The sequence below is a fragment of the Acinetobacter sp. V115_6 genome, from assembly GCF_031799025.1.
Lineage (GTDB): Bacteria > Pseudomonadota > Gammaproteobacteria > Pseudomonadales > Moraxellaceae > Acinetobacter > Acinetobacter pittii.
Window position 1 is genome coordinate 1,614,802 of sequence record NZ_JAVQNO010000021.1, and the last position, 659,214, is coordinate 2,274,015.

Genomic DNA, 659,214 nt, shown 5'->3' on the forward strand with positions numbered 1-659,214 from the left:
ATTAAAAAATAAGTCCTGAACACGTATATGGGTTCCCTTTTGCGCTGCAACAGCTTGTACTTCTTGATGATCAAATGCTGTACCGTTTACTTCAACTTGATGACCAATACCACTTTCATCTTGGCTACTGGTCAAAGTCAATCTTGAAACCGCAGCAATCGAAGCTAAGGCTTCCCCACGGAACCCCAAACTCACAATTGCATGTAAATCTTCAGCAGTTTTAATCTTACTTGTGGCATGACGCATGACAGCAAGTGCCAAATCATCCGGATGAATACCATGCCCATTATCAATGATTTCGATTAAAGTCGAACCACCTTGAGCAATCCGTACAATCAGCTCAGTTGCACCTGCATCAATTGAGTTTTCTAATAATTCTTTGACCACAGAAGAAGGTCGCTCAATCACCTCACCTGCTGCAATCTGGTTCGCTAACGCTGCGTCTAATGTATGAATACGACGTTGTGTTAGCTTTTCATCAGTCATGAAGCTGTTCCTGCAAAGTCTGGTACAAATTTTCTGTTGGTAAAGTTAACGTTACTAAACGAGTCAACTCATCATCTGACTTTTGAATGTCAATGATGATATCCGCTTGTGGAATTTCATCTCCACCTTTAGAAGGCCATTCAAATAGAAATAACGCATCTGTGATATCTAAATAATCACGGATTCCCATTAATTCAAGTTCGTAGGGGTCATTCAAACGATATAAATCAAAATGAAAAATTTCTTTATCATTAATTTTATACGGCTCAACAAGCGTATAAGTTGGACTTTTAACAGAACCTTTATGACCCAAAGCCTGTAAGAAATAGCGCGTAAGTGTGGTTTTACCCGCACCTAGATCTCCAATTAAATAAATTACACCCGACTGAACATGCTGCGCCAAAGCTTGAGCTAAACGCTCAGTATCTTCTTCATGATTTAAGACCAATTTCAATGAATACGACATAGCACACATAACATGATTCGAAATAATCGTTATGATAACATTGCCCTGCCTTAAAAGCCTACTTAAGCCCTAGAAGTTGGCTTTTTTTATATCAATTTTCTTACATATTTACACTTTTTTATGTCTAGTCCGAACGATTTTTTGCCACCTATGATTAATGGTGTAAGCGCAAGCCAAGTTTATCTTCCTCAACAAAAAGACACTCAAACGATTTATGAGTATCTATGTGGTCACTTTGCACATATTAGAACAGATGAGTGGAAACAAAGATTTGAAGACGGGCTTATTTATGGGGCAAATGGACAAAAACTAACATTAGATAGTCCATACCAAAGTAATACGCATATTTTTTATTATCGATTTCTTGCTTATGAAGTCCACGTTCCATTTGAACATCGGATTTTATTTGAGAATGATGATTTATTAGTGGTCGATAAACCACATTTTTTAACAATTAGCCCGACAGGACAATATGTTCAAGAAACTCTTTTAGTGCGGCTAAAAAAACAAACTGGCAATGAATTTTTAACCCCTATTCATCGCTTAGACCGCGAAACCGCGGGTGTTGTTCTATTTTGCAAGCGGGTTGAGTCGCGTGGTATTTATCAACAATTATTTGCCGAGCGCCAAGTCAATAAAATTTATTACGCTATTGCACCTTATAAAAAAGATTTAAATTTTCCTCAGACATTACATTTGCATTTAGATAAAGGTCATCCTTTTTATACGATGCAGGTTATAGAAAATACGAAAGCCAATACCCAGACTTATATTGAGCTTATAGAGCACAACCAGATTTGGGCAAAATATCGTTTAACTCCTACAACGGGGAAACAGCATCAACTTCGCGTGCATCTTAATTATTTAGAAATTCCGATTAAAAATGATCCATTTTATCCCGTAGTTCAGCACAAAGCTGAAGATGATTTTTCAGAACCATTACAGCTTCTGGCTAAGCATATTTCATTTACAGATCCCCTCACAAAAGAGGGAATGTCTTTCAATTCTGAATTTGAATTGACATTGTAATGTAACCGTAATGACAAAAAGATTATTTTTTATGCCAAAAAACATTGAAATTACATTGCGATGGTTTAAAATGAATTCCTAAAAATTAAAAATCATTTGGTTTTGTTATTCATGCGAAAAACAGAAGTTTATCAGGTTCGACTTGACTCCCAAGAGAAAAAACAAGCTTTTGCTGTTTTTAAGCAATTGGGAATTACCCCTGCCCAAGCGGTACGACTTTTTTTTAAACAGGTCGTATTAACTAAATCTATTCCATTTGCTATCGAAAATCAGAATATTAATATGGAGCAATTATTAAAACTGAGAAAAGCAAAAGCATCTTCATTAAACCAAAATTCATCAACTTTAGCTGAAGATGATGACCATGAAGATTTATTTGAAGAATTGAATGCACTTCTTGGTGAAAGCGACAAAACTTAACACTGTTGCATTTATAAACAAGTTTTAACGTCAAAAAGTTCTTTTTTTCGTTATGCTCTCTTTGTAAAAACATAATGATAAGTTACAAGGAGTGCCAAATGATCGTTAGACGAGCGACTTTTGAAGACTTAGAGCAACTCGCCGTTTTATTTGATGAATATCGCCAATTTTATGGGGCCTCTTCTAATTTTAATGAATCCCTTCACTTCCTAAAACAACGTTTTGAGAATAGAGAAAGTGTGTTCTTCATTCATATTAAAGACGATAAAATTACGGGTTTTATTTTACTCTATTTAGGTTTTTCTTCAGTTGCTTGTTCAACTTACTATATCTTAGATGATGTCTATGTTACCCCCGTTTTCCGTCGTCAAGGTTCAGCTAAACAGCTCATCGATACAGCAATCTTATTTGCAAAACAAGAGAATGCTTTGCGGATTAGTTTAGAAACTCAAAGTAACAACCATGAATCTCATCGTTTATATGAACAAATGGGATTCATTCGAGATAGCGAGTTCCAAACTTTTCATTGTTTTCTCAAATAATATTTTGAGCAAGCTGTTTTTGTTGTTCAGATAAATACACCCATTCTCCATCTTCAAGTTCAGGTAAAACCAATTGTCCTACTTGATGGCGATGCAATGCTTCTACCTTATTTCCTACAGCTGCAATCATTCTTTTTACTTGATGATAAACACCTTGATGAATCGTCATGGTTAATTGATGAGTTTCTAATAGCGCTACATCCGTTGCAGCAAACACACCTTTTTCTTGATGTAGGCTCACACCTTGGCTCAGCATTTCAATTTGCTCAGGTGTAACTGGATCTATAGTCGTAACATGATAAACCTTTGGAACATGCTTACGGGGATGAGTTAAAGCTTGAAGATATTTACCGTCATCAGTAAGTAAAAGTAAGCCTGTTGTATCTTGATCTAGACGGCCAATGGCTTGCACACCACGTTGAATCATGATTTCCGGTAAAAGGCTAAATACGCTTTGATGATGGTGAGGTTGGTGTGAACATTCAAAACCTTTCGGTTTTTTTAGCGCAACATAAACTTTTTCTCGATATTGATAAGTTTCCCCGAAAAGAGAAAATTCTAAATTTTCTGGAGAGAATTGCTTTTTAAGGTCACTTACAACCTCTCCATCAATACTTACAGATCCGTTTTTTATTAACTGCTGACAATATTTACGTGAACCAAACCCTTGTGATTGTAAAATTTTTTCCAGCAGCATGAAGTTTTCTCATTAGAACTAAGCTGTTATTTTAACGTAGTTTCCACTTTTTACTAAACCCTACCAGCAGCTCTTTACATTTACTTCATGCAACTTGCACTCTATTCTTCGACTACTCGATAAATATTTTCGTTCTGTTCGCTTTCAAATAATAATTCGGTAGTAGGCAAAATAATTTCATTATCAACAATAATATGCTCAATACGTTGGCTTAGCTTTAAAGATTCATTTTCATGTTCCACTAAATTTTTCTTTAGTTGTGCTTTTGCATCATGAATCTTATCAAACTGATCTTTGATCTTGATATCTATAATGTCCATAAAAATATCCCGTACTCATGAGTAATGATTATTTTTATATCATAATTTTTAAACACTATAATTTTTAACTTGTTAATTTATATAACATTGTGTCCAAGCGTAACCAAAAAATTAAAACTCCTTATCATTGAGAGATATACACTCAATTTTTAATTAAGAAGAGCTGAAATCAGCTGTATCTTTTAAAGCTTTCACATTCCAACTCTTAAATATTATACAATTCCATTTATTTATAATGCCCTCCGCTCGCCATGCTTGCCCAATTTGATGTTAATTTAGTTGTTCTACTCGTTCTGCTTGTCTGCGGCTTATTAAGTCAAAATGCAGCTGTAACTATTGCAGCAGGTGTGTTGATTGTCGTTAAAATCACACCATTAAATGAGTTTCTCCCTTATATTCAAGCTCATGGTCTTAATTTAGGAATTCTTATTTTAACCATTGGCGTACTCACTCCAATTGCCAGTGGGAAACTCAGTGGAGAGAGTATTTTAAAATCCTTTATTAGTGTTAAGTCTATTATGGCTATCGCAATTGGTCTGTTAGTCGCCTGGCTAGGTGGTCGCGGAGTAAAACTAATGTCGAGCCAACCTGACGTAGTTGCAGGTTTACTGATTGGTACAGTTGCTGGTGTCGCTTTACTCCGTGGTGTACCAGTCGGTCCTCTAATTGCGGCAGGATTACTCTCTTTATTCATTGGCAAATAAAAATCAACATGAAAAAGGTGCAATAAAGCACCTTTTTAACACTTAGGCTAAATGATTTTTTAGCCAGAATAATAAGCGTTTCGCTTTAAAGAGAACTTTTCTAACTGCTTTAAAAAGCCTTCAAAATAACTTTTCTCTTTTTCTTCAGTTCGATAGCCCGCATATAAAGTTCGTCTTAAACCTGTAGGAGAAACACAATCTAAACGACGACTAGTAACCCATCCCTTTTGTTCATACTCATTCACTACCCAATCAGGTAAAGCAGCAATACCTCGTCCACTTGCAACGAGTTGAATAAGCATTTGGGTTAAATCAGTTGTCCGTATTAGTTTAGGCTGAATATTCGCGGGGATGAAAAGTTTAGACATAATATCTAAACGATGCTTATCAACTGGATAAGTAATTAAAACTTCTTCGGCCAACTCTTGAACTGTAATATTTTCAGCCCGCACCAAAGGATGAGTATTTGATAAGACTAACCGTGACTCATATTCAAAAATCGGAAAATACTCAATTCCTTTTAACGCGATTGGGTCAGCTGTAATCAATAAATCAAATTCCGCATTTTGTAAGAGTTCATGTGGATTAGCTTCAAACCCCGAAGCAAAGTCTAAATCGACGTCAGGATATTGCTGGCGATACTGATTTAATAAAGGCATTAACCAGTCAAAACAACTATGACATTCCGATGAAAAAATAATTCTACCTGTCTGCCCATGCACAATACGTGTGATATCACTATGTGTAATCTGGATTTGTGGCAAAACATCATCAGCCAATTTTAATAAGCGCTGTCCGACATTAGAAAAACTAACAGGTCTACTTCGACGATTAACAACTTCTACCCCATACCAATGATCTAATTCTTTTAATTGATGGGAAATAGCAGATGGCGTTAAACAAAGGTCATTAGCTGCTGAAACTAATGAACCATGCTCGCGTAAAGCAACTAGAGTTTTAAGGTGGCGTATTTCTAACATGGGCCCAAGCCTAAAAAACAGATTTATCTATAAATGGATAAAGCTCATCTTTGCTTTTCCATAAAACTTTCGACAAATCTTTATTAATGAATTTTATTCAGTTTAACATAAAATTAATTAGTTTGTCTCAACATGAATTTTATTTCATTATCTTTTACTTGCAATGAATTTTTGTTTCCTCTGAAACTAAAGTGAAATTAAACGTTTTAATGAAGTTTTTTTAATGAGTAAGAATATGAAAACTAAAAATAGGCCTAATAAAGACCTATTTTTTAAAACCCTAAAAACTATTGCGCTAAAACATTTAAGCTAATAATCGTATAGCTCTGATCTTTAGGTTTTAATTTCAAATTTAGAGGAGCTGTTACTTCTACTAGGTACTCTCCAACTTTTGGAAACGTAAGTTCGACTTGACCGTTGCCTCCCGCCTTAAACTGCTGCACTTGCTTGTCAGTTGCACCCTTTTCTCTTAAATTCACTTCAGCATAAGCTAAAGGCTGTCCTTTTTCAGTTATGGTTAATTTAACAGGTTGAGCAGCTTTAATCTGGTTAGGATGTACAGAGAAACTAACTTTAATCGGTGTATTCGGAAGCTGAATATCTGAAACTTTTCCTTTAGAAAGATAACTCTGCAATATCCACTCACGTGTTACTTGTTCTGTTTTAATTGTTTTTGTTTTAAGGTCAGTCGGAATCAAATATTCACGTTCTGCTTTCGGTGGAGCTTTATCAGCTGGCATATCAAAAAATAAATGCCATGCTTTTTGGTCGTATACATATTTCAAAGGATAACTTGCCTGAGTTTGAACAATGTATGTGCCTTCTTCAGGTAAATCTACATCAAAAACAGTAGCAGACTTATGCAGGGCTTCTGAATTGACGGTTTTAAGCTCATTTTTAGGTGTAATTACAGTAAGCTTAGCATCCTTTAAAGCATATTCACTATTTAATGCTTCTTCCGCATAACCAGCAATTACGGGTACTTGAGTCTGTTCAGTTTTATAAGCTACAGGAGCTACATAAGGTTCATGAGCAAAGCCTGTTGTACATATCAATGCAAGTGACGTCATTAGAAATCTATTCATTATTACAAAATCCTGTTATACGCAAAGTTAAAAATTTCAGACAAAATATAAGCGGATACAGTATACACAAATAAAAATAATTCTTATTATCATTAATAAATTTAATTTTACATAAAAAAAGACCCAAAGGCCTTTTCTTATTTCATTTAAGTTGATTTTACTGATGCTTCATCTTTGGAAATGTTTGCTCGAAATCAATTAACTTATAGCTTTTTACTAAATCATCTGGTCCGTAAGATACTTCGTATGAGGTTTCTTTACCATTAAAATATGCTTCTGTCGGAGTCCCAAATACCTCCCAAAGGCCGATTGAAGCCACATCTGCTATACCATGACCAAAAGCTCTGCCGACTTTTACCCACTTTGAATAACCTTGCTGAAAAGTATAGATCTCGACACGTGTTCCATCACGGTATTCTGAAAGTACAGGTGCACCAAACTCGGCAATCACATAATTACGAGAACTGCCTGGATTTAGAACATTTAAATTTTTTTTACTTGGTTGATTACCCGCCATAAATACTGCGCAACCAGACATAGATAACATAGCCATACCCATAAGGCAGGTAATAAATAATTTTCTCACGTTTTAGCATCTCTATTTTTAGATATTTATACAACTTGTTGTAATACTTAAAGTATTACGCGGTAATCATATATAATTTTTAAAAGTTTTTCGATGAATTAATCTATATAAAATTTAAATTTACTTCATTTGAATATGTAATCATTCCCTCAATATTTTAGTTTTTTATTATTCTGTTCTCTTTTCCCTTATAATTCTCTTTTTGAGTCTTCCTTCAACTTATTATGGCGTCCCCGCAATCTCCTCTTTCCACACATCAACATTACTCTCTCTTTTTAGCAATTTTCTCACTAGCTGTAGGTGGTTTTTGTATTGGAACCACTGAATTCGTGGCAATGGGACTGATTCAAGAAATTGCAAATAATTTAAATATTACAGTACCTGAAGCTGGTCACTTTATTAGTGCTTATGCATTGGGTGTAGTTATTGGTGCTCCTATCATCGCTATTCTTGGAGCTAAAGTACCTAGGAAAACTTTATTGCTTGGCTTAATGCTGTTTTATGGTGTTGCAAATGCCTGTACTGCTTTAGCTCATACACCTGAAACTGTTTTAGTCTCACGTTTCATTGCAGGTTTACCACACGGAGCATATTTTGGTGTGGGTGCCTTAGTTGCAGCTGAACTAGCGGGTCCATCAAAAAGAGCTTCTGCGGTTGCCCAAATGATGATGGGTCTTACAGTGGCAACTGTCATTGGCGTTCCTTTAGCAACGTCGTTAGGCCAAAACTTTGGTTGGAGAGCAGGTTTTGAGTTTTCAGCAACTATTGCTTTCATCACTTTAATTGCTGTTGGCTTCTTTGTACCCAATATTCCAGTTCAGGCTACCGCCAGTATCAAAACTGAATTAGCTGGCCTTAAAAATATCAACATGTGGTTAACACTAGCAGTAGGTGCAATCGGTTTTGGAGGCATGTTTTCAGTTTATAGCTATGTTTCACCAATTTTGACTGAATACACACAAGTTAATATCCAAATCGTCCCTATCGCTTTAGCTATCTGGGGTATAGGTATGGTTATTGGTGGTTTAGCAGCAGGATGGCTTGCAGATAAGAACCTCAACAAAACTATAGTGGGTGTATTAATTAGCTCAGCTATCGCATTTGTTGTCGCTAGTTTTTTAATGAGTAATATTTATACTGCCATCGCATCTTTATTTTTAATTGGTCTCACGGTAATGGGGTTAGGCGGAGCATTACAAACTCGTCTAATGGATGTTGCAGGTGATGCCCAAACTTTAGCTGCCTCACTCAACCACTCTGCATTTAATATGGCCAATGCATTAGGTGCATTTTTAGGGGGCTGGGTACTCAGTCACCAAATGGGTTGGATCGCTCCAATCTGGGTAGGTTTTGTTTTAAGCCTTGGCGGTCTAATCATTTTACTTATCGCATTTGCAGTAGAAAAAGCCAGCAAAAAAGCTTAATGAAAGAAAAGGCTAACTTATTACTTCTAATCAGTTAGCTTTCCACCACAATGTGGGCAATAACATTTTTTCTCTCGGACCGACTCTTCTTCTTCTAATACTTTTTCACGCATAATTTGAATAATCAGGTTATGCGCTTGCTCTTTTGGCAATCCTACTTTTTGACGGACCCTCTCTATTTCAATTTCATCATGTAAAATATCAATACCTCGTGCTTGAAGTAACTCACGAAATTCTTGCTCTAGTCTCTGATTCCGTTGATTAAGCTCATTTGCAAGTCCAGACGCCAAAATACCAGCTGGTAATGCTGCAATACCTACACCCAAAATAGTAATAAGCGCCCCTAATAACTTCCCTAGGCTAGTTACAGGAGTGACATCGCCATACCCCACTGTAGTTAAGGTAACCACTGCCCACCACATAGATTTAGGTATTGAACTAAAAGCTTCTGGCTGAGCTTTGTTTTCAACCACATAAATTCCAGAAGCAGTCATAATAATCATGATAATTAAAATAAAGATAACTGCTTGAAAAGATCCCTTCTCGCGTTTAATCACACATAACAATATCTGTAGCGAGATAAAATAACGTGTTAATTTTAATAAACGAAGTAAACGTAAAATCCGAAGCATACGAAGATCGATTCGTACAAAGAAATTCAGGTAAGCTGGCAAAATTGCCATCAAATCAATAATTGCTTCCCCACTTTTCATCCAATTCAAGCGGGTTTTCCATACGGATTGTGTCGTATCTCGATCTGCAACACTCCACAACCTTAATAAATACTCAATACTAAAAATTGCGATTGAAATATTCTCAAAGTAGTCAAACCAAATACGATAATTTGAGTACAAATCATTTACTGTTTCCAATAAAACAGCAGCAACGTTACCAATAATTAAAATAACTAAAAAATAGTTAATGCATTTACTTACCGTCGTTTCATAGTCATGGTTGTGAAGATTATTATAAAAAAACTTACGTAATCTCTTCCAAACTGAATTAGGCATATTGATCTGACCACTTAATATTGTAGATATAGTAAGCTCATCGCCTCTATTCACCAATATCGTCTCTAACAATTTTTGTTTTACTTACCCCAAGATTTAAGCCTTAATTTTTTCATCAATTCGTGGCTACACATCGAAATTCATTCTCTTCCCACCACATCACATCATAGATGCCTGGATGTGATTTTAAGATAATATTTATATAATTTTGCAACACCATAATATGATGAGTAATATCAATTTTTCTAAATAGGAATTTTCTTAAAATCGGAGTATTTGGAGAAATAAAAATTGCGAATCCATTACTATATTCTTCATAAACACTAATTCCGAGATACATTGTTATTTCAGCTAAGGGAATCTCAATTTCCCACCCCCAGCTTTCACTATATAACTCTACATTTAAATGATATCTATTCTTTAATATACTAAAAATATATTGTGCAATATCTTCAGTTTTTTGAACTAAAATACCACCTTCATCAGCATAAGTTTTTTGGTCATATAATTGATAATCATCAAATTTAAATTCAACAATTGTCTTTAGCATTCTTAAGTTCCCTATATAAAATACTCATATTTTTTTTAATTATTTTCAAGTTCGTTCAAATATTTTAAAACAAAAATCAATTTAATATCTAGAGTAATATTTATTTTTACATTTTCATTAAATAAAATTTGATCTATTTATTATTTTCTAAGTCTAATAATGTACAAAGTCTCATTTAAAATAAAAAGGAGCTGAATAATCAGCTCCTTTTTTGTACTAAATCGACGTATTAAGTCAATTGAGCAGCTTGGATTTTCTTAGTATCAACTTGATCAGCTTCTTTAGTATATTCGCTCATCTTGTCGAAGTTTAAGTATTTGTAGATGTCAGCAGAAGCGCTGTCGATTTGCGACGCGTACTGTTGATATTCTTCTGGGCTTGGTAATTTACCAAGAACCGCAGCTACTGATGCAAGCTCAGCAGACGCTAAGTAAACGTTTGCGCCTTGACCTAAACGGTTCGGGAAGTTACGAGTAGAAGTCGATACACAAGTTGTGTTCGGCGCTACACGTGCTTGGTTACCCATACATAATGAACAGCCCGGCATCTCTGTACGTGCACCAGCACGGCCATAAATGTTATACAAGCCTTCTTCCATTAATTGGTGCTCGTCCATACGAGTTGGTGGAGCCAACCATAAACGAGTAGACAATGAACCACCAGGTACTTTGTCAAGTAACTGACCAGCTGCACGGAAGTGACCGATGTTAGTCATACAAGAACCAATGAATACTTCATCAATCTTGTCGCCTTGTACGTCAGAAAGAAGTTTCGCGTCATCTGGATCGTTCGGGCAGCAAAGAATTGGTTCTTTGATGTCAGCTAGATCGATTTCGTAAACTTTTAAGTATTCAGCATCAGCATCAGCTTTTAACAAGCTTGGGTTATCTAACCACTTCTGCATGTTTTCAGCACGACGCGCAAGTGTACGTGCATCGCCATAACCTTCTGCGATCATCCACTTCAACATCGTGATGTTAGAACGTAGGTATTCAGCAACTTTCTCTTCAGAAAGTGTGATTGAACAGCCAGCAGCAGAACGTTCAGCTGACGCATCAGAAAGTTCGAATGCTTGCTCAACAGTCAAGTCATTTTCCATTTCTGATAAATCGATCTCAAGGATACGACCAGAGAAGATATTTTTCTTACCTTTCTTCTCTACAGTTAAATCACCCGCTTGAATTGCGTAGTAAGGAATTGCATGTACAAGGTCACGTAAAGTGATACCAGGTTGCATTTTACCTTTGAACTTAACAAGTACAGACTCAGGCATGTCAAGTGGCATAACACCAGTTGCTGCTGCGAACGCAACAAGACCAGAACCCGCTGGGAATGAAATACCGATTGGGAAACGAGTATGTGAGTCACCACCAGTACCTACTGTATCTGGAAGTAACATACGGTTTAACCAAGAGTGGATAATACCGTCACCTGGACGTAAAGATACACCACCACGGTTCATGATGAAGTCAGGTAATGTATGGTGAGTTGTTACGTCAACTGGTTTTGGATACGCAGCAGTGTGACAGAAAGACTGCATTACCAAGTCAGATGAGAAGCCCAAGCATGCTAAGTCTTTTAACTCGTCACGAGTCATTGGACCTGTTGTATCTTGAGAACCAACTGTAGTCATTTTAGGTTCACAGTAAGTTCCTGGACGGATACCTTGACCTTCTGGTAAACCACATGCGCGGCCAACCATTTTTTGAGCTTGTGTGAAGCCTTTGCCAGTGTCAGCAGGTTGTACTGGAGTACGGAACAATGTAGAAGGTGCAAGACCTAGTTCTTCACGTGCTTTAGCAGTTAAACCACGACCAATGATCAAGTTAATACGACCACCCGCACGTACTTCGTCTAAAAGTACTGGAGTTTTAAGATCTGCTTCAGAGATTTGTACGCCATCTTTAAAGGCAGTTACTTTTGCAGCAGCATGGTCAATTTTCAATACTACTTCGTCGCCCATATTCATGTTAGCAACGTCGATTTCTACAGGTAATGCACCTGCATCTTCCATAGTATTGAAGAAAATTGGAGCGATCTTAGAACCTAAGCACACACCACCGTCTTTTTTATTTGGAATGTGTGGAAGTTCATCACCGAAGAACCAAAGAACAGAGTTAGTTGCAGACTTACGGCTTGAACCCGTACCAACAACGTCACCAACGTAAGCAACTTGATTGCCTTTCGCGATAAGTTCTTTAATTTGGCTTAATGGACCAACTTCACCTGGTTTTTCAGGGTTGATACCATCACGCTCGTTTTTCAACATTGCATTTGCGTGTAATGGAATGTCTGGACGGCTCCAAGCATCTTGAGCTGGAGACAAGTCATCAGTGTTTGTTTCACCAGTTACTTTGAACACAGTAATTTTGATTTCTTCTGGAACGTCAGGACGGCTAGTGAACCATTCTGCTTCAGCCCAAGATTGTAAAACAGCTTTAGCGGCTTCATTACCAGCTTTTGCTTTATCTGCTACGTCATGGAATGCATCAAATACAAGAAGAGTTTTCTTTAATGCTTCAGCAGCTAAACCTGCAAGTTGGGCATTATCAAGAAGTTCAACAAGTGGTGCTACGTTATAACCACCTAGCATAGTACCAAGTAAGTAAACTGCACGTTCTTTAGAAACGAGTGGTGAAGTTGCTTCGCCTTTTGCAATCGCTGCCAAGAATGCTGCCTTTACGTAAGCTGCTTGGTCAACACCTGCAGGAACACGGTTTTCAAGCAAATCTACCAAGAACGCTTCTTCGCCTGCTGGTGGATTTTTTAATAGTTCAACAAGCTGAGCTGTTTGAGCGTCATCAAGTGGCTTCGGTGGGACTCCGAGTGCGGCACGTTCTTCAACGTGTTGGCGGTAAGCTTCTAGCACGGTGTTCATTCCTCTTTTTTTGAAAAATTACTTGCAAATTCCAGCTTTCTTAAAAGCTTCACAAGTAATATGGACTACAAAAGTTTACTAGAGTTCAAGGTAAAAGTTAATGAGCGCGGGGTGTTTCTCCGTGATGCCCATTATTTTGTATCTAAATACCAGTGTGTAAATAATGAGCAAATTGGGCTAAATTGAGCTATTTTTAAGCAAAAAGAGCTTCAGCCAGATGAAAATTCAATAACCTCATCCACAATTAGAATGATTTATATTTTGGCATTTTGTCATGAGGGGTTACCAAACATTCATCCATCATTTGCTTTCTAACTTTTTCTTGGATTGCTTGAGGATCTTTTGTCAGTTCTTCTTTTGGAATTGCATAAACTTTTTCAATAACATTAAGAATGAATTTTTTAGTTATCTCATCTTCAATCTTATTTGCATGCTCAACTGCCTGAGTTTTTTCAATTGCTTGCTGACGATCAAAAACAATACTTCTTGCAGCATTTCCTACGCTAGTACAAAAGCCATGCCACTGCTCTTCTGGTGTTAATGGTTTCTTTTCCGAACAACCAACAAAGAGCAAACTCATTGCAATCAATAAAATCTTTTTCATCATTTCACTACACTAATTATTGCTGCCCATATCATACGGAAAATCATCGTTTTTGCCAAAACTGCTATAAAAAACCGAGATAACAAAATCTCGGTCTTTTGTATTAAGTACTAGAAAGGTCAGTTTCATGTTTTGGATTAATTAAAGAATTTAATATCCGTAGGTGTTGATATTTTTGCTGCATCGCCAGCTGGTTTTAAGGTGCCATTTTTTGCATCAAAACGGAATAAACTAATATTGTTACTATAAACATTTGTTACATATAGATACTTACCAGATGCATCAAATGAGAAAGCACGTGGTTCAATACCATTCGCTTTATAAACAACTGGCTTAGCTAGCAATCCATTCTGTTGGATTTTAAATACTAAAAGTTTGTTATCTGCACCTCGATTGGCAGCAATCACATATTTACCATTTGGGCTAAGAATAATTCCACTCGCACTCTTAAATTCAGGTGTTTTGTCCTCGTGAATTAGTTTTAGCTCAGCAACTTTTTTCAAATGACCATCTTGCACGTTAAATGTCACAATTTCACTTCGCATTTCTGCGGTAACATACGCATGTTTGCCATTTGGTGAAAAGACCATATGACGCGGGCCAGAACCATGTGTAAAAGTTACATCGCGGTTGGTATCCGCTTCAAGTGGCTGAGCCTTGTTCGGGTTATAACGAAATGCATAGACTTTGTCATTTCCAAGATCGCTAGCATATAAATACTTACCATCCGGACTAAAAGTTGTGGAATGAGCATGTCCACTTTCTTGGCGGCCTTTGACGTGGCCAGAACCTTCCTCAAAAACAATATTTTGTACTTTTTCGCCCAAATGGCCATTTGGTAAAATTGGCAAAACAGCCACACCACCACGACCTTTATCAAATGCCGAATAGTTCGATACAAACAGGAACTTACCATCTAAACTGATTGTTGCATGTGTTGGATGTCCACCATGACTATCCACTGTGTTCAACACTTCCACCTTTCCGTTTTGAATAGATAATGCGGTCACCGCACCTTCGTTTTCTTCATTAGTGGTATATGCAAAACGGCCATCTTTCGATTTCACAATCCAAGAAGGACTTTTCATTTTCAACACCTTAACGGGAGTTAAAGTTCCATCGCTATTCACGTGAAGCTGGTATAAGCCTTCACTGGCTTGTTTTGGTTTTTGCGCAAGCGGTGCATTAGGAATTGATGTCCATGTTCCTACTAAAGCAATTTGTTGTTGTGCAGCATTTACGGTGGAGCACCATCCAAATGACAAGAGCGTCAATGACAATGTTGCTGTTAATTTTTGAATTAGGCCACGATATTTAACGTTGATATCGTTTTCCTTGCCATTTTTAATTTCAACATAAGTATCTATATTCACTACTATATCCTTGAAAAAACCCACCTTATTTGCATTTATCAACAAGGTATATCAATCTAATTTCATTTAATGTTTCTGAAAACTAATTTATAAAACAGCAATTTTCAAGTGAATTTTCTTTAATCAATACCTATCCAAGGTTTCTTTACTCTTAAGAGAAGCGATACTTTAAATCATAAATACTCAACTTTTTTAAATGTTATGAAGGCGTTATTAAATTAAAAGCCCACAATAGTGAGCTTTTAATTTATTCATTATTGGTTTCAACTAACTAAAAGCGCCAGTTGTAGAAAAGATCGATTGCTCTTTCTAAAGATTGACTTGCTTCTAAGTATAAACGTCGATTCATTTGATAACGTAATGTGAGTTTATTTACAGGAGTAAACACCCCAACACCATAACGAATAAACAGATCCGGTGTGATATAACCCGTTAAACTCACTTGTGTATCATCACCTGTACCTTGTGCATCTAAAGCTAAACCGCTCAAACCAAACGTACGTCCAATCTGGTTAGTTAAAGCACGTGTACCACCCAAGCCCATACTAATACCCGCAGCTGCAATGGTGTTGTTTACATCAGATTTAAAACCTTCTGCATTACTTAAGCCACTCGAACCTTCATTAATACGACCAGTCACAAGCGCATTCAATGCTTCTTGCTCAGATAAACCTGCATCGTTATAGACCTGAATGTTTGGCGATGTTGCAGTACCTGTAACACGTACCCCAACCATACTACCCTGAACATTTTTGTTCGCATCGATATCTAAAGTCGGGTTAGCCAATGGTCCATTAAAACGGGCAATTGCTCGGTTTAAGTCTAGACTTTGTCCATAAGCTTCAATTTTCACTTTTTGGCTAACACCAATCGCTCCGTTAGCTCTCATTGCAGTCTCATAGCCACGTTGGCTTAAGTTTAGACGACCAACTAACGGAATATTACTGTTAAAGCCTTGGAAGATCACTTGTTTTCCAATATTAACAGAAATGTCAGCTCGAATATCCCAAGGTTTAGCGGCCCGTAAAATTGCAAGTGGGTCTTGACCTTGGCGCACGATGCGAACATCTGATGAGGTATTAATAATTGGAGCAGTTGTTTCTGGCATTGAAATACGTGCACGAGGAACATCTACAGATCCTTTTAAACTTAACCGCTTATCAAAAGGATACATATCAAGTGTCAGATTCGGGTTGGCAATTGCGGTAATTAATGGCGCTTGACGTACCAGTAAATTATCACCTTTCAGATTTAATTGAAGGCGTGGCGCATCTTTCCACTCAAAACTACCTTTAAGCAAGCCTACACCTTGCCCACTATTAAATGCTCCATCAATTGTTGCCATATCCTGACGAATTGATGAATATACCTGCACATTGGTTAGATTTACTGGCAAAGAAATCATGCTAATCGCACCATTTTTCAGACGCATTTCACCAGTAAACTGAGGTTGAGTTAATGTACCGTTGACTTTACCAGCCAAGGCTAACGTTCCACTCATTGAGCGAACATCTTGAATAAATGGTTTCAAGACTTTTAATTGAACATCATTAAAGGCCACTTCACCATGCATTGGCATTGAAGACTGGAATGGGTTGATAATAACGTTCGCGTAGCCCGTACCAATATCTGGTGTTTTCACATCAACACGGAATAACAGACCCTCTGATACACTTTTTGCAATTACCCCTAACTCATCATAAGCCAAAGTCGTTGCAGGATCTTGTGGATCTTCAGCAGCTAAACCGATTTCACCTTTACGCGTAATTAAACGCGCATCAAGTTTTGGATTACCGCCATTTACCCACGATGCCTTAGCGTAACCATTTAATTGTCCAGTCATCGCTAAGCCTTCTGGCATAAATGCCGCGAAGTCGCTTAAATCCATGTTCTGAGTTACAAAAGAAATATTACCTCGTGCTTTACTCACTCGGACAGGCTGATCAAAACAGAGCTGACTATTGGTACTTTGCCAGCAATGTTGGCCCACATATAGCTCAGATTTCGCCGAAGAAAAAATTACTGGAGCATTTTGATTTTGTGCCAGACGAATTCGTCGTGAATCAAAACTTCCTTTCTGGATTTGACCTAACCAATCATTCTTTTGATTAAATCCACCTGCCAACTGAACATAGAACTTGGAAACACTATTATTGCCAAGTACTTTCAATAAATGTGCTTTTCTTGTTCCTGTCAAATTCACTTCAGCAGACTGGATTTCTCTATTTCCGCTACGTAGATTATTTAATTTTGCGGTTAATTGAGTCGGTGTTGTTTCCGATGTTGGAAGCTCACCCTGAATACTCAATCTCTTCACACTTACAAGTGTATTAAAAGCAAAATTATCTACGGCAATATTCGCTGTTGCTTTTAAACGTGGTTGTGATTGAACATTCAAATCACCATAAGCTCGACCGCGCAGTCCCGGATATAACTCGTAGAGTGCTGGCGCATTCAGCTTAATTTTTAGATTTTGTGCATTGCCAGTAGCTTGTAGCTGGTTCTGTCCATACACTAAAAATAAGTTATTCGCTTCAAATTGCTGAGGTAAAAAGCCATTTTGATTAGAATCCATCAATAGAGATAGATTACCCTTACCCCGAACAGGTTTATTATTTAAAAAGCCTGCAAGATTCAATTGTTGAATATTAATTCGCTTCAAGTGATCAGACCAAACCCCTTGAGTTTTCAGATTTCCTGAAATTTCACCTTTAACAGTTGAGGCAAAATATTGAGGTTTAAAGCGTACTAATGAACTATTAATATCCCATGCAATGCGGTCTTTTAAATTGACAGAACCAGTAGCATAGATTTTTCCAGCCACACCATCGTGTTGTAATTGGCTAATTCGAATAAAATCTGGCGTGCCCGCTATAGAAAACTTCAACAAACCATTTGCCTGTTTTAAGGCTTTTAAAGACCCGTCATAATTAACCGCAAAGCCTTTAAAACCGCCCCCAGCTTTAACATCATGAAATAATAATGCTGCTGTACTTTTTCCACCTAAACTTACAGTTTCTTGACCTGCTTGAGCCAATCGACCAGTTAAATCAATTTTCTCAAACTGAATAATTTGCTGGTTTGGTTTAGCGAAACCATTTGCCTTAATCGAACCGTTTAATAGATTGACCGGCGCTGCTGCATGAATACTTTGCGGATTAAAATCTTTTGCATTTAATAAAGCATTCCAAGCCAGCTGTCGTTTTTCAGTAGGTAATAAAACTTTAGCCTGACCTGTTAAGCTACCTTTTTCAGCAGCAAAACTAAAATTAGGAACATTTAAGATATTATCTTTAACATTCAGGTTGGCTAGATATTGTCCTGCTGGCAATAAAGTTTTTTCATGCTGATATACTTTTGTAGCAACCTTAATATCTTGTTGACCGTCACGTAATGTTAAATCGACTTGACCATTATCACTACTTAACCATCCAATATAAGGCATTGCACGGTCTATATTCGCCCACGCCACATTCATGAGCATTGGTTGAGGTTTATTATTTTTTTCAGGCGCCTGATTAAGCTTGAGTTTCCAAGACTCATAACGGTCAAAATCAACGTTAGCAAATACTTCTGTGCCTTTTTCCAAAGAACCAGTTGAAGCAATAGCAGCATCTAAACTTGGCGGTAAAAAGTCTTGAACCACCTGAGGAATCGCTTTGTCTTTAGGATTAATGCGATCTAAACGACCTTTGATGTCCCAAGTCACATGATCTTTCCAATTCACCAGACCTTTAAGATTAACGGCACCTTTCATAACTTGGCCGTTGAAATCGGTAATATTAAGCTGATGAACTAAATCAGTATTCATTAAAGCGTTGTACTGGCCTTCAGGTAAATTCTCACCCTTTAAATCTGTATCAAGTGCCAAATTAAGCTGTTTAATATCACCTTGAAACTTGATCACGCCATTTTTTGCAAAGAGTTTTTGTTCTTGAAGCAAAGGTAAATGATAGTTTTTTAATAATAGTTCACCTTGCATTGGAACTTCATCGCGAACAGGATGCAATATTACCCAACCTGTTAATAGATCGGGAGTGGTTGTTGCAACCCCAGCTTTTATAGTATCTAAACTTCCCCGAGCAGCCACTTTAATATTTTGAATATTTAGACTTTTTAAAGATGGGATTCTTAAATCTGCTGTGGCATCTAATGGATATTTACCACTGAAATCCATTTTACCTGTTGCGTTATGGACTGAAAGATAGCCCATATCCATACTAGATTTTTCAAATTCCAGTTTGGTCTCTGACCAAAGTGCATCCTGCAAATGGACATCATGAAAACTTACATCTGAGGTTGCTAACTTAATTTCTAAATGATCAACATCACCTTCATCTATACGTAAAACGAATGGCAATTTGATTGGTTTAAATTCAAACGGTTTACCAGAGGGCGGAGTTTTATTAATAATACGTAAGTTGCGTACATCTGCATGGCTTAAATGCACTTCTTTTTCTAATAATAAAGAGCGCCACCCTAAGCCTACATCAGCTCGATCTAATGAAACATCAACGTCTTTTAATTGCACCAACACATTTTTGAGAATAATGCCTCGCAATAAGTTCCCGCCTTCGTATTCATATTTAATTATTTTCTGAGCTTCTAAAACCCGATCTAATAAAAAACGGCTTCCGCGATCCGTTGACATCATGATGACTAACGAAGAAGCCAATAATAACAATATGATCAATATCGTCAGCAAGAAGCTACGCAAAATGCGACGCTTCTTCTTAGGAGAGCTTGGTGCCGAAGTGGGCTGCTGTTCTACTTCCGCCATAAAATAAACCTAATAAAATTTTATTTTTAAAGTTGTGGGCCTATAAAGAAATGTAAACGAATCGGATGGTTCTCATCTGAAATACCCGAAGCGACATCTAAACGGATTGGCCCAATTGGAGACTTCCAGCGAATTCCGACCCCAACACTATAAGCTGCTGGATTACTGAAATCTTTATCGTAAGCATTACCAAAGTCAGAGAAAACAGCTGCTCGCCATCCATCTTTGAACTGATAGTTATATTCTAAAGAACCTACAGCTAAAGCTTGGCCCCCGATTTTATATCCATCTACTTCTGGAGAAAGACTTTTATAGTCAAATCCACGAATCGTTTGGTCACCACCCGTAAAGAATCTAAGATTGTATGGAACTTTGTCAAAGTCATCTGTAAAAATATAACTAAGGTCAGATCTTCCAACAAATTGGTGATCATCATTTTTACCTAGAGAATAAATAAATCTCCAGCCTGCACTCGCAATTGCCATATTGGCATCAGACAGTAAACTCTCGCTGCCTAATTCTAATTTATAAGTTTGTTTAAAAGCTTTTGTTGGGTTTAAACGTGTATTACTTGAAGTTTTAGATGTTTCATAACTAAACAATAATGCTTCTTGCTCAGATGCAGCTGTTTTAAAAGCATCTGGTAATTCAGAAATATCAACATTACCTTTTTGGGTCAAACGATCTAAACGATAACGAACACCAATAGTATGCTGCCAATTTCCTAATGGACGTTTGATTACGCGCTCCCCGCCCACAACAGCAGATTCGGTTAAGAGGCTTACATCCGGACCAATATCATCCCGTGTTTCACGCTCATAACCGCCAACGATATTAAAATAGTCATTTAACGGATGTTTATAAGGAATACTATATCGACCATCAATCGATTGACGAATTTCAGAAACTTCTAAGTTGGCATCAAAAGAATGGCCATATTTATTTACGATAGAACGGCGATATTGACTACGTAAACGCGCCCCCGTATCGGTTCCATAACCAATACCAGTTTCCAAACTATTTAGCTTGTCAGCATTTAAAGTCACAATAACTGGAATTCTTTTTGTTTCACGTGCTTGAGCTTGTAAACGATCCTGTTCAGTTTCCTGTTCATCATGCTGAGCTGCGGCACTTTGCAACATCGCAGTTTGAGGCTCTGCCTGTTTTGCATTTTGTGTTCCGGCAAACTGTTTTTCATCGACTACGTTTTGCGTAACTTCTTTATTGGATGTCGCTAATTGACGTGCTTTCGCAAGTTGTCGTTGTTCTGGTGAAAGTAAATTAGACTCATCAACATCAATATTTTGCTCATCCACCAAAGCTTGTAAATCTGGTGGTAGCTCAAGTGGCTTTTCAATTGGATCTGGTTTAATGCTATCAACCAATGTGTAATTAAAATAACGCGAGTTGGTTAAGTTATTCGCGAGCACGTTTACACGCCAGAAAGCATAGTCATCACCTTCTTTCCAAGGCGCCATACTTTCTAAGATATTTTGATTTAATGGCAAAGGTTTCGAAGGATCGCTCATACGAAACTCGACCTTATCTAATTTATAACGCTCACCTGTCTCGTAGCGTAAATTAATATCGGCCTTATTTTCTGGCTGACTTACTTTTACATCATGCAATCGCCAATAAGCATCAAAATAACCGTTATCAGATGCTGCATCGACAATACGGGTTTTAGTGGTTTCATATAAACCGTGATTAAAGATATCACCAACATCTTGATCAGGAACTAAGCGAATAACCTGAAATTGTGGCTGCTTTTCGCCTGGACCTGTAAACTCAATATTTTGCTCATTAATTCGTACTGGTTCATTTGGTGTCACTCTGACACGAACACGACTCGGACTTAATTTTTCAAATCGGAACTCAGCATTATAGTAACCCACAGCTTGAGCAGCCTGATTACTTAATGTTCTAAGCTGAGGTAAAGCAGCATTAAAGTCTTCAAAAGATTCTTGAGTAAATGTTGAAAGCTTACCTTTAATATTTTTAGCTAACACATCTGAAGCGCCTTCTACCTCTGCGCTAATACGCGGTACTTGTTCCATCGGAATTGCACGCGGCGGACGTACTTTATTTAAAATACGCTTAAAGAAACCAGCTTGCTCAGGTGGTTCTTCGGCCTCTGGTGTCAATTCAGGCAGTGTTTTCCCAGTCTCATTGGCTTCAACTACAATTTTACTGTCAGACTTAATTTCTTGCATAAGCTGATCAATATTTACAGGTGCCTGATTAATTTGATTTAATTCAGATTGAGTTGCATCGCTTACAGTAACTTCGGGGAGTTTCTGAGTCCCATTTTGAAAGTTCTGTGCTTCATTCTTTGCTTCTTCCGCTACCCTATAAATTTCATTTGCCATATTTTGATCAACAGGCATATCGGGTAAATCTTCAAGATTATCAAGAGTAATTGGCTTAAATTCATCAATTTGATTTGGAAATTGTTCTTGTTGTTGCAATATAGCCAAGCTATCTTGTTGCTGCTGAGCTTGGGTTACAAGTGTAGCGATATCTGTAACTGGAGCAGTATATTGCTCGTTAACCTGAGCTGACTGTTCAGTTGACTCCTCAGATACTGTCTGGTTTAAAGTTGTTGATGAACTATTCTCAACAGAAGTTTGAGCAAAACTTGGCGTTACGCAAACGCTTAACAACAAGCTGCTACAAATAAGTTTAGGAATGCCCTGCATTTTTAAAATTAAATGCATAGAATGAGAGAGAGTTGACTGTTTAAACTTAATTTTAGAAGGCATAGAAAACTCTAGACTTATTTTTTAATAAAACGCACCAAGGTAAGTGTAAAACTCACTCAAAACCATTGATTTTTCATTTAATCAAGCGTTAAAAATATCATACATGGTTTTCGATGCAAATTAACACTCGGTCACATTTTTTTATAAAACACAATGAAGTTTGCACATGATGAAACAAGATGAGCACCTGATGACCTCACGTCGGTTTGTACCGATGTTTTTTACCCAGTTTTTTGGCGCATTAAATGATAACGTTTTTAAGCAAGCTTTATTATTGGTGATTACTTATGGATGGATTCAGCAACAATCTGCTCCCGTAAGTACTCTTAATAATTTGGCAGCCCTCTTGTTTATTCTGCCATATTTCTTTTTTTCAGCCACAGCTGGACAAATTGCCGACAAATACGAACGATCTCAACTCGTCCGTGGTATTAAAATTTTAGAAATCATCATTATGCTCATCGGTACTGCAGGTTTCCTGTTAGGAAACTTATGGCTACTTCTTTTTGCTTTATTTTTGATGGGTACACATTCGACGTTCTTCGGTCCGATTAAATACGCAATTTTGCCTGAAATCTTAAAACCGAGCGAGTTAATGTCCGGTAATGCGCTATTTCAATCTGGCACATCCATGGCGATCTTGTTCGGGATGATCTTAGGTGGTGCCGTAATTGCCTCATCAGATGGTAATTTATTGTGGATTAGTATCACCGTAGTGGCTATTGCTTGCATAGGCTATTTATTTAGCCGCTTCATTTTGCCGCAAAAAGTTGCTGCACCTGACTTAAAGATTGACTGGAATTTTATCCGTACAAGCTTTCAAACCATTAAATATGCCAAAAGCTTACCGCTAGTATTCACAATTTTGCTAGGCAACTCATGGTACTGGTTTTATGGCGCGACTTATTTAACTCAAATTCCGCAGCTTACCCAGCAAAACCTTCATGCATCAGAAAATGTCGTTAGCCTGTTACTGACTTTCTTTTCAGTTGGTATTGGTGTGGGTTCTCTTCTTTGCCGTAAAATTGGTGGTTCAGAAATTAATATTAAAATGGTGCCGATTGGTGCAATTGGCCTTACTGTTTTTGCGCTCTACCTTGCTGCCAGTTTAGCTTTTGTACCCGAAAGAACTGGGGCATTACTTACCTTAAAAGACGTTTTTACCCAAGGCTGGGTTTACTACCATGTCATGATTGCTGTGACTTTATTGGGTATTAGTGGTGGTTTTTATATTGTTCCCCTATATGCCATGATGCAGGCTTATTCACCACGTTCACATCGTGCACGTGTTGTTGCAGCGAACAATATCTTAAATGCCGTTTTTATGGTTTCTTCTGCAATTTTTTCAATCTTAATCTTAAGTGTTTTAAAAATTGATATTAAAATACTATTTATTATTACAGCTGTACTTAGTGCAATCTTTAGTATCTGGCTTCTCGCTAGACTAAAACCAATGCTTGCCACAGCCCACCTTTCTTTAGAGGACTAATTTATGCGCCACTATACTGGAATTGATCAACTTATTAACTCATTTGATCAGGCATTGCGTAGTCTTGTTCCGGGTGCAACAGCAGCACAGCGTCAAAATCCAGCTGAAACAGTAGAAACAAAACTTGGTGTAGAAGATGCTCGCCATGTCGCAGGTTTAATGCGTGTTAACCACAGTGGTGAAGTATGTGCTCAAGCACTTTACCATGGGCAAGCATTAACGGCGAAATTGCCAAATGTCCGCCAAGAAATGCAACAAGCAGCGATTGAAGAACAAGATCATTTAGCTTGGTGTGAAGATCGTTTAAAAGAATTAAACAGTCATACAAGTTTGTTAAATCCAATCTGGTACGGATTGTCATATGGCATGGGTGCCCTTGCCGGTATTGCTGGTGACAAATATAGCTTAGGTTTTGTTGCTGAAACTGAACGTCAGGTTAGTCTGCATTTACAAGATCACTTAAACCAGTTACCTGCTCAAGATGAACGCTCTCGTAAAATTTTAGAGCAAATGAATGAAGATGAATTGCATCACCGTCATACTGCACTTGAAGCAGGCGGTGTTGAATTACCATATGCAGTAAAAATTACGATGACTGCTATTTCAAAGTTAATGACAAAAACCAGTTATTATCTTTAAAAAACAAAGGATTGATCTCATTCAGATCAATCCTTTTTTAAAATATTATTTTAATCCATGATCATATTTGAAACGTTCGATATCTCGAATTGAGTTCCAATAGTTTCTGTTAATACGGTCACGATCAATTTGTAATTCTCTTAAAAGTTTACGATAGCGTTCGCGCTCTTCTGGCTTTAATTTTTCGTTGTAAGCATTATCAGAATATTGCTTAAACTTCTCGTCATAACGATCATATTCAGCTTTTGCATTGTAGTAATCGGAAGCTGCTCGATAATAAGGTCTTAAACGATTACGCTGCTCGATTGGGCATACATTAATATTGCCGTTACCCTCTAAAGCATTATAAAAAATATTTGATGGCTGGCAATAATACCCTAAGCCCTCTTTATACCCACGTTCATATGACTTTTGATCTGGAACAATATTGGCTTTTCCACACGCTTTATAATATTGATCTAAACGTGGCGAAGACCCCTTTGAACCATCTTTCTCACCCACTAATGACCAATTCGCAGTCTTACATTCTTCTACGCTCATTGCAGCACAACCTGAAAGGCTGATTGCTAAAATGGCTAAACCGATATTTTTCATATTAAGAAAACTCAAAAATAAAATTAAAAAACGCAAAAAATAAAATTCCAGTACATGTGCTATATAAGCCTTGCTCAATTCAAGATTTATAAATAAATGTTTAACTGGATAAGCATTTAAGTTTAAAGCAGTTTGACCATCTCACCAAATGAGAAGCTTAAATTTTTAGCTTTGTTTAATTTTAAAAAGAGAAATCAGTAGAATTTTATAATGCGCTGACTGCTCTTATACGCTAATTTTACTTTAAAAATTGATTATAAAAATTAGGCTCAAGACATTGATTATTAATAAATAAAAACAATAAACCCCATAAAAAAACCTTTCATCATTTTACTCTTTTTTTACGAGATTAACTTCAAAGGTTACGTTAGGATTTTAGCTAAATAACCACCAAGGTTTTTTATAATGAGTACACTTATTTACCCAAATTTAAACTTAAAAGATCCTCAATTTAAGGCATTTAAAATATCAGATAATTTTATTCCTCCGACACAATCTGGTACTTTCCAATCAGATCTTTTTTTAAAAGAAGTTGATGAATATTTAAGTTTATATCCACACACTCAGCACATTGATATTTGTCTACACGACTTAAACGGGCATATTCGTGGTAAACGAATTGACGTTAAAAGCCTCAAAAATCTCTCTCATGGATGTTATTTTCCACTTTCTGTTTATGCCATGAGTCTGGATGGAAAAGTGATTGAAGAAACAGGCCTGGGAAAATATATTGGTGAACCAGATAGACTTTGCCTGCCCATTTTAGGCAGCTTGCAACCAAGTGCCTTATCCCCAGAATTAAATGCTCAGCTTTACCTATCAATGCAAGAAGAAGATAGTTCAGACTGTCGCTATGAACCACGTAATATATTAAAAAAATTATTAAATCAGTTACATGCTAATAATTATTTTCCTGTCATGGCTGCCGAGCTAGAGTTTTACCTTTTCTCACCTCAGCATCAGTCTGAAACCTGCATAGAAAACCAATGTTTTGATATAGATGCGCCAAATAACTACCAACAAGTCCTAGATGAAGTTGAAAAAGCAGCCTTACTACAATCAATTGAAATTACCGCTATTGTTGCGGAATCATCCCCTGGACAATACGAATTAAATCTTCAACACAGCCATGACATCTTGAAGCTTTGTGATCAAATTAATGCCTTAAAAAGAATTGTAAAACAAGTTGCAAGAAAGCATGACCTAACTGCCTGTTTCATGGCGAAACCGAACTTATCAAAGGCTGGTAGTGGTATGCATTTTCATATGAGCATGCTTAATCAATACCATGAAAATATATTTAGTTCAAAAGTAGAAAAAGATGAGCTTTCAGTCAAATTATTGAGCGCGATTAGTGGCCTAATTGAGTTAATGCCTGCATCTATGGCGATTTTAGCGCCTAATATTAATTCTTATAGACGTTTTAAAATTGGTCATCACGTGCCATTAGAAGCCAATTGGGATACTAACAACCGAAATGTTGCAATCCGAATTCCATGCTCAGATGTACAAAATCAACGCTTAGAATATCGTGTTGCTGGAGCTGACTGTAATCCCTATCTGGTTACAGCGACTATTTTAGCGGGCGTATCTTATGGCTTATCTCATAAATTACCGCTGCCAAAACCTGCACATCTTTTAAAGTTTCCAGACGAGCACATTTTATTAGCCAACAATCAGCCGGAAGCCTTAAAAATATTTAAAGGAAGTCTTATTTTAAAAGGGTATTTAGGGGCAGACTTTGTAGAACATTGGTACACGGTTAAACAGGCTGAATATCAAAATATTTACAGTCAAATGACTGAAGCAGAACAACATTGGGATATATAAATAAAAAGAGCAAAAAAACTATAAACCACTTTGCAAACCCTTAGGGAGAAATACCCTAAGGTTTTTTTATATCTAATTAATGATTTTTCTGTTTAGCTAAAAAACGTAACCCAACACCTGGTTCAGTAGCAATATAACGTGGCTGAATCGCGTTATCCCCCAGTTTACTGCGTAACTTGCCCACTAAAATACGTAAATAGTGCGTATCTTCCTGATGGGTGGGTCCCCATAGCTCTTTTAAGAGCTGAGGCTGTGTTAAAAGCTGCCCTTGATAGCGCATTAATAACGTCAAAAGCTGAAACTCTTTTCGAGTTAAAGTAATTGATTGTTGCTCGATCCAAACTAAACGTTGCATGACATCAACCTTGAGATAGCCATCGTCATACACATGAGCTTCTTGTTGAATCGGTTGATTTCTTAAAATGACACGTATGCGCGCCAAAAGCTCTTGCACACTAAAAGGCTTGGTCATGTAGTCATTTGCCCCTGCGTCTAGCAAGGCAACTTTTTCATATTCATCAGCACGTACAGATAACACAATAACGGGAACGTTCGACCAGCTACGTAATTCTTGAAGCACTTCTTTTCCATCTAAATCGGGTAAGCCTAAGTCTAGAATCACCAAATCAGCCCCTTGGGTTGCCAAAGCCTCTAGGCCTTTGTACCCCGTTTCGCAGAGCGTGGTTTTATATTTTTGAGTTCTTAAAGCAATGTCTAGAAATTTACGAATTTGAGGCTCATCATCAATAATCACAATACGTGTTTCTACAGGTAAGGTTTCGGAACTTATCATGAATTTACAACTTATTCTTTTACTGGGTGAATGGGTAATCTGATTTGAATTAAAGTACCTTTATTTTGGCGCCCTGAAAATGCTTCTATTGTACCCATATGAGCACCAATAATCGCTTTTACGATTGTAAGCCCTAAACCAGTACCAAACTTTCCACGGTCTCCTCGTTCCATCGTGTAAAACATATCGAAAATACGATGTCTTTCGTCTTCAGGAATTCCCGCTCCTCTATCTTCAATTTCAATTTTTACTTCATCTTCTGACACAAGATGAGCACGAATCATGACTGGTTCATCTGGAGGTGAAAAGTTTGCGGCATTTTCTAAAACATTAAAAATAGCTTGCTCTACCAGTGCAGGGTGAACATACAAACTAATCGGTTGCTCAGGTAACTGAACGACCACTTGTGTATCTGGTTTATAGCGCTTTAAACGGCGAGTTGCCGAACCAATTAATTCATCTACTCCAATCCAGTCTCTTTTTAAAGTTAGACCTTCATGTCCCAAACGAGTCATATCAAGCAAGTTTTGAATATAACGGTCTAAGCGTTCACCTTCTAAATGAATTGTTTCAAGCAGATCTTGTTGGTCTTGTTCTGACATTTCAGCTTTAAAATTGGCAAGCGTGTCTGCTGCCCCAATAATAGAAGCAAGTGGCGAGCGTAAATCATGCGATACCGAAGATAATAAAGCAGAACGTAAGCGCTCTGTTTCACTGGTGACTTTTGCTTGTTCAAGCTCATTCACCAATTGGGTTCGAAGTACTGCCTGTGCAATGTACTCAATTACACTTTCAGTCAATTTTTTTTGCTCAAAATTTAAGGAAACCACTTCATCCTTAAAGTAAATTCCCACAATACCTAGGCTATTTTTTTGTTCTAAAAGAGGTAAAAACCACCAGTTTGACTGACTCAGAGTATCGGTAAAACGCCCACACGGCTGCTTGTGTTTCAAACACCATTCTGCGGCTACTTTTTCTTTATCATTTAGCTCAATATCAGATGAAATTACCTTATCTCGAATAGAAATCCACACTTTAGTTTGAAGTTGTGTTTCTAAAGTCATACGTCCTGTTTGCATGACTTCTTCAAGGTTTACTGCACTAGAAAGTTTACGTGCTAAGTCTTGCATTACCATAGTGTAAGCATTCGCAGCTTTTAAAGATAAAACTTGCTGGCGTAACTGAGAAGCTAAACGGCCAGCAATTAAAGCTGCTGCAAAAAAAGCAACAACGGTGACTACCCCTTGGTGTGCTGAAATCTGAAAGGTATAACGCGGGGCAATAAAGAAAAAATTATAGGCCAAGAAACATATTAAGGCTGCCACTACAGCAGCTAACATTCGGGTCTTAGTTGCAACAATTAAAACAGAAATAATAAAAATGACAGAGAAGTCTTCAATACCAAATAGAACTTCGGTAAAGTGAGCTAGAAAAATGCTACCGCACGTCACAGCTAAAACAAAAATGCTTTCTTTTAATGATAAAAATGAAGGCTTTTTGAGCTGATTAATCTTTTTAGTGCCCTGTTCTGGGTGCAAAATGGTTAAAGCAATCGAGTTTTCTTGATTTAATAATTGCTGAGCTAAATTTTTCTTAAATAACTTTAACCACCACGGTGAAATACTTTTACCAATGACAAGATTGGAAATACCTCGATCAACAGCGGCATCCATTAACACTGACGCAACTCGATGGCCATATAAAACTTCAGTTCGACCACCGAGTTGTCGAGCCAACTCAAACGCACGGTCAATTTCGATGTATTCTTTTTTATAAGAGCTCACTGAACTCAGCCCAAAGTCCAAACTTCTAGCAACATTCACTACAGTCCATGTAGCACCATTACGTTCTGCTAAGCGGCAGCCTGCTCGCACTAAATATTCAGAAGAGCCTTGCCCATCTATCGCAATCATCAATTCATTTTGCAACGATATAGATTTCAAGCCCTTCGAGGCATAACTCTCTTTTAAGTCTGAATCGACATGCTCAGCAACGCATTGCATTGCGAGTTCACGTAATGCTGTTAAATTTGAAATGCTAAAAAAGCCTTGTAATGCCAGATTTGCTTGCTCTGGCACATAGACTTTTCCTTGATGGAGCCTTTCAATAAGCTCACTGACGGGTAAATCAATTAAGCGGATGTCTCGAATACGATCAAATACCCGATCTGGTACTGTTTCATTTACTCGAATGCCTGTAATTTGATAGACCACATCATTTAAACTTTCTAAATGTTGAATATTTATAGTGGTAAATACATCAATACCAGCGTCTAGCAACTCATTAACATCTTGCCACCGTCGTTCATGACGACTATTTGGGACGTTGCGATGAGCCAATTCATCAACCAAAACGATTTGCGGATGCCTAAGTAAAATAGCATCCAAGTCCATTTCTTCTAAAATATGCCCCTGATATTGCATTTCTTTTCTAGCAATCTGAGGCAACCCTTCCAAAATTTTTAGAGTTTCGATTCTTCCATGGGTTTCAACAATACCAACAACAACATCTGTGCCCTGTTGAAATAATTCTTTGGCGCGGGCAAGCATGGCATAGGTTTTTCCAACACCCGGTGCCGCACCAAGAAAGACCGTTAGTCGACCGGCTTGATATCTGTTGACATGATTTAATAAGGCCTCAGCCTGATTTTCGCGATTGCTTTGCACTTGATATCATCCGGTAAACTAACAACTTTATTTTTAAGTTAATGTGTAGATTGTAATTGATCTAAAGCAATATTGAGCTGTAATACATTAACACGAGCTTGCCCCAATACACCAAACTGCTTCGGTTCAACATACTTTTGCAAAAGCTCTTCCACAACCTTAGGATCTAAATGACGAGCTTGAGCCACTCGAGCAACCTGTAACTGAGCAGATTCAGGACTAATATGCGGATCGATACCACTCCCCGATTTAGTCACCAAATCACTTGGAATAGGTGTATTGCCCGTGTGGTCTTGTTTTTTCACAGCAAGAATCTGAGCATCAATTTGTTGCTGTAGTTCAGGATTAGTACGCGCTAAGTTTGTACCTGCCATCGCCATCGGGTCATAAGCAATTGCTGAAGGACGCGGATGAAAATAAGCCTCTCCAACAAATGGCTGAGCAACTAATTTTGACCCTAAAACTCTATGATCTATTTCAATCAAACTACCATTCGCTTGATTGTTAAATAACACCTGTCCCGCACCTGTAGCAATTGCACTATAAGCAGCGCCACAGCCAACTAAGGTAAAAATTAATAATCCCAAAGATGCTCTTAAGGTCTGACCCAAATTTGCTTCTGAATTTTGTACATAAGTTTTCATTTCAAACTCCAGATTACAAACCAAATAATTGAACAATCACTACATCAATCGCTTTAATGGCAAGGAATGGCAGAACCACACCGCCCACACCATAAATCAACATATTCCGACGTAATAACTGAGTTGCCGTTGAAGGTTTAAATTTCACGCCTCGGAGTGCGATTGGAATTAATAGCGGGATAATAATCGCGTTAAAAATTAATGCAGATAAAATCGCACTGCTTGGACTTGCTAAGTGCATTACATTCAATACTTGCATTTGTGGAATCGCAGCAGCGAACAATGCAGGCAAGATGGCAAAGTATTTAGAGACGTCGTTTGCTAACGAAAATGTTGTTAAAGCACCACGGGTAATCAGCTGCTGTTTCCCAATCTCAACCACAGCAAGTAGTTTGGTCGGGTCAGAGTCTAAATCAACCATGTTGCCGGCTTCTTTTGCAGCTTGTGTACCCGAGTTCATGGCTAAACCAATATCAGCTTGCGCTAATGCTGGCGCATCGTTTGTTCCATCACCGACCATCGCAACTAAACGACCTTGTTGTTGTTCAGTACGAATACAAGCCAATTTGTCTTCTGGTTTTGCTTCGGCAATATAATCATCTACACCAGCTTCAGCAGCAATCGCGGCCGCAGTTAATGGGTTATCACCTGTAACCATAACGGTTTTAATGCCCATTTCTCTTAAACGAGCAAAACGTTCTTTAATGCCGTGTTTAATTACATCTGAGAGTTCAATTACGCCCAATACATGGTGTTGATTTGCGACAACCAATGGTGTTGCCCCTTTTTTGGCAACTTGTTCAACACGCGCTTTTAATTCCAAATCTTGAGAATAATCTTCATCTACAAACTTCAAGATCGCATCTAAAGCACCTTTACGAATTTGATCACCATTCGGTAAATTCACACCAGAAATTCGAGTCGAAGCACTAAAAGAGATAAATTCGGCTTGTTCAGGTTCTTGCTGTTTTAAACCTTGCTCTTTTGCTAACTTAACAATCGACTTCCCTTCTGGTGTTGGGTCAGCAAGTGAACTTACCCAAGCAGCAGCTCTCAACTCAGACTCGGTTACCGAAGTTAAAGGATAAAAAGAAGTCGCTTGACGGTCACCATAAGTAATGGTTCCTGTTTTATCGAGTAAAAGCACATCAATGTCACCCGCAACTTCTACCGCTTTACCTGATTTTGCCAAAACATTGGCTTTGAGCGCACGGTTCATACCCGCAATACCAATCGCAGGTAACAAACCACCAATGGTTGTAGGAATCAAGCAGACCAATAACGCCACGAGCACAACTGGATCAAGTTCAATATGCAAATACTTGGCAATAAATGGCAGGCTAATCACGACAATTAAAAACGTGATTGTCATCACCATTAACAAGAAGCCAAGTGCAATCTCATTCGGAGTTTTCTGGCGATTTGAGCCTTCAACCAAAGCAATCATACGGTCTAAGAAACTTTGACCAGATTCAGCAGTCACTTGCACAACAATACGATCTGTCAGAACTTTGGTTCCACCAATAACACCTGAACGGTCTGTTCCAGCTTCACGTAACACAGGTGCTGACTCACCTGTAACAGCCGATTCATTAATAGTGGCAAAGCCTTCTACAATCTCACCGTCGGCTGGAACAAGCTCACCTGCATGTACTTCAATAAAATCATTTAAATGAAGTTCAGTAGCTGCAACTTGAGTGGTTTGACGGTCTGTCAAAGAGTTGAGTCTTCGAGCCGTTAAATTTTCTCTTGCTGCACGTAATGAAGATGCCTGTCCACGACCTCTGGCCTCTGCAACCGCTTCAGCATAATTAGCAAATAAAATGGTAATAAACAGAATTGCTGTAACCGTGAAACCAAATAACAGCGTGGTGTAACCCAAGACTGTACTAAATGCTGTAACCACTGTTCCAAGCCATACAATTGCCATCACAGGGTTTTTAATTGCATGCTGCGGTAGCAGTTTCACAAATGCATTTTTCCAAACTTCAAAATTTGGCACTGCCATGGTTTGTTTATGGCTATTTACATGAGTTTGTGTATTCATTTTCACTCGCCTCCTTAGCCTTTAACCAACAAAAGTTGATCGGCAATAGGCCCAAGGACAAGAACTGGCATAAATTGTAATAAGGTAAGCAACACAACAATCGTAATCAGCGTTAAAGCAAAGGTTGGAGTTTCAACCTGAAGACTACCTGCTGTTTCGGGTGCTTTTCTTTTTGCTGCTAAACGTGTCGCAATCATTAATGGCAAAATTAAGGTCGGAAAACGTCCTAACAGTAGAGCGATACTACAAGTGACATTCCACCATACAGTGTTGTCTCCAAGACCTTCAAAACCTGAACCATTGTTGGCAAATGCAGAAACATATTCGTAGAACACTTGGCTAATACCATGTGGTCCCGGATTACTAATTCCAGATATGCCTGGAACGCTGAGGCTTAATGCGGTAAATGCAAGAATGACTAAAGGTTGAATCAAGATAATAATCGCGAGCAATTTAATTTCTGCTGCTTCAATCTTACGTCCAAACAATTCAGGGGTACGGCCTGTCATTAAACCTGCAATAAATACGGCAAGTAACAGATAAATCATAAACTGTTGCAGACCACAGCCCACACCACCCCAAATCGCGTTAATCAACATATTGATGAGTTCGACTAAACTAGTAAGCGGCGCAGAAGAATCATGCATCATATTGACCGAGCCGTTATTTACCTGTGTAGTAAGCGCTGCCCAAACTGCTGATGCTGCTGGTCCAAATCGTTGTTCTTTACCTTCCATTACGGCAAATTGAGATGCTGTCGATGACATACTCTCAGACCAGACAGCCGCTGCACCTGAAATAATTGACATGAAAAACATGCTGCCAAAGACAAAGTAAGCAAACTTTTTACGCTGAGTAAAATGCCCGACCATAAAAATGACTGTGATTGGAATAAGTAAGATCGCAATCATTTCTAGTAAATTAGAAAATGGTGTTGGATTTTCTAAAGGCACAGAACTATTTGGACCGTACCAACCACCACCATTACTACCTAATTGCTTAATCGCCACCATTGGCGCAACTGGTCCTAAAGGAATTTTTTGAGTTTCAACGCTATTAGCTTTATCAATAAGCTGTACTTCTGGCCCGCCTTGGAAAGTTGCTGGCACGCCTTGGCTGTTAAGCAACAATGACCAGACAAAACAGAGAGGAAGCAAGAATCGGACTGTAGGGCGAATTACATCTGCCCAATAGTTACCAATTAAAATTTGGTCTGGCTGCTCGGCAACATCGGCTGCAATATGGCTTGGGCGCTGATAAAAGAAAGCTCTTAAGGTCGCGACCACCAAAGCCAGCCCCATCATTGGAGTAATGACTTGCAAACCTACAATACCTGTCATTTGCGACAAATAAGATAATTGAGCTTGACCAGAATAATGTTGTTGGTTCGTATTTGTTAAAAATGAAATAACCGTGTGTAACGCTAAATCCCAACTCATATTTGGTGCATGGTTAGGGTTTAATGGTAGCCATGCTTGCGTCATAAAAATAGCAAGAATAGCCACTGCAAGAAAAATACAGCTTACAACAAATGCTAGAGAATATTGTTTCCAGTTCATTTGTTGTTGTGGAGATACACCTAATAAGCGGTATACAGGATTTTCAATCCAACGAAATAATCCATCACCCCACATCGGCTGATTTGCCATCACTTTGGATAGATATTTACTGAGGCACCATGCTAGAAAAATAGCAATAAATAAAACAAGTATAAGTTCTAACATGGCTATTCTCCTCTATATCCCTTGGCTTGATTTGCCAAACTGGAAATAAGGAGAGATGGAGAAATATCATTTGTTTTAAGTCCGCATAAGACAATGCCAGACTGATGCAAGATGCGCATTTGAGAATTTATAAGCATCTTTATTGTCCTGAAATAACACTAATTTAGTGAATTCCAGTATCGATAAAATGCCCGTAAATTCTCTATTGAGGAAACCAAAGCCCGCGTAAAATTTGCATAAAATTTAGTTTGAAGGGTATTAAACTTTAAAATTAACGACTGGATAAATCATGTTATCAGCCTTTAAGGTTTCACAATGCCAAAGTTCATATAAGGGAATTTTTACATCGAGTGCCAAAGGTAGCTTTTTAGAATTAAATTGCATATGGTCCAGATCACTTCCCCATGCAATCAAATCTACATCTAAAGAAATATGATGCGACGGACGAACACGACCCGAATCTGACTCAAGTTTCTTTAGAAAAGATTCAATTTGGTCACACGATAAAGTGCTTCTCAATAGACATGCCGAATTCCAATAATCATCTCCAATACCATCTCGGCATGGAATTTGATAAACAGATGAAAACTGCACTTTCCCCAATGTTGCCAATTGCGTATAAGCAAAAGTAAAGTGCTGATCTGCGTCTAAATTACTCGCTAGGGCGAGCGCAAAAATTGTTTCTGGTGCGTTCAAGACGAATTCCTACAGCATTTGCTTCTGCAATGATGGCTGGCTTACGGATGGTTATGGTAATTTTTTCAATTGATGGAAAGGTTTCAAACAAACATTGTAAAACCAGATGTGCTGCATGCTCGATTAATTCAGGTTTAGCTTGTTGAATGGTTTGAGCCGATAACTCACAAATCTGCGCATAGTTGAGAGTGTCCTCAAGCTTGTCAGACTCTGCTGCTCGGCTCAAATCATTATGAATGGTTAAATCCAACATTAAAGGTTGAATGATTTGTCTTTCCCAGTTGAAACAGCCAATCACTGTCTCAACTTTCAAGCCTTCAATAATAATGGCATCCATAAATTTAAACTGACCTTAGTGCTTTAACAACGAAGCAGGTTCCATATTTTGAACCATTTTCAAACGCTGGTCTGCATAAATATCAGTATATGGTGCGAGTACGCGCATAAAACGATCGAAATAAAGCATTTGCTTAAATAATAAAGCAAAATCACGTGGGAATTTAATCCCGTGGCGCTCACCTACACCTACCATATCCATCATGATGTCATTTAAATCGGCTGGATTTGAAGACAAGATCTGTTGCGGATCGGCCATTAATACGCCATTAAACAAACGCTCTAGATCTTGAGCCAACACCTGAACGTCAATTTTGTTATGGGTCATACCCATTTTCAGCATATTTTCAGCCATTGCCTGATAATCAGTCTTTTGTAAGGCATCCATAAATGCAATACATGCAGTCCAAACTTCAGGTTTTAACTGACCCACGATACCAAAATCGATAAAACCAATACGCCCATCTTCAAGCAACATTAAGTTCCCAGCATGTAAGTCAGCATGGAAACTCTTACATAGCATGAGACTACCAAACCATGTATTCATAGCAGTAATCAGTACTTGCGATGGATCTTTAGCATATTGTTTTACGACACTAAAGTCAGTCAAAGACACACCGTATAGACGTTGCATGGTCAAAACACGGCGGGTAGAAAACTGATGATAAACTTTAGGTGCCGTCGCTGCTTTATTTTGTGAAATATTAAGATATTCCACAAAATCATCTAGGTTTTGTGCTTCTTCAATGAAATCGACTTCACGAACCATACGGCTTTTAATTTCATCTACAATTTCTGAAAGAGCTGCGAATTTGATCTTTGGTACTGCGCGTTCAAGCAGCTTGGCAGCCCAATGCACCACACTTAAGTCCGTATATAAAATGGTTTCAACGCCAGGCTTTTGTACTTTAATAACAACATCTTCACCTGTAGTCAGCTTAGCTGCATGAACCTGAGCAATTGACGCAGAAGCTAATGGCTTTTCATCGATGTAGCTAAAAATCTGGCTTAAATCACGTCCTTCAAACTCAGATGCAAGCACACCTTGAATATAACTAAATGGTAGTGTTGGTGTCTGGTCTAAACAACCTTGAAATTCTTCTACATATTCACGTGGGAAAAGCGATGGCGTACTCGCAATAAACTGACCAAGCTTAATATAAGTTGAACCAAGGGACTCAAAAGTCTCTCGCATGAGTTTGGCATTACTTGGTTTTTCAGTTGCGTATTTAATTCCAGCTTTGGCGGCAACCACTGCTGTTTCACCAATGCGGGCGACTGAACGTAGCCCATCAAACAAAATATTTTTTTTCATATTTCTTCAAAACCAAATCATTCAGGTTGAGTGTAGCAAATTTTGTTTAATTTACTGATTAGCTTGCCTGACAAAGTGGGCAATTTACATCTTTATCAAAACTAACAATACGTTGTGTCATATTTAAACCATCCCACAATAATAGTTTCTGCTTTAAAGGTACACGATTTAAACCTAAATACAGCAAAGTGTGATGTGATTGTAATGACGCTATCATTACAGGGGTGGTTGCAAGTACCCCTGACTCTGCACAGCGCAGCCCTTCATTGCTATGTTGTTCTTTCGGAAAAAGGCATTCATAACAAGCTGAATCTCCTTCAACCATAAACATTTGCGCCTGAAATCCAATTGCTGAAGCGCTAATTAATGCGACCTGATGTTTCTTACAAGCTGCATTTACCAGATAACGGGTTGTAAAATTATCGCAGCCATCTAAAACCACATCTTGGTGTTCAATAAGTCTATCAATGTTATGTTCGTCTAAACGTTCGTTGTAGTATTCAACACAGATATAAGGGTTAATTTTCTGTAACCGTTTAGCCAAAATCTCTGCCTTGTAGCGACCAATATCTTCATGACCAAATGCGATTTGTCGTTGTAAATTACTTATCTCGATCGTATCTGCATCAATCAATGTAATTTTCCCAACTCCTGCTCGCGCTAGTAATTCCGCACTGGTACAGCCTATTCCACCGGCACCGACAATCAGTGCATTAGCAAGTTTGAGTTTTTCCTGAGCTTCAATATCCCATCCATCAAGTAAAATCTGACGGCTATAGAGATGCATTTCTTCATCACTTAACTCTACAAAATCGATATCTTGAAGCTCGGTCACGCGTTAATCCTTTCACTTAGAAGCGAAATGATTTTATGACTAAGTTCGTTATTATGAAAGCTATAAAATGGAAACAACTTTTTTATTCGGTTAATACCCTATCACATTACTTCTCTCACACTTTCTGCAACAATAACACTATCTATTTTCTGTATTACTTAGGCTAAATATGTCCCAATCATATATTGCACCTGTAGAGTTAGAAAAAGCCTATCGTTTGTTAAATCATGGTCCAACTGTCCTTGTTTCCGCACAACATGGTGACGACAGTAATGTAATGGCTGCCGCATGGGCATGTGCCTTAGAATTCAAACCAGCCAAAGTGTCCGTTGTTCTCGACAAAAGCACTAAAACACGACAGCTCGTTGAGCAAAGTGGCTATTTCACACTACAAGTTCCTTGTTATGCACAGCTCGATCTGACTCATCAACTTGGCACCATTAGTAAGTTAGATGATCCAGAAAAACTTGAGCATTGCGGTGTTGAGCTATTCTATCAAGAAGAACTTCCTAGCCCACTTGTATCAGGTTGCGTCGCATGGCTTGTATGTAAACTTATTTCTGAACCGCATAATCAGTCAGCTCATGATTTATTTATTGGTTCTGTTATAGGTGCATGGGCAGATAGCCGTGTCTTTAAAGATGGGCACTGGCATTTTCAAGATGCGCCGAAAGAACTTCGTAGCCTGCACTATATTGCAGGTGGAACTTTTTATTTGATTGGTGAAGAAGTCAAAGCTCAAATTTAATCATTAAAAAGTGAGTTTCATTTAATTGCAAAAAACCGCATAACAATTGCGGTTTTTTGCAGTCAACGACATTTTTTAAAAATCTAATACTTAAACTTGAGCCACTTCACGAGCAATCACCAAGCGTTGAATATCAGAAGCACCTTCATAAATCTGACTTACACGAACATCGCGATAAATTCTCTCTACAGGGAAATCACTCACGTAGCCATAACCACCATGAATCTGGATTGCATCCGAACACACTCGCTCAGCCATAGTAGATGCAAATAGCTTTGCCATTGAGGCTTCTTTTAAACAAGGCAGCCCAGCATCTTTTAAAGTTGCAGCATGCAAAACCAACTGATGCGCAGCTTCAATCTGGGTCGCCATATCAGCTAAACGGAAACCAACCGCCTGATGCTGAACTAATTCGACTCCAAAAGCTTTACGCTCATTTGCGTATTGGACAGCAGCATCAAAAGCAGCTCTTGCCATTCCAACCGATTGAGCTGCAATACCAATACGTCCAGCCGCTAGATTAGATAATGCAATTTTATAACCTTCACCCTCTTGTCCCACCAAATTTTCTAAAGGAATTCGGCAGTCCTCAAAAGTAATAGTAGCTGTATCTGAAGCATGTTGGCCCATTTTGTCTTCAATACGAGTGACCAAGTAACCTTGTATATTGGTCGGTACAAGAAAACATGAGATTCCTTTTTTGCCCGCTTGTTTATCGGTGACCGCAAACACCAAAGCCACTTGGGCATTTTTACCACTGGTGATAAATTGTTTTACGCCATTGAGCACCCAATGGTCGCCATCGCGCTCAGCTTTACATAAAATCGCGCTTGCATCTGAACCGACATGTGGCTCAGTTAAACAAAAGCATCCTAGCCATTCGCCAGAGGCAAATTTTGGCAAATAGGTTTGTTTTTGCTGCTCTGAACCGTATGCCAGTGTAATACCGCAAATCAAAGAGTTTTGTACGCTTACAATTGTCGAAATAGCACCATCTCCTGCGGCAATTTCCTCAATTGCAAGTACTAAAGATACATAGTCCATTCCGGCACCACCCCATTCATCGGGCACGGTCATCCCCATAGCACCTAGTGCACCTAAATCTTTTAATTCCTGAGCAGGAAATTCATGGGTTTTATCGCGATGTGCAGCTGTTGGTTTTAACTGATTTTGCGCATAGTTACGCATCATCTCCTGAACCATACTTTGTTCAGCATTTAAGATCATTTCAGCATCCTTATTTTTATTATTTTGCTGCCATACGAATTGCACCATCTAGACGGATGACTTCACCATTTAAGTAAGAGTTTTCAGCAATATGTGCCACCAAACGGGCAAACTCTTCTGGTTTTCCTAAACGAGATGGATATGGCACCATTTGTCCCAAAGCATCCTGTACATTCTGTGGCATCCCCTTAAGCATTGGGGTTTCCATAATTCCCGGTGCAATGGTCATAATACGAATGGCATGTCGCGCAAGCTCACGAGCGATTGGCAATGTCATCGCCACAATAGCGCCTTTAGAAGCTGAATAAGCTGCCTGACCAATTTGACCATCAAATGCCGCCACAGACGCAGTGTTTACAATCACACCACGGTCTTCTTCACCTTCTTCAACCGTGTTTTTGCTCATTGCATCTGCTGAAAAACGCAGCATGTTAAACGTACCTGTAACATTAATTTGCAGCGTTTTTGAAAATAATGCCAAATCATGTACGCCTTCACGACCAACCACTTTTGCAGAAGGGCCAATACCCGCACAGTTAACCAAACCATGCAAATGACCATGTTTGACCAACACATCTTTAAAGAACTGTTCAGCAGCAGCTTCATCGGTTACATCAAGTCTTACAAAGTCAGCTTTTGGCCCCAACTGTTTCGCTTGTTGCTCGCCTGCTTCTATATTCATGTCTACCAAGGTAACCGAAGCACCTTGCTTTATCAAATACTCAGCTGTTGCAGCACCCAAACCTGAGCCACCACCTGTAATGACGAAATGTTTCCCTTGAATTTTCATTATGTAATGTCCTATAGAAATGTTCTTTAAACTTAGTAGTGAGAGTAAAAGTTGTTGTTTTCCGATACAATTTCAAAAAGCCTCAAAATGTTTGCAGCTTTTGATCAATCCAAATTTTAAATATGTAGTATTTCACTTGAAATATATGAAGAAAATATGAGTCTTTGACATGGTTGTCCAATCTTCTTTAAGTAAAGGCACAATTTCGATTGCACTAGTACATGAAGCACTGAGTGCGGCTTATGCCAAAGGTTTAAATACACAAATAATTCTCAATAAAGCAGGCATCCCCGCTGAATTACTGATGTCTCCAAAGGCACGTGTGCTTGTTACAACCTATGCCCAATTGTGGATAGAGCTTGCTAATGCCATGAACGATGAGTTTTTTGGGATGGATAGCCACCCTATGCGTCGTGGAAGCTATAAATTACTGACTAAACTCGTCAGTACGGCTGAAACTTTAGAAAAAGCACTCTACGATATTTTGAAGTTTTTTAACTTTGTTTTAGATGATATGCACGGAGAACTCATTCGAGAACAAGAAAAAGCTTATTTAGTGATTCATGATCATGAACAACCTAAACGTATGTTTACCTACGCAACCTTTTTAATATTAGTACACGGACTTATGTGCTGGTTGGTAGACCAGCGAATTGGTTTAAATACTATTATGGTACGTTGTCCTAAACCGAACGATATTCAGGACTATTTAGTACGTTTTGGTGAAGATATTCAATTTAATGCTGAGATAAATCGAGTTGAGTTCGATGCCCACTATTTAGATATTAAAATTAAAAAAGATAAAAAAGCGCTTTATGATTTTTTAGAGCAAACTCCGCAAAATCTTTTAGTTCGTTTTAAAAATGAAAATGCCTTAAGTGTACTTATTCGTCGCCATTTATTGAAACTCCACCCTGCACAATGGCCCGAACTCAAAGATGTAGCTCACCAACTCAATATTTCAGAAGCCACCGTTCAACGTCGACTGAAACATGAAGGTGTAAGCTATCAACAAATTAAAAATGAAATCCGCTGTGATATTGCTGTTCAACGCTTAAGCAAAACGAATGACTCAATTCAAGATATTAGTGAAGATTTAAGCTTCCATGACCCAAGTGCATTTCACCGTGCTTTTAAAAAATGGACAGGTGTCAGCCCAGGTGCATATCGAGATAATTTAACTGGACACAAGCAATAACATATACATCGAATGAAGCGTGAGGTATTAGAGTTTAAGCTTATGATATTTATGTCTTTTAAATTCAATATTTCAGATAAACGCATTATTTAAAATTTAATAATAGTCATAAAAACAGTGATTTATAATTCTATTCAAACTTTTATCTTTCAAACTGATTTATAAATCAAAATAACTAAGTTTATAAGCCTCTAAACACGTGAAAGGATGATCTCCTATTTCATTTCGGTTTTATTTTTATCATGTCTTTAAAATCAAAATTTTCTCTACCAAAGACTTTGTTGGCATCAACATTGGGGTTTGTATTTACTTCATCTGCTTTTGCAGCAATTCCGACTACGCTTAAACTTGATTATGCTTACTATGCACCAACCAGTTTAGTCGTTAAAGATCAAAAACTTCTCGAAAAAGCACTGCCAAATACCCAAATTAAATGGGTTTTTAGTCAAGGTAGTAACCGCTCATTAGAATATCTCAACAGTAACAGCATCGATTTTGCTTCTACCGCTGGATTAGCTGCTGTATTAAGTCGAGCGAATGGTAGTCCAATTAAAACGATTTATGTACAAAGCCAACCGGAATGGACCGCGCTTGTTGTCGCAAAAAATTCACCAATTAAAAGCCTAAAAGATTTAAAAGGTAAAAAAATTGCAGCTACCAAAGGAACCGATCCTTTCTTATTTACACTACAAGCACTAGATACAGTCGGTTTGAGTAAACGTGATGTACAACTGGTTCATCTACAACACCCAGATGGCAAAACTGCATTAGAGCGTGGCCAAGTAGATGCTTGGGCTGGACTTGATCCATTAATGGCTTCTGCTCAAATTCAATCAGGTGCCAAATTGCTTTATCGTAATGTTGGATTTAATAGCTATAGCGTACTGAGCGTTAAAGAAGATTTTGCAAAGCAAAGCCCTGAAGCGGTAGAGGCCGTTATTAAAGCCTACGAACAAGCCCGAAAATGGGCAAAAGCCAATCCAGATAAAGTGGCAGCACTTTTAGCTCAAGAATCAAAACTTCCTCTACCTGTGGCTAAACTACAACTGAGCCGAACCAACTTCGATCAAAGCATTCCATCAGCAACTCAAGCACAAGCGCTAAAACGTTCTGGGAAAATTTTGACAGAAGAAGACTTGGTTAGAAAAGGTACCAACGTCAATCAAGTGGTTGATCAGTTGCTAGACCCACGTTTTGCTCAAAAAGTCGTGAAATAGTATATGAGTGATTCACTTAACAAAGCTGAGCTAAATCACTTCTTAGCTCAGCAGGCTTCAAAATCTCAGAAAAAGCATTTAAACCATAAATTTACACGGTGGTTTAAAGCGCTACTCATTCCACTTATCTTTTTAACGGCTTGTGAGTTTTTAGTCAGAAATGGCTATATCGATGCTTATCTACTCCCTGCACCGTCTAGTTTATGGCAATCTTTTTTAGATTTAGCTCATAGCGATCTATTTGCCCATATTTATATTAGTACATGGCGTGTTCTGTTGGGCTTTATTATAGGAAGCGGTTTAGGTTTAATTTTTGCAATTTGGGTTGGATTAAGTAAAGAAGCAGAAGCATATTTAGAACCAACTTTTTCAGCAATTAAATCAATTCCAAGTCTTGCGTGGATCCCTTTATTATTACTTTGGTTAGGAATTGACGAAGGTTCTAAAATTACATTGATTGCAATCGGAGCATTCTTTCCAACCTATACCAATACAGTTGCAGCAATTCATAATGTAGATAGAAAGCTCATTGAAGTTGGAAAAGTTTATCGGCTTAATGCTTTTCAGCGGATTATATCTATTATTTTACCAGCAGCATCTCCAGGCATTTTAACTGGCTTACGAAACAGCTTAAGTTTGTCTTGGATGTTTATGATTGCAGCTGAACTGATTGCGGCCACTCAAGGGATTGGCTATTTACTCAGTGATGGCCGAGAGACGTCTCGACCAGATATTGTTATCATTGCAATTATTTTATTGGCGCTATTGGGTAAAGTAACCGATACCTTAATGAAACTTATCGAAAACTGGTTATTACGTTGGCGAGATACACTACAAAATTAATTTTAAATCCAGCATGCCAAAGTGACCCGATCATTTTGGCCATAGTCTTGAATAGTTTTAATTTCACTAAAACCATGCTCAGCAAATATTTTTCGAACAGCTTGCCCCTGATCATAGCCATGCTCTAGCGCAATCCAGCCTTGTGGTTTTAACCAGTTTTTCCCTTGAGCAATAATAATTTCAATATCAGCTAGTCCCTGATGATCTGCAACCAATGCACGGCGCGGTTCTGTTGCCAAAGCTTGCATGTGCTCATCTTCAGGGTCGATATACGGCGGATTAGAAACAATTAAATCAAACTTTTGTGGTTCGAGTGCTTCAAACCAAGCGCCGCAGGCAAATTTCACACATTGCAAATTATGAACTTGTGCATTTTCTTTTGCGACTTCTAAAGTAGGCGCATAAATATCAGTTGCAGTGACTTGCCAATCTGGACGTTCACTTGCTAATGCAAGCGCAATTGCACCTGTTCCCGTTCCTAAATCAACAATATTTGCAGTATTTGGCAAATTTAGATTTAAAACGGTTTCAACTAGAATTTCAGTATCAGGTCGTGGCACTAAAGTATCAGACGTTACTTTTAAATCGAGTGTCCAAAATGGCTGTGAACCCGTCACATAAGCTAAAGGCTCACCATTTTGGATACGTTCTAGACCAGTCAAGTAATCTTGCTCTTGTTGGGCAGTTAACTCTTGCTCAAGTCTAAACTTTAATTCAAGCGAATTGATTTTTAGAAAATGCTCAAGTAACCAAGCATTTTCTTGCCGTTCATAACTGTCAGGCTCACCACGAGTTGCAAGCGCTTGAGCAATATTCATTAGCCGCCATTTTCCTGTGCAAGCATCGCAAGCTGATCTGCCTGATATTCACGATGTAAGCTATCGAGCAATTCAGTCAAATCACCTTCCATAATGGCATCTAACTTATATAAAGTTAGGTTAATACGATGGTCAGTCATACGCCCTTGTGGGTAGTTATAAGTACGGATACGTTCAGAACGGTCACCAGAACCAACCAAATCACGGCGCATTTCAGAAGTTGCTGCATCTGCTGCTGCACGTTTTGCATTTTCTAAACGCGATACTAACAATGCCATCGCTTTAGCTTTGTTTTTATGCTGTGAACGTTCTTCTTGGCACTCAACCACTGTGCCGGTTGGAATGTGAGTAATACGCACCGCTGAATCGGTTTTGTTAATGTGCTGACCACCTGCACCAGATGCACGGTAAGTATCAATACGTAAATCTGCCGGATTAATTTCAACGTTGGTATCAACATCAATTTCAGGCAAGATCGCAACTGTACAAGCTGATGTATGCACACGACCTTGTGATTCAGTTGCTGGCACACGTTGTACACGGTGAGCACCACTTTCAAACTTTAAGCGACCATAAACGCCATCACCATCTACACGACAAATAACTTCTTTAAAGCCACCATGCTCGCCTTCATTTTCAGAAAGGACTTCGATACGCCAGCCTTGTGTCTCGGCATATTTGCTGTACATACGGAACAAATCACCAGAGAAAATCGCAGCTTCATCACCACCTGTTCCAGCACGGATTTCTAAATAAGCCGCATTAGAGTCATTTGGATCTTTTGGAATCATCAAAATATTGAGCTGGCTTTCTAATTCTTCAAGCAATGTTTTATTGGCTTGAATTTCTTCTTCTGCCATATCTTTAAAGTCTGGATCCGACTTCATCATTTCAGCAGTTTCAATGTCTTCTTCTGCTTGACGGTATTTGCCCCAAACTTCGGTAATTTCAGATAAATCACTATGTTCACGAGACAATTTACGGAAACGTTTGTTATCGGAGATCACTTCAGCATCTGCAAGCAATGCAGTAAGTTCTTCATGTCGATCACAGAGTTGATCAAGTCGTAAACGGAGTGACGCTTTCATAAGAGGAAATATCTCAAAAGTCCAAAAAGCTTATCGAAGGCTATGTAAGTATAGAAGATAAGCAAAATCGTAAAAATAGCGCATAGTTTACAGATTATGCTGCTTAAATGACATATATAATCAGCCAATTCATCAACTTTCCCAATAAGTAGAAGCGTATAAATATAATGATTTCGAATAAGATTTATTATTTGCCTATAATTTGGCTGTTCTGTAGAAAATAATAAGTTATATTTTCCCTCTATATGACAATAGAGGCTTTGTTTAAAAAACCTCTTTGCCAGCCTACTTATTTTAATTTTTCTAATAAGGTTTTGCCCACCAAAACAGCCGACGCTGGATTTTGTCCTGTAATAAGTTCACGGTCCACTACTACGTTTGGGGTCCATGCAGTGGTATTACTTTGATACTTAGCGCCAAGTGACTGTAAAGCCGTTTGTGGATAAAACTTCATTTCTCCACCTTTTAATAAAGCTTTAGCCTGCTCTTCTTCCTGATTACTAATCACCGTCATTCGATAATTTTTATAAATCCATTCGCCAGTTTTTACTGGCTTGCCTTGTTCGAGTTGACCAACTACTTCCGAGGCATTAGGTAAAGTAGACATCAATGCAATAGGACCATGACAGACCAACGCAGTAGGTTTACCAGCTTTATGGAAAGCTGTAAGTACTTTTCCAAGTTGTTTATCTTTTAATAGATCTTGCATAGGTGCATGCCCACCTGGAATATAAATAGCATCAAACTGACCCACACCAATTTGTTCAATACGAGATAGGCTCACAACTGGAGAATCTTGAGCAGATGTTAATTTTAGATCATGCAATAAATCTGCATATTGCTTTAATGCTTTTTCATCTTGGTTAAAATACATTGCACTATTTGATGATTCATCTAAGGTTGGAGCTTTCCCTTTTGGTGTAGCGAAAGTTACTGTATGACCTGCATCTAAAAGCATTTTTGTAGGTTGCATCAACTCATTTAAGTAAAAGCCTGTTTTAAAAATATGACCTTTTTTTTAGCTCTAAATGCGCCTCATCAGACAATACAACCAACACATGAGCAGCATTTGCACTGAATGCTGCTGAAACGGCAACTACTGCAAGCATTATTTTATTTAGAGATTTCATCATTCGACCTTCATTCCAACCATTTACTGGATTTATATTTTGGATGGATATATTCTATTTTTGCCAATCAGGTAGATAAACAACCACCTTTGCAAATCTTTTTTGCGTTTGAGGACTAAATGTCACGTCAATTTGACCATCTTGCCGATATTGAAGTGTTTTTAATTGTCGCTGAGAAGCTTTCTATTAGTGCAGCTGCAATTTATTTAGCAACAACTCCTTCAGTCATTAGTAGAACAATTACGCGGCTAGAGAAAAAACTTGGTATTCAGTTTTTTAGAAGAACAACTCGTCATTTGAGCCTGACTGAAGCTGGTCAACTTTATTATGAAAAGATGCAACATGCATTTCAGTTAATTGACCATGCAGAGCGTGCTATTCAAGGTAAGCAACTGCAAATTTGCGGCAAAATTAAATTAAGTGTACCCACCACCTACGGACACTATCGCCTTCCAGAATTACTACAAAAATTTCTTTTGCAATATCCAGATATTCAAATAGAAGTCAGTATTTCTAATCGAAATGTCGATTTAATTGCAGAAGGATTTGATTTAGCTATTCGTCAAGGTCAGCTTCCTAGTACCACTCTCATTGCCAGACCTTTGGAGCTTGCCCCTCTTCAACTTGTTGCTTCACCCGATTATTTAAAACGTATGGGTGTTCCTCAAACCTTGGAAGACTTAAACCATCACCAATGTATTGCCTTTGAATTACCGAGCACGGGTAAGGTTACTCCATGGTTTTTTAAAAATTTTGATAATGAAATTCAATGGATACCATCAAATCGGATTTTAGTAAAAGAAGATATTTTGGGAGTAGTTTCTCTTGCTGAAAATGGGCTAGGGATATGTCAGAGTTACGACTTTATCGTTAATGAAAAAATTCAACAAGGAAAGCTACAGCCTTTACTTGAGCCATATGCAGGTCATACACGCCCTTTCTCTTTACTATATGCACAACATAAGCATATGTCTTCTGCCACACGAGCTTTCATTGATTTCTTGTGTTCAACTGACCGTAAATAAACTTAAGAATGTTAAATGAGAATTACTTTTTTCTATATGGGTATTAAATATTCTATTTTAATAGAAAACATACAAACCAGACACTAAACTGCAATAATCAAAAGATGGTTCTCCATATTTGGGGAGAAGTGTTTTGTTACATTTGCCGTAACAAAAGATATAGGGTCCTGCAACTAGGGACACGGAGTCAAAAATGAAATTAAATGCTTGGTTATGTAGCGCTGTTCTCGCAACTTCAATGGTTACTGTGGCACATGCTGACAATACAACACATGTAGCAGCCGCTTCTGCTTTAGGTAGCGTAGCAGGTACTGCAATTGGTAAAAGCATGGGCGGTACATCAGGCGCAACAATTGGTGCTGCTTTAGGCGGTGCTGGTGGTGCAGCTGTTGCAAGTGACCGTCGTCACCGTACTGAATCTGCGATTGGCGGTGCTTTAGGTGGTGGTGCTGGTTATACCGTTGGTAAAAGCATGGGTGGTACAAACGGTGGTTATGTCGGCGCTGCTTTAGGTGCTGCGGGTGGTTCTGCTTTAGGTAATAAAATCTCTAAAGACCGTTATACAGAAAAATCTTCTAAACACTGGAAGAAAAAACACCGTCGTCATCACTAATCAAATTTGACGAACAGATATTTAAGCACCTTCGGGTGCTTTTTTATTATGAGTGATTAAAAGCTAATTTGTCGTATGCTCATGGTTTATCCACAAATTAATACAAACACTACAAACAGACACAAAACACTTGTATCACCCTTGGGGTTCTCCATAATTATCACGAAATTTTTTATTACATTTACCCCAAGATAAAGATAACTGTCCTTCCAGTAAAAAGGACATGGAGTTCTACGATGAAAATGAATATTTGGTTGGCTAGTGCATTAATTGCAACATCTTCTATGGTAACAGTTGCACATGCTGACAATGGTACACGTGTTGCTGCAACCTCTGCTTTAGGTAGTGTAGTGGGTACTGCAATTGGTAAAAGTATTGGTGGTACCTCAGGTGCAACAATCGGTGCTGCTTTAGGTGGTGCTGGTGGTGCAGCGGCAGCAAGTGATCGTCGTAATCGTACAGAAGCTGCAATTGGTGGTGCTTTAGGTGGTGGTGCTGGTTATACAGTCGGCAAAAATATGGGCGGCACCAACGGTGGATACATCGGTGCAGCAGTAGGTGCAGCTGGTGGTTCTGCATTAGGTCGTAAAGTTGCTGAAGATCGTAATTACGATGACCGTTATGACCGTGATCGTTACGATCGTGATGACCGCAGATATTACGATGGTGACCGTCGTTATTATAAAGGTGGTAGCCGTCGCCATGACAATGGCTTACACCGTGGTTGGTATAAAAACCGCTAATTCACAGATGAATCAAAAGAGCACCTTCGGGTGCTTTTTTATTTATAGCTAAAAATTAATATCGAAAAAAAACGATATACATCACACCCCATATATCGTATTATTTCGATATATCCTTATTCGAGAATATCGCATGCGATCACTTCAAGATACCAAGTTCTCCATTTTGGAACTTGCTCCTATTCGTAATGATAAAACCATCGAATTCTCATTACGTCACGCATTAGAATTGGCACAACATGCAGAAAAACTAGGTTATGAACGTTTCTGGCTTGCTGAACATCACAACATGGATGGAATCGCAAGTTCAGCTACCGCTGTCTTACTCGGTTTTATTGCAGCACATACACAGCATATTCGCTTAGGTTCAGGGGGAATTATGCTTCCTAACCATGCCCCTTTAGTTGTCGCAGAACAGTTCGGGACGCTTGCTACTTTATATCCAAATCGTATTGAACTTGGTTTAGGCCGTGCTCCCGGTACAGACCAACTCACCATGCGAGCTTTACGTCGTGGCTATCAAGAAACAGAAGATCAGTTTCCTCGAGATGTTGTCGAAATCTTAAGATATTTCGATGTACCTCAAGCAGGACAAAAAATTATTGCAACACCAGGGCAAAGCACCCATGTTCCTGTTTGGTTACTTGGATCTAGCCTATTTAGTGCACAACTCGCGGCAAAACTTGGACTTCCTTACTCATTTGCATCACATTTTGCACCACGTATGTTAGGTCAAGCGATTCAACTTTATCGGGAGAACTTTGAACCTTCTGAGTACCTAGATAAGCCGTATGTTTCAATGGGTGTGCCTGTTGTTGTTGCAGATACAGATGAAGAAGCACAATTTTTAGCAACTAGTGCTTACCAACGCGTATTAGGTTTAATCCGTGGTGAAAGCTTGAAGCTGAAACCACCAGTTGAATCAATGCAGGGATTATGGAATACAGCAGAACAACTTTCTGTCGAAAACTTCTATGCAATGGCGCAAATTGGTTCTGTAGATACGGTTCGCTCTGGCTTACAAAATTTATTAGCGACATACGATGTTGATGAATTTATTTTTACATGCGATGTATACGATACAGCTAAACGTTTAGAAAGCTTTACACAACTCATGAATGTAAAAACAGAACATTAAACTCTACTTTAAGCTCCCATACTTGAATTGATTTTGAGTATGGGATGACCATCTATCTGAAAAGACTTTACCCCAACTGCCTGCTTGGTTATTTATATTAAAACGATAAAAACATCATGATTTAAAAAACCAAAAGGACTTTTGGAAAATGACTATTAATATTAAAAATAACACTTCAAAATCAGTAATTTTTCAGAATATCTCTCAAGATTTCGAAGATTTTACTGGTCAAGTGATTTCATCAACATCAATTAAAGAGTTTGACTTTTCACATTCATCTGTCGCGATTATTGGTACAAATCAAGATAGCGTGACTCATCTTGAAAAAATCTGCCAGCAAGCAAAATTTGTGACAGTCTTCCAAATCACCCCTCATTTTATTTTGCCCCATAGTCAAATGGGTACACATAAGTTAATTACTCACCCACTTATTATTAAAAACCGCAGGTTATTTAACAATCGTGTTAAAAGCATTCTGGCATTACGTTTTCTAGAAACTCAAGTAAACGAACCATGGCTTAAGCGTCTTTTGACTCCCAATACTGCAACCACCAAAAAAGTATTTTTTAAATCCGACAGTTATTATGCGGCACTTCAGAAACCCAACTGTAAATTGCAAACATGGCCAATTGTTAAAATTACCAATAGATCTATTCACAGCATGGATGGTATAGAACAACCCGTTGATATTATTATCAGAGCAATACCATAAAAGTAAAAAAAGCATGGTTTTAGGCCATGCTTTTTTATTTACTCATATTTTTGCAAATTACCATGATCATCGTAATGCAAAATGATGCGCTGTTTTTCTTGCAAATCATTTAGCATGTCGGAAGTAACTGAAAATTGGGTCGCTAATAATTCTACAGAACTATTAGGTGCCTTAGCACGTCGGTCCTCACCACTAAACCTAATCCAGTTATAACTTGCCCATAAAATTAAAATAAGCGCGCTAATTCCGATCAGTAGGGCTAAATGAAGTAAGGTCTTAACTTCTGATAAGTGGTCTATCCAGACGTAATCATAAATTAAGTGACCTTCAAAAACCCATAAAAACAGTGAAACCAATGGGAAAAGCAGCCACATTAAACAAATCCAGCCAATGGTTTGTAATGTATAGTTTGCTGTTTTATTTTTGACATATTCCGGCTGATCAATATATTCAGGGATATCTAAAGTCTCTATATCCTTATTTTCCTCAAGTTTCATGGGTTATCTCCACGGAAGCCTCGATCGGGACTTACCCAACGGGCACGTTTTTTTGTGTTAAATAAAGTTTTTGGTACCGCGACAACACTTGTAAACAAAGTCAGTAACCAGAAAAACAACGGGTACCAAATGACCCAAAAGTAATTTCTAAAAAAACGCCCTCGGTCATAACGATGATCAATCCACAAACTCACTAAAAACTGGATCAAACATGTTCCGCCTAGTATTACACCGTACCACTGTGGCATAAGCGTTTTGATCTGCCATTGCTGAGGCAGCTCAATAAACAATCCCACAAAAAATAACATGAAGATCATGATCATCACATAAGACCAGATAATGCTGACTAGCGCCTCAATCATGACCGGCCACATTCTGCGAACACGCAGTTTGAACATTTGTGGAATATATTCTATAAGAACCTCTACCCCACCTTGCGCCCAGCGAAGACGCTGTTTCCATAGACCTTTAAATGTCTCAGGCATATAGATATAACAAAGCGCTTGTGGAATATACTGAATATCCCAATGGTCGAGCTGTAACTTCCATGAAATATCAATATCTTCGGTAATTTTATCGTCTGACCAAAACCCGACTCGAGCGAGTGCAGTTTTACGAAATGCTGCAATCACACCAGATACGGTAAAAATACGACCATATGTACGTTGTGCACGTTTAATCAAACCAATAATCGAAGAAAACTCACCAACTTGTAATTTTCCTAAAATACTAGATCGGTTTAAAATTCGTGGATTACCAGTTACAGCACCAATTCGCGGGAAGTTAATAAATGGTTGCATTAACCAAAGTACCGCATGCGGATGCAACAACGCATCTCCATCGATACAAACAAGATATTCGTATTTACTAACCAGTACTCCCGATCTTAAAGCTACAGCCTTACCCTGATTTTCTGCTAAGTGTACAACCCGAAGACGTGAATCTTGCGTTGACAATTCATCTAGAATTTCGGCGGTCCTATCACTACTTCCGTCATTAACAGCAATGACTTCAAAATTAGGATATTTGGTTTGTAGCGCATAACGAATTGTTTGACGAACCTGAGCTTCTTCGTTAAAACACGGAATGATGATACTGCACCCTTCATTTGTGGGTTCAGGAAGTGCTTGTTCATGGTATTCTCTTTTAAAGAAAAACCAAAGTCCACCTACCATCCATGTCCATGCCATCAGTAAGGGATATAAAAAGGCAAAAGCAAACAGAATATCGAGTAATACTCTCATTACTTTTTCCCCTCTACCAATCCTGCAAAAGGCTGATACATCACAGGGCTAGCATTCAGACTAAGCGGATTATATAAATATTGATGAACATCTTTTGATTTTTCAAAATTATAGCCATCAATACCGAATTTCTGGATTCCTACTCGCTGAATAGAAAAGAGTCCTTGCTGAACCTCTTCCCAAGCATTTTTTTGCGAGTTTTCTGGTAATTCTAAAGTCAGCATTATTCGTTGCTTATCATTATCATCAAGTGTATTTAAAAGTATTAACAACTGATTAAATTGTTTTTTCTTACCAATCACATCAAACTTCAAATTGACTAAATCATGTTGCATTAAAAGTGTTTTTATAAGCTCAGGTAGATTTTCGATATGTTCTAAATCAGGTGTAAGCAATAAACTAAACTGCGCCTGATTACTCATATTTAAATAAGGTTTGACCGCTTTTTTAGTCAGTTGACTCAGTTGTTCGAGCTGTTTTGATTGTTCAATGCAACTGCTTTCTTGCACGGTTATTTTTTGCATTGCGCAATTTAAAGATGATCCTGCATTAAGCTGAACACCGCTTAAATTACTATTGAAACGTGCAATATCTTTAGCCAAATCTACAGCTAAAAATGGTTTATCTTTTTGCGGATAAGCAGGCAACTCTAATATTACAGATTGACCAGCACGAGTTTGAGCCTGCCATAAACTACGATTTAGAATATCTTGTTGAACAGATATTTTATTTGTAGGGAAATAAGCGACATCATATTGCCCATCTCCATCTTTGTCTTCTAAAGGCTTTAAGATTAAAGCGTTGTTTTTTAAGCTATACAGTTTTGATAATAACTGCCCAAGTTTTTCATCAGTTTGGGTATTGTGGTGCGCTGCCAAATGCTTTAAATCCATACTCACAAAATGACGCGATTGCTTAAATAAATCTGACTCTTCGAAATTCAGAATATTTAACATGCCTTCTGTCAGTTGTTCGGCTGTAGGGTTATCAATGACTAAACTACGCTTAAAAGTTGAGTCACTCACGCGATTCATACCATCACGTCCCAAACTGAATGAAAACTGGAAACCTGCCTGTTGTGCTAGCTTCTCTAACTGTTCATTCACGGCGCCATAAGGCCAAATAATTGCTTTAGGGTTAACCCCTACTTCTTTTTTCAAAACTGCATAAGATTTTTTTAAATCCTGCAAAATACGTTGTTGATATTCCGCATCGGTTTCATAACGTGATTGCGATTTTAAATAGGCATAAGAAGTTGCAGCAGGTTGCTCATTACCTTGAGGATTGGCTAATACCCCATGATGTAAATCATCGCTATGGCTTGCAAACTCGGCTAACCCAGATGCTTGCATTTCACGAACTTGAGCCCAGTTCACCAAATTACCTTGACCATAGGCTTCATAACCCGCTTTTGTATTACCATTTAACCAACTGGTTGGAAGTGCAAAAACTGCTGGAATCTGATATTGCTTCAGCAAAGGAAATACTCGGCTATAACTACTTAAAGCACCATCATCAAAGGTGAGTAGAATAGAGTTATGAGGTAATTCCTTACCTTGCTTACGCGCCTCTTCAATATCTTTTAGACGAATCGGTTTCCAGTCCGACTGACTAAGCCAATCGAGAAACTGCGCCAGATTATTGGTCTGAATCGCATAAATATCACGATCACCTTCCTTGAGTACGTCATCTCGTACATCATGAAAAGTTAAAGAAACCGTATGATTTTTTGGTAATTCAGTCTCAATGCGGGCATAGGCAAATTGTACGGGTAATAATGTTAAGGCAAACACACAGCTCAACATTTTTGACATCATATTATTCATTAAAAACGCCCTTCAAATCCGAAAATACCGTAGGTATGTTGTTCATCATGACCATCATATGGATGGTATTGCCAACCAATTCCATAATTAAGTTGCCAAGTCCGTGAGAGCTGCCATTGATGTTGATATTGCAAAGAATATGTTGGTCGAGCGGAGTAACCTGCTTGTTTATAAAGCCCTACTCCAGCTTCAAAATGTTGTTTAAATGAGCGTTCGTACTCTCGCCAAGTGACCCAGTCATGGCTTAAATTCAACTCAGCACTGTAATGATTGCTTGGGCTAAAGTAAGCAGTCTGATCTTGGCTATTGCTGCCATAAAATCCACGAACGGTTCCGTAAGTAATATGGTGAGGCGCATCAAATAATCGCTCACGCCAAAAAGTAGAAAATTCTTGTTGTTTATTACCGTCACTTATATCGGTTAAGCCATAACTCGCCCCAATTTGGCGTGACTCATCTTTTTGCCATGTCAAAGCAGCACGGTAAGCTTGTCCATCCTCACCAGCATCAATTGCTTGTAATGGAATATTAGCCTGACTGTCATATTGCAATTGATATTGCCAGTGGTCGTTTAACCATTGCGACCAATCCAGACGAATACCTGCTTGGCCACCATCTGTACTTTGCGACAAAATTGCCGACAATGCCTTACGATTTGCTTGCCACTCAGCACCAACACCATAACGTTGGTCATGCACATCACCAAAACGGTATTCACCGTAACGATCTTGATGCCAAGCAAATAGACGATAATTATCTTTAATCCAAGGGCTATTAACACGAGTTTCCATTTCTCGATCTTTTAAGCCATTTTGCCCACTCACAGAATCGCTATTTTCTGCTTTACTCTGGCCCCAAGTTGTAGAATGCGAGATGGTTGCTCTATCACGATCATCCAACTCTTTTCGACTTTTAACTACGCCACTATCTTCAGGATAATATTGCAAAAGACTTTCTGTGCTTTTGCGCCACTCAGGAATATTCCCTAAAGCCTGAGCATTTTGCATTTGGTTAATACGCGTATCTTTAGCAACTGGCGTTAAACCATTTAAACGAGCAATTGTTTGCTTTGCCTGTAAAGGTTTATCTCTCCAGCGCTCAACACGAGCAAGGTTGTTAATTAAACCTTCATTAGCAGGTGCAAGATCTACTTGTTTTTGAAAATGCTTTTCTGATTGATCCAAATGATTGGCGTAAGCTAAATGCATGCCTTGTAAAGCGATATAATCATCACGATCAGGATGGCTTGATTTATCCACCCCTTTGGCTTGACTATATTTATATGTAGGAATCAATCGATCAACTTCATTCAAAAGTTGTTCAGCTTGTTTATATTTTTCTTGTTCAATATAAGAATAATAAAGCCCCGTATATACCGTCATATCTGAGTAGTTTTTTTCGGTAAGTAAGGTTTTAAAAGCGAGTTCAGCCTGCTTGGGTTGTCTTTCAGCTAAATAACTATCAGCAATCGCATGACGAACATAAGCCGGTAGCTTTTCTAACGGTACATTTAATTTAGTAAATTCATCTAATACCGTACGGCTATGCCCACGAAAGTCCAACGCATATAAATAGTCATAATGAAATCTTAAATAATTAGGGTCTGACGGTTGAATCAAAGGCTGTATTTGCTCACCTTGTTTCAACACGGCATCAAGCTCAGCAAAACCTTCACTGTCCGACATGCCTTCCCGATTCAAATATTTATAGCGAGTAATTGCATTATTTACACGTTGAGAAAACTCGCTGACTTTTAACCAGTGTTGTAACGATTCTGTTTGCGCATTTTTATCGCTGGCAAGCAGCAACTGCTGAGCTTTTTTATAAGCGCCTATAGCCGCCAAGTCATAACTATATTCTTGCAAAACCGCAAAAGATTTTGGTTGTTGTTGATAAGCTTGCTCGATTGCAGATAAAGCATCTACAGGTGAATTAATAAGTCGATATGCATAAGCAATTTGAACAAATTGATCAGCTGTAAGATTTTTACTCTTAATACCTGATAAATGCACCTTAGCATTTACAGGGTCTTTAGCCTCAGCATATAGAACCGCTAATAAAATCTGCCCATCAGATGTCTTTTGAATATTAAATTTATTCGACCACTCAATTGCATCTTTAAAGTGTTTAAAATCACGAAAATTACGTATTAATGGTAGTTGCCCATATTCTGGAAAAGTCACATAATTAACATTTGCTAAATACTGAGAAGAAAAGGTTAATAAATCTCTTTTTTCACTTGACATGACAACTAAATAATCAGCTAGTAATTTTTGGTCATGCGGGTATTTATTTAGCAATTGATCTAGTTGCAATATTGCTTGTTGAGTTTGTCCAGCTTTATAAGTGTGAATAGCTTGCTCTCGCAATTTATCTACTTGAGCAGCATATAAATTAAGAGGCAAGATATATACCAATGAAAAAACACATTTTTTTAGCATTTTGATAATCGGATAGTCCCATATCGAGGTGGGAAATTATAATTAAAATCAAAAACCAATCACACAATACCAAAAAAGTGTGATCCATTTAACATTTTATAAATTGTGGATTTTTCATGAATGCTTTTAAAAAATATTTATAAAAAATAAAGAATTACTATTTTTCAGCACAATAAAAAACATACACTTCTTTTCAATAGTGTTATTTAAATTTACAAATGAGTTTCAAAATAACTACGGGCTTATAACCAATAAAAACTATTTAATAATATTTAGTTTTATATATAAAACTTTAATTTTTGTCTGTGATATATATTAAAAAAACCATTCAACTTATCTATAAATTAATATACAAAAATTGAATGGTTAAAATAAACAATTGATTAAATTAACCAATACGACGTTTTAATCCTGTCATTTGTAAAATACGAGTTGAAATCTCTTCAATCGACATTTCGGTCACGTTTAAATATTTAATGCCTTCTGAAATATAAATCCCTTCAATTGCTCTTAGCTCCATTTGGCATTGGCTAAAACTTGCATAACGGCTATTCGCTTTACGTTCACTACGAATTGCGACCAAACGCTCAGCATCAATCATCAAACCAAATAACTTGCTACGATGAGCTCTTAATACTGCTGGTAAACGGTTATCATCTAAATCTTCTTCAGTTAATGGATAGTTTGCAACGCGAATACCGAATTGAAGAGATAAGTAAATAGAAGTCGGTGTTTTACCCGAACGGGAAACTCCAATTAAGATTAAATCCGCTTTATCGTAATGACGAGTACGTGCCCCATCATCATTATCAAGCGCAAAATGAACCGCATCGATACGGGCTTTATAATATTCAGAATCGGTTACCGCATGAGTCTGCCCGACCAATGTTGTTGGTGGTGTTCCAAGTTCTTGTTCAAGTTTACTAATTAAACCTTCAAACACATCCAGATTAACCGCTTTAGCCGTGTTAATAATCTCTCGCACATGCGGATCGACTAAAGTATCAAATACTAAAGGTAGGCAACCGTCTTTGGTTTGGCATCGATTAATCTCAACCACCACATCCATTGCCGCCTCTTCAGTTGTAATATACGGCATGATGTGAATATCAAAATCTACATTGGGAAATTGTGCTAATAACGAATGTCCAAGAGTCTCGGCAGTAATTGCAGTTCCATCAGAAATAAAAAAAACACTCCGCTTAAATTGTTTACTTTCTGACATTAAAATTCTCCTTAAACATTTGTCTTAGTGCTATATAATCTTTATAGTAAACTGATCTTACATGACTGTCGCTTAGTATAATTCTCAACTAAGCACTTTATTTTTATAATTTCATGCCAAGATAGACATTAATACTGCAAAAGTGGAGTGAAAACTTTGGAAGCGCGCGTAATCGGTCTAGAAAAATTAGGGAAACACGATGTCGAACTCGTAGGTGGGAAAAACTCATCTTTGGGTGAAATGATCAGCCATTTATCAAATGCTGGTGTATCGGTACCTGGTGGCTTTGCAACTACTGCTGCTGCCTATCGTGAGTTCTTAGACCAAAGTGGTCTTAACGCTCGAATTCAAGCAGAACTTGCTCAACTCAACGTCGATGACGTAAATGCTCTTGCAGAAACAGGCGCTAAAATTCGTCAATGGATTGTAGAGACTCCACTCACTGCAACCTTAGAACAAGAAATTCGCGCCGCTTTTACAGCACTTTCTAACGGCAACCCTGATATCGCGGTTGCCGTTCGTTCATCTGCAACTGCTGAAGATTTACCAGATGCTTCTTTCGCGGGTCAACAAGAAACTTTCTTGAATATTCGCGGTATTGATAACGTACTTATTGCGATTAAAGAAGTATTTGCTTCTTTATATAATGACCGTGCAATTTCTTACCGTGTGCATCAAGGTTTTGATCATGACATCGTTGCACTTTCAGCGGGTGTTCAGCGTATGGTTCGTTCTGAAACCGGCGCTGCGGGTGTAATGTTTACACTTGATACAGAATCTGGTTTCCGTGATGTTGTATTTATCACTGCCTCTTACGGTTTAGGTGAAATGGTTGTACAAGGTGCCGTTAACCCAGATGAGTTTTACTTATCTAAACCATTATTAAATGCAGGAAGACATTCTGTTTTACGTCGTAACCTTGGCTCTAAACACCAAAAAATGATTTATGGTGAAGAAGGTTCTGCGGGTAAATCTGTTGTTGTTGTTGATGTTGAAAAACAAGATCGTCAACAATTCGCTTTAAATGACCATGAGTTACAAGAGTTAGCTAAACAAGCGCTTATCATTGAGCAGCATTACGGTGCTCCAATGGATATCGAATGGGCAAAAGACGGTGATGACGGTCAAATTTATATTGTTCAAGCCCGTCCTGAAACTGTAAAAAGCCGCCAAAATGTAGGCACTATGGAACGCTATCTTCTCAAACAAAGAGGTACTGTTCTTTGTGAAGGTCGTTCAATTGGTCAACGTATTGGTTCTGGTAAAGTCCGTATTGTTAACTCAATAAAAGAAATGGACAAAGTTCAAGAAGGCGACGTTCTTGTATCAGATATGACCGATCCTGACTGGGAACCGGTAATGAAACGTGCTGCTGCAATTATCACTAATCGTGGTGGTCGTACATGTCACGCAGCAATTATTGCACGTGAACTTGGTGTACCAGCGATTGTAGGTTGTGGTAACGCAACAGAAGTATTAACTGATGGTCAAGAAGTAACTGTTTCTTGTGCTGAAGGTGATACAGGTTTCATTTACGAAGGTGCTTTAGATTTCGAAGTTCAACGCAACTCAATCGAATCTATGCCTAAGCTTTCGTTTAAAATTATGATGAACGTAGGTAACCCTGACCGTGCATTTGACTTTGCTCAAATTCCAAACGAAGGTATTGGCCTTGCTCGTCTTGAGTTCATCATTAACCGTATGATCGGTGTGCACCCTAAAGCCCTACTCAATATTGATAGCCTCCCTCGTGAAACTCGTGCTGCGGTTTTAACTCGTACAGCGGGTTATGCTTCACCTGTAGATTTCTATGTTGAAAAATTGGTTGAAGGTATTGCGACTCTTGCTGCTGCATTTGGTGACAAGCCAGTTATCGTTCGTATGTCTGACTTCAAGTCAAACGAATACGCAAACTTAATTGGTGGTAAGTTATACGAGCCTGAAGAAGAAAACCCGATGCTGGGTTTCCGTGGTGCAAGCCGTTATGTATCTGATAACTTCCGTGATTGTTTCGAATTAGAATGTCGCGCACTTAAGAAAGTTCGTGATGAAATGGGTCTCACCAATATTCAAATCATGATTCCTTTTGTACGCACAGTATCTGAAGCGAAACGTGTTATTGAATTACTTGCACAAAATGGCTTAAAACGTGGTGAGAACGGATTAAAAGTAATCATGATGTGCGAATTACCAACTAACGCTCTGTTAGCTGAACAATTCTTAGAGCACTTCGATGGTTTCTCTATTGGTTCTAATGACTTAACTCAGTTAACGTTAGGCCTTGACCGTGACTCAGGTATTGTTTCACACTTATTTGATGAACGTGATGCAGCTGTTAAAGCTCTTCTTTCAATGGCAATCCATGCCTGCCGTAAAGCAGGTAAATATGTAGGTATCTGTGGTCAGGGGCCTTCAGACCATCCAGATCTTGCAAAATGGTTAATGGAACAAGGTATTGAATCTGTCTCTCTTAACCCAGACTCAGTTTTAGATACATGGTTCTTCCTTGCTGAAGAAAAAATCAAGCAAATCTAATATGTTATAAAAAAAGGCCCATCCGTGGGTCTTTTTTCATCTTTAGAATAGAGAATTTTTATTTATGCAAATTTACTTGGCACGTAATAATCAACAAGCTGGGCCTTATACTTTAGAACAAGTAAATCAAATGTTGGCTAGCCAACAAATTTTGTTAACTGATTTAGCTTGGCATGAAGGCATGACAGAATGGAAAGCTTTAGGAGAATTAACCCAAGGTAAACTTGTATATCAACCTATCGGTTATTCTGTACCTACAATAAACACGAATACATCAACTAATGAAACTATTCGTCAAATTCGTGTAGAACCTAAAGTTCATGAACTTGCGTCTATTCCGGCTCGGGCTTTAGCAAAAATTATTGATTTATTGCTTTGGTTACCAATCGCTGCAATTCCTTCTTTTTTCTTTAATGAAGCTCAATATAAGCAATTATTCGAGCTGCAAAAACAGATGCAATCTGCCGAAGTCGCATCGACTAAAGCTGCAGAATTGCAACAACAACTTTTTACTTTAATTCCAATAGAAGCTTGGCATTCAATGCTTCTTTACGTCGTAATTATGCTTGCAATTCAAGCCGTTCTTTTAACAAAGTTTGGTCAGAGTATAGGTAAGAAAATCGTTGGAATTAAAATTGTAGATGCTGAGGACAATAGCAAGGTTAATTTAACTCGCATCTTCTTATTAAGAAGTATTGTTTTTATCATATTAAACTTACTGTTTATGCCGATCAGTACAATTATTGACTATGCTTTTGCATTAGGACAAAAGCGACAAGCTTTACATGACAAAATTGCAAGAACAAAAGTGATCAAATGATAGTGAATGACTCATTCATTTAATGTCTAAAAAAAGAGGAGGCACCCTGCCTCCTTTTTTCTATAGTGAGTTGATATTTAAATAAAAGCTCTATTGAAATTAGATACCCTACAAAAAAAATCGGGTTTTAAAACAATTATTTCAGCCTACTTTATGTATAGCTTAGTTTGTCGATATGAGGCATAATGCCCTACAACGTAGCGGTGTCATATAATTGAGAAGTCTAAATTTAAGGATTAGCGTTCTCAATCATGCGACACTTTAATCGCTATCCCATATTTAATTAGGGAATGGGACTCTTCACCGAGGTTGTAAAATGAGACAAACGATTTTAGCTGTATTGTCTTTATCAACGCTTGCTGCACTTTTGACTGGGTGTGGTGGTGATATGGTACTTCTAAACTCTAAAGGTCCAGTTGGTCAAGGTCAAAGTGACCTTATGATGACTGCGATCTATTTAATGTTACTTGTGGTGATTCCTTCAATCATCATGGCATTATGGTTTGGTTGGAAATATCGCGCGTCAAATAAAGATGCAGACTATAAACCTACATGGGCACACTCAACTGCAATTGAAGTTGTAGTATGGGGTATCCCTGTCATTATTATTGGTATTTTAGCTTGGTTAACTTGGTGGGGTTCCCACAAGTATGACCCATACCGTCCTTTAGAATCAGATAAAGCACCTTTAACTATTCAAGTTATTGCTGAACAGTTTAAGTGGATCTTTATTTATCCTGAACAAAACATTGCAACAGTTAACGAAGTACGTTTCCCTGAAAAAACTCCGTTAAGCTTTAAAATCACTTCTAACTTTACAATGAACTCATTCTTCATTCCACAGTTAGGCGGCCAGATTTATGCAATGGCAGGTATGCAAACTCACCTTCATTTGTTAGCAAATGAAACTGGTGTATATCGTGGTTTCTCTTCTAACTACTCAGGTTACGGTTTCTCTCAAATGCGTTTCAAGGCGCATAGTGTTACAGAGCAACAATTCAACGAATGGGTAGCAGCGGTTAAAGCAGGTAATGGTTCAACCATTAACCCAGAAGCAGTTCAAAAAACTACGCTTGACCAAGCTGAATTGGCAACCTTACGTGATGGTAACCGTTCTAAGCATCAGATCGAGCATTTAGTAAATCGTGCTAAAGCTGCTGGTGATGAAAAAGCAGTTGCTGAAGCTGAAGCTATGAAACCGTTCCCGACTAAGCCACACCCTGTGACTTATTACTCTACTGTTGAGCCTAAATTGTTTGAAACAATTATCAACCACTATATGAGTAACTATCATGGTGTTGACCACTCTGCTGAACACGCAACAGCTGACACTCATGCTGCAGCTGAACACGCTGCTCAAGGGGAATAAGACATGGATATGATTTTTGGTAAACTGGGTTGGGACTCTATCCCGACAGAGCCAATCGTACTTGTCACCATGGTCCTTATGGCAATTGGTGCAATTGCAGTGCTTGGCGGTATCACCTATTTCAAAAAATGGGGATATTTGTGGAATGAGTGGTTTATTACGGTAGACCATAAAAAGATTGGTATCATGTATATCATCGTATCTGTTGTCATGCTTCTGCGTGGTTTCGCCGATGCGATCATGATGCGTTTACAACTTTTCCTCGCTAAAGGCGGCGGCGAAGGTTATCTACATCCTGACCACTATGACCAGATCTTCACCGCACACGGTGTAATCATGATCTTCTTCGTAGCAATGGGTCTCGTTGTAGGTATGATGAACATCTCTGTACCTTTACAGATTGGTGCTCGCGACGTTGCTTTCCCATTATTGAACTCTTTAAGCTTCTGGTTATTCGCTGGTGCTGCTGGTTTGATGATGCTTTCACTTGTGCTAGGTGAATTTGCTGCGACTGGTTGGATGGCTTACCCTCCTCTATCTGGCATTCAATATTCTCCTGGTGTAGGTGTTGACTACTATATCTGGGCACTTCAGGTTTCTGGTCTAGGTACGCTTTTATCTGGTGTTAACTTCTTCGTTACCATCATCAAAATGCGTGCACCGGGCATGAAATTAATGGACATGCCTATTTTCACGTGGACTTCACTTTGTACGGCTGTATTAATCATTGCATCATTCCCTGTATTAACAGGTACTCTTGCAATGCTTACTCTTGACCGTTACTTCGGCTTCCATTTCTTCACAAATGAGCTTGGCGGTAGCCCAATGCTTTATGTGAACTTGATCTGGACATGGGGTCACCCTGAAGTATATATCTTGGTATTACCAGCATTTGGTCTATACTCAGAAATCGTTGCAACCTTCTCTCGTAAAGCGTTGTTCGGTTACAAGTCTATGGTGTATGCAACTATCGCGATTACTGTTCTTGCGTTTGTTGTATGGCTTCACCACTTCTTCACCATGGGTGCTGGTGCGAACGTTAACGCGTTCTTCGGTATCATGACCATGGTTATTGCGATTCCTACTGGTGTGAAAATCTTCTCTTGGTTATTCACCATGTATAAAGGTCGCATCACCTTTACTACTCCAATGTTATGGACGCTTGGCTTCCTTGTAACATTCGGTATCGGTGGTTTAACTGGTGTACTTATGGCTGTTCCACCTGCGGACTTCTTGGTACACAACTCATTATTCTTGATCGCTCACTTCCATAACGTAATTATTGGTGGTGTGGTGTTTGGTATGTTTGCCGGCATCATTTACTACTGGCCAAAAATGTTTGGTTGGAAGCTCAACGAAGCATGGGGTAAAGCTGCGTTCTGGTTCTGGTTCTTCGGTTTCTATTTTGCATTCATGCCACTTTATATCCTTGGTTTCATGGGTATGACTCGTCGTTTGAATACATATGACAACCCTGAATGGGATCCGTACCTTGCGATTGCATTATTTGGTGCTGTTCTTGTTGCGATTGGTATTGCATGTTTCTTAATGCAAATCATCGTTGGTTTCTTACAACGTAAAGACAACATGGACCTTACTGGCGATCCATGGGATGCTCGTACGCTCGAATGGGCGACCTCTTCCCCTGCTCCGTTCTATAACTTTGCGCATGAACCAGATGCAAGCGGTATCGACCGTTTCTGGACTGACAAAGAAAATGGTGTAGCATACGCACGTAACACTAAATATGAAGACATCCACATGCCGACTGATCGTGCTGCTGGTTTTGTCATTGCAATGTTCATTACTCTTCTTGGCTTTGCACTCATCTGGCATATTTGGTGGCTCGTTGTTGTTTCATTCGTTGCAGCTGTTGTTAGCTTGATCGTAAGCTCATTCACTAAGAATGTTGACTACTACGTTCCTGCTGCTGAAGTTGAGCGTATTGAAAACGAACGCTATGCTTTACTTGAAAAACACTTGAAGAAGGACTAAGGAAATGGCTGAAGTACTTCATCACGACAACCACGGCCATGACGGTCATCATGAACATGATGATACCGACTTAACGGTTTTTGGTTTCTGGACATACTTGATGAGTGACTTGATTCTTTTCGGATCACTCTTCATTGCGTTCGCTGTATTAAGCAGTCATGTTCCAGCAGGCACTCCAAGCGCATATGACCTATTCCATGACTCATTAGGCTTCGTGTTAACTGAAACATTTGCCTTATTGATTTCATCGGTAACCTTTGGTTTTGCTGTACTTGCATCTTATAAAAAGAATGTAAATCAAGTTATCACTTGGTTATTTATTACATTCCTTTTTGGTGCATCGTTCATTGGAATGGAAGTCTATGAATTCCATCACCTTGTACATGAAGGCCACGGTCCAACTCACAGTGCATTCTTATCATCGTTCTTTACTTTGGTTGGTACACACGGTATCCACGTAACTTCTGGTTTAGTGTGGATGCTTGTATTAATGTATCAAATCAAAACTAAAGGTTTGACTTTACCGAATACACGTCGTCTTGCTTGCTTAAGCTTGTTCTGGCACTTCCTTGACATCGTTTGGATCTGTGTATTCAGCGTCGTTTACTTACTGGGAGTCCTCTAATGAGTAGTCATGAGCATAATGCTGCTGGTGCGTCACACGGTAACTTTAAGCAATACACTGTTGGATTTATCCTTTCTGTTATCCTCACTATCATCCCTTTCGGGATGGTGATGGCGGGTGGTTTCAGTCGTGGTCTTTTAGTTACAGTGATTGCAATCACTGCGGTTGCTCAGGTTCTTGTACAACTTGTGTACTTCTTACACATGAATACATCATCTGAACAACGTTGGAATATGATTGCATTCATCTACACAATCCTATGTATCGCCGTACTTTTAATCGGTTCTGTGTGGATTATGAATTACCTTCACTACAATATGATGATCTAAACTGATTGTCATGTTGAGAAAATATTTATTCCTGACTAAACCAGGAATTCTCTTCGGTAATTTCATTACCACCTTGGGCGGCTTTTTCTTAGCCGCCCAAGGCTCTATAGACATCTTATTATTACTCCTCACCCTACTTGGAACAACTTTAGTTGTGGCTTCTGGTTGTGTGGTTAATAATGTTATAGATCAAGATATTGATACAAAGATGCAGCGCACTCAAAATCGTGCTCTTGTTAAAAAAACAATCTCTCCTACTGTTGCGCTGATATATGCATTAGTGCTTGGAGTAATTGGTTTTAGCATTTTATGGTTTGGTGTAAATGGTTATGCATTTTTGTTTGCAATGATTGGTTTTATTGTCTATGTCGGTTTTTATAGCTTGTGGACCAAACGCACCTCAATCCATCAAACCGTCATTGGTAGCATCTCCGGAGCGAGCCCTCCTGTTATTGGTTATGCAGCAGTAACTCATCAATTTGATGTGGCAGCCCTGCTTTTGTTTTTAGCATACGCTTTATGGCAAATGCCTCACTCTTGGGCAATTGCAATTTATCGTTTTGATGATTACAAAAATGCGGGAATTCCAATTTTACCTGTAGCACGTTCTATTTATCGTACGAAAATTGAATGTGTAATCTATATCCTATTATTTGCAGCTATTTTGAATGGGTTATATTGTTTTGGCTATACCAATGTATTTTTTTTAATTACTTTTAATGCTTTGACTGCATATTGGTTATATTTATCAGTTATTGGATTTAAAGCCGAAAATGATCAATTGTGGGCTAAACGTTTTTTCCTGTACTCGGTCATATTAATTACCCTGTTAAGTTTGAGCTTTAGCTTTACCTATCAATCCCCTGCTCCAAATCTTCCTCTCTTTTAAACAAGAGAGGATTTCCTCTTTATAGTAAAGAAGTTTTACTTTTCTGATCAAAAGATTTGTTTTTAGTCGAACTTTTACCTATAATTCAGCCTTCGCAAATTTTGCGACATAACTTATTAAGTTATGACTCCTTGCTTCTAATTTTTTTATTAGGGGCTGTTTAAACCGTAAGGAGCTGACAATGCGTCATTACGAAATCGTACTTTTGGTACACCCAGACCAAAGCGATCAAGTTGTAGGTATGGTTGAACGCTATATCTCTCAGATCAAAGAAGCTGAAGGTCAAATTCACCGTTTAGAAGATTGGGGCCGTCGTCAATTGGCTTACCCAATTAACAAAATTCACAAAGCGCACTACATTCTTATGAATGTTGAATGTGGTCAAACTACGCTTGATGAGTTAGAAGAATTATTCCGTTATAACGACGCGATCATTCGTAACCTTATCATCCGTCGTGAACACGCAATCACTGAAGAGTCATTGCTTGCTAAGAGTGCTGAAGAAAAGCGTGCGCGTAAAGCTCAACGCGAAGAAGCACAGCAAGTTGCTCAAGAAGCTGAATAAGGAGAACATCAATGGCACGTTTTTACCGTCGTCGCAAGTTCTGCCGCTTTACAGCTGAGAATGTTGCGTACATCGACTACAAAGATATCGACACTTTAAAACAGTACATCACTGAAAACGGCAAGATTGTTCCTAGCCGTATCACTGGTACTAAAGCTCGTTATCAACGTCAATTAGCACTTGCTATCAAACAAGCTCGCTATTTGTCTTTGATTCCGTACACTGACAACCATAAGTGAGGTGATCTGTGGACGTTATCTTATTACAACGCATTAAGAACCTTGGTAAATTAGGCGATAAAGTATCAGTTAAAGCTGGTTACGGCCGTAACTTCCTTATCCCTCAAGGTAAAGCAGTTGCAGCTACTGAAGCTAACACTGCTGCTTTTGAAGCTCGTCGTGCTGAACTTGAGAAGCAAGAAGCTGAAGTTTTAGCTGCTGCTCAAGCACGTGCTGAACAATTGAATGAAGTTAACATCGTTATCACTGCTAAAGCTGGTGACGAAGGTAAACTCTTCGGTTCTATTGGTACTCGTGACATCGCTGACGCATTAACGAATGCTGGTCTTACAGTTGACCGTGCAGAAGTTCGTTTACCAAATGGCGCGCTTCGTCACACTGGTGAATTCAACATCGCAATCCAATTGCACCATGATGTTGTTGCAGAAGTTCTCGTTACTATCGTATCTGAGTAATTTCTCATCAAAAAAAGAGCATGCTTTTGCATGCTCTTTTTTTATGTTTCAAATTTTAAAATAAGATATATTAATTCCTGATCAGTTCTTCAGTTTAATTGGTTTTTTAATTAGGTAGTTTATTTAATTTTGTTTTAAGATAGTTCTCGGCTTTACAGCCTCTTTGTGTACACCTTTCTTTATCATCAGGTCTAATTATGTCTCAGGCGAATGCCACTTCTTTAGCGCTTTCATCTCCAACAGAAAATAAAACGAGTGAATCAGGCCAACTTAAAGAGTTTCGCACTCCCCCACACAATTTAGCTATTGAACAAGCTGTTTTAGCTGCCCTGATGACAGTTGCCGAATCTTTCGAACAAGTTAACGATGTACTCAAAGAAAATGATTTTTACGCGACTCGCCATAAATATATTTTTCGTGCAATCGAGAAATTAGCACAAGAAAACTCACCTTATGATGCTGTCTTAGTAAGTGACTGGCTCTTAAAACAAAATTTACTAGACGCTATTGGTGGCGAAGAATACTTAATGCAGCTTATGGCTGACTCACCTTCAAGTTTCTATAACTTAGAAACTTATGCCACTAAAATTAAAGAGTTTTCTACGCTTCGTAGCATGATTAAAGTTAGTACTGAAATTTTACAAAATGCTTATGACACGAAAGGCCGCGGTGTTAGTGAAATTTTAGACTTGGCTGAAACAAGTATTTTCTCTTTAGCTGAACAGCACAATAACAATAAAAAAGATGCAGGTCCTAAATCTATTAGTTCTGTTACCGCAGACGTAATTAGTAAGCTTGATGAGCTTTCAAAATTAGATGGAAATATTACAGGTTTAACGACTGGCTTCTTAGAACTTGATAATAAAACATCTGGTATGCAACCTGGTGACTTAATTATTGTTGCTGCACGTCCATCGATGGGTAAAACTACTTTTGCTATGAATTTGGTTGAGAGTGTTTTGCAATATAACAAGTTACCTGCTCTTGTCTTTTCAATGGAGATGCCAGCGGACTCGATTGCGATGCGTCTTATTTCCGCAATGGGTAAAGTCCATCAAGGTCATTTACGCTCTGGTAACCTCGATGCAGATGAATGGACCAAGGTGACTGGCACAATTTTGCAGCTTCAACAAATGCATTTGTATATTGATGACTCATCTGCTCTACCTCCAACTGAACTTCGTGCCCGTGCTCGTCGTGTTGCCAAAATGCATGATGGTAAAATCGGTTGTATCATGGTCGATTACTTGCAGCTCATGAAAGTCCCGGGCATGGGTGATAACCGTGTAGGCGAGATCTCGGAAATTTCTCGTAGCTTAAAAGCATTAGCAAAAGAGATGCAATGCCCTGTTATCGCACTTTCCCAGCTTAACCGAAGTCTGGAAAACCGTCCAAATAAACGCCCTGTAATGTCCGACTTACGTGAATCTGGAGCGATCGAGCAGGATGCCGACTTAATTATGTTTATTTACCGTGATGAGGTTTATAACAAAGAGTCAAAAGAAGCCGGCACTGCAGAAATTATTATTGGTAAGCAGCGTAACGGTCCAATTGGTTCAGTTCGTCTTGCTTTTGAAGGTCAATATACTCGATTTAGTAATCTCTCTCCTGAGTATTACAGCCAATATGATGATGAAGAATAAGCTCTATCTCTAGCCCAAAGGAGTAAATGAGGGTGCGCCAAGCAACAGTTTATATTGACCGCAATGCACTTCAATATAACTTAAACCGTGTCAAACAACTCGCAACAAATTCAAAAATTGTAAGTATGGTAAAAGCCAATGCTTATGGACATGGAATCAAAGACTGTTTAGCAGCCTTAAATGCATCAGATGCCTTTGGTGTCGCCTGCCTACAAGAAGGTTTAGAAATTCGTGAATTAGGATTTCAGCAGCCTGTTACTTTAATTGAAGGGGTATTTTGTGAAGATGAAATGCCAATTGCAATTAAACAAAAATTTGAATGTGTCATTCACCATCAACAACAGTTTGAATGGTTGATTAAACACAAACAAGCGTACATCAATCAAGGTTTAAAAGTCTGGGTTAAACTTAATAGTGGGATGAACCGGTTAGGTTTTAAAAATCCAGAAATTATTGAAGTTATTAAGACTTTAAAATCTGAAGGATTTACTTGTGTACTTGCGATGCATTTCGCAAATGCAGATGTAGACCATCCACTTAACGAGCAACAAAAACAACAATTTCTACAAGTTAAACAAGCTTGTGATCCAGTGTTAGCTTCTTGCTGTAACTCTGCTGCTATTTATAAATGGCCAGAGTTACATTTTGATTATGTTCGTCCGGGTATCATGCTTTACGGCGCCTCGCCTTTTGCAGATCAAACAGTTCATGATCTTGACTTAAAACCAGTAATGACTTTTTCAGCAGAAGTGATTGCACTCAACCATATTCAAACTAATGAACATGTCGGTTATGGTTCTACTTTCTGTGCAAAGCAAGCAATGGATATCGCGATTGTTTCTATAGGTTACGGTGATGGTTATCCACGAGCTTATATTAAACAAAACTATGTCGCTATTGATAAACAACCCTGTGCGGTTGTAGGGCGAGTGAGTATGGATATGATTGCAATCGACGTGACAGGCATGAAAGTAAAATTAGGCACTCCAGTTGAACTCTGGGGTCCACATCGCTTAGTTGATGATGTTGCGGATGCAAACGGAACGATAGGATATGAATTACTCTGTCGCTTAAGTAATCGCCCCACTCGTAAAAGCACTTAAATAATAAAATATAAAAAAAAATCCAAGCATGCTTGGATTTTTTTTATTTAAACATTCAAAATTTATCGCCAGTAATCATCTGTAGGCTTTGGCATTTCCTGTAAACCCCGACGAAGAGTATCTGACCATTGTTTACTAATCTGTGAGAAATAAGGATCATCTTCGGTTATTCGTTTTCCCATGGGGATAACAAAGCTATCTTTAATGTAAACCAATGCATCAAGTGGTAAGCCAACAGAAACATTTGAACGCAAAGTCGAATCAAAAGAAATCAGGCTACAACGTAATGCATCGTCTAGTGGCATTGCATAATATAAAGCTCGATCCAGAATAGGCTTTCCATATTTACTTTCACCTATTTGGAAATAAGGTGTATCTGTAGTTGCGCAAATGAAATTGCCTTGTGGATAGACATTATAAAGTTGCATGTCACCACCCTTAATCTGTCCACCCACCAAAATACTACAGGCATAATTCATTTGTTCTTGGGTGTCCGAACTAATATCCTCTAAAACAGTTTTTAAGGTTTTGCCAATTAGTTCAGCCGCCTCAAACATCGTATTAACACTATATAGATTAGGCTCTTGCTGCAAAGTCAGGGCATTTTGTAAATGACCAATAACAGCTTGCGTTGTTGCTAAGTTACCTGCAGTTTGCAAGGCAATAAAACGTTCTCCGGTAACGCCGAAAGTATGCAGTTTTCGGAACACAGAAATATGGTCAACTCCTGCATTGGTTCTTGTGTCACTAATAAACACCAAACCTTGTTCCAATCTTAACGCACAACAATAGGTCATTTCATTCCTTTACATTCAACATGCCAACACTTGAACCACAGACATCATGTTCTCAACTCCACCTTGCTCTCTTACGCCACGAATAGGTGCCACATCGAGATAGTCACGTCCTACTGCAAGGTAGATGTGATGTTTGGGTGTAAACAACTGATTGCTTACATCAAAACAATACCACTGATTTTCTAAAAATACCTCCGCCCAAGCGTGACTGGCAAGGTGCGGATAGTTTTGATCAAATAGATAACCAGAGACATAACGTGCAGGTAATTGTAGCGCACGACACATCGCAATTAAAATGTGAGCATGATCTTGGCATACACCTTGACCAGCATGAAATGCTTCGATCGCAGTTGTCTGAACCGAAGTACTTTCAGGCTGATAAAGTATTTTTTGCAAGATATATTCGCTTAATAACGCAATATGCTGTCGATCCTTAACCACTACAATATGTTTGGCAAAGTCCAACATTTCCGAATCACATCGAGTTGCACCTGTCATCTGCAAAAACAAATTTGTAGGTGTAGAGAGATCTACACAACCTAGTTCTACATTTCGAAGCTCAACAATTCCTTGGGCCATAAATGTAAGATGTTGATATGGATAACGCTGACTAGCCGTCATCCATACATTGTTAAATATATCTCTCTTTATTGTTTTATCACCCGGCACGCTAATTGCCCAATTCATAACATGTTGGTGAGGCGATGTTTGAGGCATCATTTTAATATACTGAATGCTGTTCCGAGCAGTTTCAGTATAGCTATAATGCGTTTGATGATTAACCATCAATTTCATAATCAGCCCTCAAACATATTTTCCAACTGCTGTGTAAAATTATAGTAAGCGTCCCACGTAAGTTGCTGTTTTAGTGCTTGCCAATTTTCATCTATATTTTCCCAATTCAAATTAGCAAGCTGTTGCACCACCAAATCTAGTTCTAATACAAGAACAGATAAATCTTCTCCAAAACGCAGCTCTATATCAAATTGCTCTATTTTTTGGCCTAAATGCAAAAATAAACGTACATCCTCATGTTCTGCTTCTAGTATTTGTGTGCATTGTTCGACAGCTTTACTTAATGCATCAGGTTGAGGTTGAAGTGTATTAATAACATTATTTAATTCTGCATAAGCATGTGATGACAAAATACCTCTTAGTTCCTGAATATTATCTTTAGCAATAATGAGCTGGTTCAGTAATGAAAATGTTTGCTTCTTGTCTAACATATAGTGATTTAGTAATTCAGCATTTTCTATGACCAAACCAAATGCTGCTGCAAATCTTGTTGCTTTCTCATCTTCTGTAAAGGGTAAATGAGAGGCTGCAAATTTAACTCGCATCAAATATCGACCCAACCAATATATTTGATGCGCACTCGAATTGAGTAAAACCATAAAGTTCCTCTTTAACCCACAATCAGGAATGTAATGTTTCAACAACCCATGTATCTTTTATACCGCCACCTTGAGATGAATTTACGACCAAAGAGCCAGCTTGCATAGCTACGCGTGTTAAACCACCAGGTACAATCTCTGTACGATAAGGTGAGCTCAACACAAATGGACGCAAATCAATATGACGTTCCGCTACTCCGCCTGTTGTTAAAGTTGGAGCGACAGATAAAGCTAAGGTAGGCTGCGCAATATACATATGAGGCATCGCAATCAATTTTTTTCTAAAGTCATCAATTTCGCATGAGCTTGCTTTAGGTCCAATCAACATGCCATATCCGCCCGAACCTTGTGCTTCCTTAACGACTAATTGATCAAGATTAGAGAGTACATAGTCTAAGTGTTCTTCTTTACGGCACTGATAAGTGGGTACATTTTTTAGAATTGGTGTTTCATCTAAATAATATTGAATCATTTGATCTACATAAGGATAGATAGATTTATCATCAGCCACACCCGTTCCAGGTGCATTTGCAATCACGACATTTTTTTGTAAATAAGCAGACATAAGACCTGCTACACCTAAAGCACTGTCTGGTCGAAATGCTAAAGGATCTAGAAAGTCATCATCTAAACGGCGGTAAATTACGTCTACTTTTTGACGCCCACGAATAGTTTTGACAAATACTTGATCATTTTCTACAAATAAATCCCGATTTGTGACCAATGGCACATCCATTTCACGCGCTAGAAAAGCGTGTTCATAATAAGCACTGTTAAAACGCCCTGGTGTTAGCACCACAATAAAAGGTTGATCTGCAGAAGAATTTTCTTGCAATATTTCTTTTAAAAGTTTTGGATAATGCTCAATCCCCTGTAAATTATTGGCTGTACATAGCTCAGGCATTAATTTCTGGCTAATATTTCGGCTCTCAATCATATAAGACACCCCAGACGGTGTTCTCAAATTATCTTCTAATACAAAAAACTCCCCTTCACCATCACGGATAATATCGATCCCACTAATTTGTGAATAAATTTTTCCTTTTAAAGAATGTTTAAGCATATGGGGCTGGAAAGCGTCATTTCCCATAATTTGTTCTTCGGGAATGATTTGTTCTTTTAAAATATGCTGTCCATGATAAATATCATCTAGGAAATAATTTAATGCTTTAACACGCTGTGCACAGCCTGAGGCAATTTTTTCCCATTGTTTTTTCTCGATTACTCTTGGGATTAAATCAAAAGGAATAGTGCGCTCCGTTCCTTCTTTATCGCCATAAACATTAAAAGTAATCCCATGATAAAGAAAATGCTGTTTTGCTTGGGTATTTAACTCCTTTAACTCATCTAAAGTACGGATGCATAACCATTGTTCAATTTTTTTAGAAGCTGCACCATTTGATGTTACATCATCAAGCATCTCATTAAAGAACTGTGATTTAAGTTGCTCAAAGAGATTGGTTTGCACAGAAATATGTTCTAAAAAAGAGGTTGGGTTAATGAGTGCTGTTGTTGTCTGCTCTTGTATAAAAAAATCATTATCTAGATGTAATTCATGCTCTTGTTCTGACATAACCACCTCGTCTTATCATTTATCTATATTTCATTTTTAAATAAGCAATTTCAGTGCCACTTATATATCTGTAATACTTGTACGGCATCATTGTTATAACTTTCTTCTAAATCTTATCATCGTTTGCCCAATGGGCTATAAACTGAATCTGACAAACTTGCTAAATCTGTAAAGATTTTTTATTGTGTTGACACCAAAGCAATTGGATATAGATGTATTACGCTTATGTCTGTAATAGAAAAAGAAACTTCGAATAGTTTATATCGCCAATGGCAGATCTTGTCTCGCCTACCGACCGGCAAATGGATCGGGACTCGAGAATTGCAAGAAATGCTTGAGCGTGAAGGTATTGATATTAGTTTAAGGACTATTCAGCGTGACTTAAATCAAATTGCTCAGCGTTTTCCGATAGAGAGCAATAAAGCCGTACCTCAAGGCTGGCGGTGGCAATCAGATGCGCCTATTCAAAGCTTACCTCACATGACAAGTTCTCAAGCGGTAACCTTTATGATGGTTGAGGAGCATCTTAAGCACCTCCTTCCTCCGAGCCTGCTTGATGAGATGGGACCATGGTTCGATTTGGCCAAACGTAGTCTCTCTACACAAAATAATGTGAGACAGTGGATTAACCGTGTACGTATTGTTCCGGCAAGCCAACCGTTAATTCCACCTGTAGTTGACCGAAATGCTCAACAAGCAATTTATGAAGGTTTGCTCCAAGACAAGCAAATAGAATGTGTTTATCGGGCACGGGTCAATCAGGGTGAAGACAGAACTTATATTTTAAATCCTTTGGCTTTGGTACAAAAAGGTGCAGTCATTTATTTAATTTGCACACGACATGACAAAACTGAAGTGCAAACATTTGCTCTGCACCGTTTTAAATCAGCAAAAGTATTAGACAGCCGAGCACTACATCCAGTTAATTTTGATATTGATCATTATATTGACTCGGGGGCTTTAGGCTTTAGAGTGGACTATAACCAACCAACTGAATCAATTCAGCTCACCTTAACCATGACAGAGCAAACTGCGAAAACCTTTTATGAAAGTCAGTTAAGTAAAGACCAAACCATTACTCCACTTGAAGAAAATATTGTAGAAGTTTCAGCGACTGTACCTTTTACATCTCAACTAGTATGGTGGCTACGTAGTTTTGGTAAGAAATTACTGCATATTGAGCCAGTACAAGTACACAATGCTGTGCGAGAAATTGAAGCTGAGAATAAATAGATATAAAAAAGAGAACCATAAGGTTCTCTTTAGATTTTGAATTATAATTTTCTTAATTTTATATTGTTCTTATATTTTACTTGTTTTCAGATCAATGTGTTCTCCCCCACCAAAACTGATCTGCTCTTTCTTTTGCGCTATTTTGAACATGAGCATTGGCATGCCATTTCATATCCATTGTAGCGAATTGATTTCATTGTCATCATTAAAGCCCTCTTGTTTGAACGTGAATTCAATATAACTGGCGACTTAAAATATGTGAAATAAGAAAAAAAGGAAGCGAAATCTCTTTTCTTCCTTAGGAAGTTTCCATATATTTTTTGAATAGAAAATAAAAAAGCCCAGTCTCAACTGGGCTAGAAAATCAAACTAAAAGATCAAACATTAATAAAGCCAATATGATCACTCTTGAAAACTGATTCACTAGCTTTAAATGAATAGGATAATAACTTAATAACCAAAGAATTAATAAAGCAGCAAAGCTCAGTGTGCCGATCCAATAACATATACCGATAGACTTTCCCCACTGATAAATTGAAAGAGCCAATGCAATTACTAAAATGCTATAACCAGTGATCAAATACCAAATATTGTATTTTTCTTGCAAAACTTTTTGAAACACTTGTTGTTGATGACGAGACATAGAAAAACAAATGTGTAAAAAACCAAGCAGACACAAAAAATAAATAAGGAAAAAATCAATCATTGGCCTTCTCCTCGCATAGCAGCACTTTCAAGGTTTATATTTTTTTTTGTTTTGTGAATACCAGCTACTTTGTGATTTTTTACTTTATAAAATATAAATAACAAAATCATTCCAAGAGCCAAACTCATCAAATCAAAAGTTGCTACTACCCATTGAGCCTCTGCAATACTGCTCCAGATTACTCGTCCACCTGTTAAAGCATTTAATAGAGGAATAACACAAAATAAAATAGCACCGAACAAAAGTTGCTCTAACCAAGCATTTCGATGTGGGCGTAAAGCTGCATGTAGCAGAGTTAACAGCCATACGATAAAGAAAATTTTAATTTCTAAAAAACTACGATTTTCAGTGGTAACTGGAATTAAACGGTTTGCATAAAAATAACCAGCTGTCGCAATTAATAAACCAGAAATTGATGCAATATTTAAAACCTCAACCAAACGATAGCCAAAATTTTTATAGCCCTGCTTTTGTTGCTGAGGTGCACGTTTGACACACCAGAGAATTAATCCTGATGCAACCATTACTGTTCCTAAAATACCTGAAAAGAATAATAACCAACGTAGTCCTAAATCAACGCCGCGGGCTTCATGTAGTACAGTAACGGTATTATAAATACCGATCGGAACACTAATTTTGAGCTGTTGAGGCTGAGAGATTAACTCACCTGTAACACCATTAAAAATTAGTGTTGGAACAATCGCTCGATTTAAAATACTTTCTGAATATGTAGCACGGATTTCTATCTCACTATTTTGACGGTTTGGTGAAATGATATTGAAGGATGCAACTGGGTTATCACCCCATAATTTTTGTGCTTGAGCTAACATTGCTGTTAAATCAGCAAGAGGTACATTTTTAACCTCCAAACGACTTCTTTCTTTATTTAATCGACCCTTTTCCCCTTCACCATGTCCATTGCGTTTACTGCTATCAAGTTTTTGTGAACTAGAAGCGAATTCAGCAGGTTGGATAGTTTCTCCATTCAGCTGCGCGCGTTGTGCTTGTAAAAAATGCAACCGTCCTTCTGGAAATAAAGCAGAAACGCCGTAAGGCATTAGTGAATACATCAATAACATTAAGCCACTAAATGTAATCATAATATGAAATGGCAAAGCTAGTACTGCTGTTGCATTATGGCCATCCAACCAAGAACGCTGCCCTTTGCCTGAACGAAATGTAAAAAAATCCTTAAAAATTTTTTTATGTGTAATCACACCACTGATAATCGCGACAAACATAAGTACTGTCGCGATACCTACAATCCAACGTGCCCAGCTACGAGGCAGGCCATAAAGCTCAAAATGAAAACGGTAAAGAAAACTACCTCCACGAGTTTCACGTGGCTGAAGTTTTTCACCAGTGACTGAATCCAATATGACACGCTCACCACCTCGACGTGCTCTTGGATCTTCGTTTTCACCACGAATCGTAATATCAGTCGTGGTACTCCGTGCATTTGGCAAATTGATATTCCATGCAGAAGCATTTGGAGCATTTTGCTGTAAATAAACGATAGCTAATTGTAATTGCTGAGACTGATCTTTACGATTTATGGACTGATGTAGTTCAGGCTTCATCCAAATGGAAATTTCATTTTGAAAAAAGCTTAATGTTCCCGTTACAAAAATTGCATATAGCAACCAACCTAGAATTAGACTCGCCCAAGTATGTAACCATGACATTGACTGACGTGGGCTTTCTGTATTTCCATCAATACGCATTATATTATTCCTTTCAATCCCCAATAAAATATAAATAAGAGTACTGATGGAATCACAACTCCCCATGTTGCTCTTTGCGTACTATGATTTATAAAAACCCATATAAATACAGAAACATAAATAATGAAGGCTAACATTGTTGCAGATAAAACAGCATCTACAGGATGAGCTTTGAATAAATAACTCAATACAACACAGGCTAAAGCCGAAAGAATATATCCACCGATACCAGCTAAGATAAATCGATAAAAAATCATCCATCTATATTTTGCAGGAACTACTTTATGTTTTACTTTTCTTTTAATCGAACTTTCTTCTGCAATTAAATTGCATGGTTCAGTCGTTAACATATGAGACACCGAGATAACTTTAATTTAAAACTATTGCTTATATAAAGTCAGTTCTAGACCTATAATATCCGGAGGTAAATCTTCAAGTATTTTTTCAAGTTTCTTATTAATATTTTCATCATGAAATAAAACAGATAAGCCTGTTTTTGAATCAAAAATATTAATACCTACTCGTTGATCTGCAGATTTATAAATACTTTTGTTTTTACCGTAGAATATTCGCTTGATTAAGCCATGATTTTCTAGATCGACTAAAATACGATAAATAGAACCTATACTGATCTTTTCTTTTCCAGCAAGCAGCACATACATATCTTCTGCAGTTAAACCTTGCGGATTTTCTATAAGCAAATGGAAAAGTACAACACGTGAACGTGTAGCAGTTAATCCATTTGATCTTAGTTTAGAGGCAATATTCATTTTGCAATTTGATATGAAAAAGCTAGCTAGAACATATAGCTAGCTTTTATAAGTTTAGAATGAATACTTCAAGGATGCATAATAAGCACGCCCTGGTTCATTATAAGTTTGATTTATAGACGTATCGCGCAACTTCTGCTCATCAAACAAGTTGCTAATACCAAGACGACCGCTTAGATTTTGATTAAATTTATAACCAAAATTAATACCAGCAATACTGTAACTTTTAATTGTCTCCCGATTCAGCGAAGCATTACGAGTTTCTTCATATTGCATTGGCTTTTGACGACCATATTGGGTATATACGAAATTGACATCCAAAGCATCGGTAATGTCATAGTTAAGAATAGAATTAATAGTGTAGCTCGGTACAATCGATAATGGATTCCCAGTTTCTTTATTAATTGAGTCTTTCATCCAAGTAAAGTTGTTTGTCCAACGAATATTCCCCCAATCTAGACCAATACTTCCTTCAAGACCTTGTACCAATGCTTTAGGAATATTTGTCCATTGTAGAAGTCGATATGTTGACCCCCCAACTTCAACAGAATCTAATACGGATGTACCTGAGGTAATCTTATCTTTATAGTCGTTACGGAACCATGCCAAGCTAGCATTGACAATATCTTTCTCAAACTGGATTCCCAACTCTTTATTAATAGATGTTTCAGGTTTTAGATCAGGGTTACCTAATAAATAGCAACTGCCGCTATCTACAGATATAGGGCAACCATTTCCTCGGGTAAATAATAAATATCCTTCAGCTGTTTGATATAAGTTTGGAGTTTTGTATGCCTTTGCAATACCACCTTTTAAAGTGAAATATTCACCAAGCTTTTGAGTAAGGTTTAAGCTAGGGCTCCAGTTACTGCCAGATTTACTATGATCATCAAAACGTACCGCCAATACCGCATTGGTACTATCAGTCAGCTGTACATTGTCTTCAACATATGCCGAAGCAATCCGCGAATTCATCTTTGTGCGGTCTGCTGGTAAATTAATAATACCTGATGCATCGGTTTGTGTAGTATTAGCCGAATCGGTAAAATCGTCTTCAACCCACTCAGCACCAACAGTTAGATTTTGTGGGCGCCAAACTTCAAAAGGAATATTTGCCTCAGCATTAAAACGTAATGTTTCCAGAAGTGAAGTTGAACGATCAGTACTGTTAATACGCCCTTCTGGTCCACCCGCAAGCCCCTCTGTCAAACGCTTGTTTTTCGTTTGATCATACGAAGCTACAAATTTACTTTTACCCCAAGTCCAATCCCCTTCATGCGTTAATGCATAACTATCACGGTACATCGTGTTGGTTTCGGTACCTAATAGTGAATTTAATAAAGCATTCGCTTCAGGATCTGTTGCATCAACATTACTATTTTGAGTATCACCTGTATATTCATTACCTTGGCGACTTGATGCGACATCTAATAAAACGGTTTGCTGATCTGTCATCTGCCACGCTAAACGTGCATTAATATCTTTGTTTTCTACTCCTTCACGCGCCCCTGCTCGAGTACCGCTTTCAGTTACAGGATTAATATCGGGATCATCCGAATCAGTTTTGTTGAAATTTCCATATACGCGATAGGACAAAACATCTTTAATGATTGGGCCACTAAGTGTTGCACTCACGCGGCTACTGCTACCTTCTTTGCTGTCTTCTGGTTGATTGGTATATACCTCGACTGAGCCATGTGTTTCATTGGTGACTTTTTTGGTAATAATGTTAACCACACCGCCCATTGCGCCATTTCCATAACGAGCAGCAGCAGGGCCACGTAAAACTTCTATCGATTCAATCGCATCGGCAGGTACCCAATTAGAATCACCACGAGTATCACGCTCTCCACGCCAACCGTAACGTACTGAATTACGTGAAGTCGCGGGTTTACCATCAATTAAAATGAGTGTGTTTTCTGGCCCCATTCCACGAATATCAATTTGACGATTGTTTCCACGTTGGCCTGTAGAACTGTTTCCAGTGAGATTAACACCTGGCATGCGACGTAAAATCTCAGATATATCATTTACAACAGGTGTTTTTTCTAAATCTTCAGAGGTGACTACTGACACACCTAAAGATTGCTTCACCTGTTCTTCAGCAGTTACGACAATGGTATTCAACTTGACAGTTTCCGTTTCTACTTCCTTGTCCGTTGCCTCTGCCGACTCAGCCATGGAGCACATACTAAATAAAATTGAAGCAGCTAAAACAGAACGTGGAATATTGAATGCGGACATACTATGCCTCCCCTCAGAGATTAATGATGAGTTGCAACTGCAAATAATGAGTTAACGCATAGTAACAAATAAAAAAATAAATACAAATAAAATCGATAATCGTTCTCATTTATTTTATTTAATTATTAAAATTCAATAGCTTAAGATATAAAAAATTATATTTTTAAAATCGAAACAAAAATAGCAAGCTTAATGATTTATGAGCCCGCTTCTTTTATCAATATTCCTGTTCTTAAATAAGAAAAAGAAAATCAGATATATTATTTAGGATTGTTGTTAATAACAGTTTCAGTAATATTAGACTTCACACTAATAGCACGTTTAACATATGCTTATTTTACTGTGTAAGTTTAATAATGCTTACTGATATGTTGATCACAATACTCGCACTGTTGATTACCCCTTCCACATATGTTGAAAGCTCAAACCGCAACCGCACCTTTGCCACTCTTCATAGGTGATTCATTCTTGATCATTCCAAATGTCTATCGATTTTGTCGCATACATTTTACTCATCCATAAGCATGGAAAAATGGATAAAAAATGAAGAAAATAATAATCATTACCAAATAAATAAAAATAATATTAATTTTCAAATATTTAATAATAAAATTTTTTTAACATTAATTATAAAAACTTAAAAATTTCACTTTAAATTATAATTTCGTCTTAATAATTCACATACTTTTACAATACAAATCACTGATTTTTACAAATTTTGACTCACAAAAAAGCCCAGTCTTAACTGGGCTTTTTGTACATTTAAATGATTAAGCTGTTTTCTTAATCATATTATTCTTACGAATTGTGATCATTACGAGTTGAACTGCAGCTGGTGTAACACCAGGAATACGACTTGCTTGAGCTAAAGTTTCTGGAAGAACAGTTTTTAACTTCTGTGTAATTTCACGTGATAAGCCTGACACTGCATCATAGTCAAAATCGGTAGGAATTTTAGTTTCTTCAAGACGCTTCAATTGAGCAACATCTTCATGCTGACGGTTAATGTAACCTTCATATTTCACAGCAATTTCAATTTGCTCACCCACTTGTTCTGAAACTTCAGAACCAGTAAGTTCAGCAATTTGACCAAAGGTAATATTAGGGCGCTTAAGCAAATCAATCGCGCTACATTCCTTACTCAAATCAGCACCCGTCATTTCAACGAATTTTTTACCCATAGGGTTATTTGGTGCTGCCCATAAATGTTGTAAACGAGAGGTTTCACGCTCAACCGCTTCCATTTTTTCGCAATAAGCAGCCCAACGAACATCATCAACCAAACCAAGTTCACGACCAATAGAAGTCAAGCGCTGATCCGCATTATCTTCACGCAACATCAAACGATATTCAGCGCGTGAGGTAAACATACGGTACGGTTCTTTAGTACCTAACGTGATGAGGTCATCAACTAGCACACCCATGTAAGCTTGGTCACGTTTAGGCGTCCATTCTTCTTGCTCCCACGCACGACGCGCAGCATTTAAACCTGCAAGTAAACCTTGGGCACCAGCTTCTTCGTAACCTGTTGTACCATTAATTTGACCAGCAAAGTACAAGCCATTAATCGCTTTAGTTTCAAGTGTAAATTTCAAAGCTTGCGGGTTGAAATAGTCATATTCAATTGCATAGCCTGGACGTAAGATATAGGCATTTTCCATACCACGGATTGAACGTACAAGCTCGAACTGAACATCAAACGGTAAAGAAGTTGAAATACCGTTTGGATAAAGCTCGTGTGTATCTAGACCTTCTGGCTCTAAGAATACTTGATGTGAGTCTTTATCAGCGAAACGATGAATTTTATCTTCGATTGATGGACAGTAACGCGGACCTACACCTTCAATAACACCAGTGTACATTGGTGAGCGATCTAAACCACCACGAATGATATCGTGGGTTTTTTCATTTGTATGAGTGATATAACAGTTTACTTGCTCAGGGTGCATAGAAGCATCACCCATGAATGACATCACTGGAGATGGGAAATCACCCGGTTGCGGAATCATGACTGAAAAATCAACTGAACGTGCATCAATACGTGGCGGAGTACCAGTTTTTAAACGTCCTACTGGTAATTTTAATTCACGTAAACGCTGAGCAAGTGCAATAGAAGGAGGATCTCCCGCACGGCCACCGCTTGATTTTTCTAAACCAACGTGGATTACACCACCCAAGAATGTACCTGTAGTCAATACAACAGTTTTAGCATCAAAGCGAATACCCATTTGGGTAACAACACCTTTAACGGTATCGCCTTCAACAATCAGGTCATCAGCTGCTTGCTGGAAAATGTCAAGATTTGCTTGATTTTCCAAAGTATCACGGATAGCAGCTTTATAACGCACGCGGTCAGCTTGAGCACGTGTTGCACGCACAGCTGCACCTTTACGCGAATTTAAAATGCGGAACTGAATACCACCTTTATCAGCAGCCAGAGCCATTGCACCGCCAAGTGCATCAATTTCACGGACTAGGTGAGACTTACCAATACCACCAATTGCTGGGTTACAACTCATTTGGCCCAAAGTCTCAATGTTATGGGTCAAAAGCAAAGTCTGTCGTCCCATACGCGCAGCAGCAAGGGCCGCTTCCGTACCTGCGTGACCGCCACCGATAACGATAACATCATAAACTTTAGGATAGTGCATGAGTACAAAAACACCAGAAAAAAAAGACGGAACATTATAGCAAAATTATCTGCTTATTGATGTACATAATTACAAAATTGTCTTCACATAATTTACGCTATGCCACATGATTTGACATTTTGTTTCATGAATTCAATACAAAGTGAATGTTTTTAAAATTAATTCATCTTAGAATAAAAAATGTACAGCACTTCTATGACTTTAAAATTAACGCAAAGAGAAGGAATACAAAATGAAAACGACCATGTTAAAAATCTTAACTGCATCTCTAATTTGTTTTTCAGGCGTAACTTTTACCCATGCTGCTGACACGAGCAAAGCCGAAACGCAAAAACAAATTCGAGTCTGTGCAAAAAAACAGCAAGGTGAATGGGTTTCTTACAATCACAACGGTGTAATTTTTAACGGTACTTGCCAACCAAACGAAAATGGCAAGTTACAATTTAAGGCCCCTGCTCCTTAATCTGTTTTAACATAGGTATAGAAGAAGTCATTTATTTTCCGCTATATCTCATCAGTATTTTCAAAGACGGTCCATTAAAGATGGGCCGCTTTCTTTTTTAAAATGGTCTAGTCCGCTACAATACGCCTTTAAATAAAATTTTTAGGTCCTTTTCGTGAAGTGGTTACAAATACACATTACCGTTGATCAAGAACAAGTTGAGTTCACAGAAACACTTTTAATGTCTCTAGGTGCGGTAAGCGTAACGCTGGATGATGCTGAAGATCAGGCTTTACTTGAACCATTACCGGGTGAAACACCTTTATGGAACAAAGTTATTGTGACAGGCATCTATCAACAAGACGAACAAGACCCAATTGATGTCGACACTTTAGAAGCTTTCTTAAAAGCTCAACTTCCAGATGTTCCTATGCGTCATGAAGAACTTGAAGATCAAGTGTGGGAACGCGCGTGGATGGATTACTATGAGCCAATTCAGATTGGGGAAAAGTTCTGGATCGTGCCAGAATGGCTAGAGCCTCCAGAAGCGGACGCAACTAACATTAAGTTAGATCCAGGTCTCGCATTTGGTACAGGTAACCACGCAAGTACTTTCCTATGCTTACAATGGCTGGGTAAAACTGACGTTAAAGATAAAATCGTGATTGATTATGGCTGTGGTTCAGGCATTTTAGGCGTAGCAGCTTTATTATTAGGCGCTAAAAAAGTATACGCTACCGATATTGATCCTCAGGCTGTTTTAGCAACGAAACAAAATGCAGAGCTTAATGGTGTATTAGATCGACTATATGTAGGTCTTCCTGAAGAGTTTGATCAAGAATTCAAACCTAAACAAGCCGATGTTTTAGTTGCAAACATTTTAGCAGGCCCTTTAATGATGCTTGCGCCTGAATTTGCAAATTTAATTAAATCTGAGGGCGAGTTCGCACTTGCTGGTGTGATTGAAGAGCAAGTTGCTGATGTTTCACGTGTTTATTCTGAATTTTTTGATATATTAGATGTCGAAAAGCGCGAAGAAAACTGGTGTCGCATTTCAGGAAAACGTAAAACAATAAATTGAGATTTGTAACTCATGAATGAAAAACAAACCCGCTGCCCTAAGTGTTTAACAGTTTATAAAGTATCTCTTACTCAATTGACTGTCGCTCAGGGTATGGTTTGTTGCCCTAAATGTAATTCAAGCTTTAATGCCTTAACCCATCTAATCAATATTGAACAGCCAGTTATGGTCAACTCAACGACGTTAGCCAACGGTTCAATGCAGACAAGATATATGACGCATTCTCACGTATTAGATATCTTTGATCAAAAAGTAGAAAACTCTAATATTGATCTTTTAACTTACCTCAACAACTTAAATTACTTTCACAATGAACCTATTAATGCTCTACCAAACCTTAATTTAGCTGAGCAGGCATCCCCACAAGAACAAGACAACAATAAAAAGCATAGTTGGTTGTACTATACGCTCTGGAGCTCTGCCAACCTTATTTTAATTTTAGTCTTTACTTTTCAAATCCTCTGGTTTAACCCTAAGCTCATGCATGCAAGCCCAACCGTTAGCCATGCATTTAATTACGTTTGCCAAATACTACACTGCAACAAATCAGCAGAACTTTATCAACTTATCTATATAGAAAAGTTAAAAGTCCGCAAGATTGATGCAAACCATACCCAGTTCTCAGGCATATTGCTCAACCAGAATGATAAAAGTATTGAGCTTCCTAATCTAAAGTTGATTTTTACAACAGAGCCAGACAAAACAGAGGAAATCATATTAACTCCTCAACAATATCTAGTTGAAAACTTACGGGGTATTCAACGCATTCCATCAAATACCCCTTTCCGATTCGAATTTGAGCTAAACAAAAGCAAAAAAAGGCTAGTAAATTATCGATTAGAAATTGTCCACCCCTAAAATGTAAAAAAAGTGAAAAAAAAATAAAAAAAAATGCAGTTAATTTGCTCACTTTTTCCTAGACAATGGTATGATACGCGCCACGAAAGCTTTGACTCATATACTCCTCGCTCTCAATCCAAAAAAAATACTGTTAAGCATGTGTGCTTTTCTACTTTAAGCGCATAGCCTAACTTTTTTTGTTTTTGAGGGGGCTGTAACAAATATTTAATTATTGTTACGCTTATTTTTTATTCAATACGAAGAAATATGGCAAGCTAATTGTTCTTATGTTTTAGAGTCACTGTTTTAGGATCTAAAACAGGACTCCGTATTTTTAGACCACATTTATATACTACTTTACCCAAGCTAGTATTTGATTTTCGGATTAACTCGCATGAATAGCAAATCTCCTATTTTTACTGCACAATCTGATGTTGCTCTTCGCATCCACGTGGATCGCGCAGTTCGCCATTATTTTGCACAATTGCAAGGTGAGCAACCATCTCAGGTATATGACATGGTGCTAGCAGAAATGGAGAAACCTCTTTTATCTGTAGTTCTTGAATATACACGTGGTAATCAAACGCGTGCTGCAGAAATTCTTGGACTCAACCGTGGCACTTTACGTAAAAAGTTAAAAGCTCACGGTTTAATGAGTGAATAAATGATAAAATGCTCACGACGTCGTGGGCATTTTTTTATGCTTATTGGTTTTAATCCGTAGACTTGAAATTGTTGAATTAAACATCATGACTATTAAACGTGCTTTGATTTCTGTATCTGATAAGACAGGAATTGTCGAATTTGCTCAAAACCTTGCAGCTCTAGGGGTAGAACTATTATCTACAGGCGGCACATATAAGTTGCTTAAAGATAATAATATCGCGGTTGTAGAAGTATCTGAACATACCGGCTTCCCTGAAATGATGGATGGTCGTGTTAAGACATTACATCCAAAAATTCATGGCGGTATTCTTGCTCGTCGCGGTTTAGACGAAGCAGTTATGGAAGAACACAACATCGATCCGATTGATCTTGTTGTTGTAAACCTTTATCCATTTGCTGCAACTGTTGCAAAACCTGACTGTACTCTTCCTGATGCAATCGAAAATATCGACATCGGTGGTCCTACAATGGTTCGTGCAGCTGCTAAAAACCATGCTTCAGTAGGTATTGTAGTTAATGCTTCTGATTACGACACTGTAATTAATGAATTAAAAACTGCTGGTTCACTTTCTTATGAAACACGTTTTGATTTAGCAGTTAAAGCATTTGAACATACAGCTCAATACGATGGCATGATCGCTTCTTACTTAGGCGCTCGCGTTGGTAAGACCGAAGGTGAAGCTGACTTATTCCCTCGTACATTCAATACTCAATTGAACAAAGCACAAGATTTACGTTACGGTGAAAACCCACATCAATCGGCTGCTTTCTATGTCGAAGCTAATGCAAAAGAAGCATCAGTTTCTACTGCAAAACAGTTACAAGGCAAAGAATTGTCTTATAACAACATTGCAGATACAGATGCTGCACTTGAATGTGTTAAATCATTCGCAAAACCTGCTTGTGTCATCGTGAAACATGCTAATCCTTGTGGTGTTGCGGTTTCTTTAGACGGCATTAAAGCTGCTTATGATTTAGCTTATGCAACTGATCCAGAATCTGCTTTTGGCGGTATTATTGCATTCAACCGTGAATTAGACGTTGCAACTGCTCAAGCAATTGTAGAGCGTCAATTCGTTGAAGTAATTATTGCTCCAAGTATTGCTGATGGCGTACTTGAAGTAACTGGCGCTAAGAAAAATGTACGTGTTTTAGTATGTGGCGAGTTACCTGCTATTGATGCACGTGCACCGCAACTTGACTATAAACGCGTAAATGGTGGCTTACTTGTTCAAGATCAAGACTTGGGCATGATCACTAAAGGTGATCTTAAAGTAGTTACTAAGCGTGCGCCAACTGAACAAGAAATTGATGACCTCATCTTTGCTTGGAAAGTTGCGAAATATGTAAAATCAAACGCAATTGTTTATGCTAAAAACCGCCAAACTATTGGTGTAGGTGCAGGTCAAATGAGTCGCGTTAACTCGGCTCGTATTGCTGCCATTAAAGCTGAACATGCTGGTTTGGTTGTTGAAGGTGCTGTAATGGCTTCTGATGCATTCTTCCCGTTCCGTGACGGTATTGATAATGCTGCTAAAGCTGGCATTAAATGCATCATTCAACCAGGTGGTTCTATGCGTGATGAAGAAGTAATCGCTGCAGCAGACGAAGCTGGTATTGCAATGGTGTTCACTGGTATGCGCCATTTCCGCCACTAATTTAAATTTAGTCCTCCCTAACCCTCCTTTCATTCAGGAGGGTTTTCCACAATAATGGAGCTAAACTCCACCTTGAGGAATAGAGGGGGATGAAAAGGATTAAAGTTAAGGAACAAATTAAAAATGAATATTTTAGTTTTAGGTAGTGGTGGTCGTGAACATGCTTTGGCATGGAAAATCGCGCAAGATACCAAAGTTACTCAAGTTTTCGTTGCACCGGGAAATGCGGGAACTGCAACTGAAGACAAATGCGTTAATGTTCAGCTTGATATTTTAGACAATCCTGCAATTATCGCTTTTGCTAAAGAAAATAATGTTGAACTTATTATTGTTGGTCCAGAAGCACCTTTAGTGAATGGTGTGGTAGATGCTGCTCGCGAAGCAGGTCTAAAAATTTGGGGACCAACTCAATATGCTGCGCAGCTTGAAGGCTCAAAGGCATTTGCTAAACATTTTTTAAAGCGTCATAACATTCCAACTGCTTTTTACGAAGTATTTACGGAAGTTGATGCAGCTAAAGCTTATGTTGAAAAAAATGGTGCACCAATTGTAATTAAGGCAGACGGTCTTGCTGCTGGTAAAGGTGTAATCGTTGCAATGACCAACGAAGAAGCTTTTGCAGCAATTGATGACATGCTTGCAGGCAACAAATTCGGTGATGCTGGTTCACGTGTTGTAATTGAACAGTTCCTTGCAGGTGAAGAAGCTTCTTTCATTTGTATGATTGATGGTAAAAACATTTTACCAATGGCAACTTCACAAGATCACAAGCGTATTTTTGAAGGTGACCAAGGTCCTAATACTGGCGGTATGGGTGCTTACTCTCCTGCTCCGGTGGTAACTTCTGACATTTTCGAACGTGTTATGACTGAAATCATGCGTCCGACTGTTGAAGGTATGGCTGCTGACGGACATGTCTACACTGGTTTCTTATATGCTGGCTTAATGATTGATGAACAAGGTCAACCGCGTGTGATCGAGTTCAACTGTCGTTTCGGTGATCCTGAAACTCAGCCAATCATGATGCGCTTAAAGTCATCTCTTGTTGAATTGGTAGAAGCTGGTATTGCTGGCAATTTGCCAAAAGAAGCTGAATGGGATGAGCGTAAGTCAATCGGTATCGTACTTGCAGCCGAAGGCTATCCTGATAGCGTACGCAAAGGTGATGTAATTTCAGGTATTGGACAATCACCTGAAGATACTAAAATTTTCCACGCAGGCACTGCAACTCGTGAAGATGGTCACATCGTGACTTCTGGTGGTCGAGTTCTTTGTGTAACTGCGCTAGGCGACAGCGTGCTTGAAGCACAAATTAATGCACTTGAAGTATGCGGACAAGTAACCTTTACAGGTATGCAATATCGTAGTGACATTGGCTATCGCGCAATTGCACGAGAAAAAGCTGAGTAAAAAACTCTCAACTGATAAAAAGCCCTCTATTAAAGAGGGCTTTTTATATTTCATTCTTATTTATCAGAAAATTTTATATAAATCCCAGTTTTTATTCACTTCCAAACAATAAGATCGAAACATGTCCACTATATTGAATATGTTTTTATTGATATGATTAGATAAAGCGTTGGAACTTTCCACAAAGTTATTGTGCCTTTAAATATTGAGGCTCATCATCTAATTCTGTTAGGGATAATAGTTATTTTTAACATTGAATACTTTTAGAAATCGCTTAAAGACTGTCAACTCATGATAGAACTGTTGTGAAAATAGTTTTATTTAGTACAGATCAAAAACGGTAAAACAAGTATCTGAGGAATTAGAAAAGAGCTAAAAGCTATAACTTTTAGCATTCAAAACTTTGTGACGTGACAACAAAACTCATTTTCTTTTCTAGAGAGCCAGCTAAATAGTTGATATCTCTCTTAATCAGGACTTTTTTTACATGAAAAAGCTGATCAGTCTTTTTTTAAGCGTGTCTGTGCTATTACTTGCAGCTTGCGGGAAACAACAAAGTGAACCACAAGCTGGAAAGAGTGGTGATTCATCACAACTTCAAACTGTGGTTATTGCCTCAACTGGTTCTGACGCTGATATCTGGCGTTATATTTCGACTTTACCAGAAACTAAAGCTGCTGGTGTTAAGCTTGAGGTGAAAAATTTCACTGATTATGTTGCAATGAATACAGCTGTAGCAAATAAAGAAGTTGACTTAAATGCATTCCAATCTTATGCATATTTGGTGGCTTTCAATGCATCAAATAAAGATAAAATTGCTCCAGTTGCTACAACTTATCTTGAGCCAATGGGAATCTACTCAAGTAAACATAAAAAAGTAGAAGAATTCCAACAAGGTGCAAGCATTGCAATTCCTAATGATGCAGCGAATGAAGCTCGTGCATTATTGTTATTACAAAGTGCCGGCTTAATTAAACTTAAAGCTGACTTCGACCCTGCTAAAGGCACACCAAGCGATATTATCGATAACAGTAAAAAAATTGATATCAAACCAATCCAAATGGCGACAGCTGTACGCGTAAAAGATGAAGTTGATGCAATTGTTTTAGGTAATACATTAGCTTTAGAAGGTGGTTTAAACGTACTTAAAGATTCTATCTACTATGAACCTGTTGACCAAAGCACTAAACTGAATGTAAACATCCTTGCAACAGCTGAATCTCGCAAAGATGACCCAATTCTTCAGAAAGTTGGTCAGCTATACCACACTGAAGCTGTTAAAAAATACGTTGAACAACACTTTGGTGGTACAAAAGTTGACGTGAATCAGCCAATCAGCTACCTCACGGAAGCTAAATAGTAATATAATAGCTGCAACGCGAAACAGGCAAAGACTCTTTGCCTGTTTTTTCTTTTTAGCATAGTTTTTGACGACATGATTCAATTTAAAAACATTTCAAAGCACTATCAGCTTAAAGGCCAAACCATACGAGCTCTGGACCAAATTAATTTGGAAATTCCTGAAGGGAGTATTTTTGGTATTATTGGCTATAGTGGTGCAGGTAAAAGTACTTTAATCCGCCTGATTAACTTACTTGAACGACCAAATGAAGGTCAGGTTATCATTAATCAAAAGGACTTCACTGCTTTGGATGCGCGTTCATTACGTCAGGAACGTGCAAATATTGGTATGATTTTTCAGCACTTCAATTTGCTACAAACCAAAACGGTTGCTGAAAATATCGAAATGCCAATGCGTCTGCTGAATTACAATAAAGCAGAACGTGAAAAGCGCTTAAATGAGTTATTGGAGTTCATTGATCTTAAGCACAAAAAAGATGCTTATCCTGATGAACTTTCTGGCGGCCAAAAGCAACGTGTCGGTATTGCTCGTGCTTTGGCAAATCATCCAAAAATTCTTTTGTGTGATGAAGCAACCTCTGCCCTAGACCCGCAAACAACCAAGTCTGTTTTAGAGTTACTCAAGAAAATCAATCAAGAGCAAAAAATCACAATCGTTATGGTGACCCATGAAATGGATGTCATTGAAACTGTTTGTGATCATGTAGCTGTGATGGAAGCTGGTAAAGTCATTGAACAAGGTTCAACGATTGATATCTTTAGTAATCCTCAACATCCGACGACTAAAAACTTTATTCAAACTGTGTTACATCAACAGTTGCCTGTGAATATTTTAAATCAACTCGAAAATCAGCATCACCATAGCATCTACTGTTTACAGTTTTTGGGCCGTTCTGCTCAAGAACCTGTAATTCAGTCACTGATTAAACAATTTGATATTAGTTTAAATATCTTATTCGCTAACATGACTGAAATTAACGGTACTGTCATTGGTCAAATGTTTGTACAGCTTCTAGGTGAGCCACAGTTGATTAAACAGGCTATCGAGTTTTTAGAGAAAAATGAAGTAAGTGTAGTTCAATCAGGAGATCAAGTATGAGAGATTTAATCGTACAGTGGTTAACTGAACTTACTCAACCTTTCTGGCACAGTTCTCTTTCAATTGACCAGTTTGTAACAGCTCTACAAGAAACATTTCACATGGTGTTTTTTGCGCTTTTATTTGGTGGTATTTGGGGTTTCATTCAAGGGGTTATCTTGCTTGTAACTCGACCAGAAGGTATTTTGCCAAATAGATTCGTCTATCATTTACTCAACCCAATTGTAAATGCGTTACGCTCTCTCCCATTTATTATTTTACTTATTGCAGTGATTCCTCTTACCAAGTTATTGGTAGGCACTTCAATTGGTACATGGGCTGCGATTGTCCCTTTAACAATTTACGTTGGTCCATATATGGGACGTCTGATTGAAACTTCCCTACTCGAAGTAAATGAAGGAATTATTGAATCTGCTCAGGCGATGGGTGCTACACCTTGGCAAATTATTTACCGCTTTATTTTGCCAGAAGCACGCAGTTCACTCATTCTAAACCTCACAACAGCCACAATCAGTTTGATTGGTGCAACAGCAATGGCTGGTGCAGTGGGCGCAGGTGGTATTGGTGACTTAGCAATCTCTTATGGTTACCAACGTTTTGATACAAGCGTTGTAATTTTAACAGTAATTGTTCTATTGCTCTTAGTACAGGTTGTACAGACGCTAGGTAACTGGCTCTCTAAGATCCGTTAAATTACTCATATAAAAAGCTCCCTAAATGGGGGCTTTTTTGTTTTATATACATCATTTTCATAAAAAGGTTGAGTGAGTGGCTTACTACCATTTTCTGTTATTATCAAAAACAGTGATTACTTACTCTTTGGATTTGGTTTTAGGATAAAACAATGCGTTATAGAATTCATTTTATTGATGTACAGAATGCCCTCCAAAACTATATCTGGATTTTAGAAGATACTGAAACCCAAGAGGCTATTGCAGTTGACCCAACAGAAGCTGAACTTGTTACTCAATTTTGTCAAAATCATCAGCTCACTTTAAAACAAATCTGGCTCACTCATTGGCATAAAGATCATATCGGTGGTGTAGCGGATTTAACAGCTGCCCAAAATATTACTGTCTATGGTCCACGTGATGAGCTCACAAAGATTCCAGGAATTACTCATCCCTTACAACATGACGACCATCTAAAATTTAATGATTTAAAAGTAGAGATTATCGCGACTCCAGGTCACACCTTAGGACACATTGTGTATTTTATTGAGGAATTAGAAGCCGTATTCTGCGGTGACACTTTGTTTGCAATGGGATGTGGTCGATTATTTGAAGGTACGGCTGAACAAATGTATCACTCACTGAGCCGTTTAGCAGCCCTACCAACTCAAACTAAAGTTTATTGTACGCATGAATATACACTTTCAAATGCCGAATTTGCCTTAACGGTAGAGCCGCATAACCACGCCTTATCTGAACGAGCTGAAGAAGTTCGTGAGCTACGTAAACAAGGATCAATCACTCTTCCGAGTACGATTGAACTTGAATTAGCAACCAATCCTTTTCTTCGCGCAGAAAGTGCTGAAGACTTTGCTCATTTACGTACACTTAAAGATAATTTTTAAAGTTAAAGCTTCTCCTTTTAAGAGATACAGTTTCATTTTAAGAACTGTATCTTTTTGCATAGCGCACGTTGATCGTAATTATTTTTTACATTTACTTTCTTCATATTTATTCATCTTTTTAAAAATTCCCTCAAATTTATATTTTCTTAAAAACACATCAACAAACAATTCATTAAATAAAAAGTTTTTATTTTTTAGTTACATAACACCACCATATTTTTATAAAAATGAAAACTGTTCTTTCTCTATCTTACTTTTTTTACAAGTTGCAAAATAAAACAAAGATTTCCCCCTTTAAAAAATCTAATTAAAACCCTATTAATAAATAAGATGTAATGCCACGGATAGAAGGAGTTCTCACGTGAAAAAGGTTGTTAAAGCTAAAAATTTGATTGCGTTTCGTATTTGGTTAGAAAAGTTAGGGTATTCAGTTAAAAATCTTGCTGATGGAAAAGGTTTTACTTTTAGTTTTAAAAAAGAATATGGTTTAGTGACCTGTGATTTAGCAGGTAATTCATTAGCGATGCAATTAGGTGAAGAGTTTGAGGATCACTTAAAAGCATAATTTTTTACGACTCGATTTACAGTATTGTCTTTTTGAAAGATAAGTAATATTGCAGAACTTTAGAATGGTTTAATTAAAATATATTGTTAGACATTAAACGAAAAATCTGTAGTGGGGCTACTCTCACAAATTGCCCTCAGCTACAGATTTTTTATAAGATTATTCTGCTTTAGGATTCTTTAAAGCTTTATCTAAAAGATCTTTATCTAAAGCTTTATCCCATCGTGCTACAACAATTGTTGCGCAAGCATTACCAACTAAATTTGTTAATGCACGGCACTCTGACATAAAACGGTCAATACCAAGAATTAAAGCCATACCTGCTACAGGAACCGCCGGTACAACCGATAGAGTTGCAGCCAGAGTAATAAAGCCTGCACCAGTCACCCCTGCTGCACCTTTAGAACTTACCATTGCCACAAGAAGCAATGCAATTTGTTCACTAATTGATAAGTCAACATTACACGCTTGTGCGATGAATAGAGCCGCCATAGTCATGTAGATATTTGTACCATCGAGGTTAAATGAATAACCTGTCGGAATCACCAAACCTACCACCGATTTTTCACAACCTGCTTTTTGCATTTTATCCATTAAAGATGGTAAAGCTGCTTCAGAAGAACTTGTTCCTAAAACTAACCAAAGTTCATCTTTGATATAACGGATTAAATGAATAATTGAGAAGCCATTGTAACGGGCTACGGCTCCTAAAATCACTATGACAAACAATACCGCTGTAATATAGAACGTCATAATTAATAGTAATAAATTACCAATTGACTCGATTCCATACGCACCGATGGTAAAAGCCATTGCACCAAAAGCACCGATTGGAGCAAGCTTCATTAACATACCAACAAGGTAAAAAACTGGAGCTGTTAAGTTATTTAAGAAGTCGGTAATTGGACGTGCACGGTCACCCAATGCAGCCAAAGAAATACCAAATAACACCGCTACAAATAACACCTGTAAAATCTCGCCACCAGCCAGAGGACTGACCAATGTTTGCGGGATAATATTCATGAAGAAGTCGGTAATATTTGTTGCATGCGCCTTTTCAACATAAGTATTTACTTTGTCGTTGACTAAGGTAGCTGGATCAATGTTAAGGCCTTTACCCGGTTGGATAATATTTGCCACAATCATACCAACCACAAGTGCCAAGCTTGAGAAGGTAAGGAAATAAAGCATAGCTTTACCAGTTACACGGCCGACTCGGCTCATGTTTGTCATACTGGCAATGCCTGTAACAACAGTTAAAAAGATGACGGGAGCGATAATCATTTTAACGATCTTGATGAATGCATCACCAAGTGGTTTTAAACTTTCGCCAAGTTCTGGGTAAAAATGACCAATTAAAATGCCCAAAATAATTGCAAAAATGACCTGTACATACAAAATTTGGTGAAATTTCTGTTTTTTCTGTACTGCTTCTTGGTCAAGGGTATTGAAATCCATTATCTAAATACCTTTTCGATGGGGATAAAAAAATAAAATATAAAGCAAGCACCACAAGCTGCTTTAACAAGGAAAAGCCATTGTAAAGAATAAAAAACACCCTGTGTCATAAATTTAAAAAATGTTAAATTCAAAAATCATGCGTTAAATTGTATAGAATACTTTTTATTTTTAAGCTTTAAATATCTTAAAAATAGTTAATTTTTTAAGTAAGTTATTATTTATATTAAAATTTTACACCATAAATAGTAATAAAACCCACCATGCATACTCTTTTATCCACCTCAAGCCAACCATTTATTAAATAAATGATTTTATATAAAACATATAAATTATGAATTATGAAAATTTATTTTAAAAATAATAAGAAAAACTGATATATAATTTCTTAATGAGAAAACGCGTCTATTTCTTGTTAAATATTTAAACTAATAGGCCGCTATAAATTAATTAAAATTGGAATGAGTCTTAAATAACCGCTCTAATAAAATATGGACATAGTCTAAGCATAAGGTGCGGTCAGTGAATAAGATTCTAAACAACATTGGAGCAATGACTGCTTCGATAATTTCTTGATTCGATATGGTTGGTTCATGACGTAGTCTTGCTCGAGCTTGAATAATATCGAGTTGCTGAATAATTAAGGTTTCGCATTGTCGGGCATTTGAAGATTCTGCTGCATATAACACATCACGTAGTAAGACCTGTCCCACTTCAGAAGAATACTCTTCAAAATACTGTTCGACCCATGCGGTAACATCAAGTTGAAATGAACCTAAATCTTTTGGCTCCATTTCGGGTTTGAGTTCATTTAGAGCAACATCTGAAAATAACTGATTAATGTCTCCCCAACGGCGATAAATTGTTGAAGGCGTTACTCCTGCCTCATGAGCGATCATAGGTATGGTGATTTGGCTTTGCTCCAATGTTTTTTGAAGCTCTTTGACTGCTTGATGTACCGCAGTTTGGATTCTTTCACTACGGCCGCCCGGTCGTAACCCAGTAACAACTTTTGCCATTAATCAGCTCTACTTCAATAAAAAACAATTAAAATATTATTTGTATATACAAAATACACTAAAGCTAAGGATTTGCTTTAGTGTAAAAATAATGTATAAAAGCTAAATATTCGCTTTTATGTTATTCATCTTATATGAACAATTCAAGTTCGAAACGGTCTAGATCTGTTTTTCAGTTAGATTCAAGAGTTGCGTTGACCTTAAACACGATCACGCTCATGACATTTATGGCCGCGTCCAGCTCACCGACTCCTCTATATCGCTTGTATCAGCAAGCATGGCAATTTTCGCCTGTTACATTAACCTTAATTTTTGCGACCTACGCGTTTACCTTACTTGCCTCTTTACTCATTATTGGCTCCTTATCTGATTATATTGGACGTCGACCTGTCATTCTTTCAGCGATTTTTCTGCAAATTGTTTCAATGAGCTTTTTCCTTTTTGCCTCAGATGTTTCTATGCTATTTATTGCTCGTGGGCTGCAAGGCATCGCGACTGGACTTGCTGTTTCTGCCATAGGAGCCGCAATTTTAGATTTCAGCAAACATCAGGGCTCCTTGATTAATAGTATTGCTCCAATGGTCGGTATGGCAGCTGGCATCTTTATTACATGTACTATTTTGCAATTTTCATCACAACCTTTGCAGCTCGTTTTTGAGCTTTTATGTGTTCTCTTTGCATTTCAACTCATTTTAAGTTTCTTTAATCCTGAAACTGCACAAAAAAGATCGGGTGCACTTGCTTCTTTAAAACCCAACATGGCTATTCCTCCTCAAGCGAGAAGTGCTTTATTAAGCATTAGCCCTATTAACATTGCACTTTGGATGGTCAGTGGTTTTTTCTTATCACTTATGCCCTCTTTACTCGCAAAGATTTTTCAAACCTCTTCTGCATGGTTAAACGGGATTATGTTTATGTCGCTTGCACTTTCAGGTGCAGCAGGTATTTTAACGCTAAGAAAATCTACAAATTTTCGTATTTTGCTCACGGGTACCTTATCCATCATTATTGGAGCAACCGTTTTATTTTTAGCGATTAATTTTACAAGTGCAGTGATTTTATTTTTAGGCTCTATTATTACTGGAGTGGGTTTTGGTACCGCTTTTATGGGAGCAATTCGCACAGTCATGCCGCTTGCGTTACCAGAAGAACGTGCAGGTCTTATGGCCGCATTCTTTGTTGAAAGCTATTTGGCTTTTAGTATTCCGGCAATTCTTGCAGGTTATTTTGTGGGTAAAATTGGACTTATGAACAGTGCTAATATTTATATGAGTTTAATTATTGGCCTTGCTCTGATTGCCCTTGTAATGATTTTTAAAAATATTAAAAGCAAATAATGAGTTGTTAAAAAGTCAGCCTCAAATGAAGCTGACTTAAACAATTAAAAACAAATAATACTTAAATAAATAATTTAGCTTCTGATTGCTACATTTATATCTATTCAACTTCGTTAGACTATTTTTAATATCAAGATTCACTCGCAAGATAAATTTAGCTGAAAAATAAGTAAAAGGCTCAAAAGTACGTTTGAGTTATCATTATAAAATATAAGGAAATTTATTATGAATAATTTCATTTTGACAACTTTTGATTGGGTTCCAGAATTACCACGAGGTTTTGTAAGAGATATAAGGATAAGATGGGCATTAGAAGAGGCAAAAATGCCCTATAAAATAAATAGCGTATCTTTTTATGAGCGAGGAGCTGATCATTTTGCTCACCAACCTTTTGGGCAAGTTCCTTGGTTAACAGATGGTGATATTTCAATTTTTGAAAGTGGCGCTATCTTATTTTATTTGGGTGAACGTAGTCGTGTACTTTTACCTACAGATCCGAAACAGCGTAATGAAGTTATAGAGTGGTTATTTGCAGCACTTAATTCAGTAGAAATGGCGAGTCTTCCTTGGGCTTTATTAAGATTTTCTAATGCTCAGAGAGATACTCCCGCACACAAACAATTTGATGCCTTTCTTCAGTCTCGCCTTCAACATATGGAGTCATTTCTTGCAGAACGCGAATGGCTAGCTCAGTCATTTTCTATTGCCGATATTGTTATGGCTGACGTATTACGTTTGGTGAATAAATTTGATGGGTTGACAGAATTTCCCCATTGTCTCGCATATGTTCAGAGAGCGACTATACGTCCTTCTTTTCAAAAAGCATATGCTGACCAAATGGCTCATTTTGCAGCGGCAGATGCCAAGAAGAATGCTTAAACATGTCATTTAAGCATTCTACATTTATTAAGCTAAAACTTAAGGTTTACTGATTACGCCAAGGTTTTAAAAACCGCTTTACATACTTTTTAAAAGGCCAAGTAAACTGTTTTACAAAACTATTTGGGATTTTATAGCCAACCGTTCCATATACACTTGCTAAGTGGCTTGGCATATAGACCGTTTTAAAAATAACATCATAGAGTGGGATAAAAGCAGCATAATTTTTATCAATCGCTGGTTTTTCTGAAGAATGATGCCAATGGTGGAATTCTGGTGTTGCAATAATCCAGCGTAAATATGGAAAGCGAAAACGTACATTGGAATGAATAAAAATAGCGTGAAACGAAATAAAAACTAAATAAGCAAAAACAGCTGAAGTATGAAAACCCAACAGGAAAATCGGTAAAGTCGCAATAAAGCGAGTCATTAATACTTCAATTACATGTAAACGAGAAGATGCTAACCAATCCATATATTCAGTCGAATGATGAATCGCATGAAAGCGCCATAAGAAATTAACTTCATGCATAGCACGGTGCAACCAATACACCGTAAAATCCACCACAATCAGTAGCTCAATAAATTGCAGCCAAATTGGTTGAGCTTGTACATAAGGCACAATCGGGTTATCAGGCAGGTGCGTAATCCAATATTGAATTGGCATAACCGTTAAAAAGCTGAATAGTTGAATCCCAACATGGCTGACCATGAAATACTTCATATCGGTCACCCAACCGACTCTTAATATTTTTTGTTCAGGATTTTTAGCAAAAAAACCTTCAAGCGGAATAAAAACAAACGCTAAAATGAACAAGGTCAGTACAAAATAATCGATACCTGCATAAAACGGTACACTTGGTAAAACAGGTGCTTCAATTACGCCGCAACCCAAAACTGCTGCCACAAGTGAAAAACATAGCCCGTAGAACCCATATCGGTTTTGACGAACAATCGCGCTAAATGCACCAAAGCCTGCACTAATCACAATGCCAGTGATCAGGCCATAATAGAAAAGATTATAGTGCTTTGCGTAAAGAGGACGAAGTTCTGGGGTGGTTAATACACTGGGAAATAAAAAACATAAAGCACCAAATAAGCAAAGCAAGCTGAGTGACATCGAAATAAAGGCGCTGATTTTCCCTAAACCTGCGTTAAGTTCTAAATTTTCAAATTTTGCTCTTAATTGATCGGTCATAATTCGTATCAACAGTTATTATTGTGTATGCCGCGAATGCTATCAAAATTTAATAATAAATTGGAAAGAACTTTAACTTCTCAGATCAGATCAGATCAGATCAGATCCATTAACCTAAAAATTGAATTTTAAATATAACTTTCAACACAGATATTAATGGTTTTATAAAACTTCAAATATTTGACCGACAGATTGAATCAGCCATTTTCTGGCAATAATATCATCACTACGATTAAACCAGTTCAAGCTCACTTTAAATGAGTCCATCGAGAAAGGTAATTCAAACATTTGGACATTACCATGAGCGAGATAATGTCGAGCTGCTCGTGACGGTAATGTCACCAACATATCTGAACTCTGCAAAACGCCTTGTAAAACACTAAAATGAGGAACTTCTAAACGGATGCGTCGCTTCAAATCCATTGTTTTTAAATATTGCTCAACTTGGATATGCCCTGTCGATGATTTAATGGCAACATGATCTTCTTGCAAATACTGTTCTAAAGTCAGTTGCTGTTGTAGCCTTGGATGGTCTGCTCTGGCAATACATACATATCTTTCTTCAAATAGAGTACGGGTTTCTATTTTCGGCATTATTGTCTGCGTACTATTAAAGACAGCCAGATCTAAAAAACCATCAATGAGCCACTGCTCAACCTTATCTGATCGAATCTCTTCAATTTCAATTTGAATATGTGGGGCTGCTTTTTGTAAAAAAGCCATAAGGCTAGGCAAAAGACAAATTTCCCCTACATCAGACAGTCCAATTCTGAACGTTTTATTCGAGTTTTCAGGATGAAATTCCTGTGCTTGAGCAATCGCCGATTCAATATTAAAAATCGCTTGATGAAAAATCGGATAAAGTTCATGTGCAACTTTTGTTGGTTCCACTCCTCCTCGACTTCGGGTAAATAACTCATCATTTAACTGACGGCGTAATCGGTTCAAATTATAAGTCACCGAAGGCTGGCTTAAATTTAATTTATCGGCAGCTTTACTAATATGACGAGACTCATAAATACAGACAAAAACTTTAATCAAACCTAAATCCATGGTTCTGATCCTTTAAATACTCTAAACAAAGACTTTAGCTTCTTTGTTTAGAGTTTAGTTTGTTTTATCGGGATAAAAATGCTTAACACTTATGGGGATATGCTTGAATTCAGCATGACCCGTTTGGTTCGACTGCAAATACTTATGGCAATAACACTTAAGGTTGCCAGCACGCAAGGAATGGCTAGAGCAATAAAATTATATTCAATTGGTAAATGCAAACTTAAAAGCCAGCCGCATAAAATCGGCCCCAGAATAGCGCCAATACGCCCCACACCTAAAGCCATACCAATGCCGGTACTTCGAATTGGGGAAGGATAAAACTGCGCCATATAAGCCAGTAATAAAATTTGCCCTCCAATAGAAGCCGCACCTGCAACAGCAATGCAGAGATATAAAATCACCATAGGTAACGCATAGCTTAATAAGTAAAGTGAAATTGCACCTGCTAAGAACAGTGAACAAATGACCTTGCCGAGATGAAAACGATCAGCAAAGAAACCACCTCCAATCGCACCAAGCATTCCACCTAAATTTAATGCCAGTAAAAACACCAAACTGGTTGATAGATCGTAGCCTGCTTCTACCATTAACTTTGGTATCCAATTACCTAGGGCATACACCATAAGTAAAGCCATAAAGACACTGAGCCAAAAAAAGATGGTGACTAGGGCACGATTTTCAGTAAACAAGGCAACCAAAGGACGAGCAGCAGCTTGTTGGTTTTCCTGATGTAAAACAATATTGGTCTGGACACTTATATTTTGTTCAGGAGCCAATTGTTGAAGTAAATGTCGTACCTCATCCCACTTCTTCTGACGAATTAGATAATCAATCGATTCGGGTAAATATTTCCAAATAATCGGTAATAGAACCAACGGAATACCTGCCAAAATAAACATAATTTGCCAACCAAAATTAGGCACCAACCACATGCCTAAAAGTGCCGAGCCCATACCCCCAATGGCGTAGCCACTAAACATCAGTGAAACTAAGGTAGATCTTAACTTTTTTGGGGCATATTCTGTCATTAGGGCAATAACGTTGGGCATTACACCGCCTAAACCTAAACCCGCAATGAAACGGTAAATTGCAAACGCTTTTGGACTATCGGCAAGACCGCATAACACAGTAAAACCACTGAAAATCATGATGCATAACATAATAAGGCGTTTACGACTAAAGCCATAAGATTCTAATTTGTCCGCTAAACTTCCAAACAGCATTGCACCAAACATCATGCCAAATAGTGCAACACTACCTAAAAGCCCAGCAGTCATACTATCTAACTGCCAGTGCTGCATGAGCTTAGGTAATGCAACACCGTAAATGACGAGATCATATCCATCAAAAATAATAATGAGTGCACTCAGCAAAATCACTCGCCAATGCAATGGCGTTAATCTTGCTTCATCAATGAGTTGATTTGCATTTAGTTTTTCCATAATTGCTTTCCTTAGCAAATTGTTTATAAAGCATCACATGATTTAAATAGTCGCCATTCCTAGCTGATGTAATTGTTGCTGTGCCTCTGTAACATCTTGCTCTAAATCGTGTTGCCACAACCAGTCAAAACGATGTTCAAGGTGCTCGCCAATTTCTGAAAAAGATGAGTACTGGATTGAATAACACTCATAAATTTCGCCAGACTCACGAGAGGTTTGTTGAACACGGCAAGCTCGTTTTAAACGGAGCTTTTCATAAATTGAAGACACATCGGTTAGCTGGTGGTCTACTTGTAAATTTTTTGTCGCCAGTAAGGCAGCAAGAACTACCGCATCTTCGAGACCTTGGCCTGCTCCGGCACCTTGATGAGGTAACATGGCATGTGCGGCATCACCCATAAGAATCACGTGACCCGAGGCACTTTGATAAGTCGATAGTTCTTCAATTTCATGTAAAGCCCAAATGGTGGGTTGCTCAATTAAACCCAGTAACTTTTGACAGCTCTCACTCCAGTCTGAAAAATCAGAAAGCATTTGAGCTTTATCGACAGGGCGTGTCCATGGTGTATCGGCTGGTAATACCGTATCTTCACGGTTTGAGCAAAAGGCAACAATATTGATTTGCTCACCCTTACGAATTGGGAACGTCAAAATATGCTTATCTTTACCCAATAACATTTGTGGAATATCAGCTAGGTCTGTATCACCTTGCATTTGCTGCAAGGCTTCTTTAAATGAAGCATGTGAAATGATGCCACGATATGCCCAAGTTCCTGAAAAGCGTGGATGAACAGGTGGTAAATGATGAGTAGCTAAAACATATTGGCGAGCAACAGAGCGAATACCATCAGCCCCAATCAAATAATCACATTCGTGCCGACTGCCATCATTGAAATGTAAAATGACTTGATCTTCTTGTTCTTCAATAGACTCAAGTCGTTTAGAAAAGTGGACATTTTGCGTAGGCATGTGAGGAATAATCGCATCTAGAAAGTCTGCACGATGAACAGAAGACTGCCCTACACCTGTCGCTACCGATGCAGATAAATATTCATCGGTATAACCATTACGCCATTGAAACCAAACATCTTGAAATGGTGCAGATACCTTATCTGCAATTGCGTGATATTCGTTGGCTAAACCTAATAATTCAATCGCTTTGACTGCATTTGCTCCAAAAGAAATCCCTGCCCCAATTTCAGAAAACTGAGGTGCAGATTCAAACATTTGGACATCTAAATGAGCATGTTTACTTAAATTACTTGCCAATGCCAGACCAGCAATACCGCCACCAACCACGGCAATTCGAATATGTGTATTCATGTGTTTTATCCTTAAACATCATTGTTGTTTTCACATATTCATTCTTGAGAAGTTGGCTTATAAAGTCCAATTAGTATTTTTTTCGTTCAATTATTTAAAAATTAAATAATAGCCAGTTGGACGAGCCTCTATAAAGCTTAAAGGCCGCCCATGCGAATAAATGATCGTTAATATACTTTATGGTGTGCCTGGCGGGGTTCCAATAGCATATTTCATTGGAGCATCATAATTCGTCTCTGCAACTGGCGAAACGCGCCAAATCGTATTGCCCACATCATCTGCAACTAACACGGCACCTGAGAAATCAATTGCTACACCTACAGGGCGTCCATACGCTTTACCTTTATCACTGAGGAATCCAGTCAAAATATCTTGCGGTGGACCTGAGGGTTGGCCACTTCTAAATGGTACAAAAATGACTTTATAACCACTGTGAGGTTTACGGTTCCAAGAACCATGCTGACCGATCAATGCCCCTCCTCTAAATTGTGGCATGAGTTCGGCTGCATAAAATGCAAGGCCTAAAGAAGCCGTATGGTTACCTAGCGCATAGTCGGGTTTAATTGCACGAGCAACCATTTCAGGATTTTGCGGTTTTACTCGCACATCTACATGTTGACCATAGTAGCTATAAGGCCAGCCATAAAAAGCTCCATCTTGAACTGACGTCATATAGTCGGGTACTAGGTCACTCCCAATTTCATCGCGCTCATTAACCACCGTCCAGAGTTTTCCACTTTGAGGTTGCCAAGCCATACCATTTGGATTACGCAGGCCGGTTGCAAATGGGCGTGACTGACCACTTGCAATATCAAACTCTGTAATTTGTGCTCGGCCTTTTTCTTGATCTAAACCATTTTCAGCAACGTTACTGTTAGAACCAACGGTAATGTACAACTTGGTACCAGCTGGGTTAGCAATCACATTTTTGGTCCAATGGTGATTTAAAGGGCCACCGGGTAAGTCCAACACTTTGGTTCCACTGGCCGTAATTTGAGTTTCACCTTCTTGATAAGGAAAACGCAACAGTGCATCTGTATTGGCGATATATAAGTTATTACCGACCAATGCCATACCAAATGGAGAATTTAAGTTTTGAAGAAATACTGTTTTCTGATCGGCAACTCCGTCTCCATTAGTGTCACGAAGTAAACTAATACGGTTTGCACTTGGATGAGATGATCCTGCACGTCTCATCACAAAAGACATAATTTTGCCTTTAATCCCTTTGCTGTCTTCTGGTTTAGGCGGGGCATCCGTTTCAGCAACCAATACATCACCATTTGGTAATACATAAAGCCAACGTGGGTGTTCAAGTCCTTTGGCAAATGCTTTGACCTTTAAACCTTCTGCTGGTTTTGGCATTACCCCACTCGGCCAGCCTTCTGCTGGAGCTATATTAACAGTTGGTAATAGGCTTGATTTAGGTTCAGGAAGTTTTGGGTCTGGCCCATAACTATCAGTAATTGGATATTGAGAGGATGAAGCACATCCTGCAACAAGAACTACAACTGTAGTGCCTAAAATTGGCATTAAAAAACGTGTAAGCATCTTTTATCTCCATTTCTTATTTTTTCGCAATAAGCACAGATTAATGCTTTAGAAGAGAGACTTATAGTTTATTTATTTAACCAAACTAAGGATTACCGTCTATATTTTCAAAATTTTAATACATAACTAGTGTTTTCTAGATATTTAAAAGACTCTATTTATCAACTACACATTAATACTTGGCGTTAGGATTATTGCGTAAAATATTTAAGAAACCCTCTTTATCTTTTGGCGAGATCATTACTGTAGCCACTCTGCCATCTTTCATATAATAAATTTTAAGCCGATCTAGCGATAATGCTGGAGAAGAAAGTGGATTATGGGTAGGTTCTATGCGAGTAATATCATTAATATTAATTTTCCATCGAAACACTAAACTCCTAATAATTAAGGTGTTGTTTTCTACTAGATAATAGGTATTAAAGATGGGAAGCCAAATAACCAAAATGACTAAACTGTAAATGACGAGGTGCGGAAAATTTGAAGCTAAAGAATAATGATAATTTGCTTCATAAATTTTCATAACGATATTGGCAGTGACAACAATAAATATGAGTAAAAGCCACCAATCAATTTTTGATCTAAATTTCAAAAGTTATCCTCCACGTCTAAATCTCTTTTATAACGATTATTTCTATATATTTTTTATAAAATAATTGAACTAAAAATTAGCTTTAAATGTTAATGATACAAAATCTCGATCATCTATCGTGCTAAATTCATTAGAACCAAAAAAGTTATTATAGGCAATTTCTGTTGTATATTTTTGCTGATAAGTCATAGATAAAGCCGCAGTTACACTCATTTGCCCTTCTTGAAAGTTTTGGCTATATCCATAAACATCATGTCTAAAACTAAGACTTGGCGTAATCACGGTAGAGGGTAAAATATCTTGGTAATTTAATGCGCCACGTAATCGGTAACCAAATGACCATTCATTAAAAAAACCGTTTTTATTACAAAAGTGTTCATTTAAATTGTCTATTTCTGCATTGGTAAGATGAGCTGTACCATACGGCGTACATTTAAACTCACCTGTTTCAGGATTATAAGCCCCTGTTGAAAGCTCACTACGACCAAATGCGCCTGTCCGGCCAATCCGATTATTACCAATATCTGCAATATGGTTTAAGGCAAACTCTGTAGACCATGTCAGCGAATTTGCACCCAAAATATTGAATATGCTGTCAGTTGCTCCAACCGAAAATTGTGTTACTGGTAAGCGTACATATCCTTGGATATATTGACCCAATCCAACAGTTTTTCCCGGCGGCGCAAATGGTGTTCCTTCCGAAAGCACTTGAGCATAGACAATGTCTGTGCCGTTTAGCTGCAAAGGTTGATTAGGTTTGTGGGTTAATTCACTAAAAATGGCTGTTGTTCCAACTTTCCCAGTCAGACTTAATCCAAACATTTTGATATTTTCAGGATAGATAGAAAAATAACTTGCGCTATTAAAATGTTCGGGTCCTGCTGCTGTTACAGCCGTTCCATCAAAGTTTGCATTACGGCTATGGTAGTTTGCATAGTAAATACCTAACTCAGCATTATTTAAACTGGCTAATGTCTGTTTTAAAGCAATACCATATTGGCCATTATCCTTTGCTTTTCTACTTTCTGCACGTGGAATATAGGTACGTAAACGAATTGCGGTATCTGATAATTTATCTCCACCTCCAGCAATCAGAACTGGACCTGCGTTTTCGGGGACAAAGTCTGAAATCTCAAAAAAAGTTCCGTTACCATCAACAACTGAAGGTCTAAATTTAAATTGATAGAACCCTTCTATTTTCAAATTTTTATTAATGCTTGTGTCGAATGAAAACATTTCGGTTGGAATAATTCTTTCTTTTGCATCACCACCCGGTCGATTGATTGCAGCAAAATCAAAGGCACTCACCGAATTTAAACCGTTTTGAAAAAACTGAGATTTCCCCCAATTTAAAGTCTGTTTGCCTAATTTTAAATTGATGCTTTTTCCATCGTCTAATTCAAAATCTTTCCATATATAGGCATTCCATAAATCGATACCTTTGAACTTTGCGAGCCTTGGCCACGCTGAATCATTAAAGGGTTTAAAATCTCCGAGCCCTGTCTCATAAGCATGGTCATACCAGTATTTCGTGCTAATGACCGCACCCTGCTGTTTTCCATTTAGCTTAACTTCGGTTAAGCCTCTAATAATCTGTGAAATGGCATCATATTTACTAAAATTCATACGCCCATCATCACCATTCACATCAATGCTAGCGCCTTGTTTGCCTATTTTGTTTGCGTCAGGCCGATAAAGTAATGAAACGGATGGATCTTGCGTACTCCAACTGGCTCCTAAGCTTAATGTCGTTTTTGTATCGACCTTCCAGTCTTTATCAATATCAAAACTGGCTGCATTTGCTTTAGACATGAATAAAATTAGGCTTAATGAGACACCTATTTTTTGAATATATAAAACGTGATTATTTCTTTGATTTAAATAGACGTAATGACCCATCATATTATCTCCTTATAAATATGATTTTTCTTATTTATTGCTTATTACTCAAAGCCATCCATTGGCTGTAAATGGTTTACATAAGCAGATCTTTTTTCTTACTAGGCAGGTTGTTCGACCTGATCTAACTGTTGAATAAATTGTTCAGCTAAAGGCCAATAGCCAAAGCCAGATGCAGGGTTTAAATGTCCCACTTCCCCTAAATTTACGAGTTGACTACCCCACTTTTCTGCCATTTCACTTACAGCTTCATAACGAGCTAAATGGTCATTGGTGCTTGCAACCAAAATGCTGGGAAAAGGTAGTTCTTGATCAGGTAAAGGACTCCATCCTTCTTGATGAAGTACGGTTGGGCTTGGATAATTTTCTGGCCAGCTTTCGTTTAAGTCAGGTGGAGCTACAAGTAAAGCACCCTGAATTGGTCTTTGATATTTTGCAGCCCAGTGTATTGTCATCAGCACGCCTGCGCTGTGTGCAATCAAAATGACAGGCCCTTGTATTTGTTCGAGTTGTGCCTGAATAGCAGCAACTCTATTTTCACAATTGAGTTTATTTATTTGCACAGGTGGTACAGAGCGAACCTTGGCTAGCTTTGTTTCTAAGATTGTTTGCCAATGCTCGGGAACATGATCGCGTAACCCCGGAATAATTAAAATTGTTGCTTTGGTTTGTATTTTTTCCATTTCAACGCCTGTGAATTTTGCCATCTAGAATGCATAAGAATTTTTATAAAACTCCACTCACAATAAAGGCTCATTTCAGTTAATGGTGTACATAAGACGTCACGGACTTTTCATTTGACGACACATCTTTTTAAAATTTCGTAAATTAATTTTTGTAATTACAAATGAATTAAAAGAATAGATTTTAAAATTGATTCGACATCACGATTAGGCTTTTAAATAAAAGCTTTTGTAATGTAGATATTTTAGTTATAACTAGATATGAGCTGTAAGGAATATGGCTGATTAAGAACAGGAGATAATAAAATGGTGCCTCTTGCGCATACCGCCTCTTTAAAAAATTATTTGGCAGTTGCTCAGCAATTAGATCTAAATCCCTACCATTTATTATCACGTGTTGGGCTTAGCCAAACTCAATTGAATGATCTTAAACAACGTATTCCTGTAGATAAAGCCATTACCTTGCTTGAAAACTCAGCTCAGATGAGTAATTGTGATGTTTTCGGTTTACATATGGCAGAGCAACGCGAAATCGCGGATTTTGGTGAACTGAGCTTATTATTAAGTTACCAATATACTTTGAGAGAAGCACTACAAACAATTGTTCGTTATAGGAATTTACTCAATAACTCACTTGAAATATATATAGAAGAAATTGACGATACAGTAGTTATTCGAGAGGAAGTTGTGACAACTACTTGCGGGTATAGCCGCCAAGCGACGGAACTTGCTTTAGGAATCACCCATCGTTTTTGTGCAGCACTCATGATGCAAAAATGGCGGCCGTTAAGTGTACACTTCACTCATAACCCGCCCAGTGATTTAACTTTGCATCGGCGAATTTTTGGCTGTGCGCTCGAGTTTGGTAGTGACTTTAATGGTATTGTTTGTACGGCGGCCGAACTTGATACAACAAACCCTCAAGCAAATCTGGCAATGGCCAACCATGCGCAGCGTTATTTAGATATTTTGCAAAATAGCAATGAATCGACCATGATTTTTGATATTCGTAAAAGTATTTATCTTCTTTTGCCAATGGGCCGCGCTACTATTGATCAAGTCGCTCAAACACATGGTATTCATGTACGAACTTTACAACGTCGATTAGAAGAAGCTCAGACGAGTTTTAGTGATTTAATGAATGAAGTACGCAAAGATCTCGTATTTCGTTATTTAAAAAATCTAAATTATTCACTTGCTCAAGTGTCTGATATTTTAGGTTACTCAATGCCGAGTTCTTTTACCCGTTGGTTCATTAGCCAATTTGGTATGTCACCGAATATGTGGCGTAGTCACAATAAAGCCCTGCTCAATTAATTTCTCTTTATGTGAAGCCAAATGAAGTCATTTAAAATATAAGGAAGCTGGAGAACCACTCCACAGCTTCCTTAAAAATCTAATTTTTAAAATTAAAACCACAAGCGCATAAGCCCAAGAACCAATATCACTAAAAAGATGCTTTCACCAATCATTAAAAGAATCGGTTTAATGCCGACCGATGCTAATTCTTTTAACTGAGTTTTCATTCCTAAAGCACTAATTGCAATGACTAAAAACCAGCGTGATAAATCATTGATCCCATTTTGAACCATTGCTGGTATCCATCCTGTACTGTTAATACAAGCGAGTAGTAGAAAGCCAACGGCAAACCAAGGCAGCAATGGTGGCCGCTCTCCTGTTGAATCTGCTCCTTGCATACGGGTAATCATGGCTGCACAAACGATTACTGGAAGCAGCATTGCCACACGCATGAGCTTAACTACAGTCGCCGTATCGCCTGTTTGAGTAGACATGCTATAACCAGCGCCGACCACTTGCGCCACATCGTGAATCGTAGCACCAAGAAACACACCAGCCGCTTGTGGCGATAACTCTAGCCACTTCGCAATCATCGGGTAGACAATCATTGCAAATGTTGAAAGTGCCGACACGCCAATCACGGTAAACAAAGTCGCTTTTTCTTTTTGCGGATGATTTGGAAAAGCAGCGGATAGTGCCAGTGCGGCTGAGGCACCGCAGATTGCCGTTGATCCACCAGTCAACATGCCAAATAGTTTTTGGAAACCTAAAATCTTAGCAGCAATGACAGAAACGGCGATTGTGACAATAACCAGAGTAACGACTAACGCAACAGGCTGCCAACCTAGTGCAGTAATTTGCCCCAAAGTTATACGCATTCCGAGTAAGGCAATACCCATCCGAAGCACACTACGTGCGGTAAACTCGATACCTACCTTGCATTTACTTTCAGCTGCTAAAAAATTCACGCTCATGCCGAGCAGTAGTGCAAATAGCATGACTGGCGCACCATAGTGCTCTGATAAAAAACAGGCAGCCGCAGCAACGACCGAACTGACCACAAAGCCTGGTGCTAATTCTCTTGTACGCTGGGAAAAATTTTTCAAAACTAAACTACTCATGATTTTCCCCACAACCCATCACAATAAATACCTTGTCCTCGGCCACTTCTACGGGATAAGTTGCAACTTTAAGATGAGCAGAATTAACCAAACAGCCATTTGTTAAATCAAAGCGTAGACCATGCGCACAGCACTGAATCACTCGTCCTTCTAGACGTCCACTAAACAGTGATGCCCCCTGATGAGGACAGCTGTCATCGATTGCATAAAATTGAGTCGCAACGTTAAATAGTGCGAGAGTTTTATCTCCAACTTTTAAAAAAGCCCGCTCACCTGAATTCGGTATTTTCTCAAAAGGCACTTCAAATCGGTTGGTCATATCAACTCTCCTTGCCCCAAAAGTGCTTCATGCATCGCTTGATAAAGTGCATCTGCTGACTGTGCGCCCACCAAGGCTGAAGCCCGATCAAAAATAAAGTAAGGCACACCATTACCTCCTGTACTTGCAGAGATAAAATCTTGATGATCTTGAATAAGTAAATCTTTGATAAGCTCCGGTGAGAAGCCACAACGTTTCGCGATTTTGTATAAAGTAGTGGTATTTCCGATGTCTAACCCATCATAAAAATATGCAGCAAAGAGTTGTTCTAACAACGCATTGCACTGCTCAGTAGTACCTATCTTTAAAGCTTTATCAAATAAGCGATGAGCTTTGGCCGTATTTGGCATCCGTTTAATTTGTTCAAAATCGATCTTGAGCCCAACTTTATTTGCAGCGTTATTGACCTGCTCTTGTCTCATACGAACTGCTGTCAAGCTACCTAACCGTTTCAAATAAAACGTTTGAAAAGGTACCCCTTCAATTGCCAAGTCGGGTATGAGCTGAACACCTCGCCAGTGCACAACAACTTTGACTTCGGGGTGAAGCTGATAAAATCTATTTATAGCGATCAGTAGCTGACGTTTTCCGATCAAACACCAAGGACAAATAAAGTCAAAAAATACATCAATATGTAATTGCCGAATCATCATTTGTTATTCATCCCGCATTTTTGTATTTGATTACCTGAATGATTTTTAAGCTCAGTTATTCCTTGCTGCTCAAAGCGTGCGATATCTTTGTGATAATGGCGTTTGGCATAAAAAAATACGGCTGCTGCTGCAATACTGACCAATGGCATGAGTTGAAATGCACTATGTAAACCAATCACATCAGATACTTTGCCAACGACTAAAGGACCAAGTGCTAAACCAAGAAAATTGTTAGCTAAGGTGAGTGTTGCAAATGCAGAGCCATGAACTGAGTTATGTGTGAGATTGGCCACCATGGCACTAGATGGCCCATTGGTTCCTAGGGCAATAAACATTCCTAGGCAGATGAGAAGTAACTGGTTACGTCCCGCAGGTACAGCAAAAGCAATTAATAAAAGAACACAACCGAGCAAGCAGTATGTAATCGCTAAACTGACCTTACGATCTGGACAATTACGGCCCAAATAATCACACAACATGCCGCATAGAATTGTGCCTACTGCACTACATAGCAAAATGACCGCTGCTATCACACCTGCCTTGTCTGTACTCATGCCGTAATAGCGATTGAGATAACTCGGCATCCAGACAATTACTGTGCCACCAACGAATAATTGCAGACCACTACCAATGTAAGTGGCAATGACTGAACGACTTGAATATAAAGTTTTTAAAGGGCTTTTAATGTGCTGAGTTTTACTACGAATTTTATTTTGAGGTGCTGCGTTTATTCTGTTTTCTTTCACTAAAATTGGATATAGAAAAGCCAAAATAAGACCAAATAAAGCAATACCACCAAAAGCCCAACGCCAACCGAAATGCTGTGCGAGTACACCACCTAAAGCCACACCCAAAAATGAGCCAAATACGCCACCCGCCATAAAAGCACTGGCGAGTGTTGCACGCATTTCTCGTGGAAAAACAGCCACAACCACTGCGATTCCAACGCTGCCATAAGCAGCTTCACCCACACCAACCATAAAACGAGCAATAAACATTTGCTCATAATTTTCAGCCAGTGCACATCCTAAAGTCGCCAAACTCCATAAAGCCGCCATAATGGCCAAGCTTTTAACTCTTCCAAAACGGTCTGCCATTAGAGACAACGGCAGAGTCAATAAACCCACCATTAAAGCGACAATGCCACTGAGCAAACCTAACTGACTGTCACTGAGCAACCACTCATTTTTAAGCAAAGGAAAGACTGCGTTTAAGACTTGTCGAGACATGTAATCTGAAATGAGCAAACCAAATGTCAAAGCAAAAACAAGCCATGCATAACGACGAGGTATACTGATTGACGTATCAACATCGCTCATCTGATCTGAATACTGATGTGCATTCATACGACCTCCTTGTATTTTTTATAATTTCTATTTAGCTAGTGCAGCAGCGCACTTTTAAAAACAAGGCGAATAAGCTGCACTACATTTGAGGTCTAAATTCCGTTAGACCCTGTCACATTAGTTACGCTGCGGCACGCCCTTTTGCCCTGCTTTACGATTGGGTGCCATACCATTTGCGATTAGGGTTTCTTCAATACTGTTGTATTGCACCCCAATACGATAAATTTCACGGGCTTCTTTTCCTGAGGCAATTTCACGGCCTAGTTCATGGGCAATCCGAACGGTTTGCTTAATTTGCTCTACAGATGAAAAACGGCGTCCGTGATGATCAATGATCGTGTCTTCATTACCCACACGGGCATGTAAACCCATTGCCATCGACATCGTATTAAAAGGCAATACATTTTTGAGCAAAGATTCCGATGTCAAAGTACATCCATCAGGTACGCGATGAATAAAATTAAAGAAATTAAATGGGTTTGGACCATCAAAACCACCGCCAATTCCAATCCAAGTTAAGTTTAACGGCCCCATGTACAACCCTTTACGCACCATACGTTCTAGCGTCTCAAGCCCATGCATACCTGTTAACTGAAAGTGCGGTTGAATATTGTTTTTACATAAGCGCTTAATATGTTCGGTAACCCATGCAGGCCCTGCAGGCACAGTCATCTCTGCATATGCTGCCTGAGTCGCTGGATGTGCCAATGAAGTCCCTTCTAAATATTCAGGATAGAGCAATTCCATAATATTCATTTGTGTGGTGTTAATTGCCACCGTGACCTGATCGGGCTTTGGAGTGAGTTCTGCCAACATATGTCGGGTATCATCACTTAACCATAGGGCTGCCTCACCTTCACTTTCTGGTGCAAATGAAATCGAACCACCCACCTGAATAATCATGTCAGGCACAGCTTCACGAACCCCTGCAATGAGCTCATTAAATTTTGACAAGCGTTTAGAGCCTTTGCCATCAAGCTCACGGACATGTAAATGCAGCACTGTCGCGCCCGCTTCATAGCACTCAACCGCTTTTTGAATTTGCTCATCCATGGTCACTGGAATATCTTCGGGAAAGTCTTCTGGCATCCATTCGGGTCCATACGGCGCAACCGTGATCACCACTTTTTCCATATTTTCCGGGTGCAATGAGTCGTCAAAGAATTGCATGTGCATCTCCTCATATATTTTTTAGAATTTTCAATTAGATAAAATTATTAACCTATAGATTTAATAGGTTGCGTCACCAATAATGCCGGCCCGCTCCATTTTTCGGTGGCAAGGTGGGTAATCCATGACTGCATAATGTTGTGTGCTGCGGTTATCCCAGATGGCAATGCTGTTAGGCTTCCAACGCCAACGCACTTGAAACTCAGGAATATAGGCTTGAGAAATTAAGTAACGCAGTAGTTCAGCTGCGCCCGGATTGGCATCTTGTCCAAATCTGACTCGGTCTTTGGTGTGATAGTTACTGAAGTGAGTTGTGAACGCGTTGACGTATAAAATTTTCTCTCCCGTTTCAGGATGAGTACGTACCACAGGATGCTCAGCATCGGGGAACTTTGCTTTTAAGTCCAAGCGTTTTTCAAGTGGCATAGCAGCACCAAAACTCGCTTCTATGCTGTGGTAGGCACGTAAGTCAGCAATCTTATCCTTAATATCATTGGGTAATGACTCATAGGCCATCACCATATTGGTCCACATGGTGTCACCACCTACAGGTGGGCATTCAACACAATGCAACACACATCCCATCGGTGGAACCTTGCGCCAGCTTGCATCACTGTGCCAAGCATTTTCATAACGATCGACGGGACTTTCCGGATGTTTATAAATCTGCACCAAACCCGGATGATCAGGATGGCTTCCTACCGCAGGATGATCTTCTAACTGTCCAAATTTTTCTGCAAATGCAACATGATCCTGACGGGTTAAGTGCTGATCTCGTAAAAACAACACGCGATGTTTAAGTAGTTGGGTGCGAATTTCAGCAAATAATCCATCATCATAAATCGCATCAGCGAGTTTGACGTCACTGAGCTCTGCACCAATATTGCAAGTTAACTGTTCAATTTGCATAAGAAATCCCTTCAAATTACAAAGATTGATGAACCTATTGTTTTACGTGCTTCCAAATCACGATGAGCTTGTACGGCATCCTTTAGCTCATAACGCTGATTAATTTCAATTTTGATTCGTCCATGTCGAACATGATCAAATAATTCATTTGCCAGTTCTTTCTTCTCGGCAGGATCTGCAATGTAATCTGCCAAAGCTGGACGTGTGACAAACAATGATCCTTTCACGGCGAGTAATACCGGATCAAAAGCAGGAATTGGACCAGACGCTGTTCCTACGCAAACTAACAAACCACGGCGTTTGAGCGAGTCTAATGAACTCATAAAAGTGGCTTGGCCGACACTATCGAAAACGACATTTACACCCACGCCACCTGTTAACTCACGTACACGCTCAGCAACATTTTCATGGCTGTAGTTAATGACATGATCACAACCATGAGCTCGCGCTACGGCAGCTTTTTCTTCTGAAGATGTGGTACCAATAACAGTCAAGCCAAGTAATTTAGCCCATTGAGAAACGATCAGCCCAACACCACCTGCGGCTGCATGTAATAAAATTGAATCGCCCGCTTTAAAGTCATAAATACGGCGCATTAAATAAGCAGCGGTCAACCCTCGCATGGTCATGGCTGCCGCTGTTTCACAAGAAATTTCTTCGGGTAATTTAATTAAAGCATTTGCTGGAATTAGACGGTGGGTACTATATGCACCTAAGGTATTTAAAAAACCTGTATAAGTAACTCGATCACCTACTTTAAGCTGAGTCACTCCTTCGCCTAAAGCTTCAACGACACCTGAAGCTTCGACGCCCATGCCATTAGGCATTGGAATTTGATAGGTTCCATTACGAAAATATGTATCGGCATAATTTAAACCGACTGCCACATGACGTAGGCGTACTTCCCCTGCTTTTGGATCTCCTACTTCTACATCTTCATAGCGCAATACTTCTGGCGTTCCTGTTCCATAGAAACGTATAGCTTTCGTCAACGTCATGTCCTATTCCATATTTTGGTTTTTTATTGAGTGCCTATAAAAGCAATAACCAAAATTACAACAGTTAGGATATGGGCCACTTTACATTTGACGACACAAGCTTAACGTTTAATGACAAAGGATATTCCAAATATTGCTAAAGAATACTCCCAATAGTTACAGCAGATATATTTAAATTGGTGCTATGAGAATTCTTATTTTCATTCAAGCTAAAACTCACTGCTTCTTTTGCATGAATGGCTGTAGTATCAAATAAAGGAACCGAAAATTTAAGCTCACCAATTAACATACAAATTTCGGTACAACCTAAGATAATTCCTTGGGCACCTTCAGCAATAAGCCTCTCTACAATAGCAATATACTTTTGCTGAGAATCTGGGTTGATCACACCTAAACAAAGTTCTTCATAAATAATGCGATGAACTGTCTTTCGGTCGGCTTCATTTGGAATAACAACATCAATTCCATAATCCCACAATCGGGATTTATAGAAATCTTGCTCCATTGTAAAAGCTGTTCCTAACAGTGCAACTTTACCAATGTTTTGACTCAAAATTTCTTTTGCCGTTGCATCAGCAATGTGTAAGAAAGGAACGGTAATTGAATCTTCAATCTGTGCAGCAACTTTATGCATGGTGTTAGTGCACACCAAAATACAATTTGCCCCTGCTTTTTCTAAATTTTGTGCTTGCTCAGCTAAATATGTGCCAGCCTCTTGCCATAAACCTTTCGCTTGCAAGGCTGCTATTTCTTCAAAATCAACACTATTAATAATGACCTTAGCTGAGTGCAATTTTCCTAATTTACGATGAACCATTTTATTGATTTGTTGATAATAAAGCGCTGTAGATTCCCAACTCATTCCGCCTAATAAGCCGATTGTTTTCATTATTGAATCCTTCTATTTATGCAAAACTTATCTATATCTCTTATGGGTAAAGCGCAGCTAGAATAAAATTGCTTTCTTAAATTTTTTCTTGCTTATCTTATTTATTAATCTTAAACGCTGTGAAGTCGATAGAAATTTTTAAGTTGATTAGACCTAGTTTATTAAATTTCCAAAACAGAAAACGCTCTCCATTAAACCCAAATCATAAAACATAAGAATTCACGCAAAATTCACGACCAGCTCTTTAATTTGATCTTATAAAGTTGGCTTGGATATCGACATGAAAATTATAACTACAGCCCTAGGGCTGATTACTTTGGTAGGTTTAACGGCGTGTAAAAGTGTGCCTAGTTACTCAGGTGACTATGGCAAAGCTGAACAAAAAATTACTGGTATAGAATTAGATGATCAACAGGCGCTAGATATCGGCAATCGTTTTGTCGCTGCATTTAATACGCTCGGCACCCCTTCTTTTGTAAATAATGCCAGCAATCTTTACGCTGATCAGCTCTATATCAACGATACACTCTCACAGTTCTCTCAAAAGAAAGATCTCATTAAGCATTTTGAAGGCATGAATGCCCGAGTGAGTAATGTCACTGTAAAACTCATTAGTGCAACTCATCACCAAGATACAGCCTATATCCATTGGTACATGTCCTATGACTTTAAAATGCTAGGTCGTTCAAAAACCATGGCTTCTTATGGAATTAGTCAGATTAAGATTAATGAACAACAAAAAATTATTTTCCAGCAAGATTATTGGGATCCAGCGAATGGCCTCTACCGTTCTTTACCAATATTTGGAGGAGTATATAAATGGATATTGCCGTTCAAAAAAGTCGAATCTTGATATTTCTAGGAATCTTAATCGTATCTCAGGCGAATGCGGCTGAACTAAAAAAATGCAGTTCAGCGCCTTTAATGGTGACGAGCAAGAAGGTTGGAAATGTCAGTTATTTTGCTGAAGATTGCCAAAAAAATTGGCAAAGCCAAAGCATCAAAATGGACTTTAGCTATAACCGCGATATTCCCGAGTGGGCATTTAAACGCGCAGCAACCCACTTTTTGAAGAAAAATGTTAGCGGCTTTGATGCAAAATCTCAGCTTAATCATATTAATGAACTATATAGACCAATTAAGAGTGGAGATCTTTATAGTCTCTACTATCAACATGAAAATCAAAAACTAGAACTGAAATTAAACCAGAAGCTACTCGGCTCTTTGAACAATCCGAATGCAAATCAATATTTTAAAATCTGGTTTGGTAGTGAACCGTTTAATGCTAAATTAAAACAACAATTATTAAATTAATGGCTTAATAAAATCTCATGGGTAATCACTTTATCCTCATGGTTGAGGACCATTTTGAACTTGCAGCAACGGTCTGCGAATTTCTTGAAGTGCATGGTTATGTTGTCGATCATGCACGTAATTTAGATGCTGCACGGACTTTTCTCAAATCTCAGCATTATCATCTTTTGTTGCTAGATATAAATTTGCCCGATGGCTCGGGTTATGACCTATGCAACTGGCTACGCACTGAACAAGGCGTTGATATTCCTGTTCTTATGCTCACAGCAAGAGATACTTTAGATGACAAACTTAAAGGTTTTACTGCTGGCACAGATGATTATTTGGTAAAACCTTTTGATTTTAATGAACTAGTGATGCGGATTCGTGCATTAATAAAAAGAGCAGCTGGCGAAGTCACTCACCATAAAATTCAAATTCACGACTTAATTCTTGATAGCGCAACTCAAACCGTGGTTCGTGCTGGAAATAATATCGAGTTACCCCCTATTCAATTCAAACTATTAAAAATTTTGATGCGCCATTCTCCAAAAGTGGTGACCAAGCAAGAACTGATGATGGAATTATGGGGTGATGAAGAGCCTGAAAGTGATGCGTTACGCAGTCACATTTATAACTTAAGAAAAATGGTTGATAAACCTTTTGACCCAAAGCTATTACATACAGTGGCAGGTGTCGGTTTAAAAATTGCTTTGGAAGATTCCGCGACTTAACTTAAATAGACCACAACAATTAAGCCTGTGGTTGGCTCCAAATCGAGTTCAGGATGAGTGGTTAAATAATATTGTCGATCAAACAGCTCCACTCTCCATCCTAATTGCTTGCAAAGCTTTTGTACCAATTGCAAACCAATGCCATGACCTTTAGCCTTTAAGGAAAGTTGTGAATCGCTGAGCTCTTGCACTTTCACATCGTTGGGTAAAGAAATTCCAATTCCATTATCAGCAATAATCAGGCTGTTTTTTTGTTGAATGATATCGATTTGTGAGCCTTGAGAATAGTTCAGCGCATTACGTAAAATATTACCTAAAACCATTTGAGTCATCGAAGGATATAACCAACGTGGCTGCTCAGAAACGTCAGGTTGAATATTAATCTGTATCCCTTTAGCTACACTCACCGCTTCTAAACTTTCAACAAGATCTTTTACCGTTTTGGATAATAAATTTTTCTCAGACGGCAAGCTTTTTACCGTATTCCGGGCAATCGCCAGTAAGGTATCGACGAGCAACTGCATATCTTCAATTGTGTTATGAAGACGAACTAAAGATTTATCGTCTCCGTATTTCGCCTGACACAGTTGTACATTACCTTTCAAAATGGTGAGTGGAGTGCGTAACTCATGGCTCACATCTCCAGTAAATTCTCTTTCACGTCGAATAAAATCACTTAAAACTTGATGATATTTTTCTAAAGCTTGTTTGAGATATTCGGCTTCCATGTTGCCATTGGTATTAATATCTCTAAAAGGAGATGCCTGAGTATCTTGATGTGCCCAATCAATATTTTCTAAAGCGTTCGCTAAGCGCGTAATTGGGGAAAAATAGCGTCGTGCTCTTCGGTTTGACCACCATAAAAAGCTATATAAAACAGATAAGCTGAACATGAGGGGAGCAAGACCAAATAACCAGATCAGCTTATTAACATTGCTTTCGCCAAATACCAACAGAACATGCTGACCATTACGCTCACCATAGACGGTCATTCGTTCTTTACCATCAACGAATACTCGGTGCACGCCACTCTCTAAATGCATGCCCCGAAAAGGTTGAGGCGCGACTTGTGTATTCCACCGATATCCATATAAATTTTTAGTATCTGGTAAATCAGCATTTGGATTACGTTCTATGCGTAACCAGTAATGCTCCATTTCCTGTTCTAAAGCGGTTTTAAGTAAAGAGCCCTTAATCACCCAAGCACTACAAGCCAACCCGACCACGATCGATAATGCAATCAGACCAATCTGCAACCAGTAATATCGATTGAACATTTGGGCTAATGGATGACTCGCTTTGCCATCATGTCGATTTTTTATCATATCTTTATCGCCGGGATAGGCTATAGAAATTACTATGATCGCTTTTTAAATAAAAAGTGACCAATGACCCATTCTTGACCTTGTTCAAAACCAAATAACTCAGCACAAGCCATGAAGAAAATACGCCAGCGTTGCCACCAAATATTGGCATCTTTTCCATAGATTTTTTTAAACAGTGGCTTTAGTTCGACTTCTTGATTATCCATGTTATCAAGCCAAGCATTTGCCGTTCTCATATAATGCTCACCCGACCACTGCCACTGTTGAGCCAACTCTAAATGCTCTTGAAAATGCAAAAAAGTCGAAGTCGAAGGCATTAAACCGCCAGTAAAGAAATACTTGGACATCCAATCATAATCTGATTTCACTTCAAAAGGATAATGTAAAAAGCGATGGCAAAAAATATGACACCAAAGTAAGCCATCTGCCTTTAACCAGCCCTGAATTTTTTCAAAAAGACGTTGGTAATTACGTACGTGTTCAAACATTTCAACCGATACGACACGATCAAACTTGTCTTGGTCTAATTCAAGTACATTCACATCACAGGTGAGCACTTCAACATTAGTTAGGCCCCTCAACTCTGCTTGCCGAAGAATATGCTTTTTCTGAGTTGCAGAATTTGAAACAGCCATAATCTGTGAGCGTGGATAGTTTTCTGCCATCCACAAAGTTAAAGAACCCCAGCCACAGCCTAACTCTAAAATCTGTTGACCGTTTTTAAGTTGTGCTCTTTCACAATAAAGCTGAAGAGCTAACTCTTCTGCCTGATCTAAAGTTGTCGTTTTAGTTGGGAAATAGCACGCACTATATTTGAGTCTTTTTCCAAGCACCGCCTCAAAAAACTCAGTCGGCAATTCATAGTGCTGCTCGTTTGCCTTATCCGTTTCAACCGCGATTTCGCTCTTCTTCAGCATATTAAGCACATCCATGTAGCGCTGTGCTCCTTGTTCAGGGTCATAACGGCCTTCTTGGATTAAGCGCTTTTTACTTAAAGCACGAATTGCAGCTCGAATTGCATGATCTGGAATCACACCACTTTCAACAATTTTCAAAGACTGATGAACAATAAAATCCATATGCGCACCTATTTTTTGGGTTTTCGCGGAATAAACATTGACGTTTTTTGTTGATAATCAAGATAATTTTGACCGCGACTTTTAATTGCTTGTTTTTCACTAAATGGAATACCCGTGACGTAATATAAAAATAGCCATATCAGTAACGGATAAATCCACAATACGTATTGGCCTGCCGCTAAACCAATAATTGGATAGGCAAACCAGTGTAACCATTCAAAAAAATAATTGGGGTGACGTGAATAACGCCATAAACCCTGATCCATCGTTTTGCCATGATGATCTGGATTTAATTTAAATCGGTATAACTGCTGATCAGCGAGCTGCTCTCCAATGAAAGCAATTGCCATGATGACAGCAGCAATTACTAAAGCGACTTTATATCCACTACTCCATTCAGTTGCCTCTACATTGAGGAGCATCCACATCGGCAAAAAGAACAAAAGCACTAAAAGTGTTTGAAAGATAAAAAAGAATAAAAAGCCAATATGCTGAAACTTACCCATCGCTTTACGCATGCTCGCGTAACGTCCATCTTCTTTTTGTTCAGTTTGATAACGTCTTAACAGGTGCCAAAATAATCTTAAAAACCATAAGCCACTAAAAATACCGATAAAAAGACGCACTTCAACTGGGGCAACTGAAATGAGTAAAGAAGACACGATAATGTTTACTGCCAGACAGAAACTCCATGCAGCATCTACAATTCCAGCTCTGCCATTTAGAGTGGCAAGTAGCCAGCTCAGCAACATGATCATTAAATCTAGAATCAGTAAATTCCAAAACATGAGCAGTCTCCTTACTTGAGCTGTTTGAGCTAGTAACTGGTACTTTCAAACAACAAGTGAACATTGCTTATCACGCCTTCTTTAAAACCACCTTCGCAATAACATAAATAAAAATCCCACATGCGAATGAAGTTTTCATCAAAACCTAGAGCCAATACTTGTTCCCGCGCTGCTAAAAACCGCGCTCGCCAGTGATGAAGTGTGTGCGCATAACTTAAACCAATATCATTTAAATACTTTAACCTTAAACCACTCTCAGAGGCGGTTTGAGTCAGTACACTTATGCTAGGAATAAAGCTACCTGGGAAAATATAGCGCTTAATATAATCAACTGTATTTAATGCTTTTTTATATCGGAAATCTTCAATGGTAATGGCTTGAATAAATGCCAAACCTTTCGGTTTTAAGAGTGCTTTACATTGATCAAAGTATGTCGATAAATATTGCGCACCAACCGCCTCAACCATCTCAATTGAAACCAGCTTATCGAACTTACCTTCGAGCAAACGGTAGTCTTTAAGTTGCACATCAATTCGATGTGCCAAGCCAGCTTCATTTACACGAGTAACGGCTTCATCATATTGAGCTTGTGAAATGGTAATGGTGGTTACTCTACAGCCATAATGTTGAGCTGCATAAATGGCAAAACCACCCCACCCACTTCCAATTTCAACCAAATGATCTAGCGGTTTTAAATCCAACTTTTTACAAATGATCTCCTTTTTTAAATCAGATGCTTCTTCGAGGGTCATGCTTTCATTTTCAAAAACTGCGCTCGAATACATTAAAGACGGATCTAAAAATAATTTAAAAAAGTCGTTGCTTAAATCGTAGTGCTCGGCAATATTTTTACGGCTACCACTTATAGAGTTCTTTCGATTTTGATACCACGCTTTAAGAAAAAACTGGCTCGCTTGAGCAATAACATTCTGGTTGATTTGGTCCAATACAGCTCGATTACGTGCCAAGATCTGAATCAACTCGACAAGGTGCTCACTGCTCCAGTCACCACGGATGTAGCCTTCTGCTGCTCCCAAAACACCATTTTTTAAAATGAGATCCATCAATAAAGGATTGTGAACTTCAATCACAGCATGTAAGTCTGAAACTTCACCGACCGTCCCATTCCACGCGCCCTGAAAAGTGATCTGTCCATGACGTAGTTTGAGAAGACTCTTGAGCAGTAACGGTAGTGAGTCATCTTCACCATAAAGAAATGTTTTTATCATGTCTTATCTACCTTGATCTTTTTAGGATGACGATAAAATGGAACTTTTTTTCGCCATAACTTAAATGCCTCTAAATATATTGAAAACAACATTTTAAAAGGTGCTAGGCTGTTTATAAGAGCATATCGATATTGCTGTGAAGGAAATGTGATGGGCACAAGCTCAAAACGCATAGTGGCATCAAAGACTTGTTTTTGCTCTTCAAAAAGCTGCATGTGAATGACATTCTGCTGATCTGAAAAACTAAATCGCCAACGGTAAGTCAACTGCATGGGCATGAACGGCGAAACATGAAATGATTTTTCAAAGTTAAAATCGAAACTTTGATAGTCACCTACCTGACCTTGTTGTTTTATACAGTCGTGTGTATAGACTTTTCGTTCATTCCACGGAGTATTGGTGATTTCACTAAGAATAAAGAGCGGTTTTCCGACTTTATTTAAAACAAAATAAAATACGACCGAATTAAACCGAAAACCTAAACAACGAGGCAAAGCCAAGACTCGAATTTGCCAGTCTGGCCGAAGATGTAAGTGATTATTTTGCAGTATCGCTTTCTCTACTCTGTCTCTTATAGAACCGTGATACATGTTTAAAAAATCATTTTTAGATAGCTTTAATACATTCCAATGATCCGTCGACCAAAGTGAACAATCTTTTGTGATATCAACTAATTGATCTGGATCGAACCATAAATAATTTAAAGTCGATGTAAACTCATGCGGTTTTGGGCTATAACGCCGATGACGAATAAGCGCAGGAGCGATAGCAAGTTTATTTAATAACATTTGAAAGCTCCTTATTTATTCTTATAACGCTAAGAGTTGCTCAACAACTCGTGCTGCACTGCGAGCACCGTCTTCATGAAAGCCCCAGCCCCAATATGCTCCACAAAATGAAGTACGATTTTGCCCATTAATTTCGTGCCAACGAGATTGAGCTTGAATCGCTTTTGCATCAAATACAGGATGCCGGTATTGCCGCTCAAGCAAGATGTCTTCGGCTTTGATTTTCATATTCGGATTTAAAGTAGAAAAAATTTGTGTAGTGCAGGATAAATTCTGCAAATTGTTCATCCAGTAGGTAAAACCATAATGTATATCGGACTCATCGTTTTGAACTTGAGAAGTTGGTGTTACATGTACATGCCAGCTTGCCCACTGCAAACGACTTTTAGGCATAATTGAAAGATCACGATGGACGACCATTCGATTATCTTGATAACCAAATTGACTTAATATTTCTTGTTCAAGCTCTGACGCATCTTTAATTAAACTTAGGCTATCGTCAGCGTGGCTCGCAAAAATCACCCAGTCATATTGCGATTGCCCTTCAACGGTTTCAATCAACACAGTTTCTGGTGAACGACTCACAGCTTTTACTTCTGCAAATTTCCACTCAATAGATCGGCATTTCTTTTGAATAGCACGAATATAGCTTGCCGAACCGTGTTTAACTGTTTGCCATTGTGGGCGGTCTTTTAACTGCAACATGCGGTGATGTTGAAAGAAGCTCACCACAAATCGATATGGAATTTGGCCTACCTGCTCAACGGGTGCCGACCATAAGGCACCGCACATCGGGTAAAGATGTTCACAACGGAACTCATGACTATATTTGTGAAGGTCCAAATACTCTTCAATCGATAAATTAGGATCGATATCCACCACATCTATATCTTTATTGTCATCATAAAAACGCAGCAAATCTGAGAGCATTTGCAGAAATTTTCGGTTTAAAAAGTTCTGCGGACGGGCAAAGAGCGACCATTTTTTTGAAGGGTTATATTGAAGTCCACTGACCAGATTATTCACCGAAAAACTCATATCGCTGCTTTGAGTTTCTACGCCTAATTTTTTAAGCATGTCAGTAAATAACGGATAGTTATAGTCGTTAAACACAATAAAACCACTATCTACCGCGACCTTAGTGCCTTCTATCTCTAGCTCGTGAGTGTCAGTATGACCGCCAAAATAGTTATTTTTTTCATACACAGTGACTTGGTGTTGTTCCGACAATCTCCAAGCTGCGTAAAGTCCAGATATACCCGAACCAATAATGGCAATTTTCATAACACTTCACCGTTTTCAATTTTTTCTATCGATAAATTTTTAATCTTTTTGTATTGATAAACCTTGTCTGGTACTGGCTTTAGCCCCCACACCAAACCAAATAAAGACATCAGTTTGAGCACATAAAAAGTGATATCAATCTGCCACCAATAAAAACCTTGTCGCACACTGCCTGCGTAAAAGTGATGGTTGTTGTGCCATCCTTCACCCAAGGTAATTAAAGAAAGTAGGAAGTTATTACGGCTATCATCTGGGGTGTTAAACTCACGTGAGCCATAACGATGAGCGAGTGAATTAATACACAAGGTGGCATGTGTTAATAGAACAGTGGAAATCACAAATCCCCACACTAAAAGCTGTAAACCATTCGTGCCCAACTCAGGGAAATGTTGTGCAAGCCACGAACCTAAACCATAAATTGCTAAGGCCGTCAAAATCACAATAGGCAAACTAAATCGATCTAGCCAAATTAGCTCTGGATATTTCAACCAGTCTTTAATGACTTTTTTTCGAGTAGCAAAATTTTGCTCATTTAAAAACCAGCCTACATGCGAATACCAAAAGCCTGCTTTCGCTGAATGCGGGTCCTGATCGGTGTCGGTAAAGTGATGGTGATAACGGTGATGTGCTGCCCACCATAACGGCCCGCGCTGCGCACTCATGGTTCCGATCAGTATAAAAATGAATTGAACAATACGTGAGGTTTGAAAAGTTTTATGCGAAAGATAGCGGTGAAAAAAAGCGGTAATTGCAAACATGCGAAGAAAATAAAACCCCAGCATGAAGAACACAGCGAACCAAGATATGCCCACCCAAAACGCTGCTAAACAAGCGATATGTAATAAAATAAAAGGAATAATTCTTAACCATTGAATTTTCTTTTCAATGACATATTCGCTAGAAGCACCCACTTGCGCATTTTCTGAATCTGACCAGCTATCGATCCAGCGCAGAAAAAATTTAGACATTGATTCTTCCTGATCTAAAGCATTTCTTTTGGTTCTAATTTAGAAAATGCGCAATGAATTTTATGTGAAGTTCACTCGGTTACGAGATCAATATAAGCATCTACGCAACCAGCATTTCACTATTTAGACTGTGTTGTTTTAACGAGTTTAGAAACGTCGTAGCCATAGCTTTTTGCAGTTTGCAGATAAGATTGATATGTCGCCTCATCAAGTTGAGGGCTACGAGAAAGAATCCATAAATATTTATGGCTTGGGCCACCCACTAAAGCGACCTGATAATTTGGGTCAACTCTTAAAACCCAGTAATCGCCTTTTGTAAAAGGAATCCATCTAAGACCAGAAGGTAAAAAGCTCACCTTCAATTTACTGTTACCTTCATTTTGCGGATAGGCAACTCCTTCAGATGAGATCATTTCACCTTTTTTAGTCGTACAGCTATTTAAAACACCAACGGTTTTGTCCGCGTTAATAGAATAGTTTGCAGTTGTATTGGCTACACAATTACGCTGAAAAAACATCGGTAAATGCGCAATTTCATACCACTTACCTGCGTATTTATTAATATCGATAGAATCAACAGCGACAGGTTTAGTATTGGTGTCTGCAAAGGTGCTCAAAGGAAGCATTAAACTGACCGCTGCAAGGCTACTGCTGATGACCAGTGATTTAAATAATAGTTTCATGATTGCCCTCTTCTGTTTATTTCATACGTTTAAACATACGTCAGAGGGCTGTGAACAAAGTGTGAATTTTAAAAATTAAGCAACATTAATAAGGATTTAGTTGTATTTCTTTAGAGCATCTGCAACTGGAAAATCAAGCTCAAAGCACACCCCCTCGACGGTGTTATAAACTCGATAGCGGCCATGATGTAGATCCATAATTGAAGCAACAATCGACAAACCTAATCCACCTGTTTGATTCTCATCACTTCGACTTGAGTGGCATTGGTAAAATCTTTCAAAAAGATGCTCAAGTTGATGATCTGCAATTGAAACACCTCCCGTTACGACAGTCAGACTCACCCATTGCTTATGCTCAATCATCTTATGTTTTGTTGCGATATAAATAGTTCGCTTGTCGCTACCGTGAACCAACGCATTTAAAATCAGGTTATAAACAGCTCTTTGAAAAAGCTCAGGATCTGCAAATAACGTTTGAGCTTCTAAGTTAAAACTAAAATGACAGTCTTGTTCCTCGGCCTGATATTCAAAAATCTGGCATAGCCTATCCATAACATCTTGGAGGTTTATTTCTTGTTTATTTACAAGCACCATTTTCTGATCGGCTCTTGCCAAGAAAAGCATGCTATCAATCATGCGTTTTAATCTGTGGTAATCGTCTAAATGAGAAACCAGTAAATCTTCATATTGTTCAACCGAACGTTCGCCAGTTAAGGCAATCTCGGTTTGCCCAATCAGATTATTTAAAGGTGTGCGGAACTCATGTGCGATATCTTCAGAAAAACGGTTGAGCTGCGTATAGCCCTTTTCAATACGCTCAAGCATGTGGTTTATATCTTTTGAAAGCAGATCAACTTCTAAAGGTGAATTTGGGAGGTTTAACCGTTTCTGTAGCTGATTTACGTTAATAGAATGAGTTTGCTTGCGAAGCTGTTGTAGCGACTTTAAACCTAAATGACACACTAAAATGCAAAGCACAAAGATCGCAAACACGCCCCCGACCACATACATCAAGAGACTTTCTTGAAAAGGTAAAAGAATATTAATGCGTTCCGACCATTGTTTACCTGCAATGAGCAGATAAGGTTCGTTATTAATTTTTATGGATTTCCAAGCAATGCGCGTTGGATAGGGGTTGTTAGATAAATCTTGAAATTGAAGACTGTCGCGCTGTGCAAGTTCAGGTAGTTGAATGTGAAGCGGATTGATATTAATTAAAGTTTTGTCTTTATGAATAAGCAGAAATAAGTTGTCTTGATTGCCAAGCATGTTTTGATACAGCTTAGGCCGCGCAATAATTTGCTCTACATTTTCGCTATCTTGTAGCAAAATTTCCAAACGGTTAATTCTGTCTGCTAAAGCTTTATCTTGTTGCTTTAATAAAATCTGGTTAATACCCAAATAGGTCATAAAGCCGACTGAACATAAAATTAAGGCAGAACAGAGCGTGACCAGTAATGTAATACGGACTTCAAGAGAACGCACAAATTTAAAGTTCATAAGCTAACCGAAATTTTATAGCCCAAGCCACGTATGGTATGAATAAGTTTTAATTCATATCCCTCATCAATTTTGCTTCGTAAACGGCGTACAGCGACATCAATAAAGTTTGTATCAGTGTCAAAGTTAATATTCCAAACTTCGGAACCAATTTGTCTGCGCGTCACAATTTGCTCTTTGTTGAGCAACAAATAACGCAACAAATTAAATTCGGTTTTACTCAGCTCAATTAAGTTGCCACTACGCCATACTTTATGACCAACCATATCCATTTTTAGATCACTAATAGACAACTCATTTTCTTGCAGATATTGCTGTCGTCTTAACAGACTTTTAATGCGTGCCAATAGTTCAATATAGGAAAAAGGTTTAGCCAAGTAATCATCTGCACCCAACTCTAACCCTTTCACTCTATCCATCACCTGATCTTTTGCCGTTAAAAAAATCACCGGAATTTTTGAAAACTGACGTAGGACCTGTAATACGCCCCAGCCGTCTATGTCCGGCAACATGACATCAAGAATAAGCAAGTCATATTGATCTCTCTTTAGCATTTCCAAACCTTGCAGCCCTAAGTGAACACATTCCGCTTGATATGCAGACTCTTTTAATCCTTTGACCAAATAAGTGGCGATCTTGATCTCGTCTTCAATAATAAGGATACGCATTTTGTAGAGACTCATTTGAAAGATGACAACTTTGTAATGTGATTGTCATGCTTGAAATTAAGCAATTTGTTTAAGATTTTCAAAGCGACATAGAGGCAATCATCATGAAAAAATTGAACTGGCTGATGTTAGCAGCCGTGCTATTCGGTAATAGTACTTTTGCACAGCCCCCTGCTTTGAATCAAGTTTATTCGTTAGATCTTCAAACTGCCCACCTGCTAGCCGACAGTGCAAAAGAGGCATGCAAAAAATTAAATCAAAATATTGCGGTTGTTGTTGTAGATCGCGGTGGTAATCCATTAACTGCCGAACGGCATGAGTTGGTGGGCCCGCATAACTTAATGGCTGCCGAGAAAAAAGCCTATACCGCGTTATCGACCAAAACATCGACCTTAGTTTTAAGCCAAAACAGTAACCAAAACCCCGATGCAAAAAATTTAACCACGGTAGCAAATTTACTTTTGTTAGGCGGTGGCGTACCTATTCGTTTTGAGAACCAAGTGATCGGAGCCATTGGGGTTGCAGGTGCTGGCGGCGCACAAAATGACAATCAATGCGCAAGCAAAGCCATTGAAACCGTTTTTCGTTCATAAGGAGTTCATCATGACTAAATCATTTATTGCTTTATCTTCATTATTTATAGCTTCAGCTACATTTGCACAAACTAATCCACTAAGTGTGCATGTGTTAAACCTAGAGACGGGTTTGCCCTCTTCTCAGGTTGAAGTGGTTTTAGAAAAAAATACCAATAACCAGTGGGTTAAACTCAATCAGCAAGTGACCGATTCAAATGGTCGTATTACTGCGCTCTATCCAGAAAATAAAAAACTAGAGCAAGGTATTTATAAAGTTACTTTTAAAACAGAAGACTGGTTTAAAAAGAACAAACAACAAACTTTTTTTGCCGAAGTTCCTGTAATTTTTAAAGTCGATGGAAGCGTAAATCACTACCATATTCCGTTACTACTTAGCCCTTACGGTTATTCAACCTATAGAGGCAACTAAAATAAAAAACCCCTTTATCTGTTGTGCACAAGTAAAGGGGTTGATTAAAAACGATGCGTTTTACGAACAAACACCATTGCTAATAACCGATTTTTTGTTTGAATCTAGCGCCACAATTGAAGAAGAAACCGTATTAATAATTTGAGTCATTGCCTCACTTGAAGCATTCACAATCGCATCCATCTTTTTAGTTTTTTGATCAATCGGCTGCTTGAAAGCAATTCGACAATTGAGCTGAGATCCTGCATTCGTGATGACTTTTGCATTATTTGATTCTAATTGACTAGGCGGTATTTGACGCTTCACCACCCAAGACACTGCAATATTAATATAGCTTTTATCTACAATATCAAAATGAGAAAAGTCTGTAGAAACTCGATATAAAGGCTGATTATTTCCAGCAAGCCCACTGCTATAACTGTCAATTGCCCCTAATTTTTGCTGTAAACCCGCCGACAAGGTATCGCGTAATTGCGTACCCATGGTCGATGTCCAGCGTTCATTGTTTAACACCGTAGACTTACCACTACTGTCTTGGAGTACCAAAGGTGCACGGTCCAATCGGTCTGGAATCCCGACGGGTAATACCTCAATCACCTGCACAGTTGATTTTGTAGCCGCAGTAATTTTAGGGGACATCGTATAATAATTTGGCGTTGGCGAACTCGAACATGCCGTCATGGCAACAGCCGTTAAAAACAGGCCGCTCCCAAGCAGCCATTTGGCTGCTTTAGGATGTTGAAAAGATAGAATGTTTTTATTTTTCATCATCGGTCTCTGGTGTTTTACCACGAATAATTGATTCAGGATGTTGTTCAATATAGTCTGCCATTAACTGTAATGAAGCTGCTGCACGTGTCATTTGCTGTAATGCTTTACGTACGTCTTGTTGTAACGGCGCATCACTCGACAAAATAGACTCTGACGATCTTACAGTTTTACGAACATCGTCTAAGGTTGCTTGTAAACCAGGTGCAACTTTTCCATCTAACTGTTTAACCAGTTTGTCGGTAGACTCAATGGCTGTGTTCATATTGTTGAGCGTTTTACGTACATCTTGCCCAATCTCAACTAACGGGAATTTGGTTAACTTGTCAGCAATCTGAGAAACTTGTGCTTGTAAGCCACTCAGTTCGGTTGGTGTAGTTGGAACCACCACACGGTCATCACTCAAAATTTGTAATGTGGCTGGCTTAGCTTTAGGGAACTTATCTAGGGCAATATAGTTTTGGCCCGTGAGAAGGTTGCCTGTTCTCATTTGAGCACGCCATCCATGTTCAACAAAATCTTTGAAAATATTGCTGTTTGGATTGAGTGCCTGTCCATTCTCAACGCGTGACGGATAGATGACCGCCTCAACACGCATACGAATCTGCTTATAGTTGTTATAAAACTCTGCATTAATCGATTTAACATTACCAATTTCAATGCCCATGAAATCAATTGGTGCGCCAACAGACAGTCCACGTAATGAATGATCAAAGTACATGATCACACCACGAGGTTGCCCATCCGGTTCTTTTAATGCCTCAGTTTTCGAATCCCACAGATTAAAGCGACTATGATTTGCCGCTGTGGTAGCACGCGAACTTTCAGGGATTCCAAAAGCAATACCGCCCGCGACAATACTTGCCAGCGACTGAGTATCTAAACTAAATCCTGAAGCATTCAGGCTCACATCAATACCACTCGCCTGCCAAAAACGTGCATCGGTGGTGACAAACTTGTCATACGGTGCACGGATAAAAGTTTGCAGCTCTACAGTTTTACCATCATCAGATAACTTATAGGCTGTAATTTGCCCCACATTAATTCGACGATAATAAATTGGGGAACCGACATCTAAAGACCCCAAATCATCTGCATTTAAGAAAAATTCTTTGCCCGGCACATCGGAAGTAATCACTGGCGGTATTTCTAAGCCAGTAAATTCAAGCTTTTTCTCTTCCGACTTGCCACCATCCACTTCAATATATGAACCTGACAATAATGTATCTATTCCTGAAACCCCACTCGTCCCAATCCGTGGTCGCACAACCCAAAACCGTGAATCTTTTGCGGCAAAGTTACTGGCATCTTTACGCAAATCGATTCTGGCAATCACATGTGAACGGTCCTCTGAAAGATCAATCTGGCGTACTACGCCAATATCCACCTGTTTATAACGGACCGTTGTTTTACCTGCGACCAATCCCTCAGCCGTCCTAAAAGATACGTCAATGGTCGGGCCGTGAGACAAGAGCGCTTTTATCGCTAATGAAAGCGCAATTAAAAGAGCAATCAATGGAATGAGCCAAATTAAAAGAGGCTTCCACCGACTTTTCTTTTCTTGGGGTTCTGGCAAATCATTCATGCTATCCAGTTCAACATCCGGATCACGACGATCTGAGTTACCAGGGGTTATTTCATTTTCAGACATACTCATTGTTCTTTTATTGACTGGGATTAATGGAATCATTATTCAACGGCGGGTGTTCTGCCTGAATAATCTTGTTTTTGTTTGAGGCAAAAGAAGAAGGCTTATTTGTATTTTGAGATGCGTAGAAGTTATCCCAAATAAGTCGTGGGTCAAAACTTAACGATGCAAACATGGTTAACACCACAACCGCACCAAAAGCGATCGAACCCGGCCCTGCTAAAATGGTAGCAAGCGATTGGATCTGAATGAGTGCTGTTAAGAGTGCCACCACAAATACGTCAATCATTGACCAACGTCCAATAAACTCGACAACTCGATATAATTTAACGCATTGCTCAGGTAAAAACTTCCAAGCTGACGATTGTTGAAGATATACCGCCACCAATAAAAAATACAAAATTAGTAGCTTCAACATGGGAATAAAAATACTGGCCATGAAAATGACCACTGAAACCAGATAGTCTCCACTTTGCCAAAAGTAAATGACCCCACTCATGATGGTATCTTGCTGGCTACCCAACAGTGAGTCAGTCACCGTCATTGGAAGCACATTGGCTGGAATATAGAGAATAGTCGCAGCCACCACTAAAGCAAAAGTTCGATTCAAACTCGCTGGTTTACGTGAATGCAGCACGCTATTACAACGAATACAACGTAAAACTTGATAGCTTTTATCTCGTCGTTTTTTTCCATTTTGAGCAGAATTTACGACGCCACAGCAATGACACACAATTAATGAGAGATCTTTGGCTCTTGGGTATTGCTTAAGCATTGATCCTTGCTGCAAGCTTTGTGTTTGGGTCACATTTTTTATCGTTTTCATGGCAGTGACCTATCAATTTCGTTCCATATATCACTCACCTTTATGGAAGTAATATAGACCAACAATACACTCAAGATCGCAAATGCCCATAACGCAATTTCGGGAATCACCAACACCATTCCTATTAACTTCACAAGCGTGACCAAGATTCCGATTAAGAAGACCTCAACCATTCCCCACACTCTCATAAAATAAAGTGTACGTAAGGCAAATACTAAAAATGTGGGTCTTTTCTTCAATACGCTTACTGTGCCCAACACATAGGAGAGTAATAACAGATAGGAAAGTGGCACAATAAAAGTGGTGATTAAAATAAGAATGCCAACAAAAGCCCGATCATAATGAAACATTACCCAGACCGCACCCAGTAAGGTAGTTTCAGAGATGTTGCCCTGCAATTCAATTTTTACAATAGGAAAGCTATTGGCAATAATAAATACAATTAATGCCGTTAAGATTAAAGCCAACAGTGTCGAAAAAGGTTTGGTGTGCCGATAGAGTTCAGCACCGCAGCATAAGCAATAAGCTCTTTTTCCATAAGCAAGTGGGGTTCTACGATAGACAGTATCGCATTCCTCACAACCTGCTAATTCTTTAAGCTTCATAGTTATACTCTGAGATTTATATTTTTAACTGTGTCACACAAAACTCTTTTTATTACTAAGGTAAATTAAAATATAAATCAATCGAAAAACTATCCAAGTCATCATAAATTTTGAGATGAAAATTACCGTGTACTGTTCAATATATTATTGAAACTGCTGAATAATCTGTACAAATTATGTGGTCAAATTAAAATAGAACCTAAAAGTCAAAGGCTTAAGCTGAGATAACACAGTTTTATGACCAAAATATCTTAGATCGGCATGCGACAGCACGAAACCATCAAAAATTTAGCATTTCTGAACAGTACGGCATGTGAGTGATTGGAAAAACAGTACAAAAGAATAGCGTGTTGGTTATAGAGGCGGGCAGAGATTTACTTAAAAATATGAGCACTCATAGAGTACTCTCAAGTTTCTAAATCTTTAACCCTCTCTTTTTAATATGATAATTTTAATTAGAATATAAAACCAAAACATTAATCACTTTTATATTCAAATATACATTCTATTCAAGAACGGCAATTTCAAATCTTATATTTTTCTTTAAAATAAATGTAATTATGAAGATTAATTTAAATATATTAAAAATTAATTTATGCGACACAATTATCAAAAAACTAATTTTAAGCAGATTGTTTTTTAATTTATATAAAAATTAAGACCAGCCTAACAATTAAAAATTAATCACTTAAATATCAATAAACTAAAAATTTGTTTTCAAAATTAGATATAAGCAATACGCTTTAATTTCATAAAATATTCTTTATATTATTGTAAATAAATTTTATCTCTGATTAAAAAATTAATAGTTGATTTAAACACTCAGAATTACCACCAGACCTTAGTTCACACGTATTTTAAGCACATTATTTTTTATAATTAAACTTAAGAAAACCACTAAACCTGAAGGTTTGCTTAAGTAATTTTCATACTGTATTTTAAAAATGAAAAATAAATAAATTTATATATTAAAGATAGAGCTAATAATAAAAGTGAGATCAAAATGATTGAATGGTTACAAGGTGTTTTAAAGCACAGCCCCGAAATATTATTGTTCTTATCACTCGCAATCGGCTTCTGGATTGGACAATTCCAATTTGGAAAATTTCAATTTGGTGGAGTCGCAGGCTCCTTACTCGTCGCAGTTGTTTTAAGCCTTATTGGCGTACCTGTCGATAACGGCGTTAAAGCAATTTTATTTGCTCTCTTCATTTACGCAGTAGGCTTTGAAAGTGGCCCTCAGTTTTTTAAATCACTGGGTCCACAGTCCATAAAAGAAATTCTTTTAGCAGTATTCATGGCAGTGTGTGGTTTAGTCACTGTTTTAGTGATGGCTAAAATTTTTCATCTCGATAAAGGTTTGGCTGCGGGTCTCGCTGCGGGCGGCATGACTCAATCAGCGATTATTGGGACTGCGGGAGATGCAATTTCTAGACTCGATCTCCCACTCGCAGAAATTCAAAGACTTCAAGCAAATGTCGCGATTGGCTATGCGGTCACTTATATTTTCGGTTCCTTGGGAGCAATTATTGTCTGTGTGAATATCTTGCCTAAATTTATGGGTAAAGAAATTCACGACGATGCTTTAAAAGCTCAAAGTGAACGACTGAAAGGTGCTTTTGAATTAGCCCCAGGCCAAGAACTGGCAATGCCCGAAATTGTTGGCCGTATTTATAAAGTTAAACAAGCCAATGGGCAAACTATTGCGGAAATTGAAGCAAAAGAGCCGAGTATTACGATTGAACGGTTAAAACGTAAAGATCAGTTTATTGATGTCGCTCCCGAGCTAACTTTACAAACAGACGATGTCATTTTACTGGTTGGTCGCCGTGCGAATGTAGTTTCAGTTGCCGAGCAAATCGGTAGCGAATTACAGTCATCGCAAGGTATGGAAATGATTATGGATACCAGCGATGTCATCCTAAGAAATTCCAAATATCTCAACCGCACCTTAGGAGACATTAAGGCCAATACGCCTGCGTATTTAAAGCACGGTATTTATGTACTTGCAATTAAGCGTAACGATGAGACACAACCTTTAAGTGACGATACTGTTTTACGACAAGGTGATGTAGTCACAGTATACGGAACAAAAAGCGACCTCGAGCGCTTGGTGAAAGAAGCAGGTAAAGCCCTACCTGAAAGTTTAAAAACGGACTGGATTTTCCATGGTGCAGGCCTTGTGGTTGGCTTAGTGATTGGTCTTTTTGTGATTCGTTTAGGTGATGTGCCATTAACTCTTGGTGCCGGTGGCGGTGCTTTACTATCAGGTCTTCTGTTTGGTTGGATTCGAAGCAGAAATCAAGTGCATGGCAATATGCCTTTAGCAGCTTCACAGCTTCTTAAAGATTTGGGTCTTGCAGGCTTCGTTGCTGCCGTCGGCTTACAATCAGGTTTACAAGCTATTCAAACCATTAAAGAAAGTGGTCTTTCACTCTTTATGATTGGAGTTGTGGTAACACTGGTTCCTCTCCTACTTTCCATGCTCTTTGCTCGTTATGTTCTGCGTTATGACAACGTTGCAGTAATGGCAGGTGCACTATCTGGTTCACGCAGTGCAAACCCTGCATTTGGTGCAATTTTAGACAAAGCAGGAAACTCGATTCCGACCGTTCCATTTGCAATTACCTATGCCCTAGCAAATGTGTTCTTAACCTTGCTCGGACCACTGATTGTAGGCTTGGCCTGATTTTATACATTGAATTAGAAATTTTATTCATCTCACTATAATTAAGGAGACGTCCCATGGGGAAAGTCGATTATTCTAAATACGCAAAACTTAGCCCATTTGAACTTAAAGATAATTTAATAGAATTAGCTCAAAGCAGAACTGACCGAATGATGTTAAATGCTGGGCGTGGTAATCCGAACTTTCTTGCGACTATCCCACGTAGAGCATTCTTTCAACTGGGTTTGTTTTCTGCGACCGAATCCGAATTTTCATTTTCCTATATGCCAGAAGGTTTAGGCGGCTTCCCGCGCCCCGTTGGACTCCAGTCACGTTTTGATAATTTCATTTTGGAAAACCGTGACAAACCCGGTGTGGTCTTTTTAGGTAAAGCCGTGTCTTATGTACGTGACCAGTTAGGCTTAGATCCAGATCTTTTTTTACTTGAAATGGTTGAAGGGATTTTAGGGTGTAACTATCCAGTTCCAGACCGAATGCTCCGAGTGAGTGAAACCATTATTAAAGAGTACGTCTTACGAGAAATGGGCGTACAAGGCATGCAAAAAAGAGACTTAGATTTGTTTGCCGTTGAAGGCGGAACAGCCGCAATGGCCTATATTTTTAACTCTTTAAAAGAAAATAAAATTATAAAAAATGGTGACCGTATTGCCATTGGTAGCCCTATTTTCACGCCATATCTTGAGATTCCAAAACTCAATGACTACCAACTTGAAGAAGTATTAATTGCGGCAGACCCTAAACTCGATTGGCAATATCCAGAATCGGAGCTTAGAAAGTTAGAAGATCCGTCTATTAAAGCATTCTTTTTAGTCAACCCAAGTAACCCGCCATCGGTAAAAATGAGCGATGAAGGACTTGCAATTTTGGCTGATATCGTCAAAAAACGCCCTGATCTGATCATTTTGACCGATGACGTTTACGGTACGTTTGCCGATAACTTCAAATCACTTTTTGCGATCTGTCCTGACAATACGATTCTGGTTTATTCGTTCTCTAAATACTTTGGTGCGACAGGCTGGCGACTTGGTGTCATTGCACTTTCAAATAACAACGTGCTTGATAAACAAATTGCGAACTTATCGAAAAAAGAGAAGAAAGAGCTTGAAGAGCGCTATTCATCTTTAACTACCGACCCAGCAAGCATTAAATTTATTGACCGCTTAGTTGCCGATAGCCGAAATGTTGCTTTGAACCATACCGCTGGTCTGTCTACCCCGCAGCAAGTTCAAATGGTTTTATTTGCCTTGTTTAATATGATGGACTCACGCCAGAGCTATAAAAAAGCAGTTAAATCTGTTGTTCGTGAACGCGACGCAGCACTTTATAGACAGCTTGGTGTCGAGGTTCCAACAGATCCAAATGCTGTGGACTACTACACCCTAGTCAACCTTGAAAATACATCACGTACTCTCTATGGAGATGAGTTTGCCGATTGGGTCATGAAAAATAAAAATCCGACCGAGCTATTGTTTAGAGTTGCCGATGAAACAGGTGTAGTTTTATTACCGGGTTCTGGCTTCGGTGTGCAGCACCCTTCTGCCCGTGCATCTTTAGCTAACCTGAATGAATATCAATATGCTGCAATTGGTGACTCTTTAAGACGCTTTGCAGATGAAGCTTATGCAGAGTATTTAAAAACTAAAAAAGGCAAATAAGCACCTATATAAAGTGAGGCTCTAGCAGCCTCACTTTTTCCTTTCTGTTCTTTAATTTACTATTTCAATTTTTGAATGTAAAAGGTTCAATTTAAGCATTTACCTTTAAAAAGTAATCTAGCAACTGATCAAGTTCTTCATTTTGGCTTGAACCGAAAAGTCCAAAAATTGCACCATCAATCATAAATACAAAAATATCAGACTCTTCATATGTGGCTCTTTTTTTAGATTCTCGCAGAACCCAGAAAATTTCATTTTTAAGCCATCGCCTATAGCGAATCGCGGTTTGATATGCATTTGGATAAAGCTGTTTAATTTCAAAAAGCGCTTTAAACAGCAGGTAATACGCCCCCTTTAAGTCAGCATGTAAAAGGTAAATTTGTCTAAGCTTAAGAGCCAAATCTGGATATTGACGAGACTCACTCACCGCTCTCACTTTTTCTTTTAAGTGTTCTTTTTGAACCAACAAACACATTTCAATTAATCTTTCTTTTGAGTGAAAGTAGTTGTAAAAAGTGGCTTTAGAAATTTTAGTTTCACTAACAATTCGGTCCACCCCGACCTTGTTGAAGCCGTATTGTTTAAATAAGTCTGCTGCTGTGTTAAGCGCTCGCGTCGCTCTAAATGAAACTTCTAAATTTTTCATGTTTACTGCTTAAAATAATTTTTTGTTGTATATAAAAGAGATAGAAATGCCGTCACTCTTAAAATGAGTGTTAAATACAGGCATGCGAAAGCTGCACAATAATGGTGTGCTAACCTATCTCTGGTTTATTGTTGCTATGTTTTAGTCGTAACGATTCTTAAGGTGTAGAAACCTAAAGTCGGTTAAATCGTTTTAAAGACTGTTTAAGCGGTATGAGTCGAGAGAATTTGGCAAAGGCCAATAAAGAAAAAGAATTAGTACGCATAGCGGACTCCTTTTGATTTAGAAGAGTCTTACCAATTACTGCTAAATAATGGTGGCAAGACTAGAAGGGTTAGCAGACTGGTACAAAAGGAAACCAGCACACCCGAAGGTGTCCCTCCTAGCCTCACCATAAAGGCGTGACTTAAGAGAACGCACAAAAACCAAAACAGCATTGTTGTGCGCCTTTTGTAGACGGTCTGCTAAAACCGACTGGCAATGTAGGCCAGCAGGCAAAGGATAATCGGCAAGGTTTAGAGTGTCAATGTAAGGTTGAATAGAAAATAGTTAAATAATTATTGTTTTTCATTCAATTAGATATTGAATCTTAATAATAACCAAGTTCAACTTTAAAGAAGCTAAACATTTAAACTAAAACCATATTTACAAACAAAAAAGCCAACTCTTTCGAATTAGCCCTAATTACCTCACGACCACGTCTGTGAAAATTGCTTTTGATTTTATTGTTCGCAACAATCTTCATCATTTTTGTTATGAGTCTAAATTAGCCTTTCTTTATGACAATCCGATTAAAAAAACACCGCAATCTGGCTTAAAACATACTTGATACATAAAAGATAATTTTTAGAGAACTGCATCACAATTTAAAGAGGTATGTATTATAAACACATACACAGCGCAAGGTTTAAATCTATTATGCTTGAGTTATCTAATTGTTAAGTATGTATGATGGAACAGCAAACTTTATTACAAGAACTGAACTCACTCATTGAATACTACTCAAAAAGAACCGATTGCCCGCCTACTCGTATACGCATCGGCTACAGGGCTTATGCAAAATTGATGCAGTGCCCGCCTTTTGCAGATGAAGTGATGAACTCAGCCCTAGATCCCAATAAGCGAAAATATAAAAAGTTAAAAATTAAAATTACAAAAGATGATAATCAGTTGGAACTGGAATAAGTTTTATAAAATTTGAAAATCTAATAATTTATTCAAAGATAAAAGCCCATGAACTGAGCCTTTATCTTTTATAAAAAGCAAATAGTCTTTAAAACTCGACTTGTACCGTGACCGTGTCTTGGTAAGTTCCCGCTGGTACTGTATCTGCGTTTTCATCAACAATTTTTGTGGTAAACACATAATTCTGCTGAGTTACTCCATTATGTACGCCTGGGTTAATCGTTGCATTTAAACTCGACCAACGCTCGTTACCGCTTCCCCATCGATCATTCGATGAGTTCTTGAAAATATCGTATTTTAAATACGTATTTCCCGTTTGCGACTTCATAGCTCGTTGGTCGCCATTTTGCGGGGAAAGTCCATTGTTTAAACTGACATAATACGGCGTATTCACAGAACATCGTATTCCCATAGATGACTGAACAGGTTCAAGCTTGGACGCAAACGCTGCTGTACCAAAGTTTACGTCTTGAGCTAAAATTCGACAGTCCGGAAGTACAGTAATTGACAGTGAACCAAGCGAGTCTGTTCCAGTTCCCCAGTTAAAACCGATACCCAATACCCCGCGTTTAAATCCTGGGCTTTCAAAGAATATACCGATTCCGGCAATAGCAACCCCTGGTACCGAATAGAACCATTTTACTTTTAACGGTGAATCAGCCTGATAAACACCAGGTGATACGCTTTGCCCAGCCGGAAGGCGTATATAAAAAGGCAAATTACCATCTGGCCCGCTAAAAAGATTGACCAGTGTAAAGCTACTCATGTCTTTTTCTTGGCCTAAGCTAATGATTTCATTGTTACTATCTAAAATAACAGCATTGAGCTTTTCTCCGGTTTGAGCGTTGGTAAACGAATTCGACATTTGTTCAACTCGATATTTTAGATATGTCATGTTTGCTAAAGCCAGACTAAAACCCGTACATGACAAACCAGAATTAAACTGTGAAGAATTCTCACCGTTTTCCATTAGGTAAATAGACGGAACCGAAATAGTAGATGAACCGGAAGCACTCACACTACATGCAGCATGAGCCAAATTTCCAGCCAACATCAGTCCAGAAAACATACATAAATGGCTGAGTAATTTTTTTGTTTTTATTTTCATGGTAAAGATACCTCATGACACGTAACAGGCTTAACCACCACAATTTGTTGCTTGGCTTGTTCTACATCTACAGAAAAATCTGCCTTACATACGCTCTGATCTGAACGTTGAACAGTTACGGTATTGTTGGGTTTCAAGTTTTCTAAATAGACAATGCCATCCATTCCCACATAAGACGACTCTTGGTCAGCTCTATGCACGACTGAACCAACAGGTATCGGTTTGCCGTCTGCTTGAGTTAAATAAACGTTAGCAGAAATAGACTGATGAACTGGGAACTTAATCACAACACCCGAGCCGCGTTTAGCAGCAATACGTTGTTCAACTTGCGTGATTGTAAAGTTTGAAGGTAAATCGATTGGGTCGACGCTGTATTTACCCGAATAATAAGGCGTCACCGATGGCACAAAAATATGGCCTTTTTTATTACTACGACCAATTAAACTGTTTTCGTATCTAACCAAAACATCTGGTACTTGGTTGGTATCGACCAATGCAAAAGAATCGCCTAAACGGTTTGAAGCAAATATCTCACCCCCCATATAAATAAGTGAACCAGATAGACCAAACCAATAGTTATAGTCATGGTTTCCAGACATACCAAAGTCGGTATTGATATAACCATTGCGGTAATTGACACGTGCCTGATTTAAATCTTCACTATTTTCATTAAAGCGTCGGGTCAAGTCGACACCCACACCGCCCTCAGACGGCACAGAACGGTTGAAATTAACATAACCCGTATCGCCCTCTTTATTAAATGCATAACCCGAGTTCACAGTCGCGTTTCGTTGGAACAGTGGTATCGAAAGCTGAAATGCAGCACTCCACTCTTTTTCGATAAAGTCACGGTTGGCACTTAAGGAAACGGTCACACCATTCATATAAGTCGGTAAAACAGGTGCCCATGACAAGTTTAAGAAGCGGTTTTTAAAGTCATTCGCCTTAGTATTAATATAACCGACGCCAAATGTGCCTGAGTTTTTGGTCGCAAAGTAAGTATTGGCCGTTAAGCTTTTATTGCTATTGACCGAAATTAAATTGCTATATTGCAGCCGTGAAAGATCGGTATATTCATCATCGCGCTGGTTATGGTTAATACTAAAACCAAACCGATTACGGTTATAGCTGTACCCGACCGTATATTGATTACCCTCTAAATCTTTAGCTCGATCTTCAGACATAGACTTATCGGCCTTACTTTGGCTAAAAGAAGCACTCAGCACACCTAAGTTTGCAAGCTTGAGTACAGACCCTGCACCCAATAACTGTAAGTCTGAAGAAAGTTCTGTACGACCTTCTACGGTAAACCAGTCATTGACCCCATAACGGGCATCGGCTGCACTTGCAAATTTTCCATAAGAAAAGTTCTTAAGTCCGTAGTCTTCACGAATTTTCCCTAAAGACAATGAGTAATCAAATAAGCCGGGCTTGAGCAAAGTATTAGAAATATAAAATGGGACCGCTGTTGTAACCTGACGCCCGACTGCATCGGTCGTGACCACAACAGCTTCCCCTTTACCATTAATAAAAGGAACATTGTTTAAAATAAACGGCCCAGACTGTACCTCTGTTGAACTGGTCTTTTGACCATTAATAATTAAATCGACTGTACTTGGCAACGCGGCTTGCCCAATAAACTGTGGCAATGGATAGGTAATTAAATCGGGTCGAGTTGAATAATTTCTCTGTACCTGAAAACCACCTAGACGGACAGAGCTTCCCCAAGTCGTTTTACTACCGGTAATAATGTCACCTAGTACAAAAGATGTAGCGTTATTTTGGTTATCAAATTGCCAAGATGTGTCATAACGACGATAGCCATCATTGTCTAAAGACTCGGCGTTACCTTCATTTTTATATTGATTTTTGACATAGACACCAGAGTTTTTAATAACCCCTAACGGAGAGAAAAAACGCTGCTCAGTAAATAAACTACTGGTTGAACCACCTTGATAGGGTCTATAAGTATAAAAATCATAGTTATTGAGCAGCCCTATACCAGATTGAGCAACGACAGGCTTATACCATGAGTCTTTACCTAAAACTTGAGTCGGCATCCAAGCAGGTGGAAAGTTAAGCTTAAAATATTGGTTTGATGATTGATATTCATAGCTTACATCTTTCAACTTATCTAAAGATATCCAGTCACTTGCATCACCACTAAACCCCAAAGTTAAGATATCTTGATTGGTTAAAGCGGTCTCGTTGTTTGTCAGTAGCTCCTGAGGAATGTGAATTTCTAACTCATCGATCAGCTTGTTTTTTTGTATGAAGTACTCATCATTTTTAACAATGACAGGCACAACCTGCTGAACTGAATATTGGTTTACAACCAAGTCTAGATATAGCTTAAACAATTGATTAATTTCGTTAATATCTTTTGGTGGTGGAGGCAAATCGCCAGCAACAGCAACATTTGGAATATTTGAGCATCCACCCGACAACAAAATTAGCAAAATACTTTTGCATAAATTATTATGCCGAAGGATCATGTTGGATCCTCCATTTTTGTGATTTCGATCAACTCTTGTTTTATGCCAGAGCTATCAACACCATAAATTTTAGAAGTTTTTAACAATTCATTTGCAGTCGTCTTATCAATAGCAAACTTCACGGTACTATTCGATAACACATAGCCAAAAGCAGCTTTCCCTAAAGAAATATCATTGCCAGTTTTTGAAGTTTTAAGTGCCGAAAGACGAGCAAACTTCTGTCCATTATTTTTTAAATATAGCTCAGACTGGCCTTTGTCATTGTTGCGGACGGACCACTGTAAAACGGGTTTGGCTAAAGGATTTTTTGCATTCGCTTTTTGGCTCTCTTCAGTTAAACCACTACCAATACCTTTTCCATAGGCAAATAACGGAATTGAGTAACGCATTTGGAAACTCACTTTAGAAGCGTCTTGCTCGTTTCCATCGGAAAGGCGAATCGGTAACTCATCTACAATCAACCGATATGACTGTTCTTTGCCATCTGGCAAATTGGCGCTTTTGGTTAAACGAAGCATATGCTTCTCACCTGCTTTAATTTTAGCTACAGGCGGGCTTGGTATAATTTCGGATTGCTCATTATAGTTATCTTTTAAGCCATCTTGATTCCATTTAAACACCCGAATTTGCACCATCGCATCGGTCTTGCCGGTATTTTGAAGCCAAACCGCTGTTGCTTTTTCATTGGCTTCAATTTTTGGATAAATAGGCCAAATTAAAAAAGTTGCTTGCGCCATCACAGGTGTAACAAGTGATAATGTACTTGCAAATAAAAAAGATTTTAAAATGCCATTTTTAATAAATGCAGAATTGTTCATACAAATCACCATGTAATCATTATTGAAACAGTATCTTTATAAATTCCAGCAGTATGTGGTTCATTATTATTTTCTAAATCAACGACACCATATATTTCAAAACTTGCCAGACGGTTTGTAGGCGTTGTCGCAGGTAATAAATATTTATTACCGACAATATATTCAGTAGACAAACTGCTAGAGTTATATAACTTATAAGGCAAATAATTCGAAGATGAACCATTTTTCATACGTCTTATATTATTCTGTAGATTTTCACCACCATCTATAGAAATACTAACAGGCAAGCTTTCAGTACAACGAATATTCCAAGATTCTTTGCTATTTATAATATTAGAAACGACTTTATCTCTTGATAAAGCTGAATATTGACCAAAATCCATTTTCTGTTCGATATTATCTATTGAGCATCCATTTTCAATTTTAGCCTGAACTTTAAAACTAGAATTTAATTGAGGATCTACCGCATATACAAATGGACTTACAGATAGCAATAATATTGCTTTAAAATAAAAATATTTCATTTTCTTAAAACTCAATTGTAATTGGCACTATATCTTTATACTCACCCTTAGATATACGACCACCATCGTGTATGGCTTGACCAAAAATATCGATATTCTTTTTAGTATTCATATCATTAAGAATAAAAGCATCATTCGCTCTAATCACTTGTTTATCTAAACCATAGAGCAAGTTATAAGCAACAAAATCTCTACCATTACTTAATGCATGATAATAATTTTGTGAAAAAGAAACAGGAACTTTACTATCATTATTTCCAGAACCAAATATTATTTTTACAGAATAAATACCAGCACACTGTATCTGTAAACCAGAGTTTCCATTATTTATCAAACTTGCGTCAATTACCCCATTAAAACCAGTTGAGGTTTCACCAAAATCAACAGTTCCGAAATTTAAATTTGTCGCATTATTTTCAACAACTTTATTATTAATAGAACAAGAAGGTAATAATTCAATTTGATTTGTTAACTTAGCTCCAATTTCACCAGCATTTAATGAAGAAATTAAAAAATAAGAAATTATAAATATAGAACCGCGATTAAATATCATCTCCCCTCCATTTAAAACAGGTTCACTCGCTTTTAAGTAAACCTGCCACTCAATTAATTATTTCTTTTTATATTTAGAAATTTACAGTAACTAATAGAGTATCTTTATAATCACCTTGAGCTTTTGCTGTGCCAGTGTTTGGAGCAATTGCACCGAAAATTGGTACCGCTGTAGCTTGGCCACTCACTGTAGTGAACTGTTGTGGCTGGTTTACAACATAAAGGTTTGTACGAGCAGCATCGCGGTAAACGTTATATGCAACTACATCAGCAGAAGCAGTATTTTTTAAAGTACGGTCTGTACGTTCACCACCATCAATTGCAACTGTAAAATCAACAGGATCCGTGCCGTCACAAGTCACAGAAATATTACCGCCTGTTGCTGCTGAAGCGACTTCAGCTGTTAATACGTTGTTCCAAGTACCAGAAGTTTTACCAAAATCTAAAGTACCAAACTTGTTCATATTCCCTTCAGTTTGACTACCACCTACAGTACAGCCTGTTGAGATATTTAATTTAACGTCAACCTGTCCAGTAACAGCCGCTTGAGTATTTACCGCATAACCAGCAACTATTAATGCTGCAAGAAGTGATTTCTGAATGTTTTTCATATTCATAACCTACATATATAATGATTAGTTTTGTAGAACAAAATGAATCAAACTCAATAAATAAAATATGTCCAATTTGTTTTATATATAAAACAAACTACCTTTTACTATTGTGTGATTCTTTTCACAATTTAATAACAATTATTTAACTTGTATACACACATTACAAAAAGACTATGTTTACTTATTTAAAATTCTTTTTTTAACAGTTAAAAAAACACCTAACTAAATACCCACCCCTACTTTAAAAAAAAGTCTAAAAAATAGAGAAAATAAATATCATCTATCAAATAAAAACTAGTCAATATTTATTCAAATACAATAATTTATAGATTTAATAAAATCATAAGAAACTCATTATTATTTAAATAGGTCACACGACCTATTTTAACTATTACTTAAGAGACAAGAATAAGTCATTCGACCTATTTTTTAATTTTAGATTAGGTCATATGACCGATATTAAAAAATTATAGGTCACACGACCTATAATTAGTTTAATAGAATTTAAATATTTTATTTATATTTTTCTAATTTCATGGTTTAGAATGCCTTTTTTTAAATAGTACTTACAGGCTGGATAATGATCAAAATTGATACCTTTGATACTATGCAAATAAAGAAGTCCTTTACCACACTAAAAGGACAAGAAAGAGTAAAGCAAATCTTAAAAAATGCTGAGATAGTTTTTCTTACCAAAGGTTATTCTGGTTTTAGTATGCGAGGAGTTGCAGCTCAATCGAATATTAGTTTAAGTACCTTACAGCATTATTTCCAAAATAAAGATAATTTATTAAAAGCTTTAATCGATAAATTAATTTTCGACTACATACAGCGTATAGAAATTTTAATCAACTTAAATGCAAATGAGCCACCCTTGCATCGGTTTATGAATATTATCACCAATATAATATATGAAATAGAACAACCGGTCATTACGCATACATTTAAAGAGGTATTTTCTATTTCAGACCACTTACCCTATGTATATGATTCTTTATCAATGATACAAAAGTATAATTTTGAACTTATATATAAAATTATGCTCCCTATTCATAATAAAATCTCATCAGAAGAATACAAAGAAAGAGCCATAATTATAATTACACAGCTAAACGGTTATTTAGTTCAACATTCAAACAAAAATACAGATGAATGCTATAAACAATTTCTAAGAAATATACTTTTAAAAAATATATCAAGATTAGTTAGTGAACCATAAAATTAAAAACATAGGAGTATTTCTCCTATGTTTTAATATAAAATTTTCCTATCATATCCCTACATTAATGTTAAAAAACAATCATAAGAAATGATAAAAAACAAGCTAATCTTATTAGCTATTGAAGAATAAATTAAATCAAAACATAATAGTCGCAATGATCAAAATTGAAATTTCAATCTTTTAGAGAATCTTAATGGATAATGCTAAAGCATTAAATTTATAAGCTTTATGCTCGCTTTCTTGTGGTTTTATCAAGGACTGGTTCCTAAACTAATCTTTATTAACTCTGATGAAATATTTGTATGGCAAACCATCGGACTTTCTTTTGAGCATGCAAAAATTGCAGGGCGCGCGAGCGGTATAGCTGAAATTATTTTTGGTTTATTGTTTCTTTTTTCTACTCATAAGTATATTCACTATTTAAGTATTTTAGGTTTATTCGGTTTACTATTCTTAATTGGTTTTTTAAAACCTTCTACACTTATCTCGCCTTATAACCCTATCGTAATGAATATTTCGATGATAAGTTTATCAATTATCTATTTGCTTTTATTAAAAGAGCAAACAACTCATTTTCATAAAGCTGCTCAATAGCGTTAATTTAAAAAAATTTAGAGATTTCAATGAGATTATCTAGTCGTAAAGTTGGCTGCGTAGTCATCACTGGAAGCACAAAAGGTATAGGTTTAGCACTCGCCCACGCTTTTTTAGATCTGGGATGTTCAGTTGTCATCGCTGGACGAAACGCGGAGCATCTTAAGCATGCTCTCACTCACCTAGAAAATCATTTTAGTAAAGAAAAATTTATTGGTTCATGCTGTGATGTGACACAAATTGCAGATTTACAAGCCTTATGGGAGGGATCAATTCAGCATTTTGGACAAGTAAATGTGTGGATTAATAACGCAGGCAGCTGCCACCCAACGAAAGAGTTTATTGACCTTCAGCCAGATGAATTAAATGCAGCCGTTTCAACTAATATTTTGGGCACTTAGGTACTTCCACCAATAAAAATGCTCAGTAAAAGCTTTTCTAAAAAACTCTTACTGAGCTTTATGACTAATCCACACCCTCATTCTCTGAAGTATCTTCTTTATTTAAAATCCGCCCTTCTTGTTTTGGTCGAATCAACGGTGCTGTTGGTCTTGGATGATGAGTATGTGTATATTGCATACCTACTCCCGCATTGACGTCATCTGCAGCGATTTCAGTTTCAAAACGCTCATTATCTAAATCTCGAATTTCCTCTGTAATTCTTTCTACCTCATCTTCATCCACACCAAGTTCTTGCAAAATCACGCCGCCAAACTTAATTGCTGATTCAAACGTTTCACGAATCATAAAATCTACTTTTTGTTTAACTAAATGCAGTGAATGCTCGCGGTCATATGAACGTACTAATAATTTCGCTAAAGGAAATTCATGGGTCACGAGTTCTACAATTCTATTGGTCGTTTCCTTGCTATCGACACACACCACAATTGCTTGTGCTGTTGCAGCGCCAGACGCATGCAGTATATCTAGACGGCAACCATCGCCATAATAAATTTTAAAACCAAATTTTTCGGCGTTTCGAATCATGTCGGTATTATTATCAATAATGGTGACATCGACACCTCTTGCTAATAATAATTGACTGGTGACCTGTCCAAAGCGCCCAAAACCGATCATTAAAACGCTACCACTTAGCCCGTCGGCAATATTGATATTTTCTAATGAAACCTTCGTTTTTGCTTGAGTAAAACGTTTGAAAATAATACCGACAATTGGAGTCAACACCATTGAAAGCACAACAATGGCAGTTAAGTTAGATTTAACAGTACTATCAATAACTTGTGCACTTAACGCAGCCGAGAAAAGTACAAAGGCAAACTCTCCACCCTGAGCCATGAGTAAAGCGCGATCCAATGCTTCAGTATGAGAGCTTTTCGTTACTCGGGCGACCATATAAATCATGAGCGCTTTGGCAAACATTAGGGCAATTACACCACTCACAATCAGTTGCCAGTTTTGAGCAACTACCGATAAGTCCAATGACATACCGACCCCAAGGAAAAAGAGGCCCAGTAATATTCCCCGGAATGGTTCAATATCCGCTTCAATTTGATGTCTAAAGGTCGATTCAGATAAAAGCACACCCGCCAAGAAAGCGCCCATTGCCATAGTCAAACCGCTGACTTGCATCAGTAACGCCGAACCCAACACCACCAATAATGCGGCGGCGGTCATGACTTCTCGCGCTTTAGCAGCAGCCAACAGTCTAAATAATGGATTAAGTAACCAATACCCTGCCGCAATAAGCCCTGCAATTGCGAGTAAACCAATTCCTATATTTTCCAAACGTACCGATGTGCTTTCGACCACATGATTCGGTGCCATAAAAGCAACAATAGCCAGCAAAGGTACAATCAATAAATCTTCAAAAAGTAAGATGGCTACAATTTTTTGTCCTCGGGGTTGAGTCAAATCACCCCGATCACCCAAGAGCTGCATCACAATCGCAGTCGAGGTTAAGACAAACCCTGCGGCACCAATAAAAGCAACTTGCCATGTAAAGCCAAATAACAGCCCAACGCCAGTCAAAGCCAGCGCGCAAATAATAATCTGCAATGTACCAAGGCCAAAAATTTCGCGTCTAAGACTCCACAAATGTGAGGGTTGCATTTCCAAACCAATCACAAAGAGGTACATCACAATTCCTAACTCGGCAATATGCAAAATTGCGGCAGAATCTTGAAAAAAAGCAAAACCGAATGGGCCAATAATTAGACCCGCAATTAAATAACCAAGTACTGAACCTAAACCAATACGTTTAAAAATAGGAACTGCAATGACAGCAGCCGCCAATAAAACCACAGGGGCAACCAAGCTAATTGAATGTGCTTCTGAGCTCATACATTTCTCATTTTATTTATCTGCAATTTATTCTATGTGAAACTAGGTTTAAGGGCGATTATTAGTTTTGAGAAAAAGCATCCTAAAAATAAAATGACTTAAATCGTCCGTAAATGAAAATTGAGCCTATAAATAAGAATCAAATATTCATGGACAAACACCCATAAAAAAAGCCCTAACGGGCTTTTTTTATATTAGGCAATAAATTTCAACATGAGCTGAATGACAGTCGCATTAATTAAGTCAACAAAGAATGCACCACAAAGCGGAACAATCAAGAAAGCCTTATGCGATGGACCATACATATTGGTAATCGCCTGCATATTTGCCACAGCTGTTGGTGTTGCACCCATACCGAAACCACAATGGCCTGCTGCCAATACTGCCGCATCGTAATTTTTACCCATGACGCGGAAAGTCACAAATGCTGCATATAGAGCCATAGTGAGTGTTTGAGCACCTAAAATCACCACAAGCGGGCCTGCTAGGTCGGCAAGCTGCCAAAGCTTTAATGAAAGCAATGCCATTGCTAAATAAAGCGACAAAGACGCGTTACCAAATACATCAATCGCACGGTCGAAAATATCAATTTTCAATACGCTTTCTAAAATGTTTCTTAAGATTACACCGCCACCGAGTGCCCAAACGAAAGTTGGTAACTCAAACCACGTTCCCTTACTAAAGCCAGTCATAAATTCAGCAAACGCTAAACATGCTGCAAACATACCTAGTGTAGTAATTGCATTATCGGCAGTAATTAAACGGACTTGATGCGGGTTTTCAAACGGAGCAAGGTCATCTGAATTTTGTTCAAGATGTGTGTCGCGATTTTGGATTTCAGCATTGGTTTTTGGTTGAGCAAGACTGTAACGATTAATAAGTAGTTTCGCTAACGGCCCACCAATCACACCACCAATAATCAAGCCAAAGGTCGCACTCGCCATACCTAATGCTAAAGCACCCTGAATCCCATGCTGGGTTTCTAAAATTTCACCCCATGCGCCAGCTGTACCATGACCACCTGTTAAAGTAATTGAACCAGCAATCAAACCAATAAGTGGGTCAAGGCCCAATAAAGTCGCAAGGCTCATACCAACAGCATTTTGCACAACAATAAATGAGGCTACACAAATTAAGAAGATAATTAAAGCAGTGCCACCTTCTTTAAGCTTCATAAAATTAGCACTTAAACCAATTGAAGCAAAGAACACGAGCATAAAGCTGGTTTGTAATTCACTACTAAAAACAATGCTATACCCCCACAATGTGTGGACAAGTAAAGAAACTACAGCAGCAACCAAACCACCCGCTACAGGTTCAGGGATATTATAACGTTTTAAAAAATCAATACGATTAACAAGAAAGCGGCCCAACAATAAGACGATAACCGCCGAAATTAGTGTATAAAAACCATTAAAAACAAATTCCATATATACTACTTTCTGATTACATTCCTAATGGATTGTAAAATAATTATATTTTATTTTTTATTATTTAAAAAAAACACAAACAAACTTTACAAAAACCATCTTTATTTAATAATACCAATATAAATCAATGTATTATTTTGAGTATTTAGTAAAAAATCATGATGTATCCTCTCTTAAATTTCTATATTGCTTTGATAATTAATTTTTTAAACATTTAAATGCTCAAGCGATGAAATCAAGACATCTGGTTGCCTCAATCTTATTACCGATTTTTTAAGTAAGAGTATGTTGGGCTAAGCTAAGCTCTACTTGATACATTTAAAGAAAAATCCTGTCTTTTGGGTCACTGAACTTCTCCATCATTCACTTTAATATCCTTCAAAGACCAGCTCTTTACTGTTCTGGGCAACATCTTTATAGGTTTTATATTCAATGAGTTTATTGCTTAAAGTTCGTCAGAACGTTCCACAGCTACAATCTATTAAAAAATCTCTTCAGACACGTGCTGGTCAAAAAATACCTCACATGCTGATCAATGCATCAGATCTCTTTTTCAGAGGCCCTCAAATAGCTTTGTCAGGAAAAACACCTTTTGATGTGATTCATAAGCATGAAATCATTACCTTACGCCATTATAAAAATGAGACTGATACCACTACTCCTAAACACCGCGTACCTTTAGTTATTGTTCCACCACTAGCAGTGAACATGCTCATTTACGATTTGTTCCCTACTCGTAGCTTTGTACGTTTCTTTTTAGCCCAAGGGTTTGATGTTTACTTAATTGACTGGGGCGTACCAACCCGACACCAAGCAAAATACAACTTCGGTACTTATATTAAAGTTTTCATGCCAGAGATGTTAAAGCAAGTTCGCCTACACAGTGGTCAGCAACAGCTTTCTTTGCATGGTTGGAGTTTAGGCGGCGCACTTTCACTCTGCTATACCGCATTGTTTAAAGATAAAGATATTAAAAATCTAATTATTCTCGCGTCCCCTATCGACACACATAAAGCAGGTTATATGGGGAAACTATACGGTAGTCTTACCAAACCTGCCGAATGGGTTCGCAAACATACGCCGTTTCGTATTCGCCATCATGTACCAAGTGAAGCATTTCATATTCATGGCTGGCAAAACACGCTTGGCTTTAAATTAACGGATCCGATTGGAAATTTGAAAACATATTGGGAACTTTTTAAAAATCTAGATAACCGAGAGTTTATTGTCGATCATGCAACCTCAAGTTCATTTATCGATAATATGCTGGCCTATCCGGGCGGTGTCATGCGTGACATTATTCTCCGTTTCTGGATTGATAATGAATTATCTAAAGGTGTAGTTAAATTTGGTGAACTTACCGCCTATCTAAAAGACATTAAATGCTCTGTGTTAGCTGTTGGTGGCAACACAGATATTATTGTCACAGCTGATGCTGTTAAACCACTCATGGATTTAATTAGTAGCCAAGACAAAACATTTAAGGTGGTACCCGGTGGTCATATGGGCGTAGTTTCTGGTAGTCAAGCACCCACTACGGTCTGGCCCGAAGTGAGTACTTGGTTAGCTACTCGTTCAGAATAATTAATTCAAAAGCAGTAAAGCCAGTGTAGTCAGTTCTATGCTGGCCATAATTCAAATTTTATAAGTCTGATATTCTAGTTTCATTTATATTACAGTAGTTTTTTCTCATAATTCAAAAGCAGCTCATTACTAGATAACTCAAAAATATAAATATAATTTCCTCACTATTAATCACATTAAAATCCTTCAACACATAAATTTTATTTATTAGAAATACAACTTAATAAAACAATATTTTATCAAATGTTAAAATTTTTTAAATAGATCAATTTTTTCTTATTAATATTTATAAATTTTAAGAAAAGTACCTCTTAAAGTTGATGTTACTTTTTGTTATTTATGTAAAGCTCATCTAAACAATATATTTACTTAAGTTACTGTTAAACAATTATTTTTATAAATTTAATTTTGTAAAATTTGATCATTATTTATACAAATGTAGGCAATCTCTCACAATTATGTAAGCCAAAGCTTACAACTCAACTGATTGTTTTTCTTATAATTAATTTCAGTACATATAAGCACTCTTTACTATCAAATAGAAAGCTGAATATTAATAAAGAGATCTGGAGAAAATGATAAAGTCATCTTTATTAATATAAAAACTCTTAATAATAGAAAAAGAATCTCAAAAATTAATATGTACTATCTTTCCTCTGGAAACAGAGGAAAGATACTTTTTTAATCATCAGATAGGGTATAGAAAATGTTTATTGCAAAAAATATATTTGTATATTTACTATCAATGTTAGCTTTATGCTTACTGATTATTTTCTTTAATTACATAGGAATAAACGAGACGATTAATCTTCTTCTCTCTTCTGCACTGTTTGGAATATTTATTACTTGGTATTTTAAAGGTAGTGGACTCTGTCTCGCCCTATTTAGCTTTTTTTATTGGGCTATGTTTGTCATTAGTCAAAGCTTAGAAGTGATATGGATGCTCGCAAGTTCAGTTATTGTATATTTAGTCATGACTAAAATATTACCTAAACTCAAGACCATCCATATTGGCGTGATAGCCAAATAGCTAAAACGGTTTCACCCCACGATTCACCATACCCACTTTCTTAACTGTGTTAATTTTAGTTTGTTCGGCAATGACTAATTCATTGATGAAAGCTTTTAAATTTTGCTCATCAAGACGAATAGGATTAAAAGTACTTTCTCCCATTTTTAGAAAGAAAGATTCGATATTTGTATTACGTTGTACATATTTCATTGACCATCGTTGAAACGAGTTTTGTTCAATGGAATATGTACACAACCATTTAACATTGTGGTGTCTTTCATCATTTGTAATTTTTTCAAATAATCGTTCAACCACCTCTCGTTCACCTTCCAAGCATTGAAAGAAAGCATTATCGGCATAATAGAGCACCCCACAGATCTGATTCAAATCATTGAAATCTCGTGCTTCTGTCAAAATATCACGTAAATCTTGCAACAAGTCTTCATTTTTTTCGTTCCGTTGACTGGCATAACACAGGCGAACGTTCATTAGCAATTCCGTGAAATATAAAATTTCTTTATTTAAAGATTTTTTAATCTACCATATCCCTATTACTAATAATTTATATTTCACACATATTCTAAAGTTTATTTTAAAAATACGTTCGATTATTAACTATAAGAGCTTAATAACTAATGATTTATATTCACAAGAAAATAAAAAGCCCTCCTATTGAGGGCTTTAATACTCTAAAAGAACAATAAATTTCTTTAAAAGCTAAAATAAAAAAAAGCACTAAAAAGTGCTTTTTTTACTTGCTGTTATATTATTGTGGAATAATATTTACAGCATTTGGGCCTTTTTGCCCTTGAGTAACGGTAAATGTTACGCGTTGACCTTCATGCAAAGTTTTGAAACCAGAACCTGTGATTTCTTTGAAGTGAGCAAACACATCTGGACCGTTGTCTTGTTGAATGAAACCGAAACCTTTAGTTTCGTTAAACCACTTTACTGTACCACTTACTGTATTAGACATGATATATCCTACTGATTTCTAATATTTTAGAATCATTAAATAATGACCCTATCATAACTTTGAAAAAAGAATAACAAATTGAGCTTAATATCTTAAAAAACGAAGGATTATGACTAAAACTACGATACTTAAAAGAAGATTTACTAACAAGTCTTTTTTCTAGTTAACAGCATCATACATGAAATAAAATTGTATTCAAGGCTTTTATATAAATAATTTCCAAAACTTAAGTTAAATAAATATAAAACAATAGCTTAAAAAAAGATTAAGAAATTCAGCACATTGCTTAATTAAAAAACAATCTATGATGTGATAAAAGCATTGGAAAGCAACAGATATAAAAATGTCTATTTAGAAAATTGCTTGAGCACGAATGAAAAGTTATTTTTAAAAATATAGATAATAAAAAAACTCCTGAATAGGAGCCTTATTTTATTTGATGGCAGAGGATCAAGGACTCGAACCTTGACGAACGGTTTTGGAGACCGTCATGCTACCATTACACCAATCCTCTATATTCATGATTAAACACTCACGATTTAATCATAAAAAAAGCAAGATCATCGTCTTGCTTTTTTCAATGGTGGGGGCGAAGAGACTCGAACTCTTACACCTTGCGGCGCTGGAACCTAAATCCAGTGCGTCTACCAATTTCGCCACGCCCCCATCTGGGACATTTATTTAAAATAAATGTGGCAGAGGATCAAGGACTCGAACCTTGACGAACGGTTTTGGAGACCGTCATGCTACCATTACACCAATCCTCTTCCAAGATCTAGATGACTTAACATCTACATCAAACTTTAAGTTATTAACTTAAAGTGGTGGGGGCGAAGAGACTCGAACTCTTACACCTTGCGGCGCTGGAACCTAAATCCAGTGCGTCTACCAATTTCGCCACGCCCCCGATGGCTGTGTATATTAGCGATAAGATCTGACAGTGACAAGTGTTTTTTTTCTAAAAAAAACTAACCGTGTAAATTGTATACAGATACTAGATCAATGATTTTTATCAATTTGAATCTGTTTTAAGCAATTTATTGCTTCATCAGCATTTGAAAACCGATTTTGCTGTTGTTTTTGTAATAAACCTGCAAGTAAGGGATAAAAAATCAAAAACTGCGTGGGTAATTGAATGTTTAATTTTTGACAGTGCAAGACTGCCCAATCACGATAACTGCCCGCTTTTAAGCGAGTTTGTGTTAACCATTCATATATAACGATTCCAAATGCATATAAATCGCTTTGTATTCCCTTACGCCCTCCTTGAAATAACTCAGGAGCCATATAACGAGGTGTTGCATCCATGACTGTATCGCAACTTAAGATGCGTCTCGTTTTCTCAAAATCAATTAAATAAGGCTTTTGCTGAAACTTTCTAAAATGTTCTGCCTTAACGTCACCATGAATCCAGCCAAGTTCGTGAAGCTCTGCAAGCTTATTTATCGCCAACAAAATCTTAAGATATACATTAGTTAAATCACTTTCATGAGTGAATAAACCAAACCACAGGTCAGTATCAGGTAAAATTAAAACCTTACCCAAAGAATGGTCTAGCTGAGGAATTAAACTGGCCTCAATGAATTTGTAGGATAAAAGCCATGCAGGTTTTTTAAAGTGAATTTCTTCGTAAAATAATTGCTCATGCATGAAATCTTGCTCACTTTGAGCATGGGTTTCAGGCAAGTGATATTTTAACCAGTAATTCTTGGCATCTATGGTACATGTCCATAAACACCGCCCTAACGCTGCACTTGTTGGCTTTGTTACACATGTTAAATTTTCTATATGCGAAGCAAAATCATGCTTCAGCATAATAAGACTCAGGCTGTTGTTTCTTTTCTTCAAAACGCAAAACTTCTAAACAATGCTGAATCGTCTTACCAATACGAGCATGGGTCTCAATTGAAGAAATCTTTGGCCAAGTTGCACGTTCCCCTTCTCTTTGCAGACGCTTAAACAGATGCGGACGCGGGTTTTGCAAAGTATAGGTATAGTGACTTAGGCTATATTTAGCAATGATATTCACATCACCATAATAACGCTGTCCCATTACGCCATAGCCATGATCTAACAATCTTCTAACTGGAGATATAGAACCAAGTCGTTGACGCGTAAAGTCCATAATGCCCATTGAAAGCACTTTACCTTGGCGTCTTAAAATTCTTTCAGGCCAACTTAAAACGTCTTTACGGAAGCGATCCGCATCATTTTGCATAAATGGAACAATATGTGGGTTAACCTGACTCGCAATCGTATAGTTTAAATTATAAAGCCGCGCCATTCTTTCTTGCGGAAAATCGCTTCGTACACTTCCATCCACCCACTTTGTATTTGCCATATAAGGTGTATGTTCACCGTCATAACGTTTACTGGTTAAACGTACCGGCGGGAATAAAATTGGCACGGCACATGAAGCCAATACAGCACTCCAAACCAAAACATTCGGTGTCATAATGGCATTCATAATTCTTGGATTTTCTGTTGCATCATACGGCGCTACTGCCACATTAATGTTTAAACCAGATTTTTTGAAAGCCTCTTCAAAAGTAAGATCACCTAAGTTCTCAATGAGGAATTTTTTCAAATACTGAACATCGGCAATTCCACCATTGCCTTTAATGAGTTCACGGAATTTCCTAAAATGAAAAGCATCACTAAAAAATTGCTCACCATTTAATAAGTTTTGGATATCTTCACTGGCAGAGGTTCCAAGCATACCTGTCATAATTGCCCCTGCACTTGAGCCAGAGAGCACTTTAGGCATTAAGTCTTGTTCAATTAAAGCCTTACATACTCCCGTATGAAAAAGTCCTAAAGTCGCCCCGCCCGAAAACATAAGTGCAGGTTGTCCATACGCCTTTTCACAGTTTTCAAAAAACTCTATTTTTTCTTTTCTTTGAAACGTAATGCATTCACTTGAAGCAATGTAAGCCAAGCTTTGGCTAACTTCTTCAATATAGTCTTCAATTAACTTTTTTGTACCGACATGTGTTGCGGCAAAAAGCATTGGATGACCAATATTTGCAATATCGTAGGTTAGACCTTCTTTAAGTAAATAAATGAGGTCTAATGTCCGATGTTGCTGACGATATCTTTTGAGCAAAGTGTATCGATAGGAAATGAGCTCGGCATCGAAGTAAGGTGAACTATTATCAAATTTCCACTCTTGCACACCTGTTTCTTCATCTAGTTTTAATGCAAAAGACTTCCATTCTTCATAAGATTCAGCCATGTCTAATTGACGTTGTAATTTTTTGATACGGTAAGCCTGATGTGGATTCATATCACTTCGTATTTTTTCAAACATATTTCGTCCTCATCTTCACAGATGATTTTACTGAATAGACATCACAACACTATGCTCGGTCTGAACATTTCAATCAATTGCAAAACCGATAAAGTGTATAGGCAATAAGTTTTTGTCAGCCTGTTAATTTCGGTGTTAGTATCCTATCAAACACTGTTTAACATGATTGACTTACCATGGCTACCATTGATTTACCGGACAATTTAGTTCAAACATTATCACTTGTATTAAATCAGTTACAGCAAGTCTTGCCTGAGCCTCGACAAGAAACAGATTTTACTGCACCTGCTTTTAGATGGGAAAATCAGCAACTTAATGCCATCTATAAGCCAAAAAATATTTATCTTGATGACTTAAAAGGCATTGAGCGTCAAAAAGAAAAAATTATTCAAAATACTTTGCAATTTTTAAATGGCCTACCAGCGAATGATGTGCTGTTAACAGGCTCACGTGGTACAGGAAAATCATCTATTGTTCGTGCTTTACTCACTGAGTATGCCCCTCAGGGATTGCGTTTAATTGAAATTGAACGTGATGATTTATCAGACTTACCCAAAATTCAAAAACTCATTCAAAATCGCCCTGAAAAATATATCGTCTATTGTGATGACTTGGCTTTTAACGCGGAAGATGAAAATTACCGTAGTCTAAAAAGTGTATTAGATGGTTCATTACAGTCAGGTTCAAGTAATTTTATTATTTATGCAACCAGTAACCGTCGCCACCTGTTACCAGAATTCATGCATGAAAATACACCTGTAACTAAGGTCGATGTTCCCCAATATACTGAACTACATCCACAAGAAGCGATTGAGGAAAAGATCTCTTTGTCGGATCGGTTTGGTCTATGGCTATCTTTTTATCCAATGGATCAAAACCTATATTTAGAAATCGTTGAGCATTATCTTGATAAAGCAAACATGCCTTTCAATGATGAAGTTCGTGCAGAAAGTCTACGTTGGTGTCAGATGCGGGGTCAGCGCTCTGGTCGAGCGGCTTATCAGTTTTCTAAGCATTGGATTGGTTTAAACGCATTAAAAGATTTGTCTAACAATTAAATAAAATGTCCCGCAAAGCCTTAGCTTTGGCCTATAAACCGCTTAGCTTTGGCAGTTGTTTTTCATAACCTAAAACAAAGATAGCCCTTCTTTAGGTTTATATATGAAAAAACAATTGCCAAAAATTTCTACAGCCAGTAAAGCGCTTGGTAAAAGTTTATTACTTGCACAAGGCGTTTTAGACCAAGCAAAAAAATATTCAACTCTTCCTTTTACTCAAGCTCATATCATCCGTCCACGAGTTGACGAAAAATATTATAGCTGGACACATTACGGTATTTTTTTCCCGCTTTTACCAGAGCCGCATCGTTACTTAAATATTATGATTTTAATCGGTACGCCCGGTGCACTTGCTTTTGACCATGATGATATCATCACTGGAAATCCTAGAAAAACAGCTACTTTCTTTTCAAGCACAGCTGCTCTGGAACAAGCTTTACTGAGGGCCTATGTCATTCCCGAAGATACAAAAATTAATAAAGATGGGAGCTTAATAGAACTAGGTCAAGAAATTTCAATTCAAGGTAAATTCCCTCAAATTCACATTAATGGTCATTATGATGGATTTGATTTCGACTTTGATATCGATATTACTTCACATGTTTCATGGTTTATAAAAACACCAATCTATGATCATTTTAGCTTATTGGCAAAGTTTAAAGGTTTTCTAAGCTATCAAGCAGAACGCATTGAAAGCCAAGGACTCTGCACTTACGAATATGCTCGAGCAGTTGGTCCTCACTCCATCACAAACAAACTTATTCCTGATGTATATAAACTGCCACTTGATTTTTTCACTTATCAAATCATCAATTTAAATGAAACCACTCAACTTCTTCTTACCAAAGCCGATATTGCAGGACAAACAGCTGCATATACCCTGCATATTCGACATCTGGACCAGCCAGCTGAAATTTATACAGATGTAAGCTTTGATATTATTTCGCATCAAGTTGATGACTTTGTTTCACCTACTGGGCATAAAATGCGACTTCCAAAATATTTTTCTTGGATCGCTAGAAATGAGGCAAAGCAAATTATCTTAAACATTCAGGCAGAAATTGACTGCCCATTCCGCTATGGTCATGGGCGAGGTTATGCGAGTAGCTATATATTTACAGGTCATTATTTTGGTAATGAAGTTCAAGGCCGTGGTTACATCGAATATATTGATATCGAAAACCAACATGCTTTTGAAGATGAATAATTTTACTCAGGAATAGTGAGTTCAGTCATCGGCCAGCGCGGCGTGGTCGTTACCGCTAAACCATCATGCTGACCTGCTTTTAAACGTTGATAGCCAGCAAAAGCAATCATTGCCCCATTATCAGTACATAAAGCAGGCTCTGCATAATAAACTTGCGCTTTAATTTTCGCCAAAGAGGTTTCTAATTGCTCGCGTAGTCTTAAATTTGCGCTAACTCCACCTGCAATCACTAAACGTTTAAGTCCAGTTTGCTTTAAAGCTTTTACTGATTTTTTTACCAAGGTATCTACAATTGCTTCTTGGAATGAAGCAGCAATATCAGCGTCACGATTTTCGCCATTCAATTTTTTCAATTGAACAGAAACAGCTGTTTTTAAGCCACTAAAAGAAAAATCCAAGCCTTGATGAAGCATAGGTCTTGGAAACTCAAAAGCTAATGGATCACCAGATAATGCAAGTTTTGCGATATTTGGCCCACCTGGATATGGCAAGCTCATCATTTTTGCAACTTTATCAAAAGCTTCGCCCGCAGCGTCATCAATAGACTCACCCAATAGTTCATATTGACCAATAGCGTGGGCTGCCATCAATTGTGTATGTCCACCTGAAACTAACAATGCTACAAACGGAAATTCAGGTGGTTGACTTGAAAGTAATGGGGCCAACATATGACCTTCCATATGGTGAACACCAATTGCAGGCTTGTTTAAAGAAAAAGCTAAAGTTCTGCCAAACAGTGCACCTGTCATTAATGCTCCCATTAAGCCAGGACCACGCGTATAAGCAACCGCATCAATCTCTTGTTTTGTTACACCACTTTGTTCAAGCAATTGATTCATTAAAGGAATTAATTTACGAACATGGTCTCGAGAAGCAAGTTCAGGTACTACGCCACCATATTCAGCATGAAGTTTAATCTGGCTATAAAGAACCTGTCCCCGTAAGCCGAGTTCGCTATCATAAAGTGCCAACCCTGTTTCATCACAAGAAGTTTCCAAGCCTAAAACAATCATCAAAACTGCCTTTTATATGAGTCAAAATATTGCAATCGCTATTATAGACTTGTGATATGAGTTGTAAATGAGTAAAATACTGACCTTCACTTGTGATCCGGCGCAATGGTGTGCCTGATCTTATCCATAATCTAGAGGATTTTACATGCCACAAGTTAAGTTGAAAGAAGGCGAACCAGTTGACGTAGCTATCCGTCGTTTCAAACGTTCATGCGAAAAAGCTGGTGTTTTAGCTGACGTTCGTAAACGCGAATTCTACGAAAAACCAACTCAAGAACGTAAGCGCAAAAAAGCTGCAGCAGTTAAACGCTACCAAAAGAAATTGGCTCGCGAATCTGTACGTACTACTCGCCTTTACTAATTAATTTGTGATTGACTGCTGAATTATGACTACTTTAAAAAACCAAATTACTGATGCATTAAAAACTTCTATGCGTGCCAAAGATATGGCAACAGTGACGGTTTTGCGTAGTCTACAAGCGGCAATTAAGCAAATCGAAGTCGATGAGCGCAAAGAGCTTGACGACGCTCAGGTTCTTGCGGTCATTGAAAAGCAAATTAAACAACGTAAAGAATCGATCAAAGCCTTTGAAGGTGCTGGTCGTAATGATTTAGCTAGTAAAGAACAAGCCGAAGCTGAGATTATCTCTCAGTTTCTACCAGAAGCTATGACTGAGGAAGAGCTTGATTCTATCATTGAGCAAACGATTGCTGCTCAAGAAGCAACTAGCATGAAAGATATGGGTAAGGTGATGAATTCTCTACGTCCGATCATAGCCGGGCGTGCCGATCCTGCTCAAGTTTCAGCAAAAATTAAAGCTAAATTAGCTTAATTCCTCTTTTTTAAATTTATATTTCTTCCAATCAAGCTTCTTTAGTTTGTATATATTTGCACATCTGCAAATTAAGTAAGATATAACTCTTAAATCTTCATTCTTCGCTCATCTTGCATTTGTTTCAAACGACTGTCTATTCTTGCCGACATTGCTTGATTATCTTTTGCCAATCGCTGAGCATGCAACATTGATTTAATTGCATTTTCCTCACTACCTGACCAATATTCTGCTTCAGCCCGATAGCGTAAAACATTGACTGCTCTCAACGGTCCTGTCTTGTCCAAATTAGCAGCCTGCTGCAGAAATTGCCAACCTTGGATATCTCTTGGGTTTTTATTGATAAATCGTTGAACAAGAGTTTGAACCTGTGAAAATTTTCCTTGGCGCAGCAACACTTCAGCCAACTTATAACTAAAAGCTTTATTTTCAGGCATCGTCATTTGTGTAGAAGCAATTGTTGTATAAGCTTGATCTAGCTTGTTTTGGCCAAGATAAATATCTGTCTGCAATAATGTGACAAGAGGCTTCCCACTAGATTTCGCTTGATCTAAAGTAGACTGCGCTTGCACATAATCACCTTGTCTTGTGTAAAATGCTGCTAAAGCAATCAGACCAGCAATATTTTTTTGGGACGCCAAACTTTGTAGTTGGTTTTCAGTTGCCTGATTGGCAATCACCATGGTGTACCATTTTAAAATCTCAAAATCTGCATCATATATACGGTTTTTAACTCGAGGCATCTGGTTTGCACGCAGCCGCGCTTCACTCATACGCTCAGTCGTCAATGGATGAGTCAACCAGAAATCCGGTAAAAAACTTACTCGACTTGTAGCTCTATGCATTGTTTCAAAGTAATCAGCCATACTTTGAGGGTTATAACCCGCCGCATACATATATTGCATACCAATACGGTCTGCTTCACGCTCTTGATTTCGACTATATGTTAATTGCTTATCCATGAGTGCAGCTTGGGTTCCAAGCATCACTGCTGCACCCGCATCGCCACCACCCTGCGCAGCTATAGCCACCCCCGCTAAAAGTCCTGCTAGACTTAGCAATGTTTGACCTTTAAAAGCTTCTTCAGAGCGACTAAAATGTCTTTGCGATACATGCGCAATTTCGTGAGCCATCACCCCAGCAATTTCATCAATATTTCGTGCTGAGGCAATAAGCCCTGTATTGAGCGCAAATAAGCCACCTGGAACAGCAAAAGCATTAATTTGTGGATCTTTAATCACGACTAGACCAATCGGCTGCCCAAGCTGAGTTTCACTTAAAATACTCGAAAATACCTGAAAAAATTGATCTTCTAGCCAGACGTCTTGAATAACGGGCATTTGTTTGTGAACTTCACGAAAAACTTTTTCGCCAATAAATTTTTCTTTTTGTTGATCAAGTAAACCAATCCCACTTCCAATATTTGGAATTTCTACTTGATTTGCAGAAGGCTGAGGGTCGAAAGGCTGCGCGTACGAAGCATTTGTTATAAAAGCCGTACTTAAAATAATTGGCAAAAATCTCAAATGTTTTTCTCTAGTAAAATTAAACCATCAAAAAAAGTCTACTGATATAAAACATAAAAAATTATGTTCAATCAATAGACTTTTAATATATCACTCGAGATCGCTTAGTTTTGCAATGAAGTGTTATTAATCATTTATGCAAAGTTTGGGTTTACCAAATATCTAGGAGTTTTATCCTCTAAAGCTTCAACCAGATTTTTATAAGCAAGATTTGCCATTTTTTTACGGGTCTCTGCAGTCGCAGATCCTACATGAGGCAAAGTAACAACATTTGGCAGTTTAAAAAGCTCTGAATCTTGTAATGGTTCTTTTTCGTATACATCTAAACCAGCTCCAAAGATTTCTCCGCTTTGTAAGGCTTCAATCAAAGCTTGCTCATCAACTACTGAACCACGCGCAATATTTATAAAAATAGCGTGCTTTTGCATAAGCTCAAATTGAGCTTTCCCCATCAAAGCTTTCGATTCATTATTTAAATCAACTGCGGTTACTACAAAATCAGACTGTTGCAATAACTCATCTAAACCAAGATATTGTGCTTTTAAAGGCTCTGCCAATTCAGGCTTTTCACGGCGGTTATGGTAAACAATATTCATGTTAAATCCATAAAAACCACGTCGTGCAATTGCAGCACCAATATTACCAAGTCCAATAATTCCTAGCGTCTTTCCAAAAACATCTAAACCAAACTGCTGAAGCCCAACAGTTCTTTTCCATTCACCTTGTTTCGTCCAATGATCAAGAAAAGGAACTTTTCTAGCAGCGCTTAGTAATAATGTAAAAGCAAGATCAGCCGTTGTTTCAGTTAAAACATGAGGTGTATTTGATAACCAGATTTTTCTTTGGTTTAGATAAGCCACATCATAATTATCATAACCAACTGTTACAGATGAAATAATTTTGAGTTTTTGAGCAGGCGCAAGATTACTTTCATTAAGAAGTCGACCAGCACCAATCATTCCATCAGCATCTACAACTTGTTGGCGTATTTGCTCATTAATATCACCCAGTTTTGGATTAAGAACTACAACATGATAATCCTGTTGTAATCGAGACAAAATTTCTTCATCAATTTGGCTAAAAACTACAACTTTTTTCATGTAAATCCCTACTACTCGTTGTTATCTTGCATTAATTGCCATAACCTTTTTTTAAGGAGTGGTTTCTCCAACATTTCTTTTAAACTCGCCAAATGAATAATATTGGCATGTTGAATATAAGAACATTCCCCAAGACACAAGATTTTCTTGTCTGCTGCGACAGCATCTAAAAAGCCTTGAATATATGAACCTGCGCCACGTTGGTCTTGATAGTTAGCTAAAGGGAACGGCCATTTTAGTTCAGCATATTGCCCTATTTTTGCTTTTTGAATGTTATTCCAAAGCTGCTTTTCTTCTTCACTTAAATTGGTAACATCTAAAAAAATAACGCATTTTTCAAGTGCAAAAGCCTGCAACTCAAATGAAGCAATCGTAACCACTGGAGCTTGTACTTCAGTACGAGGCGACACAACAGGCGGAACTGCTACTGGAAGTGGTACCGCAATTTCAGATTCAACTTTTGGAACTTCATTAACTTGCGGTTTTGTCGGCTGCTCAAGAACTGGATTGTTCTTAGAAGGTAATATAATTGGCTCACCTTCTGGAGCAGCTTGATCTCGCCAGAGACTTTGAGCATTATTTTTTTGGCACACCTGTTTCTTAGGAATCCATACATCAATTCCTAAAGTTGCCAATATATTTCTTTGCTGCCCAATCATCTGTAAATCAATACCTCTACTCTATCTACATTCTAACGGGCTTGAGTTTTTTTTTCAGTGTTTTATTTCATTCAGATGTTTTTATAATCGTAGATGTCTTTTAAATAATCATCACACTATTTCTCTTTTGCATTTGATCCACAATTTCTTCTGTCTCAAAGCCAAAACGCCAATAAAGCAATTCAAGCACATCCAGTTCATCTTGCGTGATAATACGGTCGCTCCACAAACACATCTCTGCAATAGCTAGAATACTTAGACGGTCACGTAATAATAAACCAGCAATATCATTTAAAATTTCAGCCAGATCTAATGGTTCATCTGAAATTTCATCATAGATATACATTTCATCGGAATTGAGCAGCGAACGTAAAATGCGCTCACGTACTTCTAATTGATTTGGGCTATTAATTTGCTGAACATGAAGCAAAGCATCAATCAAACGAACAATTTGAGGTTTCACTTCTTCAAATGCAGTCGGCAAATGTAATGGCATCAAGTTCAACTCATGTTTAACCCGCTCCAATAAAAGTGCGTCTAACAACCCAATCTCACCATCTTCTTGGATAATAAGTGCTAGCTTAGTAAGAAATTGCCGCGCAATACTTGCAGGTATATGCCCAATATTTTTACAAGCATCATGAAATATTTGAATATGAATACGCCCATCCAAATTCAATAATGCATCGATAATGGCATGACTCACAGGTGCATCTTTTGGAATAAACTCGCGATATTGGCGAATCATCAAAATAGCAACCATAACTTCACGTGAACCAGTCGCAGTTTGTAGTGCTCGCTGAATTAATTCAGGACGCTTCTTATTTCGACGTACATCACTACTCAGGGGTTTAATGGCATCATTTAATGCAAAACTAATTGGCGACAGCCTTAGCAAAGGTAGAGGCTGTGGAGATGACCACGGAATATAAATTTCTTTCTCAGATTCTTCCAAGAAATGAAATAAGCTAAAAAACGGACGGTTGCGAAGCTTCTTTAAATTTTCTAATTGTAAATCTTGTAGCAAAGTGGGATTTAACTCATAAATACGTTCACGAATACTGGGGTGAATATTCATCCAGCTTTGTGGGCTCAGTGAGTTAGCAAAACACATATGCGCGATTGACTCAGAATAAGCACTATGAATTTGCGAACCAGAATGGTGAACATAAATACGCAACAAGGTTTGGGTATTCGCATTATTTTTTAATAGTCGCACTGTTTTTTGGTCATTACGAAAGGTACGCCCACTCAAAGTCAAATATTTGATAAAACGAGTAATCAGTACACCGAGGCTTCCAGCCAACCAAATGACTCCACCTACCGCAACAAAAACTGTTTCAAATTTATGTTTATAGCCCGGGCTATAGCGCTTAAAACCTTGCTTAGCTAATTTACTGCCCCACTGACTAAAAGTTGTTAAACCACTATATAAAATCTTTAATTTAGTATTCTCAACAGCCTCACCAGATAAAATCTGATTAAACTCATGGCCCAATAAACCATATAACTCAAGCTTATCCAGATTCTGTAAAGCACCCCATGTGAGAATAATAACGATATCTTTAGGATGAAAACCTGCCGTAAGTGCATTTACACCAACTTCATCAGGTAATACATATACAGTTGGAACTTTAAGTGAAAAATTTTGAGCTAAGTGTTCTGTAATTTTTAATGCCGCGAGTTCTTCGGGAGTGCTCTCCTCTTTCACTAAACGACGTGCTTTAAGTTGTTTTGCTAAAGAGTGCCCGCCTTTACGCAGGATATAAAGTTCGGTAACTACCGACCAAACCATAATAAAAAGTAATAGTGCAACGAAGTAAGGACTTAAGGTATGCCACCAAATTGGCTGGCTATAATCAAAAAAATGAACGAGTAAACCTAAAATTAAATTTAAGATAAAAATAGTAAGCAGCACAGCAACCAAACACATAGTGATGGACCATGCCATATTTTTATTTTCGATGAGATAGTGGCTTACTTCTTTCAATGTAAATATTCCCAATTACATTGTTAGGTTTCATCATAAAAGAAAAAAGCGGGAAATACCCGCTTTTTTCGGCTATTTCTATTCTTCTTTGATGCCTGTTAAATCTACAGAAGCAGCATCGACATTAACGTCAATATAACCATCTTTTTTCTTCTTAGCAGAGTCATTACGCTTCTGCTCCAAATTATTTAGATAGTTACCATCAATATCACCTGTTACGTAGATTCCATCAAATACTGAGCAATCGAACTCAGTTAAGTCAGGCACTTTGCTGGTACGTACAGCATTTTTCAAGTCTTCCAATTCTTGGAAAATCAAACGATCAGCACCAATAATTTCTTGGATCTCTTCCACGCTACGTTCTGAAGCAATAAGCTCAGCTTTAGCAGGCATATCAATACCGTAAACGTTTGGATACATTACTTTCGGTGCTGCTGACGCAAAGTATACTTTTTTTGCACCAGAATCACGTGCCATCTGAATAATCTCATTACACGTTGTACCACGTACAATAGAGTCATCCACCAATAGAACGTTCTTACCTTTGAATTCTAACTCAACAGGGTTTAATTTCTGACGTACAGATTTTTTACGTTGCTGTTGACCCGGCATAATAAAGGTACGGCCGATATAACGGTTTTTCATAAAACCTTCACGGAACTTCACACCTAGAATATTTGCAAGTTCTAAAGCTGAAGTACGGCTCGTATCTGGAATTGGAATCACCACATCAATATCATGGTCTTCGCCCCAGTCACGTAAAATTTTATGAGCAAGCTTTTCACCCATTTTTAAACGTGCTTTATAAACCGAGATTCCATCAATAATCGCATCAGGACGAGCAAAATAAACGTATTCAAAAATACATGGGCGGTATTTCGGATTAGCAGCACATTGTTTAGAGAACAACTCACCATTTGCATTGATGAAAATTGCTTCACCTGGTTCAATATCACGCTCAATTTTAAAACCAAGAGCAGTAATAGCAACCGATTCAGAAGCAATGATGTATTCCATCTCACCTTGTTCAGTTACACGCGAACCGTAAATAAGTGGGCGAATACCATTTGGATCACGGAAGCCAACCAAACCATGACCAGTAATCATTGCTACTACCCCATACGCACCTTGGCAACGCTCATGCACACGAGAAACCGTGTGAAAAATATCGTCAGGGGTAGGATTTAAAGTGCCTTTCTTCTGTAATTCATGCGCGAACACGTTTAAAAGAACTTCTGAGTCAGAATCAGTATTCATATGACGTAAATCTGTTTTAAACAGGTCATCATGAATTTCTTCTGCATTGGTCAAGTTACCATTATGTGCAAGCGTAATACCGTAAGGTGAGTTTACATAAAATGGTTGTGCTTCAGCACTGCTCGCAGAACCAGCAGTTGGGTAACGTACATGGCCAATACCATAATTACCAAGTAATGCTCTCATATGACGAGTATGAAAGACATCACGCACCATACCGTTATCCTTACGAAGGAAAAGACGGCCTTCATGGCAGGTTACTATTCCAGCTGCATCTTGCCCACGATGTTGCAACATCGTTAAAGCATCAAACAACATTTGGTTCACTGGCGATTTACCGGCTATACCAACAACTCCACACATAGCAACCTCGCAGACAAGCTAGGAATTAATAAAAAGGATTCTTTGTCGAATGGTCGGATCGGTTTTCTAAATCTTCCGATTCGTCCATTGGTTTTGAAGGAGTGCCTGATGCACTACCTCCAGATGTTATTTGGTGAAATGCCTCACTTGCAGCATCTTTAGACAACTCGGTAGCTAAAGGCGCATAAGGCAATAAAAACTGTATAAATTTGGACTGTTTCCAGTGCGGTGAACTTTCAACCCAAGGTCCTACACCCTGCATTGTAATTAGTACAACCAACAAGCCCTTTAAAGAACCAAAAGCACCACCTGCTAAACGATTTAATGGCCCCAATTTCAGACTTTTCAAGAGGCCATTTAAAAATGCAGAGACGATCCATGTTAAAACAATGATCAAAAGCGCTATAAATGCAAAAGCTGCAATTTTTTGAACAACTGGATCATGACTTAAACCCGACATAGACGGAGCAAGAAGGACAGCATATTTTGCACCCATAATTAATGCAATGACCCATCCTACCAAGTTCGCAAAGGCTTTAATAAATCCTTGTCGCAAACCGTTTAGCCCCCCAATGAGCAAAAGTATCAGAATAATGATATCAATTGTGTTCATATTCACTTAAGACATAGCTGCAACACATTGTTTCACTAAAATAGGACCTGTATAAATTAGCCCACTATAGATCTGTACTAATGTTGCTCCAGCTTGCTGTTTGACTGCTGCCTGTTCACCCGACAAAATTCCACCCACGCCAATTAACGGGATTTGTCCTTTTAATGTTTGGGCAAACAAACGTAAGCATTCGGTACTTTTTTCAAAAACAGGTGCGCCTGATAAACCGCCCGACTCATTACCATAAGGAAGATTTTCTACACCTTCTCTTGATAAGGTCGTATTAGTAACGATCAAGCCATCAATTTTAAACTGCACTAACTGCGCTGCAATAAATTCAACATCTTCCGCTGTTAAATCAGGTGCAACTTTCAGAACCAAAGGAACATAGTGATTATTTTGTTCAGCTAGCTCAAGTTGTCTTTCTTTTAAGGTTTGCAATAGTTCAGTTAATGCATCGCCACTTTGTAAACTTCTTAAGTTCTTAGTATTTGGAGATGAAATATTAACGGTAATATAAGAAGCGTAGTTATACACTTTCTCAAGGCAAATCAGGTAGTCATCAACAGCTTTTTCTACAGGAGTATCAGCATTCTTACCAATATTAATGCCTAAAATTCCTTTAAACTTTGAAGCTTTGACATTTTCAATCAGCTTATCAACACCATCATTATTGAACCCCATACGGTTAATAATGGCTTGAGCTTCTGGAATACGGAATAAGCGCGGCTGCGGATTACCCGATTGAGGACGAGGTGTAATGGTTCCAATTTCAATAAAACCGAACCCTAACCCAGCTAAAGCATCAATGTGTGCACCATTTTTATCAAGACCGGCTGCCAAACCTACTGGATTTGGAAATTCAATTCCCATACAAGTCGTCGGTTTCGCTTCTACGCTCTGACGGAGTAAGCCGAACTTATGTGCTTTATCAAGCATAGATAATGTTAATTCATGGGCACGCTCTGGTGCTAAACTAAACAACATCGGGCGAGCAAGTGAATATAACATACCAATCACAATCTACTGATTTTAGGTAGGCATATTATAGGCACAGGGAGCACAAAACACCATGCTTAAGACCAGCATATTTTAATATGTTATTGAACCGTCGCTGTTAATTTAATCTGACCTTCACTTGAAACCATTTCCATTTTTTCAATGCTTAAGCCCATTTGTGCCAGCTGGGTTAAAAAGTTAGCTAAAATTGCGTAATTCTGATGAGTAACAATAATTTGTAACTGCTCGCCATTTTGCTGAGAAGTAACTGTTAAACCTTGCTGTTGAGCTACACGTTGTATTTTTTCTGCTTGCCCTAACTCAAGCTCACTCGCAGGTTTCATAGTGACTGCATTACTTTGCATCCACACCATCAAATCTTTTAAATCATTTAAGCGCTGTTGCTGCTGTTCTGCTAAGGAATGCATTTTCCAAAGTGAAGCCCCAATAATAGCCACTACAACAAAAATTGTAGTAAAGACCACCATAATACGTTCACGGACAGTCAAACGGTCTAAATATTGATTAACTTGTTCGATCCACTGATCAAAGCGGTTTTGCAATTGAGCTAACATTTTCATTATTGTATTTTCACCACCCCAATTGCCCCACCACCATCGGCTTGAACATTACCTAACTCCGCCTTAAATCCTTGCTGATTAAGCTGCTGTGTTAAAGCTTGCAAATCATCTCCCGATTTTGCTTTCAAGGCCATGGTTAGTGTAGAAGCATCATAATTTAATTGCTGAGCTAAAATTTGTCTTTGCATCAAAATAGGTCCAACACGACTCAATAAAGAAAGTGCTTGTGTATCGCCTTGTTTACTCATTCTTAAATGACTTTCAAATTGGCTTTTTATATTTTGTTCAGTTACACGACTAGAAGGACCAAACCAATATTTATATTGTTCAATCGTCTGCTCAGCTGTTTGATTCGCTACATTTCTTAATTTTACCCAACGCAAAAAATCATAGCTAAACTGAACCACTATAAGTGCTAACAGAATAACAGCACATGCTTTCCAGTAACCTGAGACAGTTTGCTCTTGTCCTTTGGCTTTTGGTAAAACATTAAAAGGATGCTGTTTAGGTTTATCTAAGCCTTGAAACTGATAAAAAAACTCTGAACGTTGCTCAACACTAGAAGCTGCTTCTAGGCTTTCTAATTGTTCTACCGTTAACCCACTATATTGATAGTTTGTTTCAACTGGCTGGAATTCCAAAAACAATCCCAAATCATCTAGTGAATTACCCACCCATTTACTTTCGCGCGCCAGTAATTTTTGGTCAATATTACACAGGATAACTTGCTGCTCTTGCGGTTCCGGCAAAATCAAAAAGTCTGGCAACAAAGCAACCAGCTTGATTGGCAACAAATTCATCGCATGTTGCCATGTTTCCACAGTAGTTTTTGCAACGCCCAATATTGTTAATTGATCAGCATGAAAATGATGAACTACTTTCATGTGATCAATAGGCAAAGTTACAAACTCTTCAAGCAAATATTTAACACCATCTGCTCCGAGTTGCTTGTAATGAGACTTTGCTATTTGTTGCTGGAATACCTGAGCATGACGACTAGGAAAAAAGACAACAGCCTCTTTTCCTTGGTGCAATTGTAGGTCTTGTATTAATTGATCGAGACTTTCAGCCTGCAACCAGTTTTCTCCGTTAGACCAATGCCATATTCCATTGGTTTCAGGCATCCATAAATACAGCATAATGGGCTAAATAACCTTTTTAATTATATTGTGGGTATAAAACTATTTTTTTGTGTTGATAAACCAGTTGCAATCACAGCCTGATCATAAATTCGAGCTTCAGCCAGTGCAAATGGATTAAAGTTTTCATGGGTCAGGAGTTCAGCAATATGCCCTACTACATTCATATGACACACGACCACAATTGACTCATAAGGAATCTGAGACAACCACTCGACTGCCTCTTTGGCGTTATCATCCGGTTTAATTTTATCGCATAACAACACAGGCACATCTTTAAAGTACGCTTGAATATGTGCCAATGTCTCTTGAGCACGTAACAAAGGACTAACTACAAAAATATCAGGCTTAACAATATCTTTTAAAAATGTTGCTGTCTGTTCTGCTTGAGCATGTCCACGAGCAGTAAGAGGGCGTTTAGTGTCGTTACCATTTACAGGTGGAGCGGCTTCCCCATGGCGAACCAATGTCAGTTGCATAAATTTTCCTTGTTAATAATTCCTGCATTATAACCACAATTTATGACATTTCTTCTTCAGACTTCGTGATGAGGTAAAACAAATTCAACATCACTACGGTGTCCGTTTTTCATAAGAGATAATGCAATATTTAAAGGAGGCGCCCCTTCAAAAATAACTTCATATAAAGCATTAGTAATAGGCATATAAACATCTAATTCTTCTGCTTTACCACGCACCTGAACAATTGTATTGATGCCTTCCGCTGTCTGCCCCAACTCTTTACTCGCCTGATCCAGCGTTTTACCCGAACCTAAAGCATAACCAATCTGATAATTACGGCTTAAAGGGCTATTACAAGTCGCGAATAAATCACCAACACCTGACAATCCCAAGAATGTAAGCGGATTTGCACCTTGTTTTACTGCAAAACGGCTCATCTCAGCCAAAGCACGCGTTAAAATCATACTCTTGGTGTTTTCACCAATTTTGTAAGCGGCACCAATTCCCATTGCAACCGCATAAATATTTTTAAGCGCACCACCTAACTCCACTCCGTGTACATCATCACTACCAAAAACACGGAATAAAGCACTATGCAGAGCATGTTGCACAGCATAACGAACCAGCTCAGAATCACTGGCAATAACAGTACCAGATGGCATACCTGCCATAATTTCTTTTGCAAGGTTTGGACCTGATAGCACACCATAGGGAACTTCAGGTAATTCTTCACGAATAATATCGCTCATGAAGCTGAAAGTTTTAGCTTCAACGCCTTTGGTTAAAGACACAACCGCTTGTGCAGTAATATAAGGAGCGATTTGTTTTAAAACATCACGGAATGAGTGACTTGGAATAGCGACTAAAATAATATCTCGGTCACATACAGCTTGTTCAAGATCAGACACAGCGCGTAATGATGACTCTAAAATAAAATCTGGCAAATAACGTTTATTAATGTGTGTTTTATTAATTTCCTCAGCTGTTTCGGCGTCACGAATCCAGATCATGGTATCGCAACCATTACGTGCAGCTAAATTTGCCATAGCCGTTCCAAAGCTTCCTCCCCCTAGAACGGTAATACGTAAAGCGGTTTTTTTATCAACCGCAACAGGTTCCACCAAATCTGTAAACTTAAATTCAGCCATCTTTTATTATCCTATTTCTTACTTCTACAGACGCTTAAGCCTGCCAAACTTTTACGAATTCTTTACTTTCAATATCTGCACGCGGTGCAATTACTTTAGCTGCTGTGCCGACGTAAATAATACCTGAAATTAAATCACGAGGTTGCAGACCTAAATGCTGTTTTAACCAATTTGATTCGACAACTGCACCACTACGCCACATGGTCGAAAAACCTTGGGCTTGCAGAGATAATAAAAGATTTTGTACTGCAGCACCCGTACTTAAGATTTGTTCGAAATGCGGTACTTTCGGATGATCTTGTAGTTGTGTAAGCGCTAAAATGAGTAATGGTGCGCGAAAAGGATGTTGTTTAACACGTTCGAGTTGAGCGGGATCAGTTTCACCTAAATCTGCTAGAGCCTTTGCTAAAACTTCACCAAAAGCACCACGTTGTTCGCCTGAAATAACCACAAAACGCGTTGGCTTAAGTCTATGATGATCTGGAGCAGTCAAAGCTGCTTGGAAAGCTAACTCTAATTGCTCTGTACTTGGAGCTGGCTCAACTAATTGGCCAATAGACTGACGCTGATGAATATTTTGGTGAATTATTTGTATTGCTGATTCCGTCATTAATATTGATCTAACTCAAAAATTCAAAATAGATTAGCATAATCTACCGTTAATCCACCATTGAATCTAGCTTATAAAATTAGCGAACTCTCACTTTGACATTTTTTAATACAAAACATCAAAACTCATACAACGTCTTCAAAATCAACTAGAAAACTTATGTTCAAATAGCTATGTCTTTTAGCGATTAACTTTAGGTGCATTATGAAAAAAATAATTTTAGCGAGCGCAATGAGCGGTGTTGTTTTATTACTTGGTGCTTGCGCAACTACTCCTAAAAATACTTTAGCAGTTCAAAAAGAAAATAATCAGTTTGAAGTTACAGGTATTGGCAAAACCAATTTAATTGCAAAAAATAATGCGATTACTGCAGCTCAAAAAACTTGCTCAAAAAGCACTACACCAGTCGTTGTAGATGAAAAAACAACATATAACGGTGTATTAAAAGATGTTGTAAGTGAAAAAACCGGTCAAATGGTTGAAGCAGCAGCAGGTGTTATTGGTACATTAACTGGTAAAAATGCATCTTTAGCAAAAGATGATGACTACCAAACAACGCTTACTTTCTATTGTAAAATTAATTAATCAAAAAAAAATCCCAATCAAATGATTGGGATTTTTTTATTAGCAATAACCATCTAATCTGGTCAGTGGTAATTTTTTACCAATTGCTTTTTCAATTTCGGGTAAATAAAAGGCATCATCTTCAGATAAGAAACTAATACTTACCCCTTGTGAGCCAGCACGACCTGTACGACCAATACGGTGTACATAATCATCAGATTGTTCAGGCAATGTAAAGTTGATGACATGCGACACGCCATCCACATGAATACCACGACCAGCAACATCTGTCGCAATCATAATATTATGTTTACCTTGCTTAAATTGCTCTAACATTTTTAAACGTTTATCTTGAGCAATCTCACCAGAAAGCATACCAACTCTATATCCATCTTTCTTTAAATGATCATAAAGACGGCGGACTTGGTCACGTCGATTAGCAAAAATCATGACCTTATCGATTGGCTCTTCACGCAAGATATCTTGCAGTAAACGATATTTATCTTGTTTAGCTACAACATAAACACGTTGCTCTACATCGTTATTCGTTTTTTGCTCAGGCTCAATTTCAACAGTGATTGGTTCAAACAACCATTGTCTTGCCAAATTAAGAACATCATAACTAAATGTCGCTGAGAACATGAGCGTTTGACGCTGTTCCTTACGAGGAGAATAACGGACAATACGTTTTACCGAAGGAATAAATCCCATGTCCAATAAACGGTCGGCTTCATCAATAACTAAAAATTCAATTTGATCTAGCCAAACTTCTTTCTGTTCTACAAAATCAATTAGACGCCCAGGTGTAGCCACCATGATATCGACAAAATTAGCATCTAGCTGTTTCTTTTGCTTATCAAAATCCACACCCCCTAATAATGTTACAAGGTGCAAATCTGAAAATTTTGTGAGTAGCTTTGCATCACTTTCAATCTGCAATGCCAATTCACGAGTAGGGGCCAAAATTAAGGCACGTGGCTCACCACGGAAACGCTGCTCTTGAACCGGATTATTGAGTAAATCATTAATTACACTAATCAGAAAGGCTGCTGTCTTACCAGTTCCTGTCTGTGCTCGCCCAATTGCATCATGCCCGGCTAATGTATATTTTAAAACCTTTTGCTGAATTGGGGTCATTTGAGTAAACCCTAAAGCATCAATCGCCTTTTTAAGTTGCGGATGTAAATTCAAGGTTTCAAAACCAGATGTCATAAATACGTGCTCTAACAAACAATCTCTCGAATGAGAAGATCATTATAAACAAAAACGCCCCAATTCAAAAATTGGAGCGTCCATGATTCATCAAAAGATGAATTAGTCTTAGTCTAAAGGCTGAACGTTTTCAGCTTGAAAACCTTTTTGACCTTGTACAACGCTAAATTCTACGCGTTGACCATCACGTAGAGAACGATGACCGTCACCTACGATTGCACGGAAATGAACGAATACGTCGTCACCGCCGTTGCGTTGAATAAAACCAAAGCCTTTAGTGTCATTAAACCACTTTACTACGCCTTGTTCACGAGCTGTCATAAGTCAATCCTCAGATGTTGAAAAAAGGACCTTCCGGTGTTGCAAACAGCAGAGCAAACAAGGTTTTAAAATATTTATAATCTTAAAGCTTGTAATCATTCTGTAAAACTATCAACAATTTCCGGTTACATCCATTTGTTATAGGGTTATTAAATCAATTTGATTGTGTGGTAAATCCTAAAACGGTTCGAGCTTAACATGGGTTTATGACAATTAATAGAATTTTTTTCAATTATTTCCCCTATTTTTAGTTCTTTTTTTAAACAGCTTATTACAATATTTTTTATAGAAATTAGCCAGATCTTCTTCCATAAAATATGCTGCATTTACTAAAAATTTGTTAGAATATTTTTTTTAGTTGTTTTGATGATGAATGAGCAATACTTCCTCTAATACAGCACCCATTGAAATTAATGCCCTTGGACAACCCTGCCCAATGCCATTGTTAATGCTAAAACGTGAACTTAAAAAAGCGTCGGGCAAACAACAATTTTTATTAAAATCGTCAGATCCTCATAGTGAAATTGATGTAACTCGTTACTGTGGTTTACATCATTTTACGTGTCAAACTACACACATATCAGAAAGAGAATTTCACTATTTAATTGAAACTCAATAATTCTTTGCTAAACTAAAAGATTAGAAATTGCATAAAATTTTACATTTCTCTACCCAATTTTCCTTAATTATGAAGCTGATTCAAATTAAGATGAATTTATTGGTTATCCCATTCGATCCTATAAGGAGAACTCATGAGTGACAGCAGCAATCAATTGATGCCCCTGTCATTGTCTGCGCCCGGTGTAAACCTTGGTGCATATATCAGTACTGTCAATCAGATTCCTATTTTAACGGCCGAGCAAGAAAAAGAACTTGCTGAACGTTATTATTATGACCAAGATCTTGATGCCGCAAAAATGCTGGTAATGTCGCATTTACGTTTTGTCGTTCATATTGCGCGCAGCTATGCAGGTTATGGCCTACCACAAGGCGACCTTATTCAAGAAGGTAATTTAGGCTTAATGAAAGCCGTGAAACGTTTCGACCCAAATATGGGCGTGCGTCTAGTATCTTTTGCCGTCCACTGGATTAAGGCAGAAATTCATGAATATGTTATTCGCAACTGGCGTATCGTCAAAATTGCAACGACAAAAGCTCAGCGTAAATTATTTTTCAATTTACGTAGTTTAAAGAAATCGAGTAAAAAGTTAACGCTCGAAGAAGCTCAATCAATTGCGAATGACTTAAATGTAACTCCAGAACAAGTTCTGGAAATGGAAGGTCGTTTAACTGCTTATGATGCTGCTTTTGAAGCACAAGGCGATGACGACGACGATACTCCACACACAGCGCCTGCGTTGTATCTTGAAGATAACCGCTACGACCCTGCCCGTTTAGTCGAGAACGAAGACTGGGAAGAGCAAAGCACTTCAGCCTTGCATGATGCAATGGATCAGTTAGATGACCGTTCGCGTAATATTTTACAACGCCGCTGGTTAGATGATGATAAATCTACTCTTCACGAGTTAGCAGCTGAATATAATGTTTCAGCAGAGCGTATTCGCCAGCTTGAAAAGAATGCGATGGAAAAGATTAAAACTGCCATGTCAGCAAGCTAAAATAAATTTAAAAATAAAAGGGCGATTCGCCCTTTTGTTTTATCTGGCTATGTTTAGCCAACCCAATCTATGTTAACGTTGCCTTTCATTATTCAGTTGCGTTTTTTGTTATGTGGATCGCCATTTCAGCCCTTAATCTTGCTTTTGCAGTCATGTTGGGTGCTTTTGGAGCACATGGTCTTAAGGCTCACGCGGGTCCTGAGCAACTTGCTTGGTGGCAGACTGCAACCGACTACTTTTTTTATCATGCGCTTGGCCTACTAGCCCTTGGTATTTTAAGTAAGGTTCTTCCTCATTTCCCAATCAAGTTATCTTTCTTGCTTATCCAAATTGGTATTCTATTCTTTTGTGGTTCGCTTTATATCATGGCGCTGGGTTTACCACGAATATTAGGTGCAATTACGCCAATCGGTGGAGCCTTAATGATTGCGGGGTGGCTAGTCTTGGCTTGGAATGCTTTCAAATACGCAAAATAATCGGAATGTGATCATGCAAATTTATTTAAATGGCGAATTAACGGACACGCCTAGCCAAAACCTGTTGCAACTCATTCAGGAGTTGACACTTGAAGGAAAACGTTTTGCTGTTGAGCACAATCAGCAAATCGTTTCTAAAAGCAAATTAGAGCAAATTTCTATTGCTCAACATGACCGTATCGAAATTATTCACGCTGTTGGCGGCGGCTAAGTCGGAGTTATCCATGCAAGACACCCCTCTCATTATTGGTTCACGTTCTTTTCAATCTCGTTTATTGGTCGGAACTGGCAAATATAAAGACTTAAATGAAACGGATTTAGCTATTCAAGCCAGTGGTGCAGAAATCGTAACTGTCGCAATCCGCCGTGTGAATATTGGACAAAATCCAGATCAACCGAATTTACTTTCGGTCATTCCGCCAGAGAAATATACAATTTTGCCAAATACTGCAGGTTGTTTTGATGCTGACAGCGCAGTACGCACGTGTATGCTAGCGCGCGAGCTACTGGATGGTCATAACCTAGTAAAACTTGAAGTTCTAGGCGACGAAAAAACCTTATATCCAAATGTAACCGAGACTTTAAAAGCAGCTCGAACTTTGATTGATGACGGTTTTGAGATTATGGTCTATACCTCTGATGACCCGATCATTGCGCAAGAACTTGAAAGTATGGGATGTGTTGCGATTATGCCTTTAGGTAGTTTGATTGGTTCAGGTTTAGGTATTTTAAACCCGCACACTATTTCAATTATTAAAGAAAATGCGAAAGTACCAGTTTTAGTCGATGCAGGCGTCGGCACAGCAAGTGATGCTGCTATTGCGATGGAACTCGGTTGTGATGGCGTGTTGATGAATACAGCAATTGCAGCTGCGCAAAATCCTATTCTGATGGCTTCTGCAATGAAAAAAGCGGTTGAAGCTGGTCGTGAAGCATTTTTAGCAGGTCGTATGCCACGTAAACGTATGGCAAATGCAAGCTCGCCAGAAACAGGTTATTTCTTTAAGTAATCATTAATTTTGCCTAAATTTTAAAGCACCTAGAGCTATCGTGCCAAGTGGCATGGATGCCACTGTTGAACAGGGGCCACATGGATGTGCCCTCTGTTCAACAAAGGTTTTTGTTACTTTTGACCTTTCAAAAGTAAGGCATAACCCATATAGAATTTAATAAATTAAATATGAGGCCAAAGGCCGCATGGCATGTGAAATTATTAATTTAATTAAGCCACTTGCTCATCGCGCTTAAACACCAATTCTTTTGCCGATGAGTTATCAGCATCAAAGTAGTATCCATCGGTGTTGAACGCTTTAATATCCTCAGCTTTATTTAATTGGTTTTCAATCATAAAACGAGCCATTAAACCGCGTGCTTTTTTCGCATAGAAACTAATGACTTTATATTTGCCATTTTTCTGGTCAAGAAAAACTGGCTTCACAATTTCAGCCTTAATTTTCTTCTCATTAACAGACTTGTAATACTCATCCGAAGCTAAGTTTACAAGTAATTCAGAATTTATTGCTGCCAAATCTTCATTAATCTGGTTTGTGATAATTTCACCCCAGAATTCATACAAATTATGACCGCGTGTATTTTTTAATTTAGTGCCCATCTCAAGACGATAAGGCATCATTAAATCTAAAGGACGTAATAAACCATATAGACCAGAGAGCATACGTAAATGCTGCTGTGCAAAATCAATATCTTTATCTTTTAAATGGTATGCATCTAAACCCGTATAGACGTCACCTTTAAATGCATAAATTGCCTGACGAGCATTTGAAAAATCAAATTCGGGCTTCCAATCTCTAAATCGGTCTGCATTCAATGTGGCAATTTTTTCACTAACACTCATTAAACTCGCAATTTCCGAAGCAGAAAGTTTACGGCTAACATCAATTAATTGTGCTGAATATTCTAACAAGCGAGGCTGAGTAAACTCATCTGTAGGTAACGCTGTTTCATAATCTAAAGTTTTTGCAGGAGAAATTAAAGCAAGCATACATAACCTGAAAAAATTATTCTTAATACCAACTATAACAGTAGATATTTTTTAATGCTAACTCGTGTTTTCAATGACGACTATCGGTAAAATAGCATCACGTATTGTTATTTAGCGGTTCTTATATGTCTGAGCAAACTTTCATCCAGGGTCCAGTAGGTAAAATTGAACTTTTCGTTGACCGCCCTGAAGGTGAAATCAAAGGCTTTGCGGTTGTTTGTCATCCGCACCCATTGCAAGGTGGAACCCCTCAACATAAAGTCCCTGCCCTTTTAACCCAAATTTTTAATGAATATGGTTGTATTGTTTACCGTCCTAGTTTCCGTGGTTTAGGCGGCAGTGAAGGCGTTCATGATGAAGGCCATGGTGAAACTGAAGATATCTTAGCTGTAATTGAGCACGTTCGTAAGCTTCATGAAGGCCTACCATTTTATGCAGGCGGTTTTAGCTTTGGCTCACATGTTTTAGCAAAATGCTTTGCACAGCTTGCACCTGAATTACGACCTGTACAGTTAATTTTATGTGGTTTACCAACAGCTACTGTAGTAGGTTTACGTCACTATAAAACTCCTGAAATTCAAGGTGATATTCTACTCATTCATGGTGAGCAAGATGATATTACTTTACTTTCAGATGCAATTGCATGGGCAAAACCACAGAAGCATCCAATTACGATTTTACCGGGTGCTAACCACTTCTTTACAGGCTATTTAAAGCAACTTCGCCAAATCATTACACGTTTTATTATCATGAAATAAACGGTAATTTGATGGGCATAACTTGAGAGTATGCCCATCATTTTATAAGCCGTGTCATTATTGAAAATAATTCCAACTTAACCCAAATCAGGCTAAATATTTTTTCACTCGGTCGCTATTATTCGTTCACCATAATTTCTATAAAATTTTATAAATGTCTATAATCTCTCTAAACATTTGACTAAAAATTCCAAGAATATGCTTCATTTTACCTTTTTAGGCACATCATCAGGTGTACCCACACTTTCACGCAATGTTTCAGGATTAGCCGTTCGTAACAGTAAAAATAAGAACTGGATTTTAGTTGATGCTGGTGAAGGCACGCAGCACCGCATTCAGCAAGCCAAACTTTCTCTACAAAACCTAGTTGCCATTTGTATTACACACGTTCACGGTGATCATTGTTATGGCCTAGTTGGTTTACTGGCAAGTGCAGGCATGAATGCCCGTACAAAACCATTAATCGTGATTGCACCCAAAGAAATTCAACAATGGTTTAAAATCACTGCTCAACTTACAGACTTACATTTGCCTTATTCAATAAAATTTATTGATGTTAATGAAGCAACTCGGCCACAGCAGCTCACCGATGAGCTCTTTATTCAAGCACATCCACTAAGTCATCGTGTTCCGAGTTTTGCATTTAGTATTTATATAAAATCCACCCAGAAGAAGATAGATATTCAAGCTTTAACTCAGCTTGGCGTACCTAAAGGCGATATTTGGGGGCATTTAAAACGAGGCTACGATGTTGAGTTTGAGGGGCGAATTTTAAAATCTCAAGACTTTATCAAAATTCAAAATCAGCAGATTCATGCAATTATAGGTGGTGATAATGATCGGCCAGAATTATTAGCCGATGCTTGTAAGAATGCTCAATTACTTATTCATGAAGCAACTTATTTGCAAACAGTCTTAGATAAAGTAGGAAAAGGTCCAATGCACAGCTCAGCAAAAATGGTAGCTGAATTTGCAGAGCAGCAATCTCTAGATAATTTAATTCTGACACACTTTAGCCCTAGACATCAGGATAAAACTGGGCAGCAAGCTATTGCCGAAGAAGTTCGCCAATTTTATAAAGGTCATTTTTATTTAGCGAATGATTTTGACGAATTTACTTTAAGTGAAACAGGACAACTTTTAAAAATCGACTAAAAATTATATTTGTTGTGAAATCGAATTCACCGAATTGAGTCCAGATCATTTTCATGTAAAGGTGAAAGTTTAAGAAGCTCATAACTGAGCTTCTTATTTCTTAAAAAAATTACTCTACAGATGCCAAAGCAGTTACTAGTAACTTCCAGCATTTATCTACAGTATCAACTTTTACTCGTTCACCCGGTGCATGCGCACCTTGAATATCTGGTCCAAATGAAACCATCTGCAAATGTGGGTAATGTTCAGCAATAATCCCACACTCTAAACCCGCATGGATTACTTTAAGATTTGGTTCAATATCAAAAGCATTTTGATAGGCTTGTTGTAAGCACTTTAGAGCCGCCGAGTCAGGGTTTGGTGTCCAACCTGACACTAACGGTGTGAGTGCTGAAGCTATATTAAATTGACTAAAATGTGCCTGAATTTTTTCTGCAAAGTCTTGAGCTTCTTGGTTCACCATTGAACGAACCATTAAGACAGCTTTTCCGACCTCTCGATTTAATTTTACAACCCCGATATTGTTTGAGGTTTCAACCACATCTGGTAGAACTTGACTCATACTTGCAACGCCATAAGGACTTGTTGCCAAAGCTTGCAACCATTCATTTTGCTGTTGTTGAGCAATCACTTCTGTTACTTCAGCACTATTCGGTTGGATAGTTAATTGCAGATTATCATCAATACCCTGTAGCTGTTTTTTCCATACTGTTTGATATTCAGCAAGTAATTTTTCTAATTCGGATAATCGGTTAGACGAAATTGCAATGGTTGCCACTGCTTCTCGAGGTAAAGCATTACGAGCTGTACCACCGGTAAACTCCACAAGTCGTCCATCAAGCTTTGCTAAATACTCATTTAAAAAGCGGGCTAAAATAACGTTAGCATTGCCACGTCCTAAATGAATATCTACGCCAGAATGACCTCCTTTAAGACCCGCAACCTGAATATTCACAATGTTCAGATTTTCAGGGATTGGTTCATAAGTAAGTGGTTGTTCTACTTCAACATCAATACTTCCAGCACAGCCAAGATATAACTGCCCCCACTCTTCTGTATCAATATTAAATAACCATTTCCCTTTTAGGATCCCAGACTCTAAAAGCCGTGCACCACTCATCCCTGCTTCTTCATCAACGGTTAGAAGAACTTCAATTGGCCCATGAGCAATATCATTTGAATCTAATACAGCTAAAGCTAGGGCTACCCCAATGCCATTATCTGCACCTAAAGTAGTGTCTTTAGCAATCAACCAACCATCCTCAAGAACTGGGCGAATTGGGTCTTTAAAGAAGTCGTGTACTGTGCCAGTGTTGGCTTGTGTGACCATATCTAAATGGCCTTGCAGAATGACTCCAGATACATGTTCTTTACCCGCAGTCGCATTCTTACGGATAATCAAATTCCCCACTTCATCTACGTATGTTTCTAAATTCCGACTTTCAGCCCAGTTTTTTAAAAACTCACGAAGCTGCTGTTCATGCTTTGAGGGACGAGGAATAGTGCAAAGTGTTTGAAAATGCTGCCAAACCACTTGAGGAGATAATGCTGCAATATTAACTTGTGTCATGAAAACCACACTCTAATTATGTAAATATCGTAATAATTTCAATATACACAACGCATTAAAGATAGGTAGAGATTTGAGTAAAGATTTTGTATTTTTATATTTAATTTAAACAGAAAGTACGACTTTTCTAAAAGCCGTACTTCATGAATAACTCTTAACAGCCGTGCGCTTAGTTTTTCCATTCAAATGCTGAAAAGCTATGATCAGCTTTCAAACTATTTTCAACAGCCTGTGCAAGCTGGCGAATAATACTTTGTGTTTCAATTTTCTCAAACCAATCTTGTTCTTCATCTGGATTGGCAGAGATTTCACACATCAAATGCCCTTCATGGTCTGTTTTCTGACAAGTAATAGACAATGGTAAAAGATGATTATCTATACTGACTTCCACCTTTTCATGTTCATGCACAATATGCTGTGCATCAAAACCATAATGCCCCAATTGTTTAAACAGTAAAGCCGCTACATATTCTTGAGTGATATGGCATTCATTTGGTGGATGATCAAGCACCCCATGTTGTGGGCAACTGGCAATAAATTGTAATTTTTTCATCCTTTATCCTAACACTTTTATCATTATCTGCACTTAGCATAAGCAATAAACAAACAGCAGCCAAGCCTTTAGCCCGCTGCTGCCGTTGCTATTGTGTTAGCAATTATAAAATGTGTTAGGTCAAAAGTTATTGGCTAACTTCGATTGTTAAACCTGCACGATTCGCCAACTCAGTGAAAGTTGGGAAGCTTGTCGCCACAGTTTCAGTACCATGAATTGTAATCGGACCAGAATTACGAAGACCTGCCATGCTAAAACTCATCGCAATACGGTGGTCATGGTGTGATTCAATTTCACCGCCAGCAAAGATTGGTGACCAATCGCCAGATTTGCCTTTACCTTCGATAATAATGCCATCATCAGTTGGTGTGCAGTCAATGCCCATGATTTTTAAACCATCTGCCATGACCTGAATACGGTCAGACTCTTTCACACGAAGTTCCGCCGCACCAGTTAATACTGTTTGCCCTTCGGCACACGCTGCTGCAATAAACAAAGCTGGGAATTCATCAATTGCTAAAGGTACTTGGTCTTCAGGCATATGGATGCCTTTAAGCGTGCGTGAACCTTTAATATGAATATCAGCAATAGGTTCGCCACCGGCAATACGTTCATTTTCAACGGTCAGGTCAGCACCCATCTGTTTTAAAATTTCAATTACGCCTGTACGTGTTGGATTAATACCTACAGCTTCAAGAACAACATCGGAACCTTCTGTAATTGCAGCACCCACCATAAAGAAAGCAGCAGATGAAATATCAGATGGAACTTGAATATTAGTACCTACTAATTTTCCGCCACCAACAAGAGAAATCTTGTTGCCTTCAGTTTTAACATCATAACCAAAAGCACGCAGCATGCGCTCCGTGTGGTCACGAGTTGGTTCTGGTTCAGTGACTGAAGTTTCACCTTCAGCCCATAGGCCCGCAAGTAAAATACCCGACTTCACCTGAGCAGATGCCATTGGCAAGTCGTATTGAATACCTTTTAATTGCTGACCACCCGTAATGCTTACAGGTGGTGTACCTTTCTCACCTGTTGTCTGGATTTGTGCGCCCATTAAACGCAATGGCTTAGCAATACGCTCCATTGGACGTTTAGAAAGTGATGCATCACCTGTCATTACTGAATCAAATTTTTGTGCAGATAACATACCTGAAAGCAAACGCATGCTGGTTCCAGAGTTACCCATATACAAGGCACTCGCTGGTGCTTTTAAACCATGCATGCCCACGCCATGAATGGTCACTTCACCATTCTTAGGGCCTTCAATGCTTACACCCATATCACGGAAAGCTTGCAAAGTTGCCAAAGCATCTTCACCTTCAAGGAAGCCAGTGACATGAGTCGTGCCTTCGGCAATAGCACCAAACATAATGGAGCGATGTGACACAGATTTGTCACCCGGTACGGTAAATTTACCTTTAAATGCCTTATTTCCCGGTAAGATACTGAATTGCTGTGTCACCTTATTTTTCTCCATTAAAGGTTTTTTGGCTAACATATGATTGAAATGCTGACGTGCTGCCTGAGCATGGCCGAGTAAACCCATTAATGCATGAGAGTCTTCGTTTTCAATCAATTTTCTAAGTACGGTAAGTTGCTTTTCGAAGCCATCTACAGCATTTAATATGGCTGTTTTATTGGCAAAGAAAATGTCATGCCACATTTGTGGATCACTAGCTGCAATCCTTGAAAAGTCGCGAAAGCCACCTGCTGCATAGCGGAAAATATCAAGATTATCTTCACGATTCGCAAGTTGCTCAACCAAATTAAATGCCATCAAGTGCGGTAAATGACTTGTATGTGCTAAAACTTCATCATGCTTGGCAACGTCCATACAAATGACTTCAGCTTTAGCAGCAGACCAAAGTTGAATCAGTTTATCAACAGCCCATTCTGCACTTGTTGGCAATGGCGTTAAAATCACTTTATGATTTGCAAATAGATCAACCTTACCTGCATGAACACCTGTGTGCTCACTACCAGCAATAGGATGTCCCGGCACAAAACCTGTAGGTAAGTCTTCACCAAATACAGCTTTTGCTGCATCTACGACATTACCTTTTGTACTACCCACGTCAGTTACAATCGTGGTTTCTGATAAATAAGGTTTAATTTGCTCAAGCACTTTTTGTGTAGCACGCACTGGCAAGGCTAAAACAACTAAATCGGCCCCTTTCACAGCTTCTACAGGATCGGAAAATCCTTCTTGTATTAAGCCAAGTGATTTTGCATCTTCTAAAGTTTTCTGTGAGCGTGTAGATGCAACAACTATTGTCGCCAATTTTTCTGCAAAAATAACACGCGCCAAACTCGACCCGATGAGTCCTAAACCAATAAATGCAACTTTTTTAAATAGGGGTTGTGACATAACTTCAACTTTGCTTTTGCTCAAAGTGATTTAAACCTTTGAGCAATTTGTTTTTAAGCATAATGACATGACCATCTTGATGCATGTCATCATTCCAACATGAGTAATTAGAGAACGGCAGCAGGATAAGAACCTAAAATACGAAGCTCTTTTACCATTGGACGAATATCATTAATTGCTGCTGCAACATTTTCTTGATCGATATGTCCTTCTAAATCGATAAAGAATACATATGCCCATTTTTCAGGTAATGCTGGACGAGTCTCAATACTTGTTAAGCTAATATTGTGTTTTGCAAACGGCGCTAAAATTTCTAATAAAGCACCTGCACGATCATGTGCTGAGATCAATAACGATGTTTTATCATTGCCGCTTTGTGGAATTTTTTCACGACCAATCACTAAGAAACGAGTGGTATTTTCCGGATTATCTTCAATATTGCTATGTAAAATTTCAAGGTTATACATACCTGCTGCAATATCTGATGCGATCGCTGCTGAATGCCATTCGTTGCGAATACGGCGTGCAGCTTCTGCATTTGAGTTTAAAGCAACACGTTCAACACCCGGATAATGTGCGTCTAACCACTGACGACATTGAGCCAAAGTCTGCTGGTGGGCATAAATCTGTTTAATACTGTCTTTACGTGTATTTTCAGAGACAAGGAATTGATGATGAATACGTAATTCAACTTCACCAATCACATTTAAATTCGATGTTTTAAAACAATCTAAAGTATGGTTCACAATACCTTCAGATGAGTTTTCAACTGGCACTACGCCGTAATGTGCACTACCTGCTTCTACTTCACGGAACACTTCATCAATTGTTGGTAATGGACGAACAACTGCATCTTTACCAAAGTGTTTAAGCACGGCAGATTGAGTAAAAGTCCCTTCCGGTCCTAAAAATGCAATACTTTGCGGAGCTTCTAAAGCAAGGCAAGCAGACATAATTTCACGGAACAAACGCGCCATGGTGACATCAGACAAAGGACCTTGGTTGCGCTCCATGACTTTGCGTAAAACTTGTGCTTCACGTTCAGGACGATAAAACAAAGGATTCTCTTCAGAAGCAAATTTAGCTTTAGCAACAGCTTCAGCAAGGCTTGCGCGGCGATTTAATAATTCTTGAATCTGTTGATCTACACTATCAATATCTTCACGAATTTGTTCTAAACTAAGAGAAGTCGTTTTGTTTTGATCATCGTTGATCATTAGAATGCAGCCTCAGTAAAATCATCTTTTAAACGAGAGTATAACAATAGTCTGCTTTGATTTGTTAGGCAATATAGCTGTAAGAGCTTTTTTCATTAACCTTTTTGCTTCCATTTCTTGATTACTTTATTTGATAATGATTTTCATTTATCATTTGTATAATAAATTTTATTATCGCCCATTATGCAAAGATCATTTTTCCTTTTATCTACTAGTTTTTTATTGAGTACTTTAATAAGCTGTTCTACCTTCGCCCAAACGCCTATACAAAATCAACCAAAAATCGTTTTTCAAAATAATCAGGCTCAATTTCAAATTAAATCTAAAAATACAGGCCATGATTATCTTATTCAAATTTATAAACCGCCTGTCACCCCGCCCCAACATGGATATCCAGTACTTTATATATTAGATGGAAATGCTACATTTCCAAGTGCTGCCAATATTGCTCAGTCGATTGGCGCTGGTTCTACCAAATTAGGACTAGATCCACTCATGATAGTAGCGGTTGGTTACCCTCAGCAAAAAACCTTTGATGTGCAAAAGCGTGCTTATGATTACACTCCAAAACCTTCTGCTGAATTTCAAGCACAAGGTAAATATAAATATGGGGGTGCTGATCAGTTTATTACTTTTTTAAATAGCGAACTCAAGCCTACAATTGCAAAACAATTTCCGATTAATAGCCAACAACAAAGTCTTTATGGACATTCTTTTGGAGGTTTATTTGTGCTTTATCATTTTTTTCAAAAGCCAGATGCATTTCAGCGTTACTTTGCTGCAAGCCCTTCCCTCTGGTTTGACCAAGGCATGTTATTTCAGCAGTTAAATCATTGGCAAAGTCAGAAACCAAATCATTCCCCTTTACTCATGACCACAGTCGGTACACATGAGCAAGGTGGTCCTCGCACTCAACTTAACAATAAATTTAATGAAACAGATTTCTTTAAAGCCTTAGAAAATAAACGTTCAAACCAATTTAGTTATTGGCATTTTTATAATCCAGCTGAACAACACATTACAAATTTGTATGCGAGCTTGCCTAAAGCGCTTATGTTTGCTTCGTGCAAAGACATAGAAAGCTGTAAATCTTTATTTGATGGGCCATTGCAGCAGCCAGCCAAGTAAAAACATAATTACATTTAAAGATGATTATTTTGTTGTTCTTAAAGATAGTCCTCTTAATATATAGATTGGTTATACTGACTCAATATGTCATAACAACAGTAAAATAGAATGAATAAAATTATTGTTTTAAGCCTATTGGGTTTTGCAACTTTTAGTTTAACAGCTTGTGGCGGTTGTCCAATAATTGCAGGTTGCAATGGTACTGATAATTCTCCCTACTATATGACGACTGTCGGTAATCAAGTTCGTGGCATTCCAATCCCACCTCAAACCAAGCTGACATATCAGTCACAACATTTTAGGCAGAAATATGAGCAAACACATGCTTTAAAAGAGAAAAATTTATCAGGCATCTATTTACCACCAGATATAGCAATCATTTGGGGCGGTATGCCAGTAGATATGTTTATACAGTTTTCTAATCCCGAAATGAAAGGCTTCTCGGTCTATCCAGCACGAGGATTTAAAGCAGAATTATCAAATGAGTTTTTACGTTTATGGAAAAGCTGTGAAAGTGATTTAAACATTAACTTAAAGAATCCAAATGATTGGTCATTTAATCCTGAAAATATGAAAATAACGGGTTGTGGTGTCGTCTTTCAAGAACGTAGTAAATACACCGAAGATTCATTCCATCAAGATGAAGCTGATGAGTTTTTAAGAAAGATGAATCATGCATTACAGCAATTACCGAAACAACAAGACTATCCTGTCATTCAACAGAAGACCAAATAGTTAAAAACAAAACAGCCCATTCTAGGACAGGCTGTTTTTCTCTGCTCAATTAAGCTTTGCCAATTAATCCACGCGCTACGATTTCTTTCATAATTTCATTTGTACCACCGTAAATACGTTGAATACGTGCATCTACAAAGAAACGTGAAACTGGATATTCAGTCATATAACCATAACCGCCAAAGAGTTGCAGCAAGTTATCTGCGACTTTCATTTGCATGTCAGTGCTGAAGCTTTTAAGCGCTGCCGCAGTTTCCACATCTAGCTTGCCTTCTTGATATAGAGCAACATTTCTCTCATAGAAAGCAGCTGTAGCAAGCTCATCAATTTTTGCTTGTGCTAAAACAAAACGCGTATTTTGGAACTGTGAAATGGGTTGACCAAATGCATGACGCTCTTTTACATAAGCAGTTGCCAAATCAATTGCACCACGAATAGCGCCAATTGCGGTAGATGCAATAGCTGTACGTTCTCGCGGTAACTCTTGCATTAAATAAGCAAAGCCTTGTCCAGCTTGACCGAGTAACTGGTTTTTAGGAACTTTAACATTGTCAAAAAATAGCTCAGATGTGTCTTGAGAATGCAGACCGATTTTGTCTAAATTTGTGCCTTTTTTAAAGCCTTCTAGATGCGTATCTGCCAATAATAATGACACGCCTTTTGCACGCGCTTGAGGATCAGTTTTTACTGCAAGCACCACAAGATCAGCATGTTGTCCATTTGAAATAAAGGTTTTTGAGCCATTTAATAAATAATGGTCATCTTGCAAAATGGCGCTAGTACGCATTGATTGTAAATCCGAACCCGCTCCAGGTTCAGTCATACCAATTGCACCAACCACTTCACCTGTTACCATTTTCGGCAACCAATATTGTTTTTGCTCTTCTGTCCCGATGTGTAAAATATATGGTGCAGCAATTTCAGAGTGGCAAGAAATCGCTGTTGATAATGCACAAAAACCAGCACGTGCCGATTCTTCAACCAACATTAATGAATAATAGGTTGGTACGCCGTAACCACCGTATTCTTCTGGAACATCCACACACAAAAAGCCATTTTCGCCCAGTTGATTCCAGACAGAGCGAGGCATAATTCCTTCGCGTTCCCATTGGTCGTATTGCGGTGCAATATGCTCATTCATAAAACGTTTAAAATTATCACGGAATAATTCTAAATCTGCATCGTATGCCAACATAATATTTTCCTTCGGCTTTATTGTTTTATCTAATCTGATTGCTCTGCATGCTAATCATTTTTTAAGCTACTGTCATGACATAGCTGCTCATTAAAACTGTACTTTTCAGTCAGCCAATAAAAAAGGAAGCCAAAGCTTCCTTTTTTATATAGGTTTATTTGAATTAATCTAAACCTTCAGCGACTTGAGGAGTTTTTTGCTCCATCATTTTTCTGTCGACTTCATCTGGATTGTTTAAAGCATCATTTAGCTTATCTTTATCTAAAGCACCGACCCATTTTGCAACAACAATCGTTGCTAATGAGTTACCAACAAGGTTAGTTAATGCACGGGCTTCTGACATGAAACGGTCAATACCTAAAATCAATGCCAGACCTGCTACTGGAATATGTCCTACAGCAGATAAAGTTGCAGCCATAACAATAAAGCCAGAGCCTGTTACACCCGCAGCACCCTTAGATGAAATTAAAAGTACTAACAACAAAGTAATCTGATGTTGAATATCAAGCTGTGTATTTGTTGCCTGAGCAATAAAGATTGCAGCCATAGTCAAATAAATTGACGTACCATCTAGGTTAAATGAATAACCTGTTGGGATAACTAAACCAACTACAGATTTTTCACAACCTGCAATCTCAAGTTTACGTAACATACGAGGCAAAACAGATTCAGAAGAAGATGTACCAAGTACAATTAATAACTCTTCACGAATCAGGCGAATCATCTTAAGGATACTGAATCCGCTAATACGGCTGATCGTACCCAAAATTAAGAAGATAAAGAGTAAGCACGTAATATAGAAGCAGATAATGAGCTGCCCTAATTGTACGAGTGAACCAACGCCATATTTACCGATAGTGAATGCCATCGCACCGAATGCACCAATCGGAGCCAATTTCATGACCATATTCACAATGTTAAAGAACACATGTGCAACTTGATCAATAAATTTTAAAACTGGACGTCCCGCATCACCTAACTTATGTAAAGCAAAACCAAAGAGAATTGCAAAAAGAAGGACTTGTAAGATTTCACCATTTGCAAATGCACCAACCACCGTATCAGGGATGATGTGCATTAAGAAATCAATGGTAGATTGTGACTCACCAGAACTGACGTATTTTTGAATGCCCGAAGTATCGAGAGTGGTAGGGTCAACATTCATCCCTACACCCGGTTTAGCAATGTTAATTACAACAAGGCCAATTAGAAGTGCAATTGTCGAAACGATTTCAAAGTATAACAACGCAACGCCGCCAGTTTTTCCGACTGACTTCATGCTTTCCATGCCAGCAATACCGCTTACCACGGTACAGAAAATAACTGGAGCAATGATCATCTTGATCAAACGAATAAAGGCATCACCTAATGGCTTGAGTTTTTCACCTAACCCCGGAATATGCTGTTCGACACCATTGACAATTTGCGTTGAGCTTGGAGAAAAATGCCCTACCAAGATACCCGCAATAATCGCAATAATCACCTGAAAATAAAGTGATTTATAAATCGGTTTTTTAGCCATAACTTTACTTCAATCTATATTTCCAAGTCCGTTGGAAATACCAAAATGAAACGTCTATTCTTTACGAATACACAGCCCTAACCTTTCACATTAACACCGCAAAAGGGAAATGGTTTTTTGTGAACAAAAAACCTTCCTACTACCTCAATGAAAACAAAATAACTGTTTTCTAAAACAGGAGAATACCTGAAGTTTCTAACCACTTTGAGTAGCTAGAAATAACCTCTTACTTTTTCAATAAAAAGCTGAAGATATAGGAGAATCACATAAAATTATGATATGAGTGCTCAAAAAAGCACGAGAAAGTGTACTCGAATTAAATAACGATTCGGTTAAATTTTTAGCTGATACGCATAAAAAACACTCAGGCAGCCCTAAGACTTTAGTATAAGAAACACTTTTGATATTTTTTCAGCAGTTTTTTATGTCATATTGATTAAATACTTGTGGACATTTCATTTTGAGCTGCCTACATCCCATCATTTTTATTGTTTTGAACTATGATGAATACTAAACGTAATATATATAAAGATGCTGAACATCCCTTTGCTCAATATGTCCGTATTTTAGGTAAGGGGAAAACCGGATCTCGCTCTTTAAGCTATGAAGAAGCTTATCAAGCATTTACCATGATTTTAAAAGGTGAAGTGTTAGATGTGCAGCTAGGTGCATTTTTAATGCTGCTTCGGGTTAAAGAAGAATCGATTGATGAACTCGCAGGTTTCGTTCAAGCGACTAAAGACCAGCTTCATTTTGAGCCTTTAGCTGTTGATTTAGATTGGTCATCTTATGCAGGTAAGCGAAAACACTATCCATGGTTTTTATTAGCCGCTCTTACGCTTGCCCAGCATGGCCATAAAATTGTTATGCATGGTGCATCAGGTCACACGCTTAACCGTGTTTATACTGAGCAAGTCTTAGAATATCTTGGTTATCAAATTTGCCATTCTGAACAAGAAGTTCGTAAACAATTAGCAGAGCAAAATTTTGCTTACTTACCACTAGACGTGATTTCACCAGTTTTAAGCGAATTGATATCTCTAAGAAATGTCATGGGATTGCGTTCACCTATTCATACTTTGGCCCGTTTAATTAATCCTTTTAACGCTAAGGCTACCTTACAAGCAATATTCCACCCTGCTTACAGAACTTCTCACCAACATAGCGCATTACGCTTAGGCTATCAAAATAGTGCCGTTATTAAAGGCGAAGGTGGTGAATTTGAACGAAACCCAGATGCTAAAACACTCATTTGCGGTATTAAAAATGGTGAGCTCTATGAACATGAGTTGCCAAAGCTCACACCTGAACGAAGCCCAATTGAAGAAGAATTAGATTTAGCAACGTTTAAAGCAGTATGGCTTGGTCAACAGCACCATGAATATGGAGAAATGGCCGTAACAGAAACCATTGGAATCGCGCTATATACCATGGGCGTTGTTGCTAATTTTGAAGAAGCGATGCAAAAAGCAAAAGTGTTATGGGATACACGAAATTTAAGCAATCTTAATTCGTAGTTAACAAATGCTATCGTGAAGGTCGACATGGATGTCGACCGTATCACTGCGATACAGGAAGTATCGTCAGTGATACAGAGGATTTTTGGTTACTTTTGATCCTTCAAAAGTAATAAATGCCTATATGCTATAACTTATGAAAAACATGCTATATAAGGCTCTATGGAATAACCAAAAATAATTTTTCTGTCTTATTAAGTTTTAAACAAAACGAATCGGTTTAAACTCTGGTTCATGCTTGTGATGATCATCATCACACTCTTCACCTTCTTCTTTTGTACCACGGTCAATATAACCGCTACGCTGATCTTCTGGTAAGTTCTTCAACTCCCAAGCAATTACAGCTTGCATACAAGTTTCACGCTGCTCTTTCGTTAAAACAACGCCATTTGGCCATTTACCAATTTCTACTGCTGTTTTTAAACGCTCTACAATTTCAGGGTTTAAAACAGATAGCATTTGTTCAATATTCATGATTCATCTCTTTGAAAAGATTCAAAATCTTGGTTCCAACCAAGTTTGGTACGGCAGGCCATATAGAAATCATAACCTGGTGGATGCAATAAACTTAGTTTAAATGGGTGTTTACGGATGTGTAAACTGTCTCCAACATTGAGCGAGACACTATGTTGTCCATCTGCACTCACCATTGGTAACACCCGATTTTCGCGAATAACGATTTTAATTTCGCTTTGACCACCGACTACGATGGGACGTGATGACAATGTATGGGGATGCATTGGAACTAATGCAATAGCATCCATACTTGGATGTAAAATTGGACCACCACCTGACAATGCATAAGCCGTTGATCCAGTTGGCGTCGAAACAATTAAACCATCACTATGTTGGCGGTAAACATATTGACCATCAATATTAAGTTCGAAGTCAATCATGTGTACTGATTTACCCGAGTGCAAAACCACATCATTTAAGGCAATGGCGTCATAAATGACTTCACCATTTGTTCGTACTTCCATTTCAAGCAAGAAACGACGGTCAAGCTGGAAATGCCCTTGAAGTACTTGGTCAAGTTTGAAAATGGCTTCTGAAGGTTTGATATCAGTTAAAAAACCTAACCGCCCGCGGTTAATACCAATAACAGGCGTATTGTAGCGAACTAAAGCTCTAGCAGCGTGGAGTAAAGAACCGTCGCCTCCAACAACTATGACTAAATCAGCAACTTCACCCAATAAATGACGACTTACAATTTGTGCATGATCATAAGGCACTAATTCAGCAGTTTCCTGATCAAAAATGGGGTTTAAGCCTAGGTTCAACAAATGATCATGAATTAAACATAGTGTTTCTACTACTGATGATTTATCTGGTCGACCGATTAACCCGACGTTTCTGAAGGACTTATGTGAAATTTGCACGAATGAGTAAGCTCCGCTGCGATACTTGGCTATAATAACATTAACCTGATTAATTTAAAAAAACATAACAACAAGATGCTGTAAAATTCAATCTAAGTTTTCCAATTATTCACAGTTTTATCATTGCAAATTGATGACAAGCTATCGCATCATTACAGGCATTGTTAGGGTTTTATCTCATTTTTATGAAGTTTGAACGTGGTATCGGTTTCTTTGCACTAATCTTTTCCATTTTGGTCATTGGTGCTTTTATTGCTCTTAGTATCTATCTGATTCGTTTAGATAATATTATCCGTGAAAAATTTGAAGGACAACGGTGGGATATTCCCGCCAAAGTGTTTGCACGTCCTTTGGAAATTTATAATAACGCACCTATTACCCAAGCAAATTTCACTCAAGAATTAAAACTCTTGGGTTACAAAACTTCAAGTAATTATGACAAGTCTGGAACCTATGTTGCTCAGGGTAGCAATATGTATATCCACACACGTGGTTTTGATTACGGCGACAGTGTTGAACCCGAACAAGTACTAGAGTTAAGTTTTGCAAATGACCAAGTTGCTGAAGTTAGAAGTACAAAACCTTCTTCAACGGGTGTTGCACGACTAGAGCCACTTCTGATTGGAGGGATCTACCCTCAACATAATGAAGACCGTGTTCTCATTAAACTGAATAATGTCCCTAAACCACTTATTGAAGCTTTAATTTCAACAGAAGACCGTAATTTCTATCATCATCACGGTATTTCAATTCGTGGTACTGCTCGTGCATTAGTGAGCAATATCACAGGCGGTAAACGTCAAGGTGGTTCAACCCTGACTCAACAATTAGTTAAAAACTTCTACCTCACACCTGAACGCACACTCAAACGTAAAGTTAATGAAGCATTAATGGCTTTACTCATTGAGCTGCATTACAGCAAAGATGAAATTTTAGAAGCCTACTTAAATGAAGTGAATCTAGGCCAAAATGGTAGCTACTCAATTAATGGCTATGGTTTGGCTTCACAATTTTATTTTGGTTTACCATTACGTGAACTCAATGTTTCACAACAAGCTTATTTAGTCGGTTTGGTGCAAGGCCCTTCTTTATATAATCCTTGGAAAAACCCTGAAGGTGCGAAAAAACGCCGCGATACCGTGTTAAATAACATGCGTGTAATGGGTTATTTAACTCAATCAGAATATGAAGATGAAATTGCACGTCCTTTAAATGTGCTAAGTAAACCAAGTTTAGGTCCTGCAAAATTCCCAGACTTTTTAGATATTGTGCGTCGTCAATTACGTACAGAATATCAAGAAAGTGATTTAACTAATCAGGGTTTACGTATTTTTACGACTTTAGACCCAATTACTCAAACGCAAGTTCAAAATGCTTTTAAAGCTTCTGTAGATCGCTTGGCAAATAGTAATCCATCACGTTTAAAGAATTTACAAGGTGCTGTACTGATTGCGCATCCTGAAAATGGCGAACTGGTTGCAGCAGTTGGCTCTACACAAGACTTTACTGGTTTCAACCGTGCGTTAGATGCAAAGCGTCAAGTCGGTTCTTTATTAAAACCTGTAATTTATTTAAGTGCTATTGAATCTGGGCGTTACAACTGGGCAACCCAAATTGAAGATGCACCGATTAGTGTCCCTGTAGATGGTGGCAAAAGTTGGACACCTAAAAACTACAGTGGTGGCGGACATGGTGTAGTCAGCTTGAGCGAAGCTTTAGCAAATTCATATAACCTTTCTGCTGTGCGCTTGGGTCAAGAGTTTGGTTTATCAACATTTACAAACAACTTAAGAAAGTTTGGTGTTGAATCGACCATTCCTGCCTACCCTTCTATTTTCCTTGGTGCAGTCAATATGTCACCAATGGAGGTTCTGGGAATTTATGAGAACTTTGCTACAGGTGGCTTTAAATATCCAACTCGTGCCATTCGATCTGTCGTAGATGCAAATGGTCGCCTGCTTGACCGTTATGGCCTGAATGTTCAACAAACCATTGATCCATCTGTTGGTTATATCATGAACTATGGTTTACAACAGGTTATGTCTTCGGGTACTGGTCGCGCAGCTTATAATAGCTTGTCTCCTGCTTTAAAATTGGCAGGTAAATCAGGTACGACTAACGATACACGTGACTCATGGTTTGCGGGCTACTCAGGCAACCACGTTGCTGTAGTTTGGTTAGGTTTAGATGACAACAAAGTGACTGGCTTAACGGGTTCATCTGGTGCATTGCCAGTATGGATTAATGTGATGAAACAATTACGTCAAACGCCTGTAAATCTACGTCAACCAGACACTGTACAGTGGCAGTGGATTGACCGTGCAACGGGTGATTTATCTGCTCAGGCATGTGATGGTGCTATGTATATTCCGATGCTAACGCATACGGTTCCGCACCGTGCTACGCCATGTGGAGCACCTTATTATCAAGTTGATCCAACATATACGCCACAAAGTGATAACACAATTCCTGAATCTCAGGATGATAATACCGACAGTTATATTCGTGAAAGTGAAAACCAGATGGAACAAGATCTGTCAAACAACTCACGAGTAATTTCAAGTGGTAGTTATAACAACTAAGCGTTAACAGGAAATTAGGATATGTTGAAGAAAGGTGTTTTTTATATTGGTGCTGTTCTTATGGTCGGCTGTACAACTTTGCCCGATCATTCTGACTCCAAAGAGAAAACACCTACTCCTCCAGTCAAAAAGACTGAAACTCCTTCAGGTGTAAAAATTACGCCTTATGATCACCCAGAAATTCAACGTAAAAATTTACAGGTGATTGTTCCTCAACAGAAAAAGCCTCAACATTTTAGTGATGATGGCAGCCAGCTACCAGCATTTAAAGTTTTAATGCAAAAAACACAGCAGGCTTATAAAAAGCAGCAATGGTCAGAGGCAGAGCGCTATGCACTTCAAGCACAGCGTTTAGCACCACAGGCCGCTGAGACTTATTTATTTCTTGCACTTACGGCAAATCATAAACAGCAATATTCTAATGCTGAGTCTTTAGCAAGACGTGGTTTGAGTTTTGCCCAAAGTCAGCCAATGAAAAAGCAGCTTTGGTTGGTTATCTTAAAAGCTGGGCAACAACGCAATAATCAAAAGACTGTTCAAGAAGCACAGCAAGCATTAAAAGCCCTTTAGCTTTTAATGCTTTTTTATTTTCTCATTAGAAATTACGAATACCTCCTAAGCCATATGCACCATGCTGCTGTGCAGTGGCTAAATCATCCGGATGCACTCCTCCTAATGCAAAAACTGGAATCTGGCTATTTTGAGCGAGATCACTAAAACGTTCCCAACCTAATACAACAGCATCTGGATGAGTCGTTGTTGGTTTTACAGGACTAATAAAAACAGCATCACAACCAATCTGCTGAGCTTGTTTTAAAGAAACGGCATCATGACAAGCAGCAATATAACGTACGCCCACTGTTAAATCGCCTTTATGCAAATTCATGAGTTGAGATTGCTTTAAATGAACTGTCTTTATTTGTTTTTGTAATTCAGGACTTAATTGATGCCAGATATCTACATTTATAATTAAACTTGATCGTTGCCCTTCATCTAAAGCAGTTAATTGCTCTATATACTGCGGCTCAAATTCTTCGATACGCCAGTACAATAAAGCATCACTACTTTCTACCGTTGAAAGCGTATTGCTAATTTTGATGAGATGAGGCCAATAGAGTCGTTTTATGATGTTTTTATTGGCTTTTGGAAAGTTTAGGTGAAGTAGCTGATCACGTGTGTACCATGCCCATGGCTGGTGAATAAGATTTAATAACTCATCAGGTACATAACTATGGAACAAATGAAGGTTGACGATAATGTCATCATATTCATGGTGAATATAATCAAACTGATGCCAATCTTTTAAACCAATACCCACCTCTTCATAAATCTCACGGCGGCAGGCTTCTTCTGGTGTTTCACCTTGTTCAACCTTTCCACCAGGGAACTCATGCTTTCCACCTTGATGTTGCTGCTCTTCGCGCCATCCAACTAATATTTTTCCACGATGGATCAAGATTGCTATAGCGACATCGACTATTGGTTTGGGCATCTTTTTACTCTCTAAAACTTTTCTCAAGTGTAAGCAAATTTTATCATTTTATAAAATCTTAAAAATCTCATTGACAGATCTATTCGATAATGATTATCATTTAAATCGTTCAAGAACATACCACGGAGCACAACAAATGAACGCACCTTTTAGCTTATTTACCCGTAACAATGACACAGCTCATGCCTTACCAATGTTACATTCTAATAACCTCTTTGCATTAGGCCGTGAAATTCGCATTATGCATGCTGGCGAGGAATATCGTTTACGCCTCACTCGCAACAATCGCCTAATTTTAACTAAATAAAAAACATACTCGCGTTTCAATAATATTCGTGGGAAAACAAAAAATGGATAGCATGGGTAACCATGCTATTTTTTTATGAAGGAAGAATAATCTCTGCCCTCAGACCACCTTGTTCAGCATGCATAAAACGTAACTTGCCATTATGCAATTCAATAATTTTTCGAGTAATTGAAATTCCTAAGCCAGAACCTTGCTGCTGAGTACCAAGCACCCGAAAAAAACGCTGCCCTAATCGTAATAGCACTTCATCATCTACCCCATTTCCCGTGTCTTCAATAGACACCTTAATTTGCTGTTCATACTGACTAATCTCAACATGAATAGAGCCTAAATTCGGGCTATAACGAATGGCGTTATCAAATAAATTTCTAAAAGCAATAAACAGCAATTCTTCATTCGCATATGTTTTAGTTTCTGTCGATAAAGTATTTGTCTCTATCAACATCTGTTTAGCTTTCGCATCTAAATCTACAGTTTCAATCACTCTTGCCAACAAATAATTTAAATCGATAACTGTCTTAGGCAGTTCGGGCTGCTCAGCTTCATTAGGTTCCAAACGAGCAAGAAGTAACAAATTTTCAAGTATTTTTGTACTTCTAGAAACGTCTTCTTGTATGCGTTCAAAATCTTGATGAAGTTCTGGAAGATGTTGGTATTTACGCTGCAAAACCTGAAGGCGCATTTGTATGGCAGATAACGGAGAACGTAGCTCATGCGAAGCATCCGCAGTAAAACGCTGTTCAGCAACGAGAGCTCTTTGCAGTCTTGCAAGCAATTGATTTAAAGCATCTATAACAGGTTGAATTTCTGTAATGACATCTGGCTCTTGAATCGGTTCTAAATTTGATGCAGTTTTTTGAGCAATTCGTCTAGAAAGTAAATTGAGTGCAGCCAATTGATGCTCGGTACGCCAACTTACAATGACCCATTGCAGTAACCAAAACAACACCATAAGTCCGCTATATCCAGCAAGTGCTTTAAGTACCTCTTCAACACGTGTACTCATTGGTTGAAAAACTTCAACTTGTAGCTGAGAGTCTTCTTGTTGTGCAGCCAGACTACGCCATAATTGGCCATCAAACCAAAAATACGAAAAACCTTCTGATAAGTTACCTTGTTCAAAAAGTTCATACTGATAGGTATGAGAATGGGTAAGTACTTGGCCTGTGTTTAATAACTCATACTGAATATCAAATTCATCACTCAGCTCATCAAACTGTTTCATGGAGTGTTCAGAAAGATCGGAAACCAGCAAAGTATCTGAAATTTCATCCATGATTTCATCTTGCACTGACATGTTGTGATAGATAGAAAATATGGTGAGTAAGCTTAAAGCCAGTAATCCCACCACGATACTACTCCACATCGTAGTTTTAACCAGTTGAGACTGCAAAGATGAGCGATTCGATTTCATTTTACATCTCCCATACGGTAGCCTAGCCCCCGTATGGTTTTAATACTGCTGCTTCCGATTTTTTTTCGAAGTTGATAAATAAATACTTCGATTGCGTTACTTTCAATTTCCTCGCCCCATGCATACAGTGCTTCTTCTAATTGATCACGGGTAATAATATGCTCGGGATGCACCATAAGCTTACGCAATATTTGGAATTCTTTTGCCGTTAAATCGATAGACTTGCCAGCGCTTAATACGACTTTCGCTTGTGTATCAAGTTGTAGGTCACCCCATGTTAAAACCGATTGCTGACTCAAAGTTTGTTTGCGTAATTGAGCGCGGATGCGAGCCGATAATTCTTCTAAACTAAAAGGCTTAACCAAATAATCATTTGCACCTAAATCTAGCCCCTCTACCCGATCATGAATGCTGTCACGTGCAGTAATAAAAATAACAGGAACATTTTTTTGTTTATGGCGGATCGTTGTTAAAACCTTTTCACCAGCCAGTTGAGGTAGTCCCCGATCAAGCAAAATACAGTCATAATCATGCTGTTCGATTGCCGTAAGTGCATAATCACCTCTTTCGACCCAATCTACCTGATAACCGTCTAACTCTAACCATGATTGAATGCTTTCAGCTTGAGAGCGATCATCTTCTGCAAGCAAAATTCTCATCTATTTTTCCTGTTATATCCTGATTTGATCTTGCCAAGCCTTTATAAAAAAAGCAAAGCCGCATGATTTAAATGCGGCTAAAAGTAGTAGATCTACAGACCTTATTCATTAGAACTGAACTTGATCCACATCAATTTCTACGCGTTTTAAAGGTTTATAGTCAATATCTACTTCACCAATTAAAGTCACATTTGTATTGGCTGAAATAGGGCGACCTTGCCAAAGTTCATCATCTACATCAATTGTAATGCTACCTGTCTTATCACGGAATTGATATTTTTCATCACCTAAAGACTTTACAACCTGACCATGTAATTTGATCGGTGTATTATCTTTTGAGGTTAATGCCTGTTTTACTGTGGTGACAGTTGCCGGAGCAATTGCAGCTTGATTCACTGGTGTATTCGCGACAACTACGCCAGCAGCAGTCATACCAGCAGTCATCAACATTACTTTAAGCATATTCATATTATTACCCTCTGTTTATGGTTCCCTCTTGGGATAAAGCAATTAAATCAACCATAAATGAGGTGAATCTTAAGAAAAACTTAATTTAATGGCACAACCCTCAAGACCTCTTCTAATGTCGTAAGTCCTTCAATCACTTTACGGGCTCCTGCAATTCTTAAAGGTTCTATACCTTCTTTTTTAGTTTGAGTTCTTAAATCATTTAATGTCACATGACTACTAATAAGGTGTTTAAGCTCAAGACTGACTGGCATAAATTCGTAAATACCGACTCGCCCTTTATAGCCTGTATGACGACATTCTTCACAGCCTACCGCTTGATAAACCGTTTCAGGCATTTCCATAATGTAGTCAAAGGTTAAGTGTTCCCACTCATCCTCATTAATATGAGTTTTTTGCTTACAGTGTGGGCAAAGCTGGCGGACTAAGCGCTGCGCGAGAACACCCAAAATTGTTGCAGCTGTCAGAAATGGCTGTACACCCAAATCATGCAACCGAGTCAAACTAGACGGTGCATCATTGGTATGTAAAGTTGATAAAACCAAATGACCTGTTAATGCTGCCTGAATGGCCATATTCGCTGTATCTTGATCACGAATTTCCCCAATCATAATAATGTCAGGGTCTTGACGCATCAGTGCACGTACACCGTCTGCAAAGCCTAATTCAATTGCATTATTGACCTGCATTTGGTTAAAACTAGGCTCTAGCATTTCAATCGGATCTTCAATGGTACAGACATTGACCTGCTCGGTTGCAAGCTGCTTTAAAGATGAATATAGCGTAGTTGTTTTACCGGACCCTGTAGGACCCGTGACTAAAATAATACCGTGGCTATTTTTTGTTAATTGTTGCCACTGTTGTAATAAACGCTCCTCAAAACCCAATTGCTGAAAAGAACGCACCAACACATCAGGATCGAAAATACGCATAACCAGTTTTTCACCAAATGCGGTTGGTAAGGTTGATAAACGTAATTCGGTTTCTTGCCCTTTAGGTGTACGTGTTTTTAACCGGCCATCTTGTGGTTTACGTTTTTCCGCTACATTCAAACGTCCTAAAATTTTAATCCGAGAAATCACGGCGGTCAGTGTATTTGAAGGCATGTTATAAATAGTGTGTAAAACGCCATCAATCCTAAACCTGACTTTACCATTATCTTTACGCGGTTCCATGTGAATGTCACTGGCACTCTGCTCAAATGCAAACTGTAAAATCCAGTCGACTAATTTCACAATATGCTGATCATTAGCATCTGGGTTTTGACTATCGCCAAGCTGCAAAAGTGCTTCAACATTTTTACTGTCACGGTCATGAGCTGCATCTTTTTGAGCAGAGTTTACCGCGCGACTCACCTGATAATATTCGCGCAAATAGCGTTGTAACTGTTCGGGATTAAGCAGTACCCGTTCAATTTTTTTAGGCGCTAGACTTCGTTCAAGGTTATTAAGCCAATCTGTTTGAAATGGTTGATCTGTTCCAATCACGATTCGGTCAGCACGAATTTCAACAGCTAAAATATGGTTGCGAATCGCAAACTCTTGTGACATGACCTGCGTTAAAGCGCTGACATCTGCCTTTAAAGGATCGATCACAAATAGAGGTAGCTGAACCCGATCTGCAAACCATAAACATAAGCGGTTTAAACTCAAATGGGCATGCGTGTGTTGCTGATCTTTTAAATTAAAATGTGCTATCCACTGTAATGGATGCCACTTTAACTGGTCTTTTTGGCGGTGACTTGTCTGTACCAGTAATTTATCTCGTTCTGTTATACGGCCTTCTTGTAATAGTTGTTCTAGACACCAATACGTATCTATTTCTACATGTGCATTCATGCGTTATCCCCAATATATTTTTATAATATAGCAGAGATTTTTCACATTTAAATATCCTTTAACATCAGTTAATTAAACCAATTCTCATCTTAATATTTTTTTGTGTCACAGGTCATATTTATAGAAATATTTTCTACCTAGTTTTGTCTAAAAAAGACACTATGCTCACTATAATAAAAAGCATAAACTAAACATGAATACATGATTTTAAAATGATTCAAATCTACATATAACAATAAGCAAAGAGGAAGTAACATGGAACTTCCAATGACAATGTCATTACAAACAGCATCATTTGAAGAATTCATTACAGTCATTGCTGCGGCGCTTGGTTGTGGCTTATTAATTGGTTTAGAACGAGAACGAAGTAAGCTTAAACATGAATATAAAACCTTTGCGGGATTTCGATCTTTTGCCATTAGTGCATTATTAGGAGCGGTCTGTTTTTTATTTGGCATTGAAATTGGAATTGTGGGTGCCTTACTCATTGGTGCTATTAGTATTGTTTCGCTCAAAAATCAACCCAATGACCCGGGCGTGACCACCGAACTCGCCTTTATTATGACTTACTTCATCGGGGCACTTTGCATTTGGAATATTTCGCTCGCTGCCGGCCTAGCTGTGATCATGACAACTATCTTAATAGCTAAGCAGTCTATGCATGGCATTGCCAGTCAATGGATTACTGAATCAGAATTACGTGATGGTATTTTTCTACTTGCCTTACTGTTAATTGCTTTGCCTTTAGTTCCAAATAAACCTTTTTGGGGTCCAGTTTTAAATCCACATGTGATTTTAAAATTACTGACTTTAATCTTATTTGTTCAAGCCCTTGCCCATATAGCAAAGCGACTTTTGTCATCTAAAAATGCTTTATTGCTTTCTTCTTTAGCTTCTGGATTTGTTTCTAGTACAGCAACTATTGCCAGTTTAGGTTTAGAAGTACGCTCTGGCAAAGCCAACGCAACAACAAATGCAGGTGCTGCATTGATGTCTTGCGTTTCAACACTGATTCAAACCTTAATTATTGTGATCGGTATTAGCTTTGCTTGGTTCAAGCTGATTATATTTCCTACACTTATTGCATTAGTAGTTTTAGCAGTATGGGCCTTTATTTTATTACGTAAAGCCGAGCCTAGTACAGCTTCACCCGAGCTGGACTCAAGAATGTTCAGCTTAAAAGAAGCCATTATTATTGCGGGTACACTTACCCTTATTCAGGCAGGTGTTTATGGTTTAAGTCTATCTTTAGGCGATGCGGGATTAATCGCGGGGACCTTACTTGCTTCTTTATTTGAAATACATGCAGCTATAGCGGCGGTCATTGTGCAAGGTGAACCTGATAGCGCACATATGACACCTTTATTAATTGCCTTTTTAGGAGGTTTTGCAGTTCACGCTCTTGCTAAAAGTGTGAACTCTGCAATTTCGGGCGGACTACGCTATGCCCTTGCTTTCGTTCCCGCCCAGCTCATTCATATGGCTATTTTTATTACTTTACTTTGGCTCAACATCCATTGGTTTTAAAATATCTATTATGTAAGCGAAGAAGTCTTCACCACATCGATGACGGTAATTACAACTTGATTGACCTTAAAATGAATATCAAAGTCTGAAAATTTCATTTTATAGATTCTTTCAGCATCTTCTTGATAGGCAGGCCGAGGATCTAAAGCTAATACTTGCTCAAGCTCATCAATGTATTGCGAATCTATTTCTTTATTTTGCAGAAAATATTTTTGCGCTGTTAATGCAGCTTCAGTCCACATGACTGCCTTTCGTTCTGGTTCTGCATGCGCATAACCACTTTGAGCCTCCTCAATTGCATCAGAATATTGAATATAGGGTTTGATATCTAAAATTGGGGTGCCATTTAATAAATCACTTCCAGTGACATAGACACGCACAGACTTGCCCACCTTTTCCACTTTATTAAGTTTTACGACTGAAAGCCCGATTGGAGAAGGTCTATACATACTTCGTGTAGCAAATACTCCAATTTTTTCATTACCACCTAAACGTGGCGGACGAACCTGTGGACGGAACTTATCTGCACTGCCTTGATTTTTATTGTCATGAAACTGCCAAACTAACCAGAGATGACTAAATTGCTCAATTCCCTCAAATGCTAACAAGTCGTTATATGGTTCTACCATGTCAATATAAGACTCGATATTGACCAAATTAGGCTGGCGTGGAATACCGAATTTTTCACGATAGGGAGAGCACATGTGGCCAATGATAGGGAAGGTGACAGAATTGATCATCACTTTTTCTTATAAACACAATTAAATATATTCAGTTTATCGGGAATGAAATTAGATTAGAATAGCAATCTGTTTTCTTTTAATCGTGATCGAGACCTTTAATGGCTGCTTTTAACGTTGAACGCATTACTCATGTTCACCACTGGAATGACACTCTTTTCAGTTTTAAAACTACACGCGATACCAGCTTACGTTTTAAAAATGGTCAGTTCGTAATGATCGGACTTGAAGTGAATGGCAAACCGTTAATGCGTGCGTATTCGATTGCAAGTGCAAACTACGAAGAAGAGTTAGAATTCTTCTCAATTAAAGTACAAGACGGTCCTTTAACTTCGATTTTGCAAAAAGTACAAGTTGGTGATGAAATCTTAGTTTCTAAAAAACCAACAGGTACTTTGGTTCATGATGACCTTTTACCAGGTAAAAACTTATACCTTTTATCTTCTGGTACTGGCCTTGCTCCATTCTTATCAATTATTCGTGATCCAGAAACTTACGAACGCTTTGAAAAAGTTATCGTTGTTCATGGTACACGCTATATTTCTGAATTAGCTTATCAAGACCTTATCTTGAACGAATTACCAAACCACGAATTCTTTGAAGAGTTAGGTATTAAAGACAAGCTTGTTTACTACCCAACTGTTACTCGTGAACCTTTCCACACTCAAGGCCGTGTAACAACTGCAATTGAAACTGGCGCTTTATTTGAAAAAATCGGTTTACCACGCTTCAACCGAGAAACTGACCGTGCAATGCTTTGCGGTAGCCCTGCATTCTTAAAAGATGTGGCTGCATTACTTGACCAACACGGTTTAGTTGAATCACCTCGTATGGGTGAAATGGGCGACTACGTAATTGAACGTGCGTTCGTAGAAAAATAATTTTTCTAGACATAAAAAAACCGAGGCAAAGTCCTCGGTTTTTTATGTCTGTTTTCACAACTTAATTGTGCCATCGATACAGGTGACAGCGGTTCCACCCACCAAAATTTTATCTTGATACAATTCAAGTTGAAGCTGTCCGTCTCGACCTACCGCCCCACCTTGTGAAGAAAGTACGACATCATTTTGAGCAGGAAGGATCCCATAATAACGAATAAATGAAGCTACGCTACCATTACCACTACCACAAACAGGATCTTCATTTATTCCACATGAAGGGGCAAATGAACGAACTTCTATGTGTTTTTGTTCATCATTATTTTCATGAAAACCAAAAACTGTCGCACCCGTAACTTTCATTTCTAAATCATGTTCTTTTAAAGCGGCAAAGTCTGGTTGGCTATCTAGAACAGCCTCAGCATTAACAGCTTGTAATACAATCCAACGTGCGCCTACATCAACCAATGTGGCATTCCATTGAGTATTAATTTTACATTTTAAAATTTCTGCTAATTTCTCAGTGTGCATTGCATCTAATGGTGTAATTTTAGGCTTAGGTAGTTCAAATGAAATATGCCCTGAGTCACTTACGGTAAGCGTTACCAAACCAGCACCGCACTGCTGTACCAGCTTACCTTCTTTCGCTTTAATTAGACCCGCCTCAAGCAAAGCATAGGCAGTACCAATTGTAGGATGGCCTGCAAATGGCAATTCATTTTGCGGAGTAAAGATTCGAACCTGATAGTCAGCTTGTGAATCGGTCGCAGGGATTACAAATGTGGTTTCAGAAAGATTGGTCCAGTTCGCAATGGCTTGCATCTGCTCAGACGTTAAGGTGCTGGCGTCCATAATGACCGCAACAGGATTTCCTTTAAATGCTTGTGAAGTAAAAACATCAACTTGTTTAAATGCAACAACAGACATAGACCTCTCCTACTAATTTTAATATTAAAAATATGGCTTTAAATCCTCACCATTTATTGATCTTACTGATTTATTTTTAATGGTCACAGTATCAGTTAATATGAAAAATAATAGACACAGTTATTAAAACTATATCCCTATTAAATGGATTAATCTAAATGCATAACAATATTTGAGATAAATCAGAGATCGCTATAAAGTGTATCCATTGCTTTGGCTTTTTAATGAATTGACATGTACAAATATAAAAAAGTGAGTGATGACCTCACCCTGCAAATTCAAAATGGCAGGCAGCCTATTGGTTCTCGGTTGCCATCAATTCGAGATTGTGCCCAGCATTATCAGGTCAGTATTAATACCGCAAAAGAAGCTTATCGCCAGCTTGAAGATCAAGGTTTAATTTCAGTTCGCCCACAGTCTGGCTACTATGTTTGTCATGCGCCTTCAAACTTATTAGAACTCGAAGAGCGTTATGTCAGTGAAGAAAAAGTATCTCTTTCAGGAATTAGCTGTTTTCTAGCACAAATTGTTAAAAAGCAGATGGACCCTGACTATGTCAATTTGGCCCTAGCTTGCCCTTCTGGGGAAAATTTCTATCCAATTGAACGCTTAAAACGCTTAACTGCTCAGGTGTTGCGCTCTCAATCAGATATTTTTAAAAGCTATACCTTGCCGCCCGGTTCTATACGTTTACGTACTCAAATTGCTAGGCGAAGCTTACAGCTAGGTATGTTTCTTTCAGCAGATGATATTGTGCTCACTCATGGCACGATGGAGGCTTTAAGTCTCGCGATTATGGCAACAACTCAAGCGGGCGACAGTGTAGCGCTTGAGATTCCTACATTCCACAACCTGTACCCACTCCTTCATAATTTAGGTCGAAAAATTGTGGAAGTACCGACCTCGCCACATACAGGTATGTGCCTTGATGCACTTGAAGAACTCTTAAAATCTCAAAGTGTACAAGCCATTTTAACCATTCCGACAGGACACAATCCTCTCGGTTTTAGCATGCCTAAGAGCAGCCGCCGTCGCTTGGCAGAGTTAGCTAATCAGTTTCAGGTTCCTGTTATTGAAGATGCGATGTATGCCGAATTGCAACTCACCGAGCCCCTCTTGCCCAACATTAAAGCGTTTGACCAAAACGGATGGGTTTTGGTATGTGGTAGCTATACTAAAACTGTAGCACCTGATTATCGGATTGGTTGGCTAGAAGCTGGGCGCTTTCGTAATATTGTGCAGCAGCTTAAATTTACAACCACTGTTGCCGAGCCAGCTTTACTCACAGAAACGTTAGGCCTTTTCTTAGAAAATGGCGGATATGATCTACATTTACGTCAACTCAAAAAACGCTATCAACAACAAATTGACACCATCAAATCTTATATTTGCCGTTATTTTCCAGTCGGTACTCGAGTCAGTCGTCCACAAGCGGGATTTATTTTATGGTTAGAGCTACCCGAATCAATTGATACTCTAGAACTGTTTCATCAGGCCATGGATGAAAAAATCTTATGTATGCCGGGAATTTTGTGCTCGGCTGATAAACGTTTTAGTCATTGTTTACGTATTGCAGCTTGTTTTGAGTTAAATCCCAAAATGTTAAATGCTTTGATGCGCTTAGGAGAGCTAGCAAAAAAGATGCTGTCCGTACAAAAGGATAATGATCAAATCCCTACTGATTCAGTAGGTTGAATCCCAAATCCGGAGTTAATAAAATAAAACCATATATTTTTTATGCCTTTTATTTTATGAAAACTGAGCTTCTCTCTCCCGCAGGTTCACTTAAAAACATGCGCTATGCTTTTGCCTATGGTGCAGATGCCGTATATGCAGGCCAACCACGTTACAGTTTACGTGTGCGTAATAATGCTTTTGATCATGACAACCTAAAAATCGGAATTGATGAAGCCCACGCTTTGGGCAAAAAGTTTTATGTTGTGGTGAACATTCAACCGCATAACAGCAAATTAAAAAACTTTATTCGTGATCTTGAACCAATTGTAGCGATGCAACCAGATGCACTCATTATGTCTGATCCGGGCTTAATCATGATGGTGCGTGAGCATTTTCCAGAAATGCAAATTCATCTATCGGTTCAAGCCAACGCTATTAATTGGGCCACTGTTAAGTTTTGGAAAGACTACGGTCTAAGCCGTGTGATTTTATCGCGTGAGTTATCTTTAGAAGAAATAGAAGAAATCCAGCAACACGTACCCGATATTGAACTTGAAGTTTTTGTACATGGTGCTCTATGCATGGCCTACTCAGGCCGCTGCTTACTTTCTGGATATATGAATAAACGTGATGCCAACCAAGGTGCTTGTACCAATGCTTGCCGTTGGGACTATAAGTTGCATGAAACCCAAGAAGATGCAAACGGTGATGTGATTCCAGTTACTCAGCTCAATGAGTCAGAAAAGTCTTGCTGCTCATCAGCACAATCAGAAACAACCTCGGCTCAAACGCTGTTGGTACAACGCAATGATGAAGAAATGTTTGCGGCTGAAGAAGATGAACACGGCACCTATTTTATGAACTCTAAAGATTTACGTGCGGTACAACATGTAGATCGTTTAACCAAAATGGGGATTGCCTCACTGAAAATTGAAGGCCGTACTAAATCCTATTTTTACTGTGCCCGTACCGCCCAAATTTATCGAAAAGCTATTGATGATGCATTAGCAGGTAAACCATTTGACTCAAGCTTAATGACCCAACTTGAAGGATTGGCAAACCGTGGTTACACCGAAGGTTTTTTAAGACGGCATGTGCATAGTGAATATCAAAACTATGCTGATGGTTCATCACATTTTGACTACCAACAATTTTGCGGCGAAGTATTAGAACGTCACGGTGATTATATTCGCATTGAGGTGAAAAACCGTTTTATGGTTGGCGACTCACTTGAACTCATGACGCCTCAAGGCAATATCACCTTTACCTTAGCCGAAATGCGTGATTTAAAAGGTAACCCAATTACAGATGCTAAGGGCTCGGGGTATTTTGTTGAAATTCCACTCTCACAAAATGTTGATATCAGTTATGCCCTACTCGTACGCAATTTGCCTCATGCCAAGGAAAACATTACTGCCTCTACGTTAGCTTATTCAGCGAGTTAAATATGGCGCTTTTGATTACAAGTGACTGCATCAATTGTGATATGTGCTTACCGGAATGCCCCAATACAGCTATTTTTGAAGGCAACAAAGTTTATGAAATTGATCCACTTCGTTGTACAGAATGTGTAGGCTTTTATGATGCCCCCACATGTAAGGCGGTTTGTCCAATCGATTGCATAAAACCAGACCCTGCACATATTGAAAATAAAGAGCAACTGCTAGAGAAATTTAAGGATTTAAATATACTCGGCGAATCTATTTCTTAAAAAGACTATCGAGGATCAGGCTAAAGTTGCTGATCCTCTTTTTATGACTATGCAGCTCAATGATTAAATAAATGAATAAATAGCTTAAGCCACTTTGCTAATGATAAAATCAAATGATCAGTTCAGTTTGTTTTACTGGTATTTTTGTACCCAAAAAATTGCACAATCGTTAAAACTGGTCTAACCATTTCAACATTTCATATAGATTGATTAAAACTCTTTCTGGCGTAGCTCCCCATGTCTTATCTTTATTTAGCAATTGCGATTGCTTGTGAAGTCGTTGCAACTTCAGCCTTAAAAGCATCTCAAGGTTTTACTGTTCCCATTCCGTCCATCGTTACTGTTGTGGGCTATGCAATTGCTTTTTATTTATTATCCCTGACGCTAAAAACAATTCCGATCGGGATTGCATATGCCATTTGGTCGGGTGCGGGTATTATTTTAATTTCTGCAATTGGCTGGATATTTTACAAACAGCATTTAGACTTGGCGGCCTGTATTGGTCTTACTTTAATGATTGCAGGTATTATCATTATTAATGTGTTTTCTAAAAATACCCATTTATAAAAATATAATTAAAAAGCAACCGAGTAAGATGCAAATCCTTGTTTAAAAAATTTCACCTTACTCGGTATGAATAGCTTATTTCAAACTGCCCGTCAAAAATTGCTTTAAACGCTCACTTTTCGGGTTATTGAGTACTTCATTAGGATGGCCCTGCTCCTCAATTTTTCCTTGATGCAAAAAAATCACTTGATTAGATACATGACGCGCGAAGCCCATTTCATGTGTCACCACAATCATAGTACGTCCTTCTTCAGCCAAGCCCTGCATTACTTTTAGTACTTCACCCACCAGCTCTGGATCAAGCGCGCTGGTGGGTTCGTCAAACAACATAACTTCTGGTTCCATAGCCAAAGCACGAGCAATCGCTACACGTTGCTGCTGACCACCAGATAAAAATGCCGGATATTTACTTTCAACACTTTCAGGTAATCCAACTTTGCGTAGATATTTCCGTGCGCGCTCTTCTGCTTCAGCACGTTTTACCCCAAGTACGTGAATCGGCCCTTCAATGACATTTTCTAGCACTGTCATGTGTGACCACAAATTAAAATGCTGAAATACCATCATGAGCTGCGTACGCATTTTTTGTAGTTGCTTTGGTTCAACTACTTTTAAATTGCCTTTCTTATCAAAGACTGTGCGTAGTTTTTCACCATTAAGCTTAATCGTGCCATTGCTCGGTTGTTCTAAAAAGTTAATGCAACGCAGTAAGGTACTTTTACCTGAACCAGATGAACCAATGATACTAATTACATCACCGGCATTTGCATCAAGTGATATCCCTTTAAGCACTTCATGATCGCCGAATTTCTTATGTAAATCGCGAATCACTAGTTTTGCAACTTGTTCCATTTATGTCTCCTAATGATTCGATGGCTTTAAAAATGCCAACCAACGTTTTTCCAACTTACGAAATATCCCAATCAAAATAAATGCCAGCATTGCATACAACACCGCGGCAATTCCAAAAGCATTGAAAGTGTCATAGGTTGCCGCATTCACATCACGCGCAATTTTTAAAATGTCAGGAACTGTTGCTGTAAATGCAATGGTTGTCGCGTGCAACATTAAAATGACTTCATTGCCGTAAAACGGTAAAGCACGGCGTAACATCGATGGAATGATAATGCGAGTGTACAGTTTCCATTTTGACATACCGAAAGCTTGTGCAGCTTCAATCTCGCCATGGGGAATAGAACGAATCGCCCCAGCGAAGATTTCAGTTGTATATGCACCAGTATTGAGCGCGAATGCCAAAATGGTGCAATTTATGCCCTCTCGAAAAAAAGCATCAAGAGTCTGGTGTTCATGGATATAATCAAAGCTGTAAATACCTGAGTAAATAATCAGCAATTGAATGTAAAGTGGAGTGCCACGAAAAACATAGGTATATAACCAAACTGGGCCACGCAACCAAAGATTTTCTGATACTCGTGCAAGTGATAAAGGCACAGCAAGCACAAATCCAATACCAATAGAAAGCACCAATAACCAAGCAGTCATCGCGACACCGGTCATTTGCAAACCATCGGTCCAAAGGTATGCCTGCCAATATTGTTGAAGGATTTCAATCATAATTGTCCCTTCCTTACACCAGCAGAATAACGACGTTCAAGCCACATTAAAATCAGATTCGACACGGTGGTAATTGCTAAATAAATGGCAGCAGCTACGATGCTGAAAAAGAACAGTTGCATGGTACTTCTACCCGCATCTTGCGTAATTTTTACAATGTCAGTCAGGCCAATAATAGAAACTAGTGCTGTCGCCTTAATTAAAACTTGCCAGTTATTACCAATACCAGGCAGCGCAAAACGCATCATTTGAGGGAATAACACTCGGTGAAAAACCTGCCAAGGCGACATACCATAGGCCATTGCTGCTTCAATTTGGCCTTTTGGAACCGATTGAAATGCACCACGAAAGGTCTCGGTAAAATATGCACCATAAATGAACGCTAAAGTAATCACACCCGCCACAAATGGGTTGATATCAATTTGGTCCATTTGCAGTGCTTCAGTAATTTGGTTAAGCCCCAACTGCAAGCTATAAAATAACAGCAGCATAATGACCAAATCAGGCACACTTCGAATGAGCGTAGTGTAAGCTGTTGCTATATAACGTAAAATTTTAATACTTGAGAGTTTTGAGCTCGCACCAATTAAGCCAATAATCACAGAAAGTAAAAGTGACAACAACGCAAGCTGTATGGTCATCCATGTCCCGCTGAGCAGGAGTGGCCCAAAGCCAGAAAAAAACATGACTCATCTTCTCCTTAAAAACAATATCTAATATTGATGAGATGAGAATAGATTTAAAAATGTCGGCACTAAGCCGACATTTTTCACATCATTAGTAAATGCTAAAGGAGAAATATTTTTTCTCGAGTTTTTTGTATGTACCATCTGCAATGATTTCAGCGAGTGCTTTATTAATATTGGCTTTTAAATCCGCATCTTCTTTGCGTAAACCAATAGCTGCACCTACACCTAGTGTTTTTGCATCAACCACATTGCCACCAGCAAAACTGAAGTTTTTGCCTTTTGCTTGTTTTAAGAAAGCACCGTCAACCATAATTGCATCTTGTAAAGTCGCATCCAGACGACCTGACATCATGTCTTGATAAATCAAATCTTGGACTGGATAAGGTACAACCGTTACACCTTTTGGCGCCCAATAGGTTTTAGCATAAGTTTCTTGAATTGTGCCCTGTTGTACACCGACACGTTTACCTTTCAAAGAGGCAGCGGTAGGCAATAAAGGTGAGCCTTTTTTTGCAACCATACGGGTTGGTGTATTGTAGATTTTGCTACTAAATGCAATTTGTTTTGCACGCTCATCAGTAACGGTCATTGATGAAAGAATGCCATCAAATTTTTTCGCTTTAAGTGCTGGAATCATCCCATCAAAAGAGTTTTCAACCCAAACACATTTGGCTTTGAGCTTTGCACAAATTGCATTACCTAAATCCACATCAAAACCAGTTAACTTGCCATCTGGTGTTTTATATTCAAACGGCGCATAAGACGACTCAGTACCAAAACGAATCACCTTCCAATCCTTTGCTTGAACATTCGTTGCAACAGCAGCCAAAACTAAGGTTGTTGAAACGAACATTTTTTTCATAAAGCTTGCCATCTTGAAGCTTCTCCTTAAAATCCTAATAAGGTGATAAAAACTTGAGCAATTTCTAAATTACTCTTCTGCCGAAATAATTGCAATTTCTATACCAGTAAATTAAGGATTTATGAAGATGTCTAAACAATGGACTCTATTAACTGTTTAAATGTTGAAAAATCACTCAAATTTTAAGCTAGTTTTTGAGTGTATAAGCTTCCGCCATATTTTCATTTTCGACCAATGTCCGAATGGTGTATTCATGATTATGTTCTTTAGCACTGGCAAATTCACATTTTTGATCCAATGACATTGAACAACCACTCAACAATGGACAACCTGCAAATAATTCAGCGACCCAATCCACGAAGACTCGAACTTTAGGCGATAAATGACGATTTTGTAGATAAACGACTGATATTGGCATAGGTGCAGGTAACCATTCAGTCAATACTTCCCTAAGTGCACCAGATTCCAAATGTTTTGCTACCATGTAATATGGACATTGAATTAAGCCAAAACCTTGCACTGCCAAATCAATATATGAATCACCATCGTTGACAGAAACACGCCCTTTCACACCAACGCTATGAATCTCACCGTTCACCATGAAATCCCAGTCGATATTGCGTCCTGTACGGCTGTTAAAGTAATGCACGACCTGATGTTTTTGTAGATCCTCAATGGTTTTGGGCTCGCCATGTTCTATCAAATAACGTGGTGCAGCAACCGTCACACACTGAATTGTTCCGATACGACGCGCAACTAAACTTGAATCTTTCAGTTGACCAATACGAATGACACAGTCCACCGCATCTTGAACTAAATCGACCGGGCGATCACTCATTCCAATCACCAAATCAATATCAGGATACTTGGAATGAAAATCACAAAGCATCGGAATTAGAATCAGCCGCCCGATTGAAGCTTTAACATCAATACGCAGTCGTCCTCGTGGTCCGCGCTCCGAATCATGAAAAGTTGATTCTACGTCTTCGACATCAGCTAAAATTCGCGAAGTACGCTCATAATAAACCGCACCATCCGGTGTCAAACTAAGTTTGCGGGTTGTTCGATTAAGCAATCGAACCTGTAAATGTTTCTCTAAAGCCTGAATGGTTGTAGTCACTGAAGCACGCGGTAGGCCTAAACTGTCAGCCGCTAAACTGAAACTATTTGTTTCGACAACTTTGTTAAATACTTTCATGGCATGAAATAGATCCACACGCACACTCCTATCAATCAATGCATTTTTTAATCAAATGCACCAATTGTTATAAAAATACGAATAGTGTTATCGAATTTAATATATTTATTCGTGATTGACAAACTTTTATGCTCCGTCCATCCCATAAACCCTGTTTCTCCCATACGGACCAAAACTAAAAGTCTGAAAACAGGTATCCAAATAACTAGGAGCACCTCATGTCATTTTCCCGCAAACAGTTCGCACTGTCTGCCATCTTTGTTGCCCTCTTAGCAACAGGAGGCAGTTTTATGTTTTTACATGAAAATGCCGATGCAAAAGCTGCACCGACCTCTGCCCAACAAGCTGCAACTGTTGATATTTCTAATGTCATCAGCAAAATCATTACAGACTGGCAAGAATATTCCGGTCGCTTAGAAGCAATTGATCAAGTCGATATTCGCCCCCAAGTTTCCGGCAAACTTATTGCCGTTCACTTCAAAGATGGCAGTCTCGTAAAAAAAGGCGATTTACTTTTTACAATTGATCCACGGCCTTTCGAGGCAGAACTGAATCGTGCCCAAGCTCAACTCGCTTCAGCTGAAGCACAGGTCACTTATACGGCTTCTAATCTTTCTCGTATTCAACGTTTAATTCAAAGTAATGCTGTCTCACGTCAAGAACTGGATTTAGCTCAAAATGATGCACGTTCAGCCAGTGCCAACCTACAAGCCGCTAGAGCAGCCGTTCAATCTGCCCGTTTAAATCTTGAGTACACCCGTATTACAGCACCAGTTAGTGGTCGAATTTCCCGTGCCGAAGTAACAGTCGGCAATGTAGTCTCAGCAGGTAACGGTGCACAAGTCTTAACAAGTTTAGTATCTGTCTCTCGCCTCTATGCATCTTTCGATGTTGATGAACAAACTTATCTGAAATATATCAGTAATCAGCGCAACTCAGCACAAGTTCCTGTTTATATGGGACTTGCCAATGAAACTGGTTTCTCTCGCGAAGGGACCATCAACTCAATTGACAATAACCTAGATGCAACCTCGGGTACGATTCGGGTTCGCGCGACTTTTGACAACCCAAACGGTGTTTTATTACCGGGCTTATATGCACGAATCCGTTTAGGCGGTGGTCAACCTCGTTCAGCAATTCTGATTAGCCCAACCGCAGTTGGGGTCGATCAAGATAAACGCTTTGTCGTAGTAGTTGATGCTAAAAATCAGACAGCTTACCGTGAAGTAAAACTCGGTGCACAACAAGATGGCTTGCAAATCGTGAATAGCGGATTACAAGCGGGTGATCGTATTGTGGTGAACGGTTTACAGCGAATTCGTCCGGGTGACCCTGTTACGCCACACCTCGTTCCGATGCCAAATGCGCAAATCACTGCTAGCAGTACTACTCCTCAACCTCAGCCAACAGATAAAACATCAACTCCGGCAAAAGGTTAATCACATATGAATATTTCTAAATTTTTTATTGATCGGCCGATCTTTGCTGGTGTTTTATCAGTACTGATTTTACTCGCCGGTCTGCTTTCGGTATTCCAATTACCGATTTCTGAATATCCTGAAGTTGTTCCGCCATCTGTGGTGGTACGTGCTCAATATCCGGGTGCAAACCCTAAAGTGATTGCTGAAACCGTTGCCTCTCCGCTTGAAGAATCAATCAACGGCGTCGAAGACATGCTGTATATGCAATCTCAAGCAAACAGCGACGGTAACTTAACCATTACGGTGAACTTTAAGCTCGGTATCGACCCAGACAAAGCGCAACAACTGGTTCAAAACCGTGTGTCTCAGGCTATGCCTCGTTTACCGGAAGACGTACAGCGTTTAGGTGTCACTACTTTAAAAAGCTCACCAACTTTAACCATGGTAGTGCATCTGACCTCACCAGATAGTCGCTATGACATGACCTACTTACGTAACTATGCGGTACTCAACGTGAAAGACCGTTTAGCGCGTTTACAAGGAGTTGGTGAAGTCGGATTATTTGGTTCTGGTGACTACGCGATGCGCGTATGGCTCGACCCGCAAAAAGTAGCACAGCGTAACCTCACCGCGACTGAAATTGTGAATGCAATCCGTGAACAAAATATTCAGGTTGCAGCGGGTACAATCGGTGCATCACCAAGTAATTCACCTTTACAGCTTTCAGTCAATGCTCAAGGCCGTTTAACGACTGAGCAAGAATTCGCAGATATCATTTTAAAAACTGCACCAGATGGCGCGGTTACCCGATTGGGTGATGTTGCACGTGTTGAACTTGCAGCTTCACAATATGGCTTGCGTTCATTACTCGATAATAAACAAGCAGTCGCAATTCCAATTTTCCAAGCACCGGGTGCGAATGCTTTGCAAGTTTCTGATCAAGTGCGTAGCACGATGAAGGAGCTTTCAAAAGATTTTCCATCTTCAATTAAATACGACATCGTTTACGATCCAACCCAGTTCGTACGTGCCAGTATTAAAGCGGTTGTTCATACCTTGCTTGAAGCGATTGCATTGGTTGTTGTGGTTGTTATTTTATTCTTACAAACATGGCGTGCCTCAATCATTCCATTGCTTGCTGTACCAGTTTCAATTATTGGTACATTCTCGCTCATGCTTGCTTTTGGTTACTCGATCAATGCGCTTTCACTGTTCGGGATGGTACTTGCCATCGGCATTGTGGTCGATGACGCGATTGTCGTCGTCGAAAACGTCGAGAGGAATATTGAAGCAGGCTTAAGCCCAAGAGATGCAACTTATCGCGCGATGCGAGAAGTGAGTGGACCGATTATTGCCATTGCTTTAACGCTGGTTGCCGTGTTCGTTCCCCTTGCCTTTATGACAGGCTTAACAGGGCAATTTTATAAACAATTTGCCATGACCATTGCCATTTCAACGGTTATTTCAGCATTTAACTCTCTTACCCTATCTCCTGCTTTGGCAGCCATGTTACTGAAAGGACATGATGCTAAACCTGATGCCTTAACACGCATTATGAACCGTGTATTTGGACGTTTCTTTGCATTATTTAACCGCGTATTTACACGTGCGTCAGACAACTATGGTAAAGGCGTAAGTCGTGTTATCTCTCATAAAGCATCGGCAATGGGTGTCTATGCAGCACTGTTAGGCTTAACCGTTGGGATTTCTTATATTGTTCCGGGTGGCTTCGTTCCTGCTCAAGACAAACAATATTTGATTAGCTTTGCTCAATTACCAAACGGTGCGTCTTTAGATCGTACCGAAGCAGTCATCCGTAAAATGAGTGACACCGCACTTAAACAGCCTGGTGTAGAAAGTGCTGTTGCCTTCCCTGGCCTCTCAATTAACGGTTTTACCAACAGTTCGAGTGCTGGTATTGTCTTTGTGACCTTAAAGCCATTCGATGAACGTAAGGCTAAAGACTTATCTGCAAATGCAATTGCTGGTGCTCTCAACCAGAAATATTCAGCTATTCAAGATGCCTATATTGCGGTTTTCCCACCACCACCCGTGATGGGCTTAGGCACCATGGGCGGCTTTAAACTCCAACTTGAAGACCGAGGTGCCTTAGGCTATTCAGCCTTGAATGATGCTGCACAAAACTTTATGAAAGCAGCACAATCAGCCCCTGAACTTGGTCCAATGTTCTCAAGTTATCAAATTAACGTACCTCAACTCAATGTAGATCTGGATCGTGTGAAAGCCAAGCAACAAGGTGTTGCCGTGACAGATGTTTTCAACACCATGCAAATTTATTTAGGTTCTCAGTACGTTAACGACTTTAACCGCTTTGGACGTGTTTATCAGGTTCGTGCACAAGCCGATGCGCCTTTCCGTGCTAACCCTGAAGATATTTTGCAGCTTAAAACCCGAAACAGTGCGGGACAAATGGTGCCGTTATCTTCATTGGTAAATGTAACTCAAACCTATGGTCCTGAAATGGTCGTTCGTTATAACGGCTATACCTCAGCAGATATTAACGGTGGACCTGCACCGGGTTATTCATCTAGCCAAGCAGAAGCTGCGGTTGAACGTATTGCTGCACAAACTCTACCTCGTGGTATCAAGTTTGAATGGACAGATTTAACTTACCAAAAAATCTTGGCTGGTAATGCAGGACTTTGGGTATTCCCAATTAGCGTATTACTCGTGTTCTTGGTTTTAGCTGCTCAATATGAAAGTCTGACTTTGCCTTTAGCAGTCATTTTAATTGTACCGATGGGAATCTTGGCGGCTCTGACAGGTGTTTGGCTGACAGGTGGAGATAACAACATCTTTACCCAAATTGGTCTGATGGTACTGGTCGGGCTGGCCTGTAAAAATGCCATCTTAATTGTTGAGTTTGCACGAGAACTTGAAATGCAAGGTGCAACTGCCTTTAAAGCAGCTGTTGAAGCAAGTCGTCTACGTTTACGCCCAATTTTAATGACTTCTATTGCATTCATTATGGGTGTCGTACCACTGGTTACCTCAACAGGTGCAGGCTCTGAAATGCGTCATGCGATGGGTATTGCAGTGTTCTTCGGCATGATCGGTGTAACACTGTTTGGTTTGTTCCTGACCCCTGCCTTTTATGTCCTGATTCGCACATTGAACAGCAAACATAAATTGCATTCGGCAGCAGTTCATGAAGCACCTTTATCTACCCCACATGATCATTAAGGAGGACATTTAATGGCTACAGCAAAACAAAGCTTATTATTGTCCTCACTCATGGGAAGCCTGCTGCTTGCAGGCTGCTCTTTGGCACCGGAATATCAACCTGCAAAGGTCATAGTTCCCGTCAAATTTAAAGAGTCTGACCCTAAACTTGAAGACAATAACTGGAAAATTGCCCAACCTGCCGATCAGCAGGTTCGAGGTGAATGGTGGCGTGTTTTTAATGATGCTCAATTGAATGAGCTCGAACAACAAGCTATTTCTGGAAACCAGAGCCTTAAAGCGGCAGCGGCTAATATTCAGGCTTCACGTGCGTTACGTTCCGCAGCACAAGCTGAACGCTTGCCAAGTATTGGTGCTGGCTTTGGCCCAACTCGTCAAAAACCCTCTCCGGCTTCATTGGGTTTAGATGACAACGCTCATACATCTGCACAAACCTTATGGCGTGCTCAAGCTAATGTTTCATATGAACTCGATTTATTTGGGCGTATCGCCAGTAGTGTCAATGCAGCAACAGCTGATGTACAGCAACAAGAAGCCTTATATCAGTCGGCGCTTTTAGCCTTACAAGCTGATGTTGCCCAAGGCTACTTTCTCATTCGTCAGCTTGATGCTGAACAAGCAATTTATAATCGCACTATTAAACTGCTTGGCGAGACACGCGACTTAGCTCAAACACGTTTTAGAAATGGTTTAGTCAGTGAATTAGATGTTTCTCGCGCACAGACCGAACTTGCTACAGCACAAACCAATGCATTAAATATTGCTCGTAACAGAGCCAATGCAGAGCATGCTCTTGCAGTATTATTAGGCAAAACACCTGCTGAGTTTAGCTTGGCAGTTCAACCTTTAACTGCAAACAGCATTCGTCTGCCAGCAGGTTTACCTTCGGCTTTACTTGAAAGACGACCTGACATTGCGGCTGCCGAGCGTGCTATGGCAGCAGATAATGCGCGTATTGGAATTGCACGTGCTGCTTTCTTCCCAAAACTGGACCTAACAGGTGCACTCGGTTATGAATCATCAAGTTTAGGTGAGTTGGGTAAATGGTCGAGCCGTACATTCTTACTTGGTCCAGTGGCAGGTACTATTTTATCTTTGCCATTATTTGACGGTGGACAACGTAAGGCTGGAGTTGCTCAAGCACGAGCTGCCTATGAAGAAAGCGTGGCAAACTATCGCCAAACTGTGTTGAATGCATTTCGCGAAGTTGAAAATGGTTTATCAGATCAAAGAATACTTGATCAGCAAATTCAAGCTCAAAATCAAGCACTCTCCTCTTCTCGTCATGCAAATCAACTGTCTCATTTACGTTATCGAGAAGGTGCTATCAGTTATCTTGATGTGATTGACTCAGATCGGACTACTTTGCAACAAGAACAACTTTCTGCACAGCTTAACGGCACTAGAATGATGGCTAGTGTAAATTTAATCCGTGCATTAGGTGGTGGCTGGCATAATGCCGAGTCATCGGTAAAATCTAAAAGTTAATTCTTATCTAATTAACTTGATATAAAAAAAGCGCCGTATGGCGCTTTTTTTATATTTACAACTTATTGTGCGTATACAGGGAATTTTGCACAAACAGTTTCAACTTTCGCTTTTACGTCAGCAATAACTTTTTCGTCACCTTTGCTGTCAATCACGTCAGCGATCCAACCAGCAAGTTCACGAACTTCAGCTTCACCGAAACCACGAGTTGTTACCGCTGGAGTACCGATACGGATACCAGAAGTCACAAATGGAGAACGTGGGTCATTTGGAACTGAGTTTTTGTTCACAGTAATGTGAGCAGCACCTAACCAAGCATCTGCATCTTTACCAGTTACATCTTGCTTGATTAAAGATAACAAGAACAAGTGGTTGTCTGTACCGCCAGAAACAACATCATAACCACGAGCGATGAATACTTCAGCCATAGCTTGAGCATTTTTCACAACTTGTTGTTGGTAAGCTTTGAAGTCATCAGACATAGCTTCTTTGAAGCAGATTGCTTTAGCAGCAATCGCATGCATTAATGGACCACCTTGGTTACCAGGGAATACAGCTGATTGAAGCTTTTTCTCGATTTCTTCATTCGCTTTCGCAAGGATTAAACCAGAACGTGGACCACGAAGTGTTTTGTGAGTCGTCGTCGTTGTTACGTCAGCAATTTGAACTGGGTTTGGATATACACCAGCAGCAACAAGACCTGCAACGTGAGCCATATCAACAAAAAGGTAAGCGCCAACTTTGTCCGCGATGTCGCGGAAACGTTGCCAATCTACAACACGGCTATAAGCAGAGAAACCAGCAACGATCATACGTGGCTTGTGCTCTAACGCTAAACGTTCAACTTCTTCGTAATCGATCTCGCCAGTTTCAGCGTTTAGACCGTATTGAACTGCATTATAAGTTTTACCAGAGAAGCTTACTTTTGCACCGTGAGTCAAGTGACCACCGTGAGCCAAGCTCATACCTAAAACAGTATCACCTGGGTTAAGAAGCGCTAAATAAACAGCAGAGTTAGCTTGTGAACCAGCGTGTGGTTGAACGTTTGCGTAATCTGCACCAAAAAGTTCTTTAGCACGATCAATCGCCATTTGCTCGATGATATCCACATACTCGCAACCGCCATAATAGCGTTTGCCTGGATAACCTTCTGCATATTTGTTCGTAAGTTTTGATCCTTGCGCTTCCATCACAGCAGGAGAGCAATAGTTTTCAGATGCAATTAACTCGATATGTGCTTCTTGACGCTCACCTTCAGAAGCAATTGCTTGAGCTAATTCTGGATCAAATTCAGAAATGGAAATATTGGCAAACATTAGCGGGGGTCCTATAAATTAGGGCTTTTAAGCCGTGCTAAGATTGCGGCATATTGTAGCATGAACTTTATAATTAAACAGAATGAAGTTAGCTCAGTTTTAAATAAAAATGGCTCAAGTTTTATAAAAAATGAGCCATTGTTTATAAATCAAATAAAAAGCACGTTTAAAGCTTATATTTTAAATTTTTGTATCGTTCATTTTAGCTTAGAAAAACATTAAAAATCCTTTAAATATCAACAACTCTATTGAGATGACAGTAAAGTTTGTACATTTCCAACAATATTATCTACGTTACTGCTCATCACCGTGCCATGGTCCCAGTTACCCGTCACATAACTATTAATTTTAGTGCCTACGACAGTGGCATTAGATATCAAAATATCGGTAGCTACTTTCGGAACAGTTGTATCAGCTACCCCCTGATAAATAATAATCGGTGTAGTGACTTTTGCCTGTAGAGGTTGAGAATCTTTATCTAAGAATGTTTTTACCAATGGCACAGCCATAAAGTTAGGTTGTGTACGTGTATACCCATCCAGTGTTCCATTATGATCTGTAGCATACTTAGTCATACTTGCCCCAAAGGCTTCGCCCAATGGTCCAGAACAAATAGTTTCTGCTTGTGCTGCAATACTTGAGACTTGCGAAGTAAAGACTTGTGAATAATTAAAGGCAGGTTGTGTGTTACGAATCCCCGCAGTAACTAAAGCCGTATACGTATCAAGTTGAGCATACATTGATATCTTTTTATCTAGAGTAGCATTAGCAACAGATTGCTCTCCCGCCACTAGAATAAAGCCTAAATTAGAAGCCGGTGCTACCGCTACTGTACCTTTATAGTCTAGTTGTGCACGACTCGCATATTGTGCAGCACCTAATGCAGCATGCCCACCCTGAGAATGTCCTACTGTTAACCATTTTTTTGAGGTTAATAAATTACGTTGTGATAAATAGTTACGTGTTGCAACCACGGCATCTGTAATTGAAAAGGCCTCACTTTTAACATTTAAAAATGGATGTATGCTTGGAGTACCTAAACCCTCATAGTCAGGTGCGACCACAACATAACCTGCGGCTAGTAATTTACTAATTAAATCTTTTGTACTATCTGCTAAAGCTGCTTTACTTGGTGCGCAAGTATCTGCCACACCCGTAGTGCCATGTGCCCAAACCACAATTGGCCACCCCCCTATTGGTGGTGGAGTATTTGGTGTAAATACCAAACTTGTTGCCTGCACTTCCTGGCCACTTTGACCCAACATTTTATAAGTCAAAATACTACTTTCTGCGGCAACTGATCCTAAGTTGGTGCTTGTATAAGCCTCAACTTTAACAACTGGATTTTGAATATTATTGATTGGTGTCCCAGATGGATTAGTAGGAGCTGAGCCATCGTCACTACTCCCCCCTCCACAAGCGACTAAAAATAAACTCGTGCTAAGAACGCTCGTCATTAATAGTTTCATTTTCATTAGTATATTTTCCCTTAAATTCCATTTTTGTTTTGCTTTAGTTTTTAATCAACATTTCCTAATGTCTTAAAAATATTTACGCCTAATCTTTATTTTCCGCAAGTTCTATTGGATGAAATTAATCTCTGAAAACTTTATTTTTAATATAAATTAACGTTCTCGCTACTCTTAGGCCTCACTTCATGTTTTAAAGTGGGTAGCCAACTGTTAACATTCTTGATTACTCGTGATTGTTTAAAGGGCCAGTTATGCAAACCATTATTTTAGATACAGAAACACATACGCTAAATGGTTTGCCTATTGAAATTGCGTATGCCCCAATTGAAATTAACGAGGGTAAGCTGACTTTAGATAAGAGCAAATTGTTTGATCAACTTTATCAGGTTGGTGCACCTATCTCTTTCGCGGCTATGGCAGTACACCATATATTAGAATCAGATTTAGAAAACCAACCCCACTATAGAAACTTTAAATTGCCAGAAACTACAACTTATATTATTGGTCACAATATTGATTACGATATTGCTGCGATTGCTCGTTGTGGTGTAGATGTTTCTCATATCAAACCGATTTGTACACTAGCTTTAGCACGCAAAACTTGGCCTGAAGCAGAAGCACATAATATTTCAGCACTCATCTATATGATTTCTCAAGGCAGCAGTAAAGCTCGAGAATTGCTCAAAGGCGCGCACCGAGCCGATGCGGATATTATTTTGACCGCTAATATTTTGATGCATATTGTCTATCATTTAAATATTCAGGACATTGAAGAGCTTTACCGAGTTTCTGAAGAAGCACGCATCCCTACGACTATTAATTTTGGTAAGCATAAAGGCACAGCAATTGCTGAACTTCCTAAAGACTATATTCAATGGTTATTACGCCAAGATGAACTGGATGTGTATTTACGTAAAGCATTAGAAGGCGCATTTTAAAGTCTTAAATAGATGATATTCATCAATTCTTCATCATATTGTCATTTTTGAGTTTTATGGTTAACCCCATTTATATTTTATTAAAAACAGTACTGTTCAACTGAGAAAATTGAACAGTCTGATTTTTTTATTTGGGGAAAAATGATGGCTGGTTTTTATCGAACCAATTTGGGAAGAGTCGCGCTTCAACAACGTAACATTAGTTTAAATGCAAAACAAAGACGTTTACTACTATTAATAGATCACGAAGATTTTCAAAATTTAAATAGTGAATTTAAAAAACGTATTGCATCTCCAGAGCTTATCCAACAGCTCATCGACTTAAAACTTATTGCTTCTTCTAGCGAAAATTCTTCAGAATTAAATGAACAAATATCTTTCCCACAATCACCTGTAACTACAATAGAAGCTCATCAAAAAAGCACTATAGATGATAATAAAAGTGATGATACAGTTAGTGAAATTCAGGTTACTCAATCATCATCTTTTCAACTTTCACATACTGAAATTACCCAGCCACCAGTTCCAGTTCAAACACTCTCTTTTGAAGAAATACAACATTTGATGAAGCAAAGCTTGAGTCAATATTGTGGGCTTATGGCAAAACCGCTTATTCAAAAAATAGAACAAATAAAAACGCTTCAAGAGCTTAAAATGTGCCAAATGCAATGGATTACCAGCTTACAGGAGTCGCGTATTCCGCCTCATGAACTAGCATATACGCTTCATTCTATTAATTATTCAATTCAACTTATTCAACAACGCATCTAAAAAAAGCAACAAGCTGCTGTTTAATTAAGCATTAAACTCACTTGTTACCTATTTCGTGCTTTACCTATTGGTGTTTTTTTCCTATGATGTGGCCCACACATGTGCGCTCGTAGCTCAGTTGGATAGAGTACAGGTTTCCGAAGCCTGGGGTCGTGGGTTCGATCCCCGCCGGGCGCACCAGTTTATATATAATAACTTCATAAACTTATCTCAATTTTATAAAATTCCGACTATTTTACTTGGTTTATTAATCATTATCGCTCAAAATATACCCCTCTTTCATAATGTGAGAATTTCATGACTGATGCTTTGGTTTTAAGAGATTTGTCCAAAACATATCGTAATGGTTTTCAGGCGTTAAAAGGTATTAACCTCACTGTGCCTGAAGGTGAATTTTATGCGTTGTTAGGCCCAAATGGTGCCGGCAAATCGACAACCATTGGTATTATCAGTTCCCTCACGAAAAAAACCGAAGGAACAGTTGAGATTTTTGGACATAATCTCGACACTCATCCATCCTTGGCAAAACAACAACTTGGTGTCGTCCCTCAAGAATTTAACTTTGGACAGTTTGAAAAAGCATTCGATATTTTAGTCACCCAAGCTGGCTATTACGGCATACATAAAAAGATTGCAGAAAAACGCGCTGAACATTATTTAGAAAAACTAGGCCTATGGGAAAAGCGTAATATACAAGCACGCATGTTATCTGGTGGTATGAAACGCCGCCTCATGATTGCACGTGCCATGATGCATGAGCCTAAACTTCTTATTTTAGATGAGCCTACCGCAGGTGTAGATATTGAGTTACGCCGTTCTATGTGGGATTTTCTGACCGAAATGAACGAAAGCGGTACTTCTATTATTTTGACTACACATTATCTCGAAGAAGCAGAAATGTTATGTCGTCAAATTGCCATCATTGACCGCGGTGTCATTAAAGAAGATACCAGCATGAAAAGTTTCTTAAACCAGTTGAGTGAAGAATCTTTTATTTTCGATTTGGCAGAACCAATTGCCCCACTCCAGTTAAATATTATTGGTGTGAAGTTCAACTTAATTGATAGCAGCACTTTAGAAGTGACAATGGATAAGGCACATACATTAAATGACTTATTCCAACTTTTAGAGTCACAAGGCATTCGTGTTCGTAGTATGCGTAACAAATCGAACCGTCTAGAAGAGCTATTCGTCAAAATGGTCGAGAAAAATCTTGAAGGAGAGGCAAAATGAATTTTAACCAACTGCAAATTGCCCTCTGGACTCTAGTTCGTAAAGAAGTACGCCGTTTTCTACGTATTTGGCCACAAACCCTATTACCACCTGCGATTACGATGAGTTTATACTTTGTCATTTTCGGTAATTTGGTGGGATCTCGCATTGGACAAATGGGTGGCGTGAGCTATATGCAGTTTATTGTGCCCGGCCTCATCATGATGGCTGTTATTACCAACAGCTATGCTAACGTATCTTCAAGTTTCTTTAGTGTAAAATTCCAAAAAAGCATTGAAGAACTGATTATGAGTCCCGTACCACTCCATATTATTTTGTGGGGCTATGTCATTGGTGGTATTTGCCGTGGTGTATTGGTCGGAGCAATTGTGACGACAATGAGTATGTTCTTTACAGACCTTTTTATACATAACTGGTTTGTGACTATATATACAGTCTTAATTACCTCGGTTCTTTTCTCATTAGGTGGTTTTATTAATGCAGTTTATGCAAAATCATTTGATGATATTTCTATTATTCCAACCTTTGTCCTTACACCTTTAACCTATTTAGGTGGTGTGTTCTATGCCATTAGTGCACTTGGCCCTTTTTGGCAAAAACTTTCTTTAATTAATCCTATTGTGTATATGGTTAACGCTTTCCGTTTCGGCATTTTAGGTCATAGTGACGTGAACGTTACGTTCTCTTTAATCATTGTGACATTATGCTGTGCTGTACTTTACGGAATTGCTTACTATTTACTTGCTCGTGGTTCAGGAATGCGTGAATGAGTGTCGAACAATCTTTATTGGGTAAAGAAACTCAATATCCAACTAACTATCAACCTGATGTTTTATTTCCAATTGCTCGTGCTCAGTCTCGTGAGGCTTATTCGCATATTGAAGGTATTACACAAGGTAAAGATTGGTGGCATGTTTTTGAAATTTCATGGTTAAACGCTCATGCCATCCCGCAAGTTGCTATTGGCAGAATTACACTGCCCGCCTCTTCACCAAATTTGATTGAATCAAAGTCTTTAAAACTTTACTTCAATAGTCTTAACTTCACTCAGTTTGATTCTAAACAGACGTTTATTGAAACGGTTGAAAAAGACCTATCTGCTGCGGCAGGTGCAAAAGTTGAGTTAACGTTATTTCAAGTAGATGATTTAGAGATTTCTAAGCCTCAAGGCATTTGTATTGATGACCTAGATCCAGAGCGTTTAGAGCAACATCCAGATGCGACTCTTTTGAAACGAGATGCGTCTGACGAAGAAGTCGAAATTGAACTGTATTCTCATCTTTTAAGAAGTAACTGCCCAGTCACAGGACAACCGGATTGGGGTACAGTTTTTATCCGTTTTAAGGGCAAAAAACCTTGTTATCGTAGTATTTTAGCTTATATTATCTCGTACCGTCAGCATAACGGCTTTCACGAACAGTGTGTCGAGCAGATTTTTGCTGATATTTGGCAAAATTTGCAGCCTGAAAAGCTGATGGTTTATGCAACTTATACTCGTCGCGGCGGACTTGATATTAACCCTTGCCGAGTATCGGATCTTTCATGGATGCCAAAACCGATTCGATTGGCACGACAATAAAACGAATAATTTGAGGATATACCATGCCGTTTTTTGGTTTTACCCCTTCTGAAGGCTTATTGAATGATATACAAACTGGAATTGCGAATAAAAATTCTAGTGAACCTTTATATCCACTTCGCGATAAGATTGCTTTACAACTTAATGAAGAGATTATTGATAATGTCTTAATTCAATTAGTTCAGCACTTCCCAGCAAGTGAAAAGCGCGATACTGCCGAAAAACTTGCAGGCTATGTCAAATCAACAGTTGCTGTTCTTTTAAAACAATTGTTAAGCAAAGCACCGAACGATGTTGTTAAACAGTCAGTAGAGTTCTCTGAAAAAAGCTTATTTAAAGATCCACAAGGTCAATATAAAGTAGGCGTAACTTTAGATGCTGGCCTAGTGACCAACCTTAAGCATAATTTTGCAGAACTTCAGGCAGGCAATGATATTAATAAAGCAGCGTTAGCTGAACTATATAAACAGTTTGGCGATGCTATGGTTAGACACTTTATGTCTGATTTTAACAAGACATTAGATCTTGGCATGATCAAGCGTAAAGCAGCTGATATTGGTGCAGCAGCTGTAACAAAAGCAGTTCATATTGCGATCGATAAATTAATTCCTAGCTTAAATCGCACTGAGCTAAAAGCGATGGCTGAATATCATGACAGTCTATTCTTTAACTAATAAAAAATAGCCTATCGGAAACCTAGCGAGAGCTAGGTTTTTTTATTGCAAAATATTGATATACATTGCCATTAATCAGGTTTATGTTAGCATGCGCCAAGCACTGATTGACCTAGTTAACACCGCATGTCTCCTAGCCCACAATATAAGTTTTTACGCCAAGCTCCTCGAGATGGTCTTAGCACCGCTATGCAACCATCTAAGTGGCAACAACTCCACATTGACCCTTGGTTATGTCTATTTTTGCTGTTAAATGCGCTCTTAGGTTTAACTGTACTATATAGTGCTTCGGCGCAAGATGTAGGATTAGTCAGTAAACAAGCCATGAGTTTTGGTATTGGCTTTTTAGTGATGTTTGGTCTAGCCCAAATTCCGCCTAAGGTCTATCAAGCATTTTCTCCCTACTTTTATTTGTTTGGTCTATTTTCGCTTGTGGCAGTTATGATATTCGGTGAAGTCCGAATGGGTGCTCAGCGCTGGATTGATATTCCCGGTTTCGGAAGTGTCCAACCCAGTGAGTTCATGAAAATCGGCATGCCAATGATGATTGCATGGTTTTTAGCACGAAAACCTCTTCCCCCTAGTTTTTCACAAGTTGTTTTATCATTAATGCTAATTGGCATTCCTTTTTTACTGATTGCAGAACAACCTGATTTAGGGACATCACTTTTAGTCTTGGCAAGCGGTATATTTGTCTTATTTTTAAGTGGACTATCATGGCGAATGATTGGAGCTGCAGTGGCATGTGCAGCGATAATAATTCCGATTGCGTGGGAATTTCTTTTACACGACTATCAACGTCAAAGGGTTTTAACTTTACTTGACCCCGAGGCAGATGCACTCGGTACGGGTTGGAATATTATTCAATCTAAAACTGCAATTGGTTCTGGTGGTTTTTCAGGTAAAGGTTTCCTCGAAGGTACACAATCTCACTTACACTTTTTACCCGAAGGACATACTGACTTTATTATTGCTGCGTATTCCGAAGAATTTGGGCTTATTGGTGTACTAATTTTAGTAATTCTTTATTTTGCCATTATTTTTAGAACATTCCAGATCGGTTTACAAAGCTTCCATAACTATGGACGTTTAGTTGCTGGCGCCTTTGGTTTGTCTTTTTTTGTTTATGTATTTGTAAATGCGGGAATGGTCAGTGGTATTTTACCTGTAGTAGGTGTTCCTTTACCTTTTATGAGTTATGGTGGAACAGCTATTATTACTTTAATGGCCACTTTTGGTTTAGTCATGTCCATTCATACACATCGATAATCTGGAATTTTAAAACGATATGTTGTCTCAACACTTAAATAAAACTTTAAAAATGCTCGCTTTGTGTACTGGTCTAATCAGTACAAGTCATTTCGCTCAGGCCAACGATTTTGCCACACATCCTGATTATTTGAATTTTAAACAAAAGACCATGAGCGCTTATGGTTTAAGTAGCGCCCAAGTCGATGCAGCCATGAGTGGTGCAAAAAATTTACCAAACATTCTAAATATTATGACTCGCCCAGGTGAAAGTAAGCCTTGGTATGACTATCGTTCTATGTTTTTGGTTGAAGGAACAATTCAACGCGGTGTCCGTTTTAAAAATCAATATGCAGATGCTTTAAATCGTGCAGAGCAACAATATGGCGTACCTCAATCTGTCATTTTAGGTATTTTGGGTGTTGAGACAGGTTATGGCGCAAATAAAGGTTCTTTTATTACACGTGATGCCTTGGCCACACTTGCTTTTGGCTACCCTCGCCGTGCTGAATATTTTGGTGATGAGCTAGCTGCTCTTATTGCATGGACTTATAAAGAAGGCTACCCAACAAATAGTATTGTAGGTTCCTATGCTGGGGCGATTGGCTATCCACAATTTATGCCAAGCAATATTAGTAAATATGGGGTGGATTATGACGGTAATGGACATATCGACTTAAGAAATTCAGCAGAAGATGCAATCGGATCAATTGCAAACTATTTAGCAAAACAAGGTTGGCAACGAGATCAACCGATTGGGTTTATGGCACGTTACACTGGGTCAAATCCGGAAAGCATTATTGCCAAAGATTTAACTCAACCTTTCCCATATGGTGCATTAAAGACACTCGGTATTTCTCCATTGAATCCTTTAGTTAAAATTGATGATCTCGATATGGTGAATGTTATTCAATTACAAGACTATAACGGTCCAATTTACTATTTAACTTACCCGAATTTTCAAGTGATTACGACTTATAACAAGAGCCGCATGTACGCTACTGCTGTATGGTTATTAGGCACCGAAGTAGCTAGCCGATAGGCTAGCTTTTTTGCACTTTATGTAAAAGTCAATAAATATTTTTGTTAAATAGATCACAATACATACATTTTTAATAACTTGTTACATTATTGATTATTTTTTAACCTAAAACTGTAAGTTTTTACCCTTTTTGTAAAGATTTCTCGTTAAAGACTAGACACTCTCCGTAAGCGATGAATATTATCCACCCCAATATAGCAATTGCAAAAGTGAATAATAAGGCATGTTCACTTTAAATTTCAGTCAATGGCTGAAAGAAAAAAGTACATGTTCTCAGGAGTTTATACAAATGCAGTTATCGCTGAAATACGTTCTTGCACTGACGGCTAGTTTAAGTATGGCCCCACTGCACGCTGAAATGGTGCAGTCATCATCATTAAACAGTGATGTAGATGGTCCTAATCTAGCAGCACGTGTATTGAGTAAAGATACTCAAAACTTTAATTCTCGTTTTTCTAACATTAACAGTCTTTCAATCACTGAACGTTCTGGCGATCAAATCCGTCGTCAAGCTATCGCAGCAAAAATTGAAATCCCTGAAGATGAGCCTTCAGTGATTGAAAAACTTAACACAGTAGCTTCAAACACTGTTCGTAAGTTTAGCCAAACTGGTATGGCATCTTGGTATGGCCGCCAATTCCATGGTCGTAAAACTGCAAGTGGTGAAACATTCGACATGAATGCTTTAACTGCTGCTCACCGTAGCCTACCGTTGAACTGTTACATTCGAGTAACGAATAAAGACAATGGTAAAAGTGTGGTTGTAAAAGTAAATGACCGTGGTCCTTTCCATGGCAACCGTGTACTTGACCTATCATACGGAGCAGCTAAACGTCTTGGTATTACCAATGCTGGAACAGCTAAAGTAAATATTGAGCGTGTTGATGGCCCAACTTCATAAGTTATAGCCTCTCGAGTTCATGTAAAAAGCCGCAATTTTTTTGCGGCTTTTTTTATATTTTAAGTTATTAAAATGATGCCTAACTTAAAGTTAAAAAATCCTCTTTTTTTAACCCTTATCCAGCTCCGAATTTGAATATTTTTTAAACAAAAAACTATGCTTATTTAGTATAAGTGAATTTTACGTCTAATTTGCGCTTAGAGCGACTTTATTAAATTTGCGCTACCCTAGTACCATTTTTCAAAAATAAAGGCTATTTATGGCGTTTTTAGAGTAGATGAGTAGAGCTTTTTCATACAATTTTCCCATCAATCTCAAAATCACCCTTTTTTAGATGATTTCATCATTGAGCAACACAGAAAAAATATTATGAAAAATTACATCATTCTTGAGGTCGAATTGACTACTTTTTCAATTACAGTCACATTATTTTTTCGTTTGCCGTTTCCTAGTTTTTTTTAACGCAATGTTCCCTATAGTTGAATAGTGTTAGTTTCTTGTCGAGATCCTCAAGAACAGGCTAAAATATACTCACAAAAATAAATCGAAGTTAAAACAAGGAGTGTGCTACCAATGAAATCCATTACTGAATGGTTTGATGAATATAGCGAAAGTCATCAAAATCCAACCAATAAACAAATTCACTGGCTTTGCGTTCCCGCCATTTTATTTTCTCTTATTGGAATCATTGCGCATTTCAGCACATTGCTTACTGCTTTATTACTTGTGTTGACCTTAGTATTTTATGCACGTTTAGATCTTGTACTTGCTGTTGCAATGGCTGCCTTACTTGTTGTTATGGCATGGCTCATTTACACCCTACCTGTAGGAGTCGGATTTTATATCGCTATTTTTGTGATTGCTTGGGTTGGACAATTTTACGGACATAAAGTCGAAGGCAAAAAACCGTCTTTCTTTAAAGATTTACAATTCCTATTGATTGGACCAGTTTGGTGTATGGATGCTTATCTCTCAAAAATCTTACCTAAATGGAAAAGCAGACAAAAACAAGCTCTTGCTTAAAGATGAATTTAAAGCTGAATCCTTTCGATTCAGCTTTTGCATGTTAATAATTTATTAGAAAATTTATAAAATAAAAAAATCCTAAACTTGCTATCACACTTAAAAGAACTTTTTTTAGGTAAATAGCGATTACAATACAAAATATTGCTGCATAAATATAAGGATTATTTATCACGCCTCTTAAATGATCACCATCGAAAAAAATAACTGGAATACAGATTGCAGTTAACAAACAAGGTGCAGAATAGTTAAGCATCTTATTCAGAATAAGCGGCAGTTTAATTTTTACTTGAGGTTCTAAAAAATAATAGCGATTAAAAAAGACGATTGCTGCCAAGCCTAAAATCATAAACCAAGACATATTATTGCTCCTTACCTATTTTTTCAGTTAAAACAGCAATTAACATTCCCATTAATCCTGAAAGTAAAATCGCCCCCTCAATTTGATAAAATTTAAATAAAAACCCACTTAAACAAGTTGTTAGCACACCAGCTATGACCGGAAATCCTTTACATAACGGCACAATCATGGCAATAAAAATAGCAACGATCGAAAAATCCAAATGGTAATTTAAAAGATCAGGTATCACTGTCGCCAGCAGTATTCCCACCAAGCTAAAAGCAACCCAAAATAAATAAAAACACAGTCCAGCTCCGAGCAGATATTCCGAACTTCTTTTTTCAAATGGAGCACTCACCGCAAACAATTCATCTGTTAATAAAAAGCCTAAACTCAATCGTTTAGGTAGGGACAAAATAGAAATGTCATTTCTTAAAGTTAATGCATAAATAAAATGCTGAGCCGTTAAAAAGAAAATAGTCAAATAAATTGTAAAAACAGATGCTCCTTCCATAGCCATGCTTAAGCTAACCAACTGAGCAGCTCCAGCAAAGACGAGTCCAGACATTGCTAGTGCTTTATAGAAAGATAATCCTGCATGAATTGCCATAGATCCCGCTAAGATTGCCCACGGAATAACAGAAATTGACAAGGGCAAAATATCCATTGCACCACGTAAAAATAAATAGGATGGCTTATTTTTTGAAAACCCAACTGGCTGATTAAGCTGAATATTCATATATAAAATCCAATATAAGTAACATCTCTATACCATGCTTGATGAGTGCCGACTTATATTGGATAAAATTGCTTTAAAACTAATTTATTTATATGTTCAAACTTGCTACATATTGAGTGGGTGTGACGCCCATTGCTTTTTTAAAGTGACGGTTAAAATGGCTTTGGTCAGAAAAACCACATTGTTGTGCCACCATGGCAATTTGGTCCCCCTGTTTTAATAACTGTCTTGCTTTTTGTAAACGTGCTTGTACAAGCCAAGCATGGGGTGGCAAGCCCACATATTTTTTAAATTGCCTTAAGAAATGCCAAGCGCTCAGGCCGACCATGTCAGCCAAGTCTTGTAAAGAAAAGTTGGTTTCAGGCATTTCTACGAGCAATTCTTTAATTCTTAATATTTTTGAATATGCCTCTGGTAACTCACAAAAAGTATGATTTGATTTACTATGTCTCTTCATCAGACAAGCTAATGTCGTTAAATACATCGTTTCTTTGAGTAGAAAATTATCTTTTTGTTCTAATAAATCAAAAAGTAAGCAAAGCTGTTGAGCCAAACCCAGATCGCGAATCACAGCTTGAGGAAACCATGGTGCGCCATGTGGATTTTCAAAAAAATCTTGGCTAACTTCTGCTAACATTTCAGGTGTTGGATAGATCGCTCGATAACGCCACCCTGATTCAACAGCCGATGAGCCAGTATGAATCTCGTCAGCATTGACTAAAATAATATCGCCTTTAGGAGCTACATGTAGCTGTCCCGTCCTAAAAAAAGACTGTGCTCCCTCTTCAATCACACCAATACAGTACCCTTCATGAGTATGCTTTGAAAATTGTGTTTGGTGATAATGTGCTTTTAATAACTCTAAACCGCCCAACTCTCGCACATGCAGATAATCGGCTTGCTCCCGCTGCATAAATACGTCTCATCTATTTAATAAAAAAACCATAGCATGTTTTAATAAACTGAATAGAACAAAATTGCTCTATGAAAATAATCTGATTAAACGTTCACTTGAGCTTTATTGATAAATCTGTCCGTCATGTTTAAGCCATCCACTTTCATGACGACCTTGTGGATCGTGATGAGTCCAATGTAGTACACCACCTTTTGGGTTGTATTCATATTCGCCATAAAACTCAACGACATCACCTTTATTTAGATTAGAAATTTTAGGAGCCAAATCGATATTATGTGCAACCAAAATTGAAAGGCCATTTTTTAATACAAGAATAAATTTCTGGTGTCTCGATCCATCATTATCATCTCTTAAAATTGCTTTGACACGACCACTTCCTTGCACTTGAACATTACTTTGTCTCTGTTCGTAAGCAGCTTTTACAGTGTCAACCCCATTATTTGAAAATTTAGTTTCATTACGCTGAGCTGCGGGTATAGTTGATGAGGGTGATTGACTTTGCTTATGCCCAGATAAATCTAGGCCAAAATACGCAGCAATCAATAAAATAATCACACCACCAATACTGAGATTTTTTTTATTTGTCATTGTATACCCTTATTTTAACTGAGATAAAAAAAGCCCCAATGGGGCTTTTTTTATTGTGATACGAATTACTTCGCAGCAGCTTGAGCAGCAGCAACTTCTTCAGCAAAGCTAAGTTCTGCTTTCTTCTCAATACCTTCACCAACTTCGAAACGTACGAATTCAGCAACAGTAGTACCAGTTGCTTTTAATACATCCGCAACTTTCTTGTCGTTGTCGATTACATACATTTGACGATCAAGAGCAACTTCGTTCAAGTATTTATCAACTGAACCAGTTACCATTTTCTCAACGATGTTAGCTGGTTTACCAGATTCTAACGCTTTCGCTTCAGCAATTTCTTTTTCTTTAGCGATAAGGTCAGCAGGAACAGCTTCAGCATTTACAGCTACTGGGTTGAATGCAGCAACGTGCATTGCAATACCTTTACCAGTATCAGCATCACCAGTATAAGAAACTACAACACCGATTTTTAAACCGTGTTTGTAGATAGCCAAGTTTTCGCCTTCAACGATTTTCGCGCGACGAACTTGGATGTTTTCACCGATTTTTTGAACAAGTGCAATACGAGCTTCTTCAACTGATTGACCGTCTGCTAATTTTAATTCAGCGATTTTAGCAGCATCAGTTTCACCAGCAGCTAAAGCAGCAGTAGCAACAGCTTTAGAGAAGTTAGAGAAGTTTTCGTCTTTAGCAACGAAGTCAGTTTGACAGTTAACTTCAACTAAAATTGCTTTGTTGCCTTCTTGAACGATTGTGATTGCACCGTCAGCAGCAATGTTACCAGCTTTTTTAGCAGCTTTAGCTTGACCAGATTTACGAAGGTTATCAATAGCAAGCTCGATGTCACCGTTCGCTTCTGTTAATGCTTTTTTGCATTCCATCATTGCAAGACCAGTACGGTCACGTAATTCTTTTACCATGCTTGCAGTAATTGCAGTCATGTTGATCTCCTAAAATCGGTAGAAAATAAATCTTTTCAACAAAAACGGCCCAAAGAAACTCTGGGCCGTTTGCACTCTCGACGCTTAATTTGCCACCATTACATGTCGCAAAAATGACAAGCCTGCGTCAAAACGCATTAAGCCTCAGAAGCGTCTTTCGCAGCGTCATCGCCTTTTGCTTGAGCGTTCGCTTGAGATTGAGCGTATTCTTTACCAGCAAGAATTGCGTCAGCCATAGCTGAAGCATATAAAGTTACTGCACGGATCGCATCATCGTTACCAGGAATAACGTAATCAACGTTGTCTGGGTTAGAGTTTGTATCAACGATACCGATAACAGGAATACCTAAGTTCTTAGCTTCTTTGATTGCAATCGCTTCGTGATCAACGTCGATTACAAATAATGCGTCAGGTAAACCACCCATGTTTTTAACGCCGCCTAAAGAGCGCTCAAGTTTTTCCATCTCACGAGCACGTTCTAAAGCTTCACGTTTAGTAAGCTTAGCAAAAGTACCATCTTGAGATTGAGTTTGAAGATCTTTTAAACGGTTGATAGATTGGCGAAGTGTTTTCCAGTTCGTCAACATACCACCTAACCAACGGTGATCTACATATGGTTGACCAGCGCGTTGAGCTTGTTCACGGATGATGTTAGAAGCAGCACGTTTTGTACCAACGAACAAAACTTTGTTCTTTTTGCTTGCTAATTGGTTAGCGAAGTTCAAAGCATCATTTAACGCAGGAACAGTGTGCTCAAGGTTGATGATGTGAATTTTGTTGCGCGCGCCAAAAATGTATTGACGCATTTTTGGGTTCCAGAAACGAGTTTGGTGACCAAAGTGCGCACCTGCTTGAAGAAGGTCGCGCATGCTTACGTTGTAATCTGCCATTTTCTTTACCTTAAAAGTTGGGTTAGGCCTCCATATATCCGCATTCTCCACCTTTTTACGGGCACCCAGAGTAATGTGACGATATATGTGCGGATTTTTTACTCCATCTATCAAAATTGTTCGTAAAAGATATTCACGAAAAGCATTTGATAAAATGGGCGGCTATTTATACCATAGACGCTTGTAAATTACCAAAAGTTTTTAGAGATCATGAACAGTACTTATACAGCTCCACGTCGATTAATCAAAACTCCAGATGAAATTGAAAAAATGCGCATTGCAGGACGACTGGCGGCTGAAGTTCTAGAGATGATCAAGCCCCATATTAAGGCAGGTGTAAGTACACTTGAACTTGATACCATTTGTCGTAATTACATTGAAAATGTGCAGCATGCTATTCCTGCATGTGTAGGCTATGGTGGAGCTCCTGGGCGCCCTGCTTTTCAACACTCTATTTGTACTTCGGTTAACCATGTTGTCTGTCATGGTATTCCCTCTGAAAATAAAATTTTAAAAAATGGTGACATCCTTAATATTGACGTTACTGTCATTAAAGATGGTTATCACGGCGACACCAACATGATGTATATCGTGGGTGGTGAAACTTCTATTTTAGCAAACCGTCTATGTAAAGTTGCTCAAGAAGCGATGTATCGCGGGATGGCAACCGTTAGAGATGGTTCATATTTAGGCGATATCGGCCACGCAATCCAGAAGTATGTCGAATCAGAACGTTTTAGCGTAGTACGAGAATATTGTGGTCACGGTATTGGAACCGTTTTCCATGATGAACCTCAAGTATTACACTATGGTCAAGCTGGTACAGGTATGCGTCTGGAAGCAGGTATGACTTTTACAATTGAACCTATGGTAAATGCTGGTGTATGGCAAACTAAATTGTTAGGTGACAAATGGACTGTCGTAACGAAAGACCATAAACTTTCAGCTCAATATGAACATACTATTTTAGTTACTCAAACGGGCATTGAAGTCTTAACTGCTCGTCCTGAAGAAGACTTATCTCGCTTCAACTAATAGTTTAACAAACTTAAATAAAAGGCTACTTTATGTAGTCTTTTATTATTTATTATGTATTTTTTATTAATAAATCTTTCTAAATATAAACAAATATTTCAAAAAAATTACAATTATTAATTTTTAATACACAATCATTTTAATAAAACACGCTATGGTGGGCTCAATAAAAATCAGTAAACAAATGCCGGACATGGAGTCCTTTTATGATGAAAAAGTCATTATTTTGTATGACAGCAGCCTTTTTTGCTCTGCCAACATTCACTTATGCCGCTTCACCATATTTTAGTTTTAAAGATGGCGATGGCTTCAAACGTTTTTCTGTCTCTGCTGGTTGGCTCCATGCCATGCCTCAAGGCTCAGGAAACCCTGTTAATATCAATACTAGCGTTGCAGAAGGTACAACATCTAAAGTTGGAGATGTATCTACAAAAGCCGTTTTAGATGCAATCGACCAAAGTAAAACTTCAGGAAAATTCTGGTATAGCACTATTAGCCTTCTTGATAAGTTTACAGACACGCTTCCCTCATCACTTGCAGGTACAGCAGAAGTTAATGGTCTTTCTCAATGGCAACAACAAGGTTCTGGCTTAGAAGCTGCTGATGTTGATACTGTTGGTCTTATGTTTAATTACAACTTTACGGACAATTTATCTTTAGAAATTAAAGGTGGTATTCCTCCTAAAGTAGATATTAATGGAAAAGGTAATATTTATGCTCCCCTTTCTGGAAAAGCGACTCCTCTAAAAGACGGATCTTTAATAGGAGGAATCATAGGAGATGGAATTTCCGAGGCGGGTGGAGATATTCCTTTAAAACAAGACCTGCATATTACTGATCTTTCTCAGGGGGGTAAGGCTGCGACTGCTCGTGCATGGTTACCAGCCGTTGAACTACATTATCAATTTGGTAAATCAGGGGTAAATAAGTTCCGTCCTTATATCGGAGCTGGCGTGATGTATGCATACTTTAATGATTTAAAAATGAATCCCGGTATTGAGGCAGATTTAATTCAAGCGGGTCACATGATCCAGAATATCCATGATGGTAAAGCTGGTGCAGCATTAGATCGCAAAACATCATCAGCAAATCCTATCGTTAAACTAGAAGCGACCGATACTTTTGCCCCTATTGTAACTTTAGGTGCATCTTATGACTTCAATCCAAACTGGTTTGCTGTTGGCTCAGTTTCATATTCCAAAATGAATAGTGAAGCAAAAATCTATGTGACTGATCAAAATACAGGTAAAGAGCTAATTAAAGCGAACACCAAAATTGATATTGACCCACTCATTACATATGTTGGTGTCGGTTACCGCTTCTAACTTTTGTGTCACAGAAAGCTATAAAAACTTATGCACGTTTTTATAGCTTTCTTTTTTGTAGATTTTGCTTCTTTTTAAATCAAAACGCTAAAAAAATGAGCACTTTTATGAAGCCAATAGAAAAAATTTACTACTCTCCTCTCTTATGAGTATTTACTGATTTATTTCTATTTTTAATTAATTTTATTTTTAATAAACTAACTCAATAGAATTAGAAAGTAATTTTTCCTTTTTAGTAAAATTAATTTTTTGGCACAAGCTTTGCTTTATTCATAGCAAGATGAGTCAACGATGATTCAATGAATAAACCAAGACGGCCAACGATGTCCGCTCTGATCGGTTTGCAGATAGGCAATAAATCGCCTTGCAAATTAAAATTTCGTTCAGTTCAGAGGGACGCCGTATGTCTTCAAATGTCAATCGAGATGCAAAAAAAGCAACTGAAATAAAATTATTTAGCTTTTCTACTCCTGCAATGCGTGCTTTCCACATGACATGGCTCGCATTCTTTGTGTGCTTCTTCGCATGGTTTGCCTGTGCTCCACTTATGCCAGTGATTAAAGGTGAATTTGGCTTAACCAAAGACCAGATTGCCAATATTAATATTGCCGCCGTTGCAATTACGATTTTAGTACGACTTGTCGTAGGTCCGCTTTGTGATAAATATGGACCGAGGATTACCTATACAGCCCTTCTCTTGCTTGGCAGTATTCCTGTATTTGGTGTTGCTGCTGCCAACAGTTATGAATCCTTTTTATTTTTCCGCTTACTAATTGGTGCAATTGGCGCAAGCTTTGTTATTACGCAATACCATACAAGTGTTATGTTTGCGCCTAATGTTGTAGGCACGGCAAATGCAGCTGCTGCTGGTTGGGGTAATGCTGGTGGCGGTGCAACTCAAGCCTTAATGCCTTTGTTACTTGGCGCAATTGTCATGTTTGGTGTTGAGCAAACTATGGGTTGGCGTGTTGCATTAATCGTACCAGGCCTGATGATGGTCATTGTCGGCATTCTTTACTGGAAATTAACCCAAGACTGCCCTCAAGGAAACTTTAAAGAAGTCCGTACACAAGGTATTGAAGTTGGCAGTGGTAAAAAAGGTGGTATGGCTATTTTAATGCAAGCTGCTCGCAACTACCGTGTCTGGATTTTATTTGTGGCTTACGGTGCATGTTTCGGTATTGAAATTTTTATCCATAACGTCGCAGCAATGTACTATGTTGATCAGTTCAAGATGGATTTAAAAACTGCTGGTTTAACCGCGGGGATATTTGGCCTTCTTGCACTCTTTGCTCGTGCACTTGGTGGTATTATTTCCGATAAAGTCGCACTCAAAAAAGGTTTAGATGGTCGCACGAAAGTACTGGTACTGATGATTTTGGGCGAAGGTTTATTCTTAATCCTCTTTTCTCAAATGAATGTCGTTGCACTTGCAATCATCTCTATGACAATTTTTGCACTGTTTACGCATATGGCTTGTGGCGCGACATATGCTCTCGTACCATTTATTGATCGTAATGCATTAGGTGGTGTCGCAGGAATTATTGGTGCAGGCGGAAATGTGGGTGCTGTCGCAGCTGGTTTCTTGCTTAAAGGTTTACTTGATATTCAAACTTGCCTATTTATTTTAGGCGGTCTGGTTATAGTTGCAGGCTGTAGTGTAATTTTGATTCGCTTTACAACAGAACATAAAGCAAAAGAACAAATTCTTTTTGAACAAGCATTACTGGAACGTAACTCTGCTGCTTAATTTTTACAAGAAGCAGAGATCAAAATGGTGTCTGCTTCTTTAATTTCCTTCTCATAAAATACGATCCTTAAGAACTTTTTAATTCTTCTTAAATATTCCCTCTAACTATATCGATATTTTTCGATATATCTTCTACAATAAATCATCATTATTATAATTTTCCATTAATCATGACTAAAACTGGCAACCAATTTTCTCAGTCCCTCATCTATATGCTGATTGGCAGTGCAATTATTTTGGCCCTTTCATTAGGTGTCCGTCATGGTTTCGGTCTCTACCTTGTACCCATGAGCCATGAATTTGGCTGGGGACAGCATGTTTTTAGTCTTGCGATAGCCATGCAGAACCTGATCTGGGGAGCTGTTCAGCCTTTTACCGGTGCAATTGCAGATAAATATGGCAGTAAAGTTGTAGTTGCTGTTGGTGGCTTACTTTATACCCTAGGCCTACTTTTAATGGCTTTTAGTTCAAGTGTACTCATTTTGAATTTAAGCTTAGGTCTTATTATTGGTTTAGCTTTATCAGCAACCTCTTTTACGGTTTTACTGAGTGCAGTAGGCCGAGCTGCCCCTCCAGAAAAAAGAAGTATGGCAATGGGTATTGCCAGTGCAGCAGGCTCTTTTGGTCAGTTTATTATGCTACCTTCCACCCTTCTCTTGCTTAAAACGGTAGGATGGTCGTCAGCTTTAATGGTGAGTGCGCTGTTAATTGCGTTTATCATTCCCCTAGCATGGATGCTAAAAGGACCAAGCAATCAAACGCCAAAAGCAATTGTTCAACCTCAACTCACATTTAAACAAGTACTGAATATTGCTAGAAAACATAAGCCGTTCTGGTGGTTAGCTTTAGGCTTTTTAGTGTGTGGATTTCAGGTGGTCTTTTTAGGTGTTCATCTGCCGGGCTATTTAATCGATCACGGCTTTGATGCAGCTACAGGCACTGTGTTTCTGGCACTAGTTGGACTATTTAATATTGTGGGGACTTATGGTGCTGGTTGGTTAGGAGATCGTTTCTCAAAACCTAAATTATTGATGGCACTTTACGGTAGCCGTGGCATCGCAATCATCGCCTTTTTATTATTACCTCTAAGCACTTATACGGTATATGCTTTTGGCGTCATTATGGGACTTTTATGGCTCTCTACAGTTCCACTTACCAACGGCATTGTAGCGAATATGTTCGGTGTTAAATACCTTTCAATGTTAAGTGGTATTGTGTTTTTCACCCATCAAGTCGGTTCTTTCTTTGGCGGTTGGCTTGGCGGTGTTAACCATGACTTAACAGGTAATTACAATGCGATTTGGCTATGTTCAATAGCTTTGAGTATATTAGGGGTAATCGTACATTTCTTTGTAAATGAGGAGGCTGTTATTCATGACGCATAATGCCTTACTTTTGAAAACAATTATGACTTTGCTCGTGATTACTCTGCTGGCATGTTCAATCATTTTATGGAAACAAACTCCTGATTTATTTGTATATTTCAATCAAGCATTTTGTGCCCACTAGAGATATAGACAGCCAGACGCATACTGCAAATTGTCATAAAAATATAAAAAACCTATGGTCTAATGAAAATAAAAAAGCCCGCAAGTTTGCGGGCTTTTTTATGGAAAACTTATTTAAAATCAAAACAAACGATTCATACCATTAAGCGCAGCTACACGATATGCTTCTGCCATTGTTGGATAGTTAAACGTTGTTTCAACAAAATATTTCAGAGTATTGTTTGGGCTGTGCATAACTGCTTGCCCAATGTGGATAATTTCGGCAGCGTTATTACCAAAACAATGAATACCTAAAATTTCCATAGTGTCGCGGTGGAAAAGAATTTTTAACTCACCCACTGTATCACCAGTAATTTGCGCACGAGCCAAATGACGGAAAGAAGCTTGACCTACTTCATACGGAATTTTCTCTTCCGTTAGTTCCTGTTCATTTTTACCAATTGATGAGATTTCTGGAATGGTATAGATACCTGTTGGGATATCACGTACTGGCTTCGCATCTTCACCACTCATGTTTGCGCCAGCACAGCGCCCTTGGTCATAAGCAGCAGAAGCAAGTGATGGCCAACCAATCACGTCACCAGCAGCATAAATATTTTCAACTTCAGTTTGGTATTGATCATTTACTGAAAGTTGACCACGGTTATTTGGTACTAACCCAACATTCTCAAGACCTAAGCCTTCTGTGTTACCTGAACGGCCGTTACACCAAAGAATCGCATCGGCTTTAATCTTTTTACCACTTTGTAAATGCAGTACAACATGGTCATCAAACGTTTCAAGATGATCCATTTGCTCATTGTGACGAATCAATACACCTTGTTCACGTAAGTGATAAGACAAAGCATCAGCAATTTCATCATCTAGATAACTTAATAATTTTTGCTGAGTATTAATCAAGTCAACTTTATGATCTAGACCAATAAAGATTGAGGCATATTCACAGCCAATAACACCTGCGCCGTAAATAATGATTTTTTGAATTGAATAATCAAGATCAAGGATTTTGTCCGAATCGAATACGCGAGGATGATCAAAGTCTAAACCTTGCGGATGATAAGGACGACTACCTGTAGCAATCACAATTTGCTTACAGATAATTGTTTCTTTAATGCCTTCATGGCTAAAAACTAAAACTGTATTTTTATCTTGAATATATGCACGGCCGTGGAATACACCGATTTTATTGCGATCGTAAAAACGTGTATGCGTATCAACCTGTTGTTGAATTACTTTGTGTGCATTACGCAAAACCTGTTTCATGGTGAACTGTTTCCATTCACCTACTTTTTGAAACATTGGATCGCGCTGATAGCGGATAATACTAGAAACTGTTTGACGTAATGCTTTACTTGGAATGGTACCAACGTGTGCACAGTTACCACCCAGTTGATCACGCACATCTACAATTGCAACACGCTTACCCGCTTTTGCAAGCTTCATTGCCGCGCCTTCACCTGCAGGTCCAGAACCGAGAACTACCGCATCGTATTTAACGAAATTCCCACTAACGACCTCTTTTTTACGTGGCATTGAAAGCTCCTTCCTCACTTGAATGACCATATTTTATAATAAATTATGGCTAATATGCGGTGAATTTATGTATTTCTCAACCCTATATTTCTGAATAACCACATTTATTATATGAATAGTTATTTTCCGCTATTAACTGCAGAAGTTCGCTATAATACAATGTCAATGTCTCTATAAACGAGTGGAAAAGTTAAATATGTCAGAACACCGTAAACCTGAACAGGGTGTAAAACTTCGTGGCGCAGAAAAAGTCGCAAGAATTCCTGTAAAAGTTGTACCTACGGTTGAAGTGCCGCGTAAACCTGACTGGATTCGTGTCAAGATGACGGCACCAGAAGAAGTTCAGCGTATTAAAACCACTTTACGTGCTCAAAAACTCCATACCGTTTGTGAAGAAGCTGCTTGTCCAAACCTTCCAGAATGCTTTGGCGGTGGTACAGCAACATTCATGATCATGGGTGATATTTGTACACGTCGTTGCCCTTTCTGTGATGTAGCACATGGCCGTCCAAATGCACTCGATGCAGATGAACCTCGTCACATGGCAGAGACAATTGCTAATCTTAAGCTCAAATATGCGGTAATTACTTCGGTTGACCGTGATGACTTACTTGACGGTGGTGCACAACACTTTGTGGACTGTATCAAAGAAGCTCGTGCACTAAGCCCAAATACATTGCTTGAGATTTTAGTACCAGATTTCCGCGGACGTATGGATATTGCTTTACGCATTATGACTGAATGTCCACCAGACGTATTTAACCACAACATCGAGACTGTGCCACGTCTATATAAAGCGATGCGCCCAGGTTCAGACTATCAACATTCTTTGAACTTATTAAAAATGTTTAAAGAATATTGCCCTGATATCCCAACAAAATGTGGTTTGATGGTGGGTATCGGTGAAACTGAAGAAGAAGTTATTGCATTGCTTGATGACTTGCGTGCTCACGATGTTGACTATGTGACTATTGGTCAATACTTACAACCTTCTAAACAACACGCGCCAATTGACCGCTTTGTAACGCCAGAAGAGTTCGAACGTTATGCAGAGCATGGCCGTAAACTTGGCTTTAGAAATATTTGGTCTGCACCAATGGTTCGTTCAAGTTACTTTGCTGATCGTCAATACCACGGTGAACCCGTACCAGAAGTTCGTCGCAAAGTAGATCCAGCTAAAAAAATCGCTGTTCAAGTTGTCGAAGCTTAAAAATTAATATCTATAAAAGCCCTCTACTTCAGAGGGCTTTTTATTTGTATAAGAAAATCAATAACATTTCTTGACAAATCGATAAAACAACCCATTACACTTTCACTTAAAAATATCTTATACCTAAAAGTACGATATATCCCTGCTCTAGCATATACATCAATTGCGACATAAAAAATTAAATTTAAACAGCATTAAAATTAGCTAGTTAAGCCTTAAATCTCTCCTCGCTTTTTGTAACTTCTAACTTGAGGGCTTATCTAGCAAGGAGCAAGTATGGTTTTCCTACTCTTTGTTTTAAGCATTGTCATTCAGCTTTTTACAATATGGGCAATTTTCTTTTTTAACCTAAATCGCGTCATTGGCAGTGTTATTACGATTGTGGTAGCTATATTTACTGCACTCATATTAACGCCATGGGCTCTCATTTTAGGTATTCCCCTTATTGCCCTTAGTATCATTATTTTATTTGCACCATTACGCTTTAATCTCATTACTCAACCTGCATATAAAACTTTAGCAAACTCAATGCCGAGCATCAGTACGACTGAACAAGAGGCTTTAGAGGCAGGTACCAGTTGGTGGGAAAAAGAGTTGTTTATGGGGGCACCTGATTGGTCTCAGTTTGAAAAGTACCCCTACCCAACCTTGTCAGCAGAAGAACAAAGTTTTATCGACAATGAAGTTGAGCTCCTTTGTAGCATGCTAGATGAATGGGAAATTCATCATCACTTAAAAGATCTTCCACCTGAAGTTTGGCAATTTATTAAAGATAAAGGTTTTTTAGGCCTCATTATTCCAAAGTCCTTTGGTGGCAAAGAATTTAGCTCATTTGCCCAAAGCCGTATTATGAGCAAAATTGCTTCACGCTCACTCACCACAGCTGTGAGTTGTATGGTTCCAAACTCGTTAGGACCAGGTGAGCTACTCATGCACTACGGTACAGATGCACAAAAGCAGCAATATTTACCGGGCCTTGCTAAAGGTGAGGAAATTCCATGTTTTGGTTTAACTAGCCCAGAAGCAGGTTCAGATGCAGGCGCCATTCCAGATTCGGGTGTTGTTTGCTACGGCGAATATGAAGGTGCTCAAGTCCTTGGACTTCGCATGAATTTCTCTAAACGCTGGATTACGCTTGCACCAATTGCAACTGTTGTTGGTCTAGCATTTAAACTTTATGACCCTGAAGGTCTACTCGGCGATAAAAATAAAACCGAATACGGTATTACCTGTGCACTCATCCCTGCAAGCCATGCGGGTGTAAAAATAGGAGCACGTCATTATCCCGGCTCTCCATTTATGAATGGAACAGTAGAAGGAAAAGATGTTTTTATTCCTATTGACTGGATTATTGGTGGTCAAGAAAATGCCGGAAAAGGCTGGCGTATGCTCATGGAATGTTTAGGCGTTGGTCGTGGTATTTCCCTTCCAGCATTAGCCACAGCCGCAGGTGAAATGAGCTATTTAACCGTTGGTGCTTTTGCGAAAATTCGCCAGCAATTTAATATTTCTGTCGGTAAATTTGAAGGCGTACAAGAAGCGACAAGTGAAATTGCCAGCGATGCCTATATGCTTGAAGCATTCCGTTATTTAGTGACATGTGGCCTAAACCATGGTGGAACACCTGCCGTGATGACTGCCATGGCAAAATATTATGCAACTGAAACAATGCGTAAAGTTGTCAATCATGGGATGGATATTGCTGGAGGACGTGCAATTCAACTTGGGCCACGTAATTTCCTTGCCCTTACATATCAAGCAATTCCAATTGCTATTACGGTAGAAGGCGCAAATATTTTGACCCGTTCATTGATGATTTTTGGTCAAGGTTCAATGCGTTGTCACCCTTATCTATTTGAAGAGTTACAACTCCTTCAATCTGAAGATAAAAATAACTCGGTCAAAAAATTTGATGATTTGTTATTTAAACATTTAGCCTATACCTTTAACCGCGGTGCTAGATCATTTGCCTACGGTTGGACAGGTGGCTCAAGCGATGCGCCTCAGTCAGCAGATCAATTCACTGCAAGTTACTATAAAACGATTAACCGTTTTAGTGCCAATTTCGCACTTGTTTCAGATATGTCTCTTGGCTTACTTGCAGGCGACTTAAAACGCAAAGAAATGTTATCTGGACGCTTGGCAGATATTCACGCGCACCTGTTTATTTCTACTGCGATTTTAAAATTTTATGAAGCTGGACAAAAAACTGAAGCCGAACAACTTCACGCTAAATTAGCGCTACAAAAAGCTTTCTTGAATATTCAGGAAGCATTTTGGGGATTATTTGAAAACTTCCCAGCTAAACTTCCGGCAGCATTTGTAAAATGGATCTGTTTCCCTTTTGGTCGTGTCATTTCAAAACCAGATGATGAGTTAAAACAACAAGTCGCTGAACTTATGATGCAAGAGCACCCTTTCAGAGAACAGCTTAAACATCACGTCTTCTATTCAACCAAAGCCGATGATGTAACTGGACGTTTAGAACATACCTTCCAAATTCTACGAACACTTGAACCGCTTTGGGATAAGTTTAAAAAGGCTGAATCTAAAGGTAAATTTACAGGTCTTACTTTTGAAGAGAATATTACACAAGCGATAAAAGAAGGCTTTATTTCTGAAAGCGAAGCTCAACAACTATTGCAATACAACGCAATTCGATTCGACAGCATGCTTACAGATGTATTTGATGAAGATTTAAATAAAGATCTTCCTTTGTCGAACCCTCATCAAATTTAATGACTGATGCCTCCACTAATTCACTATTGCAATCACACTTGATTCGCATTAATTAATAAACAGCCATAAAAGCGTCAATCGACGCTTTTATTTTTAGGAGAAATTAATGTCTAAGCAAGATTACGAAAATGGATTAAAAGTTCGCACAGAAGTGATGGGAGAAGCTTTTGTAAAACGTGCCCAAGAAAATACCGTACCCTTTACCCAGCCTTTACAAGACTGGATTAATGAACATGCATGGGGATCGACTTGGCAGCGTGAAGGTGTGCTACCTCGTAAATATCGTTCATTAATTACTTTAGCAATGCTCACGGCACTTAAATCACCAACCGAACTCAAAGGCCATGTTCGTGGTGCACTTAACAATGGTTGTACTGTTGAAGAGATTCAAGAAACTTTATTGCACAGCCTACCATATTGCGGCGCCCCTGCTACTCAAGAAGCTTTTCGTGCTGCTTTAGAAGTAATTCAAGAATATCAACAAAAATAACTTCAATATGAGCCAGCACTCTACTGGCTCTTCTTATCTAATTCAATTTGGATGAATGCATCTGAAAATTACGATCATCAATCACAATAGCCTGACGACAGATTCCTTCTGCTTTACGCTGATTCTCAAAAACTGCCGCTGACATTGGTTCGAAACTATCAAAAAAGCAGATTTCATTTTGATCTATAGAATAAATGAGCGACTGATTACCAACGCCATCCAAAGTATCGTAGTACACAATCACCATTTTTCCGTTTTGAATTGCAGCTTGAATATCTTGATAGCTCAGCGCTGGTCCAGTTGGAATTTTTAATACCTTTGCTTCTTTATAACTCATACGTTCGCTTTGGCTAATGCTAGGATCCTCATCTGAATGAAATGACACTTCAAATCCTAGTTTCTTTAAAGCAACAGCTAAGGCAATAGTATAGGTGCCTCCTTCATCGTGTCGGCAAACATTAATCAGCTCAACCACATCAATTTGTACTCCATGATGCTGAAGCAACATCCAAACTGCAAAAACGCCACAGTTTGACTCTAAGCTTGCCAACGACTCGGGAATATTTAATGCCATAATTAGAATCTAAAGTGATAATTACGCAGATAATAAACAAAACTGGATTGGCACTAAAAGCTTTTCCAAGTACAATGTTTCGCTAGTCGAGGGATGCTGCGACAATTGATCGGCACTAAAGATCAATTTGCCAGGCTCGACGATCGGTTAAACACTCGTTTTAACCAACAACGGCATCCGCGAACAGAATGATCAATACTATTTTTTCCTAGGAGATCCTGATGAACGCGGTTAATGCTTCATTTACAGATTACAAAGTTGCTGACATCTCTCTTGCTGACTACGGCCGTAAAGAAATCAAACTTGCTGAAGCAGAAATGCCAGCTTTGATCGGCTTACGTAAACGCTATGCAGCTTCTAAACCACTTGCTGGTGCAAAAATTCTTGGTTGTATTCACATGACCATTCAAACAGCTGTTCTTATTGAAACACTTGTTGAATTAGGTGCTGAAGTACGCTGGACATCTTGTAACATTTTCTCTACTCAAGACCACGCTGCTGCTGCAATTGCTGCTCGCGGTATTCCAGTTTTTGCTTGGAAAGGTGAAACTGAAGAAGAATATGTATGGTGCCTTGAACAACAGATCAATGTAAATGGTCAACCTTGGGATGCCAACATGATTTTGGACGATGGCGGTGATTTAACTGCTCTTGTTCATGAAAAATACCCTGCTCTTTTAGAACGTATTCACGGTATTACTGAAGAAACTACAACAGGTGTTCAACGTCTTATCGAAATGTGGAAAGACGGTTCTTTGAAAGTTCCTGCAATTAACGTAAATGACTCAGTTACTAAATCTAAAAACGACAACAAATACGGTTGCCGTCACTCATTAAATGACGCAATCAAACGTGCAACTGACATGCTTTTGTCTGGTCGCCGTGCACTTGTAGTTGGTTATGGTGACGTAGGTAAAGGTTCTGCTCAATCTTTACGTCAAGAAGGCATGATCGTTCGTGTAACTGAAGTTGACCCAATTTGTGCAATGCAAGCATGTATGGACGGCTATGAAGTTGTATCTCCATACAAAAACGGCGTACAAACAGGCAAAAAAGAAGATATTAACCACGACTTACTTGGCAACACTGATCTTGTTGTAACCACTACTGGTAACTACCACGTGTGTGATGCAGCAATGCTAGACAGCTTAAAAGCTGGTGCAGTTGTATGTAACATCGGTCACTTTGATACAGAAATCGACACGGCTTATTTACGTGGTTACAAGTGGGTTGAAGTTAAGCCACAAGTTCACCAAGTTTATCGTTCAGAAGATGAAAATAACTACCTCATTCTTCTTTCTGAAGGCCGCCTTGTAAACCTTGGTAATGCAACTGGTCATCCATCACGTGTGATGGATGGTTCTTTTGCTAACCAAGTTTTAGGTCAAATTCACTTATTCCAAGAGAAATTTGCTGACCTTCCTGCAAATGAGAAAGCTGCAAAAATTCGTGTAGAAGTTCTTCCTAAGAAACTTGACGAAGAAGTTGCTGCTGCAATGGTTGCAGGTTTCGGTGGTGTACTTACTCAGTTAACTCAAGAGCAAGCCGATTATTTAGGTGTTGCTGTTGAGGGACCATTCAAGTCTGACGCTTACAAATACTAAGAACTTAAGGGCAGACGGTGAACCGACTGCCCTTTTTTCTAAAATGTTTCGCTGTTTACAAGGATTTGACATGACTAAACGTACACCTATTTCTTTTGAGTTTTTCCCGCCAAAAACTGATGCTGGTGCTGAAAAACTTCGTATTGTTCACCAAGAATTACAACTTCTGAATCCTGAGTTTTTCTCAATTACTTACGGGGCTGGTGGTTCTACTCGCGAACGCACGCTTGCTGCCATTGATGATTTTAATGGTAAAGGTACACCAGTTGCGCCTCATCTTTCTTGTATTGGTGATGATAAAGCTCGTATTGCTGAGTTACTGGATTTATATAAAGCTCAAGGCATTGACCGTATTGTTGCTTTACGTGGTGACTTACCATCTGGTCAGGTTGGGCTTGGTGAGCTTCCTTATGCTCAAGATTTAGTACGTTTTATTCGTGAGCACTCAGGTGATCATTTTCATATCGAAGTTGCAGCTTATCCAGAAATGCATCCTCAAGCTGAAAGCCTTGATACAGATATCCAACGTTTTATTGAAAAGGTACAAGCTGGTGCCAATGCGGGAATTACTCAATTCTTCTTTAATCCAGACTCATACTTTTATTTTATAGAGCGTTTGGAAAAAGCTGGAATTAACATTCCGGTGGCTCCAGGAATCATGCCAATTACCAACGCAAGCAACCTAATTCGCTTTGCAGACGGTACGGGTGCTGAAATTCCTCGCTGGATCCGTAAGCAATTACAAGCCTATGGTGATGACAGTGAAAGTATCAAAGCTTTCGGTCATGAAGTTGTTGTTAAGCTATGCGAACGCCTGATTGCAGGTGGTGCACCAAGCTTACACTTCTATTCAATGAATCAAGTCGAACCAACTCGTCAACTTGTTGTTGATCTTGGTTTAAATTAATTTTGTAAGGCGTACCCAATGAACCGTTTTTTTATCGAAACTGAACTTACAGTTGGCTCAACAATTCAACTGACAGAATCAGTATTCCATCATTGGGTGCGTGTTTTACGTGCACAACTACAAGAACAAGCGACTCTATTTAATGGACAAGGTGGAGAATATCTCGCAACATTGACCGAAATTAATAAGAAAAATGCGTTTGTCACAATTGAGAATTTTAACCCTGCAAACCGTGCTGCCCCTTTTAAAGCTGTTTTAGGTCAAGTCATGAGTAAAGGCGATCGAATGGATTATGCCATTCAGAAAGCCACTGAATTGGGTGTAAGTCAGATTCAATTGCTAACAAGTGAGCGTTGTGAAATGCGCTTAAAATATGATCGAGATCAAAAAAAATTAGATCACTGGCAAGCTGTAGCAATTGCAGCATGTGAACAATGTGGCCTGAACTTAGTTCCCGAAGTATTAGCACCAATTTCTCTTCATGAATGGTTAAGTTCTTCTGAGCTTCCTCAATCTAAATTTGTTTTAGCACCAGAAAAAGAACAAAAAGATGTATTGGCAGGAATACAACCTGATCTTGCCTTATTGATTGGACCAGAAGGTGGGCTAAGTGAAAATGAAATTACCCAAGCCAATCAAGCTGGTTTTATGAACTGGTGCATTGGTGACCGTGTTTTACGTACAGAAACCGCACCTGTTGTTGCCTTGTCTATTTTAAATTATCGATTTTTATCCACCTGAGTTCAGTGAACATTGATTAAATCGTTATTTAAAGTTAACTTACTTTTATTGTATGAATAAAATTTCAAATTCTTTTTCACTGATAAATCAGATTCTTTCTGTATATATGTAAAAAAATAGGATAGAAAAATCTTATGTCTGGGCTTCAGGAAGAATATCTACAGCATCAAACAAAAATTGAACAGCTGAAACTTTCAACTCAATATATACGCTGGTATTTGATTAGCTTAATACTGCTATGTCTCATTTCATATGGTATTTTTTCTTATTATTTTTCATCTGTAATAACAATTTTTAGCTGGTCTATTGGCCTCACTGTAGCATCTCTTATCGGCTTATTATTTATTCCAAATATTTTAACTCACTACCGTGCAATTGATTTTACAAAAAAAGCTAATCACATTTTACAAAGTATTTGTTTGATCTCAGGCATCTTAATTGGAATAAACGTCACAATTATTCATTTTTATCTTCCCCCTGAATTAGTCGCTCTACCAGATGCTCATATTTTAATTGCTTTATTTATTACTTCGGCTCATATCATTGGCCTTACTTTTTTAACACAGCAACCACGATATTTTTATCTCTTATTTATTCCAAGTACCTTGCCCTTATTACTAGCTCAATTCACACATAACCCAATTACTCAGCTACCTTTTTACTTTGCCTATAATCTTACCTTTGTGGCCACTGTACTTTGTGCATATGCTACGCAACGTAATTATCAAAAGATTTCTCAATTATTATTAAAAAACAAACAGCTTGTTCAAATTTCCGATCAACATACGCAATGGGCTGAAGAATTATGCATACAGCTCCAACAAGAAGTAAATAAATCTAAAGATATCGAAGCCCAGCTTCAATTTAATAATCATCTGCTTGAGCAAAAAGTACGTGAACGCACTTACGATCTCACAAAAATGAACGAACAACTCGAAAGCCATCACTACAATTTAGCTTTTGCGCATGAAACTGCAGGTATTCGACCTTGGGATTGGGATATTGAAAGTCAAAAATTAGAAATTACATTTTTCGATCAACAAAAACAAACTCAGACTGCCGTTATTCATCTCAATACGATATTAGATCGTATACATCCAAGTGATAAAAAACTTTTTAACGAACGTTTAAAACAACATTTGGAAGGCATTACAGATCATTTTAATATCACCTTTCGAATTTTACGTAGAGATGGTTCTTGGCGATGGATTCATGACGTAGGTCGTGTCATCACTAGAGATCCTAAAACACAAAAAGCGCTTCGTATGGTTGGAATGACTCGCGATATACATCAAGAGAAGAAAGATCAAGAACATCTAAGACTATCCGCAATTGTACTTGAGCAAGCTGCGGAAGGAATATTTATTTTAGATGAGCGCCTAAACTATATTGATGTAAATCCCTACTATGAAAAATTAACAGGATTTTCTAAATCAGAACTTGTTAATAAAGAATTATTTAGCATAACAATCAATCAAAAAGAATTACAACAGCAGTTTCATACCTCAATAACACAGCAACTCCTAGAGACAGGAGAATATATGGGTCAGTTTGACGAAAAATTTAGTTCTGGTAAAAGCGTATATTTATGGTTGCATATCAATGTAGTCAAAGATGAGTTCAATCAAATTACCAATTATATCGGGTTTGCACGCGACCTGACTGAGCAAAAACGTCAAGAACAACATCTATCTTATTTAAAAAATTACGACAGCCTCACCCACCTGCCTAATCGTCTTTACTACTATAATCAATTACATCAATATCTTGTAAACCCTTCATATAACATTAAAAATTTAGCATTAATACGGGTAAATATTGACCGCTTCCGAGCTTTCAATGAATTTTTAAATAATGATAGTGGTGATGAATTACTTAAACAGTTCGCTCAAAGATTGCGCTTAATCAATATCAATGCAATTTTAGTTGCCTATTTAAATAGTGATGATTTCGCAATTATTTATGAAATTTCCCCAATTCATCCAAATATTGAGCAATATTGCCAAAATATTTTACAAGCGCTCAATGCACCTTTTTATATTGATAATCACGAATATTTTATTACTGCATCTATTGGTGTCGCATGTTTTCCTGAGCATGGTAGACAAATTGATCACCTCAACCACCATGCGGAACAAGCATTGTCCGAAGCAAAACGCTTAGGTGGTAATACAATTTGCTATTATTGCAATAAAACAAATAACTCATATAAAACTGCCGATTTAGAGCAAGAGTTACGTAAAGCCATACAAAATGATGAATTTGTCATTTATTACCAACCCAAAATTAATCTACATGATCAATCTATTATCGGTTTTGAAGCATTAATTCGTTGGCAACATCCTGAAAAAGGATTAGTCATGCCAAATATGTTTATACCTTTTGCTGAGCGTAGTAGCCTGATTTCAGATATTGGTAAAGTTGTTTTGGATAAAGTTGGAAAGCAACTACAAGAATGGAAAGATGCGGGTTATCTCAATATTCAAGTCTCTGTAAATATTGTCGCTCAACAGATACATCGAGGCTTATTACTCAATGATCTAGATGAAGTTTTGCAAAAATATAATATACAAGGTTCAGACCTAGAACTTGAAATTACAGAGTCAGCCCTTTTAGACAATACTGCCAATGTAAAAACGCTATTACATGCGATAAAACAACGAGATATCTCAATTGCCTTAGATGACTTTGGTACGGGTTATTCTTCTTTGGCCTATCTAACAGAATACCCAATTGACGTGTTAAAAATTGATCGTGCTTTTATTTCTAAAATTGGTGACCATAAACAAGAAGCAATTGTAAATGCAATGATCGCGATGGGTAAAAGTATGGGGCTTAAACTGGTTGCCGAAGGTGTAGAAACAGAAGAACAAGTCACCTATCTACAAAAACAGCAATGTGATTTTTTACAAGGTTATTTCTTTAGTCGCCCGATCCCTGCTGAGCAAATTATTCCTTATCTGCAAACAAAACCACATATTTCTTAATTGTTCTAATCATCTATTTTACCTATGCTGCTTTTTCCAAAAATGAGCGTTTTTGACTGTGAGAAATAAAGAAGTAGTGTTATATTCTTTAGCATTTAGCTCACCACGGGGCTATTGGCAATTCGTCTACTATTCTCTTAATTGATAAAAATTAAAGCATAGTAAAAAATTGAATTGCCTCTCCCTAAATGAGCAATTTGACTAGTTTGCTTTTTTGTATCAAATAGAGACTCAGATGGACGATCAATCTTTAAAACAGGCCGCTTTAAATTACCATGAATATCCAAACCCAGGGAAAATCAGCGTCACCCCAAGTAAGCAACTTGTCAACCAACGAGATTTGGCTTTAGCCTACTCACCAGGAGTTGCTGCGCCATGTTTAGAGATTGAACGTGATCCATCTGCTGCTGCAAAATATACAGCTCGCGGAAACTTGGTTGCCGTAGTTAGTAACGGTACAGCTGTTCTTGGTTTAGGTAATATTGGCCCATTAGCGTCTAAACCTGTAATGGAAGGTAAAGGCGTTCTCTTCAAAAAGTTTGCTGGTGTTGACGTATTTGACATCGAAATTGCAGAAAACGATCCAGATAAAATTGTAGATATTGTTGCCTCTCTTGAGCCAACTTTCGGTGGTATCAACCTCGAAGATATTAAAGCGCCAGAATGTTTCTATATCGAAAAGAAACTTCGCGAACGCATGAAAATTCCTGTATTCCATGACGATCAACACGGTACAAGTATCATTGTAGGATCAGCTTTGCTCAATGCATTGCAACTTGTAAATAAGAAAATTGATCAAATCAAAATTGTAGCTTCAGGCGCAGGTGCTGCTGCCCTTTCTTGTTTAGATTTACTTTGTGCTTTAGGCGTAAATAAAGAAAATATCATTGTTGCCGATTCTCGCGGTCTACTCACTACTTCACGTGAAGGCTTGGATGAATCAAAAAAACGTTATGTTCAAGACATCAAAGCAACTCAGTTACATGAAGTAATGGCTGGTGCTGATATGTTCTTGGGTCTTTCTGCTGCTGGTATTCTCACCAAAGAAATGGTGAAACAGATGGCTGAAAACCCTATTATTTTTGCTTTGGCAAACCCAGATCCAGAAATTTTACCTGAACATGCACATGAAGTACGTCCTGATGTAATCATGGCAACTGGTCGTTCTGACTATCCAAACCAAGTAAACAACGCATTATGTTTCCCTTACATTTTCCGTGGTGCACTTGACGTTGGTGCAACAACGATTAATGAAGACATGAAAATTGCATGTGTACATGCAATTGCACGTATGGCACACGTAGAAGCTGATGCAGCAACTTATGGTGAAAAATCTGCTTCATTTGGCCGTGACTATTTAATTCCACGTCCACTTGATCAACGTTTAATTTTAGAAATTGCCCCTGCTGTTGCTAAAGCTGCAATGGATTCAGGTGTTGCAACTCGTCCGATCGAAGATTTCTCTGCATACCGTCAAAAATTATCTGAGTTTGTTTATAACTCTGCATTCTTGATGAAACCGATTTTTGCTCAAGCAAAAACTGATCCTAAACGCATCGCATATGCTGAAGGTGAAGATGAGCGCGTATTACGTGCAGTGCAAATCGCAGTTGATGAAGATTTAGCTAAACCAATTTTAGTAGGTCGTACTGCTGTTATTGAAGCTAATATCAAAAAATTAGGCTTGCGTTTACAACATGGCGTAAACATTGAGATTGTAGATCAAGAACAAAACCCGATGTATGAAGAGTTTTGGAAAGACTACTATCAAACAATGCAACGCAAAGGCATTACTGTTGAATATGCTCAACGTGAAGCTCGTCGCCGTTCAACTTTAATTGCATCTTTACTGGTTAAATTCGGTAAAGCAGACGGTATGTTATGTGGTACTTACAGTAGCTATAACATTCACCTTGACTTTGTACGCAATGTCATCGGTCTAAAAGAAGGTATGAATAACTTCTTCACCTTAAATGCATTAATGCTTGAAGATCGTAACTTGTTTATTGCTGATACATACGTAAATACAAACCCGACTGCTGAACAACTTGCTGAAATGACTATTTTAGCGGCTGAAGAAGTACGTCGTTTTGGTATTACTCCACGTGTAGCCCTACTTTCTCATTCAAGTTTTGGTAGTGACCAGACTGACTCAAGTGCTCAAAAAATGCGTGAAGTTTATCGTATTTTATCTGAGCAAGCTCCTGAGCTTGAAGTTGAAGGTGAAATGCACGGTGATGCAGCATTAGACGAAAACATTCGTCAATTTGCATTCCCTGGCTCACGTTTCAAAGGTTCTGCAAACTTGCTCATTATGCCAAACCTAGATGCAGCAAACATTTCATTTAACTTATTGAAAGCGACTTCTGGTAACAACGTTACTATTGGCCCAATTTTACTTGGTGCAGCAAAACCTGTTCATATTTTGACACCTACAGCAACGACTCGTCGTCTTATCAATATGACTGCTTTAACTGTTGCTGAAATCCAACAACAAGAAAAGTAATTTAGAAACTGCTTTTTACGAAAAGCATCTCTAATGACTTGAGAAAACCTCTATTCTGTAGCATGATTGCTTGAAGAATAGAGGTTTTTTCATGCAAGTGTATTTAGTAGGCGGTGCCGTCCGTGATTTTTTACTTGGGCATCCCTATCAAGAAAAAGATTATGTTGTTGTCGGTGCAACGCCGGAACACATGCTCGCCCAAGGTTTTCAACCTGTAGGCAAGGATTTTCCTGTGTTTCTTCATCCCGAAACGAAAGAAGAATATGCACTTGCACGTACTGAAAGAAAATCTGGTAAAGGCTACCACGGCTTTCAATTTTTTACCGATACCACAGTAAGTTTAGAAGAAGATTTAATCCGCCGTGATTTAACCATCAATGCCATAGCAATGGATCAAGATGGCAAACTATATGACCCATATGGCGGTCAAACAGATTTAGAAAATAAAACTTTGCGTCATGTTTCAGAAGCTTTTGCTGAAGATCCTTTACGTGTTTTACGTGTTGCACGCTTTGCGGCTCGCTATTCTTCATATGGTTTTCAGATTGCGCCAGAGACCATGCAGCTTATGCAAACCATGGCTGAGTCAGGTGAGCTTGATGCCTTAACACCAGAACGTGTATGGAAAGAGACTTCTCGCGCACTTTTAGAAGATCATGCGGATGTTTATTTTCAGACATTGCGTGACTGTGGGGCGTTGAAACATCTTTTCCCTGAAATTGACGCATTATTTGGTGTACCACAGCGCCCTGAATATCACCCTGAAGTGGACTGCGGCATACATACCTTAATGTCGTTACAGCAAGCTTGTAAATCAAACTATTCACTTGATGTTCGATTTGCTGTTTTAGTACATGATTTGGGTAAAGCATTGACTCCAGCTAACGAACTTCCTCGCCACATCATGCATGAAGAACGTGGAGTAAAACCTGTTACCGAGTTATGTGAACGTTTAAAAGTTCCAACTCAAACTCGACAGTTGGCATTATCAGTGTGTAAAGAACATCTAAAATGCCATCAGATTATGTCGTTAAAACCAGGAACTGTATGGCGTCTATTACAGCGTCTAGATGTATTACGTCGTCCTGAGAGAGTGGAAGCATTTGTACAAGCATGTGAATGTGATGCTAAAGGAAGACTAGGTTTAGAAGACCGTCCGTATCCTCAAGCTCAGTACATGTTAGATGCGATGCAAATCGTTCGCTCTATTAAAGTTCAGGATTTACCTGAAAACATTAAAGGTGCTGAGATTGGTGAAATGCTCATTCAGTACCGTATTGATGCTTTAACTGAGTTCAAACATCAACATCAAGCACTATCTCATACTTAATTGACACCAAGAAAAAAGCCTCATTACAAGGCTTTTTTTATCTTTACTGTTTAGGCAGCGGTATAAATTGTGATTGAGTATTTTGGTTTTTTCTTTCCCCTACTGTCACCACAAAGTTTTGTTGCTTCCCATCTCGCTCAACAATTACATTAATTTCGCTATTAGGTGCTTGTAATGCAACATAATTAATCAAATGAGACGCTGAAGTGATTTGCTCATTATTCACCTGAATAATTTTATCACCAATCTTAATACCTGCTGATGCAGCTGGCCCATTTTTCAAGACATCTGCGACCACAACACCAATTTGCTGTTTAGGTGCTAATACATCTGCTTGTGTAGGCGGTACCAAACTAATCCCTAACCATCCACGGACGACACGGCCATCTTTTAAAATTGAGTTTAAAACTTGTTGGCAAACTTTAGCAGGAATAGCAAAACCAATGCCTAAAGAACCACCTGACTGAGAGAAAATAGCCGTATTTACACCAATTAAATTCCCAGCAACATCAATTAATGCTCCACCAGAGTTTCCTGGGTTAATTGCAGCATCTGTTTGAATAAAGTCTTCATAGGTATTGATACCTAAATCAGAACGTTCAGTCGCCGAAATAATACCCTGAGTTACCGTTTGTCCAACGCCAAATGGGTTACCGATTGCTAAGACGACATCACCTACTTCATTACCACTTAGCTTAAATGGCAATACAGGTAATTTATCTAGATCGATTTTAATTACAGCTAAATCAGTATCAGGGTCTGTTCCCACAATCGTTGCTTCTGCACGACGTCCATCATGTAAGGCCACTACAATTTGATCAGCTTGAGCAATCACATGATTATTCGTAAGAATATAACCGTCAGCTCGTACAATAACCCCAGAGCCTAAGCTATTTTCATTTTGCTGTTGTTGTTCAGGAACCTGATTTCCAAAAAATTCGCGGAAGACAGGATCACTTAATAATGGATGATTTTGTTTAACTTTCTGGGTCGTAAAAATATTAACAACGGCTGGCGCTGCAACTTTTACCGCAGCGCTATAAGATACCACCCCGCCCGTTCGTGAAGTATCAACGAGTGGTTCAACTTTCTCAGCAGGCATTTGCACCCCATCAACTGCAACAGTTGGTTTCGGCTGATGGTATTTTTGCCATGCAATAAAACTGGCAATTACAATAATAAGTAACACCCAAGGTAACCATGTAAAGGTGCGGCGCACGTTCATATCCTCTACGCAAAGAAGTTTTTAATTAAATTAATATATTGAACAAAAAGAGTTTTCAGTTAAGCATTTTAAATTAAATATGTCGATATACATAAAAAAGTCAAAAAAGATTTGTCTAGCTTTAGTTACACAACAAAATATGTTTCTATAGCTTTAGCAATTATTTACTACTCAATTCAGGAAATATCATGGCGAATTTGCATGAAATTATTCAGTGGTGCGACCAAACCTTAAAAGCGGCAGAATTTAAAGATTACGCACCAAATGGCCTGCAAATTGAAGGTTCAACTGAAGTAAGACGTATCGTTTGTGCGGTTACTGCTTCCGAAGATGCGATTGATGCAGCAATTGCTCAAAATGCAGATTTATTACTCGTACATCATGGTTATTTTTGGAAAGGCGAACCGTATCCAATTACGGGAATGCGAGGCAATCGCATTAAAAAACTCATTCAAAATAATATTTCATTACTCGCTTACCACCTACCTTTAGATGCCCACCCAACTTTGGGTAACAATGTAGCCATTGCAGAAAAACTAAACTTGCAGAATTTAGAACCACTCGATTTAACAGAGAAACATCCAATTGGTAATATTGGTTATTTAGAGCAAGCAGTTTCTGTGGATGAATTTAAAACAAAACTACAAAACAGTTTTGATTTTAAGGTAATTCATTTGCCCGCAGAAAAACAAAGTATTCAAAAAGTAGGCTTCTGTACAGGTGGAGCTCAAGATTTTATTGCTAAAGCTGCTTTGCAAAATTGTGATGCTTACATTTCAGGTGAAGTCAGTGAACGAACTTTTTATGAAGCAAAAGAATTAGGAGTTCACTATTTCGCCTGTGGTCACCATGCTACTGAGCGTTATGGAGTTCAGCGTTTGGCACAAGCGATCTCAAAACAGTTTTCAATTGAAGCTGAATATTTTGAATTGAATAATCCGATTTAATTAAGTCTTTTTTTCAATCTGTGTTATGCGTATTAATTAGATCTTTATTGTGTATAGTTCTTTAAAACGATGCCCTATTGTGACCAGAATCATTTACAATAGAGCCACTTAATTGTATAACCCAGCAAATGCAAGGAATAGGAACATGACAACCATTACTTTACCTGCACTTCCATATGGCTATGATGATTTAGCGCCACATATTAGTAAAGAAACTTTAGAATACCATCACGATAAACACCACAATACCTATGTTGTTAACTTAAACAACTTAATCAAAGGGACTGACCTTGAAGGTAAAACTTTAGAAGAAATCATTAAAGCAACTGCTGGTGATGCATCTAAAGCTGGTATTTTCAACAATGCTGCTCAAGTTTGGAACCACACTTTCTACTGGAACAGCATGAAGCCAAATGGTGGTGGTAAGCCTACTGGCGCAATCGCTGCTAAAATTGACGAAGCTTTTGGTAGCTACGAAAAGTTTGCAGAAGAATTTACTGCTGCTGCAACAACTCAATTCGGTTCAGGTTGGGCTTGGTTAGTTGCTGATGAAGTAAATGGTAAATTATCTATTACTAAAACTTCTAATGCAGACACTCCACTTGCACATGGTCAAATTGCTGTATTAACAATTGACGTATGGGAACATGCTTATTACATCGATTTCCGTAACTTACGTCCTAAATACATCGCAACTTTCTTAGAAAGCCTTGTGAACTGGGACTATGCAAATGCAAAACTTGCAGGTCAACCAGCAGGTGTAGAGAAATAATTTTATTTCTTTATGAAAAACCACCCTGTTTTGGGTGGTTTTTTTTATTTTTAATACAATAAAAGCATATTAATCAAGCAAACGATTCATTTTCTTTAATATTCTTATTGACGGTTTTAGATTTCATCCATAAAATGCGCATCAGATTCTCCAATAGCTCAGTCGGTAGAGCGACGGACTGTTAATCCGCAGGTCCCTGGTTCGAGCCCAGGTTGGAGAGCCATCTACTAATCTCCCATAGCTCAGTCGGTAGAGCGACGGACTGTTAATCCGCAGGTCCCTGGTTCGAGCCCAGGTGGGAGAGCCAAGATTCTAAAAGCCCGCATTTATTGCGGGCTTTTTCTTTTCTGATTTTTTAATACTTTTTATTATTCTTAATAAAATCAACGTTTCGAGTATTTTTAAACCAATCGGTTAGATATTCTCTTTAATTCTGCTATTAAGGCTTGACCCAGACCCCTTTCCTGCCTAAAATCCTTTTCCAGATTCTCCCATAGCTCAGTCGGTAGAGCGACGGACTGTTAATCCGCAGGTCCCTGGTTCGAGCCCAGGTGGGAGAGCCAAGATTCTTAAAAACCCACTCATCATGAGTGGGTTTTTATTTGTATGATGCTTTAACATGTTCGAATCGAGTCATTTATTTTTTATTGTTTTGGGTTGCATAAGCACCTGTATTTTTCTTGTTGTCTGTTTACGTCCATATTTATTTCCAAGACAAAAATTCTTTGCTCGTCCTGTCATTACAAATTTTGAAACTCAAATGTTTATACGTTTAAAACAAAGTTTTCCAAATTATCATGTGTTAGCACAAGTGGCTTTTAGTGCATTAATTACCAGTAATGACTATAAAATTCGTAGTCAGTTTAACCGTAAAGTCACTGACTTTGTTGTACTAAATGATAATATGGAAGTCATGGCCATTATTGAGCTAGATGACCCTACCCATCTTGAAAAAGTAGAAGATGACCGTATTCGTGATCAAATGCTCACTGAAGCAGGTTACCTTGTAAAGCGTTACACAAATATTCCTACCGTACGCCAATTACAAAAGGATATTCATTAACAAGCTAATTGGTTTCAGAATTTGCAGCTTCTTTCTCAGCTATTCTTTTTGCCATCTCTAAACGCTGCTGTTCATATTGTTTTTTATTCTTAGCATCACTTTTTGCAGCCAAGAAAAGTATTCCAATAATTAGTAAAGGAATAAGTAAACCTAACCCCATTAATAACCAAGGAACAGATTTTTTTTCAACAGGTTGCTGGCTCATAAGTTCTTCAAACTCAAATAGTATCGATTTCAGAATGCGTAACAATATAACAAAAAGAGCCACTATAAAGTGGCTCTTTTTTAAGCTAATTTCTAATTAAACAAATAAATCTTAGAATTTACCTGTGCAGTGTGGACTTTGGCTGGCATCTTTCTGTGCATCAGTCAGCACAATACCCGTACCCGCTGACATATTAGCTTGAATGAAATCTACAGCATTGGCATTTTGACATACGATTGCTTGTGTATGAGTTGCATTCGGTACAATTGTTAAGTTATAGCCCTTATCGTAAGCTGCTTGTGGGAAAAACTTCAAAGCATTCGCTTTCATATTCGTGAATAAGCTTTGCGTTACCACAGGCAACACCGCTTGATCTTTTTCGCCTTGAATAATAAATACCGGTGTTTTAATAACTTTCTCGGCTGTAGCATTTGTCGCAGGCTGGGTCGCTGTCAAAAAGTTTTGAACAACTTGGTCTGCTTTGAATTTATTCAGATCAATACCATACTGTGCAATTTGATGCGTAGGGTCTGCCAAGTAAGCTAAAATACCCGCCTTAAACTTCGCTTGTAAACCATTTGCACTATCAGGTGTAGGGTAACTTAAACAAGCACCATCATCCCCTGTACGACCATAAGCCAATTCCGCAATGTCAGCTGCTCCCGATGTAAAAATTGCCTTCAAATCATAGTTTGGTTGTTGTGCTTTAATGCCCGCACTTGCTAAGGCTGCATATGCTAACAATTCAGCATAACCATCAGCAATTTGGTCAATCATCGCCTGACCTTCAGCTTCTGTAATCAATTTATTAGCTAGTGCATAACGAACTTGTAATAAGTTCTCATCCAATTTATTTACTTGCTTAGGTTTTCCAGTTGCATCAAGATTAAATTGTGGGTCAATATAAATTTGAATGATTGTTCCCAAACTTGATGCAGGTGCTCCGGCTACAGCACCTTTATAACTTACATCCGTATTAGCAAACTCAGCGGTACCCAATGATGCATGGCCACCTTGAGACTGACCAATCGACATCCAATCACCTTTTAACTGAGCACCGTAATGCTCTTTTACTGCTTTAACTGCAGCTAATGCTGATTTTGCTTCGCTAGATAAGTTTAAGTACGGATGTACCCCTGGTGTGCCTAAACCCTCATAATCTGGTGCCACAATCACATAACCCGCCGCTAATAAAGACTCAGCAAGGATTTTAAACCGCGGATTAATAGTATTTTTGCTTGGTGCACAACCATCACCCACCCCAACAGTTCCATGTTCCCATACCACTACACGATAACCATCTTTCGGTTGTGTTGCTTTTGGAAACAGTACCATTGCTGTAGCAGTTGCTGTTTTTCCTTGAACATTTGCCATGTTATAAGTCATTACTTTGATCGTTGAAGCATTATCAACTTTATCAATTGCGTAATTACTTTCTGAGACATAAGCTTTATTTGTATCTATCCCTGTATAGTCATCATCATCGTCATTACACGCTGTAAGAAATAATGCTGAAATTGATAATGTTATAGCTAAAGCAATTTTTGACCGTTTCATAGAATATCCTTTTTATGTGTTATTTATTCCGCATATTTTTATGCACAAATATTAAGACATAAAAAAAGTGCTCTGCATAGAACACTTTTCAACCTCACGGTCATTTTTACTATATGAAATTTAAAAATATTCCTAGAAAAATGATTAATCCAACCCAGCGATTGTGACGAAATGCCCAAAAACATACTTGAGGGTTGCGGTCTTTGGTTTTAATTGTTTGATATACAAAATCAAAGGTCACTACAACTAAAGCAATAATTGCCCATGGGAATAAGATATTTTCTAAATATAATGCAGTACCAATCAAAACAAGACTAGTTGCTTGTAAAAGAGCAATAATCTGGATGTCATATCGACCAAAAAGAATAGCGGTAGATTTCACACCAATTTTTAAATCATATTCACGGTCCGTAATTGCATATTGAGTGTCAAAAGCCACTGTCCAAGCCAGATTACCAAAATAAATTAGCCAACACGTTATATCTAAAGGCTTACCCATTGCAGTAAATGACATTGGAATACCCCAAGAAAATGCCATACCTAACACGACTTGCGGTAAATGGGTATAACGTTTCATAAAAGGATATATAAATGCTAACGCCAAGCCCCCTAATGCACAGTAGAACGTCGCGATAGGTAAAAAGAACAGCGTACAAGCACTGGCAAATACTAATGCTAAAAACACATACACCGCTTCTCTTGGACTAATTACTCCTGTTGCCAAAGGACGTGTCTTCGTACGCTCAACATGTCCATCCACTTTTCGATCAGCAAAGTCATTAATTGCACAGCCAGCGGCACGCATAAAAATTGTACCTAATACCATCGCCAAAAGAATATGTAGAGGTGGCATTCCCTCTGCTGCAATCCAAAGTGCCCACATGGTTGGCCAAAACACCAGTTCTGTTCCAACGGGCTTATCAAATCGACATAGATAATAATAAGCCTCTAAACGCTGACGCCATGTTGTACCTGTTGCAGTCGTCATAGTAATTCCTTGTCGTGCTGCTGATTTAAAAAAGCTTCAAAAGCCGGTAAGAATGTCTCTTGAACAATAAATTTACACCCATGCCAAGTATAGCAACTTTGTCGTGTCCAGCCCTCAGGCAAACGAATGACACGACGGTCACAAAGTGGTGTTGTTCTCTGAAATAGAAAAAAGCCAATTGGCTTAGACCCAATGTGCTGAAATATACGCGCTTTTTTTTGTAAACTTTGAATTGGAAAAATACTTTTTGCTTTCACCCACGGCTCTGCTTCACAACCATATAAATAGGTTTCCCTTACCCATGAAGTATGAGCATGAGGCATGTTCATCCATTGACTATCTGCCAAAGTTAAACGCTGAAAGTGTTCTTTAAAAGGCTTCACGCTGAACTGGCCACCACCAAGCTCAGTTAATTGTTGAGTCAGAGAACCAGACGCATACAACCATATTTTCAACTCAGGATTTAAAGCCTTTTCCTGTTTAAGTACTGGTTGTCGTTTACGCATAATCTGCTCACATGAAAACTCGCACTTAGTTTACTCCAATTTTTTGATAAAAAACGTAGAGAATTCAATCAACATTCCAAGCAATAAAAAAGCCTGCATATGCAGGCTTTTTTACGAAATACGTATTACAAGCTGTAGTACATATCGAATTCAACTGGGTGAGTAGTCGTGTTAAGACGACGTACATCTTCAGTTTTAAGTTCGATGTATGCATCAAGCATTTCTTTAGTGAACACGCCGCCTTTTAACAAGAATTCGTGATCTGCTTGAAGTGCTTCAAGAGCCATATCTAAGCTATGAGCAACTGTTGGGATTTTTGCTTCTTCTTCTGGAGGAAGATCATACAAGTTCTTATCAGCAGCTTCGCCCGGATGGATCTTGTTTTGAATACCGTCAATACCAGCCATTAACAATGCAGCGAAACCTAAGTACGGGTTCATCATTGGGTCTGGGAAACGAGCTTCGATACGCTTACCTTTAGGGCTAGAAACGTATGGAATACGGATAGAAGCAGAACGGTTACGTGCTGAGTAAGCAAGCATAATTGGTGCTTCGAAGTGAGGAACCAAACGCTTGTATGAGTTTGTAGATGGGTTTGTGATTGCATTCAATGCACGAGCGTGCTTGATGATACCACCGATGAAATACAATGCCATTTCTGAAAGGCCTGCATATTCATCACCAGCAAACAAGTTCTTGCCATCTTTAGAGATAGACATATGAACGTGCATACCAGAACCGTTATCACCTACCATTGGTTTAGGCATAAAGGTTGCAGTTTTTGCATATTGATGTGCAACGTTCCAAACAGCATATTTGAACTGTTGAACTTCGTCAGCTTTACGTACAAGTGTATTGAAGCTCACACCAATTTCTAACTGGCAAGAAGCAACTTCGTGGTGATGTACTTCTACACGACCTGGGCCCATAATGTCTTCGATTTTTGCACACATTTCTGCACGCATATCTTGTGAAGAATCAACTGGAGGAACTGGGAAGTAACCGCCTTTAACACGTGGACGGTGACCAGAGTTACCAGACTCGTAGTCTTTACCAGTAGACCAAGCAGCTTCTTCAGCGATTAATGTATGACGAGCGCCAGACATATCGATGTCCCATTTCACTTCGTCAAATACAAAGAATTCTGGTTCTGGACCAAAGAATGCAGTATCACCGATACCTGTAGATTTTAAGTATTCTTCTGCACGGCGAGCAATCGAACGTGGGTCACGCTCATAACCTTGACCAGTTGAAGGTTCAATAACGTCACAAGTCACAACTACAGTTGGTTCAGCAAAGAACGGGTCGATAAAACCAGTTTCCGCATCTGGACGTAAAATCATGTCAGATGCTTCAATGCCTTTCCAACCAGCGATTGAAGAACCATCAAACATTTTACCGTCTTCAAAAGTATCTTCATCAATAGAATCAGCTGGGTAAGTTACGTGCTGTTCTTTACCCTTAGTATCAGTAAAGCGAAAATCGACCCATTTTGCGCCACTTTCTTGTATGAGTTGAAGGACCTTGTTCGCCATGCTCATTTTGCTCCAATGAAATTTTGTTGCACTTGTTAAGTGCGTGTTAGTTGCTGGTATTTATATAGCAATTCTCATACCAACTTTATAAGACTTACCTAAAACATTGAATTGCTTATAACTATCCATGATTTAGGCCCCTTGTCTTGAACCCATTATACTGTTTGCATAGTTAAATGCACCATATTCAGACATTTTCAAATTATGGCATACAAGAATAGCTCGCAATCGCCCTAATTTAGTGCAAAATTGTTGCGCTAATATGAATCACCGCATCAATATCTAACAGTAATTTGTGATCATAATACTTTCTTATATAGAAATCTGACTTTCTTACTGTAATGCTTAAAAATAATAATCTATTCCCGATGGAACTGTTAATTTCTAAATTAGACGATGGTATCTACAATATGCCCTTGCCAAAAAAGTTTGAACATAAATACGATTTCTAAGTAACTCTACACAATTTTTTTAAATAACATCAATTACCACTCTTCACTGTCCATCCATAGAAAGGTTGAGGTTTTAAAGTGTTAATTTAATTTTTCTTATCGTAGTTTTACGCTAGGGCTGGTCTGGTCAGCTTTGGTGCATCAAGAGGAATCTTTTCGACTGATAATTTCAATTTTCTAATTTTTTACCATTTGTTATATACCTTTTTTATACATGACCAACTTGCTTTTTCATTTTAAAAAATCTAAAAAATAAAAACATAAATTTTGGTTATAAATAAACAAACTAAAAGTTATGTTTATAAAAAACATAAAATCATTCAAGGATTTGAATAATGAAACATGAACTTGAACAATCTGATAAAGCATTTTTCGGTCATCCAAAACCACTAAAAACTTTATTTTTTACAGAACTTTGGGAAAGATTTTCTTATTATGGAATTCGGCCTTTACTCGTTCTTTATATGGTTGCTATGGTGAATGACGGTGGGCTAGCACTTGACCGTCCAACCGCTGCAGCAATTGTTGGGTTATTTGCAGGCTCTATGTATTTAATGACTGTTTTTGGTGGTTGGATTGCCGACAACTGGTTAGGTCAGGCACGATCGGTCTGGTATGGTTCCATTATTATTGCACTAGGTCATTTATCAATTGCCCTCACTACCATTTTTGATCAATTCTTTTTTTATTTCGGTTTAGTCCTTATTGTTATTGGCTCAGGATTATTTAAAACCTGTATTTCCGTAATTGTGGGAACATTATACAAAGCTCAGGATAGTAGGCGCGATGCTGGTTTTTCCATTTTTTATATGGGAATTAATTTAGGTTCTTTTATTGCTCCTCTTCTTACAGGCTTATTAGCACGTGATCATAACTGGCACTTAGGTTTTGGAATCGGTGGCCTTGGGATGTTAGTTGCATTACTTATTTTTCGTGTATTGGCTGTTCCTCAGTTACAAACTTTTAATGAGTTACGTCAAGAAAATGACAATTGGAATAAACCTGTCGTGCAAAACAAAAATGCACCAAAAATTGCTTTCTCCTTTTTACTATCTGTTGCAGTCGTTATTGCTCTTACCTTATTTGGTGTCATTCATATCAATCCGGTCGAGGTAGCAACTTATTTAACAGTTGGGATTGGCATCGGCATTATTGCTTATTTTGCATATTTACTTCTTTTCCTGAATTTAGAGCAGCATGACAAATTTAAAATTATTATTTGTTTTGTTTTATTAGCAGCCTCTGCCCTATTCTGGTCAGCTTTCGAACAAAAGCCCACAACTTTTACTTTATTTGCACAAGACTATACAAATCGTATGTTTTTTGGATTTGAGATTCCAACTGTATGGTTTGAATCAATTAATGCCCTATTTATTATTATTTTTGCCCCAGTTGCAGCATGGCTTTGGGCAAGACTGGGTAAATCAAATAAAGACCCAAGCTATATCAGCAAATTTATTATTGCATTGTTATTCGCTGCAGGTGGCTTTCTTGTTATGTCTTTTGCTAGTCGTTTCGCAATTGCTGGCGGGCTAGTTTCACCATTTTGGTTAGTAGGAACTTTATTTTTACTTACCATAGGAGAACTGTGTTTAAGCCCAATTGGGCTATCAACCATGACTAAACTTGCACCTGATGTCATACGCGGTCAAATTATGGGGCTATGGTTTACTGGCACAGCTTTAGGTAATCTCATCGCTGGTCTTATTGGCGGGCATGTATCAGCAGATAATATTGATCATTTACCGAATCTCTTTATGCGATGCGTTTTGGCATTAGTCGTTGGTGCAATCGTGTTATTTTTATTAAAGAAACCTATTAATAGATTAATGAACAAAAGTACCAGTAAAGTTCAACCTGAGTTGGAAACTATATGAGCGTTTTAACTGTTCCAGAAAAACTTGAGAAACTTCGTCAACTCATGCGCAATCAGCATATTGATGCTTTGATTGTGATGAGTGCCGATCCCCATATGTCAGAATATTTACCAGACTACTGGAAAGCAAGGCAGTGGTTAAGCGGTTTTAGTGGTTCTGTTGGTACGCTTGTTGTGACCCAAAAGTTTGCAGGTCTATGGGCGGATGGTCGCTATTGGGTACAAGCAGAACAACAACTCGCTGGAACTGGCTTTCAATTACAAAAACTGACCAGTGATGAAACTTCTACACATCTCGCGTGGATTGAGAAAAATCTACCAACTGGTTCGGTCATTTCAGTAAATGGCCAAACATTATCCATTCAACAATTTAAGGCGCTCGAACATACTGCACGAGTTAAGAATTATAAACTTGAAACCCAGCAAGATTTAGTCGGAGAGTTTTGGTTAGACCGTCCTGAACTTCCATCAGAAAAAATCCATTTAATGCCTGAAGGGTTAAATGCCCTCTCACGTAAAGAAAAAATTCAGGCAATTCGCGAAAGCTTAGCTAACAAGAATATTGCGGGTCATTTTATTTCATCTTTAGATGATATTGCATGGGTCCTAAATGCACGTGGGCAAGATGTAGAATATAACCCTGTTTTTCTTTCTCATTTTTATATTAATGCAGAGCAAGCTATTCTTTTTATTGATGCTGAAAAAGTTGATGTAAGCATTCAACAAGCTTTAGCAGCCGATGGTATTGAAATTCGTAACTACGAAGATACCGCTAAGTTTTTATCGAATATCTCTGATACCTCTGTACTTTTAGATCCAGCCAAAGTCTCGATTTTTCATGAACAAGCCATCGCAAAAGATATTCAGGTTGTTTACGACATCAACCCAAGTACACTTTTTAAATCGTGTAAACATGAAAGCGAAATTGCTCATATCCGTCACGCAATGGTTAAAGATGGAGTCGCTCTTTGCCACTTTTTCCACTGGTTAGAAAAAGCACGTCATCATGGTGAAAGCATTTCAGAACTCACTATTGATGAGAAAATTACGGCTTTCCGTGCTCAGCAAGATGGATTTATAGGACCGAGTTTTTCAACGATTGCTGGCTTTAATGCTAATGGTGCTCTACCCCACTACCGTGCAACTGAAGAGCACTATTCATTTATCGAAGGTGATGGTCTATTACTCATTGACTCTGGCGGCCAGTATGTTGATGGAACAACGGATATTACTCGTGTTGTTCCTGTAGGCACGCCAACAGGGCAACAAAAACGTGACTATACTCTGGTTTTAAAATGTCATATTGCTTTAGCAAAAACGATTTATCCAGAAGGTTTAGCTGCACCACTACTTGATTCAATTTGTCGTAATACTTTATGGCAACATGGTCTAGATTATCGACATGGAACAGGCCACGGCGTGGGCTTTGCACTTAACGTTCATGAAGGCCCGCAAGTTCTTTCTTATTACGCGCCTATCCATGCCTACAGCAAATTGCGTGAAGGAATGATTATTTCTAACGAGCCAGGCTTATACCATGAGGGACAATATGGTATTCGTATTGAGAATCTGGTTGCAAACAGACTTCACTCAGGGTTTGAGAAAACCTACGGCGATTTCTTAGAGTTTGAAACGCTGACCCTTTTCCCGATTCATTTAGATTGTATTGTGGTCGATATGCTTAATGATGAAGAGAAAGACTGGTTAAATGGTTACCACCAAACTGTTCAAGAAAGACTAGCTGAACACTTGTCGGGCGATGTTTTAGATTGGCTGATTTATAACACACGTAAAATTTAATCTTCTTTTTAATTAAGTAAGGCAGAATAGTTTTTTATTTACAATAGAAGGTTATTCTGCCTGCGTTGTACTTATATATCATTTCAAAAAGGCTCACTTCTTAAAGCCTTTTTTCTGCAAATTTCTAACGAATGAAATAGTTAAACTGGTTACTTCTTTTTTTGCTATATTAGCCCATTAGAAAGCGGCTTCTTATTTTAAAACCTAAAAAGCCTTTTCTGAAAACGGGTATCAATATGGGTAACTATTTTAGTCACTTATTAAATATATTTTAATTATCATGAGGTTAAGTTCATCATGCTTCTAATGATCGAAAAGAAGTATTAAACAAATCTAAGAAAATCTAGCAAAATTTATAAATCTGCAAATTATTGAAAATTATCAAAAAGACAAATCTAAGCAAATCTAGACAAACTATGCAAAATCACTAATCTTGAGTATCATTTTGAGTATGACCTTAAAAACCGAAAACGGATACTCAAGATTTCATGTTAAGCGACTCAAAAATCAGAAGTGCAAAACCAAAAGAAAAGCTTTATAGAATTGGTGATTCAGACGGGTTGTGTATTGAAATTAAACCTAATGGAAAGAAGTATTGGCGCTATCGTTTCCAGTGGCTTAAGAAAACTCAAATGATGAGTTTAGGTGAGTACCCTATTATTGGCTTAGCCGAAGCACGTACAAAACGAGATGAGGCTAAATCATTAGTAGCAAGTGGTATAAATCCAATCGAAGAAAAAGAAAACCAAAAAAAGGCTAAATCTGATGAGTATGAAAATAGAGTTCTCTTTAAACATGTTGCTGCAGAATATAAAGCTGAAAAATTAAATAATCGTTCAGAGAGATACCAGGAAGCTTTTCAACGCGCCCTAGATAAAGATATTTTAAAAGTTATTGGCGATAAAGATATTAAAGAAGTCACCTCAGCAGACGTTTTGACAATTATGAAAAAGACGATTGCACGAGTTAAGCGTCAAAAAAACCATGGTACCGGAGAAGTATCAGCAATCCAAAATCGTACTTTTATTGGTGGCGTTATGCGTTATGCGATCGCCACACTTAGAGCTGAGTATGATCCAACATACGCAGTCAAAAACGTTGTTGAACGGCCTGACATAGAACATGCAAGACCAATGGAAAAGCATGAGGCTGCACAACTTAGAAATAAATTAAGTAATTATGGCGGTTCTACTACAGTTCGAAATGCTGGACTTGTAATGCTCTACTCAATGCTTAGGACTATCGAGATTCGACGTATGAAATGGGATTATGTTGATTTCGAAGCTAGAACTATCACATTCCCCAAAGAGATGATGAAAAAGAAGCGCATACATATCGTCCCTATGTCTGATCAGGTCTTCAACATTCTTCAAGAGCAACGTAGTCTAGTTGGTAATCGTGAATATGTATTCCCTGCCATTTATCAAGATGGAATGCTTTCAGCTACCACAATGAATAAAATGCTTGATTATATTGGCTTATCTGATGTAACGGCACATGATTTTCGTGCTACAGCTTCCACGCTTTTAAATGAAAAAGACTACGATGATAAGTGGATTGAAAAACAATTAGCACATGCGGATGGTAACAAAACTCGTGCTACTTATAACCATGCAAAGTATTTAGAAAGCAGACGCAAAATGTTGCAAGACTGGGCAGATATTGTTGATAGTTGGGCCAGTTAAGAAGCCCTTAAATGTAAAATCACTTACTAAATAATTGAGAATTAGCAAATGAAAGATTGGGTTTACTTTTATATCGAACACACAATTAAGTATGGGGAACCATTCTATAAAGAAATCGGTTGGTCATTGGGTTTGAGAAATAATTATATTATTGTAAGTATGTCTCGAAGTTAATCGATTTATGATGATGCTATCATGGACTGATCGTGTAGATAAAACGATACATTAAGATTTTTAATTAAGAATGCTTTAGAATTATTAACTTTTGGGGTTAAACTTTATGTCCGATGAACTATTTATATTCAGCTATGATGATGATGAAGATGCATTAAATACGCTCGCGAGATATTACCAAACAACTAAGGAACATATTCGTTCTAAATGGAGAAAATTAAAAATAGTTTATAGAGAATATCAGGAAAGTCATCATCAAACTTATTTTTTAATGGGAATTATTGGGTTTTTGGGATCGGACCCATTAGATATTTCAAATCCTGTTTTTAAGATATTTTTTTATCATCGAACTGGTTCTGATGGTACTAAAGAATGGTTTTCAAAAGGACTTTTAAATTCTAAGGATGGTATTGTTAATTTTGTTGCTAATATACATTCACAGTATCCTGATTTAGGTATTTCAGATTATGAAAGCCAGATGTTAGCAAAAGATTCACAGAAACATGGCCCTCTATATTATAGCACCGGTACTACCTCTTTGGGTCCATTTGGTTTTTATCGTAAAGAAGATGCATGCGCACTTACAGAACAAAGATCATTTTTAAATCTTTCAGAAATTTTTTACGATGTCGCCCATAATTCACCAATTTATAGTGATTTAATCGAAAAATTACATCCAACTGTTGTTAAATTCTGGGTAGAAAAACCTACGAAGTATATTGATAATTATTTGCTTACTTATTGGATGTGTTTATTAGATAAAAGTATAGAACCTGGTGATGATGTAGGACGGGGTCAGAATATCCCATTTGAAAATATTGAGGAAGTAATTAAATTACCAAAATATATCGATACTGATAGTTTAGTGCACGAAATCTAGAATCAAATAATTTACTTTATGGAGATTTATGTTTAGTTTAGAACCCCAAAAAAAGAAACCATTTTGGAAGGAGATGGATTTCTATAAAGAACATTGGAGTATTATAGTTTTTATACCTGCCTTACTAGGTGGTATATTTCAAATTTTTAAACTTTATTCAATTGACCCATCTTTTGTACGTTTTTTTGCAGTTGAGCAAGTTATTCCTGATGGATTATTTATTTCTTTTATAATTTCATTTAGTTTCTTATGTTATTTAGTTATTTACAAATACTATAATTTTGATATGAAAATTAAATACGGATGGAGTTTTAAAAACATTATATATAATATAAGAAATAGATTTGTAGTTTTACTTATTCTTGGAGTTTGCATTATTTACATTTATTTAATAGAACCTATATTTAAAGAAACCACACCATTTTTATTCACTATAATACAATTTGTAGCTGAACTCTTCTCTCTATATTACTTTTACGAAATATTATCAATTATCACAATATTATATATATTAAGAAACTTTAGCGACAATAACAAACCAACAAAGACTGAACGGCAAATTGCGATAGATAATTATTTTAATAATTTAAATTTTAATTTTTTTGTTTTATTGATTCTTAGTCTATTAACAATTTTAGTTATATTTTTTATATTATTTAAGATATTTATTATTTACTCCAAAATAAACACTCTCCCACAAACAAAAAATGAAGAAATTTTTTTAAACAAAATACAATCAACATTCCAGATATCTCATGATCTGAAAATTGAGTATTACAATGGTAAATATATTTTTATTAAAATTACTGAAAAAAACCACAAAGAAGATTTCCTAATTTTGAAAGGTGAAAGCTTTGTAAATCTAATAGACAAAGATGAGAAATAAACTTATATATTGATTTAAAGAACTAATAATTTTTTATTTTAAGATTTTATCGAGGTTCCTTATGTGCTCAAACTATGAACCAATTGCTAAAGATAGAATTCATTTATTGGATCTGTTTGAGCCAACATTTGAATATAAATCTCACATATACCCTAACTATGAAGCTCCCCTTCTATTCTCTAAAAAAGAACAAATGGAATGGCGATTGGCTAGGTTTGGTTTAGTCGCTCCATGGGTTAAGGAACTTAAAAAGGTACACAACACTTACAACGCAAGAACTGAGACAGTTCATGAAAAGCCTAGCTTCCGAAATGCATGGAAGAAAAACCAATTCTGTTTAATCCCTGCAGATGTGATTTTTGAACCAAAGTACATTAACAATAAGCCAGATTGGTGGGGGATTTATAGGAAAGATGATATGCCTTTTACAATTGCCGGCATTTATGAATATACGGTAATCAACGGCGAAGAAATCAGATCTATGAGCATGCTCACAATTAATTCTGATCACCACCCTTTCATGAAGCAATTCCATGCCCCTACTGATGAAAAGCGCTCTATTATTGTTATTCCACCAGAACTAAGAGATGACTGGCTGCACTGTAAACATGAAGAAGCTAAGGATTTTTTCTTAGATATGCCTGCTGATGAGTTCGTAGCACAACCAAGATCAGAATTGAAGAAATTCCGACCAAATGCACAATAATGTGCGACAAGTAATGACTAGTCATTATTTATCCACAACTTTTTAAATTTGAAATTCAACTGTGCTCTAGCATATCATCTTGAATATGTTACAAATTCAAGTTAGGGGATATTCTATGAGCGAAATTGCACCATCCATTATCCAGATAAAACCGTACCTCACACAAGGTATTGTTTTATCTGAAGCCTTATCTATCAAGCAAGTTGTTCCAACAACACACATACTTGTGCCTTATGCTTTAGAGAAGATCAACGCTGGCTTCCCCTCTCCGGCGCAAGATTACATAGACAAAGCTCTCGATATGAATGAACACTTAATAAAAAATGAAACTGCAACTTTCATTGTTAAAGTAGCTTCCCTTTCAATGCTGAATGCAGGTATTGATATTGATGACGAACTAATTGTCGATCGCAGTCTCGATGCAAAACACGGCGATATTGTCGTGGCACTAATCGATAATGATTTTACAGTTAAGCGTCTAATGATCGATGAAAAAGGCCAATGGCTAAAAGCGGAAAATCCAGATTACAAAGATATTCATTTATTGGATGGCCAAGAATTAATAATTTGGGGCGTTGTCACCTGCATCATTAAAATGATTAGAAACTCATGAAACATGAGAACAAAGTCTTTTTCTTAATTGACGTCAATAACATGTACGTCTCTTGTGAGAGAGTCTTTGACCCAAGTTTAAACAACAAACCTGTGATTGTTCTTAGCAATAATGATGGATGTGCAGTTGCTCGCAGCAATGAATCAAAAGCGCTAGGCATTAAAATGGGCGTTCCCCTATTCCAGATCAAAGATATTGTTCAGCAACATAACGTAATCGTACTTTCAAGCAACTATGCAATGTATGCAGAAATGTCGAGACGTTTTCATAAAATTCTGAGCTCGTATGTAACCGCAGAGGAAGTTGAACCTTATTCGATTGATGAATGCTTTGTTGATTTCTCAGCTTATGAGAAGAACTTTGATTTAGAGAAGGTTGGCCAACAAATGCGGCAGCAAATATGGAAATGGCTCGGTTTACCAGTATGTGTTGGAATCGGCAGAAGTAAAACAGAATCTAAGATTGCTAATCATATTGCTAAAAAGAATCCCGGTTTTAACAGTGTATGCGATCTGGTGTCCATGGATCCATGCAATAAAGAATACTATTTTTCATTGATTGATGTTTCAGAGGTTTGGGGTGTTGGTCGTAAGCATTCAAAAAAACTACATGGAATGGGAATCAATACAGTCCTTGATCTAGCTTGTGCTGAGCCGCGCGAAATGCAGAAAAAATTTTCGATTGTTATGGCCCGCACGATTTACGAGCTACAAGGTATCTCATGCATTGAGATCGAACACACTCCCCCATCAAAAAAGCAAATTGTCGCTTCAAGGTCTTTCGGTGGTCGTGTAACTGAACTAACGGATCTAAAAGAAGCTATCTCTATGTATGCTCAAGATGCATGTAAACGCTTACGTGATGAAGGGCTTTTATGCGGGTGTATGATTGCTTTTGTACAGTCAAACCCATTTGATCCAAATGTGCCGTTCTATAACAAATCAATCACAGGCTCTTTTTCAGAACCGACTGATTGCGCTGTAGATTTTGTCAAAGCAGCGACAAGGATGTTGAACGAAATCTATAAAGAAGGGATTAAATATAAGAAGTGCGGTGTTGTGCTGACAGGACTTGAGCCCAAAACTGGCCATATCTATGACCTCTTAACCGACTTTGAGCACATAGAGAAAAAGGAATGTTTGATGAAAGCTATGGATGGTATCCATAGTAAGTTTGGAAAGAAAAAAATTAGTGTTGGACCATGTTTTATTCCTGGTCGAAACTGGTCGATGTCGCGGGATAAATTGAGTAGAAATCCCTTTAGATGGGATGAATTACTTACAATAGTAAAATAAGAATGACTATTCCTAATTAATATCAATTATCTATATTGAAAAAAATTCAAATATATTTAATATTTTCAAATTATTTTTTTAAAAACTATAGGAAAATAATGGCTATTGAATCTTATGACATTTCCGTTCATTCAATTTAGTCATAGCATCTGCTAAAAATACCCATATCACTATAATCGTGTCTGGATAACAAAGCCCCTCATGTAAAACAGGGGGCTGCTCGATAACTAAAGCTTTAGATTAAAATTTATAGACACACCAAAATCTAAATAGATCATATAATCTAATTATTTAAGTTTACTATTACTTTTACTACAAACTGCTTGAACGAGTTGCCATCCAACACTACCACCAGGAGGAGACAAAATATCAGTTTCATTAATAAAAGAATTAATTAGCTTTCCATCCTTGTACATGTAAATATCAGCACTATTAATCGTTTCATTTTTGCAATCTACATAATTGTTTATTTTAGTATTCATTTTCAGATTTTTGTCGGTTAAGTTGGTCCAAACATTAAATACATTTGGTTTAACCTCTTTTAAAGAATCAAGGTCTAACGCTGATACCTGATTACCCTCACCTGAAGTGGCATATGTTTTCCATTGAGCTCCAAAACTTAAACTTGGAACCAGTAATGCAACAATTAAAAATATTTTTTTCATAGAGTAGGAATATCTAATAAATTCATTTTTGAAAATATATTATATATCAACTTGGTAACCATTTTAATAAATTTAAGCATTGGTAATCTTTAATCGATGTAAAGAGATAAATTGAGTTAAAATCTCTTCCGTTGGGATGGTTTATTAGTTATAAATCAATAAATTTTCCAGATAGATACGGTTATGCGCTTAAATAAAGATAATGTGATCAATGCGTTCTGTATATTTTCTCTAGTCATAATTATGTGTGTAATTATAATTCTAGTTTTAAAATTATTTTTTGGTCAAAAAATAGATATTGGGTTCATCAAGGATATCTTCTCTATCGGTTCGACTCTGGCTGCTGCATTAATTGCAATAGCACTTTTTAGCGATTGGAAAGAACTACATAATAAACAGGTCCAAAACGATTTTGCTCTAAAGACTTATAATCAATTTAAAAAATTTGAGTTATCGTTATTTAAAGCTAATGATACGTTTTCAGGCTTATCAAATATCATCGATTGGCATAGTGATATGGAGCTACAACTTGATGCCCCCGAGGTTAAAGAAAAAAGAAATGACATGAATCTAATGTTTTCGCAAATACATGAAGCTGAATATGAATTTAAGAACTTCATGAGTCAATTGGTTGACTATTGCGTAGTTACTAACCAAGGAGATGATTTTTTAATAATTCAAAAAGACTTATATAGACAATTTTTTAAATATTATAACAATGAAGAAGAACTTTCATACTCTTCATATAATCAATTCTGGCAAAATTATAATTACTTATTTGAAGAGTACTTATTATTAAGAACAAATACATATGAAAAGGTTATAAAGGATATTTTGTATAAATTGCAAGAGCACTTAAATTAATGTTGCCATCTTTAAACATTTTAAAAATGTGAATAATTTTGCTCAAAACCAATTGATTTTATTAAAAATGAGCAAATATTTTCTCAATTAAAGCCCTCCGTAGAGGGCTTTTACATAAATGCAAGTATTAACAGAAACTCTTATTCAAGAGCCTTCACAATCGCAATATGTCTTGTTTTACAGTCATTATATTTTGCAACTGTATCAACTGACCAGATCATTAAATCTTTGCCAGTTGTACCCTTAATTTCATTTAAATTAGGGCATGGCTGGATTAGGTTAGCTGGTATTACCGGCTTTGATAAGATCGTTGACTTGGTACACCCCGTCAGCATCAATACAGCTAGACTTATAAACAGGACGTTCAATGATCTTTTGCACTTCACGTGTAATTGTTTCGACTTTAGTGCTTTGCTCTGCTTTGATTCGCTCATAGTCTGCGCTCACTTTATTGATCTGATTCTGCTTTTCTGCAATGGCTTCTAAGTTTTTCTTTTCAATTTTCTGGATCTGTGACAAGCACTTTTGATCAGCTTCTTTTAGCTGACCAGTCCTGTGATTAAGCATGGCCAAACAGATGACCAATAAAAAAGCGAGAAAACCAATAATGATTTCTCGCCAAAATTTAGCAGCAAATACAATCCACATTACTGCGCTCCTATACATTTCGCATGTCTTTCTACTTGTCTGGTCCAAACTCCATAGCAGCCATTTTTACGAATAGAGCAGTCACGCTTTGCAACGTACTTATATTTAAGTAATGAGTCGCAAGCAGCTTTATATTGACCAACCTTCAAATGCTTAAGTATTGAAGATTTTGCGAATGTTGGCACACCGTACTGATATGAAAAATCAAGGTAAAGGTCATACTCGGTCTGTGATAATTTCACCACCTTTAATGAATCTTTAAATGCAACTTCACGTTTAGACACATCATTACGTAACCATTTATCTGCGGTCGCACGTGTAATTGGTGGATCCGTCATTTTTACTGGTGAGCCATCTGGCTTAAATGTCGAACCATGGCCCTGAGTTGGGCGATCCCCCTTAACCGGAATTACCGGCTTTGATGTATACCCCTCATCAACTTTTACGCCCATAAAAAAAGCAGCCGAAGCTGCTAGTAAACCCACCGCATATTTAGTCTTGTTTGACATTACAGTCACCTTTTAACTTTTCGATCCGAAGTTCATATTCAGCCTTTCTTAATTTGTGTTCGACTCTCTCACGGCGATTACGTGCAATAGCAAAATAGATTTGAATAACCAAACCAAGTGCCGCAATAAATAAACCACCCCACGCAATAACATCAATTTTTGCTATAAATCCAATAAACGACCCCACACCAGTAGTTGCTGTTACTTTTTGCGTTATTGTTGCTGCACCAACCCCGAATGCAGACTGGGTTTCAGACATTTTATTTCTCCAGAAATAGGCAATAAAAAAGCACCCGTTTGGGTGCTGTTATTTCTTCATTTCAATTACACTTAATGTTCTTGAAGTAATCATGAAAGTATTGTTAGAACTGATATTCAATGGAATATTAACACCCTCCTGTCGAGCAAAACCCGCTTTAAGTTCATATGTAATATTGCCAACCGTACTATTATCATCAATAGCAGAAACGATAACCGCAGTCCCGTTGAAATTGACATTAATAGTACCAGTTTCAAGATTTGCCCCTAATGAACCCCGTCCAATTAAATTTCCATTCCGATATATAGAAATATAAAAAGAAGCCATGGCCCTGTCATTTGCTGCAATTGGATTACCTCGTCCGTCACTTACACTAAAAGCGCCAAAAGTAGGTGTGCAAATATTTACTGAAGCATCAATTCTAACTTTTCCACCACTTCTATTTAGCGTTACTTGTAAAAGTGTACCTATATGATTTTCCCACGCTGATAGGTGGTTGTTAAAATCATTATTAGGCAACCCACCAGTTGATCCCCCTGAAAAACTATTGATAGTTTTGATATCAATTGCTTTAACTCCTATCGGTACAGTTACAGCCTCATCCTTGATCTTTAGAGTATCAATTGCGCCATCTTCAATATTCGCAGTTTTGACTTTAATTGTCCCCAAGTCTGCACTAATAGTACTTAAGTTTTCAGCCCAGATTCGATTCGCATTGATATACCCAAAACTAGCATTATCGACATACAAACCACGAGGAATGACAGTACCGTTAGGCAAAGTCACAGGCGTATTTTGCAATGTCATTAAGGGTTTTGGCTCAATACCATCTATACCCACTGGAGTACCAAATTGAATGCAGTCATAGTTAAAAATGAAAGTTGAAGTAGTTCCATCATTCATTGATCCATGGCCTGAAACATGACCATTTACATCGAACTTGGTAAACTGCTGAGCATAGATACCATCCACACTTTCAGTGACATTTTGAATAGAAGCACTATTCTCACCGACTTTAGTTTGCAACGTTTCCGTTACTTTTATCGCTGAAGAAATAGCACTAGCATTCGCATTGATTTTTTGCTGAAACAAAGCATTGCTGTCATTCAATTGTGCAGATACTTGATCTGTGCGTTTGGATTGTGCCAAATCACCTTCGATACGAGCAGATTGCTCTGACCATACCCCTGCATAACCACCGTCATTACCAATTAAGTCAGATTCAGATCCAATTAAAGGTGGATTTAACTGTGCATAAACACCGTCAATTCTCGTTGTCTGAGCAATGATCATGTTATCAACATCTTTAATGTCTGACTTAACCTGCTCAAGTGCACCAGTCGAAGCTTTATCGTCAAGCTCAAGATTAATTAAATCAATTGCCTCAGCATTTGCCGATGACTGCTCAACTGCTACCTGTGCCGACTGGCGTACAGTTGCAAGAGCACTATCATTGCTTGCGATATAGTTATCTATTTTTTGAACAGTTACCCTATCACCCTCAATTCGAGCTTGAACCTCTTGTTGAGCGTATGCACGTAAATCATTAACCTCGACAACTGTAGTATCTATACGTTTGCTTAGTGCAATATCTCCTTCGATCATTGCCGATTGAACTGACCAAGTTCCTGCGAAGCCCTGATCATTACCAATCAAATCTGACTGAGAGCCGATCAATGGTGGATTTAACTGTGCATACACGCCATCGGTCTTTTCAGCAACAAGTGAGAGATCATTTGCAACAACCCGAATACTTTCTTGAGCCGCTGCAATTCCCTCGTCACTTGACTGTTTAACAGTATTTACGACTTCAAGAACACCTTCATCACCTGCAATAATTTGCTGTGTTAAACCATCTTTCGCTTGTTGAATAGCGTTTTGACGATCAATGACTTCTTGTGCAATTCGATCTTTCGTATTCTGAATGTCTAGCTTAATTGGACCTATTTCCGCATCAATAGTCTCAATATGATCAATCTTGGTTTTAAGATCCTGATTGAGCTGAGATTCACTGATTTGATCATTCAAGAGCTCAAGAACGTCTGTAGCATCGGCAGAAGTTGTCGCATGAGTCCAGTCCGACCATGGCCCAATATTTCCAATCCTGTCGATCAACCGCCCCCGATAAAATTGAGTCAGATTTGGCTGTAAACCTTGCAGAGTATGAGTCGTCGTTGGATACGCAAATAAGCCTAATTGGGCAATATTGCTGGTACCATCCGGTGAAACTTGAATTTCAGTATAAGCTGTATCAAGCGCACCGGTTGCAGGAAAGCCCCAATCAAGTTTTATACCAAATAAGATTCCTGTCGCTTGGATAAATGCCAATTTTGGCGGTAAACCTTGCTTTCCAGAAAGTTCAGTCAAAGTTGAATAAACTGGTAAAGAAGCAATCTCAAATGCTGAAATTGCCGTTACACGTGCTTGATACTGCCCCGCATAAATACCAGGAACTTCGACTGAATTATTGCCGGTTACTGGAAGCTTAATCCAGCTGCCGTCATCTTTACGCCACTCAACTTGATATTTAACCGCGCCCTTAGCCTGCGCCCAAGATACTATCATTATCGCCACGTTGATGCCCTGATCAACTCGGCTTTCACTAGTAACAACGACATCAGTTACAGGATCCTGAATTGTTGGGTTCACAATCGAAATCGGGACCTCATCAAAATAAGCGCCCTTATCAATGGCATCAAATTTGGCTGGGTTATATTGAAGTGCAGTCACTGAAAATTGATGATGCTCATCTTGGGTAATAGAAATCACTCGAAACTTCATTGTTGCCAAGTCTTGAGCATCTATAACCCATACATTTTGATTGGCAATAGCATCAAATTCATGAGTAACAGTAACAACACGGCCTGAGATTGATTGAACAATTCGTGTTTGAGCTTTGCCATCCTCGCCATTAATAATAAGTCGATCACCAGCAACTGCCACAACATCATCACGATCTAGCGTAATGCTTTTACGATCAGCTGAGATTTTAGAAACACGACCACCATTAGCTCGTCCTGCAAATAGAGGATCCGCAATATCAATAACTCTTCCCGGCTGCGGAATATGGCCATCCAGACCAACTTTGAAACTGACGGTTCGAGTTTCTAACTGCTCAGACTTTAATGCCCACCAGCCTGCTCGCTGCGCTTGCCCACGCGAAGTACATCCCCAAGCATCAATTTCCGAAATACGAACTTGGCCAGCTTCTGAAATCGCTTTTTCATCCCGAACAAATTCATATTCTGTTTTGTAATGATTAGCTGGGTTATCCCAAGCCACTTTTACAACATTGTGCCGATCCCGTGCACGGGTACCTGAGTACTCAAAATTGCCACCAATGACATTGGCACGCGTATAAGTGAAATATGTATCTTGGGGAATATCCGCATCGCAAATAATGCTATTGCCATCCCAAAATGTTATCGCACGGAATACACCAGCTAACTTAGTTAAAATTTCAAAGGCACCTTCCGCACTTTGAAGATAAACATTACAAGTGAAACGTGGTTCTTGACCGCCTAATCCGTCCGGTACTAACTCATCACAATATTGAGCTAAACGATATAAAGACCACTTATCAACCATTAGCGGAGTTAAGCGGTCACCCAAAGCATAACGGTCTACTGTGCATATATCATAATAGATCCATGCCGGGTTATTGGAATATGCCTCTTTGAAAGTACCGTCCCATATCCCAACATATTGTCGTGTTGCGGGATTGTAGTTAGTAGGAACCTTTAGAATTCTTCCCTTTGTATCTGCTGCTACTTTAGCAACGTTTCCAAAAGTCTCTGCATCATATTGAAGGCCCAATAATGCTGTATTTGGGTAACGTAATTTCGCATCAATGACTTCAGTCACTGCTTCAATATACATCTTGTCACTGACATACTCTGACGTTGAGTTCGGTGTAAGTCTGCGAACACGTATGAGCCAACCTGAGTCAGCTCGAGGCAAATCAATACGATGAGCTCGTTCATAATTAGCAGAAGTTTTATCTGAAATCTTTGTTTTTAAAACTTCAGTCCAGATACCACCATCAGTCTGCAAATCAATTGCGTATTCGATTGTAATGCCCGACACATCACCATTTGTGGCGTTTTGACTGCGCAAAGGTCCCCATTTTAAGCGTAAACGAACTGCATCGAGATCTAGATTGCTAAAAGCACGGACCCATGGTGTTTCCGACTTTAATTCCACATCGATGGCAGTTTCACTTTCTACTGAAGGGAAGCCTTCAATGTACTCTTGATCATTAGTGCCATTTCGAAAATCAACTTTTACATTTTCAAAGTTGAAACCACCATTTGAATTTTGAAGTGGTGTTTCTTCTAAATAAATCGATTGAAGCCCATTTGCTAAACCTTCAATTTCACCTTCTGCTAACCCATATAAAACCTTGATATATGTTTTTGATTGAGCTGAATCTGGTGAAATGACAGGCTGCCGTTGTTTATCACTGCCTTTCTTTGCGCCTAGTACTGCATTCATAAGAAATCTCACGCAATAAAAAAGGCGCTAGCAAGCGCCTGTTAAATAATTAAAATTTACATCTGATCTTCAGAATATTGGCCTGCACTCACAATGAAACCACCGATTTCACGTTGTCCATATAAAATTGGTACTGGGTTGCCCTGAGCAACTGTTGTGACCGCACCGCCAAAGCCTTTATTGGCACGGTTGCCATCTTGGTTCTGGTCTTGAGTATTATCAATTTTTGGCATGAGCATCATTGCGACACCACCGACCATCATACCGATACCTGCACCTATCACAGAAGGAGCGTAAGCTGCTGCTGGCGTATACATCATAATTACACCAACCACTACCATCACAGCACCAAGAATAGTTTGCAATGTGCCATTCCCACCAGCCCCAACAACTCGTGGAACAATATGAATAACATCAGCTTCTGTAGACATATCGAGCTGCTCTTCACCAATGTTATCGCCGGTAATGAGCCGCTTAGTTTCATGGTCATAAATTGCTGGGCGTTTCTTGCCTCGCTTATTACTTGAGTTCTTACCCTTTAAAAACACGGCAAAGCGTAGGCCATGCTCATGTGCATGCAACATAAAGTGTTCAAAGCCAGAAATTTGAACAGATAATGCCCGCATTGCTTCGCGAGTATTTGCGACATCGAGCTTAAATTCACGACCAAACTTTTGCCCCAAGATGCCGTACAACTTAATTGTTTTTAACATCTCTATGCCTCAAGATTTTTACCGTTCTGGTTGACCATTGCGGTCCATAGATTTCACGTATAGATTTACGGCCGTGAAGCTGATGCAAAATTAATGTATTGCCAATACAAGGTTCAGTATCTTCGGACTTGAGCATTGCATTATCACCAAGCCAAATGATGCAATGATTTGGGTGTTCTGTTCGTGGTACTCGACAAATCAACATATCTCCATATTGCGGAGTGTCCACTTCATAGAAACCAGCTTTCGGAAAGTTATCAATCAAAATTGACGGATGATCTTTGTCTTCCCACCACCCATCTTTTCGTTCAAAGTCTGGCAATTTAATACCAAATTCGAGGCCATAAAAGTCACGAACCAATGCATAACAATCCTGATAATGGTGAATATAGTTTCTTCCAACCAATGGAGCGCGATAGCCACAAGGCTCGTAAACTTGCAAGTCAAGATCCGGATATGAACAAATTACCCATGGCTTTTTATGGAGTTCAATTTGGATACGATCTAAATCAGTAGCTCGGGTCGTGCCATCTGGATGCGAATGAACATAAGCTTGAATTTCACCCTGATTTTCTGCAGACACGAGATCTTCAGGGTCGATTTCAAAATTAGTTGTTTTATCCTGTTTAATGATGCCATTTTGATCATAAATTGTTGGGGCAATATTAGTGCATGGTAAATATTTACCACCGACAATTAACCCACAACATTCTTCCGGATAACATTTTTCAGCATGGGCCATGATCGCTTTTTTAATTTTTGCTGTCAGTTTCATAAGACCTCACAATAAGCTTGAAGCAGGGAACCCGCCGAAAGGCAATGGTTTATTTTCACCAAATCGCAAGCGGCAAGAACGCAAACGTCCACCACAACGATCAAGTGCCGGATTATCTGTTGGCTCATCTTTATCGGTGAACATTGCAATACCTGTGTAACCACATTCCTCACCGCGATACTTGCCAACCATGCACCAATGACAAAGTGAAGTAATTTGTCGAACTGGGATTTTCAAACCTTCAAAATCGATTGGATTAGAGAGCTCAAAAGTTACCTGTTGGGCGTTTTCAGATGTCTTTTGCTCGATGTACCAAATTTGCTCTTTTGATTCATTCGATGCCGTTGGGTTACCTGAAGTGAAGTTTTCAGCATCAATGTATTTAGCAAGTGTGGTAATGACTTTAAGTTTTGCGCCAGCAAAGTCTTTAAACTGCAAACAGTAAGCAGATACTGCATTCTGGATGCCGTTAATATTGTTCGCCATGTTCAAAGTTGGTGCTGAGGCTTTACCATCTGATCGCATTTCAAGCCCCGAAACCTCCAAAGCCATTGGCTCAAAAACTTGACCCTGCCAGACAATATTTCGGTTCCATACTTTTTGATCACCAGTATCGAATATCTTTCCAATGCTGCCTGTGTCGGCACCAATCAAGCCATCAGATCCTATTGAAGAGTAGATCTTCTCCCAGTCTTGAAAAGCTATATGCCCGTGGAAACGTAAAATGCCAGCTCCAAGTGAGCTGGCATCTAGTTCATACAAATGGATTAATCCATCAACATATAGCTTCTGAAAATCACTATTCAGACTCATGTGTTACCTCGTCATAAATCTGATTTCCGTCTTTATCAAGAACCAGCACATCGTCAAATACGGGTTTGCCTTCACCGTCAACAGCTTGAACCCACTCAAAAACTGGTTCACCATTTTCATTAATGATCGGTTGCTTTGTTAGTGTTGCCATTCCAGCAGAATCAGTAACAAGATAAGTTTCTTTTTTCTGGAATGGTTTTCCGTCCACCATTACAACTCTACCTTCATCATCAATGAGTTCAGTTAAACGGGTCATGAAAGTTGGTTGCATTGAATACTTGATTTGCTGGACCATACGTGGTTGTTTTTCTGTTCTCGGAACTTTTCTTACAATTGTCTTCTTAATGCTGTTTAAACGAATATCGATCCAACGCGGCTCGCCATTCGCATTTTTTGGTATCTCAATTTGTGCATCAAGATTTGCAACAATATCGCCTTCATCATTCATTCTTTTCTTGAATGTTTTAATTTCAAGATCACCGTTTTCTAAGGTTTTATATTCAACCGCACAAATCTTATTACCATGGGTGTCAGTTGGAATTTCAATCCACCATCCATCTTTAGCAAAACCGGATGATCCTTTAACAAGGTAATGGCCAATGCCTAATTTCTCAAAAGAGAGGGGTTGTTCAGCAGCTTCATCGTTAGGTTCAATTTTATCTGCAAAAAGCTTAATTACTGGAGACGCTGCTTTAATAAACCCATTGCCATCGATCGTTGCATTCTTATTTAAAACGACAAAGGCCCCATGAGTAGACCATGGATCGCCATTGATAGATGAAGAGATATGAGGGACCGCATTCCCAAGCGCTGGAAAGAAAAGTCTGTGAACCCACCCGGTTTGATTTAAGACAAGCATTTCACCGTAACCATACGGAAAACCGTCTAAAGCATTTGCACCATAAAATCCATTATTTAATGTCTTCTGGCTCTCAATGGCGGGTGTACCAGCTTGATTTACACCCAGCCCACAGAACCCTACCTCCATTAAATTACCAGCATTACCACCAACGTAACGACTCGCTGCATGGGACGGGTTGGTAAAGTTTTCATTCATTTTTGCGCCAGTTGAGCGGAATGTATCACCGCCAGCGCCTGTTGGTGCTGTGCCAAGATTTACAGTTTGATATGTCATTTTCTTACTCACAAAAAAAGCCCCTAAAAAGGGGCTTCAAAGAGGTTTAAATTAAGGGTAAAAAACTTGGGTAAACGTTGTGGAAATTTGCCAAGTGTCACCGCCAATTTGGCGCGGTTGGTATTCAGGACTAGTTTTTACACGGACTTCACCATCTAACGGCGAATCCCACAGAAATGAGTCCGCGCCTTTGTGTTGATCAAAGAAAGCTTTAATCTGCATAATTTCAGCTTTATAAGCCGTTCTTTGATATGTCCATTCACCAGATCGGTTATTAATACCAATTGAAGTATTCTGCTCATAACCGTCACCAAACTTAGAAGACAAAGTATTAAAGCGCTGAGTATTACTATTACCATCTAAGTCACAGTCAAAGTTGAATTTAAGGTCGCTCATAAATTGAATCCATAAAAAACCGACCTTGTTTTGGGTCGGTTTTAAGCTTTAATTGCAGCAATGATTTCAGGTAATTTCCATAATAGAATTGGTATAGAAAACAATATTAAAAAGGCAAGAATTGTCTGCCATAAACCATACTTTTCAATAGACACTTTCAGAAGCTCCACTATTGGTTTAAAATGTTCCATATAGATTCATCTCTTTTCATACTTTCGCAAGTGATGGAAAACAAAAAACCCTCGACTGCAATCGAGGGTTTTTTGTACGTAAAAATATAAAAGGTGCTAAAAAAGCCCCTATTATATTGTTCTGTTTTTCTCGCTCTTAAAAATCTCCCTTGGATATCCTGGGTGAATCGGCTAAAACACAAAATGAAAAAACCACTCATTCGAGTGGGTTCAAATTAATTTATGATGGTAGCAATGTGATTTCCTCACCACCCCTGTCGTTTAGACATCATGAATCGTTTTTCAATCTTCGAATCCACCATTGCTTCATTTTGCTTTTGATACTCTTTTAGAATAACTGTTAACTCCTTGCCATCCCATTCAGATGTAGCATCCACTTTCTCTGAAGTCTGATTGATAATGGTCACAGTGGGTTGAGACTTCTCGACTCTTCCAGAATTAATCGCATCAAACTGTAGTGCCTCCCGTCGGGTTGCTATAACATCAGTATTGTTGTTAGAAACATACCCTCCGTTTGCATAACCACTAGGTTTGCTTTGACGCATGCTTTCAACAACGCTCACCCCTCCCCATCTTTTAATGTCATCTTGCGACCATACAACTTCGCCCTTATGCACAATCCCTGCTGGAGTGTGTTTAAGGCCGTTTCCTGTATAACCACCATCAGAGAATCCAGCGATAGTCTGTGCTGCAATTAAGCCTACAGAGGCATAGCCCAAACCACGCACAACGGCGGCAGCTGGAATACCTAGAACTGGACCTAGTTCTAAAGCTTTGGCTGCTGCCAATTCAGTACTAATAATGCCTTGGGCTATTGCAATACCTTGCTGAACCAAGAACATTGCTTTATAAGCTCCACTTTGCTCTCCAGCTGACTCTCTGACCATTGCGGTCATATTTCCCCAAACCGTAGAAGTTTGAGACATCAATTGCCCGTAACCTTCGATTTCTCTCTCTCTTGCAGATTTCTGTAAGTCTTGTTCCATAAGCGTATATTTTTCATTAATTGCATATTTTTGCTGGCGAAATATTTCTTCAGCATCTAGCAAAGCTTGAAAACGCTTTTCTTCATCAACAATAGTTTTATCTTCAGAGATTGATTTTGCAGTAGAAGAATAAGATTCATTAGCCTTCTGCATATCATCACTATATTGATTCTGTAAGTTCCACGAATCAAGCTGGTCGGGTGTGAGGGTCCTCTTAGCTTTTAGGTTTAAAGCCTCGGCTTGAGCGATAGACGCCTGCTCATACATCGCTTTTTGATATTCTTCGAGCTTTTGCTTTTGAAGTTTGCGATATTCAGCAATTTCATAATCAAACATGGCTGTTACAGCCTTGCTACGAATTTCTTTTTCAGTATCAGAATATTCTTTTGATGCCTTAATTTGCAGCAGTTTAGTTTGCTTTTGCATCTCAAGTTTTTGAACTTCATTCAACTTATATTCATTAAGTTCATATTCTAGCTGCTGAGTGTTGAGTTGTTTCTGGGCATTAAAACGATCAACTTCTTTTGCAGTTAAACTTTTTAATTCTTCACCCTTAAAATGCAGTTTTAAGTCACTAAGAGTTTTTAAGTACCCTTTTTCAGCAAGTGTATCTTTATCAAGGTACTGATTTCTTAAGTTCTCAGCTTCTTCTTGACTCTTCAAGAACTGATTGAGATATGAATCAAAATCTTTCTCAGATACACCAGCCATGTCGAAACCATTATTGCCAGCAACATATCCTTTAACGTTTTTGACATATTGACGATTTACTGGACCAATATTAGTACCTTTTTCTACATTCCCTTCCCCAGCGTGATAAGCAGAAATTGCCTTATCCCAATTGCCAAATTTTTTGAAGAGGAAATTTAAATATTTGGCAGCTGCTTCCGCCGCTTTGCCAGTATCAAAAACCTCTTTGCCAACTAGACCCCAGCGCTTAGCTGTATCGTCCAGCATTTGAAATCCGCCCTTAGCTGTTCCATATTTAGTTTGCGGGCCAATTGCACTTGCCTTCCCCTTACTTTCTTGCATATTAATTGCAGAAAGTAGACCTGGTAAAAGTTCATATTTGGCTTCAAGATTTGAAAAATTATATTTAGAGGCATTTGCTTTAACCTGTGCATTTACGGCTAAAACTTTTTGCTGATTTTTTAACTCCTTATTTTGTTCACGAATTGACTCTGTTCTTGCATCCGTTTGCGCTTTAATGGATTCCTCAGATTTCCAAATTGCTTTTTGCAGATTAATAGTCTCTAAATCAGCTCCTTTTAAACCTTTGGCAATCGAATCTTTATAAACTTTCAGAAGATCGTTGGCTTGGGCTTCAGTAAATCCTCGCTTCATCACCTTTTCAACAAATTGCGTATCAAATAACTTATCTTCATACATCTTCTTTAGTGACTTTTGGGCATCATCTGCTGCTTGCTTGGTATTTTTAATTGCATCAGCATGTTTTTGTTGTTCTATAGCTGCGTTTTGAGCCTTGTTACCCGTCAATTCAACCTCTTTACCGAAAAGCTTAATGGCCGTTTTTGTTTTATCGGCTTTATCATATGCTTCCTTGTATTTTTCAATTTGCTCCTCGAGCGCCTTTCTAAGTGTCGGAGGTAACTTTTCTTTCGCCAGTTGTTGCAGGGCCTCTTTATAGCTAATGGTTCCTAAACGAGCCTCATTTGAAATGCGTGTAACTTCGACATTGCCTTGCGCATAGTTTTGGATATCAATTAGGGCTGAGCCTACACCGTATTCCATTTTTTTAAGCTCATCATTCTGAGCTTTAAAAGCTGTAGTTAAATCATCAATCGCTTTCGTTCTGGCCTGACCCTGTAAATTTTTTAATTCTGTTGCAGATCTATTGGCAACGTCCGCTTGCTCCTCGAGCTTCTTATTAGCCTCTTCTGCTTTGTCCTTAAAATAAACATAGGTAGCGGATAATGCAGTTACACCCAATGCAAGTGCACCGATTGGTCCACCTACTAATCCCAATGCTCCTGAACCTAATTTTCCTAAAGTTGATAGTGCTGTAACCTTCGTGGCATTGGCTTTTGTTTGTGCTGCAGCAAGTGCCGTTTCAGCTGCAGCTAATTCACGTGTAACTTGGGCTTCAACTTTCTTCAATTCAGCCATTCGTGTAATTGATTGAGTACGGCCAACGGCATTCATTTGTGCTTTGAGTCTTTCTACTTCTAATGCTTTTTCAGCTGCTAAAACTTGTAATGTTGCTTGAGAGCTTGCAACTTGTGTTTGTGCAGTTTTAACTGCCGCTGAAGCCTCTAAAGCATCGGCTACAGCCTTATCTCTACTAGCCTTAACATTTGCAGTAGTAGCGGCTACATCAGCATAAACAGCAACACTCTTCGTAGCTATTGCTTTAGTTACATATCCAATCCCTAAAACCATTGCACCATTTGAAATTAATTCTAAATTAGAGGCTAAGAGTTGTACTGAGTCAGCTAATACTTGAGCTGCTCCACTTCCTTTACCTGATTCCCCTACAAACTTTGTAATTTCATTATTTAAAAGGGTGAGAGATTGGCCAATAGTAATATCCGTTTTTGCAAATAGAGCATCAACATCATCTTGAACATTTTTAAGTGCTTTAACAATTTCCTTAGAAGTAATTTTTCCTTCAGCAGCTACTGATCGTAACTCTCCTACAGTAATGCCCATACCCTGAGCAATTGCTTTAGCTAAAGCAGGTGTTTGTTCCATTACAGAGTTAAGTTCTTCACCGCGAAGAGTTCCGCTTGCCAAGGCTTGTCCAAATTGAACAAGAGCAGCATCTGCAGCTGCTGCACTTGCTCCACTAATAGCCACCGCTTTTGATACGGTTTCAGTTAAGCGAGCAGTTTCATCCATATTTAAATTAAGTGTTTTGGCATTGTCGCTAAAGCGTTGGTACACCTGCAAAACCGAATCCCAAGCAGAATAAGTTTTTTGCGCAATTCTAAAGGTGTCTTCAGTTGCTTTATTAAGCTCTATTTGATTGCTGGTAACTAATTTAAGTCGGTTCTGTAATCCTGTGTATTCATCCATTTTAGAGATAGCAGCACCGATAGTTACAAGCCCTGCCATGTGTCCAGCCAGTGCTCTTGTAGCAACAGATAAACCATCCATTGACTTTGATGCGAAATCACCTTTCTTTTCTATGCTGTCTAGTTCATTGCCTAGATTTCTTGCGTTTCGTTCCGCATTTCTTGAATCAATAATAACTACTAAACGTGATTCTTGAGTCATCTTTAACTTTCCTCTAGGCAATAAAAAACCCGCTTTCGCGGGTTTAATGTTTAATTCAAATTAGTTTCGGAGGGCTTTCTCACAGTATGGTGAGGCATTTTGTAGGTTTGGATCTGGACTATATTGGTAACTACCTCCAGCATAGTAGTTAGCTTTTAATTCAAGCTTTGAATCAGTTTTACTTTTAATTGTTTGTTTTAGACCTGATTGAACGATGATTTCATTTCCACTTACTTTTAACTTTTCTATTAAATCTTTACCGTTCCAGCTAGAACACATAAGACCTGTACCGTCTTTTTTGAAGGAATAAGTCACAGCATATGGACCATTATTGCCCGTCCAGTATCCATTTAAATCCGTTTCGGTCGGAATAACAGACATGTATTGATTGTTCATCATATCATTTGTAGCTGCGCAGCCACCAAGGCCAAAAACCAAACCCAATAAAACAATCTTTTTCATGAAATACCCCTATGTTTATGGGTAATTTAACAAGTGGTTAATAATGGTGCAATAAGAATGCCCACAATGCGAGGTTAGTTGCCTTAAATCTTTTAAACGTTAAATGAATCGAGGCACCCCTTTAAAGCCTCGTCAGCAAATTCCTTTGCTACCTTTTTCTTTTCTTCTTCATTTTTAAAAACAGGGCGTATGTAAGCTTCCTTTATAAGTGCAATATAGTACCAAGTAAATGATTGATCTTTTGAGTCCTTTGTAACAGTTAAAAATAAATCTTTAGCTTGAGTACCGTGTTGTCTTTTATACATAATATTGTTTGCATATTCTGAAACAGGCTCACAATATTTAAGCTGTTCAGAACTATTATCAGCTATGGCTATTGTTGAAAAACTTATCAATAAACAAAAAAGTATTTTTTTCATGAAATTACCCATTTTTATAAATGGGTAAAATTTAACAGTTCAGAGTTTTAAAAACCACCCATCAATCTTCTTGATTTTTTAAATTATTAAATACATTTAATAAACCAAGCTTGTTTATAAAATTTAATCACGGCCTCAAAATCTCTTAATAAAATTTCCTCCGTATATTGATCTGGAGAAAGTTTGATTAGAGCTGGCATATAGTAGTTTTTGTAGACTTCAGGATATGTCTTACACAATATCTCTCGCTTCTCAACAATTGGTACATCTCGATTATTTAATGCATCAAGCATCTCCCCTATCTCTTGATTTGAAGTTAGATATTGCTCTTCAACTGAAGGAGGAAGCGGTTTGTTTTTAACTTCTTTGGAACATCCAATTAAAGCCAAAGATATAAATAAACAAGATGAGAAAATTGAATTTCTCATCTTCCGTATTTTCTCTTTTCTAATCGCTCATGAAGTTCAAGTACATCAAAAAAAGCGTGAAAGGCAATAACTAATGGTAATACAATGACTCCCCAACGAAGTGTGTCAAAGTTTCTTAATATAAGTTCATATAAAGGATAAGTATTCAGAATTTGAAGGTTCGCAAGCCACTTTAAACACGGAAAGAAAAGAAAGACCACTGCAACCATCAATACTAGATAAACCATCATTAAACAAAATACTTTGGGATATTCTTCAAAGACATCATTTATCTCCCACAACTTATCTATAAGCTTTTCAAACATACTATCCCCATCAAAATATAAAGTTATTAAAATTAATTATTTATAAGTCATATCTTACACATAAAAACAAATTACGAAAAGATAGATATTAAAAAACCACCCGAAGGTGGTTTATATCATTCAATATCAGGCAAATCCATTGGATTGTGCTTACTAATTGATAAAACAAAGATTTCAGTTTTACTAGTTCTTTGAAAATGTAAAACCTGATCAGATGTAGAATAATTTGCACCCTTTCTGGTTTGCCAAGATGGTAAACCAATATGAGCATGCCAAAGATCCATCTCCTGAGCATATTTAGCTCTTTCTTTATGATCTTGGTAACACTCAGGAACTTTCCAAGAAGGTGAAATTTTACCCTTCCAACCTGTTAAGCCATTCTGTTCATAATGTTCTAAAAAATCATCAATCAAGTCTAATTTTTCATCAGTGAAAACATTATCGTAATAATACAAAAACTCATCACTAAGTATTGCAGTGTAAAAAGGCTTTATTGAGTCAGTGTTAGAAGTGGATTTTTCTAATCCGTCGTTTGTTGAACTTTCTTCGCCCATGCTCTTCTTTCTTCACGAGTTAATCCTGAAGGCATTTTATACGATTTTTGCTTAGTTAGGGCAATAAGATGCTGAATATCAACACCTAAATGATGATTTTTGTCCGCATGGATTGTTGCGGGATGAACCACAGCGCAATCGATCATGAAAATCTCCAAATACGGATTAGATAAATAATTCTAAAATAAAAGTAATATCATTATTAGCAGTACTTTCAATTCAAACTATGGCTAATAACATTTACTATTGAAAATATAATATTTCTTAATGACATCTATGTCAATTAGAAATTACATTCTTAAACCCTTAACCTTAAAGTTTAATTTATTATAATTCAACAACTTAAAAAAGATAACTTTTTAGAATTTTAGAAAAACTATGCTAAAAGTGCGGTATATTGTGCATTCCTTAAAATACCCCGCACTCGATTTTGTTTTAAGAAATAAAACCTTAAACGTTTTATTTTTTCGCCTTAAACTTCATTTGCGACTCGTCTAAAAACAAGTTATCGATAGCAAAAATACAATCATTAAAGATGTCTCTGTCTACTGGTAATTCATAGTGCTCACAGTATGCGGAGATAGCCGAAATATCCAAAGACAGCGGAATCCCTTGCTCATATCGCCTAGACCGTGAAATAACGTTATAAGCAGAAAGAATCGCATTTGATGTATAAGAATACTCGGGTTTCTCAATGACCTTGGCAGCTTGAAGATTTAAGGCTTTTGCGATCGCTGCTTGCTTCGCGTTGTAGTCGCTCGCTTCTTCTTCTGAGTTGAACTTGCACCAGTTGTAGAGTTGGAGGACTTTCCCACGACTTCATCCTTATATGAATCAGCTTCTTTCTGGATATCTTCAGCTTCTTGCTTTAGGTATAGCCAAATTGAAATGCCAATATCACCCATATTGAGTAGCTTCGTCGCATTTTCATGAGAATACTCTGGTTCAGTTTCAACCAATTCACCGCCGTCTATCTTTTCTCCAAAAACTACGCCTTTCCAGTCTTCTATTAGATGACATGCAGCAGCTTCGAGAAGTAATTCGTGGTAAAGCTTGTCATCTTTACCAGCCTTACTGACATCAAAACCTTTTGAGGTGATCTGATTATTCGCACGCTCTAATGCCACTTGGTACGGCTTATATCCAGATCCACGAATTTTAAACTCAGCCAGTACATTCCCTTCCGTGTCCGTATATTCTCGCCATTTACTGACTGTTTTGCTTGTTTGAATAGTTACTTTTAAAGCCATATTGAACTCCAAAAAAAGCAGCCTTAAAGGCTGCTATCAGTCAAATTAAATTAAGGATTAGGTGTCGGTGCTGGAATACGGGTAATTGTCGGAGCTTCTTCAACAACTTTATATTCAAATGAAGCGTTTAAAATATCGCTGTTCCCACCGCTTGGTAATGGCGCAGTAATTTCTGCTTTAGGAATAAAAATTTCGTAAGAATTACCCAGTGTGTCTGTAATTGGGACTCTTAAAGAAATGGTTGCATTGGTGAATTGCTTTTCATACATGTCTGAAGTATTGCGTGACCATGCAGCAGTAAATGAACCTGTACCAGCAGCAAGTGTTTCTAAAATAGCTCGGGCATTGATTCCTTCACCCAAACATTTCTGCAACTTCATTGTGTTATCCCATTTGAATGAAAATGCAGTCAAGCAAGAGATACCAGCTTGAGATGCACCATCAATCAAAATTTCACCGACAGATACATTAGATAACTTAGGGCTGTTATCTGCTGGAGTTACTGCTCCAGCTGGAGGCGCTGAAAAGTTTGTTCTGCCCAAGGCCATAAGACCAAACGCCATCGAAATTAAACCAGCTTCTGGAATTTCGATACTGAAGGTATTTACATGACAACCTCGGAATACGTGGTAATCATTAACGTCTTCAAAGCCGCGAAGAAGTGAGAAGGTTTGGCGTAGCGCCCCACCAAAAGTAAGGACATTTGATGACCAGCTATTAAAAGCCGCTGCTGCCATTAAATCTTGCACAAGCTGGCTGTATTTAGCCTCGCACTTTAATTCACCGGCATATTCTGCACCTGTAATCATTGATGCGCGAGCAATGCGCCCACTAGTGATTGATTTTGAATCTTCTTTAGAAACAGTGGCGTCTAAGCCATTATCTGTAAATTCAAATGTAGTCCGAGCAAACGGTGTCGGTGTTACACCCACCGTGGTTTCTCTTGCAATTTGTGTTAGTTGACGTGCACCACTCGACATGGCTTTTACTCCTTAGAGTTATGTTAAGCCTGAATGGAGAATACAAATAAAACACTCAGGCATAAAAAAACCTGCCGCTAAGGACAGGTTCGTTTAAAAGTAGTTCAGGTTTATTGGGTAAATTCAGGCAATTAAACCTTTTGTTTTGTTCAAATTATTCACTAAATGAACCACTAAACTTATCATTATTTTTGTTTTGGCTCATTTTTAGCTTCCAAACATTCATCCTCCACTTGGCGTGGAAAATTCACCATAGCAAGCATGCTATTTTCATCTTTTTCGGTTACTTCTGGAAAATCATAGACCTTATCTACCACGTCACTCACATCATCTTTATAATCGTCACCTAAAAAACTTGTAAATACTAATTTTATTGCATCCTTACTAACATTAGCCCACATGGCATTAAAAGTAGAAAAAGCAACTTTACCAATGTTCTCACAATATATGCCATTAGATATTTCGGTAGGCGTAGGTGCAGTTTCTGGGATAGCAAACGCATTGCTCGATAAACATAATAATAGTGCAATAAATAGGCTTTTACTTTTCATGATTTTTAATTAACTCTAAATTGTACTGATACATTGTACTGCACAAAGTCAGCATCTTTACCCGTATAAACTGATTGTCCTTGCAAACATTCTAAATGTTCGACTGAGAAATATTCAAAATGAGCAAGCAACGCATCACTTAAAACTGTTATTTCCATATCACCTGTATTAGGCCGTGCAAAACACTGAATTAAGATATTACCAGTACGGCGTGTACAAGGCTTATCCCCTAGTCCAGCTATAAAACTTGGTCCTCCCGTAATGGTTAAACGACACCACACACCTTTTGTTGGTACCGTAAAACCTGGCGCATTTGGATACTGGATTCTATCTTGAGAAATCCCTGTAAAACTCATCATTCGGTCCACTATAGCTTGTCTAGCTTGCTCTAAAGTCATTGTCATTTTAGCCACCGTACTTTTGAGAAATATAAGTAAACGTGGTCTTGTAAATACCTTGCGGTGCTTGATCAGACCAACCATTTTCTAATCGTTCAGCATATGGTTGGTTATTCTGTATGTAGACCAAATTACCCAGCTTAAACATAACGGCTTGAATAGCTGCATCTTGCACAGCATTTGTAGAAGGCTCTCGCACCCCATAATCACCAGATCCAATAGAAACAATGTGAGAAGCACGATAAGCGCCAGTATCAACGGGACTTGAAACGACCAAAGACTGAACAGCATCCATGACAATATGCTTCACATGGTCTTCTGCTGCTTTAGATACCTCTAAACTAAAACTAGTTGGCTTCTTCCCCTTCCATCCCATGACTTTTTACCTCGCTTTCTTCATACATTTCGAAAAGGTCTTGAGCGATCGCTTGAATTGAATAAGCTTCAAATTCTGAACTAGGCTCTTTTTCTCCCATAAGCTTCTTAACCTTCTGCCAAACATGAACAGCTTCATGTAAAAGCAAGCCATAGATCTCTATCAATTTTCTTTCTGAAGTATCACCCAACTGAACAACTGCATAAGCACCGTCAGAGTAAAAATCAACTTGTGCCGCTGCGCCTTCTATGGAAAGGAACTCGTCCACATGATTCATGTTTTCAAATAACAGATCCATGTGAATTTGATTTCGAGCTAATGTGTATTGAACATGTTGGAATGGAGAAATATGCCATAAAGGAACGTAATCTGTGCTAACCATGGTCCACCCTATTAACTTAGCAAAGGCGTTTCAGTTGCCTCTCTGCCATCAAATGCTTTATGAACAAAAATGCCACCTTCAAATCGAGGGTGGCATTCGCAGTGAAAAAATGAATGAGGTTTTAAATCATCATCAGGTACAACCTGAAAGCTGTCATAGACCTCATGTGCAGTCCAAGTCATAATTACTCCAATAAAAAACCCACCGAAGTGGGCTATGAACTATTCAAAAAGTGGTATTTCGCCTCTAAATTGTGGAAACTCAAACAAAGCTATTTCTCTAATTTCCTCTGCCAGAATTGAATCACCATCACTATGTTTTCCGATATTAAGATAATAATTTTTTTGATTGTGAATATGATAAATAATCCATTCACCTGTTAGCTTTCCGCTTTCAATACGATCTAAATATTGCTTAGTAGAGCTTAAGTAAGCCAACTCTGAAGATTTTTCATTTAAAGTTAAATTTGGATCATTATAAATATTTATAAAATCCTTAAAAAAATTAGGATTTGAATTGATCTGACTTTTGATATTTAAAGACATTGAGCTTAATCCAATTTGCTCAAAGTGTTTGTGCCACAAACCCATCAATGGCATATATTTAAACAGAGTAGGTGGTTTCATTCTTTTGTAATTTATGTCTGGATTTTCTAAGCTCCTGATTTCACTTAAGATCATATCTATATTAGCGCCCCTAAAGAATGCATAGAACATTTTAATTAGGAAAACTGAAGTAAATCTTGATTCGGTAATTTCTTCGAAATCACTATCCATAACTAAATGGAAAAATAAATGAACTTCATCCTGAAGATGCTCATTATTGGCTTTTATATTTTCATATATTTTTTCGACTCTACTCATAATATCCCCCTGCTCAGAGGGATATTAGATCAAGTATTTAAACCTTCCTCAACTGACATTTCCAAATAGTTGCAGCGGGATCCTGTTGAATGTGTTTGACACGAAAAGTACCTAAGGGTGTTACCCACTCATCTTCCATTATGGGCACCATTGTCACTTCATTTTGAAGCACGATCGCTTTCTTATCTGTGGCCAGTACTCCAAGGGTTTGAATTTCATATTGTTTGTAAGAGCCAAAAAGAACACCACGACCAGTATAGTTTTCTTTAACCTCAACATAAGTTTCTGTCTTAGGATCCCAATTCGTTTTAGAGATCCGCTCACAAGTAAATGAATGAACGGCGTCAGCTAAATCATCATTAAATGCTTCGGCAATTTCAGTTTGTAATTCTTCGCGTAGGCCCATTAGATTTTCCTGACAAAAAATACAGATTTTCTTTTGCTATACGGCTTGATCAAATCAAGAATGAATTGCTCAGTTGCATTAAGCTTAACTGACCCTTCCTGATATTCCTTTTCAGTCTCAACCGTATCAGCCTTTACTTTCTTACGCTTTAATGCCTGTTCCTGTCCTTGATATAGATCACCTTTAATAATGCCCTTGATGATTTGATATGAGGCTGTTTTCAGGGGCTCAGGAACAAGAGTGGCATCTTCATAAGGTTTAATATTACGTGCTAATAGATAAGCTTCTGACATCTGAAGGTATTGAGCCTTATCACTGGCAGATAAAGCATCAAAGCCTTCAACATGTTCTATCGCTTCTTGTTCAGTGATAAAGCTCATGGATTATTCCTTAGGAAGTAGCGCTAATAACTCGTCTTTTTTAGCACCTGGTTCAAATGCAATAGCCTTTTCAGTTAATAGAGCTCGAAGCTCATCAACTTTTAGTCCTGCATAGTTAATTGGTTGAAGCTGGTCATCACCAGTTTTTTGATCACCTTCAGGTTTTTGGTTGTCTTGATTATGCTGATTACTACCATCTGGTGTTTGTTTCCCTTCACCCAATTCAAGCTCAGCAATACGCGCTTTCATCGCCTCTGGATCATTTTTAAAAGCAATAAACTCACCTTTCAGTGTTGCTAGTTGTTCTTCTAGCTCAGCTATTTTTGTTTCGATCATTTGCTGTCTTTCCCGTGCACGGTTAAAAGATGAAAGTCCCATTTGAGGATCTCCAAAAAATAAGGCGAGATAGCCCGCCTATTAGTTATTTGATCTTGTGCTTGAATGCCACAATACGGATCTGTTTTGGATCGTAAACACGTTCCCAGTTTGCAGCTGTAGCAAGTCCTGCGTTATTAGGTGCAATACCAGTCACACCTGCCCATTTAATCCCACGAGGGTGCAATACAAAGTGACGGCGGTTAATAAGAATGTCAGTACCCGCTAAACTATCGCGATCAGTCTCTACACCAACTGGTGCACCAATATCTTGGAAGCCAACAGCACCTTGACCAAATAGGAAGGAAGTAAATACATCACCATCAACAGGCATGCCATCATCAACAATCACACGGCGATCCATAAAGGTTTTGTAGAGCAAAACCCCATCAGCATCACGCACGGTTTCAATCAACCCCTGCTTAGATAAAGCTGACATCGTGAATGAATGCATTGAAATCGCCGTTAATTTATCGACTGCATCGCCAAGCTTATATGACGCATCAACAAAAGAGTGACCATCAATAACCGCTGCGGCCCCTACGCCAGCTGAAATATCATGTACGTTACTTGCCATGCTTGCAGCACCAAAAACACCCTTGAGGGTATTCACGGTAAACCCTTGAAACTCACGTGCCCAGTAATCTGCTACTAGATCACCAACTGCACCAAGGGGATCGTCGCCAGATAATGCTTTCGCGAGATCATTGGCACCCCATGCCTTACCACGAGCATGAAGAATTGCAATATCTTGACCTGATGTGATGTTATTTACAGATAAAGGGGTTTGATCTGAGAGAACTTCAGATTCACCACTTAAATCGTTCCAAAAAGGAATATTTACAGTAGTACCGCCCTTAGTTCCGAAAGCGACTTCTTCATCAAGATCCCCAACAATGCCAGACTGCCATAAGGCAGATTTCTCAGCGGTTTTGTTTAAAACATACGGAGTGAATAACTCAGGTACGATTACATCAGCAATTTTGGTATCACCCATTAGGCTTTACTCCTTAAAGTTTAATATTGTGTTTTGCAGCTAGTTCTTTAGCTAACTGCGGATTTTCATTTCGTAATTGCGCCAATTTGGTTAAATTCACTGAACCATCCGGTTTAAGAATGTCGACCTGACCTTTTGAATTGTTACTACCTGGTGCGCCCATACCATTTGGTTTAGGCCAGTAGTAAGGCTTTTGCTCACGTAGAGATTCAACCCACTCTTTTGGCGATAATGCTGTCTGGCCATCTTTGCCAATAATCACTTCGCCGTTTTCATCAACAGCAACAGCTTTGCCGTTTTCATCTAATGCAAACTTTGATTTAGCTAAAAACGCAATATCACCTGTTGCTTCAGGTAATGCTTCAAGCTCTACAGCTGCTTGAACGATTTGCCCTTGAATTACTGATTCCTTAAACTTATTTGCATAAGCCTCGGCTTTGTCAGCACGGTCTTTTTCGGCTTTAAGCACCTTTTCATGTTCTTCACGCATCTTCTCGGTACGTTTCTGAATCACTTCGGTAATCTTGCCTTCAGCGATTAATTTAGCTTCTTCATCTTGATCGATCTGAGAAAAGACCTTTTTAACAATTTCAGGATCAATACCTTCAAATTGCTTTTGAAGTTTCTGCAGTTCTTGTTTTGCAGTCTTAGCAGCATCACGCTCGCTTTGAAGTGCAGATTTGAGCCCTTTTGGATCTTCGTAACCGTCTAAGTCAAGGCGAAACTTCCCGTTTTCCTCAACATATAAAGCGCGGTGCTCTTCTTTAATGGCATCAAGTGAATCAACAATAAATGGCAATGACATGTTCAAACCTCTCGTTTGATTGGGATAAAGCCTTATCTCAAGGCATTAAAAAAGCGCCCATTAGGACGCTGTATTTCGAATAATAAAGTTATGCGATGTTAAAACCTTCAACACCACGTTTCTGACGATTCCGAGTACGTTGCTCTAGCCACATTTGACCTTGCTCAATATTAGTAATAGCTAGTGAATTTTCGCGGCAAGGAAACTTTTCATTCAGAACACGTAAACGATGTAAAACAATCGCAAGTAACGCTTCATTCGTGATGCCATTAACTCCAACTTCCTTAACTGGACCAAGTTGGAATTGAATTGGAGTAAGTAAATCTCCAGCTACGACATCATAGAAATGTCCTGGTTCAAGAGACTGCTCACCGTCTCGGGTTTTAATAGTTTCATTATGGAAAACCGTTACTTCGTTATCATCTTTATGGATTTCACGGCCCATTACACAATTTTGAATACCATCTGGTTGATATGAATGTTCAAAAACATCCTTTGGTGACCAAGAGATATAACCTTCATGATCTGGATGATTAGCTTTGCCACCATCTTTGTATTCAATTAAATAACCTAGATCACTTGGATTTTCATTTTCAGGAATTTTCCACCCTTGGTATTCATTGTATTCACCACGTGACATAGGCACTGCTAATACTGATTTAGTGCCGATATACGCAACCATTGATAATGCTAATAACTTCTTAGACATTTTTTATACTCACAAAAAAAGCACCCGAAGGTGCTATGGTTTAATTAATTTGGTCGGTTTGTTAATTCTTCTAAGCCATCGGCGCAATCTGAATTTACTACGAGTTGAAAGTTTTGAAAGCTGTAATGAACCTTCGCCTTTTAAATCAACTATCATATTCCCAACTCCTTAAACGTTTGTTCATCCAACTTTCGTAGTTGGTCCAATGTATAAAGTCGTCCTTCAGGGTCAAAGAACTTATCAAAATCAAACTTCCCCTCTTTGAAAAGTTTGTAACGCTTTGGCCCTAACCATTCTTTCTGGAAAAAGTCATCAGTCTTGCTAAAAAACTCTTTGAAAGACGTGTTTGCATCCAGTTGGCCGATGAGTTGGCTTCGCTCGTCCTTTGGAATGTCCTTAACTCTTCGCTCATCCATTACAAACGGACGCTCGCCTGTTAGTTTTCCGCCTTTTTCCACTGGTACCAGAATACTTCGGCAATTTGGATGCAACGGCGGCACTCTTTTGGCTGGGTCATCAATTTTCCAAACGGCACCATCCAGTGAGGCGCAAAGTTTTGAGGTTCTACCATCCAACGTTGCTACCAGCTTTACGTACTCAAAGCCGATCTGGTTAAAGCTATCGAGGTAAGCTTGATTAGCAACATGACTTCTAACCGTTCTTACCGTCCGATCAATTTCAGACTTGCTGCTGGTTAAAATGCCATCTTCATAATTGAGGCGTTTAGTCCCACCAATGCGCTGAACAATTTGCTGATTCGTTTTACCTGAACTAATCCCATCCCGAATCGCGTATTCAACCTTTTGACGGGCACTTTCAGCCAACTTTGTTAAAAGGTCATCGACCAAGGCCCCGCCTACTAAAGGAACTTTTTGAGCTACCTTATAAAGCTTGTCACCATTGGGCTGTTTAATCTTTCCGCCGTATAGTTTCGCCGTGTAGTTAGCCTCATATACCGCCAATGCTGTAGCAGAAACCGCGAATGCTTCAGGTAATGAAGTATTTATTGCCGTAAACCACTGAGAAATTAGGTCCCGAATCTCTTTGAGGTTTGTAGTTGTATATTGGCCACTAGCAAGAGCTGCCTTTTCAAAATCATTCAACTCTTCTAACAAATCTCTAAGCTTTGCCAGCATCAATGCCGACTCATCATTAAAGATTTTTAATAATTCATTAACGGATTGAGAAGAAGCTCGATATAAATACGCCTGGTGTTGAGTTAGTACCTCGAGCAATGATTTATCTTCTTTTGAGGCCATTTTTTACTCCTAAAGCGGCATACTATCCCGCTCACCTTCAACACGCTTCACCTCTTCCTGATAATCATGAGCAGGCAATTTACCGGTCATCATGTATTCCCAATACGTACGGAAAGAGTTTTTCCCTGAAATGGCACCTTCATAGAGTTGCTTAGCAAGATTTATATCTGTGACCTGCACAATAAACTCAGGCTCAACCGTAAATGCATATTTTGTTGAATCCAGCTTTAGCCACTGCGCCGCATACTTAATAGCTTGTTCTATTGCTGCAGCTGCACACATCACGATACTGTGAAGGCTTGCTTGCTGGTCATCCTGACGTGCACGGCGCGCTTCACCTGACTCCTGTGTATTGGTATCGACTACCTTGGCACCAGCTTCAAGAGCAGCATTTTTTTGTGCATCCATTTCCTTTTTAGTGAGTTCAATCCCACTGCCGGATATTTCCAGATACCCGCATTGAGAATCACCCGGAAGACTCCAGACAGCCATCACACCAGTGACACTAATATCCTCATCACCTTCAAGACCATTAATCCATGGTTGAGGATGTGCTGTATGGTGAAGTGACTGGTAATAATCTGCACTGAGCTGGTAATATTTAAGTGCTGCTTTTGCCATAGTGAGCAATGGTACCGTACCAACATCAGGGGAATTATCAACTGTGCCGCAAAACACAAACGGCGTGAAAGATAGCTGGTTACCACCTAAATCAGGCGTTTTGTCTTCTTCAGTAGATCCATCAAATAAACGAACTGTTAAAGCACCTTCCTTCATAGCTAAAACACGATGAACAGTCTTTGTATCGTGTCCAAACTCATCTTCACTATTATCAAATTGCTCCTCGAGCACTAATAGTTTTAGATCCTTACGGCCACCAATACTGTTTTCTTTCCAATTGATAATAGATAAAGCATCATATAGAGCGAAATATGGCACTCCGTTAGCATCTACATCGACAAGCAACCCACAGCGACCAAACTCCAATAACTCTGAACAAATACGAATAAAGAGCTGTTTAAGCCCAAATCCGTCATTTGTGGCGTTCTCTATTAATCCCTTTAACAGAGAACTTTCAATTACGATGTTAGGTTCAAGCTTTGAAACTAGCCCAATCATTGTTCGTAATGCATCTTGAACCCATAGAGGATATTGAGCACGGCTTAGATACGCTTTGTAAATCGCTCCAGCTGTATCTCCCTGCTTTTCAGCCTCAATCATGCCAGCCGATTTAGCTAAGTACTTTGTTTGTGCCTGTTTAATTTGCTCTTCACCAGCAACGGCGTCGCGCATAATCAACCAGCTTTTTTGTGCAGCAATATACTGCGGATGTTTATCAGTAACTGCCATAAAAACACCAATAAAAAAGCACCGATAAAGGTGCGTTGTTTAAGACATCCCACGAATCCTACGAACTCCAACAGATTTCTTGTCGATCGGAAATAAGTAAGCGATTGGATATGTACCAGCATCATTCATATGGTCAAAACCGGCACTCTTATCCGGCTGTCCATAATCATCATAGATTTGTCGTTCTAAGCATTTTGCAAAGTGAGGACATTTATCTACATTTACAAATAATCTGCGCTCAGACAAAGTATTGCAGAGCATACCGTTCATTGAGTTAATACGATCTTTAACTGCTGGGTTTCTACTGTTCACATGTACTTTAAAACCAGCCTTTCTTAGTAAAGCCAGATCCGTTTCACTAGCATTACTCGACTTCCGGTTCTCACCCGAGGCATCGGGGTAAACTGCAACCTCATGATCTGGATAACGCTCTTGGATAGCCTCAATCATTGCTGGAGTATCGAACAGATTAACGAACTCATCGACCGCATGCATATGTTCACCACGGCGAACATATACAACAGCAGCCATTTTGGTTACGTTGAAGTCCATTCCCACATGAAGAACATCATTAGCTTTAACTGTTTCACTTGATGCACTTAGCAACCGGTTAAAACAATAGTAGATAACGCCTTGATAGCTCTCAAAGCTTGCTTCATATTCCTGACTAAAAGTCTTAGGATCCATTTTTCGCTTAGCGACAATGATTTCCGACTCAGGAATATTTCCACCCTGAAGGGATGTATATGAAAAGCTTTTACAATCTGGCTCGTGCCCTGGCTGACCGTCCATGAACGTGTCATAACAGTGGTTGAAGCCTTTAGGTGTTCCAATCCTTAAAACATGGCCACCTACCCTTTGTTCGCCGTTAACAACATATTTACAAGTTGAAAGCATCGGGCGAAGCACTTCTTCCCATGCAGCCCATTTACAATCGGCCCATTCATCAATAATTAAGAAAAATAAGCCAGATCCTCGAAGGTCATCATAGTTATCTAGACCGACAACACGGATAATATGGCCACTTCTTAAAGTAATTGAGCATTCAGTTTCATTTGGCTTACCAGCTCGCCATGATGCAGGAATTGCCTGCTTTAATCGCTTCCAGAAAACCCGTTTAGCTTGCTTAAAAGTAGGTGCTGCATACCAGATTTCATCCTCAACAGAAACATTCCATTTAGCCGCTAGTCTTGCAGCTCTTCGCATTTCCGCTTTGGCCAAGAAAGTCTTACCAAAACGTCGGCCACAAACAGCATCACGGAAACGGGCTTCTTTTTGCCATCCCCATAAGTAGATGTTTGCTTGTTTTGGCGTTAATTGAACTGAACCTTCAGGGGGATTAAAGAATTGGCTCATTTGGTATCTCCTCATCAGGATTCAAAACAAGTTTGTAATCCTCTTCAGGTGGGCGATACTCTGGTGGATTCACTTCACGCTGTAACTTCTGAAGTTCAAGCTTTTTAATCTCGAGCTCTACTTCAGCTTTTGTTTGACTTGCTTCAGAATTACCACCTTTATTAGCCTGCTCCCCCTTCTTGTCATAAAAACCTTTCATGATCTTTTGTAATTGATCCACGATTTTAATTGTCATGGTCACATTATTTTTTTTAGCCCAAAGTAGATCACTTAAAATTTTCAACTGGACAATATCATTAGCTCCACTAATTTTATTTAGTGGCTGACTCAAATACTCTTCTCTAGTTTTTTCGAAATAGTCTTTGAGTTCTTTACTTAAGTCTCTACCAGCAAACTTTGTCGGGTCATAAGACTCCACCTGCTGCCTTGAAACATCAATATTAAATTCTTCCTTGACGAGACTTGCTGTTTCTTGGGGGGTATTAAATACAGCAAGTGCTTGCACAATAAAGAGTTTATGCTTTTTACTTAATGTCGCCATTTCTCTCTATCCGTCAAGGTACGTCAAGGAAACATGGCAAAAAAAATGAGCCATTTGGCTCAACTGATTAGACAAGTTCCACAGCACTTTGAAATATTCACATCTGATACAAACGGCGCTTGTTTCGCCACTTCAATAAGTCGCTTCACGTTCTCGTCTGCTCCCCATCGTTTAACTACACCCACAAACTCTTCAACGTCATGGCCAGCCAAATAGTGTTTTGGTAAACCAGTCATATCACTATAAAGAGGTTCACCGTCCTCATCACGCTCAACACCAATATGATAAAGCTCATGTTCGATTAAAGCGCAAAAGTCTCGGTCCGTAGCCTGATCACAATAACTAGCATCAATTGTGATGAGGTACACAGGCACATAGCCAAACCAATCACGCATTTGCTGTTCTTGTCGAGCTTTCTTCCACCCCCCTTGATTGAACATCACCTTTTCACATTGACCTAGAACCATGCGCTTTTTAGCCATACATGCAGATGAAGCCCATGCACACGCTAGGAACTCTTCATTGTCATGAAGTAGCTCAGCAATATGATCATGATCCGGGTTATGCAGAGGTCCACCAATAGTTAAAAAGTTTGTGATCACCCAATTCATCAGGTCTGGTGCTGGAGCTAATCTAATTGCTTCATCCTCTTCAGCTTTATCAATCAAGTCCTGTGGAGGAAATGGTCTGATCTGATCCATCTTCAATTCTCGCTAATTCGCTTTTTATCCAGTTGATTGCATAACCTGATTCAATTTGGTGAGGTTCAAGACGCTCAAATTCATAACCTCGATCTAGAGCTAGATCATACTTACTAAATGAATTTGCTATCTTTGTGCCACCGCGACCAACAGCCCAAGGACTGCCAGCAATTTCTATAAGAAGATTCAACTTCACAATATAAAAATCGAACCGCCAATTTTTAGTTGATTCAAATTGAAATCTACGCCTATAACCAATTCGATGTTCTTCTAATTCTTGAAATAACGATTCTTCAGCTTCGAGATATTTTTCTTTAGCCTTAGGCAATGGTCTAGATTTGGGTTTGGTTTTAGGTTCTTTTTTTCGTGTAAGCCAATAATACTCTTTATCATCCATACCTATAGCTGCTTATAAGAAGCCCTCAAGCTTATTGTTGAGCCGTGCAATTAATTTGTTTTGCTTTGCTATGGCCAAAAAAAATCGCTTATCTAGGTGAGCGATCTGTTCTGTACTTAATCCTTTCGTTGTACAGCTTCCCAAATGATTTAGATCTACTTGAAGCTGTCTAATCTCATACGTGATTTTTTGAAATTCAGTCATACTTACTCCAAAAAGAAAAACCCTACCATAAGGTAGGGTTATTAATACTGTAGATTTTAAATCTGCTGAACTCTAATCTCTCTATGTCCAAACATATTTACACCATCCTTAACAGATTTAACTAAATATTCTCGATTTGAACCATTTTGTAATTTCTTGATTAATCGATCTCCAATACTTACGCCATCTGTAGAGTCACTTGTGAAGATTGTTTCTTCATTATCAATTCTACAAGACTTCAAAGCGCTTCGAGTACCATCATTGGAAATCACAACAAGCTCTTCTGAACCATTAAACAACATATGCTTCACCTCTCAATAAATGATTCAATGAGTAAAGCATAAATTTTAATCAAAGTAAAGTGTAAGTATTTGATTCTCAATAGTAAATTATTCACTATCGAGAACTAAATTATCTAGTTAATAAAATAAAAAGCCCCGCCAATAATCGATATTTAGCGGGGCCATTTGCGCCGTAATCCGTCCGGCAAGTAAACTCGCAAAGCGTCCTAAGCGAGTGGGGTTTTAAAATCAAAAAACCCGCTTCTAAAAAAGAAACGGGTCACAAAAACAAAAACTTTCAGCGCAGTATTTGATTTTGATAATACAAATTAAAATATGTATTTACAATATATTTTTAAGAAAATAATTGTTTGAACAAGATATTAGTCAACCAGCCATTAAACGCTTGCTTAGCTGTAAAAGATGGAGCCTGAAATAGATCAATATCTACATTTAAATCATGATGCCCTGAAATTTTATATCGACCACCGCCTAAAGTAATGATGTTCGTATAGGGATATTTCAATGTTGTTAATGCACGGCCTAAAAATCTAGCTTGCTTTTCTTTATCGTTCTGACACGTCTTAAATTCCTGTGAATTTACAAAGAGATCATATTCTCGATCTATTGTTACCTTAATTTGCGTAAGTTCCACTTCGATCTCCTTATTATGGGAAATCTTTTTATAACACATAAAAACTCACTATTAGTGAGCTCTTAAGTTAAAAATTGATATCGATGTTATCAAAAACAGATGATGCAAAATCAACTATATCTTTCCCGATTTCTACAACTAAGTCCGTTACTTCAACTGGATCAGGATTCACAGAATTAAGCACCGAGTTTTCTTGCTTTTGCTCATCCTCGACTTCTAATTGCTCTATATTATTAATTGTATCATTTTGACTTTTCATTAAATTAATCCAATAAAATTCAATTAAGATTAAAACTAGTTTTTAGATGCTCTAAGGATAGTTAGTACTTTTTCTGACATGTCATGCAAGTCCGATCCAACAGGCAACCAGAATTGAAAATTGATGTTGTCTCGGTTAAAAATCTGTTTGTAGTACTCAGTAGTGAAGGTTGGGTCGATATCAGAAGCTTTTAGTAATCTGCCTTCTGTTTCGATCACTTGCCCATCAAGTTCACCGCCAATACAAATATACATTGAGCTAATCCATAAAATTATGAATGGCAGCTTAACACATAAAGTAAAAAGCCCCGCCAATAATCGATATTTAGCGGGGCCCTTTTGTGCCGTAATATGCTCGGCAAATTAAAAATTTAAATCTGAAGAGAAATTTATGCTTCTTATTAAATGGATAAATTGATTGTATTCATCCTCACTATCGAACTTAAATTCAACTTCTGATCCATCTGAGAAATTAACCTGAACTGAACTGAGGTCAATACTTGATTCTATTTTGACAATTTGATCAAGATTATAATGACTTGTCCCAACTTGATAGAATTTAGGCACGCTACCCATTTCTTATTCCTATTTAATTTTATCTAGGAAATTATAGTGCGTAATCTTCAAGTTTCATAATCCATTAGAAACAAAAAGCCCACCTTATGGCGAGCTTTTAAAATTTTCTCTGGTATGCAATAGATACACTTTACCAGTATGGGAAAAATGTACCCTAAATTTGCACCCGAAGCAAGCTCAAAGGTCGTACTCTTCTACTTCATATGAAAAATATTTTCTTAAATGCATATCTAACTCCATATACCAATCCATAAGTATACGGGTTGCATCAACTTCTAAAGGTAAATAAGAACGTAAATAAACCTGACGTGCTACCTCTAATTTGGATAATTTATGCTTTTCAGTTTGCGAATAACCTTCTAAACCAAACCGACAAACTGAACAGGGCTTATATACATCCCCAGCTTTTTCTAATCTTAACCCTTTGCATTTTGGACAAGTACGACGTTTAAATAAAAATTGTGTAATTGCAGATCGACATACACCTTTGGCAACATCTTTAGGCTTAGTTTTTGTGAATTTAATATTTTTCTTTTGAATAACTAAACGGACCTCACTCACCAGGAAGTTTTGTAATAAGGCAAAATGCCGGTCTCCTATTTCAGTACTTCTTACTAAAGCCCACATTAAAGCGGTAATGTGTGAAGGCAATCCTTGCATCATCATCGCTGCTGGATTGTTACCACCTTTTTTGATGCCAGTCCCTACAACATCCTCTTTAAAGCCATCCATTGTTTTTTGTGCTAAATCGAGAAGTGAAAAACCACCGTGCTTTACTTCAATATTAATATTCATTGGTTTTAAACCTCTCTTACATCAATGTTGTGAACTGTTTTCATCAAATGCTTTTTGTTTCGGTAACTCGGCAATTTACGTGTTGCAACGGACTTAACATCCTCAACAATGTATTCACCATTGATGAGGTAGTAAGTGAAATCCGCAAAATATCTAAGTGCAGGCTTTGTTCGTTTCTCCCCCTCGATCTTTGTTCTAGGTGCCAATTCAAATTTTGTATGGTGTTCTAACCCAAAGATTTCCCCTCGTTGCTGCAATGCTTTAAGTTCGATGTAACGCCTGTATTCTTTGCTACTGTCGAAAGTCATCCCATCCAAGGTAACTTTTGAAGCATTAAATTTGTTGCGGCCCTTTTTAGCTTTATGGCCATTTGGAAACTTTGAGTGGTAGTCAGCTAAACTCATGGATGTCATTTCATCTGCCACCCTGTTATAAAATTGCTTCACAAGATTCAGAACATGAACCTGATTCATAACGTTTACTACTTCTAAGAGCGTTGAAGAGTTCATCTCTGTCATGATCTTTAAATGCTTCAATAACATCGCTCATATGTAAACGCGTACGATACATTCGATGATGATTGTATTTTCTTCCTTCAGATCTGACGTCTGGGCCTTCAGTTGCTTCAATCCATTTCACCGCTTGCTCGGGTTCATCTTTAGCGGCCAGTGCAACTTTGTTTAAATGCTTTTTAATACAAAAAACGCAATTACCTAGATGCTCTGTAATAGCTAAATCAAAAGGTTGTTGCTCCCACCAATCCAGCACATCGTCTTTAGTGAAATCACTAATTTCAGCTAAATATCTAAATCCGGCTTTCTGATTTTTTGCATCTTTGTGAATTGGTAAACCTAGTTTTTCTAAAACCTCAATTGGTAACCGTTTTGGTTCATCGGATCTGATTCCAATCCAGCGCTCAAAGTTATTTTTCCCAAATACGTCATTGCAATATTTTTCAAAAGGTTCTGTTTTCATTCGAGCTGTACAGAACGGCGTATCGTAATAAGGACTTCCATACTTTTTGAGCATTTCTTTCCATGGTTTTAAATCCTGTTTTAGTTCATCAAGCGGAATAATTTTGTAGCTAACGCCCTTATTCATTTGTGGATTTACTACCACACGCAGGCATACGAGATTTATTTTCCAATGCTTTACAATATCTTTAATAAATTGATATGTAGCTGGATGCTCTGCGCCAGTATCCATATAAACAAAATGTGCTTCTGGATCATCTTTAAAAATATTGACTGTATAACCAGAAGTACGGCCACCACTGAAGCTGACAACTTTCTTGATTGGCTTATCCATTCTTCACCTCATATGATTCAAAAAAGAATGTCACTGGCTTATGAATGAACTTAACAAGACCAAATCGCATTAAGTGGCGGATTTGAGAGCAGTCGCGAGGTATTTGAATATCTCGATAATGAGCTAAGAGATCTCGCCACGCCTCTAAAGACAATGAACGCTTATTGTGATTACAGGCAGTACATGCTGGCATTAAGTTCTCGTATGTATCGTTTTCAGGTTTTTCAGGCTTACCTGTAGTTAAATCACGAACTACTGCTACCAAATGATCTGCATGCCATTTATCCCCAAGCACTTCCCCGCAGTACGCACAATGGCCGCCAAACTTCTGCTTGAGCTCAATACGTTGTTGTTTATTTAATTTCATGATTTGCTCCCTGTGTACGATAAATACGTTCACCGTCAATCGTTCCAAAACCACAGATCAAGCACGCCACATCAAATCCATGAATACATTTAGGTTGATAGATTGATTCGTAATCACGGATTGCTCGATTTAATCTCTTGCAATCAACATTTGCTTGATCTAACCATTTTGAGCACCAATCATGAAACGGCTTATCTTTCTCAACGCTTTTCCCTATTTCCTTAAGTGAGTTAATTAAATCAACCGACTTCACCACGCGTTTAAGATCTTTAATTGCAACGCGAAGTCTTTGAGGGCATGTGTAATAATCCCCCTGAACAACATGGTAGTAGTGGTAACACCGTGGACAGCCTGCTATAACTTCTCTCGCCTTTTTTAAAGAGTATTTTTTAACAAATTCGATTGCTTTCATTGAGCATCCCCCTTTAAAACTTTCTCCAGGTCTGATAATGGCGTCATGATTCCATCAGGCCATTTAAAACAAGTGATCCAACTACCTCTATCCCATTTTGCACAAACGCCGTATTTGCTTACTCGGTAATACACTCCAGCTTGCCAATGTGTTGCACCTTCTGGACGGTGTTTTAATATTTCTTCAGGATTTGTTTGCTCAATAGTCTTCTCTAATCGAAGTAATTCGTTGTAATCAGTGTTGGATAGCCCACTGCGGTTGTATTTGCCTCGCAATTTTTTACTATGCGCAATCGCTTTTTCTAAATCGAAATCTTCACGAATTGCGTTCATTGGCCAGCTCCCGAGGTTACTTCTATAATTTCTTTCGAAATAGCGCCGTAAATTGAAGCTATTTCATTCTGATCAATGTGCATAAGCTCACTTTGCTGGCAACTATACTTTGAGGCCAACTGAGACAATCTTTCCTGTATTTCCTCAATACGTGCTTGTTGATAAGCCCAAACTCTAAATTCAGCCTCACGCTCTGTTTCATTGTCTTCTGTTGAATAAATTGCGGCATATATGGTTTGATTAGTTTCATTATCAAAACCACTTGTTTTGCAAAACTCTGAAAAGTGCCAGGCATCAAATTCTTCTCTACATTTGAGTTCATTCATTGACCACACCCCTTAACTACTGCACATCCCAATAACAAACAAAGAAAGAAAAAAGTCTTATTGAATGCCTTTGATTCATCATGGCCAACACTTTTTTGTGAGGTTTTGCTTTGCGGATCTTCAGCCTCTTGGATCTCAATATCAGAGACTAAACAGCAAAATGGTCGCCCATCATCTAAACGGCCATACACCCGGCTATCCTCAAAAAGATCGACGGTACCATTACCCGTAAAGCGAATACTGTCCTGCCCTTTGTCTGGTACATGAGTGAAATCCACCTTCACACGGCTGCCCTTTTTTAATTCAAAGGCTTTAACCGCGATACGCATTTGCTCAATGTCTTCTTCGCTTTTAACCAAGGAGTAATGCTTATCAAAAAAAATGTCGCGTTCGATATACATACAAGAATCATATTCCTGAAGAATCTCTTTAAGTTTTTGAATGCCAGTTGTTGTATTCAAGATAATCATACAGCCGTCTCCTTAGTTGGGCTTTTAAAACCCATCTCGAGCAGATATGGAATGAACGGTTTTTGTTTCTCAGGATCCGCAAGTAAATTTGCAATACGCTTGCCCACGTCCTGCCAAGATTCGCCTGGCTGCGTGTATTTTTCTGGCAAATTCGGATGCAAAGCTAAACGGCGAGCAAATGCAAAAAGTTGTTTGTCTGAAGCAAAAGTTATTACCTCAGGCAATGTGTTTTCAGAATTGGATTGTTGGCCACTGGAGTTTTTATTTTCAAAAGAACGCTGTGCCGGTGTTTTCATCTTTGCGTATTTAGCGCGAGCTTTAAGCATCCACTCAGCAAAGAATCTAGCCATGCCAAAATCTGAATGATTACGCCCCTCATTAAAACCTTCAAATGCTTTTAGCTCTCTCTCAAACCAGGGAGCTTTAAGAATCTCGTTAATATCAATTGATGGATTGATAGAACAAATTTCAAACTTCAAATTTTCCAAAATAAACCACGTATTTTTTTTATTTTGATAAGTTGGTTTTGATAGTGTGTTTTGTGTGTTAAAAATTTTAACTAGTAGGGGTAAAAAATTTTTACTAGCAGTGGTTAAATTTTTTAACTGGCTAGGGTTTTCAAGGTGGTTAAAATTTTTAACTAGCAAGCGTGATTTTTGAGGGAAATTTAAACAGAGATTTTTACTCTTTTTACCCTTAGTTGATTTTTTAAGAGCTGGTTTTTGGTAGTTAAAATTTTTAACTAGCTGACCATTAAATAAACTAAAAGATTGAACAAGAACTGAGCTTTTATTTGGGAAATTAATGTACTCACCAACAAAATAATTATCTATTAATGAGTAAACATTCCCGTATACAGATTGTGCATGCTTTTTTACCAGGCCAACTTTGACAAGTTCTTTTGTACACCTAACAACGGTAGGATGACTTTTCCCAGACAACTCCTCTAATTGTGTAATTGAAAGCGCATCACACTCTTTTGCCCAGCCACGTGTTTTACGGTTAATAATTAAATAGATCTTAACTGAGGCATCTGAGATTTTACTCATTGCCTCGTCAACGAATGCGTTTGCCACCTGAAAAGAATTGGGGACATACTTACTCATTATCACCGCCCTGGATAACATTAAACTCAACAACCCATACCCATGGGTTTAATTCCCATGAGCTGGATCCGTAAATGCTTTCCCATAACCACTTAAATACTTCGCAAGGATTATTGCTTGCAGCTCCGAAATATTGATCACCCTGGTTTACAACATACCGACCTGAAGCTGGTAATTTTAGAAGCCCCTCTTGCACCGCATCCTGGCTAGATATTTGATTTAGTCTTTCGATACGAATTTTGGTTATTTCAAGCAAAATTCTTGATGCTGATCTAGGCATGTGAATGGAAGGCTTCCATAACACGTCATCAATTGAGATGTTGTCTCTTAAGCAATACTCTTTATAAATTGGATATTGCTTAGGATCCCCATCTTGATGAACGGATAGAGGCTTTGGAGAGCCTTGATAGTTGTCTTCTTCTTCAATCGTACCAATACAAAAAGTTTCTCGAACCCACAGACGATCGCCTTTTTTGCCAAAAGGATTTACCTCATCAATGAAACCTTTGTAGTATTCACTTGGATTCTGAAGCTCTTCCTCAACTCGAACCATTGACTGCACATGGGTGCAGCGCCACCAATGTCCACCAGCCTCGCCCTTAAAAAACTTTGGTTGGGGCTTAACTAGACGACGGGTTTGAGTCTTCCGACCTTCAAGAATGGCTTTCACCATTGGAGTGTTAAAAATAATAGGCCGCTCTTTCATTCAGATTCCCCTTTATCCATGATTTGAATAAAAGTGCTTCCTAAATATCGGATCCGCTTAGCTCTGTATAAACTAGAAATAATTACGCTCGCGTGGTAAAGATTAATGCCATGCACACTATGCTCATCCACTAAGCCTTGCATTAACTCATCACGAGTAACCGCTGCTTGATTTTCATCATGGTTACGTTTCTTTAAGTTTTCTTTTCGTTCTTTCAACAAATCGGCAAGAGTTTTTAAAGCTAGTTCATGCCAAGATTGATAGCTTTGCTGTCTCTTCTGCTCTAATAATTTGTTTTTAGCCGATTGATTTGGTAAATTAGACATGTGATTTAATCTCCTTGGTTAATGAACACTAAAAGCTCGATCTCGCACATCGGGCTTTTTACTTATTTGGAATAAAGAAAAAATACTCTTAAAAAAATTCGTGTATTCATTTGAATTCATTGTATTCTTTGATTTTTTAAGCTCTTCAATTGAAGATTGACCCAAGTCAACCTCGAGCTTTAATTCAATGGCTTCTCTTATCCACTTTGCTCTAGCGCCATCTGCCAACTCGTCAACAAGTTCTTGTACTTCTATAGGCACTCTAGTCGACATTGGAGCTAATAGTTTTTTGCTAATTTGCATACCTTCTAAATTTATGTTTTGCATGATTTCACCTTGTTCTATTGACGCTCTGCTCAAGCGTGTAGCTCTTAAGCGATTAATGTTCCTAAATTCTTACCCACATATATTTGTGGTCTCAGTTCTATCCAGATTTCTTGATAACTATCTGGGAAAATTTCTTTTCTTGTGGCTAAACCACAATCTTCTGCAATTACTGCAAGTCGGATTTTTTTATCTAGCGGAATGGCCTTCCACCCACTTACAGATGGAGGTGTAATGCCAAGAAGTTTCGCAACAGCAGTTACGCCGCCTAAAACCTTTATAAGTTGTTCGTCAGTCATAACGGGCTCCTAATTTCAATCAAATTATTAGGCATTCCTTACATTAAATCAATAGGAATACCTAATTTTATTTATGTTAGGATTTCCTAACATTGTAAGGATGGTTATATGAATACTCTTGCTGAACGCCTTAGACACGCTATGGAAGTCTTGCCGCCTAAGAAAATAAAGGGTGTTGAATTAGCTCGCGCTGTTGGTGTTAAGCCACCTTCAGTAAGTGACTGGCTATCTGGAAAATCAAAAACAATGGAAGGCGAAAACCTGGTGAGGGCTGCAAAGTTCCTGAAAGTAAACCCTACATGGTTGGCCTCTGGTACTGGTGAAATCCAACCAGACACTACAGCTAAATTTAATCAACTTGACATAGAAGCATTTAAGAAGAAATACAATATTAGCGATTGTGATGAGGCAGTTTTATTTTCGAATCTTGTCGAAAAACCGTTTACACCGTCTTCTAAACGATGGGTTCCTGTAAAAGCCTATTCAAAGATGGGCATGGATGGCTACTACGTTGATATGGGCTTTGAAGGAAATGGAGGTGATGGATACATACCAACTCATACAGCAGGTTCAAAAGCTTATGCCGTTAAAGGCACAGGTGACTCAATGTTCCCTGCTATTCGTAATGGCTGGTATGTAGTATGTGATCCCGATGCCGAACCAGTACCTATGGAATTTGTGCAAGTTTGCTTAAAGGATGGTCGATGTACAATCAAAGAATTTATTGGTATTCAAAATGATGTCTTAAGCCTCATCGCAGTAAATGGCGGAGAACGTTTAACATTTAATATGGATGAAGTAGAAAGCATTACAGCAATTACAGACATTGTTCCACCAAGTCAACACAGACAAGAACATCCTAAAGCAAACTAAATCCCATCTCATCTCTTATTTAGAGACCGAAACAGCCCACCTCAAAGGTGGGTTTTATTTTGCATATCAAAACTAAAAATTAGGTTTATCTAATATTATTAGGAATACCTATTGACTTAATAATTAGGTTTACCTAATATTTACCTCACAGACAGCAAAAAGCCCCGAGATCTTGGCGGATGGACGGGGCTTCTTACTTAACAATGAGGTTCATTATGGAACAAAATGTCTTAAATCACAATCGCGGCTTTACTTTTGGCAAGTCAATGCTTGTTAGTTGCGTATTTTCTGTTGCCACTCTCGCTTTTTTAGCTGGTGCTTATGATCTTGTAACTAAGCCACCCGCTACAGCACCTGCTCTGACTTCAGCTAAAACGAAAAGCGTATATGGTTTACTCGCTGTAAAAATCACTTCTGAAAATACTGGTGAAGCTGTCATAAATCTAGATGGTTTTCGGGTATACACCAGCTTTGATTTCGATAAATTCGTTGATTCAAATGGTGCACAGGGTGGTGAATTCACAGGAATTGAAATCACAAATTTAGCTGTTGACCAGGTATTCGATGCTAACGGTAACAACTATAACGACTTCACAAATTCAGATGATATTCGAAACATCATTTCTGTAATCAAGGCTCATGTTCAACAAAACAAAATGGTTGGAGCGTGAACATGAATAAAAAACGCTATACAACCCCTTTCCGCGAATTTATTACTCGCGATGAACAAGGTCGTTATCACGTACGTTTAGGTCCGCAGATTTTCTCAACAAATTTAAAGCTTACCGATATTCGTATCGAGAGTGAAAACGGCAGCAACCCTGTTAGCGAAGCCCTTCTTAAAATCAGACCATGGATCATTCGCAACCTCGAACAGGAAGTTAAAGAACAGCGTAAAAAAGAGCGTGAAGCCTTGTTTTCCAAAGACTGCTTTAAACGCACACCATATAGCGCAAATCAAAAAATTGCATATAAAAATGCCCGCAATAACGGATAAGTGAGGTACTCAAGATGAATGCTGCAATTAATTCCGATGTACTAGCTAATGCTATACCTGAAAATATTCTCGATCTTCCTGGTCTTGAACGTGTGTATCACCACCTTACTTTCTTGAAAGTAATTAACGAACTAGAAGCGCCAAAAGGACACCATAGTGAATATGGTAATTATAAATATCGTTCTGCTGAAGATATTCAAGCAGCATTAAAGCCGTTGCTTCTAAAATATAAATGCACGGTTTTCACTCGTGAATTTGAAATACAAGATGGTTTCAAAGTTTATGCATACATCGTTTTTAAAGATCAAACTTATATGCGTTGTGACTTACCTGGTGTAGCAACTTTTGACTTTGTTAAAGATTTGGCTAGCAATAAGAAAATTTCAAAAACACAGCAGTTCGCTGCTTATCAAAGCTATGCAAAGAAATATGCTCTTTCTAATTTACTTTTGATTGATGATTCACAGAATGATCTTGATGCCCTTACTAATCAGAACATTCAAAATGAACAACAGTCAAAAAATAATAAGAACTACCACAACCAGCGGAACAATTGTGTTCCAACACAAGCCGACTGCGACAAAGCTCTTAAACAAATTAATGAGTTACCGCTGAGCACGCCTTTAACTCAAGCAGAGTACTTCTTTGATGGTATTCGCAATCAACTTCCTGAATTTGATGAAGTGCTTTTTGCTGCATGCGATAAAAAGTACGGCGAAATAATGCAGTACTTGCAAAGTCTTAGTCAGCAACAACAATCTGGCCAGCAGTCTAGCAATACAACGCAGCAACAAAAACAACAGGCTCAACAGCAACGTGGCAACACTGCCCAGGTTCAAAACTCACCAAACACACCTAAACCAGGCTGTATCTCCATCAAGCAACGCGATGAGCTGCAAGCGTTCATCAATGAGCGAGGTCTAGATACTAAATATGTCTGTGAATTTCTAGGTATTGATACCTTGGCAGAAATTCAAGCCGAAAAAATAGAACTGGTCAAAGTAGAAATTGACAAACTGGCGAAACAGGAAATTAAAGCATGAAAGCAATTATTTTAGATACTGAAACCCATGATCTAGATGGGTTTCCAATTGAGATTGCTCATGTACCCGTTAGCTTTCTCGAAAATGGTGAATTGGTTGTAGATAAAGAAGCATGCTTTGATGAATACTTCTCATGTCCCGAACCTATTAATTATGGTGCTATGGCCGTGCACCACATACTCGAGTCAGATATTGCTGATAAACCAAGTTATGAAACCTTTCGCTTACCTGCAGGTATTCAATACATCATTGGTCACAATATCGATTACGACATTCGAGCAATCAAGCTTGCTGATAAATCAGTAAATGTTAAATCGATTTGTACTTTAGCTTTGTCTCGCATGGTTTGGCCAGATACAGCACATAATCTTTCGGCTCTTATTTACATGCTGTCAAAGGGTTCATTGAAAGCACGTGAATCAATTCGAAATGCACATAACGCCAAACAAGACATTTTGCTTACAGCTGCCCTGCTTAAACAGATCTGTAAAGCCCTCGGCGTTAAAGATATGCAATCTCTTTACCTATTTTCTGAACAAGCACGCATTCCAACCAAAATAACTTTTGGCAAATATAAAGGTACTGACCTTAAAGACTTGCCTGCCGATTACGTCGTCTGGTTATTAAAACAAGATGACTTAGACCCTTACCTTCGCAAAGCATTATCAAAAGGATAAAACGATGAATATTTTAAATAATCAAGAAGCTTTTGCAGCTTTGCAAAAGGGCAAAAATTTATTATGCCGTTACATGGATGGTGAATTTTTAGAGCTAGATCAGTTCCCTGCAACCGTGTTTGGAAAACCTGAATATCAATTTTGCATTGATATTGAAAAGATCGAACTTGCTGGATTCACATTCACAAAACCATGCACATTAGATGAATTAATTGATGATCAAGAAATTTATGCAATCGACTTTTCTTGTTCAAATATTTATAAAAGTTCATTCAAATCTAATAATGACTATGTTTGCAAACTTGTTGCAAACGGAGTCGTTCAGCGAGATTTAAATAATGCCTCTGACCAACTTAGAGCCTTTCAAAAAGTTCTAGGCGTAGAAATGGGGATTATTATTAAGACTGTAGATTTTATCGAAACTGGTATCGATGAGAAAAAGTCCGAAGTTAAACAAAATAAAAAGCGTACAAGCAAAAAAGATACCCCGGAAGATCCGCAACTAGTAGAAGCCGAAAAAGATATTGTGCTTGATGGTATCAGCCGTAGTAAAACCGAACCTGAAATTAATTCGCTTTGCTATGACCTAGAGAAACACAGCTTCACACCAGAACAATTAAAAGCTATAGAGAATGCTAAAGATGCAAAATTAGCAGAGCTTGCATTAATTAGAGCTGAAGCTGAAAGTGAAAAACATGAATTATTCGACTCAGCTGAAGATCAAGCTCAAGCCCCTGAATTATCAGTTTTATGTGAAGCCTTTATTGATGAGATTTCTAATTCTAAGAGTAAAGAAGACTTAGATTTTATTCGTACTCGTATTAACTCTAACGGCGGATTAACTGAAGTTGAAAATGCTGAGCTATGTACGCGTTTAAATATTAAAGCAAAAACTTTTGAGAGCGCTGAACCCTCTATTGTTGTGGATGCACCTAATGAAGAAACAAATAATGATAAAAAACCTATCGAAGAGGAAGAAGGTAAATATCAAAAAAAACTTGTTGAGCTAAAAAAACGTGTAGATGAATCAAAGACAGTTACAGAAGTGAACGCTGTCACCAAGTACACAACTCAATGGTCAGCAGAACAACGTGCTCCTTTATTACAGCATATTCATAGACGCCTCGAGGAGCTTAAAAAAGATAAGCAAGCAAATGAACCTTCATTGCTTATAAAAATCCAAAATGCTTCAGACTTAGCCACTTTAGATGCATACGAAATTGACATTCATAGTCTAGATCCACTTGCACAACCAAAAATGATGCAAGCCATAACAACTCGAAAGAAAGAACTTGATCAAGCTAAAAACGAATATTTGATCGATGAGGATCTGCCATGAAATTTAGATATTCATCATCAAAAAGAACATTAATTGTTATTGGCGATTTCATGAACCACCACTTTGACAATGTGAACGCTTCAGAAATTGAGCAATGTCTTTATGACGCAAAGCTAAAGGAAGGCAGCTGGAGGAGGTAATGCGAACGGTCGTTAAACGCAAAAACCTCCTTGCATTCAAAATTTGGTTAGCCCTCTTGGGCTACCAGGTCAAAGATATGCAAGACGGTCGCGGCTTTAATTTTAGATCTAAAAAGCAGTACGGAATGGTTACTCGTGAATTAACAGGTAATGAGTTGGCTAATTCACTTGGTAAAGAATTTGAAGAACACCTGAAGGCTTAACTCGGTGTTTCTTCCTGGAGAGAACAAATGTCAAATTTATCAGAATTAAATAAACACCTTTTTGCTCAATTGGATCGTTTAAGTAATAACGAACTTAAAGGTGATGCTCTTAAAGAAGAAGTTTCTCGTGCCGGTGCTGTAAACGAAATATGTAAGTCAGTTATTGAGAACGCTAATTTACAACTTCAGGCTACTAAGCTCGTTGCTGAGTATCGAGGCATGAAAGAAGGTGCTGAAAATCTTCCTGAAGCTTTCCAAGCAACTCAACGGACAATTAGCCATGGCTAAAGGACATGCTATTAAATACACGCCTGAGCAGTTGGACTTTGTAAAGTCTAACTGCACCCTTGAGCGTAAAGAATTAACCGAGCTTTTCAATGAAAAGTTTAATACGCAACTGTCAGTTCAATGCATTAGTAGTTTATGTAAACGCAACAAATGGAGAACCGGTCGCACTGGTTGTTTTGAAAAAGGAAGTGTTCCCCCTAACAAGGGTACGAAAGGTTTAACTGGTGCAAATCGAACAAGTTTCAAGAAGGTTCAAGACGTTTGGAATAGAAAGCCTATTGGGTACGAACGAATTGACAAAAAGGATGGCTATGTTCATATCAAAATTGCAGAACCTAATGTTTTTGTCCTAAAACACAGACATGTATGGGAAAAACATAATGGCCCTGTTCCTGATAAACATGTGATTGCATTTAAGAATCAGGATAAAACTGATTGTCGAATTGAAAATCTAATCTTAATGAGCAAAGCAGAAATGGTTCGATATTCACAAAGCTTTCATAAGTTGGCTAATCCTATAACGAATGAAACTTGTTTGATTATGGCCAAGGTTAAAACCAAAGCATGTCAGTTAAAAAAAGAGGATGTACAAAATGGTTAATGAAAAAGTTGAAAGAGAATTATTTGTTGCCTTCCTCAAAACCAAGGGCATCATGAAAATAGATTGGAATTGCATGGGCGTTATTACAAATATGGTTCGAGAAGCTGGCTGTGCTCTTGGTTATAACGACGTTGAATTAATGCAAGAAACCTGGATGGCTAAAGCAAAATTAACCACATGGCAACCTATCGAAACGGCACCTAAAGATAGAAATATCTTACTTCAGAATTCTGAAGGGGTTTTTCAAGGTGAATGGGATCCGAAGGATAAAAATTTTAATCCACTCATTTTGGAATATCACGGCTGCGGCTGTTGTGGTGGAGATGACCCACAACCTGATCGGTGGATGGAATTACCACTAGTTGTTGAATCTGGAGCTGAGCTATGAAGAAACTATTACTTATAACTTTATTGTTAAGTGGTTGCTCTTCTTCTAATGATGCAATCAAAGCCCTAAAAGCAAATGGATTTACAGATATCCAAACACATGGCCACGCCTTCTTTAATTGTAGTAAAGATGACACCTTTGCCACAAAGTTTACGGCCAAAAACAAAGATGGCCAGAAAATTAGCGGTGCTGTTTGTAGCGGCTGGTTGAAAGGTTCAACCATTAGATTTGATTAAGGTGATCTAATGAACATTATTTTAACTGAAGCTGATTTAGACGTAGCGCTAGAAAATGGTGATTCGTATACAGACATCCTTAACCATGTCGCATTCTTACTTATTGAAAAGGTATTGGTCAAGACCAGAGGTAATAAAACCAAAGCAGCACAAATTCTTGGTATGACTCGAGAGACTCTAAATAAAGTAATAAAGCGCGTAAATGCTAAGCGGGAGGAAAAACAGAATGCGGCAAGCAATTAAAATAGAACCAGGTTTAATGGAAAAGCTTGTGGCTGTAGTTGAACGATTGGCTCAATCTAAAGAAGAGAGACGTGTTGGTCGTGAAGAATTTGCACACATGCTCAATATCGAACCTGAAACTTTAGACGCACGGATTCGTGAAGGCAGATACCATAAGCCATACAAGGATGGGCGAAAAAGTTTTTGGTTATTGTCATACGTGCAATCTGTCGTTACAGACACAAAAGAATCTGGTAAAGTAGCCACCTATTGAGGTGGCTTTATTTTGTACAAAGACTTAGGTACTTTTTCAATCTTGAGTACCAAATTGAGTATCAAAACCACATCAAAAATAAATCCTTTTATAAATCAGTGAGTTGAATCTAAAATGCTTCTAATGATCGATTAGAAGAAGTGAAATTCGCCTACATTCGTCCTCATTCGCAATCTAAACTCCCTCTTAATTTTTATCTAGTTCATGCATTCGTTTTAATTCGCCCGCATTCGATGACATCCGCTATTTTTGTGAGTAACATTGTGAGTAATCATATTTTTCACCTGCGTTACTCACTCAAATGCTCAATGACACTAAAATTAAGCAATTAAAACCACAAGATAAAACTTATCGTGTTGCTGATCAAGCTGGCCTTTGTCTTGAAGTTCGTACTAATGGTTCAAAGTTTTGGCGCTTCCGTTATCGGTTTCTTGGAACTGCCAAGATGATAAGTCTTGGTGAGTATCCAATTGTGACCTTGGCACAAGCGAGAAAACTAGCCCAAGAGCAAAAAACACTACTTAGCCAAAATTTAGATCCTTCTCAGCAAAGACAGGAAGAAAAAGCTCAGGCTCTATTAACTGAAATATGTCTCTTTAAAAATATTGCCAAAGAATGGTACGAAGGCAGAAAAGATAAACGTTCAGTTAGTTATCGACGGGCTGTCGAAACTGCATTTGAGAAAGATCTTTTCCCCAATCTTGGCAATAAAGATATTAAAAATATTACAGCATTTGATGTTTTGCAAATGCAAAAAAAGACTGTAGCTAGAATACGAAAACAATCTAACTTTGGTACTGGAGAAGCAACCGCAATCCTAAACAGACAAATTACTAGTCAAATACTTGATTATGCTATTGCCACATCTCGATGTAAGCAAAACCCTATCTCAGCACTTAAAAATACAATTGAGCGGCCTGCTAAAGAAGGTGCGCGCCCTATGTCTGACGAAGAAAAGAGTGTTTTCTGGAATAGGTTCACTAACTATAAAGGTGCTGCAACTACCAAAAATAGTATTTTAATTCTGATTTATTCAATGCTCAGATCTGTTGAAGTTACTCGACTTCAATGGGAGTGGATTAACTTTGAAGATGATTTAATTAGAATCCCACCAGCCACAAAGGAGCAGTTAAATTCAGGTCAACGTAATATCAAAATGAATAGGGAACATATCATCCCTATGTCAAAACAAGTGAAGGCTATTTTAATTGATCAACTATCACAGACTGGATCTGGAAAGTATGTTTTCTCTAGTGTGTTTAATCTAAATAAACTAATGAATAAATCCTCAATTAATAGTGCCCTTGCTTCAATGGGTTTTGATGATCTGACTGCACATGATTTTCGTGCTACCGCTTCAACCATTTTGCACGACCTTGGCTATCCTTCAGATCATATTGAACTACAGTTAGCACATGTAGATAAAAACAAAATTAGAGATACCTATAACCATGCTCTATATTTAGATGAACGTAGAAAAATGATGCAAGATTGGGCTGATATTGTAGATAGATGGGCTAGTTAAGAACCCTTAAATGTAAAATCACTTACTAAATAATTGAGAATTAGCAAATGAAAGATTGGGTCTACTTTTATATTGAGTACACAATAAAATATGGTGAGCCATTTTATAAAGAGATAGGATGGTCATTAGGTTTAAGGAATAATTTTATGGTAGTAAGTTTTATACATAGCTGACACCGGATTGATTATATAACTTTAGAGGGATCTATATATGTGCGCCAATTACGAACCTATCAGTAAAGATCGCGTCCACCTTTTAGATCTCTTCGAACCAACTTTCGACTATAAGGCGGATGTTTATCCCGGTTATGACTGCCCTCTTATTTTTTCCAAAGATGGGAATATTGAATGGCGTCAAGTTAAGTTCGGCATGATTCCTCCATGGAACCATGATTTGAAATTCTCTAAATACACTTATAACGCCAGAACTGAGACGGTAGATAAAAAACCTAGCTTTAGACACGCATGGGCTAAGAGTCAGTTTGCTTTAATACCAGTCGAAAAGATTTATGAACCGCGTTATGTAAATGGGAAAGCAGAACGCTGGGGGATTTTTAGAGAAGATGGTTTGCCTTTCACTGTAGCAGCTATTTACGACTCAACCGTTATTGATGGCCAACAAGTTAGATCTATGTCGATGCTGACTATTAATGCAGATAATCACCCTTTCATGAGCCAATTCCATAAACCAGAAGATGAAAAGAGATCGATTATCGTCATTCCAGAAGAGTATCGAGAAGATTGGTTGAACTGCAAGAAAGAAGATGCTGATCAATTTTTCTTTGAAATGCCCTTAGGTGAATTTACTGCTGACTATTTCCCAAAACAAAGAAAAACAGCAAATTAGTACCGTTTACTTTCCGACCAAATGCACTAATCACTGCGACAAGTTACGACTAGTGCTTATTTATCCACAACTTTTTAAATTTGAATTTATTCAGGCTCAGCTCTACCATTTATTTTGAATTTGTAACGTTTTCAAGATAACCATGAGAGAGCGAATCTTTGCACTTGTAGATGTGAATAACTGCTATGTCAGTTGTGAAAGAGTTTTTCAGCCTGAACTGAATAACCGCCCCGTTATTGTCCTCAGCAATAATGATGGCTGTGCAGTGGCTAGATCACAAGAAGCTAAAGAGCTTGGAATCAAGATGGGAGTTCCCCTCTTTCAAATCAGAGACATTGTAGAAAGACATAATGTTGTGGTGCTTTCAAGTAACTATAGTGTCTATGCTGAAATGAGCAAGCGGTTCATGGCAATCTTGCGCACGTACGTTACTGAGAGCGAGCAAGAGGTTTATTCAATCGATGAGTGCTTTTTAGATCTTACAGCTTATTTAAATAATTATGACCTAACTACCTATTGCCAAGGCATGAAAGAAAGGATATGGAAATGGATTGGCCTCCCTGTTTGTATTGGGATTGGGAGATCTAAAACTGAGGCAAAGATTGCAAACCACATAGCAAAGAAGAATAAAGCATTTGATGGTGTGTGTAATTTAGTTGCCATGGATCCATGCAATAAGGAATCGTATCTAACTTCAATTGATGTATCAGAAGTTTGGGGAGTTGGAAGGAAGCATTCTAAGAAGTTAGCAACCATGGGCATTAATACTGTTCTAGATTTAGCTATGGCCTGCCCTGAGTATATTCAGCAGCAGTTTTCAGTAGTCATGAAAAGAACTGTTTACGAGTTACAAGGCATATCCTGCATTGAGATTGAACATTCACCGCCAAGCAAAAAGCAGATCATTTCATCCAAGTCATTCGGACAGAAGGTTACAGAATTAATAGACCTACAAGAAGCCGTTTCACTCTACATGCAAAATGCTGTGGTCCGGTTAAGAAAAGATAGATTGCTTTGTGGCTGTATTATTGTTTTTGCTCAATCAAACCCATTTGATAAACACAGACCTTTCTTTAATAGGTCGCTTTCATTGCCTATGAGTGTTCCAACTGACAATGTAATGAGACTGGTCCAAGTAGCAACATTCTTAATAAGACATTTATATGCGCGGGGAATTGAATATAAAAAATGCGGGGTTATTTTGACAGGCTTGGAGCCTAAAGATACCTTTAACTACGATCTTTTAACTGATTGGGATAAGGTCAAAAAGGATGAGAATTTAATGACTACCATCGAACAAGTAGTCGAGAAGTTTGGAAAGCATAAAATTGCTGTGGGTAGTTGTAGATTGCCCAATAGAGGCTGGTCTATGACTCGGGACAAACTGACTCAGAACTATTTTAGTTGGGAAGGCTTACCCAAGATTAATAAGTAAGCCTAAAGGACTTTTACACAAATACCAACATTAACTGAGGTATTAATAGTGTGAGCTGTGCAACCTGAGAAGAGTAGGCACAGCATTGTGATGATTGATGCAACTTTAGTACGCTTACACATATAAGTTACTTCTTTAAAAAGAGTGCTCTTTCTGCTTCTCGGCGACGAACTAGACCTTTCATAACTTTACCACCTGCCTTTTTCCATGCAAGGAACTGATCTGCAGCACCTTGATAGTCACCTTTATTGAGCAACTTAAGCAATGTTGAACCCTTAAAAGCACCTGAGCCAATGTTGTAAGTCAATGATACCAAAGCATCAAACTGATTTTGATTTATGGGCACAGTTACAGATTCATTAACTGTCTTTTCAAATTTCGCTAAGTCATGCTTAAAGTAAGTCTTAGCTTGCTCAGGTGTGCAAATGTCACCTTGCTTAACCTTCACACCATTTGGATAAACTGTGGTGCCAGTGCCAATGGTCCAGACTCCAACACCATCGTCATAAGCTTTGAATCTTGTTCCCTCAAAACTTGTGATTAAATCTATACCATCATCACTTGTAGTTTTTCCACCTGGTGCAAGTTTTTCGACCACTTTATTTAGATCATCTACTTGTGCTTGCGTTAGTTTGCCACCTGCAATGACACGGGCAGCGTCGAAGAATGGTTTAGTTGTCATTGGATTCACCTTTCTTTTTCTCTAATTCAGAGCTACCAAAATAAAAGCCACATGCTGTTGTCATGGCGCCTGCAATAAAACCCAAAGCTGTATTAATTAGATTGCTATTTTCACGTGGCATATCCACAAAAAATAAAGCAATCACTAAAACAAACATCAGTCCCACTAATGCGAAAGCTAGATAAGCGCGAGTATTTTCACTATTCATTGCCCACCTCGGAATGCAAGTTTTGATTCAATGACAGCGACCTTCTGATTAATGTCCGATATACGCTGCTGTGTTACTTGGTTTGCTGAGACAATCCATGTACAAAAGGTGATAAGTGAAGCTACAGCTACCCCACTGACAATCTTAAGCAAATTGATCGCCCCTTTAGCTTGTTGAATTTCACCTTCCATTCTTTCGATTTTCTTGGCATTTTCATCACTAAGTGACTTATGTTGTTCATTGATAACTGTTAGTCGAAGCACAGTTTCCGAGAGCATCTTTACCTCTTGTTGAACAGAATCAAGCTTTCTCTCAATTCGTGTTCCATATGTTTCTGCTTCAGTCATGCCTTCCCCCTAATTTCGGCAATAAAAAAGCACTCTTTCGAGTGCCTTAAATGGTGATACCTTTTAGATTCATTCGAGTTTTCGCTTCATTGTAATAGCTTGTTAAGTCGCTATATCTATTTAGATTATCTGCAACAAAGTCGTAGCAATTGTATTTACCATCACCGATTTGTGCTTGCATTGTATTGCCAATAGTTACTGGCAATCCTGAGTCTACATATGTTGTGACGGTGCGTTGACCTGTGAAAGTTTGATCTTCTGCAACAACCATATAATCCATACGCTTATTATAGGTATCAATAAATGCAGACACGTAAATAGGTTTATTTAAAGTGGCCAAAGAAACAACACCAATTTGTGAACCATTAAATAAGACAGTTAAATTTTTATTGCCGGGACCATTTACATAGAACGTGAATCCCTGCATTGCACCAGACGGGTTATTAAATGTTCCTAATAACATTCCCAAAGCAGTAGGAAACTCAGTTACTGTAAAGACACCTGATACAAAAAAGCGTGTATCTACTGCAGGCACAAAAGATGTTGCTAAACCATTGCCAGCTGCCGAATTTTCGAAATGTAGATAATTCGGCGCAATGCTATAAACGGAATTAGACTTTGGAACCAACTGATCTGATAAATCATTTGAATAAATATTACCTTTCAGGGGCCAATAGCGATATTCATAATCTTTTGCTGTATATAACTTTGCAATATCTGCTGGATTTACTCTTACGCGAGCATTGTTTGAAACAACTGGAAGTTTAATAACAACGTTACTCATTAGATATTCTCGCTTATTGCTGTTAAAGAAAAATGTGGACAGATGTAGAACATTGGTTTTGTTTCACCTTCTACTTGGCAAGTATCTGTACATGAATCACGTAAATTACCGCTGGCACCTTTAAACAGTTGTAAGGATGAAGCTAGATAATCAATCGCATAATTCACAGTAACTGTTCCAGTCGGAGTAGTTGCAAGCTCAAGGACTACTTCATCACCGTTCTGAACATACCAATCAGTGAGCATGATTTCATTAGAGCCATCGAAAACTGCAAAGCCGCCCTGTCTTGTTGAAGCTAAATTAATGGTGTCAAAAACAAGAGGCTTATGAGGAACATTAAGTTTCACAGTAATTGTGTTCCCACTTATTGTTGCGCCCTTTGGCATAATTGCCCGCGGTTTAATCTTGTCATGTATTGCTTGTTTATACGCGCGACCATAGTATGCACCCAGCCACTTATATCCGACTTCAGATAAATGAATATTGTCAACGGCAGGTGGAAATGCATAAGTCGGGGCAATAAAATAAAACTTTTCTGAGGTTTGACACGCTTGTAATAAAGCCAAAGCAACCGCAGGCTTTTTATAAATAAATGTGCTGTGCTGATATGTAAACATTAAAACTGGGCTTGTTTGACCAGTAATTGCCTTAATGTCAGCTTCAGCATCAGCTTGAAATTGAATTAGAGCCGCATAATGAACTGGTTGTGTGCTATCTACACTTGCTTCGCCCTGCGCCCAATTTATTACATGAAGGGCCAAATCTGGGTTTAGATTTTTAGCCCCTGTGACATGGTTAATGAATTGCGTGTTATACCACTCAGAACCTTTCGAAAGTTGCTGGATCGTATAGTTACCGTGCCCTGCTGTACTTGCGAAAATCACATGATCTTGCGGTTTAATCCCATTTTCTTTGTATGCAGATAGAGAAGCATAGTTAGCTGCTCCTGAACAGATTGTCTCCCCTGAGCGAATTTCACCGTCTGGTGTGGGCTTGGCAGTATCTTCAACGAGTGGTTTTAAACCCGAGAAGTCGCCACCATTCCCACGAACACCACTCGCAAAGGTCGTATTAAAGAAGGGCTGTGATGTAGAAACCGCTACGTTTTGACCCACACCAGTTGATAAAGATTGTCCATACGCAAGAATATAGTTGACAGCTTTCACACTCATCGTAAAAGGCAAAGGTACATCTGGTTGACTTGAACTGCCTGAAGTACTTCCTGGAAACACTCCGAAAAGCTGATCTAGAATTGCGTCGTATCCTAGGATCGTATTTCCAACACTATCTATAACAAGTGGATATTTACCTACCCCTGTGAATACATGCATTGAGCTGAGGCGCTTATTATCAATTAAGCCATTCCCATAAAGCTCATCTGTGACAGTGTTTAATCCGAACAGGACATTGAAATTACTGTCCATATACAATGGGATTGTTACTGCGCCACTATAAAAATTGAAATCTCGGAACTGGAAGCGAGAGTCAATAGAATTAGCTTTAACAGTAAAATCTTTCGCTTGGTCTAGCTGGCTTAAGCCTTCATTTATCCAGTTTGTTCCATTCCATAGGTACATTTTCTTTGTATCAAATGCATATCCTACCGATGGATTGACCGTAGGAACTGTTGCAAGTAACGCTGCTTCTGTTGCATAAGCCTTCCATCCTCCAGTTTCCATCAAAATGCGAATCAGTTTTGCAAGTGTTGGATACTGCATGCCGAGCCGTGTTAATACGTCTTCAATTTCAGTGCCGCTAATAAATTTTTCTAAGCTTCGAGCATCTGCTTTCGCATCCTCAAGCTCTTGCCGAGTAATGATTTCACTAGTCATTACTTTTCTCCAAGCATAAAAAAAGCCCCAGTTAAGGGGCTTGGATTTCTGTTAATTAATTAAATAAAGTCATGGTCACGCTCATAGAATCGGGCATCGTAGTTAGATGCTTTCAGCGTGTTAGTCATTTGAGTTTGAGGAGTAAGTTCTTCAAGCATGAATGCCTGTGCTTCTGATTGATCAGCGCGAACTAGTGTGTAGAGTGTTTTAACATATCGATCGTCGCTCACGACAAGTGGTTGTACTGGTGGTCGGCTAAGCACTACATGATATTTATCAATACCTGCTGTACAGGGCACTACATCAACCATGGCATTTGATATTTGTAAGTGAATGAAGTAATCACTACCAACATCAAATGTGCATGGCTGAGAGGTTTGGATAATCAGGCCATCTACGCCTTCAACCTCACCATCTTGTGTATCAACAACTGTATTATCTGCCATCAAAATACGATCATTTCGAATCAGCAATTCAGACTCGTCTAGAACCTCAACTTCACAAGACATGTATTTGAATCGGAGCTTGTTCCACTCCCTCCATGCTCTTGTTTTGGCCTGAGCTTCATTGCGAATACCTGTTGTCGTAATCTTCAAAGGATTCTTAGGCGTGATGTCTTCAGGAATAATGTACTTAACTCGCGCATCATCCTCATCGGATGTATATTCAAGCTCTACCCCGTCATAATCTTTCTGTACACCGAATGTATAAGACCTTTTCTCAGTTAAAGGAACTTTGTTCCGGTGATTAAAAAGTAACACTGCATTTTCTTGAGGTTGTTCAAACTTGAGACGGGTTAGACTCCCGAACCGGTACGGCTCACAGAATGCAGAACTAGCGACCATCCCTGCAATTTCTTCAAAGCTTAGATTGTCATCATCGATCGTGTAATTAAACTCAGACATAAGGTCTGAACCAAAATAAGCATTAACTTTGGTAATCTCAGCATTAATTTGTGCAATGTCTACCTCAGCACTGGTTCGGCGTCCAATGTGCTCATCTAAAGCCAGATTAATAAGTGCTTGCCCTGCTGATCGCGTGACCTGTAAAGGCCCTGTTCCATCAAGTGGAAGCTTGCGATTCACTAAACAGTTCAGCTTACGTTCTTTAATGCTAAGTGCACCATCTGTGGCCACTGTGCGAGAACGCAATACAGTCACATTGCCATAATCGCTAATCGTTGAATCAGCCATGCCATACACAGACTTAATCTTGCAAGTATCTTGTGTTTTACCTGCTTGAGTTGCTGTTGTGCGGCTTAACCGGAAACGGAACGAGCCAGCCGTAGGCAAATCAATGTAAATCGTTTTACCAAACTGTGACTTGTTATTAGCTCGAATCTCTTGGTTAATGGTTGTGATAGATCCGACTGGATCACCGTTACTATCAATCGCCTGCAACTCAATAATTACTGTGATTTTTTCTTCCCATACACCACCTTTACTGTCTTGATAAAATAGACCATTAGGAAAGAAGAAGTTAAATACAGCTTGGGTAGCTTCTGGCATGTCAAAGTTAAACCACCCAACATACTTAGAACTTACCGCATCAAAACGGACTAGAACCTCTTGTCCTTGAGTGTTTTGGTTTGGAAGTGTCAGCAACTTATCCCAATCGCTGTTAATGGCTGATGGATTTACTAAAGCAATCGTATCGGCTGTAACGCTATTGATGGTGTAAGTGTCGTCAAGGGTTATTGAGTTTGAGTTTCTATTTAAAACAGCGCCAGCTGTAATAGTGTAGCTCTTATTAACATACTGCCAGTTAGCATTGATCTTTTCAGGATTTGATAAGGTAATCTCATAATGAAAACCACCTGTAATCACTGTCTTTGTTACACCAGAAACAATATATTGCCCAGATAAGTCGCGCGTATTAGTTTCAGTTACTTCATCGGGCGGAGTTCCTGTCACAGTCACAATATCAACTAACGCACCAGTCAACTGCAAACCTTTAAACAAGTTCGGATTATCAATATTAGTGGATGACTCGATGATAACCATCTTGTCTTCATTAACCATAATTGAGCCTGAAAGGTTCACATCCTGCACACCATACACAGCACCACTTAATGCAGCACGGTCATTTGCGGCAAAGTATTGTGTAAAGTCTAAACCTGCACCTTTAATAAGGTTTGGGCTTTGGAACCACACATTACTCGACTCGAGCACTGCACTATTAGGTAATTCGATAGTCTGACCATTGATAGACGCTGAGTTGCGTACGAACTTTGGAAGCTCCGTAAATGCCTCGCCTACTTGATAAATTGGAGTTCCAATAATTGAAGTAAACGGGTCATAAACTGATACTGATGTGCCAGATATGTTGGCTACATCTGTGTCACCGTCTCGCATATCCAAAATTTGGAAATACCCTCGGCCAATACACATCAAACATTCTTCAATTTCGATGCCATCTTTATAAATTGTGTAGGTTTGAGCGATTAGATCTGGATAAGAACGAATTCTTCCGAATGGGTCTGGAATGCGTGCATTAAGCCTTGCTTGGTTAGTACGCTGTGCCAATTCATTATTTGCTGAGCCTGCCTGTTGTGCTTGAGGCTTTGGCATCGTTAAAACGGTATAAAGGCTATAAACCGCAGTCGCTGCAACAATTGCATAGTATAGATATGGCAACCACCAAACCACTGCACCCTTAATTACTACATAGAACGTTCCATCAAGTGACTGCAAATGCTTAATCTGAGCATCAATGATTCTTGGATTGCATGGTGTTACATCACAAGAATCTGCAATGTGATTATGATAAATCCTTGCATCTTCAGGCCATACTGAAAACTGCTGATAGATATAAGCTAAAACATCCTCAACATATTCTTCAGAGCGGCCTTCTTCACTGTACGGATCAGGAACGATGATGACTTTTTTCAAACTCATTTATAAAACCTCGTTTCCCGAAAGTTCATGGAAATAATTTCAAGTGGAACGTACTGCACTCCACGGCCTGTTAAATGCAAAACCTTGTCGCAATAAAAAAGCCCGACATGTGCCGAGCTTCTTTTGCCATTCGTAAAAAAAACAATACAGGGGGAAATAGGCTCCTTTAGTTTCTTGAAGCTACCCTTCCCATTTAAAAATCGCTCTAGGCGTTTTTTAAGTTCTTGCCCTGTAACTTCCTTCCATGCTTCACATAGAAATTCATTGCAGGTGTAGTCTTTCGTCCAGACTCGATTATGGAGATGATCTAGGTTCATATCATGCCCCGCAACAAAGGGAATCTTTCTAGAGAATAGATTTCACCAGTCTTCACGCTGTTAAGTTCTGGTGCCTGAGCATCGAAGGTACAGTTGCCTGAATTGTCCTTTGATAAAGTGGCAATCTCTAAAGTCTGCAATGAAACCATTGGAGCCGTTAAATCATCGTCACGATAAAGTCGCCATCTAACAGAAGGTCGAAATTTCCAGTTGGTGCCTAAACGTGCTGAAACAACAGACTTAATTAGTTCATCATCTACATCAGCAATTGTTAGACTTAACTTCTGATCAAGGTCATTCGTGACTGTAGATCTTTGAATAGCCATCGGCTGATATTCATAAGCAACGTCTGGCCCTGCTGACTCATGCTTTACAGTCACACCTTCAGTATCGTTTTTTACGAACCTGAAAGGCGCTGTAAAGTCTGGATGTGAAATCTCTATACACTCTAGCGGCACTACGCCACTGCTGGAGTTTAGAAAGAACGAGGTATAGTCAGGCATCTAAAGTCCCTCCATTGCCGCAGGCAAGTCTTCATTTACCAATTCTTCCAATGGATTTACCAATGAAGCCAAATCTTGCCCACCATTTCCCGTCTCGACAATGATCTTATTAAGTTCAGAGTCTACAATTGGTTTAACTCGCAACTGAGCTGTAATTGTATAAACTGGGCCTTGCATGCTTGTGAGTTGGAAGCTATCTGGAACAAACAAACATTCGTAAGGCTTAAACTCTGGACCATTCACCCGAAGTGAGGCATTAAATCTTTGACCAGGAGTCTCAGACCACACGTTATAGAACGCATGCAGATATTGAAATCCAACATCAAAGACTTTCCATTGAACGCTAACAGTGTGGAAGCTATTTTTACTTAGCCTTCTGTTCCGCGGTGCTCCACCGTCTAGCTCTTGAGAGCCTACCCCACTTCGAAATGCAACCGAATAGCCTTCTTGTGTTGAGCAATACATTAATGTGTTCATATAGGCCTCATAAAAAAACCGACCTCATTTAGGGTCGGTTTTATGTTTGATTATTCATTACTTTCTCTAACTGTTGAGTCGCCAAATCAAAACAGCAATTGAACCAATTAATGATGCTGCGCTAGCTGTCACAAGGGATATGGCTTTACCCCACGCCATAATGATGGCTACTTTTCCTGCGTCTTTCGTGCTCATTTTCCCCTCTATACTAATATTGGGTTTGGTGTTAATATTCTCGTTAGATTGATTCATTAATAGTTAATTCTCCTTGACTGTTAATTAAAACCTCAGTGCGTCAACACTGGGGTTTTTGCTTTTTCAGGATTTTAAATCCTTCCATTTTTTAGTTCATCCGTCGGTTTTTCCGAGTTCAGAAATAGAAAAAGCCGCCCTCAGGCAGCTCTTTGTTTGTTCTCTCTTATACGTGATACTTCTAACGGTTTTACTTACATTCCGTTTACAGTTCTTCTCTTATGTGTGTACTTCTAATTAGGTACTTTACTCATCAACAGGCTTACCCTGACCAAATTCAACAAGGCTTAAAGTTGAGATATCAGACACACGGATCTGAATACTTAATGGTCTGCCCGCAGCAGGGAACAATTTTGAGTTTTGAATATATTTTGCATCTTTAAGATACAAAAAATGTTCTTTAAGTGAGTCTGGAAATTTAATTTCCTCACCATCATCTAACTTTTTAATTATTTCTTCTCTTGGCTCTTTGATATGGGAATAAAAGAATTCCTTCCAAAGTGAATTTTCTTCGAGTTCGAAAAATTCTTCTTCACTGATTGCAGTGCCAGTAATTACGCTGCCACCAACCCCGACTGTCACATAGAAATCTGGATAATCATCTTCTCTATGTGCATTTTCAGAAATTGCTTTTATCAATAAATTAGTATCATTTCTACTCATTCTTCTTTTCCATAAAGTTTAATTAAGAAGATTAGAATCTATCAAAGAATAAATTTAATAGCCACCGAAGTGGCTACTAATTATTGCCGTCTAGGTGTTGCATTGTAGTTTTGCTTGAATGCCTTGCTGATTCTACTATTAGGGTTTTGAATTCCCTGTAAGAAAACCTGTTCTGCAACTTCTCCAGCAATCTGTCTAATGCGAACATCTAAAGAACCATCGTCATTTCTAGTCACATCAGCCGTTTGACCTTCCATGACATAGACATTCACAATTGGTTCAAGGACTGTGGCACTACCATTAGTAGGATTGGAGTTAATGGCGTTGTACTGGTTCATTTCGCGTTGGGAATCTAGATAAGTTGTGAGGTCTTGGTTTTGTCTTCTCGACAGAACTCGCTCTCCTTTATCTAAAATATAAGATGCCTCTGCTGGAACATTTGTTTGTCCTCCATGGAAAATCCCTGACACTGATTGGATATTACCGACAATACTTGCAGTACTTGCTGCAACACTCGCCATAGCTGCTAAGTTATATGGGAATGGATTTGCTGCTGCTTCAGCAATACCTGTCTGAATCGCCATAATCGAACGAGCAATAGCAAATGCCTTTTCTGCTGCAAACATGATTTTATAGGCTTTAGATTGCTCACCCCCTATAGTTTTGAACATATCCGCAACTGAACCAGTAATTTGCTGACCATAAGACATTTGAAGATCAAGTTTGGCTCTTTGATATCTCTCTTCAATATCTAGCAGCTTTTTCTTACCTTCTTCCTCTGTAATGAGATTGTTTTTCATAGCCTCTTCAACAACACTAGATCGAGATTCTTTGCTCTTATCAAGTTGAAGGAAGTCATTAGTCTCACTTAGCTCGCCATTTAACCCTCTAAAGTTATCCCAGGCATTACGTCTCTTCCCCTGAACCTCGAAATCTTCTGATCTAAAAGATGCGTTAAGGAGTTGATTTCGAAGCAGTGGGTCACTTGTGGTCTTAATTATTTCTTCTCTTTCAAGTCTATATCTCTCCTGCATGTAGTCTATTTCATGCATGTAGGATTGTTTAGCTTGCAATACACGCTGTTCTCTAGCCAATTGTAGGATGCCAATTTCTTGATCGTACTCTTGCTTAAGCGCATCAAGACGAATTTGCTTTAAATCATCCGTTAACTCAGTTCCTTCCTTGATTTGCATCTGCTTAGTTTCATATGAGTATTTAAGCTTCTGCTCTTCACTCCAATGAAATTGATTGATTTCATATGTTAATTCACGCAAATACAATTCTTTATTCAATTCGGCCCGAGCAGTTGCCTTTGCAATATAGTCTTTCTCTTCATTTCCAAAGTTTGCCTTTCGGATTTCAGTCAATTCACGCTGTAAATCATTTTCAATTTGAGTCAATTTAGGAGCGTAACTATCTGCAAATTGATCACGTAATCTAGCTTGTTCTTCAAACAATCTTTTAGCTTCATTCGCCTCTTTTGTGGCCTCTCGATTTGCTTTGCTTGACTCCGAATTAGACTTACGTGCAGCTGCTGCACTATTGCGTCTAGCTTGGGCAACCGCCTCCTCACTTGCTTGTAGTTTTCGGTTGGCGGCAAGATTCTGATCAATAATTTTTGCATCTTGCGCAGATATCTTATTGCCATTCTGAACATATGCCTCAGCAAAGGCTTTTGCTCTTTCAGGATCAAAACCATAATTTCCAATAAGTTTGTTTGTAAGCTCTGTCTTAAAAGTACTTTGCTGTAATTTCTTTAGATAGTCACTTAGTGCATTAGTTGCATTATTTGCAGCACCTGCAACACCATCAAAACTGTTCGCATGGATATTATTCTGATTAGCTGCGTTTTGTGCTGCATTACCTTGAAGCTTCGCTTCTATACCTACAGCTTTTAAGCCATCTACTAACTTTACGCCTGCAAAATATGCCTGATCATACCCTTCAACTTGTTTTTTAAGTGCGTTATAGAGGTCTGGCGGAATACTCATGCCATTGAGTCTTCTCAGTGCTTCTGTGTAGCTAATTGTTCCTAGGCGAGCTTCATTGGATATTTTTGTTACCTCTACATTTCCTTGTGCAAAGTTTTGAATATCAATTAAAGCCGCACCTGCTGCTAATTCTGCATCGCGTAAAGCCTTGTTCTGGGCTTCTAACGCAGCTGTCATATCATTTATAGCTGACTGTTTTTCCACACCATGAAGTTTACGTAACTCTTCTGCTGCTTGATTTGCCACCTCTGCTTGCTCTTTAAGTTTTTGGTTAGCCTTTTCTGTTCGATCTTGCATATACATGTAGCCAGCAGCTAATGCTGTAACACCGATAGTTAGAACGCCTGCCCAACCACCGACCAGACCGAATATTTTAGAACCTACGCTTGTTGTTGTGTTTAACGCATTTTGTGCCGCAGTTTGGGCTATTACCGCTTGAGTTACTGCATCTGAAGCAATTTTGTATCGTGCGTTTGCAGCAGTTGCACCAAATTTGGCTTGCGTCTCAGCATTAGTTGCCTGAACATTTGCAAGGTGCGCTTTAGCTTCATTTACTTTTAAAGTAGTGAGGATGAGTGCATCTTGTTTTTGTGCTTGATCAGCAACCTTTTGAGCAGCAGAAGCAACAAGATCCGATTGAACCGCAACTGTTTTCGAGATTATCGCTTTGGTGATTGCTCCAATTCCTAATACAACTGCACCATCTGCCAATAATTCAAAGTTGTTAGCAAGACCTTCTATTGAGCCTGAAAGTACTTGCGCAGCACCTGAGCTTCGACCAGCCTCTCCAATGAACTGAGTTAAACTATTGCTTAATAAGCCCAATGATTGACCAATTGTTGAATCAGTTTTGCCAAATTGTTTGTCAGCTTCATCTGACATTTTTAATAATGCTTTGGTGACCTTCTCAGAGGTTAATTCTCCATTTTCTGCCATAGATTTAAGTTGACCAATAGGAACATTCATCCCTTTTGCTATCAACTGCATTAATCCATAGCCATTTTCCATTACTGAGTTGAATTCATCCCCTCGCAATGCACCACTACCAAGAGCTTGACCTAATTGCATAATGGCAGCATCAGCTTGGGTTGCTGTTGCTCCTGATAGTGCAATACCTTTAGAGATAGTTTCTGTTAATCGACCAATATCCTCTTGGGCTAGCCCAACATCTTTGGCATTCATTGCTAGTTTTTGATAGACAGTAGCAGTCGATTCCCATGATGAACGCGAACGTTGTGCAATCTCAAAGGTATTATCCATTGCTGTGTTTAGTTGGTTTTGTCCATCTGTCACAAGCTTCAGTTGGTTCTGGATGCCAGTGTAAGTATCCATCTTTGAAACTGCTGCCCCGACTGTAACCAAACCAGCCATGTACCCTGCTAGCTGCCGAGTAGCTACTGATAATCCATCCATTGATTTGGTGGCAAAGTCACCTTTACGCTCAATGCTATCTAATTCATTGCCTAGATTACGCGCGTTACGCTCTGCATTTTTAGCATCAATTACAATGACGAGACGTGATTCTTGTGCCATCTTACTTTCCTCTAGGCAATAAAAAACCCCGCAAGTGCGGGGCTTTTCTTCTGGTTAGATATTTAAAGGTTAGAAGTATCTTGTTCTATCTTAGTGTTTGGGACATACCTAATAGATGTTCTAACAATAGAATTTGGAATATATGTATGTGAAAGCTCAATTGTAGTTTCTTTAGTTTTCCAAGTTATCTTATTCAGTGATTTGAAAACCGGCTCACCATATTTTTGTGTTAACAGTCTATGTAACTCATTAAATTGTGATGCAGCAATTGCTCTATTATTCTGTTCATTACTAACCACATTCGTCTGAATTAGACGATCATTTTCATCAAATAAGAAATTTGCTGTATAAGTTCCTGATGCAATAATTAAGTCATTAATCCTGACTTTTCCAAAAGATTTAAAATATTGCTCTGGCTTAATCTCTACCGCTTTACCTTTCTCAGCCTCAAGCACTTGTGCTGGAGTCATCTCCCAATCAGTATTGCCATATGCAGTCCCTTTAGCAAAACTTACTATAGGGAAGATAATCATTGTTATCAGTAAAATAATCTTTTTCATAAAAATACCCTCATATTTGAGGGTAATTTAACAAACTGTACAAAATATGTCACATAAATAAGAAACTTGCATAAGCCAAGTTTTATTTTAAATTTAAATCTTATTTTTTTTCAAAACTTCTTCAACTATTGATTTAAGCTTATTTTCAACAATTTCACCCATTACCTCTTCAAGGGTACTTTCTAAAATCTTTTTTAATTCATTTTTGAATAATATATTTTCACTAGTTAATCTTTCATTTTTATTTAAGAGATCAGTGTACATTTGATGAAGTTGATCGATCTCTAATGTATTAACATTATCAATGAAAAAGCTTTTATCGAGTCTAGCAACGATATCAGCATTCATTGAGCGGTTATGCTTTTTAGCTGATTCAACAATCTTGTCTTTAAGATCTTGCGTCATACGCATCTTATATTCAACATCTGCCAGATTACGCCCCATAACTATCACTCTAATATAATTTCAGTCATTAAATTAATAATAATATCCCTAGTAGGGATTGACAATAAATTTTTATAAGAATAAATTAAAAACATCCCTAGTAGGGATATAAAAACGCCCCGATGATCTTGGCGGATGACGGGGCGAGTTATCAACCACTTTGAGGTAATTGATATGTCTAGTTTATCACTAAGCTTTAATGATGTGAACTTTTCGCCTGTTCAGCACAACAACCAAATTTGGTTAACTGCAAGTGAACTTGCAAAGGCTCTTGGTTACGCCAAATCTGATGCAGTGACTCAAATCTATGAACGTAATAAAGATGAGTTCAATAGCGATATGACCTTGACCCTCAAATTGAGTGTCAAGGGATTTGGTAATGGAAACTCACTTAAAGAAACTCGTATCTTTAATCCGCGGGGGTGCCATTTAATTACCTTCTTTGCACGTACTTCTGTTGCAAAGCAGTTTCGCAAATGGGTGCTTGATGTTCTTGATAAAGAAATTGGCGTACCAGTTGCCAAAACCCACAAATCAGAACGTGAACCTCTAACCAATGCTGTAAATCTTCTTGTAGCTAAAACTAAGCATTTGAATTACAGCGATGCTTATAAATTAGTTCATCAGCGTTTCAATGTTCAGCATATTGATGAAATTCCATACGATGTAATACCTGTGGCTGTGGAGTATGTTCACCACTTAATTGCTATGTACAGCAAGGCAGAGAAATACAAGGATACTGAACCTCATATTCACACAGTATTGCGCGATAAGAATGTTCAGTTCTTGATGTGGTACGTTCCAATACTTGCTAAGTTCATCAAAAATGAGATTTCCCCTGCATTAATAGCTATCCAAAGTAGTTATGCGGGACGCTTATATTCCTTAGCCCAAGAAACAGTTTGTCATGTGAACGTTTTAAATCGTAAAGCTCTTGGATATGGTATTAATCGTTTAGAGCATGTCGATTATCAGCCTGTTCATACAATCGAATGGTATCTTTCTTAATAATTGAGTGTTAGAGGCATTGTGATTTTAACAATGCCTCTATTTAACAATTGGTTATTTGAGAAGCAATAAAAACCGCCCTGAGGCGGTCACTTAATATCATCTGTTTTTAATGGATTGGCTTTCCATCTGGCAGATAATAATTCTAAATCCATAAACAAGGTATCTTTTTTTGCTACTTGTCTAATTTGATTCACAGTTGGATATAGCTTGTCCCATAACTTTACAATGTTGGCACAATGAACCCTTTTAAAAAGCCCCTCATCCAGCAATCCGGTGTTAAGAGCACTTGCATAGAACTCATTTCTGTTCAGAACCAACATGAGATTCTTTTTTAATCTTTTATCCCCAGCCTGTAAGTCGGAATCATGGGACCTACATATTTCAGCTAATGCATCCTTAGATACATCTTTATTTCTCGACTTATACTCGACAGTATTATCAATGAAATCGTATATATCTGTTTTGGCTTCAAATAAATTCGTGTCTCGATAGTCGTCAATAATAATATCTAAAGTTGCTCTTTCCTTGGCTGTCTTTTTGGAAGCATTAATTGTCATGAAAGCAATTACAGCAGAAATCGCAATAACTATTGTTTGAATAAACACAAAGACATCTGATCTTTGCCAACCATTGAAATTTGCAAAATCAATGAAAATAGGAACTTTCGGAATTAGAATTATAAAAAAAGCAGAGACTGCAATTAAAACAGCAACTCTGCTTTCGGTTAATTTAAACATTACTACAAATCCCAGCCCTCAGATAAAACCATAGCTGAGAATTTTTCAACAGAGTGGTTTAATCTTTTCATAACTTTTCCTATTTACTTATGTGACAAATAAAGCGACATCCTTAGAAGCCGCTTTCGATAGTCAGTCTGTTACGGTCCGTTATAGTCCGTGATAGTCTGTTATGGTCATCATATTTACTAATGACAAAAGTGTCAATACAGAATCATCTAGTCAATGTCAACCACTTGACCGTATTATGTTACATCGATCGCGCTATATCACGTCGCAAAGTCTAAGTTATGCACCGAAAGTCAGCATTTAAGTCTTCGTCGCTCGTTGCGTCGCCTTCTTATGAGCTTTATCCAAGAACATATCGTCAAGTGTAAATATACAGTCATTAAAGATGTATCGCTCAACTGGTAAGTCGTATTGCTCTACATAAGCATTAATTGCCGATATATCTAACGCCAGTGGAACACCTTGTTCATAGCGTCTAGATCTTGCAATTGTGTTGTATGCGGACAAGACGGCATTTGCTACATACGAATAGTCAGGCTTAGTTAAAACCTTAGTGTTGTTGAGATTTAAAGCTTTTGCGACTGCGCTTTGCTTTTTGCTGTAGTCGTTCGCTTCTTCTTCTGAGCCGAACTTTGCCCACTCGTAGAGGCTGACGACTTTCCCACAACATCATCTCGATATTGATTAGCTTCTGATTGGATCTTTTCAGATTCAGTACGGATAAATGACCAGATAGAAACACCTAAATCGCCCATGTTTAGTAACTTAAATGCATTCTCACCATTGAATGTAGGTTCAGTTTTTACCAGTTCACCTTCAGGACCTTCTTCAACAAAAACCACACCTTTCCAGTCTTCAATTAGATGTGAAGCTACCGCTTCCAACACCAATTCATGAAAGAGCTTATCTTCTGCTGTAGCCTTTGCGACATCAAAACCTTTAGCAGAAATTTGATTGTTTGCTCGTTCGAGTGCTACTTGGTAAGGCTTATATCCAATGCCTCGGATCTTGAACTCAGCAAGCACATTACCTTCTTTATCTTTATATTCGCGCCACAAACTGACGTCTTTATTTCTTTGAATATTGACTTCAAGAGCCATGTTATATCTCCAAAAAAGAAGGCAGCAATTAAGCTGCCAAATCAGTATTAAGGCGTTGCTGGTGTACGGGTAATTGTTGGTGCTTCATCAACTACAGTGTAGTCAAAAGAAGTATTTAAGATGTCGCCTGTACCACCTGTAGGTAATCCTGCGGTAATTTCTACTTTAGGAATGAATAACTCATATTCATTGCCTTCACTGTCAGTAATTGGCACACGTAGAGAAATATTGGCATTTGTGAATTGTTTAGCGTACATCTCGGAAGTGTTTTGAGACCAAGCTGCTGTAAATGAGCCTGTTCCTGCTGCAATCATTTCAAGAATCTTTTTAGGATCAATGCCACTACCTAAACAGCGTTGAACCTGCATTGAGTTATCCCAATTGAAAGTGAATGCTGTAATACATGAGATGCCAGCTTGAGAGACACCATCAATCAAAATGTCCCCGACTGAAATGTTAGACATTTTAGGATTGTCATCAGCTGGCGTTACTGTTCCCAATGGAGGAGTAGTTGCACCTAAACGACCTAGAGCCATTAACCCGAAGGTCATGGTAATTAAGCCTTGCTCTGGAATATCAATTCCAAAGGTGTTTACATGTGCGCCTTTAAAAATATGGTAGTCATTCACATCAGTGAAGCCGCGAAGCACACTGAATGTTTGACGCACATTTCCACCAAAAGTTAATACATCAGTAGCCCAGTTATTGAAAGCAGCTGCGGCCATTAAGTCTTGAATCAATGGGCTGTATTTGGCTTCACACGTTAAATCACCAGCATATTCAGCACCAGTAATCATTGATGATCGAGCAATGCGGGAATCTGCAATTGAATTAGACGATTCTTTAGTAACCGTGGCATCTAGTGCATTTTCGGTGAATTCAAATGTTTGACGGTCAAATGGGCTTGGCGTAACCCCAATTGTTGTTTCTTTAGCTATTTGTGTTAGCTGACGAGCGCCTGAACTCATAATAAGCTCCTAATTTTTTGGCAATAAAAAACCGCCCTAAAGGCGGCTGTTAATGAGTGCTTGTTTAAACAATTAACTGGTTTTGCTCAAGAGCTGAGAAAGACTTCAAGAGCTCTAATATCTTTCGAGGAACTTCTGAAAAGCATTCTCCATCACCTTTGAAAGGTATTAAAGGATGGTACTTAAAGTTTTTCAGAAGGCCGTGTATCTGTTTTTCCATGTCATAAATTAGCCCTGTATCGCCATCAACCAATTGAATAACCTCATAACCATAAGGTAACTTATGTGAATCGAATCTTATCTCTAGGCTATTAAGAGTTATTCCAACTTTATAAAAGCTTTCATCTTCAGAATTACATTTAATTAGATAAAGCTTTGCTCTTTTGTTCTTTTCTTGAGACAACTTTATATAACTTTCACGCTTAAAAGTGTTGTATTCAAAATGACATTTTACACACCCCCTACCTAACTTATGTTTTGCTGGGGTTTGCATGAAATCCCCATGCTTACGGCAAGTTATAATTACTGGCACATCAATATTTACATACTCAACTTTTGAATAGTCATATTTATCTTTATGAATTTCCTTAAATTGATTAATTATGCTTTCTGTTGAAAATCTTAATCGCTCTTTATTTATAACTGTTGAACATTTAGCACAACCCTTTCCTGCGTAATGGTTAGATGGAGCTATAAAGAAAGAGCCATGTTCACTACAAATAACTTCTAATTTTTTGTGATTACCTATGTATTCTGCTTTTGAATAATCATACTTCAGGCCATGTTTTTCTATAGCTTTTTTGATAAATTCGTCAGTTGTTAGTTTTCTCATAATGTTCCACAAACAACATTCAACACCAAGATATTATAGCATTTTTTAGTTGACCCTAAAACCAAATGTCACGTTGTACTGCACAAAGTTGCCATCATCACCAAGGTTCTGAACATCACCTTGTTTAATCTCCAATTGACCTTGTGTGTAGTATTCAAAATGAGCCAACCAAGCATCTGCAAGTTTTGTAATTGCTACTTCGTGAGTATTTAAACGAGCCATGCAGTTGATTGAGATAATCCCAGTTCGCCTTGTACAAGGTGTATCACCAATCGCAGCAATGATTGAACCACCCCAAAGCACGTTAATATCGCACCAAAGGCCATCAACCGGCACTGTAAAATCTTTATTAGGATATTTAATTCGGGTTTGCTCTATTCCAGTAAATGCCATTGCTCTAGTGATAATGGCTTGTCGTGCTTGATCTAAAGTCATTGCCATTTTTAACCACCGTATTTCTGAGCAATATAGTTAAAGGTAAGGCCATAGACGCCTTGAGGCGCTTGTCTTGAGTATCCACCTGTTGTCTTTGGTGTTTCTGGCTTATCAGTAAAGTCGCCATACTCGATTTTGGTTGCATAAGGCGCATTTGTTTGAATGTATACAACTGAATACGGAACTAGACGAGATAAAGCGCTTGTGCCTTTGCTTATGGTTGAGCCACCACCCTTGTCTTTCTCAGCTTTATTAAATGATTGGTCAGTTTGATTAATGCTGACTCTGTGTGATGCTCTAAAAGCACCTGTATCAACCGGACTTTGAAGAACTACACCCTGCAAGGCATCAATGACAATATCTTTCTGTTTTTTGGTAAGGTCGGCTTCAATTGTTTTTGTGAAGGCACTCGGTTTGCTGCTCCATACCATTATCGACCTCACTTTCTTGGTACATAAAGAATAAATCTTGGGCAATACGTTGAATTGAATATGCTTCAAATTCCCCGCTAGGCTCCTTCTCACCCATTAGTAGCTTTGTCCGCTGCCAAATATGCACAGCTTCATGTAGCAACAGCCCATAAATAACAATAAGTTCTTTACCCTGTGTATCGCCAAGTTGAACAATACACTGCCTTCCGTCTTCGTAGTAATCCACTTGAGCGGAGCAACCAAGCGAGAGAAATTTATCTGTATCGTTGATATTGTCGTACATCAGATCAAATTGGTCTTGATTGCGAACTAAAGTGTACTGAGAATGATCGAAAGGCGTGACATACCATTCAGGAACGTAGTTGTTATTAATCATCAAACCTTCCTTAGTTGGGCAATCCATGATGCGCCCGCTGGATCATGACCACAACTCATAACTCGATAATTACCACCTTCAATCACCCAAATGTCATTAACATCTGGCTCTATGAATGTGCCTGCAGCATCTTTCACTTCATTTTGCAGTAGAACGGCTTTAGCGTCTGTTGCTCGGTAATCTATAGGCTTCACCAAGTCTTTTAAATATGAGCCAAATAGGACGCCTCTACCGCTATATACATATTCGGTGTAAGTATCTTTACCTGTAGCGGGATTAGATCCAGTTATTATCTTTCGAGTACAGGTAAATGAATCTACAGCATCAGCAAGCTCATCTTCAGCATCAAAGGCAGCACCAAGTTCTTGTTGAATCTCATCACGCATTCCCATGGCTTACTCCGTAATGACAAACGTATTGATGTGGTACTTCTCACTAAAGAATGGTTCTAGAAGGTCAAGAATGAATTGCATATCACCACTTACTGACTCTTCTTTTCCTGCAACATAGGTTTTGCTTACTGATGTACCTGATTGTGCAGATACTGTTTTGGAAGCAACTACGCCTTCTTTTGTTGTATATAGCTGACCTGCTGCTGCAAGTTTTGCGAGATAAGCTCCAGCAGTAAGAATTGCATCTGGCACTTCACCTTCTGGATACTCTGGTAAATTTCTAGCATTAAGCCACGCATTAGCCTGCATTACAGCAATAACTGGGTCGCCACTTCCCCACCAGTTAGGCCCTAGCTTTTGAGTCACACTTTCGACTGTTACATAGTTCATAGCTTAATCCTAAAAATCTAATTAAGAAGGACGGCCCGAAAGCCGCCCCGCTTCACTTAACCGCCATTAGCTGGAGCTTCTGGCACAGGAACCGCTACTTCAGGGTCCTTAATGCCATAGTCGCCTGCTGTTTTGGCAGGGTCAAACATGGTGCCTGCTGCTAATGTGTCTGTCGCATCATCAGCATATCGGCGGTCTGTAGGGTATTGGTATTTGTAGTCTGGTTGCTTCTCAGCCATGACTGCTCTCCTTAAAGGTTAGTAATTAGGAAGCGGATTGAATTGTCTTCTGGTGAACCAACAAGCTCCCAGTTGGCTGCTTTCTGCAAGTCTTCCCATGAAGCGCTTAATGACTCACGATCAGTACCACCAGTTAAGGTGTTAGCTGGCGCAATGAAGCTAAACCCTTGCGGATGAATCAGCATATTGCGACGAGTCCACAGGATCTCATGACCAGCACCATTACCAGTTGCTTGAGTTTCTTCAACTGCCAGATCTTTACGGCCTGCTACAGAGTCATATGAGAAAGCACGAGGGCCTGCAAGAATCGTGATGAATTTTGCATTAGCACCTGTACCAATTTGCGTATTGAAATCTGTCTCAACTACAGCACGGCCGTTGTAGACAGTGATTGGCGGAAGGTTAGCACTTGTAGTCACCTGTTCAAGTAACTGTTGCTTACGCATTTTCGCTGCAATACGTGGATGAACGAACATCACACCACGGCCACGTAATTCGCGCTTCATTGTGCTTTCTGCATCAATATATGCGTCAACACTAAAGCCAGTAGCTTCAGTTGCTGTTGAAGCCGAGATGTCAGTTGTTAAGCGTTTTCCATTCGCATGGTCATAGTTACGCAAACCGATGACTGTTGCGCGTGCACGGTTTTCTGCTGCATCTAACCAGTACTTATTCAGTAAGCCACCGATCAGCTCAAGCGAGTTCACTTGTGATAGATATTGACCTAAAACTGACTCAACAAAGCCTTCGTTAAGGTAAGCAACACGACCTTGCATTGCACCTGCTTCAATTGTGCGAGGCATTGCAATATCAGTCAGAATGGTGTTGCCATAGTTTTGCTCAACATTTCCATCAATACCATTTACATACGGCACAGTGAAAGTAGACGAACCACTTGTTAGCAGTGCACGTAAACGGTCATCAGAAACGAAAGCACCAGATTGAACTAATGGTGATACAGCTATTGGATTTGGACGTAGATACGATAAAACTACGTTACGGTTAAATACTTCTACTAAAGAAGGCATGGAGTTACTCCCAATAATTAATTAATAAATTCGCCATTTGAAAGCGCTGTTGCGAATCCTTGAGGGTCATTCTTTTCAAAATCCGCACGCTCCTGGGCGTTCATTTCACTTGGTTTCTTGGCAGCTCCACCACCTGAACCACCGCCAGAAGCCCCACTTCCTGACGCATTTGAAGCAACAATTAATGGCTTGAATGCCACATTGCCGCGAAACTCTTTTTTGAGATCATCAATACTTAAGGCACTAGGTTTGCCCTGCGAATCTAGTACACGTACTTTGACCTCGCCATTTTCATCAGTTTCAACTTGAAGACGATTTGTAATGTGTGGAAGCAATACTGCCTCCGAGCCTTTGATAGAAAGCTCACTTGCTAATGTTTGTGCTGTTTGCCCGACAGTTAATTTGTAGACTTGGTCTTGCAATGCTTTGGTAGCTTCTGCGTGTTTTGCTTCTGCTTGTTCAAGTTTGGCTTTCCAAGATGCTTCAATTGCAGCAACGTCACCTTTTTTACGAGCTGCTTCTTCAGCTTCTTTTTGGGCCTTCTCTTCAGCTTCTTGGCGTTTTTCTTGCTCTTTTTTCTTTTCTCCAAGGAGTTGTTCCACCTTGTTTTTAAGACCTTCAAGCTCACCATTGTTTTGCTGCGGCAGACCTTCAACTTTTAAATAAAATGCACCGTCTTTTTCTTCATAAAGTGCCTTTATTTCATCAGATAAGCCCTCTAGGCTATCGAGTTTGTATTTCATGTTTTGCTCCCTGAGCGGTTTTGCAGTCACAAACTGCGGGCAATAAAAAAGCACCCCGATTGGAGCGCTATTGGTATTAATTTGATTACTTAGTCCATGCTTTTAGGATTAAGTCATAAATGATTTGTTGTTCTGGCGTGTTCACAACAACCGCCCTTAAATCCACCATCTTTACACTTCTTAAAGTCGCCACCATAAATACGATGCGTTTTGCAGTCATAACACTGACAACTAAAAACATTCACATAGACTTGCCATAAAAGCCACATAAACCCAAGCAAGCCAAAAATTGCAGGCAAGATAATGAAATACAAAACATATGCTTGACCAATCATAATCCCAACCTCTTAAACATTTCATCATCAAGCTTTTTTAGTTCAGCAAGTGTGAATGGCTGACCAGTTAAAGGATCTACAAACTTATCTAGAGAGTATTTACCCTCTTTGAATAGCTTGTATCTTGTAGGCCCAAGCCAAGACTTTTGAAAACCTGCATCTTGTTTATCAAACCAACCTTTGAAAGTTGTATTTGAATCCACTACACCGATTTCACCTTCACCATTCACTTTATTGTTGAATGGACGCATGCCTATTGTCTTTCCTGAGTCATCAGAAACGGGGATCAGAATCGATCTACAGTTTGGGTGAAGTGGTGGCACAGGATGGGGTTCATCTTTCTTATAAACCTTGTCAGAGTAAGCCATACAAATTTTAGAAGTACGGCTATCCAGTGTTGCAATGAACTTTACATACTCAACACCAATAGTCTGATACGTTTCATTCAAGGCAATATTTGATACATGACTTCGAGCAGTACGGACCATGGTAGAAATCTGGCTTCTACTCTGTTCAAGCAAGCCATCTTGGTAATTAAGAGCTTTCTTTCCCTTGATCCGCTGAACGATTTGTTGATTAGTTTGACCTTGAGATAAGCCATCCCGAATAGTTTGCTCTACTCTTACGCGAACATCATCAGCAATCCTCGCAAAGATAGAATCAAGTAAGACACCACCACTTAAAGGCGTTTTCTTTGCCTTAATTAATAGCGTCTTGCCATTCGACTCTAATTTGCGATTAGCGAGTGTTTTAGCTTGATATGTAGCTTCGTATACCGCTAGGGCTGTTGCGCTTACTGTGAAGCTCTCAAGCAATCCTGACGCTACACTTGCCTGCCAAGTCTGAACCAATGTCCTGACTTCTTTTAAAGCTGGCGTCGTGTATTGCCCTGCCATCAATGCAGTCTTCTCAGCATCACTCAAATCGTCTAATAAATCTCTTAACTTTGAAAGCATCTCGTTAGAGAGCGAATCAAATTGTGTTAGGAGATTATTAGTTTCAGTTGAAGACAATCGGTAGAGATAAGCCTGATGTGATACCAGAGCATCAAGTAAAGCTTGTTGTGACAACTGGACGATCATTTGTCACTCCTTAGATTTAAACCACCATAGGTCGATTGACTGACTCGCTTTCGATACGTGTTTGCTCATCTTCAAAGCTAATTTCTGGCACTTTTCCAGTTGTAAGCAGCTCATGGAATGTTTCCATGCTCATACGATTAGCAAGCACCATTTCCCAATAGAATTTAAGCGTATCAAGGTCAATCTTGCCTTTTGCAAAATCTTGCTTAATTGTGAGTTTCGCTTTAGATCCACTTCCGTAATATGCAGCACACCAGTTAAGCGCATATTCCATCGCCTCATTGGTATTAGCAACACACAAAGAAAGAACGCTGTACTGAGCTAGTTTTTCATTATTTGATTGGGTAGCAGTCTTATTGACCTGTTCAGTCTCAAGAATTTTGGCACCCATGGCCTGCATGTACTTTTCTTTAGCATCCATAGCCTGCTTTGCTAAGGTACTTTCAGTTACTTGTTTGTAGTCAAATGATGAGCCTTTCGGAAGCATTAGAGGGTTTTTAGAACCTAAGCGAACTCCATTTTTCTGCAACCAGTCGCGCCAACCTTCATCAAGTTCATTGATAACTGGCTGGGCTTGACCACAAATAAAAACCATCTCTTCATAGCTTGCGCTGTTCTGATAATGGGCCAAGTTCATCGTGACAATCGGTTCTAATGGGATTGGATCAATATTCCAGTCATTAGCCAAAGCCCCCAAAGGAATAAAGGGAATTTCATTCCATCTTTGGCCTAATGAATTCGTTGGGTAGAAAATATCTCCACCCTTTAATTCACCTGATTGATCAGTATAAATCTGTACGTAGTATTCATTCTTTTCATCAAGGCGAAGTACACGGTAAATATTTATTTCTTTCTTAGAGAATTCGTCTTCTGGATCATTTTCCGTAGTCTCCTCATGCAAGACAATGAGTTCAGGCTTATAGACCGAACCAACTCGCTTTAGGCTCCAGTTGATAATACTCAAAGATTCATAAAATACGATCGTTGGGCGAATACCCAAGCTCTCAGCTTGTTGCAAAGAAACATTGCCGTCGGTAGTCGGATAATCTACAAACAAACCACCACGTGCATGCTTAAGCAGACCTTGAACTGAAGACTGAGCAACTTGGTAAATTGACTTACCTGTACCATCAGCATCGTATTTAAGAAAATCCATTCCATCCGGCTCGAATGTTGGATCCTCAGCAAATACAACGCCGACCATCTTGTTTAATGTGTCTTTAGCAATCTCGTATAACACAGCACGGGTTAAGTAAGCCAAATAATATTGATCATTCTGCATTATGTCAGACGATACATTGGGTTTTGGTAAATAAAGTTCCCCACGTTCTTTAACTTTGGTGGAACCATCACAGACATCGTCGATAGTTTTCCAACGCTTTTTCATGTCTGCATAAGCTTGATGTTCAGTATTAACTGGCATTAGTAAACCATTCCTATATCTAGTGTTTTTGCAACAACCTTTTTACCCATAGCCACAGCAAACATACGGAAGCCGTCAGCACCGTGTGAGTGAATGTCATGAAGCGGGTTGTCTTTCCAACACCCAAGCTTGTCATTCCACTCTTTTCGGTAGTTCTCAAGATGGGTGATACCTTCTGCACATTTGTATTCATCAAATTCACATAAAGGCAGAATCTCACGGACCTGTTCAATACCATCCATTACGGTGATACTTGGCACTACTTCGAAGTTGACTGAATACTTCTCACCGTCATCAAGCACATAGCCTTCTTTGGCAATGTCTAAGCGAGACTTACCATCATTCATAAGAGAACGGTTTTTGATGTCGTGTGGGGCGTAATGCTTGCTGTACTTATAACCTTTGTCTTTAAGCACTTTGAAATAGTGCCGCATACCTTCGCCTGAGTTTTCGTAGTAATCAATTACCTGATAGCAAGTGTCTGATAGCTTCCTAATAAACCAGATCACCATAGAGTCTGAGACCCCCAAGTCCCAAAAGGTCATGACAGGTAAATGATCATTTGAAGGCAATGAACCAATTCGCTTATTGGCATACAAGAATTTAAATTGGTTCTTGTAGTAAGCGCCTTCAACAGATTGGGCAAAAGCTTCACTAGGAATACTTGGATATTCCCGCTTCATATCCTCGCCAAGAGTTTTCTCTTTTGAGTGATACCAAGATCTTTGTTTTGGCGTTGTTTTAATGTTGTGCTTTGCTTCCAGTTCTTCAAAGTATTGAACTAGACGTTGTGGGATTTCTTCAGTAGGTTCAATTTCATAATCGGCATTCTTCCACCAGGAGAAGAAAAAGAACTTCCAATCAAGAGGACTTAATTTTTTGCTAAGTAATAATAACTTTTCTGCTAATTGGCAGAATTCGTAGAAGTAACCGCTTTTACCCTCTGCTGTGCTTTCAAGAGTAATACGTCCTTTAAGGCTGACTGCTTCAAATGCACCAGTAACAATCTCACGAGCTTTATCTGGGAACTTCGCACAGATCTTACCGAACTCAGACACATGTAGTCGGTCTAATGTTCCACCACGGAATGAGGTTGATACTGTGATTGAACCACCTTTAACAAATACAAGCTCATCCTTAGTTTGAATCTCTAAGGGATTGGCTGCTTTGATTAAATGCGGAAGTCGGTCATAAGCGTACTTAACCTTTTCACGGAAAAGACGCTTAGCATCATGTAGCGTATGGGCAATCAATGCACACTTATCAGACATGAACAATGCAGCATCTAACTGAATCATGCACATTTCAGTAGTAAAACCTAACTGACGTGCCTTTAAGATGATGTTACGTGTCCATTCGTTTTCGAAGTATTCAAGTTGTTCAAGTGTCATCTTGAACTTAACTTGCTTACCCTCTTTATTCGTAATGTAGTAAAGATTATTTAAGCGCCAAAGTTGGTCTTTAAGTTTCGCTTTATGCTCAGGATTCAGCATGGCTACTCCTTATAGTTACGCATCCTTCCCTATTTCATCCATCAACTCGGATAATGACTGAACTTCAAGTGTCAGTTTATTCTCTTGTTTGTCAGCTAAGCCAAGCTCACGCGCAACAATCGAAGCATTAAGCAATCCAGCACTTGCACCTTCAAATTTTTGAGTGAAGATAACCCTTTTGATATCGCTACAGATTCCAATAAAACCTTCTTTAGAGCAGTAAGTTGCCCAAGTTTCGTCAGAAATGTCCAAAAAGAAGCACAAACCTTGAATGGTCATTGCGCGCATCTTCGGCAAATCTTCAACAGTTACAACGCCCTCATATGCAAATGCCTTCGCCTCTTCTAGTGGGTTATCTGTAACCCATTCAAAGTATTCACAGGCAGCTTCCCATAGTTGTTCTGGATCTTCAAAGATCGGTTTACGACCGTGAGAGCTGCGCTGCTCCCAGAATCTATTACCGATTGGAGCTGCCATATATTTACCTCATTAAAAAACCCTCCGAAGAGGGCTTATTTTATGCATTTAGTTTCTTAATAATTTCCGCGGCTTCTAAATCAATATCATTAGACGTCAAAGGAATTGAAATGGCTTCTTGATCTAGCATTTGAATTTTTAACTCAGGGATTTGTCAATTGCTTGTGCAATTTTCCTTTGTCTTAAACATTGATTTGTAGAATATTATTTGTGTTTACATAAATATCATTCGTTAGCTTAATTAGCATTTTCATACTCTTAAAATTATTGTAGAGAACGAAAGTTAATCTAAAATTCTAACTAATTCAATTTCTGACTTACCTACTTTAGTCAAATATTTTCTTAACTTTGACAGTGCCTGCTTTTCTGTTTTAGCAAACACATTGTAAAGTGGCTTCGTCATACCCAACTCAACCCAATGGTATTGATTCATCGCTACTCCAACACATACTTAAGATCATCAGGCGTTTCCAAATAACACCCGTTTTTATTACAGAATGCATGAATGTCGTTTAGGTATTCAGTCATTTGTTTTGTAGAAGCATCTCGTGTGCTAGTAAGCATTGTCACGCTATCACGCACTTGTTCGTACAATGGGTGCCTCTCAACTTTCAAAGCTTTTACAGTGTCAAATGTCTTACGATAATCACCAACACCATCACGATAGAAAATCACTGACAGCAATGTGTATTTAAAGAATAAGTGCTCATAATCTTTCGTAGTGCCTTGATGCTTTGCCCATTCAGTGAGCCAGTCCCAATACAGCCTGTTTTGCGCTTTTGATCTATTGCGATCATCAGGCTTAATAGTGACGACCAGAGGCTTCCCTTCAATCGCAGCTTCAGCATGGTTCTTATTTAGATAATTTGTCACATAGTTGATGTCAGAATGGTTTTTGATGACGAATCTAGGTTCCATTTTGACCTCATCTAATGCGATAGCTGCTACCAATCCACATCAAGCGAATGTTGCATAAATCTCGTGATAAACCTGTTTTGAATATTCGGCGATATTTGTAGCCGATTGGCATGTAATTATCTAAAGGAAGCTGGTGATTTCTCAAAGTTGCACACTCTACCCAAAATCTGCCATTAATTAGACATTGGGCATATTCGCCTCTACCAATTCTTAAGAACTCGCCTGTCTCGTTGTTATAGTGAGTTGCAGTAAAAGGAACTGTTTTTCCATTAATTTCCATACCCACCTCAATAAAAAACCACCCGAGGGTGGCTTAAACTTTATCAAACTTAAAATCACTTCTAGATGTGTAGATCTTTGCTATATGCCTTAAAGCTTCTTCTTCAGTATCAAACATCATTGAGAAAGTTTTAAATTGAATCTTCTTGCCATTTGAAAGGACTTGATACTTGTATTCATACTCTGAAAAATTACGTCCTGAATACTCTCTAAAGTCCATTAAAAAGTGGCTTAATTGCTCACCAACCCACCAAATTTGATTCTCTGGAATGAAGCGTAGTCGATCACGAATTAACTCACGACAAAAGGGGTGTCGAACATGCTGATGGTTAGAGTTAATAATCCATTCAATTTCATCGAGCCGTTGCAGGTATTCAATTAAACGGCCAATTTCTTTAACTTCTTGTATGTCACTAAATTCACCAACTGGCGTTCTGTATAGTGTTGGAGTATCAATCCAATCAAACTCTGGCACATCAATTTCTAGGCTAATTTTCATTAGAATTTACCATTGATTTATAGAGTTAAATTATACCATAACCACATGATTTAATTAAAAAACACTGTCTGAATTTGTATCTATTTTTAACATCAATTCGGTCTTTTCTAACCACTGATTGAACAAAGCTTCTGATTCTTTTTTTGTGCCTAATTGATAGGTGTCGAACTTATGATGGCATTTGTAGCAGAGAGGCACTGTAAACTTGTCAGAGGCTTTTATTCCTTTACCCTTGCCGTGCTTGCCAGAATTAGAATGAGCCGCCTGTGAGTGAGGATAGCCGCATCTAACACATGGCAATTTTCTTATTGCAGCAAGTCGCTTTGCATCACGCATGAAGGTTACTTCTAATATTCTTTACTTGGTCTTTGTGTCGCTTAATCTTCGCGTCAATATCAAGCATCTCTTTCGCAGTCATCAAACCACGTGAAAGGTTTTGAAGCTTTTCTATTTCATTGCACAAAGCATTTAAATTCTTCTTCGCTTCGATTGTGTCCATGTTCACCCCAATGCTTCTTGCAATTCGGCTAACTTGTAATGAGTGTGTGGATTGTTTATTCCTACAATGCATTTATCAGCACAATAGCCATGTACTTTAAAGTGATCATTCCATTCGTCTACGTAATACACTGCATCAGGATGGGCTTCTTTCAGGATGCCTGAAATCTTATCTTTGCCCAGCTTTTCAATTAATTTCTGCGCTTTCATAAACACCCCAAAAAAGAAAACCCCGTCAAACGACAGGGCTACAAACACTTAATCTTTCCACACTTTCTGCATTCTTTCTGGTTAAACATGTCGGATTCATACTCCCAAACATGAAAACAGAATACTTGCCTGATGATTCGGAGCATGTGAACCTCCAAAAAGCAAAGGAAACGTAGCGAAAGCTTTAGAATTGTTTATCCAATTCAGCTTGGTAAAGTTTCTCTTTCAATAAATAGCCTTCAAGTTGCCAAATTTTTTCACGAGCATTTTTGTAGGCAATTTCACGTCCTATCTTCTCGTCAAAGTTTTCTGGACTCGCGCAAGCTGATTCGCCAGTGACTGTAAATCCGTTTTCTAAAGACAGAATACAAATAGTTAAGCAACTTGCACCACAATTATCTTTATAATCATCTGCATAATAATCTGGCACTACTCCGCCATTAATGAAGCGGACCGCTTTAATCTTTGAATCAATATAATCTGGTGTGATGCGGGGAGCATTTAAGCCTTTTGTTTGGATCTCTTGCTCAATCTGTTGTTCACTTGACATTCTTCTTCTCACTTTTCGATAGGCAATAAAAAAGCCCACGATTAAGTGAGCTTTTGAAATAACGCTAGTGAACCTGACTACTCAAGCGCACTATACCAGATATCCTATACCGCGCGTTTAAACGAGTCAACACCAAATGCATCAAAAATATTAAATTTCTGCCTAATTAGGTCAATATTGCTGAAACACTCAGTGCGGCCACAAAAATGCTTCTTGGGTGTATATCTGTATTTTTGCAAAAGTCTTAATAGTAAAGTCTCAAACCTATAGAGCTTCTTTCTATCTCCATTCTGTAGACTCAAAACATCAAACTTATATGGAAGCCTACTGTTATCAGGGAATCTCGACTCTAGAGATTTTGTAGTAATTCCAATTTTATAAAACTCCTCTTGTTCATCATAACAACGAATTAGGTAAATCATTGCACCCTGATCCATTAAGCTTTCTTCATTACAGGCTACACATCCTCTGCCTGCTAGTAGCTTTTTAGCTCTGGTCCTTATCCAACCGTGTTTAGGGCATTTGATCTCAACAGTAGAGTCAACATCCTTATCAAATACAACCCTTGAGAAATCATAATCGAAGTCCTCATAGGTTAATTCTAGGAGTTTCATAAAATTTTGGTGACGACGTTGCATAGCTGTGGCTACGCAAGTAATATTGCGCACAGTCATTTTGGAGCCTCAATTTCAATTTGATTAGAGCCATATAGGTGTTGGTAGCACCTGTATGGCTTGCTTAATTATTATACCATAATTTCATTTAAGATCATGATATTCTTAATCTTTTGTCATGTGCATGTAGAAAGAATCTTGCACATCCAACCATGATATTTACTTGTGCCTTAGATTGATTTGTGATGATGCCCACAGCACTTAATGATCTGTTTTCTACCTTATGTCGAACCAAGCACATCACTGCAAATTTAGCTTGATAATCCACTTTTTCTGATCTTAGGACACTTCGCAATAATGCCTGCACTTGATCTGCCTCAAAATCATTAATCTCACAACGAATGTAGGCTTTCCCTCTTGGTAATTCCTTTCCTGCTTCACGCATCAACCAATAGATCTGATTGATATGCAATCCATCTGGCAAATCACCTCCTTTCATGCGCACAGTCTCACACCAAGCGCCGAACTGCTCTAGCCATCCATCAATTGTGTATTTTTTCCAATCCATTACTGGTGTTACTACCGCCGCATTCATACCGTCACCCTTAATTCATTTCTAATTTTTTAATCCAGTCGATTGGCTCGTAATCTAATGGCATAGCGCCAAGATCAGCCAATTCTTTAACCGTTAATTTTGTACTTTGCCAAAACCCTAAATCTCTCTCGGTCCAGTAAAGGACTAATTTAAGAATGCCTTCGACTCTGTAGTAGAGAGTCCTGTTAGTTGTCAGTGGACATCTAAAATGAGTTGCGCCGATTGGCGCTGCCGCTCTGATCTTTGCTATTTCCATCATGCCACCTCCACCCGTTTCATTGCTTCTTCAATCCAATTGAGCACTAATCCGCTTTGAACTTGCTTTGTAGTGCCACGAATTACAGTCCATCCGTGAATAGCTGCAACTGAGTATTTCTCGCAATCTGCTGTGTAGCCTTTGCCTCTAGTGTGGCGTCCGTTGCTGAATGCACCACCTTCGACTTCGACTAAGATCATGTACCCTTCGATTCGAAAGTCAGCCTTCCATCTACGCTCAGGATGAAATCTAAACTCCTGTTCATAAGCGATCTTCATCATGTCTAGCTGACGGCAAAGCATTGCCTCGCCTTTGCTAACACCTTGTCTATGCTTCAATGGCACACTAGAACGCGCCACTGGTTTTGATCTAATGCGTTGAGCCTCTTTGAATGTGGTCATTGGTCACGCTCCCAAAACTTAGGTTGCCCAAGTCTTTTCCATTCTTCATAGTGAGCTGGACAGACATGTACATCATCAATAAAACTGCCATCCTCATCTTTCATTGGCACTTGCTCTGCTAGCTTGTATGCATGTACATTGCAAAGCACGCCATCACAAGTCTTTCCATTAACTGGATAATCGCAAAGCCAACTGCCTTCCTTCAGGATTGTCTCTGAGCAAACATTGCAACAATAAGGAGCAATCCACTTTGGAGACAAGGTAGTCCAAACATAGTGATTTCTTTGATCAAGGTAAGTTATTGGCATCCTTCCCCCTTGAGCGCTTGCTCAACTCGCATTGCTAAACATGCACTGAGTGCACCACCTTTCTTGCAAAGCTCTAATGCCATATCCACGCGCTTTTGCAGCTCGTCACGTTCGTGAGTAAGAATTAATGTTTTCTCGAATAGTTTGATTTCTCTTTTGTGGATTTCAGTAGCATGGTTTTGCAGCTCCTCCACTTTCGCTTGCTGTACCTTCCATCCATCTTGAAATGCATCGTATCGTGCATCGATAAAATCATTATTGAATGTGTCAAATGCTTCTTCATATCGTTCTGCAATCGGCTTACCACCAAAGTTTGAATATTCACGCATGAACCAATCTATGAAGGCTTGTAGTAGTTCTTTATTTGGCTTTTCCATCACACATCCTCCACTTTGCAATTAGGCGAAATGTGGTTTTCTGGTTTGTCTAGGGTTTCGCAATCAATGCGATGGCCTGCTGCTATTTCTTCTGGTGTGGCTTTACTTAGCCATTCTTTAGGTGAAATACAATCTCGCTCAATTACATCTCCATTACTTCGCACAGCATCCACTGTATAAACACCACGCCAAATCATGCTGCACTGTTTGCGATAAACAACCTTATCCCCGACTTTAAACTCACTCATGGCTGGCTCCTTTTATTCCCTTAACTTCATTCAGGTATTGCTTACTACGAACCACTTGTCGTTCAGCATTTTCAACGAACCATTCAGCACGCATGACTTCTAATGTTTTGTAGTCAAAGTCGATTAGTTCACCTTCCTCATCTGGATATGACATTAGGAGCGAGCCACTATTAATCACTCTGCAAATCAGCATTTGGAATGAGTTAATTCCACTTACAAAAACTGCGGCAGGCTCTTGATTTTCATTACCCTTACGGATGCAGATTTGACCGATATATTTTCTATTCATACCCGCCTCCGTATATTGATTCGTGGTCTTTGATTGCCCTTTCTAAACGTGGTCTAGTACACATCCAGTTATCAATCCAACGATGCTCAAATTCATCCCAATCGAGTTTTATTAATTCAGCCAAGGTTCCTTTTGCCGCATCGATTCCATCTAGGTCGCTTAAAATGTCCAAAGACTCTACTAGACACTTGAGGTCTGCATAATCAACAGTCTGGGTGGCTTTGCCATATTGCTTAAATACATAATCTTTATGGTTGCTTTGTGTTTGGATCACTGCTCTCGCCTTCTTTTCTCCAAACTCACGAATAAACTGTTCTGGTTTCATTGTTGTTCTCCGTCACGTTTAGTAATGGCTTCTAATCTCTTGATCTCATCATTGATATACCAAACAGCCTTTTGTAAATCTTGGATTTGGCTATCTGAATCTTTTAAACCATTGCGCCATAAATACTTGATTGCATTACCAATATTGAAGTTGCGGTGTCTTGTGATCTGAATACACTCAATGCCACTTGGTTCACTGGTGTAATGCTTTGGGTAATTAACATTGTCAGTCATACCACTAACTCCTTAATCACCATGATCTCTTTCCCTTTCATGAGGCGCTTATATAGGCTCAATGTGCATTTGCGAGTGTTTCTTGCAAGAGAGATAAGCGAAGGAGATACATTTGCTACTTTGGCTAATTGCTGCTGTCTTCCATGTACCTTTGAAATCCAATCAACCAAACCGTCTAGGCAATCTTTATTAACGAACGTATGCTTAAGTGATGGATCAACTTCCAATTCAAACAACTCATCGTTAAGCAGTTCCATTTCCATTTCTGTTTTAAGCGCACGAATGATTTCTGTTTTAAGTTGGTGTTCTGCGCCACTCTCAAAAGCATCACGCACAGCCTTAACAACACACATTTCGTAAGGTGGGCGATTCTTTAACATTGCTATCTTGTTCAAGTTGTTTCTTACTTCAGTTAGAGTCATATCGCCACCCAAAATAGTTGTTTAGCTTTGTCAGTTGGTTTGAGCCCCATTGGTCGAGCATTATCAGATTGCAAGTAACCGGCTTCTCTTAATTGATGAGCGAAGCGTTTTGATTTTGAATAGTTACAGCCGATCCATTCTTGAATATCCGCGATTGAAGTCTTGCCGCGTTTTTCAATTGAGTTCTTTAAAACCAAAGCCATTTTTTCGAATTGTTCTACTGTGGTGTCTTGTTTCATGCCATGCTCTCCATCTCTTGCAAGCTAGCTAGATATGCAGGATCAAGATCTGCAAATGTCGCTCTTGCTAAATCAGTGCCTAGATGTACAGTTCCCACCTCGCCATCACGGCATTTGCCAATGATGATTTCTGCGGTTCCTGCATCTTTTGATTTCTTGTCATAGACTTCATCCCGATAGATGAAGAGAATCACGTCAGCATCCTGCTCTAATTGCCCTGATTCACGCAGATCGGCATTTACTGGGCGTTTGTTAGGTCTGTTCTCTAAGTTCCGGCTAAGCTGAGATAAAGCGAAAACAACGCAATCAAATTCCTTGGCTATTGCTTTCAAACCCTTCGAGATTTCACCAATTGCTTTAACCTGATTGTCAGTAACAACTGGGCTTTTCATGATTTGAAGGTAATCAACGAAGATGGCATCAACTCGGCCATACTTAGCTTTCAGCAACCGCGCTTTACGACGAACATCTGTTAGTGATGCATTTGCGGTGTCATCAATTGCAAACTTAGAATGCTCAAGCATCTTGTTTGCCTGTACTAAGCGACCCCAATCATCATCTTCAAGACATTTACCCTTGATGTTTCTAAGTTTGATTTGACCAACACCTGAAACAATACGATCTCTGATTTCATCCTCAGTCATTTCACATGAATGGAATAGGACAACCATGTCTTGATTGATCGTCATATCACTCATGATGTTTTGCGCGAAGGTTGTCTTACCCATGCTTGGGCGAGCACCAATCAGAACTAAGTTGCCACGACGTAGAGAACCAATTTTGTTGTCCAGTGCAATAAAGCCTGTCTTGATACCCATATCGACATATGTGCCGTTCTTACGAGCTATATTGGCTTCTTCAAGTTCAACGTAGAGACGAGCAACAAACTCATTCACATATGCCAATTCTTTTGACTGCTTGTTGTCTCCAATTTCCGCAATCATGGATTGAGTTTTGTTAATCATCTCATCAACGTTTGTTGTGAAATCCTTAGCCATCCCTTGCATTAAATTAGAGATACTTAAGAACTTACGACGCATCATCAAACGATCAAGTTTTTCAATGTGCTGCTCGAGTGTCGAAATTAATGTAGGAGCTTCAGCATTAAGCTTGAGCATGTATGGCTCATCGATGTAATTCAGGTTTAACGGGTTCTTGTTGATTTCATCCCAAACTAAAATAAAATCAATCTGTTCACCACGGTTATGTATCGCCTGAATTGCATCAAAGATTATTTGATGTTTGCCAGAGAAGTGATCTCGCGTTAGACGCTCAACAAACTGATCTACTCCGTCTGTCAGTGAGAGCAAAGAAACCAATACGCCTTGTTCTGTAGGAACTGAATGCAAGTAATCCATTATTTAGCCCCCTTGTATTCTTTACGAAGTAACACAGGGGTATTTGTTTGAATCTGCTCTTGCTGCTCAACAACTGGATTCTCTAACTGCTCAAGCTCAGTGTTCGTTTCTTGCCAGTTCCAAGCCGCTTTGAAAGATTCCCAACCACGTACAACGATGATTTGGAATACACGCTCATTGCTAAGCTTTGCTTCCTGAGCTTGTTTGAAAATAAGTTGTAATGCACGTTGAGTGATTGGTTTTTTCTTCTTGTTGCGAAGTTCGATGTATTCAGAAGCTGTTTGTTCAGATACACCGTTTTTCACTAAGAAATCTTTTGCTTTGAACTTTTGGTTTTTCGGTGCTGAATCAGCACAAATAATATCTGTAGTATTCTCTGTGTATTCTCTGTATGTATTCTCTGTATTAGATGGGCGGATTTGTGCATTCAGTGTGGCGCTTTCGTGCATACAGTCTGGCGCATTTGTGCATTCAGTATGGATGTTCTGTGCATTCAGTATGGCGGAATTGTGCATGCTATTAATATCAATGCTTTCAGAGTATTCAATCAAAGCTTGATACAGGTTTTCACGCTCTACACGAAAGTAAACACGACGAGGCACACCCATTTTCTTTTCAGAGATAAATTGAAGTGATTTTAGTGTTGCTCTAGCCGTATCTTGCTCACGACGAGTAAGACCAGTTTCTTGAGTCCACTCATGATGTGTTTTAAAGATCCAACCTTCACTGTCTTTAGTGCGAGAAGTCCAGTAGACCAATTGAGACAACATCAAAGCGCCATTGATCCCACAACCTAAAAATACATAGTGCTTGTTGAATGCTATTGGCTGTTCGTTCATAGCTTCAATCAACTTAATAATTGGAATTAATGCACCCATCAAACACCCCACAATGCAAAGTTACCGAGGTCAGCTTTGGTTTTAGCCACAGCAGCCGCAGTGATGAGTGAAGGATGAAGTGCATAAGCCTCAACCGCTTGTTGAAACAAACTTATCTTCCGATTCAGTTCTGTTTCTGCTAATATTAGATAGTTCATTTGGTTCTCTCCGATTGAACATTGAGCCTGATCCACGAAATCAGGCTTTTTTATTTGTCTAAAATCCCGTTAGTACCTTCCAATCCCTCACCAAAAATTACTTCAGTAGAAAGATCCCGCATCAAAGCTCCTAATCCCAAGCGCTCAAATGATTTTGCTTGTAAATTAAGTACATGCCACTCACCTGCTATTTCTTTCTCAAGTAGGTAAGCAAGGTATTGAGCAAGGTCTTTACCTTTAATTTCAGCAAGGACTTTTGCGCGTTCATGGTTTTCGGGAGATAAACGCACATGCGTAGATTTTTTTTCAAGGCTCATAAAATTGTCCTTAAGCAGCAACTGCATTTGAACGATATTTCTTTTTTAGAAATATCTCTGGATGTAAAAGTTTTTCTTTTGGCGGGATGCCTCGAACTGTCCAGTTTTGAACACGTTGAGTTTGATATTTAAGTTTTCGCGCCAATGCTGAAGCTCCGCCATTTGCTTCAATCAGGGCGCGATCTGCATCGATTGAATCCATAAGTAAATCCGCATAAAACAATTTGTTTTATAAATATAAAACGTTTTGTTTGATCGGTCAATCATTTTGTTTGACACAGATTGTGTTTTTTTTGAGAAAATTTAATTAATTGTTTTAGGTTGTTTTATTATGAGTGATAAAGAGCTACACCCAACAATGCAGCGCATTTATGATGAGACAGGATTGAATGCCAACTCGTTAGCTTCTTTACTGGATGTTGATTCCCAACTTGTGTACAACTGGGATAAACGAGGTATATCTAAAAAAGGCGGGCTGCAAGTTTCGCAAAAGCTGGGATTAGACTATGGTTGGATTCTTTCTGGTACTGGAAGCCCTAAGATAGAAAAAGTTTTTAATGAAAATAAAGTTTCCCTCTCAGGAAGAGTGGGTGGATGGGTGCCAGTGAAGTCTTATAGCAAGATGGGGTACGATGGGTACTATACGGAAATGGGTTATGGGGGAAATGGTGGAGATGGTTACGTACCTTCACTTACAGCGGGTGTTAATGCCTATGCAGTAAGAGGCTCAGGTGATTCAATGTACCCAGCTATCCGCAATGGCTGGTACATAGTATGTGATCCAGATGCAGATCCAACACCTACTGAATTTGTAGAGGTACAGCTCAAAGATGGGCGACGCACAGTAAAGGAGTTTATAGGCATTGTTAATGAAGTTCTTCATCTGTTAGCTGTTAATGGCGAGAAAAGAACCACATTTGATATGGATGATGTGGAGGCTATTGTTGCTGTGACTGATATTGTCCCACCTAGTCGCCATGTGAATGACTACCCTACTTTACCAATGCAAGATATTCATTACGACTAATTAACTAGAACAATTCACCGCCTTCGGGCGGTTTTTTTGTGCCCAATAAAAATAACACATTTTGTTTTATATTTCTCTTGACCTCATAAAACATAATGTTTTATATTGTGATAACACAGTTTGTTTTATCCAATAAAAAATCCCCAACACTTGCAGGCGACGGGGATTACTCAATGAGTGAGATAAGTATGAATCAAAGAATCAGAAAGTACAAGTTTATCCAAGCTACGGTTGATAGCTTATCCGGCTACTTAATCGGATCAGCACTATCAGTAATTCTTGGATTATTGATTGTAGTCCCTTTCCTTCGTTCATGTGCCGACGAGCAACACGTCAACGAACTCAAAGCAAAAGAAAACCTTTATGTCCGCGTTCAGGTTGAGGGGGTGAAGTGATGGATTCTTTAAAACTAACGATCAAACCACCTGTAACTGAATGGTGTAGAACATGTGACTACACAGCTAGTAGATCATTTTATTCACATTTAGCCAAATGCCCGAATTGCGGATCTAGTCAAATGACATCAATGACTAAGCTTGAAAAGGTTTTTTCGGTTTCAGTTTCAAAAGGCGCTTTTGCAATCACATTTGGCGGCCAATTATGTGAAGAGCAGTATCAATACACTTTTTACAACTCTCCACTTGGAAAAAATGTTCGCGTTATAGCTGATGAAGATTATGAGCGAGATTGTCCTTTTGAAACTCTAGAAGATCTTTATTCAGCAAGGGATGTTCGATACAGCGATCTTGCGATTTTAAACGAGCTTTATACATCGGTTTATTCAGATGATGAATGGAGACCTGAGCAAGAAAAGGCTATTGCCAACAATCGTCGTATAGAACTTGAAAAAGAACTGTATCGCTTGAATCAAGAGTTCAGTTTTTACAAGGAGCCCTCTCATGGATAACTACAAAACACTTGAATATCTTGAGCCTCAAGCGGATGGAACATTTAAATTTATTGAAAGTGGCAATCCTACTAATGGAAATCAGCTAATTGAGATTCCAGAAGGTGCTCAAATAGCTTACTACTTTGGTGCTGAATACAACCATATTTCTTTTTATAAAAAGGTTGGAAAAACAGTATTTGTTATTAACCCTAATTACAAAGATTGGAAAGAGACAAGTTACAAGAGTATTGATGAAGTCCCATACCAATATGTAGAGGGGTTTGTAGTTTGGCAACGACCTACCCAAGACCAAGGCTTGATTAGCGGGGCTGAGGCAATGATTGCCGCGCTTGACGACAAAGAAGTTGAATACCGATGGGTTGATGGTAGTTGCAATTGGCGTCCTTTTAATGATGAGGATTGGTCAGTAGAAGACTTAAAGTCTGGCACATATAGCTTCCGCCTCAAACCGCAAACCATCAAGCTTGAGTTGGAAATACCTGCTCCTTACAAAGCAAAGATTGGCGGACGAGATGACACTTCATTCGTTCTTAATGTGGGTAGACATCAATATCTTTATCAGAATGAAGATGACTACACCAAAGCTAGAAATGCTTTAGAGGCAGCATTTGACGCAGCTTTAGGAGGTAACAACTCATGAATATGTTCGTTACCAAACCTGAGCTGTTATGCCCCAGATCAAAGCTTTTGCAAGACCTGAGCAAACACCCTGAATTGTTAGCTGGTGCTGTTGAGTATGCATTTCAAAGTGGTGATATCAATTCAAAAGAATATCGACACTGGAAAAACAAGATTGCAGAAAATGAGCGTAAGCACACCGCAGCCCTACTAGCGACCATTAAAGCGTGAGGTGTGTATGGGATTTCTATTCAATGCAACCTTTCTAGAACAGTTTGGCTATAGCGCAGGCGAAGAAGATGAAGCAACCCACTACAGCACATTTGGTGGCAGTGATTGGAAATTGAAAGCCAATAAAGACCAGATGTTTTATTGGGATGCCAATGCTAAGTCTTGGAGACGTTGGCACTTAAGCCTTGAACACTGCACGCCAATTGGTGAGAAAGAACCAAATTACAAATGCGGACCAGTTAATCAAGTCGTTAGTAAGAGAGATGACTCGATTCGTGAATTGTCTCCGATTTACTCAAATTCGAAATATAAAGGTGATTAAAGATGAACATGCAAAGTAAAGAACAGTTCTCTTTCACAAAAGCAGAACGTAAAAAAGCAAAGCTTAAGTTAAATCTAAATGGTGCAAGCGGCTCGGGTAAAACCTACTCTGCCCTTGTGCTGGCTTCAAGTCTTGGCAAAAAGATTGCTGTTATTGATACAGAAAATGAGTCTGCATCTCTTTATGCAAATGAATTTACCTTTGACACATTGCCGCTAAAACCACCTTACAGCCCTGAGCGTTTTGCTGGTGCAATTCAAGCTGCATACAACATGGGTTATGAAGTTTTGGTCATTGATAGTGCTAGCCATGAATGGATTGGTACGGGTGGTTGTTTAGAGATTAACGATCAGACAGCAGCTAATAAATTCCGAGGTAACACATGGTCAGCCTGGTCTGAAACTACACCTCGTCACCGTAAGTTTATTGATGCAATTCTTCAAACAGATATGCACATCATCTCAACCACTCGCGCAAAAACCGAGACTGTTCAAGGTGAGAACAAGAAAATCATGAAGCTCGGTATGAAGGCTGAGCAGCGTGATGGTTATGAATATGAATTAACTGTGGCCTTGGATGTTGTGCATGAAAGCCATGTTGTTTTACCAACTAAAGACCGTACCAAATTATTTAATCCAGCCGGCGAAGTAATCACGAAGGAAACTGGAGAAAAGCTTATAGCTTGGCTTAATGATGGTCGCAGTCAAGAAGAAGCATTACAGGCTTCATTTGATGAAGCTATTAAACGCATTAATTCAACTAATGATGTGGCAGAGCTTGGAATTATCTATTCACAGTTCAAAGGCACTGATTGTGAAGCAGAGATTGTTAGCGCTTGTAGTAGTCGTAAGCAATCTTTAATTGGCACACAAGGCAATGCATAAGGGAGCAGCAGCATGACATTGAATGAAAGAGAGGCTTTCTGGTTAGAACAGTTGCCTATTTTTAAAGAAAACTACATCTGTTTGGCGCAACTCGATGCTGTTGAGTTTAATAACGAGACAGGAAACTTTGATGCACTAACAGCAGATGCAATTGGCTTTGATTTAGACGATATTCTTGAAGCCTACCATTCTGTAAACACAGGTTGGGCAATGTGGTTAAGAGCTAAGAGTTTAGAAAAAGCCAAAGCTCAGGCGGTGCCAGAGTGGATCAGCGTCGAAGATGAAGAGCCTCCCCTAGATGAAATGGTTTTAATCTGCTGGTCTGATTCACCAGATGTTCAACCAGAAATGGATTATATGGCTTGCGATGAGGACTTAAATCACATCTGGGTGAACTTTGAAAGTGATCCACCTACACACTGGATGCTTTTCCATAAAGTTCCTAGCAATAAGGAGAGCCAGAAATGATTGACTTGAGCAAAGAACGTGAAGCATTTGAAGCTAAGTTTCCTAAATCTCATTGGGTTGAGTGGGATGACAAACAAGGTAGATATATATGTGCTTATGTTGCTGATGCAGAAGCAAACACATACACCAAAATGTTTAAAGCTTGGATTGCAAGAGCTGAAAAAGCATTACAAGTAATGCCAACTCAAAGAATGTTAGATGCTGCTAGAGATTGGTCTTATAAAAAATATGGTAAGGCAATTGGTAATGATGCCGCTATGGGATGTTGGAAGGCAATGGTTGAAGCAAGCGAATCGGGAGCTGAGGGATGAAAGAACTTAAAATTACTTGGTTAGATTATTGCCCTAAATGTGGATTTGACGAGTATGCCGATGTCTCCACAGAAAAGGGTGATGAAACTTATTTATATGTAGGCGACTTAGTTAAATGCCCTAAATGCAACCATCAGGGGTCTATCGAAACTGATTGGGGTGATGCTTATGTAGAGTGGGAAGAAGTTAAATCGGAAAGTAAGGAGGGGTGAAATGGGAATGGCTACAGATCACGAATTACTCCATAAGATTTTGGAGGAAATGCAGAGCTTAAAAAAACAACTGGCCGCAGACAATGAAAGACGTGTAAGTGTGAAGGAATTTCAAGAACGTCTCGGCTGGAAAAATACAAAGTTCTATGAACGCATAAAGATGGGTGAAATTGCTCCACCCCTTAAAGATGGAACTTATAGTTATTATTTAAACTCATATGTGAATGAGGTTGTCACAAGACGATCAAATTCTGCTACATTAGCCGCTTAGAAAAGCGGCTTTTTATTTGATTCAAATAAGGCACTTTTTGAAAAGTGAGTAACATTGTGAGTAACTTTACATAGCTTGCAAAAATATCAATTATATTTCAGAAGGTTAAGTTCATCATGCTTCTAATGATCGACAATTACGACTCTTTTACCTACAACATCGTCCAGTATTTTGGCGAGTTGAATCAGGAAGTAAAAGTAGTTCGCAATGATCAAGTCACATTAGAGGATATTGAACGATGGCAACCTAAATATCTTGTGATTGGTCCTGGCCCTTGCTCTCCAAGTGAAGCAGGTATTTCAATTCCTGCAATTAATCACTTTGCTGGAAAAATTCCTTTGCTTGGCGTGTGTTTAGGGCATCAAAGTATTGGGCAAGCTTTTGGCGGAAAAATTGTAAGAGCCAAAACGGTGATGCATGGACGTTTATCTGATATGTACCATAGCAATAAAGGTATTTTCAGTAATCTTCCTAGCCCTTTCTCAGCAACTCGTTATCATTCATTGGTGATTGATCAGCAAACCCTGCCTGATTGCCTTGAAGTAACGTGTTGGACCAATGAAACAGATGGCTCCATGGAAGAAATCATGGGTGTTAAACATAAGACATTGCCTGTTGAAGGCGTGCAGTTCCATCCTGAATCTATCTTGAGTCAACATGGCCATCAAATCTTTAAAAACTTTTTAGATATTTATGCATAAGTGATCCCTATGAATATTCAACAAGCACTTAACCATATAACAAAAAATATTCACCTGACTCAGCCGCAAATGGAAGACATTATGCGTAGCATCATGCAAGGTGAGGCAACCGAAGCACAAATTGGTGCTTTGATGATGGGCCTTCGCATGAAAGGTGAAAGTATTGACGAAATTACTGCTGCTGCACGTGTCATGCGTGAATTTGCGATCAAGATCGATGTTAGCGATATCAAATATTTAGTTGATATTGTCGGCACAGGTGGCGATGGGCAAAATTTATTTAACGTCTCTACAGCTTCAAGCTTTGTCATTGCAGCAGCAGGCGCAACTATTGCAAAGCATGGTAACCGAGGCGTTTCAAGTAAATCAGGTTCATCTGACCTACTTGAACAAGCAGGTATTAACCTTGATTTAGATATGCAACAAACTGAGCGCTGCATTCGTGAGATGGGTGTAGGCTTTTTATTCGCTCCAAACCACCACAAAGCAATGAAATATGCTGTCGGCCCACGTCGTGAGCTTGGTGTTCGTAGCATTTTCAATTTACTCGGCCCGCTTACGAATCCGGCCGGCGTAAAACGCTTTGTGATTGGTGTATTTTCAGATGAACTTTGCCGTCCAATTGCCGAGGTTATGAAGCAGCTTGGTGCTGAACATGTCATGGTGGTTCATTCAAGAGATGGACTTGATGAAATTAGCCTTGCTGCTCCTACCGCTATTGCTGAACTCAAAGATGGTGAAATTACCGAATGGACGCTTAATCCAGAAGATGTCGGGATTGAATCACAAACTTTAAATGGTTTAGTGGTAGCAGATGCTGCAGCAAGCTTAAAGCTGATCAAAGATGCATTGGGTAAAAATAAATCTGACATTGGTGAAAAAGCAGCAAATATGATTGCGCTTAATGCGGGGGCAGGTATTTATGTCTCAGGCATTACTCAAACCTATGCTCAAGCTGTTACATTCGCCCAAGATATTATCTATGGCGGACAAGCTCTAGAAAAAATGAGTGTTTTGGCTGAATTTACCAAAACATTAAAGCAATCTCAGGCAGATTAAGGATTTCTCATGATTAATATTCAAAATACCATTTTAGGTAAAATTGTTGACCGTAAACATGAGGAACTTGCTGCGCGTTTAAAACAACGTAATTTACAAGATGTTGAAGAATTAGCAAAAGCTGCGACTCCAGTGCGTGGCTTTGCCAACGCTTTAAAACATAAGCGCCCTGGTGTGATTGCTGAAATAAAAAAAGCCTCTCCATCAAAAGGAATCATTCGCGCAGACTTTAATCCTGCCGAAATTGCCCAGCAATATGAACAAGCTGGAGCAGCATGTCTATCGGTACTGACCGATGTTGATTTCTTTCAGGGTGCAGATGAAAATATTGCGATTGCTCGTAATCATTGTGCCCTACCTGCTTTACGTAAAGACTTTCTGATCGATCCATATAATGTAGTTGAAGCACGTGCTTTGCATGCGGACTGTATTTTATTAATTGTTGCTTGTTTGTCTGACCAGCAACTCGAAGAAATGTCAAAAACTGCGTTTGAACATCAACTTGATGTATTGGTTGAAGTTCATGATGAAGAAGAAATGGAACGAGCGTTAAAGCTTTCTGAGCAATGTTTATTAGGCGTGAATAACCGTAATTTAAAAACGTTTGATGTAGATTTAAATACATCCATTCGATTGAAAAAATTACTTCCGACCTCACGTTTATTAATCACTGAAAGCGGTATTGCGACACCAGATGATGTGCGTATGATGCAAGAGCATGATATTCACAGTTTCTTGGTGGGCGAAAGTTTTATGAAACAACCACGTCCAGATCAAGCTTTTACTGCACTTTTTGGACAACCTCAAACGGTTTAATGAAGATATATGAGTAATAAAGATTCATCGCTTTCTAAAGAGCAACAAAAGTTATTGAAGCAATTTAAAAAGCAAATCTCCAATCCTCATTCAAGCAAAATCGAAAATCAGCCTGAGTCTAAAAAAGCTCAGGCTGAGTCTGAAGAATTGGAAGATACACATCTATTTCAACAGGCTGTTGCTGGTGTTAAACGCATCAACAATAGTAATGTTGCCGATGTAAAAACACCTCGTGCCAGAAAAGTCGACGCACAAACTCTAGCGAAGCGTGCAGCCGCAGAAGGTGGCCGTGATACCGAACACGCCGAGTTATCAGATACTCAAGCTGCTTTAAATCCGGTCGCAAGCCAAGCAACGTTAAGCTATCGCATTGCGACTCTGCAACATAAAGTTTTTGAAGACTTAAAAGCAGGCAAGATGCGTTGGTTTGAAGCTGTAGATTTACACGGCTGTACCATTGAGCAAGCACGTGACGCAGTTTTACAGATTATCCAGATGGCAAAAGATGAAAATCAAAATGTTATCAAAATTGTGCATGGCAAAGGCCCAGAGGCGGTCTTAAAAACCTATGTCAACGGATGGTTACGTCAACACCGCGATGTTTTGGCTTTTGTAAGTGCTCCAGAAAATCAAGGCGGCACAGGTGCTGTTCTCGTACTGCTTAAACGAGCAGAAAAAAATCCGAAGTTCGAACAAAAAAAATGATCCTTTGGGATCATTTTTTTACATCAAACACCTGCAATAATTGAGCAACTACTGCAATGGCAATCGTTGCAGGTTGTTTCGATGAAATCCCTTCTATACCAATAGGGCAAACTAAGCGTTGTAATGTTTCTGGAGTATAACCGCGTACTTGCATACGTTTCTCAAAAATAGCCCTTTTACTTTTTGAGCCAATCATCCCAACATAAGCAAATGGTTTTGTCGTAGGTTTCAAGGCTGCAAAACACAGTTGCAAATCTAATTGATGATCGTGAGTTAATACTAAAATTGCACCTGAACGGTCAAAATGCTCGATCTCGGCTTCAAGCGTATCAGTCGTTAAGCATTGCACCTGTTGCAGTAAGTCTGATGGGAAAATATCATCACGTGGATCAATCCATTTCACCCGAACACCAATAGGCAATAAACAACGGACAATTGCTTCACCCACATGCCCTGCTCCACAAATCAGCACGTGCATGGTATTTGGTTGAATCTGCTGGCCAAATTGCCATTGCTCACTGTTGGCAGAATGAAACTCGAAACTTGGTTGTTGTTGCATGTCCATAATCTGCCAAGTGGACGCATATTGATGTGAGACGGTACGCCATATATGCCTTCCAGCTCGCCATGCTTGCAAACTCATGGATAAATCTGACGGGGTTACAGCGGGTGATATTTTTTCAAACAATAACCACATCACCCCACCACAACATTGCCCCAACCGAGCACTGAGGTTAAAGCGTTCAATACGCCTCACAGAAATTCCCGTTTCTTTTAACATTGCTTTAGCAATATCAATAGCCTGAAATTCTAAATGCCCGCCACCGATCGTATCGGATTGCTGCCATTGCTGTTGCAAATTAAACCGCAATAACATGGTTGCACCAACTTCTCGTGGTGTTGAACCATCAGCGCGGACCACTGTGACCAATACCATAGGTAGAGCATCGACTTGCCACGCTACAAAATCAGTCCACCATTGTAAATGTTGCATAATCTTCTACATTTTAGCTTGTGGACGTTTAGCCAAAGCTTGTCCCCGCCCAATCGCAATTGCACGTAAAATTTCTTCGGCAGTTGCCGGAGCATTGAGTACGAGCGGTGCATTTTCTGGAATAGCCGCCTGTACAGCCTGACGAATTGCAGAGAAAACAGATAATGCCAACATAAATGGGGGTTCACCTACCGCTTTGGAGCGATAGATGGTATCTGCCTGATTTTGGTTATCAAACAGTTTGACATTAAAAATATGCGGAATATCAAAACTGGTCGGAATTTTGTACGTTGAAGGCGCATGGGTAAATAAGCGTCCTGCGTGCGGTCCTTGAGGCTGCCAATACAACTCTTCTGTCGTGAGCCACCCCATCCCTTGGACAAAACCACCTTCAATTTGTCCAATATCAATTGCAGGGTTAATTGACCGTCCAACATCATGCAAAATGTCAGCACGTAACACTTTCATTTCGCCAGTTAGCGTATCTATTGCGACCTCGCTGACCGCTGCGCCATAAGCATAATAGAAAAATGGACGCCCTAAATGGTTGACCTGATCATAGTGAATTTCTGGCGTTTTATAAAAACCACTGTCCCATAGTTGCACACGTGCCATATATGCCCGTTGAACCAAGTCAGGAAATGTCCATGAATGACCATTCGCTGTTGAAACCATACTATCTTCAAACTGGACTTGTTCAGCTTCACTTTGACTTATTTCGGCTGCAAGTTTAGCCAGACGCTCACGAATTTTAATACAGGCATTTTGAACAGCTTTACCGTTTAGATCTGCGCCACTTGATGCTGCAGTTGCCGAAGTATTTGGTACACGAGAAGTATCGGTTGCAATTAAACGAACGCTATCGATTGGTAAACCCAACTCATGTGCAGCGACCTGCCGTACTTTGGTATATAGCCCTTGTCCCATTTCTGTACCACCGTGCGTAATCGCGACAGTGCCATCCATGTAGACATAGACCAGTGCACCTGCCTGATTGTAATGCACGGCGTTAAACGAAATACCAAACATTAATGGGGTTAACGCAATACCACGTTTAATGATGTCATTGTTCTGATTAAAGGCCTGAATAGCTTGTTTGCGTTTCGCATAATCGCTAGTCTGCAATAATTCAGCTACCAATTTTGGCGCAACATTATCACGGACTTCGGCCCCATAGTGCATACGGTCACGTCCAGCACCGGGCTGTTCGGCAAAGAAATTACGTTGACGAATTTCAACCGGATCACAACCTAAATAACGAGCAATGTCATCAATAATATTTTCAATCACAAACATGCCTTGCGGTCCACCAAAACCACGATAAGCCGTATTGGACACCGTGTTGGTTTTACAACGTAAGTTACGTAGCTCAACTGCATTTAGATAATAGGCATTGCCAATATGGCAAATCGCACGTTCATTCACTGGCCCAGAAAGATCAGCCGAAAAACCGCAGTTTGAAGCCAGTTGTACCTTTAAGCTTTGCAGAACACCACTGTCATCAAAAGCTACAGACCACTCATAAGCAAAACCGTGACGTTTGCCTGTAGCACTCATGTCATCATCACGATCCAAGCGTAATTTACACGGACGGCCTGTTTTTTTCGCTGCCAAAGATGCAATGCATGCCCACTGCGCCGACTGTGACTCTTTACCACCAAAACCGCCACCCATACGGCGACTTTCCACACTGACCTGATGCATATTCATGCCTAATGCATGACAAATCAGTAACTGCATTTCGGTTGGATGTTGTGTCGAGCAATAGACTTTTAAACTCTGATTTTCTTGTGGAATCGCATAAGAAATCTGTCCTTCAAGATAAAAATGCTCTTGCCCACCCAGCTCAATGGTTCCAGAAAGTTGATGGGCTGCGTTTTGAAATGCCTGCTCAACTTCACCATGGCTAAATTCAACAGGCGGTAACACCCACGATTCTTTTTCAATTGCATCTTGAATCGTTAAAATTGGGGTTTCGGGCTCATACTCAATTTTTGCCAAGCGAACTGCCTGACGGGCTTGTTGATAACTCTCGGCAACAACCACAAACAAGGCTTGTCCATAAAACTCAACCTGCTCTTCGGCAAAAATTGGGTCATCTTTAACAATCGGCCCCCAATTATTTTCAACCTCAATATCCTTTGCCGAAAAAACTGCATAAACACCTTCAGCCTGACGTACGGCATCCAAATCAAACTTACTGATTTTACCTTTGGCACAACTTGAAAATCCGACCGCCAAATGCATGGTATTTTCAAGCTCGGGTAAATCATCAATATAAGTTGCCTGCCCCGTTACGTGTAAATGCGCGCTCTCATGTGGAATCGAGTCGCCTGCTTTAGCTGATTTTTTAGAAATATTTAAGTCAATGGTTTGATTCATATTAGATCTCCACCATAGCAATCAGGTCATTCACACGAGTGAGTGTTTGAGACAGAATTTTTTCTACATAAAAGCGCTGTAAACAGTTTTTCGCGACGTGTAAACGATATGCCGAGCTAGCACGTCCATCATCTAAGGGTTGATAGTCTTGCGACAAGGCCTCTTGTGCCAGAACGATCAATTCTGTTGTAAGTTGTTGACCTTCCAATATGGCTTCTGCATATTTTGCACGTTTGGGAATAGCAGCCATACCACCAAAAGCAATTCTTACATTGTGAGCGACATCATCATTATCTAAATCGCATGAAATGGCTGCACATACCGCAGAAATATCTTGCTCAAAACGTTTGGCAATTTTATAGCTGGCAAATTTAAAACGTGTCTGCCCTTCGCGAAGCGGAATAACAATCGCCTCAACAAACTCACCAAGTTGTAATGCTGTTTTTTGATAGTCTAAATAAAAGTCTTCCAAAGCAATTTCACGGGTCTGCTCACCTACACGCAAAATCAATCGTGTACCTAGTGTAATTAATGCTGGCATTGAATCGCCAATCGGCGAACCATTGGCAATATTTCCACCTAAAGTTCCTGCATTTTTAATCGGCATGGAAGCAAAACGGCGCTGCAATTCTTGAAAGTCGGAATAAAAATCTGAAATTTTAATGAGTGCATCGCTCAAACTTACATTTGCTCCAATCGTTAAAGCATGGTCTGTGACTACAATCTTTTTCAGCTCTTCAACTTGACCGATATAAAGCATATCGCCCAAATCACGGCCCTGCTTTGTGACCCACAAACCTACATCTGTGCTACCTGCAACAATACGTGCTTGCGGCAACTGTAAACGTAAAGTAGCAAAATCCTGCAAAGTCTTAGGTGCAAAAAATTGCTGCTTTTGATCATTCAAATGCAATGCAGGTAATGTTCTGATCTCTTTTAATACATCAATTACTTTTTGACGTTCTAATACAACACGTGGATAGTCATAAGCTTTTTGTGCTGCATCTAAAATAGGGCGATAGCCTGTACAGCGACATAAGTTTCCAGAAAGATAATCACTGATTTTATCTTTGCTTGGAGAATGTTGTTCATTTTCGTACATTGACCATAACGACATGATAAAACCGGGTGTACAAAAACCGCATTGTGAACCATGCATATCAACCATCGCCTGTTGTACCGGATGAAGTGTCCCATCTTGTACAGGCAATAAGCTATGAAGGTCTTCTACTGTAAATAAGGCTTTACCATCTAAAGTCGCTAAAAACTGAATACACGCATTCACACTGCGTAATTGCAGGTTGTCATTGACCAACTCACCAATCACTACTGTACATGCACCACAATCGCCCTCAGCACATCCCTCTTTTGTACCAGTCTGCCTAGTCTTACCAGTTTGGGTATATTCTCGTAGAAATTGTAAAACCGTCATTGTAGGTACTACATTTTCTACTTGCTGCTGACCACCACGGAAAAAGAAGGTGATTGGACGTTCTAACATGTTTTATCCTTATGCTTTATAATAATGCTTCTGTGCAAATATGATGCCATTACGCGATCATTTAGAACTTACCAATATTAAGCGCACATTTCATGTCCAAACACTTGACTATTAACGATAAAAAACATGAAATTTATTCATCTTTTATTAAGCTTGCGCAAAACCAAAATAAATATAGTGCGAGGATTTATGAACATCAGGTCATGTTTCTGATACAATGCCGAGCTTGTCTAATAGAGTAAATTTATACGTCTTATGTCAATGCAGCAATCGTACGCAAATATCCTGACTGCCGTCGGTGAAGATCTTGATCGTCCCGGCCTTAAAGATACGCCTGTGCGTGCGGCTAAAGCTTTTTCATATTTAACTTCTGGCTATAGTAAAACTTTAGAAGAAGTCACCAATAATGCTGTTTTCCCATCAGATAACCATGAAATGGTATTGGTGAAGAATATTGAATTCTATTCGCTTTGCGAACATCATCTCCTCCCATTCTACGGTCGTGTTCATGTTGCCTATTTACCGGAAGGCAAAGTTCTCGGTCTATCTAAATTTGCACGAATTACCGAGATGTTTGCTCGCCGTTTGCAAATTCAGGAAAATCTGACTCAACAAATCGCAGAAGCTGTCGCAGAAGTCACTGGTGCTCGCGGTGTTGCTGTAGTCATCGATTCAGCACATATGTGTATGATGATGCGTGGTGTAGGTAAACAAGAGTCTACAACCCGTACAGTTTCATTTGTCGGAGATTTTAAAACCGACAAAGAAGCACGTCGTGAATTCTTAAGTGCAGTACCGGAAAGCTACTAATATAGTTTTTACCGTCTAAATAAGAGCCCGACAATGTTGGGCTTTTTTTTATAGCTGAACGCGATAAACTTCGATCCAATTCTATAAAACATAACAATTAAATTATGTGATTTTTGTTATAAAAGTAGGCATCTTTCTTTTTAAATAATTTATGAGCTAATCATGCGATTTAAAAAAATTTCTTGCTTACTTTTATCCCCTCTTTTTATTATTAGTACCTCAATTTATGCGGGCAATACACCAAAAGAACAAGAAATTAAAAAACTGGTAGATCAAAACTTTAAACCTTTATTAGATAAATATAATGTACCGGGTATGGCCGTGGGCGTTATTCAGAATAATAAAAAATATGAAACGTATTATGGTCTTCAATCTGTTCAAGATAAAAAAGCCGTAAATAGCAGTACCATTTTTGAGCTAGGTTCTGTCAGTAAATTATTTACCGCTACAGCAGGTGGATATGCCAAAACAAAAGGGACAATCTCTTTTAAAGACACACCTGGAAAATATTGGAAAGAGCTAAAAAATACACCGATTGATCAGGTTAACTTACTTCAACTTGCTACCTATACAAGTGGTAACCTTGCCTTGCAGTTCCCAGATGAAGTACAAACAGACCAACAAGTTTTAACTTTTTTCAAAGACTGGAAACCTAAAAACTCAATCGGTGAATATAGACAATATTCAAATCCAAGCATTGGTTTATTTGGAAAAGTTGTGGCATTGTCTATGAATAAACCTTTCGACCAAGTCTTAGAAAAAACAATTTTTCCAGATCTTGGCTTAAAACATAGCTATGTAAATGTACCTAAGACCCAGATGCAAAACTATGCTTTTGGCTATAATCAAGAAAATCAGCCAATTCGTGTTAACCCTGGTCCGCTAGATGCTCCAGCATACGGCGTCAAATCGACACTACCCGACATGCTTAAGTTTATTAATGCCAACCTAAATCCACAAAAATATCCAGCAGATATTCAACGTGCAATTAATGAAACACATAAAGGTTTCTATCAAGTCGGCACCATGTATCAAGCATTAGGTTGGGAAGAATTTTCTTATCCAGCGCCTTTACAAACTTTATTAGACAGTAATTCAGAACAAACTGTGATGAAGCCTAATAAAGTGACTGCTATTTCAAAAGAACCTTCAGTTAAGATGTTCCACAAAACTGGCTCAACCAATGGTTTCGGAACATATGTCGTGTTCATTCCTAAAGAAAATATTGGTTTAGTCATGTTAACCAATAAACGTATTCCAAATGAAGAACGCATTAAAGCAGCGTATGCAGTATTAAATGCAATAAAGAAATAATCGCCTTAGCTAAACACAAAAAAGAGAAATGAATAATTTCATTTCTCTTTTTTTAAGGGCGTATTCTTTAAAAGAACCAGACATATCCTAGACTTGATTTCATCCAGTCTTGATGGTTTTGTTGTTCATAATCCCAATTTAATCGAACGGCATTATTGCGATTAATCACATATTGCCACTGAGTATTTACTCTCAAATTCCATTGGTTTTGATCTTCCCAATAGGGCAACTCAATTTGCACCACAGAGTTGAAGCGCTCAAACCATTGGTTCATACATCCTAAAGTTGGGCCCATCCCTACACGCCACCCTTTATCGAGATTTGAACCCGTTTGTACATAAGTTTGTACTTGTCCATAGCAAATATGCTTTCGCTCATAGTCTGCAAGACTGTAACCGACCTGAGCATTAAAGCTTGCTACACCGTGTTGTTTGTCTTCGCTAAAGCGTCCATCATGAATGGCTTCCTGACGCCAACCTAAATTAAATCCCCAACTCAGTGGTGTTTTAAATGGTTGAATCGGGTTATAAGAGTTCACTTCTAACAGATCAAGACGTTCTAGTTTTAAATGGTCATTTCGCCACTGCGCGTTACCATTTAAAAAGAGTAATTGAGTACCTGCACGATATCCGCCTTGAGGGTCTATTAAGTCATGGTAGGCTTGCCGATGACCAAGTTCAATAAACTTATCATCTTGCACCTCACCAGCTTTCACGGAAAAGTTACGCGCGTTATGGCCTTGGGTTGGTTCCTTTTCTGGTCTTTTTGGTTCTTGACGCTGCTTATCTAAATCAATCTGACTTCTGAGTGCTAAAAGCTGACGTAACTGCGGCTGAGCAATGCTTTCTTCTATTTTTCGGCTAATAAATTGGAGGTATAAATCATCGTAAGCCATCTCTAAAATCTTAGCCTGATCCTGCTCAGTAAATGATTTTAAAATCTGAGAAGATTGCTGTGTCGGCATCATCGTAATTTGATGAGCCACCTTCGCCAATGAGGCACCATGCTGATGAGCTTGTGCCAATAATTGAGTTTCTAATGCAGGTCGATATATAGGAGCTTTGGTAAGTCCCTCCTGCTGCATCGATTTAATGGTTTCCATTGGAATGGAGGCATAAGTAAATTTTTCTTGTAAGTTAGATTCAGGTTTTACTAAATCCACTAACCCCAACAATCTATAGGCACAGTTATCACTCACAAAGTAATATGGGAAACTCACGTGTTGCATTTCCCAAATGTGAGACACCAAGAAACGTGTTTCCTCGGGAGTTAAATTTAGCTCATATTCCCATAAATCACGGCTTTCAAAATCGCCATATTCTTTTACTTTACGGTAATAAGGCATTAGTGAATATTCACCCGGATACTGCCCTGTTAAACCTTTCCATGCATATGACCAGTTGTCGTTGCCTGCCACAGTTGCTGCGTAGTTTACGGCGTAAGAAACTAAATTTAATTGTTGCTGATCTTTGGGGTCTAAACGCAATAACGTATGGCCAAACATGGAGCTCGGATTGCCCATAAAATCGGTCGCATAAATTAATGTCGCTTTGTAGGGCTTAATTTGCTCAATCCAGTTTTCAAATTCAGTACACTTTACTTGAGGCAATTCATTTTCTTGAATGCCGACTTTTTGCATGAGCCATTGGCTACGCGCAGGGAACTTACAACGAACCGACTGATTATCTTGAGCAGGTATAAATAATGCCGAGATATCCGCTTTCAGTTCTTCTTTTAAGTTATTTTTTCCATTGTCTGATAAGAAATAGCCAGAATAAGTGACCTCACTTTTCTGGTTTTTATTGGCATACATGAGCCTTTGCCATGTAATATCTTGGTCAAGATTTTGTTGTTCTGCGATTGACCAATATTTTTGAATAGATGGATTTATATCTGCTGAATACGCAATATTCACTGCCAAAGAGGCAAAAACTAAAACAACTGACTTCATTAAGCTCATCAATTTTTATCATTAAATATAAGAAAAACCCTGCCATACGACAGGGTTTTCAGTTTCAAACTTATACGTAAGCTTTTAAAACGTCGTCTTTAGCCATTACAGTTTGTAATGACGCTAAAACTTGAAGCGTATTTTGGTTATTTGCAGAATAGATTTCACCAAAGTTTGCTTTTGAAACTTTAAAGAAACGGTCTTTGTCTTGAGGTTTAATTTGCATTAACTCAGCAAGTACGTTCAGGCTTTCACCTTGGCCTACTGCCATATCACGTGCTAAAGCTTCAGCATTTTCATTTGTGAATGTAACCACTTGAGCAGTTACTGTTCCGCCTTGACGGCAGCCTAAAGTACCGAAAGTGATCCCTAATAATTGGTTAGTAAAAATACCGTTTGTTGTTGCAGCAAGAATTTTAGGCGCTACTCCTTTTTTGCCAGCCCATACTTGTGTACCCACACCACAACCTACGTCGTTGTCAGCCATTGCAACACTTGAACCAGCTGCTAATAACGCAGCTAAAGCTAATTTTTTTAACATAGATGTAAATCTCCAAAATCATTATTGATTGTTTCTTATGTGTTGTATTGTTATGTGTAATTTTTATTACACGCTATTAAAGATAGCGAGATGGTTGTGAATTAGCAATTAAAAAATAAACAATATGATAAAAAGTGCAAAAGAAAAATTTATCTTAAATTCCAGTTACCTTGATTATCTCGATGACCCAATATTTTAAGTACCAGTACTAAACTTAAGAGTAATAATAAATACCATGACCCCAGTTTACCCCAACCCACCATATGCCAAGCATCTACCTGACTTGGATAGAGCCAGATTTTATAAAAAGTACTAATATTTTCAGCAATCCAGATGAGAAAAGCGAGGGTAAATAATACAGGTAACATCGGAATTTTAAATTTATATTCATTTAACTGAAAATAAAGTTTGGTATTCCAAAAAATAAAAATACTGATCGCAAATAAAATATATCGGATATCAGGTACAAAAAATTTACTCATAAAGTTTATATATGAGAAAAATGCGAGTAAAAGCATCGTTCCAAAACTTGGGAGTTTTTCAAAAGAAACTTGAAACAGTCGAATTGACCGTGCAAAAAAACTACCTACAGCCGAATACATAAAGCCTGCAAATAAAGGCACAGTTAAAATTTTAAATACCGCAGGCTGAGGATATTGCCATGATGCAATCGCAGGGTGTGTTAAGAATATTTCCATGACCATCGCCATGACGTGAAATAAAGCAATAACTTTGGCTTCTGCCCACGATTCAAGTTTTAAATATAAAAGACAGATCTGTATCAGCACTGCATAGATCAGTAAATAATCATAGCGATAAAAACCCATATATTCATGGCTTCCCATCGGTGCTGTGAAAGCAAAAGCAATTAAAAGCAGAATACCAAACAAGGCTGCCGAAACAGCCTTGCCGATAAAATGAATTGGTAAAGTAAGATGGCGCACAAAAACTATCCTAGATATTTAGCACTATACTCATGCACTGTATCTACAAAGATTTTTGGTTGCGCAGGGTCTACCCACTGAGTAATACCGTGGCCTAAGTTCGCAACGTAACCTGTTTTTTCGCCGTTTGCATAGGCATCGTCTAACATTGCTTTTACTGCTTTTTCAATTGAAGCAGCCGAGCCATATAAAACAGCAGGATCAAGATTGCCTTGTAACGCTACACGCCCAGACACAACATTTCGAGCTGTATTAAGCGGAGTAGTCCAGTCCAGTCCTAATGCATCTGCACCAGTGGTAATCATTGGCTCTAACCATTGACCGCCACCTTTCGTGAACACAATAACAGGAATACGGCGGCCATCTTTCTCACGCTGCAAACCAGCAATGATTTTATTCATGTAGTTTAAAGAGAATTCGACGTATTCGCGGTGTGCTAATGCCCCGCCCCAGCTATCAAAAATCTGGATCGCCTGAGCACCTGCATCAATTTGAGCATTTAAATAGTCAATGACTGAATCTGCTAAATGATCAAGTAAGGCATGCAAAACTTCTGGTTGTGCATACATCATCTGCTTGGTAAAACGGAACTCTTTACTTGAACCCCCTTCAACCATATAAGTTGCAAGCGTCCAAGGACTACCAGAGAAACCAATCAGTGGAACCTGACCACCTAAGGCAGAGCGAATTGTACTTACCGCATTCATCACATAATCAAGGTCTGATTTTGCATTTAACTTGGGTAAATTCGCGACATCTTGTTCAGTGCGAACCGTCTTTTGAAACTTAGGGCCTTCACCCGTTTCAAAATAAAGCCCTAAACCTAATGCATCAGGAATTGTTAAAATATCTGAAAATAAAATCGCTGCGTCTAAGTCGTAACGGCGTAAAGGCTGCAAAGTTACTTCACAAGCAAATTCTGTATTTTTACATAGAGATAGAAAGTCGCCTGCTTTTGAACGTGTTTCACGATATTCAGGCAAATAACGTCCCGCTTGACGCATCATCCATACCGGTGTGGTATCTACAGGTTCGCGTAACAAAGCTCGTAGGAAACGATCATTTTTCAAAGTCGTCATTACCAATCTCTATATTCTTTATGTGGCAGCATCATATCAAAAACATAAAGATTTTTATAATTTCAATTTCACACAAAAAACTCGTCAATCTACTAAAAAATGCATATTTACACAAAAGTCTACTGCAAGCTGCGGGGTTTTCTGCAATACTTGCAACATGTTACATCGGGTCTATTGATATTCTTTTAACCACTAAATTGCCAATCTTGAACTCATAGAGATGAGTTATTGGTAGTTTTATGCACTTTTAGATTAGATCAAGCCCCTATTGCTTATATGAAAATTCTTAAGGTTGAATTACATGTTTGTTCGCTCATTACTCGCTATGAGTTTAAGTTGTATTATTGCTAATGTTGCTTTTGCTGCTTCAACAACTGAGCAACCCCTGAACCCTAAAAAGGTATCAGCTCCTGTAGAAGATCCGATTGATCCTTTAGCAGTAGATGCAGCTTCAACTGTAAAAGCTCAAGCTTCGACACAAATTACCGCTCAAGAACAAAGTGACTTAAATCGAGCGTCAACAACATTACAAAATTTGCAAAAAACTGAAGACCAAAATGCTGATTCAGGTATTGCCGCTTCAGCACCGGTAGCCGTAGCTAAAACGACCACAACAACTGCAAAGACTTCAGCTCCAGCAGTTTCTTGGACATTAGATAGCTTAAATTCGGCTGAATGGTATGAAAATATTGGTAAAGGCCAGTTTCCAGTTTACGCTCGTGCTCACGTCATGCTAAATAATGCACATGCATCACCAGGTGCAATTGACGGTATGAGTGGCAAAAACACTTTAAAAGCAATCTCTTCATTCCAGCAAATGAATGGTTTATCACCTACTGGTGAACTGACTAAAGAAACTTGGGATGCATTAGTTGCTAAGCAAACAAAACCTTCATTTATTGAATACACCATTACTGATGCTGATTTAAAAGGCCCATATGCACAATCAATTCCTTCTGATTATGCTTTACAGGCTAAAATGAAAGGTTTGTATTACACTCGTGTTAGCGAAATGTTGGGCGAAAAGTTTCATATCGATGAAGCTTTCTTAAAAACAATCAATCCAACAGCAACATTCAAAAAAGCGGGTGAAAAAATCATTGTTCCAAACGTACGCAATGATTTACCAGAAGACATTCATTTGATTATTGCGCATAAAGGTGCAAAACAACTGTACCTATTTAACAGCCGTAACCAAATGATTGCGTCATTTCCTGCAACAATTGGCAGTACTGATACGCCTTCTCCGACCGGTACTTACAAGGTAGTTGGTGTAGCTCGTAACCCATGGTATAGCTACTCACCTTCTAATTTCGTACAAGGTAAAAACTTAAAACCGCTTTCTTTACCACCTGGCCCAAATGCTCCTGTAGGTAATATCTGGATCGGTTTAAGTAAAAAATCTTTTGGTATTCACGGTACACCAAACCCGTCTTTAATTTCTAAAACTGCATCACATGGTTGTATCCGTTTAACTAACTGGGATGCTAACGATTTAGGTAATAAAGTACGTTCAGGCGTAACTGTTAAATTCTTAGAATAATCCTCTTAAATAAAAGAGCCTGCTTTATGCAGGCTTTTTTTATTAAATTTTTAATATATCTCAGTGGAATATTTAGTTATTGTTTTGACTATAAATATAAAACCAGCCTAGGTTTAATAATTACACAGCAATTTTTGTATTTAGAATATTTAGCATGGTTTGCATTTTAGCTTCTGTTTCTAGCCATTCAGCTTCAGCATCTGACCCTTCAACAATTCCCGCACCCGCATATAAGCGCATTTTATTTTCACTGAGTAGACCACATCGAATCGTCACTACCCATTCTCCATTACCCTCGGCATCCATCCAGCCTACTAACCCCGTGTAATAATGTCGGTCATAACCTTCATGATCTAAAATAAACTGCTTAGCAACATGAGTTGGTGAGCCACAAACCGCTGGTGTTGGATGTAATTCTAATGCAAGGTTTAATGCATTCGGTGCCTGTTGTTTGAGCACACCTTGGAACTCTGATGATAAATGCAACATTGTTGATGTTTCTAAAATATCTGGAAATTCAGAAACCTTAAGCTCTACACAATGAGTGGCTAAATTTCTAATAATATTTTCAACCACAATTCGATGTTCATGCTGGTCTTTCTCAGAATGATTTAATTCTTGTTGGCTGACGAAATTTTTTTCAGAAATTTGAGATTTGGGTCTAGAACCGGCCAAAGGATTACTGGTTACAATACGACCTTGTTTTGATAAAAGCAGTTCTGGGCTTGCGCCTAGAATATAATTATTATGTTCTACTGGAATCACAAAATTATAAGCATTTGGATTTTGTTTTAATAAAGCAGCCAATAAGTTTTCTGGCTCTTGATGACGGTTAAACTCATATTCAACAGCCTGAGAAAGAACAACTTTTTCTACCTTCTTTTTCTCAAAAGCATCTAATGCTAACTGTACTGTACCTTCAAATTTTTGGCGTTGAATGAGTAATGATTTATTAATTATCTCAATGTTATTACGATTTTTTAATGAGTTAATCGTAGAAGATGCTTGTGTTATTTTTTTATGATCAGCATAAAAATTTAAGCTACTTTTCTTTGTAATATCAAAAGGTATAGCACCAATTAAAACTGGATTTTGATGGCCTTGCTTTTTAATTTCTTCAAAACATTTTGCAATCTCATCATTAAATTGTGCGGTATTTGCTGCAGGTGTATTTAGCGTTTTAACGAATTCGTTCACTTCGAGATAATAATTTTTCGTAGAGAAACATGAAAATTTCTTTTGACCGATATGATCTAAATTTTGCTCTACTGATATTTGAGTCTGCATCATCTGTATATCACCTCTCACATTGATTTTTTTCAAGCAAATTCTGTAGTACTTCTTTTTAAATATAGGAGTATAAAAATACTGAAACACACATTAATGCAAATGATTATTATTATCAATAATAAAATTAGTTTTCAATGCAAGAAATTGTAATTATCTCGTTATTTGTATAAAAAAATTGAACTTTAATCTCTAGATTTATCTCGATTGAACTTTCTTGAATAAGGTAAAAATAAAGAAACTCACCATCTAGTTGTTTAAAACTTATATTTTTAAAATCAATAATTTGCTTATATTTTAAATAAATTGCTTTAATGATACTTTCTTTAGCAGAGAATATTACCAAATATAAATATGCTTGTTTTTTTTGCAGCTTTTCAATTTCTGCTTGTTCGTTTTTATTTAGAAAAACATCATAAAATTCATCTTTCTTTTTAAAAAAAATATAATGTTTTTGAGACTCTATATCGATCCCAAATATTTTTTCTTGAACCATGTTATTTCTAGCATATGCGATGGCATGACATGATTTTTTTGATCCAACATGGCTAATCCCACCCAGCACTCCTTCGGGCCATAGGGGTTCCCCATGTCTACCTTGATAGACAATAGAATCTTGTAAATTAAGGTTTTGTAATGCATATTTTGCTGCTAAGCGTCCCGTCAAGAACTCTAATTGACGAATGAAGCGTGAGCTTTTTATCTTCGGTGGAAGAAATATATTCAGCTCCTGATAGATATGATCAAGTTTAGATATTACTTTGATTTGGCTGAGCTGAACTTTATGTATATCTAGCCCAAAAGCTGTTAGCTTTTCATATTGAATATTTATTTCATCCAGACATGAGTTAGCCCTTCTACTTAACGGCTTCTCCCTATTCATAGCCTGCACTTTATTCAATATTCACGGTCAATGTTTCAACGATGGCAGCAATGTTTTCAAGCATCTTTATTCGGGTCTCGGGATTGAGAAAGTAGAAATGGTCCCCTTCAAACTCAATACTTCCTAACCAATTTTCTGTGTGTTGTTGCCATGCATCCATCATTCTTTTGTTAGGAATATCAGGGTCCTGTTTGCCATAAAATGCAACGATCGGAACCTCAGTCTTGTGTATGTTCTCGCTAAGCAATTGATCACTAAGATAGAAGTCATTACGAATGATTTTGAGAAAGAATGTGAGTGCATCCTGATTATTTAAAATTTCGTCAGGAAAATTATTGTATCGTTTTAATTCATCAATAATTTTTTCATCAGTTAGCTCATGCTTGTACCGCATATGTTGAATATAGTGATGCTCAGGTCGGCTACTTATAACGATTAATCTCAACTGATCAATCATGGTTTTTCCATTCAAATAATTGAGTACTTTCCAAATCAAGCCACCTCCCACACTATGTCCAAATAAAATGCACGGTGTGTCTGAGTAAGCTTGTATTTCATTGGCAATTTGCATAGCCAATAAATTAGGGTCATCAATCAATGGTTCATTTATTTTTATACCATGCCCCGAATATTCAATAGGAATAATACGAATATTGTCAGAGATCTGCTTTTTCCATGGATGATAAATACTCGCGCTACTCCCCGCAGGCGGTAAACAGAACATATTATATTGAGGTTTATTCATTTAAGAATTCTCCAAATATTAAGCATTTTTCTTTTATAAAAAATGCTTAAATCAGGTTTCTGCGCTTTTTTTTAAACAGAGGTTGAAGCTAAATTTATAGTTTGAGTCGGTTGCCAAATAGCTGAGTCACGATGTGTCACAAAAATAAGCGTCGAAGAAAGAGCACGTATCGTTGCAACGATTTCTTGCTCAGTCTCTTCATCCAAGGCAGAAGTGGCTTCATCAAGTATTAAAATCGGCGCATTTTTGAGTAATGCTCGCGCAATTGCGACTCGCTGACGTTCACCACCGGACAATGCGGTGCCTTGTTTACCAACCGATTGATTAATTCCTTCTGAACTACGGTCAATCATTGCCCCTAATGCGGCATCTCTTGCAGCCTTTTCTATTTCATCATCAGTTGCATCAGGTTTACCTAAACGGATATTTTCAGCCAGTGTTCCTGTGAACAAAATAGGTTCTTGTGTGACATAAGCAATATTCGAGACCAAATCTTCATATTTCATTTGATCAAGAGTTATGCCACCTAGGGTAATTTTTCCTCTTTGTGGATCATCAAACCGTGTAAGCAATTCAAGTAAAGTACTCTTACCACTACCGCTTGGTCCCGTAACCCATACTCTGCTCCCCAATGCGATGTCGAGAGATATATTTTCAAGTGCTGGCGCATAGCTAACGTCTTGTACCGAAATATGATGGCCAGTAGGAATTTGAGGATGTAATGGCTCAGGCAACTCAGGTGGATGTGTGATCTGATTAAAGTTGCGCAGTGCAGCAAACAAATCATTGATATGCAACCCTGCGGTAGCAAGTTCACCTAACGGCGCTGCTGCACGTCCAATTAAAACGAGTAATGCCAATACCAAAGCAGCATGATTGACACCAGCGATCACCAGATATGTTGCCATCCCTGCAATGGGTAAAACACTTGCCAAGGTTGCAATAAAACTTGCAAATGCAGCAGCACGATTAATCCGTACTAATGTCTCTTCTTGCTCTTCCCAACGATGTTCTAGCCTTTGGACCGCACGTTCAGGACCGGCTGCTGTGCGTAATAACTCAACATGATCAACCAATTCCAGCGTTGCTTGTGAAGCTGCTAATTCGGCAGTATTACGTTTTTTATCAATATGCATAAGTGCACGTTGTGCTAGGAATTGGGTAAATAAAGAGAGTAAAAGTAAGCCTAAAGCGACAAATGCTACGCCTGCTCCGGCAAGCATGCCTATTCCTATTGTTAGAAACAAAGGCATAAAAGGCGCATGTAAAAAGGTTTGCAATTGATGAGCAGGAATACTCATAAACCCAGGAATTCCCTGTCCAGCAATTGTCTTAATCTGAGCACGCTGTTCATTGGTAAACCAAGAGAGCTTGGCACGAGCTAAAGATTTGCCTAACTCAGCAAATAGGTCGCCTGCTAAACGCACACCCGTGAGGAAGCCAGCACGAGTGACTATAACTGTCACTAATATTGCTGCAATTGCACTGATGAGAACCCAACTTGGAGACCATTGATTGACAATTGCAAATGCCAAGACGATATATGCGATTGCTTCAATTGCGGCAACAATGATCCATCCGATACCAACAATAATTAATTTTTGCTTGGCTGCACGAGGAAGCATCGAAAAAATCTGATCTTTATTTAATTTAGCAGCATTATTCATAAAGATTTCCCTGAGTCAGTTGGGCCTTTAAGCACTAACCTGTTGTCGGCATGAGCAGCTAAGGCAAGATCATGAGTGACCATGACGATGGTTTTATTCTGGTTTTTAGCTAAGTGGCTTAATTCCAATATTATTTTTGTCGCATTGGTCTGGTCGAGTGCGCTCGTTGGCTCGTCTAATAAAATAATAGGAGCTGAAGATAAAAACGCACGCGCTATACCTATGCGCTGTTTTTCACCGCCTGAAAGTAAAGTTGCATCTGCATTTAAATCTACTTTTAATTGGGCCTTGAGTAATGCCTGCTCAAGTTGTTCATCATTTGCATTAATGGCAGATAAGGACAAGTTTTCTCTTACTGTGGCCGGTAATACATCTCCACCTTGTGGAATAAACAAAACCTTTTCATGTCTGAGTTTTTCATGTAATTGCAAAATATCTGTTTTTGCTAATTGAACGACACCTTCTTGCAATACGGCTAATCCAGCAAGTGCTCGCAGTAAGGTTGTTTTTCCAACTCCACTCGGTCCTGTAATTGCAGTAATTGAATTTTTTGGAAATGAATAACTTAATCGATCTAATACTTTTTGATTTTCAATTGTAAAGCTCGCATTAACTATTTCGAGTGTTACATCTTGCTCAATCTGTTGTAAATTGCCCGATGAAAGTACTGGCTCTTTTAAGAATGCAGATAAACGACTAGCTGCAGCCCGCCCAGCAGCGACATAATCAAGACCATGCCCTAAACGTAGCGAAGGTGTCACGATGGCCAAACTAAAGAAAAGTGTTGCAGCCAAGGTCATGCTGTCGTATTGATAAGCTACAAAATAGGCTATGGCAAAGGTTGCAACAGCTTGTAGTAATGCAGTGGCAACAGCAGCGAGTGTTGCGACTTTACTCACCCAAGACACCATATTTTGAGTGAAATTTTGTGCTGATTGAGTATAGGCTGTTAAAGCACCTGATTGTTGCCCATATATTCGATTATCACGAATGCCGCGCGCATAATCATCAGCAGAACCAATAATATCTAACATGACCTGCATACGTGCAGCGCCATCTCGTTTTGATACATGGGGAACAATAATTAAATAATAGAGTGAAGCAATTGCCCCAGGTAATAATACCCAAAGGGCCATCGGGCCAACCAAAGCAATTAATAAAACAATAGAAACTAAAGGGATTACAGCAAAAATCGCAATTTCCGACGGTAAATGTGCCACCATATGATGTAAAGTTGCGATATCGTCTGAAACCAGTCGTTTTAAGCTTTGGTCACCCTGTTTTGATAGGGTTGTGGTCGGTAACCGAATTAAATGATGAGCAATTTGACGACGTAATCGTGCCGAAAATCCAGCTTCTGCATCATGCACTAACCATGAAGCCAGTGCTGCCAACATTGCCCCAACTATCCAAAAAACCGCTGAAAAGATCACCCAATAAGAAGATAAATAACCAATCAACTGAATCATGCCCCACAGGGCAGTTAAAATGGCTAAACCAGAAAATACGGCAGCAAGCGTTCCTGCAAATAATTTAGGAAATGCTGGCTTGAGTGCAGGTGCCAAGGAAGAGTCTGTCATCAGATGAGATAACTTTAAATCAGACATGCTTATCTCTCTTTAAATTCATAAAAAAAGCGGTACTTAAAATGAAATCTCGCTTCAATTGACCAGCAAGAATTGCCTTTTTCGGCTTTAAAAAAGCATGAATAAGGAAATCATATAAAAAGTATTTTTTTAAAAACTTTAATTGCATCAAAAACTTCCTAACCACCCTATCAAAATATTTTTAGATCATTTTCTAGACTGTAAAAATTAATATGGATTTGTCTAAATCATTCTGGTTGATATGACTAAAAACCAACTGTACGTTTAGAGGCACCTTGTAAATCAAAAATAACGTCGTCAATTAAGCTATCAATCTGACGTGTATCTCGGTGATGTGCCGTAGTAATTAAATGAGCCATATTTCCAGAGGTTGCCAGATAATGCTTTTTCCAGATGTGCTCTGAAGGACACGGAAATACCACAGTGATTGAATTCGGATTCCGCCAAGCAGGAATGCCCACTGCTTGAAAGCGATCAACCGCGTACTGGGCCATTTTTAGACAATGTTGAATTCTCTGTTGTCTTTGTAAATTGGTTTGGCTACGTATTGCTGCCCACATCAGCAAGACGGTATGACCATTACGAGAACCGCTAATGGTTTGATCCCGTGTAGAGATATAGTCCACATCTACCGATATACGTTCTACATTTTGTCGCTTGGCCACAACAATGCCACACGGAATCGGTGAACCAATCATTTTATGACCAGACACACAGATCGAGTCGATGCCATGAGCAAAGGAAAACGCTTGAGGATGATCAACAAAAGGTAAAATCATGCCACTTAAGGCAGCGTCGGCATGAATATAATAATCTCGGCGCATGATTCCGATTTGCGCTAAGCGCTCTTGAATCATTTCAATATCATCAATTGCGCCAGTCATGGTCGTACCAATATTTGCAAAAATAATGGGGTGACTTTCTTTATTGGTTTTTATTTTATGGATTAAATCATCATAGTCGATTTCACCATTATCCAATGATTCGATCACACAAGATTTCATCTGCAATAATTTGGCGATTTTTCCCACCGAATAATGCGTATCTTTTGAGTAATATAATGTGGAATCTAGAAATAGCTCACGCGCCAGATAGCAGCCAAACATATTACCTTCTGTGCCACCATTGGTTACGTATCCCCAGCTTTCTTCAAAGGGAATTTGAAAAATTTCAGCAAAATACGCCATCACATCTTTTTCAAAATCAAAAGAATTCAATGCGTAATTACTATAGTCTTTCCAATCACCACAATTATTAATAGAGAATTTGAAAAAACGAAATAAAGCGGAATAATCAAAATCTGCAGATTCAGGATACCCAATATTGAAGTATTGATGTTTTAAACAGTAATTCCAGAATGTCTCTATTTTCTCTTGATCAGCAGGCGATAAAATCATTTTTTGCTCCGTTAATATGACGATTACAAGTCGTCTAAGGAGTCGCTATCAAAGATATAAATTTTATGTATAAATTTAGCGACCAGGATTTGTCGTATGCCCTATGATGGCAACCCTCTACCCTGCAATCCTTTGCCGTGCATCAACCAATGACCACCAATTTGATAAAGTGGGTGTGCGTCCTAATTCTTCAAAACTAATATTGATTCCTTGTGCTTTGAGTTCCGAAGAAAACTGCATAATTCGTAATGAGTCCAATCCATAAAGAATCAGATTTTCTTCAGGATCTAATTCATCTTCTTCAATCAGTTGCTGGACCTTTTGCTCTAGCCAAGGTCGTGTAATGCCTATTGCCACCTGCCCCACTACAGATTCGGTATCAGTGACTTGACCACAACGTGAAGATACATATTTCAAAGCTAAGCGGTGTTCTTCTTCTGAAAAATCGGCAACTGCATCGCCAACCAAAAAGGGTTGTATGTCACTCATAAAGGCTTCAATTGCCGTAACCATACAACCGATATGGGCATAGACACCGCCAATAATGAGCTGATCACGATTCCAGTTTTGCATTCTTTCAAGCAAATCCGAACGTTTAAACGCGCTATAACGCCATTTCGTTAAGACAATGTCATGTTCAGCAGGAGAAAGTTGATCAATAATTTTTTGCTGATCGATTGTTGAGGCTGGCAAACCCGGTCCCCACATGGCATTCAGTAATGCACGATCTGCCGCTGGCTGTTCATAAGGCTGTGCTGTATAGACAACAGGAACATTGTTCTGATGTGCCCAAGTTCTTAGTTGAACTAAATGATTAACAACCGTCTTAATTAATTCACTTTCAGCATCGTAAAAATTTAAAAAGTAACGCTGCATATCATGAATTAATAAAACTGCTCGAGAAGGATCTAATTGCCATTCTGTTTTATTATTTGGATAACTCTCTCGTTTGGGCATGAGATAAGTAGAAATTTTTGCAATAGCCATATGCTGCTCAATATTTATTAAGATGTTGTAGATATATTTAAAATGCTGCGAAGTTGCTTTTTGTCCACCTTACCGACTGCGGTTAGTGGCAAACTTTCGATTAATTTGATCTGGTCTGGAAGTTTGTATTGTGCAATACCCAACTCCATGAGATGGCGTCTGAGCACAACAGCTTTAAGTTCAGGATTCCGAGAAACAATAAAGGCACAACTTTTTTCACCGAATTGTTCATCAACAATTGCGACCAAAGCTGCGTGCATAACTTCTGGATGCAAAAGAATAAGTTTTTCTATTTCTTCCGAAGCAATCTTTTCACCACCACGGTTAATCTGGTCTTTAATTCTTCCTACTACACGTAAATTACCATCCGAAGTACGCTGCACGAGATCGCCCGAATAGTAATAGTTGTCCTCATCAAAGACCTGTGAATTATGTTCAGGGCTTTGGTAATAACCACAGAAGGTATAAGGCCCCCGAGTCGCAAGCATTCCTATTTCACCTTCCGGGACTTCCCTATACTGCTCATCTACAATTTTGATTTCATCATCAGAACTGATAGGACGCCCTTGGGTCGTAAAGATTTGCTCATCGGAGTCATCTAGTCTGGTGTAATTGACCAAGCCTTCGGCCATTCCAAATACTTGTTGTAATTTACAATTGAGGACTTCAGGAACTTGACGGGCTAAAGATTCAGGAAAACTTGCTCCTCCCACTTGAAGCAACTTTAAAGATTGAATTTGATCTTTATATTGCGCGGCTTTTTCTAGCCACATAATGACAGCACTCGGCACTAAAGAGGCCATATTGACTTGATGTCTTTGAATAATAGAAAAACAATTGAGCGGTTCAGGATTTGGTGCCATCACAACACATCCACCTGCATGTAGAACACCTAATGCACCGGGTGAACTCAACATAAAATTATGCGGAGCTGGCAGAGCACACAATAACCGGGTATTTGAGTTTAAACCGCAAATCTCGGCACTGGCCCGCACACTATAGTCGTAGTCATTATGCGTTCGTGGAATAAGTTTTGGTGTTCCCGTACTTCCACCTGACAACTGAAAGAAAGCAACTTCATCAGCAGGTGTAGATGAAAAATCGACAAAGGTCTCTGCTGGTGTTTCAATCCAGTCTAATAATCCGAAATCAGTAGCTTGATGATTGAGCATCAAAATAATTTCAGGACTTAAATTTACTTCATGAAGTGAGTCAATAAATTGATTATTGTTAAAGACTTCATGCTGACGCGAACCAATTAAAAGCTTAGGTTGAATCTGTTTAATAAAGGCATTTAGTTCATATTGACGATGACTATATAGCGCATTGAGCACAACCACGCCTGCCTTAAGCAAGGCAAAAAAGACAATATAAAACTCTGCAACATTGGGAAGCTGTACTAAAGCTGTATCACCCTTGCCCAAGCCTTTTTCAGCTAGTCGAGAAGCTAAATTTGTTGATAGCTGGTCCAGCTCGATATAACTCAACTGACGTTCACCACAAATAATTGCCGGCGAATGCGGATGCGATTGAACCCCTACCGTTAAAATGCGCGTCAAAGGTTGGTCAATCCAATAACCTTTATTTCGATAGTGTTGCGCTCTCTCTGGAGACCAGCGAACAAACTCAATCAACTGTTTTTTCATGACATTCTAAATATTCAATTTAATTTAATGGTTATCAAGCTATTGATTCTTTGTAAATTTTCTTACATATCGGCATAAATATTTAATTTGAATACCGACAAAAGAAAATTCTTAAGACGGACAAGCTATATATTCGCAGCAAATTGGAAATGATTAACAAATGCAACTGGTAATCATTTTCATTTGTTTGTATGATGCTGAAACAAGATTAATTTGTCAACCGAGTTATCGTTCAATGTGTGAATTAACTTCGATGCAAGCGGCCTGCTGGTTTGGTCGCTCTGGCAACGCAACTTTAGGTGGGGTTGCTGCCCACCTCTATGCAGAATTTGACGGTCAATTTATTGATCTACAAAAATTACATTTAGCACTTCAACGACTTTATAAAGAACACCCTATTTTGAGGTTAAGTTTGAGCGCCGATGGCATCGCAAACATCATGGCTGAGAAGACTCAACAGATATTAGAAGTCGATGATTTTTCAAAGCTTAGTGATCATCAAATTGAGCAAATGCTCATGCAAAAACGCGAGCAATGGACCCATCAAAAACTTGATTTAAGTCAGGGCCAGACTGCAAGATTTTCTGTAAGTGTTCTTAAAAATAATATTTTTCGTTTTCATGTAGATACGGACATGATTGCTATAGATCCGTCCAGTTTTTTGAACTTGATGGAAGATCTTTCTTTGTTTTATGAAGACCCAGAAATATCATTCTCCCGTCCGCCTAATTTTTTTGACTGGTATCAAAAAATACGGACAGCCCCTGACCTAAAAAAATTAAACCAACGAGACCGCTTATGGTGGAAACAACGTCTGCCTTATATTAGCCCTGTTCCTTCTCTACCTTTCATTCATCAAGAGTTCAAAACAGCAAAAAGTGATCGTTTAAGTACTTGGTTATCGCCAAAAGAACGAAAAGCATTACAACAACTTGCTAGAGAACAACAGATTACTGTGACTAACCTGATATTAGGTTTATTTGCATATACGCTTGGTCATGCAACCAAAGATCACAGCTTCCGATTGAATATTCCTACTTTTTGGCGTGAGCCGGTTTTAAAAAATGTCGAAGGCTCTATTGGTGATTTTGCTAATTTCGTCATCCTTGATGTCGATATGAATGAGACGACTACCTTAGCCGCATTCTGCAAAAAAATAGCAAATCAAATGCTTGAGTTATTAGAGCATTCACATTATTCGGGTGTTAACGTTCTACGTGATCTGTCTCGTTATCATGGTAGTGCACAGATTGCTCCCGTGGTATTTACAGCAGCACTCGACTTAGAAAATGATAATTTACTTTCCGAACGTGTCCGCCGTGTTTTTGGCTCAATGAATTGGGTCATTTCACAAGGGCCACAAGTTGCACTTGATGCACAAGTTGCTCATGTAGATGACGGTATTTTAGTTAATTGGGACATCCGTTTAGATGCCCTACCCAAAGAATGGATCACGAATTTATTTGAATCTTTCATTCATTTACTTAAAAATCTTGCAGCACACTCTGAGCAACTTAATACACAAATTATAAACTCAGCAAAAAATACTCCATCAGATCGTACGTCTCAAAAACCATTAAATGCATTACAACAAGCCTACCTATTAGGCCGAACTCAAGCCCTTCCTTTAGGTGGTGTTGCCATGCAAGAGTTTAGGCAGTATCAGGGAAAAATGGATATTGTTTTATTAAAACAACGATTGACAGAAATGGTACGGCGGCATGACAGCTTACGAACTTATATTGATAAAAATAGGTTAGCACAATATGTAAGCGATCAAGTGAGGGTCAATTTAAAAGAAATAGACCTAACTACATGGGAACCTGAACGTGCTTCTCACTACATCGAGTCCTATAAAAATAGTTATACGCATGAGCTATTTGATTTAAATCAGTCGCCTTGGAATATCACCGTATTTTTATTAAAAAATAATCTACTAACGATTTTTGTCCGCTTTGATGCATTGATTTTAGATGGCCGATCTATAGCTTCACTTATGTTAGAGCTATTCGATGGACAACAACATGATATCCAAACGCAAATAGAAGAAAATGAAGCTGAAAATAGCTTGTCTGTTCATCAGACAGATATGGCTTACTGGGAAAGAAAATTTTCTAAATTATCTAACATTCCAGCGCTTCCGTGGAAAACACCCTTACAGAATTTACCAACTTCACGTTACCAACGTAACAGTCTAATTATAGAAAAAGATCGATTTAAACAGTTGTCTAAAATTGGTGCAAAACATTCATTGTTTAAAAACTCAGTCATCATGGCGATTATTTTGGAAGTGCTATCTCATTGGAACACGGACAAATCTCTATGCGTTGCTGTTCCTACACTTCCCCTCTATGCCGGACCATTTTCCAATAGCTCTACGTTTATTGTTGTTGAGTGGAAAACTGCAGATCAATTTGCTGAACAAGCAAACCGTTTGCAAACTGAAGTTTTAGAGGGTTTACAGCATCTTTCCTTTTCAGGCGTTGATCTCGCTCGACTATTATTTGAAAAAGTTGGCACTGCTCCTGTATTACCGATTGTAATTACAAATGGTTTGTCATGGCCTGTACTATCTGAATCTCATTCTATTCAGCAACTAGATGGCCTTACTCAGACGCCTCAAGTTGCAATTGATATTCGCTTTAGCACAAGAAATGACGGCGCTTTGATTTTCGATATTGATTATGCCCAAGAAGCATTTCCATCCCACATAATTGACGATTTCTTGGATGCGCTACAACTGGCAATCAAGCAAATTATTGGTTCAGAAATATTCAGTTTTGATCTCAGTAATTTTTTCAGTGAGCTTCAAAATAAACGACTATATTTTAAGAATAATGAGTCTGACCACTCATCTATACCACTTGAAAATAATGCTAAACAGCAAAATCAACTACTCGATATTTATTTAGAAGTGATAGGCCACACACCAAATAAGCAAGTGGACAGCTCAACTCATTTTACTCATCTCGGGCTGCGTCCACATCATTTAAAGGTCGTTTCAAAACGTATTAATGAAACATACGCGATTCAGCTCTCACCTGTTCAACTTATTCAATGTCGCAATATTGCTGATGTAGAGAAACTACTAACACCACATTAATTCGTATTTTTAACTTTCATCATTTTGGAAACAGATAAAGTATAAACATGAAAAAAATAGATATTACCGGAATTGGTATTGGGCCATTCAACTTAGGTTTAGCTGCTCTTTTGTCTCATCATCCCGAAATCAAAAGCGTATTTTTAGAACGTAAACCAGAATTTCGATGGCATGAAGGGTTGCTATTGCAAGGCACGACATTACAAGTTCCTTTCTTTGCCGACTTGGTTACTATGGCTAATCCTTGCCATCCCTTAGGCTATATTAATTATTTACATCAACATGATCGCTTACATCAGTTTTATTATTACGACAGTTTTTTAATTCCACGCCGTGAATACGACCATTATTGCCGTTGGGCTTCAAAACAATTACCAGATTGTCGATTTGGAGAAAACGTAAGTCATGTGGAATATGATGCCAAGCTCGATAAATTTATTATAGAAAGTGAATCAGCCTCAGGCGAAAAACAAAAATATATAAGCCAAAATCTGGCGATTGGCATTGGAACAAAACCTCGAATTCCTACCTGGCTTGAAACATGCAAACACCCTTTAGTAAAACATTCTGCGGAGTTTGCAAAAATTCAGGAACAACTCAAGCAATGTAAACAAGTCACGGTTATTGGCTCAGGCCAGAGTGCAGCAGAATGTGTGCTTGCTTTATTTAATTCACTTACACCAGAACAAGTAAAAGCAGGCGCATCTATTCGTTGGATCACACGTTCTGCCGGCTTTCACCCAATGGAATATTCTAAACTTGGGCAAGAATGTTTTACCCCTGCATATATGCAATATTTCCAAAGCCTGCCTAGAGATAAACGTCGTGACATTGCTGCTAGTCAGGGCCTGATCTATAAAGGAATTAGCTTCTCAACCATTGGCGATATATATGATGTGCTTTATGAGCGTTCAGTGGCTGGTGAGAAATCTGGTTTAAGTCTATACACAAGCTGTGAAGTTGAATCGGTTGAGCAACTTGAATCGGGTTCTCTGCGTTTAACCTGTTTGCACACCCAACTCGATCAACGTTGCGAATTAGAAACTGATGCCCTTGTCGCAGCTACAGGCTATGTTCATGATTGGCCTGAATGGTTCCAAAATATGAAAGGTTCTATTTTAGCGGTTGATGATAAAAATGATTGTATTGTTCAAGAAGACTTTACCGCTTTACGTTGTGATCAGGGACAAGGTCGAATTTTCATTCAAAATGCCGAGATTTTTCAGCAAGGTGTAGGTTCTCCAGACTTAGGGATCGGGGCAACCCGAAACTCAGTGATTATTAATCAATTACTGGGGCGTAATGCTTATCGAATTCCTAAACAGTCTTCTTTCCAGCACTATGGTTTGCCAAAATAAAATATGAATATTATAAAAAAACCCGCGATTGCGGGTTTTTTTATTCGGTTGAAGATTACAACAAATTAAAAGTCATATGATACAGATAGCATATACGTTCTTGGTGCACCTAAAGCCAAATTCGTCAATTGTGGCTGTGCCCAATATGCTTTGTTGGTTAAGTTATAGATATTGGCACGGAAAGTAACTGGGTGGTTCTCGACTTTCGTGCTATAGCGTGCGCCAACATCTAAGAGCGTACGCCCAGGTACGGACAAGGTATTTTCTGCATTAATATATTGCTTGGAAACTGCATTGATATTTCCTGATAAGGTTAAAGTCCCTTGTGCTACTTGTGTATCCCACTCTGCTCCAAACTTAGCCTGATTTTTTGGCACAGCAACTGCTGTATGACCATCGTTTCCTCCACCGTTAGTCTTAGTAAGTTCAGGATCAAGATAGGTAAAGCCACCCATTAAACGCACATGTTCAATCGGTGAACCAAAGAATGACCATTCAATACCACGATTTCGTTGTTCTCCATCCGAAACAAAGGTAGGTAAGTTATCCACAAGCTGTGAAGCATCTAAATAACTACTTGGTTTGGTAATTTCAAATGCACTCAATGTATGCGCAAATGTCCCCAAATCAACCTTCAAACCAAGTTCCTGTTGTTTAGTTTTTTGAGGAGGAAATATTGTCCCCGCATTTGATGCAGTTGCAGGCGCCTGATCACCCTTTGTCAAACCTTCAATATAGTTTGCATAAACAGAAATTTTATCATTCGCTTTAATCAGTAAGGCGACACCAGGCGTGGTTGCTGATTTAGCATTTTCAGGTAATGTATTAACAGAACTTGTTGCTTTTACATTCTGATGACGAAGTCCTAAAGTCAACTGTACTTTATCTTGAGCAAACGACAATGTATCGGCTAAACCAAAGCTAGAGGTAGAGAGTGTCGAATGAAATAGAAACGGCGGTGTAAACTCCGGTTTAGGCCCCCAATTTGGATTTGGATCATAAATATTCGTAATAACAGGCTTACTAAAACCTGGGATAATTCTATAACCATAATCATCTTGTGCATGATTATAGTAGGTTGCATTGGCGACCCATTGATGTTTCACAGGCCCCGTCTCAAACTTGCCTTTAAAACCTACATCTGCTGATTTTTTATCGACCTCAAAAGCAAGTTGACCAAGTGTTGAGCTCAGTGTTCCAGTGCTACTTGTAATCGTCCCTGCACTTGCCCCATTGTATTTATATTCAGTTGTACTTTGTCCATAAGCCGCATATGCCATCAACTGATCAGAAAAATCATATTCGCCACGAATCATGGCACCTTTATCTTTGGTTTCAACAGAGCCCCAATCCGGACTAAGTAAGGTATCCGCTTTTGGCGGTTTCGGAATTCCAACTGCTGTAGAGACGTTAACACCACGTGTCACACCATCAACATGATCTAAGGCATCGTAAGCATCAACAAAAACACGTGCTCTTTCACCTTGCCAATCTAAACCAAGCGAAAATAAACGACTTTCTTTCGATTGATCATTAACTGCTGCATCACCATCTCGATACATCCCATTGATACGAACGCCGAATTCTTTATTTTCACCAAATCTTCTTCCAACATCGACATGTCCACCAAACTGAGCATCCGACATATAAGTTGTGGTCAATCGTGCAAACGGTTCATCAGCCGCATATTTGGTCACTAGATTTACCGTTCCACCCACCGATCCTGCTGGCGGCATCCCATTTAACAAAGCGGAAGGACCTTTCAACACCTCAACGCGGCTAAACATTTCCGGAGAAGTTCGATAAAACGGTGTGATACCGAAAAGTCCGTTCATTGACATATCATTCATGCTCGAAGCATATCCACGAATATAATAGTTTTCACTCCAACCACCACTTGCACCGTTGGTATATATCGATGGATCAGTTGCTGCAATCACTTCTGTAATATCTTTTGCCTGTTTATCTTCGATATATTTATCGGTATAACTAATCGTATTAAATGGCGTATCTAGAAATTTTTTACTACCGAGAAATCCAACATTGCTCGATGTTGCAACTTGTCCACCTGCATAAGTATCGTCTTGTTCAGCTTTTACGGTAATTGCTGGTAAAGCTGCTACATTTGTTTGAGCAGTTTGTTGTTGTTCTAAAGTTTTTGTTGAATTATCAATAACAGCAGCATAGGTATTTGATGCACCTAGTAAAAATACAGTACCTAATGCATAGCCTAATCGAAGGGCCATTTGAGCAGATGCTACACCATTTAATACAAAAGAACGGTGATTAATTCTTTGATCATTCCCACTTTTAAAATTACGGTTATCGCTAACGTTGTTCATTGAAAGACCTTTAATGTTGTGATTCATTTTTTATTAACTATCTGCTTAAAATTCATAGCAAAATAGTGAAAATTTATACTGTAAAACTTGACTAAGTGATGTGCCCAAAAATTTATTGATAGCCTTTTTTCACATCTTCCATCACTATTTTGAGTGAGGTTGGGCTTGCAGCCGTGGTGTACCACGCATCGGCATCGACAAAAATGACACGACCGTTTTTCCACGCTTTGGTTTGACGTAATAATGGATTTTCAACACTGGCGGCATTAATTTTTGAGCGATGTTCCATCACAGCAGTTCGGTCCACGATATAGAGAATATCTGGGTCCGCTTTTTTGATGAATTCACTCGAAATTGGTTGTCCATGTAGACTTGTATCCATCACACCACTTGCAGGCTTTACTCCAAAAGCATTAAAAATAAAGCCATAGCGTGACTGAATACCAAAATTACTAAATGCCCCATTGTTATGAAGAACGACTAACGCTCTTTCTGGGCGATTGGCCGTTACGGCTTGTACTTGCTTCACCTGTTCATCAAGTTCAGAAACTTTCTGGCGGGCTAAATCTTCTTTATTAAATATTTTTCCTAAGGTCATCATATGGTCTTTAACCAGACCAATATGATTACTCTCGCTATTGTTGAAGTTGATATCGTAGTGAATGGTCGGAGCAATTTTTGACAGTTCCTGATACTGATTAACGTGTAATGGCGTCATCAAAATCAAGTCTGGTTTTAATGCATATATCCGTTCCATATTGGGTTGTACAATTGCACCCAAATCCTGAATTTGTGTATCTTTTTTATATTTTTCCAAAAAGTGTGGAACATAATCTTTTGGCATTCCCATAATCGGGACATTGAGTTGATCTAAAAAGTCAGCTTCATTCATATCAAGTACGGCAACGCGTTGCGGTAGATGATCTATCACCGTAGTTCCAAGCGCATGTTTTACCGTAATCGGTTCTGCTAGCTTCTGAGAAGCTTGAGTGGTATCTGCAACTTTTTGATCACATGCTTGTAGAGTGACAGCTGCCGCTATGATGAGGGCTACTCCCCCATACTTTTTCTTCCAGTTCATATGTATTCAAGCTCCAGATGAGTTGAAGTAATTACACATACAGCCACGCTCACTGTATGTAATTTCAAAATCAAGCTCGTACAGATCATTTAATTGCGTCTCTGTAATCACTTGTTCGGTTAACCCACTGAAATGAAGCTTGCCGTTCTTCAGCGCGACAATATGGTCCGAATAATTCGTGGCAAAATTGATGTCATGAATGACTAAAATCACAGTGCGCCCTTGTTCATCACATAAGCGCCTGAGTGCGCGCATAATTTGAACGGCATGTTTCATATCAAGGTTATTTAAGGGTTCATCTAATAAAAGTACGTCTGTTTGCTGTGCGATCGTCATCGCCAAAAAGGCCATTTGCCTTTGACCACCACTAATTTCATCTATGTAAGATTTGCGCAGGGGTTCTAAAGAAAGAAACTCAATCGCCTCATCAACCACCTGACGATCTTGCTCGGTTAAAACACCACGGCTATAGGGAAAGCGTCCAAATGAAACCAGCTCTTCTACGGTTAAACGCAAATTAAAGCCGGGTGCTTGACGTAAAGTCGCGACATGCTTGGCGTAAACAGCGGTTTTAATATCCGCAATATTTTGATGATTAAGAAAAATCTCGCCTTTATCCGGCTCAATTAAACGTGCCATCATCATGAGTAAAGTCGATTTTCCGGCTCCATTTGGACCAATGAGTGACGTCACCTGACCTGTAGGAAATTCAACATTTACGTCAGTCAGTATTGGCTTATTTCCATATGACTTATTGATATTCTTGACATGAATCATGCAACACCTCGGGTACGAACCGTCAGCGCAAGGAAATAAATGCCACATACGAGATTGACCAAAATGCTGACGGTCGTTTTGTAATTAAAAACGTGCTCAACTAAAATTTGAGCAGCAATAAATATGGCAATCGTGATGGCACAGCCCATGGGCAGCGTTAATTTATGCTTATAACTTCTTGCTAGTGCATAAGTAATGTTGGCAATGAATACGCCCATAAATACTGTCGGGCCAATCAGGCTGGTAGATACCGCAACCAAAATAGCGATCAGGGCTAAATAGAAACTGACATAACGGTGATGATGAATGCCTAATGAAATGGCTTGCTCACGTCCTAAAACCAGAACATCCAAAACAGGGAGTGCTTTTCTACCAAGGAATAGAACAATGACTACAGCTAAGCTGGCATAAAATAAAGTTTCTGGTTGAGAACGATTAAACGAAGCATAGCTAAGGCCTTGGAAAACAGAAAATTCACCAGGATTAATTTTGAGTTGAATAAATTGAGTAACCGTCCCGACGACCATCGTAAGGACTAGCCCTAAAAGCAACAGGAGAAACACATCATTTCTGCCATATGGCAATAACCACTTATGGATTACCCACGAATAAAGCAGCATTAAAACGATAGAGATAAAGAAATTGCCGTTTACCCCTAACTGGCTTAATCCATGTGTTCCCCAAAAAAACAACAACAAAACTTGCCATAAGAGATAAATCGCTTCATAGCCCATAATGGAAGGGGTCAAAATACGATTACCGACCAGTGTCTGAAAAACAATCGAGGAAAAAGCAACGCAAATACCGGCTATCACAATCGTGGCCAGACGCAGAAGTCGGTTAGGAATGACGTAATCAAAATCTAGTCCTGAGTTTAAAAATAAAAAACTTATTGCTAGGCAGATGACAATCAGATAAATCATCCATAGCTTTGAAATACGCATTATCTGAACTCCCTCAAAATGAGGATGAGGAAAATAATTCCCCCCACACCACCTGCGGTAAGTCCAATTGGCACTTCAAATGGATAAATAATCGAGCGACCAAGAATGTCGCAAATCAGTAATAGAGACGCCCCACCTAAAGCCACAATGGGCAAGGTTTTAGCTAAGTTTTCTCCGTATTTCAGTGCGACCAAATTGGGAACTACGAGCCCGACAAAAGGAATAGCACCAACTGTAATTACTGTGGTTGAAACTGTAATGGCAACCAGTATTAAACCAATCGCGGCTATAGCTGCATAACTAAGTCCCAAGCTAGAAGCCATCTCTTCACCCATACCAATCACGGTAAAGCGATGTGCGAAAAGATAAGTCAGGACAACAATCGGAAAAATAATGTAAATAACTTCATAGTGACCTTGGACAATTTTTGAAAAATCTCCTAAAAGCCACCCTTGCATACTTTGTAAAATATTAAAGCGATATGCATAAAACTCAGCTAAGGCACTCAGTACACTGCCGTACATCAAGCCAATAACCGGTACTAAAACCGTATTTCTAAAACGGATCCGACGGATAATTGCGATATAAATTAAGCTGGCAATAAAGCAAAAAATGATCGCAAATATCATTTTACTCAGCGTACTGGTTACCGGAACTAAAGTTAACGACACTAAAATTCCTAGTTTGGCAGCATCTAAACCGCCCGACGTTTCCGGTTCAACAAACTTGTTACGCACAATATGCTGCAAGATGACACCACATACCGCCAACCCGATACCGGTGAGCACAATGGTAATTAAACGAGGGATACGGCTGGCTGTAAGAGTGAGCCAACTCTCATGAGAAAAAGAAAATAAGTTAGACCACTGTATTGGCTCAGCCCCGAGCAATAACGAGCAAATACATAAAAGGATAAAAATAAAAAATAAGCCGAATCGCATCAGTGGCGTGCCCCACTTGAGCGTAATAAAGCCAATGCAAATTGCAAATTTAGTCCCATCAAACCAAAGCAAGGGAAAATTTGTTCAACATTTGATGGGCTTATTAACCTTTCATGATTGAATATTCTCATGAAAATTCCTCAATTTTATCGAGACAACAGAATCAGTTCCTTTTGAATAGGCAAAATTACAGTCCTATTCTGAGGATCGTTTTTTCATCTTTAAATTATTTTTGCCGAACCAATTTCGAATTAAATAAATATTAATCAATCACTTATTATTTATTTTCTATTTTAAAAATTCGTCATTCTCAATTGGCATCATCTTCTTGCAAATAATAATCTTGATGTAAATGAGAATCAATTATAGTATGTTTAAAGGTAAAATGTAACCCTACTGTTACATCAGTACAGTTCACGTGGACATCAACTCATTAGAAAAAGGTCAATTTTTGCAAACAAGCAAATCTATAACATTATGAATTATATGAAATTTAATCTAATGTAAAAAATTTGCGAAATAAAAATTGATGAAAATAGCCATTTGATAAACCAGGATTCATTTATGTTGGAACAATTTTCCAAATCGCCCTCTCTCCTTTCGGTTACTGATTACGAAGAACATATCTGGATGTTGCAATTACAGCAGCCTGAACAAGTTAATCGACGTTTTCATCTGTGGAAAGTTAATCAAGGTTTAGACATTCAACTGCTGATTAAAGCAATTCAAGACATTATTAAAACTACGCCTGACTTAAATGTCCGCTATACATTTAGTGACGAAGGCGATTTATACAAATATCCATTTGATGATCATTCAGCTTGCCTAGAATTAAAAAAGAGCAATACAGAACAAGTATTTGAGCAGGTAGCTACCTTAAAAGCGCAATCATGGAATGCAGAATTTCATCCCCCTTTTTTTACAAGTCTCGTAGAAACTGAACAAGACTATTTTCTTATTTTAGCGCTCCACCCGATTCTTGATGAAAGCTATCAAAAGTCAGATTTCATTCAGGCTATACAAAATCGATATCAACAATATTCACCCAATAATATGCCATTGGTACTGAATGAAATTGATATCTCACATCATCTAGATACAAGTTTCGCAAAAGCGCCACAACAACCTAACCAAACCTATGTTTCAGAAATTATTTTAGAAGAGTTCCGAAATACGCTCGCTGAACCAGAAATGAGCCAACATGATGACTTTTTTGATTTTGGCGGCCATTCACTCTTAGCAACACGAATTATTGGAAACCTACTCAATAAACATGGAATTGAGATTCAATTTAATGATTTCTTTAAATCCCCATCTGCTGCTGATTTAGCCCAATATGCTTTCGTTAAATCTGCAAAAAACGAAAAATCCACCTTACAAAGTGTCGATAAAGCCCCACTAACTTTAGCTCAAGATTTCCTGTGGCAAGCTTATTCTGCGTTCGATTTTAGCCCAATTTATAACTTGCCATTTGCCGTAGAATTCCTTGAAGAAATTAATGAAGATATTTTCTTGCAAGCCTTTACAGATATTGTTGAGCGCCATGCAGGTTTACGCACAATTTTTAATAGCGCCAATGGTCAAACCTATCAGCAGGTTGTTCCTACATCTGAACTTAAACACTTCAAATGGTTTTGGAACAGTGCCGAAAGTAAAGATGCAACGCTTGCCAGTGAAGCTTCATATAAATTTGATTTAACCCGTGAACTTCCCTTAAGAATTCGTTTAATTCGAAATGCTAAAGGCCGCCAAACTCTATCGTTCTTAGTTCACCACATGGTGATTGATGAATGGTCTTTAAATACCATTATGGCTGACCTTGCGCATGCTTATCTTGCTCGTTCAAATGCTCAAGCACCAAACTGGAAGGCACCTGCCCAATCTATTCTTGATTTTTCTTTACTCCAGCAAAAGCAAGGTATCAATCAAGACCATCTAAATTATTGGACTAACCTGCTAACAGGAGCAACTAAAGGTCTAAGCCTCCCTGTTTCGGAACATGAATTAAATGCTGAAAAGGAAAAACCTCCAGTCCAATGGCTCGAACTTAAATTTGCACCGGAAATGCATGACAAGCTCCTCGCATTTTCGAGACAACACGGCTCTTCTATTTTTGCGGTTCTCTATACTGCAATCGCCAATGCATTACAGCAACAAGGTAATTTAAAAGATATTGTGATTGGTACTTCTGCTTCTGGACGAACTGATCCTGAATTTTTTGATACGGTGGGTTACTTTACGACCATGGTTGCACATCGCACACAATTTAGCCTTGCAGATTCATTCCAATCATTGCTCCACAATATCAGCACAATGATTAATACCTCGATGGCCTATGCAGATATTCCAATCAACCATATTCAAAATGCATTAGGAATGAGCGCCGATGAAGGACTGTTATTTGATGTGTTTATTCATATCCATTCAAATAACGCTTTAAACGGCGCGCTCAAAACACCTCAGGGACAAGATCTTCCTTATCGTCAGATCTTGCCAGAACGTGATGAATCGATGTTCGGATTACATTTTGAAATTATGGAAAATGTGATTGATGGACAACATCAGTTAAGCATGATCATTACGTATCAAGCCCACCGCTTCCCGACAGCAACAGTGCAAAGTATCTGTGAAAAAATTAAGGCAACCTTAGCTCAAATCTAGTTGCCCTAAAACCCGCCATGTGCTTAAAAGCAAACATCTCGACTCTGCTTTTAAGCACATTTCAATTTTTCTATTTTATTTGCTGCTCTACTTTATTCACCACATCCTGAATTGTTTTGCAGCTAATGAGTGTATAAAAATCAATTTCTGTATTAAGCTTCTGAGAGAGTTTATGAGCAATACTCATAAGTTGTTTCGGACGAATTCCTATCGCTAATATTTCACTTCTATAAAAAATATCCATTCTTTCAGCTTGGCTGTGAGCTATGCATTCGCGGAAAACCGATAAAACCGAATCCCCCACCTCAGCGACTGATGACTGTGTTTTAGAGGAGTTTGAAGACAACGTAGAAGATACATAAATTTTCCCCTGAGCGATTTCTTGCACAGCTTTACGATCAATTTTTCCATTTCGGGTCAAAGGTATGGTTTCGACGGCCAAATATTTCGAAGGAATATGAGAACTTGGCAAATGCACTTTTAAAAAGTTCTTTAATTCAGGGCTATTTAAGCGAGTAGTTTTGTATTTATTTTCTAGAGTATAAACGGCGACTAGCTCTTGAGTTTCAGTCGTTGGATGTACACAACTTACCACCACACAATTATGAATATACGGGTTCTTCGTTAAAGCATTTTCAACCTCGGCCGCAGAGATTCTCACGCCTTTTATCTTTAAATAACCTTCCTCACGTCCAGCAAAAATAATATTTCCATCTTCCCTAAAATATCCTTGATCACTCATGCGAAAAGCAGTTTGAGTTTCATTTCCGCTCACTTGAATATCCACGAAATCTTTATAATAAATTTCCCCATCAAGTAAATAACCATTAGATAAATTCAGGCCCGACATATACATCGTACCGACCTCGCCCATTTGGCAAGGCTTCAGATTTTCATCCAAAATATAATAACGGTTATTTTCTAAAGCTTTTCCATACGGAATAATTTCCTGATCTTGCTCATTTATTTCATGCCATATACTCCAAATTGTGGTTTCGGTAGGTCCACCTAATGAAAATAAACGAGTGTTAGGCAATTGTTCTCTTAACTTCGAGATGAGTGAAGGTTTAATATAGTCGCCGCCTTGGGCAATTAAACGCAAAGACTGTAGTTGTTCTTTTTGAGCTACACTGAACAGCATATCGACAATGGCAGGCACACTGCTCCAAAGCGTAACCTTGTAGCGATCTACTAAATTGGCCCAGACAACAGCATTTTTACTTTGCTCAAAAGATGGCACCACCAAAGTTGCGCCCACTGCCATTGCAGCAAATACATCAAATACCGACATATCATGATGAAACGGTGTTACCGCCATAATTACATCGTCAGCAGTAATTCGCCATTCCGAGATCGTCTGTTGTAGCGTGTTTTCTGTGGCTTGATTATTTAAGACCACACATTTCGGAGTTCCTGTACTTCCCGAAGTATATAAATAATATGCCGGAAGTCGGTTAATTTCGGCATTAAAGCTCGGTTTGTACTCAGTTGTAGCCGATAAAATTTCATTAATATTTAGTGTTTGCACACCTGCAATGGATGAGTCACTCACCACAACATCTGCCCGACTATTCGTCAATAAATAGTTCAGTCTCGACGGCGGTGAATCCATATCTACAGGTAGCCAAATGATGCCAGTAAGCGCACATGCCAAAGCGGTATAAATATGCTCAGGACTTTTTCTAAGGCAAATTGCAACAACGGACCCTGTCGCCAAGTTTTGCTTTTTTAGCACATACATGACTTTGGCGACCTGAGTCCCTACCTCAGCATAACTAATGCTACGGTCTTCAAAAATGAGTGCTGTTCGATTGGAATTTTGATCAAAAATATTTTCATAAATTCGCTTTAAGAAATTTTCTACGTTGTTATTTTTATCATTCATTTGCCCTAAATTTTGACTCAAATCTTTTAGCATTTATCTTGGTCCTCACCCTATTCTTTATGCAATACCACCCAACCTAATATTCAAAACAAAGTTATAAAAATGTCGTCTTTATCGCTGTTTGTTCGAATAATAGATATCCCAGCACAATAATACAAATGATAATCATTTACAATTAATATTGTGAGGAATATCAATTTTCCCCCTTTAAAAGCCATTTATGAAAAATGATAAATATCAAAACAATAAGATAATTTTTAACCTTAGGTCTAATCGTTTAGAGGTCTATATTTAGATCTAAAAACCACAATTAATAATGATTATTATTTACATCTAGAGCCAACTTGGTTATCGTAATGAATAGAGAGACTACATCTATATCAATTATTACGCTCTATAGTAATCATGAAGCTTGGGTTATATGTATGACAAAAATTGCAGAAAAATCGAAACAAGAATATGGCGACTTACTAAAAGAAAAAGACCATTTACAAGATATGGAACAGCTTGAGATGACTATCGTCTCGATCCATACGCCGTATCCGTCCATTGTAAGAATTCAAGGAAAAATCAACACATTACAGCCAGAGCTTTGGCAAGCTCCTAATTTGGCAATTCGGTTAATTGTGAGCAATCCGCCAGAGGGACAACCCATCTCACGCGTCTATACGGTCCGTTCGTTCAATCCTGTAAACGCTCAAATCGAAATTGATTTTGTTAAACATGAAGATTTAAGCCCAGCAATGGAATGGCTTAATTCGGCTCAAGTGGGTACAAAAATCGGGCTTATTGGCCCCCGCCCTCATTTCATTCCCAATTTCATACATAAAAAACATGTGGTCATGTTTGCCGACGATACAGCTGTACCCGCGTTATATTCGATACTGAATGAATGGGAAAATGGCGTAAGTGCGGATATTTTTATTGAAAGTTTTGAAAAAGATATTGCTAGCCAATTACCCCATCATGACCATGTCAAAATTCATTCGTTCTATAAAGAACATCACACGCCACAAAAAGGTCTTCTTTTAAAAGCAGCATTTGCACTAAAAACTTATGACAATATTACAATTTGGGCAGCTTGCGAACGCAAAGAAGCCAGAGCTTTACGCCAGTTTTTTCTAGAAGACAAACAGTTTAATAAAAATGACGTGCGTATTGCTGGATATTGGAGAGATGGCGTATCAAGTTCAGAACTAGACATACTCCGTGCTCAACATTATCAAAAACATATTCAGCAAGGTAAGACGTTGAACGAATATGATGACCTTGATTTAGCGAACTAAGATCAGTAATCATTTGAATAAAGCCTGCCTTGTGCAGGTTTTTTTATAAGTCAACATATATCTATAAATATAAAACTATACGACCATATCAATTATGCAACGACATGTTGCAGTTAACCTATTTTTTAGCCCCACATAGAACATTACTATATTTCTCAAGAGATAAATAAAAATTTGGGAGATTAGATCATGAATGCTTATCTACATCGTAGTGAAGACCGAGGTCATGTAAAAGCAGGCTGGTTAGAGTCTTATCATAGCTTTTCATTTGGTAGTTGGTACGACCCTAAATATATGGGTGTAAGCGCTCTACGTGTAATTAATGACGACCAGATTGATGCACATAATGGTTTTGGTACTCACTCCCATGACAACATGGAAATCTTAACTTGTGTGCTAGATGGTGCAATTTCACATCGCGACACGATGGGAAATGAAGGCCAGATTAAAGCGGGTGAATGGCAACTCATGAGTGCTGGCACAGGTGTGGCCCATAGTGAAATCAACAACACTGATACGCCTGTACATTTACTACAAATCTGGATTATTCCTGATGAAAGAGATGCAGAGCCAAATTACCAGCAAATTAATCTTGACCCGCGTAAAGATCCAAACAAATGGCATTTAATTGCAGGCCCTGATGCAAATGCACCAATGCATATTCGCCAAAATGCAGAAGTAAAATCTGCCGTATTGGAAAAAGGACATGAGTTAACGGTTGATACGGTTAAAAAAGTGAACTATGTGCACGTAATTTCAGGTGTAGTTCGCATTGGCGATCAAGAAGTTAAAGCAGGTGATGCTTTAGTTTTTGAAGATAAAGCGACAATTCACGCAATTGAAGACAGTCAATTTATCTGGTTCGATTTACCTTAAATCATAAAAAAAAGCCCTTTGCATAAAAGGGCTTTTTTTAATCTCCCCCGCCACCGCCGCCATCACATCCGCCTGAATCTGAAGATGATGAACAGTCATTTGAGTAACTAGAGCTATGATGATGACTCGGACTATTATCGTGAAAATGATGTGTTGAAGCAGATGAATGATCATGCTCACCAGATGGTGAATAATTTTTTAAATTTCTGAGTAGCGCGATTAAACAAATGAGTCCAATACTAGAAAAAATTACTATGAATATAATAATAAATAACTTCAAATAACGACCTCCTAGATCAAGCTATAGAGATGCTTGTTGTGTTCCCATTTATTATATGAGTCATGTTTAATAAACAAGTTGTTTTTTAATGAATAAGATAAAACTTTTAAGTTTCCTTTACATACAAATAGGCACTTGCTCTGGATATACCTAAATGTTGTGCAACCGTCTCCACAGCCTTTTTAATGTCTAATAAGCCATTATTCTTTAACTCATGGATTAATTGTTTTCGCTCCTTGAGTTTTAACATGCGTGGTGTAGTGGCATGTTTTGATGCAAATTGATCGATATATCTTCGAATTGCTTCTGTACCATTCGGTTCCAAATTTTCAATAATATTATTAGTTTCAATTTTAGTAAACTGATCTAAAGCGCTTTGCATTCCTCTAAATAGAGTTAAATCAATATTCATACATAAAGCGGCCACATACTCGCCTTCTTCATCTTTAATACCAATAGAAGTACTTTTTGCAGGGCGACCATCAGCAAACTGGTTTGCATAGTTTGAAATAAGATTAGGAAATTCTGGAGACATAATTCTAGCCAGTCCTAATTCCGTCGCTGGATCTCCAATTTTTCGGCCTGATAAATTATTGTGTATAGAGAGTATGGCATGCTCAGGATTTGTTAAGTCATGGACAACAACTTCACAAAAAGGAAATAGTGTTTCACTTAGCCCCTTCGCGATGGTATCTAGTTGAGTGAGTAAATGTTTATCACGATTGCCCAATGTATTTCCTCCTAATGACTTAATTACTATTTCAAACCTAGAGTAAAGGATGTAAACAGCAATTTAGACTTTTTATCTAATTTTAAACTTAATGTAAATCAAAATCTTATATCTCCTTGTTATCAAATTAGAAAATAATATTAGACATTTTATCTAAAAATATATATTTTATCTAAACAAGGTCAATATACTGAGTGTTCCTTGCGCAATAGGAAATCTTGCATCTAAAAACATTGAATAGAATTAGGTTTAATTATGAAAAATTTAACCCTTCCCACTTATGAAGATGTAGCGGCCGCTGCTGAACGTATAAAAGGTTTTGTAAATAAGACTCCTGTTTTAACTTCACGTACTGTTAACAATGAGTTTGAAGCAGAAGTATTTTTTAAATGTGAGAATTTTCAGCGTGTTGGCGCTTTCAAATTTCGTGGCGCAATGAATGCACTTTTGCAATTTAATGACACTCAAAAAAAAGCTGGTGTGGTTGCTTTCTCTTCGGGAAATCATGCACAAGCAATTGCACTGTCAGCAAAAACTCTTGGTATTCCAGCCATAATCGTTATGCCTCAAGATGCTCCTGCTGCGAAGATGGCAGCAACGCGAGAGTACGGCGCCGATATTGTTGAATTTGACCGCTATAGAGAAGATCGGGAAAAAATTGGAAAAGAAATCGCTGAAAAAAATGGCCTGACACTCATTCCATCTTATGACCATCCGCATGTAATTGCGGGTCAAGGAACAGCAGCAAAAGAGTTATTTGAAGAAGTTGGTGAATTAGATTACTTGTTTGTATGTTTAGGTGGCGGTGGTTTATTAGCAGGTTCAGCCCTTTCTGCTCGCCATCTCTCTCCTAACTGTAAAATATATGGTGTTGAACCTACTCTAGGAAATGATGGACAAATGTCTTTTAGAAAAGGAGAAATTGTTCATATTGATACGCCACAAACCATTGCCGATGGTGCTCAAACGCAATATTTAGGCAAATTAACATTCCCTATTATTCAAAAGAATGTAGATGACATTTTGACAGTAGAAGATGAAGACCTCATTAGTTGTATGAAGTTCTTTGCTGAAAGAATGAAGATGGTAGTTGAACCAACAGGCTGTCTCGGATTTGCTGCTGCACGCAATTTAAAGCATGAGTTAAAAGGCAAACGTATAGGCATCATCATTAGTGGCGGGAATGTCGATATTTCTAAATATGTAGAGTTTTTATCTGCTTAATAAAAGTCGATGTCTATCTATGATTTCAGTTAAAGCGTCATAGATAGGCATTACATGCTACTCGTCGCTCGACTTGCTCGTGTCTTAATTTAAATAAATTTTTGGAGATGGTGATGAGATTTATTTCTGAGTCTGAATCTTCTGCTCTCATCAATCACGAACTGGCTTATGACGCCATTTACCAAGCTTTAATTGCTGCAACCCAACCTGACAGTAAAAGTTTTTCTGTAGTGCATGGTCAAGCTTCCGATAGCAAAAATACATTTAGTGTTAAGTCATCGGCGACTCAGCATTTAGCTGGTCTTAAAGTCGGTTCTTTTTGGGAAGATAACCCTAAAAACGGTTTGCCTCGCCATAACGCGCTCATTTTATTATTTAATCAGGCCAATGGAAAAATGGCAGCAGCCATTGAAGCAGGTAAAGTGAATGCATTTCGTACCGCAGCTTCTAACGCAATTGCAACCCATGTACTTGCAAGAAATGATTCAAAAGTATTGGCTATATTTGGTACAGGAAATCAGGCCAAATATGAATGCGAGGCTTTAGCGAGAATTAGAAATTTCGAACAAATTTTGATAGTTGGACGAGACTCAAGTAAAGCTAAAAAAATGGCAAAAGACCTCAATCACTTAGGGATTAAAACTGGGGTTTCAGAAGCAAAAGAAGCCTGTGAACAAGCCGATATTATTGTGACCGCGACTTCCTCACACGCTCCTCTTTTTAAAGCAGAATGGGTCAAAGCTGGCACACACATTTCATCTATGGGGTCTGATAAACAAGGTAAACAAGAGCTTCCACCACAGCTATTTCTGCATAGTGGTTTATTTTGTGATCTTAATACTCAGTCCAAAGTCATTGGTGAATTTCAACATACGCCTGAGTCTGCAACTTTAACAAATATAGGTGATGTACTTTTAGCAAAGGCTCAAGGAAGGCGGTCTCAGGAACAAATCACAATTTATGATAGTTCAGGGTTATCTATACAAGATTTATATATCGCTCAGAAAATTTTAGAAATTTCTTAATCTTTACATTTAACTGCATCGTTTAGGCTGATGCAGTTAAATTAAAAGCATATTCATTTTTTACAGTGCTTTACCAGATTCTCTTTTTAAAATCAGAATGAATCTTGAGTAAAAATTTTAGAAAAAGACTTTATATATTGCTCGGCCTTCTCATCATAATTTTGAAAACCAGCATCAAAAACCCATCTTTCAATTTCAGATTTTTTGACTAAATTTTGCAAATGAAGCTGATGATGTCGGTCTAATTCCTCTTTGAGAGCTTGCAGCATCACTTCATTTAAACCAGAGGGAGGATTCAGACCTGTATCTAAAATACTAGGGGCAAATGCCACACTTTTGAGTTCCAGTTGATGCGCTGTCTTTACAACAGTTTTTATCGCGGTCTCGACTCTCTCTAACGTAAACTCTTCTGGAGTGCCCATTCCTATCAGTAAAACTTTAGAGGCTTGTATGGTCGATGGCGTTTGATTTATTAAAAGAGCATCGTTCAATTTCGCACTGAACCAATTATTTTTCCGTATTTCATTTAGCCTTCCATTTAGTGCTTCATCTAAATGTGCTAAACCGCCCGAAAAAGAACGGTTATTCATTTCATGTTCAAAAATACAAGCACAGGAAAGTTCAACCTCAGCCGAGGTGCAGTCCCAAGTCACCAGTTCAATAGTTAGATTTTGATAATAGCCAATTTTTGTTTGCTTTATATCTGTACTCATATTTTTTCTCTTCTCGATTTACCATGCATATTTAAGCTCAAGGCCTAAATAGTTTGCGTCTTTACCACCTGCTTTCTTAATGGTATCTCCCACCTCAAAATGCACTCCTTCGGCAGCAACAGACAGATTAGAATTTATTTTTTGATCTGCTCTTAGTTGAATATATGCTCCCGTCCAGCTTGAACCTTGTCCTGCTGTGTTCGCCATGCTGTTATTGCCTTGGAAATAAACTGCATCATTGGTGGTTTCACGCCATTGAAAACCTAATGCGGTTAATAGGGTGAGTTTATCGGAAGGCTTAAGTGTCAGAGATGGTTTGATGTGAATAATATTGCTGTAGCCACTATAACCTGCCAAAGTAAAATATGAACCATTTGCAAAGAGTTGGTTAAAGGTATTGAGCTCATTATCATTAGCGCTTTTATCACCTGTGGCTATATCAAACTGGATGCCTAAACGTGGTGACCAAGCTTGCTCAGCAAACGTATATCCCGTAATGCTACTGAGTCCCCATGCCTGAATAGTTTGTCCACCAATCTTTCCACGCTGAAGCATGCCTTCAACATCCCAATCAATATTATTCTTTTTACCCATATGACGAGCATCATATAAGTCTCGAATCTCATTTCCCTTAACACTTGTAAAAGATGCGTTATCGCGTTCATAACGTGAGTAATAACCAGATAACTCACCTCCCCATACATTTTGTTTATCTACACGAAAGCCGCTAAAACTTAAATCGCTTTTCGAGTGGTCATTAAAAGTTGAATCTTTTTCAATCTGAACAGGTCTAGTGAGATAACCTAAAACTCTCCAATCGCCATATTCATAACCAGACCAAATGCCATCAAAAGCTTGTCTAACGTTTGGCCCTTCGCGATTCGAAATAAAGCGCTGCAAGTCAAAAGCCATCTCTTGACGGCCCACTCTAAACTTAAAAGTTCCATTATTTAAAGGACTCACCCACGCAATAAAGGCTTGTTCTACATCAAGTCTATTTTGATCGGTACTGCTAATATTCTTTTTATCAAACGCTCGCGCATCACTGAGCTGAGTAAATAATTGTAAATGATCACCTATATGTGCATCGGCATGAACTTGTAATCTTTGAATTAAATAGCGATCGGCTTGATTATTTCCGCTACCAAATCTCGCATTATTATTGACTTCAAAACGCTCGCGAATATTTGCCCCTAGTGATAAATAATTATTATCGCCAAAAGGTATATATTTGAAGTCGTCTCCTATTTTCTTTGGCACACACGGATTTTTTAAAACATCCCAATTTTCTTGCCAACGATTCGTTGAGATTTTTGGACGAGTTGGACATGCATTTGTATTTGAAACTTCATTTTCTGCATAAGCAGATTCGTAGAAAAATAAACTGCTGGTTAATAACAGACTCATTTTTATTATTTTCAGGTAAGTCTCTGAGTGCTTAGTTCGATATGTTCTAACTTTAAAAACATGCGAGGCCATCAAGTGTTATCCATAGTAATAAATAGGTCATTGCAGAGACTTAGTCGTTTACACCCACATTGCCCTTAAGCAATATGAGTGTTGTTTTATCAATCATTAAGGCAATAAATTACTTTGTAGCGGCATGAATTTCAGCAATATAACCGCCCGGGAACTGTACCATCGCGGCCTCGCGACCATCTGATTTATATGCATTCACCAAGACTATAGCACCAGATTTTGTCGCTTTATCTAAAGTCTCAGATAAGTTTTTGACTTCATAACCCGTCATATCATGCCCATATGGGTAAGGAAGATGACCATCGGTAACCAACACTGTCATTTTGCCGAAATCAGATTCCACGCGAATACGTCTATAGGTTTCATTTGGACGTCCAATTTCTACACCAGCCGCTTTAGGGTTGTCTGAAACCACTTTACCGTGTGAGAAATTGACGAATTTTTTAACAAAAGAATCCGCACTTTGTTTTGAAATATAAATACGATTTTCTGGCACAGTTTCTAGTTTGTTATAGCTCGGTTTAGTGGTGTGCCAATAAAGTTGCATATTCACGCCACCCGGCCATTGAATGACTGCATCACGCCCGATCGGATCTGGAAATGTCTCAACAATGACATCGGCGCCATTCGCTTTAGCAGACTGCACTGCCGCATCCATATCTTTGACTAAATAGCCTGTTCTTTCCAAGCCAAAAGGATGTGGGACTGGAGTTTTAAAACCGAATACAGACAATGTTCCTACTGGGGTCAATACAAGTTGGGAAATGGTCTGGCTTGGTGTTGGAGTGACCTGAAAAATGCCTTGTTTAGATTTAGTTCCCCCAAATGTTGCCACTAAGCTATCGGTAAATTTATCGAAGTCTTCGGGGTTAACATACACATGTGTTGTATCGTATTGAGGAGCTACGCCGGGTGCTTCACTTTTTACACTCGTTGTTGTCTTGGCTAAAACCTGAGGAACAATGGCAACATTGGTGCCCACTAGCATTGTGCTTAAAAGCAAAGCTGATAATGATTTACGCATAAAAGACTCCTATTAGAATTAGATGCTGTAGCTTATTGTTTGTTTGGTTGTTGATTAGAAAGAATAGTGACCATCACCAGAGCAGCGATAAGACCGAGGTGTTCGAAAAAACTATTAAACATACTAAAAAATACAGGACCTGTATGATTCCAAAAGTCGTTGGCAACTAGCATCGCAATTGCGGTTAGACAGCCTAAAGCCCCTGCTCCTAACCAGACAAAACGATTAAAAATAACCAAGAGCGAACCCACAATTTCAATCACAATCGCTGTGGCTGCCCAGAGCCAAGCCGGTTGCAAACCAAAACTTGCTTGCTCCTCAATAGCCGCCTGAAAACCGATGAACTTATTAATTCCACCAACCAAATAGGCTGAAACTAATGCAACTCGAAGAAGTGGAAGCAATCCATGAATTGATAAAATCTTTTTAACCCATAATGGATTATTATTAATCAAGCCATTCATTTCTTTACCTCATTGATATTCTTTATTTCTAATCATTTATAAACACCCAACCCAGTATTAATAAAACCATGTATTTAATATAAAACCAGTCTCTTAAAAATAATTTTTTAAAGCCAGATAAAATTTTTTAATTTTAAAAATACCACCTATATATTTTTATAAACCACCAAGTAAATCCAAATAAAAGACAATATATATAAAATCAAAAATAAACGTAAACTACTAGATACCTATTTAAATACAAACTGTATCCTCAAAAGATACAATGATTGATAAGTAAAAGATCATAATATAGTTTAGCGACACGCCAAGTTAGCCTTTCAAAATTTAATGGATAAACTAGACTGTATTTATACTTTCATTAGTGTCGTAGAGAATGGAAATTTTAGTAATGCCTCTAGAAATTTAGGTATTACTCGAGATCAAGTCTCTAAAAGAATTTTTTATCTAGAAAGTTTATTCAGTACATCATTGTTTATGCGTAACACCCGAAAGATGGACCTCACCCGCTCAGGAGAGAAGTTTTATCAGCGTTGTAAAGTTATTGTTAAAGAGTTAGATTTGGCTGCCAATGACTTCATCTATGACCAAAAGTACCCAGAGGGTATATTAAAAGTTAGTGCTCCACATGCTTTTATTCAAACTTGCTTTTCAGATATTATTTCTAATTTCTTAATTCAATATCCTAATATCGAGATTGATTTATTATTTTCTGAAAAAACATCGGAAATAAATGAACATAAATTCGACATTATTTTAAAAATTGAAGAAGAAGTCAGAGAAGAAAATATTTTTATTCTAAATAGCTATAAAAGAAACTTTTATGCAACAGCTGCCTTTTTAAACAAATATGGAAAACCTAAAAGCATAGAAGAATTAAGAAAACACAACATATTTTTATATTCAAGAGCAGATTTAGAAAATAAAACCATTAATTCGACACCTCAATTAATCTGCAACAATATAGAAATACTTTTAGATCTATGTAAGAAAAACAAGGGGATTTTATATATTCCGGATTTTTTGGCTAAAAAATATGAAGATGAGGGAGTGATTATTAATTGCTCTCAAGACATTTTTTCTACAAAACTTCATTTTTATGCAACCACGCCCTATGGATCAAAAATTCCCAAAAAGGTTCAGCTTTTTTTAAATACGTTAAAACAACATTTTCAATCTATTACTGAAGCTTTATAGCTTAGGACTTTTCGATCTCATAGAGCTATAGTTTTTCATTTGTCCTAAACAAATCCCGCCAAAAAACAATCCAACACCTTTTCCCTCTCAATTGCCGCATCCGAGCTTAAAAGTTGAATGATTGCGCCTTCAATCATATATAAAAATAATTTGGCATCCTGAAAAGTCGCATCATTTTTAAGTGTTCTAAGCTGGCTATAAATTTCATTGATGAGCCACGTTCTATATCTCACTGCGGTGATATAGGCTTTTGGATAGGTGAGTTTGGTTTCAAAAATTGCTTTAAATAATAAATAGTACGGCCCTTCTACATCGCTATGTAAGAAATAAAGTTTCTTAAGTTTATCCTTCACGTTTGTACTTTGATCGTACTCAACAATTGAGACTACTTTTTCTTTTAAGCGTTCTTTTTGCACGATCAAACAGATTTCAATAAATCGCTCTTTAGAATGAAAGTAGTTATAAAAAGTTGCTTTTGGAGTGTGAGACTCTTTCACGATTCGATCGATGCCCACTGTGTGAAATCCGTGATGGTGAAACAAATGAATTGATGTATTAATGATTTGGATCGCACGTGTTGAGAGAACTAAATTTGGCATATTTTTACCGTTATAAATTCTTGTTGTTTCTAAACGAGATACTTTTTTGGGAGAAAAAAGGCATAGCAAAGCCGTAAGACTGTGCTTGGCACATCTCAAGTTTTATAGTTAATGCAAGTTTTTTGAGCCGTAATGACTTAAAGCCTGAAAACCCTAAAGGTCATCAAGCTGCTTTAAATTTTTAAGTTGTGTCGTTATAGCTTTTGGCAGTCGCTGCCAAGAAATTAAGAATGTGCAAAGCCAACTCCTTTTTATTGGGAGTTCTGCCAGACATTTATAGAATTATGGTGGCAGAACGGAAGAAGGTTGACAGACTAGTATTATCTCAAACTAGCACACCCGAAGGTGTCCCTCTCCCGTCCTACCGCTACGGGAAAGGGACGAGTAGCTACCACACAAGACTATTCCTCAGAAGAAATAACTCTGATGCGGGAGATAATATTCAGCCTGTCAAAGCCGGCTGGCAATGTGGCCAGCAGGCAAAGGATAGTGCTCTGCCCTATTGCAGTCAAGCACACAAAATGACATTTGCTTTAAATTAGATCATTAAAAAGTAAGGATAAATAATGAATAAGTGATTGTTAAATGAGGGTTTATAAAGGGGGGTTGGGTATGTGGTTTTTGTGAAGTAGGAATACGCTATTGTAGCTTTCACCACCTGCACTTTATTATTAAACTAAAGCTATGAGATGGCTATATGAGCTTATATAAGTTAATACTTTCTTTATTATCTGAACCGAATGCAGATTTTACAAGATAGATTTAAACTTATTTTTTGTTTTATGTACTTACTACTGTTAATTAAGTCAATATAAAATTTATTTTATTTAAATTAAATAATAGTACTTTAACCTTAAATTAAACTTATTAATCAAAATTAATTATTTATATTAAAAATTCCAAGAATTTTTTATAAATACATTAAAACTAAATAAGAAATAAAAAATATCTTAATTAAAAATTTGTATTTTTTAATATAGACAAACTTTGCTCACACAACCCTTTTAATATTTCTTCTGCTGATAAACCTTGTTCCAAATAAGTATTAACTGTCAAAGAAACATGATCCCCAATTGCATCATAACCTACAATTTTTTTATCAAACCTAACCAAATTACAACATTTATATGTAAACTTTCCTTTTTCTGAATTTTCTTTAATTTTGAATAAATTTGAACCTTCCAATACTAAAACCTCAATATGATCTTCATAAATATCAAAATGAGGATGGATAATTCGATAATCTTCACTATTAATAGAATAATCATCTATAGTAATCTTAATTAAATCATTTTTATATTTTTCTTTTGCGATATTACATTCTTTGCAACTAAGCACTAAGTTTAATGGTTCGAATAGAAACTTAGGATAAATTGCCTTAGGAAGTATATGTTCACAGTCCCAAACACCTCCATGATCTTGTAAGTTTTGCTGTCTACAATAGCAACATTTATAATTTTGCTCTACCCTATAATGATCACGTATTTCTTTGCGAATCTTCACCATTATACCTTGAGTAGTATTCCATATTTTATAATTCAAACCGTCATAACTATTAATATAACTTTGACATATTTCTGAAAATATTACTTTATTCATTATTTACAAGCACAGATATTTGTTGAATTAAATGTTTTACAGGATCATTATCTTTCAACTTAGGTAAAAAACCTATAAGTTCTTCGATATTTTTAAACTCATCCTTATTTAGAGGCTGATTTTCGCTAAGTTTAGTTAATATAACCATAATAATTCTAATTAAATATTCATTTCTATCACCTGGGAAATCAAAGATTTTTGCCAACTGAAAATCTACAGATTTAAAATTAAATAAATTTGATTTAATACATTCAGATACATTATCATTTTTTATTGTAACAACATAAGCATTATCGTTTGGTAAATTTGATACTATATGCGGTGAATGAGTTGCTAAAATAAAGTGACATCTTTTAAATACAGAGAATTTTTCTTGTAATAATTCAATATACTTGGATGCCCATGAAGGATGTAAGCTAATTTCTGGCTCATCAATAAAAACTAAAGTTCCATTTTTAATATGAGCAGCTATTGAAGAAAAACTACTTATAATACATAATTGCCCAGAGCTCATATCTTTTATTGGCATTTCATAAATACTATTATTATTTCTATAAAAATAAATATTACTAACATTAATCAAATCGTACTCAATAAGATGATATAATTTCATTATTTCATCAGAATTAACTTTTAGATCTAAAATAAATTCTTTATCCTCATTAATATCATTATTAAATATATCACTCCTTTCATTACGCTCCAAACCTGAATACCAATTAATAGCATTATAAAAAACATCCATATTATATTCTTTATTTATACCAACACTATTAAATCTAGCATTTTTAAGTCTATCTAGTTTGCTATTTAAATCAGTATCCGCATTAACTTCAATTTTAATTTTATATTCAAATTTTAATAGATCAAAGATAGATTTTAAATTAATTTTATTGACTCTTAGACTTGAAAGAAATATTGATAATAGTATAGATTTCTCTCTTTCATTTACATTCCTACTACTTGAAGATGTTTTTAAATAATTAAAATCTGCATCTTTTAAATGTCCAGGGTAATAATAACTTAGAATTTTATCATCTTGAGCAACAGGAAATTTAATATGAACACTTTCTGAGATAGAAATAATATTTATTGCCTTTACTGTATCTATAAAAATCATTCCATTTGTATTAAGCTTTGTTTTATATCTAAATTGTCCATCAGAAATCTCTACTTCTTCTCCTTTAAAATTTTTAATTTTTCTTTTACCATTTGTTTTTTCATAGTTAATACAAAAATCACTCCCTTCATAAACAGATAAAGTTAAAGTTGAATTAATTGATCTTTCTGTTAGATTTGTTTTATACTCATTTGATAAGTAACTATCCAAACAATCTCTGTAAGCAAATTTGCCATCATCGATATCTTCTGTGTTTAAATTTAATATTTTTATTCTCAATAAGTTATTTATCATTTGTCGAAGTAGTTCACTCTTCCCTGTACCATTTTCACCTAATATAATTGTATATTTATTATTATCATCAATTAAATCTTTATCCTCTAAAAATTTAAATTTTTTATCATACAAACTAGCATTAACGATTCTCATTTTAAATTCCAAACATAGTTTTTGAGTTACTAGAAGTATTTCTAGACATCTTACTATTTCCGAAATTTAGTACACTATAATCACCATAAATATTGAGTCCTAATGGTCTTAAATCCAATTGAAAAACTTCAATACTATTTTCAGATCCATCCCCTGCCTCACAAATAATTTTATTATCTAAAGTAATACAAAAACCATATTTAGAGACTTGTATATTTACTCTTGTAGGTTCAAAAACTATAGAATTTTTCTTTATAATTTCTATATATTTATCATCTTCTGGCAGTTTTGCACTCAACCATACAAGAGGCTCATTTTTTCTTGATTTCCTAATTACTAAAGGTGCCCAGCCCTCTTGAGATTGAAAAATATAATCTGTATTGAGTAGACGATTACTACAAATAAAAACCTCCTTATATTTAAGGAAATCTTTATAACTAATATCCAACTCCTCTAATTTTTTTTCTGGATACACAATTAAACTCCTTTAATAATATGAATACACATTTTCTATATGAATTATATTATAAAACGTACATCAGTTAAAATAATTTGTAAAATAATAAGATACAATAAAAAAATATAATTTATGAATTAAAAATCTTTTGCATATATAGCTAAGAAATCTCTTTTTCTTAGCTATATAAATTATTTAAAATTTATTTATTTCATTAACACGCCATAGCATCATTCCTATCATATCTTCAAAATGTAGTTCTTTTTTATACAGTCCCCCCATTCCTTATTTTTTATTACTAAGCTTGAACGTTAAATTGAGGACTTGCAATGTGCATATAATTATAAGGTTTTTTATATCTCAATCGATTTTATAAATTTATACAAAGCAATAAAAAAGCCCTAAACCATTACAGTTTAGGGCTTTTCCAGTCATGTAAACCTATTCGAGTTTATATGACTTTAAATCTTGGTAGGTATATCCAGACTCGAACTGGAGACCTCTACGATGTCAACGTAGCGCTCTAACCAACTGAGCTATACACCTAGAATGGAAAGCATAATATTCATTTTTCAAAAGCAAAACAAGTGATTTGCCATCGAAAAAAATACAAATGAGCAGACTTTAAGCAAACTCTTTTTCGTTTTCCAAAAAAGAAAAACGGTACATGGTTTAACCACATACCGTTTCTTTAGCTGACTATTAATCTCAACTTAACAAGGACATTTCTTTAAATTACCACCTGCCGATGGATATCTCGAATCAACACAATGACGATAGAAAGTCGTCGCATCCATTGGAGTTAAATCAGGATGATGCGCTTTCATGTGCTCCAGATAAGTTTGATAGTCTGGAACCCCAACCATGAGTCGGAAGCTTTGCTGCAAACGCTGCCACAAGGTTGCAATGCGCGACCAGTTCTTTGGAGAAAGTAATAGCTCTTTTTGCGAGAGCACTGTCATTTTGATGATTTTCGCAATAATGACAGTTCCATTTTTTGCAAATTTAAAATTCATCATTACTCTCCTCGTGGGGTGACCACTTTCGGTTCAGCATATACAGCTGGTGCTTCATGAGCAGTTGGTGTCGGGCTTGCTAACGCACGGCGCACAATACCAATTGCAGCAATCACCATTACAATCGCAACGATCATGAAGAAGCCACAAAGTGCAGCGTTGATTTGATTTGACATCACAATCGTCTGCATTTCTTCAAGTGTTTTTGCTGGTTTAAGAATTTCACCACGCGCAATCGCATCTGAAAATCTATTCGCTTGTGCTAAGAAACCAATCTTTGGATTTTCGTGGAAAATCTTTTGCCAGCCCGCAGTCATACAGGTAATGAACAAGAAAATTGTTGGGAAAATTGTTACCCATACATATTTTTCTTTTTTCATTTTAAACAGAATAACTGTACCCAAAATGAGTGCCATTGAAGCCAACATCTGGTTACCCACACCAAATAAAGGCCATAAAGAGTTAACACCACCGAGTGGATCAATCACACCTTGATAGACGAAGAAGCCCCATCCACCTACCGCAACAGCAGTACCTAGCAAATTACCAAAGAATGAGCTTGAAGATTTAACCGCAGGAATAACAATACCCACAGTGTCTTGCACCATGAAACGACAAGCACGAGTACCCGCATCTACAGCAGTTAAAATGAATAATGCTTCGAATAAAATCGCAAAGTGGTACCAGAACGCCATCATTGAACGGCTGTTAAAAATTTCCGAAATGATATGTGCCATACCAATCGCAAAGGTAGGCGCACCACCTGTACGTGAAAGAATTGAGCTTTCACCCACTTCCTGAGCCAATACAGTTAGCATTTCAGGCGTAACAACAAAGCCTAAATTACGCACGGCTTCTGCCGCAGATTCTACAGTTGTACCGAGTACAGCAGCAGGCGCATTAATTGCAAAGTACACACCCGGGTCTAAGACAGTTGCACAGATCATCGCCATAATACCGACGAAAGACTCCATGAGCATGCCGCCATAACCAATCACACGAATGTCAGCTTCGTTATCAACGAGTTTTGGTGTTGTACCACTTGATACAAGCGCATGGAAACCAGAAATGGCACCACAGGCAATAGTAATAAATAGGAATGGAAATAAACTACCTGAGAATACAGGACCAGTACCGTCAATAAAATGAGTCACTGCCGGCATTTTCAATTCAGGTAATGCAATCACAATACCAACGGCCAAGCCAAGAATGACACCAATTTTAAGAAATGTTGATAGATAATCACGTGGTGCTAACAATAACCAGACTGGTAAAACTGATGCGATAAATCCATAAATGATTAAGCACCATGTGAGCTGTGTTCCTGTTAAAGTGAAAAATTCACCCCAGTATGGATCTGCTGCAACCTGTCCACCATAAACGATGGCAAGCATCATTAAAACGAAGCCGATAATAGAAACTTCGGCAATACGTCCCGGGCGAATAAAACGCATGTAAACGCCCATAAATAATGCAATTGGAATGGTTGCTGCAATACTGAAAACACCCCATGGACTATGGGCAAGTGCTTTCACCACAACTAATGCCAGTACCGCAAGGATAATAATCATTACCCCAAGCGCACCAAGCATGACCACAATACCGGCAAAAGAACCGAGTTCTTGTTTTGCCATTTCACCAAGTGAGCGACCGTCTCGACGTGTTGAAATAAATAAAACTAAAAAGTCTTGTACCGCACCTGCCAAAACCACACCGACCAATAACCAGATCGTTCCTGGTAAAAAGCCCATTTGTGCAGCCAAAATTGGTCCGACTAATGGCCCCGCTCCTGCAATTGCAGCAAAGTGGTGACCGAAAAGCACATATTTATTGGTGGGAACATAATCCAGACCATCGGCTAAACGATGTGCTGGGGTTAAACGTCTTGGGTTTAATTCAAATACTTTAGTTGCAATAAATAGACTATAAAATCGATATGCGATGCTATATACACATGCTGCAGCAAGTACAAGCCAAACCGCATTGACATGTTCACCACGACTGAGTGCCAGCATCCCAAAAGAAATTGCACCTATTATTGCCACTAGGCTCCAGACCAGCTTGGAGGGAAGCGTAGATTTCGCTTGCATTGTGTCCATTCTTAACCTCTCAATAAATAACTACAGCATTTTTATATTGTTATGTACTGTTTCTCTTAATCCCTGTGACTCTACTCCTCCTTTTTCTTTTTTCCTCTTATACTTTCGCATAAAAAAAGGGATGATTTACATCATCCCTTCGATAATAGTGTATTTTTTAACTATTATGCACGCTCTAAATAATCGCCAGTACGAGTATCTACACGAACGCTTTCTTCTTGCTGAACAAATAACGGAACACGAACAACCGCACCTGTTTCAAGCTTAGCTGGTTTACCGCCGCCGCCAGATGTATCACCACGTACGCCCGGATCAGTTTCAACAATTTTCAATACAACGAAGTTCGGTGGGCTTACTGTTAAAGGTACGCCGTTGAACAACATAATTGTACATTTTTCATTTGAATCGTCTTTTAACCATTTAGCAGCATCGCCCATAGCAATTTTGTCTGCCGCGATTTGCTCAAAAGATACAGGATCCATGAAGTTCCACATTTCACCATCGTTGTATAGGTATTCCATTTCAACTTCAACGATGTCAGCTGCTTCTAAAGAGTCACCTGATTTGAAAGTTTTTTCTAATACTTTACCGGTTTTAAGGTTACGTAATTTTACACGGTTGAACGCTTGACCTTTACCTGGTTTTACATATTCGTTTTCCATGATTGAACATGGGTTACCATCAAGCATAACCTTAAGGCCTGCTTTGAAATCATTTGTAGAATAATAGGCCATGAAAGGCACACTCCAAACTTAACAAGTCAACTATGCGATATAATGCGTTGTTGCATTATCTTAATCGTGTCAAATGATAAACTATTTATACCAAGAGCAAAACTGGCAATCTCAACTGAGTGACCTTATTACTGATCCTTCGGAATTGCTAAGCCTACTCGAGTTATCCTCAGAACAGCTATTATCGGGTGCGATTCTGGCTTCTGAAAAGTTTAAATTGCGTGTTCCTCGTGCGTTCGTCGGAAAAATGAACGCTAAAAACCCGCTTGACCCGCTTTTGCTACAAGTATTACCCCATCATCTAGAACTCGAAGAACATCCTGAGTTTGTGACTGACCCATTAGGCGAAGAAGCAGCAAATCAATTACCGGGTGTATTACATAAATATAAGTCACGTTTTTTATTAACCTTGACTGGTGCTTGCGCCGTACATTGTCGTTATTGCTTCCGTCGTCATTTCCCCTATCAAGAAAATTTGCCAAAAAATGAAGATTGGCTAAATATTAAAAACTATATTGAAGCAAACCCGAACATTAACGAGATCATTTTAAGTGGTGGCGATCCACTTACGCTTTCTAACCGTAAATTAGCACTTTGGTTAGAACGCCTATCATCTCTCAAACAAATCCAGATTCTGAGAATTCACTCACGAGTCCCAATTGTTATTCCTAACCGGATCGACGAACAGCTGATTTCTTTATTAAAAAACAGTAGGCTGCGTATAGTTCTGGTGGTACACTCAAACCATGCTTCTGAACTCGATGACTTTACTTGTTCAAAATTGTTGCAGTTATCCGACCATCACATTACTGTACTAAATCAGGCAGTATTGCTGAAAGGTGTCAATGACTCTGCACAGACGTTAATTGATTTAAGTTATCGTTTATTTGAAGCTCGCGTTATGCCTTATTACTTACATGTTTTAGATAAAGTAAAAGGTGCACAACATTTTGATTTAGAATCATCCAAGATAGATGATATCTATCGTGACGTGTTAGCGAACCTACCGGGGTATTTGGTTCCTAAACTCGTCAGGGAAATTGCGGGCGAAAAGAATAAAACACCGCTTTTTGGGGCTACAACTTTTTGAGTTATATAATAAGTGATGATGAATAATGCGCTGTCGGACATTTTTCACAATCAAACCGAACTCACTCGTGAACGGTTAAGCTTTTGTGAAGCCAATATTAAAGATCTTAATGAATGGGTCACTACCCTTTCTATTATGCAACTCGGTGATACGTCAAAAGCATTATTCACAGCTATTTTAGAGCTCAATGAATTAAAATGTAGTGAAACCTTACGATTCGACCTCATACAAACGCTTCATCCGACCATTAACAATGTACTCGCCAGCCTAGAGAAAAACTTCTTTAACCAAGGCGTGATTAGTACAGATCGTAATGAGCACATTATTGAATTAGCGATGTTGCTCCGCTGCTATTTCGCCAGTATTTATTTAAATATTGCGCAAAATAGTCATGAGCAACTACAGCATCAAAAGTTTTCACTCTTTGCCTATAAGCAAAAAAAGAATTTGCAAACGGCACGGATCTTATCGACGTTTCATGCCCTGCAACAATTAACCAATCTCCTCTATCAGCAGCATATGCTTTATAGCGAGCCTCTTAAAGGTCAATGGTTAATAGCGCATCAGCTGTATGAAACCGCAGTTCAATACAAATACCATCTCATCAATATCAATCATATTCAGGGCATATACCACCCTTTAGCGAATATTACACAAGCTTATGCTCAGTTGATTTTGCTCGATATTTTAAATACGAACCAGATTCGTCAGTCAGAAATTCAGGCATTATTTCAATGTAGTTTTGACTGGGCAAGAATGATTCATATTTTGCCGAAAGATACCGCTTTAACGAAATATGTGGTCGATCCAAATAAAGATCATCCACCTGTTTATAATACAAAGCGTAGCTCTAACTTTAACCCTAGCATCTTCATCGGTACGCAAGCTTTACTTGAGCATGTCACTGCAACCATGCATAAAAATGCTCAATATATTTCTAAGAATGAAAAGTTTTATTTAAGCCCTGCTTTAAAGTTTCATGTTCAAACGATTTTAGGAACCACGGCTCAACGTCGCCATGAACGTTATGAATACAATGCAGAGCTTCAAATTTGTTTTGGTTTAAGCACTGCCCATTTCTATCTATCAAAAGCGAAAAACTTTGAAGAAACGCTACAGCTTAACCATAACTATAACTTACAAAGCGAAGCTAAAGTTTTATCCAACTTAGAGAAAAAAGAACAACAAACAAGCTCTTATCAACGCTTGAGTCGTGAAAGTAAAACCATTTATCAAACCACTGTTCTTGATATTAGTGTCAACGGATACCGTATTAAATGGTCTGGCGAAGCACCGAAAAACTTAAGAACCGGCGAATACATTTTAGTTAAAGAAACTTTGCATGGACAATGGCGTGGCGGTGTAATTCGCTGGATTAAACAATCGACCGAAAAATCCCTAGAGTTAGGTTTAGAGATTTTGTCACAAGCCATGTTCCCTTGTTCAGTGCATATTCAAGCTGAGCGTCATACTCGCAATTATCATCCCGCACTACTACTACAAACACAAAATCTAGAAGAAATACAAAATACGCTTATTTTACCGGGCTCTCAAATTTTTAGAGAGCAACAAACAATTCATTTACGATTGGGGACAGAAGAAATCAAAGTGTATCTACTCAAAGCACAACTCATTACGCAAAGTTTTATTCAATTTCATTTCGAACTTTTAAATGAGCAGCAACAAGGTCTGCTTGATCAGTTCATGATGAAAAAGGGTAATAACTCTAGCACTCAAGATTTATGGGAAGCACTAAAGTGAGAAACTCTTTATTATCTAAAAAGTTAAAACGTACTGAAACACGTTTACTCATTATTGATGACAACCAGCTACGTTATAACCAGATTTTAAATTTATTATTGGGGAATGATTATCAAGTTCAGGCATTATTACTTGATGATTTAAAAAGTTTTGAAAAACAGTTAAATACGCCGTGGGATGCTATTATTTTTGGTCGTGCTTATGACCTAAAAATTGAACAAACTCTCTCCCTCATTCAAGCATCTGAGCAGCCAAATTTACCTGTTTTATTATTACAGCCCGACGATTATCAGCCTCAGCAATATCAGGCTTATATTCAAAAAGGTATCTATGATGTAGTTCCATTAGAACCATTAGATTATTTTTATATCACCCTTATTCGGACCTTGTCGTATAGCCACTTATTGCAGACTGAACAACGCCTGACAAATGAGTTAGAAACAATTCACTCCCATACACAAACATTGGTCAACAATAGCCATAAAGCAGTTGCCCTTTTTCAAGAAGGCATGCATGTTAAGGCAAATACAGAATACCTCAATCTTTTTGGATTTAAGCAAGAAGACGAGATTATTGGCCTGCCAATCTTAGATGTTTTACAACCTAATGATTTAAATGTTTTTAAACAAAGATTTAAGAAAATTTCATTAGGCCAATTTGATCAGGCACGTTTTGAAATTCAGAGTCAACATGCAGCAATCGCAGGTAACAATGCTCTAAAACTAGAGTTTATTCCTAGTCAGGAAGAAGATGCCGTACAGTTAACCATTGACTACCAACTGGATTTAAGAACACCTGCAAATACACTTTTTTCCGAAAAAAGTTATGGTGTAAATACACCGTGGCAACAGATTAATCGACAACTATCGACCTACCCTGCTCAAGCCAACGCATTAATTTTATTTAAATTAAATCAATGCCCAGAGCGAGTATTTCAACAAGATTGGCAAACTCCTGCACAATATTTCAATCAGCTGCACAGTTTCTTAAAAGAACACGCGCAAATGCCGATTTTTAATATCGAACTTGGTGCATATGTTGGCGTTTTACAAGCTGAAAACAGCACAGTCCTTAACTCCCAACTGACTAGTCTGCAAAGTTTGCAAAAAGAGCATTTATTAAAGATTAATGAGCTTAATTACTCGATCCAATTTAAGCTGAGCTATGCCCCAATTACTGAACCTTTAAATGAAGATAGCTTTACAAGCTTACTTGCTCAAACAAGTCAGCAAGAGTTACCTAAGGCGCAGGCAGAAATTGAGTTGGCACCAACCATCGATATTATCGCTCCTGAGCCTGTCAAATCTTCTATATCGCTTGATCTAAGCCTTGAGCAAGTCGATGCTCCTTTGCAATCTTCGTTATTGCAGCAATTAAAGCAGCGGCTAGCTCGAAGTGAAATTCATTTAAAATATCAGCAAATCTACGATAAACACGATCAAGAAACCCATAACTATGAGGTGACTAGCGGTTTTATTAGCGATGAACAATGGTATGATATAAATGACTTGGCTGAATTAAGAGAAGACAGTGAACTTTCTATTCAATTAGATCGCTGGATTTTGGTTGAGGCATGTAAGCAACTACATAACTTTATTACTCAGTACCCGAAAGCTAAACTGATTATTAACCTGAATATTGATATCTTGCTCAAAGATAAATCTTTCCCTGAACTCATTTCGAAATTACTCACTATTATTGGTAGTAAGCTTGAAAGCCCACTGGTTTTACAATTTTCAGAACAAGCAATTCAGCCTCATCTTGCAATTGCTCAGCAACACATAGCTCGCCTGCGTCAACACGGCGCAGAAATTTCGATTCGGGATTTCAGCTCTTCTATGTATAGCGAATCAATATTGCAACAACTAGACGTTCAATATTTAAAACTGCAATCGAAGAAAACTGAGCTATTAAACTCAGATGATGGTCTAACACGCTTACAAGAAAAGGTTTTGAACTATTTGACTGTAAAACCTGTAGGGATTTTACTGAGTGATCTAGATGATATGAACTTATTTGCAAACGCTTGGAATGTGGAAACGCGTTTCTTACAAGGTCGCTATTTCCAGAAAAAACTTGATCGATTAACAGACGTACAAGACCAATAATGGTCTTGTACTGAAAAACAAAAAACGGGCATAAAGCCCGTTTTTTGTTTCGTGTTGCAGTATTAACGCTTGATAGAGCGAGACATACCAGCAAAACGTTGTTTGAATTTGTCGATACGACCACCAGTGTCTACATTCTTTTGCTTACCAGTGTAGAATGGGTGGCAAGCTGAACATACGTCAAGGTAGATAGTTTCTTTACCTAAAGCAGAACGAGTTTCGATTACGTTACCGCAAGAACAAGTTGCAACTAATTTTTCATATTTTGGGTGAATATCGGCGCGCATCGTCGATTACTCCTAATTGGAAGAAAGGCTTAAGCTGTCATCGCAATTGATCACTCTCAACTTAAGTTGAGGACAGGCTCAAAATGAGCAGATCAACACCACAACAGACCATTCTTTTGGCCCACCGAAACCTCTAGGGTTAGAGCTAAGCACAACAAGTGGGCAACATTATACGTCAAATAATTTTCTTTTGCGAATTAATCTTGGGATTTAGCCAAGTAATTTGCGATCACCCCACACACCATTAACTGGATTTGGTGAAAAATCATAATAGGTAACACGATCATGCCTAATGGTTGGCCAATAAATAAGATTTGCGCCATCGGAACACCACTCGCCAAGGTCTTTTTGGAGCCACAAAAGAAAACTGTAATTTGATCTGCTCGGTTAAAACCTAAAGCACGCGGTAGGTAAAGTGCTAATAGCATAATAATTGTTAAAAGTACTGAACACGCAATTGTTAGAATGAGTAAAGTTTTCCAACTTACTTGATGCCAAAGCCCTGCAACTACTGCTCCACTAAATGCGCCATACACCACCATCAAAATCGAGCCTTGATCGAATGCTTTAACAATACTCGGAACTTTTGCCATATAAGGGAAAATATAAGGACGTAATAATTGACCTAAAATAAATGGCACTAACAGTAATAATGTAATTTGTATAATTGAAGTCGTCGGGTCAAATCCATGTTGGCTTTGGCCTAAAATAAAAAAGCTCACCAAGACTGGTGTAATAAACATACCAATCAAGTTTGAAAAAGATGCACTGCACACCGCTCCCGCCACGTTCCCTTTTGCCACTGATGTAAATGCAATAGAAGATTGAACTGTAGAGGGTAAAAAGCACATAAATAAAAAACCCCAGTACAGCTGTTGACCTAACAGAGGTAATAAAATTGGCTTAGCCAACAGACCAATCACAGGGAAAATAAAGAAAGTAAATGCGAAGACCAATAAATGCATTTTCCAATGCAAAATACCTTCAATCACAGCCTCACGTGATAGTTTCGCACCATGTAAAAAGAATAAAATTGCAATTGCGACTGTGGTCAGTGTATTGAAATATTGAGCTGCTTGACCACTGACTGGAAAAAATGTTGCTAGTAGTACCATTCCAACTAACAAAACTGTAAATCGATCAAGAGCCAATAACTTCAGCATAGCCATATCCTATGATTATTCTAGATAAATAAAAAACCCAGTTGATAAATTGACCATTTGGTCAAGCGTTCATCATACTGGGCTAAAAAAATAAAGCTAGGCTTTTAAGAACTAATTTTTAAAGCATCATAGTCAATTTTTAGTTATTTTTCGCATTAGCATCTTGTTGAATCAATTCGACTTTATAGCCGTCTGGATCTTCAACAAATGCGATAACGGTAACACCACCTTTCATTGGACCCGCTTCGCGAACAACTTTGCCACCACGTGCTTTAATTTCTTCACACGCTTTGTAGGCATCGTCAACACCAATGGCAATGTGACCATAGGCATTGCCTAAATCATAACTTGATGTATCCCAGTTATGGGTAAGCTCAAGCACGGTATTGGTTTCTTCATCACCATAACCAACAAATGCTAGTGTAAAGCGCCCTTCTTCATAATCACGCTTACGAAGTAACTTCATCCCTAATACTTCGGTATAGAACTTTAAAGATTGTTCTAAATTGCCTACTCGCAACATTGTATGAAGCATTCGCATATATTTATCTCCTAGGAAACTTTCATTTTGATGATTGATTAGCCAACAACTTACCCACCCAAATCACGAGTAATAAAATTGGTAATCCCATCAAAAATGTAGCCGTAAAAAAGCCTGAATAACCGATATGATTCACTATTGTACCTGAGTAACCACCAATCGTTTTTGGTAACAACAGCATTAGCGAGCTAAAAATAGCATATTGCATGGCAGTAAATGACACACTAGTTAAACTAGAAAGAAATGCAATAAAAACTGCCCCAGCTAATCCGGAGGCTAAGTTATCAAATATGATGCCCATTACTAACCAAACTTTGCTATAAGGAACAACTACTTTTCCTTTCAATTCGATATCCATATTTTTATCAATCGGAATCGCTGGAATATCGGATAAATTCATACGATAACGAGGTTGATTCTCTTCTAGCTGCTTTTGATAAGAATGGTTTAAAGTTAAAGTATGTATTTGCTTATTGGCTTCATAATTTGCTTCTACTTGTATTGAATTAAGTTTAGCAAGATCATTTCCAGGAATAATAACATTCCAATCACTACCTTTAATCTTACCTTCTATTTTGTTTTGTGAATTCAATAAAATGCTAACTGATTTTAGCTCACCATTTTTAGGTAGATTCAATAAACTACCATGAAGAATTACATCTTTTTTCAGCTCATCTTTATATAAAAGATTATCTCCACCAATTGCTTGAACATAAATATCTGGTTGGGATTCTGAGTTAAATAATTTTAATGGAAGTTTTATCTTTAAAGGTTCAGCATATCCTACAGGCTGAGAATTAATTGAGACTTCATTCTGAGCTGACGTCAATGTATTACTCGGGAATTTTAGTGACCAATTTCCCACTTCATCAGGGCTTGTAGTATAAGTTTGATCCCCTATATGAACTTGAACATTTTGCATAGTAGCGCCAGATTTAACTAATCCAACAAAAATCAAGTTGGTAGTGCTGGCTAAAATTGCTCCTAACAACATCATTTTCATTACATTATAGCGTTGCGCTAACATTCCTCCGAGAAAACCACCCAATATGACAAAGAAGATTGCAAAAAACTTATTAAACCAAGCAATTTCCTCTTTATCAAAATTCAAGTCTAAATAGAATAAATTAGCCATTACACCAGCAACGACATCTGAAATACGATAAAAACCTATCAGCAATAAAATTGCTAAAGCAACTTTTAATCCATATCGCTTAAAAAAATCTAGTAAAGGTGATAACCATGTTTCTACAACAATTTTCTTATTAATTAGACCAAACTTAATTAACCCAAAAATTACAATAACCGCAATTGATATACTAATTAAAAATTTAATGACTAAAAGTAGAAAGTTTAAAAAAGCATCTTCGATAGAAAACGAATCAAAAATTAAACCAATTTGGTAAAAGCTAATCCCAAAAACGATGGTTGAAATAACAAAAACCGAGAATAACTGAAAATAGTCTTTAGCTTGATAGTGATGTTGAATACGTTTAACTTCAGGTTCATGAATAAATAATGTTGTAATTATTCCTATACCCATGAGGCCTGCCATTAATAAATATGTTGTTCGCCAAGCTTCATATATATAATTACCAACAGCTGTACCCAGTGAAGCTGCAAATAATAACGCACCTAATTGTGTAATGATTGTAGCAGTACGATATCCAGCATTATACGTTGAAGCTAAAACAGTTTGCACATTAGGATCTTCAGTTAATTCAATACGATAAGCATCAACAATAATATCTTGAGTAGCTGAAGAGAAGCCAAGGAAAATAGCAGCTGCTGCCATAATGGTCAGATTTGAAAATGAGCCAAAATCAGAAGTATTCGGTAAGGGATTTGTAAATGCCATTAAACAAATTGCACAGATAACCAAAATTTGTGCAACTAATAGCCAACTACGTCTTAACCCCATTTTTCTTGTTAAATAAGGAAGTGGTAATTTATCTATCAAAGGTGCCCAAATAAACTTGAACGAATAAGCCAAAGCTGCCCAAGAGAACATGGTGATAGTACTTCTGTTAATTCCAGCTTCAGTCAACCAAAATGATAAAGTTGAAAAAATTAGAAATATGGGAATTCCTGATGAAAAGCCTAAAAACAACATAATAATTGCTCGGCGATCCAAGAAGGCCATAAAAGAACTTTTCCACCCTTTTGATTCAGCACTCATTCGTTTTTTATTTTCCATAAATTATAAATGTGCCTATTCAAACCCTTCTTACAATTCCTTTCAAGATTCTTTATGCAATCAATTTTGTTTTGGCGATAAAAACGGCAAGTTTGCTTGATATTTTATGCTAAACCTGTATACCTTTAAGCTTCAACCTTCGTTTTCTTTTGCTGGATATCAACAGTGACACAAAAACTTGATCAAGTGACCATCTCAACTTTATCACTCGCTAAAACAAACACCACAAACGTCACAATAAATGCATTTCCTTCAGCTTTTGAGCAACCTGATATAAAAATGACTTTGGATAAAACAGCCTTAAAACCCGAACAATTAACACATATTCCAGATTTTGAAAAAATTCCAGCTTCTACAAAACGTATAAAACCGCTTAATAACTTTTTAGGACAAGACCGTGCCAAAGCATCGGTAGAAGCAGGTATTTCTTTACCCTACTCTGGCTATAACATTTTTGCAGTAGGAACAGCAGGCTTGGGTAAACGCACCATGATTAAGCGTTTACTCCAACAACATGCGAAAACAATGCCTACCCCAGATGACTGGGTATATGTCTATAATTTTAAGCAAGCACGCCAACCACTTGCTTTACGCTTCCCTGCTGGACAAGGAACCAAGTTTCAACATGCCCTTCATCAAACTTGGCAAATTATTTTAAAACAGCTTGAACGCCGTTTTAGTGCGGAGACCTATCATAACCGTATTGAGCGTATCCGTGAGGAAACTGGAGATGAACAGCAACAAGCGCTCGTCGAGTTAACCAAAGAAGGTGAAGAGCTCGACTTAAAACTCATCTCCCGCAATGAAAAGCATGGCTTTGTACCTGTACAAGTAAAAGATGATCAGGTGCAAGAACTCACCCAAACAGAAATTGATGCTTTAAATACTAAGCAACGTGCTGAAATTGCAGCGAATGTTCGCTACATGGATAAAAAGCTCGAGCGTCTTGGTTTGCATTTAGGTGATTTAGAAGATGACGCACGTGACAAAGTCTCTGTGTTGAATCGAGACATCGCGACTCAAGTGGTTAAGCCACGCATGGATTTGATTTTAAATAAATATGGTCAAGTCAAAGGCCTTGAAGATTATTTAAAACAATATGCTCAAGATGTAATTGATAATGTTGAACTCATTTTAGAGCAAGAAGAAGATGACTTTGCTCCGGCAATGTTCAATCGTGTGCCTGCACGTTATCAGGCCAATGTAATTGTCTCAAACAAACCAAACAGTGGTGCACCGGTTATTTTTGAAGATTTCCCAACCCACTACAACTTGCTTGGTCATGTTGAACAACTTACTCACAACGGCACAATTACCACAGATTTCACTCTCATTCGTCCAGGTGCTCTACATCAAGCCAATGGTGGCTTTTTAATGCTTGAGGCTGAGCAATTACTCGAACAGCCTTATGCATGGCAAGGTTTAAAGCGCGCCTTGAAATCAGGTCAGCTCAAGCTTTCTTCTCTTGAACATATGCTGACGTTAACAGGCTCTATCTCGATTGAACCTGCTGCTGTTCCGCTTGATATTAAAGTGGTTCTTATGGCAGAGCCTGAGATTTATTATGAAATTTTAGAAGTAGAACCAGAGCTTGGTAGTGTCTTTAAAATTCGTGCAGATTTTACCGATACTCTGCAACGTAATGACGAAAATGAACAAGCCTACATGCAGCTAATTGCTGATTATGTACAAGCGGATAAATTACTTCCGTTTGACCGCAGTGCTTTAGCAGCTTTACTTACCGATTCAAGTCGTCAGGCAGAAGACCAAAGCTCACTGTCGTTACATGCTTCAACTTTGGGCGACCTGATTCGGGAAGCACATCACCATGCATTTAAAGCCAATGAAAAGCTTGTAACTGACCAGCACATTAACTTGGCACTACAACACAGACAGTATCGCTTAGGCTATTTAAGAGAGCTTTACTGGCAAGATCTGTCACGTGGAACTCAGTTAATCGAGACTTCTGGTCATCGTTTAGGTCAAATCAATGCCCTCTCTGTTATTCACTATGCAGATGTTGAGTTTGGTTTACCTTCACGTTTGACTGCATCAGTCTATCAAGGTGGCGGCGATATTCTTGATATTGAACGTAGTGTAGAACTTGGTGGTTCACTGCATGCCAAAGGCGTGTTGCTCATGTCTAGCTTCTTGAAAGCTCACTTTGGTCGTGAACAGATTTTACATTTCTCTGCTGCTCTAGCCTTTGAACAAAGTTATGGACAAGTAGACGGCGACAGTGCAACAGTTGCCGAGCTTTCTGCATTAATTTCAGCAATTAGCCAAATACCAATTGATCAATCTTGGGCAATTACGGGTTCTATGAACCAGTTAGGCCAAGTTCAACCAATTGGTGGTGTAAATGCAAAAATTGAAGGCTTCTATGATGCATGTAAATTACAAGGTTTAACTGGCAAACAAGGTGTCATTATTCCACGTCAAAACATGCAGCATTTGATGTTACGCCAAGATGTAATTGATGCGGTACAAAGTGGTCAATTCCATATTCATGCGATTGATACAATTGATCAAGCGCTTGAGATTTTAATGGCCCGCCCTGTCGGTACACTCGACAAAAAAGGTAAGTACAGTAAACACTCTATTTATGCTGCTGTAATGGAGCAACTCGAATATTGGCAAGCCATTGAAGATGGCGCAGAAATTGAAGAGGAGCCAAAGAAGAAAAAGAAAAATAAGAAAAAAATTAAGAAGCATGAAGAACTTACTGCGGAAGATCTGCCGCAAGAAAGTGTAGAAGAAGTTGCAACCTTAAAACAGAAATAATAAAAAAGGGCCTGTCAGATACAGGCCCTTTTTACTTTTAGAGTGGCAAAATTAGCGAACGATTTGGATCGCTCGTCCTCCTGCTAATTGACTAAAATATTGTTTAAGTGCTTCAACACAGCGCTGAATTTTCATTGGTTGTTGATCATGTTTGGCAACTTCTGCATACAAAGTAAATGTTGGTAATTTCCAATCTGGCATGAGTTCAATCAAAGAACCATTTTTTAACTCTTTTTGAGCATCTAAATATAGAATTCGTGCAATACCATGCCCTTGCTGACATAACGCCTTTGCGACTTGTAAATTATTGCTCTGCAAACGGCTCTGCATTTCAACATTAAGTGTTTCACCTGTTTTTACATGGTGAAAATGGAAAAGATGTGCGTCATTCATGACATTGATCGACAATAACTCATGATCTCTTAAATCATTAGGATGCACAATTGGACTAGACTGATTTAGATAACTTGGAGAAGCTACTAAAATTTGATCTACAAAAGCCATTGGAATGACAGAGCTACTCTCTTCTACTGGAGTAGAGCTCATACGTACTGCAATATCTATTCGCTCTTCAATCAAATCGATATAACGATGTCCAACCTCAAAATGCACAGATAAACCGCGATGAGCTGACATCCAGTGAGATAATGCAGGAATAATGTGCTGAACTGCTAAATCAGGAGTTGTTGCTATACGCAAATCCCCAATTAAGTCATCCCTCAACTCATTAATTCTGATTTTCCCCCTTTCAGCAGCCGCCAACATTTCTTGACAGCTTGAAAAAAAAGCCTGTCCGGCTTCTGTCAAACTGAGTTTACGCGTGGAGCGATGTAATAGAATTACATCCATTTCATGCTCAAGGGATCGAATCTGCTGGCTCACCGCACTTGTTGTAATTCCTAATTCACGTGCCGCACCACTAAATGAACTTTTTTCAACCACACAAGCAAAAACACCCATCGCACGAAGCTGATCTAACATAGGTTTCCTCAAATCTAATTCTAAATTTATAAAAAAATGCTTATTGTTGTAATGAAAGCAACCAATTATATTATACGAGGAAACCTAAGTTTTATGCATTAGCTATTTTGGTAAAAGATTTACAGGATTAATTGGTTTGCCATCCAAACGGATCTGGAACTCAAGCATAACCTGAGATGCTCCTGTAGAGCCCATTTCGGCAATTTTTTGTCCAGCAGTTACATTGTCACCGCTTTTCACCAACATCTTGCTATTGTGGGCATAGGCACTGATATAACCGTCAATATGCTTAATTAAAACCAAATTGCCGTATTCTTTTAAGCCATCTGCCGCGTAAACAACTTGACCATCTGCTGCAGCATAAATAGGGTCACCCTGATTTCCACCATAACGGATTCCTTTGACATTATTTGCCAAATTAAACCCTTGAATCACTGGCCCATTGTTCGGTTTTATCCAACGTAGGCTAGAATTCGGTGCAACTGAAGTCACTGTCGTATTCGTTGACGGTGCGGTCGTTGTAGGCTGAGTTACTGGGGTAACAGGTTGTGTGGTTGGTAGAGCAATGGTTTGACGTTTGATTTGCTCAGGTTGAGTCATGACTTGCGTAGATACAGTTCTTGGTGAAGAACCTTTCTTCAAACGCAAAGACTGATTAACATAAATACGATATGGCGGAGCAATATCATTCATTTCGGCAATACTAATATAGTCGAGGCCATAACGCATTGCGATACCACTTAAAGTATCACCTGAACGAACTGTGTAATAGTTAGGAGCCATTGCATAGCGAGAACTATTATTAATTTGTGGTTTAGAAGCACACCCTGCCATAGCAACGGTAAAACCTACAGCCACAGACAACAACATAATTTTCATTATTTTGTCTTTTTGGATATGCACTCTGCTTTGTTGCCCAATTAAATGCATTGATCTCCCTCACTAAATGCTACAAATCATTTCGGCTAAGAGTACCAAAAAAGTAAGAGGAAACACGTTCCTCTTTTTCTTTATTCACAAAGTTATAACATTCGAGGCAAATTATTGACTCAAACTGAGCTGCAAATCTTCTAAAACAGCATAATTTGTTGCATCCATTTGAATAGGTGTAACACTTACATAACCGTTTGCAACGGCAAAGAAATCAGATTGAATCTGGCTAGAAACACGTTGCGGATCTGTAACCGCCTCACCGGCTAAGCCAATCCAATAAACTTGACGACCTCGAGGATCGACATGACTAGTAATAGGCTTAGATTGAGCACGGCGACCTTGATATGTAATCTGTGCTCCTTTTAACTGCGGCACATCAGGAATATTGATATTAAAGATATGTCGTGGAGGCAAAGATGGTAATCCGCTTGCAATAAAATCATGTACCCACTGAGCAGCCTGAGCATAATCTTCTTTATTGTTATAAGCGCGCACATCAGGGCCAGCTAAAGATACGGCAATTGCAGGCTGTTTCATTAAGCGGCCTTCAAAAGCGGCCCCTACCGTTCCCGAATATAAAACGTCATCTCCCAAGTTTGCACCACTATTGATTCCACTCACGACCAAGTCAAACTCAAAATCAAACAAACCGTTCATGGATAAATAAACACAATCTGCTGGTGTACCATTCACCGCCCAGACATCTTCGGCAATTTGAATGGGGCGTAATGGTCGATCCAATGTTAATGCACTTGAAAAACCACTTCTTTCACTTTCTGGTGCAACCACAACCACACGTCCAAGTGGTCTTAATGCTTCAGCTAAAGCTTGTATACCTGGCGCAAAAACACCGTCATCATTCGCTATCAAAATATTCACTAAAATCTTTCTCTACAAATAAACCTAATGGTTTTCACAATTGAATTATTTGTTGAATTATATATATTTATGCCTCCATAGCATTATAAAATTGTGAAAAAATGAAAACTTTCGCTCCTTTTTTTCAGGTATTGGGGATCAGTATCACATTGTGTACGCAAGCGGTTTTTGCAGATGAGGACATCTCAACACAAGAGGCTGATAGCTTAATTAAAGATGACATTGCCGCAACACAAGTTTTGCAGGAAATCTGCCCAGCTTTTGTCGGAACAAATAAAAAACTTGAGTCAAACGCTCAAAAAATTATTGCGGTGTATTTAAGTGGTTATTCAAATAAATCAATGACCTTAGCGACGCTACAAAACGATGCTGAATTTAAAACTTTATTAAATGAAGCACGTCTTGCGGCAAAACAAATGGATCATCATGAGCAACATGAGCTCTGTGAAGAGATCGTTAATTATAAAGAATAGATCTTACTCTTTTGTGATATAGAGACTTATTCATTTGGGGTTTTCTGTTTGCCATTAAGCAGAAAACCAACATAACAATACATTTTTTCCATTTTTTTAAAATCTAAATTGGTTAAGCTAACGCTATATTTAAAAATTTTATTTTGAGTTATCGATGTTTATGAAGAAAAGCTTAGTTCAATCGCTCTCTTTGGTTTTACTTATGAGCATGGCAACAGTTGGTTTCGCTGCTGATAAGAAGAAAACGACTGAAAAGAAAACCGAAAATGAAAACGTTGTTGAAGTCACTCCGCAACAAGGCACGACTCCTGAAGAATTAGCTGCAATTCAAGTGCTTTCTGAAATTTGTCCAAGTTTGATTGGTAAAAAAGACGCTGATTTTGCTCAAGGCTATGAACGCTTAGTGAAAGACTACCTACCAAATGAAACCGATGCTGTTTCTGCATTAGAAAAACGTAGTAAAGATAAAGCTTTCAAGAAATACTTAAAAGAAGCACGTAGCGATGCGAAAGCTGCCGGTGATGAACAAAACACATTAGTTTGCCAAGACGTGAAAGCATATCAATCGCAAAACTAAATTAGTAAAAAACTCTTGAGTTACAATACTGTTTGAAAAAGCCGACTTCTCCCGTAGAAGTCGGCTTTGCTTTATCCTAAAATGCTAGGCTCTTCTGCTTCATACAAGATATTGGAATTACCTAGAATGACTCGAAAAAGCGCTATTGCTGCACTACTCCTCTTACCAAGTTTTTCTTATGCAGCAACTGTCTTATCAGCTCCGCCAGAATTAAATAATAAGTCTTATGTATTAATGGATTATGAGACAGGACAGATTCTCGCTTCTAAAAATGAAAACGAAAAGCTTGCACCTGCGTCTATGACAAAAATGATGACCAGTTACATCATTGAACAAAAATTATTAAAAGGTGAACTGACTGAAAATGAGCAGGTTCGTATGAACGAGTCTGCATGGTGTAAAGGAAGTAGCTCTGAATCATGTATGTATGTTCCTTTAAACGGTACAGCGACAGTTCTAGAAATGCTCCGCGGTATTATTATCCAGTCAGGTAATGATGCATCAAAAGCGATGGCTGAACATATTGCCGGAAATGAAGGCACGTTTGCTCATATGATGAATCAGGAAGCAAAACGTATCGGCATGGTAAACACCCAGTTTATTAACTCGACTGGTATGCCAGCTGAAGGCCACTATTCAACTGCAAAAGATATGGCTGTGTTAGCACAACATATTATTAAAGACAGCTCAAAATACTACCCAATTTACTCTGAAAAAGAGTTTACTTTTAATGGTATTAAACAAGGTAACCGTAATGCCTTGCTTTACACCGACCCAAGTGTAGATGGTTTAAAAACAGGTCATACAGATGAAGCTGGTTACTGCTTAACTACTTCAAGTAAACGCGGTCCAATGCGTTTAATTTCAGTGATTTTTGGTACTCCAAGCATGTCTGAACGTGCAGACCAAACGCGTACATTACTGGCTTGGGGCTTTGCAAACTTTGAAACTGCAAATGTTCAACCAGCCAATCAGGTTCTTGCAAAAGCAAAAGTTTGGTTTGGTAAAGAAGATGAAGTTCAAGTTGGTTTAGCTGAAAACTTTAGTGTGACTATGCCTAAAGGTAAAGCTGATGGCATTAAAACTCAGTTAGTGGTTCAACCTAACTTAAATGCACCACTTCAAAAAGGTCAAGTTGTCGGTAAGCTTGTTGCTAGCCTAGATGGCAAAGTAATTGCTGAAAAGCCGTTAGTTGCATTAAAGCCAGTTGAAGAAGCAGGTTTCTTTGCTCGTTTAATCGATCATATCAAACAATTCTTCAGCAACTTATTCTAATTTTTGAATAGTTGAATTAAGCACTCATGCTATTTAGCCTGAGTGCTTTTTTATTTTATAATTCGACTAAATTTTATTTTGATACTTCTTATGGCAAAGAACATTCGTCCTTATCTTGAACACCACCCTCAAGTAGATACAACCTGTTATATCGATGAAATGGCTGTTGTGGTTGGTGACGTTAGCTTAGCTGAAAATGTTTCTGTCTGGCCTTTTGCAGTCATCCGTGGTGACGTAAATAGTATTCAAATTGGCAAAAACAGTAACGTACAAGACCATTGTATGTTGCATGTAAGCCATAAAAATGATGCCAAACCGAATGGCTCACCTCTGATTATTGGTGAAGATGTAACGGTTGGACACCATGTGACTTTGCATGGCTGTACCATTGGCAACCGTGTTTTAGTCGGAATCAACACCGTTATTCTAGATGACGTAATTATTGAAGATGATGTGATGATTGGTGCAGGAAGTTTAGTTCCACCTCGCAAAGTCTTAAAAAGCGGTTATCTCTATGTAGGAAGCCCTGTACAACAAGTGCGACCACTCACTGAAAAAGAACTGGCGTTCCTTCCTTATTCAGCAAGACATTATGTAAAAGTGCAAAATAATCATAAAGCTGCACAAGCAAATCAGGATTAATTATCTATCTTGATTATGAGTAATAAAAATTCTGCTTTTTAAACGATATGGTTTTGTCGTATTGCTCATATCGTTTAGCAGATCACCGTAGCCAAAAACCCCTAAATTTCGTATTATACGTCTTTTAAATCATGGTGCTTTTTTATGGCCGCGTGGACTCCTCATGTCACTGTTGCTACAGTCGTAGAAAAAGACGGACGCTATCTGTTTGTAGAAGAACATAGCGAAGGTTTTGTACACACAGTATTTAACCAACCTGCTGGTCATGTGGAATGTGGTGAGTCATTAACAGAAGCTGCCATTCGAGAAACACTTGAAGAAACAGGCCATCATGTTGAAATTGATGCCTTGCTTGGTATTTATACTTATACCCCACCAATGTTTCCCGATCGCACCTATTACCGTTTCTGTTTTCTAGCGCATGTAACTCAGGTTGAAAGTGATCCTCAACTCGACACAGGTATTATCGCTGCTGTGTGGATGACACCTGATGAACTCAAAGAATCTGCCCGTGCTCGCAGTCCTCTTGTGCTAAAAGCAGTTGAAGATGCTATGAAAGGCCACCATTATCCTTTATCGCTTATTTATGAGCACCCCTTCTCTCCCTCATTAACTTCTCATTTGGATGCCTAGTCCTATGCAACAACGTGTCATCGTCGGTATGTCTGGTGGTGTAGACTCTTCTGTTTCTGCAGCACTTTTACTTCAACAGGGTTATCAAGTTGAAGGTCTTTTCATGAAGAACTGGGAGGAAGACGACGGCACGGAATACTGTACGGCAATGGAAGACTTAGCTGATGCCCAAGCAGTAGCTGATAAAATCGGTATTAAGCTGCATACAGCAAACTTTGCTATGGAATATTGGGATCGAGTGTTTGAACTTTTCCTAGCTGAATATGCTGCTGGTCGTACGCCAAATCCAGATATTTTATGTAATAAAGAAATTAAATTCCGCGCATTTTTAGATCATGCAATGACTTTAGGTGCAGACTTTATTGCGACTGGTCATTATGCACGCCGTGGTGAAACCGCATATAACTCTAAAGGCGAAGCATACGCACCATTATTACGTGGTGTAGATAACAATAAAGACCAAACCTATTTCTTACATGCCGTTCATGGTAGAGAAATTAATAAAACCTTATTCCCAGTAGGTGAAATCGAAAAACCTGAAGTTCGCAGAATTGCTGAAGAACTTGATCTTGCTACAGCCAAGAAAAAGGACTCAACAGGAATCTGTTTTATTGGGGAACGTCGTTTTAATGACTTCCTTAAACAATATTTACCCGCTCAGCCTGGGAAAATTGTACTTGATACAGGTAAAGAAGTTGGTGAACATCACGGTCTGATGTACTATACGCTCGGTCAACGTGGCGGAATTGGTCTAGGTGGTTTGAAAGGTGCAGCTGAAGGTGCATGGTTCGTACTACATAAAGATCTGGCCAATAATCGCCTCGTTGTTGGTCAGGGACATGAACACCCACTCATGCAAAGTACTCAACTGTGGAGTGAGTCAATTGACTGGGTAGCTGGTGAACAGAATATTCCAGTTGAAGGATTACGCTGTACAGCTAAAACGCGTTATCGCCAACCTGATCAGCCATGTACAATTTTTATTGATGAAAACACTGAACACGGTGTTCGCGTTGAGTTCGATGAACCTCAGCGTGCTGTTACACCGGGTCAAAGCGTTGTATTTTATTCAGATGAAGTTTGCTTAGGCGGGGGTGTCATTCACCATACAAATGCCCCTACACCAAATTTTATTTAAGGGAATGAATGGCATGGTGGAGTTACCATTTCAACAATCACAAGCCTTGAATGTTCGCCAAAACCGTGCCCTTGCCTTGGCTGGGGTATTTCAGGCCACTCAGCTCACCCATATGACAGCCATGACGGGTCAGCAAAGTATTGGTGAAAGTGGTAACTTCTATTTTGAACTATTAATCAAAGCAAGTTTAAATATACGCCCTACAGCCAACAATGGTGTTCAAACCTTAGATTTTTTTAATCAGTTGGCAGATATTTCTTTAGGGCTTAAAACACTCGAAAATTGTATTACTCAACCTTTTTCAAACATGCCTAAGTCTCGCCTTCCAAAAATGGGCACGGCCAAATTGCCAATGTCCTATGCGATGTCGCTCTTACAGCTAGAAAAAAAGGTTTATAGCAATCCTGAATATGTCGCAATCATTGAAAAAGCTCAGCAGAAAATTTTAAAACAGCTGTCTTTTTTTGATAATAACTACTTACACCCAAGCATTTTAGCCAATTTGGCGCAAACTTATGTTGATACGGCTGGCCAGATTAACCCACGCATTTTAGTTCGTGGTAATGCAGAAGCATTTAAAGATACCAATCATACTAACCGCATCCGTGCTTGTCTGTTTACTGGCTTGCAAATGGCCCATTTATGGCGACAACTCGGCGGTAGTTCGTGGAACATGATTTTTAGCAAACGTAAATTGCTACAGGATATTCAAGCACTTGCTCGTTTACAGTACCAAGTCGTTTAAGACTATAAACGAGATTTTTTTAGTTTTATGTTTATTCCAACATTAAGGAATCGTTATGAACGCTTTAACCGCACTATCACCATTAGATGGACGTTATGCCAGCAAATGTGATGCGCTACGCCCTTTTCTTTCTGAGTTTGGTTTAATCCATGCTCGTGTCACTGTAGAAGTGCGTTGGTTACAAGCACTTTCTAACCGTCCGGAAATTGTTGAAGTTGCACCTTTTTCAAACGAAACAAATGCAGCTTTAGATGCAATTGTTAGCAACTTCTCTGAAGAAGATGCAAATCGCATTAAAGAGATTGAACGTACGACTAACCATGACGTTAAAGCAGTTGAGTATTTCTTAAAAGAGAAAATTGCTGGTATCACTGAATTACAAAATGCGGGTGAATTCATTCACTTTGCATGTACTTCTGAAGACATCAACAACTTGTCTCATGCGCTTATGCTTAAAAACGGTCGTGAAGTTTTAGTATCAAGCATGAAGCAAATCCTTAATGCGATCTCTGCTTTGGCAACGACTCACGCTGAACAACCTATGTTGTCTCGTACACACGGTCAAACTGCCAGCCCAACAACTTTGGGTAAAGAAATGGCGAATGTGGCATACCGTTTAGCTCGTCAAATCAAACAATTTGAAAATGTTGAATTGCTGGGCAAAATCAATGGTGCTGTAGGTAACTACAATGCTCACCTTTCTGCTTATCCAGATGTGAATTGGGCTGCTCACGCACAAGCTTTTGTTGAATCTTTAGGTTTAACATTCAACCCTTATACAACTCAAATCGAACCACATGACTACATGGCAGAGTTGTTTGATGCGTTACGTCGTTTTAATACGATTTTAATCGACTTTAACCGTGACGTATGGGGTTACATCTCTCTAGGTTACTTCAAACAAAAATTGAAAGAAGGCGAAGTTGGTTCATCAACTATGCCACACAAAGTTAACCCAATTGACTTTGAAAACTCTGAAGGTAACTTAGGTATTGCAAATGCAGTATTGGCTCACTTAGGTGAAAAATTACCAATTTCACGCTGGCAGCGCGACTTAACTGACTCAACTGTATTACGTAATATGGGTGTTGGTTTTGCACAAAGCTTAATTGCTTTCGATGCGTGCTTAAAAGGTGTTGGTAAACTTGAGTTAAATGCAAACCGTTTAAATGAAGATTTAGACCAAGCTCAAGAAGTTTTAGCTGAACCAATTCAAACTGTAATGCGTCGCTACAACATTGAAAAGCCATACGAAAAGTTAAAAGCATTAACTCGTGGTCAGGCAATGACTCGTGACATGATGGTTAATTTCGTAAATGGTGATGAACTCGCTCAAGTACCAAGCGAAGAACGTGCGCGTTTAGCTGAACTTACGCCTGCAACTTACACAGGTAATGCAGCCGAACAAGCGAAACAAATTAACGATTTAATTAGCAAAATCTAATTAAAAAGTTTACAAAAAGCGGAGCTTAGGCTTCGCTTTTTTATTACACTGATATAAATCACAATAAAGTCTTTATAAAATGATCGAAAAACAATTCAAACTTAAACACTATATTGCTCTTGGCTTGCTTTTGATTGCGATTGTCATTTCAGCTATTCACCCTCTTGAATTTGAAGCCTATTTACTTCATCAAGTGGGCACAGTGTTTATGTTGATTTTGCTCTTTGTTATTTTTAAGAAGATTGGACTCGATTTTTTAAGTTTTATTTTCTATTTACTGTTTTTGCTCATCCATATTGTTGGTGCGCATTATCTGTATTCATATGTTCCATACAATGATTGGATACAACAAGCATTCAATTTTAATTTAGATCAATACATGGGTTGGTCCCGTAATATGTATGATCGTTTGGTTCATCTTGCCTATGGTATTTTTTTCTACCCTCTTACTTATCGCGTGTTTCAGGTGTGGTTACCATCAGTAAAGCCATTCAGTCTATTTTTACTAGTGGTTCAATTTGTAATGGCTTCAAGTGTTTTATATGAACTTATTGAATGGGCAATTGCTATTGGATTATCTCCGGAAGAAGCCGAAAATTATAATGGGCAACAAGGCGATATGTGGGATGCCCATAAAGATATGCTGTTAGCGACCATTGGTGCCATTTTCTATGGACTTCTTGCACTGATGCTTCCCTCCAAAACAAATAACTCATAAACAAAAAAGCGCTCAATGAGCGCTTTTTTTAAGATCACTTTAGACAACAGGATAGGTTTGTTCTAAAAGGCTTTGTAAAACCGAAGAAGTCGTATCAGGTAAAACATGCTCAAGATTGGGAGTAATATTACTAGCGTTCGTAGTTATATCACTCTGATCATTTACCTGAGTAGGCTTTAATGCCGCTGAAGACAAAAGAGTTTCAATTGGGTCTGGTTCACTAGACGTAGAGCTTTTTAACAAATCATCTAATGGCACAGATTTCTGCTCTTGGCTATCCGTTTCATTTATTGTGCTTTGTACTAACTTTAATGTATTTAACCCAACACTATCAGCAACAGATACAGTTTCTGCATGAGCAGTATCAACAGCTACCTCACTTAAACTGGCAGCCTTTGGAGCGACTACATCAAACGTAAAAGGTAAACTCACTTCACTGGTAAACCCTGCCGCATCGGTTTGCATTAAGGTAATAGTATGTTTACCAATTGCTAAGTCTTTATCGAGCGTAAAGCTCCATGATCGACTACTACTTACATTTACAATCCCAATAGCAACACCATTATCATAAATGGTTAAAGTTGCATTTGCCTCACCTGAGCCTGTGAGCTTTGGTCTTGCATCGTCAGTTTCTGAACCAGCAGTAATCGCACCTTTTAGAGCACCAACATCATCATCCACACTGTTTAAAACAGGTTTTGCAGGTGGGGTTGTGTCCTTAGTACCAATAATATCAAGAACCTCAGATTTATTGCCTGCACTATCAATCGCCGAAACTGAAGCATGTTTGTTATCAGTTAAAGCAGGCGAAATCGTAATTGTAAATTTTCCATTTGCATCTGCCGTTCCCGTACCAATGACCTTACCTGTCGTATCTTTGATTTCAACTTTTGCATTTGCTTCGGTTGTACCTGTTACGGTTGTGCCATCAGCATTAATCTGAGCAACAGGCTTCTCAGGTGCAATGGAGTCATAACTTGGAGAAACTTCTAAAGGTTTAGAGGTATTACCTGCTGCATCTTCAACAATAACTGTTGCCTTTTGGGACTCTTTTAAAGCAGGCGAAAGCGTGATTTGAAACTCACCTTGTGCGTTTGCGGTACCAGTTCCAATCACTTTACCATCAGCATCTTTTATCTGAACTTTTGCATTAGGCTCAGTTTGTCCTTCAACCGTGGTGCCTTCTTTATTGACTTCAACTAAAGGAACATCCGGAGCGAAAGTATCCTTTCCTGCAATAATTTTAGTCGGTTCAGATTTATTACCACCAGCATCTTCAGCTATAACTTTTCCTCCGGCGTCACTCGTCAATGGAGGAGTAAGCTTTAAAGAAAAAATACCATCCTTATTCGCAGTTACAGTGCCTAATACGTTACCACCAGCATCATAAACAGTAATTTTTGCATTTGCTTCAGTTTTACCAGTTACCAATGAACCATCATCACTCAGCTGAGTTTGGGGAGCATCTGGAGCAATTGTGTCTTTACTACCAGTCACAACACCAGCTTTAGACATATTGCCAGCAGCGTCCTCAGCAAAAACATTTAATTTATTTCCATTTGCTAAAGGCTTATCGAGTTTAATTGTAAAATTACCACTCGCATCTGCCACACCCGTTGCGACTGTATTTCCAGCAGCATCTTTAAGATAAATTTTTGCATTTGCTTCTGCTTTACCATTAACTGTAACAGTATCATCAGCAACAGTAGCAGTCGGTGCAGCAGGAGCTAAGATATCTACTGGTCCTGAAGAGTCATCTTTGTCATCGTTATCAAAAGCCCAAAGATATAAACCTTCAGCAGCTAAAACCGCCAAACCAGCTTTTAGCACGTTACCCATCGAAAAAGTTGGGGAATCATCAACCGCCATTGTCGAAGCTGGTTGGCTCGTACTAGTATAGGCTAAATCTGTGACATGGTTTAAACCTGTATAGTCGATCACCTTACCTTGAGCATCAAATTGTGCCTCAACAAATTTTCCATGCTCAGTCGGAAGAACAAGTGAATGTTCTGTTGTATTCGTTACTTCATTAAAGAAATTTTCTAAGACAATGGTCTCTCCATTTTTTAAATGGACGACTAGACTTCCACCTTGTTTTTCCACCGATGCTATATCTTTTTGACTTACGCCAATTTGAATAATAGAAGGTTTACTTAACACGACCTTATTGAGCTGACCATCTTGCAGAACGTCCAAACCCTCTTTGGATGCTACAATTATTCTTGTCATTATTTCCTGTCCTAAATTTCAGTTATATTTTTAAATGTCTAACTTTTTAAATGGTTCATCTAAAAGCTATTTTATTGCTGTTTAAAATATCAAAACCATGTGTTTATCACAATTCAAAAAGCATATTTATCAATAATTATTTTTTACTTTCTATTAAAAATCTAAGCGTATTTAATAAGACAACTTTGAATATTATCTTTATAAAAAAACCAGCATTTAAGCTGGTCCTTTATAACATTTGAATTAGATAAACTTATAGTTTTGGATCACGTACCTGCACAAGCGTCGTGTTCGCTTTTGCTAGGCTTTCCATTACCTTGTTCATGACAGTAGGGATCAAACTATCTGCCATTTGCGCTGCCTGTAAACCCAGCTTTTCACCTAAGGTCGCTTTCTTACGTGTATTAATGACATACACATCATGTTGTGGCAATAAAGCTAATAAATACTCATCAGATGTTTGCAGTTTATCAACAAGGTTAAGATCTAGAGCATCTTCACCATACCAGTGTTCACCTGTAGCCACTTTATCAACATTAAGCTGTGGGCGGTACTTTTCTACAAAGTGCTTAAATAAAACATGAGTTTGTTGGAGTTCTTCTTCAAACTTCGCTTTACCTTCAGGCGTATTTTCACCAAACATAGTTACAGTACGCTTATACTGCCCTGCTGTGTAAAGCTCAAAATCCACATTGTGTTCTTTTAAAAGACGATTAAAGTTTGGAACTTGAGCAACCACACCAATTGAACCCACAATAGCAAACGGCGCTGCAATAATTTCATTTGCAATACATGCCATCATATAGCCACCACTTGCAGCGACTTTATCCACACAAATCGTTAAATGAAAACCTGCATCGCGTAAACGCACCAACTGAGCTGCTGCTAGACCATAACCATGGACCATACCACCTGGGCTTTCCAGACGAACTACAATACGATCACGTCCTGCTTTAGCAGTTGCTAAAATCAGGGTAATTTCTTCACGCAAGTTTTCAACTGCCGAAGCTTGAATATCACCTTTGAAATCTAAAACAAAAATCTTCTGATTATTTTTACGGCGAATTTTAGCTTCTTTAGCAAGTTGTTGAGCTAATTGTAAAAGTTCTAAACGGCTTGCCGTAGTTTGCGCAATTTTTTTTCTCTGTTCATTGACACGTGCATTTAAATGGCTGACACGTATTTCCGCAGGGAGTTTAGGCAAATGGAATAACATAAAATTCTAAGCTCATAAGTTTATCTTTATAGCCTTAAGATGTGGTCCTTTTGATTAAAATTCAATAGCGATTTTGCAAAATAGAGTCATTTTCATTTATAAAATAAAAAAAAGAGCACGTGGCTCTTTTTCTTTTATTGTTTACTAATCAACCGAAGCGACCAGTAATATACGCTTCCGTTAACTGATGGTCAGGTTGAGTAAAGACTTTTTCAGTTGAGTTGACTTCAATTAAATCACCTAAATGGAAATAAGCAGTACGATCAGAAACACGTGCCGCTTGTTGCATTGAGTGAGTCACAATCACAATTGTGTATTGATTTGACAATTCAGAAATGAGTTCTTCTACTTTTGCTGTTGCAATTGGATCGAGTGCAGAACACGGCTCATCCATTAAAATCACTTCAGGACTAACAGCAATGGTACGTGCAATACATAAACGTTGTTGTTGACCACCTGATAAGCCTGTACCAGGCTGGTTCAAACGGTCCTTAACCTCGTCCCACAAACCAGCTTTACGTAAGCTGTTTTCAACAATTTCCTCTAGATCGTACTTATCACGTGCTAAACCATGAAGTTTTGGGCCATAAGCCACGTTGTCAAAAATAGATTTAGGGAATGGGTTTGGCTTTTGGAACACCATACCAACCTGAGCACGCAACAATACAACGTCTAGATTTGGGTCATAAATATTGTGATTATCGAGTGTAATTTTACCTGTTACACGGCAACCATCAATGGTGTCATTCATACGGTTTAAAGTACGAAGAAAGGTCGATTTACCACAACCTGATGGGCCAATAAACGCGATCACTTCGTTTTGGTAAATATCTAGATCAATACCTTTAATGGCTTCAAAATCACCATAATAAACATGGGCATCTTGTGCACTAATCTTGATTTCAGTTGAGTTCTGCTTTTTTGAAGTGTGTGGTTCAAAATGCGAAACATACGAAGTGCCATGATTCAGCGGTTTATCTGTAAATTGCGATTGTTCAGTATTCACTAACTTATCCTTTTCTAAGGAATTCGTAATATCAATAGTATTCATGATTTATCCTCTATTACCAACGCACTTCGAACTTTTTACGTAACCAAATTGCAAGACTGTTTAAACCAATCATTAATGCAAGTAGTACGATAATCGCAGCGGCAGTACGGCCTTCGAAGAAGTTACGCAACTCATTACCTTGCCATAAGTAAACTTGGACAGGTAAAGCAGTGGCTTGATCAAATGGTGTTGTTGGAATACTTGCAACGAATGCACTCATCCCGATTAAAAGTAAAGGTGCGGTTTCACCAAGTGCATGGGCAACACCAATAATTGCACCTGTCATAATGCCCGGTAATGCCAACGGTAAAACATGGTGGAAAATCGTTTGGAACTTAGAAGCTCCCAAACCAAGTGCAGCTTGTCGAATAGAAGGCGGCACAGCTTTTAATGAAGCACGCGTGGTAATGATGACTGTTGGTAGTGTCATTAAGCTTAAAACCAATCCACCCACTAGCGGAGCTGATAAAGGTAAATGCATCCAACCAATGAAAATTGCTGCACCGAGTAAACCAAATACGATAGAAGGAACAGCAGCAAGGTTATTGATGTTAACTTCAATAATGTCTGTAAGAACATTTTTTGGAGCAAACTCTTCGAGATAGATTGCGCTGGCAACACCAATTGGGATCGCAATGATGATCACGATGAGCATCATGAACAATGAACCCATGAATGCACCTGCAAGACCACTAATTGCCGGAGAACTGCGAGAGTCAGGATTCTTGAATAAGTTCATGTTAAATGTACTTTCAAGAACGCCTTTTGCTTTTAACTCGTCGGCAAGCTTACGCACTTCTGGATCAAGTTGTTGCTGATCATCTGGTAATGAACGATCAATATTACCTTTTAACCAAACATCGACATTCGCATCACCTAAGAAGGTAATATTTTCTTTTTTACCGATTAATGATGGATCTGCAAAGACCATATCACGCAGGCGATAAGCTTCCGAGCTTGCATATAAGCTGCTCAGGTAGTCACGTTGTGATGCAAGTGCAGGATCTTTAGCAATCATTCCATTTACAATGATGCCATCCCAATCCACCATACCCATTTTTGTTTGCCAATCAACATAACGTTCTTGGTAATGCGCAGGTGTTTCACCTTGAGTACGTACAGGCACTGGACCTGCATCAATTACTTTAGGGTCAAAGTAAATTGGAACATTCATACTGGTTTGCCAAAAAGCAGGTAAACCTTTTGCCAAAATACTACCGAACAAGAGAGCAACGAATGCAAGACCAATAATGACTGCCGAGAAACCCGCAAAACGGAAAGCTTTTTCTTTACGATGGCGTTTAGCCAAAGATTTTTCAATAACCTGTTTACGTCGTTCACGTGTTTCAGCAGCAGCTTTCGGATCAAATACGTTCTGATCCATAGGAGATGATGTATTTGATGTACTCATTCGTATTGCTCACGGTATTTACGCACAATGTACAGTGCTACAATATTTAATCCCAAGGTAATAACAAATAGTGTTAAACCTAGTGCGAATGCAACCAATGCTTGCGGACTTGAGAAGTCGGTATCTCCAGTCAACTGTTTTACAATAGTGACTGTCACTGTCGAAACAGCTTCAAATGGATTTGCGTGTAAAAGTGGACTGTTCCCTGCTGCTAAAACCACAATCATGGTTTCCCCAACCGCACGAGAGACTGCCAATAAGAAAGCACCTGTAATACCCGGTAAAGCTGCTGGCAATACGACTTGACGAATTGTTTCAGACTTAGTCGCACCCAGTCCTAAAGAACCATCACGTAGTGCACGTGGGACTTGAGTGATAATGTCATCAGATAAAGATGAAACAAATGGAATAATCATAATTCCCATTACAAAGCCAGCAGTTAAAGCACTTGTCGCGTTAATTTCTAAGCCAATATACGCACCCGCAGCTTTAAAGAATGGTCCAATAATCATCATGGCAAATACACCATAAACAATTGTTGGAATACCAGCTAAGACTTCAATTGTTGGTTTTGCCCATGAGCGGAACCATGGTGAAGCATATTCAGCTAAATAAATTGCAATCATTAATCCAACTGGTACAGCAACGAGTAGAGCGATACCACTGACCATGAGCGTGCCCCATAGCAATGGTAATAAACCATAACTACCTTCAGCATTGCCAGAAGTGCTAAAACCCGGGTTCCATTCTGTACCAAAGAAAAAGTCCATTGGGCTGACAAAACGGAAGAAGTGCATTGCTTCGCCAAACATCGACATTACGATACCGATGGTTGTTAAAATCGCAACACCAGAACATAAAATCAAAGCAACGTTAATGGCACGTTCAACTTGGTTACGAGCACGATATTGTTGGCTGATTTTTTTCTTTGCCCAAACCAAACCTAATAAAGCAGCACAAATTACAACAGCAAATTTGGCAAAAGAGCCAATCGTTTGAAATTTGGAAAACTGTTGAGCAGCTGCTAATTCGTAAGCTGCTGGTTTATCACTCACCCCAAAGCCTGAAGCAATTGATTGAACACGATCAACTAATACGCTTCTACCTGCTTCATCCAGAGAAGCACTTACAGACGCCGGAATATTATTAAAAATAATATGATTTAAAATACTTGGTTCAACCAAGTTCCAAATGATCAAAATTAAAAAAGCAGGGATACCGCACCAAAGACCAACCAGTGCGCCATAATAACCAGGACGAGAATGTAACGTCGCCGAGTTGCTTCCCTTACCTGCTATGTTACGGCTCTTTCTCAGCCCAAGTTGATATGCAATTGCCACGAGGGCTAACAACACACCGATAAGTAGCAGATTCATGTACTCTCCACTGTTTTCTCAATTGTCATAATTTGGAAAAACAAGTTAGACAAAAAGGCTGATGAACCCTTAAGATCACCAGCCTTCATTCAAACTAACTTATTTAACAGTTTTACCTGCTTTAAAGTCAGCCAAAACTTTTGCACGTTCAGCATCAGACATCGCGATTAAACCATCACGCTCAGCTTTAGAACCTTTACCAGTTGCTTTCTTGCTTACGAAATATTCTACATATTGCGGTAAGCCTTTAACTGATTTTAAGTGTTCACCTTTCACGTAGAAGTACAATGGACGAGATACAGGGTATGTACCATTCAATACTGTCTTCTCAGATGGAACAACGTTGTTTACTGTTGCTACACGTAACTTGTCACGGTTCATGTCATAGAAACTTAAACCAAACACGCCTACTGCACTTGGAGAAGTTTTTAAGCGCGCCAATGTTTCTGTATAGTCGCCAGCGATTTCAATTACACGACCATCTTTACGGAAAGTAGAACATGCTTTCTTCTGAGCATCTTTATCCAAGCTCTTGAAGTATTCATATGCTTCACAACCAGCTTCAACCATTTTCTCTTGGAAAACTTCACGAGTACCATGGTTAGATGCAGGAATTACAAGAGTAATCGGTTCATTTGGAAGTGTTTTATCGATTTGATTCCAGTTTGTATATGGGTTTGGAACCAATTTACCTTTTGAAGGTAACTGTGCAGCTAAAGCAGCAAACACGTGGTAAGGTTTTAATTTATAAGCCGCTTTGTTTGAGTTAGACGCGAATACAATACCATCGTAACCAATTTTGATTTCTTGAATTTGTTTTACACCAGCTTTGTTACAAGCTTCAATCTCAGTGCTTTTAATTTTACGAGAAGAGTTTGCAACGTCGATTGTGTTATCGCCAACACCTTGACAGAATTGTTTCAAACCAGCAGAAGAACCGCCAGAGCCCACTACAGGAGTTTTAAATTGAGGGAAAGTATTACCAAACTCTTCAGCTACAACGCTGGCAAACGGTAATACAGTTGAAGAACCAGCAATTTGAATCGTATCACGAGCTGCATTTGCAGTCGTTGTTACAGCTGCCCCAGTTACTGCTAACGCAATTGCGATTTGACGTGGATTTAAGCGCATTCTGTTCTCTCTCATTAATGCAATAGGTTGTACGTCACTTTTTGTTGAGTGCTTGTACGCTCTTCGATAGCTGCATTGTGAATAGAAAATATGACAATTAAGTTACAGTATGATGACGCTTTAATGATTTCAATATTGTTAATTGTCACATTATTATTTTTTGACTACTATCAACTATTTAATTCAATCGTAGTAGGTATTTTACCGTGTATATTAGTCTGTATTATTACACTCATTAAAAATATAAGTTTTTTGTATTTATAAAATATAAAAAATAAAGATGTTATAAATGTATTAAAAAACGATAATTTAGTTATTTTTAGTTTGATGATTAAAATAATTTTTGTTTAAGGAAATGGTTATTAAAATATTTCTAAAAATAATAATTTCTTTGTAACATGAAAATAATATGACAAAAGATAAAGGGTTACCTGCCTTATGTCAGGTAACCGCAATATGATTGTCAATTTAAGCGATCAACTCGATTGTACTTCTGGCATCGCAACCATTTTTTTACGATATTTTAATAAATACGTAAGCGCTAAAACAGCCAGCCAAATTGGACCTAAAATCACGGCAAGTCTCATATCTGGCGTCATTGCCATAATAATAAGAATAAAACATACAAAGCTAATGGTTAAATAGTTACTCCATGGGCTAAGGATGCTTTGAAATTTGGTTTGACGCTTTTGCAATTTCATTGCTTTAGTAAATTTCAAATGAGTCACTGAAATCATGAGCCAATTAATAACAAGTGCAGCCACCACAAGCATCATAAAGAGCTGAAAAGCTTGACCAGGAATCAGATAGTTCACAACTACACATATTGCAGTGATAGATGCAGAGACAACTGCTGCTGGAACCGGAATACCGCGACTGTTTACTTTTTTCAAAATTGCAGGAGCATTACCCTGCTCTGCCAAACCATGCAACATACGACTATTACAATAGATACAGCTGTTATAAACTGAAATAGCAGCAATCAAGACCACAAAGTTTAAGACGTTCGCAACACCGTTACTATTGAGTGACTGGAAGATCATGACAAATGGACTGCCGCCTTCTGCCACCATATTCCATGGATAAAGACATAAAAGAATACCGATTGCACCGATATAAAAAATCAGAATACGGTACACAATCTGATTTACTGCTTTAGGAATAGTCGTTTCAGGTTTCTTCGTTTCAGCCGCAGCAATACCAATTAATTCCAATCCGCCAAATGCAAACATAATGACAGCTAAAGCCATGACAAAACCGTGAATCCCATGTGGGAAGAAACCACCGTGTTGCCATAAATTTGCAATACCTGCTTGCGGACCTGCTGAGCCTGAAAGTAAAAGATAAGCACCGAAACCAATCATGCTTAAAATGGCAACAATTTTAATGCAGGAAAATAAAAACTCGGATTCCCCAAAAAAGCGGACATTTACCAAGTTAATGCCGTTAATTAAAATAAAGAAAAATAAAGCAGTCAGCCATGTCGGAATTTCAGGCCACCAAAACTGTATAAATGTCCCAATTGCACTCAATTCAGCCATACTGACGAGTACATATAATACCCAATAGTTCCAGCCAGACATAAAACCCGCCATTTTGCCCCAATATTTGTTCGCAAAATAACTAAAAGAACCACTGACCGGCTCTTCAACAACCATTTCACCTAAATGGCGCATAATTAAAAAGGCAATAATTCCAGCAATTGCATATCCTAATAAAATTGAAGGACCAGCCAGTTTAATCGTTTGGGAAAGACCTAAGAATAACCCTGTACCAATCGCCCCTCCGAGTGCGATGAGTTGAATATGCCGATTGGATAAGCCTTGTTTTAACTCGTGCTTATTGTTTGCATCCATAACATTATCTCCAATGTTGGTGTCACTTCCTGTACACCTTTATTCAGCACCACATCCGAAGATCAGGAACCGATCTTCGGACATAAATTTACTGTAATGTGAGTCCATTTAATTTTTGGGAAGACTTGTCCTGTCTTCTATTTAAAAAGAGATTGCATCCTTACATTTAACTGGTTGGGAACGCTCCTTTAAAATTTCGTAACCGCGATCACCGTAGTCAAAACGAGCAATCACAGAAGCAAATTTTTTCAAACTTACCGGCGCATCCATTGCTGGTAGTTTTAATTCAATAAAGGTTAATTGATCATTTTGCTGAACGTTGTCTAAAACGCTCTTCAGCTGTCCAGCAGTCTCAACCACATAAGTTGTATGGCCTTTTTTACCGTTAAATACCGCTGGAATTTCAGTGTATTTCCAGTTTTGCACGTCGTTATAAGCAGCGTTTTCACCCATAATTAAACGTTCAATGGTGTAGCCGCCATTGTTCAGCAAGAAAATGATTGGTTTTAAACCGTGACGGATAATTGTAGAAAGCTCTTGTACCGTAAGCTGGAATGAACCATCACCAATAAACAGAATTTGACGACGCTCAGGAGCAGCCAACAAACTACCAAGCAAAGCCGGTAAGGTGTAACCAATAGAACCCCAAAGCGGCTGTGCAATATATTTGGCTGTGGCAGGAAGTTTGATACCTGACAATGCAGAGTTTGATGTTCCTACCTCACCAATAATCACATCATCTTCTTTTAAGAACCCTGAAATGTAATTCCAAAGCACATCTTGACTTAGCTTTTGCTGAGCTGGAGCTTCAATTACTTTCTGTGGTTGTTTTTCAAGAAGAGGTATTGTCGATTTACGTGGCGCAACTTTTTTATTTAGCTCGACAAGTAATTGTCCTATTTCAATACCCGGAAAATCCTGACCAAAAATATTTAAGCCATAAGATTTAATTTCAATGTAGTTCTTAGTCTCAATTTGATGAGTAAATACAGCTGAGCCTACATCGGTAAAGCGTGCACCAACACCAATTAAACAATCAGATTGTTCAATGATATTTTTTACATGCGGTTGGCTTGCCCCGCCCACATAAGTTCCAATGTAACGAGGTGAGCCTTCGTCCATAATATTTTTTGCAGTATTCATGCCTGCAAATGGAATTGAGCATTTTTGAGACAAATCATTTAAAAGTGAAGTTACACCAAAAACTGAAGCTTCATTATCAATAAGAAGTGCAGGACTTTGAGCATTCTCAATAATGTCACAAAGTTTGCTTACCACACTCTGCAATAATTCAGGTTCAACAGCTGGGTAGCTTAAGTCGAGCGGACGCTCAGATACTTCAATTTTAACGTGAGTAATATCACCTGGTAGTTGAATGTGCACAGGACGGCGTTCAAGGAAACACTGACGTAATACACGGTCAATTTCAAAGGCTGCATTTGCTGGAGTTAAACGTGTTTGGGCAACTGTGAACTCTTTCATACAGTTCATAATATTGTCGTAGTTACCATCGACAAGCGTGTGATGTATTAGTGTGCCCTTTTGAACTGCATGTAAAGGCGGAATACCTGAGATATGAATAAGAGGTACATTTTCTGCATAGGCACCTGCAATACCATTAATCGCACTTAAGTCACCTACACCATAAGTGGTTGCCAAGGCAGAAAAACCGTTAATTCGTGCATAACCGTCTGCTGCATAGGCAGCATTTAATTCATTACAATTTCCAATAAATTCGAGTTGTGGGTCTGCTTCAACTTGTTCTAGATATGAGAGGTTAAAATCACCAGGTACACCAAAAAGATGTTGGATACCCATTTGTTTTAAACGAAGATTTAAAAAGTCACCGATTTCTATGAACATTGCTCTATATCCTTTGAGACCAATTTTTATTCCATAGAAAAATAATATTTCATCTATCTTTTAGATTTCGTGCATAATGAAAACGCATTTTAATAAAAATACATGATTTGTGTATCATAAAAGGATTTTATGCAATGGATAAGTTCGACTGGCAAATCATTCAGGCACTACAAAAGAATGGACGGCTCACCAATCAGGAAATAGGAGATTTAATTGGTTTATCTGCTTCACAATGTTCAAGAAGAAGGCAGCTACTCGAGCAAAAAGGGATAATTCTAGGCTACACTGCGCGCATCCAGCAGCAGGCGCTAGGACTCGAAGTTACAGCGATGATACATATTAATCTAAGAACACACGAGGCAAAATCACAGCAGGCTTTTCAAGAGCTCATTGAAGCTGAAGACAACATCCAGGATGCATTTTCAATTAGTGGTGATGCAGATTTTATTTTAAAAGTCGTTGCAGAAAACTTAGAACAGCTTTCTCAATTTGTGACTGAAAGATTGCTTTCTTATAATTTTATAGGTCACATAAAGTCTTACATTGTTCTTAAAAAAATTAAAGAACAGAATCATTTTTTAATCAAACCTAAAAGCATGAGCTATCATCACTCCCAATAAGTAAACTAAGCATTTCACTCTTAAAAGTGAAAATAAAAAGGCGGATACTAGATCCGCCTTAAAATTAATATTTAGACTTTACTAATATGAACTGTTTGCCCGATCGTATTTTCAAGTAAACCTTCTAAACCAAACTCAGCACCTAAACCAGACATTTTCCAGCCACCAAAAGGTGCATGAGGCAGAACCTCAGCATGGGTATTAATCCAAACAGTACCGCATTGAAGCTGACTAGCGTAAGTCTGTGCTGCTTTAATATCAGAAGACCAAATTGAGCCACCTAAACCAAACTCACTGTCATTGGCACGAGCAATTGCATCGTTGATATCGGTATATTTTAAAACAGGTAATACAGGGCCAAACTGTTCTTCTTGCACCAGGCGGCAAGAATCAGAAACTTCAGTCAATATAGTTGGTGCAATAAAGTAGCCCTGCTCTGGTAGCTGCTGTTGCCCAGAAAGTGCTTTTGCTCCTTGAGAAATGGCATCGGCAATAAGTGCTTTCACTTTGTTATATTGCATTTTGTTTTGTACTGGACCAAATGTTGTAGAAGATGCCATACCATCACCCACAACTTGAGCGTTGGCAATATCAGCTAACTTTTGAGATAAAGCTTCATACTGGCTTTCATGAACGTATAAGCGCTTTAAGGCTGCACATGTTTGACCGGCATTCAAGAACGCCATATTAAAAATCTTAGGTGCAATTTCATCGATATTTGCATCTGGTAATACAATACCAGCATCATTACCACCCAACTCTAAAGTTAAGTGTTTTAGCTGCTGAGCTGCACCCGCCATAATGTGCTGGCCTGTTCGAGTTGAACCCGTAAATACAACTTTTTGTACATCTGGATGAGAAGATAATGCTTCGCCAATCTCACCAGCACCAACCACAATCGAAATTACACCAGCAGGAACTTCTTGCTGAATGATTTCACATAAACGCAAAGTTGATAGTGGTGTGTATTCAGAAGGTTTGCTAATCACAACGTTACCCGCGCGTAAGGCAGGCATGATGTGCCAAACTGCAATCATCAGTGGCCAGTTCCATGGTGTAATTGAAGCCACTACACCCAATGGTTGGCGATGGCGCTCAATACGCTTGGTTTCACTGTCTTCAATTACTTCTACAGGTAAATCCATCGCAGCCGCATAGCGAGTCCAGCCAATTGCGCCCTGCACTTCCATTTGAGCAAGTGCGAGTGGCTTACCTTGTTCAAGCACAACCAACTCTGCGAGCATTTCAGCGTGCTTTTCAATGCCATCTGCAATCTTATTTAAGATCGACTTACGCTCATCATGGGAAACTTGTTGCCAAGCTTTAGATGCTTGTTTAGCTGCACTCACTGCCTGATTTACTTGCGCAACCGATGCTTTTGCACAATGTGCAGCAGTTAAGCCAGTAGCAGGGTTAAGAATTTCTAGTTCACCTTGTTCACCTGAACAAAGTTGACCGCCAATAATGAGTTTAAATTCATTGAGCATATTCGCTTGTTGCATTTCTTCTTCCTTGTCTTAATTGTAATTACAGCCACTTACTTTTTTCACTTAAAGCGGGATTATTTAAAGTGAGTACGATATTGATATATCAATGCGACCCAAAATATCGGGAACATACCAATACAATAAGAAATTTGCTCCCCATAAATCATGCATAATTATTTTTGTTTTGTGAAAATATGCATGATTTGTGCATGTATTCTTTTCTTCATACACAATCCAAATAAAAACAATCTGCCATAAAAAAGCCCGGTAATAAACCGAGCTTTTTTTGTTATCAACTCAATTAGTCAATTGGTGGTACATAGTTACCAGAAGCAATTGCATCTTTAATGCGGTCAGCTTCAGCCAATACTTGACCTAAAAGGTTTTTAACGTTTTCGAATGTCACAACAGGGCTTAATGTTGTCATTTTCAATGACTGTACATTACCCACTTTTGTTACACCGATATTTGCTTCACCACGTGCAAACAATTCGTCCGCTACGTTTTGGTTCAAGCTATCGATAAACTCAGCTGGGTAGCCTTGTGGAACAACACGGAATAATACCGAAGCAAACTGAGGCTCAACTAAAAGTTCTAAACCATCAGTTGCCTTGATGTAATCTGCAACTTCACGGGTAAGTTTTACACCATGGTCAATCATTGAACCATAAAGGTCTTCACCTAGTGATTCAATTGTCATCCACAATTTCAATGCATCAAAACGACGAGTCGTTTGTAATGACTTAGACACAAGGTTTGGTACACCGTGCTCTTCGTCATAAGCAGAGTTCAAGTACTCAGCTTCATAATGCATGAAACGATAGTTCGCTTCGTCTTTTAACAAGAACGCGCCACAGCTAATGCTTTGGAAATAATGCTTATGGAAGTCGAGGGTAATCGAATCAGACAACTCAATACCATCAAGCATTGCACGATAGTCATTTGAAAGAATTAATGCACCGCCCCATGCCGCATCGATATGCATCCATGAACCATATTTATTGGTAATTTCACGGATTTTCTTCAATGGATCAATTGCACCGGCATCTGTAGTACCTGCTGTCGCAACGACACAAGCAACGACTTTACCTTCAGACTGAAGATGCGCCATCGTTTTTTCGAGAGCATCTACATCCATTTGTGCATTTTCATTCACAGGAACAGTCACAACTGACTGGAAGCCCATACCCATCATTGCCATGTTCTTTTGCACAGAGAAATGTGCATTTTCAGAACAAATGACTTTGACGTTTTTCATTGCATCGGCAGGAATACCATCACGCTGTACAGACCATGGATTACCATTTTCGTCTTTCCAGTTTTTCGAGATGCACCAGTCACGAGCAAGCAATACACCCATCAAGTTAGATTGAGTACCGCCAGAAGTGAAAACACCAGCCTGGCCAGAACCATAACCTACTTTTTGACGCAACCAATCAATGAGCTGAACTTCCATTAATGAACCAGCCGGGCTTTGATCCCATGAGTCCATAGATTGGTTAGTTGCATTGATTAACACTTCCGCAATCTGGCTCATCACCATGGTTGGGCAGTGTAAGTGTGCTAATGAATGTGGATGGTGTACTTTCAAGCTTTTATTCAAGAAAAGCTCAATCATACGTTGAAGAGATTCTTGTACACCCATACCCTCTTTTGAAGGTTGGAAAGAAATTGCTGAACGCAATTCTTTAATGCTACCGCCAGTGTACATCTTTTCATTTTGCAACCATGCTGAAACGGCTTTTACCGCTTCGCCCATTGCTGACTCATAGTCAGCAATGGATTGTGCATCATTGCAGAGTAACGCTTTACGATGTTCTGCAAAATCCACCATACTTATGCGCCTCGTACTGCAACCAATGCTTCTGCAATTGCTTTCTTAAAGCGAGCAACTACTTCAACACATTCGTCTTGAGTAATGATTAACGGGCAAAGTAAACGAATTACCGTACCATTACGACCACCTTTTTCAAGCAATAATTTATTGTTGAAACAAGCAGTTTGAATCGCAGCAGCTAATTGTGAATCAGCAGGATGTGAACCAATACGATCAGCTGGTTTACGCTCGTCAACGATCTCTACACCGATCATTAAACCGCGACCACGTACGTTACCTATACATGGGAATTCTTGAGCTAATTTTTTAAATTCAGCTTGTAAGAAGTCACCACGCTCTTGCGCATTTTGAGCAAGATTTTGTTCGCTAATCGTTTTTAATACGACAAGACCAGTACCCATAGCGAGTTGGTTACCACGGAAAGTACCCGTGTGACCAGCAGGTTGCCAAGCATCAAATTTACGTTTAATACCTAATACTGCAAGTGGTAAACCACCACCGACTGCTTTAGACATTACAACAACATCAGGTTCAATACCTGCATGTTCAAATGCAAACATTTTGCCTGAACGTGCAAAGCCAGCTTGAACTTCGTCTAAAATTAAAACGATGTTGTGCTTTTCAGTCACTTCACGGATTTTTTGCAACCATTTTACTGGAGCTGTAACTACGCCGCCTTCACCTTGAATCGCTTCAAGAATAACAGCAGCCGGTTTTGTTACACCGCTTTCTACATCTTCAATAAAGTTTTCAAAATAGTAAGTTAAAGCGTCAACACCAGCTTCACCACCTAAACCAAGTGGGCAGCGGTATTCATGCGGATATGGCATGAATTGTACGCCTGGCATTAAACCGTTAACTGCATTTTTTGCACTTAAGTTACCAGTCATAGCAAGCGCACCATGGGTCATACCATGATAACCGCCTGAGAAACTGATCACTGAGCTACGGCCAGTGTAAGTCTTAGCAAGTTTGATTGCTGCTTCAGTTGCGTCTGCACCAGCAGGACCACAGAACTGCAAGCAATATTCTTCTTTACCACCAGGTAAATATGCTAACAATGCTTCAGTGAATGCATCTTTTAAAGGTGTGGTTAAGTCTAAAGTATGCAATGGCAAACCACTTGCCAATGTATCTTGAATACTTTGAATCACCGCAGGATGATTATGACCTAAAGCCAATGTACCTGCCCCAGCTAAACAATCAAGGTACTGTGTACCTTCAACATCAGTAACCCAGCATCCTTGTGCTTTCGCTATCGCTAACGGTAATTTACGTGGATAGCTACGAACATTTGATTCCATTTGACTTTGGCGAGTCAAATAATATTCGTTAGTAGCATTAGTGGCAGGGTTAACGGAAGTAACGCTCATATCGGATTACCATCTCTGATAGGGGTAGAAAGAAATAAGTCTGGTGACGATTGGTCCTTTGACTCGGTGCTTTATAGAACTAGTAAAGACACTTATTTTATATCTTGTAACTAGGAGCGCGATGATACCTAATTTTACAAGAAAAAAAACGTCTTTTATGTACTTTACTCATCTAATCTTATTGAAAAAATGTATCATCCCAATAGTTATGATGAATTATCATCATACTATGTGACAACCTAAAGAAAATATTCTTTTTTTATATTACTTTGATTTTTTAGTTTACATTGAAATATTTTATTTTTAAGTTACTATTTTTTAAAAGATTTCATATTAGCCCTCATTTAAAAAAACTGATCTCAATATTACAAATACGCCACAAAATCTGCAAAAGTTATGCATAAGTTATGTTTAACATTTCTTAATGAAAAAAATTAAATTTATATTAATTTTTAAAGGAAAAATTTATGCGTACTTTAGCCGTATCAACCCTTCTTTTAGGTTCCCTCCTTAGCCCTTTAGTTTTTGCTCAGGATGATAATGTTTTGAACTACAATATTGTAAATGTACAAGCCGAAGCTTCTCGCCAAGTTTCTAATGATGAAATGCATGCGACTTTATATATTGAAAAAAGTAACAAACAACCAGCTGAACTTTCAAATCAAATTAATCAATTAATGAATCAAGCGCTTAGCGTTTCTCGTAAATATCCTCAAGTAAAAGTGGAAACTGGTGCTCAAAGCACTTACCCAATTTACGATAACGATAGTAATAAGTTAAAAGAATGGCGTGGCCGCGCTGAAATCCGTCTTGAAAGTAAAGACTTTAAAGCTGCTAGCCAGTTAGTAAACGAATTACAGCAAAACTTCCAAACTCAATCAATTAACTTTACGGTTTCTGATGAACAACGTAAAAAAGTTGAAAATGAGTTGATGGTTGAAGCCTCTAAAAACTTCCAACAACGTGCTCAAATGTTGACCCAAGCTTGGAATAAAAACCAATATACTTTAGTCACTCTAAACCTGAACACAAATAACTATTTCCCACAACCTGTAATGCGTGCCAGTATGGCTAAGTTTGCCGTTGCCGAAGCTGCACCAGCTCAAGACATGGCAGCTGGTGAGTCTAAAATTACTGTGAATGCAAACGGTTCAATTCAGTTTAAATAATTTGTTTGTCTAAAAAGCCGTATGAAAGATGCGGCTTTTTTTATGGGTAGAATAAAATCTCTAACTCAAATTTTGCAAAGAATCCCACGCAGCTTTAGCCAAAATATCCTTATAAACTTTAGGGTTTGAGGTAACTCGTTGTGATAACCATGCACGGCAATAATTTTCTGTAGATCCGATCACTAGTGAAAGCAATAGCTCATGCGGTATCGATGTTAAAAACCCGGCCTCAGCATAATTTGAAATTGAATTAAAGATCTTTTGATTTCTTAATTTATTTTTCTGAATGAGACGTTCTTGGTCTTCACCCTGCATCACACTAAAACGAGCAGAGATTAAAAAATTAGCAAACTCTGGCTGTTCACTTACCCAATCAACATAGCTATGAATAAAAGCATATAAAACATCTTGAAGCGATTTTGTAGTCTCAAGATAGTTATCTCTTAAGGCCGCTTGGTCATCTAAAGCTGCAAAAAATAAAGTCGCAACAATACCTTCTTTATTTTTAAAATGATGATAAATAGCCCCTACACTGCTGTCAGATTTGGAACGAATCATTTCAATGCTTGTAGTTTCAATTCCATTTTCTAAAAAACAAGACAAGGCATCTAACAAAATCTGTCTCTTTAAAGTAGCCCTTCTGCCCGGATATAACCGCTCTAATAACTCTTGTGCAGATTGCATCATTTATTCCCTAACCAGTTATCGGAGATATTCTGAATGACTTGACTCAATTTTGTAAACAGAATTATATTCTTTAACAGAACTTTATTCTGTTTTTTATGGAACCTTAAATCATGGCAACCACTTTAGAACTTTGGAACAAGGTGTCTAGTTTTCCGAAAGGAAAATGGACTTTCTCACGCATGCTATGTTTAAAAGCACCTTATTTCGGAAGTATTTCCCCGCTCTTTATCGAGTTAAAACCCAACTATTGCGAAATAGCCATTAAGAAAAAACGTTCAGTTCTAAATCATATTGGAACAGTACATGCTATTGCGATGTGTAATATGGCAGAGCTGGCAGGTGGAACAATGACAGAAGTTACTGTGCCTTCTACACACCGCTGGATCCCCAAAGGTATGACAGTCGAATATTTAAAAAAGGCAGAAACAGACCTCATTGCAGTTGCAACGCCTGTAGAAAAAAATTATGACTGGGAAAAAGCTGGCGAATATTTAGTGAATGTAGAAGTCTATGATGCTCAAAAAGACAAAGTTTTTCAGGCTACGATTACTATGTGGATTTCTAAAAAGAAATAATAAAAAGCCCTGAAATAATCAGGGCTTTTTGACTTATTTTTTAAACGGTAAAGCATATTTAAAGATACGGCCGACAACCTGTCCAAACTGTTTAGCCAAACTTGCATTGTTATAATTTAGACCATATTTTTTACATACAGCTTCAACTTTTGGAGCCATTTGGCGATAACGACGCGCTGGAATATCTGGAAATAAATGGTGCTCAATCTGATGGCTCAAATGTCCGCTTAAAATATGTAATGCTTCTGAACCTTTCAAGTTAGAAGAACCACGAATCTGGCGCATATACCAGTGACCACGGCTTTCTTCTTGTAAAACAGACTTTGGAAATACTTCTGCATCTTTTGTGAAGTGACCACAGAAAATAATCGTAAATGTCCAGATATTACGAAGACCATTTGCAACCAAATTACCAGTGAATACAGGTAAAGCTGCTGGACCTGCAATTAAAGGGAAGAAAACATAGTCTTTAAAAAGTTGTTTTCCAATCTTTTTATTCACAGGTTTTAATTCTTCCAAGAATTTTGCCATGCTCTTACGTTTATAAAGGACACGTCCAATTTCAAGATTCTGAATAGCTACGCCCCATTGGAACAATAAACAAAATGGGATGCTATAAACAGGTTGAAGTAAAAAACCTGGCTTCCAGCGTTGCTCTGGGAATAAACGAAGTAAACCGTAACCAATGTCATCATCAATACCTTTAATATTGGTATAGGTGTGATGTTTATAGTTATGAGTTTGGCGCCAGTTATCAGAAGTACCAACTGTATCCCACTCGTAAGTTTGACCATTAAATTTAGGATCGTTCATCCAGTCATATTGACCGTGCATCACGTTATGACCGAGTTCCATGTTTTCCATAATTTTAGAGAAGCCTAATAGGCCTGTTCCTAAAATCCACGCTGGTGGGAACCAACCTGCAAACAAACATGCTCGGCCTAGAAAGCTACTATAACGAATTGCAGCATAAACACGGCGGATATATTTAGCGTCTTTTTCGCCCAAATCATCCAATACCTCTTGCTTGATCTGATCGAGCTCTTTTGCAAATGCATCAAGTTCTGCTGGAGTCAAATCTCGATTTTTAGGATTTTTAAAATATTCGACTTTCACTGGCATATTCATAAGAGTTCTCTCTTAAAGATCAATAACTAGATCGGATTGTGCTGAGTTCACACAAATTTTGAGTAATTGGCTTGGTTCAGTGTTTTCACTACCGTTGAGTAAATTACGTGTTGAACCTTGTGATTTATTACAAACACATTTATTACAAATTCCCATACGGCAACCATGAGTTGGTTTAAGACCTTCATGTTCAAGGCTAACCAGAATTGACTGGCCTTTAGGAATTGCAATAACCTTATTAGACTGGGTTAATGTGACATTCACATAACCAATATCATCAGCAGAGCTTTCATTTGTTAAGCTAAATGCTTCTGTTAAAACGGCTGGAGCTTTTTCAAAAAGTTGCTCAACAGTCGCCACAAAACCAGAAGGTCCACACGCATAAATTGTGCTGTTTTCGACATCATCAACTAAAGCTAAATGCTCTGCATTTAAACGTTCATCATTTGGGGTTTCTTGTGTATAGAAAACCTGATAATTAAAGTTCGGATATTGCTGCGCAACTTTTTCAAAGTATTCAACAAAAGCTGCATCTGAACGTTGTTTTACCCAATATAAAAGTTGCACCTGAACTTTATCTAACTGCTGGCTTTGTTTAATCGCAGTAATCAAGCTCAACATTGGGGTAATACCACTACCCGCAGCCAACATAATTAAATTCGGTGTTTTGATGTTTTGTTGCATGTCACCATAAGGTTGACCAAGCTCAAAAACATCACCGATTTTGCTTTCAGAAATAAACCAGTTACTCACGATACCATCAGCAACTTTTTTAACTGTTAAACGTAAGTGCTGAGCATCAATTTGCGTCAAACTATAAGTACGTTCATAGCGACGACCGGCAATTTCTACAATTACAGGATGATGCTGGCCTGCAACGCCCATTTTTACTAGGCGGTTGCATTTTAGCGTCAGGCTCACCATATCATGAGCGACAAATTCTTTTTTTACAATTTGAACAAGTCCGTGCTTTACAGACCATAAAGGATTAACTTTTTGTAGCCAGAAATTAGCCATTTCTTTATCAAAGATGGCTTGTGTCAATGAATTGAATAGAGAATTTCTCTTTTCGATTGCTTGCATAACTGAAGGCTCTGTCGCTCTTTTTTAATTATTATACACATGTATATATATTTGTATATACACCCGTACTTTTAATTACAATTTCACAAGTTCAGCTTCTAAGGCTATAATCCTGAGAGTTTACAAATATATTGAACAGCATGACCCAATCTTCACTTTCTCAGAACCTGAATGACACACCTCAACAACAAGATGTCATTGAAATTAAAACAGCTACGCGTTCTGTTGGAAGAAAAGCGACAATTACTAAAGAAGAACTTTTTCAGGCCGCTTTAAACCTCATTGGTCCGCAAAAAAGTATTGCTTCATTAAGCTTACGAGAAGTAGCTCGAGAAGCAGGAATTGCGCCAAATAGTTTCTATCGACATTTTAAAGATATTGATGAATTAGCTATTTCTCTAATTGACCGCGCAGGTATCGTTTTACGTAAAATTATCCGTCAGGCTCGCCTACGCGCTTCCTTGCAAGAAAGTATTATTCGTAGTTCGGTCGATATTTTTCTTCAACAGCTTGATGCCGACGAAGGCAATTTAAGTTTACTGCTCCGTGAAAGTTTTACAGGTTCAGCTTCTTATAAAGCTGCCGTAGACCGTCAACTCAACTTTTTTCAGCAAGAGTTGCAAGAAGATTTAATCCGTCTTGAGCGTTTAAATAACAATCACCTCTACCATCCAGATCTTGTTGCAAAAGCAATTACTCAACTTGTGTTTCACATGGGTGCAAAAGTCATTGATTTACCGATCAATCAACGTGCAGAAGTTGCTGAACAAACCATGATTATGATTCGGATGATTTTAGAAGGTGCACGTCATTTAGATGAAGCAAAAATTCGCTAAAATTATCTAATGAATGGCTTGTTGATGAACAGGCCATTTTTAAATCTAACTCCTCTATTTTCTAATAAAAATATAATTCACCAATTGAAGCTAATAGCTTGCCAGAGTATAAATAATCTTTCCGTTTGCTCTTTCTCCTATATTCCCAACGATCTCAGGGATCAACATGCAAAATTTGAATAATCGTCAAAGTCTGATTGCAAGCTACATTCTTATGGGCATCTTTTTGCTTTCGGTTATCCCATTACATCTATTAGCAAGTTTTTTTGCAGGCTTTCTCATTTATGAAATTATTATTAGTTTAAGTTCGGTTGTAGAACGTTATATTGATGGTCAAAGAGCCCGTATTTTTATTAGTATTTTACTCAGTATCGTCACCATCTCCCTTATTGGTTTTTTCATAACGAGTCTGATTAGTTTCGTTGTATACGATCTAAAAGGTGTCGGATTACATAGTATTAATAGCAAGGTTGATCAAACCCTTCTTCATTTGCAAGCAGAGATCACAAAGTATCTTCCAGGTTATATTCCTGATAGCGTGACAGATCTAAAAGACGAAATCTTTGCATTTATGAAAGATAACGTCACCACACTAAAAAATACCAGTTCCGATATTTTGCATAACTTCGTGACTATGGTCATGGGATTAATTATTGGTATTTTGGTGGCGATACATGGTTTTCATCGCCGTACGCCTCAGCCTGTTTTTAAATCTCTTCTGATCCAACGTATTCAAAAATTATCAATTTCATTTAAAAATGTTGTTTTTGCCCAAATAAAAATTTCAGCGATTAACACGCTGCTCTTTATTTTATTCGCCTTTATTTTATTGCCGCTTTGGGGAGTTCACCTTCCTTTTGCCAAAACTTTAACTATTTTGACCTTTATGTTTGGTCTCATTCCAATTTTAGGGAATCTGCTTTCAAACACTTTAACGTTTATTGCAGCTCTTACAATTTCCCTAGGACTAGCAGGAGCAGCATTACTTTATCTCGTTTTGGTTCATAAGCTTGAATATTTTATTAATGCTAAAATTATTGGGCATAAAATCAATGCAAATGCATGGGAGATTTTATTAGCAATGCTAGTATTTGAGTCAATTTTTGGCTTAGGCGGTTTAATCGCAGCTCCAATTTTTTATGCGTATTTAAAGCTAGAATTAAAAGACGCTGGTCTCATCTAACTCAAAATCGATGTATAAAAAAAGCGCCCTCTCGGCGCTTTTTTCATTTTGAGTAAGTTACGGTTTAACCACAACTAACACTTGAATTGCTTCTGGTGTAACAGTTAAACCATCAAGCAAGCTCAAGCCTTCTTTTTGCAGTTTTTGTAAACGTTCAATTTCGTCTTGACGAATACTTGGGTTGAACTGTTTTAGATAAGTTAAACGGTCAATTTCATATTGCCATTTATTGCCATAATGTTCTTTTGCTTGTTGCTGAAGCTGCGGTAAATCAACTTTCGCAATCTCTAACGCTTGTTTATAGCGCTGCTCAATGATATCACGGCGGGCTTTAACTACTTGACGGCAGCTATTGCCATCTAAATGGTGCAAATAAGGTTTTAAAATTGTTGGATCAATCTTTTCAGATAAATCCTGTCCATTTTCACTTAACAATACACGGATAAGCTGTTTCGGCAAGCTTGATGGTAAATTCAGTGACTTCGGCGCAACAACATCCACTTTAAACCAGACTTCAATTAATACTGAGCCCTGCTTTAACGCATTAGATTTAAGTACAGCAACATTGGTACTACCAAATGATTGCGTACGGATCATTTCCATAACACTTTCAATGAATGGATGCTCTAAAGTTAAATATTGAGCATCTTCACGAAGCTGAGCTTGATCGCGATAGAAAGTTGCTGTCATACCTTCTTCGTCTAATGCCAAACCTTGCACTTGCATTTGATCGGTCGGTTTAATAATCACCGTACCATTACTTTGCTCATCAAAATCGATATTGGTTGATGACATGAAACGCTTCACAAACATTGGTAGCGTAGTATTGTCGTCATAGTCTTCAAGAGCTTGAACAATTTCTTGTGCCACAATAGGACGACATGAATTATATTCAAGTAAACGATCTCGGCCAGCTTGAAGTTCAGCTTCTAAGGCTTGACGTTGAACATTCACCTCTTCAAGCAAATCTTCAAATGTTTGACCTTGGTCTGCAAGTAAACAATCTTTTAATTCAACAATAAAATTCTCTTGCAGCGTTTGCGCTGTCGGAGAAATATTGCTGAAAATATTCAGTGCTTCGTTATACCAACGGAACATACGCTCTTGAGCTGTTCCCACAAGGTATGGCACATGAATTTGGATACGGTTTTCTTGACCAATACGGTCTAGACGTCCAATACGTTGCTCTAAAACATCTGGGTTAGCTGGTAGATCAAATAAAATTAGATCACTGGCGAATTGGAAATTACGTCCTTCCGAACCAATTTCCGAACACAATAGAATCTGAGCGCCATAGCTTTCTTCAGCAAAATAAGCAGCAGCTTGGTCACGCTCAAGTAAGCTCATGCCTTCATGGAACATTGCCGTACGAATGCCTGCATGCAAACGCAACACATTTTCTAAAGATTCAACTACTGGTCCGCTACGCGCAATTAAAAGCACTTTTTTATGCTTAAGATCTTTGCGTAAAATTTCCATTAACCATGGCACACGCGGATCATTTTGCATCCATGAACCATCAATTTGCGCTTCTTCAGGCCACATCTGTTCACGCAGTTTGCCATCTTTTGACCAATCTTCTGGTGCTGGTAATGGTGCTGGTTGACAATCACGACCTGGGAAGCCCTGAATGGCTTCACGTGTATTACGGAATAAAATACGTCCAGTACCGTGACGGTCTAATAATTCGTGAATTGCTCTAAAGCGTTGGTCAGGCTGATCTTCAATACTGTGGCCTAATAAGCCTTCTAAAGCAGATAAATGCTCTGGGGTTAAAGCTTGATCCGACATCAGCACTTCAGCAATTTTTGCAGTCTGCTGGTACTGAGTCTCCTCATCTAAGAAGCGCTCTAAACTACTAAAACGCTGTGGATCAAGTAAACGTAAGCGAGCGAAATGACTTTCTACACCTAATTGTTCAGGTGTTGCAGTGAGTAATAGTACCCCTGCTGTATTTTCAGCGAGCTCTTCAATTAAATCGTAGCGATCATTACCGCCTTCTTCTTCGCTCCACATCAAATGATGTGCTTCATCAACCACAAGCAAATCAAAACCAGCTTCTATGGCTTGCTCACGCAAATCATCATGGTCAACCATTAAGTCAACGCTGGCAATAATGCATTGCTCAGTCAAGAACGGGTTAAGCTCTGGATCATGTTCTTTAATAGATGCAGTACGCGTTAAATCAAACAGAGAGAATTGCAAGTTAAAACGGCGACGCATTTCAATCATCCACTGATACTGAAGAGAATCAGGGACTAAAATCAGAATTCGTTCTGAACGACCAGTTTTAAGCTGTTGGTGGATAATTAAACCAGCTTCAATTGTTTTACCTAAACCAACTTCATCGGCAAGTAAAACACGAGGTGCAAAGCGTTTACCAACTTCATGTGCGATATAAAGCTGATGAGGAATCAGGCCAACACGTGCACCGACCATCCCACGTAGAGGACTGGTCTGCATTTGTGCTTGCATGAGCATCGCTTCAATACGCAGATCATACCATTCTTTATAGTCAACTTGACTTGCAAGCAAACGATCTAAAGGTTTCGATAACTGAATTTGCGCGCCAATACGTGTTTCATTGAGTGCTTTACGCTCTTGCTCGCCATTTTCTAAAGTACGAACAACGTTGTAACGCAAAACGCCATGACGATCTTCAACAGACTCAACGATCCACTTCTGGCCTTCTTGATCTTGAACTTCATCATTCGAATTGAAGATGATACGAGATAGTGGAGCATTATTACGTGCATATACACGTGTCTCATCACTTTTGGGGAATAAAATGCTGACAGATCTTTCATCTACATCAATAAGAACACCTAAACCGAGCTCAGTTTCTGTGTCTGATAGCCAACGTTGACCAATAGCATACTGCTGCAATTTTTCCACCTTTCTCTCAAGTTCGCACTACATATTGTACGATGCAAATTAGCTTATTTTTGCATCTTTTTATGTAGTCTTTAAAGCAAAATTTTGAAGCAAAAACCAATTAAATCGCTTTGCTACAAAAAATCACGCATTAAAATTTTTACATTAAAACGGTACAGGACAGTCAAAAGTTAATGTTTCTGCTGTGACAGGATGATTAAAACTTAACTGCTTGGCATGCAAGCATAAACGCGGAACAAGTTGCTGCTCCGGTGTTGCATACAGCGTATCACCTACAATTGGATGCCCAAGATATTGCATGTGTACACGGAGTTGATGAGATCGGCCCGTAATTGGTGTTAATTTCACACGAGTTACAGGCTGTCCCTGAATCTGAAAATGTTCTATGGCCTGCCAATGTGTTAAAGCAGGCTTGTTGTGAGAAGCGTCGACAATATGTAAAGGTGGCCGGCTTGGGTCATAGATGACAGGAATATCTACAGTCCCCTCACCCTCTAAATGACCTGCGACAAGCGCTTCATATATTTTTGAAGTCTGACGATCTTGAAATTGACGTGCAATTGCACTTTGACCGTGCTTCGATAAACCAAATACTAAAATACCTGAAGTATCTCGGTCTAGACGATGAATGAGCAAAGTTTTAGGTTCAATCGCAACCAACCTTGTCAAAACGCTATCATGTAAATCACCCTTACCAGGAACACTCAAGATGTCCGAAGGTTTATGAATCACCATAAAATCATCATCACGATAGATCAGATGTTCACTTAGAAAATCACTCAAAGTTGTATTCCCAAGGTAAGATGAAAAACAAGCGGGCAATAATAAAAAGCTTACGTCCGAATTACAATGCCGTTCGGGTAAATTAACAGCAGAATTTGCAAATATTATGGATCACTTGAGGTCTATAGTCAGTCAAGGCTTCAATAACTGCATAATATGTTGCAATGTCGGTGCTTGCATTATCTCTTCAGCGCTTAAGCTCGCACCATTTGCACGCCATAGATCGACCAGATAATTCACAGCAGACTGATCTAGTCCGTAGTTTCTTAAATCAATTTCAGGATGGATCTCCATAGGATGTCGCCCCACCTGCTCAGCAATTGCCAATAAAATTCCTTTATCTGACAAGATATAGGAGGACGGTGCACTTAAAGACCATAACCGCATTAAGCTCTGCGTATTTAAATGTTTTATATGGTCAAAACTGATCTTTTCAACCCATTGGATATGCTGCTCTAGATTAGCCGCCAAGATCGCATCATTTACAACACTGACCTGATCTGTAATCGATAAAACAAGCTGCATAACTTGTTTAAACAGAGGCGACAAATCACCTGCCATCATAACTTGGGCTTTAGTATTTGATGACAAACGCTGACCAAGCTCCAACATGGTTTGTTGAAGCTGAGATGTCTCAATAAAAATAATTGGAATTTCGAGTGATTGAGCGCGCTTAATCAACAATTCCAAATGATTCGCCAATGGTTGCTCAGACCAATCTGGTCGTAGTTTAAGCTCATTGAGCCCAACCATGAGCAAAATACTTTGCGCTGACTCAATTGACCAATTTGAAGTACTTGCAGCTAATTGGATTTTTCGAGGTAAGGGATAAAACATTGTTCTCTACAAATATAAAAATAGCTCAAATTAAAAAGCCCGTTTAACACGGGCTTTTTTGCTTACTTCATTTCAGCGAATGTTTCTTTTGCAGCCTGAATCGTAAATTCAATATCTTCATCAGAATGTGCAGATGAAATAAAGCCTGCTTCAAATGCTGAAGGTGCCAAGTTTACCCCACGCTTTAACATGCCATGGAAGAACTTTTTGAAAGCTTCAATATCACATGCCAGCATAGAGTCGAAGCTTGTAATGTCTTCTTGATCGGTAAAGTAAAGACCGAACATTGCACCAGCTTGCTGAGTTTTAAATGGAATCCCCGCTTCATCAGCTGCTGCTTGTAAACCTGCAAGTAACTTTTCAAGTTGAGCTGATAAGTTGCTGTAAAAGTCTGGTTGACGTAAATGTTTGAACATCTCAATACCAGCACGCATAGCAAGTGGATTACCAGATAAAGTGCCTGCTTGGTATACACCACCTAAAGGTGCGATACATTCCATGATTTCGCGTTTACCGCCAAATGCACCTACGGGTAAGCCAGCACCAATAATTTTACCCAAAGTCGTTAAGTCAGGTTTTACATTATAAACTGATTGAGCGCCACCTAATGCAACACGGAAACCTGTCATGACTTCATCAATAATAAAGACAGATTTATATTCATCACACACATCACGAATGGCTTGTAAAAAACCGTCAATTGGTTTCACCATATTCATGTTACCTGCGACAGGTTCAATGATTACACCCGCAATTTCATGACCAAACTTAGAAAAGCACTCTTTTAATGCAGCAATATCGTTGTAAGGTAGCGTTAAAGTGTGTTTAGCAAAATCAACAGGAACACCTTTTGAAGTTGGTTCACCTTCACCTAAAGTGAGTAAACCAGAACCTGCTTTTACTAAAAGTGAATCTGAGTGCCCATGGTAGCAACCTTCAAACTTCACAATTTTGTCACGGCCAGTATAACCACGCGCTAAACGAATAGCCGTCATGGTCGCTTCTGTACCAGAGTTGGTCATACGTACCAATTCAATGGATGGCATGATTTCACAGATAATATCTGCCAGTGTTGTTTCGTGTACGGTTGGTGCACCAAAACTTAAGCCATCTTCTGCTGCTGTTTGTACAGCCTTAATAATCTCTGGATGAGCATGACCTAAAATCATTGGTCCCCAAGAACCAACATAGTCAACATAACGCTTACCATCCACATCCCATAAATAAGCACCTTTTGCTTTCTCAATGAAAACCGGTGTTCCTCCAACGCCATTAAAGGCACGTACCGGAGAGTTCACACCACCTGGAATGTGTTTGCTGGCTTGTTTAAATAACTGTTCTTGCTTTGGAGATAAACTCATGGAAATGCTCGTCTTAAATATCTAAAAAATAATTTTGAAAGCTTAAGAAAATAATTGTGCCCACGCCTGTACACGGGCAGGAATTTCAGCAGTTGATCGACCTAATATATCACTAATGACTGCGCAGAGGTCAGCTCCAGCCTCAATCACAGGTTTTGAGTTTTCAACAGTTAAACCGCCAATCGCACAAATTGGTACATCATATTGGGCTGCTGCTTGCTTAATCACTTCGATCCCCACATTACCTGCTTCAGGTTTTGTAGAGGTCGCATAGACCGCACCAAATGCAATATAAGTCGCGCCATCTGTAATTGCTTTTTGCGCAAGTTCTAATGAGTTCACGCAAGTACGGCCAATAATGACGCCTTCTGGTAATTGCGATTTTGCATCAGTAATTTCACCATCACTTTGACCTAAATGCACACCTAATCCAAACTGAGCAGCCAGTTTTAGGTCGTCATTAATGACAAAAGGAACCTGATATTTTTCACATAAAAGTTTGATTTTCTCGACTTCTGCGGGTTGGTCTGCTTTGTCTATTTTCTTACGGCGGTACTGTAAAATTGCGACCTGACGAGTTGCGAGCGCGGCATCTAGTTTTTCTAATAATAGTTGGATTGGGTCATCGTTGGTAATGAGGTATAAACCGCGCATACTCTACTCTCGCTTTTAAAAACTTCGCTAGTATAACGGATTTATAGGCCATCATAAGTACCGATTGATATAGGCTTACCAGTACCAATCGGTATATTTAAAAGAGAAAGTAAAAATTAACTCGGAATTTTGTCGTGTTTACGATCAACCAAACTCAAACGGCCACGTGCAACATCAGACAACATTCGCCAATCAGAAATAAAGCTATAGAAAGGTTGTTTAAAACTGGCAGGCTTATTTTTTTCAAACATAAAATGTCCAATCCATGCACACGCATAGCCAGACACTAAACCATAGAGTGCATATTTTGCTTGTTTCTTACGAATTGCTTTTGAAAAAAAGTATATGCCAATACTGCTACCCACCACATGCAAACGTCTGCTCATGATGTTACGGTGTTCAGTTAAATAAAAACGATAAAATTCCTGATAATTTTTAATCGGCAATTCAAACTCTGGCTGAGCTTCATGGCTAAAGTTCACTGGTGCATTCACGATCATCTTCCTGATTTTTATTTGATCAAAACGTCACCTGATTGTACACCTAAATAAAAGTGTAGCGTCATATGTTTGATTGTAACTTTCTCTATCAAAACCATTATTTTTAGAGCTAAGCTATTATACTTATTCAAGATAGTCTAAATACCTGATTCAGGGAGATATATTATGGTCGAAGTCGAACTAAAGTTTCAGTTACCTGAATCGAAGAAAAAAACTGTCCAGCAATACTTAAAAAAACACAAAGCAAAGAATATTCACTTACAGGCAAAGTATTACGATACTCCTGATCGATTACTTGCAAAAAATGGCATGGCCTTACGTTTACGTAAAGAAGATGATCAATGGGTACAAACATTTAAAGCCGCAGGTCAAAGTCATCTGCACCGTGTTGAAGAAGAAACTCATTTAGGCGTTTGTGACCAAGAACCTGACTTAAACCTTGAGTTATATCAAGATAATAAAGTGGTAACTGATTTAATTAATGCGGCCTTAGGAACGCAAGCTGAAAAACTAAGTTTGCAGTTTGAGACTGATGTACAGCGCACCTATCATGTGTTTGAAGCAGATAATACAGCGATTGAAGTTTGCTTAGATGATGGGGTCGTAAAAACAGCGGATGCACAAAGTGTAATTTGTGAAGTCGAATTTGAACTCAAGCAAGGGGCTGTGAAAACGCTCATTCAGTTTGCGCAGCAATGGATTAATCGTTATGCACTTTGGCTTGATGTAAGAAGCAAAGCCGAACGTGGAAATTTATTAGTATTAGGACAAGCCGCCTCACCTGCTGTTCATGCTAAAAGTCTGACATTAAATAAAGATATTACTGCTGAACAGGCTCTAAAAAAGATTGTCGAAAACTGTTTAGGGCAATTCTTACCAAATATGGCTGTCATTGCCGATGGAGTTGCCGAAGCTGAGCATATCCATCAGGCACGCGTAAGCTTACGCCGTTTACGTAGTGCCCTTAAGCATTTTGCAAGTTGGTCAAGCGAGCTAAATCCTGTTTGGGAAGAACAAATTGCTGAGCTTTTCCGTAAACTTGGAGACACTCGTGATGAAGATGCGATTCGCACCGAAGTGTTACCTATTATTCAACAACACGGTTCACCTGAACTTTTACTACCAGTTTCAGCCCAGCCCTCAAAAGAACTCTCAACAATCTTTACCTCTGCGGACACGATTAAGCTATTACTCGATTTATTAGCATTTGCTTATTCAGAAGAAGATTCAGAGCGTAAAACTGGTGCGTTAAAAAAACATATTAAAAAGAGTTTAGATAAGCTACATCACAAAGTGATTCGCAATGCTGACCATTTCTCTGAGCTTGAAGTGACTGAACAACACAAAATAAGAAAGCAAGCTAAACAGTTACGTTATTGTGTTGAGTTTATTTCGAGTCTTTATCCAAATAAAAAAGTACAGCAATATTTAAAACAGCTACAACCTGTGCAAAATACCCTAGGTCAATATAACGATTTGTTTATTGCAGAAGGTATTTTTAACAATGTGGTGGAACAAGATCCGTCTTTCTGGTTTGCTCTAGGGTGGGTCAAAGCCAAACAGCCACAATTACAAAAGCGCTCAGCAAAAGCTTTACAAACTTTTAGTCAGGCTGAAACTTTCTGGTAATTTATAAAAAGTCGCTGTAAACAAGCAGCGACTTTTTATCGGTATTTACCAAATACTTTCCATACGCCGTTATCTGCTAAGGGATCACTATAGCTATCGCTGCGTTGCTTTCTTGGCTTATCACGAGCATCGACCAGTTTAAAATGCGGCTCAACCCCTAGCACAATCCCATTGGTGTAAAACCGTGAACGTGTATATTCGCTTTGCCCATGTTGAAACACATAGGTTCTTAAATCGATGAATTCACGGTGAGCAACCAAAGCCGCGGTATCATCACTTTGCAACCATTCTTGCATCGTAAATATCTGGTCTGTTTCAAACTGCCCGCATTTTTCAATAAGACTCGCAACACCGCGGAAAGTTTTAGATTCTTTTGCACGTGTTTTATTGATCCGAATTCGGTCTACATGAAAAAAGAATAGCGGTAAATTTAAATGACTTGGTAAATGAATGGCATCTGGTAATTCATCTTCCATAAAAGGCTGAAAAAGCTCTTGCGCCCTTTCAATTAGCCCCTGCCATTGACGGTAATAATTTTCGACTTCTTCTTGCAAGCCATAATAAATCGGCAATCCTTCAACATGCTCTAAATATTGGGGTGGGAAAATATGCTGGCGTAATAAAGCAATATCTGTCTTTAAACTTTGAATAGCAATTGCATCTTGCATATTAGTCTCTCCTACCAATACTTAGGCTATTTACAGACTAAGTCAAAGGTTTTGTTTCCGCAAGCGTTTGCCTATAATAAGCAGCTCTATTTTTGCGGGAATAAGTCATGTCTCAAAAGATTAATGCAACAGATATTACTGAAGAAGAAGCGTTAAATGCGGTTTTCTTTGAGCGTGCGGATGAATTCATTAAACAAGCCAATGATTTTTGTCGCCCGCCAAAAGATAAAAAAGTTGATCCGGCTGAGCTACGTGGTCAAGTGAGTGCTGCAATGTTATTTGCTACTGCCCGCTTCAATACATGGGTAGCAGCAAATAACTTTAAAGATGGTAATGAAATGCGTGATGCGAAAGATCAGGTTATGTCTTACCTTCTTCAGCAATTTCAGATGATGCTTGAAGATAACTTCGATGAATATTGTGAACAATTTGAAAATTATTTACGTTTCCGTAAAAATGAAGATTTTCACGCGCATAAACATGACCATTAATATGATTTAAAGACCTAAATAAAAAGCCACAATTTAGTGGCTTTTTATTTGCGAGAAGACTTTATTTCTTTGCTGCCTGACCATATTGATCAGCCATTACTTCAACCAAATGTTCAGGTTTAATATACTTCTTAATTACTCTGTTAACGTCAGCAACAGTCAATTTAGTTAACTCTTGATCATGACGAATTCGGTCTTGCAATGTTTTGTTTGTTTCAAGCTGTAGATTTAACATGCCATGAATATTACGCTCATCTTCTAATGCCGTAACTCGTTTCTTCATGATATCTGCTTTAGCAGCTTCAAGCTCTTGCTCAGTTACCCCATTTTTAACCAAGTCATTTAACACTTTATGTATTGAAGCAGACACTTGTGCTGAGCGACCCGAAGTATAATTTGCACTAATACTCAAAGCTCCTACATTTGTGTCACGATCAAGTTGCAGCCCACTTCCAAAACCATACACCAGCGCATTTTTCTCACGAAGCTCTTGAGCCAAACGTGATGAAATTTGAGATTCCCCTAAAATATAGTTCATTAAAATGAGAGCAGATGCATCTGGATGGTTTTTCCCAACTGGAATTGAAAGCACACTTTGGTAGCTACCAAATTCGCGCTGCTCAGACAGAACATGAACTTGCTGTGCTGGAAAATCAACGTGATCAATCAAGATTTTTTGATATGGTTGCTTACCGTTCCAACGACCAAATTCCTGATTCAGTAATTTCTGCATCTTCTTCGCATCAAATTCGCCTGTAATGGCAATTTGAGCATGGTTCATTGCAAAGAAACGCTCATATAACTCTTTCACTTGCTCTTGAGTTGCGTTTTTCAACTGCTGTTTTGCCAGTTCAGGTTCGAAGTGATAACGCAAATCACCCGGTTGATATTCTTCAAGTAAACGTGAAAGTGTTAAACCCGCCACTACATCTGGCTCAGTATAAGGACGATCGAGACTTGATAAACTTTGAGATTTAATTAAATCAAATTGAGATTGTTCAAATTTTGGATTCTTCATCACATCAAGAACAAACTTGAAAAACTCATCAAATTTTTCTGATTTAGACTGAATATTAATGGTCATGCCATTGCCGTCAGCACTTGCATAAGCCGCACCGCCTGCATCAATTGATTTATCGGCAATATCTTGCAAACTGTATTTATCAGAACCACGGAGCAATAAGTATGAGGTTAGATCAACTACTGTACCTTTATTAAATAAAGATTTTTCTGTTCCGAAGTCCATCGTAATCGTTGCATAAGTACGATCATCGCGTGTTTCAACTGGGAATAAAGCATACTTCATTCCATTTTTTAGTTTTCCACGGATAATCTTTTTCTCATTGCTTTCAACATATTGCTTAGAGGTTTTTAAAAACTCAGCAACTTCTTGTTGATATACCTTCGGATCTTTTAAAGGCTCAGCCTCTGCTTCGACCTGATCTAGAGTTTTAGGTGCCTCTTTTGAATTTTGCTGTTGCGCTTTTTTCTGGTCTTCAGGTGTTGGCAAAATATCGCCATCAATACGATGATCAGCTACAAGGAACTGTTTTAAAGTTTGATTCACATCATCTAGCTTAACTTTTTCTACAGAATCTAAATCTTTAAAATATTGATCCCATTGCCCGCCAGCGACGGTGTAATCACTTAAACGTGACCCCAGTGCTACCGCATCTTTCGTGATTAGATCCCCTTGAGTTTTCATTAAACTTTTAACACGATTTAATTCAACTTCAGTAAAAGGCTTCCCTTTTTCAATGCCTGCTAACAAAGAACTTTCAACTTTTTTAGGGTCATTACTTGGTGAATAAATAGCACCTAGAAACACCACGTTAAAATCTTGGTCTAACCAAGTACTAGCTTCAACATTTGTGGTAATACCTGTTTCCACCATATTTTGGTATAGGTGACCACTTGGCTGCATCGTATATAACAAAGGAGCTAAAGCGAGTGTCGGCTGAATTTTGGTATTTTTACCATTCATATAGATATGGAATTTAGCCAGATCACTGCCCTTTTTCACCATGAATTGACGATTTTTTATTTTTGTAGAGTCAAGCACAGGAATCTGTACAGTTTTAGGAACCGCTCTTGCCGCAATTGGACTAAAATATTGATCTATTGTTTTTAAGACATCAGTCTTATCAAATTTACCTGAAATCACCATAACAGCATTATTAGGTGCATACCAGCTACGATAAAACTGGTTCAATTCAGGCATTTTAATAGATTTAAGTTCAGGCAAATCACCAATCGGTAAACGACCTAAATATTGGTTACCATAAGCTGACTTCCACATTTGATCCATCAGCACAGCAAATGGCTGATCCATGCGAACTTCGCGCTCACGCTTTACAATTTCAATCTCGGAAGGAACAAACTTTTCTTGAAGAACTAATTTATCCATACGCTCAGATTCAAGATACAGTACCTGATCAAGCGCAGTTTTTTCTGGACGAACGATATTGGTATATTTTGTTGAATAATAATCAGTGCTGGCGTTTGTCATCAATGTATATTGATCTAAACGACGCTGGAATTCTTCCCCTTTAACATTTTGTGTCCCCTTAAAAGCCAAGTGCTCAAGCAAATGAGCTAAGCCACTTTTACCTTGCGGGTCATTTAATGAGCCTGTTAAATAAATGGTATTAATAAAGATTTTATTTTCTTTGTCATTCGGTGCAAGCACAATCCGAAAACCATTATCTAATTTATATTCCTCAATATTTTGCTTACTTTTTACTAGTGTAGTTTGTGCCCAAGACGCAGCACTTAAACCAAGAATACATAGGGAGAGTGTCAGTTGTTTAAACTGCATAAACATATAAATACCAATTAATTTGAATAATAAAAAATCAATAGTTGTGGGACTATAGTAGGAAATTTGAACTAACTTTCATAGTAAAGTTTTGAAAAAAAAGCCGTTTATTTAAACGGCCTTATATTTTAAGGAAAAATTTCAGCTTGCATATAAAGCTTCCCATACCCTGAAACTTCAATACGTTCCTGATTCAAGACATTGCAATATAAAACGCCTCCACGGCTAGAAGCCTGATAAGCAATAATATTATTTTTAGCAAGTTTCTCTGCCCATAATGGCGCTATTGCCGTATGAATTGAGCCCGTAACTGGATCTTCTTCAATGCCCGCGACAGGTGCAAAATAACGCGATACACAATCATATTGTTGATCGGCTTTTGAGGTGATTGCAACATCCATCCCTGCAGTAGTAATCGCAGTCCGTTTACCCAAGGCTTTAAGTAAGTTCATGTCAGGCTGCTCATCTAACACGTCTTGCACTGATTCATATTCAACAATGTAGGCTTGAACATTTTGATAAACCGCTTTAAAAGGCTTTGTTAATGCTTGACGTAAAATAGCTGGATAATCTTCAACTTGATGAGCTTTGCGAATTGGAAAATCCATTCTGATTTTACCATCTTCATCTTGGTGAACCACAAAAAGACCTAAGTTTCGTACATGGAAATTAATGGTCTTTTTCTCGGTAAAATCTTTAAATAATACAAAAGCGCTGGCAAGCGTGGCATGCCCACAGAAATCAACTTCAACTGTTGGAGTGAACCAACGGATTTCATAGTTTTCAGAGTCTATAATTTTTACAAAAGCAGTTTCAGACAAATTATTTTCAAGTGCTATCTTCTGCATTAAATCTTCATCTAACCACTCTTTTTCAACAACGACAGCGGCCGGATTTCCACGAAATAACTCTTTTGTAAAAGCATCAACTTGATACATTTTCATGATAGTGCTCTCTTTTGTAATAGGCCTATTTTCGAAAATTATTTAAAAGAAAAACAGATACAGTTTTTTTAAAATTAACATCACAGTGGCAATTTATGCATATAAAAAAAACGGCTCATCCAGAATAGAGAGCCGTTTTTTTATTGATTTTTAATGATGTTGAGTTAACTCAATTTCATCTTCATTGTTTAATATTTCTTTATCAGTCTGACCCATCAATTGGCTCGTAACAACACCAGCAGTCATTGAACCATTTACGTTTAATGCAGTACGCCCCATATCAATGAGTGGCTCGATTGAAATAAGAAGTGCAACCAACGTTACAGGTAAACCCATTGCAGGAAGCACAATCAACGCAGCAAAAGTCGCACCACCACCTACTCCTGCAACCCCAATTGAACTTAAGGTCACAATACCGACTAACGATGCAATCCACATTGGGTCTAAGGTGTTAATACCCATAGTTGGCGCAACCATCACCGCGAGCATTGCTGGATATAAACCTGCACAACCATTTTGACCAATAGTCGCTCCAAAAGAAGCAGAGAAACTTGCAATAGATTCAGGCACACCCAAACGACGAGTTTGCGTCTCAATGCTCAGTGGAATACTTGCTGCACTTGAACGGCTAGTGAATGCGAACGTTAAAACTGGAGCAACTTTCTTAAAGAATTTAAGAGGAGAAACACCCGTCATAGTCAAAATAATGGCATGTACGACAAACATAATCGCCAAGCCTAAATAAGATGCAACCAAGAAACCGCCTAGATTTAAAATATCTGCGACGTTTGAACTTGCCACGACTTTTGTCATAAGCGCAAATACGCCATATGGTGTAAGAGTCATCACTAAGCGCACAAGCTTCATTACCCATGACTGCAACGTCTGAATTGCAGTCAGAATACGTTGACCTTTTTCTGCGTCGTCCTTCATTAGGTTAAGCGCTGCTATACCTAAAAAGACGGCGAAAATAACTACACTAATAATTGATGTTGGGTTTGCACCAGTCAATTCAGCAAATGGGTTACTTGGAATAAAGGAAAGAATAAACTGCGGCACACTTAAATCGGTAACTTTGCCTACATAGTCCGTATTAATGGCAGTTAAGCGTGCAGTTTCAGCAGCACCTTGCACCAAACCTTTTGCAGTTAAGCCAAACAGGTTGGTAACAAATACCCCTACCAGTGCAGCAATCAGCGTTGTAAAGAGTAAAGTACCGATCGTATAAAAACTGATTTTGCCTAAAGAAGATGCTTGGTGTAATTTTGCCACCGCTCCCAAAATAGACACAAATACCAAAGGCATCACGACCATTTGTAAAAGTTTTACATAGCCGTTTCCAACGATATTAAACCAGCTAATAGATTCAGCAAGAATCGGATGGCCACCGCCATAAATCAAATGTAGTCCTAAACCAAACACTACACCTAGAACTAAGCCAGCCAGAACTTTTTTCGATAAGCTCCAGTCCGTTTTACGTGTTTGGGCGAGTAAAAATATTAACCCGACAAAAACCACAATATTGATGATTAAGGGTATATTCATTCCCAAACTCCAAATTATTGCTTGTGTCATCTTTCAAGGGGGCATATTTGACCATAGCCAGCCTATATAAACTACCCTTTTCCACAATTTTATAGCATCAAGATGATTACAAACCTCTGTGAGAATATAAAATGACTTTTTCATACATATATATCACTTTTAATTTATAAATTAAGTTGGATATTTACGTATGAAAATCAATCACAACCTAAGCAACCTTTAATTCAAATTGTTGCTCAATAAAATGAATAAACTGCTTTAAATTGGTTCCCCATGTTTCGGGCGACTGGGCAACCAAGTAGGTAGTAAAATGAGCGGATTCAGTATTAAGTTCAAAACAACTTAATGACACTTTCTCGACTACTTTGTTTAGATATGACTTTGGCAATAAAGCAAAACCAACACCTAATTCCACACAGCTTACAATTCCGTCCAGACTGCCCATTTCCATAATTTGTGAAGGCGGGACACTGTGATCATTTAAAAATAACTCGATTGCATGACGATAAGAACAACCTTGTCGAAACGCAATAAATCGGGTCTTTGCAAGCTTGGCAACATCTGGAAAGTGAGTTTGCTGTTTCGGACAAACCAAAACCAATTGTTCTTGCCAAACAGGTAAACTATACAACTCTGGAATTAAATATTTAGAAGCAACAAAAGCACAATCAACCTCTCCTTGCTGCACAGCGCTTAACAAATATCGTGTCGGGTGAGTTTGCAACTCGATCGGCAAATTCGGATATTGCTGCATACATTGATTGAGTAATTGAGGTAACCGTATTGCTGCTGTCGTTTCCATACTACCCAAACGAATGGTTTCGTTCGGGTCAATATCACCCTCTTGAAAGATTTTTTTCGCTTTATTATGTAGCGCAATCATTTGAACAGCATAACTATGCAGCTGTTGTCCGGCATTCGTTAAGGTCACTGGGTTATTACGATTGAATAAAATAACCCCTAACTCTTCTTCAAGCTTTTTCACATGGCTCGTGATATTCGATTGAACCGTATACATTTTTTGTGCAGCCAAGGAAAAACTTCCACTCTCTGCAACAGCTAAAAAAAACTCTAGAGACTTAAGCAACATACCACTATCTCAAAATAAGATAATCACCATCATATTAAATCATTTTTAAAGATTTAAAAACTCGCTTTTAATAATAAAAAAATTGAGCGTCCTCTCATGTCTACGTTTTATCGAATGAGCTTAATTGTCTTTTTGGCAACTTGTTTGGGAATTGGTGTTTTTAGATTTTCCTATACTGCGCTTATGCCCATCATGATCGAGCAATACCAATGGACTCACGATTTTGCCAGTTACTTAGGGAGCGCAAATTTATTGGGATATCTCATTGGTGCCTTATTAACGCTCTTAAGTATTAAAGAAAAGTACATCTCACCCTTCATCGTACTTTCAGCTATAGCGGGCAGCCTTAGCCTACTCTGCTGTTCATTCATGGATATGCCTTTGGTGTGGTTCATTTTTTGGCGTACGATTTCAGGTATTGCTGGCGGCTTACTTATGATTTTGGCGCCTAGCTTTGCAATGAAATACACTCCCAACACGCAAAGATTAAAAGTTAATTTCTTAGGATTTAGCGGGATTGGTGTCGGCGTTTTATCCGCCACTATTATTATTCCTCTACTTAAAAATATGCCCGTACATTATGTTTGGAATATTTTCGCGGGTCTTTCTCTATTAGGAAGCTTAACTCTTTATCGATTATTAAGTCGTAATACTGCCCAGATTATTAAGCCGCAATCGACCACTATACAAGCCTTACAAAAATCACGTTTAGGCCTTGTCATTATTATTGCCTATATGTGTAGTGCCTTTGCATATATTCCACACTCTTTGTTTTGGATGGATTATTTATCTGGAACTCTGCATTTTCCGTTACAGCAAAGAAATTTATTTTGGGTTCTCTATGGAGTGGGAAGCTGCATTGGTGCACTTGTCGCTTATTGCTTAAGCAGACTAATCGGATATCTACAGGCCATTAAATGGTTATATGCCATTTACAGCTTAGCCGTTGTTTTGCCGTTCCTTTCACATACCGCATCTTTACTGGCCTTATCTTCGCTTCTGACAGGCTTACTGACTCCCGCAACCGTATTTATTAGTTCTTATAGTCTGCTACAGATTTATGAGCACCGTTATCAAAAGCTTTGGAGCCTTGCCACCATTGGCTTTGCCAGTACTCAACTTTTGGGTGGTGTTGTCATTAGTACTTTGCATCATTTGCATTGGTCTTATGCACATCTCTTTCTTTTGGGTGGAACCGTTCTTCTCTTTGCGGTTTGCCTTTTAATTCCCCTACGCCCTGCTTTCACCTCAACTTTCGGAGAAACCAAATCGTGAAAACTCTGCTCTTTCCTTTATTTCTAGTTGCTTTCGTTCTTATTATTCAAGCCCTAGACCAGAGTTATCAAAAGAAAACTGGCTTTATTAAAACTCCGAAACATCCCGAATTTATGCAATAAAAAAAGCCCTCAACCGAGGGCTTTTTAATAGAAGATTACTCTCCCATATGTTTGATAATTGCATCACCAAATTCAGAACAACGTAACAAGGTTGCACCCGGCATTAGGCGCTCAAAATCGTAAGTTACGGTTTTGGCAGCAATCGCTCCAGAAATTCCTTTAATGATCAGATCAGCTGCCTCTGTCCACCCCATATCACGCAGCATCATTTCCGCAGAAAGAATAATAGAACCAGGGTTTACTTTATCCTGACCTGCATATTTAGGTGCTGTGCCATGAGTTGCTTCATACACAGCAATAGCACCACCAATATTTGCACCTGGTGCAATACCAATACCTCCAACCTCTGCTGCCAAAGCATCAGAAATATAATCACCGTTTAAATTTAGCGTAGCAATCACAGAGTAATCGGCTGGACGCATGAGAATCTGCTGTAAAAACGCGTCTGCAATGACATCTTTAATAATGATGTCTTTACCCGTTCTAGGGTTTTTAATTTTAACCCATGGGCCACCATCAATTAGCTCTCCACCGAAACGATCTAGAGCCAATTCATAACCCCACTCTTTAAATGCGCCTTCGGTGTATTTCATAATATTACCCTTGTGAACGAGCGTCACAGAAGGCTTATCATTTTCAATTGCGAACTGAATGGCTTTACGGACTAAACGCTGTGTTCCTTCTTTTGAAACAGGTTTAATTCCAATACCACATCCTTCAGGGAAACGAATTTTTGTGACACCCATTTCTTCTTGAAGGAACTTAATGACTTTTTTTGCCTCTTCAGAATCAGCTTTCCATTCAATACCTGCATATATATCTTCCGAGTTCTCACGGAAAATCACCATATCAGTTAATTCTGGGTGTTGAACGGGTGAAGGAACGCCTTCAAACCAACGTACTGGTCGTACGCAAACATATAGATCTAGTTCTTGGCGCAATGCAACATTGAGTGAACGAATACCGCCACCTACTGGTGTGGTTAAAGGACCTTTGATTGATACAACAAACTCGCGAAGTGCTTCAAAAGTTTCTTCGGGCATATAGTTGCCATAAATTTTATTGGCTTTTTCGCCACAATACACTTCCATCCATTCGATCGAGCGTTTGCCACCGTAAGCTTTTAAAATAGCAGCATCTACGACTGCTTTCATGGTTGGCGTAATATCTACACCAATACCATCACCCTCAATGAAAGGAATAATTGGATGATTTGGTACGTTCAGTGATAGGTCTGCATTTACTTTGATTTTGTCGCCGTCGGCAGGAACCACGATCTTCTGATAACCCATTGTGTAGATTCTCCCTTTTATAATACTTAATTAACTAAAAATAATTCTCGATAAACAATACTTTCAACTTTTATTAACGCATAATAGCTTAATCGAATTTAATTCTTTTTGAGATTTATGTGGGAAATAAGCAAATTTCGCACTTAAATATAGCTCAATGTTTTCTCTAGTTATTTGAAAGAAGAAGCCATTTTTTATGAAAATTGTGATTCTCAACAAGCCATATGACGTTCTCTCCCAGTTTCGTAAAGACGAAGCGCACATGACCGTCTCTGACTTTGTTGATGACCCGACTTTGCGCTTGGCAGGCCGTCTTGATATGGACTCTGAGGGTTTAGTTTTTTTAACCGATCATGGTGGTCTGAATCAGTTCATTACCAACCCTGCAAATAAAAAATACAAAACGTATTTAGTTCAAGTTGATGGCGATGTAACCGAAGAAGCGCTTGAGCAACTTCGTAAAGGTGTAGAACTGAATGATGGTATGACACTTCCTGCCAAAGCCATTAAAGTCAGTGAACCTGAATGGTTATGGGAACGCAATCCACCCGTACGTTACCGTGCGAATATTCCAACTTCTTGGATCGAGATTTCAATTTGTGAAGGCCGTAACCGCCAAGTTCGTCGTATGACTTCTGCGGTAGGTTTTCCAACTTTACGTTTAATTCGTACTAAAATTGGCTCAATCGATTTAGTTCAACTTGGTTTAAGACCGGGTGATGTAAAAGAAATTGAACCATTACTCTACCCTGACTTTAAAGATGTACCAGCTGAACAACCTTATCGTTCACGTTCATATGTGAAAAAACCAGGCGGTACAGGCGGCAAACCAATGGTTCGCAAAAATAAAGATGGTTCTGCGAAAAAGTCTGGTACAAAACGTATTTGGCAAATGGATGAAAGCGAGAAACCACGTCGTAAGACCAATGGTACAACTCGTCCAAATACCAAAGCACCACGTGGTCGTGGCCGCAATGGTCGATAAGATTTAATCTTTTAAAAGCTCACATCAGTGGGCTTTTTTAATGTCTTTTATTTTAGGCAATAAAAAACCGGTGCATATGCACCGGCTCTTAAGCTAATTACTAACGAGTTAGTAATTAAGCCTCAACTGTTGCAAGAGCTGCATTAAATGTAGCACTTGGACGCATTACAGCATTTACTTTAGTTGGGTCGATAGCGTAGTAACCGCCGATGTCCGCTGGTTTACCTTGTACTTGAGCAAGTTCAGCAACAATCTTCTCTTCATTTTCAGCTAAAGCTTTAGCAAGAGGAGCAAATTTAGCTTTCAACTCAGCATCTTCGTTCTGAGCAGCAAGCGCTTCAGCCCAGTAAAGTGACAAGTAGAAGTGGCTGCCACGGTTATCGATTTCACCAGTACGACGTGATGGAGACTTGTCATTGTCAAGCAATTTACCAGTCGCTTCATCAAGTGTCTTCGCAAGTAACTTAGCACGAGCATTATTTTCTTTAATGCCCATTTCTTCTAAAGATACTGCAAGCGCAAGGAACTCACCAAGTGAATCCCAACGTAAGTGGTTTTCTTCAACAAGTTGTTGTACGTGTTTTGGCGCTGAACCACCTGCACCAGTTTCGTACATACCACCACCCGCCATTAGCGGAACGATAGACAACATTTTTGCAGAAGTACCAAGTTCCATAATTGGGAACAAGTCAGTTAAGTAGTCACGTAAGATGTTACCAGTCACAGAAATCGTGTCTAGGCCACGTACTACGCGCTCAAGTGTGTAACGCATTGCACGTACTTGAGACATGATTTGGATATCAAGACCAGTCGTGTCATGATCTTTTAAGTACTTTTGTACTTTCTTGATCAATTCATTTTCGTGTGGACGGTACGGGTCAAGCCAGAAGATTGCAGGCATGCCTGAGTTACGTGCACGAGTTACTGCAAGTTTAACCCAGTCACGAATCGGAGCATCTTTAACCTGACACATACGCCAGATATCGCCTTCTTCAACATTTTGAGTCAATAACACTTCACCAGTGTCAAGGTCGGTAATGTTTGCAATACCAGCTTCTGAAATCTCAAAAGTCTTATCGTGAGAACCGTATTCTTCAGCTTTTTGAGCCATCAAACCAACGTTTGGTACTGTACCCATAGTCTTCGGATCGAAGTTACCATGCCACTTACAGAAGTTGATCATTTCTTGGTAAATACGGGCAAATGTTGATTCTGGCATTACTGCTTTAGCATCGTATTGCTTACCATCAGCACCCCACATTTTACCACCAGCACGGATCATTGCTGGCATAGAAGCATCTACGATGATGTCGTTTGGAGAGTGGAAGTTTGTGATGCCTTTTGCCGAGTCAACCATTGCAAGTGCAGGACGGTGTTCTTGACAAGCATGTAAGTCTTCAATGATTTCTTCACGTAATGAAGTTGGAAGAGTTTCGATTTTCTCGTACAACCCAGCCATACCGTTATTAACGTTAATACCTAATTCGTCAAATAACTTACCGTGTTTTTCGAAAGCTTCTTTGTAGTAAATTTTCACACAGTGACCGAAAACGATCGGGTGTGAAACTTTCATCATTGTCGCTTTTACGTGTAAAGAGAATAAAATTCCCGCTTCTTTACAATCATCAAGTTCTTTTTCATAGAAATCACAAAGTGCTTTCTTGCTCATGAACATTGAATCAATGATTTCACCTTCTTGAAGCGCAACTTTTGGCTTAAGAACAATGCTCTTACCACTATTCGTGATAAGTTCCATTTTTACATTACGTGCGCGATCAAGTGTCATTGATTTTTCACCATGGTAGAAGTCACCTTCTTCCATATGTGAAACGTGAGTTTGTGACCACTGTTTCCACTCGCTCATTGAGTGAGGGTGTTTTTTCGCATAGTTTTTAACTGCTGCTGGAGCACGGCGGTCAGAGTTACCTTCACGAAGGACAGGGTTTACTGCTGAACCAAGGCACTTACCATAACGAGCTTTGATTGATTTTTCTTCTTCAGTCGTTGGATTTTCCGGATAATCAGGAATTGCGTAACCTTTTGATTGAAGCTCTTTGATACATGCAGTTAATTGCGCAACAGACGCACTAATGTTCGGGAGTTTGATAATGTTTGTATCTGGATCTTGTGTAAGACGACCTAGCTCTGCAAGGTTGTCGGATACCTTTTGCTCTTCACTTAGGTAATCAGCGAATTCTGCGAGCACACGTGCAGCTACAGAGATGTCACTTTTAATAATCTCGATGCCAGCTGGCTTGGTAAAGGTCTCAATGATCGGCAGTAGCGAATAGGTCGCCAATAATGGCGCCTCATCAGTCAGTGTGTAAATAATAGTTGACTTTTCACCAGCCATATATAGCCCCTTCCGTTTGATTGAGTGTTGAGGACCGAGCTTGTGGCCCAGTGCCTACGAACCGATATGCTTAAATAAAACCCTGAGAGTATCGGCTCTCATTGTCTTCCAGTCAACGAAATATCCAGTGATAACGACATTTCGCAGCGAAATAATACATAATTTAAATCTATTGATAATATTCCTATACCCAACTTTAAGTAATACATAATTCATCATTACTTTTTTAGGTACTGAATACGATTAAATTACATGAGATATCTTTCAGAGTTCTGACAATTATTATACTTTTCATTCAAAACAAACTCAAAGATAAAACGAATCTCATCGTTTAGTAGCACTTAAAAATAAAAAACCGACGTACAAAACATCGGTTTTTTATAAACTATTTATCTGTTATTTAAGCTTTTAACCATTTTTCAATTTTAGCTTGATCTTCAATAATAAGTTCAACTTCAGTTAAATCAGATGTAGCACACTCAACTTCAAAAGATAGTAACTCATCGCGACGGAAAGCATACACAGTATAAGTACCGCCCTGCTTTGCATACTTCTCGACAAGCTTAGTGGTCGCTTTTAAACCATCAATTGCAATAATTACATCATTGGCAGAAATACCTGCTTTAGCTGCTGCGCTATCACGGCGAGCACTTTGCACGAGTACACCTTCTGGCTTATCAACAAGTTTCAAACCAAGTGGCAAAGATTTGTCAGTTTTAACTCTATAACTTAAGCCAAACTCAGGGAACAATTGATCAAGTGGCAATTCATCAGTGGTATTAATCAAATGATTAATTTGTTCAATCCAGCTATCACCCGTCAGTTCTTTACATAAATCAAAAATGGTTCTTTCATTTACTTGCATACCATTTTGAGTATTTTCATATAACCGACGCATTAAAGCATCAAGACTAGAACCACGTAGACGTAAACCTAAATCCAGACATAACGCAACTAACGAACCTTTATTGTAGTAACTGGTGCCCGCATTATTCGAGTTTTCATCTTGACGATAAAATTTAATCCATGCGTCAAAACTTGACTCAGCAACTGTTTGAACAAAACGGCCCGGGTTTTGCAAATAACGGTCAATTTGTGCTTTGAGTAAATCAAGATAAGACTTCTGAGAAATTACGCCACTACGTAATAAAATCAGGTCATCGTAATATGAAGTAAAGCCTTCAAATATCCAAAGTAAAGAAGTATAGCCTTCTTGATGTAAATTATAGTTTGCAAAGTTTTCTGGGCGAATGAACTTGACTAACCATGAATGAAAATATTCATGACTACATAAGCCTAAAAAGCGTTGATAATCTTTAGAAGGTTCAGTTGGTTCATTCGATTTTGGCAAATCATCACGCGGTGTAATCAAACTTGTACTATTACAATGTTCTAACCCACCATAACTATTCCCTGTTGCCATCGTCATAAAGGTATAGTTTTTAAATGGTGCCGAACCGAACATATTTATTTCAGCTGCACAAATCTTTTCAATATCGGCTTTTAGGCGATCAATATTGGTATTGTGCGAGCCAGAAATTACGAACTCATGTTCAATGCCGTTCGTCTCAAAACTAAAGCGTGTTTGATCAGCCAATTCAAATGGACTATCAATCAGTTGATCGTAATGATCTGCTTTTAAAGTAAATCGACCTTTAACTAAGCTTTTTGAAGCTAAGCCTGTTGCTAACTGAAAATGCTTTAATTCATCCGGCAAGAAAACTTCGACTTCACAAGCAGACTGCTCCTGCCCCTCTAAAGCCAAACATACACACGCTGGATTAATATATAGACGAGTCTGGTCTACATAAGCACCACGGACAGACAAATCATATGCATACACATCATATTCAATCGTCATTAATTCGTGATCTGTATTAAATAAACGCCAGCGATTCTTGCTCGTTTTTTTAATGTCCAGCAGACGTCCAGCCTCATCATAAGCTTTAACGGATTCAATATGTTTTGAGAACTCTCGAATTAGATAACTACCTGGAATCCACGTTGGTAACCAAAGTTCCTGATTCGGGTTGGCTAAAAAACGAATTGTCACGTGAACAAGGTGTTGTTTGTAATCATCGAACTCAATTTGATAATGCAACATAAATTCTTCAATTTAAAAATAAGAACGGCTTCACATTAGATTATCACTTTTTTGTATCGTCTTGCGTAGATGTATTTTTTGGCAACAATTCACACTAGCCTTCCATGAAAAAAAGGCATAGCATGCTGTGCATCTGTGTCCCGTATTTGCCAGTGAAGTTAAGGTCATCCGTGAAATTTTTTCTATCTCTTTTTACCCTCTTTAGTATTTTTTGTACTACCCTAACCAATGCTGCATTACTCAATATTGCACCTGAAAGTGTTGAAGCTGCTGCATGGACTATTGTAGATACTCAATCGGGTCAAATCATTGCTGAACATAATAGCCATGTGCAACGTGCACCAGCATCTTTAACCAAAATGATGGTTGCATACATTGCCCTAAAAGAGATTAAAGCTGGAAAACTGAAAAAAGAAGAAATCATTACTGCAACTCCAGTGGTTAGTGTTGTGCAGTGGGATGAATCACAAATGTATCTTAAAGCTGGTGAACAAATTTCAGTTGATCAGTTATTGGCAGGTCTAATCGTGATGTCTGCTAATGATGCAGCCGTGACTTTAGCTGAAAAAATCTCTGGCGATGTTCCGCGCTTCGTGCAGCGTATGAATCAGGAAGCTCAAGCTTTGGGTATGAAAGATACTCATTTTAGTAATCCTGCCGGAATTACGATGCCTGATCATTTCACTACAGCACACGACCTTAGCTTATTAAGTCAGGCGTTAATTAAACAAACTCCTGAATATTTGCATTATTCAAAAATGCCAAGCTTTAGCTATAACCAACGCTTCCATCATGCGACAAACCTTGCGCTCAAATATGATCCATATGTAGATGGCCTTAAAACGGGATATACCAAAGCAGCAGGTTATAACTTGGCACTCACAGCTTCACGTCCTTCATTCTCATCTGACTTAACTCAAAGACGTTTATTAGTCATTGTTTTAGGTACACCGAGTGCTGTAAAACGCGCTGAGATTGCAGATAAATTAATGAATCTTGCTTACACCTATACACGTGATGAAGTGATTATTCCTGAGCAGAAATTAATTGCTGAACTACCTGTTGTAAAGTCGACTTTAAAAATGTTTAAGGTAGAAACAAAGCAACCGACAATTGTAACGACATCTTTATATGCAGACCCAACACCAATTGACCTAAATACTTTTGATAATGCAACTCAACGCGTTCAAGTACTTGATAGTAACCAACAACTCAAGGTGATTGCTCCACTTGAAACGACTCAAACACATGTAAACATTGAGCTCAATGAAAAACAACTAACTGCGCCATTAATGAAAGTCGTAAGTTTGGCAACAGTATCGATTTATCAAAATAATCAACTGATCCGTAGTCTTCAAATCGAAGATAACGTACATATTGAAGAAGCCAATATTTTCCAAAAAATCGCAATGTGGTTTTCTAGCCTCTTCTCTATTTTTTCATCAAGTGAACATAGTGCTGCAAAACTCTACCCTGTAGATTCGCACTAAAAACATCAAATTGTGCACAGACGCACAATAAATTTTATAAATAAAAGATGGCATAATTTAGCCATCTTTTTTTATAGAAAAATAATTAGGTGAAAAAATGACCCAAAATTTACATCATATTGTAATTGTTGGTGGTGGTGCTGGCGGCTTAGAACTGGCCACACAACTCGGTGAAACTTTTGGGAAAAACCGTAAAGCAAAGATTACATTGGTTGACCAAAACCTTACCCATATTTGGAAACCCTTGCTTCACGAAATTGCTGCTGGCTCTTTAAATCCCCACGAAGAACAAACTAACTATTTTGCGCACTCAGAAAAACATCATTACGAATTTGTACTCGGAACATTAGTTGGGGTTAATAAAGATAAAAAATTAATTGAACTAATGCCCCCTCAAGTGTCTAAGAATCAACAGAATCATTCGCAAGAGCTAAGTTATGACACACTTATTTTAGCGCTTGGTTCAGTATCAAATGACTTTAATACCACGGGAGTGCGTGAAAACTGCCATTTCCTTGATAGCAGAAAGCAAGCCGATATTTTCCAGCAAGATTTATTACATCTTTATATTGAAGCTCAGAATCAACCCAATCAACGAACTCTAAATATTGGAATTGTTGGTGCGGGAGCAACAGGTGTAGAGCTGGCAGCTGAGTTAATTGAAACAACTAAAAACTTTTATCGATATGGTTTAAAGAAGATTCATCCAAACCAAGTCAAAATCACATTGATTGAAGCTTCTGAACGTATTTTACCTGCTCTAAGCGATAAAACTGCTGAACACAGTGCTGGGCAACTCAAAAAAATGGGTGTTGAAATTTTAACTCAACACCGCGTTGAAAAAATTGATGAGCATTGCATCTACTTTAGCAATGGCAACCAACTTAAAAGTGATATTACCGTTTGGGCCGCAGGCGTAAAAGCACCAAAGGTATTAGAAAGTTTTACCGATTTTAAACGTGACAATATTAACCGCCTGATGGTCTATGCAACGTTGCAAACCTATTCTGATCCAAATGTATTTGCGTTTGGTGACTGTGCTCATTGCCAACTTGATGCAAGACATCCTCCACTTGGTCCCCGTGCTCAAGTTGCAAGCCAACAGGCCAGTTTCTTAGTCGATGCTATGGCTGCTCGACTAAATGGCCGATCACAGCCGATGTTTACATTTAACGACAAAGGTTCTCTCGTGTCTTTAAGTCGTCATAAAGCCGTTGGAGAATTACTTGGAGATGTAAGCGTGCAAGGCTATATTGCGAAAACAATGTATGTCTCTTTATATCGTTTACATCAAGCAACGATTCACGGATATACTCAGGCTGGACTACTCACAATGAAAGATTTACTTACAAGACGTGTACGTCCAAAAATTAAGCTGTATTAAGTTGAATTTTTTAAGTTCGTCCCTATTTATATAAAAACGCATCAGAAAAAGTGCCAAAGATTAAGATTTTGTAGTCTACAAAATTTATTTTTCACTTTATGATGTACGCTTCAATTGATTGAATGGATCAAAAACATGACTGCTATTGCAAATAACCACGTGGTTTCATTCCACTACAAATTAACAAACGCTGAGGGTGAAACACTTGATCAATCTCAAGGTGAACCACTTGCCTATTTGCACGGTGCAGGCAATATCATTCCTGGTTTAGAAAATGCATTAACAGGTAAAACTGTTGGTGAAAAATTCACTGTTAACGTTCCAGCTGCTGAAGGTTATGGCGAATACAACCCAGACCTAGTACAAGAAGTTCCAGCTCAAATGTTCCAAGGTGTTGAGAACATTCAACCTGGTATGCAATTCCAAGCTCAAACAGATGACGGCGTACAGATCGTTACTGTTAAAGCGGTTGAAGGCGACAACGTTGTTGTTGATGCTAACTTCCCACTTGCTGGTCAAGATTTAACTTTTGAAGTTGAAATCGTAGAAATCCGTGATGCTTCTCAAGAAGAATTAGATCACGGTCACGTACACGGTGCTGGTGGTCATCACCACTAATTCATCTTTAAAGATGATAAGAGCAAAGCTTCGGCTTTGCTTTTTTTATGTATTTATTTTTATATAATATTTTGATAATAATTCTTTAACTCACCTCACTCTATAAGGGCCAATTTTCATGTCAAACGTAAATCAGCTAATTTGGTTTCGTCAAGATTTGAGAGTTCGAGACCATGCTGCTTTATGGCATGCCTCTCAACAAGGGCCTTGTATTGGGTTAATTATTTTATCGCCTGAACAATGGAAAATGCATCACGATGCGCCTATAAAAATTAATTTCTATTTACGTCAACTTCAACAACTCAAAAAAGAACTAGAACAACTTAATATTCCCCTTATTATCCAAGTCATTCCTTACTGGAAAGATATCGCTGATTATATTGGTGAACTTTGCACTCAACTTAATATTGAAAATGTCTATTCAAATATAGAGATCGGCGTTAATGAATTAAAAAGAGATAAAACTGTACAAGATTTTTTAAATCAACAAGGTAAAGAGCTCTTTTTATTCCATGACCGTACGATTTTTCCTTTATGCTCTATTCGCAATCAGTCACAGCAGCCCTATCAGGTTTTCGGTGCATTCAAAAAAGCATGTTATTCAAAATTGGATCTCAGTGGTTTACCTCAATGCTATCCAATTCCTGAAAAGCAAAGTAGCTATCCAGCGTCTTTTTCAAAAATAAACAGCTTAACTCTAGAAGATATTGAAGCTTTTTTTGATCCTTCTGTTTCTAAAGAGCAACAAGACTTATGGCCAGCTGGAGAAAATTTTGCTCTAGAGCAGCTCGACATATTTATTAAAGATCATTTATCTGATTATAAATTAGAACGTGACTTTCCCAATGTAAGAGGAACTAGCCAACTTTCTCCCTATTTAAACATTGGGATTTTGTCTATCCGCCAGTGCCTGCAAGCTCTTTTTAGGGCTGAACATGGCAACTTTCATTTGACAAATGAAGGCCAGCAGACTTGGTTAGATGAACTTATTTGGCGAGAATTTTATCAACATATTTTATTTGATTTCCCCCATGTTTCTAAACATATTCCGTTTAAAAAAGTCACTCAGAAAATTAAGTGGAATCACAATCCAGAGCACCTAATTGCATGGCAAACGGGCCAGACAGGTATACCGATTATTGATGCTGGAATGCGTCAACTTTTAAAAACGGGATGGATGCATAATCGTGTTCGTATGATTACCGCTATGTTTTTATGTAAAAACTTACTCATCGATTGGCGAGTAGGTGAACAATGGTTTATGGAGCATTTAATCGATGGGGATTTAGCAGCAAATAATGGTGGCTGGCAATGGTGCGCTTCTACCGGAACTGATGCCGTACCTTACTTTAGAATTTTTAACCCTATTGCTCAATCAATGAAATTTGATCCAAATGGAGATTATATTCGTCAATGGGTTGAAGAATTAGCTCATCTAGATAATAAAGCCATTCATGAGCCCTACTCGACTAAAACGAATATTCAGTTAAATTATCCAAAACCAATTGTAGATTTAAAGAAAACTCGTCTTAAAGCAATTGAAACTTTCAAGAGTATTTAAATAAGAATTACGTCTTAAGTGTTTATTTTTAATTAAAAAATAATAACAGTATTTGACTATAGTGAGACTTTGTTCTACAAATAAACATAATAGATACTTAAAAAGGCCATAAACAACAACAACTTCGCAATGTCTCACATTTAGTAATAAATAAAAGTATAAAAAAATTAACATTACAATAAGGTAGCTATAGCTCACATGCAACAAAAGAACCCTGGAAGAACACTCGTCTTATGGATTATCGCAGCTCATCTATTTATGGGCATGGTGGCGTATGAGTGGTTGCCTGTAAGTTTTAGAGGAAGCTGGATTTTTATTCTCATTCTTTTAATTTCTGGAGCTTTTTTACAAGTTGGTGCATCCTTAATTGTGGGTTTACTCGCTTTTATCGGTGTTGCAGTATATTTTCTACTCGACTTAGGGGCTCAGACGCATATTGAACGTCAGCTTCTTTTACTTTTTATTATTCCCCTCATTCCTCTTTTTCTGAGTGCTGTTCGCCATAATATCGAAATTAACGTTCAAAAATACCGCGATATTCAAAGTTATGACCGTAATTATCGCCGTGATATTTTCCCGCTTAGCGCACTCAAATATTTTCAACGCAGTTTCTTTAAGCTTCTTGATCATCATCACATTCAAGACTATGAAGTCTTTGAAATTAGAATTCTCAACCGAAGCTTAATTAAAGAAATGTTAGGCGACGATGTGTGGAAAACCACGCAAAATGAGATGATCAAAATTTTGAGCCAACATCATCCACAAGAAATCGTTTTCCAGTTTGCTGATGATGATCTTGAAACTATATACAGCATTGTAATTCGCAAGCAAAAAACGGATGAAGAACCTGAATTTATTAAAAAGCTAAAAGAAATTATGACTTTGCGGCTTGAAGTCGAATATAAAGTTATTCAGATTCCACCTGAAGAGGAGATTACTTAATGTCTAATCTTCTTAATATTTGTGGAATTATTATTGCATCTAGTCAGTATCCTGATGCCACTTTACAGCAGTTCTATCGGCAATATTATCATTGTGAGATTAAAACGGAACAAACAAAAACAGAAGTTCAGAGTACTGATGATCTTTCAATGTTTTTTCCATATCAGGATACATGGTGGCCTATCTTTACAATTGACCAGATCAGCTCGGATAGCTTTCAACGACTTATTCATAAAGGGTTCAAGCCTGGCATTATATTGCCGGATGAAGTTTTTAGCTTTTCTCATTATTTCTTGCTCAAAGAAGCAGTCAGCCAAGGTGCGATTCCGATTGCACTTTATAAATCAGAGCAACCTCAATATTTTGCGGCTAAAGCCACATTTTCGACTGCAATTGGGTTGCGCCCAATGGCTGCTTTTGTCTCAACGGGATGGGATGAAAATTTAATTTCACAGACCGCTGGTAGTTATATTATTCAATTTAACCCTTCGCAGCTCCCGTTACCCTCTAGAGAAATTAAGCAAAAACAGCATTTATTTTATTCGGCTAAACGTTTTAACGGTCATATTTCTGGGTATGAAATTATTATTAATCCTCCTGCTGATCTACCCACAACAAATATTCGATATCCTCAACTTGGAATATCTTGGAAATTTAATAAGATTAATTACATAAGTACGCCAGAGTATGTAAAAACTAATTTCCTTGGATACATTTTTATCGGTTTAAGTACTGTTGTAGTTCCACTCGATCTAATTCTCACGAGTACCTACCCTGACCTCCTTGGTACGTTTGGCAGCTATATTTCATGGTTCTCTCTTGTAATCGGGTTGATTTTATTAGTCTTGCTCATCTCGTCTATTATCAGGAGGGTTAAATCAAATGGCTCCCATTGATATTCTCTTCTTATTTGGATTTTTAGGGATTTGGATTCCACAAGCATTTTGGGCGTGGTTAAGTTATCAAGCTTGGAAATATTCAAAAACAGCAGAAAAAGAGTTACAAAACCTTCCAATACCAGAGAGATGGCCTGTTTTGAGTGTCCTGATCCCTGCCTATAATGAAGAGGTTGTGATTGAAGATACTTTGCATGCAATTGCTCAACAAGATTACCCAGCCGAAGCATATGAAGTTTTACTTATTAATGATGGTTCAAAGGATAACACCTTAGAAATCGCCGAAAATTTGGCAAAAATTTATCCTTGCATAAAGATTGTTAATGTTCCTAAAGGAATGGGTGGTAAAGGTAAATCTAGAACGCTTAATAATGGCCTCCCCCGTGCTAGAGGCGAATTGATTGTTGTTTATGATGCAGATAGTACGCCTGAACCCGACTGTGTCCGCTTGCTAGCTCAAACTCTGCTTGCCGATAAAAAATTAGTAGCCGTTAATGGAAAAGTAAGAACACGTAATTGGCAAGATAGTATTTTGACCCGATTTATCGCAATTGAGTTCATCTTTTTCCAATGGATTTTCCAAGGCGGTCGTTGGCAACGTTTTGAATTATCAACATTGATGGGTACTAACTATGTGATTTGGCGTGATGCTTTAGAAACCTTAGGTGGTTTCGATGAAAAGTCATTGGTCGATGACACTGAAATGAGTTTTAGGATTTTTATCGGCCAAAAACGAATTAAATGGGTGCCCTATGCGATTGGTTGGCAGCAAGATCCTCCATCTCTGAGTGTGTTTGTTAAACAGCGTTCACGTTGGACCCAAGGTAATTTTTATGTGACTCGTAAATATTTACCCGTCGCATTAAGAACGCCTTTTCCTATCGGAATTGAAATTCTTAACAACATTATGTGCTACATACTTTTTGTACCCGCTTTATTCTGGAGTCATATCACCTTAACCCTTGGCATACTTGATATTGCGGGTATTTCAGTTCCAGGCCCATTCACAACTCTGTGGGGCCTTTCATTTTGCCTATATGTGGCACAAATGTGGTTTACGCTTTCACTCGAAAAAGTTAAACCAGAACTCTACTTTTATTCAGTTCTATCTTACGTAAGTTACTCACAAATATTTCTATTTATTGTTTTTAAAGCCGCATATGACATGCTTAAAAATAAAATACAGGGCAACTCCCTTCAATGGTACAAAACGGAACGTAGCAAGGAGAAAAAATAAATGAAAAAGACCTTTGATCTTTACAAAACAGCTCAAGTACTCCTTGCCAGCACCAGTCTTATGCTCGCCCTGTCTGCTCATGCATACATATGGAAACTCGACGATATTAGTACTTCTACTAAATACACAGTCGAGCCTCATTTTTTCTATATTGGCAAAGGTGCCCAGTGGCAAAATATTCAATTTTCAAGTGATTATTCCACTGAAAGTGATACAACTTTACTCGTAAAATATGATGATAAACTCATTTATAACACTACCCTAAGTGGGGACGGTCAATTCAAATTTGATATACCAGCAAGTCAGAGTGGCTTTCATCGTTTAGATTTTATTATTCAACAGTATGCTAAACCGACTACACTGAATCAAACCAAAGAAACATTCTGTACAGAAGATATTGATCACTTAACTTATTTAAGCAATTCCCAACTCGACTTTACGCCTATCCGTAATGTATACCGTTTAAAAGACTTACCAGATGCTTTAGCTAATCCACAAGCGAGACGGCCTACTCCGTTTGTTGGTATTTTAAAATATAACCGTAAAGAGATTATAGAAGCTTCTATGCTCGCTAGATTAGCAAGTTCATGGACTTCTATCACACCAATTGAATGGGTTGATTCAGGACAAACCAATTTAAATGATGAAACAAATTTCATTATTGAAGTGATTCGCTCAGCTACGCCACTCAAAGGAGGGGCTTTAGTACAAATTGCAAAACCAGCAGATGGAGTGGCTACTCTTTCAATTACTTATCACACACCACAACAACTCACTGCTGCCATAAATGGACTAATTAATCCCTCGTATGTAGAGCAACTTGATACAGGAAGTGCAATTTTCCCCACAACAATCTCCACCCCAACTTGGGCACAATTTAAAAAAATCAATACACTTGCCGATTTAGGCATTGAGGACTTCAGATTAAATCACGCTGAAAAAAACTTATTTCTTGATTTCCCAGCAGTATGGCAACCAACCGATATCTTGCAAGGACAAATCGCACTTCGTATTCAAAGTGGTTTATTACAAGGTTCCAATATTACAGCTTGGATTGATGGTGGACTTGCAGGAAGTATGAAAACGGCTGATCTGGCTTCCGATCCAGTAAACCGTCAGTTTAATATTTTTGCAAAAGCCATTTCTAATACGACAAATTTTAGTCTAAAGCTTGAAAACTCAGTGATTGCCAATTCCCAATGTTTACCTAACGCGCATGGTTCACTATGGATTGATACAGCCAAGTCTACTGTAAAGCTACCTCATAAACTCAAAAATGGTGTCGCCGCAATTTCAATGACTTTAGCAACGACTCCGACAATTGCGATTGATGATCAATCAGGTGCGTTAAATATCGCTATTGTATTAGGTCAAACCGCGAAAAAAATGCTTTTAACACAAGCACCAATGCCTCTCAACCTAGTCCGTTATTCACCGAGCGCGTCACAATCCGTAAATGTCCGCGTTAACAAAGATATTTATCAACAACAAGTACTAATGCATCAGGATATTATTTATGCTCCTGCTGCCCAAAATGGTTTTATTGTCAGTTATAACAATAACCGCTTTGATGTGATTACCGACTCACAAGGTGGCGCACAAGCTTTCATGCACCTTTGGGAAAAAATACAACATAAAATTCCAAACAACGTGACGAAAATGCTGGTTTCAGAAAATGGAAATATCTATGTTTTACAAAAACTCATTGTCGGAAATCAAAAGGCGCCTCTAGTCCAACAGTCTTCTTTCTTCTTACTAGTTGTGATTATCTCTGCAATTATGATAATAATTATCTTCTTGTGGTACTGGTTAAGACGAAATAATGAGAAAACAGATACCAATTAAAATAGCTGCTTTTATTATTTTAATTATATGTAGTGTCATTGGATATGCGGGGCTTTTCAAACATCAAGGTCAAGCCCCTCATATTGAAGGCATTTTCTGGCAACCTGACAATAACACGACTCCTCCAGAAGGAAATTGGCACTATTTAGGTGTTGATACATTTGTTCCCCAATGGTCTGTTGTTGAATCTAAATCTTGGTGGAAAGAATCAAATTTTCCTCAATGGGAAAAAGCTATTAATTTAGAAAAGATTAAACAAGAACCTTGGGCAAAAAATCTTATATTAGGCTTAGCCGGTGAATATAATGAACCTAAAGCTCGAGCTAATGTCATTGAGTTAGGCGAAAAATCTGCCCAAATTATAAAAGAACAAAAAACAGCATTTAAAGGTTATTACTTTCCGGTAGAAGCAGATCCAACTTGGCTACGAGTCAGTGCTCTAGGCCATGTGCTATCAAAACTTCCTTCACCAGTCTGGGTAAGTATTTATAGTGGCGAAACTGAGCCTGAAAATTATGATTTATGGGTTAAAAGCTGGCTACCTGACCATACTGGAGTTTTTTTCCAAGATGGCGTTGGTGTTGGCGTTCGATCGCCTAAACAGGCCAAACATATTTTAGACCAGCTTGAACATAAACTTGGAAAAGACAAAGTAATTATAGTATTAGAAGCTTTCAGAGTGAAAAAGAATGGGCAATTTAGAGCCGCATATCCTTGGGAAATTATTTCTCAGCTAAAAGCATATGAAGGTAAAACTGTTTATATTTTTGATGGTCCTCATTACATGAGCCGCTGGTGCGTTAATATTGTGAGCTTATGGTACCGCCTCACTTATGGTCATGCCAACAAAACCATAAATGAGACGAGATCCTTAAATCATAATTATGCCGATTCATAAGATTTAGCAATTTGATTGAGAATACGTTGAGCAGCTTGCCCATCGCCAAATGGGTTTTCCACATGCGCCATTTTTTCATAATGCTGTTGGTCGGTGAGTAACTTTTCAGCTTCTTCAATAATTTTTTGTTGATTTGTACCCACCAAAACGCCTGCTCCCACCTCAACAACTTCTGGTCGCTCGGTAGTGTCTCGCAAGATTAAAACTGGCTTATTAAATGATGGACTTTCTTCTTGTAAGCCTCCTGAATCCGTCAAAATAAAAGTAGATCGGTCTATCACTGCCAATAGACTTGGGTAGTCTAATGGTTTAACAAGATGAATTTGGGAATGGTCTTTAAACTTATCATGGACTACGTCATGGACGGCTGGGTTTAAATGTACAGGCCAAATGAAATGTAAATCAGGATGTGCTTGAGCTAAGTGCTCAACCGCATTGCAAATATTTTGAATTCCACCGCCAAAGTTTTCACGACGATGGGCAGTAATGAGTACTACTTTGTCATCTTGCTTTAATTGAATTCCATAAGGTTCAAGCTGGTTCTTCAAATCAGATTTTTCAGCAATTAATTTACGCCCTAAATACACAGCGTCAACAACTGTATTGCCTGTAACCGTAATGAGCTCTGGCGGAATTTGTTCATTGAGTAAATTTCTTTTTGATTGTTCAGTCGGGGCAAAATGCCATTTAGTAATACGTGACACTAACTGACGATTTCCCTCTTCTGGAAAAGGATGATCCAAATCATAAGAACGTAAACCAGCTTCGACATGTGCCACAGGAACTTTCATTGAAAATGCGACTAAGCCAGCTGCTAAAACAGTTGTTGTATCTCCCTGAATAACAATTGCATCTCTTTTTTGCCCATCAGTATATACATTCTCGATTTGGCTCAAACCGTGTATTAGTAGCTGATTTAAACTTTGTCCAGCATTCATAATTTTAAGACGGTGGTCAATTTCAACCCCAAAGAAATCTATCGCATCTCTTACTAGTTCGTCATGCTGTCCAGTAAAAATCACTTCAACTTGAAAGCGAGGGTCTTGTTTTGCCAATAAAATAACAGGGGCAAGTTTGATTAATTCAGGACGGGTTCCAAATACAATAGATATAAAAATTTTATTCACTTTAGAAATCCTTATAAAAAACGAGTTCTACTCGAGTATTGTTGTAATGATCTTTCGTATTTACTGGCACATCTTTAAAATAATTGCCATATAGTCGTTCAACACGTAATTTTATAGGTTGATAATTAAACGGCTGCCATGAAATGCCGGGGCCATATTCAAATAAATTATTGTAATACTCATCTTTACTGTCAGCTAAGGCATGCAATTTCATATAAGCCTGTACAGTTCCATTCTCGCCTTTATAGACATTCAAACCCGTACGTAATCGCAAGTCACCAATAACGTTATAATCTTCTCTAGAATAAGTTGCCGCATTACCATATAAATCAGTGAAGTAATCATTAAAGCAAAGTGAATGATTACAATTATTTTGAGAATACCATTCTTGATAACCTGTCACCCCACCGACAACACTTTCACGAAATTTATCTCTATTTCGATCAATCAGATCGTAACTTCCACCTACTTCTAAATACATGCGCACAGGTATAGAAGTCCAAGGTTGATAATTAGCACCTACACCTAGAGTTACTGCATTTTCATCAATAATTTCAGGTCGTACACCACCTTGAGATTGAGTATCGCGGTTTAGATTTAAAAAGCCATACACCTGCGCTCGACCATTATCGAAGTTCTTACCATAGCGAGCTTTAAGTGGGAAAATTACATCGTCGTAACGTGATTCATATGAAGGCGCAAAATACACATCACGGAAATAAGTTTTGACCTCTCCTCCACTCAGATTTTTTACAGCCTGTGTCGCTTTACTCGCAATATCAGCATCTTTAGATTGGGTAAGTTCCTTAAAAACCACCAAAGCCTCTTTGTTATTTTTTTGAGAATTCAATAGGTAGGCTTCTTGGAGTTTTAAATTATCATCTGCTGGATCTAATGCCTCTGCTTTTCTTAGACTTTGCAAAGCTGCATCTTGTTTCCCTAGTCGAATTTGTAAATAAGTTAAGCTTTTCCAAACTTTAATATCTTGTGGCGTCATCTCTCCAAGTTCTAATAATAACTTCTCGGCATTTTCAGGTTGAGTCTTTTCAATTTTATAAAATTGATCCCATTTATCATAAATTGGATTACCTGGTTTATATTCTTGATTAACAATCTCTTGTGCAAAACTAGTCTCAATACTTAAGAGGCCTAAAGCTGGACAGATCGAACCAACAACGATAAAGGAACGAGTTATAGATTTTATTGTTTTGCTATTCATTGGGACCTCTAGAGTAAAATAGGTAGAATGCTTGCGTAGCAATCAAATTAAAATTTAATCAATAAGTATTATAATTAAACCCATAAATGACACTGTTTATATAAGTAGATGAGTTCTTTAAATTGTTCATTTTATCTCCTTTAATATTATGTTTTAAAAAAGTTCTTATCTGTTTGTTTTTCCTATAATGACACATTTTTTAATCGTATTATTGTAAATAATCTTATAGGATAAGATAAAAATTTATAACTACAAATAGGGGAAAACATGTCCTTTTCTCAACATCCAGAACATCATTTTATTCACCGCTCAGGTTGGTTAAGGGCGGCCGTTTTAGGGGCAAATGATGGAATTATTTCTGTTACTAGTCTAATCATGGGAATGGCTGCAAGTGGGGCTCCTGCTCATACACTTCTTATTGCATGTATTGCTGGTTTAATTTCTGGTGCAACCTCTATGGCTGCAGGAGAATATATTTCAGTAAAATCACAAGAAGATATTGAAAAAGCCGACTTAAAATTTGAAGAACAAGAACTCAAAAAGCATCCGCAGCGTGAACTGGACGAGCTCACTCAAATTTATATATCCAGAGGCTTAGCACCTGACTTAGCTCTACAAGTTGCTACTGAACTTACAAATCATGATGCATTAGGGGCTCACGCGCGTGATGAAATTGGTATTCATGAAAATACCGCAGCAAATCCTATTCAAGCCGCATTAGCTTCAGCTGGCTCATTTTCATTTGGGGCATTGTTTCCTATGCTGGCTATTTTACTCAGTCCAGATATATGGATCGAAAAAACAGTCTTAATATTTGGCATTATTTCATTAGCCTTTTTAGGAGCGCTATCAAGTCATTTCGCAGGTACTTCCAAGCTTAAAGGGAGTCTACGCATTACCTTGTGGGGAATTTTAGCGATGGGCTTTTCAAGCTGGATCGGCTCTTTATTTCATGTTACTCCACTTTAAAAAATCAGAACTTATCAATGTTTAAGAACTAAATATTTAAAAACTAAATGCCCAATATTATTTGCTCTTGGTTCGGTTTTCACGCTATGGTGAATAGAAAGAAATGAGGTGAATAAAATGGAACTATTACAACAACTTGAAATTAAACATCCAATTTTTCTTGCCCCTATGGCAGGTGTATCTACACCTGAACTTGCAGCAGAAGTTTCTAATCAGGGTGGTCTTGGGTCCTTAGGTCTAGGTGCAAATACGGCGCAAAGTGCACGTGAACAGATTTTAAAAACCCAAACACTTACAGAAAAATCATTTCAGGTTAATTTTTTCTGTCATCAACCCGAACAACTTAACCTTCAAACTTCTGCTCAGTGGATTGAATATTTACGTCCACAATTTGAAAAGTTCGGAGAACAGCCTCCTCAAAACTTAAACTGTATTTATCCAAGTTTTCTTGATAACGATGATTTTCTAAATGTCGTATTAGAAACCAAACCTAAAGCGGTCAGTTTTCATTTTGGCATTCCCCATCCCCATCAAATTCAAGCATTAAAAGATGCCGGAATTATTACGATGGTGTCTGCTACCAATTTAGTTGAAGCACAAGCCATTGAAGCGGCTGGTATAGATATTATTATTGCTCAAGGTATTGAGGCTGGTGGACATCGTGGAATCTTTAATAAAACCTTTGATGCAGCAATTAAAACGAGTGATTTAGTACACCTTATTGTCAAGCATTGCAAACCACCTGTGGTAGCCGCTGGCGGTATTATGAATGGCGCACAAGCACGACATATGTTGAGCTTAGGAGCTACTGCTGTTCAACTCGGAACTGCATTTGTTCAATGCCCTACATCAAATGCATCAGCCGAATATCGTAAAGCTTTATTTAATGAGCCTGTGACACAAATCAGCGCCAGTCTTTCTGGACGTCCAGCCCGTGGCCTGCTCAACCATTGGCACACACAAATTGATTTGCCTAATCGCCCTCCTCAACCCGAATATCCATATGCATATGATTTAGCTAAGCAATTAAATGCCATTGCAAGCAAGAATAAAGACTATGGCTTCGGTGCTTTTTGGGCAGGTAGTAATGTCTCGCAAATACGAGAGCTAGATGCTGCTGATCTGGTTAACCAGTTAGTCGTAGAAATGCTAGAAGATGAGTAAATCTAAAAAAGCCAGTAATCAGATACTGGCTTTTTATTTAATGAGTTTCTAATAAGTTAACCTGCTCAACCTGAACATCACTCATCAAATTTCCTTCAGCCAATAGCTGATTAAAATAATTTTCGACTACTATTGCCTGTTCAGCAGTACTTTCAACTTTATACATCTTTTGGCGGAATTCATTACTCGAACGTAATCCTTTGGTGTACCAAGCAATATGTTTACGGGCAATACGGCAGCCAGAGTATTCACCATAAAATTGATAAAGTTCTGATAAATGTCCTAGTAACACCTGCTTCACCTCTTCAATATTAGGTGCAGCCAAATGTTCACCAGTTTTTAAATAATGAGCAATTTCACGAAAAATCCATGGTCGACCTTGAGCAGCTCGACCAATCATAATTGCATCTGCCCCTGTATAGTCGAGTACATATTTTGCTTTTTCAGGACTATCAATATCACCGTTCGCAATAAGTGGAATATTGATTAATTCTTTAACATGTTTGATCAAATCATAACGTGCTGTATTTAGATACATGTCTTCGCGAGTACGGCCATGTAAAGCTAGCGCGGCAATCCCCGCTTCTTCTGCCCTTTTTGCTACTCTTAAAATATTTTCTTGGCCATTTAAAAAGCCCAAACGGGTTTTCAAAGTCACGGGAACATCAACAGCAGCGACCACTGCATCAAGTATTCGCGCTACCAAGTCCTCATCTTGTAATAATGCTGAACCAGCGAGCTTATTACATACTTTCTTGGCAGGACATCCCATATTAATATCAACAATTTGTGCGCCATTTGCTACTTGATAGCGTGCAGCCTCTGCCAATTGCTCAGGATCAGAGCCTGCAATTTGAGCAGAGATCGGAGCGAGCTCACCATCAAAGTTCGCACGGTAGAGGCTCTTTTTGCTCATCCGCAAAGTTTTATCAGCAGTCATCATTTCACTGACTGCATGGCCTGCGCCAAAATACTTGCAGAGTGTTCTAAATGGACGGTCAGTAACTCCCGCCATAGGAGCAACAATTAAATTATTTGACAGTTGATAGGGACCAATATACATATATATTCATACAATTGATGATCAACATAGTATACTTCATCCGCTTAATCGGCTCATCTTTTTATGCAGGTGCTTTCCTCGCCATGAACAAACCGTTGTCTTCCCGTTTTTTATTAAAATCATTCGGCATGGCTGCCGTATGCATGAGTTTAGCTGCTTGTGGTGATAAAGCTTGGTGGTCAAACAATGATGAGCCTGAACTAGAAAGCCAACAGATTAAACGTCTAATTCCATCGCGTGTGCATGACCGTGAGTCATGGGCTAAAGATATTGATGACATTATGAAAGACTTGGATATTCCTAAAACCAAGAAAAATGTCTGTAGTATTGTGGCTGTAGTGGATCAGGAATCCAACTTTGTTGCAAACCCTCAAGTGCCTGGGCTAGGACAAAAGGCAGTTGAAGAAGTTAGCACACGTTTAAATGAAAAATTTGAAGATAAGCTTGGCAAAACCGTTGGTGGAACAATTGCTGGTTACTTTGAAGAAGTTCTAAGAACTCAACCTTCTCCTGATAATAACTACATGAGTCAAATGCGTAAGGTTAAAACCGAGAAAGAACTCGACTTACTTTACCGAGAAATTTTCGACTTCATGGCTAAACACTATCACGTGAGTGCCTTAACTGGTGCAGCCAAATTGGTTGGTCAAGATATTGGCGAGAAAATGAACCCTATTACGACTTTGGGTTCAATGCAAGTTCATATTAATTATGCGAAAGCCAATAAGCGTTCGAGTATGAGTACTGCTGCGCTCCGCGATGATCTATATACTGAATACGGTGGTTTATATTACGGCATACATCGTTTAATGGTTTATCCGGCAGACTATGATAAAGCCATTTATCGTTTTGCGGATTATAACTCTGGTATGTACTCTAGCCGTAATGCAGCTTTTCAAAAAATGCTACAAGAACTTACCGATAAAGATATAAGTCTTGATGGCGATCTACTTCTTTATACAAAAGATGGTGATCCACGCGCAGCTCAAAGCGAGTCAGAAAAAGAACTGATCACGGTATTTGCAAAAAATAATGTATTGGTTACCCCACGACAAATTCGTGATGATCTTAAATTAGAAAAAGAGAAAAAGTTTGAAAGTACTCAAACTTATATTGCGCTGACTAAACTTTATAAATCAAAAACTGGCAAAGAACCACTCTATGCAATTATGCCTCAAGTGGTAATTTCTGGGCCTAAATTAAGTCGTGATTATAATACCAATTGGTATGCAACCCGCGTAAACGGACGATATGAAACATGTATGCAACGAGCGAAACGAATAAGACTATAAAAAGTCTCGCCCTGTTCGATTTTGATGGAACCTTGTGTAGTAAAGATAGTTTTACAGGGTTCATCTTTTATGCTTTATCTAAGCGTCACATTGTTAAGCAAGGCTTGAAAATTCTGCCATGGATTCAAGCCTACTATCTTAACTTTTATCCTGCCCATGCTATGCGTGCCAAGTTATTCCGTAGCATGTTTAAAAATACGCCTGCAATCGAATTACAAAAATTAGGTGAAGAATACGCACAAGAGCTAGTCTCTGTGCTTTCGCCTGAAATTTTTAATCAGTTACAACACCATCAATTGCGTGGTGATCAGGTCGTATTAGTTTCAGCTTCAATTGATGTCTATCTTGCTCCACTTTGCAAGTTACTAGATATCGAATTAATTTGTACTGAAACTCAAATTAAAAACGGCATGATGACGGGTTACTATTCCACTCCAGACTGTAGTAGTGAACAAAAGAAGTTAAGAATACATCAGCAATATACGCTACAGCATTACCACCAGATTTATGCTTATGGTAATAGCTCGGAAGACTTAGACATGCTTAGTCTTGCCACACATCCATATATGGTAGGTGAAGATCGTGTTTTACCTCGTTTAACGCCAGAAAAAAAGCTCGCTTAAAGCGAGCTTTTTTATTTGAGTAAAACTTAATAAATTGCCATATGATCACGGTGAATCATTTCAAGTGAACGAGCTTCACCAAGTACTTGATAAACCTTATCTGAGGCTAAGCCTTTAATAATTTCGGCTGATCGTGAACTAAAGTTCACTCGACCTACCGCAATACGTTTACCTTGTTTATCGACACATTCAACCACATCACCACGATCAAAATGTCCTTCAACATTTTTAACTCCAACAGGGAGCAAACTGCGATGCTTCAATTTAATCGCTTCAACAGCACCATCATCAATCACAAGACGACCTGCTGTTTGTAAATGAGCAGCGAGCCACTGTTGATGAGCAGTCATGCGGTCTTTATCTGTAGTAAACAAAGTGCCTAACATCTCACCTGCCATCGCACGTGATAAGACATTATCACTTTCGCCACTCGCGATGAGGGTTGGGCAGCCCGATTTAGCAGCTAAACGTGCAGCACGAACTTTAGTGACCATCCCACCTCTGCCAAGCACACCACCACCGCCGGCCATATCGAATAAATCATCATCCATAGCACGAACAGTAGAGAGTAATTTAGCATCAGGATTATGACGCGGATCTGAGTCAAACATACCTTGCTGATCGGTTAAAATGATCAGCAATTCTGCATGAACCTGACCTGCCACCATAGCAGCTAAGGTATCATTATCACCAAAACGGATCTCATCGGTAGACACCGTGTCATTTTCATTAATGACAGGAATCACACGCCAATCAATCAAGTTTTGCAAAGCATCACACGAGTTCAGATAACGACGGCGATCTGCCAAATCATCATGAGTCAATAAAACCTGAGCAGTACGAATACCGTGGTTTTCAAGCACACTAGACCAAGTATGAATTAAACCCATCTGCCCAATTGCAGCACAGGCTTGTAGACTGGGTAGATCGGTGGGTCGACTCGCAAGCTTCATACGAACCATACCTTCTGCTACAGCTCCTGATGACACTAAAATAATCTCGTGTCCGGCATTGTGTAGATCTGCAATCTGTTTCGCCCAATGCGAAATAGCATCTAGATCTAAACCTTGCCCATTAGCTGTAAGTAAAGATGATCCGATTTTAACAACGATTCGTTTACACTCACTGAGCTGACGTTGCCCATCGACCACTTCTATCATGTTTCCCTCGGTTTTCTAGTCACGAACGTAGATGACTTCTACATCATTGTCGTCTTCATCATCGTCAAAATCATCATCATCGTCCATCATGCTTTCGAGACGTTGTGCTCGACGCATTGCACGATATGCTTCTTTTGCCGCAATGGTTTGTTCACGTGTTTCAACTTCTAGTTGTTCACGGAAAGCTCTTACTTCTGCTGCATATTCAGGATCTTCAACTTCGCGTTCACGTTGTTGTTCAATCTGATCCATCAGGTAATACACAACTTCTTTTGTACCTTCGCTTAATAAGCCCGATGTCTTAAAGACAGGTCCAGTCCACTCTAGTTCATCTAGAATGTGCTGACACCACTCTTCGCGGCTTTCTTCAGCAATCTGATCAAGTTTATTGAGTACTAAAACAACTGGTAATTTAGCCAAAGTTGGTGAGAACTTAGCCAACTCATTCATAATCGCTTTTGCATTATGTGCTGGATCTGAACCATCAATTGGTTGTACATCAATAATGTGTAAAAGAATACGAGTACGTGCCAAATGTTTAAGGAAACGAATTCCTAAACCTGCACCTTCTGCTGCACCCTCGATTAACCCTGGAATATCGGCCATTACAAATGAACGATGGCGGTCAGCATCGACTACACCCAAGTTTGGAACCATAGTTGTAAATGGATAATCTGCCACTTTTGGTTTTGCAGCGCTTACAGCACGAATGAAAGTAGATTTACCGGCATTTGGCATACCCAGCAAACCTACATCAGCCAATACTTTTAATTCAAGACGAATTTCGCGGAACTCACCTTTTATACCAGTCGTACATTTACGCGGTGCACGGTTAGTTGATGATTTAAAGTGAGTATTACCTAAACCACCTTCACCACCACCAGCAACCAGAATTCTTTGGCCGTCTTCAACCAAATCGCCAATAATATCGCCTGAATCTGTATCAACAATTGTTGTACCAACGGGTACTTTTAAAACCACATCTTCACCACCACGTCCAGTACAGTTAGCACCTGCACCGTTTTTTCCACGCTCAGCACGGAATTTACGTGTGTAACGGTAATCGACTAGCGTACTTGTATCGTCATCAGCTTGAATATAGATACTTCCACCACGTCCGCCATCACCACCATCTGGGCCACCAAATGGTACAAATTTTTCACGGCGAAAACTGGCTACGCCATTGCCACCGTCGCCAGCCTCTACGGTAATGACTGCTTCATCAACAAAGCGCATCTGCCAATCCTCTAAAAACTCTAAAACCGCCTATTCTGCCATATTTTCATAAAATTCTCGAATAGAAAATGGAACAATTCCATTTATAACGATCTGTTTTATCTTTAATCCAGCAGATGCTTTTAGTTTTGCAAATAGGTTCCTTATAAAAAATAAAATTTAGCCAATTTATTTAATTATCAAGGATGCACATTACGCAGAGGTAAGGTCATTTGCATATCAAGATTTGCTTTTGTTTTTGGCACAGAATTATACATGATGGCATTAAATGAAGAGACATTCCCCATTTCCATAGGATCATTTACGTTTAGGCTTGGTTTAAACTGATGTTTCACCGATAAATTTACAGGTTCATCGAATTCAAAATAAACTGGACCATCAAAAACAATTTTAACGGGAACGGTATAACTACGTTTTAAATTAAAAGGCACATCTAATTTAATAGGGATATCTAATTTAAGTGGAAATTTTGGTAAAAACTTACTTTGATAAACTAAATCTGTGGTGGTTTCTAAAGGCATAACCTGATCAATTTTTAGAGTCGTTGAATAATCGACACTTACCATAATAGGAGTTTCTACGGCAAAATTTAAATCTGCCAAATATTTCCCTTTTAAGGGTAAAGTTAATTGGCGGTCTATATCTAAGGTTGTATCAAGTTTACCAATAGACTGAACCTGCAAAGAATTACCAACTTGAATCTTTGTTTCTAAAGAGTCAGGTAAACTAATGTCGGCATTATGAGCCGAAACGACTAAATTTGCTTGAATATTGAGATACACCCAAAACATAATAGCGGCAAGTATCATCATTAAAAAGAAACTGATTAACATACTCTTGAGTGAACGAAACATTAGCATCCACCCTATTGATCAGCTGTCTTTTGTGATGTTTCTGAACCTAATACTCGATTTAATCGCATAGTGGACAGAGGAATCTTTAACTCACCATTTGCAATCTTAACAGGCAGCGTATTTTTCACATCAACCGAAGCATTTAATGCAGTTTTAACAGGTACACTTAAATTACCCTCAATTGGGATATTCGTGTCTAATCTTGCTTTTAAAGGAATATGTAAATTTTCTTTTAATACCGTGCGTACCGGAGCATCAAATTTTAAATGAACCTTTTGCTCAAGCGGGACATTAATATCAATTGGCACATCAAGTTTTAATGGAATCGTTCCTTTTAATGGCAACGTAATATCACGTCCTAAAACTCGCACCTGAACCTTGGTATCAATTGGTAGATTTTGCTCAACTTTTAATGTTTCTTTGACTGGAATGGTTGTACTAATCGGCACCATATTATCGAAGTAAACACGCGGAGTTAATGTTTGTGTTAAAGGAATATTCAGTTTCTCATCAATTGGAATACTGGCATTTACGCGCCCCTTTACATCCACATTTAAAGCATCTTGTACTTTAACCTTAACCTGTAGAGGCTCTTGTAAATCAATAGCAACCGCCTGATTTTTCAGTGGAATATAAATATTAAAGTGCTTAAATACCCATATTGCAATGAGTACACCACATAAATTGGCAATAATGATGAATACAAAAACGACCAACAAACGTTTAAACTGCGACAATTCCTATCCCTTACTATTTTCTTTTTTTCCTTAATTTGTATTCTCATTTATTTACAAAAAATAGTCAGCATATATTTTGTACGGTTGTAAAAAAACCCAGTTTAAACTGGGTCTTTTTGTGAAAATATTTTATAGATCGTTAAATGATCTTAAGCATTCAATTCTGCTGGGATTTTTTTGTAGCTTACGCCGCACATTTGTTCAGCAATACGTAATACCTGACAGCTATAACCAACTTCGTTATCGTACCAAACGTAAGCAGTTAAACGGTTACCAGAAGTAATCGTTGCTTGAGCATCGTATACACCTGCTGTACGAGAACCGATAAAGTCACTCGATACAACTTCAGTCGAGTTGGTATAACCAATTTGACCTTGAAGGTTAGAGTTAATCGAAATTTGACGAATGTATTCGTTCACTTCTTCACGATCAACTTCTTTATCAAGCGTTAAGTTCAAGATTGCAAGAGATACGTTTGGTGTAGGAACACGTACAGAGTTACCAGTTAATTTACCTTTCAATGCAGGTAATGCTTTAGCAACTGCTTTAGCTGCACCAGTCTCTGTAATTACCATGTTCAAAGTAGCAGCACGGCCACGACGATCTGCTTTATGGTAGTTATCGATTAAGTTCTGGTCATTTGTAAATGAGTGAACAGTTTCAACATGACCGTTAAGAACTTTATATTTGTCATCCAATACTTTAAGAATTGGAGTAATTGCATTTGTTGTACAACTTGCAGCAGAGATGATTTTGTCTTCATCTAAGATATCTGTGTTGTTTACGCCAAATACAACGTTTTTCATTTCGCCTTTACTTGGTGCAGTCAATACAACACGTGCAACGCCTGGGCATTTCAAGTGTTGGCTTAGACCTTCAGCATCACGCCATTTACCAGTGTTGTCGATTAAAAGTGCGTTTTCAATACCGTATTCAGTATAGTCAACTTCACTTGGGCTAGACGCATAAATCACTTTAATGAAGTTACCGTTAGCAATGATTGCTTCGTTTTCTTCATCAACAGAAATTGTACCAGCGAAAGTACCGTGAATAGAGTCACGACGAAGTAAAGAAGCACGTTTTGCCAAGTCACCGTCAGAAGACTTACGTACAACAATTGCTTTAAGGCTTAAACCACGACCTAAACCTGATTGGCTAATGATTAAACGAGCCAAGATACGACCAATACGACCAAAACCGTAAAGAACTACATCTTTAGGTTGTTCAGAAGTTGCGCTACCTTTGATTGACTCAACTGATTGAGCAACAAAAGCATCAACATCACCGCCTTTTTCTTTATATTCAACAGCAAGTTTACCGATATCAACTTCTGCAGAACCAATATTTTCAACTTTTGCTAAAGCTTCTAAAATTGGGAAAGTATTTACAACAGAAAGCTCAACGTCTACAACACGTGTACGACGGTGAGTTTTCAAAATTTGGATAACAGAACGGTTAATTAAAGAGCGACCGTAAACAGATACGACAATATTTTTTTCACGGTATAATTGACCGATTAATGCAATCATACGTTCCGCGATTTCTTCACGGTTTTTCCAACGGCCTTGGTGTTCAGCGTGCAGGGCGATGATAGTGTCTTTGCTCACAGATACGTCCTCTAATTAATTATATCTAGGCGTGATTTTTAAAACCCCGTAATTGTAATGGAATTATTGGCAAGAATGAATCAAAAGCTGACGTTAGTGACTAGATTTTCCTAAAATTCATCATAAATTCATAAAATACCTATAATTATTTTTTATTATCTTATTGTTTAAAGCAGCTAAATTTTTGCTTTTTCTTACTTTTTAGGTTCTGACGACCTACTCGAGCTCATCATTTTTTAATCTTTTTTGATATTTCGTGATATTAAGTTGCAGATTTTGGGCTTTTTGCCGTTGTTGATAAAGATGAATTGCCCCTTCTAAAGCGAGTACAAAAACAGCACACCAAATCGGAATATAAGTGAACCATTCTTCTTGACCAATGCTCTCCCCTAAAACTAAAGAAGCTAAAGCAAGTAATACAGGTTCCAAATATCCTAAGAGTCCAAACACAACTAAAGGTAGAAAGCGGCTTGCCAGAATATAACTTCCCAGACCAATAGCACTTAAAATTCCAAGCCCAATAATGATCAAAGAAAGACTCGGTTGGTCTATAAATTTACTGTATGGCAGCAAACCTGTATGAGTTAAATAAATCGCAACGGGCATAATAATGACCAAATCCCACCAAAAGCCCCCTAAATTATCTGTTTTAATTTTTTTACGTAATAAAAAGTAGGCAGAATATCCAACTGCTACCAATGCAGTTTCCCACGCAATACTTCCTAAACGCCATATCTCATGGCTAACGCCAATGACTGCAAGAATAATTGCTAACCATTGAAATTTTGATATTTTTTCGCCATACAACACACTTCCAGCTAAGACAAGAACCAGCGGTAATAGGAAATATCCCAAAGAGACTTGTAACCCACGCCCATGCATCGGCCCCCACAAAAACAGCCAAAGTTGTACTGAGGTTAAAATAGAAGTTGTGATTAATAGCAATAGTAAAGAAGGTTTAGCCAAAATACGTTGATAGATATTCTTGATATAGGCTAAATCACCACTCCACCACATAAACAAAGTAAGAAACGGCAGTGTTGCAATAATCCGCCATCCAAAAGTTTGCTCACTATCGAGTTGGCTTAATAATTGAGTATAAAAATAAAGTACACCAAAAGTGAATGATGCCATGACAGACAAGATCACGCCCTTAAACATCATCAACCTCTTAGACTTTAGTAAAAACAACTCACTACAATACTTGATTTATCCACCATAAAAAAGAAAAAACCATGTAAAAACATGGTTTCTTCTTAATCAGACATATACCACTATTCTTTATGTTCTGTACGGATAACATCTCTGATATCAAAACCTAATGTTTTTGCATAATTCAAATATTCATCCACCACTTCTTGCTCTGGATGAGGGTCTCTTGATAGCACCCACAGATATTTACGTGAAGGCTCCCCAACCAAAACAGTCTGATAGTCTTCATCTAACTTTAAAATCCAGTAATCCCCACGAATTACCGGAATCCACCTTACAGCTTCAGGTAAAAAACTTACCTTCAATTTGCTGTTATATGGCGGGTTAACCACAAAGGCCTCCCCGATAGATTGCTGTAATTGTTTTCTATTGTCGTAGCAGCGATTATCTACCACCACATTTCCATTTTCGTTTAAGGTGTAAGTTGCAGATACGTTATAAGCACACTTTTTTTGAAAAAATGCAGGCTTACGCGCGACTTCATACCAAACACCTAAATATCGGTCCAGTTCAACTTTATAGACAGTTTGTAAGGGTTTCGGCTGGGCATAGACATAGGTTCCAACAGCCAAACCAGCCAGAACGACACCGCCCAACGCAATTTTAGCCAAACGCCAGCTGGCTTGCGGAACATTATTTCGAAATGCCATTGTTGCCCTCAACGATTAGTTGTGAATACAAAAGAACTCAAATATCTACAGTAGCTTGTTTTTTAAACACATTATGTAGCGTTATGTATTCGTTTATTGCAACATTTGCGCTTTTAGTCGAATGATTTCATCACGTATCCGTGCTGCTTGCTCAAACTGTAAATCCTTCGAAGCTTTTAACATCTCTTTTTCAAGCTTAGTAATATGCTTACTAAACAATTTTGGATCAGAGAGAATATGTCTTTCGTCAGCACTTAAAGCTTGTGCTTGTTCAAGCACCTTCTCATCAATTTCGTCGTCTGAAAGCACTTCGCCTGAATCAATTTCTTTGATGACCTGACGAACAGCACTACGTGGCGTAATACCATGCAACTCGTTGAACTCAATTTGTTTAGCTCTACGGCGTTCAGTCTCATCTATTGCTTTTTGCATAGAATCAGTGATTCGGTCAGCATATAAAATTGCTTTACCTTTCACGTTACGCGCGGCACGACCAATTGTCTGAATGAGTGAACGTTCTGAACGTAAAAAACCTTCTTTATCTGCATCTAAAATAGCAACTAAAGAAACTTCTGGCATGTCGAGACCTTCACGCAACAAGTTAATACCGACTAAAACGTCGAATACACCTGTACGTAATTCATGAATAATTTTGACACGTTCAACTGTATCAATATCCGAGTGTAAATAAGCGACTTTAACCCCGTATTCTTTTAAATAAGAAGTCAGATCTTCCGCCATACGCTTTGTTAAAGTGGTCACTAACACACGTTCATTTAGGTTCTTACGAATATTAATTTCAGAAAGAACATCATCAACCTGAGTTAATACAGGACGAACTTCAATTTCAGGATCAATTAATCCTGTTGGACGTACCACTTGTTCAACCACTTGGTCAGACTTTTCTAACTCATATTTAGCGGGTGTTGCACTGACAAAAATAGTCGTCGGTACAATGCGCTCCCACTCTTCAAATTTCATTGGTCGATTATCAAGTGCGCTTGGTAAACGGAAACCATAATTCACTAAATTTTCTTTACGTGATCGGTCGCCTTTATACATCGCCCCAATTTGCGGAACTGTAACGTGTGACTCATCAATAATCAGCAACGCATCTTCTGGTACATAATCAAATAAAGTTGGAGGCGCTTCACCAGCTGGACGGCCCGATAAATGACGTGAATAGTTTTCAATACCATTGGTATAGCCCAACTGTTGCATCATCTCTAAATCATAGCGGGTGCGCTGCTCAATACGTTGGGCTTCGAGCAATTTGTCATGTTCACGGAAGAATTTAAGTTGATCTTGTAATTCATCTTTAATCGTATCAATGGCACGAGTCAGATGATCTTTCGGTGTTACATAATGGCTTTTTGGATAAATCGTAACACGTGGAACTTTACGGACCATTTTACCCGTTAACGGGTCAAACCAACGGATCGAATCGACCTCGTCATCAAATAGTTCAATACGAATCGCGTGTTGATCAGATTCGGCAGGGAAAATATCAATAATTTCGCCGCGAATTCGATATGTACCACGTAAGAACTCAAGTTCATTACGCGTATATTGCATTTCAACCAAACGTCGGATAATTTCATCACGACTTACGCGGTCGCCCTCAACCACATGCAGTAACATTTGCATATAAGCATTTGGGTCACCCAAACCATAAATTGCAGAAACCGAGGCCACAATAATTGCATCACGACGCTCTAATAAAGCGCGTGTTGCCGATAGTCGCATCTGGTCAATGTGATCGTTAATGGCAGCATCTTTTTCAATAAAAGTATCTGAGGATGGAACGTAAGCCTCGGGTTGATAGTAATCATAGTAACTTACGAAATACTCAACCGCATTATTAGGGAAGAACGCTTTAAACTCTCCATAAAGCTGGGCAGCCAAAGTTTTGTTATGAGCCATCACAATTGTAGGTCGCTGTGTTTGAGCGATCACATTCGCCATGGTATAGGTTTTACCCGAGCCAGTTACACCCAGCAATAACTGATTACGAAAACCATGCTCGATACCATTTACCAGCTTTTCAATGGCCTGTGGCTGATCACCTGCTGGCTGATAATGAGTGACCAAATCAAAAGGTTGATTTTCGTTCAAAGTTATCTCTCTTTATGAAAAATTGAATTTAACGTCTCCCCTTTTAATGGGGATTTTTATCTTAATTTAAAGTCTAAATTGAGCTTGAAATTCAATGTAAAATATTAAGCATCTTAACACTTGACCAATACCCTAATCGGTTGCAACATGAAGCTATCCATTAAACAAAAAGTATAACCATGACCTATCAATATCATGATGAAAGTATTGTAACCGAACTTCCCGAAGATACAGTTTTTGTATTTGGAAGTAATCTTGCTGGACAACACGGTAGTGGTGCAGCGCGCGTTGCAAGTCAGCACTTCGGAGCAGTTGAAGGTGTAGGTCGTGGCTGGGCAGGTCAAAGCTTTGCAATTCCAACTTTAAATGAACACATTCAACAAATGCCACTTTCACAAATTCAGCATTATGTTGAAGACTTTAAGATATACACAAAAAATCATCCTAAAATGAAATATTTCATTACTGCATTAGGTTGTGGCATTGCGGGTTATAAAGTTTCCGAAATCGCTCCTCTTTTTAAAGGGATTTATCATAACGTTATCTTTCCGGAATCTTTTAAACCCTATGTAGAAGATAATGCAGTATCACAATTTCCGACTTTAACTCAAAAGATGGTACAAAGTTTCATTAATGATGAAGTTATTTTTTACTTTAATCATGGCAGTGAATCATTTGAAGAAGCTTTAGATAAAACTGATTTATCAGATGCTGAAAAAGCCATAGCTCTTATTGTCTTAAATGAAGAGTTGTACCCACGAGATCGTTATGGACGAGGTCGTGATCATGAGCTTAGTGATATTTTAGGGAAGTTAAACGGTAAAATTTTCAATCTTCATGGAAACTCTGAAGGTGCCATGATTTTTGTGAGTGCTGTTGTTGCACTGATGGAACTTTACGATTTTGATGAGCAAGATTTTATTAAGTTATGGCGTGGTGAGAAAAACATTGATCACCCTATTAATCGTTAAGTTTTCTTATAAATTTATGAGTTAAGCAGATAATCTCTGCTTTCTCATTATTTTATTTTTAATTACATTTAATCCTTTTATTTTTAATTATTCTAATATATTTAAACTCTTTATCCTCCCAAATCTTAATTTTTCTCATTATACTTTAAGGCAAACTGAATACTTAAAGAAACATATGGAAACTTTAGATTCTTCGATTTTTGACCTTAGCCCAATTCCAATGTGGATTGAGGATTTCAGTGAAGTTAAACAACAATTTGATTTATGGAGAAAGCAAGGAATTGAAAACCTCCATGAATTTTTAAATCAAAATAAACATTTAGTTATCGAATGTGCTCATAAAATTAAAATTATTCGCGTTAATCAAAAAACTTTAGAACTTTTTGAAGCAACAACACATGAAGAACTATATTCAAATTTGAATCTTATTTTTAAAAAGGAAATGTTCGAATCACATATTTATGAGCTTGAAGCGTTATGGAATGGCAAAACCCATTTTTCAAGCACTACCGTGAATTATACCTTATCAGGCAAACGTATTGATGTTCAGTTAAGAGGTTCCATTTTACCTGGTTCTGAATCTACCTTTGAACGTGTATTAATTACTACAGAAGATATTACCCCTTATCAAAATGCACTCCGTCAGGAAGAAAAAAACCGTCGACTGGCTGAATCTATGTTTATCTACTCGCCTACTTCGCTGTGGGTCGAGGATTTCAGCCGTATAAAAAATAGAATTGATCAACTTAGGCTATTGGGAATTGAAGATTTTAGAACTTTTCTAGATGTTCATCCTGAGTTTGTCCGCCAGTGTGTAGAGGATATTTTAATTTTAGATGTTAATCAGGCCACGATAGATTTATTTAAAGCTCCTGATAAGTCGACACTTTTAAGAAATACACACAAGATTTTTGCTGAAGAAATGGTTGAAACCTTTCGAGAACAACTCATCGAGTTATGGCAAGGTAATATCCATCATAAACGTGAAGCCGTTAACTACGCTTTAGATGGCCAAATAAGAAATGTCTTGCTTCAATTTACCGTTTTTCCGGGATATGAAGAGACTTGGGGATTAGTACAAGTTGCACTGACAGATATTACTGCACGGAAAAAAGCGGAAAACTATCTTGAATATTTAGGGCAACATGATGTTCTTACTAAACTATATAACCGTGCTTTTTTTACAGAGGAACTTAATCGTTTAAATCGAAGTATTATTCGACCAGTTTCTTCAATTTTTTTAGATATGAATGGATTAAAAGAAACAAATGACCAGTTTGGGCATGATATTGGAGATGGTTTATTACGCCGTGTTGGAAATATTTTAAGTCAGGCTATTTCAAATACAGCATATACGGCTTCTAGAATAGGTGGCGATGAGTTCGTGATCTTAATGCCAGGTGCAGATGAAGCGAACGTTCAAATTATGCTTCAAACGATTCAAGAGCTTTTTAATATCGACAATCAATACTATTCAAGCCATCCAGTAAGTATTGCAATTGGACATGCAACCACTCAAACAAATGAACAAATTGAGGACATGTTAAAACGAGCAGACCATCACATGTACCAAAAGAAAAAAAGTTATTATCAAGAAATTTTATTCAATCAATAAAAAACAGGCATATTGCCTGTTTTTCAAAATTAGCGTTTTCCCATAGAACGACGCGTACCACGTGGAGGCATCCATGTTCTATCCGCGTATTGCTCTGGTTTTGGACGCACTTGGTTGTGTACCGCATCATCTGCTTGATTGCTTTCATTCGGCATTGGGAATGGCAATTTCACCAAAGCCTTTTTCTGTTTTGGCTGTTGCTCAGTCATGATTCATTCTCGAAATTTCGATTGCGACCTATTATAAATGATTTTTATCATTTCTTTTCAAAAAAGCTTCAATTGAGTAAAACAGCAACAAGAACCTTCTTAAATTAAACTTTTTTACATCTAAAAATACCCGTATCCGCAAATTGCTTAATTTTTGCGATAAGATAGTATGCTTTTTATTTTTTAATCCCATAAGAGGAATATTGCCGTGGACGTACGTCTTTCTGATCGTGTCAATGCTATCAAACCGTCCCCTACACTTGCTGTAACAAATAAAGCTGCTGAACTTAAAGCTGCTGGCAAGAACGTGATTGGTTTAGGTGCTGGCGAGCCAGATTTTGATACCCCTCAACACATCAAAGATGCTGCAATTGAAGCGATTAATAATGGTTTCACCAAATATACGGCTGTAGATGGTACTCCTGGGTTAAAAAAAGCAATTATTGCTAAGTTTAAGCGTGATAATAATCTTGATTATCAAGCGAACCAGATTTTGGTTTCTTGTGGTGGTAAGCAAAGCTTCTTTAACTTGGCACTTGCTCTATTAAACAAAGGCGATGAAGTTATCATTCCAGCACCTTTCTGGGTAAGCTATCCAGATATGGTAATTATTGCTGAAGGTACTCCAGTCATTGTGAAATGTGGCGAAGACCAACGCTTCAAAATCACTCCTGAACAATTAGAGGCTGCGATTACACCTAACACTCGTTTAGTTGTATTAAACAGCCCATCTAACCCAACAGGTATGATTTATAGCAAAGCTGAATTAGAAGCTTTAGCTGAAGTATTACGTCGTCATCCACAAGTATTTGTTGCATCTGACGATATGTATGAACCGATTCGTTGGGAAGATGAGTTCTACAACATCGCAACTGTTGCACCTGATTTATATGACCGCACAATTGTTTTAAATGGTGTTTCTAAAGCATATGCAATGACAGGTTGGCGTATTGGCTATGCAGCTGGTCCAGCAAAAATCATTGGTGCAATGAAAAAGATCCAATCACAGTCAACTTCTAACCCGACTTCTATTTCGCAAGTTGCTGCTGAAGCTGCATTGAATGGTCCACAAGACGTTTTACAACCTATGATTGAAGCGTTTAAACGCCGTCATGACTTAGTTGTAAATGGCTTAAATGATATTAAAGGTATCTCTTGCTTACCTGCTGATGGCGCTTTCTATGCCTATGCAAACATTCGCCCTCTTATTCGTGCAAAAGGCTTAAAATCTTGCACAGAGTTCTCTGAATGGTTATTGGAAGAAACTGGCGTAGCAGTTGTTCCTGGCGACGCATTTGGTTTAGGCGGTTTTATGCGTATTTCATATGCAACAGCTGACGAAGTACTCGTTGATGCGTTAGCACGTATCAAAAAAGCTGCTGACTCAATTGAAGGTGTAGACGCTGCTATTGCTTCAATTGAAGCTGAAAAAGCTGCGAAATAATCTGTATTTTGCATAAAAAGGGTTCTCTTGAGAGAACCCTTTTTTAATTCACTTATGCATTTTTGGCTTTTTGAGGTCTTACATAAATAACTAATAAAATTCCAAATAAAACCATAAAACTCGATAAAATCACTCGCCCTGTCACAGTCTCATTTACAAATAGGCTTCCACCTATAATTGCCAAACATGGAACACTTAGCTGTACTGTACTCGCTGTCACTCTATCAATATGCTTCAAAATCGCATACCAGAGTACATAAGCCCCGCTTGAAGTGACACCACCCGACAAAATCGCTAAGACCCATCCTTGCACGTCAATGTATCTATCTTGGGTAACCAATACATTCGCCAACAAAACCATTGGCACAGCTAGCGTAAAATTTGCCAACGTACTACCAATCGGTTGTGTCATATTACGACCAGCAATGCTGTATCCTGCCCATGCTAAACCAGATATCACCATAATTAGAGCATATCCCCAATCAGGCGCATGAGCACCCGGTAATAGCAAAACAATGATTCCAGCTAAAGCAATACATAGACCTATACCACGGTACATGCCAATCTGCTCACCCTGCCAATAGCCATAAAGCACCATAGTCAGCTGTACAACCCCAAACAATAACAGAGCACCAATACCAGCGTCGATCTGAAGATAAGCATATGAAAATGCCAAAATATAAACCGCTAGAAAAAATGCGTTTTTTAAACTCCATTGGACTTTGGTTTGAGACGATTTTGAATATAAAAACAGTCCAAATAAAACAACCGCACCACTTCCCACTCGTATTAGACTAAAAGTCATTGGGTCAATATGTCGGCCAACCAAAGCCAAACGACACAATACAGAATTTGCTGCAAAAGCCGCCATTATGAGTGCAATTTTAAAAAGCATTGTCCTTATGCTCCTGTTATTTCTTATAGTGTAAAAGAAGTCCTTCTTATCTATCTAATTCATTATGCAACTCATTTAATTCAATTTTTATAATAAAGAAATTTTATATTAAATGAACAAAATTTTAAAATTCAACTTATCAGTTCAATCTTTAACTATAGAATTGACTTATCGATGACTTAATAATAGGCTAATATCAAGTTCTATTTTAGAACTTAAAGAATTAAAGGACCCAAAAAATGAAAAATCCGATGGAAATGACTGGCCTTGAATTTTTACAAGCAATGATAGAAGGCCATATTCCACCTGCCAGCATTAGTAAAACAATACCTATGCAACCTACTGAAATTTCAGAAGGATCTGTTACTTTTAAAGCTCAAGCAGATCATAACCATTTAAATCCACTCGGTGGCGTACATGGCGGTTTTGCTGCTACCGTCCTAGATTCAGTGACTGGCTGTGCAGTACATACGATGTTACCTGCGGGTGTAGGTTATGGCACAATCGACCTTAACGTAAAAATGTGCCGCCCTATTCCCCAAAATCAGGCTTTAATTGCCACAGGCAAAGTTATTAATTTAAGTAAAAATTTAGGTATTTCTGAAGGAAAGATTATTGATGAGGAAGGTAAACTGTATGCCTATGCAACAGCAACCTGCATGATTATTCGTCCATAATCGTTAAAGGCAGCCTTAAACCGCTGCCTTTTTTATTGAGTCACCTGAATTATCTGGACGTTTACAAGTTTGTGCAATCACATACGGCGCCCAAATATTTTTAAGTTGGAGCTCTATAATTTTTTGATGCTCTACAGACCAAGCTAAAACTTTATTTTTACCCAGCAATAACTCCCCTTCTAATTGAAAAATATATAAAGATTCAGAAGATTTTAGTAGTTTCGAGCTTTTTAAAATCTTAAGTGAATTATGCACATTCCATTTAGCGCTAAACCAAAGCTGCAATAAATCGCCTAAATATAAATCCTGCTTTTTGAAAGGATAAGCATTAATCCATGCACCTTCTACAAGTGTGTAATAAGATTCTGACTGATTTAAGATATTGAGATAATTGTGTTGATAGAAATCAAAATTAGAAAAAATAGAAGCGATCGTAAGCGTTTTCATACTTATCTCCGATTTAGCCATTTTAGTGCTGGCAAGTTGGTTTAAATCCACACTGTTTGGATTTCTCCAAACGCTTGTTCTTTTTTGAATCTAGCAATTGATTTTTTAAAGTGCAAGTAATTTCTTAACTCACCACCCAACTGATCAAATAAAAAGCACATGACACAAAAATGAAGTAAACATGACAATTTAGACTTGACCCTTCTCAAAATCTCCTTATAATCGCATGCAGATTCTCCCATAGCTCAGTCGGTAGAGCGACGGACTGTTAATCCGCAGGTCCCTGGTTCGAGCCCAGGTGGGAGAGCCAAATACTAAAAAGCCCGCAGCATTAAAGCGGGCTTTTTTTTGCCATAAATTTATCAATAACTATAAAAAATCCTCTATCAGCAGATAGAGGATTTTATTTTCTCTTAGAGTCTTTATAAGATTTAACGCTCTAACCTAACTCTAAAGAATCTATTTTCTTCTTAAATTATTATTCCACTTCAACCACTTTTAAAGGATTAAAAGATTGAGTGGTCGGCATCATTTCAATACGATTAATATTAATGTGTGGCGGTTGTGAAGCAATCCAAGCTACTGTATTTGCAATATCTTCAGGCAAGAGTGGATTCTTTTTATCATATAGACTGTTTACTTTATCCTCATCACCTTTAAAACGCACAAGAGAAAATTCAGTACCTCCACACAACCCTGGTTCAATGTTAGTTACACGTACACCAGTACCAGCCAAATCAGCACGAAGATTTAGACTAAATTGCTCCACAAATGCTTTGGTTGCCCCATACACGTTACCACCCGGATATGGATATGTACCTGCAATTGAGCCCATATTAATAATCAAACCTGATTTTTTCTTTACCATACTTGGCAAAATTAATCGGGTAATCGTAACAAGCCCCTTAACATTGGTATCAATCATCGTGTACCAATCATCTAATTCTGCTTTATCTGCGGGTTCCAATCCCAATGCCAATCCAGCATTATTCACCAATAAATCAATTTGATTGATTTGAAATTCAGCTGGTAAATCACCCAATGCCTTATTTATATTTTCTGCCGTATCCGTCATGTCAAATACTAATGGGTAGAATTTTTCACCAAGTTCTTGTTTTAGTTCTTCTAGTTTTTCTGCTCGTCTTCCGCAACCAATAACGTTATATCCTAACTCAATCAGCTTTTTTGAAATGCTATAACCAAAACCTGCCGATGCACCTGTAACTAATGCTAACATTCTTATATCCTTAGAAATGATCAACTATTTCAGTTGAACTCATGATGAACATATCAACCTTTATATTTACACAATATTTATTATTAGCCTAAAAAAATAAAAGTTTTTTTAAAAATTTTAAGAGAAATTAAAATCTGTAAAAAATATATTTATTAAATAATTATATCTATTAAAAAACTAAAAGCAGAACATGCTTACCGCCAAAGAGATAATACTCACCTAATAAAAAAGTTTACCGTGAAAGGTAAACTTTTTTTTATTTGAGACATCCAAGACTAAGCAGGAATACCACTATGAAAACGGAAAGTATTATCTGGGGTTAAAATCAGATTCTTTTCAACTTCACGGATATGATCAATTCGCTGCTGAATATCCTCTTTAGGATCTTTCATTTTTGCAGTTTTTGCCACATCAAGCGCAAGTGCGAGATAGTCTTCAAAATGACGAGACTCTGACTTAAGCAAGTATCGATAATAACGTCCTAACTCATCATCTACACGCGGAGCAAGTGCATAAAAACGCTCACATGAACGAGCCTCTACGAATGCCCCAATCACCAGTACATCAATTAAAGCTTCAGGCTCATACGTACGAATCTCTTTACGCAGCCCACCTGCATAACGTCCGGCACTTAAACCAGTCCACTCTTGACCACGCTTAGCCATAAGCTCAAGCACTTGTTCGTAGTGAAGCATTTCTTCTCGTACAAGTTGAGCAAGTTTTATTTGTAAGTCAGGAAAGAAGCTATAGCGGAACATTAAGTTCATTGCTGTACTAGCAGCTTTCTTTTCACAATTAGCATGATCTTGCATCAAGATATCTAAATTATTGATTGCTTCATCCAACCATGCTTTTGGTGTTTGACAACCTAAAAAGGCCACCACAGGTTGCATTAATTCATCGTAATTGATACTCGACATAACCAACTATCCTGCTGCCTGAATCGCTGTTTTCATATCTTTAACAGCTTGAACCAGACCTACAAAAACACTTTCAGCAATAATTGAATGACCAATGTTTAATTCATGAATTTGTGGAATAGCTGCAATTGGCGCAATATTTTTAAGGTTAAGGCCATGACCTGCATTTACAACCAAACCTTTTGAAGCTGCATACTCAACACCTTTGATAATGCGCTCTAACTCGGCTTGTTGATCTTGCTCCGTTTCCGCATCTGCATATGCACCCGTGTGCAACTCAATCGTAGGTGCGCCACACGCAACTGCTGCATCAATTTGGGCTAAATCAGCATCAATAAATAATGATACGTCGCAACCAATGGCCGCTAAAGTTTGAGTTGCTGCTTTAACTTTTTCAAAGTTACTTACTACATCCAAACCGCCTTCAGTTGTTACTTCTTGGCGTCTTTCTGGCACAAAACACACGTGCTGCGGCTGAATTTCTTTCGCAAACTCGACCATTTCATCAGTAACAGCCAACTCTAGGTTCATACGCGTTTTTAATAATGGACGCATGCGACGTACATCGTCATCTTGAATATGGCGACGGTCTTCACGCAAATGCAAAGTAATCCCCTCTGCACCAGCTTGTTCACAAATAAGAGCAGCTTCCACAGGGTCTGGATAAGTAGTACCGCGCGCCTGTCTCAAAGTAGCAACATGGTCTATGTTTACACCAAGCAATGCAGCCATAAATAAATCCTAATTACGATTGAGTTTGAGTATTTTGAATCCACAATTGTCGACTTTTTAGGGGACGATCTCCTAAAAGCGATGTAATCATTTGACGGTATAGTTTACCTAATAATTGCAGTTGTTCGTGAGAAAAATCCTGCCCTTGCTCATAGTCCACCATAGACAAAATCGCTTTTCCTGACAAAGAGGAACGACTCGCCTGCGCAACGGGAGCAAAACCTTCGGTCACTTGAAATTGATAAAACTGATGAGATTGAATCGGCTGTTGCTGAGTATCAATTGAGAAATCAAGTGCGTACCCAAGTTCAGGCAAAAGCACATGTTCGAACTGGCGTAATATCTGTCTTAAAAAAAGATCGGGCTGATCATTAGAAGCGAGCTGCTGTAACTGCAATAGAGTTAACTGATATTGCTCAAAAGATTGAGGCATTGCCTCTTCTAGTGGACATAACCGAAGAATGATTTCACTTAAATAAAATCCGGCAAAAAAGGCGTCACCGAAAAAGAAAACAGGCTGATTTAATATTTCTAACTTAGTAAAGTTCTTCAGCTCACTTTTACCAGTTGCTTGCAATCGGATAGGTTGATACTGAGGGGGCGGAGTCTGTCTTAAAATACCATCGACTCGCCCATACTCCTGAGTAAAAAGATGCACAATATGACTTTTTTCCCGGTACTTACGGTGATGAATCATATATCCATGGAGGACTTCATTGCGCATCATAAAAAGAATCTATTCCTCAGATTCTTTTTCTTTTTTGTCATCCTCATCATCACCGTCAGGAATAACAGCACCTACAACAGCTGCTGTACCTTTAACTACACCTTTAGTAGTTTTATAGGCGATACCTACTGGTACGGTTACAAGCTTATATACACAACCTTGTAACATCAATGTACATCCAACTATAGCAATTAACGATGTAATTGTTTTCATACCAGCATCCTTATCCTTTAGATATCACTATACCCTAAGCTTTTTAGAGCACGCTCATCATCAGACCAGCCACCCTTCACTTTTACCCAAAGTGTGAGCATAATTTTTTGCTCAAACATTTTTTCCATGTCTTTACGAGCATCCATACCAATCGTTTTAAGCTTGGCACCTTTTTCACCAATCACAATGGCTTTTTGACCAGCCCGGTCTACAAAAATCGTTGCATCGATATAGGTACAAGCTGGTTTTAAACGACCAGTTTTTTCATTAACAGTTGCTTCTTCCGTTTTGAAAGATTCAATTTGTACTGTTAAATCATAAGGAAGCTCTTCACCCAACTGACGCATGATTTTTTCGCGAATAATTTCACTTGCTAAGAAACGTTCAGAGCGGTCAGTAATCTGATCAAAAGAATACAATGGTGGTTGGTAAGGAAGGTACTTCTCAATCGTTTCACTCAAGTGTTCTAAGTTTGCACCACGCAAAGCAGAAACAGGAACAATCTCAGCAAAATTCATAAGTTTGGCACGTTCTTGAATGAGAGGAAGAATCTCTCTTTTATCTTCAAAAGTGTCAGCCTTATTAATGACCAAAATAACTGGCATTTCAGCGTTCTTGAGTTTTTCAAGCACTAAATCGTCGTTTTGAGTCCACTTATAAGCATCAATAACGAATAAAACTAAGTTAACGTCACGTAATGCAGAATGAGCAGCACGGTTCATCATTTTATTAATAGCACGCACTTCTTTTTTATGCATACCTGGGGTATCTACATATACCGCCTGCATCTTTTCGCGCGAATCAATACCAATAATTTTATGACGTGTTGTTTGAGGTTTACGCGAAGTAATAGAGAGCTTTTGACCCAATAAATGGTTCATGAGGGTAGATTTACCCACATTTGGACGTCCCACAATCGCCACAAATCCGCTCTTAAAATCCGAAGGGATTGTTACGCCTTTGGAACTAAAAAATTGATCAATCAGATTATTAGGATCTTGGTTTTCATTTGAATCTGGATTGATTTGATCAGAATGCATCGACATGCAGGTTATTGCTCCAATAACTTTAAAATTTCCGCCGCTGCTGCCTGCTCGGCAAAACGACGACTTGAACCCTCACCATAAATCTTCGGTAAACCATCTACCACACATTCCACTTTAAAGTGCTGATGAGGTGCATCACCCTGAATATCTACAACCTCGTAAACAGGGAGAGGTTTTTTACGTGCTTGTAGATACTCTTGTAAACGTGATTTCGGATCTTTGAGTTGATCCGTAGGTTCTATATGGTCTAAATAGGGTATGTACCATTTTAGCACAATATCTTTAAGTAAGTTGAGATCACCACTATCAAGATAAATTGCACCAATAATCGCTTCTACCGTATCTGCTAATATTGACTCACGATGATGACCACCAGATTTCAACTCGCCTGTACTTAATATTAAACACCGACTAAGTTGCAAATCGGTTGCAATCTTACCTAATGCTTCTTGGCGAACTAAGGTCGCACGCATACGCGTGAGACGACCTTCATTTTCATTTGGATAGGCATGATATAGATAATTAGCGATTATCATGCCTAATAATGAATCGCCGAGAAACTCTAAGCGCTCGTAATTGTATTTGTGACTCACCGAACGATGAGTCAAAGCTAACTGTAACAATTCAAGCTGCTTAAATTGATATCCGATTCGACTCAGTAAGCGAGGATCACTTAGTTTGAACTGATGTTTTATCAAAACTCTTCTCAAATGTTAAAACTAAATCAATATTAAATAAGAAAGGTTTTCTTACTTCATATTTCTTTTTGACCGTTAGACCTGACTGATTAAACACTTGAGCGATCTCTTTAAAGTGGAGATCACGAATATTGTTCATTTCGAGTCGCTGATCCATTTGTGTTACAAACTTTTGTGGTGTGATCTCAGAAGAGCTTTCTTGTAAAAGCTCTTCTATCTGATTATTAATCAGCCGATCATCCCAATATGCTGGCCAAACTGCAAGTACAGCTTTTACTGCAACTGCAAATATAACCACCCCAAATAAAATTGCTAAATACGAAGTACCCTGTTGTGCCTTACGCATTTCTTTTTTTCCTAATGGTTGTTTTTAATCTATTTTTCCATTTCGGCTAAAGTTAGGAAGGTGTAAGCCCGGTTCTTTATGCATCCACACATAGAATGCTCGTCCTGTTAAGTTTTCTTCAGGAACGAACCCCCAGAAACGACTGTCTGCACTTTGATCTCGGTTATCCCCCATTGCAAAGTAATGTCCTTTTGGTACAGTCACTTCCCAATATAAACCGTCTTGGTTCGCATATTTACCATTTTCAACATAGTTGATAAACGGTGCTTGGCGCGCCACATTTACGCCTTCAAGCTCACGCATCGTAAAGGTATGCTCACCAATCGTCTCTTTATGATAAATAGACGTTGGCGTATCCATCACATCTTTTTCACGACTGAACTGTGTTAATACTTTCGGTACTTTTTGCCCATTAATAATTAATTGCCCATGGTCATAAACAATATGATCGCCAGGTAAACCGATTACACGTTTAATATAGCTAATAGTCGGTTGAGGTGGATAACGAAATACAATTACATCACCACGCTTTGGTTCACCTACATCAATAATTTTCTTATTAACGATAGGTAAACGTACACCATAATCAAATTTATTCACCAGAATAAAATCACCAGTTTCTAAAGTTGGCACCATAGAGTCCGATGGAATATTAAATGGTTCATAAAGAAATGAACGGAGTATAAGTACTACAGCTAAAACCGGCCAAAAGTCATAGGCCCATGTAATGACAAAATTTTCGTTCCCGCGTCCTTTATTTGCACGCTGCTTTAATACAAGTTTATCTAACAACCACACTGCAAATAGAATCAGCGTAACTGGAACAAGAATTAAATTAAAATCAAAATCCACATGACCTCACTCGCAGCCTCGCTGCTTGTATTACAGTGGGGAAAGGAAATTGTTCACTTCCCCCAACCTCATTTCTTATCTTTCTACTTTCAATACAGCCAAGAACGCTTCTTGTGGAATTTCAACACTTCCCACTTGTTTCATACGTTTCTTACCTTCTTTTTGTTTAGAAAGTAGTTTTTTCTTACGCGAAACGTCACCACCATAACATTTTGCCAATACGTTTTTACGCATCGCTTTTACGGTAGAACGGGCAATAATTTGCGCACCGATTGCTGCCTGAATAGCAACATCGAACATTTGGCGAGGAATTAAGTCTTTCATTTTCTCAACCAATGCAATACCACGATGGCGTGCATCATTACGGTGACAAATCATAGCCAAGGCATCAACCTTTTCGCTATTAATTAACACATCAACCTTAACTAAAGCTGAACTTTCAAAACGTACAAAGTTATAGTCTAAAGATGCAAAGCCACGAGAGCATGACTTTAATCTGTCAAAGAAATCCATAACGACTTCAGCCATCGGGATTTCAAATGTAATAGAAACTTGGTTACCCAAGAATTTCATATCTTTTTGTACACCACGACGTTCGATACATAGTGTCATTACATTCCCTAAATATTCTTGAGGAACAAGGATATGACACTCCGCAATTGGTTCACGTAAATCTTCTACAGTCGATCCATCTGGCATTTTTGATGGACTATCGATGTAAATCGTTTCGCCTTTCTTGGTTAATGCTTCATAAATTACAGTAGGTGCAGAACTGATGAGATCAAGATCGTACTCACGTTCTAAACGCTCTTGTACAATTTCCATATGTAGCATACCTAAGAAGCCACAACGGAAACCAAAGCCTAAAGCATCTGAACTTTCTGGTTCAAAGAATAAAGCCGAATCATTAATCTGTAATTTTTGTAATGCTTCACGGAATGGTTCGAAGTCACTTGCATCAATCGGGAAAAGACCAGCATATACTTGTGGTTTAACCTTTTTGAAACCCGGTAAAGTTGCAACGTCTGGTGTAGAAGCAAGAGTAATTGTGTCACCTACTGGCGCACCAAAAATATCTTTAATACCAGCAATAACAAAACCTACTTCACCAGCTTCAAGAATATCTGTTTCAGTATGCTTAGGATTAAATACACCTACAGACGTGACCGGATGAGTTTGTCCTGTCGATTTAACCAACATTTTGTCGCCCTTGCGGATACGACCTTGTTTAATACGAACAAGAGAAACTACGCCTAAGTAGTTATCAAACCATGAGTCGATAATTAATGCTTGTAATGGTGCTTCACGATCACCTTCTGGCGCCGGAATAACATCGACTAAACGCTCGAGTACACCTTCAACACCTAAACCAGTTTTTGCTGAACAGGTTGGTGCATCTGTCGCTTCAATCCCGATAATTTCTTCAATTTCATGAATTACACGTTCAGGTTCAGCCTGTGGTAAATCAATTTTATTTAGAATAGGAAGAACTTCTAGACCTTGTTCAATTGCTGTATAACAGTTTGCAACTGATTGAGCTTCAACGCCTTGTGCTGCATCTACAACCAATAGTGCACCTTCACATGCAGCTAATGAACGAGAAACTTCATAGGAGAAGTCAACGTGCCCAGGCGTATCAATAAAGTTAAGTTGGTATTCCTGACCATTTGGATGGGTGTAATACAGCGTGACAGAAGCGGCTTTAATGGTAATCCCACGTTCACGCTCAAGCTCCATTGAGTCTAAGACTTGGGCTTGCATTTCACGATCTTGTAGACCGCCACACATCTGAATAAAACGGTCAGCCAATGTAGACTTACCATGGTCAATGTGGGCAATAATCGAGAAATTTCGTATATTTTTGATATCGACGGATTTTTTAGCTTGCGCCATGGGTTACCTTGAGAAAATATAGAGTGCTATGTAGCTTGTTTTAATACACAGCCAAAGCGGTTAAATAAATTGCGTGAGATTATAACAGATTGCCGATATGAAAAAGATATAAATTCTTTCTTTTAAAAAAGCTTTTTAAACTTCTCAACATAACAAACTATTTCTCGTTGAAAAGCCTCTAAATCAGAACAGTTTTAACTCGAACTTAATTAGGTTTGCAGATAAATTATTGCCAGTTTCATTAGCTATATCCCCAATTAATTCAAATCCGAGTTTCTGCACGACCTGTTGAGATCTAATGTTCTGTTCAAATATTTCAGCCCAAACATATTTTATTTGTTTTTGGAATAATCTGCTTTGTTTCAAATACTGGATGAGCCCTACAAGAGCCTCTTGCATATATCCCTTACCCCATGCATTAGGATGAAGTTCATAGCCAATAACAACCGCAAAATCATCACCAATTTGTTTGATAGTATTTACACCACATGTTCCCAACATAGTTCCATCTTTTTTAAGACGAATAGCATGCCTAAAACCTAGCTGTTGATTCCATTTTTTATGCATTTTTTCAATTAAAGCCTCAGCTTCTTCCAATAAAGTAAAGGCTTCTAAATCATAAAATTCGAGTACGCTTGAATTTGAAAATAATTCAAAGATAAAATTTTTATCAGCTTCTGTAAGGTCACTTAAGATTAATCGATCTGTTTCTATAGAAAATAAATACTCCAAATTCCAGCCTCTCTTTTTTACTTGCGATCATACGAAACGGTGAAATCATAAGGATTTATACTTGAATCAAGCGGCTTGTATGCATGGGTAAAAGTTGGCGACATCCGTTTTGGACGTCCTGTAGCAATTTCAATACACGCCCATTTGGTATTTCCAACAAATAATACGGCCTGATCTGATGGACGAAAAAACACATACTGGCGGAACGAATAAAGTGCATTAATGTCATCTAACCATGTACGTAATACAATTTGTTCGCCTTCAAACGCAGCTTTACGATATTGCACATGATGCTCAACCGCGACCATTGCATGTTTTAACTCAAGATACTTCGTTACCCCTACTCCCAAAGTTTCAACATGAGCAGCAGCTACATCTTGCATCCATTGAACATACATCACATTATTTACATGTCCCAACGCATCAATGTGATGTGGCTGCACCTGAATATGTAAATCAAAAATACTACTCACAAATGAACACTCTTATTTATTAACCTTAAAACTCAAATAAGTGTAGGTAGATATCGCTAAACGCTCAAGATAAATAACAAAAACCACCCATTTCAGGGTGGTTTATTGATTGGGTTAAGGATTACTGAATACGTAAACCAAGCATTGCGCGCTGTCCCTGACGAATAATAGCAACACGTGCTACGGTATTTTTTGGCAAGTTAGAAACAACTTTTGCAAAATCCTGACTATTTAAAATTTGGTTATTATTGACTTGAGTAATCACATCGCCCGGAATGATATTCGACAATGATGCTAAACCACCACGGCGAACATCTTGTACATAAATACCACCTTTTACGCTCAACGCATTTTTTTCCGGTTCAGCGAGATCACGAATACTCATGCCTAAAACTGGTCCCTTAGATGCAGCACCTTGTACACCAGTAGCAGGTGTTTCATCTGGCGCAGTCGTTAAGGTTGCTGAAATATTACGTGTTTTATCATCACGTAACACTTCAAACTGAACGGTTTGATTTGGCTGTACTTTGTTTAATGCATAGAGTAAATCACTCGTACGGAGTACAGGTGCACCATTTAATTTTAAAATGACATCTCCAGCTCTTAGCCCTGCTTTTTGTGCAGGTGAGTTCGGAGAAATTTGAGTAATTAAAGCACCTTCAGGTTTTGGTAATTTGTAGGCATCAGCAAGGTTTCGGTCAATATCTTGCATCATCACCCCTAGATAAGAGCGTGTGACTTTACCTTTTGTTTTAAGCTGGTCGGCAACATCCATTGCTACATCAATCGGAATAGAGAAAGACAAGCCCATATAACCGCCGGTACCGCTAAATATTCGAGAATTTACCCCGACCACTTCACCATTTTGATTAAATAATGGACCACCAGAGTTACCTGGGTTTAAAGCCACATCAGTTTGAATAAACGGCACCGAAGTTTCACCGCTCATGTTTCGTGATTTTGCACTGACAATACCGGCCGAAGCTGAGTAATCAAAACCAAACGGCGAACCAATAGCTAGAACCGGTTCTCCGACACGTAAGCGATCAACATTTCCTACTCGTAAAGCTGGATAGTTAGTTCCATTGACCTTTAACAAAGCAACGTCTGTACGCTCATCACTACCCACTACGGTTGCATCAATTTCACGGCGGTCATTTAGAGTGATGCTGATACGAGAAGCATTTTCAATCACATGGTGGTTTGTGAGTAAATAGCCATCTTTACTAATGAAGAATGCACTTCCGTAAGCTGTCTTTTCTTGTGGACCTCGTTGCTGTGGAATGATGACCTGATTGCCAAAGAAACGTTTTAAAATTTCAGGAACTTGCTGCTGCAACAGTTCATCCTGAGTCATTTTTTTTACGACGTTCACACTCACAACTGCTGGACTAACTTGTTCAACGAGGTTTGAAAAATCAACAGCAGCATTTGCTTGAACAGCAGCAACTGTAAATACCGCTGCATACATTCCTTGTTGTAAATAGCGAGATTTCATTCGGTGCTCACCCACAATTTGGTCTACGAGAATAAGAATAAAACTTTTGTATCACAACGCTTTGCGGTTGTGCGTAACAATATGTTTATTTGTAATACATCATCACAAGGATTATTTTACGCATTGCAACTTTTTAAGCCAATTGCAATTTTTCTCTGAGTTAGAGCGCTTAAGCTCTTGCCTTTTTAGGTAAAAAGGGGTGTCATTAGCGGACGTTTTAAATTGATGCGAATGGACATGCCTAATTTACAGACAATTCACCACTTTGACGTGATTATTGTGGGCAGCGGCGGCGCTGGTTTAAGTCTGGCTTTATCGTTACCAAATCATTTTAATATTGCAGTTTTAGCCAAAGCTGCTCTAACCGAAGCAAGTACCTTTTATGCTCAAGGTGGCGTTGCTGCTGTTCTTGATGAGACTGACTCTATTCAACAGCACATTAATGACACTATGATTGCAGGCGCTCATTTATGTGAAATGGACGCAGTACAACATACCGTAGAAGGTGGCCGCCCTTCTGTTGATTTTCTTTTAAAACAAGGCGTTCAATTTACCCTAGATGAGGATGAGCAACTTCACTTAACTCGCGAAGGTGGTCACTCGCAGCGCCGCATTATCCATTCTGCTGATGCAACAGGCAAAGCCATTTCAACCACTTTGGTTGAGCGTGCCAAAGAACGTAAAAATATTACTATTTTTGAAAATTATATTGCGATTGATTTAATCACCTCGCATAAATTAGGCCATACCGACCAAGCGAATCGCGCTATTGGTTTATATGCATTAGATGAAAATACTGAAAAGGTTCATACCTTCCTTGCACCATTCACCGCGCTAGCTTGCGGCGGTGCGATGAAAGCTTATCTGTACACATCTAATCCAGATATTGCCACAGGTGATGGTATTGCAATGGCTTTCCGTGCAGGTTGCCGCGTTGCCAATATGGAATTTAATCAGTTCCACCCAACTTGTCTCTATCATCCTCAAGCACGCTCATTTTTAATTACCGAAGCTATGCGTGGTGAAGGTGCTTATTTGCGCTTACCTGATGGCGAACGTTTTATGTTGCGTTTTGACGATCGTGCAGAACTAGCTCCTCGCGATATTGTGGCACGTACAATTGACCACGAAATTAAACGTCTCGGTATTCGTCACGTGTGGTTAGACATTACCCACAAATCACCCGAGTTTATTAAAGAGCACTTCCCTACACTTTATGCACGATTGCTTGAGTTAGGTATCGACATTACCAAAGATATGATTCCGGTGGTTCCGGCCGCCCACTATACATGTGGTGGTGTTGTGGTTGACTCAAATAGCCAGACGGATATTGAAGGTCTCTATGCAATTGGTGAAACATCTTATACAGGCTTACATGGTGCAAACCGTATGGCAAGTAACTCATTACTTGAGTGCTTCGTTTACGGTATGAGTGCGGCAAAAGACATCGAAAATAAATTTGATGAAAACTTCAAATTACCTGAAGTACCAACTTGGGATGACTCACAAGTAACCAACCCTGATGAAGATGTTGTGATTTTACAAAACTGGGATGAGTTACGTTCAACCATGTGGAACTATGTTGGTATTGTCAGAACCACAAAACGTTTAGAACGTGCTTTACACCGTATTGAAATGTTAAAGCGTGAAATCACTGAATATTATCAAGACTACCGTGTTAGCAAAAACCTGATTGAGCTGCGTAACCTTGTTTTAGTATCTGAAATGATTGTTCGCTGTGCTATGCAACGTAAAGAATCACGTGGTCTACATTACACGCTCGATTATCCGGAAACTTCGAACGAGATTCGTAAAACGGTTTTAACTCCTCCAAATTTTGCAGTAGAACAGCCATTAGTTAATACTGACATTTAAGCTGTCCTTCTACAAAAAAGCACAGCCAGGGCTGTGCTTTTTATTTGGTTTAATATTTATGCTCTAGGTGGAATTGAATAAGTCGCAGTCACATGCGCCACAGGTTCATCCAGACCGACCGAATAAATCCAGACCTCTCCGACAACCAAGCTCTTTCCGACTTTCATGAGTTTACATTCACTACGTAAGTCTTGATCACCTGCAGGTTTTCTTAAAAAATTAATATTAAAGTTGGTCGTCACAGCTAAACCAACAATACCGATCTCACCTAATATCGCAATATATAAAGCAAAATCAGCCAAAGTCATCATGGTTGGGCCAGATATGGTGCCACCAGGACGCTGATGCCTTTGATCGACATGATAGTAAACAACTGCAGCTTTGGGAGTGACTGATTCAATTGTGCAATGTTCAAGACTTGGTGGAAATTCCTTTTCAAGAAATGCCACGATTTCTTCTTTTGAACTTTTCATCCTTGTTATTCTTCAATCTATAAATCATATGTAAGATAGCATAAGAAAATAACAGATATTTTCTATGACGATTTAAATCAGAATTAACATCATTTTTCACCACTCCCATATTTTTATAAGAGTGGTTCATCCAATTGCTTACCGTAAATATTGCAAAGCCTGCTTAAACACCTGATCAGGACTTTGGGTTGCATCTATTCGCTTAATCCGTTCCGGTTCAGCTTTCCATAAGGTTTCATAACCTTCACGAACCTTAGTAAAGAAGCTTAACTTTTCTTGTTCAAAACGGTCTAAAGCTCCGCGTTCACGTGCACGGTTCATACCAAGTTCAATCGGTGCATCTAACCAGAAAGTCACCTCCGGCATGCGTGAAACGAAGTTCTGATTTAAAAGCTGTAATTTATCTTGGCTTAAACCGCGACCAGAACATTGATAAGCAAAACTCGCATCGGTAAAGCGATCACTTAATACAATTTTGTTAGCTTCTAAAGCAGGCAAAATAACCTGTTGTAAGTGTTGAGCACGTGCTGCATAAATGAGTAATAACTCAGTATCATGACTCATATTTTCATCATGATTCACAGCCAAAAGCATCGAACGAATTTGTTCAGCTAACGGTGTACCCCCCGGCTCTCGAGTTAAAACAACTTGTTTGCCTTGCTCTTCAAAATGCTGATGAATTTTTCGAATGAGTGTAGTTTTACCTACCCCTTCCGTGCCTTCAAAGCTGATAAACATCTCTTTTCCTTATTTCTTCGATCTCAACACGGATAAATAATCCTGCACAGCTTGATTATGTGCTTGCAAGCTTGCCGTAAATTTATGTCCACCATTACCAGTCGCAACAAAATAGATGTTATTTGAATCATCTGGATGTAATGCTGCTTCAATTGCCTTTTGGCTTGGCAAAGCAATTGGCGTTGGCGGTAAGCCATTAATAGTATAAGTATTATATGGTGTTGAAGTACGGAGGTCTTCTCGGGTAATGTTGCCTTTATAGTTATTACCCATTCCATAAATAACAGTTGGATCTGTTTGTAAACGCATACCAATTTTTAAACGGCGGACAAAAACTCCAGAAACTTGTGTAAGTTCACTGTCTAAACTCGTTTCTTTCTCAACAATAGAAGCCATAATTAATGCTTCATATTTATCTTTATACGGTAAATTCGGCGCGCGATTTGCCCAAGCTGTATCTAGAGCTTTTATTTGACGATGATATAAATCGGTAAGAATTTTCTTGTCAGTCTCGCCTTTGGCAAAGAAATAAGTATTCGGCGCGAACAAGCCCTCTGGATGATCGTAAGGAATCCCAAGCGCTTTCATAAGCTGATCATTAGGTAAATCCAATATTGTATTTTTTACATTTTTATCATTTTTTAATGCAGTAATAAGCTGCTTAAAAGTTGTACCTTCAATCACCAAAACACGGTTCATCTGAGCATTATCAGCATCAGACAACATCTCTAACACTTGTCTTACGCTCATCCCTTGTTCAATTTCATACACACCAGCTTTCATGCTGTCATGAATCATAAACTTCTGATAAAGCTTCAATACGATAGGAAAGCTAACTTTGTCCTCTTTTGCCAAACGATCAATAAAACCAGAATAAGTTTCCCCAGATGTAATAGATAACATCTGTTTTTTTCCTTCAATAGGATAAGCCTTAAACAAACTTGACCATAAAATGGCAAACGTAAAGATTAAAACAATAAAAAGGCCAATTAGAACCAATCGCTTAGAAAATTTTGGAGCTTGTTTTTTGTTATTTTTCTTGGCGTTTTTTGCTTTCGCATTCACAGGTGGCTTAGGCATATTAATGAATCTGATTTAAGTTAAGGATATGAAATAAATCTATGCATGCCTGTGTATCTAGCGTTTTCTCGCCTAAATGAGTAACCACTCGCATAGGGTTTAAAGCATTACAAAAGAATAGACTTTGTATTTCAGATACTTCATCTAATTCAATCACACGTACTTCACAGGCAATACCATGGTGTTGCATACGCGCCAGAATTTCTGCCCGCATTACACCGTGGACGCCATTATAACGAAGTTCAGGAGTAATCCATCTATCATTTAAACGAATAAAACAATTACTACTGACCCCTTCAACAATATAACCTTGTACATCAGTAACTAATGCTTCAGCCCACCCGAGTTGATCTGCTTCTTTTTTTAGCAATACTTGTTCAAGGCGGTTTAAAGATTTAAGCCCAACTAAGCTCGGCATGGTTAAACCTAGGGCCTGATTTAAAACACCACACTGGATAGAGTCAGGCACAACTGGCTCTAAAGCTTTTGGATAAAACCAGATATAAATATCGGCCTCATGTTTTGGTAAACTATAACCGCGGTCGCCTTCCCCACGACTAATCACAATTTTTAAAGTGCCATTGAGTACGAGGTTCTGCTTTTGCAGCTGCTGTAAACTCAGTTCAATTAATTCAAAATTTACAGTCAAAGACAGTTTTTGACATGCAAGTTTTAGACGTTGCCAGTGCCTTTCTTTAAGCTCAATTTGGTTTTGAAAAACACGAATTGTGGTAAAGCATCCATCTCCATAATGAAAGGCTCGATCTAATAAAGGAATAGTCTCAACGGGTTGCCCATTTTTAAAACACCACATGTTTGTTCCATCCTTTGCTAAAAGTCGCACAACAATACAACACCTTTCATTTAAATAATAAATGATTGATTTTAAAAAATTATACCGATTTCGTATCTACTTTTGAAACTTGTTATATATCAAGATTTAAGAATAGTTTATCTCTTATTATTATTTCTATTTTTTTCATATTAAATTCGTTTTTTATTATTTTTTTAGAATAAAGACTAGCGCTATTCTGCGTTCATGTTTTGAACATTTCATATTTTTTGAGGACTTATCTCATGCGTTTTTCTCAATTAAAAGTCGGGGTTATCGCTGCACTTCTTTCTGTTTCGTCATTTGCAGCCCAAGAATTTTTAAACGTTTCTTACGATCCTACTCGTGAGCTATATACAGATTTCAACAAACAGTTCGGTACTTACTGGAAACAACGTACTGGTCAAGATATTGAGTTTAAGCAATCACACGGCGGTTCTGGTAAACAGGCTCGTGCGGTTATCGATGGCTTAAATGCAGATGTGGTGACATTAGCACTTGCAGCAGATATTGATGAAATTGCTGAAAAAGCAAAACTACTTCCAACTAACTGGCAGAAAAAACTGCCACAGAACTCAACGCCATATACATCAACCATTGTGTTTTTGGTGCGTAAAGGCAACCCAAAGCAAATTAAAGACTGGGCTGATTTAATCAAACCAGGCGTAGAAATCATTACACCAAATCCAAAAACCTCTGGTGGTGCTCGTTGGAACTATCTTGCAGCTTGGGCTTGGGCAAAACATCAACCAGGTGGCAATGACGCGAAAGCACAAGAATACGTTCGCCAAATTTATAAACATACTAAAGTTTTAGATTCTGGTGCTCGCGGTGCGACGACTACTTTCGCTGAGCGTGGCATTGGTGATGTATTACTGGCTTGGGAAAATGAAGCTCATTTAGCTATTCGTGAACAGCCGGGCAAATTTGAAATTATTACTCCGTCTCTTTCGATCTTAGCTGAACCTCCAGTTGCAATTGTGGAGAAGAATGCAGCTAAAAAAGGCAACTTAACCATTGCTAAAGGTTATCTCAACTATTTGTACTCACCTGCTGGTCAAGAAATTGCAGCACGTAACTTCTACCGTCCTCGTAACGCAGCTGTTCTTAAAAAATACAGCAATGTATTTAAGCCATTGAAGCTTGTAACAATCGATAAAGAATTTGGTGGTTGGACAAAAGTACAAAAACAACACTTTGATAATGGTGGTGTTTTCGATCAAATCGTGAAAATCAATAGTGCAGAGAAGTAATTCTTTGCGCTAAAGGTAAGGAGAACAGACATGATTCACACTGTAATTGTTCCGGGTGTAGGTGGCAGTGAACATCAGCATTGGCAATCTTGGTTGCAGCGTCAACTCGTGTCTAGTTCTCGTGTTGAGCAAAAAAACTGGGATAGACCTGTATTAAGCGAATGGGTTGAGCAATTCGTTAAAACAGTTCACGCAGCTCAAGCTCCTGTTCAAATTGTTGCACATAGTTTCGGATGCTTAACGAGTGTAGCTGCTTTAGCTGAGCATCCAGAATTAAAAAGCCAAGTTAAGAAACTAATTTTAGTCGCTCCAGCGAATCCAGCACGCTTTGGGGAAGCAGGGTTTGCTCGCCATAGCTTGACCGACTACAAAGATTATTTTCATCAATTAAAAATTGATGTGCCTGCAACGCTACTCATTAGTGAAAATGATCCATGGCTCGGCTTTTTTGATGCATTACAACTTGCGAAATCATGGAAATTAAATCCCGTTAATCTTGGAGAAGTGGGCCATATTAATGTTGCCTCAGGTTTTGGGCCATTTCCAGATTTGCTGAATTATTTGATTCCAGAAGATTCGATGTGTAATCACTCATCTATCGACCCGGTAAAAACACATTTCTCTTTGAAATTTGCTTAATACCAATCTTTATACCGCACTGTTTATCTTTATTTATTCGCTTACTGGTTTCAGAAGGCTTTTCTCTTTGAGGAAATATCATGTCGCAGCGATCCCGAGTGCTGCCTGGGTTTGGTCTATCTTTGGGCTTCACCCTCGCCTACGTTTCTTTTATTGTGCTTATTCCATTAGCCGCAGTCTTTATCAAATCATTTGGAATCGGATGGGACGGGCTATGGGAAATTTTAACCTCAGAGCGCATCTTAAAATCGCTTCAACTCAGCTTTAGTTCAGCTTTAATTGCAGCGTTTATTAATGTCGTTTTCGGATTACTTTTGGCTTGGTGCCTTGTTCGTTATAACTTCCCTGGAAAACGTTTAGTTGATGCTCTAGTTGACTTACCTTTTGCGCTTCCAACTGCAGTTGCAGGTATTGCACTGACTTCGCTCTATGCTCCTACTGGTTGGTTAGGTCAATATCTGGAACCACTTGGTATTCAGGTTGCCTATACACCTATCGGGATTACGCTAGCATTAGTCTTCATTGGTATTCCATTTATTGTTCGAACCGTTCAGCCGGTACTCAGCGATATTGAAACCGAACTTGAGGAAGCAGCTTCAGCACTTGGTGCAAATCGCTGGCAGACGATTACTAAAATTATTTTACCAATATTACTACCTGCTCTATTTACAGGCTTTGCTTTAGCGTTTGCTCGCGGCGTGGGTGAGTATGGTTCTGTTATTTTTATTGCAGGTAACCAACCTTTTAAAACGGAAATTGCACCGCTGATGATCATTTCTCGTCTTGAAGAATATGATTATGCAGGCGCAACGACCATTGCAGCAGTCATGTTAGTTCTCTCTTTTATCATCCTATTTGTCATTAACTTACTTCAAGCATGGGCAAACCGTCGTACAGGGAGAAACATCACATGAATTTACATACCGACAGTAATGCACTTGCCTTGAAGTTACAGTCTCGTGATGCAACACGTGAGCCAACTTGGGTACGTTATACCCTCATTACAATCGCACTGATTTTTTTCGTAAGTTGCCTCATATTGCCACTCATTCTGGTTTTCGTAGAAGCATTTAAACAGGGACTTGAAGTCTATGTTCAGGCTTTGATTGATCCAGATACGTTATCAGCAGTGAAATTAACATTACTCACCGCAGCAATTGCAGTTCCAATTAACGTGATATTTGGTGTTGCTGCAGCTTGGGCTGTTTCTAAATTCCAATTTAGAGGCAAGGCTATTTTAACCACCATTATTGACATGCCTTTTTCGGTTTCACCCGTTATTGCAGGTTTAATGATTGTTCTAATTTTTGGTGCTCAAGGTTGGTTCGGCGGCTGGTTAATGGATCATGACATCAAGATTTTATATGCCGTACCTGCAATTGTTTTAGCAACCATTTTTATTACGGTTCCATTTGTGGCACGTGAGTTAATTCCACTCATGGAAGCTCAGGGAACAGAGGAAGAAGAAGCAGCAATTGTACTCGGTGCATCAGGTTGGCAAACCTTTTGGAAGGTCACACTCCCTAACATTAAATGGGGTCTGATTTACGGCGTGATTTTGTGTAATGCCCGTGCCATGGGTGAGTTTGGCGCAGTATCAGTGGTTTCTGGTCATATCCGTGGTGAAACCAATACCCTGCCACTTCATGTCGAAATTTTATATAACGAGTACACCTTTAGCGCAGCCTTTGCCGTGTCCTCACTGCTTGCCTTCTTAGCTCTTTTAACACTGATTTTAAAAACTTGGTTAGAGCTACATCAAGATAAACCAGAACCACATTCAACTGATTCGTAAGGAATGAAATCATGAGTATTCAAGTTAAAAATATTGAAAAACACTTTGGTGCATTCCATGCGCTTAAAAATATTTCCCTAGATTTTCCAGAAGGTGAACTGGTTGCGCTACTCGGGCCATCTGGATGCGGTAAAACAACGCTACTCCGTATTATTGCAGGTCTAGAATCAGCCGATGGTGGTCAAGTGCTACTTGAAGGCGAAGATGCAACCAATGTACATGTGCGTGAGCGTCAAGTTGGTTTTGTATTCCAGCATTATGCTTTATTCCGCCATATGACCGTATTTGACAATATTGCCTTTGGTTTACGTGTTCGACCTCGTGCAACCCGTCCTTCGGAAGCTGAAATTAAAAAACGTGTCACTCGTTTACTTGATCTAGTCCAACTGGGCTTTTTAGCAGACCGCTACCCTGCTCAGCTTTCAGGCGGACAACGTCAGCGTATTGCTTTAGCACGGGCTTTGGCAGTAGAACCTCGTGTTTTACTACTCGATGAACCATTTGGTGCGCTAGATGCTAAAGTCCGTAAAGAGTTACGCCGCTGGTTACGCAACTTACATGATGAATTGCATATCACTTCAATTTTCGTAACTCACGATCAGGAAGAAGCACTTGAGGTTGCAGACCAGATTATTGTCATGAATAAAGGCAATGTTGAGCAGATCGGTTCACCTCGTGAAGTTTATGAAAAACCTGCAACGCCATTTGTGTTTGATTTCTTGGGTCAGGCAAATCGATTTGAAGGTGAACATACGGAAGGTATCATTCGTATCGGTAATGACCGTATTCAATTACCAACAACCGTTGAAGCGCCTCAAGGAAAAGTAATTGCTTTTGCCCGCCCAGATGAGTTACATATTCACTCGCAACCGCAAGCGAATACCATTGAAGCGACTTTTGTACGTGAAATCTGGATTGCCGGAAAAGTAGTGGCCGAATTACAAGACCGTAATGGACGTTTAATTGAAATTGCTCTGAGCAGTGAAGCTGCAAAATTACATGCATTTAAACCTAATCAAACTGTTTGGGTGAGCGCATCTCAATTGCACTTATTTGCAGACCAAGTTGCTTAAGAAATATATTTGGTGAGGAAATATCTTGCGGATCTTTAGACGCTCCTCACCTCTTTTGAGGAAAAGTGTAAATGAACTTTCAACAATTAAGAATTATCCGAGAAACAGTACGCCAAAACTTTAACTTGACGGAAGCATCGGCTGCACTCTACACATCTCAATCAGGTGTAAGTAAGCACATTAAAGATTTAGAAGATGAATTAGGTGTTCAACTTTTCGTTCGTAAAGGTAAACGCCTTTTAGGTTTAACAGAACCAGGCCAATCACTTCTTAGCATTGTTGAACGCATGTTAGTTGATGCTGAAAATATTAAAAGACTTGCCGAAGATTTTAATAAGGTTGACGAAGGAACATTAACGATCGCAACTACGCATACTCAAGCGCGTTATGTATTGCCTCCAATCGTTAATCAATTTAAGAAATTATTCCCAAAAGTACATTTAATTTTACAACAAGCTAGCCCTGTCGAAATTTCAGAAATGCTTTTACAAGGTGAAGCTGATATTGGAATTGCAACCGAGTCTTTAACAACTGAAGAAAATCTGGCTAGTATTCCTTACTACCAATGGCAACACAGTATTATTACCCCGCAAAATCATCCTTTAGTGCAGGCGGATAAAATCACTCTAGAACTTTTAGCAGAATATCCACTCATTACTTATCATGGTGGTTTTACAGGTCGATCTAAAATTGATAAAGCCTTTGAAGAGGCTCATCTAGATGCAGATATCGTAATGTCAGCTCTTGATGCCGATGTTATCAAAACCTATGTGGAACTTGGCATGGGTGTGGGTATTGTCAATGACGTGGCTTATGATACAGAACGTGATTATCGTTTAAAACAAACCAAAACTGATATTTTTGGTGTTAATACAACGTGGATTGCGGTTCGCAAAGGCCATCTTTTACGCGGCTATGGTTACGAGTTTATTTCTTTATGCTCACCTGATGCGGATATTAAAGCACTTAAGAAAATTGCTTACCCAGATGAATAAAAATTCAAATAAATAAAAGGGCTTTTTAGCTCTTTTATTTATTTTATTAGGTACAAAAAAACGAGCCGTAGCTCGTTTTTTCTTTTGTAATCTTACCAGTAGAAGTTCACACCAACCTTACCAACTGGTAACCATTTGTATTTATCGTCATTACGAATTTCATTTTCTTCCTTATCTACTGCATCTTGAGCAGACGTTGGGTTACCATTCACAGGAGCAAGATTATATTGAGTTAACTGAACTTTTGGATTACCTGTATAGTAAGCACCTACTTCACCAAATACACCCCAATTTTTATTAAATTTCGGTGCAAAACCAAAACCTACATAAGGGGCGATATTATTTTCATAATTCATCTTACCTCTTACACCACCTTCTTGGCCAGCAACTGCTTGTTGATAGTTTTTACCATCAATTGATAATGTTTCGCCATTACCAATACGTTTAGCTAAGTCATAATCATTATCTAAATAAGCAGCACCCGCAGCTACATATAAGCCTTGAGCCCATGGATTAGAACTAGCGCCCCAAGGACGTATTTCAGCATTTAGATAAATATTATTGTTATCCATATCTAGGTCATATTTAGTACCATTTACAGAGACGTCATCTGTCCACGAAATGTCACCGCCGTTATAACCCAGAGCCAAACCTACATATGGGTTGGCTTGCCATAATAAAGCACCACCGTAACCAGTTGTACCTACCTCAGCACGCACCCCTACAGGAAGTAATTGTTTTTGGTCAAATGCATAGCTGTCATGAACAACGGCTTCATCTGCCATTGCAGCACCAGCAGCAAATAAAGCTGTTGTTGTTACTAAAACACGTAATGCTTTCATAGTTTTCTCCTTAAAAAGGCGCTGTTTTTAATTTATTCATCTTGTGACTGAAATAATAATAAAGACAACTTAGATTCTTTTTTATACAAAAAATGCTAGATTTCTGTTATTTTTTGATACAAATTGAGTTAAATTTTTATTTTCAAATCATTTTTGTGTAAAAAACACTTGATTATCTAATAAGCTTATTTCGATTTATCTCATTTATATCATCAATTAAACGTAACACGTTTTTTGAAAGATTCTTGTCACAAATTAGTGTAAAATCTTTAAAATTTTTTATGGAAGGAAGATCATGTCTCAGCTTTCTACAATCATTGAGCAAGCATTTGAAGACCGCGCAAATTTTACTGCAGCAGATTGTTCAAGCGAAATTCGCCAAGCTGTTGAAGAAGCAATTGCTGGTTTAGATAACGGTACACTTCGAGTTGCTGAAAAAATCAATGGTGAATGGGTTGTTCATCAATGGTTAAAAAAAGCTGTTTTATTATCATTTAAACTTAATGACAATAAACCAATCGAGTCATGTGATCTTCGTTTCTATGACAAAGTTGAAACTAAATTCTCTGGTTGGACTGAAGAGCAATTTAAAGCTGCAGGTGTTCGTGTTGTTCCTCCTGCTGTGGCACGTCGTGGTAGCTTCCAAGCTAAAAACGTGGTGTTAATGCCATCTTATGTCAACATTGGCGCTTATGTAGATGAAGGCACAATGGTGGATACATGGGCAACTGTAGGTTCATGTGCTCAAATCGGTAAAAATGTTCACCTGTCTGGTGGTGTAGGTATTGGTGGTGTTTTAGAACCATTACAAGCTAACCCAACCATTATTGAAGACAACTGCTTTATCGGTGCACGTTCAGAAATCGTTGAAGGCGTAATTGTTGAAGAAGGCTCAGTAATTTCTATGGGCGTTTTCATTGGTCAATCAACTAAAATTTATGACCGTGAAACTGGTGAAATCCATTATGGTCGTGTACCAGCAGGTTCAGTTGTAGTTTCAGGCAGCTTGCCATCTAAATGTGGTACTTATAGCTTATACGCTGCAATTATCGTGAAAAAAGTTGATGCGCAAACACGCTCAAAAACAAGCTTGAACGATTTGTTACGCGCTGACTAATTTGTTATAACTCTCTTGCGGAGCTTTAATCGCTCCTCATCTCTACGATCAAACTGATCGTAGAGATTTTATTTTTTATATAGTGTGGTATTTCTAGAATGGCTTCCTTACGTTCCTCTGCAATTCCTGTCTCAGACCCTGCGTCCGGTTTACGCATTACCGAGATTTTTTACTCGTTGCAGGGTGAAGCAAATGCCTCTGGCCTACCGACTGTATTTATTCGTCTAACAGGCTGTCCATTACGTTGTAGTTATTGCGATACCACCTATTCCTTTGAGGGTGGCGAACGTTTTTCACTTGAACATATCATTGAAACAGCTACACAATTTCAAACACCTTATATTTGTGTGACAGGTGGTGAACCTCTTGCTCAGCCAAACTGTTTGATTTTATTACAACGTTTATGTGAGGCAGGCTTTGACGTCTCTTTAGAAACCAGTGGCGCTCTTGATGTATCAAGAGTGGATCCCCGTGTTTCAAAAGTCCTCGATTTAAAGACTCCAACTTCTGGTGAAGAACATCGTAATCTCATCAGTAATCTTGACCATTTAACACAACGTGACCAAATCAAATTTGTGATTTGTAATCGTGAAGACTATGAATGGTCAAAGCAACAAGTTGAAAAATATCAACTGCAAACCAAAGTCAGTACCGTTTGGTTCTCCCCTGCCTTTGCGGTTGAAAAAGGTGCTGTAGGCCTGCCACGTCTAGCACGTGATCTGGCACAGTGGATACTTGATGATAAATTACCTGTTCGTTTCCAGCTTCAGTTACATAAACTGCTTTGGAACGATGAATCAGGTCGTTAATCACTCAATAAAATAAATCATTCCGAATATGGAGAAAAATATGCGCTCTCGTGCCATTGTTTTACTTTCAGGCGGCTTAGACTCAACCACTTGCCTAGCTTGGGCACAAGCGCGCTATGAATGTATTGCTATTAGTTTTATGTATGGCCAACGCTCAACCACTGAACTTGATGCTGCAAAAGCATTAGCTCAGCGTTCAGGTGTTGAACATCGTGTAATTAATATTGATCTAGCAAATTTAGGCGGATCAGCACTTACAGATCACAACATTGCAGTACCAGAACAGTTACAAGAAGGTATTCCTGTAACTTATGTACCAGCGCGTAACACTATTTTCCTCTCATATGCTCTAGCAGCAGCCGAAGTATTTAATGCTGAAGCTATTGTTATTGGTATCAATGCCGTTGATTATTCAGGATATCCTGATTGTCGCCCTGAATTTATTGATGCTTTTGCGAATATGGCCCGTTTAGCAACTAAAGCTGGCGTAGAAGGAAAACCACTTAAGTTTGAAACACCCCTGTTACATTTATCCAAAGCGAATATCATACGTTTAGGGATTGAACATGGCGTAGACTATAGTCAAACGGTATCTTGCTACCAAGCAGATGCTCAAGGACGTGCGTGTGGTAAATGTGACAGTTGCCGTTTGCGTAAAGAAGGCTTTATCGATGCTGGTGTTACCGATCCAACACGCTATATACCGTAATAAGTAGGTAAAATTTATGAAGTTGTTAAAATCAAATCTTATTCTTTCATCTTTATTCTCAGCAGCTGCACTTATGGCTGGTTCAGCTCAAGCAGCCGAAAACCCAGTTCAAGCGGCATATAAAAGCACTAACGTTAAAGGTGCATTAGTTAACGTTTGTAAAGAACAAACTGCTAAAGGCGGCAAGTTAAGTTCATCTGAAGTTAGCAAATTCTGTAGCTGCCAAGTTGAAGCACAAGGTAAAGTGACTGAAGCACAAAAATGGGAAATCCAAAGCGCAATCAATGCGAAGAAAAGCCCAAGTTCTCTAGGATTTGTACAACAACAAAACCGTGATCTTAAAGCATGTTTCGGTCCTCAGTTAACAACTAAGCTTGAAAAGTTAACTGAAGAAGCTATGAAAGCAGCTCAACAACAAGCTCCTAAAAAATAAGCTTTTGTTACTCCAAATTAAGCCTGCATTTATGCAGGCTTTTTTATAGTTCTGTTAAAGAGCTTGAGAACCGTGGTATTGATCCATGTGGTGAGGGCGGTGAATTTCATGCGACCGTGATTGATGGGCCAATTTTTAACAAAGCAATTCCTGTAAGAAAACTCAATATTGTTTATCATGAGGAATACGCTTTTTTACCACTTGAATTAGATCAAATTTAACTTTTAAAGGATAAGAAATGTCTGAGAATATTCAACTGCCAAATCAGGTGTTCCCTACTACACACGGCGAAGTGAACTTGGCCGAAGTCGAAAATGAATGGTTAATCATTTACTTCTATCCTAAAGACTCAACACCAGGCTGTACAACACAAGCAGTTGGTTTTTCTTGTTTGAAAGATCAATTTGAAGCTTTAGGTGCCCGTATTTTCGGTATTTCACGTGACTCGGTAAAAGCCCATCAAAATTTTACAGAGAAGCAAGCACTTACTATTGATCTGATCAGTGATAAAGAAGAAACTCTTTGTCATCACTTTGATGTGATTAAAGAAAAGAATATGTATGGGAAAAAAGTAATGGGGATTGAACGTTCTACTTTTATTTTCCATAACAAAACTTTAGTTAAAAGCTATCGCAAAGTTAAAGCAGCTGGGCATGCAGAGCAAGTTCTAGAAGACTTAAAAGCCCTACAAACAGCTTAATAAACTTAAGAAACAAAAAGCGGGCATAATGCTCGTTTTTTTGTATATCAACAAATTACTTACTCCTTTACTTTGGCGTATGATAAAGACATTAGAATAATTCACGCTAAGGTATTTACATGAGTCTGCTCAAAGTTTGTAATTTACTGTCTAGTGGTCTTGTTATTTCTGCATGCTCCGTTAGTTCATCCAGTATGCCGCCCTCACTTACATCATCTACACCACAAGTTGAAACTCCATCTATAAGAATAAGTTGCCAAGATTTACAAAACCCCGCCTATCAACAAGCTGTACTTAAAATAATTAATCAAATTCGCCAGCAATCACGCCAATGTGGACAACAACATTTCTCTGCCACCAGACCACTGAGTTGGAGTAATAGTTTATATAAAGGTGCACTTTCTCATAGTGAAGATATGGCGACACACAACTTTCTCGGACATGTCGGCTCCACGGGACTAGATTTAAAATCACGTTTGAAACTTTATAATACACTCGGTAAAGCCAACGGTGAAAATGTAGCGAGTGGACAAAAAACTTTAGATGAAGTGATGTCTAGATGGCTATCGAGTCCCTTACATTGTAGTAACCTAATGAACCCTAAATTTACAACTTACGCAATTGCTTGTGCTTCCGATCAATCTGTAAAACAAAAGAGCTATTGGACTCAACAATTTGGTACACGTTAAAAGGAAAAAAGATGCAATCAGGTTCGATCACCCCTATTTTAAGAATTTTTGATGTTGAGTTAGCTCAATCATTTTATCTTGAGTTTTTAGGTTTTCAGCTTGATTGGCAACACCAATTTGAAGACAACTTTCCGTTATATTTACAAATTTCTAAAGATGATTGTGTTATTCATTTATCCGAGCATTTTGGTGATGCAAGTCCACATAGTGCGATCCGTATCTATTGGGAACATATCTATGAGTTGCACAGTAAACTAAGCAAAAAAGATTATAAATTTTCTAAGCCTCAAGTTGAAAAAACAGATTGGGAAACACTTGAACTCAGCATCACCGATCCTTTTTCCAACCGAATTATCTTTTGGGCAGATGCTTAATTTATATACACTTACTCAAAATCATCTAAATTAGAGCGATCATCTTCTTCAAAGCGTTGTTGCAACTGTTGATAAGTGCGTGTTTTTTTAAATTCATCCAAAAATTGAATAGTTCCTACAGGGAAAAACTCTGTTTGGATTTCACCACGATAATAAGCTTCACGCATTGGCGTTGCCGAAATAGAGTCCTTTAAACTATCAAGTTCAACCATAATCCACTCAGGAAATAGTCGCAAATAATAGGAAGACTCATCCTTAAAGTGTCCAATCAAACCAACTTTTGAGTTCGGTTCAATTACGCCATTCACTAAAGATTTGACTTGTTTTACCCATTTTTCGTCATTATAAACATCTACTACATGTACAAAACGAATGCGTTTTTGTTCTTCTAATGAGAAATTTGACAAGATCATTTGCTCACGCTCTACTGCTAAGAACGGATTTTTAATATTACGTTCCATTTGAGCAGAGCCTAATGCCAAAACGACATAGTGGCTTTGTTGTAAGGCAATTTCAATTGTCTGCATATGAGCCAAATGAAATGGTTGAAAACGCCCTATAAAAACGAGATAGTCAAATTTATACATAATTAGATTTTCACTTTTTATGAACTCACCAGTTACCCGCATTAGAAAGAATATGCGCCATAATGAGAACCTAAAAATTAACAACGTGGTTTAAAGCAAGGATAGTACGATGACACTTAGCTGTATTCAACAACCTCATCAACATTTACATGCAAATTTAGAAGGTGGCGTACTCACCTTAGCCATAAATCGTCCAGAAGCAAAAAATGCGCTGTATGGCGAACTTTATTTATGGATTGCTAAAGCACTTGATGAAGCTAACCAAGACAAAGATGTACGAGTAATCGTTCTTCGTGGCGTAGAGCAAGATTTTACCGCTGGGAATGACATGAAAGATTTTATGGGTTTTGTACAAAATCCTAATGCTGGTCCGGCAGGTCAAGTTCCTCCATTTGTACTCCTTAAATCTGCTGCTAGATTATCGAAGCCGCTTATTATTGCAGTAAAAGGTGTGGCAATTGGTATTGGTGTTACGATTTTATTACACGCAGATTTAGTTTTTGCTGACAACACTGCTCTTTTCCAAATTCCATTTGTTAGTCTTGGTCTTTCACCAGAAGGTGGTGCAAGCCAACTATTGGTTAAACAAGCGGGTTATCACAAAGCAGCTGAACTTCTATTTACAGCGAAAAAATTTAATGCAGAAACTGCCGTCCAAGCAGGTTTAGTGAATGAAGTCGTTGAAGATGCTTATGCATCTGCTCAGGCAACTGCTCAACATTTAGCAGCTTTACCACTTGCATCCTTAAAACAAACAAAAGCATTGATGAAACATGATTTAGATCAAATTATTGGATGTATTGATCATGAAGCTGAAATCTTTATGCAGCGCGTTCAATCTCCAGAAATGCTAGAAGCTGTACAAGCATTTATGCAAAAACGTAAACCAGATTTCTCACAGTTTAATTAAAATCAATTTCTATGATTTGAATAAACTCAAAGGCAGGCTCTTCATAAGGATGGCTTGCCTTTAATGCTTTTGCTACGGTCTTGGCATTTTCTTCAATTACAATTGTTTCTACACGCCATTCTTCAACTTGTTCGAGTTCACCCAGCTCTCCGATATAAGGATCTGCACCTTTGACTGGTTTAAATTGTCCTGTTCCTTTCACCTGCCATGCACAGTGTTCATAATTACCGATACCACCCGCACCAGCAGAAAAAATAGCTTGTTTTGTCGACTCAAGATGTGACTCAGGTACGTAATAAATCAGCTTTAACATAAGTAGTATGACTCGAAACTAGTAAACTAGCTTTAAATCATACCGTTAAAAAAGCTTCTAAATCAAAGTCAGCTCATCATTACCAAATAATTTACTCCAATAAAGATGATTTGAATGGCAAGTGCCAAGCCAAATAAGCGCCAGCCCTTATCTTTGGTATACATTGTTCTTATGTGATACTTATTTTTCATCATTTTGATCTCCGATTTTTATCGTTGTTACAGAGAAAGCAAAAATTGATCCAATCTTGAACAAACTATAAAGTGTTAAATAGCCGAATGTCTATAGGCTTATAATTTTCATAAAATGCTTAGTAGAGCTACACTCATTTATATGTAACTCTTACTCTGAACAAAGTTTTAAATTTCAGTGTGCTAGAGCTGCGTCTTTATAATTTTAAGTATTCGATTTCTTTAAATATCTGTTCTCATATATTGTCATCATGAATGCTAAACCACATAAAATGACGAAACCGCCAGTCATTGGTATTAATGTACCGTCATATAATTGCCCAATAATAGATGCAAGAATAAGTGACAAAACAGAGGATGCTGCACCAATAATGGCCGAAGCCATACCAGCAACATGCCCCATTGGTTCCATTGCAATTGCGTTTAAATTTCCAAATAAAGTTCCAAATAATAAAAATAAAATGCAGGCATAAAGCATAAACATCCAGAATGAAACAGCCACACCTAAAAGTTGAATTCCTAAGAAAACTAAAGAAATTAAGCACAAACCTAGAAAGCCGTAAATACAGATTGGACGCATACCAAACTTCATAACAATTTTAGAGTTTGTAAATGAAGCGACGCCCATCACACCTGCAAGCACAGCAAAATAAGCGCTAAATTCTTGCCCTGTTTTACCAAACTGCTGCATAAAAATTTGCTGAGAAGTACCTAAGTAACCAATGAATCCACCAAAGCAAAAACCTGCACATAGCAAATAGCTCATGGTGGTTTTGTTACTCATTACTTCTTTAAAACCTTCCTGAAATGCCTGTAAGCGCATAGGTAAACGATTTTCGGGAAGTAACGTCTCTTCCAAACGTAAAGCGACCCATGCCCCGACAACTGTGGCATAGACCATATATAAAACAAAGATCTCACGCCAACCAAAGAAATGGATAATGAGCTGTCCCAAACTTGGTGCAATTGCTGGGGCAACCATAAACACCATCATAATTAAAGACATGATGCGGGCCATTTGAGCTCCGCTGTATTTATCTCTAACAATTGAAATAGAAGCCACGTAAGGACCTGATACTCCAACCCCTTGAATGAAACGTCCAACTAAAAACCATTCAAAACTTTGGGTGGTAAAGCACAGTAAACTTCCTAAAAAGTAGATGATAATACCGGTAAATAAAATGCGTTTACGGCCAATTGCATCGGATAGAGGGCCAGCAATGAGTTGACCAATCGTCATACCGGAAAAAATACCAATAATGACCCACTGTGTCTGATTATTATTTTTTAAGTCAAAAACTCGTCCGATTTCGCCCAAAGCAGGTAGAACTGCATCTATTGAAAAAGAAACAATAGACATGAGCAATGCCATTAGTAATGCAAATTCATGGAAATGGATTTTTGATTTCATTTTTCTTCTCTGCTATTTATTAATATCGTACTACATACAAATAAGCCACCTTACGGTGGCTTATTTCAATCTTTATATTAACCAATAAACTTACGTGCGTTACGGAACATACGTAACCATGCACCATCTTCAGTCCACTCTTCTGGACTCCAAGAGTGTTGAATTGCACGGAATGTACGCTCTGGGTGCGGCATCATGATCGTTGCACGACCATCTTTAGATGTTACACCAGTAATCGCTTCCGGCGAACCATTCGGGTTCAATGGATAATGTTGAGTTGGGTTACCATGGCTATCAACATAACGCAATGCAACTTGGTTAGCTGCATTTAAGCTTGCAATATCAGCTTCACTTGCAACTGCACGACCCTCACCATGTGCCACAGCAATCGGTAAGATTGAACCTTCCATACCATCAAGTAATACAGAAACTGATTTTTCAACACGAACGTTTACGCTACGAGCTTCAAAAACTTCTGACATATTGCGGTGGAAGCGTGGCCAGTGTTCAGCACCTGGAATAAGCGGCGCCAATTGTGACAACATTTGGCAACCATTACAGATACCTAAGCTGAACGTACCTTCACGGTGGAAGAATTGCTCAAACTGATCACGCAATTTCGCATTGAATAAAACTGATTTTGCCCAGCCACCGCCAGCACCCATTACGTCACCGTAAGAGAAACCACCACAAGTCACTAAACCTTCAAAATCACTTAGGCTAACGCGACCAGCAAGTAAATCACTCATGTGCACGTCAACGGTATTGAAACCAACCTTATCAAAGGCTGCTGCCATCTCAATATGACCATTTACACCTTGCTCACGCAAGATCGCCATATTAGGACGACGTGTGTTAATAAACGGTGCTTCAATAGGTTCATTCAAGTCAAATGTTGGTTTAGCAATTAAGCCTTGATGTGATTTATCTGCAATTAAAGCAAATTCTTGGTCAGCAGTTTCTACGTTATCACGTAAACGTTGGATCTGATGAGATACTTCAGACCAAGCCTGTTGTAACTCTGCGCGCTCTAAAGTCAAACCGTTTACAGATAATTGATCTGTGTTGTTTACACGACCAACTACAGCAATTGCATCTTTTAAGCTAGAAGCAGCAACTTCTGCTTGTAAAGCTTCCCAATCAGCTGCTTTGATTTGAACAACTGCACCAATTTCTTCAGCAAACAAACTTGCTGGAGTTTGGTCTTCTAATGCAACACCTAAACGTGCAGCAAACATCATTTCAGCAACAGTTGCGAGTAAACCACCGTCACCAATGTCATGGTAAGCTTGAATCAAACCACGGTTGTTCCAATCTTGAATTAATGCGAAGAACGCTTTGAAATCATCAAAACTATCAACATCTGGAGTGATTGAACCAATTGCTTTATATACTTGAGCAAGAATCGAACCACCTAAACGGAACTGGCCTTTAGATAAATCAATACGTACAAGTACTGAATCTTCTAAATTCTTAAGTTCAGGTGTTAAAGTTTTACGAACATCTGTTACTGGAGCAAATGCAGTAATTACACCAGTCATTGGAGATGTCACAGCTTTATCTTTGCCGTTGTCGTTCCAAGTGGTACGCATTGAAAGCGAGTCTTTACCTACAGGAATCGCAATTCCTAAAGCAGGACACATTTCCATACCAATCGCTTTCACACCTTCAAACAACGCCTGGTCTTCACCTTTTTGACCAGCAGCAGCCATCCAGTTTGCAGAAAGTTTGATATCACTAATTTGTTCAATATTTGCACATGCAATATTAGTAATTGCTTCAGCAACTGCCAAACGAGCAGACGCTGCTGGATTTAACAATGCAACTGGTGGACGTTCACCCATCGCCATTGCTTCACCAGTGAAGCCTTGTAAGCTTGTCGTCGTTACTGCTGCATCTGCAACAGGAATCTGCCAACGACCAACCATTTGATCACGCGCAACCATACCTGTAATTGAGCGGTCACCAATGGTGATCAAGAATGATTTAGAAGCAACTGTAGGATTTTTCAATACACGGAAAATCGCATCTTTCAAATCAACTTTTGAAGCGTCAAACTCGTTACCTTTACGCTCAATTGTTTCATAAGAACGTTGCATACGCGGTGTACCACCAAGCATTACTTGCATTGGGATATCAACTGCATTGTTTTGGAACAATGGATCTTCAACAGTTAAGTGACGAGCTTCTGTCGCTTCACCTAACACAGCAAATGGACAACGTTCACGTGCACAGATTGCTTCGAACTGTTCTAATGATTCTGGACGAATTGCAAGAACATAACGCTCTTGTGCTTCATTTGACCAGATTTCCATTGGGCTCATGCCCGGCTCTAATGAAGGAATTTTACGAAGATTAAGAACTGCACCTAACTCATGGTCATTCACAAGTTCAGGCATAGCATTTGATAGACCACCTGCACCAACGTCATGTACAGAAACGATTGGGTTGAAGTCTTCTAAGCGCCAGCAAGTATCAATTACTTCTTGACAACGGCGTTCCATTTCTGGGTTTTCACGTTGTACAGATGCGAAATCAAGACTTTCACCCATTGTACCGCTATCTACAGAAGATGCTGCACCACCACCAAGACCGATTAACATTGCTGGGCCACCCAATACAATGAGCAAGTCACCAGGTTGAATCGCATCTTTTTCTACATGGTCAGGACGAATGTTACCGTAACCACCAGCAATCATGATTGGCTTATGGAAGCCCTTCACTTCACCATTTACATTTTGTTCGAAAGTACGGAAATAACCATTTAATGCAGGACGACCGAATTCGTTGTTGAATGCCGCGCCACCTAATGGACCTTCAATCATGATTTGTAATGGCGATGCCATACGTGAAGGTTTACCGTAGTTTTCTTCCCAAGGTTGTTCAAAACCAGGAATATTTAAGTTAGAAACTGTAAAGCCTGTTAAACCAGCTTTTGGTTTACCACCACGACCAGTTGCACCTTCATCACGGATTTCACCGCCTGAACCAGTTGCAGCACCAGCAAATGGAGAAATTGCTGTTGGGTGGTTATGAGTTTCAACCTTCATTAAAATATGAGCTGCTTGGCTCTTATATTTATAAACAAAGTGACCATTTTCATCCGCTTTTGGATAAAAACGCATCGTGTCATAACCAACAATTACAGAAGCGTTATCTTTATATGCCGATAAAACGTCAGTTGGTGATTCTTTATAAGTGTTTTTAATCATTTGGAACAATGATAATGGTTGTTTTTCACCATCAATTGTCCACTCAGAACCAAAGATTTTATGACGACAGTGTTCAGAATTCGCCTGCGCAAACATCATTAACTCGATGTCATTTGGATTACGACCAAGCTTACCGAATGCTTCTGTTAAATAATCAATCTCTTGATCAGATAACGCAAAACCGAACTCATTGTTCGCTTTAACCAAAGCTTCTTTACCTTGACCCAAGATATCAATTGAATTTAATGGTTTTGGAGCAGTTTCTGAAAATAATGCTTTTGCATCTTCAATTTGAGCAAAAACTGTTTCTGTCATACGGTCATGAAGTACTTGTTTAACTTCATTAGTAATTTCAGTAACACCTTTTAACGTGAATAAAAGACCACGTTCTAGACGGTGTACTGGTGTATTACAGTTTTTAAAAATATCAGTTGCTTTAGAAGACCAAGGTGAAATAGTACCCACACGTGGTGTAACTAAAATCTGAATCTCATCACTTGCAGATTGACGAAGTTCAAAAGACTCACCGTCATTTAATAATTGCAAAGCAGATTGATGTTGCTGCTCGTTGAGCGCTTGATCAAACAAATAGACCCATTGGCTGTCAAAAGATTGAACAGAACTAATTGACGATAAACGTGTTAATAGTTGAGCTTTCTTAAAAGAAGAATGTGCTGCTGCACCGGCCACGATAAACATGTTGATTTTGGCTCCACGGGCAGGTCTTGTGAACCTTACCGCAATGTGACTTTAGAGAGAGCGCATATTCTACTGCTTCTTGGTAAAATCAGCTAGATGTAGAATCAGTATTCTGTAACCTAATTCTGCAAGAAGTGATTTGTTTTTTGTTCAAAATCATTTTTTTAGTCATTCTTACTAAAAATAAATTGTTGCATGTTTATTCAATAACATAATAAAACCCGAACTAAGACAAACTATGTCGCACCAAGCTAGTGCTTTTAAGTTTTTTTTGGCATGATCAGGTTTTATAGTTTTGAATAATGATAAATGGAACAAATGCGTTGGTTAGAACTGCTTTCTGCAGTTCGTTTAGGTAGCAAAAAAAGTAGTACAGAACTGGCTCGTAGCCCATTCCATAAAGATTATGACCGCATTATATTTTCTCAAAGTTTTCGTCAGTTAAACCGTAAGACGCAAGTTCACCCTCTAGCACAACATGATGGTATTCACACTCGCTTAACTCACTCCCTTGAAGTTTCCTGCATTGGCCGCTCAATGGGTATGCTTGCCGCAGAAAAAATTAAAAACGAATTACCCGTCTGGATTTCTCCTGCCGATGTCGGGGCAATTATCCAAGCAGCTTGTCTGGCCCACGATATTGGTAATCCCCCTTTCGGGCATGCGGGTGAATATGCAATTCGCGAATGGTTCGATGATGCCTCACATGATGATTTTTTGAAAAAGCTAAGTCCCGAAGAAGAAGCTGACGTTCGTCAGTTTGAAGGTAATGCTCAAGGATTACGTCTATTAAGTCGCATTGACTATCATCCAAATGATGGCGGTATGCGCTTAACTTATGCAACTTTAGGTGCTTATCTAAAATATCCATGGCTTTCAAAAACAATTGCTTCGCAGGGCGACCGCCCTTCCCATCAAAGAGCAAAGTTTGGTTGTTATCAGTCTGAAAAAGAAATTTTAAAACAGATTGCGGAACAGCTCGGGCTGATTCAACTCGGGGAATATCATTATTGTCGTCACCCACTCACCTACCTGCTAGAAGCTGCTGATGACATTTGCTATGCATTAATTGATTTAGAAGATGGCATTGTCTTGAATATGCTGAGTTACCAAGAAGTTGAACCAATATTCCTAAATCTTATTGCCGACTATGGTCAACCTGAAGAGTTGTCTCATCCAAATAGTACATGGCAACAAAAGATCTCGGCATTACGTGGCCGAGTCATGAAACGTCTTGTTGATGAAGTTACTACGGCTTTTGCCAAAAATCACTATGAAATCATTACAGGTCAGCTTAAAGGCAATCTCTTGCAATATTGTTCGCCAGATATTGCAATTGGTATCGAAACTGCCAAGAATCTGGCACGCGATAAAATTTTTGAGCACCCACAAAAGTCTGGTTTAGAAATTATTGCGCATCAAAGTTTGCAAACGATTTTGGATGCATTTGTTCCACTTACAACACCACATAAATCTTTAAGCTTTAAAGAACAACGTTTAATGTCTATCCTTAATCTATATGGTGCTAGCTTTAGCAATAATCACTACAGCAATATCATGCAAGTACTTGATATTATTAGTAAGTTCTCAGATCATCAGGCTTATAGCTTGGCGCAAGAGTTGCAAGGTAATAAAATTGGCTTGTTTTAAATTGGCTTCATATAGAAAGAAATAAAACCAGTGTCGTTTTCAATTAATGTTAAAACGACCAGATTTACAGTTATGAATAAGTGAAACTAATCTATGATCGGATGTTTAATTGGCGAAGTGTTTGCCCTAGAAGCCCCTACTGTCTTACTGAATGTAAATGGTGTGGGTTATGAAATTGATACGCCACTTTCAACATTTTGCCAATTACAAAAAGGCCAGAAAGTTACGTTATGGACGCATTTAGTTGTTCGTGAAGATGCTCAACAACTCTACGGTTTTAGCGATGCTCAAGAGAAAACAATTTTCCGCACCTTATTAAAAGTAAATGGTGTCGGCCCGAAAATGGCATTGGGTATTTTATCGACACTAAGCGTTGAGTTATTGGTTCACACCATTGAACATGATGATATAAATACGCTGGTCAAAGTTCCAGGGGTTGGCAAAAAAACAGCTGAACGTTTAATGATTGAACTCCGTGACCGTTTCAAAACATTGGCTCAAGGCACTTCAACTGTGGCGACCATGCCTCAAATTCAATTTGCTGCAAACTCTCCTGTCGCAGAAGCAGAAGCTGCGTTGCAATCTTTAGGTTATAAGCCACTTGAAGCACAAAAAGCTGTTGCAGCGGTTAAAGCCGATTACACAGAATCAGCCGATATTATTCGCGCTGCTCTCAAATCCATGATGAAGTAAAACACTTATGCAAGACCGTCTAATCAGTGGAACAGAAAAACCTGAAGATCATTTTGATCGGGCTATTCGACCAACTTCTCTTGCCGACTATATTGGGCAACCAGTCGTACGCGAGCAAATGGAAATTTTCATTGGCGCTGCTCGTGGTCGTGGTGAAGCTCTCGACCACACACTGATTTTTGGTCCGCCCGGCTTAGGTAAAACCACACTAGCTAATATTATTGCACGGGAAATGGGTGGCAACCTCAAATCGACTTCGGGGCCTGTCTTGGAACGTGCAGGTGATTTAGCAGCAATGCTGACTAACCTTGAAGAAGGCGATGTTTTATTTATTGATGAAATTCATCGTCTTTCACCGGTGATTGAAGAAATTCTGTATCCAGCGATGGAAGATTACCAACTCGACATCATGATTGGTGAAGGCCCTGCTGCTCGTTCAATTAAACTCGATTTACCCCCTTTTACACTCGTCGCTGCGACCACACGTGCGGGCTTACTGACCTCACCATTACGTGACCGCTTCGGTATTGTGCAACGTCTTGAGTTTTACTCTGTAGAAGACTTGACTCACATTGTGTCACGCTCTGCAAACTTAATGGATGTACCCATTACAGTTGAAGGCGCAGAAGAAGTAGCACGCCGATCACGCGGAACACCTCGTATCGCCAACCGTTTATTACGACGTGTTCGTGACTATGCCCAAGTGAAAGGCACAGGCGAAGTGACCCATGAAATGGCACAGCGTGCGCTTGATATGCTCAATGTTGATAAAGCTGGCCTAGATACCCTAGACCGACGTTATTTGAGCATGCTACTCGAGCGTTTTGATGGTGGCCCTGCTGGAGTTGAAGCGCTTGCAGCAGCGATGGCTGAAGACAGCGGTACGCTTGAAGACGTGATTGAACCTTATTTAATTCAACAAGGTTATGTCATGCGTACTGCACGAGGTCGGATTGCAACCAACCAATCTTATTTACAGTTTGGAATGACACCGCCTGAGCCTAAAAACTAATCAAAGGAAGAGAATTTTCTCTTCCTTTTTTAATTTAATCTCTCTATCCAATTAAAATAATAATTGTCTTATCAATAAATTAGCCACTCTATACCTTTTAAGTCTTTCTTTATACCTTATTGATTTTTTAATATTTCTAAAAACTACATTATAAGAAATCTAGATAGCAAATCTTATGAACAATAATATTTTTAGGATAAGGACATGTACAAAAAAGCCGCTTTGATTTTTCCACTCGCTCTAATAAGCCAGCTGAGCCTAGCAGATTGGGTAAAAGATGCTGCACAACAAAATGAAAATCAGGTTATTCAATTAAGACAACATATTCACGAGCATCCTGAACTCGGCAACATGGAATTTAAAACATCAGCACTGGTTCAAAAAGAATTGAAGTCTTATGGCATTCAAGTCAAAACAGGTTATGCAAAAACAGGGGTTATTGGCATTTTAAAAGGTAATAAACCCGGTCCTATTATCGCGCTTAGAGCAGATATGGATGCGCTACCTATGGAAGAAAAAAGCGGAGTTCCCTTTTCTAGTAAACAAAAAGCAATTTATCAAGGTAAAGAAAGTTATGTGATGCATGCCTGTGGACATGATGCACACACAGCAATGCTATTAGGTGCAGCAAAAATACTAGCTGCCAATAAAGATAAAATATCGGGTACCGTTGTCTTTGTTTTTCAACCCGCTGAAGAAGGTGGAGCAGATATAGACAACTTTAAGCAGGGTGATCAAATCGGCTCAAGAAAAATGATCACAGACGGTGCATTTAAAGATTATAAACCCGAAGCTATTTTTGGAATACATGTCATATCTGGTATGCAAAGTGGGCACCTTTATTATAAAGATGGTGCCATTTTAAATAGCGCAGATCATTTGCGTATTCAGGTTAACGGTAAGCAGGTTCACGGCTCGACCCCATGGTTAGGTAGAGATCCAATTTATGCATCTGCACAAATGATTAATAATTTACAGAGTCTTATTAGCCGAAGAACCGACCTCACCCAAGGCATGGGCGTAGTCACTATCGGTAATATTCAAGGTGGTACGGCAGGAAATGTAATTCCGGAACAAGTCAATATGATTGGGACTATTCGCTCTAACAACGAACAGATACGAGCAAATATCTTAAAAAGTTTACCAACCCTGATAGAGCATAACGCTCAAGCTAATGACGTCACCGCCAAAGTTGAAATTGCTCCTTACGCTCCAGTGACCATGAATGATAAAGCGCTTACTCAGTTTATTCAGCCAACCCTAGCCAAAGTTGTTGGCGATTCAAAACTCCATGTTTTAGATCATAATGCAAGCGCAAGTGAAGATTTTGCCTATTATGGCAAGTTAATGCCGTCATTCTTTGTTTTCTTGGGTGCAACACCAGAAAATCAGGACTTAACTCAGGCGGCACCAAATCATAGTCCTTATTTTATTGTAGATAACAAGGCCTTAAAAACTGGGACCGAGCTACATGTAAGATTCGTATTAGATTATCCGAATATATCAAAACAAGTTCAAACTTCATGGAAGCCCTCTTAACTTAAAAAGCTTGCTAGCCATAAGATATAGCGTTTTTAGATTAGAAATACAGCAACCGCAATTGAAAGGTTGTGCCATAGGACTTAGTATGCAATCTGCTAAACTGCCCCGTATTTAAAAGCAGATGTATGGCTTTTGAGTAGAGCTAATGTTTTATTCAAAGCCATATTTTAAATATAAAGCTCTATAGTGAACTAAAACGGAATACTCTCATGGCGAATCATTTTGAATTCAACATTCGTGTTTATATTGAAGATACGGACGCAGGTGGTATTGTTTACCATGCCAACCATATTCGCTATATGGAACGTACCCGTACTGAATGGCTCCGTGCTTCTGGCGTTGATCATTACTGGCATCAAAAAGACTACAACTTTGTCGTACACAAAATTGACGTAAAATACATGCGTCCTATTTTAATGGATGATTTAATTACTGTTACAGCACGTGTAGTTTCATGTAAAGCTGCGTCATTTGTGTTGCAACAAAATATTTATCGTGGTGAAATCTTGCTTGCTTCTGGCGAGGTTGAGTTGGCATGTTTAAGTAAAGAACTTGTAGCTCGTCGTCTTCCAGAAGAAATACGTGATCTTATTCGTAAAGAATTGGAACAAGACTAAAAAAACAACCGGCATATGTAACCTATGGCAACAAACATTGAATCAACCCTGCATATTTCTGACCTTATTTTACAAGCAAGTCCAGTCGTTCAGTTGGTCATGCTAATTTTATTGTTAGCATCGATCTTTAGTTGGTATCTGATTGCCAAGTTACATATGAGTTATAAAAAAGCACATCAAGACGATGAACATTTCCAAAAAATGTTCTGGTCTGGTGCTGAACTCAATACGCTTTATAACAATGCCCAACTCAACTCAAAGCGCTCTGGGCTTGAAGATATTTTTTATCAAGGGTTGAGCGAATTTTTTAAACTCAAAAAGCGTCAGGCTCCTGTTTCACAAACAATTGAAGGCACTGAACGGATTTTGCGCGTAGGTTTGAGTCGTGATCAGAGCCATTTAGAATATGGTTTAGGGACTTTAGCAAGTATCGGTTCTGTAGCACCGTACATCGGTCTATTCGGTACTGTTTGGGGTATTATGAATGCCTTTATCGGTTTGGCTGCGGTCGATCAGGTAACTCTAGCAACTGTTGCACCAGGTATTGCCGAAGCACTTATTGCAACTGCAATTGGTTTGTTTGCCGCAATTCCTGCTGTATTAGCTTTTAACCATTTCACTGCTAAAAGTGAAAGTGTTTATTCTGATCGCGCTTTATTTGCTGAAGAGATGATTGCTTTATTGCAACGTCAATCTGTGGGTTCATCACAGGAAGATGCATAATGGCAATTCAGCGTTCAGGGCGCTTTGAGCGCATAAAAAAACCATTAAAAAGTGATATGAACGTCGTACCTTATATTGACGTTATGCTCGTGCTTTTGGTTATTTTTATGGTAACTGCCCCTATGATTACCAGTGGTATCAAGGTCGATTTACCTCAAGCAAATAACCATCCAATCGAATCAAAAGATATGCCAGCCATGGTAACAATTGGCAAAGATGGCAATATTTATCTTCAGTATGAAGATTACAAAGATAATGAACCATTATCTCGTGAAAAGCTTGAAGAAGTTTTAAGCGATGCTCAAAAACAAGCTGAACAAGAAAACAAACAACTCACAGTTTTAGTCAATGGTGATAAGTCTCGTCCTTATGGAGAAGTCGTATCATTGATGGCGAGTTTACAAGAAGCAGGTTTAACTCAAGTTGGCCTTCTGACAGAGCCTTTAAAATAAGCTATGAACAAAAATCAAAAGCCGCCCTTTAAACAAAATGCGATTGCATTGAGCTTTACACTCGGAGTTCATGCAATTGCCATTGTTGGCTTGCTTTTTTTAGGCTTGAGTAAACCACCTGAACAGCCAAAAAAGCTAACAACTATTTTAGTTAAGCCAGAAGATTTGCCTCCTCCTTTAGCAAAAGAAGTTGAACAAGAGACTACAGCTACCAATGAAGCAAAAGAGGTATTAGCCCCTATTGTGGATGAAACGCTTCCTCAAAATCTTCCGACTATGCCTCCTCCTCCAACAGCTCAACAACTTGCTGCTCAACAGCAAAAGACCGAACAGGCACAACAAGCTAAGCTAGCTGAGCAAAAACGTAAAGCTGAAGAAGCTGCAAAAATGAAACAAGCAGCGGAACAACAACGTAAAGAGGAAATACAAAAACAGCAGGCTGAAGCTAAAGCAAAATCAGAAGCCGAACAAAAGCGTAAGGCTGAACAAACGGCAAAAGCTCAAGCAGATGCCAAAGCTAAACAAGAGCAAAGTGAAGCTCGTAAAGCTGCTGAAGACGCTAAACGTAAAGCTGAGGCTGATGCAAAATTAAAACGTGAAGCTCAAAAGGCCGAAAACGCTAAGCTTCAAGCACAACAAGAAGCTAAGCGAAAAGCTGAGGCCGATGCGAAAGCCAAGCAGCAAAAAGCTGCCGATGACGCTAAACGAAAAGCTGAAGCTGCTGCTAAAGCTAAACAGCAAAAAGCTAATGACGATGCTAAACGTAAAGCTGAAGCAGATGCTAAAGCTAAGCAACAAAAAGCCAATGACGAGGCTAAACGTAAAGCTGATGCCGATGCAAAAGCTAAACAGCAAAAAGCTGATGATGCTAAACGCAAAGCTGAGGCCGATGCGAAAGCCAAACAGCAAAAGGCTGCTGACGATGCTAAACGCAAAGCTGAGGCTGATGCTAAAGCCAAGCAAAAAGCTGCTGACGATGCTAAGCGTAAAGCTGAAGCAGAGGCCGAAGCCAAAGCTGCATCTGCTCAAAAAGCACAAGAAGAAGCAGCTCAAAAGAAAGCTGAAGCTAAAAAAGTTGCTTCTTCAGCTAGACGCGATTTTGAACAAAAAATTCGACGCTCTTGGGACGTTCCAACTGGCAGTAGTGGTAAAACAGTTGGTGTTCGCTTCACTCTCTCCGATTCGGGAAGCGTTAACTCTATTGTGATCACGCGTTCAAGTGGTGATGATGCCTTAGACGCAAGTATTAAAGCTGCAATTCAAGCCGCAGCGCCCTATCCTATGCCATCAGATCCAGATGCAAGACGTGAAGCAAGAAGTGTTAGCTCTACATTTAGAGCGCAATAATTTTGAAAGAGTTACATGCTTTAAATAGTTTAAGGCATGTAACTATGCTACAAAATCAACAGTCACAAAAATACCTGCTATGACTTTAAACTTATGAATACGAGCCGCAAACACCTGCTATCTTTAGCACTGATCACTGCCTTAAGTCCTATTGCTTCTACTACTGCTTTTGCCCAGTTATATCTGGAAATTGCCAAAGCACCAGATCAGGCACCCAAAATTGCTATTGTCCCGTTTACCAACGACAATGGGCTCTATCCTATTGTTGAAACAGACTTAAACCGTTCTGGACGCTTTACAAGCTCATCTAAAAACTTACCTGCCAATGCTGCAATTAATCAGATTCAAGCTTCTGACTGGCAAGCCGCAGGTATTCCATATGTAGTTACGGGTCAAATTAAACAAACGGCTACAGGTTTTGAAGTTCACTACCAACTTTATGATGTACAAAAGCAACAATACATTTTAAATGAACTTTTAAATGTACCAGCTGCACGCATACGTCAGGCTGGCCATATGGTAAGTGATGCTATTTATCAAGCGCTTACTGGCATTCCAGGTGACTTTAGCGGCCGTATTGCATATGTGCTAAGAAATCCTGCAACACCAGCCGAGCGTTATACACTACAAATTGCAGATACGGATGGTGAACAACCAAAGACTGTTTTATCGTCTCGTGATCCAATTCTTTCTCCGGCATGGACACCAGATGCTAAAAAAATTGCTTATGTTTCTTTTGAAACTAAACGTCCAGCAATTTATTTACAGGATTTATCAACTGGAACACGTGAAGTTCTTACTAGTTTCAGAGGCTTAAACGGCGCACCAAGTTTCTCACCAGATGGCCAATCAATGCTGTTTACAGCTTCTATGAATGGCAACCCTGAAATCTATCAAATGGATTTATCAACTCGCCAAGTCAAACGCATGACAAATGACTCGGCAATTGATACCGAAGCACGTTACACACCAGATGGAAAATCCTTTATTTTCACTTCTGACCGTGGTGGCTCTGCCCAAATTTATCGTTATACCTTTGCTGATGGCTCAGTAAAGCGTTTAACATTTAAAGGGTCATTTAATGCACGTGGAACTCTGAGTGCAGATGGCAAAAAGATTGCACTTGTTCATCGCCCAAGTGGCAGCAGTTATAAAGTTGCAATTCAAGACATTAATACTGGCATCACCAATATTCTTACCCCAACTAGTTTAGATGAATCACCAAGTTTCTCACCAAATGGGCAAATGGTGGTCTACGCAACTCGTGAAGGCAACCGTGGCTTGTTGTCTATTATGTCTACTGATGGACGTTTCCGTATGAATTTACCAAGCGAACAAGGTGAAGTACGTGAACCAGCCTGGGCACCAAAATAACTTTTAATTCCATTGACGGAGATGATCATGAAATCAATCAAGTATTTAGCTCTACCCTTTCTTAGCGTAGCACTCGTAATGACAGGCTGTGCTAGCCGTAAACCTGCAGCGACTACCACGACTGGTACAAATCCAAGCACGGTAAACACTTCTGGTTTAAGTGAAGATGCTGCATTAAATGCTCAAAATTTGGCAGGTGCTTCGTCTAAAGGTGTAACTGAAGCAAATAAAGCGGCTTTGGCTAAACGCGTTGTTCACTTTGATTATGACAGCAGCGATTTATCTACTGAAGACTACCAAACACTTCAAGCTCATGCTCAGTTCCTTATCGCAAATGCAAATTCAAAAGTTGCATTAACAGGCCATACAGATGAACGTGGTACACGTGAATACAACATGGCTTTAGGTGAGCGTCGTGCTAAAGCTGTACAAAGCTATTTAATTACCAATGGTGTAAACCCGCAGCAACTTGAAGCTGTAAGTTATGGTAAAGAAGCTCCTGTTAATGCGGGACATGATGAATCAGCGTGGAAAGAAAATCGCCGCGTTGAGATTAATTACGAAGCAGTCCCTCCTTTATTAAAATAAGGGATATGCGTAAAAAAACGCTCATAATAATATGAGCGTTTTTTTATTACTTAAGAAGATTTCTTGTCTTCTTCATGATGTTGCATGGACTCAATCAAATCATGCTTATTAAAATCTTTATATTCAGGTTTTGCCTCATAATCTTTCCAAGCTTCCTGAACATTTTCTTTCGAAATTTCATCTAGATTGATTGGTTCACCTGCCGTGGGGGTCGCATCAAACTTCTTTGTTGTCATTTCGATTCTCCTAAAAATATACAATCCTTTGTAATGCAATCAACATACCATTTTAATTGGGGCTTGTAAGCATAAATCCAACACAAATAAAGTAAGATAATTTTTATTTTGTGACATTCTCATCTAGAATATGCCACGTATTTATCTGACTCATTTTGATGCTTGAAGCACAGGAGCGTTTTTTTATGTCCAACCTCACTTTGTCCCAATTTTTACAACAACAAAAAGGGAATCTAACACCTGAGTTGGCTCAAGTCATCGATACTATTGCCACTACCTGTAAAACAATCGACCAAGCATTACAAAAAGGTGCTCTGGCTGGTATTTTAGGTAGTGCTGGCAATGAAAATGTTCAGGGTGAAACACAGAAAAAACTTGATGTGATTTCGAATGACTATTTAATTGATGCTTTAAAAGTACACCCGCACGTAGGCGGTCTCGCTTCTGAAGAGCTTGATGAGTTCACACCTGCACAAGAAAATGGTAAATACCTCGTTTTATTTGATCCATTAGATGGCTCAAGCAATATCGATATTAATATGTGTGTAGGTACGATTTTCTCTATTTTGCCTGCAAAAAATGCAGTAACACAAGCAAACGATTTCATGCAAGCTGGTACACAGCAAGTTGCTGCTGGTTATGTGCTTTATGGTCCATCAACTATGATGGCTTTAACTGTAGGAAATGGCGTAGCATTCTTTACTTTAGATCCAGAAACTCAAACCTTCTTGCTTACTAATGAGAATGTACAGGTTGCAGCAGATACTCAAGAATTCGCTATTAATGCATCTAACCAACGTCATTGGGAACAACCCGTAAAACAATATATTGATGAATTACTCGCAGGCAAGACATCTGTTCGTGAAAAAGATTTCAATATGCGCTGGGTAGCATGTATGGTGGGTGATATTCACCGCATTTTATGTCGCAGTGGTATTTTCCTTTACCCATACGACTTAAAAGATCCGAAAAAAGCAGGTCGTTTACGTTTAATGTATGAAGCAAACCCAATGAGTATGCTTATTGAACAAGCAGGCGGTGCATCAACTACTGGCCGTGTACGCATTCTAGAGATTGAACCTACAGAACTTCACCAACGTGTACCTGTAATCATTGGTTCTAAAAATGAAGTTGAACGCGTAACAAGCTATCACTAATAATTTTAATTACTTAGGGCATCATAGTATGATGGTGCCCTTTTGTTGGATATTTTCTTATGGCGGTTATTTTTTTAGAATCAAAAGACAATGCAAAAATTAAACATTTGCGTGGATTAATCGAACTCAGTAACGCCCGAAAAAAGCACCAACAAACCGTTCTTGAAGGCACACATCTTTGCTTGGCTTGGTTACAACAGCAAAAAAAGATTTTTTCTTTATTTACTACAGAACAAGCATTAGAACACGAAGATTTAAAGAAAATAACAGAACTACATCAAGGCCATATCTTTGTTATTAGTGAAGTTTTATATAGAGATTTAAGCACATTAGGTACAAGCTTACCTTGTTTAGCGATTATTGATCTACCTAAAACTGCATCAACCATCGACTACAATGTAGACACCTTAATTCTAGAGAATATTCAAGATCCGGGTAATGTAGGTACTTTGCTACGTTCAGCAGCAGCAGCAAATATTAAACAAATCATTTGCACACAAGGCTCTGCATCACTTTGGTCACCACGAGTTTTAAGAGCAGGTATGGGCGCTCATTTTAGCTTACATTGTTTTGAAAACTTCCAGCTGACAGATATCCTTCCAAAATTTCAAATCCCGGTTTTTGTTACTAGCTCTCATCGCTCAACTAGTCTTTACTCAAAAGACCTTTCTAAACCGTGTGTGTGGATTTTAGGAAATGAAGGTCAAGGCGCTAGTGAGTATGCATTAGATCACGCACAATCAGTGACTATTCCTCAACCGGGTGGACAAGAGTCATTAAACGTGGCAATTGCAGGATCTATTTGTTTTTTTGAGATGGTCCGCCAACGCCAATAAAACGTTAATTTATTTTACATCGCACATATTTGTGAAAAAAATCAATTACACTAGTAAAAAATAACCGATTGTTGTCAACCTCCCACCTCGTTTCAACGTTATATAAGAGATATATTGAAGATAAGGTGGGTATGTCCAATGACAGGATTTTCCATCTCCATGGATTTAGCACCGAAAAAGTCTCGATCGGAAACATCTAGTGCTCATGCCAGCACGGCTGAGCAACGCCTGAAAGTTTTTATGCAAGATGTTACTGGTCGTGCTTTGGTGATGATGGAGAGTGCTACCCAAGGTCAACAAGGTATTGCGATGGATTTGGTACAAGAAGCATTTATTGCTTTACACAAATCTTACGCCGATAAAAGTACTGAAGAATGGTATCCCCTGTTTTACACTATTTTGAATAACAAACTTCAGGATTGGCGCCGCAAAGAAGCTCGTAGAGCAAACCCATTTTCATTCTTCAAAAAAGTTAGCCTGGATAATGACGACGACGAAGTTATCGATGTAGTTGATGAAAAAGCTATTAATCCTGCAGATTTTCTCGATCAAGCGGTAACGATAGAGGAAATTCGGGAAGCAATTGAAAAACTACCTGTTCGTCAACAACAGGCATTTATGTTACGTGCGTGGGAAGGGTTTGACACCCATACAACAGCTCAGATCATGAACTGTACCGAAGGTAGTGTGAAAACCCATTATCACCGAGCAATTCAGGGACTTAGAGAATACTTGGCACATTTAAATCCCTTGGGAGGTTCTGATGAATCATGATGATTTCACTAAAAAGGTGACATCCAAACTTGATAGTTTGGCAGATCACCATAAAAATAAAACAGTGGTCATGAATCATGTGCTTGACCATATTCAACAAAAACCAGCCTCTTATTATAGTGTCTGGAAAATGACTGGTTTCGCACTTGCCGCAGCAATTACAGGTTTTGTGATTCTGCCTAACTCAGTCGAAATTGTGGATAAGCCACAAAATCAAGTGATCGTAAATCCTAAATTATCTCCACAAATGGTGGAAGATTTAGAGATGTTAATGGTGTTGGGTGAGGATAAAGTACAACATGGCAGCTAAAAAATTAGCGCTTATCCTGTGTTCATTAAGTTTCTTGCAAACAAGTTTTGCAGGTTTTGAACGCTTTTGGATTTTTTCTAAAGATGCCAATGCACAAGTCGATGACACATGGGATGCCCTTTCCGAAGAAGAGCAACGTGCAGTCATTAAACGTTACCAGAGTTTAAAAGAGCTACCAGCGAATCAAAGCACCAACTTACAGCAACGTATGGACTGGTTTACTCAACTTCCTGAAGCTGAAAAACAAAAAATGCGTGAAGCATGGCAAAAAATGAGTACTCAAGAGCGAAAAGACTTACGTGAGCGGATGCTTAAAGCGAATGGTGAAGAAAAAACAGCGATTCGTGAAGAATACATGAATAAGTATTTAGAACACTAACCTCTTATTCAGTTATCAAAGATAAGACATCTATTCACTTAATTATTTGATCTTATTTCTTATAAAAAGCCTCCAATTGGAGGCTTTTTTATTCTTTAAGTTTATTTACGGTAGCGTCTATAAGCTGCTAAACCAAGTAAAGAGGCTAAAGATAAAATCCCGAAGCTACCACCGCCGCCTCCACCACGTGTATCATCTGTAGTCGTAGCAGTACTTAGAAGGTTAATTGTGCCAGCTTTAGGTGAAATTTTCCCATCAGCGTCATAAACGTTATAGCTTAACGAGTCATTAAAAGTATTAAATACGTTATTTGCCTGAATATAGATATTTCCGCCATAACAAATTCTATCCTTGTCATCTTTCGGACATGGCCCTTCTCGATCAGCCTTAATTACTTTAAAAATACCATCTTTCGAAGTTTTGCTTGGTAAATAGATGGGTAACTCTACGCCTTTTTCATTTACCCAAAATTGTGATTTAGGCTTTAAAAGCGTATTTATAGGGCCGTCACCATCATCGTTAGCATATTTAAGTAAATTCAATGGAATAATTTCATTTGCAAGATATTTAAAGGTAATTGTCCCATCACCAGAAACTGGTTCTATATTATTAAAACGAGCTTTTATCAGACCGCTTGAGCTTAATTTATTATCAGCTGTTGTAATTGTATATTTACAATAAGCATAGGTACCAGCTTGAGTCACCGTATCGTCTTTGCGATAAAAAACAATTTGCTGTAAAGCACTATTCCACTCACAGAATACCTTGTCCTGATCAGATAGATCTTTAACTTGTTGAGCATCATATTTATCATCAAGAGATCCAATACCTAATGGCTCAGTTGCAATACGATAATCTGTGGTGTTGAAGAACTTCAGCACATGATTAGCGTCTTCAGTCGGTAAAGGTAAATCATAGTTCTTTAAATCAAGATAGATTGCGCGATATTTAAGATTTGCCTTAGTTGTATCAAGTAGGTTTTTAAACTCAGCTAAACGTACTTTATAGTAAGTAATAAAGTTATAAGGTGTCTTAGGGTCTTTAATATAATTATCAAATAAATCATAATTTTGTTGATAAGTATCAATTAAAGTTGTTAATGAAATATTACTAACATCCTCTAAATCACCTGAAGTGAGCTTCATTAACTCTACAGAACCAATATCACAACTATTACGACTTTCTGGCTGATAATATGAGGTAATGTCTGCCAAACGATTTAAACCACGTTGGTCAATTGTGGCACAACTTCCTTTACTATCTTGATCAACGTCAATTAAATCTGTGCTAGAAGAAATATTTTTTGGATAGTAAATAGGTAAAAAGCCTGTATAAGCTGTTGCTGGTTCTACTAAAGGACTTAGCAGATTACTAAAAGATTGTGTACTTATATCAATATTCGTATGGCCATCTGGTAAAGACTCTTTTGGTATATCACATTTTGCTGTTGCTGATGTCCAGTCAAGTGCATTGAAGTCCAGCATTAAACTTACACTCTTTTGCTCTGCTGCCGCACCTAAAAGATATTTACAGGCATAACTTCCGGTATTATAAGCCAATACGTTAAAACTTAGCTTTTTTGCGCCCAATTTGTCGTAGAGGAAAGTACTATTCGCGTTGTTTTCAACAATTGTATTATTTAAAAGTACTAAAGTACTACTTGAACTTAAAATACTTGATGTATTGGCTGGATTATTGGTATCACCAGTAAACTTAATAATACTGCCACTAGTACTATTCGCTATATTTTTTGCAATGGTATTAACCGATAATGTCGCACTAGGTTTACCACAGAACTCAAATGTACTTGTTGAAGCTGTATTACCATTATTCACAATACTATTTGATGTAAGGGTAATGGTACGTGGTGCGTAGACAGTGTCACTAAAACACCCCATTGATAAAACACTACCTTGTGTTGCGTTATTACCTTTAAATAGTGAATGATTTACTGACAAAGTAATATTAGGTGAAGCTAAATAAATTGCTCCACCGTTTGTTGCTTGGGATGATAAAATCTGACTATTTTGCAAAGCGATATCAGCACCAGCATAAATCGCGCCCCCCTGGCCAGTTGTAACACCATTTTCAAGAATTACATTATTTAAGGTCAAGGGCTGTTTATAGGTAGTCGTATTGAAAATGCGTGATTTACCTTGAGCATTAATACGTGTTTGTAAGTCAAGTTGTGCAGGATAATCATTAGTTAATACACTTTTTTTCTGCCAATCTACGGGATCAGCACCAAAAATAGCAATATTAGTATTTGGAACTAATTCCTTATCTAGAGTGTAAATTCCTGCTTTAAGCTGAATCGATTTTTGAGTAGTTTCCCGTGTATCAATTACAGTACATCCACCATACGATTTACGCAACTCAGCTGTTTTTATCGCTTCACGCAATGAACAGGCATTAGTATTTTCACCATCTTCATCGTCAAAAGTTGTAACATCAATTCTTCCAGTCGTTGTATCTGCAAATAATGGCATCGCAGCAATCACAGCTAATGCTAATAAAGCCTTTTTATAATTTTTCATAGCCTTTATCATCCTTGATTATGACTTTAAACGTCTTAAAGCAATTAAGCCAAATAGACCTAAAACTAAACCACCACCTACACTTCCCCCGCCACCCGTGCTTACAGATTTATCTTCAATACCTGATGGTGGATCTTGCACGATTTGAACTGGAACAGTTAGATAAACATCCGCAGCATCATTAAAACGTGTGGTAGTAGTAACGACTAATAGATTAAATACATCTGCTCCATGCCAGTTCCCATTTGGAACATAAGTTAAATTTCCCTGAGCATCAATGGATAAAGTCCCTTTAGATGGTGTACTGGTTTGAACAATCTTCATACACCCAGACTGCCAGGCTTGACCATCTGTTCTTTTTCCAAACATTTTTTCACATGTTTGTGGAGAAACTAACTCTCCATCACCTACAACATCGGCAATATTAAATTTGGCAATTTCTCCATACTTAATATCTTGACCATGTGTACTGATATCATCGCGGTTGATAATTAACTCAATCGCCCCTAAATCACATAACTCATCATAACCACTTCGATTCTTTCCACGTTGATCTTGCTTTTCACAACTCGCCAAACCGACAGAAGTTCCATCGCTATATAAACGACCTTTGTTAATTAACAATGATTGCGAAAGACTAGTATATTTATCTAAAACTCGAGGTTTAAAGAATCCTAAAAAACTATCACTCGGTGTTGAATACGGACATAACAAACCATCTGCTGGTGGAACATCACAAGTTCCTTCATCTGCATTTCCAGCAATTAGTTTTTCACTTGCAGGGTATAGAATATTTGGTAACTCTGCAGAAGCATTACGGTTACATTCCGTTGTTACTAAATTACTCTGCACAATCGTTTTATCTGTTGTAGATACCTTACAGTTTGTCGTATTACCTACTAAAATACTATTAGAGACAGATGCTTTTCCTTGTGGGGCATCAAAATACAAGCCTCCCACATTTTTAATCATAGTAATATTATTGATCACCATTCCATCACGGACATTTGCAATAAAACTACCCTTATTATGAAAAATCGTACTATTACTTAAACCAATAATACGAGAGGTTAAATATCCGCCCGTACTTTCATCTGCAAATTTAGTTTCAGCATGAAATAATGCACCATCTGCAGCAGTTACTTCATTATCACGCACTACAGAGCGAGTAATATAGTAAAGTGGCATATCACTATATAAAACGCCTCCCTGACTTGCTTTATTATTCTGAATCAAGCTATTAGTGATCGTTACCGAACCCGCTGTTTTTGTAGTATTTGATAAATTACCAGCGTTATAAATTGCTCCACCATTTGTTGCATATCCATCCATTAAACGAGAATTTTGAATAACCAATTGTTCATGGTTATAAATCAATCCACCGTTACCTTGAGGTATTACACTCTTTAGGCCAGCACCCTTTAAATTGACATCAATAAATGAAACTGTAAAAGAGGCTTTTTCAACACTACCATCATCTATACGGAATAATTGATCCGTACCTATCATTTTAATCGTTGCATTATGCGAATTGGGTGCACCTTCATCAACTAGAGTAGAATCATTTTTTGCTGTACTAATAGCTACAGGAACGGTAATTACTATACTTTTACTTAGAGTATATTCTTTATCACGCTGCAAAATAATATTTGAAGAAGCATCTTTATTTCCGCAACCGTTATAACCGTTTGCATATTTTTCAACTTCCGCAGCATTAGAAGATGCACGATATTTTAGAAATTGTATCGCTTCACGTAATGAACAGACTGTGTTATCGACGTCTTCATCAGTTGTAGTTGTGACTTGAATATCGGCAGAATAAGCGTGTCCAGCAGTAGCCAATAAAGCAAAAGCAATGCTCCGTTTGAGCATACCCATCTCCTTACATCTTTTTTCATTTTTCTTTGTCAATATTGCAAAATTTCCGCTTTTGCAATCGCATCCTTTGTGCGTACTTTGTCACAGGAAGTAGAATTTCTCAAGACATTTTGGTCGGTCTGTAGAGTCATTTTTGAGCTAAATTACAAAAAGCTTCGTAGATCTAAAAAAGTTTTTTAAATACAAAAAAGTGGCGTATTAAAAAATTAAAAGAGAATTTGGAAGAAATAAATATAACTATTCTGAAATAAAAAACTTATGTAGGGAAAGCCCTTTTTTAATTGTATGAGTTTAATTTAAGCAAAACAGCAAACTTAAGTTAAAGAAACTATTGTTGATACTCATCAATCAAAGCGTAAATTTGTCTTAAAGTCGCATTAGAAAGTTTTGTTTTTTCGCCTTTGAGCAGTTTTTCTAACTGAGCAACAGTTTGCAGTAAAAGAGACGCTTGATGAGGACCATGTAATAATAAGTAGTCAACAATTTGTTGGTCAAAATGAATACCCCGTCTAGCCATTACAGATGTCACCAAGGCATAGCGGTCTGCATATAGACTTCCACTTGGCACTTTTACACTAACGGCTTGTGTAAGTCGTGATTGTAGGTCCGGTAATTCCAGCTTTAATTCAATCGGTGCTACACGCGACGAAAACACCAGTTGTCCTTCGTGATTATTCATTAAATGAAAAACAGCTTTCTGCCAGTGAGGCACACCACTAATCGATTCAATATCATCCAAAGCAACAAGATCATAATGTTCTAAAGAGGTAATTGCCTCAATAGGTGCATCAAGCAGTTCGAGTAAAGATACTTTAATAGCAGATTTGCCTATTTCTAAATAAGAATCACAAATTGCAGAAAGTAAATGACTCTTCCCCGTCCCCGCTCCACCGTAAATATAGAACCTACTCACCAGACCAGCATGTAGTTGACGCACGGCATCGACTACATGCCCCCAACCCGGTCCCGAAAAATCACTGATTCGGGCATCAAGTTGAGGTTCTATATCCAGTTGGAGTTGACGCATATATTGAATTAACCTTGAAATTATTTCTGGTTAGGAGATTTTAGTTCATCTGTATCTTGCTGTGTTTTAACTTCAAGATCAAGCTTAGTACTTTCAGTTTGTACATGAATTTGCTCAATATCGCCATGTTGGATCACTAATGTAGATGGCGGAGCATAAAGTGAGCTTCTTTCGTAATTCTCTCTTAAATGCTTCAACAACACTACAATAACCGCAGCAACAGGCAATGCAATTAACATTCCCAAGAAGCCTGCAAGCTGTGCACCTGCCAATACTGCAAAAACAACTGCTACAGGAGATAAACCAATTTTATCACCCAGTAGGAATGGCTGTAGGATATAGCCTTCTACCGCTTGGCCAATCATAAAGACGATACCAACCAGTAATAGATGCATCCAATCCAAGCCAAACTGGAACAGGCTAGCAATAACAGCGGCAATAATACCTACGGCAAAACCTAAATAAGGAATAATACTAGCAAGCCCTGCCACCATACCAATAATCAGGCCAACCTCCAAACCGATGAGCTGTAAACCAACTGCATACACTACGCCAAGCAATAGCATGACAAGAAACTGACCTTTAACAAATGCCCCTAAAACGCTATGGCATTCACCAACGATCTGTAAAGTAGTTGCTTCATATGGACGCGGAATGAGGCGGCGTAAGTTTTGTAACATACGTTCCCAATCAAGCAAGAAATAGAAAGCAATAATTGGAATTAAAACAACTGTTCCACCAATCTGAATAAAATTCAAACCAGATTGAGCCAGTTTTAATAACACTGCCTGAATGCTGTCTGCGCTATAGTTTGTTTGGACATATTCCATGACAGCTTTAGACAACTGCTCTGTGTCAATTTCCATTTGCTGGACATTAAATGTCGAAGACACCCAAGGTAAAAAGGTAGCGTTAATCCAGTGAATACCTGCTGGAATACTATCTCGGGCATAAACTAATTGTTTCCAAATCAGTGGAACTAAATACCAGAGTGCAATAGTTAAGGTTACACCTATTCCGACAAATACCACGCTAATTGCTAACCAGCGAGGCAATTTCATTTTTACCAGCACATCAACAAGTGGACTGAATAAATAAGCCAGGAAAAAAGCACCGATAAAAGGAATGACTACAGGCTTGAGTAAGTACAACACCCATACCAGCAATACAATACCTGCGAGTAAAAAAATACGGCGCAGTATACGATCTTGCATAAAATCTAGCCTTTTTTGATTTAATCGTTATAAATGAAAAAATATTTTTATTAAAGATAGCATTTTCGAGCATAAATAACATAAGAGTTTCGTATATTCAGGTTATAATCTGCCGCCAATGCGGAGACTTCATTTATGAGCAACTCAACTTCTACCCCAAATACCGGTTTAAGCTACAAAGATGCGGGTGTCGACATTGAAGCGGGCGACGCACTGGTCGATCGTATCAAGTCAGTCGCTAAACGTACAAGTCGTCCTGAAGTAATGGGCGGGCTTGGTGGCTTTGGTGCACTATGCAAAATTCCTAAAGGTTATGAAGAGCCTGTTTTAGTTTCTGGAACCGATGGTGTAGGAACTAAATTACGTTTGGCCCTTAATCTCAATCGTCATGACACAATCGGCCAAGACCTTGTGGCTATGTGTGTAAATGACCTTTTAGTTTGTGGCGCAGAACCATTATTCTTCCTTGATTATTACGCGACTGGTCACTTAAATGTTGACGTTGCTGCAAATGTTGTTACTGGTATTGGTAAAGGTTGTGAGCTTGCAGGTTGCGCACTTGTAGGTGGTGAAACCGCAGAAATGCCAGGCATGTACGAAGGCGAAGATTACGACCTTGCTGGTTTTGCCGTTGGTGTTGTTGAGCAAAGCAAAATTATTGATGGCTCTAAAGTAAAGTCTGGTGATGTACTTATTGGTGTTGCATCAAGTGGTGCTCACTCGAATGGTTACTCATTACTACGTAAAATTTTAGACGTTAAAAACGTTGATTTAACTCAAACGATTGATGGTCGTCCTCTTGCTGATGTAGCAATGGAACCAACTCGTATTTATGTAAAACCGGTTCTTGAACTCTGCAAACAAGTTGATGTTCATGCTATGGCGCACATTACTGGTGGTGGTTTACCAGGTAACTTACCTCGTGTATTGCCAAATGGTGCTCAAGCGGTTATTGACGAATCTTCTTGGGAATGGCCTGAGTTGTTCCAACTTCTACAACGCGAAGGCAATGTAGAACGCTTTGAAATGTACCGTACATTTAACTGTGGCGTAGGTATGGTTATTGCTGTTGATGCAAATGATGCTGAAAAAACAATTGAAGTACTTAATGCTCAAGGTGAAAAAGCTTGGAAAATCGGACATATCCAAGAAAATGCTGAGTCAGTGGAAGGTGCAGACGAAAAAATTCGTGTGATCTTTGCATGATAAAAATTGCTGTTCTAGTCTCTGGGAATGGCAGTAATTTACAGGCCTTGATAGATGCAAATCTATCAGGGCAAATTGTAGGTGTACTGTCTAATAAAGCAGATGCTTATGCCCTAGAGCGTGCTCAAAAAGCCAATATTGCTACCGCTGTTATCTCCCATAAAGACTTTCCTACACGCGAAGTGTTTGATGAGGCAATGCATCAGCAACTCTTGGCTTGGCAAGTAGATTTAGTTATTTTAGCTGGCTTCATGCGCATTTTAACACCAACCTTTGTCAACAAATGGCAAGGGAAAATGCTGAATATACATCCCTCGCTTCTTCCAGCTTACAAAGGTGTGAATACTCATCAACGTGTTTTAAACACAGGTGATCGTTTGCATGGTTGTACCGTACACTTTGTAACTGCTGAACTGGATTCTGGTCAATCTATTGCCCAGTCAGCTATTTCAGTTAAAGAACATGATACTGTCGACTCATTGGCAGATCGAGTACACACACTTGAGCACTTTATCTACCCACAAGTTGCAGAGTGGCTGTGTAACGGTCAACTTACATGGAAAGATGGACAAGCCTACTTCCGTAATCAAGTTCTAAAAGACCCTATTCGTTTTGCAAGCTGGTAAAATATTTTACTAACAAACAAAAAATAAAAAAGGACATGCTAGCATGTCCTTTTTTATTCACTTAAAAATCAATTTAGTTAGTGGCTGATCAATTTCTTTATAGAATTTACTGTATCAGTAGGATGTTCTAGAGGGAACATATGGCCCCCTTCAACTACAGTAAATGGGATTCCCATTTTTTGCTTTGCCATTTGAGGAAAGCCTCTTTTTAAGAAATCACTTCCTTTACCCACCACTAAATGCACGGGCATCTTAGGTTTTGGCATAGGCAGCCACCACCAAGAAGGATTTTTACGGAAAATTGCAACTTCATCTTCACGAGAAATCGTTAAAGTTACTCCACCGCGAATCGAATCTTCTTTCAAAGCATAATCAATATAAGCCTGAAAACAATCTTCATCAAAATCTTTATAAAATCCTTTAGGACGAAGTAACTCAGCCGCCTGCTCTCTGGATTCCCAATGTTCACGACGACGTGCAGATAAGCCCGCCGGTGTCATCGCATCAACCAATTTAGGACGAAATAATTTTGCCATATGAAAAGCAAATGAATATCGCCCTAAAATAAGAGGCGGATCTAACATAATGACTTGAGAAAACAGTTCAGGACGTCGAAAAGATGCCATTAATGTTAAAACCGAACCAAGAGAATGGCCTAATCCGATGACTTTACGTCCTTTCGCCTGACGCACAATACTATCAATAACTTGATCAACCAAAGCAGGCCAATGGTTAGTCACAGGATAACGTTTGTCAGGACCAATGAGTGGAACATAAATTACGTCATACTCATCTTTTAATTGATCAAACAATTTTTGATACACCATAGATGGCACACCATTGGCATGCGCAAAGTGTATAACCGGTTTTACTGACATACCGTTATCCTAAAAATACAGATTTATTGTAATTTTGCGCTTTGACTAGTCTGCACCTCTTGAGCAATAGATTCACTTACTCCTTGCCCGATTTGTGCCCCCATACGACCCAAAATGGATTGTAGTGGGTTACGCTCAATTGTGTAGTCAACTTTATTATCAAGGTTTAGTTCACGCATCAAGCTCGTAATATTACCTGAACGGTCAGCAACACCTAATTGAATTGCTTGTTCACCCGTCCAGAATAAACCAGAAAAAATAGCTGGATCATTCGATTTCAAACGCTTTCCACGGCCTTCTTTCACTGCGGTAATAAAGTGAGTATGAACATTATCAAGAACAGATTGAATATGTTGCTTTTGAGCAGGATCAATCGGTTTTGTCATACTTAAAATGTCTTTATTCGTTCCGGCAGTTAAAGTGCGGTCTTCAATACCGAGCTTCTGAGCTAAACCAGTGATACCATAGTTAGGCATGATTACACCAATTGAGCCCACTAAACTTGATGGGTTGACAATAATCTCATCCGCAGCAGAAGCGATATAGTACGCACCCGATGCTCCCATATCACCAATAACGGCATAAACTTTCTTATCAGGGTGCTGTTTTTTTAAATAACGAATTTCCTGCCAGATTTCATCAGACTGAACTGGAGAACCGCCAGGTGAATTAATGTTAAGTGCAACAGCCTTACTATTTGAGGCTTCAAAAGCACGTTTAAGCGCTTTATTCGTATCTTCACTATTTACCGCTTGATTACTCGAAGCATCAATTGTTCCAATAATATCTACCACTGCCAAATGAGCACTACTGCTACTTACAGCAGAGCCTTCTTTGCTGGTTGAACAGCCTTTGCCCATGAGTACAATAATGAGTAGTAAATAAATAAAAGTTAATGTTTTAAAGAAGATACCCCAACGACGACTACGGCGTTGCTCTTCTACTGAAGCGAGTACAGCCTTCTCAAGAATTTGCCATTCTGGTCCATTTTGTTTAGGGATTATAGGTTCATTTTGTGGTTTTGGTGGCCAATCGGACATAAAATTCCAATCCAAATCAATCTAAAATGATGTCATTATATACGTTGATTTGATAAAAACTGTCTAAATTATATGATTTCATTTATAATATTTTTATCTTTTTTTACTTGTTGCCTCCTTTTTACCGCGATAGATGACCAAACTAGATGTAAAAAGCATGAACTATTACTTACTCAAAACTTTTAGCCGTCAACCCATTCAATTTGGACGTTTTATTGCCCGTATGTTGGCAGGGTTAGTCAATACTTTAAAAATTACTAGAACATCAAAAAGTATAGAACTTAACTTACAAATTGCACTTCCCCACTTAACACCACAGCAACGAATAGATATTACACAACAAGCTATTCGTAACGAGTTAACCTCATACTTCGAGTTTTTAAGTATTTGGGGCTCATCAAATAGTAAGAATATTTCACGTATTCACCATATTGAAGGTGAACATTACTTTCATGAAGCACTGGCAGCAAAAAAAGGTGTGGTTTTGATTGTTCCACATTTTGGTACATGGGAAATCATGAATGCTTGGTGTGCCCAGTTCACTTCCATGACTATTTTATACAAGCCTGTAAAAAATGAAGATGCAGACCGTTTTGTTCGAGAAGCACGTAGTCGTGAACAAGCCAACTTGGTACCTACCGATGAGACTGGTGTTCGACAAATTTTTAAAGCACTCAAACAAGGCGAAACCACTGTAATTTTACCCGACCATACACCTAATGTTGGTGGGGATATGATCAATTATTTTGGTGTACCGCTTGCCTCAAGTAATTTAAGTGCCAAGCTCATCCAAAAAACAAAAGCCAAAGCATTATTTCTTTATGCGATTCGTAATGAACACGACGGTTTTACGATGCATATTGAACCTATGGATGAGAAGATTTACGAAGGTAATGCCGATGACGGAACCTTTGTTATTCATCAAGCCATTGAACAACTGATCCAGCACTACCCAGAACACTATCACTGGAGTTATAAACGTTTTAAAGCAAATCCCGCTTTAGATAATATTTACAATATTAATCCGAATGAAGCACTTCAAATTGTAGATAGACTTAAAGCAGAAGCTTCACAAATTCCTGTGAAGCCAAGTACGCTCGAAACGTCGAGTGTATAAAACCATCTCTTGATTGCGAGATACAAAGCTTAATGTTCCTTGCTCAACTGTGCTTTTAAATGGAATATTAAGTGCTTGTACTCTCGCTAAAACCTCTTTGCTTGGATGACCATAACGATTATTAAAGCCAGCAGAAGCAACAACAAGCTTGGGGTTTAACGTCGCTAAGAAGTCGTAAGCTGAACTATGTTTACTTCCATGATGACCTAATACCAGAACATCTACCTTGAAATCAGGATATTCTTTCATGAGTTGATATTCTGCTTCCCACCCTGCATCACCCATAATTAAATAATTTTGATAGCCATTTATCTGTTTTAAATGAATATAAACCACACAAGAATATTGATTTTGATTTGAAGAAACTAAGTTTAAATCTTTTTCTTTAGGCCAAAGGATTTCAATATCTAATTGTGGATATTGCCATTTTTGACCTTGATGACAATAGGTAAATGGTTCTTTAATTTGCTCTGTCCATCGTTCATTTGATATGACTTGTTTAATAGGAAAAGCCTGAGCGATTGAAGGAAATGCTCCGCTATGATCTTGATCAAGATGAGACAGTACGACGTGATCCAGTTGTTTAATTCCCTTTTGACGTAAATATGGAATCACCACATTTTGACCAATACTAAAAGCTTTCTCATCATAAGACCCACCCGTATCGATGAGCCATGTCTGCTGCGGGTGCTGCAAGAAAATAGCTTGCCCCTGTCCTACGTCTATAATATTTAATTGAACTTGCTGGGACGACTTATCTGGAATGATCAAGGGTAAACAGCATATTAGCCCCCAAGATTTTGGTAAAACCCCACGCGGTAAAAATAAGATAATAATAACGAAGCTAAGGCAAACTAAAGCAAGTGGTGTCAGGCTAAAACCTTGTAATGGTAGAGATAACTTTTCTAAAAGATTAAAACATGACAGTACTATACTAATCAGGACGTCATTAATTTGAAAAAGTAAATTTCCGAATGATTTAAAAATAAGCCATACACAAGCTGCAAAAATATTTAAAGGAACAATCACTCCTCCGAGTAAAGGAACTGCAATAATATTTGTAAAAGGAGCAACCCATGAAATCTGTTGAAAGAAAATCAGCATTAAGGGACATAAGGCAATAAATATTTTGCCTTGAGATTCAATTAAAATTTTACTGAAAAGAATGATTCTAGATAACAGACTAGTTGAAACAACATTTGGAGCCTGCTCTATAGTTTGATAAATCCGTAATAAAATAAAGCAAGAACCATAAGACAGCCAAAAACCTGCGGATAAAACACTGAAGGGATCGAAAAGTAAAAGTAGACTTGCACTATAAACCAAGAGTGAAAATGGTTTAACAGGCACTTTAATCAATACCAAAGAAGCAAATAAAAATACTGAGAGTAAAGTTCTTAAGGCAGGAATTTCAAAACCAACAAATGCCGTATAAATCAAAACACCAAAACATAATGGAATCATGGTCCAAATTTGTTTAGGTTGACGCAAATAAAGCTGCGGATAATAACGTCTTATTAATTGATGTAATACCCAAGACAACATGATAGCAAAAATGAGTACATGAGGCCCTGAAATGGCTAACAGATGAGAGATTCCTAATTCCTTAAATTGATTTTTAATCTCATCATTTAAGAGACTTTCGTCCCCTGTTAACAAAGCTAATAACAGACCTTTATTTTGCAAAGGAGATTGTTTTAACATTAATCTAAATGTTAGGCGCAACTTTTCTACATTTAACTTTTGTCTGTTAAAGAATTTTTGTTGCTCTTTTAAATGATGTTGATAACCCAACTGATAAATTTCATCAGAGCTTAAAGGCTCAATATGCTGAACACTAAAAGCGGACATTATATTTCGTTGAATGAACCATTGTTCTTGGTCAAAAACACCAGCCAATGCGTAACTATGAGCAGGTTTGGTTTTGCCAGAAATTCGATAATAATGACCTAATTGTAATTTTGGCTCATCTATAGCTGAGATTACTTTTTGATTTTTTAAATATAATAGCCAATTGACGGGATGTAGGGACTGCCCTAGTACCTGAACGGGTTGTTGTGTTTTATCTTCTTTTTCTTCACTTATACGATCGACATACACGATAATATCTAAAGATTTAAGCTGCGTTTGTCGCAGTTCTAATCTTTCATTTAAGGCATGCTGAGCATATTGATGTCCTATAGTAAAAAGACTAATAGCACAGACTAGACAGTAAATGGTTTTTAATATGGGGCGATTTAAGAATAAATTTCTCTTAAAAATATAAAGAATAAAGCCGATAACAAGCAAGACTTTACCTAACCACCCATATTGCATTATTAAAGGGATATCTATCCCCATAAATACAATACCCCCAATCCACCCCATTAAAATAAGTTTTAACATTCAAGTCATATCGTTATCTTTTTAGGGGCAAAATTAAAGCCCAACTCAGTGGGCTTTAACAATGTGATTTAATGACAATTTTTAAGAACCACTCACCCATAGTCCATCTTGCATGTGCAAAATAGAATCAGCAGCCTGAGCTAAATGCTCATCATGGGTCACAATTAACATCGCCATGTTGAGTTCTTTCTTCAGATCGGTCAGTAACTCAAAAATACCTAGAGCTGTTTTACGGTCTAAATTACCTGTAGGTTCATCAGCCAGAACAACCGCAGGTTTAGTGACTAAAGCACGCGCTAAAGCCACACGTTGGCGCTCACCACCCGAAAGCTCCCCTGGCTTATGATCCATACGATGAGATAACCCAACTCGATCAAGTAAATATTCAGCTTGCGCTTTTACAGATTTAAATTGGCTATCTGCACGAAGCATTAAAGGCATCGCGACATTTTCAAGCGCAGAAAACTCAGGTAATAAATGATGAAATTGATAAACAAAACCGAGGTATTGGTTGCGCTGAAAACCACGTTCAGCTTCACCTAAATTATCAAAACGCTGACCATTTAAAAATACTTGCCCTTGAGTTGGCTGCTCTAAACCACCTAGTACATGAAGCAAAGTACTTTTACCAGAACCACTCGCACCAACAATCGAAACAAACTGCCCTGCTTCAACTTGTAAAGAAAGACCTTTAATGACTTCAACTTTAGATTTACCGTCATCAAAATGTTTATATATTTCTTTCGCTTCTAAAACAATTTTACTCATAGCGCAGAGCCTCGGCAGGTTGAACTTTGGCAGCACGAAGCGCCGGATAAATAGTCGCCAAGAAGCTTAAAAGTAAAGAAACAATCACGATAATCGTCACATCTTGCCATCTCAAATAAGAAGGAAGGTAATGTACAAAGTAAGCATCAAATAGATTTAAGCCCAACACATTGTTAAACCATGAAATGATATCGCTAATGGTTAAAGCTAAAATTACACCTAAAACCGTACCTGCAACTGTACCAATCACCCCAATCACGGTACCTTGAACCATAAATATTTTAGTGATCATCGACGGCGAAGCACCTAATGTACGCAAAATTGCGATATCAGATTTTTTATCAGTCACCACCATGACCAATGATGAAACAATATTAAATGCTGCAACCACAATAATAAGGACAAGCAATAAACCGACTAGAGTTTTTTCCATTTGAATGGCATTAAATAAATTACCATGCGTATAGGTCCAGTTCGTAGCATAGAAATTGTTTGGTAAACTTTTTACTAAGTCGTCAGCAACTTGTGGCGCTGCAAAAATATCATCTAGTTTTAAACGGACACCTTGGGCACCATCTGGTAAGCGTAATAAAGTTGAAGCATCGTATAGGGCGATATAACCCACCATAGAGTCGACTTCAGCGCCTACACTAAAAATACCAACCACTTTAAAACGCTTGAAACGAGGTACAACACCTGCTGGAGACGGTGTTGCTTCTGGTAAAACCAATGTCACACTATCATTTAGACGTAAGCCCAATGAATCAGCCATATCTTTACCAAGAACAATACCAAATTCACCTTTTTTAAGTGAATCTAAGCTTCCGGCAACAATATGATTTTGAATAATAGAGACATTCTTTTCATATTTTGGGTCAATACCCGTCACCATAATACCAGCGACTTGCCCTTGCGCAGTTAACATACCTTGCAATTGCGTAAAAGGTGCAACCCCTGTTACATGTGGATGATGTTCAACTCGCTTCACGAGTTCAGGCCAATCCGTGAGGATTTGTGTAGATGAAACTGTTGCTTGCGGCACCATTCCTAACACACGGTTTTTCAATTCGCGATCGAAACCGTTCATGACAGAAAGTACTGTAATCAGCACAGCGACACCTAGTGTCAAACCGACCATCGAAACCAATGCAATAAAAGAAATAAAATGATTACTGCGTCTTGCGCGAGTATATCTCAACCCTATATACAGTGAGATTGGTTTAAACATACCTTCTAAATCCAAGGTCATTGATGGAAAATATAAGATGTTGATGGCAAATTGCACCAACATCTACTATTTGGCCATACCGTTAGATGCTGTATTAAGGTTTAAAAATCAGTAAGTTCTGACTTATCCTTAATAATCCTAATATTATATTGCTGCGCTATTTTCTACTAGTTGAGTTGGGAGATCAATTTGATCGTGCATTTCGCTACGAATTAGAACAATTTAATGAATAAGCTCAACAAATTACCCAAATCTTCTCCTATTTAGACTTCATATGTTGAGCAAAGTTCCGGTTTGCCTGAATATCTTTATAGAAATATAAAAAGAGTCCAGACAAGATAATGAAAGCACCTACAAAAACCATAATTGAAAGTTGTTCATGGTTTAAAGCAGCCCCAATGATCATCGCTAACATAGGGGTAATAACTGTCGTTAAAGATAAAGTCGTTGCCTGAATATTTTGTATAAGTTTGAAATAACAGAACATGGCAACGAGTGAAGCCATGAGTACCGTATAAATTAGGGCAAATAGTGATTTGGCTTCTGGCAAATGTGTCGGTGCATATTGCCAAATAAATGGAATAAAACAACTAGCAAAAATAGAAGACACTAAAATAGAGCCTGTTGCCTGAGCCATCGGCTGGATCTGTGCATTAACTTTCTTAACCCAGAAAATTGAAAATGAATAAACAAACACACTGATCAGCATAAGAACAATACCAAACGGGTGTACATGCTGATTCGCACCGCTCAGACAAATAATAGCTAGCCCACAGACCGCAATTGCCATACCCAACCATTGCAGCTTATAAAGTTGTTGGCCAAAAGCAAACCGACCAATAAGCCCCGCCATAATCGGTGCTAAGCCAAACATAAGCGCAATCATGCCTGAACTTAAATATTGGGTCGCGGCATAAGTGAAAATTTGAGAACCAATTAAGCTAAAAGATCCGGCAATGTAGCTATGAACTGCTTGTCGATGCGTTGGAAAAGGTGTTCTCAAAATTAGTAATATGATGACAGCCAAAGGCAATGCAATAAAAAAGCGTAATAACAATGCCCACATCAGATGTAGATCAGACACACTCCAGACAATTGCCAACGGAGTTGTTGCCCAGATAAACACTAACAAGGCATAGGTTAGAGCCAAATTGGTTTGCGATGGCATGCGATGCTCACTTAGCTGTTTTACGTTTTTGCTTTAAAATCGTTTGATCTAATGAACTTGAAAATTCACGTTTATCTCGTTCGGAAATAGGAGGCGGTCCACCAGTTTGCACACCTGCACCACGGAGCGTATCCATGAAATCACGTAGATGTAAACGCGCTTTAACATTCGCCGTTGTATAGACTTCACCACGGGGATGAATAGCAACTCCACCTTTCTCGATCACCTGAGCTGCCAGTGGAATATCCTGCGTAATGACAATGTCATTTTCAACCATACGATCAACTATTTCTTTATCTGCCTGATCGGCACCACTTAAAACCTGTATTGATTTAATACGAACAGAAGGCGTAATCCCAACATTTTGATTGGCTACAAAAATGACTTCTAATTGATAACGATCTGATGCACGTAAAATCACTTCACGTAAAATTTTCGGTAAGGCGTCTGCGTCTACCCATAGCTTAAATGGCAGCACGTTATTCTCTATTTCCACTAAAAATCTAAGTCTAACAGATGCTTTTCGAAGGTGAGTAAAAATAACGATTAAACTGATTTTTAATTTCAACATTTAATTTTTTTATAAATTAAACGTACTTTTAACTTATAAATAGAAACGGCGCTTCTTTTTAAATGACTAAATACGCGCTTTTACAAGAGAATTTACATATGGTGACTTGAAAAATAGTAAACACCCTCGATTTAATATAACAAGTAATGTGAACCCAACAGCATCGTGCTTATGAAAAATCAAAACAGTCCAGAAGTTATTAAAGTAAATGACCAAAATTTTGGTAGTCATGGAGAACATTGGAATCTATTGACGTCCCATCCCGAAACAGATGTACCAAAATGGTTAGGACTGGCACTTGATGCACCTGTAATGCCAATGGGTTTGTGTGAACATGAAGAAGACATGGATCAATCTTTTTGGCTCATTCAAGGTCCACAAGACCAAAAAGTTACCATCAATCAAATTATTGCTGTTGAAAATCAAAAACCTCGTGCGCTTAAAACAGCCTTCCCAAGTTTTGAAAGTCCATATCAATATAATGCGAAAATTGAACGCATCATTACTTGTGACTCTGCTACACAAGCCGTGTTGAGTTTAAGACTAAATAGAAATACAACCGTTTATGCATTTGATAATTTATTTAGTGTTAACTACTGTCAATATGACAAAAATCAAAACTATCAAGTCCAATTTAATGCATGGGCTTATGAATTAGAACCTGTTCCAGCAGGTGAAAAAATCATTGTTGATGACCCAGCTTCTATTAAACATCACCGTGCATTAAATGCAATTTTAACTGAACATAATGGTGTTGCTCCTGAAAATTTACAGGAACTCATTAATGAATGGCAACCAAAAACTCCAGAAGATCAAGAACCTGTAACCGTTGATTTTTCTAAAATGGTCGCCTATTTATATGGTGAAAATCTTGGTCAAGAAGACGAAGCGTGGTTCCAAGGTAATATTGTTGGTAAAACTTCTATGACATTTATGGGGGCAGAATATACCCTTTATGATGTCACTTTGGTTTTAGAAGATGATCTTCCTGCCATATTAGTGCGCATTGCGACCAGAAACGATTTGTATAAAAACTTTAATATTGGCGAATATATTCGCGGTAATATCTGGATTCAGGCGACTATTTGTGCTAAAAAGGGTGAAACTAATTGAATTTCACTAATATTTTAATAATTAGGTTATTGAATGAAGATTATACCCGAACAAACTACCAGCCTCATTCAATCCAGTAGCCTGCGCGTAAAGGTCGATACTGGTGCGTTTTGCTTTTTTGTCTTGGGTATGTTCTTAGCTGCCATATTCATGCACCAGTTTGGTTTAGTGCCTTTTTAATTTATAACTTATTCAATAAATAAAGCCCTCATTTGAGGGCTTTATTTATTTGATTTGCTTAACCATTACGCTTTGCAAAATCATCCATAAAGTTGATTAAAGCCTGTACGCCTTCTAACGGTACGGCATTATAAATACTTGCACGCATACCGCCGACAGAACGGTGGCCAGCTAAGTTCAACAAGTGATTAGCTTCTGCTTCTTTTAAGAATTGCTTTTCTAAAGCTTCGTCTGCCAAGGTAAACGGTACATTCATAATTGAACGGTTTGGAATTGCGATCGGGTTATTGTAGAAATCGCTTGAGTCGATATAACCATATAACAACTGAGCTTTTTCAAGGTTCACTTTATGGATCGCCTCTACCCCACCCTGCTCTAGCAACCACTCAAATACCAAACCAGACAAGTACCAAGCGTAAGTCGATGGCGTATTTACCATAGAACCATTTTTGGCTTGGTCACCATATTTTAAAATGCTTGGAATTTCTGGTTTAGCTTGATCAAGTAAGTCATCACGAATAATGACAATTGTTAAACCAGCAGGACCAATATTTTTTTGTGCGCCAGCATAGATTAGACCAAACTTGGTCACATCTAATGGAGCAGATAAAATACTTGATGAATAGTCACAAACAAGTGGCGCTTTTACATCAGGAATTCCTGCGAACTGTAAGCCACCAATCGTTTCATTATCCGCATAATGTACATATGCTGCATTGTCAGATAAATTCCATTCGCTTTGTTCAGAAATTGCGAACTTGCCATCTACTTTAATGCCAGCTTCTACAACATTAATATCACCATAACGTTTTGCTTCTTTTAACGCTTTTTCAGACCAGATGCCTGTGTGAATATAATCGGCTTTACTGTTCTTACCTAAAAGGTTTAAAGGAATAGCAGAAAATTGTAATGACGCACCGCCTTGCAAAAACAGTACTTTATAGTTTTCTGGAATGTTCATTAACTTGCGTAAATCTGCTTCAGCTTTTTCAGCCACAGCAACATAGTCAGCACTACGGTGACTCATTTCCATGATGGATAGACCTTTACCCTGCCAATCCAACAATTCTTGTTGAGCTTTTTCTAAAACGGCAGTAGGTAATGCAGCAGGACCAGCACAGAAATTGTACGCGCGCATGATTTTTCCCTTGTATAAAGTCAAACACAATAAAAATGGCATTTAACCACAGATTGCTTAAGCTTGCAGCAGCTTCTCAAGTAAATATTTCAATGCTGGACTGTATTTAGGTTTATTTTTTCAATTATTGTTGTCTTTATTTCTTTAGTTTTAATAATCAGCTTCCCCATTTAAAAAATTTTTAAGCAAAAAGATCAACTTGACTTGTGATTATCATTTCACATACCTTGATAGCTATTACAAAAATATTGGCTTAGTAAATTCAATAATTAAAGGAGCTAAAAACCACTATGTTTTTATACAAATGTATAATAAACAAGATGATAATTGAATTTAATAACAAGAAATTTAAACTATAAGGGATGCCAAAAATTGTTATTTAAAATGCCAACACATCGATATAGACAGTCTATTTTTCCCTTTTCATTTAAACCAAAACATCTTGCTTTGGCTTTAGGCTTTTTTTTCACTAATCATTTATATGCCGGAAGCTTAAGTTATGCCGAAGCAGAACAACAAGCTTTAAAAAGTTCATACAGTACTCAAGCCAACCAAGCATTACAGCAAGCATCTCAATTAGAAGCTGAAGCAGTAAAGGGCCTGGGATTACCTAGAGTTGATTTGAATGTCAGAGCCTACGCTTTTCATAGTGAAACAGATGTACCTCTTGGGGCTTTTAAACAAAAACTTGAAAATGATTTAAGCCAAGGACTAAATGACAAACTTTCACAGTGGAACAATGTCATTCCATCAGATGTGCTGGGACAAGTTCAAGAAGGCGCAAACCAAACCATACATGATGGTATAAATCGCTTTCCTGATTATGCGAATCTGACCATAGAAGATCAGGTCGTACGCCCTTCCATTTCAGTCGTAATGCCACTCTATACAGGCGGCTTAACCAGCAGTGCTAAAAAAATAGCAAATATACAAGCACAGCGCTCTGAACTTTCAAGCCAACAACAGCAAGATATACAGCGATTTGAAGTAGTACAAAGTTACTTTAATGTGCAATTACAGCAGCAACTGGTCGCAAGTAGCTTATTTAACTTTAATGCCATGCAAAAACATTACAGCAATGCCCTAAAGCTCGAGCAACAAGGGTTTATTAGCAAAGGGCAACGCATGCAGTTTGAAGTCGCGCGTAATAATGCGGAACGTACTTTACAAAATACTCAAGCCAACTTAAATGCCAGCCGCTTTAGTCTTAATAATCTTTTACATCAACAAAATAATGTAGATTTAAGTACACCGTTATTTGTAAACAACACCCCAAGCCAGTCTCTAGAATCACTTTTAATCAGTTATTCACAAAAATCTAGCCTTGTACAAAAAATGCAGATGGATACTCAACTGGCTAACGTCAATATTCAAGCTCAACAAGCCGCAAAAAAACCAAGCCTATTTGCATTTGGTGAATATGCGCTTGATGAAAATGAAAACTGGATTGTCGGTGTAATGGCAAAATACAACCTATTCTCTGGGGTAGATAAAAATAAGAATATTCATGCTGCCGAATTGAAGCGCTACGCTTCTGAGCTCATGACTGAACGAACTAAACAAGAGATTGAAGCACTTTTGAATAAATCATATAACGAGCTTAACTCTGCTCAACAAAGTCATCAGCTTTTACAAAGAAACGTAAATGCTGCTCAAGAAAACCTACGTATTCAAGAACTTTCTTTCCGCGAAGGAATGGGTACAGCAACCCAGGTGATTGATGCGCAAAATGCATTAAGTGCGTTAAAAACTGAAATGGCTTTAAATGCTTATAAATATGTCATATCACTTGCAACTTTACTGCAAAGTCACGGCTCAATTGACCAGTTTAAAGCTTATGTCAATCAACCACATACCGACTATATTCGTTAATGGGAGTATAAAATGAATCAAGACTCGGCTCATTCAGAACAAGATTCTCCTGTTGCGGATACAGCAGAAACCACTCAAGTTAAAAAAGATGATCCAGTTAGTGACCATCAAGAATCAAACACAAATAAAGATGATTCAAAACCACCTAAAAATTCAAAAATTAAACTGATTATTGGTGTAGTCATTATTGTGCTATTAGGTTTAATTATTTTTGGTTTGTGGAAAAGCTATCAGCCGAAACCTATTGAACTTCAAGGCCGAGTTGAAGCCGAGACTCTTCACGTAAGTACAAAAGTTCCAAGTCGTATTGAAGAAATTTATGTACAAGAAGGCCAGAAAATTTCCAAAGGTCAGCCACTTGTTCGTTTGATTAGCCCGGAAATAGAAGCTAAAAAGCAACAAGCCTTGGCTACCTTACAATCGGCTTTAGCATTTCAATCTACGGTAGACCGCGGTTCGCAACAAGAAAATATCGATACTCTTTATGCCAACTGGCAAAGCACGAAAGCACAAGCAAACCTTGCAAAAACTACTTACCAACGCGGTGAAAATTTATATAGACAAGGCGTCATTTCACGTCAAAGACGAGATGAAATGCTTGCTGCACAGACCTCTGCTCAAGAATTAAGTGAGGCCTCTTATCAACAATATGCTCGTGCTAAACGCGGCAGTACCAGCCAACAGAAATCTACAGCAGATGCTCAGGTTGAAATTGCCAAAGCAGCGGTAAGCGAAGCAAAAGCACTGGAAGCAGAGACACGTTTACTCTCACCTATTTCAGGCACGGTTTCAAAAACTTATGGTAAACCTTCTGAATTAGTCGCTATGGGCGTGCCTGTTGTCAGCATTTTAGAAGATGATGATTTATGGGTAAGTTTAAACGTGGGTGAAAACCAATACGCTTCTGTGTATAAAAGCAAAACCCTTGAAGGATTCATACCTGCTCTTAATCAGAATGTGAATTTTAAAATTAAGAGTATTGATGCTGAAGGTGAATTTGCCACTATTAAAACGACTCGCCAAACTGGGGGCTATGATATTCGTAGCTTTAAATTGCATCTGGTGCCTGAAAGTCCTGTAAAAGATTTAAAGGTTGGTATGAGTGTTCTATTTAAAATTAAAGAAGAAAAATAAAGCATGTTTGCCAGTATATTACGGGAACTAAACTATCTAAAAAGCAATAAATGGGATTTGTGTATGGTGACACTTATCCCTGCTTTTATCATTTTTTTGTTTAGCAGCATGTTTTATGCAGGTAAAGCTGAACATTTACCAATTGCGATTATTGATCAAGACCAAAGTGAACTCAGCCGTAATATTGAAAAATATCTTTCTTTAAATCATACGGTAGATATTAAAACGATTACGGCAAGCTCTACTGAGGCTGAACAACTACTTAACGAAACTAAAATATGGGGTTACGTTTTTATTCCAGACGGTGCTGAAAAACGCTTCGTTAAAGCACAAGATGCTCAAATCAGCATTGCATTTAACCAGTCTTTTTTTAGTGTCGGAAATACCATTTCTTCAGCAATGCTAGTCAGTACCCTCAATGCTTTAGCAGACTATGCTGGTCAAAGTTATCTTGTAAATAGTATTCCCTATTTAGATGTTCCTACAGCTCATGTAAAAATCTCAACGCTTTATAATCCAAGCATGAGCTATGAGTTTTATTTAGAACCTTTCATGGTTCCTGCTGTATTGCACTTATTGCTGTGTTGCTGTGTTGCCTTTGCTATTGGACAAGAACTTAAACGTGGCACATTAACAGCATGGGTAAACCGAGAAAGTTTTATTCAAGGCTTACTGGCTAAAAATCTGCTTTATAGCCTTATTTTTTGTTTCTGGACATGGCTATGGATGTTTTGGCTGGTTGAAATTCGTGGCTGGTTTGTAGCGGGTTCTCTTAGTTTATTGCTGGTTGCACAGTTCTTACTTTATTTTGCCTATGCTCTGATTAGCAGTACGGTCATTCTTGCGACCAAGAATTTAAGTAAAACTTTTGGCTTTATTGCCGTCTATGGTGGTTCATCTTTAAGTTTTGCAGGCGTTACTTTGCCTTTAAATAATGCACCGATTTTCACTAAATTTTGGTCACTCATTATCCCCTATACACCTTATGCCAAGCTTCAAACCGAACAATGGGTGATCGGCAGTCCAGTTTTCATTTCAATGATTCCTTTTTTAATACTCATCGGTTATTGCCTGATTTACTTCTTTTTAAGTTGTCTATTGCTTAAAAAATTAGTTCGAGGGGCAACACAATGAAAGAATTCTTTAAGGCTTATGGGCAAACATTTAAAGACATTGTAAGTAATAGCTCAGTTTTCACAACGCTAATTTTATCGGTCATTCTTTACAGCTTTTTTTATCCTACCGCCTATAAAGCTGAGCGTGCAGAATCTATTCCTATTGTCATTGTTGATGAAGAACAAAGTCTCTTAACTTCTCAATTAATCGGTCAAAGTGCAAATAGTCCCCATGTTCATATTGTTACTGTTACAAGCAATTTCTTACAAGCAGAACAAATAGTTCGTGAACAAAAAGCCGATGGTATTTTACTTTTACCCAACAACCTAACTCAAAGCTTGCGCAGAGGAGAAACAGGTGGAATCGGCTTATACTTAAGCACAACCAACTTTTTAAAAACTAAAGAAATTGGTTTAGGTCTAGCAACCTCGATAGAAGCTACATTAAAAGAATATATTGAAAAATTCGGACAACGCACTCATTTCCAGCCAGCGCTTTCTATTCATCAAGTGCCGTTATTTAATCCACTTTCAGGGTATGGAAGTTATATTTTTCCGGCTGTTGCATCTTTGATTATTCATCAAACGATTGTGCTAGGTTCGGCAATGTTAATAGCTAGCTATCGTGAGCAACGTGAAAAGATTACAGCTGTTCGCCTCGCTGGAGTTTTCGCAAGTATATTTACGATTGGTTGTTTAGGGTGTTTTTATCTTTTTGGTTTTACCTTGTGGTTCAATGACTATCCACACGGTGGAAATTTTATAGGTCTACTCATTGCCGTTCCAATTTTTATTAGTTGTGTGATTGGATTAGGTATGTTGATCGGATCACTTTTGGATATGCCGGAACGTGCCGGACATATTATTGTGTTTAGCTCTGTACCTTTATTCTTACTCACTGGAGCTGCTTGGCCTCATCAAGCAATGCCTGAATGGCTACAATGGTTTGCGTGGTGTTTACCATCAACACATGGGGTACAAATGTTTGTGCAACTTAACCAGATGGGCGTTCCATTAGCCACAGTTGTACCAAAACTGATATTTCTTGGGACCCTTGGATTAATATTGGTGAGTTTATCTTATTATCGGCTTGTTAAAAAATCTTCTTCATAAAATAAAAAAGGAAGCTTATGCTTCCTTTTTTATTTAAGTTTTACTTACTCTTCAGAAGCATCTTCATTATTTGATACAACTTCTTCGCTATCAGTTTCAGTAGTATCTACTTCGCCTTCGAGAAACTCTTCTTCATCTTCGACAGCTTCAATAGACACCACACCTACTAGAGTTTCTTCTTCACTTAAGCGAATTAGGCGTACACCTTGTGCATTACGACCAGTCATCGCAACTTCTGCTGCACGGGTACGAACTAATGTACCGCCATCAGAAATAAGTAACAATTCTTTGGTTTCATCAATAGACACTGCACCAACAAGCTCACCGTTACGTTCGCTTGTCTTAATCGCAATTACACCCTTACCGCCACGTTTCTTGGTCGGGAAGTCATTTACAGGAGTACGTTTACCGTAACCGTTGGCACTTGCACATAGTACTTCACCTGTTTCAGGTACAACTACAAGCGATACGATACGACTTACTAAATTTGAATCTGCTGAATCGTCATTGTCATCTGATTCATCATTTTCAACATCTGCATCTTCTTCACTTAAAGTACTGCTTGCAAAGCTCACGCGCATACCACGAACACCTTTCGCAGTACGACCCATTGCACGTACGTCAGTCTCAGCAAAACGGATTGCCTTACCTTCGTTCGAGAACAACATGATTTGCTGATTACCATCAGTAATCGCAACACCAATTAAGGTATCTTCTTCATTGAGCTCAATTGCACGTAAACCATTTGAACGGATATTAGCGAATTGCTCTAAATCAACACGTTTAACCGTACCTGATGCTGTCGCCATAAATACGTAATGGTTTTCTGGGAACTCAGTTAACGGCAAGATAGCTGTTACTGTTTCATTCGCATCTAAAGGTAACAAGTTCACAATCGGTCGGCCTTTCGCACCACGTGATGCTTGAGGCACTTCAAACACACGAAGACGATATACTTTACCTACGTTGGTAAAGCACAGCACAGTCGCATGGTTTGAAGCTACAATGAGATGTTGAATAAAGTCATCATCTTTCATTGAAGTTGCTGACTTACCACGACCACCACGGCGCTGAGCCTGATAGTCTGAAAGTGGTTGAGTTTTTGCATAACCTGTTTGTGAAACCGTTAATACAACTTGCTCTTCAGGAATTAAATCTTCACGGCTAAAATCAATACGTGATTCAATAATTTCAGTGCGACGTCCATCACCATACTGTTGTAGTACCAGTGCTAACTCTTCGCGAATTACAGCCATCAATAAATTGAAATCATTCAAAATCGCAGTAAGTTCAGCGATTTGACCTAAAATTTCAGTATATTCTGCATGTAATTTGTCTTGTTCAAGACCTGTTAAACGGTGTAAACGTAATTCTAAAATCGCGCCTACTTGTGTTGGTGATAAACGGTAAATTGAATCGGTTAAACCAAATGGACGATCTGGGTTTTCACCTTCGATTTCATCTGGACGAACAGAAATTGCACCAGCTTTTTCAAGCAATGAAACCACACCACCACCTGCCCACTCACCTGCAAGTAAACGCTCACGCGCTTCAGCAGGGTTAGCAGAAGTTTTAATAGTCTCGATAATTTCATCGATATTGGCTAAAGCAACTGTTAAGCCTTCTAAGATATGACCACGTTCACGTGCTTTACGCAGTTCGAACATGGTACGGCGTGTCACAACTTCTTGGCGGTGACGGATAAATGCCGCAATAATATCTTTCAGATTCATCAATTTTGGTTGTCCGTTATCAAGACAAACCATATTGATGCTGAATGAGTTCTCAAGTTGAGTATTTAAGAATAAGTTATTTACAACGACTTCAGCGTTTTCACCACGCTTTAAGTCAATTGCAATACGCATACCTTCTTTGTCAGACTCATCACGAAGTTCTGAAATACCTTCAAGTTTTTTCTCTTTCACTAACTCAGCAATACGTTCAATAACTCTTGCTTTGTTTACTTGATATGGAATTTCAGTAAAGACGATGGTTGTACGGCCTGTCTTTTCATCTTCTTCGAAATGGTACTTACCACGAATATGTAAGCGGCCTTTACCTGTACGGTAGGCATCAACAATACCCGATTTACCGTAAATAATACCGCCTGTAGGGAAGTCAGGACCCGTAATGTATTCCATCAATCCTTCAATCGAGATATTCGGATTGTCAGCATAGGCTAAGCACGCATTCACAACTTCTGTCATGTTATGCGGTGCCATGTTGGTTGCCATACCTACGGCAATACCAGCAGCACCATTAATTAACAAGTTAGGAACACGTGTCGGAAGTACTTCAGGAATACGCTCAGAACCGTCGTAGTTATCTTCCCAGTCAACCGTGTCTTTTTCTAGATCTGCAAGAAGCTCGTGTGCAAGCTTGGTCATACGGACTTCGGTATAACGCATCGCAGCTGCGCTATCACCATCAATCGAACCGAAGTTACCCTGACCATCTACCAATAAATAACGTAAGCTAAAGTCCTGAGCCATACGTACAATGGTTTCATAAACAGCTGAGTCACCATGAGGGTGATATTTACCGATTACGTCCCCAACAACACGCGCAGATTTCTTGTAGGCTTTGTTATAGTCATTGCCCAATTCGTGCATGGCATAAAGCACACGACGGTGAACAGGTTTCAGACCGTCTCTCACATCCGGCAATGCACGAGATACGATTACACTCATCGCGTAATCTAAATATGAATGCTTGAGTTCGTCCTCAATGGCAATCGGTCGGATTTCCGATACGCTCATGCATACTCCTTCTTACAGATAGAAATTTCCATCTGCTTATATGTCTTGATCTTGCAAAAAATTTAGTTCCGGAAACTGAACTAAAATCGAAAAAAATATAGCTGTATACTATAGCATAAAAGCACTTTGTAATGTGCGGAATCTACACCGCTAATCTGGTGATATTTGTATAATTTAATTGCATATTATTCTTATCATATCGCTATAACGAGCATGTTCTATTCTTAATAAAACTATGTGATTTTTATTCTATAAAAATCAAACCTCAAATGAGATAAAAGTCTCAGTTATACATTTCAGGACACTATCCATAATAAAAAACCCCTAGTAAAAACTAAGGGTTTTTCAGCTTTAATCAGTAAAGATTAAAGTTTAGATACCAATTCTGGTACTACAGTGTTCAAATCACCAACTAACCAGTAGTCAGCAACACTGTTGATTGGCGCTTCTTCGTCTTTGTTGATTGCAACAATAACTTTAGAATCTTTCATACCAGCTAAATGCTGGATCGCACCAGAAATACCTACAGCAACGTAAAGCTCAGGTGCAACGATTTTACCAGTTTGACCAACTTGGAAATCGTTAGGTACAAAGCCCGCATCAACTGCTGCACGTGAAGCACCTTGTGCTGCACCGAGCTTGTCAGCTAATGGATCAAGTACTTTATGGTAGTTCTCACCAGAACCTACACCACGACCACCAGAAACCACGATGCGAGCCGCAGTTAATTCTGGACGATCAAGCTTAACGATTTCTTCAGATACGAAGTGTGAAATACCCGCATCTTTTACTTCGCCAACTGTTTCAATAGCAGCTGAACCGCCTTCCGCAGCAACTGGATCAAATGCTGTACCACGAACAGTACCCACAATGATTGCTTCGTCAGATTGAACAGTTGCAATCGCGTTACCAGCGTAGATAGGACGCTTGAATGTGTTCGCAGATTCAACAGAAATAATATCTGTGATCATGCTTACATCAAGAAGAGCAGCAACACGTGGAAGAATGTTCTTACCAGTCGTTGTAGAAGCAGCTAAAACGTATTTGTAACCTTTAGCCAAGTCAGCAACTAAGCCAGCTACGTTTTCAGCTAATTGGTTTGCATAAGCAGCGTTGTCAGCAAGTAAAACTTTGCTTACACCAGCAACTTTAGCAGCAGCATCAGCAACTGCTTGAGCACCAGAACCAGCAACTAATACAGTAATATCACCACCGATTTTTTGTGCTGCAGCAACAACGTTTAAAGTAGCACCGTTAAGTACTTGGTTGTTGTGGTCAGCGATAACTAAAATACTCATGATTTTATCCTTCCGTATTAGATCACTTTCGCTTCATTTTTCAATTTTTCAACAAGCTCATCTACAGATTTCACTTGTACGCCAGCTTTACGTTCTGCTGGAGCTTCAACTTTAACAGTTTTAAGCTTAGTACCAGCTGTAACGCCATAATCCGCAGGAGATTTAGTATCAAGTGGCTTCTTACGAGCTTTCATGATGTTAGGCAATGCTGCATAACGTGGCTCGTTCAAACGCAAGTCAGTCGTGATGATTGCAGGAAGTGTAAGTTCAACAGTTTGTAAACCACCGTCAACTTCACGAGTCACTTGTACTTTACCGCCATCAACTTTCACTTCAGAAGCGAATGTACCTTGACCAGCACCTAATAATGCACCAAGCATTTGACCTACTTGGTTAGAGTCATCATCAATTGCTTGTTTACCAAGAAGGATAAGTTCTGGTTTTTCAGCTTCAACAACACCTTTTAAAATTTTAGCAACTTCTAAAGCGCCAATTTCATCAGTAGTTTCAACCAAAATACCACGGTCTGCGCCTAGAGCCATTGCAGAACGGATTTGTTCTTGAGCTTCTTTAGGACCAACAGAAACAACAACGATTTCTGATACTGTTCCTTTTTCTTTTAAGCGAACCGCTTCTTCCACTGCGATTTCACAAAATGGGTTAATTGACATTTTTACGTTGGTAAGGTCAACCCCACTATTGTCCGGCTTAACACGAACTTTAACGTTGGCATCAACCACGCGTTTTACAGCAACAAGAGCCTTCATGTAATCCTCGGCTGTTCTAGCAAAAGTAAATGTTGAGAAAAGTATATTAACTCTTCAATTAAAATTTTTTAGGTACCCTATCTTGCAATGTGTTTGGCATTTCGGTCAAGTCACAATTTTCTGGAACAGCACAAAAAAAATGAAATCATCAGTTCATAAAAAAATTTTAGACTGCTATGAGGGCCTATTTTATTCTTTTTAAACTCTATTTTATACATTGATTTTTATTATCTTTTTATCTTATTTAGCATATTAGCTAGAAACATAACATTACTTTTAAACACCATAAATCCGACGTTTTTTAGACCCAGTCGTCCACAAAATACTCAAAGATCAAAATTGTCAATTGGGTAGTTTCCCTTATTTCTCTTAAACAAATTTGTAAAAAAATCCAAATGATCTCTACATTCACCTAAAACATCTCAATTTAATTATCTTTGATTGAGTCTATTTTTTAACTTTTAGCTTTTATGTGCCCTTGGATGGGCTTGATCATACACTTGAGCCAAATGATCGAAATCAATATGGGTATAAATTTGTGTTGTAGATAAATTACTATGGCCTAGCATTTCTTGTACTGAACGCAAGTCACCGCTACTCGATAGCATATGGCTAGCAAAACAATGTCTGAGTAAATGTGGATGTAAATCGACATTTACACCTGCTCTTTGTGCCTGAAGCTTCACTCGTTTTTCAATTTGCCTTGGAGTGAGCGCCCCTCCTCGTAAGGAAATAAAGACAGAGTCATTTTGATCAAAATGTCCTTTCCAAATTTTGTAAACTTTCAACCAGTTTAATAGGCTTTCTTTTGCTTTTTTCCCAAACGGTACAATACGGGTTTTATTTCCTTTACCAGTAATACGAACAAGTTGGCGATTAAAATCTACATCCTTAACTGTTAAACCCTGCAATTCAGCTAAACGTAAACCACTTGAGTAAAGTAACTCGAGCATCGCTTTATCTCTTAACCACAATTGCTGATCAATTGGTTTTTCCGGCATAGGTTGATCTAAAATTTGATTAACCGTTTCTATATCGATCATACCCGGCAAAGGTCTAGGTTGGCGTTTTAACTTAAAATCGTCGGTAGGATTAATTTCTAGATATTTACCTTGTTCAGCCCACTTCATAAATTGACGAATTGAGGTGAGATGACGTTGCATACTACTTGAACTTAACTGGTCCTGTTCGACACGCTGCGCTAAATACTCTCTTAAATCTGAAGCTTCAATATTTCTCAAATCTAGTTGTTTGTGCTCGCAGAACTCAAAAAAGCTTTTAACATCCCGTTCATAAGCAGTAATCGTGTGCTCAGATTGATTCTGTATTTTTCTTTCTTTTAACCACATTGAGAGCAGTTGTAATGCAAAATCCAAATTGCTCTCCATTTATTTGCTCATTTTTTTGAGTGTATCAAAAACTATGTGATCATGAAAATTTGATATCGCACAACCTAATGCTGATCTAATTTATATATTACAATTTAAACCAAGTATTCATTGGACCATGCCGCCATGACCACCATACTCATTCCTTATTTAATTGCGATTACCTTACTTACACTGACCCCGGGTCTGGATACGACTTTAATTATTCGTACAGCAACACTTGAAGGTAAATCGAAAGCGTTTCAAGCAGCGGTCGGCATTAGCCTTGGCTGTATTGTATGGGGAATTATGGTTGCCTGTGGTCTAGGTGCTTTGCTCATGGCATCTGATCTCGCTTTTAATATTCTAAAATGGATGGGAGCAGCTTATCTAGCATGGTTAGGTTTAAATATGATTTTAAAACCACGTAGCCAACTTGCAGATATTCAAGAGAATAGTTCAAATACCTCTCCTTCACAAAATTGGTTTATTAAAGGCTTTTTGGGTAATTTACTTAATCCCAAAGTTGGTATTTTTTATATTTCATTTCTTCCACAGTTTATTCCACCACAAGCATCGGCAGTTACTTGGGTGATGGGACTGGTAATGATTCATGTGGTGATTGGAATGTTATGGTCAACTTTATTAATTTTGGCTATGCAACCACTGTCACGTTATCTTAAGCAACCTAAATTTGTGAAATATATGGACCGAATTACTGGCAGTATTTTTGTGTTGTTTGCTTTGAAATTAGCTTTGAGTAAAAAGTAAATTTTAAAAAGCGTGCTAACACATAGCACGCTTTTTAAAAGACTTACCTCATCTTTTTTAAATAATCTTTAATTTGTGCGGCCACTTCATCAGCATGTTTTTCTGCCAACTGATGATCTCCACCTTTAACAATATGCAGCCTTGAATTTTTAAATATCTGATTTAAGTATGTTCCCACTTCAACGGGGCTCACTGGATCGTTATCGCCCCAGATTAATAAAGTTTCAATGTTTATATCTGATAAAAACTCTTCGTAGTTAACATTGGTAGTAATAAACCAATCAGGATATTTAAAAAAGGCTTGGCGGTATGCTTCACGCCAGTCTTGAACATTAAATCGTTTAAGGTTGATTCCACCAGAAGTAGCAATTAAAACCAACCCTTTCACCAAATGAGTTTTTTTTAGCGCTGCGGCAACGGCAAAAATCCCACCCATTGATTGAGCAATAATTACAGATTCTTCATTAATTTGATCGACCACATAATTTGTTAGGTCTTCAAAACTCTTCACTTCAAGGGATTCTGGTGTATCGCCAAAACCGGGGTAACCAATAATTTTTGTACGGTATTGCTGAGGTAATTTTTCAATTAAAGGATACCAAAATGCAGTACTGCCTGATGCACCGGGTAAGAAAATTAAATTATTCATATTTTTATAAAGTTATAAAATTAAAAAATTATTCTACATATAAAAGAAAGTCTCTTTTATCATTTTAGATAATAAAAGAGACTTCTATTTTGGTAATGCGATTAGCCTTGGAAATAACGTAAATCCAAACGCCCATCATAAACATGAGTTGTTGGACCAGTCATCCAGACCACATCGCCTTCTTGCCATTCAATTTGTAACTTACCACCAGCAAGCTCAACTTCAACTGAGTTCGCAAGTAAGCCACGGCGCATACCACTTACCGCAGCAGCACATGCCCCTGTACCACAAGCTAATGTTTCACCAACACCACGTTCAAATACACGTAAGCGCACATGTTTTTCATCAATTACTTGCATAAAGCCAGCATTTACACGTTCAGGGAACCGTTTATGTGACTCAACTTGTGGACCAATGCCGGCAACATCTGCAGTTAATACATCTGGAACAATAGTGACAGCGTGAGGATTGCCCATATTGACCACATCAATCTTAATGTTCTGGTCGTTAGCTAACTCAAGTGTATATAAAGCTTCTGCTTGTTCTGCAACGAATGGAATTTCATTCGGCAAGAACTTTGGGTAGCCCATATTGACGCGAACCCAACCATTTTGTCCCAATTCAGGTTTTACGATACCTGCTTTGGTTTGGACAGTAATACTTGTTTTGGTCGTTAAATGGCGCTCATGTACAAAACGAGCAAAACAGCGTACTCCGTTACCACATTGTTCAACTTCAGAACCATCTGCATTAAAAATACGATATTTAAAATCTGCTTCCGGTAAATCTGGTGGTTCAACAATTAAAAGTTGATCAAAACCGATGCCAAAATGACGATCGGCTAAGCGTTGAATTGTTTCTGTATCTAAATAAGCACGTTGGCTGATCAGATCAACCACCATAAAGTCGTTGCCTAGGCCATGCATTTTAGTAAATTCTAACAACATTTCATTTACTCCTCAGGCAACAAGCGTTCATTTTCCCAAAGGGACTCAACCGTTTCACGCTCACGAATCAAATGGGCTTTATCACCTGACACCATTACTTCTGCGGCACGGCCACGTGTGTTGTAATTTGAACTCATTACAAAACCATAAGCACCGGCGCCAAGAACAGCTAACAAGTCATTTTCTTTTAAAGCCAATGAACGATCTTTACCAATGAAGTCACCCGTTTCACAGATTGCACCAACAAGATCCCAAGTTTTTTCTTCAATATCTGAACTTGGCACCACAGGCTGGATATCCATCCACGCTTCATATAATGCAGGGCGAATTAAATCATTCATTGCTGCATCAATAATGGCAAAGTTACGGTGACTCGTAGGCTTGAGCAAATCGACTTTGGTTAAAAGCACACCTGCATTTGCACTAATGCTACGACCCGGTTCCATATAAACCTTAAGACCTAACTTTTCTAAAGCAGGTTTCATTGAGTTGGCATATTCTTCAACACTTGGTGGTGTTTCATCTTTATAGCAAACCCCTAAACCACCACCGATATCGATGTGTTTAAGATTGATACCAAGTTTTTTTAGTTCCTCAATCATTACCATCACACGATCTAAAGCATCAACGAATGGTTTAGTCTCGGTTAATTGCGAACCAATGTGGCAGTCAATTCCAATAATCTCAAGGTTTGGTAAAGATGCAGCATATTGATAGGTTTCATAAACGGTATCACTTGGGATACCAAATTTATTTTCTTTTAAACCTGTTGAAATATAAGGATGTGTTTTTGCATCTACATCTGGATTTACACGTAAAGAAATCGGTGCTTTTTTGCCTAGACGAGCTGCAACTTTTTGAAGACGATCTAGTTCGGCATAAGACTCTACATTAAAGCAAGCAATGCCTACATTTAATGATGTTTCAATATCGGCTTCAGTTTTACCTAAGCCAGAAAAAACAACTTTAGATGCATCTCCACCCGCTTTTAAAACACGTGCAAGCTCACCACCTGATACGATATCAAAACCAGCACCAAGTTTTGCCAATACATTAAGAACAGCTAAATTTGAGTTAGATTTCACCGCAAAACAGATTTGATGATCAATAAAATCAAAAGCACGATCCATATCTAAGTAATGTTTTTCAAAAGCTGCTTTTGAATAAACATACAAAGGTGTGCCAAATTGCTGCGCAAGCTGCTCCATAGAACATTGCTCTGCGTGCAATACTCCATTAATGCGAGTGAAACTCATGAATGTGTCCTTATTTCAAAGCTTAAGGTGAAGTTGTTTGGGTTGGGGCTGATGATTCAACTGGCTGATCAGCTTGTTCATCCTGTTGCACAACTTGTTTCTGTTCTTTATTACGATAGAGCAAGTATTTCGCGCGTTTGTCATAATTCGGATCAGAAGGTAGCTGTAATGCTCCTGACTGACCGCAAGCGCTTAGCAAAATACTGCTGCTCAATAAACTGATGAGGCAAATGACACGACGCATCTGAGCACCTGATTTAAACAATTCGATGCAGTATACCGTGATCATGCAGGCGGCTAAAGAGTAAACTTAAAGAGAAAAACAATATGCATAAAAAACGCCAGCTTTTCAGCCAGCGTTTGATCATAAGCAAATAAATTTAATTACTTTTTATGACGTGGTTTATAGAAGAAGAAATAACCAATGATCAAGATAACAAACCAAATTGGGCTGACTTTAAGCGCTTTGAACGTATCTGGTTCCAACGACAACACGTAAATCATACCAATAAAGAAAATAATCGTGATCCAACATGTAAATAGACCGCCTGGCAATTTAAATGTTGATTTGGCATGCAGCTCAGGACGCGTAGTGTAATAACGGATATAACTCCAGATAATCAGTAACCACACGCAAATGAACAGAATCGTTGAAAGTGTTGTTGCAAGCGTAAATGCCTCAACTGTATTTGGTACAAAATACTGTAATGCTGCACCTAACAATAAACACGCAGCAGAGAAATACAATGCATTTGCAGGTACCGCACGTCTGTTCAATTTACCAAAAGCTTTTGGTCCCTGATCTTCACGAGATAGACCAAACAACATACGGCTTGTTGAAAACACGCCACTGTTCATTGATGACATCACTGATGACAGTACCACCAAGTTCATCAAGATCGCTGCTGCTGCAACACCAGCTTGGCTAAACAAGTTTACAAATGGACTGATGGCTGGATCAATTTTATTCCAAGGTGTTACAGACATCACAATCAACAATGCCAATACGTAGAAAATAATGATACGGATTGGAATTGAGTTAATTGCTTTTGGTAAGTTACGTGCTGGGTCTTTCGTTTCCGCAGCCGTTGTTCCCACAAGTTCCACACCAACAAAAGCAAAGATTGCGATTTGGAAACCTGCCAAGAAACCATGCACTCCTGTTGGGAAGAAGCCACCATTCGCCCAAAGATGAGTAAATGAAGCAACCTCACCTGTAGTCGAAGTAAAGCCAGTAAAGATCATCCATAGACCCACAGCGATTAAAATAATAATCGCAAGAATCTTAATGAGCGCAAACCAGAACTCTAACTCACCAAACAAGCGAACTGTTAATAGGTTTAATCCCATAATAAATACAATCGCGGCAACACTGATCATTGCCCCTTCGACAGGCGAGAAAGGTAGACCATTATTGAAGAATTGTAAGTAATAGATAATTGCAGAAAGGTCAGCAATACCAATGGTGATCCAACACAACCAGTAAGTCCAGCCGACAAAGTAACCTGCCCATGGACCAATCAAATCTGTAGAGAAGTCAATAAATGATTTATAGGCAAGGTTTGAAAGAAGTAATTCGCCAAGCGCACGCATGACAAAAAACACCATCACACCAATAATCAGGTAAATGAATAAGATTGATGGACCAGCAAGACTAATTGTTTTGCCTGATCCCATAAACAATCCCGTACCAATTGCACCGCCAATCGCGATCAGCTGTAAATGCCGATTTGAGAGGCTACGATGGAGCTCACCTTGTTCATGAGGCTCACTTAGATTTTGATTCGACATCTTATCAATACACTCCAGTAATTTTTTTTAGTCCGTTAGCTAAAATCAAAAAGACGATATCGCACCATTTGCAGGTATCTTTTAAATGTATATTTTTTGACAACTTTTCAGCTAACCGATTTTTATCTGTATTGCTGATGATTTCAAGCGACATACAATTAAATCTGATAATACGCACAAGCCCATAGCAATACAACGCACTTTACGGTCTAAAAACATGACTTGAACTGCTCTGATTTTTAAATTAAAAAGACAACTCGATTTGATTGTTTCTCTAATATTCAATTTCATTTCAGTCCTTCGTCTGTTTATTAAAAAACACCCCTGCTCGATCTTAATCTTTTAGATTATTTAGCACATGACAAAGACCTGATTTTTACGTTGCCTTAAATTAAGCAAAATGTATTCCACCTCAAAACTGATTCTCTATTTTGGTTTTGTTATACTCCGTTTTTACTATTAATTAAGAAGTTTGTAACTGAAGTCGAATATGAGCAAAGTCAAAACTGTTTACCGTTGCGAGCAATGTGGTGCCGATCATCTTAAATGGGCTGGTCAGTGCTCAGAGTGTGGTGAATGGAATTCTCTGACTGAAGTTAAACTTGAGCCAACCACAGCTCACCGTGCACGTCCTAAAATTGGGGGCTATGCTGGACAAGTTGCTAATATTACAACACTAAATAAAGTCTCTGTTTCTCATGAAACCCGTTTACCTACAGGCATTAGCGAATTTGACCGAGTGCTTGGCGGCGGTTTGGTTACAGGTTCTGTTGTATTAATTGGTGGTGACCCCGGTATTGGTAAATCAACCATTCTTTTGCAAACTGCAACACACATGGCAAGCGCAAAAAGCTCTGCACTTTATATTACGGGTGAAGAATCTTTATCGCAGGTGGCGCTTCGTGCGCAACGTCTTGACCTGCCAACTGACCAATTAAAAGTCATGGCTGAAACCTGTGTAGAACGCATTTGTGAAGTTTTAGAACAAGAAAAACCAGTAGTCGCTATTCTAGATTCGATTCAAACACTTTATACAGAAACCCTCCAATCTGCTCCGGGTGGTGTTTCACAAATTCGTGAATCTGCTGCTTTATTAACCCGTTATGCAAAAAATAGTGGCACAGCGCTATTTATTGTTGGTCACGTGACCAAAGAAGGTGCACTGGCAGGTCCGCGTGTTTTAGAGCATATGGTGGACTGCGTACTTTACTTTGAAGGTCAATCAGACTCACGTTATCGAATGATTCGTGCTGTTAAAAACCGTTTTGGTGCAGTGAATGAGCTTGGCGTATTTGGCATGACTGATAAAGGCTTACGTGAAGTGGCCAATCCTTCTGCTATTTTCTTAAGTCGATATGATGAAGCGATTCCCGGTTCAATTGTCATGATTAGCCGTGAAGGAACTCGCCCACTTTTGGTCGAAGTGCAAGCTTTAGTTGATGATGCTCAAGGACAACCACGACGTGTTGCACTTGGTCTTGAACAAAACCGTCTAAATATGCTGCTTGCTGTCATGCATCGTCATGGTGGAGTGCAAACTACTGGACAAGATGTATACGTCAACATTGTAGGTGGCTTAAAAATTACCGAGACAGGTTCTGATTTAGCTGTTTTACTTGCATGTGCTTCAAGTTTACGTACTAAAGCGTTGCCCCAACAACTTGCAGTTTTTGGTGAAGTTGGTCTTTCTGGTGAAATTCGTCCTGTTCCTAATGGTCAAGAGCGCTTAAAAGAAGCAGCAAAACATGGCTTTAAATATGTCATTTTACCTAGAGGAAACGCCCCTCAAAAGGCAATTCCGGGCGTACAAGTCATTGCCGTTGCTCGATTGCATGAAGCCTTGACCGAAGCCATGCAACTCAGTGATGAATTGACATAAAAAAACATACTTTTAAGGTTGAAATTTAAGGTAAATACCTGCATAAATACTATTGTAAATTAACTTTAAACAGGAATTTCCTATGGAAGTACACCAGCGTGGCTTGATTACCGGTATTTTAATGGCTGCTTTAGCAATTTCGCCTCTTGCTGAAGCTAAACGTGCAGGTGGTGGTAAAAGCCACGGTATGGCACGATCTACCACTTCAAGCCAGTCTTATCAACAACCTCGTCAAGTGACTCCAGTTCAACAAACTACTACAGCGCCTCAGAAATCTGGTCCAGGCGTTGGTTCAATGGTTGCAGCTGGTGTGGCTGGTGCTGCCGTAGGTGCTGTTGCAGCAAATGCTTTAGCTGATGACAAACCAACATCTACTGAACAACAAGCAACACAGGCGCAAGCACAAGAAGAGAAAAAAGGTGGTATTCCAAGTTGGATTTGGGTATTACTTGCAGCAGCTCTAGCTTTCTTTGTATTCCGTAAATTGGGATCAAAAAAAAAATTAGCAACTAATAATCCTTACGCACCAAATAATGGCGGTCAAAATCCATTTGGCCGTTCTGCTGCACCACAAGCAACTCCACGTAATGCTGGCGATAATACAAATATCTTTGGTCAATCTGTGGGTGGCGGTGCAGCAACGCAAGCGCCTTTTGGCGGTGTTACAACGAGCAATGGCAATCAACTTCCAGATGGTAGTGAACCTGCTGCGTTCTTACGTATTGCACGTCAACGTTTTAATCACATCCAATCGATGAATACTGCAAGTAACATTGAAGAAATTCGCCGTTACTTAACACCTGAACTTTATAGTTCTATGTATAACGACATCATGGCCAACCAAGATCAGGATGTTGCTGAATTTAGTAACTTGAATGCGATGGTTGTAGACAGCGCGACTGAAAATGGTCAATACGTAGTAAGCGTACGATTCACTGGTACAGTAAGTGAAGACTTAAACAGCTTGCCACAACCGTTTACCGAAATCTGGCACTTTGTTAAACCTGCTGGCTCTCAGCAAGACTGGGTTGTTGCAGGTATTCAACAAGCTTAAGCTAAATAAATCCTAAATAAAAAAGCCACAATATTGTGGCTTTTTTATTTGTCAGCGTTTAAGCAATTTCTGCTGGAAAGGTCACTACTTTTTCAATTTTGACCTGATCCATTGCAACCATGAGTAAACGGTCTACACCTAAAGCGATACCTGAGCATTCCGGCATATGAGGCAACGCTGCTAATAGATGTTCATCTAAAGGCATAACATGAAGCCCCTGCTTAGCCCGCTCTGCATTATCTGCTTCAAAGCGTGAACGTAACACATCTGCATCGAGCAATTCATCGTAGGCATTAGCGAGCTCTAAGCCTTCAATATAAACCTCGAAACGCGCCGCGACCTCTTCCCCATCTTCATCTACTTTCACTTTTGCCAAAGAGGCCATTTCTGGTGGAAAGTCAGTTAAAAAAACTGGAGCATCAAAACCTAAACTTGGTTCAACAAAATGAGAAAATAACAAATCCATATAAGCTAGGCGATCATCGCCCAAGTCGAGATTTAACCCCACACGATTTGCCGTATCTTTGAGTTGTTTCAAAGTTGCCTGCAAAGGGTTAATATCTAAACGGTCTTGAAAGGCATGTTTATAACTTAGAATAAACGGACGAACTTCACCAAAACGATGCTGCAAACAGGTTTGCAATAAATCGGCTGTTTCATGCATCAACGCTTTTAAGTCTAGACCGGGGCGATACCATTCAAGCATGGTAAATTCACTATTGTGTTTACGCCCGTGTTCATCGTCTCGAAAAACCTTACAAATCTGGTAAATCGGCCCACTACCGCTCGCCAATAAACGCTTCATCGCAAACTCTGGTGAAGTCTGTAAATATTGCGTTTGCAATTTACCGTTAATATGACGCAAAGCCTGAACCGAAGCTAAATGTACATCGGTGACACCTGCTTGTGAAACGATTGGTGTTTCGACTTCCATGACACCACGTTCAGCAAAAAACTGACGGATTTGGCTATAGAGCTTGGCACGTGCTTTTAAGGCATCAATTGAACAAGTAGGTTGATAACTTAAACTCATGCCTGTGGTCCCCCATGTGCTGCCCATTCACGGCGCAGCGGATAATTTTTACGTAATAAATCAAATGCTTTTTGCTCTACTTTTCCGTCTTTAATACAAGCACGGATGTTGGCATCATCTTGAGCAATATCATAAATTTGAGATAGTTTTTGCTTTAATACAGCTTTTAAATCATGTCCCGAAAAATAGTCGTCGCATGTAGGTAGCTGAGTTTCAAAACGCTTATTAATGTCATATCCAAATTTTTGGCAAAACGCTTCATAAATCATTTGTGTACCACGAGCTTTTCCTTCAAGGCTATAACCAGCAATATGCGGTGTTGCTAAAGCCAACATGTCTATGAGTTCTTCTGATATGACGGGTTCATGCTCAAATACATCAAGCACGACTTTACGCTGGGTACGTTGAATATCTTCCATTAAAGCGGCTTCTTTAACGACTGGGCCACGTGCACTATTAATTAAAATCGTGTCAGGTTGAAGCGCTTCAAAAGCTTTTTCATCAAACAGATGATATGTCGGATGTTGACCGTTTTTTGTAAGCGGCACATGAATTGAAATGGCATTGGCTTGTTGCAACAGAGTTTCTAAGCTTACATTTTCAATTGTGTCTAGTTTCACATATGGGTCAAAGCCAATTACATTCCAGCCAAGTAACTGAGCCATATAAGCCAAGCGCTTACCGACGTTGCCAAGGCCAACAATACCTAGGGTAAATTTTTCTTGTTGTTCTAAAAGGTTTGCATCTAAATGAAGTAAAGCAGTAATGACATATTCAGCAACCGCTTGCGCATTACAACCAGCCGCATTTGCCCATGTAATTCCTTGTTTTTCTAACGCCGCAATATCTAAATGATCGGTCCCGATTGTGGCACTGCCCACATATTTTAATGCTGTGTTTTCAATTAAACTTGCGTTAACTGCAGTAACCGAGCGGACCAGTAAAGCTTCAGCATCTTTTACATCTGCATGGGTTAAAGTGCGCCCTGCTTTGTGTTGAATATCGCCAAACTCAGAAAAAAAGTAATCGGTAAATGCCAAATTTTCATCTGCGACGATTTTCATTGTCTGCAACCCATAGCTTATAAAAACGTTATTATCCTTTGAGTTGTAGCAAAGCACAATGTTAATGCCTTTAAATTCACGATTCTAAACTTTGACGGTTTGCAAATTATAAACCACCACCAAAGTAGAAATAGGCCATCAAGGCCAGTGTGATCCAAACTAGAATAATCAACACAGCAACCAAATAATTTTGAGGCCGACGCTCCTGTTGATCTAGCCATTCTTCAGCTTGTTGTTCCGCATCTAAAATGACTTTTTGAGGTGTAAAACGAACAGCTAACCAAATCAGCATCGGTAGAATGATGGCCTCATCTAAAAGGCCTAAAATAGGAATAAAATCTGGAATTAAATCGATTGGACTAAAGGCATAAGCCACAGCCACCACAGCAATAACTTTTGGGAACCATGGCATTTGAGGATGCTTTGATGCAAACCAAAGCATAATAATTTGTTTTTTTAGACGTTTTGCCCATTCTTTTAGTGATTGTAACCAAGACATTTGGACAGACTCTGAACCTTTAGAGTTTTATAATAATCCATAAAACCTATCCTTAGCTTAAAAGCCAAAGAAATGTCAGATGAGCTCTATTTTAGGTTCTTCATCTTGAACAATATATTTTAAATTTCTGTATATAAAACAAATCTATCTCCCCTACAAAAACTCGCCAAAGTCAGACCCGATTGTTTGGCTAATTGAATAGCCATACTGGTAGGTGCTGAAATTGACGCCAGTAGACTTATATTCAGTTGAGCACATTTTCGTATTAGTTCATAACTTGCCCGACTGGTCATCACCACAAAACCTAAACTGGCGTCGTAGTTTTCTTGCGCTAAATAACCGATTAATTTATCTAAAGCATTATGACGACCGACATCTTCAAATAAAGCGACAATGTGACCATCAACCACCCAAGCTGCGGCATGTGCGCCACCCGTTAAAGCGGTAATTTCCTGTTGGGCTTTTAAGTGAGAAATGGCACTCGGAATTTGCTCAAGCCATATTTTTGATGCATGCGTTGTAATTTTAGGAACATCTAACTGAAACTGCTCTAAGCTTTCAATTCCACACAAACCACACCCTGTACGGCCTACCATCATACGGCGATGTTCCTTTAAGGCAGCAAACGCTCTAGATGAAATGGTCATTTCTACCGTAATACCCAATTCATTTTGATGTACATCAAGCGCATATAATTCTTTTAAGCTGGTCAAAATGCCTTCAGAGAGACTAAAGCCTTTGGCAAATGAATCAACATCAGTCGGTGTCGCCATCATCACCGCATGCGAAATACCGTTATACACCAAGGCGATTGGGTACTCTTGCACAATATGATCTAAAACATTTTCAGAGTCGGTTTTGTTAAACCGCTGTACTAGTAATGTTTCAACCCCATAAGAATGTGGTGTCAAAATTATTTCCTTTATTTCAAAATGGCGCTTGTTTAGAGCGCCATTTGTTTGGATGATATTTTTAATATTGCCTTTGATTAAAGGTTACTTACTTTCTTATCGGCGTCTTCAGGGGCTACTGCCGTTGCCAAGTTAAAATGCTCTGGTGCATTTCCGGGATGCAAAATCACAGGAACACTTTTTGAAGCAGGAATCTTGGCATATTTATCATGACTGCTTAATGCCACCAAAGGATTAGTTTCCGGATAGTAAGCGGCTAAACTACCTCGCGGAATGTTGTACGGCACAATACGGAAACTATGCACAATACGTTTCACACCGTCCGAGAAAACACTTTCAATATCCACCCACTGATTTGCTTCAAAACCAGCCTCATCAATATCAGCTTGGTTCATAAACAATACACGGCGCTGACCGAACACCCCACGGTAACGGTCATCCAAACCATATAGAGTAGTGTTGTATTGGTCATGAGAACGCGTGGTCATTAAGGTATAAACCTTACTTTCGGTATATGCGGCAGCGTACTGATTTTCTTTATCGGCATAGACTTCACTCAGCGGTGTAATCATAAACTGCGCTTTACCACTTTTTGTATTCCAGATGTGCTGATTGGCTGGATGTTCGAGGTGGAAGCCACCCGGTTTATAGACACGTAAATTAAAGTCATGGAACTCATCAAACACATCGGCAATTGAGTCACGAATACGGTCATAGCTTTCGATATACCATTTCCATTTAATCTGACTGTCTGGAAGCACTGCTTCGGCCATTCGGGCGACGATATCTGGTTCAGACAAAATATTGTCAGAAATTGGAGCGTTACGCCCTGCTGACAAATGAATATTACTCATCGAATCTTCGACTGAAATTGCCTGTGGGCCATGAAGCTGCTCATCAATTTCGGTACGGCCTAAACATGGCAAAATAAGAGCATCTTTACCACACACTAAATGGCTACGGTTTAACTTAGTTGCGACATGAACAGTTAAATTACACTTTCTAAGTGCTTCTTGGGTATACGGCGTATCTGGCGTTGCAACTGCAAAGTTCCCACCTAAACCAATAAAGACTTTGACCTCGCCTTCAGCCATGGCTTTAATGGTTTCAACGACACCATGTCCATTTTTTCTCGGTGATTTAATACCAAACACGCGGTCAATGTTGTCGAGTAATTTAGGGCTAGGCAGTTCATTAATACCCATGGTTCGGTCGCCTTGTACATTACTATGCCCACGAACTGGACATAGCCCTGCACCCGGTCTGCCAATTTGACCACGCGCCAACAATAAATTTGCCAGCATATGTACGTTAGCCGTGCCGTGGCGGTGTTGCGTGATACCCATTCCCCAACAGAAAATTGAACGCTCTGATTCTAAAAAGAGTTTGGCGAGTTTTTCTAAATGTTCAGGCGATAGGCCTGAGTGTTTATAAATATCTGCCCATTCAGTTCTTTCAACCTCAGCAATCATCTCATCAAAACCAACGGTATTAACCGCAATAAAGTTTCGGTCAAAAATACTTGGTTTACCTGAGGCAAGTGGTTTTTTATCCCACTCATTTAAGTGCTTTAACATCCCTAACATGAGTGCATAGTCACCGCCAATTTTTGGCTGGAAATAATAACGACTAATTGGTGTACTACCGTTAGTCATCATTTCAAGAGGTGCTTGCGGGTCTTGGAAACGCTCAAGACCTCGCTCTTTAATTGGGTTAATCGCAATAATGTTGCCGCCACGTTTAGATACTTCACGCAAAGTACCTAACATACGTGGATGGTTGGTTCCCGGGTTATGACCAAAACTAAAAATAGCATCGGCTACGTCAAAGTCTTCTAGGGTGACTGTGCCTTTTCCTAAACCAATCGAGTCAAGTAAGCCAACACTTGTGGTTTCATGACACATGTTCGAGCAGTCTGGAAAGTTATTTGTACCAAAGCTTCTCACAAACAATTGATATAAAAATGCTGCTTCGTTACTGGCACGACCCGAAGTATAAAATGCCGCTTGGTCTGGGTTGTCTAGCGCATGTAAATGTTGAGCAATGAGCTTAAATGCATCGTCCCATGAAATAGGCACATATTTATCGGTTGCAGCATCATAGCGAACTGGGTCTGTTAAACGGCCTAAGTCTTCGAGGAAAAAGTCACTTTGTTCTGACAGCCAACTAACGGTATGACCTGCGAAATATTCAGGAGTCACTGTTTTACTGGTTGCTTCAAAGGCAACTGCTTTTGCACCATTTTCACAGAAGTTAAAGGCATGAGCATCTTTCTTTTCTGGCCATGCACAGCCGGGACAGTCAAAACCTGTAGGTTGGTTAATGTTGAGTAAGGTAATTGAACCTTTACCTAAAATATCTTGTCGCTTTAAGTTTCGAGCAACACTTAGCAGTGCGCCCCACCCGCCAGCAGGATGAGTATATGGCTCAATTCGCGCAAAACCGTTATTTTCCTGTATGTGCTTTTGTTCTTCTGAATTATCCACTTTGTCATCCTCTTAATTCTTCTTAGGCATTCAACAGATCTAATAGAACCACAATTTAATTATGCTTATATCAAGAATCGCTGCTGTCTAGCTTGGGGGTAGAGTCCGCTTGGTATGTTATTCACCATATTTTAAAAAGCTGGCTCAACTGTTCTTATAATATGTGCCATATTTTTTACAATTACAATCATTCAAGCCAACCACGCTATTTATAGAAAAATATATAAAACAATGAGTTAAAAAGACAGAAACTCCGCCTTTTACAGATCAAAACATTATTAGTTTTCATTCTTAACAAAAGATAAACTCTTTAAAATTGATGCTTACATGTCTTTATCTATGTTTTTTTCGTATTAAGCAGTATAAAACAATTAAAAATCTATCCACATTAGAGCACTTATGAAGGTTGTGATCGCTCCTGACTCATTTAAAGACAGCCTATCTGCTTTAAACGTAGCTCAGGCCATTGCCAAAGGATGGCAAGAAGTTTTTCCTCATGCAGAAACGATTTTATGCCCGATGGCAGATGGTGGTGAAGGAACTATTGAAGCTGTTTTAGAAGTCTGCGAAGGACAATGGCGTGAAAAAACTGTGGTTGGGCCATTAGGTCAGCCTGTTCAAGCAAAATGGGGCTGGTTAGAAAAACAAAAAATCGCCATCATTGAAATGGCTCAAGCGAGCGGCATACAGTTAGTTTCACCGGCTGAGCGTGATGCTTGCCACAGCACAACGTTTGGAACAGGTCAACTCATTTTGGATGCTTTAGACGCAGGTGCAAAAGACATTATTTTAACTGTGGGCGGTAGTGCGACCAACGATGGCGGCACAGGATTACTGAGTGCTTTGGGTGCTGTTTTGCTCGATACCAACCAAAACGTTTTACCCGCAGGTGGCATCGCTCTAGGCAACCTATCACACATTGATTTAACACATTTCGACTCTCGTATTCAGCACACGCGGTTTTTACTAGCTGCCGATGTGACCAATCCACTTTGCGGTCCAAACGGCGCATCACATATTTTTGGCCCACAAAAAGGGGCTTCTCCTGCTCAAGTACAACTGCTTGATGCAGCGCTTGCTCATTTTGCCGATGTCTCTGCGCAAATTTTAGGTTTCGACAAACGAAATGAAGCAGGTTCTGGTGCTGCTGGTGGTTTGGGCTTTGCAGCCAAAAGTTATTTAAATGCCGACTTTAAAGCTGGAGTTAAAGTCGTAGGTGAACTGAATCAACTTGAACATAAAATTGCTCATACAAATTGGGTTATTACAGGCGAAGGTAAATTTGACCAGCAAACCTTAAGCGGTAAAACCGTTTTTGGGGTAAGCCAAATTGCAAAAGCACATAACGTTCCGGTCATTGTGATTGCAGGAACTTTAGGCCAAGGCTACCAAGCGCTTTATGAGCACGGTGTTACAGCTGCTTTTTCGCTAACAAATGGCCCCACCACATTAGAACAAGCCTGCGAACATGCAGCAGAACTCATTTATGAGCGCACAGTGGATATTGCGAGGTTAATTCAGCTTAGCCAAACCAGTTTGAGAGATAAAAAAGTTTAATCGGCTAACTTTAAAAGACTCTCTTTACAACTTTCCAATATTTCATCGCTAAGGATAGATTGGTCTGGGCATGCGCGAGACAAGGCAATTGCCCCTACAGACTGAGCAAGAATATTAATAGCTTGCTTTCTCAACTCTGGCGCTTCCAAAGAAACTTGTTTTGCACGTTCGTTCATAATGAACTGAATAAGTTGCTCAATGCCCTCTTCAAATTCGACTTTTACTTCGTCTGGTTGTCTTGCAGCATCACAAGATAACGCTGTTAAGGTACATCCCAAATCTCGGTTATCTCGATGGGTACGGGACACATAAAGTTGAATAAATTGAGCTAAATTTAAACCTTCTATTCTTTTTAAAACCTGCTCAAGTCCATGTTTAACGGTAATTGAGACAAGGTCTGTTTTCGAACTGAAATGTTTATAAAACCCACCATGAGTAAAGCCTGCGCTAGACATTAATTCAGCAATGCCGACACCGTCGTAGCCTTTGTTACGAAACAGTTGAGTCGCCTTTTCGACAATTTTTTCTCGGTTTTCTTTTACCTGAGTTTTACTGACTTTCATGTTGGCCTACCCACTTTTACTCACCCTACTCGTCATAATTATACATTGATTATAATTGACATCAAAAATTATATATTTTAGATTATGAGCATCATCTAAAAATTAAAGCGTGGAGACATCACATGTCAGCTCAATCAAAAGTACTTATTACAGGAGCTTCGTCAGGGATTGGTTCTGTCTATGCAGACCGATTTGCTCAACGTGGCCATAACTTAATCTTGGTTGCACGAGACACAAACCGCCTAGATAAAATCTCAAAAGATCTTCAAGAAAAATACGGCGTACAAGTCGAGTTCATTCAAGCCGATCTATCAAACGATCAAGACATCAGTAAAATTGAAGATGTACTCAAAAATGATGCTGATATTGAAATTTTGGTAAATAACGCTGGCATTGCACTAAACGGAACCTTTTTAACCCAAGATATTAAAGATATTGAAAAACTCATTACTTTAAATATGACTGCGGTTGTTCGTTTGTCTCATGCAATTTCGCAATCACTTATACATAAAGATAAAGGTGCCATTATTAATTTAGGCTCTGTGCTTGGATTAGCTCCTGAATTAGGTTCTACCATTTATGGCGCAAGTAAATCTTTCATCCAATTTTTTAGCCAAGGCTTATATTTAGAATTAAAAGATCATGGCGTGCATGTTCAAGCCGTATTGCCTTCTGCTACTAAAACCGAAATTTGGGAACGTTCTGGCATCGACTTAAGCCAAGTTCCACCATTAATGGATGTCAATGATTTGGTCGATGCAGCCCTGATTGGCTTTGACCGTAAAGAAACAATCACAATTCCTGTGCTGAAAGACGAAAATCAATGGAATAATTTTGAAAAATCACGTATCACATTACTACCAAACTTTTCTTCGGCTGATGTAGCCCAACGTTATAAAAACTAACGAGTACCGCTACCCAACTCTTAAGTAGGAAAATCTTATGAATGTTATTGATGCCATCCGTAACCGCCGCGCAGTTAAACGCTTCGACCCTGTTTTTCAACTTTCTGAAGATAACAAAAAGCAGTTATTACAAGAAGTTTTAGCCAATGCGCCAAGCGCTTTTAACTTACAACATTGGCGTCCAGTCATCATTGAAGATACTGAGTTAAGACAAAAAATTCGCACCATTGCTTGGGATCAACCACAAGTTACAGAATCATCATTACTGATTGTGTTGTGTGCAAAAGTAAATACATGGGAAGTTGATGCTAAGCGTGTATGGGATGGCGCGACTCCGGAAGTTCAAAATATTATGGTTGGCGCAATTGACCAATATTACCGTGACCGTCCACAAACCCAACGTGACGAAGTGATGCGTAGTGCGGGTATTTTTGCTCAAACTTTAATGTTACTTGCTCAAGAGCATGGTTTAGACAGTTGCCCAATGGATGGTTTTGACTTTGACGCGATGGCAAAGCTGATTAACTTACCCGAAGATCATGTGGTGTGTTTAATGATTGCCGTTGGTAAGTCAGCATCTCAGCCTTACCCACGTGTGGGCAAACTTCCTTACGATGATGTCATTATTCAAAATACATTCTAAGTTTTTAGTCAGATTTTAGGCCCTCATGCTATTTATGGCATGAGGGCCTAATTGTTAATGACATTCTGTTTTGTAAAATTATTTTGCCTTTTTGGTGTTTAACTTATTGGTTAAACGACGAACCAAAAGAAAAAATAAAGGCACAAAGAAAATAGAAAGTAATGTTCCCGAAATCATCCCACCAGTTACGGCGATACCAATTTCTTTTCGGCTAACAGCTCCTGCTCCTGTAGATACAGCTAATGGAAGAACACCTGCAACAAAAGCCAGAGATGTCATAATAATTGGCCGTAATCGCTGACCAGCACCTTCAATAATGGCATCCATTAATGCCTGACCAGCCTCTAACTTGGCTGCCGCAAATTCAACAATCAAAATAGCATTTTTGGCAGAAAGTCCAATGGTGGTAAGCATAGCCACCTGAAAGTAAATATCGTTAACAAAACCTGCCAGACTTGCAGCAACTACAGCTCCAATAAGACCTAAAGGAATCACTAGCATGACAGAGACAGGAATAGACCAACTTTCATAAAGTGCTGCCAAGCATAAAAAGATAAAGATGATTGAGGCTAAATATAACCAGATCGTTTGGCCACCCGCTAGTTTCTCTTGATAAGACAACCCACTCCACTGAAGATTAAAACCTTGTTGTTGGTCTACTAACTCCTGCATCTTATCCATAGCCCCACCAGAACTCTCACCAGCTGCCGCAGAGCCTTGTATTTGAACGGCTGAAAGACCGTTAAAGCGTTGCAGCATTTGAGGGCCCATCTGCCATTTCACAGAAGAGAAGCTAGAAAATGGCGTCATCTCACCAGTAGCACCGCGAACATACCATTGCCCAATATCTTGGGGTAAGGAACGATAGATTGCCTCTCCTTGTAAATAAACTCGCTTAACACGTCCCTGATCTATGAAATCGTTAATATAAGATCCGCCCCACGCCGATGACAGCGTATTACTAATATCTGCTTGGGCTAATCCAAGAGCACTGGCTTTTCTTTGATCGATATCGACTTGTAACTGGGCTTTATCTTCTAAGCTATTTAAACGTACTGCAGCTAGGCCAGAATCAGCATTTGCTACTTTTAACACATTATTTTGTGCTGCGAGTAAAGCATCTCGTCCTTTATTTTCAGCATCTTGCAACCAAAATTCAAAGCCACTAGATTGCCCAAGGCCTCTTACAGCAGCGGGTGAAAGTACCTGAACACGTGCGTTACGCAGTGACTTAAAATGTGCATTTGCACGAGCAATCACAGCTTCGGCTGTATTTTCACTACCTTCTCGGTCATCCCAATGTTTGAGTCCGGCAAATGCCATTCCCACATTTTGCCCACTGCCTGCGTTATTTCTACCCATCACCATGAAAATCACATTGAGATTATTCTTTTCTTTCGTCAAAAAGTAATCTGCAATCTGATTACCAACCCGCTCTGTTTCAGCTAGTGTCGTGCCTACAGGCGTACTAAATTGAACCATAACCGAGCCTTGGTCTTCTTGTGGTAAAAACCCCGTATTCATAAGCGTATATTGCCAACCTAACAAAGCTGTAATACCCACGAATATGATCATAAATATTTTGGGTTTACCTAAAACAGCAACTAGCTTTGTGCGGTAGCCTGACTGCCCTTGTTCGACTTTACGATTGAACCAAGTAAAGAATTTTCTCTGCTTATGTTTTTCATTTGCAGGTTTGAGTAATGTTGCACATAACGCAGGTGAAAGTGTTAAAGCAACAATTGCAGAAAGTACCATAGCCGATACGAGCGTTACCGAGAACTGGCGATAGATAATCCCGACGGAACCACCAAAAAATGCCATAGGTAAAAATACCGCTGCGAGTACCATGGCAATACCCACGAGCGCACCTGATATCTCCTGCATTGAAATTAGGGTGGCTTGCCGAGCATCAACATTTTGCTCATGCATAACCCGCTCGACATTTTCTACAACGACAATCGCGTCATCTACCAGTAAACCAATTGCGAGTACCATCGCAAACAAAGTCAGTGTATTAATGCTATAGCCAAGTACGCTCAACACACCAAATGTACCTAACAATACGACCGGAACTGCAATTGCCGGAATTAAAGTCGCACGCCAGCTCTGCAAAAATAAGAACATGACAATAATGACGAGAACAATCGCTTCAGCTAAAGTTTTAATCACTCCATTTACAGAAGCTTCTACAAATGGCGTACTGTCGCGTGGGTATGCAACTTTTAAACCCGCTGGCATAGAGGCAGTTAACCGTGTGACTTCAGCTTTAACTCGTTCAGCCGTTTCTAATGCATTGGCACCAGAAGCAAGTTGAATAGACATACCCGAAGCTGGTTTTCCATTCAAACGTGTAGAAGTCTGATAACTCTCTGCACCACGCTCGACTCGAGCAACATCTTTAAGTAATACAACCGCACCATTGGTTTGTGTGCGCAAAATAATATTTTCAAATTGGCTCACGGTTTGTAACCGAGATAATGCTGTTACTGTTGCATTTAGAGCCTGCCCATCACGCGTGGGTAATGCGCCCAACTCTCCCGCTGTAATTTGAGTGTTTTGTGCTTCAATTGCAGTTCTAACATCTGATGGCATTAATCCATAACTGTTTAATTTATGAGGATCAAGCCAGATGCGCATTGCATATTGAGCACCAAATACGGTGATTTCACCCACTCCATCGACCCGACTTAATGGGTCTTGCAGTGTACTCACCATATAGTCAGATATGTCGACAGAAGATCTAGTCCCACTTTCATCGTAAAGCGCAAAGACCAGTAAACTATCGCCTTGTGACTTTGTCACAGTAATCCCTTGCTGCTGAACCTCTTGAGGCAATCGACTCAGTGCCTGATTCACAGCATTTTGCACCTGCACCTGAGCAGTGTCAGGATTGGTATTCTGATCAAAACTAAGACTTATCCGTGCTTGACCCGCCGAACTACTACTCGATGAAAAATAAAGTAGACCATCAATCCCTTTAATTTGTTGCTCCAAAATCTGGGTAACACTGTCTTCAACAGTTTTGGCAGATGCTCCCGGATAGTTTGCAGTAACATTTACACCCGGTGGTGCAATGTCAGGATATTGCTCAATGGGTAACGTTAAAATCGAAATCGTCCCCAATGCCATAATACAAATAGAGAGGACCCAAGCAAAAATAGGTCGTGCAATAAAAAAACTCGACAACATATGCAATCCTCAACTCATTGGGGTAGGTTCAATCGTCATGCCGGCACTTAAGCCTTGCAGACCCTCAACAATGACTTGATCTCCTGCTTTCAAGCCAGAGGTCACTAACCAACGATTATCAATTGCATCGCCTACAGTAATTTTTCGTTGCTCGGCTTTATTATCTTTTCCAACAATCCAAACAAGTGGATTTCCTTCTGCGTCTCGGAACAGCGCACCTTGAGGAATTAAGACGCTGTTAGGACGTGTTCCCGTTCCAAGTTCTGCCCGCACATACAGGCCGGGCAATAACGCATTATTGGGATTGGGAAATGCTGCACGTAAGGTGACACTTCCTGTCGCCTCATCTACAGCAACATCACTAAACTTAAAAGTCCCCTGTTCTGCATAGGCAGTGCCATTCTCAAGCTTCAAACGTACTGAAAGTTCAGTCGGTTTTATTCCATTTTCAGTAAGCTGTTTACGCAGTGCCATGTATTCATCACTCGACTGAGTCAAGTCGACATACATGGGGTCCAGTTTTTGAATCGTTGCTAAAGGATCTGTTTGAGCAGAGGTGACTAAAGCCCCACGTGTAATAGATGAACGCCCTATCCGTCCTGAAATTGGCGCACTAACTTGTGTGTAACGTAAATTGGTTCGTGCTGTTTTCAGTACAGCTTCATTTACGGCAACAGTCGCTTTCGCTTGCTCATATGCACTTTGAGCATTATCAAGCTCTTGCTGACTCACCCCATTTACTTTAATTAATTCTTTATAACGCTCGGCTTGAAGGCGAGTCGAATTTACAGTGGCTTTTGCTAATGCAAGATTACCAGCGGCTTCATCCACACTATCCCGATAGAGTGATGAATCAATTTTATAAAGTGGCTGCCCTTTATTTACTTGCGTACCTTCCTTAAATAATTGCTCTATTACTACTCCATTGACTTGTGGACGGACCTGAGAAATTTCAGAGGCCACCGTTCTACCAGCCAATTGATAGGTAGATTCAATCGTCTCTGGTTTTATAGTGATCGTACTCACCTGCTGAATATTTTTAGGGGCAGGCTGATCAGAATCACATCCATTTAAAAAAACAAATAAAGGCAATAAATATATAAACTTACGGTAATTAAAACTTAGATCAAGCATATCTGGGACCCCAGACTTATAGACAATTTATTTACTTTACTGTAAAGTAAATAAATAAGATGTGCAAGAAAACCGATATGTTAAAAAAATCTCCAGGTCGTCCCTCTCGAATTCGCCCTACTATCATTGCTGCAGCACGCGAACTATTTCTAGAACATGGATTAGAAGTCCGTTTAGAGGCTGTTGCCACGAAAGCCGGTACAAATCGACAAACTTTATATAACCACTTCCCGACCAAGACAGCGTTACTCATTGAAGTCTTTGATCATTTAAAAGCAGAAATGGAAGCACCTTTCATTGAGCAGCATGAATTGAAAAATAAGCGTCTAGATCAATTATTGTTAGAAATTGGACAGTCTGTACAAAATCATTTTTATCATATTGACGTCATTCGCCTGCAAAGATTGCTGATTATTGCCTTAGTTGAAATGAAAGAAATTCTTCCTAAAATTCAGCAACGTACTCAAGGTAATATTAAAAGATCTTTAACCGATATTCTTGCAACTGCACACAATGCTGGTATTGTTAAAATTGATCAGCCAGAGGAAGCAACAAAGGCTTTCCTCGGTGCGGTAATGGGTTATACCTATCCCGCTACGTTGATTAGTGGAAACATTCCAACTCCCCAAGAACTACAACAGTTAAATGAAGAAGTGTGTCGTACCTTTTTAAAAGCATGGCAATATAAAGAATAGCCCCACAACAAAAGCCCTTATAATAAAAAGGGCTTTTAAAATTAGGCATTTAAACGTCGTATCAATTATTAATGGCTTGAAGAAACATCCAGTAAACTCATTTAAGCAGATTTAGCATGAATATTTTCATGCTTCATTCATCCTATTTAAACTGCTTCAAAAAACAGTCTAATATCATCTCTCTATCCCCTACTTGACCCGAGCTTAAAAGCTGAATAATAGTCCCCTCAATCATATATAAAAATAATTTGGCGTCCTGAAAGGAAGCATCTTTTTTTAGTTTTATTAACTGACTATAGATTTCATTAAGCAACCATGTTCTATATCTCATTGCGGTGATATAGGCTTTTGGATAGGTCAGTTTGATCTCAAAAATTGCTTTAAATAATAGATAGTAAAGCCCCTCCAAATCGGTGTGTAAGACATAAAGTTTCTTAAGTTTATCCATCACACTTGTTTGACTGGTGTACTCAACCATTGAAACTACTTTTTCTTTTAAACGTTCTTTTTGCACGATCAAACAGATTTCAATAAATCGCTCTTTAGAGTGAAAGTAATGATAAAAAGTCGCTTTTGGAATTTGAGATTCTTTCACAATTCTGTCGACTCCAACCGTATGAAATCCGTGATGGTGAAACAGATCAATTGATTTATTTACGACTAGTATGGCACGTGGGGAGATCACTAAATTTGGCATAGTTTTACCGTTATAAAAATTCTTGTTGTATGTAAACGAGATACTTTTTTGGGAGAAAAAAAGGCATAGCAAAGCCGTTAAGACTGTGTTTTGCACATCTCAAGTTTTATTGTTGATTAAGTTTTTTGGTCGCGACGAATTAAAACCTGAAAGCGCTAATCACTATCAAGCTGCTTTAAATTTTTAAGTTGTGTCGTTATAGCTTTTGGCAAAGGCTGCCAAGAAATAATGGATGTGCAAAGCCAACTCCTTTTTATTTGGAGTTCTGCCAGACATTTATATAGAATTATGGTGGCAGAACGAGAAAGGGTTCGCAGACTAGTATTATCTCAAACTAGCACACCCGTAGGTGTCCCTCTCCCGTCCTACCGCTACGGGAAAGGGACGAGTAGCTACCACACAAGACTATTCCTCAGAAGGAATGACTCTGATGCGGGAGATAATATTCGGTCTGCGACGACCGACTGGCAATGTAGGCCAGCAGGCAAAGAATAGTGCCCAACCCTTTTGCAGTCAAGCACACAAAATGACATTTGTTTTAATTTAGATCATTAAAAAGTAAGGATAAATAATGAGATGGTTATTGTTAAATGGGGGTTTATAAAATATGGTAAAAATCTTAATAGCATTTTTAAGGTGAGATGTTTTGGGTTAGGTCAAAGCAAGTAATGCTTTTACTTCTTAAATTAATGAAGAAAGTATTGAAGTACATAAAAATAGTCTTTAAGTTAATATATATCCAAAGTTTAGATATGATAAAAATACTATGGCTGGAATATTTCTAACCGCTAAGCAGATGTATGATTTTAAAAAGAGTGAGGAACGTACTAATGCTAAACTGAAAAGAGCAGGATTCAAAAACTTTCACACTTACCCAATTGTCTGTGGCTGTCCTGACCCTACATGTGGTGGTTGGCATGAGGTTGATTTATCACGTCCATTACCTACAAATGAAGAGTGTGATAAGATCTTGAAGAATCATAGTCAGACTAAAAAAATAAAAAAATTATAGTTCTCATATATTTATTTCAATTATTGAGTCTATAAAATTTAAAAAATATACTCTTCTGTAATTTCATAGCTCATTTAATGCTTTCCCCCATTCCACTCCTTATTGTTCAATTTCGACTGTTTACTAATATAAGATCTCTAATGATGAATATTTTTTTAAGACATTAACAAAATCATCTAAATAATAAAAACCTTCTTTAGACTCGAAATTATCTCTAGAATATTCAAAATTTATCCATTTAATTTTTAGACGCAAATCTGAAACTTCATCAGAAAATGCATTAAAATTATTACCCAAGTATCCTAATACCCCGTAAACCGCTTCTCCAAAATAACAATATACATCTTCTTCACAAGCTAAGTACTTGCCATCAACTGTTATATTTAATGCTAAAGGATTACCCCTTTCACTCATTTGAGAAAAAGTAAAATCTAACCAATATTTTTTTTCTAACCTTGTAAAATTAAGCCATCTCTTTTTGCCTATAATTTCATTTGAAAGATGACTCAATAGTTCTCCTTTTTTCTTAAATTCTTCAAGACCTACTATATTATTTTCTATAGAATCTAGCTCTAAATCAAACTCAATATAAAGCTCTTTACCATTAAAATTAAAATTTTTAGAAAGATGAAAGCGATTTGCTATATTTAATTCTTTTACTTCCGTAGTTAACTTATACCACGATTCAATATATATAAAACAGCAAGAAAAAACATCTTTTTCAATATAACTACTGAAATCACTTAAAGACTTTTCAATTTTTTGTAAATCATAAAAATTATGTAATATAAATTTTTCATCTTTAATCGAGAATTTTTCAAAAAAAATTTCCTCAATAATTTCTGTATTATTATCTTCATAATTTAACTTACATAAATTTATTACAAACAATTTTCAATTCCTAATAATTTTCTAATTCAAGCTCTAAATCATTTAGTACCTGTACTATCTCTGGAGTTACACCATTGTTTAAAGGAGTATAAAAAATGCCTATTGATTATAGGGTACATTGAGCTAGAAAGATTTTGTATAAGCTGTATTATATTAATTATGAATATTAGATAAATAGGTGAGGCTCCTTTTTCGATTAACGCGAAGGCAGTGATCGTTTGTGCTTACACACATCCTCCCACTGTCCTAAACGATATCTACGATAAGCTCTAACAGTGACTGTTTTTGCTTTCATGGCTAGCTCCTTTTGTGGTTACGAAATTTGTAATTCACAAAAAAACTAAGGAGCCTCGGTATCTATTATAGTATTAAATTAATTTAAAAATCACTAGTTTTGTTTATAATTAAATGAATTAATAGAAATATTTATTAGGTATTTTATGAGCTTTAGATGGACATGCCCTTATTGCAATCACAAATGTACCATAGGTGGTAGCAATTATGATAAACATACCCATGTTTTTGATTTAAATAATAAATTTAAAAACAAATTAGGACTTGAATCTATTATTATTGTTTGTCCTAATTCTGAGTGTGAAGAAATAACTATAGGATCTGCTCTTTATAAGAGCACTAATTATCGTGAATATGGTTATCAATCACCTCCTAATAATCCTTCTATTTATAGCTGGAAACTTTTACCTCATAGTCATGCGAAACCATTTCCAAGTTATATTCCAGCACCTATTTTAAATGATTATAATGAAGCTTGTGCTATTAGCGACTTAAGTCCTAAGGCCTCAGCAACTTTAGCTAGACGATGTTTACAAGGTATGATTAGAGATTATTGGGGGATAGTTGATAAGACCTTGTATAAAGAAATAAATGCATTAGAAGATAAAGTAAGTGAGCAAGTATGGGAATCATTAAATGCTGTTAGAGAAATCGGCAATATTGGTGCTCATATGGAACAAGATATCAATATCATTGTTGATGTAGAGGCAGATGAGGCAAAAATTCTAATAGAACTTTTAGAAATCTTATTTGAGGAGTGGTATATAGCGAGATATGAACGAAATTTAAAATTATCGCGTATACAGCAAATTCGAGATACAAAGAAAGCTATTAAAGAACAGTAAATCTATTATTAAAAATCCTACAAAAGCCACTTAATAAGTGGCTTTTTAGTTCGAGTCTCTTGCTAATGTAAACTAGAAAAAAATCTATTTAAATAATGGACATAGAATTTATCAAGTATATAAGAGGCTGGATCATATTTTTCTAATAATTTTCCAATTCATGCTCTAAATCATTTAGTACCTGTCCTATCTCTGGAGCTATGCCATTGTTTAAAGGAGTATAAAAAATACCTATCAATACCTCATCATCTTTTAGACTAGGTAACAATTCATTCATAAAGTCATCTAAAGAAAATAGCTCAGCCTCATATCCTACCCATTCACTCTCGGCACATAACTCGGCATACTCTTTCGCAGGCCACACTGGAAATACTTTTTGATTATCTTCTGTTTCCGCTAACGCCCATCCATTATTATATAAGCCCCAAACTTCTTGCGTATCGGCAATAACTTTTATGAAATGCTTATATCTTTTAGAACCATCTAATGCAATTATTGCATCTATTTGCTTTTGACTCAGCTTCATAACATATGCCTATAAGTTATTGGAACCAATTATCGTGATAATCTTATTATTTTCAATAAAATCCTCACCAAGTTTTAACGGATTTTCTTCTATCAAAATTTGATTGTTTTTAATTCTTTTATACTATAATCCGATCTTTAAAAATAGAAATGAAACTTGCTAAAATCTATGTTGAATATAATTAAAAAGCTATTTTTCTTATGGACAAAAGATAAAAGTAATACAAAAAATCGAAAATACGTTCAATTTGCAATACTTATTTGTTTTGTATCAGGTTTTATTTCATTAGATGGTTATCTTGACTATAAGACAATCTCAGGAGATCTCCCTCCTCATCGCCCAACAATTGGAATAAAAGGAATTTTCACGACACATAGCTCAAAAGGAATAACGCATATTAAACTTTCAGGAGATGTGATATATCCAAATACAGCTATAACTTATGATAATGTGCCATATATATTTTATAAAAGAGAAGAATTAAGTGTTACTGGCTCTTCGATATATCACTTTACAAAGGAGCACCCTAATGAAACAGTTATCGTATATGGTTTCATATTAGAGAATGGACACGGAAATTTTTATCCTATTAAGATCACGAATCTTCGAGGTATTGCTTATACCTCAAATTTGATTAATGATCTACTTTCTGAACGTGAATACGACTTAAGGGTATTAAATTATAAAGTTTTCATTTTTGCTCTAAGTATCATAGTCCTCATCTATTTAAGTTTTAAAGCAATTCGACAAGAATATTAATAAATTATAAAATCAGATTATTTTATTAATATAGCTATTAACTCTTGCTATTTAAGTTATACAACATATTCACATACAATATTCTAAATAAAAAAACTAAGCCTCATCACCGAGACTTAGCTTTTAAAAATAATTTTAAATTAAAAAATTACTTATTTGATGTCTGCAAATTCAGAAACAGGCTTGTTCACTTCAACCTTTGTACCACCGAATTTTTCGCTCACAAACTTTTGAACTTTAGGTAAGTGGTAAAGTTCACCAAGTTTTGTATAGATCGGGTCGTTTTTGTTCGCTTCAGCAACACCCAACAAATTCACATAAAGCTTTGTAGACTGGTCAATAGGTTCACGGAAGATAGAATCTTTCATTACATTTAAGCCACCCTCAAGTGCCAATGTATTACCCAACACAATTGCGTCTACATCGTTTTTAACACGAACTGCTGTAGTCATTTGAATTGGTTTTAATTGTAAGTTTTTAGGGTTTTCAACGACGTCATTGGTCGTCCCTTTTACAGGATCAAAGTCTGGTTTGAGTTTAATCAGTTTAGCAGACTGTAATAATGTTAAAGCGCGCGCTTCATTGGCAGTATCGTTTGGAATCGCGATAGTTGCGCCTTGTGGGAACTCTTCAACAGATTTAACTTTATTTGCATAAATACCCATTGGCTCTAGGTAAGTTGTCGCAACAGCAGCAACTTTAGCTGTATTTGAAGAGTTATAAGCTGCCAAATAGTTAAATGACTGGAACGCATTTACGTCCTGTTCGCCACTTGCTACAGATGTATTCAATACAACATAGTCAGTCAGGTTAGTCACTTCGAGTTTAATGCCCGCTTGAGCAGTTTCAGGAAGTGTTGCAACGTATTTCCATACGTCAGTGTCTGAACCTGTTGAAACCAGTTTAATAGTTCGTACTGATTCAGTTTTATCTTTAGCTGATGCTGTATTTTCAGTTTTTGCAGGTTCTTTATTACATGCAGTCAGTGTTAGAACAGATGCGCTGAACAGAACACTAAATAATTTTTTCATAGATACATCCTAAAATAGGAAACGCCTATCTTACAAAAGAGTCAGGCATTGCCAACCAATGGGTCAAAATACAATTTTGGGGCGGAAATGATTTCCAGATATCGGGTTTAGAAAACTGAATTCAGCATCATTCCTTCCTTGAACTTGCTCGCTGAACAATAGAATTATGTTTTGAAACAGTTTCTAAATATTGGCTCATCATATATCAATAAATGAATATTCTACAAATAACTTGTTCAATTCTGATATATAGAAGCTTAATTGGTAAGATATTGAAAATAAAAAATATATTATATAAATATAGTAATTTTGATTAAAATATATACTTATTTGATTTATATGAAATTTTCAGGATTTATTAGCAGTATTTAAGCTAAATCTTACTGTAATGTAGACACTAGGTATAAAAAAAGCCCTTGTCATTAACAAGGGCTTTTTAAGAATCTGGTGGAAGCGGTGAGATTCGGACTCAAGAAATTACTTTTGAATAGATTCCATTAAAATTCAGCCTAATAACCATCGACTAAACCCCAAATTTATTTTATAAAAACTATAAAATGTAATAAAACATACACTTTAAACTTAATAAAGAGCCCACTTTAAGGTGGGCCTTTATTACTTCTTTTTCTTTGCGCTGATCAAGAAGGTTAATATAAAAAACAATAATCGAATTACAATATTAAATTACACCTCCTTACAAAAAATTAAAAAACAAAGGTACTTAATAAATCCACTTAAAAATTCTTATTATTAAGAGATTTACTATCTTTCCCTTAAAGCTTCTTTTGCTTTATTAAAAGGTTTAATCAAATAATCTAATATAGTTTTCTCACCTGTTTTAATATCTACAGTAGCTACCATACCCGGTGTAATATTAAAGGATTTTCCATTTTTATTAGTTAATTTATCTGAATCTGTACGAATATAGACTCTATAGTAAAACTGATCCTGTTTAACTTCATCACGTAAAGTATCTGGTGAAATAACTGTAACTGTCCCCTTTAAGCCGCCATAAATAGAATAATCATAAGCAGTGATTTTAACTAAGGCTTCTTGACCTGGTCGAATAAATGCAATATCTCTTGGCGATATACGAGCTTCAACTAGAAGTTTTTCATCTAAAGGTACAATTGTCATTAATTTCCCATTTTGAGAGATAACCCCTCCTATAGTCATAACATCAATTTCTTTAACAATTCCACGAACTGGTGATTTAAAAATTGCTCGTTTAAGCGTATCAGATTTACCTTTTACGATTTGGGATTGGGTTTCCACATCAGTATTTGCTTTTGCTAATTCTTCACGAGATTTAACTAAATATTGATTTTGAATATCATTCATTTGGTTTATTAAGTCCGTTGCTTGTCGTTTCAAACGTAATACTTCAACGTCACTGGCAGCCCCTTTAGCAACAAGCGGTTCAGTCATTGCCAATTCTTGTTGTACTAAAACTAAAGCTTTTTTTAATCCAGCTAATGACTCTTCTAAATTTGAACGTCGAGAGTGATAAAGGGCCGTTTCCTCATTCACAAGTGATTGAACTTCTAATACTTCTTTTGGAAATACTAAAGCTGTTCCATTTACTTCAGCATTTAAACGTGCAGCGGTTGCCTTAGAAGAAAGAAGCAATGATTTTGTCTCACCAACATTTGATGCAAATCGAGTTGGATCAAGTTGTGCAAGATTTTGCCCCTTTTCAACAATTTCGCCTTCTTTGACATTAAGTTTAGTCAGAATCCCACCTTCTAAAGATTGAATAGTTTGTTCTTTTGATGAAGGGATAACTTTTCCAGTGCCTGTAGAGACCTCTTCTAGTTTAAATAACCAAGCCCACATTAGTAGAAATAGAACTCCAAAACAGATAATCCATATAAATAGACTAACTTTAGGTAAGGGTTGTCCTAATTGTTTATTCTTATTAGGAAAGGAAAAATTTAACTGTTTATAACTCATGATTTGGCTCCTATTTGTTGCTTAGGTTGAGATAATTTCAAAACCTGCTCTTTAGGACCATCCATTACAATTTTTCCATTATTAATAACAATTACACGGTCAACTAATTCCAATATTGCCTGTCGATGAGTAGCAACAATTAGTGTTTTATTGCCTAACCAACTTTGAAGTTGTTCAATAAATTGCTTTTCTGAAACATCATCAAGAGCAGCTGTGGGTTCATCTAGTAATAAGATATTAGGCTTTCTAATCAACAGCCGAGCCAGTAATAAAGCTTGTTTTTGTCCACCAGATAGACCAACTCCACCCTCTAAAATTTGATAATCTAAACCTTCCTTTTTCTCTTGTAGAAAATCTAATGCTCCTGAGAGATTTAATGCTTTTAAAATATCTAAATCAGTAGCTAGTGGCGCTCCTAATTTTAAGTTCTCTCGAATTGAGCCAAAGAATAAATGAGAATTTTGGTTCAAAAGCCCTACGTCTCGACGTATATCTAATGGATCAATTAAACCTAAAACGATATCATCAAGCTTAATCTGACCTTGTATAGGCTCTTGCATACCAGCTAATAACTGTAATAAAGAGGATTTTCCTGCACCATTACGTCCTAAAATTGCAATCCTCTCCCCAGCTTTAATAGTAAGCTTCGGAATTACTAATATTGGTTTTCCATCAGTTTGGCTATATCTAAATTCAACCTGATTTAACTCATAATTTCCGAATAATGCAGGCCTATGAATGAGATGTGTATGAGGAGGTTGATCAACTGGCTTTTTCATAAGTTCATCTAAACCAGTTTTAGCAACTTTAGCTTGCTGTAAACGCCCTAATACTCCCGAGATTTGTGCAATAGGCCCTAACATTCTAGATGAAAGGATTGAACAAGCTACCAACGCACCAGTTGTCATTTCACCTTTTATAACAGTAAAACAACCGACAAGTACAACAATTGCAAAAGCTAAACCTTGTATTTTTTGAGTCCATGCCATCATAATGCCAACTAACTTACGTTGGCGCATTGAAATATCAGCTGCAACCTCATTCATATGATTCCATTGATTTTGAAATCGTGATTCAGCCCTTAATAACTTTATATCTTCAATTCCTTGAACAGATTCAACCAACAAAGCATTTCGTATTGCACTTTCTCGCATTCCTTCTGAAGCTAATTTCGCCAATGGTTTTTGAATTAAAATACCAGGAATAATCATGAGTGGGACTACAACTAACATTACCCAAAACAAGTTCCCGCCAATCAACCAAAAAATAATAAGAAACAAGAAGAAAAATGGTAAATCAGCAATTGCTGATATTGTTGTTGATGTTACTAAGTCTCTAACACCTTCTAACTCTCTAATTTGTGAAATGAACGTGCCTGTTGATTTAGAACGCTCTTTATTTTTTATTCTTAACGCATGCCCAAATACCAAATCTGAAATACTTAAATCAGCGCGTTTTCCTAAAATATCAGATAAATAAATACGGGCTACACGCAAACTAAACTCAAATATCGCTGCTATTAATACTCCTCCTGCTAATACCCACAAGGTTGGTACAGATTGAGCAGGAATAACTCGATCATACACATTCATAGAAAAAACTATAGTTGCTAATGCCAAAATATTTGCAACCAAAGAAGCAAACATAATATCTATATATCTTTTCCAGTCACGTAAAATGATTGCCCAGAACCAGCTTGCTTCATATGGTTTTATATATTCATCGATACGGGCATCTGGCACAGATTTTTCGGGTCGTAAAATATAAATATTAATTACATGCGATTTAAGAACATCCAATGTAAATACTTGCGCTAAACCTTGATCTCCACTTAACTGAACACTTAAATTTTGATTCGCATCAATTTTATCTAGTACACCCACTTGGCCATCTTTCATTTCAACAATAACAGGCAAATGCCATGGGCTAATTTCGTCTAAGTTTAACTGGGCCTTACGATAATTCATTCCAATTTGGCGTGACACCAATGTTAAAATTTCATCTATTGTTTGGTTCTGATGCCAATCAAATTGAAGTCTGAGCTTCTCTTCCGATGGATCAATAAGATAATGTTTGGCAACAACTAAAATGGCTTGAAGCCATGGCTGATAATTAATTACATTGCTCATGGCTGAATTTGGAATCCTTGAATAGAAGTATTATTTAAACGATATAAATCTCGAGAACGGCCAGTTATTTTAATGAATTGTACTAAGTCGGAATAAATATCATATCGAGCAGCCTCTATTTCTTGAGCTGCGCTATGAATGGCTTGTTCAGCATTTAAAAGATCAACAACGGATCGTGTACCTAACTTATATTGCTCTTGATATAGCTCTTTTGTACGAATCGTAGAATTTTGGCGTTCTCTAAGAACCTGAATTTGTCTCTGTTTATTTTCTATTTCTTGACGAATAAGCTGTACTTGATCTGATACATCTAAATATACGGAGTCTAACTCTGCTTTTGCCGCTTCTTCAGCATAACTTGCAGCGCGTTCCTTGGAACGTGTAGCCCCACCTTGAAAAAAATCACTCGTTGTTTCTAGCATTATAGAATTATAAAAACCATCATCTTTATTATTATTTGGATTTCTACCATTTAATGCCTGACTTAAACTTCCTTTAATATTTATAGTAGGATAATTACTTAACTTCGTTTGTTCTTTTCTATATTTAGCAACTTGTATTGCAGCTTGTGCAGCCATCATTTCTGGAATTAATGTAAATTCTGTTTCATCATAAAGACCTGCATTTTTCACTAGATATTCAGGAATATTTATTTCTAAATTTGAAACGTTATATCCCAATAAATTACGTAATTTTTGTTGATACTGTTTAAGTTGAGTTTCTTGAACAATTTTATTCGACTCAGCAGCTTCTAAGTTCGACTGTGCTTGTACAGGATCTGCTTGACTACTAATACCCGCATTTGCACGTAGATTTGCAATTTCAGCAATACGTGCTATACCATTAATTTGTTGATCGGCTATACGTAAAATTTCTTGATAGCGTTTAATATTAACAATGGCATTTGCTGTTTGATAAGCAATATCATCAATATTTGCTAAAGTGTTTGCTTGTTCTTGAATTAATTTAGCTTTTTCAATATCAACAGAGCTTTTAACTTTTCCAAAATCATATAACATTTGAGATGCTGAAATCGTAAAAAGTTGCCTTCCTCGCTCTCCTGAAGTTAAATCAGCTGTAGTAAGTCCGCCCGATATTTGAGGATAATATGCAGCTTTAGCCACATCAATACTCGCGCTTTGTCCAGCCATAGTAGCTATGCTCTGAGTAATTTCTGGACGACGTTGTAAAGCCTGATGTATGGCCTTAGTAAAATCCAGCTCTTGTTGTTCCCATCTTAAATTTTCGCTTGGAATTTCTCTCATGAAATTCTTCTCTGATATATTTGAAGAAGTCACTAATGGTAAAGCTCCGAGACCTGATCTTTCTTCTAAGCTAAAATCACTCAAATTTTGGATACTTACTTTTAGAAAATTATTTTCTGTTTCTTTTCCAGAATATTGGCTCGAGTGATTTTTCGCAGCATTTAAATAACTCTTAAATGTATCTGCATGAGCCTCTGCTATAAATAAAAGGAAAGGAGAAAATAAAATCCACCCTAATCTTAATTTCATGAGTGTCATTTTAAAAAACTATATTAAATCTAAGACTTACAGACTATTAAATTAAAAAACATTCAAATAAATAATCTTTTAATCAACATAAAATAGAAATAAAAAAGGTTATAGATCTATGACCTATAACCTTTTCATTAATTAACCAATAATAATCTGATTATTATTGAGTAAATCTTGTAGGGTTAAGCCAGCTTGATTCTCAATAATTAATAGATCAGACATATTATGTGTCCCAGCACTACCATCACGGTCTACCTGAACTGTGGCATTACCATTACCATCATCGACAACAGTTATATAATCACCTAAATTACTTTTATCTGCTAATAAACCCTCAAAAAAATCTGAACCAAATTCAATTTTGTCATTAGCTTCGTAATCTACCCAAGTGTCAGTACCATTCCCTCCAGTAGCATCTGCTGCATTTAATAAATCATATATAATGGTATCATCACCTCGACCAGTCGAAATAATGTCATTTCCTGAACCACCATAAATAACGTCATTACCTGCACCAGCAATGATAATGTCATTTCCAGCACCACCATAAATCGTGTCATTCCCTCCTTTAGTCGCAGGATCAGCAGCATCAGCGGCAACAAAGTCATGGAAATTATCTTTTACATAATCATAAATATCTTGCTGGGTTGGTTCAGCACCATTTGTAACTTCAGCTTTTAAATAGGCAATTAATTTTGAATAACCTGAATATTTAGGATACTGAAGAGGGTCATATCCAGTCCAAGTCAAATGATCCGTGTTTATCGCATCACCAAACAGAACATCATCGCCAGCACCGCCCTTAACAGTATCATCGCCAACATCAGCTGGTATAAAGTTTTCAGAACCACCAATTAAATAAGCTATCAGTTTATCAGCATCAGCAATCGCTTTTGCTTCACCATGATTAGTACCACTCCAATCACCAGAAAGTTTATTTCCATTAACATCAGTATTGTCATAACGAGAAACCGTACTATCGCTAATTGAACTACTTACACCTACTGCAAAAACTTTACTCTGCTCAGCTAATGGGGCAAATGCATTGTCCAAAGTTGATTGAGAACTGTTTGGTTCTCCATCTGTAAGGTAATAAGTTTGATTTTCAAAATCAGCAGTAGAGATATCGTCAAACCAATCTACAGCTTTATTAAATCCTCCTTCTGGATAAGTACCACCACCTGCTTGTAGACTATCAAGATAAGTGAATATTTGATTTATATTATCGCTACTTACATTTAAGAAAACTTGGTTATAACCATTCCCAACGCTACCATTTGCTGAGAATGAAGCGATTTGTAAATTAATCACGCCATCATGATCAGTCATTTGCTGAATAAAGGCTTTAAGACCTTTAATGGCAATTGCTAAGCGAGATTCACCTGCTGGTGGATTACTTGTACCATTCATTGCCCACAGCATACTGCCAGACAAATCTAATACAACAGAAACATTATAATCTTGCCCAGCAACAAAGTTGGTTTTTAAACCTCCAGTATCCCCTGCAAGTACATCATTACCTGAGGAACCAACTACATTATTATCACCATTATTAACATCTGCAGTTGGCTCTGCTTTAATGACAGCCTCTAACTGATCATTATCTTGAAGTTCAGTACCATTACGATCCTCAACTGTGGCAACAATCTCCGTAGCATTTCCTTGTGCGGTAGTTAAAGTGTAACTATATTCACCGTCAGCATTCGTAAATACTTCTTCAGTAAATGTTAATGTTTCACCATTTTCATCAATACTAGTAATTTCTAAAGTTACTTTACTATTTGGAGCAACATCTTCTGTCGAACCAGTAATTTTGGTGCTATCTGCGTCATTAATATCAACAGAAATCGATCCGTCAACTCGGTCTAATCCACCTTGATCCGGTGTAGATGGATCATTGTCATGATCGGTCTTCACAAGGCTGTCTTCAGCATTAAG

At 38.4% G+C, this 659,214-nt stretch carries 647 protein-coding genes, 10 tRNA genes and 5 pseudogenes (1 of these 662 only partly in view); 258 read left to right on the forward strand and 404 right to left on the reverse strand.

Features of this window, described 5'->3' with window-relative positions:
* Positions 1–486: the 5' end (the start) of a DNA mismatch repair endonuclease MutL gene (mutL, locus tag RMA94_RS16055; protein ID WP_311083762.1), read on the reverse strand. Its footprint begins 1,464 nt before the window's first position; the window shows 486 of its 1,950 coding nt (coding positions 1–486); its start codon is at positions 484–486; its stop codon lies off the left edge, out of view.
* Positions 479–952: a tRNA (adenosine(37)-N6)-threonylcarbamoyltransferase complex ATPase subunit type 1 TsaE gene (gene tsaE / locus RMA94_RS16060; RefSeq protein WP_046812018.1), complete on the reverse strand. Its 474-nt coding sequence runs from the start codon at positions 950–952 to the stop codon at positions 479–481. The genes mutL and tsaE overlap by 8 nt, the downstream gene beginning before the upstream one ends.
* Positions 953–1,072: 120 nt before the next feature.
* Here tsaE and RMA94_RS16065 point away from each other — a divergent pair, with 120 nt between their 5' ends.
* The 3 genes from RMA94_RS16065 (at position 1,073) to RMA94_RS16075 (ending at position 2,943) form a co-directional block, all read left to right on the forward strand.
* A complete protein-coding gene (locus RMA94_RS16065) occupies positions 1,073–1,981 on the forward strand; it encodes a pseudouridine synthase (RefSeq protein WP_311083763.1) in 909 nt (302 codons plus the stop codon).
* A 111-nt stretch (positions 1,982–2,092) separates the two neighbouring features.
* Positions 2,093–2,401, forward strand: a complete 309-nt coding sequence (locus RMA94_RS16070; RefSeq protein ID WP_002122138.1) for a type II toxin-antitoxin system RelB/DinJ family antitoxin — start codon at positions 2,093–2,095, stop codon at positions 2,399–2,401.
* 98 nt (positions 2,402–2,499) lie between these two features.
* On the forward strand, positions 2,500–2,943 hold the full coding sequence (locus tag RMA94_RS16075) for a GNAT family N-acetyltransferase (RefSeq protein WP_002122286.1): 444 nt from the start codon (positions 2,500–2,502) through the stop codon (positions 2,941–2,943).
* Here RMA94_RS16075 and RMA94_RS16080 read toward each other — a convergent pair.
* Entirely contained in the window at positions 2,936–3,640 is a 705-nt protein-coding gene (locus tag RMA94_RS16080) for a pseudouridine synthase (RefSeq protein WP_202724245.1), read from the reverse strand. The two genes, RMA94_RS16075 and RMA94_RS16080, sit on opposite strands and share 8 nt — an antisense overlap.
* A gap of 101 nt (positions 3,641–3,741) precedes the next feature.
* Positions 3,742–3,960 carry a hypothetical protein gene (locus tag RMA94_RS16085; protein WP_002122273.1) on the reverse strand — a complete coding sequence of 73 codons (219 nt, stop codon included), beginning with the start codon at positions 3,958–3,960 and terminating at the stop codon, positions 3,742–3,744.
* Positions 3,961–4,211: 251 nt separating this feature from the next.
* Between RMA94_RS16085 and RMA94_RS16090 the strand changes: the two genes are divergently transcribed.
* Positions 4,212–4,664, forward strand: a complete 453-nt coding sequence (locus RMA94_RS16090) for a DUF441 domain-containing protein (protein ID WP_151302441.1) — start codon at positions 4,212–4,214, stop codon at positions 4,662–4,664.
* 59 nt (positions 4,665–4,723) lie between these two features.
* On the opposite strand, the gene RMA94_RS16095 is transcribed toward RMA94_RS16090, so the two are convergent.
* The 3 genes from RMA94_RS16095 to RMA94_RS16105 all read right to left on the reverse strand — a co-directional run bounded on the left by RMA94_RS16095 (position 4,724) and on the right by RMA94_RS16105 (position 7,315).
* Positions 4,724–5,644: a LysR family transcriptional regulator gene (locus tag RMA94_RS16095; protein ID WP_130172422.1), complete on the reverse strand. Its 921-nt coding sequence runs from the start codon at positions 5,642–5,644 to the stop codon at positions 4,724–4,726.
* Between the two features lie 287 nt (positions 5,645–5,931).
* A complete protein-coding gene (locus RMA94_RS16100; RefSeq protein ID WP_033847456.1) occupies positions 5,932–6,729 on the reverse strand; it encodes a DUF4198 domain-containing protein in 798 nt (265 codons plus the stop codon).
* 157 nt (positions 6,730–6,886) lie between these two features.
* Positions 6,887–7,315, reverse strand: coding sequence for a hypothetical protein (locus RMA94_RS16105; RefSeq protein WP_202724246.1), 429 nt, complete (start codon positions 7,313–7,315; stop codon positions 6,887–6,889).
* A 224-nt stretch (positions 7,316–7,539) separates the two neighbouring features.
* Between RMA94_RS16105 and RMA94_RS16110 the strand changes: the two genes are divergently transcribed.
* Positions 7,540–8,739 carry an MFS transporter gene (locus RMA94_RS16110; RefSeq protein ID WP_311083764.1) on the forward strand — a complete coding sequence of 400 codons (1,200 nt, stop codon included), beginning with the start codon at positions 7,540–7,542 and terminating at the stop codon, positions 8,737–8,739.
* Positions 8,740–8,765: 26 nt separating this feature from the next.
* On the opposite strand, the gene RMA94_RS16115 is transcribed toward RMA94_RS16110, so the two are convergent.
* From RMA94_RS16115 to RMA94_RS16145, 7 genes are all read right to left on the reverse strand, one after another.
* Positions 8,766–9,749 carry an ion transporter gene (locus RMA94_RS16115; protein ID WP_025469807.1) on the reverse strand — a complete coding sequence of 328 codons (984 nt, stop codon included), beginning with the start codon at positions 9,747–9,749 and terminating at the stop codon, positions 8,766–8,768.
* A gap of 115 nt (positions 9,750–9,864) precedes the next feature.
* A complete protein-coding gene (locus RMA94_RS16120) occupies positions 9,865–10,299 on the reverse strand; it encodes a hypothetical protein (RefSeq protein WP_005068573.1) in 435 nt (144 codons plus the stop codon).
* A gap of 229 nt (positions 10,300–10,528) precedes the next feature.
* On the reverse strand, positions 10,529–13,168 hold the full coding sequence (locus tag RMA94_RS16125) for a bifunctional aconitate hydratase 2/2-methylisocitrate dehydratase (protein ID WP_068529825.1): 2,640 nt from the start codon (positions 13,166–13,168) through the stop codon (positions 10,529–10,531).
* A 253-nt stretch (positions 13,169–13,421) separates the two neighbouring features.
* On the reverse strand, positions 13,422–13,784 hold the full coding sequence (locus tag RMA94_RS16130; protein WP_078221083.1) for a hypothetical protein: 363 nt from the start codon (positions 13,782–13,784) through the stop codon (positions 13,422–13,424).
* A 134-nt stretch (positions 13,785–13,918) separates the two neighbouring features.
* Positions 13,919–15,154: a lactonase family protein gene (locus RMA94_RS16135; RefSeq protein WP_311083765.1), complete on the reverse strand. Its 1,236-nt coding sequence runs from the start codon at positions 15,152–15,154 to the stop codon at positions 13,919–13,921.
* Positions 15,155–15,425: 271 nt separating this feature from the next.
* Positions 15,426–19,934 (reverse strand): translocation/assembly module TamB domain-containing protein, encoded by a 4,509-nt coding sequence (locus tag RMA94_RS16140; RefSeq protein WP_060464654.1) that lies wholly within the window; start codon positions 19,932–19,934, stop codon positions 15,426–15,428.
* Between the two features lie 26 nt (positions 19,935–19,960).
* A complete protein-coding gene (locus RMA94_RS16145) occupies positions 19,961–22,696 on the reverse strand; it encodes an autotransporter assembly complex family protein (RefSeq protein ID WP_206216549.1) in 2,736 nt (911 codons plus the stop codon).
* 166 nt (positions 22,697–22,862) lie between these two features.
* Here RMA94_RS16145 and RMA94_RS16150 point away from each other — a divergent pair, with 166 nt between their 5' ends.
* Both RMA94_RS16150 and coq7 read left to right on the forward strand, forming a co-directional pair.
* Complete coding sequence (locus RMA94_RS16150) at positions 22,863–24,185, forward strand: MFS transporter (protein ID WP_130172416.1); 1,323 nt, start codon at positions 22,863–22,865, stop codon at positions 24,183–24,185.
* 3 nt (positions 24,186–24,188) lie between these two features.
* A complete protein-coding gene (gene coq7, locus RMA94_RS16155; protein WP_002119684.1) occupies positions 24,189–24,824 on the forward strand; it encodes a 2-polyprenyl-3-methyl-6-methoxy-1,4-benzoquinone monooxygenase in 636 nt (211 codons plus the stop codon).
* Between the two features lie 45 nt (positions 24,825–24,869).
* Here the strand turns inward: coq7 and RMA94_RS16160 are convergent, their stop codons facing one another.
* Positions 24,870–25,418: a DUF2799 domain-containing protein gene (locus RMA94_RS16160; RefSeq protein ID WP_130172415.1), complete on the reverse strand. Its 549-nt coding sequence runs from the start codon at positions 25,416–25,418 to the stop codon at positions 24,870–24,872.
* 405 nt (positions 25,419–25,823) lie between these two features.
* Here RMA94_RS16160 and RMA94_RS16165 point away from each other — a divergent pair, with 405 nt between their 5' ends.
* A complete protein-coding gene (locus RMA94_RS16165; protein ID WP_130172414.1) occupies positions 25,824–27,248 on the forward strand; it encodes a glutamine synthetase family protein in 1,425 nt (474 codons plus the stop codon).
* 76 nt (positions 27,249–27,324) lie between these two features.
* Here RMA94_RS16165 and RMA94_RS16170 read toward each other — a convergent pair whose 3' ends face one another.
* From RMA94_RS16170 to RMA94_RS16210, 9 genes are all read right to left on the reverse strand, one after another.
* Positions 27,325–28,041 (reverse strand): response regulator, encoded by a 717-nt coding sequence (locus tag RMA94_RS16170; RefSeq protein WP_151302440.1) that lies wholly within the window; start codon positions 28,039–28,041, stop codon positions 27,325–27,327.
* An 11-nt stretch (positions 28,042–28,052) separates the two neighbouring features.
* Positions 28,053–30,707: a sensor histidine kinase KdpD gene (locus RMA94_RS16175; RefSeq protein ID WP_311083766.1), complete on the reverse strand. Its 2,655-nt coding sequence runs from the start codon at positions 30,705–30,707 to the stop codon at positions 28,053–28,055.
* A gap of 38 nt (positions 30,708–30,745) precedes the next feature.
* Positions 30,746–31,351: a potassium-transporting ATPase subunit KdpC gene (gene kdpC, locus RMA94_RS16180; RefSeq protein WP_202732230.1), complete on the reverse strand. Its 606-nt coding sequence runs from the start codon at positions 31,349–31,351 to the stop codon at positions 30,746–30,748.
* Positions 31,352–31,364: 13 nt separating this feature from the next.
* A complete protein-coding gene (gene kdpB / locus RMA94_RS16185; protein ID WP_081312862.1) occupies positions 31,365–33,404 on the reverse strand; it encodes a potassium-transporting ATPase subunit KdpB in 2,040 nt (679 codons plus the stop codon).
* 8 nt (positions 33,405–33,412) lie between these two features.
* Complete coding sequence (gene kdpA, locus RMA94_RS16190) at positions 33,413–35,122, reverse strand: potassium-transporting ATPase subunit KdpA (protein ID WP_311083767.1); 1,710 nt, start codon at positions 35,120–35,122, stop codon at positions 33,413–33,415.
* 258 nt (positions 35,123–35,380) lie between these two features.
* Complete coding sequence (locus RMA94_RS16195; RefSeq protein ID WP_151282953.1) at positions 35,381–35,818, reverse strand: 2-amino-4-hydroxy-6-hydroxymethyldihydropteridine diphosphokinase; 438 nt, start codon at positions 35,816–35,818, stop codon at positions 35,381–35,383.
* Positions 35,775–36,155: a dihydroneopterin aldolase gene (folB, locus tag RMA94_RS16200; protein WP_000338783.1), complete on the reverse strand. Its 381-nt coding sequence runs from the start codon at positions 36,153–36,155 to the stop codon at positions 35,775–35,777. Before folB ends, RMA94_RS16195 begins: the two co-directional genes overlap by 44 nt.
* Positions 36,156–36,170: 15 nt before the next feature.
* Positions 36,171–37,469, reverse strand: a complete 1,299-nt coding sequence (locus RMA94_RS16205) for an AarF/ABC1/UbiB kinase family protein (protein WP_002119658.1) — start codon at positions 37,467–37,469, stop codon at positions 36,171–36,173.
* A 58-nt stretch (positions 37,470–37,527) separates the two neighbouring features.
* Entirely contained in the window at positions 37,528–38,304 is a 777-nt protein-coding gene (locus RMA94_RS16210; RefSeq protein ID WP_130172412.1) for a HesA/MoeB/ThiF family protein, read from the reverse strand.
* Between the two features lie 169 nt (positions 38,305–38,473).
* Here RMA94_RS16210 and RMA94_RS16215 point away from each other — a divergent pair, with 169 nt between their 5' ends.
* Entirely contained in the window at positions 38,474–39,052 is a 579-nt protein-coding gene (locus RMA94_RS16215) for a flavin reductase family protein (protein ID WP_311083768.1), read from the forward strand.
* 90 nt (positions 39,053–39,142) lie between these two features.
* Here the strand turns inward: RMA94_RS16215 and RMA94_RS16220 are convergent, their stop codons facing one another.
* Both RMA94_RS16220 and RMA94_RS16225 read right to left on the reverse strand, forming a co-directional pair.
* Complete coding sequence (locus RMA94_RS16220; protein ID WP_311083769.1) at positions 39,143–40,279, reverse strand: acyl-CoA dehydrogenase family protein; 1,137 nt, start codon at positions 40,277–40,279, stop codon at positions 39,143–39,145.
* Positions 40,280–40,298: 19 nt separating this feature from the next.
* The gene (locus RMA94_RS16225; protein WP_311083770.1) at positions 40,299–41,069 is read right to left on the reverse strand and encodes a 3-hydroxyacyl-CoA dehydrogenase; all 771 of its coding nucleotides are present in this window, start codon (positions 41,067–41,069) and stop codon (positions 40,299–40,301) included.
* A gap of 169 nt (positions 41,070–41,238) precedes the next feature.
* Here RMA94_RS16225 and RMA94_RS16230 point away from each other — a divergent pair, with 169 nt between their 5' ends.
* From RMA94_RS16230 to RMA94_RS16240, 3 genes are all read left to right on the forward strand, one after another.
* Positions 41,239–42,267: an AraC family transcriptional regulator gene (locus RMA94_RS16230; RefSeq protein WP_311083771.1), complete on the forward strand. Its 1,029-nt coding sequence runs from the start codon at positions 41,239–41,241 to the stop codon at positions 42,265–42,267.
* A 242-nt stretch (positions 42,268–42,509) separates the two neighbouring features.
* Positions 42,510–43,484 (forward strand): aliphatic sulfonate ABC transporter substrate-binding protein, encoded by a 975-nt coding sequence (locus RMA94_RS16235; RefSeq protein WP_130172409.1) that lies wholly within the window; start codon positions 42,510–42,512, stop codon positions 43,482–43,484.
* Between the two features lie 3 nt (positions 43,485–43,487).
* Positions 43,488–44,327, forward strand: a complete 840-nt coding sequence (locus tag RMA94_RS16240) for an ABC transporter permease (RefSeq protein ID WP_311083772.1) — start codon at positions 43,488–43,490, stop codon at positions 44,325–44,327.
* Between the two features lie 2 nt (positions 44,328–44,329).
* Here the strand turns inward: RMA94_RS16240 and prmC are convergent, their stop codons facing one another.
* From prmC to RMA94_RS16255, 3 genes and pseudogenes are all read right to left on the reverse strand, one after another.
* The gene (gene prmC / locus RMA94_RS16245) at positions 44,330–45,145 is read right to left on the reverse strand and encodes a peptide chain release factor N(5)-glutamine methyltransferase (protein WP_311083773.1); all 816 of its coding nucleotides are present in this window, start codon (positions 45,143–45,145) and stop codon (positions 44,330–44,332) included.
* Positions 45,145–46,233, reverse strand: coding sequence for a peptide chain release factor 1 (gene prfA / locus RMA94_RS16250; RefSeq protein WP_002119588.1), 1,089 nt, complete (start codon positions 46,231–46,233; stop codon positions 45,145–45,147). The genes prmC and prfA overlap by 1 nt, the downstream gene beginning before the upstream one ends.
* Positions 46,234–46,522: 289 nt before the next feature.
* Positions 46,523–47,363, reverse strand: a pseudogene (locus tag RMA94_RS16255) (type 1 glutamine amidotransferase domain-containing protein).
* 119 nt (positions 47,364–47,482) lie between these two features.
* Here RMA94_RS16255 and RMA94_RS16260 point away from each other — a divergent pair.
* The 5 genes from RMA94_RS16260 (at position 47,483) to RMA94_RS16280 (ending at position 51,594) form a co-directional block, all read left to right on the forward strand.
* Positions 47,483–48,388, forward strand: a complete 906-nt coding sequence (locus tag RMA94_RS16260) for a LysR family transcriptional regulator (RefSeq protein WP_151302438.1) — start codon at positions 47,483–47,485, stop codon at positions 48,386–48,388.
* A gap of 193 nt (positions 48,389–48,581) precedes the next feature.
* Positions 48,582–49,001: a glycine zipper domain-containing protein gene (locus tag RMA94_RS16265; protein WP_005073603.1), complete on the forward strand. Its 420-nt coding sequence runs from the start codon at positions 48,582–48,584 to the stop codon at positions 48,999–49,001.
* Positions 49,002–49,237: 236 nt separating this feature from the next.
* Complete coding sequence (locus RMA94_RS16270) at positions 49,238–49,744, forward strand: hypothetical protein (protein ID WP_002119687.1); 507 nt, start codon at positions 49,238–49,240, stop codon at positions 49,742–49,744.
* A 133-nt stretch (positions 49,745–49,877) separates the two neighbouring features.
* Positions 49,878–50,882 carry an LLM class flavin-dependent oxidoreductase gene (locus RMA94_RS16275; protein WP_311083774.1) on the forward strand — a complete coding sequence of 335 codons (1,005 nt, stop codon included), beginning with the start codon at positions 49,878–49,880 and terminating at the stop codon, positions 50,880–50,882.
* 148 nt (positions 50,883–51,030) lie between these two features.
* A complete protein-coding gene (locus RMA94_RS16280; RefSeq protein ID WP_068930445.1) occupies positions 51,031–51,594 on the forward strand; it encodes a flavoprotein in 564 nt (187 codons plus the stop codon).
* A 38-nt stretch (positions 51,595–51,632) separates the two neighbouring features.
* On the opposite strand, the gene pgaD is transcribed toward RMA94_RS16280, so the two are convergent.
* From pgaD to RMA94_RS16305, 5 genes are all read right to left on the reverse strand, one after another.
* Positions 51,633–52,091, reverse strand: coding sequence for a poly-beta-1,6-N-acetyl-D-glucosamine biosynthesis protein PgaD (pgaD, locus tag RMA94_RS16285; protein ID WP_151302437.1), 459 nt, complete (start codon positions 52,089–52,091; stop codon positions 51,633–51,635).
* Complete coding sequence (gene pgaC, locus RMA94_RS16290; protein WP_311083775.1) at positions 52,088–53,335, reverse strand: poly-beta-1,6-N-acetyl-D-glucosamine synthase; 1,248 nt, start codon at positions 53,333–53,335, stop codon at positions 52,088–52,090. Before pgaC ends, pgaD begins: the two co-directional genes overlap by 4 nt.
* Positions 53,335–55,161 (reverse strand): poly-beta-1,6-N-acetyl-D-glucosamine N-deacetylase PgaB, encoded by a 1,827-nt coding sequence (gene pgaB, locus RMA94_RS16295; RefSeq protein WP_270906491.1) that lies wholly within the window; start codon positions 55,159–55,161, stop codon positions 53,335–53,337. Before pgaB ends, pgaC begins: the two co-directional genes overlap by 1 nt.
* Positions 55,161–57,602 carry a poly-beta-1,6 N-acetyl-D-glucosamine export porin PgaA gene (gene pgaA / locus RMA94_RS16300; protein ID WP_270906492.1) on the reverse strand — a complete coding sequence of 814 codons (2,442 nt, stop codon included), beginning with the start codon at positions 57,600–57,602 and terminating at the stop codon, positions 55,161–55,163. The genes pgaB and pgaA overlap by 1 nt, the downstream gene beginning before the upstream one ends.
* 388 nt (positions 57,603–57,990) lie before the next feature.
* Positions 57,991–58,827 (reverse strand): pyruvate, water dikinase regulatory protein, encoded by an 837-nt coding sequence (locus RMA94_RS16305; protein ID WP_002119749.1) that lies wholly within the window; start codon positions 58,825–58,827, stop codon positions 57,991–57,993.
* A 147-nt stretch (positions 58,828–58,974) separates the two neighbouring features.
* Here RMA94_RS16305 and ppsA point away from each other — a divergent pair, with 147 nt between their 5' ends.
* The 12 genes from ppsA to alr all read left to right on the forward strand — a co-directional run bounded on the left by ppsA (position 58,975) and on the right by alr (position 71,394).
* Entirely contained in the window at positions 58,975–61,362 is a 2,388-nt protein-coding gene (ppsA, locus tag RMA94_RS16310; protein WP_005803576.1) for a phosphoenolpyruvate synthase, read from the forward strand.
* Positions 61,363–61,426: 64 nt separating this feature from the next.
* Positions 61,427–62,182: an RDD family protein gene (locus tag RMA94_RS16315; protein ID WP_002119677.1), complete on the forward strand. Its 756-nt coding sequence runs from the start codon at positions 61,427–61,429 to the stop codon at positions 62,180–62,182.
* A gap of 316 nt (positions 62,183–62,498) precedes the next feature.
* Positions 62,499–63,551, forward strand: coding sequence for a ubiquinol oxidase subunit II (cyoA, locus tag RMA94_RS16320; RefSeq protein ID WP_002119579.1), 1,053 nt, complete (start codon positions 62,499–62,501; stop codon positions 63,549–63,551).
* A 3-nt stretch (positions 63,552–63,554) separates the two neighbouring features.
* Positions 63,555–65,546, forward strand: a complete 1,992-nt coding sequence (gene cyoB, locus RMA94_RS16325) for a cytochrome o ubiquinol oxidase subunit I (protein WP_005068497.1) — start codon at positions 63,555–63,557, stop codon at positions 65,544–65,546.
* A 4-nt stretch (positions 65,547–65,550) separates the two neighbouring features.
* Entirely contained in the window at positions 65,551–66,171 is a 621-nt protein-coding gene (gene cyoC, locus RMA94_RS16330) for a cytochrome o ubiquinol oxidase subunit III (protein ID WP_002119759.1), read from the forward strand.
* Positions 66,171–66,500: a cytochrome o ubiquinol oxidase subunit IV gene (locus tag RMA94_RS16335; protein ID WP_000094534.1), complete on the forward strand. Its 330-nt coding sequence runs from the start codon at positions 66,171–66,173 to the stop codon at positions 66,498–66,500. The genes cyoC and RMA94_RS16335 overlap by 1 nt, the downstream gene beginning before the upstream one ends.
* A 10-nt stretch (positions 66,501–66,510) precedes the next feature.
* Entirely contained in the window at positions 66,511–67,389 is an 879-nt protein-coding gene (gene cyoE, locus RMA94_RS16340; RefSeq protein WP_161282372.1) for a heme o synthase, read from the forward strand.
* Positions 67,390–67,570: 181 nt separating this feature from the next.
* On the forward strand, positions 67,571–67,954 hold the full coding sequence (rpsF, locus tag RMA94_RS16345) for a 30S ribosomal protein S6 (RefSeq protein WP_002119610.1): 384 nt from the start codon (positions 67,571–67,573) through the stop codon (positions 67,952–67,954).
* 11 nt (positions 67,955–67,965) lie between these two features.
* Entirely contained in the window at positions 67,966–68,193 is a 228-nt protein-coding gene (gene rpsR, locus RMA94_RS16350; RefSeq protein WP_000090661.1) for a 30S ribosomal protein S18, read from the forward strand.
* 8 nt (positions 68,194–68,201) lie between these two features.
* Positions 68,202–68,648 (forward strand): 50S ribosomal protein L9, encoded by a 447-nt coding sequence (rplI, locus tag RMA94_RS16355; RefSeq protein ID WP_000382591.1) that lies wholly within the window; start codon positions 68,202–68,204, stop codon positions 68,646–68,648.
* A gap of 197 nt (positions 68,649–68,845) precedes the next feature.
* On the forward strand, positions 68,846–70,291 hold the full coding sequence (dnaB, locus tag RMA94_RS16360) for a replicative DNA helicase (RefSeq protein WP_002119718.1): 1,446 nt from the start codon (positions 68,846–68,848) through the stop codon (positions 70,289–70,291).
* 32 nt (positions 70,292–70,323) lie between these two features.
* Positions 70,324–71,394 carry an alanine racemase gene (gene alr, locus RMA94_RS16365; RefSeq protein ID WP_274859255.1) on the forward strand — a complete coding sequence of 357 codons (1,071 nt, stop codon included), beginning with the start codon at positions 70,324–70,326 and terminating at the stop codon, positions 71,392–71,394.
* A 62-nt stretch (positions 71,395–71,456) separates the two neighbouring features.
* Here the strand turns inward: alr and RMA94_RS16370 are convergent, their stop codons facing one another.
* The 4 genes from RMA94_RS16370 to RMA94_RS16385 are packed head-to-tail and all read right to left on the reverse strand — an operon-like array spanning position 71,457 to position 75,158.
* Positions 71,457–72,191: a proteasome-type protease gene (locus RMA94_RS16370; RefSeq protein WP_002119721.1), complete on the reverse strand. Its 735-nt coding sequence runs from the start codon at positions 72,189–72,191 to the stop codon at positions 71,457–71,459.
* Positions 72,192–72,206: 15 nt separating this feature from the next.
* Positions 72,207–72,986 carry a transglutaminase family protein gene (locus RMA94_RS16375; protein ID WP_039758311.1) on the reverse strand — a complete coding sequence of 260 codons (780 nt, stop codon included), beginning with the start codon at positions 72,984–72,986 and terminating at the stop codon, positions 72,207–72,209.
* A 2-nt stretch (positions 72,987–72,988) separates the two neighbouring features.
* Positions 72,989–73,585: an alpha-E domain-containing protein gene (locus RMA94_RS16380; RefSeq protein ID WP_130172403.1), complete on the reverse strand. Its 597-nt coding sequence runs from the start codon at positions 73,583–73,585 to the stop codon at positions 72,989–72,991.
* A gap of 22 nt (positions 73,586–73,607) precedes the next feature.
* Positions 73,608–75,158: a circularly permuted type 2 ATP-grasp protein gene (locus RMA94_RS16385; protein WP_130172402.1), complete on the reverse strand. Its 1,551-nt coding sequence runs from the start codon at positions 75,156–75,158 to the stop codon at positions 73,608–73,610.
* Between the two features lie 225 nt (positions 75,159–75,383).
* Here RMA94_RS16385 and RMA94_RS16390 point away from each other — a divergent pair, with 225 nt between their 5' ends.
* The gene (locus tag RMA94_RS16390; RefSeq protein WP_202724255.1) at positions 75,384–76,391 is read left to right on the forward strand and encodes a YafY family protein; all 1,008 of its coding nucleotides are present in this window, start codon (positions 75,384–75,386) and stop codon (positions 76,389–76,391) included.
* A gap of 364 nt (positions 76,392–76,755) precedes the next feature.
* Here the strand turns inward: RMA94_RS16390 and RMA94_RS16395 are convergent, their stop codons facing one another.
* The 6 genes from RMA94_RS16395 to mnmG form a co-directional block, all read right to left on the reverse strand.
* The gene (locus RMA94_RS16395) at positions 76,756–77,097 is read right to left on the reverse strand and encodes a DUF3325 domain-containing protein (protein WP_130172401.1); all 342 of its coding nucleotides are present in this window, start codon (positions 77,095–77,097) and stop codon (positions 76,756–76,758) included.
* Entirely contained in the window at positions 77,094–78,821 is a 1,728-nt protein-coding gene (locus tag RMA94_RS16400) for a PepSY domain-containing protein (protein ID WP_130172400.1), read from the reverse strand. Before RMA94_RS16400 ends, RMA94_RS16395 begins: the two co-directional genes overlap by 4 nt.
* Complete coding sequence (locus RMA94_RS16405) at positions 78,821–79,171, reverse strand: hypothetical protein (protein ID WP_064785204.1); 351 nt, start codon at positions 79,169–79,171, stop codon at positions 78,821–78,823. Before RMA94_RS16405 ends, RMA94_RS16400 begins: the two co-directional genes overlap by 1 nt.
* Positions 79,172–79,201: 30 nt before the next feature.
* Positions 79,202–79,591: a Fur family transcriptional regulator gene (locus tag RMA94_RS16410; RefSeq protein WP_130172399.1), complete on the reverse strand. Its 390-nt coding sequence runs from the start codon at positions 79,589–79,591 to the stop codon at positions 79,202–79,204.
* 54 nt (positions 79,592–79,645) lie between these two features.
* Entirely contained in the window at positions 79,646–81,835 is a 2,190-nt protein-coding gene (locus RMA94_RS16415) for a TonB-dependent siderophore receptor (RefSeq protein ID WP_119685941.1), read from the reverse strand.
* A gap of 770 nt (positions 81,836–82,605) precedes the next feature.
* Positions 82,606–84,486 (reverse strand): tRNA uridine-5-carboxymethylaminomethyl(34) synthesis enzyme MnmG, encoded by a 1,881-nt coding sequence (gene mnmG / locus RMA94_RS16420; RefSeq protein WP_311083776.1) that lies wholly within the window; start codon positions 84,484–84,486, stop codon positions 82,606–82,608.
* Between the two features lie 232 nt (positions 84,487–84,718).
* On the opposite strand from mnmG, the gene RMA94_RS16425 reads away from it, so the two are divergent.
* The 11 genes from RMA94_RS16425 (at position 84,719) to RMA94_RS16475 (ending at position 95,185) form a co-directional block, all read left to right on the forward strand.
* Positions 84,719–84,949 (forward strand): hypothetical protein, encoded by a 231-nt coding sequence (locus tag RMA94_RS16425; protein WP_060464676.1) that lies wholly within the window; start codon positions 84,719–84,721, stop codon positions 84,947–84,949.
* Positions 84,950–85,103: 154 nt separating this feature from the next.
* Positions 85,104–86,009, forward strand: coding sequence for a 50S ribosomal protein L11 methyltransferase (gene prmA, locus RMA94_RS16430; protein ID WP_002119634.1), 906 nt, complete (start codon positions 85,104–85,106; stop codon positions 86,007–86,009).
* Positions 86,010–86,021: 12 nt separating this feature from the next.
* Complete coding sequence (locus RMA94_RS16435) at positions 86,022–86,867, forward strand: zinc-ribbon and DUF3426 domain-containing protein (protein ID WP_206232065.1); 846 nt, start codon at positions 86,022–86,024, stop codon at positions 86,865–86,867.
* Between the two features lie 376 nt (positions 86,868–87,243).
* The gene (gene fis, locus RMA94_RS16440) at positions 87,244–87,513 is read left to right on the forward strand and encodes a DNA-binding transcriptional regulator Fis (RefSeq protein WP_001086304.1); all 270 of its coding nucleotides are present in this window, start codon (positions 87,244–87,246) and stop codon (positions 87,511–87,513) included.
* 85 nt (positions 87,514–87,598) lie between these two features.
* Positions 87,599–89,173: a bifunctional phosphoribosylaminoimidazolecarboxamide formyltransferase/IMP cyclohydrolase gene (gene purH / locus RMA94_RS16445; RefSeq protein ID WP_311083777.1), complete on the forward strand. Its 1,575-nt coding sequence runs from the start codon at positions 87,599–87,601 to the stop codon at positions 89,171–89,173.
* A gap of 123 nt (positions 89,174–89,296) precedes the next feature.
* Positions 89,297–90,583 (forward strand): phosphoribosylamine--glycine ligase, encoded by a 1,287-nt coding sequence (gene purD / locus RMA94_RS16450; protein WP_002119643.1) that lies wholly within the window; start codon positions 89,297–89,299, stop codon positions 90,581–90,583.
* A gap of 487 nt (positions 90,584–91,070) precedes the next feature.
* Positions 91,071–91,943, forward strand: coding sequence for a MetQ/NlpA family ABC transporter substrate-binding protein (locus tag RMA94_RS16455; protein ID WP_002119639.1), 873 nt, complete (start codon positions 91,071–91,073; stop codon positions 91,941–91,943).
* A gap of 75 nt (positions 91,944–92,018) precedes the next feature.
* A complete protein-coding gene (locus tag RMA94_RS16460) occupies positions 92,019–93,044 on the forward strand; it encodes a methionine ABC transporter ATP-binding protein (protein ID WP_002119636.1) in 1,026 nt (341 codons plus the stop codon).
* Positions 93,041–93,736: a methionine ABC transporter permease gene (locus tag RMA94_RS16465; protein WP_311083778.1), complete on the forward strand. Its 696-nt coding sequence runs from the start codon at positions 93,041–93,043 to the stop codon at positions 93,734–93,736. The genes RMA94_RS16460 and RMA94_RS16465 overlap by 4 nt, the downstream gene beginning before the upstream one ends.
* A 152-nt stretch (positions 93,737–93,888) precedes the next feature.
* A complete protein-coding gene (gene gloB / locus RMA94_RS16470; RefSeq protein ID WP_311083779.1) occupies positions 93,889–94,620 on the forward strand; it encodes a hydroxyacylglutathione hydrolase in 732 nt (243 codons plus the stop codon).
* Positions 94,621–94,981: 361 nt separating this feature from the next.
* The gene (locus RMA94_RS16475) at positions 94,982–95,185 is read left to right on the forward strand and encodes a hypothetical protein (protein ID WP_002119766.1); all 204 of its coding nucleotides are present in this window, start codon (positions 94,982–94,984) and stop codon (positions 95,183–95,185) included.
* 159 nt (positions 95,186–95,344) lie between these two features.
* Here the strand turns inward: RMA94_RS16475 and RMA94_RS16480 are convergent, their stop codons facing one another.
* Both RMA94_RS16480 and RMA94_RS16485 read right to left on the reverse strand, forming a co-directional pair.
* Positions 95,345–96,643, reverse strand: a complete 1,299-nt coding sequence (locus RMA94_RS16480; RefSeq protein ID WP_202724258.1) for a dicarboxylate/amino acid:cation symporter — start codon at positions 96,641–96,643, stop codon at positions 95,345–95,347.
* A 446-nt stretch (positions 96,644–97,089) separates the two neighbouring features.
* A complete protein-coding gene (locus tag RMA94_RS16485; protein WP_151302433.1) occupies positions 97,090–97,662 on the reverse strand; it encodes a TetR/AcrR family transcriptional regulator in 573 nt (190 codons plus the stop codon).
* Positions 97,663–97,796: 134 nt separating this feature from the next.
* Between RMA94_RS16485 and RMA94_RS16490 the strand changes: the two genes are divergently transcribed.
* Together RMA94_RS16490 and RMA94_RS16495 are read left to right on the forward strand one after the other, a co-directional pair.
* Entirely contained in the window at positions 97,797–98,999 is a 1,203-nt protein-coding gene (locus tag RMA94_RS16490; protein WP_311083780.1) for an MFS transporter, read from the forward strand.
* Between the two features lie 225 nt (positions 99,000–99,224).
* The gene (locus tag RMA94_RS16495) at positions 99,225–99,878 is read left to right on the forward strand and encodes a glutathione S-transferase family protein (RefSeq protein ID WP_202724260.1); all 654 of its coding nucleotides are present in this window, start codon (positions 99,225–99,227) and stop codon (positions 99,876–99,878) included.
* Between the two features lie 46 nt (positions 99,879–99,924).
* Here the strand turns inward: RMA94_RS16495 and RMA94_RS16500 are convergent, their stop codons facing one another.
* The 8 genes from RMA94_RS16500 to RMA94_RS16535 form a co-directional block, all read right to left on the reverse strand.
* A complete protein-coding gene (locus RMA94_RS16500; RefSeq protein WP_311083781.1) occupies positions 99,925–101,076 on the reverse strand; it encodes a sterol desaturase family protein in 1,152 nt (383 codons plus the stop codon).
* A gap of 162 nt (positions 101,077–101,238) precedes the next feature.
* Positions 101,239–102,129, reverse strand: coding sequence for a LysR family transcriptional regulator (locus tag RMA94_RS16505; RefSeq protein ID WP_311083782.1), 891 nt, complete (start codon positions 102,127–102,129; stop codon positions 101,239–101,241).
* A gap of 89 nt (positions 102,130–102,218) precedes the next feature.
* Positions 102,219–103,574 (reverse strand): MFS transporter, encoded by a 1,356-nt coding sequence (locus tag RMA94_RS16510; RefSeq protein WP_311083783.1) that lies wholly within the window; start codon positions 103,572–103,574, stop codon positions 102,219–102,221.
* Positions 103,575–103,616: 42 nt separating this feature from the next.
* Positions 103,617–104,897: a salicylate 1-monooxygenase gene (gene salA / locus RMA94_RS16515; protein ID WP_311083784.1), complete on the reverse strand. Its 1,281-nt coding sequence runs from the start codon at positions 104,895–104,897 to the stop codon at positions 103,617–103,619.
* 177 nt (positions 104,898–105,074) lie between these two features.
* Positions 105,075–106,448 carry a sorbosone dehydrogenase family protein gene (locus tag RMA94_RS16520; RefSeq protein ID WP_311083785.1) on the reverse strand — a complete coding sequence of 458 codons (1,374 nt, stop codon included), beginning with the start codon at positions 106,446–106,448 and terminating at the stop codon, positions 105,075–105,077.
* A gap of 172 nt (positions 106,449–106,620) precedes the next feature.
* A complete protein-coding gene (locus tag RMA94_RS16525; protein WP_206216524.1) occupies positions 106,621–107,040 on the reverse strand; it encodes a PH domain-containing protein in 420 nt (139 codons plus the stop codon).
* Positions 107,041–107,109: 69 nt separating this feature from the next.
* Positions 107,110–108,939, reverse strand: coding sequence for a DUF1302 domain-containing protein (locus RMA94_RS16530; RefSeq protein ID WP_311084043.1), 1,830 nt, complete (start codon positions 108,937–108,939; stop codon positions 107,110–107,112).
* 101 nt (positions 108,940–109,040) lie between these two features.
* A complete protein-coding gene (locus RMA94_RS16535) occupies positions 109,041–109,646 on the reverse strand; it encodes an alpha/beta hydrolase (protein ID WP_130172390.1) in 606 nt (201 codons plus the stop codon).
* 282 nt (positions 109,647–109,928) lie between these two features.
* Here RMA94_RS16535 and RMA94_RS16540 point away from each other — a divergent pair, with 282 nt between their 5' ends.
* Positions 109,929–110,939, forward strand: a complete 1,011-nt coding sequence (locus RMA94_RS16540) for an AraC family transcriptional regulator (protein WP_130172389.1) — start codon at positions 109,929–109,931, stop codon at positions 110,937–110,939.
* A gap of 92 nt (positions 110,940–111,031) precedes the next feature.
* Here the strand turns inward: RMA94_RS16540 and RMA94_RS16545 are convergent, their stop codons facing one another.
* The 8 genes from RMA94_RS16545 to RMA94_RS16580 form a co-directional block, all read right to left on the reverse strand.
* Positions 111,032–112,042 (reverse strand): putative sulfate exporter family transporter, encoded by a 1,011-nt coding sequence (locus RMA94_RS16545; protein WP_311083786.1) that lies wholly within the window; start codon positions 112,040–112,042, stop codon positions 111,032–111,034.
* Entirely contained in the window at positions 112,035–112,343 is a 309-nt protein-coding gene (locus tag RMA94_RS16550) for a Rieske 2Fe-2S domain-containing protein (RefSeq protein ID WP_282496247.1), read from the reverse strand. Before RMA94_RS16550 ends, RMA94_RS16545 begins: the two co-directional genes overlap by 8 nt.
* Before the next feature lie 14 nt (positions 112,344–112,357).
* Positions 112,358–113,014, reverse strand: a complete 657-nt coding sequence (locus tag RMA94_RS16555) for a DsbA family oxidoreductase (RefSeq protein ID WP_311083787.1) — start codon at positions 113,012–113,014, stop codon at positions 112,358–112,360.
* Positions 113,011–114,360 carry an MFS transporter gene (locus tag RMA94_RS16560; protein ID WP_311083788.1) on the reverse strand — a complete coding sequence of 450 codons (1,350 nt, stop codon included), beginning with the start codon at positions 114,358–114,360 and terminating at the stop codon, positions 113,011–113,013. Before RMA94_RS16560 ends, RMA94_RS16555 begins: the two co-directional genes overlap by 4 nt.
* Positions 114,361–114,477: 117 nt before the next feature.
* Complete coding sequence (locus RMA94_RS16565; protein ID WP_004791385.1) at positions 114,478–115,530, reverse strand: 3-keto-5-aminohexanoate cleavage protein; 1,053 nt, start codon at positions 115,528–115,530, stop codon at positions 114,478–114,480.
* A gap of 60 nt (positions 115,531–115,590) precedes the next feature.
* The gene (locus RMA94_RS16570) at positions 115,591–116,439 is read right to left on the reverse strand and encodes a TauD/TfdA family dioxygenase (RefSeq protein WP_311083789.1); all 849 of its coding nucleotides are present in this window, start codon (positions 116,437–116,439) and stop codon (positions 115,591–115,593) included.
* 11 nt (positions 116,440–116,450) lie between these two features.
* On the reverse strand, positions 116,451–117,437 hold the full coding sequence (locus RMA94_RS16575; protein ID WP_202732212.1) for a quinone oxidoreductase: 987 nt from the start codon (positions 117,435–117,437) through the stop codon (positions 116,451–116,453).
* A gap of 136 nt (positions 117,438–117,573) precedes the next feature.
* The gene (locus RMA94_RS16580) at positions 117,574–118,326 is read right to left on the reverse strand and encodes an aspartate/glutamate racemase family protein (protein WP_262727860.1); all 753 of its coding nucleotides are present in this window, start codon (positions 118,324–118,326) and stop codon (positions 117,574–117,576) included.
* 280 nt (positions 118,327–118,606) lie between these two features.
* On the opposite strand from RMA94_RS16580, the gene RMA94_RS16585 reads away from it, so the two are divergent.
* From RMA94_RS16585 to RMA94_RS16595, 3 genes are read left to right on the forward strand one after another with little or no spacing between them, the layout of a single operon-like run.
* A complete protein-coding gene (locus RMA94_RS16585) occupies positions 118,607–119,179 on the forward strand; it encodes a nuclear transport factor 2 family protein (RefSeq protein ID WP_069140722.1) in 573 nt (190 codons plus the stop codon).
* Positions 119,146–119,640 carry a chalcone isomerase family protein gene (locus RMA94_RS16590; protein ID WP_101663126.1) on the forward strand — a complete coding sequence of 165 codons (495 nt, stop codon included), beginning with the start codon at positions 119,146–119,148 and terminating at the stop codon, positions 119,638–119,640. Before RMA94_RS16585 ends, RMA94_RS16590 begins: the two co-directional genes overlap by 34 nt.
* 17 nt (positions 119,641–119,657) lie before the next feature.
* Positions 119,658–120,353, forward strand: coding sequence for a response regulator transcription factor (locus tag RMA94_RS16595; RefSeq protein WP_086611365.1), 696 nt, complete (start codon positions 119,658–119,660; stop codon positions 120,351–120,353).
* On the opposite strand, the gene RMA94_RS16600 is transcribed toward RMA94_RS16595, so the two are convergent.
* From RMA94_RS16600 to RMA94_RS16645, 10 genes are all read right to left on the reverse strand, one after another.
* Positions 120,350–121,678, reverse strand: a complete 1,329-nt coding sequence (locus tag RMA94_RS16600) for a HAMP domain-containing sensor histidine kinase (RefSeq protein ID WP_208753321.1) — start codon at positions 121,676–121,678, stop codon at positions 120,350–120,352. The two genes, RMA94_RS16595 and RMA94_RS16600, sit on opposite strands and share 4 nt — an antisense overlap.
* Before the next feature lie 32 nt (positions 121,679–121,710).
* On the reverse strand, positions 121,711–122,757 hold the full coding sequence (locus RMA94_RS16605; protein WP_262727859.1) for a cyclopropane-fatty-acyl-phospholipid synthase family protein: 1,047 nt from the start codon (positions 122,755–122,757) through the stop codon (positions 121,711–121,713).
* Positions 122,758–122,765: 8 nt separating this feature from the next.
* The gene (locus tag RMA94_RS16610; protein WP_262727857.1) at positions 122,766–123,545 is read right to left on the reverse strand and encodes a DUF1295 domain-containing protein; all 780 of its coding nucleotides are present in this window, start codon (positions 123,543–123,545) and stop codon (positions 122,766–122,768) included.
* A 29-nt stretch (positions 123,546–123,574) separates the two neighbouring features.
* On the reverse strand, positions 123,575–124,774 hold the full coding sequence (locus RMA94_RS16615; protein ID WP_311083790.1) for a cyclopropane-fatty-acyl-phospholipid synthase family protein: 1,200 nt from the start codon (positions 124,772–124,774) through the stop codon (positions 123,575–123,577).
* Positions 124,771–125,562, reverse strand: coding sequence for a DUF1365 domain-containing protein (locus RMA94_RS16620; RefSeq protein WP_126645861.1), 792 nt, complete (start codon positions 125,560–125,562; stop codon positions 124,771–124,773). The genes RMA94_RS16615 and RMA94_RS16620 overlap by 4 nt, the downstream gene beginning before the upstream one ends.
* 21 nt (positions 125,563–125,583) lie before the next feature.
* Positions 125,584–126,846: an FAD-dependent oxidoreductase gene (locus RMA94_RS16625; RefSeq protein WP_311083791.1), complete on the reverse strand. Its 1,263-nt coding sequence runs from the start codon at positions 126,844–126,846 to the stop codon at positions 125,584–125,586.
* Entirely contained in the window at positions 126,843–127,814 is a 972-nt protein-coding gene (locus RMA94_RS16630; protein ID WP_311083792.1) for an acyl-CoA desaturase, read from the reverse strand. Before RMA94_RS16630 ends, RMA94_RS16625 begins: the two co-directional genes overlap by 4 nt.
* Before the next feature lie 119 nt (positions 127,815–127,933).
* Entirely contained in the window at positions 127,934–128,497 is a 564-nt protein-coding gene (locus tag RMA94_RS16635) for a lipocalin family protein (protein WP_000770558.1), read from the reverse strand.
* A gap of 96 nt (positions 128,498–128,593) precedes the next feature.
* A complete protein-coding gene (locus tag RMA94_RS16640) occupies positions 128,594–129,997 on the reverse strand; it encodes a heavy metal sensor histidine kinase (RefSeq protein WP_311083793.1) in 1,404 nt (467 codons plus the stop codon).
* Positions 129,994–130,665 carry a heavy metal response regulator transcription factor gene (locus tag RMA94_RS16645; RefSeq protein ID WP_311083794.1) on the reverse strand — a complete coding sequence of 224 codons (672 nt, stop codon included), beginning with the start codon at positions 130,663–130,665 and terminating at the stop codon, positions 129,994–129,996. Before RMA94_RS16645 ends, RMA94_RS16640 begins: the two co-directional genes overlap by 4 nt.
* A gap of 125 nt (positions 130,666–130,790) precedes the next feature.
* On the opposite strand from RMA94_RS16645, the gene RMA94_RS16650 reads away from it, so the two are divergent.
* Together RMA94_RS16650 and uraH are read left to right on the forward strand one after the other, a co-directional pair.
* The gene (locus RMA94_RS16650; RefSeq protein WP_311084044.1) at positions 130,791–131,258 is read left to right on the forward strand and encodes a heme-binding protein; all 468 of its coding nucleotides are present in this window, start codon (positions 130,791–130,793) and stop codon (positions 131,256–131,258) included.
* Positions 131,259–131,268: 10 nt separating this feature from the next.
* Complete coding sequence (gene uraH, locus RMA94_RS16655) at positions 131,269–131,670, forward strand: hydroxyisourate hydrolase (protein ID WP_000167346.1); 402 nt, start codon at positions 131,269–131,271, stop codon at positions 131,668–131,670.
* A gap of 60 nt (positions 131,671–131,730) precedes the next feature.
* Here the strand turns inward: uraH and RMA94_RS16660 are convergent, their stop codons facing one another.
* Genes RMA94_RS16660 through RMA94_RS16675 form a run of 4 tightly spaced genes read right to left on the reverse strand, consistent with a single transcriptional unit; the run spans position 131,731 to position 135,517 of the window.
* Entirely contained in the window at positions 131,731–132,438 is a 708-nt protein-coding gene (locus RMA94_RS16660; RefSeq protein WP_311083795.1) for a PqiC family protein, read from the reverse strand.
* Positions 132,428–134,095, reverse strand: coding sequence for an MlaD family protein (locus RMA94_RS16665; RefSeq protein ID WP_311079243.1), 1,668 nt, complete (start codon positions 134,093–134,095; stop codon positions 132,428–132,430). Before RMA94_RS16665 ends, RMA94_RS16660 begins: the two co-directional genes overlap by 11 nt.
* A 7-nt stretch (positions 134,096–134,102) precedes the next feature.
* Positions 134,103–134,912, reverse strand: a complete 810-nt coding sequence (locus RMA94_RS16670) for a paraquat-inducible protein A (protein ID WP_017398558.1) — start codon at positions 134,910–134,912, stop codon at positions 134,103–134,105.
* On the reverse strand, positions 134,909–135,517 hold the full coding sequence (locus RMA94_RS16675; RefSeq protein WP_002116639.1) for a paraquat-inducible protein A: 609 nt from the start codon (positions 135,515–135,517) through the stop codon (positions 134,909–134,911). Before RMA94_RS16675 ends, RMA94_RS16670 begins: the two co-directional genes overlap by 4 nt.
* Before the next feature lie 1,003 nt (positions 135,518–136,520).
* Between RMA94_RS16675 and aspT the strand changes: the two genes are divergently transcribed.
* Together aspT and RMA94_RS16685 are read left to right on the forward strand one after the other, a co-directional pair.
* The gene (aspT, locus tag RMA94_RS16680; protein ID WP_017398559.1) at positions 136,521–138,206 is read left to right on the forward strand and encodes an aspartate-alanine antiporter; all 1,686 of its coding nucleotides are present in this window, start codon (positions 136,521–136,523) and stop codon (positions 138,204–138,206) included.
* Between the two features lie 56 nt (positions 138,207–138,262).
* Entirely contained in the window at positions 138,263–139,861 is a 1,599-nt protein-coding gene (locus RMA94_RS16685) for a bifunctional aspartate transaminase/aspartate 4-decarboxylase (RefSeq protein WP_005073522.1), read from the forward strand.
* Between the two features lie 91 nt (positions 139,862–139,952).
* On the opposite strand, the gene RMA94_RS16690 is transcribed toward RMA94_RS16685, so the two are convergent.
* Positions 139,953–140,507 carry a TetR/AcrR family transcriptional regulator gene (locus RMA94_RS16690; protein ID WP_262447788.1) on the reverse strand — a complete coding sequence of 185 codons (555 nt, stop codon included), beginning with the start codon at positions 140,505–140,507 and terminating at the stop codon, positions 139,953–139,955.
* A gap of 951 nt (positions 140,508–141,458) precedes the next feature.
* On the opposite strand from RMA94_RS16690, the gene RMA94_RS16695 reads away from it, so the two are divergent.
* Positions 141,459–141,692: a hypothetical protein gene (locus tag RMA94_RS16695; protein WP_016806139.1), complete on the forward strand. Its 234-nt coding sequence runs from the start codon at positions 141,459–141,461 to the stop codon at positions 141,690–141,692.
* A gap of 88 nt (positions 141,693–141,780) precedes the next feature.
* Here the strand turns inward: RMA94_RS16695 and csuE are convergent, their stop codons facing one another.
* The 6 genes from csuE to csuAB all read right to left on the reverse strand — a co-directional run bounded on the left by csuE (position 141,781) and on the right by csuAB (position 147,800).
* Positions 141,781–142,800, reverse strand: a complete 1,020-nt coding sequence (gene csuE / locus RMA94_RS16700; RefSeq protein WP_017480799.1) for a Csu fimbrial tip adhesin CsuE — start codon at positions 142,798–142,800, stop codon at positions 141,781–141,783.
* Positions 142,797–145,295, reverse strand: a complete 2,499-nt coding sequence (gene csuD / locus RMA94_RS16705) for a Csu fimbrial usher CsuD (protein ID WP_311083796.1) — start codon at positions 145,293–145,295, stop codon at positions 142,797–142,799. The genes csuE and csuD overlap by 4 nt, the downstream gene beginning before the upstream one ends.
* Positions 145,292–146,125 carry a Csu fimbrial biogenesis chaperone CsuC gene (gene csuC, locus RMA94_RS16710; protein WP_311083797.1) on the reverse strand — a complete coding sequence of 278 codons (834 nt, stop codon included), beginning with the start codon at positions 146,123–146,125 and terminating at the stop codon, positions 145,292–145,294. Before csuC ends, csuD begins: the two co-directional genes overlap by 4 nt.
* On the reverse strand, positions 146,119–146,637 hold the full coding sequence (locus RMA94_RS16715) for a spore coat U domain-containing protein (protein WP_311083798.1): 519 nt from the start codon (positions 146,635–146,637) through the stop codon (positions 146,119–146,121). Before RMA94_RS16715 ends, csuC begins: the two co-directional genes overlap by 7 nt.
* A gap of 4 nt (positions 146,638–146,641) precedes the next feature.
* Positions 146,642–147,190 carry a spore coat protein U domain-containing protein gene (locus tag RMA94_RS16720; protein ID WP_311083799.1) on the reverse strand — a complete coding sequence of 183 codons (549 nt, stop codon included), beginning with the start codon at positions 147,188–147,190 and terminating at the stop codon, positions 146,642–146,644.
* A gap of 73 nt (positions 147,191–147,263) precedes the next feature.
* On the reverse strand, positions 147,264–147,800 hold the full coding sequence (gene csuAB, locus RMA94_RS16725; RefSeq protein WP_002049140.1) for a Csu fimbrial major subunit CsuAB: 537 nt from the start codon (positions 147,798–147,800) through the stop codon (positions 147,264–147,266).
* 583 nt (positions 147,801–148,383) lie between these two features.
* Here csuAB and RMA94_RS16730 point away from each other — a divergent pair.
* The 3 genes and pseudogenes from RMA94_RS16730 to RMA94_RS16740 form a co-directional block, all read left to right on the forward strand.
* The gene (locus tag RMA94_RS16730; RefSeq protein ID WP_311083800.1) at positions 148,384–149,022 is read left to right on the forward strand and encodes a TetR/AcrR family transcriptional regulator; all 639 of its coding nucleotides are present in this window, start codon (positions 148,384–148,386) and stop codon (positions 149,020–149,022) included.
* Between the two features lie 231 nt (positions 149,023–149,253).
* Positions 149,254–149,619 (forward strand): DoxX-like family protein, encoded by a 366-nt coding sequence (locus RMA94_RS16735; protein ID WP_311083801.1) that lies wholly within the window; start codon positions 149,254–149,256, stop codon positions 149,617–149,619.
* Positions 149,620–149,648: 29 nt separating this feature from the next.
* A pseudogene (locus RMA94_RS16740) lies at positions 149,649–150,017 on the forward strand (SDR family NAD(P)-dependent oxidoreductase); the annotation flags it as partial.
* Positions 150,018–150,084: 67 nt separating this feature from the next.
* On the opposite strand, the gene RMA94_RS16745 reads toward RMA94_RS16740, so the two are convergent.
* Both RMA94_RS16745 and gltS read right to left on the reverse strand, forming a co-directional pair.
* Positions 150,085–151,920, reverse strand: coding sequence for a monovalent cation:proton antiporter-2 (CPA2) family protein (locus RMA94_RS16745; RefSeq protein WP_311083802.1), 1,836 nt, complete (start codon positions 151,918–151,920; stop codon positions 150,085–150,087).
* Between the two features lie 194 nt (positions 151,921–152,114).
* The gene (gltS, locus tag RMA94_RS16750; protein WP_161282401.1) at positions 152,115–153,350 is read right to left on the reverse strand and encodes a sodium/glutamate symporter; all 1,236 of its coding nucleotides are present in this window, start codon (positions 153,348–153,350) and stop codon (positions 152,115–152,117) included.
* Between the two features lie 432 nt (positions 153,351–153,782).
* Between gltS and RMA94_RS16755 the strand changes: the two genes are divergently transcribed.
* Together RMA94_RS16755 and RMA94_RS16760 are read left to right on the forward strand one after the other, a co-directional pair.
* Positions 153,783–154,934 carry an alpha/beta fold hydrolase gene (locus RMA94_RS16755; protein ID WP_068611593.1) on the forward strand — a complete coding sequence of 384 codons (1,152 nt, stop codon included), beginning with the start codon at positions 153,783–153,785 and terminating at the stop codon, positions 154,932–154,934.
* Positions 154,935–155,640: 706 nt separating this feature from the next.
* A complete protein-coding gene (locus tag RMA94_RS16760) occupies positions 155,641–155,964 on the forward strand; it encodes a hypothetical protein (protein WP_130172373.1) in 324 nt (107 codons plus the stop codon).
* Here RMA94_RS16760 and RMA94_RS16765 read toward each other — a convergent pair whose 3' ends face one another.
* The 8 genes from RMA94_RS16765 to RMA94_RS16800 all read right to left on the reverse strand — a co-directional run bounded on the left by RMA94_RS16765 (position 155,965) and on the right by RMA94_RS16800 (position 160,232).
* A complete protein-coding gene (locus RMA94_RS16765) occupies positions 155,965–156,435 on the reverse strand; it encodes an AnBLUF65 family BLUF photoreceptors (RefSeq protein WP_005073517.1) in 471 nt (156 codons plus the stop codon).
* A gap of 277 nt (positions 156,436–156,712) precedes the next feature.
* Positions 156,713–156,922: a cold-shock protein gene (locus RMA94_RS16770; protein WP_086265869.1), complete on the reverse strand. Its 210-nt coding sequence runs from the start codon at positions 156,920–156,922 to the stop codon at positions 156,713–156,715.
* A 440-nt stretch (positions 156,923–157,362) separates the two neighbouring features.
* Positions 157,363–157,436, reverse strand: a tRNA-Trp gene (locus RMA94_RS16775).
* A gap of 67 nt (positions 157,437–157,503) precedes the next feature.
* A tRNA-Leu gene (locus RMA94_RS16780) sits at positions 157,504–157,588 on the reverse strand.
* A 27-nt stretch (positions 157,589–157,615) separates the two neighbouring features.
* A tRNA-Trp gene (locus tag RMA94_RS16785) sits at positions 157,616–157,689 on the reverse strand.
* 55 nt (positions 157,690–157,744) lie between these two features.
* Positions 157,745–157,829 (reverse strand) — tRNA-Leu (locus tag RMA94_RS16790).
* A gap of 92 nt (positions 157,830–157,921) precedes the next feature.
* On the reverse strand, positions 157,922–158,737 hold the full coding sequence (locus RMA94_RS16795; protein ID WP_262727843.1) for a protein kinase domain-containing protein: 816 nt from the start codon (positions 158,735–158,737) through the stop codon (positions 157,922–157,924).
* The gene (locus tag RMA94_RS16800) at positions 158,724–160,232 is read right to left on the reverse strand and encodes a DUF3336 domain-containing protein (RefSeq protein ID WP_005073515.1); all 1,509 of its coding nucleotides are present in this window, start codon (positions 160,230–160,232) and stop codon (positions 158,724–158,726) included. The genes RMA94_RS16795 and RMA94_RS16800 overlap by 14 nt, the downstream gene beginning before the upstream one ends.
* A gap of 176 nt (positions 160,233–160,408) precedes the next feature.
* Between RMA94_RS16800 and RMA94_RS16805 the strand changes: the two genes are divergently transcribed.
* Complete coding sequence (locus RMA94_RS16805; protein ID WP_002115248.1) at positions 160,409–161,290, forward strand: ATP-binding protein; 882 nt, start codon at positions 160,409–160,411, stop codon at positions 161,288–161,290.
* 103 nt (positions 161,291–161,393) lie between these two features.
* Positions 161,394–162,497 (forward strand): DUF6670 family protein, encoded by a 1,104-nt coding sequence (locus RMA94_RS16810; protein WP_032004652.1) that lies wholly within the window; start codon positions 161,394–161,396, stop codon positions 162,495–162,497.
* A 2-nt stretch (positions 162,498–162,499) separates the two neighbouring features.
* Here RMA94_RS16810 and tsaD read toward each other — a convergent pair whose 3' ends face one another.
* Positions 162,500–163,510: a tRNA (adenosine(37)-N6)-threonylcarbamoyltransferase complex transferase subunit TsaD gene (gene tsaD / locus RMA94_RS16815; RefSeq protein ID WP_005068344.1), complete on the reverse strand. Its 1,011-nt coding sequence runs from the start codon at positions 163,508–163,510 to the stop codon at positions 162,500–162,502.
* A 145-nt stretch (positions 163,511–163,655) separates the two neighbouring features.
* Here tsaD and rpsU point away from each other — a divergent pair, with 145 nt between their 5' ends.
* Both rpsU and RMA94_RS16825 read left to right on the forward strand, forming a co-directional pair.
* Positions 163,656–163,871, forward strand: a complete 216-nt coding sequence (gene rpsU / locus RMA94_RS16820; protein ID WP_001136722.1) for a 30S ribosomal protein S21 — start codon at positions 163,656–163,658, stop codon at positions 163,869–163,871.
* A 25-nt stretch (positions 163,872–163,896) separates the two neighbouring features.
* Positions 163,897–164,343 carry a GatB/YqeY domain-containing protein gene (locus RMA94_RS16825; protein ID WP_002115302.1) on the forward strand — a complete coding sequence of 149 codons (447 nt, stop codon included), beginning with the start codon at positions 163,897–163,899 and terminating at the stop codon, positions 164,341–164,343.
* Positions 164,344–164,432: 89 nt separating this feature from the next.
* Here the strand turns inward: RMA94_RS16825 and RMA94_RS16830 are convergent, their stop codons facing one another.
* From RMA94_RS16830 to RMA94_RS16885, 12 genes are all read right to left on the reverse strand, one after another.
* On the reverse strand, positions 164,433–165,860 hold the full coding sequence (locus RMA94_RS16830) for a M48 family metalloprotease (RefSeq protein ID WP_075383632.1): 1,428 nt from the start codon (positions 165,858–165,860) through the stop codon (positions 164,433–164,435).
* A gap of 143 nt (positions 165,861–166,003) precedes the next feature.
* Complete coding sequence (locus tag RMA94_RS16835; protein WP_075383631.1) at positions 166,004–166,969, reverse strand: D-glycerate dehydrogenase; 966 nt, start codon at positions 166,967–166,969, stop codon at positions 166,004–166,006.
* An 11-nt stretch (positions 166,970–166,980) separates the two neighbouring features.
* A complete protein-coding gene (locus RMA94_RS16840) occupies positions 166,981–167,628 on the reverse strand; it encodes a hypothetical protein (RefSeq protein WP_075383630.1) in 648 nt (215 codons plus the stop codon).
* A gap of 100 nt (positions 167,629–167,728) precedes the next feature.
* Positions 167,729–169,618, reverse strand: a complete 1,890-nt coding sequence (locus RMA94_RS16845) for a M48 family metalloprotease (protein WP_311083803.1) — start codon at positions 169,616–169,618, stop codon at positions 167,729–167,731.
* Positions 169,619–169,696: 78 nt separating this feature from the next.
* On the reverse strand, positions 169,697–171,238 hold the full coding sequence (gene purF, locus RMA94_RS16850; RefSeq protein WP_005068333.1) for an amidophosphoribosyltransferase: 1,542 nt from the start codon (positions 171,236–171,238) through the stop codon (positions 169,697–169,699).
* 25 nt (positions 171,239–171,263) lie between these two features.
* Positions 171,264–171,851, reverse strand: a complete 588-nt coding sequence (locus tag RMA94_RS16855; RefSeq protein ID WP_002115251.1) for a CvpA family protein — start codon at positions 171,849–171,851, stop codon at positions 171,264–171,266.
* A 6-nt stretch (positions 171,852–171,857) separates the two neighbouring features.
* Positions 171,858–172,862, reverse strand: coding sequence for a quinone-dependent dihydroorotate dehydrogenase (locus RMA94_RS16860; RefSeq protein WP_005068330.1), 1,005 nt, complete (start codon positions 172,860–172,862; stop codon positions 171,858–171,860).
* 89 nt (positions 172,863–172,951) lie between these two features.
* On the reverse strand, positions 172,952–173,431 hold the full coding sequence (gene gspM / locus RMA94_RS16865; protein WP_005073507.1) for a type II secretion system protein GspM: 480 nt from the start codon (positions 173,429–173,431) through the stop codon (positions 172,952–172,954).
* Positions 173,431–174,570: a type II secretion system protein GspL gene (gene gspL / locus RMA94_RS16870; protein WP_311083804.1), complete on the reverse strand. Its 1,140-nt coding sequence runs from the start codon at positions 174,568–174,570 to the stop codon at positions 173,431–173,433. The genes gspM and gspL overlap by 1 nt, the downstream gene beginning before the upstream one ends.
* Positions 174,571–174,593: 23 nt before the next feature.
* Complete coding sequence (locus RMA94_RS16875) at positions 174,594–175,049, reverse strand: histidine phosphatase family protein (protein ID WP_005068324.1); 456 nt, start codon at positions 175,047–175,049, stop codon at positions 174,594–174,596.
* A 56-nt stretch (positions 175,050–175,105) separates the two neighbouring features.
* Positions 175,106–176,179, reverse strand: a complete 1,074-nt coding sequence (locus RMA94_RS16880) for an NAD(P)H-dependent glycerol-3-phosphate dehydrogenase (protein WP_002115297.1) — start codon at positions 176,177–176,179, stop codon at positions 175,106–175,108.
* 34 nt (positions 176,180–176,213) lie between these two features.
* Positions 176,214–176,789 carry a nitroreductase gene (locus RMA94_RS16885; protein WP_075383628.1) on the reverse strand — a complete coding sequence of 192 codons (576 nt, stop codon included), beginning with the start codon at positions 176,787–176,789 and terminating at the stop codon, positions 176,214–176,216.
* A 204-nt stretch (positions 176,790–176,993) separates the two neighbouring features.
* On the opposite strand from RMA94_RS16885, the gene RMA94_RS16890 reads away from it, so the two are divergent.
* A complete protein-coding gene (locus RMA94_RS16890; protein ID WP_005068317.1) occupies positions 176,994–177,374 on the forward strand; it encodes a hypothetical protein in 381 nt (126 codons plus the stop codon).
* Between the two features lie 39 nt (positions 177,375–177,413).
* Here the strand turns inward: RMA94_RS16890 and rhlB are convergent, their stop codons facing one another.
* Both rhlB and RMA94_RS16900 read right to left on the reverse strand, forming a co-directional pair.
* Positions 177,414–178,565, reverse strand: a complete 1,152-nt coding sequence (gene rhlB, locus RMA94_RS16895; RefSeq protein WP_016140502.1) for an ATP-dependent RNA helicase RhlB — start codon at positions 178,563–178,565, stop codon at positions 177,414–177,416.
* 108 nt (positions 178,566–178,673) lie between these two features.
* Complete coding sequence (locus RMA94_RS16900; RefSeq protein ID WP_000126912.1) at positions 178,674–178,886, reverse strand: cold-shock protein; 213 nt, start codon at positions 178,884–178,886, stop codon at positions 178,674–178,676.
* Between the two features lie 373 nt (positions 178,887–179,259).
* Here RMA94_RS16900 and RMA94_RS16910 point away from each other — a divergent pair, with 373 nt between their 5' ends.
* From RMA94_RS16910 to RMA94_RS16930, 5 genes are all read left to right on the forward strand, one after another.
* Positions 179,260–179,505 (forward strand): sulfurtransferase TusA family protein, encoded by a 246-nt coding sequence (locus RMA94_RS16910; protein ID WP_005068314.1) that lies wholly within the window; start codon positions 179,260–179,262, stop codon positions 179,503–179,505.
* Between the two features lie 133 nt (positions 179,506–179,638).
* Positions 179,639–180,505 (forward strand): RNA polymerase sigma factor RpoH, encoded by an 867-nt coding sequence (gene rpoH / locus RMA94_RS16915; RefSeq protein ID WP_002115267.1) that lies wholly within the window; start codon positions 179,639–179,641, stop codon positions 180,503–180,505.
* 110 nt (positions 180,506–180,615) lie between these two features.
* Positions 180,616–180,981: a DUF423 domain-containing protein gene (locus RMA94_RS16920; RefSeq protein ID WP_002115263.1), complete on the forward strand. Its 366-nt coding sequence runs from the start codon at positions 180,616–180,618 to the stop codon at positions 180,979–180,981.
* Between the two features lie 13 nt (positions 180,982–180,994).
* Positions 180,995–181,192 carry a sulfur carrier protein ThiS gene (gene thiS, locus RMA94_RS16925; RefSeq protein WP_311083805.1) on the forward strand — a complete coding sequence of 66 codons (198 nt, stop codon included), beginning with the start codon at positions 180,995–180,997 and terminating at the stop codon, positions 181,190–181,192.
* Between the two features lie 13 nt (positions 181,193–181,205).
* Positions 181,206–181,991 carry a thiazole synthase gene (locus tag RMA94_RS16930; RefSeq protein ID WP_001154366.1) on the forward strand — a complete coding sequence of 262 codons (786 nt, stop codon included), beginning with the start codon at positions 181,206–181,208 and terminating at the stop codon, positions 181,989–181,991.
* 212 nt (positions 181,992–182,203) lie between these two features.
* On the opposite strand, the gene yaaA is transcribed toward RMA94_RS16930, so the two are convergent.
* On the reverse strand, positions 182,204–182,983 hold the full coding sequence (gene yaaA / locus RMA94_RS16935; protein WP_311083806.1) for a peroxide stress protein YaaA: 780 nt from the start codon (positions 182,981–182,983) through the stop codon (positions 182,204–182,206).
* 125 nt (positions 182,984–183,108) lie between these two features.
* Here yaaA and RMA94_RS16940 point away from each other — a divergent pair, with 125 nt between their 5' ends.
* Positions 183,109–183,741, forward strand: coding sequence for an alpha/beta hydrolase (locus RMA94_RS16940; RefSeq protein ID WP_068929491.1), 633 nt, complete (start codon positions 183,109–183,111; stop codon positions 183,739–183,741).
* Positions 183,742–183,939: 198 nt separating this feature from the next.
* A complete protein-coding gene (locus RMA94_RS16945) occupies positions 183,940–184,896 on the forward strand; it encodes a ribonuclease Z (protein ID WP_311083807.1) in 957 nt (318 codons plus the stop codon).
* A 109-nt stretch (positions 184,897–185,005) separates the two neighbouring features.
* Here RMA94_RS16945 and RMA94_RS16950 read toward each other — a convergent pair whose 3' ends face one another.
* From RMA94_RS16950 to pheA, 4 genes are all read right to left on the reverse strand, one after another.
* Positions 185,006–186,466: an aminoacyl-histidine dipeptidase gene (locus tag RMA94_RS16950; protein ID WP_311083808.1), complete on the reverse strand. Its 1,461-nt coding sequence runs from the start codon at positions 186,464–186,466 to the stop codon at positions 185,006–185,008.
* A 169-nt stretch (positions 186,467–186,635) separates the two neighbouring features.
* Positions 186,636–187,019, reverse strand: a complete 384-nt coding sequence (locus RMA94_RS16955; RefSeq protein WP_005068294.1) for a hypothetical protein — start codon at positions 187,017–187,019, stop codon at positions 186,636–186,638.
* A 127-nt stretch (positions 187,020–187,146) separates the two neighbouring features.
* Positions 187,147–189,393 (reverse strand): bifunctional prephenate dehydrogenase/3-phosphoshikimate 1-carboxyvinyltransferase, encoded by a 2,247-nt coding sequence (locus RMA94_RS16960; protein ID WP_311083809.1) that lies wholly within the window; start codon positions 189,391–189,393, stop codon positions 187,147–187,149.
* Positions 189,394–189,500: 107 nt separating this feature from the next.
* The gene (gene pheA / locus RMA94_RS16965) at positions 189,501–190,610 is read right to left on the reverse strand and encodes a prephenate dehydratase (RefSeq protein WP_002049199.1); all 1,110 of its coding nucleotides are present in this window, start codon (positions 190,608–190,610) and stop codon (positions 189,501–189,503) included.
* A 183-nt stretch (positions 190,611–190,793) separates the two neighbouring features.
* On the opposite strand from pheA, the gene RMA94_RS16970 reads away from it, so the two are divergent.
* Positions 190,794–191,738, forward strand: a complete 945-nt coding sequence (locus tag RMA94_RS16970; RefSeq protein ID WP_311083810.1) for an alpha/beta hydrolase-fold protein — start codon at positions 190,794–190,796, stop codon at positions 191,736–191,738.
* A 108-nt stretch (positions 191,739–191,846) separates the two neighbouring features.
* Positions 191,847–192,473, forward strand: coding sequence for a hypothetical protein (locus RMA94_RS16975; protein ID WP_057076650.1), 627 nt, complete (start codon positions 191,847–191,849; stop codon positions 192,471–192,473).
* 49 nt (positions 192,474–192,522) lie between these two features.
* Here the strand turns inward: RMA94_RS16975 and RMA94_RS16980 are convergent, their stop codons facing one another.
* The gene (locus RMA94_RS16980) at positions 192,523–193,668 is read right to left on the reverse strand and encodes an acyl-CoA dehydrogenase family protein (RefSeq protein ID WP_311083811.1); all 1,146 of its coding nucleotides are present in this window, start codon (positions 193,666–193,668) and stop codon (positions 192,523–192,525) included.
* A 163-nt stretch (positions 193,669–193,831) separates the two neighbouring features.
* A complete protein-coding gene (locus tag RMA94_RS16985) occupies positions 193,832–195,190 on the reverse strand; it encodes a dicarboxylate/amino acid:cation symporter (RefSeq protein WP_002118145.1) in 1,359 nt (452 codons plus the stop codon).
* Between the two features lie 503 nt (positions 195,191–195,693).
* Here RMA94_RS16985 and RMA94_RS16990 point away from each other — a divergent pair.
* Positions 195,694–196,707 carry a glycosyl transferase family protein gene (locus RMA94_RS16990; protein WP_311083812.1) on the forward strand — a complete coding sequence of 338 codons (1,014 nt, stop codon included), beginning with the start codon at positions 195,694–195,696 and terminating at the stop codon, positions 196,705–196,707.
* A 201-nt stretch (positions 196,708–196,908) separates the two neighbouring features.
* Here RMA94_RS16990 and RMA94_RS16995 read toward each other — a convergent pair whose 3' ends face one another.
* Both RMA94_RS16995 and RMA94_RS17000 read right to left on the reverse strand, forming a co-directional pair.
* Positions 196,909–197,181: a YeaC family protein gene (locus tag RMA94_RS16995; RefSeq protein WP_002118245.1), complete on the reverse strand. Its 273-nt coding sequence runs from the start codon at positions 197,179–197,181 to the stop codon at positions 196,909–196,911.
* A complete protein-coding gene (locus tag RMA94_RS17000) occupies positions 197,178–198,086 on the reverse strand; it encodes an NAD(+) kinase (protein WP_005073476.1) in 909 nt (302 codons plus the stop codon). The genes RMA94_RS16995 and RMA94_RS17000 overlap by 4 nt, the downstream gene beginning before the upstream one ends.
* A 185-nt stretch (positions 198,087–198,271) precedes the next feature.
* Here RMA94_RS17000 and mrcB point away from each other — a divergent pair, with 185 nt between their 5' ends.
* Both mrcB and RMA94_RS17010 read left to right on the forward strand, forming a co-directional pair.
* A complete protein-coding gene (gene mrcB, locus RMA94_RS17005) occupies positions 198,272–200,668 on the forward strand; it encodes a penicillin-binding protein 1B (protein ID WP_311083813.1) in 2,397 nt (798 codons plus the stop codon).
* A 21-nt stretch (positions 200,669–200,689) separates the two neighbouring features.
* On the forward strand, positions 200,690–201,238 hold the full coding sequence (locus RMA94_RS17010; RefSeq protein WP_311083814.1) for a tetratricopeptide repeat protein: 549 nt from the start codon (positions 200,690–200,692) through the stop codon (positions 201,236–201,238).
* A 25-nt stretch (positions 201,239–201,263) separates the two neighbouring features.
* Here RMA94_RS17010 and RMA94_RS17015 read toward each other — a convergent pair whose 3' ends face one another.
* On the reverse strand, positions 201,264–202,160 hold the full coding sequence (locus RMA94_RS17015; RefSeq protein WP_057062027.1) for an NUDIX domain-containing protein: 897 nt from the start codon (positions 202,158–202,160) through the stop codon (positions 201,264–201,266).
* A 136-nt stretch (positions 202,161–202,296) separates the two neighbouring features.
* On the opposite strand from RMA94_RS17015, the gene hemP reads away from it, so the two are divergent.
* Positions 202,297–202,467 (forward strand): hemin uptake protein HemP, encoded by a 171-nt coding sequence (hemP, locus tag RMA94_RS17020; RefSeq protein WP_002118129.1) that lies wholly within the window; start codon positions 202,297–202,299, stop codon positions 202,465–202,467.
* Positions 202,468–202,540: 73 nt separating this feature from the next.
* Here the strand turns inward: hemP and RMA94_RS17025 are convergent, their stop codons facing one another.
* From RMA94_RS17025 to RMA94_RS17040, 4 genes are all read right to left on the reverse strand, one after another.
* Positions 202,541–203,881, reverse strand: a complete 1,341-nt coding sequence (locus tag RMA94_RS17025; protein WP_262451319.1) for a cell wall metabolism sensor histidine kinase WalK — start codon at positions 203,879–203,881, stop codon at positions 202,541–202,543.
* Positions 203,878–204,540: a response regulator transcription factor gene (locus tag RMA94_RS17030; protein ID WP_014207221.1), complete on the reverse strand. Its 663-nt coding sequence runs from the start codon at positions 204,538–204,540 to the stop codon at positions 203,878–203,880. The genes RMA94_RS17025 and RMA94_RS17030 overlap by 4 nt, the downstream gene beginning before the upstream one ends.
* Before the next feature lie 108 nt (positions 204,541–204,648).
* Positions 204,649–205,008 carry a NirD/YgiW/YdeI family stress tolerance protein gene (locus RMA94_RS17035; RefSeq protein ID WP_002118236.1) on the reverse strand — a complete coding sequence of 120 codons (360 nt, stop codon included), beginning with the start codon at positions 205,006–205,008 and terminating at the stop codon, positions 204,649–204,651.
* A gap of 80 nt (positions 205,009–205,088) precedes the next feature.
* Entirely contained in the window at positions 205,089–206,846 is a 1,758-nt protein-coding gene (locus RMA94_RS17040) for a GspE/PulE family protein (protein WP_262460732.1), read from the reverse strand.
* A gap of 255 nt (positions 206,847–207,101) precedes the next feature.
* Here RMA94_RS17040 and RMA94_RS17045 point away from each other — a divergent pair, with 255 nt between their 5' ends.
* Positions 207,102–208,373, forward strand: a complete 1,272-nt coding sequence (locus tag RMA94_RS17045; protein WP_017398590.1) for a DUF4010 domain-containing protein — start codon at positions 207,102–207,104, stop codon at positions 208,371–208,373.
* A gap of 8 nt (positions 208,374–208,381) precedes the next feature.
* Here the strand turns inward: RMA94_RS17045 and tsaA are convergent, their stop codons facing one another.
* The gene (tsaA, locus tag RMA94_RS17050; RefSeq protein ID WP_311083815.1) at positions 208,382–209,113 is read right to left on the reverse strand and encodes a tRNA (N6-threonylcarbamoyladenosine(37)-N6)-methyltransferase TrmO; all 732 of its coding nucleotides are present in this window, start codon (positions 209,111–209,113) and stop codon (positions 208,382–208,384) included.
* Between the two features lie 101 nt (positions 209,114–209,214).
* Between tsaA and RMA94_RS17055 the strand changes: the two genes are divergently transcribed.
* Positions 209,215–209,994: a ferredoxin--NADP reductase gene (locus RMA94_RS17055; protein ID WP_002118187.1), complete on the forward strand. Its 780-nt coding sequence runs from the start codon at positions 209,215–209,217 to the stop codon at positions 209,992–209,994.
* Positions 209,995–210,048: 54 nt separating this feature from the next.
* On the opposite strand, the gene RMA94_RS17060 is transcribed toward RMA94_RS17055, so the two are convergent.
* Positions 210,049–210,918: a PhzF family phenazine biosynthesis protein gene (locus tag RMA94_RS17060; RefSeq protein ID WP_311083816.1), complete on the reverse strand. Its 870-nt coding sequence runs from the start codon at positions 210,916–210,918 to the stop codon at positions 210,049–210,051.
* Between the two features lie 228 nt (positions 210,919–211,146).
* Here RMA94_RS17060 and RMA94_RS17065 point away from each other — a divergent pair, with 228 nt between their 5' ends.
* From RMA94_RS17065 to abeS, 4 genes are all read left to right on the forward strand, one after another.
* Positions 211,147–212,613: a PLP-dependent aminotransferase family protein gene (locus RMA94_RS17065; RefSeq protein ID WP_311084045.1), complete on the forward strand. Its 1,467-nt coding sequence runs from the start codon at positions 211,147–211,149 to the stop codon at positions 212,611–212,613.
* A 56-nt stretch (positions 212,614–212,669) separates the two neighbouring features.
* Positions 212,670–214,040, forward strand: coding sequence for a tRNA 5-hydroxyuridine modification protein YegQ (gene yegQ / locus RMA94_RS17070; RefSeq protein ID WP_311083817.1), 1,371 nt, complete (start codon positions 212,670–212,672; stop codon positions 214,038–214,040).
* Between the two features lie 2 nt (positions 214,041–214,042).
* Positions 214,043–214,306 carry a YfhL family 4Fe-4S dicluster ferredoxin gene (locus tag RMA94_RS17075; RefSeq protein ID WP_017480762.1) on the forward strand — a complete coding sequence of 88 codons (264 nt, stop codon included), beginning with the start codon at positions 214,043–214,045 and terminating at the stop codon, positions 214,304–214,306.
* A 237-nt stretch (positions 214,307–214,543) separates the two neighbouring features.
* A complete protein-coding gene (gene abeS, locus RMA94_RS17080; RefSeq protein ID WP_002118134.1) occupies positions 214,544–214,873 on the forward strand; it encodes a multidrug efflux SMR transporter AbeS in 330 nt (109 codons plus the stop codon).
* A 75-nt stretch (positions 214,874–214,948) separates the two neighbouring features.
* Here the strand turns inward: abeS and RMA94_RS17085 are convergent, their stop codons facing one another.
* The 5 genes from RMA94_RS17085 to RMA94_RS17105 form a co-directional block, all read right to left on the reverse strand.
* Positions 214,949–215,725: an ABC transporter ATP-binding protein gene (locus RMA94_RS17085; protein WP_002118209.1), complete on the reverse strand. Its 777-nt coding sequence runs from the start codon at positions 215,723–215,725 to the stop codon at positions 214,949–214,951.
* Between the two features lie 9 nt (positions 215,726–215,734).
* Positions 215,735–216,448: an ABC transporter permease gene (locus RMA94_RS17090; protein WP_068551024.1), complete on the reverse strand. Its 714-nt coding sequence runs from the start codon at positions 216,446–216,448 to the stop codon at positions 215,735–215,737.
* Positions 216,445–217,134: an ABC transporter permease gene (locus RMA94_RS17095; protein ID WP_005068247.1), complete on the reverse strand. Its 690-nt coding sequence runs from the start codon at positions 217,132–217,134 to the stop codon at positions 216,445–216,447. Before RMA94_RS17095 ends, RMA94_RS17090 begins: the two co-directional genes overlap by 4 nt.
* A 91-nt stretch (positions 217,135–217,225) precedes the next feature.
* Entirely contained in the window at positions 217,226–218,011 is a 786-nt protein-coding gene (locus tag RMA94_RS17100; protein ID WP_086355381.1) for an ABC transporter substrate-binding protein, read from the reverse strand.
* Between the two features lie 175 nt (positions 218,012–218,186).
* Entirely contained in the window at positions 218,187–219,215 is a 1,029-nt protein-coding gene (locus tag RMA94_RS17105; protein WP_130120238.1) for a LysR family transcriptional regulator, read from the reverse strand.
* 200 nt (positions 219,216–219,415) lie between these two features.
* On the opposite strand from RMA94_RS17105, the gene adeF reads away from it, so the two are divergent.
* Genes adeF through RMA94_RS17120 form a run of 3 tightly spaced genes read left to right on the forward strand, consistent with a single transcriptional unit; the run spans position 219,416 to position 225,310 of the window.
* Entirely contained in the window at positions 219,416–220,636 is a 1,221-nt protein-coding gene (adeF, locus tag RMA94_RS17110; RefSeq protein WP_311083818.1) for a multidrug efflux RND transporter periplasmic adaptor subunit AdeF, read from the forward strand.
* Between the two features lie 6 nt (positions 220,637–220,642).
* The gene (gene adeG / locus RMA94_RS17115; RefSeq protein ID WP_311083819.1) at positions 220,643–223,822 is read left to right on the forward strand and encodes a multidrug efflux RND transporter permease subunit AdeG; all 3,180 of its coding nucleotides are present in this window, start codon (positions 220,643–220,645) and stop codon (positions 223,820–223,822) included.
* Positions 223,823–223,834: 12 nt separating this feature from the next.
* Positions 223,835–225,310: an efflux transporter outer membrane subunit gene (locus RMA94_RS17120; RefSeq protein ID WP_262727810.1), complete on the forward strand. Its 1,476-nt coding sequence runs from the start codon at positions 223,835–223,837 to the stop codon at positions 225,308–225,310.
* Between the two features lie 62 nt (positions 225,311–225,372).
* Here the strand turns inward: RMA94_RS17120 and glyA are convergent, their stop codons facing one another.
* Positions 225,373–226,626: a serine hydroxymethyltransferase gene (gene glyA, locus RMA94_RS17125; protein ID WP_002118126.1), complete on the reverse strand. Its 1,254-nt coding sequence runs from the start codon at positions 226,624–226,626 to the stop codon at positions 225,373–225,375.
* A gap of 60 nt (positions 226,627–226,686) precedes the next feature.
* Between glyA and RMA94_RS17130 the strand changes: the two genes are divergently transcribed.
* Entirely contained in the window at positions 226,687–226,848 is a 162-nt protein-coding gene (locus RMA94_RS17130) for a hypothetical protein (RefSeq protein WP_086265832.1), read from the forward strand.
* A 23-nt stretch (positions 226,849–226,871) separates the two neighbouring features.
* On the opposite strand, the gene RMA94_RS17135 is transcribed toward RMA94_RS17130, so the two are convergent.
* Positions 226,872–228,101, reverse strand: coding sequence for an alpha/beta fold hydrolase (locus tag RMA94_RS17135; protein WP_130172351.1), 1,230 nt, complete (start codon positions 228,099–228,101; stop codon positions 226,872–226,874).
* Between the two features lie 248 nt (positions 228,102–228,349).
* Here RMA94_RS17135 and RMA94_RS17140 point away from each other — a divergent pair, with 248 nt between their 5' ends.
* The 11 genes from RMA94_RS17140 (at position 228,350) to RMA94_RS17190 (ending at position 237,507) form a co-directional block, all read left to right on the forward strand.
* Positions 228,350–229,036 (forward strand): putative quorum-sensing-regulated virulence factor, encoded by a 687-nt coding sequence (locus tag RMA94_RS17140; protein WP_069123715.1) that lies wholly within the window; start codon positions 228,350–228,352, stop codon positions 229,034–229,036.
* Positions 229,037–229,177: 141 nt separating this feature from the next.
* Positions 229,178–229,807, forward strand: coding sequence for a hypothetical protein (locus RMA94_RS17145; protein WP_130172350.1), 630 nt, complete (start codon positions 229,178–229,180; stop codon positions 229,805–229,807).
* Positions 229,808–229,910: 103 nt separating this feature from the next.
* Positions 229,911–229,987: transfer RNA gene (locus RMA94_RS17150), tRNA-Arg, on the forward strand.
* A gap of 117 nt (positions 229,988–230,104) precedes the next feature.
* Positions 230,105–231,040, forward strand: a complete 936-nt coding sequence (locus tag RMA94_RS17155; protein ID WP_002118101.1) for an ABC transporter ATP-binding protein — start codon at positions 230,105–230,107, stop codon at positions 231,038–231,040.
* Positions 231,037–231,810, forward strand: coding sequence for an ABC transporter permease (locus tag RMA94_RS17160; RefSeq protein ID WP_031948927.1), 774 nt, complete (start codon positions 231,037–231,039; stop codon positions 231,808–231,810). Before RMA94_RS17155 ends, RMA94_RS17160 begins: the two co-directional genes overlap by 4 nt.
* Complete coding sequence (queF, locus tag RMA94_RS17165; RefSeq protein ID WP_033847652.1) at positions 231,807–232,619, forward strand: NADPH-dependent 7-cyano-7-deazaguanine reductase QueF; 813 nt, start codon at positions 231,807–231,809, stop codon at positions 232,617–232,619. Before RMA94_RS17160 ends, queF begins: the two co-directional genes overlap by 4 nt.
* A gap of 23 nt (positions 232,620–232,642) precedes the next feature.
* Positions 232,643–233,293 carry a hypothetical protein gene (locus RMA94_RS17170; protein WP_033847654.1) on the forward strand — a complete coding sequence of 217 codons (651 nt, stop codon included), beginning with the start codon at positions 232,643–232,645 and terminating at the stop codon, positions 233,291–233,293.
* A gap of 126 nt (positions 233,294–233,419) precedes the next feature.
* Positions 233,420–234,562, forward strand: a complete 1,143-nt coding sequence (gene rodA / locus RMA94_RS17175) for a rod shape-determining protein RodA (RefSeq protein ID WP_262441539.1) — start codon at positions 233,420–233,422, stop codon at positions 234,560–234,562.
* 19 nt (positions 234,563–234,581) lie between these two features.
* Positions 234,582–235,583 (forward strand): lytic murein transglycosylase B, encoded by a 1,002-nt coding sequence (mltB, locus tag RMA94_RS17180; RefSeq protein ID WP_130172347.1) that lies wholly within the window; start codon positions 234,582–234,584, stop codon positions 235,581–235,583.
* Positions 235,584–235,872: 289 nt separating this feature from the next.
* Positions 235,873–236,484 carry a septal ring lytic transglycosylase RlpA family protein gene (locus RMA94_RS17185; protein ID WP_002118141.1) on the forward strand — a complete coding sequence of 204 codons (612 nt, stop codon included), beginning with the start codon at positions 235,873–235,875 and terminating at the stop codon, positions 236,482–236,484.
* Positions 236,485–237,057: 573 nt separating this feature from the next.
* On the forward strand, positions 237,058–237,507 hold the full coding sequence (locus tag RMA94_RS17190) for an Mpo1-like protein (RefSeq protein ID WP_311083820.1): 450 nt from the start codon (positions 237,058–237,060) through the stop codon (positions 237,505–237,507).
* A gap of 43 nt (positions 237,508–237,550) precedes the next feature.
* Here RMA94_RS17190 and RMA94_RS17195 read toward each other — a convergent pair whose 3' ends face one another.
* The 6 genes from RMA94_RS17195 to rpsB form a co-directional block, all read right to left on the reverse strand.
* Positions 237,551–237,868 carry an AzlD domain-containing protein gene (locus tag RMA94_RS17195; protein ID WP_270906335.1) on the reverse strand — a complete coding sequence of 106 codons (318 nt, stop codon included), beginning with the start codon at positions 237,866–237,868 and terminating at the stop codon, positions 237,551–237,553.
* Position 237,869: 1 nt separating this feature from the next.
* Positions 237,870–238,586 (reverse strand): AzlC family ABC transporter permease, encoded by a 717-nt coding sequence (locus RMA94_RS17200; RefSeq protein WP_078225149.1) that lies wholly within the window; start codon positions 238,584–238,586, stop codon positions 237,870–237,872.
* Between the two features lie 88 nt (positions 238,587–238,674).
* A complete protein-coding gene (locus RMA94_RS17205; protein ID WP_311083821.1) occupies positions 238,675–239,499 on the reverse strand; it encodes an AraC family transcriptional regulator in 825 nt (274 codons plus the stop codon).
* Positions 239,500–239,604: 105 nt separating this feature from the next.
* Positions 239,605–240,090 (reverse strand): DUF3465 domain-containing protein, encoded by a 486-nt coding sequence (locus RMA94_RS17210; protein WP_311083822.1) that lies wholly within the window; start codon positions 240,088–240,090, stop codon positions 239,605–239,607.
* A 65-nt stretch (positions 240,091–240,155) separates the two neighbouring features.
* The gene (gene tsf / locus RMA94_RS17215) at positions 240,156–241,031 is read right to left on the reverse strand and encodes a translation elongation factor Ts (RefSeq protein ID WP_002118238.1); all 876 of its coding nucleotides are present in this window, start codon (positions 241,029–241,031) and stop codon (positions 240,156–240,158) included.
* A gap of 137 nt (positions 241,032–241,168) precedes the next feature.
* Entirely contained in the window at positions 241,169–241,921 is a 753-nt protein-coding gene (rpsB, locus tag RMA94_RS17220; RefSeq protein ID WP_002118204.1) for a 30S ribosomal protein S2, read from the reverse strand.
* 210 nt (positions 241,922–242,131) lie between these two features.
* On the opposite strand from rpsB, the gene map reads away from it, so the two are divergent.
* From map to RMA94_RS17240, 4 genes are all read left to right on the forward strand, one after another.
* A complete protein-coding gene (gene map, locus RMA94_RS17225; RefSeq protein WP_311083823.1) occupies positions 242,132–242,956 on the forward strand; it encodes a type I methionyl aminopeptidase in 825 nt (274 codons plus the stop codon).
* Positions 242,957–243,162: 206 nt separating this feature from the next.
* Entirely contained in the window at positions 243,163–244,281 is a 1,119-nt protein-coding gene (locus RMA94_RS17230; RefSeq protein ID WP_032055410.1) for an OmpW family protein, read from the forward strand.
* A 403-nt stretch (positions 244,282–244,684) separates the two neighbouring features.
* Complete coding sequence (locus tag RMA94_RS17235; protein ID WP_199975954.1) at positions 244,685–246,031, forward strand: MFS transporter; 1,347 nt, start codon at positions 244,685–244,687, stop codon at positions 246,029–246,031.
* A gap of 170 nt (positions 246,032–246,201) precedes the next feature.
* Positions 246,202–247,416 (forward strand): MFS transporter, encoded by a 1,215-nt coding sequence (locus tag RMA94_RS17240; RefSeq protein ID WP_017480731.1) that lies wholly within the window; start codon positions 246,202–246,204, stop codon positions 247,414–247,416.
* Positions 247,417–247,659: 243 nt separating this feature from the next.
* Here the strand turns inward: RMA94_RS17240 and sthA are convergent, their stop codons facing one another.
* Complete coding sequence (gene sthA, locus RMA94_RS17245) at positions 247,660–249,072, reverse strand: Si-specific NAD(P)(+) transhydrogenase (RefSeq protein WP_002118117.1); 1,413 nt, start codon at positions 249,070–249,072, stop codon at positions 247,660–247,662.
* Between the two features lie 196 nt (positions 249,073–249,268).
* On the opposite strand from sthA, the gene lipA reads away from it, so the two are divergent.
* The 3 genes from lipA (at position 249,269) to RMA94_RS17260 (ending at position 253,511) form a co-directional block, all read left to right on the forward strand.
* On the forward strand, positions 249,269–250,282 hold the full coding sequence (gene lipA / locus RMA94_RS17250; RefSeq protein WP_002118167.1) for a lipoyl synthase: 1,014 nt from the start codon (positions 249,269–249,271) through the stop codon (positions 250,280–250,282).
* A 276-nt stretch (positions 250,283–250,558) separates the two neighbouring features.
* Positions 250,559–253,021 (forward strand): acyl-CoA dehydrogenase, encoded by a 2,463-nt coding sequence (locus tag RMA94_RS17255; RefSeq protein ID WP_311083824.1) that lies wholly within the window; start codon positions 250,559–250,561, stop codon positions 253,019–253,021.
* 106 nt (positions 253,022–253,127) lie between these two features.
* Complete coding sequence (locus RMA94_RS17260; protein ID WP_000043120.1) at positions 253,128–253,511, forward strand: carboxymuconolactone decarboxylase family protein; 384 nt, start codon at positions 253,128–253,130, stop codon at positions 253,509–253,511.
* Positions 253,512–253,548: 37 nt separating this feature from the next.
* On the opposite strand, the gene RMA94_RS17265 is transcribed toward RMA94_RS17260, so the two are convergent.
* Complete coding sequence (locus tag RMA94_RS17265) at positions 253,549–254,085, reverse strand: cysteine peptidase family C39 domain-containing protein (RefSeq protein WP_311083825.1); 537 nt, start codon at positions 254,083–254,085, stop codon at positions 253,549–253,551.
* Positions 254,086–254,306: 221 nt separating this feature from the next.
* Here RMA94_RS17265 and ahcY point away from each other — a divergent pair, with 221 nt between their 5' ends.
* From ahcY to RMA94_RS17295, 6 genes are all read left to right on the forward strand, one after another.
* The gene (gene ahcY / locus RMA94_RS17270) at positions 254,307–255,689 is read left to right on the forward strand and encodes an adenosylhomocysteinase (protein ID WP_016145934.1); all 1,383 of its coding nucleotides are present in this window, start codon (positions 254,307–254,309) and stop codon (positions 255,687–255,689) included.
* A gap of 70 nt (positions 255,690–255,759) precedes the next feature.
* A complete protein-coding gene (gene metF / locus RMA94_RS17275) occupies positions 255,760–256,596 on the forward strand; it encodes a methylenetetrahydrofolate reductase [NAD(P)H] (protein WP_262441532.1) in 837 nt (278 codons plus the stop codon).
* An 18-nt stretch (positions 256,597–256,614) separates the two neighbouring features.
* Positions 256,615–257,337, forward strand: a complete 723-nt coding sequence (locus tag RMA94_RS17280) for a 16S rRNA (uracil(1498)-N(3))-methyltransferase (protein WP_199992010.1) — start codon at positions 256,615–256,617, stop codon at positions 257,335–257,337.
* A gap of 134 nt (positions 257,338–257,471) precedes the next feature.
* Entirely contained in the window at positions 257,472–260,324 is a 2,853-nt protein-coding gene (locus RMA94_RS17285) for an EAL domain-containing protein (protein ID WP_311083826.1), read from the forward strand.
* Between the two features lie 235 nt (positions 260,325–260,559).
* Entirely contained in the window at positions 260,560–262,830 is a 2,271-nt protein-coding gene (locus RMA94_RS17290; RefSeq protein WP_130172333.1) for an NADP-dependent malic enzyme, read from the forward strand.
* Positions 262,831–262,921: 91 nt separating this feature from the next.
* Positions 262,922–264,160 (forward strand): multifunctional CCA addition/repair protein, encoded by a 1,239-nt coding sequence (locus RMA94_RS17295; protein ID WP_017398614.1) that lies wholly within the window; start codon positions 262,922–262,924, stop codon positions 264,158–264,160.
* Positions 264,161–264,203: 43 nt separating this feature from the next.
* Here the strand turns inward: RMA94_RS17295 and RMA94_RS17300 are convergent, their stop codons facing one another.
* Positions 264,204–265,379, reverse strand: a complete 1,176-nt coding sequence (locus RMA94_RS17300; protein WP_311083827.1) for a trypsin-like peptidase domain-containing protein — start codon at positions 265,377–265,379, stop codon at positions 264,204–264,206.
* Between the two features lie 194 nt (positions 265,380–265,573).
* Between RMA94_RS17300 and RMA94_RS17305 the strand changes: the two genes are divergently transcribed.
* From RMA94_RS17305 to RMA94_RS17330, 6 genes are all read left to right on the forward strand, one after another.
* Positions 265,574–266,332, forward strand: coding sequence for a Nif3-like dinuclear metal center hexameric protein (locus tag RMA94_RS17305; protein WP_311083828.1), 759 nt, complete (start codon positions 265,574–265,576; stop codon positions 266,330–266,332).
* A 145-nt stretch (positions 266,333–266,477) separates the two neighbouring features.
* Complete coding sequence (locus RMA94_RS17310; RefSeq protein ID WP_000208083.1) at positions 266,478–267,104, forward strand: superoxide dismutase; 627 nt, start codon at positions 266,478–266,480, stop codon at positions 267,102–267,104.
* A gap of 147 nt (positions 267,105–267,251) precedes the next feature.
* Positions 267,252–267,327: transfer RNA gene (locus tag RMA94_RS17315), tRNA-Asn, on the forward strand.
* Between the two features lie 8 nt (positions 267,328–267,335).
* Positions 267,336–267,411 (forward strand) — tRNA-Asn (locus RMA94_RS17320).
* Positions 267,412–267,591: 180 nt separating this feature from the next.
* Positions 267,592–267,667: transfer RNA gene (locus RMA94_RS17325), tRNA-Asn, on the forward strand.
* Between the two features lie 56 nt (positions 267,668–267,723).
* Positions 267,724–268,167, forward strand: a complete 444-nt coding sequence (locus RMA94_RS17330; protein WP_130173425.1) for a DUF2726 domain-containing protein — start codon at positions 267,724–267,726, stop codon at positions 268,165–268,167.
* A 4-nt stretch (positions 268,168–268,171) separates the two neighbouring features.
* Here the strand turns inward: RMA94_RS17330 and RMA94_RS17335 are convergent, their stop codons facing one another.
* The 5 genes from RMA94_RS17335 to glnA form a co-directional block, all read right to left on the reverse strand.
* Positions 268,172–268,372 carry a hypothetical protein gene (locus tag RMA94_RS17335; RefSeq protein WP_311083829.1) on the reverse strand — a complete coding sequence of 67 codons (201 nt, stop codon included), beginning with the start codon at positions 268,370–268,372 and terminating at the stop codon, positions 268,172–268,174.
* 111 nt (positions 268,373–268,483) lie between these two features.
* The gene (locus RMA94_RS17340) at positions 268,484–269,929 is read right to left on the reverse strand and encodes a lipase family protein (RefSeq protein WP_311083830.1); all 1,446 of its coding nucleotides are present in this window, start codon (positions 269,927–269,929) and stop codon (positions 268,484–268,486) included.
* A gap of 109 nt (positions 269,930–270,038) precedes the next feature.
* Positions 270,039–270,917: a 4-hydroxybenzoate octaprenyltransferase gene (gene ubiA / locus RMA94_RS17345; RefSeq protein ID WP_311083831.1), complete on the reverse strand. Its 879-nt coding sequence runs from the start codon at positions 270,915–270,917 to the stop codon at positions 270,039–270,041.
* Positions 270,914–271,423, reverse strand: coding sequence for a chorismate lyase (locus RMA94_RS17350; RefSeq protein WP_311083832.1), 510 nt, complete (start codon positions 271,421–271,423; stop codon positions 270,914–270,916). Before RMA94_RS17350 ends, ubiA begins: the two co-directional genes overlap by 4 nt.
* A 125-nt stretch (positions 271,424–271,548) precedes the next feature.
* Positions 271,549–272,964: a type I glutamate--ammonia ligase gene (gene glnA, locus RMA94_RS17355; protein ID WP_002052696.1), complete on the reverse strand. Its 1,416-nt coding sequence runs from the start codon at positions 272,962–272,964 to the stop codon at positions 271,549–271,551.
* A gap of 761 nt (positions 272,965–273,725) precedes the next feature.
* On the opposite strand from glnA, the pseudogene RMA94_RS17360 reads away from it, so the two are divergent.
* From RMA94_RS17360 to RMA94_RS17395, 8 genes and pseudogenes are all read left to right on the forward strand, one after another.
* A pseudogene (locus RMA94_RS17360) lies at positions 273,726–275,287 on the forward strand (peptide MFS transporter).
* Entirely contained in the window at positions 275,284–277,086 is a 1,803-nt protein-coding gene (locus tag RMA94_RS17365) for an aminopeptidase P family protein (protein ID WP_311083833.1), read from the forward strand. Before RMA94_RS17360 ends, RMA94_RS17365 begins: the two are co-directional and overlap by 4 nt.
* 488 nt (positions 277,087–277,574) lie before the next feature.
* Positions 277,575–278,771: an integrase arm-type DNA-binding domain-containing protein gene (locus RMA94_RS17370; RefSeq protein ID WP_311083834.1), complete on the forward strand. Its 1,197-nt coding sequence runs from the start codon at positions 277,575–277,577 to the stop codon at positions 278,769–278,771.
* Between the two features lie 280 nt (positions 278,772–279,051).
* Complete coding sequence (locus RMA94_RS17375; protein WP_311083835.1) at positions 279,052–279,825, forward strand: hypothetical protein; 774 nt, start codon at positions 279,052–279,054, stop codon at positions 279,823–279,825.
* 28 nt (positions 279,826–279,853) lie between these two features.
* Positions 279,854–280,711, forward strand: a complete 858-nt coding sequence (locus RMA94_RS17380) for a hypothetical protein (protein WP_009390364.1) — start codon at positions 279,854–279,856, stop codon at positions 280,709–280,711.
* A 61-nt stretch (positions 280,712–280,772) separates the two neighbouring features.
* Complete coding sequence (locus RMA94_RS17385; RefSeq protein ID WP_311083836.1) at positions 280,773–281,417, forward strand: SOS response-associated peptidase family protein; 645 nt, start codon at positions 280,773–280,775, stop codon at positions 281,415–281,417.
* Positions 281,418–281,532: 115 nt separating this feature from the next.
* On the forward strand, positions 281,533–282,030 hold the full coding sequence (locus tag RMA94_RS17390) for a LexA family transcriptional regulator (protein ID WP_150378125.1): 498 nt from the start codon (positions 281,533–281,535) through the stop codon (positions 282,028–282,030).
* A complete protein-coding gene (locus RMA94_RS17395; RefSeq protein ID WP_311083837.1) occupies positions 282,027–283,325 on the forward strand; it encodes a DNA polymerase thumb domain-containing protein in 1,299 nt (432 codons plus the stop codon). Before RMA94_RS17390 ends, RMA94_RS17395 begins: the two co-directional genes overlap by 4 nt.
* A 287-nt stretch (positions 283,326–283,612) precedes the next feature.
* On the opposite strand, the gene RMA94_RS17400 is transcribed toward RMA94_RS17395, so the two are convergent.
* Positions 283,613–283,990 carry a surface-adhesin E family protein gene (locus RMA94_RS17400; protein ID WP_311083838.1) on the reverse strand — a complete coding sequence of 126 codons (378 nt, stop codon included), beginning with the start codon at positions 283,988–283,990 and terminating at the stop codon, positions 283,613–283,615.
* A gap of 183 nt (positions 283,991–284,173) precedes the next feature.
* Between RMA94_RS17400 and RMA94_RS17405 the strand changes: the two genes are divergently transcribed.
* A complete protein-coding gene (locus RMA94_RS17405; protein ID WP_311083839.1) occupies positions 284,174–284,854 on the forward strand; it encodes a hypothetical protein in 681 nt (226 codons plus the stop codon).
* A 279-nt stretch (positions 284,855–285,133) separates the two neighbouring features.
* Here the strand turns inward: RMA94_RS17405 and RMA94_RS17410 are convergent, their stop codons facing one another.
* The 55 genes from RMA94_RS17410 to RMA94_RS17680 form a co-directional block, all read right to left on the reverse strand.
* Complete coding sequence (locus RMA94_RS17410; RefSeq protein WP_311083840.1) at positions 285,134–285,502, reverse strand: hypothetical protein; 369 nt, start codon at positions 285,500–285,502, stop codon at positions 285,134–285,136.
* Positions 285,502–286,011, reverse strand: coding sequence for a lysozyme (locus RMA94_RS17415; protein ID WP_311083841.1), 510 nt, complete (start codon positions 286,009–286,011; stop codon positions 285,502–285,504). Before RMA94_RS17415 ends, RMA94_RS17410 begins: the two co-directional genes overlap by 1 nt.
* Positions 285,995–286,270: a holin gene (locus tag RMA94_RS17420; protein ID WP_086321571.1), complete on the reverse strand. Its 276-nt coding sequence runs from the start codon at positions 286,268–286,270 to the stop codon at positions 285,995–285,997. The genes RMA94_RS17415 and RMA94_RS17420 overlap by 17 nt, the downstream gene beginning before the upstream one ends.
* Positions 286,271–286,318: 48 nt before the next feature.
* Positions 286,319–290,764: a phage tail protein gene (locus tag RMA94_RS17425; RefSeq protein ID WP_311083842.1), complete on the reverse strand. Its 4,446-nt coding sequence runs from the start codon at positions 290,762–290,764 to the stop codon at positions 286,319–286,321.
* 56 nt (positions 290,765–290,820) lie between these two features.
* Positions 290,821–291,477 carry a tail assembly protein gene (locus RMA94_RS17430; RefSeq protein ID WP_311083843.1) on the reverse strand — a complete coding sequence of 219 codons (657 nt, stop codon included), beginning with the start codon at positions 291,475–291,477 and terminating at the stop codon, positions 290,821–290,823.
* Positions 291,461–292,252 (reverse strand): Mov34/MPN/PAD-1 family protein, encoded by a 792-nt coding sequence (locus tag RMA94_RS17435; protein ID WP_311083844.1) that lies wholly within the window; start codon positions 292,250–292,252, stop codon positions 291,461–291,463. Before RMA94_RS17435 ends, RMA94_RS17430 begins: the two co-directional genes overlap by 17 nt.
* A 6-nt stretch (positions 292,253–292,258) precedes the next feature.
* On the reverse strand, positions 292,259–293,065 hold the full coding sequence (locus tag RMA94_RS17440) for a phage minor tail protein L (protein ID WP_151302398.1): 807 nt from the start codon (positions 293,063–293,065) through the stop codon (positions 292,259–292,261).
* On the reverse strand, positions 293,052–294,200 hold the full coding sequence (locus RMA94_RS17445) for a hypothetical protein (protein ID WP_311083845.1): 1,149 nt from the start codon (positions 294,198–294,200) through the stop codon (positions 293,052–293,054). The genes RMA94_RS17440 and RMA94_RS17445 overlap by 14 nt, the downstream gene beginning before the upstream one ends.
* A gap of 51 nt (positions 294,201–294,251) precedes the next feature.
* Entirely contained in the window at positions 294,252–294,596 is a 345-nt protein-coding gene (locus RMA94_RS17450) for a phage tail protein (protein WP_311083846.1), read from the reverse strand.
* A 436-nt stretch (positions 294,597–295,032) separates the two neighbouring features.
* Positions 295,033–299,010, reverse strand: coding sequence for a tape measure protein (locus RMA94_RS17455; RefSeq protein ID WP_311083847.1), 3,978 nt, complete (start codon positions 299,008–299,010; stop codon positions 295,033–295,035).
* Between the two features lie 60 nt (positions 299,011–299,070).
* Complete coding sequence (locus RMA94_RS17460) at positions 299,071–299,472, reverse strand: J517_1871 family lipoprotein (protein ID WP_311083848.1); 402 nt, start codon at positions 299,470–299,472, stop codon at positions 299,071–299,073.
* Between the two features lie 92 nt (positions 299,473–299,564).
* Positions 299,565–299,891 (reverse strand): hypothetical protein, encoded by a 327-nt coding sequence (locus tag RMA94_RS17465; protein WP_311083849.1) that lies wholly within the window; start codon positions 299,889–299,891, stop codon positions 299,565–299,567.
* A gap of 86 nt (positions 299,892–299,977) precedes the next feature.
* Positions 299,978–300,319: a hypothetical protein gene (locus tag RMA94_RS17470; protein WP_311083850.1), complete on the reverse strand. Its 342-nt coding sequence runs from the start codon at positions 300,317–300,319 to the stop codon at positions 299,978–299,980.
* Positions 300,316–300,624 (reverse strand): hypothetical protein, encoded by a 309-nt coding sequence (locus tag RMA94_RS17475; RefSeq protein ID WP_311083851.1) that lies wholly within the window; start codon positions 300,622–300,624, stop codon positions 300,316–300,318. Before RMA94_RS17475 ends, RMA94_RS17470 begins: the two co-directional genes overlap by 4 nt.
* Positions 300,625–300,740: 116 nt before the next feature.
* On the reverse strand, positions 300,741–301,178 hold the full coding sequence (locus tag RMA94_RS17480) for a hypothetical protein (RefSeq protein ID WP_000503551.1): 438 nt from the start codon (positions 301,176–301,178) through the stop codon (positions 300,741–300,743).
* Entirely contained in the window at positions 301,145–301,324 is a 180-nt protein-coding gene (locus tag RMA94_RS17485; RefSeq protein ID WP_000564460.1) for a hypothetical protein, read from the reverse strand. Before RMA94_RS17485 ends, RMA94_RS17480 begins: the two co-directional genes overlap by 34 nt.
* Before the next feature lie 570 nt (positions 301,325–301,894).
* Positions 301,895–302,428 (reverse strand): hypothetical protein, encoded by a 534-nt coding sequence (locus tag RMA94_RS17490; RefSeq protein ID WP_311083852.1) that lies wholly within the window; start codon positions 302,426–302,428, stop codon positions 301,895–301,897.
* Positions 302,429–302,478: 50 nt separating this feature from the next.
* A complete protein-coding gene (locus RMA94_RS17495; RefSeq protein ID WP_311083853.1) occupies positions 302,479–303,408 on the reverse strand; it encodes a phage tail tube protein in 930 nt (309 codons plus the stop codon).
* Between the two features lie 185 nt (positions 303,409–303,593).
* Positions 303,594–303,959 carry a hypothetical protein gene (locus RMA94_RS17500; RefSeq protein WP_311083854.1) on the reverse strand — a complete coding sequence of 122 codons (366 nt, stop codon included), beginning with the start codon at positions 303,957–303,959 and terminating at the stop codon, positions 303,594–303,596.
* A 5-nt stretch (positions 303,960–303,964) separates the two neighbouring features.
* Positions 303,965–304,363 (reverse strand): phage tail terminator-like protein, encoded by a 399-nt coding sequence (locus tag RMA94_RS17505; protein WP_311083855.1) that lies wholly within the window; start codon positions 304,361–304,363, stop codon positions 303,965–303,967.
* Position 304,364: 1 nt separating this feature from the next.
* On the reverse strand, positions 304,365–304,733 hold the full coding sequence (locus RMA94_RS17510; RefSeq protein WP_311083856.1) for an HK97 gp10 family phage protein: 369 nt from the start codon (positions 304,731–304,733) through the stop codon (positions 304,365–304,367).
* Positions 304,705–305,115, reverse strand: coding sequence for a hypothetical protein (locus RMA94_RS17515; protein WP_311083857.1), 411 nt, complete (start codon positions 305,113–305,115; stop codon positions 304,705–304,707). The genes RMA94_RS17510 and RMA94_RS17515 overlap by 29 nt, the downstream gene beginning before the upstream one ends.
* Before the next feature lie 11 nt (positions 305,116–305,126).
* Complete coding sequence (locus tag RMA94_RS17520) at positions 305,127–305,297, reverse strand: hypothetical protein (protein WP_311083858.1); 171 nt, start codon at positions 305,295–305,297, stop codon at positions 305,127–305,129.
* Positions 305,298–305,336: 39 nt separating this feature from the next.
* Positions 305,337–305,978 carry a hypothetical protein gene (locus RMA94_RS17525; protein ID WP_311083859.1) on the reverse strand — a complete coding sequence of 214 codons (642 nt, stop codon included), beginning with the start codon at positions 305,976–305,978 and terminating at the stop codon, positions 305,337–305,339.
* Between the two features lie 37 nt (positions 305,979–306,015).
* On the reverse strand, positions 306,016–306,384 hold the full coding sequence (locus RMA94_RS17530; RefSeq protein ID WP_311083860.1) for a glutamate 5-kinase: 369 nt from the start codon (positions 306,382–306,384) through the stop codon (positions 306,016–306,018).
* Positions 306,384–306,764 carry a hypothetical protein gene (locus RMA94_RS17535; protein WP_208753464.1) on the reverse strand — a complete coding sequence of 127 codons (381 nt, stop codon included), beginning with the start codon at positions 306,762–306,764 and terminating at the stop codon, positions 306,384–306,386. The genes RMA94_RS17530 and RMA94_RS17535 overlap by 1 nt, the downstream gene beginning before the upstream one ends.
* A gap of 3 nt (positions 306,765–306,767) precedes the next feature.
* The gene (locus tag RMA94_RS17540; RefSeq protein ID WP_208753465.1) at positions 306,768–307,142 is read right to left on the reverse strand and encodes a HeH/LEM domain protein; all 375 of its coding nucleotides are present in this window, start codon (positions 307,140–307,142) and stop codon (positions 306,768–306,770) included.
* Between the two features lie 43 nt (positions 307,143–307,185).
* Entirely contained in the window at positions 307,186–308,136 is a 951-nt protein-coding gene (locus tag RMA94_RS17545) for a major capsid protein (protein ID WP_208753466.1), read from the reverse strand.
* Between the two features lie 13 nt (positions 308,137–308,149).
* Positions 308,150–308,941: a hypothetical protein gene (locus RMA94_RS17550; protein ID WP_208753467.1), complete on the reverse strand. Its 792-nt coding sequence runs from the start codon at positions 308,939–308,941 to the stop codon at positions 308,150–308,152.
* A gap of 88 nt (positions 308,942–309,029) precedes the next feature.
* Positions 309,030–309,581, reverse strand: a complete 552-nt coding sequence (locus RMA94_RS17555; protein ID WP_151302386.1) for a hypothetical protein — start codon at positions 309,579–309,581, stop codon at positions 309,030–309,032.
* Between the two features lie 221 nt (positions 309,582–309,802).
* Positions 309,803–310,909: a minor capsid protein gene (locus RMA94_RS17560; RefSeq protein ID WP_311083861.1), complete on the reverse strand. Its 1,107-nt coding sequence runs from the start codon at positions 310,907–310,909 to the stop codon at positions 309,803–309,805.
* A gap of 9 nt (positions 310,910–310,918) precedes the next feature.
* On the reverse strand, positions 310,919–312,259 hold the full coding sequence (locus RMA94_RS17565; protein ID WP_311083862.1) for a DUF4055 domain-containing protein: 1,341 nt from the start codon (positions 312,257–312,259) through the stop codon (positions 310,919–310,921).
* A gap of 39 nt (positions 312,260–312,298) precedes the next feature.
* Complete coding sequence (locus RMA94_RS17570) at positions 312,299–313,615, reverse strand: terminase (RefSeq protein ID WP_086611650.1); 1,317 nt, start codon at positions 313,613–313,615, stop codon at positions 312,299–312,301.
* Entirely contained in the window at positions 313,599–314,156 is a 558-nt protein-coding gene (locus tag RMA94_RS17575; RefSeq protein ID WP_086611652.1) for a DUF2280 domain-containing protein, read from the reverse strand. Before RMA94_RS17575 ends, RMA94_RS17570 begins: the two co-directional genes overlap by 17 nt.
* Positions 314,157–314,215: 59 nt before the next feature.
* Positions 314,216–314,857, reverse strand: coding sequence for a putative metallopeptidase (locus RMA94_RS17580; RefSeq protein WP_086611653.1), 642 nt, complete (start codon positions 314,855–314,857; stop codon positions 314,216–314,218).
* Complete coding sequence (locus tag RMA94_RS17585) at positions 314,817–315,254, reverse strand: hypothetical protein (protein WP_311083863.1); 438 nt, start codon at positions 315,252–315,254, stop codon at positions 314,817–314,819. Before RMA94_RS17585 ends, RMA94_RS17580 begins: the two co-directional genes overlap by 41 nt.
* A 12-nt stretch (positions 315,255–315,266) precedes the next feature.
* Positions 315,267–315,458 (reverse strand): hypothetical protein, encoded by a 192-nt coding sequence (locus tag RMA94_RS17590; protein ID WP_311083864.1) that lies wholly within the window; start codon positions 315,456–315,458, stop codon positions 315,267–315,269.
* Positions 315,459–315,514: 56 nt separating this feature from the next.
* The gene (locus RMA94_RS17595; RefSeq protein WP_000898317.1) at positions 315,515–315,760 is read right to left on the reverse strand and encodes a hypothetical protein; all 246 of its coding nucleotides are present in this window, start codon (positions 315,758–315,760) and stop codon (positions 315,515–315,517) included.
* A 334-nt stretch (positions 315,761–316,094) separates the two neighbouring features.
* The gene (locus RMA94_RS17600) at positions 316,095–316,394 is read right to left on the reverse strand and encodes a hypothetical protein (protein ID WP_208753472.1); all 300 of its coding nucleotides are present in this window, start codon (positions 316,392–316,394) and stop codon (positions 316,095–316,097) included.
* Positions 316,395–316,461: 67 nt separating this feature from the next.
* Positions 316,462–316,653 (reverse strand): hypothetical protein, encoded by a 192-nt coding sequence (locus RMA94_RS17605; protein ID WP_151302381.1) that lies wholly within the window; start codon positions 316,651–316,653, stop codon positions 316,462–316,464.
* A 35-nt stretch (positions 316,654–316,688) separates the two neighbouring features.
* The gene (locus RMA94_RS17610) at positions 316,689–316,907 is read right to left on the reverse strand and encodes a hypothetical protein (protein WP_151302380.1); all 219 of its coding nucleotides are present in this window, start codon (positions 316,905–316,907) and stop codon (positions 316,689–316,691) included.
* A gap of 108 nt (positions 316,908–317,015) precedes the next feature.
* Complete coding sequence (locus tag RMA94_RS17615; RefSeq protein ID WP_151302379.1) at positions 317,016–317,228, reverse strand: hypothetical protein; 213 nt, start codon at positions 317,226–317,228, stop codon at positions 317,016–317,018.
* A gap of 177 nt (positions 317,229–317,405) precedes the next feature.
* The gene (locus tag RMA94_RS17620; RefSeq protein WP_311083865.1) at positions 317,406–318,023 is read right to left on the reverse strand and encodes a hypothetical protein; all 618 of its coding nucleotides are present in this window, start codon (positions 318,021–318,023) and stop codon (positions 317,406–317,408) included.
* A 5-nt stretch (positions 318,024–318,028) separates the two neighbouring features.
* Complete coding sequence (locus tag RMA94_RS17625; RefSeq protein ID WP_311084046.1) at positions 318,029–318,436, reverse strand: DUF1064 domain-containing protein; 408 nt, start codon at positions 318,434–318,436, stop codon at positions 318,029–318,031.
* Positions 318,437–318,452: 16 nt separating this feature from the next.
* A complete protein-coding gene (locus RMA94_RS17630; RefSeq protein WP_311084047.1) occupies positions 318,453–319,319 on the reverse strand; it encodes a phosphoadenosine phosphosulfate reductase family protein in 867 nt (288 codons plus the stop codon).
* 4 nt (positions 319,320–319,323) lie between these two features.
* The gene (locus RMA94_RS17635; protein ID WP_311083866.1) at positions 319,324–319,698 is read right to left on the reverse strand and encodes an HNH endonuclease; all 375 of its coding nucleotides are present in this window, start codon (positions 319,696–319,698) and stop codon (positions 319,324–319,326) included.
* On the reverse strand, positions 319,685–320,110 hold the full coding sequence (locus tag RMA94_RS17640) for a hypothetical protein (RefSeq protein WP_311083867.1): 426 nt from the start codon (positions 320,108–320,110) through the stop codon (positions 319,685–319,687). The genes RMA94_RS17635 and RMA94_RS17640 overlap by 14 nt, the downstream gene beginning before the upstream one ends.
* On the reverse strand, positions 320,107–320,442 hold the full coding sequence (locus tag RMA94_RS17645) for a hypothetical protein (RefSeq protein ID WP_311084052.1): 336 nt from the start codon (positions 320,440–320,442) through the stop codon (positions 320,107–320,109). The genes RMA94_RS17640 and RMA94_RS17645 overlap by 4 nt, the downstream gene beginning before the upstream one ends.
* Positions 320,439–320,768: a hypothetical protein gene (locus tag RMA94_RS17650; RefSeq protein ID WP_311083868.1), complete on the reverse strand. Its 330-nt coding sequence runs from the start codon at positions 320,766–320,768 to the stop codon at positions 320,439–320,441. Before RMA94_RS17650 ends, RMA94_RS17645 begins: the two co-directional genes overlap by 4 nt.
* Positions 320,765–321,238 (reverse strand): hypothetical protein, encoded by a 474-nt coding sequence (locus RMA94_RS17655; RefSeq protein ID WP_311083869.1) that lies wholly within the window; start codon positions 321,236–321,238, stop codon positions 320,765–320,767. Before RMA94_RS17655 ends, RMA94_RS17650 begins: the two co-directional genes overlap by 4 nt.
* Complete coding sequence (locus RMA94_RS17660; RefSeq protein WP_311083870.1) at positions 321,235–322,344, reverse strand: replication protein; 1,110 nt, start codon at positions 322,342–322,344, stop codon at positions 321,235–321,237. Before RMA94_RS17660 ends, RMA94_RS17655 begins: the two co-directional genes overlap by 4 nt.
* Positions 322,337–323,050 (reverse strand): hypothetical protein, encoded by a 714-nt coding sequence (locus tag RMA94_RS17665; RefSeq protein WP_311083871.1) that lies wholly within the window; start codon positions 323,048–323,050, stop codon positions 322,337–322,339. Before RMA94_RS17665 ends, RMA94_RS17660 begins: the two co-directional genes overlap by 8 nt.
* Entirely contained in the window at positions 323,047–323,376 is a 330-nt protein-coding gene (locus RMA94_RS17670) for a hypothetical protein (RefSeq protein ID WP_311083872.1), read from the reverse strand. Before RMA94_RS17670 ends, RMA94_RS17665 begins: the two co-directional genes overlap by 4 nt.
* 18 nt (positions 323,377–323,394) lie before the next feature.
* Positions 323,395–323,703 carry a hypothetical protein gene (locus tag RMA94_RS17675; protein ID WP_068563253.1) on the reverse strand — a complete coding sequence of 103 codons (309 nt, stop codon included), beginning with the start codon at positions 323,701–323,703 and terminating at the stop codon, positions 323,395–323,397.
* Positions 323,704–323,747: 44 nt separating this feature from the next.
* Positions 323,748–323,999: a Cro/CI family transcriptional regulator gene (locus tag RMA94_RS17680; RefSeq protein WP_068563252.1), complete on the reverse strand. Its 252-nt coding sequence runs from the start codon at positions 323,997–323,999 to the stop codon at positions 323,748–323,750.
* A gap of 108 nt (positions 324,000–324,107) precedes the next feature.
* On the opposite strand from RMA94_RS17680, the gene RMA94_RS17685 reads away from it, so the two are divergent.
* The 16 genes from RMA94_RS17685 to RMA94_RS17760 all read left to right on the forward strand — a co-directional run bounded on the left by RMA94_RS17685 (position 324,108) and on the right by RMA94_RS17760 (position 335,086).
* The gene (locus RMA94_RS17685; RefSeq protein WP_068563251.1) at positions 324,108–324,872 is read left to right on the forward strand and encodes a S24 family peptidase; all 765 of its coding nucleotides are present in this window, start codon (positions 324,108–324,110) and stop codon (positions 324,870–324,872) included.
* Positions 324,873–325,087: 215 nt separating this feature from the next.
* Positions 325,088–325,543 carry a hypothetical protein gene (locus RMA94_RS17690; RefSeq protein ID WP_311083873.1) on the forward strand — a complete coding sequence of 152 codons (456 nt, stop codon included), beginning with the start codon at positions 325,088–325,090 and terminating at the stop codon, positions 325,541–325,543.
* A gap of 2 nt (positions 325,544–325,545) precedes the next feature.
* Positions 325,546–325,869: a hypothetical protein gene (locus RMA94_RS17695; protein ID WP_311083874.1), complete on the forward strand. Its 324-nt coding sequence runs from the start codon at positions 325,546–325,548 to the stop codon at positions 325,867–325,869.
* Positions 325,870–325,883: 14 nt separating this feature from the next.
* Positions 325,884–326,912 (forward strand): ERF family protein, encoded by a 1,029-nt coding sequence (locus RMA94_RS17700; protein ID WP_311083875.1) that lies wholly within the window; start codon positions 325,884–325,886, stop codon positions 326,910–326,912.
* A complete protein-coding gene (locus tag RMA94_RS17705; protein ID WP_311083876.1) occupies positions 326,909–327,589 on the forward strand; it encodes a putative quorum-sensing-regulated virulence factor in 681 nt (226 codons plus the stop codon). The genes RMA94_RS17700 and RMA94_RS17705 overlap by 4 nt, the downstream gene beginning before the upstream one ends.
* A gap of 4 nt (positions 327,590–327,593) precedes the next feature.
* Entirely contained in the window at positions 327,594–328,928 is a 1,335-nt protein-coding gene (locus tag RMA94_RS17710) for a hypothetical protein (protein WP_311083877.1), read from the forward strand.
* 139 nt (positions 328,929–329,067) lie between these two features.
* Entirely contained in the window at positions 329,068–329,271 is a 204-nt protein-coding gene (locus RMA94_RS17715) for a hypothetical protein (protein ID WP_311083878.1), read from the forward strand.
* A 27-nt stretch (positions 329,272–329,298) separates the two neighbouring features.
* A complete protein-coding gene (locus RMA94_RS17720; RefSeq protein WP_151302371.1) occupies positions 329,299–329,559 on the forward strand; it encodes a hypothetical protein in 261 nt (86 codons plus the stop codon).
* Entirely contained in the window at positions 329,552–330,160 is a 609-nt protein-coding gene (locus RMA94_RS17725) for an HNH endonuclease signature motif containing protein (protein ID WP_311083879.1), read from the forward strand. Before RMA94_RS17720 ends, RMA94_RS17725 begins: the two co-directional genes overlap by 8 nt.
* Complete coding sequence (locus RMA94_RS17730) at positions 330,153–330,548, forward strand: hypothetical protein (protein ID WP_151302369.1); 396 nt, start codon at positions 330,153–330,155, stop codon at positions 330,546–330,548. The genes RMA94_RS17725 and RMA94_RS17730 overlap by 8 nt, the downstream gene beginning before the upstream one ends.
* Positions 330,545–330,784 (forward strand): hypothetical protein, encoded by a 240-nt coding sequence (locus RMA94_RS17735; RefSeq protein WP_151302368.1) that lies wholly within the window; start codon positions 330,545–330,547, stop codon positions 330,782–330,784. The genes RMA94_RS17730 and RMA94_RS17735 overlap by 4 nt, the downstream gene beginning before the upstream one ends.
* Positions 330,785–330,793: 9 nt before the next feature.
* Positions 330,794–331,027 (forward strand): helix-turn-helix domain-containing protein, encoded by a 234-nt coding sequence (locus tag RMA94_RS17740; RefSeq protein ID WP_311083880.1) that lies wholly within the window; start codon positions 330,794–330,796, stop codon positions 331,025–331,027.
* The gene (locus RMA94_RS17745; RefSeq protein WP_311083881.1) at positions 331,011–331,280 is read left to right on the forward strand and encodes a hypothetical protein; all 270 of its coding nucleotides are present in this window, start codon (positions 331,011–331,013) and stop codon (positions 331,278–331,280) included. Before RMA94_RS17740 ends, RMA94_RS17745 begins: the two co-directional genes overlap by 17 nt.
* A 301-nt stretch (positions 331,281–331,581) precedes the next feature.
* A complete protein-coding gene (locus tag RMA94_RS17750; RefSeq protein WP_049083145.1) occupies positions 331,582–332,805 on the forward strand; it encodes an integrase arm-type DNA-binding domain-containing protein in 1,224 nt (407 codons plus the stop codon).
* Positions 332,806–333,015: 210 nt separating this feature from the next.
* On the forward strand, positions 333,016–333,651 hold the full coding sequence (locus RMA94_RS17755) for an SOS response-associated peptidase family protein (RefSeq protein WP_049083146.1): 636 nt from the start codon (positions 333,016–333,018) through the stop codon (positions 333,649–333,651).
* Positions 333,652–333,793: 142 nt separating this feature from the next.
* Entirely contained in the window at positions 333,794–335,086 is a 1,293-nt protein-coding gene (locus tag RMA94_RS17760) for a DUF4113 domain-containing protein (protein WP_311083882.1), read from the forward strand.
* 127 nt (positions 335,087–335,213) lie between these two features.
* On the opposite strand, the gene RMA94_RS17765 is transcribed toward RMA94_RS17760, so the two are convergent.
* The 14 genes from RMA94_RS17765 to RMA94_RS17830 all read right to left on the reverse strand — a co-directional run bounded on the left by RMA94_RS17765 (position 335,214) and on the right by RMA94_RS17830 (position 348,576).
* Positions 335,214–335,768: a glycoside hydrolase family protein gene (locus tag RMA94_RS17765; RefSeq protein WP_311083883.1), complete on the reverse strand. Its 555-nt coding sequence runs from the start codon at positions 335,766–335,768 to the stop codon at positions 335,214–335,216.
* Positions 335,758–335,976, reverse strand: coding sequence for a hypothetical protein (locus RMA94_RS17770; RefSeq protein ID WP_001083663.1), 219 nt, complete (start codon positions 335,974–335,976; stop codon positions 335,758–335,760). Before RMA94_RS17770 ends, RMA94_RS17765 begins: the two co-directional genes overlap by 11 nt.
* Positions 335,973–336,323, reverse strand: coding sequence for a hypothetical protein (locus RMA94_RS17775; RefSeq protein WP_064480013.1), 351 nt, complete (start codon positions 336,321–336,323; stop codon positions 335,973–335,975). The genes RMA94_RS17770 and RMA94_RS17775 overlap by 4 nt, the downstream gene beginning before the upstream one ends.
* A 46-nt stretch (positions 336,324–336,369) precedes the next feature.
* Positions 336,370–337,107 carry a hypothetical protein gene (locus tag RMA94_RS17780; protein WP_311083884.1) on the reverse strand — a complete coding sequence of 246 codons (738 nt, stop codon included), beginning with the start codon at positions 337,105–337,107 and terminating at the stop codon, positions 336,370–336,372.
* Complete coding sequence (locus tag RMA94_RS17785; protein ID WP_311083885.1) at positions 337,107–338,939, reverse strand: hypothetical protein; 1,833 nt, start codon at positions 338,937–338,939, stop codon at positions 337,107–337,109. The genes RMA94_RS17780 and RMA94_RS17785 overlap by 1 nt, the downstream gene beginning before the upstream one ends.
* A 59-nt stretch (positions 338,940–338,998) precedes the next feature.
* Positions 338,999–341,836, reverse strand: a complete 2,838-nt coding sequence (locus RMA94_RS17790; protein ID WP_311083886.1) for a host specificity factor TipJ family phage tail protein — start codon at positions 341,834–341,836, stop codon at positions 338,999–339,001.
* Complete coding sequence (locus RMA94_RS17795) at positions 341,833–342,153, reverse strand: hypothetical protein (protein ID WP_311083887.1); 321 nt, start codon at positions 342,151–342,153, stop codon at positions 341,833–341,835. The genes RMA94_RS17790 and RMA94_RS17795 overlap by 4 nt, the downstream gene beginning before the upstream one ends.
* Positions 342,150–342,656, reverse strand: coding sequence for a DUF1833 family protein (locus RMA94_RS17800; protein WP_311083888.1), 507 nt, complete (start codon positions 342,654–342,656; stop codon positions 342,150–342,152). The genes RMA94_RS17795 and RMA94_RS17800 overlap by 4 nt, the downstream gene beginning before the upstream one ends.
* Positions 342,657–343,133 carry a hypothetical protein gene (locus tag RMA94_RS17805; RefSeq protein WP_311083889.1) on the reverse strand — a complete coding sequence of 159 codons (477 nt, stop codon included), beginning with the start codon at positions 343,131–343,133 and terminating at the stop codon, positions 342,657–342,659. It lies immediately after the preceding gene.
* A gap of 66 nt (positions 343,134–343,199) precedes the next feature.
* A complete protein-coding gene (locus RMA94_RS17810) occupies positions 343,200–343,328 on the reverse strand; it encodes a hypothetical protein (protein ID WP_275066585.1) in 129 nt (42 codons plus the stop codon).
* 303 nt (positions 343,329–343,631) lie between these two features.
* Entirely contained in the window at positions 343,632–344,048 is a 417-nt protein-coding gene (locus RMA94_RS17815; protein ID WP_311083890.1) for a hypothetical protein, read from the reverse strand.
* 80 nt (positions 344,049–344,128) lie between these two features.
* Entirely contained in the window at positions 344,129–347,572 is a 3,444-nt protein-coding gene (locus RMA94_RS17820; RefSeq protein ID WP_311083891.1) for a tape measure protein, read from the reverse strand.
* A gap of 62 nt (positions 347,573–347,634) precedes the next feature.
* On the reverse strand, positions 347,635–348,132 hold the full coding sequence (locus RMA94_RS17825) for a hypothetical protein (protein ID WP_311083892.1): 498 nt from the start codon (positions 348,130–348,132) through the stop codon (positions 347,635–347,637).
* 93 nt (positions 348,133–348,225) lie between these two features.
* The gene (locus RMA94_RS17830) at positions 348,226–348,576 is read right to left on the reverse strand and encodes an Arc family DNA-binding protein (protein ID WP_311083893.1); all 351 of its coding nucleotides are present in this window, start codon (positions 348,574–348,576) and stop codon (positions 348,226–348,228) included.
* Between the two features lie 174 nt (positions 348,577–348,750).
* Here RMA94_RS17830 and RMA94_RS17835 point away from each other — a divergent pair, with 174 nt between their 5' ends.
* A complete protein-coding gene (locus RMA94_RS17835; RefSeq protein WP_311083894.1) occupies positions 348,751–349,584 on the forward strand; it encodes a BRO family protein in 834 nt (277 codons plus the stop codon).
* An 89-nt stretch (positions 349,585–349,673) separates the two neighbouring features.
* Here the strand turns inward: RMA94_RS17835 and RMA94_RS17840 are convergent, their stop codons facing one another.
* The 43 genes from RMA94_RS17840 to RMA94_RS18050 form a co-directional block, all read right to left on the reverse strand.
* Complete coding sequence (locus tag RMA94_RS17840) at positions 349,674–350,324, reverse strand: DUF4760 domain-containing protein (protein ID WP_311083895.1); 651 nt, start codon at positions 350,322–350,324, stop codon at positions 349,674–349,676.
* Positions 350,325–350,633: 309 nt separating this feature from the next.
* Positions 350,634–350,840 (reverse strand): hypothetical protein, encoded by a 207-nt coding sequence (locus RMA94_RS17845; protein ID WP_311083896.1) that lies wholly within the window; start codon positions 350,838–350,840, stop codon positions 350,634–350,636.
* 59 nt (positions 350,841–350,899) lie between these two features.
* Positions 350,900–351,433, reverse strand: a complete 534-nt coding sequence (locus RMA94_RS17850) for a hypothetical protein (RefSeq protein WP_311083897.1) — start codon at positions 351,431–351,433, stop codon at positions 350,900–350,902.
* Positions 351,434–351,480: 47 nt separating this feature from the next.
* Entirely contained in the window at positions 351,481–352,401 is a 921-nt protein-coding gene (locus RMA94_RS17855) for a phage tail tube protein (RefSeq protein ID WP_311083898.1), read from the reverse strand.
* A 64-nt stretch (positions 352,402–352,465) separates the two neighbouring features.
* Entirely contained in the window at positions 352,466–353,233 is a 768-nt protein-coding gene (locus RMA94_RS17860) for a hypothetical protein (protein WP_311083899.1), read from the reverse strand.
* 45 nt (positions 353,234–353,278) lie between these two features.
* Positions 353,279–353,674, reverse strand: coding sequence for a phage tail terminator-like protein (locus RMA94_RS17865; RefSeq protein ID WP_311083900.1), 396 nt, complete (start codon positions 353,672–353,674; stop codon positions 353,279–353,281).
* Between the two features lie 2 nt (positions 353,675–353,676).
* Positions 353,677–354,099 (reverse strand): hypothetical protein, encoded by a 423-nt coding sequence (locus RMA94_RS17870; RefSeq protein WP_311083901.1) that lies wholly within the window; start codon positions 354,097–354,099, stop codon positions 353,677–353,679.
* The gene (locus RMA94_RS17875) at positions 354,056–354,475 is read right to left on the reverse strand and encodes a hypothetical protein (RefSeq protein ID WP_311083902.1); all 420 of its coding nucleotides are present in this window, start codon (positions 354,473–354,475) and stop codon (positions 354,056–354,058) included. Before RMA94_RS17875 ends, RMA94_RS17870 begins: the two co-directional genes overlap by 44 nt.
* A complete protein-coding gene (locus RMA94_RS17880; protein WP_311083903.1) occupies positions 354,475–354,867 on the reverse strand; it encodes a glutamate 5-kinase in 393 nt (130 codons plus the stop codon). The genes RMA94_RS17875 and RMA94_RS17880 overlap by 1 nt, the downstream gene beginning before the upstream one ends.
* 3 nt (positions 354,868–354,870) lie before the next feature.
* On the reverse strand, positions 354,871–355,257 hold the full coding sequence (locus tag RMA94_RS17885; RefSeq protein ID WP_311083904.1) for a hypothetical protein: 387 nt from the start codon (positions 355,255–355,257) through the stop codon (positions 354,871–354,873).
* Between the two features lie 56 nt (positions 355,258–355,313).
* On the reverse strand, positions 355,314–355,496 hold the full coding sequence (locus tag RMA94_RS17890; protein ID WP_000818584.1) for a hypothetical protein: 183 nt from the start codon (positions 355,494–355,496) through the stop codon (positions 355,314–355,316).
* A gap of 11 nt (positions 355,497–355,507) precedes the next feature.
* Entirely contained in the window at positions 355,508–356,524 is a 1,017-nt protein-coding gene (locus tag RMA94_RS17895) for a hypothetical protein (protein ID WP_311083905.1), read from the reverse strand.
* Between the two features lie 17 nt (positions 356,525–356,541).
* Complete coding sequence (locus tag RMA94_RS17900) at positions 356,542–357,267, reverse strand: hypothetical protein (RefSeq protein ID WP_311083906.1); 726 nt, start codon at positions 357,265–357,267, stop codon at positions 356,542–356,544.
* A 113-nt stretch (positions 357,268–357,380) separates the two neighbouring features.
* Positions 357,381–357,602 (reverse strand): hypothetical protein, encoded by a 222-nt coding sequence (locus tag RMA94_RS17905; protein ID WP_118936031.1) that lies wholly within the window; start codon positions 357,600–357,602, stop codon positions 357,381–357,383.
* Complete coding sequence (locus RMA94_RS17910; protein ID WP_311083907.1) at positions 357,599–358,684, reverse strand: minor capsid protein; 1,086 nt, start codon at positions 358,682–358,684, stop codon at positions 357,599–357,601. The genes RMA94_RS17905 and RMA94_RS17910 overlap by 4 nt, the downstream gene beginning before the upstream one ends.
* 16 nt (positions 358,685–358,700) lie before the next feature.
* On the reverse strand, positions 358,701–360,107 hold the full coding sequence (locus tag RMA94_RS17915) for a DUF4055 domain-containing protein (RefSeq protein WP_311083908.1): 1,407 nt from the start codon (positions 360,105–360,107) through the stop codon (positions 358,701–358,703).
* Positions 360,107–361,600 carry a terminase gene (locus RMA94_RS17920; RefSeq protein ID WP_311083909.1) on the reverse strand — a complete coding sequence of 498 codons (1,494 nt, stop codon included), beginning with the start codon at positions 361,598–361,600 and terminating at the stop codon, positions 360,107–360,109. Before RMA94_RS17920 ends, RMA94_RS17915 begins: the two co-directional genes overlap by 1 nt.
* Before the next feature lie 15 nt (positions 361,601–361,615).
* Entirely contained in the window at positions 361,616–362,077 is a 462-nt protein-coding gene (locus tag RMA94_RS17925; protein WP_000729883.1) for a terminase small subunit, read from the reverse strand.
* Positions 362,078–362,360: 283 nt separating this feature from the next.
* Positions 362,361–362,510, reverse strand: a complete 150-nt coding sequence (locus RMA94_RS17930; protein WP_311083910.1) for a hypothetical protein — start codon at positions 362,508–362,510, stop codon at positions 362,361–362,363.
* A 2-nt stretch (positions 362,511–362,512) separates the two neighbouring features.
* On the reverse strand, positions 362,513–362,995 hold the full coding sequence (locus RMA94_RS17935; protein ID WP_311083911.1) for a hypothetical protein: 483 nt from the start codon (positions 362,993–362,995) through the stop codon (positions 362,513–362,515).
* 7 nt (positions 362,996–363,002) lie between these two features.
* Entirely contained in the window at positions 363,003–363,275 is a 273-nt protein-coding gene (locus RMA94_RS17940) for a hypothetical protein (RefSeq protein WP_311083912.1), read from the reverse strand.
* A gap of 33 nt (positions 363,276–363,308) precedes the next feature.
* Positions 363,309–363,773, reverse strand: a complete 465-nt coding sequence (locus RMA94_RS17945) for a hypothetical protein (RefSeq protein WP_311083913.1) — start codon at positions 363,771–363,773, stop codon at positions 363,309–363,311.
* 54 nt (positions 363,774–363,827) lie between these two features.
* Complete coding sequence (locus RMA94_RS17950) at positions 363,828–364,109, reverse strand: hypothetical protein (RefSeq protein WP_311083914.1); 282 nt, start codon at positions 364,107–364,109, stop codon at positions 363,828–363,830.
* The gene (locus RMA94_RS17955) at positions 364,102–364,272 is read right to left on the reverse strand and encodes a hypothetical protein (RefSeq protein ID WP_009499843.1); all 171 of its coding nucleotides are present in this window, start codon (positions 364,270–364,272) and stop codon (positions 364,102–364,104) included. Before RMA94_RS17955 ends, RMA94_RS17950 begins: the two co-directional genes overlap by 8 nt.
* A 2-nt stretch (positions 364,273–364,274) precedes the next feature.
* Positions 364,275–364,481 (reverse strand): hypothetical protein, encoded by a 207-nt coding sequence (locus tag RMA94_RS17960; RefSeq protein WP_311083915.1) that lies wholly within the window; start codon positions 364,479–364,481, stop codon positions 364,275–364,277.
* Between the two features lie 184 nt (positions 364,482–364,665).
* Positions 364,666–365,031, reverse strand: a complete 366-nt coding sequence (locus RMA94_RS17965) for a Gp49 family protein (RefSeq protein ID WP_311083916.1) — start codon at positions 365,029–365,031, stop codon at positions 364,666–364,668.
* Positions 365,032–365,135: 104 nt separating this feature from the next.
* A complete protein-coding gene (locus RMA94_RS17970; protein WP_311083917.1) occupies positions 365,136–365,705 on the reverse strand; it encodes a GIY-YIG nuclease family protein in 570 nt (189 codons plus the stop codon).
* A 94-nt stretch (positions 365,706–365,799) separates the two neighbouring features.
* Positions 365,800–366,240, reverse strand: a complete 441-nt coding sequence (locus RMA94_RS17975) for a hypothetical protein (protein WP_311083918.1) — start codon at positions 366,238–366,240, stop codon at positions 365,800–365,802.
* Positions 366,241–366,250: 10 nt separating this feature from the next.
* Positions 366,251–366,499 carry a hypothetical protein gene (locus RMA94_RS17980; protein ID WP_311083919.1) on the reverse strand — a complete coding sequence of 83 codons (249 nt, stop codon included), beginning with the start codon at positions 366,497–366,499 and terminating at the stop codon, positions 366,251–366,253.
* Entirely contained in the window at positions 366,496–366,897 is a 402-nt protein-coding gene (locus RMA94_RS17985; protein WP_311083920.1) for a hypothetical protein, read from the reverse strand. The genes RMA94_RS17980 and RMA94_RS17985 overlap by 4 nt, the downstream gene beginning before the upstream one ends.
* A complete protein-coding gene (locus RMA94_RS17990) occupies positions 366,894–367,205 on the reverse strand; it encodes a hypothetical protein (protein WP_311083921.1) in 312 nt (103 codons plus the stop codon). The genes RMA94_RS17985 and RMA94_RS17990 overlap by 4 nt, the downstream gene beginning before the upstream one ends.
* On the reverse strand, positions 367,196–367,582 hold the full coding sequence (locus tag RMA94_RS17995) for a hypothetical protein (protein WP_311083922.1): 387 nt from the start codon (positions 367,580–367,582) through the stop codon (positions 367,196–367,198). The genes RMA94_RS17990 and RMA94_RS17995 overlap by 10 nt, the downstream gene beginning before the upstream one ends.
* Positions 367,582–367,830 (reverse strand): hypothetical protein, encoded by a 249-nt coding sequence (locus RMA94_RS18000; protein ID WP_311083923.1) that lies wholly within the window; start codon positions 367,828–367,830, stop codon positions 367,582–367,584. The genes RMA94_RS17995 and RMA94_RS18000 overlap by 1 nt, the downstream gene beginning before the upstream one ends.
* Positions 367,823–368,119, reverse strand: a complete 297-nt coding sequence (locus RMA94_RS18005; RefSeq protein ID WP_217408526.1) for a hypothetical protein — start codon at positions 368,117–368,119, stop codon at positions 367,823–367,825. The genes RMA94_RS18000 and RMA94_RS18005 overlap by 8 nt, the downstream gene beginning before the upstream one ends.
* Positions 368,112–368,444 (reverse strand): hypothetical protein, encoded by a 333-nt coding sequence (locus RMA94_RS18010; RefSeq protein ID WP_311083924.1) that lies wholly within the window; start codon positions 368,442–368,444, stop codon positions 368,112–368,114. The genes RMA94_RS18005 and RMA94_RS18010 overlap by 8 nt, the downstream gene beginning before the upstream one ends.
* The gene (locus RMA94_RS18015; RefSeq protein WP_311083925.1) at positions 368,441–368,677 is read right to left on the reverse strand and encodes a DUF3310 domain-containing protein; all 237 of its coding nucleotides are present in this window, start codon (positions 368,675–368,677) and stop codon (positions 368,441–368,443) included. Before RMA94_RS18015 ends, RMA94_RS18010 begins: the two co-directional genes overlap by 4 nt.
* The gene (locus RMA94_RS18020; RefSeq protein WP_311083926.1) at positions 368,674–369,099 is read right to left on the reverse strand and encodes a hypothetical protein; all 426 of its coding nucleotides are present in this window, start codon (positions 369,097–369,099) and stop codon (positions 368,674–368,676) included. Before RMA94_RS18020 ends, RMA94_RS18015 begins: the two co-directional genes overlap by 4 nt.
* On the reverse strand, positions 369,096–369,338 hold the full coding sequence (locus tag RMA94_RS18025; RefSeq protein ID WP_311083927.1) for a hypothetical protein: 243 nt from the start codon (positions 369,336–369,338) through the stop codon (positions 369,096–369,098). Before RMA94_RS18025 ends, RMA94_RS18020 begins: the two co-directional genes overlap by 4 nt.
* A complete protein-coding gene (locus RMA94_RS18030; protein ID WP_311083928.1) occupies positions 369,335–370,696 on the reverse strand; it encodes a replicative DNA helicase in 1,362 nt (453 codons plus the stop codon). The genes RMA94_RS18025 and RMA94_RS18030 overlap by 4 nt, the downstream gene beginning before the upstream one ends.
* Positions 370,696–371,574, reverse strand: a complete 879-nt coding sequence (locus RMA94_RS18035; RefSeq protein ID WP_311083929.1) for a DNA-binding protein — start codon at positions 371,572–371,574, stop codon at positions 370,696–370,698. Before RMA94_RS18035 ends, RMA94_RS18030 begins: the two co-directional genes overlap by 1 nt.
* A complete protein-coding gene (locus RMA94_RS18040; protein ID WP_311083930.1) occupies positions 371,574–371,732 on the reverse strand; it encodes a hypothetical protein in 159 nt (52 codons plus the stop codon). The genes RMA94_RS18035 and RMA94_RS18040 overlap by 1 nt, the downstream gene beginning before the upstream one ends.
* Before the next feature lie 50 nt (positions 371,733–371,782).
* Positions 371,783–372,049 carry a hypothetical protein gene (locus RMA94_RS18045; RefSeq protein ID WP_311083931.1) on the reverse strand — a complete coding sequence of 89 codons (267 nt, stop codon included), beginning with the start codon at positions 372,047–372,049 and terminating at the stop codon, positions 371,783–371,785.
* A 10-nt stretch (positions 372,050–372,059) separates the two neighbouring features.
* Positions 372,060–372,251 (reverse strand): hypothetical protein, encoded by a 192-nt coding sequence (locus RMA94_RS18050; RefSeq protein WP_311083932.1) that lies wholly within the window; start codon positions 372,249–372,251, stop codon positions 372,060–372,062.
* A 129-nt stretch (positions 372,252–372,380) separates the two neighbouring features.
* Between RMA94_RS18050 and RMA94_RS18055 the strand changes: the two genes are divergently transcribed.
* The 15 genes from RMA94_RS18055 (at position 372,381) to RMA94_RS18125 (ending at position 380,584) form a co-directional block, all read left to right on the forward strand.
* Positions 372,381–373,076, forward strand: coding sequence for a S24 family peptidase (locus tag RMA94_RS18055; protein ID WP_311083933.1), 696 nt, complete (start codon positions 372,381–372,383; stop codon positions 373,074–373,076).
* A 188-nt stretch (positions 373,077–373,264) separates the two neighbouring features.
* Positions 373,265–373,471 carry a hypothetical protein gene (locus RMA94_RS18060; RefSeq protein ID WP_311083934.1) on the forward strand — a complete coding sequence of 69 codons (207 nt, stop codon included), beginning with the start codon at positions 373,265–373,267 and terminating at the stop codon, positions 373,469–373,471.
* A gap of 122 nt (positions 373,472–373,593) precedes the next feature.
* Positions 373,594–373,983, forward strand: a complete 390-nt coding sequence (locus RMA94_RS18065) for a hypothetical protein (RefSeq protein WP_311083935.1) — start codon at positions 373,594–373,596, stop codon at positions 373,981–373,983.
* Complete coding sequence (locus RMA94_RS18070) at positions 373,976–374,626, forward strand: hypothetical protein (protein WP_311083936.1); 651 nt, start codon at positions 373,976–373,978, stop codon at positions 374,624–374,626. Before RMA94_RS18065 ends, RMA94_RS18070 begins: the two co-directional genes overlap by 8 nt.
* Positions 374,623–374,835 carry a hypothetical protein gene (locus RMA94_RS18075; protein WP_311083937.1) on the forward strand — a complete coding sequence of 71 codons (213 nt, stop codon included), beginning with the start codon at positions 374,623–374,625 and terminating at the stop codon, positions 374,833–374,835. Before RMA94_RS18070 ends, RMA94_RS18075 begins: the two co-directional genes overlap by 4 nt.
* Before the next feature lie 7 nt (positions 374,836–374,842).
* The gene (locus RMA94_RS18080) at positions 374,843–375,157 is read left to right on the forward strand and encodes a hypothetical protein (protein ID WP_311083938.1); all 315 of its coding nucleotides are present in this window, start codon (positions 374,843–374,845) and stop codon (positions 375,155–375,157) included.
* A 2-nt stretch (positions 375,158–375,159) separates the two neighbouring features.
* Positions 375,160–376,041: an ATP-binding protein gene (locus tag RMA94_RS18085; RefSeq protein WP_311083939.1), complete on the forward strand. Its 882-nt coding sequence runs from the start codon at positions 375,160–375,162 to the stop codon at positions 376,039–376,041.
* A 12-nt stretch (positions 376,042–376,053) separates the two neighbouring features.
* A complete protein-coding gene (locus RMA94_RS18090) occupies positions 376,054–376,509 on the forward strand; it encodes a DUF551 domain-containing protein (RefSeq protein ID WP_311083940.1) in 456 nt (151 codons plus the stop codon).
* Positions 376,506–376,820, forward strand: a complete 315-nt coding sequence (locus RMA94_RS18095) for a hypothetical protein (RefSeq protein ID WP_311083941.1) — start codon at positions 376,506–376,508, stop codon at positions 376,818–376,820. Before RMA94_RS18090 ends, RMA94_RS18095 begins: the two co-directional genes overlap by 4 nt.
* Complete coding sequence (locus RMA94_RS18100; protein WP_311083942.1) at positions 376,817–377,032, forward strand: hypothetical protein; 216 nt, start codon at positions 376,817–376,819, stop codon at positions 377,030–377,032. Before RMA94_RS18095 ends, RMA94_RS18100 begins: the two co-directional genes overlap by 4 nt.
* A gap of 1 nt (position 377,033) precedes the next feature.
* Positions 377,034–377,303: a hypothetical protein gene (locus RMA94_RS18105; protein WP_049082657.1), complete on the forward strand. Its 270-nt coding sequence runs from the start codon at positions 377,034–377,036 to the stop codon at positions 377,301–377,303.
* Between the two features lie 116 nt (positions 377,304–377,419).
* Positions 377,420–378,004: an aminodeoxychorismate/anthranilate synthase component II gene (locus tag RMA94_RS18110; RefSeq protein ID WP_063099311.1), complete on the forward strand. Its 585-nt coding sequence runs from the start codon at positions 377,420–377,422 to the stop codon at positions 378,002–378,004.
* Positions 378,005–378,013: 9 nt separating this feature from the next.
* Positions 378,014–379,063 (forward strand): anthranilate phosphoribosyltransferase, encoded by a 1,050-nt coding sequence (gene trpD / locus RMA94_RS18115; protein WP_108011262.1) that lies wholly within the window; start codon positions 378,014–378,016, stop codon positions 379,061–379,063.
* 9 nt (positions 379,064–379,072) lie between these two features.
* Entirely contained in the window at positions 379,073–379,879 is an 807-nt protein-coding gene (gene trpC / locus RMA94_RS18120) for an indole-3-glycerol phosphate synthase TrpC (protein ID WP_078225159.1), read from the forward strand.
* Between the two features lie 9 nt (positions 379,880–379,888).
* Positions 379,889–380,584, forward strand: a complete 696-nt coding sequence (locus tag RMA94_RS18125; protein WP_311083943.1) for a Smr/MutS family protein — start codon at positions 379,889–379,891, stop codon at positions 380,582–380,584.
* A 10-nt stretch (positions 380,585–380,594) separates the two neighbouring features.
* Here RMA94_RS18125 and xdhC read toward each other — a convergent pair whose 3' ends face one another.
* The 3 genes from xdhC to xdhA are packed head-to-tail and all read right to left on the reverse strand — an operon-like array spanning position 380,595 to position 385,461.
* A complete protein-coding gene (gene xdhC, locus RMA94_RS18130) occupies positions 380,595–381,578 on the reverse strand; it encodes a xanthine dehydrogenase accessory protein XdhC (RefSeq protein WP_311083944.1) in 984 nt (327 codons plus the stop codon).
* A 6-nt stretch (positions 381,579–381,584) separates the two neighbouring features.
* Entirely contained in the window at positions 381,585–383,960 is a 2,376-nt protein-coding gene (gene xdhB, locus RMA94_RS18135) for a xanthine dehydrogenase molybdopterin binding subunit (RefSeq protein WP_311083945.1), read from the reverse strand.
* A 1-nt stretch (position 383,961) separates the two neighbouring features.
* Complete coding sequence (gene xdhA / locus RMA94_RS18140) at positions 383,962–385,461, reverse strand: xanthine dehydrogenase small subunit (RefSeq protein WP_311083946.1); 1,500 nt, start codon at positions 385,459–385,461, stop codon at positions 383,962–383,964.
* A 261-nt stretch (positions 385,462–385,722) separates the two neighbouring features.
* Between xdhA and folE the strand changes: the two genes are divergently transcribed.
* Both folE and blaADC read left to right on the forward strand, forming a co-directional pair.
* Complete coding sequence (gene folE, locus RMA94_RS18145) at positions 385,723–386,271, forward strand: GTP cyclohydrolase I FolE (protein WP_002118643.1); 549 nt, start codon at positions 385,723–385,725, stop codon at positions 386,269–386,271.
* A 162-nt stretch (positions 386,272–386,433) separates the two neighbouring features.
* Positions 386,434–387,585 (forward strand): ADC family extended-spectrum class C beta-lactamase, encoded by a 1,152-nt coding sequence (blaADC, locus tag RMA94_RS18150; RefSeq protein WP_311083947.1) that lies wholly within the window; start codon positions 386,434–386,436, stop codon positions 387,583–387,585.
* A gap of 67 nt (positions 387,586–387,652) precedes the next feature.
* Here the strand turns inward: blaADC and RMA94_RS18155 are convergent, their stop codons facing one another.
* The 4 genes from RMA94_RS18155 to hemE all read right to left on the reverse strand — a co-directional run bounded on the left by RMA94_RS18155 (position 387,653) and on the right by hemE (position 392,100).
* The gene (locus tag RMA94_RS18155; protein ID WP_270906324.1) at positions 387,653–389,545 is read right to left on the reverse strand and encodes a DUF4105 domain-containing protein; all 1,893 of its coding nucleotides are present in this window, start codon (positions 389,543–389,545) and stop codon (positions 387,653–387,655) included.
* 61 nt (positions 389,546–389,606) lie between these two features.
* Positions 389,607–390,077: a DUF3015 family protein gene (locus RMA94_RS18160; protein WP_003650547.1), complete on the reverse strand. Its 471-nt coding sequence runs from the start codon at positions 390,075–390,077 to the stop codon at positions 389,607–389,609.
* A 149-nt stretch (positions 390,078–390,226) separates the two neighbouring features.
* A complete protein-coding gene (locus tag RMA94_RS18165; protein ID WP_039759049.1) occupies positions 390,227–391,021 on the reverse strand; it encodes a DUF817 family protein in 795 nt (264 codons plus the stop codon).
* A gap of 5 nt (positions 391,022–391,026) precedes the next feature.
* Positions 391,027–392,100, reverse strand: a complete 1,074-nt coding sequence (hemE, locus tag RMA94_RS18170) for a uroporphyrinogen decarboxylase (protein WP_014207275.1) — start codon at positions 392,098–392,100, stop codon at positions 391,027–391,029.
* A gap of 301 nt (positions 392,101–392,401) precedes the next feature.
* On the opposite strand from hemE, the gene RMA94_RS18175 reads away from it, so the two are divergent.
* Complete coding sequence (locus tag RMA94_RS18175; protein WP_069123758.1) at positions 392,402–393,643, forward strand: L,D-transpeptidase; 1,242 nt, start codon at positions 392,402–392,404, stop codon at positions 393,641–393,643.
* 120 nt (positions 393,644–393,763) lie between these two features.
* Here RMA94_RS18175 and basJ read toward each other — a convergent pair whose 3' ends face one another.
* The 8 genes from basJ to basE form a co-directional block, all read right to left on the reverse strand.
* The gene (basJ, locus tag RMA94_RS18180; RefSeq protein ID WP_311083948.1) at positions 393,764–394,933 is read right to left on the reverse strand and encodes an acinetobactin biosynthesis isochorismate synthase BasJ; all 1,170 of its coding nucleotides are present in this window, start codon (positions 394,931–394,933) and stop codon (positions 393,764–393,766) included.
* Between the two features lie 124 nt (positions 394,934–395,057).
* A complete protein-coding gene (locus tag RMA94_RS18185; protein ID WP_311083949.1) occupies positions 395,058–395,813 on the reverse strand; it encodes a 4'-phosphopantetheinyl transferase superfamily protein in 756 nt (251 codons plus the stop codon).
* 10 nt (positions 395,814–395,823) lie between these two features.
* Positions 395,824–396,558, reverse strand: coding sequence for an acinetobactin biosynthesis thioesterase BasH (basH, locus tag RMA94_RS18190; protein ID WP_311083950.1), 735 nt, complete (start codon positions 396,556–396,558; stop codon positions 395,824–395,826).
* 71 nt (positions 396,559–396,629) lie between these two features.
* Positions 396,630–398,225 carry an acinetobactin export ABC transporter permease/ATP-binding subunit BarB gene (gene barB, locus RMA94_RS18195; protein ID WP_311083951.1) on the reverse strand — a complete coding sequence of 532 codons (1,596 nt, stop codon included), beginning with the start codon at positions 398,223–398,225 and terminating at the stop codon, positions 396,630–396,632.
* Positions 398,222–399,832 carry an acinetobactin export ABC transporter permease/ATP-binding subunit BarA gene (gene barA, locus RMA94_RS18200; protein WP_311083952.1) on the reverse strand — a complete coding sequence of 537 codons (1,611 nt, stop codon included), beginning with the start codon at positions 399,830–399,832 and terminating at the stop codon, positions 398,222–398,224. The genes barB and barA overlap by 4 nt, the downstream gene beginning before the upstream one ends.
* Positions 399,833–400,077: 245 nt before the next feature.
* Positions 400,078–401,229 carry an acinetobactin biosynthesis histidine decarboxylase BasG gene (gene basG, locus RMA94_RS18205; protein WP_141314239.1) on the reverse strand — a complete coding sequence of 384 codons (1,152 nt, stop codon included), beginning with the start codon at positions 401,227–401,229 and terminating at the stop codon, positions 400,078–400,080.
* A 117-nt stretch (positions 401,230–401,346) separates the two neighbouring features.
* Complete coding sequence (basF, locus tag RMA94_RS18210; RefSeq protein WP_141314237.1) at positions 401,347–402,216, reverse strand: acinetobactin biosynthesis bifunctional isochorismatase/aryl carrier protein BasF; 870 nt, start codon at positions 402,214–402,216, stop codon at positions 401,347–401,349.
* 17 nt (positions 402,217–402,233) lie between these two features.
* Complete coding sequence (gene basE, locus RMA94_RS18215) at positions 402,234–403,862, reverse strand: (2,3-dihydroxybenzoyl)adenylate synthase BasE (protein WP_141314235.1); 1,629 nt, start codon at positions 403,860–403,862, stop codon at positions 402,234–402,236.
* A 160-nt stretch (positions 403,863–404,022) separates the two neighbouring features.
* Here basE and basD point away from each other — a divergent pair, with 160 nt between their 5' ends.
* Both basD and basC read left to right on the forward strand, forming a co-directional pair.
* A complete protein-coding gene (gene basD / locus RMA94_RS18220; RefSeq protein ID WP_311083953.1) occupies positions 404,023–406,965 on the forward strand; it encodes an acinetobactin non-ribosomal peptide synthetase subunit BasD in 2,943 nt (980 codons plus the stop codon).
* A gap of 47 nt (positions 406,966–407,012) precedes the next feature.
* Complete coding sequence (basC, locus tag RMA94_RS18225; RefSeq protein WP_044101070.1) at positions 407,013–408,323, forward strand: putative histamine N-monooxygenase; 1,311 nt, start codon at positions 407,013–407,015, stop codon at positions 408,321–408,323.
* 65 nt (positions 408,324–408,388) lie between these two features.
* Here basC and bauA read toward each other — a convergent pair whose 3' ends face one another.
* From bauA to bauD, 5 genes are all read right to left on the reverse strand, one after another.
* Entirely contained in the window at positions 408,389–410,692 is a 2,304-nt protein-coding gene (gene bauA, locus RMA94_RS18230) for a TonB-dependent ferric acinetobactin receptor BauA (RefSeq protein ID WP_311083954.1), read from the reverse strand.
* An 85-nt stretch (positions 410,693–410,777) separates the two neighbouring features.
* A complete protein-coding gene (gene bauB / locus RMA94_RS18235; RefSeq protein WP_069119420.1) occupies positions 410,778–411,746 on the reverse strand; it encodes a siderophore-binding periplasmic lipoprotein BauB in 969 nt (322 codons plus the stop codon).
* A 6-nt stretch (positions 411,747–411,752) separates the two neighbouring features.
* Positions 411,753–412,523 carry a ferric acinetobactin ABC transporter ATP-binding protein BauE gene (gene bauE / locus RMA94_RS18240; protein ID WP_068613454.1) on the reverse strand — a complete coding sequence of 257 codons (771 nt, stop codon included), beginning with the start codon at positions 412,521–412,523 and terminating at the stop codon, positions 411,753–411,755.
* Positions 412,520–413,467, reverse strand: a complete 948-nt coding sequence (gene bauC, locus RMA94_RS18245; RefSeq protein ID WP_311083955.1) for a ferric acinetobactin ABC transporter permease subunit BauC — start codon at positions 413,465–413,467, stop codon at positions 412,520–412,522. The genes bauE and bauC overlap by 4 nt, the downstream gene beginning before the upstream one ends.
* Positions 413,467–414,408 (reverse strand): ferric acinetobactin ABC transporter permease subunit BauD, encoded by a 942-nt coding sequence (bauD, locus tag RMA94_RS18250; protein WP_032004518.1) that lies wholly within the window; start codon positions 414,406–414,408, stop codon positions 413,467–413,469. The genes bauC and bauD overlap by 1 nt, the downstream gene beginning before the upstream one ends.
* A 630-nt stretch (positions 414,409–415,038) precedes the next feature.
* Between bauD and basB the strand changes: the two genes are divergently transcribed.
* On the forward strand, positions 415,039–417,069 hold the full coding sequence (basB, locus tag RMA94_RS18255) for an acinetobactin non-ribosomal peptide synthetase subunit BasB (protein ID WP_311084048.1): 2,031 nt from the start codon (positions 415,039–415,041) through the stop codon (positions 417,067–417,069).
* Positions 417,070–417,139: 70 nt separating this feature from the next.
* On the opposite strand, the gene RMA94_RS18260 is transcribed toward basB, so the two are convergent.
* Positions 417,140–418,987 carry an AMP-binding protein gene (locus RMA94_RS18260; RefSeq protein WP_311083956.1) on the reverse strand — a complete coding sequence of 616 codons (1,848 nt, stop codon included), beginning with the start codon at positions 418,985–418,987 and terminating at the stop codon, positions 417,140–417,142.
* A 392-nt stretch (positions 418,988–419,379) separates the two neighbouring features.
* Here RMA94_RS18260 and RMA94_RS18265 point away from each other — a divergent pair, with 392 nt between their 5' ends.
* Both RMA94_RS18265 and RMA94_RS18270 read left to right on the forward strand, forming a co-directional pair.
* Entirely contained in the window at positions 419,380–420,240 is an 861-nt protein-coding gene (locus RMA94_RS18265; protein WP_068563311.1) for a siderophore-interacting protein, read from the forward strand.
* Positions 420,241–420,429: 189 nt separating this feature from the next.
* Positions 420,430–421,116 carry a pirin-like bicupin family protein gene (locus RMA94_RS18270; protein ID WP_002118840.1) on the forward strand — a complete coding sequence of 229 codons (687 nt, stop codon included), beginning with the start codon at positions 420,430–420,432 and terminating at the stop codon, positions 421,114–421,116.
* Positions 421,117–421,153: 37 nt separating this feature from the next.
* Here the strand turns inward: RMA94_RS18270 and RMA94_RS19400 are convergent, their stop codons facing one another.
* Both RMA94_RS19400 and RMA94_RS18280 read right to left on the reverse strand, forming a co-directional pair.
* Entirely contained in the window at positions 421,154–421,396 is a 243-nt protein-coding gene (locus RMA94_RS19400; RefSeq protein ID WP_079381081.1) for a hypothetical protein, read from the reverse strand.
* 106 nt (positions 421,397–421,502) lie between these two features.
* On the reverse strand, positions 421,503–422,126 hold the full coding sequence (locus tag RMA94_RS18280) for a PAS domain-containing protein (RefSeq protein WP_311083958.1): 624 nt from the start codon (positions 422,124–422,126) through the stop codon (positions 421,503–421,505).
* A gap of 255 nt (positions 422,127–422,381) precedes the next feature.
* Here RMA94_RS18280 and RMA94_RS18285 point away from each other — a divergent pair, with 255 nt between their 5' ends.
* Both RMA94_RS18285 and RMA94_RS18290 read left to right on the forward strand, forming a co-directional pair.
* Positions 422,382–423,350 carry a threo-3-hydroxy-L-aspartate ammonia-lyase gene (locus RMA94_RS18285; RefSeq protein ID WP_311083959.1) on the forward strand — a complete coding sequence of 323 codons (969 nt, stop codon included), beginning with the start codon at positions 422,382–422,384 and terminating at the stop codon, positions 423,348–423,350.
* A gap of 113 nt (positions 423,351–423,463) precedes the next feature.
* Positions 423,464–424,375, forward strand: coding sequence for an ornithine cyclodeaminase family protein (locus tag RMA94_RS18290; RefSeq protein WP_311083960.1), 912 nt, complete (start codon positions 423,464–423,466; stop codon positions 424,373–424,375).
* Between the two features lie 92 nt (positions 424,376–424,467).
* Here RMA94_RS18290 and RMA94_RS18295 read toward each other — a convergent pair whose 3' ends face one another.
* The 4 genes from RMA94_RS18295 to RMA94_RS18310 form a co-directional block, all read right to left on the reverse strand.
* On the reverse strand, positions 424,468–425,088 hold the full coding sequence (locus RMA94_RS18295) for a M17 family peptidase N-terminal domain-containing protein (RefSeq protein WP_060464792.1): 621 nt from the start codon (positions 425,086–425,088) through the stop codon (positions 424,468–424,470).
* Positions 425,089–425,106: 18 nt separating this feature from the next.
* Entirely contained in the window at positions 425,107–426,567 is a 1,461-nt protein-coding gene (locus tag RMA94_RS18300; protein WP_060464793.1) for an alginate export family protein, read from the reverse strand.
* A gap of 109 nt (positions 426,568–426,676) precedes the next feature.
* On the reverse strand, positions 426,677–427,591 hold the full coding sequence (locus RMA94_RS18305) for a hypothetical protein (RefSeq protein ID WP_060464794.1): 915 nt from the start codon (positions 427,589–427,591) through the stop codon (positions 426,677–426,679).
* 32 nt (positions 427,592–427,623) lie between these two features.
* A complete protein-coding gene (locus RMA94_RS18310) occupies positions 427,624–428,055 on the reverse strand; it encodes a DoxX family protein (RefSeq protein WP_311083961.1) in 432 nt (143 codons plus the stop codon).
* A 330-nt stretch (positions 428,056–428,385) separates the two neighbouring features.
* On the opposite strand from RMA94_RS18310, the gene RMA94_RS18315 reads away from it, so the two are divergent.
* Positions 428,386–429,252, forward strand: a complete 867-nt coding sequence (locus RMA94_RS18315; RefSeq protein WP_311083962.1) for a LysR family transcriptional regulator — start codon at positions 428,386–428,388, stop codon at positions 429,250–429,252.
* 44 nt (positions 429,253–429,296) lie between these two features.
* On the opposite strand, the gene RMA94_RS18320 is transcribed toward RMA94_RS18315, so the two are convergent.
* From RMA94_RS18320 to efp, 8 genes are all read right to left on the reverse strand, one after another.
* Entirely contained in the window at positions 429,297–429,851 is a 555-nt protein-coding gene (locus RMA94_RS18320; protein ID WP_069140926.1) for a TetR/AcrR family transcriptional regulator, read from the reverse strand.
* Between the two features lie 954 nt (positions 429,852–430,805).
* Complete coding sequence (locus tag RMA94_RS18325; RefSeq protein ID WP_311083963.1) at positions 430,806–431,450, reverse strand: hypothetical protein; 645 nt, start codon at positions 431,448–431,450, stop codon at positions 430,806–430,808.
* Positions 431,443–432,999 carry an AAA family ATPase gene (locus tag RMA94_RS18330; RefSeq protein WP_311083964.1) on the reverse strand — a complete coding sequence of 519 codons (1,557 nt, stop codon included), beginning with the start codon at positions 432,997–432,999 and terminating at the stop codon, positions 431,443–431,445. Before RMA94_RS18330 ends, RMA94_RS18325 begins: the two co-directional genes overlap by 8 nt.
* A 1-nt stretch (position 433,000) precedes the next feature.
* The gene (locus RMA94_RS18335; protein ID WP_284115315.1) at positions 433,001–433,474 is read right to left on the reverse strand and encodes a hypothetical protein; all 474 of its coding nucleotides are present in this window, start codon (positions 433,472–433,474) and stop codon (positions 433,001–433,003) included.
* Between the two features lie 451 nt (positions 433,475–433,925).
* Positions 433,926–434,002: transfer RNA gene (locus tag RMA94_RS18340), tRNA-Val, on the reverse strand.
* Positions 434,003–434,169: 167 nt separating this feature from the next.
* Entirely contained in the window at positions 434,170–434,475 is a 306-nt protein-coding gene (locus tag RMA94_RS18345) for a YbdD/YjiX family protein (protein WP_000980869.1), read from the reverse strand.
* On the reverse strand, positions 434,475–436,571 hold the full coding sequence (locus RMA94_RS18350) for a carbon starvation CstA family protein (RefSeq protein ID WP_311083965.1): 2,097 nt from the start codon (positions 436,569–436,571) through the stop codon (positions 434,475–434,477). The genes RMA94_RS18345 and RMA94_RS18350 overlap by 1 nt, the downstream gene beginning before the upstream one ends.
* Before the next feature lie 164 nt (positions 436,572–436,735).
* Positions 436,736–437,305: an elongation factor P gene (gene efp / locus RMA94_RS18355; protein ID WP_002118666.1), complete on the reverse strand. Its 570-nt coding sequence runs from the start codon at positions 437,303–437,305 to the stop codon at positions 436,736–436,738.
* 73 nt (positions 437,306–437,378) lie between these two features.
* On the opposite strand from efp, the gene epmB reads away from it, so the two are divergent.
* From epmB to RMA94_RS18370, 3 genes are read left to right on the forward strand one after another with little or no spacing between them, the layout of a single operon-like run.
* The gene (epmB, locus tag RMA94_RS18360) at positions 437,379–438,395 is read left to right on the forward strand and encodes an EF-P beta-lysylation protein EpmB (RefSeq protein WP_005067999.1); all 1,017 of its coding nucleotides are present in this window, start codon (positions 437,379–437,381) and stop codon (positions 438,393–438,395) included.
* Between the two features lie 15 nt (positions 438,396–438,410).
* On the forward strand, positions 438,411–440,156 hold the full coding sequence (locus tag RMA94_RS18365; protein ID WP_119684732.1) for a GTPase: 1,746 nt from the start codon (positions 438,411–438,413) through the stop codon (positions 440,154–440,156).
* Positions 440,153–442,264: an EAL domain-containing protein gene (locus RMA94_RS18370; protein ID WP_311083966.1), complete on the forward strand. Its 2,112-nt coding sequence runs from the start codon at positions 440,153–440,155 to the stop codon at positions 442,262–442,264. The genes RMA94_RS18365 and RMA94_RS18370 overlap by 4 nt, the downstream gene beginning before the upstream one ends.
* A gap of 62 nt (positions 442,265–442,326) precedes the next feature.
* Here RMA94_RS18370 and rpmE read toward each other — a convergent pair whose 3' ends face one another.
* The 4 genes from rpmE to RMA94_RS18390 form a co-directional block, all read right to left on the reverse strand.
* On the reverse strand, positions 442,327–442,551 hold the full coding sequence (gene rpmE / locus RMA94_RS18375) for a 50S ribosomal protein L31 (RefSeq protein WP_001200845.1): 225 nt from the start codon (positions 442,549–442,551) through the stop codon (positions 442,327–442,329).
* A 197-nt stretch (positions 442,552–442,748) separates the two neighbouring features.
* Positions 442,749–443,720 carry a bile acid:sodium symporter family protein gene (locus RMA94_RS18380; protein ID WP_014207306.1) on the reverse strand — a complete coding sequence of 324 codons (972 nt, stop codon included), beginning with the start codon at positions 443,718–443,720 and terminating at the stop codon, positions 442,749–442,751.
* A 133-nt stretch (positions 443,721–443,853) separates the two neighbouring features.
* Positions 443,854–444,255: a lactoylglutathione lyase gene (gloA, locus tag RMA94_RS18385; protein WP_017402777.1), complete on the reverse strand. Its 402-nt coding sequence runs from the start codon at positions 444,253–444,255 to the stop codon at positions 443,854–443,856.
* Between the two features lie 22 nt (positions 444,256–444,277).
* Complete coding sequence (locus RMA94_RS18390) at positions 444,278–446,452, reverse strand: AmpG family muropeptide MFS transporter (RefSeq protein ID WP_311083967.1); 2,175 nt, start codon at positions 446,450–446,452, stop codon at positions 444,278–444,280.
* A gap of 165 nt (positions 446,453–446,617) precedes the next feature.
* Here RMA94_RS18390 and RMA94_RS18395 point away from each other — a divergent pair, with 165 nt between their 5' ends.
* Positions 446,618–449,236 (forward strand): Lon protease family protein, encoded by a 2,619-nt coding sequence (locus RMA94_RS18395; RefSeq protein ID WP_005067989.1) that lies wholly within the window; start codon positions 446,618–446,620, stop codon positions 449,234–449,236.
* 51 nt (positions 449,237–449,287) lie between these two features.
* Here the strand turns inward: RMA94_RS18395 and RMA94_RS18400 are convergent, their stop codons facing one another.
* The 3 genes from RMA94_RS18400 to surE form a co-directional block, all read right to left on the reverse strand.
* Positions 449,288–450,217: a LysR family transcriptional regulator gene (locus RMA94_RS18400; protein WP_311083968.1), complete on the reverse strand. Its 930-nt coding sequence runs from the start codon at positions 450,215–450,217 to the stop codon at positions 449,288–449,290.
* A gap of 102 nt (positions 450,218–450,319) precedes the next feature.
* Positions 450,320–451,147 (reverse strand): peptidoglycan DD-metalloendopeptidase family protein, encoded by an 828-nt coding sequence (locus RMA94_RS18405; RefSeq protein WP_068563302.1) that lies wholly within the window; start codon positions 451,145–451,147, stop codon positions 450,320–450,322.
* A gap of 111 nt (positions 451,148–451,258) precedes the next feature.
* The gene (gene surE / locus RMA94_RS18410; RefSeq protein WP_068563301.1) at positions 451,259–452,029 is read right to left on the reverse strand and encodes a 5'/3'-nucleotidase SurE; all 771 of its coding nucleotides are present in this window, start codon (positions 452,027–452,029) and stop codon (positions 451,259–451,261) included.
* 101 nt (positions 452,030–452,130) lie between these two features.
* Between surE and RMA94_RS18415 the strand changes: the two genes are divergently transcribed.
* The 9 genes from RMA94_RS18415 to RMA94_RS18455 all read left to right on the forward strand — a co-directional run bounded on the left by RMA94_RS18415 (position 452,131) and on the right by RMA94_RS18455 (position 459,674).
* Positions 452,131–452,502: an MCR_0457 family protein gene (locus RMA94_RS18415; RefSeq protein WP_311083969.1), complete on the forward strand. Its 372-nt coding sequence runs from the start codon at positions 452,131–452,133 to the stop codon at positions 452,500–452,502.
* 154 nt (positions 452,503–452,656) lie between these two features.
* Entirely contained in the window at positions 452,657–453,079 is a 423-nt protein-coding gene (locus RMA94_RS18420) for an MCR_0457 family protein (protein WP_016806044.1), read from the forward strand.
* Positions 453,080–453,205: 126 nt separating this feature from the next.
* The gene (gene dacC, locus RMA94_RS18425) at positions 453,206–454,354 is read left to right on the forward strand and encodes a D-alanyl-D-alanine carboxypeptidase PBP5/6 (protein WP_002118558.1); all 1,149 of its coding nucleotides are present in this window, start codon (positions 453,206–453,208) and stop codon (positions 454,352–454,354) included.
* A 90-nt stretch (positions 454,355–454,444) separates the two neighbouring features.
* On the forward strand, positions 454,445–454,996 hold the full coding sequence (locus tag RMA94_RS18430) for a gamma carbonic anhydrase family protein (RefSeq protein WP_014207309.1): 552 nt from the start codon (positions 454,445–454,447) through the stop codon (positions 454,994–454,996).
* A 144-nt stretch (positions 454,997–455,140) separates the two neighbouring features.
* Positions 455,141–455,629: an NUDIX hydrolase gene (locus RMA94_RS18435; protein WP_032063058.1), complete on the forward strand. Its 489-nt coding sequence runs from the start codon at positions 455,141–455,143 to the stop codon at positions 455,627–455,629.
* A gap of 4 nt (positions 455,630–455,633) precedes the next feature.
* Entirely contained in the window at positions 455,634–456,767 is a 1,134-nt protein-coding gene (gene mnmA / locus RMA94_RS18440; RefSeq protein WP_238516513.1) for a tRNA 2-thiouridine(34) synthase MnmA, read from the forward strand.
* 13 nt (positions 456,768–456,780) lie between these two features.
* Positions 456,781–457,512, forward strand: coding sequence for a high frequency lysogenization protein HflD (hflD, locus tag RMA94_RS18445; protein ID WP_002118587.1), 732 nt, complete (start codon positions 456,781–456,783; stop codon positions 457,510–457,512).
* Positions 457,513–457,567: 55 nt separating this feature from the next.
* Positions 457,568–458,956, forward strand: coding sequence for an adenylosuccinate lyase (purB, locus tag RMA94_RS18450; RefSeq protein ID WP_311083970.1), 1,389 nt, complete (start codon positions 457,568–457,570; stop codon positions 458,954–458,956).
* 79 nt (positions 458,957–459,035) lie between these two features.
* The gene (locus RMA94_RS18455) at positions 459,036–459,674 is read left to right on the forward strand and encodes a DUF2238 domain-containing protein (RefSeq protein ID WP_311083971.1); all 639 of its coding nucleotides are present in this window, start codon (positions 459,036–459,038) and stop codon (positions 459,672–459,674) included.
* Between the two features lie 39 nt (positions 459,675–459,713).
* Here the strand turns inward: RMA94_RS18455 and blp2 are convergent, their stop codons facing one another.
* The 8 genes from blp2 to RMA94_RS18495 form a co-directional block, all read right to left on the reverse strand.
* A complete protein-coding gene (blp2, locus tag RMA94_RS18460) occupies positions 459,714–461,903 on the reverse strand; it encodes an Ig-like repeat protein Blp2 (protein ID WP_311083972.1) in 2,190 nt (729 codons plus the stop codon).
* Positions 461,904–462,156: 253 nt separating this feature from the next.
* Positions 462,157–463,119, reverse strand: a complete 963-nt coding sequence (gene sohB / locus RMA94_RS18465; protein WP_311083973.1) for a protease SohB — start codon at positions 463,117–463,119, stop codon at positions 462,157–462,159.
* 148 nt (positions 463,120–463,267) lie between these two features.
* Positions 463,268–464,170 (reverse strand): phosphate ABC transporter ATP-binding protein PstB, encoded by a 903-nt coding sequence (pstB, locus tag RMA94_RS18470; RefSeq protein WP_032004490.1) that lies wholly within the window; start codon positions 464,168–464,170, stop codon positions 463,268–463,270.
* Positions 464,171–464,183: 13 nt separating this feature from the next.
* Positions 464,184–465,581, reverse strand: coding sequence for a phosphate ABC transporter permease PstA (gene pstA / locus RMA94_RS18475; protein ID WP_165382235.1), 1,398 nt, complete (start codon positions 465,579–465,581; stop codon positions 464,184–464,186).
* Positions 465,578–466,957: a phosphate ABC transporter permease subunit PstC gene (pstC, locus tag RMA94_RS18480; RefSeq protein ID WP_086265409.1), complete on the reverse strand. Its 1,380-nt coding sequence runs from the start codon at positions 466,955–466,957 to the stop codon at positions 465,578–465,580. The genes pstA and pstC overlap by 4 nt, the downstream gene beginning before the upstream one ends.
* A gap of 99 nt (positions 466,958–467,056) precedes the next feature.
* Complete coding sequence (locus RMA94_RS18485; RefSeq protein ID WP_005073265.1) at positions 467,057–468,088, reverse strand: substrate-binding domain-containing protein; 1,032 nt, start codon at positions 468,086–468,088, stop codon at positions 467,057–467,059.
* Positions 468,089–468,564: 476 nt separating this feature from the next.
* Complete coding sequence (locus tag RMA94_RS18490; protein WP_311083974.1) at positions 468,565–469,944, reverse strand: amino acid permease; 1,380 nt, start codon at positions 469,942–469,944, stop codon at positions 468,565–468,567.
* Between the two features lie 141 nt (positions 469,945–470,085).
* Positions 470,086–471,807 carry a thiamine pyrophosphate-binding protein gene (locus RMA94_RS18495; RefSeq protein ID WP_311083975.1) on the reverse strand — a complete coding sequence of 574 codons (1,722 nt, stop codon included), beginning with the start codon at positions 471,805–471,807 and terminating at the stop codon, positions 470,086–470,088.
* A gap of 134 nt (positions 471,808–471,941) precedes the next feature.
* On the opposite strand from RMA94_RS18495, the gene RMA94_RS18500 reads away from it, so the two are divergent.
* On the forward strand, positions 471,942–472,427 hold the full coding sequence (locus RMA94_RS18500) for an Lrp/AsnC family transcriptional regulator (protein ID WP_004700117.1): 486 nt from the start codon (positions 471,942–471,944) through the stop codon (positions 472,425–472,427).
* A gap of 71 nt (positions 472,428–472,498) precedes the next feature.
* On the opposite strand, the gene RMA94_RS18505 is transcribed toward RMA94_RS18500, so the two are convergent.
* The 3 genes from RMA94_RS18505 to RMA94_RS18515 form a co-directional block, all read right to left on the reverse strand.
* Positions 472,499–473,929 carry an aldehyde dehydrogenase family protein gene (locus RMA94_RS18505; protein ID WP_311083976.1) on the reverse strand — a complete coding sequence of 477 codons (1,431 nt, stop codon included), beginning with the start codon at positions 473,927–473,929 and terminating at the stop codon, positions 472,499–472,501.
* A 286-nt stretch (positions 473,930–474,215) separates the two neighbouring features.
* The gene (locus tag RMA94_RS18510) at positions 474,216–475,748 is read right to left on the reverse strand and encodes an aspartate aminotransferase family protein (RefSeq protein WP_017399290.1); all 1,533 of its coding nucleotides are present in this window, start codon (positions 475,746–475,748) and stop codon (positions 474,216–474,218) included.
* Between the two features lie 2 nt (positions 475,749–475,750).
* The gene (locus tag RMA94_RS18515; protein ID WP_002118718.1) at positions 475,751–477,124 is read right to left on the reverse strand and encodes a diaminobutyrate--2-oxoglutarate transaminase; all 1,374 of its coding nucleotides are present in this window, start codon (positions 477,122–477,124) and stop codon (positions 475,751–475,753) included.
* Positions 477,125–477,591: 467 nt separating this feature from the next.
* On the opposite strand from RMA94_RS18515, the gene RMA94_RS18520 reads away from it, so the two are divergent.
* Positions 477,592–478,293, forward strand: a complete 702-nt coding sequence (locus RMA94_RS18520; protein WP_311083977.1) for an SIMPL domain-containing protein — start codon at positions 477,592–477,594, stop codon at positions 478,291–478,293.
* 60 nt (positions 478,294–478,353) lie between these two features.
* On the opposite strand, the gene RMA94_RS18525 is transcribed toward RMA94_RS18520, so the two are convergent.
* Entirely contained in the window at positions 478,354–478,977 is a 624-nt protein-coding gene (locus RMA94_RS18525) for a TetR/AcrR family transcriptional regulator (protein ID WP_311084049.1), read from the reverse strand.
* Positions 478,978–479,090: 113 nt separating this feature from the next.
* Between RMA94_RS18525 and RMA94_RS18530 the strand changes: the two genes are divergently transcribed.
* The gene (locus tag RMA94_RS18530) at positions 479,091–479,555 is read left to right on the forward strand and encodes a hotdog fold domain-containing protein (RefSeq protein ID WP_311083978.1); all 465 of its coding nucleotides are present in this window, start codon (positions 479,091–479,093) and stop codon (positions 479,553–479,555) included.
* Between the two features lie 33 nt (positions 479,556–479,588).
* On the opposite strand, the gene RMA94_RS18535 is transcribed toward RMA94_RS18530, so the two are convergent.
* Entirely contained in the window at positions 479,589–480,683 is a 1,095-nt protein-coding gene (locus RMA94_RS18535) for an acyl-CoA desaturase (protein WP_002118415.1), read from the reverse strand.
* Positions 480,684–480,695: 12 nt separating this feature from the next.
* A complete protein-coding gene (locus tag RMA94_RS18540; protein WP_108011358.1) occupies positions 480,696–481,766 on the reverse strand; it encodes a ferredoxin reductase in 1,071 nt (356 codons plus the stop codon).
* Between the two features lie 140 nt (positions 481,767–481,906).
* Between RMA94_RS18540 and fabR the strand changes: the two genes are divergently transcribed.
* A complete protein-coding gene (fabR, locus tag RMA94_RS18545; protein WP_002118668.1) occupies positions 481,907–482,602 on the forward strand; it encodes an HTH-type transcriptional repressor FabR in 696 nt (231 codons plus the stop codon).
* A 166-nt stretch (positions 482,603–482,768) separates the two neighbouring features.
* Positions 482,769–483,785, forward strand: coding sequence for an AI-2E family transporter (locus RMA94_RS18550; RefSeq protein ID WP_005067939.1), 1,017 nt, complete (start codon positions 482,769–482,771; stop codon positions 483,783–483,785).
* A gap of 57 nt (positions 483,786–483,842) precedes the next feature.
* On the opposite strand, the gene rapA is transcribed toward RMA94_RS18550, so the two are convergent.
* The 6 genes from rapA to RMA94_RS18580 all read right to left on the reverse strand — a co-directional run bounded on the left by rapA (position 483,843) and on the right by RMA94_RS18580 (position 490,815).
* Entirely contained in the window at positions 483,843–486,680 is a 2,838-nt protein-coding gene (gene rapA / locus RMA94_RS18555) for an RNA polymerase-associated protein RapA (protein WP_032004481.1), read from the reverse strand.
* A gap of 144 nt (positions 486,681–486,824) precedes the next feature.
* On the reverse strand, positions 486,825–487,463 hold the full coding sequence (locus tag RMA94_RS18560) for an RluA family pseudouridine synthase (RefSeq protein WP_161282510.1): 639 nt from the start codon (positions 487,461–487,463) through the stop codon (positions 486,825–486,827).
* Positions 487,464–487,595: 132 nt separating this feature from the next.
* Complete coding sequence (locus RMA94_RS18565; protein WP_170249464.1) at positions 487,596–488,300, reverse strand: acyl carrier protein; 705 nt, start codon at positions 488,298–488,300, stop codon at positions 487,596–487,598.
* A gap of 62 nt (positions 488,301–488,362) precedes the next feature.
* On the reverse strand, positions 488,363–489,661 hold the full coding sequence (gene hemL / locus RMA94_RS18570; RefSeq protein ID WP_311083979.1) for a glutamate-1-semialdehyde 2,1-aminomutase: 1,299 nt from the start codon (positions 489,659–489,661) through the stop codon (positions 488,363–488,365).
* A gap of 42 nt (positions 489,662–489,703) precedes the next feature.
* Positions 489,704–490,315, reverse strand: coding sequence for a thiamine phosphate synthase (gene thiE, locus RMA94_RS18575; RefSeq protein WP_311083980.1), 612 nt, complete (start codon positions 490,313–490,315; stop codon positions 489,704–489,706).
* A 116-nt stretch (positions 490,316–490,431) separates the two neighbouring features.
* Positions 490,432–490,815, reverse strand: a complete 384-nt coding sequence (locus RMA94_RS18580; RefSeq protein WP_080947611.1) for a DUF962 domain-containing protein — start codon at positions 490,813–490,815, stop codon at positions 490,432–490,434.
* A gap of 165 nt (positions 490,816–490,980) precedes the next feature.
* Between RMA94_RS18580 and RMA94_RS18595 the strand changes: the two genes are divergently transcribed.
* Positions 490,981–492,444, forward strand: a complete 1,464-nt coding sequence (locus RMA94_RS18595; RefSeq protein WP_404976536.1) for a CHAD domain-containing protein — start codon at positions 490,981–490,983, stop codon at positions 492,442–492,444.
* A gap of 35 nt (positions 492,445–492,479) precedes the next feature.
* Here RMA94_RS18595 and RMA94_RS18600 read toward each other — a convergent pair whose 3' ends face one another.
* The gene (locus tag RMA94_RS18600) at positions 492,480–493,112 is read right to left on the reverse strand and encodes a hypothetical protein (protein ID WP_060464821.1); all 633 of its coding nucleotides are present in this window, start codon (positions 493,110–493,112) and stop codon (positions 492,480–492,482) included.
* A gap of 107 nt (positions 493,113–493,219) precedes the next feature.
* Between RMA94_RS18600 and RMA94_RS18605 the strand changes: the two genes are divergently transcribed.
* Positions 493,220–493,603 (forward strand): DUF3144 domain-containing protein, encoded by a 384-nt coding sequence (locus tag RMA94_RS18605; RefSeq protein WP_002118682.1) that lies wholly within the window; start codon positions 493,220–493,222, stop codon positions 493,601–493,603.
* 61 nt (positions 493,604–493,664) lie between these two features.
* Here the strand turns inward: RMA94_RS18605 and RMA94_RS18610 are convergent, their stop codons facing one another.
* From RMA94_RS18610 to RMA94_RS18625, 4 genes are all read right to left on the reverse strand, one after another.
* Positions 493,665–496,427 carry a pitrilysin family protein gene (locus tag RMA94_RS18610; protein WP_161282513.1) on the reverse strand — a complete coding sequence of 921 codons (2,763 nt, stop codon included), beginning with the start codon at positions 496,425–496,427 and terminating at the stop codon, positions 493,665–493,667.
* 122 nt (positions 496,428–496,549) lie between these two features.
* Positions 496,550–497,365, reverse strand: a complete 816-nt coding sequence (locus tag RMA94_RS18615) for a PhzF family phenazine biosynthesis protein (protein WP_069035795.1) — start codon at positions 497,363–497,365, stop codon at positions 496,550–496,552.
* 150 nt (positions 497,366–497,515) lie between these two features.
* On the reverse strand, positions 497,516–498,910 hold the full coding sequence (locus tag RMA94_RS18620) for an L-cystine transporter (protein ID WP_017480601.1): 1,395 nt from the start codon (positions 498,908–498,910) through the stop codon (positions 497,516–497,518).
* Between the two features lie 208 nt (positions 498,911–499,118).
* A complete protein-coding gene (locus tag RMA94_RS18625; RefSeq protein WP_002118709.1) occupies positions 499,119–500,000 on the reverse strand; it encodes a LysR family transcriptional regulator in 882 nt (293 codons plus the stop codon).
* A 96-nt stretch (positions 500,001–500,096) separates the two neighbouring features.
* On the opposite strand from RMA94_RS18625, the gene RMA94_RS18630 reads away from it, so the two are divergent.
* Entirely contained in the window at positions 500,097–501,275 is a 1,179-nt protein-coding gene (locus tag RMA94_RS18630) for a YbfB/YjiJ family MFS transporter (RefSeq protein ID WP_198912085.1), read from the forward strand.
* Positions 501,272–501,397 carry a hypothetical protein gene (locus RMA94_RS18635; protein WP_075383506.1) on the forward strand — a complete coding sequence of 42 codons (126 nt, stop codon included), beginning with the start codon at positions 501,272–501,274 and terminating at the stop codon, positions 501,395–501,397. Before RMA94_RS18630 ends, RMA94_RS18635 begins: the two co-directional genes overlap by 4 nt.
* A gap of 35 nt (positions 501,398–501,432) precedes the next feature.
* Here RMA94_RS18635 and icd read toward each other — a convergent pair whose 3' ends face one another.
* Positions 501,433–502,689, reverse strand: coding sequence for an NADP-dependent isocitrate dehydrogenase (gene icd / locus RMA94_RS18640; protein ID WP_005067916.1), 1,257 nt, complete (start codon positions 502,687–502,689; stop codon positions 501,433–501,435).
* A 196-nt stretch (positions 502,690–502,885) separates the two neighbouring features.
* On the opposite strand from icd, the gene RMA94_RS18645 reads away from it, so the two are divergent.
* Positions 502,886–503,674, forward strand: a complete 789-nt coding sequence (locus RMA94_RS18645) for an rRNA large subunit pseudouridine synthase E (protein ID WP_005067912.1) — start codon at positions 502,886–502,888, stop codon at positions 503,672–503,674.
* A 115-nt stretch (positions 503,675–503,789) separates the two neighbouring features.
* Here RMA94_RS18645 and RMA94_RS18650 read toward each other — a convergent pair whose 3' ends face one another.
* Positions 503,790–506,027 carry an NADP-dependent isocitrate dehydrogenase gene (locus RMA94_RS18650; RefSeq protein ID WP_002118624.1) on the reverse strand — a complete coding sequence of 746 codons (2,238 nt, stop codon included), beginning with the start codon at positions 506,025–506,027 and terminating at the stop codon, positions 503,790–503,792.
* A 400-nt stretch (positions 506,028–506,427) separates the two neighbouring features.
* Positions 506,428–508,131, reverse strand: coding sequence for a M61 family metallopeptidase (locus RMA94_RS18655; RefSeq protein WP_161282514.1), 1,704 nt, complete (start codon positions 508,129–508,131; stop codon positions 506,428–506,430).
* A gap of 170 nt (positions 508,132–508,301) precedes the next feature.
* On the opposite strand from RMA94_RS18655, the gene RMA94_RS18660 reads away from it, so the two are divergent.
* The 9 genes from RMA94_RS18660 to RMA94_RS18700 all read left to right on the forward strand — a co-directional run bounded on the left by RMA94_RS18660 (position 508,302) and on the right by RMA94_RS18700 (position 519,002).
* Positions 508,302–509,621, forward strand: coding sequence for a D-alanyl-D-alanine carboxypeptidase PBP6B (locus tag RMA94_RS18660; protein ID WP_069035789.1), 1,320 nt, complete (start codon positions 508,302–508,304; stop codon positions 509,619–509,621).
* A 97-nt stretch (positions 509,622–509,718) separates the two neighbouring features.
* A complete protein-coding gene (locus RMA94_RS18665) occupies positions 509,719–511,005 on the forward strand; it encodes an NAD(P)/FAD-dependent oxidoreductase (protein WP_161282515.1) in 1,287 nt (428 codons plus the stop codon).
* Positions 511,006–511,140: 135 nt separating this feature from the next.
* The gene (locus RMA94_RS18670; RefSeq protein WP_002118581.1) at positions 511,141–511,623 is read left to right on the forward strand and encodes a peptidylprolyl isomerase; all 483 of its coding nucleotides are present in this window, start codon (positions 511,141–511,143) and stop codon (positions 511,621–511,623) included.
* Between the two features lie 118 nt (positions 511,624–511,741).
* Complete coding sequence (phrB, locus tag RMA94_RS18675; RefSeq protein WP_311083981.1) at positions 511,742–513,184, forward strand: deoxyribodipyrimidine photo-lyase; 1,443 nt, start codon at positions 511,742–511,744, stop codon at positions 513,182–513,184.
* A 198-nt stretch (positions 513,185–513,382) separates the two neighbouring features.
* Positions 513,383–514,126: a hypothetical protein gene (locus RMA94_RS18680; protein WP_002118735.1), complete on the forward strand. Its 744-nt coding sequence runs from the start codon at positions 513,383–513,385 to the stop codon at positions 514,124–514,126.
* On the forward strand, positions 514,126–515,022 hold the full coding sequence (locus RMA94_RS18685; RefSeq protein WP_069035786.1) for a hypothetical protein: 897 nt from the start codon (positions 514,126–514,128) through the stop codon (positions 515,020–515,022). Before RMA94_RS18680 ends, RMA94_RS18685 begins: the two co-directional genes overlap by 1 nt.
* Positions 515,009–516,259 (forward strand): glycosyltransferase, encoded by a 1,251-nt coding sequence (locus tag RMA94_RS18690; RefSeq protein ID WP_311083982.1) that lies wholly within the window; start codon positions 515,009–515,011, stop codon positions 516,257–516,259. The genes RMA94_RS18685 and RMA94_RS18690 overlap by 14 nt, the downstream gene beginning before the upstream one ends.
* A complete protein-coding gene (locus RMA94_RS18695; protein WP_311083983.1) occupies positions 516,260–518,104 on the forward strand; it encodes a hypothetical protein in 1,845 nt (614 codons plus the stop codon).
* The gene (locus RMA94_RS18700; protein WP_005073204.1) at positions 518,082–519,002 is read left to right on the forward strand and encodes a hypothetical protein; all 921 of its coding nucleotides are present in this window, start codon (positions 518,082–518,084) and stop codon (positions 519,000–519,002) included. Before RMA94_RS18695 ends, RMA94_RS18700 begins: the two co-directional genes overlap by 23 nt.
* Here RMA94_RS18700 and wecB read toward each other — a convergent pair.
* Together wecB and RMA94_RS18710 are read right to left on the reverse strand one after the other, a co-directional pair.
* Positions 518,987–520,129, reverse strand: a complete 1,143-nt coding sequence (gene wecB / locus RMA94_RS18705) for a non-hydrolyzing UDP-N-acetylglucosamine 2-epimerase (protein ID WP_032004455.1) — start codon at positions 520,127–520,129, stop codon at positions 518,987–518,989. The two genes, RMA94_RS18700 and wecB, sit on opposite strands and share 16 nt — an antisense overlap.
* A gap of 1 nt (position 520,130) precedes the next feature.
* Positions 520,131–521,348 (reverse strand): hypothetical protein, encoded by a 1,218-nt coding sequence (locus tag RMA94_RS18710; protein WP_311083984.1) that lies wholly within the window; start codon positions 521,346–521,348, stop codon positions 520,131–520,133.
* A 267-nt stretch (positions 521,349–521,615) separates the two neighbouring features.
* Between RMA94_RS18710 and RMA94_RS18715 the strand changes: the two genes are divergently transcribed.
* Complete coding sequence (locus RMA94_RS18715; RefSeq protein WP_311083985.1) at positions 521,616–522,317, forward strand: VIT family protein; 702 nt, start codon at positions 521,616–521,618, stop codon at positions 522,315–522,317.
* Between the two features lie 117 nt (positions 522,318–522,434).
* Positions 522,435–523,481 carry a nitronate monooxygenase gene (locus tag RMA94_RS18720; protein WP_311083986.1) on the forward strand — a complete coding sequence of 349 codons (1,047 nt, stop codon included), beginning with the start codon at positions 522,435–522,437 and terminating at the stop codon, positions 523,479–523,481.
* A 37-nt stretch (positions 523,482–523,518) separates the two neighbouring features.
* Here the strand turns inward: RMA94_RS18720 and dusB are convergent, their stop codons facing one another.
* Positions 523,519–524,544, reverse strand: a complete 1,026-nt coding sequence (gene dusB / locus RMA94_RS18725) for a tRNA dihydrouridine synthase DusB (protein WP_046811698.1) — start codon at positions 524,542–524,544, stop codon at positions 523,519–523,521.
* An 83-nt stretch (positions 524,545–524,627) separates the two neighbouring features.
* Between dusB and RMA94_RS18730 the strand changes: the two genes are divergently transcribed.
* Both RMA94_RS18730 and RMA94_RS18735 read left to right on the forward strand, forming a co-directional pair.
* Positions 524,628–525,836, forward strand: coding sequence for a DUF1615 domain-containing protein (locus RMA94_RS18730; protein ID WP_025466547.1), 1,209 nt, complete (start codon positions 524,628–524,630; stop codon positions 525,834–525,836).
* The gene (locus RMA94_RS18735; RefSeq protein WP_005067866.1) at positions 525,803–526,459 is read left to right on the forward strand and encodes an HAD-IB family hydrolase; all 657 of its coding nucleotides are present in this window, start codon (positions 525,803–525,805) and stop codon (positions 526,457–526,459) included. The genes RMA94_RS18730 and RMA94_RS18735 overlap by 34 nt, the downstream gene beginning before the upstream one ends.
* A 26-nt stretch (positions 526,460–526,485) precedes the next feature.
* Here the strand turns inward: RMA94_RS18735 and proB are convergent, their stop codons facing one another.
* The 8 genes from proB to uvrB all read right to left on the reverse strand — a co-directional run bounded on the left by proB (position 526,486) and on the right by uvrB (position 536,030).
* Positions 526,486–527,619 (reverse strand): glutamate 5-kinase, encoded by a 1,134-nt coding sequence (gene proB / locus RMA94_RS18740; RefSeq protein WP_002118789.1) that lies wholly within the window; start codon positions 527,617–527,619, stop codon positions 526,486–526,488.
* 15 nt (positions 527,620–527,634) lie between these two features.
* The gene (gene cgtA, locus RMA94_RS18745; protein ID WP_216967948.1) at positions 527,635–528,855 is read right to left on the reverse strand and encodes an Obg family GTPase CgtA; all 1,221 of its coding nucleotides are present in this window, start codon (positions 528,853–528,855) and stop codon (positions 527,635–527,637) included.
* A 179-nt stretch (positions 528,856–529,034) separates the two neighbouring features.
* A complete protein-coding gene (locus RMA94_RS18750) occupies positions 529,035–529,709 on the reverse strand; it encodes a hypothetical protein (protein WP_311083987.1) in 675 nt (224 codons plus the stop codon).
* An 11-nt stretch (positions 529,710–529,720) separates the two neighbouring features.
* Positions 529,721–530,446 carry a hypothetical protein gene (locus tag RMA94_RS18755; RefSeq protein WP_032004447.1) on the reverse strand — a complete coding sequence of 242 codons (726 nt, stop codon included), beginning with the start codon at positions 530,444–530,446 and terminating at the stop codon, positions 529,721–529,723.
* A gap of 149 nt (positions 530,447–530,595) precedes the next feature.
* Complete coding sequence (locus tag RMA94_RS18760) at positions 530,596–532,053, reverse strand: glyceraldehyde-3-phosphate dehydrogenase (RefSeq protein ID WP_002118702.1); 1,458 nt, start codon at positions 532,051–532,053, stop codon at positions 530,596–530,598.
* Positions 532,054–532,269: 216 nt separating this feature from the next.
* A complete protein-coding gene (rarD, locus tag RMA94_RS18765; protein ID WP_311083988.1) occupies positions 532,270–533,217 on the reverse strand; it encodes an EamA family transporter RarD in 948 nt (315 codons plus the stop codon).
* A gap of 110 nt (positions 533,218–533,327) precedes the next feature.
* Positions 533,328–533,915: a lipocalin family protein gene (locus RMA94_RS18770; protein ID WP_311083989.1), complete on the reverse strand. Its 588-nt coding sequence runs from the start codon at positions 533,913–533,915 to the stop codon at positions 533,328–533,330.
* 93 nt (positions 533,916–534,008) lie between these two features.
* Positions 534,009–536,030, reverse strand: coding sequence for an excinuclease ABC subunit UvrB (gene uvrB / locus RMA94_RS18775; protein ID WP_002118463.1), 2,022 nt, complete (start codon positions 536,028–536,030; stop codon positions 534,009–534,011).
* 179 nt (positions 536,031–536,209) lie between these two features.
* Between uvrB and RMA94_RS18780 the strand changes: the two genes are divergently transcribed.
* The gene (locus tag RMA94_RS18780; RefSeq protein ID WP_002118650.1) at positions 536,210–537,001 is read left to right on the forward strand and encodes a hypothetical protein; all 792 of its coding nucleotides are present in this window, start codon (positions 536,210–536,212) and stop codon (positions 536,999–537,001) included.
* A gap of 175 nt (positions 537,002–537,176) precedes the next feature.
* A complete protein-coding gene (locus RMA94_RS18785; protein WP_017386249.1) occupies positions 537,177–538,616 on the forward strand; it encodes a sensor domain-containing diguanylate cyclase in 1,440 nt (479 codons plus the stop codon).
* Between the two features lie 29 nt (positions 538,617–538,645).
* Here RMA94_RS18785 and RMA94_RS18790 read toward each other — a convergent pair whose 3' ends face one another.
* Positions 538,646–538,825 carry a hypothetical protein gene (locus RMA94_RS18790; RefSeq protein ID WP_002118942.1) on the reverse strand — a complete coding sequence of 60 codons (180 nt, stop codon included), beginning with the start codon at positions 538,823–538,825 and terminating at the stop codon, positions 538,646–538,648.
* A gap of 208 nt (positions 538,826–539,033) precedes the next feature.
* On the opposite strand from RMA94_RS18790, the gene RMA94_RS18795 reads away from it, so the two are divergent.
* Positions 539,034–540,269: a pyridoxal phosphate-dependent aminotransferase gene (locus RMA94_RS18795; protein WP_002118408.1), complete on the forward strand. Its 1,236-nt coding sequence runs from the start codon at positions 539,034–539,036 to the stop codon at positions 540,267–540,269.
* A gap of 52 nt (positions 540,270–540,321) precedes the next feature.
* Here RMA94_RS18795 and RMA94_RS18800 read toward each other — a convergent pair whose 3' ends face one another.
* A complete protein-coding gene (locus tag RMA94_RS18800) occupies positions 540,322–541,164 on the reverse strand; it encodes a DMT family transporter (protein WP_311083990.1) in 843 nt (280 codons plus the stop codon).
* A 239-nt stretch (positions 541,165–541,403) separates the two neighbouring features.
* Here RMA94_RS18800 and RMA94_RS18805 point away from each other — a divergent pair, with 239 nt between their 5' ends.
* On the forward strand, positions 541,404–541,841 hold the full coding sequence (locus tag RMA94_RS18805; protein WP_002119022.1) for a PaaI family thioesterase: 438 nt from the start codon (positions 541,404–541,406) through the stop codon (positions 541,839–541,841).
* Positions 541,842–541,856: 15 nt separating this feature from the next.
* Here RMA94_RS18805 and RMA94_RS18810 read toward each other — a convergent pair whose 3' ends face one another.
* Positions 541,857–542,288, reverse strand: a complete 432-nt coding sequence (locus RMA94_RS18810; protein WP_311083991.1) for a hypothetical protein — start codon at positions 542,286–542,288, stop codon at positions 541,857–541,859.
* 41 nt (positions 542,289–542,329) lie between these two features.
* Positions 542,330–542,476, reverse strand: a complete 147-nt coding sequence (locus RMA94_RS18815) for a hypothetical protein (RefSeq protein WP_311084051.1) — start codon at positions 542,474–542,476, stop codon at positions 542,330–542,332.
* 46 nt (positions 542,477–542,522) lie between these two features.
* Here RMA94_RS18815 and RMA94_RS18820 point away from each other — a divergent pair.
* Positions 542,523–542,598, forward strand: a tRNA-Asn gene (locus tag RMA94_RS18820).
* A 168-nt stretch (positions 542,599–542,766) separates the two neighbouring features.
* On the opposite strand, the gene RMA94_RS18825 is transcribed toward RMA94_RS18820, so the two are convergent.
* From RMA94_RS18825 to RMA94_RS18885, 13 genes are all read right to left on the reverse strand, one after another.
* Entirely contained in the window at positions 542,767–543,525 is a 759-nt protein-coding gene (locus tag RMA94_RS18825) for an SDR family oxidoreductase (RefSeq protein ID WP_311083992.1), read from the reverse strand.
* Positions 543,526–543,800: 275 nt separating this feature from the next.
* A complete protein-coding gene (locus RMA94_RS18830) occupies positions 543,801–544,445 on the reverse strand; it encodes a tRNA-(ms[2]io[6]A)-hydroxylase (protein WP_174723443.1) in 645 nt (214 codons plus the stop codon).
* Between the two features lie 6 nt (positions 544,446–544,451).
* Positions 544,452–545,177, reverse strand: coding sequence for a pyridoxine 5'-phosphate synthase (gene pdxJ, locus RMA94_RS18835; RefSeq protein ID WP_311083993.1), 726 nt, complete (start codon positions 545,175–545,177; stop codon positions 544,452–544,454).
* A 13-nt stretch (positions 545,178–545,190) separates the two neighbouring features.
* Positions 545,191–545,904 (reverse strand): DNA repair protein RecO, encoded by a 714-nt coding sequence (locus tag RMA94_RS18840; protein ID WP_003650313.1) that lies wholly within the window; start codon positions 545,902–545,904, stop codon positions 545,191–545,193.
* 9 nt (positions 545,905–545,913) lie between these two features.
* Positions 545,914–546,117 carry an NF038104 family lipoprotein gene (locus RMA94_RS18845; RefSeq protein WP_005067833.1) on the reverse strand — a complete coding sequence of 68 codons (204 nt, stop codon included), beginning with the start codon at positions 546,115–546,117 and terminating at the stop codon, positions 545,914–545,916.
* A gap of 17 nt (positions 546,118–546,134) precedes the next feature.
* Entirely contained in the window at positions 546,135–547,157 is a 1,023-nt protein-coding gene (gene era / locus RMA94_RS18850) for a GTPase Era (RefSeq protein WP_079381034.1), read from the reverse strand.
* 11 nt (positions 547,158–547,168) lie between these two features.
* Positions 547,169–547,861 carry a ribonuclease III gene (rnc, locus tag RMA94_RS18855; RefSeq protein ID WP_005067830.1) on the reverse strand — a complete coding sequence of 231 codons (693 nt, stop codon included), beginning with the start codon at positions 547,859–547,861 and terminating at the stop codon, positions 547,169–547,171.
* Complete coding sequence (locus RMA94_RS18860) at positions 547,833–548,207, reverse strand: DUF4845 domain-containing protein (RefSeq protein WP_032055219.1); 375 nt, start codon at positions 548,205–548,207, stop codon at positions 547,833–547,835. The genes rnc and RMA94_RS18860 overlap by 29 nt, the downstream gene beginning before the upstream one ends.
* A 24-nt stretch (positions 548,208–548,231) precedes the next feature.
* Positions 548,232–549,059 (reverse strand): signal peptidase I, encoded by an 828-nt coding sequence (gene lepB / locus RMA94_RS18865; RefSeq protein ID WP_130173523.1) that lies wholly within the window; start codon positions 549,057–549,059, stop codon positions 548,232–548,234.
* Positions 549,060–549,134: 75 nt separating this feature from the next.
* Entirely contained in the window at positions 549,135–550,952 is a 1,818-nt protein-coding gene (gene lepA / locus RMA94_RS18870) for a translation elongation factor 4 (RefSeq protein WP_002118606.1), read from the reverse strand.
* A 183-nt stretch (positions 550,953–551,135) separates the two neighbouring features.
* Positions 551,136–551,684 (reverse strand): GNAT family N-acetyltransferase, encoded by a 549-nt coding sequence (locus RMA94_RS18875; protein ID WP_130173525.1) that lies wholly within the window; start codon positions 551,682–551,684, stop codon positions 551,136–551,138.
* A 17-nt stretch (positions 551,685–551,701) separates the two neighbouring features.
* On the reverse strand, positions 551,702–552,157 hold the full coding sequence (locus tag RMA94_RS18880; protein ID WP_086265445.1) for a thioesterase family protein: 456 nt from the start codon (positions 552,155–552,157) through the stop codon (positions 551,702–551,704).
* A 121-nt stretch (positions 552,158–552,278) separates the two neighbouring features.
* Positions 552,279–553,655 (reverse strand): Do family serine endopeptidase, encoded by a 1,377-nt coding sequence (locus tag RMA94_RS18885; RefSeq protein ID WP_039759589.1) that lies wholly within the window; start codon positions 553,653–553,655, stop codon positions 552,279–552,281.
* Positions 553,656–553,886: 231 nt separating this feature from the next.
* Here RMA94_RS18885 and nadB point away from each other — a divergent pair, with 231 nt between their 5' ends.
* A complete protein-coding gene (nadB, locus tag RMA94_RS18890) occupies positions 553,887–555,530 on the forward strand; it encodes an L-aspartate oxidase (protein WP_199975778.1) in 1,644 nt (547 codons plus the stop codon).
* A gap of 56 nt (positions 555,531–555,586) precedes the next feature.
* Here the strand turns inward: nadB and RMA94_RS18895 are convergent, their stop codons facing one another.
* From RMA94_RS18895 to pabC, 4 genes are all read right to left on the reverse strand, one after another.
* Complete coding sequence (locus tag RMA94_RS18895) at positions 555,587–556,003, reverse strand: PaaI family thioesterase (RefSeq protein ID WP_000842533.1); 417 nt, start codon at positions 556,001–556,003, stop codon at positions 555,587–555,589.
* A gap of 138 nt (positions 556,004–556,141) precedes the next feature.
* Positions 556,142–556,741: a dTMP kinase gene (tmk, locus tag RMA94_RS18900; RefSeq protein ID WP_182917855.1), complete on the reverse strand. Its 600-nt coding sequence runs from the start codon at positions 556,739–556,741 to the stop codon at positions 556,142–556,144.
* Between the two features lie 9 nt (positions 556,742–556,750).
* Positions 556,751–557,821, reverse strand: a complete 1,071-nt coding sequence (gene mltG, locus RMA94_RS18905) for an endolytic transglycosylase MltG (RefSeq protein WP_311083994.1) — start codon at positions 557,819–557,821, stop codon at positions 556,751–556,753.
* Position 557,822: 1 nt separating this feature from the next.
* Positions 557,823–558,635, reverse strand: a complete 813-nt coding sequence (gene pabC, locus RMA94_RS18910; RefSeq protein ID WP_182917853.1) for an aminodeoxychorismate lyase — start codon at positions 558,633–558,635, stop codon at positions 557,823–557,825.
* A 263-nt stretch (positions 558,636–558,898) separates the two neighbouring features.
* Between pabC and RMA94_RS18915 the strand changes: the two genes are divergently transcribed.
* The 6 genes from RMA94_RS18915 (at position 558,899) to RMA94_RS18940 (ending at position 564,408) form a co-directional block, all read left to right on the forward strand.
* Complete coding sequence (locus RMA94_RS18915) at positions 558,899–559,906, forward strand: sulfate ABC transporter substrate-binding protein (protein WP_001212602.1); 1,008 nt, start codon at positions 558,899–558,901, stop codon at positions 559,904–559,906.
* Between the two features lie 30 nt (positions 559,907–559,936).
* Positions 559,937–560,545 (forward strand): alpha/beta hydrolase, encoded by a 609-nt coding sequence (locus tag RMA94_RS18920; RefSeq protein WP_311083995.1) that lies wholly within the window; start codon positions 559,937–559,939, stop codon positions 560,543–560,545.
* Between the two features lie 80 nt (positions 560,546–560,625).
* Positions 560,626–561,459, forward strand: a complete 834-nt coding sequence (gene cysT / locus RMA94_RS18925) for a sulfate ABC transporter permease subunit CysT (protein ID WP_005073131.1) — start codon at positions 560,626–560,628, stop codon at positions 561,457–561,459.
* Positions 561,456–562,340, forward strand: coding sequence for a sulfate ABC transporter permease subunit CysW (cysW, locus tag RMA94_RS18930; RefSeq protein ID WP_032006997.1), 885 nt, complete (start codon positions 561,456–561,458; stop codon positions 562,338–562,340). Before cysT ends, cysW begins: the two co-directional genes overlap by 4 nt.
* Before the next feature lie 11 nt (positions 562,341–562,351).
* Positions 562,352–563,413: a sulfate/molybdate ABC transporter ATP-binding protein gene (locus RMA94_RS18935; RefSeq protein WP_016140278.1), complete on the forward strand. Its 1,062-nt coding sequence runs from the start codon at positions 562,352–562,354 to the stop codon at positions 563,411–563,413.
* 71 nt (positions 563,414–563,484) lie between these two features.
* Entirely contained in the window at positions 563,485–564,408 is a 924-nt protein-coding gene (locus RMA94_RS18940) for a CysB family HTH-type transcriptional regulator (RefSeq protein WP_002118601.1), read from the forward strand.
* Positions 564,409–564,500: 92 nt separating this feature from the next.
* Here RMA94_RS18940 and carO read toward each other — a convergent pair whose 3' ends face one another.
* The gene (carO, locus tag RMA94_RS18945; RefSeq protein ID WP_014207379.1) at positions 564,501–565,250 is read right to left on the reverse strand and encodes an ornithine uptake porin CarO type 1; all 750 of its coding nucleotides are present in this window, start codon (positions 565,248–565,250) and stop codon (positions 564,501–564,503) included.
* A 295-nt stretch (positions 565,251–565,545) separates the two neighbouring features.
* Between carO and dapD the strand changes: the two genes are divergently transcribed.
* The 8 genes and pseudogenes from dapD to RMA94_RS18985 all read left to right on the forward strand — a co-directional run bounded on the left by dapD (position 565,546) and on the right by RMA94_RS18985 (position 570,081).
* Positions 565,546–566,367, forward strand: a complete 822-nt coding sequence (gene dapD / locus RMA94_RS18950; RefSeq protein ID WP_002118664.1) for a 2,3,4,5-tetrahydropyridine-2,6-dicarboxylate N-succinyltransferase — start codon at positions 565,546–565,548, stop codon at positions 566,365–566,367.
* 98 nt (positions 566,368–566,465) lie between these two features.
* The gene (gene queE, locus RMA94_RS18955) at positions 566,466–567,176 is read left to right on the forward strand and encodes a 7-carboxy-7-deazaguanine synthase QueE (protein WP_311083996.1); all 711 of its coding nucleotides are present in this window, start codon (positions 566,466–566,468) and stop codon (positions 567,174–567,176) included.
* 40 nt (positions 567,177–567,216) lie between these two features.
* Positions 567,217–567,885, forward strand: coding sequence for a 7-cyano-7-deazaguanine synthase QueC (queC, locus tag RMA94_RS18960; RefSeq protein ID WP_002118843.1), 669 nt, complete (start codon positions 567,217–567,219; stop codon positions 567,883–567,885).
* 16 nt (positions 567,886–567,901) lie between these two features.
* Positions 567,902–568,318, forward strand: coding sequence for a hypothetical protein (locus tag RMA94_RS18965; RefSeq protein ID WP_057106513.1), 417 nt, complete (start codon positions 567,902–567,904; stop codon positions 568,316–568,318).
* A 53-nt stretch (positions 568,319–568,371) separates the two neighbouring features.
* A pseudogene (locus RMA94_RS18970) lies at positions 568,372–568,539 on the forward strand (ATPase); the annotation flags it as partial.
* A gap of 17 nt (positions 568,540–568,556) precedes the next feature.
* Positions 568,557–569,018, forward strand: a complete 462-nt coding sequence (locus RMA94_RS18975; RefSeq protein ID WP_017480568.1) for a peroxiredoxin — start codon at positions 568,557–568,559, stop codon at positions 569,016–569,018.
* 119 nt (positions 569,019–569,137) lie between these two features.
* Entirely contained in the window at positions 569,138–569,707 is a 570-nt protein-coding gene (locus tag RMA94_RS18980) for a CAP domain-containing protein (RefSeq protein ID WP_311083997.1), read from the forward strand.
* Between the two features lie 11 nt (positions 569,708–569,718).
* Positions 569,719–570,081 (forward strand): glyoxalase superfamily protein, encoded by a 363-nt coding sequence (locus tag RMA94_RS18985; protein WP_311083998.1) that lies wholly within the window; start codon positions 569,719–569,721, stop codon positions 570,079–570,081.
* 11 nt (positions 570,082–570,092) lie between these two features.
* Here RMA94_RS18985 and RMA94_RS18990 read toward each other — a convergent pair whose 3' ends face one another.
* Positions 570,093–570,668, reverse strand: coding sequence for a nicotinate-nicotinamide nucleotide adenylyltransferase (locus RMA94_RS18990; RefSeq protein ID WP_002119001.1), 576 nt, complete (start codon positions 570,666–570,668; stop codon positions 570,093–570,095).
* Between the two features lie 109 nt (positions 570,669–570,777).
* On the opposite strand from RMA94_RS18990, the gene RMA94_RS18995 reads away from it, so the two are divergent.
* Positions 570,778–571,578 carry an enoyl-CoA hydratase gene (locus RMA94_RS18995; protein WP_240281510.1) on the forward strand — a complete coding sequence of 267 codons (801 nt, stop codon included), beginning with the start codon at positions 570,778–570,780 and terminating at the stop codon, positions 571,576–571,578.
* On the opposite strand, the gene RMA94_RS19000 is transcribed toward RMA94_RS18995, so the two are convergent.
* From RMA94_RS19000 to purL, 4 genes are all read right to left on the reverse strand, one after another.
* Positions 571,571–571,891, reverse strand: coding sequence for an NGG1p interacting factor NIF3 (locus RMA94_RS19000; protein ID WP_086265458.1), 321 nt, complete (start codon positions 571,889–571,891; stop codon positions 571,571–571,573). The two genes, RMA94_RS18995 and RMA94_RS19000, sit on opposite strands and share 8 nt — an antisense overlap.
* Positions 571,892–571,959: 68 nt before the next feature.
* Positions 571,960–572,085: a KGW motif small protein gene (locus RMA94_RS19005; protein ID WP_311083999.1), complete on the reverse strand. Its 126-nt coding sequence runs from the start codon at positions 572,083–572,085 to the stop codon at positions 571,960–571,962.
* Between the two features lie 202 nt (positions 572,086–572,287).
* A complete protein-coding gene (locus RMA94_RS19010; protein ID WP_311084000.1) occupies positions 572,288–573,493 on the reverse strand; it encodes a multidrug effflux MFS transporter in 1,206 nt (401 codons plus the stop codon).
* Positions 573,494–573,570: 77 nt separating this feature from the next.
* On the reverse strand, positions 573,571–577,404 hold the full coding sequence (gene purL, locus RMA94_RS19015) for a phosphoribosylformylglycinamidine synthase (RefSeq protein ID WP_311084001.1): 3,834 nt from the start codon (positions 577,402–577,404) through the stop codon (positions 573,571–573,573).
* 309 nt (positions 577,405–577,713) lie between these two features.
* Between purL and RMA94_RS19020 the strand changes: the two genes are divergently transcribed.
* The 10 genes from RMA94_RS19020 to pal all read left to right on the forward strand — a co-directional run bounded on the left by RMA94_RS19020 (position 577,714) and on the right by pal (position 587,402).
* The gene (locus RMA94_RS19020; RefSeq protein WP_060464857.1) at positions 577,714–579,054 is read left to right on the forward strand and encodes a deoxyguanosinetriphosphate triphosphohydrolase; all 1,341 of its coding nucleotides are present in this window, start codon (positions 577,714–577,716) and stop codon (positions 579,052–579,054) included.
* A gap of 93 nt (positions 579,055–579,147) precedes the next feature.
* Positions 579,148–579,747: a Holliday junction branch migration protein RuvA gene (gene ruvA, locus RMA94_RS19025; protein ID WP_002118762.1), complete on the forward strand. Its 600-nt coding sequence runs from the start codon at positions 579,148–579,150 to the stop codon at positions 579,745–579,747.
* Between the two features lie 7 nt (positions 579,748–579,754).
* The gene (ruvB, locus tag RMA94_RS19030) at positions 579,755–580,759 is read left to right on the forward strand and encodes a Holliday junction branch migration DNA helicase RuvB (protein WP_002052424.1); all 1,005 of its coding nucleotides are present in this window, start codon (positions 579,755–579,757) and stop codon (positions 580,757–580,759) included.
* 204 nt (positions 580,760–580,963) lie between these two features.
* Positions 580,964–582,298 (forward strand): M20 family metallopeptidase, encoded by a 1,335-nt coding sequence (locus tag RMA94_RS19035; protein ID WP_199113127.1) that lies wholly within the window; start codon positions 580,964–580,966, stop codon positions 582,296–582,298.
* A 212-nt stretch (positions 582,299–582,510) separates the two neighbouring features.
* A complete protein-coding gene (ybgC, locus tag RMA94_RS19040; RefSeq protein ID WP_004699892.1) occupies positions 582,511–582,918 on the forward strand; it encodes a tol-pal system-associated acyl-CoA thioesterase in 408 nt (135 codons plus the stop codon).
* Positions 582,919–582,942: 24 nt separating this feature from the next.
* Complete coding sequence (gene tolQ / locus RMA94_RS19045; protein ID WP_016140259.1) at positions 582,943–583,641, forward strand: protein TolQ; 699 nt, start codon at positions 582,943–582,945, stop codon at positions 583,639–583,641.
* Entirely contained in the window at positions 583,641–584,093 is a 453-nt protein-coding gene (tolR, locus tag RMA94_RS19050) for a protein TolR (protein WP_005067772.1), read from the forward strand. Before tolQ ends, tolR begins: the two co-directional genes overlap by 1 nt.
* A gap of 3 nt (positions 584,094–584,096) precedes the next feature.
* Entirely contained in the window at positions 584,097–585,440 is a 1,344-nt protein-coding gene (tolA, locus tag RMA94_RS19055; RefSeq protein ID WP_311084002.1) for a cell envelope integrity protein TolA, read from the forward strand.
* Positions 585,441–585,533: 93 nt separating this feature from the next.
* Positions 585,534–586,814, forward strand: a complete 1,281-nt coding sequence (tolB, locus tag RMA94_RS19060; RefSeq protein WP_002118491.1) for a Tol-Pal system beta propeller repeat protein TolB — start codon at positions 585,534–585,536, stop codon at positions 586,812–586,814.
* Between the two features lie 27 nt (positions 586,815–586,841).
* Positions 586,842–587,402, forward strand: coding sequence for a peptidoglycan-associated lipoprotein Pal (gene pal, locus RMA94_RS19065; protein WP_002118513.1), 561 nt, complete (start codon positions 586,842–586,844; stop codon positions 587,400–587,402).
* Positions 587,403–587,452: 50 nt separating this feature from the next.
* Here pal and RMA94_RS19070 read toward each other — a convergent pair whose 3' ends face one another.
* A complete protein-coding gene (locus tag RMA94_RS19070; protein WP_017399239.1) occupies positions 587,453–587,638 on the reverse strand; it encodes an NF038105 family protein in 186 nt (61 codons plus the stop codon).
* A 185-nt stretch (positions 587,639–587,823) separates the two neighbouring features.
* On the opposite strand from RMA94_RS19070, the gene RMA94_RS19075 reads away from it, so the two are divergent.
* From RMA94_RS19075 to RMA94_RS19095, 5 genes are all read left to right on the forward strand, one after another.
* On the forward strand, positions 587,824–588,795 hold the full coding sequence (locus RMA94_RS19075) for a class 1 fructose-bisphosphatase (RefSeq protein WP_017399238.1): 972 nt from the start codon (positions 587,824–587,826) through the stop codon (positions 588,793–588,795).
* Positions 588,796–588,854: 59 nt separating this feature from the next.
* A complete protein-coding gene (locus RMA94_RS19080) occupies positions 588,855–589,631 on the forward strand; it encodes an RNA methyltransferase (RefSeq protein WP_032006980.1) in 777 nt (258 codons plus the stop codon).
* Between the two features lie 159 nt (positions 589,632–589,790).
* A complete protein-coding gene (locus tag RMA94_RS19085; RefSeq protein WP_002118814.1) occupies positions 589,791–590,405 on the forward strand; it encodes an RNA polymerase sigma factor in 615 nt (204 codons plus the stop codon).
* Complete coding sequence (locus RMA94_RS19090; RefSeq protein ID WP_002118556.1) at positions 590,395–590,715, forward strand: hypothetical protein; 321 nt, start codon at positions 590,395–590,397, stop codon at positions 590,713–590,715. Before RMA94_RS19085 ends, RMA94_RS19090 begins: the two co-directional genes overlap by 11 nt.
* On the forward strand, positions 590,705–591,094 hold the full coding sequence (locus tag RMA94_RS19095) for a DUF3106 domain-containing protein (RefSeq protein ID WP_311084003.1): 390 nt from the start codon (positions 590,705–590,707) through the stop codon (positions 591,092–591,094). The genes RMA94_RS19090 and RMA94_RS19095 overlap by 11 nt, the downstream gene beginning before the upstream one ends.
* A 101-nt stretch (positions 591,095–591,195) precedes the next feature.
* Here the strand turns inward: RMA94_RS19095 and RMA94_RS19100 are convergent, their stop codons facing one another.
* The 4 genes from RMA94_RS19100 to cxpE form a co-directional block, all read right to left on the reverse strand.
* Positions 591,196–593,631, reverse strand: coding sequence for a CSLREA domain-containing protein (locus tag RMA94_RS19100; protein WP_311084004.1), 2,436 nt, complete (start codon positions 593,629–593,631; stop codon positions 591,196–591,198).
* An 18-nt stretch (positions 593,632–593,649) separates the two neighbouring features.
* Complete coding sequence (gene rbtA, locus RMA94_RS19105) at positions 593,650–595,509, reverse strand: rhombotarget A (protein ID WP_311084005.1); 1,860 nt, start codon at positions 595,507–595,509, stop codon at positions 593,650–593,652.
* A gap of 328 nt (positions 595,510–595,837) precedes the next feature.
* Positions 595,838–596,536 (reverse strand): DnaA regulatory inactivator Hda, encoded by a 699-nt coding sequence (gene hda, locus RMA94_RS19110; protein ID WP_002118656.1) that lies wholly within the window; start codon positions 596,534–596,536, stop codon positions 595,838–595,840.
* A gap of 20 nt (positions 596,537–596,556) precedes the next feature.
* Complete coding sequence (gene cxpE / locus RMA94_RS19115; RefSeq protein WP_002118385.1) at positions 596,557–597,750, reverse strand: chloramphenicol efflux transporter CxpE; 1,194 nt, start codon at positions 597,748–597,750, stop codon at positions 596,557–596,559.
* Between the two features lie 135 nt (positions 597,751–597,885).
* Between cxpE and purM the strand changes: the two genes are divergently transcribed.
* Positions 597,886–598,956 carry a phosphoribosylformylglycinamidine cyclo-ligase gene (gene purM / locus RMA94_RS19120; RefSeq protein WP_017385817.1) on the forward strand — a complete coding sequence of 357 codons (1,071 nt, stop codon included), beginning with the start codon at positions 597,886–597,888 and terminating at the stop codon, positions 598,954–598,956.
* Positions 598,953–599,582 carry a phosphoribosylglycinamide formyltransferase gene (gene purN / locus RMA94_RS19125; protein ID WP_311084006.1) on the forward strand — a complete coding sequence of 210 codons (630 nt, stop codon included), beginning with the start codon at positions 598,953–598,955 and terminating at the stop codon, positions 599,580–599,582. The genes purM and purN overlap by 4 nt, the downstream gene beginning before the upstream one ends.
* Positions 599,583–599,659: 77 nt before the next feature.
* On the opposite strand, the gene RMA94_RS19130 is transcribed toward purN, so the two are convergent.
* Positions 599,660–600,460 (reverse strand): alpha/beta hydrolase, encoded by an 801-nt coding sequence (locus RMA94_RS19130; RefSeq protein WP_311084007.1) that lies wholly within the window; start codon positions 600,458–600,460, stop codon positions 599,660–599,662.
* A 23-nt stretch (positions 600,461–600,483) separates the two neighbouring features.
* Positions 600,484–601,500, reverse strand: a complete 1,017-nt coding sequence (gene sppA / locus RMA94_RS19135) for a signal peptide peptidase SppA (RefSeq protein WP_130173543.1) — start codon at positions 601,498–601,500, stop codon at positions 600,484–600,486.
* A gap of 133 nt (positions 601,501–601,633) precedes the next feature.
* Here sppA and RMA94_RS19140 point away from each other — a divergent pair, with 133 nt between their 5' ends.
* Positions 601,634–602,617 (forward strand): lysophospholipid acyltransferase family protein, encoded by a 984-nt coding sequence (locus RMA94_RS19140; RefSeq protein ID WP_130173545.1) that lies wholly within the window; start codon positions 601,634–601,636, stop codon positions 602,615–602,617.
* On the opposite strand, the gene RMA94_RS19145 is transcribed toward RMA94_RS19140, so the two are convergent.
* The 3 genes from RMA94_RS19145 to RMA94_RS19155 all read right to left on the reverse strand — a co-directional run bounded on the left by RMA94_RS19145 (position 602,570) and on the right by RMA94_RS19155 (position 606,998).
* Entirely contained in the window at positions 602,570–605,002 is a 2,433-nt protein-coding gene (locus RMA94_RS19145; protein ID WP_311084008.1) for a DNA internalization-related competence protein ComEC/Rec2, read from the reverse strand. The genes RMA94_RS19140 and RMA94_RS19145 overlap by 48 nt on opposite strands.
* A gap of 81 nt (positions 605,003–605,083) precedes the next feature.
* The gene (gene lolD, locus RMA94_RS19150) at positions 605,084–605,770 is read right to left on the reverse strand and encodes a lipoprotein-releasing ABC transporter ATP-binding protein LolD (protein WP_002118798.1); all 687 of its coding nucleotides are present in this window, start codon (positions 605,768–605,770) and stop codon (positions 605,084–605,086) included.
* Positions 605,763–606,998 (reverse strand): lipoprotein-releasing ABC transporter permease subunit, encoded by a 1,236-nt coding sequence (locus RMA94_RS19155; RefSeq protein ID WP_031944989.1) that lies wholly within the window; start codon positions 606,996–606,998, stop codon positions 605,763–605,765. Before RMA94_RS19155 ends, lolD begins: the two co-directional genes overlap by 8 nt.
* A 128-nt stretch (positions 606,999–607,126) precedes the next feature.
* Here RMA94_RS19155 and RMA94_RS19160 point away from each other — a divergent pair.
* Positions 607,127–607,228 (forward strand): annotated as a pseudogene (locus RMA94_RS19160) (PilZ domain-containing protein); the annotation flags it as partial.
* Positions 607,229–607,257: 29 nt separating this feature from the next.
* Here the strand turns inward: RMA94_RS19160 and RMA94_RS19165 are convergent.
* Together RMA94_RS19165 and RMA94_RS19170 are read right to left on the reverse strand one after the other, a co-directional pair.
* Complete coding sequence (locus RMA94_RS19165) at positions 607,258–608,166, reverse strand: DMT family transporter (RefSeq protein WP_005067734.1); 909 nt, start codon at positions 608,164–608,166, stop codon at positions 607,258–607,260.
* A gap of 7 nt (positions 608,167–608,173) precedes the next feature.
* Positions 608,174–608,662 (reverse strand): YaiI/YqxD family protein, encoded by a 489-nt coding sequence (locus RMA94_RS19170; protein ID WP_078210287.1) that lies wholly within the window; start codon positions 608,660–608,662, stop codon positions 608,174–608,176.
* Between the two features lie 246 nt (positions 608,663–608,908).
* Between RMA94_RS19170 and RMA94_RS19175 the strand changes: the two genes are divergently transcribed.
* Positions 608,909–609,850, forward strand: a complete 942-nt coding sequence (locus tag RMA94_RS19175; RefSeq protein WP_057070333.1) for a hypothetical protein — start codon at positions 608,909–608,911, stop codon at positions 609,848–609,850.
* Between the two features lie 238 nt (positions 609,851–610,088).
* Here the strand turns inward: RMA94_RS19175 and serC are convergent, their stop codons facing one another.
* Complete coding sequence (serC, locus tag RMA94_RS19180) at positions 610,089–611,168, reverse strand: 3-phosphoserine/phosphohydroxythreonine transaminase (RefSeq protein ID WP_017385810.1); 1,080 nt, start codon at positions 611,166–611,168, stop codon at positions 610,089–610,091.
* 384 nt (positions 611,169–611,552) lie between these two features.
* On the opposite strand from serC, the gene RMA94_RS19185 reads away from it, so the two are divergent.
* Genes RMA94_RS19185 through RMA94_RS19200 form a run of 4 tightly spaced genes read left to right on the forward strand, consistent with a single transcriptional unit; the run spans position 611,553 to position 616,402 of the window.
* Positions 611,553–613,040, forward strand: coding sequence for a TolC family protein (locus RMA94_RS19185; protein ID WP_311084009.1), 1,488 nt, complete (start codon positions 611,553–611,555; stop codon positions 613,038–613,040).
* A 12-nt stretch (positions 613,041–613,052) separates the two neighbouring features.
* Positions 613,053–614,174, forward strand: coding sequence for an efflux RND transporter periplasmic adaptor subunit (locus RMA94_RS19190; protein WP_311084010.1), 1,122 nt, complete (start codon positions 613,053–613,055; stop codon positions 614,172–614,174).
* A 3-nt stretch (positions 614,175–614,177) separates the two neighbouring features.
* Entirely contained in the window at positions 614,178–615,308 is a 1,131-nt protein-coding gene (locus RMA94_RS19195; protein ID WP_311084011.1) for an ABC transporter permease, read from the forward strand.
* Positions 615,305–616,402: an ABC transporter permease gene (locus RMA94_RS19200; RefSeq protein ID WP_069035757.1), complete on the forward strand. Its 1,098-nt coding sequence runs from the start codon at positions 615,305–615,307 to the stop codon at positions 616,400–616,402. The genes RMA94_RS19195 and RMA94_RS19200 overlap by 4 nt, the downstream gene beginning before the upstream one ends.
* Before the next feature lie 44 nt (positions 616,403–616,446).
* On the opposite strand, the gene gyrA is transcribed toward RMA94_RS19200, so the two are convergent.
* The 4 genes from gyrA to xerA all read right to left on the reverse strand — a co-directional run bounded on the left by gyrA (position 616,447) and on the right by xerA (position 622,575).
* Positions 616,447–619,161 (reverse strand): DNA gyrase subunit A, encoded by a 2,715-nt coding sequence (gene gyrA / locus RMA94_RS19205; RefSeq protein WP_270906262.1) that lies wholly within the window; start codon positions 619,159–619,161, stop codon positions 616,447–616,449.
* Between the two features lie 365 nt (positions 619,162–619,526).
* Complete coding sequence (locus RMA94_RS19210; RefSeq protein ID WP_161282545.1) at positions 619,527–620,459, reverse strand: electron transfer flavoprotein subunit alpha/FixB family protein; 933 nt, start codon at positions 620,457–620,459, stop codon at positions 619,527–619,529.
* A gap of 17 nt (positions 620,460–620,476) precedes the next feature.
* A complete protein-coding gene (locus tag RMA94_RS19215; RefSeq protein ID WP_002118903.1) occupies positions 620,477–621,226 on the reverse strand; it encodes an electron transfer flavoprotein subunit beta/FixA family protein in 750 nt (249 codons plus the stop codon).
* Positions 621,227–621,687: 461 nt separating this feature from the next.
* A complete protein-coding gene (gene xerA / locus RMA94_RS19220; RefSeq protein WP_161282609.1) occupies positions 621,688–622,575 on the reverse strand; it encodes a site-specific tyrosine recombinase/integron integrase in 888 nt (295 codons plus the stop codon).
* A 165-nt stretch (positions 622,576–622,740) separates the two neighbouring features.
* Between xerA and RMA94_RS19225 the strand changes: the two genes are divergently transcribed.
* Positions 622,741–623,364: a LysE family translocator gene (locus RMA94_RS19225; RefSeq protein WP_060464875.1), complete on the forward strand. Its 624-nt coding sequence runs from the start codon at positions 622,741–622,743 to the stop codon at positions 623,362–623,364.
* A 43-nt stretch (positions 623,365–623,407) separates the two neighbouring features.
* On the opposite strand, the gene RMA94_RS19230 is transcribed toward RMA94_RS19225, so the two are convergent.
* The 5 genes from RMA94_RS19230 to RMA94_RS19250 form a co-directional block, all read right to left on the reverse strand.
* Positions 623,408–624,013: an alpha/beta fold hydrolase gene (locus RMA94_RS19230; protein ID WP_161282546.1), complete on the reverse strand. Its 606-nt coding sequence runs from the start codon at positions 624,011–624,013 to the stop codon at positions 623,408–623,410.
* 101 nt (positions 624,014–624,114) lie between these two features.
* Positions 624,115–624,960 carry a diaminopimelate epimerase gene (gene dapF, locus RMA94_RS19235; RefSeq protein ID WP_130120336.1) on the reverse strand — a complete coding sequence of 282 codons (846 nt, stop codon included), beginning with the start codon at positions 624,958–624,960 and terminating at the stop codon, positions 624,115–624,117.
* A 5-nt stretch (positions 624,961–624,965) separates the two neighbouring features.
* The gene (lysA, locus tag RMA94_RS19240; protein ID WP_311084012.1) at positions 624,966–626,216 is read right to left on the reverse strand and encodes a diaminopimelate decarboxylase; all 1,251 of its coding nucleotides are present in this window, start codon (positions 626,214–626,216) and stop codon (positions 624,966–624,968) included.
* A gap of 22 nt (positions 626,217–626,238) precedes the next feature.
* Positions 626,239–626,460 (reverse strand): LPS translocon maturation chaperone LptM, encoded by a 222-nt coding sequence (locus tag RMA94_RS19245; protein ID WP_004790575.1) that lies wholly within the window; start codon positions 626,458–626,460, stop codon positions 626,239–626,241.
* A gap of 140 nt (positions 626,461–626,600) precedes the next feature.
* Complete coding sequence (locus RMA94_RS19250; protein ID WP_304396487.1) at positions 626,601–628,007, reverse strand: amino acid permease; 1,407 nt, start codon at positions 628,005–628,007, stop codon at positions 626,601–626,603.
* A 490-nt stretch (positions 628,008–628,497) separates the two neighbouring features.
* Here RMA94_RS19250 and radA point away from each other — a divergent pair, with 490 nt between their 5' ends.
* Positions 628,498–629,886, forward strand: a complete 1,389-nt coding sequence (radA, locus tag RMA94_RS19255) for a DNA repair protein RadA (RefSeq protein WP_005073053.1) — start codon at positions 628,498–628,500, stop codon at positions 629,884–629,886.
* Between the two features lie 82 nt (positions 629,887–629,968).
* A complete protein-coding gene (locus tag RMA94_RS19260; RefSeq protein WP_130173564.1) occupies positions 629,969–630,940 on the forward strand; it encodes a Tim44 domain-containing protein in 972 nt (323 codons plus the stop codon).
* A 58-nt stretch (positions 630,941–630,998) separates the two neighbouring features.
* On the opposite strand, the gene epmA is transcribed toward RMA94_RS19260, so the two are convergent.
* From epmA to RMA94_RS19285, 5 genes are all read right to left on the reverse strand, one after another.
* A complete protein-coding gene (gene epmA, locus RMA94_RS19265; protein WP_068930103.1) occupies positions 630,999–631,973 on the reverse strand; it encodes an EF-P lysine aminoacylase EpmA in 975 nt (324 codons plus the stop codon).
* A complete protein-coding gene (locus RMA94_RS19270) occupies positions 631,970–633,037 on the reverse strand; it encodes a 4-phosphoerythronate dehydrogenase (protein ID WP_311084013.1) in 1,068 nt (355 codons plus the stop codon). Before RMA94_RS19270 ends, epmA begins: the two co-directional genes overlap by 4 nt.
* 106 nt (positions 633,038–633,143) lie before the next feature.
* Positions 633,144–633,536: a YkvA family protein gene (locus tag RMA94_RS19275; RefSeq protein ID WP_130173568.1), complete on the reverse strand. Its 393-nt coding sequence runs from the start codon at positions 633,534–633,536 to the stop codon at positions 633,144–633,146.
* Positions 633,537–633,655: 119 nt separating this feature from the next.
* On the reverse strand, positions 633,656–634,447 hold the full coding sequence (gene fdhD, locus RMA94_RS19280; RefSeq protein WP_130173570.1) for a formate dehydrogenase accessory sulfurtransferase FdhD: 792 nt from the start codon (positions 634,445–634,447) through the stop codon (positions 633,656–633,658).
* Positions 634,448–634,524: 77 nt separating this feature from the next.
* A complete protein-coding gene (locus RMA94_RS19285; protein WP_311084014.1) occupies positions 634,525–636,933 on the reverse strand; it encodes an FdhF/YdeP family oxidoreductase in 2,409 nt (802 codons plus the stop codon).
* A gap of 399 nt (positions 636,934–637,332) precedes the next feature.
* On the opposite strand from RMA94_RS19285, the gene RMA94_RS19290 reads away from it, so the two are divergent.
* The gene (locus tag RMA94_RS19290) at positions 637,333–638,490 is read left to right on the forward strand and encodes a glycerate kinase (protein WP_311084015.1); all 1,158 of its coding nucleotides are present in this window, start codon (positions 637,333–637,335) and stop codon (positions 638,488–638,490) included.
* Here the strand turns inward: RMA94_RS19290 and RMA94_RS19295 are convergent.
* A complete protein-coding gene (locus RMA94_RS19295) occupies positions 638,487–639,053 on the reverse strand; it encodes a TetR/AcrR family transcriptional regulator (RefSeq protein ID WP_311084016.1) in 567 nt (188 codons plus the stop codon). The genes RMA94_RS19290 and RMA94_RS19295 overlap by 4 nt on opposite strands.
* A gap of 122 nt (positions 639,054–639,175) precedes the next feature.
* On the opposite strand from RMA94_RS19295, the gene RMA94_RS19300 reads away from it, so the two are divergent.
* Both RMA94_RS19300 and RMA94_RS19305 read left to right on the forward strand, forming a co-directional pair.
* On the forward strand, positions 639,176–639,958 hold the full coding sequence (locus tag RMA94_RS19300) for an SDR family oxidoreductase (RefSeq protein ID WP_311084017.1): 783 nt from the start codon (positions 639,176–639,178) through the stop codon (positions 639,956–639,958).
* A 37-nt stretch (positions 639,959–639,995) separates the two neighbouring features.
* Positions 639,996–640,601: a nitroreductase family protein gene (locus RMA94_RS19305; RefSeq protein WP_032004391.1), complete on the forward strand. Its 606-nt coding sequence runs from the start codon at positions 639,996–639,998 to the stop codon at positions 640,599–640,601.
* A gap of 78 nt (positions 640,602–640,679) precedes the next feature.
* Here RMA94_RS19305 and adeE read toward each other — a convergent pair whose 3' ends face one another.
* Entirely contained in the window at positions 640,680–643,793 is a 3,114-nt protein-coding gene (gene adeE / locus RMA94_RS19310) for a multidrug efflux RND transporter permease subunit AdeE (RefSeq protein WP_311084018.1), read from the reverse strand.
* 9 nt (positions 643,794–643,802) lie between these two features.
* Positions 643,803–644,927, reverse strand: a complete 1,125-nt coding sequence (gene adeD / locus RMA94_RS19315; protein ID WP_311084019.1) for a multidrug efflux RND transporter periplasmic adaptor subunit AdeD — start codon at positions 644,925–644,927, stop codon at positions 643,803–643,805.
* A 77-nt stretch (positions 644,928–645,004) separates the two neighbouring features.
* On the opposite strand from adeD, the gene RMA94_RS19320 reads away from it, so the two are divergent.
* The gene (locus tag RMA94_RS19320; RefSeq protein WP_039759736.1) at positions 645,005–645,622 is read left to right on the forward strand and encodes a TetR/AcrR family transcriptional regulator; all 618 of its coding nucleotides are present in this window, start codon (positions 645,005–645,007) and stop codon (positions 645,620–645,622) included.
* 142 nt (positions 645,623–645,764) lie between these two features.
* Here the strand turns inward: RMA94_RS19320 and RMA94_RS19325 are convergent, their stop codons facing one another.
* Complete coding sequence (locus tag RMA94_RS19325) at positions 645,765–646,319, reverse strand: helix-turn-helix domain-containing protein (protein ID WP_311084020.1); 555 nt, start codon at positions 646,317–646,319, stop codon at positions 645,765–645,767.
* Between the two features lie 766 nt (positions 646,320–647,085).
* Here RMA94_RS19325 and RMA94_RS19330 point away from each other — a divergent pair.
* Positions 647,086–647,331, forward strand: a complete 246-nt coding sequence (locus tag RMA94_RS19330; protein ID WP_130119054.1) for a hypothetical protein — start codon at positions 647,086–647,088, stop codon at positions 647,329–647,331.
* Positions 647,332–647,454: 123 nt separating this feature from the next.
* Here the strand turns inward: RMA94_RS19330 and RMA94_RS19335 are convergent, their stop codons facing one another.
* A complete protein-coding gene (locus RMA94_RS19335; RefSeq protein ID WP_130119055.1) occupies positions 647,455–648,222 on the reverse strand; it encodes a hypothetical protein in 768 nt (255 codons plus the stop codon).
* 440 nt (positions 648,223–648,662) lie between these two features.
* Between RMA94_RS19335 and RMA94_RS19340 the strand changes: the two genes are divergently transcribed.
* Positions 648,663–649,361, forward strand: coding sequence for a DUF4145 domain-containing protein (locus tag RMA94_RS19340; RefSeq protein ID WP_130119056.1), 699 nt, complete (start codon positions 648,663–648,665; stop codon positions 649,359–649,361).
* 142 nt (positions 649,362–649,503) lie between these two features.
* Here the strand turns inward: RMA94_RS19340 and RMA94_RS19345 are convergent, their stop codons facing one another.
* On the reverse strand, positions 649,504–649,887 hold the full coding sequence (locus tag RMA94_RS19345; RefSeq protein ID WP_130119057.1) for a DUF2750 domain-containing protein: 384 nt from the start codon (positions 649,885–649,887) through the stop codon (positions 649,504–649,506).
* 168 nt (positions 649,888–650,055) lie between these two features.
* Here RMA94_RS19345 and RMA94_RS19350 point away from each other — a divergent pair, with 168 nt between their 5' ends.
* Positions 650,056–650,646: a hypothetical protein gene (locus RMA94_RS19350; protein WP_130119058.1), complete on the forward strand. Its 591-nt coding sequence runs from the start codon at positions 650,056–650,058 to the stop codon at positions 650,644–650,646.
* Between the two features lie 152 nt (positions 650,647–650,798).
* Here RMA94_RS19350 and RMA94_RS19355 read toward each other — a convergent pair whose 3' ends face one another.
* The 5 genes from RMA94_RS19355 to RMA94_RS19375 form a co-directional block, all read right to left on the reverse strand.
* Complete coding sequence (locus RMA94_RS19355; RefSeq protein ID WP_002118503.1) at positions 650,799–651,677, reverse strand: MetQ/NlpA family ABC transporter substrate-binding protein; 879 nt, start codon at positions 651,675–651,677, stop codon at positions 650,799–650,801.
* A gap of 762 nt (positions 651,678–652,439) precedes the next feature.
* Positions 652,440–653,630 (reverse strand): HlyD family type I secretion periplasmic adaptor subunit, encoded by a 1,191-nt coding sequence (locus RMA94_RS19360; protein WP_130119059.1) that lies wholly within the window; start codon positions 653,628–653,630, stop codon positions 652,440–652,442.
* Positions 653,627–655,759 carry a type I secretion system permease/ATPase gene (locus tag RMA94_RS19365; protein ID WP_130119060.1) on the reverse strand — a complete coding sequence of 711 codons (2,133 nt, stop codon included), beginning with the start codon at positions 655,757–655,759 and terminating at the stop codon, positions 653,627–653,629. The genes RMA94_RS19360 and RMA94_RS19365 overlap by 4 nt, the downstream gene beginning before the upstream one ends.
* Entirely contained in the window at positions 655,756–657,282 is a 1,527-nt protein-coding gene (locus RMA94_RS19370; protein ID WP_130119061.1) for a TolC family outer membrane protein, read from the reverse strand. Before RMA94_RS19370 ends, RMA94_RS19365 begins: the two co-directional genes overlap by 4 nt.
* A gap of 132 nt (positions 657,283–657,414) precedes the next feature.
* On the reverse strand, positions 657,415–659,214 hold a 1,800-nt coding region (locus RMA94_RS19375; RefSeq protein WP_311084021.1), incomplete at its 5' end, for a type I secretion C-terminal target domain-containing protein.

What these genes read in the sequence shown, in the direction of transcription:
- tsaE (WP_046812018.1), bottom strand. Translation starts at nt 952, where the DNA reads ATGTCGTATTCATTGAAATTGGTCTTAAATCATGAAGAAGATACTGAG.
- RMA94_RS16065 (WP_311083763.1), top strand. Translation starts at nt 1,073, where the DNA reads ATGTCTAGTCCGAACGATTTTTTGCCACCTATGATTAATGGTGTAAGC.
- RMA94_RS16070 (WP_002122138.1), top strand. Translation starts at nt 2,093, where the DNA reads ATGCGAAAAACAGAAGTTTATCAGGTTCGACTTGACTCCCAAGAGAAA.
- RMA94_RS16075 (WP_002122286.1), top strand. Translation starts at nt 2,500, where the DNA reads ATGATCGTTAGACGAGCGACTTTTGAAGACTTAGAGCAACTCGCCGTT.
- RMA94_RS16080 (WP_202724245.1), bottom strand. Translation starts at nt 3,640, where the DNA reads ATGCTGCTGGAAAAAATTTTACAATCACAAGGGTTTGGTTCACGTAAA.
- RMA94_RS16085 (WP_002122273.1), bottom strand. Translation starts at nt 3,960, where the DNA reads ATGGACATTATAGATATCAAGATCAAAGATCAGTTTGATAAGATTCAT.
- RMA94_RS16090 (WP_151302441.1), top strand. Translation starts at nt 4,212, where the DNA reads ATGCTTGCCCAATTTGATGTTAATTTAGTTGTTCTACTCGTTCTGCTT.
- RMA94_RS16095 (WP_130172422.1), bottom strand. Translation starts at nt 5,644, where the DNA reads ATGTTAGAAATACGCCACCTTAAAACTCTAGTTGCTTTACGCGAGCAT.
- RMA94_RS16100 (WP_033847456.1), bottom strand. Translation starts at nt 6,729, where the DNA reads ATGAATAGATTTCTAATGACGTCACTTGCATTGATATGTACAACAGGC.
- RMA94_RS16110 (WP_311083764.1), top strand. Translation starts at nt 7,540, where the DNA reads ATGGCGTCCCCGCAATCTCCTCTTTCCACACATCAACATTACTCTCTC.
- RMA94_RS16115 (WP_025469807.1), bottom strand. Translation starts at nt 9,749, where the DNA reads ATGCCTAATTCAGTTTGGAAGAGATTACGTAAGTTTTTTTATAATAAT.
- RMA94_RS16120 (WP_005068573.1), bottom strand. Translation starts at nt 10,299, where the DNA reads ATGCTAAAGACAATTGTTGAATTTAAATTTGATGATTATCAATTATAT.
- RMA94_RS16130 (WP_078221083.1), bottom strand. Translation starts at nt 13,784, where the DNA reads ATGATGAAAAAGATTTTATTGATTGCAATGAGTTTGCTCTTTGTTGGT.
- RMA94_RS16140 (WP_060464654.1), bottom strand. Translation starts at nt 19,934, where the DNA reads ATGGCGGAAGTAGAACAGCAGCCCACTTCGGCACCAAGCTCTCCTAAG.
- RMA94_RS16145 (WP_206216549.1), bottom strand. Translation starts at nt 22,696, where the DNA reads ATGCCTTCTAAAATTAAGTTTAAACAGTCAACTCTCTCTCATTCTATG.
- RMA94_RS16150 (WP_130172416.1), top strand. Translation starts at nt 22,863, where the DNA reads ATGATGAAACAAGATGAGCACCTGATGACCTCACGTCGGTTTGTACCG.
- coq7 (WP_002119684.1), top strand. Translation starts at nt 24,189, where the DNA reads ATGCGCCACTATACTGGAATTGATCAACTTATTAACTCATTTGATCAG.
- RMA94_RS16160 (WP_130172415.1), bottom strand. Translation starts at nt 25,418, where the DNA reads ATGAAAAATATCGGTTTAGCCATTTTAGCAATCAGCCTTTCAGGTTGT.
- RMA94_RS16165 (WP_130172414.1), top strand. Translation starts at nt 25,824, where the DNA reads ATGAGTACACTTATTTACCCAAATTTAAACTTAAAAGATCCTCAATTT.
- RMA94_RS16170 (WP_151302440.1), bottom strand. Translation starts at nt 28,041, where the DNA reads ATGATAAGTTCCGAAACCTTACCTGTAGAAACACGTATTGTGATTATT.
- kdpC (WP_202732230.1), bottom strand. Translation starts at nt 31,351, where the DNA reads ATGAAAACTTATGTACAAAATTCAGAAGCAAATTTGGGTCAGACCTTA.
- kdpA (WP_311083767.1), bottom strand. Translation starts at nt 35,122, where the DNA reads ATGTTAGAACTTATACTTGTTTTATTTATTGCTATTTTTCTAGCATGG.
- folB (WP_000338783.1), bottom strand. Translation starts at nt 36,155, where the DNA reads ATGGATGCCATTATTATTGAAGGCTTGAAAGTTGAGACAGTGATTGGC.
- RMA94_RS16205 (WP_002119658.1), bottom strand. Translation starts at nt 37,469, where the DNA reads ATGAAAAAAAATATTTTGTTTGATGGGCTACGTTCAGTCGCCCGCATT.
- RMA94_RS16215 (WP_311083768.1), top strand. Translation starts at nt 38,474, where the DNA reads ATGTCCCAATCATATATTGCACCTGTAGAGTTAGAAAAAGCCTATCGT.
- RMA94_RS16220 (WP_311083769.1), bottom strand. Translation starts at nt 40,279, where the DNA reads ATGATCTTAAATGCTGAACAAAGTATGGTTCAGGAGATGATGCGTAAC.
- RMA94_RS16225 (WP_311083770.1), bottom strand. Translation starts at nt 41,069, where the DNA reads ATGAAAATTCAAGGGAAACATTTCGTCATTACAGGTGGTGGCTCAGGT.
- RMA94_RS16230 (WP_311083771.1), top strand. Translation starts at nt 41,239, where the DNA reads ATGGTTGTCCAATCTTCTTTAAGTAAAGGCACAATTTCGATTGCACTA.
- RMA94_RS16235 (WP_130172409.1), top strand. Translation starts at nt 42,510, where the DNA reads ATGTCTTTAAAATCAAAATTTTCTCTACCAAAGACTTTGTTGGCATCA.
- RMA94_RS16240 (WP_311083772.1), top strand. Translation starts at nt 43,488, where the DNA reads ATGAGTGATTCACTTAACAAAGCTGAGCTAAATCACTTCTTAGCTCAG.
- prmC (WP_311083773.1), bottom strand. Translation starts at nt 45,145, where the DNA reads ATGAATATTGCTCAAGCGCTTGCAACTCGTGGTGAGCCTGACAGTTAT.
- prfA (WP_002119588.1), bottom strand. Translation starts at nt 46,233, where the DNA reads ATGAAAGCGTCACTCCGTTTACGACTTGATCAACTCTGTGATCGACAT.
- RMA94_RS16260 (WP_151302438.1), top strand. Translation starts at nt 47,483, where the DNA reads ATGTCACGTCAATTTGACCATCTTGCCGATATTGAAGTGTTTTTAATT.
- RMA94_RS16265 (WP_005073603.1), top strand. Translation starts at nt 48,582, where the DNA reads ATGAAATTAAATGCTTGGTTATGTAGCGCTGTTCTCGCAACTTCAATG.
- RMA94_RS16270 (WP_002119687.1), top strand. Translation starts at nt 49,238, where the DNA reads ATGAAAATGAATATTTGGTTGGCTAGTGCATTAATTGCAACATCTTCT.
- RMA94_RS16275 (WP_311083774.1), top strand. Translation starts at nt 49,878, where the DNA reads ATGCGATCACTTCAAGATACCAAGTTCTCCATTTTGGAACTTGCTCCT.
- RMA94_RS16280 (WP_068930445.1), top strand. Translation starts at nt 51,031, where the DNA reads ATGACTATTAATATTAAAAATAACACTTCAAAATCAGTAATTTTTCAG.
- pgaD (WP_151302437.1), bottom strand. Translation starts at nt 52,091, where the DNA reads ATGAAACTTGAGGAAAATAAGGATATAGAGACTTTAGATATCCCTGAA.
- pgaC (WP_311083775.1), bottom strand. Translation starts at nt 53,335, where the DNA reads ATGAGAGTATTACTCGATATTCTGTTTGCTTTTGCCTTTTTATATCCC.
- pgaB (WP_270906491.1), bottom strand. Translation starts at nt 55,161, where the DNA reads ATGAATAATATGATGTCAAAAATGTTGAGCTGTGTGTTTGCCTTAACA.
- pgaA (WP_270906492.1), bottom strand. Translation starts at nt 57,602, where the DNA reads ATGCTAAAAAAATGTGTTTTTTCATTGGTATATATCTTGCCTCTTAAT.
- RMA94_RS16305 (WP_002119749.1), bottom strand. Translation starts at nt 58,827, where the DNA reads ATGTCAGAAAGTAAACAATTTAAGCGGAGTGTTTTTTTTATTTCTGAT.
- RMA94_RS16315 (WP_002119677.1), top strand. Translation starts at nt 61,427, where the DNA reads ATGCAAATTTACTTGGCACGTAATAATCAACAAGCTGGGCCTTATACT.
- cyoA (WP_002119579.1), top strand. Translation starts at nt 62,499, where the DNA reads ATGAGACAAACGATTTTAGCTGTATTGTCTTTATCAACGCTTGCTGCA.
- cyoB (WP_005068497.1), top strand. Translation starts at nt 63,555, where the DNA reads ATGGATATGATTTTTGGTAAACTGGGTTGGGACTCTATCCCGACAGAG.
- cyoC (WP_002119759.1), top strand. Translation starts at nt 65,551, where the DNA reads ATGGCTGAAGTACTTCATCACGACAACCACGGCCATGACGGTCATCAT.
- RMA94_RS16335 (WP_000094534.1), top strand. Translation starts at nt 66,171, where the DNA reads ATGAGTAGTCATGAGCATAATGCTGCTGGTGCGTCACACGGTAACTTT.
- cyoE (WP_161282372.1), top strand. Translation starts at nt 66,511, where the DNA reads ATGTTGAGAAAATATTTATTCCTGACTAAACCAGGAATTCTCTTCGGT.
- rpsF (WP_002119610.1), top strand. Translation starts at nt 67,571, where the DNA reads ATGCGTCATTACGAAATCGTACTTTTGGTACACCCAGACCAAAGCGAT.
- rpsR (WP_000090661.1), top strand. Translation starts at nt 67,966, where the DNA reads ATGGCACGTTTTTACCGTCGTCGCAAGTTCTGCCGCTTTACAGCTGAG.
- dnaB (WP_002119718.1), top strand. Translation starts at nt 68,846, where the DNA reads ATGTCTCAGGCGAATGCCACTTCTTTAGCGCTTTCATCTCCAACAGAA.
- RMA94_RS16370 (WP_002119721.1), bottom strand. Translation starts at nt 72,191, where the DNA reads ATGACCTATTGTTGTGCGTTAAGATTGGAACAAGGTTTGGTGTTTATT.
- RMA94_RS16375 (WP_039758311.1), bottom strand. Translation starts at nt 72,986, where the DNA reads ATGAAATTGATGGTTAATCATCAAACGCATTATAGCTATACTGAAACT.
- RMA94_RS16380 (WP_130172403.1), bottom strand. Translation starts at nt 73,585, where the DNA reads ATGGTTTTACTCAATTCGAGTGCGCATCAAATATATTGGTTGGGTCGA.
- RMA94_RS16385 (WP_130172402.1), bottom strand. Translation starts at nt 75,158, where the DNA reads ATGTCAGAACAAGAGCATGAATTACATCTAGATAATGATTTTTTTATA.
- RMA94_RS16390 (WP_202724255.1), top strand. Translation starts at nt 75,384, where the DNA reads ATGTCTGTAATAGAAAAAGAAACTTCGAATAGTTTATATCGCCAATGG.
- RMA94_RS16395 (WP_130172401.1), bottom strand. Translation starts at nt 77,097, where the DNA reads ATGATTGATTTTTTCCTTATTTATTTTTTGTGTCTGCTTGGTTTTTTA.
- RMA94_RS16400 (WP_130172400.1), bottom strand. Translation starts at nt 78,821, where the DNA reads ATGCGTATTGATGGAAATACAGAAAGCCCACGTCAGTCAATGTCATGG.
- RMA94_RS16405 (WP_064785204.1), bottom strand. Translation starts at nt 79,171, where the DNA reads ATGTTAACGACTGAACCATGCAATTTAATTGCAGAAGAAAGTTCGATT.
- RMA94_RS16410 (WP_130172399.1), bottom strand. Translation starts at nt 79,591, where the DNA reads ATGAATATTGCCTCTAAACTAAGATCAAATGGATTAACTGCTACACGT.
- RMA94_RS16415 (WP_119685941.1), bottom strand. Translation starts at nt 81,835, where the DNA reads ATGTCCGCATTCAATATTCCACGTTCTGTTTTAGCTGCTTCAATTTTA.
- mnmG (WP_311083776.1), bottom strand. Translation starts at nt 84,486, where the DNA reads ATGCACTATCCTAAAGTTTATGATGTTATCGTTATCGGTGGCGGTCAC.
- RMA94_RS16425 (WP_060464676.1), top strand. Translation starts at nt 84,719, where the DNA reads ATGAAAACGACCATGTTAAAAATCTTAACTGCATCTCTAATTTGTTTT.
- RMA94_RS16435 (WP_206232065.1), top strand. Translation starts at nt 86,022, where the DNA reads ATGAATGAAAAACAAACCCGCTGCCCTAAGTGTTTAACAGTTTATAAA.
- fis (WP_001086304.1), top strand. Translation starts at nt 87,244, where the DNA reads ATGAATAGCAAATCTCCTATTTTTACTGCACAATCTGATGTTGCTCTT.
- purH (WP_311083777.1), top strand. Translation starts at nt 87,599, where the DNA reads ATGACTATTAAACGTGCTTTGATTTCTGTATCTGATAAGACAGGAATT.
- purD (WP_002119643.1), top strand. Translation starts at nt 89,297, where the DNA reads ATGAATATTTTAGTTTTAGGTAGTGGTGGTCGTGAACATGCTTTGGCA.
- RMA94_RS16455 (WP_002119639.1), top strand. Translation starts at nt 91,071, where the DNA reads ATGAAAAAGCTGATCAGTCTTTTTTTAAGCGTGTCTGTGCTATTACTT.
- RMA94_RS16460 (WP_002119636.1), top strand. Translation starts at nt 92,019, where the DNA reads ATGATTCAATTTAAAAACATTTCAAAGCACTATCAGCTTAAAGGCCAA.
- RMA94_RS16465 (WP_311083778.1), top strand. Translation starts at nt 93,041, where the DNA reads ATGAGAGATTTAATCGTACAGTGGTTAACTGAACTTACTCAACCTTTC.
- gloB (WP_311083779.1), top strand. Translation starts at nt 93,889, where the DNA reads ATGCGTTATAGAATTCATTTTATTGATGTACAGAATGCCCTCCAAAAC.
- RMA94_RS16480 (WP_202724258.1), bottom strand. Translation starts at nt 96,643, where the DNA reads ATGGATTTCAATACCCTTGACCAAGAAGCAGTACAGAAAAAACAGAAA.
- RMA94_RS16485 (WP_151302433.1), bottom strand. Translation starts at nt 97,662, where the DNA reads ATGGCAAAAGTTGTTACTGGGTTACGACCGGGCGGCCGTAGTGAAAGA.
- RMA94_RS16490 (WP_311083780.1), top strand. Translation starts at nt 97,797, where the DNA reads ATGAACAATTCAAGTTCGAAACGGTCTAGATCTGTTTTTCAGTTAGAT.
- RMA94_RS16495 (WP_202724260.1), top strand. Translation starts at nt 99,225, where the DNA reads ATGAATAATTTCATTTTGACAACTTTTGATTGGGTTCCAGAATTACCA.
- RMA94_RS16500 (WP_311083781.1), bottom strand. Translation starts at nt 101,076, where the DNA reads ATGACCGATCAATTAAGAGCAAAATTTGAAAATTTAGAACTTAACGCA.
- RMA94_RS16505 (WP_311083782.1), bottom strand. Translation starts at nt 102,129, where the DNA reads ATGGATTTAGGTTTGATTAAAGTTTTTGTCTGTATTTATGAGTCTCGT.
- RMA94_RS16510 (WP_311083783.1), bottom strand. Translation starts at nt 103,574, where the DNA reads ATGGAAAAACTAAATGCAAATCAACTCATTGATGAAGCAAGATTAACG.
- salA (WP_311083784.1), bottom strand. Translation starts at nt 104,897, where the DNA reads ATGAATACACATATTCGAATTGCCGTGGTTGGTGGCGGTATTGCTGGT.
- RMA94_RS16520 (WP_311083785.1), bottom strand. Translation starts at nt 106,448, where the DNA reads ATGCTTACACGTTTTTTAATGCCAATTTTAGGCACTACAGTTGTAGTT.
- RMA94_RS16530 (WP_311084043.1), bottom strand. Translation starts at nt 108,939, where the DNA reads ATGGGTCATTACGTCTATTTAAATCAAAGAAATAATCACGTTTTATAT.
- RMA94_RS16535 (WP_130172390.1), bottom strand. Translation starts at nt 109,646, where the DNA reads ATGGCAAAATTCACAGGCGTTGAAATGGAAAAAATACAAACCAAAGCA.
- RMA94_RS16540 (WP_130172389.1), top strand. Translation starts at nt 109,929, where the DNA reads ATGGTGCCTCTTGCGCATACCGCCTCTTTAAAAAATTATTTGGCAGTT.
- RMA94_RS16545 (WP_311083786.1), bottom strand. Translation starts at nt 112,042, where the DNA reads ATGAGTAGTTTAGTTTTGAAAAATTTTTCCCAGCGTACAAGAGAATTA.
- RMA94_RS16555 (WP_311083787.1), bottom strand. Translation starts at nt 113,014, where the DNA reads ATGATGATTCGGCAATTACATATTGATGTATTTTTTGACTTTATTTGT.
- RMA94_RS16560 (WP_311083788.1), bottom strand. Translation starts at nt 114,360, where the DNA reads ATGAATGCACATCAGTATTCAGATCAGATGAGCGATGTTGATACGTCA.
- RMA94_RS16565 (WP_004791385.1), bottom strand. Translation starts at nt 115,530, where the DNA reads ATGCAATTCTTTGACGACTCATTGCACCCGGAAAATATGGAAAAAGTG.
- RMA94_RS16570 (WP_311083789.1), bottom strand. Translation starts at nt 116,439, where the DNA reads ATGCAAATTGAACAGTTAACTTGCAATATTGGTGCAGAGCTCAGTGAC.
- RMA94_RS16575 (WP_202732212.1), bottom strand. Translation starts at nt 117,437, where the DNA reads ATGACGTTGACGAAAGCTATACGTTTCTATGGAACAGGAACGCCAGAA.
- RMA94_RS16580 (WP_262727860.1), bottom strand. Translation starts at nt 118,326, where the DNA reads ATGAAAACAATCGGCTTATTAGGCGGAATGAGTTGGGAATCTACAGCG.
- RMA94_RS16585 (WP_069140722.1), top strand. Translation starts at nt 118,607, where the DNA reads ATGAAAATTATAACTACAGCCCTAGGGCTGATTACTTTGGTAGGTTTA.
- RMA94_RS16590 (WP_101663126.1), top strand. Translation starts at nt 119,146, where the DNA reads ATGGATATTGCCGTTCAAAAAAGTCGAATCTTGATATTTCTAGGAATC.
- RMA94_RS16595 (WP_086611365.1), top strand. Translation starts at nt 119,658, where the DNA reads ATGGGTAATCACTTTATCCTCATGGTTGAGGACCATTTTGAACTTGCA.
- RMA94_RS16600 (WP_208753321.1), bottom strand. Translation starts at nt 121,678, where the DNA reads ATGATAAAAAATCGACATGATGGCAAAGCGAGTCATCCATTAGCCCAA.
- RMA94_RS16605 (WP_262727859.1), bottom strand. Translation starts at nt 122,757, where the DNA reads ATGGATTTTATTGTTCATCAGTCTTTGAAAATTGTTGAAAGTGGTGTG.
- RMA94_RS16610 (WP_262727857.1), bottom strand. Translation starts at nt 123,545, where the DNA reads ATGTTTTGGAATTTACTGATTCTAGATTTAATGATCATGTTGCTGAGC.
- RMA94_RS16615 (WP_311083790.1), bottom strand. Translation starts at nt 124,774, where the DNA reads ATGATAAAAACATTTCTTTATGGTGAAGATGACTCACTACCGTTACTG.
- RMA94_RS16620 (WP_126645861.1), bottom strand. Translation starts at nt 125,562, where the DNA reads ATGTTATTAAATAAACTTGCTATCGCTCCTGCGCTTATTCGTCATCGG.
- RMA94_RS16625 (WP_311083791.1), bottom strand. Translation starts at nt 126,846, where the DNA reads ATGAAAATTGCCATTATTGGTTCGGGTATATCTGGACTTTACGCAGCT.
- RMA94_RS16630 (WP_311083792.1), bottom strand. Translation starts at nt 127,814, where the DNA reads ATGTCTAAATTTTTTCTGCGCTGGATCGATAGCTGGTCAGATTCAGAA.
- RMA94_RS16635 (WP_000770558.1), bottom strand. Translation starts at nt 128,497, where the DNA reads ATGAAACTATTATTTAAATCACTGGTCATCAGCAGTAGCCTTGCAGCG.
- RMA94_RS16640 (WP_311083793.1), bottom strand. Translation starts at nt 129,997, where the DNA reads ATGAACTTTAAATTTGTGCGTTCTCTTGAAGTCCGTATTACATTACTG.
- RMA94_RS16645 (WP_311083794.1), bottom strand. Translation starts at nt 130,665, where the DNA reads ATGCGTATCCTTATTATTGAAGACGAGATCAAGATCGCCACTTATTTG.
- RMA94_RS16650 (WP_311084044.1), top strand. Translation starts at nt 130,791, where the DNA reads ATGTTAGCAGCCGTGCTATTCGGTAATAGTACTTTTGCACAGCCCCCT.
- uraH (WP_000167346.1), top strand. Translation starts at nt 131,269, where the DNA reads ATGACTAAATCATTTATTGCTTTATCTTCATTATTTATAGCTTCAGCT.
- RMA94_RS16660 (WP_311083795.1), bottom strand. Translation starts at nt 132,438, where the DNA reads ATGAAAAATAAAAACATTCTATCTTTTCAACATCCTAAAGCAGCCAAA.
- RMA94_RS16665 (WP_311079243.1), bottom strand. Translation starts at nt 134,095, where the DNA reads ATGAGTATGTCTGAAAATGAAATAACCCCTGGTAACTCAGATCGTCGT.
- RMA94_RS16670 (WP_017398558.1), bottom strand. Translation starts at nt 134,912, where the DNA reads ATGAAAACGATAAAAAATGTGACCCAAACACAAAGCTTGCAGCAAGGA.
- RMA94_RS16675 (WP_002116639.1), bottom strand. Translation starts at nt 135,517, where the DNA reads ATGAAGCTTAAAGAATTAGCAGGTTGTGAGGAATGCGATACTGTCTAT.
- aspT (WP_017398559.1), top strand. Translation starts at nt 136,521, where the DNA reads ATGATTGAATGGTTACAAGGTGTTTTAAAGCACAGCCCCGAAATATTA.
- RMA94_RS16685 (WP_005073522.1), top strand. Translation starts at nt 138,263, where the DNA reads ATGGGGAAAGTCGATTATTCTAAATACGCAAAACTTAGCCCATTTGAA.
- RMA94_RS16690 (WP_262447788.1), bottom strand. Translation starts at nt 140,507, where the DNA reads ATGAAAAATTTAGAAGTTTCATTTAGAGCGACGCGAGCGCTTAACACA.
- RMA94_RS16695 (WP_016806139.1), top strand. Translation starts at nt 141,459, where the DNA reads ATGGAACAGCAAACTTTATTACAAGAACTGAACTCACTCATTGAATAC.
- csuE (WP_017480799.1), bottom strand. Translation starts at nt 142,800, where the DNA reads ATGAAAATAAAAACAAAAAAATTACTCAGCCATTTATGTATGTTTTCT.
- csuD (WP_311083796.1), bottom strand. Translation starts at nt 145,295, where the DNA reads ATGATCCTTCGGCATAATAATTTATGCAAAAGTATTTTGCTAATTTTG.
- csuC (WP_311083797.1), bottom strand. Translation starts at nt 146,125, where the DNA reads ATGGTGATTTGTATGAACAATTCTGCATTTATTAAAAATGGCATTTTA.
- RMA94_RS16715 (WP_311083798.1), bottom strand. Translation starts at nt 146,637, where the DNA reads ATGAAATATTTTTATTTTAAAGCAATATTATTGCTATCTGTAAGTCCA.
- RMA94_RS16720 (WP_311083799.1), bottom strand. Translation starts at nt 147,190, where the DNA reads ATGATATTTAATCGCGGTTCTATATTTATAATTTCTTATTTTTTAATT.
- csuAB (WP_002049140.1), bottom strand. Translation starts at nt 147,800, where the DNA reads ATGAAAAACATTCAGAAATCACTTCTTGCAGCATTAATAGTTGCTGGT.
- RMA94_RS16730 (WP_311083800.1), top strand. Translation starts at nt 148,384, where the DNA reads ATGATCAAAATTGATACCTTTGATACTATGCAAATAAAGAAGTCCTTT.
- RMA94_RS16735 (WP_311083801.1), top strand. Translation starts at nt 149,254, where the DNA reads ATGCTCGCTTTCTTGTGGTTTTATCAAGGACTGGTTCCTAAACTAATC.
- RMA94_RS16745 (WP_311083802.1), bottom strand. Translation starts at nt 151,920, where the DNA reads ATGAGCTCAGAAGCACATTCAATTAGCTTGGTTGCCCCTGTGGTTTTA.
- gltS (WP_161282401.1), bottom strand. Translation starts at nt 153,350, where the DNA reads ATGGAATTTGTTTTTAATGGTTTTTATACACTAATTTCGGCGGTTATC.
- RMA94_RS16755 (WP_068611593.1), top strand. Translation starts at nt 153,783, where the DNA reads ATGAGTTTATTGCTTAAAGTTCGTCAGAACGTTCCACAGCTACAATCT.
- RMA94_RS16760 (WP_130172373.1), top strand. Translation starts at nt 155,641, where the DNA reads ATGTTTATTGCAAAAAATATATTTGTATATTTACTATCAATGTTAGCT.
- RMA94_RS16765 (WP_005073517.1), bottom strand. Translation starts at nt 156,435, where the DNA reads ATGAACGTTCGCCTGTGTTATGCCAGTCAACGGAACGAAAAAAATGAA.
- RMA94_RS16770 (WP_086265869.1), bottom strand. Translation starts at nt 156,922, where the DNA reads ATGTCTAATACAGTAAGTGGTACAGTAAAGTGGTTTAACGAAACTAAA.
- RMA94_RS16795 (WP_262727843.1), bottom strand. Translation starts at nt 158,737, where the DNA reads ATGCTGAAGCATGATTTTGCTTCGCATATAGAAAATTTAACATGTGTA.
- RMA94_RS16800 (WP_005073515.1), bottom strand. Translation starts at nt 160,232, where the DNA reads ATGTTTGAAAAAATACGAAGTGATATGAATCCACATCAGGCTTACCGT.
- RMA94_RS16805 (WP_002115248.1), top strand. Translation starts at nt 160,409, where the DNA reads ATGGCTACCATTGATTTACCGGACAATTTAGTTCAAACATTATCACTT.
- RMA94_RS16810 (WP_032004652.1), top strand. Translation starts at nt 161,394, where the DNA reads ATGAAAAAACAATTGCCAAAAATTTCTACAGCCAGTAAAGCGCTTGGT.
- tsaD (WP_005068344.1), bottom strand. Translation starts at nt 163,510, where the DNA reads ATGATTGTTTTAGGCTTGGAAACTTCTTGTGATGAAACAGGGTTGGCA.
- rpsU (WP_001136722.1), top strand. Translation starts at nt 163,656, where the DNA reads ATGCCACAAGTTAAGTTGAAAGAAGGCGAACCAGTTGACGTAGCTATC.
- RMA94_RS16825 (WP_002115302.1), top strand. Translation starts at nt 163,897, where the DNA reads ATGACTACTTTAAAAAACCAAATTACTGATGCATTAAAAACTTCTATG.
- RMA94_RS16835 (WP_075383631.1), bottom strand. Translation starts at nt 166,969, where the DNA reads ATGAAAAAAGTTGTAGTTTTTAGCCAAATTGATGAAGAAATTTTGTCT.
- RMA94_RS16840 (WP_075383630.1), bottom strand. Translation starts at nt 167,628, where the DNA reads ATGATTGGGCAGCAAAGAAATATATTGGCAACTTTAGGAATTGATGTA.
- purF (WP_005068333.1), bottom strand. Translation starts at nt 171,238, where the DNA reads ATGTGTGGAGTTGTTGGTATAGCCGGTAAATCGCCAGTGAACCAAATG.
- RMA94_RS16855 (WP_002115251.1), bottom strand. Translation starts at nt 171,851, where the DNA reads ATGAACACAATTGATATCATTATTCTGATACTTTTGCTCATTGGGGGG.
- RMA94_RS16860 (WP_005068330.1), bottom strand. Translation starts at nt 172,862, where the DNA reads ATGTTATATTCACTTGCTCGCCCGATGTTGTTTAGTTTAGCACCAGAG.
- gspM (WP_005073507.1), bottom strand. Translation starts at nt 173,431, where the DNA reads ATGAAAATGTTAGCTCAATTGCAAAACCGCTTTGATCAGTGGATCGAA.
- gspL (WP_311083804.1), bottom strand. Translation starts at nt 174,570, where the DNA reads ATGCTGTATTTATGGATGCCTGAAACCAATGGAATATGGCATTGGTCT.
- RMA94_RS16875 (WP_005068324.1), bottom strand. Translation starts at nt 175,049, where the DNA reads ATGCAACTGACATTGGTTCGCCATGGGGAAGCCGCTCCACCTGTAAAT.
- RMA94_RS16880 (WP_002115297.1), bottom strand. Translation starts at nt 176,179, where the DNA reads ATGGCTGAATTTAAGTTTACAGATTTGGTGGAACCTGTTGCGGTTGAT.
- RMA94_RS16885 (WP_075383628.1), bottom strand. Translation starts at nt 176,789, where the DNA reads ATGACGGAATCAGCAATACAAATAATTCACCAAAATATTCATCAGCGT.
- RMA94_RS16890 (WP_005068317.1), top strand. Translation starts at nt 176,994, where the DNA reads ATGAAAAAAATAATTTTAGCGAGCGCAATGAGCGGTGTTGTTTTATTA.
- rhlB (WP_016140502.1), bottom strand. Translation starts at nt 178,565, where the DNA reads ATGACATCTGGTTTTGAAACCTTGAATTTACATCCGCAACTTAAAAAG.
- RMA94_RS16900 (WP_000126912.1), bottom strand. Translation starts at nt 178,886, where the DNA reads ATGACAGCTCGTGAACAAGGCGTAGTAAAGTGGTTTAATGACACTAAA.
- RMA94_RS16910 (WP_005068314.1), top strand. Translation starts at nt 179,260, where the DNA reads ATGAGCAATACTTCCTCTAATACAGCACCCATTGAAATTAATGCCCTT.
- rpoH (WP_002115267.1), top strand. Translation starts at nt 179,639, where the DNA reads ATGAGTGACAGCAGCAATCAATTGATGCCCCTGTCATTGTCTGCGCCC.
- RMA94_RS16920 (WP_002115263.1), top strand. Translation starts at nt 180,616, where the DNA reads ATGTGGATCGCCATTTCAGCCCTTAATCTTGCTTTTGCAGTCATGTTG.
- thiS (WP_311083805.1), top strand. Translation starts at nt 180,995, where the DNA reads ATGCAAATTTATTTAAATGGCGAATTAACGGACACGCCTAGCCAAAAC.
- RMA94_RS16930 (WP_001154366.1), top strand. Translation starts at nt 181,206, where the DNA reads ATGCAAGACACCCCTCTCATTATTGGTTCACGTTCTTTTCAATCTCGT.
- yaaA (WP_311083806.1), bottom strand. Translation starts at nt 182,983, where the DNA reads ATGCTTGCTTTAATTTCTCCTGCAAAAACTTTAGATTATGAAACAGCG.
- RMA94_RS16940 (WP_068929491.1), top strand. Translation starts at nt 183,109, where the DNA reads ATGTCTGAGCAAACTTTCATCCAGGGTCCAGTAGGTAAAATTGAACTT.
- RMA94_RS16945 (WP_311083807.1), top strand. Translation starts at nt 183,940, where the DNA reads ATGCTTCATTTTACCTTTTTAGGCACATCATCAGGTGTACCCACACTT.
- RMA94_RS16950 (WP_311083808.1), bottom strand. Translation starts at nt 186,466, where the DNA reads ATGACACAAGTTAATATTGCAGCATTATCTCCTCAAGTGGTTTGGCAG.
- RMA94_RS16955 (WP_005068294.1), bottom strand. Translation starts at nt 187,019, where the DNA reads ATGAAAAAATTACAATTTATTGCCAGTTGCCCACAACATGGGGTGCTT.
- RMA94_RS16960 (WP_311083809.1), bottom strand. Translation starts at nt 189,393, where the DNA reads ATGTCACAACCCCTATTTAAAAAAGTTGCATTTATTGGTTTAGGACTC.
- pheA (WP_002049199.1), bottom strand. Translation starts at nt 190,610, where the DNA reads ATGATCAACGATGATCAAAACAAAACGACTTCTCTTAGTTTAGAACAA.
- RMA94_RS16970 (WP_311083810.1), top strand. Translation starts at nt 190,794, where the DNA reads ATGCAAAGATCATTTTTCCTTTTATCTACTAGTTTTTTATTGAGTACT.
- RMA94_RS16975 (WP_057076650.1), top strand. Translation starts at nt 191,847, where the DNA reads ATGAATAAAATTATTGTTTTAAGCCTATTGGGTTTTGCAACTTTTAGT.
- RMA94_RS16980 (WP_311083811.1), bottom strand. Translation starts at nt 193,668, where the DNA reads ATGTTGGCATACGATGCAGATTTAGAATTATTCCGTGATAATTTTAAA.
- RMA94_RS16985 (WP_002118145.1), bottom strand. Translation starts at nt 195,190, where the DNA reads ATGGCTAAAAAACCGATTTATAAATCACTTTATTTTCAGGTGATTATT.
- RMA94_RS16990 (WP_311083812.1), top strand. Translation starts at nt 195,694, where the DNA reads ATGAATACTAAACGTAATATATATAAAGATGCTGAACATCCCTTTGCT.
- RMA94_RS16995 (WP_002118245.1), bottom strand. Translation starts at nt 197,181, where the DNA reads ATGAATATTGAACAAATGCTATCTGTTTTAAACCCTGAAATTGTAGAG.
- mrcB (WP_311083813.1), top strand. Translation starts at nt 198,272, where the DNA reads ATGAAGTTTGAACGTGGTATCGGTTTCTTTGCACTAATCTTTTCCATT.
- RMA94_RS17010 (WP_311083814.1), top strand. Translation starts at nt 200,690, where the DNA reads ATGTTGAAGAAAGGTGTTTTTTATATTGGTGCTGTTCTTATGGTCGGC.
- RMA94_RS17015 (WP_057062027.1), bottom strand. Translation starts at nt 202,160, where the DNA reads ATGCCCAAACCAATAGTCGATGTCGCTATAGCAATCTTGATCCATCGT.
- hemP (WP_002118129.1), top strand. Translation starts at nt 202,297, where the DNA reads ATGAACGCACCTTTTAGCTTATTTACCCGTAACAATGACACAGCTCAT.
- RMA94_RS17025 (WP_262451319.1), bottom strand. Translation starts at nt 203,881, where the DNA reads ATGAAATCGAATCGCTCATCTTTGCAGTCTCAACTGGTTAAAACTACG.
- RMA94_RS17030 (WP_014207221.1), bottom strand. Translation starts at nt 204,540, where the DNA reads ATGAGAATTTTGCTTGCAGAAGATGATCGCTCTCAAGCTGAAAGCATT.
- RMA94_RS17035 (WP_002118236.1), bottom strand. Translation starts at nt 205,008, where the DNA reads ATGAATATGCTTAAAGTAATGTTGATGACTGCTGGTATGACTGCTGCT.
- RMA94_RS17040 (WP_262460732.1), bottom strand. Translation starts at nt 206,846, where the DNA reads ATGAATGCACATGTAGAAATAGATACGTATTGGTGTCTAGAACAACTA.
- RMA94_RS17045 (WP_017398590.1), top strand. Translation starts at nt 207,102, where the DNA reads ATGGAACTTCCAATGACAATGTCATTACAAACAGCATCATTTGAAGAA.
- tsaA (WP_311083815.1), bottom strand. Translation starts at nt 209,113, where the DNA reads ATGATCAATTCTGTCACCTTCCCTATCATTGGCCACATGTGCTCTCCC.
- RMA94_RS17055 (WP_002118187.1), top strand. Translation starts at nt 209,215, where the DNA reads ATGGCTGCTTTTAACGTTGAACGCATTACTCATGTTCACCACTGGAAT.
- RMA94_RS17060 (WP_311083816.1), bottom strand. Translation starts at nt 210,918, where the DNA reads ATGTCTGTTGTTGCATTTAAACAAGTTGATGTTTTTACTTCACAAGCA.
- yegQ (WP_311083817.1), top strand. Translation starts at nt 212,670, where the DNA reads ATGAAAACTGAGCTTCTCTCTCCCGCAGGTTCACTTAAAAACATGCGC.
- RMA94_RS17075 (WP_017480762.1), top strand. Translation starts at nt 214,043, where the DNA reads ATGGCGCTTTTGATTACAAGTGACTGCATCAATTGTGATATGTGCTTA.
- abeS (WP_002118134.1), top strand. Translation starts at nt 214,544, where the DNA reads ATGTCTTATCTTTATTTAGCAATTGCGATTGCTTGTGAAGTCGTTGCA.
- RMA94_RS17085 (WP_002118209.1), bottom strand. Translation starts at nt 215,725, where the DNA reads ATGGAACAAGTTGCAAAACTAGTGATTCGCGATTTACATAAGAAATTC.
- RMA94_RS17090 (WP_068551024.1), bottom strand. Translation starts at nt 216,448, where the DNA reads ATGATTGAAATCCTTCAACAATATTGGCAGGCATACCTTTGGACCGAT.
- RMA94_RS17095 (WP_005068247.1), bottom strand. Translation starts at nt 217,134, where the DNA reads ATGTTTTTTTCTGGCTTTGGGCCACTCCTGCTCAGCGGGACATGGATG.
- RMA94_RS17100 (WP_086355381.1), bottom strand. Translation starts at nt 218,011, where the DNA reads ATGGCAAGCTTTATGAAAAAAATGTTCGTTTCAACAACCTTAGTTTTG.
- adeF (WP_311083818.1), top strand. Translation starts at nt 219,416, where the DNA reads ATGTCATTTTCCCGCAAACAGTTCGCACTGTCTGCCATCTTTGTTGCC.
- adeG (WP_311083819.1), top strand. Translation starts at nt 220,643, where the DNA reads ATGAATATTTCTAAATTTTTTATTGATCGGCCGATCTTTGCTGGTGTT.
- RMA94_RS17120 (WP_262727810.1), top strand. Translation starts at nt 223,835, where the DNA reads ATGGCTACAGCAAAACAAAGCTTATTATTGTCCTCACTCATGGGAAGC.
- glyA (WP_002118126.1), bottom strand. Translation starts at nt 226,626, where the DNA reads ATGTTTGCCAATATTTCCATTTCTGAATTTGATCCAGAATTAGCTCAA.
- RMA94_RS17130 (WP_086265832.1), top strand. Translation starts at nt 226,687, where the DNA reads ATGAACTTTATAATTAAACAGAATGAAGTTAGCTCAGTTTTAAATAAA.
- RMA94_RS17135 (WP_130172351.1), bottom strand. Translation starts at nt 228,101, where the DNA reads ATGAAAATGAAACTATTAATGACGAGCGTTCTTAGCACGAGTTTATTT.
- RMA94_RS17140 (WP_069123715.1), top strand. Translation starts at nt 228,350, where the DNA reads ATGCAAACCATTATTTTAGATACAGAAACACATACGCTAAATGGTTTG.
- RMA94_RS17145 (WP_130172350.1), top strand. Translation starts at nt 229,178, where the DNA reads ATGATGGCTGGTTTTTATCGAACCAATTTGGGAAGAGTCGCGCTTCAA.
- RMA94_RS17155 (WP_002118101.1), top strand. Translation starts at nt 230,105, where the DNA reads ATGACTGATGCTTTGGTTTTAAGAGATTTGTCCAAAACATATCGTAAT.
- RMA94_RS17160 (WP_031948927.1), top strand. Translation starts at nt 231,037, where the DNA reads ATGAATTTTAACCAACTGCAAATTGCCCTCTGGACTCTAGTTCGTAAA.
- queF (WP_033847652.1), top strand. Translation starts at nt 231,807, where the DNA reads ATGAGTGTCGAACAATCTTTATTGGGTAAAGAAACTCAATATCCAACT.
- RMA94_RS17170 (WP_033847654.1), top strand. Translation starts at nt 232,643, where the DNA reads ATGCCGTTTTTTGGTTTTACCCCTTCTGAAGGCTTATTGAATGATATA.
- rodA (WP_262441539.1), top strand. Translation starts at nt 233,420, where the DNA reads ATGTCTCCTAGCCCACAATATAAGTTTTTACGCCAAGCTCCTCGAGAT.
- mltB (WP_130172347.1), top strand. Translation starts at nt 234,582, where the DNA reads ATGTTGTCTCAACACTTAAATAAAACTTTAAAAATGCTCGCTTTGTGT.
- RMA94_RS17185 (WP_002118141.1), top strand. Translation starts at nt 235,873, where the DNA reads ATGCAGTTATCGCTGAAATACGTTCTTGCACTGACGGCTAGTTTAAGT.
- RMA94_RS17190 (WP_311083820.1), top strand. Translation starts at nt 237,058, where the DNA reads ATGAAATCCATTACTGAATGGTTTGATGAATATAGCGAAAGTCATCAA.
- RMA94_RS17195 (WP_270906335.1), bottom strand. Translation starts at nt 237,868, where the DNA reads ATGTCTTGGTTTATGATTTTAGGCTTGGCAGCAATCGTCTTTTTTAAT.
- RMA94_RS17200 (WP_078225149.1), bottom strand. Translation starts at nt 238,586, where the DNA reads ATGAATATTCAGCTTAATCAGCCAGTTGGGTTTTCAAAAAATAAGCCA.
- RMA94_RS17205 (WP_311083821.1), bottom strand. Translation starts at nt 239,499, where the DNA reads ATGCAGCGGGAGCAAGCCGATTATCTGCATGTGCGAGAGTTGGGCGGT.
- RMA94_RS17210 (WP_311083822.1), bottom strand. Translation starts at nt 240,090, where the DNA reads ATGACAAATAAAAAAAATCTCAGTATTGGTGGTGTGATTATTTTATTG.
- tsf (WP_002118238.1), bottom strand. Translation starts at nt 241,031, where the DNA reads ATGACTGCAATTACTGCAAGCATGGTAAAAGAATTACGTGACCGTACT.
- rpsB (WP_002118204.1), bottom strand. Translation starts at nt 241,921, where the DNA reads ATGGCAGATTACAACGTAAGCATGCGCGACCTTCTTCAAGCAGGTGCG.
- map (WP_311083823.1), top strand. Translation starts at nt 242,132, where the DNA reads ATGAACAGTACTTATACAGCTCCACGTCGATTAATCAAAACTCCAGAT.
- RMA94_RS17230 (WP_032055410.1), top strand. Translation starts at nt 243,163, where the DNA reads ATGATGAAAAAGTCATTATTTTGTATGACAGCAGCCTTTTTTGCTCTG.
- RMA94_RS17235 (WP_199975954.1), top strand. Translation starts at nt 244,685, where the DNA reads ATGTCTTCAAATGTCAATCGAGATGCAAAAAAAGCAACTGAAATAAAA.
- RMA94_RS17240 (WP_017480731.1), top strand. Translation starts at nt 246,202, where the DNA reads ATGACTAAAACTGGCAACCAATTTTCTCAGTCCCTCATCTATATGCTG.
- sthA (WP_002118117.1), bottom strand. Translation starts at nt 249,072, where the DNA reads ATGCCACGTAAAAAAGAGGTCGTTAGTGGGAATTTCGTTAAATACGAT.
- lipA (WP_002118167.1), top strand. Translation starts at nt 249,269, where the DNA reads ATGTCAGAACACCGTAAACCTGAACAGGGTGTAAAACTTCGTGGCGCA.
- RMA94_RS17255 (WP_311083824.1), top strand. Translation starts at nt 250,559, where the DNA reads ATGGTTTTCCTACTCTTTGTTTTAAGCATTGTCATTCAGCTTTTTACA.
- RMA94_RS17260 (WP_000043120.1), top strand. Translation starts at nt 253,128, where the DNA reads ATGTCTAAGCAAGATTACGAAAATGGATTAAAAGTTCGCACAGAAGTG.
- RMA94_RS17265 (WP_311083825.1), bottom strand. Translation starts at nt 254,085, where the DNA reads ATGGCATTAAATATTCCCGAGTCGTTGGCAAGCTTAGAGTCAAACTGT.
- ahcY (WP_016145934.1), top strand. Translation starts at nt 254,307, where the DNA reads ATGAACGCGGTTAATGCTTCATTTACAGATTACAAAGTTGCTGACATC.
- metF (WP_262441532.1), top strand. Translation starts at nt 255,760, where the DNA reads ATGACTAAACGTACACCTATTTCTTTTGAGTTTTTCCCGCCAAAAACT.
- RMA94_RS17280 (WP_199992010.1), top strand. Translation starts at nt 256,615, where the DNA reads ATGAACCGTTTTTTTATCGAAACTGAACTTACAGTTGGCTCAACAATT.
- RMA94_RS17285 (WP_311083826.1), top strand. Translation starts at nt 257,472, where the DNA reads ATGTCTGGGCTTCAGGAAGAATATCTACAGCATCAAACAAAAATTGAA.
- RMA94_RS17290 (WP_130172333.1), top strand. Translation starts at nt 260,560, where the DNA reads ATGGACGATCAATCTTTAAAACAGGCCGCTTTAAATTACCATGAATAT.
- RMA94_RS17295 (WP_017398614.1), top strand. Translation starts at nt 262,922, where the DNA reads ATGCAAGTGTATTTAGTAGGCGGTGCCGTCCGTGATTTTTTACTTGGG.
- RMA94_RS17305 (WP_311083828.1), top strand. Translation starts at nt 265,574, where the DNA reads ATGGCGAATTTGCATGAAATTATTCAGTGGTGCGACCAAACCTTAAAA.
- RMA94_RS17310 (WP_000208083.1), top strand. Translation starts at nt 266,478, where the DNA reads ATGACAACCATTACTTTACCTGCACTTCCATATGGCTATGATGATTTA.
- RMA94_RS17330 (WP_130173425.1), top strand. Translation starts at nt 267,724, where the DNA reads ATGTTCGAATCGAGTCATTTATTTTTTATTGTTTTGGGTTGCATAAGC.
- RMA94_RS17335 (WP_311083829.1), bottom strand. Translation starts at nt 268,372, where the DNA reads ATGAGCCAGCAACCTGTTGAAAAAAAATCTGTTCCTTGGTTATTAATG.
- RMA94_RS17340 (WP_311083830.1), bottom strand. Translation starts at nt 269,929, where the DNA reads ATGAAACGGTCAAAAATTGCTTTAGCTATAACATTATCAATTTCAGCA.
- ubiA (WP_311083831.1), bottom strand. Translation starts at nt 270,917, where the DNA reads ATGACGACTGCAACAGGTACAACATGGCGTCAGCGTTTAGAGGCTTAT.
- RMA94_RS17350 (WP_311083832.1), bottom strand. Translation starts at nt 271,423, where the DNA reads ATGCGTAAACGACAACCAGTACTTAAACAGGAAAAGGCTTTAAATCCT.
- glnA (WP_002052696.1), bottom strand. Translation starts at nt 272,964, where the DNA reads ATGAGCATGGCGAACAAGGTCCTTCAACTCATACAAGAAAGTGGCGCA.
- RMA94_RS17365 (WP_311083833.1), top strand. Translation starts at nt 275,284, where the DNA reads ATGAGCGTTTTAACTGTTCCAGAAAAACTTGAGAAACTTCGTCAACTC.
- RMA94_RS17370 (WP_311083834.1), top strand. Translation starts at nt 277,575, where the DNA reads ATGTTAAGCGACTCAAAAATCAGAAGTGCAAAACCAAAAGAAAAGCTT.
- RMA94_RS17375 (WP_311083835.1), top strand. Translation starts at nt 279,052, where the DNA reads ATGTCCGATGAACTATTTATATTCAGCTATGATGATGATGAAGATGCA.
- RMA94_RS17380 (WP_009390364.1), top strand. Translation starts at nt 279,854, where the DNA reads ATGTTTAGTTTAGAACCCCAAAAAAAGAAACCATTTTGGAAGGAGATG.
- RMA94_RS17385 (WP_311083836.1), top strand. Translation starts at nt 280,773, where the DNA reads ATGTGCTCAAACTATGAACCAATTGCTAAAGATAGAATTCATTTATTG.
- RMA94_RS17390 (WP_150378125.1), top strand. Translation starts at nt 281,533, where the DNA reads ATGAGCGAAATTGCACCATCCATTATCCAGATAAAACCGTACCTCACA.
- RMA94_RS17395 (WP_311083837.1), top strand. Translation starts at nt 282,027, where the DNA reads ATGAAACATGAGAACAAAGTCTTTTTCTTAATTGACGTCAATAACATG.
- RMA94_RS17400 (WP_311083838.1), bottom strand. Translation starts at nt 283,990, where the DNA reads ATGAAAAAAATATTTTTAATTGTTGCATTACTGGTTCCAAGTTTAAGT.
- RMA94_RS17405 (WP_311083839.1), top strand. Translation starts at nt 284,174, where the DNA reads ATGCGCTTAAATAAAGATAATGTGATCAATGCGTTCTGTATATTTTCT.
- RMA94_RS17410 (WP_311083840.1), bottom strand. Translation starts at nt 285,502, where the DNA reads ATGTGGATTGTATTTGCTGCTAAATTTTGGCGAGAAATCATTATTGGT.
- RMA94_RS17415 (WP_311083841.1), bottom strand. Translation starts at nt 286,011, where the DNA reads ATGTCAAACAAGACTAAATATGCGGTGGGTTTACTAGCAGCTTCGGCT.
- RMA94_RS17420 (WP_086321571.1), bottom strand. Translation starts at nt 286,270, where the DNA reads ATGTCTGAAACCCAGTCTGCATTCGGGGTTGGTGCAGCAACAATAACG.
- RMA94_RS17425 (WP_311083842.1), bottom strand. Translation starts at nt 290,764, where the DNA reads ATGAATGCAGTACTAGGCGCAAAGAAAGGCAGTGATAAACAACGGCAG.
- RMA94_RS17430 (WP_311083843.1), bottom strand. Translation starts at nt 291,477, where the DNA reads ATGTTAAAAACAATTAAGTTGTACGGCATCTTGGGGCAAAAGTTTGGT.
- RMA94_RS17435 (WP_311083844.1), bottom strand. Translation starts at nt 292,252, where the DNA reads ATGAAACTGACAGCAAAAATTAAAAAAGCGATCATGGCCCATGCTGAA.
- RMA94_RS17440 (WP_151302398.1), bottom strand. Translation starts at nt 293,065, where the DNA reads ATGAGTCTGAATAGTGATTTTCAGAAGCTATATGTTGATGGATTAATC.
- RMA94_RS17445 (WP_311083845.1), bottom strand. Translation starts at nt 294,200, where the DNA reads ATGACATATCAAACTGTAAATCTTGGCACAGCACCAACAGGCGCTGGC.
- RMA94_RS17450 (WP_311083846.1), bottom strand. Translation starts at nt 294,596, where the DNA reads ATGAGCGACCTTAAATTCAACTTTGACTGTGACTTAGATGGTAATAGT.
- RMA94_RS17455 (WP_311083847.1), bottom strand. Translation starts at nt 299,010, where the DNA reads ATGACTCAAGAATCACGTTTAGTAGTTATTATTGATTCAAGAAATGCG.
- RMA94_RS17460 (WP_311083848.1), bottom strand. Translation starts at nt 299,472, where the DNA reads ATGAAAAAGATTGTTTTATTGGGTTTGGTTTTTGGCCTTGGTGGCTGC.
- RMA94_RS17465 (WP_311083849.1), bottom strand. Translation starts at nt 299,891, where the DNA reads ATGAAAAAAATACTTTTTTGTTTATTGATAAGTTTTTCAACAATAGCC.
- RMA94_RS17470 (WP_311083850.1), bottom strand. Translation starts at nt 300,319, where the DNA reads ATGAGAAATTCAATTTTCTCATCTTGTTTATTTATATCTTTGGCTTTA.
- RMA94_RS17475 (WP_311083851.1), bottom strand. Translation starts at nt 300,624, where the DNA reads ATGTTTGAAAAGCTTATAGATAAGTTGTGGGAGATAAATGATGTCTTT.
- RMA94_RS17480 (WP_000503551.1), bottom strand. Translation starts at nt 301,178, where the DNA reads ATGGGCGAAGAAAGTTCAACAAACGACGGATTAGAAAAATCCACTTCT.
- RMA94_RS17485 (WP_000564460.1), bottom strand. Translation starts at nt 301,324, where the DNA reads ATGATCGATTGCGCTGTGGTTCATCCCGCAACAATCCATGCGGACAAA.
- RMA94_RS17490 (WP_311083852.1), bottom strand. Translation starts at nt 302,428, where the DNA reads ATGGCTTTAAAAGTAACTATTCAAACAAGCAAAACAGTCAGTAAATGG.
- RMA94_RS17495 (WP_311083853.1), bottom strand. Translation starts at nt 303,408, where the DNA reads ATGTCGAGTGGTGCACGTCAACTAACACAAATTGCAAGAGAAACCACG.
- RMA94_RS17500 (WP_311083854.1), bottom strand. Translation starts at nt 303,959, where the DNA reads ATGAAAAGTAAAAGCCTATTTATTGCACTATTATTATGTTTATCGAGC.
- RMA94_RS17505 (WP_311083855.1), bottom strand. Translation starts at nt 304,363, where the DNA reads ATGACAATGACTTTAGAGCAAGCTAGACAAGCTATAGTGGACCGAATG.
- RMA94_RS17510 (WP_311083856.1), bottom strand. Translation starts at nt 304,733, where the DNA reads ATGGGATGGAAGGGGAAGAAGCCAACTAGTTTTAGTTTAGAGGTATCT.
- RMA94_RS17515 (WP_311083857.1), bottom strand. Translation starts at nt 305,115, where the DNA reads ATGGTTAGCACAGATTACGTTCCTTTATGGCATATTTCTCCATTCCAA.
- RMA94_RS17520 (WP_311083858.1), bottom strand. Translation starts at nt 305,297, where the DNA reads ATGACTTGGACTGCACATGAGGTCTATGACAGCTTTCAGGTTGTACCT.
- RMA94_RS17525 (WP_311083859.1), bottom strand. Translation starts at nt 305,978, where the DNA reads ATGAGTAGAGTCGAAAAAATATATGAAAATATAAAAGCCAATAATGAG.
- RMA94_RS17530 (WP_311083860.1), bottom strand. Translation starts at nt 306,384, where the DNA reads ATGGGCCTACGCGAAGAATTACAAACTGAAATTGCCGAAGCATTTAAT.
- RMA94_RS17535 (WP_208753464.1), bottom strand. Translation starts at nt 306,764, where the DNA reads ATGAGCTTTATCACTGAACAAGAAGCGATAGAACATGTTGAAGGCTTT.
- RMA94_RS17540 (WP_208753465.1), bottom strand. Translation starts at nt 307,142, where the DNA reads ATGGGACTTTCATCTTTTAACCGTGCACGGGAAAGACAGCAAATGATC.
- RMA94_RS17545 (WP_208753466.1), bottom strand. Translation starts at nt 308,136, where the DNA reads ATGGGTGATACCAAAATTGCTGATGTAATCGTACCTGAGTTATTCACT.
- RMA94_RS17550 (WP_208753467.1), bottom strand. Translation starts at nt 308,941, where the DNA reads ATGTCATTGCCATTTATTGTTGATTCACTTGATGCCATTAAAGAAGAG.
- RMA94_RS17555 (WP_151302386.1), bottom strand. Translation starts at nt 309,581, where the DNA reads ATGTCACGTGGTGAATACAATGAATACCAAGGGTGGAAAATTCCTGAA.
- RMA94_RS17560 (WP_311083861.1), bottom strand. Translation starts at nt 310,909, where the DNA reads ATGGCCTCAAAAGAAGATAAATCATTGCTCGAGGTACTAACTCAACAC.
- RMA94_RS17565 (WP_311083862.1), bottom strand. Translation starts at nt 312,259, where the DNA reads ATGGCAGTTACTGATAAACATCCGCAGTATATTGCTGCACAAAAAAGC.
- RMA94_RS17570 (WP_086611650.1), bottom strand. Translation starts at nt 313,615, where the DNA reads ATGAGCCAATTCTTTAATCCCCCTGAAGGTTCAGTTCAATTAACGCCA.
- RMA94_RS17575 (WP_086611652.1), bottom strand. Translation starts at nt 314,156, where the DNA reads ATGGCGACATTAAGTAAAAAGCATAAACTCTTTATTGTGCAAGCACTT.
- RMA94_RS17580 (WP_086611653.1), bottom strand. Translation starts at nt 314,857, where the DNA reads ATGGATCAGATCAGACCATTTCCTCCACAGGACTTGATTGATAAAGCT.
- RMA94_RS17585 (WP_311083863.1), bottom strand. Translation starts at nt 315,254, where the DNA reads ATGGATGATAAAGAGTATTATTGGCTTACACGAAAAAAAGAACCTAAA.
- RMA94_RS17590 (WP_311083864.1), bottom strand. Translation starts at nt 315,458, where the DNA reads ATGACTGAATTTCAAAAAATCACGTATGAGATTAGACAGCTTCAAGTA.
- RMA94_RS17595 (WP_000898317.1), bottom strand. Translation starts at nt 315,760, where the DNA reads ATGTTGTTTAATGGTTCAGAAGAGCTTGTTGTGATTTCCAATGATGGT.
- RMA94_RS17605 (WP_151302381.1), bottom strand. Translation starts at nt 316,653, where the DNA reads ATGAAAAGTCAAAATGATACAATTAATAATATAGAGCAATTAGAAGTC.
- RMA94_RS17610 (WP_151302380.1), bottom strand. Translation starts at nt 316,907, where the DNA reads ATGTATATTTGTATTGGCGGTGAACTTGATGGGCAAGTGATCGAAACA.
- RMA94_RS17615 (WP_151302379.1), bottom strand. Translation starts at nt 317,228, where the DNA reads ATGGGTAGCGTGCCTAAATTCTATCAAGTTGGGACAAGTCATTATAAT.
- RMA94_RS17620 (WP_311083865.1), bottom strand. Translation starts at nt 318,023, where the DNA reads ATGAATATTAATATTGAAGTAAAGCACGGTGGTTTTTCACTTCTCGAT.
- RMA94_RS17625 (WP_311084046.1), bottom strand. Translation starts at nt 318,436, where the DNA reads ATGACATCCATGAGTTTAGCTGACTACCACTCAAAGTTTCCAAATGGC.
- RMA94_RS17635 (WP_311083866.1), bottom strand. Translation starts at nt 319,698, where the DNA reads ATGAAATTAAATAAACAACAACGTATTGAGCTCAAGCAGAAGTTTGGC.
- RMA94_RS17640 (WP_311083867.1), bottom strand. Translation starts at nt 320,110, where the DNA reads ATGAAAGCAATCGAATTTGTTAAAAAATACTCTTTAAAAAAGGCGAGA.
- RMA94_RS17645 (WP_311084052.1), bottom strand. Translation starts at nt 320,442, where the DNA reads ATGAACGCAATTCGTGAAGATTTCGATTTAGAAAAAGCGATTGCGCAT.
- RMA94_RS17650 (WP_311083868.1), bottom strand. Translation starts at nt 320,768, where the DNA reads ATGAATGAACTCAAATGTAGAGAAGAATTTGATGCCTGGCACTTTTCA.
- RMA94_RS17655 (WP_311083869.1), bottom strand. Translation starts at nt 321,238, where the DNA reads ATGATTATCTTGAATACAACAACTGGCATTCAAAAACTTAAAGAGATT.
- RMA94_RS17660 (WP_311083870.1), bottom strand. Translation starts at nt 322,344, where the DNA reads ATGAGTAAGTATGTCCCCAATTCTTTTCAGGTGGCAAACGCATTCGTT.
- RMA94_RS17665 (WP_311083871.1), bottom strand. Translation starts at nt 323,050, where the DNA reads ATGAAAGAGCGGCCTATTATTTTTAACACTCCAATGGTGAAAGCCATT.
- RMA94_RS17670 (WP_311083872.1), bottom strand. Translation starts at nt 323,376, where the DNA reads ATGTCTAATTTACCAAATCAATCGGCTAAAAACAAATTATTAGAGCAG.
- RMA94_RS17675 (WP_068563253.1), bottom strand. Translation starts at nt 323,703, where the DNA reads ATGCAAAACATAAATTTAGAAGGTATGCAAATTAGCAAAAAACTATTA.
- RMA94_RS17680 (WP_068563252.1), bottom strand. Translation starts at nt 323,999, where the DNA reads ATGACTGACGAACAACTTATAAAGGTTTTAGGCGGCGTAACTGCTGTT.
- RMA94_RS17685 (WP_068563251.1), top strand. Translation starts at nt 324,108, where the DNA reads ATGAATACTCTTGCTGAACGCCTTAGACACGCTATGGAAGTCTTGCCG.
- RMA94_RS17690 (WP_311083873.1), top strand. Translation starts at nt 325,088, where the DNA reads ATGGAACAAAATGTCTTAAATCACAATCGCGGCTTTACTTTTGGCAAG.
- RMA94_RS17695 (WP_311083874.1), top strand. Translation starts at nt 325,546, where the DNA reads ATGAATAAAAAACGCTATACAACCCCTTTCCGCGAATTTATTACTCGC.
- RMA94_RS17700 (WP_311083875.1), top strand. Translation starts at nt 325,884, where the DNA reads ATGAATGCTGCAATTAATTCCGATGTACTAGCTAATGCTATACCTGAA.
- RMA94_RS17705 (WP_311083876.1), top strand. Translation starts at nt 326,909, where the DNA reads ATGAAAGCAATTATTTTAGATACTGAAACCCATGATCTAGATGGGTTT.
- RMA94_RS17710 (WP_311083877.1), top strand. Translation starts at nt 327,594, where the DNA reads ATGAATATTTTAAATAATCAAGAAGCTTTTGCAGCTTTGCAAAAGGGC.
- RMA94_RS17715 (WP_311083878.1), top strand. Translation starts at nt 329,068, where the DNA reads ATGCGAACGGTCGTTAAACGCAAAAACCTCCTTGCATTCAAAATTTGG.
- RMA94_RS17720 (WP_151302371.1), top strand. Translation starts at nt 329,299, where the DNA reads ATGTCAAATTTATCAGAATTAAATAAACACCTTTTTGCTCAATTGGAT.
- RMA94_RS17725 (WP_311083879.1), top strand. Translation starts at nt 329,552, where the DNA reads ATGGCTAAAGGACATGCTATTAAATACACGCCTGAGCAGTTGGACTTT.
- RMA94_RS17730 (WP_151302369.1), top strand. Translation starts at nt 330,153, where the DNA reads ATGGTTAATGAAAAAGTTGAAAGAGAATTATTTGTTGCCTTCCTCAAA.
- RMA94_RS17735 (WP_151302368.1), top strand. Translation starts at nt 330,545, where the DNA reads ATGAAGAAACTATTACTTATAACTTTATTGTTAAGTGGTTGCTCTTCT.
- RMA94_RS17740 (WP_311083880.1), top strand. Translation starts at nt 330,794, where the DNA reads ATGAACATTATTTTAACTGAAGCTGATTTAGACGTAGCGCTAGAAAAT.
- RMA94_RS17745 (WP_311083881.1), top strand. Translation starts at nt 331,011, where the DNA reads ATGCGGCAAGCAATTAAAATAGAACCAGGTTTAATGGAAAAGCTTGTG.
- RMA94_RS17750 (WP_049083145.1), top strand. Translation starts at nt 331,582, where the DNA reads ATGCTCAATGACACTAAAATTAAGCAATTAAAACCACAAGATAAAACT.
- RMA94_RS17755 (WP_049083146.1), top strand. Translation starts at nt 333,016, where the DNA reads ATGTGCGCCAATTACGAACCTATCAGTAAAGATCGCGTCCACCTTTTA.
- RMA94_RS17760 (WP_311083882.1), top strand. Translation starts at nt 333,794, where the DNA reads ATGAGAGAGCGAATCTTTGCACTTGTAGATGTGAATAACTGCTATGTC.
- RMA94_RS17765 (WP_311083883.1), bottom strand. Translation starts at nt 335,768, where the DNA reads ATGACAACTAAACCATTCTTCGACGCTGCCCGTGTCATTGCAGGTGGC.
- RMA94_RS17770 (WP_001083663.1), bottom strand. Translation starts at nt 335,976, where the DNA reads ATGAATAGTGAAAATACTCGCGCTTATCTAGCTTTCGCATTAGTGGGA.
- RMA94_RS17775 (WP_064480013.1), bottom strand. Translation starts at nt 336,323, where the DNA reads ATGACTGAAGCAGAAACATATGGAACACGAATTGAGAGAAAGCTTGAT.
- RMA94_RS17780 (WP_311083884.1), bottom strand. Translation starts at nt 337,107, where the DNA reads ATGAGTAACGTTGTTATTAAACTTCCAGTTGTTTCAAACAATGCTCGC.
- RMA94_RS17785 (WP_311083885.1), bottom strand. Translation starts at nt 338,939, where the DNA reads ATGACTAGTGAAATCATTACTCGGCAAGAGCTTGAGGATGCGAAAGCA.
- RMA94_RS17790 (WP_311083886.1), bottom strand. Translation starts at nt 341,836, where the DNA reads ATGAGTTTGAAAAAAGTCATCATCGTTCCTGATCCGTACAGTGAAGAA.
- RMA94_RS17795 (WP_311083887.1), bottom strand. Translation starts at nt 342,153, where the DNA reads ATGAACCTAGATCATCTCCATAATCGAGTCTGGACGAAAGACTACACC.
- RMA94_RS17800 (WP_311083888.1), bottom strand. Translation starts at nt 342,656, where the DNA reads ATGCCTGACTATACCTCGTTCTTTCTAAACTCCAGCAGTGGCGTAGTG.
- RMA94_RS17805 (WP_311083889.1), bottom strand. Translation starts at nt 343,133, where the DNA reads ATGAACACATTAATGTATTGCTCAACACAAGAAGGCTATTCGGTTGCA.
- RMA94_RS17810 (WP_275066585.1), bottom strand. Translation starts at nt 343,328, where the DNA reads ATGAGCACGAAAGACGCAGGAAAAGTAGCCATCATTATGGCGTGGGGT.
- RMA94_RS17815 (WP_311083890.1), bottom strand. Translation starts at nt 344,048, where the DNA reads ATGAGTAGAAATGATACTAATTTATTGATAAAAGCAATTTCTGAAAAT.
- RMA94_RS17820 (WP_311083891.1), bottom strand. Translation starts at nt 347,572, where the DNA reads ATGGCACAAGAATCACGTCTCGTCATTGTAATTGATGCTAAAAATGCA.
- RMA94_RS17825 (WP_311083892.1), bottom strand. Translation starts at nt 348,132, where the DNA reads ATGAAAAAGATTATTTTACTGATAACAATGATTATCTTCCCTATAGTA.
- RMA94_RS17830 (WP_311083893.1), bottom strand. Translation starts at nt 348,576, where the DNA reads ATGGGGCGTAATCTGGCAGATGTTGAATATAAGATGCGTATGACGCAA.
- RMA94_RS17835 (WP_311083894.1), top strand. Translation starts at nt 348,751, where the DNA reads ATGTCTAGTTTATCACTAAGCTTTAATGATGTGAACTTTTCGCCTGTT.
- RMA94_RS17840 (WP_311083895.1), bottom strand. Translation starts at nt 350,324, where the DNA reads ATGTTTAAATTAACCGAAAGCAGAGTTGCTGTTTTAATTGCAGTCTCT.
- RMA94_RS17850 (WP_311083897.1), bottom strand. Translation starts at nt 351,433, where the DNA reads ATGGCTCTTGAAGTCAATATTCAAAGAAATAAAGACGTCAGTTTGTGG.
- RMA94_RS17855 (WP_311083898.1), bottom strand. Translation starts at nt 352,401, where the DNA reads ATGAGTTCAGGCGCTCGTCAGCTAACACAAATAGCTAAAGAAACAACA.
- RMA94_RS17860 (WP_311083899.1), bottom strand. Translation starts at nt 353,233, where the DNA reads ATGAGAAAACTAACAACTGACGAATTTATCAAAAAAGCTATAGAAAAA.
- RMA94_RS17865 (WP_311083900.1), bottom strand. Translation starts at nt 353,674, where the DNA reads ATGGCAATGACTTTAGATCAAGCACGACAAGCCATTATCACTAGAGCA.
- RMA94_RS17870 (WP_311083901.1), bottom strand. Translation starts at nt 354,099, where the DNA reads ATGGTATGGAGCAGCAAACCGAGTGCCTTCACAAAAACAATTGAAGCC.
- RMA94_RS17875 (WP_311083902.1), bottom strand. Translation starts at nt 354,475, where the DNA reads ATGATTAATAACAACTACGTTCCTGAATGGTATGTCACGCCTTTCGAT.
- RMA94_RS17880 (WP_311083903.1), bottom strand. Translation starts at nt 354,867, where the DNA reads ATGGGAATGCGTGATGAGATTCAACAAGAACTTGGTGCTGCCTTTGAT.
- RMA94_RS17885 (WP_311083904.1), bottom strand. Translation starts at nt 355,257, where the DNA reads ATGAACTATGTAACAGTCGAAAGTGTGACTCAAAAGCTAGGGCCTAAC.
- RMA94_RS17890 (WP_000818584.1), bottom strand. Translation starts at nt 355,496, where the DNA reads ATGGCTGAGAAGCAACCAGACTACAAATACCAATACCCTACAGACCGC.
- RMA94_RS17895 (WP_311083905.1), bottom strand. Translation starts at nt 356,524, where the DNA reads ATGCCTTCTTTAGTAGAAGTATTTAACCGTAACGTAGTTTTATCGTAT.
- RMA94_RS17900 (WP_311083906.1), bottom strand. Translation starts at nt 357,267, where the DNA reads ATGAAATACAAACTCGATAGCCTAGAGGGCTTATCTGATGAAATAAAG.
- RMA94_RS17905 (WP_118936031.1), bottom strand. Translation starts at nt 357,602, where the DNA reads ATGATTGGTCAAGCATATGTTTTGTATTTCATTATCTTGCCTGCAATT.
- RMA94_RS17910 (WP_311083907.1), bottom strand. Translation starts at nt 358,684, where the DNA reads ATGATCGTCCAGTTGTCACAACAAGCTTTACTTGATGCTCTGGTATCA.
- RMA94_RS17915 (WP_311083908.1), bottom strand. Translation starts at nt 360,107, where the DNA reads ATGCCAGTTAATACTGAACATCAAGCTTATGCAGACATGAAAAAGCGT.
- RMA94_RS17920 (WP_311083909.1), bottom strand. Translation starts at nt 361,600, where the DNA reads ATGCTGAATCCTGAGCATAAAGCGAAACTTAAAGACCAACTTTGGCGC.
- RMA94_RS17925 (WP_000729883.1), bottom strand. Translation starts at nt 362,077, where the DNA reads ATGGCAGCTCCAATCGGTAATAGATTCTGGGAGCAGCGCAGCTCTCAC.
- RMA94_RS17930 (WP_311083910.1), bottom strand. Translation starts at nt 362,510, where the DNA reads ATGAATCAATACCATTGGGTTGAGTTGGGTATGACGAAGCCACTTTAC.
- RMA94_RS17935 (WP_311083911.1), bottom strand. Translation starts at nt 362,995, where the DNA reads ATGGAACCTAGATTCGTCATCAAAAACCATTCTGACATCAACTATGTG.
- RMA94_RS17940 (WP_311083912.1), bottom strand. Translation starts at nt 363,275, where the DNA reads ATGGAAATTAATGGAAAAACAGTTCCTTTTACTGCAACTCACTATAAC.
- RMA94_RS17945 (WP_311083913.1), bottom strand. Translation starts at nt 363,773, where the DNA reads ATGAAAATTAGCCTAGAAATTGATGTGCCAGAGTTTGATTGGATTGAT.
- RMA94_RS17950 (WP_311083914.1), bottom strand. Translation starts at nt 364,109, where the DNA reads ATGCGTGATGCAAAGCGACTTGCTGCAATAAGAAAATTGCCATGTGTT.
- RMA94_RS17955 (WP_009499843.1), bottom strand. Translation starts at nt 364,272, where the DNA reads ATGGACACAATCGAAGCGAAGAAGAATTTAAATGCTTTGTGCAATGAA.
- RMA94_RS17960 (WP_311083915.1), bottom strand. Translation starts at nt 364,481, where the DNA reads ATGAAAGCGCAGAAATTAATTGAAAAGCTGGGCAAAGATAAGATTTCA.
- RMA94_RS17965 (WP_311083916.1), bottom strand. Translation starts at nt 365,031, where the DNA reads ATGTCAAGTGAACAACAGATTGAGCAAGAGATCCAAACAAAAGGCTTA.
- RMA94_RS17970 (WP_311083917.1), bottom strand. Translation starts at nt 365,705, where the DNA reads ATGACTGTGCGCAATATTACTTGCGTAGCCACAGCTATGCAACGTCGT.
- RMA94_RS17975 (WP_311083918.1), bottom strand. Translation starts at nt 366,240, where the DNA reads ATGAATGCGGCGGTAGTAACACCAGTAATGGATTGGAAAAAATACACA.
- RMA94_RS17980 (WP_311083919.1), bottom strand. Translation starts at nt 366,499, where the DNA reads ATGATGGAAATAGCAAAGATCAGAGCGGCAGCGCCAATCGGCGCAACT.
- RMA94_RS17985 (WP_311083920.1), bottom strand. Translation starts at nt 366,897, where the DNA reads ATGACCACATTCAAAGAGGCTCAACGCATTAGATCAAAACCAGTGGCG.
- RMA94_RS17990 (WP_311083921.1), bottom strand. Translation starts at nt 367,205, where the DNA reads ATGCCAATAACTTACCTTGATCAAAGAAATCACTATGTTTGGACTACC.
- RMA94_RS17995 (WP_311083922.1), bottom strand. Translation starts at nt 367,582, where the DNA reads ATGGAAAAGCCAAATAAAGAACTACTACAAGCCTTCATAGATTGGTTC.
- RMA94_RS18000 (WP_311083923.1), bottom strand. Translation starts at nt 367,830, where the DNA reads ATGAGTGAGTTTAAAGTCGGGGATAAGGTTGTTTATCGCAAACAGTGC.
- RMA94_RS18005 (WP_217408526.1), bottom strand. Translation starts at nt 368,119, where the DNA reads ATGAATAGAAAATATATCGGTCAAATCTGCATCCGTAAGGGTAATGAA.
- RMA94_RS18010 (WP_311083924.1), bottom strand. Translation starts at nt 368,444, where the DNA reads ATGAAACCAGAACAGTTTATTCGTGAGTTTGGAGAAAAGAAGGCGAGA.
- RMA94_RS18015 (WP_311083925.1), bottom strand. Translation starts at nt 368,677, where the DNA reads ATGACTGACAATGTTAATTACCCAAAGCATTACACCAGTGAACCAAGT.
- RMA94_RS18020 (WP_311083926.1), bottom strand. Translation starts at nt 369,099, where the DNA reads ATGACTCTAACTGAAGTAAGAAACAACTTGAACAAGATAGCAATGTTA.
- RMA94_RS18025 (WP_311083927.1), bottom strand. Translation starts at nt 369,338, where the DNA reads ATGAAACAAGACACCACAGTAGAACAATTCGAAAAAATGGCTTTGGTT.
- RMA94_RS18030 (WP_311083928.1), bottom strand. Translation starts at nt 370,696, where the DNA reads ATGGATTACTTGCATTCAGTTCCTACAGAACAAGGCGTATTGGTTTCT.
- RMA94_RS18035 (WP_311083929.1), bottom strand. Translation starts at nt 371,574, where the DNA reads ATGGGTGCATTAATTCCAATTATTAAGTTGATTGAAGCTATGAACGAA.
- RMA94_RS18040 (WP_311083930.1), bottom strand. Translation starts at nt 371,732, where the DNA reads ATGAACTATCTAATATTAGCAGAAACAGAACTGAATCGGAAGATAAGT.
- RMA94_RS18045 (WP_311083931.1), bottom strand. Translation starts at nt 372,049, where the DNA reads ATGAGCCTTGAAAAAAAATCTACGCATGTGCGTTTATCTCCCGAAAAC.
- RMA94_RS18050 (WP_311083932.1), bottom strand. Translation starts at nt 372,251, where the DNA reads ATGGATTCAATCGATGCAGATCGCGCCCTGATTGAAGCAAATGGCGGA.
- RMA94_RS18055 (WP_311083933.1), top strand. Translation starts at nt 372,381, where the DNA reads ATGAGTGATAAAGAGCTACACCCAACAATGCAGCGCATTTATGATGAG.
- RMA94_RS18060 (WP_311083934.1), top strand. Translation starts at nt 373,265, where the DNA reads ATGAATCAAAGAATCAGAAAGTACAAGTTTATCCAAGCTACGGTTGAT.
- RMA94_RS18065 (WP_311083935.1), top strand. Translation starts at nt 373,594, where the DNA reads ATGACATCAATGACTAAGCTTGAAAAGGTTTTTTCGGTTTCAGTTTCA.
- RMA94_RS18070 (WP_311083936.1), top strand. Translation starts at nt 373,976, where the DNA reads ATGGATAACTACAAAACACTTGAATATCTTGAGCCTCAAGCGGATGGA.
- RMA94_RS18075 (WP_311083937.1), top strand. Translation starts at nt 374,623, where the DNA reads ATGAATATGTTCGTTACCAAACCTGAGCTGTTATGCCCCAGATCAAAG.
- RMA94_RS18080 (WP_311083938.1), top strand. Translation starts at nt 374,843, where the DNA reads ATGGGATTTCTATTCAATGCAACCTTTCTAGAACAGTTTGGCTATAGC.
- RMA94_RS18085 (WP_311083939.1), top strand. Translation starts at nt 375,160, where the DNA reads ATGAACATGCAAAGTAAAGAACAGTTCTCTTTCACAAAAGCAGAACGT.
- RMA94_RS18090 (WP_311083940.1), top strand. Translation starts at nt 376,054, where the DNA reads ATGACATTGAATGAAAGAGAGGCTTTCTGGTTAGAACAGTTGCCTATT.
- RMA94_RS18095 (WP_311083941.1), top strand. Translation starts at nt 376,506, where the DNA reads ATGATTGACTTGAGCAAAGAACGTGAAGCATTTGAAGCTAAGTTTCCT.
- RMA94_RS18100 (WP_311083942.1), top strand. Translation starts at nt 376,817, where the DNA reads ATGAAAGAACTTAAAATTACTTGGTTAGATTATTGCCCTAAATGTGGA.
- RMA94_RS18105 (WP_049082657.1), top strand. Translation starts at nt 377,034, where the DNA reads ATGGGAATGGCTACAGATCACGAATTACTCCATAAGATTTTGGAGGAA.
- RMA94_RS18110 (WP_063099311.1), top strand. Translation starts at nt 377,420, where the DNA reads ATGCTTCTAATGATCGACAATTACGACTCTTTTACCTACAACATCGTC.
- trpD (WP_108011262.1), top strand. Translation starts at nt 378,014, where the DNA reads ATGAATATTCAACAAGCACTTAACCATATAACAAAAAATATTCACCTG.
- trpC (WP_078225159.1), top strand. Translation starts at nt 379,073, where the DNA reads ATGATTAATATTCAAAATACCATTTTAGGTAAAATTGTTGACCGTAAA.
- RMA94_RS18125 (WP_311083943.1), top strand. Translation starts at nt 379,889, where the DNA reads ATGAGTAATAAAGATTCATCGCTTTCTAAAGAGCAACAAAAGTTATTG.
- xdhC (WP_311083944.1), bottom strand. Translation starts at nt 381,578, where the DNA reads ATGCAACATTTACAATGGTGGACTGATTTTGTAGCGTGGCAAGTCGAT.
- xdhB (WP_311083945.1), bottom strand. Translation starts at nt 383,960, where the DNA reads ATGAATCAAACCATTGACTTAAATATTTCTAAAAAATCAGCTAAAGCA.
- xdhA (WP_311083946.1), bottom strand. Translation starts at nt 385,461, where the DNA reads ATGTTAGAACGTCCAATCACCTTCTTTTTCCGTGGTGGTCAGCAGCAA.
- folE (WP_002118643.1), top strand. Translation starts at nt 385,723, where the DNA reads ATGCAGCAATCGTACGCAAATATCCTGACTGCCGTCGGTGAAGATCTT.
- blaADC (WP_311083947.1), top strand. Translation starts at nt 386,434, where the DNA reads ATGCGATTTAAAAAAATTTCTTGCTTACTTTTATCCCCTCTTTTTATT.
- RMA94_RS18155 (WP_270906324.1), bottom strand. Translation starts at nt 389,545, where the DNA reads ATGAGCTTAATGAAGTCAGTTGTTTTAGTTTTTGCCTCTTTGGCAGTG.
- RMA94_RS18160 (WP_003650547.1), bottom strand. Translation starts at nt 390,077, where the DNA reads ATGTTAAAAAAATTAGCTTTAGCTGCGTTATTAGCAGCTGGTTCAAGT.
- hemE (WP_014207275.1), bottom strand. Translation starts at nt 392,100, where the DNA reads ATGACGACTTTGAAAAATGATCGTTTCCTACGAGCTTTGTTACGCGAA.
- RMA94_RS18175 (WP_069123758.1), top strand. Translation starts at nt 392,402, where the DNA reads ATGTTTGTTCGCTCATTACTCGCTATGAGTTTAAGTTGTATTATTGCT.
- basJ (WP_311083948.1), bottom strand. Translation starts at nt 394,933, where the DNA reads ATGATGCAGACTCAAATATCAGTAGAGCAAAATTTAGATCATATCGGT.
- RMA94_RS18185 (WP_311083949.1), bottom strand. Translation starts at nt 395,813, where the DNA reads ATGAATAGGGAGAAGCCGTTAAGTAGAAGGGCTAACTCATGTCTGGAT.
- basH (WP_311083950.1), bottom strand. Translation starts at nt 396,558, where the DNA reads ATGAATAAACCTCAATATAATATGTTCTGTTTACCGCCTGCGGGGAGT.
- barB (WP_311083951.1), bottom strand. Translation starts at nt 398,225, where the DNA reads ATGAATAATGCTGCTAAATTAAATAAAGATCAGATTTTTTCGATGCTT.
- barA (WP_311083952.1), bottom strand. Translation starts at nt 399,832, where the DNA reads ATGTCTGATTTAAAGTTATCTCATCTGATGACAGACTCTTCCTTGGCA.
- basG (WP_141314239.1), bottom strand. Translation starts at nt 401,229, where the DNA reads ATGATTTTATCGCCTGCTGATCAAGAGAAAATAGAGACATTCTGGAAT.
- basF (WP_141314237.1), bottom strand. Translation starts at nt 402,216, where the DNA reads ATGGCTATTGCAAAAATTTCTACTTATCTCATGCCCAAACGAGAGAGT.
- basE (WP_141314235.1), bottom strand. Translation starts at nt 403,862, where the DNA reads ATGAAAAAACAGTTGATTGAGTTTGTTCGCTGGTCTCCAGAGAGAGCG.
- basD (WP_311083953.1), top strand. Translation starts at nt 404,023, where the DNA reads ATGCAACTGGTAATCATTTTCATTTGTTTGTATGATGCTGAAACAAGA.
- basC (WP_044101070.1), top strand. Translation starts at nt 407,013, where the DNA reads ATGAAAAAAATAGATATTACCGGAATTGGTATTGGGCCATTCAACTTA.
- bauA (WP_311083954.1), bottom strand. Translation starts at nt 410,692, where the DNA reads ATGAATCACAACATTAAAGGTCTTTCAATGAACAACGTTAGCGATAAC.
- bauB (WP_069119420.1), bottom strand. Translation starts at nt 411,746, where the DNA reads ATGAACTGGAAGAAAAAGTATGGGGGAGTAGCCCTCATCATAGCGGCA.
- bauE (WP_068613454.1), bottom strand. Translation starts at nt 412,523, where the DNA reads ATGATTCATGTCAAGAATATCAATAAGTCATATGGAAATAAGCCAATA.
- bauC (WP_311083955.1), bottom strand. Translation starts at nt 413,467, where the DNA reads ATGCGTATTTCAAAGCTATGGATGATTTATCTGATTGTCATCTGCCTA.
- bauD (WP_032004518.1), bottom strand. Translation starts at nt 414,408, where the DNA reads ATGCGATTCGGCTTATTTTTTATTTTTATCCTTTTATGTATTTGCTCG.
- basB (WP_311084048.1), top strand. Translation starts at nt 415,039, where the DNA reads ATGTTGCAATTACAGCAGCCTGAACAAGTTAATCGACGTTTTCATCTG.
- RMA94_RS18260 (WP_311083956.1), bottom strand. Translation starts at nt 418,987, where the DNA reads ATGCTAAAAGATTTGAGTCAAAATTTAGGGCAAATGAATGATAAAAAT.
- RMA94_RS18265 (WP_068563311.1), top strand. Translation starts at nt 419,380, where the DNA reads ATGACAAAAATTGCAGAAAAATCGAAACAAGAATATGGCGACTTACTA.
- RMA94_RS18270 (WP_002118840.1), top strand. Translation starts at nt 420,430, where the DNA reads ATGAATGCTTATCTACATCGTAGTGAAGACCGAGGTCATGTAAAAGCA.
- RMA94_RS18285 (WP_311083959.1), top strand. Translation starts at nt 422,382, where the DNA reads ATGAAAAATTTAACCCTTCCCACTTATGAAGATGTAGCGGCCGCTGCT.
- RMA94_RS18290 (WP_311083960.1), top strand. Translation starts at nt 423,464, where the DNA reads ATGAGATTTATTTCTGAGTCTGAATCTTCTGCTCTCATCAATCACGAA.
- RMA94_RS18295 (WP_060464792.1), bottom strand. Translation starts at nt 425,088, where the DNA reads ATGAGTACAGATATAAAGCAAACAAAAATTGGCTATTATCAAAATCTA.
- RMA94_RS18300 (WP_060464793.1), bottom strand. Translation starts at nt 426,567, where the DNA reads ATGGCCTCGCATGTTTTTAAAGTTAGAACATATCGAACTAAGCACTCA.
- RMA94_RS18305 (WP_060464794.1), bottom strand. Translation starts at nt 427,591, where the DNA reads ATGCGTAAATCATTATCAGCTTTGCTTTTAAGCACAATGCTAGTGGGC.
- RMA94_RS18310 (WP_311083961.1), bottom strand. Translation starts at nt 428,055, where the DNA reads ATGAATGGCTTGATTAATAATAATCCATTATGGGTTAAAAAGATTTTA.
- RMA94_RS18315 (WP_311083962.1), top strand. Translation starts at nt 428,386, where the DNA reads ATGGATAAACTAGACTGTATTTATACTTTCATTAGTGTCGTAGAGAAT.
- RMA94_RS18320 (WP_069140926.1), bottom strand. Translation starts at nt 429,851, where the DNA reads ATGCCAAATTTAGTTCTCTCAACACGTGCGATCCAAATCATTAATACA.
- RMA94_RS18325 (WP_311083963.1), bottom strand. Translation starts at nt 431,450, where the DNA reads ATGAATAAAGTAATATTTTCAGAAATATGTCAAAGTTATATTAATAGT.
- RMA94_RS18330 (WP_311083964.1), bottom strand. Translation starts at nt 432,999, where the DNA reads ATGAGAATCGTTAATGCTAGTTTGTATGATAAAAAATTTAAATTTTTA.
- RMA94_RS18345 (WP_000980869.1), bottom strand. Translation starts at nt 434,475, where the DNA reads ATGATGAATTTTAAATTTGCAAAAAATGGAACTGTCATTATTGCGAAA.
- RMA94_RS18350 (WP_311083965.1), bottom strand. Translation starts at nt 436,571, where the DNA reads ATGGACACAATGCAAGCGAAATCTACGCTTCCCTCCAAGCTGGTCTGG.
- efp (WP_002118666.1), bottom strand. Translation starts at nt 437,305, where the DNA reads ATGGCCTATTATTCTACAAATGATTTCAAAGCAGGCCTTAAGGTTATG.
- epmB (WP_005067999.1), top strand. Translation starts at nt 437,379, where the DNA reads ATGATAAACTATTTATACCAAGAGCAAAACTGGCAATCTCAACTGAGT.
- RMA94_RS18365 (WP_119684732.1), top strand. Translation starts at nt 438,411, where the DNA reads ATGATGAATAATGCGCTGTCGGACATTTTTCACAATCAAACCGAACTC.
- rpmE (WP_001200845.1), bottom strand. Translation starts at nt 442,551, where the DNA reads ATGCGCGCCGATATTCACCCAAAATATGAAAAATTAGTTGCAACTTGT.
- RMA94_RS18380 (WP_014207306.1), bottom strand. Translation starts at nt 443,720, where the DNA reads ATGGCTATGCTGAAGTTATTGGCTCTTGATCGATTTACAGTTTTGTTA.
- gloA (WP_017402777.1), bottom strand. Translation starts at nt 444,255, where the DNA reads ATGCGAATGCTTCATACAATGTTGCGAGTAGGCAATTTAGAACAATCT.
- RMA94_RS18390 (WP_311083967.1), bottom strand. Translation starts at nt 446,452, where the DNA reads ATGGAAAATAAAAAACGAATGAGTGCTGAATCAAAAGGGTGGAAAAGT.
- RMA94_RS18400 (WP_311083968.1), bottom strand. Translation starts at nt 450,217, where the DNA reads ATGTTAGATCAGCTTCGTGCGATGGGTGTTTTTGCTTGTGTGGTTGAA.
- RMA94_RS18405 (WP_068563302.1), bottom strand. Translation starts at nt 451,147, where the DNA reads ATGCATTTAATTGGGCAACAAAGCAGAGTGCATATCCAAAAAGACAAA.
- RMA94_RS18415 (WP_311083969.1), top strand. Translation starts at nt 452,131, where the DNA reads ATGAAAACTTTCGCTCCTTTTTTTCAGGTATTGGGGATCAGTATCACA.
- RMA94_RS18420 (WP_016806044.1), top strand. Translation starts at nt 452,657, where the DNA reads ATGTTTATGAAGAAAAGCTTAGTTCAATCGCTCTCTTTGGTTTTACTT.
- dacC (WP_002118558.1), top strand. Translation starts at nt 453,206, where the DNA reads ATGACTCGAAAAAGCGCTATTGCTGCACTACTCCTCTTACCAAGTTTT.
- RMA94_RS18430 (WP_014207309.1), top strand. Translation starts at nt 454,445, where the DNA reads ATGGCAAAGAACATTCGTCCTTATCTTGAACACCACCCTCAAGTAGAT.
- RMA94_RS18435 (WP_032063058.1), top strand. Translation starts at nt 455,141, where the DNA reads ATGGCCGCGTGGACTCCTCATGTCACTGTTGCTACAGTCGTAGAAAAA.
- mnmA (WP_238516513.1), top strand. Translation starts at nt 455,634, where the DNA reads ATGCAACAACGTGTCATCGTCGGTATGTCTGGTGGTGTAGACTCTTCT.
- hflD (WP_002118587.1), top strand. Translation starts at nt 456,781, where the DNA reads ATGGTGGAGTTACCATTTCAACAATCACAAGCCTTGAATGTTCGCCAA.
- purB (WP_311083970.1), top strand. Translation starts at nt 457,568, where the DNA reads ATGAACGCTTTAACCGCACTATCACCATTAGATGGACGTTATGCCAGC.
- RMA94_RS18455 (WP_311083971.1), top strand. Translation starts at nt 459,036, where the DNA reads ATGATCGAAAAACAATTCAAACTTAAACACTATATTGCTCTTGGCTTG.
- blp2 (WP_311083972.1), bottom strand. Translation starts at nt 461,903, where the DNA reads ATGACAAGAATAATTGTAGCATCCAAAGAGGGTTTGGACGTTCTGCAA.
- sohB (WP_311083973.1), bottom strand. Translation starts at nt 463,119, where the DNA reads ATGTTATTCCATTTGCCTAAACTCCCTGCGGAAATACGTGTCAGCCAT.
- pstB (WP_032004490.1), bottom strand. Translation starts at nt 464,170, where the DNA reads ATGAATACTATTGATATTACGAATTCCTTAGAAAAGGATAAGTTAGTG.
- pstA (WP_165382235.1), bottom strand. Translation starts at nt 465,581, where the DNA reads ATGAGTACATCAAATACATCATCTCCTATGGATCAGAACGTATTTGAT.
- pstC (WP_086265409.1), bottom strand. Translation starts at nt 466,957, where the DNA reads ATGAATCTGCTACTTATCGGTGTGTTGTTAGCCCTCGTGGCAATTGCA.
- RMA94_RS18485 (WP_005073265.1), bottom strand. Translation starts at nt 468,088, where the DNA reads ATGCGCTTAAATCCACGTCAAATCGCAATTGCGTTAGCAGTAACTGGG.
- RMA94_RS18490 (WP_311083974.1), bottom strand. Translation starts at nt 469,944, where the DNA reads ATGGATGCAAACAATAAGCACGAGTTAAAACAAGGCTTATCCAATCGG.
- RMA94_RS18495 (WP_311083975.1), bottom strand. Translation starts at nt 471,807, where the DNA reads ATGTTCATAGAAATCGGTGACTTTTTAAATCTTCGTTTAAAACAAATG.
- RMA94_RS18500 (WP_004700117.1), top strand. Translation starts at nt 471,942, where the DNA reads ATGGATAAGTTCGACTGGCAAATCATTCAGGCACTACAAAAGAATGGA.
- RMA94_RS18505 (WP_311083976.1), bottom strand. Translation starts at nt 473,929, where the DNA reads ATGCAACAAGCGAATATGCTCAATGAATTTAAACTCATTATTGGCGGT.
- RMA94_RS18510 (WP_017399290.1), bottom strand. Translation starts at nt 475,748, where the DNA reads ATGGTGGATTTTGCAGAACATCGTAAAGCGTTACTCTGCAATGATGCA.
- RMA94_RS18515 (WP_002118718.1), bottom strand. Translation starts at nt 477,124, where the DNA reads ATGAGCGTTACTTCCGTTAACCCTGCCACTAATGCTACTAACGAATAT.
- RMA94_RS18520 (WP_311083977.1), top strand. Translation starts at nt 477,592, where the DNA reads ATGCGTACTTTAGCCGTATCAACCCTTCTTTTAGGTTCCCTCCTTAGC.
- RMA94_RS18525 (WP_311084049.1), bottom strand. Translation starts at nt 478,977, where the DNA reads ATGCAATCTGCACAAGAGTTATTAGAGCGGTTATATCCGGGCAGAAGG.
- RMA94_RS18530 (WP_311083978.1), top strand. Translation starts at nt 479,091, where the DNA reads ATGGCAACCACTTTAGAACTTTGGAACAAGGTGTCTAGTTTTCCGAAA.
- RMA94_RS18535 (WP_002118415.1), bottom strand. Translation starts at nt 480,683, where the DNA reads ATGAATATGCCAGTGAAAGTCGAATATTTTAAAAATCCTAAAAATCGA.
- RMA94_RS18540 (WP_108011358.1), bottom strand. Translation starts at nt 481,766, where the DNA reads ATGCAAGCAATCGAAAAGAGAAATTCTCTATTCAATTCATTGACACAA.
- fabR (WP_002118668.1), top strand. Translation starts at nt 481,907, where the DNA reads ATGACCCAATCTTCACTTTCTCAGAACCTGAATGACACACCTCAACAA.
- RMA94_RS18550 (WP_005067939.1), top strand. Translation starts at nt 482,769, where the DNA reads ATGCAAAATTTGAATAATCGTCAAAGTCTGATTGCAAGCTACATTCTT.
- RMA94_RS18565 (WP_170249464.1), bottom strand. Translation starts at nt 488,300, where the DNA reads ATGTTTTATCCCTTACCTCGAAAAATCCAATTAGCTGCAAGTACTTCA.
- hemL (WP_311083979.1), bottom strand. Translation starts at nt 489,661, where the DNA reads ATGAGTTTATCTCCAAAGCAAGAACAGTTATTTAAACAAGCCAGCAAA.
- thiE (WP_311083980.1), bottom strand. Translation starts at nt 490,315, where the DNA reads ATGCGCGGTTTATACCTCATTACCAACGATGACCCAATCCAACTATTA.
- RMA94_RS18580 (WP_080947611.1), bottom strand. Translation starts at nt 490,815, where the DNA reads ATGATCGTGAATGCACCAGTGAACTTTAGCCATGAAGCTCAGCCAGAG.
- RMA94_RS18595 (WP_404976536.1), top strand. Translation starts at nt 490,981, where the DNA reads ATGGTCGAAGTCGAACTAAAGTTTCAGTTACCTGAATCGAAGAAAAAA.
- RMA94_RS18600 (WP_060464821.1), bottom strand. Translation starts at nt 493,112, where the DNA reads ATGCAAGATGCAATTGCTATTCAAAGTTTAAAGACAGATATTGCTTTA.
- RMA94_RS18605 (WP_002118682.1), top strand. Translation starts at nt 493,220, where the DNA reads ATGTCTCAAAAGATTAATGCAACAGATATTACTGAAGAAGAAGCGTTA.
- RMA94_RS18610 (WP_161282513.1), bottom strand. Translation starts at nt 496,427, where the DNA reads ATGTTTATGCAGTTTAAACAACTGACACTCTCCCTATGTATTCTTGGT.
- RMA94_RS18615 (WP_069035795.1), bottom strand. Translation starts at nt 497,365, where the DNA reads ATGAAAATGTATCAAGTTGATGCTTTTACAAAAGAGTTATTTCGTGGA.
- RMA94_RS18620 (WP_017480601.1), bottom strand. Translation starts at nt 498,910, where the DNA reads ATGAATATACCCTTAATCATCAATATTGTGGTTTTTGTCGGGTTAATA.
- RMA94_RS18625 (WP_002118709.1), bottom strand. Translation starts at nt 500,000, where the DNA reads ATGTTGCTTAAGTCTCTAGAGTTTTTTTTAGCTGTTGCAGAGAGTGGA.
- RMA94_RS18630 (WP_198912085.1), top strand. Translation starts at nt 500,097, where the DNA reads ATGTCTACGTTTTATCGAATGAGCTTAATTGTCTTTTTGGCAACTTGT.
- icd (WP_005067916.1), bottom strand. Translation starts at nt 502,689, where the DNA reads ATGGGTTATCAGAAGATCGTGGTTCCTGCCGACGGCGACAAAATCAAA.
- RMA94_RS18645 (WP_005067912.1), top strand. Translation starts at nt 502,886, where the DNA reads ATGAAAATTGTGATTCTCAACAAGCCATATGACGTTCTCTCCCAGTTT.
- RMA94_RS18650 (WP_002118624.1), bottom strand. Translation starts at nt 506,027, where the DNA reads ATGGCTGGTGAAAAGTCAACTATTATTTACACACTGACTGATGAGGCG.
- RMA94_RS18655 (WP_161282514.1), bottom strand. Translation starts at nt 508,131, where the DNA reads ATGTTGCATTATCAAATTGAGTTCGATGATTACAAACAACACCTTGTT.
- RMA94_RS18665 (WP_161282515.1), top strand. Translation starts at nt 509,719, where the DNA reads ATGACCCAAAATTTACATCATATTGTAATTGTTGGTGGTGGTGCTGGC.
- RMA94_RS18670 (WP_002118581.1), top strand. Translation starts at nt 511,141, where the DNA reads ATGACTGCTATTGCAAATAACCACGTGGTTTCATTCCACTACAAATTA.
- phrB (WP_311083981.1), top strand. Translation starts at nt 511,742, where the DNA reads ATGTCAAACGTAAATCAGCTAATTTGGTTTCGTCAAGATTTGAGAGTT.
- RMA94_RS18680 (WP_002118735.1), top strand. Translation starts at nt 513,383, where the DNA reads ATGCAACAAAAGAACCCTGGAAGAACACTCGTCTTATGGATTATCGCA.
- RMA94_RS18685 (WP_069035786.1), top strand. Translation starts at nt 514,126, where the DNA reads ATGTCTAATCTTCTTAATATTTGTGGAATTATTATTGCATCTAGTCAG.
- RMA94_RS18690 (WP_311083982.1), top strand. Translation starts at nt 515,009, where the DNA reads ATGGCTCCCATTGATATTCTCTTCTTATTTGGATTTTTAGGGATTTGG.
- RMA94_RS18695 (WP_311083983.1), top strand. Translation starts at nt 516,260, where the DNA reads ATGAAAAAGACCTTTGATCTTTACAAAACAGCTCAAGTACTCCTTGCC.
- RMA94_RS18700 (WP_005073204.1), top strand. Translation starts at nt 518,082, where the DNA reads ATGAGAAAACAGATACCAATTAAAATAGCTGCTTTTATTATTTTAATT.
- RMA94_RS18710 (WP_311083984.1), bottom strand. Translation starts at nt 521,348, where the DNA reads ATGAATAGCAAAACAATAAAATCTATAACTCGTTCCTTTATCGTTGTT.
- RMA94_RS18715 (WP_311083985.1), top strand. Translation starts at nt 521,616, where the DNA reads ATGTCCTTTTCTCAACATCCAGAACATCATTTTATTCACCGCTCAGGT.
- RMA94_RS18720 (WP_311083986.1), top strand. Translation starts at nt 522,435, where the DNA reads ATGGAACTATTACAACAACTTGAAATTAAACATCCAATTTTTCTTGCC.
- dusB (WP_046811698.1), bottom strand. Translation starts at nt 524,544, where the DNA reads ATGTATATTGGTCCCTATCAACTGTCAAATAATTTAATTGTTGCTCCT.
- RMA94_RS18730 (WP_025466547.1), top strand. Translation starts at nt 524,628, where the DNA reads ATGAACAAACCGTTGTCTTCCCGTTTTTTATTAAAATCATTCGGCATG.
- RMA94_RS18735 (WP_005067866.1), top strand. Translation starts at nt 525,803, where the DNA reads ATGTATGCAACGAGCGAAACGAATAAGACTATAAAAAGTCTCGCCCTG.
- proB (WP_002118789.1), bottom strand. Translation starts at nt 527,619, where the DNA reads ATGATAGAAGTGGTCGATGGGCAACGTCAGCTCAGTGAGTGTAAACGA.
- cgtA (WP_216967948.1), bottom strand. Translation starts at nt 528,855, where the DNA reads ATGCGCTTTGTTGATGAAGCAGTCATTACCGTAGAGGCTGGCGACGGT.
- RMA94_RS18750 (WP_311083987.1), bottom strand. Translation starts at nt 529,709, where the DNA reads ATGTTTCGTTCACTCAAGAGTATGTTAATCAGTTTCTTTTTAATGATG.
- rarD (WP_311083988.1), bottom strand. Translation starts at nt 533,217, where the DNA reads ATGATGTTTAAGGGCGTGATCTTGTCTGTCATGGCATCATTCACTTTT.
- RMA94_RS18770 (WP_311083989.1), bottom strand. Translation starts at nt 533,915, where the DNA reads ATGGCATTTCGAAATAATGTTCCGCAAGCCAGCTGGCGTTTGGCTAAA.
- RMA94_RS18780 (WP_002118650.1), top strand. Translation starts at nt 536,210, where the DNA reads ATGACCTATCAATATCATGATGAAAGTATTGTAACCGAACTTCCCGAA.
- RMA94_RS18785 (WP_017386249.1), top strand. Translation starts at nt 537,177, where the DNA reads ATGGAAACTTTAGATTCTTCGATTTTTGACCTTAGCCCAATTCCAATG.
- RMA94_RS18790 (WP_002118942.1), bottom strand. Translation starts at nt 538,825, where the DNA reads ATGACTGAGCAACAGCCAAAACAGAAAAAGGCTTTGGTGAAATTGCCA.
- RMA94_RS18800 (WP_311083990.1), bottom strand. Translation starts at nt 541,164, where the DNA reads ATGCTTTTTAAAATTGCACTCATAATGGCGGCTTTTGCAGCAAATTCT.
- RMA94_RS18805 (WP_002119022.1), top strand. Translation starts at nt 541,404, where the DNA reads ATGAAAAATCCGATGGAAATGACTGGCCTTGAATTTTTACAAGCAATG.
- RMA94_RS18810 (WP_311083991.1), bottom strand. Translation starts at nt 542,288, where the DNA reads ATGAAAACGCTTACGATCGCTTCTATTTTTTCTAATTTTGATTTCTAT.
- RMA94_RS18825 (WP_311083992.1), bottom strand. Translation starts at nt 543,525, where the DNA reads ATGTTAGCATTAGTTACAGGTGCATCGGCAGGTTTTGGTTATAGCATT.
- RMA94_RS18830 (WP_174723443.1), bottom strand. Translation starts at nt 544,445, where the DNA reads ATGTCGAGTATCAATTACGATGAATTAATGCAACCTGTGGTGGCCTTT.
- pdxJ (WP_311083993.1), bottom strand. Translation starts at nt 545,177, where the DNA reads ATGGCTGCATTGCTTGGTGTAAACATAGACCATGTTGCTACTTTGAGA.
- RMA94_RS18840 (WP_003650313.1), bottom strand. Translation starts at nt 545,904, where the DNA reads ATGATGCGCAATGAAGTCCTCCATGGATATATGATTCATCACCGTAAG.
- RMA94_RS18845 (WP_005067833.1), bottom strand. Translation starts at nt 546,117, where the DNA reads ATGAAAACAATTACATCGTTAATTGCTATAGTTGGATGTACATTGATG.
- era (WP_079381034.1), bottom strand. Translation starts at nt 547,157, where the DNA reads ATGCATTCTGATCAAATCAATCCAGATTCAAATGAAAACCAAGATCCT.
- RMA94_RS18860 (WP_032055219.1), bottom strand. Translation starts at nt 548,207, where the DNA reads ATGCGTAAGGCACAACAGGGTACTTCGTATTTAGCAATTTTATTTGGG.
- lepA (WP_002118606.1), bottom strand. Translation starts at nt 550,952, where the DNA reads ATGGCGCAAGCTAAAAAATCCGTCGATATCAAAAATATACGAAATTTC.
- RMA94_RS18885 (WP_039759589.1), bottom strand. Translation starts at nt 553,655, where the DNA reads ATGAAATCTCGCTATTTACAACAAGGAATGTATGCAGCGGTATTTACA.
- nadB (WP_199975778.1), top strand. Translation starts at nt 553,887, where the DNA reads ATGGACATGCCTAATTTACAGACAATTCACCACTTTGACGTGATTATT.
- RMA94_RS18895 (WP_000842533.1), bottom strand. Translation starts at nt 556,003, where the DNA reads ATGAAAAGTTCAAAAGAAGAAATCGTGGCATTTCTTGAAAAGGAATTT.
- tmk (WP_182917855.1), bottom strand. Translation starts at nt 556,741, where the DNA reads ATGTTTATCAGCTTTGAAGGCACGGAAGGGGTAGGTAAAACTACACTC.
- mltG (WP_311083994.1), bottom strand. Translation starts at nt 557,821, where the DNA reads ATGCCTAAGCCACCTGTGAATGCGAAAGCAAAAAACGCCAAGAAAAAT.
- pabC (WP_182917853.1), bottom strand. Translation starts at nt 558,635, where the DNA reads ATGTGGTGTTTTAAAAATGGGCAACCCGTTGAGACTATTCCTTTATTA.
- RMA94_RS18915 (WP_001212602.1), top strand. Translation starts at nt 558,899, where the DNA reads ATGCGTTTTTCTCAATTAAAAGTCGGGGTTATCGCTGCACTTCTTTCT.
- RMA94_RS18920 (WP_311083995.1), top strand. Translation starts at nt 559,937, where the DNA reads ATGATTCACACTGTAATTGTTCCGGGTGTAGGTGGCAGTGAACATCAG.
- cysT (WP_005073131.1), top strand. Translation starts at nt 560,626, where the DNA reads ATGTCGCAGCGATCCCGAGTGCTGCCTGGGTTTGGTCTATCTTTGGGC.
- cysW (WP_032006997.1), top strand. Translation starts at nt 561,456, where the DNA reads ATGAATTTACATACCGACAGTAATGCACTTGCCTTGAAGTTACAGTCT.
- RMA94_RS18935 (WP_016140278.1), top strand. Translation starts at nt 562,352, where the DNA reads ATGAGTATTCAAGTTAAAAATATTGAAAAACACTTTGGTGCATTCCAT.
- RMA94_RS18940 (WP_002118601.1), top strand. Translation starts at nt 563,485, where the DNA reads ATGAACTTTCAACAATTAAGAATTATCCGAGAAACAGTACGCCAAAAC.
- carO (WP_014207379.1), bottom strand. Translation starts at nt 565,250, where the DNA reads ATGAAAGCATTACGTGTTTTAGTAACAACAACAGCTTTATTTGCTGCT.
- dapD (WP_002118664.1), top strand. Translation starts at nt 565,546, where the DNA reads ATGTCTCAGCTTTCTACAATCATTGAGCAAGCATTTGAAGACCGCGCA.
- queE (WP_311083996.1), top strand. Translation starts at nt 566,466, where the DNA reads ATGGCTTCCTTACGTTCCTCTGCAATTCCTGTCTCAGACCCTGCGTCC.
- queC (WP_002118843.1), top strand. Translation starts at nt 567,217, where the DNA reads ATGCGCTCTCGTGCCATTGTTTTACTTTCAGGCGGCTTAGACTCAACC.
- RMA94_RS18965 (WP_057106513.1), top strand. Translation starts at nt 567,902, where the DNA reads ATGAAGTTGTTAAAATCAAATCTTATTCTTTCATCTTTATTCTCAGCA.
- RMA94_RS18975 (WP_017480568.1), top strand. Translation starts at nt 568,557, where the DNA reads ATGTCTGAGAATATTCAACTGCCAAATCAGGTGTTCCCTACTACACAC.
- RMA94_RS18980 (WP_311083997.1), top strand. Translation starts at nt 569,138, where the DNA reads ATGAGTCTGCTCAAAGTTTGTAATTTACTGTCTAGTGGTCTTGTTATT.
- RMA94_RS18985 (WP_311083998.1), top strand. Translation starts at nt 569,719, where the DNA reads ATGCAATCAGGTTCGATCACCCCTATTTTAAGAATTTTTGATGTTGAG.
- RMA94_RS18990 (WP_002119001.1), bottom strand. Translation starts at nt 570,668, where the DNA reads ATGTATAAATTTGACTATCTCGTTTTTATAGGGCGTTTTCAACCATTT.
- RMA94_RS18995 (WP_240281510.1), top strand. Translation starts at nt 570,778, where the DNA reads ATGACACTTAGCTGTATTCAACAACCTCATCAACATTTACATGCAAAT.
- RMA94_RS19000 (WP_086265458.1), bottom strand. Translation starts at nt 571,891, where the DNA reads ATGTTAAAGCTGATTTATTACGTACCTGAGTCACATCTTGAGTCGACA.
- RMA94_RS19005 (WP_311083999.1), bottom strand. Translation starts at nt 572,085, where the DNA reads ATGATGAAAAATAAGTATCACATAAGAACAATGTATACCAAAGATAAG.
- RMA94_RS19010 (WP_311084000.1), bottom strand. Translation starts at nt 573,493, where the DNA reads ATGAAATCAAAAATCCATTTCCATGAATTTGCATTACTAATGGCATTG.
- purL (WP_311084001.1), bottom strand. Translation starts at nt 577,404, where the DNA reads ATGTTTATCGTGGCCGGTGCAGCAGCACATTCTTCTTTTAAGAAAGCT.
- RMA94_RS19020 (WP_060464857.1), top strand. Translation starts at nt 577,714, where the DNA reads ATGGAACAAATGCGTTGGTTAGAACTGCTTTCTGCAGTTCGTTTAGGT.
- ruvA (WP_002118762.1), top strand. Translation starts at nt 579,148, where the DNA reads ATGATCGGATGTTTAATTGGCGAAGTGTTTGCCCTAGAAGCCCCTACT.
- ruvB (WP_002052424.1), top strand. Translation starts at nt 579,755, where the DNA reads ATGCAAGACCGTCTAATCAGTGGAACAGAAAAACCTGAAGATCATTTT.
- RMA94_RS19035 (WP_199113127.1), top strand. Translation starts at nt 580,964, where the DNA reads ATGTACAAAAAAGCCGCTTTGATTTTTCCACTCGCTCTAATAAGCCAG.
- ybgC (WP_004699892.1), top strand. Translation starts at nt 582,511, where the DNA reads ATGGCGAATCATTTTGAATTCAACATTCGTGTTTATATTGAAGATACG.
- tolQ (WP_016140259.1), top strand. Translation starts at nt 582,943, where the DNA reads ATGGCAACAAACATTGAATCAACCCTGCATATTTCTGACCTTATTTTA.
- tolR (WP_005067772.1), top strand. Translation starts at nt 583,641, where the DNA reads ATGGCAATTCAGCGTTCAGGGCGCTTTGAGCGCATAAAAAAACCATTA.
- tolA (WP_311084002.1), top strand. Translation starts at nt 584,097, where the DNA reads ATGAACAAAAATCAAAAGCCGCCCTTTAAACAAAATGCGATTGCATTG.
- tolB (WP_002118491.1), top strand. Translation starts at nt 585,534, where the DNA reads ATGAATACGAGCCGCAAACACCTGCTATCTTTAGCACTGATCACTGCC.
- pal (WP_002118513.1), top strand. Translation starts at nt 586,842, where the DNA reads ATGAAATCAATCAAGTATTTAGCTCTACCCTTTCTTAGCGTAGCACTC.
- RMA94_RS19070 (WP_017399239.1), bottom strand. Translation starts at nt 587,638, where the DNA reads ATGACAACAAAGAAGTTTGATGCGACCCCCACGGCAGGTGAACCAATC.
- RMA94_RS19075 (WP_017399238.1), top strand. Translation starts at nt 587,824, where the DNA reads ATGTCCAACCTCACTTTGTCCCAATTTTTACAACAACAAAAAGGGAAT.
- RMA94_RS19080 (WP_032006980.1), top strand. Translation starts at nt 588,855, where the DNA reads ATGGCGGTTATTTTTTTAGAATCAAAAGACAATGCAAAAATTAAACAT.
- RMA94_RS19085 (WP_002118814.1), top strand. Translation starts at nt 589,791, where the DNA reads ATGGATTTAGCACCGAAAAAGTCTCGATCGGAAACATCTAGTGCTCAT.
- RMA94_RS19090 (WP_002118556.1), top strand. Translation starts at nt 590,395, where the DNA reads ATGAATCATGATGATTTCACTAAAAAGGTGACATCCAAACTTGATAGT.
- RMA94_RS19095 (WP_311084003.1), top strand. Translation starts at nt 590,705, where the DNA reads ATGGCAGCTAAAAAATTAGCGCTTATCCTGTGTTCATTAAGTTTCTTG.
- RMA94_RS19100 (WP_311084004.1), bottom strand. Translation starts at nt 593,631, where the DNA reads ATGAAAAATTATAAAAAGGCTTTATTAGCATTAGCTGTGATTGCTGCG.
- rbtA (WP_311084005.1), bottom strand. Translation starts at nt 595,509, where the DNA reads ATGGGTATGCTCAAACGGAGCATTGCTTTTGCTTTATTGGCTACTGCT.
- hda (WP_002118656.1), bottom strand. Translation starts at nt 596,536, where the DNA reads ATGCGTCAACTCCAACTGGATATAGAACCTCAACTTGATGCCCGAATC.
- cxpE (WP_002118385.1), bottom strand. Translation starts at nt 597,750, where the DNA reads ATGCAAGATCGTATACTGCGCCGTATTTTTTTACTCGCAGGTATTGTA.
- purM (WP_017385817.1), top strand. Translation starts at nt 597,886, where the DNA reads ATGAGCAACTCAACTTCTACCCCAAATACCGGTTTAAGCTACAAAGAT.
- purN (WP_311084006.1), top strand. Translation starts at nt 598,953, where the DNA reads ATGATAAAAATTGCTGTTCTAGTCTCTGGGAATGGCAGTAATTTACAG.
- RMA94_RS19130 (WP_311084007.1), bottom strand. Translation starts at nt 600,460, where the DNA reads ATGTCAGTAAAACCGGTTATACACTTTGCGCATGCCAATGGTGTGCCA.
- sppA (WP_130173543.1), bottom strand. Translation starts at nt 601,500, where the DNA reads ATGTCCGATTGGCCACCAAAACCACAAAATGAACCTATAATCCCTAAA.
- RMA94_RS19140 (WP_130173545.1), top strand. Translation starts at nt 601,634, where the DNA reads ATGACCAAACTAGATGTAAAAAGCATGAACTATTACTTACTCAAAACT.
- RMA94_RS19145 (WP_311084008.1), bottom strand. Translation starts at nt 605,002, where the DNA reads ATGTTAAAACTTATTTTAATGGGGTGGATTGGGGGTATTGTATTTATG.
- lolD (WP_002118798.1), bottom strand. Translation starts at nt 605,770, where the DNA reads ATGAGTAAAATTGTTTTAGAAGCGAAAGAAATATATAAACATTTTGAT.
- RMA94_RS19155 (WP_031944989.1), bottom strand. Translation starts at nt 606,998, where the DNA reads ATGTTTAAACCAATCTCACTGTATATAGGGTTGAGATATACTCGCGCA.
- RMA94_RS19165 (WP_005067734.1), bottom strand. Translation starts at nt 608,166, where the DNA reads ATGCCATCGCAAACCAATTTGGCTCTAACCTATGCCTTGTTAGTGTTT.
- RMA94_RS19175 (WP_057070333.1), top strand. Translation starts at nt 608,909, where the DNA reads ATGAAAAATCAAAACAGTCCAGAAGTTATTAAAGTAAATGACCAAAAT.
- serC (WP_017385810.1), bottom strand. Translation starts at nt 611,168, where the DNA reads ATGCGCGCGTACAATTTCTGTGCTGGTCCTGCTGCATTACCTACTGCC.
- RMA94_RS19185 (WP_311084009.1), top strand. Translation starts at nt 611,553, where the DNA reads ATGCCAACACATCGATATAGACAGTCTATTTTTCCCTTTTCATTTAAA.
- RMA94_RS19190 (WP_311084010.1), top strand. Translation starts at nt 613,053, where the DNA reads ATGAATCAAGACTCGGCTCATTCAGAACAAGATTCTCCTGTTGCGGAT.
- RMA94_RS19195 (WP_311084011.1), top strand. Translation starts at nt 614,178, where the DNA reads ATGTTTGCCAGTATATTACGGGAACTAAACTATCTAAAAAGCAATAAA.
- RMA94_RS19200 (WP_069035757.1), top strand. Translation starts at nt 615,305, where the DNA reads ATGAAAGAATTCTTTAAGGCTTATGGGCAAACATTTAAAGACATTGTA.
- gyrA (WP_270906262.1), bottom strand. Translation starts at nt 619,161, where the DNA reads ATGAGCGTATCGGAAATCCGACCGATTGCCATTGAGGACGAACTCAAG.
- RMA94_RS19210 (WP_161282545.1), bottom strand. Translation starts at nt 620,459, where the DNA reads ATGAGTATTTTAGTTATCGCTGACCACAACAACCAAGTACTTAACGGT.
- RMA94_RS19215 (WP_002118903.1), bottom strand. Translation starts at nt 621,226, where the DNA reads ATGAAGGCTCTTGTTGCTGTAAAACGCGTGGTTGATGCCAACGTTAAA.
- xerA (WP_161282609.1), bottom strand. Translation starts at nt 622,575, where the DNA reads ATGTGGTTAAAAGAAAGAAAAATACAGAATCAATCTGAGCACACGATT.
- RMA94_RS19225 (WP_060464875.1), top strand. Translation starts at nt 622,741, where the DNA reads ATGACCACCATACTCATTCCTTATTTAATTGCGATTACCTTACTTACA.
- RMA94_RS19230 (WP_161282546.1), bottom strand. Translation starts at nt 624,013, where the DNA reads ATGAATAATTTAATTTTCTTACCCGGTGCATCAGGCAGTACTGCATTT.
- dapF (WP_130120336.1), bottom strand. Translation starts at nt 624,960, where the DNA reads ATGTTGTTAGAATTTACTAAAATGCATGGCCTAGGCAACGACTTTATG.
- lysA (WP_311084012.1), bottom strand. Translation starts at nt 626,216, where the DNA reads ATGAGTTTCACTCGCATTAATGGAGTATTGCACGCAGAGCAATGTTCT.
- RMA94_RS19245 (WP_004790575.1), bottom strand. Translation starts at nt 626,460, where the DNA reads ATGCGTCGTGTCATTTGCCTCATCAGTTTATTGAGCAGCAGTATTTTG.
- RMA94_RS19250 (WP_304396487.1), bottom strand. Translation starts at nt 628,007, where the DNA reads ATGTCGAATCAAAATCTAAGTGAGCCTCATGAACAAGGTGAGCTCCAT.
- radA (WP_005073053.1), top strand. Translation starts at nt 628,498, where the DNA reads ATGAGCAAAGTCAAAACTGTTTACCGTTGCGAGCAATGTGGTGCCGAT.
- RMA94_RS19260 (WP_130173564.1), top strand. Translation starts at nt 629,969, where the DNA reads ATGGAAGTACACCAGCGTGGCTTGATTACCGGTATTTTAATGGCTGCT.
- epmA (WP_068930103.1), bottom strand. Translation starts at nt 631,973, where the DNA reads ATGAGTTTAAGTTATCAACCTACTTGTTCAATTGATGCCTTAAAAGCA.
- RMA94_RS19270 (WP_311084013.1), bottom strand. Translation starts at nt 633,037, where the DNA reads ATGAAAATCGTCGCAGATGAAAATTTGGCATTTACCGATTACTTTTTT.
- RMA94_RS19275 (WP_130173568.1), bottom strand. Translation starts at nt 633,536, where the DNA reads ATGTCTTGGTTACAATCACTAAAAGAATGGGCAAAACGTCTAAAAAAA.
- RMA94_RS19290 (WP_311084015.1), top strand. Translation starts at nt 637,333, where the DNA reads ATGAAGGTTGTGATCGCTCCTGACTCATTTAAAGACAGCCTATCTGCT.
- RMA94_RS19295 (WP_311084016.1), bottom strand. Translation starts at nt 639,053, where the DNA reads ATGAAAGTCAGTAAAACTCAGGTAAAAGAAAACCGAGAAAAAATTGTC.
- RMA94_RS19300 (WP_311084017.1), top strand. Translation starts at nt 639,176, where the DNA reads ATGTCAGCTCAATCAAAAGTACTTATTACAGGAGCTTCGTCAGGGATT.
- RMA94_RS19305 (WP_032004391.1), top strand. Translation starts at nt 639,996, where the DNA reads ATGAATGTTATTGATGCCATCCGTAACCGCCGCGCAGTTAAACGCTTC.
- adeE (WP_311084018.1), bottom strand. Translation starts at nt 643,793, where the DNA reads ATGTTGTCGAGTTTTTTTATTGCACGACCTATTTTTGCTTGGGTCCTC.
- adeD (WP_311084019.1), bottom strand. Translation starts at nt 644,927, where the DNA reads ATGCTTGATCTAAGTTTTAATTACCGTAAGTTTATATATTTATTGCCT.
- RMA94_RS19320 (WP_039759736.1), top strand. Translation starts at nt 645,005, where the DNA reads ATGTTAAAAAAATCTCCAGGTCGTCCCTCTCGAATTCGCCCTACTATC.
- RMA94_RS19325 (WP_311084020.1), bottom strand. Translation starts at nt 646,319, where the DNA reads ATGCCAAATTTAGTGATCTCCCCACGTGCCATACTAGTCGTAAATAAA.
- RMA94_RS19330 (WP_130119054.1), top strand. Translation starts at nt 647,086, where the DNA reads ATGGCTGGAATATTTCTAACCGCTAAGCAGATGTATGATTTTAAAAAG.
- RMA94_RS19340 (WP_130119056.1), top strand. Translation starts at nt 648,663, where the DNA reads ATGAGCTTTAGATGGACATGCCCTTATTGCAATCACAAATGTACCATA.
- RMA94_RS19345 (WP_130119057.1), bottom strand. Translation starts at nt 649,887, where the DNA reads ATGAAGCTGAGTCAAAAGCAAATAGATGCAATAATTGCATTAGATGGT.
- RMA94_RS19350 (WP_130119058.1), top strand. Translation starts at nt 650,056, where the DNA reads ATGTTGAATATAATTAAAAAGCTATTTTTCTTATGGACAAAAGATAAA.
- RMA94_RS19355 (WP_002118503.1), bottom strand. Translation starts at nt 651,677, where the DNA reads ATGAAAAAATTATTTAGTGTTCTGTTCAGCGCATCTGTTCTAACACTG.
- RMA94_RS19360 (WP_130119059.1), bottom strand. Translation starts at nt 653,630, where the DNA reads ATGAGTTATAAACAGTTAAATTTTTCCTTTCCTAATAAGAATAAACAA.
- RMA94_RS19365 (WP_130119060.1), bottom strand. Translation starts at nt 655,759, where the DNA reads ATGAGCAATGTAATTAATTATCAGCCATGGCTTCAAGCCATTTTAGTT.
- RMA94_RS19370 (WP_130119061.1), bottom strand. Translation starts at nt 657,282, where the DNA reads ATGACACTCATGAAATTAAGATTAGGGTGGATTTTATTTTCTCCTTTC.